The organism is Pseudomonas sp. M30-35, assembly GCF_002163625.1.
GTDB lineage: Bacteria > Pseudomonadota > Gammaproteobacteria > Pseudomonadales > Pseudomonadaceae > Aquipseudomonas.
Genome location: NZ_CP020892.1, coordinates 3,444,545 through 4,367,290 on the forward strand (window position 1 = coordinate 3,444,545; position 922,746 = coordinate 4,367,290).

Consider the following 922,746-nt stretch of genomic DNA (forward strand, 5'->3'; position numbering starts at 1 on the left):
CGCGCAGGCCAAAGCCGCCCGGCACCAAAATAGCGTCAACGCCTTCAAGCACCGAGGTGCCTTTGGTTTCAATCTCTTCAGAGTCGATATAACGCAGGTTAACTTTGGTACGGTTCTGGATACCGGCATGGCTCATCGCTTCGATCAGCGACTTATAGGCATCCAGCAGCTCCATGTACTTACCGACCATGGCAATATTGACTTCTTTTTCCGGGTTGAGCTTGGCATCAACCACGCGGTCCCACTCGGAAAGATCAGCACCACCGCAATCCAGACCAAAACGCTCGACGACAAAATCATCAAGGCCTTGAGCGTGCAGCACCGAAGGAATCTTGTAGATGGTGTCGACGTCTTCCAGCGAAATCACAGCGCGTTCTTCAACGTTGGTGAACAACGCGATCTTGCGCCGGGAAGACACATCGATCGGATGATCAGAACGGCAAACCAGTACGTCAGGCTGCAAACCAATCGAGCGCAGCTCTTTAACCGAGTGCTGGGTTGGCTTGGTTTTGGTTTCACCGGCCGTGGCAATGTAAGGCACCAGCGTCAGGTGCATGAGCATGGCGCGCTTGGCACCCACTTCAACACGTAACTGGCGGATTGCCTCAAGGAACGGCTGCGATTCGATATCGCCAACCGTGCCGCCGATTTCAACCATGGCCACATCAGCGTCACCAGCACCCTTGATGATGCGGCGCTTGATTTCGTCAGTGATGTGCGGGATCACCTGAATGGTGGCACCGAGATAATCACCACGGCGCTCACGACGCAGTACGTCTTCGTAGACGCGACCGGTGGTGAAGTTGTTGTTCTGGGTCATGGTCGTGCGGATAAACCGCTCGTAGTGGCCCAGATCCAGGTCAGTTTCGGCGCCGTCGTGAGTGACAAACACTTCACCGTGCTGGAACGGGCTCATGGTGCCCGGGTCAACGTTGATGTATGGATCCAGCTTAAGCATCGTGACCTTCAGGCCCCGCGCCTCCAGGATAGCCGCCAGTGAAGCCGAGGCAATGCCCTTCCCCAAAGAAGAAACAACACCACCCGTGACGAAAATGTAGCGCGTCATGAAAAATCCTAGAAATCAGCGTTTAAGCGGTCTGCGCCGCCGGGGAAAGCGAAGGAAATGTAAAGCAACCAGTTACTAAATCGCAGTAACCAGAACACATTCACCGACTCGTTTTGCCACTGGCAAACGGAATCAGCAAAAGCGCTATTAAGACGGGAGCGTAGTCTACTCGAAAGCCCTTTTCAGCTCAAACCCAGATCGCTCGTCGGCAAATCCCAAACGAAACGCCACTCGGCACCTTGAACTGCGCAGAGTTGCGGCGTATTTGCCACGGCCACCAACTGTCCATCAGCAATTAACAGCGGCAATCGGCCGCGAATAAATCCAGCGACGCTCTGTTCGTTGAGTAAGCGTTTGAGATCACGACGCCCGCGCCCCGGCAGATTCATGATCTCACCGCCTTGACGGTAGACCACTGACCAGTCGCCAGCTGGCAGTTGCCCTTCGATGCGCACACAGCCATTACCAGGCAGCGTTAATGGCATCCCCGAAACAACTCGCGCACTGACCGGCGCAGGTTGCTGCAGCCACTCACCGCTGAGCCACCATAACCGTTCATCGGCTCGATGAACTTCACCGGCAGCCAAGCGCCATATCGGAGCCGCATCAACTGCAGCGTCACGTAGGCTGCACCAACCCGCCCAGTGCTCGGTATCTGGCATCGGCGTCAATTCTCGCAGCCAGTAGCGCAAGGCATTGCGCTGACGTGCCTGACTAAGCTCGCGCAAGGGTGCCAACCCCAAACTGGGTAGATTGAGCCACGCACAGCTTGCTGAACCTTGCGCGGCGGCGAGATCTTGTACGGCCAGCTCATCAAGCATTTCTGCGGCTTCACGCAAATGCTCAGTGGCTCTGCTGAGACGACTGGCCGCCTGTGGCCAGCGCTGACTCAGCATCGGCATAATCTGCCTGCGCAAAAAATTACGCGAATACTGCTCATCGATATTCGACGGATCTTCAATCCAGCGCAACTGATGCTTGATCGCGTAATCGCGCAACTCGGCCTGCGAACAGTTGAGCAACGGTCGCAGCAAGCTGCCCCGGCCCAGCTGACGGCTCACCGGCATACCTGCCAGCCCTCGCACACCCGCGCCACGTAGCAGCCTGAATAGCAGCGTCTCGGCTTGGTCATCTGCATGCTGCGCAACCAGCAACAACTCACCAGTGGCGAGCTCAGCTGCAAACGCAGCGTAGCGAGCATCACGGGCGGCTTGTTCCAGGCTTGCGCTTTGGGCAACGCTCACCCGCACCACTTTAAGCGGCAGCGCCAGCTCATTGCAGACCTGCTGACAATGCTCAGGCCAAGCGTCGCCGACCGGCTGTAAACCGTGATGAATATGCACAGCGAAGAGCGGCGGAATGATCTCGCGTTGCGCAAGACTCGCCAAAATATGCAGCAGAACAGTGGAATCAAGACCACCAGAGAAAGCGACTTTCCAAGCCGTTGACTGACGCCAAGGGGCTAAATTTTCCTGCACCTTGGCAATCAAGCTCATGTCGCGCACCTGATTATTGCAACACGGGCCTGGGACGGCCCGTGCAACTAACTTATGCGATACCGTAGCTCATCAGACGCTCATAACGACGCGCCAACAGCTCTTCAGTATTGAGTTTCTTCAACTCTTTGAGCTGAGCCCCCAGCATCTGACGCACTGACTCAGCGGCGGCCGCTGGATCACGATGAGCGCCGCCCAAAGGCTCGCCAATCACTTGGTCAACAATGCCCAGGCCTTTCAGGCGCTCAGCGGTAATACCCATCGCTTCGGCAGCGTCTGGAGCTTTCTCTGCGGTTTTCCACAGAATCGAAGCACAGCCTTCTGGCGAAATTACCGAGTACGTTGAGTACTGCAGCATGTTCAATTGGTCGCAAACACCAATCGCCAATGCACCACCGGAGCCACCTTCACCAATTACCGTGGCGATGATTGGTGTTTTCAGGCGCGACATAACCCGCAGATTCCACGCAATCGCCTCGCTCTGGCCGCGCTCTTCAGCATCGATGCCCGGATAGGCACCCGGCGTGTCGATGAAAGTCACGATTGGCATCTTGAAGCGCTCAGCCATTTCCATCAGACGGCAGGCTTTACGATAACCTTCTGGACGCGGCATGCCGAAGTTGCGACGCACCTTTTCGCGGACTTCACGGCCCTTCTGATGACCAATAACCATGACCGGCTCACCGTCCAGACGGGCAACACCGCCAACCAGAGCCGCATCATCAGAGAAATGACGATCACCGTGCAATTCGTCGAACTCAGTGAATACATGCTGAAGGTAATCAAGCGTGTAGGGACGACGGGGATGACGCGCAAGTTGCGCGACTTGCCAGCTAGTCAGGTTGCCGAAAATGGTTTCGGTGAGGGTGCTGCTTTTGTCTTGCAGGCGAGCAATCTCGTCATTGATGTTCAACGAGTTGTCGTTACCAACCAGTCGAAGCTCTTCAATCTTGGCTTGCAGGTCGGCGATCGGCTGTTCGAAATCGAGAAAATTCGGGTTCATAGTCATCCGTCTTGCGTCGACGGCCAAGTGGCCGGGAGCTGTATCCGTTTGCGCCATACATTAATGGATCAGGCGCATTAAGGTCGACACCTGAGTGTGTGCACTGCATCGTCATTTTAAACAACGCAGGTACCCAGTCCACTCAGGGCCATAATTTATCCGCCAATTCCTATACTGAAGTTCAGTGCTAAAAATTAGCGGTAGTGCAGGAAGACGTTGTCTTTCCCAAACTGGTCACGCAATGCCTGAATCAAGCTGTCTGCTGGATTGATTCTCCAGTCCTCACCGAACTGCAAAAGCGCCTTGGCATCCGTGTTAGCGTAATCCATGGTGATCGGGCAAACACCACGATGTCGAGTGCATAAGTCCGCAAGCCAACGCAGCTTGTCCCCCTTCAGGGCATCACTGGCGATTCTCAAGCGTAGGCTATCAGCCAACCCAGTACGCGCTTCTTCCAAGCTCATCACCCGCTTAGCGCGCAAACGCAGGCCACCGGAGAAGTCATCATTACTGACTTCGCCTTCGACAACCACCAATGCATCACTTTGCAGCAATGCCTGATTACTGGCAAATGCATCGGCAAACAACGAGGCTTCTATTCGCCCGGAACGGTCATCCAGAGTAATGAAACCCATCTTGTCGCCCTTCTTGTTCTTCATCACCCGCAGGTTGACGATCAAGCCAGCAACCGTTTGTGTATCACGTGCGGGCTTGAGATCAATAATGCGCTGACGAGCAAAACGGCGCACTTCACCTTCATACTCATCAATTGGGTGACCCGTCAGATACAGGCCCAGGGTGTCTTTCTCACCCTTGAGACGCTCCTTGAGCGACAGCTCACGGGCGCGAAGGTGATTGGCGTAGACATCCTGCTCTTCATCGGCAAACACTCCACCGAACAGGTCCATGTGGCCGCTGTCATGACTACGCGCTGTTTGCTCAGCCGCTTGTACCGCCTCTTCCATTGCCGCCAGCAACACCGCACGATTGCGGTCAATATTGGCGTGGTAGGCCTTGATTTCTTCATGGAAGTGCGGGCCTAGGCGATCCAGTGCGCCGCTACGCAACAGTGCTTCCAAGGTTCGTTTGTTGATGCGCTTCAGATCAACCCGCGAACAGAAATCGAACAAATCCTTGAATGGGCCATCACGGCGCGACTCAACAATGGCCTCAACCGGGCCTTCACCGACGCCTTTGATGGCGCCGAGACCGTAAACAATCCAGCCTTCATCATTGACCGTGAACTTGAATTCGGAGGTATTTACGTCCGGCGCATCAAGGCGCAGCTTCATGCTGCGACACTCTTCAATCAAGGTGACGACTTTGTCGGTGTTGTGCATATCCGCCGACAATACGGCGGCCATGAAGGCAGCTGAGTGGTGAGCCTTGAGCCAAGCGGTCTGGTAAGAGAGTAAGCCGTAAGCCGCCGAGTGCGACTTGTTAAAGCCGTAACCCGCGAACTTCTCTACCAGGTCGAAGATGTTACCCGCAAGATCCGCATCAATACCGTTATTACTGCAGCCCTCAATAAAGCCGCCGCGCTGCTTGGCCATTTCTTCTGGTTTTTTCTTACCCATCGCACGGCGCAACATGTCTGCGCCGCCAAGGGTGTAGCCAGCCATAACCTGGGCGATCTGCATCACTTGCTCTTGATACAGAATAATCCCGTAGGTTGGCGCCAAAACCGGCTTCAAGCCATCGTATTGGTAATCTTGGTGCGGGTAAGAAATTGGCTCACGGCCGTGCTTACGGTTGATAAAGTCATCAACCATGCCGGACTGCAGCGGGCCCGGACGGAACAGCGCCACGAGTGCGATCATGTCTTCCAGGCAATCGGGCTTGAGCTTCTTGATCAGCTCTTTCATGCCGCGTGATTCAAGCTGGAATACCGCGGTCGTTTCAGCCTTTTGCAACATGGCAAACGTCGGCTTGTCGTCGAGCGGGATAAAGTCGATGTTCAGGTCAGGCAAGCCTTGCTTGGCCTGTTCGCGGTTGATGGTTTCCATCGCCCACTTGATGATGGTCAAGGTACGCAGACCCAAGAAGTCGAACTTAACCAGTCCTGCCGACTCGACATCATCTTTATCAAACTGGGTTACCAGACCATTACCTTCTTCATCGCAAGCAATCGGCGAGAAATCGGTGAGCTTGGTTGGCGCGATAACCACACCACCGGCGTGCTTGCCCGTGCCCCGGCAAATGCCCTCAAGCTTGAGCGACATTTCCCAGATTTCAGCAGCTTCCTCATCTGTCTTGAGGAAGTCACGCAGCGGCTCTTCCATCTCAAAAGCCTTGGCCAGCGTCATACCCACTTCAAACGGGATCATCTTCGACAGACGATCCGCCAGACCGTAAGACTTGCCTTGCGCCCGCGCTACGTCGCGCACCACGGCCTTGGCTGCCATCGTACCGAAGGTGATGATCTGACTAACCGCATTACGCCCGTATTTTTGCGCAACGTAATCAATCACACGGTCGCGACCATCCATGCAGAAGTCGACGTCAAAGTCGGGCATCGAGACCCGTTCGGGATTGAGGAATCGCTCGAACAGCAAGTCATACGCCAACGGATCAAGGTCAGTAATTTTCTGCACATAGGCCACCAGCGAGCCGGCGCCCGACCCACGGCCAGGGCCAACCGGAACGCCGTTGTTTTTGGCCCACTTGATGAAGTCCATTACGATCAGGAAGTAACCCGGAAACCCCATTTGAATAATGATATTCAATTCAAAGTTCAGGCGATCGACGTAGACCTGCTTCTTGGCTTCGTAGTCCGGCGTGTCCTTGGGTAGCAGCACCTCCAGACGTTCATCAAGACCATCGAATGAGACTTTGCGAAAGTACTCATCCATGGTCATGCCATCTGGAATCGGGAAGTTCGGCAGGAAATAGGTGCCCAACTGCACGTCGATATTGCAACGCTTGGCGATTTCAACGGTATTTTGTAGCGCCTCGGGCAAGTCGCTAAATAACGCGGCCATCTCTTCTGGCGACTTCAGGTATTGCTGATCGGAATACATACGCACTCGGCGCGGATCATCCAGCGGACGCCCCTCACCAATGCATACCCGCGTTTCGTGCGCTTCGTAATCATCCTGCATGATGAAGCGCACATCATTGGTCGCAACCAAAGGCGCAGCAAAACGCTCAGCCAGCGCCACGGCAGCATGCAAATGTTCTTCGTCGTTGATGCGATTGGTACGCTGTACTTCCAGGTAGAAGCGTTCAGGAAAGACGTCCATCCACTCTTTGAGTACGGCGTCAGCCAGTGCTTGATCCCCCGCCAACAAGGCCAGTCCGACCTCGCCCTCTTTCGAGCCCGACAGCGCGATCAAACCTTCGTTGGCCGCTTTAATCCAATCGCGCTGAATGATCACCAAGTCATTGCTCTGCCCTTCACTCCAGCCACGTGAAACCAGCTCAGTGAGGTTGCGATAGCCTTTGGCATTCATCGCCAACAAGGTCATACGCGTCAGCGGACCATCTTCGTAAGTGCTGGCCATCCAGATATCAGCCCCGCAAATAGGCTTGATACCGCCGCCCATTGCGGCTTTGTAGAACTTCACCAGCGAGCACATATTGCTCTGGTCAGTCACAGCTACTGCTGGCATGCCTGCGCCAGCGACTGCCTTGATCAGCGGTTTGACCCGGACCAGACCGTCGACCAGCGAAAATTCGGTGTGCACACGTAAATGGACGAACGAAGCAGTCATGACAGCCCTTACAAAACACAAAAACGACAAGGTTCGGATTGTACCGAACCTTGGGTAAAACATAAGCCTGAGATCACCAACCGTAACAGCTTAATCTGCTACGGCGGCTAAAAACTCAACAATCAAGCCTGTTTACGATCATCCCAGATGCCCGCCTCAAGCTTCTTTTGCACCTCTGGATACTGCGCCGCATCGAACGTCGGCAGCAGCCCGGCTTTACGCTGAGCGTTGTAGTCTTTGGCGAGCTTAAACACCAGGTTAGACAACAGCAGGATCGCAACCAGGTTAGTGATCGCCATCAAGCCCATTGACACATCCGCCAGATTCCAGACAAACGGCAATGATGCTAATGCGCCAAACATCACCATCCCCAAGACGACGAGCCGGAAGACCAATAGACCTGACTTATGGTTGTGCTCAAGGAATACCAAGCAGTTTTCCGCGTAGAAGTAATTCGCAACGATCGAAGTGAATGCGAAGAACAGAATAACCACAGTCAAAAAGTACTTAGCCCAACCGCCCAGTTCGCTGCTCAAAGCATCCTGAACCAAAGTGATACCCGTCGCTCCATCGGTTGGTACCTGTGCCAACAAAATGATTGCTGCCGATGCAGTACAAATCAACATGGTGTCGATAAACACACCCGCCATTTGTACATAACCTTGCGACACCGGGTGTGGCGGATAAGGCGTAGCAGATGCCGCCGCGTTTGGCGCCGAACCCATACCGGCTTCGTTTGAGAACAAGCCACGCTTGAAGCCGTTCATGATCGCCGCACCAATACCGCCAGCCGCCGCCTCATGCAAACCAAAAGCACTCTTGAAGATCAGCATCAATACTGCTGGGATTTCGCTGATATTGATGATGATGATCAGCACCGCAATCAACAAATAAGCTGCGGCCATGACCGGTACAGCCAGCTCGGAGAAGCGTGCAATCGAACGCAGGCCGCCAAAGATGATCATTGAGGTCATGACGACCAACCCCGCACCGATAACGGCAGACGCCACCGGAATCACGCTTTGACCGAGGCTGAAGGTTCCCCAATCCAGGGCAAATGCACCGGTCAAGGCATTACTGATGGTGTTGGCCTGCACCGAGTTAAAAACAAAACCAAAAGCGATGATCAGGAAGATCGAAAACAGAATCCCCATCCAGCGTGCATTCAGGCCCCGCTCCATGTAATACGCAGGACCGCCGCGGAACTGGCCTTTGTCATCTCGGGTTTTGAACAGTTGAGCCAAGGTTGCTTCAACGAAACCCGTGGCCATGCCAATCAAGGCAATTAACCACATCCAGAAAATCGCACCGGGACCACCCAAGGTAATCGCCACGGCAACACCGGCAATATTACCGGTCCCCACGCGCGCCGCCAGAGAGGTACAAAGCGCTTGGAAAGATGAAATACCCGAGTCATCACTCTGCCGACTGCCCTTGAGCACGGAGAAGATATGACCAAACTGGCGGAACTGGATAGCGCCCAGTCTGACCGTAAAATACAAACCACTACCGACCAACAGCCAGATAAGGATTTTGCCCCAGATTAAGTCATTGAGAATATCAACGACCTGAGTGGCGATATCTTGCATTGATCACTCCCTACCGCTCAACGCGGCTATCCATTGGGCCTTGTTTAGGCCCGGGAAAATTAAACTCTGACGCTACCGGTAACGACGAGCAAGACTGTGCATGCATAAACCGCTGCACATAATGAGTTTCAACTGAAAGTGGAGCAAAGCGGCGTTAAGCCAGTGTAGCCCCCTCAAAAGGACAGGGACTTTCCAACATTGCAGCCTGTAGCTGCATGTGAGGGTGCGACCAATCCGGTCAGTGAGGCGACACTTGAACCAAAAAACCGGGTTACTCAGGCAAGAGCGCGCGAACGGGAGCAAAGGAACGGCGATGGACCGGTGTCGGCCCTAAACGCCGGAGCGCTTCGAGATGCACCGCTGTTGGATAGCCTTTATGGCCAGCGATTCCATAACCGGGATATTGCAGATCCAGCGCCTGCATCTCACGGTCACGGCTGACTTTAGCCAGAATTGAAGCGGCGGCGATGGCAGGAACCTGACTATCGCCCTTAACCACAGCAGCGCTTGGCACCTGCAGTTGCGGGCAACGATTACCGTCGATAAGCGCCAGCTTTGGCGTAACGCTCAAGCCCTCGACTGCGCGCTGCATCGCCAACATGGTTGCATGGAGGATATTCAGTTGATCGATTTCCTCGACCTCAGCGCGAGCGATACACCAGGACAAGGCCTTCTCGCGAATCTCATCAAAGAGTTTTTCCCGACGCACTGCGGTGAGCTTCTTCGAGTCATTCAAACCCAGAATCGGCCGCGCCGGATCGAGAATAACCGCCGCAGTCACGACTGCGCCGCATAACGGACCGCGGCCAACTTCATCGACCCCGGCCACTAACTCTTCAACGGTGGAAAAATCCAGACCTAGTTGCATCAGCTGCGCCCAATCAATTCAAGCACCGCATCCGCAGCCTGAACCGAAGCATCACAACGTAATGTCCGGTGAATCTGGTCAAAGCCTAAAGTCTGCTCATGGCCATCGTCTACCAACGGCGCAAGCAACTGGGCCAATGCTTCCGGGGTTGCAGCGTCCTGAATCAACTCAGGAACCAACAAGCGCTCCGCCAGCAAATTAGGCAGCGAAATATAAGGGCTCTTGACCATGCGACTAAGGATTTTAAATGTCAGCGGTGCAACGCGATAAGCAACAATCATTGGGCGCTTATATAACAACGCTTCAAGCGTGGCCGTGCCAGAGGCAATCAACACCGCATCACAGGCCGCCAAGGCCAGGTGCGATTGACCATTGAGTAACTTCAGTGGCAGGTCGCGACCGGCTAGCATTTGTTCGATTTGCTCGCGCCGCTGCGGGTTTGCGCAGGGCACGACGAACTGGATGCCTGGGCGCAAGTTGCGTAATCGCTCAGCCGCATCAAAAAACACACTCCCCAAACGTGAAACTTCACCACCGCGACTGCCCGGCATTAGCGCAACCACGGGGCAATCAAGCGGCAGGTCGAGGGTTTCACGTGCGGTGTTGCGGTCAGCCTGCAGCGCAATTGTGTCTGCCAAAGGGTGCCCGACAAAACGCACCGGCACTTGATACTCGTCGTAGAACTTTGCCTCGAACGGAAACAGCGTCAGCATCAAGTCGCACGCTTCGCGAATTTTCAGCACACGTTTTTGCCGCCACGCCCACACGGAGGGACTGACGTAGTGCACGGTTTTGATTCCGGCACGGCGCAGCTTCAACTCCAGGTCGAGGTTGAAGTCAGGCGCATCAATACCAATAAAGACGTCTGGCTTGGCCGCAATCAGGTCGCGAAGTAAATGACGCCGCCGCTTGAGCAACTCAGGCAAGCGCCCAAGCACTTCAACCAAACCCATCACCGACAGCCGCTCCATCGGGAAGATTGACTGCAAACCTTCCGCTTCCATCAGCGGACCGCCGACACCGATGACTTCGACATCAGCATGACGCTGCTTCAAGGCTTGGATTAAACCGGCACCAAGGATGTCACCGGAAGCCTCACCCGCTACCAGAGCTACGCGTATGCGAGCCATACTTAACGAGTAATGCCGCGCTGGGATGCCTGAATTGAGTCACGGAACACCGCGACCTCAGGAAATTCGCTGGAAGGCTCCGCCAACTCTTTCAAAGCTTCCTCAATGGTCAGCCCTTGGCGGTAAACGGTTTTGTAGGCGCGGCGCAAGGCATGAATCGACTCTGCCGAGAAGCCACGACGACGCAAGCCTTCAAAGTTCATGCTGCGGGCTTCGGCTGGGTTGCCGGAAACCGTGACATAAGCCGGTACATCCTTGCCAATCGCGGTGCCCATACCGGCAAAGCTATGCGCGCCGATGTGGCAGAACTGATGAACCAGGGTGTAGCCAGACAAAATTGCCCAGTCACCAATGTGTACATGCCCGGCCAGCGCAACGTTGTTGACCAAGATGCAGTGATTACCGACAACACTGTCGTGACCGATGTGGGCATAAGCCATGATCAGGTTGTGGTCGCCGATTGTGGTTTCATCACGATCCTGAATCGTTCCGCGGTGCATGGTTACACCTTCGCGGATGATGTTGTGATCGCCAATAACCAGACGGGTTGGCTCACCCTTGTACTTGCGGTCGGGCGTGTCTTCGCCCAACGACGCGAATTGATAGACACGATTGTGTTTACCAATTCGAGTAGGCCCTTTGATAATCACATTAGGCCCAAGCACTGTACCCTCACCAATCTCTACATCGGGCCCGATAATCGCCCACGGGCCGACAGTAACGTCGTCAGCCAGCTTGGCAGCGGGATCGATAATGGCACGAGGGTCAATCAAACTCATAATTTGCGTTCCGCACAGATCACTTCAGCTGAACAGACTTCCTTGCCGTCGACACTGGCTTTACATTCGAACTTCCAGATACTGCGCTTGGTGCTGAGAAACTTAGCTTCCAAGATCAGACGGTCACCCGGAACAACCGGCTGACGAAAGCGTAGTTTATCCGAGCCTACAAAGTAGTACAGCGTACCGTCGCTCGGTTTCAGATCCATCATCTTGAAGCCAAGAATGCCTGCCGCCTGAGCCATCGCTTCGATGATCAGTACGCCGGGCATAATAGGATGCTCAGGAAAATGACCATTGAAGAATGGCTCATTGATGCTGACATTCTTATAGGCACGAATAGTCTTGCCTTCTACGTCTAGATTGTCGACGCGGTCTACCAGCAGAAACGGGTAGCGATGCGGCAAATACTCGCGAATTTCGTTGATGTCCATCATTTCCAGAGAAGCCTGTAGTAAAAAGAGAAGAGCACGACTTCAGCCGTGCTCAAGCATCAGATGAGGCGTTCCCGCTAGAAGTCACCGCAGCCAGCTGTTTTTCCAGCTGTTGCAGGCGGCGCGCCATATCGTCAAGTTGACGAATGCGTGCTGCACTTTTACGCCACTCACCTGCGGGTTGCATCGCTGTACCAGACGAATAAGAGCCTGGCTCAGTAATTGAACGAGTGACCATGGTCATACCCGTCACAAATACCCCATCACACACTTCGATGTGGCCAACCATGCCCACACCGCCTGCAATCATGCAGTTCTTGCCAATTTTGGTGCTGCCAGAAATACCGACACAGCCAGCCATGGCAGTGTTATCACCGACCTGAACGTTGTGCGCAATCATGATCTGGTTGTCCAGCTTGACGCCATTCCCTATCAGCGTGTCCGCCAAAGCGCCACGGTCGATAGTGGTATTAGCACCAATCTCAACATTATCACCGATGACCACGCCGCCAATCTGGGCAATTTTCTGCCAGACGCCTTTCTCGTTGGCGAAACCAAAGCCTTCGCCACCCAGAACTGCACCCGACTGAATCACCACAGCTTTGCCGATACGCACATCGTGATAAATCGTCACGCGCGGTGCTAACCAGCCACCTTCACCGATTACCGAGCGCGCACCAACAACACAATGCGCACCAACAGTCACACCAGCCGCAATGCTGGCACCGCTTTCAATCACCGCAAATGGGCCAATGCTGGCGGTCGCATCTACCTGAGCATCCGCAGCAACCAGCGCACTCGGATGAACCCCTGCAGCAGCAACCGGCTTGAGATCGAAGGCATGGGACAGTTCGGCATAAGCCAGGTACGGGTTCGCCACTATCAAGGCATCACCGCTGTAGCTTTCAGCATCAGCCACAGTCAACAATACCGCAGCGGCTTGGCAGCTTGCCAAGTGCTTGCGGTATTGCGGATTGGCTAGAAAACTCAGCTGCTGCGCATTGGCATCCTGCAAAGTCGCCAAACCGGTGATGACTTTATCAGCAGGACCACGCAGCGTAGCGCCGAGACGTTGGGCCAACTGACCCAACGTATAAACAGGTGAATTCATAATTAACGCAGCTGGTTCATGCGATCGATAACTTGGCGAGTGATGTCGTACTGAGGCTTGACATCAATAACTGCACCACGCTCGAGAACCAAGTCGAAACTGCCTTTCTTGATCACTTCTTCAACCGCTTTATCAAGGTTTGGCTTGAGTTTTTTCAGCATATCGCGATCAGCAACAGCCTTCTGCTCATTGAGTTCTTTGGACTGGAATTGGAAGTCACGGGCTTTTTGCTTGAAATCAAGCTCAAGACGCTCGCGATCAGCGGTCTGCAATTTCGTGCCGCCTTTTACCAAGCGATCCTGAATAGTCTTTGCATCGCTTTCCAGCTTCTTCAGCTTGCTCAATTGCGGGCCGAATTTTTTCTCAGCATCAACCGCGTAACGCTTGGCTGCATCAGACTCAAGCAAAGCCATTTGATAGTTCAGTACAGCAATTTTCATCTCTGCCATGGCCGGTGTCGCTACCGACAACATTGCAACGCTTAACAGTACAACTTGAGTAAATTTACGCACGGTACACTCCTGCAAAAATCCATTTTTGTTGATCGATCATCGATCGATTAAAACGTCTGACCAAGGGAGAACTGGAAGACTTGTGTATCAGCGTCATCCGGCTCTTTGATCGGCATTGCCAAGCTAAAGCTCAACGGGCCAAGTGCGGTAATCCAGGTCAAGCCAACGCCGACAGAACTGGCCATGTTACCCAGCTCGATGTTGCAACTGTCACTTTCCGCTTTCTGCGCAGAAGAGCAGTTGGTATCAAAGACATTACCCACATCCCAGAACAGCGATGTACGCAGCGAACGCTGATCCTTCACGAATGGCAGCGGGAACAACAATTCAGCGCCGCCCTGGATCAATACGTTACCACCGAATGGCAGCGGATCTTGGTCCGGGTCAGTGTAGCGACCGTTGGCGTCCTGAACCCCGTAAATGATTTCACCCTGGTCATTACGCACTACGCTCGGCGTACTGCGTGGACCTAAGCTACTGTCTTCAAAACCACGGACCGAGTTAAAACCACCTGCGTAATAGTGCTCATAGAACGGTAGCTCGGAGGTCGAACCATAGCTATCGCCATAACCCAACTGCGTATGGAAACGCATGGTGTAGTTATCGGTCAGCGGGGTGAAAATCTGGCCACGGTAATCCAGCTTGTAGAACGAAAGGTCGCTGCCTGGAATGGTGGTTTCAAGCACCAGGCTTTGCGAGTGTCCCCGGTTAGCCAGTACGCCACGGTTAAGCGTCGATTCAGACCAACCAATCGAGGCTTTAAAGTTCAGGTAGCTGTCACCTTCCTCTTCCAGGAAGTCATAGATTTCATCAACGGTGTAGATACCGGTGTCGATATCATCCTGCTGAACCGTCAGACCGTAGGTCAGACGCGAGGTTTCGCTAATTGGGTAGCCAATGCTCATACCCGCACCGTAGCTGTCTACCGAGTAGCTTGCGACGTCAGTGTCGAGCTCGTCATAGTCAGTTTCACGGAAGAACACGTTGTAACCCAGGCTGACGCCGTCTGGTGTCCAGTAGGGGTTTACGAAGCCAAAGTTATAGCGGCTCTGGTATTCACTACGAGTCAAACCAAGGCTGACCTTGTTACCCGAGCCGAGAAAGTTGTTCTGCGTGATCGAGCCGCCGAGGATCAAACCGGCGTTCTGAGCGAAACCAACGCTGGCAGTAATCGAGCCGGAAGCTTGCTCTTCAACACTGTAGTTAACGTCGATCTGGTCATCAGTACCCGGTACTGCTGGAGTCTCAACATTGACTTCCTTGAAGAAGCCAAGACGCTCAAGTCGGGTTTTCGACTGATCGATCAAGTAGGTTGAAGCCCAACCACCTTCCATCTGACGCATTTCACGGCGCAGAACTTCGTCTTCAGTTTTGGTGTTGCCACGGAAGTTGATGCGGTTCACGTAAGCACGCTTGCCCGGATCAACAACGAACATTACCGAGACCGTGTGATCATCGTCATGCGGCTCAGGTACACCGTTGACGTTAGCGAAGGTGTAACCCTCGTTACCTAGACGACGGGTGATCAGCTCAGAAGTTGTGGTCATCACTTTACGCGAGAAAACCTGGCCTTCTTTGACCAGCAACAACTTGCGAATTTCCTCTTCCGGGACTTTTAGGTCACCGCTTAGGCGCACGTCGCGAATCTTGTACTTCTCACCTTCATCAATATTGACGGTGATATAGACGTGCTTCTTGTCAGGGGTAATCGATACCTGAGTCGAAGCGATATCCATGTTGATATAGCCGCGGTCGAGGTAGTAAGAACGCAAGCGCTCCAAGTCGCCGGAGAGTTTCTCACGGGCGTACTTGTCGTCGTTTTTAAAGAACGACAACCAGTTGGTGGTCTTCAGCTCAAACAGGCTCTGCAAGTCTTCATCAGGGAAGACGCTGTTACCCACCACGTTGATGTGCTGAATAGAGGCAACTTCGCCTTCGTTGATGTTGACCTTCAACGCAACCCGGTTGCGCGGCTGCGGAATCACCTCAGTTTCAATCTCAGCCGAGTAACGACCCTGAGAGACGTATTGGCGTTGCAGTTCATTACGCACGCCTTCGAGGGTTGCACGCTGGAAAATCTCACCTTCTTCAAGGCCCGACTGATTGAGTCCTTTGAGGAGATCTTCGGTGGTGATCGCCTTGTTACCTTCGATTTCGATACTGGAAATCGAAGGGCGCTCAACCACGGTAATAACCAGCACATTGCCATCACGGCCAAGCTGGATATCCTGGAAGAAACCGGTTTTAAACAGATCACGCGTCGCTTCAACTAAAGAGCGATCATCGGCTTCACCACCGACATTTAACGGCAAGGCACCGAATACGCTGCCAGCGGACACACGTTGGAGGCCGTTGACTCGAATATCGGAGATGGTGAAGGACTCGGCGTGAACTTCGGCGATCATCAATGCGGCGAGAACCACAGGTAGCAGCAGACGTTTCATGAAGTCCTTTCTTATTCCAACTGGCGATAAAAACCTGCCGCTAAAGGCGACAGATTTGTAATTCAATAGCAGTTACAGACGACCCAGATCATTGACCAAGGCAAGTAACATCACCCCGACCACTAAACTGATGCCAATCTGCATCCCCCAACCTTGTACCCGTTCAGACAACGGTCGACCACGCACCCACTCGACGAGGTAAAAAAGCAGGTGCCCCCCATCTAGCACAGGGATAGGTAAAAGATTAAGAACCCCTAAGCTAATACTGAGATAAGCGAGGAAGTTTAAAAAATCCCCTATGCCCGACTCAGCTGAAGCGCCCGCCACTTTAGCAATGGTTATCGGCCCGCTCAAGTTTTTTACCGAGAGCTCGCCAAACAGCATTTTCTTTAGCGAGTCCAGAGTCAGCACACTCATGGTCCAAGTGCGCTTAATACTCTCTGCAACGGCCTCCAGAGGCCCGTAGCTGATTTCGCGGAGCATTTCCGGAGGCCAGTCGACAGGTTTGACTCCCGCGCCGAGGTAACCGGTCTGGGCACCTTTATCGCCTCGCGCCGCAAGCGTGACAGTCACCTCTTGCGATTGTCCCGCACGGATAATCTGCAATATTACCGACTTGCCTGGCAGTGCACGTACCTGATCAACCAGTTGCTGCCAATCTTTCAGCGGCTCGCCATCAAGCGTAACCAGCTCATCACCCGCCTGCAAACCTGCAGCGCCAGCTGGCCCTGCGGGGTCGATCTCAGCCAGTACGGGCTTTATTTCCGGGCGCCACGGACGAATCCCCAGCGCCGCAATCGGATCAGGCTCATCAACGCCTTGAAGCCAATTATCGAGTTTAATCTGCTCTGCGCTCTCAGCCGTAGAGCCTTGGTTCTTGACGGTGACATCAAGGACTCCGCTCTCACCCAGCCGCCGAACGAGCTGCAAATTAACCGCTGACCAACCATTAGTCGGCTCGCCATTTATTGCAACAATTTCTTGACCGGGCTGTAAACCAGCGTCTGCCGCCAGACTCGCCTCGGCCACCGCACCAATCACCGGGCGCACTTGCTGGCTACCCAGCAGCGCTACACACCAGAAAAACGCAATTGCTAACAGAAAGTTGGCAATCGGTCCGGCAGAAACGATAGCAATACGCTGGCCAACCGATTTGCGATTGAACGACAGATGGCCCTGCTCGGCAGGCACATCACCTTCGCGCTCATCGAGCATCTTGACGTAACCGCCTAGCGGAATCGCAGCCAGCACGAACTCCGTGCCCTGACGGTCATGCCAGCGCAATAACGGTGTACCGAAGCCGACCGAAAAACGCAGGACTTTTACACCACAGCGCCGCGCCACCCAGAAGTGACCAAATTCATGGAAAGTTACCAGCACCCCTAACGCAATCAAGGTGCCAGCAATCATATACAACGCACTCATCCCACTTCTCCGCGTTGATTAACGCATTGCTCTGCCAGAGCCCGTGCGCGGTGATCCGCAGCAAAGACATTTTCCAGGCATGTGACCGCAGTCGACGCCTCGCTGTTCAGTACGCTATCAATGATACTCGCGATTTGCGGAAAACTGATCTGGCGCTGTAAAAACGCTGCCACCGCAACTTCATTGGCAGCATTGAGCATTGTCGGCGCGGTGCCGCCGTGCTCTGCCGCCTCACGCGCCAAGCGCAAACACGGGAAGCGCTGCTCGTCAGGCGCCTCAAAATCCAGGCGAGCCACAGCAAACAGATCCAGCGCCGGAACGCCCGAGTCAATTCGCTCGGGCCATGCCAACGCATGACTAATCGGCGTGCGCATATCAGGATTGCCCAACTGAGCTAACACCGAGCCATCGACGTAGTCGACCAACGAATGAATAACGCTCTGCGGATGAATCACAACTTCGATCTGCGCAGGCTTTGCATCAAACAGCCAGCACGCCTCAATCAACTCAAGGCCTTTGTTCATCATACTGGCTGAGTCGACAGAGATTTTTCGCCCCATCGACCAATTCGGGTGCGCGCATGCTTGTTCTGGGGTAACCGTAGCCAACTGCTCCAGCGGTGTCTGCCGGAACGGGCCACCCGATGCAGTCAGCAAAATACGCCGTACCCCCACCCGCGCCAGACCACGCGAGTAGTCGCTGGGCAAACACTGGAAAATCGCGTTGTGCTCACTGTCGATCGGCAACAGCACAGCGCCACTTTTGCGCACGGCCTGCATAAACAAATCGCCAGACATCACCAGCGCTTCTTTGTTGGCCAGCAACACCTTCTTGCCAGCTGCAACTGCGGCAAGTGTCGGACGCAGACCTGCGGCACCCACAATAGCAGCCATGACAGTGTCCACATCGCTATGCGCAGCCACTTCACATAAGGCTGTTTCACCGAACAAAACCTGGGTTTTTGAACCTGCCGCAATCAATGCCGCCTGCAACTGCTCGGCGCTCGGCGCATCTGCCACCACAGCGAACACAGGCTTATGCCGTAAACACAGAACCTCAAGCTCAACCAGGCGGCTATGGCCGCTCAAGGCAAACACCTGATAACGGTCCGAATGCCGGGCAATCACATCAAGGGTACTTAAACCAATAGAGCCGGTGGCCCCCAATACAGTGATCTGCTGATGACTCACAGGCTGCCCCAACCAAACAACAGCAACAGCACAGCAAACACTGGAATGGCTGCGGTGAGACTATCGATACGATCCAACACACCACCATGACCCGGCAGTAAATGACTGCTGTCTTTAACCCCAGCTTGACGTTTGAACATGCTCTCAGTGAGATCGCCAACCACCGAAATCATCACCACTATCGCTGCGCCAACTAGCGCCCAGATCATTTCGCCAGCACTCCAGCCACGCACCACACCGACAACCAAGGTAATCAGCAGGCAAGTACACAAGCCACCGATCGCACCCTCCCAGCTTTTACCGGGGCTGACTTGCGGCGCCAGCTTGCGCTTACCAAAAGTTTTACCGGAAAAGTAAGCGCCAATATCAGCAGCCCACACCAGCACCATTACGGCGATAATCAGCCAGTTAGCCAGCGGCCATTGCTTGAACAGCACTAACCCCTGCCAAGCCGGCAGCAGAATCAATAAGCCGATGATTAACTTGCGTGGCGCACCCGCCCAGAACTGGCTGCTCTGCGGGTAACCCAGAACCAGCCAAGTGGCGACGCCCCACCAGATAACCCCCAGCAAGAGCATCGGCGTAGCCAGAATTGGCAGGAGATAGAGTATCCAGCACAACACTGCAACCAGTGCAGCATAAGCAATGCGTGATGGCTGCGACTCAAAACCGGCTAGACGCGCCCACTCCCAACCACCGAGACTGACCACTGCGCCGATAAACAGTGCGAACGCAGCGCCATCAAGCAGAAAGAAGCCAGCCAGCGCGATAGGTAACAACACCAGCGCAGTGATTACTCGTTGTTTAAGCATTGTGCGCCTCAGACTCTACCTGCGCGCTAGTCTTACCAAAGCGCCGCTGTCTGGTGGCGTAGTCAGCAAGCGCATGACGCATCGCGTCGTGCTTGAAGTCAGGCCAGAACAGGTCGGTGAAATACAGTTCACTGTAGGCTAATTGCCACAGCAGGAAATTACTGATGCGGTGCTCACCACCGGTACGAATGCACAGATCAGGTAACGGTAAGTCACCAGTTGCCAGGCAGCTTTGCAGCAGTTGTGGGGTAATATCGTTGGGCTGCAAATGCCCACCCTGCACTTCACGGGCAAGACGCTGCGCCGCCTGAGCAATATCCCACTGACCGCCGTAGTTGGCGGCGATTTGCAGGATAAAGCGTTTCTCACCGGCTGTTTGCGCCTCAGCCTCGCGCATTGCAGTTTGCAACTCGGGATGAAAACGCGAGCGATCGCCAATTATCCGCAAGCTGATGTCATTCTCATTGAGCTTGCGCGTTTCACGGCGCAAAGCACTCATGAACAGCTCCATCAGCGCGCCGACTTCATCAGCCGGGCGCTGCCAGTTCTCACTGGAGAACGCAAACAGGGTCAGCACCTCGACCCCGGCTTCCGCGCACACCTCAATTACCGCACGCACCGCATCAACACCGGCTTTATGGCCAGCAACACCCGGCAACAGGCGCTTTTTCGCCCAGCGGTTGTTGCCATCCATAATCACGGCCACATGGCGCGGCACTATAGCTGCCGGGCCACCGTCTTTGGCTTTATCCATAACGATTCCTGACCGTCAGACGGCCATCAGATCCGCTTCCTTGTTTTCCAGTGCCTTATCGACTTCGGCCACATACTTGTCGGTTAGCTTCTGGATTTCATCAGCGGCGCGACGTTCTTCGTCCTCGCTGATTTCTTTTTCTTTTTCCAGGTCCTTGAGCTGCGCCAAGGCATCACGACGGATGTTGCGCACGGCAACACGGGCGTTTTCAGCTTCAGCACGCGCCTGCTTGGTGTAGCCCTTGCGCGTTTCTTCGGTCAGCGCAGGCATTGGCACCCGAATAGTGGTGCCAGCAGTCGCAGGATTGAGGCCGAGATCGGAAGTCATGATGGCTTTTTCAACAGCCTGGATCATGCCCTTGTCAAATACAGACAGCGCCAAGGTGCGCGAATCTTCAGTGACCACGTTGGCGACTTGGCGCAACGGCGTATCAGTACCGTAGTAGGACACCATCACACTGTCGAGGATGCTTGGGTGCGCACGACCAGTACGAATTTTGGCAAAAGCGACATTCAGCGACTCTAGGCTCTTGGCCATGCGTGACTGGGTGTCTTTCTTAATCTCGTTAATCATTCTTCACCTTCCTCGATCAGGGTACCTTCAGCGCCACCGACAACAACGTTCAACAGGGCGCCTGGCTTATTCATATTGAAGACTCGCAGCGGCATATTATGGTCGCGGCACAGGCAGATGGCAGTCAGATCCATCACCCCAAGCTTGCGATCCAGCACCTCATCATAGGTAAGGCGCTCAAATTTCTCTGCGTGCGGATCTTTAAATGGATCCGCAGTGTATACGCCATCGACTTTAGTCGCCTTCAATACCACGTCCGCATCGATCTCGATTGCGCGCAGGCACGCAGCCGAGTCAGTGGTAAAGAAAGGATTACCGGTGCCAGCAGCGAAAATCACCACTTCACCAGTCTTCAGATGGCGCATGGCCTTACGACGATCGTAGTGATCAGTCACACCGACCATGGAAATCGCAGACATCACGATTGCCGGGATATTCGAACGTTCCAGCGCGTCGCGCATGGCCAAGGCGTTCATCACAGTGGCCAGCATACCCATGTGATCGCCAGTCACTCGGTCCATTCCGGCTGCGCTCAGCGCGGCACCACGGAACAAGTTACCGCCACCAATTACCAGGCCAACTTGCAAGCCGATACCTACCAACTGCCCCACTTCAAGGGCCATGCGATCGAGCACCTTGGGATCGATACCAAACTCTTCCGATCCCATCAGGGCTTCGCCGCTTAGTTTGAGCAGAATGCGCTTATAACGCGGTTGACGACCACTCACCTGCTGAGCCATACAATTCTCTCCTGCGGCGTTAAAATTCTAAGAAACCCTGAAAAACTACTGCGCTAGGTATTGCGGCGTTGAAACGCTGCTCAAAATGCTCATTTAGGACAACTAAAGTCGAGCGCGACTACGGTCGCTTTCTCGCACCCATTGCCCTGCACTCCCTTCCTTCGCTCGCCACCTTTTTCAGCGGATTCCTATGCGGGTAATACAGCCCACAATTATCGAGTACTTCGGCAACAGTCGGGGCTTTTAAATCACAAAAGCCGGAAAATATTTTTCCAACCGACCAAGGCAAGCCTTTGAAAACGCCTTGAGCAACAAAAAGCCAAGTCAGAAGACGCCATAACCGTGCAGTTTACTAGAGCTAACCTGCAGCGTAAGCAGCTTTTAACCTGAGCCGATTGGCTCACTCGCTTTCAGGGGCATCCTAAATTGCCTCCCTAGTTCGACAAAAAGGCCGCACGCATAAGCGGGCAGCCTCTTTGGGACGACAGTTTTTAGACCGTCTTACTGCTTGCTGGAAGCCAGCTGTGCAGCTACTTCAGCAGCGAAGTCAGTTTCGCCTTTATCGATACCTTCACCCACTTCGTAGCGAGTGAACGAAACGATTTCAGCGCCAGCTTTCTTCACCAGCTCGCCAACCTTGATGCTGTCGTCTTTAACGAAAGCTTGCTCAACCAGGCTCGCTTCAGCCAAGAACTTGCTGATACGACCAGCAACCATCTTCTCAACGATTTCAGCAGGCTTGCCTTTGATTTTCTCTTCGTTCAGCGCCAGGAAGATTTCTTTTTCCTTGGCAACTGCTTCTTCAGAGACTTCAGCCGAGCTCAGGAACTGAGGGTTGCTAGCCGCTACGTGCATGGCAACTTCTTTAGCCAGCTCAACGTCGCCGCCTTTCAGAGCAACCAGAACGCCGATACGGTGACCGTGCAGGTAAGAACCAACAACGTCAGCTTCAACGCTCGACAGGCGACGAATGTTTACGTTCTCGCCAACTTTAGCAACCAAGGCTTCACGATCAGATTCCATGGCCGCAACCAGTGGAGCTGCGTCAGTCATGTTCTCAGCGAAAGCTTTGTCGATGCTGCTGCTGACGAAGTTCTTGAAATCGTCTTGCAGAGCCAGGAAGTCAGTCTGGGAGTTGACTTCGATGATCAGCGCGCGCTTGTTATCACCAGCCAATTTGATTGCGATAGCACCTTCAGCAGCGATGTTACCGGCTTTCTTGGCAGCCTTGATGGCACCAGCAGCACGCATATCGTCGATTGCTTTTTCGATGTCGCCACCAGCAGCAGTCAGGGCTTTTTTACAGTCCATCATGCCTTGGCCAGTACGCTCACGCAGTTCTTTAACTAGGGCTGCAGTAATCTCTGCCATGTTCGAAATCCTCTTAGGTAGGTCTTCAACCATCTCACCCGCCAGGCGGGCGATGAATTCTATAAGTGACAAAAAGGGGGCTAAGCCCCCTTTTTGCGCAGCGAGTAACGCTTACTGCTTAGCCTTGAGCGGCTTCAGCAGCCGGGGCTTCAGCGACGAATTCGTCGGTGCCACCGTTAGCATTGCTACGACCACGTACAACTGCGTCAGCCATAGCACCCATGTACAACTGGATGGCACGGATGGCGTCGTCGTTACCTGGGATGATGTAATCAACACCTTCCGGGCTGCTGTTGGTATCAACAACGCCAATTACTGGAATGCCCAGCTTGTTGGCTTCGGTGATAGCAATGCGCTCGTGATCAACGTCGATAACGAACAGAGCGTCTGGCAGACCGCCCATATCCTTGATACCACCCAGGCTGCGATCCAGTTTTTCCAGATCACGAGTGCGCATCAGGGCTTCTTTCTTAGTCAGCTTGGTGAAAGTGCCGTCTTGCGCCTGAACTTCAAGATCACGCAGACGCTTGATCGAAGCACGGATGGTTTTGTAGTTAGTCAGCATGCCGCCCAACCAGCGGTGATCGACGAACGGAGAGTTGCAGCGAGCTGCTTCTTCACGAACGATCTTGCCAGCAGAACGCTTGGTGCCAACGAACAGAATCTTGTTTTTACCGGAAGCCAGCTTCTCAACGAACGACAGTGCGTCGTTGAACATTGGCAGGGTTTTTTCAAGGTTGATGATGTGAATCTTGTTACGCGAACCGAAGATGTACTTACCCATTTTCGGGTTCCAGTAACGGGTCTGGTGGCCGAAGTGCACACCGGCCTTCAGCATATCGCGCATATTGACTTGGGACATGGTCGTTCCTTAATTAAGTCGGGTTAGGCCTCCACGCATCCCAATCTCCAACCATTTGCAGAACAAACGGCACCCAGGAAATCGTGTCGATACGTGTGTGGGTTTATGCTTTTGGACAGACTGCCCATGAAAGCGGCGCGTTTTATACCACAATAACCGCCTACAAGCTACACATCGATTACAGCAAAACTTCAGAGCAGTTACCTTTGCCCTTATAGAATGCACCTCTAAGCTGTTACCATATGCCACTTTTATGCATGTCCGAGACCCTATATGACCGTCACCATCAAATCGCTCGAGGAAATCGAAAAAATGCGCATCGCCGGCCGCTTGGCCGCTGACGTGCTGGAAATGATCGGCGAACACGTCAAACCCGGTGTTACCACTGAGGAACTCGACCGCATCTGCCACGACTATATCGTTAACGTGCAGCAGGCTATCCCTGCCCCGCTTAACTATAAAGGTTTTCCAAAGTCGATCTGCACCTCGATCAACCACGTAGTCTGCCACGGCATTCCTAACGAGAAGCCGCTGAAAGAAGGCGACGTGCTGAACATCGACATCACCGTGATCAAAGACGGTTACCACGGCGACACCAGCAAGATGTTCATGGTTGGTAAAGTGCCAGAGTGGGCTGAACGCTTGGCCAAAATCACCCAAGAGTGCATGTATAAAGGCATCGAGCTGGTCAAGCCAGGCGCGCATTTGGGCGATATAGGTGAAGTGATTCAGAAGCACGCCGAGAAAAACGGTTTTTCTGTGGTTCGCGAATACTGCGGCCACGGCATTGGCGCTGTATTTCACGAAGAGCCACAAGTGCTGCATTACGGTCGCGCTGGCACCGGCATGGAACTTAAGGAAGGCATGACCTTCACCATTGAGCCGATGATCAACCAAGGCCGCGCCGAAACTCGCCTGCTGGGCGATGGCTGGACCGCCATCACCAAGGATCGCAAGCTTTCGGCACAGTGGGAGCACACGATTCTGGTGACTGCCAACGGCTACGAAATCTTCACCCTGCGCAGCGACGATACAATTCCACGCGTATCAGCTTGATACGCGCAGGTTGCTACACCGGCAATCAATTCTGATTGAGTCTCTTGTCGCGCTACATAAGGAAGGCCGTTGCATGCCTCAGGTAGATCCTCAGCTGTTCGACCGCGGGCAGTTCCAAGCGGAACTGGCCTTGAAGTCCAGCCCGATCGCAGCCTTCAAAAAAGCCATTAAGCGCGCCAACGACGTGCTTAATGCCCGCTTTTACGAAGGCCGTGAAGTACGCCGTTTGATTGAGGATCGCGCTTGGTTTGTTGACCAAATTCTGCGCGAAGCCTGGCTGCGCCTGGACTGGTCGGAAGATGCCGACATTGCCTTGCTCGCCGTTGGCGGCTACGGCCGTGGCGAGTTGCATCCATTTTCCGATATCGACCTGCTGATATTGCTCGACAATGCCGATCACGAAACCTTTCGCGAACCGATTGAACAGTTCCTTCTGCTGCTTTGGGATATTGGTCTGGAAGTGGGCCAAAGCGTGCGCTCGGTCAATGAGTGCGCCGAAGAGGCGCGAGCCGACCTGACCGTCATCACCAACTTGATGGAAAGCCGCACCATCGCTGGCCCAGAGCGTCTTCGTCAGCGCATGCAGGCGGTGACCAGCACGGAGCAAATGTGGCCAAGCCAAGAGTTCTTCCTGGCCAAACGCAAAGAGCAGCGCGCCCGTCACGCCAAATATAACGATACCGAGTACAACCTCGAGCCCAACGTCAAAGGCTCGCCGGGCGGCCTGCGTGATATCCAGACCATTCTCTGGGTCGCACGTCGGCACTTCGGTACGCTCAACCTGCAATCGATGATTGAGCAGGACTACCTGCTGAAAACCGAGTACACCATGCTCGCCGCCAGCCAGGACTTTTTGTGGAAGGTGCGCTATGCCCTGCATATGCTCGCAGGCCGCGCTGAAGACCGACTGCTGTTCGATCATCAGGCGCAGATCGCCGAACTCTTGGGTTTCGAGACCAACAAGAACAAGCGTGGCATCGAGCACTTCATGCAGAAGTACTACCGCGTGGTGATGGGGGTTGCTGAACTTAGCGACCTGATCAAACAGCACTTCGAAGAGCAGATATTGCGTGCAGGTGAACGCGGTACCGCCACCGGCTTGAATAGCCGGTTCCAACTACGCGATGGCTATATCGAGGTGACGCACCCGAATGTCTTCAAGCGCACCCCGTTCGCGATTCTCGAAGTGTTCGTGCTCATGGCTCAGCATCCGCATATAAAGGGTGTCTGTGCTGACAGTATTCGCTTGCTGCGCGATCACCGACACTTGATCGACGATGAGTTTCGCAACGACATTCGTAACACCAGCCTGTTTATCGAGCTGTTCAAAAGCCCCTCGGGGATCCATCGCAACCTACGCCGGATGAACCGTTACGGCATTCTTGGGCGCTATTTACCTGAGTTTGGCCATATCGTCGGACAGATGCAGCACGACCTGTTTCATATCTTCACGGTCGATGCGCACACCCTGAATTTGATTAAGCACCTGCGCAAATTCAAATGGGTCGAGATGGCCGAGAAGTTTCCGCTGGCCAGCAAGCTCATGGATAAACTGCCCAAGCCCGAGCTTATTTACCTGGCGGGCCTGTATCACGACATAGGCAAAGGTCGTGGCGGTGATCACTCGGAGCTCGGCGCAGTGGACGCTGAGGCGTTTTGTGCGCGCCATCAGCTGCCCGACTGGGACAGCAAGTTGATTGTCTGGCTGGTTCAGCATCACCTGACCATGTCGACCACCGCGCAACGCAAAGACTTGTCAGACCCGCAAATCATCCATGACTTTGCCATGCTCGTCGGCGATCACACGCACCTTGATTATCTCTACGTGCTGACCGTTGCCGATATCAACGCGACCAACCCGACGTTGTGGAACTCATGGCGTGCCAGCTTGCTGCGCCAGCTCTACACCGAAACCAAACGCGCACTGAATCGCGGCCTGGAAAACCGTCTTGAACGTGAAGAGCAGATCCGCCTCACGCAAACAGCGGCGCTGGATACCTTGGTCCGCAGCGGTACAGATCCTGACGAGGCCGAGCAACTCTGGTCGCACCTCGGTGACGATTACTTCCTGCGCCATACGGCCAGCGATGTGGCCTGGCATACCGAGGCCATCATCCAGCACCCGAACGATGGCAATCCGCTGGTTTTGATCAAGGAAACCACTCAGCGCGACTTCGAGGGCGGCACCCAACTGTTCATTTATGCACAGGACCAACACGACTTCTTCGCCGTGACGGTGGCGGCAATGGCTCAGTTAAACCTGAACATTCATGACGCCCGAATCCTCACTTCGACCAGCCAGTTCACCCTCGACACCTATATTGTGCTTGAAGGTGACGGCAGCTCAATTGGTGATAACCCAGCGCGTATCATGCAAATTCGCCAAGGCCTGATTGATGCGTTGATCAACCCGGATGACTACCCGAATATCATTCAACGTCGCGTACCGCGCCAGCTCAAGCACTTTGACTTCGCACCGCGGGTGACCATTCACAATGACGCCCAGCGCCCGTTGACAGTGATTGAGCTGACCGCACCTGATCGCCCCGGACTGCTAGCCCGAATTGGACGCATCTTTCTTGATTTCGACTTGTCTATCCAGAACGCAAAAATTGCGACGTTGGGCGAGCGCGTAGAAGACGTATTCTTCGTGACCGACGCCAACAACCAGCAACTTTCAGATCCAGAGCTTTGTATGCGCTTACAGGAAACCATTGTCTCGCAGCTAAGCGACGCCAGCACAGTGGGCAGTGAGCCGAGCAAAATTACCATTTGAACCCGACAGCCGCCGCCAGGCTGGTATGCCCAGCGGCTAAGACGTTGCCAGGAATAAACCATGAATGACGCGTTAAACCAGTTGCAGCCCTACCCGTTCGAGAAACTCCGCGCCTTGCTTGGCAGCGTGACGCCGAACGCAGAGAAAAAGGCTATCGCCCTGTCCATTGGCGAACCCAAGCATCGCTCGCCTGATTTCGTAGCCAAAGCGCTGAGCGATAACCTTGAGCAACTGGCTGTCTACCCGACTACCCTGGGTATTGCCGCACTGCGCGAAGCCATCGCCAATTGGGCCAGCAAGCGCTTTAACCTGCCAGTTGGCGCGCTCGACCCTGCCCGCAATGTGTTGCCGGTCAACGGTACGCGTGAGGCGTTGTTTGCCTTCACCCAAACGGTGGTCAAACGTGCGCAAACCGGCGAACAGCCTGGTTATGTGATCAGTCCGAATCCGTTTTATCAAATCTATGAAGGCGCAGCACTGCTCGCTGGCGCAGAGCCGCACTACCTGCCTTGCCTGGAGCAGCATGGCTTCAACCCTGATTTTGCAGCCGTCAGCGATGACGTCTGGCAACGCTGTCAGATTCTGTTTCTGTGCTCACCCGGCAACCCAACGGGCGCGCTGATTCCGCTGGACACCCTGAAAGAACTGATCAAACTGGCTGACAAGTTTGACTTCGTGATTGCCTCGGACGAGTGCTACAGCGAGCTCTACTTTGATGAAGCCAACCCACCCGCCGGGCTGCTTACCGCCTGCGCTGAATTGGGCCGCAACGATTTTAAACGCTGCGTGGTATTTCACAGCCTGTCGAAACGCTCTAACCTGCCGGGATTGCGCTCCGGGTTTGTGGCTGGCGATGCCGACATACTGAAATCTTTCCTGCTGTATCGTACCTACCACGGCTGTGCGATGCCGGTGCAGACGCAGTTGGCTAGCATTGCGGCATGGACCGATGAGGCTCACGTACTCGCTAACCGCGACCTGTACCGCGAGAAATTTGATGCCGTGCTGGCGATTCTCGATGGCGTGCTTGACGTACAGCGCCCGGACGGCGGCTTTTATCTGTGGGCGAAAACCCCAATAGATGACGAACAGTTCAGCCGTGATTTGTATGCCCAGGAGCACGTAACTGTCGTGCCCGGCTCATACCTGTCACGCAGCGTTAATGGTCATAACCCTGGCGCGGGTCGCGTACGCATGGCGCTGGTCGCGCCGTTGGCTGAGTGCGTTGAAGCGGCAGAACGGATTCGTCAGTTTGTGAAGAATGACTAAGGCGAGCATTTTAACGCTATCGCCTGCACGGCTTTAAGAGGTTGATTGAATGAGCAATACCCTATTTGGCATCAAAGCCTGTGACACCATGAAAAAGGCTCGTACCTGGCTCGACGAGCACGCTGTAAGCTACCAATTTCATGATTACAAAGCCGTGGGCATTGACCGCGGCAACCTGGAAAAGTGGTGCAACGAACATGGCTGGGAAGTTGTACTCAACCGTGCTGGCACCACCTTCCGCAAGCTGGATGAGGCGCAGAAAAGCGACCTCGACCAGAACAAGGCCATCGAGTTGATGCTGGCCCAACCGTCGATGATTAAACGCCCAGTCCTTGATCTAGGCGATAGAACCCTGGTGGGTTTCAAACCTGACCGTTATGCAGCCGAGCTGGCCTAACGCATTTCTTAAATATTGAATTTGCTGCAAGGAACTCAACATGAACAACACTCTCTACAGCCTGGCCTTCGGCGTAGGTACACAAAACCGTCAAAGCAACTGGCTGGAAGTGTTCTACGCTCAGCCACTGCTCAACCCATCGGCTGAGCTGGTTAGTAAAGCGGCGGAAAAGCTCGGTTATGACGGCGGCAATCAAGCCATCCAGTTCACCACCCAGCAAGCCAGTGACCTCGCTGAAATGCTCAAAGGCGTCGATGCCGCGCAATCAGCACTGCTGACTCGCCTGGCCGAAAGCCACAAGCCACTGGTTGCTACTTTCCTCGCGGAAGATGCCGCGCCAACCAGCACGCCGGAAGCCTACCTGAAGCTGCACCTGCTTTCGCACCGCCTGGTACAGCCGCACGGCTTGAACCTCAGCGGTATTTTCCCGCTGCTGCCGAATGTGGCATGGACCAGCCAGGGCGCTGTCGACCTCAGCGAATTGGCTGAGCGTCAACTCGAAGCGCGCTTGCGTGGCGAGTTACTGGAAGTGTTCTCGGTCGACAAATTCCCGAAAATGACTGACTACGTTGTGCCCGCTGGCGTACGCATCGCTGACAGCTCGCGCATTCGTCTGGGGGCATTCATCGGCGAAGGCACCACCGTCATGCACGAAGGTTTCGTTAACTTCAACGCTGGCACAGCAGGCCCAGGCATGATCGAAGGCCGTGTATCCGCTGGCGTATTCGTCGGCAAAGGCTCTGACCTTGGCGGCGGCTGCTCGACCATGGGCACACTGTCTGGCGGCGGCAATATCGTTATCTCTGTGGGTGAAGGCTGCCTGATCGGCGCGAACGCCGGCATCGGTATTCCGCTGGGCGACCGCAACACGGTTGAATCGGGCCTGTACGTCACCGCCGGAACCAAAGTCAATTTGCTCGACGAGCAAGGCAATCAGGTCAAAGTGGTTAAAGCCCGTGAACTGGCTGGCCAGCCTGACTTGCTGTTCCGCCGCAACTCGATCACTGGCGCAGTTGAGTGCAAGACGCACAAGTCTGCCATCGAGCTGAACGAAGCACTGCACGCGCACAACTAAGCACGTGTCTGCCTAACCGGGGCCTGCCATTCGTAGGCTTCGGTTAGTTTGTAGGATGAACAACGCGCAGCACACGACCGGTGCTCGCTCCCCCTTTCAGAGATCCGCTATGTCCCTGCCCTCGCCTTGGCGCGCAGACTTCCCCGGCATTCTGGCCCTAGAGGCTGAGGGTCAGACGTATCTGGACAGCGCTGCTACTGCGCAAAAGCCGCAAGCGGTGCTCGACGCATTAGTCGCCTATTACTCAGCTGGCAGCGCTAACGTACACCGCGCCCAACATTTACCGGGCGAGCGCGCCACCCGTGCCTTCGAAGCCAGCCGCGAGCACGTAGGCAAATGGCTGAACGCGCACTCTAGCGCACAAATAATTTTCACCCACGGCGCAACATCAGCCTTTAACCTGCTGGCGTATGGCTTGGAGCACCTGTTCAAACCCGGTGATGAGCTGGTAATCAGCGCACTGGAGCACCACGCCAATCTATTACCGTGGCAGCAACTGGCCGTGCGCCAGAATTTGAAGCTTGTGGTGTTGCCGTTACGCGCAGATGGGCGCATTGATCTGGAACGCGCCGCAGAGCTGATTGGCCCGCGTACGCGCCTGCTAGCTGTCAGCCAACTGTCTAACGTGATCGGTTGCTGGCAGCCGGTGGCTGAACTGTTGGCGCTGGCTAAAGCCCATGACGCATTGACAGTGATTGATGGCGCGCAGGCCGTGGTGCACGGTCGCCATGATATGCAGCAACTTGACTGCGACTTTTACGTATTTTCCAGCCACAAACTCTACGGCCCAGACGCCGTTGGCGTGCTCTACGGCAAAACCCAAGCGTTGTCACAACTCAAGCACTGGCAGTTTGGCGGCGAGATGGTGCAAACCGCAGATTACCACTCAGCCATGTTCCGCCCGGCTCCGCTTGGCTTTGAAGCAGGTACGCCACCGATCAGCAGTGTGATTGCGCTGGGCGCCGCGCTCAGCTATCTCGATCAGCTTGATCAACAAGCAATAGCAACCTTTGAGCAGGCGCTGCATCAGCAGTTAATGCTGGGACTTGCCACCCGCGATGGCATCAGCGTGCTCGGTGAGCCGAACATCGCACTGGCCAGCTTTGTCGTCGCAGACGTCCATAATGCAGACCTCGCCCAACTGCTGACAGAACAAGGGATTGCCGTACGCGCGGGGCAACACTGTGCCATGCCTTTGATGAACCGGCTCGGCCTTGGCGGCGCGATTCGTGTCTCCCTCGGCCTGTACAACAATGGCAACGACCTTGAGCGCTTCTTCAGCGCACTGGATAACGCCTTGGATATTCTCAGATGAGCCCCTCGCAATCGGTACTGCCACCCAATGCCGCGCAAGCACTCGACGCATTTCAGCAAGCCGGAAGCTGGGAGCAGCGCGCGCGTTTACTCATGCTGTGGGGCGAAAAGCTCGCGCCACTGAGCGAAGCCCAACACACCGAAGAAAACCGCGTGCACGGCTGCGAAAGCAAAGTCTGGCTTGTGGCTGAACGCACGGAGCAACGGTGGCAGTTTCACGCGGCAAGCGAGGCGCGGCTGATTCGCGGTTTGCTCGCCGTGCTATTGGTGCGGGTCAACGGTCTCGACAGCGCAGCACTGGCGCAACTTGATTTGAGCGACTGGTTCAACCAACTAGGGTTATCGCGACAATTGTCACCCTCACGCAGCAACGGTTTGAATGCGGTGTTACAGCGTATGCGTGAACTGACTACTGAGGCTTAACCCGCTCAGACGGGCGACGCGCACCCTCAATCAATTTCTCGATAATCTTGCTCACCGCAACCATGGCGAAAGTCGACGTCACCATCATGGCTGCGCCGAAACCGCCTGCACAATCCAATGCAACGCCTTCACCGACGAAGCTCTTGCTCTGACATGTGCTGCCATCGGGCAATGGGTAACGCAGTTGCTCGGTGGAAAACACGCACGGCACGCTGTAGTTACGTCCCATGGTGCGCGAGAAGCCATAATCGCGACGCAGGGTCGAACGCACTTTCGACGCCAGCGGGTCATTAAAGGTCTTGTTCAGGTCTCCCACGCGGATTTGTGTCGGATCAATCTGGCCACCAGCCCCACCCGTGGTGACAATCTGGATCTTGCGCCGCTTGCACCAGGAAATCAGCGCCGCCTTGGCGTTAACGCTATCAATGCAATCAATCACCGCATCCATGTCTTCGGTGATGTACTCGGCCATGGTTTCACGGGTCACAAAGTCAGCCACCGCGTGCACCTTGCAGGCGGGGTTAATCGCCCGCAGTCGCTCTGCCATCACCTCAACCTTTGCTTTGCCGACCGCGCCATTCAAGGCGTGGATCTGCCGGTTGGTGTTGGTGATGCACACATCATCTAGGTCAAACAGCGAAATCTCACCAACGCCCGAGCGCACCAATGCCTCAGCAGCCCAAGAGCCAACGCCGCCAATCCCCACCACCGCTACGTGCGCGGCACACAAACGCTCGGCGCCCTCGCGACCGTACAACCGGGCGATGCCTGAAAAGCGTTGTTCATCAATCTGCATGCCTAACCCCAACACCACAAAATCTGCAATCGAGCATTATAAGAAGCTAAACGATAACTCCCAAGCCTTTGCTGAGAGCCGGTCAGGATCAGCACCGTTAAACGGCCACTGCCCGGCAGCGCGGCGGCTAGATAGCCCAGCGTCTCGCAAAAATGGCTACAAATGCATTAAACCGCGAACTTATATAGCTATTTGACGTTCAAAAGCGAATGACTCTCGTGCGCATGACAAAAGCATGTGTCAGGCGCTATACAGCTTATTGACGGCGGAGTAGCATGCGCGCCATCCGGTGCTCACCGGCTCCTCCTCGTTCCACGCAGCGGAACCCGAAACAGATATGTCATCAAGAATTTTTGGATTCAACCTGGTCGTTGTCTTAGCGATTGCCGCCTTGTTCTCGGGCTTTTGGGCACTCTATAACTTGCCGGTTAATGCTCCGGCCTGGCCTGACCGAATTTCCGGTTACTCATTCTCGCCGTTCCGTGAGGGGCAAACCCCGCAGAACAATATTTACCCAAGCGATAAAGAGATGACCCAAGACCTGGAAATGCTCGCCAAGCAGACCGACAACATCCGAACCTACTCGGTTGACGAAGCACTGGCACACATTCCGCGCCTGGCTGAAGAATTCGGCCTGCGTGTGACATTAGGTGTCTGGATCAGTAACGACGAAGCACGCAATGAGCGTGAAATCGCCAAAGCCATCGAGCTGGCCAACAGCTCGCGCAGCGTGGTGCGCGTACTGGTGGGTAACGAGGCTTTGTTCCGCCGTGAAATCACTACCGAAAAGCTGATCGGATACCTGGATCGCGTCCGCGCCGGGGTCAAAGTTCCAGTATCGACCTCAGAACAGTGGCACATTTGGGAAGAGAACCCGGAACTGGCTCAGCACGTTGACCTCATCGCGGCACACGTTCTGCCTTATTGGGAATTTATCCCAATGGAAGACTCGACCCAATTCGTCCTTGATCGCGCCCGCGACCTGAAGAAACTCTTCCCGAAAAAGCCGCTGCTCCTCTCGGAAGTTGGCTGGCCGAGCAACGGCCGTATGCGTGGGGGCGCCGATGCGTCCCAAGCGGACCAGGCAATTTATCTGCGCACATTGGTCACTACGCTCAACGCCAAAGGCTACAACTACTTCGTGATTGAAGCCTTCGACCAAACCTGGAAGATCAGCGATGAAGGCTCGGTAGGCGCGTATTGGGGGGTGTACAACCTCGATCGCCAGCCAAAATTCAACTTCACCGGCCCGGTCGTGGCAATTCCGCAGTGGCGCTTGTTGGCTATCGGCTCGGTAGTCATGGCCCTGCTTGCCTTGGCATTGCTGTTGATTGACGGCAGTTCGCTGCGCCAGCGCGGCCGTACCTTCCTGACCTTTGTCGCCTTTGCTGGCGGCTCGGCGCTGGTGTGGATCGGTTATGACTACAGCCAGCAATACAGCACCTGGTTCAGCCTCACCGTCGGCATCTTGCTCGGCATTGGCGCCATAGGAGTGTTTATCGTCTTGCTGACCGAGGCCCATGAGCTGGCGGAAGCCGTATGGGTTCGCGCCAGACGCCGCCCCTTCCAACCGGTAATGGGTGACTCGGAGTTCCGTCCAAAAGTGTCGATCCATGTGCCGTGCTACAACGAGCCGCCAGAAATGGTTAAGCAGACGTTGGATGCGCTGGCCAACCTCGACTACCCGGATTACGAAGTCATCATCATCGATAACAACACCAAAGACCCGGCGGTATGGGAACCGGTGCAGGCCTATTGCGAGCAACTCGGCCCACGCTTCCGTTTCTTCCACAAGGCGCCGATTGCCGGCTTCAAGGGCGGCGCACTCAATTACATTCTGCCTTTTACGGCACCCGACGCTAAAGTGATCGCGGTGATCGACTCTGACTACTGCGTCGACCCAAACTGGCTGAAACATATGGTGCCGCACTTCGCCGACCCACAAATCGCCGTGGTCCAGTCGCCACAGGACTACCGCGATGGCAACGGCAGCACCTTCAAAAAGCTTTGTTACGCCGAGTACAAAGGCTTCTTCCATATCGGCATGGTGACCCGTAACGACCGCAACGCAATCATCCAGCACGGCACCATGACCATGATTCGCCGCACCGTCATGGATGAATTGAAATGGGCCGACTGGACCATCTGCGAGGATGCCGAGCTGGGCCTACGCGTATTCAAAAAAGGCTACACCGCGGCCTATGCCCACAACAGCTTTGGCCAAGGGTTGATGCCTGACACCTTTATCGACTACAAAAAACAGCGCTTCCGTTGGGCGTATGGCGCCATTCAGATCATGAAGGGGCATGCTCGCAGCTTGTTCCTCGGTAAGGACTCAAGCCTCAAGCGTGGTCAGCGTTATCACTTCATCGCGGGCTGGTTGCCATGGGTCGCTGACGGTCTGAATATATTTTTCACCGCTGGAGCCCTGCTCTGGTCGGCAGCAATGATTATCGTGCCACAGCGCGTCGACCCGCCATTGCTGATATTTGCGATCCCGCCCTTGGCGCTGTTCGTGTTCAAACTGGGCAAGATCGTGTTCCTGTATCAGCGCGCAGTTGGGGTAAATCTCAAAGATGCATTCTGCGCCGCAGTGGCGGGCTTAGCGCTATCGCACACCATCGCCAAAGCGGTGCTGTACGGCTTGTTCACCACCAGCATTCCGTTCTTCCGTACACCGAAGATGCGCAGCAACCATGGTTTCCTGGTGGCGCTGGCCGAAGCGCGTGAGGAAGTCTTTATCATGCTGCTGTTATGGGGCGCCGTAGTCGGTATTACGATTGCCCAAGGCTTGCCGAGTGCGGATGTGAAGTTCTGGGTGGCAACGCTGCTCGTGCAATCGCTGCCCTACCTGGCGTCGGTGATTATGGCGATGTTGTCGTCGCTGCCACAGCCGGTGGAATCAGAAGCTGAAATCGACGCGGAGGTCGTGAGCTAAGCATCCACTGCGATCTGTGCAGCTAATGCCCAGATTTACAGCCTGACGGCGGCCAATGGCCGTCGTTTTGCTTTAAGATGGCGGCCTTTCTGCTCGATGCCGCTCAGGAGCCGCAATGACTGCCCTCTCCCCAACTCTCGCACTCGCCTGCGATCTGATTAGCCGCCCCTCCGTCACCCCGGTCGACGAAGGCTGCCAAGAACTAATGACTCGCCGTCTGAGCGACCTTGGGTTCAAGGTAGAGCCGATGCGTATTGAGGAAGTGGATAACTTCTGGGCGTTCCATGGTCACACCACCGGCCCGGTGCTGTGCTTTGCTGGCCACACCGATGTAGTGCCAACCGGCCCGGTTCAAGCTTGGCAGCATAAGCCTTTCGATGCGTTGATCGACGAACAGGGCATGCTCTGCGGTCGTGGCGCTGCCGACATGAAAGGCAGCCTCGCCTCGATGATTGTTGCAGTTGAACGCTTTGTCACTGAGCATCCAAAGCACAAAGGCGCCATTGCTTTTCTGATTACCAGTGATGAAGAAGGCCCGGCCCATCACGGCACTAAAGCGGTGGTTGAGCTGCTGTCTAAACGCGGCGAGCGCATGGACTGGTGCATCGTTGGCGAGCCATCGAGCACCAGCCTGGTCGGTGACGTAGTCAAAAACGGCCGTCGTGGCTCACTCGGTTGCACCCTGACTGTGCGCGGTGTGCAGGGCCATGTGGCCTACCCGCACCTGGCCAAGAATCCAATCCATCTGGCAGCTCCGGCACTGGCTGAACTGGCTGACACCCATTGGGATGACGGCAACGACTTCTTCCCGCCGACCAGCTTCCAAATCTCCAACCTCAACTCTGGCACTGGCGCGACCAACGTAGTGCCTGGCGAATTGACCAGTATCTTCAACTTCCGCTTCTCAACCGAGTCGACAGTTGAAGGGTTGCAGCAGCGAGTTATCGACATTCTCGACAAGCACGGCCTTGACTACCATCTTGAGTGGGCACTCTCAGGCTTGCCGTTTCTTACCGAGCCCGGCGTGTTGCTGGATGCCGTCGCCGATAGCATCCGTAGCGTAACCGGCCGGGAAACCAAACCCAGCACCAGCGGCGGCACCTCTGATGGGCGCTTTATCGCCACCATGGGCGCGCAGGTTGTCGAGCTTGGCCCGGTCAACGCGACGATTCATCAGGTCAACGAACGCGTGCTGGCTAGCGACCTCGATGTGCTAACCGAAATTTACTATCAAACCATGGTCAACCTGCTGACATGACCGAACATGCATCACACCCGCCAGGTCCTGAAGGCAAGCGTTTGGGGCTTATCTGTCCAATCTGTCAGGGCGCGCTCAGTCAGGTCGATAAAACCGTGGTTTGCCCGGCCAACCACCGCTTCGATCGCGCACGTCAGGGTTATTTGAACCTGCTGGCGGTGCAACACAAGAACAGCCGTGATCCCGGTGATAATCAGGCGATGGTCGAGGCACGGCGCAGGTTTCTTGATGGAGGCCATTATGCGCCACTGGCCCAGCGTCTGGCCCAGCTTGCAGCAGGTTATGCGCCCGCTCACTGGCTGGACATTGGTTGTGGCGAGGGTTACTACACGGCACAAATCGCCAGCATGTTGCCTGACGCCCAGGGCTACGCTCTGGACATCTCGCGTGAAGCGGTTAAACGTGCCTGCAAGCGCGCGCCCGCGGTGGAATGGGTTGTCGCCAGCATGGCCCGGCTGCCGCTAGCTGATGCGAGTTGCGAGCTTTTGGCCAGCGTATTCAGCCCGCTAGATTGGCAGGAAGCCAAACGCGTACTCGCCACCCATGGTGGATTGTTGCGCATGGGCCCGACCCGCAGTCACCTGATGGAGTTGCGCCAGAAGCTTTATGATGAAGTTCGCGATTACGACGACCAAAAGCATCTGGAACTGATTCCTGATGGCATGCAACTGGCTCACAGTGAAACCCTGACGTTTACCCTCAAGGTTGAAAGCGAACAGGCCCGCGCGGACTTGCTGGCCATGACACCACACGGCTGGCGCGCCAGTGCTGAACGGCGTGCAGCGGTCATCGCAGAACCATTAGAAGTGACGGTCGCCATTCGTTACGATTGGATAGTGCGAACTTAAAGGGCACCGGCATTCCGCAGGCCCGCACATACACCACGCTCGACAAGGATTAATTGCCATGCGCCAACCGGATATCGAGATTTACCTGAAAGATGCCGATCACAATGCGATCGCTGAATGGTTGAGCGCCGCGCTCGGTCCTTGCACGCCGTGGCAACAAAAAGGCCAGACTTACAAATGCCGTGCCGGTGATGTGCCCGTTACATGGCTACCCAAAGCCGTCGGCAAGTGGAACAGCCTGTTCCTCGAAAGTGATGCTACGCCCTGGCAAGATGACCTGAGTTGCGCGCAAGCTGCATTTGCCGCACTTAAGGTCGAAGTCCGTTGCGCACCCGGTAGCTGGGAAGAAGAAGAAAGTGATGAACAGGCTGATCGCTGGATGCGTATCAGTGAAGACGGGGTCGAAGAGATTACCTGGCGCACCAACAGCTAGTTGGCACTGCAATTAAAAAAGCCCGGACATAATGCCCGGGCTTTTTGCAGTTCAGTGACTACAGACCCGCAACATCCTCTGCCTGCAAGCCCTTCTGGCCCTCAACTACCGCGTATTCGACCTTCTGGCCTTCTGCCAGAGAGCGGTGTCCATCACCCCGAATCGCCCGGTAGTGAACAAACACATCGGCGCCATCTTCGCGCTGAATAAAGCCATAACCTTTGGCGTCATTGAACCACTTAACGGTTCCCACTTCACGATCAGCCATTACCCACACTCTCCAACTGCAGTTTTTTATTGTCCCGAAGGGCATTGCGCGGCGCGCTAATTAATCTGCGGCTCTCGCCTCGTGAAACTCACGAGACCAGTCACTAGCAAACACTTGTTTACAGCAAATAAATGCTGATCCACGCAGCTACCGCACTTCGAGTATAAAACAAGGTTTGTGACTGAAAAGCATTTTTTCCAGTGCATTGCAGGCCATACCCGCCAAGCTCTAAAGCTTTATTTCATGGGCCCTCTCGGCAAGTTGAGGCTAAAAAAAGCGCGCACCCGCAATGTGACAGAGCGCACAAAAATGCAACTTAGGTGCGATGTAAAAGTCTTCAACCGAAAGCAACTGAGTCGTTTTCGATCCTTGCACGTGCCGGGCAACAGCCCAGAAAATGACGAACGGCACCTTAACTGGAGTTTTTCTACCTTATGTAGCGAAGAATGCAGCGAAGAGTTTTGCCCAGCGGCGGTTGATCCGGCACACTAGCGGCCCCGAGCATTCGCTCGTTTTTACAGCCTGCAGACTTCGTATGACCCGCTCCCCGTTTCGCCGTCTTGTGTTCGGCACAGTGCGCCGCCTGCTGTACCTCTGGGTACGCTCGGAAACCATCAATCAATCAGCCTTTACGCTAAAGCTCGACCGCAGCAAACCTGTGCTGTTTGTCCTGCAAAGGCCCTCAATCAGTGACCTTGCTGTACTCGACACCGAATGCCGCAAAGCCGGTTTGCCGCGCCCAGTGCTACCTGTTGCAGTCGGTGACTTGATGGAGCCCGCCGCCTACTTCTACCTGAACCCGCCAGCAGGCTGGTTGGGTCGTCAGGATAAACGCGGTATCTCGCCAACCCTTGACCGGGTTGTCAGTGCCCTCAGTGAAAATGCTGTTGATGACGCCCAAGTGATTCCGGTCAGCGTGTTTTGGGGCCAATCGCCCGACCGCGAGACCAGTCCTTGGAAACTACTGTTCGCCGATAGCTGGGCCGTCACCGGACGTTTGCGCCGCTTGGTCAGCATTCTGATTCTGGGACGTAAAACCCGTGTGCAGTTTTCGCCGCCGATTCACCTGCGCGAATTGGTTGAACAAAACAAAGGCCATGAACGCACGCTGCGCATGGTACAGCGTATTTTGCGGGTGCATTTCCGCAACCAGAAAACCGCAGCAATTGGCCCTGATGTCTCCCATCGACGCAATCTGGTTAAAGGTCTGGTTCACGGCCCACAAGTGCGTCAGGCGATCGATGATGAAGCTCAGCGCGAAGGTATTTCAATCGAAAAAGCCGAAGCACAGGCGCTGCGTTACGGTAATGAAATAGCCTCGGATTACACCTACACGGTGATCCGTTTTCTAGAACTGGTGCTAAGTTGGTTCTGGAACAAGATCTACGATGGAATCAAGGTCAATCACATCGAGGGCGTGCAAGAGGTCGCACAGGGCCACGAGGTTATTTATGTGCCCTGCCATCGCAGCCACATCGACTACCTGCTGCTGTCCTACCTGTTGTTTCGCAACGGCTTGACCCCGCCGCACATTGCCGCGGGCATCAACCTCAACATGCCAGTCATTGGCGGCCTGCTACGTCGCGGTGGTGCATTCTTCATGCGCCGCACCTTCAAGGGCAACCCGCTTTACACCGCAGTGTTCAATGAATACCTGCACACCTTGTTCAGCAAAGGGTTTCCGGTCGAGTACTTCGTCGAAGGCGGCCGTTCGCGCACTGGACGTATGCTCCAGCCAAAAACCGGAATGCTGGCCATTACCCTGCGTAGTTTCTTGCGCGACAACCGTATGCCAGTGGTTTTCATACCGGTGTACATCGGTTATGAGCGAGTACTTGAAGGCCGTACTTATCTTGGTGAGTTGCGCGGCGCGAGTAAAAAGAAAGAGTCGATTTTCGATATTTTCAAAGTCATCGGCGCACTCAAGCAAAACTTCGGTCAGGTCTGGGTAAACTTCGGCGAACCCATCAAGTTGGCCGAGTTTCTCGACAGCGAACAACCTGATTGGCGTGAACAGACCCATGCACCGCAGTTCCGCCCTAGCTGGCTCAGTGCAACCACCGACCGGCTCGGTAATCGGGTGGCGCAGCACCTTAACGAAGCCGCCGCCATCAACCCGGTAAACCTGGTGGCGTTAGCCTTGTTATCGACCAGCAAACTGGCGCTGGATGATCGCGCTCTGGCCCGCGTATTGGATTTATATCTAGAGTTGCTGCGTAGCGTGCCGTATTCACCACACACGACCCTGCCAGAAGGCAATGGCGAGGCACTGATTGAATACGTAAAAGGCATGGACCTGCTGGCTGAGCAAAAAGACGCGCTGGGTAAGATTCTTTATCTCAACGAGCACAATGCGGTGCTGATGACTTATTACCGCAATAACGTGCTGCATATTTTTGCCCTGCCTGCCCTGCTCGCCAGCTTCTTCCAGAGTAGCCCACGCATCAGCCACGAGCAGATCCTGCGCTTTACTCGCGCGCTGTATCCGTACTTGCAGGCTGAGCTGTTTATTCGCTGGAGTCTCGACGAACTCGACGAGGTGGTGGATCAGTGGCTCAACGCCTTCGTCGAACAGGGTTTGCTCAAGGTCGAGAACGATGTTTACGTGCGGCCTGCACCCAGCTCACGTCAATTTGTGCTGCTGACCTTACTGTCGCGAGCTATCGCACAAACCCTGCAACGTTTTTACATGGCGATTGCGCTGCTGCTTAATGCAGGACAGAACACCATCAGCGCAGAGCAACTGGAAGATTTGTGTACCGTCATGGCCCAGCGCTTGTCGATTCTTCACGGGCTGAATGCCCCGGAGTTTTTCGACAAGAGTCTTTTCCGTCACTTTATCCAGACCCTGCTTGATCAAGGCGTGTTGCGCCAGGATGAAGCCGGAAAACTGAGCCACCACCCGTTACTCAGTGAACTGGCTGAGGGCGCTGCAAAACGCGTACTGCCTGCGGAACTTCGCCTATCGATCCGTCAGGTCACCATGGATCAGACTGAAGACGCAATCGACACGCCTTAACACTTACTCAGAACGCTACGGAAATACAAAGAAGGTCGCATCACTGCGACCTTTTTTATACGTTTAATAGCGAGGAAACTGGCGCTTTTGGTCAATCAAATGCGCTATAAAGGTGCTTACGGATCCAGCATCAAAGGCGCACGTGCATGCTCGGCATACAGAATCTAGAGCTGTTTATCATCACCGGTCTGCTGCTCAATATGGCGCCGGGACCAGACTCCTTATTGGTGATGTCACGCAGTGCAACTCAAGGCTGGAAAGCTGGCTCAGCCGCCGCACTTGGAATTGGCAGCGGTACATTTATTCATGTCTTTGCCGCCGCACTGGGCTTGTCGGCACTGCTCGCCGCATCAGCGACCGCGTTTCTAGTGATCAAATACCTCGGCGCGGCTTACTTGCTGTATATCGGTATCAGCATGCTGTTGAGCAAAAGCCCCACGACCGAGACTCAAGCGACTCCAGTGTTAGCGCCGCGCCGCTATACCCGGCTTTATCTTCAGGGCTTTTTGACTAACGTACTCAACCCTAAGGTCGCGTTATTCTTTCTAGCCTTTGTGCCTCAGTTCATTGCTGCAGATGCCGAACATAAAGCCCTGGCATTTATCGTGCTGGGCTGTATCTTCAATTTTAACGGCATGCTCTGGTGCCACTTGCTGGCAGTTTCAACGGCGTTCGCCAGTCGTCACATTCAAGCCAGCCAGCGTATTACGCGCTGGCTAAACCGCACGATTGGTGCGGTGTTTGTCGCCTTGGGCGTGAAGCTGGCATTGTCCAAATAAACAGCCAAAACGGCTTGGTGATACACATAATTCGCTGGTTAACAGCTTGAACATGGAGGTTGAAATGCCTGGTAATTATCCGGATAAAATCAGAACCCTGCCGCTATTTGACGGCCGCTTTGATGCCTACAAACTGGCGGCTAACGGTGCCGACGTTTTGTTTGCTTCCTACCCAGCCAACACTGCAATACCGGCGCATACCCATGACAGCGACAACTACGGAGTGATTATTCGCGGCGAGTTGATTCTGCACATGGACGGTAAAATTCAGCGCTTTGGCATCGGTGATTGGTATCACGTACCGGCACACGCAGAGCATGCCGCAAGCTTTGAAGTGGAAACGGACGAAATCGAACTGTGGTTTGCCCCAGACTCAGAGGTTTAGAGTTCGTTGCCGTAACACACCGGTGAACTGGGTCGGTCGCGCCGATCCAACTCTTGTTGCAGAAACTCAGCGAGCACCTGCGCGTTGTTGTGTTGGGTGTCTTTAGCCGCATAGAGCAGCGTCAACGTCCCGCGTTCGGCAATATCGAGCAGCGCCATCCAGTGTTCAGGGTGATTGTTCAGCTGTTGCCAATAGCGTCGACGAAACTCATTAAAACGCTCATCCACATGAGCAAAGCGTTGGCGTAACGCAGTGCTCGGTGCCAGCTCTTGCAACCACGCATCAAATACCAGGGCGTCCTTGCGCACGCCACGCGGCCACAGTCGATCAACCAGAACCCGCCGGCCATCGCTTGCATCTACCGCATCATATACGCGTTTACATTGAATCACTGAGCTGACCCTTGTGGTGGATCGCTGGCATCGGTAACGTGTTGCGACTTGCTTGGAGACTACTGATGCGCTTACGCCGTACCTTGTTGTTCACACTGCTCCCTTTATTCGCCAGTTGTCAGGTTTACACCGGCAAACCCGTGGATGAGCAGGCAGCAATGACCCGCATGCAGGGCCAACTGTATTTTAGCGGCGAACAATTGATCTTTACGCCATGCGGCGAAAAACGCCAGTTCGTGATCAAAAATGATGCTTCCAGCAATCTGCGTGATGATGCCAAGGCACTTTACGACGACGGAGCCTCAACTTTACAGGTTGATATGCGTGGCTTGCTGGGCTCGGCCAACAGTAATGATGGCTCATTCAAACCAGACACCGTCTATCGTTTGCAACGCGAGGGCGATTTGTGTAATGACCTCGTCTATCGGCTGACCAAAGTCCGCGCCAATGGCCATGAGCCTGACTGGAATATCGGCGTCAGCGCACAAGGGTTGCTACTGGAACGTCCGGGGCAAAAAGCCCTGGTATTGCCCTATCTTGAAGAGCAGCTGCCTGAAGGGCGCATGAGTATCTCCAGCGAAGCCAATGGCAATCGCGTGGAACTCTGGGTCACACCGCAGCATTGCGTTGACAGCATGAGTGGCGCGGTCAGCCACCTCACGGCAGAGCTGCGAATTAATGGCCAAGTCATGCGTGGTTGTGGTTACTTTGGCGGCGCTCAGCCCTGATAATGCCCTCGACGACCATTAATCTGAGCCACTGATCGCACACCCGGTATTAGCGCGTATAATCGCCAGCCTAAACTAGCTGCCGGGTTACCTCCGGCCCTGATACCGGATTGTTCGATGTTACGAATCACTGAACTCAAACTCGCGCTTGATCACCCTGATGAAGCGTTGCGCCCTGCTATTGTCGAGCGTTTGCAGATTGCGGATAGCGAATTGCTTGACTTTACGCTGTTCAAGCGCAGCTACGATGCCCGCAAAAAATCCAGCGAAATCCACTTCATCTACACCATCGATTGCACCCTGCGCGATGAAGCCGCTGTGTTGGCAAAATTCAGTGACGACCGCCACATCAGCATCGCGCCTGACACCCGCTACCACGCCGTTGGCCACGCTGAGCAACCGCTGGAACAGCGCCCGATAGTGGTTGGTTTTGGCCCCTGCGGGATCTTTGCCGCACTGATTCTGGCCCAAGCCGGCTTGCGCCCGATCGTCCTCGAGCGAGGCAAGGAAGTTCGTCAGCGCACCAAAGACACTTGGGGGCTGTGGCGCAAAAATGTGCTCAACCCTGAATCAAATGTGCAATTTGGTGAAGGCGGCGCCGGAACCTTTTCTGACGGTAAACTTTACAGCCAGATCAAGGACCCGAAGTTTATCGGCCGTAAAGTCCTTGAAGAGTTTGTCAGAGCCGGCGCACCTGAAGAGATCATGTACGTCAGCAAGCCGCATATCGGAACGTTCCGCCTGACTGGCGTCGTTGCCACCATGCGCGAAGAGATCAAGGCACTTGGCGGTGAAGTACGCTTCGAACAGCGCGTCAGTGATGTGCTTATTGAGGACGGCCAAATGCAAGGCGTGGTCCTCGAAAATGGCGAGCAACTGCTCAGCCAGCACGTAATTTTAGCCCTCGGTCACAGCTCACGTGACACCTTCCGCATGCTGCATAGCCGTGATGTTTTCATGGAAGCCAAGCCATTCTCCGTTGGCTTTCGCATCGAGCATCCGCAGTCACTGATCGACCGTTCGCGGCTCGGCAAATATGCGGGTCATGAAAAACTGGGCGCAGCTGACTACAAACTGGTGCATCACGCTAAAAATGGCCGTTCGGTTTACAGTTTCTGCATGTGCCCAGGCGGCACAGTTGTCGCGGCGACTTCCGAGCCCAATCGCGTCGTCACCAATGGCATGAGTCAGTATTCGCGTAACGAGCGCAATGCCAATGCCGGGATTGTCGTCGGAATTACCCCCGAGCAAGATTATCCGGGCGGGCCGCTGGCGGGCATTGAGTTGCAGGAACGCCTGGAGTCGCACGCTTATGTACTCGGCGGCAGTAACTATGAAGCACCCGGCCAGTTGGTCGGCGACTTCATTGCCGGTAAACCCTCGACCGCACTGGGTACGGTTGAGCCCTCGTACAAGCCAGGGGTCAAGCTTGGCGACCTAGCGCCGTCACTGCCTGACTTTGCGATTGAAGCGATTCGTGAGGCCTTACCTGCGTTCGAGAAGCAGATCCGCGGCTTCTCAATGCATGACGCCATACTGACCGGGATCGAAACCCGCACCTCATCACCGCTGCGGATTACCCGCAACGCAGAGCTGCAGAGCCTTAACGTCAAAGGGTTGTTCCCGGCTGGCGAAGGTGCAGGCTATGCGGGCGGTATTCTCTCGGCCGGTGTTGATGGGGTTCGTGTTGCCGAAGCTGTTGTCCGTAGCATGCTTGGCTTAAACGCTGAATAAAACCGCTGCTGAGTCGACACCACAGGCCAGAGCAATTCTGGCCTGTGGTTCACAACCTTATACAACAGACACTGGTGCGCCCTGAGCCATTGGGTCGTCTGACACGGTCGTCGAAACAATCGATCTCGACAAACCCTGCTTTGCGCATCATGCCTGCAGAGGCTGCATTTTCCTCGTGGCGCTCAATGTAGATATCTTTAACGCCCTGCTCTGCCAGATCGTCGATGGCAGCCAACAGCAAGCGTGAACCCAAACCCTGACCTGCCGCTTGGCGCGCAGTGACTGCCTCACAGATATACGCCTGCGGGTTACTGCTGCGCTCAATCGGTTGGTAGTGAGCAAAATGGTCGGCCAATAGATAGCTGACGAAACCCAACAACTCACTGCCAGCACTGGCCACGACTGCTTGCACGTCGCCCGTGGCAATCGCCCGCAAATGTGCAGTAACGTCCGCAGGCGGCAGGTGATTCCAAGGGTTAGACCCATGCTCGAAAATCAGAGCGCAGAGTGCGTCAATATCTGCGGCCTCGGCTTGGCGCAGGGTAACAATCGGGCTCATAAACCCGTCACAGGCATTGACGGTAGCGCTGCGCCCTCTTCGGCACAGGCACGAATCACTTCAATCAATGGCGCAAGCTCATAACCTTGAGCCTTTAGCCATGCATCATCGTAATACGTGGCGCTGTAGCGCTCACCACCATCACACAAAATAGCCACGATAGAACCGGTTTGCTGCTGCGCAAGCATGTGCTGGCCGACTTGCAAAGCACCGACCAGATTGGTTCCGCTTGAACCGCCAACGCGCCTGCCTAGTTTGCCCGCCAGATAATGCATAGCCGCCAGTGACAATGCGTCCGGCACTTTAGCCATGGCGTCGATAACACTGGGTAAAAATGAAGGTTCTACACAGGGCCGGCCAATGCCCTCAATACGCGAGCCACAGTGCCAAGTCTGGCTGGCGTCGCCGTTGCAGTAATAGTCGTAGAACACCGATTGCTCGGTGTCGACACAGAACACCTTGGTGCAATGCTGGCGATAGCGCACATAACGCCCCAGGGTTGCCAAGGTTCCGCCCGTGCCAGCACTGGAAACCAGCCAGCCCGGCTCGGGATGGTGCTCAAAGCGCAGCTGCTGGAAGATTGATTCGGCGATATTGTTATTGGCACGCCAGTCAGTCGCGCGCTCGGCATAGGTGAACTGGTCCATGAAGTGACCACCAGTCTCACGCGCCAGTCGTTTAGACTCCGCTGATATCTGCGCCGGATCATCAACCAAATGGCTCTGGCCACCGTAAAATGCGATCTGTGCGATCTTCTCTTTTGAAGTACTGGCGGGCATCACCGCGATAAATGGAATCCCCAATAATCGCGCAAAGTAGGCTTCGGAAACCGCGGTAGAACCACTCGACGCTTCGATTACCGGCGCACCGGCTTTGAGCCAGCCATTACACAATGCATAAAGAAACAGTGAGCGGGCCAAGCGGTGCTTGAGGCTGCCGGTTGGGTGGCTCGACTCATCTTTAAAATACAGATCGATTCCCGGTAGACCGGGCAAGTCGAGTGGAATCAAGTGCGTATCTGCGCTGCGTTGGAAGTCCGCCTCGATGGTACGGATCGCTTCCCGACTCCAGCCTCTCAAATCTGTCACCTGTGCCTCCAAGCTATATTTTATTGATTAACGTCAGTCGAGAACGCCCGCCGGAAGCGGCGGTGTGTTGCGCCATTGACTCAAGCCAACACCTGCGAACACCAACCCAGCGGCGCACAGTTGCATCAGATTGAGGCTTTCACCGAGCACCAGCATTGCCATGATCAGGGTGAACACCGGGATCAAATTAATAAACCCAGAGGCTTGGCTCGCGGGCAGTCGGCTCACCCCAAAGTTATATAAACCATAGCCGCCAACCGTCACGGCAATGCCCAAGTAGAGTAGTACACCGATCCCTTGCAGACTGATACTGTCCGGGAATGGTGCCTGAGAAGCAGCGACAGGCAAGAAAAACAGCGCGCCAATAAACGCCTGCATGGCCGTGAGCATAAATGCCGAGTAACGCGATGACAGGTGCTTGAGCAACAAGGTGTAGCCCGTGGCACAAATCATTGCGAGAAATTCGTAGAAGTTGCCCAGCAGCGGATTAACCGCATGCTCATTGGCACTGCCGGCCAGGCTTAGCCAAACGGCGCCAACCACCGCTAACAAAAAGCCCGCCAAGGTCGTGCGCGTGGTGCGCTCGCGCAGGAATACAAAGGCAGCAACTGCGACCATCAACGGCAACAAGGCGGTGATCATTCCGGCTTGTGAGGCGCTGGTATTCTGTAAGGCCAATGCCTCGAAGATGAAGTACAGGCACGGCTCGCAAGCCGCCAAACCAATCAGGTACTTCCAGTCGCCTTGGCGATAGTCAAAGCGGCCACGCCAACGCCAAGCCAACAGGAACACCACACTGCCGAGCAGCATGCGGCCGAAGATCACCCACAAAGGGGGAAGCTCTGCAAACGCCAGTTTGAGGGCAATAAATGAACTGCCCCAAATCGCCATTGCGCTTATAAGGCAGACAACTGCCACGCCTCTGCCCTGCTCTGTACTCATACACGACCTCACAAAAAGACGTCACAGTGTAGAGCCACCGAGCTTGGCGTGACAGATACAGTCGCGCGTGGAAAGTGTGCAGGTAACGGGAGCTGGCTTACCGCGCCTGCACAGCGCGGCTCAGCGAGTGAGGGCTACTGATCCCAAGGTTTGCCGCGGGTGTTTTCGTTAATCCGCAGCTTTTGCTGCATTGCCGCTTTAGCCAGCATATGTGCGCTGACCGGTGCGGTGATAAACAGAAACAGAGTAATCAACAGCTCATGAAAGCTGATGCCATCACCCCGCGCACCGAAGTATATCAACGAAGCAATGACCATACCGCCAACGCCCAAAGTGGTCGATTTGGTCGGGCCATGCAAACGCATGAAGAAGTCGGGCAAACGATAAAGCCCCAACGCCCCAATAAAAGTGAACACGCTGCCTGCCAACAAAAACAGCGAAACCAGGCCTTCAATCCAGATATTCATGGGCTTCCCTATTCAATGATATCGCCACGCAGCAGATATTTAGTCACTGCTACTGTGCCAATGAAGCCCATCACTGCAATGAGCAACGCCGCCTCGAAATATAGATCTGAGCTGAGCCAAATACCGAACAGCACCAGCAACGCAATCGCGTTGATGTACAGGGTGTCCAGCGCCAGAATCCGATCCGGCATATCCGGGCCCTTGATCAACCGGGCGACGGTGAGTGACAGCGCCATTCCGAGAAACACCAGACACACGGGAATCACGTAGTCGAGCATGTGAATACCTCCAGCAGAGGGGCTTCGTAACGGGTTTTGATCTCAACCACCAACTGCGCTTCATCCCCCACATCGAGAGTGTGTACCAAGAGCATTTTGCGGTCATCACTGAGATCGGCCGATACCGTGCCCGGCGTCAGCGAAATAATACTGGCGAGCATGGTCAGCGCCAGCTCATCCTCGAGCAACATGGGTATCTCGACAAATGCGGGGCGCAACTTGCTTTGCGGGCCAAGAATCAGCTTAGCGACCTGCAAGTTGGCGGTGATGATGTCGCCAACGATGCGCAGGAAAAACCAACACAGCTTGAACGGTTTGTAGATCCGTGGAGGGTTGATCCAGAACACCTGAGTAACCAATGGAATCAACCAGCCGAGTATGCAGCCAAGCACCCAGCTACCTAGGCTCAGATCATTTACCAACAGCATCCAAACCACCATCAAGCATAGGCTTAACAGCGGGTGTGGTAAGAAATGACGGGGCTTCATGCGCCTCCTCCGGCCTGAATAATCTGGTAGTACAACGGCAAGTCATGCAACTGCTCAACGGTCGCGTGGATGTAATCCAGCAATGGCGAGGCCATGCCAACCAATACGGGGCTCAACACCAGCAAACCGATGCAGGCGAAAAGGCGACCATAGTCGAGTTCAGCACTGTCTAGCTGGCTTACGCCCACACGCCAAAACAGCGTGCTACCGGCGCGGCTAAGGCCGATGACGGTGATTAAACCGCCGATCAGCACCACCGGCCAGAGAAACGCCATTTGCAGCCCAGGCTCAACCGAACGCAGCAATAGCAACTTACCGATAAACCCGGACAGCGGCGGCAGACCCGCAATAGAGATCGCACCGAAAAAGAACAGCGCGCCAAGAATGTAGGGGTTTTGCAGCTCAGGTCCTTGCACCAGCTCTGTCGCTTTTACCCCGCGTTGGCGCGATATCAAATCAGCCAAGAGGAATAAACCGCCGGTCACCCAGGTGCTGTGCAGCAAGTAGTACAGTGCGGCAGCAACGGACTCGGGTGTGCCAATCGCCAAACCAGCCAGCAATGTACCGACTGAAACCACGACCAGATAGGCCACTAAACTGTGCAGACTGGCCGCCGCCAGTACGCCGATTACGCCCAGCCCGATAGTCAGCAAAGCCAACGGCCATAGCCAGGCATCCGCCATATTGGCGAGGGTGCCGGCGTCATCACCAAAGATCAGGGTGTAAACCCGCAGGATCGAATACAGCCCGACCTTGGTCATGATCGCAAACAGTGCGGCGACCGGAGCTGTCGCTGAGGCGTATGCCTTTGGTAGCCAGAAATACAGCGGCAAAAACGCCGCCTTGAGACCGAATACCACCAGCAACAGAAAACCTGCTGCGCCTATCAGCGGCGCTTGGTCGGCATTGGCCGCGGCTACACGCTGCGCCATGTCCGCCATATTCAAGGTGCCGGTGATGCCGTAAAGCACGCCGACGGCAATCAGGAAGAATGCCGAACCGACCAAGTTCAACACCACATAATGCAAGCCCGCGCGTACGCGATCAGGGCCGCCACCATGCAATAGCAGTGAGTATGACGCGATCAGCAAAATCTCAAAGAACACGAACAGGTTGAACAAGTCACCGGTCAAGAACGCGCCATAAATGCCCATCAACTGGAACTGGAACAAGGCGTGGAAATTACGCCCGCGCTCATCGTCACCACGGATGGCGTAGAGCAAGGCGAAAAAGCTAAGCACGGCAGTTGCGACCAGCATCAACGCACTAAGACGGTCGAGCATCAGAATGATGCCGAATGGTGGCTGCCAGTTACCCAGCGCATACACCTGCAGGTCACCTTGATTGGCTTGCGCCATCAACCAGAAACTCAGTGGCAGCAAGACCAGCACCACCGAAAACGACATCAGGCGCTTCACCGGCATGCTCAGGCGCGCGCCAAACAACAACATACTGCCGACCAACATCGGCAGCAGAATAGGCAGGATTAACGCGTGACTCATGGTTTGCTCTCCTGGCCGTCAACGTGGTCAGTTTCAGTCTCACCGACACTGCGCAGGGCCAGCACTACAACAAATGCGGTCATCGCGAAGCCAATTACAATTGCAGTCAACACCAGCGCCTGGGGCAACGGGTCACCGTACTTGCCGTTCTCGGTAATCACCGATGCCACGCCGGTTTGCAGACGGCCCATGGCGAACAAAAATAGATTCACAGCGTAAGAAATCAGGGTCAGGCCCATCACCACGGGAAAGGTGCGGGCACGCAGCAACAGATACACCCCGCTTGCGGTGAGGATACCCAGTACTGCGGCGAATAATGCTTCCATGTCAGAGAACCTCTTGTCCGGGCTTTTCCTGGGTCAACTTGCCCAGGTTAGCGAGAATCAGCAGCGTCGCACCGACAACAGTCAGATACACACCCAGATCAAATAACATTGCCGTTGCCAGTTCGATTTCACCAATCATCGGGATTTCGAAGTGACCAAACGCCGAAGTCAAAAATGGTCGGTCAAACCACCAACTGCCAACCCCAGTGAGCCCTGCAATCAACACCCCTGCCCCCGCCATGCGATGGTAGTTAAGCGGCAAGCGTGATTGCGTCCACTGCACGCCACTGGCGACGTATTGCAGAATTAACGCCACAGCCGTGATCAAGCCCGCGATAAAACCACCGCCCGGCAAGTTGTGGCCGCGCAAGAAGATGAACACCGAAATCAACAGCGCCATTGGCAACAGGACACGCGACAGCGTCGCCAAAATCAGCGGGTGACGGTCACGGGCCCAACTGCGGCCTTCGGCGTCAGCGTGAGGCTGAATCAAGCGCAGGCCATCAAGCATCGCGTAGATGCCCACGCCCGCAATCGCCAACACGGTAATTTCACCCATGGTGTCAAAACCACGGAAATCCACCAGAATCACGTTGACCACGTTATGACCACCGCCACCACTGACGCTATTGGCGAGGAAGAAGCCGGAAATGGTTTCGTAGGGGCGCGTCAGCACCGCAAACGCCAGCATTGCGATCATCACCCCGAAACCGATTGCCAAAATAAAGTCGCGCAGGGCACGCATGCTGCTCGACTCCATCCGGGTCTGCGCTGGCAAGAAGAACAGCGCCAGCATCAACAACACGATGGTCACCACTTCGACAGATAACTGCGTCAGAGCGAGATCAGGTGCGGAGTAACGGGCAAACGCCAGAGCAACCATCAAGCCCACAACGCTGAGCATCAGCAGCGAGACCAGGCGCTGGCGGTGGAATACCACCGTAATCAGCCCTGCCAACGCCATGATGCCGAGCCCCAGCGCAGTGATGCCATCAATCGGTGTCAATGCCACCGAGCCTTGCATTTGCGGCAACGGCCCAAGCGCCAGCGTGACCACGACCAACGCTGTTCCCAGTAACAGCGCCAGATAGTGCTGCAGCGAACCGGTTTCAAGGCGACGGGTAATCAGTCTACAAAAATCAACCAGCGTCACCATGCATTGATCGAACGCCAGCTTGGCATCCATCGCCGGCAAACCGGCGTACCAGCGGAACAGCGGCTGGCGGAAGGCGTAAACCAGAACACCGCCTGCAGTCGCGACAAAGCTCATCAGCAGTGGCAAGTTCAGGCCATGCCAAATAGCCAGGCTGTATTCGGGTAACTCGCCGCCCAAGCTTGAAGAGGCTGCAGCCGCAAGTAACGGCGCGACAGTATAAGCCGGCACAATCCCCACTAGCAGACACAGGAACACCAGGATTTCCACCGGCACCTTCATGTAGCGCGGCGGCTCATGCGGTGGATACTTCGGCAGATTTATCGGCTCACCGTTAAAGAACACATCGTGGATAAAGCGCAGTGAATAAGCCACCGAGAAACCGCCCGCCAACGTCGCGATTGCCGGAATAGCCCAGTCAAAACTGCCGAGCATGTGCTGGTTCAAGGTCTCGCTAAAGAACATCTCTTTGCTGAGGAAGCCGTTGAGCAGCGGTACACCCGCCATTGCCAGCGCCGCGACCATCGCCAACATCGCGGTGTGCGGCATGTATTTCCACATACCGTTGATGCGCCGCATATCGCGACTGCCGGTTTCGTGGTCGATAATCCCCGCCGCCATAAATAGCGATGCCTTGAACGTGGCGTGGTTAATGATGTGAAAGATCGCGGCGACTGCGCCCAACTCGGTATTCAAGCCAAACAGCAAGGTGATCAAGCCCAGGTGGCTGATGGTTGAATAGGCCAACAAACCTTTAAGGTCATGCTGGAACAGCGCCATACAGGCACCGATCAACATTGTCGCAAGGCCGGTGAGACTGACGATATAAAACCACAGGTCCGTACCTGCCAACGCCGGGTACAACCGTGCGAGCAGGAAAACCCCAGCTTTAACCATGGTTGCCGAATGCAGGTACGCCGAAACAGGCGTCGGTGCGGCCATTGCGTGCGGCAGCCAGAAGTGAAACGGGAATTGCGCAGACTTGGTGAAAACGCCTAGCAGCACCAAAACCAGTACCACTGGATACAAGGCGTGGGCACGTATCGCGTAGCCTGCAGCCAACACCTGGGATAGTTCAAAGCTGCCCGCAATATGACCGAGCAGCAGCACACCCGCCAGCAACGCAAGGCCACCACCACCGGTGACCGCCAAGGCCATGCGTGAGCCTTTACGCGCATCAGTGCGTGAACTCCAGAAACCAATCAGCAGAAATGATGAAAGGCTAGTGAGCTCCCAGAACACCACCATCAACAGCAGGTTTTCTGACAGCACCACACCGAGCATGGCGCCCATAAACAGCAACAGGAAGGCGAAGAAACGCCCCATCGGCTCTTGCTTTGCCAGGTAATAGCGCGCGTAGAGGATGACCAGCAAACCGATGCCAAGGATTAATATGGCGAACAGAAAGCCAAGGCCATCAAGGCGCAAGCTGAGATTGAGCCCTATCTCGGGCAGCCATTGCACGCGTGCCCTGATCATATCGCCAGCAAACACCGTTGCCTGCTGCGACATCAATAAAACCAGAGCCGCGAGAGGCGCAATGCCTGCTGCGACGGCACATGCTGAACGCCCCAAACGTTCAGCCAGTAGCGGTAAGATCACCCCTAAAAAAGGCAAGGCGATAATTAACGCAAGCACCATATACAAACCCCTTGTGCAAGCACGCGATTGAGATCATCGCGACTTGTTAGCATCCATTAGGTGACTTGATAGCAAACTGCACTACCCAGCTCACACTTCCGACGGCGGACTATCTGCTTAGCGCAGATCATAAGTCCCTGTAGAAGCTCGACTATTTCCTGATTATCCATGTCTATCGTGTAGACGTCATGGATAGAATTATTACTAAAACTCTAGAGCATGTTTAATCGCATGCAGCACTTCGCTGTGCCTGAGCATTCATACCCACACTCGCGGCTCAATCGCGCGGAGACATAGCCTATCAAATAAGCGCACGAAACCTCTCGAGCACAGGCTGGGCAACGTCACAGAGGCTATTATCTATGGGTAAAACAAGCTCTGCATGCACCTAAAGCACCGTGACGAACGGGTCATCACTTGGGTAATGCAACAGTAGAGAGGTGTATCGCCATGCAAGCATGGCTGATCCACGAAGAACAATGGCGCCAGTTTTAGCTGACGCCATTCAAGGACAGTTATGGTGCTACACGGCTGGTGCCGTTCACAGTCATGATGCGAACACGCTGACCGACGCGGAAGACCTGGTTTTCTTCGACAGCCTGTACATAGGCACGCATGCTACCGTCGTCTTCACGTACTGTGATTTCAACACCTTGGGTGCGAGTCAAGCCCTCTTCGGTGGCCGCACCGAGCAGGCCACCTGCGACAGCACCAATCACCGCTGCCACTGCGCTACCACGACCGCCACCGATTGTGCTGCCAGCAACACCACCGACCGCAGCACCGGCACCCGCGCCGATTGGCGTTTTAGTGCCTTCAATTTTCACAGGGCGCAGCGATTCAATTGTACCCAAGCGCACGGTTTGCACCTGACGGGCTTCATCGCGGCTGTAGCTGTCGCCTGTCAAACTGGACTGGCAACCACCGAGCATCAGGGCCAACGCGGCAAACGAAGCGATGAGCAGATTGGGTTTACGCATAACTATTCCTCCAGTGAGTATCTCTGCATTAGACCGCGACTGACCAAGTGCCGTCACGGTCTTAATCAATAATCGCTTTAGGCAGCCTCTGAAAAACTCGCCCTGTAGCTCCAGCTATTTCTTTAGGGGCTCTAAATTACTGGTTAGCGTGCTGCCTGTGCAACCTTCCAAAGCTGGGCGATATCCGTGGTTCTCGCTTGCAACTCGGCTGCGGCATTGCTCAGCGCCTGTTCCAAATTCATGGGGCCGGGCGTGAGACTAAATGCCGCATCAATACCACCAGTATAGGTGCGCTGATAATCCTCGCCCAAACTGCCAGCCAAGACCACAACCGGGACCCCGGCGGCCTTCGCTAAGCGAGCAACGCCGATGGGTGTTTTACCGTGCAGAGTCTGCGCATCCAAGCGCCCCTCACCAGTAATAGCCAGATCAGCACCTTGCAAGGCTGCGGCCAAACCCGATAGCTCGGCAACCAACTCCACACCGGGACGAAACCGCGCCTTGAGAAACGCTTTGGCAGCAAAGCCAAGACCGCCCGCCGCGCCTACCCCTGGAATCGCACTGAAATCTTCACCCAAGGTTGAGGTAACAATACGCGACATGCGCTGCAAGGCAGCGTCGAGCGATTGAACCTGCTCAGGCGATGCACCCTTTTGTGGGCCGAAGACCGCCGAAGCGCCTCGCGGCCCCACCAATGGATTATCGACATCAGCTGCGATATCGAACTGAACCTTGAGCACACGCGAGTCGAGATTAGACAAGTCAATCTGCGCCAGATTGATCAAAGCAGCACCACCCGGTGCTAGCTCACGGTCATCAGCATCAAGAAAACGCACACCCAGCGCTTGCATCAAGCCTGCACCGCAATCATTGGTGGCGCTGCCGCCCAAACCAAGAATGATCCGTTCAACACCGGCATCCAGCGCGGCTCGAATTAACTCACCAGTGCCAAAGCTGCTGGTGACAGTGGCGTCACGCTGATCACGCGGCACCCAATGCAAGCCGCTCGCGGCTGCCATCTCAATCACTGCTGTGTTGTCGCGGAGCAGCCCCCAATGAGCGCTTACCGGCTGGCCGAGAGGGCCCAGTACTTGTAACTCGCGACGTTCGCCACCGGCTGCCGCCAGCACGGCATCAACAGTACCTTCGCCGCCGTCTGCCATAGGTTTTAGAGATATTTCAGCCTGCGGATAAACGGCCGACCAGCCCCGCGCAATTGCTTCAGCAACTTCAGCTGCGGTGAGGCTTTCTTTAAAGGAGTCCGGCGCAATCACGACTTTCATAAACATCTCTCTTACAGAGGAATCTCGCAAAACATCGCAACCCTGTTGCGATTACATATTGTCTACCCGCCAGCAGCGGCGCTTGTTATAGCGGCGCTGCTGGCAAAGTCATCGGCAACTCTAGTCGAGCTGATAGTTACAGCAATACCAGGCTCAACAGCCAGACGGTGAGCATGCCAACCACACCCTGCACCAGGGTCGCCATGGTCTGGGCGCGATAAGCCGTCGAGACTTTCATGCGGCTGAACTGACTAACCACCCAGAAGAAGCTGTCATTAGCATGAGAAACGGTCATTGCCCCTGCACCGATTGCCATAACGGTGAGTACACGGCCCATTTCACTGTCCAGGCCCAAGCTGCTCAACAATGGGGCAACCATTGCAGAGGTCGTCACCAGCGCAACAGTCGATGAGCCCTGTGCTGTTTTGAGTGCAGCGGCAACCAGGAACGGCATAAACAGCCCAACACCCAATGCAGACAAGCTGGTGCCTAAATAATTGCCCAGCTCAGTCACCTTGAGCATGGCACCAAATGCGCCACCGGCACCGGTAATCAACAGAATTGGCGCGGCCGCGACAAGCCCAGCAGCTACCTGATCATGGAATTGCTGGCGCTTGTTCTCGCCCTTGAGCAGCGTGCAGGCCAGCGCTAAGCCGACCAACAGTGCTGCCACTGGCTGACCGAGGAAATTCAGTACGCTGAATAACGCGCCCTCGCCCAATGGTTTGCTTGGGAAGGCAGCGACCGAACCCAGGCAGATCAACGCGATAGGCAGGAAGATTGGCGCAAACGCTTGCATTGCTGAAGGCAGCTTACCGTAACGGGCCTTCAGCGCTTCGAAGTCAACATCGTCAGCCAGTAGCTCGCTTGGCGCCTCTTCCAGCAACTCGGCATCATCTTCTTTGATGAAACGATTGGCCCAGAACATCCCGGCCAATGCTGTGATCATGGCCACAAACAGGCCCACGGCGATCACCAGACCCAGCGAAGACTCCAGCCCCAGGTTACCGGCAGCGGCAATCGGCCCAGGCGTTGGTGGCACGAAGGTATGCGTGGCGTAGAGGCCGGTTGCCAAAGCAACGCTCATCGCCACGACTGATATTTTCATACGCGCGGCCAGCGCATTCTTCAATGAATTGAGAATCACGTAGCCTGAGTCACAAAACACTGGAATCGAGACGAGGTAGCCGATGATCGACATGGTCAGCGTCGGAAAACGCTCGCCAAGTAGCTTAATCACCGACTCAGCCATGGTAATGGCAGCACCGCTGCGTTCAAGGATCACACCAATGATGGTGCCGAGCACGATGACGATACCGATATAGCCCAGAATCCCACCGAAACCAGTGGTGATGGTTTTGATGATATCGCCAACAGGAACCTGATAGGCAAAACCGGCGATCAGAGCCGCTGCGAGCAGTGATAAGAACGGGTGCAGCTTAAGACGTGTGGTGGACAGTACGATGAAAGCGATTAACGCGATGAGGATCAGGACTAGGACCATGTCACTCTCCAGGTTGTTTTTATAGGAATGCCCGGCAACCTGCCGGTTGGCCGAGCATTGTCGCCCAGTCACACACCCCGGCGCCCTGTGCCAGCGCACTGCAAACATTTAGCAAATTCACAGCCTTACTGTGCACGCGCACAATCCGCAACATCGATGTCTACCGGCTTATTCGGGGTCGAGCAATTCAAGCCCCAGTGTCAACTGTAGACGCTGATCGAGTCGTGTCAGCTCTACCCCACTATATTCAGCGATTCGCTCAAGCCGATAGCGCAGCGTGTTGCGGTGAATGCCCAACGCATCCGCGCACACCTGCGCTTGACCATCGTGCTCGCACCAGGCACGCAGGGTTTCCAGTAGAGCGCCATTGGTGTCTTGTTTGAGCACCTGTTTCAGCGGCGCCAGCCAACCCTGCAACAACCAGCTATGACGCTGGGCATAAAGCAGAGTCGATAAACGGTGCTGTTCTAAGCGCAGCAGCCGCTCATGCGGGTTACGGGCACGTGCATACACCTGCAGGTCGCGCAACGCCAAACTGGCTTGACGCAGCTCATCCAGCGAATGGGCGGCATCGCTGACCAGCAACCGACGCACGCCCCAATCCCGTTCAGCAGCAGAGCCAAGCCATGCGCTGTCGTCGCGCCCAAGACTGACCGGGCGACAGAAAAACAGCTCACGCGCACCCGATAAGGTACACAGATGCTCACTCTTGGCATTCAGCGCGCCCAGCACGCGAGCCTGCCTAAGTGCCGACTGGCTGTCGTCATCCAACTCCAGCAAGCAGGCTTGCATCGGCCAATGCAGATGTAAATCCAGGCGCTGGGCTTCAGCTTCAAGGCTGGCCAATGATTGCTGAGGGTCGAGCAACAAACGTAACCAAGACTCCAACTGGTGGCGTTGCCAGTTGTGCTCAGCCTGTAACTGGCGTTGCTCAACCAGCATTTCCGCAGCCATGCGCACCAGCTCGGCATAAGGCCGCACGATCTCAGGAGAGCCCGTAATGCCCAATACACCGATAAGCTGCTGAGCATACATCAGCGGCAAATTGACCCCGGGCCTGACGCCACGCAAACAGGCAGCGGCTTGCTCGTCGATCTCCACCACCCGGCGATTGGCCAGAACCAACTGCGCCCCTTCATGGCGAGTGTGTAAGCGCTCAGGATCACCGCTGCCGATGATCATGCCTTGAGCGTCCATGACATTAATGTTGTGCGGCAGGATCGCCATTGCGCGATCAACAATATGCTGCGCCAGCACCGAATCGAGTATCAATATATGCACCCTGTTCAAGTAGATTTATCAAGCCGACGAAGGAATCCAAAATCAAGAAACGTGCAATTGCGCGTCAGGGTGCCAGACGCTCACGCTGCCATTGGCCGTCTATAAGTCGATAATTCAAACGATCATGTAAACGACTTGCGCGGCCCTGCCAAAACTCTATGCGCTCGGGCAGCAAACGGTAACCACCCCAATGCGGTGGACACTCTGGAGCCTGATCAGAAAATCGTTGTTGAGCTTGTCCCAGCAGCGCCTCAAGCTCAGCTCGGTTGGCAATCACCCGGCTTTGCGGTGAGGCCCAGGCACCCAAACGGCTGCCCATTGGCCGCACCTGAAAATATGCATCGGACTCCGCAGGCGTCACTCGCTCAACCCGTCCCTCAATGCGCACCTGACGCTCAAGTGCCGGCCAGAAGAAAGTCATCGCAGCAAATGGGCGTGCAGCCAGTTGCTCGCCCTTGGCACTGTCGTAATTGCTAAAAAAAGTAAAACCACTGGCGTCCAGCCCCTTTAGCAACAACACACGGCAGTGCGGGCGACCATTGGCATCAACGGTCGCCAGAGTCATGGCGTTGGGTTCAACAGGTAGTTGTTCGGTCTTAAGCGCTTGCGCAAACCACTGCTCGAAGAGCGCAAATGGCGCTTGCGGAGCCTGCTCCTCGCTTAAACCATCACGGGTGTATTCACGGCGCATATCGGCCAGAGTCTGGGTCATTGGCTAAGCCCTCCTGAAGGATATTGCTTAGCTTACCCGAGCGCCACGCGGCTGGCTTGATCTGCCGCAAAACGCATGACCCGCCACACCTTAGCGGGTCACCCGAAGGAACCTCTGAAAAACGACCGAGCTTGCTTGTTTTTCAGAAGTTACCTAAGGGTTAAAGCGGGCCTTACTTGGCTTCAGTCTTGGCCACAACAGGCAACGGCTGCTCGTACTGAGCCAGCAGTGCGGTCAGGGTTTTCTGCGAGGTCAGAATCATTTCAACACGACGATTCAGCTCACGACCTGTAGCACTGTCGTTAGCGGCACGCGGCGCATCCGGCCCCATACCCTTAACCAGCAGACGGTCACGTTTTAGGCCGCTGAGTTGGAAAATGGCAACAAAAGCGCGGGCACGCTTCTGGCTTAATTCGCGATTCAGGTCCAACGTGCCGGACGTATCGGTGTGGCCAAGAATCAAAATACCCATGTCTTTGTCATTTTCCAGCAACTTGGCGACTTTGGTGATAGGCGACAAGGTGATTGGCATCAACATGCTTGGACGATCAGGGTTGAAGTTCGACTTAACCGGTGCGGTTACCACCAATACGTTTTCACGACGCTCAACTTCGAAATTGCTGCCCTTGACCGCTTCACGGATACGCGGCTCGTATGCGTCCAACCAGGCTTTGGTAACTTCAGGGCTGGGCAATGCCGGCGCAGCGGCTTTGGCAGGACCTGGCGACAGGAAGCTGAGTTGTTCAGGAAGCTTGAAGTTAGAGCAGCCAGAGACCAGTACTGCCAAGCCAATTACTAAGTACTTATGTGAGCGCATTGGTTATCCACACCTAATAGAACAGTCAAGTAAGTCTTAGGAATACTCTGAAAAACTACTGCGTCAGACATTAGGGTGCTATCAAAATCCTAAGGAGCTCATTCACAGGCTATAACCTGTGTTTTGCCCTCTACACCTTGCACTGCCTTTGCTCGTTACTTTTCAGAGTTTCCCTAACGCTTTAATTGCGGCACAGTTTAGCTGAGCTTGCTACAAAGATTCAGCCAACTTCGCTGCAAGTTTTTGTGCTCGGGGGTCCATTAAGACGAATGGCCCTAGATTATTGACTACAAAGCCGAACGCAACATCATGCTCTGGATCAGCGAAACCAATGGAACCGCCAGCCCCCGGGTGGCCAAATGCGCCACGCCCCATACCGTATGTCGCATTGGCAACATCTGGCTGGTCCAGCATGCAGCCTAGTCCAAAACGCGTCTGTGTCAGTAAGGTTTTATCCTCACCGCGGCTGTGTTCACGGGTTAACTCGCTGAGCAACTCACTTTCAAGCAGGCTGCCATCCAGTAACCCATTATAAAACCCGGCAAGACTGCGGGCATTGCCGTGACCGTTTGCAGCAGGCTGCTGCATACGCCGCCATTCGGGTTTATTGGTACTGGTCATTATTGAAGGAGGATTTGTGAAAGAGCGTGTCGACATCGCACTGGCATCAGTCATCATCACTTTGAGCAGACGCTGCGCTGCTGCATCCCCCATGTTGCCTTTACCTCGCGAGACATGCGCGACGCGGTAAAACTCTTCATCCGCCAGGCCAACATGAAAATCCAACCCCAGCGGCCCACTAACACGCGCCGCGATAGACTCACCTGGACCTCGGCCCTCTACACGGCGAATCACCTCACCGACCAGCCAGCCATAGGTAATGGGTGCATAGCCATGCCCCTCGCCTAGCGGCCACCATGGCTGCTCGGCAGCCAGCGCCGTGGTCATCGCGGACCAATCATAAAGTGCTTCTGCTGGCAGCATGTTATGCAGAGCAGGAATGCCCGCTTGGTGACAAAGCAGATGACGAACCGTGATCGCGCTCTTGCCTGCTGCCGCAAACTCGGGCCAGTAACGCGCGACCGGAGCGTCCAGATCGAGTTTGCCTTCACCGACCAACTGCATGACAGTGACTGCCGCAAAGGTTTTGGTGCAGGAAAACAAGTTAACGATTGTGTCGCTGTTCCATGCCTCCAGGCCTTCCTTATCGGCCACGCCAGCCCAGATATCTACAACCGTCTCGCCACCGACTTGAACGCAAAGCGCAGCACCACGTTCCTGGGGGTTATCAAACAGCTCGGCGAAGGCATCCTTTACGCCTTCGAACTTGAGGTCGAAATAACCCTGAATCTGCATGCTCTGTCCTCATTGCCGGTAGATATGTTTTGGTTATGGCTGCGCTTTTGGTTCAGCTGGCGCCTGCTTCGCAGCGGGTACATCATCAAGCGTTTCAAGTAATCGGCTACCAACCTTGAGGTTGGCCTTGCGCACCGCCTCAACAAAGCCGGCGTACGGACGATCCGTTATTCCCAGCAGCCCCAAATGACCATTTTCGCCATCGAGCAAACGTCCGGTAACGGGCTGATCAAGATACTGAAACCAGTGCGCCCCAACAATCGACGGCTCTGCCAACGATCGCTCGATAAAGTGCGCATAGGCTGGGCCACGGTCTTTCTCGGCATAGACCTCTGACACACCGCCCCAGAATGGCCCGCGATCACGCGAACCAAAATGAAACTCGGTGATCATGATCGGCTTGTCGAGGGCCCGCAGTGCAGCAAAGTCATAACCATGTTGTGGCTCAAGGGTGTAAAAATTAAAGCTCAACACATCGCAATACTGCGCACATGCGGCAACGGCTTCAGGCGTACTGATCGCAAAGCGCCCACCTAACAACAGTTGATTCGGCGCGTGCCATTGCAACGCATCATCAATGGTCTTGAAATATGTATCAGCAAACAACCGTTGGAAAGCTTGATAATCCTGCTCGATTGCTGGGTATTTTTCATTGGGCAGCGGTGCTTCAAACCCCGGATCTTCAATTAACTCCCAGGCGGGCAACTCTATGCCCCACGCTTTAGACAGTCCTTGTTGGTTACGGTATTTGTCACGCAGCATTTTTAGGAAGGCACGTTTGGCTGGCACATCTGTGGTCGAGCGCAGCGTGCCAAAACTTAGCGCATAACGCCCGTGCGGGCCCGGATCAGGGTGCGCCCAGGCCAACTCGTTATCGGCAAAATAGCCGATCAGCCACGGATCATTACGGTGGTCACGCGCAGCGATTGCTACAGCACGCTCAGTGGCCATGGCAAAGCGTGGGTCAAATGGATCAGGCATCCCGCCCCACCAATCAAGCCCGGTGCTGATGGTTTGATAATCACCACTGATCGAAAGCGGTAATGTATAGGGCACTCGATGCGCAGCTCCAAGTGAATCTGCACTCCAGTTACCAATGGTGTTAAAACCCCAGGCTTGCAGACGGGTCAGAGCCAATCCAGCCCAGCGTTCGGCATCGAACGAGCTGCTGCTGCAATCAACCGCAGGGGCTGGAGGATTTACGGCAACTGGATGATCGTCAAGCGCTTTATCTGCAGCAGGTTCCGGTGCTGGAGCGGGCTCGCTAACGGCCTCAGCCGCAGGCTTGGGTTCTGGACTGGCCTGCATACAGGCATCATCGGCGTAGGTGCGCTGCAAATTGGCCTTGTAAAAATCGAACCATTTACCTTTGTCGAAACCACGGCCTTTACCGGAACCATTATCGCGTTGGTTGTCACCGGTACCGTAATGCGCAGCAAGAGGAGTGCCCGCATCCGGCAGGCCTTTAAACATCGACTCGCGACCTTCGATATAGGTTTGGCTCTGGTCAGCATTTACCGCATTTACCCCAAGGGAAAAAAACGGATTGCCGTCCGGCGTGACCATAACCCAGCGCTCACCTAGTTTTTGCGTGCGAAAAAAGCCAGTGGCCTCAAGCTTTGGCCCACCAAGCACACCACCATACTGATCCAGTTCAGGACGCTCAGTCAGCCATTTGGTCAATTGCGCTTGTTCCTTCAGGGCAGCGCTTTTCAGTTGGTCATTGCTCTTAACTTTTTCTGGCCATTGAGAACGCGTGAACTGGCCAAACTGATCAACGATCGAGTCATAGGCAGCGCTCTCGATAGAAGTGCCTTCATTAACCCCAAAACGGCCGAGCAATACGCTTTGCGCAACATCGGGATTATTCAAGGACAAGGTCACCCGGCTGATCTTCTGCGGGTCTAACTCACCTTCAACCTGAGTTGCTAGCAACACCTGCTTACCTTCAAACGACAACGGCATCGGTGGCGCCGCACGCATCCCGTGAGCATTTGCCGAGGTGGCTTTAAGCGGCACGACCAAGGTCTGCGCCGGTCCTGCTGGCAGGGCAACGCTGGTGTTCAACACTTTGCCGTCGCTGCTTTCAATCTGCACATTCAGGGTCAGCGCCCAATCCATCGCATTTTGCAGGTAAAGGGTCATCTGCGAGTTTTCAGACCAATCCCAAACGCCATTATTCGGCGTCAGTTCAAGACGTGGCTGCTGCGCCTGGTTGAACACAAAGCGACGAAGGATCTCGCCTTCAGGGGTTTGCTCAGCGGTGAGCTCTGGAAAGTTTGAGTCTTTAGTTACGACTTTGACCACATCAGTCGGGCTGACAAAATTAAGTAACGTGTGCTGCCCTTCAAGCGCAGCAAAGGCTTTTGAGCAGGTGAATAGAGCAACAAGTAATAGCCATCGACGATGCTTCATTTACAGCCTCTCCAAAACGTCCCATCAATGGACAACCTGATGAGACGAATATTCACCCTAGATTTTTCGAGTTAACTTATTTCGCGGCGGAACGGTGGCAATGCATTGAGAATTGCCTTGCCGTAGCGCTGTGTGACAACCCGGCGATCAAGCAAGGTGATGGTGCCCCGATCCGCTTCTGTACGAAGCAACCGCCCGCACGCCTGAACCAGCCTGAGCGAGGCATCAGGCACGGCAATTTCCATAAACGGATTACCGCCGCGGGCCTCAATCCACTCAGCCAATGCAGCTTCTACAGGATCGTCCGGCACTGCAAAAGGAATTTTTGCAATCACCACATGCTCGCAATAGGCACCGGGCAAATCGACACCCTCGGCGAAGCTCGCCAGCCCAAACAATACGCTTTCTTCGCCACTATCAACACGAGCCTTGTGCTTGTTCAGGGTTTCCTGTTTGGACAAATTACCCTGGATAAAAACACGTTTACGCCAGTCACGCTCAAGGCCATCGAATACTGCCTGCATTTGTTTGCGTGACGAGAACAACACCAGCGTGCCTTTCGAACCTTCAACCAGCCCGGGTAGATCTCGAATAATTGCCGCGGTGTGCGCCGTGGCATCACGCGGATCGGCCTTTAAGTCCGGAACCTTGAGTACACCGGCGTCGGCATGGTGAAACGGGCTGGGCACCACGGCCGTAACCGCGACCTTGGGCAGGCCCGCACGCATGCGATAACGGTCAAAAGTGCCCAGCGCAGTCAGTGTCGCTGATGTCACCAACGCACCATACGCCACATTCCACAGGTTACGCCGCAGCATCTCCGCCGCCAGAATTGGGCTTGCATTCACTTCAATATCAAACATGGCGCCACTTTCAGCCAAGGTCAGCCAGCGCGCCATTGGCGGGTTGTCTTCCGGGTCTTCTGCGGTAAACGCCAACCACAATTCCCAATTACCTTGCGCTCGGGCAAGAAGACTGCCGAACAAGGGATACCATTCTTCCGCCTGATGGCTGGCGATACCAATGGTTGCCTCACCGTCCATAGCTTCTTTGAGGTGTTCGGTGACGCCCGTGAACAAATCGGTCAGTTTCGAAAAGCCTTTTTTCAGCTCAATACCCAGTTCGGTCAGGTGCTCAGGCACCACCCCGCCGACAAAACGATGCCGCGGACGCTCACGGCCTTCCATGTCTTCGCCCGGTTTGAAATCAGCCACCTGTTCACAGGCATTGAACATGAATTGCTGTTGAGTTTTTATTTCGCGAGCAAGCTCAGGCACTTGCTCGATTAAACGCCCCAGATCGCCGGGCAGCGGATTCTGCGCGAGTAATTTGGTTAGATTCTTGGCAATCTGTTCCAACCAGTCAGCGGTTGAACGCAAGCGGGTAAAGTGCGCGAAGTGCCCAATCGCCTTATCCGGCAAGTGGTGACCTTCGTCAAACACATAGAGGGTTTCACGCGGATCAGGCAGTACAGCACCGCCGCCAAGTGCCAAGTCGGCCAGGACCATGTCGTGGTTAGTGACAATGACATCGACTTTGCCCATGCCCTCACGCGCTTTATAAAAAGCACACTGCTGAAAGTTGGGGCAATGACGGCTGGTGCACTGACTGTGATCAGTGGTTAGACGCGCCCAGTCAGCATCTTCAAGCTCTTGCGGCCAACTGTCGCGGTCACCGTCCCACTTATTGCCAGCCAGCTTTTCAATCATCGAGGTAAACAGTTTCTGGCTCTGTTCATCGACATCAATCTTGAAGCCTTCTTCCTCAAACAGTTGCGCCGTGGCGGTCTGCGCGTGACCTTCTTGCAGCAGCAGATCCAGCTTGGACAAACACAGATAGCGGCCACGGCCCTTGGCCAGCGCAAAGCTGAAGTTCAAGCCACTGTTACGCATCAGGTCCGGCAGGTCTTTGTAGACAATCTGTTCTTGCAGCGCGACTGTGGCCGTGGCGATGACTAAACGCTTACCCGCAGCCTTGGCCGTTGGGATCGCCGCCAAGCAATAGGCCACGGTTTTACCGGTACCAGTACCCGCTTCAACCGCAACGACTGCAGCATCACTGGTACGTTTACCTTCGCCATCGGTTTTGATCACGCCAAGGACTTTGGCGATCTCGGCGATCATCAAGCGCTGACCATAACGCGGCTTGAGGCTCTTGGCTTCGAGGAAACGCGTATAGGCGCCCTGGATCTGGGTCTTAAGTTCGTTACTGAGCATGGGAATAATGGCGCAAAAGGCTGGATAAATTTTCAGTGTTTGCAAACGGCCGCTATCATAACGCGCTAATCAATCCTGCGCAGAAACGTCTGTATACCAATCAGCCGATTCTCGACCTAAAGCTATAACAACCGGAGCCTCAGATGACTCTTTACGCCCTGACCTATGCTTTACACCTGCTGGCTGCCTTGATTTGGGTTGGCGGCATGTTCTTCGCCTGGATGATCTTGCGCCCGGCCGCAGTCAAAACCCTCGAAGCACCTATTCGCCTGCAACTCTGGGCCGAGGTCTTTCAGCGTTTCTTCCGCTGGGTCTGGCTGGCAGTGTTGATACTACCGATTAGCGGCATGGGCATGCTACACATGCGCTTTTCCGGCTTTGAGGCAGCGCCCAAATATGTGCATGTGATGATGGGGCTCTATATCGTCATGCTTGCGCTGTTCTTACGCATTCAAGCACTGCAATTACCAGAGCTACGCCGCGCGATTGCCGAGCAACAGTGGCCAGTTGGCGGTACTGTACTCGGTAAGATTCGGCGCTTAGTAGGGATTAACTTGATCATTGGCCTGATCGTCGTGGCGCTCGCAGCCCTACGCCCATCCTTTTAAGCAGCAATTGCCCCACACTTATCAAGACCTGATCAGCGCTGAAGGAAGCAGGCATAGAGCCCGCCAGGTCGAGCCAAAAAAAACCGGAGAAATCTCCGGTTTTTTATCAATCGGCCCACAGCCCTATGGATGACTCAAGATGGGCTGACCGCTCAAAATGTGATGATATCTGCCGAGCCTGGAGCACCCATTGCGCCAGCCTGGCCTGCTTGCCCTGGGCGTCCATTGCGGGCGCCACTGGTGTCGTAGATCCAACAATCTTTACTGGCGCCGCCAGTACCACCAGCACCTGCAGCGCCCGCCAAACCACCTTCGCCCCCGTCAACAAGAACGGTCAGACGCTCGGTTGGGAATGCTTGCGGCACCTCTACACGTAATAGCCCGCCTGACGCACCTGCGTGACCATCACCGCCATCGTAACCGTTGAGACCTTTGCTCGACTGGCCCCATAAGCAACCGCCCTCTTTGCCATTGGCACCCATCAAGCCAGCATAACCGGGCGTGCCTTTGCCACCACGCACATCAATCAACAGCGACTCAGTTGTGACATTTTCAAGACGAATTGCCAATGTGCGCCCGGCAACAGCAGGTCGCTCATAGGTTCCCGGAGCGCCCCGCGCGGTAATTTGCGCACCAGCGGCGATCTGCCCAGCCGCCATCTCGAGACGAAATGAACGTTCGCTCGGCGCAATTGCAATTCGCGCTTCAGGACCGAGATCAACGTAGGCCACGCGAATCTCACTAAGCCCCGCAGGCACCAACAAGGTGCCGTGATCCGCCACTTCCAAACGCTCGAGTAACAACACGCTGGAGTTGCCAGGCAAGCGCATCATGCTATTGGGTTCAACTTTGATCAGCGCTTGCGCCAGCGCAAAAGGACTGAACAAGGCTGCTGTTAACGCAGCAGTCATAAGCACATTACGCATGGTTGGTCTCCGTCACTGGCTCAAATTGCATATGCAGTTGCAGATGACTGTCGCCTTCAGGCTCAGTTATGCGAACTGCTTGTGATTGCCCTTGCTCGACAGACACCGCGACCGGCGCAGCACGCAGATTGTGATCGTGCTTGAGCGTAAAAGCATGGAAAACACCTAGAACAAGTATCTTGGCCCGGCAAAGCCAAGGCGTTGATGACTGCTGCAGTGCCGACTGGAAGTACCACAACTCGACGATATGCGCCGCCGCGACCAAGGCTCCAGCGATATTCAGCAACATCGAAAAAGGTTGCGCAAAGGGAGCAACAAGATTGCCAACCACCACCCCCCAAAACAGCAGCGTGAGCACCGCACCCACACTTAAAATTACTTTCATCACCGCCCCCAGCAGTTTTTTATTTCGCCGCACATTAACGGCTTTCACGCTGCTATGAAATCCTCGGCGCAAATAAACCCTGGAACTCGACGATCCACTGATCTGCCTGAGTGGCCAAGAGACGTTTAGTGAAGAAGGTTGTCAAGAAGAACGCCTAGACGAATGTCCGCAGCGGCAAAGCGGCTTGAGAACTTGCGTTACCGGGTAATACCGGTAACTCAAGCCTGTGACGTATCAATCCAAAGCTTCAAGCCTGCCCCCGGCAAGCCGGGAAGGCCTACCGGGGGAAACTTGAATACAGCGGATTAAGGCTGAGCTTCTACTGCAGCTTCTACGCGACGGTTAATCGCACGACCTTCTGCGGTAGCGTTGTCAGCAACTGGACGGCTTTCACCGTAACCTACGGAGTTGACACGACCACTTTCTACTCCGTACTGATCAACCAGTACGTTACGTACCGAGTTAGCACGACGCTCAGACAGCGATTGGTTGTAGGCATCTGTACCCACGGAGTCAGTATGACCTTCAACCACTGTGGTGGTTTGCGGGAACTGCTTCATGAAATCGGCCAGGTTTTGGATATCGCCATAGCTGCCTTCTTTGACGTTGTCCTTGTCGAAGTCGAACTTGACGTCCAACTCAACGCGAACAGCCTCAGCAACTGGCTCAATTTCCTCAACGACAACAACTTCCTCAACCACTGGCTCAGGCGATGCACCATGAACCCAGCAGTATGCTGCTGCCAAACCAGCACCAATTGCTGCACCACCGCCAGCCCAGGCAGAACTTTCAATTGCGCCCAAACCAGCACCGCCGATGCCACCAACTACCGCACAAGTAGGCCAGTCACTTTTCTGAATGCCAGCACAGCCAGTCAGGAAGGTGGTTGCCAAAACCAAGGGTACCGCTTTGCTAGTGATGCTCATATATACGTCTCCGGTTAATAATCGGCTCCAAACCGATACTTATGGATTAAAGACGGCACTTCTAAATTCCGCCAGAGTTGATTTACATCGATGTGAAGAACAAACAGTTATAGGCCATCATAGGCATGCAGGTTAGTCTTTATCCACCTGTATGAGGAATACCGATGAGTGAGTGCATTTCTTCACGTACCCCACTGCAAGCTGTAGCGGCCATACTAGAGCGCTACGCGCCTAAACGACTACTGCTGGTTGGTGCCAGTGAATTACCAGCTTTAGCCGCCTTCAAACAGGCGCATCCAGACTGCCAGATTGCCCATGCTGAGGCGGGATTACTGCCTGACGCTTTAGCCGCGCAACGCTATGACCTAGCCTTGATTGTAGATTGTCTTGAGCACTTGCCGAAAAGTGCTGGCCTGCAATTACTCGGCGGGATTCGTAACCTGAACACCAACCGAATTGTTGTATTGGTCGATCTAGCCGCCAGCCAATGGCAAGAAACCGATATGTATTCACTCGCCCTGCAAGCCAGTGAGCACTTTGTACGGGGTGAACAGACGCTCAGCCTGTTCACCTACGACTTGCTTGAATACAAACAAGTCCCTGACTGGCTCAACGCAAAATTTTGGGCCAACCCTGAGAATTTCGGCAAATACTGGTGGTAACCGACGCCATGACTATTCAATCAATGAGCCCAAGCTGCCCATGTGGTAGCTCAAACCTACTGTCCGAATGCTGCGCTCGCTATCACTCGGGCACACCCGCACCGAGCGCCGAAACGCTGATGCGCTCACGCTACAGTGCCTATGCGTTAGGGCTCATTGATTACTTGCTGGAAACAACCCTTCCAGCCCAGCAACACCTGCTGAACCGCGAAGCTATTAGTGCCTGGAGCCTGCAAAGTACCTGGCTCGGCTTAGAGGTCGAAAACGCCGAAGTACTCGGCGGTAAACCTGAGCATGCCTTTGTGACCTTTACCGCGCGCTGGCATGACGCAAGCGGCGAACACAGCCACCGCGAGCGCTCAGCGTTCGTGCAGAGCAACGGCCATTGGTACTTTATTGACCCCACTGTTCTGATGAAGATTGGCCGCAACGATCCGTGCCCCTGCAACAGCGGGCAAAAATTCAAGAAGTGTTGCGCCGTCTTTTTCTAACCGACGACAGCAAAGTCTTACCGACCATTAAATACCAGCTGCCAGACTTCACCGAGCTTGGCTACACAGCACCGTGCGGCCGATCAATCCTGCAATTTAATATGTGACACATCTGGTGCAGGCCCAGTCGGGGCGGCCTTGGCTTGCCCCATATCGCTGCCGGCAGGCGCCAAGGAGAATTGCGAAAAATCAACCTGCGGCGCTTGCGGATCAGGTTTCTTGTCTTGCAGATCGTCACCTAACGGGGCGATCTCAAAGTCGGGGGCTTCAACATCACTGAACGCCGCCATGTACTCATCACGCGGAAACACCTTACTGGATGAGTGTTTTTTTAACCGCGCGACAGCAGGTTCAGCTGGCGCAGCGGCAACAGGCTCAGCGGGCGGTGGAGCCAGTTCGATTTCTTCGATCTCCTCAGGCATAGCGACGATTTCAACCACTGCGCCTGCACGCTCAAGTGTCGCCCGATACTTTTCTGCACCCGCCTCATCAAGGTTATTCTTGATGACCAAGCGACGCCCTGAAAACATCATGGCAATACGTTTAGGATCAGCCTGAAACAAACGCCCGAGATTGGACTGAACCAACGCCATATCCGCTCCAGGCACTAACTGCCCTGAGAAAACGACTTCATAACGGCCCATGTAATTTCCCTAATCTGCATTCGCTAAAATCGCTCAGCAAGCGACAAACTATTTATACATTCATCTAGCAGAGCTTGCATCTAGACGAGCCTGCAGCGAAACCAACCGGCTGAACAACCCAGTAATTATTGGGCTCGACAGCACTCCGCCAAGAACACATCACATCAATACTCGTCGCCCCAGCCACTGACGCAGCGCTACCCGTTAGCAAGTCCATGGCTATATCCTAGTGGCTTAGACCGGGGATAAGTAGCTCGATACCGGGGGTACACGCCAAATTCACTGGCCGGAGGCTGAAGCTGTGCACTGGATCGCGCAATTCATCAGCACCCGCTTGTGTTAAATCGCCCACTCGGTGAACTTTGGCGCCATGCAATGCGCTGAGCGCCCCGTCCGACAATAGTTTTACTGACGTTACGTTAATTTATTCAAGGATAAAAAAATGCATGACGAAGGCAGCGTATTGCAGGTGATCGTGGTTTTCCTGCTAGCAGCCGTGCTCGTGGTGCCGCTGGCTAAACGCTTGCAACTGGGTGCAGTTCTTGGCTATTTGACCGCGGGTGTATTGATTGGCCCATCAATGACGGGCCTGATCGCCAACCCGGAAAGTGTGAGCCATATTTCAGAGCTCGGCGTCGTTCTGCTGCTGTTCATTATTGGTTTAGAACTCTCCCCTCGCCGGCTCTGGGTAATGCGCAAAGCCGTATTTGGTGCGGGCATGGCACAAGTCGTTCTCACCGGTGTGATTATCGGTGCCGTTGCCTGGCAGGTATTCGCCCAGCCACTGAAAACCTCGGTGGTACTCGGTTTAGGCCTGGCGTTGTCATCCACCGCATTTGGCCTACAGCTACTGGCCGAACGCAAAGAGCTGACCAGCCCACACGGACGCTTAGCCTTTGCCATTTTGCTGTTCCAGGACATCGCCGCAATCCCTTTAATCGCCATGATCCCGTTACTTAGCGGGGCCAATGCCGGTAGCGGCATCGATACCATGCAATTGTTAAAGGTGGTCGGCAGCATTGGCCTGGTGATTGTCGGCGGCCGTTATCTACTGCGCCCCATTTTTCGTATAGTGGCCAAGACAGGCCTGCAAGAAGTATCAACGGCAACCGCGTTGCTTGTGGTTATCGGCACCGCATGGCTGATGGAGCTCGCTGGCATTTCGATGGCGCTGGGCGCCTTTCTGGCTGGCTTGTTGCTCGCTGACTCGGAATACCGCCACGAACTCGAATCGCAGATTCAACCCTTCAAAGGCCTGCTGCTCGGCTTGTTCTTCATCAGCGTTGGCATGTCAGCAGACATCAGCTTACTGATAACCCAGCCGCTGACAGTCATGGGCCTGACCCTGATATTGATTCTTCTGAAAATGCCGGTATTGCTGATGGTCGGCAAATTCATTGGCGGACTCAACAAGCAAAGCCCACTGCGCCTGGCCATCGTATTGGCAGCGGGAGGCGAGTTTGCCTTTGTGGTATTCAAAATGGCTCGTCAACAGGGTCTCTTTGAACCCGCGCTGTATGACCTGCTCATTTTAACCATCACCCTGTCGATGGCGCTGACGCCGCTGATGATTCTGCTTGCCGTACGCATGTTTCGTGAAAAACCAACCGAGAAAGAAGTCCCGGACGAATACAAAAACATGGCTATCGACATCGATTCACCACGCGTAGTCATCGCGGGTGTCGGCCGTATGGGGCAAATAGTCGCGCGCATCCTTCGAGCCCAGAACATTCCCTTTATCGCACTGGATACGGCGGTTGAAACCATTGAGTTATCGCGAAGTCTGGGCGGGCAAATGCCCATTTTCTACGGTGACCCACTGCGCCCGGAAATTTTGCGCGCGGCACAAACTGAACACGCCGAATATTTCATTGCGGCAATGGATGATCCAGACACCAATTTCAGGGCGGTGGAACTGGTGCACCGGCTTTACCCCAAGGTCAAGGTGATTGCCCGAGCACGCAGCCGCAGCCACGTATATCGTCTGATTGATGCAGGTGCCAAACCGGTGCGTGAAACCTTCTATTCCAGCCTCGAAATGAGCCGCCTGACGCTACTCGGACTGGGTATTGAAGAAGAATTGGCAAACCGCCTGATTCGCCGTTTCCAAGAGCACGATGAACAAGTCCTTGAGGCCCAACACCGTGTACATGGCAACAGTGAAGCCGTAATCCAGACGGCGCGTGAAGCCAGAGCAGAACTGCAAACGCTATTTCAGGCCGACAGCGATGATGCAAAAACCAATAGCTGAGCCGGTCCTGCGTGCAGCGAAGTGACCGTATAGCTTAAACCTTACCGGGAGGCCGCAGCTTAATGCCGCAGTTAGTTAAGGCGTAACATATCTGACCTAATTTTGACTCAGAATGCCGCAGGCTTTTAACCTTATGTGGCTTGCACCCAAGCAGTTGCTTGTTACACTGGGCGTCTTACGGAGTACAAAATGGCTTATCAGGCAACTATTATAAGAACGCTCAGCCTTGCTTTAATTTTTGGTCTTATCAGCACTTTGAACGGTTGTTCTACATGGTTGACTGGCGACTTTAAAGACCCTGACGTACGTCTGGTCAAGGTTGAAGTGATCAAAGCAAAATTGCTTGAACAGCAATTCCGGCTACGTTTTCACATTAAAAACCCCAACGATGTCAGCCTGCCGGTGCGCGGAATTGACTACGTGGTGTTTCTCAATGACATGAAACTCGCTGAAGGCGAGTCCGATGTATGGTTTACCGTGCCCGCCAATGGTCAGCATTACTTTGAGATTCCGGTGCGCACCAACCTCTGGCGGCATGTCCGGCAGATCGTGAAAATGCTTGAGCATCCCGACGAAGCCATTCGTTATCGCCTCGAAGGAGAGGTTAAAACTGGACTGTTATTCGGTCGCAACGTGCACATGATGCGAAATGGCGAGATAATCCCTGGTGATTTCATCCCGGAGTAATTTCGCATGACCCAGCAACCTCACGTTCATGGCCCTGATTGCAGTCACGACCACGATCATGACCATCATCATGGCCACGTGCATGGCCCACACTGCAACCATCAAGAGCCGGTTCGCAACGAGCTGAAAGATGTCGGCCGTAACGATCCTTGCCCATGTGGCAGCCAGAAAAAATTCAAGAAGTGCCACGGCGCATGAGTAACTCATGAGCCTGCTTTCAGGCGTTCTGATCTGCGTCGCTGTGGCCCTGGTTATTGCCCTGGGCTTTTACGCCCTGTCTCTCTGGCGCAAAGTCTGGTCAAGACAGTCCCAGCAACGCAGTGCGGCCATCGAACAGCAACAGCGGCTGGGCGAGGATTTAAAAATTCTCGCCAGCAGTTTGCTGGATGGGCAATTGCCGCTGATTGAAGGCGTGATTCGCATCAAAGTGCTGCTCGATAACTTCGACATTCGTCTTAGTCAAAACGTGCGGTGCCAGGTATTTCATCAACTGTATGAAGCCACTGCGCACGTGCCGACTCATGCTGACTGGAAAGCCCTGGATAAAACCAGCCGTCGCCAGCATGAAAAGAACTTCAACGAACTGGAGTTGCAGCATAAGGCGCAAGCCCGCGAAGCCGCACGCTGGCTGCTAGAAGAAGCATTGTAGTTAGACGGCTCTGGCATGCATTGGCATAGCGAAATGCCAGAGCCACTCACCCGGCAAAACGTCATTTTGATCAATTATTTCACCGGCCTACAAATCAACTTGCTGACATGGCTAAACCCCGCGCCCACGTTGAGTGGCGCAAGGGGTTGGCATTTGCCATGTAGTTAGCGTAGAGTTATTTAACTGTGTTTGCATGGGTCGCAGTCAATCGTGGCCTGATGCAGTAGATCCTTACGATCCGCTACATCCCTCCCGAAAGCTAATTCTCCTTGCAACCAGTCTCAGTCCTTCTATTATGAGGAGGCTGTCATCAACTTTAAGTTTCAAGGAATAAAAAATGTCGAATCGTCAGAACGGTACCGTCAAGTGGTTTAACGACGAGAAAGGTTTTGGTTTTATCACTCCAGAAAGCGGTCCGGATCTGTTCGTACATTTCCGCGCTATCGAAGGTAACGGCTTCAAGAGCCTGAAAGAAGGCCAGAAAGTCAGCTTCGTAGCTGTACAAGGTCAAAAAGGCATGCAAGCTGACCAGGTTCAAGTCCAGGAATAATCTTGCCGCTTTGAAGAACCCCTGATGGCGACATCAGGGGTTTTTTTATGCGTTAGACGCAACATACTTGCGGGTTACCATGCAAAAACGTCAACTCAGCCCCCAGGGCGATTTCCCATCAGCAGGGCTGCCTCGCCGCTTTGCCGCAATGTTCTATGACTTTTTACTCTGCATAGCACTGCTGATTGTGGTGGGATTCATCTACAAACTGGTCCTGATGGGCTTTTACGGCGCTGATCAGCTCAAGCAGCTTTCAGAGTCCCGTGCCCTTGATGTCGACCCAGTGCTCTCAAGCATCTACTTTATGAGCCTGTTCGGTTTCTTCAGTAAGTTCTGGACCTACAACGGCCAGACCTTAGGCATGCAGGTTTGGGGGATTCGCGCGCAGAACGCCGACGGTTCAGCGATCAGCCTGTGGCAATCACTGCTGCGCTTCATGGTCTCCATAGCATCGTGGCTATGTTTAGGCCTCGGCTTCTTCTGGGTGCTTATCGATAAAAAGCAACGGACCTGGCACGAGATTTACTCAGAGAGCCAAACCGTTCAACTACCGAAAAACATCCACAAGAAGTGATCCGGCAACAAAAAGCCAGCGCCCTGTTCAGGAGCGCTGGCTTTTTTTCGTGCGCTGGTTAGCCTGCCCGGCGTAGCAACCAGCCACCTGCAACCGCGCAGATTCCTGCTGGCACCAGCACTGCCAGTAATGGCGAGAAGCCAAATACCAGACTTGAAGGCCCCAGCAAGTCTTGGGCGATCTGAAACACAAACCCCACCAACACACCGGTAAATACCCGTTGACCGAGGGTTACCGAACGCAGCGGCCCAAAGATAAACGAGATTGCCATCAACACCAGCGCAGCGGTGACTATCGGCTGTAAAACCTTGGTCCAAAATGCCAGCCAATATTGGCTGTTATTCAAACCTTGCTCAGACAAATAGTCGGCATATCGCCATAGCCCAGAAATAGACAGCGCCCCCGGTTCAAGCACCACAGTGCTCAGCAGTTGCGGATTAAGCTCTACATCCCAACGCTCACTCGGTGCTTTAACTACTTCGGTGCTGCGCTCTTTGAAATGGGTCGTGGTCACGTCATCAAGCAGCCAATGATCACCCTGATACTGAGCCTTGCGCGAGAAGCTCGAAGACAGTAGATGGCGCTCTTTGTCGAACTGATAGCGCGTCACACCAAACAACACGCCATTGGGCTGCACAGCGTTGATGTGCACGTACTCTTCGCCCTGACGATGCCAAAGGCCACGCTTGGAGCTCTGTGCATCGCCAGCACCCTGCGCCATGGCACGGTCGGCCTGGGCCATGTTTTCGCTCCACGGCGCCAGGTACTCACCGATGAGAATACCTGCAAACATCAGCACCAACATCGGCTTCATCACCGCCCAGACGATACGCCGGATAGAGACACCGGCCGCACGCATAATGGTCAATTCACTGTTACTGGCCAAGCTACCGAGACCAATCAAGCAACCAATCAGCGCCGCCATTGGCAGCATTTCATAGGTACGTCGTGGCGCAGTCAGAAACACATACCAAGCGGCATTGGTCAGACCGTACTTTTCATCGACATCACCCAGCTCATCGATGAATGCGAACAACAATGCCAGCGCAACGATAATCCCCAGCACACTGAGAATGGCGAGAAATACCTGCTTGCCAATGTATCGATCCAGTTTAACCACGGGCCATCTCCTTCACGCCACGACGAGCAGCCCACTTCAGGCGTATCGGTTCCCAATAAAGCAGTAACAGGCCTATCGCGATAAACACTGCGTGCACCCACCACAAACCAAGACCATAAGGAATTCGCTCCTTGTCCAGCGCACCACGCGCGGCAATCAGGATCGACAGATAGCCCATGTACAGCAAAATAGCCGGGAGCAACTTGAGGAAGCGGCCCTGACGCGGGTTTACCCGCGATAGCGGCACAGCCATCAAGGTCACCACAAATACCAGGATCGGCAGCGAAATACGCCATTGCAGCTCCGACTTGTAGCGCGGATTGTCGCTGCCGATCAGCTCACTGGTCGGCACAGCCTCACGCTCACTCACATCAACACTGACTTCAGGCTTGGGCAGCAATACGCCGTACTCGTCATACTTAATCGCCCGGTAATCGGCCTGTCCCGGATTACCATCATAGCGGTAGCCGTTTTCCAGAATCAGGTAGCGACTGCCGTCCTCCTGGATTTCCTGACGACCACTTTCGGCGACCAACACGGTGATGCCACGCTCTTTATCACCGTCGGTAGACACCCGCTTTTCAGAAATGAAGATACCACCAAGCTCGCTGCGGTCGCTCGACAACTCCTCGGTATAGGTCACCCGCGAGCCTTCGCCCATCGACTGGAAGCGCCCAGGCACCAAGGTATCAAACTCGGTCAGTGCATCTTGCTGATTAAGAATCTGCGCAACATGAGAAACGCCTTGTGGCGCCAAACCCAGGCTCAACCATGCAACCAGCAACGCGACCAGTGTCGCTGGAGCCAGCGAAAACATCATCAGCCGCTGCTGGCTCATGCCGGTGGCCGAAAGCACCGTCATCTCGCTGTCGAGGTACAAGCGCCCATATGCCAGCAGGAAACCCAAAAACAAACCCAGCGGTAGAATCAGCTGGAGAAAGCCGGGCAAGCGATAGCCCATAATTAAAAACAAAACACTTGGATCCAGCACGCCTTGAGCGGCTTGGGCCAAATATTTGATAAAACGCCCGCTCATGATGATCACCAAGAGCACAGCACTTACAGCGCTCATTGTAGTCAACACTTCACGGGATAAATAACGGAAGACGATCAAACCAGACACTCCAGGGTTGTCAGGCTCAGGTAGCTAAGCTCAAACTAGCCACACTGTTTGCCAATTCGCCCAATGGGCGAACCACTAAATTAATTGCCGCCATTATCCAGCAATACCGACCCGTTGTCTTGAGGACACCATTCCATGGAATTTATTGTCAAAAGCGCTCGTCCGGAAACACTGAAAACCGCCACATTGATTATCGCTGTCGGCGAAGGCCGCAAGCTCGGCGAAATAGCCAAATCCGTTGATACCGCTAGCTCAGGCGCAATTAGCGCACTGCTCAAGAGCGGCGACATTGCCGGTAAAGTCGGCCAGACGCTGCTGGCACGCAACGTCGCTAATATTAAAGCAGAACGCGTTTTATTGGTCGGTTGCGGTAAAGAAGCCGAACTCTCTGACCGTCAATTACGTAAATTGATCGGTTCTGCCCACGCTGTTTTGAAAAACCTGGGTGGCAGCGATGCAGTCTTCGCCCTCGGCGACCTCAGCGTCAAGGGCCGCAATGCTTACGCAAAAGCTCGTTTGCTCGTTGAAACCCTGGCTGATGGCGAGTACAGCTTTGACCAGTTCAAGAGCCAGAAAGCGCCAGCCAGTGCCTTGAAAAAAATCACCGTGCTCACTGACAAGGCTGACCAAGCTGAAACTGAGCGCGCTTGCCTGCATGCTAAAGCAATTACGGCCGGCATGGCGTTCACTAAAGACCTCGGCAATATGCCGCCAAACATCTGCCACCCAACTTACTTGGCTGAACAAGCCAAGGACCTGGGCAAGGCGTACAAAGACTTGAAGGTCGAGATTCTCGACGAGAAAAAACTCAAAACCCTCGGCGCAGGTGCTTTCCTGGCTGTAGGTCAAGGTAGCGACCAACCGCCACGCATGATCGTGATGAACTATCAGGGCGGCAAAAAAACCGACAAACCATTCGTATTGGTCGGCAAAGGCATCACCTTTGACACTGGCGGCATCAGCATCAAGCCAGCAGCTGGCATGGATGAGATGAAATACGATATGGGCGGCGCCGCCAGCGTATTTGGCACCCTCAAAGCGGTACTTGAACTGCAACTGCCGATCAATCTGGTGTGTTTGCTGGCGTGCGCTGAAAACATGCCAAGCGGCGGCGCGGCGCGTCCAGGCGACATCGTCACCACCATGAGCGGGCAAACGGTAGAGATCCTCAATACCGACGCTGAAGGCCGCCTGGTGCTGTGCGATACCCTGACCTACGCTGAGCGCTTCAAACCGCAAGCGGTAATCGATATCGCCACCCTCACTGGCGCCTGCATTGTTGCCCTCGGCTCACACACCTCAGGCCTGCTCGGCAACAATGATGAACTCGTGCAACAGATTCTGACCGCTGGCCAGCAAGCCGATGACCGTGCATGGCAGTTGCCGCTGTTTGATGAATATCAAGAACAGTTGGACAGCCCATTCGCTGACATCGCCAACATTGGCGGCCCCAAGGCTGGCACCATCACAGCGGCCTGCTTTCTGTCGCGCTTCACTAAAAAGTACAACTGGGCTCACTTGGACGTTGCTGGAACCGCTTGGATTAGCGGCGGCAAGGACAAAGGAGCCTCCGGTCGTCCAGTTCCACTGCTGACTCAGTACCTGTTGGACCGCGCTAAAGCGTAAGCTATGCGCACAAGGCTTGGGTTGCGGTTGCGCGACTCAAGCTTTAACAAGCTGAATCACAGACCACTTGCACTGATGAACCCATGAGCCGAATTGAATTCTACGTACTCGCAACCGACCGCCCCGCCGACCGCATACGCGCAGCGTGCCAGTTGGCGCTGAAGGCATGGCGTCATGGATTGCCGGTATTTGTTCGTGCAGCTGATTCTGCACAGTGCGCAGAGCTGGATGAGCAAATGTGGCTGTTCAAAAAGGACTGTTTCATTCCGCACAACCAACACAGTGATGACCCACTTGCCCCCGTGGTAATCGGTGTCGATGAGGAACCGAGCGCCAAACAAGGTGTTCTGATCAACCTCAACAATGCGATTTCACCCCACGTTGAGCGCTTCAGCCGAGTGATAGAAATCGTCAACCAACAGCCGGACTTACTGACCGTTTGCCGGGAAAATTTCCGTAGCTACCGCCAGCGTGGCTATGATCCAAAACGAGTTGAGCTGTAGTTAGATCAATGGATACGCCAAAACCGCAACAAAAATCAGGACACCTGCTCGACGATCTGGAGTCGATTCGCGAGCTGCTGGGCGACGAAAAAAGCCAGGCATCAACAGCGCTCGATCTTGACTCGATCGATCCTGAGTCAATTCCGCTGCTTTCAGATATCGTCGAACAGTCCCCGCAAGCCACTGCAACACCGACGCCTGCTCCGGCCCAGCCAGAAAGCCCTATCGACAATGCGCATGCCCTGCGCGCGACAGTACGCCAGTCAATCGGTCGCGACAGTGAGATCAATCGTCTCGATACTGAGCTACGCAATGCGGCGCAATTGATCCTGCAGGATGTGATCGACGATTTCGTACCGCAGATCGAGGCTGAGCTGAAATCGCGCCTTGAAGCCCGCCTACCTCGTCTACTGCCCACACGCCGCCCCTAGTTTTCGGCGAAAATAGACGGTTAACGCCAGTTTTAAACCCGCAATGGCACCGCATATCTGCAAGCAATCAGCTTGCACTTACCTCACAAGGCTCTTCCCCGCTATACTTGTCGGCTTTTCCGATCAGCCGTCAAAAGGGTCCCGCCGCGCATGGACAAGACCTACCAGCCGCACGCCATTGAAACCAGCCTGTACCAGAACTGGGAAGCGAACAATTACTTCGCCCCACAGGGTTCGGGTCAGCCGTATACCATCATGATTCCGCCGCCGAATGTTACCGGCAGCCTGCACATGGGCCATGGTTTCAACAACTCGATCATGGATGCGCTGATTCGTTTCCGCCGCATGCAAGGCCGCAATACCCTGTGGCAGCCGGGCACCGACCACGCGGGCATTGCCACGCAAATGGTGGTCGAACGCCAACTGGCCGCCGAAGGTGTAAGCCGTCACGACCTCGGTCGCGACAAGTTCCTGGAGAAAGTCTGGGAATGGAAAGAACAATCCGGCGGCACCATTACCCGTCAGATCCGCCGCCTCGGCTCCTCGGTTGACTGGTCGCGCGAGCGCTTCACCATGGACGACGGCCTGTCTGATGCAGTTAGAGAAGCCTTCGTCCGCCTGCATGCAGATGGTTTGATCTATCGCGGCAAGCGCCTGGTCAACTGGGATACCAAGTTCCACACCGCAATCTCCGACCTTGAAGTGGAAAACCACGATGAGAAAGGTCACCTGTGGAATTTGCGTTACCCGCTGGCCGACGGCAAGACCACGGCTGAAGGCAATGCCTTTCTGATCGTCGCCACCACGCGTCCAGAAACCATGCTCGGCGACGCCGCTGTTGCTGTGCACCCAGAAGATGAGCGCTACAAATCGCTGATCGGCAGTTTCGTTGAGCTGCCGCTGGTTGGCCGTCGCATCCCGATTATCGCCGACGATTACTGCGATCCGGAATTCGGTACTGGCTGTGTGAAAATCACCCCAGCACACGACTTCAACGACTATGAAGTCGGCAAGCGTCACAACCTGACGCTGCTGAACATTTTCGATAAAAACGCAGCTGTACTGGCCAACGCTCAGGCATTCAATGTTGACGGCAGCGTCAACGCTGATGTCGACACCAGCCTGCCCGCTGAATACGCTGGCCTGGATCGTTTCGAGGCGCGTAAACAAATCGTTGCCGCCTTTGATGCGGCTGGCTTACTGGTCAGCGTTGATGATCATGCCTTGAAAGTACCGAAAGGCGACCGCTCCGGCACCATCATCGAGCCGTGGCTGACAGACCAGTGGTATGTATCGACCAAATCCCTGGCTGAACCTGCAATTGCTGCGGTTGAAGACGGTCGCATTCAGTTCGTGCCCAAGCAGTACGAGAACATGTACTTCAGTTGGATGCGTGACATCCAGGACTGGTGCATCAGCCGTCAGCTGTGGTGGGGCCATCGCATTCCGGCATGGTACGACGACGCAGGTAATGTGTATGTCGGTCGCAACGAAGCCGAAGTGCGCAGCGAGAATAATCTGGGCGCTGAGGTAACGCTGCGTCAGGACGAAGACGTACTTGATACATGGTTCAGCTCGGGCCTGTGGACGTTCTCGACGCTCGGCTGGCCGCAGCAGACGGAATTCCTCAAGACCTTCCACCCGACCGACGTGCTGGTGACAGGCTTCGACATCATTTTCTTCTGGGTTGCCCGGATGATCATGCTCACCATGCATTTGGTGAAGAACGAAGACGGCACACCGCAGGTTCCGTTCAAGACTGTTTATGTACACGGTCTGGTGCGCGACGGCCAAGGCCAGAAGATGTCCAAGTCCAAGGGTAACGTCCTTGACCCGCTGGACATCGTTGACGGTATCGATCTCGAAAACCTGCTGACCAAACGTACCAGTGGCATGATGCAGCCCAAGCTGGCCGAGAAGATCGCCAAGCAGACCCGTGCTGAATTCCCTGAAGGCATCGCCGCTTATGGCACCGATGCCCTGCGCTTCACCAACTTGTCGCTGGCCTCCACTGGCCGTGATATCAAGTTCGACATGGGCCGGGTTGAGGGTTATCGCAACTTCTGCAACAAGATTTGGAACGCCGCCAACTTCGTTATCGAGAACACCGACGGCCAGGACACCGGCATCAATGGTGAAGCGGTTGAGCTGTCCTCGGTTGACCGCTGGATCATCTCGCAGCTACAACGCACCGAAGCCGATGTAACTCGTCACCTCGATGCCTTCCGCTTCGACCTCGCGGCATCGGCACTGTATGAGTTCATCTGGGACGAATACTGCGCCTGGTACCTGGAACTGGTTAAGCCCGTGCTTTGGGACGAGAACGCGCCGATCGAGCGTCAGCGCGGCACCCGTCGCACCCTGATTCGCGTGCTTGAAGTGGCGCTGCGCCTGGCGCATCCGTTTATGCCGTTTATCACCGAAGAAATCTGGCAGCGGATCAAGACTCAAGCTGGAGCGTCGGGCGACACCCTCATGCTGCAAGCCTGGCCTGTGGCCAATGAAGAACGCATCGACGCTGCTGCCGAAGGTGATATCGAGTGGGTTAAGGCCCTGATGCTCGGTCTGCGCCAGATTCGTGGCGAGATGAACATCTCCATGGCCAAACGCATCGATATCATCCTCAAGAACGCCAGCAGTGAAGACCAGCGTCGCCTGAAAGACAATGCGCCGCTGCTCAACAAACTGGCCAAGCTGGAGTCGGTGAGCATTCTGGCTGCCGGTGAAGAGCCACCGTTGTCTGCCACCGCGCTGGTGGGTGACATGGAAGTTCTGGTACCGATGGCGGGCTTGATCGATAAAGCGGCTGAGTTGGGTCGTCTGGACAAAGAAATCCAGCGTCTCGAAGGCGAAGTCAAGCGCGTAGGCGGCAAGCTCGGCAATGCTGGTTTTGTCGACAAAGCACCCGCTGACGTGATCGAAAAGGAGCGCGCCAAACTGGCAGAAGCCGAGTTGGCCCTTGGCAAGTTAGCCGAGCAGCGTGCGCGTATCGCGTCCTTATAAACCAAAGGAAACACCCAACAGGGCCCGCGGCCAATAAGGCGCGGGCCCTGTTGTTTTAAATCGGTACTGAAATGTCTAACACTCGCTCCCCTTCCCTACTCGATGCACTGTTACCCATCAGTGTGTTGATCATCCTGCTTGGCCTTTCGGTTTACCTGTTCGGTGACAGCTCCTCCAGCGGCCCCAATCAAATCGCCCTGATGAGTGCGGCGTTTGTCGCAGGCCTGGTCGGCATGAAAAATGGTTTCCGCTGGGTCGATATCGAAGAAGGTATCCTCGCCGGTATCCATCTGGCGATGAAGGCCAACCTGATTCTGCTCGCCGTCGGCGCACTGATCGGTACCTGGATTCTCGCAGGCACTGTGCCGACCATGATCTGGTTGGGTTTGAAGCTGATCTCGGCTGAATACTTTTATGTCACCAGTTGCATTATCTGCGCCCTCACTGCGCTGTCGATTGGCAGCTCATGGACAGTCGCTGGCACACTCGGCATTGGCTTGATGGGCGTGGCTTCAGGGCTGGGTCTTGACCCGGCGATTACCGCTGGGGCAATTATTTCCGGCGCCTATTTTGGCGACAAACTCTCTCCCCTGTCAGATACCACCAACCTGGCGCCAGCCGCGGCCGGTGCAGATCTGTTCGCGCATATCCGTTTAATGCTGCGCACCAGCGTACCGGCGCTGGCCATTGCCCTGGCGATCTTCTTTGTACTGGGTCAGCAAGCATCGGCAAGCCACGACACCGGGCGCATCGCTATGGTGCTCGATGCGCTTGAAAGCCAATTCAGTCTCGGCTGGCATTTACTGTTACCGGTCGCGTTTTTGTTGTTTCTGGCGGTACGGCAATGGGCTGCATTCCCGGCGATTTTTCTCGGAGCGTTGCTCGGCGCGGTGTTTGCGCTGATTTTCCAGCCCGAGGTCATGAGCCGTCTGGCAGACCCAAGCGCAGGCAATTTAGCCGCTTTGAAAACAGTGTGGACGGCTTTGTTTGCTGGTTACGAGTCGCACAGTGGTAATGAGGCGCTTGATGGTCTGCTCTCCAAAGGCGGCATGGGCAGTATGTTGACCACTGTCTGGTTGATCATCTGTGCGATGTGCTTTGGCGGCGTTCTGGAAAAACTCGGGCTGCTACAGCGCCTGCTGGAAAGCACTATTCATCTGGCCAAGAGCACCAGCAGCCTGATCGCCAGCACGGTCGTCACCACCATCGGCACCAACATCGTGACTGCCGACCAATATATCGCGCTGGTCTTGCCGGGCCGCATGTACCGCGCCGAGTATGAAAAGCGCGGCATCAAGCCGGTTTACCTGTCACGAGCACTGGAGGATGGCGGCACGCTGACCTCGGTATTGGTGCCGTGGAACACTTGTGGCGCCTACATGGCCGCGACACTTGGTGTATCGACGCTGACGTATTTACCCTACTGTTTCTTCAATCTACTGATGCCGCTGCTGGCAATTAGCTTGGCATTTATTGCGCCTGCGCCAACAAATGCTTTAGCGGCAAAACCGCAAACAAACTAACGGTCCAACATACAGCGTAGGTCTCATGCAATTGAGACCTGCGCTGGCTTGCGCAAACGCAAGGGCAAAATTCCACTACCCAGAACAATTTTTGCAGATAAACCCCTTCCCATACTGGCTGTAAATCAGGCATCTTCTAGCCCGCATCAAGAGCCCTCGGCGTTTTAACGCTGGTAAAAAGCCCAGGTTCTGTACGCATTTTCCGCATGAAGATCAGGCCGCAGCCCTACGCAACAAGCTAAAACGCTTGGCGTGGCGTGTCGCAGAAAACCGCCTTGCCCCTTCAATGCCTGCAACTTGATTGCTGGCAGCAGAAGATTGCCCATACCGGACCGAACCCTGGAATTCTGATCATGTATGTGTTGATGGCGTGTGTTTTTGTACTTGGCTATCTGTGTATTGCTTTTGAGCATCCACTGAAAATCGATAAAGCCGCATCGGCACTGCTGACCGCAGTTATTTGCTGGACTGTGCTGGTGATGGGTGCAGATGCAATTCTGCCAGCCATTACCAATATCAACGTGACGCACGGCGACAACTCGGGCTATGTCGTTCATCAGCTGCGTGAGCATCTCGGCGAGATCTCCGAGATATTGTTCTTCTTGCTGGGCGCCATGGTGATCGTCGAGCTAATCGACGCCCACGAAGGCTTTAAAGCTGTCACCGACCACATCAAGACCAATAAGCGGGTCAACCTGCTATGGCTGGTTGGCATATTGACCTTCTTCCTTTCGGCAGCACTGGATAACCTGACCACCACCATTGTCATGGTCTCGCTGCTGCGCAAATTGATCGATGACCAGAAAGATCGCTGGTTCTTCGCCGGTATCGTGGTGATTGCCGCAAACGCTGGCGGTGCGTGGTCACCGATTGGGGACGTGACCACCACAATGCTCTGGATTGGCGGACAGATCAGTGCCAGCAGCATCATCGTCAACCTGTTTATCCCAAGCCTGGTGTGCTTGTTGGTGCCGCTGATTTACCTGAGCTTCCGCCTTAAAGGCGAAGTCGAGCGCCCACCTGAGTATGAGTCACTGGAAAGTCATCGCGACCCAACCACCCCCTTCGAGCGCAATCTGGTACTCGGTGTTGGCCTTGGCTCGTTACTGTTCGTGCCGGTATTCAAATCTGTAACCCACTTGCCGCCCTACATGGGCATCCTGTTCGGCCTGGGGGTCATGTGGGTGGTAACCGAGATCATTCACCGCGGCAAAAACTCGGAAGAAAAACACCCGCTATCGGTGATTGGTGTGTTGCGCCGCGTCGACACCACCAGCGTGCTGTTCTTCCTTGGTATTTTGCTGGCTGTCTCAAGCCTGGCCACTGCCGGTCACCTGACCCAGGTCGCCATTGCCTTGAAAGAAAGTCTGGGCAACATTTACGCGATCAACATTGCCATCGGCCTGCTTTCATCGGTAGTCGACAACGTGCCACTGGTTGCTGGCGCGATGAAAATGTATCCACTGGTGAGTCCAGTAGCGCTCGCCAGTGCCAGTAGCGATGTCAGCTGGCTGCAGAGCTTTGTTATCAATGGTCAATTCTGGGAATTGCTGGCGTATTGCGCAGGGACTGGCGGCAGTTGCTTGATCATTGGTTCGGCTGCTGGCGTTGCGGCCATGGGTATGGAGCGGATTAACTTTATCTGGTATCTAAAGACCATCAGCCTGCTGGCGTTCTTCGGCTACATTGCCGGTGCCGCGAGCTATATTGCGATCGCCACACTGGCCTAGTATTTCGACCTGAAGGAACAGCGCATGTCCCAGGAGATCAGCAAGACTAAAAGCAGCTTTTACCGGCGTCTCTATGTTGCCTGGCTGATCGACAGTGGCAGCGCGGCGAGTATTCCAGCACTGATGGAGGCGACAGGCATGCCTCGCCGCACAGCTCAGGACACGCTGAACGCCTTGGCTGAGCTGGATATTATCTGTGAGTTTGAACAACAGCCCGGCACCCGCAACAACGCCGGGCATTATGTCGTCCGCGACTGGGGGGCCATCGACAAAAGTTGGATTGGCGCTAACCTCGCAGCTATCAAGCAAGCACTCAACTATCCATAGTCATCACCAGGGAAGCTAAATGAGCGGACGCAAACGCATACTTTTAGTTGTGCTGGTTTTAATTGCTCTGTTTGGATTGTTCGAAGCCTTGGGCATCCGCCAGCAATTCAGTCTTGAAGCCGTTAAGTCGATCATCATGATGCACAAGTTTGCGGGCATATTGCTGTTTGTCCTGCTGTTTGCCCTCGGCAATCTGATCCAAATTCCTGGCTGGATATTTCTCGCCGCCGCAGTGCTCGCACTTGGCCGGCTCTGGGGCGGCGTGGCCACCTATGTCGCCGCCTGTTTCTCTTGCATGCTGACCTATTTGAGCATCCGTTATATCGGTGGCAATGCACTGCGCGAAATCGATAATCGGCTGGCCAAGCGGCTGCTGGCGGGTTTGGATAAGCATCCACTCATGAGCATTATTGCCCTGCGCATGCTGATGCAAACACTTCCAGCGCTGAACTACACACTCGCTCTGTCGGGTGTGCGCATGCGTCACTATGTGCTCGGCACACTGCTTGGTTTACCGTTGCCGATAGCGCTCTACTGCATTTTTTTCGATTATCTGGCACAGATGCTACACATCAGTTAAATCGCAAGACTGCTGGCCATTACTGGCTCAATATGAATAATGCCCCGCTCGCCACCTTGTTTACGGATTACCATGCCTCGCCCACCTGTACGCTCCGCTGCCAAGAAGCCGGCCACTAAAAAGCCGGCTGCCGAAAAAGCTGATCAAGCCAAGGGGCAACTGCATCCGCGTAACCGTCATCAAGGCCGCTATGACTTCCCGGCGCTGATCCAAGCCAGCCCGGAACTTGCCGCCTTCGTGATCATTAATCCGTATGGCAAGGAAAGTATCGACTTCGCCAACCCCGACGCAGTCAAAGTGTTCAACCGCGCCCTGCTCAAGCAGTTCTATGGGATTAAACATTGGGATATTCCCGCAGATTACCTGTGCCCACCCATCCCGGGGCGCGCCGACTATCTGCATTACCTGGCTGACTTGCTGGGGAAAAGTAACGCCGGAGAAATACCCCGTGGCGCCCACGTCAAAGCGTTGGATATCGGCGTAGGCGCCAACTGCATTTATCCGTTGCTCGGCCACTGCGAATACAACTGGCAATTTGTCGGTTCAGACATCGCCAGCAGTGCAATCGACTCAGCAAGCGCCATCATCAAAGCCAACCCAGGTCTTGATAAAGCCATTGAACTGCGCCAGCAAACAGACAGCGCGCATATCTTGGACGGAGTGATCCGTGGCGATGATCGCTTCGACATTACCCTGTGCAACCCACCGTTCCATGCCTCGGCCGATGAGGCAACACGCGGCAGCACCCGCAAATGGCGCAACTTGGGCAAACTCGACCCCAAGCGCAAATTACCGGTGCTGAATTTTGGTGGTCAAGCGGCTGAATTGTGGTGCAAAGGGGGTGAGGCGGCATTTGTATCGCGCTTGATCAACGAAAGCAGCAACCATGCACAGCAGGTGTTTTGGTTTAGCACCTTGATATCCAAAGCAGGCAATCTCGGCGGAGTTTACAGCGCACTCAACAAGATCGGCGCACAAGAAGTCCGCACCGTGGAAATGGCTCAGGGGCAGAAACAAAGCCGGTTTGTTGCCTGGACATTTTTAAGCAAGGAAGAACAAACGGCGTGGGTTAAAAGCCGCTGGCACTAAGAAAAGAGCCGGGGCTACGCTTTGCAGTGGCTACAGCTCTCGCGACATCAGCCACTGTTCTTTGCCCCAGCCGTTGAAACGCTCCAGCACATTCCAGCCGCGTTTGGCGTAGTAATCGCTTTTGTCGTGGGTATGCAAATACAGGGTTGTGATTCCTGAGTCTCGCGCATGGCCGCAAATCCCTTCGATCAACCGCGCAGCCAAACCTTGGCCGCGAGCCTCGGGCGCAACCAATACACACGCAAGCCAAGGTCCGAGATCGGGACGGCTGGATAAGTCATCCTGGGCGAGTGCTGCACCACCCAGTAATCGATCGCCATCGGTGACAATCAGGGACTTCCAGCTGCCATCAAACTGCCCCGCCGCAAACTCCTGCTGCCACTGAGCGAGACTTTGCCCGGCGTATTCATAGCTGAACTGTCGATACAAGCGCTCGGCCATGGTGTCGCAGTGATGCATCTGATTTTCCAGCCAGTCCACACGCAGCATACAAACACTCTATCTGGTTGAAGGATTTTGTTGGCAGATGAGCAACGCCCGATAAATCATTTAACGCCAAGCGGCTACAAAGCTTCGTCTTCAGCTTGACGGTTGATTGCATCGACCGGCAATAAAAGCGTATCCATTGCGATATCCACCGGCAGAGAAACCACAGTAAAAATCGGGCATACGATCATGAAGTAACAGACGACTGGGAGTACGGAATTTTCGCCATTTGCGCGGTAGAACACCACCGACAGCAAGTCAGACTTGGTGCCCCGGTAATACTCATTTTTAAAAAATCCGTTTGCTGACCGTTCAAGCACTGTTCCACAAGCGGTCAATGAAAACAAAACAACCGATACAATCCCGGTGCGCAGCATTACCATCATCAAAAATCCCTTCATTGTTGTTTACTCAACGCTGGACAAGTCAATCTGTCCCCTTGAAGGTACGAAAATCGAGTTACGCGCTAACGGTGTTGTCATTAAAATAGCCGATGAACAATGCCTGCAAATTTGCCTCGCGGCTACTGCACCTTAAATTGATCAATAGCTCGGCGAGCCATCTACTGGCCGGCAAAATGCCCCAGTTAGCCAATCAGCTAAACAAGGTCCTGCAGTAGAGCTAGCGTTAAGATAACCAGATGGCGCAGCACAATACCCAGCTGCACAACCCACCCGCAGCCCGTGGAGCCAGCATGATTGAAGTAACCGAAGTATCCATTGCCGAGTTGCGCGCCGCGCTTGAATCCGGCCGAACAACCGCAGTTGAGCTTGTTCAAGCCTACCTTGAGCGGATTGCTGCCTACGACGGTGCAGACACCCCCACTGCGCTTAATGCGGTGGTGGTGCACAACCCTGATGCGCTGAAAGAAGCCCAGGCCTCGGATGAGCGCCGCGCCCGTGGCGAAACCCTTGGCCCACTTGACGGCATCCCTTATACCGCCAAAGACAGTTACTTGGTAAAAGGCCTCACTGCCGCCTCTGGCAGCCCAGCGTTCAAGGACCTGGTTGCTTACCGTGATGCCTTCACCGTGGAGCGTTTGCGCGCGGCAGGAGCCATTTGCCTGGGCAAGACCAATATGCCGCCCATGGCCAACGGTGGCATGCAGCGCGGCGTATATGGCCGCGCTGAAAGCCCGTATAACGGCGACTATCTAACCGCCCCCTTCGCGTCGGGCTCATCCAATGGCGCGGGCACGGCAACGGCTGCCAGCTTCGCAGCCTTTGGTCTTGCCGAAGAGACCTGGTCCAGCGGTCGCGGCCCTGCATCCAATAACGGCTTGTGCGCCTACACACCCTCGCGCGGCGTTATTTCAGTGCGCGGCAATTGGCCGTTAACCCCCACCATGGATGTGGTGGTGCCGTACGCCCGAACCATGGCCGACCTGTTTGAAGTGCTCGATATTATCGTCGCCGATGACCCAGACACACGCGGCGATCTCTGGCGGATGCAACCTTGGGTACCTATCCCTGCGGCCTCATCGGTACGCCCGGTCGCCTACGCCAGCCTGGCCTCCAAGCCCGATGCGCTGGCCGGTAAGCGTTTCGGTGTGCCACGCATGTACATCAACGCCGATCCCGATGCTGGAACCTCGGAGAAACCGGGGATTGGTGGGCCAACCGGGCAGAAAATCATCACCCGCGACTCAATGATCGCGCTCTGGCAAGAGGCCCGTAAAAGCCTTGAAGCCGCTGGCGCCGAAGTGATCGAAGTCGATTTCCCGATGATTTCCAATTGCGAGGGTGATCGCCCCGGCACGCCAACGGTCTTCACCCGCGCCCAGATACCCAAAAACTACATGCACCATGAGTTGTGGGAGCTGTCGGCCTGGGCCTTTGATGACTTTCTACAGGCCAACGGCGACCCCAAACTGAACCGTTTAGCCGATGTCGATGGCCCGCAAATATTCCCGCACGACCCCGGCACCCTGCCAAACCGAGAAGACGACCTGGCCGCAGGCATGGATGAATACGTGCGCATGGCCAAGAGCGGCATTATTCCCTGGGACCAAATTACCACGCTGCCTGACGGCTTGCGGGCGCTTGAGCAGATTCGCAGCACTGACCTTGAGCAGTGGATGGATCAACTCGGTCTTGATGCTGTGATTTTCCCAACAGTGGCCGACATCGGCCCAGCGGATGCTGACGTCAATATCAAGTCGGCAGATATCGCCTGGAGCAACGGTGTCTGGGTCGCCAACGGCAACCTCGCCATTCGCCACTTGGGCGTGCCGACGGTGACCGTGCCGATGGGCGTACTGGCCGACATCGGTATGCCTGCCGGGCTGACCTTTGCTGGTCGTGCCTATGATGACTCTGCGCTGCTTAGCGTGGCCTCAGCCTATGAAGCCACTGGTTCCAAGCGCCTGGTTCCGCCACGCACGCCACCTTTGAAACAGCGCTAATACGGTGGGCAAAGCCATCAAGGGCTGTTCGGGTCCTTGATGGCACATCTGCTTTCCATCTGCGCATGCTAGGTGACCGCTGAACGTGCGTTGACTGTTTTTGTTGGGCGAGTGGTGTTAGCCATATAAGATCAAACTAACTGCTATTGATGCGTTACAGGTATTGCCATGCGGATTGATCTACGCCATCTACGCGCCTTCGAGGCGGTTGCCGAAGAGCTTCATTTTCGCCGGGCAGCTGAGCGCCTGAATCTGGCGCAACCAGCACTTAGTAGAACCATCCAGCAACTGGAGGAAAGCGTAGGTGAAGTGCTGTTGTTACGGAGCAATCGACGGGTTGAGTTAACCGAAGCTGGGAGAGTGTTTCTGGCGGGCAGTCGGACTATATTCGAGCAACTGGAAAACGCCGTACAGCAAGCCCGCAAGGCCGGTGCAGGGCAAATTGGCCAACTGCGTATCGGTTATACCGATTTTGCGGTGTCGGGCCAGCTGCCATCCATACTCGAAGGCTTTCATCGCAGCTATCCCGAGATCAGAGCAGAACTGATATTTGGCTCGACTCAACAGCAACTTGAAATGCTTAACGAAGGTTCAATCGAATTTGCGTTTGTGACCGGCCCACTGGTGGAGCCGAACATGGACAGCATCGAAGTCCAGCGCGATCGGTTTGTCGCCGCGTTATCGCATCTTCATCCGCTTGCCAGCCGATCAGAGCTGGCACTTGCCGAACTGGCCAAAGAGCCATTCGTACTGGGCAGCATGAGCCATTGGGCTTACTTCCGGCGTCACCTGGATGCGCTGTGCCTGAGCGCAAATTTTTTGCCCGAGGTGGCTCAAGAAGCGTTCAACAGCGAGGGCATCTTTGGCTTTGTCGCGGCCAATATTGGCGTGACCATTCACCTTGAGAGTTCAGCCAACTACAGCCGAAAAGGTGTGGTAGTGGTACCGCTCAAAGATGTAAACACCCGTTTATGCACCTTGGCCGCTTGGTTAAAGACCGGCATAACCCCGGTCCAACAGAAGTTCATCGAGTTTCTCAGGCAGTACCCTTCAAGCGAAAATTGAGTCGCGGACACTCTAGGCAGACTCAAATTGCGCCAACTCGAATGCCAGTGCTTCAAAGCGTGGCCCTTTGATGCCGATGCAAACCAGCTGATTTACCGCCGGATCACGCCGCGCGGGTAACCAGCGGGGCACGCCACCACTCAACTGAAAAACCTGGGGCGTCTGCTGCCCTGTCCGCGCCAGGATGCCCTTGGCGCGCAGCACAACATCGGCATATTGCTGCAGTAATTGCTCCAATCGCTCGCCATCGATTGCACCGCGATAGCTCAGGCTGACCGAGCCCCACGCCGCGTCACGGCTTTGATTTTGAACCGGTACAGGCGTGAGAGATCGTACCGCGGGCCGGTTCGCAGCCGCACATGACGCACCATTGGTGTTAAGCCATGCAGCGGGATTGATAGGTTCAAGCAGCTCCAATGCTTGGGCATATGCCTCAGAATTCGCCGGTGGCAGACGATTAACAACGATTTGATCCGCCCCGGCAATCTGTGACCGCCAGACATCTGCTGTGTAGCGATCCCCGGCATGCCGAGTGATTTGACTGCCATCAACCAGACAGATCACCGAGGCCAGTTGCATCTGCCGTGAAGTTCTGGCGATATCAGCAATGCGTGCCGGCTCCGCCACACCGCTTGCTTCAATATAGATTGCAGCAGGACGCGGTTCCAAGCGCATGGCCTGAGCCAGCTGCTCAGCTAGGGTGCCGCCAAGCGTGCAGCAAATGCAGCCATTGCCCAGTCTCAGAATCTGCTCATCACGGTACTCGATAAGCTCGGCGTCAATATTGATATCGCCAAAGTCGTTGACCACGATCAAGCTGTCACCGGGTAAGCCCTGACGAATCAAATTATTCAGATACGTGGTCTTGCCCGCGCCAAGAAAGCCGGTGATCACGGTAAACGGCACAGGCTCAGGTGTCGGCATTGACCTTGCCTCCAAGCACCGTCGCCAGTACAGCAATATGACGCAACTGAGCGGGTTCGACGGTTAGCGGATCTTGATCAAGCACGACCATATCCGCGAACTTACCCACTTCAAGACTGCCGACCTGATGATCAAGGCGCAGCGTATAGGCTGCGCCGAGCGTGATCATTTCAAGTGCCTCGCTAACGGTGACGCGCTCATGCTCACCGAGTACTTCACCCGAAGCACTTTCACGCATCACTGCGCACCAAGCCGTGAACAACGGCCCCAAAGGTGTCACAGGTGCATCGCTGTGCACCGCCGTCGGAATCCCCAAGCGCCGCGCTGACGCCAAGGGTTCAAGCCTACGGCTGCGTTCAAACCCCAGCGTGCGGCTACGGTGTATGTCGCCCCAGTAATAGAGGTGATTAGCGAACATGTTCAAACAAAGGCCGAGTTTAGCGGTGCGTCGCAGCTGTGCGTGATCTATCACCTGACAGTGCTGCAACGTGTGCCGGTGATCAGCACGAGGCCACATATCCAAGGCTTCCTCAACCGCATCCAGCATCAACTCAACCGCCTCATCGCCGTTGGTGTGAATGTGCAATTGCAGACCCGCCTGATGGTAAACCTGAACCATTTTGCGCAGCGCTTCGGGGGGCGCATTCCAAATACCATTTGGATGGCCATCGTGGTAATACGGCCACTTCATACGTGCTGTATAGCCCTGAATAGAGCCGTCTGTCATCATTTTGACCAAGCCAAAATGCAGCTTGTCGCTGTTCAACTCAATGCAGCGATGTAATCGCTCTACACCTTGCTCCGGCGTCCAGGCCAGAGCACTCATCGCGGGCACCAAGCGCACCGGGAAGTCATCTGCCGACGTCACTTCCTGCAACGCTGCTATGCCTTCATCAGTCAGCGGATTGTAGAGATCGGTGATGGTAGTGACCCCAACATTGCGCGCGACCTTGCCATAGCGTTGCAATGTGTGAGGTGCCGATACAGCTTCAAACAGGTTAAGCCCCAGCGTTTCAAAAACGGCGTGCATGGCTGCCATTTCCTGTAACTCGCCGTTGGGCTGGCCGGTGGCATCAAGCATGATGCCTTCAACGCCAGAATGCTGCTGGAGGTTGGATAATTCGAGCATCTGCGTGTTTACCGACATCACATGCAAGCTCGCATGCATGACGATCACCGGGCGATCACTGACCGCGGCATCCAACACTCGACGGTCCAGTCGATCGCCCTCGAAATAAACAGGATCAAAGCCCCACGCAATCAGTGGCTCACCAGCGGGGAGCAGCGCTGCGCCCTCACGCAGGCGGTCTTGCATCGCCGCAATGCTGTTGGCACCCGGCCAATTCAAACCATCTGGGTCAATCCGATCAAAGTAACCCAGATAAAGGTAACTCCACATCGCACCTTCAAGGGCATGGCTATGCCCCTCAACAAAGCCCGGCAGAATAATATTCTCGGCAAAGCGTTGATCAAGAGTGTACTCGCCCAACTCATCCATCGTTGCCAGCGGGCCGACGCTCAGAACCCGACCATCGCGCACCGCTATATGAGTGGCCTCGGGCTGCGACGGGTTCATGGTCAGAATGCGTTTGGCGGCGTAGACGGTAATGCTCATGAGTGGGACTCCTTACCCTGTAACGGAGGCATGGTTGAGAGTTGCGGGCGGCGCAGCATTAACAACGGAATGGCCGCGAGGAAGATAAGCGCCGTACCGCCAAAGACCAGGAAGTAAGTCCAGCTGCCAAGTGAGGGCACCAGCGGAGCAAAGAAGAACAGTATGTGGAAGTTGGTGACGATGATGGCCAAGTTAAAGAAGGCCAACTCCTTGGGCACCGAGGTGCTGAAATCAGCATCCATCATGCGCAATAGCAGCAAGCCGGTACCGGTGGAGCCACAACAGCAACCAAATGCCGTGAGCGCCCGTTCCCTACCCAGGACCCCGCTCAACCTGCCGAGTAGCAAACAGCCAATCAGCGTGGCGATAGTCACCGCCAGCGTAACCAAAATGATTGGCGTCAACAGGTCATAAAGCACGGTGAACTGAATGCTCATCAAGGTGCCGACCACCATAAAATCCACGGACGAGCCGGTGATTCGCTTGAGGGTTTCATCATCCACACGATGCGACAGGCCCAGGCGATCAATGCAAAGACGCATCAAGACGCAAACCGCCAAACCATGGACAAAAAACATGTTGAAGCTAAACAGCACTGAAAGGTTGATACCGCCGAGAGTTAAGCCTTCAACTTGTGCCTGGATAAAGTTCAGCCATAAGTAGGTAATTAGGTATGCAACCCCAAGTAACCCAAGGTGATAACCCAGTGAATCGAGATTCGCCGGATGAGAAACCATTTTCCCGCTACTTGGCGCAGTCTCAGCGCGGTAGAAGCCTGACTTGAAGTCGTCGCCGATGTTTGATGCCTTATTGGCATTACGGCCACTGCGAATAAATTTCTTCGCCACTGGCACACCGATAACAAAGGCCACCAAAAAACCCAGTGATGCGTAAATCATGCCGACCTGAGCAGCGTTCTCAACGCCATACTGACCTTCCCAGATACCGCCATACGTCAGCGCTTGTCCCGGTCCTTGAGTAAAACCATGGGTCACAATCGCGCCCAACCAAGCACTGACATCTGCGCCGGTTACAGCGTCATAAGCGACTATCACCAAATAGCCGATAACCCCTTGCAGGCCAAGACTGATGGTCCAGATAAACGTCAGCCAAAGCCCGCCACGCACCACGCTGCCTCCGGAAAGCGAGGCATTTTTGCTCTTACCGGTGAGGCAAAGGGACATGAAACTAAGGGTGAAGAAGTGAAATGTCAGCGCTTGGAAATCATCCGCCTCAAACCCGGGAATTAAACCCAGAGAGAGCAAGATGAATCCAACTACGCCGCCAATAATGCTTGCTGGCGCCAGCGAGCTACGGAGCAAACCGATTCGATTACGCAAGACACTACCCAGCAGCAACATGCTGGCGAGCAAGGCAAAAGCCATTACTCCGTGGAATGTACTTTCCATTGTCAGTCCTCTACATATGCTTATTCTTGGAATGGCAGATAGACGTTATTGCGAGTTTTTTGTGAGTCGTGGCTCACTTGTTGTTCTATTTCACTGTCACTTGAAACCATCGGTTAGCGACTGCCTGCGGAGCGGCGAGCAGGCTTCAAAATCACGACAGCAAAGCAAACTTAAAACTCTGATGATGATTTGTATAATATCAATTAGGCAATTATTGATACTTATCAGGCATCGATAATGATCTGCCTTATCAAGCGCAATCAGCCCAGGGTTTAGATATAAAGCAGAAAAATAAGCGCCACAGGCCTATAACAGGCACGCTCTAGCAAGCCGGATCACGGGGAAAGAAGGTGTGATACCGAAAACGGCGTGATGATATTTGGAAACCACTTCAGCTTCACACGGCGAAACGCTTATCCAAACCGCTGTAGCCCATGCCGATGCCTTTATGCACTTTTAGCTGCACAGGAATGCGCTCCTTCAGCGCTTCGACGTGGCTGATGACACCAATCATCTTGCCGCTGGCGTTCAGGCTGTCCAGTGCATCAAGCGCCACTTCCAGCGTCTCACCGTCAAGGGTGCCGAAACCTTCATCGAGAAACAGTGAGTCGATACTGGTTTTGTGGCTGACCAGATCAGACAGCGCCAACGCCAGCGCCAAACTGACCAGGAAGCTCTCACCTCCGGACAACGTCTTGGTGTCGCGTGCAACATCGGCCTGCCAGGTATCAATCACCTCAAGCTCCAACTCACCCTGAGTTTTGCGCCCTAACTGATAGCGGCCATGCAGGCGTTCGAGTTGCTGGTTGGCCAGATAGACCAAGTGGTCAAGCGTCAGGCCTTGTGCGAACTTGCGGAATTTTGCGCCATCAGCCGAGCCGATCAAACTGTTGAGTTGTTGCCATAAATCGTAATCACTTTGCTGCGTGGCAATCTGCGCAAACAGCCCTTGCTGACTTTCACGGCGCGCATCATCACCTTGAATCTGAGCGCGTATCTCGCCCCGGCGTTCGGTCAAGGTTTTAAGTTCGCCGCTGAGTGTTTGCAGATTAACCAATAACTGCTCATCGTCGACCTCGTTAAACAGTGCTGCTTGTTCAGTGGCTTGCAGCGCGTTTAAGCGCTGTTCACAATCCTGCTCCAACGCTTGCGCAGCGGTAATGTCGTGGGTTAGACGCTGCAATAACTCGCGCAAACCTTGACGCTGTTCATCGTCCAGTAGAGCCGCTAAAAACTCAGTTTCGTCACTAAACGGGCTGGCCGTCAGCGCGGTTTGCCAAGCTTGCGTCTGCTGCAACTGCTCCTGCTGCTCGTCCTCAATTCGCTTGAGTACGGTTTGCAATTGCCCCTGTAACTGATCGCGCTGCTGCTGAGCGGGTTGCCAAGCACTCTGCAAGCTTTGCAGTTGCGCTTGCGGTTGAGCAACTGGAGATAACTCTGCACGATCATCTTCGCCTTGCTCGGCCCAGCGTTGTTGCCAATTCTGCGCCTGTTCTTGCGCCTGCTGGACCCGATGCTGCTGCTCCTTGATCTGACTACTGAGCTGCTGACTCAGCTCTTGATCAGCACGCCAATCTTGCCAAGCCTGCTGTTGCTCCTGCAGCCAGCGTTGTGGGTCGTCAGGCAGGGTGTAGCCTAAGGCTTGCAAACTGCTGCGCAGATCGGCCAAACGGTTTGCATGGTCGGACTCAAGCTTTTGCAGCGCGATAACGCTGTCTTGCTGACGTTGCTGCTGATGGGTTTGCTGGGTCAGCAGCGCCTGTACCTGTGAGGTGCATTGATTTGCCTCACGCTCCGCCTGCATCTGTTGCTGAGCACTCTGTTGCGCAGCTTGCTTGAGCTGATCGAGCTGAACCAAGCGTTGCTGTTGCTGCATCACATGCTGGCTATTTAGCTGTTGCGCGGCAATCACCTCTTTTGCATCGCTAAGTGTCTGGCCAAGCAGTTCGCAGCCTTGCTGCCAACGCAGATCGCAATCGGCAATGGCTTGTTCAGCCACGCCAATTTGCGCTTGGTTTTGCTCGATTTGCGCCTTGGTCACTTCCAGCCTGGCACTTAGCGCTTCACCTTGACTGCGCACAGCATCTTGCTCAAGTTGCTTTGAGTGCAGTGCTTGTTCGGTTTCAGAGAGGTTCAACGCCTGATACTCAGCGATCGCCGGATGGGTAAGCGAGCCGCATAACGGGCAAGCTTCATCGGGCTGCAGCGCCGCACGATAGTGTTCCAATTGTTGGATACGCTGCTCTTGCTCAAGCAGCTTTTGCTTATCACTAATCTGTTGTTTGAGAGCAACAAACTGGCTGCGCAGAGCATCACGCTGCTGGCTTAGCTCAGCTAGCTCACGTTGCTGAGCAGCAAGCTGAGTTTGCGCTTGGCTGTGTTGCTCAACATGTTGCTGACGCAGGTTTGCCAACGCCTCGAGGTGCTCAAGTTGTCGAGCACGATCAGTCAGTTGCTGCGACTGCTCACGCAACTCGACATCTGTCTGTCCGGCTAAAAGAATTTCGAGTTGTTGTTGCGCCTGCTTGGCGGCTTGCTCAGCCTGCGCTAGCGTGGTTTGGGCAGTGCTTAGCGCAGCCTGCTGCTGCGTCAGGTCGCCGCTTAGCTGACTCAGTTGCTGACCAATTTGCAGTTGCTTGGTTTGCTCTAAGCCCTGCTCTTGCTGGCTTTGTTGCAATGCAGCAAATTGCTGCTGCCAAGCATTCAGGTACTCGCCCAACTGCGCACGCTGTGGCTGCGCCGCTATGCGCTGAGCAACCTGATCAGCACGCTGTTGCAGCGTTGCCAGCGTCTGCTGCTGAGTATTCAACACCTGTTGACTCAACTGCTGACCTTGCCAGGCGTGCTGACAAATCGAGAGCAACACAGCATCGTGTTGTTGGCGTAATTGCTGAGCAAGTTGTTGGCTGGCGTGCAGTCGTTGAATAATTTGTTGCTGCGCCTGGTAAAGCGGCTGTAACTGACTCGCCGGCTCGCTGGCGGTTAGTCGCTGTAGCTGTGGTTGAGCATCGATCAGCGCTTGTTGCGCGGCGCCAGCTTGCTGCTTCGCACGCTGCTGCTGCGCTTGCGCATTGATCTTAGCGTCGCGCCATTGCTGCTGAGCCTGCAAGGCGTTTTGCTCAGCCACCAAGCGCTGCTCATCAAGGGTCAACCGTGCAACTTCCTCGGCCAGCTCTACGCGCTGCTCTGGGCTGAGCAACTCAACGCCTTCGGCCTTAGCCCGCAGTTGATCAAGTGCCGCCTTCACTTCACGGGTTTGCTCAAACACCCGCTGCGAAATCTGCCCGTAAATATCGGTGCCGGTGAGTTCTTCAAGCAACTCCGCGCGCTGATTAGCGTTAGCCTCAAGAAAGGCGGCGAAGCCACCCTGAGCCAGCAACATCGACTTGGTAAAACGTTCAAAATCGAGCCCCGTGAGGCGTTCGGTTTCGCGTAGCTTCTCATTGATTTTATCGGTGACGATTTGCCCGCCAGCCATTTCAGCCAGCTCAACCTTCGGAGCCTGCAACGCACCGTCGACCTTATCGCGAGAGCGGCGCTGGCTCCAGAACGCCCGGTACCCCACACCTTTCACTTCAAATTCGACTTCAGCCAAACACTCCGCAGTGTGCCGGGTCATCAACTCATTACTGCTGGCAGACACCGTATTCATCCGCGGCGTGCGGTGATAGAGCGCCAAGCAGATAGCATCGAGCAAAGTGGTTTTACCGGCACCGGTTGGCCCGGTAATGGCGAATAACCCGTTGTCCCTGAAAGGCTCAGCAGTGAAGTCGACCTTCCACTCGCCCTTGAGTGAGTTAAGGTTCTTAAGACGCAGGCTGAGGATTTTCATGCAGGGGTCACTGGCGGTGATGAACGGCTATTCTGGCATGTTCAAGTGTGGCTTGCAGGGGTTAGTCAGCAGGATCCACAGGTTATTCGCGTATTGATATGCCACCGATTTGGCGAATCATTGTTTGAACCATGGTGGACAAGCTTCGCGTTGTCGCACCCTACGTAAGCGAAAGGTGATGAGTAGGGTGGACGGCGCTTTTCCGTCCACCATTGGGCAAGGTTTATATCGCTCTGCAACGAACTAGAGTTGCTAGGCTGGACTGCTCGCTACGAGTGATAAAAGGCTAGCAGGTTATTATTGCAGTCCCCTGTTGCAACCAGCCGTTCTATTCTCCCTGCAACTCTTCAAGCGTCTGTCGATATAGCGCAGACAGTCTCACTTGCTCGGTCTTATCCAGTGTTTCGGTGCTCAGGCGTTGGGCAAAGACTTGTTCGGGGCTGAGTTCATCGAGGGTCTCATTTGACTCGCTGAATAAGCTGGCAGATGCCGTACCACGCTCACGACGGATGCGCAGTACTTCAACGGGCAAGTCCTCACACATTGCGCCAATCCGCATTTGCAGGTCGCTTAGGTAATCATCGGTGCTGACCTGAATTTCCAGCCATACGGGCCGCTCACTCGAGCCTTGTTTGGCGGCTTCGGTAATTGCCGCTTGCAACTCTTTGAGCGAGCCGCGTAGCGATAACAGCGGTTGCACACGTGGAACCGCGAGTGCCGTCACTTGCTGCAAGCCGTTAGCATTCAACTCAACCAGCAGGACTTCCTTTTGTTGACGAGCTTCATCGAAGCTCAGCGCAATTGGAGAACCGCAATAGCGAATATGCTCAAGCCCAGCGACCTTCTGCGGACGATGGATGTGCCCGAGCGCGATGTAGTCTGCCGCTGGAAACGCATTGGTTGGAAATGCCTCCAGCGCACCCACATAAATTTCCCGCACCGATTCACTGGCGCTAGCGCCCACTGTAGTCAGGTGGCCTGTGGCAATAATCGGTAAGTGACCGCCCAGCTCAGCCTGCTTGGCTTGAGCCAAATCAAACAGCGTTTGGTAATGCGCGGCGATCGCCTGTTGCAGCGACAACTGCTTTTCAGAGGCACTCTGCCCCGCCTGGCTTTGCAGCACATCACGCGGGCGGATAAACGGAATACCACAAAGCAACGCGCCTGGGGTTCCGTCACGCTGATTGAGTACCAGCAGTTGATCGGCGATGTTTGCGCACACACCGGGAATTACCCGTGTATCGAGCTGCTCAAGCAAGGTCTTGCTTTCACCCAGCATTGCCACCGAATCGTGGTTGCCACCCAGCACCACCAGCTCACAGCGGGCGCTGCGCAACTCGACGATAAAGCGATTGTATTGCTCACGTGCGTAACTCGGCGGCGCCCCGGTGTCGAATATGTCCCCGGCAATAATTAGCGCATCGACCTGATGCTCCAGCACTTGTTCAATCACCCAACTGCAAAACTGCTGATGTTCAAACTGGCGGGTCTTACCCATAAAGTGCTGGCCAAGGTGCCAGTCGGATGTGTGCAAAATGCGCATGGTTAGCTGAGCACCCAGTCTTTGACAATTACGTGGGTTTTAACTTTTTGCATCCCCGGATAATTTTCGATTTCACCGCGTATTTCGCTGAATCGTTGCATGCTCGGCGCTTCAATATAGACCAGCATGTCGGTCTCTCCACTGATACCACTGCAGCGGCGAACTTCACTAAATGTTCGCATACGCTCCACGTAGTTCTCGCAGCGCCCACCGCTGTAAAACAATTCAAGATAGGCCTTGACCACCACCGCACCTGATTCGGCCATATGCGCGTGATAACCGAGAATCGTGCCATTGTTTTCGAGTTGGCGAATACGTTCACCCACCGCTGAGCGCGAAAGGTTTATCTCACGCGCTATCTGGCTAACCGATAAGCGCGCATCACCGCGCAACAGCGAGATGATCTGTTGATCAAATTTGTCCACTTCAAACATCCCAGGCAAACAAGTTGACGACTACTTCCGCCACTTTGACGGTCACTAACGCCACTTCGACCGAACCCTAACTCATTCAGCCGATTTATTATTGAGGCAACTTCAACGGGCTCTAAAGCGCAGGTTTTACCGTGCTGCGCCAGCGCCGGATGTGTCGCCATTAAACTTTTTCAGAGCATACCCCATGAGCCGTCTAAACCAAGAACTAAGCTTGCTACAAGGTATCGGTTTACTCAGTACCTCGCTGCTTGGAACTGGAATATTTATTATTCCCGCACTGGCCGCAACCAGTGCCGGTCAGGCATCACTGTGGGGCTGGTTGATATTGATCGTGCTGGTGTTGCCCATCGCCTTCACCTTCGCCCAACTCGGGCGTCACTTCCCCCATGCAGGCGGTGCGCCACATTTGATTGGCCGCGCGTTCGGTGTGCGCATGGAACGCGTCAGCGCTTTACTGTTTTTTGTAGCAGTGCTGCCCGTTGGGTTGCCTGCAGCGCTCAATATCGCCAGCGGATTTTGGCAGGCGTTGTTCGACCTCAATAGCAGCCAATTGTTAATGGTCCAACTCGGCACGCTTGGGCTGATTCTGCTGCTCGGTCAACGTCCCGCGAAAGCTTCTGGGTTGATTCAAAGCCTGATCGCCTTGGCCATTATCGCAACCATTGGCTATATCTGGTGGGCCGGTGATCTACCCCTCAACAATCAACCTCTGCTGCCGCTTAACAGCGACTTGAGCCTGATACCAGCTGCAATTGGCGTGATGTTTTGGTGCTTTGTCGGCATCGAGGCATTTACCCACATGGGTGAAGAATTCAAGAACCCGCAACGCGATTTCCCCATCGCCATGTTACTTGGGGTTTTACTGGCAGGGCTAGTGTACTGGGCGTGTTCGGTCGCGGTGCTGAGTTTTAATACCTACGGCGACGTTAACAGCGACGCCACATCATTACCGCGCATGCTTGATTTGCTTGCCGGAGACAAAGCACGCTGGCTCAGTGCGATCATCGGCTATCTGGCCTGTTTTGCCTCGATGAATGTATACATCCAAGGCTTTTCCCGACTGATCTGGAGCCTGGCAGACGAACAAAAGTTGCCGGCTAGCCTGGCCCAGCGCAATGGCCACGGCGTACCCAGTCGTGCGTTGTTTTTAGTGATACTGATCTGCGCAGTTTGCGCGACGCTGGCGTGGAGCCTGTCTGTTTCGATCGATCAGTTGATCCGCTACGCCAACGGCAACTTTATTCTTATCTATCTGCTGAGCATGGCCGCTGGCTGGTTGTTACTCAAAGGCATCTGGCGTTGGGTCGCAGGCTTCAGCACGGTGCTGTGCACAGTTTTGCTGGTGTGCCTGGGCATTGATGCAAGTTACGCACTCGGCATGTTCGGCGCACTGATAATCATCGACAAGCTAAACAGCCGACGGCGCGCAGCAATGCAAAACAGCAAGGCGGTCCTGTGCCACAAAGCACTCTGAAGTGAGGCGCAGCCAAGACAGCCTTAGCGAATCGCACAATGGCTGTCTTGGCTAAGCGCCGCCCAGGTAAACAGCCTGACTACTTGTGAGCGATGGGTTTATCGCTGAACAGGTATTCCTTGAGCTGTTTATCGAGCGCTGGATCACGCCGACGAATCCATTCGAGCACCATGGCCGCATGCTCTTTTTCTTCGTCTCGGTTATGAATCAAGATAGCTCTGAGCTCATCATCCTTGCAGGCATCGACCCGCTGGTTGTACCAGTCAACCGCTTCGAATTCCTCCATCAGCGAAGTAATCGCACGGTGCATATCGCGGGTTTCATCAGTCAACTCGCCGATGGGCTCGTGATAGCCTTCATTCGACATATTCATCTCCAGATCAGGCACCGTATCCACGGCGTTCATTGGCTGCGTTATGGCTTGCCCTTGCCGAAACTCTGCAAGCACAGCGTTGCGCAATTTAACCTTAGAGCAGTTTGCGCTTTTATGTTGGGCCTCCCATATCCGACAACGCAAACTCGCAGCATCGGCAGCCCTGTGTGGGTTGCCCCAGCAAGGGCTGCCCCAGCGAGGGCTGCCCCAGCAATACGTGTAGTTTTTCAAAGGTTCCTTAGCCCTGAGCGCCGCTAGGCTCTATCCTTATGGCGGACCTCAGAAAAGGAAGCCCCATGCGCCGCGTTTTAAATGATCTGAAAATAATGCTCTTGGCCAACCTCTGGGTGGTGCCGGTATTGGCGGCTTTAATCGGTTCAGTGTTTTACTTTGTCGCGCCACCACCACCGCTTAGCGCGACAATGGCGACCGGAGCCGAAGGCGGTGCCTACCGGATATTTGCCGAGCGCCTAAAAGAAGAGCTGGCGAAAGAAGGCTTTGAACTGACGTTAATGCCCAGTAACGGCTCACGGGATAACATCAAAAAGCTGCTGGATGAAGACTCCGACGTGCAAATTGCCCTGGTGCAAAGCGGTCTGGAGCGCCAGCTTGCGCCTGAACAACGTGAGCAATTGCAAACGCTCGGCGCGGTCTACCATGAACCACTTTGGTTGTTTTATCGCAGTGATATCAATCTTGATCGCATCGCTGACTTGCTGCCTCTACGCCTCGCGCTTGGCAGCCAGGGCAGCGGCACGCAAGCGGCGACCGAGGCGATCCTTACAGCTAACGCCATCACACCAGAGCAATACCCGAAAACCTGGCAAAACATCAGCGGTAGCAAAGCCGCAGAAGCACTGCTTAATGATGAACTGGATGCCGTATTTCTAGTTGGCCCGGCAGAAAACGATAACGTGCAAAAGCTCGCGGCGGATTCAAATATTGCCCTCGCTAACTTTCGCCGCGCTGATGCTTATGAAGCGCGCCTGCCCTTCTTTAACCGCCTGACCGTGGGTGAAGGCCTGCTCAACTTGGCCAATAATGCGCCATCACGTGAAGTCGTAACACTCTCACCAGTTGCGACGCTGGTGGTCAATGATGACTTCAATCCTGGTTTGGTCGCGTTGTTTCTCGAAGCCAGCCGCGAAGTCATGAGAACCGGAACCTTGCTCGATAAAGCCGGTACATTCCCGAGTGCAGAACCGCAGACCTTCGAGCTCTCCAGTGATGCGGATCATTACTACAAGAACGGTTTACCACTGCTGCAGCGCTATTTGCCGTTCCGGGTTGCCTCGCTGGCTGACCGCTACATCATCCTGCTGATTCCGTTGATAGTTGTGTTATTCCCATTGTTCAAAGCGGTTGGCCCACTTTACCGCTGGCGAATCCGGGCACGGATTTACCGCTGGTACAAACACCTCCGTGAAATCGATCGGCAGTTGGATAAAGGCAGTTTGCCTGAACATCTTGACGCTGAAATTGAACGCCTTGATCAACTGCAGGACGAATTGGCCAGCGTTGAAGTCCCGCTGTCCTACTCCAACGAGCTGTACGACCTGCACGTACACCTGCGCTATGTGATCGAACGCCTGCAAATCCTGCAAAAGCGTCGTCAACAGAGCGAGGAGTCCACCAGTTAATCAGGTAAACTAAGGAACCTCTGAAAAAGGTAGCGAGCGACGGGAGTACAAGACGAAAAGATGCGAAAAAGCGCAGTTTAGTTGTCCTAAATGAGCATTTTGAGCAGTTTTTTAACGCAGTAATACCTAGCGCAGTAGTTTTTCAGAGGTTTCCTGATGCCATTCGCGGGGGCTGCTGGCAAATGTCGCGGCCCCGCTACCTGTTTTTGATTTTCAAGAGAGTCACCATGCCGATCCGCCACAGCATCGTTCATCTGATCGACAAAAAACCAGATGGCACACCCGCTATTCTCCACGCCCGTGAAACCGAACTCGGCGCCTCGCAGGCTATCGAGAATATGCTGGCCGACCTCAACGACAGCTATAACGCCAAGCAAGGCAAAGCCTGGGGCTTCTTTCATGCAGAGTCCGGCGCATTTCCGTTCAGTGGCTGGCTCAAGGAATACCTTGACGACAGCCAAGACTTCACCGGGTTTACCCGCAAGGCGGTTGAGCATCTGCAAAAGCTGATGGAAGAATCAAACCTGTCAGTTGGCGGTCACGTGTTGTTCGCTCACTACCAACAGGGCATGACCGATTATCTGGCCATCGCCCTGCTCCACCACAGCGAAGGCGTCGCGGTGAATGATGCGCTGGATGTCACTCCAGCCAAGCACCTGGATTTGGGTCAGCTGCACCTGGCCGCGCGGATTAACATCTCGGAGTGGCGCAACAACGCCAACTCCAAGCAGTACATTTCGTTTATCAAGGGCAAGAACGGCAAGAAGGTTTCTGAGTACTTCCGCGATTTTATTGGCTGCCAGGAAGGGGTCGATTCGCCAAGCGAAACACGCACATTGCTTAAAGCATTCAGCGACTTCGTAGAAAGCGAAGACCTGTCAGAGGATACCGCTCGCGCCAAAACCGATACGCTGGTTGATTACGCCACCAGCCAAGCCAAGATTGGCGAACCGATGACGCTTGAGGCGCTGTCAGGTTTAATCGATGAAGAACGGCCAAAAGCCTTCTACGATCATATCCGCAATAAAGATTACGGCTTGTCACCAGAGATTCCGGCAGACAAACGCACGCTCAGCCAATTCCGTCGTTTTACCGGGCGTGCGGAAGGATTGTCGATCAGCTTTGAAGCACACCTGTTGGGCTCGAAGGTTGAATATAACGAGGAGCAGGACACGCTGATCATCCGCAACCTTCCGACTCAGTTAACCGATCAACTCAAGCGCCGGTAGGGTGCGACAACGCGAAGCTTGTCCACCACGGTGCAATACCAAAATACCCAAACGGCTCGCGCTGTTTGCGACCGCAAAGGTGGTGGATAAAAAAGCGTTATCCACCCTACTTACCGCAGTGGCGGACTACCCGGGGATTTAGTTGTAGGCGGCGGACGCTAAACCGCCGTCCGCTCTAGGTAGGGTGCGACAACGCGAAGCTTGTCCACCACCGCGTCAAGCAGCGCTGATCTTGAAGCCCAGGCGTGGAAAGTGAACGTGTACGGTGCCAGCGCGCGGATCTTCACGGCGCAGGATCAGCTCTTCACTTCCGCAGAACAGCAGTTCGCCTTCTACAGGATCAACACCGTAATCAACTGCGCTGATGCTCACTTGCTGGCCTGGCTTAAAGCCGTTTGGGTCTACAAACTTTTCATCCGGCAGTACGGCGGGCGTTGCATCACGGGCAATGCTGAGCGCGTCTTCGCCATTCATTTCGCTGAGCGAGCCATGCCCCATGCCCAGTACACGGCCCAGCCATGCAGCTACCGCTGGGTACTCATCAACCAGCGGTGAGGTAACCGGCGTGCCACGCAAGAACCACAGTGCATGCGCCAGCGAGAAGTCAGCAATAGAGGCCTCGCCAAACAGAAAGTCACCTTCGCTACTCTCAAGCTGCTGCTGTAAACGCTGCATCAGTACTGGCCACTGATGCGCCGCCTGCTCTGCCGGTAAACGCGTGAGTAAACCGCCATCAAACAAGGTTGAGCGGTCAGCCACAAATGCCTTGAGAAACTCTGGCGGAAGTTTGCCGAAGCGCGCGGCGATCGACTCAGGCTGAAACACCAAGCTAACCGCATGCAGAAACACCACTGAGTCAGCCCATTGTGCAAAGCTGGTGACGGTAAACTCCGAGCCCAGGGGAAATAACGCAGGGGTGGCCTTTTCAGCTTCAAGACGGCGTGCGATCAGTGCCGTGTCGCAATAAATATCAGCACCGATCTGCAACACTGGAGTTTTGCGGTAACCGCCGGTCAGTGCGGTTAGATCCGGTTTTGGCATGATCGGAGGGATCATTACCGAGCGCCAAGAGAGCTGCTTAAAGCCCAGCATCAAACGCGCTTTTTCAGCGAATGGCGATGTTGGGTAGTGGTGCAAAATCAACTCGTGCATGGCGGTCTCCGTTAATTATTAATAGATCACTAGCTTACGCGCAGAAACCGCAACCGCATAACGCCTAGGAAACGACTGGACTAAGTTGATAGCGCAGTATTAGCCGCAGCGATATCGGTCTTGAAGCTTTTCACCAGTATCTCTTTGGCCGCTTTGCTGAGCTTTTTGATCGCCCGTTCGCGGCGCAATGCATCGCCCTTGTCGGCACAGGCTTCGGTGTAGACCAAGGCTTGCGCCGGGCTGGAGAAGAAAAAACGCGCACCTTTACCACTTTGGTGCTTGGCAAAACGGCGCAGCGGATCATCACTGATACCACAATACAAGGCGCCGTTCTCCGCCCTGACCAGATACACCGACCAGGTTTTATCAAGCACTTCAGTCATCTATCAGCGCAGCCATTCACGCAATGTGCGCCACACACAGACCGCCACAAAGTAAACCGAGGACACCGCCCACAACGCCATCAACCATACTGGCGCCTGCGGATACTGGAGGATCAGCAGCAAACAGCAGAGCATCCAGATAAGGGTCATGGTGATGTTGACTGGCATAAACTCTTTCACCCGGAACGGGTGCAAGAACTTCATAGTGCTCAGGGTCAACGCCGAAAGCACAACGATGCAGGCAACACTCATCCAAGGTGAGATATCGAGCAGATACAGATAAACGATGACTACATTCCACGCCGCCGGAAAGCCGACAAAGTAGTTGTCCTGGCTTTTCATGTTGACGTTGCAAAAACAGAACAGCGACGACAACAAGATCAAACCGACAACCAGCAAAGCGGTGTATTCAGGCAGTGGCACAAAGCGGTAGATAAAAATCGCCGGGATAAACACATACGTCAGGTAATCGACGACCAGATCGAGCGTGGTGCCATCAAATTGCGGTAGCACGGTCTTAACGTCGTACTTACGTGCCAAAGTACCGTCGAGCCCGTCAACCAACAACGCCAAGCCCAACCACAGCAACGACGCTCGCGGATTGCCATCAAGCACCGCCAGCAGAGCCAAGAGCGCCAGAATCACCCCACTGGCGGTCATTGCATGAACACCCCAAGCCTTAGCCTGAGCCAGTCGCAGCAGCAATCCTTGCATGGTCGGTTCTCTCAGTGGCGCGGTTTTGCTCATGGCTATAAATTTCTCACAACTTGGAGGCCTGTCATATAAGACCAATACCTATCAGACAGAAAAGTTGGCCGTTACGTTCAACTTCACTCACTGCGCTCATAATACTTTAGCTTGCTTGATTACTCGCGAGTGGCTTGAAATTGCGCCAAGCCTTTCGCCGCTTGCCCGCGAATTGCATTTTGCACCAGCGGCGTCCACCCCAGTAGACGCCCCTTGAACCCAAGCGCCTGTGAAGCCCAGGACCAAAGATCAAACTGATCGCGGTGCTCGATTATTTTGCCATCAGCAAACTTAAAATTTGCATCAATACGATTAACCACGGTGTTACCCGTCTGGCTAAACACATAGGTTGCCACCCACTGCGCACTCCCTTGCTGTTCGTCGGCCTGAATATTATCAAAGGTCAGGCTGAAGTCTTTGGCGCGACGGGTAAGCATGCGCCACATATCGGCGGCATCCTCACCACGCAGGTCAGGAAACACTGGGTCGCTAAAACACACATCAGTGGCATAACAACTCGCCATGGTTTCGGCATCGAGCAGTTGAAATGCACTGTAAAAGCGCTGAATTAATTGGCCGTTGGCATGGTTCATCGCACAGTTCTCTCCATGATTCTCATTAGACTAACGTGAAGCAAGCATTCAAGCGACCGTACAACCATAAAAAAGGGAGCCAGAAGGCTCCCTTATCAAGGCACGGATTATCAGTGCAGGATCTGACTGAGAAACAGCTGAGTGCGCTCGTTCTCCGGATTGGTGAAGAACTTGTTCGGTTCAGCTTCTTCGACAATCTCTCCCTTGTCCATGAAAATCACCCGGTTGGCCACAGTCCGTGCAAACCCCATTTCATGGGTCACGCAGAGCATGGTCATGCCGTCTTCAGCGAGGCCGATCATGGTGTCGAGTACTTCTTTAACCATCTCAGGATCAAGTGCCGAGGTTGGCTCGTCAAACAGCATGATTTTTGGCTTCATGCACAAGGCACGGGCAATGGCCACACGCTGCTGCTGACCACCTGACAACTGGCCTGGAAATTTATTCGCCTGCTCAGGAATGCGCACACGCTCCAAGTAGTGCATGGCGATTTCCTCTGCTTGACGCTTAGGCAGCTTGCGAACCCACATCGGTGCCAGCGTGCAGTTCTGCAACACGGTCAGGTGCGGAAACAGGTTGAAGTGCTGGAACACCATACCCACTTCGCGACGAACCGCCTCAATCTGCTTGAGGTCATGGGTCAACTCGGTGCCATCAACGACGATACGACCTTGCTGGTGTTCCTCCAGACGGTTCAAACAACGAATCGTCGTCGACTTACCCGAGCCCGAAGGACCACAAAGGACAATCCGCTCACCTGATTTAACGTCGAGGTTAATGTCTTTGAGCACATGGAATTGGCCGTACCATTTATGTACGCCCTGCATTTGGATCATGCTTTCCACAGCTTCAGGCTTTTTAATTGCTTCACTCATCTAACTAGCTCCTAACGCTTGTGGCCAGTGTCCAATTTGCGCTCCAGATGCATGGAGTAGCGGGACATACCAAAACAGAAAACCCAGTAAACCAGGGCTGCAAACACATAGCCCTCAGTCGACATACCGAGCCACGCGGGGTCTGTGGTCGCTTGTTTGATGCTGTTGAGCAGGTCAAACAGACCGATAATGATCACCAGACTGGTGTCTTTGAACAGTGCGATGAAGGTGTTGACGATGCCAGGAATCACCATCTTCAGCGCTTGCGGCAGGATAACCAGCCCCATCATGCGCCAGTAACCCAAGCCCATTGCAGCAGCCGCTTCATATTGGCCTTTAGGGATTGCCTGCAAGCCGCCACGCACCACTTCAGCGATGTAGGCAGACTGGAACAAGATAACCCCAATCAAGGCGCGCATCAGCTTGTCGAAGCTCATGCCTTCCGGCAGGAACAGCGGCAACATTACCGAGGACATAAACAGCACGGTGATCAACGGCACGCCGCGCCAGAACTCAATAAAGGTCACGCAGATAACCCGGATAGCCGGCATCTCTGAACGACGTCCAAGCGCCAGCACAATACCCAGTGGCAAGGCGCCTGCAATACCGACAGAGGCAATCACCAGAGTCAGCATCAAACCGCCCCAGCGGCTGGTTGGTACGTTTTCTAGACCGAAGTGACCACCGTGCAACAGCAGGTAAGCCAGAATCGGGTAGAGCACCAGAAAGCCCAAGCCATACATGGCTTTGCGTGGCATTTGCGGCACGAACAACGGTGCAGCACCGATGATCGCTGCCCACAGGGCAAGGTCAACGCGCCAGCGCAGTTCGGTCGGGTAGAAACCGTACATAAACTGACCGAAACGTTGCTGGATAAACACCCAGCACGCGCCTTCGCCGGTGCAATCGGCACGGGTGGTACCCACCCAATCAGCGCTGAACAGCGCCCAATCGAGCAGCGGTGGAATCATTAGCCAGATCAAGTACACAGCGACAATAGTCAGCAGCGTATTAGGCACGCTGGAGAACAAGTTGCCACGTAGCCAGCCAACAGCCCCAACGCTCAGGCGCGGGGGTGGCAGATCAGGTTTAAACGTATGAATTTGCATGGGCTGCTCCTTACCGCTCGATCAGCGCGATGCGCTTGTTGTACCAGTTCATGAACAGCGAAATGCTAATGCTGATCGCCAAGTACACGCTCATAGTGATGGCGATAACTTCAATCGCCTGCCCTGTCTGATTAAGTACCGTACCGGCAAACAACGAGACCATGTCCGGATAGCCGATACCTGCGGCCAGGGACGAGTTCTTCGCAAGATTGAGGTACTGACTGGTCAGCGGCGGAATGATCACCCGTAGCGACTGTGGAATAACCACCAACCGCAAGATCTTACCGGCGGGCAAGCCAAGCGAACGAGCCGCCTCTGTCTGCCCGTGACTAACCGCCTGGATGCCCGATCGTACGATTTCAGCAATAAATGCTGCTGTGTAGATCGTCAGAGCCAGAGTCAGAGCGATCAATTCGGGGATCATCACCCAGCCACCACGGAAGTTGAAACCTTTCAACTCCGGGGACTGCCACGTCAGCGGATTACCCGACAATGCAATGGTCAAACCTGGTATCACCACCAGCATTGCCAGCGAAACCATAAGCAACGGAAACGGTTGGCCGGTTTTTTCAAACCGTGCACGTCCCCAACGCACCATGAAAATAATCGCGACAATGGTCAGCAGCAAAGCAATCAAGAACGGTGTGAATGCATCCGTTACCGACGGCGAAGGCATATACAAGCCGCGGTTATTGATGAAAAACATACTGCCAAACTCGAGACTCTGCTTCGGGCTCGGCATGGCCAGCATGACCGCGAAATACCAGAAGAAGATTTGCAGCAGAGGCGGAATATTACGGAAGATCTCGATATAGACCGTTGCCAGCTTGCTGACTAGCCAATTAGGCGAGAGTCGCGCAATACCCAGAATGAAACCGAGCAATGTGGCACCGACAATACCGATGCCAGATACCAACAGGGTATTGAGTAAGCCAATGACAAAGACCCGACCGTAGGAATCACTTTCCGTGTATTCGATCAGGTGTTGAGCAATACCAAAACCAGCACTGTTGTTAAGAAACGAGAAGCCGGATGTGATCCCGCGCTTGTCCAGGTTGGTCTGGGTGTTGTCAAACAAGAACCAGCCGAGCGCCACAACAGCGATGATGGCGAGAATTTGGAATAGCCACGCACGCACCTTAGGGTCAGTCCAGACTGAGCCTTTGGGGCGAGAGGCATTTGCACTAGTTTGCATATAAGCCCTCTTGGAACACCCACACCCGCATCAGCGGGCATGGGGTTCACATCATCAGAACGATGCTCACGCCCAGGACGGGCGCGAGCACTGACGGTCAGCGCACTGGTGGTGCGTATTGAAGACCACCTTTGTTCCACAGGGCGTTGAGACCACGTTCGATCTTCAGATCGCTACCGGCACCGACGTTACGGTCGAAGCTTTCGCCGTAGTTACCCACTTGCTTAACGATCTTGACGGCCCAGTCTTTAGGCAGCTTCAGATCTTTACCAAACTCACCTTCGGCACCCAGCAAACGTGCAATGTCTGGGTTCTTGGTGTTTTTGGCCATGTCTTCTACATTCTTCGAAGTGATGCCCAGCTCTTCGGCGTTAACCATAGCGAACAGGGACCAACGCACGACGTCGAACCACTCCTCGTCACCCTGACGAACCACTGGACCCAGCGGTTCTTTAGAGATGACTTCTGGAAGTACGACGTACTCCTCAGGAGCGGCCAGCTTGATACGCTGTGCGTATAGCTGCGATTGGTCAGAAGTCAGCACGTCGCAACGGCCTGCTTCAACCGACTTGGCGCTTTCGTCAGAAGTATCGTAAGTGATTGGGGTGTACTTCATGCCATTGGCACGGAAGTAGTCAGAGAGGTTCAGCTCAGTAGTGGTACCGGCCTGAATACAAACGGTTGCACCGTCGAGTTCTTTAGCGCTGGAAACACCCAGTTTCTTGTTAACCAGGAAGCCTTGACCGTCGTAGTAGTTAACACCCGCGAAGTTCAGACCCAGGCCAGCATCACGCGAGCTGGTCCAAGTGGTGTTACGCGACAGCACATCTACTTCACCAGATTGCAGTGCAGTGAAGCGCTCTTTGGCCGTCAATGGGCTGTATTTAACTTTGCTAGCGTCACCGAAAACAGCTGCAGCAACTGCGCGGCAGACATCAACGTCGAGCCCCATGTAGTTACCTTTGGCATCTGCGTACGAGAAGCCCGGCAAACCGTCACTGATACCGCACTGTACAAAGCCCTTTTTTTGTACTGCGTCGAGAGTTGCGCCCGCTTGAGCAAAGCCACTGACACCGAGAACAGTCGCGGTAGTCAGAATAGCCAGAGTGGATTTCACCATCTTCATTAAAAACCTCCAGTTGCTTTTGTTGTGTTGGAGTCTCAGCTCTACCACCGTACCCTTATGAGGTGAGTTAATTACGTTGGCAGCGACGCAATTAACCATGGATTGAGCATTAGCGCGAGTTATGTTGCCGCTTTTTCAATCGGCTTTGAACTTGCGCACGTCCGTTGGTAGAACGAACGTGAGACGGATAGCAATTTGCTCATCACCAAAAAAACCGCTTCTGGCGACATTTTTGGAAACCCCCATCAAATTGGCTTCCCGTCTGCTATGCGTCCGGTAACAATAAATAAAGTGTTACTGCTACCAGACGACATCACCAGTCTTGTTAGATGTAGCAAACCTCGTACCAGCACCGTGCCACCACCCTGATAAAAGCAGGTCAATAGCAAAACTTGTACCCTTGCGACATCTACTTCACAGAATAGCCACAATCCAAAGTTTAGCGCGCACCAATTTAGCGCTTAAGCACCAACCCGGAGCCAAACATGAGCGAACCATTGATCCTTCAGCCCACACACGCACCGGATTCGTGCGTCATCTGGTTGCACGGACTCGGCGCAGATCGTTACGATTTTTTGCCTGTCGCCGAAGCACTGCAACAGGTTTTACCCTCCACTCGCTTTGTGCTGCCGCAAGCCCCAACCCAGCCAGTGACGGTTAATGGTGGCTTCGAAATGCCCAGTTGGTATGACATTTTGGCGATGAGCCCGGCACGCGCGATCAATCGCGAGCAACTCGAAACGTCGGCGCAACAAGTTATTGCCTTGATTGAAGCGGCACGTGACAGCGGGATTAATCCGAAACGGATATTTTTGGCGGGCTTTTCACAAGGCGGCGCGGTGGTGTATCACGCAGCATTTATGCGCTGGACTGGGCCTCTCGGCGGAGTGCTGGCACTATCGACCTATGCCCCGACCTTTGCTGAAGACATCAGCCTTGACCCGGAAAAACAGCAGTTACCGGTCTACTGTCAGCACGGCAGCCATGATGATGTTGTGCTGCCAAGCATGGGCCGCACAGCCTACGAGTGGCTGAAAAGCAGAGGATGTGACCCAAAATGGCAGGCATACCCGATGGCCCACGAAGTACTCCCACAGCAAATTCGCGATATTGGTGACTGGCTGCTGACACAGTTGAGCAATTAAGGAACCCTAAGCCAGGTTGTGCAGTGCTTTCCCGCAGCTACCAAACGACCGCTGGTCTACAACTTCAACGGTACCGGCTTATAGCGAACTCACGCTTGAGCCGGAGCAAGCCGCTTGTCTCGACATTGAAACCGCTCAAGCATCGGTCATCGCGGCTAGTTTCTGCGTAGGCTGCTTGCCTGTTCAGACCCACCTCTGCGTCCTTCACTAATACCGTAAGCCGCTGGTCGCTCGACAGATTGCAATGCTTGTTCTTATCTAATCTGATTATTAGATGAGGCAGATCAAACTCATCAAGCGGGGAGCGCTAGGGATGTGTTGGGTTACACGTTTCTGCGTCTATAGGTGGCGGCAGTGAAACCAGCTCACTGGCAAGCCGAGACGCAGCATCTGAATAAACTGCGCCTGTTCGATAAGGTCGCGTTAAGCAACATTGAGCAGTTGCTTAACGAGTTTTTGGCTTACGATATTGATGCGGGAGAAGTCCTGCTGTCACCGACTACGCGTAACAATTATTTGTACGTTTTAGTCGCCGGCCAACTCAACGTTTACCTGGGTTCGCTCGATAATCAGCCGGTCAGCACATTATATATAGGCGATTGCGCAGGCGAAATCAGCTTCATTGACAATGACCACCCTTGTGCATTCGTAGTTGCCACACAGCCCAGCCGAGTGTTGCGGCTGCACCGCGCTTCACTGGTCAATTTGTTCCAACATTCACCGCAGCTCATGCAGAACCTGCTTGAACTGCTCTGCCATCGAGTTCGCCAAGGCAACCGAACCATCCTCAACAGCGAACAACACGCCAATATCGACACCCTTACCGGCACCTTCAACCGGCGCTGGCTGGAGCATATTTTTGAGCGTGAAACCACGCGCTGCGCCTTCAATGAGCAGCCCTTCAGCTTGTTGATGCTCGATGTTGATCACTTCAAGGCCTATAACGACAAACATGGTCACTTAGCGGGTGACTACGCACTGTGCATGGTCGCACAGACATTGACCGACCAATTGCGTAACAAGGACAGCCTGGCGCGGTATGGCGGAGAGGAATTCGTCATTTTACTGCCAGAAATGGACACCGATGCGGCGCTGAGTATCGGTGAACGCTTACGCTTGAGCCTGCAAGCCGTTACGACCTTTTACTCACCCACAGGCCCTTTGCCAGGGGTCACGGTGTCGATTGGCTTATCATCCATGCGGAGCCAGGACACCCTGCAAAGCATGCTTGTCCGGGCCGATAACGCGCTATACAGAGCCAAACAACAAGGCCGCAATTGCCTGCGCCACTAAAGCTGCAAACACCCCACCCAAAAGGGTGAATCGTCAATCAAAACGCTAGCAGTGGGTTGCAAGCGGCTGTGGCACTTCGCCGCGCCGTGTTCTTGCTTTACACTGGCGCAGTTCACTCCTTAACCAATTGACGAGATGACCGTGCTCAAAGCACTAAAGAAAATATTCGGCAAAGCCGACGGCGAGCAGCCAGCCTCAGTAAACAGGCCCTCTGCGCCAGCCAACCTTGATAGCGCACCAGCCAATACCAGCCGCAACAGCCGAGCACGCGATAAGAACCGTGAGCCGAGCAAAGCGAAGACTGACGGCGCGAAGCCTGCCCGCAATGACGCGCCCAAAGCGGCAAAGCCACGCCGCGAGCGGGTAGCCAAACCGGTTGATAACTGGAAACTCAGCGATTTTGCGGTCGAACCTGCTGAAGGTAAAACACGCTTTCACGATTTCAAGCTCAGCCCTGGGCTAATGCACGCCATTCATGACCTTGGGTTTCCGTATTGCACGCCAATCCAAGCGGGCGTTCTGGGTTACACCCTGAGCGGCCAGGATGCTATCGGTCGTGCCCAGACGGGTACGGGCAAAACCGCCGCATTCCTCATCTCGATCATTACTCAGCTGCAGCAAACGCCACCGCCGAAAGAGCGCTATATGGGTGAGCCGCGAGCACTGATTATCGCGCCGACCCGCGAACTGGTGGTGCAGATCGCTAAAGATGCACAAGACCTGACTAAATACTCTGACCTTAATGTCATGAGTTTTGTTGGCGGCATGGATTTCGACAAGCAGTTAAAGCTGCTGGAATCGCGTTACTGCGACATTCTTGTTGCAACGCCGGGTCGCTTACTTGATTTCAACCAGCGCGGCGAAGTACACCTCGACATGGTTGAAGTCATGGTGCTCGACGAAGCCGACCGCATGCTCGACATGGGCTTTATCCCGCAGGTTCGCCAAATCATTCGCCAGACGCCAATGAAAGGTGAGCGGCAAACCCTGCTGTTCTCTGCCACATTCACTGAAGATGTAATGAATCTGGCCAAACAATGGACCACTGACCCGGCGATTGTTGAGATTGAGCCAGAAAACGTTGCCAGTGACACCGTTGAGCAACACGTTTATGCCGTGGCAGGTAGCGACAAATACAAGTTGCTGTACAACCTGATTGCGCAGAACGATTGGATTCGGGTGATGGTCTTCGCCAACCGCAAAGACGAAGTCCGACGCATTGAAGAGCGCCTGACGCGTGACGGCATCAGCGCCGCACAAATGTCTGGCGACGTACCGCAGCATAAGCGGATCAAGGTGCTTGAAGGTTTCCGTGAAGGTAAAATTCGCGTGCTGGTCGCAACTGATGTTGCTGGTCGCGGCATTCACGTTGACGCCATCAGCCACGTGATCAACTTCACCCTGCCGGAAGACCCGGACGATTACGTTCACCGTATTGGCCGAACAGGTCGTGCGGGCACCAATGGCACCTCGATCAGTTTTGCCGGCGAAGATGACGCCTACGCATTACCGCCCATCGAGGCGCTGCTTGGCCACAAGATATCCTGTGAAATGCCGCCAGACGAACTGCTCAAGCCGATACCCCGCAAAGGTTAACCAAGCGCGATAGAACAGGCGAAGCCCAGCAGCTTCGCCTTTTTTGTGTCTGTGACCCGTCCTGAATAAGGTTTACACCTTCTAGCTTCTTTTTCAGGAGGGCCCCATGGCTGAAGGTGTACGACGAAGTCAGCGCGATTATTCGCTAGCTTTTAAATTGGCAGTTGTCGATCAGGTCGAAAAAGGCGAGCTTAGTTACACACAAGCTCAGGATCGCTATGGGATCCAAGGGCGATCAACTGTATTGGTTTGGTTGCGCAAGCATGGCCGCCAAGATTGAAGCCAAGGCGCATCGATTCGAGCCCAGAGGAGTCGCGTCATGACTACCCCCAAGCCGCTGACACCCGAGCAGCGCATCAAAGAGCTGGAGCAGCAGCTTGAAGTGGCCACACAGAAAGCTCAATTTTTCGAAGCCGTAGTGGATGTCCTGAAGACCGACTACGGAGTGTCGATCGTAAAAAAGCGACCCGGCAAGTCCTCACGCAAAAGCAAATCGAAGGGCTGAGTATCAGCAGGGCTTGCCAGTTCATGGGGATCAGTCGTCAGGCTTACTACAAGCGTAATAATGTCGACGCTGCTCGTCTGGCTTTGGATCAGAACGTTGTCGATTTCGTTCAGCGCAAACGTCAGCGCCAGCCGCGCCTAGGCACCCGTAAGCTGCATTATTTACTGCATTGTCAGCCTCAACTTGACCTGCATGTAGGTCGAGATCGGCTGTTTTCAATCCTGCGTGAAAGGCGTTTGTTGGTAGCCCGCAAGCGGGCTTATCACAAGACGACCGACAGCCATCATCGCTTCCGGCGCCATCCAAACCTGCTCAAGCCAGGGCCTGACCAGGTTGTTCCAAATGGCCCGGAACAAGTCTGGGTGGCTGATATCACCTATTTGCCAATTCAGACCGGCACAGCCTATCTAAGCCTTGTGACGGATGCTTTTTCACGAAAGATCGTGGGTTATCACGTCCATGAGAGCCTGCATACCGAGTCGGTGGCTCATGCGTTGCGCCGGGCGGTAAAACGCCGTCAAACACAGCAAGCACTAATCCATCACTCGGATAGAGGTAGTCAGTATTGCTCGGGAGAGTATCAGGCGCTTCATGCAAGACACGGCATCAGGTGCTCGATGACGGATGGTTATGACTGCTACCAAAACGCCTTGGCAGAGCGGGTCAATGGAATTTTAAAGACAGAGCTTTTGCTCCAGCGACCAGAAGATTTAACTCAGGCGAAGAAGATGGTGAGCGAGTCGGTGTCGATCTATAACAACGAGCGACCACACCTGTCGCTGAAATACAAAACGCCCGATGCGGTGCACCGGGCGTTAGGGTGAATAGGTGTAAACCTATTTCAGGACTAGACACTGCAATAAACCAGGCGTTGTCTCATTAATGGTATGGGCGACGCTTTTTTCGCCCACCATTAAACGGCTGTCAAAACCACGGCTATGTGCTGGCTCTTAAGCCTTTGGTTGCTTGAGTCATGGTGGGCAAGCTTCGCGTTGCCCCCTAAGCGCTAGTCTTAGAGCTGTTAAATTGCGGAAATGGAGTCCCATGATGCGCCTGACCATCCAACCGACCGACTTACACAAAGCAGTCGCAGCTGGCGTGCTTGCTCCCGGCCAAGACGCCGCATTGCTCAGTTTTTTGCAGCAACAAAACCCTGAACGGGCGAGTTTTCAACTGGCGCACATCGCGTATTACTTTGGCGCCATGCTGATCATCGGCGCCATGGGTTGGCTGCTGACCGAGGCCTGGATGAACATTGGCGAAGGTGCGCTACTGATCATCAGTGCGGCCTATATGCTGTTGTTTACCCTGTGCGGCCGCAGCATGTGGCAACGCGGCCAGCAAATACCGGGCGGCTTGTTGGGCGCAGTGGCTGTGAGCATGACGCCGCTGCTGATATTTGCCGTGCAACGTCTGATGGGCTGGTGGCCACTGGATGACGGCTTGGGTAGCTACAACGATTACTACAAATACGTACAAAGCGGTTGGCTGGCAATGGAGCTTGGCACAGTAATGGTTGGGGTGCTGATGCTACGCATGCTGCCCTTCCCCTTTATTGTCATGCCGATAGCAATTGCCCTGTGGTTTATGTCGATGGATTTGACCGAGCTGCTGTTTGGCAGCTCTTTCGACTGGGAACAACGCCGCTGGATCTCGTTATGGTTCGGCTTGCTGGTACTGCTCTGCAGCCTGTGGGTCGATGGCCGCAGCCAACGCGACTATGCATTCTGGGGATACCTGGCGGGGTTGTTAGCCTTCTGGGGCGGCCTGTCCATGATGGACAGCGGCAGCGAATTGGGCAAAGCCTTGTACTGCCTGATCAACCTTGGACTTATAGCGGTCGCAGTGCTGCTGCGCCGCGCTATGTTCATGGTCTTTGGTGCACTCGGTGTGGCATCGTATCTGGGATATTTATCCTATGAAGTGTTCGCCGACTCGCTGCTATTCCCGGTCATCGTTAGCCTGCTGGGCTTGGCGGTTATTGGTTTGGGCATTGTTTATCAAAGACAGCGGGATGCGTTCAGCGCAAAACTGCGCCGCAAAATACCGTCAAGCTGGCAGAGCTTTCTACCTGCACTGCGCCGTTAAATGACGCCCGGCTATGCCCGTAAGGGCATGGCCGCAGACGAGCCAACTGTACAAAAAACACGCTAAACGGTTGATCAACCGAATATTTTTCACGCTAGGGCTTTCGTTTAGTCGCGCAGAGTTGTAGAAAAGACTATGCCTTGCACATTCTCACCAGCCAGTTTTGCTTGGAGCCCTGCTTAATCGTTGAGCAAGCCTGTATTAACGCCCGGAGTTGGCGTTCAATTTTCAGACGCCTGTGGCAGTTGTGAGTCCACAGGGTCGTATTAAAGGAGCCAAGAATGGCCCAACGAAACGTAATAAATGCCTCTGTGAGCCCAAAGGGCAGTCTCGAAACCCTCTCCCAGCGTGAAGTTCAGCAGCTCAGTGAAGCGGGTTCAGCCAGCATCTACATACTCTTCCGTCAGTGCGCGCTGGCAATTCTCAACACTGGCGCGCAAATCGACAATGCGAAAACCATTCTCGACGCCTACAAAGACTTCGAAGTCCGTATTCACCAGCAAGATCGCGGCGTTCGCCTGGAACTGCTCAACGCCCCGGCGGATGCCTTCGTTGATGGCGAGATGATCGCCAGCACCCGCGAAATGTTGTTCAGCGCCCTGCGCGATATCGTCTATACCGAGAACGAACTAGGCAGCCAGCGCATCGACCTGAGCAGTTCGGAAGGCATCACTGACTACGTGTTCCACCTGCTGCGCAACGCCCGCACCCTGCGTCCGGGTTTAGAGCCAAAGATGGTTGTTTGCTGGGGCGGTCACTCGATCAATACAGACGAGTACAAGTACACCAAAAAAGTCGGTCACGAACTCGGCCTGCGCAATCTGGATATTTGCACCGGCTGCGGCCCCGGCGTGATGAAAGGCCCGATGAAGGGCGCGACTATTGCCCATGCCAAACAACGCATCAACAACAGCCGTTACTTGGGACTGACCGAGCCGGGGATCATCGCTGCCGAAGCACCGAACCCAATCGTTAACGAACTGGTGATCATGCCGGACATCGAGAAACGCTTGGAAGCCTTTGTACGTGTGGGCCACGGCATCATCGTCTTCCCGGGCGGCGTGGGTACGGCTGAGGAGTTTCTCTATCTGCTGGGCATCTTGATGCACCCTGAAAACCGCGAGCTGCCCTTCCCGGTTATTCTCACCGGCCCGAAAAGCGCCGAGGCCTTTATCCAGCAACTGCACACCTTTATCGGTGCAACCTTGGGCGAAGAGGCGCAGCGTCATTACCAAATCATCATCGACAACCCTGCGCAAGTTGCCCGCGAAATGACGGTAGGTTTAAAGGCCGTTAAACAGTTCCGTCGTGAACGCAATGATGCGTTCCACTTCAACTGGCTGCTGAAAATCGACGAAGGTCTGCAGCGTCCGTTCGACCCGACGCACGAGAACATGGCCAGCCTGCAATTAAGCCGTGATCTGCCAGCCCATGAGTTAGCCGCCAACCTGCGCCGGGCTTTCTCCGGGGTGGTTGCGGGTAACGTCAAGGACAAGGGCATTCGCATGATCGAAGAAAAAGGCCCGTATCAGATTCATGGCGACGTGGCCGTGATGCAGCCGCTGGACGAATTGCTGCAAGCCTTTGTCGATCAGCACCGCATGAAACTGCCGGGCGGCGCGGACTATGTGCCGTGTTACCAACTCGTCAAGTAAGCCTGCGTATGGGCTGTCGAGCGGTTAATGCTCGATGGCCCACTTGCTTGCGGCGCAGCGCTTAAAGCGTTATCGAACGGGTCGCTTAAACACCCCAGGCAACACGCAAGGCGCGCAATGCAACCTCGATATCGGCCTCATTAACAGCCGCAAAACCGAGCACCAAACCCGCACGTTGGTCTGGCATCTGTTCGCTGTCTGGCAACCAATAATGACTCAGTGCATTGATTTCAACACCGACGGCCTCTGCCGCTTCGATCAACTCCTGCTCACGGGCGACGCTATCGACCCGGACGCACAGATGCAGCCCTGCATCGACAGCAGGCATTGGCGCACAGCCAGCAATTGCGCGAGGCCAACCGGCCAGCAATGCATCACGGCGACTGCGTGCAGCACTGCGCATCCGGCGGATATGCCGTTGAAAATGTCCAGTCGCAATAAACTCCGCCATCACCGCTTGGGTGCCTATCTCAGAATGACGCATATCCAAAGCCCGACGCCGTGAGAACGACTCAGCCAGGTCCGCAGGTAAAATCAGATATCCAAGGCGCAATGCCGGAAAGGTAATTTTGCAAAAAGTGCCGACATACAACACGCGTCCTTGACGGTCGAGCGCAGCCAAGGGTGCCAAAGGCGTACCGCTGTAACGGTACTCGCCGTCGTAATCGTCTTCGATAATCCAACCGTCATGACGCTCTGCCCAGTCGAGTAATTCAAGCCGGCGTTGCAACGACAACGTCACTCCGGTCGGGTATTGGTGCGATGGCGTCACATAGGCCAAACGACAGTGACCGAGCCGCTCAAGCGCCGCCGTATCAATACCGGCACCATCAACCGCGACACCCTGCAACTTAGCACCAGCGACGGCAAATGCATGCCCGGCAGCGCGGTAGCCCGGATTTTCAATCGCCACCCTATCACCGGGCTGCAACAGCAACTGTGCACACAGGCTGATCGCTTGTTGCGCGCCACTGGTGATCACCACTTGTGCGGGATCACACTGCAAGCCGCGACTGTTGCGCAGGTAAGCGACAATCAGCTCGCGCAATTGCCGATCACCTGCTGGATCGCCGTAGCCGAGCCGCGCAGGAGACGGTTTACGCCAAAAGCTCGCCGACAGCCTTGCCCAGGTTTCAAACGGGAACAGGTCGAATGCCGGAACCCCAACTCGAAAGGCCCGTGGCGCACCTTCTGGTGGTTTCGGTAAATGATGGTTATCGAGCAGGCGCAAAGCATCGCTTGGCGCAGGAGTGGCGGTCGGCGCCGCAACAACAGGCGCCACGCTTGCCAGCTGGGCAACATAGGTGCCGTCGCCAACCCGACCTTCAATGTAGCCCTCGGCATAGAGCTGGTCGAACGCCCGCATCACCGTATTGCGTGAAACATCAAGCAAGTTGGCAAGATCGCGACTGGCAGGCAACCGCGCACCGCCAGGCAGGCGGCCATCAAGGATTCGCTCACGCAAACGTTGATAGAGCTGCCGCGCCAAACCGCGTCCGGGCTCAAGCCGTACACCAGACAAGTCGATCGGCAACGACGCACTCACCTGCATAATTGGCTCCATAAAGTTAGCCATAAATGGATCTTACAACAGTCCAATATTCTGCCTAGCATGCAGCTATCAATCTACAGCCATCAATCAGAAGAACCCGCATGTATCTACCTTCAGCGTTTCGTCAGGATGATTTCGGAGTGCTGCATGACGAAATCGATAAAGCCCGCTTGGCAACGATTGTTAGCCATGGCGCAAACGGCTTACAAGCCACTCACTTACCCCTGCTGCTCGTGCGTGAAGAGGGTCAGTACGGCACGCTGTATGGCCATCTCGCGCGGGCCAACCCGCATTGGCGTGATTGGCAGGACGCTAGCGAGGCGTTGGTGATGTTTAACCTTGCAGATGGCTACATCAGCCCTGCGTGGTACCCGGCCAAAGCTGAGCACGGCAAAGTGGTGCCGACCTGGAATTACATCAGCGTTCACGCACGCGGCCCGATCGAGTTGTTCGATGATCCGCAGCGCTTGCTGCAATTGGTCAGCCGCCTAAGTGACAAACACGAAGCCAACCGCGCAACACCTTGGTCCGTCGATGATGCGCCCGCTGACTATATCGACAAGATGCTGCGGGCAATTGTCGGCTTTGCCCTGCCCATCGAGCATATAGAAGGCAAATACAAGCTCAGCCAAAACCGTGACTCAGCCGACCAGAAAGGTGTTCACGCGGCTCTGCAAAGCAGCGCAGACCCGCGCGACCAGTTACTTGCCGAGCGTATGCCCTGCGCCGATTAAGCCAAAGGATTCAGACATGTCTCTCGAAATTCGCCCAGTAAGCTCCGCCGATCAGGCCGCCTGGCTGTCACTTTGGCAGGGTTATCAGCAGTTCTATGGAACCGAAATCAGTGCTGCGACCAGCGCCATTACCTGGCAGCGATTTCTCGACCCAACGGAGCCGATGCATGCGGCTATCGCCTGGCTAGACGGCAAGCCGGTTGGCGTTGTGCATTGGATATTTCATCGCTCGTGCTGGACTGTTGGCGACTACTGCTACCTGCAAGACTTATTCGTTGAGCAACAGCTGCGCGGTGCGGGTGTCGGTCGCAAGTTGATTGAGCATGTCTATGCACAAGCCAAAACGGCTGGTGCCTCACGCGTGCATTGGTTGACCCAGGAAACCAATACCGACGCCATGCAGCTCTACGACCGGATAGCCGACCGCCCGGGCTTTATCCAATACCGCAAAATATTCTGATCGAGACGCCTTAAATGACCTACCAACTCAATGATCGCCCAGTCGATTGGCAACCTGTGGCTCGGCCAGAGCGCGTGGTATTGCAAGGCAAATTTGTGCAGCTGGAACCACTCGATGCCAGCCGCCACGGCGATGACCTGTGGCACGCACTGCAAGGCCCGGACTCCGACCCGAAGTTGTGGGCTTACCTGGCGGTTGGGCCATTTCTTGAACGCGCAGAGTTCGATGCTTGGCTCGCCGCCAATCAGGCCAGTGCCGACCCGCTGTTCTTTAGCGTGATTGATAAAGCCAGCCAGCGTGCAGTCGGCCTGCTCAGCTATCTGCGAATCACCCCGAAAGACGGCACCATTGAGATTGGCCACATCGCCTTTGGCCGTGTCATGCAGCGCTCACCGGGCTCAACTGAAACCCTTTGGCTACTGGCCAATTATGCAATGAGCGAACTGGGTTACCGCCGACTGGAGTGGAAGTGCAATGCGCAAAATGCCCGCTCAATGCGCGCCGCCGAACGCCTTGGTTTTGTACAGGAAGGTATATTCCGCCAACACATGGTGGTTAAAGGCTGTAACCGTGATACCGCGTGGTTCTCGATAGTCGACAGTGAATGGCCACGCTGCCGTGATGCCTTCAAACGCTGGTTGGATGACGCTAACTTCGATAGCAACGGCCAGCAGATCAACAGCCTTGAAACGCTGCGCAAGCAATAATCCGCAGGGCGGACCAACGCGAAGCTTGTCCACCAGACATCAACAAACAACCAAGCTCTGCGCCGCAAACGGCGGACAGAAAAGCGCTGTCCGCCCTTGTATCTCGACTACTGCTTATTTTAGAGCGATAGTTCCCGATTGATCCTCGGGGGAGCGAGTGCAAGCCGTGTCCGCCCTAAAGCTTCGAGCTTGTAACGTAGATAGCGCTGCACTCCTCCGCACTCATCCAGTAAGTCCGAACGGTATCCTGAGCCTCGAGCTCGCATCAGCAAGGTTGGACGGATGAAGTGATGATCGACCTAACTCAATGAGGAGTAAGCGTCATGACGATAGTTGTCGGCATCGACATAGCTAAACAGACCTTCGATATCGCCACTCTGCAAGATAACGGCAAGTACCGCACCAAAGCCAAGCTGAGTAATAACGCTGCGGGCTTTGAGGTCTTTCGGCAGTGGCTGCTTAAGCACGCTGAAGCCGATGCCTGGGTCGTAATGGAGGCCACTGGCATCTATCACGAAGCTTTGGCTGAGTGGCTGTTTAAGCTGGGTTACCGTGTTTGCGTCCTTAACCCCGCACAAATGGCCTATTACGCTCGCAGCCAGCTGCAGCGGGTAAAGACGGATAAAGTCGATGCCAAGCTCATCGCTGACTATGGCCGCAGGCATCAGACCGAACTACGAGCTTGGCAGCCTGAGCAGCCTTCTATTCGCCGTCTGAAAGCGTTAGTGCGCCGTTTGAAGGATTTGCAGGAGCTGGAGCAAATCGAACAAAACCGCCTAGATGTGACCAACGAACAGAAGGTCAGGGCGTCAATTGAATCGGTGCTTGAGCACTTGCGTCAACAAATCGATGAAACGCTAAAGGCGATCAAACAGCACTTCGATGACAACGACGATCTACGCGGCCAGCGAGACCTGCTAACCAGTATCGACGGCATTGCGGACAGAACCGCAGCGCTTGTACTGGCGGAGTTGGGCGATATCGAACGCTTCGAAAGCAGCCGTGCGGTCACGGCCTTTGCCGGACTTAATCCCAGGTTACAAGAATCAGGAATGCTCAAAGGTCATGTGCGGATATCGCGCATGGGCTCAGTTAGGTTACGCGCCGGGCTTTATATGCCAGGTATCGTATCCATCACTCGTAACCCCGCTATTCGGGCACTGGCTGAGCGAATGAGAGCCAATGGCAAAACGGGTAAACAGATCATCTGCGCAGCTATGCGCAAGCTGCTCTGCATTGCCTACGGAGTACTAAAATCCGGAAAACCATTTGACCCTCTTCTCGCTATTGCAAGATGAGGATCAAGACGGTATCTACGGAATAAACATCAGCCGCGTAGGGGGTGACAACGCGAAGCTTGTCCACCAGTCATCAACAAACAACCAAGCTCTGCGCTGCAAATGGCGGACAGAAAAACGCTGTCCGCCCTTGTATCTCGACTACTGCTTATTTTAGAGCGATAGTTCCCGATTGATCCTCGGGGGAGCGAGTGCAAGCCGTGTCCGCCCTAAAGCTTCGAGCTTGTAACGTAGATAGCGCTGCACTCCTCCGCACTCATCCAGCAAGTCCGAACGGTATCCTGAGCCTCGAGCTCGCATCAGCAAGGTTGGACGGATGAAGTGATGATCGACCTAACTCAATGAGGAGTAAGCGTCATGACGATAGTTGTCGGCATCGACATAGCTAAACAGACCTTCGATATCGCCACTCTGCAAGATAACGGCAAGTACCGCACCAAAGCCAAGCTGAGTAATAACGCTGCGGGCTTTGAGGTCTTTCGGCAGTGGCTGCTTAAGCACGCTGAAGCCGATGCCTGGGTCGTAATGGAGGCCACTGGCATCTATCACGAAGCTTTGGCTGAGTGGCTGTTTAAGCTGGGTTACCGTGTTTGCGTCCTTAACCCCGCACAAATGGCCTATTACGCTCGCAGCCAGCTGCAGCGGGTAAAGACGGATAAAGTCGATGCCAAGCTCATCGCTGACTATGGCCGCAGGCATCAGACCGAACTACGAGCTTGGCAGCCTGAGCAGCCTTCTATTCGCCGTCTGAAAGCGTTAGTGCGCCGTTTGAAGGATTTGCAGGAGCTGGAGCAAATCGAACAAAACCGCCTAGATGTGACCAACGAACAGAAGGTCAGGGCGTCAATTGAATCGGTGCTTGAGCACTTGCGTCAACAAATCGATGAAACGCTAAAGGCGATCAAACAGCACTTCGATGACAACGACGATCTACGCGGCCAGCGAGACCTGCTAACCAGTATCGATGGCATTGCGGACAGAACCGCAGCGCTTGTACTGGCGGAGTTGGGCGATATCGAACGCTTCGAAAGCAGCCGTGCGGTCACGGCCTTTGCCGGACTTAATCCCAGGTTACAAGAATCAGGAATGCTCAAAGGTCATGTGCGGATATCGCGCATGGGCTCAGTTAGGTTACGCGCCGGGCTTTATATGCCAGGTATCGTATCCATCACTCGTAACCCCGCTATTCGGGCACTGGCTGAGCGAATGAGAGCCAATGGCAAAACGGGTAAACAGATCATCTGCGCAGCTATGCGCAAGCTGCTCTGCATTGCCTACGGAGTACTAAAATCCGGAAAACCATTTGATCCTCTTCTCGCTATTGCAAGATGAGGATCAAGACGGTATCTACGGAATAAACATCAGCCGCGTAGGGTGGACAACGCGAAGCTTGTCCACCAGATATCGACAAACAACCAAGCTCTGCGCTGCAAATGGTGGACAGAAAAGCGCTGTCCACCCTACCGTTGACTGGACTTAATCCTGCTTCCAGCGTTGCGCTGCTTGTTGGTCGCTGCAACGCCCCTCGACCCAGCGCGGGCCGTCTGCGGTGTCTTCTTTTTTCCAGAATGGCGCACGGGTTTTCAGATAATCCATGATAAAGGCACAGGCCTCGAAGGCTGCGTCACGATGAGCACTGCTGGTTCCGACAAACACAATCGGTTCACCGGGTTCCAGCCGGCCAATGCGATGGATCAACTCGACCTTGAGTAACGGCCAGCGCTCGGCAGCCTCATCAACAATTTTGCCAAGCGCCTTTTCGGTCATGCCGGGAAAATGTTCGAGGAACATGCCGCCGACATCACGTCCATCGTTGAAGTCGCGTACATAACCCACAAAGGTCACTACGGCGCCGACACCGAGATTTTGCGCGTGCAGTGTGTTGAGTTCGACTCCAGGGTCGAACGCATCAAGCTGAACCCGAATGCTCATCGCTAGCCTCCGGTGACCGTTGGGAAAAACGCCACTTCATCACCTTCAGTCACGGCTTCATCGAGGCTGCACAGCTCTTGATTGCGCGCGCACATTAAATTCTGCTCAGCCAGCACCTGCCAGACGCCACCGCGCGCCAACAAAAACTCACGCACGTCGTTAAGCGTGGCGAAGCTGGCACTGTTGCTCAGTTGCTCACCATCAAGGCCCAAGGCTTCACGGTAGCGGGCAAAGTACTGCACACGAATCATTGTTCACCTTCCACTTGCAGCGCGTCGTGTTTGAAGTGCCCGCTCTTGCCGCCGATTTTTTCCAGCAAGCGCACGCTCTCAATCGTCATGCCACGATCAACCGCTTTGCACATATCATAAATAGTCAGCGCAGCGACGCTGGCGGCGGTCAGCGCTTCCATCTCCACCCCGGTTTGCCCGCTCAGTTTGCATCGCGCCTGAATACGCACGGCGTCGGTGCCCTCGGCACTCAACTCAACTTTGACGCTGGTTAGCATCAGTGGATGACACAGCGGTATCAGGTCTGAAGTTTTTTTCGCCGCCTGAATACCCGCGATACGGGCGACCGCGAAGACATCACCTTTCGGGTGGTCACCTTCGACAATCATTTGCAGGGTCTGCGGGCACATGCGCACCAGCGCCTCGGCCACAGCCTCACGAACGGTTGATGACTTGTCGCTGACATCGACCATATTGGCACGGCCTTGTGAATCAAGATGAGTGAGCACAGCGTTACTCCGATCTAGGATGGCTCGATTGTAAACCTCAGAGTCAGGTTTCGGCACCCGCGAATATCAATTAGTGTCCAGCTCAGTCCCATAAAAAAGCCCTGCAAGCTCACGCTGGCAGGGCTTCTCGGCTTACCGCGTATTACATGTGGGTTTCTGCGTACTCCGCCAGGATCGAACGCGGTACGCCCTGTAAGGTGATGTGCACACCATGGGAGAAGTCTTTGAATCGCTCCGTCAGGTAGGTCAGGCCAGAACTTGGCGCCGACAAATAAGGCGTATCGATTTGCGCCAGGTTACCCAGGCAAATCACCTTGGAACCGGTCCCCGCACGGGTGATGATGGTTTTCATCTGATGTGGTGTAAGGTTCTGACACTCGTCAATCAGGATCAGGCTCTGCTGGAAGCTGCGTCCGCGAATATAGTTGAGGGATTTAAACTGCAGTGGCACTTTCTGCAGAATGTAGTCAACACTGCCATGGGTGTTTTCATCTTCCATATGCAGGGCTTCAAGGTTGTCGGTAATTGCGCCGAGCCATGGCTCCATTTTCTCGGCCTCGGTGCCCGGCAAGAAACCAATTTCCTGATCGAGCCCTTGCACGCTACGGGTCGCGATGATGCGTCGGTAACGCTTGCTGACCATGGTTTGTTCAATGGCTGCAGCCAAGGCCAGAATGGTCTTACCCGAGCCTGCCGCACCCGACAGGTTGACCAGATGGATGTCCGGATCAAGTAAGGCATAGAGCGCTAACGCCTGATAGATATCGCGCGGTTTGAGCCCCCACGCCTCCTGGTGCATCAATGGCTCCTGATGCAGATCCAGAATCAGGATCTCACCTTCATCGATCTCCTTGATCCAGCCGACAAAGCCTTGCTCATCAATGATGAACTCATTGACATGAACTGACGGCAGGTTGTCGGTGAGCTGCACACGGTGCCAGGTTTTGCCATGGTCCTGGCGGGTTTCAACTTTACTCACACGGTCCCAGAAACCGCCTGACATGTTGTGATAGCCCTGCGACAGCAGGGAAACGTCATCAACCAGTTGGTCAGTGTGATAATCCTCGGAGTCAATGCCACAGGCCCGCGCCTTCAAGCGCATATTGATGTCTTTGGTGACCAGCACCACTGACAATCCCGGACGTCGTGACTTTAGCTCGACCAGTTGGTTGATGATTTTGTTGTCATTGAGGTCTTCCGGCAGCCAGGTGACAGGGGCTGCGCTTTTGCTCATCAGAATCGATAAAAAGCCGCATGCGCCGCTCTTCTCACGCTGAATCGGTACGCCGTGCTCCACTTCTTCAGGTAATGCGCTCCCTAGAATCTTGTCGATCAATCGGATCGCCTGACGGCATTCAGCAGCTACACCTTGCTTACCTGTTTTGAGCTTGTCCAACTCCTCCAATACAGTCATCGGGATGGCGACGTGGTGTTCCTCGAAATTGAGCAACGCATTGGGGTCGTGGATCAACACATTGGTATCGAGGGCGTAGAGGGTTGGAGCGGTGGGCTTGCAGCGTCCGTGGTCATCCATACTCGTTCACCTTCTGGTAGAAGCTAAGCAACGGAATGCCAGATCAGCGCTCCGCTGCACAGGACCGCCGACTTCTCAGGGGCGTCTGAGAAGCTGCAAACAAGGTGAAGAGCAATATCGCCACCTGACTGCAGGGTTCGGCGTCTGTCTTCTTTGATACTCCAAAAAACATGACAGTTAAACGAACATTTCAGTTTTTTTATGTTTATTTGTCGGATAGACGAATAGCGCTTGGCGAGCTGGCATTGTGCCGTTAAAGTCGGAAGTCCTATCGCTGCTTTTGTCTGTAAAAATTCCGCTTTTCAGGCATTTCTCTGCACTCTGTCACAGCCTTACACCCGTCTTAAAAATACGTCTGGGCCTGTAAACCCCCGCTTTGATTGACCACCCTCCTGCACTAACCGTCTTTAATCTGCGCCAATTGCGACTTATAGCCATCGGCTATCACCAGAGAAAGCCCCACGGCGGTTGATATCTCGCCCAGCGCAGGCCCGTGTGACTCATGTTTGTGTAGTGAGAGCCAATGCGGCCGGTGCGTGGCCATGTACCAATGCAGCTCTCAACGCCGCTCATTTCGGTCTTCCGCCTATCAGGCAATGCTTAATAAGCTTTGCGTATTGGCTTAATAGCTAGAGTCCGGGTACTCGCTGGCCTAAAATCCCCCCAGACTTTAAGGAGCAGACTTTATGCTGATGGTGATTTCTCCGGCGAAAACCCTCGATTACGAAACTTTGCCTGTGACCGAACGCTTTACCTTGCCGCAACATCTCGAGCATGCCAGCGATTTGATCAACCTGTTGCGCGATTACTCACCGCAGCAAATCGCTGAGCTGATGCATTTGTCGGACAAACTTGCAGGCCTGAATGCTGCCCGCTTTGGCAGTTGGTCAGCGAAGTTCACCCCAGAAAACGCTAAACAAGCATTGCTGGCGTTCAAAGGTGACGTCTACACCGGCTTAGCCGCAGACGACTTCACAGAGAGCGACTTTGACTTTGCCCAGCAGCATCTGCGTATGCTCTCGGGGCTTTACGGCCTCTTGCGCCCGCTGGATTTAATGCAGCCTTATCGGTTGGAAATGGGTACCAAGCTGCAAACCCCACGCGGCAAGGATTTGTATGCCTTCTGGGGTGATCGCATCAGCGGTTGGTTGAATGAGGCGCTGGCCGAGCAAGGCGATGATGTCTTGCTCAATCTGGCTTCAAATGAATACTTCTCAGCGGTTAAGCGTAAAGCACTCAATGCCCGTGTGATTAACACCGAGTTCCGTGACGAAAAAAATGGTGAGTACAAAATCATCAGCTTTTACGCCAAAAAAGCGCGCGGTCTGATGGCCCGTTACGTGATCAAAGAAAAAATTTCCGACGTGCAGGGCTTAAAGGATTTTAGCGATCAAGGCTATCGCTATGCGCCAGATCGCTCGAAACCTGACAATCTGGTATTCCTCCGCGAGCAACAAAACGCCTGACACCTCTCCTCTTCCAGCGGGTTGAATATTCAACTCGCTGCGCCTCTTCGCCCAGCAATACTTGGTGTATCACTTAACTAACGAATAGTTCAGTGGATATTTAAACAAGCAAAACACCACACTAAATCTCCCTCGCATTAGCAGCTCAGCAATTACAAATAGCCACTACTCATTGCCATCAAAGTGCAACTACTGTGCAACCACAGCTAACGATTAATCCTCGCATAAAGTTGACGAACGGTATGAACTTACAGAATTTTCCTACACTCATATTCGGCGTAACACACTTCTTCGCGTAACTTTCAACGCGAACCAAACTGCCATTAATACTTGAACTAATACTCGAGGTAACGGTTCACCTGAACAATGCTAGACAGACAACTAAAAATTAGATGCCTAGTGGCAGTTTGCTCCTAACCACCTCTTTTCAAAGAGTTTTGCAGACCGTAAACGCATAACTCAGAAACTGAGGAATTAACAGTAGTTGCCTGATAACGCCCGTTATTCGAGCGGGCGCCCATGCGGCTGTAATAAGTAGGCGAAATAACAAATCAGGTAGGGAACAGCAACTTAATATTCCCGAAACTTTATTAATTCTGTAATAGATGAATGAGGTAAAGACCATGCGCATTAGTATTTTTGGTTTAGGTTATGTCGGCGCCGTATGTGCCGGTTGCTTGTCCGCTCGGGGCCATGAAGTTATTGGCGTTGATATCTCCGCCAACAAAATCGATCTGATCAACAATGGTAAATCGCCTATCGTTGAGCCGGGTCTTGAAGCACTCCTGCAACAGGGTTTAGCCGCAGGTAAGTTGCGCGGTACGACTGATGTAGCCAGCGCAGTTGCCGACAGCGAAGTTTCATTCATTTGTGTCGGTACCCCGAGCAAAAAGAATGGCGATTTAGAGCTGAACTACATCGAAGGCGTCTGCCGCGAGATCGGCATGGCCATGCGCGATAAAAGCGCTCGCCACACAGTCGTAGTGCGAAGCACAGTCTTGCCAGGCACCGTACGCAACGTGGTGATTCCAATTCTTGAAGACTGTTCTGGCAAGAAAGCTGGCGTTGACTTCGGCGTTGCAGTGAACCCGGAGTTTCTGCGTGAAAGCACCGCGATCGCGGATTACGATTTCCCGCCCATGACGGTAATTGGTGAGTCGGATACGACCTCTGGCGACCTGCTGGAGAGCATCTACAGCGAGCTGGATGCACCGATCATTCGCAAAACCATCGATACCGCCGAAATGATCAAGTACACCTGCAACGTTTGGCACGCTGCCAAGGTGACCTTCGCTAACGAGATCGGCAACATCGCCAAAGCGGTCGGCGTCGACGGTCGCGAAGTGATGGACGTTATCTGTCAGGACAACAAGCTCAACCTGTCTAAATACTACATGCGCCCAGGCTTTGCGTTTGGCGGCTCATGCTTGCCAAAAGACGTACGCGCCCTGTCCTACCGCGCCACTTCCCTGGACGTCGAAGCACCGCTAATCAGCTCACTGATGCGCAGCAACGTGGTCCAGGTGCAAAAAGCCTTCGACATCATCTCGCGCTGCAACAAACGCAAAGTTGCATTGCTCGGTCTGAGCTTCAAGGCCGGCACCGATGACCTGCGTGAAAGCCCTTTGGTTGAACTGGCTGAAATGCTCATCGGCAAAGGTTACGACCTCAGCATTTTCGACCGTAACGTCGAGTACGCCCGTGTTTACGGGGCGAACAAAGACTACATCGAGTCGAAAATCCCCCACGTTTCCTCGCTGCTCAACAGCAATTTTGAGCAGGTCGTAGGCGAGGCCGATGTGATTGTGCTGGGCAATGGCGACAAAGACTTTGCACCGTTGGCTGACGAGAAATTCGAAGGCAAACAAGTCATCGACCTGGTTGGTTTCATGACCACAGCAACCCGCAGCGGCGCCGAAGGCATCTGCTGGTAAGTCGCGCTTTTAGTCATGAACCCACCCTGGCATGCGCCATACCGCGCATGTCCAGGGTGAGTCCAGTGGATACGATGGAAACGCATATGGATAAGCTCAAGACAGGCCTCTTTGAGGCTGCTGGCTGGCTGTTTTACCTGTCATTACTGATGTTGCTCGCCTTGGCATTGCCGACCAGTACCTTCGACCCTGAATCGAAGCACTATCTGCTGCTGATTGGCGCCGTCGGTATCTGGCGTTATTCCATGGGTGCCATACATTTTGTACGTGGCTGCCTGTTCCTTTATTTGGTTTACCCCTATTACAAGCGCAAGGTTCGTAAGCTCGGCGCGGCTGCCGATCCATCACATGTATTTTTGATGGTCACCAGCTTCCGTATCGATGCGCTTACGACTGCGATGGTCTACCGCTCGGTCATTCGCGAGGCCATCGAGTGCGGTTACCCGACAACCATGGTTTGCTCGATCGTTGAGCTCTCCGATGAGCTGTTGGTGAAAAGCATGTGGGAGAAAATGAATCCTCCCGCCCACGTCAAACTCAACTTTGTACGTATTCCCGGCACCGGTAAACGCGACGGTTTGGCTTATGGCTTCCGCGCAATTTCTCGACAGCTGCCAGACAACAAAGCAGTGGTTGCAGTGATTGATGGCGACACCGTGCTGGATGTCGGCGTCGTCCGTAAAACCGTGCCGTGGTTTCAGCTGTTCCCCAATGTGGGCGGCCTGACCACCAATGAGTTTTGCGAGGTTCGTGGCAGCTACATCATGAGCGAATGGCACAAGCTGCGCTTCGCTCAACGTCACCTGAACATGTGCTCGATGGCCTTATCAAAACGGGTTCTGACCATGACCGGGCGGATGTCGGTATTTCGCGCTCAGGTGGTGACCAATCCTGAATTTATTGCCGATGTCGAAAGTGATCACCTGGAACACTGGCGCCTGGGTCGTTTTCAGTTTCTAACCGGTGATGACAAGTCCAGCTGGTTCAGTTTGATGCGCCTCGGCTACGACACGTTTTACGTGCCCGATGCAGCAATCAATACCGTGGAGCACCCACCGGAAAAGAGCTTCATCAAAGCCAGCCGCAAGCTGATGTTCCGCTGGTACGGCAACAACCTACGACAAAACTCACGCGCGTTGCGTCTGGGTATCAAACGCCTTGGCGGCTTCACTAGCGTGGTCTTGTTCGACCAGCGGGTATCGATGTGGACGAGCTTGCTCGGGTTGGCCGTCGCAGTGATTGCCAGTATCAAGTACAGCCCATCATTCATCGTCATTTACCTGCTGTGGATCGGTCTTACACGCCTGATATTGACGCTACTGCTCAGCCTCAGTGGCCACCGTATCGGCCCTGCTTATCCAGCGATTCTTTATTACAACCAGATCGTCGGCGCGATGGTGAAGATCTACGTGTTCTTCCGTCTAGACCAGCAATCCTGGACCCGTCAGCCAACCAAGCTCAACCGAGACCTTGCCAGCTTTTCGCGCTTGTTCAACAGCTGGTCTTCGCGAGCCATGACTTTTACTGCCACCAGCGTATTCATCGCCGCGCTTCTTGCGTTGGTGTGATCAGAACTGAATAGGAAACCTAACCCATGAACACAGCCGTCAACGTTAACGTGGTCCATGAATCGGAAGCTCAACGCCAGCATGCCCGGGTCAAAATCCCAGCAACCTTGCGCTATATCAACAAAGCACGCGAACAGCTTGAGGTGCGCGTGCTCGATATGTCGGCCGGTGGTTTCAGCTTTTCCAGTGAAAAAAACCAGGCCAATGCCAATGTCGGTGACTTTCACAAAGCACGGATGCAGTTCCAGCTGGACAGCCTCAACCTGAGCCTCGATATCGAGTTTCAGGTGTGCTCGACCGACCCGATCAACAATCGTGTGGGTTGCCAGTTCCACAACCTCAAACCTCGCGAAATCGCCACCTTGCGTTACCTGATCAGCGCGCACCTGAGCGGTGAAATTGTCTCGACTGGCGACCTGCTAAACACCCTGCAACGTGAGAACTTCACCAAGCCGCGCAAGCAAGGTAATGGCGGTGGCATGAGTGTGTTCGGTCGAATTAAAGCGGTGACATTCAGCGTCGCCATCTTCGCGGTGGGTGTGGCCGCCTTTGGCTACATTTTCAAATCCATTTATGGCCTGTACTTCGTCACCCACGCCTCTTCCGGCATGGTCAACGTACCCAGCTTGAACATCACCATGCCACGTGAAGGCACGGTGCAAAGCCTGGTCGGTGCCGACGGCATTATCAACAAAGGCGCGCCTGTTGCGACGTTCTCCGCGAGCATGCTGGAAATGCTCAAAGGTCAACTAAGCGATGAACAACTCACGCCGAGCAACATCGAGCAACTGTTCAGCACGCAAATGAAAGGCACCTTGACCAGCCCATGCAACTGCAAGATCGCCCGCCAGTTGGTCGCCGACGGCCAGTTCGCCAGCAAAGGCCAAGTAATTTTCGAAATGGTCCCGCAGGACAGCAAAGCCACAGTATTGGCCAGCTTCCCTTACCGAAAATTTGCTGAGGCTCGCCCTGGCACGCGAATCAAGTTCTGGGTCGCCGGCGAAGACCAGCCACGCAGCGGCAAGATCCTCAGCACCAACCTGCACGATGGTGGCTTGTCATCCGATATCCGCGCCACGATCGAGCCGGATAGCACCTTGCCAAGCACCCTGGCTGGCCAGCCTGTTGAAGTCGAAATTGATCGCGGCCCATCGCTCGATTGGTTGATCAATAAAGCAACAGCAGCTGGCTACTAAGGAGGGCTCACACGTGGCTACTGCTCATCCTCAACTACTTATGCTCGCAGCCGCCGTCACCCTGGCCGGTTGCGCAGGCTTGCCAGACCAACGTCTGGCCAGCGAAGCGCTGAAGCGTGGAGATACCGCCACGGCTGAACGCAACTTCCAGCAACTGGCTGAGCTGGGTTATGTCAACGCACAGGTGGGTCTGGCGGATATGAAAGTCGCCAGCGGCACTGAGGAAGACCTCAAGGAAGCAGAACGTACTTACCGCTTGGCAATGGATCAGTCTCCCCGCGCCAAAGGCCGTCTTGGACGGTTACTAGCGCGCAAGCCAGACAGCAGCCATGCCGAACGCAAGGAAGCTGCGGCATTGCTCAATGAAGCATTTAGCGCCGGCGAACCCAACAGTTTGCTGCCGCTGACGATGCTCTATCTGCAATACCCACAGGACTTTCCCGCTATGAACGTGCAACAGCAAATTTCTAGCTGGCGCCAACAGGGTCTTCAACAGGCCGAGCTGGCGCAAATTCTGTATTACCGCACTCAGGGCACCTACGACCAGCACCTGACTGAGATCGAAGACATCTGCCAAAAGCTGATCAGCGAATCCGACGCTTGTTATGTAGAGCTGGCCACCGTGTACCAAATACAAGGCAACAGCGAGCAGCAAGAGGCGCTGATCGCCAGCATGATGAACCAATACCACAGCCGTGCATTGCCGCCGCGCCGGGTTGAAGCCGTCGCCCAGGTACTCGCCGACGCTGAGTTAGGCAAGCCTAACGAAACGCAGGCCAAAGAGTTGCTTGAAGCCATCGCACCCGTTTACCCAGCCGCCTGGGTAAGCCTTGCGCGACTGCTTTACGACTACCCAACGTTAGGCGACAGCGAAACCATGATGACTTACCTCGATAACGGTCGAGAGGCATCGTTGCCACGTGCAGAGCTGTTGCTTGGACGCCTGTATTACGAAGGCAAGATGGTCCCTCAGGACCCGAAAAAAGCCGAAGAGCACTTGCGCAAAGCCGCTCCAAGTGAACCAACAGCCAATTACCTGCTTGGGCAGATCTATCTGCGCGGCTACTTGGGTGATATCTATCCGCAACAAGCCCTTGATCACTTGTTAAGTGCTGCGCGCAGCGGCCAGATCAATGCCGATTACGCCTTGGCGCAAATGTATTCGCAGGGTAAGGGGATCATTCCCAACCTCAGCAATGCCTATGTCTTCAGTCAGTTGGCTTTGCCGAAGGATACTCAGGCAAGCACTGACCTGGCCAACGAAGTTGCGCAAAAACTGACGCCCGCTCAACGCAGTGAAGCCGAGCAAAAGCTCCGCGAAGAACGCGAATTGCGTGGCACTGCTTTGCAAAACCAAACTCAGTTACAGGCACAGCTTCAATGAATAAGAAACCCTCGATAAAACTCAACACCATCGCCTCAAGCCTGGGTTTGGGCCTGACGTTGCTAACCAGCGCCAGCGCACTTGCAGCGAATGACCCGAGCCAGAACTTCGGTCTCAACGTCAAGATAACCGCACAATCGGAAGATGACCGCGACCTTGGCACCCGCAGTGGCGGCGACGTCAACGGTATCGGTCTCGACGTGCGCCCATGGCTGTATGGCGAGCGCGGCGCTTGGAGTGCGTTTGCGATGGGGCAGGCGGTTACCGCCACCGACATCATCGAAACCGACACCCTGCAAAGCAACTCGGACGACAGCGACAGCAGCAGCGCAAATAGCAATGACGGTCGTGAGCCAGACAAAAGTTATCTGGCCATGCGCGAGTTCTGGGTGGATTACTCAGGCTTGACCGCCTACCCCGGCGAACACCTGCGCCTCGGTCGCCAGCGTGTACGCAGCGATGAGGGCACCTGGTGGGATACCAATATCGAGGCGCTGAACTGGGAGCTCGACACCACCCTGTTACGCGCCAACGTCGGCATGGCTGAGCGCTTCTCCGACTACCGCACCGACCTTGATGACCTGGCCCCGGAAGACGAAGACCGCCAGCATTACTTCGGCGGTGTTTCGGCACAATGGAAGCCCGGCCACTGGGTTGGCCTCAAGGCGCACCACAGCCGCGACAGTGGCAACCTGCCAAATGCCGGTGAAGAAGTTGATGAGCTGAGCAAACGCTACACCGGTGACCTGACTTGGCTGGGCATCAGCGCCGATGGTGATTTTTACAACCGTCGCTCGACCCAACCACTCAATTACTGGGCGCAAGCCACGTGGCTGAGCGGTGATATCAATGAGTTGGAGCAAGCCAATGTCGGCGACCAAAAGCTCGCCAATGGCTCACGTAGCGTTGATGTAAATGCCTGGGCGATGGACCTTGGTCTGCGCTGGAACATCGACCAAAACTGGAAAGTCGGTGGCGCATACGCTCGCGGCAGTGGCGGCGGCGATGACGACAGCTCAGAGCAGTTCCGCCAAACCGGTCTGGAAAGCAACCGCTCCAACTTCACCGGCACCAACGCCCGCCTACACCGCTTTGGTGAGGCCTTCCGCGGTGAGCTGAGCAATCTACAGGCAGCAACCTTATTCGGCTCATGGCAGTTGCAAGACCAATACGACGCCAGCTTGGTTTACCACAAGTTCTGGCGGGTTGATGACAAACAAGACATTGGTGACAGCGGAATTATCGCCAATCTCGAAAGCGGCGAAAAAGACGTTGGCCAAGAGCTAGATCTGGTCGTCACACGTTATTTCAAACAGGGTTTGTTGCCCGCTGCATTGGCCGAACAAGTTGATGAGGGCGCCGCACTGGTGCGTTTTCGTGGCGGTGTATTCATGCCTGGCGATGCCTATGCAAAAGGCACCGACTCAGTCATGCACCGCGCTTTTGTCGACGTTATCTGGCGCTTCTGAGGACTGCTCATGTACCCACAACCTGACAAACTCAGGACCACCGCGGGGATCAACGTGCTGCTCTTGAGCACCTTGCTCCTTAGCGCCCCGTTGGCCTTGGCGGTGGACACCCAACCTACTCTGGACACCGCCGCGGTAAACGCGTCTGGCTCGGCAAAGGTGCTTAACGAGACCAACAACTACACCGTGACCAGTGCCCCGATTGCGCCTTTGCATCTGGATAAGCCGCAGTTGCCTGATCTCTCGGGCTACACCGCCGAGGCGGTCGCTGCCAAGGTCAAGCACACCCCGGGCGGCAAGGTTGTGGTACGGCGCATGCTCCAACAAGTTGAGCTGCAGGACTTTATTGGGGGTGATGAGCGGCTGCGCGAATGGGTAAAGCGCCAACAAGGCATGCCTCTGGCCATCTTTATTGAAGGGGGTTATGTCACTCCAGAAGAAATTGCCAAAGCGCTACCGGATAGCCAGTTTGCCGAGACATCGCCAGGCGTCTACCTGGCCCGTTTGCCGATAGTTGTGGCCCAGGGAGCAACGCTGCAAGTTGGCAAAGACACCAAAGATCTGCGCCTGTCACAAGAGCGCGGTTCATTTATGGTCAATGACGGCATGCTGTTCATTACCGACTCCAAGCTTACCGCCTGGCGTGAGGCTGATAACGGGCCTGCGACCTTCCGTACTGCAAACGAATTTCGCCCGTTCCTCGTGTCCTGGGGCGGCAGTGAGTTGTATATCTCCAACAGCGAGATAACCAGCCTCGGCTACAACCAGAGCAAGTCTTACGGCGTCAGTATCACCCAGTACTCACCCGGTGTTGATAAGCGTCTCAAGCGCCCTCGCCCGACGGGCTGGCTGATCGACTCGACCTTTGTCGATCACTGGTACGGCTTTTACTGCTACGAAGCCGACGACATCGTGATCAAGGGCAACACCTACCGCGACAACATAGTCTACGGCATCGACCCGCACGACCGCTCGCGTCGCTTGATCATTGCTGAAAACACCGTCCACGGCACCAAGAAGAAACACGGGATCATTATTTCCCGTGAGGTTGATGACAGCTGGATCATCAACAACAAAAGCTACGACAACAAGCTTTCCGGCATCGTTATCGACCGTAACAGCATCAACAACCTGATTGCCTACAACGAGGTTTATCAGAACCAGTCAGACGGCATCACCCTGTACGAAAGCAGCCACAACCTGCTGTGGGGCAACAAGGTTTTGAACAACGCCCGCCACGGTATTCGGGTGCGTAATAGCGTCAACATTCGCCTTTACGAAAACCTTTCTGCGGGCAACAACCTGACTGGCCTTTACGGCCACATCAAAGACTTATCCGACACCGACCGCAACATCGACCTCGACCCCTTCGACACCAAAGTGTCGATGATTGTGGTCGGCGGCACACTGGCGGCAAACGGTTCGGGACCGCTGTCTATCGACTCTCCACTGAGCCTTGAGCTGTATCGCGTGAACATGATCGCGCCAACCAAAAGTACCGGTATCAGTTTCTCGGGTGTACTCGGCAAACGCCAAGAAGAGATTCTCGATCTCTTGGTACGCCGCAAGTTGGCGGTGCTTATCGACCCAGTCGAAAGCCAGGCAGAACTGAAGAATTGAGGGCTAACAACGTGAGTAAGAAGATTTTTAAACTGCGCCAACTTGCTGTAGCCAGTGTCTTGCTCGGCACTGCCAGCACAGCCTTGGCTGCACCGAGCTACAGCGTGCAGCGTGTCGGCCCATTGTGCCCGGCCGCGCAAAACCCGGCGAACTACAACACCAAGTACCTAAGCTTTTTTACTGCACTGGTTCAGGGTAAAGGCGACTGGCTGTTTCGTAGCCGCAATGACCTGCGTACCGACTTCGGCACCACGCCGCATGGTTACCAGCAGTTCAAACGTCTGCGTGATGCGTTAAAGCGCAAAGGCGTCGAGCTGATGATTGTCTATCAGCCAACCCGAGGCCTGGTCAATCGTGAACAACTGACTGATGCCGAGAAGTCGCGCTTCAACTACACGCTGGCGAAAAAGAACTATCAGCAAGCGGTTGCAGACCTGCGCAAAACCGGCATCTGGGTGACTGATCTTTCGCCGTTGTTTGATGAGCAAGACGTAAAGACTCCCTACTACTTTGAGGCAGACCACCACTGGACGCCTGCTGGCGCTTCACGCACCGCTAAATTGGTTGCACAAACCCTTAAACAAATGCCCGGCTTTGCTGATATTCCGAAGAAGGAGTTCGAAAGCACGGTGGTTGGTTTGTTGCCCAAGGCAGGCACCTTGCACAAAACCGCAGCCGAATTCTGCGGTGTCAGCTACGCCACTCAATATGTGCCTCGCTATGAAACCGAGCCGGTTGGCGATGCCGACGGCGACAGCTTGTTTGGTGATGAGTCAGTCCCGCAAATCACTATTGTCGGCACCAGTAACAGCGGTCCGGCGTACAACTTTCCAGGTTTCTTGCAGCAGTACAGCAGTGCTGAAGTGTTGAACATGGCCGTCAGTGGCGGCGGGTTCGACAGCGCACTGTTGCAATACATGAGCAGCGAAGAGTTCCACACCAATCCGCCAAAGATTCTGATCTGGGAATTCGCCACCCATTACGACCTCGCGCAAGACAGCTTCTATCGTCAGGCTCTGCCAATGGTGGACAACGGCTGCGAAGGTCGCCCAGCGGTAATGCACAACAAAATCAAGATGCGGCCCGGCAACAATAAGATCCTGGTCAATGGTGAAAACACACCGTTGCGCGACATGCCCGGCGGTGACTATCAGGTTGACCTGACGTTTAGCGACCCCAGCGTGCACGAGTCAAAAGCCACGTTGTGGTACCTCAACGGTCGCCGTGAAAAATTCAAAATTGAGCAAAGCGATCGCGTCGACACCGGCGGACGCTATGCCTTTGAACTGAGAAACGACCCTGACTGGCGTGATCTCAACCTGCTCGCCCTTGAAATCCAAAGCCCAGAAGAAATGCCCGCGGGCCTCAGCGTCGAAGCGACGTTGTGCAAGCGGCCGTCCAGTTCTGGCAAAAACCTCACAGCGCGAGCTGACTGAGGATGGAGTCAACTATGCAAGCGAAAAAATGGCTACTAACCCCCTGTCTTCTGGCCAGCGCTATGTTCGCGCAAGCCAGCAGTGCAAGTGATCTAGTGCCTCCTGCGGGCTATTACGCTGCTGTGCACAGCACGGCGAAAAAATCGCAGTCCTGTGACCCCGCGCCTGCGCCCTATACCGGGAGCCTGGTGTTTCGCAGCAAGTATGAAGGTTCCGACAAGGCTCGTTCGACGCTGAACACAAAAGCCGAGAAAGCCTTTCGCGACAGCACTGCAGACATCACCACCATGGAACGCGGCAGCAACCGTTACGTCATGCGCTATATGCGCAACGGCGATCCCAAGCAGCTCGAATGCGCGCTGCAATGGATGGATAGCTGGGCCAAGGCGGGCGCCCTGCTCAGCCCTGATTACAACCACACCGGTAAATCAATGCGCAAATGGGCCTTGGGCAGCATGTCTTCAGCCTACTTGCGCTTGAAGTTCTCCGAGAGCCAACCGCTCAAGGCCTATCCACAGCAGGCGCAAGAAATCGAGCAGTGGTTCATCAAACTCGCTGAGATGACCGTGCACGACTGGAGCGATCTGCCACAGCGCAAGATCAACAACCACAGCTATTGGGCAGCCTGGTCGGTGATGGCGACGGCGGTTGCGACCAATCATCGCGACTTGTTCGATTGGTCGATCAAGCAGTTTCAAGTTGCCGCCAATCAAGTTGATGCCGACGGCTATCTGCCCAACGAGCTGAAACGCGAACAACGCGCATTGGCATACCACAACTACAGCCTGCCGCCACTGGCCATGATCGCTGCATTTGCCGAAGCCAATGGCGTTGACCTTCGCCCGGAGAATCAACAGGCACTGAAACGTCTAGCCGAGCGCGTTATGGATGGCGTGTCTGACCCGGATGAGTTCAAAGCCAAGACCGGCGACAAGCAAGACATGACCGACCTCAAGAAGCGCGCCAAATTCTCCTGGCTCGCCCCCTATTGCACGCTTTACAGCTGCACGGCGGACTTCAAGAAAGGTATTGAAAAATACGGCCCGTTTAAAACATTCCGCTTAGGCGGCGATGTCAGCAGTGTGTTCACCCCTAAAGACCTCAAGAACACCACACATCAGGGCGGCTGAACAACGCTTTAAAGACACCCCCGCCAAGCAGTTTGGCGGGACTTATATGACGGGCTGTTGAGCCCTGTTTTGACCTGTTAATGGAGAAGCACGGATGGTCTTTTCATCCAACGTGTTCCTGTTTTTGTTCTTGCCGATATTCCTCGGCTTGTACTACCTCAGTGGCGCACGCTACCGCAACTTGCTGATTCTGGTCGGCAGCTACGCCTTCTATGCTTGGTGGCGGGTCGATTTTCTGCTGCTGTTTGTCGTGGTGACGCTGTGGAACTATGGCTTTGGCCTGCGCATTTACCGTGCGGGGGTACGCACCAAGGCCGCACAACGTTGGGTGCTGTGGGGTGTAGTCGGCAACTTGGCGACTTTAGGCTACTTCAAGTACGCCAACTTTGGTGTCGCCAACATCAACAAGATGATGGATGCAGCAGGCTTCGAGCCGTTTATTCTGACTCACGTGATTTTGCCGATTGGTATTTCGTTCTACATTTTCCAGTCGCTGAGCTACTTGATCGACGTTTACCGCGGCGATACCAAGCCCACTGAAAACCTGATTAATTTTGCAGCGTTTATCGCCCTGTTCCCGCAACTGATTGCTGGCCCGGTGCTGCGCTACAAAGACCTTGCGGACCAGTTCACCGATCGCACGCACAGCCTCGACAAGTTTTCCGAGGGCGCTACGCGCTTTATGCAGGGCTTCGTCAAGAAGGTGTTTATCGCCGACACCCTGGCTCCGTTGGTTGACCACTGTTTCGCCCTAAGCAACCCGAGTACCGGAGATGCCTGGCTGGGAATGCTGGCTTACACGGCGCAGCTGTATTTCGATTTCTCTGGCTACAGCGACATGGCGATTGGCTTGGGTTTGATGATGGGTTTTCGCTTTATGGAAAACTTCAACCAGCCGTATATCAGCCAGTCGATCACCGAGTTCTGGCGCCGCTGGCACATCAGCCTGTCGACCTGGCTGCGTGACTATTTATACGTACCGCTGGGTGGCAATCGGCAAGGCACATTCAACACCTACCGCAACTTGTTTTTGACCATGCTGCTGGGTGGTTTCTGGCACGGCGCTAACTGGACGTTTCTGATCTGGGGCGCGTGGCACGGCACTTGGCTCGCCATAGAACGTGCACTTGGCGTCAATGCTGCTCCAGCAGTGCTCAACCCGATCAAGTGGGCCTTTACCTTCTTCCTGGTCATGCTCGGCTGGGTGATTTTCCGCGCTGAAAATCTCGACGTTGCCTGGCGCATGTACAGCGCAATGTTCAGCTTCAACGGCTGGCAGCTCAGCGAGTTGAACCGCGCCAATATCAACGATTTGCAAATCGCAACGCTAGGCATCGCCTACGTCGTGCTGGCGGTCTGTGGCGTGCGTGAGTTCAACCGTCATCGCTCAAGCAAACGCCCCGCCAAGGATGCAACTCTGGGCAGCGATCCGGTGATCAACTCCGGCAATACCGCGACCGCAACGGTAATGGCACAGCAGAACCCGGCGATGGCGCAAACCTTGGTTCGTGTTGCGTTGTTGCTGCTGTTTTGCGCATCGCTATTAAAACTCTCGGCGCAGAGCTACTCGCCCTTCCTTTACTTCCAGTTCTGAGTGAGGCCGACCATGAGTAAAACCGTAGAAAAAATCTATATCGCCTCATTTATTGGTGTGTTGGGCCTGGGTTTCATCACATCAATGAGTGGCGTACTCGACTACAAGCAGCCCAAGACCTACAGCGTGCTTGATGGCAACTTGGCGAAAAGTTTTGAAAGTCATTACGACAAAGAACTGCCGATCAAGAGCATCGGCACCAATGTCTGGGCCGCGCTGGATTACGTGCTGTTCAACGAAGGTCGCCAAGGCGTGAAGATCGGTGCTGACGGCTGGCTGTATTCCGACGAGGAGTTCAAGCCCGAAGCGAACGGCCAGCAGAACCTGATTGACAACCTGGACATGGTTGAAGCCGTACGCAATCAACTGGACAAGCAAAACATCAAACTGGTGATGGCAATTGTTCCAGCCAAGGCGCGCTTGTACCCGGAACACATCGGTGACAATCACGCCAGTCCAATCCATGCAGACCTGTACCAACAATTCCATAGGGCGGTGCGCAAGGCGGGTATCACTGCGCCAGACCTGCTTGCGCCACTTGAATCGGCCAAGCAACAAGGTCAGATGTTTCTGCGCACGGATACCCACTGGACGCCGATGGGCGCTGATATCGCCGCGAAACGTTTAAGTGCCGCCGTACAACACAACTTTGTCCTGCCAGGCGAGCCGCAGGAATACATCACTTCGGCCACTGAAACTGAGCAGTACCATGGCGACCTGACCCGCTTTATCCCACTCGACCCGCTATTCAAAACCCTTATGCCGCGCCCGGATGATCTGCAAAAACGCAGAACTGAAGCAGCCTCAAAGGCTGAAGGCGCCGATGCCCTGTTTGCCGAAACCGACATACCGGTTGCGTTGGTTGGCACCAGCTACAGCGCCAATCCCAACTGGAACTTCGAGGGCGCACTGCGTGAGCACCTGCAGCACGACTTAGGCAATTACGCCGAAGACGGCCGTGGTCCGGTTCTGCCAATGCTCAAGTACCTACAGAGTGATGACTTCAAGAACACACCTCCGCAGGTGGTGATCTGGGAGTTTCCAGAGCGCTACTTACCGATGGCCAATGACCTCAGTGAGTTCGACTCAGAATGGATCACAAACTTAAAAGACTTAAACAACAAACAAAATCTGGCGCTTACCGGCAACCGCTGATGCACCAGTACTCACGTTGGCATGGTGCCGACGCGCAACGGTAAAGAGAGGCTAGACACCTCGCTTAATCAAACGGCTACAACGCCGCTGTGTGAAACGACGATGGAGAAATACTGATGACCCTACTGACCAATCGCAACTTGACCTCATTCGCTTGCGCAATCGCGCTAAGCCTTGGCAGCTTTCATGCGAGTGCCGGAGAAGGTGGTTTGTATGCACCTATCGCCCCTAAAGGGTCAACTTTCGTACGCGCCTACAACGCTGGCAATACCGAGCTGAGCGTCAGCGTCGGTAACACCTCGCTGCATGAAGTCTCACCGCTGGGCTCAAGCGACTTCAGTTTTATGCCCGCAGGCAGCTACAGCGCTCAAGTCGGCAGCGAGACGATCCCAGTCAAACTTGATGCCGACCATTACTACACCTTGGTCAGCCAGCCAGGCACTGCCCCAAAACTGGTGGAAGACCCGGTGTTCAAGAACAAGCAGAAAGCCTTGCTGCGCGTCCAGAACCTTTCTGACAGCAACGTCACGCTGAAGACCGCCGACGGCAAAACCAAAGTGGTCGACAGCGTTGCCCCTTCCAGTCACGGCGAGCGCGAAGTCAACCCGGTCAAAATCAAGCTGGCGCTGTTTAAAGGCGACAGCAAAATCAGCGACCTGAAGCCTGTTGCCCTCGCCCGCGGCGAAGTCGTCAGCCTGTACGTCACCGGCAGTGGTGAAAAGCTTTCACCAAACTGGGTAAAACGCCCTGCCAAAACTGATTGATAGAACCAATAATACAAAGGCCGAAATCAGGTCGCTAAAAAGATAGCGCCGCTACGGCAGGCGCTACGGAGAAGTCCTCTACGGCTCATATGAGCTTGCTAACGGGTTCTCGCAATAACGCGTGATACCAGCCAAATCTATGAACGTTTCAGGAGTTGATCACATGATCCCAGTAATTCTTTCCGGTGGTAGCGGTTCGCGACTCTGGCCTCTTTCGCGCAAACAGTACCCAAAACAGTTTCTGGCCCTGACAGGCAGCGATAGCATGTTTCAGCAGACCATCAAACGTCTGTCATTTGCTGGCATGGAAGCACCCGTATTGGTGTGCAATAAAGAACACCGCTTTATTATTCAAGAGCAACTCAGCACTCAGGGCCTCAGCGCACAGTCCATCCTGCTTGAGCCTTTTGGCCGCAACACCGCGCCAGCAGTTGCGATTGCAGCGATGAAGCTGGTTGCAGAAGGTCGCGATGAACTGCTGCTGGTATTGCCCGCCGACCACGTATTGGACGATCAGTCATCCTTTGAATCCGCGCTCACGGTTGCCCGATCTGCGGCAGAAAAAGGCGAGATGGTGTTGTTTGGCGTACCGGCCAACAGCCCGGAAACGGGTTACGGTTACATCCGTTCAGTCGCCGATGACAGCCTGCCGCAAGGCGTGGTGCGAGTGCAGAGTTTCGTCGAAAAACCGGATGCAGCTCGCGCCTGTGAGTTTGTGGCCTCCGGCGATTACTTCTGGAACAGCGGAATGTTCATGTTCCGCGCCAGCCGTTACCTTGAAGAACTCAAGCGCTACGACGCCGACATCTACGACACCTGTCTGCTGGCGCTTGAGCGCAGCAAGGAAGTCGGCACGGTGGTCAACATCGACGAAGCCACATTCGCTTGCTGTCCTGACAATTCGATTGACTATACCGTCATGGAAAAAACCACCCACGCCTGCGTCGTACCGCTTGATGCGGGCTGGAATGATGTCGGCAGTTGGTCGTCAATCTGGGATGTGCACGAAAAAGATGTGCATGGCAACGTCATCAAAGGCGATGTAATGGTCCACGACAGCCGCAACTGCTTGGTGCAGGGTAACGGTAAACTGGTTTCGATCATTGGCCTGGACAACATTGTTGTCGTCGAAACCAAAGATGCGACCATGATTTCCCACCGTAACAGCGTGCAAGACGTTAAACACGTGGTTAATGAGCTCAACGCCAAGAACCGCAGCGAAGCGCAGAATCACTGCGAAGTTTATCGTCCGTGGGGCTCGTACGACTCTGTCGACATGGGCGGGCGCTTCCAGGTTAAGCACATCACCGTTAAGCCCGGTGCGCAGTTGTCGCTGCAAATGCATCATCACCGTGCTGAGCACTGGATTGTGGTGGCTGGCACCGCTGAGGTCACCTGTGATGACCGCACTTTTCTGCTGACTGAAAACCAGTCAACCTACATTCCGATGACCTCAGTACACCGACTGAGCAACCCGGGCAAAATCCCTCTTGAGCTGATTGAAGTGCAATCAGGTACATACCTGGGTGAAGACGACATCGAGCGTTTTGAAGATGTTTACGGTCGCAGCCATGATGAAGCCGCACGTATAGAAGTACGCTGACTCTAGCTGGGCGTTAAACCAAGCGCGGGTTCTGACTCAGAACCCGCGCTTTTTTGTGTTGATTGCCCGTTAGCGGTTACATTTTTTAACCAGCGAGCCTTCCCCACCGCATCAGCTTGTGTAGGATGAACAAATGTTCACCGACCAAGGCCATCACCATGTTATTCGGTGCAATCCTGATTCTCAGCTGGTTTATCTTGCTGATTCGCTACCCAAACAAAGCCCTGCCCGTGACGCTGGTCGCGGTAATCGGCCTGTTTATTGTCGCCTCAGTGGTGATATGGCAAGAGAACCGCGAAAAAAACCAGCTGGCAGAACTCGAGCTGCGTTTTATCTATGACCCACAAAACTGCCCAGCCGACCAACCGCTAGCGGTCACTCTGAAAAACGCCAGCCCGAACCCCATGCTCACCCTGCAATGGGAACTTGCGGCCTACCGCCCGGGCGACAGCGTCAACCTGGTCGAAAACACCTACGACTCGCCCCGCTACAGCGGCCCCGGCGATTTGCAGCCAGGTGCGAGCTGGACAAGTTGTCTGCCGCTACCCGCCATACGCAGTGGCTATCGAGCCAGCAGCCTTGAATTTCGTGCCGAGCGGATACAGGGCAGTTTCGCTGACTGACTTGACGGGCATGATCAGGTATTCACACGAGGGATTCCCTGAAAAACGCAGTGGTTTTTGAGAGGTTCCATAGGTTTGCGAACCGACATTGGCTTATTCTGAGCCAATCGTTAACTCAGCTCAGGATAGCGCTATGACGACCCAGTTCACTGCATTAATCACAGGATGCTCCAGCGGTATTGGGCGCGCACTGGCCGACGTTTTCCAAGCAAATGGCTACAAAGTCTGGGCGACTGCACGCAAAGAGTCTGACCTGGAGGCGCTCAGCGCTGCCGGGTTTATTGCGGTGCAACTTGATGTCAATGATGCAGCCGCCGTTGAGCAGCTTGGTGTGCGTCTCGGCGAACAGCTTGGCGGCCTCGATGTGCTGATCAACAATGCCGGGTATGGCGCTATGGGCCCGCTGTTGGATGGCGGAGCTGAAGCCATGCGCCAGCAATTTGAAACCAACGTTTTCTCGATTGTCAGCGTCACTCGCGCACTCTTCCCCTTGTTGCGCCGCAATAAAGGTCTGGTGGTCAACATCGGCAGTGTCTCGGGGGTACTTGTCACCCCGTTCGCAGGCGCTTATTGCGCGTCGAAAGCAGCGGTGCACGCACTAACCGATGCGTTGCGTCTGGAGCTTGCGCCCTTCTCTATTGAGGTGATGGAAGTTCAGCCCGGGGCGATTGCTTCAAGCTTTGGCGCTAATGCCAGCCAAAAAGCGGAGCAACTTATTACTGAAGCGTCGCCTTGGTGGCCGTTACGTGAAGGTATTCGCGCTCGGGCCAGCGCCTCGCAAGACAACCCAACACCCGCCACCCACTTTGCCCGCAACGTGCTGGCTGCCGTGCAGAGCGCCAAGCGTCCACGTCTTATCCGGCTGGGTAACGGCAGCTACATGTTACCGTTGCTGGCGAACATATTGCCTAAAGCACTGCTTGAAAAGGGTCTGATGAAGCGCTTTGGCCTCGACCGGACACTCTGATGAATCAACCGATACTCCGCAACTACGCCTTCGGTGCCGTTGCGGCCGTCGCCCTACTCAACGTGGTGGTGCGCGCCCTACTCAAACTCGGCGGGCTGCCCGCCACATTGCTGATCGCCGTGGCCGTTGGGCTAATCATGCGAATGGTATTTCAGTGGCGCAATCAACGTCTGCCCGAGCCAAGAGAGTACTGGGCAATCGTCGGTATCTATGCGGCAGTGCTTGGTCTGCTCTATTTAGGCCTGCTGGGCATGATGCATCTTAAAGATGAACCCGGAAACGTAGGCCACATTCTGTTTTGGCTACATTACCTGTGCTACCCGGTGCTGCTCGCGGTTTGCCTGATTCCGCGCCAAAGCGCTCATTCACAGTAGTCCCACCGCCCAGCTCTACACTCACCCAGGCCCCTGCATTGCAGGTAGCCTGGCAACACCATGAGCTAACGCGCAACAGCCACTGCGATTACGGGCGTCTTGGGCTTACGGAATACCAAAACGTTACCCAGCATGACCAACACCAAGCCCAGTAGCGCAGGTGTGGTCCATTGATAGCCTTCGGCAAAAACCGAGATATTCAATGCCACCACCGGGAATAACACAGTGCAATATGCCGCCCGCTCCGGGCCCATGCGCCCAACCAGTGTCAGGTATGCGGTAAAGCCAATCACCGAACCCGGGATTGCCAGATACAACAGCGTGCCGATATAGCGGCTATTAGCCTCAAAGGTGAACGGCGTCCCTGTGACAATGCAGATGACCAGCAACATCATCGCCCCATAAAGCATGCCCCAGGCATTGGTCGTAAGCGGTTTCAAACCGGCTTTTTGTTGCAGGCTTGAGAGCATATTGCCTGCCGAGAAGCACAGCGTACCGACCAAGGCCAAACCAATACCCAGCAAGGTCTCTTTGCTGGCCTCATGCCCCGCCAGTTCCGGCCAGAACAACATGCCCAGACCACACAAGCCCAGCGCACCACCGGCCAATACATTGGCGGCAATCTTCTGTTTGAAGAACAGCCGTGCATTCAGCGCATTCCACAGTGTGGCTGTTGAAAAAATAACCGCGACCAAGCCGCTGGGAATCCATTGGCTGGCGGTGTAAAAACACATAAAGTTGACGCAGAACAGGCAGAGCCCCTGAACCAGGCAGATCAATTGTCCGCGCCGATCCATTTTCTGCAAGCGCCCGCTAATCAGCAGAACCGCAAACAGCACCGCAGCCGCCAGGCCAAATCGATAGGCAATTGATGCCGGGATCGCCACCACGCCCAGTTGCATTTTCAGGGCAATCCAGGTGGTACCCCAAATCAGCACAGTCAGCAAATACAGCGACAGATTCATCACACAACTCCCAATAGATGAATCGAGTGTGAGCTCGGGCTCGTGCGATAGCTTGCACAAAGTTGCGCTTTTTATGCGCACACCCAACTGAGCCAGCAACAACCTTTGACGCTGGCGACTTGCATAATCTTGCGCTTTTTTCACCTTGGGGGCTGGTAAAGAGCATGTGTAGGGGTAGCATGTTCAAGCTAGAGGACATGTGTATGGCGCTACTCGAAGAAAGTCAGGTATTCCACGCAATGGGGCAATCGCCCAACGCACGCTTGCACCACAGTGCCGAGCTTGGCGATGGCTTGGCCGCTGCCTTGTGGAGCAACAGCCATGATGCACGCAACTACGAAGCGCCAACTCACCACACCTTGTCGTGCTATCTGGCAGGCGGCACAGGCACCTTTCGCCGCGACCGACCAGACAGTAAAGGCGCGCCAGACAAACTCTGCGTGATGCCAGCCGGGCACCACTCAAACTGGGTGATTAACGGTGAAATCAACCTGGCTCACCTGTATATCAGCGAGGAACACTTTGCCCTGTCGGCAGTGCGTTTGCTTGACCGCGAACCGCGTGAGCTGCAATTACGTGAAGGCACATTCCTTGATGATGCAGAGCAAGCGCGGCGCTTTCGCCAACTCAGCCTGATGAATTGGCACGAACCGGGCGAACACCTGCTGATCAACAGCATTGCTCACCAGGTCCTCGATCATGCCTTGCTCTCGCAAGTGGGCAAACGTGAAGGCCTGAAAATGCGTGGCGGCTTGGCACCCGCCCAGCGCAGACGTTTGCGCGAATATATCGACAGCCATCTCGACCAACCGTTGAGTCTTGGCCTATTGGCCGGAATGTGCGCGTTGTCGGAATACCACTTCGCCCGCATGTTTACTCATAGCTTCGGCCTACCTCCGCACCGCTACGTGCTCAAGCAACGCCTGCATTTAGCCGCACAGTTACTGCGCAACAACCAACTGCCACTGATTGAGGTCGCGCTTAACTGTGGTTTTGCCAGCGCCAGTCACTTTAGTAACCGTTTCCGCCAGGCATTTAACGCAACGCCCAGCCAGTACCGGGCTGTATTTGCCCGATAACTACCCGGCAATCCAGTGTTTTTCGCGCAAAACCCGCTTCAAGTCTGAACGTCACCAAGCCTAAGCTCTCGCTGCGGCGGACCATTAGCTTCTGCGCCGCTGCCGGTGCCTGGCCGCTGAATGCCCCGAGCGCAAACTATTTGACCCAACGGTCTGCATTACGCCGGTTAACTGTGCAAGAATCATCGGCTTTGCTTAATTTCATGGCGCGGTGATGCACCATCCAACAGGCTTACAGCAATGCCATTGAATATCCTGCATCTAAGTCAGGATAACTGGCGCTCTACCTTCGATGCCGGGCATTTCCGCCGGGGGCTTGGCTATGCCGAGGAAATGCGCAGCACACTGCTAAACCTGACGGACAACAGCTTGCGCGCCAGCTGCAAAGGTTCTTCTGGGCAAACCTATCAACAACGCATCAACCTGTTTCCAACCACGCATGGCTGGAGCATTAATGGTCACTGCACCTGCCCGGTGAGCTATAACTGCAAGCATGTAGCAGCCGCCCTACTGACCCTTGAGCATCAGCAAAAATCTGCCGTGGACCACAGCACGCTGATAACCCCGAGCCAGAAAATCGCCGAGCAACGGCTTGAAGGCATAGCCCCGCAACCCATATTGAGCCTGGGTAGCCACGCACGGGTACATTTTGACGCGCGCAAAGGCCGCATGTTGGAGCAGACCCAACACCGCGCAGCACTTGCATTCGACTATCAAGGGCACCTGGCTTACGGCCGCCAAGGCAAGGACTTATTAATCCGTCAGCAGGCGGATTTAAACCTGCGCGTGGTCCGTGATGCCACGGCCGAAGCCCAGCTGCGTAAGCGCCTAACCGACCTCGGCCTGAACATTGCCTTGCGTCAGAGCGAAGCGCTGGGTGAGCATCAGGGCGAACACTTTGAGCTGCCAAACGAAGCCAGTTGGCTGCGGTTTGTCGAAAAGCATTTGCCCGTGCTAAGTGCCCAAGGCTGGAAAATCGAGATGCAGCCAGGTTTTCATTACAACCTGGCGCAGATTGACGATTGGTATGCCGAGATCGAAGAGTCGGCCGAACATGACTGGTTCGACCTTGAGCTGGGTATCAAGGTCGATGGTCAACGCATCAGTCTGTTACCGGTATTACTGCAAGCTATTCGCCGTACACCCTGGTTACTCAACGGCGAGGCCGTCGCTCAGCGTCAGGATGAGGACATGCTGCTGGTCAACCTGGCGCAAACCGATCAACGCGTGGCGCTGCCTTTCTCCCGCCTGAAACCAATGCTGACAACCCTTGGCGAACTGTTCTTCCGCGAACCCGGCGAGATTGGTCCCCAGATTCGTCTGCCGCGCGCCGACGCACCGCGTCTCAGCCAACTCGCCAACGGCCCCGCACTGGAGTGGCACGGCGGCGAGCAACTGCGTGGCTTCGCCCACCGCTTACACGCCTTGCCCGAGTTTGAGGCCACAGTACCGAGCGAACTGCACGCCCAACTGCGGCCTTACCAAGTGCAAGGGCTAGCATGGATGCAAGCGTTGAGTGAATTGGAAATGGGCGGCCTACTGGCTGACGACATGGGCTTGGGTAAAACCCTGCAAACCCTTGCCCATATTCTCAGCGAAAAACAGGCTGGGCGCCTCCAGCAACCCGCATTGATTGTGATGCCGACGACCCTGATACCGAACTGGCAAGATGAAGCTGCCCGCTTCGCCCCGACGCTGAGTGTGCTTGCGCTGCATGGCAGCAAGCGACGCAGCCTGTTCAGATTGATTGGTCAGCACGATGTGGTACTGACCACTTATGCACTGCTGTCCAGAGATTTAAAAAACCTGAGCGCGCATAAGTATCACCTGCTGATTCTTGATGAAGCACAAAATATCAAAAACCCGCGCAGTAAAACCGCCCTCGCCGCCGGACAAATCGCTGCGCGCCAGCGCCTGTGCCTAACCGGAACACCGCTGGAAAACCATCTGGGTGAATTGTGGTCACTGTTCAACTTCTTGATGCCGGGTTGGCTCGGCGACAGTAAAAGCTTTAGTCGCGACTACCGCACACCCATTGAAAAGCAAGGCAACGAGCAACGTCTGGCGCACTTGCATGGGCGTATCAAGCCGTTTGTGCTGCGTCGTAAAAAGCAAGATGTCGCCCGTGAGTTACCGCCAAAAACCGAAATTACCCACTGGGTCGATCTTAGCGCTGCACAACGTGATCGCTATGAAACCTTACGCTTGGCGATGGATAAGAAAGTGCGCGCCGAAATCGCGCGCCAAGGCTTGGCCCGCAGTCAGATTGTAATCCTTGAGGCCCTGCTGCGTTTGCGCCAGGCCTGTTGTGACCTGCGCTTGCTTGATGACAGCGACACATCACTGAAAAGCAGCGATTCGGGCAAACTCAGCGCATTGCTCGACATGCTTGAAGAACTATTTGCCGAAGGGCGCAAAGTGCTGCTGTTCTCGCAGTTCACCTCGATGCTGGCGTTGATTGAAGCAGAATTGATAGCACGCGATGTGAGCTACGTAAAACTGACCGGTAGCACCCAGGACCGGCGTACTCCGGTCGAGCAGTTTCAAGCGGGTGAGCACTCGATTTTCTTAATCAGCCTGAAAGCCGGGGGCGCAGGCTTGAACCTGACCGCAGCCGATACGGTGATCCACTTTGACCCCTGGTGGAACCCGGCAAGCGAAGCCCAAGCCAGTGACCGCGCCTATCGCATTGGCCAGGACAAGCCGGTGTTTGTTTACAAAATGATCACCCGAGGCAGCGTGGAGGAGAAAATCCAACACATGCAGCAAGCCAAAGCCAACCTGGCTCGCGGAGTCCTTGACGGCGGCAGTCAGGAGAAATGGCGGCTTACAGAAGACGACCTGCAAATGCTGCTTGAGCCTCTAACGCCTTAAGCCACCAACACCTTAGTCGAACCTTATTGGCTGGCGTTTTTGCTGATGACCTCACCCGTTGAGTCAATCGGCTTGCTCGAAGGAAACTTGTACGAGGCAAACCTGACTGCGACGACTGACAGCGCCAACAGGAAAATCCCCGCGCAGGAATACACCAGCCCAATATCAGGTGGCCGGTGGTGCGAAACATCACCAATCAGGTATCGGGTTAAAGCAGTGATCGCCACGTACAACAGAAAACGGATTGGCAGGTGATTGGTCTTGAAGTAGATACCAACCATCGCCCCCAGTTCTAGATAGATAAACAGCAGCAGAATGTCATCAATACTGGCGGCTCCTTTATCGAGCATCGTCATGAACGCCATGATCGATGCCCACGCGGTCACGGCACCAATTGCGAACAGGCCCAGGTAGTGAAAGCCTTCGACCAGAAAGTTGCCAACCGAATTGGCACCTCTGTGCATTTGCTCGCGGCTGCTATCAACCCATTTCATCTAGAACTCCCTAAAACACTTACACATAGTGTGCTTGACGACTGTGACAACGATGCCACAGCCTCTGCATGAACAAAAGTATGCAGAATCAAGAGCAAATGACGCTCATTAGCACAAGCAAAGCACAGTCCAAGTCGGTGCAGGGTGAGCAATTCGAACAACGAGGCGCAATCGCACTGGACAAACCGCACTGATAGGGTCTAACACTTGATGCACTCGCCCGAAAAGGACTCATTGCCATGATCACCCTACAATCGTTCGCCCGCCATGCGCTGCTGACTGCAGCAGTTGCCACCAGCGCCTTGATTGGTAGCCTGCTGCCCGCCAGCGCTAGCGCAGCGCCCGTCGCGAAACAACTGACTCAGGTTCCCGGTTACTACCGCATGGCGCTGGGCGATTTTGAAGTCACTGCGCTGTATGACGGCTATGTCGATATCGGCACGCAACTGCTCAAAGGCGCCAGCGCCGAGGACATTCAAAGCCTGCTGGCCAAGATGTTTCTGGAGTCGAGTAATGGTGTACAAACGGCAGTTAACGCTTTCTTGATCAACACCGGGGAGAACCTGATTTTGGTCGATACCGGTGCAGCCAAATGCTTTAGCCCGGCATTGGGTAATATTCCAGACAACCTCAAAGCCGCTGGCTACTCGACTGAGCAAGTCGATAGCGTGCTGCTGACCCACATGCACCCAGACCATGCTTGCGGTTTGCTCACCGCCGATGACAAACCTACTTACCCGAACGCAACCCTCTATGTGCCCAAAGGCGACTCCGACTATTGGCTGAGCAGTGCTGAACAGGCCAAAGTACCAGAGGCTCAACGTGGTCGGTTCGACTTGAGCAAGAAAGTGGTCGCGCCTTATGTAACAGCTAAGCGCGTTGAGTATTTCAGCCCAGACAGCAAGCTGCCTAGTGGCATAACCGTGGTGCCAAGCAACGGCCATACACCGGGCCATACCTCGTACATGTTTAGCTCAAAAGGGCAAAACCTGTTGGTCTGGGGCGACATCGTGCACAGCCATTCGGTGCAATTCAGCAAACCAGAAGTGGTAATCGAGTTCGATACCGACAGCGCCAAAGCACTGCAAACGCGCAAAAAACTGTTTGCTGAAGCGGCTAAAGATAAACTTTGGGTCGCGGGCGCACACTTACCCTTCCCTGGCATTGGCCACGTGCGTAAGGAAGGCGATGCCTATGCGTGGGTGCCAACTGAGTTTGGCCCGATCCGCAGTGATCGCTAACCAACAAGCAAATAAACACGGGACTGGCGATTGGCGCACGCATTGCTGCTGTTCAAACAGCAGCAAGTTCTTTATGCTTGCGGCAACTGTATAAACAACCAGTTAAATTAATCAGCGTGAAGGCGTTAGAGGTGATGAATGGCCGTCGAAGTGGTGTACCGCAGCAGTCGAGATTTGGAGCGCTTGTTCATGGATAAAGCCGAAGCTGATCGTCATGACAAAATGCTTGAGCTAGCCGAGTTGCTCACCGATGTGTTGCAGAAAGCGGTGCCGAGCCTCAATGAGGCCCAAGGCGAAGAACTGGGTATTTTTATGGCTAAGAACCGCGATATTTTCGCCAAGGCCTTTAAAAACCAACCCGACGCATTGAATGATCTAGGCCAAGAGCCTGCAGAGTAAGCTTGCCGGTTTGCACGCTGCCCAGTCCATGACATGACGCCATGGACTGGAATTATTGGGGTCCTGCAAAAGCCTCCAATACGCTCGGCAAGGCATCCAAAATCAAACCGCCACCTGCCAGCAACAACAGGCAGAACACCAGCCAACGCACTGTGCGCAGCGACAGTTTGGGTGGGTAACGGCGCATCAAGATAGTCACCACAAATACCAGCGGAAACGCTTCCAGACTCAACCAGGCAATGTGCAAGGTCATTTGCCCTTGAGCGATTACCAGCCCCAGGCGGGCGGCTGAATTTGCCGCAAATACGGTAATCAATGTGTTGCGAATTACCTGGTATGCCAGCGGTTGACGATAGAGGTGATAAACCAGAGGAGGCCCTCCGCTGGAGAACAACCCATTGAGCAGGCCGCACAACCCACCAGAAAGCCAGAATGCTGGCAGCCGCGAAAGATGTTCCTGGGGTTTGCTTTGTACCACCAGCAACAGGCTCCCCAGTACGATCACACAACCCAGCAAGAGCCGCAGCCAAGCCATTTGCGCATCGTTGAGTGCGCCCAGCCCCCACATGCCCAGACTCACTCCGAGCAGGCTGCTGAGCAGCACGGGCATCAATACACCACGGTCCAATTCAGGTTTAGAGCCACCTAAGCTCACCAGCGCATTAGCAACCGTGAGGATGCTGATAATAATTGCCACTTCACCCAGCGGGATCAAATTCAAGGAGGCAACCATGCCCAGCAGGATCAAGCCAAAGGCAAATCCTGTGAGATTCTGGGCCAGAGTGGCAAGCAGCACGCAGCCCAAGAACATCAGGTGCAGTTGCAGCGTCATGAATCCATTGAGCCTATCCCATCCACTGAGCTCATCCCATCCACAGTGCTTATCCCATCCATTGAGCTCATCCCATCCAATGTACGGCGAGCAGAATCAGGGTCGCGAGAAACAGCGTCTCACTGACCAGTAAGGTTGCCGGACGCCAGCCCACTTCGAGTAATGACTTCAACGAGGTCTTCATCCCCAGCGCGGCAATCGCGGTAACCAGACACCAGCTGGATACACTCACCGCAAACTCACGGATGGCCGGCGTGGTAATGCCGCTGCTATTAATGGCCACGAAAACCACAAAGAAAATAATAAACAGCGGCAATGGCAGGGCTGCACGTGGCCCATCACTTCGTTTGCGCAACAACAGCGACAAGCTAAAGACAATTGGCACCAACATGGCTACACGCAGCAACTTGACCACGGTTGCAGTGTCACCCGTTTCATCCGACATGCTGTAACCCGCGCCCACCACCTGCGCCACATCATGGATTGTTGCACCGAGAAAAACCCCAGCCTGGCGAGCATCAAGCCCAAGCCACTGGGCAATTGGCGGATAAATAATCATTGCAATGGTGCTTAGCGCGGTAACGCTGATAACCGTGAAAATGATATTGCGTTCGCTGTTTTTGTCCTGCGGCAATACGGCTGAAATCGCCAGAGCCGCTGAGGCGCCGCAGATACCGACGCTGCCACCACTCAAGATGCCGAAGTCCCGCGATTGGCCAAGAATACGCGCCAGCACCACGCCAAAGGCCATGGTCAAAAACACCCCACCAATCACCACCGCCAGCAAGGTGCCACCCAGCGACATAATTTGTTCAAGGGTGATACGCATACCCAACAGCGCGACACCAATACGTAGGATGGTGCTTGAGGTGAAACGAATCCCGGCAACTGCCCGCCCCTCTTCAGACAGAAAGCCCAAGGCCATGCCTAACAGCAGCGCCATCAACATCACGGGCGCACCGTAATGCTCAGAAAGGAATGAGGCGCTGACCCCGACCACCGCCGAAGTAATCAGACCGGGCAATATGAGTTTGCATTTTTGAGTACGTCGGCTTAACCAGGATTCGGACCCAGCATCCTCTCCATCTGTGTCTATCGCCACCGGAGGAATCGTGTGGTGTTGTTTTGTTGTCATCTTTTCACCTACACCTGTGGTTCATAACTGACCACCGATGCTAGTGAAAGCTGGCCCCCCCCATTAGAGCCACTGCAGCCCCTTGTTAGGGGCCAATCCCTCTGGCCCAATAGAAGCGCACAGCTGGCGCTAGTTGAAGGTTTTTCAGCGCTGTAGCCTAAGGTTGGTGTGCGTGGCATCAGCACAATCGAGCTTGCTAGAAAGAACCCAAATACCGAGAGCAAAATGCTGATGGATAATCGCGAGCTGATCCATATCAGTGACTACTTGAGCACTCACTGGCAACACCCCAACCCTCTATTCGCGGGCGGGAATGATCAACGCAGCAGTGAAAACTCGTTGCTGCTGCTGTTCTATGGCAGCTTGCATAAGGCGGCGGGATATAACTGGCAAAACGCTGGGCGCACGCTGATCGACAAAACCTACTTACGCATTCTTGGGCTCTGCACCCGCATGGATATGCAGGGTTTAAGCACGGATGAGTTAGCTGCACGGCTGGATGATTTTATTCGCCGCGAGCTCATGCCACGCTGGCAAATTATTCGCCAGAGTCACGGCAGTGAGGGGCTTGAGTTGGCCCAAGAGCTGCTCGACAGTGCCAGCCATGCCCTGTTCGAAGCGCCGAGCATGCATGCGCAAACCAGCCAAATACTGTTCTATCTGTGCCCACAATTACCACTGCTAGTAAGCGAGCAACCCTTGGCGTGTCAGGAGCAACTTAACACCTTGCCCGTTCTGCCTCGGCCTCAGACATTTGCGGGCGATGCGCAGCAGCAGGCTTTGATTCGCCAGTTAATTGAAGGCAGTGACTGGTGGCGACGGCGAGTGTTGGGCGCCTGGCGCTCTCAGGCAGAGCGAGCAGTGAGCCCCGCCTAGCGGCCAGTTATCAGGAGACTGCCGGCTGCAAACGCTGGCGATCTTCGGCGCTGTACTGCACGACACCCAGCGGGATTTTATCTTGCAGCGCCAGACGAATTTGCGCGACTTCATCAGCGCTAAACGCCCCGCACAACTCAATTAACTCCACATGCCGTGTCAACAGCTCAAGCGCCACCATCACGGCCTGATCGACATCTGCAACGCCACACAACGTCGCAGCAAAACTATCGGATTCGAGCTGGCCATTATGGGTCAGGAAATCCATACCGGGTGCTTTGAAAATAAAACCGTACCGTTGCACAGCCATCGGTAATACCTCTGGTTAACTGGTTAAACGATTAAATGGTTAAACCGCGACGGCCCGTTTCAGGGTTTGCGTAGAATAATCTGTAAAAATGGACGACAACGCACATGAGGCCAACCGCGCTGTCAGAGGGTCAGCTCTTGAGGTGAGAATAATCGGTACACGTGCCCCCAGAACCAGGCCCGCCGCCGTTGCACTCATAAAATAAACCATTTGCTTGAACAGGAAGTTGCCTGACTCAAGGTTCGGCACCAGCAGAATATCTGCATTACCGCAGACCTGACCACCGATGCCCTTGATGCGTGCCGCCTCTGTCGAAATGGCGTTGTCAAAACCCAACGGCCCTTCAATTCGCGCCCCAGTGATTGCGCCAATTGCCGCTAGCTTGGTCAACTCTGCAGCATCCTGACTCGACGGCATACTGCTGCTCACCTCTTCAGTGCCAGAAAGGATGGCCATGCGCGGCGACTCATACCCCAACGCGTGCATCAACTGAATGGCATTACGCGCAATATGCACTTTGTCGATGATCGAAGGCTGCACATTGATCACTGCATCGGTAATTGACAGGGCTTTATCACTGCCCGGCAAGGTCATGTGGAATACATGGCTGAGCCGGCTTGCCGTGCGCAGTCCGGCATCACGCTTGAGCACGGCACGGAGCAAGGTATCGGTATGCAAATGGCCCTTCATCAAAGCCCCCGCGTCACCCTTACCTGCCAGCGCACAACTGATCGCGGCGCTTTCGGCCTCATCACCTGCATGTAGTAAGCGCAGGTCATGCAGATCCCAACCCAGCTCTTCTGCCAGCGTCTGTATCTGGCGGATATCACCGACCAGGATCGGCTCGATCAACCCTTCATCACAGGCCTGTCTGGCACTGCTCAATGTCAACATGTTGACCGGATTGACCACCGCAGTGACAACCCGCGGCAAGGCCTTGGCCCGATTGAGCAGAAACGCTGGGCACTCATGCGCAATGGTGCTCAACATAAATTTATCTCCGACTGGTTTACTGGCGATGGCCGTTTGGCAATAGCCGTTTGGTCATACTGCAGCGGCGCCCAAAGGCGCCGCTGCAGAGACTTCACAAGCAGTGGTCAACGCTTAACGCGCAGACCATTTTGCTGACGCGGCTTATACGTAGTCCTTGTACTTATCAAGGAAACGCACAGGCTTGGACAGCGCATCCCGGCGGAACGGATCGCCCAGCTCACGGGTACACATGATTTCAATAACCGTGGTCTTACCTGCTTTTTGCGCTTCACACGCAGCGATCAAGGCCGGACCGACATCTTCAAGACGATCAACCGTGACGCCCTCGGCGCCCATCGAACGCGCAATACCCGCAAAGCTCTGGTTCTCAAGGTCACCGGCGACAAAGCGACGGTTGTAGAAGTCGACCTGATTCTTCTTCTCTGCGCCCCACTGACGGTTGTGGAAAACGATTGAAGTGACTGGAATGTTCTCGCGAACGCAGGTCATAACCTCCATCATCGACATGCCCCAGGCGCCATCACCGGCATAGGAAATCGCGGTGCGATGCGGCGCTGCAACTTTGGCACCGATAATGGTTGGCAAGGCATAGCCGCAGTTACCAAAGCTCATGGCGGCGAAGAACGAACGCGGCTGTTCAAAGCGCAGGTAGCTGTTGGAAACCGAGTTGATATTGCCGATATCCGTCGAAACCATGGCATCAGCCGGCATGGCTTTTTCCAGTTCACGCAGCACCTGACGCGGATGCAGGTAGTTGCCGTCCTCACCTTTCTGCTCGTTGATCATGTCCAGCGAGTATTCATCCTTCTCATGAATCCAGCCACTCAGCTCGGCTTCCCAGTTGGCTTTCTCCATGGCGATTTCTTCAGCGCGAGCGCCCTTGTTTTCGAGGCACAGCACATCAAGATCCTGCAAGCGAGCGAGCAAGTTCACGGCCGCTGCTTTGGCATCGCCACAGATACCTACCGAGATTTTTTTAACCAGACCAAGCATCTTTGGATCGCAATCAATCTGAATCACCTTGGCCTGCTTTGGCCAGTAATCCATACCGTGCTGCGGCAATGTCCCGAACGGGCCAAGGCGTGTGCCCAATGCCAGTACTACGTCAGCGCGCGACAGCAGCTTCATGCCCGCTTTCGAGCCTTGATAGCCCAGCGGCCCACACCACAGTTGGTGGCTGGCCGGGAATGAATCGTTGTGCAAATAGCTGTTAACAACCGGGGCCCCGAGGTATTCAGCCAGCGCCTTACAGGCGTCGACTGCATCGCCCATCACTACACCGCCACCTGAAATGATCACTGGATTCTTGGCTGAAGCCAGCAATGCGGCTGCCTCGCTGAGACTATTCTCACCACCAGCACTGCGTTCGATACGCATCGGCGCTGGAATATCAACGTTGATATCGCCGTAGAAAAAATCGCGTGGAATGTTCAGTTGAGTCGGGCCGTTTTCCTGCATGGCGCGATCAAAACAGCGCGCGGTCAGTTCAGCCATTCGTGCCGGGTTTGCCACATGCCCTTGATACTTGGTGATGGTTTCAAAGAACGGCAACTGCTGCGCTTCCTGAAACCCACCCAGGCCCTGGCTCATTGAGCCAGTTTCAGGGGTGATCACAACCACTGGGCTGTGCGCCCAGTAGGCAGCGGCGATAGCGGTTACAAAGTTGGTGATGCCTGGGCCATTCTGCGCGATACATACACCATGACGGCCACTCACTCTCGAGTAACCATCAGCCATGTGACCGGCGCCTTGCTCATGCACAACCGGGATAAAACGGATGCCAGCTGGGGCAAAAATGTCCATCGCATCCATGAAGGCCGAGCCCATGATCCCGAAAATATCGGTTACGCCATTGGCGACCATCGTTTCAACAAGAGCTTCGCTGGGTGTCATGCGTGCCATATCGACTTTCCTCTCAGTACTTGGTGTACGACGGCCGAGCCGCCGGTTAACGGGGCTTAGCCGCAGAGCGGCATCGGCGCACAGGAATAGCCGAGAAACTCGGCACCTTCAGAGCAGCTGATCTGCCCTGCTTTAATGTTCAGGCGCTGCATCACAAGAGTCGCAACTGGCACCATGAAAGGATGCTGTTGTGAATGATTGATCACATGCGAGATGCGATTATTCATGTTGATCTCTCCGCTTATTCTTGTGATGAAGCACTGCCAGCCCAGCTAAACCCTGCACTGCGTTGCAAATGCATGTTCGGCTTGGCTGGACCTAGAGTAGGAGCGTGAGAGATCAGCCCGATAGAACCAGTTGCGAGCCAGTTGTTGCGCCAGTGCTAATCCAGCGTTTTCTGCGCGCGCAGAACTACACACCGCGCCTTGGAGCAGCGGTGTCGGATACATCGAAAGTAGTTAGTGGTGCTTGGCGTGCAATTGAAAAAATCAGCAAACTAAAACGCCGTGGGTAACAAGCAATAGCGACCGATACCGCTGCTCCCCGCTACGACTAGTGAAGCAGTTTTTCCGCTGACCCTTCGCTGAGTTGCTCAATCAGCTCAGTCAGTAGCTTGATACCGGGCCGAATGCGCTCTGCGGCAATCGACGAATAGCCTAGGCGGAAATAATTCAACGGCGGGTTATCCCCGTGAAAATGAATATCACCTGGCTCAATAAGAATGCCGTGTTTTGCGGCCAGTTTGTGCAGTTCGCGAGCATCCAGTCCATCTGGACCTTTGACCCAATAACAAGACCCGCCAAAGCTCGGCTCGCGCGATGAGTCAGGAAGAAATTCGCGCAAGGCATCACCCATTTGTTGATGACGATCCTGATAGGCACGCATCAAACTCATGATCAGAGCATCGTGATAGCCGCGCTCAAGAAACAGCGCAACCGAGCGCTGATTGTTCGCCGCGGGATGACGCACCATCAAGCGGCGTAAGGCGCGTGCCTCACGAATCAATGGTTCAGGGCCGACCAGATAGCCAACGCGCAAACCTGGCGCGAGGGTTTTTGAAAGACTGCCGACGTAGAGCACCCGATCGTTTTTATCCAAGCTCTTGAGCGCGGGAATCGGGTTGGCCTTGAAATTGGTTTCGCTTTCGTAATCATCCTCAATAATCAGAAAGTTGTGCTCATTAGCGCGCCGCAGCAACTCGTAACGTCTTTCCAGCGGCATGGTTACGGTGCTCGGACACTGATGACTGGGCGTGGTGTAAACCAGATCACATTGATTGAGCTGATCGCTGAGCACCAAGCCTTGTGCATCAACGGCCAGAGGCTGCACCCGTGAAGGATTGAGCATGGCGATATTGCGGATATCCATATAACCCGGATCTTCGATCCCCATCAGGCTGTCGGGACGCAACAATAAACGGGCAAGCATATACAACCCATGCTGAGCGCCAACCGTCACCAGTATCTGGTCGGGCGATGCCCACACACCACGACGCGGCAACAAACGCGTGCGAATTTGCTCCATCAACAACGGATCATCATTATCAAAGCGATCAGAAGCCCAATCGCGAATCGCCGGAATACTCACCGCGTCGCGACAGCATTCTCGCCAGTTCGCCGTGGGAAATAACACCGGATCAAACTGGCCGTAAATAAACGGATACTGATATTTCTGCCAGTCACGCGGCTTGCTCATATTGCGCTGTTCGGTTGGCTTGACCACCAACCGACTTGACCAGTCCGGGGTATGATCGAACGACGAATCAACCGGCGCTTTAGCAGGCTCGACCTTGCGCGCAAGAATATCCGGATTAACGTAATAACCGCTGCGCTCACGGGCAACAAGGTAGCCATCATCGAGCAAATGCTCGTACGCCAGCACGACCGTATTACGCGCAATATTCAGTTGTTTAGCGAGTTTTCGACTGGACGGGAGCGGGCTGTCGAGGGGGATATTGCCGTTAAGAATGACCTGGGCAATCTGTTCACGTAACTGCTGTTGCAAGCCAGTTGGCTTATCAGCGGACAAATGAAAAAGATGAAACATATCGCGGCCTCAGTTGTAGTAACTGCACATGCTGGAACCCATTTTCCTTGATCCAGCAACTCCACTTTTCCCAGCACCAAAGTGCGATGACTGCGGGGCAGACTAGCACCAACAGTCATCCAAGACTATCCAGCCAGAACCCCCATGAAAACCAATGCGCCAAGTAGAGCTTAAAATAGTCTTTGGGCAAAACGCCAAAGCCGATCTGACCTGCAACAGCAGATCAGATCGGCTTGATACCCGCCAGTTTTACGCTTAGGCAACTCGCCCAAACGCGTTATCCAGTGCACTTATAATCTGATCCAGATCGGCCTGGGTTGCGATCAATGCCGGACTGAAACACAGGGTGTTGTTGAACTGTTCAAAACTGCGGTTGGTGCGACCAATAATCACCCCTTGACGCATGCAGTCCGCAGCAATGGCAATGGCAACGCTTTCAGCAACCGGCTCTTTGGTCTCACGGTCCTTGACCAGCTCCAAGCCGCAGAACAAACCCTTGCCGCGCACATCACCGATCAACGGGTACTTGTCTTGCAGCTCACGCAGCCGGCCCATGAAGTACTCGCCCATTTGCGTGACGTTTTCGAGCAGACCTTCATCCTCGATAATCTGCATATTGGCCAGAGCCGCTGCGGGCCCCGCGGTGCAGCCACCAAAGGTGCTGATATCGCGGAAATAACCCATGCGATCCTGAGCATCGTCCTTGAACGCATCAAAGACTGCTTCAGTGGTCACGGTGCAAGAGATCGCGGCGTAACCACTGGCAACGCCCTTGGCCATGGTCACAATATCTGGCTGGATGCCGTAATGCTGGTAACCAAACCATTTGCCTGTGCGGCCTAAACCACAAACAACTTCATCGATGTGCAAAAGAATGTCGTACTTTTTGCAGATCGCCTGAATGGTTTCCCAGTAACCAACGGGTGGCGTAATCACTCCACCGCCCGCCGTGATCGGTTCAAGGACTACCGCGCCGACGGTATCCGGCCCCTCCGCCAGTATTACTTTCTCCATCTCCAGCGCGGCACGCACGCCGTAGTCCGCCACATCACCAAATTGCGAACGGTATTCGCAGCAGTGAGCAAACTCCACAAACCCCGGAGTGAACGGACCGTATTGGTTTTTACGCTCAAACTGGCCAGTAGAGCTCAGGGCGGTAATGGTGGTGCCGTGATAATCACGCTCGCGGAAGAGAATCTTGTGCTTCTTGCCACCGTATTTCTTGTGGGCAATCTGACGAACGATTTTATAGGCCTTTTCGTTAGCCTCAGAACCGGAATTCGAATAATAGACACGGCTTAGGCCGGGCATTTTCTCGATCAGTTTTTTGGCGAACAGAGCGCCGGGAACACTACCGGCAGTACCTGCAAAGTAGTTGAGTTTAACCAACTGATCACGCACCGCATCGGCAATGCTTTCACGGCCATACCCGACGTTAACTGTCCATACACCACCGGACACTGCATCCAGGTATTCGTTGCCCTTAATGTCCCAAACGCGCATGCCTTTGCCTTCGACAATCACCATCGGATCATTCTGTTCCAGTGGCTTGTGCTGGGTGAGGTGATGCCAGACGTGACTGCGGTCACTGGCAAGCACTTCAGCTGCATCAAAATCGTTCGTCATGTTATTCATGCCAACCTCCTGCGTGGAACATTGTAATTGTGCGCGGTCGGCCTGGTGATGCAGGTGCCGCAGTCATCCAACGATAGGCTGTGGTGAGCAAAGACCTGAGTCAGCCCCTGATGACGAAACTAAGAGCATGGCGTCAGCGCAGATAGAACCAGTTATTACCCAACTGAGGTGCCAGCCAGACTACAGGGCACTTCCACCGCACTGACTGGACCAATATGGCTGGTCCCATTGGCTCTTCAGGCGCATGTAGAACAGGGCAAACATACGGCTACCGTGAGCTGATTTATCCGCTTTGGAGCTGCAATGATTGAAGTCACGATTAACGGTGAGACGCAGCAACTACCCGCCAACTTGAGCCTGGGCGAGCTGCTTGCGCGCCGAGATCTGGAAAACAGGCGCTTAGCGATTGAGCTCAACATGCAGGTGATTCCACGCAGTCAATTTCCGCACCTGCATCTGCAAAACGGCGATCGTCTTGAAATCGTGCATGCCATCGGTGGCGGCTGATCAGGCGTCATTTATTACTGTGTCTGGGGGTTGATATGACGCTTGCTATGCCATTGGATGATCCACTGATCATCGCGGGGCAATCATTCAAATCGCGCTTACTGGTTGGCACTGGCCATTATGCTGACCTCGCTGAGACTCACGCAGCGGTGACCGCAAGCGCCGCACAGATCGTCACTTTTGCCGTGCGCCGCAGCAACATCGGCCAGGATGCACAAGCGCCCAATCTACTCGATGCAATTGCCCCAGAGCGCTTCACGCTGCTCCCCAATACCGCCGGTTGTTACACCGCCAAAGATGCGGTGCGCACCTGCCTGCTGGCACGTGAACTGCTCGACGGACATGATCTGGTAAAGCTCGAAGTACTCGGCGATAGCCAGACGCTCTACCCCGACATTACTGAAACGCTCGCAGCGGCACGGCAACTGGTTGAGCTGGGTTTCAACGTGATGGTTTACACCAGTGATGACCCGTTGATAGCCCGACGTTTAGAGGAAATCGGTTGCGTTGCGATCATGCCATTGGGTGCGCCTATCGGCTCGGGCTTGGGTATTCGCAACCCATATAACATTCGCATGATCGTCGAAAACGCCAAGGTACCGGTGATTGCCGATGCCGGTGTCGGCACCGCCTCAGATGCGGCGATTGCCATGGAGTTGGGCTGCGACGGGGTGTTGATGAATACCGCTATTGCTCACGCACGTGAACCGATCCGCATGGCCTCAGCCATGCGCCAAGCTGTTTGCGCCGGGCGCGAAGCTTATCGAGCTGGCCGCATGCCGCGCCGACTGGACGGCAATGCCTCTTCCCCGTTGAGCGGGCTGTTTATTTAACCCGCTGATCGCTTGCTAAATAGTGTTTAGGCGTCGGAGTTGAACATGGCCGCCAACTGTTCGGCGGCCATCTGCATGTGCGCGATGCCTTCAATCAAGTCATTCAGGCTCTTGCGTGCGGTTGGCGCATGACACGCCAGTGCAGCCACACAGCGACCATCGTGGTCACGGATCGGTACTGCCACCGCCACCATCCCCGCGACAAACTCCTCGCTGTCGATACCCACACCTCGGCTGTTAATGCGCTCAAGCTCAGCCTGCAATAAACCCATATCTGTAATGGTGCGCGGGGTTTGTGCAGTCAACTGCAAGCGCTGCAGTAGCTGTTGGCGCGCATCGACTGGCATTTCAGCCAGAAACAACTTACCGCTCGCCGTGCAATGCAAGGGCACATGCGTGCCGGGCTCAACATGCAGACGCAACGGCTCCTGAGTTTCAACCCGATCGATATAGATCACCTGGGTTCCGTCCAGCGCCGTGAGGTTGCAGGTCTCGCCCAAGGTACGGACCAGCGATTCCAGGATCAGTCGATGACGCTGCATGACCACATCATTGCGCAGCAAGCGCAGGCCCATCTGCGTCGAGCGCGGGCCGAGCAAGTAGGTTTTTTCATCCACCTCACGCAATAAAAAACCCAGTCGCTCCAACGCTTGAACCATGCGCAACAACGTAGCTTTGGGCGTGGCCAGACGGTGACTTAACTGCGCCAATGACATGGGCGCGTCAGCCAAGGCAATGGTTTCCAGCAGTAACAACGCTCGCAAGCTCCGGTCTGGACTTGCAGCTGAATCAATACCAGCCAACTGACTCTTTGATTTCGATACGTTTTGTTCCAGTTTTTCAACCATCTGAAAATTTCATCCGTAAATTAACTGCATGATTATAAAACAAATAACGCCATAGGCCAGTCAGATCAAGGCATTGGACTCAATCGAAACATATTTCTGGCCCAACAATAATGAACCATTTTGTTCTAATTTTATTTTGAAGTTCGGTTTCACACTAATAAAAACAAAGAGGATTTCGAATGTCGCTCACCTATGACTTCGTCGTAGTGGGTGCTGGCTCTGCTGGCTGCGTGCTAGCAAACCGGCTCAGCGAGAACGGGCGCTACAGCGTCTGCTTGCTGGAAGCGGGCCCACCGGATCGCTATCCGTGGATCCACATTCCCATTGGCTACGCCAAGACCATGTTCCACCCTGTCTATAACTGGGGCTTCTACACCGACCCAGACCCGGGCATGAACAACCGTCGCATTTACTGGCCACGCGGGCGAGTATGGGGCGGTTGCAGCTCAATCAACGGACTTATCTACATTCGCGGCCAGCAGGCTGATTACGATGCCTGGGCCGAGTCCGGTAACGACGGCTGGGGCTGGAAGGATGTACTGCCCTACTTCCGCCGCGCCGAGAACAATGACCTAGGCCCTGGGCCAACTCATGGCACTGCAGGACCGCTATATGCGTCAAGCATCAAGGCGCGTCATCCGCTCACCGAAGGATTCATCGAAGCCGCCAAAGAGCTGGGCGTACCGCGCACGAATGACTTTAATACAGGTGATCAAGAAGGTGTCGGTTATTACCAACTGACGACCCGCAACGGTCTGCGTTGCAGCACCGCCGTAGCCTATCTGCACCCGGCGCGAAAGCGCAGCAATCTGACGATCATCTCGCTCGCCAAGGCGCAGAAAATAGTATTCGATGCCAAGCGTGCAACCGGCGTGGTATTTGAAAAAGACGGACAACTGCAAACCCTCAATGCCAAGCGAGAAGTGATACTCAGCGCCGGCGCATTGCAATCGCCGCAGTTGTTGCAGCTTTCAGGCGTGGGCTCACATGAGCTGCTGAAGAAGTTTGCAATCCCCTTGGTTCACGAACTGCCTGGGGTCGGTGAAAACCTGCAGGATCATTTGCAGATCCGCATGATCTACCAATGCACCCGCCCCATTACCACCAATGATGAACTGCGCTCGCCCTGGCGCAAACTGCGCATGGGCTTGCAATGGCTGTTTACCCGCAGTGGGCCGCTGGCCATCGGTATCAACCAGGGGGGCTTGTTCACCAAGGTGCTCGAACCAAGTAAGACACCCGATATCCAGTATCACTTTGGCACGCTCAGCGCCGATTCCGCAGGCGGCAAGGTGCACCCGTTTTCAGGGTTCACTATGTCGGTTTGCCAGTTAAGGCCAGAGAGCCGTGGCTACGTGCGGATCGTCTCCAACGACCCGAACCAGCCACCCTCCATGCAGCCTAATTACCTGTCCACTGAACTGGACCGGCAAACAGCAATTGCTGGCGTGCGCTACACGCGCAAGCTGGCAGCGACAGGGCCGCTCAGAGACCTGATCAAGCGCGAGCACCTGCCGGGTATTGAGCAACAGAGTGACGAACAGATTCTGCAGTTTTGTCGGCAGTACGGCGCCACCATCTTCCATCCGTCAGGCACTTGCAAAATGGGTTCGGACCCAATGGCAGTGGTTGACTCACGCCTGCGTGTTCACGGCATCAAGGGGTTACGGGTAGTCGACTGCTCGATCATGCCGACCCTGGTTTCCGGTAACACCAATGTGCCGGTGGTGATGATCGCCGAGAAAGCCTCGACGATGATTCTCGAAGACGCCGTCAAACCAACGCTTGTTGAACCCAATGCTATTGCAGCACAGCCCTCGGAAGCGCTTTCCCACGCGCTCTGAGCAACTACAGCATTTGAGCCAGCGCTGTGCATCAGGTAACCGCCAGCAGGCTTTATTGCCTAGCCAAACACATAGGAATACTGACATGTCCACGCCCAATCCCGTGCGCAAAGTCGTAATCGCAAGTGTCATCGGCGCCACCATTGAGTGGTACGACTTCTTTCTCTACGGTGTCGTTGCCGGCATCGTTTTCAACCAGCTGTACTTTCCCAATGATGATCCGCTTATTTCAACCATGCTGGCCTACGGCACCTTTGCTGTTGGCTTTCTGAGCAGGCCCATCGGCGGCGTTATTTTCGGCCATTTCGGCGACAAGATCGGCCGTAAAAGCATGCTGGTCATGACCATGATGATCATGGGCATTGCCACCTTTCTGATCGGGCTGGTGCCCACTTACGACAGCATTGGTATTTGGGCACCGCTCATCTTGCTGGTGTTGCGCATATTCCAGGGCATCGGCCTGGGTGGTGAATGGGGCGGCGCAGTGCTTATGGCGTTTGAATATGCGCCAAAACATAAACGCGGCTTCTACGCCAGTTTGCCGCAAATCGGCTTGGCTATCGGCTTGTGCCTGGCCTCGGGCGTCGTCGGCCTGCTGTCGTATTTCCTGACCGACACGCAATTCCTTGAGTGGGGCTGGAGAATTGCCTTCCTGCTCAGTGCGGCACTGGTATTTGTCGGTACCTGGATTCGTCTCAATGTCATGGAAAGCCCAGAGTTCGCCAAGGTCAAGGCCGCAAACGCCGAAGCGGCGATTCCATTTGTTGACATGATGAAGCGCTACCCAAAAAACGTCCTAGCCGGCATGGGCGCGCGTTATATCGACGGTGTGTTCTTCAACGTATTTGGGGTGTTCTCGCTCAGTTACCTGACGCAAACTCTCAACCTGCCGCGTTCTGAGGCGTTGATTGGGGTCATGGTTGCCGCCGTCGTGATGTGTTTTAGCATCCCCATGTTTGGCGCATTGTCCGACCGAATCGGCCGTACGCGAGTCTATTTCTGGGGCTCACTGATCACCGCGATTTCAGCCTTTCCAGCGTTTTGGCTGATGATGACCAGCGACGGCAATATGTTCATCATCTGGTTGGCGATAGTGGTGCCGCTCGGCATCTTCTATGCAGCGGTTTACGGGCCAGAAGCAGCACTGTTCTGTGAGTTGTTTGACGCCAAGGTGCGCTACACCGGAATCTCGTTCGTCTATCAATTCTCTGGGATCTTCGCGAGCGGCCTGACCCCAATGATCGCCACCGCGTTGATGCGCAGCAGCGATGGGCAGCCGTGGACAACCTGCCTGTATGTGTTATTCGCCGGGGCCGTGAGTGCTTACTCCGTTTGGTGGATTGGCAATCGCAAGAAACAGGCATCGATTGAGCCTGAGATGGCAGCAGAGCCTGCAGCCATCCGCTAAATGGCTAACGCCACTGCTACCTGCCCCGCTTTCGGTTCACCCTTTGCGGGGCTTTAACTTGTGGTAACAGATTGAACAAAGCTTAGGTTACTCAACTGCTTTCCTTCAGCGCTCGGCAACCCTGCGCACTGGCACCATTAATGCCGCAATCCTGGCTCTTGGCTAACAGCTGCAGCAAACTAAACTGTATACAACTCTCCTAACGAGAGTGGCCTCCCTTCCCGACGTTACTCTGCACCTTGCGCCAAGCCGGATGCCCGGGAATCGCTGAAAACAATAACAATGCGCCAAAACCGTTCAACTGCTGAATAAGCCAGTTGGATTGTTTGCTGTGCGCTTTATATGGAGCCGAACCTTACTGACAACTTGAGAGCAACTGCCATGAACGACTATCCGACCCTGAAAGAGATGGGCATTGACGCTGCTGGAACGATTAAGCGTTTTAGTTTGCGTCACGAACGCGACCGTGATGTATTGAAGATCTACTTCCATCGCCCAGCCAACTCCCTGCGCTCGCACAGCCAGAAGTTCACCTTCGCCCATCCACGCCGGGCTATTCCTGGCCAGAGTCGACACAGTCAAGCCTTCGCCGAATTAGCTGCAAGCAGCCCGGTGTTGCGCAGCGCATTGGTAGAACTCAAACAGCTGACGGCCGTCGAAGTGCCGCAGCTGTCGCCGAAAGAAGAAGTGCTGCAAGACTTGCAACACCTGGAGAATGTTATGGAAGGCAAGCTCGCTGAGATTCGCCAGAAAATCGAATACTTGGCCTGAAGCTACTTCAAGCCTGAACTGGCGCAGCTTTAGTCATCTGCGCCATTTTGCTGGCGAACAGCTGAGCCAACGCATCTGAGTCTCCACCCGACTCATCCAAAGCCTCAACCACCGCCTGCAATGTCGGCTGCGTTTTGCTGAGTAGCGCCTCGATGTACTGCTCTGGAGTCACCTGCGTATGCGCCTCATAGCGCTTGAACAGGTCGAGCAGTTGGCTGTTAATTGGCAGCGTCAGGGTATCTGTAGACATCGGATAAACCTCTTTAGAAAGTCGCCGGGTCAATGCCATTGCACCCGCTTGGCCCCATCCTTAGCGGGTTCAGCCTCGGACAATAGAGCCAGTTCATAGCCAGTATTGGCTCCAGGTAATAGTTAGCAACGCCCGCATCATCATTGGCCTGCACCTTATCTGGCAATTTTGTTGGTCAAACGTTGGCCGCATAACCCAGCGCGAACTGGCCCCTTCGCTGTAACTTCTGCGCCCCTAGAATCAGGTCATTCTCCTGTTATCGAGGCACCACGCATGACTGACCTGACTCTTGAATCTGCCAGCCGCCTGGTGCCAGCCCGTGAACTGTTTGGAATCGACAGCAACATGCGCGTACCGGTGTTACTCAAGCAGGATGATCAAGTACCCGAGATCGACAGCGCTTACCGCTTTAACCCAGAAGTAACCCAGGCGGTGCTCGCCGGGTTCACCCGCAACCGGCGCGTCATGCTCCAGGGTTTGCACGGCACAGGGAAATCAACCCACATTGAGCAGATCGCCGCACGACTCAACTGGCCCTGCGTACGGGTTAATCTGGACGGTCACATCAGCCGGCTCGACCTGATCGGCAAAGACGCAATCGTGCTGCGTGAGGGCAAACAGGTCACCGAATTTCAGGAAGGCATATTACCGTGGACACTGCGCCGTCCTGCGGCGCTGATTTTCGACGAATACGATGCCGGACGCCCTGATGTGATGTTCGTTATTCAGCGAATCCTTGAACGCGACGGCAAACTCAACCTGCTCGATCAAAATCGACTGATCACGCCACATCCGCAATTCCGCCTGTTTGCCACATCCAACACCGTTGGCCTGGGCAACCTCAATGGTCTTTACAACGGCGCACAAGTGCTCAATCAGGCGCAGCTCGATCGCTGGAATATTGTCGCCAGCCTCAACTACTTGCCCTCCGAAGAGGAGCAAGCAATTGTTGCTGCCCGGGTTCCACAACTACTGGGGCTTTATGACTCAAGCCTGCTTGCGTCAATGGTTGCCGTCGCCGGCTTGACCCGTGAAGGCTTTGCCTGTGGCGATCTTTCAACACTGATGTCACCGCGCTGCGTAATTTCGTGGGCTGAAAATACGGAAATATTTGGTGACCCAGCGCTGGCGTTCCGCTTGTCATTCCTCAACAAGTGCGATGAAGCTGAACGCGGTGTCGTTGCCGAGTATTACCAACGCTGTTTCGATCATGAGCTTAAAGAATCCGCCCTGCCGCATTTAGCACTGGCTTGAGCGCTGAAATGAAGCAGCCACCTCGGCGTGAGAAGCATCAGCAACAACTCGAAGAGTTATGCGCGGCGACTATGCGAGCGCTCTCGGGAGAACGCCGTCTGCGTTATCGCGGAGCTCGACTTGAGGTGAACGGCCAGCATATTCCGGTTCGTGCACCGCACCTGCATCCCGACCCGGAGCAGGATGACTTTTCGGCATATCGTGGCGTCGCCGACAGCCTGGCTCTGCGCCTCAAGCACAGCGACCGAGTACTGCTGCAAGCGCACCTGCCCGCTCAGCCGATTGCCCGCTTGGTTTTTGAGTTGCTTGAACAGTTGCGTGTTGAGTCGCTGGTCAGTGACCGTTATCCGGGTGTGCGGCGTAACCTGATGCTGCGCTTCAGCCAATGGAGCCAGCAATTTATCGACTCAGGTCAGACCGAAGGCCATGTTGGCCTTATGCTCTACACCCTCTCGCAGATGAGTTGGTTGCTGTTATGTGGCGGGCGGGCCAACGAGCAGACGGAGATGCTGATCGAAGCCCCGAGACTGAGCCTGCTCGGACATTTTGGCGCACACTTCGGTCTATTACGCCGCTGCCGTCATGATCAATCGACGTACAGCGAGCACGCGCTGTTCATTGCCAACAAGGTTGTTGAGTTGCTTGAGCAACTTGACTCACAACTGCTCAATAACGATGAGCGTAAAGTATCGGAAGTTGCTGAGAAGGCCCATCTGGCCTTTGCTTTACTGCTCGACAGTGACGCCGATGAAGAAGGTGTAGACAGCGCTAGCGCTACCGCACAGGGCAATTCACGCGATAGCCAGGACACATTCAGCTATCAGGTGTTTAGCCGCGCTTATGACCGCGAAGTAGCCGCTGTCAGCCTGGTTCGCGCCGATCTACTTAAACAACTACGCCAGCGTATGGATCAACGCATGGCGGCCCAAGGCCTCAACCTGCCGCGCCTGGCCAAGCGCCTCAGCGCATTGCTCGCGCAACCTCAGCGTGACGGCTGGGCCTTTGCTCAAGAAGACGGTCAAATCGATGCAGGCAGGCTCAGCCGTCTGATTATTAGCCCCGAGCAACATGAGATTTTCCGCAACGAGCGCCAGCGTCCGCAAAGTGATTGCGTGGTCAGCCTGCTGATTGATAACTCGGGCTCCATGCGTAACCACATAGACGCCATCGCCTTGCTGGCAGATACCTTGAGCCGTGCTCTGGAACTGGCAGGTGCACAGAGTGAAATACTCGGTTTTACCACCGGACAATGGAATGGTGGTCGTCCACTCAAGCGTTGGCGCGCAGCGGGGCAACCAGCGAACCCAGGGCGCTTGAATGAGCTGGAGCATCGCATTTACAAAGATGCCGATACCCCTTGGCGTAAAGCGCGGCCAAGTATCGCCGCGCTGCTAAAGTCAGATCTATTCCGTGAAAGTGTCGACGGCGAAGCCCTGCTCTGGGCTCAGCACAGACTGCTGAAACGCCAGGCCACGCGGCGCATCCTGATCATCATCAGCGATGGCTGCCCAATGGACGGCGCCACCCATCAAGCCAACTGCAGCGACATTCTCGACCAGCACTTAAAACAAGTGGCCCGACAGATTGAACAGCAATCCGCGGTTGAATTGTATGCCTTGGGTGTCGGCCTGGACCTGAGTAACTACTACCGCAACAGCCTCGAACTAGACCTATCGAATAGCTTTGACAACCGGGTTTTCGATGAGATTTTACATCTGTTGCACAGGTCCAACTGAGCGTGCAGATTTAGCGGTAATCTGGCTCCCTACGCCGCGCTAAAACAGGCCTCAAGCAACCGCTATCTTTTGGTGCAAACACCTGATTTAAAGCGCTTTTTCGCCCCTCATTTGGGCATAAAAAACTGGCCCTAGACAGGCCTCAAATGTGGCCCTAAACAGCCTCTCGACACAGGCGGATTATTGATCCGGTCAAATGTAATTGACGGGCAACAATCCGCCGCACTTGCAGCACGCTTTGCACCGTGGTCGCCCGTTAAGCTTTGCTCGAGCTTGGCTCACGCAGCATTTGTGAAGGCTGCTCGACCTGCACTTTCGTAATCAAAAAAACTAGAACGGAGTACGCAGTTATGACCACCAACAAAGCATTCACCCGACCGCTCGCCCTCGCCCTGTGCCTGCTGGCAACAACCTTGGGCAGCAGTCTGACTCAGGCCAAAACCTTCCGTGTTGCAGTAGGCGATGGCGCTGGAGGCACCCAGCACGAGCTGGGCCTGAAGTTTGCGCAAGAACTGAAAGCCAGAACCGATGGCAAGGATGACGCCAAACTATTTCTCAATGGCCAGCTAGGCAGTGAAGAAGACACCGTCAGCAACGCTGCAATGGGCACGCTGGACTTCTCAATTCTGGCGATCAACAACGTCACGCCATTCTCGCCCTCGGTTGGCATCCTGACGATGCCCTACATGATCCAAAGCCTCGATGATGCTGTAGCCCTGACCCAGAGCGATATCGGCAAAACCCTGATCGACAACACCGTGCGCGATGCCGGTGTGCGCATTATCGGCTGGGCATACTCAGGCTTCCGGGTACTGACCAACTCGAAAAAACCGGTCAAAACCATAGAAGATCTGGCAGGCCTGCAGATTCGCGTACCGAAGAACGAAATCATGATCGACACCTACCGCGCCTGGGGCATTAACCCGACGCCAATGGCCTGGTCAGAAACCTTTACTGGCTTGCAGCTGAAAGTGGTAGATGGCCAGGACAACCCGTATTTGACCGTCAACGCCATGAAGTTTTATGAGGTGCAGAAATACGTCACCAACCTGCGCTATCTGTTCTCTATCGAGCCGCTGATTGTCAGTGAGTCGATGTTTCAGGAACAAACCCCGGAAATGCAGCAAATCATCCTTGATGCGGGTAAAGCGGCGACGCTGCACAGTGCCAAGTGGCTGGTCGAGCAGGAAGATCGGATCAAACAAGAGCTGGTCGCAAAAGGCATGGAAATTACCGACCCGGCCAATGATGAGAAAGAGTGGATTGACCTTGCAGTGTCGAAAGTATGGCCGAAGTATTACGACCAACTCGGCGGTAAAGATCAGGTCAATGTGGTGCTCAAAGCATTGGGCCGCGACGCCATCTAAGCCAGCTGCTTGTTGGCTTGCCGACAACTTAAGTTGTCTCCGTTGACATCGCCATCGGTGAGTCTCAGACATACCGATGGCTAACCGCTCACGCTGTAGAACGTATGGCCTCAACTCCTGGGATCACGCGTTCAGGAAGGCGCTAATGAAATCTGCCAGCCGCTTCTTCAAAATCATCGACAACCTTGAGAATTACATATGCCGGGTACTCTTGGCGCTGTTTGTAATTATCCTGTTTGCCCAGATTCTCAGCCGTAACCTGTTCAATCATTCGCTCTCTTGGACAGAAGAGCTGGTGACCTACATGTTTGTCTGGTTCGCCTTCTTTGGTGCCAGTTACGCTGCAAAGCTAGCCGCCCATAACCGCGTAACGTTTCAGTTCAAGCTGATGCCGCGCAAGGCTGCCGTTGCACTTGAAGCGCTCTCGGACCTGATATGGGTGTGCTTCAACTGCTACTTCGTCTACCTCAGCGTGATGTTCTTCATGAAGGCAAACGTCTTCTGGAAATCACAAACCTTAGGCGTGCCGATGAAGTATCTCTACTTGATTTTGCCGATCGCCTTCAGCCTGATGACCCTGCGCATTCTTCAGGTCAACTACTACAAGCTCGTCAAAGGTATCGATATTCGTGATCCGGAGACGGAAGAGCTGGACAAGATAATCCACGACTCCCAGGCCCAGACGTCTGAGCCAAACCCAACTACCCGCGAAGCAACCCACCCGGAGCGGGCCCATGGTTGACACTACGATTGTTTATATCCTCTTTGGCTCATTCATTCTGTTGTTACTGATCGGAACCCCCATCAGCATCTCACTGGCAGTTTCTGCCTTGGCATCATTTCTCTACCTGGGTGAAAACCCGATCAAGTTCGTCCAGATTGCGTTCACCTCGGTGGGTTCATTTCCATTGATGGCACTGCCCGCATTTATTCTGGCTGGCGCGCTCATGGAGGCCGCGGGGATATCCAGGCGCCTGGTCGCACTGGCCGAGAGTTTTGCTGGACCCATCACAGGTGGTATCTCGGCCGCCGCCGTACTGGCGTGTCTGTTTTTCGGCGCCATCTCAGGCTCCGGCCCGGCAACCACAGCGGCCGTCGGCATGCTGATGATTCCGGCGATGGTCAAACGTGGCTATGCCAAGGGTTATGCGTCTGCGGTGACGGCCTCATCCGGAGGCCTGGGTATCATCATTCCACCGTCAATTCCGATGGTGATTTTCGGAATTTCAGCAATGGGCATGCTACCGCCGCCTGAAGCTATTGAGAAATATGGTGCGTTCGGCACTGTGTCAATTCCAAAACTGTTCATCGCAGGTGTCGTTCCTGGCTTTATGCTGGCGGGCGGCCTGTTGATCATGAACTACTTCCGTTGCAAAAAGCTGGGTTATACCGGCAGTGGCGAGGGTTGGTCATCGAGCAAAATACGCAAGGCAATGCGTGAAGGGTTCTGGTCGATGCTCGCGCCATTTGTGATTCTTGGCGGTATTTATACGGGGCTGTTCACCCCAACAGAATCAGCTATCGTGGCGATTTTCTATACATTGTTCGTCGGCCTGTTTATCCACAAGGAGCTGCACTTTAAAGAGATTTTCAAATCGCTTGAGACAACCACATGGATCACTGGCCGGGTGCTAGTCATTCTGTTCACGGCCACCGTGTTCGGTCGGTTGCTGGTGGAAAATCAAATTCCAGCGGTGGTGGCTGACTCGATGCTGAGCCTGACGGATAACATCTACCTGATCTGGATATTGATTATCGGATTCCTGCTGTTTGTCGGCATGTTCATGGAAACCCTCGCCGCGATCATGATTTTGACCCCGGTGATCTTGCCGATCACCTACACCCTGGGCATTGACCCGGTGCACTTCGGTATCGTGCTGATCTGCTGCTTAAGCATTGGTTTCATGACACCACCAATGGGCGAAAACCTGTTTATCGCCTCAGGGATATCCGGCACGGCGATTGAGGACATATCCAGGCGTGCCTTGCCATTCGTTGCGGTACTGACCACCGCGACCTTTATCATCGCCTGCGTCCCGGCAATCAGCCTGACCCTCCCCAGATGGCTCGGTTACTGAGCCTGCCCAGCAAATAAAAATGGCCCGATTAAACGGGCCATTTTTATTTAATTAATAACTCGCTGGTGAATCACAATAAAAGACTGCCGCCACTCGCACAGCCTGCAACCTTTGGCCTGTCAGGGATATAACAAGCGCTCTGCCAACGCGTCAGCTACCCGAGCTGGAGGTCGTTTATCCGCTTGCGCATGGGCAAATATCTCAGTCAACCGCGTCGCTATTTTTGCTAAATGGGCGGTAATCGAAGACAAACTTTCACCTTGGTGATTAAGCGCGACGTAAATCAAACCACCCGCATTAATCACGTAATCGGGGGCATAGAGGATGCCGCGGGCTTGCAGCGCATCCGATATCTCGGGGCTGGCTAGTTGGTTGTTAGCCGCGCCAGCAACCGCAGAGCAGCGAAGCCTTGCCACTGCCTGTGCATCAAACACGCTGCCCACGCCACAAGGCGCCAGAATGTCACAGGGCACGCTGAGAATTTCGCTATTAGCCACTGGGTGCGCGGACAGCTGTTCGACCGCTAGCTCAACTTTACCCAAGTCCAGATCGCTGACTAATAACTCTGCCCCGGCAGCGTGCAGCTGCTCAGCGAGTGCGAAGCCAACATTACCCAACCCCTGAATGGCGACACGCAGGCCTTCCAAATCATCAGACCCGAGACGCGCGTAAGCAGTGGCTCGAATCCCAGCAAACACTCCCAGTGCGGTATGTGGCGATGGATCACCCGCGTGAGTGGTACTGGTGACATGCTGGGTGGCCTGAGCGATGCAATCCATATCCAGGCTGGAGGTGCCACTGTCCATCGCGGTGATGTAGCGACCGTTGAGGGTCTCGATAAAACGCCCAAATGCCTCAAATAACGCGGCGCGGTCATTTACATGGGCAGGCCGCATAATCACGGCTTTACCACCGCCTTGCTTTAAGCCGGCCAGTGCCGCTTTGTAACTCATGCCTTGGGCAAGGCGCACCGCATCATGCAATGCCAACTGGGTATTTGCATAAGGTAAAAACCGGCAGCCACCCAAAGCGGGGCCAAGCTGGGTGTTATGTATTGCAATAATTGCTTTGAGACCTGTCTGCGGATCCTGTGCGACATGCAACGTCTCAAGCCCGGCGGCGTCCATGATGTCAAACATGTTATGGCTCCCCAGGGTTTGCTCCCGTCTTATCAAGAGCTGCTTTGCGGCAAAACGGTCACAACCCCTAATACGAACTGATGCAAGTATAGCTATCAACCAATACTGCAACTGACAGCCTCAGCATAAGCCAGCGCAACGGCCTGCTCTGTTTGCATAAGCAGTCTGCAGAGCATTACAGCCAAACAGATGAATAAACCAAACAAAAGACCAAGGCATTTAACGCCACAGAACTAGACGTGCCGAAACAAGACAGTTACAAATAGCTCTAAGAGGTATACCCATGACCCCGCGCCAACGCTGCTTTGCCTGTCTTGCACAAAACCCGCCTGCATTGCTCGAGGCAGCGCTATGGCTTGCGGCTGAGCACGACTCTATCCTGCAGCCCGCTCATGTTCTCGCCGAGTTTAATGAACTGCTACATCAGGTCAGAACGCGCCTGCCTGAACTGCCAGTGGCGGAATTGGCAATGCCACTGCTGCGCTGTTTGAATAATCTTGATTTTCACGAGGATGACAGCGCCCCGCTTCGCCCTCAGGCAGCGTTGCTGCATTTAGTCATGCGCCGACGCCGTGGCCAACCTCTATCGCTGGCGGTAATCGCGCTGGAACTCGCCCAGCGCCTGAGTATCCCGCTGCAAGGCGTGAATTTCCCGGGTCATTTTTTAGTTCGCGTATCGGGCGCCGATCACATGCTCGACCCTTGCAGTGGTCGACGTTTGTACACTCAGGATTGTCGCGCCATGCTGGTACGCTACTTCGGCAACAGGGAGTTGCACGCGAACGATCTCGCAGCCTGCGACCCGTACAGCATCATCCAGCGGATGTCGCGGAACCTGCGCCACTTACATGTACAGGATGGTGATTACTTGGCGGCGCTCAAGGATGCCGAACGGGTACTCCAGCTTTGTCCGCCCAGAGCGGCCGACCACCTGGCTCGCGCTGATATCTACCGACAGTTGGATTGCCCGCAGGCCGAGCGTTTTGATGTCGAACGTGCCTTGATGCTCAGCGACAGTGACACTGAGCAACTGGCGCTTAGCGAGCGCCTGCGCAAACTCGGTCATGCTCAACCGTTACATTGACACCTTGCTAGAGCAAGCCTTGGGCTTTGGCACTGGCAACCGCTTGAGTGCGTCGTGCCACTCCGAGTTTGCCGTTAATACGCCGAGCATGGGTTTTAACCGTGTGCAGCGAGATAAACAGTTGGTCAGCCACTTCCTGATTGGAACAACCCTGTGCAATCAGCCCCAGTACCGCCAGCTCGCGACAACTTAATAAGGTGTCCGCGGTGTTGCCGGTAATCTCTGCAACGGTTGGATCCACGCTACGCTGCGACCACAAGCATTGGTAGTTCAACCGCGTTGCCAACTCATGCAATTGCGTACGGGCATGGGCCGCTCCGGCATCGTCACTGACCCTTTCACAGGCACGAGCCAGTAATGACCAAAGCTCGCAAGCTACGACTAAGCGCCCCTGCTCAAGTACCTCATTAAGCATGTGCTGCAAGGGCTCACGCACATCTACGCCCTGACCAAGATCAATGTTCAGTAATGAATAGCGCAGCCGAACAATAAGTTCCGGATAATATTGCGGCGGTAACATCGCTTGCTCGCGCTGGTGATACTCAAGCACTCGACTCAGCGCCTCACGCGCACGTTCATGGTGGCCCTGCCATATCCACATCTGACTGCTAGCCAACAACAATACCCCTCGGTACAGGGTATCCGCGACACGGTGGCGTTGCATCAAGCGCTCAGCTTCTGCAAGCAACGCAAAGGCGCCGGGGATGTCATTCTCAGATGCAGCCAGCTCAGCCATTGCCAGATAACTGTAGAAAGCGCCGGGGTCACCGTAGTCGAGCGCTTCGCTCAAGGCAGTGCGCAACATGCACCGCGCCTGCTCAAGCTGGCCCTGACGCATCGCCAAACGCCCGAGTCGCAAGTGGATACGCCCCCAGACGGGTGTCTTGCGCACTGCTTGATGCTGATATTGATCACGCACCCGCCCTAACAGCGCCTGCGCACGTACAAACTCGCCGCGCACTTCAAGCAATAACGCGTGATCAAGCTCAAGTAGCGCCTCAAACACTGCGCTGCCATGACTGCGAGCAACCTTGAGCGCCTCGTAGCTCAGCCGCTGCGCCTCATCGAGATGGCCTTCACCAATAGCTATCTGAGTCAGTACCGAGCGACAAATGAGCGCTTGCGCCCATGCGCTTTCAGGCAGGTATTGAAGTGCCTGCTGCAGATGCTCGATTGCCTGTTCACTGCGCACTCGTAAGCAGGCTTCAACACCTTTTAAAGCCTGCCACTGGGCGAAAAGCTCGCACGTCCGTGTAGGTTCTGGGCGCGGCTGAAATCGTGCCAGTGCCGCGGCGCAATAGCTTGCTTCGTCCAACCGTCCCGCCAGCAACAATATCCAGGCATTCAAAACCACCAGCCGTGGCGTGCTCATCAACAGGTCTTCGGGCAAATCTGCACGCCAGCGCAATATCAGCCCAATGTCTTTACCCTGGAGCAGGTTCTCCTCAGTAAAACGCTCGAGAAAACTCGCCGCAACTTCAGGCTGGCCTGCCTTTAGCGCGTGCTCAACTGCTGACGGAATATCACCATTGGCAGCAAACCATTGGCTGGCATGCAAATGAGTAGCCGTTATGGGCAGATGAGCGGAACAATGCCGCAACTGCGCAGCCAGCGGCGCAAACAATTGAAACCAATCATTCTGATCATCTATCGGCTGGATAAACAGTCCGCGTGCACGCAGCGCTTGCAGCCAATTAGCCCCTTCACCCACGCCCATGACATGCTCACACAACTCGGCGTTGAAGCGTGGTAAATGTGCCAGTTGCAGCAGCGCTTCGCACAACTCCGGCCCAAGTCCCGCCAGTACCTCATGCTCGATATAATCGAGCAATACGCCGTTTGAACCGTTGAACTCATGGGGGCATTCAGAGCGCGAATTACTCGCGGCCAGATGCAATAACCGCATGGCCGCAGGCCAACCGGCACAAAGCTCAAATAATTGCTCTGCGTGCGGTAAGTGAACTGCATCGACACTATTCAGCCACTCACACAGCTCGTCGTAACTGAAGGCCAGTTCGTTGCTGCCCAGTTCAAACAGTTCGCCCTCAAGCAATAACCGCGGAAGATTACATTGCGGTCGCCGACGACTGCCCACCCACCAACTCACAGAGTCAGCGGCACTCCCGATCAGGCGATCGAGGTAGCTGTCCAGCAACTCGTTGGGCTCTCGCGCGTAATCATTAAGGATGATCCACAGTTTGCGCGTCTCTGCGCCGATAGCCCGCAATAGCTGATCATCTGAGAATTGATTTGCATAACCCAGTGCGCTGGACAGTTGCTGGCATAGATCACTGCTGGTCCATTGCGCACCGGCGCAATTCAGCCAAACCACTGTGCGGTCAGGCGGACATACACGCATGCAGTCAGCCAGCAACACCGACTTACCGAAACCTGCAGGCGCAACTAAAAGGCGCAGACGACAGTTTTCAGCCAACAGCCGTTGCTGTAGCTGCGAACGAATAACGTGTCCAGGCGGCACTCTGGGCAATGCGGTTTTGGCGCAGACGGGAAGTGCCACGCCAGCGGAAAATGCGTAAGCGCTCATAGCCACTCATAATTATTGTTGTGGAGCAGATAGCATAGGACGCTAACGCCTATCCCGCTCAGGATGAAGCTCCATAAACCTGACTGATGCCGAGCAATAAAAAAAGCGGCCAGAAGGCCGCTCTAAATATGGAGTGTCAGTCTGCTTTAAGCTCGGATCAACGCACCCCGGATGCGCGCAGCGCTGCTGGCGTGTAGTCGGCGACGCTAGCTTTGAAGCCGAACTCGTAGGCGATGCTTTCTTCGTTCTTCATGCCCAGAGCGATGTAGCGACCTGCAATGATGTCGTACAGCGTTTCCACGGTATAACCCGACATCTGCCGCGGGTAGTAATACTGAGCATGGCCTTCACCGACGCGCCATAGCTGGCCACGCCCGTCATAGTGATCGGCGAGAACGATTTCCCAGCTGTCTTCATCTATGAAGTAGTGACGCTTGGCATAGATGTGACGCTCGCCCGACTTCAACGTCGCTTCAACTTCCCATACCCGGTGCAGTTCATAGCGGGCGAGGTCTTGGTTGATATGGCCTGCCTTGATGATCTCGTCATATTTCAGTTTCGGCGAGTCAAGCTTGTAAGCGTTGTATGGAATATACATTTCCTTCTTGCCGATCAGTTTCCAGTCATAACGATCTGGAGCACCTGAGAACAAGTCGAAGTTATCCGCAGTACGCATGCCATCAGAGGCAGTGCCTGGACCGTCGTACGCCACTTGAGGTGCGCGACGAACACGGCGTTGACCGGCGTTGTAGATCCACGCCAGACGCGGCTCTTTAACCTGGTCGATGGTCTCGTGAACCAACAACACGTTACCGGCCAGGCGCGAAGGCGCGGTTACCCGCTGCTTGAAGTACAACAGGATGTTGTTGGTTTTGGCTGGATCAGCCCCCTCCAACTCGGTTGGGAATGCCACCTCATCCTCAAACTTGACCAGGCTGTAAGAACCATTCACCTGCGGCGTTACCTGAGCGATATGACGACGCACGTTACCACCACGATAACGGGTGATATGGTTCCAGATCACCTCAACCCCGGTCTTCGGGATAGGGAACGCGTAGTAACGACTGTCACTGAAATTTTGCAGGCCGTTACCACCATCTACTCCCACGGTATTGAGCGCACTCTTCTTTGCCGCCGCGTATATTTCAGGCGGGGCACCCGCTGTGCGGTGAGTGGTATATACCGGCATTCTGTAGGTTTCTGGATAACGCTTGAACATCGCTATCTGACCCGCAGATAACTTGTCCTTGTACTGATCAACGTTGCTCGCGGTAATCACGAACAATGGTTTCTCATTTGCGAAGGGGTCACTGGCAAAACCCGCCGCATCGACCGTACCAGCCGTTTTCGGCAAGCCACCATCCCATGCGGGAATAGTGCCTTCAGCATTTCCAGCCATTTCAGCGCCCAATGGTGTCAACGTTGTGCCTAGCTGGGCCGCTTCTTGCTCAGACACGGCAGCCATTACACTGCTAGCCAACAATGACAGCAACAACGCGCCCGTCGATAGGATTCTTGTGTTTTTCATCGATTACGGATCCTTTAGTTATCGTTGATCAGAAGTTCACACCGAAGCTCAGGGCAACGAAATCACGGTCCGTAATCACGCTGTAATCACCGCCAAAGAAGTCGGTGTAACTGAGGCTGGCGTTGTAGGTGTTCTGGTATTCGGCATTCAAGCCAAGGCTGATGGCTTTACTGCCTTCGGTGAAGTTAGGGCCATAACCGCTCACGTCATGTGACCAAGCCACGCTTGGAGTCAGGTTGATACCGGCAAACACGTTGTTGTAGTCGGCACTGGCGCGCATGCGATAACCCCATGAGCTTGAAGTGTAAAAACCATCGTCATTACATTCATCAGGGTTAGCGGCGTTGAACGCCTCACAAACACCGGGTGCGGTAAACTCGCCGGCACCAAAGATTGGATCGCGGCCAAAGCGCACCTCACCGACGTCGTCGCTAATCCCACTGACGTAGTTATAGCCTACCTCGCCGAGTATGGTCAGGCGGCTAGCGCCCAGCACCCGGTCAATGAACTGCACAGCAGTAATCTGCGCTTGAGTCACCTCACGGCGCTCGTAGCCATGTAGATCAGCTGCCGAGGTGTTTTCTGATTCACCCGAAACAAAGATTGGCGAGAACGGCAAGCCCAGTGCAGCAAAGGACATATCGGTCGAGTTGATTTGCAGCGGCATATTCGGCCGGTAGCTCAACTCACCCGACACCGCAGTGCCGCTAATGTTGGTTGCAAAGCTCAAACCGTACAAGCGGATGTCTTCCGGATACTCAATAAAGTAACGAGCATCCGGTGCGCCCGGAATAAACGCAGCACTAGGTGAAGTGGTGCGAATCGTGCTGAACACTGGACCACGGCTGTGATAGTTCATGGTGTACAAACCGAACTCAGTGTCGTTCAGCGCCGCGGCATACCAGCGCAGGGCTAGACCATACTGGCCGCTGTCTCGCGCATCGCGGTCACCGGCACGTGGAATGTACGCGTTATCGACAAAGGAGTTGGTTGACTCGCCCGGTGGCAAGTCTGGCCCAGCAACCACCAGACGATCCTCACAGCCATCAGCGACGACGTCGGAGGTTGAGAAGAATGTGCCGCAGTTATCCGCTACCGTCTGGTCCCATTCCAGTTGGTAGAAGGCTTCCATGCTCACGCTATCTGTCAGACTTTGCGAAACATAGAGCATGTTGACCGGAATCAGGCCTTCTTTGATTTCAGCCCCTGGACGGCGGAAAGCAGCCGCGTCAATTGGGTTGATCGAGTTGATAGAGTTCTGAATAAAGGTGCTTTCACCCCAACTGACGACCTGCTTACCCGCACGCACGCTGCCCGGCAAATCGCCAATCGCGTAGTTGTGGTAGATAAATGCATCGAGAATTTCTGCACCCGATGACTGCGCGGCTTCTTTGCGGTTGTGGTCATCGATGTCATAGAACTGTCGGCTTTCATCCTTGGTTTCGAAGTCGTACCAATACTTGCCGCGAATAAACACACCGGTGTCACCGTACTTCAACTCAAGGTCGTGAATACCTTTGAAAATTTTCGAGAAGGTTTCACCCTTTTTGAAGTTAAGTCGGCCGTCGTCCGAAGTACGCGACGAGGCAGTCCCGCCACTGACTGTCGAGATAAAATCTTTATCGCCATCACGCGTAGCCCAACTCGCCCCCACAGACAGCGATGAATCGAACTGCGCTTCGATAGGACCAATATTGAAGTTCACCGCGTGGGCTTCGGCTGTACATCCGAGTGCGACCGCGGCAGCCAGCGCACAAGGCTGAAAGAATGCATGTCTTGTTTTTGTTGTCATGCGACGCTCCTGAAAGCGATGTATTGAGTGTTGCCGCCAAGCTACCCAGAGCGCCCCCAAGCGATAAGCGCCCGAAAGAGGTATTTTGACTGTCAACCGAAAGAGTGAATCTCCCCGCCAATGCGACGTTTCAGGACGTCAATCGGCATGCACAATGGTGCATTATTGAATGACTGAATAATGCATCACCATGCACTCGCGCTTGGCCCAGACCTTAAACAAGCACCCTAAACGGTCGATCTAGAGCTTTAGTGCAATATTTATTGGCTGTCATGAGCACTTGGCACAACAAGCGTATTCGAATCAATACACCGTATTTAAAGCAATACACCGGTAATACCTTACGGTATTAGGGGGCTTGCTCAGGTTGTTGTTAACCGGTTGAAAAAACTCGTATTGATTTCAATACAAAACAAACTATCAAAATGCCACAAATTTTACTTAACCTATTGATTTTATTGACTATAGTCTCTGTGGCACTCACCTTGCAGTCAGTTACTATAAGACGCTCGCTTATCGCGAGCACCTGGATCATCGTCTGCAATAGAAACAGACGAGACTGTCACTTGAGGAGTTCACATGAGCGAATTGCGTTTTACCGTCGAACACGAATGGCTGCGTCAGGAAGAAGATGGCCTGGTAACCGTTGGCATCACCGCCTTTGCCCAAGAAGCACTGGGTGACGTGGTATTCGTGCAATTGCCGGAAGCGCAAAGCTACAGCGCTGAAGCCGAAGTCGCCGTGCTGGAATCGGTGAAAGCCGCCAGCAACATCACCATGCCGCTCGACGGCGAAGTGGTTGAAATCAATAGCGACCTCGAAGCCAGCCCTGAACTGGTTAACGAAGACCCGCTGGGCCAAGGCTGGTTCTTCCGTTTCCGCCCTGCAAACCCAAATGCTATCAATGATCTGCTCGACCAGGCTGCTTACGACCGCCTGCTAAATGCTAACGCTGACGCCTGAGGCTAGCTGATGACTGACCTGACGACCGAAAATGAATTTATCGCGCGCCATATCGGCCCGCGTGACGCTGATATCGACGCCATGCTCCAGCAGCTTGGCTTTGACTCGCTTGACGCACTAAGCGCCAGCGTTATCCCTGAGAGCATCAAAGGCACCAGTGTACTGGGCCAGACTCCAGGCCTGAGCGAAGCCGCTGCACTGGCTAAAATCAAAACCATTGCCGCCAACAACCAACAGTTCAAGACCTTTATTGGTCAAGGCTATTACGGCACCCATACGCCGTCGCCAATTCTGCGTAACCTGCTGGAAAATCCAGCCTGGTACACCGCCTACACCCCTTATCAGCCTGAAATTTCGCAAGGCCGTCTGGAAGCGCTGCTCAACTTCCAGACCCTGGTCAGCGACCTGTCTGGTCTGCCGATCGCTAACGCTTCATTGCTCGACGAAGCGACCGCTGCCGCCGAAGCAATGACCTTCTGTAAGCGTTTGTCGAAGAATAAAGCCAGCAACAGCTTCTTCGCCTCCAAGCATTGCCACCCGCAGACCCTTGATGTACTGCGTACCCGTGCCGAGCCTCTGGATATTGAAGTTGTGGTCGGTGATGAAGCCGAAATCACTGACGCCAGCGCCTATTTCGGCGCCCTGCTGCAGTACCCAGCCAGCAACGGTGACATCTTTGATTACCGCGCCTTGGTTGAGCGTTTCCACGCAGCCAATGCGCTGGTTGCGGTTGCCGCTGATCTGTTAGCCCTGACCTTGCTGACCCCGCCGGGCGAATTCGGCGCTGACGTTGCTTTGGGTAGCGCACAGCGTTTCGGTGTACCGCTAGGTTTCGGTGGCCCACACGCCGCCTACTTCGCCACGCGCGACGCCTTCAAGCGCGACATGCCTGGCCGTCTGGTCGGTGTCTCGGTTGACCGCTTCGGCAAGCCAGCCCTGCGCTTGGCCATGCAAACTCGCGAGCAACATATCCGCCGCGAAAAAGCCACCAGCAATATCTGTACAGCTCAGGTTCTGTTGGCCAACATCGCCAGCATGTACGCGGTTTATCATGGTCCTCAAGGCCTGACCCGCATCGCCAAGCGCGTGCATCAGATGAGCGCAATCTTTGCTCAAGGTCTGGCTAAGCTGGGCTATGCAGTTGAACAAGAACACTTCTTCGATACCCTGACCATCGCATCGGGCGAGCGCACAGCCGCACTGCACAAGCGTGCAGGTGAGTTGTCGATCAACCTGCGTGTGGTTGATGCTCAGCGGGTTGGCGTTTCATTCGACGAGACCACTGACCAAGCGGCGCTTGAAAGCCTCTGGGAAGTATTCGCCGAGGCGGGTCACAGCCTGCCAAGCTTCACTGACCTGGCTAAAGCGGTTGCCACTCGTTTGCCACAGACGATGCTGCGTCAGTCTGCCATCCTTAGCCATCCGGTCTTCAACCGTTATCACTCCGAAACTGAGCTGATGCGTTACCTGCGCAAGCTGGCTGACAAGGACCTGGCACTGGACCGCAGCATGATCCCGCTGGGCTCTTGCACCATGAAGCTCAACGCTGCCAGCGAAATGATCCCGGTCACCTGGGCTGAGTTCGGCAATCTGCACCCCTTTGCCCCCACCGAGCAAAGCCAAGGCTACCAGCAACTGACCGATGAACTGGAAGCGATGCTCTGCGCCGCTACCGGGTATGACGGTGTTTCGCTGCAGCCAAACGCCGGTTCACAAGGTGAATACGCGGGTCTGCTGGCGATTCGTGCGTACCACATCAGCCGTGGCGACGATCAGCGCGATATCTGCCTGATCCCGCAATCGGCTCACGGGACTAACCCGGCAACCGCCAGCATGGTTGGCATGCGCGTTGTGGTTACCGCCTGCGATGCCCGTGGCAACGTCGACATCGAAGACCTGCGCGCCAAGGCTATCGAGCACAAAGATCGTCTGGCTGCATTGATGATCACCTACCCGTCGACCCACGGTGTGTTTGAAGAAGGCATCCGCGAGATCGCCCAGATCATTCACGACAACGGCGGTCAGGTGTACATCGACGGCGCCAACATGAACGCCATGGTCGGCCTTTGCGCCCCCGGCAAGTTCGGCGGCGACGTATCGCACCTCAATCTGCACAAAACCTTCTGCATCCCGCACGGCGGTGGTGGCCCGGGTGTTGGCCCAATCGGCGTCAAGGAGCATCTGATTCCGTTCCTGCCGGGCCACGCCAATATGGCGCGCAAAGAAGGTGCGGTCAGCGCAGCACCATTTGGTAGCGCGAGCATTCTGCCAATCACCTGGATGTACATCAGCATGATGGGCGGCGAAGGCCTCAAGCGCGCTTCACAGCTGGCAATTCTCAACGCCAACTACATCGCGCGACGCCTTGAAGAACACTACCCAGTGCTCTACAGCGGCACCAACGGCCTGGTTGCGCACGAATGCATCCTCGATATTCGTCCAATCAAAGACGCCAGCGGTATCAGCGTTGATGACGTGGCCAAGCGCCTGATCGACTTCGGCTTCCACGCGCCAACCATGTCGTTCCCGGTTGCTGGCACCTTGATGATCGAGCCGACTGAAAGTGAATCGAAACAAGAGCTGGATCGTTTCTGCGACGCGATGATCGCCATCCGTAACGAAATTCGTGCAGTCGAATGCGGTGATCTCGACAAAGACAACAATCCACTGAAAAACGCACCGCACACCGCACTTGAACTGGTCGGTGAATGGACGCACAGCTACAGCCGTGAGCAGGCGGTTTACCCGGTTGCCTCGCTTATCGACGGTAAGTACTGGCCGCCAGTGGGTCGTGTCGACAACGTGTTTGGCGATCGCAACCTGATCTGCGCCTGCCCGTCTATCGAAGCGTACCAAGACGCTTGATGCTACACCCGATAAACGCCCGTGCGAGTCGCGGGCGTTTATTACGAAACCGTTAAAGGTTTCACTTATTGAAAACCGGCGCGCGAGGAACGTACCGGGTGGATTGCCGCGAATATCCATGACGGCAACCGACAATTGATTGCCCACTCGCAATCAGCCATGCAACAAGACCCGCTGAGTAGTAACCAGCCCATTCCGACTGCAATACCACTGCAAGCAGCCCCTATCGAGCGCAGGCTACCCCTGACGCTAACAACAACAAGAAGGTGCGTTCCATGGAATTTATCAACTCCCTCGTCAACACAATAAACGGACTCGTCTGGGGCCCACCGATGCTGGTGGCGATTCTCGGTACTGGCCTGTTCCTGATGCTGCGTCTGAAACTCATGCCACTCAGAAAGATTGGCGCAGGCTTCAGCTTGATGTGGCAAGGCCGCAAGAAAGACGACGAAGCCAGCGGCGAAATCAGCCCATTTCAGGCGCTGATGACTTGTTTGGCAGCAACCGTGGGTACCGGCAACATCGCCGGTGTGGCGACCGCTATTTTCCTGGGTGGCCCCGGCGCACTATTTTGGATGTGGTGCACCGCACTGGTTGGCATGGCGACTAAATACTGCGAAGTGGTTCTCGCGGTGCATTACCGTGAGAAAGATGAACGCGGCGAGCATGTCGGCGGACCGATGTACGCCATCAAAAATGGTCTGGGCAAGAAGTGGGTGTGGCTCGGCACTGCATTCGCCATCTTTGGCGGTCTGGCAGGCTTTGGCATCGGCAACATGGTTCAGGTCAACAGCATGGCCCACGCCCTTGAAACCACCTTCGACATTCCGCTGTGGGTAACCGGTGTTGTCAGCATGGTCGCGGTAGGCTTGGTTATCCTTGGCGGTATCAAGCGTATCGGCGTAGTTGCAGCAGCCCTCGTTCCGTTTATGTGCATCGCTTACATCGTCGCCTCTATCGCAGTGCTAGTGGTGTTTGCTGACCAAATCCCTAACGCTTTCACTCTGATTTTCACCCACGCGTTCAGCCCGATAGCAGCCACCGGCGGCTTTGCCGGTGCGGCAGTGATTGCGGCGATTCGTTTTGGTGTGGCGCGCGGTATTTTCTCCAACGAAGCAGGCCTCGGTACCGCCGGTATCGCTCAAGCAGCGGGCACCACCAATAGTCCAGTGCGCTCAGGCATGATCGGTATGCTCGGCACGTTCATTGACACCTTGGTGATCTGCACCATGACTGGCTTGGCCATCATCGCCTCTGGTGTTTGGACCAGCGGCGTAAGTGGCGCAGCTCTTTCAGCATCAGCCTTTGAATCAGCAATGCCTGGTTTCGGCGGCGCATTCCTGAGTATTGCGCTGGTGGTGTTCGCCTTCACCACTATTCTTGGCTGGAGCTATTTTGGCGAGCGTTGCTGGGAGTTTATGGTCGGCACTAAAGCGATCATGCCGTTCCGCATTATCTGGGTGCTGGTCGTACCGATTGGCGCTATCGCCCAACTCGACTTTACTTGGTTGCTGGCCGATACCCTGAACGGCTTGATGGCCCTGCCGAACTTGCTATCGCTACTGCTGTTGAGCCCGATTGTGGTCAAGCTGACCCGCGAGCACTTCAACCCTGACATCGTTAAGCGCAGCGTCGAATCGCTGCAGCGCTAACTCAACATGGCGCGAGCGATAAACGCTCGCGCCCGACTTTAAGGACAGCTGCAATGTTCTACAAAAGCCTGACTCTGAACGAATACGATCCAGCATTGGCACGTGCACTGAACGCAGAAGATCGCCGCCAGGAAGATCACATCGAACTGATCGCTTCGGAAAACTACACCAGCCCAGCGGTGATGGAAGCGCAGGGCAGCGGCCTGACCAACAAGTACGCAGAAGGCTATCCAGGCAAGCGTTACTATGGTGGCTGCGAACACGTTGATGTGGTTGAAAGCCTCGCCATTGAACGCGCCAAGCAATTGTTCGGCGCCGATTACGCCAACGTCCAGCCCCACTCTGGCTCATCAGCAAACTCAGCGGTGTATCTAGCGCTGCTGGAAGCAGGTGACACCATTCTCGGCATGAGTCTGGCACACGGCGGCCACCTGACTCACGGCGCGAAAGTGAGCTCGTCGGGCAAGCTCTACAACGCAGTCCAGTACGGCATCGACGAACAAGGCCTGATTGATTACGCCGAAGTTGAACGTCTGGCACTTGAGCACAAGCCAAAGATGATCGTTGCCGGTTTCTCCGCATACTCGCGCACCCTCGACTTCCCCCGCTTCCGTGAAATCGCTGACAAAGTCGGTGCTTACCTGTTTGTCGACATGGCCCACGTAGCGGGCTTGGTTGCTGCAGGCCTGTACCCGAATCCGCTGCCATACGCAGACGTTGTCACCACCACTACGCACAAAACCCTACGTGGCCCACGTGGCGGTCTGATTCTGGCCAAGGCCAACGAGGCGATCGAGAAGAAGCTCAACTCGGCAGTCTTTCCTGGCAGCCAAGGTGGCCCGTTGATGCATGTCATCGCCGGTAAAGCGGTGTGCTTCAAAGAAGCCATGGAGCCGAGCTTCAAAACCTATCAACAGCAAGTGATCAAAAACGCCCAAGCCATGGCTGAAGTGTTTATCGGTCGCGGCTTTGAAGTGGTTTCTGACGGTACTGACAACCACCTGTTCCTGCTCAGCCTGATCAAGCAAGGCCTGACCGGCAAAGCCGCTGATGCAGCGCTGGGTGCTGCGCATATCACCGTCAACAAAAACGCTGTGCCGAATGATCCGCAGTCGCCTTTCGTCACCTCGGGTATTCGCATTGGCACTCCGGCAGTGACCACCCGCGGCTTCAAAGAAGGCGAGTGCCGTGAGCTGGCGGGCTGGATTTGCGACATTCTCGATGAACTGGAGAACCCAGCCATAATCGAACGTGTACGTGGACAGGTTGGTGAGTTCTGCAAGACCTTCCCAGTCTACGCTGAATAAGTAAGGCGCATAAATCGCTTATCCGGCGAGCGCCTCACACGCAATTATTGATGCGGTTTGCAGCCACAAGCGCAGACCGCGGATAACCGAGGTTATATGTCACTCAGTGTTTTTGACTTGTTCAAAATTGGTATCGGCCCTTCCAGCTCTCACACGGTTGGACCGATGCGAGCGGCTGCTCGCTTTGTCGAAGGTTTACGCCGCGACGACCTGCTGGCGACTACCGAGCAGGTCAAGGTCGAACTTTATGGCTCGCTGGGCGCAACCGGCAAAGGCCACGGCAGCGACAAAGCCGTGTTACTCGGCTTGCTTGGCGAACAACCCGACAACGTCGATACCAGCACCATTGATGCACGCCTGAAAGCGATTCGAGCAGCTGGAGAACTTAATTTACTCGGCGAAAAAACCATTCGCTTTGTCGAGAAAGAACACTTGGCGATGATCCGCAAGCCCTTGGCGTTTCATCCCAACGGCATGATCTTCCGCGCCTTTGATCAAGCCGGCCTGCAAGTACGCAGCCGCGAGTATTATTCAGTGGGCGGCGGCTTTGTGGTGGATGATGAAGCAGCAGGTGCGGACCGCATCGTTGAAGACCAAACCAAGCTTCCCTACCCGTTCACCACCGGCAAACAACTGCTGGCCCATTGTGTCGAGCACAACTTGTCGATTAGTCAGGTGATGCTCGCCAATGAAGCAGCCTGGCGCCCCGAAGCGGAAACCCGTGAGCGCCTGCTGAACATCTGGCAGGTGATGCAAGATTGCGTCACGGCCGGCTGCAACAACGAAGGCATCATGCCGGGTGGCCTCAAGGTTAAACGTCGCGCGGCGGCCCTTTATCGTCAGCTATGCAAAAACCCCGAAGCGAACATGCGTGATGCGCTGAGCGTACTCGACTGGGTCAATCTGTATGCCCTGGCAGTCAATGAAGAAAACGCCAGCGGCGGCCGAGTGGTCACTGCGCCAACTAACGGCGCGGCAGGTATCATCCCGGCCGTCATGCATTACTACACACGCTTTATCAGCGGTGCCAACGACGATGGCGTCGTGCGTTTTCTGCTCACTGCAGCGGCTATCGGTATCCTCTATAAAGAAAACGCCTCGATCTCCGGCGCCGAAGTCGGCTGTCAGGGCGAAGTGGGTGTGGCCTGCTCCATGGCAGCGGGCGCCCTGTGTGAAGTGCTTGGCGGTAGCGTTCAGCAAGTTGAGAACGCCGCTGAAATCGGCATGGAGCACAACCTCGGCCTGACCTGCGACCCCGTCGGTGGACTGGTCCAAGTGCCCTGTATTGAACGCAATGCCATGGGCTCAGTTAAAGCCATCAATGCTGTGCGCATGGCCTTGCGCGGCGACGGTCAGCACTTTATCTCGCTGGACAAAGTGATTCGGACCATGCGCCAAACCGGCGCCGACATGAAAAGTAAGTACAAAGAAACCTCTCGCGGCGGCCTAGCCGTGAACATTATCGAATGCTGATAGCGCGCTGCGTGCAGTACAGGCTCGCAGCGGACAGAACACCAAGGAGACATGCATGACTACCGAAACCCTCGCAAAAACCCCATTGCACGCGTTACACCTTGAGCTAGGCGCACGAATGGTGCCGTTCGCCGGCTATGACATGCCTGTGCAGTACCCGCTTGGCGTCATGAAAGAGCACTTGCAGACCCGTGATCAAGCTGGCTTGTTTGATGTGTCGCACATGGGCCAACTGGTGCTACGCGGCGCCAATTCAGCGAAAGCCCTGGAAACCTTGGTACCGGTAGACATTATCGACCTGCCGGTTGGCATGCAGCGCTACGCCATGTTTACCGATGAAAACGGCGGCATCCTTGATGACCTGATGGTTGCCAACCTCGGTGATGACACCCTGTTCTTGGTGGTCAATGCGGCCTGTAAAGATCAGGATCTGGCACACTTGCGTAAGCACATTGGTGAGCAGTGCGAGATTGAAAGCCTGTTTGATTCGCGTGCGCTGCTTGCCCTGCAAGGCCCGAAAGCAGTTGACGTCCTCAGCCGTCTCGCTCCTGAAGTGGCGAAGATGACCTTTATGCAATTCGCTCAGGTGCGCCTGCTGGGTGTTGATTGCTTCGTCAGCCGTTCGGGTTATACCGGCGAAGATGGCTACGAAATCTCAGTGCCCAATGAGCACGCTGAAACTCTGGCGCGCAGCCTGCTGGCTGAGCCTGAAGTCGAAGCGATTGGTCTTGGTGCCCGCGACTCACTGCGCCTCGAAGCAGGCCTGTGCCTGTACGGCCATGACATGAGCACCAGCAGCACGCCAATCGAAGCCAGCCTGCTTTGGGCCATGTCCAAACCACGCCGCGCTGACGGCGCGCGTGCTGGCGGCTTCCCCGGCGCTGAACAGATCTTCGCCCAACAGCAAACTGGGGTAGCCAGCAAGCGCGTAGGCCTGCTGCCACAGGAACGGGTACCTGTTCGCGAAGGCGCTGAGATTGTCGATGCCGACGGTAACAACATCGGCACAGTCACCAGTGGCGGTTTCGGCCCAACGCTGGGTGCGCCGGTTGCCATGGGCTACGTTCAAGCCAGCCATGTGCCGGTTGGCAGTGATGTCTGGGCAATCGTACGTGGCAAGCGCGTGGCGATGAAAGTTGCCAAAACACCTTTCGTAGAGCAGCGTTACTACCGCGGCTGATCGACCGGCAGCAATGGCGGACAAAAAAAGCGTTGTCCGCCCTTGTATCTCGACTACTGCTTATTTTAGAGCGATAGTTCCCGATTGATCCTCGGGGGAGCGAGTGCAAGCCGTGTCCGCCCTAAAGCTTCGAGCTTGTAACGTAGATAGCGCTGCACTCCTCCGTACTCATCCAACAAGTCCGAACGGTATCCTGAGCCTCGAGCTCGCATCAGCAAGGCTGGACGGATGAAGTGATGATCGACCTAACTCAATGAGGAGTAAGCGTCATGACGATAGTTGTCGGCATCGACATAGCTAAACAGACCTTCGATATCGCCACTCTGCAAGATAACGGCAAGTACCGCACCAAAGCCAAGCTGAGTAATAACGCTGCGGGCTTTGAGGTCTTTCGGCAGTGGCTGCTTAAGCACGCTGAAGCCGATGCCTGGGTCGTAATGGAGGCCACTGGCATCTATCACGAAGCTTTGGCTGAGTGGCTGTTTAAGCTGGGTTACCGTGTTTGCGTCCTTAACCCCGCACAAATGGCCTATTACGCTCGCAGCCAGCTGCAGCGGGTAAAGACGGATAAAGTCGATGCCAAGCTCATCGCTGACTATGGCCGCAGGCATCAGACCGAACTACGAGCTTGGCAGCCTGAGCAGCCTTCTATTCGCCGTCTGAAAGCGTTAGTGCGCCGTTTGAAGGATTTGCAGGAGCTGGAGCAAATCGAACAAAACCGCCTAGATGTGACCAACGAACAGAAGGTCAGGGCGTCAATTGAATCGGTGCTTGAGCACTTGCGTCAACAAATCGATGAAACGCTAAAGGCGATCAAACAGCACTTCGATGACAACGACGATCTACGCGGCCAGCGAGACCTGCTAACCAGTATCGATGGCATTGCGGACAGAACCGCAGCGCTTGTACTGGCGGAGTTGGGCGATATCGAACGCTTCGAAAGCAGCCGTGCGGTCACGGCCTTTGCCGGACTTAATCCCAGGTTACAAGAATCAGGAATGCTCAAAGGTCATGTGCGGATATCGCGCATGGGCTCAGTTAGGTTACGCGCCGGGCTTTATATGCCAGGTATCGTATCCATCACTCGTAACCCCGCTATTCGGGCACTGGCTGAGCGAATGAGAGCCAATGGCAAAACGGGTAAACAGATCATCTGCGCAGCTATGCGCAAGCTGCTCTGCATTGCCTACGGAGTACTAAAATCCGGAAAACCATTTGACCCTCTTCTCGCTATTGCAAGATGAGGATCAAGACGGTATCTACTCATGTGCTTCGTAGGGTGTGGCAACGTGAAGCTTGCCCACCAGAGTCCAATCATTTGGCACAGGTGTTAACCCGTGCCAAATGGCGGGCAGTAAAGCGTTATCCGCCCTACTCGCCCATGATCGCTTTTAACGCATCAGGACGCGGTGCGCCTTGTTGCTGCTGCATGCGCCCACCTTTATCCAGATAGAAAATCGCCGGAGTCGCCTGGCCGCCCAACTCGCTCATTAGCGCTAAGTTGCTATCAAGCTGTTTCTGGATATTCGCTGGAATGGTTTTTAACGCGGCAAGTGAACTTGAGCGCCCCGCGGCCTCATGCTCGTTAAGCGTTTGCTCTGGCGACTTGGCCGTCAGTATTGCAGCAGCCTTGGCTTCGCTGTCGTCGCGGATGATGCCAACCATGATATGGCGCAGTTGCACTTTTCCGGACTCAACCCAAGGTCGCGCCTGCTTCCAAAACATTGTGCAGTACGGACAGTTGGGGTCGCTGAATACATAGACCACGCGAGGCGCATCGGGTTTACCGTCCGCCACCCAGCTGCTTTTCTCCATGCGCGCCCACATTTCCTTGGCCATCGGCTGATAAACCAACTTTTCCAGCGGCGCCTCACTGAGATCAGCGCCCTGCTCATCGAGCAATGTGCCAAGCAGCACGTGTTTACCATCCGGCATCAGGTACAGCGCTATGGCCTGGCCATTGTACTTAGCCGCAAAACCTTGCATGTCGCCGGGGGCATCAAACCGGCCGACGACTTCAGCACCGCGTGCTTCTACAGCCTTGATCGGTGCCGGCCATTCTTCCGCATGTATGCCCGCAGCACCTGCGCTGAACAACGCCAGCGCCAGCCAGCGCGAGGGTTTAAACATGAACCTACTCATTGTTTACCATCCTTTTTAAACAGTTCTAGTACTTGCGATAGGCTCGCATCAGACAGCTCACCGAGATGGCTGCCAATCTGGCGACCTTGAGCGTCATAAAACACCGTGGTCGGTAATGCACGTGAGCCGACTAAAGGTCCAAGCTGTGCGCCGCTATCCAGTAGCACATTGCTCATGGTCAGCTGACCCGCCTGCAGAAATCGACTAATTTCGTCTTGGCCTTCACCCTGATTGACGAATAAGAAGGTCACGTCAGTATGGCGCGCTTGCGCCGCAGCCAGCACTGGCATCTCTCGCCGGCACGGCGGGCACCAGGTTGCCCATAGGTTGACCACTAAAGGCTTGCCCGCATAATCGCTCAGGTTAACCCCTTTGCCATCCATTGTGGCGAGGGCAACTTCGGGTAAGCGGGTGCCCTGCTCCAGAGCGCGCATCATTGCCGTGCCTGAGCCCCAGACTAACAACCCGGCAACCAATGCGATGCCCAGCGGACGGCGCATCAGAGGTTCCTTGAGCAACCAATACAGGCCCAACCCCAGCGCCAACAATACGCCGGGCCACGCGATAAAGCCGCCATCGCGCAGATCGATCAATTGCCATAAGTCATTCTGGAAATGTTCAAAGTAGCGCACAACGAAGGCAACACGCGCCCCCAGCACACCAACCAGGAACATCAGGAACAGGCGATTTTCTGGATTGCTCTTGGCGTTGCGCCCAACCCACCAGCCAACCAACGTGGCCACAAACAAGCTGCTTAATAACAGCAAATGGGCCGCCGACATATTCAACGGCCCAAGGTTAACGCTAAGCATCCGCAATCCTTGAGATGAGCTGTGCCTGAGTTGGATTACTCAGGCAGACAACTGCGACCTATCCATTCAATAAAGAGTTCAGTAAAACCAAACCCTCAAGCGTTACGAGCTATGTTCAGCGCAATTGCTCAACCATATCAGCGATCACGCTGAGTACATCCTTGCCCAACTGTGCCGAACGCTGACCGTTCCAGCCGGTGCGCGGACACGGCGTGTCGTTGTGGTCCTTGAATGGCATCTCGATGGTGAACGCCAGGCAGTCGAACTCCATACCCACCGAGTTACACGCCAAGGTGGTGTTGGCCTTACCCGGCTCACTGCGCGGATAACCAAAACGCGTCTGAAACTCAGCACCACTGGCAACCAATCGGCTGCGAAAATCGCTCTCAAGCTTCTCCAGCCGTGGGCTGTACCCCGGATTACCCTCACAACCGGCCGTAAACACGTGGGGAATTTCTTCATCGCCGTGAATATCCAGAAACAGGTCAACGCCGATCTTGCGCATTTGCTGCTGAACGAAATATACCTCGGGGCTTTGCTCTTCACTTGCTGACTGCCAGGCTCGATTAAGGTCCTGACCGGCAGCATTGGTGCGCAAATGCCCACGGTAAGCGCCGTCAGGATTCATATTCGGCACCAGGTACAAATCAGCATGTTCGAGCAAGTGCTTGAGCTGGGCATCTTCACTGTTTTTCAGGCGTTCAATCACGCCTTCCATGTACCACTCAGCCATGTGCTCGCCCGGATGTTGCTGGGCGATGATCCAGACTTTGCGCTGTGCTTTGGGGTTGCGGCTGACTTTCAACAACTGAATATCGCGCCCTTCAATACTCTTGCCCGTGGCGATAACCTGCGCCCCAGCATCGGCAACCGCGCTTGCTATCAATTGCTCATGGCGAGCACGGCTATAGGGCTCAAAATAGGCAAACCATATCTGCGTCTGATGCGGCGCCAACTCAAAATCGAGCGCACCATCCTGAAAGCGGCTCGGGACCCTGAACCACTTTTTCTGATCATATGAAGCAGCGGTGTCATAGCCGCTCCATGCATGGCTGTAGGCAGAACTGTGGGCATTAGTCAGGCTGAAACCAATCGGCTTGCCCGGTGTAAGACCATCCACTTTAAAATGGAACCACTGGAAGTGATGGCTGCGCAGATCAGGACGAATCGCAAGCAATACCCGCTGAGGATTACTGGCATCAATAACCTCGATATTGCCACTGTCAAAATCACAACTGATCTGCATATGCACCTCAAAAACATTTAATCTAAAAGACCCTCAAGAGGATCGCAGGTCTAACCCCACTTGCAAACGCCAATGGCGACAAAATAGTTGCCGTGAGCGCATGCAACGCGCCACTGAGGGCGATTACTTGAAAACCCAAAGCACCCGTGTCGCCTGCTGGCTGAGATTGGCATAACGAAACTGGCTGTATGGCGGCAACTGGAATCCATCGTTAGCGCGCAAGGTCACTGGATTAGCCTGGTCCTCGTCAGCGCCCTCGAACCAGATTGTCAGTTCACCCTCAAGCACAAAACCACCTTGCTCGGAGCTGTCATTCAAGTGCTCCTCACCGCTCGTCGCACCGGGTGCCAAATGGCTTTCCAGCATCGAAAATCCGGCTGACATCCTCGGCGATACCAGCACATCAGTAATCCCGCCAGCGTAATATAAAGTTCGACGCTCGCCCGGGCGAGTTACCCAGCCGACTTCACGCGGTTTGCTGAGGCTGTAAAAGTAACTTGTAGAGACGCCCAACGCCTCTGAAATGGCGGTGAGATCAGCCACCGTTGGTTTGGAGATTGCTCGCTCAACCTGTGACAGAAAACCCACCGAGCGACCGACCTGCTCAGCCAGCGTCTCAAGGCTCACCTTCTTGTACTTGCGGAGGTCGCGAATCAGTATCGCCAGTCCTTCGACTTCATCTTGCATATCCATATCAGCTCCTTGAAGCGACTTCATCGAATCACTTACAAACCTGCAAAATTACAGCGTATCGCGCAGCCGGTACCACGCCTTGCCCAGCGCCTCGATGGGCGCAGCTAAACGTGAGCCACCGGGAAACGCCGGGTTATGCAGAGTTTGGTACAGCTTCAACAGCTCAGTATTACCCGCAATTGCATCGGTCACCGCCCGCGCACCAGCCAGTGTAGGGAGCACGCCATGCCCGGAAAAGCCCTGCAACCAGTAGCGCTGACCTTCACAACCAATATCCGGAGTTCGCTTCATTGTGCAATCGATATGCCCACCCCAGGCATAATCCAACTCAACACCCCGCAATTGCGGAAATACTCGCTCAAGATAAGGCCGGGTAGCTACCGCAACATCCTTGGGAATACCGCCAAGATAGGTACAACCGCCCCCGAATAGCAGGCGGTTATCGACCGTTAAGCGGAAGTAATCCGGGACAAACTGGTTATCAATCACACAGCTGTTTTTTGGCAGCAATGATTGTGCAAGTTCTGGTGCTAACGGCACAGTTGCGACTTGGTAGGAACCCACCGGCAGAATGCGTCGGCTCAATGCTGGGTCTAACTTATCAATGTAGGCGTTGCAGGCGAGGATCAGCACATCAGCGCTGACCTCTGCTTGATCTGTTCGAGCACTGTATCCTTCCGTGGTCTGGCGGTAATCCAGCACTTGACTCTGCTCAAAAATCTGCCCGCCCAGTTGCTCAATCGCCGCAGCTAAACCTTGAGCAAGTTTCAGTGGGTTGATATGTGCCCCTTGCGGATCGTAAAGCGCGGCCTGATAGCGATCACTGCCAATCCACTCGCGTAACTCCTCACTCGCAATAAAACGCACACCCGGCGAGTCCCATTTCTCATGCGCCTCACGCTCAGCCGCTTGCAACTGAGCGACACGTCGCCCCAGTACAGCGGTGTATAAACTGCCTGATCGGTAATCGATATCAAACCCGAAACGCTGCGGCAGATCGCGCATTTCAGTTGCGGCCCACTGCATACTGCGCCACAGTAGCTGAGCGCCACTTAAGCCCAGCGCCGTTTCAAATGGCGGCATATCGCACGACCAACCAAGTAACGCTTGGCCACCATTGCGCCCCGAAGCAGCCCATGCCAAACGACTGGCTTCCAGAACAATCACGCGCTTGCCAGCCTGCAACAATTGAAGCGCACAATGCAGGCCGCTAAAACCGCCACCAATGATCAGCACATCGGTGCTGAGCGACTCTTTGAGCGTTGGCCTTAACTGCAATGGCTCGGGATGGGTTGCCGCATAATAACTGGAGACGTGCTGTGCAGACTGCTTGAACATGACGGCCTCATGAATTGTTTATCTAGTATTTTCATGAAAACTTACTACATAAATTTCACCAACCCAAGCAGCGCACTGTTTTTCCAACTTATTCACAGAGTTGTTGTCTTTGTTTTAGCCGCAACAGCTCATTTTTTGGGGCCGATGATTTTTAACCTGACGATCGTACCGAGAAGCCTATCCAAGCATCCGCTCTCGACACCTCGAAGGGATTGAACTCTCCCCCCTTAGCCAAACCATCGCGTGCAACATGCTCCCGTCAAATCAGGAATAACCATGATGAAAACCAACCTACTGGCGCGCTCAACTCTTCCTGCCGTGTTCTGCGCTCTGCTTTTTCTCGGCGGTTGTGCCAGCAAAGACACTGACAGCGAAGCGACAGCGCCCAATACGAGTCCCGCAACGACTCAAGAACAAACTGCCAACTCCGAGTTTGATCAACTGCGAAAAGCCGCCGAAGATGGCGACTTGGATAGCCAATTCAAATTAGGCAGCGCTTACTTCGTCGGCCGTCCGGTCAAGGACCTCAAGCAAGCGGAAGCCTGGTGGAAGAAAGCCGCGGATAAAGGCCACTCAATGGCTGCGGTGAGTTTGGCGTATCTATACACAGGTCGCGATGACGCCTCATTTGCTAACCGCGACGCCATGCTCAAGTACTTGAACCAGTCGGCCTCAGGCGGCAACCCAATGGCCCAACACATCCTCGGCAATCTTTACTTCACCGGTGAACACGGCGTCGCTCGCGACCCAAATCAAGCAGTCGCCCTGTACACCGCAGCTTGCAAAGCTAACTATGCAGTCAGCTGTGAAGCCCTGAAAAAACTGCAAAACCCCTAATCCACAACGCTTTAGCAGTTTTCTCAATGTCGACTAAAAACCCCGCCACTAAGGGGTTTTTAGTCGCGCAAACAACTCCAGCAGTTTTAACTACAAATCAAACATCCAACTCTCGTACTGGGCGCACTTCTACACAACCAACCCGCGCGGCTGGAATATTACCCGCGAGCTGAACTGCCTCATTCAAGTCGCGCGCTTCAATCAGATAAAACCCTGCCAATTGCTCTTTGGTTTCTGCAAATGGGCCATCGGTGATTGATAGCTGGCCCCCGCGCATACGAACGGTTGTTGCGCTGTGCACCGGCTGCAAAGCCTCTGCGGCAATCATTCGTCCGCTGCGCTGCACCGCTTCGGCGTAGGCCCAGCATTCTTCATCTTTCGGGCTATCTGCTGAGGAATGTAATTGCTGTTCATTGCTATAAACCAGACATAAATACTTCATCTTTGCCTCCAAGGCGGTGCTGTATACATGATGTGTATGATCTAGTCGTTTGAGAACATTCTCATTCGACATCCAATCCGCCTTTAAGGCTGACGTCAGCGCCCATCCAGGCTGAAATACTCGCCCTAGAGCCGTTTAAGCAAAGATCAAAAAAGCAAAAAAACATTGGAACTGTTCAAGCCCAGTTAATTTTATAAAACATTTGTAATATTTCCATGTCCAGCCAGTCTTATTTAATATTGGAAGCACACGCTTTCAGGTGCCGATCAAAGCCAGTCCACCGAGCGCATCAAGTGCCCCACTGAAAACAACTCGACCCCGAACTAGTAGAGGTATAAAAGTACAGCTAATGTTTGCTACAAACCGTGTAAAAACTGGACATTTTCAAACCGTTCGCGATAATTGCCTGAGATCGACAGTAAAAGTCGACACCGCTAAAGCGATTGTTTTCATTGCCTATGGCTGTATAGCCCGAGTCAGCACGTTGTATATTCAATTGAAAACTGACCGTACGCTTTCAGCTTAACGGTGGCCGTAACAACGAGCTATAACTGCTCGCGTTGCCACCTTAGTAATATACTCAGACCTTGGGATTTAACGTGACGAAAGACGAACTGCGCGCCGAACTCGAGCGCCAGGCGCAGCGTTACAAGGATGTTTACGGCGGAGAAGTTTTAACCTACGCCGCTCAACCCGAACCGGAACGCAAGCCCTGGCGGAAAAGAGCCTCTCTTCTCGACCAAGCTTTTGATAAAGAAATACAGAAAATCGAAAAAGAGTTGGAAGATAAATCCTAACTTTTAAGGAGCCTTTGAAAAAAGTAGCGAGCGACGGGAGTACAAGGCGAAAAGGTGCGAAAAAGCGACCGGGGTCGCGCTCGACTTTAGTTGTCCTAAATGAGCATTTTGAGCAGCTTTTCAACACAGCACGGGCTGCCCCAGCAATACCTAGCGCAGTAGTTTTTCAGAGGTTCCTCAAGGAAGTGCTGAAATAGCCGGCCATACAGAGCTATTTAACCTCAATCTGGCCGGCCGAGCTTAAAGCCGCTTCTTCAGCGTTTTTTACTGCCTAATAACGACCCCATCAACCCTCGCACCAATTGCCTACCAAACTGGTTGGCGGCTTGGCGCACCGCGGTTTTCATCGCTTGGCTGGCAAAGCCACCCAGCAAATCCGTGGCCATATCACTAAAGCTTTCATCTGCTTTGGCGGCTTTGCTGTTGCCTGCAGTTGGAGCGGGTGCTTGAGCGTCTGGCTTAACCTCAGCAGCAGCGGCACGTGCTGTCAGCAATTCATACGCGGACTCGCGGTCGATAGGTTTGTCATACCGCCCAGCGAGCGGAGATTGCTTGATCAAAGTGGCGCGCTCGGCCTCAGTTAAAGGGCCCACTCGCGACTGCGGCGGGGCAATTAACACACGCCTGACCATGGCTGGCGTGCCCTTCTCTTCCATCGTGCTGACTAACGCCTCGCCGATACCCAGTTCTGTCAGTACGCTGAGCGTATCGAACGCCGGATTCGGCCGAAAACCTTCGGCTACGGCGCGCAACGATTTTTGCTCTTTCGCAGTAAATGCACGCAAACCATGCTGAATACGCAAACCCAGCTGCGCCAGCACATCATCGGGTAAATCACTCGGCGACTGTGTGACGAAGTACACCCCGACGCCTTTCGATCGAATCAGACGCACCACCTGCTCCAAGCGCTCTTGCAAGGCTTTTGGTGTATCGGCAAACAACAGGTGAGCCTCATCAAAGAACAGCGCCAGCACTGGCTTATCGGCATCACCGCGCTCGGGTAACTGCTCAAAAAGCTCAGCCAGCAACCACAATAAGAACGTTGCATAAACTTTTGGCGCTTCATGCACTAAGCGGCTGGCGTCTAACAAGTGCACACGGCCTTGGCCGTTGGCGTCGGGCTGAAGAATATCTTCCAACTGCAGGGCTGGCTCACCAAACAAAGCCTCTGCACCCTGCTGCTCAAGGCTTGAAAGCCTGCGTAACAGTGCCTGACCTGAAGTTTTGGTAAATAGCGCACCGTCATCACCGAGCACTTCGGGATGGTCTTTGAGGTGATTGAGCAGTGCTTTCAAGTCTTTCAGGTCAAGCAACAACAAACCTTCGCGATCGGCCACTTTAAACGCGGCATAGAGCGCTGCTTGTTGGCTATCGCTCAGTTCCAGCAGTGAGCTGAGAAGCAAAGGCCCCATCTCACTCAAAGTGGTACGCAGCGGATGGCCACTTTGTCCGTTTATGTCCCAGAGTGAAACAGGGCATGCCTTGGGTACATGGTTAAGCCAAGGCATGCTGGCAATGCGTTCGGCAATCTTGCCTTGCGGGTTTCCCACGGCTCCGACGCCACACAAATCGCCTTTAACATCGGCAGCAAATACCGCAACGCCGGCCTCGCTAAACGTTTCGATCAAACGCTGCAGCGTCACCGTTTTCCCGGTGCCGGTTGCACCTGCAATCAAACCGTGACGATTGGCAAGACGCAAGGATTGACCGACCTCTTGCCCCTCAAGATCAGCCCCTAGAATTAATTGGTTTGCTACAGCCATTTTTACCATCCTCTGGATTAAAGCTTTTCGACCCGATTGCCGACATACCTACTACGGAGCCTTTGAAAAAGGTAGCGAGCGAAGGGAGTACAAGGCGAAAAGGTGCGAAAAAGCGCAGTTTAGTTGTCCTAAATGAGCATTTTGAGCAGCGTTTTCAACGTAGTAATACCTAGCGCAGTAGTTTTTCAGAGGTTCCCTAAGGCCGCTAGTTTGCGACGCCGTATATATCCTTATCAAAGACTGGCTTCAGTACCTTACGGGCGCAAGAGTTTATGAGCACAAATTTAAAATTCAGTCACAAGATACTGATTGCCGCTGCATTGGTTGTAGTGGCTGCTTTTTCGATTTTCACGCTGTACAACGATTATCTGCAACGCAATGCCATTCGCGAGGATCTTGAGAGTTACCTGCATGAAATGGGCGATATAACCGCCAGCAATATTCAAAACTGGTTATCGGGCCGGATTTTGCTGGTTGAGAGTGCGGCGCAGTCGATCTCGAAAAACCCTGATACTTCCGCAGTAACTGGCCTGCTTGAGCAAAAAGCGCTGACCTCGACGTTCGACTTTACCTACCTGGGCGGTACTGATGGCAGCTTCGCAATGCGCCCCGACGAGAAAATGCCTGACGGTTATGATCCACGAACACGCCCTTGGTACAAGGATGCGCTTGCCACCGCGGGCACCACACTGACCGAACCTTATGTTGACGCAGCCACTGGTGGCCTGATCATCACCATTGCGACGCCTGCACCGAATGCTGGCGTAGTTGGCGGCGACCTGAGCATGAACACGCTGGTCGAGACCATCAACTCGCTGGATTTTGGGGGTATGGGTTACGCATTCCTGGTCAGCTCGTCTGGTCAAATTCTGGTGCACCCGGACAAATCTTTAGTGATGAAGTCGCTCAAGGATGTCTACGCAGAAAATGCTCCGACCATCAACAACACCATTAGTGAAGTAGAAAACAACGGTAGCACGCGCATCATCAGTTTCGCCCCGGTAAAAGGCTTACCGTCGGTGAGCTGGTATTTAGGCCTGTCGATCGATAAAGACAAAGCCTATTCGATGCTAAGCGAGTTCCGTACTTCAGCTATTATCGCGACAGTTATTGCGGTGGTATTGATCATGTTATTGCTTAGCGTATTGATGCGAGTGCTCATGCAGCCCCTGCATACAATGGGCAAAGCCATGCGCGACATCGCCATGGGTGAAGGTGATCTGACCCAACGCCTGAGCGCCAACACCAACGATGAGTTCGGTGAGATGGCCAAGTCATTCAACCAATTTGTTGAGCGGATTCACACCTCGATTCGTGAAGTATCTTCAGCGACGATTCAGGTCAACGAAGTTGCCAAGCTGGTGGTGAATGCCTCGAACTCATCGATGCTTAACTCCGACGAACAAGCCAGTCGTACCAACAGTGTCGCCGCTGCGATCAATGAACTTGGTGCTGCCGCTCAGGAAATTGCGCGCAATGCTGCCGACGCCTCGACTCAGGCATCCGATGCCCGCGAGCAGGCTGAAGATGGTCGCTCGGTGGTTGAGCGCACCATCGCGGCGATGAATGACCTGTCTGGAAAAATCAGTGCCTCATGCAGCAACATTGAAGCGCTGAACAGCAAAACCGTGAACATCGGCCAAATCCTTGAAGTCATCAAAAGCATCTCGCAACAAACCAACCTGCTGGCATTGAACGCGGCGATCGAGGCTGCGCGGGCAGGTGAAGCGGGCCGTGGTTTTGCGGTCGTTGCGGATGAGGTGCGTAACCTTGCACACCGCACTCAAGAGTCGGCGCAAGAGATCGAAAGCATGATCGAGGAACTGCAGGTGGGCTCACGTGAGTCTGTGACAACCATGACCGAGAGCCAGCGCTACAGTGAGGAAAGTGTGTCGATTGCTAATCAGGCAGGCGAGCGTCTGGGTAGCGTCACTCAGCGTATCGGCGAGATCGACGGCATGAACCAGTCGGTGGCCACCGCCACCGAGGAGCAAACCTCGGTTATCGAGTCGCTGAACATGGACATCATCGAGATCAACACCCTCAACCAGGAAGGCGTCGAGAACCTGCATGCCACACTGCGCGCCTGTAGCGACCTGGAGCGTCAGGCGACACGCCTCAATCAATTGGTGGGCAGCTTCCGCATCTAATTTAAAACCTAGGTGCAGTGAGCTAAATACAAAGGGCGCCATCAAAGTGCCCTTTGTATGACTGAACTGACGCTATTGATCGTCTTTCTGATCAGTTTGATCAAGGCTTTGCGTTTGCTTCAACAGCGACTGCGCATCGGTAAAGTCTGCGCCGTCTTCCGGGCTCAATTGATCAATGTCGTAACGGCTCAGGCAACCTTCGCCAACAGTCTCTGGGGCCTTCGAGACGGCGCGCTCGAGTGGATCAACCATGATCTATCTCCTTGGTGTCGGTGCTCACCATTACTGGCGTTAGCGGATAAACAAAGCCTTCAGCTTGATGCTGCACACGCTTGTTTAACGAGTTCTTGATGAATAACCGGGTCACTCAAGCGCTGGCCGGCCTTTCTCATGTTGGGCGAACTCTTTAGCGGCACGTAATACATCACTGCGGCTTATCTGCCCGACCAGTCGCCCATCAGCAATCACCGGCAGGCGCCCAAGTTTACCCTGCAAAAAACGCTCAGAGACCTCGATCACGCTGGCTTCAGGACTGATGCTTTCAATATTGCGACTCATGTAATCACCAACAGTGCCGCCAATTGACTCGTAGTAGGCGCCAGACAGCGTTGCTCGCAAACAATCCCCCTCAGATATCAACCCGATCAAGCGCCCCTGAGAGTCGACTACAGGCGCACCAGAGATCCGGTGCTCAAGCAATCGGTTTATCGCCGTGAATAAATCGGTCTCGGCGCGAAATGTCACAAGGTGAGTGGTCATATAATCACGAGCTTTGATTGACTTGAGCATAATCGAACTCCTTTCGGATACGCCCAGGGTGCGATACAAGGCGTATCAATCAAACACAACCGTCTTGTTGTCGTGCACAAGAACACGGTCTCCTAAGTGATAGCGTAGTCCACGTGAGAGCACCATCTTCTCAACATCCTTACCTAGGCGAACCATTTCCTCAATACTTTCGCGGTGACTGACACGCACCACGTCCTGTTCGATAATCGGACCTGCGTCCAACTCCTCGGTCACATAGTGTGATGTCGCGCCAATCAGCTTGACCCCACGTAACGACGCTTGATGATAAGGCTTGGCACCCACAAATGACGGCAAGAAGCTGTGATGTATGTTTATCACCCGTTGCGCATAATCCCGGCACAACTGCGGCGGCAGTATCTGCATATAGCGTGCAAGCACAATCACGTCAGCCTGATGCGCCTCAACCAAACGCGCCACTTCATCAAAAGCAGGCTGCTTGTCTTGCGCATCAACGGGTACATGAAAGAACGGAATACCGTGCCACTCAACCATGCTGCGCAGGTCATTGTGATTGGAAATGACACAGGGTATTTCGCAATCGAGTTCGGCACTGTGCCAGCGATGTAACAAGTCAGCCAAACAGTGGGATTCTCGGCTCGCCATCAGCACTACGCGTTTCTTGTGATCCGAATCGGTGACCCGCCACTCCATCGAAAACTCACGCGCGATGGGACCAAAAGCCTGTTTGAAGCCCTCTATATCGAACGGCAAAGAGTCCGCACGGATTTCATGGCGCATAAAAAACCAGCCCGTCTGATTGTCAGAGTGGTGACTAGCCTCAGTAATCCAACCGTTATATGTCGCTAGGAAATTACTGACCTTGGCCACGATACCGACACGGTCTGGGCAGGCAATAACCAGCCGAAAAGTGCGCATGAAAAGCTCCCGCTAAGTTTACAAAGGCGATCATTCTAGACACCGCGAGAAAAAACCGCATTAACCCTGAGTGATTGAGCTCACTAAAAAAACCGCAACCCGAGCGCAACTCACAGCCGGGCACTTAAGCCGCCAAAAAATTTCTTTCTGGTCACAGGCAGCGCCATAACTAGACGTGCCAACTTAGCGACTATATATTTTCTCAAAAAACGGCTATTAGCAGACCCGCTAAACAACTAATTACTTGCAGTAGTGTGTCTTTTCTTTATAAACCGGTTTACTTGTGAAAAGTGCGTGTCTATCATTAGTTACACATAGTCACCTCAGAATGAGCCAAGGTACACAATATGTCGCTGATCAACGAATACCGCGCTACAGAAGAAGCCATCAAAGAATTGCAAGAACGCCTGAAAAACATGTCACAAGATGACAAACTGCAGAAAGAACTGGAGTTCGAAGGCAAACTGCGCAAACTGATGGGCGAATATCAAAAATCTCTGCGTGACATTATTGCTCTGCTCGATCCAGACGCAAAAATGAGCAAGAACGCTCGAGCCACTAAAGGCACCGGCACCAAGCGTGCTCGCAAAGTTAAGCAATACAAAAACCCTAACAACGGTGAGGTCATCGAAACCAAAGGCGGCAACCACAAAACGCTGAAAGAGTGGAAAGCCAAGTGGGGCGCTGACGTGGTTGAGAGCTGGGCTACTTTGCTGGGCTAATCAGTCGCAAGTTTCTCGTTGTTACAAAAAACGCCGGTTCGTCCGGCGTTTTTTTATGCCAAAAAATTAACGCCAACAATGCAACCACGCATCGTTAGCAGGCAAACAAAATAATCCAGGTTATTAATGACTACGCGGCATACTCCATAACCCTACACTGCCCAACGCAAAATACCGGACTAAGAAAGGCTGTAGCGGTCGGCTAATTGCTGAACATAGACTTGCCACGCATGCAGAACTTGTTGCTGAGCAGGTGATGCAGTTGGTAACACCTCAGTCATCGCCTGAGCAAATTGTTGCACGGTATTGGGTGCACCAGACTCGGGCAATGTTAGGCGTTGTTGGCAAAATGTTTGCCAACGCACTTGTTCTTCAGCACTCAAACTCGATGGCACATTACGTGCCCGATAACGAAATAACAGTTCAGGCAAGCGTGGATCATCAAACGGCCAACTTTCTGTGGCCAGTTGTTCAGGCTCACAAGTGCGCACACGCTCGCACAAGCTACGGTCGCGATTACCGATAAAACCGTCATAAAGTTGCTGCTCGGGATCATCACTTCCGGCAAACGCTTCCTCGCGATACACCTCAGGCATTTTTTCCTGCCACTGAGACTGTGTTGCGATTAGCTGCTCAGCGCGGGCCTGAATAGTCGCCATGTCTAGCCCCAAACGCTGTATGTCACTGTCACGCAGCACGCTTAGCGGCGCAACAACCGGGCAGCGATTAATCTGTAGCAACTTTAGGGGCACCGGTAACTGGCCGTCGAGTAACGCATCATGGCGGGTGTATAAACGCTCACGAAGGGTGTCGGCAGTTTCATCGAGCAGCACCCCTGGATCACGTTGCAAGTCGCAGACAATCAGCGCATTGCGGTTACGCGGATGCCAAGCCAGTGGCAACACCACTGACAAGTAATGGTTGGCCCCGGCAAAGCGCCCAGAAATATGCACAATGGGTTGCAGTAACTTAATCTGATCCAGTACCCGTGCCTTGCTGCGCAGGCCATACAGATAATTGTAGAGCTTGGTTTGCTTGTCGCGCAGTAGCCGCGCCAAAGCAATAGTTGCACGCACATCAGACAATGCGTCGTGCGCCTGACCATGCTCAATACCATTGGCGGCCGTTAACAACTCCAACTTGAGGCTAACGCGCCCTTCCACCTCCGGCCAGACGATCCCCTCCGGGCGCAATGCATAAGCTGTTCTGACCAGGTCAATCAAATCCCAACGACTATTACCGCCCTGCCATTCGCGCGCATAAGGGTCAAAAAAGTTGCGATATAAGCTGTAACGCGTGACCTCATCATCAAAACGAATACTGTTGTAGCCCGCACCACAAGTACCGGGCAGTGACAACTGCGCATGCACCTGAGTCATGAACTCAGCTTCATCAAGCCCCCGCTCAGCCAATAGCTGCGGAGTAATGCCGGTAATCATGCATGCGGCTGGGTGCGGCAAAATATCATCGCTGGGTTTGCAATAAATATTCAGCGGCTCGGCAATCTCGTTAAGTTGCTCATCGGTACGAATACCTGCAATTTGCAAGGGCCGATCGCGGCGCGGGTCGATACCTGTCGTTTCGTAGTCGTACCAGAAGATGCTTGAAGTCACAGTATTGTCCTGAGCGAATGGCTGATGCAGTCTAACATCGCTTAATTGTGTGGCTCTATTTACCAACCGGACGATTAGGACCGCTCAAAAAAGGTAACAACCCGAGCCGCATCAATGGTTGCCGCCCCCCGGCTGCCGCCACATTACTGTGCAGTAGTTTTTCAGAGATGCCTCATATTGCGGGGGGAATCTACAGATTGTGTCTAGAGCAGTTGCCTCAGCGGCTCGCTCTGGCTAGCATCGGGCTTTATTCATCGCAGTCAGCCGATGCCGCATACCGAAAACAATCAAAAAAACCCCACCAGCCCCCTCGCTGCTGAGTTGCTGGATACGCGTTATCACGTCGAGACGCCAGAAGGTATCGACCTGTCGCTGCGTCCGGCCGGACTGGTACCGCGTGCGCTGGCGTACTGCATCGACTTGATCATTCGCGGCATCGTCCTGGGCTTGATGTACCTGCTACTCAGCATGCTCGGCAAACTGGGCATGGGCCTAGGCACAATTTTGCTGTTTGTGGTGACGTGGTGGTACATGGTCTTGTTTGAGGTGCTCAACCAAGGTCGCTCCCCCGGCAAACAATGGTTGGGTTTACGCGTAGTGCACGACGACGGTACGCCAGTGGGCTGGCCAGCTTCCCTGACCCGCAACCTGCTGCGCTTTGTCGACATACTGCCGTTCGGCTACACCTTTGGCATTCTCAGTTGCCTGAATAGCCCAACGTTCAAACGTCTGGGTGATATAGCCGCAGGCACGCTGGTGGTTTATCGCGAGGAAAAGCCGCTTGCACCTGTTCTACCTGAAGCAGAGGCCGTGCGTGCCCCCTTCGCCCTAAGCCTGAAAGAACAACGTGCAATACTTAACTTTGCTGAACGCGCCAGCAGCCTGTCGAAGGAACGTCGCGTTGAACTGGCCAACATCATCGCTGCGCCACTGCAGGTGCCGACCGAACAAGCTGAACAAACTATCAACGGCATTGCCCACAGCCTTGTGGGACGCCGATGAAGCAGAGTCAATTCGAAAGCCATCACCAAGCCAGCTGGAAAGAGTTCGCCAGCAAGTTAGATGGCTTGGAGAAAACCGGTAAAACCGATGCTGCACACAGCAAGGGCTTTGCGGCTGATTACCGACGCGTCTGCCAACAACTCTCACTGGCTCAGGCCCGTGGCTACAGCAACCACTTAATTGAACAGTTGCAGCAATTAGCCCTGCGCGGCCACCAACAACTCTACCGCCACCGCAGCACTATTGGCGCTCAGCTAGTCAGTTTCCTGCTCAGTGGTTTTCCGTGTCTGGTTCGCGCGCAGTGGCGCTTTGTACTGGCCGCCAGCCTGCTGTTTTTTGGCAGTTTGATAATCATGGGGTTGCTGGTTTACTTGTTTCCCCACCTTGTTTACAGCGTGGTCGACCCGCAACAAGTCGCCAGCATGGAAAGCATGTATGACCCAGATGCCCGACGTCTTGGCCGCTTCAGTGAGCGCGGTTCAGGGGATGACTGGATGATGTTCGGCTTCTACATCATGAACAACATCGGCATTGCCTTTCAGACATTCGCCAGCGGCTTGTTATTCGGGCTCGGCAGTTTGTTCTTTCTCCTGTTCAACGGGGTGATGATCGGCGCAGTAGCCGGTCACCTGACGCAAATTGGCTATAGCGAAACCTTCTGGTCCTTCGTTGTCGGTCACGGCGCTTTCGAACTGACCGCCATCGCGCTTGCTGGCGCTGCAGGCTTGAAACTTGGCTGGGCATTACTCGCCCCCGGCCGCTTGCCACGCACCGAAGCCTTACGCTTAGCCGCAGCAGATAGCATTCGCCTAGTGGCCGGTGTTGTGGTGTTTTTGTTACTTGCAGCCTTTATCGAGGCGTACTGGTCATCAATGACCTTCGCCACGCCGCATGTTAAGTACGCTGTGGGCGCTTTACTCTGGGCATTGGTGCTGAGCTATCTGATCCTTGCCGGGCGAGGTACTCATGCGCCTGACTGAAGTTAACGTCGCGATTCGTCCACGCAGTGGTTGGGAAGCACTTGATCTCGGCGTACTACTCGCGCGCCGGCATGCAGGATTACTGATGGCCAGCTGGGCGCTGGTTACCCTGCCGATATTCGCCCTGCTTTGCCTGATTTTCTGGGACTATCCAAGCATTGCCATATTGGTGTTCTGGTGGCTGAAACCAGCCTATGAACGCTTGCCGCTGTATATCTTGTCCAACAGCCTGTTTGGCAATACCCCAACGCTAAAGCAAGCGCTCAAAGCCTATCCACGACTGTTGAAACCCCAGCTATTGGCCAGCCTGACCTGGCGGCGTATCAGCAGTACACGTAGCTTTGATATGCCAGTCATGCAACTGGAAGGACTATCAGGCGCCGCCCGTAGCCAGCGTCTGACCGTCCTCGGACAAAAAAATGCAGGTGGCGCAACCTGGCTGACAGTCGTCGGCGTGCACGTTGAGTTCGCCCTGAGTCTTGGCTTGGCTGCCTTGTTCTACTTGATGCTGCCGCAACAACTGGAACTGGACTGGAGCTGGCAAAGCCTGATTGCCCCCGAGCAAAACGACTGGATGTGGCTTGAGCATATGTCCAACGGGCTCTACGCCTTGCTTCTGATTGTCTGGGAACCGGTTTATGTGGCCTGTGGATTCAGCCTGTATTTGAACCGCCGCACCGCACTAGAAGCGTGGGACATTGAACTGGCATTTCGCCAATTGCGCCAGCGCTTGACAGGTGTTGCCTATGCCGCGCTGCTCGCTGTAGGCCTGCTGTTCAGCCAACTGCCAAACACGGCGATGGCCGCCATCGATATAGCGGACACCGCAGCACCCAGCAGCTCAGCGACGGCCGACCCACTACCCGAGCAAGACCCGCTTGGACCACAAGCCGAGCGCTTGCAAAAACAAGCATTGAACAGTCAGACAGCACAACAAAGTATCAAGCTCCTACTCGATAAGCCGCCGTTCAAAAATCCGGAAACGGTAACCCGCTGGCGCCTGCGAGATAGCGAAAAACAAGCCGAACCAGACACCGATTTCCTTGAGTCGCTGATTTCAGGTTTGGGCAAACTGACTAAGCTCTGGAAGTCGATGGAAACATTGGCTCAAATCTTCTCCGCCCTGCTCTGGGCGGCTCTATTCGCCCTGATTGCCTGGATAGTGTGGCGCTACCGGGATTGGTTGAATACCTTCACCGGGCGCTTTGCTTTACCCCAGCGCAATAAAAGTGCGCCACCAAGCCAGATGTTTGGCTTGGAAGTCGCCCCTGAAAGCCTGCCGGATGATATTTGCAGCGAAGTTAGCCAGCTGTGGGACCGCGAGCCACGCGCAGCCTTGGGCCTGCTCTACCGCGCCCTGCTCAGCCGCTTGCTGCATGATTACCGTCTGGGTCTGAAAAGCGCCCACACCGAGCACGAAGTCTTGCAACTGGTTGAAAGCCTGAAGCAACCAGAACTTGATCAATTCAGCTCAGTGCTGACTCAGCATTGGCAAAATCTGGCCTACGGACACAACCTGCCACCGGCATCTGCCAAAGCATCACTGTGCAACAGTTGGCGTCAGCTGTTTGAGCCGGGGGTTGCGGCATGAGCCGACGTAGCGGCTTTATCATCGGCGCACTGATTATTCTTGCCCTTGGCTTGCTTGCCAGCTATTTGCTGGGACGAGCCGAATCCTATGAAACCGTTATTGACCATGGCGCCGCCCCTGAAGTTAAAGCGAACCCTTACTTCGCCGCGCAGGCTTTTTTGCGCGACCAAGGCGTCAAAGTCGAAACAGCTGATAGCCTGGCCAATCTGGCGAAGTTGCCGAGCACTGGCCACACCTTATTACTGCTGGGCGATCGGGAAAAAGTCACCCCTCAGCAAACCCAGCGACTGCTCGACTGGTCAGCCAAAGGCGGACACCTAATCTTCGTCGCAGAGCGTTTATGGGATGAAAAGAAAGGTAAGAGTGGTGATTTGCTGCTCGACAGACTAGGGATTCAGCAACTCGACAGTGATGATTTACCCCCGCCTAAAGAGGCGTCCAAAAGCCCTGAATCAGCCCCAGATCAACAGACCGCTGAAACCAGCGACGACGCAGATCAAACAGTGGCTGAGCCTGAACCAGAAAGCTATTCGCAATTGGAACAACTATCGCAAGGCGAGCCCGATCAGCCCGAACCAGCACCGGCGATTGACGATGAGCAAGACGCTTACCCCAAGCTAACAAAGCTCTATCTCGAAAACGAAGAGGCACCCGCCTACATCAGCTTCGACACTGACTTTCATCTGTACGACGCGAAAAATATCGCCACTGCCTGGGCCAATAGCGGGCAATCAACCCACATGCTCCAGCTCTATCACGGTGACGGGTTAATCACGGTGCTAACCGATAACTGGGTCTGGCAAAACGACAAAATCGCCAAGTACGATAACGCCTGGCTACTCTGGTACCTGACTCAGGAAACCGATGTCACCCTGCTCTTTCGCGCCGACCATGATGATTTACTGAGCTTGCTCTGGAAGTATTTCCCACAAGCGCTATTAGCCCTTGGGTTACTCCTCGCACTGACGCTCTGGAGCGTCGGCATGCGTCAAGGTCCATTGCAATTACCGGCGAGCCTCAGTCGCAGGCAGCTACAAGAACACATTCGCGCCAGCGCTGACTTCAGCCTCAGGCGCAGTGGTCAACAAACACTGCTACAAGGCTTGCAACTGGATATTCAACGCCGCGCACGCAAGCGTCACCCAGGCTTTGAACGCTTGCCTGTCGCTGATCAATGGTTAGTCCTCAGCCGCCTGACGCGCCTCAGCACTGGCGCGATTGGCAAAGCCATGCGGCCACTCCCGCAGCAGCGGCAAACCGCCACCGAATTCACCCGTCAGGTTGCCCACCTGCAAACTCTCAGGAATGCCTTATGAGCGAACACACCCCCGACCAGTCAAGCCCCAACCCAGCCGCACCTGCCAGCTCAGCCCCGGCGACCCCGATCGCGAATACGGCGCAACAACGTCAGCGTGCCAGCCAACTGGCTCAAGCGCTGCGCCTGGAGTTGCAAAAAGCCTTGATCGGCCAAACTCGGGTAATTGACGATGTGCTGACCGCGCTGATTGCTGGCGGCCACGTGCTGATTGAAGGTGTACCGGGTCTGGGCAAAACCTTACTGGTGCGCGCACTGGCCAAGTGCTTTGGCGGTGAGTTTTCGCGGATTCAGTTCACCCCGGACTTGATGCCCAGCGATGTTACCGGGCATGCGGTATACGACCTGCAAAGCGAGCAATTCAAACTACGCAAAGGCCCAGTGTTCACCAATTTATTGCTGGCCGATGAAATTAACCGCGCACCGGCCAAGACCCAGGCAGCGCTGCTTGAAGTGATGCAAGAACGCCAAGTCACTCTTGAAGGTCGGGCACTGGTCGTACCGCTGCCATTTATGGTGCTGGCCACGCAGAACCCGATTGAACAAGAAGGTACTTACCCGCTGCCAGAAGCGGAGCTTGATCGTTTTATGCTCAAGCTGCGCATGGATTATCCGCAGCAAGATGAAGAAATGCTCATGGTCCGTCAGGTGACTCGCTCCAGCAAAGCCGACATGCTTGAGGTCGCCCCGCTGCGCACCCTGCTGCAAGCCAAAGACGTACAAGCCCTGCAGAAAATCGCCAGCGACTTACCGGTTGATGAGCAAGTGCTCGACTACGCCGTACGCCTGACACGCGCCACCCGCACCTGGCCCGGTTTTGCAATCGGCGCAGGGCCTCGCGCCTCGATCGCACTGGTGCGGGGCGGCCGTGCACGGGCGCTTCTACGTGGCGGCGACTTTGTTCTGCCGGATGACATAAAAGGCTGTGCGTTGGCGGTTCTGCGTCACCGCGTACGCCTGTCACCGGAGCTGGATATCGAAGGCCTGTCGATTGACCAAGTGCTGCAACAGCTTCTCGATCAGGTGCCGGCGCCACGCCTATGATCACAGTCACCCCGAACCACGAGCAGGCTGCGCGATGAAACCGGCCCGCCGCCTACTCATCGCCCTTGCCGCTCTGTTGCTTTGCGCAGTCCTGCTGGGGACCTTGAATGCATTGGCAATAGAGCTGCCCGAGGTCATCAGTTCGCTCTGGTGGGGGCTGCTGTTACTGCTGGGCGTGGCTGCGCTGATTGATGCCTGGCTGCTGTACAAAACACCCTCGCCACGCCTCGAACGCAACTTACCCGGCCAACTGCCACTGGGGCGCTGGAGCGATGTGCAACTCACCCTGCACCACAGTTACACACAGCACATCGAGGTGCAGGTATTCGATCACTGCGCCCATGAAATGGCCAGCGAACACCTGCCACAGCGTGTGGCGTTACGACCAGGTGAGCAAACCCAGTTCAGCTACCGCGTGCGGCCACTGGTGCGCGGCCACTTCAGTTTTCCACGGGCAGAGATCAGCCTGCCAAGCCGCTTAGGCCTGTGGCAGGCTCGGCGGGTACTCAATGTCGCTGACGAAACCCGGGTTTACCCCGACTTTGCCCGACTCTATGGCGCCCAGTTGCTAGCGGTTGATGACTGGCTAAGCCAGATGGGTGTTCGTCAGCATCAGCGACGCGGCTTAGGCATGGAATTTCATCAGCTACGTGATTTCCGCGATGGCGACTCATTGCGTCAGATCGACTGGAAAGCCACTGCTCGTAAACGCACACCGATTGCCCGTGAGTATCAAGATGAACGCGATCAGCAAATTGTGTTCATGCTCGACTGTGGCCGCCGCATGCGCAGTCAGGATAACGAGCTGTCGCATTTCGACCACGCGCTCAACGCCAGTCTGCTGCTCAGCTACATCGCATTACGCCAAGGCGACGCCGTAGGCCTGAGCACCTTCGCCAGTGAACAAAGCCGCTATCTAGCACCGGTCAAAGGCGCTGCACAGCTCAATGTTTTGCTTAACAGCGTGTATGACCTTAAAAGCACTCAACTGCCTGCGGATTATACGGCGGCGACTGATGCACTGCTCAGCCGGCAACGGCGGCGGGCACTGGTTGTGATCGTCACTAACTTGCGTGATGAAGATGATCAGGAACTGCTTGGCGCCGTTAAACGCTTGAGTCGCCAGCACCGTGTATTGATCGCCAGCTTGCGCGAAGAAGTGCTGGATACACTGCGCCAAACACCGGTGCAAAATCTCGACTCGGCAATCGCCTACTGCGGAACTGTCGACTACCTGAATGCCCGCGACACACTGCACGAGCGTCTAGTCGCAAACAATATTCCAGTGCTTGATGCACGCCCTAGCGAGCTGGGGCCAGAGCTGGTTAGCCGTTACTTGTCATGGAAAAAGGCGGGTGTCCTTTAACCCTGACTTAACGCTATAAAACTGATACAAAAAACCCGCTAATGTCAGCGGGTTTTTTTATACATTATTTACCCAGTCGGCTAGTGTGCTGCTGACTTGATCAACTCGATATACGGCTGTGCGTTACGCTGATCCTGAATCAAGGCAACAAAATCGTTGCCGTCAGCATCTTTAGCGTTGACGTCATAGCCTGCGGCGACGAAAAAGCCGAGGAAACGCTCAAAGTCATCGAAACGCAGACCGCGATAGGCTTTAACCAGCTTGTGCAACGACGGCGGCGTGTCATCAGCGGGCTCGACATCGAGGAACAACTTGATCGGCTCATCACCAATCTCTTCACCAATCACTTGTTTCTTGTCTTTACGCATCACTGACTCCAGCTAAACCGGGCTACACGGGCCGGCAAGTGTACCCCGCGGACCCATTGCGCTCAACGCTCAGTCGATTGCGTCGAACTGCGCGCGCATCCAACTCAGGTACTCGGCCACTTGCGGGCTGCCCTCTTGCGGCGCCCAACTGGCGTGCTCGCCTTCGCCAATCGGCAGATACGGCCCGGCCTTGCACTCGAACAGAATGCTGTCGGCCTCAAGCACGACCAAGGCGTGGAAGATCCCTGGCGGTAGATCAACACCGACACAATCAGAGCCCGCCGCGAGAATACGCTTAGCCTGCACTGCGCCGTCCTGATCAAAAATCAGCAGCCCCAAGCGCCCCTTTACCACCAGTAACGCTTCAGCTTTGTCCGCTGAAAGGTGGCGGTGCGGCGGGATATAGGTATCCGGCTGCAAGCCAATTGCCATGCGATGACAGGGTTCCTGCATTTCATGGAAATTGTGATGCTGGCGCTGACGCGGATTTTGCGCAGCCTTGTGCGCTAAGTCCGAGAACAAGGCTTGATCGAGAAATGCAGGGCCGCGCATAGGCTTACATGCCTTTAACGGCAAAAATGCCAGGCGCGTTGCGCCAGTAACCTTTGTAATCCATGCCGTAGCCGAAAATGTAACGGTCAATGCATGGCAAGCCAACGTAGTCAGCCTTAAGGTCTGGGCGCGCTTTGCGGTCATGGTCTTTATCAACCAGCACTGCGGTATGCACAGCACGAGCGCCCGCGTGGTGGCAGAAATCGATAATCGCGCCGAGGGTGTGGCCTTCATCGAGGATGTCATCAATGATCAACACATCGCGATCAATGAACGAAACCTCAGGCTTGGCCTTCCAGAAGAGATCACCACCGCTGGTTTCGTTGCGATAGCGCGTGGCGTGCAAATAAGACAGTTCCAGCGGAAAGCTTAGCTTCGGCAGCAGCTTACCGGAGAAGATAAGCCCACCGTTCATGACGCAGAAAACCACAGGGTTGGTATCCGCCATCTCGGCATTGATAACTTCAGCCATCTTGCAGATGGCGGCTTCAACCTGTTCGTCGGTGTACAGACAATCAGCTTCAGCCATTACCTGACGGATGTGCGCGAGATCAGCAGACATGTTCGTTCCTCTTGGGTTAGCGCAACACGAAAACCTGATCGGTGCGTCAAAATAAAAGTCGGCAAAGGTACGCATGTGTCTGGCGGGGAGCAAGCCTTCACAGACGAACGAGCGCCATTTATGCGCGATATTCCGGCAATCCGGATAATAATTGGCATAAATCAACAAAACCAATCTTAACTTAGGCGACATCAGTGAGCACAGCGCCGCCCTTTATTGCGCACAATGCTTTAATCTAAGCCAGTTTTTTTGCCAGCTCAGTCGGAGAGCCCTAACACATGCCAATCCAAGAGATTCGCCACCCGCTGATTCGCCACAAAATCGGCTTGATGCGTCGCGCTGATATCAGCACCAAGAACTTCCGCGAATTGGCTCAAGAGGTCGGTGCCCTGCTGACTTACGAAGCAACCAAAGACCTGCCACTGGAAACTTACGAGATTGCCGGTTGGTGTGGCCCGGTGCAAGTAGAAAAGATCTCCGGCAAGAAGATCACCGTGGTGCCTATTTTGCGTGCAGGGATTGGCATGCTCGAAGGCGTACTCAGTTTGATTCCGGGCGCCAAGGTCAGCGCCGTCGGGGTTGCACGCAATGAAGAAACATTGCAAGCGCACACCTACCTGGAAAAGCTGGTCCCGGAAATTGATGAGCGCCTGGCGATGATTATCGACCCGATGCTGGCGACCGGCGGCTCGATGGTCGCGACCATCGACCTGTTGAAAAAAGCAGGCTGTAAGGAAATCCGCGCCATGGTGCTGGTTGCTGCGCCCGAAGGTATCAAAGTAGTTAACGATGCACACCCGGATGTAGAGATTTACACCGCATCGATTGATGAGCGCCTCAACGAGCATGGCTACATCATTCCTGGGCTGGGCGATGCAGGCGACAAAATTTTCGGCACCAAGCAAAAGGACGCCTAAGCATGCAACACCAAGTGCAAGACGCCACATGGCGTCAGGCGTTGGCCGGTTCTCAAATGTTATTCGTAGCATTCGGCGCATTGGTACTGATGCCGTTGATTACCGGAATGGACCCCAATGTCGCGCTGTTTACAGCGGGCCTTGGCACGCTGATTTTCCAGATTGTGACGAAAAACCAAGTCCCGGTGTTTCTCGCCTCATCGTTCGCCTTTATTGCCCCGATCCTTGCCGCTAAAGCTGACTTCGGCCTGCCTGCTACGCTCGGCGGCCTGGTTGCTGCTGGTGTGGTTTACATGCTGCTGGCTGGCGCCGTCCGGATTAAAGGCACTGGATTCATCGACCGCTTACTCCCGCCCGTGGTGATAGGCCCGGTAATCATGTCGATCGGCCTGGGCCTGGCGCCAGTTGCCGCCAACATGGCCATGGGTAAAGCAGGTGATGCCAGCGCACAATTAGTGCCTTACGACATTGCGCTGATGATCTCGCTACCGGCGTTGATCACCACGTTGATCGTGGCAGTCGTCGGTAAAGGCATATTCAAGCTGATCCCTATTTTGCTTGGCGTAGCCGTCGGTTACAGCTTGGCGTGGGCTTTTGGCGTGGTTGAGTTTGCGCCGATTGCAGCGGCCCCATGGCTGGCTATTCCCAACTTTGTAGCGCCTGAGCTGAACTGGAGCGCGGTACTGTTCATGCTACCGGTGGCCATTGCACCCGCAATCGAGCATATCGGCGATGTGCTGGCGATCGGCACTGTCACCGGCAAAAACTACCTGAAGAAACCCGGCTTACACCGCACGCTGCTCGGTGATGGCTTGGCAACCTCTGCCGCGGGCTTGCTCGGTGGCCCACCTAACACGACCTATTCGGAAGTGACGGGCGCGGTCATGTTGACCAAGAACTTCAACCCCAAAGTCATGCTCTGGGCGGCGGTAATTGCCATGACTTTAGCGTTCGTCGGCAAATTCGGCGCCGTACTGCAAAGTATTCCAGTGCCGGTGATGGGTGGGATTCTGTGCCTGTTGTTCGGCTCAATCGCAGTGGTCGGTTTAAATACCCTGATCCGTCATCAGGTTGACCTCTCCGAGGCGCGCAACCTGGTGATTGTCGCGATCACCTTGGTCTTCGGCATTGGCGGCATGGTCATTGGTGCTGGCGATGTCAGCCTCAAAGGCATTTCGCTCTGCGGGATCATCGCGATTTTGCTCAACCTGGTACTGCCGGGCGGTGCAGGCTGGCGCAACAAGACCCTGACAGAAGAGGCGAAATAGCCCGCGCAGCAAAAGCCCCGCACTTGGCGGGGCTTTTTTATACCTGAGTGTTTAGCGCTTATTTAGCTAAACGGCGCACTTCACGCATAACCATGCTCGCATATTCCGGCGGTGTAAGCTGGGCAACTTGCTCACGCAGCCATTCTTCCCACTTGCCCTTACGCTTGCTCTTTTCGGCGAACAGTCGCGCGGCATCGACTTTGGAACGCTGCAGGTTTTGTTGCCACAACTCGAACAAACGCGCCTTTTCAGCCTCTCCAGCATTACGCTCTTCAGCGGATTTGTTCGCTAGATTAAAACTCATTGAGCACTCCTGTTGCGGAAAAAGGGGCGGATTCTACGCACTTTTCACATCGCAGACAGAGGTTTTGTTCAGCCAATTGACCAAGGGTTACTGGCAGCTCGGCTTAATCTTCCAGCTCACTTAAACGCCGCTCAATCATCAAGCGGTCAGGACTTTGCCCGGCCAGCCTTAGCGCTTCGAGGTAAGCTGCCCGCGCCGCAGCTCGCTGATCCAGACGCCGCAAGCAATCGGCTTTGGCCATCTGCGCAAGGTGATAGCGCGCAAGCTCACCGCGCTCTAGCAAGGCATCGATAATGTTAAGTCCTGCAGCTGGGCCATCGCACATTGATACCGCGACCGCCCGATTTAGCTCAATCACCGGCGAAGGTTGTAAGCGCAGCAACACATCATAAAGTCCGACAATCTGCGACCAGTCAGTCTCTGCCGCAGTCGCAGCCTCGGCATGCACGGCGGCAATCGCAGCCTGTACGTTGTAGCTATCGTAACCGCCCTGCTGCAGCGCTTGCAGAAGCAGCGTCCGGCCTTCTTCAATATGTGCAGACGACCACAGGCTGCGGTCCTGCTCCTCAAGTAACACCGCCAATCCGTCGACAGAGACCCGCGCGGGGCGGCGCGACTCATGCAGCAGCATTAACGCCAGCAAGCCTTTTACTGATGGATCTGGCAGAAGCTCCAGCAGCAATCGCCCCAGCCGAATAGCCTCCGTCGAAAGCTGGCTGCGAATGACTGACTCGCCTGAGCTGGCAAAGTAGCCTTCGTTAAACACCAAGTAGATAACCCGCAACACCACCGCCAACCGCTGTGGAAGTTCACCTCGGGTAGGCACTTCGTAAGGGATTGCGGCATCACGAATCTTGGCTTTGGCGCGCACGATACGTTGCGCGATTGTACTGGGAGTAGTGAGAAAGGCTTTGGCGATGTCCTCGCTGCCAAGGTCGCATATTTCACGCAAGGTCAAAGCAACCTGGGCATCTTCCGCTAGCGCCGGGTGGCAGCAGGTGAAGATCAAACGCAGGCGGTCATCCTCGACGCTTTCAAAGTCATCCAGAGCAGGCGCATCGGCGGCAGCCTCATCGCGCTCGCCAAGCGCTTCAAAGCGGGCATTGCGGCGCAATCCATCAATGGCTTTAAAGCGTCCTGCGGATACCAGCCAGGCCCGCGGATTAGCCGGTACACCTTGAGTTTGCCACTGTTCAAGCGCAGCACGAAACGCCTCATGTAATGCTTCTTCGGCCAGATCGAAATCACCGAGCAGGCGAATCAAGGTCGCCAGGACGCGCCGCGACTCAGTGCGATAAAGCACTTCCAGTTGCTGGTTCAGCGCCTGAGGCGTATCCAATCGCAGCTCCTTCAGTAACCCACAGTGACTGTCTTAGCTTTTAAGTCGATAACCGCTTTTAAATATCCAGGCAACAGCGCCTATGCACAGCGCCAAGAAGCCCAGGATCATGCCCAGACTGACGCCGACGCTAACGTCGGAAACCCCGTAAAAGCTCCAGCGAAATGCGCTGATCAGATACACCACGGGGTTGAACAGTGTGACGGTCTGCCAAACCGGCGGCAGCATGCTGATCGAGTAAAAACTACCGCCAAGGAAAGTCAGCGGCGTGACGATCAGCGCGGGTACGATTTGCAATTTCTCCCAGCCATCCGCCCAGACCCCGATAATGAAACCGAACAAGCTGAAGGTCACGGCAGTGAGGATTAAGAAGGCCACCATCCAGAATGGATGAAGAATTTCAAAGTCGACGAACAGCCGCGCCGTCAGCAAGATAATCAAACCCAGAATGATGGATTTGGTCGCCGCAGCGCCAACATAGCCAATAAGGATTTCAAGGTAGGAAACCGGTGCAGAAAGGATCTCGTAAATCGTCCCTGAATACTTCGGCATATAAATACCAAACGAGGCGTTGGAGATGCTCTCGGTGAGCAGCGCCAGCATGATCAAGCCAGGGATGATAAACGCCCCATAGCTGACACCATGCACCTGAGTCATGCTTGAGCCGATCGCCGAGCCAAACACCACAAAATACAGCGAAGTCGTGATGACTGGTGTGGCAATGCTTTGCAGCAACGTGCGCCAGGTGCGCGCGAGTTCAAACAGGTAAATGGCGCGAATCGCGTAGAAATTCATGCGCGGTTCCTCACCAGGTTTACGAAAATTTCTTCAAGCGAACTCTGGCTCGACTGCAGGTCTTTGAAGTCGATGCCTTGTTGCGCCAAGTCTTTGAGCAACTCGGCAATACCGGTGTGCTCACGTTGGGCATCAAAGGTAAACACCAGCGCATGGCCAGAGTCTGCCAATTCCAGCGGGTAACTGGCGAGCGCATCGGGAATGCTGGTCAACGGCTGCTGCAAGTGCAAGGTCAGCTGTTTCTTGCCGAGCTTGTGCATCAGCGCAGCTTTATCTTCGACCAGAATGATTTCACCCTTGCTGATAACCCCAATGCGATCAGCCATTTCCTCGGCTTCTTCGATGTAGTGAGTGGTCAAAATGATCGTCACGCCGCGCTCGCGCAGGCCACGCACCATATTCCACATATCACGACGCAGTTCGACATCGACACCGGCAGTTGGCTCATCGAGAAACAGAATCTGCGGCTCATGGGACAAGGCTTTGGCGATCATCACACGGCGCTTCATACCGCCAGACAACTCAAAGATGCGCGCATCCTTTTTGTCCCACAGCGACAAATCACGCAGCAGTTGTTCGAGATAAGCAGGATTGGCCGGTTTACCAAATAAACCCCGGGTGAACTTAACCGTGGCCAAAACACTTTCAAAGCCTTCGTTGAACAACTCCTGTGGCACCAAGCCAATCTTGGCCCGCGCTGCACGGTAGTCGGAAATAATGTCGTGGCCATCGACCAGCACCTTGCCTGAGCCAGGATTTACGATGCCGCAGATGATGCTGATCAAGGTGGTTTTGCCTGCACCGTTGGGGCCGAGCAAAGCGAAAATCTCACCTTTTTTGATATCAAGATTGATGGAGGTCAACGCTGGGTGGCCCGAAGCATAAACCTTGCTCAACTGCTGTATCGAGATAACTGGTTGCACACAACCACCTTGGTTTTGGGAGCGTCAGAAGGCATCGCTATATGAGCCTGCCTGAACAATAAAAACGCTACTCTAGCCCATCCTTATGCCATGTTGCATCTGGCTAATTAAGTGTTGGGCTGGGGAACGGCTCTGGTATGGTCACGCTTGTGCAGCACCGTTTATCAGCATGCTGCTCCTCGATCCAGCCGCAACGAATACCAACCCGGTATCAGCGCTGACCCTCGGAGGCTCTGGCCAAGGACAAGTGTTGAGCTCAATTCGCAAGCTTGCAGGCTTGGTCATAGTCGCCGGTATCGTTATGCTGGCACACCGCCAACAGCCTTGAATCGTCGCTTTGCGCTTGCCAAGCGCGTTAATTTTGCACAGGCTGTGCCGTTATCACCCGTTCAGAGGACACCTACATGCAACTAAAACATCTCGCTGGCCTGGCTCTAATTGCATCACTAAGCGCCTGTAGCTCAATGGACAGTGGCAGTTCAGACACCGCTTCGGCAGTTGCGTCTGATCGCTTCAAGGACAAGTGCAACGCCGAAGCCGTCCAGGATATGTTGGGGCAGCGAGTCACCCCGGCGCTAAGCAAACAAATCAAAGAAAAAGCCGGTGCTAAAAGCGTTCGAGTCCTGGGCCCAGCCGACCCAATGACCATGGATTACAAGTCATCTCGTTTGAACATCGATACCGACGAAGCTGAAGTGATCGACCGCATCACCTGCGGTTAATCTCAGGTACACGCTCGCCAGCGCAGCGCTGGCCTCTTAACCTTCCAGGCACTGACGCATGCAGATTGATGAAGACTTCACGCTGAAGAAGCTTGAAACGTTTCTCGCGTTCATGCGCAGTGGCAACCTCAGTCGCGCAGCGGCAGAACTGCAGACCAGCAATGTGAGTGTACATCGGGCGATTCATTCGCTTGAGAGTGCGCTGCGCTGTCCATTGTTCAAGCACGAAGGACGCAACCTGATCCCGCTGGAAAGTGCTTACCTGCTAGAGGACCGTGCCCAAAAGCTGATTCAAGATGTACTCGATACGGTTCGCTTAACCCGTGAAGCAGCGGGCTTTTCTGCAGAGCGATTCAAGCTCGGCTCGCTGTATTCACTCACGGTAAAAATCGTTCCTCAGTTGATCATGGGTCTTAAGCTGCGGCGCAGCGAATTGAATATCGACCTTATCCTTGGTTCAAATGTCGACCTGATGTTTAAACTGAAGAGTCTCGAAGTGGACGCGATTTTGGTGGCCTTGAACGAGCACATCAATGATCACGATTGCGAGCAACTTCCGTTGTTTTCGGATGATATTTTTCTCGCAGTACCAACCGATTCGCCCTTTGCGCAGCAAACTGAAGTTGATCTGGCAGCTCTCAAAGAGTCGACTTTTATTACCCTGACCCACGGCTTTGCCACACACCAAGATGGCGTGCAGGTGTTTCGTCAAGCGGGGTTTGAACCGAAAATTGCGATGCAGGTGAATGATATTTTCACCCTGTTAAGCATGGTCAGTTCCGGGGTGGGTTATGCCCTGCTCCCCGGTCGAATTGCGGCGGTTTATGAAAACCGGGTCAAACTCATCCCCTTGCAGGCCAAATACCATATGCAGCAGCACATTGGCGTGGTCTTTCTCAAAGCCAAAGAGCGTGATCCTAATCTGTTGGCCTTACTGGCGGAGTGTCGGATGTATAGCATCAACAACCCCGCCTAAAGGAACCCCTGAAAAACTACTGCGCTAGATATTACTGCGGCAGCCGATGCTGGGGCAGCCCTTGCTGGGTTAAAAAACTGCTCAAAATGCTCATTTACAACACGTAAAGTCGAGCGCGACCCCGGTCGCTTTTTCTCAGTTTTTTGCCTTGTACTATCTTCGCTCGCTACCTTTTTCAGAGGTTCCTCATGCATAGACGGGGTAAGAGCAATCAGTTTCAGCCCATCAGGCCACGCATAATCAGAAACAACAGCGACGGACCGAGCAAACAGCCTAGCGCCGTGTAGAAGGCTGCAGTCAGACAACCGTAAGGCACCAGTTTCGGATCTGTCGCGGCCAATCCGCCAGCCACTCCGCTCGATGTACCGATCAGGCCACCAAAGATCACTGCGCTGCGTGGATTGTTCAGGCCGATGTAAGGCGCAACAAACGGCGTTGCGATCATCACCAGAATGGCTTTGACCAGACCCGCACCAATCGACAGGGCCATGACCTCTGAGCTTGCACCAATCGCGGCACCCGTCACTGGGCCAACGATATAGGTCACGGCACCCGTGCCAATAGTGGTCAGACTTACCGCATCGGTATAACCGAACGCCATCGCGACACCGACACCGGCGACAAACGACGAGCCGATACCCACAAACAACGCCAGTACGCCTACCAGCCCCGCACGCTTTAACTCTTCAACATTAACCCCATAACCGGTGGCGACAATGGCAAAGTCACGCAGCATTGCGCCGCCCAAAATACCGATCCCGGATAACATAGGGATATCGACCAGGCCTTTACTGCCACCGGTCATCGCGCCACCGACATAGGCTAAAATCAGCCCCAGAAGAATAGCGATTGCAGAACCGTGCAAGCGGCCATTGGTCAGCTTGTCAGACAGCCAATACGACAACCACATGGTAATACCGATAACGGCAAAACCGGCGATCAAGCTGTAAGCGGTGAATACTTTCAGAATACTCTCGTACATAGCGATCACCGTGGCAGTTTAGGCAAAGGGTTTACGTCAGGCTCAGTTGGCGCATCAGGCTTTTTTTGGCCCATCCGGTCTAAAACCGGAACCAGAGCAAAAGCCACAACCACTGCCGCCACGCCAGCAAGAATCGCCATTGGCCCACCACTAAGCGCGCCATAGACATTTTGCTGAGCAGCCATTGCCACCACGATAGGGATATAGATTGCGCTCCAGAACTCGATGCCGTGTTCTGACTTGGGAATCAGATAGCCGCGCTTTTTTAGATAACCACCGAGAAAAATCAGCAACATCATGGCAATACCGACGCCACCAACGTTGGCCGGCACACCAATCATCTTCCCCAGCAGCTCACCGATAGTGATGCCGACCAGGGTGCAGAACGCAAGAAACGCCACACCATAAATAATCATTATTTTTATCCTCAGGGAGCAGTTCGAAGTTGTTGTTTTTGTCCTTCGTAACGATCAAGCGGTACAGCTCAGTTCAAGAGTCGCGGCTCGCCTCCTGACGCAACATGGCGTCCAAGGTATCGAGCCGAGCGCCCTGAAAGGCGATGGCTTGTCCGGGTTCAAACACGCGCCGGGCCAAGCCCGTCAGCACCGCCCCAGGAGGCAATTCGAGGTGCAACCTAACACCGCGTTCATAGGCCGTGCGCAACGTGTTATGCCAATCGACGACGCGGCACATATTGTTCGCCAAGTCATCGCGTAGTTGTTCCGGTTTGTTGAGTAAACGTGCGCTACTGCTGCTTAAATATCGCACTTGCGCAGGCCTTACACTGACCTGAGCAAATGCCTCAGCGAGTGTCGCCGCGGGGCTCTCAAGCAGCGGGCAATGCGAAGGCACGCTCACCGCTAGACGTTTAGCACAAGCCGCTCCAGACTTTTTCGCCAACGCCGCCACTTGCAGCATGGCGCTATGGCTGCCTGCTATTACCTGTTGCGCCTCAGCATTTATATTGGCCAGATACACCGGCTGCTCAACACTGTTTACCTGCGCCAGCAAGTCTTCAACTGTGCCGAGGTCTAACCCCAGAATAGCGGTCATGCCGAAGCCATTCGGATACGCCTGTTGCATGAGTTCACCACGCAAACCGACCAAACGCAGCGCATCAGCAAAACTGATTGCGCCCGCAACAACGGCTGCTGCGTACGCGCCAATCGACAAACCCGAAACATAATCAGGGCGATGCCCACGCTGCAGTAGCATCCGCGCACAAGCCACCCCGGTAATCAGTAAACACAGCTGTACCGCGCGGGTTTCGGAGAGAGCACCCAGTGAGTCCAACGCCAAGGCATCTTGCTCAAGTACTGCGCTGGCTTCTGCCACGCACAGGCGTGTTTCGGCTGAATCTGGCAGCGCGTGCAACATGCCCGGTTGCTGCGCACCTTGGCCAGGAAAAACCCATAAGCTGCTCATGCGCCTGCCAACTCTGGCGCCCAAGGGTCATCAACCAACAAGGGTTGAGTCTGGGTTTTAAGCAGTACCTTCGAGGTGCTTATCGCCCACTCACGCAGGGCAACCGCGCCCGCTGGGCATTGCAGTTGCACATCGACTGCCACCGCAGCATTATCAAGCAACTCCAGTAAAACCTTTGCCTGTGAACGCGACATCGGCTGCGCTGTACGCACCAGCAAATCGAGATCGCTGGCAGGATGAATTGCTTCGATACCGCTGGCCAACTGAAATCCAAGGCTGCCGGTAATCCCCCAGCGCAAGCCACTCTGATTAAGTGGCCCAGCCAACTGCGCAAGCGCTTTAAACAGTGGCCAGTCTCGATAGTGTTGATCCTGCAACTCAATCAACTGTTCCGGCTGCACGCAGCGCTTAACCGCCGAGAGCGGCATCCAACACGCAAAGCGCTGATCACGTGTTTTACCGCGCACACCAACAGCAATCATCCCCGCTGAGGCCCGCGCACGTCTGACCACCACCGGTGGCTCGAAGCGCAACGCCTCGGCCGACCACGCAGGCGCATCTGCCGGCAGATGCTCTGGGGCAAAGCCCCAAAGCAAATCGTGCGGCAGATAGCGCTGTTGCGTTGGTAGATCGAGGCAATTGATCACGTGTTCAGCTCCAGGCGGTGACGCTTAAGTTCACCACTGCGCCCGCAATAACTCACGTACCCGTGATGAAGCTTCGCGGTTAGTCGCACCGAGCCTGCTGCGCAAGTCCAGCGGACTGCTGGCGATATCATCGAGCGCGCTGCTTAGGCAGCCCTGGACTCGCGCAACATCATCAGCCTGTGGCTTAACGGCGTTCTCAACACTCAAGGTTTCCCAAAGCAGGCCAAGTGAGTCATAGCTTTCAATGTCATAAGCCATTGGCGCAATGGTCGACGCCAGCGCTTCCAGTTCATCAACGCTGCGCAGGGTCACGCGCGCGGCGGACTCCTTACCCATTGCATGCACCATCACACTTGGGTCGCGCAGGGCAATCAAACGATTGGCTTGATAACCGTGAGCCAGAAACGCACCAGACATCGCCTTCCCCACCAACAACGCTATGACGGCATGACCCGCAAGCCGCGCACGGGCATAACTGTCGACCGCGCCAGCCAATGCCTGATGGATACCCAGAGCCTCTTCACGGCGGCCATATGCCTGACTCGGCACGTCGACGATGGCGATCAAGGCACGCTTGTCTTGATGCTCGCGGTCCTGCTCAATCACTTGATCAATCGCTTGGGCCAGGCCCCAGCCTTCAAGCAGGCCAACCTCGCCATTTCGTGCACGGGGAAAACGGTTATTTGAATCGGCAACCACCGCCAAATAGCGCACGGGTTGGCCATTCAAGACGCTGTCAGCAACGAGTAAAGAGTCCGGTAACCCGTTAACCAGCTGCGCATTTACCGCCAACGACTCGAACCAGTTACGGCCACGCGGTTCAGTGGTTGCACTCATGATTGCTCTCCTTGGTAGAGGCTGCGTACCGTTGCGGCATCGATTTGCTGTGCAGCATCAAACGCCTGCAATCGCTGAAGAAACCAAGCATGCTTGCGGCTGCGTTCAAGCGCTGGCCGACCTTGCTTGAACAACTTGCGGACCTGTTCGCGGATCACCTCAAGGTCATCCGCCACATAACCGTCAACCAAGCCGCTGGCGTTGCGTTGTTCACCGCCAGTCAGGCTCCAGATGAAAGGTCGGTCACGCGAGTCGTATTCATCAAGACCAGCCTCCTGCTCAATGACCTGCGGGCCATTGAGGCCGAGCCGGGCTTCCTGAGTCACCAGCAGATAACTGCAAAGACCCGCCGCAATCGACATACCGCCGAAGCAGCCGACCGGCCCAGCAACCAAGCCTATGACCGGCTGGTACTGGCGCAGGTCAACAATTGCAGACTGAATTTCAGCAATTGCCGCGAGTCCCAGATTGGCTTCCTGCAAGCGCACACCACCGGTCTCCAGCAAGAGCAAGGCGCGGGTAGCGATACCATTGCGATTATCTTCAGCGGCGAGTTCTAGCGCGCCGGCAATTTTTGCCCCGCCAACTTCACCGAGACTACCGCCCTGGAACGCCCCTTCGATTGCCGCGACAACAACAGGCTCACCGTCAATGGTGCCTTTAGCGATAATCACCCCATCATCGGCCTGAACCACGATGCCTTGCTTGGGCAACCAAGGTGAAGTCACTCGGGCAAATGGATCGAGTAACTCACGAAAGCTACCGGCGTCGAGCAATGCTCGCGCGCGCTGACGAGCACCGAGTTCGATAAAACTGCGCTGTTCAAGCAAGCGCGCGATCTTGTCTGCATTTGCATCAGTCATCAGCCAAGGCCTCCATTGCTTGTTCCAGACGCAGACGCACAACCCCTGGAGTCGCGCCAAAATCGTGGATCGAGATGTTCAACGCAGGCATCTGCTGTTCACTGAACATGCGCTGAAACAGCTGCTGCCAGCGGGCATCGCTGCCATTGACCGAGGTTACGACCTCAATTGCCAACGTGCCGCTGGTACCCGGTTCAAGCATCACTTCAAGATCACCCGAGCCGACACAGCCGACCAGGGCACGGCCTTGGGCGGGTTGCCCGGCACTGAATTGGAAAGACAGCGTTTGCATAGTCAGACACTCCCTATCGGCGCGTGCAAGGCAGGCGCAAGGCGGTCGAGGAATAAAGTCGCGGCGAGTAAATCAGCAGCCCCGCCGGGTGAGGCACGTAGCCTCAACATGTCGTTATCGAGATTACGTAGCAACCGGCGACCATCGAGACTGGCGCAACCGCCTGCCTCTAACACCGCCAGTGCTCCGTTCTGCATGCAATCGAGGCCGGTCAGACCAGCTCGGTAAAGCACACAGGTATCAGTTAGTTGACTCATGATCGCCAGCAACGCATCCAGCCGTGCGTTCTGCTCGCCCACCTGCGCTGAACGGCTGCGCTGCAGTTGTGGCAAGCCATTGTGGATGATTGCCGGAAAGCCCAATTGAGCTTGCTCACGAGCACCCGGCAGGCCATAGGTTCGGCCAACTTGTGCCCCGTGGCTTTCGGCCGTGACGGGCATTGCCCGGTCGTGCAGCTTGGCAATTCGCGCAGCGCGCAAGGTAACTTCGGCGGCGCTCAGCGCTTGATCATCCAGCGCTGCGGCGGCGCACAACAAGCCCAGCGCCCAGATTGCACCCCGGTGCGTATTGACGCCGCCAGTCACGCGCAGCATTTCGATCTCGCCTTCACGACCGATACGACCCAATGCCTCGCGCAACGACTGATTAATCTCATTGTGCTGGCTTGCTGCCTCAGCCATTTGCTTAAAGGTTGGCCACAGCGACAACGCTGAAGAATGCATCAGGCCCAAGTGCAGATCGTCATGTGCGCCATTGCCTCGACGATCAACCAGCCCCGGCTTGGGCGACAGATCCGCTTCATCGATCAACACGTCGACGGCGAGGTCAGCCAAGTATTCGGCAACACTCAGGTGCGGCTGTTTAACGTATAAGGCAGTCATCACCAGCTCCTGAATTTAGCGGGTGGGTTGTACAGACCGCCTGACCACTCAACCAACTCGGCGATGCTCTTGGCTGCGAGCAACTCACGACTGGCGTCTGCGCGGCGAATGCCCAAGTCTTCGGGCAGAGCAATCAAGCCCTCTTGGCGCATGCGCAAGGTATCTTTAGGGTCATGACGCAACCCAATGCTGGTGACCCCAGCCACTGCGGCGATCATCGCCTGGCGCTCTTCAAGTGAGCGGGCCTTGTATAAGTAGGCGATGCCTTCCTCGGTCAGCAGGTGCGTTACGTCATCGCCATAAATCATGATCGGCGCTAACGGCATGCCACTTTTACGCGCCACTTCAACCGCATCCAAGGTCTCGACAAAGGTCGGTTTACCACCTTCCTGGAAGGTTTCAACCATCTGCACCACCAGCTTTTTACCGCGCTCAAGCATGGTCACCGGGGCGCCGGTGTCGGAGCACATATCTAGCCACGCGGGGGTTGCATGGCGTCGCCCGCGTGGGTCGTGCCCCATATTTGGCGCACCACCAAAACCGGCAAGACGACCTCGGGTAACGGTTGATGAATGGCCGTCGCCATCGACTTGCAAGGTGGCGCCAATAAACAGGTCGACCGCGTACTGCCCGGCCAGCTGGCACATCATCCGGTTTGAACGCATCGAGCCGTCCCGCCCGGTGAAGAACACATCGGGGCGCATGGCGATGTAGTTTTCCATACCCAATTCGGTGCCAAAGCAATGCACGCTTTCGACCCAGCCGGTCTCGATCGCCGGGATTAACGTTGGGTGTGGGTTGAGCGTCCAATTGCGGCAAATCTTGCCTTTGAGGCCGAGCTTTTCACCGTAGGTTGGCAAAATGAGTTCAATGGCAGCGGTGTTAAAGCCAATACCGTGATTGAGCGACTGCACATTGTGTTTTTCGTAGATGCCGCGAATCGCCATCATCGCCATCAACACGTGCACCGGCTTGATGTGGCGTGGGTCACGGGTGAACAGCGGCTCGATATAGAACGGTTTGTCAGCCACCACCACAAAGTCGACCCACGACCCCGGAATATCAACACGCGGCAATTCGCTGACATCATCGACCAGTTCATTGACCTGCACGATAACGATGCCATCGCTGAAGGCAGTCGGTTCAACCAACGCTGGGGTGTCTTCAGTGCTCGGTCCGGTGTAGATGTTACCGGCACGATCTGCCTTGAAACCGGCCACCAAGGCAACGTTAGGAATCAGATCAACCAACAGTCGCGAATAGAGTTCGATATAAGTGTGGATTGCGCCAACTTCGAGCAAACCATCTTCGAGTAATTGACTGATACGCAGACTTTGCGGGCCCGCAAAGGAGAAATCCAGTTTGCGCGCAATACCGCGCTCGAATAGATCAAGGTGCTCCGCGCGGCTCACACTCGGCATGATCATGTGCAGGTCATGCAGGCGCTCAGGGCTGGCTTGGGCCAACGAGCGGGAGAGAAAATCCGCCTGCTTCTGGTTATTACCTTCAAGCACCACGCGATCACCCGGAGCAATCAAGGCTTCAAGCGCGGCAACGATTTTATCGCTGGGTAAAACCACACCGTCAGCCAAGGCACGAACCTGTTCGAGGCGACGTTGCTTCTCGGTACGGCGACGTGACCAATTCGGCGGCGGGGATATTATTGTTGTCATGCTGACTCCACGTAGTGCGCTGTCGTGGTGCCACATTAGGAGCGCAAGCCAACGGCTATCAATCAACTAGCCGACGTAATCATTACGATTAAAGTAATGATTGTTTTGCTCCACACCTGAACAACCAGATCACAGCAACAGTTAACGTCAGCGCGCAGACCGGGCATACTTAGCTATTGCCCCCAGTTTTAGTAGACCCCATGCGTATCCATGTCACCTTCATCGACCGCGTAGGTATCACCCAGGAAGTGCTGGCACTGCTGGGTGGGCGCAATCTAAATCTGGATGCGGTCGAGATGGTGCCGCCCAACGTCTATATAGACGCGCCGACATTGAGCCCCGAAGTACTCGATGAACTGCGCGAGGCATTGTTCAAGGTGCACGGAGTACAGGCGGTTAACATCGTCGATATTCTCCCCGGCCAACGTCGACGCTTGCAGCTTGATGCCTTGCTTGCAGCAATGAGCGATCCGGTGCTGGCAGTCGACAGTCAAGGCCGCGTGCTGCTGGCCAACCCAGCCTTGATTGCCCTCTGTGAACAAGAGCCAGAAGGTTTGGCACTTGGCGATCTATTTGCCAACTCAACCCTGCAACATGAGTTGCTGGAACAGAACTTTCGACTGCCAATGCGCGAAGTCACCCTGAACGGTCAAGCCTTGCTGCTCGATGCCATGCCCATTAGTGGAACGGCTGGCGCAGGTCAGTTGCAACTCGCGGGCGCATTGCTCACGCTGTACGAGCCTAGCCGGATTGGCGCTCGTCTCTCGGCGCTGCACCATGACCACGCCGAAGGGTTTGACTCATTGCTGGGCGACTCAGTAGCGATCCGCACGCTCAAGGCCCGTGCGTTACGCGTTGCAACGCTTGATGCGCCCTTATTGATTCAGGGCGAAACCGGAACCGGTAAAGAACTGGTGGCCCGTGCTTGCCACACCAGCAGCGCGCGTTGCGATGCCCCTTTTCTAGCCCTGAACTGCGCGGCGTTACCGGAGAGCCTGGCCGAAAGCGAGCTGTTTGGTTACGCACCAGGCGCATTCACTGGCGCCCAGCGCGGCGGCAAGCCTGGGCTGTTAGAGCTGGCCAATCACGGCACGGTATTTCTTGATGAAATAGGTGAGATGTCACCTTATCTGCAAGCCAAACTATTGCGTTTTCTCAGCGACGGTACATTCCGGCGTGTCGGCGGCGAGCGGGAAGTCAAAGTTGATGTACGCATTCTCAGCGCCACCCACCGCGACCTTGAAAAAATGGTCCGCGAGGGAAGCTTTCGTGAAGACCTGTATTACCGCCTCAATGTGCTCAACCTCGAAGTGCCACCTTTACGCGCACGGGGCCAGGATATTTTGCTTTTAGCCCGGCATTTCATGCGTCAGGCCTGCGCGCAGATTCAGCGATCGCCGTGTCGTTTAGCGCCAGACACCTACCCGGCACTGCTGGGTAATCACTGGCCAGGCAACGTGCGCCAACTGCAAAACGTAATTTTCCGCGCTGCCGCCATTAGCGAAAACAATCTGGTACTGATTGACGATCTGGATATTGCTGGCACAGCAGTCGCGGCACAATCACCTGAAGATGCGGTTGAAAGCCTGGAGGCAGCAGTCGCAGGGTTTGAAAAAGCCTTGCTCGAAAGGTTCTATGGCAGTCACCCTTCCACCCGCCAGCTGGCTAACCGACTGCAAACTTCGCACAGTGCGATAGCGGTGCGCCTGCGCAAATACGGCATCCCTGGCAAGAACTAGGCGCTGCGGCCATGACGCCCATGGCCACTTTTGAAACGTTTGGCACCAGCTTGAGTTTCGCCGCTGTTAATGACACTCATGCCACGTTCAAACTCGTTTTCAAGCGCTTGAGTGAAGCTCAGATCCCATTGTTCATAACTACTTGCTCGATCACTGAGCATGCACCTCTGCGGTAAACCAGCAATTTCAAGCGCCAATTCTTGCGCCGCCGCCAAGGCAGTACCTGCTGGCACGACTCGATTGACCAAGCCAATTTGTAGCGCTTCATCTGCCAGTACCGGACGTCCCGTCAGGATTAAATCCAAGGCGCGCCCTTGGCCAATAACCCGCGGCAAACGCACAGTACCGCCATCAATCAAAGGAACGCCGAAGCGCCGGCAAAACACCCCAAGCACGGTGTTTTGAGCCACCACGCGTAGATCAGCCAACCCGCCTGCAACCGCATGCCCTTCAATTGCAGCAATCAAGGGTTTGTTCAGTTGCATACGGCTCGGCCCCATCGGCCCATCACCCTCGCGCTCAAGTCGGTTGGCCCGCAAAGCATCATCGGCAACCGCAGACAAATCTGCGCCAGCGCAAAAGCTATCACCGGCCCCCGTGAGCACTGCGACCCTGGCGCTGGCATCGGCTTCAAACTCACGCAAGGCATCCGCCAGCGCTTGTGCGGTAGGTCGATCAATCGCGTTACATACCCGCGCCCGATTGATGGTCAACGTTGTAACAGGCCCAACCTTATCGATGAGAATATTCATGGCGGCGTCATTTCCAGAAATGTGTCCGAAGCAGTGCGGGCACAGAAAGGCCAGCACATCGCTGGCCTTCACTCTAAAACGCTGGGGAACCTCTGAAAAACTACTGCGCTAGATATTACAGCGTTAAAAAACTGCTCAAAATGCTCATTTAGGCCAACTAAAGTCGAGCGCGACCCCGGTCGCTTTTTCACACTTTTTTGCCTTGTCCTATCGTCGCTCGCTACCTTTTTCAGAAGCTCCCTAGCGGCAGCGAGCAACAGATCGCATACCGGCCGAATCAGATGGCATATTTTTGCAGGTTAGCCATCATCTCTTTCAACGCCTCAACGTTATCGGCTGGATGCGCCGCGTTTTCAAAATCGCAGATCTGCGCCCAATGCGCAGCAACATCTTCAGGGCTAAAGCCTTCGCGCGGATCGAAGCCTGCACCGAGGCTACGCTCCCAACGCACTTTACCTATCCAGCCGCCGCCTACTTCAAACAGTCCCGAAGTTTCTTCACAGCTATTGCTGGCCAGGTAAACCACCAACGGGCTAACCAATTCGGGTTTAAGTTGTTCAAACACTTGCGGCGGGATCAAACCTTCAGTCATGCGCGTGCCGCCAGTCGGCGCAATGGCGTTAACCAGAATATTATTTTTACGGCCCTCAATCGCCAAGGTACGCGTCAGGCCATACAAACCCAACTTGGCCATGCCGTAATTTGATTGACCAAAATTACCGTAAATGCCGGAAGTCGATGATGTGAAAATCACTCGCCCATAACCTTGCTCACGCATATGTGGCCAAGCCGCACGGGTAATCTTGTAGGCGCCTTCAACATGCACCTGATACACCTGGTCCCAGTCAACCTGTTCCATCTTATGGAAGGTCTTGTCGCGCAGGATTCCGGCATTGTTGACGACCACATCAATACGCCCGAATGCCTCCAAGGCATGCGCAACGATTTTGTCGCCGTCAGTCACCGAGTCATGGTTGGCCACGGCCACGCCACCCGCGGCACGAATTTCTTCGACCACTTTGTCTGCCGCAGAGGCATTAGCACCTTCGCCGTGGGTGCTGCCGCCTAAATCATTGACTACAACTTTGGCGCCATGCTTGGCGAACAGCAAAGCATGCGCACGACCCAAACCGCCTCCGGCACCGGTGACAATTACGACTTGGTCTTGGAAACGAATGGCTTCACTCATCAGAAGGCTCCTGGCAGTGTTAATAATTGAGCCGAGTGTCGGACAGGGTCACGATTGCCACAACTATGACAACCGGGCCTGAATAGTGCCCGATAAGGCAAAGAGATAAGCTGATGCAACCTTGATCATGTAAATCAATTAGGCATCCACTGAAAACTACTGGGCTTGATCCAACTGCTGGCGAAACGCTAGATAATGCTCAAGCACGGCTTCTGGCGCTTCGGTTTGCGGGTAATGGCCAATCCCCTCCAACAGCACAGTGTCGGCATGAGGAATCAGTGCCCGGTAGCGCTCGACCATATGTACACCGGAAATCGGATCGACAGCACCATCAATAACCCGCATCGGCACCCGAGTGGTCTGCATCGCCGCCACCCAGCGCTCGCGTTGCTGGCGCCGCTCAGGCATATAACGAATCAGCCTGTGCATAATCGCGGGCCCATTGTTTTGGCTAATCAACGCCCAGAAGTCATCAAGCTCTGCCGCGTCTGGCAAGGTGTTTGGACCGAACACTTTAGCGAAGTTAGCTTCAAGCTTCTTACGACCGAATAAGCGACCAATGAAGGGGCCCAGCGGACTTAGCAGGAGCTTTTGCAACAACACCGGACGATGGGTCTCCGGGAATAATCCGCCATTGAGGAACACGCAACTCGCCAACTTGAATTGCCCTGCTTGATGGCGTGCCAGCAGCTCCTGAGCGACGCTGTCACCATAATCATGCGCCAGCACATGCACAGCGCCAGAAACATTGAGCTGCGCCAGTAGCGCTTGATGCAGATCCGCCTGCTCAAGCAAGCTGTAATCGTGCCCAGTCGGTTTCGCCGAGTAGCCAAATCCGAGCATGTCACAGGCAATCAGCCGGTAATGCTGCGCCAACGGCCGCCACAGGTAATGCCAATCCCAGCTAGCCGTCGGAAAGCCATGAATCAGCAACAGCGGCGGCGAATCAGCGGCACCAGCGGTCCAATAATGAATCTTGTGGCCATTGAAGTCGAAACGCTGACTTTCTGCGCGCCACTGCGTCAGCGGGATACCTGGCAATGCCATTAGCTGGCGTAGCCTGGCATTTGCTGGTCGAGCTTACGTAGCAAAGCCGGCCAAGCCAAAGATCCGCCCATGCCCTGCGGGCTTTTCATCACCCCGGCGACCATGGCTTTGGCGCCATCGAGAATTTGCTGAGGGATGTGAATCAGCTCGGCACCGCCGCTTTGCGCCATGACTTGAACCTCGCATGCACGCTGCAAAGTGAACATCATCAGAAAGGTGTCGGCGATACTTGAAGAGGCAGTCAATAACCCGTGGTTGGGCAGGATCATGAAGTTTTTGTCGCCCAAGTCCGCCTGCAAACGCGCCTTCTCATCATGGTTCAGCGCCACGCCTTCGTAACCGTGATAGGCCAAGCTGGAAAGTACAAACAATGACTGTTGCGATAGCGGTAACAGCCCCTGCTTCTGCGCCGAAACGGCAATACCCGCCGCCGTATGGATATGGACGACACAAGCAACGTCGTGGCGAACCTCATGTACCGCGCTGTGGATGGTGTAGCCCGCCGGGTTGATCTCATACGGACTGTCCATCAGCTTGTTACCCGCGAGGTCGATCTTGACCAGGCTGGAGGCAGTAATTTCGTGGAACATTAAACCGAATGGGTTGATCAGGAACTCATCAACGCCGGGGACTTTCGCAGAGATATGGGTGAAGATCAGGTCGTCCCAACCGTGCATCGCAATCAATCGATAGCATGCGGCCAGATCCACACGGGTCTGCCACTCAGCGGCGGATACCTGATCCTTGAGACTTACACAGCTCAGTTCTTGGGCAGCACTCATCCTCGACACCTCTACAGTTATTGTTATGACGTGTATTAAGTCTAGCGAGTGCTGTGTCCTTGCCTAGTCGCTCTGGCAGCCAGCTTAGTGACCCAGCGAGACACCACGGCGTATTAACAGCTGACATTCAGGCGCTGAATACCAGCCTGCCTATGCGGCTAGGGAACCTCTGAAAAAGGTAGCGAGCGACGGGAGTACAAGACGAAAAAATGCGAAAAAGCACAGTTTAGTTGTCCTAAATGAGCATTTTGAGCAGCTTTTCAACGCAGCACGGGCTGCCCCAGTAATACCTAGCGCAGTAGTTTTTCAGAGGTTCCTTAGGCTTTGAGCGCCGCAATAAAGTCGGCAAGCCAAGGCTCGGCGTCAGTTTCTGGAGTCACGCTTTCACTGGAATCGAGACGCAGCATGTCCTGAACCTCACGAATCCCTAGCTCAGCGTATAACTCGCGTACCAGTTCTCCACCACCGCAGAAGGTATCGCCATAACTAGAATCACCCAGCGCGATAACACCGCCAGGCAGTCCGCTCCAAGCAGGTAGATGATCACGAATAGCGTAATACAGGGGCTGGAGGTTATCCGGCAGTTCGCCCATGCCGGTGGTTGATGTCACGGCTAAAAAGGCCTCTGGAGCAAACGCCTGCACATCAGACAAACTAGCCCGCGGGTTATAGAACGTCTCTAGACCAGCGGCCTTTAATAGCCCCTGAACATGACGAGCGACTTCTTCAGCGGTGCCATAGACCGAACCAGAAAAGATCGCGACTTTCATAAAACTGCTCCAAAAACTGCCCAATTCAAGGGTTATTATGCCGCAACTGGACAGCCTCATTGGATGTTTTAGAATCCACTAACCTAGACTTGGAATTCAATGCATGATCAGTGCAAAACTGCTACAGCTGGTGGTCGACGCATCGAACGATGGCATCGTAGTCGCCGAGCAAGAAGGTGATGACAACATCCTGATCTACGCCAACCCCGCTTTTGAAGCGCTGACGGGTTATTCCAGTGACGACATTCTGTACCAAGACTGTCGATTCCTGCAGGCTGACAATCGTGATCAAGAAGGGCTTCAAGCAATCCGCGAAGCGCTTAAAAACGGTAAACCTTGCCGGCAAGTCCTAAGAAACTTCCGAAAAGATGGCTCTTTATTCTGGAATGAGCTATCCATTACGCCGATCTACAATGAAAGTGATAGCCTCACATACTTCATTGGAATTCAGAAAAACGTCACAGAGCAAGTGCAAGCACAAGAGCGTATCAAACAGTTGGAAACTGAGGTTGCACATCTCAAAGCCCAGCTTGCGGATACACCCTTTCCACCTAAACGCTAGGCTTATTTTTTTCTATAAAGGCTGAACTATCAAAGTTTCGCGTAGAGTTCATCATGGAAGAACCAGAACTACTCACGGAAGAAGAGCGAGCTTTTATACAGCAGCTCTATACCCGACCAGAAAGTAAGCCGCCCGAACCTCTGGCTACTCAAATAAGCCTCGAAGTATCACTGAAAGATTTACTCACCAGCTACGCCACCCTCAAAAATCTAAACATTGATGTGCGTGCCGTGAATTCATGCGGGAATGTGCAATCAATTTTTCCTGTCTACACTGAAAGTGAGAATCTCTCTTACTGCATAGATACTCAGGAAAATATGACACCGCAGGCGCAAGAGCGGGAGCGGCTCAAACAGCTGGAGGCTGAGGTTGCACTGCTTAAAACCCGACTAACGGATACATTTTCTTAGTTCAGGGGTAAAACTAAACCTGCGCTCGGTTGTCGTATGTTGATCAGCAACGCTTTGCGTAGAGTTCGATATGCAAGAACCAGTACTGCTTACAGACGATGAGTTGGAGTTTATCCAACATCTGTATAACCGGCCTGCAAACAAGCAGCCTGGGGCTTTGTCTGTCCAGATTGACCTCGAAGAGTCGCTAAAAGACCTGCTCAGTAATTACGCGAACGTTGAAAAGCTGACCATTGACGCACGTTTTGCCAACCAACGAATGATCTTCACCCCGTTTGTCTCCGAGGATGCTCAGCACAATCAGCATCTTGAGCTAGGCATCCCGCAAATATTCGATGAGTCCGGCACTGACAGACGTGCTTGGCGGTTGCCTTTAACGACACCACTTGAGCTGCGCAATCTCAACGGCAGTAAAAGCGGCCTGATGGTGCATGAACTGTCGTTGAATGGCCTGCTGATTGAGCCACCACCAAACCGCAAAGCCCCCACCCAATTCAATTTGTTATTGCCGCTTGGTGGACAAAAACCGATTTCAATAAAGGGCCGGTTCGTGCGTAGAGCGAGCAAAGCCTTTGTTGCTTACCAGCTGGACCCGATGGATAACCTCAGTAGCGAACGCTTGCAGCAGTTTCTTTATCTGCAGCACCGCGCCCTGTATCCACAAGCGCATCCGGAATAAGCAGTCTGCTTGCCAGATCAAGTATCGAGCCTGGTTAAGTATCGAGATGCCCGGCCAGAAACTGCTGCAAACGACGCGACATCAAACGCCCCTCACTCCCCAGGCAGGCAATGGCTGTACCGCTCAGCACATCCTCAATCAGGTCTGCACAAGCACCTGTCAAACTAACCGGGCAATTAACTGCTAACGCTAGGCGCTTAAGTGTCTGGGGTAGTTGTTCATTGGGCGGCTGATTGGAAAACAACACCAGCCCCAAGGGTTTAATACGCTCACACAGATAAGCCAATTCACCAAGGGGCTGACCAACGCCCAAAACGGTGACTGCGGCACTGGAGTCACTGAGTAATAAGCCCGTCACCAGTAACTCGAGCTCACGACAGTGGCCAGGTAGCGCAGCTAATAGCACGCGCTCTTCAGTTTGACTGCGCATTGCATGCAAACGCTGCAGTGCGCGACCACGCAGGAAGGTGTCGTAGAACAGCCACTCACTGGCTTGGCTGACATCATCATGACGCATTAACAAGTCCTGCCACAGCGGCATCAGGATGTCCTGAAACACGACTGGCAGTGGATAACTGGAAAATATTTGGCCGTACAGGCGATCGAGTTGCAGGTCATCAAAGCAGCCAACAGCAATGCGAACCTGCGTTTGCCACTGCTGCCACTCTGACGCAGTGGCCACCTCGTACACCGGTGCGCTGGCAGCTTTGGCCGAGCTGCTCTTGGCGAGAATCTTGCCGACCTTGCTGACCGTTACGCCACGTTCAGTCCAGGCCAGAATACTGCGTACAGATTCAATATCAGCCTGCGAGTACAAACGGTGTCCACTTTCAGTACGCGTCGGCTGAAGAAGCCCGTAACGTCTTTCCCAAGCACGCAATGTGACTGAATTGACGCCGGTCAAACGCGAAACTTCACGAATAGGAAACAGTTCTTCCTGTTTTAGAGCACTGGAGTTTAAAGACAATGCACCAACGGGATCTGACATAGCAGCGGGTTCGGCAAAAGATAGTGCCGATAGTGTAACTCAGCTGTGTGGGTCGCACATTGTACGAAATCTGTACACGCAACTTTCTGTGCAAGCGGCTTGAAGTGAAGGGATCAATACAACAACCTGCATTGATCAACTGAAACATCACATGCCTACTCTTCATCTGAGTTATCAGACTTGCTGCCTGATACGCCCCACTTAGCCTGCCGACTGCACCTGGGCGGTGCAAGATGCTGCAAAACGCGGACTGGCAACTCCAACGATACTAACTGCTAAGCCCGCTCTGGCTAATTTCTTAAAAATCGGAATAATCCTTGCTTATATTTTGCGTTGCTCACTATCCCGAGCAACGTATTGCCTGCGCTCATACCCTGAATGCAGGCCCGGTTTAATGGAGATACACAATGTCTGCACAACCTGTCACCTTGATGGTGGCGCGCCGCGTTGCCAGCGGGCGTTATCACGACCTTATCGCCTGGCTACATGAGGGCGAACACCTGGCCACTGACTTCCCCGGCTACTTGGGCTCTGGCGTGTTGGCTCCGCCACCTACCGGCGATGAGTTCCAGATTATTTTCCGTTTCGCTGACGAACAAACCCTCGCGTCGTGGGAGCACTCCGCTTCGCGTACCGCTTGGCTTGCACGCGGCGCCGGTTTATTTGCCCAGCCACAGGAACAGCGCGCAGTCGGCATTGACTCCTGGTTTGGTTCGGCCCATCGCCAACCGCCCCGCTGGAAACAGAGCGTGGCAATTTGGCTGGCGTTCTTCCCGGTATCATTGTGTTTCAATCTTCTGCTCGGTGGCTGGCTCAGCGACTTTTCTTTGATTAACCGAGTACTGCTTTCGACCTTGGCGCTCACACCGCTGATGACGTATTGGTTTATCCCGCTATCAACCCGCCTACTCGCACCATGGCTGCATAGCCGTCGACGCCCCATGCTACGTACCGTTGAAGCGACAAGCACTCGATAACCCTTCGTAACAATACTGTCCATGACCGCTTCAAGCCGTTTAGCTCAATGGTTTTCGCCTTGAGCTAATACGTGAAAACGTCGTCAGCAGCTACAGTAGTTTGGGGTTACAAAATCCATAAAAGCACCTCGGAAGGGTCCTATAGACTGCTCTGAAGTCGCTTACATATTGCCTACCGATTTGTAGGCAGGCGGCGCTGCCAGCAACGTAGAACCATCTTCATAGCTCCGCTTTGCAGCCGTGAGCTGATTATTCCGCGCAAATGGACTGTTTCTATATGACCCGCATGACTCGTTTTTTTTCGAACAATTTGATGACCACTGCTGCGGCCTTTCTCAGCATAAGCCTGGCCACCTTACCCGCCCATGCAACCACCACCGAACCGGCAAAAACAGCTTCAACAGCAGCGACACCACCGGCTTACGACATCGACCTTGCTAATTACCAATATCCCTATCCCGTCAGCTTCTTTGAACTGAACAGCCAACAACACGCAGGCTCGACTCAGCCGCTGAAAATGGCTTACATGGACGTACCCCCTGCAGAAGGTAAAAGTAACGGTAAAAACATCGTTCTGATGCACGGTAAAAATTTCAACAGTGCCTATTGGCGTGACACCATCAAGGTGCTGACAAACTCGGGGTATCGAGTCATCGCACCGGACCAGATCAGCTTCGGCAAATCGACCAAACCCATCGCGTACCAATACAGTTTCCAGCAACTGGCGAATAACACCAAGCAACTGCTCGACTCTTTGGGTGTCGAAAAAGCCAGCATTTTGGGTCACTCCATGGGCGGAATGCTCGCAACTCGCTTTAGCTTGATGTTCAGCGATGTCACGCAACAGCTGATTTTGGTCAACCCGATTGGCCTTGAAGACTGGAAAACCAAAGTCCCTTACGCCTCAGTAGATGCTATCTATAAATCGGTACTGGCAAGCAACTACGAGCAGGTCAAGCAATACCAGCTTGCCAGCTACTACGATAACAAGTGGCAGCCTAGCTATGACGAATGGGTCAATCTACTGGCCGGCATAACCAGTGATAAAGATTACCCACTGTTCGCCTGGAATGCGGCGTTAACCGCAGACATGATCTTCACCCAACCGGTGGTCTACGAGTTTGGCCAAGTGAGCATGCCGACCTTACTGATCATTGGCACACGTGATCGTTCTGCACTTGGCAAGGACCGGGTCAGCGGCGAAGTAAAAGCTTCGCTCGGCCGCTATGACCAACTGGGTAAACAGACGGCTAAAGCGATTCCCGACGCAACATTAGTGGAACTCGATAACGTCGGTCATATGCCGCACATCGAAGCGTTCGATCGCTTCATCAAGCCGCTGGTAAGCTTTTTGGACGAATCAAAGTAAGCGACTAAATGATGACCTGCCGCACGGCAGGTCATCCACCGCCTGTGTTCAGCACTCACCTTTCTCAACTCGAAGACCTGGGGATGCAGAGTTGAGCGGCTCATCTACCGTTCGCGCATAAGCCTGCATGGTTGTACAAGAACAACTGCTGGTATAGCGTTAAGCACGGTTCGGCTGGAGTTCGCATTACGGGTCAGAGATCCGGTGCGACGTGACTGAACCGCCTTAACCTTTAACCCGAGTGAATCATGAGTGCCGACCTCGCCCCGATTTTGATTACTGGCGCCAGTCAACGCATTGGCCTGTACTGCGCCCAACGCCTGCTGGATGAAGGGCAGCCGGTCGTTGTCACCTACCGTACTGAGCGCAACAGTATTGAGCACCTGCGCGCACAAGGTGCGCTGGCAATACCCGCCGACTTCAGCTCCGAGGCCGGTATCCTCGAGTTTATCGAAACACTTAAAAGCCAAGTGCAGAGCCTACGAGCAATCATTCATAACGCCTCGAGCTGGCTGGCTGAGCAGCCCGGTCATGAAGCCGAGACATTCCAGCAAATGACCAATGTGCACATGTTGGCGCCCTACCTGATCAACCTGCACTGTGCGGCGTTGCTAGAACAATCGCCCTGCGCCGATATCATCCACATCACCGATGATGTGGCGCGCAAAGGCAGCGCCAAACATATCGCCTATTGCGCGAGCAAGGCAGGCCTTGAAAGCCTGAATCTATCCTTTGCCGCCAAATATGCCCCCTACATCAAGGTCAACAGCATTGCGCCCGCGCTGATCATGTTCAATCCAGATGACGATCATGCCTATCGCAGTAAAGCGTTGAAAAAGTCAGCACTGGGCATAGAACCCGGTCCCGATGTGATCTACCAATCTATACGCTACTTACTCGACTCGCCGTACACCACGGGCACCACCCTTACCGTAAATGGCGGCCGCCACCTGAAATGAAGCGGGCCTTGAGGACTCTTGAATGAACGATCAACTGTCCAATCAGTATCGTGAGATATTGATAGGAGTGGGCGAAAACCCCGAGCGTGAAGGCTTGCTGGACACACCCAAACGCGCAGCCAAAGCCATGCAGTACCTGTGTCACGGCTACACAACAAGTCTCGAAGAAGTGGTCAATGGTGCACTGTTTGCCAGCGATAACGATGAGATGGTCATCGTCAAGGATATTGAGCTCTACTCGCTGTGCGAGCACCATTTGCTGCCCTTTATTGGCAAGGCGTATGTCGCGTATATCCCGACCGGTAAAGTGCTGGGCCTGTCAAAAATAGCCCGAATCGTCGATATGTACGCGCGCCGCCTGCAAATTCAAGAAAACCTGACTCGGCAAATTGCCGACGCTATTCAGACAGTCACACAAGCCAAGGGGGTTGCGGTGGTCATTGAAGCCCAGCACATGTGCATGATGATGCGCGGTGTCGAAAAGCAGAACTCAGTAATGAGTACTTCTGTCATGCTTGGGGCGTTTCGTGAGTCGTACAATACCCGCCACGAATTTCTGCAATTGATTGGACGGAGTAAGTAACTATGCCGCGACTGGAACCCGGGATGGCACGGATTCGCGTCAAGGATCTGCGCCTGCGCACCTTTATCGGGATCAAAGAAGAAGAGATCAACAACAAACAAGACGTGTTGATCAATCTGACAATTCTCTACCCGGCAGTAGACGCTGTACGTGACAACGACATCGATCACGCACTGAACTACCGCACCATCACCAAGGCGATCATCCAGCATGTTGAAGACAATCGCTTTGCCTTGCTCGAGCGCCTGACCCAGGAAATTCTCGATTTAGTCATGCGCAACGATGCCGTGCGCTACGCTGAAGTGGAGGTCGACAAGCCCCATGCCCTGCGTTTTGCCGAGTCCGTGTCGATCACACTTGCCGGTCATCGCTAAGCGCAGAAAGTGATGGTCTTGCGCAACGCCTCATGAGGGCGTTGCGCAACGACAACCGCAGCAAGGATTGCCGCCCGGCTATTAGCCTTTTATTATCGGCGCATTCCTGCCCTGCCCGCCCGGAGCACTGCCATGACTGATCAAGAACGTCTCGAACTCGAAGCCGCTGCTTTCCGTAGCCTGGTGCAACATCTACGCAGCCGTCCTGATGTGCAAAACATCGACATGATGAATCTGGCCGGTTTCTGCCGGAACTGTTTGTCCAAGTGGTTCAAAGCTGCAGCAGATGACAACGGGGTAGCGATTACCCCGGACCAGGCCCGCGAAGAGGTTTACGGCATGCCGTACGCTGACTGGAAAGCCAAATACCAGCAAGAAGCCACAGCCGAACAATTGGCTGCCCTGAACAAGCAAAACAGCAAAGGATAAGTTGCATGAGTGCCCTGCAAGAATTTCGTACACGCCTGAACAGCGACACATTCAACTTTGCTGAAACCCTGGAATTTATTGCCAGCCAGTATCATTACCAGCCCAGCGCCTTCAGCAACGGTGGCGTTGAAAACGCAGCGGGGCAAAACGAGGGGTCGTGTAAAGTCCTCGGCTTGGCATTACTCGAAGAACTGAGCGATGACGAAGCGCTGCGCTGCTTTGGCGAACACTACCGCAGTGTCCTGGCAACGCCGGAAGGTTCAGACCACGCCAACATCCGTGCTTTGATGGTGCATGGTTTGCGCGCCGTTAAGTTTGCGCAACAGCCGCTTAGCCGTTCGCGGTAAAGACTGGATTTGACGCAACAATTTAACCCAACAAAAAAAGCCCCGCACAATGCGGGGCTTTTTGGTTAGCTTACGCAGTAATCACAGTCCATCAAGGTAGCGTTCAACATCCAACGCGGCCATGCACCCGGCGCCTGCCGAGGTAATCGCCTGACGGTAGATATGATCCGCCACATCACCCGCGGCAAACACCCCCGGCACGCTGGTCGCAGTGGCATTACCTTCACGACCGCTCTGAACCACCAGATAACCATCTTTAAGCTCAAGCTGGCCCTCGAACAACGAGGTATTTGGGGTGTGACCAATGGCGACAAACAGCCCGTCCACCTTCAATTCCGAGTGGCTACCGTCGTTATTGAGCAAACGCACACCGGTAACCCCCATGTCATCACCCAGCACTTGCTCAACCTGAGCATTGAGCTTGAGCTCGATCTTACCCTCGGCAATTCGTGCCTGCAGTTTGTCTTGCAGAATCTTTTCGGCGCGGAAGGTTTCACGGCGGTGAACCAACGTTACTTTGTTGGCAATGTTGGCCAAATATAACGCTTCCTCAACTGCGGTATTCCCCCCGCCAACTACCGCAACTTCACGGTTACGGTAAAAGAAACCATCACAGGTGGCGCAAGCTGAAACGCCCTTACCCATGAATACCTCTTCACTCGGCAGGCCCAAATAGCGAGCACTTGCCCCGGTCGCGATGATCAAGGCTTCGCAGCTGTAGGTTGCGTTATCACCCACCAAGGTAAACTGCTTACCGGCAAGATCAACTGCATTGATGTGGTCAAACACGATCTCGGTTTCAAAGCGCTCGGCATGCTCTTGCATACGCTGCATCAGTGCCGGGCCGGTAAGGCCATGCACATCACCCGGCCAGTTATCGACTTCAGTGGTGGTCGTGAGCTGACCACCCGCCTGCATACCGGTAATCAGCAGCGGCTTGAGGTTAGCCCGAGCGGCGTAAACCGCTGCACTGTAACCAGCAGGCCCAGAACCCAGGATAATGACGCGTGCGTGACGTGTAGCCGACATAATTGACTCCCACAGGCGCTGAGCCTGACAAAATAAAGCGGGGCTACCTGGACACCTAGGGGAAGGTCATGGTCAAAGCAGTAGCCCCAAAACTTAACTGTGGCGAAGATTACCGGGGCTGCTTGATTGATGGAAATTTGCTTTAACAATTCACCGCATAGACCACGACTATAACTGTGTAAAGACACCGGGCTAGCGCCTGCCGAAGCTTTCCCCTGCGCTGTAAAGTCGGTAAGGTCTGCACAACTTGTTTTTCACGGAAACTCCTATGCCTGCCCCCGTACTATCTGGCCCGCAATACCTCAGCGAAGGCCTTAAACTGGTCCTCAGCCCCGGTCTGCGCCTGTTTGTACTCTTGCCGCTGACCATCAATTTGCTGCTGTTTGGCGCTCTAGTGGGCTTTGCCACGCAACAATTTAGCGGCTGGGTCGACACCTTTATGCCTAACCTTCCCAATTGGTTGAGCTTTCTTGAGTACATCATCTGGCCGCTGTTTGTGGTGTTGGTGCTGCTGATGATCTTCTTCACATTCACCATGCTCGCCAATATTATTGCGGCGCCATTCAACGGCTTTCTTGCTGAGAAAGTTGAAGTTGTAGTGCGTGGTGAGGATAACTTCCCGCCGTTCAGCTGGGGTGAACTTGCCGCAATGATGCCGCGCACGCTGAGTCGCGAAATGCGCAAACTGGGCTACTTTCTGCCACGGGCGATTGGCCTGTTCGTGTTGTCGTTTATCCCAGTGGTCAATTTAGTTGCCGCGCCGCTCTGGCTATTGTTCGGGGTATGGATGATGGCAATTCAATACATCGACTACCCGGCGGACAATAACAAGATGAGCTGGCAGGACATGCTCGCCTGGTTGCGTGAGAAACGCTGGCAGTCACTCGGTTTTGGAGGAAGTACCTACCTGGCCCTGTTGATCCCCGGCGTTAACCTGGTGATGATGCCTGCGGCCGTAGCAGGTGCCACGTTGTTTTGGGTACGCGAGCGCGGCGATACTCGGGTAGCGCCCAGCCAAACACATTCATAATATCGCAATAAATTCGTCACATTGACTACATGACAGCAGCCGAAACTGCTGTCATGAACACACCTTCACTGTACATCGCACTCATTACTGAAACCTTCACGCCTGAAATCAACGGCGTGGCCAATACCCTTGAGCGATTGGTTAATGGCTTGCGTGAGCGCGGCCATCAACTACAGCTGATTCGGCCACGACAAAGCAGCGACCGCGAGCGCAAAAGCGACGAGCATTTAGTGCTCACGCGCGGCTGGCCGCTACCCGGTTATGCGGGGTTGCAGTGGGGCCAGTCAGCGCGGCACAAACTCCTCAATCGCTGGCGCAAACAACGCCCAGATGTGTTGTACATCGCCACAGAAGGCCCGCTCGGCTGGTCTGCATTGAGCGCAGCCAAACACTTGAATATTCCTGTTGTAAGTGGCTTTCATACTAACTTCCAACAATACAGCGGGCATTATGGCGCCGCCGTGTTGACGCGGCTAATCACCAATTACCTGCGCTGGTTTCATAACCGCTCACGCATGACTCTGGCGCCAAGCGTCAGCCAGAAAATAGAACTGGAACGGCGCGGTTTTGAGCGTGTTGAACTGCTCTCGCGCGGTGTAGACAGCCAATTGTTTAATCCGTCAAAGCGCTCAAGTGAGCTCCGCCAGCAATGGGGGCTCGGTGAGTCAGATACCGCAGTGATTCACGTCGGCCGACTGGCCGCAGAGAAGAATCTGAAACTGTTGATTAACACGTTCATGGCGCTGCAACAGAGCTATCCACAGCGCAACCTGAAACTGATTCTAGTCGGCGACGGGCCGCAACGCGCTGAACTACAGGCGCAACTACCCGAAGCGATATTTTGTGGCGTGCAGCGCGGCGAACAACTGGCGGCGCATTACGCCTCAAGTGACCTGTTCGTCTTCCCCAGCCTGTCCGAGACCTTCGGTAATGTACTGCTTGAAGCTCTGGCGTCCGGGCTCGGCGTAGTTGCTTACGATCAAGCCGCAGCCAGTCAACATATCCGCCATGGGCACAACGGCGCCCTCGCGACACCTCAAGACCAACAGGGTTTTATTGAGGCAGCGTGCTGGCTACTTGAAGCGCCTGAAAGCCTACGCAGAGTACGCCTCAATGGCAGGCAGCACGCAGCGCGCCAAGGCTGGACAGCGATCATCGATCTGTTTGAAGAACATCTACGCAATGCGCTGCAACCGATAACCCAGCTACCAGCTGGTCGCACCTTACCCTGACCCCAAGCCCTGACGCCGTGAAATCAGCAGGCATAAAAAAGCCCCGATGTGCCGGGGCTAAGGAAAGTGCTCGGCCAGTATGTGGCTGAGCAAGCTTTAAAGGTTAAGCAAGGCTCATCAGAGCTTCGCGACTGAACGGTAGAATCTCTTCCTCACGGCCGTCACGGACTTTCAACGACCAATCAGGGTCGACAAGCAGCGCACGGCCGACTGCAACCAGATCGAACTCCTGATTATTCAAGCGCTCAAGCAGCCCTTCAAGCTTGGCTGGCTGTGCGACCTTGTCAGTGTTGACCATAAACTGCAAAAACTCGCCATCAAGCCCAACGCTGCCAACGGTGATAGTCGGTTTGCCGATCAATTTGCGTGTCCAGCCTGCCAAGTTCAACTCTGAGCCTGCAAATTCAGGCTCCCAGAAGCGTCGAGTCGAGCAATGGAAGATATCCACGCCAGCCTCTGACAGGGGTTTGAGAAACGCTTCAAGTGCTTGCGGGGTTTCGACCAAGCGCGCGGTGTAGTCTTGCTGCTTCCACTGCGAGAACCGCAAGATGATTGGGAAATCAGCACCCACAGCAGCGCGTACGGCCTGAATCAACTCAATCGCAAAGCGTGAACGCTGAGCCAGGTCACCGCCGTACTCATCGGTACGCTGGTTGCTGCTTTCCCAGAAGAATTGATCTATCAGATAACCGTGGGCGCCGTGCAACTCGACCCCATCCATTCCAATGCGCTTAGCGTCAGCCGCAGCTTGGGCGAATGCAGCAATGACGTCGCGGATGTCGTCGTGGCTCATGCCGTGGACAATCACTTCACCATTCTTTACTTTTTCGCACGGGCCATAGCCCGGCACGCTCGCATCAGGCTCAGTGCCGAGTTTGCGTACGTTGCCTACGTGCCACAATTGCGGAACGATCTTACCGCCTTCGGCATGGACGGCTTCAACCACTTTCTGCCAGCCCGCCAGTGCATCCTCACCATAAAAACGCGGCACATTCGGATACCCATTGGCAGCCTTGTGGTCAACGGTGGTGCCTTCGGTAATGATCAAGCCGACACCGCCTGCAGCACGGCGCCGGTAATACTCGATAACGTCGTTGTTAGGCACACCACCCGGCGAGAACGAACGGGTCATCGGCGCCATCACCACGCGACTCGGCAGCGTCAGGTTACCCAACTTAAACGGCTGAAACAGGGCTTGTGCAGTCATAACTTCTCCAGCAGCGCGCCTTGATCGAACTCAACTGAGTGATGGCGCGCAGCGAATCCAATTCCGGTAATTATCAATGCAAGACCCGCATCTGGTCAGCGACACTCGAGAAGGCAGGCGCCCCACCATCAAGTGAATGCATCAATGAGTTGAACGCGACAATAGAGCTGAGCAAGCACTATTCCCAGCACTATTGATAGTAGTGATTAAGGTAAAACATCACTGAACGCGGGTTCACAGCCACGTGACATGCTGCTCCATGGGGAAACGCAGGCGCGGGTTATAAATCCCCTTCTCACCTTGCTTACCGACAGCCAGTAGCATGATCGGTATCGCCGCACGGGGAATATCCAATGTGCGGCGTAAGCGCACTTCGTCGAAACCTTCCATTGGACAGGTTGAATAACCATGGCTCTGAAAAGCCAACATAAGATTTTGCGCCGCCAATGAAGTCGACTTAACTGCCCAGATACGCATTTGCGCCTTGCTGTTGGGTGTACGCATCAAGGGTTTGCTCAGCGCCATAACGCGCAGTAACTGACGCTTGAGAAAGCCGTACAACCCCATCGGGCCCTGGTTGTATTGAAACGGTGCAGTCTTGCGATAAAAACTCTGGATACGCGCCGGTACTTCAGGTTCCGGCCACTGATCAATGATGCTTTCGCAGGCTTGCTGCCAGGTATCAGGCCGTGCCAGCACCGCGATAATCAATGGGGCCTTTGCTGCATTCTGGCTCATACACACCGGATGCAGCTTGGTAAGCAGAGCAGGATCACGGATAACCTGAAAGCTCCAGGGTTGTAGGTTGCATGAGTTGGGCGCCAATACGGCCAGCTCAAGGCAGTCAACAATGACCTCATCGGGAATCGCTTCAGCGGTAAAACGGCGCACCGCGCGGCGGCTTTCGATCAGCTTACGCAAAGCCTGCGGCGACAACATTTGCGGATCGGAGCTGGTAGGAAAACTGGTCATCACGACGTCCTCGACTTATTAGGTCGATTAAGCCGCGATGCAACTGCCCAGACAAGCATGATTGCAAATCAGCCGATTACTTGGCGCCTATGGCTTGTTCAGTAATACCCACGCTGCTTTCAATCGCGTGAATCAATGCAGGATCTTCTGGCGTCATGCGTGGTGAAAAACGCGCCAACACGCGCCCATCAGGACCGACCAGAAACTTCTCGAAGTTCCAGGTGATATCCCCTGGAAATTCGGCGCCCTCGCCTGCTAGCAAACGGTATAAAGGATGACGCTCTGCACCGTTAACCTCAATCTTGCTAGCGAGTGGAAAGCTCACCCCATAATTGGCAGTACAGAACTCTTTAATCGCCTCTTCACTGTCCGGCTCTTGCCCGGCAAACTGGTTGCACGGCAAACCCAGCACGCTGAAACCGTGATCGCGATATTCTTGGTAGAGCTTCTCGAGGCCAGCGTATTGCGGGGTCAAACCGCATTTGGAAGCCACGTTCACCACCAGAACGACCTTGCCCTTAAACGGTGCTAACGGCAATTCCTGGCCGTCTAGAGCCCGCAAAGTTAAATCGTGAAAGGCACTCATGGCTTGCTCCTTGAGCTCACAGCAAATTCCACAGGGGACAAAAAAGGCGCCCTTGAGGCGCCCTTTCTTACTCACTTCTAGCTTAGCAGCCAGTCACACTTATAACAGGACCATAAGTCGTTTTGTGTGACCAAACGGCACGCAGCAATTAATGCTGGTGACCGCCTTCGCCGTGCACGTGACCGTGAGCAACTTCTTCTTCGCTGGCGTCGCGAATGTCAACGATCTTCACTTTGAAGTTCAGACGCTGACCAGCCAGAGGATGGTTGCCGTCGACAATAACGTCGTCGCCTTCCAGCTCACGAATAGTAACGATCTGCATGCTGCCGTCTGGACCGGAAGCGTGGAACTGCATGCCCACTTCCAGTTCATCGACACCTTCAAACATCGAGCGATTCAGCGTAGCCAGCAACTCAGCGCTGTATTCGCCGTAGGCGTCTTCTGGCTCAACGGAAACGTCCAGTTCATCGCCAACTTTCTTGTCCAGCAGTGCTTTTTCTAGGCCGGCGATGATGTTGCCAGCGCCGTGCAGGTATACCAGCGGTGCGCCGCCAGCGGAACTGTCTATCACCTCACCAGCGTCGTTGGTCAGGGTATAGTCGATGGATACGGCCTTATTGGCAGCGATCAGCATGGGGCAGGACCTTTTGCTTATGAATAAAGAACGGACAAGTTTAACCAAGGCCTCGCCCGAAAGCGAACCCAGCCCAGACGGACGGACTGGCAGCATAACCGTGTACTTGCTTGACTTTCGTCAGGACGAGGACGATCACTGGGTGGCCACATTGTCATGTGGCCATACCCAGCACCTGCGCCATGAGCCGCCGTGGCAAAATCGCGAATGGGTTCAAAGCCCTGAACTGCGCAGGGCTCAGCTGGGTCAACCCTTTAACTGTGGTTGGTGTGCAGCCGGTATTGCACCACCTCAAGCGGGTACAGACAGCCCCTGAGAATGCTAAGGAACGCTAAATGCAGGCATGCAATATATTAGTGATTAATTGCGGCAGCTCGTCGATCAAGTTCGCCTTGGTCAATCCGACAGAGCCCGACTTCACCCTCAGTGGATTGGCTGAACGCCTCGGCAGCGCTGATGCAGCCCTGCACTGGCAGTATCGCGGTAGCAAAGACTCCAAACCAATTGGCAATGCCGATCATCGCCAAGCGCTGGCCGAACTCCTGCCTTTAGTAGAGCGTGCCGCCCAAGGCAAGCTGTTGGGTATTGGCCATCGCGTCGTACACGGCGGCGAGTACTTCACCACTGCCAGCTGGATTGACAGCAAAGCACTGCAGGAAATCAAATCCCTGGAGCCGCTCGCACCGTTGCATATCCCGGCTAACGTTCAGGGCATTGAGGCCGCAACAAAACTGTTCCCTGATTTACCTCAGGTTGCCGTTTTCGATACTGCATTCCACCAAAGCCTACCGGAACATGCATTTCGCTACGCGTTGCCTGAAGTCCTCTACCGTCAGCACGGTGTGCGTCGCTACGGCTTTCATGGCACCAGCCATCACTATGTAAGCGCGCAGGCTGCTTCGTTCAGCGGCCTTGCTTACGGCGACAGCAGCTGGTTAGTCGCTCACTTGGGCAACGGTTGTTCGACCTGCGCGGTGGTTAATGGCCAAAGCCGCGACACCAGCATGGGCCTAACCCCGCTGGAAGGCTTGGTAATGGGGACGCGCAGTGGCGATGTCGACCCAAATCTACATGGCCATCTCGCCAGAACGATGGGCTGGAGCCTTGATGAAATTAACCACACCCTCAATCAGGACAGCGGCTTGCTTGGCTTGTCGGGTTTGTCGAATGACATGCGCACCCTTGAACAAGCTCGCGAACAAGGTCACGTCGGCGCCACGTTGGCCATTGAAGTGTTTTGTTATCGCCTGGCCAAATCGATCGCATCAATGAGCTGCGCGCTACTGCGCCTCGACGGCTTGGTCTTTACCGGCGGCATCGGTGAGAACTCAGCCCTGATTCGTAATAAAACTGTTCAACACCTTAGCTTATTCAACATGCAACTCGACCGCGAAGCCAATGCGCTGTGCATTCGGGGGGTGGCGGGGCCAATTCATACGCCGGGCCATACTCGAGTGCTGGTAATCCCTACTAATGAAGAGCGGCAAATAGCCCTCGATACACTAGCGTTGTTGAAACAGCACACCGCGTGATTGTGCCGCTGCCTTCACAACCCTGTGCGCATCCCGCACAAGCCCATAGGCTTAACCATAGGACCGAGCATGCATACCTTCTTCATTTCGCCCACCGGCTTCGGTGTCGGCCTCACCTCAATCAGCCTTGGGCTGGTTGGCGCTCTGGAGCGTGCAGGGCTCAAGGTGGGGTTCTTCAAACCCATTGCCCAGCCGCATCAAGGCGATCTGGGCCTCGAGCGTTCCAGCGAACTCATTGCACGCACCCATGGCCTGCACTCCCCTAAACCGCTGGAGCTCGCTCATGTCGAACGCATGCTCGGTGATGGCCAACTTGATGAGTTGCTCGAAGAAATAATCAGTTTCTACCAAACTGCCGCCGCCGATAAGGATGTGGTGATTGTCGAAGGTATGGTGCCAACCCGCCAAGCCAGCTATGCCGCTCGGGTGAACTTTCACCTTGCTAAAAGCCTCGATGCCGATGTGATTCTTGTCTCTGCACCCGAACAAGAAAGCCTCAGCGAGTTATGTGATCGCGTTGAAATTCAGGCTCAGATGTTCGGCGGCCCGAAAGACCCGAAAGTACTCGGCGCGATCCTTAACAAAGTGCGTAGCGAGGACGGCATAGAGGCATTTGCCGCACGCCTTAAAGAACAGTCGCCATTGTTCAGACGCGATGACTTTCTGCTGCTCGGCTGCATTCCATGGGAAGAAGAGCTCAATGCCCCGCGCACACGAGACATCGCCGACTTGCTTGGTGCGCGCGTACTCAATGCGGGTGATTATGAGCAACGCCGCATGCTCAAAATCGTGCTCTGCGCCCGCGCCGTCGCCAATACAGTGCAGTTGCTCAAGCCGGGGACACTGGTGGTGACGCCGGGTGATCGAGACGACATCATTCTTGCCGCCAGCCTTGCCGCCATGAACGGTATGCCGTTGGCAGGCTTACTGCTGTGCAGCGACTTCGCCCCAGACCCGCGCATTATTGAACTGTGTCGTGGCGCCCTGCAAAGTGGCTTGCCCGTCATGTCGGTGAGTACTGGCTCTTACGACACTGCAACCAACCTCAATCGGCTCAACCGTGAAATACCGGTCGACGATAAAGAGCGCGCGGAGAAAGTCGCAGACTTTGTCGCCAACCATATCAATCATGAATGGCTGCACGAGCGCTGTGGCACCGTGCGTGAACTGCGCATGTCACCACCGGCCTTTCGTTATCAGTTAGTGCAGCGTGCCAAGGCTGCAAACAAGCGCATCGTGCTACCCGAGGGTAATGAGCCAAGAACCATTCAGGCCGCCGCAATCTGCCAAGAGCGCGGTATTGCTCGTTGCGTACTGCTGGCCAAGCCAGAAGAAGTATTGAGCGTGGCCAAGGCGCAAGGCATCGAGCTGCCGCCTGGCTTGGAGATTCTGGACCCCGACCTGATTCGTGAGCGCTACGTTGAACCCATGGTCGAGTTGCGCAAAGGTAAAGGCCTGAACGCGCCAATGGCCAGTGCGCAACTTGAAGATAGCGTAGTGCTCGGCACGATGATGCTGGCACTCGATGAGGTCGATGGCTTGGTCTCAGGCGCGGTGCACACCACCGCCAACACCATCCGCCCGGCGCTGCAACTGATCAAAACAGCGCCCGCCTACAAATTGGTGTCTTCGGTGTTTTTCATGCTCTTGCCGGATCAAGTTGTCGTCTATGGCGACTGCGCGGTAAACCCTGACCCGAGCGCGCCTGAGCTGGCTGAAATCGCGCTACAAAGTGCTGCATCGGCGAGCGCATTCGGCATTCCACCGCGCGTTGCCATGCTCAGCTATTCGACCGGAGACTCAGGCACCGGCGAAGAAGTGGAGAAAGTCCGCGAAGCAACGCGTCTAGCCAAGTTAGGTGCGCCCGAGTTGCTACTCGACGGCCCCTTGCAATACGACGCGGCGGCGATTGAATCCGTCGGCCGCCAGAAAGCCCCCAACAGCCCAGTGGCCGGACGTGCAACAGTGTTTGTATTCCCCGACCTGAACACGGGTAACACCACCTACAAAGCCGTGCAGCGTAGCGCCGACTGCATCAGTGTCGGGCCGATGTTGCAAGGCCTGCGTAAACCGGTAAACGACCTGTCACGCGGCGCGCTGGTGGACGACATTGTCTACACCATTGCACTCACCGCGATTCAGGCTGCAAACCTGCCCAAATAAATTTGGATATTATCGCCGGTCTACTCCGAAACAGAGTTGCTCGGCGATACTCAACATTTTTTACAGTTATTGAAGCTGCCATCAGTTGAAGTTCATGCAGTTCAGGTTAACCTGTGCCCAAACCGACCTGTGGTAAAAACTACGGGCTTTGATTGAATCGGGGCGCGCCCCACCTGTTGGAGGCAATTGCCCCCATGCTGAACTTTCTTCCTGCATTTTTGCGCGGCATTATTGGCCTGTGCTGTTTAATCCTGAACACGCTGTTCTGCTGCGTGCCCTTGTTTATCGTTACCTTTCTCAAAATCTGCTTACCGTTTGCCTCGGCGCAGCGCGTGTGTAACTGGATCATGAACTTCATCCATGAATTCTGGGTAAGCTGCAACAAGGTGTGGATGGATTTAGTCTGCAGCACCCAATGGCGGGTAAACGGCCTTGAAGGCCTGGATTACCAACACTCTTATTTAGTCACCAGCAATCATCAGAGTTGGGTCGATATTCTGGTGTTGCAATACCTGCTCAATCGGCGCATTCGCCCGCTAAAATTCTTTCTTAAACAAGAGTTGATCTGGGTGCCGGTGATTGGTCTGTGCTGGTGGGCGCTTGGCTTTCCATTTATGAAGCGCTATTCCAAAGCCTACCTAGAGAAACATCCGGAAAAGAAAGGCAAAGACCTCGAAACGACGCGACGCACATGCGACAAATTTCGCGCGAACCCGGTCGGCATCTTCAACTTCCTGGAAGGCACGCGCTACCACCCAAGCAAGCATGCTGCGCAGCAATCACCCTATAAGCACTTGCTCAAACCCAAAGCTGGCGGCATCGCTTTTGTACTCGACGCAATGGGTGAGCAGATGCATAGCATCGTCAATGTCACCATCCATTATCCACAAGGCAGCCCCGGTTTCTGGAAACTGCTCAGCGGAGAGGTCAGAGAGGTGGTGGTTAATATTAAAGAATTAGAAATCCCAGCTGAATTTATCGGCAAGAACTACGACCAAGACCCAGAGTACCGGCAGGCATTCCAACAGTGGATCAATGTGTTGTGGCAAGAGAAAGATGCCGAACTGGTGACCCTGCATCAATAACCACTCACGTGCAGCCGGTTAATCAGCTGGCTGCAACTCTACTGAACGGTAAGTCCAACTCAGCATGACTTCCTCTGGTTTTAGTTCCGCCGCAATTAAAAACCCTTGCAGCGCATGACAACCATGTCGCACCAACCAGTCGCGTTGCGCTTTGCTTTCAACTCCAGTGGCAATCACCTCAAGCCCTAGGTTTTGTCCGAGCTGAATGATCGATTTAACAATCGCCGCATCCATTGGAGACTCAAGCATTGCCTTGATGAACTGCCGATCAATCTTCAAGCTATCCAAATCAAAGTGGCGCAGATCAGCTAGCGAAAATGGCCCTCGGCCAAACCCATCAAGTGTGGTCTTAACGCCTAAACTGCGTAACCGTTTTAACTGTTCACGACTGTGAGTAATGTTTTGCATCAGCGCAACTTCTGGGATTTCCAGCTCGATCTGCGCGGGCTTCACCACACTCTCACGCAATGCCTGACTGAGGTCATCGGTCAACCCGGTCAAACTGAACTGCAGCGCACTGATGTTGATACTCACGCACACCTCATCAGCCACCTTATCCGCTAACGATTGACGCAGTGCGACAGCCTGGCGAAAGATCCACACACTCAATTCATTGATTAATCGAGAGCCTTCCAACACTTGCATAAAATCAGCTGCCGGCATCAGGCTGTTATCCGCCTGCCGCCAACGCAGCAACGCCTCAAAGCCGCGTAACTCTCCGCTGGCCAGATTGAGCTGCGGTTGATAAGCCAGGCTAAATTGTTGCTGACTCACTGCGCTGCGCAACTGGTCCTCAAAAACCCGTTTCGAGTTCTCGCGCCCGCGCATTTCTTCAGTATAAATACGGTATTGGCGACGACCGCCGCGCTTAGCTTCGTACATCGCCATATCGGCAGCGCCAAGCAGCGCTTCTACGCCCATGCCCTCTTCAGGCAAATAGGCAATACCAATACTGACGCCCAGATTGAAATCAAAACCATTGAGATTGCGCCGTCCCGATACAGTCTCAATCAACTTACTGGCAACCCGCTCCGCGTCCTCGGGTTTGCGCAGGCTATCGAGCAGCAAGGTGAACTCATCACCGCCCATTCGCCCAAGCGTGTCATATGAGCGAATGCACCCGCGCAACTGTTTCGCGACCTGACACAAGAGCACGTCACCGGCATCATGACCCAGTAAATCATTAACCCGCTTGAATCCATCCAGATCCATATACAGCACGGCCAGCCCGTGTCCACTTCGGTCTCGACGCGACAACGCTGTGGTCATTGCTTGAAGAAATCCACGACGATTAAATAGCCCCGTCAACGCATCAGACTGAGCCAGCGATTCAAGCTGTTGATGCAGGCTACGCGTCACCGACATATCCAGCGCCATAAAAACCATGGCCTGCTGCGTCGGGAGTGGTGAGCAAGATAGTGCAACCGGCAACTGCTGTGCATTGCAGGTAAACAGCAATGCATCATGTACGCAATAAGTCTCGCCCTGCAGCCAACGCTGGTAGTAACTGCAGGCCTGCCACTTTTCAGTCACTGGCGGATTTTGCAGAAAACGCTGTACCTGCAAGCCCAGAAGCTCTTCTATTGGACAGCACAACATACTGGCAAGCGCAGGATTTGCGTAGCGTATTTCCCCCTGATCGGACACCACCATGATGCCTTCGGCAGCGTTATCAAGTATCGATGCATTGAAGCTGCGCGCAGTATCAAGTTGCTCAGTTAAAACACGCAGCTCACGGCGCTGGTACTCAAGCGCAAGCAACACGCTGACCTTATGACTGAGCACTGCGGGGTCAAATGGCTTTTTGATAAAATCGATAGCACCGGAGGCATATCCGCGCGCCAGAACCGCATCAGTTTGATCGAGCCCTGAGAGAAATATAATCGGCGTCAATAGGGTCTTCGGGTTCTCACGCAAGCGCCGAGCAACCTCGAAGCCATCAATCCCTGGCATCTGCACATCGAGTAAAATCAAATCAACGTCGTGATTTTCCAAGAACTCAAGCGCCGCCGCACCGTTGTTGACGCAGTGCAATTTTCTTGATGGCTGGTCGAGTAACTCCTGCACCGCATCAAGATTATCCTGAAGATCGTCAACCACTAGGACGACCTGCACTACCGGTTCTTGATCTAGTTGCGGTTTTAACATAGAGCCCCCAACGCCAGAGCACTGCAATTCGTGCTGCACACTTCTGTGGTAGCGACCACGCCGCTATTTTCTTGAACGACTACCACTGAGCTTAGTCAACCAAATAAAAATAGCACTCTGCCAGCAAACGATCATTACGCTCACAAAAAGCCCGCCGGCTAGACAAGGTAGCGAGCAGAGAGAGTACATGGCGAAACGACTAACGCGTGAAACAGCCCAAGGCTGGCCCGAAAGGTATGCGTCAGTAAGTCAAAGGTGCAAAACGGCCGGGCTCGTGCCCGACGGCCCCTAAGAGCATTTGATTCGCGTTACTCAGCCCTTCGGGGGCGCAGCAGGGGCTGCCCCAGCAAAGGGCTGCCCCAGCGAGGGCTGCCCCAGCAATCTCTAGCATCGTAGTTCCCCAGAGACTTCTTAATAAAAAGATCCCTTAATATTGAACATGCGTCGCGCTTGATCTAACAACCTACTTAGATGCTTTATTAGCTGAGAGGCGTGTAAAGCTACAAAGCATTACTCATACTGACAACTTCATAACCTCCAGCAATCAATAGCTGGACACCTATCACTGCCAATATCATCCCCATTAACTGAGTGATAACCTTTAAACCGTTACCCCCTATTACCTTTACCACTTGAGCACTGAAAATAAAGCAAAAAAAAGTAATCAGCCCGAGCAATGCATACATTGAAATGGCCATGATTGCACCAAGGGAACCTTCTGAAGCAGAATAATTCATTGCGGTTGCAATAGTGCCTGGGCCAACTAAGATAGGGACGGCAATAGGGCTTACTGCAATATCAGTATCCCCATCATCCTCGGCATGAGAACTCGAATTATGCCCATTTAGCATTTGATAGCCGACGATAAAAACTAAGATACCGCCTGTAATACGCAATGCAGGCAAAGTAATACCAAGCAAGTGAAAGAGCGCTTTACCTAGTAATGAAAAAAATGCCACAACACAAAAAGCAATAACCGTTGATTTAATTGCAATTCGGTAGCGCTCAGCCTTATCTATTTTACGCGTTAATCCAGCAAAAACCGCCGTATTCGGTATGGGGTTAGTAATCGCAAAAAAACCGAGAAAAATAGTGATAAGCCGACCGTAGATATCCATATCCATGTTATTGCTCCTTTAAATAAACAAATCCAACCCATTTCCGACTTGCAATGATAGCTATTTAGCCGAAATTTCCTGCTCCCTAACCATTGACAAAAAGCTTATCAATTTGTGAAACCCTGCCATTTCACTCAACCCAAACTAAATCAACCCTCTCTTATCTATAGATCTTACATGTAGATATAAAAAATCCGAAACTTTTGGGTTCCGGATTTTTCCGCTGAACAAGTATCAGTCAATGATTCTTAACTGAACAGCATTGCCCAAGCTTGAGGTTTAGGCCCTCGCCGAGGTTATAGCTGGCGAAGGGTAATTTCTACCCGACGATTTTGGGCGCGACCTGCTTCGGTCGAATTGCTGGCGATTGGATTATTAGGACCTGCGCCAAAAGCCGAAATACGATTGCCCGCTACGCCATTTGAAGCGAGATATGAGGCTACACTTTGCGCACGTGCATTAGACAGATTCTGATTGAGCGCCAGCGAGCCGGTGCTGTCAGTGTGACCGGTAATATCGATACCGTTCTTGTCGAACTCTTTAAACACGGTTACCAGCGAGTTCAGCGTTGGATAAAAGCTGCTGGAAATGTCAGAAGAGTTGCTCGCAAAGGTGATATTGCCCGGCATGATCAGCGTTAGCTGGTCGCCATTACGCTGAACCTGCACCCCCGTTCCGACCAACTTCTGGCGCAGTTGAGCTTCTTGTTTATCAACGTAGTAGCCATAGCCACCCCCTGCTGCACCCCCTACGGCAGCGCCGATCAATGCGCCTTTGCCGCGGTCCTTCTTGCTTGAAGTTGCCGCGCCAATGAGAGCACCAGTTACCGCGCCAATGCCGCCATAAATACCTGACTTGCCAGCTTCACTTTCCCCGGTGTACGGGTTGTTAGTACATGCGGCAAGAAAAGTAGATGCTACAACTACCAGTGCAAAATTACGCACATTGCTCATAAATATTCCTTTGTTTCCTACTGTTAAACAGGCAAGTACCTGCGCCTTCAAGCTTAAGATAATTTCAAGCGTACCAACTCTTGCTGTCACACCGCTAGCCGCTCGATGTTCAGGCCTTTATAAATGGGTTCTCGCGCATCTCATCTCCCAACAGTGTGTCTGGTCCGTGTCCAGTTACCACGGTTGCGTCTTCATCAAGGCGATACAAGCGCTGCTTGATCGAACGCTCGATGGTTGCATAATCTCCACCCCACAAATCTGTACGGCCGATACCGCGCCGAAACAAAGTATCACCAGCGATCAACAGCTTCGCTTGGGGAAACCAGAAGCTCATGGAACCTGGTGTATGTCCCGGTGTGTGTAACGCCACGCCACAACCGCAATCCAGCGCTTGATCATCTTCCAGCCACTGATCCGGTGATGGCACTGGCGTATACGGCACGCCAAACATTTTGCACTGCATTTCAAGGTTGTCCCACAGGAACTGGTCTTCCTTGTGCAGGTGCAGCGTTGCGCCGGTTTTCTCCTTCATCTGCCCAGAGGCCAGAAAGTGATCCAAATGCGCATGGGTGTGAATGATACTGACAACCTTCAAACCATGAACATCAAGACGCGCTATGATCTCATCGGGATTACCGCCCGGATCAACCACAATCGCCTTCTTACTGATGGGATCACCAATGATCGTGCAGTTGCACTGCAAAGGCCCGACAGGAAAGGTTTCGCGGATTAACGTGGGTTCGATTACGTCCATAGGTGTTCCTGCTGGGTTGACCATACAATTTTGGCACAGACGGATTCGCACATGCGAACAGATCAAGACGTAACCGATGCAGTTACAGATCAGGCCTACGAATGATTAGGCCTCAACCAGGCAAGCGCGGCCAATATTACCTAGAAGTAGTGTATGTCCAGTCTCCAGCGCACAATTTGTGGCATTCCGGAATTGCCCCGCCACTCAGCCAGAATAGTCCTACATAAAACCTACTGCGTTTTGGCCACCATAGCACCGCCTTATCTGAGCGACATGTGCTTGCTAGACAGTACCACTGCTAGTTTTGGTCGTTAAGGAGAAATCCTTTTACACCCAGAGCCGCAATAGAGGTCAAGAACTGATACACGTTTGAGACTCTAATTGTACGTTTTGCAAGGACAAAGAGTGCTTGCTCACAGTTTGACGAGTCTTAAGAAACCTCTGCCAAAGGTACGAATGACAGGAGAGCCGTCTGCCACGACCCGCGGTAGCATTCGATTTTAGTTGTTCCAAATGAGTATTTTTAGCGGTGCTTTCGACACAGAACCTTTCGCCTGAGCAATGGCTTGCGCAACAAATGTGTTGCCGCAGCACGGACTGCCCCAGCAAGGGCTGCCCCAGCATGACCAAATGCAGTAGTTTCTGGCCCCCCTCAATCTCTTGCTCGAAGCCATGCGTAGCATTAATTCATGCCCTTAGACCAATCAACGGCGTGGTTTCAGCTAGGCTTTTGGATATGTCGAACGCTGCATTTGGAAAATACATCGATGTAAATAACCGATAGCTGATAACGAGACCTCTATCATAGCGATTGGCTCTTTGGGCACTTGCCTGATTAGTTAGACGATTTGGCAGCAGAGACTATGCTTAAGGAACTAGGTGATTACAAATAATTGCTAAACCAATACAGTCACTACGAAATATTGCCATTGAGACCACATCTGTATTTGCTGTACACGAGACTCATGCCTGTCACCCGAACATTGGGCTGCTTCAACGCCGCATACCGCTGCCACTGGAAACATCCTGAACATGTAAGTCTTAATATTTATTAAAGTATTTAGGAGCCGTATGCGCAAAGTTATGATTGTTGACGACCACCCTGTGATCCGTTTAGCCGTTCGAGTACTACTCGAACAGGAAGGATATGAAATCGTGGGTGAGGCTGACAACGGTGTGGATGCTTTGCAGCTAACTAAAGACAAAAAACCTGACGTTGTGATCCTTGATATAGGTATTCCCAGGCTGGATGGGCTACAAGTTATTGCTCGACTTAAAGCCACAGGGGGATCGACTCGCGTGCTAGTGCTAACCTCGCAGCCGGCAAGCTCTCTGGCAAACCGTTGCATGCAGGCTGGGGCGGCAGGCTTTGTCAGTAAAGACCAAGATCTAGCCGGACTATGCGGCGCAGTCAATGCGATTTTATCCGGTTATACATACTTTCCGTATGGAATTATTGGAGCGACTCACGAGGGTGAACAGCCCGAAAATAAATTATTGGAAAGTTTGTCCGATAGAGAACTTATGGTGCTTCAACACCTAGCCAAGGGCATGACCAATAAACAAATTGCCGACGTAATGCTATTAAGTAACAAAACCGTAAGTACCTACAAGACACGCTTGCTGCAAAAGCTCGGCGCAACGTCTTTGGTCGAGTTACTTGAGTTCGCCAAACGTAACAATGTTGCTTAATACGGATGATCCATATTCTGCGTATCCTTTTCCTGATTCTTTTATGTTTGGGTGCATTTACTAATGCTCATGCAAGCGAAACGGCAGCAAACCTCACACATCTAACGCTGTTGGGACAATCTCAGTCAGCTCTGCATCGCACACAGTTAAGCGATGACGACTGGGATTGGCTACGCAAGAAAGAAACATTAGTCATAGGTACGTTTGGCACAGACTACCCTCCATTCAGGCTCGGTAGCGATAGCAACGAGTTCACAGGTATAACGGCAGATATCATCTCGCTCATCAGCAGCGAGCTAAGTGTAAAGTTTAAGGCCCATCTCTATAAAGATCGCCATGAGGCAGTTGATGCCCTCAAGAACGGCGATATAGACATGCTCACCTCATTAGCATCGATTGAAGATGATAGCGACCTACTAGAAAGTGAGCCCTACATTAATTCGACACCTGTCTTAGTCCAGCCTACGGGAGACAGCTGGGAGGGGTCGGAAGGAGCATTGGCCGGAAACAAGGTTGCTTACAACCTTTTGGACATGAGTCATGTACAAGCTGAAAACTTGGCCCCGGGGGCAATACTCACACCATTTTCAAGCAACCTAGAGGCATTTTCATCGGTCGCATTTGGTTTGCAGGACGTTGTGTTAAGCGATGTTGTTTCCGCCAATTACTTGGTCAACACCTACTACGCAAACGAATTGAAAGTAACCAATGCATTCTGGGGCGCTCATTCCAATGGCTCACGGTTTGTATTACGCCACAATAATGAGCGGTTACTGAGCATTCTCAATAATGTAATCCGTACTGGTATTTCAGATGAGCAACGCAAGAGCATCCTAAAGCGCTGGAGCGGAGGCGGCCTTTCCAGCGTCGAGACCCCCGAGTTAACCACGCTGCAGAGACGCTGGATTGATGCGCATCCTATACTGCGTGTTGCAGTAGCTGAAAGTTTTCCGCCGTACTCATATTTTGGCAGTGACGACAGCTACTACGGGCTCACTGCCGACATACTCGCGCTGATTCAGACACAAACCAACCTAGAGGTAGTAGTCACTCGATTTGCCAAGATCAATGACATGTTCGACGCCTTGGCCGATGGAGAGGTCGATATGGTTGCCGATATTTCGCCGACGGAACAGCGCAGTGACCGGATGGCATTCAGTCGGACCTATATGTCAGCGCCCTATGCACTTGTCACCATGGCGAACCAACAAAGCATCGTATCCCCAGAGCAAATGCGTAATAAGCGTATTGCAATCGCTAAGGGACATGCATTGATACCCTACGTACGCGAGCACTATCCAAACATCGAACTGGTCGAAACGCTCGACACATCAGATGCTTTCGCAATGGTCGCGGCTGGTGACGCGGAGGCAACCATCCAACCATTGTTCGTTGCCCGCTACTACATCACACGTCTCTATAAAGATCAGTTGCGCATTAGCACGACGATTGCCAAGCCATTATCAGCCTCATCCTTTGCGCTACGCCGCGAAGACCGTCAACTACAAGCGATTATCAACAGCGCGTTGATGGAGATATCGCCTGACGAATACAGCGTCCTGATCAATCGCTGGCGTACTCGCGTGGTACTGTCACCACCCTCCTGGCGCAGTTACAGGCAGTTGATCTACCAAGCAATAACAGTCGCGGTAATAATACTGGTGGTCTTTCTCGGTTGGAATTTCTACCTTCGTAACCAGATACGCAAGCGACAAGTAGCTGAACGCGAACTTAGCGAGCAGATACAGTTCATGGAGTTGCTAATCAACGGCACGCCGCACCCAATCTATGTTCGAGATATCGACATGTGTGTGCGCATATGCAATGACAGCTATCTGGAAGCGCTGGGGGCATCCAGAGAAGACATCATCAACCATTCCGACCTCGAGCATTTTTCAGCCGAAGATGCTGAGGATATCAAGCGGGATCACCATCGAGTAATTGTTGAGCGAGAGCCGGTCATTATCGACCGCATGGTCACTATTAATGGCCAGCTTAAAGTTATTTATCACTGGAAACTACCCTATCTCGACCGCAACGGCGTAGTGCGTGGGATCATCGGCGGCTGGGTAGATATCAGTGACCGACGAGCCTTGCTTGAGCAGCTACGAGCCGCCAAAGACCAAGCTGATGCGGCGAACCGAACCAAAACCACGTTCTTGGCTACCATGAGCCATGAGATCCGCACGCCACTCAATGCTGTGATTGGCATGCTTGAACTTTCCCTAAAACGCAAAACAAATGCCCCGCCGGATCACGCATCACTCGAGGTGGCTTATAACTCAGCCCGCGGGTTGCTGGAACTGATTGGCGACATTCTGGATGTAGCCCAAATCGAGTCTGGACATCTGAGTATTAACCCGGAACGAGCTGATCTTAGGCAAATAGCTGAAGGTGTGGTTAGGGTCTTCGAAGGGTTGGCAAGACAAAAGTCACTGGAGTTAAAGCTCGAACTTGAAGGGGCACTCGAAGAACAGGTATTACTTGACCCACTGCGCTTCAGACAGGTGCTATCAAACTTGATCAGTAACGCAATCAAGTTCACCACGCAGGGACATGTTTTACTCAAGTTAGTCGGCACCTCTCTAGATAATGATTATGTGCAGTTAAGCGCTGAGGTGTCCGATACAGGGATTGGTATCGCTAAGAAAGATCAGGAAACCCTGTTCCAACCTTTCGTTCAAGTGAATGAAACTTCAGGCGGTAGCGGCTTGGGGTTAATGATTTGTCAAAATATTGTCGAAATGATGGGGGGCACCCTCCACTTAGAAAGCCAAGAGGGTATGGGAACTCGTATCACCGTCGAGCTAAAACTGTTGTGCTTAGAGGCTGCGCAGAAAAGCAATGAAATAGCCACCCCGGATCAAAAACCCAAACAAGCACTGCCAAAACTAAAGGTTCTAGTCGTTGATGACCATCCGGCCAACCGCATGCTCTTGGCCCAACAAATGGCGTTCCTGGGCCAGCAAATTGAATGCGCAACGGATGGTAGGAGTGCCTTTACGCTTTGGCAAACACAATATTTTGACCTCGTTATTACCGACTGCAACATGCCAGTTATGGACGGCTACACGCTAAGCCGGGCGATACGAAGCAAAGAGAAAACGCGAGGAGGCAAAGCCTGCACAATCCTTGGGTTCACTGCCAATGCGCAACCTGAAATGCTTCAGCGCTGCATAGACGCTGGTATGAATGGCTGCCTATTCAAGCCGGTCGAACTTGATGACTTGGCGCATGCCCTTAGCGCGCTTGAGCAACCAGAATCTGTGAGTTCCTCCGCACCCTCCGATGTGTTTGATCAAGAGGCGCTCGAACGGATTACTGGAGGTAACAAGACCGTCAGCATGAAACTGCTCGATCAAATGAAAATAAGTATCGCAGAAGATCTTTCCAACCTTGAGCCCTTGCTCGCGACAGGGGATCTAGTAGCACTTACTGAACTCGCGCATCGCATCAAGGGTGCTGCGAAAATTATTAAGGCCTCTGAACTAGTCACCTGTTGCCAAGCTTTGGAGGGCGCTTGTGCAGCACAAGATACAACACAAGCCATAGAAAAAGCGCAACGCATGAAGCGCGCCCTACAAACGCTTGCCAGCGCCCTTGAACACACTATTGATCTTGATGGCACTGCTTGAGTCCTCCCAAAAAGGCTGCACCCAGACTCAGGCGCAGCCTGTATCAGGCTACTTAGCTTGTTCCATGACAGGTAAGGCAACAAGTTTAAGCAGTACAGGCCTCCCGCAAGGATGGCCTCACTCCAGTCCAACTTAGCAGCCTCGTTACGCGTTTCGACTTGATTATCGATTACTAGAGGGGGCTTTAAGACGCAGCGAGTGGTCGTCGCGGTTGCTGCATTCAAAACATAAATTGAGACCCTCAAAACGAGGGAACTAGCGATACGCACTAGGTGGTCTGCCGGTCCATTTTTTAAACGCCCGACGAAAATTAGACGGGTCATTGAAGCCCAAAAGATAGGCGATTTCATACAGTGGCAAATGTGTAGTCGTCAGGTACTGCAGCGCCAAGCTGCGGCGCACATCATCAAGCACTTCTTGGTAACTGGTCCCCATACTGGAGAGGTGCCGACGCAGAGTTCGGCCACTGGTATGTAATGCTTTAGCAGCACTCGCCAGATCTGGAAAATCGCCAGGGCGCGCGAGCAACAAACGGCGCACACGGATTAGCAGCCCATCCTGAATATCCAAGGTTGAAAGTAGTGCTTCACATTGCTGCTCACACATCTGCACCGTAGCGGGATTAGCCAGCGCCATCGGCTTTTCCAGATACAGCTTAGGTATGCTCAGGTAGAGGTACGGCTGCTCAAACTTTGCAGCCACACCAAACACCTGCTCATAGCGATCGGCATAATCAGGCTCGGCATAGGTAAAACCCACCTCAACATCACGTAACTGTTCACCCACCAGAAAGCCGGCAATGGTGAACAAGCTGGCAAACAACCCTTCTGCGGCAAACCGGTTGAGGTCGCCTAGCGGCATGCTTTCACTGGCGCGCAATTCGACTCGATGCGCCAACTCAACACGCTCGAGCTCAAAGCTAATGCCGAGTACCCGATAGTACTTAAGCGCAAACTGAATCGCCTTATCGAGGTTGGCGCTTGAAAGCACCGCATAACCAAGAATGCCGTGGGTCGACACATTCAGCCTGCGGCCCAACAACAGGCCTAATGCCGGCTCGTTGCTCAGGCGTAATGCGCTGAGTGCGAGCAAGTTAAAATCCACAAATGACAGTCGCCCCTGTGGGCTATCCAGCACTTGTGGGCGAACATTTGCGCCCGCATAAACCTGCTCGCGGCTCACATCCAGCTCCTCCAACAACTCGAGAAGAGCCTCGGCATAGGCAACCGGCACCAGTTCTGCGTTGAAATTCAAGATCGACGTCATCAGTTTCTTATTGTTGTTGGCCAGATATGACCATAGACCAAAAACATAACCAAAAGCATAGAGACGCAGCAAGCAGATAAAACCGACTTCGCCATTTCTGCTGATTTCTAGCTGAGATACCAGCTTATGTCGTGGCCATATATGACCTGAATATTGGCAGTTGATAACCTTTTCCAATAGACACGAGCCACTCATAGTGGACTACCTAGAAGAACTATAAATCAGGAGTCAGCATGGTCAGTACTACGCCTGCGGGATTAAAAATTCGCCCAAGACACATGGATTTCGACTTTCCCAATCCCTTGCCTCGGCATTGGCATAGCGGCGACGCCTTCAAGAGCCATCTGTTTGACTCCATGTCAGTGTTGTTCCCTGATGGAGAGCGTTTCTTCATCGATTCGGTGCGTAAATTTCGCGACCAGATAAGTGACCCTGAACTGTCTGAGCAAATACGCGGTTTCATAGGCCAGGAAGGTCACCACAGTCGCGAGCATTTGGTTTACAGCGACCGTCTGAGGGACTTGGGCTACGATATTACGCGAATGGAAAATCGCGCGAAAAAACGCATCCAATACACGCAAAAAAAATTCTCTGCAAAGCGCCAATTAGCTGCGACCGCCGCCATGGAACACATCACCGCGATCATGGCTGATGGCCTTCTACGCAATGAACTCCAGATGCAAGGTGCGCACCCAATGATGCGCCAATTGTGGCGCTGGCATGCCTTGGAAGAAACCGAACACAAGGCGGTGGCTTTCGATGTTTATAACCAAATTTGCGGCGATAGAAAGATTCTCCATCGAGCAATGCGTATGGGTACCTTCTTTTTCATCAAGGACACATTTCTCGGATTGGCGCACATGCTTAAACAAGATGGCTTGCTGTGGAACTGGCGGGTGTGGCGCGATGGCCTGCGCTGGATGTGGGGTAAAGAAGGTGTATTTCGACCCATGATCAAAACCTACAAAGACTTCTTCAAAGAAGATTTTCATCCATGGCAGCACAACAATATTGAGCTGCTTTATGCCGTTCGCGTTGAGTTCGACGAGACACAAGAACCCGCTGCTGCGTGAATTAAATCAGCGCTAGCAACACCCTTGGCTTATAACCGCTAATAATGGGTGGGACATTCTCATCCGTCATTAGCGGCAACGGATGGAGTGGAGAATTCGAGTGAGTCACGTGCCAGCATAAACTGCAAAGCATCGGCGGCACTTTTCCAGGGAATCTCCTCCATAGGTAGATGCCCAACGCCCGGATAGGTTTTGACTTGAATACCCGGCAAGTCACGCTGCCATAACTGCACATGCGCAGGCGAAATCCAACGGTCGGACTCCCCCCATAACAACAAGGCAGGCACTCTAAGCCTGGCGACTGCTGCCGGAGTTTGATGCAGCTGGGTACGGTTGATCAACACCAGTTGCCGGAAAATCTGCATCATGGCCTTACGGTTTCCGGGGCGCCGGCTCAGCCGATAGTAGCGTTCAATCACATTCGGCTTAATTCTCCGCTGATCACCGTAAACATCTTTTACACCTTGAGCGATCAGTGCTCGAGGCATCCAGATCGGCATCAATACCGTAGAGCCCGGCAACCCAGACGCGGCGATCATCCATGGCATTTTTTTCATGGTGTAGCCCGCAGGGTCGATCAACACGAGTTTCTCGACGCGTTCAGGTTGGCTCAAAGCGAAGTTCCATGCCACATATCCGCCCAGTGAATTGCCAGCAAAACTGGCCTTCGCCACGCCGAGGTGATCCATCAACAGACTTACGACTTTGAGCATCCGCTCAATCGTATAAATGCCATCCACGCTTGGCCCAGTCAAACCAAAACCGGGAAGGTCAAAGCGGATCACCCGGTAATCCTGGCTAAATTCCGGAAGCCAGTCATCCCATGTATGCAGCGATGCAACAACACCGTGAAGCATTATTACTGGTAGCTTGCGGTCACCTTCATCGCGGTAGTGCACGTTAAAACCCACCAGCTCAACAAACTCAGAGCCACTATTCGCCGGCGCATAGAGCGATTTCAGCTCATTCAGGGCCAACGCCCCCCCCCAAAAGAACTGAACAGCTTGGCCACACGCGAAAACAGTGCGGTGTCGGATACAGACATTAAAAGCCCCTATTTATAGTTTTATATAAGGTTTTGACACCACCGTTGGCTGATAACAAAACGCCCCCAAATACCCACGAGTACGCCCACAGCCTTTAGCCATAACACCACGCCGGGGGACATTGCTCTACCAAACCTAGGTACAGAGCCACAACAGCCCTAACCAAGAGTGCGACTGCGTAACTTCTACTTCGGGGTTAGAGGTAACGCTCAGGATCTTTAACGCGAGAAAGCGGCTGCAAGCACCCTGCAACCCATACTTTCATTCGGCAGACACAAGGCACTCGAAACGCTAGCGTCAAACTCGGCCAGTACATGCAGGGTGCCTTGGGTGCAGTTAACCAACAGATATCGTTCATTCAGCTTATTAGTGATCACACTCTTACTGTTGTGGATCAACGTTGCCGGAGCCACTCAACTGTTCTATTTGGGTGAAAAAATCCCGGACATACAGCGGCCTTGGAGCAGCACCCATTACCAATCCTTGATTGCGGCCTTGCAAAAGGTAAATCAAACCCAGGCCGACGCGCTGCCAAGGCGTAGCGGAGAGTTTACGGGGCCAATCTACCAACGCATGGTCAGTGATGAGAATCTAAAAGCACAGCTGAATATCTACCGACCATTAGTGTCGCGCCAGAACGAGGCACGAGAGTCTTTATTCCAACTCAAAGAGTTAATGCGCTTGTACTTTGACTTCAATGCTGCCAAACAGCCTTATGCTGCTGAGGCTCTTGGTTTGATGAGCTACTCACTCAATCAACAAGCGGTACTTTTTAGTCTGACTACAGAGTTCTGGATGACCCTTTCACCGGGCGAACAAAGTAACCCAGTACGCCTTAACGGGCTGGTTGAAACCAAGGATGCTGCTGCATTGCTGACCAAAAGTTCGCTCGATTACCTAGAGCTCACTCAACAGTTTGGTCGTGAAGAATTGGTTCTATACAGCGCGGATCTGAGCAAGCAGTTACCCCGCTTATTTGTGCATCTATCCAGCGATGCCCGGCAAGGATTGTTGGAGCGAATCACCTATATTGGGCAATCTCACTCAAACCCCGCCGTACGGACTAACATTGAGTCGCTGCGGCCTGTATTGGTAGAACTTCAGGACGATATGCAACAACAGCTAAACCTCAGCAAGCGTAAGCAAACCGAACAAAAGTCCGCGCCACAACTGAGTTTGAAACTACCCAAGCCTGACCTACCCTTCTAAGCCAGCTCCAAACAGCTCGCCTCAGAGCAGCCCCAAACTATTAGCCCGCGCGACCGCTTGGGTTCGCCGCTCAACCCCTAGCTTGCTGTTGATATGCCGAGCATGGGTTTTAACGGTATGCAGCGAAATAAATAACCGCTCGCTGATTTCCTGGTTTGAACAGCCCTTGGCAATCAACTCAAGTACGGCTTGCTCCCTACTACTCAAGGCATCGATGAGACTCAGACACTCGTGCGTCATTTCGGGCCGTGGATCAAGCGCCGGTAACAGCGCCAGTAACGCTTCATTTACTGGGTTACTAGTACGCGCCATAAGCTGCTCACGTAACCACTTCGGTTTATGCACCAGGAGCTCATCAAACTGTAGCAAGCCGCCTCCTGTAGCCATCTCCAGCGCATTATTGAGGTGCTGCTGCGCCTCTTGCTCTCGGCCAGAATGGAGCACAAGTAAAGTCAACTGCACTTCTGCAAACGAACCAATAAACTGTCCACCCGTTGTTTTTGCCCGCTGAATCAGCGCTTTTAATCGTCGCTCGGCTTCGGTGACACGCCCTTTAATCCGCTCAAGCACCGCTAAATGGAAGTCGATGTGCAACGCCAACTGTGGATGGTATTCAGGTGCTGTTGCAGCCTGTCCAACGCCATAGGTTTCATCCAACCGCTCAAGCCAAGCCTCAGCAAGCTCGACCTGACCTTGGCGTAACCACAGCTCACATTTGATTAGCGTAATCATCGCAAGATAATAAACAGCAGGCACATCCCAGATGTGCATCAGTCGTTCTGCATCACTGAGCAAGGCGAAAGCCTCGGACAAGCGCCCTTCTCGGCCTTCTTGACTGGCTAAAACGCAATAACCGATCAACACATTAATGTCGCGACATGCACGCGACTCTTTGATACCCGCGCGCAAATGAGAAGCCGCTTGTTTAGGCTGCAAACTTAGAGAAAGTAAGGTGCCCTCATACAGTTTGAGTCTGGCGCGAGCCGCATAAAAGCGGTGGGCCGGGACATCACGTAGCAACTCCAAACCTTGGCGCGTTTCTGCCAACGCGCGCGAAATCTCACCGCGTGCTTGCAGCACTCGAGCACGGTCGTAATAAGCGAGCGCCTCAAACAGCGGATTGGCAATACGCTGGGCAAGCTCCAATGCGTCGCGATTAAGCCCGCGTGCTCGCCATAGATCGCCTTGCACAATTGCCAGGTTCGCCAATATCGACAAGCAGGTCAGTCGCGGACCATAACGTTCGTGAGACAACCCGGCCAATGCGTCTGTACAGAACTCGATGGCTCGCGAGCTATCGCCGCGCCCCCGCGCAATCACGCCACTAATCGCTAGCCATTGCGCGACTAATTCTCGTTGCTGTTGATCAGATGGTGCAGGCAGAAAACGACTGAGCTGCGCGGCAAGCTCTTCAGCGGCGTCAAGCTGACAGGCTAAAGCCAATGCCCAGCTATACAGCAAGATCAGCCTGGAAGTACTGCTTAGCAAATGATCCGGTAGATCCATTTTCCAACGTAATAATGCCGAAACATTTTGCTCCGCCAATAACTGCTCTTCTGAAAGGCTCTGCACTAGATTGGCGGCAACGTCCGGCTGTCCTGCCTGCAGGGCCTGTTCGATTGCTTCATCAAGAAGGCCTTGAGAGCTGAACCAACGACAGGCACGTAAATGCATGTGAGCAACATTTATCTCCGAGCTTTGCAGGGGACGGGCCCGCAATAAATCGGAAAACAGGTGATGATAGCGAAACCATTTACCCTGCTCATCCAACGGGACGAGAAATACCTGGTGCGTCTGCAAGTAGTCCAAAATACTCGCGCTGTCGCGACTATCACGAATCACATCGCACAGTTCAGCGCAGAAGCGATCCATTCTCGCGGTGTCATACAAAAATGTCTGAACGTCGGCGGGCTGACGCTCAATGACCTCTTCAAGCAAGTACTCACGAATCAGTCCTTGCGCACCATGTGGCACTGCCATCACATGATGCAGGTCCGTCAATTGTCCGGCATCAGTTGCCGCCAGCAGCCACAAGCGCAGTCCGGCAATCCAGCCTTCACTGCGCACGCACAACTCAGCCAATGCTTCCGCGGGCAAACTCGCACCCTGTCGACTCAGCAACTGGCTGATTTCGTCTTGCGTCAGGCGCAGATCCTGCTCGTTTAGCTCCAACAACTGCTGAGATAAGCGCAGCCGTGCAAGATGCCAATCGGGACGCTGACGACTCGTCACCAAGAGCAGCATCCCACTTGGCAGATGATTCAGAAGAAACTGCAGGCAGCGGTCAAGGACTGCGCCCTGAGCCAGATGATAATCATCCAGCACCAGCAACAACGGTTGGCGCGGATCCAATACACGGGTCAGGTCATCAAGGAGCGCATCCAGCCACTCTTCAAATGCAAAGGGCTGATGGCGTTGACGCATCCTCAATAACCCCAGCGCCTCATCCCCGACATTCGGGTAATGTTGTTGAAGTCCCAGCAACAGACGCTCCAGGAACTTACCCGGATCACTGTCGCGTTCGCTCAAACCCAGCCATAGGTTTTGCCAGTTACTCGGCAAATGCTCACAAAACTCAATCGCCAAAGAGCTTTTACCGAAACCGGCAGGTGCAGACACCAACACCAACCGGCCTTGCAGGCCGCGCTCTAGACGTAGACACAGGCGTGACCGGGAAATATGCCCTTCAGGCAGCGGCGGCCTGTAAAAACGTAATTCCCCTTGGGCGGTGATGCGAGATGAGCCCGGCAGGCTAGATAAATCGGTCATTTGCCAGTTCTTGGATTAGTTAGGTCAGCAATCTACATGACATAGCACCAGACTAACGGCTTGATCAAGGCATTTGAAGCACTTAGGTGTAACCACACATAAAAGCAGAATTATCTCGATTGCCATCCAATTCCGTTGCACTCAGTCCTGAGCAAAAAAAACCGGCACTAGGCCGGTTTTTTTTGCAGGGCGAGATACGCTTAGCGTACGCCAGCCTGGCGCAGCGCCGCTGGGGTGAAATCACTCTCGGTGGCTTTGAAGTTGAAGTCGTAGGCTTGTTTCTCCTCGTTCTTCATACCCAGTGCCAAGTAACGTCCGGACAACAGGTCATAAAGGGTTTCCAGGGTGTACCAAGGCACCTGGTAGTTGTAGTAGTACTGCGAGTGAGCTTCCGCTACACGCCATAGAGTGCCACGGCCGTCGTAATGATCGATCGCTGCAGCTTGCCAGGTATCTTCATCGATAAAGAAGTCACGCTTGGCGTAGATATGACGCTCGCCTTTTTTCAGGGTTGCGGTCACGTGCCATACGCGGTGCAGCTCGTAACGGGTCAGGTCTTGATTGATGTGGCCCGGCTTGATGATCTCGTCATACTTCAGCTTAGGCGAATCAAGGTCATAGCTGTTGTAAGGGATGTACTTCTCTTCCTTACCCACTAACTTCCAGTCATAACGATCTGGCGCGCCGTTATACAAGTCGAAGTTGTCCGAAGTGCGCAGGCCATCGGCAGCGGTACCTGGACCGTCATACGACACCTGTGGAGCACGACGCACACGACGTTGACCGGCATTGTAGAGCCAAGCCAAACGCGGCTCTTTTACTTGGTTAAGGGTTTCGTGAACCAGCAGTACGTTACCTGCCAAACGCGAAGGCGCAGTTACCCGCTGTTTGAAGTAAAACAGCACGTTGCTTTCTTTGCTTGGATCGTAGTCAGTCAGCGAGTTACGAAAGGTAAACTCATCCTGGAAGTAAACCATTGAGTAAGAGCCGTTCGGCTGCGGCGTAGCTTGCGCCACGACCCGCTTAATGCTGCCTCCGCGGTAGCGAGTGATGTGGTTCCAAATAACTTCCAGGCCATCCTTGGGGATTGGGAACGGGTTGGCGGTATCGAAGTTTTCCATACCGTTGCCGCCCTCAATCAACTTGGTGTTGAGCGCATTTTTCTTGGTCGCCTCGATAATCTTGGCGGGCACGCTTGCCGTACGATGCGTGGTGTAAACCGGCATCCTGTAGGTAGTCGGATAACGCTTGAACATCGCAATCTGACCCGGTGTCAGATTAGCTTTGTACTGATCCATATTTTCGGCAGTGATGGTGAACAACGGCTTTTCACCGGCGAACGGGTTGGACAGAAACCCGCCAGAGTCAACCGTACCTGCGTTGGCTGGCAGGCCTCCGGTCCAAGCTGGGATAGTTCCAGCAGCGTTCCCAGCCATTTCAGCACCGAGAGGAGTCAAGCTGGTTCCCAGCTTTGCTGCTTCTTCGGCGGAAACGGCAGCAAGTACGCTGGTTGAAATCGAACTCAAGGCAAAAACTATTGCACTCGTTTGTAACAGACTTCTTGTTGTTTTCATAAATACAGCCTTCCTTTAAATCGGGTGCCTTAGAAGTTCATACCGAAGCTGAGCGCAGCAAAGTCGCGATCCGACTGAGTGCTGTAATCACCACCGAAGAAGTTGGTATATGACAGGCTTGCGGTGTAGGTATTCTGATACTCAGCATCAAGCCCCAAACTCACACCTTTACGGCCTTCTTCAAAGTTGGCGCCTGGACCAGGGGAATACCCCTCGACATCATGCGACCAAGAAACGCTTGGCTTGAGGTTGATACCCACCAATGCATCCGGGTAATCCCAGATTGCTCGGGCACGGTAGCCCCAGGAGTTAGCCGTGGTGAAACCATCGTTATCGCAGTAGCGGCTAACGTTCTTGCCATTCGGGTCACCCAGAGTGCCGGCGTTCAGTGCCTGGCATGATGCAACACCACCGATCTCTCCCGGCAGCTCACCTGGACCGAAGATAGGGTCGCGGCCATAACGTGTGTCGCTACTGCTCTCAAGGCCACCAACGTGAGTCCAGCCAACCTCACCGATCAAGGTCAAGCGGCTTGCACCCATCACCTGATCAATAAAGTGAGTGAAGGTGGTTTGCAGCTGGGTGATTTCTTTACGGCGATAACCTGGCAAATCCTGGCCTGCCTGACCATCCAACAACGAAGCGTTGTCGTATACCGCGTTGCCACCGATGCTGATGGGGTTCAGACCGGCATACAAAATGTCAGTGGTGTTGAGCTGAACAGGCGCATTCGGCCGATAGCTCAACTCACCGCTCCACGCTGTGCCGGTAGGCAAGGTGGTCGAGAAGCTCAAGCCATACAAGCGAATGTCTTCCGGGTACTCAATGTAATAACTACCGTTACCCGCTGTTGCAGCAGCAGCCAAACGCGCGGCTGTAGATGCCCCCACTAAGCCAGCGGCAGAGGTTGCAACTGAGTTAATGGTATTGGTGGCATCAACTGAAGCACCTTGGCCGCTAAAGATCGGCAACCGGCTGTGGTAGTTCATGAAGTAGGCGCCGAACTCAGTGTCTAGCTGATCCGCGAAGTAACGGAATGCCACACCGTACTGGCCGCTGTCTCTGGCGTCACGGTCAGGACCGCGTTTCACCACCAAACCTTCATCCCAAGGTGATGGAGTCACACCTAAGCCAGCACCACCAAGGATGCTGTTGATCAGGTTAATCGCTGCAGGGTCGTTGGACAGCACCGCCAGATTCTGGTCGCAACCATCGGCCACGACGTCAGGCTGAGAGAAAAAAGTGCCGCAGTTATCAACCACGGTCTGATCCCACTCAAGCTGATAGAACGCTTCCATCGAGAGGCTGTCTGTCAGGCTCTGTGATACGTAGAACATGTTGACGGGAATCAGACCTTCCTTGATCTCCGCACCAGGGCGGCGGAAAGCGGAGACATCAACTGGGTTGATCGAGTTGATCGAGTTCTGGATGAAGGTACTTTCCCCCCAACTCACAACCTGCTTACCTAAACGCACAGTACCCGGCTGATTGCCGATGGCATAGTTGTGGTAAACGAAGGCATCGAGGATTTCTGCACCGGAGGCCTGCGCCGCGGTTTTGCGATTGTGATCATCAATATCTTTGAAAGGACGATCTTCGTCTTTCAACTCGAAGTCATACCAATACTTGCCGCGAACAAACACGCCAGTATCGCCATACTTCAACTCAAGGTCGTGAATACCCTTGAAGATTTTAGAAAAGGTTTCGCCGCTCTTGAAGTTAAGGCGCGAATCATCTGAGGTTTGTGAAAGACCACGACCGCCGTTGTTAGAGCCAATCAGATCTTTGTCAGGACTCTCAGTAGACCAGCTTGCACCGACAGAAAGCGAGGAGTCGAACTGCCCCTCTATCTCACCAATGTTGAAGGTCACACCAAATGCAGGTGCGGCAAGAGTAGAAGCGAGGCCTACTGCCAACGGCAGTTTCGCCAGACGCCACTGTGGACTGATTTTTATTGTCATCGACACAACTCCATGGTGTTTTATTTTTATTTATGACTCGACTATATCCAGCGTGCAAAGCGGATTGATCCCTCGAAAGTGTGATTTGCAGAGCCTCAACCACTCTGGCCCAACGGTTTCACCGCACATAGCGATGTACCGCTAAAGCAAGAATGGCTAGAAAATAGCAATTAGCAAGCCAAACGCTTGTTTGACTGATCAGTCACAGTCAAACCTTCGACTTACACTGGTTATAACGTCGACAAAAATTCGCTACCGGCTGCTTGCCATTGGGCGATATCCACGCGAATTCGTTTCTTATCCAGCTTGCCCACACTGGTCTTGGGAATTTCAGTAACAAGCGCAATTTGCGTTGGAATCGCCCACTTATTAATGTGGCCCTGCTCAACAAAAGGCTTGAGATGATCCTTTAGTCCTTTGGCATCCAACTGCTGGCCTTCATGTAGCACTATCAATGCAAATGGTCGTTCACCCCACTGCGGATCGGCCACTCCCACTACTGCCACTTCACGCACAACGCTGCTGCGACTGATCAGGTCTTCAAGCGCAAGTGATGACAACCACTCGCCGCCCGTTTTAATGACATCTTTAATTCGGTCGCGAATATCAATAACGCCCATGCCATCAATCGTCGCAACATCACCGGTATGCATCCAACCGTGTTGCCACAACTCCTCACCTTTCTCCGGCTCACGGAAATAGCCTTGCGTTAGCCAAGGCGAACGCAGCACCAACTCACCTTGGGTTTCACCGTCAGATGGCAGAATTTTTCCCGCGCTATCCATGATCACCGCTTCAACCATCGGTACAGGAACGCCAGCCTTGATGCGATAGGTAATACGCTCATCTTCGCTGCCCGCTTGTAACTCCGCGTTGAGGTAGCCACAAGAAATCAACGGGCAGGTCTCTGACATGCCATACGCCGCAGTCAACTGGATACCAGCCGTTTTGGCTGCATCGTAAACAGCACGGTTCAACGAACTGCCGCCGATGATCATTTTCATGCCGCCAAAGTCATGGCCCTTGGCGCTTGGGCTGTTGAGCAGCATCTGCAGAATGGTCGGAACGCAATGCGAGAAGGTTACTTTTTCTTCGCGAATCAACTTGCACAATAACTCTGGCTCGTAGCGACCCGGATAAACTTGCTTGATCCCAAGCATGGTCGCCACATACGGAATGCCCCACGCGTGTACGTGAAACATCGGCGTAATAGGCATATAGACATCACTGTTGCCCAGCAATCGTATGCTATCAAGAGAGCCAACGGTCGTGCCCAATGCGAGCGTGTGCAACACCAACTGACGATGGGTGAAATACACGCCTTTCGGATTACCTGTAGTGCCAGTGGTATAAAAAGTGGTCGCTACCGAGTTCTCATCAAAATCAGCAAAATCATAACTTGGGCTGGCGCCAGCAAGCAGTTCTTCATATTCGCCAATACAACCTGGGAGATCAGAAGTTTTAAGCTCTGTATCGGTCAGTAACAGCGTCTTCTCAACAGTGGTCAGTTGATCAGCCAAGCCATTATAGAGTTCGACAAACTCGGTATTTACCAGAACAAACTTATCCTCGGCATGGTTCATGGTGTAGAGGATTTGTTCAGAGGAAAGCCGGATATTAATAGTATGCAGCACCGCCCCGATCATCGGCACCGCGAACATGCATTCCAGATAACGGTGACTGTCCCAATCCATCACCGCGACGGTATCACCGGCCTTGACCCCCGCCTCGCTCAGAACATTGGCCAAGCGTGCAATGCGTTCATTAAGGGTCGTGTAGTCATAACGAACCTGATCGCGATAAACGATTTCACGGGTTTTTTCATAACGCCCTCCTGAAAGCAGCAAGCGCTTTACCAATAACGGCGACTGATGGGCATTAGCTGAAGGAGGAATTATCCGAGTTTGCAACATTTGGCACCTTTCGACATTCGGGTATTTGAGTGGCTAAGACTCTAGAGCGCTCTAGCAAGGCGCAAATCAACCGAAAGAATGATTTGAAATATGACTCACAAACAGTTTTCAGTCACACTACATGGATCAAGACCATATAAGTCACAATTCGTCTTCCATATCGTTTTATACCCTTTGCTTATGAGGTAACAACCATGTCTGAGATTGTCATCGTTAGCGGCGCGCGCACTCCTATGGGCGGCTTCCAGGGCAGCTTATCCAGCGTTCCAGCAGTTGAACTGGGTGCCACCGTTATTCGTGAAGCAGTCAGCCGTGCTGGCATTGCCCCAAGCGATGTAGAGGAAGTGATTATGGGCTGCGTGTTACCTGCCGGCCTTAAACAAGGCCCAGCCCGCCAAGCCTCGTTGAACGCAGGTCTGCCAAGCGCAACCGGTTGCACCACAATTAACAAGCTCTGCGGCTCGGGCATGAAAGCGGTCATGCTGGCTCACGACCTGCTTAAAGCTGGCAGTAACAAAGTCATGGTTGCTGGCGGTATGGAGAGCATGTCCAACGCACCCTATATCCTCGAGAAAGCTCGCAATGGCTTGCGTATGGGCCACGGGGAAATCAAGGACCATATGTTTCTCGACGGCTTGGAAGATGCACGCACAGGCCGTCTAATGGGTTCTTTTGCTCAAGAAACTGCTGACACACATGGCATTACCCGCGAGGAAATGGACGCCTACGCTATTGAGTCGCTAAAACGTGCGCAAGCCGCGATCAGCAATGGCTCGCTCGATGCAGAAATCGTCTCGGTGACAGTTAGCAGCCGCAAAGGCGAGGTTGTAATCAAGGATGATGAGCAGCCGCACAATGCCAACCTGGAGAAAATCCCTAGCCTGCGCCCTGCCTTCAAAAAGGACGGAACCATCACCGCAGCTAACGCCAGCTCCATCTCGGATGGCCCTCGGCCCTGGTTATGATGAGCGCTGAAGAAGCAGCCAGGCAAGGCCTCAAGCCACTGGCAAAAATCGTTGGCCATGCAACTCAAAGCCAAGACCCTAGTGAATTCACGCTGGCGCCAGTTGGCGCAATGACCAACCTATTCAACAAAACAGGCTGGAGCGCAGATCAGGTTGATCTGTTCGAGATTAACGAAGCCTTTGCCATGGTAACCATGCTGGCAATGCGCGAACACAATCTCGACCACAGCAAGGTCAACATCTATGGAGGCGCTTGTGCTCAGGGCCATCCGGTTGGTTCTACCGGTTCGCGAATTATTCTGACGCTGATCAATGCCCTGAAAAACACCGGTGGTAAGCGTGGTGTTGCAGCACTGTGTATCGGTGGCGGTGAGGCGACTGCAGTCGCGGTTGAACTGCTGTAACTACCATCTCTCCAGAACCAGAACGCCCGGCTTTGTCCGGGCGTTCTGGTGTTTATATGCAAGGTTTCTAGCGCAGAGAGGTGAACGCCAGCTTAATACCCAATCCCACCAACACCGCGCCCATCAACCGGTCAAACCAGTGTCCCATCCGAGCGAAGCCAGCACGTACTCGTTGATGACTAAACAACATCGCTACCAGGCAAAACCATAAAGCCGTAGCAGCCGCCAAATACCCCCCGTAACCGGCCTGTACCAGCAGTGGCGTGTGTGGATTGATCACCACGGTAAACAATGACAAGAAAAATAATGTGGCTTTAGGGTTAAGCCCATTGGTGACAAAACCGGTGACAAAGGCCCCGCGCGCTGAGCGCTCATCAACAGGTTTATCCAGATCAAGGCTTGCCGGGTCTGCTGGCTTAGCGCGCAGGGCTTTGATACCGATGTAGACCAAATAAGCCGCAGCCAGCCACTTCAATGCATTAAATAGCACGATCGATTGCGATACGATCAGGCCAATGCCGAGCAATGAATAGGCAACATGAACAAAAATACCAGCGCCAACACCAAGGGCAGTAAAGATCCCTGCACGGCGTCCAGAACCCACGCTTTCGCGAACGACAATCGCAAAGTCTGGGCCCGGGCTGGCGACAGCGAGCAGATGAATTAATGCTACGGTAAAAAACTCGGCCCAATACATGGCAGTCTTCGTTCCCATGAGTCTGTTAGTCTTCAAGACTAAGCCCTTTCCATCCGCAAAATAAAGGTACAACTGATGAGTAACAGTCACCTCGCAGTTTTTCTCGACCACAGTTCTCTTGATCTCGGTGACCTCGATATGGCGCCGTTGCAGCAGGCCTTTGGCGAGTTACGCGTGCATGATCGCACTGCCCCGCAACAGATCATCGAACGCCTGCAAGGTGCTCAAGTAGCCATCATCAACAAGACCGTAATCAATGCGCAGACGCTGAAGGCTTGCCCTGACCTCAAGCTGATTTTGATATCGGCAACCGGCACTAACAACGTCGATCTCAAGGCCGCGCGCGAACAGGGCGTGACCGTGTGTAACTGCCAGGGTTACGGCACACCTTCGGTTGCTCAACACACCTTGATGTTGCTGCTGGCAATGGCAACTCGCCTGCCGGATTACCAGCGTGACGTAGCGGCTGGGTTGTGGCAAAAATCATCGCAGTTTTGTTTGCTTGATTATCCAATCGTTGAACTTGAAGGCAAAACCCTTGGCGTACTCGGCCACGGCGAGCTCGGCGGCGCGGTGGTTAAACTGGCAGAAGCCTTTGGCATGCGTATTTTAATCGGGCAAATTCCTGGCCGCCCGGCTCGTCCTGATCGCTTACCGCTGGCCGAGCTATTGCCGCAAGTTGATGCACTGACCTTGCACTGCCCACTGAACGCCGAAACTGAAAACATGCTCGGTGCTGAACAGCTCCAACTGATGAAGCCAACCGCTTACATCATCAATACAGCACGCGGCGGTCTGATCAACGAACAAGCGCTAGCCGATACCTTGCGCAGTGGTCATCTGGGTGGGGCTGCAACCGATGTACTCACCCAGGAGCCACCGACCAGCGACAACCCTTTGCTGGCGGGTGATATTCCCCGTTTGATCATCACGCCACACAGCGCATGGGGCAGTAAAGAGGCACGCCAACGTATCGTGGTGCAGATGGCGGAGAACGCTCAAGCATTTTTCAGCGGTGCAGCGCGTCGCGTAGTCAGCTAAGCTGCGCGCCTTTTAAATCGAGGAGCGATCATGGACCCGCGAAGCGAAGTATTGCTGCGACAGGCAGAGTTGTTTGCCGGCCCACTACTCTTGGCGGGACTGCCCAGCGATGATTTGCTCGGGCACCTGCCCGATGCGCGAAGCTGGAGCTGGCATGCAGGTGACCATGCTCTACTTGAAGCACGCTTTGCCGGGCGCAATCACTTTGGTGTCAGCGCCCCGCAAACCTCAGCAGAAGCCGGCGTGCTGTTTCTGCCTAAATCCCGTGATCTGACCGAATACCTACTCAACGCTCTGGCCGCAGTGCTGCCTGGACGCGAACTATTCCTGATCGGTGAAAAACGTGCCGGCATCGAGCGCGCAGCCAAACAGATGGCGGCATTCGGCAAGCCGCGCAAACTCGACAGCGCTCGTCACTGCCAGCTTTGGCAGGTGCGGGTTGATAATACCCCGCCAACGCCTGACCTGAGTGCATTAGCGCAGCACTACACGCTGCAACTGGCTGACGGCCCATTAACGGTTGTAAGTCTGCCTGGCGTATTCAGCCACGGGCGCTTGGATGTCGGCAGCCAACTGCTGCTGGAACACCTTGATGGCTTGCAAAGCGGGCACATGCTCGATTTTGGCTGTGGCGCCGGGGTCCTGGGCTCAGCCCTGAAACGCCGTTATCCAGACAGCCATGTGAGCATGCTTGATGTTGATGCCTTTGCAGTTGCCAGTAGCCGCCTGACGCTGGCACAAAACAACCTTGAAGCCGATGTGATCTGTGGCGACGGCATTGACGCCGCGCCGCTTGAGCTAAGCACCATTCTTAGCAACCCACCGTTTCATCAGGGTGTGCACACGCATTACCACGCCAGCGAAAACCTGCTGCGTCAGGCTGCGAAGCACCTCAAGCCCGGTGGCCAATTACGCATCGTTGCCAACAGCTTCCTGAAATACCCAGCATTGATCGAACAGCACCTTGGCGCCTGCACGACACAAACCGAGGCCAAGGGTTTTCGTATTTATGACGCACGAAAAAACTGAGCGCTTGGTTAATTCAACTTGCCCAACCTTGCCTGTTTAGGCAGAATGCTCGCGTCCTAGGGGAGTAGTCCCCCGCAAGCTCTGCTAAACAGCGAGTTTGCCCGGCGCTCGTCAACATACTTGGTCAACAGACCATGGCGAGTGCGACCCAGGCCCAAGCGGCCAGCGGTTTGACAAGACCTATGACACGCACACCTTACCCGGGGCGGGAAGGCTGTACGTGTCATAGCCGTTTTGACCCGCCCCTTCGGAAGCCTGATGCTTGAATCTCTAACCGTCCCAACCCTGATCGTTGCCTTGGCTGAAATCGGCGATAAGACGCAACTGCTTGCGCTGTTGCTGGCTGCGCGCTTTCGCAAACCCTGGCCAATTATCGCCGGTATCATCGTGGCAACACTGGCCAACCATTTTGTCGCGGGTGCCGTCGGTAATTGGGTTGCGGGGTTCTTCTCCCCTGCCACGCTAAGCTGGGTGCTGGCAGTCTCGTTTATCGCCGTGGCGTTATGGACATTGGTGCCAGATAAACTCGATGACGATGAAGCATCAGGCCTCAAGCGTTATGGACCCTTCCTGACGACCTTGATCGCATTCTTTCTAGCTGAGATGGGCGATAAGACCCAAGTCGCGACGGTGATGCTGGCAGCGCAATATCCACATTTCATTTTGGTTGTCATCGGCACCACGCTGGGCATGTTGATTGCCAACGTACCTGTGGTTCTGGCAGGTAACTTTGCAGCTGAACGCCTGCCACTCACCCTGATTCGCCGTTTGGCGGCAAGCGCCTTCGCGGTCCTGGCGGTGTATGCGATCTATCAAGCACTCAAGTTCAGCGGTTATTTATAATCGACCCAGAAGTTGAAGGCATTCGCTCAGGTTGCGCAGTTATTGGATATATCCAGCTGCGTCGCCTGAGCAAGCACGATCATTCATCGATATAGCCGTTGTCACGAAACCACTTAATGGTGCGCGCCAAGGTCACATCCAATGACTGCTCGGCGACAAAACCCAGCTCCTCTCGCGCCTTGCTGCCGTCGAGAAACTGACCGCCAGCCATCACCGCAATGGCGGTATCGCTGAGTAGCGGTAGCTTGCCGGTTAAGCGGTAACGCAGCCGTCCAAGAGCGGCGATAACCCGCACTATTTTTAACGATGCAGGTTTGGGAGCTGGCACGCCCAACTGCTGAGCAATCTTTGTGCTCAGCTCAGACAGCATGATGTTTTCACCAGTCAGCAGATAACGCTCACCAACCCGGCCTTTTTCCAGCGCCAGCAGCAGCCCTCGCCCGGCCTCGGCAGCATCAATAACATTACGTGCGCCTTGCACATAACGAGTCATTTCCCCGTTGGCGATGGCGGTAATTAAACGCCCGGTACTCGGTCCGCTGTCGTACTCACCCAAGCTCATGGCAGGAATCGCGGTTATCACCGGCAAACCGCTACGCGCCTGCTCTCGTGCTTGTTCATCAAGCGCCCATTTACTCAGTAAGTAGCCATTACGCCAGCTCGGCATTGATGGGTAAAACAGACCTTCATTGCCAAGCTGAACCTGCGGGTCACGTGGCAAAGCAATCGCCGCACCGACATAGACAATGCGCGGTACACCGGCTGCCAGGCATGCCGCATAGAAATGGTTGTTAAGATCCAGCGCACTCGACACATCGTCCTGCCACCGTCGGGGCCGCGTCGGGTAGTAACCGGCGCTAAAGATCACTCCATCTATATCACTTAAGGCCTGCGCCAAGGCTGCATGATCGAACAGGTCGGCACTGCGACACTCGGGGCTCAAGTAGGAAAGGCGCTCGATACGCGAAGATGGCCGATGAATAAGTACCAGCTCATGCCCTGCAGCACGAATGGCGCGGGCCGCGTGATGGCCCAACAACCCGGTAGAACCAATGACGGCGTACTTCACAACGACTCCTGAGCCTAAAAAAAAGCCCAGAAAACCAATACGGTCACTGGGCGATTTAACTTACAAGGTTTGTGTCAGCGCTTGGCCTGCTGGTACAGCGGCATCACCTTTGGAATAGCGGCTTGCAATGAGGCAATGCGGCTACCTGATGAAGGGTGAGTACTCATAAACTCTGGTGGCGCGCCCTCGCTGGCCTTGGCCATCTTGTTCCAGAGACTAACCGCAGCATTAGGGTTATAACCGGCACGCGCAGCCAACTCCAAACCGATCAAGTCAGCTTCGTTTTCATTCGAGCGGCTGTTTGGCAGCGTCATCCCATACTGCACGGCGTAGTCGGTCAGCCCGATGACATCTTGGCTCAGCCCCAGCAACGCCCCTGCCCCCTGCTTGGCGATTTCGATGCCGTAGGCCTTGGACATGGCTTCACGCCCATGCTCACGCAAAGCGTGAGCAATTTCATGGCCCATGACCGCGGCGATCTCATCGTCGGTTAGCTTTAGTTTGTCGATCAGGCCGCTGTAGAAAATAATCTTCCCTCCAGGGCCGCAATTGGCGTTGAGTTCTGGGCTATCAATCAAGTTGACTTCCCATTGCCACTGCGCGGAGTCAGGACGAAAGTTCGGCGCTTGCTTGATCAAACGGTTGGCGATGGTTTGCAAACGTTTGGCGTCGGCCGTGTTTTTTTCCAACTTGCCTTTGCTTGAGGCGGCAGCCACAGTCTCTTTATACGACTGAGCGTATGACTGATTGACTTCATCGGTCGAGAGCATGCTGAACATGTACTGTTTGCGATCGACGCCCACAGCACCGCCACTTGTGGTGTTCACAGATTGGCATCCAGCCAGCAGCAGTGCAGCAGCGAGCGCCGTTACGGGCAACGACATCTTCATCCTGAATCTCCTTTGGGTAAGACCTCTATGCTAGGCCGCACAACGTCTCTGAGCAACTGGCAAACATACACATAAACCGCTGTTTGTGAAGATTTTCTTAGAATAACAAATAAGCCAAAACACGCTATTACGCCGGGGTCAGGCACTCAGGTGCATCGAGCTTGGGATCATTAACAAAGTTGGCCAATACACGTTCCCGCAATACCGGCTGCGCACTGGTGAGTATCATCAGAAGCTCATCAAAAGGGGTGTCTGGATCGAGCCAGAGCTGCTGCTGCGCCTCATTCAAAATCAATGGCCGCCGCTGATTGGCTGCCGCCTGAGTAACCACCGCAGCACTTAAATACACCGCGCCATCAACGGGATACGCCTCCCACAACGCGGCGAAATACAGCGTCGGGGCGTCGCCAGCCAGCCAGTAAGGGCGTTTGCGTGTAGTGCCACGCCATTCGTAAAAGCCATTGGCGGGCAGCAAGCCTCGACGTAAGCGAAATGCCTCACGAAACATCGGCTGATCGGCAACGGTTTCAGCACGCGCCTGTGCCGGTGTCCTGCTGAGATCAACCATCCAAGGCGGTGTTAAGCCCCAGCGCACACGGCTGAGGGTTTGCTCGCCAGCTTCACGACGCAGCAACAGCACCTGCGAATTTGGCGAGATACTCCAATGTGGCTGTTGGTCCTGCGGGAAGCCCGGCAACCCTGCAAATGCTGGCGACCAACGGAAAAAAGCATAACGTCCACACATGGTTTTACTCAATTTTGCAGCAGGTCATGCAATGCATGCCGGATTTAATCTGACGATACGTCTAACAGACTAATTCGCCTTGATAGCTTTCGGGTTCATCTCCCGGTAGCGGTTGCGCACCATTGTACGCAGTGATCAACTCGCGCGCCTGCCCTGCCTGCTGGTCATTAACCATCAAGCCAAGCAAACCGCTGGCCGGCAACTCACCTACCGCACCGGAGAGATGTCGCCCCGATATAAATGCTTCGATCCCTTCACTGGCGAGCATGCCAAGTAACAGCTCAGCCTCAATCAAGTCTTGCGGCTCATAGATCCGTTGCATTAGTCATTCTCCGCTCTGACATCCAGCGTCCAGTCTTCACCATTAGTAGAGAGGTCAAAGACAATCGGCCGGCAACACACTTCACAGTCTTCAATGTACTGCTGATCCCCGGCAGACAGGTCAAGTAGTGCCTCGACTGTCTCACCGCAATATGGGCATTGATACATCTGACTTTCGAGCATCCCAGCCTCCGTGTGACTTGAGGGTATAATCGTGGGTCTATTGCAAGCCCATGCACTTACTGTTGATATACGCCGCTGTGCAGACCCGCAGTATTTGCAGGACGTTCACTTCAAAATACTGGTAGCAAGCTACCGGCTAACCACATGAGATCATGATGGGCGAATTTGATTCCATCCGGCCCTACGCCGACGCAGAAGTTCCCGCCGTTCTGGCGCGATTGCTTGCGGACGACGTATTTCTCGGCATCCTCACTCAGTTCCGTTTCCCCCGTTTGGCCAAACCATTCGGCTGGTTGCTTAAACCACTTATAGCCTATCGGCTGCGTAAAGAGTTCATTGGGGTCAATTCTGTCTCTGCATTGCAGGACAAAGTCGAACCCTATGTCGACCGTTCGATTGAAGATGCAACCGACGGCGTCACCTATTCAGGCGTCGAGGGCCTCAAACCCGGCAGCGCTTATTTGTTGCTGGCCAACCACCGAGACATCGTGATGGACCCGGCCTTTGTCAACTATGCGGTGTACCACGCGGGCCTACCGCCCCCCCGAATCGCGATTGGCGACAACTTGCTGCAAAAGCCTTTTGTCAGCGACCTGATGCGACTCAACAAAAGTTTTATCGTGCACCGGACACTCAGCGGTCGTCGAGAAAAGCTGGCGGCCTACCAATTGCTGTCGGCCTATATCAGCCATTCGATTATTAATGATTGTGAATCGATCTGGATCGCCCAAGCTGAAGGGCGTGCCAAAGATGGCGATGATAGAACTGACTCGGCAATCCTGAAGATGTTTCATATGAGCCGCAAAACCGAAGCGTTCGGCGATGTGATCCGCTCACTGAAGCTGACCCCGGTGTCGATCAGCTATGAATACGACCCTTGCGACCTGGCAAAAGCCCGTGAGCTGTATATCCGCGCCACCACCGGCACCTATGAAAAAGCCGCTGGCGAAGATGACCAAAGCATCGGTCTGGGCATCACGGGTTACAAAGGCCGTGTGCATATTCACTTTGGCAAGCCGATTGAGAGCGAGTGCGAAGACAGTAAGCAACTGGCGCTCGAAATGGATAAATGCATTCTCGGCGACTACCGCTTGTTCCCGGTTCACTATCTGGCTTACGAAATGTGGGCGGAGCAGGATCCTCAATTGCAGGTGCCGCCAGCACTTCAATTGTTCGGCAAAGACGAGCTTGAGGCTGCCAAAGAGCAATGGAGTAAGCGCTTGGCTGCTTGCCCCGCGGAACAGCAACCTTACTTAATCCTGCAATACGCCAACCCGGTGCGTAACCAGTACCGAGTCAAAGCAGGTTTGTCGTTGTAAGTTGTAAGCCAACGCTGAATCAAAAAAGGCAGCCTGAGGCTGCCTTTTTCAAATCAATTATGCGCACCTCTAGAGCTGCGTGCTCGCCTCGGATAACAGCAAACCAAACAGTAACGCCGCACTGGCAAAACCATAAAAAAACTGGTTCAAGCGCTGGGTCGGCACATCTATCATTGCGGACTCATTGACCCGCGCGTCGACGTCACTGGCTAGCATGCGCGCTATCGCACGCTGCTCACGGATACGGGTCATCAACAGCAGCAGACCTCCCGCCAGCGCAAAAAACAGCGCCAAGGCATTCACCGTTCGCCTCGGATACGCGGTAAACAAGGACCACAACATCTGCAACATCAACAACGTCTCCACATCAGATTGGTGCAACTTGCGATGGGTCGCACCAGCAAGGGGACAAAACCTGCCCGCATTGCTTAAAAAACCTAAACAAAGCGGCCTTATTGGCTCTGAAAAATCGCATTTGAGTGCTCAGAACCGCTGAGCAGGTCATATTCAGTACTGTTTTCGCCACAGCCGAAAACGGATCAGCACGCCAATCGGGCCGAAATAAAGCGGCGCAGTTTACGCCAACCGCCCACTTAGATGATTCACTTCCGACGAATGAAAAACCCAGATCAAAGCTGTCTGAAAACCGTCACAAAACTGGCCTAATGTTTGAATCCTCTTTGTTACGCGGCTACGCAATACTGCGCGGCGCGCTTCCTACGCTAAAGAAGAGGAAACTGTCATGCTCAACCCACAACCTGTTGACCACGATTACATGATCGAATCACTGGAAGAAGTGGACGATGTGATTGATGAGCTTTCTTTCAATGTCCAGGACAATCACTGGCTGGTGTACTGCTCAATGGGTGGCCACGAACATTACGACTTGCCCGATATCGATTCCAACACCGGTTTGAGCCTGCCCGAACTCTACGAAGAGGTTGCTTGAGAGCAATCTGAGTTAAACGCCTTGCCAACAAAAAGCCCGCTAAATGCGGGCTTTTTGTTGGCAAGGCGAAACTATTACTGAGCCAGAATCTGGCCAATGGTTGGATCTTTAAAACTACGGGTCAGCGCGTCACTGAGCACATCGCTAACCAGTTTGGTATTGGTTTCCTGATTAGGCGCAGTACCTGAACGTTGATTCAGCGATGCGCCATAACGGCCGGTATAACGACGCGAGTTGTTTTGCACCTCGGAACGAATCGTAGCGCTGATATCAGACTCATTGACGAACATATTGTCCTTCGGCGATTGGAACTTCAATTCAGCCAAGGTCAAGGTCAAAGTCGGTGCATTGACTGCGTTTGCAGTCGGGGTGAAGCCCAGCAAGCGCACTGCTGCTTCAGCTTGAGCCTGCAGCTTGGGTACGATGCTATTGGCTGAGACTGAGATTGAGCTGGTTTCTGGGTACAAGCCACCACGTGTGCCCAATACTGGAGACGGGCGACCATCAACCACGCGGACTACAACTGGCTGGCCACGGCCAACGGCGGTGAGCGGACCGGTCAGCTTCGGGTCGGGATTAAGTTGTTGAGGGCTGAGTGCGCAGCCAGCCAGTGTCAGGCTCGCTACAGCTAACAGACCAATAAACAGGCGGTGCAGCATGCTCGTTTCTCCCTAAATTGAGGCGTAAAAAGTTGCCAGCAGTATACCTAGGCTAACAGCGCCAAGCATTAAGAGTCTGAAAGGCCATCGCAGGTTCCTGTAACTGCCTTGTAATGCGCTTGTGAGATAAGACTTTAGTCTTTGTTTTAGCGGGGGATTGAGCCATGTCACTATTGCGTTCGTTGTTTTCGCCACGCCACCCAATGCGTACTTTTGCCCTGCTCGACAGCTATGGAGTTTGCCGTGCCTTTAAGCAGTCAAGCCAAGCCCCAGAAGGCTTAGGTTGGATTGAAGTATGCGAGCAACGCCTCAACTGGCTCAACAGGCCACTGCCTGCGCACGCCAAAATCGCACCGGTCGTCACATACTCAAATCGGAAAAAACCGTTGGCTGCCTGACCGGCGGAAGAATAAAAGTCACACAGGGCGATCAATTTTTCCTCTTTCGCCTTATAATCGCGCCCCGATTATAAGGACGCCTCCTGATCGGCCTCGCCGTCCCGCTGATGCTTAAGCCATCGGCAATGCCCACAGAGAGTCGCCCACTTCGCACCCCTGCTTTGGCTGCAATCCATCAGTTGGTCGTGCAACAATGCTGGCACCTTGTGCCGCATCGGTTGAGCGTACGGCTGACACATGCCAAACAGCGGCGCGAACTTTTGAGGTTCACGTCTCCAAAAGAGCGTGAAAAAAACGGTTTTAACGACTTCACAAGAGTGTGGCGAAAATATGAACAGCATTGCATGCGGCAAACGCTCTGTTATCACTCAACCCCAAACAGCTAGAGGCTTCAGCAACTGCTGACCTGCGAAGTTTCACGCGAGGGCTTTAAGCCTTGATTTGGGTGCTGATTTTGGAGAAGTGGTAATGGCGCAAAACGATTACGAATCCGTAGATATGGTGCTTGTCGGTGCCGGTATCATGAGTGCGACTTTGGCCGTGCTCTTGAAAGAACTCGACCCGACCATCAAGCTTGAAATTGTTGAACTTATGGACTCTGGGGCCGTTGAAAGCTCCAACCCGTGGAACAACGCAGGTACCGGTCACGCTGGCCTCTGTGAACTGAACTACACGCCGGAAGCGGCGGATGGCTCGATCGACATCAAGAAATCGGTCAGCATCAACACCCAGTTTGAAGAATCCAAACAATTTTGGGCCTATTTGCTCGAACAAGGCAGCCTCGGCTCGCCGAAAAGCTTTATCCATCCAGTGCCGCACTTGAGCTTTGTCCGCGGCGAAAAGGGCATTGAGTTTCTCAAAACTCGCTTTGAAGCGTTGAGCAAACATCACGCCTTTGAAAAGATGGAGTACACCGAAGATCGCGAAACCATGGCGCAGTGGATGCCGTTGATGATGCCGGGCCGCGACCCGAACGAACGCAACGCCGCAACCCGTGTAATGGCCGGTACGGATGTTAACTTTGGTGCATTGACCAAACACCTGCTCGATCACTTGACCAAACAACCGGACGCACTCGTTAAGTGCAACCAGAAAGTCACTGGGCTTGAGCGCAGCGGCGACGGCTGGCGTGTCACCATCAAGAATGTCAAAGATGGCAGCAATCGTCAGCTACAAGCCAAGTTCGTCTTTCTCGGTGCTGGCGGCGCGGCCCTGCCACTGCTGCAGAAGTCGGGTATCCCTGAAGGTGAAGGTTACGGCGGCTTCCCGGTCAGCGGTCAGTGGCTGCGTTGCGACAACCCAGAAGTGGTTAAGCAGCACCAAGCCAAGGTCTACAGCCAGGCAGCGGTTGGCTCTCCGCCTATGTCGGTACCGCACCTTGATACGCGCGTAGTCGACGGTAAAAAGTCGCTGTTGTTCGGACCTTACGCTGGCTTCTCGACCAAGTTCTTGCGTCACGGCTCATTGATGGACCTACCGCTGTCGGTGCGTCCAAACAATATCGGGCCGATGCTCGCAGTTGCCCGCGATAACTTCGACCTGACCCGCTACCTGATCAAGGAAGTACTGCAGTCGGAAGAGAAGCGCTTGCAAACCCTGCGCGGCTTCTACCCAGAACTGAACCCTGCTGACTGGCGTCTTGAGGTCGCAGGCCAGCGTGTGCAGATCATCAAGAAGGACCCTAAACGCGGCGGTATCCTGCAGTTCGGTACAGAACTCGTTGCTGCGGCTGACGGCTCTCTGGCAGCTCTGTTGGGTGCATCGCCAGGTGCATCGGTAACGGTTTCGATCATGCTTGATCTAATCCGTCGCTGCTTCCCTGAACAGGCTAAATCCGAGCAATGGAGCAGCAAGCTCAACACTATTTTCCCAGCAATGGGGGATGTGTTGGCGACTGATGCTGAGCGTTATCGTGAAGCTCAGGCGCGCTGCGACCGCCTGCTGCAACTCGACGAGCCTGAGAACGCTTGATCCAAGTTGGATTAGCTGCATAAAAAAACCGCCTTCAATGGCGGTTTTTTTATGCCTACAGAACGCTCAAGTCTGGTGTGAACTCAGGCAGATGCCGAAAGCGGATGAAAGCTGAAGTAGACGCGCAAGGCTTCGACCATTTCAGTGTACTCAACTGGCGGGGCGATCAACGAGAAGCCTGAGTCAAAGTAGCCAGGAGTCACGTCTTCGCGAGACCACTTGCAGGTCGCTGTAAAGTCGATAAAGCATTGTGTGATCTGGCCAGGAAGTTTAATCCGCATATCAAACCGGCCTGCGATCAACATCGGTAGCTCGCTGACCAGTAACAGACCGTCGTACGATACGTTGCCGATATAGCCCATAGGTTTATCGGTTATGCGGTTATACACCTTCAGATAGTAAGGTAGCTGATGGCGCTCAATATGTCGCTGCATTGGCATGATGGCATATCGCTATGTTTAGCCAAATAGTATGGCTGTACTTATGCATTTAGACCAGTTCACAAACAACGACTGGAAATTTTTTCACGCAATTGTGCGCGCGCTTGATCCAGTTGCGCATCACTGTAATAAGTCCGTGCACCACTCGCCTCAACCCTATAATAGCGACGACCTTCGGGCATTTGCGCAAGACTACTGCGCAACTTCTGACATTGGGCCTCACGTTCACTGCGGCGCTGCGCAGATGCTGCATCCGCTTGGGCCTGCTCTTGGCGGCGCGCATCATAAAATCGCTCAGAGCGCTGCTCGCTGTCACGGGTGGCCTGATCACGCTCAACCACCTGCGGCTTGACCTCGACCACCGTGGCTCCCTGCTCCGTTGGTCGCTGGCCGAAATGGACCTGGCCCTTAGCGTCGGTCCATCGATAAATCTCCGCCGCCGCGAGTCCCGGCAACAACAATAAGCAAAGTAACAACCGCATATTTCCCTCATCCGGCAACATTGAGCGCTATCGCCAAGCGATAATTTACCAACAAGCAAAATCCAACCGTCAAAGTGAAGTATGAGTAGTTTTTACCGTTGCTGGCGTTACGTTGTGCCCCAACTCGCTGAGCGTTTGCAAGCGTGCCTTGGCGCGGTATGCATACTCGCTAGCGGGATAACGACTGATGATGAATCCATAAGTTTGTGCAGCATCGACAAACAAATTCTGACGTTCGAGGCACTGCCCACGCAGCAATGAGATTTCCGGCTGTATATAGCGCCGTGACCGGCTGTAGCGCTCTGCTTGGGATAACTCCAGCATCGCCCTATCACAGTTGCCTTGGTCATACGCCTCATAAGCACTGTTCAGATGCCGATCAAGCGCCCAGCGCGTACAGCCCGACATGGCTAGCAGCACAGTTATCAACAACAAGGTTCGCATACATTCTCTCCTTCTATGAAGAGTCTATCGGCATATTAGGCAAAAGCTTCAGCCCAAACCTCGGATAGGTACTGCCAGTAACTTGTCCACGCCTAAACTCGGGGCTCAATCTACGAGCAAGGAAGCACAATGCCACCCATGCGCCTTGTCAGATATCTGCTTGCCAGCTGTTTGGCCATCAGCGCTTGCGCGCCAACTACCCCATTGTTTATAGCTCAACTCACAACGGGTGAAGTGGTTGAATACAAAGCCCTGAAAACCAACCGAATGACCGCAGCAATTGAAGAAGAAGGCGACCTTCTGACTTACAGTGCGCTGGCTATTCGCAATGTCCAAAGCCCACAGGCGGAAAACCTCTATCTATCGGGCTATAGAGATCACAACCTTAGCAACGAAATTCGCGCCATCGCCCTTTACCAGATCGCTCTGCTCTACATGAGCCGCTTCAACGACCAGCGAGACGACGCCAAAGCGCGCGGCACAGGGCGTACAAAAAAACTCACGCGAACTGCTCGCGTATTGGCAGCCGCAACTGAATTTGGACCTCAACAAGCCGAGCCTCGACCCTGACATGACCTTGCTTTCACGCCGCGCCGTATTGAAGAACCGTGTTGCCGAGGCTGAAGCACTCTACCGTCTGGCAGTAAATGACCCGGACGTGCCAGCGGTTATCAGACATAAAGCCCTTTATCAAATGGCGCTGATGTACCAAGCCCCCGATAACCCTCGTGCTGATCGCAACAAAGCAATCGCCTACCTTCGTCAGCTGTTGCAACAAAAACCTGAGCCCAAGCTGAACCATCAGGCATCTGCACACCTTGATCGAGCATTGAATCAGGACCCAATCTAACCGGCATTAAGCCGTCATGTTCTTCTACTACTCTGTATTGAGTAATGAATGGGGCACAACGCAGTGCAGACGCTGTGTCACCATTCGGTGACAGATAAAATAAGCCGGTAGTGCAGATGAACAATGACTACAGCCTTACAGCGTAGTAGCCTCCCAGCCAGCTTCAACTCAGGAGTCTGTGCATGACCTTTCGTCGTACCAAAATCGTGGCCACCCTTGGCCCGTCCAGCAACTCGCCAGAGGTGCTTGAACAACTGATTCTCGCTGGCCTTGATGTTGCTCGCTTGAACTTCTCCCACGGAACACCAGACGAGCATAAAGCGCGCGCCAACCTGGTTCGTGAGCTCGCCGCCAAGCATGGCCGCCACGTAGCGCTGCTCGGTGACCTGCAAGGCCCTAAAATTCGTATCGCCAAGTTCGCTAACAAACGTATCGAGCTTGCCGTTGGCGATAGCTTCACCTTCTCAACCAGCCACCCGCTGACCGAAGGCAATCAACAAATTGTGGGTATCGACTACCCCGACCTGGTTAAAGACTGCGGCGTTGGCGACGAGCTGCTGCTCGACGACGGCCGTGTTGTGATGCGCGTTGAGTCTGCAACTGCCGACGCATTGCATTGTTCCGTGCTGATTGGCGGCCCGCTCTCGGACCATAAAGGTATTAACCGTCGCGGCGGTGGCCTGACAGCGCCAGCACTGACTGAAAAAGACAAAGCCGATATCAAACTCGCTGCAGAAATGGATCTTGACTACCTTGCAGTCTCCTTCCCGCGCGATGCCTCTGATATGGAATACGCACGCCAATTACGTGACGAGTCGGGCGGTACTGCCTGGCTGGTCGCGAAGATTGAACGCGCTGAAGCGGTTGCCAACGACGAAACCCTCGACGGCCTGATCCGCGCCAGTGATGCAGTAATGGTCGCCCGTGGTGACCTCGGCGTTGAAATTGGTGACGCTGAGCTGGTCGGTATTCAGAAGAAAATCATTCAGCATGCGCGCACGCACAACAAGGCTGTAATCACTGCAACGCAGATGATGGAGTCGATGATTCAAAACCCGATGCCAACCCGCGCTGAAGTGTCTGACGTGGCCAATGCCGTGCTCGACTACACCGACGCGGTCATGCTCTCGGCAGAAAGTGCCGCAGGCGCTTACCCGCTGGAAGCTGTACAGGCGATGGCACGTATTTGCGTTGGTGCAGAAAAGCATCCGACCAGCAAAACCTCGAAGCACCGCATGGGCGAGCGTTTCCAGCGTTGCGACGAGAGCATTGCGCTGGCGGCAATGTACACCGCCAACCATTTCCCGGGCGTCAAAGCGATCATCGCCCTGACTGAAAGTGGCTACACACCACTGATCATGTCGCGGATTCGCTCATCAGTCCCGATCTACGCGTTCTCACCGCACCGTGGCACGCAAGCTCGCGCCGCCATGTTCCGTGGTGTTTACACGGTACCGTTCGACCCAGCAGAGCTGCCGCCTGAGCAAGTCAGCCAAGCTGCAGTAGATGAACTACTCAAGCGCGGTGTTGTTGAGCCGGGCGACTGGGTGATTCTGACCAAGGGTGACAGCTACCACACCATTGGTGGCACCAACGGCATGAAGATTCTGCATGTCGGCGAAGCATTGGTCTAAAGCTTCGAAGCTACAAAAAAACCGCTCAACTGAGCGGTTTTTTCTTTTAATACGCATGCATTCAAGCGTAAAGATCTTTTTTGACCACCACCTACAGGTTAGAAAAATCAGGCTTACGCCGCTGCATAAACGCCGTCATCGCTTCGCGTGCTTCTGGCGAGTGCAGGCGCTGACTGAACAACTCGCCCTCCGCTGCGATGACTTGGCGCAACTGCTCGCGATCGGGGGCACGCATCAAACGTTTGCTGTCCGTCACCGCTGAAGGTGGCAGCAGGCTGAATCGCTGAGCCATATCAAAGGCTTTGGCGATCGTCGCGGCACTGTCATGTAGCGCCTGATTGGCAATGCCCCAGGCAGCAGCTTGCTCACCATTGAATGCACTGCCCAAAAGCAACAGCTCTGCGGCTTTTGCCTGACCCAACAAACGCGGCAGAATCATGCTGGAACCATATTCAGGGCAGAGCCCAAGATTAACGAATGGCATCTTCAAGGTCGCATCGCGGCTGACATAAACCAAATCGCAATGCAGTAACAAGGTGGTGCCGATCCCCACGGCTGAACCACAGACAGCGGCCACCACCGGCTTGCTGAAGTCGAACAAGGCCTGCATAAACATGAACACTTCACTGTTCAGCCCGTCAGGCGGTGCTTGTAAAAAGTCGGCAACATCATTGCCACTGGTGAAGCAATCATGCCCGCCGGTGATCAATACACTGCGAACGCTTGCATCCTGATCGGCTTGAGTCAGCGTCTGCGCCATAGCTTTATACATCGCTCGGGTCAGCGCGTTCTTTTTTTCGGGGCGATTCATGCGCAGAATCAACACCCCACCTTCGCGCTCAGTCAGTATGTGCGCACTCATGCGAACTCCTAGAAACAGTCCGCAAGCGCCTGTAGCTACTGAGCGTGCGGTAAGAAAAGATCGGAAAACGTCTGATTGCGCGGCACACCTGCCATATACAAGCTACGTGCAAACAACTCAACATTGCCGGGTTTCCCGCAGATTAAGGCGAGAGTTTGCCGGGGGACAAGCCGCAGTTGCGCCAAAGCCGCGGGCAACTCAGCCGCGCTCACGTGCTGCACCTCCAACTGTGGCGTGTTTGCTGCCAGTGTTTGCAAGGGTTCACGCAGATACAGCGCCTGAGCATCATGGGCGCTGTGAATAAGCCGAATCTTGGCTTGATGATTGTGCTGCAAGGCATCGCGCAGTACTGCATACAACGGTGCCAACCCTGTGCCAGCAGCCAGTAGAATCAGGGGCCGTTCTTGCCAATCCGGCTCGTAGCGCAACTCTCCTCCGCTTACCACGCCGACATGCAAAGACTCACCGACACTGAGCAAACGTGCAGCATCGGAGAATGCTCCGCTGTGTCGGCAATCAATATGAAACTCCAGCCAAGGATCAACATCTGGCACGCTGGCGAACGAATATGGTCGAGCGACGCCCTGCGCAGACCACAACAAGGCATGCTGCCCTGCGCGGTAAACCACTGGTTTTTCGGGGATCAGGCGCAGCCTTAAAACCTCAGCACTCAGCCAGTCACATGCGCTTATAGCGGCGCGGGTTGCCTGTTTGCTGGGGTCATAGAGTTCAACACTCAGATCACCCATGACCTGGCACTGACAGGCCAGCCGCCAGCCTTGCGCCCGACTTTGAGCATCCAGCGCTTGCGGTTGATTGTCCTGCAGCTCACCCGCTACACAGCGCACGATACAGGCATGGCAACTACCCGCCCGACAGCTGTAAGGCACTTTGATGCCGCTATCGAGCAAGCTATCAAGCAGGTTTGCAGCCGCTGCGACGGTGACTACCTGGCCCGCTGCACGCAGCTCAGGCATCCGCGCCTACCCATGAAGCAGCACAACGGTTACGGCCGCTGCGTTTCGCCTGGTACAGCGCTTGGTCGGCGCGGTGTAGCGCTTCGTCTAGATCATCATCCATTTTAAGCAGGGTCATTCCAATCGATAAGCTGAGATTATCCACCTTTATACCTAAAGGTTCAGCTCGGCTAAAGGCCACCCGCAAACGCTCGCAACAGGCGACAAAGTGGTCAGGCTCAGTATCGGGCAATAACAACACAAACTCTTCGCCGCCATAACGCGCAACCACATCACCGTCACGTAGACAGGCCTGCGCCACGCTGGCGAAAGTTTGTAGCACCCTGTCACCCGCCGCGTGCCCATGGATGTCATTAATTCGTTTGAAGTGATCCAAATCAATCAGCGCCAGTCCGTGCTGGTGGCCCCGACGCAAGCCGGATATCTCACGCGTGGCAAGATTGAGGAAATGCCGGCGGTTGAATAAGCCGGTGAGTTCATCTGTCGAGGCAAGATCCTCAAGTTGACGCATCATCCCGCGCAAGGTGTCTTGGTGCGCCTGCAAGGCGAAGCGGCGCTGGCGCATACGTTGGCGCATGCTATGCACGTAGCTGGCGAACAAACTCAGCCACGCCAGTGCCACGCTGAGCACACAAACCTCCAGTACAGCGAGCCCCGGCCTGTCTAACTTGAGGTTGTAGGCATCAACGATGTTCAAGCCAGCAAAACCGATAAAAGCCGTGATCGCGCAGCGCACAAACACTTTCGGTCGCAGTTGAAAAACCCCAAACAACAAAATCAGCACATACATGACCAGCATGGGTCCACGCGCATCATCCAGCATTGCAAGGGTCAGGGTTTGCCAGAGCAACGCAACCAGCACCTGCGCCTCGGTCAAGCTAGGGTCCTGAAACAACAGGTTCTTGCCTGAAAGGAACAATCCAAAAAATATCAACTGACTGGATATGACGCCGCCGATAAGCAATAAGAAATTGCCAAGCGGTATTTCTAAATGGTTATAGATGAAAGCAATAGTGCCTAAGGCTAGCGCCAGAAAATAGGTGAAGACCGCCATACCAAAGCGCTTCAGCATTAGGCTTTGCAGGGAACGGCTAGCAAGGGCTTGAGCGCTTTTGCTCATGGAGTCCATCCCATAAAGGCATATCGCCACTACTGTACCTTTAACTCTATAAACTAACTAGCGCGGTTTAGCAGAATACGTCCCTCAATAGGCAGGTGCCCGTCAACCCGTGTGCGCGCTATACTACGCGCCATTTTTTATCGTACGCACACCGGATAGTTCTATCGGTGCACCCATCAAGTTCCTGCCCAAATAAAGGAGCGCCAAGCATGACCGTGATCAAGCAAGACGATCTGATCCAGAGCGTTGCAGACGCCCTGCAGTTTATCTCCTACTACCATCCCGTTGATTTCATTCAGGCGATGCACGAGGCCTATCTGCGAGAAGAGTCGCCAGCTGCACGCGACTCAATGGCGCAAATTCTGATCAATTCGCGCATGTGCGCTACCGGGCATCGCCCAATTTGCCAAGACACCGGCATTGTCACAGTCTTCATCCGCGTGGGTATGGATGTGCGCTGGGATGGCGCAACCATGGGCGTTGACGACATGATCAACGAAGGTGTGCGCCGCGCCTACAACTTGCCTGAAAACGTGTTGCGCGCATCGATCCTGGCCGACCCGGCTGGCGCTCGCAAAAACACCAAAGACAACACGCCAGCAGTGATCCACTTCTCTATCGTCCCTGGCGACAAGGTTGAAGTAGACGTCGCGGCCAAAGGCGGCGGCTCCGAGAATAAGTCGAAGATGGCCATGCTCAACCCATCCGACTCAATCGTTGACTGGGTACTTAAAACCGTCCCAACCATGGGCGCGGGCTGGTGTCCGCCGGGCATGCTTGGCATTGGTATTGGCGGCACGGCGGAGAAAGCCGCGGTCATGGCCAAAGAAGTGCTGATGGAATCCATCGACATCCACGAATTGAAGGCTCGCGGCCCGCAGAACCGTATAGAAGAGATCCGTCTTGAACTGTTCGAAAAGGTCAATCAACTGGGCATTGGTGCTCAAGGCCTTGGCGGTTTGACCACCGTGCTCGACGTTAAGATCATGGACTACCCGACCCACGCAGCTTCGCTGCCAGTCTGCATGATTCCTAACTGCGCAGCCACACGTCACGCCCACTTCGTACTGGATGGCTCTGGCCCCGCCGAACTTGAAGCACCATCGCTGGACGCCTACCCGGAAATCGTTTGGGAAGCAGGTCCTTCGGCGCGTCGAGTTAATCTCGACACCCTGACTCCAGAAGACGTACAAAGCTGGAAGCCAGGCGAAACAGTCTTGCTCAACGGCAAAATGCTCACCGGTCGTGATGCGGCGCACAAGCGCATGATTGAGATGCTCAATCGTGGTGAAGAGCTGCCAGTCGACCTCAAAGGTCGTTTCATCTACTACGTGGGCCCGGTTGATCCGGTTGGTGACGAAGTCGTTGGCCCAGCAGGCCCGACTACTGCTACGCGGATGGACAAGTTCACCCGTCAGATCCTTGAAAGCACAGGCTTGCTGGGTATGATCGGTAAATCCGAGCGCGGTCCTATCGCTATCGAAGCGATCAAGGACAACAAAGCGGTGTATCTGATGGCTGTTGGTGGCGCCGCTTATTTGGTGTCACAGGCAATCAAAAAATCCAAGGTTCTGGCATTCGCCGAGCTGGGCATGGAAGCGATCTACGAGTTTGAGGTCAAAGACATGCCGGTCACCGTAGCGGTCGACACCAAAGGTGAGTCTGTACACATCACTGGCCCTGCGATCTGGAACAAAAAGATCACTGACAGTCTGGCGGTTGAGGTTAAGTAAGCGCTCACTTTTAAATGGGTCCTGACCCGCGATTACTGCCTTAAACAAAACGCCCCGACTTGCTCGGGGCGTTTTGTTATGTGCCTGGAACGACTCACGCTACACCGCCGCTCAGCCTGTGCGTCCAACCACAGTCAACTCGGTAACACGGTTCTGCCGCTGGACCAGATAACGGCTGCAGCTAACCCGCAGGAAGGATGCAAAATTGATCACTTCACCGCGGTAATCCATCACCTCGTCAAACAGCTTAGTAATCAGTTGGTTGGTGCTCATGCCATCAACCTCGGCGATTTCACGCAGGATGTCCCAAAACTGATTCTCTAGGCGCAAAGTCGTGACTACGCCGCGAATTCGCAGTGAGCGCGAACGTGACTCGTACAGAATCGGGTCCGCTTTGACATAAAGCTCACACATAAGCCTGCTCTCCTTCAGCGAGTCGCAACTACCGCCGCAAGAGTAATCGAGGCCTAGCGTCGATTACTCAGTGCGCACGGATAACCTACAGGGAAATTTTAGCGCCCAGCAACATCAAAAAACCTGCCAGCCAGGTCGGGTGTGCTGGCCACGCAGGAGCAGTCACCAGATTACCTTCAACATGGGCATGGTCAGCGGCGATCTCAACAAAGGTGCCACCGGCCAAAGTCACCTCAGGCGCGCAGGCCGGGTAAGCACTGCACTCACGGCCCTTGAGCACGCCAGCAGCCGCAAGCAACTGTGCACCGTGGCAGACGGCCGCAATCGGTTTATCGGCTTTGGCGAAGGCTTGCACCAGCTTTAATACATCGGCGTCGAGACGCAAGTACTCGGGGGAACGCCCGCCCGGTACAACCAGCCCGTGATAATCCTTAGCTTTAGCATCGGCAAAATCAAAGTTCAGAACAAAGTTATGTCCCGGCTTTTCGCTGTAGGTCTGATCACCTTCAAAGTCGTGAATCGCCGTGCGCACAGACTGCCCAGCGGTTTTATTCGGGCAAACAGCGTGAACGGTGTAACCCACCATCTGCAATGCCTGAAACGGCACCATCACTTCGTAATCTTCGACGTAGTCACCCACCAACATCAGAATCTTCTTCGCAGCCATGTTTGCATTCCTCGCTAGATTGTTAATCTCGGTAATTAGTATCTGCCCCATGCAGGGTAGACAGGTAATAGCCGATGACTACTTCAAGCAATATTGCAAAATATCTGCAGGCGCCACCGCACAACTCTGCGCGTTAGATCTGCGTTAAATACCAATGTGCTGTAAAGACTCGCCTACGCTGCGCCAAAAACTGCGCTGAGGACGCTCCTCGGGAACCTCTGCATCGATCTTGAGCAGCGGCTGAACCTTGCGAGCATGAGCAATCTCCGGCTGCGCAACCGATGCGGACACCAGCTGCAGTGGACCATCACCCGTCATTGGCGACTCACTCACACCCGGTGGAGGATTAAGCTCGTCATAGCGGAAAAAGTAGCTGCGCCCGGCTTCGGTATCCAAACTAAAACTGGCGATCCGGACAAAGTCTAGTGGACCGTCGGCGAACCATGTCCAGTAACTGCCGAAGAGAGGTCGACGCAGTTCAATCTGGTAGCGCGCGGGATCAAACTCGAATACCAAGTAACCATTGCTTGGCAGGCTGCCCTTGAGTTGATTGTTTAGAAACAACCCTGGCGCTTCCAGCTCTTGGTCGGCCCAGTCACTTTTGGGACGGTATATATAGGCAATCACCCGCTGCGTACCTGCGGGTTGCTGGGCAATAAATACTGGCCCTTGAGTCTCACCAAAAAAACCGCCGAGGGTTGAACAGGCTGTAAGCCCGAGGGGCATTAGGCTGAGCAATATGAGTAAGCGGTGAGCTGTGCGCATAACAATTCCCTTGTCGTTATGCGCCGAGCATAATCCGGCTGAACAACCACTAACCCCCAGCAAAAGTGCGGCACCTTGATAGGCACCCGCAATGCCTCAGCGGCGCCGATGCAAAAGGTTAACCGCCACTCGATCGAGCCAACCCCAAAGCCGTTGTTGCACGCGTTTCCACCAAGGGCGCGCCAACCATAGTTCCAAATCGACCTGGCGGCTGTCGGCGAAGTCAGTTTCGAAGCAACTGACAATGGACTGGGTAAACGCCGTGTCCAGCGCTTCGAGATTGGCATCCAGATTAAAGCGCAGGTTCCAATGATCGAAATTGCATGAGCCAATACTCACCCAGTCATCAACCAGCACGATTTTTTGGTGTGAAAAGCGCGGTTGATACTCAAAAATCTGTACGCCTGCGCGCAAGAGTCGCGGGTAATAGCGATGTCCAGCCAGCCGAATAGGTTGGTGATCAGTGCGTCGCCCACTGAGTAGCAAGCGCACGTCAACCCCGCGCGCCGCCGCCTTGCGCAGCGCCCTTCGCACTTTCCATGTTGGCAGAAAGTAAGGCGTTGCAAACCAGATGCGGGTTTCGGCTGACTGCAGAGCACGCACCAAAGACTGCAAAATATCCCGATGTTGCTTGGCATCGGCATAGGCTACGCGGCCAAGACCGACACCAACAGGTGGTGACGCCGGTAACCGTCTAAGCCCGGCAGTCGCTTTGGGTATCCATGAGCGGCGGGCATTGCAGGCCTGCCATTGGCGCTCAAACAGTTGCTGCCAATCCTCAACCAGTGGCCCGTCGATTTCGACCATCAACTCATGCCATATGCTATCGGGGTTATCTATGCACCAGAAATCGTCAGTCACGCCGGTACCACCGACAAATGCAACATGCCCATCGACCAACAGCAACTTTCGATGATCACGGTAAAAATTGCGGATGCCTTGGCGCCAACGTATCGGGTTGTACCAGCGCACCTCAATACCCGCGTTACTGAGTAAGGCACGATCTGCTTTCGACAGTCCCTTGGCACCATAACCATCAAATAGGCAGCGCACAGCAACGCCGCGCTGGGCAGCGGCACAAAGCGAACGCAGCACTTGCTCAGCACAGGAGCCGCTTTCAATCAGGTAAAGTTCAAACTCAACTTGCTGCCGTGCAGTGTCGATCGCCTCGATCATCTTCGGGAAGAACTCAGGCCCGTCACTGAGCAAGGTAAATTGATTACCTGGGCGCCAATCAAAAACTAGACCCGGCATTAGCGACGCGTAAAGATAAGGACAGCGCCGACTGGCACTGAGCGACTGATAGCCGACAAACCGGCGATTTTGCGCAGCGCATCAAGCCCTTTAACCAGCTCAAAGTCCCCGGCGTTGAGCACCAAAGGCGCAAGCGTGACGACTTGAAAACGATGATCATCAAGGCGCGTGGCCAATAACTCAGCGGTATAGGTTTGGCTTTTACCGTGCAGTGTCAGGGTTAGCGGCAGGCTCAATTCAAGTTGCGCCCCGGCAGCCAACGTTTCGATAGGCCGGACATCCAATTGTGCAGATACCGTAGCCTGAGGAAACTCATCGATATCAAACAACAATGTGCGCATGCGTTCATCACGCAGTGATACGCCGGTACTGACTGACTCCATCTCAACCCGCAAACTGGTTTTACCGCTGTCGCTGACCATTCCATGCAAGGTCAGAAAGCGGTGGACTTCGGAGCGATCAAGATTTTTGGTTGAGATAAATGACAGCCGCGAAGACTCATTGTCCAGGTACCACTTGGCCTGAGCCGGCAGCACAATGCTCATACTCAGGAGTACGGCGAACAGCAGGCGCATAAGTCTCCGAATCAACGATAACTGAGTGGTTGAGCAACGCGGCTCATGCGCAACGATAGCCGCATGAGCGCGCCTTGCAAACCCTCTGCATGCTGATCTTTCAATTTGCTGGTGTTACTCGGTTAGCTCAACTGCTTGAGGCAATAACTGACAACCTTGACGTTGCCCCAACCACTGCGCTGACTGGCTACGGCCCAGGGCACGCGCAGTCACTCGCTTATTGGCCTCATCATCAACAAAGCCACTGAGCGGTAAATACTGCTTGCTGTAGCCCACACAGTAATCGGCGGGGTTGTCCATCACGTAGCGACAGGAGCAATATTCTTTAGCCGTGTACGCCCCGAGAATGCTTGGAAATGCTTGCAGATGGTCACGATTCAACCATGCCCAGACAACCAGCAGAGCCAGTAAGATGATTAACAAGCGGGTGAGCAGTCGACGGATCATGGCTGCACCTCCACAAACGCGGCCTGTGCAAGTTTGAGCAGTTGATTATGCCTGTAGCTGCCGTCACGATCGTCGGCGTAGCGCACGATAACCAGGTCTTCGCTGGGGATCACATACAAGCTTTGCCCCCAATGACCGAGCGCCGCAAAGGTATCCTGCGGCGCATCCGGCCAAGGTTTGGCGGCGCCGTTCAGTGCTAGATTGAGCCACCATTGACCGCCCGGAATCGAATCATTCGGTTGTTCAGCATTAACTTGATAGTTGGCAAATGGCGTGAGATTGAAATCAACCCAAGCTTTGGGCAATAACTGCCGCTCGCCCCAACGTCCGCCGCGCTGCATCAACAAACCCACTCGGGCCAGATCGCGCGCACTCATGTAGGCATAGGATGACGCGACAAATGTGCCCTTCGGATCGGTTTCCCACACCGCAGAGTCAATACCCAACGGCTCGAACAGTGCAGTCCAAGGGTAATTCTTGTATTCATCAGGACTGAGCATGCCTTGCAGCGCAGCGGCGAGTACGGTGCTGTCACCACTCGAATACCGAAAGCGCTGACCCGGCTCGGCATCAGCCGGATGCTCGGCGATAAACGCCGCCATATCACTGCGGCCACGCGTATAGAGCATGGCGACTACTGATGATTTAAGCGGCGCATATTCGTAGTCTTCTTGCCAGTCGAGCCCCGAGGCCCAGTTAAGCAAGTGGCCCATTTTGATCTCGGGATGCGCAGCCATGGCCGGATAATAGTCAGCCACAGGCGCATCAAGCTTGAAACGCCCCTGCCCGTATGCAACGCCCAGTACTGCGGCAAATATGCTCTTGCTCACCGACCACGTCAGGTGTGGGGTGCTGACTTTGGTGGGGCTAGCATAGCGCTCATAAATAACCTGGCCATCACGCACAACCAGCAATGCGTCGGTACGCACACCTTTGCGAGTCTGGTCGTCACGTTGAGGAAAGGCATAGCCTTCAAGTGCGGCGAGCGCCGACGCCTGTGCAGCGCTTTGGCTGATCGCTTGCGTCGACCAATCAGGTATTGGCCAGTTCTCTGCGTGCGCGGTCATGCTGGCGGTGGCGAGCAGCAGCGCGAAGCTCAGCTTGGGTAAAATTGAAGCGGGCATTGATGCGCCTCTTGTTAGATTCGAGGCAGCACACTAGCACGGCAAATATGACCGAAGTAGCACCGAACGCGCCTGTTTAAGTGGCAATTCGGCACATTGTTATCGCGCGCTCTCAACGCGGCTCGCGAAAGTCTTCCTGGCTGAGTAGATCTAAACCGCAGTCGAGGTTTTCGATCCACAACAAAAATGCATTGATCATCTCTTTACCCACAAAGGGCCGCCCATGTTGCGGCACGATCATGTCGATATCCATCTGCCGAACCATCGCCACCCACAACCGGCAGACTTTGTTGCTCGCCATGTAGCGTCGGTGAAAACCCAGCATGTTTGGCACATGATTCATGAAGTCGGTGACCGGGTTGGCGTCATCGACCAGCGAGGCGCCCATGTCGCCGCTAAACAGAATTTTGCTCGACGGGTCGTACAGTTGGAAGTTACCCACAGAGTGCAGAAAATGCGCGGGAATGGCTTTCAGCTTACTGCGCCCCAAGGCGAATGATTCACCGCGATCAGGTAAGGCAATAATTCGGTCGTAAGTTGAAATACCGTGGTTTATGGCCAGGTAATTGGCGGTTAAATGCGGTAAAAATCGCGCCCATAACTTCGAGCAAATCACTTTAGCCCGGGTATGCAGCAGCCACTTGTCCAGCGAGGAAATAATGTCAGGGTCTTGGTGAGAAGCGAAGATATAGGTTAGATCCTGTACCGGGATGTACTTGGATAAACCCAACGAAAGCGGCGTATATGTCAAGTCGCCGCCCGGATCAAGCAGCAGGTATTGATCATCATCGATGATCAGAAATTGATTGGACTGCACGCCTTCGCCACTGACCAGGTCATCAAACATCAGGCACTGATGACCGTCCTTCTCAAACAACACAATCGGCTCACGGCGCATGGATTTACCTTCCCCCAAACGACGCGACATTAGCCAGCTTGTGCCTGCCTATTACTGATCTGGATCAACTCAACGCAACAAATCTTGCACCCTCACCAAACTGTGCAAAAAACAGCTTCGACCGGATCACTCAACCGGCATGGAAAATTGCGCCTGGGCTCTTTGCAGCCGTGTCGTACGGGCGCTATTGGCAATCGACATTAGCGCTTTATCACGCTGCCACAGAACCTTCCAGTGCGGCTCACCGGCCGCGAAAGCACTGTCCAGCTCAGAGCTAAGCGCCGCGAATTGGGCAAACAGGCCGCCGAGAAACACATGCGTGGTTGAGGCATTGGCTTTCATTTTGCTGACCTCAGCGCAGCCACTCAAGAGTCCAAGCAAGCGCAACTGCAAAGCAGTCGGCCAAGCTGAATTTTGGCCAACGCCAAACAGCCACGCACTGACCGCCGCCAGCACATGCAGATCTTCGATGCTGCGAAAGGGTTTTACATAGTCAGCCAAGCCATCACCCGGAAGGCGCTCACACTTGGCATCCTCAAGCGTCAACCGTGCATGACTGACATCGGGGATAAACTTCAGCGCAGGTAATGGCTCAACCAACACACCTGTACTACCACTCTCCACCACCGTAACAGCCACTTGCGGCGGCTCACCCTCAGCCTCCTCTCGCGCAGCCACTAACAGCCACTGCGCCGCATCACCGGCGGTGACAAAGTCTTTAGTGCCGCTGAGTTGCAACTGACTCAAGCGTGTCTGCATATCCGCTGGGCGAACACTTTTACGCTCTGTCACGCAGAGCGCGCCCAACGTCCACGGTGCGGATGGCCAGAGGGCACGCAATGCACCTTGATAACCAGCCAGAAATGCCATGCCCGGAGTTGGCGCAAGGTTTCCGCCGAGCACGGCTAACTCAAATGCTGACGGATTGGCCAAGCGCTCAAGCAACGCCGAATACCATTCATCGAGCGCAAGCCCGGCAGGCATGTGTTGGTGCGGTTGCAACAATTTATCCCAGAGCATTGGCTAATCCTTTTCAGTTATGAGTTGAGCAAGCGGCCGCTGTCACACAAGCATCACTAAAACTTCACAGTGGTGACACCCACCCTACTTAGCCTGAGCTTGCCTAACAAGACTGATCGACTGAAAGGCACCGCGCCAGTTTTTAAACCACAAGGTTTGACAACAGCACAGACAACAGTCGGCTAACGGAGAGAACGTTATGACCCAGGTAGCGCATGACAAAAGCACTGCAACTCGCCGCTTGCAAGCTGAACGATTGATTGGCAATGCCGCGCTTAAAGAGGCCCAGGCACTGCGCTATCGCGTATTCAGCAGTGAGTTTGATGCAAAGCTCAAGGGCGCAGAACTCGGTCTGGACATGGATGATTACGACGTTCACTGCAGCCACATTGGTGTAAGGGACCTCAATAGCGGTCAACTGGTTGCCACCACTCGTCTGCTCGATCATCAGGCAGCTGCCAGCTTAGGCCGCTTCTACAGCGAAGAAGAATTCAGCCTGCATGGCTTGGCTCATCTTCAAGGTCCGGTGCTGGAAATTGGTCGTACCTGCGTTGACTTGGCGTATCGCAATGGCGGCACTATCGCGGTGCTCTGGAGCGAGTTGGCGGAGGTGCTCAATGAAGGCGGCTACAGCTATTTGATGGGGTGTGCGAGCATTCCGATGCAGGACGGCGGTATTCAAGCCCAAGCCATCATGCAGCGTTTGCGCGAGCGGTACCTGTGCACCGAACACCTGCGCGCCGAGCCGAAAACACCGCTGCCGGGTCTTGATCTACCCGGCAATATCATTGCCGAGATGCCGCCTCTGCTCAAAGCTTATATGCGCTTGGGTGCGAAGATTTGTGGCGAGCCGTGCTGGGACCCAGACTTTCAAGTGGCCGACGTGTTCATTCTGTTAAAACGTGACGAACTGTGCCCACGTTACGCCCGCCACTTCAAAGCTGTTGGTTGACCATAAATGGTTAGCGCCTCGGTCTGTACTGCGCATGCGGGGCGCCATCTCTGCTAAATCGGTGACTGCACATAAACACCCGCGCCTTGTACACTCAGGCGCGTCGTCACCCGCCAGCCTGGAACTCACATGATTAAACTGCGTCTTTATCTTCGCCTGTTGCGCTTACTTGCGGTCATTGCCCTCGGCACCTTGATGGCAGCAGTGATCAGCTTGATCGAACGCATGGTTAAACATGATTTGATGAGTACCCGGCAACGTCTGACCCGCTGGTTTATGGCACGTCTTAGCGCCGCCCTGCCCTTTAGCATCAAGGTCAGCGGGGAGCGGCCTGAAACGCCAATGATGTGGGTCAGCAATCACATTTCCTGGACCGATATTCCGCTGCTCGGCATGCTCGCGCCGCTTTCATTCTTATCCAAAGCTGAAGTGCGCAGCTGGCCGGTAGCTGGCTGGCTGGCGCAAAAAGCCGGCACCTTATTTATTCGCCGTGGCGCGGGTGATAGCACGGTGCTGAATCAACAGCTCAGCCGTCACTTGCAGCAATCGCGCAACCTGTTGATGTTCCCGGAAGGCACCACCACCGACGGTCAGGCGGTACGCACCTTTCACGGCCGCTTACTGAGCAGCGCAATCGATACATCGGTAGCGCTGCAACCGGTGGCGATTCGTTATCTGCGCAACGGCGAACGCGACGAGATCGCCCCGTTTATTGGTGATGACGATATGCTTTCGCACTTGCTACGCCTGTTCCACAGTGACGTTGCACAGGTAGAAATTCAACTGTTAAAGCCTATCGAAAGCAGCAACCTGAACCGCAATGCCTTGGCTCGTCAGGCTCAAGCGGCAATATCGGCAGCGCTGTTTGGCGCAAGCGTAGAGCCGGTGGTTGACAACAGCGAACTCGAAGCCGCTTAACGTTTAGCCGCCTCTGCGAGTTGCAAGTCGACGTAAGCTTGCAACTGCGGGTAGAACTGCTGGAAATCATCCATCAACGGCTCGTACAACTGCTCCAGCTCACGCATCGAGCCATCCAAGCCATCAGGCCGCGACAAACGCCGCTGAATGCCGTAAATCACCTGCTCCAGCACACTAAAGTCAGTGTAACTACCGAGCCAGTCCTGCGCCGCCATCCGCGGTGCAATGTACGCCAAGCGTTCTGGAAGCTCAGGCTCATCGGTCAACACCTGATAGACCCTCCCGGTGAATTGCGCCAAAGGCTCATCGCTGAATTGCTTCCAGTTCAAGGCCAGACAATGGTCAAAGAACACATCCAGCAAGATGCCGGAATAGCGTCTGCGCGCCTCAGGAAAACGTGCGCGAGCCTGTAACAGCAGCAGATGGCTGTCGGTAAACACATCAATACGTCGATGCAGGCGGATCGCCGCTTCGATATCGGCTGGCCACTGACCGGCAAGCGGACCTTTGACAAAGTCGCCATAAAGACTGCCAAGCAATTGTGCCGGTGCGTTACCGCCGAGGTGGAGATGGGCAAGGTAGTTCATGCCGTCAGCTTACCTGTTCTTGAGGTTCTGCAATATTGGCATTCCGGTAAAACTGCAAACCACATTGCGGACAGTCCGCACTATTTATCAGTGCTGTCGATGAAGAGTATCGCTACAAACGATCTGTATATCGTTCAAACACGATATACAGTTTGTTTCAAGCCGATATAACACCGATCAGCCAACTGCTGATCACGGAGCCTGTTACATGAGCACCACCCAACAGCTCGACATCGATGAAATCGTCAAAGCACTGGCCCATCCAGTTCGCCGCGACATTCTGGCCTGGCTGAAAACCCCTGAAGCGTATTTTGCTGACCAGGACCATCCGCTCGAAATCGGTGTCTGTGCCGGCAAGATTGACCAGCGCACCGGGCTTTCACAGTCGAGCGTGTCAGCGCACCTGCGCACCTTGCAACAAGCGGGTCTTATCACCAGCAAGAAGATTGGACAGTGGCATTTTTTCAAACGCAATGAAGACACCATCCAAGCATTCCTGACGCAACTCAGCCAACAGCTTTGACTGCCTGATCGTTCAACCAAAATTTTATTTATAGCGGAGTCGCGGGCATGCCCATTGCGCTAATCGTTCTTGCTTTATCTGCGTTTGCCATTGGCACCACAGAGTTTGTAATCATGGGTTTGTTGCCCGAGGTTGCAACAGACTTATCGGTTTCGATTCCCGGTGCAGGCTGGCTGGTAACCGGTTACGCACTCGGCGTGGCAATTGGGGCGCCGATCATGGCACTGGCGACCTCAAGCTGGCCACGCAAAGCCGCGTTGATGACGCTAATGAGCATATTCATCGCCGGCAACCTGTTCTGCGCACTGGCCCCGGATTATCAAATGCTGATGGCCGCTCGCATCGTCACAGCACTGTGCCACGGCGCCTTCTTCGGGATTGGCTCGGTTGTCGCAGCCAGCTTGGTGCCCGCTAACCGCCGCGCCTCAGCAGTTGCCTTGATGTTCACCGGTTTGACCTTGGCCAACGTACTTGGCGTGCCGCTGGGCACAGCCCTCGGCCAAATGGCCGGCTGGCGCTCAACATTCTGGGCCGTCACCCTGATCGGCATATTCGCCTTGATTGGTTTGTGGCGTTATCTGCCAAACCAGCAGGACGCTGAAAAAGCTGACCTGCGCAGTGAGATTCGTGCCCTCAACAACAGTGGATTATGGTTGGCGTTGAGCACCACCGTATTGTTCTCAGCCTCGATGTTCGCCCTGTTCACCTATATCGCCCCGCTGCTTGGTGAAGTTACCGGTGTCTCCCCCAAAGGCATCACCTTGACGCTTTTGCTGATTGGCCTTGGCTTGACCCTCGGCAATGTGCTCGGCGGGCGGTTCGCCGATCGCCATCTGAAATACACCCTGATTACTGTCTTCGCTTCCATGGCGACTATCTCAACGCTGTTTAGCTGGACCAGCCAAGCCTTGGTCCCCGCAGAGATCACTCTGTTCTTCTGGGCCGTGGCTGCCTTTGCCGCCGTGCCTGCGTTGCAGGTCAATGTGGTGACCTTTGGCGGCGGCGCTCCGAACCTGGTCTCAACCCTGAATATCGGTGCATTTAACGTCGGCAACGCTCTTGGCGCCTGGCTCGGCGGCGTGGTAATCGCCCAGGGTTACGGCCTCACCCGCGTGCCTTTCGCCGCAGCAGCCTTGGCTGTTCTGGCCCTGCTTGCACTGTTACTGACTTACAACTCGCGTCGTCCTGACGCAATACCTGCCACTGAACCGACTGCAGCTTTTGCACTCAACGAATAAACCTGATGGAGAACTCTGCAATGACGACACTGTTTGATCCAATCAAAATTGGTGACCTTGAACTGAGCAACCGCATCATCATGGCGCCACTCACCCGTGCCCGTGCAGATGAACGCCGGGTGCCTAATGCGCTGATGGCTGAGTATTACGTGCAACGTGCCAGTGCTGGCCTGATCATCTCGGAAGCCACTGCCGTCACGCCAATGGGCGTCGGTTATGCCAACACTCCGGGGATCTGGTCTGACGAGCAAATACGCGGTTGGAGCAACATCACTCACGCGGTTCACGCCAATGGCGGCAAAATTGTCCTGCAACTGTGGCATGTAGGCCGAATCTCTGACCCAAGCTTCCTCAACGGCGAAGCGCCGGTTGCCCCCAGTGCAATCGCAGCCAACGGCCATGTCAGCCTGCTTCGCCCGCTGCGTGACTACCCCGTGCCGCGCGCGCTGGAAACTGAAGAGCTTGATGACGTTGTCGAGGCCTACCGTCAAGGTGCAGAAAACGCCAAAGCGGCTGGCTTTGATGGCGTGGAAATCCACGGCGCCAATGGTTATCTGCTCGACCAATTCCTGCAGGACAGCACCAACAAGCGTACTGACCGTTACGGCGGCTCGATTGAAAACCGCGCCCGCTTGCTGCTCGAGGTGACTGACGCAGTCATCTCGGTATGGGGCGCTGGCCGTGTCGGTGTCCACTTGGCGCCACGTGCAGACTCCCATGACATGGGTGACTCACAGCGCAGTGAAACCTTTACCTACGTTGCTCGCGAGCTGGGCAAGCGCGGTATTGCCTTCATCTGCGCCCGTGAAAAAGCTGCAGACGACAGCCTGTCGCCAAGCCTCAAGCAAGCCTTCGGCGGCGTGTTTATTGCCAACGAGCGCTTCACCAAAGCGCAATCCAATGAGTGGCTGGCAAGCGGTAAAGCCGATGCAATCGCCTTCGGCATACCGTTCATTGCCAACCCTGACTTACCAGCTCGGCTGCAAACTGACGCGCCACTCAACGAGCCACAACCAGAAACCTTCTATGGCTCTGGCCCCGTTGGTTACATCGATTACCCACGCCTGTAATTAGCGTCATTAATCACTAAAAAACCCGCATCAGCGGGTTTTTTAGGTCTACGGAAAAGCATTATCTGGCGTCGATTTGATCCTGCAAATTACGGATCTGCGCCTGCAAGGTACTGGTGGTGCGTGTTACCTGAGCCCGGAAAGCATCAAACTCGGTGGTATTACTCTTCGGCGCCGGACGATTGTCCAGGGTACTTTTCAGCACCAGCAATTCATCCTGCAAATCATTAATCGCTCGAGTTGGACTCTCCACCTTTTTCAGGGCCTGCACATCAGTGTTGAGCGCTTTGATCTGAGTCGATAGCTTGTCTTGATTGGTCACCACGCTTTTCAATTCAGCCTGGGCATCGCTCAATGTGGCCTGCTCAGCAGCCAACGCCTTCAACGCTTTGCTTAATTCAGCGTTAGCCTCTTGCTGTGCCTTGAGGTCACCGCTGACTTGCTCAAAGCGCTTGCTCAGGTCACCCTGCTGTCCGCTGCTGCCTTGTTGTTGCTTGTTCAGCTCGGCCAGCTTGCCTTCCAGCTGCTTGACTTGCAGCTTGAGCGCTTCACTGCCAGAGGTAACGGAAGACTCAGTGGCAACCACTTTGCCGGAGATGTCCTTGATCCGCCCTGCGGCTTCTTCACTGATTCGGGCAAAGCTCTCTTGGGTGGCTACTAACTGCTGCTCCATCAGGTTGATCTGTTGGAAGCTCCACCAGCCCAAGCCGGCGAAAGCGATCATCAAGGCCCCCACCAACGCCCACAATGGGCCTGTGCTCGCAGCTTTTACCTGCGCGGCAGGAGCATGCGGGGTCGAGCGAATCACCTCAGGCGCCGGTTCACGACGCGGCGCCACATATTCCTCTTCCTCACGCGTACCGGCAGACAAGCTCGGCACATCATCAAGTTCATCATTTGCATCGTTACGCATGGTTAAACCTTCAAACAAAAAACACTGAAAGGACTGCAAAGCCTTGGGATCGCAGCGCCCGCCTGATGCATCGCAACGCGGGCTGAGCCAACAACTGCCGGGCACTGGTTCGAGTGCCGCATGCAGACGACGGTTAGTATAACGACTCGCAGAGCTGTAAGCAGTTTTGCGCCAAGCCAGTGCAAGCCGCACCGAAGCCGTTCAAATCTTCAGCAGATCGACCTGCCAGAAGCCGCACAGTTCCTCATTATGTGATCTGGTATGCACCTTGCATCGACCTGAACACAGCCAAGACGCAATGAAAGCGGTGTCTGCCCGTACCTAGTTCCTGACATAAAAAGAACCTGATAGTTACGAGGATCAACAATGGAGTTGAATAAAGCTGTACTCGATTGCATGCAAAGCTTACGTCGACGCTTGCGTGAGGAAATGTCGATTGATATTCGGCTCAGCCAACCTGACACAATTACCGCGATGCTAAGTGCTTGCCTGAGTTCCAGCAACGAAGACACCCGCCAACTGGGTCAAAAGCTGGCGCAGTTCAGTGATAATCCCAACGCATTTGCACCGCCAAGTAAGCCTTTGCAGACCGATATCGCGCCGATTCAGCCTAAAGCGCCTACCGGTTCATTGCGCATGTACCGCGGCCAACGCGTCTACGCTTGAGAGCCTTGGGTGCTTGGCTGGTCAACCCTGCTGATGGGCTTGCCACCATTGGCAAAACTCATCCAGCGCGGTCCATACGCTGACTTGCGGGTCGTAATCGAGTAGCTCACGCGCTCGGCTGATATCCAGCGAGAAGTCCTTGGCCATCACCGCAACGCCTAAGCGAAACAGGGTAGGTTCCGGTCGCCCCGGAATTAGCTTGCAGACACTTTCATTCAGGGTCGCGGCGCTGTAGGCAAGCCAGTATGGCAAGTGCCGAGTAACCTGTGGCTGGCCCATCTGACGCAGCACATAGTTGACCGCATCCCACAGCGGTACTGGCGCACCGTTACTGATGTTGTAGACCTTGCCCAAGGCAGGACCGGCAGCCAGCAGGCAGCTAAACAAGGCGTCATTAAGATTGTGCACGCTGGTGAAATCAACCTTGTTCAGGCCATTACCGATAATCGACAAGCGACCTTTGCGGTGCATGTTGATCAAGCGCGGAAAAATGCTGGTATCCCCAGCCCCCGTAACAAAACGCGGGCGTACCGCCAGCACTTCAAGGCCAAACTCCTGTGCGCCAAATACCTGCTGTTCAGCCAGGTATTTGGTTTTGCCGTAATGATCGGAAAACCGTTTGGGCACCTGTTCTTCGTTGATATTGATATGTGACTGGCCATCGAAATAAATCGACGGTGAAGATAAATGCACCAAGCGTCGCACATGTTTTTTCAAGCAGGCTTCGATAATGTTCTCTGTGACGATTACGTTAGCCTGATGAAAATGCTCGTACTTGCCCCACACGCCAACTGCGCCAGCACAATGCACCACCGCCTCAACATCATCACATAACGCCAGCGCCAACTCAGGCTCACTCAGGTCGCCCTGAATAAATTCGGCACCGCGCTTGATCAGATGCTCAACACCCTCAGGCCTGCGTCCGTTGACTCTCACCTGCAAACCCTGTTCTAGGGCGAAGCGAGCAAAGCGTCCGCCGATAAAACCGCTTGCGCCGGTGACGAGAATTTTCATTGAACACCCTTAATTATTGTTATCGACTGATGCTCTACTGTAGCAGCGTGGCTTGCCAGATACGTTGTCTTAACATGCCAGATCCACGACCGATCGAGCCGTTAAGCAACCGTCGAAGAACGAGCCTATTAGCAAGCGTTGCTGCAGCCACCATTACTGGGCGAGCAGTGGGCAAGTCAACGCCATAACAAGTCGCTTGGAAAGCGGTTCTAGCAGCGTTGCTTTATTGAGTCACTTATTCAAACCTCACACGTCAATCAATCTGCGAACAAGGCTTGGTTTCTTTGCGAAACAGGAGGAATTAAGCAAAAACGCGTTTATTACTTCTTGATAAATATTATGCATAAGAGCGCAGCTACTGCAGCGCTCCGTTCAACTCGTTGAGCTTATGCCAACTTGGCAATCAAATCCTTACGCGAAGGTGTCCAAACGCTAAGGACAACACCGGCCTCGCTCGAGGAGTTGGTAATATTATGCAGCTGATTTGGAGCGATCGTGATTGATTGCCCAGTCTGCAGGGTGACGGTTTCACCGTTAGACATAAAATCAAGCTTACCGCTGATCACATAGTTCACCTCTTCATGAGGATGATTGTGTGGCGTCGCGATCGCACCGGCCGGAATTTCAATTTCGGAAACGGTAAGGTCATCACTGTTGCTTAAAATTTTGATAGTGATATCGCCAAACTTAACTTCATTGCTTTTAATTGACATAGCTACCTCGAATCTATCTTTACTCACCAACCATTACTTAAATCCTAATACGAAACTTGGGCTGCCTAGCTATAGGCCGCCGGCTGGCGCATACAGATTTAATACCGCGATTGAACGTTGCGCCGGAGGGTAAACCACCCAATTGAAGGTCGCCTGTAGGAGTATTCCGAAAAGCAACTACACTAAGTCTGATCGCGGCAGCCGGTACAGCCGCCGTAAGTTCATGCTCCCTGAAGCATCACAATTGGCAACTGACGACCTGTTAGAGTCGGCGTGACGCCTTGGCCTCGCCCCGTTTTACGTTACACACAATAGCGTGCGTATAGGTGAACTCGTGGTACTGGCCATACAACATATCGACTGAAGGGATGCTCGAATGTCCGAGAAATTTGACGCCATTATTATTGGCGGTGGTAACGCAGGCTTTGGCGTTTCGGCAGTACTGGCCAAAGCCAATAAAACCATCGCGTTCATTGAGCAGGCCGAGTTTGGTGGCACCTGCCCAAACCGTGGCTGCACCCCGAAAAAAGTGCTGGTCGCAGCGGCCAAATCACTCGACGAAATTAGCAAAGCTGCAGGCCACGGTATCAGCATTGGCAAGCCAACGATCGATTGGGCAGCCTTGATTACGCGCAAGAATAAGATGATTGATCATATCCCGAGCGCGATGAAAGGTGTGGCCGAGAAGCGCGGCACAGTGTTCGCCGGGCAAGGCAAGTTTGTAGGAACAAACCAGGTTGAAGTGAACGGCCAGGTGCTTGAAGCCGAGCACATCATCATCGCCACCGGCTCGAAAACCCGCCCGTTACCGATACCTGGCGCCGAACTGATGATCACCTCTGATGAGGTGCTCTCCAACTCTCAACCGCCTAAGGAAGTTGTGTTTATTGGTGGCGGTGTTATCGCGCTTGAGTTCAGCCATGTGTATGCCCGTGCGGGCGCCAAGGTCACTATTATTGAAGTGATGCCGCAGTTACTGCCGCGTATTGATGCTGACGCCGTTGCTGCACTGCAAGCCGCCACAGAAGCACTTGGCATTATTGTTAAAACCAGCGTTAACGTTGAAAAAATCACCCAGAGCGCAGACAGCCTGGCCGTACACATCCAACATCAGGGCAAAGCGCTGGTACTCAATGCAGATACCGTGATCAACGGCGCAGGCCGCGTCGCCAATATCGAAGGACTCAACCTCGAAGCAGCTGGAATCAGTCATGACGGCGCACGCATTGAGGTCAATGCAAACTTCCAGTCGACTTCCAACAAGCACGTATGGGTGGCTGGCGATGCACTCGCCACCACACCGCAGTTGTCCCCCGTCGCCACTTATGAGGGACAAATTGTTGGCAACAACATTCTTAACAGCCACAAACAAACCAGCGATTACCGGGTACTGCCTACCTCGGTTTACACCATTCCTGCATTGAGCAGTGTCGGCCTGACCGAAAAAGAAGCACGTGACTCAAAAGCTTCTATTGAAGTTGTCTGCAATGACATGACTGACTGGTTTTCCAGTCAGAATGTGCTGGCCAAGCATGCGTGGGCGAAAATCATTATCGATAAGAACACTGACCTGATTCTTGGCGCGCATATACTGGGTCATCAAGGTGAAGAGCTGATAAACCTGATTGCTCTGGCAATGCGCTTCAACATCACCCGCGCTCAGCTTAAAGATCAGTTTTATGCCTACCCAACCTTTAGCTCAGACATCAAGAACTTGTTGTAAGTCTGGGGTAAATACCGACTAAGTTCCGCAAAAGCCGGTTTAAAATCCGGTTTATTGCAATCTGCTACGCTACAGGCTAGCCGACTGGACTGAAGGGACTAGCGCATGACTAAAAACAAATGGATGATTTATGGGGCCAACGGCTATACCGGCCACCTGATTGCTTCCCAGGCAGCCTCCCAAGGAATGACGCCAATATTGGCTGGCCGCAATCCCGGAGCCATTCATGCGCTTGGCACGCTTCTCGGTCTTGAGTGCAGGATTTTCGACCCACAACAACAGGACCAAACTGCCAACGCCTTGCTTGATGTTGCAGTAATTACTAACTGCGCTGGTCCATTCTCGGCAACCAGCGCAGCGATTATTTCAGCCTGCCTGACCAGCAAAACCCACTATGTTGATATCACCGGTGAAATCAGCGTATTTGAAGGTGCATTTGCCCGCGACCGGCAAGCGCGTGAGGCTGGCGTGGTGCTCTGCCCTGGTGTTGGCTTTGATGTCATACCGACTGACTGCATTGCGGCCTGTTTGCATCAAGCCATGCCTGACGCGACGCACTTAGCCTTGGGCTTTGAAACCGCCAGCGGGCTGTCCCCAGGTACCGCGAAAACCACAATTGAAGGTTTGAGCCTGGGTGGCAAAATCCGCCGCGCCGGTATAGTTACCGACGTTCCGTTGGGCTATAAGCGCCGCCAGATCGATTTTGGACGGGGCACCAAAGCAGCAGTGACCATTCCATGGGGCGATGTTTCAACCGCCTACCACTCAACTGGCATTGGCAATATTGAGGTCTATTTGCCAGCCCCCTCAGCTGTAGCTATCAGCATGGCGTTGCTCAGCCCGATACGTAAACTGTTTGGCCTGAACGTGATCCAGAACGGCTTGAAGGGTTTGGTCGAAAAATTCATTAAAGGCCCGACTGAAATTCAGCGTCAAAATCTGCGTACTTGGGTTTGGGGTGAAGTACGCAACGCCACAGGTGAAGTCAAAACGGCTCAGCTACAAACCGCCAATGGATACGATGTGACAGTGCACGGCGCGCTGCATGCAGTGCAGTATCTGCTTGAGTATCAGGGCGATGGCGGCTATTTCACCCCATCGAGACTGCTCGGTGAGCGCGTTATTGAGCAATTGCCGGGCTCAGGCAAAATTACTATTAGTTAATTACTGCCAGAAGCTTTTGTAGCAATCAGGCTCACACGTGCGGCGTTGAGCAGGTGATCGGTGAGCTGATTGAGCAACTCGCCGCCGTTACGCCAATGGTGCCAATACAGCGGCACATCAATCGGCTTCTGCGGCTGTAATTCAACCAATTCGCCACTGGCCAGTTCATTGACCACTTGCTGTTCAGGCACCAAGCCCCACCCCAACCCTGCCTGAGCCAAGCGCAAGAAGCCTTCGGATGAAGGACACAGATGATGTGCAAAGCCCCCTTCGATACCCTGCGTCGCCAGATAACGATGTTGCAGAAAATCATCAGGCCCAAATACGATTGCCGGAGCCTTAGCCAGTGTCTGAGCACTGAAGCCGTGGCTGAAATGACGATGAATAAACGCTGGACTGGCCAACGCCCGATACCGCATCGAACCCAACGATACACTGCGAGCGCCTGCCACAGGTCGGTCCGTGGCACAGACACAGGCGGCAACGTCACCTGCGCGCATACGCTTTAAACCCACGTCCTGGTCCTCAACCACCAGCTCCAGTAGCAAGTGCTTATCGGCACAGAACTGTCCAACCGCACCCGCCCACCACGTGGCCAAACTGTCTGCATTCAATGCAACCCGTAAACGTTCCGGCGTGCCGTTTTCATTCAAGCCCGGCACCTGTCCCTGCAGGTCTCGCTCAAGCAAACGAACTTGTTGCACATGATTGAGCAAACGCCGCCCCACATCCGTTGGTGTTGGCGGCGTGGCGCGCACCAGCACCGGCTGGCCGACACGCGCTTCCAGCAACTTGACCCGCTGCGATACCGCCGACTGTGACAAGCCCAGCACTTGCGCGGCGCGCTCAAACCCTGCCTGTTCGACAACCGCAGCTAAAGCGGCAAGTAACTTGTAATCAAACAAATCAGTTTTCCTAATGATGCATGAGCAAGATTGCTTTTCCTTATACAGCCGAATCACCCAAACTGGCTACATCCAATCAACAGGAATCCAGTCATGTCAGGCGAAACATCGCTGCAATCGCTGCTGCAAAGCATGAAGCCAACCTTAAACCCTGGTGCCTATGTGTTTTGCAGCATTGAGTCGCTAAAGCAGCTGGGCAATATCGAGCCGCTTGGCAGCTTTCGTGAACACGAAGGGCTCACGGTGATTATTTCTCAGGCGCAAGCGCAACAACTCTCACTCGAGACGGACTACGTCGCAGCGTGGCTCACCCTGGAAGTTCACTCTGCACTCAGCGCCGTCGGCCTAACTGCAGCGTTTGCCAATGCGCTGGCCAAACACAGCATCAGCTGCAACGTGATTGCCGGTTATTACCATGACCATATTTTTGTCGACATCAACCAAGGGCAACGCGCCTTGGAGGTTCTGCAACAGCTGAGCCTTCAATCTGTTTCGCAGGAGTAAAATCATGTGGCAAAGCTATTCAAACGGTTTGCTGATAGCGATCGGCCTGATCATGGCGATTGGTGCGCAAAACGCCTTTGTCCTCGCACAAAGTCTGCGCCGTGAACACCATCTGCCCGCAGCACTGTTGTGCATTGCCTGCGATGCAATTTTGGTTGCAGCCGGGGTGTTTGGCTTGGCCGCAGTCCTCAGCCAAAGCCCGACTTTGATGGGCATTGCGCGCTGGGGCGGCGCAGCATTTCTACTCTGGTACGGCAGCCAGGCTCTGCGCCGTGCCTGGCGTCCAGATGCATTGGATCAAGGTGGCTCGCCGCTGCCACGTTCTTTGAAAGCAGTTATTCTGACGACACTCGCCGTCACCCTGCTCAACCCACATGTGTACCTCGATACAGTGCTGCTGATTGGCTCACTCGGCGCCCAGCAAACAGTGCCCGGTGCTTATGTGATGGGCGCAGCGAGCGCGTCGTTCCTGTGGTTTCTGAGCCTCGCACTGGGTGCAGCTTGGCTAGCGCCGTGGCTGGCCCGACCGCTCACCTGGCGGCTGATTGATGTAGGCGTTGCGTTGATGATGTTCAGCATTGCCTGGCAACTCCTGAGCGAAGTGACCTGAAGATTCAGCCGACACTATTCACTACAGCAAGAGCTGAAACCTCCACTGCAGATGCTTTCCCACACAGTTGTTGCGTGGTTATGGCGCAATGCCGATGCTATGATCGTTGGTCTGCGTCGTTGCGAGCCTGCCCATACGGTGAACAGGCTCTAAAACAGTTAACATCGACGCGAACAGTCTTATGTGAAAAATGTAGAGAGCGCAGCGAAAACTGACTGGCTGCAGGTGACATAGCGTCAACCTGTAGCTTTTGTCCGGTTAAATCGTCTCAGCGCCGAACGCAGTCTTTTTCACACAGTCTGTATTGTATGGCCGTCCGTGATCGGCCTTGCGCTCACCGCACATGACCTGAGTAGGAGATTAACCATGGCTTTTGAATTGCCACCGCTGCCGTACGAGAAAAATGCCCTCGAGCCGCACATTTCCGCCGAGACTCTGGATTACCACTACGGCAAGCATCACAACACATACGTTGTGAACCTCAACAACATGGTGCCTGGCACCGAGTTTGAAGGCAAAACGCTAGAAGAAATCATCAAGACTTCTTCGGGTGGTGTTTTCAACAATGCTGCACAAATCTGGAACCACACCTTCTACTGGAACTGCCTGAGCCCTAACGGTGGCGGTCAGCCTACTGGCGCACTGGCCGACGCGATCAACTCCGCGTTCGGTTCGTTCGACAAGTTCAAAGAAGAGTTCAGCAAGACTTCGATCGGTACTTTCGGTTCTGGCTGGGGCTGGCTGGTCAAGAAAGCTGATGGTTCCCTGGCACTGGCTAGCACTATTGGTGCTGGCTGCCCGCTGACCAGCGGTGATACTCCGCTGCTGACTTGCGACGTCTGGGAGCACGCTTACTACATCGACTACCGCAATGCGCGTCCGAAGTATGTAGAAGCTTTCTGGAACTTGGTGAACTGGGATTTCGTTGCGAAAAACTTCGCCGCTTAATGTCAGCGCCATAACAGGCCTTGTGCTTGTTGAAAAAAACCCGGCAATCGCCGGGTTTTTTTTTGCACTATTTTATAGATGTAGGTAGCGTAACAAAAGATGGCCAAACGCCATCTCACTGAAAGTACTATGCTAGAAAGTCCGCGTAACAAATTAAAAGCAGAGTAAACTTTTACCAATGTGGCAGTGAGCTACTGCCAATAAGAGTTATAAAAAGAACGCTAGATTTCAGTAGCCATGAAGCACCCAGCCAGCAATGGCTTTTTGACTGCAACCCTGAGCTTGCCAATACTCAAAGCGCCTCCCTGCAGCCGGCATCACAAGGACCTATCTTTTGAAGTTGGAACTGAAGCATAGACTGTCACTGAGATTACTCCGCGTAGTGCTGCTCTCAGCATTAATTGTCGGTGTGGTTCTAAGCTGTGCGCAGATTGTCTTTGACGCCTATAAAACCAAGCAGGCTGTGGCGAACGACGCCCATCGCATCCTCGGGATGTTCCGCGACCCCTCGACTCAGGCGGTGTATAGCCTGGACCGGGAAATGGGCATGCAAGTTATCGAAGGCCTGTTTCAACATGAGTCCGTGCAAATGGCTTCGATCGGCCACCCGAACGAACCAATGCTCGCAGAGCGCGAACGGCCATCGGTAGATATCTCCACACGCTGGCTGACTGATCCTATTCTCGGCAAAGAGCAAAAATTCTCAACCCACCTCGTGGGCAAAGGCCCGTACAGCGAATACTACGGCGACCTCAACATCACTCTCGACACTGCGGAGTATGGTGAAAGCTTCATCACCAACTCGGTGATTATCTTTATTTCAGGGGTGTTGCGCGCGCTCGCGATGGGCTTGGTGTTGTATTTGGTCTATCACTGGTTTTTGACCAAACCACTGGCCAAAATCATTGAACACCTAAGCCACATTAACCCTGACCGACCCAGCGCTCACAAACTGCCGATGATCAAAGGTAACGAGCACAATGAGTTGGGTTTATGGGTCAACACTGCGAACCAGTTACTCGAATCCATCGAGCGCAACACCAGCCTGCGCCACGAGGCGGAGAACAGCCTGCAGCGCATGGCTCAATATGACTTCCTCACGGGCCTGCCGAATCGTCAGCAGTTGCAGCATCAACTTGATCAGATATTAAATGATGCGGGCCGTCTGCAGCGCCGCGTCGCTGTACTGTGCGTAGGCCTGGATGACTTTAAAGGGATCAATGAGCAATACAGTTACCAAGCCGGTGACAAGCTATTGCTGGCGCTTTCTGACCGTTTGCGCGGTCACGGCGGACGACTCGGCGCATTGGCGCGACTGGGCGGCGACCAATTCGCCTTGGTCCAGGCGGATATTGAGCAACCTTACGAGGCTGCCGAACTGGCACAAAACGTTTTGGATGACTTAAGCAACCCGTTCATTCTCGATGACCAGCCGGTGCACCTGCGCGCAACGATCGGCATTACCCTGTTCCCCGAAGACGGCGACAGCACTGAAAAGCTGCTGCAAAAAGCCGAGCAAACCATGACGCTGGCGAAGAGTCGCTCACGTAACCGTTACCAGTTCTACATAGCCAGCGTAGACAGCGAAATGCGCCGCTTGCGTGAGCTGGAAAAAGACCTGCGCGTAGCGCTTGAGGGCAATCAACTACATCTGGTCTATCAGCCGCAAATCAGCTATCAGGCCAAGCATACGGTCGGCGTTGAAGCCTTGCTGCGCTGGGAGCATCCGCAGCTTGGCTCAATTCCACCCGACCAGTTCATCCCGCTGGCAGAGCAAAACGGCAGCATCATTGCAATTGGTGAATGGGTACTTGATCAAGCGTGCCGACAACTGCGCGAATGGCATGACCAAGGCTTCAACCAATTGCGCATGGCAGTCAACCTTTCCACCGTGCAACTGCATCACGCGGAATTGCCGAGAATGGTTAATAACTTGCTGCAAATGTACCGCTTGCCTGCGCGCAGCCTTGAACTTGAAGTGACTGAGACCGGCCTGATGGAAGACATCAGCACCGCGGCTCAGCACTTGCTTAGCCTACGCCGCGCAGGCGCACTCATCGCGATTGACGACTTCGGTACCGGTTATTCGTCATTGAGTTATCTGAAAAGTCTGCCGCTGGACAAGATCAAGATTGATAAAAGCTTTGTCCAGGACTTGCTTGAGGATGAAGACGACGCGACCATCGTCCGCGCCATCATCCAACTGGGCAAAAGCTTAGGCATGCAAGTCATTGCCGAGGGCGTTGAGACCGCAGGCCAGGAAGCCTACATCATCAGTGAAGGTTGTCATGAAGGTCAGGGCTACTTCTACAGCAAGCCACTGCCAGCTCGCGAACTGACTCTGTACCTGAAACAAGCTCGTCGTATCCGCGCGGCATCCGACTCGACAGCCTTGTAGTCGCCTGCAACTCTTGTAGTCGCCTAGATTAAACAACCCGCAATTACCGGCTGCCTTGTGGCGGTTAATCCTGCACTGAACCTATAAAGAACAAGGAACCTCTGAAAAAGGTAGCGAGCGACGACAGTACAAGGCAAAAAAATGCGAAAAAGCGACCGGGGTCGCGCGCGACTTTAGTTGGCCTAAATGAGCATTTTGAGCAGTTTTTTAACGCCGTAATATCTAGCGCAGTAGTTTTTCAGAGGCTCCATAAAGGTTTTATGCCGAGAAACCAGGCACAACCTATTGCTCCCAGCAGACAGAGCAGCGCAGCACCTGCAGCTTGCCAATAAAACCCGCGGGCCAACTCATCCTCCCCTGTGGTTGAGAGCACGAAAGGTTGCGACTCGCGCGGCTTTGCCAGGTGATGCGAGGCAGGCTTGAGACTCTGTTGTCGGTGACGGTCCTCGGCCTCCAACTGTGCAGCTAAACGCACACGGTTCCATTCCTGATCATCGAGCAGGCCGTTGCTATCGCTGTCGAAACGTTGCAGCAGACCGGAAAAATCAGACTTCCACTCACGAATCACTGCGCCTTGCTGCGCTGCTAAATCCAAGCCCTGGCGACCGCCACCCGAGCTGCGAAAATCCCCAATCGCATAAAGCGGTTGGCCAACGTGCAAGCGCTCCTCGGTATAGCGATAGTTTTTACCGAGACTGAGAAAGCCCAGCAGGCCGCGCTTATTGGCCAATAGAGGGTGACGCTGGCGGCCATTCCAGACCTCTCGCGTCGTCGTTCGCACATGCGCACCATTCGGGTTAATCAGGCAATCGCCGGTGCCATCGCTCAGCGTAAACAAAGCATCACTGACTCCCGATTCGAGCGATCGCCAAGAACGCTTATTATCGTCCTGCACATGTTCTTCGATCCTGAAGCGCCACCAAACGCAGGGCTTACCGGTTAATGGCCCGACCACAGTGCTTTCGGGCTGCGCAGTTATGACCCCGTACAACTCAACATAGCCTTGCGCCGCCGAACGAATCTTGGAGGTTGGCGTATCCAGCAAATGCCGCGCCTGTGAGACACGGCGCAGACACCACCAAGCACTGACAGCCGTAGTGCCCACACTCACGGCCAAGCCAAACCACTGCGCTTCGATGGCCATGACTCAGTTGAACAATGACTTGATACTTACATCAGCTTTCTCGGCCTCACTGAACTGCAGCAAGTCGCCTGATTTAAACCCCATCGCCCGCGCGACAAGCACATCAGGGAACTGCTCGATACGCACGTTGTTCAGGTTAACCGCCTCGTTATACAGCTCACGACGATCAGCAATACCATTTTCCAAACCGCTGATGCGCTGCTGCAGATGCTGGAAGCTTTCATTGGCTTTGAGCTCGGGATAATTCTCAGCCAAGGCAAACAGCTGGCCCAGACCCGCGCGCAAACCGCTTTCGGCCTTGCCCAAAGCAGGCACATCGCCTTGCTCACGCGCCTTGGATACCGCCTGGCGCGCAACAACAACCTGCTCAAGCGTTGTGCGCTCGTGTTGCATGTATTGCTTGCAGGTTTCTACCAGCTTGGGCAGTTCTTCGTGACGCTGCTTGAGCATCACATCGATATTGGCCCAGGCTTTGCTGATGCTGTGTTTCAAACGCACCAAGCCGTTATAAAGCGTCACTGCATAGCCTGCGAGCAGCACTATGATGACGATGAACACAATACTGGTGAGGCTCATGAAGGTTTCCCCATAACGACTGCAAATGGTTGATAGTGGCATTCTAGCGGCATTCCGTTGCTAACAGAGTGACCCAGTGCATGAGTTTTTTATAAGAATTAGTCGTAACACCCTTTACACGGAATGCAAATCTTTCGCATTATGTTGTGAGTTTATAGGCGCAAGCGCTATTTCTTCTTATCAACTGCAAAGGATGTTGTCATGATTCGTATGCCCCTGGCCTCCGCCAGCCTGCTGGCCATTGCTATTTCTCTCGCCGGCTGTGGCGAGGACAAGGCGCCTACCACTCAGGCAGCCAACACTGAAGCGGAGCAAGCCACACCAACTACCGCTGCAGAGAAAATCGATAACACAAATACATATGATGAAACCGCTGCCAAAGCAGTTGTTTCACACTATGCCGACATTGCTTTCGCGGTATTCAGCGATGCGGCCAGCACGGGCAAAGCCCTGCACGCAGCGATTGACACCTTTCTTGCCACACCAAACGACGCCAATCTGAAGGCCGCTCGCGAAGCCTGGGTCGCTGCACGCGTCCCTTACATGCAGACCGAAGTATTCCGTTTCGGTAACGCAATCGTTGACGATTGGGAAGGCCAACTCAACGCCTGGCCTCTCGATGAAGGCCTGATCGACTACGTCGCCAAGGATTACCAGCACGCACTGGGCAACCCTGGCGCAACAGCCAATATCGTGTCGAACACTGAAATTCAAGTCGGCGAAGATAAAGTCGACGTCAGCAAAATTACTCCTGAAGTTCTCGCCAGCCTGAATGAGCTGGGTGGTTCGGAAGCCAACGTTGCTACCGGTTATCACGCTATTGAGTTCCTGCTTTGGGGCCAAGACCTTAACGGTACTAACCCAGGTGCGGGCGAACGTCCAGCGACTGACTTCGTTGTTGGCGAAGGTGCAACTGGCGGCAACAACGAGCGTCGTCGTGAATACCTGAAAGCCGCCGCTGACCTTTTGGTAAGCGACCTGGATGAAATGGTTGGCCAATGGCAGGCCGGTGTTGCTGACAACTATCGCGCCAGCCTGGAAAAAGACAATGCGAAAAACGGCATGCGCAAAATGCTTTTCGGCATGGGCAGCCTATCGCTGGGTGAACTGGCGGGCGAACGCATGAAAGTTTCGCTGGAAGCCAACTCGACTGAAGACGAGCAAGATTGCTTCAGCGACAACACTCACAACGCACACTTCTACGACGCCAAAGGTATCCGCAACATCTACCTGGGCGAATACAAGAAAGTCGATGGCACCCTGTTGTCCGGCCCAAGTCTGTCTTCTCTGGTTGCCAAGTCTGACGCCAAAGCTGACGAGACCCTGAAAGCTGACCTGGCTGATACCGAAGCCAAACTGCAAGTCATGGTCGACAGCGCCAACAACGGTGAGCACTACGACCAACTGATCGCCGCTGACAACGCCAAAGGCAATCAGATCGTACGTGATGCAATCGCCGCACTGGTCAAGCAGACCGGTGCTATCGAGCAAGCTGCTGGCAAGCTCGGCATCAGCGACCTTAACCCAGACACCGCTGATCACGAGTTCTAAGCGAGACGGTTGTCGACCAAGCCGGTGCGTTAACAACGCACCGGCTTTTTTATTTCACGATAACTCCAGTACAGCGTGTAACTGGCACGCCATGAAATATCTACCCAGTCAAATTCGACCAATATCCACCCATTCCGCACCAACAAGCTGAACCATACGATCAGGCGTAAGCCGTACGGCGCTGTTAGGAGAACCGGCGGCTGGATAGACCTCCACATAAGCTTGCAACGAGACGTCACAGTAGGTCTTTATGGCCTGATCCACACCGAATGGACACACACCGCCTACAGCATGACCTGTCAGTACGAAAGCTTCCTCAGGTGCCAGCATCTTGGGCTTGGCACCGAAGACGGATTTGAACTTCTGGTTGTCCAATTTGGCGTTTCCGGCCAGTACGAACAGCGCGGTATTGGTTCCAAACCCAAGCGCGAGAGTTTTCGCAATTTGCCCCTCGCTAACCCCCAAGGCCGCAGCGGCTAGTGCCACCGTCGCCGTGCTTTGGTCATGCTCTATCACCTCGATATCCGAGGCATGTTCCTTGAAGAATTCTCTTACCGCCTCAATCGACATTTCCATTTCCTCATTATTAGCTGGCCTTCTCATTGTGACAGCCAAACAGAACACGGCCATGCCGCCTAAAACCGGAGGCATGGATGAGCTACAAATTCAGCTTACTGCGGACTCCTCTGCCGAGAACCTGGCCGCTGCGCTCAACACTGCCAGAACCGACGCGGTAGCGATGTTCGGATGTCGGCCCACGCCAAACCGCGAGCCGGGCACGCCCGGTATGGCGGCCTCCACAATGGCAAGTGCCACCGCATCAGAACCTGCGTCCAGGCTGCGCTCCTCATAACTGTCGATGCGCAGCGGCAGGCTCAGCGCCGCCACTGTCGCGGCAATCGAGCCGTTGCCTGTACCCTCGAAGGTATTCACGTTGCCACCCACATCCGCCAGTTCCAGTGCGATACCTTGTCCGTCCGCGTGCTCGAACAGGTAATGACTGCGGTAAATGAAGCCTGGCTGTTCCTGTGCCGGTAAAAGGTACGTGCGTTTGAACACATCCCAAATTTGTTCGCTGGTCAGTTCCGTTTCGCTGGCGTCGGCCTGCGCCTGAACGATGGCGCTGAACTCCACCTGCATACGGCGCGGCATGACGATGCTGTGGTCACGTTGCAGCAAAAACGCAATACCACCCTTACCTGACTGGCTATTGACCCGCACGATACTGTCGTAAGTACGTCCCAGGTCTCTGGGATCAATGGGCAGATAAGGCACGCGCCAAGGCGCATTAGCCTTTTGTACGGCAAAGCCCTTGGCGATGGCATCCTGGTGCGAGCCAGAGAACGCCGTGAATACAAGATCACCCACATACGGGTGGCGCGGGTGAATGGGCAGAGAGGTACATTCCTCAGCCACTCGGGCGACCGCAGCGATGTCGGAGAAATCCAGCCCCGGCGCAATACCCTGGGTGTAGAGATTCAGCGCCAGCGTTACCACATCGACGTTGCCGCTGCGCTCACCATTGCCAAACAGGCAGCCTTCGACCCGTTGAGCACCAGCCAGCATGGCTTGTTCGGCGCAGGCCACGCCTGTGCCCCGGTCGTTGTGTGGATGCACCGACAGTACAACGTGTTCGCGCCGCTCCAAATGTCGATCAATCCATTCGATCTGGTCGGCAAAGACGTTGGGCGTAGAGACTTCTACTGTGGTCGGCAGGTTGATGATGATCGTCCGCTGTGGCCCGGCCTGCCATGCGCGAATGGCGGCATTGCAGACGGCCAGTGAAACATCCAGTTCGGCCATGCAGAACGTCTCGGGCGAGTACTGCAAGACCCATTCAGTTTCCGGGTGAGCTTCAGTCAGTTGCTTGAACCGCGCAATGTGGCGCTCCACCATTTCGATAATCTGCGGCACGCTCATGCCGAACACAATCTCGCGCCAAGCGGGCGCGATGGCATTGTAGAAATGCACGATCACGCGCCGCGCGCCAGCTACGCTGCGTACTGTTTCGGTGATCAGGTCATCGCGCAATTGCGTCATGACCATAGGCGTGACGTCTTCGGGAATCTGGCCTGCGTCGATGAGCTGTCGCACGATCTCGAAATCCGTGCGCGAGGCGGCGGGAAAACCTACTTCAATTTCCTTGAAACCGATGCGTACCAGCTCATGGAACAAGCGCAGCTTGCGCTCGCGGTTCATCGGTTCAAACAGCGCCTGGTTGCCGTCGCGCAAGTCGGTGGACAGCCAGATCGGGGCTTGTGTCAGGGTGCGTGACGGCCATTGACGGTCGGCGAGATCGACCGGCAAGACGGGGCGATATTTCTGAGAAGGATCAGTCAGCATGAAGAACACTCCAGGGGAATCGTTGGCACCCGGCTCCCCTGGCTTGGAACAAGCTGACGATGGTCGGGGTCAGGGGGAATAAGGATGGGTCATGGCACGAGTTGGTGCGCGCAGACCCCGACCGCAAATCAGGGGTAGTAGTCGTTGCAAAAGACAGAGTGCAGACATGAGTAGATAGAGCCCGTAGATTGCTTTGACTCCGATGTTAGGCTTGCGCACTTCGTCCATCTACATAAAAATAGACAAGTAATTTAGTAATTTGGACAAATTGCACTGACATGGGCTTTTCCTCCCCTGAAGACGGCAGCCATGTGCTCGACTTGAGCGCAGAACAAGCCTGTGGCCAGCCGGTATTCGGTGTAGCCGTACGCTACCCGGCAGGCCACGTCGTGCCCCTGCACAAGCATCCCCATGGTCATCTTATCTATGCGGATCGCGGCCTGTTGCGTGTAGAAGCCGAAAGCGGCCAGTGGCTGGTGCCTCCCACGGCAGCGGTCTGGTTACGGGCGGGCGTAGCGCACCGGCTGGTTGTGCCCGTGGCGCTTCAAGCTCACGGCCTGTTCGTGCGCGAGGATGTTTGCGACCGTCTGCCTGCGACTGATTGCGTCGTGCATGTCTCCGGTCTTCTACGCGAGTTAATCATGGCACTGACCCGAGCCGACGACCCGGCCACGTCTTCTAGGCGCATGCGTTTGCTCGGCGCGCTCTTGGTTGAAGATCTGCACACCCAGCCGGTTCTTCCGCTTCATCTGCCGTGGCCGACGGGCAGTGCAGACAGCCCGATGCAGCGCGTGTGCCAGGCACTGCTGGACAACCCAGGCGATACCACCACCGCCGCCGAATGGGCCGGCAGGCTGGCAATAGGCGACAAGACCTTCCACCGGCACTTTCTCCAATCGACCGGCATGACTTTCGGCAAATGGCGTCAGCAACTGCGGTTGATGTCGTCGCTGACGTTATTGATGCAGGGAATACCGATCACGCAAGTGGCACTGGCTAGTGGCTACGATAGCCATAGTGCCTACACCACGGCATTCAGCAAGCAATTCGGACAGCCACCTTCCGCATTTGCAGCAAACAGATAAGAACTACTAGCCAGGAACGTCGGTTGGTGCGCGTAACGGAGAGCCTACAGATGCTAGCCACGCGCAGGCTGCATGTCGTAGCGCAGTGCCATCCAAACCTTGTTGATAACGAAAATCGCTCTTATTTAAATACTGCTGTGCTGGTATGATTCCGCGCAGTTTTTCTCGGATACATGCTGATGTTGACGCTGTTGCAACGCCCTACCCCATTGTTAGGCCTCGTTTTAGCGCTGGCCTTGAGTGGGTGTGAAAAACCACCGCAGTTCACCCAGGCCGAACCGGGTGAAGCATTCTCCGGCGGGCACACCAGCGTATCCAAAGCAGATCACAATGCTTACTCGCAACCTTCGGCAAACCTATCTCCATTGCGGCGTTTAGATTTCAGCGTCGGCAACAGCTTCTTCCGTAATCCATGGGTCATCGCCCCGGCCACCACCATTGCGCGTGACGGTCTTGGTCCGCTCTTCAACACAAACGGCTGCCAAAACTGTCATATAAAAGACGGCCGAGGCCACCCGCCAAAGCCAGATGCAGTCACTGCCACCTCAATGTTGGTGCGTTTGTCGATTCCGGCAACAACTGCCGAACAGGCAAAAATAATTCAACACCTGGGTGTGATTCCAGAGCCGACTTACGGCGGACAGTTGCAGGATATGGCCAACCCCGGCGTCGCCCCGGAAGGCAAAGTGCGCATGAGCTATACCCTGAGCAGCGTCGAGCTTAAAGACGGCAGCAAGATTGAGTTGCGCAAACCAACGCTGAACATAACCCAACTCGGCTATGGCCCGATGCATCCAGACACGATGTTTTCGGCGCGTATCGCCCCGCCAATGATTGGCCTGGGTTTGCTCGAAGCCATCGCCGAGAGCGACATTCTCGCCAATGCCGACCCGGACGACAGCAACGGTGATGGTATCTCGGGTCGGCCCAATCAGGTTTGGAATGATGAATTGGGGCAAACCGTGCTTGGCCGTTTCGGCTGGAAAGCTGGCCAACCCACCCTGAACCAACAAAATGCCCATGCTTTTTCCGGTGACATGGGCCTAACCACGAGCGTGGTGAAGAACGACGACTGCACCACAGCGCAAGTTGATTGCCTGGCCGCACCTAATGGCGGAGAACCCGAAGTCAGCGACAAGCTGCTCGCCAGCATTCTGTTTTACAGCCGCAATCTGGCGGTGCCAGTGCGCCGCGATGTTGGTAGTCCTGAAGTACTCAAAGGCAAGAACCTGTTTTACCAAGCCCAGTGCAATGCCTGCCACATAGAGAAATTCACCACGGCGGCCGATGCAGCCGAGCCTGAACTGGCGAAACAAGCCATTCGCCCATTTACCGATATGCTGCTACATGACATGGGCCCCGGTTTATCTGACAATCGTCCTGAGTTTGCTGCCACCGCTCAAGAATGGCGCACACCGCCATTGTGGGGCATTGGATTGACTGAAGTCGTTAACGGCCATACTCAGTTTTTACATGACGGTCGCGCACGCAACCTGCTCGAAGCTATTGCCTGGCATGGAGGCGAGGCCGAAGCGGCCAAACAACGCGTTTTAGCTTTTAACGCCGAGGAGCGCAAAGCGCTGCTGGCCTTTCTGAATTCGCTATAGGAGCTGCACATGAATCGCTCACCATTAACTCTCGCACTTCTGAGCGTTTTACTCAGCGCCTGCGCACCCAGTGATCCACAACAAAAAGTCACCTCTGCGTTAGCTGATGGCGTGATTCTGCCCGCCTACAGTTCATGGGCTGAAGCAGACCAAAAACTGGCAGCAAGCGCCCAAGCGTTCTGCGCGGGTGAGCAAGACTTGCCGCAAGCGCGTGAAGCATTCCTCGCAGCACAAAGCGCATGGGCTGGCCTGCAAACCGTTCTGGTCGGACCAATGGCTGAGGGTAACCGGGCTTGGCAGGTACAGTTCTGGCCAGACAAAAAGAACCTTGTCGCCCGCCAAGTACAAGCGTTGCTGAAGAACAAACCACAGCTCACACCTGCCGATCTAGAGCAGGCCAGCGTCGTAGTCCAAGGTTTGACCGCGTATGAATACATCCTCTACGACGAGTCAATCGACCTGGCTGATACCCAACAGAAAACCCGCTATTGCCCGTTGATTACCGCGATCGGTGACCACCAACAAAAGCTCTCAGCCGACGTATTGGCTGATTGGCAAGCTAAAGACGGCGTTGCCAACCAGCTCAAAGAGTTCCCTAACGCACGCTACACCGAAGCACCTGAGGCGCTTGCTGATGTACTGCGCAGCCAGGTCACTGCAATTGATGTGCTGAAGAAAAAGCTCGGCACTCCATTGGGTCGTCAAAGCAAAGGCCAACCGCAGCCTTATCAGGCTGAAGCTTGGCGCAGCCATGCAAGCCTGGCCAATATCGCAGCGACTCTGGCCAGCGCCGAACGCATCTGGCACGGCGCCAACCAAGATGGCGTAAAAAGCCTGCTCGGTAGCGATCAGGACGCGCTGAAAAAACGCATCGACGACGCTTATGTCGACACTCGCCAGCGTCTTGCGGGCCTGCAGCGCCCACTGTCTGAACTGTTAAAAGAAGAAGACGGCCGCGCCGTGCTCAATGAGTTTTACGACAGCCTCAATGTGCTACACCGACTGCACGAGGGTGAGCTGGCTCGAACCCTGGGCATCCAACTCGGCTTTAACGCCAACGACGGAGACTGAATGAAACGCAGAGCATTCCTTGGCCTGGCAGGCACAGCACTCGCAGCCAGCGCATTCGGTGGCTGGACACTGGTTAAAAACACCTCGCAGCCGTTACTGGTTTCAGCCCGTGACGGTAGCGATGGCCAACACTATGCCGTCGGTTATTACCTGGATGGCAGCCAGGCTTTCGCTACCCAGGTCAAAGAGCGTTGCCACGACGTTGTGCCACATCCAAGCCAACCAATGGCACTGTTCGTTGGCCGTCGCCCAAGTACCGAGAGTTACTTGATCGACACCCGTGACGGAAAGCTGTTGCAAACACTGACCTCGCCTGCTCAACGTCACTTCTATGGCCACGGCGCATTTCACAAAGATGGCAACTGGCTTTACGCCACTGAAAACGACACATCTGAACCGGGGCGTGGTGTCATCAGTGTCTACCGCGTACAAGGCACTAAACTTGAGCGAGACCATGAGCTGTCAACTCACGGCGTCGGGCCACACCAATTGCTATGGTTACCCGATGGCGAGACGCTGGTTGTAGCCAATGGCGGTATTCGAACCGAGGCCGAAAGCCGGGTCGAGATGAACCTCGATGCGATGGAGCCCAGTCTGGTATTGCTCAAACGTGACGGCACACTGATCAGCAAAGAACAGCTGCCTGAGCGTATGAACAGTGTTCGCCATCTGGCAATTGCCAGCGACGGCACCATCGTCAGCGGCCAGCAGTACATGGGCGAGATAACGGACAAAGTGCCTTTGCTGGCCATCAAGCGTCCTGGGCAAGCCTTTGAGCACTTCCCATTAGCCGAAGAACAGCGCCAGGTCATGCGTCAGTACACAGCAAGCGTGGCAATCAACAGTGAGTTACGTTTGCTGGCAATGACCGCCCCACGCGGAAGCCGTGTGTTTATCTGGGATCTAGACAGCGGCGCTGTGCGTCTTGATGCACACATGCCAGATTGCGCTGGTGTCGGCGCCGTCGAACAGGGCTTCGTGGTTAGCTCCGGCCAAGGCCGTTGCCGTCTGTATGACTGCCGCGAAGAGAAAATCGCCATGCAGCCCATGCAGTTGCCTGCTGGCCTGTGGGACAACCACCTGCGCCTCGCTTGATCCTCCTGCCATGACCGCCAGCCAGCCTATATTGGCTGACCGGCGGTCATATTGCCCCCCGCATATTCTCAAGAACCAAAGTTTACCGCCGACAGAGACGACTGCAGCTTTCAATATGCGCTTGGTGCTCAACATAGAGGCTATACCTCCTCTCTAAGTGGTGCGTGCAAGCGGCTGTAAACTTTATGAATTGAGATGATAACGATGTTTTTAAAGCACTCCCTACGCGCACAAATCCTCGCCCTGCTGGGCGGCAGTCTGCTACTCATTCTGGTCATGGCACTGCTGTGCTTTGCATTTCTGTCCAGCTCGATGCAGTCCTACCGCAGCCTGATTGAGGGTCCAATTCTCTCATCACGCCTGGTCAATGAAGCCAACGTTGAATTCAAAATTCAGGTACAGGAATGGAAGAACGTACTTCTGCGCGGAAAAAATCCTGCTGACCGCGACAAATATTGGCAGCAATTTCAGGCCCAAGAAGCCAGCGTCCAACAAACACTCAAACAGCTTGCGCAAAATGCCGCTGCAAACAATAAGCAACAGCTACAGGCACAAACTGAAAGCCTGCTTAGTGAACACCGCACAATGGGCAGCGCCTACCGAAGTGGCTTTCAAGCGTTTGTCGACGCCGGTGGTGATGCAGCGACTGGAGATGCGGCGGTCAAAGGTATAGACCGGGCGACCGGCCAGAAGATGGAAGAACTGGTCAGACAATTGTCTAAACACAGCCATGAGCAATCGGTCATGATTGGTGCCCAAGCCAGCCAGGCCTTGAGTTTAGGCATTGGCTTTATGCTCATATCGAGTGTGGTGTCGGTCTGGTCAGCCTGTGGCTGGTTAATCGCAACCTTGTGAATCCAATACAGCAACTGATCGAGTACATCGCTCAACTCAGTCAGGGCAACTTTGCCAATCGCGCCGAGGTCAACCGTCAAGATGAGCTCGGGCGCTTGGCTGTCGCGGCGAATACTTTGCGCGACTTCCTGGCTGAAACCTTCATTCAACTCAAGCGTAGTACCACCGACCTAGAAAGCTCCAGTAGCGAACTGAGTGCAATAGCGACGGTGATGGCCCAAGGCAGCCGCGACCAATTTACCCGCACCGACCAAGTTGCCACCGCCATGCATGAGATGTCCGCTACCGCGCAAGAAGTTTCCCGCCACGCCGGTGAAGCCGCCAACGCTGCCGATGATGCCGACAGCTCTGCGCAGCATGGTGAACAGGTCATGCAAGCCACCATCGAAACCATCACCCACATGAGTCAGGAGATCATGACCACCGCAGGGGTAATCCGCCAACTCGAAGGCGACAGTGGCCGCATCAGCAAGGTTCTTGAAGTCATCCGCGGGATTGCCGAGCAAACCAACCTGCTCGCGCTCAACGCGGCGATCGAAGCTGCACGTGCCGGTGAGGCAGGTCGAGGCTTTGCCGTAGTTGCTGATGAGGTGCGCACACTGGCCCAGCGTACAGCCGAATCAACCGCTGAGATCAACCAGATCATCAACACCGTACAAACCGGCGCCAGCAATGCCGTGCAGGCCATCGTCAGTGGTCAAAAGCTCAGCGACAAAGGCCTTGAGCAAGTCACGGAAGCAGGCCTCAAGTTGCAACAGATCACTGCCGCGGTTGAGGCGATCCGTGACATGAATCGTCAGATCGCAACCGCCGCAGAAGAGCAAACAGCAGTCGCCGAAGATATTTCGTGCAACCTGACAGAGATAACCACCATCGCCAGTGAAAATGAAAAAAACGTGCAACGCACTGAAATTGCCAGCCAAAACCTGCGCAAGTTATCAACAGGCCTCAGCGACGTTACCCAGCGCCTGAGCGCATAACTCCCCCTACCAACAATAGGCCTGCACCCGCTGTATGCCTATTGTTGCCATCAAGACGCGAATGCCAACCCGCAACGGCAAACCACACCAACCAGAGCACATATATACGCCTGGGTATTAACCCGAGCACAAAGCCAAATTATTTGTTAAATGCAGGCTTTGACTTGCCCCCACAACGGCACTAATGTTCCACCTTGGCCAATAAATTAGGCTCCCTTTACCTGCCAAGGATATGCAACATGTTGCTTCGACGGATGCTAATAATGATAGGCGTCGTTGTTCTGGTAGTGCTCGCTCTGGGCGCTTACAAGGGCTACACCATCTACCAACAAGTCCAAATGTTCTCAGCCCCTACGCCAGCGATCAGTGTCAGTGCAAGCACTGTTGAAGAACGCCCGTGGCAGCAGCGTATTCCCGCGATCGGCACTCTAAGAGCATTTCAAGGTGTTGACCTGACAGTTGAGGTCAGCGGCATTGTGCAAAGCGTGCTGTTTAATTCAGGCGAGCAGGTCAAGCAGGATCAGCCGTTGGTGCAGATGAGCAGCGACGTCGAAACTGCAAACCTGGCAACCGCGAAGGCAGACCTTGATCTCGCACGCGTGGAGTTTGCCCGCGGGAAAAAACTGGTCGCTCAACAGAACCTGTCAAAAAGTGAATACGACCGCCTTACAGCAGAAAACGCCAAGGCCAGTGCCAGCGTCAATCAACTAGAAGCATTGCTGGCGAAGAAACGCATACTTGCCCCCTTTAGCGGAACCATCGGTATCCGTCAGGTAGACGTAGGCGACTTCCTCTCCTCAGGCACTTACATCGCCACCTTGCAGGATATCTCGCAGCTGTATTTGGACTTCTTCCTCCCGGAGCAAGATGTTCCGAAAATCGCCCTTGGCCAGACTATTAGCTTCAGTGTCGCGGCGTATCCTGAGCAAAGTTTCAGCGCAACTATTTCTGCGATCAATCCTAAAGTTGAGGACAGCACGCGCAACGTACAAGTGCGCGCGACGCTTGAAAACCCGGACAACAAACTACTGCCGGGCATGTTTGCCAACTTGCACCTGCTGTTACCTGACAACAGTGCCCAGAAAGTCATTCCTGAAACAGCCATCACCTACACCCTGTATGGCAATTCGGTGTATGTGATCGCTGAAAAGAAAGACGAACAAGGCAATGTGGTCAAAGAAGAGGATGGCAACCCCCAATTGATTGCCCAGCGGCGCGTAGTTGAAACTGGCGAGCGGCGCGATGGCCAAGTGGTGATTTTGAAAGGTTTGCAGACCGGTGAACGCGTAGTTGCTTCGGGCCAGCTAAAACTCGATAACGACGCTCACATAAAAATCGTCGACCAACCTTCAGCTACGGCCAGCACGTCTGACGCCGAACAATAAGCGGCGCTCAGCCCAAGGAATCAGACATGGCTTTTACTGACCCATTTATTCGGCGCCCAGTGTTGGCGACCGTGGTCAGCTTGTTGATCATCCTGCTCGGTTTGCAGGCCTTCAATAAACTGACTATTCGCGAATACCCGCAACTCGAGAACGCGCTGATTACCGTTACCACCTCTTACCCCGGAGCGAATGCGGAGACTATTCAGGGCTACATCACCCAGCCCTTGCAGCAGAGTCTGGCCAGCGCCGAGGGCATTGATTACATGACCTCGGTGAGTCGCCAGAACTTCTCGGTGATTTCGATCTACGCGCGTATTGGTTCTGACAGCGACCGTTTGTTTACCGAGCTATTGGCCAAGGCCAACGAGGTTAAGAATCAACTGCCACAAGAAGCCGAAGACCCGGTGCTATCAAAAGAAGCCGCTGATGCTTCTGCGTTGATGTACGTGAGTTTTTACAGTGATGAACTGACCAACCCGCAAATCACCGATTACCTGTCACGCGTTATCCAGCCAAAGTTGGCGACTCTGCCGGGCATGGCCGAGGCAGAAATTCTCGGCAATCAAGTATTCGCCATGCGCTTGTGGCTCGACCCGGTGAAGATGGCCGCGTATGGAATAACCGCAGGTGATGTGAACACGGCAGTGCGCAAGTACAACTTCCTCTCCGCAGCTGGCGAGGTTAAAGGCGAATATGTCGTTACCAGCATTAATGCCGAGACTGACCTCAAGAGCGTTGAGGGCTTTGCTGCAATCCCGCTGAAAACCGTTGGCGATAGCCGGGTTCTGATCGGCGATGTTGCACGCGTTGAAATGGGCGCGGAAAACTACGATTCGATCAGCTCGTTTGATGGTATTCCCTCGGTTTACATCGGCATCAAAGGCACTCCAAGCGCCAACCCTCTGGACGTGATCAAGGAAGTTCGCAAGATCATGCCATCGCTTGAGGCGCAGCTACCGCCAAACCTCAAAGTCTCGATAGCCTACGACGCCACGCTATTTATTCAGGCCTCGATTGATGAAGTGGTCAAGACCCTCGGCGAGGCGGTCTTGATTGTCATCGTTGTGGTGTTCCTGTTCCTTGGCGCGCTGCGTTCGGTGTTGATCCCGGTGATCACCATCCCGCTGTCGATGATTGGCGTGCTGTTTTTCATGCAGCTCATGGGTTACTCAATCAACCTGCTAACGCTGCTGGCGATGGTGCTGGCGATTGGTTTGGTGGTGGACGATGCAATTGTCGTGGTGGAGAACATCCACCGCCATATCGAAGAAGGTAAAACCCCGTTCGATGCAGCGATTGAGGGCGCACGCGAGATCGCTGTGCCAGTGGTCTCAATGACCATTACCCTGGCTGCCGTGTATGCGCCTATCGGCTTCCTTTCAGGGCTTACCGGAGCACTGTTCAAAGAGTTTGCTCTGACCCTGGCAGGTGCGGTGATTATTTCCGGTATCGTCGCCCTGACGCTGTCGCCGATGATGTGTTCGAAACTACTGCGCCATGAAGAAAAGCCCAGCGGACTTACCCACAAGCTGGATAAAATCTTCGACGCACTGAAAAACCGTTATCAGCAAAGTTTGCACAACACACTTGAAACCCGCGCAGTGGTTCTGGTGTTCGCAATCATCGTCATGTGTTTGATTCCGGTGCTGCTCAAGTTCACCAAAAGCGAACTGGCGCCTGAGGAAGATCAAAGCATCATCTTCATGTTTGCCAACGCCCCGCAACCGACCAACCTCGACTACCTGAATAAATACACCGATCAATTCCTGCCGATATTCAAGGACATTCCAGAGTACAACTCCTGGTTCCAAATCAACGGTTTTAACGGTGTGCAGTCGGGTATTGGCGGTTTCCAGTTGAAACCATGGGACCAACGCTCACGCACCCAAATGGAATTACTGCCTGAGGTGCAAGCCAAGCTCGACCAGATCCCGGGCTTGCAGGTATTTGCCTTCAACCTGCCCTCCTTGCCGGGCACCGGAGAAGGCTTACCATTCCAGTTTGTGGTCAACACGCCGAATGATTACGAGTCACTTTTAGCGGTGACTGACAAGATCAAAAAACGTGCAGAAGAATCCGGCAAGTTCGCCTTCCTGGACGTTGACCTCGCATTCGACAAACCAGAGGTGGTGGTTGATATCGACCGCGAAAAAGCCGCGCAGATGGGCGTATCGATGGAAGATATCGGCACCGCCCTTTCCAGCTTGCTCGGCGAAGGCGAGATCAACCGTTTCACTATCGAGGGCCGAAGCTACAAGGTTATCGCTCAAGTCGAGCGGGCTTACCGCGACAACGCCGATTGGCTGAACAGTTACTACGTGAAGAGTGAAAGTGGCGAACTGTTACCGCTGTCGACGCTGATTAAAGTTAGCGACCGTGCGCGGCCGACTCAGCTCAACCAATTCCAGCAGCTTAATTCGGCAATCATCCAAGGTTTTCCGATTGTCAGCATGGGTGAAGCCATCGATACGGTTCGCCAGATCGCGGAGGAAGAAGCCCCGGTTGGCTACTCGTTTGACTACGCAGGCTCGGCACGTCAGTACATTCAAGAAGGCGCCGCGCTGTATACAACCTTCGGCATCGCCTTGGCACTGATATTCCTGGTGCTGGCTGCGCAGTTCGAGAGTTTCCGCGATCCGCTGGTGATTATGGTCACCGTACCGCTGTCGATTTGCGGAGCATTGATACCGCTGTTTCTCGGCCTGTCGAGTATGAATATCTATACTCAAGTCGGCTTGGTGACCTTGATCGGGCTGATTACCAAGCACGGCATTTTAATTGTCGAGTTCGCCAATCAGTTGCGCCGGGAAAAAGGCATGTCCCGTCGTCAGGCTATTGAAGAAGCAGCCGCCATTCGTCTGCGCCCAGTACTGATGACCACTGCGGCGATGGTCTTCGGTATGGTGCCGCTGATTCTAGCGACCGGTGCGGGCGCGGTGAGTCGCTTTGACATCGGCCTGGTGATTGCCACCGGCATGACTGTCGGCACATTGTTCACCTTGTTCGTATTGCCGTGTGTGTACAGCCTGATTGCACACCCGGACACCAAAGCTGAAGCCCCAGCGCCTGAACTAACCACTCAACCTGTCGCGCCATAAAGCGCTTGAGCACAAAAAGCCCCGCACTTGCGGGGCTTTTTGTTGAAGCCGGAGACACTGCCAGATGAAATACACCGCGGGCAATCCACTCGCGCGATGCTTTATGGCTGCCTAGCGTACGGGCTGGGACATGCCGAACATAAATAACAGCAGGTCATGATCAGGTTTGGTTTGTTGATCCATACGCTGACTGACTGGCATTGGGCAGTAACCCTGACTGAAGCCAGTAATGACTTGTGGGCTGTCTTCACTCCACGCGGCGAATGCCAAAGACGTCACACCGAGTGCGCCGACCAGAAACAAACCTCGAGCAACTTCTAACTTCATTACCGCAACCTCTTGATAGCGCTGCCAAACGCGTTGTACTAACGTAGTTCACCTAGCCTAATTTTGTCAGCTTATGCGACAAGCGGTAGATGCTTAAATCAAGGCTGCAGGTGAATAAAGCAACAACATGCGCAGGACTCAAGGAATATCGGCAGGGTTCTGAACCTCAAACTATATGATTGGTTCAATCCGTAATCGATATTCACAGATCGATCGTGAAGAAAGTGTCAATTACCTCACACAAGAGGCGCGTCGGCGGCTTTTGTCAGGCATAAAAAAACCCCGCGACTGGCGCGGGGTTTTTCGGTACTAGGTGCAGGCTGAATTACATCATGCCGCCCATGCCACCCATACCACCCATGCCGCCCATATCAGGCATTGCAGGGCCTTTGTCGTCAGCTACTTCAGCGATCATCGCCTCGGTAGTGATCATCAGGCTACCGATCGAGGAAGCGGCTTGCAGTGCCGAACGGGTCACTTTAGCTGGATCAAGGATACCCATTTCGATCATGTCGCCGTACACGCCAGACGCAGCGTTGTAACCGTAGTTACCTTCGCCTTGCTTGACCTTGTCGACCACAACGCTAGGCTCGTCACCTGCGTTAGCAACGATCTGACGCAGTGGCGCTTCAACCGCGCGACGCAGCAGAGCGATACCAACGTTCTGATCTTCGTTGTCGCCTTTCAGGTCAACGATGGCCTGCAGAGCGCGAACCAATGCCACGCCACCGCCAGGAACCACGCCTTCCTCTACCGCAGCACGGGTAGCGTGCAGGGCGTCTTCAACGCGGGCTTTCTTCTCTTTCATTTCAACTTCGGTGCCGGCACCGACTTTGATTACTGCAACACCGCCAGCCAGTTTGGCCAGACGCTCTTGCAGCTTCTCTTTGTCGTAGTCCGAAGAGGTGTCTTCAACCTGCTTGCGGATCTGAGCAACGCGGGCTTCGATATCAACCTGCTGACCAGCACCGTCGATGATGGTGGTGTTTTCTTTGCTCAGGATCACGCGCTTGGCGTTACCCAGATGCTCAAGAGTAGCGCCTTCAAGGCTCAGGCCGACTTCTTCAGAAATCACAGTACCGCCAGTCAGGATCGCGATGTCCTGCAACATGGCTTTACGGCGATCGCCGAAACCTGGTGCCTTAACAGCAGCGACTTTGACGATACCGCGCATGTTGTTCACAACCAGAGTCGCGAGGGCTTCGCCTTCAACGTCTTCAGCAACGATCAACAGTGGACGACCGGCTTTGGCAACAGCTTCCAGCACCGGCAGCATTTCGCGGATGTTGGAGATTTTCTTGTCGACCAGCAGGATCAGCGGGGTTTCAAGTTCAGCCACCATGGTGTCTGGCTTGTTGATGAAGTATGGCGACAGGTAACCACGGTCAAACTGCATGCCTTCTACAACAGACAATTCGTTTTCCAGGCCCGAGCCTTCTTCAACAGTGATCACGCCTTCTTTACCGACTTTTTCCATGGCTTCAGCGATGATGTCGCCGATGGAGTGGTCGGAGTTAGCCGAGATAGTACCAACCTGAGCGATAGCCTTGGTGTCAGCGCATGGCTTAGACAGGTTCTTCAATTCTTTAACAATAGCGATGGTCGCTTTGTCGATGCCGCGCTTCAGGTCCATTGGGTTCATGCCAGCAGCGACGGCTTTGAGGCCTTCGTTGACGATAGCTTGAGCCAGAACGGTGGCGGTAGTTGTACCGTCGCCTGCAGCGTCGTTCGCCTTGGAAGCAACGTCTTTAACCAGCTGAGCGCCCATGTTTTCAAAGCGATCTTTCAGCTCGATTTCTTTAGCAACAGAAACGCCGTCTTTGGTGATGGTTGGAGCACCGAAGCTCTTTTCCAGAACGACGTTACGGCCTTTAGGGCCCAGAGTTGCTTTAACAGCGTCAGCCAGGACGTTTACACCGGCGAGCATTTTTTTACGGGCGGAGTCGCCGAATTTAACTTCTTTAGCAGCCATGGAAATGGTTCCTCAATTCTTGACGGTTAAACGGAGATTCGTGGAAATCAGGCTTCAACAACAGCCAGGATTTCGCTTTCACCCATTACCAACAGGTCTTCGCCATCAACTTTGACGGTGTTGCTACCGGAGTAAGGGCCGAACACAACCTTGTCACCAACCTTGACGGCCAGTGCTCGAACTTCGCCGTTGTCCAGCACGCGACCAGTGCCTACGGCAACGATCTCGCCTTGATTAGGCTTTTCTGCAGCGGAACCTGGCAGCACGATACCGCCAGCGGTTTTGGTTTCTTCTTCGCTGCGGCGAATCACTACGCGGTCATGCAGAGGACGAAGCTTCATTGTCGATCTCTCCCAATAGATTGTTTTATCAGCCGGTGTCTTCACCGACGGTTAGCAAAGTCTGGCGTTGCCAGTAGCGTTGCACACTGCACGTTCCACATTGCACAACGCTGAAGTCTGCTCTGTCTTAGTGACAGAAAACCTTGCGGTGCTTGCTATATGCGGGCGCAAAAGGTGATTTCAAGGGCGCCAACTAATTTTTTTACATCAGCGCCAGCAATCACGGGCTCGAGCCGCAGACCGAATCAGCCTGCTCATTTGGGGCATTACCAGCACTCAAGAAAAAGCCCGCGCTAGGCACGGGCTTGGTTCAACATAAGGCTACGATTGCTGCAATTAGTCGCGACGTTCGTATTCACCTTCAAGCACATTAGGACGCGAGTCCGCCGGACGCTGCGCCGCAGCAATATCATCGGCAAACGCGCGCTGACGTGCGACCTGTTCGGCTGCCCGGGCACGGATTTTACCGACGAAGATTCGACGGGTGAACGGGATCAGACATAACAGACCGAAGATGTCGCTGATAAAACCTGGCAACAGCAGCAAGCCACCACCGACAGCAATCATCAAACCTTCAAGTACTTCCTGCTCCGGCAGTTCACCACGGGCAAGACGCTCACGCGCACGGAATGCCGTAGCAATACCGGCTACACGCAGAAGAATGCTACCCAGTACGGCAGAGCCGACTACCAGCAAAATAGTCGGCAGCGCACCAATTGCGCCCCCCACCTTGATCAATACGGCCAGCTCTATGAGCGGGAATAACAGAAACAAAAACAAAAAAGCACGCATCAGAGTTTCCTTAACGGAAGAACAGCTTCCTGTGAGGATGAAGTATGGGTTAGCGCACTTAATTCAAGCTTAAGCCGCGTTATTTCCCGGCCATTCATCGGCGTGAGCCAGCGCCACCAATGCCTGACGCACCGCTCCAGGAGTGTTACAAATTGTTGGAAAAGCCAGCCAATAGATGCTTTTGGCGATAGACAGATGAAAACCTTCGCTATCTATACCGACCATCTGCGCCGGAGGGTGAGCCGGTAAACCTGCCAGTTCGACATAGTGGGCAATGGCTTTGCGGTGATCGGCATTCATGTGTTCAAGCATGCTCAGCTCAGCTTCGCCAGCAAACTCGTTGGCCAGCGTAACGTGATCAACCCAGTGAATAGCACCAAAGCCGCCGATATAACGACTCCTTACAGGCTCAAGGCGCCAGAAGTCGAAATCATGCGCCCGATGATAATCCGCAGACTCGGGGAAATAGCGGTAATAGCGTTCGGCTGCGGCCTCAATCGTTTGAGCATCTTCAAGTCGGCGAGCCTCGGCCAAAACGGTCAAACGCCCTGCGGCCTGAACATCTTCGGCGGCACGCTCACCGACCAATATCGAGCACTTTGGGTCACGTTGTAGATTATGAGTGTGCTGGGCGATGCGGCTGATAAGGATCAGCGGGTAGCCCTGCGCATCCAAGCAATACGGCACCACTGAGCCGAAAGGAAAGCCGGGCATGCTCTTGGAATGTGTCGAGAGTACGCCGCGGTATTCCTTGAGCAGCAATTCTCGGGCATGCTTAGCCGCGCTTAAGCTCATAATATGACTCCCTGCAAAGAATCCGTCACAAAAAAGAAATTGGAATGACTGTTGGCAACCAGCTTCCACGAAACTGAATGCTTAAAACCAATATGAAGCACCCGCTGAAATTAGCAGTTTACGCGCTGTCGATATTTTTGTTCAGCAGGTTTCGCCTCTTTTGAGTGGAGCAGCTAGTCGTTCGAGGGGATGAATGGCTGCCGCAGGGGCATACACACATTTTAGATGGGGAACCTCCATGCAACTGCAAGACAAAGTCATCATCATCACTGGCGGCTGCCAAGGATTAGGCCGCGCAATGGGTGAGTACCTGGCGAGCAAAGGTGCCAAGTTGGCACTGGTCGACCTCAACCAGGAGCGCCTCGATGAAGCGGTGGCTGCCTGTAAAGCACTGGGTGCTGAGGCGCGCGCGTACCTGTGCAACGTCGCCAATGAAGAGCAAGTCACGCACATGGTCGCTCAAGTCGCTGAAGACTTCGGCGCCATCAATGGCCTGGTTAACAACGCGGGCATTCTGCGCGACGGCCTGACCATCAAAGTTAAAGATGGTGAGATGAGCAAAATGAGCCTGGCGCAGTGGCAAGCCGTTATCGACGTAAACCTGACGGGTGTTTTCCTTTGCACCCGTGAAGTCGCGGCCAAAATGGTTGAGCTGAAAAATCAGGGCGCGATCATCAATATTTCTTCGATCTCACGCGCTGGCAATATGGGCCAGGCCAACTATTCAGCGGCCAAGGCAGGGGTTGCCGCAGATACGGTGGTCTGGGCCAAAGAGTTGGCGCGCTACGGTATCCGTGTGGCGGGCGTTGCACCTGGCTTTATCGAAACCGAAATGGTTGCCAGCATGAAGCCAGAAGCACTGGAGAAAATGACTTCGGGTATTCCGCTGCGCCGCCTGGGCAAGCCTGCTGAAATCGCCCACTCGGTCGCCTACATCCTTGAAAACGACTACTACACCGGTCGTATTCTTGAGCTTGATGGCGGTCTGCGCCTGTAATCGCTGCGCACGATTAACAGATGCAACTAAAAACGCCCCGCATTGCGGGGCGTTTTGCTTACGTCGACTCAATCCTACCAACCAACGCCGAACCCCAAGCTATAGCGGGTTTCATCCAATTCGTTGTCAGAGCCACCACCACTGACCAAATCTTTCTCGGCTTTCATATTGAGCGAAGCCCAGTCAGTTACCTTGTAGCGCAACCCCACCTCAGCATCGAAGGTGTAATTCGCTACGTCATCCAGTGGTTTACCGACCTCACCAGTGGTAAAGAACTCAACAGCCTTACCCAGTAAGTAACGGTTGTAGTCCCACTTACCGCTAATCGCGTAGAAGTTCGTTTGGTCGCCGTTGGCATACTCGTAATCAGTCCGGTTGATTAGCCCGGCGATAGAGAAAGCACCTAACTCGTCATCCCAGAACTGATAACCGGGACCCGTACCGACAGTGCGTTGACGCTCCAGATCTTCGACCTTATCGCGCTTGTACTCCAGACGCCCCTGCCAGAACCAGTGTTCATCGAGGAAACGGTCGAGGGCATATTCGGCGTCCCAGTTGTCCGTCGTGACCACATGATCCGAGAGTTCACGGTTGTAACCTGCTGTCGCATTGTGCCGCCAGGCTCCGTGGCGGGCCTGGGTTTTCAGATCGATATCGTAATCATCAGTGTCGGTCTCTGAGCGTTTGAAATCAAAGGCTGCATCGATATTACCGCGCCACGTCAGGTCTTCGACAACCGGCTTGGGCTTCATGATCTGGGTGATGCTTGCCAGCTCAATAGTGCGCGGCGCCTCGCCATTGACCAACACTACTTGCCCAGCCTCGCCAGCACGCAGTGACTTGGCCCGCTCAGTGTTTGAGTCGTCTTCCTTAACCAGCAGCTCACGATCGCTTTCCAGCGTTTTGACTTTGCTCCACGCCAACGGAATCGCTCCACCGTAATCGGTTTGCAGGAGTAATTTGTTGCCGTCGAAGAATTTGATTGTCCCGGTAAGACGGTCGCCGTTTTTTAGCCAGACGGTGTCTGCCAGAAGCGGCGAGGCGGCCAAGAACAACGTGATGCTTAGTAATGTACGAGAAGCTGTTTGTGAAAACATAGGTGACTATGACTGCTCAGATTCTAGAAAAGTCGCGCATTATGTACTTCCGCGACACCTGAACAAGCACAGACCGAGCTTTTCCAGCCAAGTTCAGGATTCTTCCGACCAATCGACTCAAGTATTACCTACCAACCCACACCAACACCGATCAAAAAGTTCTCATCGGTGTTATCCCCAGCTTGCGCTTCGATGCGGTCGAGCTCATACAAGATAGACACCCGCGCCCAGTCATTTAGCCGGTAACGCAGGCCAAACTCACTTTCATAGACATAGTCAATTTCACTGATTTCAGGGAACTGGACTTCAGCATTGGTGTAGAACTCCAGACGCGTCCCCCACAGCAGGCGTTTGTAATCCCAAACCAGTGAGAATGTGCGAAAACTCAAATCGCCACCGGGGTAGTCAAACTTGACCTGGTTAACCTGCCCAATCAAATCAAAACGCCCCAGAGAGTCATCCCAGAACCGATAGCCGGGACCGGTGCCGATAATTTGCTGCTTTTCGACAAACTCAAGATGATCGACTTGCTGCTCACCGCCTAAACGCCAAAACCAATGCTCGGTTAAAAACCGGTCGATGTCGTACTCAAGGTTCCAGTTGTCATCGGTCACACGATCGTTTTTAGTCTCACGCTCATATTCGCCATTCATCACCTGCCGCCAGCGCCCTTGCTCGATTCGGGTATCTCCCTTGAGCCTGAACTCATCGGACTTATCATCTTTGCGTTCAAGATCAAGCTTGGCGTCAAGATTGCCCTCCCACGTAAAGTCCTGGAGAAACTCACGCGCCGGCACCAAGCGCGTCACGCTGGCCAGTGGCACGGTTTGCGTCGAGACATCGGTAATCCGCACCATTCCTTTGCCCGCCGCCGCTAGCTGCTTGCTATGTTTGCTGTCGAGACCTTGACGGCGAATGAGTAGCGGCTGATCTGAGCTGAGTGTTTCGATATCAGACCAGTTGATTAATACTTGGCCCGCATACTTGGTCTTTAAAGACAGTTTCCCGCCATCGAGCAGGATAATTTCGCCGCTCAGGCGGTCACCATTATTCAACCAGACCGTATCGGCCATAAGCGGCGCGGCAACACCCAACGACATGAAGAGCAAGCAGGTACGCAGCCACATGATTGATCACCCAGACTTGAAACAGGTTAAATCAGCCAAGGATGCCGCCTTGCCATCATCTAACGCAAGTCAACAGGAGCGTAAAACAGCCTTGTATACCGTGCTCGCACAGATTCCTGAGGGGTGTGTAGTCAGTTATGGCCAACTGGCTGAACTCGCGGGGCTAGGCCGTGCCGCGCGCTGGGTGGGCCGGACGTTAAGTCAACTGCCAGACGGCAGCAGTTTGCCGTGGCATCGAGTAGTTGCAGCAGGAGGCAGACTGAGCTTAAGTGCAGGCAGCCATTCCGGGGCAGAACAGCGCGCTCGATTACGGGCCGAAGGCATCACTATTCGAGGAGAAAAAGTGGATATCCGACAGCACGGCTGGCGTCCAATGGAGCACAGCGGTTAGAGTGCGCCCTTTGTTAAGTATTTCTCTAAGCTGAAACCTGCCTAATGCCTCAAAAAAGCTGGCGCGAAGCACTCGACGCCTACTCTAGCCCCTCGACACTGGTACTACTGCTACTTGGATTCGCCGCAGGCATGCCTTACATGCTGGTGTTTTCCACTTTGTCAGTATGGCTGCGTGAAGCCGGTGTCGCCCGCGAAACCATCGGTTTTGCGAGCCTGATCGGCCTCGCCTACGCCTTTAAATGGGTTTGGTCGCCACTACTCGACCAGTGGCGTCTGCCGCTACTGGGGAGACTGGGACGCCGCCGTTCCTGGCTCGTGCTTTCGCAATTGTTGATTGTTGTCGGCATGGCTGGCATGGCCATGTGTGACCCACAAACCCGTCTGACCTGGCTGATTGCGCTTGCGGTATTGGTCGCGTTCGCCTCGGCCACCCAAGACATTGCCGTCGATGCTTATCGCCTTGAGATTGTCGACGACAGCCGTCAAGCAGCTCTCGCCGCCAGCTACATGGCCGGTTACCGCATCGCTGCACTGCTTGCCACTGCTGGTGCGTTGTACTTCGCCGAAGGTTTTGGTTCAACCACACAGCTTTATCAGTTCAGCGCGTGGTCGAGTACCTACCTGGTATTTGCTCTGCTGATGGTGCCTGCGCTGATTACCAGCTTGTGGATGCGCGAGCCCGACGTGCCAATTCGTACGCAAATGGCAGCCGCTCGCTATGGATTTAGCCATCAGATTGCCTCGGTACTGGTACTGATTGTATTGCTGGTTTCGGTACCGGCGATGTTCACCCAACTCTATAACACCGACTTCGCCAGCGTTATATCGGGCCAGATGAGCATGCTCGACCTGCTGCTGACCGATCGCGCATTTCTGCGCGCCCTGCTCTACACCATTTTGACAACCCTGTGCCTGTCATCAATGGGCCGTCGCAGCTTGGCACCGGTACTGACACCGGTGAACGACTTTGCCATGCGCTATCGCTGGCAGGCCCTCATCTTGCTCGGGCTGATCGCCACGTACCGTATGTCCGATACGGTGATGGGCGTGATGGCTAACGTGTTTTATATCGACCAAGGTTTCACCAAAGATCAGATCGCCAGCGTCAGCAAGTTGTTTGGTTTGGTTATGACGCTCCTCGGCGCAGGTTTCGGTGGATTGCTGATCGTCCGCTTTGGCATTCTGCCGATCTTGCTTATCGGCGGTGCAGCGTCAGCAGCAACTAATCTACTGTTCCTTATGCTCGCCGGCATGGGTGCGAATCTGGATATGCTGATTATCACAATATCAGCCGACAACTTCAGCGCAGGCCTCGCCACAGCGGCGTTTGTAGCCTATCTATCGAGCCTGACCAACCTCAAGTTCTCAGCGACCCAATATGCCCTGCTCAGCTCCATCATGTTGCTGTTGCCAAGACTGATTGGTGGCTACTCCGGGGTTATGGTCGAGAAGTTCGGTTACCCACATTTTTTCCTGATCACCGCTCTGCTCGGCTTGCCAACGCTATTTTTGATCATCATTCAGTGGCGTCGTGAACGCTCACAGGCCGATGGCAAATCGTCTGCGCCAGCCAGCCCCCCCCCGCCTCCAAGCTCGACCGAGCAAGCTTAAACGCGACTAAACAGTGGTGGTGCCTAGAGCGCCACCGCCTGCAAGATAAGCACTTTGGTAACAATTTAAGGGCGATCTACTGCGATCCTGCAATAAAGTGGTGGTATTGTTGATGGCTAACTTGGATTTTTCACTCAAGGCTATTCTATTAGTCCAAATAACAATAAAAACAACGCTACGCCAACGCTGACGCAACCCATTTAGTTTGTTTGCACGGCAGAGGCACAGAGCGATTGGTTTTACGCTACGGAGCGCAGCATGCAGGCAGAGCAACATCCAGCTTCCACCGCCGAAAACAATGTGTTTGATACATGGTGGAAAAAACAAGGCGAATGGGTTGAAGAACCCAACGTTCGTCGCGGCGGAGAAAGTGGTGTACAGCGCATCTACGATGACAACGGCAACCTACTCTACGCCAAGCGCCAAACGGGACACATTCACCGCAGTTGGCTACATCCACTGGGTCGCCTGACTGTTTTGCGTGAGCGCGATGCGCTGATCGGTGCACGTAAGGCTGGCGTCAATGTGCCGCAGATTGTGTACTGCTCAACCAGCAATGAGCGTGGTTTGCTGATCACTGCCGCATTGCAAGGCTACCAAACCATTGAAGACTGGTATGCCGCTGGCGGCCGCGAGCAATATGGTGAAGCACTGCACACCCAATTGCTAAAAACCATAGGCATCAACATCGCCAGACTCAACCGCGCACGCTGGCAACATGGCTGCATCTACGCCAAGCATGTGTTTGTTTATGTTGAAGGTGAAGGGGCTGCGGCCAAACCGCATGCAGCGCTACTTGACCTTGAAAAGTGTCGCCAGCGCTTGACCAGCAAACAAGCCGCATTGCACGACATCAAGCAGCTACGTCGCCACTCCGACTGGAGTGCAGCGGACTGGAAAGTCCTGAAAGACGCTTATGAGCAGGAATTTGGTCGCAAACTGAGCGAACTGCCCGACTGATCAAAAACCTGAACAACCCCGCCAGACATTTGGCAATCATCTGCCTGGCTGGGTTGTATACGTCACCGGCGCTTGGAAAAGCTTACGCCGCAGGCGCCTGCACCATGTGCATGACACGCTGAGGGAACGGAATTCCGATACCCGCTTCAGTCAACTCCACTTTGGCTCTTTCGGTGAAATCGAAAGTCACTGGCCAGTAATCCCCCGTCGCAACCCAAACGCGCAACGCCAAATCAACCGAACTCTCGCCCAGTCCCGTCACATACACCACCGGCTCTGGCTTGGTATGTACACGCGGGTCCTCAGCGATTTTCAACAGCACTTCTCGAGCTTTTTTGATGTCGCTCGAGTAATCAATGCCTACTGCGATATCAACACGGCGCGTGGGTTCACGCGAATAATTGGTGATATTGCCATTCGACAGGCTGCCGTTCGGCACAATAATCACTTTATTGTCAGCAGTTTTCAGCGTGGTATGGAAGATCTGAATGGTATCGACGCTGCCGCCTACCCCTTGACCTTCGATCCAATCACCCACCCGAAACGGGCGGAACATCATGATCAGCACGCCACCGGCAAAGTTAGCCAGGCTGCCTTGCAGCGCCAAGCCAATTGCCAAGCCTGCGGCACCAATCATCGCAATAAATGAAGTGGTCTCAACCCCAATCATCGACGCAACGCTGATGATCAGTAGTATTTTCAGGATGATATTGCCCAGGTTGCCGATAAAGCCATTCAGTGCAGGATCAAAACTGCGCGCACTGAGCAGCTTGGAAACGCGGCGAGTCAATGAATTGATCAACCACCAGCCGATACACAGGGTCAGTAAGGCCAAGCCGAACTTCAAGCTGTAACTCACGATTATTGGCAACCATGCCTCGGACATAGTGAGAATTTGATCGACAGTTATATCCATGGAACACTCCCTTTATAAACATTCGTGCCCTTAATCAGACACGTAAAACGAAATCGCCATGGCAAGCCATGGCGATTAAATTGCTAATACACCTTTTTGCGACGACAAAGTACCGCCAAGGTTCAACCCATTATGGGTTAATCGCGGAAATTGTTGAACTGCAGTGGCATATCGAACTCTTTTGCCCGCAATACGGCAATTGCTTCTTGTAAATCATCACGCTTCTTGCCAGTCACACGAACCTGCTCGCCTTGAATAGCAGCCTGTACCTTGAGCTTGGCGTCTTTAATGTAGGCGACGATTTTTTTCGCCAGTTCTTTGTCGATACCTTCACGCAGGTTGGCTTCCTGCTTCATGGACTTACCGGAAGCGTAGGCATCCTTGAACTCAAGGCATTGCACATCAATCTTGCGTTTAACCAAGCTGAGCTTGAGAATTTCAGCCATTTGCTCAAGCTGAAAATCTGCATCGGCGGTTAAAGTGACCGTTAAATCTTTAGCTTCGAAGCTGCCTTTACCGCGAAGATCGTAACGACGTTCCAGTTCTTTCATGGCATTGTCGATGGCGTTAGTCACTTCGTGTTTATCTAGCTCGGACACCACGTCGAACGAAGGCATAGGTTTCCTCCTGTGTTTGGCGCGACCCACATCACGAATGGGCCGCTGATTGCTTGACGATTAAAAATCCTAGTCATTATATATCGGGAGCGACATCGACTGCCCAGCGACGGCCCCAGATCACACCTTCTTTTGTGAGTTTTAAATGCCTAACCCACACCTCAGCATCATGGTGGTGGACGATGCCAAGTTCTCCAGTGCAATCATCGGCCGCATGCTGAACCAAGCCGGATACATTGATATCCGCTTCGCCAACAGCGCCAACGAGGCGATCAAGCAGCTTGAGGCACGCCCTGCAAGCGTGCTCCTTGCCGACTGGTTAATGCCCGAAACAGACGGTTTGATGCTCACCTCCCAAGTGCGTCAGTTGGATGAGACTTCCGATCATTACACCTACGTGATTTTGCTCACTGGCAAGGAAGGGGAAAACGTCCTGAGCGAAGCCTTTGACAGCGGTGTGGATGACTTCATCAACAAATCAGTGATGAACGAGCAACTGGTGCCGCGCGTGTACGCCGCTGACCGCTTATGCAGCACATTGCAACGCCTGCTGATCGAAAATCGTTTACTGACTGACAATATCGCCAGCCTCGAACAGCGCAACTTGGTTGATTCGCTTACAGGTCTTGGAAATTTGCGCTACCTGGAGCAAAAACTCGAAACTGGCTTGCGCAACGTCGAGTCACGCGGCGGCGCGCTGGGTTACTTGCTGATTGGTCTACAAGAAGCGAACGAACTGCGTAAGCAATACGGTGAGTCCCTCTACAACGAGCTCCTACACAGTGTTGGCAGGCGCCTGCAACAACTGGTTCGTCCACTCGATGTGCTGACCCGCATAGATGACAATCATTTTGGTCTGGTCACGTTGCTGTCCAACCTGCAAGAGTGCTCACCGAGCAGCTTCAAGCGTTTGCACGAGGGCCTCAACCTCAAAGCCTTCAAGACCAGCGAAGGTTTTATCAGCCTCAAGGCGGGGGTTTGCTTGATCGGGCTCAACAACCGCAACTTGCCCGTTAGCCCAGCTGACTTGATCAACAGTGCCAAGCGCCTGTTACCCGAGTCCTACGCCAGCGGCCGCGTCGCTGCAATGCGCTTGCCTGAGACCGCTTGAATATGCGCTGGCATATCCTCGGTGCAGGCTCTCTTGGCAGCCTCTGGGCGGCAAGGCTGTATCGGGCCGGTTGTGATGTAGAGTTAATTTTACGCGACCAACAGCGCCTTGCTAGCTATCAAAGCGCCGGTGGCCTGACCCTGATCGAAGACAATCAGCCTCATTGCTACCCAATACCTGCTGTCAGTATTGATGACTGCGGCCCTATCTCGCGACTGCTGCTGGCCTGCAAAGCCTACGACGCGCCAACGGCTATCATCCAACTGGCGCCCCTGCTTGCAGAAGATGCAGAGGTTATCCTGCTGCAAAACGGTCTCGGCAGTCAGGAGCGTGTAGCGGCACTGATCCCCCAGGCCCGCTGCATTTTGGCTTCGAGTACTGAGGGCGCATTTCGTCAGGCCGATTTTTGCACCGTGTTTGCTGGACACGGCCACACTTGGCTGGGAGACCCATTGCAGTCTGAACCACCGACTTGGCTGGTCGATTTACAGCAAAGTCAAATCAATCACGACTGGGCAGAGGACATCGTCAGTCGTCTATGGCGCAAGCTGGCACTTAACTGCGCGATCAATCCACTGACAGTTTTATACGACTGCCGCAATGGTGGCTTGCTTGAACACCAGGCTGAAGTGGCCACCCTGTGTCATGAGCTGAACCAATTGCTTCACGCCTGCGGCATGTCGACAGCTGCAACAGGCCTGCATGAACAAGTGATACGCGTGATCAACGCCACCGCCGCTAACTACTCATCAATGCATCAGGATGTCAGCCAAAAACGCCGCACTGAGATTGCTTATCTGATCGGTTACGCCTGCGCCGCCGCTGAACGCCAACAGCTACAACTACCGCATTTAAATGCCTTAAACGAGCGACTTGGCCAGTACCTTGATGCACACGGATTGCCCCGCCACTAGCACCACGCTACCCTCATAGCATTCTAGCCACTGCGACCTCTCCTGCTATGTCCCTGCGCCAGCATTTAGAAAACCTACCCGTTGGCCGAAAAATGCTTTCAGCACTGTTGGTGCTCGTCATCGCCGTGTTGCTGGTTGCCAACTTGACCTTTATCAGTGCGGCTTACTGGATTTCCCAGCAAAGCATGGCGCCGCAAGCGATGCACACGCTCGGACGAATTATCGCCAGCCCCGAGCTGAGCCATAAAGCCTTAAGCTCAGCCAGCGAGGCGCAAGCGGTGCTCAAACGGTTGGACGACTACCCGCCGTTACGCGGTGCGGTGATCTACGGCAGTAACGGGCGCAGCCTCGCGCAGTTACAGCGCGGTGAAAAGCTCGAGATGCCTGAACGCCTCGAGGAGCTAGACTCTTGGCGCGTAACCGAATTTCGCAGCAATCAACTAATTGAATTGCCGCAGCTCAATGGGCGCCCCGGTCATTTGCTGCTGGTCGCCTCCAGCGAGCTACCCGGCGCTTTCTACACCGGCACGCTGACAGCCAGCCTGTTGATTCTGGCCGTTAGCGCAATGCTCTGGTTTTTGGTCGCTCGACAGATCCGGCGTTTAATCACCAAACCGATTCGTAAGCTCGAAGAGCTGTCGCGCCAAGTGACCCGTGAAGAAAATTACTCCTTGCGCGCCAAGCGCGGGAATAAAGACGAAATCGGCAGCCTTGCGGATGCGTTTAATACCATGATGATGCGCATCGAGGCACGTGAGCAGCAGCTCAAGCGCGCCCGGGACGAGTCGCAAACAGCCTTCGATCAAGCCCAGCAACTGGCAGAAGAAACCCGCCATTCGAACCGTAAGCTTGAGCTGGAAGTTCAGTTTCGCAGCAAGATTGAAAAGAAACTCACCGGTTTTCAAAACTATCTCAACAGCATCATCGACTCGATGCCTTCCGCGCTTATTGCCTTGGATGACGAGCTTTACGTCACGCAATGGAATCAGGAGGCCAGCGCTCTATCGGGGACCACGCTAGATGAAGCACTTAACCAGCCGGTGTTCCTGGCCTTTCCACACCTTAAGCTTTACCTCAACCAACTCAAGCGCACCATCGATAAACATAAGGTCGAAAAAATTGAGCGGATTACGTGGAGCCGAGAGGGTCAGCCGCACCACTTTGCCCTGACGTTCTACCCTCTGACCGGCGTTAGCGGCCGTGGCGTAGTGATCCGGATTGACGATATTACTCAGCGCCTCAACCTTGAAGAGGTCATGGTTCAATCCGAAAAAATGTTATCTGTAGGAGGCCTGGCCGCAGGCATGGCCCATGAGATCAACAACCCGCTCGGCGCCATACTGCATAATGTGCAGAACATTCGCCGGCGCTTGTCGCCCGAGCTTGAGCGTAATCGTGAGATAGCGGCGCAAGAAAATATCTCACTGGAAGCCATAGACCGTTATTTGCAAGCCAGGGAAATTCCACAGTTACTCGGGGGCATTCAGCAGGCTGGTACACGGGCCTCTAAAATCGTCAGCCACATGCTCAACTTTAGCCGGTTGAGCAACCGTCAATTAATCCCTTGTAAACTGCCTGCGCTTATCGACCAAGCGCTCGAGATCGCCAGCAATGACTTTGACCTGGCTGAACGCTTCGATTTCAAGAGCCTGATTATCGAGCGCAAATTTGACCACACCCTTGGCCCGGTACCGGTCACCGCGAACGAGCTAGAGCAGGTTTTGCTCAACCTGTTGAAGAACGCAGCCCAGGCCATTCATCAGCGCGATGATCAACGCACTCCAGGGCGAATTAGCTTACGCACTCGCCTGAGTCCACCATGGGCAATCATTGAAGTTGAAGACAACGGCATTGGCATGCCCGAATCAGTGCGCAAACGAATATTTGAACCGTTTTTTACCACCAAGGAAGTCGGCCAAGGTACCGGGTTGGGTTTATCAGTCTCTTACTTCATTATCACCAACAATCACAAAGGGCAGATGGAAGTACAGGCCAACAAGGATAAAGGCACTTGCTTTATTCTGCGCTTACCACTTATAGCCCCACCTCAAGCCACAGGTTTATAAACATGGGTTTTCGCCTCTCAAAAATTTATACCCGCACCGGCGACGCTGGCGAAACCGGTTTGGCAGATGGCCGGAGAGTGACTAAAGATCACCCCCGCGTTGAAGCCATGGGCGAAATTGACACGCTAAACAGTCATATCGGCCTGTTGATTGCCGAGTTGCAACAGCTAACAAGCCAGCACCCAGAGCTAAACGATGTAATTGAGGTTCTGGAACCCTGCCAACACCGTTTGTTTGACTTGGGTGGCGAGCTGGCGATGCCCGACTACCAAGCTCTGCAAACGACTGAAGTTGAGCGCCTGGAGCAAGCTATTGATCGCTGGAATGAAGTCCTCGGCCCGCTTGAGAACTTCATCCTTCCTGGCGGTTCGAAACTCGTCGCGCAAGCACATATTTGCCGGAGTCTGGCGCGTGGCGCTGAGCGGCGTTGCCAGCATCTAAACGCACAAGAGCCTATGCGCAAGGTCGGGCTGGCTTATATAAATCGTATGTCTGACCTGCTGTTTGTTGCGGCCAGAATCATCGCCCGGCACCAACACGTCAGCGAAGTGCTCTGGCAGGCAGCGCCAAAGCACGTTGAGTAACAAGTAGCGCCAACAACTCCCAAATAGGTTTCGTGTGATTCCTCGTGAAACTTAGGGTGACTGGCGCTTTTTAGCCACCAATAGCAGCCGCGTATATTCGGTGTATTGGCTAAGCCATGGTGGACATGCTTCGTGTTGTCTTCCCCTACGGATTGCTTAGAGCAAACTCAACTGGCTTTGGAAACTGCGTTCCTTACCACTTACCGGGTCAATGAACTCCAGCCCCTGCGCCAGCAGTTTCAGTGGTTTGCTGTAGTCATCAGGCGTGTCCTGGGCATCTATCACCTCGGGATAAAACGGGTCATTGCAGATTGGCGCGCCTAATGCGGCGAGATGCACACGCAACTGATGCTTTTTCCCGGTCACCGGATACAACGCATACAGCCATTGATCCCCTAACTTCTGCGCAACTTCAATGCGCGTCTCGGTATTGGCAATACCCTCAACTTCTTGCATGCGAAAGAATGGCTCGCCAGGCCCAAAGCGAGTTTTGCGCAACAGCGGAAATGTCAGCTCGGGCAATGCCTTGGCAAGGGCTTCATAGCGCTTGATGATTTTCCGCTCGCGAAACAACGCTTGATACAGCCCACGGGTTTGTACATTGGTCGAAAACAGCACCAAGCCTGCGGTATGCCGGTCAATGCGGTGCAACGGCACAATATCCGCATTGGCAAAACGCTTGGTCAACCGCGCCTGCAACGTCTGTTCAACGTAGCCTCCGGAAGGCATCACCGGTAAAAAATGCGGCTTGTCGACAACCATTAAATGCTCATCAAAGTGCAAAACGACTTCGTCGAATGGAATGACTATTTCAGATGGCACTTCACGAAAATAATGCACACGCAGTCCGGTTTTGTAGGGATGCTCCAAGCCGAGCGCAACGCCATCGGCATCAAGCACGCGACCACGTTCAAAGCGGTCAACCCAGACCTCACGCGTAACGCCGGAAAAATGCGCGCACAAGCAATCCAGAACCGTCAGCCACTGGCCTTGCGGCAAGTGAACGGTACTGGGGCGCATGTTTGAAGGGGAACGGGCTTGAACAGGCATTTAGACTCTCGACGGCTGACTACAGATGCATCCATTGCATATTAGGCCGTAGTCATGCCGAGCGCGTCAAAGGTCATACTCAATACAACACACTGCATGGCACTGTGCAGGTCTTTGGCTCGCTTAAAGAGTTGCCCTGCCTCTAGGCATTGCCTGGCGCAGTTACTTCATCCTCTTGAGCCAAAGCTATTAGTTCATGCTTGCTTGCGTAAAACATAGATGCGCCACAGCGCATAACCTGGAATGAAATCCTTGTGGCCAACAATTTCGAAACCGGCCTGTTTAAACTCCGCCTCAATGATCTCGCGAGGAATCACAAAACGGTTTTGCAGCATAGGATCACGCTCGGCAAGCGGTCGACGAGCTTCGCTGCGGCGCCGTTTCCAAGCTTTGTAATTACCGTCCACCCACAACGACATGACCACTGTATCTCGGGTTACGCGCCTGAACTCTTGGAGCATGGCCTGACGATGTTCTGCCTTGCCGATATGGTGCATTAAACGCATCGAGAAGATGCAGTCGACTGCATTCTCACCAAGATCAATATCAAAAGCCGAGGTCTGAAACGGCTTAACACGGGCCACAACTTCTGCTGGCTGCCCGCGCATACCGGTATCAAGCATGTCTTGCGAGTTGTCGGCAGCGAGAATCATACGATTAGGTTGCTCGCAGAGCATCGGCCAAAAACGCCCCGCACCCGATGGCAGATCCAGAACCAAGCTTGGATCACCTGCCATTTTCAATGCAGCACGGGCAATTTGTACCTCACGCCAATGCGACATGCGCCGAGACAAGCCTGTCTTGTGCTTGTTCAAATACATTTTGGCGTGTTCGCGATCGTACTTGCTAGAAAACTCGAGCTCTATTGGGCTTGTTTTAGACATAGCGTTGACTCACTTGAATTACGTGAATCAACGCTAACCGGCAAGTCATCATGGTGGCGTCAAGGCAATGTGAAAAAACCGTGAAACCAACCAGCTTTTCAGGGGCCAGAGCCTTTAAGTGATGCGAAATATTACTCAGCCGGCTTCAAAAACACTCTGAACTCACTTCCAGATGGCTCCAGGTTTTTCACACTAACGACCCAATCTTCATGAGAGCAAATACGCTTGACCAAAGACAAACCAAGCCCTAAACCTTCTCCGCGCGATTGCTGACCGCGCACAAAGGGTTTGAACATTTGCTCATGTTGCTCCAACGGAATCCCCACGCCGCTGTCCACAACACAAAAGCCATCAGCCATTAACACCAAACGTACGCCCCCCGCCTCTGTGTAATGCAATGCATTGCGCAGCAAGTTGGACATAACAGTACGCAAAAATGTCAGGTTGTAGCATGTGTCATTAGCGCCCTGATCGACCATTTCGAATGTCAGGCCTTTTTCTCTGATCATCCCGCCCCAACGCGTACTCTGCTCGTCTGCGACAGCGCGTAGTGTCACCCGACCGCCCTCAATGGAGTCACTGCTGGTAGCACGAGCCAGGAGCATGAATGTTTGCACCAATGAATTCATCTCATCTGTGGCCCGCTTAATGCGCTGGACCTTATCGCGCTGACGCGGCTCAAGATTGGTCGCCACATCAAGCAACTCACACGATGAGTTGATGACCATCAACGGGGTCCGCAATTCATGACTTACATCACTGGTAAACAATCGCTCGCGCTCGAGCGATTTACGCAACTGCCCCAACGTGCTGTCAAAAGCTTGGGCTAAGTGCCCGACCTCATCATCGGCATAGTCGGGTGCAATATTGGGTGCGAGTTGATGTAACTGATCGCGGTGCCGCACCTGGCTGGCCAAGCGCACAACCGGCGCGACGATTTTTCGGGCCAGCCACAAGCCAAGTATCCAGGACAGAATCACACTCAGAACGAAGCCCGCAACAACTGCGCGATAAAGCGCCGTTTCACGCTCTTCAAACTCTTGCTGCTCCTGCACCAAAAAAAAGCTCTGCCCACCAATATCAGATCTAAAGATGTAGAAGGCTTGAGTCTCGTCTACCACTTCAGAAAAACCTTGTTCAGCCTTTGCAAACTGCGGAGGTGTCGTATAACGAGGCAAATCTGAGGCAAAAAAACGCGTGCGTGAATCAAGCCGTGGCGGCAAGCCGTTGGCCAGATCATGCTGTAAAACACCTTCCAGCTCCTCATTGAGTTCTTGTGAAACCAAGTTCTCCTCAATGAAATGAACAACCGCGACAATACTCAACGAAAAGAGCCCGCTGACACAAAAAGTCATCACCACAAAAGCGATAACAATGCGCCTGAGCAGTGGTTGTTTAGCCACCATCAGCGGACTCCGCAAGGCGATAGCCGACGCCGTGAATGGTGTGTAGCAAGGGTTTATCGAATGGCTTGTCGAGGACTTGACGCAACTGATGGATATGGCTGCGTAAGCTATCGCTGTCTGGGCAATTGTCACCCCAAAGGGTTTCTTCCAGCATCTCACGGCGAACCACCGCGGGGCTTTTTTGCATCAGCACAGCCAGTAATTTCAGGCCAAGAGGATTTAGCTTCAAGGCTTGGTTAGCACGCGAGATGTATAAGGTGTCGAGGTCATAAACAAGGTCACCAACTTGCAACTTGCGCTTGCGACTGCCATGGCTTCTGCGCAATACCGCTTCAATACGTGCAACCAATTCAGACAACGCAAAAGGCTTTAGCAGGTAATCATCAGCGCCTGCACCCAGCCCTTGCAGCCGATCATCCAGCGCGTCACGGGCGGTCAGCATGATCACTGGCGTCTCGCTGAGAGCATCTTCTCGTAGCCGCTTACACAACTGATAGCCATCCATGCGCGGCAGCATGATATCCAGCACGATCAAGTCGTAGTGCTCCGTAACGGCCAAGTGCAAACCGCTGACACCGTCTTGAGCACAATCGACCGTATAACCTTTCATGGTCAGGTAATCCATTACATTGGCGAGGATGTCTTGATTGTCTTCAACCACAAGAATACGCATCTTGATCATGCCTCCGGGCAACGCTGCTGAAATGCTGTGCTCCAGTATTAAACACCAATCTTCGCGCAGTGGTCGATGCGTCGGTCGTTACAGCGGTTATCAGCCAAGCGCCCAATAGGTTTAACGCCTCTCTCACACACGAGCGACAGCAAGCCCACACGCGGTGCTTTACCCCCCAGCAGCGTCTAGAAAGCAGCGTTATGGCGAATCGACTCAATCCAGAACAGACACAGCGACAGCGTGATCAGAGAGCCGACTGTCGACAACAAAATACTGCTAGAGACAACGGCTGCATCACGACGATAGAAATCGGCCAGCATAAAAGGGCCAGTCCCCGTTGGCAGCGCGGCCAATAACACTGCCGACATTGCCCACAAAGGTGGCAACTGAAATACCCAGAATGCCAGAATCCAGACCAGCAACGGATGCAAAAACAGCTTAAGCAACACTAATGGAATGCTCCCCTGACTTTGCCCCGACTGTTTATGCGCCAAGAACAGGCCCAGCGAAATAAGCGCGCAAGGCGCCGTGGCATTACTCAACAGGGTCAGAAAGGAATGTACAGGCGCAGGTAACGGCGCCCCCGAATAAGCCCAAAGCCCACCCAAAACAGGGGAAATAACCAGCGGATTCCTGGCCAGTGCCAAGGCCACTTTGCGCACTGCACGCAACATGTGTTTCTCGCCTTGCAGGGCCACTTCAATGCATACAACTGACAGCGCAAAGAGCACGCAGATCACGATCAAGCTGGCAATCAGTGCAGGCTCCAAACCATCGTCACCAAACACCAGTATGCACAGCGGAATCCCCATATAACCGGTGTTCGCGTACGAAGCACTCAGCCCCTGGATGCTGGCATCAGCTAAATCCCCAGACTTGCGCATGCGCCAAAACACGGTAGCAATGAACACAACCAAGGTGCCTATGGTGTAGGCCAAAATGAATTCAGGCTGCCAGATGTGCGACCACAAGGCTGTAGCTGTGGCCTCAAACAGCATGGCTGGCAAGCAGAGCCAGACCACCATTCGGTTAATTTCTGAGGCGGCGTCGGGCCCCAACAGTTTCAGCTTTCGACATGCAAAGCCTGCCAGAATTAGCGCAAAAATCGGCAGGATGACACTCAGCACTGACGCCATAAAAACAGCTCTCTTGCTAGAACATGGATTGCCCGGCACGCACATCAAGGCGGCTGGAACACCATAGGGAACCTCTGAAAAAGGTAGCGAGCGACGATAGTACAAGGCAAAAAAAAGCGAAAAAGCGGAGTTTAGTTGGCCTAAATGAGCATTTTGAGCAGTTTTTTAACGCAGCAAGGGCTGCCCCATAATATCTAGCGCAGTAGTTTTTCAGAGGTTCCTTAGGTCGTCACATAAAAGTTATCCGGCCCTCTCTAGTGCGCTCCGGTACAATGCGGCGACAAGATCGGTCTGAGTCACGATACCCAGCAATACCTTATTCTCTCCTAGCACTGGCATGCGATGCTCAACCGAAGAGCCGAGGCTTTCGAGCAAATACGACACCGGCCAATCGCTTTTGCAGGTCAATACATGGCGCTGCATGATGCTCTCACAAGTGCCTTGGACATCTGCTGTCGCCACCACATCATGCAAACTCAACATGCCTTGCAGTTGCTTGCTCTGGTTGATGACCGGCAGCGCACTCAGGCGGTGTTCGAGCATGATCGTCAACGCAGCGCTGACAGATGTTTGCGCACCCACACTGAGAACATCCTCTGACATGATGTCGCCGCAACGTATCTCGCCAAACCGACGACGGTAAGCACGCTCTTCGGTTTGACGCAGAATCTCCTCAAGGTCATCACGGGCAATGTCGAGCAATTCTCCGCGCGCATTGAGCACAGCATCAAGATCGTCTGGGGTAAATCCCACCCGGTCACGCGGCAAGGCATCGATGGTTTTATGCGGGTTGTGATGATCACTCGCCCGGTGAGGGTATCGCCGCTGCAACAGGTTATTGAACAACAATGCGATCAACAGCATCGCTGCAGCATTAATCGCCACCGGGAAAACCACAAAGTGATAACCCAGTTGGGCAACAGGTTCTCCAGCCAATACCGCGGACAAAGCCACTGCACCGCCAGGCGGGTGCAGACAACGCAAGGCGAACATCAAGCCAATTGCCAGACCTCCCGCCAAACCTGCAACCCAGCCGCTATGCCCCAGCCAACGCGCACAGCTGACACCTACCAGCGCCGAGACCACACATCCCCCAAGGATTGACCAGGGTTGCGCCAGCGGGCTCGAAGGCACGGCAAACAACAATACGGCGGAGGCCCCCATTGGCGCTATCAGCCATAGGCTGGATGCGCCAAGAACTGAATGGCAAAACCAAGCCGTGAACGACAAGCCGAAAAAAGCGCCAAGACAACTGACTGCCTGCTGGCTTTTGCTGATTGCCATCGGCGCGGGCCAGAAAGATCGCAGCCACGCTTTAGTACTACTCACCGGTGCCCCTCAGCTATAAAAAGTTTAATTTGACGCAGCATCAACACAGAGCATCGTGCATGCGGCTTGACCCTATCATTGCCGGGAAATACTCACTGTGGCCAAAACGCACGAATCCCGGCCACGCCTTGAGCACCCAGTTGGCGCGCCTGTGAGAAATCTTCAGGACCGACACCGCCGAGCAGATAAACCGGCAGTTGCGCTGTTGCCAGCAACGCCTCAGCGTGTTGCCAACCCAGAGGTTGGGCATCAGGGTGGGTTTGTGTTGCGAGTAACGGTGACAGCGTGACGAAATCCACGCCTAACTGCTGCGCAAGCAACAATTCCTCAGCCGAATGACAGGACGCGGCCAACCAGCGTTCAACTGGAATAGGCCGCTCACCGGAGGCCAACTGACGCAGCTGCTTTGAGGTCAAGTGCCAACCAGTCGCAGGAAAATCACTGAGCCACTCCAGTGGGCCTTTAAGCATCAGTTGAGCACGGCCAGCACAGAGACCGACCGCGTCGAGTGCAAGATCACGATACTGTGGGTCAAACATTTCTGGCGCCCGCAACTGTATCAGACGAACGCCGCCATCTACTGCGCGCTTGATACCTCGCAGCAGCTCACCCGTATCAAGACCTTCTGGGGTAATCAGGTAGTGTTCAGGCAGCCGTGCGGCGGCCACGATAGGCTTGTTCGCCGCTGGGAACTGGTACTCCAGAAGTTGCCGGTTGGTCACCCACATCAATGGCTGACCCTCTGCGCCATGCGGCTCACCCTGAAAAGCCGTGACATCCCATACATCGAGCAGAATTTGCTTGTCTGGGTAGTCGTGCATGATTTGTATAAGCGGCTGCGCAGCCGTCGGCACAATGCCAAGCTCTTCACTCAACTCACGAGCAAGCGCGGCTTCAACTGCCTCGCCCGCTTCCACTTTACCGCCTGGAAATTCCCAGAGCCCGCCTTGATGTTGATCATCCGCACGCTTGGCAATCAGAATTCGGCTAGCGTTTCCACGAATAACGGCAGCGACAACATGTACTCGTTTCACCCAAAATGTTCCTCTTGCGCAGCGTTATACCAGCGCTGAAAGACCGGCCAGTTATAGATAGTCTCAACATAAGCGCGCGCTTCTGCCGGCAATTCAACCTGATAGCTACGCAGGCGGCTGGCCACCGGCGCGTAAACCGCATCGGCAGCGCTTGGCTGGCCAAACAGGAATGGTCCATCCTGAGCAAATGCAGCACGACATTCCGCCCACAACGCACAAACCACCTGTATATCGATAGCGACTTCAGCGGGCATATCGGTCAGAGGCTGATCACGCTGCAGGTCCATCGGCATGTGTGTACGCAAGGCAACGAAACCACTGTGCATTTGCGCACAAACACTGCGGGCGACAGCGCGAGCATAGGTGTCACGCGGCCACAACGCAGCTTGCGGATATTGTTCGGCAAGGTATTCAATAATTGCCAAAGAGTCCCATACCGGGCCTTCAGCTGTTTTCAGCAGCGGTACTTTACCGGACGGTGAGTGCAGGGCAATACGTTGAGCGGTATCCGCCTTGTTCAGCCCGATGAGTATTTCAGAATAGCTGGCACCCGCCAGCTCAAGCGCAAGAGCCGCGCGCAATGACCAGGAAGAATAGCGTTTATCCCCAATGACTAATTGCAGCGACATGGATACTCTCCGGCGACTTAGAGTGGGTCATGGTAACGCGGGGCAATGCAGCCCCGCGCTAGGTCGAGGCCTTGATTACGTGCGATATTCTGCGTTGATCTTAACGTACTCATGCGACAAGTCAGTGGTCCAAATGGTTTCGCTACTCGCGCCACGCCCCAACTCAATACGTATGGTAATTTCCGCCTCAGCCATCACCGCCGAGCCTTGCTCTTCGGTGTAAGTGTCTGCCCGGCAGCCTTTGCTGGCGATACACACATCGCCGAGGAAGACATCAATCTTGCTGACATCAAGCTGCGCTACACCCGCGCGGCCAACTGCGGCAAGAATGCGCCCCCAGTTAGGGTCGGATGCGAACAGCGCGGTTTTGATCAGTGGTGAATGTGCAACGGCATAACCCACATCCAAGCACTCCTGATGCGTCGCGCCGCCGTTAACAACAACAGTAACAAACTTGGTCGCACCCTCACCGTCACGAACGATGGCTTGAGCAACCTCCATGCACACCTCAAATACTGCCTGCTTCAATGCCGCAAAGTAAGCGCCTTTGGCTTGGCTGATTTCGTCCAGTTCGGCCTTGCCGGTTGCGACCAGCATGCAGCAATCATTGGTTGAGGTATCGCCATCAATGGTGATGCGGTTGAACGATTTGTTCGCCGCATCACGCAGCAAATCCTGGAGCACGCCTTGGCTAACCTTGGCATCAGTGGCGATGTAGCCGAGCATGGTCGCCATGTTGGGCTTGATCATGCCAGCGCCCTTGCTGATACCAGTGACGGTAACGGTGACGCCTTCATGAACGAACTGGCGGCTAGCGCCTTTAGGCAAGGTGTCAGTGGTCATGATGCCCGTTGCGGCATCCGCCCAGTTATTCTCTGATAGGTTATCAAGCGCCGCTTGCAGGGCGCTTTCGATCTTCTCAACCGGTAACGGCTCGCCAATCACACCGGTTGAGAACGGCAATACTGACTGCTCATCGACACCGGCAAGCTCAGCCAGCCTGGCGCAGGTACGCGCGGCATTTTCCAACCCAGGTTCACCGGTGCCCGCATTGGCATTGCCCGTGTTGGTGAGCAGGTAACGCACTGAACCGAGCACCCGCTTTTTAGCCAAGATAACCGGCGCTGCGCAAAATGAGTTGAGGGTAAATACGCCAGCAACACTTGAGCCTTCAGCGCAGCGCATGACGACAACATCTTTTCGCCCCGGGCGCTTGATACCAGCACTCGCGATTCCCAGTTCAAAGCCTGCAACTGGGTGCAGGGTAGACAGCGGGCCAAGACCTACAGCCATGAATAAACTCCTTGAGATGTTGAAGCGTCATGCGGTTAGTTGGATGGTAAAACGCCGCGATCGGTTTAACCGGTCGCGGCGTTTACGGGTCAGTCGAGCTTAACTACTTTCAATCACCTTGGCAGCCAGTGGCGAGCCAAGGCTATATCAATTAGCCCAGCTGCCCGTGGCAATGTTTGTATTTCTTGCCAGAACCACAAGGACAAGGTTCATTACGTCCGATCTTCTGATCAACGCGTACAGGTACAGTGGTCCCAGTCGCGTCATCGTTTTGCGGCTCAACTTCTGGCTGATCCAGAGCAGAAGCTTCAGCATGCTGAAACTGCATGCGTGCGGCCATGGTCTCAGCTTCGCGACGCAGACGTTCTTCTTCCTCGACCGGATCTTCACGACGAACCTGGACATGCGAAAGCACACGGATGGTGTCGCGCTTGATCGAATCAAGCAGCTCTTGGAACAAGGTGAATGACTCGCGCTTGTACTCTTGCTTTGGGTTCTTCTGGGCGTAACCGCGCAAGTGAATACCGTGACGCAGGTGATCCATTGTCGACAGGTGATCTTTCCACAGGTCATCAAGAACACGCAGCAGGATCTGCTTCTCGAAGGTGCGCAGAGCTTCCGCGCTGGCTTGTTCTTCCTTCTCGTTATAAGCGCTGATCAGCTCCTGAAGAATGCGCTCACGCAGGGTTTCTTCATAGAGTTTGTGATCATCATCCAACCACTGCTGGATCGGCAGATTAATACCGAAACCAGTGTAAATCGCAGATTCCAGACCGGTTACATCCCACTGTTCTGGCAGTGACTGCGGTGGAATATGCTCATTGATGGTGCTTTCAAGAACTTCCTGGCGGAACTCCTCGATGGTTGCGCCAATTTCTTCCGAGGCCAACAGCGTATTACGCATGTGATAAATCACTTTACGCTGTTCGTTTGCCACGTCATCAAATTCGAGCAACTGCTTACGCATGTCGAAGTTACGACCTTCAACCTTACGCTGAGCCTTCTCAATAGCGTTGCTCACCATGCGGTGCTCAATCGCTTCGCCCGGCTGCATGCCCAGCGCCTTCATGAAGTTCTTCACTCGATCAGAAGCGAAGATACGCATCAGGCTGTCTTCAAGCGACAGATAGAAACGGCTGGAACCTGGGTCACCCTGGCGACCGGAACGTCCACGCAACTGGTTGTCGATACGTCGTGATTCGTGACGTTCCGAGGCAATTACATGCAGACCGCCCGATTCAATCACCGCCTGATGACGCTTCTGCCAGTCAGCCTTGACCTGAGCAACTTGTTCATCAGTTGGGTTTTCCAGCGCTGCAACTTCAACTTCCCAGTTACCGCCCAGGAGAATGTCAGTACCACGACCGGCCATGTTGGTGGCGATAGTCAGCGCGCCTGGACGGCCAGCCTGAGCAATGATTTCTGCTTCTTTTTCGTGGAACTTAGCGTTAAGAACCTTGTGCTCGATCCCCTGCTTGTTGAGCAAGGCCGACATGTACTCGGAGGTTTCAATCGAGGCAGTACCCACCAGAATCGGGCGACCTTGTGCCTGACACTCCTGGATGTCCGCGACAATCGCAGCGTATTTCTCTTCCTGAGTCAGATAGACCAGATCATTGAAGTCTTTACGCGCCAACGCACGGTTGGTTGGGATAACCATGACCTCAAGCCCGTAAATCTGGTGAAACTCGAACGCTTCAGTGTCAGCTGTACCGGTCATGCCAGACAGCTTGTTGTATAAGCGGAAGTAGTTCTGGAAGGTGGTGGACGCAAGCGTCTGGCTTTCAGCCTGAATGTTCAGACCTTCTTTAGCTTCGATCGCCTGGTGCAGGCCTTCGGACAAACGACGGCCAGGCATGGTACGACCGGTGTGCTCGTCGATCAGCAAGACTTGATCGTTCTGTACGATGTACTCGACATTACGATGGAACAACTTGTGCGCACGCAGGCCAGCATAGACGTGGGTCAGCAGGCCAAGGTTGTGTGCGGAGTAAAGGCTTTCACCCTCAGCGAGCAAACCGGCCTGAGTCAAAATGTCTTCAATGAACTGGTGACCCTGTTCATTGAGTTCAACCTGACGTGTTTTTTCATCAACGGTGTAGTGACCTTCTTTGGTCACCACGCCTTCTTCTTCCTCGACATGCAGCTCAAGTCGCGGGATCAGGTTGTTGATCTCAACGTACATTTTTGAGCTGTCTTCGGCCTGACCAGAGATGATCAATGGCGTACGTGCTTCGTCGATTAGAATCGAGTCGACTTCGTCGATTACCGCGAAGTTGAGTTCACGCTGGAACTTGTCTTCCAGACTGAACGCCATGTTGTCGCGCAGATAATCGAAACCAAATTCGTTGTTGGTGCCGTAGGTAATGTCGGAGGCGTAGGCAATACGCTTTTCTTCTGGCGGCATGAACGGCGTAACGATACCTACGGATAAGCCGAGGAATTCGTACAGTGGACGCATCCAGTTGGCGTCACGACGAGCCAGGTAGTCGTTGACCGTAACCACATGCACGCCTTTACCGGCCAATGCATTGAGGTACACCGCCAGAGTCGCCACGAGGGTTTTACCCTCACCGGTGCGCATTTCGGCAATTTTGCCTTCATGCAAGGTCATCGCTCCGATCAACTGCACATCGAAGTGACGCATGCCCATTACTCGCTTACCAGCCTCACGGGCCACGGCAAACGCCTCAGCCAATAGCTGATCAAGCGTTTCACCTTTGGCTAAACGAGCTTTGAATTCTTCGGTTTTGGCACGCAGCTGCTCATCGGAGAGCGCAAGCATCTGCTCCTCAAAGGCATTAACGGACTGAACCGCCTTGAGCAAGCGCTTAACCTCACGCTCATTCTTGCTTCCAAAGAGTTTTTTCAACAAAGGCGCAAACATATCGACAGGTTCTTCCCACACGTATGGATGGAGGGCGACCCACTAGTCGCCCATGCAGCCCTAATGGCTGCGTGCGAAGGGGGCATTCTACCCGGAAACGAAGATGATGAAAGCGGCGTTATTAGTTGCCGCTTACACGAGCTATGTAGCTGGAAGGATTTACCACTCGACCAAGCTTAGTTACTTCGAAGTGCACATGATACCCCGTGGAGCGGCCCGTGCTACCAACCAGAGCAATTGTTTGCCCTCGCTTGACCAGATCACCGACTTGCACCACGTTGCGTTTATTGTGCGCATAAAGGGTTGTGTAACCATCTGCATGGCTAACCTCAACCACATTACCATAACCGTTTTTACGCCCGGAAAAGGTTACAACGCCCGCCGCAACAGAAATCACAGGACTTCCTGCCTTAGCAGCGAAATCAACACCTTTATGCACAGTGGCACGCCCGGTCAACGGGTGTATACGACGACCAAAGGGTGAAGATACATACCCTTGCAGGACTGGACGGCCCGCCAAATACTCAGCTTCGGTGAGCCGACGCTCAGCCAATAACTGCTCAAGCACCTCTAGCTGCTGCTCACGGCTGTCTAGCTGCAAAGCCAGATCATCCAGCGTGCTCATGAATGCCGGTGGCGCATAGGCAGCGCTACCATAAGCATCCTCAGCGCCACCCTGCCCCACGTTAAGCGAGAAGTCGAACTCGCTTGAGTCGATATCTGCCAGCTCGGTCAGGCGCTCACCCAGCGCGTCCAGGCGCGTCAAACGTGCCTGTAGTTCTGCAACATAGACAGCGAATGCGTCAAGTTGACGCTGCGCATCCACGCGTACAGCTCCCACTTCGGCACGCTGTTCATCAAGCGCCTGGTTAATTATTTGGCTGTCATCATGCGCAACCGCCTCGGTTTGAGGTGATATTTGCACACCGACAAAAGTGCCGAGGCTGAGCGAAACGCCCACCAACATGAATATTCCCGCCACCAGCCACCTTAAATCGAAGCTTAATGTTCGGGCAGCGCCATGGCGCCGACTGAGTAAAATTATTTGCACGACTTCCCCTTTTGGTGGACCCCAAGTAGGTAGCAGCATTTCTGCTACCATGGCGATTCCACAAACGTAGGCGTCCAGCCATGACTTTTCGTCCGTTGCCAGCTAAAGCTCCCGCCGCGCTATTGCGCGAAGCGAAGCCCCTGCAAGCCTTGTTTAATCAAGCTCAGCGGCTTGATCAACTGCAGCGCTTGCTTGAGAGCCAGCTTCAACCTGCTGCCAGAGAGCACTGTCATGTAGCGACCTGGCGTGAAGGTTGTTTGCTTCTTATTGTCACGGATGGACACTGGGCCACCCGCCTGCGTTATCAGCAAAAACGTCTGCTCAAACAGCTGCAGACACTCGAAGCGTTCGCGACATTAACCAAGATCCACTTCAAGGTGCAACCGCCAACAGCTGAAAGGCGTGCGGGACGTCGCACAATTATCCTATCGGACAGTGCCGCCGAGAACATTCAAGCCACAGCCGAAGGTATAAGCGACCCAACATTGCGCGCAGCCCTTGAGCGACTGGCCAAGCACACCAAGCCCGCCGACTGACTTCACTGACAAGCCAACAAGCCAACAAGCCAACAAGCCAACAAAAATCCAGCTGGAGTGTTGTAGCAACTTCCCTGTATCGAAACATTTAATAAAAAAGGCCACCTGACGGTGGCCTTAAGCGTAAAGCGGAGAGTGTTCGGTTTAACCCGCAGCCACAGGACGCATATAGGAAATCGGCGCGTTCTTCGGATCATCAAAGGTCACAGTTTCCCAAGCATCCGGCTGCGCAATCAGCTCGCGCAGCAAACGGTTGTTCAGGGCGTGTCCAGATTTGAAACCACGGAACTCACCAATCAAGCTGTTACCCAGCAGATACAGATCGCCGATCGCATCTAGAATCTTGTGCTTAACAAATTCGTCCTCATAACGCAGGCCGTCTTCGTTCAACACGCGATTTTCGTCTACCACGATTGCGTTATCTACACTGCCACCGAGCGCAAGGTTCTGCGAACGCAGGAACTCGATATCGCGCATAAAACCAAATGTGCGCGCCCGGCTGACTTCCTTAACAAAGGAAGTGCTGGAGAAGTCAACGCTTGCCATTTGCGTACGGTCACGGAAAACAGGGTGATCAAAATCGATTTCGAAACTCACCTTGAACCCTTCGAATGGTACGAAGGTGGCGCGCTTGTCGCCCTCCTCCACAGTCACTTCGCGAATGATTCGGATGAATTTCTTAGCCGCTTCCTGCTCTTGCAGGCCTGCGGATTGAATCAGGAAAACAAAAGGACCCGCACTGCCGTCCATGATCGGGACTTCGGATGCAGAGAGTTCGACGTAGGCGTTATCGATGCCCAGGCCTGCCATGGCCGAAAGCAAGTGCTCTACAGTATCCACCTTGACGTCACCATTAACCAACGTGGTTGACATGGTGGTTTCACCGACATTGCACGCCCGCGCAGCAATTTCTACGACGGGGTCTAGGTCGGTACGTCGGAACACGATACCGGTGTCCACGGGTGCCGGCTTCAGGGTCAGATAAACCTTTTCCCCGGAATGCAGGCCGACGCCAGTGGCGCGGATAATGTTCTTTAAGGTGCGTTGTCTGATCATGTCTCTGGCCGCTATAGCGCTAGTTGCGAATTGTTTTCAACAATGGCCGGCGATAATAGCAGAACCGGCCTTTGCTGAATACCAATCACCCTAATGCTCCTGATACATTTCATTAATCGGCCTGACGGCGCAAGAACGCAGGGATATCCAGATAGTCCAGATCGTCTTGCGGATTCAGCTTAGCTGCAGTCGCAGCACCGTGGCTCTGACGCTGAACGGTTGGACGCTCATAGTCTTTGTAGTTAACGGTTTGCTCGCTACGTGGCGCAGCAGTCGCAGCTGGAGCCGACTGCGAGGTTGACGGAGCCGAAACCGGCGCAGCGCTAACCTGAACAGTGTTGTCGATAACCTTAACTGGCTTCTCGATTTTCGCACCCAGACCCGTTGCAACAACTGTTACGTGCAGCTCATCGCGCATATCCGGGTCGATCACGGTGCCGACTTTAACGGTGGCGTGCTCGGAAGCGAATTGCTCAATGATGTTACCCACGTCGGAGTATTCACCCAACGAAAGGTCTGGACCGGCAGTGATGTTAACCAGGATGCCACGCGCGCCCTGCAGGTTTACATCTTCCAGCAGTGGGTTGCGGATAGCCGCTTCAGTTGCTTCACGCGCACGGTTCGGACCACTGGCGCAACCAGTGCCCATCATCGCCATGCCCATTTCGCTCATCACGGTTTTAACGTCAGCAAAGTCGACGTTGATCATACCTGGACGCTTGATGATGTCGGAGATACCGCGCACAGCACCTGCCAATACATCGTCAGCCTTAGCGAAAGCCGACAGCAAGCTGGCGTCTTTGCCGAGGATAGTCAGCAGTTTTTCGTTAGGAATGGTGATCAGCGAATCAACGCTTTGCGACAGAGAACGGATGCCCTCTTCAGCAATTTGCATACGCTTACGGCCTTCGAACGGGAACGGACGCGTTACCACGGCAACGGTCAGAATACCCATCTCTTTGGCGACTTCAGCGATCACTGGAGCAGCGCCGGTACCGGTACCGCCACCCATACCTGTGGTAATAAAGACCATGTCTGTGCCTTGCAGCACTTCAGCAATGCGCTCGCGGTCTTCCATAGCGGCCTGACGGCCAACTTCTGGGTTTGCACCAGCACCCAGACCTTTAGTCACGCCAGTGCCAAGTTGCAGCACGGTGCGCGCACCAATGTTTTTCAACGCTTGAGCGTCGGTGTTGGCGCAAATAAATTCAACGCCTTCGATGTTACTGACGCACATGTGGTTCACGGCATTACCGCCACCGCCACCGACACCAATAACTTTGATAACTGCGCTCTGCGGGATGTTATCTACGAGTTCGAACATTTTCCCTCTCCTTTACACTCTAGTTTTGTAACGCCTACTGCACACGCTCAAACAACCTCTGAAAAATCAGAAGTTGCCCTGCACCCAACGCTTTAAACGTTCAAGTACGGGTTCTTTTTTGTCTTCGCTGAAACCACTGCTGCCAACCGAAGACATGGAAATTCCGTCGGCTTGCTTTTGCAGGCCGTACAGCAACAAGCCAACGCCTGTTGAATAAATTGGATTACGCACCACATCACCCAGACCTTTAACGCCTTGAGCAACACCCAGGCGCACGGGCATATGGAAGATTTCCTCCGCCAACTCGACCGCACCTTCCATCTTCGAGGTGCCACCGGTCAGGACGATGCCCGCCGGAATCAAGTCCTCATAACCGCTACGACGCAGCTCTGCCTGAATCAGGGTGAACAGTTCGTCATAACGCGGTTCAACCACCTCGGCCAGCGTCTGGCGAGACAAATCACGCGGGGCACGATCGCCTACGCTAGGCACTTTGATGGTTTCGCCCGGACCTGCCAGCTTGGCCAGTGCGCAGGCATAACGAATCTTGATTTCTTCGGCGTATTGCGTCGGTGTACGCAGCGCCATGGCGATGTCGTTGGTGACTTGATCACCCGCAATCGGGATCACCGCGGTGTGGCGAATCGCGCCTTCGGTGAAAATGCAGATGTCGGTCGTACCGCCGCCGATATCAACCAGGCAAACACCCAACTCTTTCTCGTCGTCAGTCAGCACTGCGTAGGCAGAGGCCAGTTGCTCAAGAATGATGTCGTCAACTTCAAGGCCGCAGCGGCGTACGCACTTCTCGATATTCTGAGCAGCATTAACCGCGCAGGTGACCACATGAACCTTGGCCTCCAAACGCACGCCAGACATTCCCAGAGGCTCGCGAACACCCTCTTGATTGTCGATCACGTAATCCTGCGGCAAGGTGTGCAATACACGCTGATCTGCCGGGATGGCGACTGCCTGAGCCGCATCAAGCACACGCTCAAGGTCGGCACGGCTCACTTCGCGATCACGGATAGCGACGATGCCGTGGGAGTTGAGACTACGGATGTGATTGCCAGCGACGCCGACGAAAGCCGAGTGGATACGGCAGCCAGCCATCAACTGCGCCTCTTCGACTGCACGCTGGATCGACAGTACCGTCGACTCAATATTAACCACCACGCCCTTCTTCAGGCCGCGTGATGGATGCGTACCGATACCGACGATCTCTAATTGGCCGTCCGGGGTAACTTCACCCACCAGCGCCACCACTTTAGAGGTGCCAATGTCGAGGCCGACGATCATCTTGCCACTCTCAACGTTTGCCATGTGTATTGCCTTCTCCTGATTCACTGCACAGCAGCGGTTTCGGCCGCTGTGGGCGCTACCGGCTGACGCCACGCAACGGCTAGGCCGTTGGAGTAACGCAGATCGATACGCGCGATATTCGCGATTTGCTCTTTCAATTCTTTGTCGTAAATGGCAATGAATCGGCGCATTTTTTCAACCAGGTGATCACGCCCCAACAGCAGCGCAACCCCCTGCGATGTCACTAAAAACCAGCTTCCACGCTCACGCAATTCAAGCCGGGCGACTGAGAACCCCATAGGCCGCAGCATCTGACTAAGCACTTGGTATTGCTGCATAACCCGCTGCTGCGCACGCTTAGGACCGTACAACTGCGGTAAATGTTCGTACTCAGCCAATCCTTCTGGCGCGAACGCCTGACCCTGGTTGTTCAACAGCGAGCCATCTCCCCAACGGGCGATCGGCATTTGCTCTTCCAGGCTGACCACAATCTGGTCTGGCCACACACGGCGCACAGCCGCACTGGCGATCCATGGCATTTGTTCCAACTCGTGGCGCAACCCCTTCAAGTCGACACTGAAAAACTTCGACTTGATGAACGGTGCGATTCGCTCCTGCACCACTTGTTGACTGACATAACTCAGCTCACCCTCAACACTGACCTTGGCAATCGGCCGGTCGACATAAGGCATAAGACGCACAGACAACTCATAGGCACCAAAACCCAAAGCCAGCAGCAACAACGGCCAAGTCAGACGCTTCAGGAACGTCAGATCAGCTTTGCGCAAGCGCGTACCAGCCGGCTCCTTCTCCACCAAACGACTGGCGCCGCGCTGCGCAGGCTTACCGCGCACGGGTGCACGGGTAGCTCCTGGCTGATGGCGGGCAATGGCGTTCATGACTTAACCCCGGGCCTCAATACTGTCGGCCAAAATCGCCAACACCAACTGTTGAAAATCCAAACCGGCGGCCTGCGCTGCCATCGGCACCAAGCTGTGGTCTGTCATGCCCGGCACCGTGTTGACTTCAAGTAACCAGAAAGCACCGCTGGCATCCTGCATCACGTCTGCACGTGCCCACCCCTGCACACCGACTGCATCACAAGCACGCTTGGTCAGTTCCTTGAGCTCAAGCTCCTTGGCTGCGTCCAGGCCGCAGGGAATGCGGTATTGAGTGTCATTCGCCAGGTACTTGGCGTCGTAGTCGTAAAAGCTGTGCGGCGTGCCCAAACCGATCACTGGCAGCACCTGACCGCGCAATGTCGAGATGGTGTATTCAGGACCGTGGATCCACTGCTCGACCAGCACTTGGCTGTCGTATCGGATCGCGTCTTTCCACGCAGCAATCAGCTCTTCAGCACTGTTGACCTTGGCCATGCCGATGCTCGAACCTTCATGCGCAGGCTTGACGATCAGCGGAAAGCCCAGATCACTGGCCGCTGCCTGACAGTCTTCAACACTCGCCAGCACAGCGTGACGCGGTGTCGGCAAGCCAAGGCTTTGCCACACTTGCTTGGTCCGCAATTTGTCCATGGCCAAAGCCGATGCAAGGATGCCGCTGCCGGTGTACGGAATACCCGCGCACTCCAGCAAGCCCTGCATGCTGCCGTCTTCCCCGCCACGGCCGTGAAGCACGATAAAAGCGCGGTCAATTTTTTCGTTGAGCAAACGCTGCAGCAAGTCATCACCGACATCGATACCGAACGCGTCAACGCCAGCGGTTTGCAGTGCCTTGAGCACGGCATTGCCCGACTTCAGCGAAACCTCACGCTCGGCACTCTTGCCGCCGAACAACACGGCAACACGACCGAAGGCACTGACAGGCAGTTCTGACTTCAAACCGCTAAACACTTGGCCACTCATTTCGACTTACCTACAGCCGCACTAAACAGCGGGCTCTGCACTAGTTGTGGGGCCAAGCCACCGATATCGCCTGCGCCTTGGCACAACAGAATGTCGCCTGCGCGTAGCAGTGGCTTGATCAGCGGAGCGAGGTCAACGCCGCGCTCGATATAAATAGGGTCCAACTGGCCGCGCTGACGGATGCTGTGGCACAGCTGACGGCTATCGGCGCCAGGAATCGGCTCCTCACCGGCTGGATACACTTCCATCAACAACAGCACATTGGTTTCACCGAGCACCTGCACGAAATCGTCGTACAAATCGCGGGTACGGCTGAAGCGGTGCGGCTGGTAAACCATCACCAAACGGCGCTCTGGCCAGCCACCACGTACAGCCTTGATCACTGCAGCAACTTCACGCGGGTGATGACCGTAGTCATCCACCAACATCACTTCACCGCCTTCAACTGGCAGCTCGCCGTAAACCTGGAAGCGCCGGCCAACGCCTTCAAAGCCAGACAAACCCTGTACGATCGCTTCGTCAGAGATGCCTTCATCGGTTGCAATGGCGATAGTTGCCAATGCATTGAGTACGTTATGGTTGCCGGGCATATTGACCGACACCTCAAGCGGCTCACTGTCGCGACGCAACACGGTGAAGAAGGTTTGCATACCTTGCTGACGGACATTGATAGCGCGCACATCAGCGTCTTCATCAAAGCCGTAAGTCATGGTTGGGCGCGCCACCTGCGGCAGAATTTCGCGCACAACCGGGTCATCCACACACATCACTGCCAAACCATAAAACGGCAGGTTGTGCAGGAACTCGACAAAGGTTTTCTTCAAGCGATTGAAGTCACCCTCATAGGTGCTCATGTGGTCCATATCGATATTGGTTACGACCGCAACCATCGGCTGCAGATGCAGGAAGCTGGCATCGCTTTCATCCGCTTCAGCAATCAGGTAACGGCTGGTGCCAAGCTGTGCATTCGTACCGGCAGCATTGAGACGGCCACCGATCACAAATGTTGGGTCAAGGCCGCCAGCAGCAAATACCGAAGCCAGCAGGCTGGTCGTGGTGGTTTTACCGTGAGTACCGGCAACCGCAACGCCATGCCTGTAACGCATTAGCTCGGCGAGCATCTCGGCGCGAGGCACCACTGGGATACGCCGATCAAGCGCAACCGCGACTTCCGGATTCGATGTATTGACCGCACTCGACACCACCAATACATCAGCGCTTTCGGCGTTTTCAGCACGGTGACCAATAAAGATCTGCGCACCAAAACTCTTCAGGCGCTCAGTCACGGCCGACTCTTTAAGGTCAGAGCCAGACACCTGATAACCAAGGTTGAGTAATACCTCGGCAATGCCACACATGCCTGCGCCGCCGATGCCGACGAAGTGGATTCTGCGAATACGGCGCATCTCAGGCTGGGGATATGCTTTTTGATTCTCAACCACGGGCCACCTCCAGGCAGATATCAACGACAGTGCGGGTTGCGTCAGGTTTCGCCAGTTGACGTGCTTTGGCGGCCATTGCGGTCAGTTGTTCGGAGTGCATCAAAACCTCGGTCAGCTGTGCAGCAAGCGCGGCTGCATCAGTGGAGCGTTGTGGCAGGAGGATGGCTGCACCCTCACCTACCAAATAATCTGCATTGCGTGTTTGGTGATCGTCGATGGCATGGGGCAGCGGAATCAAAAATGCAGCCAGCCCCGCTGCAGCCAACTCACTGATGGTCAGCGCGCCAGCACGACAAACCACCAGATCAGCCCAGGCGTAGGCCTGCGCCATGTCTTTGATAAACGGTGCGACCTGCGCTTCGACGCCTACTTCGCGATAACGTTCGCCAGTAATTTCAGCGTGTTGTTTGCCAGCCTGGTGGAACACTTCAGGCTGCAATTCGGCAGGTACAAGCGCGAGGGCCGCTGGCAGTATTTTGTTAAGCGGTTCGGCGCCCAAACTGCCGCCCATCACCAGTAACCGTGGCTTGCGGTTCTGCAAGCTGTCACGCGGGGTTTCAAGGAACAGTTCTTCGCGTACAGGGTTACCGGTTGTGCGACGTTTGCCCGACGCGGCAAAGGTATTCGGGAAGGCTTCGCACACACGGCTGGCAAATGGCACCAAGCTGCGGTTAGCCGTACCGGCCACAGCATTTTGCTCGTGGATGATCAATGGCGCGCCAGCCAACTTGGCAGCCAACCCGCCGGGACCGGTGACGTAACCGCCCATGCCGAGCACACAAACAGGCTCAAGTTTGCGCATCACTTTGCGTGCCTGAAACAATGCTTTGAGCAATTGAAAAGGTGCTTTGAGCAATGACAGCTTGCCCTTGCCACGCAAACCCGTGACATCAATAAGGTGCAGCGGCAAACCGGCGGCAGGCACCAATTCGTTTTCAATGCCGCACGGCGTACCTAGCCAGTGGACGCTGTAGCCACGGGCTTTGAATTCAGCCGCACAGGCCAATGCCGGGAACACATGCCCGCCGGTACCGCCAGCCATAATCAGCACATTACCGCGCATGATTGACCTCCTTGGCAGTACTCAGCTTGCTTGGCTGTTCTTCGGCGAAGTCAGACTCATCGAACTCGACGTCTTCACTGCCAAGTTGGTTGCGGCACTCCCATTCGATACGCAGCAGCAATGCCAGACTGACACAGCAGATAACCAGCGAGCTGCCGCCGTAACTAAGGAAAGGCAGAGTCAAACCCTTAGTCGGCAACAAACCAATGTTCACCCCAATGTTGATCAAGAACTGACCAATCCATAGAAATGCCAGACCGTACGCGGTGTAAGCAGCAAAGAACTGCTTGGCACGTTCAGCCCACAGACCTATGTACAGGGCACGGACGCAAACGAATACGAACAAGGCAACCGTCGCCAGCGCGCCGACCATGCCGAGCTCTTCGGCGAGTACCGCGAACACGAAATCGGTGTGCGCTTCTGGCAGGTAGAACTGCTTCTGGATGCTATTACCCAAGCCAACGCCAAACCATTCGCCACGACCGAAGGCAATCAATGCCTGACTGAGCTGGTAACCCGCACCGAATTGATCGGCCCATGGGTCGGCAAAGTTAGTCATACGCGCCCAGCGATACGGGTCTTGTACCAGTGCGGTAACAGCACCAACAGCCAGCAACACCATGAGACCAAAACGGAACAGACCCACGCCGCCGAGAAATAGCATTGCAGCCGCCGCGCCGAACATCACCACGGTAGCGCCAAAGTCAGGCTCAGCCAGCAACAGTGCGGCCATCGGCAGTAGCACGACAAACGGTTTGAAGAAACCAGCCCAGCTTTCGCGAACTTCTTCCTGACGGCGCACCAAGTAACCGGCGAGGTAAATCACCGCAAACACCTTGGCAATTTCAGAAGGCTGGACGTTGAAGGCACCGAAGCCAATCCAGCGCATCGAGCCATTCACTTCACGGCCCACGCCTGGAATCAACACGACTACCAACATGCCGATGGCGGCGATCAGTAAAATCCAACCACAACGCTGCCAGGTCGCTATAGGAATCATCACCACCACCACTGCCGCGCCTAGGCCAATCAGCAGGTATATAAGGTGGCGAATCATGTAGTACAGCGGATTGCCGGTGTTGACTGCAGCCACTTCGGTTGAAGCCGATGAAATCATCACCAACCCCAAACCCAGCAGCGCCAAGCAACCCGCGAGCAAGCCAAAGTCCATGTCAAAACCGCGACGACTAAAGAATGGCGAAGGATAAGGACGCAGGAAGGACAACATTAGTTGAGTCCCTCCACTGCCTGCGAGAACATGCGCCCGCGCTCTTCAAAGTTTTTGAACATGTCGAGACTGGCACACGCTGGCGAGAGCAACACAGCATCACCCGACTCAGCCAGTTCAGCGCTGCGCTGAACTGCTTCTTCCAGGGATTTAACGTGGATCAACGGTGCGGCATCACCCAACGCCTGCGCCAAACGTTCAGCGTCACGACCCAGCAACACCACGGCGCGGCAGAAACTGGCGACAGGTTTGCGCAGCGCAGAGAAATCAGCACCCTTGCCATCTCCGCCCGCAATCAATAGCAACTTGCCTTGGATGTCGGCGCCTAAGCCTTCAATGGCTGCAATCGCAGCGCCAACGTTAGTCGCTTTGGAGTCATCGTAGTAATTAACCCCCTTGCGCTCACCAACCCATTGGCAACGGTGCACCAGACCGCTGAATTTCTTCAAGGTCTCCAACATCGCCGCCATCGGCAGGCCAACGGCATGACCTAAAGCCAATGCCGCCAATGCATTTGACTGGTTGTGCCCGCCGCGAATTTTCAACTCGCGCACGGGCATCAAACGTTCAAACTTGAAGCCAAGGTACTTCTCACCGTTTTCTTCTATCAGGCCGAAGCGCTGGAAGTCCGGCTTGCCCAGGCCGTAGCTCCAGCAAGGTACTTGATCGGCAATCAGCGGGCGCGACAGCGCGTCGTCACGGTTAACCACAACCTGCTTGGCGCCACGGAAAATGCGGTGTTTAGCCAAGTGATAGGCTGGTAAGCCGGTGTAGCGGTCCATGTGGTCTTCGCTGATGTTCAGGCAAGTCGCTACTTCAGCATTCAGTTGATCAGTCGTCTCCAACTGGAAACTCGACAATTCCATGACGTACAGCTCAATGTCATCGCTCAGCAGATCAAGGGCTGGCGTGCCCAGGTTACCGCCAACAGCAACTTTTTTACCGGCCGCCGCAGCCATTTCACCCACCAAGGTAGTGACTGTACTTTTCGCGTTGGAGCCGGTGATCGCAATGATTGGCGCCTTCGCGTGACGTGCGAACAGTTCGATATCACCGGAGATTTTCACCCCACGGCTCGCCGCTTCTTGCAACGCAGGGGTCGAAACCGCGATGCCTGGGCTAACCAACAACTCACTGGCGCGGCAAAGGAATTCAACGTCCAGATCACCGCAACGCACTTCCACCTGCGGATACTGTTCACGCAAGGTGCTCAGCTCCGGCGGGTTCGCACGCGTATCAACCACAGCAAAGCGCACACCTTGGCGCGCTAGGAAGCGCACCAGAGACATGCCGCTCTTGCCGAGGCCGACAATAATGCGGAAGTGATCAGAAGCAATCAGACTCATTTGGTCCTCAGCGCAGTTTAAGTGTGGCAAGGCCGATCAACACCAAAATCACGGTGATGATCCAGAAACGAACGATGACGCGTGGTTCAGGCCAGCCCTTGAGTTCAAAGTGATGATGAATCGGTGCCATGCGGAAAACCCGCTTGCCGGTTAGCTTGAAAGATGCGACCTGAATGATCACCGACAGGGTTTCCATCACGAACACGCCGCCCATGATGAACAGCACCACTTCCTGACGCACGATCACGGCAATGGTGCCCAGCGCTGCACCCAATGCCAGCGCGCCAACGTCGCCCATGAACACTTGGGCTGGGTAAGTGTTAAACCAGAGGAAGCCCAAGCCAGCACCCACCAACGCAGCGCAGAATACGATCAGCTCGCCAGCACCCGGTACGTATGGAATCAACAGGTAATCGGCAAACTTCACGTTACCCGACAGATAGCAGAAGATGCCCAGCGCGCCGCCAACCATTACCGTTGGCAGAATGGCCAGGCCATCGAGGCCGTCAGTCAAGTTGACCGCATTGCTTGAGCCGACAATAACCAGATAAGTCAGGATCACGAAGCCAGCGCCCAAAGGGATGCTGACATCTTTAAGCAATGGCAGGATCAGCGTGGTTTCGACCGGCGTTTGCGCAGTGACGAAAAGAAAGATTGCCGCGCCCAGACCAAATACCGACTGCCAAAAATACTTCCAGCGGCTCGGCAAACCACGTGAGTTTTTCTCGATCACTTTGCGATAGTCATCAACCCAGCCGATGGCACCGAACAGCAACGTAACCGCCAGAACCACCCACACATAACGGTTGCTCAGGTCTGCCCAAAGCAAGGTACTGATGGCAATCGCCGAAAGAATGAGTGCGCCGCCCATGGTAGGCGTACCTTTTTTCGACAGATGCGACTGCGGGCCATCATTGCGCACCGACTGGCCAATCTGACGGATTTGCAGGGTGCGGATCATCCACGGACCCAGGCACAGCGACAGCGCCAGTGCTGTAAGCACACCCAGGATCCCGCGCAGTGTCAGGTATTGAAACACTGCGAAGCCCGTGTGGAACTGTTGCAGGTATTCAGCCAGCAGCAGCAGCATTAGTGTTTCTCCCCAGACGTGCCACAAAGCGCCGCCACGATGTTTTCCATCGCGGCGCTGCGTGAACCTTTAATTAGAATTGTTGTGTCGCTGCTCTCAGCTTTCAGGGCTTCGATCAGACTGGCTTGATCGGCGAAATGCCGACCATTTTCTGCAAACTCTTCTACCGCATAAGTCATCAGCGGGCCGACGGCGTAGAGCGCATCAACCTTACCTTTGGCGTAGTGCCCAACATCACGGTGGCTTTGCTCAGCCCAGCCGCCCAGCTCGCCCATGTCACCCAAGACCAGTACTTTGTGTCCTGAAAAACCGGAGAGGATGTCAATCGCCGCACAAATTGACGCAGGATTGGCGTTGTAGCTGTCATCGATCACGCGCATGCCAGTGTCAGTCAACTGCGCTACAGCGCGGCCTTTGACCGGAAGCAATGCTTCAAGGCCAGTTTTGATATCAACCAACGGAACGGACAACGCGCTAGCAGCCGCAGCCGCAGCCAAGGCATTGCCGACGTTGTGCTCACCGAGCAAATTGAGCTGTATACGCGCCTGCCCATGCTCGCTGTGCAAATGGAAATTTGAGCAGCCACGGCAGTCGCGAGCGACCTCACTGGCAAAGAAATCAGCCTCACTGTTGTGCACCGAGAAGCTCAGCAGCGCCCTGCCCTTGGCCTTTTCAGCCCATGTAGCGAATGCTTTATCGTCAAGATTGAGCACTGCCACGCCGCCAGCATCGAGGCCTTGCAAAATCTCGCCCTTGGCTTCAACAATTTTTTCGGGGCCGCCAAACTCACCCACATGCGCAGTACCGGCATTGGTGATGATGGCAACATGCGGCTTGGCCAAGGCCACGGTGTAAGCGATTTCACCTACCCCGGATGCGCCCAACTCGATCACCGCCGCCTTATGCTCCGGTCCCAACTCCAGCAGAGTCAGTGGAGCACCCAGCTCGTTATTCAGGTTGCCGCGAGTGGCCAACACCGCATCGCCATGTTCAACAAAGGCTTCGCGCAGGATACTGGCGAGCATTTCCTTAACAGTGGTTTTACCGCTGGAACCAGTCACCGCGACCAAAGGTCCACCAAACGCCTGACGATTAAGTGCGCCCAGCTGCCCCAAAGCACGGCGCGTATCAGCGACGAGCAACTGTGGCAGCGGCGAGTTCGGCACTTCACGCTCGACCAGTGCGGCGACTGCGCCCTTGGCGCTCACTTCCGACAGGTAATTGTGTCCATCAAAGTTCGGCCCGGTCAGCGCCACAAACAATTGCCCGGGTTTGATCGAACGGCTATCAGTGCCGACAGCAGCAAAGGCGCAATCCTGGCCTATCAGCCGCGCATTCAGTGCCTCAGTGATTTCGCTCAGTCGCAGGGCCTTAAGCATGCGCTACCTCCCAAGCAGACAAGGCTTTCGCCGCTTCCTGCAAGTCGGAAAATGGCTGACGCACACCGTTAATCTCCTGGTAGTCCTCGTGGCCCTTACCGGCCAGCACCACCACATCGTCGCTGTTTGCCGCGCCGATCACTTGGGCGATGGCCACGCCGCGGCCAGCAATGAACCGTGCGCTGTCAGCATTCGCCAAACCGTCATGAATATCGGCGAAGATTTGCTCAGGTTTCTCGCTACGTGGATTGTCATCAGTGACGATGACTTGATCAGCCAAGCGCTCAACAACGGTTGCCATCAGCGGACGCTTGCCGCGATCACGGTCGCCGCCACAGCCAAACACGCAGAGCAGTTTGCCCTTGACGTGTGGGCGCAAGGCTTCGAGTACCTTTTCCAGGGCATCCGGCGTGTGCGCGTAGTCAACGACAACCAGCGGCTGCTTGACCCCAGCAACATCTACTCCACCAAGGCGCTGCATACGACCAATTGGCCCCTGCAAGCCTGGCAAGACTTTAAGAATTTCATCCAGTGCGTAGTCCAGCCCGAGCAAAGCCCCAACCACTGCGAGCAAATTGCTCAGGTTGAAACGGCCCAACAATGAACTGCGCAGACTGCCTTCGCCGCGCGGGGTGACCAATGTGGCGCGCACGCCTTGGTCATCAAACTGTATGTCGCGGCAATGCAGATAGGCGTCAGAGTTATCCAGGCTGTAACTGATCAAGCGTGACTCATGCTTTTGCAGCGCCAATTGCTGACCAAATGCATCATCAAGATTAATCACCCGGCAACGCAGGCTCGACCAATTAAACAGCTTGGCCTTGGCAGCGGCGTAAGCTTCCATCGTACCGTGATAATCAAGATGATCACGGGACAGGTTGGTGAACACCGCGACGTTGAAATCAAGCGCAGCAACTCGACCTTGGTCAAGCCCGTGCGAAGACACTTCCATCGCCAATGCCCGCGCCCCTGACTTTTTCAGGTCAGCAAGCACTGCTTGTACACCAATTGGATCTGGCGTGGTGTGCAGACCTTGAGCCAGACCGTTATAAAAACCATTGCCTAACGTGCCGACAATTCCACAGCGCTCGCCAAGGGTGTCAAGCGCCTGCGCCAGCAACTGGCTGACACTGGTTTTACCGTTAGTGCCGGTGATGCCAACCATGTGCAAGCCGCGACTAGGTTCGCCATAAAAGCGTCCAGCGATGGCCGACAACTGACCCGCCAAATCCTTGATTGCAACCAGCTCGGCTTTATCGACACTCATATCGAAAGCGCCGCCAGCTTCATAGGCCACTGCAGCTGCACCACGCTCAAGCGCATCGGCAATGTGCTCGCGGCCATCTTGATTGAGCCCCGGCACCGCCAAAAACAGATCGCCCGGACGCACTTTGCGGCTGTCCAGAGTCAGTTCGCGGATCAAAACGCTGCTGCTAGCTTTGGGCAACAGCTGATTAAGAGGCATTGGCATTAGCCGCGCCCTCCCTTGCTCGATGAGGCATCGACTGTTTTCACTTCTTCAGACGGCAGATTGTCTGGCGTAACGTTCATCATGCGCAGGCCACCGGCCATGACCCGGCTGAATACCGGCGCCGAAACAAGACCACCGTAATAACCATCTTTAGTCGGTTCATCGATCACCACAGCCAATGCAATGCGCGGATTATGGGACGGCGCAAAGCCGGCAAACAGCGATCGATATGAATGCGGGGTATAGCCCTTGGTGCCGGTGGTCGTTTTACGCGCCGTGCCACTCTTGCCTGCAACGTGATAGCCAGGCACCTTGGCGCGATACACTCCGCCCGGCGCTTCAATCACTTGCTGCAACATGCCTTGCACGGTCTTGGCGATGTCTTCTGGAATAACCTGCACGCTATCAGGGGTTTTATCGACGCGGATCATCGACAAAGGCACTGATTTACCGTTATTTGCGAGCACTGTGTAGGCGTGTGCGAGCTGAACAGCCGTCACAGAAAGGCCGTATCCATAAGCAAGAGTTGCAGTCTCCGCCGGCCCCCATTTGCGATGGTTTGGCAGATTACCAACCCGCTCCCCTGGGAAACTCAGGCCGGTATCCTGGCCGAAGCCCACTTGCTGCATAACGCTGTAGATCGACTCTGCACCGATATCGAACGCGACCTTGCTGATCCCGACGTTACTCGACTTGATCAAAATACCGGTCAGATCGAGCATACCGTTGTTACGCGATACATCGCGAATTGTGTACTTGCCGATACGCAGCCAGCCTGGTGCTACGTTTACCGTATCACTTGGTTTCCAGCGACCAGTTTCCAGCGCAGCACTGATCGAGAACGGCTTAACCGTCGAGCCCGGTTCAAACACATCAGTCATTGCACGGTTGCGCATTGCCGCAGGATGGATGGTGCGACGATTATTTGGGTTGTACGTTGGCTGGTTAACCATGGCGAGAACTTCGCCGGTTTTAACATCAACCATCACCAGACTGCCCGCCTTGGCACCGAACTCGACCAGAGCATTACGCAGCTCGCGGTGCGCAAGATATTGCAGACGCAGGTCAATCGACAGCGCCAGTGCCTTGCCTGCTTTGGCGTTCTGCGTAACCTGCACATCTTTAATCAAACGGCCACGACGATCCTTGAGCACCTGGCGCTTGCCCGGCACGCCAGCCAGCCACTCATCAAACGCCAACTCCATACCTTCACGGCCGCGATCATCCACGTCGGTAAAGCCAACAACGTGCGCAGCAACTTCGCCAGCTGGATAGAAACGGCGGAACTCTTCAATTGAATAAACACCAGGCACTTTAAGGTCGAGAATTTTCTGACCTTGCTCTGGCGTCAAACCACGCACCAAATACATAAACTCACGCTTAGCGTGAGATTGTAGGCGCTTGGCGAAATCATCCGGATCCTGCCCCAAGGCTTCAGCCAGCGTTGGCCACATACCTTTGGCTGCTTGCAATTCTTTACCGTTGGCCCAGAGCGTGGTCACTGGTGTGCTTACCGCCAACGGCTCACCGTTACGATCAGTTATCAAGCCGCGGTGCGCAGGGATTGGAATATGGCGAACGCTACGCGCATCACCATGTGCCTGCAGGAAGTCGTGGTCAAAAATCTGCAAGTCGACAATACGCCAAACGATCGCGCCGACCATGGCTGCGAAGAGCAGCAAGACGAGGCGAAAACGCCAAGGATAAAGCGCGCCCTCAAGATTCATCATGGCTTCACCATGCGCACTTCGGCGGCGTCTGGGATGCGCATGTTCAGCTGTTCGCTGGCCAGTGTTTCGATACGGTTATGCGCAGTCCAAGTGCTTTGCTCAAGAATCAAGCGTCCCCATTCCGCCTGGGCTTTATCACGCACGCTCAGCTCGGAATAAAGCTCGTTGAGCAGCTGGCGATTCCAATGCGAGCAATAAGATACAGCCAGGGATGAAACCAGCACTGCAATAAACAGCATCAGCATCAACACGCTGCCGCGCGGAAAGGATTTCACCATGCGCAGGTTCATCGCAGCTTCTCCGCGATACGCATGACAGCGCTACGCGAGCGCGGATTAGCCTTGAGTTCGGCTTCAGATGCGAAAACCGGCTTACCTATAAGCTTCAGACGTGGCTCAAAGGCTTTTGGAATGATTGGCAAGTCACGCGGCAATTTGTCTTGCTCGCCTTTGGCGTGCTTGCGCATGAACTGCTTAACAATTCGGTCTTCCAGCGAGTGGAAGCTGATCACCACAAGACGACCACCGACCTCAAGAGTCTCCAGCGCAGCATCAAGCCCCAGGTGCAAATCACCCAGCTCGTTGTTGATAAAAATGCGCAAGCCTTGGAATGCACGCGTGGCCGGGTTTTTACCCTTTTCCCAGGCAGGATTGGCGACGGTTAGCACTTGAGCCAGATCAGCGGTACGCTCAAACGGCTGCTCTGCACGACGCATAACCACGGCGCGCGCCATGCGTTTTGAAAAACGCTCTTCGCCGTACTCTTTAAAAACCCGGGCAATTTCTTCCTCGCTGGCACTGGCAATCCACTGCGCAGCGCTCACGCCGCGTGACGGATCCATGCGCATATCCAGCGGACCGTCATTGAGAAAGCTAAAACCGCGAGTGGCGTCATCCAGCTGAGGCGAGGAAACACCCAGATCCAGAAGAATGCCGCTGACCTTACCCGACAGGTCGCGGACAGCCGCCTCAGCAGAAAGTTCCGCAAAACTTCTCTGTACAACGACAAAGCGGCCGTCTTCGGCCGCTAGCGCATTCCCTGTGGCGATTGCCAGGGGGTCTTTATCGAACCCCAGCAATTGGCCATCAGGGCCTAGTGACTCGAGTATGAGCCGACTGTGTCCGCCTCTGCCGAAGGTGCCGTCCATATAGCGACCATCCGCGCGCACAGCCAGCCCTTCGACAGCCTCGTCGAGTAGCACGGTTATATGGCGGAAATCACTATTCATAGTCACAGGATCAGGTCACGTAGATCGTCAGACAAAGCACCCGGTTGCTTGATGGCAGCCAAATCGGCATCTGCCACTGCATTCCAGGAATCTTCATCCCACAATTGAAATTTATTGAGTTGGCCGACCAACATGGCGCGCTTGTCCAGCTTGGCGTATTCGCGCAAGCGTGGCGGCACCAAGAAACGACCACTGGCATCAAGCTCCAGGTCAACCGCGTTACCGATCAACAAGCGCTGCAAACGACGGTTTTCTTCACGAAAGGAGGCCAGCTCACGAAGCTTGGCTTCAATCAGCTCCCACTCAGGCAGTGGATACACACACAAACAAGGGTCAATCGCATCAATCGTGATGATTAACTGGCCAGCACAGCGCGACACGAGCTCGTCCCGATACCTGCTAGGCATCGCGAGTCGACCTTTTGCGTCGAGACTTATGGTGTTGGCTCCGCGAAACACGATTGCGTTTCCTCTCTTGTTTAGCTATCCATGCCCAAAAAACCCACTTTTCGCCACTTCTTACCACCTGCGCACACTATAGGAACGCGCATGCCCCACCGTCAAGGTGCTTAAACAGGGAAAAATCCTTATAGAACGGAGATTTAGCGAATTTTACGAAGGTGGGAGAACAGCTTAAGTCGACATTCAAGAGTCAAATGTCAGCACACGCAAACATCTACACTTCAAACTTAAAGTAGTTTATTAAGAGTAAGATTATTTGGGTATTAGAATCGCGAGGAAGAACACCAAGCGTACTACCAGGAAGAAAGGTGGAGAGTCGATCTGTAAGCCGGGTTCTGTCGAGGACAGTCATTCCTCTACGACGTACATCACTGCACGCCTTTAGCAACCTACCCGGTTTCAGCGCGGGCCACGCCAATGAAACCCTATTTGGTCTTGCTCCGAGTGGGGTTTGCCTAGCCACGGACTGTTACCAGCCGCGCGGTGCGCTCTTACCGCACCTTTTCACCCTTACCGGCGCCGAAGCGCTTAGGCGGTTGTTTTCTGTGGCACTTTCCGTAGGCTCACGCCTCCCAGGGGTTACCTGGCACTCTGCCCTATGGAGCCCGGACTTTCCTCCCCCGCACTTCTTGCGAAGCACAGCAGCGACTGTCCGATCGACTCTCCGCCGCATAGGGTAATTGCACTTGCCCATTAGAACAAGCGTAACCGAGCACTGACGCGGCAAAAACCCAAATGTCGACGGTAAAACCAGCAATCAAGCATGCCGCAAATGACGACTCAAACTCTGCGCATAGCCGCCCAAACGATACGCCTGAGCCTGTTACTCTTCAGCTTGGCGCTCCAGCGCCAGTTGATAAAGCAAGTTCTTGCGCACACCGGTAATTTCAGCCGCCAAGGCCGCCGCTCGCTTCAATGGCATTTCTTTTAATAGCAAGTCGAGCACCCGCACCGCCTCAGCACTGACCGCAGCATCCCCTTCAGGCGCCTGCCAGCCAGCAACCAACACAACACATTCGCCGCGTTGCTGATTGGAATCCGCCGCCACCCAAGCGCTCAACTCGGCCAAGGGCAAGCCTTTGAGCGTTTCAAAGGTTTTGGTCAATTCACGGGCCAGCAACGCCGGACGCTCATCGCCAAAGATTGAACGCATATCTTCGAGACACTCGGCAATCCGGTGCGGCGCCTCATAAAAGATCAACGTGCGCGATTCCTCTTTAACCTGCTCAAGGCGCGAGCGGCGGCCCACCGACTTAGCAGGTAAGAACCCCTCAAATATAAAGCGATCCGAAGGCAAGCCAGCAGCCGATAGCGCGGCAATTAACGCACAGGCACCCGGCACCGGCACCACCGCGACACCCGCAGCACGCGCTTGGCGAACGAGGTGATAACCCGGATCGGAAATCAATGGCGTGCCCGCATCGGAAATCAACGCGACATCTTCACCCGCCTGCAGACGCTGCAAAAACTTACCGCCATGATCACGCTCATTATGCTCATGACACGCCGCCAACGGCGTAGTCAGACCAAAGTGTTGCATCAAGCGCGCCGAATGCCGGGTATCCTCAGCGGCGATAAGCGCTACATCACTGAGCACCTTCAACGCACGAGCACTTATATCTTCAAGGTTACCAATGGGCGTTGCGACCACATAAAGCGTGCCCAAACCTGAACTCAACGCATCTGTAGAAGTCACTGCACACGCCTCATTTATCACTAAAACGCGCATTGTAGCCCGTTTATGGAATCTTCTGAAAAAAGTAGCGAGCGCTGGGAATACAAGGCGAAAAGGTGCGAAAAAGCGCAGTTTAGTTGTCCTAAATGAGCATTTTGAGCAGTTTTTCAACGCAGTAATACCTAGCGCAGTAGTTTTTAAGAGGTTCCTTAGCTCTGCTGAGATCGCACCTTCGGCATAGCTTGGGTACAATTCAACTCTCATTTGATCAAGTATCAGGAACGCTTACATGATCGCCCGCCTGCGCCCGCTTCTCCTCCTTTGCTTAGTCGGCTTGCTTGCCGCCTGTGCCAGCTCATCAAACTCTGTCGGTGAACTACCGCGCACACCTCAAGCCAGCATCGAGCAATTGCTCCAGCAGGCAGGTGATGCACAAACCGAGGAAGCCAATTTATTGCGCTTGTCGGCAGCTGACCAATCCTACAAACAAAAGGACTTTGGCCGCGCCAGCACTATCCTTGAACAAGTTCAGCTTGAAACACTCAAGCCTGCTCAGCAGATATTCGCCAGCACCCTCACGGCGGAATTGGCTTTAGCCAGGAAGAATCCAAAGGCCGCCCTTCAAGCCCTTAGCCACCCGAGCTTCGAGCGTTTGGGTGAGCTCCCGGTTGAGCAACAGATCCGCAGCCAACTGACCCGCGCCATGGCACTTGAACAAGACGGCCAACTGCTTGCAGCAGCCCGCGAACGTATCTATATTGCGCCACTGCTTAGCGATGCGACTGCAGCAAGCAACCACGAAGCGATCTGGCTATTGGTTTCACGCCTGCCAGCGGATCAACTGCAAGCAACCGGTGATGCTGACTTAACCGGCTGGCTGGCACTGGCCAGCGCGTCGAAAAGCGCGGCGACTCTGGAACAGCAGCAAGCCGCAATTGATAACTGGGTCGCCACTCACCCAGCTCATCCAGCAGCAGCGCAATTACCCAAGCCCCTGCAAGACCTGAAACAACTGTCGAGCAAGCCTATCGGTCAAATCGCCCTGCTTTTGCCGCAGGAAGGCAAGCTGTCCAGCGTGGGCCGCGCCTTACGCGACGGCTTCATGGCCGCGTACTATCAAGCCCAGCAAGCGGGTGAAACCCTGCCGGACGTACAGGTTTATGACAGCTCGCGCATCAGCTCCATGGACAGTTTCTACCAACAGGCGCAAAGCGCCGGCGTACAGCTGGTTGTTGGCCCACTGGAAAAACAACTGGTGACCCAACTCAGCAGCCGCGAACAACTGCCCATCACCACGCTGGCCCTGAACTACAGCCAAAGTAACCAGGAAGCCCCTGCTCAACTCTTCCAATTCGGCCTAGCCGCAGAAGATGAAGCGCGCGAATCAGCACGCCGCGCCTGGTCTGACGGCATGCGTCGCGCCATCGCATTAGCGCCAAGCGGCGACTGGGGCAACCGTGTTCTGGCGGCATTCCGTGAAAGCTGGGAAGCCCAAGGCGGTGAGCTACTGGCCGCACAGAGCATCGCCCAACCGGTCGAGCTAGCCCAACAAGTCGGCAAGCTCCTGCAACTGCGCCAAAGTGAAGCTCGTAGCAAAAACATCGAAGAAAAACTTGGCACCGAAGTCGCCTCTGAACCTTCGCGTCGCCAGGACGTTGACTTCATGTTCCTTGCTGCCACACCACAACAGGCCCAGCAGATCAAACCAACGCTGGTATTCCAGTACGCAGGCGATATGCCGGTTTACGCCACCTCGACCCTCAATAGCGGCGTGTATAACCAAGCCCAATATTTGGATATGGAAGGCATTCAGTTTTGCGAAACCCCTTGGATGCTCAATACTGATGACCCAACTCGCCAGCTCGTGGTCAGCCAGTGGCCGCAAGCCGGCGGCAGCCTTGGCCGCCTCTATGCAATGGGTGCAGACGCCTTCACTCTCGCGCCGCGCCTGGAGCAGCTAAAAGCGCTGCCAAGCACACGCATTGACGGCTTGACCGGCAGCCTCAGCCTTGGCCCCGACCAGCGAATTGAACGCCAATTACCCTGGGCACAATTCACTGGCGGCCAGATACAGCGCTTGCCTGACACCCCACTTGATTGATCGCACCAGCAGCCAAAGCAGCGGCAACGCTGCTGAGGCCATCGCGCGTCAACACCTTGAAAAAAACGGCCTGCGCCTCATCGCAAAAAACTGGAGATGTAGGCTCGGCGAGCTTGATCTGGTCATGCTCGACATCGATACAGTAGTATTTGTCGAAGTTCGCTACCGCCGCCACAAGGCCTGGGGCGGTGCAGCAGAAAGCGTCGACACCCGCAAACGCAACAAGCTCACGCAAGCGGCCATGTCTTTTCTGCAGCAAGAATCACGCTGGAACCAACACCCCTGCCGCTTTGACGTCGTCGCCATAAGCGCAGACAGCAAAGACAAGTTGCAATTGAATTGGATTAAAAACGCGTTTGATACGTGAACCCTTTAACCATTCATGGTCACAATAAGGCAGCACCCCTGACTCATTTATATTTCTGCACCCGCAAAACTTAAGGTGACATCTTCGATGGACATGCAAGCCCGTATTCACCAGTTATTCCAAGCCAGCATTGACACTAAACAGCAGGCAATGGAAGTCCTTGCGCCACTTATCGAGCAAGGCAGCATGGCGATGGTTAACGCTCTGCTGAACGAGGGCAAAATCCTCTCATGCGGCAATGGCGGATCAGCTGGCGATGCCCAGCACTTCTCCTCCGAGCTACTCAACCGCTTTGAACGAGAGCGGCCGAGCCTGCCAGCCATTGCATTGACCACCGATAGTTCGACCATCACCTCGATTGCCAATGATTACAGCTACAACGAGATATTCTCCAAACAAATACGCGCGCTAGGCCAGCCTGGTGACGTGCTCTTGGCAATCTCCACCAGCGGCAACTCGGCCAACGTTATCCAGGCCATCCAGGCTGCGCATGACCGTGAAATGACGGTAGTAGCGCTCACGGGTCGCGACGGTGGCAACATGGCCTCACTGTTACTGCCAGAGGACGTAGAAATCCGCGTCCCGGCACAATCCACCGCACGCATACAGGAAGTCCACCTTCTGACCATCCACTGCTTGTGCGACCTTATCGACAGCCTACTATTTGGGAGTGAAGAATGATCCGTTCACCACTGACTATTGCAGCATTGGCGCTTACCCTTTTGGTTAGCGGCTGCAGCAACCGCAGCATCGGCAACTCAATTGACGACAAACTGCTCGACCCTGACGTGCGTAGCGCAGTACAGAAAGCCAACCCCGACCTGACCAGCCCGACTTCGCATATCGTTGTCAGCAGCTACAACGGCATCGTCCTTTTGGCCGGACAGACCCCACGCGAAGAACTCAAGCAAACTGCCGAAAAAGCAGCCAACAGCGTTCAAGGCGTGAAAAAGGTTTATAACGAACTGCAAATCCTGCCGCCGACTTCGCTGATCGCACGCAGTAACGATTCGTTGCTAACCGCACAAATCAAGACTGAAATGCTCGCCAACAGCAACGTACCAAGCACCAACATCAAGGTGATCACCGAGAACGGTATTGTTTACCTGCTCGGCCTGGTAACGCGCCAGGAAGCCCAGAGCGCCACGCAAGTGGTACAGGGCGTGTCAGGTGTACAGAAAGTCATCAAGCTGTTCCAGTACATCAACTAGAACCTTACAGGCACAAAAAAGGCGATCTTCGGATCGCCTTTTTTGTTTGCTTCACAGTCGCTATTTCACAACCTTCAGGCTTGGCCTGCCACTTGGACGCGGCGGATCAGTCTCAGGCGGCCCCTGATCGTCAGGACCGTCAGCAACTTCTTCATCAACTGCCGGCGTCTCCAAATCAAAGACCATACCCTGACCGTTTTCCCGGGCGTATACAGCAAGAATCGACGGTCCAGGTACGTATAGCGTATGCGCTACACCACCAAAGCGCCCCTCAAAACTCACCGCCTCGTTATCCATATGCAAGTGACGAACTGCACTAGGCGACACATTGAGCACAATCTGCCCATCGCTGGCGAAACCGGACGGTACTTGCACGCCCGGGTACTCAGCATTCACCAACAAGTGGGGAGTGCAATCGTTATCAACGATCCACTCATACAGAGCACGAACCAGATAGGGACGACTCGAGTTCATAGGTCTCTCCTCGCGTGTTAACGCATATCACGTTCAACCGTGGACAAACTGGCCTGGAAGGCCTCACGGGCGAACTGCCGCTCCATATACTCGAGCAGCGGTTTAGCAGGTTTTTGCAACTCAATACCCAACACCGGCAGACGCCATAGAATTGGCAACAAGCAACAGTCTACCAAGCTCAGCTCTTCACTGAGAAAGTAAGGCTTGTCGACAAACAACGGAGACACACCCGTCAGACTCTCACGCAGTTCCTTGCGCGCTTGCACGCGGGCCGGCTCTTTACTACGCGGATCAAGAATCAGGTCAACCAACGCACACCAGTCACGCTGGATGCGATGAATCAACAAACGACTGTTTGCACGAGCCACCGGGTAGACCGGCAAAAGCGGTGGGTGCGGGTAACGCTCATCCAAGTATTCCATTACCACTGTCGACTCATACAACGCCAAATCACGATCAACCAGCGTCGGCAAGCTAGCGTAAGGATTTACCTCAAGCAGCTTTGGCGGGTAACGACCCGGCTCGACAGTGATGATCTCGGCGCTGACACCCTTCTCGGCGAGCACAATACGTACGCGGTGGGAATAGTGGTCGGCGGGGTCGGAGTAACAGGCCAACCGATTGGTCACGCCCATGGCGGTCCTCCTCGCTTATAAAGTTATATGAAGCAGAAAAACCTGCGCGCCCAGTAGGGCGCGCAGGTCAACAACAGGGAAATACAGATTAATGCACGTCCTTCCAGTATTCACGCTTCAACAAGTAAGCAAATACAAAGAAGAAAGCAAGATACAGCAGAACGTAGGTACCGATACGCTGACTTTCCAATTTTACCGGGTTAGCCGAGTAAGCAAGGAAGGTCACCAGGTTCTTGATCTTCTCATCAAACTCTTCTTCTGACAGCGAACCTGTTTTTGGCTCAACCACCAGTTGATCACAAGCTTTATGGGTAATCGGAGTACCGGTCAACGGATCGTATTGCTTCTTGCCATCCTCAACAATCTGGACCTGCTTGCAGCCCATGTATTGACGACCCTGCAAGCCAACCAAGACGTTAGGCATACCAACGTTATGGAATACGGTGTTGTTCGCACCCAATGGACGGGATGGATCTTCGTAGAAGCTAAGCAGGTAGCTGTACAACCAATCATTGCCACGCACACGCGCAACCAGAGTCAGATCCGGCGGCGCAGCACCGAACCAGTCTTTGGCATCGTCAGGGCGCATGCTGCTCTGCATGTGGTCACCGACTTTAGCGCCGGTGAACACCATGTTTTCGAGCATGATTTCATGCGGGATACCGAGGTCATCGGCAACCCGCTCATAACGCTGGAACTTAGCTCCGTGGCAACCCATGCAATAGTTAGCAAAGGTACGCGCACCGTCTTGCATAGCGGCTTTGTCAGTCAGGTCGATATCGACCGTGTGCGGGAGAGCACCTCCAGCACTGGCGAAAGCGAATACCGGCATAACCGCCACGATCATTGCAGCAAATAGTTTTTTCATCAGCCAGTCACCCTTTCCGGAACCGGTTTGGTTTTTTCCATCCTGGTGTAGAACGGCATCAGAATGAAGTACGCGAAATACAGGAAGGTACAAATCTGCGAGATCAGCGTACGCGTTGGGTTCGGCGCCAACACCCCCAATACACCAAGGATGACGAACGAGACGCAGAACACCAGCAACCAGACCTTACTCAACCAACCTTTGTAACGCATCGACTTAACAGGACTACGGTCCAGCCAAGGCAACACGAACAACACAGCGATAGCTGCGCCCATGGCGACTACACCCAAGAGCTTGTCAGGAACGGCGCGAAGAATTGCGTAGAACGGCGTGAAGTACCAAACCGGAGCAATGTGTTCTGGGGTCTTGAATGCGTTAGCCGCTTCGAAGTTTGGCTTCTCAAGGAAGTAGCCACCCATTTCAGGGAAGAAGAAGATAATCGCGCAGAAGACGAACAGGAACACCACGACACCGACGATGTCTTTCACGGTGTAGTACGGATGGAACGGGATACCATCAAGCGGAACGCCGTTTTCATCTTTCTTTTTCTTGATGTCAACGCCATCCGGGTTGTTCGAACCGACTTCATGCAACGCCAGGATATGCAGCACAACCAGACCGAGAATCACAATCGGCAGGGCCACAACATGCAAGGCAAAGAAGCGGTTGAGGGTAATCCCGGAGATCAGATAGTCACCGCGAATCCACTGAGTCAGGTCGTCACCGATAACCGGGATCGCACCGAACAGCGAGATAATTACCTGAGCACCCCAGTAAGACATCTGCCCCCATGGCAACAGATACCCCATGAAGGCTTCAGCCATCAGCGCCAGATAAATCAGCATACCGAAGACCCAAACCAGCTCACGAGGCTTCTGATATGAGCCGTACAGCAGGCCGCGGAACATGTGCATGTAGACCACGACGAAGAACGCCGAAGCACCGGTAGAGTGCATCAGACGCAGGATCCAACCATAGTCGACATCACGCATGATGTATTCAACAGAAGCAAACGCCTCTTCAGCCGACGGCGTGTAGCTCATGGTCAGCCAGATACCCGTTAGTATCTGGTTTACCAGAACCAACAGAGCCAGCGATCCAAAAAAGTAAAAGAAGTTGAAGTTCTTTGGTGCGTAGTACTTGCTGAGGTGGTCTTCCCACATTTTTGTGGCGGGAAAACGGGCGTCAACCCATTCCATGAATTTGCTCATCAAGCTTTCTCCTGATCCACACCGACGATAACGATGTCATCCGACTCATACGAATATGGCGGCACTGGCAGATTCAACGGAGCAGGCTGCGATTTGTATACGCGGCCTGCCAAGTCGTAGTGCGAGCCATGGCAAGGGCAGAAATAACCACCTAGCCAGTCTGGACCCAAATCTGCAGGAGCAACTTCTGGACGGAAAGTCGGCGAGCAACCCAAGTGCGTGCAAATACCTACAAGGATAAGTATTTCTGGCTTGATCGAACGCGTTACCGGGTCCACATATTCTGGCTGCGCAGAGGCTTTCGACTCTGGGTCTGCCACGCGGTCATTGAGTTTGGTCAGGTTACCGAGAATCTCCTCAGTACGGCGCACGATAAATACCGGCTGCCCCCGCCACTCAGCAATCATCTGCTGTCCCGGCTCGACCTTGCCAACGTTCACCTTCACAGGTGCACCGGCAGCTTTGGCCTTAGCGCTCGGGAACCATGACCCCACGAACGGGACCGCGGCACCCACCGCTCCTGCAGCGCCCACCACAGAGGTGGCCGCTACGAGGAAGCGACGCCGGCCTGCATTCACGCCGTCATTGCTCATTCAGTCGTCTCCCATCAGCTTTGTGGCCTGTTATTCAGGCCTATACTAAGTAAAATTCTGGTCGCGCAAAAAATTCGCCAAATGGTAAAGAAAAGCCCCTTTTCTGACAAGGTAATTACCCAGCCAAAAGCTCTAAACACCTTAGCACGCGTGCAATGTATATATGCGTCACGATGTCGCAGACTAGTTTAACAGCCATAAAAAACGCCCAGCTCCGAAAGGAAACTGGGCGCTTTTGAACGCAGGTAGCGAATTAACGCTTCGAGTACTGCGGACGCTTACGCGCTTTACGCAGACCAACCTTCTTACGTTCAACTTCACGAGCATCACGAGTCACGAAGCCTGCTTTACGCAGAGCTGGACGCAGAGTTTCGTCATAATCCATCAACGCACGAGTGATACCGTGGCGGATTGCGCCAGCTTGACCACTTACACCACCGCCAACAACGGTAACGAAGATGTCAAACTTTTCGCTCAGCTCGGTCAGTTCCAGCGGCTGACGAACTACCATGCGGGCAGTTTCGCGACCGAAGAACGTATCAAGAGTGCGATTATTGATAGAGATACTGCCATTACCCGGACGCAGGAAAACGCGTGCGGTTGCAGTTTTGCGACGGCCAGTGCCGTAATTTTGAGTCGCCGACATAATGAACTATTCCGTTAAATCTTCAGTTCTTGGGGCTGCTGAGCAGTATGAGGGTGAGCAGCGCCCGCATAGACTTTCAGCTTACGGTACATGTCGCGACCCAACGGGTTTTTCGGCAGCATGCCTTTAACCGCAGTCTCGATCACGCGTTCTGGCGCCTTGGCGATCAACTTTTCGAAGTTGATCGACTTGATGCCACCCGGGAAACCGGAGTGAGAGTAATACATTTTATCGGTAGTCTTGGCACCGGTAACACGTACCTGCTCAGCATTGATTACGACGATGTAGTCGCCAGTATCAACGTGCGGAGTGTACTCAGGTTTGTGCTTGCCACGCAGACGAGTAGCGATTTCGGTAGCCAGACGACCCAGGGTCTGACCAGCAGCGTCGACGACAAACCAGTCGCGCTTAACTGTTTCTGGTTTAGCAGTAAAAGTTTTCATTCTTTATAGCCTCAGGGGCCGCCCTGATAAATAAGACGGCGGATCTTACTGAATAGTGCGTACTTTGACAAGGTCAAAGGCAGCCGGAGACAGACGCTATCGGGGGCTCGGGTCAGCGCGTCCGTTACACGGCAAGATTTCTTCGGCAGACGGCGCATCACTTCCACTGCAGAAAGAGCTGCGCAATTATGCAGATTGCGAAAAATTTAGCAACCTGATTGTATAACTCTTTTTCTAGAGGACACATCAATGGATTTTCGCAAACTAGGCAAAACAGACATTTCGGTTAGCTCTATTTGCCTAGGAACCATGACGTGGGGTGAGCAGAACACCCGTGACGAGGGCTTCGCGCAGATTGAGCGGGCCAAGGCTTACGGCGTCAACTTTATCGACACCGCTGAAATGTACCCAGTGCCGCCGCGAGCGGAAACCTACAGCAAGACTGAACAGATCATCGGCGAATACTTTGCCAAAACCGGCGATCGCGCCGACTGGGTCCTGGCCAGCAAGATCAGCGGCCCCGGCAATGGCATCGACTATATTCGTGACGGCAAGCTCAAACACAACCGCGAGCATATCACCGCGGCAGTGGATGCCAGCCTCAAACGCCTGCAAACCGACTGGATCGACCTCTATCAGCTGCACTGGCCTGAGCGCCCGACCAATTACTTCGGCCAACTCGACTACAAGCATCAAGACACTGACTTCACACCACTCGAAGAGGTACTCGAGGCACTCGACGAACAGGTCAAGGCAGGCAAGATCCGCCACATTGGCCTGTCCAATGAAACGCCATGGGGGACCATGAAGTTTCTCGAGCTGGCCGAAAGCCGTGGCTGGCCACGCAGTGTGTCGATCCAAAACCCGTATAACTTACTCAACCGTAGCTTTGAAGTAGGTCTTGCTGAAATTGCAATTCGCGAACAGTGCGGCTTACTGGCTTACTCGCCACTGGCATTTGGCATGCTCTCAGGCAAGTACGCCAACGGCGCACGCCCCGAAGGTGCGCGCCTGAGCCTGTTCAGTCGTTTCGCTCGCTACAGCAGCCCTGAATCAGAGTCGGCCTGTGCGCGCTACGTTGCCTTGGCCCAGGAACACAATCTCGACCCTGCGCAAATGGCGCTGGCGTTTGTCACTTCCCGGGCATTTGTCACCAGCAATATCATCGGTGCAACGTCGACAGAACAACTGGAAAGCAACCTTAAAAGCAGCGAAATCACGCTATCTAGCGAAGTACTTGCAGAAATCGACACCATTCACAAATCGCAACCCAACCCCGCGCCGTAGGCCTTCACGCTAATCCAGCCCAATAAAAATCCCGGCAAGAGCCGGGATTTTTTTTATGACAGCGCCCTGTTTAAAGCGAACGCGCAATAATCTCTTTCATGATTTCATTGGTGCCAGCATAAATCCGTTGCACCCGGGCATCTGCCCATGCCCGTGCAACCGGATACTCCCACATATATCCATAGCCACCATGCAGCTGCACGCACTCATCAAGCACTTTGCACTGCAAATCCGTACCCCAATATTTGAGCATTGCCGCTGTGGGCACATCGAGTTTTCCCTGCAAATGCAGCTCTAGACAGCGATCAACAAATACTTTGCCGATCTGAATCTCGGTGGCCATTTCCGCCAACTTAAAACGGGTATTCTGAAAATCAGCGACAGCTTTGCCGAACGCCTTGCGCTCACGCGTGTACTCAAGCGTCCACTGCAACGCGGCCTGAGCTGATGCCAGCGCACCAATACCGACAGTCAGACGCTCCTGCGGCAGCTCCTGCATCAGATAGGCAAACCCCATCCCTGCCTGACCCAAAAGGTTTTCTTTCGGCACGCGGACATCCTGGAAAAATAGCTCCGACGTGTCTTGCGCCTTCATCCCGACTTTTTCCAGGCGTTTGCCTTTAGCGAACCCCGGCGTATTCGCCTCAACCAGGAACAAACTGGTGCCTTTAGCGCCCGCCGCCGGGTCGGTTTTAGCCACGACAACCACTAAATCAGCGAGAAAGCCGTTAGTGATAAAGGTCTTTGAACCGTTGATAACGTACTCATCACCATCAAGCACTGCAGTGGTTTTTACGCCCTGCAAATCCGAACCCGCACCTGGTTCAGTCATGGCGATGGCCGTGACAATTTCACCACTGACCATCTTCGGCAGATACTTTTGCTTTAGTGCTTCTGAGCCGTAATGCAGGATGTAAGGCGCAACAATATCTGAGTGCAGTGAAAAGCCAACTCCGGTCAACCCCAGTGCTCCGACTTCCTCAATCACTACAGCGCTATACAGAAAGTCGGCACCAATCCCGCCGTACTCTTCGGGAATGTGCGAACAAAGCATTCCGGCCTCACCCGCCTTGTTCCACAGCGCCCGATCGATGTGACCATCCTTTTCCCACTGCGCATGAAAAGGCACCGCTTCCTGTTCAAAAAATTTACGCACGCTGTCGCGAAAGAGTTCGTGGTCAGAGCTGAATATTGTTCTTGGGATCATGCTTGCACCTGGCTGGTCATTTATGGAGCGTGGTGAGACTTTAGGACAGTAGCCCCAATAGTCACACTGGACACAAGCGCCAAAAAATAAGACGATCAAGCCGTTACTTGACCAAATTGCCCCTATCGAAGGGTGGTTAAGTGACAATGATGACGCCCAGAAACACATCGGCCAGTGACCAAGCAAACCTGCCCTGCACTGCCCTAGCTAAACGCCATATTAAATAAGAATAAATAAACCATGACGACTCAACACCCCACTCCGCTCAAGCGCGTGTGCATTCTGGCCACCACTGGTGTGTTCGCCTCAACCGTGCTGCAAGCCAAAGACTTCTTCCACATGGCCAGCTTGCGCCACGGCAAGCAGCAAGGCCTGGGGCTGACCCCAACTATTGAAATCCACTTAGTCAGCCCTGACGGACTTCCTGTACGCAGTTTTAGTGACGTGATGATCCCCGTCGACAGCGGCCTCAAGCCGGCGGATGTAATCATCCTGCCTGCGTTTTGGGATGATTTTGACGCCCTACGCCATCGCCATCCCAACGTACTCAACTGGCTCCAGGAATGTCACGCGGCGGGTAGCGCTATCTGCGGGGAAGCCACTGGTGTTTTTTGGATGGCTCAGGCCGGGCTACTTGATGGCAAGGAGGCGACCACCTACTGGCGCTTCTTTGAAGAGTTCAGTGAGCGCTTCCCCAAAGTGATCCTAAATCAGGACAAGCATTTGTCTGATGCTGACAATCTCTACTGCGCAGGCGGTGTCACATCAGCCTGCGACCTGTTTATCTACATGATCGAGCAGTTCTGCGGCGCCAGCGTTGCCCAGGGAGTTGCACGCGATATCCTATTTGAGGTGCAACGCAACTACACCCCAGGGCGCATTGGCTTTGGCGGTCAGAAGCTGCATCACGACTTAACCATCCTGCAAATTCAACAATGGCTTGAAGAACACTACGCCGACAAGTTCCGCTTTGAAGATGTCGCCCGCGAGCATGGCATGAGTATTCGCAACTTCATGCGCCGCTTCCAGAGTGCTACGGGTGATAAACCCTTGCACTACCTGCAACGATTACGCATTGAAACAGCCAAAAGCCTACTCAGCGCCACCCGCAAGAGCATCAAGACCATTAGCTACGAAGTGGGCTATGACGACGCCAGTTTTTTTGCGCGGTTGTTTCGCCAGCACACAGACTTGTCTCCCAACCTGTACCGCCGCCAATTTCAACACAAAAACGGCCCCATTTAAAAAAAACGACCACTCCCAGCGCAAGCCATTGGATGGGTAGTCGTTAAAACACAGCGTCCTATGATCGGGGCAACCCTTGCAAGGGGTCCCAAACAACAATAGGACGCCCAAATGCGCAGCCTGCTTTTTGCTTTGTCTGTCTCTCTCGGCTTTCTCAGTTTCTGTGCTAACGCGCAAGAAGACTGGAAAACCTTCCCATACGACCAATCAGCTTTCGACTATTCCGGCGACAAACTACGCAAGGCGTGGCCACAGCTAACGCGCGGCTTTGGTAATAGCTACCCATTTCCTGATGAAGAATGGGTACTGAACATGGTCGCGCAGCACCCACAAATACTATCTATTCCTACCACCAATACGTTAAGCCAAGGGACTCCCGAGGCGCTCGCCAGCGCGTACGCAGAAAAGCTTCAGGATGCTTGGCGCAGCATGTTTCGCGGTGACTTTGCCCAAGCCAAACAGCAAGGCATGGCCCTCGGTTTCGGCGGACAAATACCGGCGATGTTCTCGCAGGTGATCTACGCTACGTTTCTCGAAACCGATCAAGACGAGAAGCATCGGCTACTTGAACAAGTAATCGACTTAACCGACGAAGCCGGTGACCTGGCAAAGCTCGACGTGGTTGCCCAGTTCGGCCGAATTTACGCTAAAGCCCGGCTCGGCGAAGAGCTGTCGATCCCCGTTACCCTAAAACGCGGTTACAGCTCGCAGATTCCTGATGAGTTAGACGCCATCCTCAGCAAAGATCCACTGCAACCTTATGCGCTGGCTTTGTACGGCGGCTATCAAGCCGGAGTTATTCGTAAGGTTGGCTCAATGGTTGGCGGCCTTACGTACGGCGTCAGTACAGAAAAAATGGAAACCTACTTCAAACGCTCCTTTGCGGTTAGGGATGACCTGCCAATAGGGCATTATGAATACGCTAACGCGCTTACCTACGTATATGGCGACGCGGAAGACAGCAAAGCCTTGAAGCACCTGCAGCAAGCAGTGACAATCCCCCCGATAAGTGCCATGGAGTCACTGGAAATTGCCCACGCGAAAACGCTACTGGCAACCTTCAAAAAGCGTGTAGCGGGCAACTAAGGCTCTGTATGACTGGCTTGAATTCGCCAGTTAGGCGTCTAAACAGGCTATTGGCGAGTGAATAAACCGTAGGGTGCGACAACGCGAAACTTGTCCACCAAGGCTCAACCCGCCAAAACAACAGACACAAAAAAGGCTGCTCATTGCAGCCTGATTTGCGAGTGGGTCAAGGCTTATGCGGCCGCGACAAAAACTCGTGCGACTGCATTTCCAGCAAACGACTCAAGGTGCGCTGGAACTCAAACGTCAGGCGACCACCCGTATAGAGGTCCTTCAGCTCAACCTCTGCTGAGATGATCAGCTTGACGTTACGGTCGTAGAACTCATCAACCAGGTTGATGAAGCGGCGCGCCATATCGTCAGTGGCAACACCCATCTGCTCGACATTAGCCAGCAATACCGCGTGAAACACTTTGCCCAGCTCAATGTAGTCATTCTGGCTACGCGGACCGTCACACAGTTCACGGAACTCGAACCACGCCACGTCTTCGCAAACCCGCACCGCGGTGATCTGACGATTCTCGATGCTGATCGACTCGTTCTCAACAGCATGCGTGCAATCGGGTGCCAGGCTTTTGAAGCTGGTGTGCAAGCTAGCTTCTGCCTCAGCACCCAGCGGCCAATGAAACAGCTCTGCTTGCTCAAGGGCGCGCAACCGATAATCCACACCGCTGTCGACGTTGACGATGTCAGTGTGCTCTTTAAGCAAGGCAATGGCCGGTAAGAAGCGCGCACGCTGCAAGCCGTCCTTGTACAAGCCATCAGGCACGATATTCGAGGTAGCAACCAGGGACACGCCGTTTTTGAACAACTCTTCAAGCAGGGTCGCCAGAATCATTGCATCGGTAATGTCCGAAACGAAGAATTCGTCAAAGCAAATAACCCGCGCCTCATCAGCAAATTTCTTACCGATGATAGTCAGAGGGTTTTTCTCACCTTTGAGGCCACGCATCTCTTCGTGCACACGCTTCATGAAGCGGTGAAAGTGAGTGCGCACCTTTTGCTCGAACGGTAAGGCATCGAAGAAGGTATCGACCAAGTAGGTCTTACCACGCCCGACACCGCCCCAAAAGTACAAACCTTTGACGGGTGCCTGGGTTTTCTTGGCGAACAGTTTGCCGAACAAGCCAGGCTTGCTGTTTTGCTCGTCGGCAACCAAATCGTCATACAGACGCTGTAAATGGCGCACAGCCACTTCCTGCGCCGCATCGTGGAAGAAGTCTGGACGTTTGAGATCGGCTTGATAGCGTTCTAGCGGAGTCATATTCGTTAGCTGAGCAACAAAAACGGGGCAGGTACTTTAGGCCCTGCCCCGCAGATAATCAATCGACCATCAGTATTGAGCGTCACTCTCAGGCGCCAAAGCCTCTCGCAAACGCTCAACTGCGGCTTTCTGCGCTTGTTCATCAGCGAATTCCGGACTACTCGCCACACACTCGCCATCAAGCCAAACGGCAAAGCCTTGGCCATCTTCACGAATATCCAGCGGCTCACCCAACTGCAGGCGCTTGTTAACCATGCCCGCCGACTTGCCGTCCGCAAATGACTTCGAGAGCAGCAATTGCTCGCCAGTTGCATCGAGCAGGCGGAAGCGAAAGCTGCCGTCGTCTTCACGAAAGCTGACAAAGCGCGCGCTTTTGCTGGCTTTTTTCTTCGACGACTCAGTGCTCGCCGCCGCCGAGCGGAACGAGCGCAGACCGACCGCTTCACGCAGTTGAGTCAGAAACGGCGTGGCGGTCTTACGCGCCTTCGCCGCGCCGGCCAGAAGAATATCCTCAAGGTCAGCTGGACGCTCAATCAATGCATGGTATTTTTCGCGAGCCTCACCCAGCTCTGTATTGAGCAGATCATTAAGGCGCTGTTTGGCCTCTCCCCAACCCAAGCCATCAATTAACTCCGCACGGAACTGTGCTTGCTGTTCGGGCGTGGCGAAAGCTTGATAAAGGGTGAACAGGTGCGCGCTGTCGGGATCTTTGGCTTCGCCCGGCAATTTCGAGTCGGTAACGATACGCGCCACCGCTTCTTTCATCTGCTTGGCGCCACTGAACAACGGAATAGTGTTGTCGTAGCTTTTCGACATTTTGCGTCCATCAAGGCCCGGCAAGGTCGCCACATCGCCCTCAATCACCGCCTCTGGCAGCGTGAAAAGCTCTTCACCCTTACCAAACAAATGATTGAAACGCTGGGCAATATCACGCGCCATCTCGACATGCTGAATCTGATCGCGGCCCACAGGTACTTTGTGCGCGTTGAACATCAAAATGTCCGCCGCCATCAATACCGGATAGCTGAACAACCCCATGGTGACGCCCGCATCCGGATCCTCACCGAGCTCAATGTTTTTATCCACAGAGGCTTTGTAGGCATGCGCGCGGTTAAGCAAGCCCTTGCCCGCCACACACGTCAGCAGCCAGCACAACTCTGGAATCTCCGGGATATCCGACTGACGATAAAACGTTGCTTTATCGACATCGAGGCCACAGGCCAACCAGGTTGCAGCGATTTCCAGCCGTGACCGCTGAATGCGCAGCGGATCATCACATTTGATCAGCGCATGGTAGTCGGCCAAGAAGTAAAACGAGTTCACGTTAACGTCGCGGCTTGCAACAATTGCCGGGCGTATAGCCCCGGCATAGTTGCCAAGGTGCGGCGTGCCGGTGGTGGTGATGCCGGTAAGAATACGAGTGGTCATGGGCGTTCGCTTGCTAATTAGAGGCGCGGCAATAACAAATCTTTAAGATCGGTCAGTTTGCCATGAAAAAAGTGCCCACATTCTGCCACGGTCAGCAACTCATGTGGACGGTCTAGCGCGCTTGACCAGTCATAAACCAGTTGCGGATCAACCACTTCATCAACCTCAGGCTGAATTACGGTCATCGTGCAGCGCTGCGCGAGCGGCGTATCGTCGAGGCGCATCACTGCAGGGGCGATCATAAACAAATGCTGCACTTCAATGCCCTGCGCCTCCAATCGGCCTGCGAGCGTTGCGGCAACAAATCCGCCAAAGGAAAAGCCCATCAAGATCAGCGGCAAATTCGGGTATTGTTGGCGCAGTGACTGAGCAACAGCTTCGGCGTCATCGACTTCGCCTGTGCCCATGTCATGAGTGCCCGCACTATTGCCCACACCGCGATAGTTAAAGCGTAAAGTATGCAAACCTGAGTCACGCGCAGTGCGTTGCAAGGTCGACACAACTTTGTTGAGCATCGTGCCGCCCTGCACCGGATTTGGGTGACATATAAGCGCGACGCCACGCGCATCGGGCACTTCGAGAGCAAGGGCTTCAAGCTGACCGCTAGGGCCTGGTATAAATAAAGCAGTTTCACGGGTGAGCAAGAGTGAACTCCGTGACCCATCGCAGGGTCGATTCGTCTAGGCTGTCAGCCTGCGCCAAAAACATACCGGCTCGCATTACGCTATACAGCGCAGGCTCCAGCCGCTAACGTAAAGCAAAGCCGTTTAGAGAGGAAGGACTCGTGGAACAGACGCTAACAGCCTGGCTGATACCAGCCATAGCCCTAGTTGCAGGCATCGCAATTGGATTTCTGGTTGCGCGCTTGGCGCCCAACGCAGTTCCTGGCCGAACTCAACGTCAGCTTGATGACCTGCAGGAACGTTTTGACAACTATCAGAGTGATGTCGTCACACACTTCAACACCACTGCAAATCTGGTTAAAAAATTAACTCAGAGCTATCAAGACGTCCAAGAACATCTCACCGAAGGCACCAACAATCTGGCTCTCGACGAGCTGACTCGGCAACGGTTGTTAGCTGCACTGCATGCCGATGAAGGTAGCGATAAACGTGACAAACGTGAGCGCCTAACGCCGCCGCGCGACCACGAAACACCTAAGGATTACGCGCCTAAAATGGCCAACATCCCAGGTATGCTCGACGAAAACTACGGTTTGAAGAGCAAACGCTAACGCCAACACATTCAGCCCGTAGCCATAAAAAAACCCGCATTAAGCGGGTTTTTTTATGGCTCATGCATCTGCAAGCAGATAGCTCATCCGCTAGATTGCACCGCGCTCACGCAATGCCGCCAGAACCATCTTAACGCCATCATCAACCGACACAGTCTGGGTGTCGATTACGACGTCGGCATCGAGCGGTACATCGTAGGGGAATGACTCACCCGGGATGTTATCGCCATTAGCCGCATACAGGCCCTGTGGATCACGCTCGCGGCAAGCCTGTGGCGAAGCCTGAACATACACCGTGATCAAGCGTTCAGCACCAATCAGCGTCCGGGCCTGCTCGCGCCCTTCTGCATCCGGCGCGACAAAAGCCGCCAGAGTCAGCAGGCCCGCTTCATTGAACTGCCGTGCGACATGCGCCGCCCGACGCCAATTTTCAGTGCGCCCAGAACGATCCTGCGACAACCCCTTGTTGAGGTCATGACGCAGATTCTGGCCATCAAGGACATAGACACCACGGCCCATGTCGAACAGTTTGCGTTCAACCGCGTAAGCCAAAGTGCTTTTACCGGCACCAGACAAGCCACTGAACAGCACCGTGGCCGGTTGCTGACCGAGTCTTGCCGCACGCTCTTCTACCGATACATGCGCCAGCTTGCCGTGATGGCCAGTACCACCCTGCGAACCAACAGCCTCAGCGATAATCATGCCTGCGCCAACAGTGCCATTGGTCAGGCGATCAATCACAATAAACGCACCCGTGGTGCGGTTGTGAGCGTAGCCATCCAACGCAATAGCGCTGTCGAGCGCGATACGCACCTTACCGATCTCATTGAGCTGCAGGCTACTCGCGGCGCCCTCTTCCAGGGTATTAACATCGACCCGGTGAGCAATGCTGGCAATCGAGCCCGGCACATAACTGGTGGCGCGCTTGATGTCGTATTTCTTGCCCGGCAGCATAGGCTCATCAGCCATCCACACCAGCATTGCATCAAAGCTGTCAGTCACTAACGGACGGCTATCGGCATGAACCAACATGTCGCCACGCGAAACGTCGATTTCATCTTCAAGGGTCAGCGTTATAGCCTGACCAGGACCGGCCTGCTCCAGCTCGCCCTCATAGGTCACGATTGACTTGACGCGACTGCCTTTACCCGACGGCAAGACAATCACATCATCGCCTTTATGCACGATGCCGCTGGCCAAGGTGCCAGCAAAACCACGGAAATTCAGGTTCGGACGGTTTACGTACTGCACCGGAAAACGCAGGTCGTTGAAGTTGCGATCACCTGCAATTTCAACAGTTTCAAGAATTTCCATCAGTGATTGACCGTCGTACCACGGCGAACGCTCACTCCTGCTGACAACGTTATCGCCCTTCAACGCCGACATTGGCACGAAGTGCAGCGATGTCGGTTTCAGCGCAATACCTTCAGCAAACGTCAAATAGTCAGCCTTGATCTGCTCGAATACGCCTTGATCGAAGTCCTTCAAGTCCATCTTATTGATGGCGACAACGATGTGCTTGATGCCCAGCAGAGAGGTAATAAAACTATGGCGCTTGGTCTGCGTCTGCACACCGTAACGTGCGTCAATCAGGATAATTGCCAGATCACAGGTCGATGCACCGGTCGCCATGTTCCGGGTATACTGCTCATGGCCCGGGGTGTCGGCGATGATGAACTTGCGCTTGGCAGTCGAGAAGTAACGGTACGCCACATCAATGGTAATGCCTTGCTCACGCTCGGCCTGCAGACCATCAACCAGCAGAGCCAGATCGACCTCCTCGCCAGTGGTGCCGCTTTTCTTCGAGTCCCGGGTGATCGCTTCGAGGTGATCTTCGTAAATCATCTTCGAATCGTGCAGCAGGCGCCCGATCAGGGTGCTCTTGCCGTCGTCGACGTTGCCGCAGGTCAAAAACCGCAATAACTCTTTGCGCTCGTGCTGCGCCAAGTAAGCAAGGATATCCTCGCTGATCAATTCAGATTGGTGCGACATCTTAAAAGTACCCCTGACGTTTTTTCTCTTCCATCGAACCTGCGCCATCATGGTCAATCACGCGACCTTGACGCTCAGAGGTACGGGTCAGCAGCATTTCCTGAATAATGTCAGCCAGCGTTGTCGCCTGTGACTCAACGGCGCCCGTCAATGGGTAGTCGCCCAGCGTACGGAAACGCACCATTTTCTTCTGAATGCGCGACTTTTCTTCGTCGGACATGTGCTCAAGAATGCGCTCATCATCGATCATGATCAGCGTGCCATTCTTCTCGATCACATCGCGCTCAGCTGCAAAGTACAGCGGCACAATCGGAATTTGCTCCAGATAGATGTACTGCCAGATGTCCAGCTCGGTCCAGTTGGACAGTGGGAAAACGCGAATCGACTCGCCCTTCTTCACTTTGCCGTTGTAGACATTCCACAATTCTGGGCGCTGGTTTTTAGGGTCCCAGCGGTGCTTGCTGTCACGGAACGAGTACACGCGCTCTTTGGCACGGGATTTCTCTTCATCACGACGTGCGCCACCAAAGGCGGCATCGAAACCATGTTTGTCGAGCGCCTGCTTGAGGCCTTCGGTTTTCATGATGTCGGTGTGCTTGGCACTGCCGTGGGTCAGCGGGTTGATGCCCTGAGCGACGCCTTCTTGGTTGACGTGAACAATCAGGTCCAAACCCATTTCAGTCTTCATCTTGTCGCGGAAGCTATACATCTCCTGAAACTTCCAGCGGGTGTCGACATGCATAACCGGGAACGGCAACTTGCCTGGAAAGAACGCCTTGCGTGCCAGATGCAGCATCACCGCGGAGTCTTTACCAATGGAATAGAGCATTACCGGGTTGTCGAATTCGGCGGCCACCTCACGAATGATGTGGATACTTTCCGCCTCGAGCTCTTTCAGGTGCGTCATTTTGTCGAGCATAGCTACTCACGATTTGCTTTGTAATGGGGCCAGCGGGCCGTGGACATGGGCGCACTCTAGCACAGCACTAGCTTCTATTCAGGCCGCCAACTAGATCAAAACGTTCTAACTTTATGCTCAGTATTTTGCCCAGGAATGGCTCAATCGAGCCGTCGAAAGCGCCGATGCTCTGTTCAAGCAAGCGTCAAATTGGGTTGGCGCAATCAATGAATATATGCTCGATGGCAAAGCGCTTCGCTAAATACTCACCCAGCGCCTGCACACCGTAGCGTTCAGTTGCATGATGACCTGCGGCAATAAAACTGATGCCATTCTCTTGTGCGCTGTGAAAGGTCTGCTCCGAAGCTTCACCAGTCAGGTACAGATCAACGCCAGCAGCGATTGCTTCATCGATATAACCCTGCCCGCCACCCGTGCACCAGCCTACTCGGCGAATCATCTCGGAGCCCTCCACCAACAGCGGCTCACGCCCCAGTTGCTCCTGCACGCGGCGAGCAAAGTCACGAGCGCTTTGTGGCTCATCCAATGAGCCAACCAAACCCACTGTTCGTGGATTATCCGGATTCAGCGCCCCTTCAACGGTGATACCCAACTGCGCAGCAAGCTGCACGTTATTCCCCACTTCGGGATGCACATCAAGCGGCAGGTGATAGGCAAGCAGACTGATATCGTTGCTCAACAGTGCCTTGAGTCGGCGCTGCTTCATGCCGGTCACGCATGGATCTTCACCCTTCCAGAAATAACCGTGATGCACGAGGATAACGTCAGCCTCCGCTTCAATTGCAGCATCGATCAGCGCCTGACTGGCCGTAACACCTGTGACTAATCGCTGCACATTCGGTCGTCCTTCAACCTGCAAACCATTCGGGCAGTAGTCGTTGATACTGTCTGCATTCAAATATCGCTGGGTCTCTGCAATCAGGGTGGTCAGGGCGATTGCCATTTTGTTTCCTCTTAGATTGATACGGGCCAATGCAATATTCGCGCTAGCACCCTTATAATGATCCACCTTAAGTGGCTCAACTGCCCCTCGCAACTCTCAGGACTTCTTTGATGCTCAAAGCAGTGCGTTTTTTTGGCTGGCCCTTGCTCGTTGGCGTACTTGTCGCCTTGCTGTTTATCCAGCAGTACCCCGAATGGGTTGGCTTGCCTGACCACGACGTAGAGGTTCGACAGACACCCGAAAACCGACGCGGCGCTTCTGCCGGCCCGGCGTCCTATGCGAACGCGGTGACCTTGGCATCACCTGCGGTCGCTAACTTGTACACCACCAAATTTGTCAACAAGCCAGCAGTGCCGTTGTTTGAAGACCCGCAGTTCAAAAAGTTTTTCGGCGATAACCTGCCAAGGCAACGCCGCATGGAGTCAAGCCTCGGTTCAGCCGTAATTATGAGCTCGGAAGGTTATCTGCTAACCAACAATCATGTGACCTCAGGCGCTGACCAAATCGTTGTAGCGCTTAAAGACGGCCGTGAAACCCTGGCCCGAGTCATTGGCAGTGATCCAGAAACGGACTTGGCGGTACTCAAGATCGATCTTGATGACATGCCCGCAATCACTCTGGGCCGTTCGGATAACATCAGGATCGGCGATGTCACCCTGGCCATTGGCAACCCATTCGGGGTCGGCCAAACCGTGACCATGGGCATCATCAGTGCCACGGGGCGTAATCAACTCGGCCTCAACACCTACGAAGACTTCATCCAGACTGACGCCGCCATCAACCCTGGCAACTCAGGCGGCGCACTGGTTGATGCCGACGGTAATCTGGTTGGCATCAACACCGCTATTTTCTCCAAGTCAGGCGGCTCGCAGGGGATCGGCTTTGCTATTCCAGTGAAACTGGCGCTTGAAGTCATGCAGGCAATTATCGAGCACGGCCAGGTCATTCGTGGCTGGCTGGGCATTGAAGTACAGCCCCTGACTCCAGAGCTGGCTGAGTCATTCGGCCTTGAAGGTCGACCCGGCATTGTTGTCGCGGGAATTTATCGCGACGGCCCAGCCCAGCGTGCGGGCCTGCAGCCAGGTGATTTAATCATGAACATCGACGGAGAACCGGCAGGCGATGGCCGCCGCTCGATGAATCAGGTGGCACGGACTAAACCTGGCGACAAGATTCACATTGAAATCCTGCGTAACGGCAAGCCAATGGACCTGACCGCAGAGGTTGGCGTTCGCCCACCAGCTTCAACCAAGACGGCCGATAATCAGTAACTAAACGGCTGATATGCAGCGTTCTCGGTGCTCGAGACCGCTGCAGCACCCTTTCTTACTTGGGCTCAGCAGAGCCCCTGCAATGCATCCAGCAGCGTTTGATTCTGCTCGGGTGTGCCGATGGTAATGCGCAAGAACTGGGCAATACGCGCCTGTTTGAAGTGACGCACTATCACCCCTTGTTCACGTAATTGCGCAGCCAACTCGATTGCATCGCGCTCAGGATGACGAGCAAAGACGAAGTTAGCGGCCGAAGGCAGCACCTCAAAGCCCAACTGCTGCAACCCCTCAACCACTTCATCACGACTGCTGATGACAGCCCGACAGGTGCGCTTGAAGTAATCTTCATCGGCGAATGCAGCCGCAGCACCGGCAATTGCCACGCGATCCAGCGGATAGGAGTTAAAGCTGTTCTTGATCCGCTCCAACGCCTCGATCAAGTCTGCATGCCCCACTGCAAAACCCACTCGCAGCCCTGCCAGCGAGCGTGACTTCGAAAGGGTTTGAGTTACCAGCAAGTTTGGGTACTTATCCACCAGGCTAATCGCCGACTCGCCACCGAAGTCGATATAGGCTTCATCCACGACCACAACGCTTTCAGTATTGAGCGCCAACAAGCGCTCAATAGCGTCTAGCGGCAACAGGCAGCCAGTCGGCGCATTCGGGTTTGGGAAAATGATGCCGCCATTCGGCCGCGCATAGTCTTCAACACGGATATTGAATTGCTCATCAAGCTCAACAACCCCAGGCTCAATCCCGTACAAACCGCAATAGACGGGGTAAAAGCTATAGCTGATGTCCGGAAACAGCAACGGCTTACCGTGCTGGAACAAACCATGAAAAGCGTGGGCGAGCACTTCATCCGAACCATTACCAACAAACACTTGAGACGTTTCTACGCCGTAGAATTGTGCAATAGCCTGCTTCAGGCGATCACTGTTTGGGTCGGGGTACAGACGCAGCTGGTCATTGACCTCAGCTTGCATTGCCGCAATAGCCTGCGGCGAAGGCCCATATGGGTTTTCGTTGGTGTTGAGCTTAACCAGCTTTGCCAGCTTCGGTTGCTCGCCCGGCACATAGGGCACCAATTGTTTAACGAAGGGGCTCCAGAATTTGCTCATTGCCCTGCTCTCCTAAAAATCATTAGGGAGCCTCTGAAAGATAGCGAGCGTCGTAATCTTTCAGAGGCTCCGTAGCCGCATGGTGCAGGCTTAAAGCCGCGCCCAAAATTGTCTGAATTAGTTTTTAATCCGATATTCAGCGCTGCGTGCGTGAGCCGTCAAAGACTCGCCGCGGGCCAGCACTGAAGCGGTTTTACCCAGTTCAGAGGCACCATCAGCGGAGCAATAGATGATTGAAGAGCGTTTCTGGAAGTCATAGACGCCCAGTGGCGAAGAAAAACGCGCGGTACCGGATGTAGGCAACACATGGTTCGGCCCAGCGCAGTAATCACCCAAGGCTTCTGCGGTATAACGGCCCATGAATATTGCGCCCGCATGGCGAATCTGTGGCAACCATTGTTCAGGTTCTGCCACGGACAACTCCAAGTGCTCTGGAGCAATGCGGTTAGCCACTTCAATGGCTTGCGCCATATCGGCCACGTGGATCAATGCGCCGCGCGCTTCCAGCGAGCTGCGAATAATGTCGGCACGCTCCATGGTTGGCAGCAATTTGGCGATGGATGCCGCGACCTTATCGAGAAACTCCGCATCAGGGCTGAGTAAAATCGACTGGGCATCTTCATCGTGCTCAGCTTGCGAGAACAGGTCCATGGCGATCCAGTCAGGATCGGTTTGACCATCGCACACCACTAAAATCTCGGAAGGACCGGCGATCATATCGATACCAACCTTGCCGAATACATGACGCTTGGCGGTCGCCACGTAGATGTTGCCGGGGCCAACAATCTTATCCACCGGCGGCACGCTTTCCGTGCCATAGGCCAGCGCAGCTATGGCTTGGGCGCCACCGATGGTGAATACGCGATCGACGCCAGCAATCGCAGCGGCAGCCAACACCATCTCGTTGATATCACCGCGTGGCGTCGGCACTACCATGACGACCTCAGCAACACCGGCTACTTTAGCCGGGATCGCATTCATCAATACTGATGACGGATAGGTCGCTTTACCGCCAGGCACATACAAACCCGCGCGATCCAGCGGTGTAACTTGCTGACCCAGTACCGTGCCGTCGGCTTCGGTATAGCGCCATGAGTCTTGCTTTTGTTTCTCGTGATAACTGCGCACGCGCTCAGCAGCGACTTCCAACGCTTCGCGCTGAGCGGGAGTAATACGGGTCAGTGCCAATTCCAGACGCTCACGCGGCAGAATCAGCTCAGCCATGCTGGCGACTTCAAGGCCATCAAACCGCTGGGTATATTCAACCAGTGCGGCGTCACCACGACTGCGCACAGCGGCGATGATCTCCAGCACACGCTGGTTCACGCCATCGTCAGACACACTCTCCCAACTCAGCAAATGATCAAGGTCGTGGGCAAAACCTTGGTCAGCGGCGTTGAGTCGACGTATAGCGATGGGAGCAGTCATAACGGGCCTCTTGAATTAGCAAATGCTCAAGCGCCCGAAGAATACCAGCCGCTCCGCGCGGGCACCTGAAAATTCTGGCTATGACACGGATAGGCGGACGCAGCACTGGGCTGCGTATGGGTATTAGCTAGGGTGTCGCGACTCGACAGCTTCACGCAAGGTGTCGATCAATGCCTGAATACGTGCGTGCTGCATTTTCATCGAGGCCTTGTTGACCACCAGGCGCGAACTGATCGTGGCGATCAGTTCCTGCGCTTCCAGGCCGTTGGCACGCAAAGTATTACCGGTGTCGACGACATCGATAATCTTGTCGGCCAAACCGACCAATGGCGCCAATTCCATAGATCCGTAAAGCTTGATCACATCAACCTGGCGACCTTGTTCAGCGTAGTAACGCTTGGCTACGTTGACGAACTTAGTTGCTACACGCAGGCGACCGCTGGGCTCAACAGCACCCACCGCACCCGCGGTCATCAGTTTGCACTTGGCAATACGCAGATCCAGCGGCTCGTATAAGCCCTGACCGCCGTATTCCATCAGCACGTCTTTCCCGGCAACGCCCAGATCGGCAGCGCCATGCTCAACGTAGGTTGGCACATCGGTCGCACGAACAATCAGCAAGCGCACATCATCCTGAGTCGTCGGAATGATCAGTTTGCGGCTTTTTTCAGGGTTCTCGGTTGGCACAATCCCCGCAGCGGCAAGCAGCGGCAGAGTGTCATCGAGAATGCGGCCTTTCGACAGCGCGATGGTGAGCATGATGGTTGTAAATCCTTAAAAGCTAAACGTCGCAAACTCAAAACCAACGGCCTGAGCGTGCGTTACCCGCCAGACCTCAACGGCATGGCGGGACATGCGTTGAAACTTAGCCCGGAACGCGGCGAATCTTGGCGCCCAACAACTGCAGTTTCTCTTCGATACACTCGTAACCACGGTCGATGTGGTAGATACGATCGATCAAGGTATCACCTTCAGCAACCAATGCTGCGATCACCAGGCTTGCCGAAGCACGCAGGTCGGTCGCCATGACTGGCGCGCCCTTGAGTTTATCGGTGCCCGTTACCACGGCCGTGTTGCCTTCAACCAAGATCTGCGCGCCCATACGGATCATTTCATGGACGTGCATAAAGCGGTTTTCGAAGACGGTTTCGATCACAGTGCCGCTGCCTTCAGCAATCGCATTGAGCGCGATGAACTGAGCCTGCATATCGGTAGGAAACGCTGGATATGGCGCAGTACGCAGGGTCACGGCCTTGGGACGCTTACCTTTCATGTCCAGCTCGATCCAGTCTGGGCCGGTGGTTATTTCAGCGCCAGCCTCTTCCAGCTTGGAGATCACGGCTTCCAAGGTCGAAGCATCGGTATCCTTGAGCTTGACCCGACCACCAGTCGCAGCAGCAGCGACCAGATAGGTACCGGTTTCGATACGGTCTGGCATAACGCTAAAGCGTGCACCGCCAAGACGTTCAACGCCATCGATGGTGATGGTGTCGGTGCCAGCACCTTGGATCTTGGCGCCCATGGCGATCAGGCAGTTTGCCAAATCAACCACTTCAGGCTCGCGCGCGGCATTTTCAAGCACGCTACGGCCTTTGGCCAAGGTAGCGGCCATCATGATATTTTCAGTACCGGTTACGCTGACGGTATCGAAGAAGAAGCGTGCGCCGCGCAAACCGCCTTCCGGCGCTTTCGCTTTGATATAACCACCCTCGACATCGATCACTGCGCCCATGGCTTCAAGGCCACGGATGTGCAGATCTACCGGGCGCGAACCAATCGCACAGCCGCCAGGGAGGGCAACTTCAGCCTCGCCAAAGCGCGCAACCATTGGGCCCAGCACCAGAATCGAAGCGCGCATGGTTTTAACCAGCTCATAAGGCGCAACCAGGGTTTTGATCGCCCGTGCGTCAACTTCGACCGAGAGTTTCTCGTCAATAATCGGCTCAATGCCCATGCGCCCGAACAGCTCGATCATCGTGGTGATGTCGTGCAAGTGCGGCAAATTGCAGATGGTAACCGGGGCATCGCCAAGCAAGGTCGCGGCCAGAATCGGCAGTGCAGAGTTCTTCGCACCGGAAATGCGGATTTCGCCATCAAGACGAACGCCACCGGTAATAATTAATTTATCCATTACTGTCTCGCTGCCTCTAGGAACGCGCGGCCCATGCGGCACGGCTGAAGAATTTCATAGTCACAGCATGAATACTGCCATCGGCAATCCATGGATTCAGGTGTGCATAGACCTGCTGCTGACGCTTAACGGGGCTCAAAGCAGCCACCTCATCGCCGATCACATTCAGCTGGAAGTTGCAGCCTTCGCCTTCAACTTCTACTTGTGTATCCGGCAGTTTAGCCTCCAGGAGGCTTTTTACTTCTAGGGCCTGCATGATCAACCTCAATCAGCGTATTCATTAGCGACAGCGGAGCCGAAGCTCTCGGGTCGCGCATCATACAAAAAAAGCCGGGAACCTGCGAATCCTCAAGAATCCACAGGTTAAGCATAGGCTGCGGTTACTCGGGCGCAGGTGCCACAGAGTTTTGCTCTTGGTCATTCTGCTCGACAGGCAAAATATCCAAGAGCTCGGAAACCTTGGCGATCTCCTGCATATCTTTAGGCAAGTGGCGTATCACTATGCTTTTACCTTTGCTTTGCGCATCGCGAACGAACGCCAGCAACAATGAAAGCCCGACGCTGCTGGACTTCTCGACAGCGGCGCAGTCAATCACGCAGGTGCTGGCATTGCAGCCTTTGAGCAGCTTGCCGCCATCTTTACGCAACTGCGGCCCAGAGCTGTAATCAATCACGCCTGAGAGCTGAAAGACCCCAGGCGACAACTCATCAATAGCTGCCCGACTCACGACTCACCCTTGGCCTGACGTGCTTTAGCGACAGTTTCAGGCCAGGTATCAATGACTTTATCCAAGTCATTGTTGTTCTTCTGCATCGACTGCGAGAACTGGTCGCGGAACAGTTTACCAACGTTGATACCGTTGATGATCATATTGCGCATCACCCATGCATCGCCTTTATTGACCATGGTGTAGGCCAACGGATAGATGGTGCCGTTACCATCCTTGATCTCCATGTTCACAGTGGCGCGCTTAGGATCCTGGTGACCTGTAGACGGCAGGACACGAATATCCTGATTGTTGTACTCAAGCAGCGCATTGCCATAGAACTGCATCAGACTTTGCTTGAAGTTGGTCTGAAAAAGCTCCATTTGCGCCGGAGTTGCCTTTCGCGAGTAACGCACCGTCATGACCCCACGCGAGATGCCATCAACATCCACCACCGGGCCCAGAATGGAATCCAAGGCGTTGTAGAACGCATTAGGGTCACTGCGATACTGCTCTTTATTGGCCTTCAGGTCATCAAGCAGCTTGGTTGTGGTTTCCTGAACCACCTCGGTAGCGGTGGGTGCGGCAACGGCGATCAGTGGCAATGCCGCGAGCAACACGACAAGGCTGTTACGAAGTACTTTGATCATTATCAGTTCCCGTTATTTGGAGTCGTCTTTATTCACAGAATTAAGTAAAAACTTACCAATCAAGTCTTCAAGAACCAGCGATGACTGGGTGTCGTGAATAGTGCCGCCATCTTTTAGCACTTCTTCCTCACCCCCTACGCTGATCCCAATATATTTCTCGCCAAGTAGACCCGCGGTCAGAATTGAGGCGGTCGAGTCTTCGGGCAGGTTGTTGACCATTTTGTCGACTTCCATGGTGACGCGTCCGGTGTAGCTGTCACGATCCAAATCAATCGCCACGACTTTACCAATGGTCACCCCAGCCATGGTCACCTTGGAACGTACGGTTAGACCCGCAATGTTCTCAAAGTATGCATAAACTTTATAGCTATCATCATTGCTACCCATTGCCAGACCGCTGACGCGCAGAGCCAGTAGCATCAATGCCAGCATTCCGGCCAGCAGGAACAGGCCGACACCAACTTCCAGTGTGCGGTTTTGCATCAGAAATCTCCAAACATCAAAGCAGTCAGAATAAAGTCCAAACCTAATACAGCTAAAGAGGCATAGACCACTGTTCGGGTAGTCGCCTGACTGATGCCTTCCGAGGTCGGCTCACAGTCATAGCCCTGAAACACGGCAATCCAGGTCACAACAAATCCAAAAACGATGCTCTTGATCACACCATTAAGCACGTCACCCGTAAATGACACGCTGTTCTGCATGTTTGACCAGAACGAACCTTCATAAACGCCCAGCCAGTCGATTGCGACCATCGAGCCGCCCCAAATACCGACCACGCTGAAAATCATCGCCAGCAAAGGCATCGAGATGAAGCCAGCCCACAGTCTTGGCGCGACAATATGCTTAAGCGGATCAACGCCAATCATCGCCAGGCTTGAAAGTTGCTCGGTGGACTTCATGTTGCCGATCTCTGCCGTCAATGCAGAACCCGCACGCCCGGCGAACAACAGCGCCGCCACCACCGGCCCCAACTCACGCAGCAGTGTCAGGGCAACCATCTGCCCAACGGCCTGCTCTGAGCCGTAGCTGGAAAGGATATTGAAGCCTTGAAGCGACAGCACCATGCCGATAAACAAGCCAGAAACAATAATAATTGCCAGGGACATCACCCCGACAGAATGCAGCTGCTTGACCAGCAAATGGAAAGAATTGCCAGATGTGCCGCGACCGAGGAGAGCACGCAACAAAAAAATTGATGAGCGCCCCAGCGTTGCGATCACATCAATACCGGCGCGTCCCATCAGGGCGACTCGCTCAATCGGTGTTCTCTTGCGCATTAGCGCGCCCCCAGTAAATCGTCGCGGTAACTAGCCGCCGGAAAGTGAAACGGGACAGGACCATCGGCTGCACCCTGCATAAACTGCTGAATGCGCGGACTCTCCGACTTCATCAATTCACTTGGCGTACCTTGCCCCAAGACCTGAGTATCACCCACCACATAGATGTAGTCTGCAATAGTCGCTGTTTCGGCCAAATCATGGGAAACCACGATACTGGTAATCCCCAGCGCATCATTTAGCAGGCGAATCAAACGAACCAGAACCCCCATCGCAATCGGATCCTGCCCCACAAAAGGCTCGTCGTAAATCAAAATCTGTGGATCCAGGGCAATTGCCCGCGCCAATGCCACGCGGCGCTTCATGCCACCCGACAACTCGTCCGGCATCAGTTCAAATGCCCCGCGCAGCCCCACAGCTTGCAGCTTCATAAGCACAATATCGCGAATCATTTCTTCTGGAAGCTGGGTATGGACGCGCAACGGAAATGCCACGTTCTCGAATACATCGAGATCGGTAAACAAGGCGCCGCTTTGAAACAGCACGCCCATCTGTTTACGCATGTCGAACAATTCGCTGCGCGACAGTGTCGGTAGGTCAACCCCGTTAACCCACACTTCGCCAGCAGAAGGCTTCAATTCAGCGGCGATCAGCCTTAACAGGGTGGTTTTTCCGCTTCCGGAAGGCCCCATAATGCCAATCACCTTGCCGCGCGGAATACATACATCGATATTCTTGAAAATATCTCGGTCACCGCGCTTAAAACTGACGTTTTTAAGCTCAACCGCGTAATGACTTTCGGCGCCCATCTAAACTCCTTACGAACAGCCTCCCTTGATAGACGCCGGGTCTTTAACCCAAGACACCGCGCCAACCATTAAGAGCCGAATTAGCGGCGTAGCATACCACTGCCCCAGAAACGCACCCAATATTAGCAAAGGAGGCAAACCACTCCTACTTAAACGACCACATAAAGCGTAAGCAATTCTAAGATGAGCTGACAGCGCATTCGAGCTATAATCGCTGGCTTTTACAGAGCATGGCCTAGCCAACCGACATGAACCAGTCAAACGATCTTATCAAATCAGCAGAGCGCACCATTCGCCTTGAACTGGAAGCCGTTGCAGAGCTGCTGCCACGACTGGATAGCAATTTTATCCGCGCTTGCGATCTGATACTTGCGTGCAAAGGTCGAGTGGTTGTAGTTGGCATGGGCAAGTCCGGTCACGTCGGCAATAAAATCGCGGCGACCCTGGCCAGTACCGGCACCACAGCTTTTTTTGTACATCCAGCCGAAGCCAGCCACGGCGACATGGGCATGATCACCCGCGATGACGTAGTGCTTGCGCTGTCCAATTCAGGTTCGACCGCAGAGATCGTGACCTTGCTGCCACTGATCAAGCGCCTGGGCATCAAGCTGATCAGCATGACCGGCAATCCTGACTCGATGCTGGCAAAAGCGGCCGAAGTTAATCTCGATGCCAGCGTGTCAAAAGAGGCCTGCCCGCTTAACCTGGCACCAACCTCATCGACCACCGCATCGTTGGTCCTGGGCGATGCATTGGCTATTGCACTACTTGAAGCACGCGGTTTTACTGCTGAAGATTTCGCCTTTTCACATCCAGGCGGCGCACTCGGCAGGCGGCTACTCTTGAAAGTAGAGAACGTCATGCACACCGGAGATGGCCTACCTACGGTAAACTCTGGCGCCTCGCTTCGCGAAGCATTACTGGTAATGACCCAAAAAGGCCTGGGCATGACGGTTGTAATTGATAAACAAGGCTTACTGGCCGGAGTTTTTACTGATGGTGACTTGCGCAGAACTCTAGACCGAGAAATTGATCTACGTGTAGCAACCATCGATCAAGTCATGACCGCTCATGGAAAAACCGCCCGCGCTGAAATGCTGGCGGCCGAGGCATTAAAAATCATGGAAGACCATAAAATCAGCGCACTGGTTGTAGTCGATGACAGCGATCGCCCTATTGGCGCGCTAAACATGCATGACCTTTTGCGCGCCGGAGTAATGTAATGACCCCAGAATTCAAGGAACGCGCTGGCGCGATCAAACTGGCAATTTTTGACGTTGATGGTGTACTCACTGACGGCAAGCTGTACTTTCTGGTCGATGGCGGCGAATTCAAAACATTTAATACGCTTGACGGCCACGGCATCAAAATGCTGATTAACTCAGGCGTGCGCACCGCGATTATCACCGGACGCAATAGCCCGGTGGTTGAACGTCGCGCGCAAAACCTTGGCATCCAACACCTTTACCAAGGCCGCGAAGACAAACTTGTTGTACTTGACGAACTCCTTGGCGAACTCGGCCTAAACTATGAGCAGGTCGCCTACCTAGGTGACGACCTGCCAGACCTGCCGGTTATTCGTCGAGTAGGCTTGGGCATGGCCGTCTCCAGCGCCGACCCTTTTGTGCGTCAACACGCGTTCGCAGTAACCCAAGCCAAAGGCGGCGAAGGCGCAGCTCGTGAGTTCTGCGAACTAATCATGCTTGCCCAAGGCACCCTTGAAGCGGCTCAAGCAGCCTACCTGTAGAACTGCATACTATGCGTAAACCACTGAACATCTTTCTCCTCTTGCTCGGCGTGCTGCTAGTCGCCGCCGCGGGCTATTGGAATATCAACCCAGACAGCTTTGCGGACAAACCGGCCAAGAGCACGGCACAAAACACAATTGATTTTTATGTGGTTAATTCTAAAACCGTACAATATCAACCAGACGGCGCATTGCATTACGAGCTGACTGCCGACAAAGTTGAGCATGCCAAAACATCAGATATCTCCTATCTGACGCAACCTGATCTGCTGCTATACCGCGGAACAGAGCTGCCGTGGCATGTGCAAAGTGAAAAAGGTGAAGTTTCGCCTGGCGGTAAAGAGGTCGAACTGATTGATAAGGTCCGCGTAAAGCGCACCGATGCAAAAGGTCGCCCAACCCTGCTTACAACCAGTCGCTTGACCGTAATTCCCGATAAGGAATATGCGCAGACCCAGCAAGCCGTTAGAATCGACGCAGCCAATGGGGTGACCACGGCGCAAGGAATGAAAGCGTATTTAAATGACGGCAGGATGCTCTTGCTGTCCAACGTAAGAGGCCAGCATGAGGTTCGTTAAAACCCTCCCCCTTCTGCTCTGCTTGGGTGCAGCGCTAGGAAGCGCTCACACTTGGGCTTTGCCCACTGACCGCGATCAGCCGATCCGCGTACAAGCAGACAGTGCAGAGCTCGACGACAAGCAAGGTGTTGCAGTTTATCGCGGCGATGTCGTTATCACTCAAGGCACCATGATAATCACCGGCGACACCGTCACTATTACGCAAAATGCCAAAGGCGAAATCGACGTATTTACCTCCGTCGGCCGCCCTGCATACTATGAGCAGAAACCTGCTGCCGACAAAGAGATCGTCAAAGCCTACGGCCTGACCATCCAATACTTTGCCGCTAACGAGCGCATCGTGTTGATTGACCAAGCCAAGGTCATCCAAGAGGGTAATACCTTCGAGGGCGAGAAGATTGTCTATGATACTCAGCGCCAAATCGTTAATGCTGGCCGCGCCAATGGTAGCAAAGTGACCACGCCGCGCCCGCGTATCGACATGGTGATTCAACCGAAGAACAAACCCACCCAAGGGCAGTAATTAATGGCTACATTGAAAGCCCAACACCTGGCGAAAAGCTACAAAAGCCGCCAGGTTGTCCGTGACGTTAGCCTGAGCATTGATAGCGGCCAAATCGTCGGCCTGCTTGGCCCTAACGGTGCAGGTAAAACCACCTGCTTCTACATGATTGTGGGCTTAGTCCAGGCTGACCAGGGACGCATTCTGATTGACAACCTAGACGTCAGCCACCAGCCAATGCACGGCCGCGCGCGCGCAGGCATTGGTTACCTGCCGCAAGAGGCATCAATTTTTCGCAAGCTCAGCGTTGCCGACAACATCATGGCAATCCTTGAGACGCGCAAAGAGCTCAACCGTGCTGGCCGCGAAGCTGAATTGGAGAACCTGCTTGAGGAGTTCCATATTCACCACATTCGTGACAACTTGGGCATGAGTCTTTCCGGCGGCGAGCGGCGCCGCGTTGAAATCGCCCGCGCCTTGGCAACTGCACCGAAATTCATCTTGCTCGATGAGCCATTTGCCGGTGTTGACCCGATTTCTGTTGGCGATATCAAGCAAATCATTCACCACTTAAAAGCCAAAGGCATCGGCGTGCTGATCACCGACCACAACGTGCGCGAAACGCTTGATATCTGCGAAACAGCTTATATCGTCAGCGATGGCCAGCTCATTGCGGAAGGCGACGCAGAGGCGATTCTCGCCAACCAGACAGTTAAAGAAGTCTACTTGGGTCATGAATTCCGTCTTTAACTGCGGTTTTTATCAACCGATAAGCCTCAATATCTAGGCAAAGCACTGCAGTTCAGGCATATAATTTGCTTCCTTGAGGCGCCCCAGGTGCCCTGTAGTAGATTGCGCAGAGACGCAGGTAAATAAGGTCTGCAATGAAACCATCGCTAGTCCTGAAGATGGGCCAGCAGCTGACGATGACTCCTCAGCTGCAACAAGCCATTCGTTTGCTCCAACTGTCGACCTTGGATCTTCAACAAGAAATCCAGGAGGCACTGGAGTCGAACCCAATGCTCGAACGCCAAGAAGAAGGCGAAGATTTCGATAACTCGGACCCTATGGCCGACGGAGCCGAAACCGCTACGGTTGAGCAGCCCCCGCAACAAGACACCTACCAGGAAACCAGCTTCCAAGACGCCCCACAAACCGTGGACAACCTGGAAGATGGCGAGTGGAATGAACGCATTCCCAACGAATTGCCCGTTGATACCGCCTGGGAAGATATCTACCAGACCAGCGCCAGCAGCCTGCCGAGCAGTAGCGACGATGACGAGTGGGACTTCACCACACGCACCTCCACCGGTGAAAGCCTACAGAGCCATATGCTCTGGCAGCTCAACCTGTCGCCGATGTCGGATAAGGATCGCTTGATCGCGGTCACCCTGATCGACTGTATCAACGTTCAAGGCTACCTCGAAGAAACCCTCGAAGAGATTCTTGAAGCCTTTGACCCTGAACTGGATATCGAGCTGGACGAAATTGAAGCCGTCCTGCACCGCATTCAACAGTTCGAGCCTTCAGGTATTGCCGCACGCGATCTACGCGAGTGCCTGACATTACAACTGCGCCAACTGCCCGCCAAGACGCCCTGGCTAACCGAAGCCCAGCGCCTCGCCAATGATTACCTTGACCTGCTTGGCAGTCGTGACTACAGCCAGCTCATGCGCCGCATGAAGCTCAAAGAAGACGACCTGCGTCAAGTTATCGAACTAATCCAGAGTCTCAACCCTCGCCCCGGCTCGCAGATCGAATCGAGTGAGCCTGAGTACGTGGTTCCTGATGTCATTGTGCGCAAACACAACGAGCGCTGGCTGGTAGAGCTCAATCAGGAAGCCATGCCTCGACTACGGGTGAATGCGCAGTACGCAGGCTTTGTACGCCGCGCCGACTCCAGCGCTGACAACACCTTTATGCGCAATCAACTACAGGAAGCCCGCTGGTTTATAAAAAGCCTGCAGAGCCGCAACGAAACACTGATGAAAGTCGCGACCCAGATTGTTGAGCACCAGCGCGGCTTCTTCGACTATGGTGACGAGGCCATGAAGCCTCTGGTGCTGCACGACATCGCCGAAGCGGTGGGCATGCACGAGTCGACAATCTCGCGCGTTACCACGCAAAAATTTATGCACACTCCGCGTGGCATTTACGAGTTGAAATATTTCTTCTCCAGCCATGTAAGCACCTCCGAAGGCGGAGAATGCTCATCTACAGCGATCCGCGCGATTATCAAAAAACTGGTTGCAGCGGAAAATGCAAAAAAGCCATTGAGTGACAGCAAGATCGCTGGTTTACTGGAGGCACAAGGCATTCAAGTAGCTCGCCGCACCGTTGCTAAATACCGTGAGTCCCTCGGTATCGCGCCTTCAAGTGAACGCAAGCGATTGATGTAGCAGTTGATGAACAGGAAAATTGTCTCAAGCAATATCGAACTGACGCCCTCTTGGATAAATGCAGCCATACTGCAAATATTCAGAGCGTGAAATGCCAGACTCGATGACTGAGTTTTTTCCGCGCCAAAGTGTTCCGGCGGCAGGCAAAACAGCCTGTCTCTTACACACGGCAACAAGGAGAATGCGGTATGCAAGTCAACATCAGTGGACACCAGCTAGATGTGACCGACGCCCTGCGTGACTACATCGACGAAAAACTCAGTCGACTAGAACGCCACTTCGACAAGATTACTAATGTGCAAGTCATTATGGAGGTCGAGAAGCTCAAGCAGAAAATCGAAGCCACCTTACACATTGCAGGCGGCGAAATAGTTGCTAATGCCGAGCATGATGATATGTATGCAGCAATCGATTTACTGACCGACAAACTCGACAGACAACTTATCAAGCACAAGGAAAAGCAGCTCGACCGTCAACAGGGCGCAATGGCCCGTTGATATCGCCCAACTCCTATGATCCGACTTGAAAATATCCTGACCCCCGGCCGTTCCTTGATGAACGTGCCGGGTGGCAGTAAAAAACGTGTTCTCGAACAGATTGCCAACTTGGTTGCGCGCGAACTGCCCGACCTCGATGGACAAGACATCTTCGAGAGCCTGATTGCCCGCGAGAAACTCGGGTCCACCGGTTTTGGCAATGGCATTGCCATTCCGCACTGCCGCCTGCCTGCTTGCAACGCGCCAATCAGTGCCTTGCTCAGACTAGAATCACCTGTAGATTTCGACGCGATCGATGGCGCACCGGTAGATTTGCTATTCGTACTGCTGGTTCCTGAAGCAGCAACGGACGAGCACTTGGAGCTACTTCGCCAAATCGCTAGCATGCTTGATCGCAGCGATGTCCGCGAACGTCTGCGCCAAGCGCAAAGCAATGACGCCCTGTATCAGGTTGTTGTCGACATACAGAACAACAGCTAAATGGCAGAGAATCTACATGCGCTTGATTATTGTCAGCGGTCGTTCTGGATCAGGTAAAAGTACGGCGCTTGATGTACTTGAAGACAACGGCTTTTACTGCATCGATAACTTGCCAGCCAGCTTGTTGCCACAGCTAGCTGAGCGAGCATTTCAGCAGGAAGATTCAGTTCGCCCAAATGTTGCTGTGTCCATTGACGCACGCAACTTGCCAAGCGACTTGAACATGTTTCCAGAGCTGCTTGAGCAAGTGCGGGCGCGCAATGTTCAATGCGACCTGCTGTATCTGGATGCAAACGAAGAAACCCTGCTCAAACGCTTCTCCGAAACACGTCGGCGCCATCCGCTGACCAACGACAACCGCTCGTTGGCAGAAGCCATTACCGATGAAGCTCTACTACTGGAGCCTATCATCGACCTGGCCGACTTGAAGATCGACACCACTCACCTCAATCTCTACCAGCTACGCGATACCCTCGCCCTGCGCTTGCTCAACAAGCCAGACCCAGGCACTGCATTTCTGGTTGAGTCGTTTGGCTTCAAACGCGGCATGCCAGTAGATGCGGACGTGGTGTTTGATGTGCGTTGCCTGCCCAACCCATACTGGCGTCCCGAGTTGCGCAACTTTTCTGGCCTGGAACAACCCGTCTCTGACTATTTAGACAACCAGGCGGATGTTCAGGAGATGTATCAAGACATCCATGCTTACCTGAGCAAATGGCTGCCACGCTTCGCTGCCAGCAATCGTGCCTATGTCACTGTCGCTATTGGCTGCACAGGCGGTCATCATCGCTCGGTGTATATCGCCAACCGGTTGGGCAAAGCCCTCAAAGCTCAGTTCAAAAACGTCCAGACTCGCCACCGCGACCTCAATTAAGGAATCGCCGCGATGCCCGCCTGTGAAGTAACCATTATCAACAAGCTAGGCTTGCATGCGCGGGCAGCGGCTAAATTTGTCGGCGTTGCCACACGCTACCCTTGCAGCATTAAAGTCGGCCGCACCCCGCAAAGTCTGGTTGACGGTAAAAGCATCATGTCGGTCATGATGCTCGCAGCCGGCAAAGGCTCCACAGTTCACCTGTTAACTGAAGGTGAACAAGACGAGCAAGCGCTGGAAGCAATCATCGAACTGATCAACAACTTCTTTGATGAGGGCGAGTAGCGCTCTGAGCCAATACTTGAGCTATCAAAAGGCTCGCAAGATGAAAAAAGGGAGCAATTAAGCTCCCTTTTTAGTGCTTAGCTATTGGTTATCAGCTACCTGCAACAGTCATACGCTCAATCAAGACAGAGCCGGTACGAATACTGCTGCGCAGCTCCAGATCATTACCAACAGCAACAATCTGCTTGAACATATCGCGCATATTGCCAGCAATGGTGACTTCCTGAACCGGAAATTGGATCTCGCCGTTTTCGATCCAGTAACCGCCAGCGCCGCGAGAGTAATCACCGGTCACCATGTTCAGGCCGTGCCCCATTAGCTCAGTCACCAGCAGGCCACGCCCCATGCGCTTGATCAGTGCTTGCTGATCTTCAGCGCCATGGGTAACAAACAGATTATGTACGCCGCCCGCGTTAGCGGTGCTTGGCATGCCTAATTTTCGCCCGGAATAAGTACCCAGCACATAAGACAGCAACTCGCCGTTTTCAACAAAGGATTTGGCGTAGGTTGCCAAGCCGTCACCATCGAATGCCGCACTGGCCATTGCCCGTGGAATATGCGGACGCTCATCGAGGCTTAACCACTCAGGGAAAAGCTGCTGACCGATTGTGCCTTCCAGGAATGAGGATTTACGGTAAATACTGCCGCCCGAGATCGCACCCAAGAAACTGCTGAACAGGCCTGTGGCCAACTCAGCAGCAAACAATACCGGCACTTCACAGGTAGGCACTGGCCGGGCACCAAGACGGCTCACAGCGCGCATGGCTGCACGTGCACCAATATCTTCGGGGCTGGTCAGCAACTCACCCTGCCGATTAACGTCATACCAATAGTCACGCTGCATAAGGCCGTTATCCTCGGCGATCATCACGCAGCTCAAACTGTGCCGGGTACTCGCATAACCACCGACGAATCCATTGCTATTACCATAGACCCTGCACCCCTGATGCGTGCTCAAGGAAGTGCCATCGGCGTTTTTGATACGTTTGTCGGCGTCGAATGCAGCAGCTTCGCAGCGTAGAGCATGCTCAATCGACTGCTCTGGAGTTATCGACCACGCATGGTATAGATCCAGATCAGGTAGATCTCGTGCCATCAGTGCAGCGTCTGCAAGGCCCGCACTTTCATCTTCCGAGGCGTGTTTGGCAATCGCCAGCGCTGCCGCAACCGTTTCACGAATAGCCGCATCCCCTGTCGCCGAGGTACTTGCTGAACCTTTCCGCTGACCGAGATAGAGGGTGATGCCAAAGCCTTGATCGCGATTGAACTCAACAGTTTCAACTTCACGCTGACGCACTGTAGTCGACAAACCTTGCTCAACAGAGACCGCGACTTCACAGGCACTGGCACCCTGCCTTTTGGCTTCAGCGATAATCTGCTCCACCTGAGCCTGTAACTGCGGGACCATTTGTGGGCCGACAACTTCTACTGAACTCATACCTACTCCTGAAAATATTTTCGCTGTGAGCTGCACCCTGTCGGGCCCAACCGCTTACAACTAAGAACTAACTGCTATCATGACGGCGTTTTCCACTGGATCGCCCCCATGTCTGAATACCTTGACGACTTCTCCGAAGAGAAAAGCAAAACCCAGGTCAAACGCGAGCTGCATGCATTGCAAGACCTCGGTCAACGTCTGGCTGCTCTAAAGCCTGACCTGCTAAACAAATTACCACTCACCGAAGAGCTGCGTACTGCGCTGGCTGAAGCCTCTCGGCACACAGCTAATTCGGCGAAAAAACGTCACGCCCAGTTTATCGGCCGGTTAATGCGCGATCAGGACACTGATGCGATTCTGACCCTACTCGATCAACTTGACGCCTCAACCCGTCAATACAACGAACGCTTCCACGCCCTTGAGCGTTGGCGCGACCGTTTACTTAACGGCAACGACGAAACCCTTGAAAGCTTCGTCAGTGAATACCCTGAAGCCGATCGCCAACACTTACGTCAGCTAATTCGCCAAGGCCAACATGAAGCAGCGCAAAACAAAGCGCCAGCGGCCTCGCGTAAAATCTTCAAATACATCCGTGAGCTAGACGAGAGCAAACGCGGCCTGCGTTAACCCTCGAAAGCCCACACCTAGAAACTGCAAAGAGACCCACTTCCCCGTAGGTGATTGGTGTGTCTTTGCAGTTTCTTGCGTTAACTACCTGTACCGCCGACGGTAATTGCATCTATTTTCAAAGTTGGCTGACCCACACCCACCGGAACCGACTGGCCATCTTTGCCGCAGGTGCCGACACCGCTGTCCAGCGCCAGATCATTGCCCACCATCGACACCTTGCTCATGGCCTCTGGGCCATTCCCGATCAAGGTTGCCCCCTTGACTGGCGCAGTAATTTTGCCGTCTTCAATCAAATAGGCTTCGCTGGTTGAGAAGACAAACTTGCCGCTGGTGATGTCGACCTGTCCGCCACCGAGGTTGGCGCAGTAGATCCCCTTCTTCACCGATCGAATAATCTCTTCCGGGTCGCTCTCACCTGCCAGCATGTATGTATTGGTCATGCGCGGCATTGGGAGGTGCGCATAAGACTCACGACGCCCATTACCAGTTGGCCGAACGCCCATCAGTCGGGCATTGAGCTTGTCCTGCATATAACCTTTGAGAACGCCATTTTCGATCAATGTGGTGCACTGCGTTGGCGTGCCTTCATCGTCCATGCTCAACGAACCACGCCGCTCAGCCAAGGTTCCATCATCAACAATGGTGCACAGACTCGAAGCAACTTTCTCACCCATACGGCCGCTGTATGCAGAACTGCCTTTGCGGTTGAAGTCACCTTCAAGACCGTGACCAACCGCCTCATGCAACAGCACACCCGACCAGCCAGCGCCCATCACCACCGGCATACTGCCTGCCGGTGCCGGAATCGCTTCAAGGTTGACCAGCGCCTGACGCAACGCTTCACGGGCATAGCCCATGGCGCGGTCTTCGTTAAGAAAGTAACGGTAATCGGTGCGTCCGCCACCGCCATGGCCACCACGCTCACGGCGACCATTTTGCTCAACGATGACGCTGACGTTAAAACGCACCAGCGGACGAATATCAGCCCCAAGCCCACCATCGGTTGAAGCGACCATAACCCGATCCCACACGCCAGCCAGGCTAACAGTGACTTGCTTGATTCTCGAATCGAGCGCACGCGTCGCTTGGTCAACCTGCTTGAGCAGTTCAACCTTTTCCGCACGGTCCATCACATCAAGTGGATTATTTGGCGCATACAGCGCGGTAATCTCTGGGCTGCTAAAAGCTCGGACGCAGCCGTTTTGTCCAGCCCGAGCAATCGAACGTGCGGCGGCAGCGGCTTGACTCAATGCCTTAGCGGTAATCGCATTGCTGTAGGCAAAGCCGGTCTTCTCACCGGACTGAGCGCGCACGCCGACACCTTGATCAAGGTTGAAACTGCCTTCTTTGACGATGCCATCTTCAAGCACCCAAGTTTCAGACACCTGACTTTGAAAGTACAAGTCGGCCGCATCAATCCCCGGCCCAGCTAACTCGCCTAGAACGCCGGGTAAACTATCGATAGTCAGACCGCCTGGGCCCAACAGGTGATCGCTCACCGACATCAGCATCTCACTCATAACTACTCCAAACCTGGCAGCCGCGGTTCGGCCGCTGCAAAAAATCGTTTATGCCGCATTACCGGCATTTGTTGGCGGATCAAGGCCTGTTCTGCGACATCTAGCGGCGCTACCAGCGCCTCGCTGCCTTGGGCCTGGCTCAGGCAAATGCGTCCCCATGGATCAACAATTGCTGAGTGGCCGTGTGTCTCACGACCGCCGGGGTGGAGACCACCTTGCGCGGCAGCCAAGACGTAACATTGCGTCTCGATGGCACGCGCCCGAATCAGCACCTGCCAATGCGCGGCGCCGGTCACGGCGGTAAACGCCGACGGCGCGCTGATCAACTGCGCACCCGCCTCACGTAAAGCGCTATACAACTCAGGAAACCGCAGATCGTAGCAAACGGTCAAACCAAGACGCCCAACGGGCGTATCTGCGACCACCACCTTGCTGCCAAATTCATAGTCATCCGACTCACGATAGCGCCCACGGCTGTCAGCGACATCAACATCAAACAGGTGCAATTTATCGTAACGCGCTGCTAGCTCACCATCAGCATCAATCAAAAGCGAGCACGCATTTGGTTTAGCATCTGGGTGACCCGCCGCGGGTAATGGAATTGTGCCAGCGACTATCCATAACTTGAGGTCACGGGCGGCCTGTTTCAACCATGGCAGTATCGGTCCGTGCCCCATTGCCTCTTCACGACCGATTTGGCGGTAATCGCGGCGACCCATTGCAGCAAAATTTTCAGGCAGGACAGCAAGGCTAGCGCCTTGCTCGGCGGCGCTTTCAAGCAAATTGCGCGCTTGCTGCAGGTTAGCTAGAACATCATCCTGGCTCACCATTTGAATAACTGAGAGGTTCATGTTCTTTCCTACAGCAATAACCTAATACCCGTCAGTCTACGCCCCTCTCAACATCCTGGCAGGCCGAGCAATGCACTTACCTGGGTTTTGTACTTACCTGGGTTTTTCAAAGGGTTTATCAAAGTCGATCTTAGGTGACTGGATCGGGCCTTTGACGTCGTACTGGACACTGGCAAAGCGCGCAAAGTGATCGCCCAGCAACTTGTCAACAACAAACAATGCACCGCCAATGGCCGGCGCCCCTACAATCAGCGCGGCGATAGGCAAGTTGTTAGTCACTGGCAGTGTCACCAGTAATTTAGCGTCAATAGTTTCATCGACCATATTCAGGGTGCCATTGAGCTCAAGGTCACTTGAAGGGCCTTTTAGGGTGATCGGCCGTTGGGTTAAATAGACACCATTGGTCGCCTGCAAATTACCTTTTACACGGTCATAACTCAGCCCTTCACCCAACAGGTCAGAGAAGTCCAAACGCAAGCGACGCCCAATCGAGTTGAAATTGAGCAGACCGAACACCCGCAACGCCGAAGCAGAACCTTTCACTTCAACAAACTGGCCCTTACGCAAAGAAGCGTCCATATTGCCACTGAATCGTGCCAGACTGACATTCAGCGCAGAGCCAGGCCAAGAGCCATCTACATCAAGACGAAAGCGCTCGCTGGTAGCAGTCGGAGCAAAGCCCCAAGCCAGCAATACATCTTCCAGGTCCTCACCCTCAAACCGGCCTTTGTACCAGCTCCTGGAGCGACCTGCTTCGCCTTCCCAGCCTGCATTGCCAGTCACCCTTAAACCCGCAAGATTGATATTCAAATCACTGAATGCAACACCATTGGCTACCGCACGGGCTTTCAACGATGAAGGGCCCAGCGACTGTTCGCCGAGCTTTATGTCAGCCACTTTGAAATCAATCGAGGGGACGTTGTGCGGATCGATATCCGCCAGCGGATCAGGTGCTTCAGTTGCGGCCGCAGCCGTTTGCTCAGGCTTTGGTAAGCGGATATAGGCAAGGTCTGCGCTAATTGGCCGGGATGAGGCATCCGGAAATACGATATTGCCTTTGGCGAGTGAGCTGTCAACAGACAATGCCCAGGCAGGACCAGAGCGACGCACGCCCACGGTAACGTCATTGACAGTTTTACCAAACCCGACAAAGCGGCCAATATTCAGCTGCGCATCGTTGAAAGCCTGTAAATCTGCACCCTTGGATGAGCTTGTATACGGGCTGACCGCCTGCTGCCAATCAGCCAGGTTCAACTCCGCAACCGAACCGCGCAGACGATAGCCCTTCTGTGTCGGCAGTTGCGCCACTCCACTCCCCAAACGCAACTCGCCACGCCCTTGGAGAATATCAGCGGCTGGAGAGACGCCGTTGAAGCTCAGCATGTTTGCATAACGCAGCTTATAACTGCGCTGTTCACCACCGAGCCCCAACTCGAGAGTCGTGTTGCGCTGATCATTCGCGGCCTTGCCGAAAGGTGCTGGCAGGTCAATTGCCAAGCCTTTGAGTTCAGAGTCAATTTGCAAATTGCTTTGCGCATCATCAATTTTCAGGCGCATTCGGTACGGCACATTGCCCTTTGCAGGTATCGGCTGAGTCACCGCCAGCCACTGAGTCAGCGCCTGCAGCGGAACTTGCCCTTGCGCCTCAATCAGGCTCGTTGCACGACCATCAACGGCTTGAGCAATGGCCTTGCCTTTGGCTTTATGACCGAGCAACTGTGCTTGGATGCTCGGCGCACTCAAGCCCTTGGCCGTGTCATAGCGGAATGCACCGGAGACATGACTGAGATCGAGTTTAGGATTGGCAATTTTAACGTCTGCATCCTTTGCGGTGAAATCCACAATCACCCTAGGTGTGCCTTTTTGCAGCGGGATATCTAGGTCCAGCGCGCCGACCAAATCACCTTTGCCCTGCCAGCCAGAAAAGATCTCCGCCGTGCCGATCGGCGCTTCCTTGAGGACTTTCAGCGCATCGCCAACACTACTCTCAAGATCAGCGGTCAACAGCAGATGTGGAGGCGTATCCGGGTCTTCAAGTGGGATGGTTACATTGACGTTTTTCACCGTGCTGTTCAGCACTTGACCCTGCGGGACACGGATGCGCACCTGATCATCTTCGATTAGAACTTCACCGCGCGCACCTTTCAGTTCGGGCCAACCCGGCTGGTAGGCAAGCACAGCATCATGCACGGCGAAGTACAGGCTAATACTATGTGAAGCCTTGCTGGAGCCTTTGTTGAGCGAGCCCTGAAACTGGAAATAACCTTGATCAACAGCACCGGCCTTGATCGAAGTCTTCAGCCAATCCGCGAGCTGCGGACTGAACTCGGGGACCCGGGTCGGCAAGTATTTTTCAGTGAAGCGTGCGTCACCCTCAGTAATGCCGACACGCAAGTCCATGTAATCCTCAACCTCAGGATCACCACTCAGACGAATCAGAAAATCAGCAGCCGCTTTGCCTTCATCGCCCGTGGCTTGTACATAGGGGCTACGCAGGGTCAGACCTTGCTCGTTGATCCGCCAATCTACCTGGCCACGCGCGGTGTGATACAGCCAGGCTTTGGGAAACAACGTCGCCAAATCAAGGGAGAACTCTTTGGCATCAAGCAAAATCGTGCCTGAGCCCAAGTCACCAGTGACGCTACCCGTAATATTTTCAATACCGGGCACATGATCGTACGCAGAAAAGCTGATCCCATCGGTATTGGTGGCAAACTCCACGCGTTTATCGCCCTCGGCTTCAGGATGAAAACGCAGGGTGGCGTTAGTCAGGGCTCCGCGAGGGTTCAGCGTGCCAATTGCGGCAATGGTTTTGTCGGAAACCGGCGCCAGTGACGTCACCAGCGGCAGTAAAGGTGCAACGTCCAGGCGATCAACACTTAGCGCCCATGTCTCGGTAACGTCGGCCTGTTTGGCATGCTGCTGCAGGGTAAAGTTTAACGGGCCAATTTGCTGTTCATTGGCGCGTGCAGTGAAGTTGGATACCTGTGCAGTCAGGCCATCGGCATCACGCTCAAAATAACTGTTGAGCACCACATCAGTCAGGCTCGCAGGCTTACGTTGCGCGTAGTGACCTTCGAGCTTGGACGCTTTAATTTGCGTTACAGCACGCCGGAGAGCACCGTCAGCCCACGACAACCAGAATTGCCCACCAACCTGCAGATGGTCCAATGACCAGTCGCGGGTGAGCGTTTTAGGCAGCCAACTGGCCCAATCTGTTTCAGGCAATTGAAGATAGACATCAGCCTGCAAGTCGCGCCATTTTTTGACGTTCATTTGCGAGCGCACCTGCAACGCCAGCGGCTTGCCATCAGGTAACTGCAAGCGTCCATCAAGGCGTTGACGACCACCGGCGAAACCCAGAGTCAGGTTCACATAACGCAATGTGTGTGCAGGCTGATTATAGGCTTCGAGGGTCACCTGACTGTTGAGCAGAGAAAGATGGCGCACCATTTTCAACTGTTCAAGCAGCTTCTCGACATCAATCGCAGTACTGTCTTGTGGTTTTGGCAAACCTTCAACGCGCCACTCACCGGCATCGTTCTGCGTCACACTGAGTTGCAAGCCATCAATCGCCAAGAGTTCAGCCCTTGGCTGCATGGCCATTGCGCTGGCTATCAAGTCGGGAATCAGGCGAACTTGATCAAGGCGCATAGCATCAGCACCATCACCCAAGGTCACGTCATGGGCGATCAATTCGGGAGCTAACCCATGCCAGCTGCCCTCAAGCGACCCGATCGACACGGGCAAGCCCAACGCTGCCTGCGCTTGATCTTCAGCCTGTATACGGTATTCAGCAATTAATGGCGTGAGCTGCCGGCCGAGACTGACCAGCAGCGCCGTGACGATTAATACCAGCGCACAGAACCCCAGGCTCCAGCGCAGAACCGTTGCCAACCAGCCGCCTGAGCGTGCCAACTAACTCAAACCTGTTCGGTGAGGGTGTACGTCACAACAGCACCACATCGTATTGTTCCTGGGAGTACATGGTCTCCACTTGAAACTTAATGGTGCGGCCAATAAAGGCCTCTAGGTCTGCAACATTGCCTGACTCTTCATCGAGCAGACGGTCTACTACTTTTTGATTGGCCAACACCCTGTATCCCTCTGGCTGATAGGCTCTTGCTTCACGCAATATTTCCCGGAAAATTTCATAACAGGTGGTTTCCGGGGTTTTCAACTTGCCGCGTCCCTGACAACAAGCACAAGGTTCGCAGAGCACTTGCTCAAGGCTCTCGCGTGTACGCTTGCGGGTCATTTGCACCAGACCCAATTCGGTAATACCAATGATATTGGTCTTTGCGTGATCACGCTCTAATTGTTTTTCCAAAGTGCGCAAAACCTGACGCTGATGCTCTTCATCTTCCATGTCGATAAAGTCGATGATGATAATCCCACCGAGGTTGCGCAAGCGCAGCTGCCGGGCAATTGCCGTAGCGGCTTCAAGGTTGGTTTTGAAAATGGTTTCTTCGAGCGTGCGATGGCCAACGAATGCGCCAGTATTGACGTCAATGGTACTCATCGCCTCAGCCGGATCAACCACCAGGTAGCCACCGGATTTCAGCGGAACCTTGCGATCGAGGGCTTTCTGGATCTCATCTTCAACGCCGTACAGATCAAAAATCGGTCGCTCGCCCGGATAATGCTCAAGGCGGTCAGAAATTTCCGGCATCAGCTCACTGACAAAGTGAGTGATCTTCTGAAAAGTCTCACGCGAATCGACTCGGATTTTCTCAGTACGCGGACTGACCAAGTCACGCAATGTACGCAAAGCTAAACTAAGGTCTTCGTAGATCACCGAGGGCGAAGACGCGGACTTCATCTGCCCAGCGATTTGCCCCCACAAACGGCGCACATAACGGATATCCACCAGGATTTCATCCGCACCCGCGCCTTCAGCAGCCGTGCGCAAAATGAAGCCACCGGTTTCTTCACTGCCTTCGGCACCTACGCAATCAGCCACCACTTGCTTGAGGCGCTCACGCTCAGCCTCATCTTCGATCTTCAGCGAGATACCAACGTGGCTGGTGCGCGGCATGTAAACAAGATAGCGCGATGGCAGCGACAGCTGCGTCGTCAGCCGCGCACCTTTACTGGCAATCGGGTCTTTAGTGACCTGCACCACCAGGCTCTGCCCTTCGTGCACCAGAGCGCTGATGGTTTCGACAGCAGCGCCTTCGCGACTGGAGATTTCTGATGCATGAATAAAGGCAGCGCGCTCGAGGCCAATATCGACAAAAGCTGCCTGCATTCCAGGCAATACGCGAACGACTTTGCCTTTGTAGATATTGCCGACAATCCCGCGGCGCTGTGTGCGCTCGACATGGACTTCCTGCAACACTCCATTTTCGACTACTGCCACGCGCGATTCCATCGGCGTGATGTTGATCAGGATTTCTTCACTCATGCGTCCATCTCTTTTGAGATGAAGCTGCAAACTCGGGGAGCCCGCTCGCCCGTGACCTACAACTTCCTTAAGTGTGGACTGGCAACGATTGCCAGCACGGAATTGCAAATTCTGCGAGTAACTCAGCTGTTTCGCACAGGGGTAAACCCACCACTGCCGAATAGCTGCCCTGCAATTGGCTGACGAACACTGCCGCCAAACCCTGAATACCGTAACTGCCTGCTTTATCCTGCGGTTCACCGCTGGCCCAGTATGCCTGTGCCTCGGCATCTGAAATGCATCTAAAGGTTACCTGACTTGTCACCACCGCCGCTCTGCTTTTATCGCGCGCGACCAACGCCACCGCAGTCAACACTTGATGTTCACGCCCTGACAGCGCGCGCAAGGTCGCCAGCGCTTCGCTCCGGTCAGCTGGCTTACCAAGGATCTTGCCGTCGAGAACCACCGCCGTATCAGAGCCGAGCACAACCGTCTCAGCTGGCGACTCAAGCTGGTCAAACACCGCCTGCGCCTTCGCCCGAGCCAAGCGCTCTACATAGAAGCTTGGCTGCTCATCAGGCAACACAGTTTCATCGATTGGGCAGACTTGCGTGATAAAGGGCACACCGATCTGCGTAAGCAGCTCCCGCCGGCGCGACGAACCTGAAGCCAGATACAAAGTGGCCATGCAGAGTTCTCCCTATCGAATGTTGATGCCAGGCAAATGCCTACTTAATTGACGCCTAGACGCTGTTGAATGCTGCGCAGGATGACGCTGACCCACGGCCAAAGCAGCACACTGACAACCGCTGGAAGAATAAACGTAAGGGTTGGCGGACGGCTACCGGTTAACGCGTTCAGCCATAACTGGACTAACTGAGCCAAGCCAAACACAACCATCAACACCAAGCTCTGCTGCCACATCGGAAACATGCGCAAGCGCTGATGCAGGCTTAATACCAAAAAGGTGATCAGGCTAAGGATCAGCGCATTCTGACCGAGCAACGAGCCATTGAGAACATCCGCTAACAGGCCGAAAATCCAAGCGGTTGCCATGCCGACACGGTGCGGTAGCGCCAGCACCCAGTAAGTCAGGACTAGCGCGAGCCAGAGAGGCCGACCAATTTCCATAAAGTCTGGCAAACTGGAAACGCTGAGCAACAGCGCGAACATCAAACTCAGCCAGACAACCCACGTATTCTGTGCACGAACACCACTCATTGCTGTGCTCCTTGCTGTGGCTGCGGCGGTGTTGACGAGGGTGGTGGCGCAGCAGCTGGTGCTTCAGTTGATTCGCCTTCGGCAGGCGTAACTGGAGGCATCGACTGGAGGTCTTCGGCCTCTTGCGCCTGAGCCGACTCAGTTGCGCGCTGCTCTGGCGAGCGCGGGTCGGTAAACACCAGCAACATGTAGCGGCTACGGTTGAGATTAGCAGTCGGAATAGCCCTGACAATCGCAAACGGCTGACCCGAATCATGGATCACCTGTGACACCGTTGCCACTGGATAACCGGCCGGAAAACGCTGACCCAAACCCGAACTGACCAACAGGTCGCCCTCTTTGATATCAGCTGTATCAGCAACATGGCGCAACTCAAGGCGCTCAGGATTACCGGTGCCACTGGCAATTGCACGCAAGCCGTTGCGGTTCACTTGAACGGGAATACTGTGGTTGGTATCGGTGAGCAGCAACACTCGCGCCGAATACGGCATGACCTCAACCACCTGCCCCATCAGACCGCGCGCATCAAGCACAGGCTGCCCGATCACCACACCGTCTTTCGAGCCTTTATCAATCAAAATGCGATGGGTGAACGGGTTAGGATCAATGCCGATCAGCTCGGTGGCGAGCACATCGTCATCAACCAACGCCGCCGAGTTAAGCAGCTCGCGCAACCGCACGTTCTGTTCGGTCAGAGCCGCGAGCTTTTGCAAGCGGCGCTGCATCAACAGGCGTTCAGTCTTGAGCTTTTCGTTTTCGGCGACTAACTCAGTGCGCGAACTTAGCTCCTGGGTGGTGTTTTCCCAGAGCGTCACGGGCAAGCTGCCCAGCCAATAAACCGGCTCGACAATCACGCCCAATTGGCTACGCATAGGCTTGAGCACATCAAAACGCGCATCCACCACCATCAAGGCAGCCGAAAGGACGGCCAGCACCAGCAGGCGCACACCGAGCGAAGGTCCTTTGGCAAATAGCGGTTTAATAGGCGGGTCCTCGTAGCATCAGACATTAACAAAAAGCTGCAAGTGAGCCTGAGGCCCGCCTTGCAGCTTTTGTTTAAAACGGAAGGTCTACTCCGTGGATAGCAAGTCCATGGTGTGACGGTCCATCATATCTAACGCTTTACCGCCGCCACGCGCAACACAAGTGAGCGGATCTTCGGCAACAATCACCGGCAGCCCGGTTTCCTGGGCCAGCAACTTGTCGAGGTCACGCAACAGAGCGCCACCACCGGTAAGCACCAGGCCACGCTCAGCAATATCAGAAGCCAACTCTGGCGGTGACTGCTCGAGCGCGCTTTTAACCGCCTGGACGATAGTCGCCAGCGACTCTTGCAGCGCTTCAAGCACTTCGTTGGAGTTCAGCGTGAAACTACGCGGCACGCCTTCTGCCAGGTTGCGACCACGAACATCGACTTCGCGTACTTCGCCACCCGCATAAGCGGTGCCGATTTCTTGCTTGATGCGCTCAGCCGTCGATTCACCGATCAGGCTGCCGTAGTTGCGACGTACATACGTGATGATGGCTTCGTCGAAACGGTCACCACCGACACGTACCGACTCAGCGTAAACCACACCGTTCAACGAGATCAGGGCGATTTCAGTGGTACCACCACCGATATCCACAACCATCGAACCGCGCGCCTCTTCAACTGGCAGACCCGCGCCGATCGCAGCAGCCATTGGCTCTTCGATCAGAAACACTTCACGGGCACCGGCACCAATCGCTGACTCACGGATGGCACGACGCTCAACCTGGGTCGACTTGCACGGCACACAGATCAAAACCCGTGGGCTGGGTTGCAGGAAGCTGTTTTCGTGAACTTTGTTGATGAAGTACTGCAGCATCTTTTCACAGACGCTAAAGTCGGCAATAACGCCGTCTTTCATCGGCCGAATAGCGGCAATATTGCCCGGCGTACGACCGAGCATGCGCTTGGCCTCGGTACCGACAGCAACGACGCTCTTCTGATTACCGTGGGTACGGATAGCTACGACGGAAGGTTCATTGAGAACAATTCCGCGCTCGCGAACATAAATAAGGGTATTGGCAGTGCCCAGGTCAATAGAAAGATCGCTGGAAAACATGCCACGCAGTTTTTTGAACATGGGATATAGGACCCTAGGAAACGCGTGGGTAAAAAAAGTGCGGCAAACTCTAACAATGGAAGGGATTTTGAGCAAGGCACCAATGTGTTAGATTGCCTGTTTTTCCGGGCTTCTGGCCCACCATCGCGGCCTTTGACCGCTAGTTTGCGAAATACGTTCCCTGCATATCGCATGCATGACGACTCAATCACACTTTCAGGCTGCCTACTTTACGGCGGCTTAACACAGGGAAATCCAATGGCGCTTGAACGCTCCGAAGTGGAAAAAATCGCCCATCTGGCCCGATTAGGCCTGAATGACAGCGAAATCCCACAAACTACCGAGACACTCAACAACATCCTCGGTCTAATTGACCACATGCAGTCGGTAGATACCAGCGGTATCGAACCTTTGGCTCACCCCTTGGAGGCAACGCAGCGCCTGCGAGCCGACGAAGTGACTGAAACAAATCACCGCGACGACTACCAAGCTATCGCACCGGCTGTCGAAAGCGGACTTTATCTTGTTCCAAAAGTTATCGAGTAAGGGAAAGAGCCTAGTATGCACCCAATGACTCTGGCCGAGATCGCCCGCGGACTCGCCGACAAAACATTCTCATCCGAAGAACTGACGCGCAACCTATTGGCGCGCATTCAGCAACTCGACCCGCAACTAAATAGCTTCATCAGCGTCACTGAAGACCTCGCGTTGCAACAGGCTAAAGCGGCTGACGCACGCCGTGCAGCTGGCGAGACTGGCGCTTTGCTTGGCGCACCTATCGGCCATAAAGATTTGTTCTGCACCCTCGACATTCGCACCAGTTGCGGCTCGAAGATGCTCGACAACTTTAAAGCACCGTATAACGCCACCGTGGTCGAGAAGCTGGCGTCAGCTGGCGCGGTAACGCTGGGCAAGCTGAACATGGACGAGTTCGCCATGGGTTCGGCCAACGAGTCCAGCCACTACGGCGCAGTGAAAAACCCGTGGAATCTTGAACGTGTCCCAGGCGGTTCGTCTGGCGGTTCAGCGGCGGCTGTGGCTGCGCGCCTGCTGCCTGCTGCCACCGGCACCGATACTGGCGGCTCGATTCGCCAACCGGCCGCGCTGACCAACCTCACCGGGATCAAGCCGACCTATGGTCGCGTCTCGCGCTGGGGCATGATCGCCTATGCGTCCAGTCTTGATCAGGGCGGCCCATTGGCCCGCACCGCTGAAGACTGCGCCTTGATGCTGCAAGCCATGGCTGGCTTCGATCCGAAAGACTCGACCAGTGTCGATCAACCGGTTGATGACTACCTCGCCGCGCTGGGCAAACCGTTGACCGGCTTGCGCATTGGCCTGCCAAAAGAGTATTTCAGCACTGGCCTCGACAGCCGAATCGCCGATGCGGTGATGGCTGTGGTTGAACAACTGAAATCCCTTGGTGCCACGGTTAAAGACATCAGCCTGCCCAATGCCCAGAACGCGATAGCCGCTTATTACGTCATCGCTCCGGCTGAAGCATCATCCAACCTGTCACGCTTCGATGGCGTGCGTTTTGGTTACCGCTGCGAAAACCCGGTCAACCTTGAAGACCTTTACAAGCGCTCACGCGGTGAAGGCTTCGGCGCAGAAGTTAAACGCCGGATCATGGTCGGTGCCTATGCCCTGTCTGCCGGTTATTACGATGCGTACTACATCAAGGCCCAGCAGATCCGCCGCCTGATCAAGAACGACTTCGTGGCTGCATTCAATGATGTCGATGTAATCCTTGGCCCAACCACACCAAACCCGGCGTGGAAACTTGGCGAGAAGAGCAACGACCCGGTCGCTGCCTACCTTGAAGACATCTACACCATCACCGCCAACCTTGCCGGTATTCCTGGCTTGTCGATGCCTGCTGGCTTCGTCGATGGTTTGCCGGTCGGCGTGCAACTGTTGGCGCCGTACTTTCAGGAAGGTCGCCTGCTCAACGTGGCGCACCAATATCAACAAGTCACTGATTGGCACACTCGCGTGCCAGCCGGATTTTAAGGATCACTCAGATGCAATGGGAAACCGTGATCGGGCTGGAAATTCACGCACAGCTCGCGACTCAGTCGAAAATCTTCTCGGCCAGCGCCACCACGTTTGGCGCCGAGCCTAACACCCAAGCCAGCCTGGTTGACCTCGGCATGCCCGGCACGCTGCCGGTTCTCAATGCTGAAGCCGTGCGTATGGCGTGTATGTTTGGCCTGGCGATTGATGCTCATATCGCTCCGCGCAATATTTTTGCGCGCAAAAACTACTTCTACCCGGACCTGCCAAAAGGCTACCAGACCAGCCAGATGGATGACCCGATCGTCGGCATCGGCCACCTGGATATCACCCTGGAAGACGGCACCGTCAAGCGCATCGGCATCACCCGTGCGCACCTTGAAGAGGACGCTGGCAAAAGCCTGCACGAAGACTTCCAGGGCATGAGCGGTATCGACCTCAACCGCGCCGGTACGCCGTTGCTGGAAATCGTCTCTGAGCCGGACATTCGCAGCGCCAAGGAAGCCGTTGCCTACGTCAAATCGATTCATGCACTGGTGCGCTACCTCGGCATTTGTGACGGCAACATGGCTGAGGGTTCACTGCGCTGCGACTGCAACGTATCGGTGCGGCCAAAAGGCCAGGCTGAATACGGCACTCGCGCCGAGATCAAGAACGTCAACTCGTTCCGCTTCATCGAAAAGGCGATCAACCACGAAGTTCAGCGCCAGATTGAGCTGATCGAAGATGGTGGCAAAGTTGTTCAGGAAACACGCCTGTACGACCCAAACAAAGACCAGACCCGCTCGATGCGTAGCAAAGAAGAAGCGAACGACTACCGTTACTTCCCCTGCCCTGATCTGCTGCCGGTGGTGATCGAACAAAGCTACCTTGATGAACTACGTTCGACCTTGCCTGAGTTGCCAGTGCAAAAGCGCGAACGTTTCGAGGCGCAGTTTGGTTTATCGGCATACGACGCCAACGTCTTGGCTTCAAGCCGGGAAATGGCCGACTACTTCGAAGCCGTTGAGAAAACCTGTGGCGACGCCAAACTCGCCGCCAACTGGGTAATGGGCGAGCTTTCCAGCCTGCTCAACAAAGACAACCTCGATATCGAGCAGTCCCCGGTCAGCGCCGAGCAACTGGGCGGCATGATCCTGCGCATCAAAGACAACACCATCTCCGGCAAAATCGCCAAGATGGTCTTTGAAGCCATGGCCGCCGGTGAAGGCTCTGCCGATCAGGTCATCGAAGCCAAAGGCCTCAAGCAAGTGACTGACAGCGGTGCAATCGAAGCGATGCTTGATGAGGTGCTCGCTGCCAACGCTGAACAGGTTGAACAGTACCGCGCAGCGGAAGAAGCCAAGCGCGGCAAGATGTTCGGCTTCTTTGTCGGTCAGGCCATGAAAGCCTCAAAAGGCAAAGCCAACCCACAACAAGTGAACGAACTGCTGAAGAAGAAGCTCGAAGGCTAACAAGTCATCGCACTGCCCTACAAGTTAGTGCCCCGACTTGTAGGGCAGATGAGGCTTTTCTTCATCCGCCCTGAGTGGCTGCTGGCAGTTAAAACCGACGCGACTCGTAAGAAAATGCACGCTTTGATATTTGAGCTGCACATGGCTATTTGAGCTGCGCATCGTGGACAAACTGCGCATTGCCACACCCTACGATTTTTTCGGAGCCCGTATGCAACGTTCGCTGTTACTGCTCGGCTTGCTCAGCCTACTGGCTGGTTGCGCCAGCAAAACCCCTGACAGTACTGGCGCTGCGGCTGTTGGCACGGGTTACAGTGCAACTGGCAACGCCTCATATTACGGCGCCAAGCATCATGGCAAGAAAACCGCTAACGGCGAGCGCTTCGACCAGAACGCACTAACCGCAGCGCACCGCACGCTGCCCTTCGGCAGCCGTGTATTGGTGACCAACTTACGCAATGATAAAACCGTGGTGGTGCGTATTAATGACCGCGGCCCATTTGTGCGTGGACGGATTATCGATGTATCGAAAAAAGCTGCAGAGCAGCTCGATATGATCCGTGCTGGCGTCGCCCCGGTAAGCATCAAGCTTTTGCGTCCGTAGCGAAGCTGCAACGGGTAAAAACTGGTTACCAATCACCCGAATTATTTATAGCGCCAAATCTGCGGCTGGCTAAACTAGCCGCATCTTTCTGGAGCCCCGTATGACGTTACTGACATTTGTTTATTTAATTGCCGGTCTGGTGCTATTGGTTGCTGGCGCCGAAGTATTGGTGCGCGGCGCAGCCAAGCTGGCAGCGCAATTCGGTATTCCACCGCTGGTTATCGGCCTCACGGTAGTCGCCTTCGGCACCAGCGCCCCGGAAACCGCAGTCAGCGTGCAGTCGGCGGTCAGCGGCAGCGGCGACCTGGCTATCGGTAACGTGGTCGGCAGCAACATCGCTAACGTATTGCTGGTACTTGGTGCCACTGCGTTGATTGCACCGCTGATTGTTTCGCGCCAGCTAATTCGCTTGGATGTACCGTTAATGATCGGTGCCAGCCTGTTAACCTTTGGCCTCGCCTATGACGGCAATCTAAGCCGCATTGACGGTGCAATCTTGTTCACCGGCATCGTCGCTTACACCTTCTTTCTGGTGCGCAGCAGCCGCAAACAAGGTGCCGCGGAAGCGGACGATGAATTTGCAGCCGAGTTTGGCCTCGACCAACCGGTTAAGCCAAATGCATGGCTGATCAACCTGTTGCTGATCATTGTTGGCTTAGTGCTGCTGGTCGGCGGCTCGCATTTCCTGGTTGAAGGCGCAGTGACACTGGCCCGTGCATTAGGCCTGTCAGAACTGGTAATCGGCCTGACGGTGATTGCCATCGGTACATCGTTACCAGAGCTGGCGACGTCGGTCCTTGCAGCGTTCAAAGGCGAGCGCGATATTGCCGTGGGTAACATTGTCGGCAGTAACCTGTTCAACCTGCTCAGCGTGCTTGGTTTGGCCGCACTGGTTGCTCCAAGCCCTATTTCGGTGTCGCCCAACGCATTGGCGTTCGACTTCCCGGTGATGATTGCCGTCGCAGTCGCCTGCCTGCCAATCTTCTTCACCGGCTACCGGATCAACCGCTGGGAAGGCTTGCTGTTCCTGGCCTACTACGGTGCCTACACCCTGTATCTGGTGCTGTTTGCCACCGGGCGCCCGATTGTTGAAACCTTCGGCCACGCAATGATCGGCTATGTTATTCCACTGACAGTAATCACCTTGATCGTTGTCACCGTGCGTAGCTGGCAAAAACAGCGACTGAATTGAACAGGGAGCAAAGCATGAGCAAAACACCTTTAGACGGCGAACAAGTACGTCGCGAAGTCATGGGCGATGCTTATGTCGATCGCGCCTTGGGCAATACCACAGCGTTTACTCAACCGCTGCAGGATTACCTCAACGAGCACGCCTGGGGCGGGGTTTGGAACCGGGAAGGCCTGGAACGCAAAACCCGTAGCCTGATCACCCTCGCAGCACTCACCGCGCTGAAATGCCCGCAAGAGCTTAAAGGCCACGTGCGCGGCGCGTTGAACAACGGCTGCACAGTTGAAGAAATCCGTGAAACTCTGCTGCACTGCGCGGCTTACGCGGGGGCTCCAGCTGCAATCGATGCGTTTCGCGCAGCCCAGGAAATCATTGACGAGTATCAGCAAAAAAGCTGAACCCGGAGTGATCGGGTACTAAAAAGCCGGGCTAATTGCCCGGCTTTTTAGTTTATGCAGTTGTTGAAATAGCGTGTCACCTGAACCTTTTGCTGGCGCACTGCACAGCAATATACAATCAGCATCAGATAAGCACGGATATCGCACTATCGTAATATTCCTATTACGTAGCGGGATAATGTAGATCCTATGGACGGGGTGTATAAATGAAATTCTTAAGGAAATGCCTTAATCGCAGCGCCAGAAAACGTATCCGCAATACGCCAAAACTGTATCGCAACACCCTGAAACTGCGCGAGCGTTACCCGCACTACACGTTTGGCGATGGCACTTACGGCAAACCCAAAGTGCATGACTGGAATGAGGGCACCAAACTGCATGTTGGTGCATATACCTCGATTGCCGGTGACGTTGAGATCTATCTGGGTGGCCGCCACCGTACCGACTGGATCACCAGTTACCCATTCCCGTTGCAGATGGAAGAGCTTGCCCATATCAAAGACGCAACCGGCAGCAATGGTGATGTCATCATCGGCAATGATTGCTGGATCTGCTCAAAAGCCATGATTCTTTCTGGCGTGACCATTGGCGATGGCGCGGTAGTCGCTGCGGGCGCCGTTGTCACCAAAGACGTTCCGGCCTACGCCATGGTTGGGGGCAACCCTGCACGCCTGATCCGCTGGCGCTTTGAAGAACCCATTCGGCTGATGCTGCAAGAGTCCGCTTGGTGGGACTGGCCTGCTGAAGAAATCAGGAGCATCGCCCCGCTCCTCTGCACCAGTGACTTCGATGCCTTCAGCCGCTATATCGCTGAACGCAAACAGGTCGGAGCAACATCAAAGCCTAGATCCAACCCACCAACTTCAACAGCAGCAGGCCAACGTTGATTGAAACCACCGCCCCGAGCGTGGTCATCACAATAATTGCAGCAGCCAGCTCATGGTTGCCGTTGGCGGCGCGGGCCATGACATAACTCGCCGCCGCCGTTGGGCTGGCGAAGTAGAGAAACAGCACCGCCAGGTCGGCGTCGCGAAAACCACATAACCACGCGCCAAGCGTTGCCAAAATGGGTAACCACACCAGCTTCATCAAGCTTGAGCCAATAGCAACATCACTGCTCTGGCGCATGGATGCCAACGATAGCGTGCCGCCGATACAGATCAACGCCAGAGGCAGGGTCATATGGGCAAAATACTCGGCTGACGCTAATAGCCACTGAGGCAGCTTTATCTGCCAATAGGCAAACGGCAGCGCCAATGCCACACCAATAATGAGCGGGTTAGTCAGAATACTTTTGCACAGCGTCCATGGATCAGTTTTGGCGCCGGGGCTATAAATCGCCAGCACCAGCACCGAGAGGATGTTGTAGCAAAAGATCACCACCCCCGCGAGCACGCTGCCTATCGCCAAGCCATAGTCGCCATACATGCTGGTCGCCAGGGCTAGACCAACAATGCCGTTATTACCGCGAAACGCGCCTTGGGTGTAGATACCACGCTCGATCTCTGGGCAGCGAAAAATCGCCCAGCCCCAGGCAACACTGAACGTCACTATGGTGGCGAGCACAAAGTAGATAATCAGCCCAGGCTTGAATGCCTGACTCATGTCGGCGTTGACGATACCGAGAAATAACAAGGTCGGCATGGTGCCGCGAAACACCAACTCGGATGCCGTACCAATAAAACTATCGTCGATCCAGCGCAAACGCTTGAGCACCACACCGAGAAAGAGCATGGCGAATACGGGGGCGGTAATACTGATGGTTTGCAGAACGATTTCGAACACAGCAGCCTCTGAGCAAATCTAGGTAGCCAGGTACTTATTGATCTGCAAGTTGCTGGTGAATACCAAGAAAATCAGACGAATTCGTAGCCTGCTAACAATCATAGCAAGCTTGCTACTAAAAGGTTTGAACCACTTTGCTGACGAACCGATAAAAGCGACCGCACTCAAACGAACAAGGCAGTTAAACACGCCGATTGGAGCGCAATCCCAAGGCTCCTTTAACGGCGTACCGGACGCTTCTGTAATTTACGCTGCAAAGTCCGTCGATGCATGCCTAACGCACGAGCAGTCGCCGAGATATTGCCTTCGTGTTCAGCCAGTACGCGCTGAATATGCTCCCACTGCAGACGATCTACCGACATCGGGTTTTCTGGCACCAGACTGTCAAGGTCAGCATGCTGAGTCAGCAACGCGGCCAGCACATCATCGGCATCCGCAGGCTTGCACAGATAGTTGCAGGCACCGCGCTTGATTGCCTCTACAGCGGTGGCAATACTCGAATAACCGGTGAGGATTACCACGCGCATCTCAGCATCGAGCTCGAGCAGCTTGGGCAGAAGCACCAAGCCAGAATCACCGTCCATTTTCAGATCAACTACCGCGTACTCCGGCAAATCCTGCTCAGCCAGCAACAAGCCCTCTTCAGCAGAGCCGGCGGTCGATACACGCAGGCCACGACGGCTCATTGCCCGCGCCATAACCCGGGTAAAGGTTGGATCATCATCGACCAGCAACAAATGCGGCTGCTCGTCGCCCTCAAATAGTGCTTCTTCAGACATGCTTAACTCCTTGGGAACCTCTGAAAAACTACTGCGCTAGATATTACTGGGGCAGCCCTTGCTGCGTTAAAAAACGGCTCAAAATGCTCATTTACTGCAGTAAACTCCGCTTTCTCACATTTTTTTGCCTTGTACTTCCGTCGCTCGCTACCTTTTTCAGAGGCTCCCTTACTGGCATAGGTTACGAACGGCCATAGGCACGCGGCAGTTTCAATTCAGTGAGCGTGCCGCCCTCTTCATGGTTATACAGTTTAACCGTACCTCCGGCACGCGTGACGCTGGCTTGACTTAAAAATAAGCCCAGACCAAATCCCTTACCCTTGGTGGTGAAGAATGGACGCCCCAACTGCTCGGCAATCGCCAGAGGCACACCCGCACCAAAATCACGAATGGTCAGGTACAGCCACTGGTGGTTCCAATCAAGGCAGATATCCAGCTTGTCGGGATGCGCATCAGCGGCGTTATTCAACAGATTAAGCAAGGCTTGAGTGAGATCAGCTGGCGGCATCAAGCGTGGCGCTGTACCTCGACCCAGGCATTGATAACGATAGCTCGCTTCCGGGCGCATCAAGTGCCAGCGATTGAGGGTAACCTCAAGCCACTCAACACAGGATTGCTCGACAACAGCCAGACGGCGATCTGCCTCAGCCGCGCGCACCAGCTGTTGCAGCGTGTCCTTGCACAGCTTCACTTGCTCTTGCAGGACGGCCAAATCCTCTTGCAACAGTGGTTCGGGGTGCTCACGGCGCAACTCTTTGATCAATACACTCATGGTCGCCAATGGCGTTCCCAACTCGTGTGCCGCGCCCGCAGCCTGGGTGGCAACAGCTAAAAGTTGTTGATCACGCAGGTTCTCTTCACGGCGCTCTGCGCGCTGCTGGTCTTGCCCGCGCAGCTCTTCAGCCATTTTCGCAACGAAGAAGGTAATCAATCCGGCCGCCATTGCGAAGCTCAGCCACATCCCATAAACCAGCAAGCTCTCGCGCTGCTCCAGCGGCACCATAACCGCATGCGACCAAACCAGCAGCACGGTATAACCCGTCAACGCCAGCCCCGATAAGGTTACGGTGTAGAGCCACGGCAACGTGGCAGCCGCAATGGTCAAAGGCACCAGGTAATAAGACACGAACGGGTTGCTGGAGCCGCCAGAGTAAAACAGCAGCACGCTGTGGATGATCAAATCGAAACTGAGTTGCAGCGCATATTCTTGCTCAGTCACTGGCCACGGGCCGCGTAAACGCAAGGTTGTGAGTAAACACAGGGCCAACGAAACGGCCAGGGTGACACTCAACTCAAACCATGGCAGCACCAGCAAACCAGACTTATAGACAAGCCCCACCGCGCCAGCCTGGGCGGCGAGCACCAAGAAGCGGATCAGAATTAAACGCCTGAGGTTTTGCCGACTGGCCGACAACAACTGCACCGGTGCGAGCATTGGTTCTCCGATAACGCCTGTTACAAGTCTGGCGAGTATAACCAAGCAACCGAATTACCTAGTGCGTCAACACGCCGCAGTTGAGGCACTTTGCAACGGATAATGGCTGAACAACACCAAGCTAAAACACTCAAAGTAGTTTAGCGGGCTTAATCATCAGGTTGCTGGCTGGGTCTGGCACAAGCCTCTAACGCGGCGTTTGTGCGGTGTAGATAAGCCGAGTGATAGGACCGCTGTGACTGCCTTATTATTTTTTAAATTGTTTAACCCGAATCCATCACAAAGACCGTCTACCCTTGTGAACCTAGTGTGCAAGCTGTGCACCAACACGCCAATTAAGGAAGTATCCATGCAATCAATGTCACGTCTCCCAAGCCTCGCAACCGCCCTGCTATTAACAGCCAGCAGCCTGCTGAGCCTCTCTGCGCATGCTGATGAAGCCCGCTACAACCAAGTAGCCCTGCGCGCTGAAGTCAGTGAAGAGATCGCCCATGACCTGATGCACGTGACTTTTTATACAGAGTCGCAAAACAGTGACCCTGCAGCGCTTGCCACTGAAGTCACGCAAACCCTCAACGCCGCGCTGAAACAAGCACGCGCAGCACAAGGGGTCAGCGTTGCAACCGGCAGCCGCAACAGCTATCCGGTATATGACGAAAAAGGCAAGAAGATCATCGCATGGCGCGAACGTGCTGAAGTGCGCCTTGAAAGTGCAGATTTTGCCGCGCTATCGAAGCTGACCGGCGACATGCTGAAAACCATGCAGATGAGTTCAATGAGCTTCAGCATTGCCGACAACACGCGCAAGAGCAAAGAAGACACCATGCTTAAAGGTGCAGTTGATGCATTCAAAGCGCGCGCCGAACTGGCGACTCAAGCGTTGGGTGGCAAGGGTTACAAGCTGGTGAGTCTGAACATCAACAGTGGCGGCTTCCAAACGCCAATGCCGATTCGCATGGCACGCGGTAAAAGCATGGAAATGATGATGGACGCGGCGCCACCTGAAGTAGAAGCAGGCACCAGCCAAGTCACAGTTAATGCCGACGGCGTGATAGAAGTACTAATGCCCTAAAAAGTAACACTTCAAAGCACTAAAACGACGCACCGCCGCTATGCCTCCATAGCGGCGTTTCGCCATGTTTAAACCTAAAGTTTGTCTAAATGCGACAGCAACGTACACCACATCTACGGATAGCCCAGTTTATGAGTTAACGCACTTGTCTCCGGCATGTGCCCTGCATAGTTTCATCCAAGGTCTCCATAAGAGGCCCCTCAACATAACCACAACAAACATGAGGTTTCTATGCGTAAGAATGCCGTCATCCAGGCAATGCTGGTCGCTGGGCTGATCGCCAGTGCGCCATTTGCTCAGGCTGCAAGCAATCTAGTCTTTTGTTCAGAAGGCAGCCCCGCAGGTTTTGACCCTGCGCTATACACCACAGGCACCGACTTTGATGCGGCCGCCGAGACCGTATTCAACCGTCTGACTCAGTTTGAACGTGGCGGCACCACGGTAATTCCTGGTCTTGCTGAGAAATGGGATATTTCCAATGACGGCCTGACCTACACCTTTCATCTACGCCCTGGGGTGAAGTTTCATACCACCAGCTACTTCAAGCCAAGCCGCGAGTTTGATGCAGACGACGTGCTGTTCACCTTCCATCGCATGCTCAACAAAGACGATCCATTTCGTAAAGCTTACCCAACAGAATTCCCTTACTTCACCGACATGGGCATGGATCAAAACATTGCCAAAATCGACAAAGTCGATGACATGACCGTGCGTTTCACCCTCAATACAGTAGACGCTGCGTTCGTCCAGAACCTCGCCATGAGCTTCGCCTCTATTCAGTCCGCCGAATATGCCGCGCAACTGTTGAAAGAGGGCAAAGCCAGCGACATCAACCAGAAGCCAATCGGCACGGGGCCGTTCGTATTCAAGCGTTATCAGAAAGATGCGCAGATTCGTTTCACCGGCAACAAGGAATACTGGAACCCGGATGATGTGAAGATCGACAACCTGATCTTCGCCATCAATACCGATGCATCAGTGCGCATGCAAAAGCTTAAGGCTGGTGAATGCCAGGTCAGCGTGTACCCACGCCCTGCGGATCTCGAATCGCTGAAGGCCGATGCCAAGCTGCAACTACCGGATCAAGCGGGTTTCAACCTCGGTTATATCGCCTACAACATTGAGCACCCGCCATTCGACAAGCTCGAAGTGCGTCAGGCGCTGGACATGGCGGTCAACAAACAGGCCATCATCAATGCGGTGTACCAAGGTGCAGGCCAACTGGCCGTCAACAGCATCCCGCCAACTCAATGGTCTTACGACGACACCATCAAGGATGCGGCCTTCGACCCAGAGAAAGCCAAACAACTGCTCAAGGATGCCGGCGTTAAAGAAGGCACTGAAATCACTTTGTGGGCCATGCCAGTACAGCGTCCCTACAACCCTAACGCCAAGTTGATGGCTGAAATGCTTCAGGCTGACTGGGCCAAGATCGGGATCAAGGCCAGAATCGTCAGCTATGAGTGGGGCGAGTACAACAAGCGCGCCAAAGCTGGTGAACACGACGCTCTGCTGATTGGTTGGACCGGCGACAATGGTGACCCGGACAACTGGCTGGGCGTGCTCTACGGCTGTGACTCAATCGGTGGCAACAACTACAGCCGCTGGTGCGACAAAGACTTCGACGGTTTGGTCAAGAAGGCCAAAACGCTCAACGATAAGGACGAGCGCAGCAAGCTTTACATGCAAGCGCAGCACATCCTCAAGGACAACGTGCCAATCACCCCAGTGGCACACTCAACCGTCTTCCAGCCGATGAGCAAATCGGTAAAAGGCTTCAAAATCAGTCCATTCGGCCTTAACTCGTTCTACGGCGTCAGCGTCGAGAAATAACCCTAGCAGCTGTTATCCAGCCGACCAAACGTCGGTTGGATAACCGGGCGCCAGCAAGCCTATCCGCCTGCTGGCGCATTCCGAATACGCATCAGGGATTACTCAATGCCAAACCCTAGATCACAATTATTGTTTAGCCTGCTTTTGCTCGGCAGCAGCCTTGGCGCAAGCGTGGTTGAAGCCGCCAACAAAGACAGTCTGATTGTCTGCACCGAAGCCAGCCCGGAAGGTTTTGATGTGGTGCAATACACTGCAGCAGTGACGGCCGATGCTTCGGCTGAAACAGTGCTTGAGCGACTGGTCCGGTTCGCTCCGGGCACCACCGATATAGAGCCTGCACTGGCCGAGCGTTGGGATATTTCCGAAGACGGCCTGAGCTACACCTTCCACCTGCGCAAGAACGTTAGATTTCATCACGCCGAAACATTCAAGCCGACGCGCGATTTCAATGCCGACGATGTGCTCTGGAGTTTCAACCGCCAGTTAGATCCAGATCACCCCTGGCACGACCAGGCGTTGCGCGGCTATCCCTATGCAGAATCAATGGGCATGGCCAGCATTATTCAGCGCATCGACAAGCTTGACGAGCACAGCGTTCGCTTCACCCTGAACCACCCCGAAGCACCGTTCCTTGCCGATATGGCGATGGGCTTTGCCTCGATCTATTCCGCCGAGTACGCCGACCAGCTACTTGCACAAAACAACAGCAAACAACTCAACAGCCATCCCATTGGCACTGGGCCGTTTGTATTTGATCGCTACAGTAAAGACTCCCAAGTCCGCTATCACGCGAACCCGGAATACTGGGACGGTGTACCGGCAATCAAAAAGCTGTTGTTCGCCATCACCCCTGATCCAAATGTGCGCATTCAACAACTAAAGGCCGACGCCTGCCAGATTGCGCTGTATCCACGACCGACCGATATTGCGGCACTAAAAACCAGCCCCGGGGTAAAGGTTCAGGCACTGGACTCATTGCTCACCGCTTATGTAGCCATCAACACCCGGCGCCCACCGCTGGATGATGTGCGCGTACGCCGTGCAATTAATATGGCCTTCGATAAGGCCGCTTATGTACGCGCACAGTATGGTGAAGGCGGCGCGACACCCGCTGTTGCGCCTTATCCGCCGACACTCTGGGGCCACGATGCACAACTGCTTGGCTGGCCGCATGATGTAAAACGTGCGCGGCAACTGCTTGAGGAGTCGGGCCACACCGAGGGGTTCAAACTGTCTATCTGGACCCGTCCAGGTGGCGGCCCGACTAATCCCAACCCCGGTATCGGCGCACAAATGCTGCAGGCAGACCTCGCCACAATCGGCATCACCGCTGATATTCGCGTGTTTGAATGGGGTGAGCTAATCAAGCGCGCCAAGAACGGCGAGCACGATTTGGTGTTTATGGGCTGGGCTGGCGACAACGGCGACCCGGACAACTTCCTTACTCCCAATCTGTCGTGCGCCGCCGCAAAGTCGGGTGAAAACATGTCCGGCTGGTGCGACAAAGACTTTAATGCACTGCTCCAAGAGGCGCGCCGGGTTAGCCCTCGCCCGCAACGTGCAGCGCTGTATCGCGAAGCATTATCAATATTTCAGGATCAAGCGCCATGGATTGCCCTCGCCTACCCGAAACAGTTCACCGCCCTGCGCAGCAATGTACAGGGCTTTGTACAAAGCCCGATGGGTTCAAATAACTTTGCCAAAGTGAGCCTCAAGCCCTAACAACCAAGCTAAAGCGAATGCAGGCACTGTATTCGGCAATGTTGCGTACTCGTTATAAAAAATCGCTGAGCCACGTAGCTTGGTGAACTGAAAATTGCTGGAGTGTTAAAACCGTATGTTGTCTTTTATTGCCAGGCGTCTGGGACTACTGATCCCAACCTTCTTCGGCGTTACCCTACTGACCTTCGCGTTAATTCGGATGATTCCCGGTGACCCGGTCGAAGTGATGATGGGCGAGCGACGTGTCGACCCCGCACTGCACGCCGAAGCGCTACACCGACTGGGCCTCGACAAACCCTTGTATGCCCAATACTTCGATTACATTGGCAATCTCGCACAGGGCGACCTGGGTGAATCCCTGCGCACTCGCGAAAGTGTCTGGCATGAGTTCATCACCCTATTTCCCGCGACCCTTGAACTGTCGCTGGCGGCCTTGTTGTTTGCTGGCACGCTTGGGCTAACTGCCGGAGTGATTGCAGCGCTGAAACGGGGCTCGTTGTTCGATCACGGCGTCATGGGCATATCACTGGCCGGTTACTCCATGCCGATTTTCTGGTGGGGTCTGCTGCTGATCATGTTCTTCTCGGTCTGGCTCGGCTGGACGCCGGTGTCCGGGCGTATCAACTTGCTTTACGACATCGAACCGCGCACCGGCTTTATGCTGATCGACACCCTGCTCTCGGATGAAGAAGGCTCGTTTATCGATGCCCTGCAACACCTGATTCTGCCAGCAATCGTGCTCGGCACTATTCCGCTGGCGGTTATCGCCCGCATGACCCGCTCGGCAATGCTCGAAGTTCTGCGTGAAGATTACGTGCGAACCGCCCGCGCCAAAGGCCTGTCACCCACCCGCGTGGTATTCGTTCACGGCCTGCGTAACGCGCTGATACCGGTACTCACGGTGATTGGTTTACAGGTCGGCACATTGCTGGCTGGCGCGGTGTTGACTGAGACTATTTTCTCCTGGCCCGGTGTCGGTAAATGGCTGATCGAGTCGATTGGCGCACGTGACTATCCGGTGGTGCAAAACGGCATCCTGCTGATCGCCTGCCTGGTCATTATGGTCAACTTCGTCGTCGATATTCTCTACGGCTTGGCCAACCCACGCATTCGCCATCAGCGCTAAGGAGGCCTGAAATGACTATAACCAACTCCCTCCCGGCGGTTGATCAGAGCTTGCTCTACCCCTCGCCACTAAAAGAATTCTGGCAAGCCTTCGCCCACAACAAAGGCGCAGTGGCTGGCTTGATGTTCATGATCCTGATTGTGTTCTGTGCATTGTTTGCGCCGTGGGTCGCGCCGTATAACCCGAGCGAGCAGTTTCGCGACTTCCTGCTGACGCCGCCGTCATGGCTCGAAGGTGGCCAGTGGCAGTTCTTGCTGGGCACCGATGAGCTCGGCCGTGATCTGCTTTCGCGATTGATTCACGGGGCACGCTTGTCACTGATGATCGGCTTGGCATCAGTACTGATGTCGATGATCCCCGGTATTTTTCTAGGACTTGTCGCGGGTTTCTTCCCACGGCTATTGGGCCCTGGGATCATGCGCTTGATGGATGTAATGCTGGCCCTGCCCTCGTTGCTGCTGGCGGTGGCGATTGTTGCCATCCTCGGCCCTGGCTTGATCAATACCGTGATCGCGATTGCCATTGTCTCGCTGCCTTCGTACGTGCGTCTGACCCGCGCGGCAGTAATGGTTGAACTGAACCGTGACTATGTAACTGCTGCACGCTTGGCTGACGCCAGCTTACCCCGCCTGATGTTCATTACGGTGCTGCCGAACTGCATGGCACCCTTGATTGTGCAGGCAACCCTGAGCTTTTCTTCGGCGATTCTCGATGCAGCCGCACTGGGCTTCCTTGGCCTTGGCGTGCAACCGCCAACGCCTGAGTGGGGCACCATGCTGGCGTCTGCGCGCGACTACATTGAGCGCGCGTGGTGGGTTGTCACCATGCCCGGCTTGGCCATTTTGCTCAGCGTGCTGGCAATCAACTTGATGGGCGACGGTTTGCGCGATGCGCTAGACCCGAAACTCAAGAACGCAGTGTGAGGAGCCCGGAATGAGCTTGCTTGATATTAAAAATCTCAGCGTGCGCTTCGGCGACGCGAATGCCGTTCCGGTTGTGGATGGCCTCGACATCAGTGTCGACAAAGGCGAAGTGCTGGCGATTGTTGGCGAGTCTGGTTCAGGTAAATCGGTGACCATGATGGCGCTGATGGGCTTGGTTGAAGCACCGGGCAAGGTCAAAGCTGACAGCCTGCAGTTTGACGGCACCGACATGCTGCGCCTTAAAGGCAAACAGCGCCGCCACATCATCGGTAAAGATTTATCGATGATTTTCCAAGACCCAATGACCTCACTCAACCCAAGCTTCACTGTCGGCTTTCAGATTGAAGAAGTCCTGCACCAGCACATGGGCCTGAAAGGCAAAGCTGCGCGCCAACGGGCGCTGGAGTTACTTGAAAAGGTTGAGATACCGGGCGCAGCCAGTCGTCTCGAAGCCTATCCGCATCAACTGTCTGGCGGTATGAGCCAACGGGTTGCGATTGCCATGGCGATAGCCGCCGAACCGAAACTGCTGATTGCCGATGAACCGACCACCGCCCTTGATGTAACCATTCAAGCGCAGATCATGGAGCTGTTACTCAATCTGCAGCGTGAGCAAGACATGGCGCTGGTACTGATCACCCACGACCTTGCGGTGGTTGCCGAAACCGCCCAGCGCGTGTGCGTCATGTACGCAGGCCAAGCGGTGGAAGTCGGTACGGTACCGGAGTTATTCAACACCCCCACTCACCCGTACACCGAGGCGCTGCTCAAGGCAATCCCCGAGCACTCACTCGGCGCCGAGCGTTTATCGACATTGCCGGGTATCGTTCCGGGTCGCTACGACCGGCCGCAAGGCTGCTTGCTATCGCCGCGCTGCCCCTATGTGCAGGAGCAATGTCGCCAGCAACGACCGCAACTCGAACCCCATGCGCAAGGCGCTGTGCGTTGCTTCTTCCCGCTTAATCTGACTTCGGAGGTAGCTTGATGAGCGCGCCTACAACTAACAGCGTGTTATCTGCTCGCGACCTCACTCGTCATTATTCGGTGTCCACCGGCTTGTTCCAGCCCAACGCCACGGTACAGGCACTCAATGGCGTCTCGTTTGAATTAGCCGCGGGCAAAACGCTGGCGGTTGTCGGTGAATCCGGCTGCGGTAAATCAACTCTGGCGCGGGCGTTGACCCTAATTGAGGAGCCCAGCTCGGGCTCGCTGCAAATTGCCGGTCAAGAAGTCACCGGCGCCAGCAAAGCCCAACGCAAACAGCTGCGCCGCGACGTGCAAATGGTTTTCCAAAACCCTTATGCATCGTTGAATCCACGGCAGAAAATCGGCGATCAACTGGCCGAGCCGCTGGTAATCAACACATCATTATCGAAAGATGAACGCCGCGAAAAAGTCCAGGCGATGATGCAACAGGTCGGATTACGCCCAGAGCATTACCAGCGCTATCCGCATATGTTTTCCGGTGGCCAACGTCAGCGTATCGCCCTCGCCCGCGCCATGATGCTGACGCCCAAGGTTTTGGTTGCAGATGAGCCAACCTCCGCGCTGGATGTGTCGATCCAAGCCCAGGTCCTTAACCTGTTTATGGACCTGCAAGAAGAGCTCAATACCGGTTATGTATTTATCTCGCACAACCTCTCAGTGGTGCGCCACGTAGCCGACGATGTATTGGTGATGTACCTCGGCAGGCCAGCGGAGATGGGCCCCAGCGAGCACATTTATCAACGCCCGCTGCATCCATACACCAAGGCACTGCTGTCCGCGACGCCAGCAATTCATCCAGACCCGAACAAGCCAAAGATCAAGATCAGTGGCGAACTACCTAACCCGCTCAACCCGCCGACAGGTTGCGCGTTCCACAAGCGCTGCCCGTATGCGACAGAGCAATGTGAAATCGAGCGCCCGGAACTGCGTCTGCTCGATTCACGGCAAGTGGCTTGCCATCACGCCGAAGCCATCAACAGCTAATATCAACAGCTAAATAGTACAAAGCGCTTGGGCTTGAGTCGGCCCAAGCGCTTATGTTGCAGAAGCCCCTAAGTGGCTGGATTTCATTAATACACGTCGCGGCGGTAACGTCCGGCTTCCTGTAAACCATCTACATATTCCTCACCAAGCACCTCGCGCAACACCGCATCAACACCTGTTGCCATCCCCTGCAAGCTACCGCAAACATAGATGACAGCGCCCTGAGCAAGCCATTCGCGCAGTTGCTGTTCAGCGGCCCGCAGATGATCCTGAACATACAGTTTGCTCGGCTGATCACGCGAAAACACTGGATCAAGATGCATCAAGAAACCGTTACTCTGCCACTCCAGCAGTTCTTGCTCACAATAAAAATCATGTGCGCGGTTTCTCTCGCCAAACACCAACCAATTACGTCGATGTCCCTGCTGGATTCGCGCCTTGAGAATGCTGCGCAAACCAGCCAAGCCACTGCCATTACCAATCAAAACAATCGGCCGGTCATCTTCTGGCGGGTGAAAAGCACTGTTACGCCGCAAGCGTGCCTGTAGATCAAGCATCGGTTGCATCGCCTCGGTCAGCCAGCCTGAACACAGACCCAACGAACCATCTGGATGACGCTCTTGGCGCACTATCAGCTCAAGCACACCATCACTCGGCAATGATGCAATTGAGTACTCGCGCGGCTTAGCCGTTGGGTCATTAGCGGGTCGAACTTGCAGAATATCGCCAGCCTGCCACTGCGCACCTGCAGGTGGCTGCAAGCGCAACATGTACGTCGGCAAGCCAGCAGAACCGGCATTCAAGCACTCACGCTCATGCAAACGCCAGGTAGCGAAAGGTTCTTCAGTTGTCAGCACTGCATCGGCCCCAGTGACGGCGCTGAGTTGTTGCTTCCACTGATTGATTGCATGTACATCACCGGCATCGACCTCAACAGGGGCAAACAAACTGTTGGCGCCTTGGCCACTGAGCCATTGGTGGATCCGCTGGGCAAAACCGCAAAACTGCTGATATTGACGATCGCCCAAGGCTAAAACTGCATAACGCAAATCGCCGAGTGCCAGTTTGCTGGCTAACACCGAGTTCTCAAAACCACGTGCCGAGTCCGGCGCATCACCGTCACCGAAAGTGCTAATCACAAACAACGCGTTTTGCGTTTTGCTCAACGTTTGCCCATTAATTTTAGCTAGAGGCTGGACGTTGGCATCAATGCCCGCTGCTTGTAGTTGCCCGGCTGTTTGCCACGCCAATTGTTCGGCAAAGCCACTTTGACTGGCAAAACCCACCAACCAACTTTCGCCACTCGCGGCACCTTTAACCACCGCTCGCTGAGCCACGCGAGCCGCACGCTTTTTGCGGCGGCGGTCGAGATACAACATCCAACCAGTGATAGCGAAGAGAGGCATCAACAGACTTGCAACCATCACCACAATCCGCCCGACCAAACCGAAGTATTCGCCGGTGTGTAGCGGGTAAACGCTGGCCAACAACTGCGCACTGGTGCTTTTGTCGCTGTAACGGCTATCACTTGCGACCTTGCCCGTTTCAGCGTTCATTTCCATCAGGTTAAATGCTCGCGGATGCTCTGCATTATTGAGCATGTAAAACACCTGAGCGGGCTGTCCGGCAACCGGCGGCAAACGCAGGCTCCATGCTTGCAACTGATCGCCGCCCGTTTGGCGAATACTGGCCCAGACCTTGTCGTAGTCCACCACTGGCGCCGGACCTTGTGGCTCGCGGCCACGACCCTTTTTACGTTGCTGCCCTGAGCTGGCATCGCCAAGCAACTGAATCATGCCGTCGCGAACCCAATCGTAGGACCAATACAAGCCGGTGATAGATGCCAATAGGTACACCAGCAAACACCACGTGCCGGCGACAGCGTGCAGGTCCCAGTTAAAGCTGCGCCCTTTGCGCGCCCAATCCAGAGTCAACCATGCGCGCCAACTGGCCGCTTGACGTGGCCAGCGCAGGTACAAGCCAGACAAACAAAAGAACACCAGCGCTAATGTGCTTGCAGCTGTCAGCTGCTTACCCACTTCGCCAACCGCGAGAAAGCGATGAAGTTGCAGTACAAAACCTAAAAAACCTTCGCCACGCAGCGGCGCCAGTTGCTCGCCGGTATAGGGATCGACAATGCGCGACTCACCACGGCGCTGACCCGGTGGTGGCGTGAAAAACAGTCGGGTAGGTTTGGTGCCCTGCTCTTGATAGAACATCCCTGAAACCGTTTTACCGCTCTGGGTCTGCGCTTTAAGTACCAGCTCAGCCGGCGACAGACGCTGCTGTTCTCGCGTATTTACAATTACTGCTGAAGGGTTGAGCAGTTCGATAATTTCAGGCTCGAAACTGTACATAGCACCGGTTATGCCCATCAACGCCAGAATCAAACCGGCACTGATCCCAAAGAACCAATGCAACTGAAACAACACTTTCTTGAACACCGTGATTCCCCAAGTATCTGAACTGCACATAACACCTGAGCAGCTCAGGCAGACGCCGAAACGAGATACGATATTATTTGATACAAACTCTCAACAACTCAAATTTACCTAAAATTTACCCGGTAAAACCCCAGGCCTCACAACGTAAAAATGCCCCGGCATAAGATTCTCCAATGAAAAGTCAGCTCCAGGGCGACGAAGCGACTTTGCCAGCCAATCAGAAGTGCAAATTAGTACTCAGCAAAGCTGTACGACCGGCAGCAGGGTTGCCACCCTCACCCGTGCCAAAGGTGATACCGGAGGTGGTGCGCAACGCATCGGCCAGGCTGAGTGAGCCGGTGTCCTTGATCACCTGCTCAGAAACAATAGTGACGCTCTTGGGCGTTTCGCGCAGCAGCGCGGTGAACGTGTCGTTGGCAGACGCAACCCTGTAGGCATCTTGCTGACCAACCAATGCTACAGAACTTTCCTAAATGCCAGTGAAAATCGTTATCATTAACTAATTGCCACCACATCCGCTTGGAGCTCACATGCTTTTGCATATACCCGCCGTGTTCAACCGCGAAGAAATCACGCGTATTCGTGAGGCGCTCGAAGCCGCTGCATGGGTGGATGGCAAAGTCACTGCGGGGCATCAATCGGCAAAGGCGAAAAACAATCTGCAACTCGCAGAAGACAGCCCGCTGGCGAAGGAGATCAGCCAAGCCATGCTTGAGCGCTTGTGGAATAACCCGCTGTTTATGTCTGCCGCCTTGCCCAACAAAGTGTTCCCGCCGCTGTTCAACTGCTATCGTTCTGGCGACGACTTTGGCTACCACATCGACAACGCCGTGCGGCAGGTCAAAGGCTCGGTCGAACGGGTGCGTACAGACCTGTCTTCCACCTTGTTTTTCAGTGACCCCGATGAATACGACGGCGGCGAGCTGACAATCCAAGACACCTACGGCGTGCAAAAGGTCAAGCTACCAGCAGGTGACCTGGTGCTCTATCCGGCGAGCAGCCTGCACAAAGTTGCTGCCGTCACCCGTGGTTCACGTTTTGCCTCCTTCTTCTGGACCCAAAGTTTGGTCCGTGAAGACAGCCAGCGCAGCTTACTCTTCGAGATGGATAACGCCATACAGCAGCTCAGCCGTGATGTACCTGAGCACCCATCGTTGACGCAACTGACTGGCACCTATCACAACCTGTTGCGGCGCTGGGCTGAGGTTTAGACCGCGATGAGTTTCGTACTGCGTAAAACCGAAACACTGTCGGCTGCCAATGCCCATGAAAACCCGCGACGCACCGCGCAATGGCTACTGAACTGCGCCGGGCTGGGCGAGCTGGAAGCACAGGCATTGCTCGGTCAAATCTTACTCGATGGCCAGGGCATAGAGCGCGACACAGCCTTGGCACGGCGTTGGTTCTCGATAGCCGCCGAGCGCGGTCACAGCATGGCGCGTAACATGCTCGGACGCTGCCATGAACATGGCTGGGGTGGCCCGATAGATTTGCACAGCGCGCTCAATTGCTACCAGCTAGCTGCCGCACAAGGACTGGATTGGGCCATGTACAACCTGGCCAACCTGCTGGCGACTGGACGCGCAGGCACCCTCGACTTGCCGCAAGCGTTTGTCTGGTATCAGCGAGCAGCTGAGCTTGGCCATGCCAAGTCAATGAACCTGCTAGGCCGGTTCTACGAAGAAGGAACGGTGGTTGCAGCCGAGCCCAAGCTTGCGCTTGAGTGGTTCCGCCGCTCTGCCGAAGGCGGCGACTTCAGAGGGCAGTTCAGCTATGCCGGACGCTTGCTTGAGCTGGGCGAGATAAGCAGCGCGCGCTTCTGGTTGGAAAAAGCACTGGCAATCGGCAATTTAAATTTTATCCATAGCGCATGCCGCTCGTTAGCCGCACTCAATCATCCCGAACTACTCGATATCAATGCGGCTTACGCGCAACGCCAAGTCGCGCTAGCCAACGAGCACAGCGTTTAAACCCAAACAAGCTCACCCAACAATGCTCAAACAAGCTCACCCAACAATGCTGGGCAAGCTTGGTTCATGGTTTTAACGACACAATCAGAAAGCGAAGTTCACCGAGGCTATCGCTGTGCGCCCCTCTCCTGGCACCAATGACGACGAGCGAGACGTTGAACCGGTACTGGTGCGAACTCGATCGTAATACTCTTCGTTGAACAGGTTGCGGACATTGAGCTGCACATCCACCTCATCGTTAATCTGGTAGGCAGCCATCGCACTGTGCACCACATAATCATCTACCTTGGCAGTGCTTTTGGTGCTGATATTACGCTCACTCATGTATTGCAAGCCGTAACCCAATTGCAGTGCATCCGTGACATCGTAGGTATTCCATAGGCTGAACGAGCGCGGCGGGGTGTTAGCCAGTGCTTGACCTTCCTGAGCGAAATCATTTGGCGCAGCATTGAGGATTTCGCTGTCGAGGAACGTGTAATTGGCGAAAATATCCCAATTCTCGGTCGGCTTACCTGCCACTCCTAACTCAATACCGTCGACACGCTGCTTACCATCAAGCACCACCGGATCAGCCAACGGATCGTTGCTGGCTACGCGGCCGTCGGTTTTAGTTACACGGAACACCGCAGCATTGACCGCGAGACGATCACCAAACAACTCCCATTTGGTGCCCAGCTCCCATGTTTCATTTTTTTCGGGGTCAAGATTTTGATCATCCTCAGACAAGTCTCTGCCAATCCGGCCACGGCCCACAATGTTCTCGGCTGACGGGTTGAACGAGTTACCCCATGCCAAGTAGATGCTGCCATTTGGTGCCGGCTTGTAGACCACACCCAGACGCGAACTGAGCTCTTCATCGGTGGTACTGAAGCGAGCGGAAGGAGCCTGCACGCCATTACGGATAGAGGCTGACTTGGCACTCCCGTCAAGGTAGTCGTAACGCAGGCTGGCGTTAAGTTGCCATTGCTCATTGAGTTCAATCGTATCGATTACATACAGCGCTCGGCCATCGAGTTCAGAACTAACTTTCTCGGTGTCGCGCTTATTGGTTTGACCGCTGTAATAACCCGGCGGGTGGTACAGATCAAAAGCCTGCCCCGTGAAATCAAGGCCGTAGGATTTATTGGTACGATCATATTTCTCTTTAGAAATTTCGGCCCCAGTCACCAGCGCATGTGCGAGAGGACCGGTGTTAAAGTTCCAAGTCAGGTTCGTCTGGTTTATCGCCAGCTTGGTGTTGTAGTCGCGGCCCAAACCTTGCGGCCCCGCTGGAACATATTGCCCCGGGGCAAGTCCTGGCGCACTGGTATTCACGTGCGATGCGGAAACCACGGTCAGGCGGTCGACCTCTGAAAACCGCGTGAGGTTTTGCAGGCTTAGCAGGTCGTTGAATCGATGATCCAACTTAACCGTAAACGACTCGGTATCGGTCTCTTCGCGGTCAATGTTGTGAAAGCCGTAATAGTTGTCGCGGTCAACGCCGGACAACACCTTGCCGTCACTCGCGGGTAAACCGTAGTCGGGCAAATCGTGGTCAGACTGGCGAAAGTAACTCAGGTTAAGCTGGGTATCGGTGCCCATGCCGAAGGTTAGCGACGGCGCTATACCCCAACGATCTTGATCAATATTGTCGCGCTCGGCCACTCCATTCTGGTGGCCCATCAGGTTAAGACGAAACGCCGCGCCTGGCACACCGTCAAGCTGCTGATTGATATCTGCAGTGAGGCGCTGGTATTGATCTGTACCCAGGCCAATGCTGGCGCGATTGAAATCCCGGGCTTGCGGCATTTTGCTCACTAGATTGATCGAACCGCCCGTGGTACCCGAGCCGCCGTAAGCAGAGTTAGGCCCCTTTATCACTTCAACCGATTCAAGATTGAAGGTGTCAGAGCGATTGGTTTGCGCACTGTCACGCAACCCATCAATCAGGATATTACTGCTGGCACTGAAGCCGCGAATATTGATGCTGTCACCCAAACCGCCGCCGCCCTCACCCGCCGCAAAGGTGATTCCGGAGACATTCGACAGCACCTGACGCAAGCTAAGCGCGGCTTGGTCCTCAATCACCGCTTGACTGATTACCGTGACCGTTTGCGGTGTATCAAGCAGGGGCGCAGTGTATTTTGGCGACTGTAGATTATCGACTTTGAAATCATCTTCCTGATGACCCTTTACCGTAACGCTATCCAACTCGACAGCTTGCTTCTTTTCGCTGGTCTGTTCAGCGAAGCTATTACCTGCACATGAGGCAATGGCAAACCCGATAGCTGAAGCCAGCCGCGCTGAAGCCAGCCGCGGAAGAGGGAGCGCATCCTTGACGTACTGTGTCTGCATCACAATTATTCCAATTGCTGAATGAGACTCAATGCTATTTGATAATCAATAGCGATATTGGTATTAGTAACAAAGTTGTAATATTATTTGTATCAAAATCTTTCTCAGAGGTTGGGCAGCGTATTAATTCACCCTGCCGAAAACGCAAAAGCCCGCCAATTGGCGGGCTTTTGCTTTGCTGGATGGTTTACAGGTAGAAAGCTTTCAGCGGTGGAAAACCGTTGAATTCAACCGCGCTGTAGCTGGTGGTATAGGCGCCGGTTGAGAGCCAGTACAGGCGATCGCCACTGGCTAAATTAAGTGGCAGGCCGTACTTGTAGTTTTCGTACATGATGTCGGCACTGTCGCAGGTTGGACCGGCGATAACCACTTCTTCCATCTCGCCATTCTTCTCGGTCCAAATCGGGAACTTGATCGCCTCGTCCATGGTTTCGATCAGGCCTGAGAACTTACCCACGTCGGTGAACACCCATCGCTCGACCGCAGTGCGCGACTTACGCGAAACCAGCACCACTTCGCTGACCAGAATACCGGCGTTGGAGATCAACGAGCGACCCGGCTCAAGAATGATTTCTGGCAAGTCATCGCCAAAGTCATCTTTAAGAAAGCGGATGATTTCTTCAGCGTAGGTTTCCAGGCTGTTGGTGCGCTGAATATAGTTGGCAGGAAAACCGCCACCCATATTGATCATGCGCAGGACGATGCCATCTTCCTCTTTCAGACGCTCGAAAATCACTTTGACTTTAGCGATTGCCGCATCCCACACGTCGATATCGCGCTGCTGCGAGCCAACATGGAACGACACACCGTAAGGGTCCAGACCAAGCTGCTTGGCTAGAATCAGCAGATCCAGCGCCATGTCAGTCTGGCAACCAAACTTGCGCGACAGTGGCCAGTCAGCAGAGGTTGAGCCCTCGGTGAGTATGCGCACATAGATTTTCGAGCCAGGCGCGGCCTTGGCAATATTGCGCAGATCCGCCTCAGAGTCGGTGGAGTACATGCGCACGCCCTTCTCATAGAAGTAGCGGATGTCCTTGGCTTTCTTGATGGTATTGCCGTAGCTGATACGGTCGGCGCTAACGCCGCAGGACATCACTTTATCCAGCTCATAGATCGAGGCGATATCGAAGTTCGAGCCTTTATCCTTGAGCAACTCGATAACTTCCACGGCCGGGTTGGCTTTGACCGCGTAATAAATCTTGGCGAACTCAAACCCGGCACTCAAGTCGTCGTATGCCTTGCTGATGATTTGGGTATCAATCACCACGAACGGAGTTTCTTGCTTATCGGCAAACGCCTTCATCTTCTGAAAAGTGGCGGGTGCGTAGTAATCATCAACATTGATCGACATGCGTGGACTCCATTTGGCTAAACCGGAATACATAAATTTCGAGTAACTGAGCCCCTGAGGGTTCAATTATTCGGCGGGGCCGGTTGCTTCTACTGAAGGTGACGCAACTACATTCAGTTGAAACAACGCAAATTGGCGCAGCAGCCAGGTTCTATAGCGCATGCACCAACTTCGAACGTCTGATCAGTCTCCCCACTTTGGTCGCCTACTTCCCAAGGCATTTCGCCGAGAATCAGCCTTGTGCTGTTTCCACAAAAGCATGACCTCTCGTCGTCTGTACTTGAGCCGGATGGATCGTTGCCAGCATGGACGTTCGGGGCGGAACTTTAGGGCCATGCGCCCTGTAGATCAATCACCAATGGGCGCTTTTTAGCCCTATTTAATGCATTAGTTGCTGATCGTTTTAGATTCAAAACAAAACGTGTTTTATGCTGCACGAATTAAGCATTGAGACAAATATCAGCGCCCGGCATGACCGCAAGATGACAACCTTTCAGCCTGGGTATCAGCCGCCGATACAGGGCTGCCAGAAGCACCAATTGGCATCAGTTTGACTACTGATCAGGTCATTCACCAAAAGTAGCTGCTTTTCACGTTATAATTGGCGGTTTTACGGGCCGGCTGTCGTTCGCCCGCCCGCAACCGCATTTAGTCAGGCAACCACCCAATGACCACTCAGGCCGCCGAAGTCGCGAAACGTCGCACGTTCGCCATTATTTCCCACCCCGACGCCGGTAAAACCACCATTACCGAAAAACTGCTATTGATGGGTAAAGCCATTGCAGTGGCGGGCACCGTTAAATCGCGAAAGTCCGACCGTCACGCGACCTCCGACTGGATGGAAATGGAGAAGCAGCGTGGTATCTCGATTACCACCTCGGTGATGCAGTTCCCCTATCGCGAGCACATGATCAACCTGCTCGACACACCGGGCCACGAAGACTTCTCGGAAGATACCTACCGCACACTGACTGCAGTGGACAGCGCCTTGATGGTGCTCGATGGCGGTAAAGGGGTTGAGCCACGGACCATCGCCCTGATGGACGTTTGCCGTCTGCGCGATACGCCGATTGTCAGCTTCGTCAACAAACTCGACCGCGACATTCGTGACCCGATTGAGCTGCTCGACGAGATTGAAGCAGTCCTCAAGATCAAAGCTGCGCCGATCACCTGGCCGATTGGTTGCTACCGCGACTTCAAGGGTGTTTACCACCTCAGCGAAGACTACATCATTGTGTACACCGCCGGTCACGGCCACGAGCGCACTGAAACCAAGATCATCAAGCACCTGGATTCAGACGAAGCTCGCGCGCACCTCGGTGATGAATACGATCGTTTTGTCGAACAGCTTGAGCTGGTGCAAGGCGCTTGCCATGAGTTTAACCAGGAAGAATTTCTCAGCGGGCAATTGACCCCGGTCTTCTTCGGCACCGCTCTGGGCAACTTTGGTGTTGATCACGTCCTCGATGCAGTCGTTGACTGGGCACCAAAACCATTGCCGCGTGCTGCTCACGAACGGGTGATTGAACCGACTGAAGAAAAATTCAGCGGCTTCGTATTCAAGATCCAAGCGAACATGGACCCGAAGCACCGTGACCGTATTGCCTTTATGCGTATCTGCTCAGGCAAGTACGAAAAAGGCATGAAGATGCGCCACGCGCGCCTGGGCAAAGACGTTCGCGTACCGGATGCACTGACCTTCTTCTCTTCCGAGCGTGAACAGCTGGAAGAAGCCTACGCAGGCGACATTATCGGCTTGCACAACCACGGCACCATCCAGATTGGCGACACCTTCACTGAAGGCGAAAGCATCGGTTTTACCGGTATTCCGCACTTCGCCCCAGAGCTGTTCCGCCGCGTCCGCCTGAAAGACCCGCTCAAATCCAAGCAACTGCGTCAGGGCTTGCAGGAGCTTGCAGAAGAAGGCGCGACGCAGGTGTTCTTCCCAGAGCGTAGCAACGACATCATCCTCGGCGCGGTCGGTGTGCTGCAGTTTGATGTGGTCGCCAGCCGCTTGAAGGGCGAATACAAGGTTGAATGCGCTTACGAGCCAATCACCGTGTGGTCTGCACGTTGGATCGAATGCAGCGACAAGAAAAAACTCGAAGACTTCAAGAACAAGGCCCAGGAAAACCTTGCCATTGATGGCGGCGGCCACCTGACCTATCTGGCGCCAACCCGAGTCAACCTGGCGCTGATGGAAGAGCGCTGGCCGGATATTAAATTCCGCGCCACTCGCGAACACCACTAACAACCAATAATGATCGAACGACGAGAGGCGCCCGTCTCTCGTCTCTTCTCAAACCTCTAAGCAATCCTATACCGCAGCCGCGAATAACCCGGCATGCGCAAGCATTACGCCTGCACACAAATACCGAAGCAATAATTGAGGCCAACGGCGTACGCCCTGCTCGCCGCATGCTTTTACGCACCCGCAGCACCGCCACAAAGGTCTAACGAGCGCATGGCTGAGCGCATCGAGCGCTAATCAATTTAGACCGTCCGGCACCACAGACCAATATGTGTCAAAATACTACAACAAGCCTGACACGAGCTTGCCTGACCCTCATCAATGCGGTCCAGCGCCTTATGCCCAGCGACTCTAAACCTCAGAAAAAACTCTCTGCGCGCCAAAGCTTTCGTGCCCGGCGTCGATACCTGCGCGTGCTGCGCCAGCGCTTGGCATTCTGGGTCGGTGCGCTGCTGGTGGGTTTGGTGGCTCTGGCATTTGCCTGGCTAGCGGATGAGGCAAACGTCTATTTCCAACTGATGCTCAACCACAGCAGTTACTGGCCATGGCTCGTTACCCCGCTAGGTTTCGCCGCATTGGCCTGGGCCACACAAGGCTGGTTCAGCAACGCCAAGGGCAGCGGCATTCCACAAGTGATTGCCACGCTTGAGCGCCCCTCCAGCCGTTTCCGTAACCGCGTGTTATCACTTCCCATTGCTGCAGTAAAAATGGTGCTGTCAGTGGCTGGCCTGCTGGTGGGTGCCTCGATTGGTCGCGAGGGCCCGACAGTGCATGTGGGCGCGGCGTTGATGTATACCTTTGGCCGCCGTCTTGGTTTACAGGTCCGTAGCGCAGGCTCAGGCCTGATCATCGCGGGCGGTGCGGCAGGCATCGCCGCAGCATTCAACACACCTCTGGCGGGAGTGGTCTTCGCGATTGAAGAGCTCAGCCACCGCTTCGAACAAAGCCTCAACGGCTTGGTGCTGACGGCTGTTTTGATCGGCGGCATGGTCACCCTCGGCTTGATGGGTCACTACAGTTACTTCGGCGAACTCAGTGCCGAGTTACCGCTAAGCCGCGACTGGCTGGCCGTATTGGCCTGCGGTGTCGCGGGTGGCTTGGCAGGAGGGTTGTATTGTCGACTGGTATTGCCCGCTAAACCCGGGCCCTTGGCGCTGATGGCGGCTTGGCGAGCGAAGCGTCCGGTGATCTTTGCAGGTATTTGCGGTTTGATCATGGCGCTGCTTGGGCTGATTTCCGGGCAACATGTTTTCGGCACTGGTTACGCCGAAACCCGGGCAATTCTTGAAGGCCAGCCGGTTACAGACGCTGGCTTTATCATCTGGAAGTTTCTCGCCAACGTGGTCTCGTACCTGGCGGGTATTCCCGGCGGTCTGTTTTCGCCTTCATTGGCTGTCGGTGCCAGTTTTGCCCCGTGGATTACCGACTGGATTCCCGGTATCAGCCTGCAAGCAGCGGGTTTGATTGGCATGGCGGCGTACCTTGCCGGTGTCACTCGCACCCCGCTAACCGCGACAGTCATCACCATCGAGCTATCACACAGCCAAGACATGGCATTGCCGGTTTTGGCCGCCAGCCTGCTGGCCAGCGCTATCTCAGGACGCATCTCGCCAGTGCCGCTTTACCGCGCTTTAGCCATGCAAGTTATGGATGTCGAGCGTGAGTCGATCGCCAAACGGCGCAGTAAAAGACTGCAAGACAGTGCTGATGCAGCAGCCAGGAAACAAACAGAACAAGCATCCGAGCAAGCCAAGCCCGAGCAAAGTTAACGCTCAACTCAGCGCGAAAAACTGGCCTCTCCGAGCTAAATCACCGATGCTAGGCGGACGACAGACTCAACCGTTACTGGCCTGAATGCATGCGCCTGATTGACACCCACACCCACCTCGACTTCCCCGACTTCGACGCTGACCGCGCTGAAGTCCTCGCTCGCAGCCGCGAATTGGGCGTTGCACGCATGGTGGTGCTAGGTGTGGAGCAAGCCAATTGGCGGCGTGTCTGGCAACTGGTCGAGAGTGATAAAAGCCTGTACGCCGCACTGGGTTTGCATCCGATGTATTTGGCGCAGCACCGTGAAGCACACCTGCAAGAACTCCGTGAGTGGCTGCAACGCTTGCAGGGCCACCCACAACTCTGTGCGGTCGGGGAGATTGGTCTCGACTATTTTATCGAAGGGCTTGACCCACAAGCGCAGCAAGTCTGGTTCGAAGCACAGTTAAAGCTCGCGGTTGAATTTAACCTTCCAGCTTTAATTCACGTGCGCCGCTCGCACGCAGTCACCATCGCCACACTGAAACGCATAAAGCTGCAATCTGGCGGCATCATTCATGCGTTTGCTGGCAGTTATGAAGAAGCGCGAGAGTACATCAAGCTTGGCTTCAAACTCGGTCTTGGCGGCGCCCCGACGTGGCCGCAGGCGTTGCGCATGCACCGGGTTCTACCGCGCCTGCCGCATGAAGCCATCGTGCTGGAGACAGACTCACCGGACATGCCGCCTGCGATGTATCCGCAACAACGCAACAGCCCTGAACACTTGCCGGATATTTGTCGCGCGCTGGCACAGCACCTCAATCTCAGCCCCGAACAACTGGCCACGATTAGCAGCAGCAACGCTGAACAGTTATTCGGTTGGTCGAGCTAGTCTCGCCAGACTTCAGTCTTCGACCAACACGTAACCGCGCAGTAAGGCTGCTTAGACGCGGAATGCGCCAATCAACTGCTTAAGCTGTGAAACCTGCTCAGACAGCGCGCGGCTGGCTTGCTCGGTATCGCTGGCACCTTCAGCCGTACGCTCGCCCGCCTGATTGATCTGCACAATATTCTGGTCGATATCATGGGCAACAGCTGTCTGCTGTTCAGCCGCCGCTGCGATTTGTTGGTTTTGATCAACAATCATACCCACGGCACCCAGTATGTTTTCCAGCGCAGCCTGTACTTTGCTTGATTCTTTCACCGTGTCATCAGCCATTTTATGACTGATGCCCATGGTTTTAACTGCAGCACCTACACCGCCCTGCAACTTGGAGATCATCACTTCAATCTCTTCCGTTGATTGCTGCGTGCGCTTGGCTAAATTGCGCACTTCATCTGCGACCACAGCAAAGCCCCGGCCCTGCTCACCTGCGCGTGCGGCTTCAATTGCGGCGTTAAGTGCGAGCAGGTTGGTTTGCTCTGCCACCCCTTTGATCACATCCAGAACCTGCGAAATCGAGGCGCTGTCGCTGGCAAGCTGATTGATCACCAGGACCGACTGATCAATTTCACCAGCAAGTCGCTGGATACTGCTGACTTGCGCTTCAAGCAAGGCACGGCCGGAGATGGTTTCATCATTCACACTGTTGGCACTGCCTACTGCCGCCGCGGCGCTACGCGCTACTTCCTGCGCAGTCGCAGACATCTGATTCATCGCCGTGGCAACCTGTTCGATTTGCCCCAGTTGCCCGGCAACGGCCTGGTTGCTCTGTGCTGAAACCGACTCAACTCGCTCAGCTTGGCGCTCGACTTCAACAACCGTCAGGCCAACGCGGTTAATCAGCTCACGAATTTTCACCACAGTGCCGTTGAACACCCCGCCCAGATCGCCCACTTCGTCCTGACTGCTGGCCTTGAAGCTTGCAGTCATATCACCAGTGGCGACTTGATTCATGGTCATGCCAAGCTGCTTGAGGCTGGTGCGAACCGACACATAGAAGCCGCTGTAAAGATAAAAAATCAGCAGTAAAACCAACCCCAGCGCGACAGCCATCAACAACATTTTGTTTAAGCTGGCCTGTAGGCGCTCCTCAAGGCGCTGGTCAAGCAGGCTAACCACGGCATTGCTCAAATCGTAGGTTTTGCCGATCAAAGCCGTGGTATCAGTGAAGAAAGCTCGCCATGGCGCATCCAGCGTGTCAGCGATCACCACTCGATCTTCAAATAACCGCACGGCATCAGTCAGTGATTCCTGACTGGATTGAGCCAGACCGTCCAGCGCAGTACGCACATCCGGGCTGGCGCTGAGCACTTGTTGAACATCAACCGCGTAAGCACCGCTAAGGTTTTCCAAAGACTCAAGCAAGTCGGCAAAGGCATTGCTATCCGCCGAATTCAACACCCCCCGGCCGAGTGTCGCCGCACCCAATTCACGACCTTGGGCTAATGCCTGAGTAACCTGAGGCATGCTGCTGATAAGCAAATTGGTCAGTTGCCGCACAGTACGTTCACTGTCTTGGCTCAAGCCAGCCTGACTGGCTATCAACTTGGCAAATACACCTGTGCGGCCCAACAGTTCTCGGCTTAGAGCGGCTTTGCTACGCATTGAGCTCTCTGCCTCTATCGCCTGCAGACCTGCGGAAACCTGCTCCTGCTGGGCGGTAAATTCGGCGAGGTCGGCGGCGTCACTCACTGCGGGCCGCATGCTGGCTACAGTGTTTTCAATCGAGGTTTTTGTCGCGCTGATTTCTTCAGCTAAGCCACTGCCTTGGTTATTGGCACCCAACTCAGCGTCAACACTCAACAAATTGGCGTATAGCTCTGCGTCTCGGCGCAACTGCAGAGCGTTTGATAGCGACTCAATACTGTTGCGAGCAGACTCACTCATCCGATACTGACGATAAGCGTCATGCATCAAAAAGTAGTTGGTCACCAGCATGGGCAGAAAAAACAGGATGCTGATGAGTCCAAACTTCATGCCGAAACTCAGGCGGTTCATCAGCGCGATGGCCGGATACAACGCGGTCTTCACAGGACGTCTCCAGATCTAATTATTTTTATTAGTAGGCTCAGCGATGCCGCTGGCTGCCTTTTACTACTCATGCGCCCTTAACATGACGATTGGTCAGACAGCACAATCAATCGCAGCAACAGAGGCACTCTGTATACCTGTTATCGACCTGATCTTCTGTAACTTAAGGTAAGCGAAGAACCGCAAGATACTGCAGAAAAGCGGCTCAGGGGATGCATCTAAAGAGTGAAAGCCAAAGGCAGGCCGTCAGAACCCGTGATTAGATACTTGAAACAGGGTGAACAAGCTTCGCGTCGTCACACCCTACGTGCCCTTGTAGGGTGTATGACGTTTTTTTATATCCCCTGGCGACGGACGCTTTAAGGAACCTCTGAAAAAGGTAGCGAGCGACGGGAGTACAAGGCGAAAAGATGCGAAACAGCGCAGTTTAGTTGTCCTAAATGAGCATTTTGAGCAGCTTTTCAACGCAGTAATACCTAGCGCAGTAGTTTTTCAGAGGTTCCTAAAGAAATAGCGTCCACAGCGCGAAGACTGCATACCAAAGAATCGCGCAGCGCACCAACAGTTGCCACAGCTCATCCAGCGTGTTTACCCCGGCCTCGCCCAGCGTCGGCGCAGGCACTTCACTCGCAGCTCTGGCAACATTGGCGACCAAGCGTGTAGCGCTGATATCCCAGCTCAGCAACTCATGCAGCAGCGCCCGACTGACGCCTACAAAGTTACCCACTAGCCCAAAACTTACGCAGAGTAATCGTACGGGCAACCAATCAAATGCGTGACGTAACTGCCCGGCTCGCGACTGCAGTTCCGGCCGCTGTGAATGTTCCTCGATCAAAGCCAGTAATCGATACGCCAGTGCAGCCAGTGGTCCAAGCAAGGCGTACCAGAAAATCACTGCAAAGAAGCTTTGATAGGCCTGCCAAACCAGGTATTGCTGCACATTTGTCAGCAAACCTTCCGGGTCTTGCGCGTCAATACCTAGGTCGCGGCGCGCCACCAGATAAGCCGACTCACTGTCGCTGCGACGCCAACTGTCACGAAACGGCCCCAAGGCAACCAGCAAATCACCACGACCCAAGCTGTAGACCACAATCAACAAGTGAACGGGTAACGCCAGCCAGCCGTAAGCAACAGGCGCCAACACAATGAGCACCAGTGCCAAGACCAGCAGCGGCACAGCCAGCAACCCGACAAGCGCTAGCCATGGCATAGCCAGCTGCTTTTCGTTGCGCTCAACCTTGGCTAACAGCCGTAACCAGGGACCGTCTTGCTGAATGGCACTGCGCCAGGCCGAAAACTTTTCAACCCAGAGCACCAACAGCAACACCAGAAAATTCATATAAGCCTCTATTGTTCAGTCAAACTATTGCGCAAACGCTGCCAGTCAAACGCCGGGCCGGGATCAGTTTTGCGCCCAGGCGCAATATCACTGTGACCGCGCATACGCTCAAGAGTGATCTGTGGATAGGCGCGTTGCAAGGCCAAAGTGAGTGCTTTCAATGCATGATATTGCGCATCGCTAAAAGGCAGTTCATCGGTGCCTTCCAGCTCGATACCCAACGAAAAATCATTGCAGTTTTCTCGCCCCTCAAAACACGACACGCCAGCGTGCCAGGCTCTATCCCGACACGAGACAAATTGAGTAATCTGTCCATCACGCTCAATCAAAAAGTGCGCTGACACCGTCAACTCAGCGATTTCTGCAAAGTACGGGTGCTTGTCAGCATCGAGCTGGTTCTGAAAAAAAGCATGCACGTTGCCGCCACCAAACTCACCCGGAGGCAGGCTTATATTGTGCATCACCAACAATGAGACCTCGCCCGCAGGCCGCTCATTGCAGTTAGGTGAAGGACAGTGGCGGATTCCTTGAAACCAACCGGTGCTTGAATCCAGCTGCATACAGATTCCTCTAAACAGACGACTACTCTAGAGCAGCAAGGTGACAGGGCCAAGCGGAAAACCGCTAAACCTGCAAGCAATCAAACTCCGCAACCCAAATGGCGGACAAAAAAGCGCTGTCCTCCCTACAGGACAAACACCGCTTCGTAGGGTGCGACAACGCGAAGCTTGTCCACCAAAAGCCGCACTGCAACCATACTTCGCAACCTAAATGGCGGACAGAAAAGCGCTGTCCGCCCTTGTATCTCGACTACTGCTTATTTTAGAGCGATAGTTCCCGATTGATCCTCGGGGGAGCGAGTGCAAGCCGTGTCCGCCCTAAAGCTTCGAGCTTGTAACGTAGATAGCGCTGCACTCCTCCGCACTCATCCAGCAAGTCCGAACGGTATCCTGAGCCTCGAGCTCGCATCAGCAAGGTTGGACGGATGAAGTGATGATCGACCTAACTCAATGAGGAGTAAGCGTCATGACGATAGTTGTCGGCATCGACATAGCTAAACAGACCTTCGATATCGCCACTCTGCAAGATAACGGCAAGTACCGCACCAAAGCCAAGCTGAGTAATAACGCTGCGGGCTTTGAGGTCTTTCGGCAGTGGTTGCTTAAGCACGCTGAAGCCGATGCCTGGGTCGTAATGGAGGCCACTGGCATCTATCACGAAGCTTTGGCTGAGTGGCTGTTTAAGCTGGGTTACCGTGTTTGCGTCCTTAACCCCGCACAAATGGCCTATTACGCTCGCAGCCAGCTGCAGCGGGTAAAGACGGATAAAGTCGATGCCAAGCTCATCGCTGACTATGGCCGCAGGCATCAGACCGAACTACGAGCTTGGCAGCCTGAGCAGCCTTCTATTCGCCGTCTGAAAGCGTTAGTGCGCCGTTTGAAGGATTTGCAGGAGCTGGAGCAAATCGAACAAAACCGCCTAGATGTGACCAACGAACAGAAGGTCAGGGCGTCAATTGAATCGGTGCTTGAGCACTTGCGTCAACAAATCGATGAAACGCTAAAGGCGATCAAACAGCACTTCGATGACAACGACGATCTACGCGGCCAGCGAGACCTGCTAACCAGTATCGATGGCATTGCGGACAGAACCGCAGCGCTTGTACTGGCGGAGTTGGGCGATATCGAACGCTTCGAAAGCAGCCGTGCGGTCACGGCCTTTGCCGGACTTAATCCCAGGTTACAAGAATCAGGAATGCTCAAAGGTCATGTGCGGATATCGCGCATGGGCTCAGTTAGGTTACGCGCCGGGCTTTATATGCCAGGTATCGTATCCATCACTCGTAACCCCGCTATTCGGGCACTGGCTGAGCGAATGAGAGCCAATGGCAAAACGGGTAAACAGATCATCTGCGCAGCTATGCGCAAGCTGCTCTGCATTGCCTACGGAGTACTAAAATCCGGAAAACCATTTGATCCTCTTCTCGCTATTGCAAGATGAGGATCAAGACGGTATCTACAAGACAAACATCGCTTCGTAGGGTGCGACAACGCGAAGCTTGTCCACCACAAGCCGCACTGCAACCCTATTTCGCACCATAAGCGGCGGACAGAAAGACGCTGTCCTCACTACAGGACAAACATCGCTTCGTAGGGTGCGACAACGCGAAGCTTGTCCACCACAAGCCGCACTGCAACCCTATTTCGCACCATAAGCGGCGGACAGAAAGGCGCTGTCCTCCCTACAGGATAAACATCGCTTTGTAGGGTGTGACAACGCGAAGCTTGTCCACCACGGAGACCACACTCCCCAAGGCCCACACAGCAAAACGCCCAGCAGTTGGCTGGGCGTCCCTTTGAATAAACGCTAAAGAATTAACCGTTCTTCAGGCGCCGCAAATTGCCGATTACCGACTCAAGCGCTCGGTCAAACAGCAACGCGTCATCAAGCAAACGAATAGCATTGCGGCGGAACTCGACGGCCAAGGCCATGCGCGTTTTCTCGAGGACCTTCATGCCCGTGCGGTTGACGAATATAAACTTGCCGCTTGGCTTGATGATCGCCGCTAACTTGCAGCGCAGCTTGTGCTCGTCATCCTCAAGGAACTCAACCCAACTTCCGACACGCAGCGCATCAACTTTAGGCAGCATTTCATCGTCTTCAGGCAATACGACTTCAGCTTTAGTCGCTTCAGTTTCGCCAGGAGCCAGCAGCACGATTTCCTCAACCACCTCGATCATCGGCGCCACTTCTGGCTCGACAATCGGCGGCAACTCCAGCAGCGGTACTTCGGCCCCAGCATCAATCAATGGCTCAGCCATGATTCGTTTGAATCGCTGAAACGCGTGAACATGTAGCTTCTCAAGCTCGCTGAAAAATTCACTGGTGGCAAATGGATCGAAGGCAGCACTGCTCATGCCTTCGCGCAACGCCTTGAGCAATCCCGGCACCAACTCCAGTAAGCGCAAGCGCGCCTGCGGATCTTCGTGCGGCTCCACACTCCAGATCAAATCATCCATGGTCCCCAGCGCAGCGTTCCACTCTTCTGATTCAACGCCATGCTTGAGACAGGTCAGCGTCAGCACATTGCTCCAACCTTCCTGCAACAAACGCACAACGACTTCAGGCAGTTTTTTCCCCAGCAAACGCTGATTCAGAGCGTGCTCGACTTGCTTGCGCGCCAACTCAGAACGCGCGCTGCCCTCTTCTGCATCACGGGTACGTTGCTCAAGCAGCTCGCTGCGGCGGCGCTCATCAACGGTGAACGCCATAAAGTCGCTAAGCAACTCGGCGAAAATCTGTGGGTCATCAACAAAATCATTGAGTAGACGCTGCACAATCTGCTCAATTTTCTGGAACAGAGTGTCGCGCTGAGCATCATCTTGCTCACCCCAGCCCAACGATGCGGCAGCGATCTCGTTAAGCAGGCGACGAGCCGGGTGACTGCCGCGGCTGAAGAAGGTCTTGTCAAGCACCGCGACCTTGAGCATTGGAATTTGCAGGCGCGCAATCAGCGCCTTCAACGAGTCCGGCAGGGTGCGGTCATCGAGGATAAATTCAAACAGCATCGACACCAGATTGATGACGTCTTCGTCGACTTCTCCGACAACCCGCGTCTTGCCACTTTTGGCGCTCGCACGGCTGAGCAAAAGCTCGAGTTGATCGCGCACAACAAATTCGGAATTCACCTGCGCAGGCGCACGCTGCTGCATATGTGACAACAGGCGCATCAAGTCATTACTGGTAATCGGCATGGCATCAGCAGGCACGTGGCGCTGAGCCACCGAACCGCCGCGCGCGTGGGATAACAGGTCCTGCAGCGCAGTGAAAACCTCTTGCACGTCCTGCTCGGCAAACTCGCCTGCAACCGAATGCTGATGGCTCGTTTCACCAACAGCACCGCGAGCGGCGGCCTGGCCATGAGCCGAAGAGCGACGAGCCGGTGCCGACTTCAGCTCAGGCAAAACACCTGCCGCAATCAGCTGCTGATTGGCCTCGGCATAGAGTTGATCAAGATCGACCAGAACAAACTTCTCGAACAACTTGAGAATGATCAGCTTAACCCTGATTTCAACACCCAGACTGGCGCAGGCGCTCAAGAAATTCGCGCACAGCGAGGCAGGGCCCAACGGGTTGCTCTTGTCATCAAGCTTGCGGCTGACCAGTGCATTCAAGCGCGTAGTAAGGTGGTTCAATGCCTGACTATCACGGCTGAGCACTTTGGCGATCATTGCATCAGTGGCGACCGTTTCTTCAAGCTCGTCATTCTGCACCAGCGACAAGCTATCGAACGAGACGCTATCAAGGGATGGCGCCTTGCCAATGGAGTATTGATTGAGGGTGGAGAAAGACTCGAAGATGGCTTGCAGAAATTCGCGCTCAACGTTCTTTCGCTTCAAACGCAGATCACGCATGGCTTCAAAAAAAGCATTCTGCTCGCCATTGCTGGTTGCACGATCAGCCATTTCGAACAGCGTGTCGTCAGCATTATCAAACAAGGCCTGCAGAGCTTGCTTAAGCTGCTGAGCAGCTTTGTCGCGCAACTGAATCAAGGCAGCAGGCAGCCTCGCCGCAGAAGCAGCGTTAGCCTGTTCCGCGGCCAAAGGATTAAGGTGAACCACCTTAGCGTCAGTTGTCATGTTCGCAAGTCTCCTGCAGATCGCCCTCCTTGGCTGCAATCTCTGCATGCAATCGATTGATCACCTACATCGAACGTCAATGTAATGGCGTCAATAATCTAATATATGAAGGCATTATAGCCATCTAGCACAACTTACCAAGCCTTCAACAGCATCAGGCATGACTCAGATCACACATGGCAGGCCTAACTGACGAGCGGTATATCGCATCGATCAGTTACGTTCTAAGAGCCTGAAATCATCAAATGATTCACTCTAAGGAGCCTCTGCCATACGAGAAACATAAGCTGATTTATCATTTCCTTGTCTAGCCAACCCCAACCAGCACCTGCTCCAAACCGGCGTTTATAGCTGCAGAACGATGAAGTCTGCCTTTATAATCACCGCTCACTGAAAATGGAGCGCACCATGCCTAACCTGATACTCGCCGACCTGAGCGCTGAAATTGAGGCCAACGTTCGCCGAGCACTAGCAGAAGACATGGGCAGCGGCGACATTACCGCCCAGCTTATTCCCGCCGAACGCTTGGCCCATGCGACCGTCATCAGCCGCGATGCAGCGGTTATTTGCGGCACAGCCTGGGTTGATGCCGTTTTTCGTCAGGTTGATGATCGCGTGGCCGTGCATTGGCAAGTGGCCGACGGCGATCGCGTCGAACCCAATCAGGCGCTATTTCATCTGGAGGGCCCAGCTCGCGCCCTGCTCACCGGCGAACGCAGTGCGCTGAACTTCTTGCAAACCCTGTCTGCCGTGGCCACCCGCTGCCAGCACTACGCAGATATGGTGCAAGGTACCCAGATCAAAATTCTCGACACGCGCAAAACCTTGCCCGGCCTGCGCCTCGCCCAGAAGTACGCCGTCACCTGCGGCGGTTGCCACAACCACCGCATCGGCCTGTTCGACGCCTTCCTTATTAAGGAAAACCATATCGCCGCCTGCGGCAATATCGACGCCGCCGTAAAAGCCGCACACAAGATTGCCCCAGGCAAGCCGGTGGAAGTCGAAGTCGAAAGCTTAATTGAACTGCAAGAAGCGCTAGACGCCGGCGCCGACATCATCATGCTCGACGAACTGCCACTTGATGACATGCGCCAAGCCGTCGCCATCACCCAAGGCAAAGCCAAACTCGAAGCCTCAGGCGGCGTCAACGAATCCACACTAAGAGCCATCGCTGAAACGGGCGTGGACTATGTGTCGATCGGCACGCTGACTAAAGATGTGAAGGCGGTGGATTTGTCGATGCGGCTGGGGTTGTGAAATGCCCCCTTAAAATAATGTGACCACTGACTAACCGCCCAATCAGCACTACCTTGGCAAAGTTACGCCTTTCATTTCAGGATCGGTCACAGCGGCTTCTTTCCACTCACGTATTGCTGTATCGCATACATGCTTAGCCTTAAGATCACAAAGTACTCTTAGTCCCCACGCGGCTTCGGGTGCGTTATTGTTCAAAGCGGCGGCCTTCGCATAACGATACAAACCAGCACTAACTGGATATCTTTCAACCGTATCGCGAAACCGCTTCAACGCATCCAAAGACATCCCTTTTTTAGGCTCTGCTCTTAATCCGTTGAGTGCATCCTGTAACGATACTAAAAAAGTGACATGTGGTTCACTTGGAACCTTAGCCCCAGTTATTTTTGCGGCTACCATGCGGTGCGCCGTTAAATTTTTAACAATATTGCTATAGTCAACAAACATACATCCGATAATTACAGCAAAAAAAATACCAACAAAAGCCACAAGAGTTTTTGGAACCGTTACAACCGCTCTCACCTGTCCTTTTGCAGAAGCGCAACCAATCATTAATGCCAGTGGCAGTGTGAAAAAAGCGTAGAGATGAGGGAGTTCAAGCATTGCGTGTATAAAAAAAACGCCAACAGCTATCCAAAGGAGTGCATGCTCTGTAGTTCTAACAGTACGAAGTTGCGTATACCCCCAAATGAAAGCTGCAATGAGAATCCCACCACCAAGCAGCACGCCATTCCATAGAAGTACATCAAAGATAATATTATGCGAATGCCCCATTACTGAACCAAGCCCAGAGTATTCATCAGCTAATGCCACATGAAGCATGACAACCTGATTCCATCCGTAGCCAAGCACTGGATGCTCCCAAATACCACGAAGAGCCATTTCCCAGAATTTCGCGCGAACGCCTACTCCTGCAAAACTACGCCCCGCCTCCTCGAAAAAAAACTCTGCAAAAATCTGAGAAAACCCTAGAACCAACAAATACCAAAGCACTAAAAATACAATAGGATAACGGAAGCCCTTGTAATTAAATTTTGAAAACAAAAGCAAAAAGGATATAGCTAAAATAAACACCTGCAAACAGCCAGTTCTCGACGCAGTAAGAGCAACACCCACTAAAATAAATGCAGCAACGAATGTAGCCACCACTCCACTTAAAATACGCTTATGCCAAAACCACCAAACTGCAACCACTCCCCACATTAGAAATGTTGCCAGATTATTTGGCTGACCAAGTGCGGCTACTACCCGCCCCCCACCAACGCTCATCGTCGGCACTAAAATCCCAAGACCCGTTAAGCCGAACCATTGATACAGTGCCAACCCTGTTGAGGCCACTGCAGCACAAATAAAACTCGCAAAAAGCACTCCAACCAACTTATCAGAGTTTACAAGCTCCGACCTTTGCCCAAGCGAAACAAGGCAGGAAAATCCCAAAAGAAGAATAACGTATAAAACAGCATCCCCTTTAAATACCAACACTCCAAAGACAGACTGAAAAATAGGAACTATAGAAATACACGCAACAACAAGAGCCAACCGATCAAAGGCCCATTTTTTTTTGCATACTAGCAGAGACCAAAACAGCAATGGCAACAGCACAACTGCCATCGCCCATTCACTATAGAAGGTTGTCCACGGATCATTGTGCGTAGTAATCAACCATGGGCAAGCGAGCAAGACGATATATAGCACCCGCCATACACCTCTCCCACCTTCACACTGAACTGAAGAAGCAACAACTACGGACTCCACATCACTCCCCAAAACTTTATCCTTAATCATTGCAAAACTATAAATATGCAAATAAAAATGGGCGATCTAAGATCGCCCATTTTTTTACTACAACTAAATTAGTTACGGCAGTCAGCAGGCACAAACTTAGTGTCAATACCGCTTACGGCACAATCCCATGTCAGCTGACCATTACCGGCATCTCGTGGAGTCAACGTCAGGCTACCAGTGGCATTTGGTACAGTCGAGGTAACGGTTACAACACCAGTCCCATCAGTGATAACCACGTTTGAAACGTAATCAGTCGCTCCTGGGAAAGAGTAGCCAGAGTTAGAAGCAGTTAAAGAAGCAAGCCCACCAAGTGACGAAGATGTTTCAGCAACTGCCAGCTTTGCAGGAGCACCCATCAAAATAACCTCACTCATTTTAGCGCGAGTGGTGTAGTCCTGATAAGCAGGCAGAGCGATTGCAGCCAGGATACCGATGATCGCAACTACGATCATCAGTTCGATTAACGTAAAACCTTTTTGAGCTTTCATGTAACTCTCCTAAAAATGAATAGGCCCAACGACCTAACCAAGCTAATGCACTCACTGTGCCAACTATGGAAACACCGCCATATCCAGCCGAAAGCAAGCTACGCATCACAACCCCATCCAAATAAGTGACAGCATGTGACGTAATTTGTCAGCCGCTGAATGTCAGTTTGGTTCTGTCCTTCAACTAGGCTATAACGCAGGCATAGTTTATGGAGCCTGCAATGAATGACGTCGTCTCTCTCACCGGCCTAGCCAAACAAATGGTCATCGCTGAACTGCTTGATGAGAAAGCAGCACAGCAAGCTCAACAGCAAGCTACACGCAATAAAATGTCGTTGGTCACCTACCTTGTACAAAACAAGCTGGTTAAAAGCCGGGCGCTGGCAGAGCTGGCCTCTGACCAATTTGGCGTGTCATTTGTTGACCTTGGCTCGATTGACAAAGAAAGTCAGCCACGTGAGCTGATTAGCGAAAAACTGGTTCGCCAGCATCGCGTCATTCCGCTGTGGAAGCGGGGCAATAAGCTTTTTATCGGCGTATCCGACCCGACCAATCACCAAGCAGTCACTGATATCCAGTTCAGTACCGGCCTCAACACTGAAGCCATCTTGGTTGAAGACGACAAGCTTGGCGACGCCATAGAGAAGTTCTTCGACTCTGGCACCAGCGGTATGGAAGACCTTGCCGATGTTGATCTGGATGGGCTGGATGTTGAAACGGTCGAAGACGAGCCACGCGGCGGCGATGGCGCCCAGGAAGCAGATGATGCGCCGGTGGTTCGCTTTGTTAACAAAATGCTTTTAGATGCGATTAAGGGTGGATCTTCCGACCTGCATTTCGAGCCTTACGAAAAGACCTACCGCGTGCGCCTACGTACCGACGGTATTCTGCACGAAGTCGCGCGCCCGCCTGTTCAGCTTGCCCCTAGAATTTCCGCACGCCTGAAGGTCATGGCCTCGCTGGATATTTCCGAGCGCCGCAAACCGCAAGACGGACGCATAAAAATGCGTATATCCAAGACCAAGTCCATCGACTTCCGCGTTAACACTCTTCCAACTTTGTGGGGCGAAAAGATTGTAATGCGTATTCTCGACCCAACCAGTGCACAAATGGGCATTGACGCCCTCGGGTATGAGGAAGATCAGAAAGACCTGTATATGACCGCCCTTAAGCAGCCACAAGGGATGATTTTGGTTACCGGCCCTACCGGCTCGGGCAAAACCGTGTCGCTGTACACCGGCCTTAATATCCTCAATACCCCGGATGTCAATATTTCCACGGCGGAAGATCCGGTCGAAATCAACCTTGAAGGCATCAACCAGGTAAACGTCAACCCCAAACAGGGCATGGACTTCACCCAGGCGCTGCGCGCCTTCCTGCGTCAAGACCCGGATATCATCATGGTTGGCGAGATCCGTGACCTGGATACCGCTTCTATCGCGGTAAAAGCCGCGCAAACCGGCCATATGGTGATGTCGACCCTGCACACCAACAGTGCTGCAGAAACCTTGACTCGCCTGCGCAATATGGGCGTGCCGTCATTCAACATCGCCACCTCGGTCAACCTGATCATCGCACAGCGACTTGCGCGCAAGCTGTGCAGCAGTTGCAAGAAAGAAGTTGATGTGCCGCGCGAGACGCTTTTAGAAGAAGGTTTCCCAGAGGCAAAAATTGGCACATTCAAGATTTTCGGCCCCGTGGGATGTGAAAATTGCAAAGGCGGTTACAAAGGTCGTGTCGGAATATATGAAGTGGTTAAAAACACGCCTAACCTGCAACGGATTATCATGGAGGAAGGCAACTCCATCGACATTTCCGCGCAGATGCGCAAAGACGGTTTCAATGATCTACGCACCTCGGCACTGGTGAAAGCGATGCAAGGCGTCACCAGCCTTGAGGAAGTCAACCGCGTAACCAAGGATTAACCATGGCGGCAAAAGCACTCAAAACCAGCGTATTCGCTTGGGAAGGCAAAGATAAGAAAGGCGCAACCGTCAAAGGCGAGCTCAACGGGCAGAATCCTGCATTGGTCAAAGCCCAACTGCGCAAGCAAGGCATCAACCCAATCAAGGTACGCAAGAAATCCGCCTCACTTTTTAGTGCAGGTAAAAAAATCAAACCAATGGACATTGCTTTGTTTACAAGGCAGATGGCGACCATGATGAAGGCTGGTGTACCGCTATTACAATCGTTCGACATTATCAGTGAGGGCTTCGACAACCCCAATATGCGTAAGCTGGTTGATGACATTAAGCAGCAAGTAGCAGCTGGTAACAGCTTTGCAACTGCACTTCGAACAAGACCTCAGTATTTCGATGAGCTCTACTGCAACCTTGTAGACTCTGGCGAGCAGGCTGGTGCTCTAGAGAGCTTGCTTGACCGCGTAGCCACCTACAAGGAAAAAACAGAGGCACTAAAAGCAAAAATCAAAAAAGCCATGAACTACCCTATCGCCGTAGTGGTAGTCGCCTTGATCGTTTCAGCTATTTTGCTGATTAAGGTAGTTCCTCAATTCGAATCGGTATTCGCCAACTTTGGCGCAGAGCTACCCGCCTTTACACAAATGGTAATTGGGCTTTCACAGACACTGCAAAAGTGGTGGCTCGCATTTCTTGCAGGTCTTGTTGCTATCGCGTTTCTATTCAAAGAAACCCATAAGCGCTCACAAAAATTTCGAGATGGTTTGGACAGAGCATTTTTAAAAATGCCTATTGTTGGCGATATTCTCTATAAGTCCGCGGTTGCACGGTTTGCAAGAACATTATCAACTACATTCGCAGCGGGCGTACCTCTGGTAGATGCTTTAGACTCCGTTGCTGGGGCCACCGGCAATATCGTATTCAAAAATGCAACGAACAAAATCAAAGCCGACGTTTCAACAGGTATGCAACTGAATTTCTCAATGCGCACAACCAATACCTTCCCCACCATGGCAATTCAAATGACAGCCATCGGCGAAGAGTCAGGCTCATTAGATGAAATGCTCGATAAAGTAGCGACCTTCTATGAAGATGAAGTCGACAATATGGTCGATGGCCTTACCAGCTTGATGGAGCCCATGATTATGTCGGTGCTTGGCGTCTTGATTGGTGGCTTGGTAATTGCTATGTACCTGCCAATCTTCCAACTGGGCTCTGTAGTCTAACCCATGCAAACACTCGACTTTCTGGCCAGCTCTGCGCTGGCCTTTTCTTTATGCGTGCTGGTTATCGGTTTGCTGGTTGGCAGTTTCTTGAATGTTGTGGTGTATCGCCTGCCAATCATGATGCAGCGAGACTGGCAGGCCCAGGCGCGTGAAGCATTGGAACTGCCTAGCGAAGACGCCCAGCAAACTTTTAACCTGCTCTTGCCAAACTCGACCTGCCCTTCGTGCAAACACGAGATTCGCCCTTGGGAAAACATCCCGGTCGTCAGCTACTTGGCTCTGCGCGGTAAATGCTCCAGCTGTAAAACCGCGATAAGCAAACGCTACCCCTTGGTGGAGCTGGCCTGCGGGGCGCTGTCATTCTTTATCGCCTGGCACTTTGGTTTTACTTGGCAAACAGGTTTGATGCTGCTGCTGACCTGGGGCTTGCTGGCGATGAGCCTGATTGATGCCGACCACCAACTGCTGCCTGATGTACTGGTGTTACCGCTGCTCTGGCTGGGGTTGATTGCCAATTATTTTGGCCTATTTACCAGCCTTGACGATGCTCTCTGGGGCGCGGTTGCCGGTTACTTAAGCCTATGGACGGTGTTTTGGCTGTTCAAACTGATAACCGGCAAGGAAGGCATGGGGTATGGCGACTTTAAGCTGCTGGCCATGCTGGGTGCATGGGGCGGCTGGCAAATTCTGCCGCTGACCATTTTGCTTTCATCGTTGGTCGGCGCAGTCCTTGGTGTGATTATGCTGCGCATGCGCAATGCCGAAACCAGCACACCCATACCTTTTGGCCCTTACTTGGCTATCGCTGGCTGGATAGCGCTGATCTGGGGCGACCAGATCACCTCAACCTACCTGCAATTTGCCGGAATGAAATAGGCTATCAGCGTTGCCATGTTGGACCAGGGTCGCCAGTTGCAAGCGCTCTGCTCTACAATCAGCGCTCTATTTGATTGACTAGAGCCACTGCACGCGCATGAAACCTTGGATTTTGGGCCTTACCGGCGGCATTGGCAGCGGCAAAAGCGCTGTTGCACAATGCTTTATCGACCTCGGTGTGCATCTGGTCGATGCAGACCAAGCGGCGCGCTGGGTGGTTGAACCCGGCCGCCCGGCTCTAAGCCAGATAACAGAACACTTTGGCGCCGGTATCCTGCAAGCGGATGGACAGCTTGACCGCACCGCGCTGCGTAAGCTGATTTTTCAGGATGCCGAACAGCGCCGTTGGCTCGAGGCATTACTGCATCCGCTTATCAATCAAGAGATCAGCCAATATCTGGCGCAAGCAACCTCGCCTTACGCAATTTTGGTCACACCTTTATTGGTGGAAACCGGCCAGCACGCATTAACCCAACGCGTACTGGTGGTCGATGCACCTGAAACACTGCAGATTGAACGCACGCTGATGCGCGACAATACTTCACTCGAACAAGTGCAGGCGATTCTTAACGCGCAAGCTACACGCCAGCAGCGCCTACAAATTGCCGATGATGTATTGGTAAACGATCGCGACCTGATTTGGCTGCGCAACGAAGTAGAACGCCTGCATACTTTTTATCTGACTTTACGTGGAGGCCAACCATGACCACACCAACTCTCGTCGCCTGCCCTACCTGCGCAGCGCCTGTTGAATGGGGCCCACAAAGCCCTAACCGTCCGTTTTGCTCGGAACGCTGCCAGCTGATTGACTTAGGTGCCTGGGCATCTGAGGAGCATGCTATTCCCGGTAACGAGCTGGAAGATGATGTTTTCTCCGAGGAAATCCCACCTCGCACCCACTGATCAAGGGCGTACAACGCCGAAAACTCACGCGTTATCTGGTGGACAAGCTGCGCGTTGTCACACCCTACGACTCGGGTGGCTGCTTGTCGTTCTTCCACGGGGCCGACAGATAGCGGCTGCGGTTGAAGGTTTCCAGCCACTCGGGGTAAAACACCACCAACGCACTGACCACCAAGCCGTTGATAAAGGCCTCGGGAAATATCACCAGCCATAAATAGCCGATGTAATCTTCGATCCAGGGCGGCATCTGAAATATGCCATCCAGCCACAGCACCCCGAATGCGCTGAGAATGACCAGCAAGGTTGCCAGCGCAGCCGGAAAAAAACCGCAAAAGAAGATATACACAAACAAGTTGTCCGGCTGTTCGCGCTCGACCCGCATGGCACAGAGCTCGGTGACCAGCACCGGCAGCACAATCAGCAGCATGCCGTTGACGCCAAGCGCCGAGAAATCCTGCAGCCCCAACATAAGCATGCCGATTTGCGCCAGCAGGCCAACCAACACAGCCAACGGCCAATCGAGCAGTAAGGTTACCGCGGTCATTCCGATGAAGTGATAGGACAAGCCCGACTCGAAATCACGCCGCACCAACCACAACACAAACAACGCCAAAGCCGTGGCGAACACCAGATGCTGACGGCGCAGGTCGCTGATTAACGCCAGCCAAGGCGCACGAAACACAGCCCAAAGCACGATTGGCGCATACAACAGCCAGCCAACAATCGTGCTAGTGGTTGTGAGTAACTCCGCACCAATCATCTCGCCACACCTCAACTACAAACAGGTAGGCAGCAGTCTACACCCCTGACTAATCGCCCCAAACCGCTAACTGATCGTCGCCCGAACATATCCATTTGCCAGGCTGCGGAGCTAAGCTAGGCAAATGGATGACTCTGATTACCTACGCTTGCTCACAGACCATGCCGAGCAAGCCAATGCATTTCTGTCGAATGCTCGCAAATGGGAACGCGAGCGCTGGGTATGCCAGCGCCTATTGCAAGCGTTTAACCTGCGCCACCGGCTTGAAGAGTTTATCGCGCCCGGCAATGAGCCTCCTGACGTATTGTTTCGCGATGCCAATTTCGAGGTGTTCTTTGTGCTCGACGAAGGTCGCCGCCTTAATGATGAATGGCGCGCTGAACTCGAACGCCGTCGCCGGGCATTTTCCCTCAGCCAGCTGGTGCGCCGCGAGGCAAAACCCAAGCGCATCCCCGCCAAAGACATGCTCGCCCGCTTAGCTCCCACACTGAGTAAAAAATCCCATAACTACCGTGAACGCGATATAGATCCCAGCGAATTAGACCTGCTGGCCTATATCAACCTGAAGCGCTCAGTGCTGGATTTCAACAGTCACTTCCCGCCGCCCACCGAGTTTCTGCGCCAAGGTTGGCGTTCGCTCTCGGTCGTCGCCCCCACATTTGCCCGGGTCATTTTTGCTCACGCTGATGCCCCTGAGTTTTTGCGCAATAATCTTGGCCGCAGCGTTATTTTTGACGCTGGCATGAGCCTGTGAACGTAATATTCGTCGATAATCGCAGTCAGTAAATGGCGGAAAAAAGCCAGCACCAGAGCAAACGAAGCAAACTTCGTAGGGTGTGACAACGCGAAGCTTGTCCACCACAAATTGCCAAGCTAGCAAACTCCGCGCTGCATTTGGCGGACAGAAAAGCGCTGCCCGCCCTACAGAATAACCGCCACCCATGTGGGGTGCTACAACCCGCAGTTTACTCACCATGAACAACCAAAATCAGACTCGGACACCCTTTCAATGAGCCCGCTCAAAGCATTACTCGCAGCAGTTCCCCAGCACGGGCAAGTGCGCTGGATTGGCGTGCGCCCGGCATCACGGGCGCCGATGATCGAACTCGATGCCGTGGAAGCACGCCGCGATGAAGGCTTGACCGGCGACCACAGCCGCCCGGGGCCACGTAATGCACGGCAAGTCACCTTTATTCAATGGGAGCACTTGGCCGTCGTCAGCGCATTATTAAGTCGCGCGCCTGACAACCAAATTCGCCCAGAGGACCTGCGGCGCAATATCGCGATCATCGGTATCAACTTGTTTAGTCTCAAAGGACGGCGCTTTAGGATCGGTCAGGCAGTATTCGAAACAACCGGCTGGTGCCAGCCCTGCGCACGGCTAGAGGAACGCCTGGGCCAAGGCACATTTCAGGCCATGAGAGGCCATGGCGGGATTACTGCCAGAGTGCTGCAAAGCGGCATCATTCGTTGCGACGACAGGCTGATTGTTGAGCCATTAATAGAGGCGCAGATAGACTAATCTAGCCATGCCCTGCGCAGGCGACTTAAACTGACAGAACGCCGCTGCGCAGGCCCAGCACACGGCCAATGGTAATATGCACCCGAACATCGGACACACTGCAAACGGCTAATTGCGCTAGGCTTGGATAAACCAGCGCCTGCAAACAACTATAATCAGGCCTACGCAACACTCGACCTTCGAGGTTTCCATGACCAGTCGCCTTACTCCTGACGACCAACAACGTGTTGATCAGTATCTAAGCGCCCCACAACACCAAGTCGAACGCCGCCCTTTTAAAGTCTGGCGCCTGTTATTGGTGGTACTGGGCATAGTCGTTGCCCTCGGGGTTCTCAGCCGATTTCTTGGGAGTTTGGTGCTATGAGCTGCTTAGCGCTCGCCCTCGCCCCCGTTAACTGTTCTATTCAAAGCCTTGCGAGTCTATTAAATGAGCCATCAAATCGTGATCGTCGGCGGTGGCGCCGGCGGTTTGGAGCTTGCTACCCGCCTGGGTAAATCTCTGGGCAAGCGCGGTCAAGCCAAAGTCACTTTGGTCGACGCCAACCTGACCCATATCTGGAAACCACTGCTACACGAAGTTGCAGCAGGCTCACTCAACTCATCGGGCGACGAGCTGAATTATGTTGCCCAAGCAAAATGGAATCATTTTGAGTTTCAACTCGGGCGCATGTCTGGACTGGATCGTAACAACAAGCGGATCAGCCTGGACGCTACCCTGGATGAGCACGGCCAAGTTCTGGTGCCGGAGCGTGACCTGCACTACAACAGCCTGATTATCGCCGTGGGTAGCACAACCAATGATTTCGGCACCCCTGGCGCTGCGCAACATTGTTTATTTCTCGATACCCGTGAACAAGCAGAACGCTTTCACAATCAACTGCTGAATCACTACCTGCGCGCACATGCCAGCCAAAGTGAAACCATCGAGCAAATCAGCGTGGCGATCGTTGGCGCTGGGGCCACAGGCGTTGAGTTGGCGGCCGAACTGCACCATGCGGCCCATGAACTCGCGGCGTACGGCCTTAATCGTATTTTGCCGGAGAACATGCGCATCACCGTGATTGAAGCCGGGCCACGCGTACTTCCCGCGCTACCTGAGCGCATCAGCCAGCCGGTGCATAAGGCCCTCGAAAAGCTTGGCGTTACCGTGATGACCAACTCAGCGGTTAGCGAAGTCACGGCCGATGCGCTGCTTACCGCTAAAGGCGAAACCATTACGGCCAGCCTGAAGATTTGGGCTGCGGGCATTCGCGCCCCCGCATTCCTTAAAGATATCGCCGGCTTGGAAACCAATCGCATCAACCAGTTGGTTGTCCGCCCCACACTGCAGACGACTGAAGATGACAACATCTTCGCCTTTGGCGACTGCGCAGCCTGCCCGCAACCCGGTACAGAAGGCCGCAATGTGCCGCCACGCGCTCAAGCCGCTCACCAGCAGGCATCCCTACTGGCAAAAACCCTGAAGATGCGCGTACAAGGCTCAGACAAAGCCCTGCCGGAGTATCAATACCGTGATTACGGCTCACTGATTTCTTTGTCGAGCTTTTCTGCTGTAGGTAACTTGATGGGCAATTTAACTGGCAGCGTGATGCTCGAAGGTTGGTTGGCGCGGATGTTTTATGTATCGCTCTATCGCATGCACCAAATGGCGCTGTACGGCTTTTTCCGCACCGCTTTACTGATGCTCAGCGACTGCATCGGCCGCAGTACAGAACCACGCCTCAAGCTCCATTAAGCAGAACCGAGCGGCGGACAGAAAAACGCTGTCCGCCCTTGTATCTCGACTACTGCTTATTTTAGAGCGATAGTTCCCGATTGATCCTCGGGGGAGCGAGTGCAAGCCGTGTCCGCCCTAAAGCTTCGAGCTTGTAACGTAGATAGCGCTGCACTCCTCCGCACTCATCCAGCAAGTCCGAACGGTATCCTGAGCCTCGAGCTCGCATCAGCAAGGTTGGACGGATGAAGTGATGATCGACCTAACTCAATGAGGAGTAAGCGTCATGACGATAGTTGTCGGCATCGACATAGCTAAACAGACCTTCGATATCGCCACTCTGCAAGATAACGGCAAGTACCGCACCAAAGCCAAGCTGAGTAATAACGCTGCGGGCTTTGAGGTCTTTCGGCAGTGGCTGCTTAAGCACGCTGAAGCCGATGCCTGGGTCGTAATGGAGGCCACTGGCATCTATCACGAAGCTTTGGCTGAGTGGCTGTTTAAGCTGGGTTACCGTGTTTGCGTCCTTAACCCCGCACAAATGGCCTATTACGCTCGCAGCCAGCTGCAGCGGGTAAAGACGGATAAAGTCGATGCCAAGCTCATCGCTGACTATGGCCGCAGGCATCAGACCGAACTACGAGCTTGGCAGCCTGAGCAGCCTTCTATTCGCCGTCTGAAAGCGTTAGTGCGCCGTTTGAAGGATTTGCAGGAGCTGGAGCAAATCGAACAAAACCGCCTAGATGTGACCAACGAACAGAAGGTCAGGGCGTCAATTGAATCGGTGCTTGAGCACTTGCGTCAACAAATCGATGAAACGCTAAAGGCGATCAAACAGCACTTCGATGACAACGACGATCTACGCGGCCAGCGAGACCTGCTAACCAGTATCGATGGCATTGCGGACAGAACCGCAGCGCTTGTACTGGCGGAGTTGGGCGATATCGAACGCTTCGAAAGCAGCCGTGCGGTCACGGCCTTTGCCGGACTTAATCCCAGGTTACAAGAATCAGGAATGCTCAAAGGTCATGTGCGGATATCGCGCATGGGCTCAGTTAGGTTACGCGCCGGGCTTTATATGCCAGGTATCGTATCCATCACTCGTAACCCCGCTATTCGGGCACTGGCTGAGCGAATGAGAGCCAATGGCAAAACGGGTAAACAGATCATCTGCGCAGCTATGCGCAAGCTGCTCTGCATTGCCTACGGAGTACTAAAATCCGGAAAACCATTTGATCCTCTTCTCGCTATTGCAAGATGAGGATCAAGACGGTATCTACGAAATACCGGAAAACGCCAATCTTAACCAAACGGTAGGGTGAACAACGCGAAGCTTGTCCACCATGGTTTATGGCACCTAACCGCTCAAGGATGAGCCACCATGCCAAATTACCGCCGCGCCCGCGCTCAAGGGGCTACTTATTTCTTTACTGTTAATCTGCGTGACCGGAAAAGCGATCTATTAATCCGTGAAATCGACTTATTGCGCACTACAGTCCGCGCAACGAAGGCCCGCCACCCCTTTCATATTGATGCATGGGTGGTGCTACCCGAACATATGCACTGCATGTGGACGCTGCCAACGAACGACAACGAGTTTGCCCTGCGCTGGAAGGTTATTAAACACGCGTTTAGCAAGCGCTTGCTGGTAACTGAACCACGAACAGTCATCCAACTCCACCGCAGAGAACGCGGTATCTGGCAGCGCCGTTATTGGGAGCACCTGATCTGCGACGAGCAGGACTACCAACTGCACTTCGATTACATCCATTACAACCCACTGAAACACAACCATGTACGAAAGCTGGTTGATTGGCCTTACTCAAGCTTTCATCGAGCAGTGGCAATGGGCATTTACCCCGAAGACTGGTGTACCAGCCCGGCGCATGAGCAGGGTAATTTCGGAGAGTAATGTTTGACGAAGCTTATCCACAGCCACAAATGGCGGACAGGAAAGCGCTGTCCTCCCTGCAGGATAAACATCACCCCGTAGGATGCGACAACGCGAAGCTTGTCCACCAGCGATCCGATACAGAATAAATACCCGGTGCTACAAATTTCAGGCATAAAAAAAGCGCCTTATCGACGCTTTTTTTAACTGGAGCAGAGTGAATGACTCTGTTCCTAAGATTCAACTCTTATCAACAGCAAGAGCGAAAATGGTGGGTCGTGTGGGATTCGAACCTACGACCAATTGGTTAAAAGCCAACTGCTCTACCAACTGAGCTAACGACCCAAAAATGGTCGGGGTAGGGGGATTCGAACTCCCGACATCCTGCTCCCAAAGCAGGCGCGCTACCGGACTGCGCTATACCCCGATATTGAAAGTTTGGCTCCGCGACCAGGACTCGAACCTGGGACCCAATGATTAACAGTCATTTGCTCTACCGACTGAGCTATCGCGGAACTACATACCTCCAAAGCCTCAAATAAGCGTCTAGACTTAAGTCCTTTCCCGTATCTGAGGCGCGCCATTTTACGGTTTACGGCCGGACTGTCAACCCCCTTTTTTGCTTTTATGACAATGCTTTGCACGGCACCCAGTGACTGCTATATCTTCTATTAATAAAGCCGGCGCAGGATGCAATGGCTGGAAGGACACTTGCTAGGAAAGTACATGAGCAATCCAGGCCCACCGAACGTTCACTCCATTTCAGGACAGGCACTTGCCAGCCGCGGCATTACCCCGCGTTTCGGTGTGCTGGTGCAGAGCTGCAGGCAGTTGGTCATGAACCGGTTGGCCGAACACCTCACGGGTGTATTTGGCCAAGTGGACGACACCTTATTTGAGTGCGCTGAAAAAGCTGAAAACAACCAGGTGCAAACGCTGTTTTTTGACAATATGCGTGAGATACGCAAGCAGCGTCCGCAAATTGAGCGCCTTTATCATCAAAAAATAGCCCAGAATTTTTCCGACTTTCTTGATGGCAAGCTCAAGCCCGCCGAGGCGATCAGCGAGATGAAGGCTGATACGTTGAGCCTGATGCAAAACGAGGAATACGAAGAAAGTCTACAAGTTACCAATATGGTAAGCCGGGTCAAAGCCCGCTGCGCACAACCGCTATTTGCGTTGGAACAACGACTTGCCCTGCTCAACAACGGAGTAAAGCTGGTAGAGGACAACAATCCGTTCGGCCCGCAGATGATTGCCCTGGCCTTCCGTGAGGCGTTACAGCCCTGCCCTTTCCCTCTGCGGATCAAAGTCATCCTCTATACCTTGTTTGACCAGCATGTGATGAACAGCCTCGAAAGCATCTATGCGGGCCTGAATAAACGCCTGATTGATGCCGGTATTCTGCCTAACCTCAAATACACCGCGCCGCGTAACAGCAACTCAGCCGAGCCGACAAGCAAAGCTTCAAACCTGCAAACAGCGGATGCGCAGCCACAAGATCAAAGCTCAATCAGCCCAAGCACTACCCAGCCGAACTATCAAACGACCGCTGGCTGGAGGATGTCGGGCTCGGAGCACGGCTATGCACCACCTCCTGCGGCCGACTCTCCACCGCCCAGTGATCCGATGGCGCTGCTTAGCAGCTTGGCCTCATTGCTCAACGAGCATCGTCGACGCGCCCCCAATACGCCGTTGCAGGGCAACACGCGCAGTATCAGCAGCTTCGCCCCGGCCAGCGCCACGCGTACCTATAGCGCGGACGAGTTGATCGACGCACTGAACAGGATGCAGCGCCAATCCGCTGATGACTTTGCCCAACGCTTGCATCAGCCACAGCAGGTCGACGGCCTGAAAGCGGACCTGCAAAGCCAACTCGAAGAGCACAGCGAATTACCCGGCCAACAAAAAGTCTCGGATCAAGAAGCCGACATTATTGACTTGGTCGGCATGCTGTTTGACTTCATCCTTGACGATGACAACCTGCCCGATAATTGCAAAACAGCGCTATCGCACCTGCACACGCCGTACCTTAAAGTTGCGTTGCTTGATAAGGCGCTGTTCACCCAGCACCATCATCCAGCCCGCAAGTTGCTCAACAGCATGGCGCAGGCTGGAGTGCTTTATGGCACAGAGGGCGACGAACGCGGTCTGTTGGCCAAGATGCACTGGGTCGTCGAACGCGTTATCCATGGCTTCATCGGCGATTTGCAGCTGTTCGACACCCTGCTCGAAGAGTTCAACGAGTTCGCAGCCACGCTTAAACAAAAAGCTGATTTGCGTGAACGCCGAGCCGTAGAAGCCGCCAAAGGCCGTGACAAACTGCTCAGCGCTCGCCAACAAGCCGTTGACGTAATCAGTGCGTCGCTGAGCAACCGCCAGCCACCCGCAATTATTCGCAACTTTCTTGAACTCACCTGGGCTGATGTCTTGGTCTTCGTTCTGCTGCGCCATGGTGACTCAAGCGCAGAATGGTTGCGCTCGTGTGAGATTGCCGAACAACTGGCCTGGAGCGGCACACTGCTTGATGAAGCAGGCGCAAGCCGCTTGCAGAGCATACGTGTGCCTTTACTTGAGGACTTGAGCAAGGGTTTACAGTTGTTGGGCGGCTATCATGAAGACGGTATACGTCGCCTGCTCCAGGACTTGGTAACTTGCCAGCACGCCGTGCAAGCCAACCAACCTCAAGTTGCCGCCAAACTCAGCCCACAGCTACTGGAAAGCCAACTTGGCGCCATGCTCGGCGAAGACGCAACGCTAGCCAGCCAAACCACATCTCTTTCCGGGCTATCGCCACGCGCCCAAGCACTGGCTAAAGAGTTAAGCCGCATTGCTTTTGACACGTGGTTTGAATTTGTCACCGACGGGCAAACTCAGCGCCTTAAACTTTCATGGTTTAGCCCAACAACTCGTAATTACATGTTTGTGGATCACAGCGGGCAGCGTGTTGCGATCAAACCCTTGGCAATCCTCGCCACAGAAATGGAGCAAGGACTTGCCCGGGTCGCCCCCATCGAGCGCAGCGCGCCGTTAGTAGATCGCGCTCTGTCTTCAATTTATCGTGTGCTGCAGCGCTTTACCGGCCGCGCAGCCGAAAAAACCTAAGGAGTCCACATGGAGGATCGTCGTCAGCTCAACCGGCAAAGTCCCGAGTTGCAGCTGGAAGTCTTCGACTTACATTCAGGACAACGCCTTGGCCGGGTTGTCGACCTGTCCAGCGAGGGCTTCATGTTGTTCAGTGATACACCACTCGCGGTCGATGCACTCATTGAGTGCCGGATCGTCAGCGAGCAGTTGATTGAGGGCATTGGCGAAGTCCAACTAGGCGCAGATTGCCTGTGGAGTCGTCCTGGTGCCGACAGTCAGCATTGCTGGGCCGGTTTTCATATCATCGATATCGCCGAAGATCAGGCAGCACTACTCGAAACCCTGCTCAAGCACTTGTAGGCCAACACACTAATAAGAGCGTAGGGTGTGACAACGCGAAGCTTGTCCACCGGAATTGACAAGCAACCCAACAAAAAAGCCCTGCGAATGCAGGGCTTTAGAGTTAACGCAAACAGCTGCGCGGCTTAGATAAAGCTGATCTGATCGTCGACAACCGTGCCCTTCACCGTGGTTCCGGGTGCAAACTTGCCTGACAGAATCAGCTGCGCCAATGGGTTCTCGACCCAACGCTGCACCGCACGCTTCAGCGGCCGTGCACCATAGACGGGGTCGTAACCCACGGCGATAAGCTTATCCAACGCCTCATCGCTCAACTCAAGGCTCAACTCACGCTCAGCCAGACGCTGATGCAAGCGGCTCAGTTGAATCTTGGCGATGCCAGCAATCTGCTCGCGCGCTAACGGCTCAAACACCACCACTTCATCAATACGGTTGATGAACTCCGGACGGAAGTGCGTGGTTACGGCGTCCATCACCGCAGCGTGTTGCGCTTCACGATCACCCACAAGCTCCTGAATCTGTGCGGAGCCCAGGTTCGAGGTCATCACCACTACCGTGTTTTTGAAATCCACGGTACGGCCATGACTATCGGTCAGGCGACCATCTTCAAGCACCTGCAACAGTACGTTGAAGACATCCGGGTGAGCCTTCTCGACTTCGTCGAGCAAAATCACCGAGTACGGCTTGCGACGCACGGCCTCAGTCAAGTAGCCGCCTTCCTCGTAACCGACATAGCCAGGCGGGGCACCGATCAAACGGGCAACCGAGTGCTTCTCCATAAACTCTGACATATCAATGCGCACCAAGGCATCTTCAGTGTCGAACAAGAACTCAGCCAGCGCTTTACACAGCTCGGTTTTACCAACCCCGGTTGGCCCAAGGAACAGGAACGAGCCACTTGGCCGGTTCGGGTCAGACAAACCAGCCCGCGAGCGCCGCACAGCGTTGGCTACCGCAACCACAGCCTCATTCTGGCCGATTACCCGCTGATGCAGCAGGTCTTCCATTTTGAGTAACTTGTCGCGCTCACCTTCGAGCATTTTCGACACAGGAATGCCAGTCCACTTGGAGACGACTTCGGCGATCTCTTCCTCAGTCACTTTGCTGCGCAGCAGTTGATTCTCGGTCTTGCCGTGCTGGTCAACCATTTGCAGGCTGCGCTCAAGGTCAGGAATCACGCTGTATTGCAGCTTGGCCATGGCCTCAAGATCACTCTTGCGTCGAGCGGCCTCAAGCTCTTGGCGAGCCTGTTCAATTTTCTGCTGAATTTGCGCAGAACCTTGAACCTCGGCTTTTTCCGACTTCCAGATATCCTCCAGGTCCGCGTACTCGCGCTCAAGGCGGGCGATATCATCCTTCAGCTTTTCTAAACGCTTAAGCGTTGCCTCATCGTCTTCTTTCTTCAGCGCTTCACGCTCAACTTTTAGCTGAATCAAGCGCCGTTCAAGGCGATCAAGCACCTCAGGCTTAGAGTCAATCTCCATACGAATGCGGCTGGCCGCCTCGTCGATCAGATCGATGGCTTTGTCAGGCAATTGCCGATCGGTAATGTAGCGATGGCTAAGTTTGGCCGCCGCAATAATCGCGCTGTCGGTGATCGCTACGCGGTGATGCACTTCGTAGCGTTCTTTTAATCCGCGCAAAATCGCGATGGTGTCTTCTTCACTAGGCTCATCGACCAATACTTTTTGGAAGCGGCGCTCAAGCGCGGCATCCTTCTCGATGTACTGACGGTACTCATTGAGCGTGGTCGCACCAACACAATGCAACTCGCCACGGGCCAACGATGGCTTGAGCATGTTGCCCGCATCCATCGCACCCTCGGCCTTGCCTGCACCGACCATGGTGTGCAGCTCATCAATGAACAGAATCACCCGGCCTTCCTGCTTGGAAAGCTCGTTGAGCACGGCTTTCAGGCGCTCCTCAAACTCACCACGGAATTTGGCACCGGCAATCAACGCCCCCATATCCAGCGACAGCAAGCGCTTGTCCTTCAAACCATCCGGCACTTCGCCATTGATGATCCGCTGCGCCAAACCTTCAGCAATGGCGGTTTTACCCACGCCGGGCTCACCGATCAATACTGGGTTGTTTTTGGTACGGCGCTGCAGGACCTGAATGGTCCGGCGAATCTCATCATCACGGCCGATTACCGGATCAAGCTTGCCCTCTTCGGCAAGTTTGGTCAGATCGACGGTGTATTTATCCAGCGCCTGACGCGACTCCTCGACGTTCGGGTCGTTAACCGCATCACCGCCCCGCAGGTTATTGACCGCGTTTTCCAAGGCTTTTTTACTCACGCCCTGGCCCAGCATAAGCTTGCCGAGCTTGGTGTTGGCGTCCAACGCTGCCAACAGCACCAGCTCACTGGAAATGAACTGGTCACCTTTCTGCTGCGACAAGCGATCCGCCTGATTGAGCAGACGTGCCAAGTCCTGCGACATGTTCACATCGCCGGTTGGATTTTGAATTTTACCGAGATGATCAAGCTCTTTGCTCAGCGCCTGACGCAAACTATGTACGTCAAAGCCGACCTGCATCAACAACGGCTTGATCGAACCACCCTGCTGATCGAGTAGCGCCTGCATCAGATGCAGCGGCTCGATTGAGGCATGGTCAAGGCCGACGGCCAAAGATTGGGCATCGGACAGCGCGAGTTGTAACTTACTGGTTAAACGATCTATTCGCATGGCGTCATCCTTCCTTTTAAAAGCAGGCCGCGCTATGAATCGCGCTAGTGAGCACTGAAAAGCGTTTAAGCTGATTCGGTCGCTCTTGGACAACCTCACGAGTGCTCCGTATTGGCTGGAACACTTGATTAGCTTTAATCAAGAAAGCCTGCTGAGATGGATAATAGATAGGGTCGTCAAGGCTGATTTTCAAGCCAGCCTGACAAATGCTTTTAATCTGCCAGCCAGACTAAAGAGGCAAACCGCCCGGTGCGCGATGCTTGGCGGTAGGAATAGAAGCGCGGATCGCTAAATGTACAAAACCCGCCGCCATAAACGGCAGTCACACCCTTTGCCGCCAAACGAATACGCGCCAGTTGATAAATATCAGCCATAAAGCGTCCGGCATTGCGACTTGGCGCAAAAGCCTCGGCAGCTTGCGGGTGTTGGCTGACAAACGCCTCACGCACTTCAGGACCCACTTCAAATGCATCTGGCCCGATTGCCGGACCAAGCCAGACCAAGGTTTCAGCCGGGTCGAATGCCAGCGCATCCAGCGTAGCTTCCAACACCCCGCCGGCCAAACCGCGCCATCCCGCATGCGCGGCGGCCACGCGAGTGCCTGCAAGATCACAGAACAACACAGGCAGACAGTCTGCGGTCATCACGGTGCAGGCTACACCGGGCGTTTGCGTCCAACTGGCATCAGCCTCGATGACACGACTGTTGTCAGCCTCGGTAACCGCAACCCCATGCACCTGACTCAACCATGCTGGCTGGCAACCGACCTGACTCATCAAACGTTGGCGATTTTTAGCCACGGCAACGGGGTCATCATCAACATGCAGACCCAAATTGAGGCTGGCAAAGGGCTCTTGGCTGATACCGCCCGAACGGGTCGTAACACAGGCATTGACCCGCACGGGCGCTGGCCAATCAGGAATCAACCAGTCATGAGCAACGCGTTTCACCCGACGAACGCCTCGCGATCTTGACGCAGCAAGGTCAGCAGCCAAACCAGATCGTCTGGCAGTGCTGACTCCCACTTCATGCGTTTGCCGGTGACCGGATGATCCAACTCCAGAAACCGTGCATGCAGTGCTTGGCGTGGAAACTCTTTCAAGCTTTGCACCAAGGTTGGGCTCGCCGCCGGAGGAATACGAAAGCGCCCTGCATAGACGGGGTCGCCGATCAGCGGGAAGCCAACATGGCTCATGTGCACACGAATCTGGTGAGTACGCCCTGTTTCCAGCTTGACTCGCGCATGGGTATGCGAGCGGAAGCGCTCAAGCACGCGGTAGTGGCTGATAGCCTGCTTGCCGCCATCGGTCACAGTCATGCGCTGACGTTGCGACGAACTGCGGCCAATCGGCGCATCAATCTTGCCGCCGGCCGTAATCACACCGATCACCACGCATTCATAAATTCGACTAACGGTACGTTTTTGCAACTGGTCGACCAATTGCGTCTGCGCCTGAATATTTTTTGCGACCACCATCAAGCCAGTCGTGTCCTTGTCCAGACGGTGAACGATGCCAGCACGCGGCACGTTGACGATGTCGGGAACATGGTGCAACAACGCATTGAGCAAGGTGCCATCGGCATGGCCCGCAGCCGGATGCACCACCAAACCCGCAGGCTTGTTGATCACCAAAATATCATCGTCTTCGTAAACGATATCCAACGCGATGTCCTGCGCAACCCACTCACCTTGGGCCTCTTGCTCGGCATTTAGCTCAAGCTGGGCACCACCGTGAACGATATCGCGTGGGCGAATGACTTTGCCATCGACCGTCAGCAAACCCTCTTTAATCCACGTAGTCAGGCGCGAACGCGAGTGCTCCGCAAAGAGTTGTGCGGCGATTTGGTCAAGGCGTTGACCGCCCAAATCGGTCGGTACTTCGGCACTTAATTGTATGGACTGCTTATTTATAGATGACATGCTCTGCAACGGCGGGGGGCATAGCCTTTGGTTTCAGCTACGCGCTTGTGGTTAAATACGGCGTCTTTGCCCCCGGGAGTGTGCCAGGGGCGCCCATCATAACAGGACGGCTTTGTTCAAGACAGCCGCCGTCACAGGGACGCAAGCCGCCATGCAAGTGAAACACCTGCTGCTGATCGCTATTCTCGCCATTACTGCCGCCTGCTCATCCAATGAGACGCTGGATGACAACCTCAGCGAGTCTGAGCTGTACCAGCAGGCCCAAGCGGATCTCGACAATAATAGCTACACCAGCGCCGTGACCAAGCTCAAGGCTCTGGAGTCGCGCTACCCGTTTGGTCGCTATGCTGAACAAGCACAGCTAGAGCTGATCTACGCCTACTACAAAAATGCTGAGCCAGAAGCCGCGCGCTCTGCTGCTGAGCGTTTTATCCGGCTGCACCCACAGCACGCAAACGTTGACTATGCCTACTACATGAAAGGCTTAGCGTCGTTTGATCAGGATCGTGGCCTGCTCGCACGTTTTCTACCGCTGGACATGACCAAGCGTGACCCGGGTGCCGCGCGCGACTCTTATAATGAGTTTGCCCAACTGACCAGCCGCTACCCGAACAGCCGCTACTCGCCAGACGCCAAGCAGCGCATGATCTACCTGCGCAACCTGCTGGCGGCCTACGAAATTCACGTAGCTCACTACTACATGAGCCGCCAAGCGTACGTGGCTGCTGCAAACCGTGGTCGTTATGTAGTGGAGAACTTTCAGGAAACGCCAGCTGTTGGCGACGGTTTGGCGGTGATGGTTGAGTCTTACCAGCACCTGACGCTGAATGAGTTGGCGCAAAGCAGCCTGGAAACGCTGAAGCTGAACTACCCGGATCATGCCAGCCTTGAAGATGGCGAATTCGTGCCACTGCGTCAGGATGATGATGATCGTAGCTGGTTGAGCAAGGCCACATTGGGCCTGATCGAAAACGACGCGCCACTGCCGCCAGGCGAAACTCGCGCCAGCCAGGACGTTATCCGTCAGTACGAAGAAGCTGAAGACCAGATCCCGGATGAGTTGAAAGATGTTGATCAACAGCTCGATGAAGCCGAAGGCAAAGACCGCTCATGGTTCAGCTACATGACATTCGGCCTGTTCGATTAATACAACGTCCAACTTATGCGCAATAAATAGGAGGCCATCACGGCCTCCTTTTTATTGCGTCGCAAATAGCTAAACCCGTACCGTAAAGAATCCGAGCACTCGCAGTCAGCAAAAAAGACCGCAACCAGCACAGCAGATGTACGTTAGCGTGAAGTAACGACTGTGCCGCACGCGCGCGCTTGGTTAAACTGCTGCTATCAATCAAGAAGAGTCTGTTATGGGCCTATTTCGCCTGCTACTTATACTGGCAATCGTCGCAATGGTTTACTGGCTATGGCGGCGTTTCATGCAAGCCAAGCACACAGCCAATCCGAAACAGGCAACCAAGCCAGAACCCATGGTGCGCTGCGCAAACTGTGGCGTGCATCTACCCCGCGAGCATGCAATAGCTAGCGACCAGCAATGGTTTTGCAGCACCGAGCACCTCAAACAAGGCCCAGACCAAGGTGGTCAATGACGCTCTGGCTCTGGGCGGTACCCAGGGCATACGAATTCTCAAGCTGTATCACCTATACCGGCTGATTATCGGCCTGCTGTTGGTACTGCTGATTTCAAGCGAAATGGACGTAGAGTTGCTGGAGATGACCCATGCCACTCTGTTTCGCAATATCAGTTGGTTTTATCTGATATTCAATGTGCTGGTTACCCTTGCAGTCCAGCAACCCAAGCGTTCCATGCAGGTTGTCAGCCTGGCGATGGTCGACGTTATTCTGTTGTCGTGCCTGTTTTATGCGGCTGGCGGTACGCCCAGCGGTATCGGCAACCTACTGATCGTCGCAGTCGCCATCTCTAATATCCTGCTACGCGGGCGCATCGGTATTTTTATTGCCGCCACCGCCGCCGTCGGCTTGATCTACCTGACTTTCTACCTGAGCCTCAGCCGCCCCGCCGCTGTCAGCCAATATATCCAAGCTGGCGCCCTTGGAGCACTTTGCTTCGCGGCAGCCCTGTTTGTTCAAGGAATTACCCGACGCCTGCATAACAGTGAACAGTTAGCCAGCGCGCGCGCAGCAGACGTTGCCAGCCTGGAAATCCTGAACGCGCTGATCATTGAGAGAATGCGCACAGGCATTCTGGTATTGGACAACATGCACCGTGTGTTACTGGCCAACCACGGGGCGCTGACACTGCTCGGTAGTGACGGCCTAGCCGGTAAGATTCTTGATCCGCACACCCCGGAACTGGTTAAACGCTTGCAGCAGTGGCGTCAAAACCCGGCGATGCGCCCTGCCAGTCTGCAAGCGTTTGCAGACGGCCCCATCGTGCAGCCAAGCTTTGTCGCTCTGCAACGCGGCCAACAACGCCACATATTAGTGTTTCTGGAAGATATTTCGCAGATAGCCCAACAAGCCCAGCAGCTCAAACTCGCTTCTCTCGGTCGCCTAACAGCCGGTATTGCTCACGAAATCCGCAACCCACTCGGCGCGATCAGCCATGCCGCGCAGTTGCTCCAGGAGTCTGAAGAGCTCACCCAGCCAGACCAGCGACTGGCACAAATCATTCAAGATCACTCGCACCGTATGAACCTGGTGATTGAAAACGTTCTACAACTTTCACGCAGGCGCCAGTCGGAACCACAACTTCTCGACCTCAAGTACTGGCTGCACCGCTTTGCCAGCGAGTTCCGCAGCACCATGCCCGCCAACCAAACGCTGCACCTGGACACCCAGGTTGGCACCATCCATACACGTATGGACCCCAATCAGCTGACCCAGGTACTGAGTAACCTGGTCCAGAACGGCTTGCGCTACAGCGCACAAAAGAACCCACGGGGTCAGGTTTGGTTACAACTGTTCCGCGAGCCCGATCGCGACCTTCCAGTGCTGGAAATCCTTGATGACGGGCCAGGTGTTTCGCCGGAGCAGAATCAGAATATCTTCGAGCCCTTCTTCACCACCGAAGCCAAGGGCACCGGCCTGGGCCTGTATATTTCTCGTGAACTCTGCGAGAGCAACCAAGCCCACATTGACTATAAACCCCGCGAAGAGGGTGGCAGCTGCTTTCGCATCACCTTCGCCCACGCCAGCAAACTGAGCTTACAATGACCCGCCAGAGAGCCCTGATCGTCGACGATGAACCGGATATCCGTGAACTTCTTGAGATAACTCTGGGCAGGATGAAGCTCGACACACGTTGCGCCCGCAACGTTAAAGAGGCGCGCGAATGGCTGGCCAAAGAACCCTTTGATTTATGCCTGACCGACATGCGGCTACCCGATGGTACGGGTATGGACTTGGTGCAATACATCTCCCAACGCCACCCACAAATGCCAGTGGCGATGATTACCGCCTACGGCAGTCTTGATACTGCAATCAATGCACTTAAGTCCGGTGCGTTCGACTTTCTCACCAAGCCAGTCGACCTCGGGCGTCTACGTGAACTCGTCGCCACTGCGCTGCGCATTCAGGCTGCCGACGGCAAAGAAGTTCCTGTCGACAGTCGCCTGCTCGGCGACTCGCCACCCATGCGCACCCTACGCAAGCAGATCCACAAGCTTGCACGCAGCCAGGCCCCGGTTTACATCAGTGGCGAATCCGGCAGCGGTAAAGAACTCGTGGCTCGGCTCATCCACGAACAGGGCCCACGCAGTGAGCAACCTTTTGTGCCAGTGAACTGCGGCGCAATTCCTTCTGAGCTTATGGAAAGTGAATTCTTCGGCCACAAAAAGGGCAGTTTCACGGGCGCGGTAGAAGATAAACAAGGGCTGTTTCAAGCGGCCAATGGCGGCACGCTTTTTCTCGACGAGGTGGCAGACTTACCGTTGGCCATGCAGGTCAAGCTGCTGCGGGCGATCCAGGAGAAAGCTGTGCGCACTGTCGGCGGCCAGCATGAAGTGGTGGTTGATGTGCGCATACTTTGCGCAACCCACAAAGACCTCGGCGCCGAAGTTGCGGCCGAGCGTTTTCGTCAGGATTTGTTCTACCGGCTTAACGTGATCGAACTCCGGGTCCCGGCATTACGCGAACGCCGTGAAGACATCGCGGAACTTGCCGATGTCATGCTGAAGCGCCTGTCGAATGGTGGCGGAGCAACCGCTGCGACGCTACAACCCGACGCGCTAGAAAAACTTAAAAGCTACCGTTTTCCCGGCAACGTACGCGAGCTGGAAAACATGCTGGAGCGGGCTTACACGCTCTGCGAAGACGATCAAATTACCGCTGCAGATCTACGCCTGGCAGATGCCGGCACCTCATCCGAACAAGGTGAAGCCAGCTTGGCGCAAATCGACAATCTGGAAGACTACCTGGAAAACATCGAGCGCAAACTCATCGTTCAAGCCTTGGAAGAAACCCGCTGGAATCGCACAGCGGCGGCGCAACGGCTTGGCTTGAGCTTTCGCTCAATGCGCTATCGACTGAAGAAGCTGGGCATCGATTAACCACAAAGACCCAGCTTCGCGTTGTTCTCTCTACGAGGTAGATACCGTCTTGATCCTCATCTTGCAATAGCGAGAAGAGGGTCAAATGGTTTTCCGGATTTTAGTACTCCGTAGGCAATGCAGAGCAGCTTGCGCATAGCTGCGCAGATGATCTGTTTACCCGTTTTGCCATTGGCTCTCATTCGCTCAGCCAGTGCCCGAATAGCGGGGTTACGAGTGATGGATACGATACCTGGCATATAAAGCCCGGCGCGTAACCTAACTGAGCCCATGCGCGATATCCGCACATGACCTTTGAGCATTCCTGATTCTTGTAACCTGGGATTAAGTCCGGCAAAGGCCGTGACCGCACGGCTGCTTTCGAAGCGTTCGATATCGCCCAACTCCGCCAGTACAAGCGCTGCGGTTCTGTCCGCAATGCCGTCGATACTGGTTAGCAGGTCTCGCTGGCCGCGTAGATCGTCGTTGTCATCGAAGTGCTGTTTGATCGCCTTTAGCGTTTCATCGATTTGTTGACGCAAGTGCTCAAGCACCGATTCAATTGACGCCCTGACCTTCTGTTCGTTGGTCACATCTAGGCGGTTTTGTTCGATTTGCTCCAGCTCCTGCAAATCCTTCAAACGGCGCACTAACGCTTTCAGACGGCGAATAGAAGGCTGCTCAGGCTGCCAAGCTCGTAGTTCGGTCTGATGCCTGCGGCCATAGTCAGCGATGAGCTTGGCATCGACTTTATCCGTCTTTACCCGCTGCAGCTGGCTGCGAGCGTAATAGGCCATTTGTGCGGGGTTAAGGACGCAAACACGGTAACCCAGCTTAAACAGCCACTCAGCCAAAGCTTCGTGATAGATGCCAGTGGCCTCCATTACGACCCAGGCATCGGCTTCAGCGTGCTTAAGCAGCCACTGCCGAAAGACCTCAAAGCCCGCAGCGTTATTACTCAGCTTGGCTTTGGTGCGGTACTTGCCGTTATCTTGCAGAGTGGCGATATCGAAGGTCTGTTTAGCTATGTCGATGCCGACAACTATCGTCATGACGCTTACTCCTCATTGAGTTAGGTCGATCATCACTTCATCCGTCCAACCTTGCTGATGCGAGCTCGAGGCTCAGGATACCGTTCGGACTTACTGGATGAGTGCGGAGGAGTGCAGCGCTATCTACGTTACAAGCTCGAAGCTTTAGGGCGGACACGGCTTGCACTCGCTCCCCCGAGGATCAATCGGGAACTATCGCTCTAAAATAAGCAGTAGTCGAGATACAAGGGCGGACAGCGCTTTTCTGTCCGCCATTTGCGGTGTGGAACTCGGTTGCGTGGCGAGTTCTGGTGGACAAGCTTCGCGTTGTCACACCCTACGCTTATCAGCATTACCCTCCCCGCCTTTTGCTGACTAAACCCTGCCTTCTGGCGCGTATGGCGCGGGGTCAATTATGGGTGTACGCCCCAGCATTAAATCAGCCAGCAATTGGCACGATGCTGGCGCCAGAACCAGGCCATTACGGTAGTGCCCACAATTTAGCCACAGCCCTTCAAATTCAGGCACCGGTCCAATAAACGGGATACCTTCAGGCGAACTTGGGCGCAAGCCAGCCCAGTGACCAACCACTTCGGCATCTGCCAACGCCGGCAAAAGCTCTTCAGCGGAGGCCTTGAGACTAGCCAGCGCTATATCGGTAGGCGTTTTATCAAAGCCTTCATGCTCCAGCGTACTGCCAACCAGGATGTGGCCATCGCGGCGCGGGATCGCATAGCGCCCCTTTGCCAGCACCATGCTCGGCAAAAAGTCAGCGGAACACTTATAAAGAATCATCTGGCCTTTAACCGGTTCGACCGGAAGCACGATCTCAAGTGACTTGAGTAACATGGCACTCCACGCGCCTGCAGCGAGCACAATTTGATCTGCCATGACCGCACCCGCAACAGTTTGCACTCCAACAATTCGATTGCCTTCCTGAATAAACCCGCTGACTGGGCTGTGCTCTTTGAGGGTGACATTTGGCAATTTCAGCAACGCTGCGCGCAAAGCCTTAACCAGCCGGGGGTTACGCACGTTGGCTACATCCGGCATATAAATCGCACGTTTATAACCCATTCCTAAAGCCGGTACTGCCGCGTGAACTTCAGTGATATCTACAGATTCAAGGACTTTTTGTGCCGAGACAGCCCAGGCCAAAGCCTCATGTTCATCATCAAGATCCAGCCAATACAAACCGGTTGAATACACTTCAGGATCAACGCCTGTGACTTCAAGTAAATGCTCGCCCAGTTCTGGATAAAAGTTCTGCGACCACTGCGCCAGAGCCGTTACCGCATCACTGTATCGCCATGGATAAAGCGGCGAAACGATACCGCCTCCCGCCCAAGATGCCTCGGTACCGACCGCTGCGGACTCAAGCAAAACCACATCGCAGTGTTTCGCCAAATTCAGCGCTGACAAAAGACCGATAACACCACCACCAACGACTACAGCGACCACATCTGACTCCCAGAAAGATCTACGGCAAGATTCCAAGGAAGGGAAATTGCACTATGTACGATAAGAATGAGCACGGATTAAGCTTGATTGAACTTCTCACAACGCTGGCCTGCGTGGTAATTCTGCTGGGCCTAGCTGTTCCAAATCTGCAAAGTATGCAGCGATCATACGCGCTGTCGTCGTTCAGCTCTGAATTGATCCATTTTATACGATTCACTCGCCATCAAGCGCTCGCTAACGGCAAACGCATGACCTTGTGCCCGCTTGATGGATCAAGTAGTTGCACTAAAGTTTGGACGCGTGAAATCAGTGTGTTCGAAGACCTCGATGGCAATCGAAAACTAGACCCCAAAGACAGCCTGATGAAGGTGCTAAATATTCCCGACCAGATCGACATCAACTGGCGCGGGATGGGGGCGGGTAAATCGCTGCATTTCAATGGTCGAGGTTTAACCTCGATCAGCAATGGCACCTTCCGCATAGGGGTTAGTAAAAGCGTAGAGATGCGCCACGTAATCGTCAGTCGACTCGGTAAAGTCAAAAGCAAAAAGGTGACCCAACCGACAAAATAAATATGTGCGAAACCACTCATCCCTCTGCAACAGCCAGTCAGTAAACTATTGATTGTAGCTATGATTGCGACTGATTAAGTTGCAGGCTCGGCAAAGGGGATATTCATGCAAGGCGAACGCGGTTTCACCCTCATAGAACTTATAGTCACGATTGCCGTGTTAGCGGTTGTGGTGTCTATTGCGGCGCCAAACATGACTACATTCATTGTCTCTCAGCGTGTCAGTAGTCAATCCAGCGAACTGCTTAATGCGCTTGCGTTTGCTCGCACTGAAGCAACCAAGCTCAACGCTAACGTTGCCGTCATCCCGGTAACCAATAGCGCATCAGGCTGGAGCAACGGTTGGTGCGTTGGCCCGAGCGATATTGTTGACTGCACAGGCAACACAGTCATTCGTAACTTTCAGTCGACTGGCAGTGGCGTGCAAATTACCGCCCCCTACTTGCAATCGGCTAACAAGCTGACATTCAGGCGCGACGGAACCTTGCTTTCTGGCGTGAGTGCTCAGGCATTCAAAATCACTTCGCCAAAACTCGAGGCAACAGGCTCTAAAGCGCGCTGCATTTATATCGGCGCGATTGGCAAAGCCTCTTACAAAAAGGTAAATCGTGATGACGACTGCTGATATGCGGCGCTTTCAGAACGGCACGTCGCTGATTGAAGCACTGGTAACTTTATTGATCTTTACTGTGGGCCTGCTGGGCTTTGCAGCTCTTCAGTTAAGCGCATTGCAGAGCTCAAGCGACAGTGGCTTCCGCACTCAGGCCACCTGGGTTGTGCAGGAATTGGCTGAGCGGATGCGCGCGAACCCCGATGCAGATGTTGCCGACTACACCGCAGCGGTCGACTGCGCAAAGTTACCCCCACAGCGTTGCAGCGACTATTTCGACCCGCTAACAGGCGCGAAAGTTAATGCCAGCAATTGCTCTGCGGCGCAGATGGCTGCATTCGATCGCTGGGAAGCTCAGTGCGCATACGGTACCGCCTATACAGGAAATGCTAATGCGGCTGATGCTCGCTATACCAGCCGCGACTTCCTAGGGCCTGCCGCAGCGGGACTTACACCTTTAGACATCAGCGCTACAGGTAATGTCTTTACCATTACGGCTAACTGGCAAAGTAGGTCCACGAATACCAGCGGCGCAACTCCAGAAAACATGTCCGGCACCGTGCAGGTAGAAAGATGAGAAACCCTCTAAAATATGCCGCCAAGAAAAGGCAATCCGGTCTCAGCCTGGTTGAACTGATGATTGGCATGCTGATCGGCCTTATTCTGCTGTTGGGCGTGATTCAAGTATTCCTCTCCAGCCGACAGACGCTGGCCGTTAATGACGCCATGTCAAAGCTGCAGGAAAACGGTCGCTTTGGTCTGGAGTTCATATCCCAGAGCGCGCGTATTGCTGGCTATATCTCACCAGGCGCCCCCTTGGGGAAACTCTTCCCTATCGAACCTCGCAACTGCGCACTCAACAGTGGCGCAGCCTGCTCTGCAAATGGTGGGGGCAATACCTCTGACACCGTCAGCTTCACCTTCGAACCTCCAGCGATTGACGGTTCAAAACGTGACTGCGCGGGCGTGGTAATTCCTGACAACCAAGTCATCATTAATACCTATTTTATTGCCGCGGCGGATGCCAACAACCCTTCGCCAGCGCTAGCCTGCCGCTCCTTTAATCGCACAACCAATCAACCCATCAGCCCTACCTCAAGGCTGATTGATGGCATCGAAAATATGCAGGTCTTGTATGGCGTTGATGCGGGTGGCGACTCCACCAGCGTCAACCAGTTCGTATCAGCGGATCGCGTAACCAACTGGGGCAAGGTGCTCTCAGTGCGTATCGCATTATTGGCGACATCAGTCGACACAATCAATCCGCGGCCTCCAGTGCGCAATTTTTACTTACTGGATGCGCCAGCCATCGCTCCAGATGACGGCTTAGCCCGGCAAATTTTTACCACCACTATTCAGCTAAAAAACATCTAGAGATATCACTATGAAAATTACTCAACAGTCTCTAGAGCAACAACAGGGTGCAACCTTATTGGTGGCGCTTATCTTTCTGGTTGTACTTACAGTTGCAGGTATAACCGCAGCACGTTTTGCGACCAACGAAGAAAGGATGGCCAGTAGCAGTCAGTTCCGTAATACCGCCTTCCAGCTCGCGCAGACCGAAATAAGGTCGCAGATGGCATATTTTGGAGACCAAGCCAATCGGGGCCTATTGCAAACAGCAATCGACCTAACAAAAGCCAATGCAGCAGCAGAACCGAATGCAACATTAAGACAGCGATTCCCAGATCTGCGAGTGTTCACAGGCTTAACAGCATTAACCACCGCGCCGGGCCTCACCCAAGCTAATCAGCTGCGTAGCATGGGTAAACTCGACTGCGCAACGTTCGGCGAGGGGTACTCTTTCGACGCTTACACCTGCCGACAATATGAAATGAAAACACGTTCAACAATAGCCGACAGCGCTTACTCTGATCAGACTCAGGGTTTTGTTTTCTTCAACCTTAAATAAGGACAAGACTCTAATGAGAAAGTTAATTGCGCTTATCGGCCTGCTAGTTACAACTATTACACTATCAACCCCTGTCGTCGCTGATGATGCAGAACCAGAGCCGCTCTATATCGAAAGCGCCGTATTTATTTTAAATATTAAAAACTCAGCACCTGGAACCATAGACGGTACGATTCTGGCCACACCCTGCACGGGTTGTGCGCCGATAACACTAAAACTGGATAACAGCACAATAGTTTATTTAAACGGCAAACCAGTCGAATACAACCAATTGGGCCTAAAAATCGACTGGACAGGCTCTGTGTTTTACACACCCTCTCGCTTCCCGGTTGCCACTGAACTTTTTTTGAATCAAAACTGAGGACTCGACCATGAGCCTGACCCGTAAACTCGCAATTGGCGCCTCAGCCTTTACTTATTTAGCCTTGTCATTAAGCACCGCGCTTGCCGATGATACCGAAATCTATACCACTCGCGACTTACCGGCAGATCAGCGGGTCAGGCCAAATATTTTATTTCTTATTGATACATCAGGCTCAATGCAGAACGGCGTTCCAGGCACCGACTGCAAAAGCTTGACCCCAATAAGAGGCTCATACCCAAGAGACTGGTGCACAAGAACCAGCACATACTATAGCGACGGCCAACTCACCAGATTGCAAGTTGTGAAGCAAGTTGTAAACCAACTAGTTGATGAACTTGCAGTAACAGACGACTCAAATATCGGACTGGCGCGCTTTAGTTCTGACAACGAAGGTGGGTTTATTAACAACCCAGTCAAGCAGGCCAGCACCGCTGCCAGTTCGTTCAAGTCAAACCTGTCGAGCTATTATGCAAGTGGCGCTACTCCGCTACTTGAGAGCTATCACGAAGCCGTACAATATATGCGTGGCAGCAACATTATTTATGGCAATAGCTCACAAGGCTATATCGAAAACAATACAGGTTCCACAAGAGTTAACCCATGGAATAGCAATAACGAGTCCAAGAAAAATAGCAGCACTTATTTGTCTCCTATTACCAACTCTTGCCAAAAATCCAACATCATTGTGCTGACCGACGGCTTACCCAATGGCGACAGTAGCAGTAACGACACTATATCCAAATTAGTAAAAACCGAAGTTGCCAACACCCAGTACACCTCATGTAACCGTGGCTACCCAACGGACGGAGAAAGCAATGCGGGTTGCTGGATGCCCGGCTTAGCCGAGTGGATGGCCAATAATGACAGCGGCCCAGCATCCTTGGCAGGCAAGCAAACGGTATCGACCTACACCATTGGTTTCGGTAATATCAGCGACACTCGACTGCTGCAAGACACCGCAACTCTTGGCAAGGGGAAGTTCTTTATCACTGAGAACACTTCTGGCCTGGTTAGCTCTCTTAAATCAATTGTTACCGACATTCTGGCGGAAAACACCACCTTCACCACACCGACAGTGTCGGTGAGTGCTTACAGTAACTTCGGTTACCGCAATGACCTTTATTACGCCCTCTTTCGCCCGGCTAAAGGCGCTCGCTGGGTCGGCAACGTCAAAAAATATAAAGCCACTACTACCGTCGATGGTGACCTAATCGTCACCGACAGCAAAGGACAAAATGCAATCGACTCCAGCACAGGCTTTTTCAGCGATAGCGCACAAAGCTTTTGGAGCCCGTCCGCTGACGGTAAAAACGCAGAAGCTGGCGGCGCAGCCAGCCGCTTGCCTAATCCCGCAACACGGGTTATCTATACCTATACAGGCACCAACATTGAACCCGGTGCTAACCCGGCATCCGTCAACTTGGCGAGCGGAAGCGACAACAAACTATTGACAAATAACACTGCAGTTACCAAAGCAATGCTTGGCAGTGCGTCAATGACCGATACACAAAGATCCAACATCATTACATGGGCTCGAGGCACTAACCCAGCAGACAACTCTGTCCGCTATCAAATCGGCGATATTCTGCACAACACCCCCAAAGTCGTCGCTTACACCAGTGATGAAGACCTGACCCGGGCCAATACCAATAATAGTCAAGATAAGCTGGCGCTGTTCTATGGCACCAACGAGGGCTTTATTGGTGCAATCAACCCAGATACAGGTGCTGAATACTTTTCATTTATACCTAAAGAACTACTCGGTAACTTAAAGGCTTATTACGAAGACCCACAGGGCAGCGTTAATAAAAAGTACGGAATGGATGGCCAGTTCGACCTGAAAGTCAGCTATGGCGATGTCAATCAAACGACCAAGTTGCGCACGGTAACTGCAGTAAATTTATATGCAGGCATGGGCCGTGGTGGCCGTAACTATTACTCGCTGGACGTAACACCGAGCACCGCTGGTAACCCATCGTCCATCAGCCCAAAACTAAAATGGGTAATACGCGGCGGCGCAAGCACCGGTTTCGCCCGCTTGGGCCAAACCTGGTCGACACCCAAAGTTGCCAAGGTCAATTGGAATGGCACTGAGACAGACGTACTGATTTTTACCGGTGGCTATGATCCTATCCAAGACAACGACACCACGCCGGATCTTCCCAAAACAGATACTTACGGCAATGCGCTTTATGTAGTTGACGCCGCTACGGGGCAAAAACTGTGGATGGCAGGGCCTAGCGGTGATACCGACGCCAACCTGAAATTAGCAACCATGACCAACAGCATGCCAGCTGACCCAACCCTGGTTGACCTAGGCGGCGACGGGCTGATTGATACCATATTCACCTCCGATACCCGCGGCCAAATCTTCCGTTTCGACATCAAGTCCAACAACACAGGTGCTGGTAACTTTGCATCTGGCGGTCGAATTGCCAACATTGCTGGCACCGATCAACTGAACAACCGTCGTTTCTATAACAAACCAGACGTTTCGCTCATTAAAGAGCGCGGCGGCAAAACTTATTACACCATCAGCATTGGCTCGGGTTACCGCGGGCACCCACTGAGTGAGGCAGCTGTTGATCGTTTTTATATGATCAAAGACGCTAACGTTTACGCGGCTCCGGCAACCTATACCTCGGTTACCGAAAGCAATTTGACAGACGTTAGTAGCGTTAACTTGTCGACTACCCAAGCGGCAGAGCTTCAGAGCCAAATCGATGTTAAACGCGCTGAAATTGACGCCCTTACCGCAAGTGAGACAGCCGCACGGGAAAACTTCAGTAATTATCAGAGCAGCATTGGTTACACGGATAAAGCCAACAGCCTGCTGACGACCAATACCAGCATCAACCAGAAGCAAAGTGCGATTGATGCAATTCTAACGAGTGATCCATACGTTACAGCGCACGCAGATGAGGCGAGCAAACAAACCCAGTTGCATAGCCTGACTGTCGTTGCTCAGGATGGCTTGAAACAAGTTACCGAGTTACAACCAACCACTGCCGAGGCCTCAGCCTTTAAAGCGGCTCAGCTGCAGAATGATGATGCGACCGACTGGGGCGCGCTCCAGGCGCGAATCACCGCGCTGGCAAACTCTCCAGTCCAAGAGAACGACTACAACGCGATTACCGCAAAAGAACAAGAGATCATCGCCGCTCGAGAAGTGGATGCTGATACCACAGCACTGGAAGCTGAGCTGGACAGCCTTAACGACAACTACCAAAGCTCTGCAGATGTCACTGCCCGCGCGGGTATCGTTGACCAGCTCAGCGAAATCAATACCGCAATGGCCGAGGTCAAATCCCTACAGCTCGAAACCTTTAATGCCTATAACTCGAGTGATATAGCGACAGGCGATGCAAAGAAAGCTCAGCTAGCCGCCAAGCAAGCAGAGCTTGAGTCTTTGCTCGCAGGCCTTCCTCCCGCACCGGGCGGTATTGACAATGCCGAACTGCTTGCCGCTACCGCAGCAGCAGATCAAACAGCACTTGAAGGCGTAAGCTCACCACTGGAGACTCAGACCGCGCTGCTGCAGACCCTGCAAGCCGAGCGTCTGGCACTTGCTGGCTTAGCATCTGGGCTTCAGGCTGATATCCAGGCACTCGCTGACTTGGCCTATGACCCATCCAGCAATCTGCTGACCGCTACCGAGCTAGCTGATGCAACCGCTAACGATGCAGATGCACCATTAACTATGTTTGATGCCCATAACTACTTAATTAACAAGGCTCAAGCGGCTGCCGCGGCACAAATCCCGGGAAAACGCACTGAAATCAACGACTTGTACGCTCAGCTCACCCCTGGCGACGACTACACCCCCGACCCCACCACGCTTGCCAACAGCAGCGGCTGGTTTATACGCTTCCCGGCGGGCGAGAAGGTGTTGGCCAACTCAGTAACCTTCGCAGGCGCTGTGTTGTTCACTACCTTCCGGCCAAACGGCTCGCAAGTGACAACCTGTGGCCCTGATGTCGGTAGCGGCCGCTTCTACGCCTTGAATCTCACCGACGCCAGCGCGGTATTCACCCAGACAATTTCTGGCACAAAGGAACCTAAGCGCAGCTTTGACCTGACCCATGGCGGTATCCCTTCAAGTCCTGCGACGATAGTAAGCGATGGTAATCCCGTAGGTTTGCTTTGTGGTGCAGAGGGCTGCATTGATGAAGATGATGGTGTCGAATGCGCCGAAGGGCAAAAACTCTGCGAAATCAAAAACCCAATCCGCGGTCTGTATTGGAGAGAGAATTAATGTTTAGGCAAAAGGGTTTCACCCTGATGGAGCTGATGATCGTCGTCGCGATTATCGGTATTTTGGCCGCAATAGCGTACCCCAGCTATCAAGACTACGTCCTACGCTCCGGTCGCTCAGATGGGCAAGCGTGGCTGATGCGCATCATGCAGGCGCAAGAGCGCTTTTACTCGCAAAACCAAACCTACACCACGAATTTGGGGGCGGGTGGTTTGGCAATGGGTGTGGCCGCAAACGCTGCAGTAATCTCAGAAGACCAACGCTACAGCATTACTGCCGCAGCCTGTGCCAATGTGACAATTGCCAACTGCGTGATGCTAAGCGCTGCACCGCAGGGGGCTCAAGCTAGGGATAACGAGTGCGGTACGCTTACCCTTAACAGTCGTGGGACCAAAGGCGAAGGAGGCACTGCCGCAAGCTTCCAAGATTGCTGGTAAGCGCAAAACAACCAATAAAAAACCGCACAATGTGCGGTTTTTTATTGGAGCAAATTAGTTGAAAAATTAAACCTGCTTCACCCGCAACTCTTTAGGCATTGAGAACGTCACATTCTCAGGCCGGCCAAGCAGTTCGCTTTCGCCGGTTGCGCCCCATGCGTGTAGCTGCGAGATAACGCCGCGCACCAGAACCTCTGGTGCGGAGGCGCCGGCAGTGATGCCGATACCGCCGACCCCGTTAAACCATTCTTGCTTGAGGTCTTCAGCGCCGTCGATCAGGTAGGCTGGAGTGCCCATGCGCTCTGCCAGTTCGCGTAAGCGGTTGGAGTTAGAGCTGTTGGGGCTGCCGACGACTAGCAGTACATCGCATTCTGCGGCCAGCTGTTTAACGGCATCCTGGCGGTTCTGGGTGGCGTAGCAAATGTCGTCTTTACGCGGCCCGCCGATCGCCGGAAACTTGCTGCGCAGGGCATCAATAACTTTGCTGGTGTCATCCATAGACAGCGTGGTTTGGGTGACGAACGCCAGTGCCTCAGGGTTGCGCACTTCCAGATTTTCGACGTCTTTCTCGTCTTCGACCAGATAAATAGCGCCGCCATTACTGGTGTCGTATTGACCCATGGTGCCTTCAACTTCTGGATGGCCAGCATGGCCGATAAGCACGCATTCACGTCCTTCCCGGCTGTAACGCACCACTTCCATATGCACTTTGGTCACCAGCGGGCAAGTCGCGTCAAAGACCTTCAGGCCACGCCTGTCAGCTTCAGCACGTACCGCCTGGGAAACGCCGTGCGCACTGAAGATAACGATGACATCGTCTGGCACCTGATCTAGCTCTTCGACGAAGACTGCGCCGCGCGCGCGTAAATCTTCAACCACAAACTTGTTATGCACCACTTCGTGGCGCACATAGATAGGTGGCGAGAACACTTCCAGCGCACGGTTAACAATCTCAATTGCGCGATCAACGCCGGCACAGAAGCCACGTGGGTTTGCGAGTTTAATGTGCATACTGGCCTCGTTGCGCCGTGCAATTCGAAAGATACGGGTAATTAGCCTACATCAGGTGGCACGCAGTGCATATCCGCCAATTTAGGACTTGTAGAAGTAGATGCGGGCGCCCTTCAACTGCACTCAATCAGAGTGCTTTAACCTCGATGATTTCAACGTCAAAGCTCAGGGTTTTACCGGCCAAGGGATGGTTGAAATCAATCGTCACCTGGGTGTCGTCAAACTCTTTGACCACACCCGGCAGCTCGGCGTTGGCTGCATCATTGAAAATAATCAGCAAGCCGGGGGACAAATCCATGCCCTCGAACTGGTTGCGCGGCATCACTTGCAGGTTTTGCGGATTCGGCTGACCAAAGCCCTGCTCCGGCAATATCTGAATGCTGCGCTTGTCGCCAGCCTTGAAACCGAACAGCGCGGCTTCAAAACCCGGCAACAAGTTGCCATCGCCCACTTTGAAGGTTGCTGGCTGCTTGTCGAATGTGCTGTCGACAACATCGCCGTTTTCCAGCTTGATGGCGAAATGCAGAGTAACTTGCCTGTCCGGGCCGATACGAATATCAGTCATCAGCGTGCTCCTCGGACTTTTTACTTTTGAACATGTCCAGACCCAACAGAATTGCACCTACAGTAATTGCGCTGTCGGCAAAGTTGAATGCAGGGAAGTACCAGCGGTTTTGCCAATGCACCAGAATGAAATCGACCACATGGCCCAGCACAATACGATCAACCAGATTGCCGATCGCACCGCCCAAGACCAGCGCAAGCGCCACCGCAAGTAAGGTTTCATCGGCTTTCAGGCGCTTCAACCAGACCACCAGCACCACACTCACCGCAATCGCGATAGCAGCGAAGAACCAGCGCTGCCAACCGGACTCAGTCGCGAGAAAGCTAAAGGCAGCGCCTTTGTTGTAAGCCAGCGTCCAACTGAAGTAATCCGGGATCACCACAATCTGCTGATACATGGTCAAGGTGTTGTCAAAATAGAATTTGCTGGCCTGATCGATGACAAACACCAAGAGCGTCAACCACAGCCAAGCAAGCCGCCCAAAGCGGCTCGGGACATTAGGCATAATGACGAACCTCACCAGCACCCTCGATGTTGTCGACACAGCGACCACAGATTTCCGGGTGCGCTGGATTCACGCCAACGTCTTCACGGTGATGCCAGCAACGACCGCACTTGGCATGCGCCGACTTAACCACTTTCAGCTTCAGGCCAGCGACTTCAGTTTCAACCGCATCAGCCGGAGCAGCGCTCAATGGCGCCAGGCTTGCGGTTGAGGTGATCAGAACAAAGCGCAGCTCGTTACCCAGCTTGTTCAAATCAGCGATAAGGCTGTCTTCACCGTATACGGTCACTTCAGCTTGCAGGTTGCCACCGATGGCTTTTTCCTTGCGCTGATTTTCCAACTCTTTGTTGACCGCAACTTTAACCGCCATGACCCGCTCCCAGAATTCGCGGTTCATTTCGACGTCTTGCGATTGCTCAGTCAGGCCTTGATACCAGCCATTGAGCATCACCGACTCGTTACGCTCGCCCGGCAGGTACTGCCAGATTTCATCGGCGGTGAAGGCCAGAATTGGCGCGATCCAGCGCACCAACGCTTCTGCGATGTGGAACAGTGCAGTTTGGCAGGAACGACGCGCGACACTATCGGCCGCCGTGGTGTACTGGCGATCCTTGATGATGTCGAGATAGAAGCCACCCAACTCCTGCACACAGAAGTTGTGCACTTTCTGGTAAACATTCCAGAAACGGTAGCTGTCGTAGGCTTCTTCGATTTCACGCTGCAACAGCAAGGCACGATCCAGTGCCCAGCGATCGAGCGCAAGCATTTCATCGACTGGCAATGCGTGCTCGGCTGGCTCAAAACCGCTCAGGTTTGAGAGCAAAAAGCGCGCGGTGTTACGGATACGGCGGTACGAGTCAGCACTGCGCTGCAGGATGACGTTAGACACCGCCATCTCGCCGGAGTAATCGGTCGACGACACCCACAAGCGCATGATGTCGGCGCCCAAGCTGTCGTTTACCTGCTGCGGTGCAACCACGTTACCCAGTGACTTAGACATCTTGCGGCCGTTTTCATCGACCACAAAGCCGTGAGTCAGCAACTCTTTATAAGGCGCGTGACCGTCAATTGCACAACCGGTGAGCAATGATGAATGGAACCAACCACGGTGCTGGTCGGAGCCTTCGAGGTACAGGTCGGCACGCGGGCCAGAGGTGTGCCCCAATGCGTGTGAGCCACGCAGAACGTGCCAGTGCGTGGTGCCCGAGTCGAACCACACGTCCAGCGTGTCGCTGATCTTGTCGTACTGCGCGGCTTCATCACCGAGCAACTCGCTGGCGTCGAGCTTGAACCAAGCCTCGATACCTTCAACTTCAATGCGCTTGGCCACTTCTTCCATCAGCTCAGCGGTGCGCGGGTGCAGGTCGCCGCTTTCCTTGTGCAGGAAGAACGGGATCGGCACGCCCCAGTTACGCTGACGCGAGATGCACCAGTCAGGACGGCCAGCAATCATGCTGTGCAGACGCGCCTGGCCCCAGGCTGGAACGAATTCAGTTTGCTCAATAGCACCTAGCGCGCGCTCACGCAGCGTGTTGCCTTCATTGGGCTGCTTGTCCATGCCGACGAACCACTGCGCAGTCGCGCGATAGATCAGTGGTGTCTTGTGACGCCAGCAATGCATGTAGCTGTGCTGGATCGGCTGATGCTTGAGCAATGCACCCACTTCTTCGAGCTTGGCGACGATATTTGGGTTGGCTTTCCAGATGAACTGGCCGCCAAAGAACGGCAGTGACTCAACGTAAACACCGTTGCTCTGCACCGGGCTGAGGATATCGTCGTTGCTCATGCCGTAGCCTTTGCACGAACGGAAGTCGTCCTCGCCATAGGCTGGAGCGGAGTGGACGATACCGGTACCGGAGCCCATCTCAACGTAGTCGGCCAGATACACAGGCGAGAAACGCTCGTAGAACGGGTGACGGAAACGAATCAGTTCCAGGGCCTCGCCTTTAGCGGTCGCGATGACACTGCCTTGCAGGCCATAACGCTCAAGGCTGCTTTCTACCAACTCTTCGCCGAGCAGCAACAACTTGTCGCCAACATCGACCAGCGCGTAATTGAACTCAGGATGAACGTTAAGCGCCTGGTTGGCCGGGATGGTCCACGGCGTGGTGGTCCAGATGACGATGCTGGCAGGCTTCGGCAGGCTGCTTAAGCCAAATGCAGCGGCCAGCTTGTCGTTGTCTTCACAGGCAAACGCAACGTCGATGGCGTCAGATTTTTTATCTTGATATTCAACTTCAGCCTCAGCCAACGCCGAGCCGCAATCGAAACACCAGTTAACCGGCTTCAGGCCTTTAAAGACAAAACCTTGCTTGACCATTTCAGCCAGAGCGCGCACTTCGCCTGCTTCATTGGCGAAATCCATGGTGCGATAAGGCTTTTCCCAGTCGCCGAGAACGCCCAGGCGAATGAAGTCAGTTTTCTGACCTTCGATCTGCTGGCCCGCGTAGGTGCGGCAGCGCTCACGAGTGAGGTCTGCTGGCTGATTTTTGCCAAAGGTGGTCTCGACCTTGTGCTCAATCGGCAGGCCGTGACAATCCCAACCCGGTACATACGGCGCATCGTAGCCGGACAGGGTTTTCGAGCGGGTGATAATGTCTTTGAGAATCTTGTTGACCGCATGGCCGATATGAATGCTGCCGTTGGCATAGGGAGGACCATCATGCAGCACAAACTTTGGACGGCCTTCGCCCAGCTCGCGCAGTTTCTGATACAAGCCAATATCGTCCCAGCGCTTCAGGGTTTCCGGCTCGCGCGTCGGCAGGCCAGCCTTCATCGGGAACTTGGTATCAGGCAGGTTTAGCGTGGCTTTATAGTCGGTCATCTCGGCTCTTCACTTAAGCGGTTGGCCCTGCCAATGGGCACGGGCGGCGGCAATATCGGCAGCAATTGCCGTCTTTAGCGCCTCAAGAGAGGCAAATCGCTGCTCATCACGCAGCTTGTGGTGGAACGCCACCGTCAAACGCCGGCCATAAACATCTCCGGCAAAATCTAAAAGGTGCACCTCAAGATGGGCGCTACCGTCACTCTTCACGCTGGGCCGTACGCCAATATTGGCGACGCCGGGCCAGTACTTACCGTCGATTTCAGTGCTGACCAGATAAACCCCGGTCAATGGCACTCGGCGACGCTTGAGCTGAATATTGGCTGTAGGCGCATTCAGCTGACGTCCCAATTTCTGGCCGTGCAAGACACGCCCTGCAATTTGGAATGGTCGCCCGAGTAGCAGTTCTGCAAGAGTGAAATCAGCGCTTTGCAGGGCTTCTCGAACCCGCGTACTGCTGACGCGAATCCCATCGAGCTCAACCGTGGTGGCGGCCTCAACGCTAAACCCTTCGCGCTTTGCGGCAGCGGACAAAAAGGCAAAGTCGCCGGCCCGATCGCAACCGAAGCGAAAATCATCACCCACTTCCAAGTGACGCACACCCAAACCGTCGACCAGCACTTTGTGTACAAATTCTGCGGCGCTCAACTCACGCAAGCGCGGATTGAACGCCAGGCATAACACCCGATCAACGCCTTCAGCGGCCAACAAGGCAAGCTTGTCGCGCAAACGTGTCAGACGCGCCGGTGCAGTCTCTGGGCCAAAGAACTCGCGGGGTTGCGGCTCAAAAATCACCACGCAGCTGGGTACGCCAAGCTCTGCTGCTCGCTCACGCAATCGCGCCAAAATAGCCTGATGGCCACGATGGACGCCGTCAAAATTACCGATTGTGGCGACACAGTCCCGATGCTGGGGGCGCAGATTGTGTAGGCCTCGTACCAGCTGCATAACACGCTTCTTGCTCATAAAGTGGTCGATTATACGCATACCCGACAGCAGACAACAGGCAACAACGTCGCGGTGATCAGAAATCTGCTACTCAATTAAGCCGGTTTCTACTCAGCGACCGGACAATGCCAAGCTTGCCCAACAAGTCGCAACCAATAATCCAAACATTTGCACAAATGAATGGCGGGTAAAAAACCGTCATCCACCGGCGTAGGGTGCGACAACGCGAAGCTTGTCCACCAGGCTACAACCAATTTTCCAAATACTTGTGCAAACAGATGGCGGGTAAAAAGAGCGTTACCCGCCCTACCTTATTTGGGGGCTAGGAAAACAAGTTGCAAGCTAGCCGATGGCCTTGCGCGAAAAATCGCGCACCCTCAAGCCCATCAACAATAAGCTGGCGAAGTAACTGATCAACCCCGCCGCAACCAGCACACCAAGGCGCAGCAGGCGCTCAAGCATGCCGCCAGACGACCATTGCGGCATGTAATACATGATGCCAAACAACACCGACGCCATTACACATACCGCCAGTACCAGCTTCAACAAGTACATCATCCAGCCGGGCTGCGGCTGAAACATGTCAGCCTTACGCAACTGCCAATACAGCAGACTGGCATTCAGGCACGCCGCCAGACCGATGGACAAGGCCAGGCCAACATGAGCAAGCGGACCGACAAAGGCCAGATTCATCAACTGCGTCGAGAACAACGTAAAAATCGCAATCTTTACCGGTGTCTTGATGTTCTGCTGCGCGTAAAAACCGGGCGCCAGAATCTTCACCAAGATGATGCCAAGCAGACCGACAGAATAAGCAATCAACGCATGCTGGGTCATCAAGGCATCATTCGCACTGAATTTACCGTACTGAAATAACGACACGGTCAAAGGCTCAGCCAACACAGCCAGCGCGACCGCGCTCGGCAATACCAACACAAAACACAGGCGCAGGCCCCAATCGAGCAGCCGCGAATAATCTTCGCGACTGGCGCTGGCGTAGGTTTTTGACAACGCTGGCAACAGAATCGTACCGAGCGCGACGCCGAGCACCCCGGACGGAAGCTCCATCAAACGGTCAGCGTAATACATCCACGAGACTGATCCAGCCACCAGAAATGAAGCAAAGATGGTGTTAATGATCAGTGAAATCTGACTAACCGACACACCAAAAATCGCCGGGCCCATTTGCTTCAGGACCCGCCATACACCGCGATCCTTGAGATTCAGGCGTGGTAATACCAACATCCCGACCTTTTTCAGGTGCGGCAGCTGATAAAGCAGCTGCAGCAAACCACCGACCAACACCGCCCAGCCCAGCGCCATGATCGGCGGATCAAAATAGGGGCTTAAAAACAGCGCAAACACGATCATGCTGATGTTTAGCAGCGTAGGCACGAATGCCGGCACCGAAAATCGATTCCACGTATTGAGCACCGCCCCGGCAAGCGACGACAGTGAAATCAGCAATATATAAGGAAAGGTAACCCGCAAAAGATCAGTGGTGAGCGCGAAGCGATCAGGCTCATCGGCAAAGCCAGGAGCGGATATCCACACAATCCACGGTGCCGCCAACACCCCGAGCAAAGTCACGACCGCAAGCACCAATGTCAGCAGGCCGGTGACGTATGCGACAAAGGTCCGGGTCGCCTCCTCGCCTTGCTGGGTCTTGTATTCAGCCAAAATAGGCACAAATGCTTGCGAAAAAGCGCCTTCAGCAAAAATTCTTCGCAGCAAATTTGGCAACTTAAAAGCCACCACAAAGGCGTCCGAAGCCACGCCAGCGCCGAATGTACGGGCAATAATGGTATCGCGCACAAAACCTAAAACACGCGAGAGCATGGTCAAAGAGCTAACGGCGGCCAGCGACTTAAGCAAATTCATGAGATAATGATTTTTCCGCATACGAGTGAGCCAGCGGACAATCCACCGGTTCACGAAGGCGTCGAGTGTAGCGGCCTGCCACTTGTCAGGCTAGCGCCAGGAATTGTCTTTAGTCTTGACAGACGAATACCTTCTAGGCATGATTCGCGGCCTTATTTGTTTGCAACCCCAAATTTTCGAGGAGCTTGACGGTGGCCAATACACCTTCTGCCAAAAAACGCGCAAAACAGGCTGAGAAGCGTCGTAGCCATAACGCCAGCCTGCGCTCGATGGTCCGTACCTACATCAAAAACGTTGTTAAAGCTATCGACGCTAAAGATGCTGGTCTGGCCCAAACTGCTTACACTGCAGCTGTTCCGGTCATCGACCGCATGGCTGACAAAGGCATCCTGCACAAGAACAAAGCAGCTCGTCATAAGAGCCGCCTGAATGCCCACATCAAGGCACTCAGCACTGCTGCTTAATTAGCAGTCAGTTCTTGGCGTAACGCCTTAAAAAACCGGTCTTATGACCGGTTTTTTATTGCCTGAAATAAAGCGCTCAACCCCAAAGCCTGTACACAGCCAAGCATAGACAGAAAAAAACCGCCGAAGTGGCGGTTTTTTTACCAGAACGCTTACTTGCCAGATGGCCACGGCATGATGGGAATAGCCGCCATTGAGTTTTGCGGACTGCCTTCGATCACCCGGTCGCTATACACCAGATAGATAAGCGCATTGCGCTTCTGGTCGAAGAAGCGCACCACCTGCATGGTTTTGAATATGAGCGAGGTACGCTGCTTGAATACCTCTTCGCCATCTTCAAGCTTGCCAGTAAAGCGAATCGGCCCAACCTGACGACAGTCAATCGAGGCATCAGAACGATCCTCAGCCAAACCCAGACCACCTTTAACACCGCCGGTCTTGGCCCGCGACAAATAGCAGGTCACACCCTCAACCTTAGGATCATCAAAAGCCTCAACGACAATTTTGTCGTTCGGCCCCATCCACTTGAAAACAGTGGATACCGAGCCAATTTCCTCAGCCGAAGCCAGAACAGGCAACACCATCAACGCAGCCAGCAATCCATTCGCCACACGCATCAGAGCGCCCTCCTAGACCAGTATCAAGTTATCCCTGTGCACCAACTCTGGCTCATCAACATAACCCAGCAGCGTTTCAATCGTATCAGATGACTGGCCAATAATTTTTTGCGCCTCAAGCGCACTGTAGTTGGCCAACCCACGGGCAATTTCACGACCATCAGCAGCCACACATACAACCATCTCGCCGCGACGGAAGCTGCCTTTTACTGCGCGAACACCCACCGGCAACAGACTTTTACGCCCTGTCGCCAGCGCTTTAACCGCGCCATCATCAAGAACCAATGTACCGCGCGTCTGCAAGTGCCCGGCAAGCCATTGCTTGCGTGCTGCCAACATACCGCGCTCAGGCGCGAGCAAGGTCCCCAAGCGCTCGCCCGACTTAAGCCGCGCCAGCACTTGCTCAATTGCACCACCAACAATAACCGTATGCGCCCCTGAGCGTGCAGCAAGCCGCGCAGCGCGCAACTTAGTCTGCATGCCGCCACGACCCAGAGCGCCGCCGACGCCACCCGCAACAGCATCCAGGGCAGGATCGTCAGCACGCGCCTCGTGAATCAGCTTGGCATTCGGGTTATTACGCGGATCGGCGTCGAACATCCCTTCGCGATCAGTGAGAATAACCAGCAAGTCAGCTTCAACCAGATTGGCAACCAGCGCCGCCAAGGTATCGTTGTCACCGAAGCGAATTTCGTCAGTGACCACGGTGTCATTTTCATTGATCACCGGCACCACATCGAGCTCAACCAAGGTGCGCAAGGTGCTGCGCGCATTCAGATAGCGCTTGCGATCAGACAGGTCGTCATGCGTCAGCAGAATCTGCGCCGTGCGCCGACCGTGCTCGGCAAAGCTCGACTCCCACGCCTGAATCAACACCATCTGACCGATGGCAGCAGATGCTTGCAACTCATGCATCGCGCTCGGCCGTGAAACCCAGCCCAGGCGACTCATACCGGCCGCCACAGCACCAGAAGACACCAGCACCAACTCTACGCCTTGCTCACGCAATGCAACCATCTGCCGGACCCACACAGCCATTGCCGCACGATCCAGACCACGACCATCTGCCGTCAGCAGCGCACTGCCGATTTTAACCACCCAGCGCCGCGCGCCAGTCACCTTGTCACGCATGATTCCTCAACCCTAGCCTTGCACCCAAAAGCACAACGCATTCACTAGTCACGAAACATACAAAAACGCCGCAATTAAGCGGCGTTGATAATGGCTTAATCCCGGACGTAAAAGATTTCCGGGCCGTCATCGTCATCCTCATCATCAAAGTCGTCTTCATCGACATCTTCGACACTCTTGACCCCCGAGCGACGCAACGCACGCTGATCATCCAACGCCTGCAGACGCGCACGCGCCTCATCTTCAATGCGCTGATCAAGCTCAGCCAACTCAGAAGCGAAGGCTGGGTTTTCAGCCATTTTCTCAGTGCGGGCCTCAAGGTAGGCCATGATGTCCTGACACAGACGCTGCGTGCCTTCACCAGAAATAGCCGAGACTACATAAACCGGCCCTTTCCAGTCGAGCGCTGCGACCACTTCAGCCACACGCCCATCACGCTCTTCTTCGAGCATCTGATCCGACTTGTTCAACACCAGCCAGCGATCACGCTCAGCCAGCGCCGGACTGAACTTGGTCAACTCATCAACGATAGTTACAGCCGAGTCGCTAGGATCAGTCAGATCCAGCGGCGCCATGTCGACAAGATGCAACAACAGACGCGTACGCGCCAAGTGTTTAAGGAAGCGAATACCCAGGCCAGCACCATCAGAGGCACCTTCGATCAAACCTGGAATATCAGCAACCACGAAGCTTTTATACCGGTCGACGCTGACAACGCCCAAGTTAGGGATCAGCGTGGTAAACGGATAATCCGCAACTTTTGGCTTAGCCGCCGACACCGAACGAATAAAGGTGCTCTTACCGGCGTTAGGCAAGCCCAGCAGGCCGACATCCGCCAACACTTTAAGCTCAAGCTTAAGATCACGCGACTCACCCGGCTTACCCGGCGTGGTCTGGCGCGGAGCACGGTTGGTACTGGATTTGAATCGAGTGTTACCCAGGCCGTGCCAGCCGCCCTGCGCAACCATCAGGCGCTGACCCGCCTTGGTCAGATCACCAATAACTTCCTGGGTGCCCGAATCGATAACTGTTGTACCAACCGGCACACGCAACACCAATTCCTCGCCTTTACGACCCGTGCAATCAGTGCTGCCACCATTGGAGCCACGCTCAGCATCGAAACGCCGGGTGTAGCGGTAATCGATCAGCGTGTTGAGGTTTTCATCGGCCATCAAAAATACCGAACCACCATCACCGCCATCACCACCGTTTGGCCCACCGTTTTCGATGAACTTTTCACGACGGAAACTCATACAGCCGTTACCACCGTCACCGGCTTTTACAAAAATCGATACTTCATCGACGAATTTCATGAGCACGCCTCCCACCAGTACAGCGGGTCAACAACAACAATCAAAGAACACAGGTGCTTGCAAAATTGACCTAGCACAAGGGCTTAATCATAAGCCTTTTATCAGGACAGTTTGGCAAGAACCCCAAGAATACAAAAACAAAAAAGCCCCGTCGCAAGGACAGGGCTTTTAACCTTGCCGCGATTAAGCCGCGACAACGCTCACGTAACGACGACCGAAGGCGCCCTTTACTTCAAACTTGATCACGCCTTCGACTTTAGCGAAGAGAGTGTGATCTTTACCCATGCCAACGCCGTAACCAGCGTGGAATTGGGTGCCGCGCTGACGCACGATGATGTTGCCTGCTTTGATAGCCTGGCCGCCATACATCTTAACGCCTAAGCGTTTGGCTTCTGAGTCGCGACCGTTGCGGGTGGAACCGCCAGCTTTTTTGTGTGCCATGAGTCAATACTCCTATAAAGGGATCAGGCTGAAATGAATCAGGCCGAAATACCGGTGATTTTGATCTCAGTGAACCACTGACGGTGGCCCTGACGCTTCATGTGGTGCTTACGACGACGGAACTTGATGATGCGGATTTTATCATGACGACCTTGCGCCACAACTTCTGCAACAACTTTAGCGCCATCTACAACAGGTGCGCCGATTTGAACGTCGTCACCGTTGCCGATCAACAAAACGCGATCGAAAGTGACGGATTCGCCAGTACCGATTTCGAGTTTTTCGATCTTCAGGAATTCGCCTTCGGTGACTTTGTATTGCTTGCCACCAGTAACAATTACAGCGTACATGGTATATCTCCGTTAATCCTGCTCACCCAGCTCTTTAGAGGGATAGTTATCGGCTGGCATGGCTGCTCGGGGCCGGAAAAGACGCCCTTGCAATTGCGTAAGGCAGGGAAATGCCCAGGGGGAAGTTCAGGGTGCGCGATTGTACGCAAGCTGATAACGCCGCGCAAGCCCCCGCAGCCATCGCGAAACGGGAGGCTCCGAACTGCGGTGCAGTATATTGATGCAGAGCGGCATTTTATAACAGTAATATAGCTACGCTCAGCCCTTTGTTAAGCTGTCATTCTAATACCTGAAACTGCTCAAGCGGGTCACGCCCTTGCCTTGACAGCCCCGGGCCCGCCGCCTAGCATGCCGCGCAACCTTCGAGGAGCACCTGCAACTGATGCAACCCCAGGCTTTCTACCGCGTGGTGGCGGACGACTTCACCGCCGTTGATGGCATTATCCGTCAACAACTTGTCTCGCGTGTACCGCTGGTAGAGAAAATCGGCGACTACATTATCTCAGCTGGCGGCAAGCGCCTGCGTCCTTTATTAGTCTTGCTTAGCGGCAAGGCTCTTGGATTGCAGGACGACAACCTGCGCCTGCTGGCTGCGACCATTGAGTTCTTGCACACGGCAACCTTGCTGCATGACGACGTGGTTGATATGTCCGACATGCGCCGCGGACGCAGCACTGCCAATGCCCAATGGGGCAATGCTCCCAGTGTATTGGTTGGTGACTTCCTCTACTCGCGCTCTTTCGAGATGATGGTCGAACTGGGCTCGATGCCCGTTATGAAAATCCTCTCCAAGGCCACTCGCGTGATTGCTGAGGGTGAGGTTCTGCAGCTGTCGAAGATCCGTGATGCCAGCACCACTGAAGAGACCTACATGGAAGTCATTCGCGGCAAAACCGCAATGCTTTTTGAGGCCTCAACTCACAGTGCGGCTGCATTAGCGGGCGCCACGGCAGAGCAGACCGAAGCACTGCGCACCTTTGGTGATCACCTTGGCGTTGCCTTCCAGCTGGTTGACGACTTGCTCGACTATCGCGGTGACGCGACCACCCTGGGCAAAAACGTCGGTGACGACCTGGCGGAGGGCAAACCTACCCTGCCGCTGATCTACACCATGCGCGAAGGCACACCCGAGCAAGCCGCACTGGTGCGTCAGGCGATCCAGAAAGGTGGCATCGAAAATCTCGAAAGCATCCGCAACGCAGTTGAAACTGCCGGCGCGCTCGATTACACCGCTCAACAAGCCCGCGACTTTGCAGAACGTGCAATCGCCTGCCTGGATGTGCTGCCCGCCAGCGAGTACCGCGATGCATTGGTCGAACTGAGCCGCTTTGCCGTAGCCCGAACGCACTGACACACTCGCAGCACCCACAAAGCCCGTCCAAGCGACGGGCTTTTTAATGCCCGACGAATAACACTAATTGACCCTTGCTATTATGCGAATAGGAATTATTATCATCTAACACTTCAGGGAGATGAGACATGACCTATTTAATCGACGCCTGGCTTGATCGGCCACAACCTTATCTGCGCATTCTCAACCGTGACACGGGTGAAGTCTGCGCGATGCTTGAGGAAGAAGCATTGGATGAGCTGCGTGATATGGGCGATCTGGACCTACACGAGCTGAATTCGAGCGAACCCTCAGTACTGAAAGAACTGGTGCGTAACCTGTTCCTGTTCTGCTACGCCCGCGCATTGCGCCCGGACAATCAAACCCTCGCGCTCAGAAAAAAGCGCGCAAACACGCTGCGTGACCGCTATGCCAGAACACATCAATCACGGCACTCAGCGTTTCTGAGCCCGGCATGAATCTGCCGGGCTCAGCACACACTGGAATTACAGGACTTCGAGCAGCTCGACGTCAAATACCAGTACGCTGTGCGGCGGAATGCTACCAACGCCTTGGGCGCCGTAAGCCAGTTCGCTAGGCACATACAGACGCCATTTGCTGCCAGCAGTCATCAGCTGCAATGCCTCAGTCCAGCCGGCGATGACGCCGCCAACTGGGAATTCAGCAGGCTCACCGCGATCATAGGAGCTGTCGAAAACAGTGCCATCGATCAAGGTGCCGTGGTAGTGAGCACGAATGGTGTCTTCACGGGTTGGGGTTGCGCCCTCACCTGTAGCCAATACTTCATACTGCAGGCCTGAAGCCAGCTGGTTGACACCTTCACGGCCAGCATTCTCAGCAAGAAATGCGATGCCAGCGCCCGCTGCCGCTTCGGCTTTAGCCTGTGCTTCAGCTTGCATGACTTCACGGATAACCTTGAAGCTGGCATTCATATCAGCTTCGCTAACACGGCTGTCTTTGCCCGCGAAGGCGTCAGTCAAGCCTGCAAGGATCGCGTCCAGGCTCACACCCGGTGGCGGATTATCACGCAATTGACCGCCAAGTTGACGACCAATGCCGTAGCTGACGCGTGTTTCGTCAGTAGTAAGATTAAGTTCGGACATGAACTGCTCCGCTGCGGGTTTAAAAGGCCGGCAAGCCTAGCACAAAGCAATCTCTGGCTTAACCACCGCGTGCGACTGTGTTGGTACACCCAGGACATTGCTACCCCCAGAACATACGGGTTATCTGCCTGCTCAACGCAAACCGCCCGCCAGGCTTGAAACCGGGCGGGCGGCAACAACAATGCAGGTATAGCGCTGAATCAGTTCTCGTGCTTGGTCAGCTTGTCGAGGTAACCCATGGCAAATGCGGAGAGTACAAAGGTCATGTGGATAATTACGTACCACATCAACTTGTTGTCTGGGATGTTCTTCGCATCCATAAATACTTTGAGCAAATGGATCGACGAAATTGCCACAATCGACGCCGCGACCTTCATTTTTAATGAACCGGAGTCCATCTTGCCCAACCAGCTGAGTTTCTCTTTGCCAGGACCAATATTCAGTTGTGAGACGAAGTTTTCGTAACCCGAAAGCATCACCATCACCAACAAGCCACCGACCAGCGCCATATCGATCAGAGAAAGGATGACCAGGACCAAGTCAGCTTCCGCCATCGAAAGCACGTTAGGCAGGATATGGAAAATTTCCTGGAAGAACTTGATCGCCAGCGCCAGCAAGCCCAACGACAACCCAAAATAAATTGGGGCGAGTAACCAGCGCGAGGTGTACATCGCATTCTCAATAAAGCGTTCCATGAAGCCTCACTCAGGATAAATAGGTTGGCGATTATACTCGCGCAACGGTGCCGTAAAAGCCCCTTGAAATACCTTGAAGGGTTATTTTTCGCGCTGTGGATAACTCTGTGGAAAGATTAACAGCTGACCGCGCAAACGCAGGCTACACAAGCCTTTCTCAAAAGTTGGCTGGCGCTGCGCAATCAGTTCTCTGGGCGGAACTGATAGTCCCCTAGATGAGAGCAGCGATGGCCATTCAACTGGCGCAGTTCAGACTGTATATGCAGACGCCAAATCAGCATATCAGGGCAACAACCATAGCCTTGATCCGCCAGACTATCGGCTATTCCGGCCAACACCCCTTCTGCTACAGAAGGCCCGTAGAACGGGCCTTGAGCTTTGATTACCGAAGGTTGTGACCCGGAAATACCGGCAGCACAGATCAGCGTCCAAAGTCCATTTTCGCCAGCCAGTGGCAACACTACGCATTCGATACGCGTGACCAAACCCAAGCATTGACGTGTGAGGCAGAGACTACGCGACATCGCGGCGACCCTCTCATGATCAGAACTACAGCCTACACCCGAAAAGTACTCATAGGGAAGCCACATACTTACGGCTTAATACCTGTGGGTAAGTGTGTGGATGAACAGTGCGAAGGCGCGTAACAAGGCCGTTGCCGGCTAGCACTCAAATACTGGCAATGCCCTCCAGTACCGAGCGCTATAACGGCAAGCTATTGCTCTGACTTTCCAGTCTTTGGAGCAGTGGGTTTGACTGGCACAGGTTTTTTCGCGGGCGGTTTTTTGGGGGACGGCGTTGGCACCGCTTTCGCAACCTTTTCGGCAAGCGCTTCCAGCTCTTTATCCTCTTCACCCATGCCAATCTCGGCGATCTCGCGAAGACGCTCAACCACACGCGCGTTGACACTGCCGCTTGGAAACTGACCTTTGTCGTTTGGCGCCCCGACCTCTTCACCCACCAACAGGCTTAGTGCCTCATCAACCTGGCGCACCGCATAAATGTGGAACTGCCCGTCGCGAACCGCTTGCAACACACGATCATCAAGCATCAGCGTGGTGACGTTGGACTGCGGGATAATCGCGCCCTGCTCCCCCGTCAGGCCACGCGCTTCACAAAGGCGGAAGAAGCCTTCGATCTTCTCGTTTACCCCACCCACGGCCTGCACTTCGCCAAACTGGTTGATCGAACCGGTAATCGCAAAGCACTGCTTAAGTGGCGTGCGCGACAAAGCTGAGATCAGCGTGCAGACCTCGCCAAGTGAAGCGCTGTCGCCATCGACATAACCGTATGACTGCTCAAGCGCGATGCTCGCGGAGATCTCCAGCGGAAACTCCTGTGCATAACGACTGCCGAGATACCCCGTCAAAATCATCACGCCTTTGGAGTGAATCGGCTGACCGAGGTTAACTTCACGCTCGATATCGACAATACCCGAACCGCCCGGATACACCGTAGCCGAGATCCGCGCGGGTACGCCAAAAGCAGAGTCACCAACCTGCAATACCGTCAACCCGTTGCATTTGCCCACTGCAGCGCCACGGGTGTCGATGAGGATAATTCCGGCCAGCATGTCATCGATGATTCGCGCTGAAACGCGCCCTGTACGGGTGGCCTTGGCTTTAAGTGCACGCTCGATATGGCCAACATCAGTCACCGTCTCGTTGGCTAGCTGACGGATAAAGTCCGCCTCGCTGACCAGTTGAAACAAGTCACCAATACGCGCCGACAAGCGACCTTGGTGCTCTGCCAGTCGGGCACTGAAGGTTGCCAGACGCGCCACCGCGGCTGCGGTCAGAGGCGCCATGCCTTCTTCAGTGGTACGGGTCTTCATCAACTGCGCGAACTGCTCCAGGCTTTCGTCACCCAGGGGAATGTCTTCGTCGAAATCGACCAGAACACGAAACATTTCCTGGAAGTCCGGATCATGATCCTGCAACGCGTAATACAACTGCCGAGCACCGATGATGATGACTTTGATCTGCAGCGGAATAACCTGCGGATTGAGGCTGACAGTTGCAATACGACCGAGATCACCCAACGGTGACTCCATCTTCAGTTGCCGTGAATGCAGGGCACGTTTGAGTGCATCCCAGACAAACGGCTCGCTGAGCATCTTCTCGGCTTCGAGAATCAGGAAACCACCATTGGCGCGGTGCAACGCACCTGGACGCAGCTGACGATAACTGGTGTAGAGCGCGCCTTGGTCATTGTTGTACTCAATGCGCCCGAACAGGTTGTCGAAGGTCGGATGCGGCTCGAAAACAACCGGCGCGCCACCGTCGACGTGATGGCCAACTACCAGACTTGGGCAGTACTGTTCTTCAAGCAATTTACGCGTTTGCGCGTCAACCTTCTCAACATCAACCAGTTGCTCAACCACGGTTTTCAGCAGGTTAACTTGTACAGCTTGCAGATAAGCGCAAATTTCAGCGTTCTCGGCATACTTCTCCGACAACGGCGATAACAGCGGCTGCAAGGCAACGGTGATGGTTTCTTCGTTCAACTGCCGGAGTTGGTTGCTCGACTCACGCTTCCACTGCGGCAAGCTGGCCAGCTCTTCGTTCAGACGCTCCTCAAGCATCGCGATATCGAGATGAAAACGCTCGCGATCGGCTTCAGGTAACTGAGCAAATTCAGCCTCATCCAATGCCTTGCCTTCAAGCATTGGGGTAAAGGCAATGTTGCTGCTATCACGGTATAGCGCGATACCTTTTTCCAGTGACAGGCGCTCGATTACATCCAGCGCCTGGTCATAACGCTTGTTGAAGGCGCGATCAATTGCACTCTTCTTCTGCTGATAGGACGGATGTTCGAATACTGCGGGGAATGTCGCCAGCAGGTTATCGACAAGCAGATTGATATCCGCAATGAATTCGCCAGCAGAACCGGCGGTGAGCTCTAGCACGCGAGGTTCACGTGGCTCGTCAAAATGATTTACATACACATGGTCGGCAGGCGTATCCATACGCTTACCTTCGGCCTTGAGATAACGCTGCACAAACGAGAAACGCCCAGTGCCGGGTTCTCCCATGACAAACACGTTATAACCGGGACGCGGCATCGCCACGCCAAACTGCAGGGCTTCTACTGCACGTTCCTGACCCAAAACACCGCGAAAAGGCTCCAAGTCATCTGTGGTCGTGAAATTAAACTGCTCGGGAGCAAAGGGACGGGTTAGAGCTTCAGGCGCTAGCCGCAATTGGGTAGCAACAGATTCAGGCATTGGAGATCCTTGTACGGAGGGCACACGCGAGAGAAATAATCGCCGCTTCGGACGCTGATCACAAGCTAAAGCAGCCGATCAATTTCGACTATTTTTTATCTGGCGCTAAGGACACGCTCTCAACTACCTATAGCGCTTTGCTCGGCGCATGCCAAACAATAGGCTGTGGCAGGCAATACTTGCAGTCGAGCGGACTCAATGGGTTCGGCGCACTTCAAGCATTGGCCATAAGTGCCTTCAGCTAAACGCAACTTGGCCAGGCCAACCGCATGCCTGCCTTCCTCAGCCTCGGCTAACAGCGCCTCCAGAACTTCATCATTCTGTCTTTGCGTCGCTTGTTCGGCGAAGTCTGGCGAGTGGCTGTCAGACAGGGCCGTACGAATAGTCGCTGCACGGGCGCTGTACTCGTTAAGTAATGCATTTAACACCGCAGATGGATCGAACTCTGTCATGACAGGCTCCTCACAGATCATCTGTGTACAGTGTGTGTCTTAATTGAGAAAGCTGCACGCACCAATGCTACAAAATAAACAGATAACCGCTTAAACAATTGGCCGCGATGTTGGTTCATGGCCTTGACACAAACCGCCAGCATCGCCAAAGCTCCAGTCTGGCCTTTCGTATAAGAACCTTAAAAAATTGAAACGGATTTTGACAGTCCTGGTGGCTTCTTGCTGCGCAGCAGTACAGGCCGCTCCGAACATTCCTGAAGCGCAGTTGCAAGCATTGTCTGTGCAACCCTTCTGGATATCGTTGGGCCATTATGAAACCGGTAAACTGGGCGGCTGGCGCAGTTACGTAGACGATGATGACTTCTTTATCGCCAGCAATGGTGACAGCGACCCAGCCGCGGAATTAAGCGCAACCGTCAAAGCATTGTACGCACCCGCAAAACTGGCCGATGAACATGCCCAGTGCAAATTTCCCGCACGCACCCGCTGGCTGAGCGAGCAGCTTTCACTGAATGACTTACCCAAACCGGTGTGCCAAAAGTACAGCGAGTGGATGACTGAAGTCTCGCCCAACAGCACCGTATTGGTATTCCCGGCCGCCTATCTCAACAGCCCGTCCTCGATGTTCGGTCACACATTGCTGCGTATCGATCAAGCTGACGTGGACAGCAATAACACCGCCCTGCTCAGTTATGCGCTAAATTTCGGTGCGTTTATTGAAGGCATGGACAACAGCATGCTCTATGCCTGGAAAGGCCTGATGGGCGGCTATCCCGGTTTTTTTGCAGTCGTGCCTTATCGGGAGAAGCTGGCGGAGTACCGCAGCCTGGAAAACCGCGACTTGTGGGAATACCGGCTGAACCTCACCCCGCAAGAAACCCGACGCATGATGGAACATGTCTGGGAGCTCAAGGATATTGAGTTCGACTACTTTTTCTTCGATGAAAACTGCTCATACCGCTTGCTTGAATTGCTGGAAATCGCGCGCCCCGGCATTGAGCTGACTGATGATTTTCCAATAACCGCTATTCCAACCGACACGGTGCGAGCAGTTGAAGATGCCGGGCTGATTGAACGCATTGACTATCGCCCATCCCGTGAACGCGAACTGCTGGGTCGCGCCAAGCAGCTAACAAATGACGAACAACAGTGGGTGCTGCGCTTGGCAGCCGATCAATCGACATTAGCTGATCCAGAATTCCAGCAGTTGCCCACCGAACGTCGAGCGCTGATTCAAGATGGCGCGTTCCGCCTGCTGCGCTACCGGACAACCAGCGGTGAGCGCGACTCGACCACGGCTGCTCGCAGCTTTGACTTACTCAAGTCGATTAATCAAAACCCGCCACCGCTGCTCGACCTTGAACGTCCCGACCTGCCCGAGGCGGGACATGAATCGCGCACGTGGCAGTTGGGCGCCGGCAGCCGTGGAGATGATGCCTTTGCGGAATACGGTTTACGCATGGCTTATCACGACCTCAACGACAATCTCTATGGCTTCCCGATAGGCGCACAGATTGAGATCGCCCAGCTGAAACTACGCCAGTACGAGAATAATCATTGGCAGTTGCAGCAACTCGATCTGGCAAAAATTCGCTCGCTGACGCCGCGCAATGAACTGCTGCAGCCATGGTCGTGGCAGGTTTCAGGCGGAGCTGAGCGCGTGTCAGGTAAAGATGACGATGAGTCTCTGGCTACATATTTGACTGGCGGTGGCGGTGGTACATGGCAACTGACTGACAACACCATCGGTTTTGCGTTGGCCACTGCACGGATTGAGAACAACCGCGACTTTGCCGCCTTTGTCGCTCCGGCAGCCGGTTTTAACAGCGGACTATTGTGGCGCAACCCGCTGGGCAATCTGTTGCTGGAAGGCAAGGCTGATTATTTCCATAACGGCGAGGTGCGTCGCAGCATCAACTTGACCCAACAATGGGAAATCTCACGCGACCTTGGCCTGCGCTTTAGTGCAACACGTGACTTCAGTCACATGAGTACCCCGGAAAACACTCTGATGTTAGAGCTCAAGTGGTACAACTATTGACATTGAGCGCGCAGAAAATAGGCGCTGCGGCGCAAAACATCCAAGTAATCGACTCAAGATGTTTTATGCGGCTGGCGAGGATCACGAAGCAACCTATCATTAATGCATATTCATGCCCGCTCGAAGGATCGTATGCACAAACTCTTACCTATCGGCTCGCTGTTGACACTGCTTCTGGCCAATTACACCAGTGCAGCTGAAGTACCTGAGGCCGCGCAAAGCTGTGTTATCTGCCATGGCGCGCAAGGGCAAGGCACAACACAAGGCCCCAAGCTCGCTGGGCTCTCCAGTAGTTACATGAACGCTCAGATAGAACACTTCATTTCGGGTGATCGGAAGAACGTGATCATGACGTTGATGGCGCAGAGCTTGGTTGACCTTAATGTTCGCCAACAAGCGTTGGACTACTACGCCACGCAAGGCACAGCACCGAAGCTGCATAAACGCGGTGATGTGCTCAATCAGTCAGGCGCTGAAAAGCTCTATTACCAAGGTGACCTGCATCGCTCACTGCCCGCCTGTTATAGCTGCCACGGCCCATCAGCAGTTGGCGGTGGCCTGTTTCCGCGTTTAGCCGGACAACAGAGCAGCTACCTCAAAGATCAGCTAATCGCCTGGCAAAATAAAGAGCGTAGCGGTGACCCAGACAACACCATGGGCCACATCGCCAGCAAGCTAAAAGACAGCGAAATTCAGGCCTTGGCCGATTACCTGTCAGCCATCAAGTAGAGGAGCAACCGATGCCTATCAACAAAGCGTGGCTGTTCCTGTTACTGACTGGCAGCGGTGTTGCCAGCGCTGAAAGTTTTATGGCTGACATGCAGGACGAAATTCCAGCACAACAAAAAGCCGCAAATCTGGGTTATTTCGAATCACGCGACCTGAGCAAAATCCCCGAAGGCGAGTTTGGCGATAAAGTCCGCAAAGGCTACGAGCTGTTCGTCAACACCCAGCAGCTCAAAGGCAAATACGTCGGCAACCAACTCAACTGCACCAACTGCCACCTCGATGCAGGCAGCAAAGCGTATGCAGCCCCCATGTGGGCGGCGTATCTGGCGTACCCGGCATTCCGTAAGAAAAACAATAAAGTCAGCAACTTTGCTGAACGCATCCAGGGTTGCTTCAACTTCTCCATGAACGGCAAAGCCCCGGCAGCTGACTCACCAGAACTGGTCGCGATATCGGCTTACTCGTACTGGCTGCTGATGGGCGGATTGCTCGACATGTTCGGCATGCACGATAAAGCTGTGCCTGAGATAAGCGACGCAGCCTTGCAACAAGGCGGTAATGTCGACTCGCTCAAACTGCCCGGGCCGCTAAGCGACAAGGTCAAACTCGATGGACGAGGACATATGCCGGGCCGTGCTTTTGCTGCGCTCGAAAAACCTCCGCACATCCCGTCACCTGAACGTGGCGCCAAGGTATACAGCGAGCACTGTGCCTTGTGTCATGGCGCCGAAGGTCAAGGTACAGTGATGGCGGATGTCCCGGTAATGCCTGCATTATGGGGCCCACAATCGTATAACTGGGGCGCGGGCATGCACCGGGTTAACACCGCGGCGACGTTTATCTTCGAGAACATGCCGCTGGGTAAGGCTGTGCAACTTACGCCTCAGCAAGCGTGGGATGTAGCGGCTTATATGAACAGCCGCGAACGCCCGCAGGACCCGCGCTTTACTGACAATGTAGAGACCACTGCCAAACAATTTCACGCTGATGATGACGGCTATTACGGCAAGGAGCTTGATGGCAGCGTATTAGGCAGCCAAGCCTTCCCGGCCACCACGGTGGAATAGGTTTTGTGACCGTAAAAAAATGCCGGGGCGACAATTAAACAATGCCGGGGCCACAGCTGGCCCCGGCATTTTATTGTCTGGCAGTGGACTGAACGTGACTCAACTACGCCGACTGGAACGTGAGCGCAGCTTGTAGCGGTCGCCGGGGTGAATCAGCCGCGCGTAGCTAACCAAGTGTTCATCCGACCAGGTGCGACGGACCATGCTCAGGCACGGCGTAGCGGTGCTGATATCCAGCCACTGCGCCGTTTGGTCGTCGACTAATAACGCTTCGACAACATGCTCGACATCAGAAATCGGACAGTTGGCGACCAACACCTCATTGGGCGTCTTTTGCGAGAAGTCGGTTTGCAGATAATCCGGCACCCAACGCGGGTTAACAAAGCGATCTTCCAGTTGAATCGGCACGCCACTTTCACGGTGCACCAGAATCGTATGGAACACCTCAGTGCCAAGACGCACACCTAGGCGCAGCGCCACTTCATCGTCTGCCTCAATCGCTTCGCAACGAATCACGTCATTGCTGTATGCATGGCCACGGCTAATGACTTCGGTAGCAATATTCAAGACTTCATGCAGCGACGATTCGGCTTTGCGGTCAGTAACAAAAGTACCGAGCCCAGCCTGACGGATTAGATAACCTTTTTGCACCAAATCGCGAATAGCCTTATTGGCCGTCATTCGGCTTACGCCAAAGTCGCGGGCTAATTGCTCTTCGGGTGGAATTTGATGATGGACCGGGTATGCACCGCTGCTAATACGCTCTAGCAGGTGTTCTTCAATGACACGGTAACGTGGGGTCGTGCTGGCCACGTAAATTCCTTTGGGTGGGTGCGACGTCCTGATAATACAGGCCGCGACAGATTAGGACGAGCCGCATGCGCTGCGCGGCCCAATCTGCCGTGACCTTTTCGCCTTCTAACCCTGTGACGGCAACACTTTTGCCGGGATCAAGCCAGACAGTACGCGCTGCTTGAGCAACTCGTCAGCTGCGGCGATATCGGGGGCAAAAAAGCGATCCTCAACGTAGTAAGGCACCACATCTCGCAACACCTTGCGCGCTTGCTCCAACACTTCAGAGCTTTTCATGCCCGCACGGAAATCCAGGCCCTGACACGCACCCAGCCATTCAACCGCCAACACGCCACGACTATTGGCCGCCATCTCCCACAAGCGCTTGCCAGCAGCTGGCGCCATTGATACGTGGTCTTCCTGGTTGGCCGAAGTTGGCAAGCTGTCGACACTGTGCGGATGCGCCAATGCCTTGTTCTCGCTGGCGAGTGCCGCAGCGGTCACCTGAGCGATCATAAAGCCTGAGTTGACGCCGCCATTGGCTACCAGAAATGGCGGTAGCTGCGACATATGTTTATCCATCATCAACGAGATACGCCGCTCACTCAAGGCGCCGATTTCAGCAATCGCCAGCGCCAGGTTATCCGCCGCCATAGCCACCGGTTCAGCGTGGAAGTTGCCACCCGAGATCACGTCACCTTCAGCGGCAAACACCAGCGGATTATCCGACACCGCATTGGCCTCAACCGCCAACACTTCTGCGACCTGGCGCAGCTGCGTCAGACAAGCGCCCATGACCTGCGGCTGACAACGTAACGAATACGGGTCCTGCACCTTGTCGCAAGCTTCATGGGAGCGGCCAACTTCACTGCTCGACTCGAGCAGATAGCGATACACCGCAGCGGCATCAATCTGCCCTCGCTGGCCGCGTGCATCGTGGATTCGCGCATCAAATGGTGCACGTGAACCCAGCATGGCCTCAACACTCAAGGCGCCACAGACCGAGGCAGCAGCGTACAAGTCCTCGGCCTCAAACAGGCCGCGCAGCGCATAAGCGGTGGAAACCTGGGTGCCATTGAGCAACGCCAGTCCTTCTTTTGCCGCTAGAGTCAGCGGCTCCAACCCGGCAATCGCCAGCGCCTCTTTTGCTGGCAGCCATTCGCCGCGATAACGGGCTTGGCTTTCACCAAGCAACACCAAAGACATATGCGCCAGCGGTGCGAGATCACCCGATGCACCCACCGAGCCCTTGAGCGGAATATGTGGATAAACCTCGGCATTGATCAGCGCCAACAACGCATCAATAACCTTGCGACGGATACCCGAAAAGCCACGCGACAGGCTGTTGACTTTAAGCAGCATGATCAAACGCACCATGGCGTCATCCAATGGCTCACCAATACCGGCGGCATGCGAAAGCACCAGCGAGCGCTGCAGGTTTTCCAGATCTTCCGTGGCAATACGGGTCTGCGCCAACAAGCCAAAACCAGTATTAATTCCGTAGGCGGTGCGGCCTTGATTGAGAATGCCCTGGACACAGGCGACACTGTTTTCAATGCCTTGATCAGCACTGCTATCAAGCGCTACATGCTGCGCTTGCTGATAAAAATTACGCAACTGGGCGAGGTTTAACTGGCCCGGCACCAAGGTTAAAACAGACATAATGGTATCCACTCAAAGATCGAAATTCGGCAGAGCCTGACGCAAGGCGAACAGCGTGTTCACGTCGCGCAGCACTTCATAGGTGTGACGAATATCTTGATACAACGGATGTTCTTCTTCATAACTGGCCACCAACTCGCGCAGCAAACCCCATGCGCACCCGGTGCCTTGGCCGAATGGCCGGATTTCAATAAAGTCGAAAGCCTGAGCAGCCAACAGGTACTCAATCGCCAACACGTGAAACGCATTTTCAATGGCTTTATCCAACTTCAGTGCCGCGCTTTCACCCAAGCTCAGGTGGTCTTCTTGCAGCCCGGACGTCAGGAAGTTATCAGTGACTGCTGGCAATGCCAGACGCTTGTTATCCGCAACCAATGAAGCTGCGCTGTATTGAGCAATCATCATCCCTGATTTAACCCCGCTGCCCTTGGTCAAGAACGGCGGTAGTTTGTTGGCCTGCGGGGTCACCAAACGGTAAGCCCTGCGCTCGGAAATACTGCTCCACTCGCACACCGCAATCGTCAGCAAATCACAGGCCATGGCCACCGATTCACCGTGCGGATTGGCTTGCGAAATAATCCGGTATTCTGCACCGTCCTTGACCACCAACGGGTTGTCGGTGGCAGAGTTCAGTTCATCGCTGACTTGACGCGCAGCATGCTCCAGCTGATCACGGCAGGCGCCATGCACTTGCGGAATTGCGCGCAGGCTCAAGGCGTCTTGCAGGTGCGTGCCTTGACTCTTGGCCACGACTTCACTGCCGGCTAATAACTGGTGCAAGTTGGCCGCAGTCTTTTGCATACCGGTGTGAGCTTTACGTTGAATGGCCGCTAGACTGATCGCGTCGAACTGACAGCCCAATGCCTCGAAACTCATCGCCGCGACCACATCAGCGCAGCTCGCCAGATGATAAGTGTCAGCCAGGGTCAAACAGGCCAAGCCGGTCATCGCTGGCGTGCCGTTGACCAAGCACAAACCGTCCTTGGGGCCTAACTCGACTGGCTGCATATCGATACTGGCCAGCGCCTGACTGGCCGTGACGATTTGCCCGGCATATTCGACATCACCGATGCCCAGCAGCGCCAGGCCAATATGCGCCATGTGTGACAAGTAACCCACTGAGCCTTGCCCCGGAACCACCGGCGTAATGCCTTGGTTGAGCAAATTCAGCAGGCCGTCGACCACCGCGCCACTCACCCCGGAATAACCGTGGCTGTAGTTAACCACCGCGCAGCACATGATCGCCCGCACCTGCTCGCTACGCAGCGGTGAGCTCACGCCGCAGGCATGACTCATCAGCGTATGTCGCGATAGCTTGCTCAGTTCGCTCGGGGCAAACACCACATCACACAATGCACCAAGGCCGGTGTTGATGCCGTAATGCGGCTTGCTCGAGTTGGCAATCGCCAACACCGCTTCACGGGCTTCATTAACCCGCATCCAGCGGTAGGCAGACAACTCCATCCGCGCCCCGAAGCGCGCTACGTTAACAACATCGGTCCAGGTAACGGACGCTTCGCTGAGCAGTACATCAGGCAATGGGTTGTTCATTTACTGCACCTTGCTGCTCACGACTGTCGAACACTTCAGTGTCTGGTGTTTCCTTTTTGAAAACGAACACTCGAGCGGCCGAAGCAGCGATAAGGATAAATAGAAACAGCACGGTGAAACCACCAGCTGCCGCGAGATACTTGATGCCATCGACGCCCTGCGCACCGCCACCGTAAGCGACCATGATGAAGGCAATCGCACTGATCGAAAGACCCCAGATAATCTTCTGCGACTTGGGCGATTCTTCATCTGCACGAATGTTCTTGGTGCAGATTGAAGCGATGGTCGAGGTCATGGAGTCCGCCGCCGTGGCGAAGGAGATAATCAAGGTGAAGATCGCCAGTGGCACCAACAGACCTGACATCGGCAAGTGCTGCAAGAAACCCCACAAGCCAGCTACAGCGCCGTGATCGGTAATAACCTTGATCAAATCGAGGCTGCCATCGAGCTGCCACTTGATCGCCGAGGCACCCCAGATTGCGAACCAAACCATGCCGAACACCGATGGCAGAATCCAGTTGATCAGCAGAAACTGACGCAGTGTGCGTCCGTATGAGATTCGCGCTAAAAACAGCCCCATCAACGGTGCGTAGGCAATCCAGATCGACCAGTCATACATGGTCCACCACGTCACCAGTGCCTCGCCGCCAGACTCCTTAGTGTCAAACGACCAGAGGAAAAAGTTATCCAACCAGTAACCGATCGAAGTCACCGACAGGCTGAAGATATAACTCAGCGGCCCGACGATCAGCAGAATCACCACGAAGGCGTAGAAAATATAGGCGTTGATTGAGGACAAGAACTGAATGCCGCGCTTGAGCCCCGACAACGCCGAGGTGACAAACACAGCTGTAATTACCAGCGACAACACCAGCCATGTCATCGGGCTTGATTGAATGCCGTACTGCGATTCAATCCCCGAGCTAATCAACGCCAACCCCGCCCCAAGCGACGATGCCAGGCCCAGCGCGATCGCCAGTACCGAGACAATATCGACCAGCGACCTAACCAGTGGCCGCTTACTATGCGCACCGATTACGGGCGACAAGGTTGAGGCAATCGAGAAGTCTTTTTTCCGGTTGTAATGCATGTAGGCGATCATCAAGCCGACAATCGAGTACATCGCATACGGAATAAAACTCCAGTTATGGAAACTACGCGCCAAGGCAAAAATCGCAGCTTCTGCGCTGTTTGGCGCAAACGATTGATTAGCAATTTCACCATAGATGTTACCCAGATAAATGATGGGTTCATTGACTGAGTAAGTCACCACGCCGGTCGCAATCCCGCCAGTCAGAGCCATCGCAAAGTTGGAGGCAACTGAAAATGTCGGTTTTGCATTGGCGCCACCAAGGCGGATATCACCAGCCTTGGAGAAGAAGATGTAAGCCACCAGGCCCAGCACCGAAATCGCTAACAACTGATACAGCCAAGCAAAATCGGAGAGCGAAAAATAGAAGACGTCCTTGGCCACGCGGACCAACAACTCGTTGTTGAACAAGCCAACCGCTACCGCGATAACAACGACCAGAAATGTCGGGATAAAAACACTACGATTCAGGCTTTTTTGACTATTGGAGTGCATTGTTGTCTGCCTTATGGGGTGTTGCATCCATTACCCCGCCACTGGTGAGGTTCACCAGTGGCGGGGTCCTAAAGCTTAGCGGTCGCCTAGCATAGGTAAATCAAGCCCTTGCTCCCGCGCGCAATCTGCGGCGATATCATAACCAGCATCGGCATGACGCATGACTCCAGTACCCGGGTCGTTACGCAAAACGCGGCCCAGTCGAGCGCGCGCCTCAGGCGTGCCATCCGCCACGATAACCACACCGGAGTGCTGCGAATAGCCCATGCCAACGCCGCCGCCGTGGTGCAAAGACACCCATGTCGCCCCGCCAGCAGTGTTCAACAGGGCGTTGAGCAGCGGCCAATCAGACACTGCATCGGAGCCGTCGAGCATGCTTTCGGTTTCGCGGTTAGGGCTGGCGACCGAGCCTGAATCGAGGTGATCACGACCAATTACCACAGGCGCTTTCAGCTCACCGCTGGCGACCATGTCATTGAACGCTTGAGCAAGACGGGCGCGGTCTTTCAAGCCAACCCAGCAAATACGAGCTGGCAGACCTTGGAAGCTGATGCGCTCGCGAGCCATGTCCAGCCAGTTGTGCAGGTGCTTGTCATCCGGGATCAACTCTTTGACCTTGGCATCAGTTTTGTAGATGTCTTCTGGATCACCAGACAGCGCAACCCAGCGGAACGGACCAATGCCCTGACAGAACAGCGGACGAATATAAGCGGGCACAAAACCCGGGAAGTCGAACGCGTTGTCGACACCCTCTTCCAGTGCCATCTGGCGAATGTTGTTGCCGTAGTCGAAGGTCGGAATCCCCATGTTCTGGAATGCCAACATTGCGCTCACGTGCTCAGCCATCGACTGCTTGGCGGCTTTGACCACCGCGTCAGCATCGGTCAGTGCACGGTCGCGGTACTCTTCCCAACTCCAGCCTTTTGGCAGGTAACCATTGAGCGGATCATGCGCACTGGTCTGGTCGGTGACCATGTCCGGACGCACACCTCGACGTACCAATTCAGGAAGAATTTCAGCCGCGTTGCCACACAGAGCAATAGAGATGGCTTTGCCTTCAGCTGTGTATTTGCTGATACGCGCCAAGGCATCGTCCAGGTCTGATGCTTGCTCGTCGACGTAACGGGTCTTCAAACGGAAATCGATACGGCTCTGCTGACATTCGATATTCAGCGAGCAGGCACCGGCCAGTGTTGCGGCCAATGGCTGAGCGCCGCCCATGCCGCCCAAACCTGCGGTGAGCACCCAGCGTCCGCTCAGGTTGCCGTCATAATGCTGGCGACCGGCTTCAACGAAGGTTTCGTAAGTGCCCTGAACGATGCCCTGCGAGCCGATGTAGATCCAGCTACCGGCGGTCATCTGGCCATACATGGCCAAGCCTTTGGCATCGAGTTCGTTGAAGTGTTTCCAGGTCGCCCAATGCGGCACCAGGTTGGAGTTGGCGAGCAATACACGCGGTGCGTCGGCGTGGGTTTCAAATACACCGACCGGCTTGCCCGACTGAATTAGCAGCGTTTGGTTGTCTTCAAGGCGGGTCAGCACTTCAACGATTTTGTCGTAGCATTCCCAGTTGCGTGCCGCACGACCAATCCCGCCATAAACCACCAGCTCATTCGGGTTCTCAGCTACTTCAGGGTCGAGGTTGTTCATCAGCATGCGCAGTGGCGCTTCAGTCAACCAGCTTTTAGCGGTCAGTTTGCTGCCACGTGCAGCGCGGATTTCAGTATCACGGAAGAGGCTCATAACAGGCTCCTTTAAAGTAGCGTCAAGGCTTAAATAAGGTTGAGTGAATGCACCAGGTAAGCCAGCGGGATGCTGAATACCAGGCTTAAAACAGTGCGCTGCAGCCAGACCAACAACAGGTCACGCAAGCGCAGGGGAATCCGCGTGGCAAGCACACAGGGAATCGATGCAGAGAGGAACAGCACGCTGCTGACCGAAACGATGGCGACGACAAACTTGACCATCACCTCGGCATCTTTGAGCAGTATTGCGGGGAGAAACATTTCGGCCAGACCCGACGCGATAGCACCGGCGACCTGCATCGGATCACTGACACCCAGCAGCCATGTCAACGGGTAAAACAGCACACCCAAGGCATCAAAAACCGGGGTGTATTTGGCGGCCAGCAAACCCAGCAGCCCTACCGCTAGGATGCTTGGCAAAATGGCTGCGGTCATACGCAAACCATCAACAAAGGTTTCACGCAACGACAGCCACAAAGCCGGTGCCTGGCCAGCTTGCGCAAGGCCTGCATTCCATGCGCTGGCAATACGGCTTTCACCCACTTTAAGCGCTGGCTCTGGGCGGCTCTCGTCAGGTAACTTCGACAGCGGATAGATGCGCGCACTCACCGCAGTCACGCTAAAGGTGACCAGCATTGCGCTCCAGAAATACAGGTTCCAGCTGCCCATCAGGCCGAGTGTCTTGGCGATGATGACCATGAATGGCGCCGACACGGTGGAGAACCCCGTCGCGATTATTGCCGCCTCGCGCAGGCTGTAATGGCCTTGTTGATACATGCGATCAGTAATCAGCAAGCCCACCGAGTAGCTACCGACAAACGAAGCCACCGCATCAATCGCTGATTTGCCCGGCGTGCGCCAGATTGGACGCATGACTGGCTGCATCAAAACACCAATCAATTCGAGCAGGCCAAAGCCAATCAGAAATACCAGCGCCAGCGCGCCCAGCGGTACGATCAGGGCAAGGCTCAACACCAGTTTATCGAACAGAAACGGCAGCATACCCGGTGCATAAAGCGCTTGCGGGCCGATGCGCAACACATACGCCACACCGATCAGCAGTCCACAGACCTTGAGCACGCTGAACACCGTGGTTGTCAGGTCCTTGCGCCAGCTACCACTGAGCCAGGGCTGCAATGCGCCATACAGCATAAACAGCAGAGCGATGACGATGACCAGCGGCCGGGCATTGGCTTGCAAGGCACTGGCAGCATGGTCGAGAAGAATGGTTGAGCGCCCACCGATGGTGAACGGCACAAAAAAAATCAGCAGACCAATAAAGCTGTAACCCAACAGGCGCGCCAGGGCTCGTGGCTTTGACACGCCAGTCGTTAGCGATAGTTGTTCACTCATGACAGCGCCCCTGCGAAGGACTGCAGGACGGTTTCGCCTGGGTTAGCGAAAACACTCATTGGGTAATTCCTCACTGTTGTTTTTGTTGGAGAAATAGCTGTGTTGGGCCTGCGCGTCAGCCAGTCAGAGACAGCAGGTGGATTAACCTCGCCGCAACCCGTGCGGTGCGAGTGTCGATGTCATGGTTTGGATTCAGCTCGGCCAAATCTGCAAGGCGTAACTTGCCGCTGTCGCGAATCTGCTCCAACAAGGGTTCAAGCAACGCTAACGGCACACCACGAGGCGCCGGAGCGCTGACACCTGGTGCCTCGCAGGCAGGCAATACGTCGATATCAATCGTCAGGTAGATAACATCGCAGGCATCGATAAAACCCTGCACGTCTGCAGCAATCTCGCGCAGGCTGTCGGGGCGGATTTGGCGGTCTTCGCGCACCAGAACATCCAGCGCCTCTGCACGCTGAAACAGCGCACGGGTGTTGCTTGCCCGGCTTACACCAAGGCAGGCATAACGAAATGGCCAATTGCGCTGCGCACATTGCTCGGCAATTTGCGCGAACGGTGTGCCGGATGAGCGCACAAAAGCGGGGTCACGCAGGTCAAAATGGGCATCGAAATTAATGATGCCAATGCGCGGTGCAACATCGTTAGCCATGTGCTGGGCAAGACCTTGCCAGCTACCAAAGGCAACCTCATGTCCGCCACCCATCACAATCGGCAAGTGCCCGGCGTCGAGCAATGCCGCAACATTAACGCCGAGACGCGCCTGCGCTGCCTCAAGATTGTCATCTGCGCAGACCACATCACCAGCATCAAATGCCGGGCCGTTGCGGTGCCAAGCCAGATTAGCCAAGGCTTTACGCATAGCTTCAGGGCCAGCGGCAGCGCCGACGCGACCATGATTGCGGCGCACACCTTCATCACTGGCAAAGCCGATTAACGCAACACCGGGCTGCGCATCAGAAGTCAGCGGTTGAATGCGCTGATGCCAGCGTGGGCTATCTGCCTCAGGGTCAGTGCGCCCGGCCCACAGCTGCATTGAGTGGCGATCAACGGTCATGGGTTAGCACTCCAGCAAATACACGCTGACGCAAACGGCCGGGCTGAACTGCATAAGCCAGCTCTGCAGGTTGCTGCACATCCCAAACACACAGGTTGGCAGGCGCACCGACCGCGATACAGCCAAGGTCTTTGCGCCCGATCGCCGCTGCCGCATGCGCAGTCATCCCGGCCAGTGCTTCACGTGGGGTCATGCGAAACAGGGTGCAGGCCAGATTGAGCATCAAGGTGGGAAAACAAATAGGTGAGGTGCCCGGATTAGCATCGCTGGCCAACGCCATTGGCACGGCGTTATCGCGTAGCAATTGAATCGGCGGTAACTGCGTTTCGCGCAAGGTATGGAACGCACCCGGCAATAGGGTCGCAACAGTACCCGCTGCGGCCATGGCCTTAACCCCGGCTTCATCAAGGAACTCAATATGGTCAGCCGATAGCGCACCGTAGCGTGCAGCCAAGGCACTGGCGCCTTGATTAGACAGTTGCTCGGCATGCACTTTTATCGCCAGGCCATGGGCCTGAGCGGCTATGAACACGCGTTCGGTTTGTGCAGGGCTAAAGGCAATGTTTTCACAAAACACATCCACCGCATCGGCCAAACCTTCGGCTGCGGCCGCCGGGATCATCTGCTCACAGACCAGGTCGATGTAGCCGTCGCTGTCATCAGCATACTCGGGCGGCAAGGCATGGGCGCCGAGCAATGTTGTGGTGATATGTACGGGGAGTTTTTCAGCAAGACGCCGCGCGACACGCAGCATCTTCAGCTCATCAGCGACGGTCAAACCGTAACCCGACTTGATCTCAACACTGGTGACGCCATCATCAATCAATGCCTGTAGCCGTGGCAGCGCCTGCGCTAGCAGTTCAGCTTCACTGGCTGCGCGAACGGCGCGTACTGAACTGATAATGCCGCCACCGGCGCGGGCAATCTCGGCGTAGCTGGCACCTTCAAGGCGCAGTTCAAACTCGGCGGCGCGGTTACCGGCAAACACCAGATGGGTGTGGCAGTCGACCAAGCCTGGCGTCATCACACCGCCCCGCCCTACTTCGACAGCACCCGACGCGTTGTGCAGATCAAAACTGGACTCTGGCCACAGCCCGGCGACCCAATCACCTTTAACCAACACGGCCATAGGCTCGGGTAGCGTCTGTATTCCATCGAAAACACTGACATCACGCCAGAGCTTTGCATCTTGACTGGATAACGGCATCGGATTGCTCCTTAATTCTTATGTATATACATTATGACTGATAAGTCGACGGGTCAAGCCCCATTTCGACCGCCATGCACACAGCCAAATGATTGATCCACTCGGCCAAAATTTTGTGTAAGACGTTGATTATCCCTGATAATTAGTATTAATTTGCTGATTCAACCCACGGCTTATACTTTAAATGACGAAAACCAAATAACTTTCAGAATATAATTTTCTAACGGCGTTATTTGTATATACATTTAACAGGACAAGACCCATGAGCATCCGCAGAATTGACCTCGCAAACGCAAAGCACATGCCTTGGAAAAATGGCGCCGGCAGCACCGCAGAACTCGCCATTGCCCCGCCTGGCGCGAGCCTGGAAGATTTTGCCTGGCGCATCAGCAGCGCCAGGGTTGGCGCTCATGGCAGCTTTTCCAGCTTCACCGGATTGGATCGCAGCCTGGCGATATTGAGTGGTGCAGGCCTGCGCTTGCACACTGAGGATGCGGCTGCGTTTGAACTCACAGCCGACTCTCAACCTTGGGAGTTTCGGGGCGAGGCAAGCGTATATGCCGAACTGGTTGATGGTGAAGTGACTGATTTCAACGTGATCAGTCGCCGCGCCGATTGGGCGCACAATTTGCAGTCTCTGGATATCAGCGCCAACCACAGCTTAGCTGCTGCGGAGCAAACAACAGTGTTGATGATTTACTGCCACGCAGGCGGGCCGCTGACCTGTCAGTTCAAGGGTGAACAGCAGCTATTAACCGCAGGACAAGGGCTGTTGCTGGACGAGGCAGATGCCAAACAAGCGATCACCCTCAGCACCCGAATGCCAAGCAAGGTGTACCTGGCGCATCTGCAGCAACGGGCAAGCTACTAAACGCACCGTAGCAAAGCACCTAGCGATGCCCCGTTCGAGAAGATGATTGCATCACAGGCACAAATATCCGCAGCTGCTCAGCTGCTTTGTGCCTGAATCATCGCCCTCAATCGTTCGCCGTCAATTGCAGGGCAAACACCTTCGGGCTTTTGCATTGGCGCATCTTCTGCCGCCAACATGGCGTTTAGCACAGCCTCTTCGGTGGCTTGCACCGCTGCCAAATAGATCGCATCGAAGCACTCATCATTCAGGTACTCGAGGTTGAGTCTGGTTTGTGTCAGTTGCGGTAATGGCCGGGGATTAGCCACGCTGAATGCCAGAAAAATATCCCCAGAATTATTACCGCCGGGCGTACCGCCGAGCCCAATACCGAGGCCAGCGCGTTGAGCCAAGCGTTTCAACTGGTGAGGCAGCAGCGGCGCATCGGTGGCAATCACTACAATGATTGAGCCACGCTCACGCTCCAACCCTTTCGGCGCGGCATCCTCCCAACGTTCGCCGACTGGCGTGCCGAGCACTTTGAACCACTTGCGTTGACCATGATTGGCTTGCACCAAGACGCCGAAGGTGTAGTTTTGGCCATCTATCTCAAGGCTACGCGAGGCTGTGCCGGTGCCGCCTTTGAAGCCATAGCAGATCATGCCGTTGCCGCCGCCAACATTACCTTCGGCGATCTCACCACGCGTGGCTGAGTTTATGGCGGCGAGCGCATCGGCTTCAGTGACGTGCTGACCGTTGATGTCGTTGATCACCCCGTCGTAAGTTTCTGCAACCACCGGCATCGCCCACAAATGCTCGGCCTGCCAAGCATCCGCGTAATGATTGATGATCCAGCGTGTAGCAGCGTGATGAACGATACCCACGCTGTGCGTGTTGGTGATGCACATTGGCCCGACGAAGTAGCCGCCGTGCTCAACCCAATGCGTGCCAGTCATCTCACCGTTGCCATTGAGCGCGTGAAAACCAGCCCAGACCGGTTGGGGTTCGGATTGATAGCCGCGCGGCAGAATCGCCGTGACCCCAGTTTTCACCTGCTTACCGTTGGCGGCAACAGCGTTAATGGTTTGGTAGCCAACCAGCACCCCAGGTACATCGGTAATGGCATTGTTCGGGCCGGTTTTGCCGGGCATAGGCAGACCGAGTTCGCGGGCACGGAGCTTAGCCATGTGTGTCTTCCTTGGTTGTCGCGGGCTGACGACTGCGCAGGTATAAACCGACCGCAGCGATAATGAATGAAGCAATCAGCAGCAGTGTCGCGATGGCGTTGATCTCAGGTTTGATGCCCCGACGGATCATGCCGTAGATATAAACCGGCAAGGTGGTTGAATCGACGCCGGAGATGAAATACGTAATCACCAGATCGTCCATCGAAATGATAAACGCCAGCAACGCACCACCGATTACCCCCGGCAAAATCAACGGCAATGTGATGCGTCGGAAAGTCCACCAAGGCGATGCCCCGAGATCTGCTGAGGCTTCCTCAAGGCGTGTGTCCATCCCGGCCAGCCGCGCGCTGACCACCAGAAATACATAGCTGATGAGGAAGGTGCAGTGACCGATGATGATCGAGGTTTTGCCCAATGGCATGCCAACCCCAACGAAAAAAATCAACAGCGCGATACCCAGCACAATGTCAGGCATCAGCATCGGCATAAACATCAGCACCCGGTAAAACCCTTGCAAGCGGAAGCGGTATCGCGCCAACGCTAGCGCCATCAACGTACCGGCAATCGTTGATATGGTGGTGGTGCTTAAGGCAATGATCAGGCTGGTACGCAAGGCCGCCAATAACTGGTCAGTGGACTCGACATACATCGCGCTTGAGCCAAGGCTGTTGGACATGCCGAACAACGAGCGATACCAGTCGAGCGATGCGCCACTCCAGATCATCATGTTGATCGGGTTGGAGTTGAACGAATAGATCACAATCAGCGCGATCGGCAGATACAGAAAAATGAAGAACGCTAAGCTATAGCCACCGAGCAAACCACGACCAATGCGTGCCATTAGTGAGTTCATTGCGCACCTGCCTTGTTGCGACTCTGAGCCAGCGCATTAAGGGTCAGGCACACCAATACCGAGACCATAAGAAGCATTGCCAGTGCAGCGCCGAATGGCCAGTTACGGGCGGCAAGAAACTGTTGCTCGACCAAACTGCCGATCATCAAAACCTGCGCGCCACCCAGCAACGACGGCACAATGAAGTTACCTAAGCTGGGGATGAATACGATGATCGAACCCGCCGCGATGCCTGGCAGTGTCATGGGAAAAATGATTTTCCAAAAACTCTGCCAGCGACTGGCTCCCAGGTCGGCTGAAGCCTCAAGCAAGCGGCGGTCAAGTTTTTCAACACTGGCGTAAACCGGCATGAACATAAAAGGGATAAAGATATAGGTCATGCCAATCAGCACCGCGGTTTCGGTGTAGATCAGATTGATCGGGGTATTGATGCCCAGTGCCAAGAGGATTGTGTTGATAAAGCCACTCGGCCGCAGAATTATCACCCAGGCGTAGAGGCGCACGATCAGGCTGGTGAAAAACGGCAGCGTGATAAGGAACAGGCAGAAGTTGCGCCTCTTTTCCGGCTGGCGGGCAACCCAGAACGCAGCGGGATAACACACCAGTAGCGTCAGCACGACAGTGATCGCCGCGAGCTTGAACGAGCGCAGGATTATTTCCAGGTAAACAGGATCGAACTCTTCCAGCGTGCCATCGGCCCAGCCCAGTACACGACCAAAATTGTCTGGGTAAAAATTCCACTCGACACCGCCGTAGAGGCCGGGCTCAAGCAGGCTGTACGTTGCCATAATCGCCAGCGGTGCGAGGAAGAACAGGCCAATCACAAATGTCGCAGGGCTCAACAAGCCAATCAACTGCAGGCGCCGACGGCCCGCTAAGCTGCTCATTGCTTAGCCTCATCAAGCAGGTGTACGCCGTCCAGCGCATAGCGCAATTGCAGGCTGCTGCCAGGCTGTAGACGGTGTAAATCATGGCGGCCAGTATCACGAATAACAGCCTTTACCTGCATACCATGCGCAGTTCGCAGGCTGACTTCAAAGTCTTTGCCGACAAACAGCGTCTGCTCAATGATACCTTCCAGCGCCGCACTATTTCCGCCGACACTGTCGAGCTGAAACTGCTCAGGACGTAACATTGCTTGCAGTTTTTGACCAACCTGCAGCTGTGTGGCCGGTACGTGCAACACATCTCCCTGCTCACTGCGCAACTGCGCTACACCCGCGTTGACAGCCACGACGCTGACATCGAACAGATTGCTTTCACCGATGAAACCCGCGACGAAGGCGTTGGCCGGGCGGTCGTATATCTCGGTTGGCGTACCAATTTGCTGAATAAGGCCGCCGTTGAGTATGACGATGCGATCAGACATGGTCAGCGCTTCTTCCTGGTCGTGGGTGACGAAGACGAAGGCGATGCCCAATTCATGCTGCAGCTTCTTTAGCTCGCGCTGCATGCTTTGGCGTAACTGGCGGTCGAGCGCCGACAGAGGTTCATCAAGCAGTAGCAGCGCTGGGCGATCGATCAATGCCCGAGCCAGTGCCACACGTTGTTGCTGGCCACCGGAAAGCTGGCCGGGTTTGCGCCGCTCCAGGCCCTCAAGACCGACTAGCTCGAGCGCTTCGCCTATGCGCTGACGGCGTTCCGTTTTTCCAACGCCTTGTACTTCCAGCGCATAGCCGACGTTGTCACCCACACTCATGTGGGGAAACAACGCGTAGCTTTGAAATACCGTGTGTACCGGACGCCGATGCGCTGGCACGTTGTTCATTGGCTTGTTTTGAATCAGCAGTTCACCGCCGTCCAATTGTTCAAAACCACTGACCGTGCGCAGCAGGGTTGTTTTTCCACAGCCCGAAGGGCCGAGCAGAGTCACGAATTCATTGGCACCGACACTCAGGTCAATACCATCCAGCGCGCGCACCACGTGACCTTCGGGGGCTTGATAGTGCTTCACCGCGCCACGTATTTCGACGACCGGCGCAATACGGGTGTAAACGCTCATGTATAACTCCGTCCCGGCCTCAAGTGGCCGGGATTAACAGCGGGAGATCAGGCGGGGACCGCCAACGACTCAGTTGGCGGTGCGCACCTTGGTCCACGTGCGGTCGTACTGTTTGAGCGCTCTGCCGATGTCTTCAAACATCTGCAGCTTGGCCATCACTTCAGCCGGCGGATTAATCTGTGGATCGTTACGCAGCTCGTCGGGCAGCAGCTTAAGTGCCGCCTTGTTCGGCGTGCCATTGGTTTGCTGTTCGGTATTGAGCGCGGCGATTTCAGGCTTCAGGAAGAACTCCATAAACCGCTTGGCGTTGGCCTTATTCGGCGCATTCTTGAGTACGCAAATATCTTCTTGATACATGGTCGCACCGCCTTTTGGGATCACATAGGCGAGCTTCTCCGGCTCTTGTTTGACATACCTTTCGGCGCCAACGAAGTACTGCGCGGCGGCCGCATCACCAGACTGAACCATCGGCACGCTGTCATAAGTGAAGGCGGATATTAACGGTTTGCGTTCCAGCAGCCAGTCGGCAGCCAACTTTAGATCATCACGGTTGGTACTGTTAACCGACTTACCGTTCTCGATCAGGCCAACGCCGAGGGTTTCGCGCATGTCGTCGAGCATAATGACTTTCTTGCCAGCTTTGGCTTCAGCGAAGAAGTCATCCCAGGTCTCAATCGGTTTGGAAACCTTGGTCTTGTTGTAGAAAATACCGACTGTGCCCCATGCATAAGGCAAGCAGTACTCGCCTTTGGGGTCAGTCTTGGAACGCAAGAATTGCGGGTCGATATTGGCAAAGCCCGGACTCTGGTTGATGTTGGTTTTTTCCAACAACCCCAACGCGGCCATGCTGTCGTGCATGTGTACCGATGGGAAGACGATATCGTAGCCACTGGCACCAGCCTGTAATTTGGCGAGCATTTCCTCGTTACTGCCATAGGTGTCGAGTGAAACCTTGACACCGGTTTCAGCAGTGAAGCGTTTTAGCACTTCGGGGTTTATATAGTCGCCCCAGTTATACAGATGCAGCTTTTCAGCGGCCTGCAAACCATTGGCGGCGAGAAGTGCGCCGAGGGCGACGTAGCGGGTAGTTTTACGCAGTGCGAGCATGATCCTGTTCTCCGTTGCTGGGTCGTACTGATGCAGCACGACTGCTGTAATTATTGTTGCGGCAGGAAAAGCGAGACCGGATGGCGGCAGGATGCTGGGTCTTGTTGAGTTGCGCAGACTTACCCATGAGGCTGTCGACCGATATCTCATTGCGGTGCAATTTGAGAATAGAGTATATTTATTCCAAAGACCAACACATTGATACATTAATTCCAGAATTATTTATCATAACCAAGGGTACGCACATGCTCGACAGCAGGATAGAACGTCTCGAAGGCAAGCTGACACCGGCTGAACGCACGCTGCTGGCCTATATCCAAGCCAACCAGGAAACGCTCGTGTTTGAGACCGGGGCCACGCTTGCGACCAAGAGCGGTGTCAGCCCGAATACTGTCAGCCGTTTTTTGCGCCGCCTGGGCTACAAAGGCCTGAAAAGCTTAAAAGAAGAGCTTCGTGACGATGTGCGAATGCGGTCACTGCTCAACACCACTCTGATCGAACGCATGCAGCAACCGGAAGACCTCGTTGCTCATTTGCATCAGGAGGTGGCCGCGCTCAACGAGTTTGCCGACCAGCTTGGCAGTCAATATTGGCATGACATCGTCGCCAAGGTTAGTCAGGCCGAGCGGGTGTTTGTCTGCGGTTTCCAGACAATTCGCGGCTTGGCAGAAGATTTCGCCAACCGCCTCGCGCTGGTACGTTCCGGTGCAGAGTTTCTTGATCTTTACAGTGGCGTGCTCGGCCACTGGATTGACAGCCACGACCAGCAATGTTGCGTGATCCTGATTGACGTTGCGCCCTACGCTGACGCGGGTATCTCCTTTGCACAGAACTGCCTGAAGCAAAATACCGATCTGGTGGTTTTCACCGATGAATACGGCATCGCCAAGCACCTCGACACGCCCAACATCATCACCATGAAAACCAAGACCGGCTTAATTTTAGAATCAACCGCCGGTCTGACCAGCGCCTTGAACGTGCTGCTGCACTGCGTGGCAGCGCAACACAAGGACCAGCTCCAAGACCGTCTTGATGCCTATCGCGCTAGGGTTGAAAGCCTGCGACTGTATCGCGCAACGAGCAAGTGACAACTTTCTATGCGCTTGACGCTGCCCAAACGCTGCACAGCCACGCAAAGCGCGGGTACTCATTATTCAGCCGCAGCATGGAGCGACTGATAGCTATACAAAAAATCCCGCGCATCGCGGGATTTTTTGTGGCTGTACGCGATTAGATCCCGCTCTTTACCTTGCTCCAGATTCGCGTGCGAACGCGGTCAATTTTGAGCGGCATCGCCTCCAGCGTATACAGGTTAGCCATGACCTCTTGCGGTGGATAAACCTTGTTATCCGCCTTCAGCGCCGGATCAACCAAACTATCGGCGGCACCATTGCCGTTGGCGTAATGCACGAAATTAGTGATGTTAGCCATTACCTCGGGCTGCAGCAGATAGTTCATAAACGCATAACCTGCGGCTGGGTTTTTGCTGTCTGCTGGCATGGCCACCATATCAAACCACAGCGGTGCGCCCTCTTTAGGCACGACGTATTCGATATTCACTCCATTGTTCGCTTCAGCCGCGCGGCTAGCGGACTGCATGATGTCGCCTGAGAAGCCTACGGCAACACAGATATCGCCATTGGCAAGGTCACTGACGTACTTTGATGAGTGAAAATACAATACGTTCTTGCGCATTTGCAGGAGCAAGGCTTCAGCTTTTTTGTAATCAGCCGGATCTTTACTGTGATGAGGCAAACCCAGGTAGTGCAATGCAATCGGCAACAGTTCAGGGCCATTATCCAGTACCGCAACCCCACATTGGCTGAGCTTTTCCATGTTTTCTGGCTTGAAGATCAGCTCCCATGAATCCAACGGAACGTCAGGCCCCAACACCTCCTTGAGCTTGTCGACGTTGTAGCCGATACCCGTTGTGCCCCACAGATAAGGGAAACCATGCTGGTTGCCTGGGTCATTGGTTTGCAATGCTTTGAGCAACGCTGGATTAAGGTATTTCCAGTTCGGTAGCTGGCTCTTATCAAGGTTTTTTAATGCGCCGCCTTTGATTTGCCGCGCCATGAAGTGATCAGAAGGAAACACCACGTCATAACCGGAATGCCCGGCCATCAACTTGGCGTCGAGCGTCTCATTACTGTCGTAGACATCATAGTGATTGCCAATGCCCGTGGCCTTTTGGAAGTTTGCCAGGGTGTCAGGAGCAATATATTCAGACCAGTTGTAGACGCGCACAGCCTCGGTGGCCTGGCACGTTGAAGCCAGCAACAGCATTGGGATGAGTTTCTTTAGCATGACGCTTACCTCTACTTCTTGTTGTTTTAATCTGTTAAAAAATCAGCACGTAGCTCTTACGCAGGGTTTCCTGAATATCCCAAACCCCCATTGAATTGGCCGGGAGCAAAATTGCATCACCGGCCTCAATCACCACAGGCTCGCCGCCGTCTGGGGTGAAGGTGGCGCGACCGGCGATAAAGTGACAAAACTCCTGCTGCACAATCTGCCGTCTCCAGCGTCCCGGTGTGCACTCCCAAACCCCGGTTTCGACGCCGTCAGCGCGTTCAACGCTGTGGGTCGAAGCAATGGCCACGGGTTCACTAAGCGGCACGGCAACGGGATTGGATTCATCCAGCAACAGTGTTGCGGTCTGTTTGAATTGAGTGATGCTCATCGTTCTGCCCTGTTGTTATGGGTTATGAGGTTGTTCCACAGAAGGCCCATGCGATCAGCGCATCAGGCCTTCCATAAATCCGGCCAAACGCTGGGCAAATTGGCGTCGCCAAGGCGCAGTTGCGGGGTTGGCTAGCACGCGATCTTCGTGCACAAAACTTTTTATAATGGCGTTGTAACCAAGCCAGCGGCATGGCTCTGGCTCCCAACCGGATAAACTGCGCAGCGGCGTATCGCCCAGTACCCAGGGCTGCTGAGTGAGCTGATTGTCTTGGCCGAGGATCAGCGCCGCCAGCGTCCGCCCTCCCAAATTGCTGGCGCCGACACCTTCGCCACCGTAACCGCCGGACAAGGCCAGCCCCGCTTTACGGTCAATCAACATGTGTGGGCGGAAACGCCGGGCGACGCCAAGGTTGCCACCCCATGAATGCGTCAGGCGAACGTTACGCAACTGTGGGAACAACTCACCAAACAAGTAGCGACGCAGCTCTAGCTCATGCTCTTTTAGGTTGAAGTCACTGCGCAAACGGCCACCGAACTGGTAACCACCGCGCGCACCAAAGACTAAACGATCATCCGCGCTACGCTGCCCATAAGTGACCTGCCGACTGTTCTCGCTAAACGCCTGCCCGCGGTCCAGACCGATTTGCGCCCACGTGTCAGCAGATAACGGCTCTGTTGCGACAATCAAACTTTGCACCGGCAATTGATAGCGCCCAAGCGGCGGTAATGACGCGGCATATCCTTCAACCGCAGGTACCAGCCAATCGGCTTTTACTGAGCCCTGTGCAGTGCGCAGCAACCCTGTTTCCCAATGGGTTACCCGGCTCTGCTCAAAGATTTTGACGCCCATGCGTTCGACGCACTCAGCTAAGCCACGCACCAAACGCGCGGGTTGGATGGTCGCGCAATGCGGGCTGAACAATGCGCCGTATGGGTTGGCAATGCGCAACTGCCCGGCCAACTCAGTAGGTGTCAGCCAGCGGTAATCCTCTTCGCCCATGCCTTGCGCCCGAGCGGCCTGTAATTGTGCGCGCAGCGCAACTTCCTGTTCCGGGTAACGGGCCGCGCAATACAGCACGCCACCTTTGCGGTAATCACAGTTGATGGATTCGCGTGCCAGCACATCGGCAACTTCATCAGGTATGCCGTGCAGCAGCGTGCGTGAGGCGTGTCGCGCTTGCGCTGAAAGCCCAGCAAGCAGCCGGTCGCTGCCGAGCAAGTCACCAATCAGCCAGCCACCATTACGGCCCGAAGCGCCGAAGCCTGCGGTTTGCGCCTCGACAATCACAACCTTCAACTGCGGTGCCTGGCGCTTAAGGTAATAGGCCGTCCACAACCCGGTGTAACCGGCCCCCATGATGGCGACATCCGCCTGGATGTCTTCGCCCAGCGTCGGGCGAGCACGCAAAGGGTCATCTAGCTGGTCCATCCACAGGCTGATATTGCGCCAGTCGCTCACAACGATGCTCCGCTCAATTTAAAGTTGAGCGCAGACTATTAACTCGACCCATGGCTTGTCTTGCGTGCGGGCACGCAAGGAAAAAATTGCACAACGTGGGTGTGACAACGCAAACCCCATAGGACGGACAACACCAAGTCTGCCCGCCAAGGTTCAGTGCATAACCCGAATGTTCGTCGCCGAAATAGCGGATGAAAAAGCATCATTCAGCCGAAATATTCCGGCCAAAAAAAACCGGCCTCGGGAGAGACCGGTTCTTGACTCAAACCAAGAAAGCGTTACTGCGCAAGCTTCTTGTGACGTACGCGATGCGGTTGCGCCGCGGCGTCGCCCAGGCGTTTCTTACGATCCGCTTCGTACTCGGTGTAGTTACCTTCAAAGAACTCAATGTGCGAGTCATCTTCGTACGCCAGAATATGCGTGGCAACGCGGTCGAGGAACCAGCGATCGTGCGAGATCACAATGGCAGCGCCAGGGAAATCGAGCAGTGCTTCTTCCAGCGAACGCAAGGTTTCTACGTCGAGGTCGTTTGAGGGTTCGTCGAGCAGCAAGACGTTAGCGCCCTCTTTCAAGGTCAGCGCCAGGTGCAAACGGCCACGCTCACCACCAGAAAGGTCTTTAACGAACTTCTGTTGATCGCCACCTTTGAAGTTGAAGCGACCCACGTAGGTACGCGACGGCACTTCATAGTTACCGATCTTGATCATGTCGGAACCACCCGATACGGCTTCCCACACAGTCTTGCTGCCGTCCAGGTCTTCGCGACTCTGGTCAACGCAGGCCATCTGCACGGTTTCACCGACTTCGATGGTGCCCGAGTCCGGCTGTTCTTTGCCCATCAGCATGCGGAACAGGGTCGACTTACCGGCACCGTTACCGCCGATCACACCGACGATGGCGCCTTTTGGCATGCTGAACGACAGGTTGTCGATCAATGCGCGGTCACCATAACCTTTGCTGACGTTAACAAAGTCGATAACTTTGTCACCCAGACGCGAACCCGCCGGAATATAAATCTCATTGGTTTCGCTGCGCTTCTGGAATTCCTGCGACTGCATTTCTTCGAAGCGTTGCAGGCGAGCCTTGGATTTTGACTGACGTGCCTTGGCGCCTTTGCGCACCCACTCCAGTTCGTCCTTCATGGCTTTCTCATGAGCCGACTGTTGCTTGGACTCTTGCGCCAAACGGTCCGACTTGGCCTCAAGCCAACCGGAGTAGTTGCCTTCGTACGGGATACCCGCGCCGCGGTCGAGTTCGAGAATCCAACCGGCGACGTTGTCCAGGAAGTAACGGTCGTGGGTAATCGCGACCACTGTGCCTGGGAAATCGTGCAAAAAGTGCTCAAGCCAAGCCACCGAATCAGCATCCAGGTGGTTGGTTGGTTCATCGAGCAGCAGCATGTCAGGCGCAGAGAGCAGCAGGCGACACAGGGCTACACGGCGTTTTTCACCACCAGACAGGTGCTCAACTTTAGCCTCCCACGCAGGCAGTCTCAGCGCGTCGGCGGCCACTTCAAGCTGACGCTCAAGGTTGTGGCCATCCGAGGTTTGCAGGATGGCTTCAAGCTTGGCCTGCTCGGCCGCCAGCTTGTCGAAATCAGCATCTGGTTCTGCATAGGCGGCATACACCTGGTCAAGGCGCGCTTGGGCATCCTTGATGACGCTTACCGCTTCTTCGACCACTTCACGGACGGTCTTGCTTGGGTCCAACACGGGTTCCTGCGGCAGGTAACCCACATTCAACTCAGGCATCGGACGCGCTTCACCGTCAAACTCGGTATCGACGCCAGCCATGATTTTCAGCAGCGTGGATTTACCTGAGCCGTTCAGGCCGAGCACGCCAATTTTGGCGCCTGGGAAAAACGACAGAGAAATATTTTTGAGAATTTCCCGCTTCGGCGGCACAACTTTGCTCAGCCGATGCATGGTGTAGACGTATTGGGCCATGGATAACCTTGATACTTAGACTAGAAACGGGGACAGGAGCATGTCGCGCAACATGGCTCACTGAGGCGAAACAATTCGCCTTACGGATAAAGCGCTACGATACGCTCGCAGCAACTACAAACTCCGTGAATTTTGAGAACGCGTAACGATTCCGACGACCGGCTTTAAATACCGTGAAAATAACGCTGAAGGCCGATTTACCTAAGCAAATAAACACTTCAAGCTATTCAGACTGGCTTAAACCCTTACGTAGCGAATCTGTTTACAGCCTCTTAGGCAACATCTGAAAGAAAATTGCTCGCGCGTGACGAGCAAAGCTACCGGAATGCAGGCTTTAGGGCAAATTCCGCTCATCGGCAGGGCTGGCACTTTGCCACAACTGTGGCATTCTTGCCTGCCGCGCGCGATCAACTGTTTGCTGTGTACAAACGTCAGTGTTGAATCAAACGCTCAGCGCCTTTTGTCGTTGCAAGGTCTAATTACACGTGACATCTACCACGTCATCAAAGACTCCGCGCTCCCCGCTTGAGCCTCAAGTCACGCCTATGCGCAGCTCGCTTAAGCGTAGTCTGGTGGTATTGGTGCTGGTGATGCTGGCTTTGCTGTTGTGGCAATTACTGCTTGAGTCGCGCAACCTGCTACAGACGCAGCGGCAACTGGGGCTGGTATACAGCGACCAGTTGGCCAACACCCTGAGCATGAACATGGCGATTAAGGCCCAGTCTGCTCAAGCCTTATTACGCTCAAAAAAGCTGACCAACGACGCACCTGATGACACACGGGAACTCGTCGCCACCCTGAGAGGCATTTACCCAGCCATAGAAAGCATCGCCCGCTTGTCTGCTAGCGGTGAAATTGCGGCAGATAGCGTAACCCATTCAGTGGATGCGCAGTTTATCGCCAGCCTGGTTAGTCGCAACGCTGGCGCGCCTTATCACTATGCGTTCACTGCCGAGCCCAATGGGCGCTTTTACCTATTACTGACTAAGCGCAACGGTTATTGGCTGCTGCGCTTCAGTAGCGGAGCCATCGCCACCTGGTTACACGATCGCCAACTGAATGCTTACCAATGGCTATTGGAAGACCGCTTGAACCAGCGCGCCATTGTTGGCCCACACAGCAAAGTCGGCCCACACAGTAAAGCGGTGTCAGCCAAAAGAATTTTTCCGCCAATAACCGCGATTGATCTGGCACAGACCATTCATGTCTCGCCGATTGAACATAGCGACTGGCAATTGCGTGCCTTATTTAACGAGAGCCTGGTGCTGGCCGAACAACTACCGACGCTCGCCGGTAAGTTTCTGCTGTTTATTCTGTGTTCGATTCTGACCTTACTGGCCTTGTACAGACTGCTGCTCGACCAAAGCCGGTTGCACCAGGCAAATGCGGACTCGAGGCGCTCTCTGTATCAGGCGGCAAGTGCGCTTGGCGCCATTGAAGAGCGGGTACTTGTTACCGACAGCCAAGGTTATATTGACTATTTAAACCCGCAAGCGGAAAGCCTCTTCGAATTGATCGATATGGCCCGCGGTCGACATATTTTTGAAGTGCTGCCGCAGCTTGATCCGTTACTGCTGCAGGGCAACGCATTCAGCAACGACGTCAGCCCTGAACCGCTTGAAATTGAAGTCAGAGGCCACAAGCGTTTATTCGATATCAATCGTAGCAACCTGAGCGATGGCGAGAACCGCAATGGTTACGCCTGGGTACTACGTGATGTCACCGATGAGCAACATGCCACACGCGTGCTGCTTAATGCGCGCCGACGTTACCAAGACATATTCGACGGCACCGGCACCGCTCTCTGTGTGCTCGATCTTTCAGCACTGACCCAATACCTGAGTGATCAGCAGGTCACATCGCCAGCTGAGCTGAGCCAATGGCTGCAGGACAACCCCGAGCAACTTAAGCAGTTGCCTCTACTTATGCGGGTCAGCGAGACCAATCACGTCGCCCTGCGCCTGCTGAAAGTCAATTCTCCAAGCGATGTATGGGAACTGCTGTTCAACCGCGGTGAGTTGAACCTCAACGATTTTCGTGGCGATTTGCTTAACGCTCTGCTGACGCACAAAACTCAGCTTGATCAAGAAATCTGCCTGCTGACACCTGATGATCAAGAGCGGCACCTGTGGTTACTGATTAATCTGCCTGAGGACAGCGATGACCTGGTCTCGGTGACCCTAAGCATCACCGACATCACCAGCCGTAAACAAACTGAACTGTCGCTGATCGAACGAGAGCGCTTCTGGTCGGGCGTGGTACAGGCCGTGCCTGACACCCTCTACGTACATGATTTGAGCAATAAATCAGTGCTCTTCAGCAATCACCACCTAGGCTTGCAGCTTGGCTACAACAGCGAAGAACTAAAGGCCTTGGGCGAGTGTTTCTGGGAAGACCTGCTGCATCCCGATGACAGCGATTACTACCACCGAATCCGCAACCTGCAACACGTTGTCGGCAATGGCATTCTGCTTGAGTCACAGCTGCGCTGGCGCCACCGTGATGGTAACTGGCATTGGTTCAGCATCCGCGAGCAAGCCTTGTCGCGCAACGCCGCAGGTCACGTCGACCGACTGATCGGCGTCGCCAAGGATATTTCAGAGCAAATTGAACACAGTGAATCTCTGCGTGATAGTGAGCAGCGCTATCGACTGCTGGCTGAAAGCACCTCCGATGTCATTTTCTCAACCGATAGCTCACTTCAAGCCAACTACATCAGCCCGTCAATAAAGACCCTTCTCGGTTACGAACCTGAGCAGCTCAAAGGACAAGGTTTGTTCAGCCTGGCCGCCAAACCTGAACAACTGAAAGAGCTTATAGGCATCGTTGATGAGTTACGCACAGCGTTGGGTGACCCGATGCGCGTGGCCGAGTTGACTGGCAAGTTGCAACCGCAGCTATTTACCTTTGATTGTTTGCGCAGCGACGAACGAAAAGTTCCGATGGAGCTGCGTTTGGTCCCTATGTGGGATGAAGACAACCGATTCAAAGGCCTGCATGGCGTAGCACGGGATATTAGCCAACACCGTCGTGCCGAGAACGAGTTACGCATGGCTGCCACGGTATTCGAGCACTCGACCGCCGCCATTCTGGTCACCGACCCTGCCGGTTATATCGTGCAGACCAATGAAGCGTTCAGCCGCGTGACGGGCTACAGCTCAAAACAAGTGATTGACCAACTGCCGAGCAGGTTGACGGCTGATAAACAACAGGCAAACCAGCTGAACTTCATCCTCTCCCAGCTCAACCAGCGCGGTAGTTGGGAAGGCGAAGTGTGGCTGAAACGTCGCGACGGCGAGAACTTCCCGGCGTGGGTGGGCATTACCGCGGTACAGGATGATGAAGGCGATCTCGTCAGCTACGTGTGCTTCTTCAGCGACATCAGCGAGCGCAAAGCCAGCGAACAACGCATTCATCGTCTGGCTTACTACGATGCCCTGACTCTGCTGCCGAACCGCACATTGTTCCAGGATCGCCTGCATACCTCCCTGCACCAGGCCGAGCGTCATGAGGAATGGGTGGTACTGATGTTCCTCGACCTTGACCGTTTCAAGCCGATCAACGACTCGCTCGGCCATGCAGCCGGTGACCGTATGCTCAAAGACGTCGCAACCCGCTTGGCAGCCTGCGTCAATGACGACGACACCGTTGCGCGTATGGGCGGTGATGAATTCACCCTCCTGCTAAAGCCTCACCCCAGCCGCGACAGCGCGCTGAACCGTGCGATCCACGTTGCCGAACAAATTCTCGCCAGCCTTGCCCGAGCGTTTGTGCTTGAGGGCCGTGAATTCTTTGTAACCGCCAGTATCGGTATTGCACTGAGCCCGCAAGACGGCAAAGAACTCAGCCAGTTGATGAAAAACGCCGACACCGCGATGTACCACGCCAAAGAGCGCGGCAAGAATAACTTCCAGTTCTATCAGAGCGATATGAACGCTCGCGCGCTAGAGCGTATTGAGCTGGAAAGCGATCTGCGCCATGCGCTTGAACAGGGCGAACTGGTGCTGTTTTACCAACCGCAGTTCGCCGCTAACGGCCAACGCCTGACCGGCGTTGAAGCATTGCTGCGCTGGCACCACCCGAAACGTGGGCTGGTCTCACCGTCTGAATTCATCCCGGTACTGGAGGAGCTTGGCTTGGTTGCCGATGTCGGTGACTGGGTGATTGAAGAGGCATGTCGCCAGCTCAAGACCTGGCAAGACAACAAGGTCCGTGTCCCTAAAGTATCGGTCAACCTGTCGGCCCGACAATTCGCGGATGGCGACCTCGACAAGCGCATTACCCGAATTCTCGCAGAAACTGGAGTCGCTGCCGCAAGCCTTGAGCTTGAGTTGACCGAAAGCATCCTCATGAACGATGTGGCAAACGCGCTGCAAACCCTGACCAGCCTCAAAAGCCTGGGTTTGAGCATTGCGATTGATGACTTCGGTACCGGTTACTCGTCGCTGAACTATCTCAAGCAGTTCCCTATCGACGTACTCAAGATTGACCGCAGCTTCGTCGACGGCTTACCGCAAGGTGAACAGGACGCGCAGATAGCCAGGGCGATCATTGCCATGGCTCACAGCTTGAGTTTGGCAGTGATTGCCGAAGGGGTCGAAACCCAAGCCCAGCTCGACTTCTTACGCCGCTACAACTGCGATGAAATTCAAGGTTTTCTGCTCGGTCAGCCTATGCGCGCTCACCAAATAAGCGCCCAGTTCAGTGGTGCGGCGTTGTTCATACTTAACTGATACCCGCCAGCCTGACAGCAAAACCATTGTGCACTTGGCATGAGCTCCACTTGTCAGGCACATGACTGCCATTCATACCCGTACGACTGCAGTATGGGGTAGAATCCGCACCCTATTTCTTCAGCCCAGCTGTTTTCTCAGGGGATTGCCATGTTCAGCCGTGATTTGAATCTTGCCCGTTTTGACGCCGAATTGTTTGCCGCGATGGAGCAAGAAGCCCAACGCCAGGAAGAACACATCGAGCTGATCGCCTCGGAAAACTACACCAGCCCAGCGGTGATGGAAGCCCAAGGCTCGGTGCTGACCAACAAGTATGCCGAAGGCTACCCGGGCAAGCGCTACTACGGCGGTTGCGAGTACGTTGATATCGTTGAGCAGGTCGCAATTGACCGTGCCAAACAACTGTTTGGTGCTGACTACGCAAACGTCCAGCCACACTCAGGCTCGCAAGCTAACAGCGCGGTCTACATGGCTCTGCTCAATGCTGGCGACACTGTACTGGGCATGAGCCTGGCACACGGCGGCCACCTGACTCACGGCGCCAGCGTCAGCTTCTCCGGCAAGATCTACAACGCTGTGCAGTACGGCATCAACGACGACGGCCTGATCGATTACGATGAAGTTGAGCGCCTGGCCGTTGAGCACAAGCCAAAAATGATCATCGCTGGCTTCTCTGCCTACTCGCAGGTTCTCGACTTCCCACGCTTCCGCGCAATCGCAGACAAAGTCGGTGCCTACCTGTTCGTCGACATGGCTCACGTTGCGGGCTTGGTCGCTGCTGGCGTGTACCCGAACCCTGTGCCATTCGCTGACGTTGTGACCACCACAACCCACAAGACCCTACGCGGTCCACGTGGCGGCTTGATTCTGGCGCGCAGCAACGAAGAACTGGAAAAGAAATTCAACTCGGCGGTATTCCCGGGCGGCCAAGGTGGCCCACTGGAACACGTGATTGCAGCGAAAGCAGTGTGCTTCAAAGAAGCCCTGCTGCCTGAGTTCAAGACCTATCAGCAACAGGTCATCAAAAACGCTCAAACCATGGCCAGCGTATTCATGGAAAACGGCTATGACGTGGTTTCTGGCGGGACGGAGAACCACTTGTTCCTGCTGAGTCTGATCAAGCAAGACATCACCGGCAAAGAAGCAGATGCAGCACTGGGTCGCGCCTTTATCACCGTCAATAAAAACTCGGTGCCAAACGACCCTCGCTCACCGTTTGTAACCTCTGGCCTGCGTATCGGCACCCCTGCCGTGACCACCCGCGGTTTCAAAGAAGACGAATGCCGTCAGTTGGCTAACTGGATCTGCGAGATTCTCGCCAACATTGGTAATGACGTTGTCGAAACCAAGGTGCGTGACCAAGTTAAAGCCTTGTGCGCTCGCTTCCCGGTCTACGGTGCGTAAACAGCTTGGGTGGGTAACACTTTTTACCCACCACTTGGTGGACAAGCTTCGCGTTGTCGCACCCTACGGCTAGTGAAACGAAAAAGCCCGCCATATGGCGGGCTTTTTAATGCCTGGCAAATTTACGCTGGAGTTTTAGCGTAAGTGGCCAATTTGCTATCGCGGCTCATCACGTCCAGAGTCGAAGCCAGAACTTGCTCACTGGTAACGTCTGCGGAAGAGAAGATCGTGTTGAAGTTCTCGTGAGTAACCTTGGCGAATTGCGCACGGTCGCTTGCCGGAATACCCAACAGTACAGCATAAGCATCCAGTGCCTCACCCTGACCTTGCGCCATGTCCACTGCGATAGAGTCGAGCATGCCGTTCATGGCAAGCATCGAACGACCACCATACGTAAGCTTACCGCCAGTGCTACAACCGTTAGTGCCAGACGTCATACCAAAGGTGGCATTACCGGAAGTGCCGTTAGTGGTACTGGCAAGAAAGTGCGGTGCAAGACCGCGCTGGCCATCAAACAACATATTACCCCAACCGCAAGATGGACCGCCTGGCGCTTCTGCATATGCGCTAACACTGGCGACAGTTAACAAACCGAAAATCAAGCCTTTGCTCAGCAATCGCTTTTCCATTTTTCTTTTGCTCCACGCTAAATAGTTATAAAGCTGCACTAGCAGCTTTGGCGAAAGTCGTAAAACTGTCAAATTCGATGCTGACATCAGCGTCTAGATAGCAAATAGCTAGCGCCGTGTTGCCCAACGATTTAAGGGGTTTCGCCAAAAAAGCAGTATCAAAATATTTTTCCATGCAAACAAACATATTTAGCTCGGCCGGCTTGGCTATAGTGTTGAGAGCATAAATCAGGAGCTGAATATGAGCGGCACAGACACAGAGCGTAGACGCTTTCAGCGGATCGCCTTTGATGCACCGACAGAGATATCCCAGGGCACACAGCGTTGGGACGTGAAACTGCATGACGTTTCACTCAAAGGCCTGATGGTCGAGCGCCCCGCTGACTGGAAGGCAGACCCGGAGCAACTGTTTGACGTGCAGATCAGCCTCAGCGACGTCGCCAAAGTGCGCATGGAAGTAACTGAAACCCGCGATGATGACGGCCTACTCGGCTTTGCTTGTGAACACATTGACCTGGAGTCGATAAGCCACCTGCGCCGTCTGGTCGAACTGAACCTGGGTGATGAATCGCTACTTGAACGTGAGCTCAGCGCGCTCGGCGAAGAAAACTAAGTCGCGCTGAAATAACCACTCAATCAGGCGCGGTTAATCGAACAAAGCATCCAGCGCTTGCTCAAGCCGCGTGACGGCAATCACCTCAAGCCCCGCCGGGGATTCTTTCGGAGCGTTGCCTTTGGGCACAATGGCACGTTTAAAGCCATGCTTGGCGGCTTCCTTCAAGCGTTCCTGACCGCTTGGCACCGGCCGAATTTCGCCGGATAACCCCACTTCACCGAACACTAACAAGTCATTGGCTAACGGTCGATTACGCAGGCTTGAAATAACCGCAGCCATCAGCGCCAAGTCTGATGCTGTCTCCAGCACCTTGACCCCACCGACGACGTTCAGAAAAACATCCTGATCATAAGTTGGAATGCCGCCATGACGATGCAACACCGCAAGCAGCATGGCTAAGCGGTTCTGATCGAGCCCCAGCGTCACCCGCCGCGGGTTGCCCAAGTGGCTGGTATCGACCAGCGCCTGCACCTCAACCAGCATGGGCCGTGTGCCTTCCCAGGTTGCCATGACCACGCTGCCAGGCACTTCTTCCTGCGCCCGAGTCAGGAAAATGGCTGAAGGATTGGTCACCTCTTTCAGGCCTTTGTCAGTCATGCCAAACACGCCGAGCTCGTTGATCGCGCCAAAGCGGTTCTTCACCGCTCGCAACAGACGCAAGCGGCCGTCTGACTCGCCCTCGAAATAGAGCACGGTATCGACCATGTGCTCCAGCACCCGTGGCCCGGCCAGCGCCCCTTCTTTGGTGACATGGCCGACCAGGAAGATTGCAGTACCGCTTTGCTTGGCATAGCGCACCAGCAAAGCGGCGCTTTCGCGTACTTGCGCCACGCCGCCAGGAGCGGATTGTAACTGCTCAGTGAAGATGGTCTGGATTGAGTCGATCACCATTACCTTGGGCTTTTCCTGGCGTGCCGTGGCAATGATGCTTTCGATGCAGGTTTCAGTCATGACCTTGAGTTTGTCTTCTGGCAAACCCAAGCGCCGCGCACGCATGGCAACCTGTTGCTGCGACTCCTCCCCCGTCACGTACAAGGCGGGGAATCGCGTAGCGATGTTGCACAGGGTTTGCAGCAAAATGGTCGACTTACCAATGCCAGGGTCCCCGCCGATCAGCACCACTGAGCCATCGACCAGGCCACCGCCCAGCACGCGGTCCAGTTCGCCGGATGCCGTCGAGAATCGCGGCATCTCTTCAACGCTGACTTCAGCCAAGGTTTTTAGCGGTGTCTGCTGGCCTGCCCAACCACTGCGCCCGCCAGGCGCAGCGGCATTCGCCTCAAGCATGGTTTCGACTAGGGTATTCCAGGCGCTGCACTCACCGCACTGACCGGCCCACTTGGGAAACGTGGCACCGCATTCGGTGCAGCCATACAGGCGTTTGGCCTTAGCCATCAGCAGACTTCCTCAGAGCAAAGCGCCCATCATAGCCTTTCCTGAGGAAACTGAGACAACCCACATATCGTGAAAATGCCTCATTTGCCAACATGTGCCAAAGCGTTCCTAGGCCTTAACCTTCACTGTTGGTCAGCATGTTGGAGATTTCATCTTTGAGCGTCACGCGCTGCATCTTCAGGCCTTGCAAGTTCAGGTCATCCATCGAGCTGTGGCCGTCTTCGACTTCATAAATGCGTTTATCCAATGCCTCGTACTCTTCGGCAAGCCGGGCAAAACGCTTATTTGATTGCGCCAATGCGCTGAATTGGCTGGCGAATTGAGGAAACTCGTTCTTTAGTGAATGATGTTCCAGCGGCATGTCTGCACCCTCTTGATGTATATACCTTCAGACTAGTTGAGCCTAGCAGCTCTGCTTGCCTGCAAGCGCATGTCTAAACAAGGCGCAAAACCTCACAGCCAAATTGTCAATTTTCAGCACTAATCAACTAATAGAGCCGAGCAGACACTCTTTTGACGGCCCCGACTTATCTAGTGGCTAAATGTAATTGAATGTTTAGAATAAGCAGACAACCAGACATCGCAAGGATTGGAAACATGAGCATTATCAGTGAATTCAAAGCTTTTGCCGTTAAAGGCAACGTGGTCGACATGGCTGTCGGTATTATCATCGGCGCGGCGTTCGGTAAGATCGTTGCATCCTTTGTTGGCGATCTGATCATGCCTGCTTTAGGTGTGCTGATCGGCGGTGTCGACTTCACAGACTTGGTCATCATCCTCAAAGCGGCACAGGGTGATCTCCCAGCCGTTACCATGAATTACGGTAAGTTCATCCAAACGCTGGTGGACTTTCTAATCGTGGCATTCGCTATTTTCATGGCGATCAAAGTCATGAACAGCCTCAAGCGCAAAGAGGAAGCAGCCCCAGCCGCGCCTCCTGCACCAACTCAGGAACAAGTATTACTGGCTGAGATCCGCGACCTGCTTAAAAGTAAGGCCGAATAAGCCATCGCGCTCGCCTGCTAGACAGCTTGGCGTGATCACGCCAAGCCTAGTTGAACCGAATGGCGGACGACGCTTTTTTCGTCCGCCAGCGGCAACCTGAATACTCAAACTATTCGCCACCTTGGTGGACAAGCTTCGCCTTGTCGCACCCTACCTGAGTCGCCTCAACCCGTAGGGTGGACGACGCTTTTTTCGTCCGCCAGCGGCAACCTGAATACTCAAACTATTCGCCACCTTGGTGGACAAGCTTCGCGTTGTCGCACCCTACCAATAATTCTCCACGGCTACTTGGCCTGGCCTGCGGGTAAGACTTAGCTGCATGTCGCGTTGTTTCAACAGCTGGCGCAGATCATCAATCATCTGTGGGTTGCCGCAGAGCATCACCCGTGAGTTTTCGGCATCCATCGCCACCCCGGCAGCACGCTCCAACTCGCCATTCTCAAGCAATACGGTGATACGTTGATTGAGGCAGCCTGCAAGCGGCTCACGCGTGACCACCGGCACATACACCAACTTGTGTGCATGTTCAGCAAGATGTTCGAGGGTGCTGAGTTGTTTGATCAACTCTTGATAGGCCAACTCCTGAGCTGTGCGGGCGCTGTAAACCAGAATGATCCGCTCAAAGCGCTGCCACACTTCAAGGTCTTGTAATATCGACAGGAACGGAGCCAAGCCCGTGCCGCTGGCGACCAACCACAGATCGCGACCATCAATAAACCGATCAAGCGTCAGAAAGCCAAAGGCTTGTTTATCCACAAGCAGCGTATCGCCAACGGACAAACGACTCAGTTCACTGGTGAACTCACCGTCTGGCACGACGATTGAGAAGAACTCGAGAAACTCGTCGTGCGGCGCTGAAACCATCGAATACGCTCGCCAGACAACACTGCCATCTGGCTTGTTGACCCCTAAACGGGCGAATTGCCCAGCACGAAATCTAAACCCCTGATCCCGTGAGCAGCGCAAGCTGAATAAAGTTGGCGACCAGACACGTACATCGCTAAGGGTTTGCCGGGTAAACTTCTCATCACTAGCGCTCATAGGACTCCCTAAGTGAGTCAGTGGTTGGGCTCGAGCAAATACCAGGCACTATTGCTGCACGGTGATCAGGCTAAAACAGCTAAGCTATAGCGCTCTAACCGCTCGGCTCATGAGACTGCAGTGTCGCGCACTTTTCCGTTGATAAAAACCAGCAGCTTATATGCCTATATTTGTTACGCCTTTTGCTGAGTTGGAGCTAATCCGCCAGCCTGAACAGTCACACGAAACCCTGCAGGCCTTTGATGCCGCAGACGAATACCTGCTTAACCAGTTTGCCGAGCAAGGCATTACTGCTGGCCTGCGCGTGTTGATTCTCAACGACAACTTTGGTGCCCTCGCCTGCGCGCTGGCAGCCGTTGAACAAACGCCGATGGAGATTATCAGCAGTTCAGACTCGCACCTGGGGCACATGGCGCTACAGATCAACCTGCGGCGTAATCAATTGGCCGCAGACGCCGTCAACTTCGTACCGGCTGAACAGACAGTCCAAGGACCGTTTGATCGCGTACTTATCCGCATCCCCAAGACACTGGCCTTACTTGAAGAGCAACTGATTCGTCTACATGGCCAGTTAGCACCGGGGGCTCAGGTTGTAGCTGCGGGTATGGTTAAACATTTACCGCGCGCCGCGGGTGACCTGCTGGAAAAATACATCGGCCCGGTTCAGGCTTCTCTGGCTGTCAAAAAGGCGCGCCTTCTGATTGCATCGCCGGAACAAAAACCGCAGCCAGTCTCTCCCTACCCGAGCCGCTATACCTTGGAAAAACCGAGGCTCAGCCTGATTAATCATGCCAACGTTTTCTGTCGCGAAGGCCTCGACATTGGCACTCGGGCGTTCTTACCGCACCTGCCTAAACATCAAGTCCCGATGCGCGTGGCAGACGTGGGGTGCGGCAACGGCGTTCTGGCAATTTGCTATGCGCTGAACAGCCCTGAGGCGCAACTGACATTGGTTGATGAGTCCTACATGGCGGTGCAATCCGCACGTGACAACTGGCGGGCAGCGCTAGGTGAACGCCCTGCAGATATCCGCGCAGGCGACGGTCTGGCTGAGCAAGCGGCTGACTCATTGGATCTGGTGCTGTGCAACCCACCCTTTCACCAGCAGCAGGTGGTTGGCGATTTTCTCGCCTGGCGCATGTTCCAACAAGCACATAGCGCGCTGGTCACCGGCGGTGAATTATGGATTGTCGGTAATCGCCACTTGGGCTACCACCAAAAGCTCAAGCGCCTGTTTCGTGGCGTCGAACAAGTGGCGTCTAACCCTAAATTTGTCATCCTCAAAGCCATCAAGTAGCTGATAACGACCGACTTCCCTCTAAGCGACCAGCTACCTGCTCCGGACTTTTTCATTCAAGGCTTAACCTGTTATAACAAAGGGCCTTTACAAAAGGCCGATGCCAACAAATAAGAACGCAATAATGCGCTCAAAATAATAAGGACTCTCACATGAGAAAATTTTTTACCGGCTTGGCGATTAGCGCCAGCCTGCTAGGCGCTTCAATCACAGCTCAAGCGGGTCCAGTTCTTGATGATATTGTTAAATCAGGGGAGCTTAAAATTTGTTTCGATGCGGGCTACATGCCTTTCGAAATGAAGAGCAAGTCGGGCCAATTTATCGGCTTTGATATTGACATGGGCAAACTGCTTGCCAAGCAAATGGGGGTTAAATACGTCCCGGTCAACACAGCATGGGATGGCATCATTCCAACCCTGCTGACGGGCAAGTGCCACATGATCAACGGCGGCATGACCATCAACACCCAGCGCAACATGCGTGTGAATTTCGCTGATCCGTATATCGTGATCGGCCAGAGCATTCTGCTGAACCCTAAGCTCAAGGGTAAAATCAAAGACTACAAAGACCTCAATGATCCGCAATACACCATCACCACCAAACTCGGCACCACCGGTGAGCAATCGGTCAAGCGCCTGCTGAGCAAAGCCAAGATCAATGTCTTTGAAACCCAGTCTGACGCAGTGCTTGAAGTCACCAACGGCAAAGCGGATGCATTCATCTACGACCTGCCATTCAACGCAATCTACTTTGCGCAGAACAAAGACAAGATCGTTCACCTGAGCGAGCCATTCACCTATGAGCCGCTGGGCTGGGCTGTCGCTCAAGGCGACCCGGAAATGCTCAACGTGCTGAACAACTTCCTGCGTCAGATCAAGGGTGAAGGCACCTACGATCGTCTCTACGCCAAGTGGTTCGAAAGCGACGCCTGGCTCGACCAGGTTCAGTAAACCCATCAGGCCAGACTTACCCTCTGGCCTGATTTCCACTTGCCTCGCGCGTTACCGTAAAACCTAAATTTTCAGGAGGTCACTTTGTTGACCAGTCCCCGACGCTGGCTTTGGCACGGCTTATCAGTACTTATCATCGCGGGCCTAATGGGCACGCTGTACATGGCCTCGAAGCAGATCAACTACAGCTGGCAATGGGCCCGTGTCCTGCCTTACATCGTCAACACCGCACCGCTCGATCTTCGCGCCAGCGGTAATGGCACCATCACTGATGTCACTCAAGATGCAATCACCCTCACCTTGGATGACGGTGGCAAAACTCAGGTATTCAAAGCGTATGATCAGACCGTTGCAACCCAAGGCGACTTGATCTTTGAGGGCGATGTAGTCGCACGCACCGTGCAATGGCGTGCTGGCCCGCTACTCCATGGCTTGTGGGTAACCCTGAAGATATCGGTGATTTCACTGTTCTTCGCCACCCTGCTCGGCTTAGCCGCTGGTTTGATGCGAATTTCCAGCAATCCGGCCTGTCAGAACCTGGCATTTGCCTACATCGGTTTGATTCGCGGCACGCCGCTGCTGGTACAGATATTTATCATGTACTTCTTTATCGGCACCATGCTCGACCTTGACCGCTTCTCTGCGGGGGTCATGGCGCTGTCGATCTTTACCGGTGCCTACATTGCTGAAATCGTACGCTCTGGCATCCAGTCGATCTCACCCGGACAAATGGAAGCTGCACGCTCGCTAGGCATGTCTTACCCCAAGGCGATGACTCACGTTATTTTGCCGCAAGCATTCAAGCGCACACTACCGCCAATGGCGGGCCAGTTGATCAACCTGATCAAGGACTCCTCACTGGTTTCGGTGATTGCGATTACCGACCTGACCAAAGCTGGACGCGAGGCTATCAGCGGAAATTTCGCGACATTCGAAGTGTGGATCACCGTTGCCGGCCTGTACCTGATTCTGACGACGCTGCTGTCGTGGGGTGTTCGCCATATTGAAAAGAGGTTAGCCGCCAGTGACTGAAGCCTATACCGGCAAAGACATGATCGTTGCCACCCAAGTAAATAAAATTTTCGCCAATGGCTGCCATGCCCTTAAAAACGTCAGCGCGACCATTGCGCGTGGTGAAGTGGTTGTAATCATTGGTCCATCTGGCTCCGGTAAGTCGACGTTCCTACGCGCACTTAACCAGCTTGAGCAGATCAACAACGGGCAGATCATCATCGACGGCATCAACATGTATGCCCCCGGCACCAACATCAATAAGCTGCGCGAACGCGTAGGCATGGTGTTTCAGTCGTTCAACCTGTTCCCGCACAAAACAGTTAAAGGCAATGTCATGCTGGCTCCGATCAAGGTCGCCAAACGTGAGCCAAAGAAGGCAGAGCAAGACGCCGAACAACTGCTTAAGCATGTGGGTTTAGGTGACAAACTGAACGTTTACCCGGCGCAACTCTCGGGTGGCCAACAGCAACGAGTCGCCATTGCCCGCGCGCTGGCAATGAACCCCGATGTCATGCTGTTTGATGAGCCAACATCAGCGCTCGACCCGGAAATGGTCGGCGAAGTACTTGATGTGATGAAAAGACTGGCCCATGAAGGAATGACCATGGTGGTGGTTACCCACGAAATGGGCTTTGCCCGCGAAGTGGCTGACCGCGTACTGTTTATGGAGGACGGTGAGTTGTTGGTCAGCGACACGCCAGACAACATCTTCAGCAGCACCAAGCACCCGCGACTGGAGCAGTTTCTATCGAAGCTGCTGTAGAGAGGACGGCGCTTGTCCGTCCACCATTCAAACGCCGCAGAGCGTCAAGCCATCAACCATGAACCGGTGGGCAAGCTACGCGTTGCCACACCCTACAAACCGCAACTGTAGGGTGGACAACGCTTTTTTCGTCCACCATTCAAACGCCGCAGAGCATCAAGCCATCAACCATGAACCGGTGGGCAAGCTACGCGTTGCCACATCCTACAAACCACAACTTTAGGGTGGACGACGCTTTTTTCGTCCACCACTCAAACGCCGCAGAGCGTCAAGTCATCAACCATGAACCGGTGGGCAAGCTACGCGTTGCCACACCCTACAAACCACAACTGTAGGGTGGACGACGCTTTTTTCGTCCACCATTCAAACGCCGCAGAGCATCAAGCCATCAACCATGAACCGGTGGGTAAGCTACGCGTTGCCACACCCTACAGCGGCGACTTAACTGGTCATGCCTGCTGCGCTCATAAACCAGCGTAGCAGCAATGACACAACACCCAGAGCCAGCACGCTGCCCGCCCAGATAGCCACCAGCCAGCCAATGCGCTGATACAACGGTTTCTTCTGCTGCGAGCTAGTCATGCTGCGCTCCTCAGTGGTAGCCATGGTCATGGCTCATCTTGCCGCGGAACACGTAGTAGCTCCACGCGGTGTACATCAGAATGAATGGGACGATAAACAACGCCCCAACCAGGATAAACGCCTGGCTTTGCGGCGGCGACGCTGCTTCCCAGATGGTCACGCTTGGCGGAATGATGTTCGGCCACAGGCTGATGCCTAAGCCGCTGTAGCCCAAAAAGATCAGGCCGAGGGTCAGCAAAAATGGCGCGTAATGTTGCCGTTTTTCCACCGCGCGCCACAGCGCCCACGTGCAAAGCATGACCAGCAACGGCACTGGCAAGAACCAGAACAGGTTTGGCAGGCTGAACCAGCGCTCGGCAATCTCCGCATGGGCCAATGGTGTCCACAGGCTGACAACACCTGTAACCGCCAGGACCACAAGAATCAGTGGCTTGGCCAAGTTATGCATTTGCTCTTGCAGGCGTCCATCGGTTTTCATGATCAGCCATGTGCAACCGAGCAGCGCATAGGCTGCAACCAAAGCAAGCCCGCAAAACAGCGCGAAGGGTTTTAGCCACTCCAATGGACTGCCCGCATAAACCCGGTCAACCACTTCGATGCCGTCGATATAAGCCCCAAGCGCCACGCCCTGAAAGAAGGTCGCGGTAATTGAGCCGCCAATGAATGCCTTATCCCAGATGTGTCGTTTGTGGGCTTTAGCTTTGAAGCGAAACTCAAACGCAACACCCCGAAAAATCAAGCCAAGCAGCATGAATATCAACGGCAGATAGAGCGCATCAAGCACTACTGCATAAGCCAGTGGGAAGGCACCAAATAAGGCCGCGCCACCAAACACTAACCAGGTTTCATTGCCGTCCCAAACGGGGGCAACCGAATTCATCATCAGGTCGCGCTCGCCTTCATCCCTGACGAACGGGAACAGGATACCGATCCCCAGATCGAATCCGTCCATGATTACGTACATCATCACACCGAAAGCGATGAGCACAGCCCAGATAAGCGAGAGATCTATGCCGACCATGTTCAGCTCCTTTCAGTCTGAGTGTCGTATTCATCGTCCGGAGCAGCTGACAACGGCCGTGACGGCGTGCGTTTCTGGCCTGGGCCACCCTCTTGATGGTTAGTGCCCTCAACAGCCACTGGCCCTTTGCGCACCAGTCGCAACATATAGCCGAGCCCCGCACCAAACAGCGCGAAATAAACCACGACAAACAGCACCAAGGTCACGCTCATTTGTACAACCGTGTGATTTGAAACAGCATCTGCGGTGCGCATCAGCCCGTAAACAACCCAAGGTTGACGGCCAATTTCAGTGGTAAACCAGCCCGCCAGAATCGCAATCAGACCCGAAGGCCCCATCCACAAGGCCATGTGCAGGAACGCGCGATTTTCATAGAGCCGGCCCCGCGGACGCAGCAACAACGCCCAGCCGCCCATCATTATCATCAACATGCCAATGCCGACCATAACCCGGAAGCTCCAGAACACCACGGTCGAGTTAGGCCGGTCTTCTTTCGGAAACTCTTTAAGCGCGGGCACTTGTTTGTCGAGGCTGTGGGTCAGAATCAAGCTGCCGAGTTTGGGGATTTCGACTTTGAAGCGGGTTTCTTCCCGTTCCATGTCCGGCCAGCCAAACAGAATCAATGGTGTGGCTTCACCGGGTTTATTTTCCCAATGCCCCTCAATTGCGGCAATTTTTGCGGGTTGATGCTCCAACGTATTGAGGCCGTGAGCATCGCCAATGACCGCCTGAATCGGCGCCACAATCAGTGCCATCCACATGGCCATCGAAAGCATTTTGCGTATAGCTGGACTGTCACGCCCGCGCAGCAGATGCCAGGCAGCAGATGCGCCGACAAAGAAAGCAGTGGCCAGGAACGCAGCAGTTGCCATGTGCATCAGGCGATAAGGGAACGAAGGGTTGAAGACCACCGCGAACCAGTCGACAGGGATCACCCGACCATCAACAATTTCGAAGCCTTGCGGCGTCTGCATCCAGCTGTTGGAGGCGAGAATCCAAAACGTCGAGATCAGTGTGCCGATGGCCACCATCACCGTAGAGAAGAAGTGTAAGCCCGGCCCGACGCGATTCAAGCCGAACAGCATGACCCCGAGAAAGCCCGCTTCGAGGAAGAATGCGGTGAGCACCTCGTACGTCAGCAAGGGGCCGGTGACGGCGCCAGCAAAGTCTGAGAAGGCGCTCCAGTTGGTACCAAACTGGTAGGCCATCACCAAGCCTGAAACCACACCCATACCAAAGTTAACGGCAAATATTTTCGACCAAAAGTGATACAAATCCATGTAGACACTTTTGCCGCTTTTCAACCACAGGCCTTCGAGAACGGCCAAATAGCTGGCCAAACCAATAGTAATCGCGGGAAAAATGATGTGAAACGAAATGGTGAAAGCAAACTGGATTCGGGCTAAATCCAATGCCTCTAAGCCGAACATGGCGCGTCCTCAATCAGGTTATACAAAACCTCGAATCATTCGAAGCCTGCCAGATACTCTCAAGACTCTGACCATCAAATGAGGCCAGCGTTATTATGTTTAGTAATTAGAGTGATACTGGGTGCGTTCCTTCACTATTTTTTGCGCGCAAACTACACGCCCAACCAAGCCTTGGACGTTAAAGTGTTATTCGATAACAGCGCACTATAAACATAAACTAGACGCAGAAGCACTGACCCATATCAATGCACTGCAAACACAAAGCTGCTCACTCAGGATCAAGGATAGCTGCTTACTCAGAATTAACCGCTGTGGCCCATTGTCGCGATGACCCTCGGGTTTCAACGAATCGCGTCTGGATGATCAACATCAAGCAGGATCGCAGCATCCTCAACCTCTAGCGGAATGCAGGAATGGGCATGTTCCTGCAGTATCGCCCTGGCACCTTGATCGCCCTTTAGAGACTGAAGTTGCGACCAATACTGCCGACCGAATATGACCGGATGACCACGTTCACCGTTATACACCGGGAACACAATCCGCGAGCTGTCAGCCGCGTGCACCAACTGTTGCAGTGTCAGGTCAGCCAGCCAAGGCATATCGCCCAACAATACTGCAACCGCACGCGCCTGGCTGTGGATGGTCGCAACCTGAGCAATCGCTGCGGCCAAACTATTGCCCACGCCCTGATCGGCATCTGCGCAGCGCACAAGATGGGTTTGGCTTGTGAGACCAAGCGCCTGCGGGTCATCGCCCTCACGCAGGACCACATAAACCTGCGCAAAGTGGCGCTGAGCGCGGGCGACAGTGGCTGCCAGTAAGCCTTGGCCATCGCTGAGTTGCGCGATGCGCTTATCACTACCAAAACGCCGCCCTCGCCCAGCAGCCAGAACGACCGCGATGACACCGCTTGCGGCGCTGTTCAGAGCTGCGCCTTGGCAATGCCATTGCGCTGGCGGACGATGTCAGCAAGCACAGCCAGAGCAATTTCCGCGGGTGTTTTGCTGCCAATATTGAGACCAATCGGTGCTTGTATACGCGCCAGGTCAGCCTCACACAGCCCCCCGGAACGCAACAGGCGCTCAAAGCGCTTGTTGGTGGTTTGTTGGGACCCCATCACGCCGATATAAAATGCCTCGGTGCGCACCGCTTCAATCATGGCCAGATCATCAATTCGCGGGTCGTGGGTCAGCGCCACAACCGCAGTGTCCGCATGGCAACCACCGGCGGCGATAACCATTGATGGCAACTCACGACGGATCTCGACGCCCGGTAGCTCAACGCCTTCAAGCACTTCATCTCGCGGGTCACAGAGCACCACCTCAAAACCAAGCGTTTTGCCAAACTCGGCGCAGATATGAGCAACGCTGGAATAGCCCGCCAGGAGCAGGCGTTGTGCAGCGCCAATCCGAATGTGCAATGTATCCAAGTCGCGGCGCACTCGCGGTCCCTGTTCGACATCTGCAATCAACTGCCACGCACCGTGCGGCACGGTGACCGAACGCAACAACCGGCGCTGCCCAAGCAAGGCGCTTTCCAACTCACGCAAATGCGCCTGCACGTCACAGCTGGGCATCAGGTTTTCAACCAACACCTCAAGTACACCGCCGCAGGGCAGGCTGACATTCGAGTAACTGTCTGTACCGTCGCCATAACGCACCAGGGTTACGGGCTCAGGAAACGCGCCTTCGCTGACACGCTGGAGAAAATCATCCTCTACACAGCCACCAGACAGCGAGCCCAACCAGCCGCCCTGTTCGTTGACGACCAATAAAGAACCAGGAGCTCTGGGAGCTGAGCCATAGGTAAACAATACCGTACACAACCAAACGCGCTGACCGCCCAGTGACCATTGCAAAGCCTGACGAATCACCAGTAAATCAAGATGTTGCATTTTTAGCTCCATCACCTCACCAAGCGTGCCACTTTATCAGGACTCAGCACTGCTGGCTGGCCTGAGTTATTTACCCGAAGCAACCACCCATTATAGTGCTAACGGGCAGCCGAAATATTTTGTTTCAGTTAGACTTTGCGCCCGCACACGCCCGAGCAGACGCTGTTATGTCGAACACCACGCCAACCCTGCTGCGCCACCACCGCCCATTTATCGCGTTCTGGCTTGCCCGCGTTGCAACCGCCAGCGGCTTTCAGATGCTTACTGTGGCAATCGGTTGGCATATCTACCAGCTCACCGGCAGTGTTCTTGATCTTGGTTTGGTCGGCTTAGCCGAATTCTTGCCGCGCGTGCTGTTCATGTTGCATACCGGCCATGTTGCCGATCGCTACAACCGGGCACGCATTGCCGCCATTTGCCAGACAGCACAGGCGCTGATCGCCTTGGCACTGGTGATCAGCAGCTACAGCGGTGAAATCAGTCGCGAGATGATTTTCCTGCTGGCGTTTAGTTTGGGCGCGGCTCGTGCCTTTGAAATGCCCGCCACGCAGGCACTGTTGCCACGCCTGGTGCCTCCTGCATTGTTTCCGGCAGCGGTTGCGGCATCAGCATCGGCCATGCAAACCGCAACCATAGTCGCGCCCGCATTGGGTGGCTTTCTGTTTGCCTTCGGCAGTGTCTGGGTCTACGTGCCCACCGCGATTCTGTATGTGCTGGCGTGCGGATTGATGCTCAGCCTGCCGAAACACCCCGCGCAGCAGAGCAAGGAAAAAGCATCGCTGAACAATCTGCTCGCGGGCATTCGTTTTATTCGTAGCCGGCCCGATGTGTTCGGCGCAATCTCCCTTGACCTGTTTGCGGTGCTGCTCGGCGGCGCCACTGCGCTGCTCCCAGTCTTTGCCAAAGACATCCTGATGACTGGCCCATGGGGACTTGGCCTGCTGCGTTCAGCGCCCGCGGTGGGTGCGTTGTTAATGTCCTTCTGGCTGGCGCGCTTCCCGATCAACCGTCAGGTCGGTCGGACCATGTTCACCGCAGTGGCGATTTTTGGCGTGGCAACCATCGCCTTTGGTCTATCGACCTCTTTCTGGTTCAGCATGGTGGTGCTGGTAGTGCTCGGCGCCGCTGACATGATCAGCATGGTTATCCGTGGGGCCTTCGTGCAACTGCAAACACCTGATGCCATGCGTGGCCGGGTCAGCGCGGTGAATGGCTTGTTTATTGGTGCATCCAACCAGCTCGGGGAGTTCGAGTCTGGGCTCACCGCACACTGGTTCGGCACTGTGCCCGCCGTGGTCATGGGTGGTGTCGGCACGCTGTTGGTGACAGGTACTTGGATCAAACTGTTCCCGACCCTGGCGCAGCGCGATACGTTAGAACAGACCGAGCACGAGTTGGCCGCAGTCAAGAAAGCCAGCGCCAGCGTTTAAGACACTGGCATGGCTGCGGTGACTCGGCGATTGATCCTCGTCCGAACAGCACCCAAACCCTCTGTCGGGTCATAAATTCACCGGCACCGGCCTTACTGGTATGATGCGCGCCTTTTTCAGAATAGCCAGTGATGAAGTTCATTCAGGGATGGATGTGCTTTGCTATCGATCAGACCACTTTCGGCGCATTTAGCGTCACGGGGACCCCCGCATGCTGGAAAGACTGTTCCAACTTAAAGCGCACAACACCACCATCCGTACAGAGATGCTGGCCGGTCTGACCACCTTCCTGACGATGGCGTACATCCTGTTCGTCAACCCGAGCATCCTTGGTGAAACGGGGATGGACAAAGGCGCGATCTTTGTCGCCACCTGTTTAGCCGCAGCAATCGGCTCGGCGATCATGGGTTTTATCGCCAACTACCCAATCGCGCTTGCTCCGGGCATGGGTCTCAACGCCTTCTTTACCTACACCGTAGTCCTGCATATGGGCCACACCTGGCAAGTCGCGCTGGGTGCAGTGTTCCTCTCGGCGTGCATGTTCTTTCTGTTGTCGATCTTCAAGATTCGTGAATGGATCATCAACAGCATCCCGCTGGAACTGCGCTCAGCGATTGCTGCGGGGATTGGTTTATTCCTCGCACTAATCGCCCTGAAAGAATCGGGCATCGTTGTGTCCAACCCGGCAACGCTGGTTGGCTTGGGCGACTTGTCCAAGCCTGAACCACTGCTGGCGATCCTCGGCTTTTTCGTGATCGTTGCGCTTGAAGCGCGCAAGGTTACCGGCGCAGTGTTGATCGGGATTTTGCTTACCACAGGCCTCGGTATTGCCTTGGGTGTTTCACAATTCGCTGGTGTGGTATCGATGCCGCCATCGCTGGCACCGACGTTTATGCAACTGGACATCATGGGCGCACTGGATATTGGCCTGGTCAGCGTGGTATTCGCCTTCCTCTTCGTTGACCTGTTCGATAACTCCGGCACCTTGATTGCCGTTGCTAAAAAGGCAGGACTGATGCGCGCCGACGGTTATATGCCGAAAATGGGCCGCGCACTGATTGCCGACAGCAGCGCTGCGATGGTCGGCTCGCTGCTGGGCACTTCAACCACCACCAGCTATATCGAGTCAGCCGCAGGCGTCACCGCTGGCGGACGCACCGGTTTGACCGCAGTTGTGGTCGCGATCCTGTTCCTGTTGGCGCTGTTTTTCTCACCACTGGCAGGCAGTGTTCCGGCCTTCGCCACGGCACCTGCGCTGTTGTTTGTCGCGGTATTGATGACGGCAGGCCTGGCTGAGATCGACTGGAGTGACATCACCCTTGCAGCGCCGGTAGTGGTCACTGCATTGGCGATGCCATTGACCTTCTCTATCGCCAACGGGATTGCCTTCGGCTTTATCACGTGGGCAGCTATCAAGTTGCTGGCGGGTCGCGGGAAAGAACTTAACCCGGCGCTGGTGATCCTCGCTATCTTGTTTGTGATGAAGTTCGCTTGGTTTAACGCCTAAGACTTTGTTAACCGCTGTGGGCTAACCTGCAGCTTTCTGACCACGCTGAAGAGTTACCCATGAGTGCGCCACAATTCGACCTAGCCAGCTACGACGCTCAGCTGGAAGAAAAAAAGCAACGCTTGATCAATCTGCTCGCACCGTTCGAAGCGCCTGCACCAGAGGTGTTCGACTCGCCGCGTGAACATTACCGCTTACGCGCCGAATTCCGTTTGTGGCGTGAAGGCAATGAGCGTTTTTATGCAATGTTTGCCGCAGGTGACAAGCGCACACCGATCCTGATTGATGACTTCCCGATTGCCAGCGAGCGTATCAATGATTTGATGCCGCGCGTTAAAGCAGCTTGGCAAGCCAGTGAGGCACTGAACTTCAAGCTGTTTCAGGCTGAATTTTTGACGACGCTGGCTGGCGATGCGTTGCTCACCTTGTGTTATCACCGCCCACTTGACCAGCACTGGCAAGACGCTGCGCAACAGCTTGCCAACGAACTGGGCATCAGCCTGATCGGCCGCTCACGGGGTCAGCGTCTGGTGATTGGTCGCGACCATGTGATCGAAGAGTTGCAAGTGAACGGGCGCACTTTTAGTTATCGTCAGCCTGAAGGCGCATTCACCCAGCCTAACGGCACGGTCAACCAGAAGATGCTCAACTGGGCCTTTGCAGCACTGGGCGAACGTCAGGACGACTTGCTTGAGCTGTATTGTGGCAACGGTAACTTCACCCTGCCGCTGGCCACCCGTGTGCGTAAAGTGCTGGCCACTGAGATCAGTAAGTCTTCGGTCTACGCAGCGCTGGCAAATCTGGCCGACAACAAGGTTGATAACGTCACCTTGGTGCGTTTGTCCGCCGAGGAGCTCACCGAAGCACTGAATGAGGTGCGCCCATTCCGCCGCTTGGCAGGCATCGACCTCAAGAGCTATGAATTCGGCACGGTGTTTGTTGACCCGCCACGTGCAGGCATGGACCCGGACACCTGCGAATTGTGCCGGCGCTTCGAGCGCATTCTGTATATATCCTGCAATCCGCAGACGCTGGCAGAGAACATTGAGCAGCTTAGCGATACTCATCGCGTTGAGCGCTGCGCGGTATTCGACCAGTTCCCGTACACCCACCACATGGAATCGGGTGTGTTGCTGGTGCGTAAGTAACTGCAGCTGGCTCAAAGGCCCCTCAAGCTCTGTTTGAGGGGCCTTTTTTGTACGCGCGATCAAGTCAGGCAGCTAGCCTCGGTTGAGGCTGCGCAATGCCCAGAAGCTCAGCCCGGCACTGACAACTTCAGCCAGTAAGGCATAGAGATTAAAGGTTTGCCCGGAGCCGCCATCGAGCCACAAGCCACCAAGCCTGGCGACGGCCAATGTGCTGTAAATCAGCACCAGCAAAGTCAACGCGCTGCGGGTTAGATCAATACGCGTCAGCGACAGCCCGAGAAACGCGGCCAAACCAATTTGCGTGCCGCCGTAATAGGCGCGTACATCGGTCACCGCGGCTGACTCCAGCAACAACATGCCTGATAAGTTGGCCATTTGGTGCGGGCTAACGAAATAGGCCAATCCAAGGCCAAACAAAATGATGATCTGTATCGTCAATACCACTCTTGCCAGCAACATCGCCTATTCCTTTTAAGCTGTTTATAACTGCCAGCTTAGGCGTCATCTGAGCGCAAGCCCAGCATTACTCATAATCAACTCTGACTGACGACTGGACTGGCGCCTGGCTTATACTGAGCAACACTGATTAACAGCATCATCAAAGGGAATCGAGCAATGCGCTGGAGCAAAGGGCGACGCAGTGACAACGTAGTGGATGCGCGCGGCAGTGGCGGCGGCAGACGATTCGGTGGCGGCCGTGGTTTGAGCCTCGGCGGGATTGCCGTAATCGTCGTGGTCGGATTATTGATGGGCCAAGACCCGCTCCAGATCCTGGGCAATATTGCAGGCCAAGCCACGCAAAGCAGTGCTCCAACCTCGCAATCACAAAGCAGCAATCCGGTTGCCAACGACCAGCAGTCTGAGTTTGTGCGCTCGATTCTTGGCGATACAGAAGACACCTGGCGCGAAATATTCAGCAGCGCCAATCGCCAATACCAGGACCCGAAACTGGTGCTATTCAGTGGTGGGGTTAACTCAGCCTGCGGCTTTGCAGACGCAGCAGTAGGGCCGTTCTATTGCCCGGGCGACCGACAGGTCTACCTCGATTTGTCGTTTTTCCAAGAACTCGAACAACGTTTCGGTGCTGCCGGTGACTTCGCCCAGGCTTACGTCATTGCCCATGAGGTCGGCCACCACGTACAGACGTTGCTCGGCGTGTCAGCAAAAGTGGATGCAGCCCGCAAAGCCGGACAACGCATGGAAGGCAGCAATGGCTTGCTGGTCCGCCAAGAACTGCAGGCAGACTGCCTCGCTGGGGTTTGGGCAAACAGCGCCCAACGACGCCTTAACTGGCTGGAGCCTGGCGACCTGGAAGAAGCCTTGAACGCGGCCAATGCAATTGGTGATGACCGCTTACAGAAACAGACTCGCGGCCAAGTGATGCCCGACTCGTTCACCCACGGCACCTCGGCTCAGCGTATGCGTTGGTTCAAAGCCGGGTTTGACAGCGGCAAGCTGGGCAACTGCGACACCTTCGGCGCCGCAAGCCTGTAACGCTGGCTGACTCATATTAAAAAGCCCCTCTCCGCAGGCAGTGTGAGAACGTCACGAGCGAAGGCTAGACAAGGCCTTAACAGACGAAAAGTGACCGGGGTCGCGCTCGACTTTAGGTGTTCTAAATGAGCATTTTTCGTCTGTTTATAACGCAGTATTGTCGAGCGCAGTAGTTTCCACACAGTCTGCCAGAGGGGCTTTTAGTTACTGCATCCAGGGCGGCGGAGGTTCCTCCCCTGCGGGGGCATCATCGGCGTCAAGCAGCGCTTGGCGCCGTGCCTCCTCAGCCAATGCGGCCTTGATTTCACGCATCACGGCTTCCACGTCGGCGGCATCTTCTGGGTCGTCAAACTCGCCCGTCAACACCGATTCCGGGGTTAATTTGCCGTCTTCATACAATGCCCACATTTCTTTGGCGTATTTGGTGTAACGCAGTTCAGGAGCGAACTGCCCAAAATAGGCCGCCATGTTACCGACATCGCGCTCAAGCATCTTGAACGCATGGTTGTTACCTGCAGCATCGACTGCTTGCGGCAGGTCGATAATGACCGGGCCGTCAGGGCCGAGCAGTACGTTGAACTCAGACAAGTCGCCATGCACCAGACCTGCACACAGCATCTTGACGACTTCGTCGATCATGAACGCATGAAATTCACGGGCATCATCGGGATGCAGGTCAACATCATTGAGACGTGGAGCGACACCGCCCTCACCGTCATCGACCAACTCCATCAACAGTACGCCTTCAAGGAAGTCATACGGTTTAGGCACGCGCACGCCAGCACTGGCAAGCCGGAACAAAGCACCGACTTCAGCATTCTGCCAGGCATCTTCCTGGCCTTTACGACCATATTTAGAGCCTTTGGCCATAGCCCGCGCATCGCGGCTGTTACGCACCTTGCGCCCTTCCTGGTATTCCGCAGCTTGGCGGAAACCACGCTTATTAGCCTCCTTATAGACCTTTGCACACCGCATTTCCTGACCACAGCGCACTACATAAACTGCAGCTTCTTTACCACTCATTAGCGGGCGTATCACCTCGTCGATCAGACCATCTTCGACCAAGGGTTCAAGACGTTTTGGAGTCTTCATCAGCTTTAATCACGGGTCCTTTGTGGCTCACTTCACCTGTTCTGCTCGTTATACGGCAATCTTTCGACAGCGCCCAGTCTATACGACCAATACCTTGCGTGAGCCTGTCAATTAGCCAACAAATGTCGGCGCAGAGCCTCAACCGCATAACGCACTTTAGCCGGTTGCACATCGCGGCGCGGCGTCACTATATAAATACCCACCGGCGGCATTTGCCAACCTGGTAACACTACACGTAACTGCCCGGTTGCCAACTCATCTGCAATCTCATGCTTGGGCTGCAGCGATATGCCCATCCCCGCCAGCGTAAAGTTACGCACCGCGAGCAGGTTGTTGCAACCCAATCGCCCGTCAATACGAATTTTCTCTATCTGGGAATCTGGCCCTTGTAGGTTAAGGGCTTCGTGCATTTGCGTGGTACTCAGCAGCAGCCAGTCGGCCCCTACCAGATCTTGCGGACTACTGATCCTTGAGCGATTCAGCAAATAACTAGGCGCAGCACAGAGTACAAAAACGGCATCACCAATGTGCCGTGCAACCAAGCTTGAGTCTTGTTGTGGGCCGACGCGAATCGCTATGTCGATCCGCCTCTCGACGAGGTCGATGCGCTCATCCTGGAAGAACAACTGCACACTCAAGCCTTTGTGCGCCTGCAGTAGTGGTGCCAGAGCATCACTCAAGTGACGCCCAGAGAAGCCAACCGGCACTGCAATACGCAGCTCGCCAACAGCCGCATCACGCATCTCCGCCAAACGCTGCTCAGCCTCCTGCGCCAGCGCCATGACTTGTGCGCTACTTTGGTAAAAGGCTGCGCCCGCCTCGGTCAGGGTGAGCTTGCGGGTGGTGCGATGCAGCAGGCTGACCTGGGTGCTCTGTTCCAGCTTACGAATCTGCTGACTGACAGCAGATGCGGTCATGCCAAGCACCTCCGCGGCGGCAACCATTGAGCCGCGCTCAACCACTGTGGCAAAAATTGCCATGCGCTTTAGCTGCTCCATTATTAAGCCCTGCTTATTAGTTAAAGCGTTTATAGCCTATTTATCCCGGCTTTCACCTTATGAAATTATGTATATAGCGGCAACAGTAGATACGACTCATTACGATTTCCATCGTTTGGCGCAAGCGAATTTGCTGGCACAGGCCAATGAGTGAACGCCTACCGCCTCAGTCTCGCTGGCTCGGATGTGGCTATTGTTGATGAGCTGCAAGCTCCTACACAGTCCTCCAACGTTTCACTGTCGGCTATCAGTCCGCAGACAACCCTTTCCAAGGAATTACCCATGACATTGACTTCATCTGCCTTTGTTAGCACCGAAACACCGGCGCGCTATATCAGCCGGCTGTGCAAACACTTCGCACACAAAATCCCTGTTAGCTACGACGAGCAACAGGGTCGCATCGAATTTGAGTTTGGCGTAGCGCTGCTACAAGCCACTGAAGGTGGCCTGCAGCTGAGTGTACAGAGCGAAACTGAAGAACATCTTGAGCGTCTCAAAGGTGTAGTTGCCAGCCACTTTGAACGTTTTGCCTGGCAAGAAGAGCTGACGCTCGAGTGGAGCCAGCAATAAGGCTCAGGCTTACCGGCTACGGCTAATGAGGATCTGCCGGTAAACTCAGCTCAATCGACTCCCCCATCGAATCGTTAAGGCGTTCGAGTTCGAAGTTGAGGGCATCAGCATCCTCCTCCAGCGACAGAGCAATCGCCGCGAAATCATCTGCGACCTCGATTAAAGCTAACACTACCGATGGATCGAATAGTGTGCCGCTGGCGGCATTGATCCGCGCCATCGCATCATCGTGACTCAGGGGCTGACGATAGGCGTGATGACTGGTGAGTTGCTCATAGCGACCCGCTACAGCCATCAAACGCGCCGAAAGTGGGATTTTTTCGCCACGCAAACCTTGCGGGTAACCCGTGCCATCCCAGTTTTCATGCTGGCTGTAGACAATATCTTTGGCGTCACTCAAAAAACTGTACGAGCCATCGAGCTTTTGCTCAGCTGCTTCCAGCGCCATATATCCAGCCTTGGCGTGCCCCCGCATGAGTTCGAGATCATGGCCTTTCAACTCGGTCGGACTCAGCAGGATACGATCGGGCAAAACCAACTTACCAATACCATGCAGCAATGCGGAGCGGCCTAACTGTGCGATTCGCTCCTCGTTGAGTTCAGCCGCCAAGCCTGGCTGCTGACGCGCCAACGCTGTCGTCAATGCAACAACATAGGCTTTAATTCGCGCTAAATGCAGGCTGCACGGGTTGTCACGCATGGCTGCCAAACTGGCCATGGCCTCAATCGCGACCTCCTGATGCTTTTCAATCTCACGGGTTCGCCTGCGTACTTCTAGCTCCAGGTACTCATTTTTATCGCGCAGAAAATCCGCGCTGACCTTGAGCTGCAAGTGCGACTGAACCCGCGCCAACACAATCGGCGGGCTGATTGGCTTAGTGATGTAATCAACTGCACCTAAGTCAAAGCCAAGCTGCTCATCCGCCAACTCGCTCTTCGCGGTCAGGAAGATAACTGGGATGCCTGCCGTCTGTGGGTTGCTCTTTAACGCACGGCAAACCTCATAACCGTCCATGCCGGGCATGGTGATATCGAGCAGAATAAGATCAGGCGGCGTATCACTGGCCGCAATACGCAATGCATTAAGGCCGCTGCTGGCGACCTTGACCCGGTAGCTGTCGAGTAGCAATTCGCTCATCAGCTCAAGGTTTTCAGGCACATCATCTACAACAAGTACCAGCGGCTGATCTGAGTAATTCAAGCTATCGTCCATCATGATTTCTCCCTAATACCTCAAGTATCGCCGCTGCTGCGATCGCGAACCACACGAAGTGCGCGAACAAAATCATAGGCACGTATGGCACTCGCCAATGAATCATAGTCATCCTTGAAAAACTTGCGTAATTCAACAGCTTGCGCTTCCAAAAACTTACTTGCGCGAGGATCATCCTCGATCAGCAAGCGCTCAAGTTGCATACACAACTCTCGAATTCTTGCTGGATCCACAGGTGACTCATCGGGCGGCGGCGCCTCAGGGAACTGTTTGAGGATTGCCGCAATGAGTTCACGCACACTGTTTTGCACACTTTGCAAATGCACGTCCAGTTGCCGGTGCTCGGGGTCCTGGATTGCTGACTCCAGCAGTCCCGCTTTGGCCAGCAGATCATCAGCACCTAAATTACCAGCCAACCCTTTGAGCGAGTGCACAAGGCGCTCTGCGGCCTCATGTTCACCGGCCAACATGGCTGCGCGGATTTGCTCGGGCACATCATGTTGGCTACTGGCAAACTTTGTAAGCAAACGTTGATACAGCTCCACTTTGCCCAACACCCGGCGCAAGCCAGTCACAACATCAACCCCGGGCAAATACCAGTTGTGAGCCACCGGTACTGCCTCGATTGCCTTGGGTTTACTTGTTGCAATCGGCGCAGCAGTGTCCTGCGAGCGCGGCTCTTTTATATCCAGCCAACGCTTCAATGTCGCCCATAATTCATGAGGGTCGATTGGCTTGCCGATATGGTCATTCATGCCTGCACGAATACAGTCCTCACGGGCTGTAGGCAGCACATTTGCAGTCATTGCAATCACCGGCAACGTTGCAAACCGTGACTCTTTACGAATCGCTTGAGTGGCGCCAATACCGTCAAGCACGGGCATTTGCATATCCATCAACACCAATGAGTAATAACCATCAGGGTTGGCGCGCAGCTTATCCAGGGCAATACCGCCATGCTCAGCGTGCTCGATCAGAATCCCGCTTTCTTCCAGTAAGCCTGCGGCCACCTCACGATTGAGTTCGTTATCCTCAACCAGCAACACACGCTGTCCATTAAAGTTGGGGAACGAACTCTGGTTACGCGATGAACTGATCGCAGAATCGGGCGATTCAGCGTTCAAACTACGTAAAACAGCCTCACGCAGCAGCCCCGGATTGACCGGCTTAAACAACACACCATCAATCCCTGCCGCCTTGGCGCTGAACAGCAGTTCCTCACGACCATACGCCGTGACCATCAGTACTCTCGGGGCATTTTGCAACTCAAGTGCGCGCAAACGCCGAGTGGTCTCAATGCCATCCATCACCGGCATTTGCCAATCGATCATCACCAACTCATAAGGTGAACGCTGATCGATTGCATGCTGAATTTGGCTGAGTGCCTGAGCGCCAGATTCGACCACATCAACCGCCATCCCCAGGTTACCCAACAATCCATGCAACACCTGACGTGCAGTATTGTTGTCATCCACCACCAGTACGCGTCTGCCCTTCAGCACTACAGGCTGATCCCGCAGCGAATCCTGCTCAAGGGAGACACCAAACGGCACTGAGCACCAGAACAGGCTACCTTTGCCCTGCTCGCTCTCGACACCAATCTCACCGCCCATTGCTTCAATCAGTTTTTTACAAATCGCCAAACCAAGGCCGGTGCCACCGTATTTACGCGTGGTTGAGGTATCTGCCTGCTGGAATGACTGAAACAGTCGACTGATCTGCTCGTGGCTGATACCTATGCCGGTGTCGCGTACGGCAAAGTAGATAAACACTTCCCTGATGCTGCGCTGATCGACACGAATCAGCAGCTCAATTTCCCCGTCATCAGTGAACTTAACTGCATTATTGGCCAAGTTAATCAGAACCTGGCCCAAGCGGAGCGGGTCACCAATCAAAAACTGCGGCACGGCTGGATCAAGGTTAAAAATCAATTCAAGATTTTTTTCATTGGCCTTGTCACCGATCAGGTTGGCCACATTCTCCAGCACTTGAAGCAGGTCGAAGTCGATGTGCTCAATCTTCAATTCACCCGCTTCGACTTTCGAAAAATCGAGGATGTCATTGATGATCCCCAGCAAGTGCTGTCCGGATTGCTGAATCTTGTTCAGATAGTCGCGCTGCCGCGGTGAAGGATCAGCGCGAAGCGCAAGATGCGACATGCCGATAATGGCGTTCATCGGGGTCCGGATCTCATGACTCATATTGGCCAGGAAATCCGATCTCAACCGAGCGATGTCCTCTGCCATCTCCTTGGCCGCCAATAGCGCCTCTTCGGCTTGCTTGCGCACGGTGATATCACGACTCACACCAACCAAGCCCAACAGCGCACCTTGATCATCTTGAAAGGTTGTCCGCACTGTATCGAACACAACGCGACGCCCGTCTGGATAAAGCGCCCAACCTTCCGTCTCGAATGCACCATGTTGGCTCAGGGCAACTTTATCGTGACCTGCGCGCGCCTTAGCCCATTCACTGTCCAGCAACTCCATATCGTTCTTGCCGAGAACCTCTTCGCGAGTCAGGCCAAACAATTCGGCGCAGGCTTGGTTAATCCCTGCGTAATTACCTTTTTCATCTTTAAACCAGATTGGATCCGGAATCGCGTTTATCAATGCGGTCAACGTACGCCGCTGCAGTTGGGCCTCTGCCTCCGCACGCGCCCGTTCTACGATTTGCACGCTAAGCCGGCGGTTCCAGACCAGAACAAAGGTAATCAGCGCTATTATCCCGAGCAAATATGGCCAGCCAACCATTATCAAACGCTGCCAGTTAAACTCGGTCAACGCGGGCAACCAGTGCGCTTTAATGGTTGCCGTTTCCTTGTCAGTGACGGTCAGCAGCGCTTCATCCATTGCCCGCTGCAACTCTGGCGCGCTCATGCGCACCGCAAAGGTAAATTCACTGTTGGTTAAGCCTGCTTCAGCGCGGACCTCAATATTGGTCAGGTTGAGCTCGCGAATCAGATAGCTGGCAACGATCATATCGCCGACATACGCATCAACGCGCCCGGATGACAATGCCTGCAACGCATCGCGAGTCGTCTCGACCTGCATCAGTTTGATACGGGGCACCTTGGTTTTGAGGCCCGCCTCAACCACATAGCCACGTTCAACCGCAACCCGATGGCCGTCCAAGTCGGAGAGCGTTTGCACGCGGTCACCCGAACGGGTGAAAATTAAACTGCTGCTGACAATGTAAGGCTGGGTAAAACGCATAAACTTCTCGCGCTCAGGCGTTCGAACCACAGAAGGCAAGAGATCAACTTTATCAGCTCTAAGCGCGGCGACTGCGGCGTCCCAGCTATCAAACAGCACGACCTCAACACCCATGCCCAGACGCTTGCTGAGTAATTGCAGATATTCACCGCTGAGACCGGTGTATTCACCCTGCTCGTCGATCACATCAAAAGGTGCCCAGCTATCCCGCTCGACACCCACACGGATAATCGGATTAGCCTTTATCCAGGCTTGATCCTCATCACTTAGCGGCACTTGTGCAGCTTGCACCGAGAAACATAACAACCAGCACAGTAGCAACCCACCGATACGCGCCATCAACAAGATCCTTGAAGTCACCCTTTGTTAACTAATTGCAGCTTAGCCCTTGTGGCCAAAACCATTTGCACTTAGGAACCAACGGCAGGTACGAAAACGGCGCCTTGTGAGGCGCCGCTAAATTATTCAGCGATATCTCTGTAAGCAATGCCAGTCATCTCATCATTACTTCTCGAGAATTGCCGTCACGCCCTGCCCGCCCGCCGCACAAATCGAAATCAAACCGCGCGCTTCAGTTTGCTCTGCAGCCGCAAGCAACTTGGCCAAATTGGCGATAATACGCCCACCGGTTGCAGCAAATGGATGGCCTGCCGCCAGTGAGCTGCCTTTGACATTCATCTTGCTGCGATCAATCGAGCCCAAAGGCTTGTCCAAGCCCAGACGCGTCTTGCAATACTCAGGGTCTTCCCAGGCCTTGAGGGTGCACAACACTTGCGCAGCAAAGGCTTCATGAATCTCGTAGTAATCGAAGTCCTGCAACGTCAGATTGTTACGCGCCAGCAACCTTGGCACTGCGTAGACTGGTGCCATGAGCAGACCTTCAGCACCGTCGACAAAATCGACCGCTGCGGCTTCACCGTCACGCCAGTAGGCCAGAATAGGCAGACCGCGTGCCTTTGCCCACTCTTCGCTGGCAAGCAGCACCAGTGAAGCTCCGTCGGTCAGGGGTGTTGAATTTGCGGCGGTCAGGGTGCCGCGCGAACTGCGCTCAAATACCGGCTTGAGGGTGGCGAGCTTTTCAATGTTGATATCAGGTCGCAGGTTGTTATCGCGAGTCAGGCTGCTAAACGGCGTCAGCAAATCATCTTGCCAGCCGTCAGCGTAAGCCGCCGCCATTTTCTGGTGGCTTTCGACCGCCAGTTGATCTTGCTCATCGCGTGGAATCGACCAGGTTTGCGCCATCAGCTCGCAGTGCTCGCCCATCGACAGGCCCGTGCGCGGCTCACCATTACGGGGCAGTGACGGCGACAGGTGACGCGGACGAATTTTCAGCAGGGTTTTGATCTTGTCAGCGGTGGATTTGCTGCGATTAGCTTCAAGCAGAATCTTGCGCAACCCCTCGTTCACCCCGATAGGTGCATCGGAGGTGGTATCAACTCCCCCAGCGATGCCGCACTCGATTTGCCCTAAGGCAATTTTGTTGGCGACCAGCAGCGCTGCTTCAAGCCCTGTACCGCAAGCTTGCTGAATGTCGTAAGCAGGTGTTTCCGGGGCCAGCAATGAGCCCAGAACGCACTCACGAGTCAGATTGAAGTCCCGCGAATGCTTGAGTACGGCGCCAGCAACCACTTCCCCCATACGCTCGCCATGCAAGTTAAAGCGCTCAACCAGACCGCCCAGCGCACTGGTGAGCATTTCCTGATTACTTGCCGTGGCATACGCTGTGTTGGAGCGCGCGAACGGAATACGATTACCACCGATGATGGCAACGCGACGCAGCTGGGTCATGAGTGACTCCTTGCGAAAGTGAAATTGGAGTGTCGCATAGGCTAGCGTGTAACCGCAGCTTCACATTGGCCTGCATGCCGACCCGATAAAGATTCAAGTCAATTGCGCGATACTGTTGTCACAGTAGAGTAATCGAGCCTCTGATTGCTGAATTTGTCCTCAGTGCGTTAAAGCGATGATCATTTACGATAGGTAAAACTCGCATTGCACTCCCTTTGCTGGCTAGCTATTCAGAAGACCCTTCGCTCACCTTTTTGTTCTGCTCGCAGGAGCCTTTCATGTCTGACCGTTATCTATCTTTCGCCAACTCAGCCACCGGGCGCCGCGTTGTTAGCGCCCTCGGCCTACCCGCGCCGCTAAGACTGGAACGCTGGACAGCCGGACGTAATCGTCCAGTTGATGGCGCCATACTGCTTAGCGGTGGCCAACTGAGCCAAGCCATTAGCCGCTTTGCCAACAAGCTCAGCGACCAAATATTTGCCAATGAAGAAGGCACATTTGACCTGCCGCGCTGGACCGCAGAGCATTCGCCGAAGCTCAAAGCGCTGGTGTTCGACGCCAGCGAGCTGACCCGCTTCGAGCAGCTAATCGCCCTGCGCGATTTCTTCCAGCCGGCATTCAAGGGGCTGAGCAGCTGCCCACATATCATAGTGCTCGGCCGCCCGCCGCAAAGCCTTAAAGACCCTGTCGCGGCCAGCGTGCAGCGCTCACTTGAAGGTTTCACCCGCTCACTGGGCAAAGAAATACGCCGTGGTGGCACCGTGCAATTGCTCTACGTCGACAAGGGTGGAGAAACTCAGCTGGAAGGCGCGTTACGCTTTTTCCTGTCACCTAAAAGCGCTTACGTATCGGGCCAAGTGCTACATCTCAACGCCTGTAGCGCCGAAGTCAAAGACTGGACGCGGCCACTGGCAGGCAAAACAGCGCTCGTCACCGGCGCCTCGCGCGGCATTGGTGCAGCAATTGCCGAAACCCTGGCCCGCGATGGCGCTGAAGTGGTTCTACTTGATGTTCCAGCTGTACAGGCTGATCTCGAAGCCCTGGCCGCACGCTTGGGTGGGCGCAGTATTGCTCTGGATATTTGCGCAGAGAACGCCGCAGAAACACTACTTGAAGCCTTACCCGAAGGCCTCGACATCGTGGTGCATAACGCGGGAATTACCCGCGACAAGACACTGGCCAAAATGAGTGATGGCTTCTGGAACTCGGTGATCAACGTCAACCTCAGCGCACCGCAAGTACTGACCCAAGCGCTACTCGACGCAAAAAAGCTGCATGAGAATGCGCGCATCGTGCTGATTGCCTCGATTAGCGGAATTGCGGGCAACATGGGCCAAACTAACTACGCCACCAGTAAAGCTGGAGTCATTGGTGTCGCTCAGTCGTGGGCGCCAGCGCTGGCCAAGCAAAACATCACAATCAATGCCGTTGCGCCTGGCTTTATCGAAACGCAAATGACTGCGGCCATCCCGCTGACCATTCGTGAGGCGGGCAGACGCATGAATTCAATGGGCCAAGGTGGCTTGCCGCAAGATGTCGCCGAAGCAGTGGCATGGTTTGCTCAACCATGCACCGGCGCCGTGACCGGTCAGGTCATGCGTGTATGTGGGCAAAGCCTGCTGGGTGCCTAGGCTATAAGCCCAAACAACCACAGAAAACTAGCGCTGCGCGGGCTCGCGCAGCGCTAGATAAAACTTGATTCAAGCCTTCCTCCGGTTGCGATATTCAACCGGGGTTACGCCAACCCAACGCTTGAATGCTCGATAAAAGGTACTTGGCTCAGAGAACCCCGTGAGTTCGACAATCACCTCAATACGCTCATCAGTATTGAGCAGCAGGTCTTTGGCTAGACGGCAACGGTAATCGCTGACCAGATCATTGAAACGCACACCGGCGATGGTCAGACGTTCACGCAAACGTCGAGCAGGCATACCCAATCGCAGCGAGACCTGCTCCAGTGTGGCGCGGTTTTCGATCACCAGTTCCGCAATCAAATCACGCACGGAGTTGACCAGGTCAAACCGCTCAATCTCACTGAGTTGGCGCTGCGCCAAAGAGTCGTGCATTTGTAGCACTTCAGGCTGTGCTAGCGCTGAAGACCTGCTCAGGATTGCACTGTCAAACACCAGTGCATAACGCTCGCTGCCCATGTGTGCAGGGCAGCCATAAACGGCTCGATATTGTTCACTCGAGGCGCCCTGCTCGTGAATGAAATGCACCTCGTAGAGCGCGAACTCACCTTCAGTCAATGCGTTGAACAACCGGATGACAGCTCCGGCAAACATCTCTGGAAAGTGACGCGACACACCACTGTCCGCAGCTAAAGTCAAAACGGCACGACCACCTTCAACATCAAGGCGTGCCTTCAGCGTATCGGAGAGCAGACGCATGTAGCGCAAGGCGTGACGCAGGCCTGCACCAAAGGTTTCATTGGAGAGGAATAAGTATTCGAGCAACAAACCTTGATAGATGGGCAAATGTTCGACAAGGAACAACCCGGCATGTTCTTCCCCTGTCTCATCAATAACCGCCTGCCAAAACATTTCCTGAAGCGCATGAGAAAAGCGGTTAGGCGGTAACTCTCCTGTTTGTAAGCCGATACGTGCCAAAACCTTGGCCGGGTCAGTTCCACTGGCTTGTAATGCGGCGAGCACAGGCCGCATCAACGCAATATCATCCGTAAGATCGCGCATGCTTAACTTCTTTTATAAGTACATATTAGGTGCCTTACATCTTAGGCAGCTTTACCAGGCGGGCTCAAGCAGCCATCTTGCCCAATTAACGAACGGCAACGGAACAACCATTGTCCAAAGTGCTATTGACTGGCCTGACGAATGCTAAAACACAGAGGCCAATGCTTGAGGTTTCGCAGCTACTAAGCTGCTGTCAGCGTTTAATGGAGGCGCACATTAATGACTATCCAATGGCTTGACCTTGATACTGTGCCGGCGCTGCCCGGACTATTTTTGCAGGCGCTTTTGCGACGTGGAGCTACAGGTAAAGAGTTGCCAAACCTTGGCCTGCGGACCCATACCAGCATCAACCCACAGAATCTTGCGGCCTACCGCAAAGTCTGCGGTGCAGCCGACTCCAGCCTACTTCCGCCCGCCTACCCGCATGTGCTGGCATTCCCCCTGCAACTGAAACTACTCACCGATAAGCGCTTTCCGTTCCCGCTACTCGGCCTGGTACACCTTGAAAACAGTATACAAGTGTTACGCCCACTCGCGGGGCTTGGCCCCTTCAGCATCAGCGTGCATGTTGAAAATCTGAAACCCCATGACAAAGGCGCTATTTTCAGCATTATTACCTGTTTAGAAGACCAACTCGGCCTACTTTGGCGAGGTGACAGCAGAGTACTTTGTCGTGGCGTTAAGCTGGACGGAAGCCCTGAAGCACCACTGGAACTCCCGGATGTACCGCTGACCACGCGGGGCCAGTGGCATGCCCCAAGCGATATCGGCCGGCGCTACGCAAGAGTCGCAGGCGACTACAACCCGATTCACCTGTCAGCATTGAGCGCCAAACTCTTTGGCTTCCCGCGCGCAATCGCTCACGGCCTATGGAACAAAGGCCGCGTGCTGGCCGACCTTGCCGAACAACTTCCAGACAGTGGCTACCAGATTGATGTGCGCTTCAAAAAACCGCTGTTACTGCCAGGCGACGTCACGCTTGAATCAAGTGCAGACGCCGCAACAGGACAATTCACCCTGGCCAGTTCACATGACATGTTGCATTTGCACGGCAATTGGCAGCCGCTAAACCATTGATTTCTGGAGCTACAGCCAAAGTAAGCTCAAGCGGCTTGCACCGCCGCACGATCCATCCCAAGCTATGCGCCTTCAAGGAGCGCAGCATGAATATCACCGAACTCACCAACCGCCTGCACGCGATTCGCGATCGTAACGATTGGAAGCAGTATCACAGTCCTAAAAACCTGGCGATGGCTGCAAGCGTCGAAATGGCTGAGCTGGTTGAAATTTTCCAGTGGCTGACTGAACAGCAATCCCATGAGCTTTCAAATGATGTGCTCGAACACGCGGGTCAGGAGGTCGGTGACATCGTGCTTTATTTACTGCTGCTGTGCAGCGAGTTGGGTTTGGACATGGAACAGGTCGTACGGGCCAAACTTGCGGACAGCGAAAGGCGGTTTGCATCGTGAAAGATCGTCATTTTGATGAGCTCGCCACCCGCTTTGCAGAAAAAATCTACGGCGGTGCAAAAGGTGCAATTCGGCTAGCGGTTTTGCAAGCAGACCTCGCCGAAGCCCTGCCCGATCGGCCGTTGCGCGTGCTTGATGTCGGCGCGGGGCTGGGCCATATGTCTTTGTGGCTGGCGCAGCGGGGCCATCAAGTCACGCTTGCTGAACCTGCCGAGCCGATGCTTAACGGCGCCCGCGAACGGTTCGCCGAGGCAGGTGTTGAGGCCACATTCATCCAAGCGCCATGGCAAGACTTGCTTGGCCAATGCAACCAACCTTATGACCTCGTTATCTGTCACGCGGTACTCGAATGGCTTGCCGAACCGCACTCAATCCTACCCGTTCTGCATCAACTGACGGCGCCAAATGGTTGGCTGTCACTGGCGTTTTACAACAAAGACGCGTTGATCTACCGCAACCTGCTCAAAGGCCATTTCCGTAAGTTACGCAAAGCTGAATTTGCCGGTGAAAAACAAAGCCTGACGCCGCAACGTCCTGTCGACCCGCATGAGTTGGCAGCGCAACTTAGCGGAGAATGGCAAGTCGAAACACAGAGTGGTGTGCGTGTTTTCCATGACTACATGCCACGGGACTTTCAGCTAAAGGCAGAGCTAATCGACCTTTTGGAGATGGAACTGGCTTACCGGCGCCATCCCACATTTGCAGGCTTAGGCCGCTATTTGCACTGGGTGTGCCGTCCACGTCAATAAGGAGTCGCGAGATGCATCGTGCAGTCAGCTTAATCTTCGGCCTGACAGCTCTGCTCGGCCTTGCGGCCTGCCAGTCAAGCAATCCCTACAGCGCATCCTCAAAACCACTGCCGCCAGCGCCTGCACATGCGGCCGGGCAGATTGATCTAAGCGCCTACCCGGCACCCACACGCGACTACGGCCGTTATCGCAGTTGGAGCTGGGCCAATAAGCAGCTACCCGCGGGTAGCGCCTGGGCGAGCAGTGCAATGATTAGCAGCGCAGTCAGTAACAGCCTCGACCGCGCCGGCTTACGCCCGGTGCAAAGCGGTAAAGCCGCAGACTTATGGGTCAGCGCCAGCGTGCGACTAGAAACCCGCCTGCGCCAATCTTACGACCGCGGCGGTGTCTACTACGGTGCAGGCAGTGGCTATTATGATCGCTATGACCGTTACGGCGCTTACGGTAGCGTGCCTATCGTGCGCACTTATCAGCAAGAAGTCGCAGTCGTGCGTGTCGACTTTTACGACAGCCGCGATGGTCAGCCTATCTGGAGTGGCAGCGCCGAAGCCCTTAGCGGCAGTGATGAAAGTGAACGCAACAAGGCGTTACGAGAAGCGCTGCACAACGCGCTCTCTAGTTACCCGCCGGATTGAGCAGCACAGTTAGCAACACTCGATACTGGTTTGACGGCATGGGCCGCGCTTGCATAAGACAACAAACCCTAAGTGGTCGTCGGAGATAAACAATGAAACGCCATATATTATTACTCGCCAGCATCTTGCTGCTGAGTGCCTGTCAAAGTATTCAAATTGACCGCGACTACGACCCCAACCGAGACTTTGCCAGCTACCAAAGCTGGTCTTGGCAAAGTCCGGCACTGACCTACTCGCCAGATGATCCACGCCTAAAAAGCGATCTGACAGAGCAACGCATCCGTGATGCGGTAAAGGACCAGTTTGAACAACGCGGCTTACGTGAAGCGCCTGCCAATACGAAAGCCGATCTCAGTGTTCAAGTTGCACTGATAGTCGATGACCGGCAAAACCTCTACACCACCAACTACGGTGGCGGTTGGAACAACGCGTGGGGCGGTGGTTATTGGGGCGGCCCGATCTACACCGAAACCCAGACTGTCGATTACAAGGTCGGCACCTTGCAGGTAGATCTCTACGACGGCAAAGACAAAAAACTGGTGTGGCGTGGCAGCGCCCAGCAAGTCATGCCGCGTAATACGCTTAGCCCAACCGAGCGCGAAGCCGCAATCCGCGAGACCGTGACCAAAGTACTCAGCCAGTATCCACCGCGTTGATCACAGTATCCAAACCCCACCGGCTTAGCCAGCGGCCTGCAGAGGAGCGGGATCTACTCACCGTTGCCACCTTTGTCCGCAGCGCCAATGAGCTGTTCTATTGCTACCCCAAGGCGAGTTGGCCGCTAACGCCTGCTCAAATCGCTGATGCCATCAGCAATCGGCGTGACAGCACGGTTGTCTTGCTCAACAATGAAGTGGTCGGTTTCGCCAACTTTTATCAATGGAAAACGGGCGTCTATTGCGCGCTTGGCAATGTGATGGTCTCGCCTAACACACGTGGTCAAGGAGTCGCGCGTTATCTGGTACAGGTAATGGAAGAACGAGCGCGTACTCATCAGCAGGCTAGACGTATGCGCCTGTCATGCTTCAATGGTAATACCGCAGGCCTGCTACTCTACAGCCAACTGGGTTATGACCCGTACGCCATCGTCGAACGCGAAGCTCCGGACGGGCAACGCGTCGCGTTAATTCAGATGGACAAAGCCTTATGAGCGACACCGCCATCCAGCACATCCTGATTGTGGTCAACAGCGGCCCAAGTACACCCGCACGCTGTGCGGCGCCGTTTTACACCGCCACACTACTGGCCTGCATGGATGCGCAAGTGACGGTGTTCCTCAGTGGTGAAGCGGCGCAGTTGGCGCAAGTTGAAGTGGCCGATAACCTGTATGCAGCCACTGACGGCGAACCCGTCAGGCACTTTATTCAGCAGGCCAAAAGCGCAGGTGTGCGCCTGTTAATGTGCCGAGCGCCGGGCGTTGCAATCGACGAAAGTAGCCTCATCCCGGAGCTGGATGAAATCGCCAGCGGTGGCGAGCTGGCACAGATGATTCTTGAATACGACAAAGTCCTGAGCCTATGAAGCTGAACGGTTTGGAATTCCCCGATGACCTGCTCTACGCACCCGATCACAATCTGTGGTTACGCGAAGAAACCGACGCCACGCTAACCATTGGCCTCAGTGCTTATGGCTGCGCCAGCTACGGTCAGATCTTCGCCTTCACGCCCAAACGTGACGGTCAATCCATCGAGGCGGACCGCAGCTTCGGTATCGTCGAATTTGCTAAAGCCGCATCCTCGGCACGCTCGCCGATTGCTGGCATCCTGATCGCCAGTAATAGCGAAGTTGTGCGCCGCCCTGCACTGATCAACCAGGATTGTTATGACAAAGGCTGGATGATCCGCTTGCAGCCAAGTGATTGGGCAAACGCCCGCCAGCAACTGCTCACCGGCGATGCAGCCTTGAAAGCCTTTGCAGAACGCATGCATCTGGATGGCTTCAACCCAGACGATGACGGCGTTCAAGCACTGCGCTGAACACCCAACAGATTGAGTCAGCCGCCTCGACCGATAAGAGCAAGCTGTAGAGTGCGGTCACCCAAACTTGTAGGTACTACCCATGGGCCATGGACATTCAGCGTTCATTGCTCATTGCTAAAACTCTCCTAGCCAATCTGGAAGATCTGCTCACCGCGCACGGCGGCGAACTCCTTGGTCTCCCGCACCGCTGCGTTAAGTTTGTCCACACCGGCAATCGTACCCACGGTTGCAATGATCACTATGTTTGGCTTCGTTACCTGCTGCGCATCGGCAGTGGGAAGTCCAACCAGGAGCAGGATTGATACACATTTGCAGAGCCCCTTGGTGTATTGCATGTTGCCTCCTCGCGGCTTTACGCCGCGAATTTAATAGAATTATGCGGTAATGGGTGCGGAGCGGATTCCGCCCCGCACTGGGTCAGGTCGTAGATCAATCGCGTATGGATTGAGCTAGTTCTGATCAATTAGTCGGCTAGCGAACGTTTCGTCGCCTTTGAGCACATGGGGTGTATTGAAGACGGCCTCATCGAGTTCGCCTTCACTGCGCGCGACCACGCAGGCTACTGCGCTGTCGCCGGCCACGTTCACCGCGGTACGCGCCATGTCGAGAATCCGGTCGATGCCGGCGATGATCGCGATGCCTTCAAGCGGTAGGCCGACCGAAGTCAGTACCAGCGACAACATGATCAGCCCGGCGCCGGGTACGCCAGCGGTGCCAATGGAGGCCAGTGTCGAGGTCAGTACGATGGTCAGGTACTGACTGGCGTTCAGATCGATACCGTACACCTGGGCGATGAACACCGCACAAACACCTTGATACAAGGCGGTGCCATCCATGTTGATGGTGGCCCCCAGGGGTAGGACGAAGCTAGAGACACGGCGCGATACGCCAAGATTCCGTTCGGCCGACATCATCGTGACCGGCAGCGTTCCCGAGCTGGAGGTGCTGGTAAAGGCGACCATGATCGGCTCAATGCTGCCCTGGAAGTACCGTAGCGGGCTGAGCCGAGCGACCAGCTTGATCAGCCCCCCGTAGACCACCAGCGCATGCACGGCGCAACCGAGATAGACCATTGCAATAACCTTCGCCAGCGGCGCCAGCAGGTCGAGCCCATAGGTGCCGGCTACCCAGGTCATCAGCGCGAACACGCCATAAGGGGCGAAGGAAATTATGATCGACGTAAGCTTGTACATGACTTCAGCTGCCGACTCGAAGAGACGTTTCAGCGGTTTTGCGGTGTCTCCCGCGAGTACGATCGCCATACCGAGCAGGATCGCGAACACGATGATCTGCAGCACGTTGCCGGTCGCGAAAGCTTCGATCGGGTTAGTCGGCACGAGTCCCAAGAGGGTGTCGGTGATTGACGGCGCGTCCTGGGCTGCAACGGTTTTCGCTGCGCCAAGATCGATACCGACACCGGGCTTAAACACGGCTGCCAGCGCGAGTCCGATTGAGATCGCTACCGCAGTGGTTGCCAGGTACAGGGCGAAAGTCTTCGCACTGAGCCGCCCCATGGTGGCGAGGTCCTGCAGCGAGGCGACACCAGTGACCAGCGAGATGAAGATCAGCGGCACGATCAGCATCTTGATCCCACGGATGAAGAGATCGCCGATCGGCTTAACGCTGGCAGCGAGTTCCGCGTTGCCGGTCTGGTTAAGCACGGTGCCTAGGATCACACCAAGCGTCAGCGCGATGAAAATCTGCTTCCAGAGCTGCATTCCGGTCCAGAAAGCGAAAGGTCTGCGACGAGCGGGTGAAGATGAGTTTTTCATTGTCGTTCTCCTGCTTATTGTTTTTTTATCCCCGGTATTTCCGGGTTTCAACTACAACGTCATATCGCTTGCGTGCACACCAAGCGCCGATCGCTGGAGCGCGAGGCTCAGGCTCTTCGGCTATATTGGAGATAACGCCGCAATTCCCCAGATAGCGCACCGCAGCTAAGCCTCCGCTGAACCCTCAAGACGGGTTAGCCGAGGCTTGTCATTTTAGGGGTGACCAACGCAATCGCCTCCAGCTCAACGGCGAGCCCAAAGTGCAACTGCGATACGCCGGCGACCGCTCGGGCGGGGCGATGGGTGCCCATCCATGCCGCATAGATTTCGTTGAAGAGTGGCCAGCGTTCGATGTCGGTGACGTAGACGCGAACCTGCACCAGGTTTTCCTTGCCGACGCCCGCGCATGCCAGACAGGCTTCAAGGTTCGCCAGCACCTGGGCTGACTGTTCCTCGAAGGAGCTGCCGATGAGAACCGTCCCATCCGGCTGAATCGGAAGCTGGCCGGAAATGAAGACCAGGCCGCCCGCCACGCATACGTGGGAGTAATGGCCCACAGGAGGGGTGACCGCCGAGCTGTTTGCACAACTGATGTCGGCGCGTTGGAGGATTTGATTCATGGCGTGTATCACTCTGATCAAAGGGCAAAGGAATCCCGTCCTGTCAATCCGAACGGATCACAGCTGGGGGTTATAAAGAGATGGGCGGCTCGCTGGCTGCCCGCCTTGGCACTACCTGACTAGCAGGCTCGCGAAGCGCGCCATGTCGACGTTGCCGCCACTCACGAGTACACCGATGCGCTTGCCTTTCAGTTCGGCTTTCATCTGCCGGGCTGCGGCGAATCCGAGGCAGCCCGTGGGCTCGACGACCAGCTTCATGCGGGAGGCGAGGAACTTCATGCAGTCAATCAGTTCGGCATCCGAAGCGGTGAGGATGTCGTTGACATCCCGCAAGATGATAGGAAAGGTCAGCTTGCCCAGGTGCTGGGTCTGAGCGCCATCGGCAATGGTCTTGGGGGTGTCGATGTGTACGATGCTGCCTGCGTGGAACGAGCGCTGACCGTCATTGCCCGCCTCCGGCTCGACGCCGTACAGCCCGCAGTTAGACGACAGCGCCCGTGTGGCCAGAGCACAGCCGGAAAGCAGGCCGCCGCCGCCCAACGGTACGAATAATGCGTCCAGAGGGCCAACTTCATCGAACAGTTCCTTGGCGGCCGTGCCCTGACCACAGAGCACGTCAGGGTGATCGTAGGGCGGGATCAACGTCAGGCCATGCGCCTCGGCCAGATCGCGGCCGATCTGCTCGCGGTCCTCCTTGTAGCGGTCGTAGATCACCACGCTGCCCCCATAACCCTGAGTCGCCGCCACCTTGGCGGCCGGTGCATCGTGCGGCATGACGATCATCGCCGGAATGCCCAGGAGCTTGGCTGACAGCGCAATGGCCTGCGCGTGATTGCCGGAGGAGAATGCCACGACACCGGCCTTGCGCTGCTCGGGGCTGAACTTCGACAGCGCGTTGAATGCACCGCGGAACTTGAAGGCACCCATACGTTGCAGGTTCTCGCATTTGAAGAAGACCTGAGCGCCGAACTCTTCGTCGACGGTGCGCGAAGTCACCACCGGTGTCTTGTGGGCGTAGCCTTTGATACGTTCCGCCGCGGTGGCAACGTCATCGTAAGAGGGAAGGTTGATCATCGTAATCCTCTCTTGGCCTGTCACCAGGCCATGCAACGCTGGTGCCCGCACCGGCGGACCCCTTCTGGATAATGAGCCGCGCCACAGCCAGGTCCTGCAACGCGAGTCCGGTCATGTCGAATACGCTGATGTCTGAGGCCGCGCGGGTATGCGCATCACTTCGCATAGCTGTACACCGATGCGCGAGAGACGCCCAAGTGCGCGGCGACGGTTTCCATTGCGCGGCGCAGGTCCAGCAGGCCGGCCGCCTTTAGCTCCTGAACCAGTGCGCGACGGTCTCCCGCCTTGAGCGCGCGAGGCGTAGTGGCCAGACGCGCCGCGAACTGATCGATGCGGGCGCGGATCGCGTCTGTGCCAGCGGGGTCAAGTGTCTCGCTGGCGGGCGCATTCACCGGCATGGCGACGAACTGGTTTAACATGCCCTGAAAGCCCTGGAACATCGTAAGGTCGATGTTCATGCAAAGAGCAGCGATGTATCGCCCCTCGGAATCCTTGATGCCAATCGAGGTGCTCTTGACCTGTCGGCCGTCCGCAAAGCGGTTCGGATAGTTGGCAATGACCTGCTCGAACTCGGGGTCCATGATGCGGGCAAGGCCAAGTTCGGTGGCTGGATGTCCGACCTCGCGGTTGGACAGGTTGTTGTGGATCGCCAATACGGCGTGCGAAGGGTCCAGCAGGTCGTGCACCACCACCTCGCAAAAGGGCGCGAAGGTCTTGGCGAGGCCGTCGGCGACCTGTTTGATTTGTTCGAGCAGCACTCGCTGCTCCGGGGTGCGTATTGTCATGGTAAGGCCAAGTGTCATTAATGATTCTGGACACTTTGTATTAATTTATACAAAATGTCAATCTGCTAACTACACCACGTTTTCAGACCGAGAGAGCTCCATGACCACAATTCAACAGCTTGGTACGCCCACCGCCCTCATCGACACGCAGCGCATGCAGCGCAACATCCAGCGCATGCAGGCGCGCATGACCGCCCTCGGGATGAGCTTCCGCCCGCACGTCAAGACCACCAAGAGCCTGCCAGTCGTACAGGAGCAGATTGCTGCCGGGGCGCAAGGCATCACCGTCTCTACCCTCAAGGAGGCCGAACAGTTCTTCGAGGCGGGTGTTACCGACATCCTGTATGCCGTCGGCATGGTCCCGAGCAAACTCCCGCAAGCGCTTGGGCTTCGCCAGCGCGGTTGTGATCTGAAGATCGTCACGGACAACGCCGCAGCCGCCCGGGAAATCTGCAACTTCGGGAGCGCGCATGGTGAGGTGTTCGAGGTGTGGATCGAAATCGACACCGACGGCCACCGCTCAGGTATCAAGCCGGAAGACGACTCCCTGCTCGAGGTCGCGCGCGTGTTGCAGGACGCCGGCATGCAAATGGGTGGCGTCATGACTCACGCGGGGTCCAGCTACGACTGCGACAACCATGCAGCCCTGCTGGCCATTTCCGAACTGGAACGTGCCGGCGCCGTGCGCGCGGCGCAAAGGCTGCGTGAAGCCGACTTGCCGTGCCCCGTCGTCAGCATCGGATCGACGCCGACAGCCTTGACGGCCGAACACCTTGAAGGTGTGACCGAGGTGCGCGCCGGCGTCTACGTGTTCTTCGACCTGGTGATGCACAACGTCGGCGTGTGCACCACAGACGACATCGCATTGAGCGTCCTCACGACCGTCATTGGTCACCAGACAGAAAAAGGCTGGGCCATCGTCGATGCGGGGTGGATGGCGATGAGCCGTGACCGTGGCACACAGAAGCAGAAGCATGACTTTGGCTTCGGTCAGGTATGCACCGAGGACGGGAAGGTGCTGGAGGGCTACACCCTGAGCGGCGCCAACCAGGAACATGGGATTCTGTCCCATGCCGGCGAACCGGATCGCAGCATCGTGGAACGCTTCCCGATCGGCACGCGGCTGCGCATTCTGCCCAATCACGCTTGCGCCACCGGAGCACAACACCCCGAGTACCAAGCCGTGCTGCCGGATGGGAATACCGAGACTTGGCCTCGCTTCTACGGCTGGTAATCACGGTTATACCGCCGGGACCCTGCCCTTGAGCGAACTGCTCAGTGGCATTGCGGCCTCGGACGGGTTCATCCTGCATACGGAGCAGGTCGCGCAGCTGGATAGCAAGGACATGGATATCGCGACCGGGCACGCCTTGCAGGTACGCTGCTAACACTGGCTGGCACAAGACGATGTCGAAGGCCTGGTCATCACACATGGAACCGACACCATCAAGGAAACGTCGTTCTTCCTGTACTCGGTGATCCAGTCGCCCAAGACCGTTGTGCTTAACCGTTGTGCTTAACTGTGCGATGCGCCCCGCCACCTCCGCAAGTCCTCGACGGGCCGCAGAACCTGTGCGCTGCAATAACCGTGGCTACTATCTTTGCTTTAATTTGATGAATGCTGCTTAGCCTGAATGCCGCCCTCTGCTAGCTTGAGCCTTATCGGCAATCACGAGGGCATCGGCATGCAAGCGCAAGACTTGGCTGTAAACGGTATCAACCTGCATGTGCATATGGCGGGCCCCGAAAACGGTCGTCCAATCTGGCTATTGCACGGCTTCCCCGAATGCTGGCACTCATGGCGCGAGCAGATACCGGCACTGGTCGCCGCAGGCTATCGAGTATTCACCCCGGAAATGCGCGGCTACGACCGCAGCGACGCCCCAGCGGAAATCAGCGCTTACGACGTACTGACGATTTGCGCAGATATTCAGGCGAGCATGACCGCACTCAATCAACACAATGTCTGTATTGTCGGCCACGATTGGGGCGCGCTGGTCGCCTGGCACCTCGCCCAACTCGAACCGCAACGCGTCAGCACACTGGTGGCCATGTCTGTGCCTTTCGCCGGACGCGGCAAGCGCCCGGCAATCGAAGTTATGCGTGAAGTGTTTGCCGAGCGTTTCAACTACATCGTCTACTTTCAGCAGCCCGGCGTTGCCGAGCAGGAACTGGATGCCGATATAGAACGCAGCCTGCGCATCTTTATCCAAGGCGCCAGCTCCAGCGACTTGCTGCTGCAAGAACGCCCTGCCGACAGCAAACTATTCGACGGCATCAAAATACCCAATGAGTTGCCCGAATGGTGCAGTGAAAAAGACTTCCAGGCCTATGTCGAAACCTTCACCGAAAACGGCTTTCGCGGCGCACTCAACTGGTACCGCAACTTCGAACGCAACTGGCAAAAAACCGAGTTTCTACAAGATGTAAAAATCGAGCAACCCACGCTGTTCCTGGTCGGCGACAAAGACCCCGTCGCCACCCTTGAAGCCCACACCATCAGCCGCATGCCAACCCGCGTCAGCAACCTGGAGCAGCATCAGCTAAGCGATTGCGGCCATTGGATACAAAGCGAAAAAGCCAAAGAAGTGAACGAGTTGTTACTGGGCTTTCTGGCAAAACACTTCCCCGCTTAGGGTGCGACAACGCGAAACTTGTCCACCGAGCCTTATAAAGCCGCGATCAAACGCGGAGAAATAACCCAGCCCTACACCGCGCCAATGGTGGATGGAAAAAGCGTCATCCACCCTACGCCAAGCCCCCGTAGGGCGCGACAACGCGAAGCTTGTCCGCCGAGGTTCAAATTCAAGCGTTTAGGAATGGGTGGCACAGGCCTGTAGGGCGCAGGCAAAAATGGTCAATGAAAAATGGCGGAAGGCAGTAAGAGTCGAACTTACCTAGGAACGGCTGCCGTCCCCTACCGAGTTTGAAGCCCGGCCACGCCACCGGGCGTGATTGCCTTCCATATTGCTCTGTCTCAACGTGTCGCTATTGAGTCGTTGAACCGTCAAATCGAGCATACCTTATCAATGCTGCTTGATCCGAGCGCAATGCAAAAATTTTGAATACCATAACAATCATTTTGCAATTGGAAATTGCCTTTGCCCAGCTAGGATAAACACTAGGCACCACCAGCTTATCCAAAAGAGTCACTCATCACAGGTTGCATTTGTAAGAAGAGTAAACATGTCGATGAGTTCATTGCTCGCCGGCCCATCTTGAATACACCACTCTGGACCTTCACCACCATCACCTTCAGAAACATAATATGGACATCCACTTTTCATAGCATTCAGATTATGTTTATTTGCTTGGCACTCACTTACCGTAGCTGAAGACTCAATCAACATCAGGTGCTTTGGGGGATTAAGGTATTTGCATTCGAGTTCTACGGGGACAAATGGGTTTCGGCCTGATGATTGCTGACCTTTTACTTCTGCAATTTCATCTAAAGAAGCCGCGACGGGAACCGGACATACCACTGCTTCGGTGCCAGCAATCACCTCATGACTATTAAAAAATACAAAAATAACAGGCGTAATTAAAAAATTAGTATTTGAAAGCGCATAAATTTACCTAAATGCGAAACGAGAAACTAGCACTTACAGAGAACAGACTATGTGAATTTAAAGGTGGTCTGCCCCCTATTGTTCATTAGCGAAGCGAACGATTTGAACCAGTTGTTAGAGACGACGGTAACCGATGACTTTGATAGATGACTCTAAAATTTCTATTTCAAAGCCTATGCGTCGACATATATCCAGAGTTTCGCTCATAGTTAAAGCTCCCTCAGTGGCTCTAGATTGCATTTCACACCACTCAATGAGCTTATGCTCTCCTAGGCGAAAATGATAAGTCCAGTCACCATCCCAACCTTGTGGTGGATAAATGAAGCCGTTCGTGGCTTTAGTTCTCCAGTAAGGTGCTCTTTGCCCTAACTCTGACATGAACTGCTGTAGCTCATTCCACTTGGTGTTATTGGCTAAGCCGGCGAGTTGTGGATTCATGAGTGGGCTCTAACGTTTGGTTAAGGGGCCGGCTTTAGCCGGTCCCGAGTGAGCGAAGCGAGCGACTTGAACCACTAGTTAGAAGCCATTCACTCATGGAAAAATGCTTTAACATCTTTTGATGCTTTTTCCATCACTCCGCTTTCTAAATTCAAAAACTACCTGAGCTTCCCAAGGTTCTGCGCCTTCATATTGGGAGAACTTAAGCTTAACCGCAATGTGGCCTTTTTGATCTGATGTGCATGTAATTGAAAGCTCTTGCTCAATTGATGCCCAGTTTATCTCCCCGTCCCAGCCTTTCCATTCTTTGGCCATGTACGAGAATAGATCAACTAATAAGTTACAGTCGGTGTAGCCCCAGACACGCCTAGAAACGAAGATGTCATGACTTTTGTATGTCGCAGTAAAATAGTCGCCTTCGATGTCTGATAGCACCAATTGTGCGGCTGTATCTGCTGACTTGATGGTGACTTCATTCATTGCTATGGCTTCTAACGTTTGGTTAAGGGGCGGGCTTTAGCACGTCCCAGTGAGCGAAGCGAACGATTTTAACCACTTATTAGGCCCGTAAGAGGGGACAGGCACAGTTTATTTTCTATGCTGCAAAAGCAATATGGACTGATATCAATGTGCCGTAGCACTCAGGCAGAGGTTAAGCTTCAAAGGTCTATGTGTCGAAAAAATGTCGAAAACGAAGGGCTTTTATGTGCAAATACGAGCAGTGCAAAAAGCTCAACCCCTTGCGTTGAGCGGGTCTGTGCAGCAATGGCATAGCAAATTGTAGAGTTCGACTCTTACTGCATTCCGCCATTTTTTGATTTCAACCGATAGTCGTAGGGGCAAGCGGTGTTTGAGTCCAAAGTGCTCGAAAAACGTGGTCTGCCCCCCCTAATTTGTACTGGCTGGCTTTGTTAGCTATTTTCCAATTCAGAATACTTAGTATATTCCCAGTACTCCAGATTCAGCTTTTGAAGTACATCACGCCCGATAACTGCCATCTGGTGCATTTCGTTCTCTTTATCCAGTTCTATCAAAGGGTTGTTACCATTGTGCTCATTGAAAAGTAGCATGAAGCCGAACCTCGAAAAATACCAAATAGATTTACATACATGATTTAAGGTTCTTTCACTGGAGGCTGATAGCTTACCAAAAACACCTAGAGACACTTTGTCTGTATTAGCGACATCAATGGCGTTAGCAGCCAAAACACCAGACAAGTATGTTGGGTGAGTTGTCTGAGAGAAATAATTTAACTCATTATCTCGATACTCTCTGAACTCCCTACTTATATGCGGCTCTAGACCCACGCTTCTCTCTACCGCATTTAAGTGTTTTCGCAACCTTTTGTTGTTAAAGTTTTCGTACCAAAACTGGCTTGCATCTTCATGATACTGACTAGATTGAAAACCCGCTGCCAATTCAGGTTTATTTAGTATGGCGATGCAAGTACATAGATGTTCATCAAGTGATCTTGCTGCGGACCTCGCAGGGTTATCCAGCCCGGAAATGACGAGTAATCTTACTGCAACTGCATAGTTGCAAGATGAACTTACAAGGGACCAAATACTAAGCAGCAACGCGTCGTTACCGCCATCTCCATCCATTTTATGTGACAATATTCCCCAAATATTAGAAAGCCACTGTATTCCATCTTCGAAAATTTGTAACCAAGGCTGCAAAGAAGCTTCAGCATTCTCTTCTTCGTTCTTTCTTAAATTATCAATGAAGTCACGAAATTCATTGTCATACTGAGATTCTCTATGGGCATCACGAAAATATTTGTCCCACAGTTCTAGCGATTCTTTGCGTATTGACTCTACATTCATAACGGATAGCTAACGTTTGGTTAAGGGGCCGGCTTTAGCCGGTCCCGAGTGAGCGAAGCAAACGACTTGAATCAGTTGTTAGACTGGAGCGATACCAATATATACATGCATTACAAAAAAGTAACAGATAGCGCCTACCGTGAAGAAGACTGTTGCATTTGCGAGTCTGTGTGCACGAGCCTCGGCTGGCTTGGTATTGGTTCTTAGTGCTTTCTGCACCTTCTGTAGCGAGTAAATAGCGAAGGCGAAAATAGCCATAAGAAAAACGATTAACCCAAAATAAGCCGGGTGTTCTGCAATCGTGTACCCGGAGTATCAGGGGACAGACCACGTTTTATTTTTATGCTACAAGCAGAAATACGGACCGATACCAATGTGCCACACCAGCCAGACAAAGGGTAGTCATCAAGAGTCTACGTGTCGAAAAAATGTCGAAAACGAAGGGCTTTTATGTGCAAATTCGAGCAATGCAAAAAACTCAAAGCCTTGTATTGAGCGGGTAAATGCAGCAACTACCTACCTACACCAAGGGTTTGAAGCCCGGCCACGCCACCGGGCGTGATTGCCTTCCATGTTGACTTAGGCGTCCTGCTCGGCACTCGAGCTAGTGTCCCAAAGCGTCAAACCGAGCATAACCCATCAATGCAGCTTGAACTGATCGCTGACCAACAATTTTGAAAACCCTGGCCAATCATTTTGCAATTGGCTGCCCATTGCATGGGCTATTACTTGGCTCACATCAAATAACAAGTCACTTCACCTTCGTTAACTCAGTTTCCGCCTTACTAAAACGCCAACCAAACCGATCACAAACCCCGGAATAAATATCCAAACCATTTCAGAGGCGATAACTCTGAGTCCTCTGTCGGTGAAAAAAGCGCTAACACCTATTGGTGATACCTGCACCGGCCTGAACGGGAAAAACACGCGGTCCAGACTAAACGGCCAGTACAAGGCCACACCTTGCCCGCCATTGGTTAGCGCATCCAATGCAGCGTGCGAAGCGCAGGCGGTGAAGCACATGGCGAAGACGACCAAGGGTCTGGAGTTGAGCTGTTTGGCGAACAGTGTGAAGAAAGCCGCTATGCAGCCAGCAAAAAATAATGAGTGGGTAAAACCTCTGTGTCCCCACTCCGAGCCATAGGCAACGTCGAACTTGAAAGCCAATACGTCTGCATCGGGTGCGATGGCCAAGACAATCGCCAACACCAGCAAACGCAAATTCATCGACTTGCCTTTAAAGACGGCGTAGACAACCAGTGGCACGACTGCGTGGGCGAAGGCTGAAGCCATGATATTTCCTGAGGTTTACCCGGTGGTTGCATCGGTATTATTTGATCTCGGCCAACGCCGAATCCGCCCTGATTTTACGCTCGCCAACCAGCCTTCGGGTGAAGCCAATGCGGTCGAAGTATTCGAGTAATTGAATGCTGCGCTTGCGGCCGATGTTGAGGCTGTCACGCCAGATGGCGGGTTTGATCGAGCCGTTTTGTTGTTCGATAGTCACTGCGATTGCGGCCAGTTGGCGGATGCTTTGTTCGGGGTAGAACAGGTCCTTGACCACTTGATGGAGCATGCCGAGCCTGGCCAATTTGCGCAGCAGTAAACGCACGTCTGCCTCTGGCTGTTGCAAGGTGCTGGCCAGATCACGCACCCAGGGTGGATCGAAGTTTCCAGCGAGCAGTAATGGCCAGAGTTGTTCGCGCAAGGCTTCATCCGTCTCGCTGAGTTGCACCTGATGCGCAGGTAAATGCAACCACGGGCCGCTGTTGGCGACGGAGCCAGACGCAAGTTGCTGTTCAAGCAGACTGATAAACACCGGACGCTCTAGAGCGGGCAATGCGTAACGTCTTAGACGGTCGCGATCGGGGCCCAGCTCATCTGGGCAATCGGTGTGAAAACGCTGTAAGCCGTCCAGCAACTGCTCGCTTAATTGCTGCCAAACACTGCGGCTGAATAACCGGGTACCGATGCGTGTAGTGATTTCTAGTACATCGCCAGGTAACGTCCACAATGCTCGAGGCTGATTGAACTGACGCTCAATAAGTGTCGGATCAAGGCCATTATCAGCACTGTGCAGCAACGTCGGCAGCGCCGCCTCAAGCTCATCCACCCGCATGCTATTGAGTTGCGCCAAGCGCGTCTCGGAGCGCCGATTACGAGCCGGGGCAAATGGGTCCAACACACGCCCCCCGGCCACGGTGCGTTGCGCCGACTGGTCGCGCAAGACCAGCCTGTCATTGTGTACCGCATGCACCGGAGCGTTGAGCAGAATCTGCGCCAGCGCGGTTTTACCCGGTTCGACATGCGTACCTTCGAGCAACGCCACACGCCCCGTGACATCTTGTGCGGCGAGATGCACATGCACCGGTGTCCAGTGGCTGAAATCGCGGCTTTCACCGGGCAGTATTTCGAGTTGAATATCAATGCGTGTAGTGGGCGCGTGCAGCGCCGGTGTCAGCAACCAATCACCGCGGCGCACATGCTCCAGCGCAAGGCGTTCGCCGGTAATGTTCAGCGCCACGCGTTGCCCGGCAATGGCGTGATCCGCCTGTTGGTTTTGCGCATGCATACCGCGCACGCGCACGCTGCGGCCACTGGGGCTGAGCGTTAACTCATCACCCACTGAAACTTGCCCGGCTTTGGCAGTGCCGGTGACCACAATGCCTGATCCGGAAACACTGAATGCTCGATCAATCGGCAAACGAAAGTAGCCGCTGATGCTGCGCTGCTGCACGTGATCCGCGCTGTTTTTAAGCGCTTCACGCAGCTCAGCAATGCCGTCACCGGTGATGCTTGAAACAGGATAAATCGCAGAGTCTGCAAGCGGCCCTGTACTGAGCAACTGAGTGATTTGCTGCTGCGCCTGAATCGCTTGTTGGCTATCGACTCGGTCGATCTTGGTCAGTGCCACTAACGCGCGGCGGGTGCCTAATAACTGCGCAATAGCCAGATGCTCACGGGTTTGCGGCATGACGCCATCATCCGCCGCGACCACCAACAGCAGCAGGTCAATGCCGCTGGAGCCAGCGAGCATGTTATGCACAAATCGCTCATGACCCGGCACATCAATAAAGCCGGTGAGCTGGCCGTCACCAAGGTCGGCGTAGATGTAACCCAGATCAATGGTGATGCCGCGCTCGCGCTCTGCCGGGCGCTTGTCGCCCTGCTGCCCGGTCAGTGCTTGCAGCAATGCGGTTTTGCCGTGGTCGATGTGCCCTGCCGTACCGACAATCAAGGTTTATTCCTCGGTTAGCAGGTGCAATTGCGCGGTGAATGCCGGCTCGTCATCCAGTTGGCGAAGGTCCAACCATAAGCTGTCATCGTCGATACGGCCGAGTACGGGAATCGGCAAGCAGCGCAGGTTTTCTTCGAGCCTGCGCAACGCGCGCCCACGCAGACGCTTGGATTGCAGCGGGCGAATGCAAATCGCCGCGCTGGGCAAGCGTGCAACTGGCTGCGCGCCGCTGCCGATCATGCCTAAAGCCGCTTGCACTGAAACTTGCCAGCCTTCGCCAAACTGCTGCGCGATCAGTGGGGCAATACGTTGTGCCTGAACCATGATTTCCGCCTGCGGGCGGCTAAGCAGACGCAAGCTGGTGAGGCGTTCCGCCAAAGTATCTGGGTCGCGATACAGATTGAGTACCGCTTCAAGCGCCGCCAAGGTCAGCTTATCAACCCGCAAGGCACGCTTTAGCGGGTTCTTTTTGATCTTGTTGATCAGCTCACGGCTGCCAAGAATCAAACCGGCTTGCGGGCCGCCCAGGAGTTTGTCGCCGCTGAAGGTGACGATATCCGCACCATCGCGCAGGGCCTCCTGCACGGTCGGCTCTTTGGGTAAGCCCCAGCGGGTCAGGTCAACCAGCGTGCCGCTACCCAGGTCTTCAAGCAGCGGCAGATTGTTGGCGTGGGCGATGTTTGCCAGCTCCGCCGTCGGAACGCTGGCGGTAAAACCTTGCACGCTGTAGTTGCTGGTGTGTACGCGCATCAGCAAGCCGGTGCGCGGGTTAATCACCGCCTCGTAGTCGCGGGCGTGGGTGCGATTGGTGGTGCCGACTTCAACCAGTTTTACCCCGGCGCGCGACATGATGTCGGGAATGCGAAACGCGCCACCAATCTCGATCAACTCACCGCGTGAGATCACCCCTTCCTTGCGAGCGCCCAGACTGTTGAGGCTGAGCAATACCGCTGCGGCGTTGTTGTTGACCACGGTCACCGCTTCGGCGCCGGTCAGCTCGCGGATTAAACCGGTGATCAAGTCATCACGGTCGCCGCGTTTGCCGGTGGCGAGATCAAACTCAAGATTGAGCGGATAACGTGCTGCGAGGCTGACCGCCTCGATGGCTTCTTCCGGCAGTAAGGCGCGGCCAAGATTAGTGTGCAACACGGTGCCCGTGAGGTTGAACACCCGGCGAATTTTACTCGCGTGCTGCGCAGCAAGACGCTCACCAACACGCCCGGCCAGCACCGCCTCGCTGAGTTCAATGGCGGCCAGAGCGCCACTTTGCGCAGGCTCACGTAACTCATCGAGTAAGTCGCGAAGGGTTTTGAGCATGGCTTCGCGGCCATAGCGTTGTTGCAATGGCGCAATTGCCGGGCTGCGCAGCAAGCGGTCGACTGAAGGTAGACGAGCGGCCGTCATCAAGCGTCCTTAACGTAGGGGTCACACCTCAGTGTAGGCTCTCATTCTGCGCCGGGGGCAAGCAAGAGATTTGGCGCCCGGCGCATATAACCGGCCTCCGCGACCATCATATCCAGATCAAGGCTGGCCAGATCATCGGCCAAAGCCTCAGCCTCGCTGTCGTATTCGAGGTAGAAGTGTTTCAAGTAGCCTTGACAATTCGGGCAAACCTCTGCACGAATGGGCGCCGCCTCTGGCTTTGCATCATCACGCTGACGCGACAGGTAAGCGAGTTGCTTGCTCTCTTCACAGTGGCTGCATTTAACCCGCACGTAATGCCACTCACATGAGCACAGCGAACAGGTCAGATAACGTAATCCAATCTGCTTGCCGCGATGACGAATCATGCCGGCAACAGGCGGCGAGCCACAGGCTGGGCACTGGGTGCAGCTTTCACGCTCAGACAAGGTGCCTTCGGGCAACGCCAGCAGCCAATGACTAAACGCCACCTGCAGCCCAGCACCGAGAAATGGCACCACGGCGGCGGGCAGCAAATCAAACTGGCCGCTTAACAGGTTTACCGCCCATGCCTTGCGCTGACCGCTGTCCGCTTGCGCCAACTGTTGCAGCGCCGCAGTAACCGCTGGGTTGTCTTGCACGCTGAACTGCTCAAGCACTTTATCCAGCGCTTGCAGCCAATCATCGCCACGTACCAATGCTTCGAACGCGAGCGGCGGCATGCGATGTTCGCGGCTTAGATCCAACGCACGTTGGTCTGGCCCCGGCAATGCAGGCAGCGTCGCGAGCGCACGATGTTGTGCTTCGCAAAGCTGCGCCATAAGCAGCAGATAACCGCTCAGTGGATGGTTCTGCGCGAGGGTTTTAAAGCGCTCGGCACGGCGCTGAAATAATGATGGGGTACAAGGATTGAGAAACGGTGGGATGTTTGCCGACGCTTCGATTTCGCCGCGCTCTAATATTCTGCCTGACACGCAGGACTCCTTTCGCAAAACAGCTTAATGAGTGCAGTCGCAACTCAATATAAAAGCGAGCGCCATGCGAGTGCAATGCACCCGCATGCCACCTTGGCTCAATGTTTGTTCTCGCCCTTCTCGACCTCTTTATACCAAAGGCTGTGATGCTTGCGCGCCCAGCCTTTGCTAACCCAACCGGTGAGCATCGCCCCGACCGAGCCTTTGACCCAGATACCGGCGTAAATATGCACAATAATGCTGATAATCAGCACCAGCGCAGCCACCGCATGCAGCAGCACAGACAAACGAATTATGTCGATGCCAAACAGGTAGCTAAAGTACTCGCGCCAGATCACTAAACCCGTCACCAGCAATAGCAACATGCACACCAGCAACACCCAGAACAGCAACTTCTGGCCGCCGTTGTAGCGACCGACTTCAGGCATATTGCCTTCGCGATTCGCCATCACATCACCCGCTTGCTTGAGCCACTGCACGTCCCTTTTATGGATCATGTTATGGCTCATGAAGCGCATCACCAGCCATATAAAAAACAGGAACATGGCGATGCCGATAAACGGATGCAAGATTCGCGTCCACACCCCGCCACCAAACAGATGACTCAGCCAGAACAACGCCGGGTGGAACAGCGCCAAGCCAGATAAACCAGCAAGGACAAATAGAATCGCGACCGCCCAATGATTGCTGCGCTCGCCTGCGGTGTAACGTTGGATGTCATGTCTCATGTTGACTCCCTCGAACCTCTGCATCGACCTGCGCCGTTGCAGAGGTTGATCATTTCACTCAGCGCGGAGCTTTAGGGTCGAATTCATGCACCGTTGGATCAACCTTGTGCACGGCCGTGTCGACAGCTGCAGGATGTTCGTCCTCTTCAACCACGTTGCGCCCAACACGCAAGTAGTGGAAGAAGCCGACCAATACAGTTGCGCCCATTGCCAGTAAACCCAAAGGCTTCGCCACGCCTTTCCAGACCTGAACCATCGGATTGATGGCAGGGTCCGCAGGCAAGCCGGAGTACAACGCTGGCTTGTCAGCATGGTGCAGCACATACATCACATGGGTACCGCCAACACCTGGCGGGTCATACAAACCGGCGTTTTCATAGCCACGTGATTTCAGGTCGACAATGCGCTCAGCGGCGTGATCCTTCATGTCTTCCTTGGTGCCGAAGACAATCGCGCCGGTTGGGCAGGTTTTAACGCAGGCCGGTTCCTGGCCGACACCAACACGGTCAGAACAGAGGCTGCATTTGTAGGCTTTGTTATCTTTTTTCGAGATACGCGGCACATCAAATGGACAACCCGTGATGCAATAACCGCAACCGATGCAGTGGTCCTGATTGAAGTCGACGATGCCGTTGGCGTACTGCACGATCGCCCCCGGGCTCGGGCACGCAGTCAGGCAACCGGGCTCGGCGCAGTGCATGCAGCCGTCCTTGCGAATCAACCATTCGAGCTTGCCCGCTTCGTCTTCGTGCTCGGCAAAGCGCATCAAGGTCCATGAGTCGGCGGTAAGGTCTGCCGGGCTTTCGTAGGTGCCGTGGTTATGGCCGACCTCGTCACGCAGGTCGTTCCATTCCGAGCACGCCACCTGGCAGGCTTTACAGCCAATGCACTTGGATACGTCGATGAGTTTTGCCACCTCGTCAATCTGCCGAATAGACGGCGAACTGGTTGTGGTGGCGGAGCGGGCGATGATGTCTTGAGTAGCCATGCGTCAGCTCCTATGCCTTTTCCACGTTAACGAGGAAGGACTTGAACTCCGGCGTTTGCGTGTTGGCATCACCTACGAAGGGGGTCAAGGTGTTAGTCAGATAACCATTGCGCGCCACACCGGAGAAACCCCAGTGAATCGGGATTCCGATTTGGTGCACGGTTTTACCATCAACCGTCAGTGGCTTGAGGCGCTTGGTGACCACCGCAACCGCCTTGATGTAGCCACGGTTGCTCGATACCTTGACCCAGTCGCCAGCGGCGATACCCAACTCTTTACCCAACACCTCGCTCATTTCCACGAACTGCTCGGGCTGCACAATCGCGTTCAGGCGGCAGTGCTTGGTCCAGAAGTGGAAGTGCTCAGTCAGCCGGTAAGTGGTCGCTGCATACGGGAAGTCAGCAGCGCTGCCAAACAGCTCCATATCACCCTTGAACACTCGCGCAGCCGGGTTGCTGGTGGCACGCGGGTCGTCAGGATGCAGCGGGTTGCGTCCAATCGGCGTTTCAAACGGCTCGTAGTGTTCCGGGAATGGGCCTTCAGCCATCTTGTCGACAGCAAAGAATCGCGCCACCCCTTCCGGGTTCATGATGAACGGATTCATCCCCGCCTCTGGTGGTGAGTCAGCCTTGAAGTCCGGCACATCGGCGCCGGTCCATGACTTGCCATTCCAGAACACCAGCGGTTTTTTCAACCCTTGCCACGGCTGACCTGACACATCCGCAGACGCGCGGTTGTAGAGAATCCGCCGGTTAGCCGGCCACGACCAAGCCCAGCCGAGCGTTTGCCCGATACCGTATGGATCGGAGTTGTCACGCCGCGCCATCTGGTTGCCCTGCTGAGTCCAAGAGCCGCAGAACAACCAACACCCACTGGAGGTGCTGCCGTCGGCGCGCAATTGAGCGAAGCCTGCCAACTGATCACCGCCTTTAACCAGCAATGCACCGGTTGCAGGGTCGGTCAGATCGGTTATCGCTTTGCCTGAATATTCCTTGGCGAGCTCTTCAGCCGACGGCTCATCCGGCTGCAAATATGGCCAGTCGAGATTAAGGATTGGGTCCGGGAATTTACCGCCGTCCTTGGAGTACTTCTCACGCAAGCGGTGATACAAACCCGCCATGATCTGGATGTCAGTTCGTGCTTTGCCCGGTGGCTCGGCACCCTTCCAGTGCCACTGCAGCCAACGGCCACTGTTTACCAGCGAGCCATCTTCCTCAGCGAAGCATGAGGTTGGCAGGCGGAACACTTCGGTCTGAATATCCGCAGTATTAACGTCGTTGAACTCATCAACGTTACGCCAGAACTCAGAGGTCTCTGTCGCCAGCGGATCCATGATTACCAGGTACTTAAGCTTGGCCAGCGCCGCCCCAATCTTGGCCTTGTTCGGGAACGAGGCAATCGGATTGAAACCCTGACAAAAGTAACCGTTGACCTTGCCCTGGTACATCATGTCGAAGACTTTCAGTACGTCGTAACCCGGTCCTGGCGCATCGAGTTTAGGCAGCCAGTCGTAGCCCCAGTTATTTTCAGCGCTGACATTTTTGCCGTACCAGGCCTTCATCAGGCTGACATGGAACTTCTCGTAATTCTGCCAGTACGAAAGTTGTCCCGGACGCAGTGGTTTACTGGTGCGCTTGGCAATGTAGCCCGCGTAGTCCTGCTCGGCATCGCCAGGCAGCGTCAGGTAGCCCGGTAGCAAGTTCGAAAGCAAGCCCAGGTCAGTCAGCCCTTGGATATTGGAGTGACCGCGCAAGGCGTTCATGCCACCACCCGGCATACCAATATTGCCCAACAGCAACTGCACCATGGCGCCAGCACGGATCATCTGCGAGCCCGTTGAATGCTGGGTCCAGCCGAGCGCGTACATGATGGTCATGACTTTGCCCGGCGCCGAAGTTTCGGCGATGGTCTCCCAGACCTGCATCATCTGGGTTTTCGGCGTGCCGCAAATGCTGCTGACCATATCCGGCGTGTACCGGCTGTAATGCTTTTTCAACAGGTTGAACACGCAGCGCGGATGGCTCAGGGTTGGGTCAACTTTGGCGAAACCGTCTTCTCCAACCTCGTAGCCCCAGCCAGACTTATCTGGATAGCCGCGCTTGGATTCGTCGTAGCCACTGAAGAAGCCCGCCTCGAAATCATAACCTTCGCGCACAATAAAACTGACGTCGGTGTAGTTACGGACGTACTCGTGCTGATACTTGTCGTTTGCGATCAGGTAGTAAATCAACCCGCCGAGGAAGGCGATGTCCGAGCCGGTACGAATAGGCGCGTACAGGTCTGCCACCGATGCGGAACGGGTAAAGCGCGGATCGACCACAATCAGCTTGGCGTTGTTATGCGCCTTGGCTTCGGTCACCCATTTGAAGCCACACGGGTGAGCTTCAGCAGCGTTGCCGCCCATAATCAAAACCAGATCGGCATTCTTGATGTCGGTCCAGTGATTGGTCATGGCGCCGCGGCCAAACGTCGGGGCAAGACTTGCCACCGTCGGGCCGTGTCAGACACGTGCTTGGTTATCGAATCCTAATATGCCGAGTGAACGCACCACTTTGTGAGTGATGTAACCCGCTTCGTTGGACGATGCCGACGCGGCGAGAAAACCGGTGCTCAACCAACGGTTAACCCGTTGGCCTTGCTCATTGGTTTCAATGAAGTTGGCATCACGATCCGCCTTCATATGCCTGGCGATCCGCTCCAGCGCAGTGTCCCACTCAATGTCTATCCACTCGTTGGAGCCCGCTTCACGCACTTGCGGGGACTTCAAGCGGCTTTCACTGTGCACGAAGTCGAGCAGCCCAGCGCCTTTAGGGCACAGTGTGCCGCGATTGACGGGGTGATCCGAGTCGCCTTCGATATGGATGATGTTTTGCGCGACATTTTTAGCGGCGTCGCCCTGGCTGTACATAATCAGGCCGCAACCGACCGAGCAGTATGGACAGGTGTTGCGCGTCTCGATCGTACGCGCCAGCTTGAAATGGCGTATCTGGTCGGCATAGGCATTGGGAGGTGCGACCCCCAAAGCCACGAGGCTCGACGTTCCAAGGCCTACGGCGCAGACCTTGAAGAACTGTCGACGATTCATATCCATCGTGATTCTCCTGCATCAGGCAGTTGTCGTCCCGATACATTGCCGGAACGTAGCACGATGAAGACTAGCTGGTGCGTAACTTTTTGCCAGCAGGCGACAGAACTTTTGTTCTGCGATCCATGCTAAATACTGGAATTTGAAACCGGCGGCAGCAGAATGCTAAAACACGCGCCATCCTCGCGATTAAAAGCCCTTAACTGCCCGCCCATTTGCTCGATAATGCCAAAGCTTACCGACAACCCCAAACCCGTGCCTTTGCCCGCCGGTTTGGTGGTGAAAAACGGTTCGAAGATTCGCTCAAGCAAGCGCGGCTCAATTCCCCCTGCGTTGTCCTGCACCTCAATCAACACGCCTTCTGGCAATAACGTGGCAGACAACGCAATACGCGGCGCAAACTCAGGCTCGCGTTCAAGACGCGAAAACAGCGCATCGCGGGCATTGACCATCAGGTTGATCAACACCTGCTCAAGTTGATCGCCGTGACCGCTGACCTTGACCGCAAAATCTACCGGCTCAAAATGCAGCTCGACACCTTTGCCCAATAAACCATCGCGTAGCAGCGACATGGCGCCTTCTATTGACTGTATCGGATCAAACAACGCATGTTCCGCCTCGGAACGGCGCCCAAACACCCGCATATGATCGACAATTCGCGCCGCACGCAGTACCTGCGCCTCAATCCGCTTCAGCTTGTCTTGCAGGTATTCGGCAGGCACGTCACCACCCGCGATGCGCTTGAGGGTGTTGGCCACAGCCATGCGCATCACATTCAGCGGCTGGTTCAACTCATGGGCCATACCGGTCGCCATCTCGCCAAGCGTGGCCATCTTGGCGCCTTGAAACAGTTGCTGCTGAGCTTTACGCACGTCGGTGTTGTCACGCCCAACGGCCTGCACTTCGAGCAGGCGTCCTTGCTCATCAAAAATCCCACGATCCGCCCAAACCCACCAGGCATGCTCACGCCCCGGCAACTGCATGCATATTTCAGCGGTGCTAATCGGGCTCTCAGGCGTAAGACCAAGCAGGCGTTGTGCAAAGGCATCTCGCTGTTCGGTAGATAACCACTCGCCAAGGTTGGCACCAATAAGCTGCTCAGTGCTGCGCTCCAGATAATCCGCTAACGGCCGGTTGGCGAAGTTGAGCGTCAGGTCAGGCAGATAACGGCAAATCATTGCGGGCGAATCCTCGACCAGAATCCGGTAACGCTCTTCACTCTCACGGATACGTTCAGCGGCAAGCGTGGCTTCGGTAACGTCCAGCCACAGGCCAACAGCTTCACGCGGCTGACCCAATTCATCGCGCAGTAATTTCGACTCATCCAGCAACCAGTGATAGTTGCCTTGACGGTCACGCAGCCGATAGCGACAACTGACCGAGCCGCTACGCAGCAACTGCCGTGCGCGATTGAAGAAGCTTTCGTGGTCATCCGGATGGACTATTTCTGCGAGCAAACCCGCTTGCAATTCGGCCAGGCTCCAACCCAGCAAGGGCTGCAAACTGTCGCTGCAGAATTCCAGATTCAAAGCCCCATCGTTATAGCGCTGCACGTAAATCACCGCAGGCGCGCTGGCGATCAGATTGCTTAAACGCTCATGCGCCTCCGAAGCTCTGGCTTGCTGCTCTTTGATATCGCTGATATCGATCAGGAAGCCATAAATACGCAGATTATTACCCGCCCCTTTGGCCAGGGCTTGCAGGCGATACCAGCTGTAACCGACAGCTTCATCAGCAACCTGCAATCGCAGGCACTGGATAAAACTCTGACCGCCAGCAATCAAACGATTAAGGCGCACGCGAAACTCATCACGGTCACCGGCATGAATGCGCTCAAGCCAAGCGGGCAATTCAAGCCCACCGGCAAGCTCGATACCAAGCGTAGAGGCGAGCTCCGGCGCCAATTGCAAGCGTTGATCAAGGCTGTTGAACTCCCACCAACCGGCACCTAACAATCCCTGCAACGCGCTTTGCCGGTCTTGCTGATGCGCCTGCTGCAGCGCTTGCAAACGCCCGGTCAAGGCGGCTCCAAGCGGGTCAAATAATCGCGTCCAGTCGGCGATCTGCAACGCCGGGGCATGCAATTGAGCGTCAAAGCCTGCACAGAGTAGCCAGGCAGATGTAACCCCTTGATGCTGATACGGCGTAATAAAGCCAAGACCTTGAGGAAATAACACCTGAAGCCCGGGATGCTTGGTTAACGTCAGCGCGCTGAGCTGCTGTGGAGTGGCCTGATCCAAGTCGTCAAAGATCTTACCCAGTGCCTGGTCATCGCGCCAAACTTGGCTGTTATGCACATTTTGCTGAGCATAAACCCGCCAGTCGCCGGCCTTATCACGCAGGGCAATCGCTACGCTGGGGATACGTAACCTTTGGCGCAACTCGGATAAAACCTCGACCGTTGCGGACTGCAAACGCTCACCGGACTGATAACCCAGACGCTGAGCAAAGTCGGCGGCCTCGGTCAGTACATGGCGGCGCAGGTCACTGCTGCGAGCCTGCTCGACTAAATCAGACACATCCAATAGTTGCAGCAGCCAGCCTTCAGCGTGGGCTTGCAACCAGCCTCTGAGGGTTAAAACCGAGCCACCGCGCCCGTTGAAATCAAGTTCAAGCATCTGCTGTTGATAGCTTGGAATGTCGGCTGCCAAGGCCGAGCTTTTGCACAAATAATCATTTAGCGGATGTTGGGTTACAGGTATTGCCAAACGCGCGGCTAACGGCCCGGCGATACGCGTCACCAAGCCTTGAGTATCCAGGTAAATACTCAACCCAGCCGAACTTGGCGAGGTATTTACCAACGGCTGCGACTCTGCTTCAGCAGGCAGTTGATTGCTGGCGGGCAGATCATTTTTAGGGGTGAAACCGAACCAGCTCGCCATAGCCTTTCCTTAGTTATTCAGCTTGATGCTAGCTGTTGCAACAAGGTCATCCGGTAAGCTCGGCACTCGCCCAATACCTGGAATGACCAAAAACGGTACCAGTGGATGTGCGTTGTACGGGTAGCTGATGCGCACACTCATCACTCCATCGGCACCCGGTGCGGTGATAACGACCGCGACCAGGTCACGGGTTGAGTTGGGCATCCAACTCAATTGTTGATCAATCACATCTGACGCTTCTTGCTGGTAATCCGCCTGCCCCGGTACCAGCCCAACGGCTTGGCGCACCGCCTCGGCCGCGGCGTTGTTAAAAGACTGCATCATTAACAATGGCAGGCTATAACTGACGGTGCCGTAGAAAATTGCAAAAAACAGTACGAATACCAATGCGAACTCGATCGCGGCGGCCCCTTTCTGGCGGCGACCAAAAGCCCTTGGGAACCTCTGAAAAACTACTGCGCTAGGGATTACTGGGGCAGCCCGTGCTGCGTTGAAAAGCTGCTCAGAATGCTCATTTAGGGCAACTAAAGTCGAGCGCGACCCCGGTCGCTTCTTCGCATCTTTTCGCCTTGTACTCCCGTCGCTCGCTACCTTTTTCAGAGGCTCCCTTGTAATCATCTGTTGCATTTTCGATGCCTCCAATGCACGCCCACAATCCAAGCCGGGTTGAAGATTCAGTCTGTTTTGTAGAGCATCCAGTTTAGAGTACGAACGTACCATTTAATGATCCTCAACTAACAGAGCACAACATCCATGAATATCGCTATTTTGCTCGTCTGGTTGGCTGCCTGCGCCGTACAAGATGTGCAGCAAAAGCGCATTTCTAACTGGCTGACATTCGGAGGCATTGCCTTCGCCCTCATCTATTTATTGCTCCGCGCTGAAAGCCTGCTGGGCTATACACCCGTGGAGGCCTTGATTGCCGTGGCCTTCGCCGTATTACTCAGCCTGCCCGGTTACATGCTTAACAAGCTGGGGGCGGCAGACGTCAAGCTGCTGGTATTCATTGGTCTTAGCAGCAACAGCCAAATGCTATTGATGACGATTGCCATCGCCGGTATCTGCTTCATCGCGTGGGCATCCTCAGCAAACAAGATTTGGCCAACACTCGGCAGCAGCACACAGAAACGACTCAAATACCTGAAACCACACTCAAAAACAGCTTATCCGTACGGGCTATTTCTTTTCGGTGGTTTTTTGACATCCTTTATTCTGACTAAAACTTTCTGAATACAAACAAAGTGCTATACCTTAAGTATGGGACGAACGTACTTACTGTCAGAAATCTTAGATTTCTAGGCATGAGTTGCTCGGAGTCTGGGCATGAGCTGCTAACACAACATCAAAGCTATTAAAAAAATTAAAGCAACCGGGTGAGCTGACATGGAAAGGCATCAACGCGTAGTAAAACTCCTCGTCGTGGACGACGAACCGGATATCGTTGAAGAACTTTGTGAGTTCCTTAACCACAGTGGCTACATATGCATTGGTTGCCACAGCGCGCACGAAGCGATCGAATTGTTCTGTGCAGATCCGCAAATCGGCATTGTGCTCAGCGATTTGCATCTTCCGGGCAAGGATGGCATCAGCCTGATCAATACTTTGGAGAAAACCTACGACGGTAATCGCCAGTTCGAAGCGATTATTTTCACGGGTCAAACCAAAACCCAGGATGTGGTTTCGGCAATGCGGGCGGGCGTTGCTGACTTCTATCAAAAACCGATCAATATGGATGAAGTTGGCCGAGCGGTCAGACGCCTTGAACGGCACTTGCAGGAGCGCCTCGACGATGGCGCTAAACTCGACCAGATGAACCAGAAGCTGCACTTTCTGGCTGAGTCTATCGGCGAGTTGCATCTGGATCTGCACCAGATGCGCAGTCACTTTGGCCAGCCTGAACTCACTCCTGCCGCAGCGTCTGCTGAAGCAATCCCCGCGCACTTCAACCAGCTGTCTCCGCGGCAACTGGAAGTCGCACGCCTGATTGGCAAGGGCTTGACCAACTATCAGATCGCCTGCGAATTGGGGATTACCGAAAACACGGTGAAACTCTACGTGTCGCAGGTACTGCGCCTCACCCATATGCATAACCGCACGCAATTGGCTTTGGCGCTGTCGCCGAGCCGAAAGAGTGAAGGCTCTGCGGCAACCGCTCATTGATGGAACGCTGCGTTTAATACTCAGCTGACCACGAGCATTTGCACCCGCAGAGCCAGTAACTGCAATAGGGCAGCGCGCTATCGAGTTCATAGCAACAACTCAGCGCGACTGCCGCAGGTCAGGTTGGCGCCCACGTCTGCTTCAGCTAGACCAATTCCTAAACCATCGAGTAACGTGTTAACCAGCGGATCAACCAGCGGCGAAAGTACGTTCTTGATTATCCCTTCCAAGCTGCCCAGCAGTGAATTGATAAGACCCACCGAGGAAGTTATCAAGCCGTCCAGTATGCGCGGGCTGCTGCTCGCATAGGGCTCTAAATCGATACCCGCCAAGGTATTGCGTAAGTTACCCACCACATTGTGATTGGCGGTTGCTGACTTTTCATAAGGCGCCTCTCCTACATTCGGCAGCTGATTTGCCGTCGATTCATAGACCAAAGGCACATCCACTCCACTGCTTATCACGCCTGAATTGAGGGTGAGGCCAAGTCCGGAACGAACATCGAATCTCGCCAGTTTAGGGTCTGAAACCCAGCCCCCACCAGCTTTCGCCCATTGCAGGCCTGCACACAACCCAAGTAAGCACGATGTCGGTCTGAGCGTTTGCTCACCCAGTTTGATTAACGCTATGGGTGCGGCGACAGGGGTGCTGGAGGCGTTAAATATTTGGTCCAAGGCATCTGCTGAATCACTGCCCAACTTGCCGACTGCAAGGTTTAAGGCGGATGTGGTCACGTCTACATCCAGAGTCTTATCTGTGCTGCTGGTGCAGCTGTAATCAGTAACCCTCGCTTGCGCCTCAGCGACATCGAGCATCACGTCAACTCGGCCATCAGGTAGTACCTGGGCAGCGCTCACCTTCATACTGTTACATGCAGGCAAAAGTCCGCCACAAGCCAGTGAACCAATAAGATTTCCAACAGCACCAACCAAATTGAGGTTTAGAGCGCTATTCAAAAAACTATTTAACGACGCTCCTGCTGCGGGTTGTAAAAGGTTGTCTAAAGCGTCGGTTGCCCCACTCAAATCAATGCTCAAATAGGTGCGAATCTGCGCCGAGCGCACGGCAATCTGATTCGGCCCGTAAGGGTCTGCTTTGGCCAGTTCAGGATTACCAATGGCCGACAGCTGCGGCGGCTCGATAACTTTGATATTCAGGGTTACATTGCTCAACCCCGGCACCGTAATGGGCAGGCTGGCAAAGGCGGCGCTTTTACTGTTTGCCAACTCGACCGTGCCCTGAACCAACTGTAGAAGGTTGAGTGCGGTGTCTAGCCCCGCCTTCTGCGTAGCGCTTTGTACATTGATCAGATCGCCCAGTTGCAACAGCGGCGAGGCCGCTGGGACCACTGCAGAAAGAGCGGTAAGCCCTGCAATCGCTGCATCCAGATTAGCGCTGGTACCCGACTGTTGCAGCGTGGTCGCTGCGACATCCAACAAGGTGCCGAGCGACAGATTTTCCTCAAGCAACGACTGATAATCCCCCGCTGTAATGCCCTGGTTGATTGCCAGTTGATCAAGATAATCCAGCAGGCTTATCTGACTCTTGGCCAAGCCATCCCAACCCACAGCCGATAGATTGACTGAACCACCGAGCAGGCCACCAATCAGGGCGTTGAGTAGCGGAGACTGAGTTGAGTCAACCGTTGCCAGCGTGGTGCGCAAGGTTAAGGCGGCAAGCGGCTCACGTTTGGCTGCAACGGCTTGGGCAACTATCGTCACCTGCTGGCCGAAAATCCCGCCCAGAATAAGGCTGGCGGGCACCTCGCGACGGGCGTCAACTTGAATCGCGCGGCCCAAAGTGTCTGCAGTAAAGCTACGGCGGCTGCCACTTTCATCGACATTACCGCATGTCGCGACCAGCGTGCGCTGGGCATCAAGGGTAAAGCCGTTACGAATTTGCGCGTTCTCGGCCGCATAGGTTTGCGCGGTCGTCGTGCCAGCACTTGCCTGGCAATTTCCATCACGAAGCACCGCTTCCAATGCAGCCATATCCGCCACACGCTGAACGCTGCGTTTTTCCAGATACAAGCGACCGCTGTCGATTGCCAGCATTAAAAAGGCAAGCGCCATCAGCATCACCAAAGCCGCCATGATGCCAATCGCACCGCGCTGGCGTTTATAGCTCAGCGCATGTTGAGGAGAACGCCTGCTAACCATGCTATTGCTCCTGCGCGTAGGGTGTGACAAGTGCAACTTGTCCACCATCGTTGAATCTATTCACCGCTGAAACGGCGGACAAAAAAAGCGTTGTCCGCCCTGCTAGTTACTGCCGCCAGTTGACATTTGTCCGCCCGTTTCCTGTTCATAAAACTCAGGAATCGAATGGCTATAACTGTCGAGCCAACGCTGGTATGCCAGTTCACGCTCAGCCGGTGTCGCCCTTTGCAACTTCATTGACGCAGCCCGTCCATCACGCTGGATAGCTAACCAACTTTCGGTTTTTGAATGCTGCGGTATCGGCCTGCTAGTTGCTGGTTCTTCCGCGTGGACAGATGCCGGATAGAGCAAACCCAAAGCAATCAGATAACAGACGGCCAAAGGGTGTTTTGGCAAGCCGTTCATGGCTGGACTTCCTGTTCAATTTGGCTGATGGTTTCGGCGAATACACCGATTGTGGCGACAGCTGCTTGCTCAGTTTCTGCCCCCTGAGTGGCCAGCGGTAATGGGGCCTGCCCTGCGGACTTAAGTTGTTCGGAACGCTGCAACGCTTCACGGACCTGTGCAGCGCTTAGGTGCAGGCGGGAAACCAGATCGGCGGCTTGCTGCGACTTGTTTTCTACAAACAGCAGAGCCAGCAGGTTGGTCGCTGGCAAGCTGTCTGACTGGCTCAATTCAACAGCGGTTAAAAATTCAAAGCGGGCGTCATCGGTACGCTTTTGCGTTAGGTAAACCATGCCAAGGTCATTGCGAATCTTGGCATCGGTTGGTGCCAGAGCAGCTGCGCGTTCGAGACGCTGTAAGGCCTCGGCTTGATCGCCGCGCGCGGAGGCAATTTGGCCAAGACCTTGCTCACCAGCGGCCGTCAGACAGGTTCCAATCAAACTTTGATAAAGCGCCTGTGCCTCTCCGCGACCAATACTGCGCATGATCCGCGCTTGGCGCAAACGCACCTCTGGTGAGGATTGCGGCAGCCCTTGCAAGTTAGCCAACGCCGCATACAGGCGCCCCTCATCCGCCATCTCTTTGGCCAGGTTCAGCGCCAATTCCTGCTCCTGGGAGGGTTTGTTGGCGCAGTCTTTAGCGTTATCTGCGGCATACCCCGGCATTATCTGATTCGCCGTACAGCCACTTAACACCACGGCGCACAACACGCTGCCAAACACTGTCGCAAACTTCATGAAATACCTCCAAGGGCGCGGCCTATTGCACTCATTCCTGGCCCGGCCAGAACGATCAGCAATGCAGGAAACAGGAACAGCATCATCACCACCGACATCTTCCCTGACAGCTTGGAGATGTATTCCTGAAGGTTGGTCAAGCGGCGTTCATCAAGCAGCTTTTTCAGCGCCAGCAGAGAACTCATTGCACCGCCGCCTTGGCGAATAAGCTGCTGCAAAATCGCCAAGCTATCGCTCAGTTCATCAACATCCAATTGTTTGCCCATGATGCTAAGTTCATCTGCCAGCTCCAGCCCTGAGTCAACATGCTTGAGCACTGCATCGAGTTCTGTCGTAAGCACTGGCAGCAGCTTTTTACTTTCCAGGCTGATAACCCGCAGGGACTGTTCAACCGTCAAGCCTGCATCAAATAAAATGCGCAACAGCGGAATGAATATGGAGACTTCGTTAACCAGTTGCTGTTGTCGCCGGGCCGCCGCCATTGACAGCACGCGTTTGGGCAATAAAAAACCGCAACCCAAGGCCAGGATCCAGAACACCCAGACTTTTTCCGGGGGTTCAGCCAGAAACGAAATCACCAGTACCACCAGCCCCAACATGAGAAACGGCAACAGTAATTGGCAGGCCATGTACAAGGCCCGCTGATTGGCCCGCCGCCAGCCAATACGGTTGAGCAGTACGTGCGTTTCACCATCAAGGCTGAGTAGCTTGCGCCCCAAAACACTGCGGCCAAGCTGCTGTATGAGTGCATCACCCCGCCGTCCCTTATGCTGAGGTTGCTCGCGGCCACCAACCAGGCGCTTGGCAACAAGAGCCCGCACCCGCTGTTGCTGTAATGCATTGGCAATCAACAATGCAGCCGCCATGGACAGCAGCAATACCATCACCGCCCAAGCCATGTCAGATACTCCTCAGCATGCGCCACAACATCACAGTGCCCAGCACTTGTAGGATGAATGCGCAAAGGAGCATTTTTTGGCCGCTGCTATCGAGCCACATGCTCATCAAATAGCTTGGATTAACCGCCAGGATATAGGCGGCCATCGAAACCGGGAGTACCCCCAGCACCACAGCCGTCAGCCGTGTTTCGCCGGTCATTGCACGGAGCTGCCGGGCGATTTGTTCGCGCTCCTGAATCACTTTGATCAGGCCGGCCAATAACTCGCTGGCACTGCCACCAAAGCGATGATTAACCTTGACACCTAAGGCGAGAATACGCAGCTCTTCTTGCTCATACAGTTCGGCGACATCATCCAGTGCCTCCGGCAAGCTAACGCCTAATTTGACGTTACGCTGCACGCGCGCCAATGCACCATGCAGTGGTTCTGGCGCGGTATCGATACCTTTGACCAATGCATCACCCAAAGTCCGACCTGTTTGCAGGCTGCGCATAACCTGATCGAGCATCTGCGGCAACTGATGCACCACGCGTCGCAGACGCCGGCGATAACGCCAACTCAGGAACATATGCAGGCCTAACGGCGGCACCACCAGCGCAACCAAAGCAAACATCCAGCCACCGACGAGTTGACCCAGTACCAGTAGCACCATCCAGAGGCTGAACAAGAGCCCGAGCCGCTCATTGGGTAGCTTCAGACCTGCCCGCAGAAACGCACGTTCCAGCCAGCCCCAACGGGTATCCTTGATCATTTCAGGCTTGGCTTGTCCAAGCCGCTCAATCACATGCTCGGTGCGTGACTGGCGCCAGCCATACTGCATAACCAGCAAGGCCAACGCTGCCAATATCAGGCAAATTGCAGCCAACAGCAGCGACGCGTTCACTGCAGTTCCCGCCAAGTATGCTGAAGTTTTTCACTGGCGGGATTCATTGCCTCGCGAACGAATTTGCCAGAGTGACGCTCGAGTCGGAACAACGTGTTGGTGACGTAAACATCATCACGAATCCCGACCACCTCGACCACTTCACTGACGCAGCGGCGGCCATTGGGCAAGCGGGTCAGCTGGATAACTACGTCCAGTGCAGCGCAAATCATCTGGCGCAACGTACGCTCAGCTACCTGGCGCCCGGTGAGGCCGACCAAGGTTTCCAGGCGCAACAATGCATCTTGCGCGCTGTTCGCATGCACCGTGCTCATTGAACCGTCGTGGCCAGTGTTCATGGCCTGCAATACGTCGATCACTTCAACGCCGCGAATCTCGCCGAGAATGATCCGGTCCGGTCGCATCCGTAAGGCGTTACGAATCAGATCACTGGCAGCCACTTCACCATGCCCTTCAGCATTTGGCGGACGGGTTTCGAGGCGCACCACGTGCGGGTGATTAAGTTGCAACTCAGCGGTGTCTTCGATGGTGACAATCCGCTCATGCTCAGCGACCAATAAGCTCATGACATTGAGCATGGTGGTTTTACCGGTGCCAGTGCCGCCGCTCACCAGCACGTTGCAGCGTTGGCTCACGGCCAGCCGAATAAACTGTAGGACCGCTTTATCAACCGACTGATGCGCAAGCAAATCCGCACTTTGCAGTAAGTCCTTGCGAAACTTACGCACTGACAGGCAAGGGCCATCAAGCGCGATTGGCGGAATAATCGCGTTGACCCGACTGCCGTCTGGCATGCGCGCATCGACCATGGGGCAAGACTCATCGAGCCTGCGCCCTAGCGGTGCCAAAATTCGCTGAATCACTCGCTGCACGTGCTGATCATCAATAAACCGCAGGTCGCTTTGATGAAGCATGCCGTCACGTTCGATAAATACGCGATTCGGGCCATTGACCAGAATCTCCGTTACCGAAGCGTCGTGTAGCAGCACTTCAAGCGGGCCAAAACCAGTAAGTTCATCAACCAATTCTTCTGCCAGCCGCTCCATCTCATAACGCGACACGGCAAGGTGATGGCGATTGACGTAATCAACCACGCGATCAGTGACAAAACGCGAAACCTGCGGCCGCGGGCTCTCAAGAATATTGACCCCTTCATCATCAATTGCATCGATGATGAAGCGGTGCAGGACCAGTTTCAGACCCTGTCCGTCATATTGGCCTTCCTGACTGTAACGGGCGGTGCCGCCAAACAGTGTTTCGCCACTCATGCGGATTTCCTCCGCGGCCATGGCCAACGTGATGCGCGCGCCTCTTTACGCCGCTCAGCCAACAGGCAACCTAAATGTCGAAGTGCTTTGCTGATCCGCTCACGGGGTGACACATCAAACAAACTGCGGCCCAGGTTACGCGCACTCATTCGTACTTCCGGGCTGGACGGCAGCACTTCAATCACCGGCAGCGCAAAGGTTTTGCCCAGGGTTTCGCTGTCCGGGGCAACGCTAGGCATGTAACGGTCAACCAGCAGGCTGGCGTTGTTCAACTTAATCCCGGCATCGCGCCAGTTAGCCAGCAATTCAAGATTGCGCTGACACCCCGAAACGCCCTGATCGGTGCACCACAGCAGCCGCTCGGCATTACTCGCAAACAGGCGTAGCGCTTCGCTGTCAGGCTGGCCTGCAAGGTTGACCACTATGTATTGGAAGTGTTGGCGAAGCGCTCCAAGTAGCAGGTACAACTCCGCAGCAGTGGCAATTTCAAGCGGTTGATCTTTAGCCGTTTGCGAGAGTACGCGCATGCCACATCCCGTCTGGCTGAATGCGCTGTCAATCAGGCTTGCATCCATACGCCGGGTATTGCGAATAGCATCGGCAAAATTGAACGAGGCTTGCAGGCCCAATGTGGCCAAGCAGTCGCCCGGCGGCAACCCCAAATCGAGAAGCAAGGTGGTTTGACTGGTCTGCGAAATCGCCAGCGCCAAATGGCTGGAAATCAAACTTGCATCGGCATCTTGTTGACGGCAATACAGCGCGATCAATTTGCCGGCTTGTGCGCTCGGTTGCAGGCTCGGCATACGCCGACTCAGATGACGAACTAAACCTGTAACCTCGCTGGTACGCGCCCCGTAGGCAATAAAATCACGCGCACCCGCACGCATGGCGCTCAATACCAACTGGTTATCCAAACCATCGCCCAACGCCACAATTGCCAGCATCGGCTTGGCTTCAAGCACACCTTCAATGAGTGAGCTTTGCGCCACTAGATTTTCACGATCGAGGCCAACAAATAACAAACCGGCACCGGTCACGTCCGCCAGTGATAACACTTCGTTTAAAGCACCATGACCGACTTTGAGCACTTCGCCCAATGAGTTCAATGATCCCCGCAACCACTCAAGATCGGCGTCATTACGGGTCAAGGCTAAAAATGTCTGACTCATAACCAGCCCCTATTGCGACAAGCCGGAGCGCTTGTCGAAATTACCGTTCTCGAAGAAGTACATCTTGAAAAAGTTCGGATCGTAATTGCGCAGGTTCTCCCCCGGCAAAGAAGGCATTTGTGCATCAGCCGCGAGCGGCTGGACCAAGTGTGGCGTGACAATCATTAGCAGCTCACTGTCGTCGCGGCTGATGTTGGTCGAGCGAAAGAAGGCACCCAAAATAGGGATATCACCCAAGCCAGGAAACTTGTTCAACTGCATGCGATTACTGCTGCTGATCAAGCCGCTGATGACAAAGCTTTCACCGTCAGCCAAGCTGATACTGGTATCTGTGCGTCGCACATTCAGTGCCGGAACTACGGTGCCGGCGATCTCAATACCTGCGGCAAAATTCAACTCGCTAACTTCAGGCGCGACCTTGAGATTGATCCGATTATTGCCCACCACAGTAGGTGTCAGAGTCAGGCGGACACCGAACTCTTTATATTCAATGCTGATGTTGTCACTGCCACTACTTGGCACCGGGACAGGGAATTCGCCACCGGCTAGAAAACTTGCGCTCTGACCACTTAGCGCAACCAGACTGGGCTTGGCCAAGGTGTAAGCGAAACCGCTGCCTTCCAGGGCATTCAAAATGCCTAGCACTTTGCTGCTGCCGCCACCAAAGACAACATTGAAGCCGCTGTCAATCAGCGGAATCTTGGGGCTGATACCGCCCACAAGTCCGGGAGAAACAGTGACCCCGCCGACAGTTCCGGGGGCACCGAAGAGAAAGTTGTTGGAGCCGGTACCGAATATCGAGGTGCTCGCCTCTTTCATCTTGCTGCGACTGACTTCAACAAAACGGATGTCTGTCTGCACTTGGCTGACGGGCAACTCCAGCGAATCGGGCTGCACAGGACGAGCCATTGCCGCCGTCGCCAAGCCTTCGACATAGACCATGCTGCTGCGCGGCTCAGAGCTGCACGAAGTCCAAACCATCAGGCTGGTGGCGCCTGATTTTTTACCGGTCAGCAAAAAACTGTCATTACCAGTCAGGCGCACATCGGCAGTATTGGGGTCACCAACAGCCAGACGCTTGATCGCCATTGGATAACGGATTTGCTGCTGTAAACCTTGGCCGACTTCAATCACAGGGGAGACTGCCGCGAGTGATGCACAGGCCGCAGGTGCAGCCCAGACTTGAGAAGCGCTCAGCACGGCGCAGCTCATTAAACTTAGGGTAAGAACGATCCGACGACTCATACAGATCATGGTCTTGCTTCCTTGCAGGTCAGGGAGTTTGCCAAGAGTTTTCTACGCCGCGAAACACCTGGACTCCAGGGCTACGGGCAGCCGCTCGAGGGGCTCGGTTGGTCACTGCACGCGGCAGCGCCTTGCCCTCAAGGTTGTTCAGTGGCAATAGGCTGCGTGTTTTCTCATCAAGTGCGACCAAGTTGATCTCACCTGCGGCATAACGCTTGTGCAAATCTTCATCAGCACTGCGCACGGCCAAACGCAAAGTCCCGGCCTGGCTGGCCAGCATTAAACGAGTTACCAACTCTTGCGGTACCGCGAGAACTACGCTGCGCCCAGCTCTCGGTTGTTTTTTCTTATCGTCCTCGTCTTTGATCTGCACCGCTTGGCCATTGAGGTTCGGCCCCAGTTCCTGGCCATAACTCAAGAGCCGCACAGCAGGCACCGCAACCTGGGCGGTTTGCTGCTTTTGACCCTCCTTTTCCTGCATGAACAACAGCACATCAACGTAGTCGCCGGGCCGTACATGACCGCCACCGCTGATCACTTCATCAACCGCGACGGCGACTGCACGCTCCTGTGGACGAATCATTTGCGCCAGCGGGCCGCCAGCGGCAAAGCTTTCCTGGCTTAACCAAGTGCCTGCGCCGATTGGGTTCCAGCTGGTACGTCCAACAACTTGTTCAATGCTTGAGAAGCTGCCTTGAGGTGCGACACGTAACTGCTCAATTGCAACGTCTTCGGCCTTGATTGGCACAAACGGCGATAAAGCCTTAACTGCAACTACCACAGCTGAACGCTGCGCATTGTCAGTGGCCTCATCGATACGCGTAGTTAGGGTTTGAGGTTGTTCAGTTACTTGCGGCGCTACGGCTGCATCACTGGAGGCTGGCGGTTGTTGACTCAGAGTTATTCCCCAATACCCTGCAACCACTGCTCCCAGTAATAAGACCCCAGCCAACGCCATGGTTACCCGGCTGTCCATGGTGACTCTCTCCTTTGCCCTGACAACTAGTGAATGCCTTATTGTTTTATGTGCTCGGCATCAATACAGGTGGCAGTAACCGCCTTGAAAAGCACCCGCCACTCGGGCGTAAAACCCTTGCGCCAAAGCGTTTACTGGCTAGGTACAGTGATAGCTGGAATTGCGCCACTTCGCCACTATGCCTTTATAACTATACCCATGGGTCTAATTACTTCTTACAGTTGCGCTGGCGCTTGGCATGAACAATGATCAACGTGCAAGTACGTCTGTGTATAAGGAGATTAAGATGTCCCTGATCGATGTAATCCGAAAACTACATATTGCCGCCATGGTTAAAACCACCACATTTATAAAAGAAGAAAAAGGAGCCGCCGGTATTGAATATGCGATTGTGGCTACATTAGTAGCGGTTATTCTGGTTGGGTTTGCAGATCCTATTAGTACGGCTGTTAGAAGTATATTCATCAGTATTTGTGGCGCTGTAGACGGTGATAGCTGCCCGACCTAGTTCAGCCTAACTTTTTAAGTTAGATATCAAGCTAGGAGTTACCCCATGCGCCATCAATCCAACGAGCGCCATGAACTGCTGTTGGTCGATGATGAAGAAGATATTCTGCTGGAGTTGGCAGAAATGCTGGAATTTGAGGGCTATTGCTGCCACACCGCAATCTCGGTGCGCAAAGCCCTCGAGCAACTTAGCCGTCACCCATATATAGGGCTGGTTATTACTGACTTGCGCATGCCTGAAGAGAGCGGTGCAAAACTGATCCAACACCTGCGCGAACACTGTTCGCGCCAACACCTCCCGATCATCGTCACTTCAGGCCACTCCGACGCAGACGAAGTGACTGATGTGCTGGACCTGAATGTCATCGATTTTTTCAAAAAGCCGATTTACCACAATCGTTTACTGGAAATTCTTAATAGGCTGTTGCCGACAATGCCGGTGAAAGCCATGCGGTATTGAGCAGTAGTTCGACGGTATTATTGATTAGCTTTAACTCCACGCGCTCCCTACCCCAGTGGCCGGGAGCTTTTTTATGTCGCAATCAAAGCCGTGGTGGACAAACTGCGTGTTGTCACACCCTACGTGTGAAGTTTATCCGTAGGGAGGACAACGCTTCTCTGTCCGCCATTTATTCCATTCGCAACGCGCAATTTGCGCCGGTCATGGTGGACAAGCTGCGCGTTGTCACACCCTACGTGCGAAGTTTATCCGTAGGGAGGACAACGCTTCTCTGTCCGCCATTTAGTCCATTCGCAACGCGCAATTTGCGCCGGCCATGGTGGACAAGCTTCGCGTTGTCACACCCTACGCGTGAAGTTTATCCGTAGGGAGGACAACGCTTTTCTGTCCGCCATTTAGTCCATTCGCAACGCGCAATTTGCGCCGGCCATGGTGGACAAGCTGCGCGTTGTCACACCCTACGTGTGAAGTTTATCCGTAGGGAGGACAACGCTTTTCTGTCCGCCATTTAGTCCATTCGCAACGCGCAATTTGCGCCGGCCATGGTGGACAAGCTGCGCGTTGTCACACCCTACGCGTGAAGTTTATCCGTAGGGAGGACAACGCTTCTCTGTCCGCCATTTAGTCCATTCGCAACGCGCAATTTGCGCCGGCCATGGTGGACAAGCTTCGCGTTGTCACACCCTACGCGTGAAGTTTATCCGTAGGGAGGACAACGCTTTTCTGTCCGCCATTTAGTCCATTCGCAACGCGCAATTTGCGCCGGCCATGGTGGACAAGCTGCGCGTTGTCACACCCTACGGTGCCTCATTGCACTTACTCAGAGTTGGTAGCTAAAGCTGAAGGTCAACCGCGGACGCCGATTGTTGCTATCCAGGGCGACATCAGACATCGGCTTTGCCGCTTCCACTGAGATGTTGTAGTAACGCGCATCGCCGAAACGCATGCCCAACGCCGCCGAGGAGAGCTGCGAAGTTGGCAATGGCGAGTCGTTGTACCAGCTGCGCGCCGCATCAACCGCGATATAAGGCTGCAACAGCCGCAACCATTCACTCTCACGTCGATAACTGTAATTAAGCTCATACGAGGCGCCCCAGCCCTTGTCGCCTGAGGCTTGATCGCTGGGATAACCACGACCGAAGTTTTGCGCACCGAGCACGACGGTTTCGGCATCCGGCAGATTGTCATCGGTCCAGTACATCGCTGCAGAGATTACGCCCTGCCAGTTCGCCCAATACTGATCACTCTGTACGCCGGACAAACGCAGCCGTAAAAAGTCCAGATCATAAAGCGAGTTATCGGTGTTCGCACCCATGCCATCGATGCCCTGGTACAGGCCGGCACTGAGAATCCGCAAACGCTGGCTATCGGCTTGGCGCCAATCTGTTTCAAACCCCAGCACCCGAATATCGGTGTCATTATCGATACTCAGCGGAAATCCCACCACATCGAACTTGCTGTGATCATTGACCGCATAGAGCCGCGTACCTGCTGTCCATAAACGATCAGGTGCAGCAATGAAAGGGTGGGACAAGCCGATTGAGTAGCGGTCATTCTGACGCTTGCGAGTCAACTCGATACCGTTATCCAGGCGCAAACGGTCATGGGGCTCACTCTTGTAGGTCGAGCCATAAAGACTTAACTGAGTGCCTTCACTGCCGAGAAACTGGCTGTAATCAAGGCGGTAGTAACGTTCTTCGTCTTCTCCCGGCGGAAACAAACCGCTGACGGTGATCTGCTCTGCCATTGCGGTCTGTGAATTGCTGCTCCCCGACAGGACCGCTTGAATATCATCCCGGCTGCTATCGCTCAGGTTCATGCTTGATGTCCACGGCTTGCGCGATGCTTCAGCGATCAAGGTTGTTGCACCGTCGGTGGTGCCTGGCGGCGGAACCTGCGCCCCGACAGAGACGCCTGGGATCATGGTCAACAGCGTGGTGTATCGCTCAAAGGTCTTGCGGGTCAGTGGGCGCTCACCCTGGATTTTGTCCAGCAACTTGCGGGCATAGCTGGAAACAGAACCAATATCGCCACGCAGCTCATAGTTTTTTACATAGCCCTCAACCAGTACCACACGCACCACGCCATCGTTAAACGACTGCGGCGGCAGGTACGCATAGGACAGTAAATAACCGTCGTCTTGATAGCGCTGGGTGATGCTGCGAGTCGCGGCGATCAACTCGCCAATACTGGCTTCACGTCCAACCAGGGGTTGAAAGATCGCCGCCACTTCATTGAGGGAGTAAACGCTGCCACCGGCAATTTGGATATTTCTGACCGTAAACTTGGAGTCCATCTGCAGTTGCGATGGCTGCGGTTCAGGTACCTGTAAAGCGGGGGTTGCGGGTCGATAGGCATCAACCGGGAGATTGGGCGTCGGTAAATTTCGCTCGACATCATTACTGTTGAGATAGCTTGGCAACTGCTGCGCCAAGGCCAATTGAGAACATGACAAGCTCAGTAAAACTGGGACTAATAAAGCGCGCATAGGACACTCCATGACCAAACTACTGCGTTTTGAACAGCACAAATAAAAATAACGCCGAACCCTTGAAAGGGTTCGGCGCCTAATGCTGGCACTACTTACGTTTTAGCAGGCCTCCAGTCAGACCGCCACCTGTGCCACCAGCTCCAGCTCCAGCTCCAAGACCACCCAACAAACCTCCCAGACCACCTGAAGCACCAGTACCTGTTGTTGTGCCTGTAACCAAGCCACCTAAGACGCCAACAGTTTTGCCAAGAGTGTCCACCGTATTACCCACTTGCTTTAAAACCGGATTGTTGCTCGCCGCAGCAACCTGAGTGCCCAAACCGCTGACCGCACCCCCTACGTTGTTAAGCGCAGCATTAACCGGGGCGCCTAGCTTAGTGGCATCACCCACCTTCTGAGTGACGCTACTCACGCCGCCGACAACCGGAGTCACAACCTTACCCAGTGATGCACCGGCAATCGTTAATGGCGCAGTTAGGCCATTGTTGGTATTGGGCACTCCATTGCCACCCACCAAAGTACCTAATGAAGCGACAGTCCCACCAATCGCATTACCGTTACCTGCAGCACCTCCGACAATGCCGTTAGTTCCGCCCAAGTTGAGGCCTTGGCTAAGCGACTGCACTGCGCCGCCAGCCGTTTCGAGCAAGCCACTAACAGGGCCGCCGAGTTTGGTTTTGTCAGCCAGACCACTGGTTAAACTACTTGTGGTTGTCACCAGGCTGTTCAAACCGCCAGCAGCCAAGGGCAGGCCAGAAGTGCCTTCGCCATCAGGATTGACGTAGCCACCTGCAGCACCAGCCGTGCCTGCGACACCATTCAAGACGCCGCCAATGGTTGAAGTAAGTGGATTACCGCCACCGACGCCGGCGGCTTTATCGCCCAGCCCGCCGAGCGTGTCGCTAACCTTGGCAACTAAACCGGACACAGGCTGACCCAAGCCAGTTGCAGTGCCGAGGGTTTGAGTTGTGCCCTCAACAATGCTCACCACTGGCACCAACAATTTGGAGCCCACTTGATCGGTCACCTGCCCCAAAGGACCCGTGGTGCTGGCAAGACTTAAGGTGTCGCCCAGCATGGTCACACGCTCACCAACGCCATCGACAACGCCACCGACTTTACTCACAACACCGCCAACCAGAGGTACTTTCTGAATCGCAGAGTTATCCCCGACAAGTTGCAGCGAGTTACCCACGCTGGAAACACCTGTGCCGAGATCGCCAACCGCATTACCCACACCTGCGACGGTAATGCCCACTGAATTGCTATCTGTACCGAGTTGACCCAGACCATCACTTAAACCATCGCTGATGCTGTTGACCGCATCACCAGTTGATGAAACCAAGCCACCAACGCCTGAGGTCAGATCAGTATTGCCTGCAATTGGGGTATTGGAAATCTGATCGCCCAGGTCAGTTAAACCATCGCCGATTGCGCCGGTAGTGTCGGCAATGTTATCCACCAGATCACCGGTCACCAATGGAGTCTGGCCTGTACCGGGATTAGGGTCAGGGTCAGGATTGGGGTTCGGATCAGGATCAGGGTTAGTCACAACCGGTGGGTTGCCAGTGCCATCGCCACCGCCGCCAGTGCCATCGCCACCACCGCCGTTACCTGTTCCATCGCCACCGCCGCCGTTACCTGTGCCGTCGCCACCATCAACTGCGCCAGGATCAGTCGAACTGCCATCTACAACACTTTTCGAACCACCGCCGCCACTGCTACAACCCGCAGTGAGTGAAACCATTAATATCAGTGCGAGTGCTGTGCTTGCTTTAATTATTGTGGAGCTATTCATGATCAGAGTCCTTCCATAAGTGCCGTAGACATCAGAGCTTTCATCTTGTGAAAACCCAACAACCTGGGACTTATAGAAGTACAATAACTTTCCAACAACAACCCGTATATTGGTATTAACAGTTTATATAACTACGCCATACCAAGTGCAAACTATTCACCTTTAGTTAGTCACAAAGTTATATAGCACTACCACCAACACACTCTTAATTTACTAGCTTATAGATTGAGACACTTTAATTGTACAAAGTTCACTCTTACTAATTTGCACACATTGCAATTGAACCTACACATTTATAAAGACCACACGCAATAGAAGTGCAAAACGAGAAACAGTGAATAACCCAACCTACGAGTCGTCAACGAGCACAATCGTCTCACTACTCCGTGCTGGAGCCCCAGCGGAGGCTGCCTCCGCAAAAGGCTGGCGCCAGCGAGGGCTGCCCCAGCAATACCTCGCTTGGTGCTTCTTCAACGGTTCGTTTTCGGCATAATACGACGCCCACATCCAAGGATCTCTGTTATGCCCGCTACGATTTGGTGGTTACTCGCCCTGCCTTTTGTCGCAGGTGCCTGCCTGCCGCTACAAGCAGGTATCAATGGTCAATTAGCTAAACAGGTATCCAGCGTACTGGCGGCGTCACTGATTTCTTTCGCGGTCGGCACTACAGCGTTGTTACTGCTGGTCTTGGCGCAACGAGAAGTACCGTCGCTCGGCGCGCTGAAAGGCCTCACGTGGTGGCACTGGTGTGGCGGTATGCTCGGCGTCATGTTTATTGCAACCGCTGCATTTGCAGGGCCACGCGTAGGTGCCGTGTTATTTATGGCGCTGGTTATTGCCGGGCAACTGACAATGGCGGTAACCCTCGACCACTTTGGTTGGGCCGGTTTTAAAGAAGCGCCTATCAGCGCCGGGAAAATAGGCGGATTGCTGTTGATCGTCGCGGGTATCTGGCTGATCCGACGCGGCTGAGACGCCACCGATACTGAATTAACGCTGAGCTTAAGGCTGGAGCTCACGACACCGACACGATTGACCTTAGCGCTGTGCCCCACAACAGGGGCTGCGCCGCAAAGATTACTCAAGCGGCGTTGCGAGGGTACTGAAACCATCGTGCTAGGCTTGGATAAAGCCTGTGCCGCTGGCGTGCACGATTAGCCACAGATCGCAGATATTTTGCTAGGTCATTGAAGACTCAATAAGGAACCGCCCATGTCTGAAGTACTCGCCTGCATTGATGGCTCAACCGCCACCCCTGCTGTTTGTGATTACGCGGTATGGGCAAGTCAGCGCCTGCAAACGTCACTGACGTTTCTGCACGTAGTGGATCAGACACAGTATCCACAACGTAGCGACCTGAGCGGCATCATCGGTTTAGGCACCCGCGAGCATTTGCTTGAAGAACTGGCGAGCGCTGACCAGCAACACAGCAAGCAGGTGCTCGAACAAAGCAATCAGATACTCGAAGCGGCGCAAACACGAGCCGTGCAGGCGGGAATTAGCGCACCACTCATACGCCAAGGGCATTGCAACCTGGTGAAAAGCCTTGGCGCGCTGGAAGACAGCATCCGGCTACTGGTGCTCGCTCGCCACAGCGCCACTAACGATAATGTGGCCGAGCACGTAGGCAGCCAATTATTGAATGTTGTGCGCACACTGCAACGGCCGACCTTAATTACCTGTGGCGACTTTATCGCGCCGCAAAACTACCTGTTCGCCTATGACGGCAGCTTCACCGCTCGCAAAGCCTTGCAGATGGTAGCCAGCAACCCTTTATTGGCAGGGCTGCCTTGCCACTTACTGATGGTTGGAAGCGACGAAGCGGCATGCAAGGTACTGCTCAATGAAGCAGCGGAGATGATCAAACCTTCTGCCAGCGAAGTCACGATCATCTGGCGTGAGGCGGATATAGAGCCCTCAATTCGTGCCTATCAATTGCAGCAAAAGATCGACCTGCTGGTGATGGGCGCGTATGGCCATTCGCGTATTCATCAGTTCTTGCTCGGCAGCACCACCAGCCAGTTAATCGCCTCGAGTACCAGCCCGCTACTGATACTGCGCTAAGACCTGCCGGAACGCCTAGCGGCCATAACGCAATGCCAGCCCCTGCTGCACGCGCTCGAAAGTGCTGTCGATACAGACAGCCAGCAATCCAATCAGCACAGCGCCCTGTAATACATAAGCGGTATTGCCGTTAACCAGCCCGGCAATCACGGGGTTGCCCAAGGTGCTGGCACCAATCGTTGAGCCAATCGCAGCGGTGGCGATAGTAACGGTCACGGAGGTACGGATACCGGCCAGAATCACCGGACTGGCCAGCGGCAGCTCGACCTGCAGCAAGACTTGCAGCGGCCCCATGCCAATGCCTTGAGCGGCCTCCAGCGCTGATGGTGACACGCCTTGTAGTCCCGCCAGCGTGTTGCGCAGAACCGGCAACAAGCCATACAGCATCAGTGCGAAAATCGTTGGCAGATTACCAAAGCCGAGCAAGGGCACCGAAAGCGCCAGCACCGCAACCGGCGGAAAGGTTTGTCCAATTGATGCGACCTGACTCACCAACGGTAAAAAATCCCGCCCCCACTTGCGCGTCACCATGATCCCGGCCATGACACCAATTCCAATCGAAAAGATTGAAGCTACGGCGACCACAAACAAGTGATTAAACAGCAGTTGCGCAAAGCTTTCCCGTTGGTAAATAACTTCGCTTGCGGCGGGGCTCAACAGGCGAAAATAACCTTCGAACTGGCCCATGCCAAACACGGCCAACCCCAGCAACGCGAGCCAAAACAGCGGCCCTCGCCAATTTTTGATATGGCTGATCATGACGCTCGACTGTGCAGTAATGCGTTGATCGGCAGAATACCCAGCGGCTGTGCAGCCTGATCACGCACACAGAGCACATCGGTACGATGCCAAAGCATCAGCGACAAGGCTTGGCGCAGACTACTGCCGACATCGACTGAGACACTCGGCAGCTCCGCGCTGATCGGTAACATAAACTGTTCAACTCGCTCCAGACTGGCACGCTTAAGGCCGCGTTCGGATTGCCCCAGCAGACTCTCGACAAAGCTGTTGGCCGGGTTGTTCAACAGGTTTTCCGGGGTGTCATGTTGAACAATCCGGCCTTTGTCCATCACCACAATCCGGGTCGCTAAACGCAAGGCTTCATCAATGTCATGGGTGACGAAAACGATGGTCTTATGGATACGCATCTGGATGCGCAACAGCTCGTTTTGCAGCGCCTCGCGGGTGATCGGATCAAGCGCACCGAATGGCTCATCCATCAACAGAATATCCGGGTCGGCCGCCAACGCACGAGCAACGCCAACGCGCTGCGCCTGGCCGCCAGAAAGCTGGCTAGGAAACTTATGCGCAAAGGTTTCGTGGGGTAACCCGAGCAACTCAAGTAACTCACGCACCCGTGCATCAATTTTCTCTGCCGACCATCCGAGTAACCGCGGCACCACGCCAATATTGCGTTCCACCGTCCAGTGCGGGAACAGCCCCGTACTTTGAATCGCGTAGCCCATGCGCCGGCGCAACAGCTTGCTGTCGAGCGCTGCGACACTTTCGCCATCGACCCATATCTCGCCGCTGGAGCAGTCAATCAGCTTGTTCAATAAGCGCAGAGTGGTCGATTTACCGCAGCCTGAGGTGCCGATAAATACGCAAATTTCACCTTTTTCGATGCGTAACGACAGGTTATCGACCGCAGTGATATCACCAAAATGACGGCTGACATTGCGTAGCTCAATCATGGCGTCGCCATTCATCTTTGTGCTCCTGCTTTAGCCAATGAGGCCAGACTACTGAACAAGGCGTCCGCTAACAGCGCCAGGATGATGGTTGGCAAAGCACCGAGCAACACCAGGTCCATCGCACCCTGCCCCAGCCCCTGAAAAATAAAGCTGCCAAAACCACTGGCACCAATCAGCGCGGCGACTGCGGTCAGGCCGATCGCCTGAATAGTGGTAATGCGAATGCCCTCGATGATCACCGGCAGCGCGAGTGGCAGCCGCACTTGGCTAAACACTTGCCAACTGCTCATGCCCATGCCGCGCGCAGACTCGATCACCTCTGCGGCAACGCCTTGCAAGGCCACACAGGTATTACGCACCACCGGCAACAAGCTGTAAGCGATCAATGCCAATAACGCTGGAGCCCAACCGATGCCGCGCACATCAAGCTGTTGCAGCAAGGGCGAATGTGCCGACAAATAACTCAGTGGCGCGATCAACAAACCAAACAAAGCCAGGCTTGGAATGGTTTGAAAGAAGTTAAGCAGGGCAAAAACGGGACGCTGCAAACGCTGCACACGAATGATCAGCCAAGCCACCAGCAAACCGATCACCAAACTCACCAACAGCGCTCCGCCGACCAGACTCAAATGGCCGTAAAGCAATTGCCAGAAGGTTGAACTGCGACTGCTGTATTCGCGCAACAGAGCCAGAGGCGCCAACGCGCCGGAGCTGATCAACAGCCAGATAACGCCGAACAGCAGCGCGATAATAATCTTGACCCCGCGGCGCCCACCCGCAATCCGTTGCTGCAACTCAACCAGAAGCAGAACACCGATAAACAGCAAGCTCCAGCAACTCCCCGCCAGTCCAACCCGCGCGTAGGGTTGCTCGGCACTGATGTGCTGCTGGATAAACCAGGCGAGCGCCACCGGCAGTTGAATCAGCAGTGCGCCACTAAGCCCGAGCATTAACCAGTAGCGTTTGGCTGTTGGCCACAGCGCCAGGCCGCCCAACCCAAGCAAACCGGCAACAACCGCTAACAACCAAGGCCAGCCGAGCCCCGCCAGCAGGCTAAGGCCCTGCCCCGGAACAATTCGATTAGCTTGGACACTGGCAAAGTTGCTGAAACAGATGACCAGCAACGCCAGCACCACCAAGGTCACAACAACGCGATTACGCTCAAGCAATTTAGGCGCATGCATTAATGACTAAGGCCATCCAGAAAATTACGCGCCACCTGTTGTGGGTCAGCACCATTGACGGCCACATCAGCGTTGAGTTTTTGCAGGACTTTCTCATTCAGTGCTGCAAAAACCGGCGCCAGCAAGGTTTCAATCTGCGGATAGCTTTTGAGCACCTCTGCCCGCACCAGCGGCGCGGGCTGATACACTGGCTGTACGCCTTTGCTGTCAGTCAAGGCAACCAGATCAAGCGCGCTCAAACCGCCATCTGTACCGTAACTCATGGCGGCATTTACACCGTTGGTTTGTAGTGCTGCTGCACGCAAGGTAGCGGCGGTGTTGCCACCCGAGAGCACCACTAACTGCTCCGGCTTGAGGGTGAAGCCATAGGCTTTCTGAAAGGCTGGCAAGGCGGTAGGCGAATCAACAAACTCGGCACTGGCAGCAAATTTGAAGTCGCCACCCTGGTTCAGGTAACTGGCCAGATCATCCAGCGACACCAACTTATGCTCACGCGCCACATCACCCCGCACGCTGATTGCCCAGGTGTTGTTGGCATTCGCTGGCTGCAACCAAACCAGTTGGTTAGCCGCCAAATCGAGTTCTTTTACAGTGCTGTAGGCTTTGCCGGGATCTTTCCATACGTCGCTGTCCGCACGGTTGAAAAAGAACGCGCCGTTGCCGGTGTACTCGGGATAGATATCAATCTCACCGGCAATAAGTGCAGTGCGGACAATACTGGTGGCGCCAAGCTGTAAGCGCAGGGTTACCGGCACACCGCCTTGTTCAAGGGTCTGGGCAATCAATTGGCCCAGGACCGCACCTTCAGTATCAATCTTTGACGAGACCACTACTGGTTTTGCTGCATAAGCAGCCGAGACGCTGAGTGCCGAAGCCATCATCAGACACTGGACAAACTGCTTAACACGTGAAGATAACGACATCTTATGCCCCTGATCGTGGTCAGTTCGGCGCTTTCATTAGAGCGCCAGAAATGATGCCAATAGCAAAGACTCGGCCGCAGTTTTTTCGCGGCCCAGCCATTTCTGACATCCAGGTGTGGCATAAGAGTAAAGCAGTGCGCTCGCCAGCGCCAAATAAAGCCCCAGTATCACAGCCAACAAATGTGCGATGCACCGCTTAATAAACCGAATACAGCGCAATTATTCGTGGCTGAGTCTCAAGCAGATCACCACTCGCCTAGCGATGACGGACACAAGCAAGTCAAGACTGTGGCGCGACTAAACGGCCATATACCCGGCCGCCAAATACATTAATCACCAGCCCGGCCATAACCAATAACGCCCCCATCATTTGCAGATGACTGAGTTGCTCATTGAGCAGCACTGCAGATGAACTCAAACCAATGACCGGCACCAGCATTGAGAATGGCGCGATCTGGCTTGCCGGATAGCGCGACATCAAACGGCTCCACAAGCCGTACCCCAGAATAGTTGCGATAAATGCCAGATAAACGATAGCCAGTATCGACGACAGGCTGATGTTGCGCAGCGAACTCTCGATTTGCGCAGGGCCTTCAAACAGCAACGACATCGCCAGAAATGGCAACGGCGGGATCAAGCTGCCCCACACCACCAAACTGACCAGATTAATCTGACCGACTTTTTTGGTGATGATGTTGCCCATTGCCCACATCACCGCCGCACATATTGTCAGTACAAACCCGGCCAGGGTCATGCCTGCCCCGCTTTGCATGCCAATCAACAGCAAACCTGCGGCCGCCACCACCAGCCCCAGCACGTTGCTGGTACGCACTCGCTCGCCAAGTACCAGGGCTGCGAACATCAGGGTAAAAAATGCTTGCGACTGCAGAATCAAAGAGGCCAACCCGGCCGGCATACCGACCGACATGGCCGAAAACAAAAACGCAAACTGGCCGAATGAAATAGTCATGCCGTAGGCAATCAACCAGCGCAGTGGCACGTTTGGGCGCTTGATGAAAAATATCGCTGGAATGGCCGCCAAGGTGAAGCGCAAAGCTCCCAACAGCATTGGCGGCACGCCATGCAGGCCGACTTTGATCACCACAAAGTTAAGCCCCCAGACCACGATCACCAACAGGGCAAAACACGCATCTCTGGGCGTCATCAGCGCTCTCCAGACTAGAGTTTGAAAACCCCATCTAAACACTGCCGACGCGTATGGGAGCAGTACAGTCAGGCTAAATTATGGCTGTACAGTCAGCTGTATTCTTCCCGCCTACGGAAGCACGCTGAAGCGTAGCAAGGCGGTCTGCCCGCTCTCATCAAGCACACTTAATTGAAATTCACCGGTGCGCTTGAATACGTGAACAAAACGCTCATCCGCAGCTGTTTCCGCGACTTGCTGCCCCTCTAAAAACCACCACCGGCGACCGCTACCGCCCAGCGCAGACAACTCAATGCGCAACGCTTGATTACTGGTCGCGGGCTGTCGCAGGCGATCACCCTCACGCACGCCAACGATTGTCAGTGGCGCGGCGCCTGGAGCCGCATGAGGCGCACATGCGCTATCAACAGCGGGCAAGCGAGCGGCACGGCGCTCACTGCGTGGCAGCCAAGGCTCCAGCGGCGCGGGCCAAAGCGCCACGTCACGCGCGATAGCTCCGGGGCAACCGGCATCGACGCGCAACTGCTGCGGATTCAGCCAGACCCGCTCAAGCAGGCCAAGCCCCAGCGGTTGCTCTTGAGCGCGCAAGGTCGGCGGAGTGGTGCCGTCCAACGTCCAGGCGAAACGCTGCCGCCGACAATTATCACTCTTACTGTCGAGTGGCTGCCCCAGCGGCCAACAAATCGCGGCAACGCCAACACTCGCGGGTTTTGGCTCACGCGGTAGGGCAATGCCTCGCTGGCTGTCGCGATTGACCAGCAAATCATGCACCTGCAACAACAACGGTGCCGCCGAAGCCAAGCCAAACTGACCTGCAACCGGGGTGCCATCTGGACGACCGATCCACACCCCAATCACGTAGCGCGGTGCCACGCCAATCGCCCACGCATCGCGAAAGCCATAACTGGTGCCGGTTTTCCACGCCAGCGTTGGACGTTGCACCAAGTCCGCATGTGGATCAGTGTCGGGCCGCGCCTGACCGCTAAGAATCCGCCGGACAATCCAGGCAGCGCCGGGTGACAACAATCGCCGCTCATACAGCGCGTCCAGGGGTTGATAGCGCAAACGCGCAACCTTGCCAGCACGGGCGAATGCGCTGTAACCACTGACCAACTCTTCCAGACGGCTACCCGCGCCACCCAGAATCAACGACAAGTTAGGTTCCGCCATCGCAGGCAAGGCCAGCGGAACACCGACACTGCGCAGTTCTCCGGCAAAGCGTTTTGGCCCATAAGCTTCAAGCAATTGCACCGCCGGTAAATTCAGCGAGCGGGCGAGCGCTGAACTCACCGACACTGGGCCGCTGAAGTCCGCGGCAAAGTTACCGGGGCGATAATCACCGTAGCGGCGCGGCACGTCTTGCAGCAGCGATTCAGAATGAATCAGCCCAGCATCCAGCGCCATGCCATATAAAAATGGTTTAAGGGTCGAGCCCGGCGAACGTGTCGCGCTGACCATATCCACGTGACCAAAGCGCTGGGTGTCCGCCAGATCAACCGAACCGAGATAGGCGCGAACCGCCATATTGGGTAACTCAGCTACCAATATTGCCGCCGAGGTATGGTCAGGCAAGCGTGCTTTCCAGCCCATCAACAAATCTTCAAGTCGGCGCTGCAAGGCGGCATCGATGGTTGTGTGAATCAACGCTGGGCTCGCCGGATTGTTCAAACGCCGAGCCAGCAAAGGGGCTAAACGCGGTGCTTGCCTTGGCGCCAGTAGCACCGGCTCCTCCAGCGCATCATTAACCGCTGATTGCGGCCACACATCGAAGGCGGAAAGGCGCTGCAAAACCTTGTCCCGCGCTGCTTGCGCACGTTGCGGATGACGGTCTGGGCGCAAGCGGCTCGGAGCCTGTGGCAGTACGGCGAGCAAAGCCGCTTCAGCACGTGTCAGTTGGCTCGGTGATTTGCCGAGATAGGCCCAACTTGCGGCGGCCACGCCCTGCAGCGTGCCGCCAAATGGGGCGCGATTGAGGTACAGCGTAAGAATTTGATCCTTCGACAAGTGCCATTCAAGCTGCGCTGTGCGCCACACTTGCTTGAGCTTGCCCGCCACGCTGCGCGAGTGTGGGTCGAGCAACCGCGCCACCTGCATCGACAGCGTACTTCCGCCTGAAACAACCCGTCCGCCCTTGAGGTTTTGCCAGCCTGCACGCAACACCGCCAAGGGGTTAACCCCCGGATGCTGATAGAACCAGCGATCTTCATAAGTCAGCAGCGCTTGCAGGTAATACGGCGATACTTGATCAACCGTCACGGGGTAACGCCACACACCTTCAGCATCGGCGAAGCGCCACAGCGGCGTGCCATTTTCGGCTAACACCACCCGTGCCTGATCATCCCCTGGCATCGGCAAGGGAAACAGCTTATCGAGTATGAGAAGGCCGGCGAAGACCATCACCGGCACGCCAATCAACAGCCGCCAGCGGATCGGCACCCGCTGCCAACGACGGAGTAAATGGCGAGTCAAACTAACATCCACCGCATCAAATATTTAACCCACGTACGGGAACCCGACACCACCCTTTGCAGACCAATACGCCAGCAGCAGGGGCGAATGAATGGCACAGGCCAAGGTAAGCTGCTCAGGCTCAGGTATAGTGAGCCCAGAATTAAAGGGAATAACAGTATGCAGGTAGCGGGATTTTTTGAATCACTCGGCCAGGCGTTTGGCGCCGTAGTGAAGTTTATAGTTGATGGCCTTAGCGGATTTTTTAATGCATTTGGCGGTGCCATTGGTGGCTTTATCAATGGCATGTCGAAAACCCTTGGCATTACCCCATCCATCCTCAGCGTTGTGGTCCTGCTCATTGGCTTACTGATGCTCTACAAGGCAGTTCGCGCTTTTATGCGCGCGGGGATTATCGCCGGTTTAATCTGGGCGTTCCTCGGCTTGTGGCTGCTGAGCGGCTTGATTGCCTAAGGAACCGCCGAAAGCTACTGCGCCAGGTATTAGCGGCAGCCGATGCTGGGGCAGCACGGGCTGCCCCAGCCAATAGCCACGGGCTGCAAAACCATCAACGCGGCTTGACCACCATGCGCGCTGGCGCAGTCCCTAATGCCTGCCAGTTAGGTCGATACATCGACTCCACCTGCGGCGGCGGCACACGATAGCTACCCGGCGTTACCGCCCGCGCCAGATAGAGTAAGTGACTGCTTTGGTAACGGCTCACATCCAGCGCTGCGACATAACGATCGGCCCGAAACTCCTGATGCTTAACCCCAGCGTTCTGCATCGACTCGCGCCATTCCTTCACCTGGCTACTGGCGTCATCCAGACTCGCAGCGCTTTGCGCCAGGTTTTGATTCTCCAGCTCCAGACCCGCCGGTAACAGATCAACCACCAAGGCATCAGGCACACGCTGCTCTTTAGCCCGCACCGTGAGATGCACCAGCACCAACTGACCACTTTGCAAATCCCTCAGGTTCAACGGCTTGCCGTCCATGCCCAGGTAATCACGCTCAATGGTCAGATTCTCACCTCCAGCGATCGGCGCTTGCGCCGGATAGCCTGAAATAGTCAGTTGCTGATACAGCGCCTCATCACCTTGCTGGCTGATATTCAGCGGCGCAGCAAGCTCAGCACCCTCAAGCTTGATACCGGATTGTTGATTACTCAGATCAAAGTTGAAGTCGCCACTGCGCAGCACTGCATTCCAGGCTGGCTCAGGCTTGTTCAGCAGGTTACGCCCCGCCAGATACAGCGCATTGCGCTCCTGAGTCGACAACCACTGATTACTCGCCACCTCGTCGGCCAAGTTGAACAAGCGCTGTTCGCGGCTGTTCGACGCTAGATCATTCTCTTCGAGCAGGGCAAGAATCAATGCATCATCGCGCAACTGGCTGCCGTAATCCGCCAGCCAGCTATTAGCCACACGCTGGCGCGTTAAGCCATCAGCCAATGCGGAGTCAGCGCGCGGTTGGTCGCCCATCTTCGCCAAGGCAATCGACAGCTGCACCAGCGGCAGGCCTGAGCGTGAATCACCACGCCGGTCATACAGACTGCGCAATGCGCCAAGCGGTGCTTGCTGGCTGCGCGCAAGCACGTAACCGGCGTAGGCCTGCACGGCAAAACGACTGTGCTCGACATTCTGGCTGTAATCAACATCCACCAGATTACGTTCCTGCACATAGCGCAGCAGTCGCTCATTGGCCTTTTTAAGCGCCTCTGCGGGCACCGCAAAGCCTTGTTCACGCGCTCGCAGCAGGAAGTCACTTACATAGGCGGTGAGCCAGTACTCTTCCGGGCTGTCCGCGCCCCACAGGCCAAAGCTGCCGTTATAGCGCTGCATGCTTAGCAAGCGCTCAATACCCAACTCAATCGAGCGCTTACGCTGCGCCTCCGGTTCACCGGTGATACCTAAACGCTTAAGGGTGCTGGCATCGGCATACAGCGATGGATACAGGCCACTGGTGGTTTGTTCAAGGCAGCCGTAGGGGTAAGCCTTGAGCGCGCGAATCTGCTCGCCCAAGTTAAGTGGCGGACGGCTCGATACCGCCAAGCGCGCCTCAAGCCCGGCTGCCTCGAATATATCGAGTGCGCCGTCTGGCAAGCTCCACGGCTGATCCTTGATCACGCTGCGGTACTGCCTTACTTGTGCCGGATACGCTGGGCGCACACCCAGATCCCAATCGCGGGCAAAGGGTTTAAGTACTTCATTCGGCACGCTCAAGCCCTGCACCGCGACCTTGATATGACCCTGGCCATAACCGCCCAAGGCACTGACCGGAATATGCAGGGTGCTGCGCTGGCCGTCCTTGAGTTGCAGCGCTTGCTCAGCGTAATCACTGCGCAACTGGCCGCTGGCAGTGACGTTGACCTTGAGCGTTTGCGCCTGCCCCGAGAGATTAGTCAGATCAAGCGCCAAGGTAGTCTGGTCGCCCCCGGCCATAAAGCGTGGCGCCGACAACTCAGCCACCAACGGTGCGGCGACTACAGTTTTAGCCTCGGCCATGCCGAAATGATCAGCACTCCAGGCTTGCGCCATTAAGCGCAGTTCACCATTGAAGTCCGGTATATCCAGACTGACGACGCCCTCGCCTTGCTCATCGAGACTCAACGGCTTGGCTTGCAGGGCGACAATTAGCACACTGGTATCCGGACGCTTGCCGCCCGCGGCCAGCGCCGCGTCACCACCGAACGCTAATTTAGCCATGCGCCCTTGCCCGGCCTCGATCAGTTGGCCGTAGACGTCAAGCTGATCAGCGCCATAGGCTTTGCGACCGAAGAAGTTGGCGAATGGGTCTGGCGTTGCGTAATCAGTGATATTGAGGATTCCCGAGTCAACCGCCGCAACCAGCACCTGCGCTTGCTTGGGAATGCTGCCGTCAGCGTTACGCACCTTGACCTTGACGCTCAGCGGTTGCAGCGGACGCATTTTCTCAGGCGCCTGCAGATTCACCTGCAACTTGCGATCAGCACGCTGTAACGGCAGGTGCAACAAACCCACTGCGCGCTTAGGCGTGGCATTGGTTGTGCGCTCACCGGGGCGAACCACCAATGCACTGATATACAGGTCATGACGTGCCCACTCATTGGCGATTGGAATGTCAAAACTCTTACCCTCGGCGGGCACTTCAATTTCTTGCCACCACAGCGGTCCATCGCTCGACTCAACCAGCAGATAACCTTTGCCTGCCGCCGGTGCAGTGACTGTTACCTTGGCCGCCCCGCCAGCCAGGTAAGCCGGTTTATCCAGGGCCAGTTTGACCTGATCGGGACGCACCGCACCGCCGTCGGCGTTGTCTTGCCAGCGATAACCGGCCCAGAACCGCATGCTGCTAAGCATGCCGGTTTGCGCATCAAGCACTTCGACGCGGTATGGCCCCCACTCCACCGGGAAACTGACTTTGGCAGTGCCATCCGCCGCAACGCTGAGGGTTTCCTCACTGAGATTCAGGTACTTCTCGTTGTAGTGATAACTCCAGCCATCGTTGTCCGAGAAGTTCCAGTAGTAATCACGGCGCTCACGAACCAAGCGCACAGTGAGTTGATCAGCCGCCAGCTTATTGCCTTGTGGATCAGCCACCAGCACTTCGAACTCAGCCTGGCTATCGGCATCAACCTCTTCGCCAGAGAACAGGCCGCGCACCGCTGGCATGCGCTCGGCTGGCCATACCGGCTGCACCAAACGCCGGGTAATCGGCCGACCGCCAGACTCCTGCAGACTGGCTTGTAGAATCAACTGCACTGGCGACTTGGCCTCAGCCCAACGCGACTCGACATTCAGCGTCGCTTTACCCTGCTGATTAAGCTTTTGCTCATCCAGCTCGATGTCCTGATTAAGTTCTTCCTCGGTCACCGAACCAAATTGATAACCGGGCAAGCTCTTCACCGCCTCGCGTAATGGCCGCACATAGACTTGACCGCTGATGCGATTACCAGCGGCTGGGGCGCCATACAAATAGCGTCCCGTAACTTCAAACTGTGCATCTTGCTGCGGCGCCAGCGGTTGTTCGCTGCCTTTTAGCTCCAACGCCAAACGCTCGGGCAAAAAGTCTTCAACCGAAAACTCATACAGTTGTGGCGAACCATCGCCCAAGTCCAGAACCAACTGCCAGCGGCCGGTGGGTGCCTCTTCAGCCAGTTGCAGTTGATATTGATAAAAACCTGCATCATCGCCAGTCCAGACGAATTTACGGCTGACCTGCTCATCCGGACGACGTACTTCGACATTCACTGGCTGCGACTTCAGCGGGCGGCCATCGGCGTCTCGCAGCAACGCATTGAGCAGCACTGTTTCACCGGGTCGATAAAGATCACGCGGGCCAAACACAAAGAACTGCAACGGGTGTGCTTTAGGACCTGCGATATCAAACTCAGCCAAATCCAGCGCCGAACTGTTCAAACGCAACAAGCTCGTTTGCGCACCTTGGCGCGCCAACAGCACATCGGCTTTGTCGGTCAGCGGCATTTGCGCGTGGCCCTTACTGTCAGTCGTGGCGGTGCTCAGCACCTGACCTTTGGCATCAAGTAGTTCAAGGGCAACATCTTCCTGCGCTTCTCCCCCTTCCAACGCCTGAGTGAATACATCCAGTCGGTTGTGATAACGATGCGCGGACAAACCAATATCGCTCAGGGTGAATAGCGTTGCTGGCTGCGAATAGCTGTAAGCACCCGCCGCACGCATCACCGCCAAATACACGCCGGGCTGCTTGAACGGCTCAAGCCCGGTGATCGGCAACACCAGCGACTCACGTGTGTTGCGCGCAGGGTTCAAATCGAACCGACCGCCGTAGACCAGATCGGCCATGGGCAGCAACGATTTTGCATCCCAGGTATCAAGGTTGGCGTTACGCCCCCAGCGACTGAGGAACTTGGGCAACGACTCCGGTTTGATGCGAAAGAACTCAACATTGATCTTGTCGACGTTCAGCGCAATCACTGGCAAACCTTCAGCCAGACGGGTCGGCAAAAGCGAACCCCGGCTGGCAAAACCAACGCTGGCTTGCAGGTCTCGGGTCTTCAGCCGGGTAATGCTCTCAGTGCCAAGCGTGGCGCCATTCAAACCGCGCACGCCAGCATCAACCGTGAGGACCAATTTACGCTGCGGCTCAAGGTGGCGCAGACGCAACTCCATCAAGTTGTCGGCCAACTCCCACGCACCATCGACCTTACCGGTCTTGGTGTCGACCAAGTGCAAGCGCTCAGCAAAATTCTGCTCGGGATCAAGCGGTACAGAAAAGCTCACCGACAGTGCACTCGCGCCATCAAGTTGCACCTCGGATGCATCAGCAACAGTCAACTCACGACCCGCGTAACGCTTGGCCAGTGCCTCGCGGTCAACTGCAGGTTGGGGCACTGCGGAATTGCTGGCGGCAGGTGCGCTTACCGGCACTTCAGGTTCAGGTGACGCCGTAACCTGTGCAGAATCAGAAGATGAATCACAGGCACCGAGCAACCCCAGTACAAGGCCAAGCAATATTCCTTTGTTGCGCATCGCAAACTCCATTTTTTATGGCGAGCGTAAAAACTAGAAACTATAGACGAGGCAGCAAAAAACACCCTCGCCAGCCGATCACGCAGAGCACTTTAGACTAATTATGTGACCGGGCTACGCGATCATGATCACGCATTTATCGGCTAGCGTCGGTCAACGACCGGGGCATGTTGCGCCATCAGCGTGGCAACCCACTCGATAAACACCCGCAACTTGATACTAATATGCCGGTTTGGAGGAAAGGCCACATACATCGGCATCGGTTCTAGCTGCCAGTCCTTGAACAGGCGCACCAACTCGCCATTCGCCTCGCAGGATTTAGCCATGTAGTCCGGTAGCCAAAGCACGCCCAAACCGGCCAGCCCGGCGGCCAGGTAGGCGTTGCCGTCATCCACCGCCAACACATAACGTCCCTGTACCTGCTGTAGTTCATCGCCACGGCGCAGCGCATATGACAGGGCTTTACCCGTGCGCGCCCAAATAAAGCCGACGGTGCGCTGCGCCGAGTCTTCAAGTTCTCGCGGATGTGTCGGAGTGCCAACGCGTTGCAGGTAACTCGGTGAGGCATAAACGCCCAGCTGCAGGTCACCTATGCGCCGGGCCACAAGTGACTGATCGGTTATCTCGCCGCCGCGCACCACACAATCCACATTTTCACCCAGAATATCGACGATGCGATCACTGACGCCCATATCAATCTGAATGTCGGGATATTGCGCATGGAACGCTGGCAATGCCGGTATCAATATCATCCGCGCAAAGGGGCTGGGCACATCCACACGCAAGCGGCCACGGGGCAGCGAAGACGCCGCAGACAGGCTCGTCTCCGCGTCATCCATATCATTGAGCAACTTGACCACTCGCTCGTAAAAGACCGCGCCATCAGCTGTCACCGCAACTTTGCGGGTTGTGCGGTTAAGCAGCTTGACCCGTAAACGCGCCTCAAGCTGCTGCACCAGCTGCGTCACCGTGGTTTTACTCATGTGCAGGGTTTCGGCAGCCTTGGTAAAGCTGCCAGTTTCCACCACCCGGGCAAATGCCTGCATCGCATCGAAACGGTCCATTGCACCCCAGCCTTTCAAGGGATTGTTTGGAATTCACAAACAGTGATGACTAAGGTTGCTGGTTTATCGCCCAAGCGCAAGTTTCTAAAGTCAGCTCCAGGTTAATTCCGGGTCAAACACGACCCATTGATGGAGACTGATTATGAATAATCGTGATGTTGTTTTCCCGGCCGGTCGCCAAGCACTGTATGAGCGCAACCGCTATTCTCCGGCGGTCCGTTCCAACGGCTTTCTATTCGTGTCCGGGCAAGTTGGTAGCCTGGAGGATGGTTCGCCAGAGCCAAACCTGGAGGATCAAGTCCGGCTTGCATTCACCAACCTGAATGCGGTTCTGCAAGCGGCTGACTGCAGCTTTGATGACGTGGTTGATGTAACCGTGTTTATCGTCGATCCCGAAAGCCATTTCGAAAAAATCTGGCAGGTTGTGCCCGAGTTTTGGGGTGAAGCGCCCTTCCCTAACGTCACCTGCGTCGGCGTAACCTGGCTCTATGGTTTCCAGTTCGAGATCAAGGTCATCGCTAAATTGCCAGACAACGCTTAACCGTCAGCCCAAGTAACTGCAGCGCTGAGGCCTTTAAAGCAGACCTCAGCGCTTGCCAGTCAAAGCGGCGTCAACAACTTGCCTGACTCGACGAACGCTTTGATATTGGCGGTTAGCACGTCTTCCATCTGGCGACGCGTTTGCACGGTTGCGCTGCCAACATGGGGCAATAACAGCACGTTGCTCATCTCACGCAAGGCTTGTGGGACGTGTGGCTCAGCAGCGAATACATCAAGCGCAGCACCTGCAATCTGGTGTTGTTGCAAGGCGTTGACCAACGCTGGCTCATCAACCACTGAACCACGGGCAATGTTGATCAAATACCCCTCCGGCCCCAGCGCTTCGAGCACCGGTGCGTTGATCAGGTTACGGGTAGCATCTCCGCCCGGACATGCCAGCACTAAAAAATCTGCCCAGCGCGCCAGTTCCTGCAAATCGGCTTCATAGCCATAAGGGCTGCCGGCAACAGGGCGCCGGCTGTGGTAACGCACCGGCATGTCGAAGCCACCCGCGCGGCGAGCAATGGCTTGGCCGATACTGCCCAGACCGACAATACCCATGCGCATGCCACTCACGCGCATGGCCAAGGGAAAGCCACGTTTTTCCCAGTCGCCTGAGCGCACAAAACGATCTGACTCAGCAATACGACGCGCTATATCAATCAGCATGCCCATGGCCAGATCAGCCACGCAGTCGGTGAGCACATCAGGCGTGGTGCTGACCGGAATACCGCGATCACGGGCTTGTTCTACCGCGATGGCGTCATAACCAACACCGAAGCTACAAATGGCTTGCAACTTTGGCAGCAGCGCCATTTGCTCGGCACTCAAGCCAAAGCGCGCCGAGGTCGCCACCACCTCAAACCGTTCGCCGTGTGCGCGTAAGAATGCCTGCGGTTTAGCCTGCTGCCACAGCGCTGTAACCTCGTACTCAGCGGCTAGCGCCTGGTTGAAACGTTCACTTAAGGGGCCAATCTGGAGAATTTGGGTCATGGGGTTCCTTAGTTATCGGTAGGCGTTTCAGAGCACCTTGCCGGGATTCATCAGCCCGGCAGGGTCAAGTGTGGTTTTGATCGACTGCATCAATCTGAGTTCGAGCGGATCTTTGTAGCGTACCGCCGCTTCGCGCTTGGATTGGCCCAGACCGTGCTCGGCACTGATGCTGCCGCGAAATTGCAGCGTCGCATCATAGATAACCTGCATGATTGCCTCGGCCTGTGCCTTGAACGGTGCATCATCGCTGCCCAGTGGTTTGCTTATGTTGTAATGCAGATTGCCATCGCCGACATGCCCGTAAGCCACGATACGCACACCCGGAAACGCCTCAAGCAAACGCTGATCAGTCAGTTTTATAAACGCTGGGATACTACTGACCGAAACACTGATGTCATGTTTGAGGCTCGGTCCTTCATGGTTCTGCGCTTCCGAGATACCCTCGCGAATAGCCCACAATCCAGCCACTTGCGTCTGATTGCTGGCGATCACCGCATCGAGCGCAAGCTCACGCTCGAAGGCATCAGCCAAGGCGTTTTCCAGCATCTCGCCCAGTGGTGCGTCAGCCAGGGTATCGCTCACCTCGATCAACACATACCAAGGGTGCTCCTGCGCGAACAAGTCATTGCAGCCCGCAACATGAGAGATCACAAACTCGACACTCTGGCGCGACATCATCTCGAAGCCCGTCAGGCGGTCACCGCATTGGCTGCGCATCAGGGCGATCAACTCGATGGCTGCCTCAGTACTTGGCAACGCTACCCACGCCGTGGTGGTGCTGCGTGGTGCCGGATAGAGTTTTAGCACCGCGGCGGTGATGATGCCCAAAGTACCTTCTGCGCCAATAAACAGGTGCTTAAGGTCGTAGCCGGTGTTGTCCTTGCGCAAGCCACGCAAGCCATTCCAGATTTGCCCGTCGGGTAATACCACCTCCAGCCCGAGGGTCAGATCGCGCATATTGCCGTAACGCAAAACGGCGGTGCCGCCAGCATTAGTCGCCAGGTTGCCACCTACCGTGCAGCTGCCTTCGGCGCCCAGTGACAACGGGAATAAACGCCCGACTTCGGCAGCCGCTTCTTGCAAGCGCTGCAAAATGACCCCGGCCTCGACCGTGATGGTTTCATTGCCGGTATCGACGGCTCGAATGGCGTTCATCCGGGTCAGGGATAACACCACCTGAGCACCGCTCTGATCAGGGATCGAGCCGCCACACAAACCGGTATTGCCACCCTGCGGCACAATCGCGACGCCTGCCTGGTGACACAACCGTACAACCGCCGCAACTTCTTCGGTACTCGCCGGACGCACAACCATCGCCGCTTTGCCGGTGTAGGCATTACGCCAGTCGCTGAGATAGCTCTGCATACGCTCGGCGTCTGTAATCAGTCCTGACGGACCGACTATTTGCTCAATGTCGCGGATCAGTTTTTCGTGCAGCACCTTCGCCTCCACAATAGCCTCGCTTCAGGCCTTGTTGTCATTTGTGCCTTGCCTCGCCTTTGAGTGCGGGACAAAGCAGCGAAACCCGGGGCCTCTAAAAAAGGTAGCGAGCGAAGGTAGTACAGGGCAAAAAACTGCGAAAAATCGACCGGGGTCGCGCTCGACTTACGTTCTGTAAATGAGCATTTTGAGCAGTTTTTTAACGCAGCAAGGGCTGCCCCAGTAATATCGAGCGCAGTAGTTTTTTAGAGGCTCCCCGGCTCAGGTCACGGGTGCCGGGTTAAACAACACCAAGTCGTTATGCAGACGGTGGCGTTCAGCCCAGGTTTGCGACTTGCCACTGGCGACGTCCAAATACAGCTGGAAAATTGCCCAGCCCATTTCCTCCAGCGTCATGCGCCCGGAAGTGATTTGCCCGGCATCTACATCAATCAGGTCCGGCCAGCGCTCAGCCAACTGGGTGCGAGTCGCCACCTTGATCACCGGCACCATGGACAAGCCGTATGGCGTACCGCGACCGGTGGTGAAAATATGCAGGTTCATCCCGGCAGCGATTTGCAGGGTGCCGCAGATAAAGTCGCTGGCAGGCGTCGCGCAAAACCACAAACCCTTGCCGCGAATCCGCTCACCCGGCGAAACCACTCCCGCAATCGTGCTTGAGCCCGATTTGGCGATGGAGCCCATGGCTTTCTCAACGATATTGTTAAGCCCGCCTTTCTTGTTGCCGGGGGTGGTGTTGGCACTGCGATCAGCCATGCCGCGCTGCAGATAACGGTCGTACCAATCCATCTCTCGGATCAGTGCGTCAGCCACTTCTACAGTGGCGGCACGCGGCGTCAGCAGGTGAATACCGTCACGTACTTCGGTGTTTTCCGAGAACATCACGGTAGCCCCGGCACGCACCAGCAAATCAGCGGCAACGCCAAGCGCCGGGTTAGCGGTGATACCAGAGAACGCATCGCTGCCGCCACACTGCATGCCCACCGATAATTCGCTGGCCGGTACGGTTTCACGGCGACGTTGATTTAGCACCTGCAGACGCGCATCGATCATCTGCATGATCTGCTCGATCATGCCAGCGAAGCCGGTCCCGGAATCCTGCAGGCGGAACAACCAGTCTTCTTCGTCCATGCCGTTGGTCAGCGCATCACCGTCCATCAACTGGCTGGCTTGCAGCTTCTCGCAGCCGAGGCTAATGACCAACGCCTGACCACCGAGATTAGGGTTGCGGCTGATGTTGTACAGCGTGCGAATCGGCACCACCGCATCCGGCGCATTGATCGCCACGCCGCAGCCATAACTGTGCGACAGCGCAACTACATCATCGACATAGGGATATTTGGGCAACAGCTCTTTGCGCACCCGCTCAACGCAGTGATCGAGCACGCCAACCACGCACTGCACAGTGGTCGTTACCCCTAGAATATTGCGCGTGCCGACCGTGCCATCCGGGTTACGAAAACCTTCAAAGGTGTAGCCTTGCAACGGCTCAACCGCTGGCGCCGAAATCGTCGCTTTCGGCAAGTTATCCAACGCTGGCGGCTCGGGCATGCGCAGTTGCGCTTCAGTCACCCAGCGCCCGGCGACAATCGGCTCCAGGGCGTAGCCGATCACTTCACCATAGCGCACGACTTCGCCGTCGAGGGCGATGTCTTGCAGCGCGACTTTATGGCTCTGCGGAATACCTTCAACAGCTTCAAGACCGTCGTCAAAACGACCGCCTGCTGCAACGCCCTGCTCATTAACCACCACACCGACGTTATCGGCCGGATGCAGACGGATGTAGCGCGGCGAATCCTGATGGGGAATCAACTGCATGGACATGCTCTCCTCTCAATACGGATCAGGATGCTGACTTAGACGCGGCTGGCCCGAGCAGAGCGTTTTTCGCCCCCGGTCCAGTCTCAATGCCTAGCTCGATCCTGTGAATACGACCAACGATGAACAGGTAACTGATCACCGCCAGCAAAGCGTTTGCGCCAACATAAATCAGCGCGGAATCAAATGAACCCGTACGGCTAACCAAGTAGCCAACCACGATTGGCGTGGTGATCGCCGCGAGGTTGCCGAAGGTATTAAACAAGCCACCAGACAGCCCGATGATTTGTCTTGGTGAGGTATCTGCCACCAGAGTCCAGCCCAATGAGCCAAAACCTTTACCGAAAAACGCCAACGCCATTAATCCAACAACGGCGGTATCACTTTGCGCGTACAGGCATAAGACAATGCAGCTCGACAACAACATACCGCTGACAATCGGCAGCTTGCGCGCCAAGGTCAATGAATAGCCACGGCGCAGTAAGCCATCGGAAAACAGCCCACCCAGCACACCACCGACAAAGCCGCTGATGGCCGGTAATGAGGTGACAAAACCGGCGGTGAGAATGGTCATGCCACGGGCTTGCACCAGATACACCGGAAACCATGTGAGAAAGAAATAAGTAATCGCGTTGTTGCAATACTGACCGAAATAAATCCCGATCAAGGTCCGTTGCGTCAGCAATAGCTTGAGGTAGCGCCCTTGCAAACCTGCCGCGCCAGCAGGGCGTGGTTCAAGGTCGAGCAAGGCACCGCCGTCCTTGATGTGGTTGAACTCGGCCTGGCCAATACGGGGATGTTCGCGCGGGCCAAACATGACTTTCAGCCATACCAGGCACAACAGCAACCCTAAACCGCCAAGCACCACAAACACATGCTGCCAGCCCATTGTCTGCACCACCCAGCCCATCAGCGGAGCAAACACAGCGGTCGCTGCGTATTGTGCAGAACTGGAAATAGCGGTTGCCGTACCGCGCTCAGCAGTGGGAAACCAGGCGGCAATGATTCGCGCGTTTCCGGGAAAACAAGGCGCACCGGCAAAACCAACCGCCATGCGCAAAAGAAATAAAGTCACCACGGCCCAGGCCAGCGGCAACACGCCAGCTATACCCTGCAGCAGGGTGAAAACTGACCAACAAAACAAAGTGATCACATAGACGCGCTTGGCGCCGAAACGATCAAGCAGCCAGCCTCCGGGAATCTGGCCGATGACATAGGCCCAACCAAATGCGGAGAAGATATAGCCCAACGTAACCGCATCAATACCCAAATCTGCCTGCAACGCTGATCCGGCGATCGACAAACTCGAGCGATCGGCGAAGGTCACCGTGGTGGCGAGAAATAGCATGAGCAGGACGCTGTAGCGCACACGGCCTTGCTTGACTGTGGACATCTGGCTAACTCAGCAAAGATTGGGAGGCGCAACTGACGCCAGAGGTAGCGTCAGTTGCAGAACTATTTAGCGCACCATGCAAGGCTTCTTATTGTCGAACTTCCAGTTCGGAATCAAGAACTGCATAGCGATTGCATCGTCGCGTGCGCCAAGACCTTTGGCCTTGTAGAGCTCGTGGGCTTTGGCCAGCGCATCCCAATCCAGCTCGACGCCCATGCCCGGAGCTTTAGGCACCTGGACAAGACCGCCTTCGATTTTCAGCGGGTTACGGGTCAGGTGCTGACCGTCCTGCCAAATCCAATGGGTGTCGATAGCCGTGACTTTACCCGGCGCAGCGGCAGCCACATGGGTAAACATCGCCAGCGAGATATCGAAATGGTTATTCGAGTGTGAGCCCCAGGTCAGGCCCCATTCGTTGCACATCTGGGCAACGCGGACGGAACCGGCCATGGTCCAGAAATGCGGGTCAGCCAACGGGATATCCACCGACTGCAAAGAGATGGTGTGCCCCATCTGGCGCCAGTCGGTAGCGATCATATTGGTTGCGGTTGGCAGGCCAGTGGCGCGGCGGAACTCAGCCATGACTTCACGACCGGAGTAACCATTTTCAGCACCACATGGGTCTTCTGCGTAGGCCAGAACACCGTGTAGATCACGGCACAGCGACACGGCCTCGCTCAGCGACCAGGCGCCGTTTGGATCGAGGGTGACTCGCGCATCCGGGAAGCGTTCAGCCAAGGCACGAATCGCCTCGACCTCTGCGGCGCCTTGCAACACGCCGCCTTTAAGCTTGAAGTCTTTGAAGCCGTAACGCTCGTAGGCCGCTTCAGCCTGGCGCACCACGGTTTCAGGCGTCATTGCGGTTTGGTTGCGCACGCGGAACCAAGCATCATCGGCATTGGACTCATCACGGTATTCCAGATCGGTCTGCTGCTTATCGCCGACATAGAACAGATAACCGAGCATTTCCACGGCATCTCGCTGCTGGCCTTCACCCAGCAGGGCTGCAACCGGTACGCCAAGGTGCTGACCGAGCAAGTCAAGCAGAGCGGCTTCCAGGGCAGTCACAGCGTGGATGGTGATGCGCAGGTCGAAGGTCTGCAAACCACGGCCGCCAGAGTCGCGGTCAGCAAAGGTCTTGCGCACGCGATTGAGGATGCCGTTGTAGTCGCCAATTGATTGGCCAACCAGCAGGGTACGAGCGTCTTCGAGGGTCTGGCGGATGGATTCGCCACCCGGTACTTCGCCAACGCCGATATGACCGGCATTGTCTTTGAGAATAAGAATGTTACGGGTGAAATACGGGCCATGAGCCCCAGACAGATTCATCAACATGCTGTCTTGGCCAGCAACTGGCACAACAGTCAATTCTGTGATCACTGGCGCGCCAGCGAAGGCGTGGCCATTGCTAGATGTGTTCATAATCGTTTACCCAGATTATTTTTATGAAGGGTGTACGCGTATCAATGCAGTCTGCTCGGCTGCACCCTCACCGCCGTACAGGCCAGCGGGGAAGGTGCATGACGGGGCTTAGCCGATGTAGGTCGTTTTAACTGTGGTGTAGAACTCTTGGGCGTAACGGCCTTGCTCACGTGAACCGTAGGACGAGCCTTTACGGCCACCGAACGGTACGTGGTAATCAACACCGGCGGTTGGCAGGTTGACCATGACCATGCCGGCTTGAGCGTGACGCTTGAAGTGGTTAGCGTATTTCAGCGAAGTGGTGCAAATACCCGCTGACAGACCAAACTCGGTGTCGTTGGCCATCGCCAGTGCTTCGTCGTAGTCAGCTACACGAATCACGTTGGCAACTGGGCCAAAGATTTCTTCGCGGCTGATACGCATGTCGGCAGTGGAGTCAGCAAACAAGGTTGGCGCCAGGTAGTAACCGTCTTTTTCACAAGTGACGCGCTCGCCACCACAGACCAGACGTGCGCCCTCGGCCTTACCAATTTCGATGTAGCTCAAGTCTTGATTCAACTGCGACTCAGAGACAACCGGGCCAATATCCACGCCTTTTTCCAGGGCGTTGCCGACCTTGATCGACTGCATGCGTGCGGCCATGGCTTCGATAAATTTATCGTAAATGCCCGCGGTCACAATCAAACGGCTCGATGCAGTGCAACGCTGACCGGTCGAATAAAATGCGCTCTGTACCGCCAGTTCGACAGCGACTTTCAGGTCGGCGTCGTCGAGGATAACCTGCGGGTTTTTACCGCCCATTTCCAACTGCACTTTCGCCTGACGCGCTACGCAAGCAGCGGCAATGCTGCGGCCTACACCGACAGAACCGGTGAAGCTGACGCCATCGACTTTCGGGCTGTTGACAATAACGTCACCCACCACGCGACCGCTGCCCATCACCAGGTTAAACACACCTGCTGGGAAGCCCGCACGGGAGATGATTTCAGCAATTGCCCATGCGCAACCTGGCACCAGATCAGCTGGTTTGATCACAACGCAATTGCCGTAGGCCAAGGCTGGAGCAATTTTCCAGGCTGGAATCGCAATCGGGAAGTTCCACGGTGTGATCAAGCCGACCACGCCCAAACCTTCACGCGTGACCTCAACTGAAACACCAGGGCGCACCGAGTCGAGTACTTCACCGGACTGGCGCAGGCATTCGCCAGCGAAGTATTTGAAGATGTTGCCCGCGCGGGTCACTTCACCAATGGCTTCCGGCAAAGTCTTGCCTTCTTCACGAGCCAGCAATTCGCCCAGCTCGGCACGACGAGCCAGAATTTCACTGCCGACTTTATCCAGAGAGTCGCTACGAGCCTGAATGCCAGAGGTCGACCAAGCTGGAAACGCAGCACGTGCAGCAGCGATTGCCTGCTCCGCTTGCGCGGCGTCAGCCTGAGCGAATTCGCCGATCACATCAGACAGGTCGGACGGGTTACGGTTTACCGAATAAGTGGCACCGGCCACCCATTCGCCGCCGATGAAGTTTTCAAAGCGTTTTGTCTCAGCCACAAGAGCCTCCAGGTAACAGGCCGCAGCTAGCCACGGCGCGTTGAATGTTTAGCGAGCCCTTGAGCCAAATAGCGCCAAGGGTTCCTGATGAATTACTGCGCGCCTTGCTTCTCGATAAGCGCGGCGAGTTGTTCGTACTCGTCTGGCAGCAGGTCGGTCAGCGGCGCGCGAACTGGGCCAGCGTCGTGACCGACGATCTTGGCGCCAGCCTTGACGATGCTCACGGCATAACCCGCACGACGGTTGCGAATATCGAGATAAGGCAAGAAGAAGTCATCAATGATCTTGCCAACGGTGGCGTGATCATCGCGGGCGATGGCGCGGTAGAAATCCATCGCAGTTTTCGGGATGAAGTTAAACACCGCCGAGGAATAAACCGGTACGCCCAATGCTTTATAAGCAGCCGCGTAAACTTCTGCGGTCGGCAGACCGCCGAGGTAGCTGAAACGATCACCGAGGCGGCGACGGATCGACACCATCAACTCGATATCACCCAGACCATCTTTGTAACCGATCAGGTTCGGGCAGCGCTCAGCCAATTGCTCAAGCAGTGTGGCATTCAGGCGACATACGTTGCGGTTGTAAACCACCACACCGATTTTTACCGACTTACACACCTGCTCAACGTGAGCGGCGACACCTTCCTGGCTGGCTTCAGTCAGATAATGTGGCAACAACAGCAAGCCTTTAGCGCCCAAACGCTCGGCTTCTTGTGCGTATTGAATGGCCATGCGCGTTGGACCGCCCACGCCTGCCAGAATCGGCACACCGCCGTCGCAGGTATCGACCGCTGTTTTGATCACGGATGAGTATTCATCTGGCGCCAGCGAGAAGAACTCGCCAGTGCCGCCAGCAGCAAACAGTGCAGTGGCGCCGTATGGCGACAGCCATTCGAGGCGACGCGCATAGGTATCAGCGCGGAAATTACCGGCAGCATCGAAGTCGGTCACCGGGAAAGACAGCAGGCCGGAAGAGAGGATGGACTTCAGTTCTTGTGGATTCATTATTCGAACACCCTGGAAGCAATTATGGAGGCGGTACAAGTACCAAACCGAGGAAATACGTTATCGTACAACTATCTAAATTGCCAACTGCATTTTTTAACCTTACCGACAGACTGCACATGCTCAACAGGCGATTGAGCCCAGCCTATCCCGCCCTGCTCGCTTGTTGATACATTAGTCCACGCGCAATAAACAGCGCTCTAGGCTGGACTTTAGACTGGTCTTTCCATGAGAACAGTCGGTTATTGCCATTACTTAGCCTGAACCTAAACGTGAAAACATCGACTTTAGTCACGTTGACAAGCGCCATAAGCCCTGTTGAAATCAGCCCACAAATGTCATACGACAACGTATAACCACACAAACAATAACAATTTACACGTCAGAGGCCCCCTCATGACCACGAACTCATCAGCCCAACCACGTCTCTCGCGCCTACTGCTAACAGGCGCAGCCGGGGGCCTTGGTAAAGTTCTACGCGAACGGCTACGTCCTTACGCCGAAGTAATACGTCTTTCTGATATCGCTGAAATGAGTCCAGCATCTGGCCCGCACGAAGAAGTAGTGCCGTGCGACCTGTCCAATAAGGCCGCCGTGCATGCGCTGGTCGAAGGCGTCGACGCCATCCTGCATTTCGGTGGCGTATCAGTAGAGCGCCCGTTTGAAGAAATCCTCAGCGCCAACATCAGCGGCACCTTCCACATCTATGAAGCCGCTCGCCTGCATGGCGTGAAACGCGTAATTTTCGCCAGCTCCAACCATGTAATCGGCTTTTATAAGCAGGACCAGAAACTCGACGCCCTCTCCCCTCGTCGCCCCGACGGTTATTACGGCTTGTCGAAGTCGTATGGCGAAGACATGGCCAGCTTCTACTTTGATCGTTACGGCATTGAGACAGTAAGCATCCGTATTGGCTCCTCGTTTCCGGAACCACAAAACCGTCGCATGATGTCGACGTGGTTGAGCTTCGATGACCTGACTCAACTGATCGAAAAATCCCTGTTCAGCGCCGACGTTGGCCACACCGTTGTCTACGGCATGTCAGACAACGCCCAAGTCTGGTGGGACAACCGCTATGCCGCGCACTTAAGCTTCAGCGCTAAAGACAGCTCAGAAGTATTCCGCGAGAAAATTGAAGCGCAGCCGCCAGTGGCAGCCGATGACCCCGCTGCGATTTATCAAGGTGGCGCCTTTGTCGCCGCAGGTCCTTTCGAGTAAGCACAGCTGCTTAATCATCGGCCCCGAAAAAATAATAAGAGAAACCGACATGCAAGCCGAATTGATACTCGACGCTGGTAATTCCGTTGGCGAAAGCCCGGTCTGGAATATCCAGGAACAATCGCTGTACTGGGTCGATATTCCCGCCCGCCGCCTGCACAACTGGCGAGCAGCCAGCGCACAAACTCGGAGCTGGCAAGCCGAGGAAATGCTGGCTTGCATCGCCTGTCGCGCAGATGGTCAAGGCTGGATCGGCGCGATGCAAAGCGGCATCTTCGACCTACAACCGCAAAACGATGGCAGCTTGCAGACCCAACTGCTCGCTGGTGTCGAGCATGCGCAAGCCGGTATGCGTTTCAATGATGGCCGCTGCGATCGTCAAGGCCGCTTCTGGGCGGGCAGCATGCTCCTGGATATGGCGGCCGGTGTATCAGCTGGTGCGCTGTACCGTTTCTCCGATGGCCAACTCAGCAAGCAATTGGATGACTTTATCGTTCCCAACGGCCTGGGCTTTAGCCCGGACGGGCGCACGCTTTATTTGTCCGACTCACACCCCGACGTACAGCTGATCTGGGCTTTCGATTACGACACTGACAGCGGTACAGCGCATAACCGCCGGGTGTTTGTTGATATGAACGCATTTCCCGGCCGCCCGGATGGCGCGGCTGTCGATCAAGACGGTTGTTACTGGATTTGCGGCAACGACGCCGGGCTTATACATCGGTTCACCCCTGATGGACGTCTCGACCAATCACTGTCTGTACCGGTTAAAAAGCCAGCGATGTGCGCCTTTGGTGGCACCGACCTGAGCACGCTATTCGTGACCTCCATCCGCCCCGACGGTGACCTGTCTGATCAACCGCTGGCGGGTGGTGTGTTTGCACTTCAAACGGGGACCAAGGGGCTACCTGAGCCCATGTTCCGCGGCTGATCCACCCGCTGTTCAACGCTGTCCGCAACACTGCACTCAAAAAACAACAAGACTGGAGATTCAAATGAATTTCAAACGCAAGTTGCTCATCGCTGCATTACCCCTCGCCTTTTGCTTGTCTGGAGCGGCTAACGCTCTGGAAATCAAATTTGCCGAAATCCACCCAGCAGGCTACCCAACCGTAGTGGCTGAGGAAGCGATGGGCAAGAAAATCGAAGAAGCCAGCAACGGTGATATCACCTTCAAGATGTTCTCAGGCGGCGTGCTCGGCTCTGAGAAAGAAGTGGTTGAGCAGACTCAAATTGGCGCGATTCAAATGACCCGCGTTAGCCTCGGTATCGTTGGCCCGGTAGTGCCAGACGTAAACGTGTTCAACATGCCGTTCGTGTTCCGCGACCAAGCGCACATGCGCAAAATCATCGACGGTGAAATCGGTCAGGAAATTCTCGACAAGATCACCAACTCCGAATTCAATCTGGTCGCGCTGGCTTGGATGGACGGCGGCACCCGTAACCTCTACTCCAAAAAACCAGTACGCAAGATCGAAGACCTCAAAGGCATGAAGATTCGCGTAATGGGTAACCCACTGTTCGTCGACATGATGACAGCCATGGGCGCCAACGGCATTGCCATGGATACCGGTGAAATCTTCAGCGCCCTGCAAACCGGTGTTATTGATGGTGCAGAGAACAACCCGCCGACCATGCTTGAGCACAACCACTATCAGAACGCCAAGTACTACACCTTGACTGGTCACCTGATCCTGCCTGAGCCGATTGTAATGTCCAAGGAAACCTGGAATTCGCTGAGCGCCGAGCAACAAGCGCTGGTGAAGAAAACAGCCAAGGAAGCACAACTGGAAGAGCGCAAATTGTGGGATGCCAAATCGGCAGCTAGCGAAGAGAAGCTCAAAGCTGCAGGCGTTGAGTTCATCACTGTCGACAAAAAGCCCTTCTACGACGCGACCGCACCGATACGTGAAAAATACGGCGCGCAATACGCTGATCTGATGAAGCGTATCGCTGCCGTCCAGTAACAACCTTCTCTCTAAAAGTCCTTGGGGCAGCCCCTGCCCCAAGGCATTGTGGTGAAGTTAATGAAGAACACCCTGCTACGCGTCAACGACGTGATCTACACCAGCTGCATCTGGGTTGCCGGCCTGTCTGTGGCAATCATGGCCCTGATAATTCCCTGGGGCATTTTCACCCGTTATGTCCTCGGCAGCGGTTCCAGTTGGCCTGAGCCTGTGGCCATCTTGTTGATGGTGTTATTCACCTTTATTGGCGCAGCTGCAAGCTACCGTGCCGGTGCACACATGGCTGTGACCATGGCCACCGACCGCATGCCACAACACCTGCAACGTTATATAGAAGTGCTGGTGCAGCTATTGATGGCGACTATTTGCCTGTTCATGCTGATCTGGGGCATCAAGCTGTGCGCAGCCACATGGAATCAGTTCAACCCTTCCCTACCAGATATACGGGTTGGCTTGTGTTACGCCCCCATTCCTGTGGGTGGTGCTTTAACCCTTATCTTTATCCTTGAGCGCCTGTTCTTCGGCGACCAGAGCCACCGTCGCGCGGTCGATTACGAACAATCCGAAGAAACCAGCGAGGCCGTGTCGTAATGGATGCTTTTATTCTATTGGGCAGTTTTTTACTGCTGATTGTTCTGCGTATGCCCGTGGCTTACGCCCTTGGTTTATCAGCGCTGGCTGGAGCCTTCTGGATCGGCATTCCGTTCCATGCAGTGATGATTCAAGTCGCAGGCGGAGTTAATAAATTCTCGCTACTGGCGATCCCGTTTTTCGTTCTCGCTGGCGCGATCATGGCCGAGGGCGGCATGTCACGTCGACTCGTCGCATTCGCTAGTGTGCTGGTTGGCTTTGTGCGCGGCGGCCTGTCACTCGTCAATATCGTGGCATCGGCCTTCTTTGGTGCGATTTCAGGTTCATCGGTTGCCGATACCGCATCGGTAGGCTCGGTACTGATCCCCGAAATGGCCCGCAAAGGTTACCCGCGTGAGTTTTCCACCGCAGTAACCGTCAGCGGCTCAGTGCAGGCGCTACTGACACCACCTAGCCACAACTCGGTGCTTTACTCCTTGGCCGCTGGCGGCACGGTGTCGATCTCCGCACTGTTCATCGCCGGTATTGGTCCAGGCATTTTGCTGACCATTGTGATGATGGGCATGTGCCTGATCTTCGCCAGACGCCGCAACTACCCTAAAGGCGAAGTGATTCCGCTCAAGCAAGCATTGAAAATATGCGTCGATGCGCTTTGGGGCTTGATGACCATGGTCATCATTATCGGTGGCATTCTCAGCGGTGTATTCACCGCGACCGAATCAGCCTCAATCGCAGTGGTCTGGGCGTTCTTCGTGACCATGTTTATTTACCGCGACTACAAATGGCGTGAGCTGCCCAAGCTGATGCACCGTACCGTACGCACCCTGTCGATTGTGATGGTGCTGATCGCCTTCGCCGCCAGCTTCGGCTACATCATGACCCTGATGCAGATCCCGGCAAAAATCACCACAGCATTCCTGACCCTGTCGGATAATCGCTATGTGATCCTGATGTGCATCAATGCCATGCTACTGGTGCTGGGCACGCTGATGGACATGGCGCCACTGATCCTGATCCTGACCCCAATCCTGATGCCGGTCATTACCGGCCTGGGCATTGATCCGGTGCACTTCGGCATGATTATGCTGGTAAACCTGGGTATTGGTCTGATCACCCCGCCGGTTGGCGCAGTGCTGTTTGTTGGCGCGGCCGTGGGTAAAGTAACCATCGAGAGCACCATTAAAGCGCTGCTGCCGTTCTACTGCGCATTGCTCATGGTGCTAATGGCTGTCACCTACATCCCAGCCATTTCACTTTGGTTGCCAAGCGTTCTACTGTAGAGCGCTGTAGTTTGGGCGCGCCGCCTTCATGGCGGCGCTCTCATTTATCCGCCAAGGAATAGATTTGCCAATGTCTGCCTCAACCCCATTACCCCGCCACATAGCCGTACTAATTCTAGCTGCGCTGGCGTGCTCGTTCGCGGGCAACCACATTGCCGCGCGTATCGCGTTCGACCACGACACCGGCCTGTTACTGGCCATGCTTTGTCGTGCCGGAGTCACACTGCTGGTGCTGGCGGCTTTAGTTTTTTACCGCGGTGAAGTATTGCGGTTGAGTCGACAAACATGGGGTTGGCAATTACTGCTCGGGTTGCTGATTGCAGTGCAAAGCTTCTGCATCTACTCGGCGGTTATGCGCATTCCGGTCGCACTTGCGTTATTGGTGGTCAATTTGGCGCCGATCTTTCTCGCCCTGCTGAGCTGGGCGCTCGGTGGACCACCTCCCACCCGTCGAGCGACATTGCTGATGGGCACGATCCTGTTTGGGTTGGTGCTGGCGCTCAACGTACCGGCCCAGCTAGCAAGCCAGACTGACGTGGATGCCAGCTGGATAGAGGGCGTGCTATTCAGCGCGACCGGCGCCGCAGTGTTTGCCTGCGCACTGTGGATAACAGCACACCGCCTGGCCCCTATGCCCGGCACGGTACGCAGCATGCTCACATTGTTGGTGGTGTTTGTTTCGACGGCTTTAATAGGGGCCACAGGCATGCTGCCGGGTGGGATGGATCTACCTTCCGCGCCAACAGGCTGGGTCGCCCTTGCCTGCCTGGTATTGCTTTATGGGATGGCATTTTCTGCACTGTTTATTTTCGTCAGCCGGCTAGACATCACCCGCAATGCGCCAGTCATGAACATCGAACCTGTGGCCGGCTTGCTGTTTGGTTGGTTAATCCTCGATCAACTGCTTAACGGCGTGCAGATCATTGGTGGCCTGATTGTCGTTTGCGGCGTTGTCCTGCTCGCCTCCAGCAAGCAGCCGTAATGCCAGCCTCATTGCTGCATCTGGAAGACCGTCTGACCTGCCTCAGCCTGATACCTGCAGTTGGCGGCAGCATTGCCAACTGGAGCAGCAAGCAAACGGGCCAGCCCCTGCTGCGTCCCAGCGATCAACAGGCATTGAATAGCGGCTCACCACGGCGCTTGGCTTGCTACCCGCTGGCGCCGTGGTCAAACCGGATTGCCGAAGGCGGCTTTGAATGCCCTGACGGCTGGCTAGCGCTTTCACCAAACACTGACCACGACGCCTACCCGATTCATGGCAGTGCGTGGCAGCAAGCCTGGCATGTTGCAGAGCACAGCAGCAGCCATGCTCACCTGACGCTTAACAGTAACCAGCCGTTTGCCTACCGAGCCGAGCAGCACATCGAACTACGCGATGGCCGGTTAAGCATACGCATGCGCGTGACGCACCTGGATGCGCACCCGGCATGGCACGGCATCGGCTTGCATCCTTACCTGCCCCGCACACCGCAGACGCAATTGTGCGCAGCCGCGCAAACAGTCTGGAAAGCGAGTGATGACAAGCTGCCAAACACGCAATGCGCAATACCGCCAGACTGGAACTTTAGCCAGCTAAAGCCGTTACCTGATGAACTGGTCGACCACGCTTTCGGTGGCTGGGATGGCACGTGCCTGATCACTCAGGCAGATGCAGGCTATCAACTCGCCTGCCAAGTCAGCGGCGCTGATTACTTTTTGCTGTATTGCCCGGTTGGCAGTGATTTCTTTTGCTTCGAACCGGTCAGTCATCCAATTAATGCTCACCACTTACCCGGCAAACCCGGCCTGCGCTTATTGCAACAAGGGCAGTCAACCGAGCTGGAGTTCAGCCTGCACTATCAACCGCTTACTCAGGCTGAGGGTGGCGATTAAAGCGAACCAGCCACGGGGATATTTTGCCGAAACCCGGAGTCGGGCATAAACCAACCGACCGTTACCTTTGAGCTGAGCATAATCGGCATCCGCCGTTCCTTAGATCAGAACGCTGTCTCTAACGTCTCAAGCACGTTGTACTGCTCATCCACCAACAGCAGCGCTTTCCACTTATCAAATGTCAGACATGGATGGGAGGTGCTGAACACGAGAATATCCCCGACCTGTACGTCTGCACCCCACTTCAGCTTCAGCATCGCGTGCTGGTCCATGATCCCTGTGGTTTCGATGGTTTCCGCAGGGTGGTCCAGCGCCTTGCCTTGGCGATAATGGGCCACCGGTTGCGGCAAACCTGCATCAAAGGCGCTGTCACGCTTGCCGAAGTTGACAATCGCCCGGTCACTTTCCGGCACGGACTGCACCATTGCAACCAGCTCCAGCGCAGAAACCAGATCCCCCCCTAAATCGCAGGCAACCTTGTCACGCGCCATCAGGTCGTTCTGAGCTTCCTGGTAGATACCGCCGTCGTGCGTGACATAGCAACCGGGGCGGATCACCACGCGACAGTTTGCCGGCTTTTTAGCATCCAGCCAGACGTTGCAGACCACGTCATACCAGACCGAGCCCGCCCCTGTAAGCACAAACTCACCTTCTACATAACGCTCCAGTTGGCAGGCCAGCGCAGCGGCATCGCGCAGCAAGGCTTCGACTTTCGGCTGAGGGTTGTCACCGTGCAGTACGCCTTCGTACAACTCCAGGCCGCGCAAACGTAAGCCTGGCAGGGTAGAAACTGTTTCCGCCAGTGCCAGCGCCTGCTCTGCTGTGCGGCAGCCGCAGCGTCCGCCCGAAACGCCCAACTCAATCAGGATATCCAGCGTCTGGTTTTGCGCGGTGAAAAATGCAGACAGCACTTTCGCATTGGCGACGCTGTCCACGCAGCAAAGATAATCTATATCCGAATATTCATTCCTGAGGTTTGCTACCAGCTGCATATTCGCCTTACCGACCAACTGGTTGACCATCAGCACACGCTTGATGCCAGTAACCATGGCAATGCTGGCCTGCCATGCGCTGCCCACGCCAATGGCCCAGGCTCCAGCCTGTTGTTGCTGCTGGAAAATCCACGGGGTCATGGTGGTTTTGCCGTGCGGCGCAAGGGAAACGCCACGTGTATCAGCATAGTGCTGCATCCACTGGATATTGTTCTCCAGCGCGGCTTTGTTGATCACCGCGACCGGCAGGCAAACGTCTTCCTGCAAAACGTTAGCCGGGGTAAACATCGGGCTGGACTTATGCGGAACGAGGTTACCATCCTGATATTTCATAACATTATTCCTTTGCATTTAAATTTTCTTTAAAAATAAGTACCACTCATAACTTATTGAAAATAAACGGTATATTTTTTAAAGCACCAATTAAATGAATAAAAGTATCAGAAAACAGATGATTCTCAGGCAGTTTCCCACTGTCTTTATTGCTTGTAAATGGTTAAGTTTGAGCCAGAACATAACAAGGCACTGAAGACATGAACTTCGACTATCTGTTCAGGAATGTCACAGTCATCGACGGTAGCGGCGGCCCGGAATACCGTGCCGACGTCGCTATTAAAGATGACTTTATTGCCAAGATTGCACCGACAATCAACGACCCGGCGCAGCATGTAATTGACGGCACAGACCGTGTGCTGGCACCTGGTTTTATTGATGTCCACACTCACGACGACATCAACGTGATTCGTATGCCGGAGTATCTACCAAAGATCAGCCAAGGCATTACGACGGTGATTGTTGGCAACTGCGGGATTAGCGCCGCAACAGCCTCCATAAAAGGAAGCGTGCCAGATCCGATGAATCTTCTCGGTGACAAGGCCCAGTTCATCTACCCAACAGTTGCTGACTATGCCCATGCCATTGAACAGGCTCGCCCGGCGATTAACGTCGGCACGTTGGTCGGCCACACCGCATTACGCAACAACCATATGGACGACTTGTTCCGCACCGCCACCGAAGACGAAATCAGTGAGATGCGAAAACAACTTCGCCTCGCGCTGGAGCAAGGCGCGCTGGGGTTAAGTACCGGGCTGGCCTATGCCTCAGCATTCCAGTCATCCACCGAAGAGGTGATGGCGTTGGCGGAAGAATTGGCGGCACAGAACGGGATTTACACCACCCACCTGCGTTCTGAGTTTGAACCCATTCTGGATGCGCTGGACGAGGCGTTCCGCATTGGCCGTCACGGCAAAGTGCCAGTTGTTGTCTCGCATCATAAATGTGCCGGGGTGAAAAACTGGGGCCGTACCGTTGAGACCCTGAAGCTATTCGATAAAGTTCGCGAGCAGCAGGATGTCTCCTGTGATTGCTACCCGTACTCCGCCAGCTCTTCCACTCTGGACGTTAAACAGATTACCGACGAGTTCGACATCATCATTACCTGGTCGAAGCCGCACCCGGAAATTGCCGGGCAGTCGTTAAAGCAGATTGCCGAAAGCTGGTCGATGACGTTAGTAGAGGCGAGCAAGCTGCTGATACCAGCCGGGGCGATCTACCACAACATGGACGAGCAGGATGTGCGCCGGGTGCTGAGCCATCCGGTGACGATGGTCGGCTCTGACGGTTTGCCGAATGATCCAATGCCGCACCCGCGTCTGTGGGGGGCGTTTCCTCGCGTGCTTGGCCACTACAGCCGTGACGAGAAGCTGTTCCCGCTCACCCTGGCTGTGCACAAGATGACGGGCATGTCCGCAGCACGATTCCAGCTCCCCAAACGCGGACTGGTGAAATGCGGCTACTACGCGGACCTGGTAATGCTCGACCCGAAAACGGTCAACGACACGGCAAGTTTCAGTGATCCTCAGCAGCCGGCAGCCGGCATCGAAGCGGTCATGGTTAACGGCGTGATGAGCTATGGCCTGGATAAGCAAGTTACCGGGCGAGCTGGACGGTTCCTGCGTCGTTAATCACGAGCCAATAAATTTGAACGGTAGAGTGGAAGAGCGCAAGGTCATCCACCATAAAAGGAGCAACAATGAGCATAAAACGTTACGGAATAGGCGACAGCACAGGCACCGGCGGACAAAAACTGCCCTTCGCCAAAGCGGTAGAAGCGGGCGGCTGGCTGTATGTCTCCGGACAAACGCCGATGAAAGATGGTGAAGTTGTGGAAGGCGGCATTATCGAGCAGTCCCGCCTGGCGATTCAGAACTGCGTGGACATCATGGAAAGCACGGGTTACACCCTGGCTGACGTAGTGCATGTCAAAGTTTTCCTGACCGACGCTCGCTACTTCCAATCGTTTAACAAAGTATTCCGCGAGTTCTTTGCAGACCATCCACCTGCCCGCGTGTGCTGCGTGTCCGACTTGGTGGTTGACTGCAAAGTGGAAGTAGATTTGACCTGTTATAACGATAATCGGGCGAAGTAAGCCTTGCATAGGGTGGAGGAGTGCAAACGTAATCCCCCCCTATTATCGCGGCGGCAGACACTGACACTCCCCCGCCCCGTACATAACAAAACAAATAAATAAGGCACGTCTTTTTAGATCATGCTAACGGGTTTTCTGTATGTTTTTTTCAGACGGCTAATTTCACATTAATTATTAATCTGGAAGCCAGATATGAATAGCCATGTGTTTTTAATCGGATTCATTATTTACGCTCTCGCCATGATTTGGATTGGCTGGTTTGTTTCGCGCAATCAAAAAAACAGTGAGGATTTTCTTCTCGGCGGTCGATCCCTGCCTATGTTTTTAACGCTGGGCTCTACAGTCGCGACCATGGTAGGTACTGGCTCCAGCATGGGAGCAGTCGGTTTTGGTTACAGTAATGGCTGGGCTGGAATGCTATATGGCCTGGGAGGCGCAGTCGGAATATTACTGACCGCCTGGTGGTTTGCTCCAATCAGAAAGCTGCGCTTTATGACCATGAGTGAGGAGCTTTCTTATTATACGGGCGCTAGCCATATCATAAAAAACGTTGTTGGCATGCTGATTTTTATTGCCTCTATTGGCTGGCTTGGGGCTCATATTCTTGGCGGTGGTTTATATTTATCCTGGGCAACGGGTATTGATTTAACCATAGCGAAAATCATTATTGCGTTAGCCTTCGCTATTTATGTTGTCATTGGTGGTTATTCTGCCGTGGTCTGGACGGATACTATTCAGGCGCTTATTTTATTCTTCGGTTTCATCCTGATGGCTATCCTGGCGGTCGTACATGCTGGAGGCTGGGAAGCTATCCAACAGGCCATGGACCCAAAGGCATTGAGCTTCCTCGCGGTCGATAAACTGGGGGTCATTCCCGCCCTGTCTCTGGCGACGGTTATCGGTGTTGGCGTAATGGCAACACCGTCATACCGCCAGCGAATCTACTCCGGTAAAGATGTTTCATCGGTCCGCCGCTCGTTTGCCTATACCGGTATCTTGTACCTATTCTTCTCTATCCTGCCTGCGATTATCGGCATGGCGGCTTACACCATGAACCCCTCGCTTGAAAACACCAATTACGCGTTTCTGTTTGCAACGAGCTTCCTGCCGAGCGTGCTGGGGATGGTTGTTTTGATTGCAGGCCTTTCGGCGACCATGTCTTCAGCCAGCTCGGATGCAATTGCCGCTGTGGCTATCATGATGCGCGACCTGTACACGATGATTACCGGCCATATGCCTGCGGAAAACAAGGCCATCGCGCTTTCCCGCTGGATGCTTGTATTTGTGATTGGTCTGGCACTGATCTTCGCCCTGACGTCAAATGACATCATTAGCTATATCACCAAAATGATCTCGACCCTGATGTCGGGTCTGTTTGTGTGCTCAATCCTTGGGCGTTTCTGGACTCGTTTTAACTGGCAGGGAGCATTAACAGCTCTGATCGCTGGCGCGGTGGTATCCATTGCTATGTTGATTAATGAGAGCTGGCTGACATTCTGGGGCAACTCTTGCATTCCTTCCGTCCTGGCAAGCTTGTTTAGTGCAATATTGGTGACAGTCATCACCCCGGCCAGCAAAGTTAGCCGTGAAGAAGCGCTGGAGATCATTTCCCGCGAACGTGAAAACCAGCCGGAGCCAGTTGCTATGCCGTTGGATAAAAGCGCGACAGGGAACGCTCGATGAGCGAAAGCTATATTGCAATCGACTGGGGTTCAACACATCTGCGCGCCTGGCTGTACCGTAACGGCCAGTGTGTGGACAACCTGCAATTGCCTTATGGCGTAAGCCGTCTGGCTGAACAAACCGCCCGTGAAGTGTTCGATAAATACATTGCACCGTGGCGTAAGCAAGAAGCGATTCCGGTGGTCATGGCCGGGATGATTGGCAGCGACGCGGGATGGCAACCCGTGCCGTATCTGGCCTGCCCAGTCCCACTGGACGAGCTAAGCTCCCGGCTTTTTGAAGTCGCTGAAAATGTGTGGATTGTGCCGGGGCTGCGAACCGAGCAAGACGTGATGCGCGGTGAAGAGACTCAGTTGCTGGGAGCGATGCAGCTGTCACCAGCATCCTGTTACGTCATGCCCGGCACGCACAGCAAATGGGTGCAGGTAGCGAACAACGCGGTCAATGATTTTGCTACGGCCATGACCGGCGAGCTGCATCACATTCTGATAAACCATTCACTGATTGGCAAAGGGTTACCGGAACAGCGAGACGATAGCGCTGCATTTGCGGCGGGTCTGCAAAGTGGGCTGGAGTCGCCTGCACTCATTAACAAACTCTTTGCCGCGCGTGCGACCCGGGTGTTGGGCGACCTACAGCCAGAATCCGTCAGCGAATGGTTATCGGGCCTGCTTATTGGGGCTGAAGTGGCAACGCTACGAGGAGACACCACGCAGGTAACGCTGGTAGGCGGCGAATCGTTGTGCCGTCGTTACCGCCAGGCATTAACCGACGCAGGTATTCAGGCCGGTGAAATCGCGGGCGATACTGCATTCCAGCAAGGGATAAGGAGCATTCTTGATGCAAGACACTAAAACACTGGTCGCGATTCTGCGCGGCATTACTCCCGATGAAGCCAGCGACCACATCGGCGCGCTGATTGAAGAAGGGTTTCGCCATATCGAGATCCCGCTTAACTCGCCGAACTGGCAGAAAAGCATTCCGCAGATGGTGACACGCTACGGCGCTAAAGCGCTGATCGGCGCGGGGACCGTATTGAACGTTGAGCAGGTCGATTTTCTGGCGGAGGCCGGGGCAAAACTAGTGGTCACACCGAATACCAATCCTGCTGTGATTCGCCGCGCGGTTGATGCGGGGATGCTGGTTTGTGCCGGGTGCGCGACTGCCACTGAAGCATTCACCGCACTGGAGGCTGGCGCGCATTGGCTGAAAATCTTCCCTTCTTCGGCTTTTGGCCCGGCGTATATTTCGGCATTGAAAGCCGTATTGCCGCCTGAAATACCGGTGCTGGCAGTGGGAGGCGTAACGCCTGAAAATCTAGGTGAGTATCTGCAAGCAGGCTGCGCCGGAGCAGGGCTTGGTAGCGATTTGTATCGTGCCGGGCAAAGCGTTGAAGTGACTCGGACGCAGAGTCAAAAATTTATGGCGGCGCTGGTCTTTTAGGCGTTGGTCGTTTAAAAGCAGAAAATGACGCGGCTCGCTTCTGCCCTACTGCGCTTCGGCATAATATCGGCGTCGCAATCAGTCCCCCAACGGCTGGCGGTCAACGCCACCCCGGTGGCTGTCGAGCGCCAGCTTAATGCGGCGCAATCTGTCTTTTGTCTGGCTCTTGTTGGCCATTGCCAGCTCAGTTGCCAGCACGTCCACCATAGCCAGCATCGCGTAACGCGAGGTACTCGGCTTAAATATGTAGTCGTTTTCGCGCACGATAAGCGGCAGAACCAGGTCGGCATTGGCGGCAAGCGGTGTCTCTTCCGGGGTGATGGCGATAACCTTCGCACCATACTGCCTTGCCATTGCCGCGCTCTCAATGATCTCCGGCGTGTAGCCACCCAGAGATAATGCCAGTACCACATCGTTTGGCGTGACGGCGGAGCACATCATGCGCACCAGTAAACCGTCGCTCTGGCTGACCACGGGCAGGCCGAGGCGAAACAAGCGGAACTGCACCTCCTGAGCGCAAATCGTCGAGCCACCGCCCATCCCGATGGCCAGAATTTGTCTCGCATCACTCAGCCACTCGACGGCTTTCTTAAGTGACAGCGGGTCTAGCGCGTGGCGATTGATGTCCAGCACATTGATGATAGTTTCATAAATCCCCTGCACCCCTTCCAGGTCTGGCACATCAAGAATAAAGCGTTGCCCCACGGCCAGCGACTGGGCGAGTTTCACCTTCAACTCGCGCACGTCTTTGCAACCAATGGCGCGGGCAAAGCGGGTAATGGATGCCTGACTGGTTTCGGTACGGCGCGCCATTTCTGCAATCGGCAACGCTGCAGCTGATTGCACATCATCAAGAATAAATTGCGCGATACGCTTTTCCGTGGCGGTCAGCTCCACAAACCGGTCGGTGATGCAGGAAATAATGTCGATAGAAAAGGCCACGGTGCGTCCCGGAAATTGACAAATATCAGGTGGTACTTTGTACCATAAATCACCGCTTAAAGTTGATTCCAGGAAGGCAGAACCAATAGCGCTCCTGCCTGATACGGAGACTCAACATGTCGTTTAGGCACCGTTCACGGATAAAATCACAGGTGGTTGGGACAACATGAATTGACACAGGACAACATAATTTAAGCTGCATAAACCACTGTTTTTACTGGGTTTTTATTTAATTCATCCTCGTTTGCCAGGACTATTTGCTTCAGGGAAATACAGGCGTAGCCTGAAATCTACTCCTCGTGTACATGCGGGAGGCATTGGGGCCACCTTGGGCATAGTGGCCAATAACAAGGGTTTCCTACCAAGAGCCGTAGGGAATGCCGTTTTTCTTGATATAAGCTTGGGATTCCGGTTTGAGTTCTGGCCAGGCATACCGGCCCTCAGTCTTCCCTTGAGAAGGGCCACGCTTCTCGATCTCACCGACGAATCGCCCAATCTCCTTATAATCGGAACAACCGCCACCCAACCAAACTTTGGCAATACCCCCGGGCGCCATGCCAATGGAGATCTTTTTCATATAATCGGTTTTCCAGCTTTTGTTATATTTGCAATAACCCCGCTGAGGTATAACCATTTCATCGCGCACCCATTGCGGAATATCAATGCGCACGTTGTAGGTCTGCGGCTCGACCAGCGACTGCCAGCGCACAAAGATAATCTCCGGCAGATCAACGCCTGGCACCTGTTTCATTTTCCCCCCGCCCATATGCCAGCCAGCTGTCTGGTTGCTGTAGGAAACGGTGCCTCCATGCACCCGCTCAAAGGCCAGACCGCGTTGGTCCACCACATCGACGCCCTCTACCCAGACCTCCATATAGAGCGGCGCGCTCAGCCCGACATACCAGTAGTTGTAAGGCAAGTCAGGCTGCCCCTGGCCTGTGGCGCAGCCGGAAAGCATGACCGCGAACACGCAAAGCAGTAGTCGTTTCATACGGGGTAACCGTCCTGTGGTTTGTTGTTGTAAATCAAACGATGTTTGGGCGCAGGTTTACTGAGCAGCAGCCCCTTGTCAGGTGTCCAGTGGGCGGAAAGATGAATATAACGGCCATGCAGCAAGCGGTTATCGGCTTGGGTCAGGGGATTGGGGCCACCTTGGGCATAGTCGAGCAGCTTATCAGCGATGCTTTGAAGATCGGCAGGCAGACTAAAATTTGGTGTCTCAGGAATATTCTCGAAAGGCGCATCATGCTGAACCGCCAGCTCGCGCATAATACGCAGATTGATACGCGCCAGTTCGCCACGCACGCTGCGCTGGATGCCCAAGGCTACCAAGTAGTATTGCGCTTGGTCGAATCGCTGGTTTTTATCCGGGTGCGGGCGTTGCCAGGCAACTGGCCGCAGTTGGCCGTCACCAGGCAGGCCGCGCAGCTCAAGGTCAATAGCGGCTTTGTTGACGTCTTGCCAGGCCTGACTCTGCTCCAGCGGCCGGCCGATACTGACCCGCGCCTGCCGTGGTTGGGTAAGCAACAGTTTTTCTTGCAGGCTGAGTGGGTAACCGCCGCCAATATCCGAGTGAGCGCCAGGCAGTTCGATTTCCTGATGTTCGGGCTGCACGCTGTTAAGGGCGAAGTTCCAGCGCTTTTCGTCACGAGCACTGAGTTGCACCACTTTGCGGGCACAACCCGCCGGCAGGTACAGGTTAACGCCGGAATTAGCGGCATTGGCCGGGCTCCAGTCGCCACTCAACGGGTCAACGATGGCCGCCACGGTATCGAACAGGCCAATAAAATTAATGCTGGCATCGGCTGACCAGTCGAATTGAGCCAATATGTTGTGTTGATCCGGTTGAAATATTTCACTCAGTACACCACCGGCAGGTTTGAGCACTTCATTGGCAAAATGCCGCGCCGCCGCCGCGCCCCGGCTAAAGCCAAAGATATCGAATTCGATACGGCGGATTTTTATATCGGGGTTGGTTTGAATAAAATCTAGTATGCGCTCATTGATTGCTGTCGGGCTCTGCTCAACCCGTTGCACTACACCCGTCTCACCCCGGCCGGTGCCCTGGCTGTAAAGGGAGTCCTGTTTGCCGCTGGTGGTGCCGATGCCTTCGATATAGATTGGCAGATACCCTGTTTCTGCATCAGGCTGTAGAGGATTGGCGGCATTGTCTTTGTATAGCTCAAAGAGCAACGCGACATTACTGGATGCATTGCCATAGCTGTTATTCGGACTGCTGGCGAACACACCTTGCTCGTTAGGGTCTTCATAACCATAACGGGCGCAGTTGCTGATCAAGCTTTGCAATGAGGCTTCGTCGTACTGCTCACGGTCGTTGCGCCGACACTGCTCGGTGACCGCAGAGTTAGCCAGGTTGTTACCGGTGCCATCGAAGAACACGCCGATGCGCAGGGTGATGCCGACTGGTGTAGGTTCTTCCAGCTCCTCCTCTTCTTCCTCTTCCTCGAGCGGTTGCGGTTGCGGCGTAGCCTCGGGGGCTTTGAGCAGGCTACCTGCTTTATCCATAGCCGCTGCTAACGGGATCACTGGCAGCAGCGCTGCAATCCCCGAGCCCTTACCCGGAGAGCCGCCGGCGTTGAAGCGGATCATTGGGCCAACCATGCTGATGCCGCTTGGGTCGAGTTTGATAAAGCTGCCGCCCGCTTGCAGGGTGAGTTCTACGCCGGCTTCGATGACCATCTTCTGGCCAGCCTTGAGGTGGATTTCGCGGCCTGCTTTGGTCAGTTGGGCGGTGCCGAGCTGGGTGTGTTGGCTAACGCCGATACTCAGGTGATCGTTGGGTTTGACTTCGACTTTGCGCTCGCCGGTAACGCTCACGTGCTCTTCGGCTTTGAACTCACTGAAACTGTTGGCTTCGACAGTGTCGTGGCGCTCGTTGCCGATGTGAATTTTCTGGTCGCGCTTGATGTTTTCATCGAGGTCGCGCTGGGCGTGGATAAATATTTGTTCCTCGCCCTTTTTGTCTTCAATACGCAGCTCGTTGTAACCCGCACCGCCCGGTGTGCTGAGGGTTTTAAAGGTGCTGCGGGTTTTGTTCGCAGGCAGGGCATAAGGCACATTGTGTTCTGCGTGGTACAGGCAGCCGGTGACCACGGGTTGATCTGGGTCAGCCTCAAGAAAGGTCACCAGCACTTCCATGCCGATGCGGGGGATGGCAATGCCACCGTATAAGTCGCCAGCCCAGTTTGAGGCGACACGTAGCCAGCAACTGGATTTGTCGTCACCGCTGCCTTCACGGTCCCAGTGGAACTGCACCTTGATGCGGCCGTACTCATCGCAGTGAATCTCTTCGCCCGCAGGGCCTGTTACCACGGCGGTTTGGCTGCCGAGAACTTGCGCCTTGGGGTGCGCCAGCGGGGGGCGGAAAGGAATATCCCATGGCGTTGCGACAAAGCTATTGCGGTAGCCTTGTTGGAAATCGTCCGCGTCGCCAATGTCATGAGTCATCGACTCTTCGAGCACTTGCGGCTGTTTGCCTTCATGACGTACCTGATGGATCAGCCACAGATCATTCCACTCGCTGCGCGGATGGTCGGATATCTCTAAAAAGTGACCGCTGATCAAGGCGGGCTGGTCGCTGCTACCTTCGGCCAGGCGATAGTCACTGCGGTGGCGCTCAACCGCGCGTTGGCTCAGGTGTTTGCCGCGCTCGCGCTCGCTGAAGTGGCCGGGATAGCTATAGTCTTCCAGGTCTGGAAGTGCTGTGGCGTCTTCATCCTGTGGCTGTTTGTAGGCAGACTCAAGCAACAGACGCGGTGTTTCAAAGTTGTAGTCGCGCTGGGTGACGCGGCTACTGCGCGTTTGTTGGCGCATGGCAAAACGGCGGATTGCCGGCTCCTTGGCGACCATGCCGCTGCCGGGTAAATACACCGTGGGCCGGCCAAGCTTGGGGAACACGGTTTGGTCATCACCAAACACCAGCAAGTGAGCGTCCGGGCTGTGTTGAAAGTGGTAATGAATACCTTCTTCTTCGCACAGGCGCTGAATAAAGTGCAGGTCGGTTTCATCGTACTGCACGCAGTATTCGCGGGGCGGATAAACCGTCGGGCCGAACTGAAATTGATAGCTGTTGCTGAGAATGCCGTGTTCTTCAAGCACCACACTGATGATTTGGGGCACGCTTAGCGCTTGATAAATACGCTGGTTGGTGCGCAGCGCCAAGTAACTCAGTTGCGGCACGATACTCAATTGATAACGGGTCAGGCGTTTACCTGACTCACGCTGGGCAAAGCTTTGGATGATGCCGTGAATACCCGCGCCTTGCGGGGTAAAGGCTAGAAATACGGCCTTGCCGAGTAGGCTTTCAAGGTCGATATCCGGTTGCTCGCTAACCACCTCGATCTGCAAAAGATAGGGCTGACTAATGCTTTCAACGCCGGTGAAGTTAAGTACCTGCAAGTCGTGAGGCAGGTCTTTGATGTTCAGGCTGAAATGGGTCTCATTGGCCGGATTGAACATGTCGGTTTCCTTGTGCAGTAATCATCCTTTGGCACCTTTTGACGAGAGATGACTAAGCCATCCGGTGCGTCTCACAGACTCGGGCGTTTTCATGTAAAGCGTTTGCGTTGCGAAGTTCGCTTTCAAGATGTTCGTACTGTGTCGAATAGCAAATATCGCTGCCAACAAAGTTGCCGGCTGATATGGGATTGTTTGCAAGCAATAAGTAGCACGCAGACAAAGGGCTCGAATAGGTCACTCCCTGACTCGGTATAATATGGCGGACAAAATATGCAGCTTAATTCACGCTTGTGAATATAAGCCACTATAAAAAGTGCGCAATTTTTTGCACACTTTCTATATGCAATAAGTTGCGCAAATACCTCCAAGACCCGCATCCTATCGGCCCTGCCTTCGATAGGCAATATACCGTTATGCTGTTTAAGTTAGTGCTACTACTATGGATTTTGCGCTGTCTTTGCGATATTGCCATGCGATAAGGCATTTATAACTGATTAAGATCAAGATGTTATCCATTTAATGGATGTTTAATTCTGTGATAATTCCTTTGAAATCAATACGTGTCATAAGCAGAGTTCCCCATAACCGGATCAAGGAAACTTTGCAGGAAGACATCGCGTTTTTTCGGACAGCCAAAACATCGCCATTCTCAAGCAACGCGAGATTATCACTAGACCAGAGACTGCCAGAAGTAGATGAGGTTGAAAGTGCCCCGCGCGATGAGGCATATACAGCACTGATTGAGACTGGCTTAGAGGGTATATACCGGATCACGCTATGCCTTCAATTCAAAGGCTGCGTTTTCGAACGCTGGCGTAGGTTGTGTCAATCTATATTGCAACCGGGTCTATTAACTGCGCCCGCTTGACCCATGTTTTCGGGAGGCATTGTGTCAAGATATGTTGTTTGAACCCAACAGGCCACTAACCAGAATAACAGTGAAAAACTTGTCTCCCGACGCCTGGAGTATTTCGACCTCTATCTCAACGACCAAACCAGCAACATGCGACTCCGTCCAACGCGCGTTTCATCTCAGCAAACCCGTTCTCCGACGAACCGGTCGACCCTACCTTCACCGGCTGGGGTTGCGATTAATGCCGCCAATCGGACGGCAGAAATGCGCGCAGGATCCTCGCGCTTGAATACCGTGGCAGGGATGCCCCAATAATCAGGGAAACATCAAAAGTCATCCTATAACCACACATTAGAAAATCATTTTCATCTAATTGAAATAGCTAATCTTCAAAAATTATTGCTACGGACTTTCTGCGCTCGACATATTTAAACCACATATAAAACAATCAGTTACAGTGAAACACATGAAAATCAAATATTGCGTATCAGCCTAAAGTAGGCATTGACAAGAACAATTTGGATTACAAATAATCCGAGCCGTTGTACGACGACACACAACAATAATAAACAGAACAGGTCACACAATGACGACTACAAGCCGCTCCAATCAGCCCTCTTATGCCTTGCGTAGCTCAATAACATTGAGCTCAGAGCTAGCGCTGACGCGCTGAGTAGCTACAGCCCTGCACCCCTATCCCGCCCCGGGTTATTTCGTCACATCACTACAACGCCGTGCGCCTGTACCTGGGAAAAGAAACAACTCCAAGTGGAGCAAAATAATAATGAGTTCGCACAAAATTCTTTCTCTCGCTGTTGCCAGTGCCATCGCCGCATCCGCCCTGCCTCTCGGCGCTAACGCTGCTGGTTTTGTGGAAGATGCCAAGGTCAGCTTTGGCCTGCGTAACTTCTACATCAACCGTAACTTCGTAAACCCAGCCTACGGCCAAGGCAAAGCTGAAGAGTGGACCCAGAGCTTTATGCTCGATGCCCGCTCAGGCTTCACCGAAGGCACGGTTGGTTTTGGTATCGATGTACTTGCCATGACTGCTATCAAGCTGGACGGCGGCCGCGGTACTGCCGGTACCGGCCTGCTGCCAGTGCATGACGATGGGCGCCCTGCTGACGACTACGGCCGCATCGCTGCAGCCGGTAAGGCCCGTATCTCCAAGACCGAACTGAAAGTCGGTGAATGGATGGCGGTGCTGCCAATTCTGCGCTCCGATGACGGTCGCTCGCTGCCACAAACCTTCCAGGGTGCTCAAATCACCTCCAAGGAAGTCGACGGCCTGACGCTTTATGGTGGTCAATTCCGCCAGAACAGCACCCGCGACAACGCCAGCATGGAAGACATGAACTTCAATGGCGCTGAGTCGGATCGCTTCAACTTCGCAGGCGGTGAATTCAGCTTCAACCAGGACCGCACTCTGATCGGTCTATGGAACGCAGAGCTGGAAGACATCTACAGCCAACAGTTCATCAACCTGGTTCACTCACAACCACTGGGTGACTGGACGCTGGGCGCCAACCTTGGCTACTTCATCGGTAGCGAAGACGGCAGCGAACGCGCTGGCAAGCTGGACAACAAAACCGCATCCGGCCTGTTCTCGGCCAAGATTGGTGCGCACGCCTTTTACCTTGGCTTGCAGAAGGTAAGTGGCGACGACAAATGGATGCGCGTCAACGGCACCAGCGGCGGAACACTGGCCAACGATAGCTTCAACTCGAGCTACGACAACCCCAAAGAACGCTCGTGGCAAGTACGTTACGACTTCAACTTCGCAGGCGTTGGCATTCCCGGCATGACCCTGATGAACCGCTACATCAGTGGCGACAACATCCAGACTGCAACGACAGACGACGGCAAAGAGTGGGGCCGTGAAACCGAACTGGCGTACGTAGTGCAAAGCGGCACATTCAAGAGCCTATCGATGAAATGGCGTAACAGCTCAATTCGCCGCGACTACAGCAGCAGCGAATTTGACGAAAACCGTCTCATCTTTAACTACCCACTGTCCATTCTGTAATCGTAACTGTGTGACCTTCGACTTCATCGCACTTTGCCCGCCATTTGGCGGGCTTTTTTATGCCGCCAGGTATGAGCTGACAGCCACCATGCGTGACCGGTGATCTACGACCTGCAAGCTAGTTGATACTTCATCAGCCACCATTGTCATAGTCGCCACCAGCATTATTGAGTCAGCTTCAGACATTTCGTTGCTCGCATCCTGCTGGGCACGCCTCGCGTTGCCACACCCTACGACAGGCAGGAAGGATCACGAAAAGACGCTGAGCCAGAACAGCTCAGCGGTATTGGTTTAATCGTTTCTTAATTGCAACTCACGCAGAATCATTGAGCGCCTTGCTTGGCCATCAATGCAGCAAGTTGCTCGTATTCTTCTGGCAGCAAATCAGTCAGCGGCGCGCGAACTGGACCTGCATCGTAGCCAGCAATCTTGGCGCCAGCCTTGACGATACTGACTGCATAACCTGCACGACGGTTACGAATGTCGAGATAAGGCAAGAAGAAGTCATCGATGATCTTACCAACGGTGACGTGATCTTCACGGGCGATAGCGTGGTAGAAGTCCATCGCAGTCTTCGGCAGGAAGTTAAACACTGCAGATGAATAAACCGGTACGCCAAGCGCCCTATAAGCTGCGGCATAGACTTCTGCAGTAGGTAGACCACCGAGATAGCTGAAGCGATCACCAAGGCGACGACGGATCGACACCATCAACTCGATATCGCCCAGACCATCCTTATAACCGATCAGGTTCGGGCAACGCTCAGCCAGTTGCTCAAGCAATGTTGCGTTCAAACGGCAAACATTGCGGTTGTAGACCACCACACCGATTTTTACCGACTTGCACACTTGTTCAACGTGAGCTGCAACACCTTCCTGGCTGGCTTCAGTCAGATAATGCGGTAGCAACAGCAAGCCTTTAGCACCTAGACGCTCGGCTTCTTGCGCGTACTGAATGGCTAAACGAGTTGGGCCACCCACACCGGCCAGAATCGGCACACCACCCTCGCAAGTATCGACCGCTGTTTTGATCACGGATGAATATTCATCCGGGGCCAACGAGAAGAACTCGCCTGTACCGCCAGCAGCAAACAGTGCGGTGGCACCGTATGGCGACAGCCATTCGAGGCGACGCGCATAGGTATCGGCACGGAAATTACCGGCAGCATCGAAGTCAGTAACCGGAAATGACAGCAATCCGGAGGAGAGGATGGACTTCAGTTCTTGTGGATTCATTGTTTGAACACCCTGGACAGTTGAGTATGTTTAGTAGTCTTAGCGAAGTGATACGTTATCGTACAACTATAAAAAAGAACACTTCTTTTAATTAGACTTAAGCCTAAAGCTGCAAAGAAAATGAAATAAACCTATCTAGCATGGGGTTTTACGCCACATTAAAGCGCAGCCAAACACTACCTTGCATCATTTGAGCACACAACATCGTTGACAGCCGAGCCTGTGATTGGTACAAATTTGTCATGTCGTACGACGACGCATAACTACACCAATAAAAACAAATACGAGAATCCTTCTATGCCTGCGATTCCGAAGCATACCCAGGACACACCCTCAGTACGGGGTCACCTGAGCTCATCACTCCAAGTGCTCAACAGCCCACGGAAAGCGCTGTAATGAGTCCGTCAGGAATGCACCAGACCCCAACTGTAACCAGCATGCAGGTGATCCCGGTCGCCGGCCAAGACAGCATGTTGCTCAATCTTTGCGGTGCTCACGCCCCCTACTTCACTCGCAACCTGGTGTTACTCAAGGACAGCGCAGGCAACATGGGCATCGGTGAAGTGCCTGGCGGAGAAGGCATTCGCCAAGCGCTGGAACGTATTCGCCCCCTGGTTGAAGGTCAGCCAATCGGCGCTTACAACCGTGTACTGCGCAGCCTGCAGCAAGCCCTCTCAGGCAAGGCTGACGGGCCACAGACCATTGCTCACCAAGTAACATCAGAGGCTGAAGCCGCCGTTCTGCGCCAGCCTCACGAAATCAATCTGCGCCTGGATAACGTAATCACCGCAGTTGAAGCCGCCCTCCTCGACTTGCTCGGCCAATACCTGAATGTACCTGTTGCTGAATTGCTAGGCTCCGGCCAGCAGCGCGACAGCGTGCCGATGCTGGCCTACCTGTTTTATATCGGTGACAGCACTAAAACCGACCTGCCCTATGTAAAAGGCATGGGCGATGATTGGTACAAGACGCGCCACAGCGTTGCGATGACCCCAGAGGCCATTGCGATTCAAGCCGAGTCCGCTGCCGCCCGTTACGGTTTTAGCGACTTCAAGCTTAAAGGTGGCGTTATGCACGGCAGCGAGGAGATGGCTGCTGTCGCCGCAATCAAATCACGCTTCCCACAAGCTCGCGTCACTCTCGACCCGAATGGCGCCTGGTCGCTGGATGAGGCAATTGCTCTGTGCAAAGGTCAAAACCACCTCCTGGCTTATGCCGAAGACCCTTGCGGTCCAGAGAATGGTTACTCAGGCCGTGAAGTCATGGCTGAATTCAAGCGTGCAACCGGCATCGCCACTGCGACCAATATGATCGCCACCGACTGGCGGCAAATGGGCCACTCATTGCGCCTTGAAGCGGTCGATATTCCATTGGCAGACCCACACTTCTGGACCATGCAAGGCGCTGTACGCCTCGGCCAGGTCTGTGCGGAATTTGGTCTGACCTGGGGCTCACATTCGAATAACCACTTTGACGTATCGCTGGCCATGTTTACCCATGTTGCGGCCGCTGTACCGGGGCGCATTACCGCGATTGACACGCATTGGATCTGGCAAGAAGGCCAGGAGCGCCTGACCCGCGAACCGCTGCAAATCATCGGCGGCAAGGTTCAGGTTCCTCAACGTCCTGGGCTGGGTATCGAACCCGACCTGGACCGTATACACAACGCCCATGAACTCTATAAACGTGTCGCCACTGGCGCACGTGACGATGCCATGGCTATGCAGTACCTCGTTGCGGGCTGGCAGTACGACCCGAAACGTCCAAGCTTAGGTCGCACCCGATAAGGCGCGCCTATTTACAACCACCCGGAGAATTCCAATGAAAAAAACAATCCGTGCCTCCCTAATGTCTGCAATGATCGCCATGGGCGTCTTAAGCAGCCCAACAAGTGTTTTGGCAGCCGACGCAGCCAGCTGGCCAACACGTCCGGTGCAAGTGGTGGTAATCGCTAACCCAGGCGGTGATACCGATTTCAACGCCCGCATGATGGCCAAGTACTTCAGCGAAATTACTGGCAAAAGCATGGTCGTGACCAACGTCGCTGGCGGCGGCGGTACTCTGGCAGCCGAACAGGTCAAAGGCGCCGCGGCAGATGGCAACACCATTCTGTTTACCCACACTGGTCAGTTGATCGTCAACGAAGTCGCGGGCCTGACAGAAGACAGCTACGACGCTTTTGATATCTCCTGCATCGCTGGCGTAGATAAAGGCGCCATCTTCGTTGCCAGCGAACAGTCTGGGGTGACAAGCCTGAAAGACCTGATCGATAAAGCTAAAGCCAACCCAAACACCGTCGCCTACGGCACTGAGATCGGTAGCTTCTCGCACATCCAAGGCCTGATGTTTGAACAGCTGGCGGGTGTGAAGCTGAAGATGATCGACGCAGGCACTGTGTCTGAAAAAGTGGTTTCCTTGCTCGGCGGCCGCATGGACCTGGGCGCAATCAGCTACGGGTCAGTGCAGGACTACATTAAAGGCGGTCAGATGATTGCCTTGGGTCAGCCTAACGCCGAACGTAACGCGCTGTTGGGCGATGTTAAAACCTTCAAGGAACAAGGCGTCGACTTCACTATCGACAAGCCTTACGTCGTTGCCTTTCCAAAAGGTACTGATCCGGTAATCGTGAAAAAGATGGCCGACATCATGAAGCAAATCACTGAGAACCCTCAGTATGCTGAAGAACTTAAAAAGTCCTTCAAGCAACCTGTTGCCTATTTCAACACTGAAGAAGCAATCGCGACCCTGAAAAAGACCCGCGAAGACTTCTTTCAGTTCAAGGACGCTCTGCGCCAGTCCAAATGATGTAAGGGTCGGGCCGGTCAGCTGACCGGCCCGTACCAAACGACCCTCACCAGAGGTTAATGATGGCTATAAACAAGAAGACTGAGTTAGCAATTGCCTGCTGCATGTTGGCCGTCGGTATTGGCTACCTGCTTATGACAACCCAGTTGCCTCAGCATGGCGGTATCGACGCGACCTTCGCCCCTTACCTGCTCGCAACACTGCTGTGCATATTGGGCGCACTGCATCTGCTAGCAGCATGCAGAATGCCGCAAACCGAGCAAGGGCCAAACACCGCTAGCGAGGCACCCAGCGAGTTGCCGGACTTTAAAGCAGTCGTCAAAACTCTGGCTTTGATCGTCGGCTATATTGCCCTGCTGAAAACTGTCGGCTTCCCGATCATGACCACGGTTTATCTGTACCTACAGTTCATCGTGCTCACACCCACTAACCAAAAGGTCAACCATGTGGTTTACGTGCTGATTGCACTGATCACCTCTGCGGTTGTGTACACGCTGTTCCGTGAGGCCTTCGACCTGTTGCTGCCATCCGGCCTGTTTGGCTTCTAGGAGAATCGACCATGCTCGACTTATTGCAGCAAGGCTTCGGTGCTGTCTTTTCAATCCATATCATGTTGCTGATGTGCATCGGCGTGGCCGTGGGTATCGTCTTCGGCGCTGTGCCTGGTCTGTCGGCAACAATGGCCGTTGCGCTGTGCTTGCCACTGACGTTTACCATGGGCCCGCACGCTGGCTTGTCCTTGCTGGTGGCGTTGTTTATCGGTGCCACATCCGGCGGATTGATTTCAGCCATCTTGTTGAAGATTCCGGGAACCCCCTCCTCCATTGCCACGGTTTTCGACGGTGGCCCGATGATGGAGAAAGGCGAAGGCGTTAAGGCGCTGGGCGTCGGAATTGTCTTCTCGTTTCTGGGCACCATCTTCAGCATCATCGCGTTGATGTTTCTGGCGCCGCAACTGGCCAAATTTGCCTTGCGTTTCGGCCCCCAAGAATACTTCTCCATCGCCGTATTCTCGCTGACCCTGATCGCCACGCTCTCTGCTGGCTCGATGGTTAAAGGCTTGTTCGCCGGGGCGTTGGGGTTTGCTGTTTCCACCGTTGGTATTGCGCCAGTGGAAGCGATTCGCCGCTTCACCTTTGACTTTGCTGAGCTTAATGGCGGTTTCGCCATGCTCACCGTAATGATCGGCATGTTTGCTGTGGCTGAAATCATCAAGGTGGCTGAACGCGGCCGTCAGCCAACGGCTAAAAAAGCCGAACCGATCAGCATGAAAAACATCAAGGGCTTCGGTTTTTCGATGCGCGAGTTCCGCGAACAAATTCCCAACGCCACCCGCTCTGGCCTGATTGGTCTGGGTGTCGGTATTTTGCCGGGCATCGGTGCCGGTACTTCGAACCTGCTGGCCTACATCATTTCGAAGAAACGCGCGAAAGATCCAGACAGCTACGGCAAGGGCAACATGGGCGGCGTAGTCGCCAGTGAAACCGCGAACAACGCAGGCATTGGCGGCGCTATGTTGCCACTGATGACCCTTGGTATTCCCGGCGACACAGTCACTGCGATTTTGCTTGGCGGCTTTCTGATTCACGGCATCCAACCCGGTCCGCTGCTGTTCATCACTCAGGGGCCGCTGGTTTACACCATCTTCGCGGCGTTGCTGGTATCGACCGTGTTGATGCTGTTCATGGAATTCTATGGCCTGCGCATCTTTATCAAGCTGCTGGATATTCCAAAGCACATTCTGCTGCCGATCATTCTGGTGCTGTGCGTCGTCGGTGCATTCGGGCTTAGCAGCCGTCTGTTCGATGTTTGGTCGATCCTGGTGTTTGGTGTGCTCGGTTATGCCTTTGTCAAAGCGGGCATTCCACCGGCGCCGTTTATCATCGGCTTCATTCTGGGCCCGATGGCGGAAACCAATCTGCGCCGTGGCTTGATGATGTCCGATGGCAACTTCACAACCTTCCTCACCAACCCGATTTCGGCAACATTCCTCGGGCTCGCTGTAGCCTTTGTGATCTGGCAACTGATCAGCGCTATTCGCCCAAAGAAGAGCGTGATCAACCAAATCATCCGTACCTGATGGACGTGTGACCACAGAAGGCCAGCTCTTGTAGCTGGCCTTTTTTATTGGCTGATCACGGACACGGGCCGCGGCATGCCCTTGAAACACATTGCATGAACGCAGCCGAACTCGAGCGATTGAGTCTTGTGCATTCATTTCAAGGTGCATCGCGGTATCTCGTTGTGCGAATTTTCAACAAGAAGAATGACGGCATGGATTAACAACGTCTATTCTAATTAACCATCCCATTGATACCTGAATTGAATCAATGTTCGAGCTTGCCCAACTTCGCTGTTTCACCATGGTTGCCACGGAACTCAACTTCCGCCGGGCAGCCGAACAACTGAATATGACCCAGCCGCCGTTGAGCCGACAGATCCGGTTGTTGGAGCATCAGCTTGGCGTCAGCTTGTTCAAGCGCAGCACCCGTTCCGTCAGCCTCACAGCCGCGGGACGCGCCTTTCTGATTGAGGCCAGCAGTTTGCTTGAGCGAGCCGAACAGGCCACGCAAAGAGCACGCAGAATTGCGGCTGGCGATATCGGTTCGGTGGCGTTGAATTTCGTGGCCAATGCGGTTCATGGCTTGCTGCCGCGAGCGCTCAACGATTTACGCGAACGTTTACCAGACATCGAGGTAAAGCTGCAGGAGATGTCCAGCTTCGAGCAAACCGAGGCGCTGCGCGAAAGGCGCATTGATTTAGCCATTGTGCGAACGCCGGTGACACAACCGGGAATTACCAGCGTGAGCCTGCTACATGAGCCATTCGTGCTCGCCGTGCCTCGCCAGCATCCGCTGGCCGGACAAGCACTGATTCGAGTCAAGGACCTCGACGCCCAGCCATTTATCCTGTCGTCCTGGCAGCCCTTCAATGAATTGATCAATGGCTTGATTCGCACCCACCGTATTCAGCCCAAGGTGGTGCAGAAGCTCAGCTCGACCCTGACAATTCTGACCCTGGTCAACTCGGGCATGGGGTTGGCGCTGGTGCCCTTGGGCGCCTCACGCTTACGTCAGGATAACCTCTGCTTTCGCCCCATCGAGTTACCGGATGGCATGCACAGCATCCTGCATCTGGCCTGGCGCGAGGACGACGACAACCCAGCTTGCGCGGCGGTCAGGCAAGCCCTGCTCAATGCCGCGAAGCTGGAAAACCATGTCCTCAACGAACACGATCAAGGACGCTGACCAACCTCAGCCTGCTGCACAGTCCAGCCTGCAACTTGCTCGCTTAGCGTCAAGCCCAGGCCTGGACGGGTCGGCACCAGCATGCGTCCGTCACGTGTTTCCAGGCGCTCCTCGAACAGCGGCTCCAGCCATTCGAAGTGCTCAACCCAAGGCTCGCGCGTATGGGTTGCAGCCAAATGCACATGCAACTCCATGGCGAAGTGCGGCGCCAACGTCATGCCCGCCTGCTCAGCCAATGTTTGCACCCGTAAGTACGGCGTAATACCGCCAACACGCGGCGCATCGGGCATTAGGTAGTCTGCGGCGCGTTGACGAATAAACTCCCAGTGCTCGGCAGGGCTGGTGAGCATTTCACCGGTGGCGATCGGGGTATCGAACTGACGCACCAGATCGGCATGACCTTCAGCGTCATAGCAGTCCAACGGCTCCTCAATCCAAACCAGTTGGAAATCCTCAAGGCGACGACACATACGCCGAGCCGTCGGCCGATCCCACTGCTGATTGGCATCAACCATTAACGGGAAGGAATCGCCAAGGTGCTTGCGCACTGAGGCAACCCGGTGCAAATCCAGCGCGGAATCTGGCTGGCCGACTTTAAGTTTGATCCCGCCAATGCCCTGCTCGCGGGAGATATCGGTGTTTTTCAACAACTGCTCCAGCGGTGTATGCAGAAAGCCGCCAGAGGTGTTGTAGCAACGCACCGAGTCGCGCTGAGCCCCGAGCAAGCGCGCCAGTGACAGGCCCGAGCGACGGGCCTTGAGATCCCATAGCGCCACATCAAATGCACCAATGGCCTGAGTTGCCAGACCGCTACGCCCCACAGACGCGCCCGCCCAACACAGCTTGTCCCAAAGCTTGGCGATATCGCTAGGGTTTTCACCAATCAGGTTCGGCGCGATTTCCACCGCGTGGGCAAACTGCCCCGGGCCACCTGCGCGCTTGGAATAACTGAAGCCCATGCCTTTATGGCCGTCGCGGGTCTCAATCTCGGCAATCAGAATAGCGATTTCAGTCATTGGCTTTTGTCGGCCAGTCAGGACTTTGGCATCACTAATCGGATTAGCGAGCGGCAAAGCCACGGAGCGCAAACGGAGCCAAGCAATACGGTCATCATCGGCACAAGTCATAGCGGGCTGTTGGTTCATTGGAGTCTCCACGTTGGCGAATCAAATAGCGCCTGTGGCTCGGTCTGATTAAGCAATTACAGCCAGACCACAAGGCTTGAGAAAAGACACAGCCCGTTTGATTCTAAGATGATTGCGCAATCATTCAACAGCCAAAAAAATTTAAGTGGTGCTCCGCTCAATCACTTCGAAGCCAGTATCTAAACGCAACGGCGTGCGCGCTAAAGATGGATCAGCAAAGCGCTCCAGCAATGCTTCGGCAATCGATCGGCCGATGCGCAGGCCATCGACGCGTACGGTTGAGAGTGGCGGATGCATGTGCGCCGCGCTGGATAAGTCACCAAAGCCCATCACCGCCAGTTGTGCAGGCACTGTCATTTGCCGGCTAGCGGCCTCCGCCAACACGCCCTGAGCAATGGTGTCAGAGCTACAAACCACCACATCGCCCGCTTTATGCTTGGCCAATAGGCGACTCAGCCCTTCCCGGCCGGTGGCCAGCGTTGCTGGTGCAGGCAAACGCTCAATCGCCACCGCGGCTACTCCCTGCTCAGCAAGCGCTTGAGCCAGGCTTTCGCTGCGCCTGATGCCGCGCGGGTCGTCGAGAGTGATGACGGAGACACGCCGGTAACCTTTGCTCAGTAAGTAAGCCGCCACTGCGCGTCCAACGGCTTCATGGGAAAAGCCCACCAGCATGTCCAACGGGTGATCGCAAAGATCCCAGGCCTCAACCAGCGGAATCCCCACCCGTGCCAGACGTTGACGGCTTTCCAGCGTGTGCTCGGTGCCGGTCAGGACGATACCGTCCGGACGGCGCCCCAACAATGCACTGAGCAACGCCTCTTCTTGCTCAGGCGCGTAGCCGGTCAGGCCGAGCAAGGTTTGATAGCCCGCTTGCGCAAGCCGCTCGGTGAGCGCTTGTACGGTGTCGGAGAAGATTGAATTGGCAATGGTCGGTAGCATGATCGCCACCAAGCGGCTGCGGCTCGAAGCCAATGCGCCAGCGGCAAGATTGGGCACGTAGCCGGTGGCGCGCACAGCATCAAGCACACGTCGGCGCGTCTTATCGGCAACCACTTCAGGGCGCCCTAGCGCACGGGATACGGTGATCGGCGAAACGCCCGCGACCCGCGCGACATCAATCAAGGTGGGTGTGCTGCCAGGAGCAGGATTTGCAGGTTTACGGCTCATCCAGCCCCCATGATCAGGCAACCTGGCGGCTGGGTTGTTTTATGGCGCCGCGGGAGGCTGCAGCGCTTCGCTTTCAGCTTGCTCGTGGGCCTGACGCAAGCGCTCACGGCTATTGGTCAGGTGCAAACGCATGGCAGCTCGTGCAGCTTCCGCATCCTGACGCTCGATAGCCTCGAATATCTGCTCATGCTCACGCTCAAGGCGAGCCATGTACAAGCCTTTGTCGTCATGGGCCAAGGTCGCCGAGTTCACCCGCGTACGCGGAATGATATTGGTGCCCATGTGGCTCATGATGTCTGTGAAGTAGCGGTTACCCGTTGCCTCGGAAATCGCCACGTGAAACTGGAAGTCAGAGGCGACTGCATCACTGGCATGAGCCACGCTGTCTTTCAATGCATCCAATGCTGCACGCATTGCCTGTAGCTGAGCAGGACTGCGGCGTTGCGCAGCCAAACCAGCAGACTCAACTTCAAGACTGATGCGCAGCTCAAGGATATTCAGCACATCACGCAGGGTCACGATGGTGGCGGGGTCAATCCGAAAACCGTTAGAGGTAGGGATATCGATGACAAATGTACCAATGCCGTGACGCGTCTCAACCAGACCCGAGGCTTGCAACCGCGAAAGCGCCTCGCGAACAACCGTGCGGCTGACCCCCTGTGCAGCCATGATCGCTGACTCAGTTGGCAGCTTCTCTCCGCGCTTGATTTCACCATCGCGAATGCGCTGCGAAAGCTCGGCGACAAGCTCTTGAGCAAGGCTGCGATGCTTACGACGTGGAAGCTGTGGGTTGTTTTGATTGAGCATGAATCTTCAGGCCTATGGTCAATATGTATGCATCATAACCCAATAGTTGTATGACAACAGCGCGATGATGGCAACCCTAAACGCCACAACCCATTGTAAAGCCCACCCAAAGACAAATCAGAGCACGATGCCGTAAAAACTCCGCCCGCTAAATAGAGGTGCCATCACCCTCTCTGGATATGCCAAACAGCCATGCGCACAACAGTCACGCTAAAGCGTCTGACTTGGTCTTATTGATGCGTCAATTGATCAGCCAAGTAGATTTATCTTTCTGCTGAGCCCTGCCATGCTTGTTTGATTTGCACTCAGGCGCAGCCAAATTGATCCAGCATTTAACCGAAGCATGGCACCATCGCCCAACGCATAAACGCGTCTGGGCGCTGGCGGCACCGATGATTTTGTCGAATATCTCAGTGCCAATGGTTGCCTTGGTCGACAGCGCCGTAGTCGGTCATCTACCTCACGCGTACCAATTGGCAGCTGTAGCCGTTGGCGGCACTTTATATACGTTGCTGACCTGGGCCATGGGCTTTCTGCGCATGGGTACCACCGGCTTTGCCGCGCAAGCTGCTGGCCGCGAGGATGGCGGTGCCCTGCGCCAGGTACTGTGTCAGGGCTTATTACTCGCCGGTGCGTTGGCTGTAATGCTGATTATGCTGGCAGTACCCTTTAGCGAGTTGGCCCTGAGTTTAATGCAGCCCTCGGCCGAGCTTAATCAACTGGCCCGGGAATATTTCCAGATCCGCCTGTTTGGCCTGCCAGCAGCCCTTGCCACCTATACCTTGATTGGCTGGCTACTTGGCACCCAGAACGCGCGCGCCCCACTGGCGATCCTTTTAACCACGAATATATTGAACGTCGGGCTCGACCTGTTTTTGGTCCTCGGCCTGAAGTGGGGAGTTAGCGGCGCGGCATGGGCTTCGGTCGTAGCGGAGTGGACCGGCGCCCTCCTCGGCTTGTGGCTCGCGCGCAAAGCGTTGCGCCCATACAGTGGCTCGGTGAATTGGCAGGCTTTACGCCGCTGGTTAAGCTGGCGACCACTATTGGCAGTCAATCGCGATATTTTTATCCGCACCCTTGGCTTGCAACTGGTGTTTTTCCTGGTCACGGTGCAAGGCACACGCTTGGGTGATGCTACCGTTGCCGCCAATGCCCTGCTGTTAAACGGCCTGCTGCTCACCGCCCATGCTCTGGACGGCCTCGCCCATGCAGTCGAGGCTCTCTGTGGCCATGCGCTAGGCGCAAAGGATCGCAATGCCCTACGTCGCAGCTTGATCGTGGCAACCGGCTGGTCATTAATCGCAAGCCTGTTATTTGCGTTATTTTTCTGGCTGGCAGGTGACTGGTTTATTCAGCTGCAGACTAATATTCCGTCAGTACGTGAAACCGCTCACAGCTATTTGCCTTATTTGGCACTACTCCCGCTGCTTGCTGTCTGGAGTTACTTGCTCGACGGACTGTTCATCGGCGCCACACGGGCCAGAGAAATGCGCAACGCTATGCTTATTGCTGTCTGCGTAAGCTTGCCATTGGGTTGGTTGCTACAGGGGTTCGGCAATCACGGCTTGTGGATGGCATTTTTATGCTTCATGGCAATACGCGGGGTCAGCCTTGGCGCCTATGCTTACTATATGAACCGGCACAATAGTTGGTGGAATACTGAAGAGACACAGACCCATGATGCTAAGTAGCAAATTGCCCGAACGCGAAATGCACCGGCAAGCCATTCTCGACGACCAAGAACTGCTGGACACACCAGCCGATCCATATTTGGACACGATAGTGCGAATAGTGCGTGAACTGTTCTCGGTACAAACGGTGTTGGTTAGCCTGATAGACCGTGATCGCCAATGGTTCAAATCACGTATTGGCCTCGATGTCGCCGAGACCCCGCGCAGCATCTCCTTCTGCGATCAGGCGATCCAAAGCCCAGAAATGTTTGTAGTCAGCGATGCCCATAGTGACCCACGCTTTCGCGACAACGAACTGGTCACCGGCAACCCCTACGTCCGCTTCTATGCAGGCCAGCCGCTATTCTCCGAGGAAGGCTTGGCACTGGGCACTCTCTGCTTGATTGATTCGCAGCCGAAAAAGCTCAGCCCCAGCGAGATGCAACTATTCAAAGACATGGCGACGCTGGCCGAAGGCTACCTAAAACTACGCCGCGTCAGTCATCAGACTGAACAGTTACGCGCCGCCTTAAGCCGTGAACAACGCAAAGCCATGCTCGATCAACTCACCCAGTTGTGGAATCGCGCAGGCCTGGAACACTTTCTTGAACTCGAACACAGCGCAGCGCTCGATCGCGGAGGGTATCTGGGCGTGTTGTTTTGTGATCTCGACCGCTTCAAGCAGGTCAATGACACCCACGGCCATGCCGCCGGCGATCAAGTGCTGTGGCAAGCCGCACGTAGAATCTCATCAGCGGTACGCCCGCATGACATCGTCACCCGTAATGGCGGTGAAGAGTTCGTCGTACTGGCCCAAGTAAATGACGAGCATGAGTTGGCGCAAATAGCTGAGCGCATACGCAGCAAAATCGGCAGCAGCGACTTCAGCCTTGAGCAAACCGAGCTGCCACTGACTATCAGCATCGGCTGTGCCCTGATCGGCAGCGGCGAGACCGGACATGATGCGATGAAGCGTGCCGACCGCGCGCTCTACCGAGCCAAGAATAATGGCCGCAATCGGGTTGAGATTGCCGAGCAGCTAAAACCGGGAACACCCTCTTAATCATTTCACAAGCCATCACAGAGAAGATCACATGGGCGAAGCAATTGCGGCATACCTGCACTACCTATCGATTTTTGGCTTATTCGCGTTACTCAGCATCGAGCACGTGACGTTCGGTAAAGAGCTGGACGTAGCACGCGCACGACGCCTGATCTTCACTGACATAGCCTATGGTATCTGCGCAGGCCTGGTCTTGCTTACAGGTTTAGTCCGGGTCATTTGGTATGGCAAAGGCTGGCAGTACTACCTTTCCAACAGCCTGTTCCACACGAAGGTCGGGCTGTTTATCCTGGTTGGGTTGCTCTCGGTATACCCGACTTACGTATACCTCAACTGGCGTAACTCATTAAACGCGGGGCAACCGCCAGTCATCAGTCGCCGGGAAAAATTCTTGGTGACCATGACGATTCGCGTGGAATTGTTGTTGCTGCTGATTATCCCCCTGTTCGCCACGTTCATGGCGCGCGGCTTTGGGGTGATGAGTTCAAGCTAAAGCTTAGGCGGGTTCAAGTATCAGCGAAGCCATTCAGGAGCGGTACACTTGCTCGACCACGTGTTGGAAGATTCTGCTTCATTCGCAACAGTCTGAGGCTAGAGCAAATCAATATTAGACCGACTACTGTTTCAACTAGAAACCGTGGTCTGTCCCCTGTTGCCCTCTTTTAGTTGCGGACTAAACGCCAAGCTATACTGCCTGACTCCACAGTAGACACGGAATATTCTGAATTTTACCTCTGACAACAAGTCTTAATAAGAACAATGCTGAATCTAGAGGTTCTCGCCATGGTAATGCACTACGAAACAACCGATAACCAGGTTGCATGCGGTAGAGACAACGACAATCTGGATACCACCCCAAACGCGAACAAAGTAACCTGTAAAACCTGTCTTGGCTCTCATGTAATGCAAGATATCGCTGGCGTCGCGAAACCCAAGAAAAAAGCCAAGAAGCCAGCTAAAAAACAAGCCAAGAAAAAAACTGTTCCAAGCTCAACATTCGACTGGAAATATGAGTGGGCTGTCATGTGCCATGACGTCCGCCCCAACGACCAACTTCCTCGCGGTTTCGAGTCGATTGAAATCTGACGTTGAGTAAAAACAGTAGGGAACTGGCCATGGTTTATTTAAAGTTTCAACTAGAAAACTGTGGCCTGTTCCTTATTACTCAAGCATGAACGGCACAACCATGCTTTTGCGCCTGATCTGCCAAGTGCTCCAGATAGAATAGAATTGATAGTCTTCATCGCTATAGAAACAAACCGAACGGTTGTTTCCTCTCTGAATAAGATACAGCGCCATTCCAGGTTGCAATAACCTTGCTCGACGTGGCATTGGAAACTCCTTATCCATTCGCGACTGTCTGAGGCTAGAGTAAATTAATACTTATGGCGGAGGTAAACTAGAGACGGACCAATTACCGTTTCAACTAAAAACCTTGGCCCGCCCTATGATTCCTAACATCAAAACCATCCCTTACCATACCCATTAAAAAAAAATGACATGCAGTACATAGTAAAAGCTAAAGCACTTACCACCAGCCTTAACCAAGGATTAGCATCACGCCCTAGCCCTCCTCCTGGAGAAAGTACAATCCTCCAACCTGACATATAGGAAAATACGGCCTGCCCAACATATAACTGAAAAGCTAGAACATCATAAAAACTATTTGTACCAACTTCTAAAGTCTTCAACTTTAAAAAAGAACATAAAACCATTAAAAACAATAAATAGAATCTATACCTGAACAAAGCATTTACCATACTATTCTACCGACCCGCCTACATTATCAAGAAGCAGTAGGGGACAGACCACGTTTTATTCTAAACCCCAGCCAGAAAACCGTGGCCTGTCCCTATTTACTCTCTATTTACTCTATTTAATTTTATTTTTTTGTAATTTTTCGCGACAGCCTGAGACTAGAGTAAATGAATGCAAAGGTCGAAGGTAAAGCAGAGACGAAGCTATTACCGTTTCAACTAGAAAAACGGGGGCTGTCCCCTATTTACCCTCGGTTATTCAATCAACCCGACGTCGTTTCGTACGCCGGCCCAATCAAGGCTCAGATCGCATGGAAAGATTTATCGTTATCTCATTCATTCTGTTTTTTTGCACATCACCTATGGCAGAAACCGTTAATAAAGAATCAATAGTTGAGCCCGCGATTTCGAAAACTGAGACATCTGTACCTCACAAATCAGGCGCAATTATGAATAAAGAACAGGCATTGATTTCGTCTACCACCAGCCAGACCTATCACTGGCGTGACGTCGCAGGATTGAAGATTTTTTATCGTGAGGCTGGGCCAGCAGATGGGCCAGCGGTGGTACTGCTTCATGGCTATCCCTCGACCTCGAAAATGTACACGCCATTGATACCGCTGCTGGCGGCCGCGGGCTATCACGTCATTGCTCCCGACTACCCAGGGTTTGGACTTAGTGATGCTCCCACGCCGGCTCAATACAGCTATACCTTTGAAAATATTGCGCGCACCATGAATCAGCTACTGTCAGAGCTTGGCATGGAAAACTATGCCTTGTTCATGCAGGACTATGGTGGCCCGGTCGGTTTCAGGATGGCTATGGCCAATTCCAAAGCGGTCAATGCAATCATCGTACAGAATGGCAACGCTTATGAAGAAGGGTTGGGTGCGAAATGGGGAACATTGTTCAAATACTGGCAGGATCCGGAGGCCCATCCGGAAGTGATGGACGCTTTTGTCTCCTTCAAAAGTGTCCGCCAACGGCATTTGGGCAATAGCCCCAACCCGCAGCGCTACAACCCGGAAGCCTGGCACGAAGAATTTGCCATGTTATCGCGACCCGGTTCGCGTGCCATCCAGTCCACGCTCTTTTACGACTACCAAAACAACGTGAAGTCCTACCCTGTATGGCAGAAATGGATGCGTGAGCATCAGCCGCCTGCACTGATTCTGTGGGGAAAATACGATCCTTCTTTCATCGTGCCTGGTGCGAAAGCATTCAAGAGAGATCTGCCCGATGCCGAATTGCATATCCTCGATGCCGGTCACTTTGCGCTGGAGGAGGCCAATGAGGAAATAGCAGAACTGGTCATTGACTTCCTTGCGCGCGAAGTCAAAAAGCCGAAGGAACAGTAAGGACAATAAGGGACAGACCACGTTTAATTCAAAATCTCAGCTAGAAAAACGTGGTCTGAGAATCATCTAGCCGGCCTCCCCACCTCGCGGAGGTGGTGCAAAATTCAAGGTGCGAACATTGTCTTTTGCTCAAGGAGGCCGTGATGAAATTCTGTGGCATTGACCTACATTCGAACAACAGTGTTGTGGTGATTACCGACGAAACGGATCGAGTGCTCCTCAGTCGACGTTGCCCCAACGATTTGGTGAAGATCGTGATGCTGCTCGAACCGCATCGTGCCGAGTTAGCTGGCGTGGTGGTGGAGTCAACCTACAACTGGTACTGGCTGGTCGATGGTTTGAAGGGCGCTGGTTTCGAGGTGAAGCTGGCCAACACCGTGGCGATGAAACGTTATGACGGTTTAAAGCATTCCGATGATCAGGACGATGCGGCTTTCTTGGCCCATCTGCTGCGGCTCGGGATCTTGCCCACGGGCTATATTCATCCTCCGCAAGAGCGTGCGTTGCGCGATCTCGCCCGTAAACGTATTCAGTTAGTGCGCAGCCGGACTCAACATATCCTGGCGGTGGAAAACATCATGGCTCGTCAGCTGGGTTGCCGACTGAGTAGCGCTGCAGTCAAACGCCTGTCAGCCGCATCGGTAGACAGGCTGAGCCTGCCACCCGATGTGGCTCTGGCGATGAAAGCCAACGTCGCCATCATTGAGGCGTTCAATAGCCAAATAGGGTGCCTGGAAGCCAGACTGCTACAAGGCGCCCGACTGCGCCCGGAGTTCGCATTGCTTAAGTCGATGCCAGGGATCGGCGAAGTGCTAGCGATCGTGATCATGCTAGAGACAGGCAATATTGAGCGTTTTGCCGACGTCGGCAACTTTGCTTCGTATGCTCGCTGCGTGGATAGCGCTCATTATTCCAACGGCAAGAAAAAGAGTGAAGGCAACACCAAGAATGGCAATGCCTATTTGATCTGGGCCTTTATCGAAGCGGCCAACTTTGCCCGGCGCTTCAGTGAAGACGCCAAACGCTTTTTCGAGAAGAAGAAAGCCAAAACCAACAACGTGGTTGCGACCAAGGCGCTGGCGCACAAACTGGCGCGTGCGAGCTACCACATCCTGAAGGAAAAACAGCCTTTCGATGCCAAACGCTGTTTCGCCTAAGAGGTGAATAAGGTGAGAGCAGATCAGCCAATTCGGGGACTGGGCAGGATGAGCCAACGGGTCTGAGTGGAGGTCTGCTGTCACCGCCTGAGTGTGTTGTACCCGAGTCGTCTGCCAAGTGAGCCCGTAGAGACTGGACGTGTATTTTTTACATGAGCCACGGTTCTGTGACACGTTTTGGACACATTGGCGGCACCAACGTTTCTCTGGGGCGGATTACCGCCAGGGCGGTACTACAAAGAATCACCACCGCTTGATCCATATGGGTGACTGGCGCGACTCGGTCGTAGCCACAGGCGAGGAAACGGACTCGACCGGTTCAACTGTTCAGGTTTAACGAGGAAAACACCCTGCTGTTAAAAAGCAGGGCGGGTAAACTTTGGATCTTGACGCAGGACCGGCTAATGGGTGTCCCCTATTAAGCACTATTTACCTTATGCCCCCTATTTACCCGCTTATTAATTATTTCGGTTCAATATGTCTAGAAGCTTTTCAAATTCTTTAGGAGCAAGATCTTTCTCCTCTGGAGAAAGCAAAACATTCATGACCTGCTCATCACAAGCGCAGTCATATATATCAATGCCTATCCAGCCTTCAGACCAAAACTCTACAGTCGCCAGTTTATTAAAACCTTCCAACTCTATCCGCTCAAGGTTACCAAAATCCCCGTTGGCGAATGTTGAATACTCCGCGGAGTAGCCCTTCAATAGAGGTTTAACTTCTTTATTAAACTGAAAAGCATCCATAATCCCTCTCACTTACTATCTAACAATAGGGGACAGACCACGTTTAATTCAAAATATCAGCTAGAAACCGTGGTCTGTCCCCTATTTATTCCCTTGCCACCAGAGCTTATTTCGACTTCTCGTAAAGTCTGGCCTGTTGCTTTTGCACCGACTTACAGCTTGATAAAGGCAAAAACCTCTCTAAATACACCTTCAATGAACAATAGAGGACAGACCACGTTTAATTCAAAAATATCAGCTAGAAACCGTGGCCTGCATCCTATTTACCCTACTTATCTTTTTCCACTTCAAAAACTACAGTCTCCACGTATAAAAATATTGCTTATCAAATTGAAAGTCAGACATTCTCAACAGCCGCCTTTCAATAAAATCTGAGTCTGCAATATAACACTCGAAACTCATGTAATTCGGATCATCAAACCAGCCACATTGCATAAAGCCAGTTAGCCCACCTCGCGGCAGTCTTCTGCCCTCCGACGTAGATAATCGTTCAGGTATCATCAACTGGCAAAACCTAGTACCACCTTCATTCAGAACAACAGCATTATTCGGCTCTACGATTTCGTCATTTGAGCAAATAATGATGATCTTCAACATATCAGGCGTTGGGTAAGCATACAAACAACCATCAGCGATGGCGAAATCAATCTTACCTTTTACATCACTCACCCAAGAGACACCCACCGGCCCTTCGTTGTGCACTAGCAGCCCGTTTTCAACATCATCAAACTGGCTCGTATTCATGCCTAATCCAATAAGCGCAACGGAGCCTTTTCGACTTACATATTGAATTTTATCAATCATCAATTAATCCCTTAAACAATAGGGGACAGACCACGCTTAATTCAAAATATCAGTTAGAAAAACGTGGTCTGTCCCCTATTTACCCTGTCCCCTATTTACCCTTGCCACCAGAGCTTATTTCGACTTCTCGTAAAGTCTGGCCTGTTGCTTTTGCACCGACTTACAGCTTGATAAAGGCAAAAACCTCTCTAAAGACACTTTCAATATCTGGCGACGCTTCAAGGTGAGCAAGCGCTTCGTTCGGGGTTAAAGGCATGTCGTAAGGTTCAAAACCTCGACGGGCGGCAACACCATACAATGCATACTCGTCATCATCCGAATGTTCCCAATGGGGCACATAGCCAATTACCTTATACACCTTGAAAATCTCATCATGAAAATCCATCAAGTCATATAAATATGATGGGGCTTTATTCAGCGATAAAGCTTGAGCGCACCAAACATTGAGTTCTTCTTTGCTAATAGCTCCACAAAATAGACAAGTAATGACGAAGGCCATCAGTTCATCGTTGAAACTGCCAAGCTCAATAGAATTCACATTCCACCTCCCATTGCTTCGCCACCAATATGTCCTGTTTTTTTATGAAGCAACTCAGGAACCAGTTGCATTCGCCCACTATCCTGATGGTGATGCCACGTATACCCATCAATTTTTTTTGCCCCTGCACTAATCTGCTGGAGTTGCTTGGCAGTAAAGCTTGAAGCTCTTACTTGGCCTTGCTGTATAGCACCCGACAAATCCTTAGTTGCGAGTTTCATCTGCCCTTCGTAACTCGCTGACTTAAACGTGTCAATTGATATACGCGTGTCAAACGCAGTCACATCATCAAATATAGGAAAGCCCTTGTTATCGAACACGACCCCCGTCACCGGATGCCGCTGCCCTGCAAGATGCACATTCCGACCATCAACTGGAGGAACCGTAGTGGAAACGACGTTGTCACGGCCATAAGTAGACTCAAGCTCATTTCTGCTTGTTTGTGAGTTGTACGGAGCCTGAGAGCCTTTACCTTTTGCACCTTTAAGCACCGCCTTCCCTGCCAGTAGCCCTCCGCCACCAATAGCTAAATTAATCAGAAACTTGGAAGCTAGTACATAAATATCCCCGTCATCAAAGTTCTTATTACCATCAGCGTATTCTTGCTTAGCATAATCGTGCTCTTCTTGAACCTCTGTACGCTCCTCGCTAATCAAGCCAGCAGTGGTTCCAACTGCTGCATACTCTTTCAGAGCGTCAATCTTATCACCGACTAAGCTATTCGATAGCAGACCACCCGCGAGACTGACCGCAGCCTTCACAGGCCCCATCAGGGCTTGCATGCCTATTAAAGCTATCTCGACTTGTTCTAATGGCAAGGTTCCAAGATATGATTGAAAACTTGCAGTGCTCCGTAAAAATGCTTCGCCTGATGTCCGTGGTCTGCCGGTGGTAGTTTGATCATCTAAGACAAGAACACCGTTCACATCCCGTCCGCTGGAGGTCGTTCCGCTATCCGAATCACCGTAATCAATAACGGTATTGTTAGCGTACTCAGCCTTATCAGCCCAATCGGATAAGCGCTGAGTAGCTTCAGGGGATAGGCCTTTCAGCGCCTCAGGGCTGAGCCCGTGCCTGACCAAATTTTTGGCAACGGTTAAGGCACGATCCTCGCCAAGTAACCGCGTAGCAGAAGCGGGAATTTGATCAGTATTAACCAACTGGGCTTGAATTTCTTTGCTGACCTTGACTGCTAAAGCAGCAACTTCTTTAAGAGACCTATCGGTCACATACAAATCTGTACGCTCTTCCGAGTCCTTAGTGATCTCAAATGCCTTGTCGACATCGCGATTCAATCCGGATGTAGAGTCTTCACCTGTCTCAGCATCGTTTCGAACAACAATCTCGCCATCACCCACTGTGGCGCGGACTACTTGCTGGCGATCCTTATCGTATTCATAGCCTTCAACACTCCAGCCACTTTCACCCTCATTTCCCTTTCCTACTTGGCTACTATCTTGCTGAGTACCCTTTCCTTTGGAATAGGAGCCACCTACGTTGAGGTAGTAACTGTGCTCCTTATCTTGCCCAGCTATATCACTGAAACCGAGGGTGCCTGTATCGAGTTTGAGGTTACCTGTATCTGAAGCAAGCAATGCTCCATCTAGCTGCGTGTGACCTCCAGTGCGGATATCTAGACGATCATCAGCCAAGATACTTGTCTGATTGTTAACCCAGTTGGTCTTACCATTTGTTTCGCCATACCCGACGGAACCACTCACCCCAGACCCAGGGCCTAGTGTTACAGTGGCACTGAGGTCGTACTGCTTACCTTCAACGGTTCCGGTATCCGGCAATGAAGAGACTAAAAGGTCGCCTCCTACGCGCCCGACTACATCCCCCCCCTGCAGTTGTGCTCCCGCAATAGTGGTATCGGCCCCACTGTTAAAGCTCAGGCGGTCGCCGGCGTATAGATAAGCTTCCTGTTGACGCTCGGCTATGCGCTCAAGGTTACCTTTACCTACGTTTACGCTGGCGTATACACCAATACCTTCTGAACCAAACGTCAGCCCAACTTCGCCACCGGCATTACGCCGATCGCTGTCGCTATTGCTTTCATTTTGCGCAGCAGAAATATGTAGATCATTGCCGGCACTTAAATTGATTTCGCGCTCAGCTTGTGCCTGAGCGCCAATCAAGGCCAAGTCGTTACTTGCCTGAAGTTTTATGTCACGGCCTGCCGCTAACTCGCTGACAGTGCTAGTGCCTATGACGTCGTTTTCACTGGCCACGCCGTGGCTTGCCCCGATACCGGCTTTGAAACCTCCGGTCGATCCTCCTGTACCACCAGACCAACTCTGGCTCTGGTCACGCTGTTGACTCACAGAACCATGGGCAACATCAACGGTGATGTCTCGGCCTTTTACGGAGATATCGCGTCCAGCTTGCAGCTGACCGCCTTGGATGGTTACGTTATTACCAGCGGAAAGACTCAAGTCGTTACCGGCCTTGAGTGTTGAGCCTCGATTGCTGCTTTCAATCGTTTGGATGCTGGAGGTCTGTTGAGAGTTACCCGTGCGACCGTCGGCAGTTGGCCCAGACATGAACTGACTAACGGAGTCGACCGCCTTTAAACTGCTCGACGCCTTACTCGTGTTGTTTTCGCCTTTTCCTGCATTGCTCAATGCGTCTTTGGTACTACCAAAGTTGTGACTTACCGTGCCACTTAACCCTTCCCGCTGCTCACTTCGTTGCGCTTCAGATAGAAGTGTTTCTTGAGCGGCACCGATACTGATGTTGCGCCCGGCCTGTAACCCAATGTCGTTACCGGCGATCAGGTCTGAACCTATCTGGTTAATATCTCGTCCAGCCGCCACACTGAGATCATTGCCTGCGCTTATTTGGCTAGTGGCAGAAGTCGTCTGCAACTGACGCTCTTTTTCGCCAATACGCTCTCCACCGACAAAAGCAGTGATACCGTTGTCATCACCAGAAACACTGACGCCGATCTGTTTTTTTGTTTCCCAGTCGTTTTGCGAATTACTGTTCTGTGCTGCCGCCACATTCACGTCACGCCCAGCATCGAGGCTGACGTTACGTCCGGCTGAAATACCACTCCCGAGCACATTGATGTCGCGCTCAGCCTGTAAGTTCGCATCTCGATTAGCAGCTACCTGGCTACCAACACTGGTACTACTCTGCGCCTCTTGTCCTGCTTTTTTAGCCGAGGCGACAGAGACAAAACTGTCAGAAATAGAAACCCCAGGTTTTTTCTTGTACTGCTTGGTCAAACTGTAGGCAGTATCGTTAGCTGCAACCAGGTTGATATCCCCAGTCTCATCGATAAGGCCTGAGCGCAATACAACGTCATTTCCAGCCGCTGCACTGCTAGCACGCAAACGGATGTCATTTCCCGCAGCTACGACAACATCGTTACCGCCCGACAATTCACTTGCGACCTGTGTTGCCTGAGTTTTTAACTGGCTCTTACCGCTACCAGAAAGCCCAAGAAAGCCAGACTTACTCTTCTTCGTATATGAACCATGCTCCTCAACACCAGAAAGGATAGCAACATCACCCGTGGCACCGATTGTCAGATCATTACCGGCAGTAAGCTCACTCCCAATTACGTTAACGTCTCGCCCACCATCAATGCTCAAACTACCGTCTTGCCCAATGCTGGTATTAAGAGTGAGATTATTCCCAGCGCTCACGCTGGAGGCCACATTACTACTGTCGTAGCTCTCAGACTGCTTGCTGCTTTTACGACCAAAAGAGCCTTTCTTTTTCTTAAAATAAAAGTGTGAGCTTTCGTCCTTAGCCGACAGAATATTAATGTCTTGCCCTGCATTAAGAGCAGTGTCGTTCCCAGCCTCTGCGCTGCTCGCAATCAGCGTTAGATCACTACCAGCCCCCAGACTCAAATTATTGCCCGCCTGAATCAGGCTGCCTTGCTGCTGACTGCTGCTGTCTACCTTGTCGATTTTTTTGCTGCTGCGTTTGTAGTGATATTCGCTACTGGAATCATTGCTGGCTGATGCCAGCGTGAGGTCATTGCCCGCATTTAAGCTCAGGTCATTACCCGCACGCAGTTCACTGGCCACCACCGCCAGATCGCGGTCAGCACTGGCGTTCAAGTCGCCCTTTATATCTACGCTTGAGCCATGTTGGGTGACGCTGTCTTGGCTCCAGAAATGGCGCCTGTCCTTACGTACCTGGCCGCTGACTTCTTGGGCTGCGCCGATGACCACATCACGATCAGCCGTAAGCCGCGCATTGCCGCCTGATTGCAGGCTTCCACCAATATTGACCAGGTCACGTCCGGCTTGAATTGTCAGATCACGACCGGCTTCGATACGGGCGGCATTGTCGACCACGCTGCCGTATTGGCTAGCGTTACGCCCGTTGAAACCATAACCGCTGACTGTGCGCTCATTGAGAATGTCGCCTGTGAGCGCCGTTATGCTAACGTCGCGCCCATTAATAATGCCTCCAGCAGTATTGTTAATGCTGCCGGTTGCCAGCAGATCAAGACGGTTACCTGCTTCAAGCAGACCGCTGTTGCCGATGTTGCTGGCGGTTGCGCTGAGGTTATTGCTGGCCCGTAAAGTACCTTGGTTATTCAGCTCGCTGCCGCTGATCAACGCCACATCACGGCCTTGAATCAAAGCTCCATTTGGCGCCAAACGGTTATCGACCTGTGCCATATAAAGCACCGGCACCAATACACTTTGTCCGTTGACGATGCGGGTTTCCATCCACACGATGTCATGTGTAAGCGCCGCAACCTGCTCAGCATTTAAAGACACTCCCAAGCTCAGGTTAAGCGGGTCCTTGCTGGCGATTGCATTGTTCATTAAGTAGCGAAACATGGCGTCATCGCTGGTTAGGCCATCAATAAACCGCTGGCCGGTGCGAGCCTGGATCGCCTCGCGAATCAAGCGCTGCTCATACAGACCATCGCCCAGGCGCATCTGTAATCTGTCTGGGTCATAGCCGAGTTCACCCAGCAGATAGTCCGAGCTTAAAAAGCTCTTCAAATTGGTGAGTTCAGGGTTGGTTTCGATTAAGTAATTCGGTGTGCCCGCAGGACGATAGGTAATCGGCAATGCTTGAGCTTGGGCATATGTGGAATCCACTGCCACGATATTTGGGTTCTGGTATTGAGTCGGCTGCGCTTGAGCCTGAGCTTGATTGGCGCCGACCGTCACTGTGTTTGGATTTTGATACTGGGCTTGCCCCAGCGCCCCAAGCGTTACGTCCGAAACTGTTGAGCCGGTTACTGGGCCGACGGCACCACCGTTGCTCACTTGAGTTGCTTGTTGGCCCAAATCACTCAGGCGAAACAAACCATTGTCGCCAGTCGGCAAGCTAAAGCCTGGCAGGGTTAACGGGTCTATTTGTTTTTGGGTGAGGTCAGGTGGCAGTTGCGGGTTAAGATTAACCACTACAGGCACCACGCTTTTGGTGACGCCTGAATCCTGAACTTTATCCGTACCCGCGTTGAGACTCTGGTACGTGACGACGCTATTATTCAGCTCCCCTGCAATGGTAAGAGAGGCCAGCCCACCGGCCTGAATAATGGCCGATGCGGCAACTTCGTTGCTCACAGCCTCGGTCACATCGCTCAGCAACTGCCAGCGAGACAAAGCACTTAACGGCAACTCCTTAGGCAAGGAGGCGACGTTATAGGGATAGATATAGTTATCCCTAAAACGCTCGTCAGTCCCGTCGGTAACACGCCCGGTGTTCCAAGTACGTACACGTGTAGCTTGTCCCAGTTGCGCGCCGATATTATCCAAACTGTCGGCAGTGATGCTCAGGTCGTTGCTCGCGGCCAAAGTGCTGTATTGGTTCTCAAGTGTGCCCGCAACAATACGCAGGTCACGGCCACTCAACAGATAAGCACTTGGGGAGTCTTCTTTGAGCTCGCTGTTGAATACCTCTGTCGCGATGTAATCCACATTGTGATGATCACCACCGCAGTCATAGCACTTCACACTCATCTGACCGGAGACCTGCTCCTGCACCAGACTGAAGACATCCTTGCGGTTAATCAGTGCATTGGCATTCAGCGACATATCCCCACTGCTTTCTATAGTCGCGGAGATATTTTCCAGCAAAGCAGAGCGTGCCCCGGCAGCGTTTTTGGCAACGGTTATGTCACCCAAGCTGTAAACATCAGCGAAGCGATTGGTCAGGCTGTTGGCGTATAGCGCCATATCGCCGCCACTGAAGATCAGGCCGTTTTCGTTACGCAGGGTGGTGGCGTTGAGTGTTAGATTTTCAGCGCTTCCCAAGGTGCCGTTGTTGGTCAGGTTTGTTGCGCTAAGGTTTAAATCACCCGCTGAAGTTAAGCGACCAAGGTTGTTTAGGCTGCCAAGGGTCAGTGTGCTGTCAGCGCCACCGGCAACTCGGCTCGCGCTGTTGTTCAAGTTCAGGCTGGCTGCTTTAAGGGTTAGATCAGCCAAACTGACGAGGCTGCCTTTACCGCTGTAGCCTCCAGTCAAGTTGACATTGAGGCTGGCATCGCTGGAAATCTGACCGTCATTCAGCCAGGTGCCGCCTGTACCGATAAGGCTTTGGCTAGCCAGAAGCTTACCGCTGGCACCTTGCGTGAGATTGGCGATATTCAGCTTCAGTTGGCTGGCCTGAACCAAGCCGTTGTTGGTCCAGTTATTGGCGGTCAGGCTCAGCAAGCCATTACTGCTCAACTTGCCTGCGGTGTTATCCGGCAGAGCGGAGCTTATATTAAGCGCCAAGCCACCCACACCAACATGACTCACGGTGCCGGACGCATTGTTCATGCCCGTGAATGTCAGGCTGAGGTCACGGTTAGCGGCCTCAATGGTGCCATTGCGGTTATTCAGCAAAATACCGCTCAGCACACTACTGCCGCTCACGCCCAAACTGCGCAGCTTGCCTTGCTCATTGTTGATGCCTGTTGCCGCTAACTTAAACAGTTGGTTGGCTTCTATCAGGCCTTGGTTGTTGGTTAGGGCACCACTGAGGCCGAAGTCGATCTGGCTTGCGCCGACTTTACCTGCCTGGTTGTTAAAGGTCGTTGCCGTCACGTTCAACTCATCGCCCGCGAACAAACCGCCGGCGCTGTTGTTCATAGCTTTTGCGACTATCTGGCTATTGCCAACGGTTGCAGCCAAGTGGCCCGCACTGTTATCGAGGTCGCCACTGCGGATATCGAGGCTTTGCCCCTGAGTTGTACCCGTACGGTTATTAAACAGACCCGTTAGCTGTAACTTGAGCCAACCACCCAAGCTGTTGATCACCCCGGAAGCGCTGTTATCCAAGCTTGCTGCGCTAATATCGAGGTTGCCCGCTTGAGTACCAATGCGACCGTTTTGGTTACTCACCGCATTGGTTATGTTGAGATTAAGCGCGGTTTTACCCTGCAGGGAACCGGCGTTGTTGTTCAGGCTGGCAGCAGTCAAAGCGAGTGTTTTATCGCGGCTATAGATCAAGCCGTCAGCGCTGTTGTTCAGAGCACCGGTAAGCGTAACAGTCAGGTCATTATTCGCCGCCAATGTACCGCTGAGATTGTTGCTCAGGCTGCCCGCATTGAGTTGCAATGCTTGCTGGCTGATCAGGCTGCCTGCGGTGTTATTGACACTAGCGGCCTTGATTAGCAAATCACCCGCACTGGCCAGCTGGCCTTTTTGACTGTTATTCAGCAACCCGCTAAGAGTCAGGTCGAGGCTGCCATTACCACTGAGTTTCCCTGCACGATTATCAAGACTGGTGGCGGCCAATAGCAGATTGGCACCCGTTAATAACTGCCCACCGCGGTTATCAATTGCCCCCGCCTTGATGCCAAGCGTCTTGCCTGCATTAATGAGGCCCTTGTGTTGATTGTTCAGTGCTGCAGTTAGCTCAAGATTGATCGCACCGTCAGTCGAGACAATGCCGTTGTCATTGTTCAGGCTCGCAGCATTCAGCTGTTGGTCGCCCTTGCTGACCAATGCGCCTTGTTCGCTGTTGTTCAATGCACCTGTGAGTTGAATATCCAGTTGGCCGTCACGGCTGGAAACCGTACCCAATTGGCTGTTATCCAAGCTACCACCGGAGACAGTCACACCCTGCCAGCCGGAGAGCAAACCACGGTCGCGGTTGCTCAGCGTGGTGCCAGACACATTGAGCTGGCCAGCACTCAGTACCAACCCTTGACCGCTGTTGTCTAACGATTTGGCCTTAAGGTCGAAGCTCTGCTGGCTGGATATTTCCCCTTTGCTGCTGTTATTCACCGCACCAAGATTGTTCAGAAGCAATTGCCCGGTTGCGGCAATCAAACCACCGCTGTTATCTAGATCCCCCTTGGCAAGATCCAGCGTCAGTTGATCCTGGCTAACCAGTCGGCCTTGCTGCTGAATCAGTTGCTTGACCTTGAGGCTCAAGCTGTTTTGGGCTGAAAGCTCGCCACCACTGTTATTCACCACGCCAGCAATGAGCGAAACTTTGTCGCGACTGGTAATCAGGCCATCCTGGCTGTTGTCCAGCGCGCCAGTGGTTAGCTCCAGTACTTTTTGGCTGGAGATAGTGCCTTGCTTGCTGTTATCCAGTGAGGCACTGCTGATATTCAAGCCTTGCTCACTGATGATCCGGCCACCCTGATTACTCAGGGCTTTGCTTAGCTCGATAGTCTGCGCACCCGCGCTACCGACCACACCGGCGTTGTTGTTTAACGCGCCTAGGTTGTTAAGCGCCACGGTTCCAGCTGCGCTGATCTGGCCCAAGTTATTGTCGAGATCACCGCCCTGCAGATCTGCACTCAAGCTGCCGTTGCTGAGGAGTTTGCCTTGCTGCTGAGTGAGTTGTTGCGCTGTTAAAGCCAGTGCGGTTTTCGCAGAAAGCTCGCCACCATCGTTATTAACCGCGCCCGCTGTGAGTGTGAGCTTGTCGTTGCTGGTAATCAGGCCATCTTGACTGTTGTTTAGGGTGCCGGTGGTTAACTCCAACTCTTGCTTGCTGGAGATAGTGCCTTTGTTGCTGTTATCCAGCGAACCACTGCTGAGGTTCAGGCCTTGATCACTGATGATCTTGCCACCCTGATTGTTCAGGGCTTTGCTTAGCTGGATCGTCTGCGCGCCCACACTGCTGATCGCGCCGCCAGCGTTATCCAACGCGCCAATCTTATGCAGCAACAATGTACCGGCTGCGTTGATTTGGCCGGAGCCGTTGTCGAGATCACCGCCCTGTAAATCTGCACTCAAGCTACCGTTGCTAAGCAGCTTGCCTTGACGCTGTACAAGTTGCTGCGCGATGAGTTGCAGGGCGCTTTGCGCAGAAATCTCACCCGTGCTGTTATTGATAGCACCCGCAGTCAGCGCTAGCGTGTCGCTGCTGGTAATCAGGCCATCTTGGCTGTTATTTAGCGTACCGGTGTTCAGCACCAGTATTTGTTTACTGGAAATGGTGCCTAGCTTGCTGTTATCCAGTGAACCGCTGCGGATATTCAAGCCTTGCTCACTGATAATCTGGCCACCCTGATTGTTCAGGGCCTTACTCAAATTGATGACCTGCGCACCACCACTGCCGACTACACCGGCGCTGTTATTTAATGCGCCGAGGTTGTTTAGCGCCACTGCTGCGGTCGCGCTAATCTGACCCTTGGAATTGTCGAGATCACCGCCTTGCAAGTCTGCACTCAAGGTGCCGTTGCTAAGGAGTTTTCCTTGCTGCTGAGTAAGCTGCTGTGCCTTTAAATCCAGTGCGGTTTTGGCAGAAAGTTCGCCGCCACTGTTGTTTACAGCACCCGCCGTAAGGGTGAGTTTGTCGCCGCTGATCAGGCCATCTTGGCTGTTGTTCAACACGCCTGTGGTTAACAGCAAACCCTGCTTGCTGGAGAGCGTGCCTTTATTGCTGTTATCCAACGAGCCACTGCTGATATTCAGGGCTTGATCACTGATAATCTGGCCACCTTGATTGCTCAAGGCGTTGCTCAGTTTAAGGGTTTGCGCACCAGCGCTGCCGATCACTCCGGCGTTGTTATTCAGCGCGCCGATGTTGTTCAGCGTCAGGCTGCCAGCGGCGTTGATAACGCCACTGCGGTTATCGATATCACCGCCGTTCAGGTCAACGCCGAGCACGCCACTGCTGAGCAACTTGCCTTGTTGCTGCACCAAATTCTGAGCTTTAAGGTTCAATGCGTTGCGTGCAGATAGTTCACCGCCACTGTTTTCGATAGCGCCCGCTGTGAGGGTCAGCTTGTCATTGCTGGAAATCAGGCCGTCTTGACTGTTGTTCAACGCGCCAGTGGTTAAGCGTAATTCTTGTTTGCTGGAGAGCGTGCCCTGTTTGCTGTTATCCAGCGAGCCACTGCTGAGGGTCAGTGCTTGATCACTGATGATCTGGCCACCCTGATTGTTCAGGGCTTTATTCAAACTTATGGCCTGTGCCCCAGCACTACCAATCACACCCGCCCGGTTATCCAGGGCACCGATATTTTTAAGGGTCAGCGTACTCGCTGAGTTGATTTGGGCATTACGGTTATCGAGATCACCGCCTTGCAGGTCGGCGCTCAAGGTGCCGTTGCTAAGCAGTTTGCCCTGACTCTGGATAAGTTGCTGAGCGCTGAGGTTCAAGGCGTTTTGCGCTGAAAGCTCACCACCGCTGTTGTTGATCGTGCCCGCGTTAATCGTTAGCACGTCACTGCTGGTGACCAGACCACCTTGACTGTTATTCAAGGAGCCACTGAGCTGCACATCGCCCAGAGAGCTGATTTTGCCTTGACGGTTATCCACAGCCGTCGCACCCACACTGACTCCACGCTTGGCGGTGAGCGTGCCTTGGTTACTCAGTTGGTTACTATCAACAACCAGATCACGACTAGCAGCCACCGTACCTCGGTTGTTCAGCGTCTGCGCCTGGAGCTTTACATCACCCGTGCTGTTGCGGCTGTTGTTTGGGTTTACACCTGACTCAATAATTGCGCTGTTGGTTATTTGCGCGCCTTTGAGGGTGACGGCGCCAGCGGCAGCCAAACTCTGGCTAACGTTAACCGCTTTAGTTGCATCAACATTGACGGTGCCAGCGGCATAGGTTTTACCGGTCAGATCGGCGCTGTCTGCAGCGATTTTCACATTACCGCTGGCAGCCGCTTGCCCCAACGTCAGCTTACCTTTGCTATCAATCTGAATATCGCCAGCGCTGGCAGCCATGTTCCCTGCCAGCTTGACACCCACACCTTGCTCGGTGCCGACCAGACGGATTGCACCTGCATACATGCCGCCCAACGCCGAGCTGTCGATGGCCATCAGCGGTTTCTCGCTGCCATCTGCTGCCCGTGCAGTTGCTGCTAAGGTTTCGGCATTTACATCATTGCGCCCGGCAATGATGGTCAGCTTCTTAGCTTGCAGTTCAGCATTCAGTTTGGCGCTGCGGGTGATCAGTTCAAACTGCTCGATGTTGCTGGCATTGAGCCCCTGACCTTCAATCGAGATATCACCGCCATCGACTTGAAAGCGGTCCAAGCGACCGTTTTCAATAATCGGCTTACCAGTGGTAAGCGTGGCGCGCGGGGTATTGATAAAGCCACAGCCGTTACAGGTAATGCCGTGCGGGTTGGCAACAATGACCCGAGCCGATTGCCCGGCAACTTCGGTATACCCTGCAAGATTGGAGCGACTACCGCCGGTAACCTGGTTGAGGATGACCTGCGCCGCTTTGCCGTTAAGGTTGGAGTTACCGACAATGATGCCGCCCAACTGAGTGGACTGGGTCTTGTTGGTGGCGTTGTTAAGAATTAAACCGTTGCCACCCACGTTGTAGTCACGAAACTTGTTGTTCGACAGGCCACTGCCGTTGGGCGTGGCGATATTGACGATAGGTACGCCGTTGCCTGCTTGACCGAGCGAGGTATTACCGCCAGCGGCCTTATCAACCGTTAACTGGGCAGCAGAAGCAACAATAGGGTTCAGGAACAGAACGCCAGCCAGGATCAAGGCGATGTTCTGATTTAACGGGCTGCGAACGTCCATGAATTAAGCTTCCTAAAGTTACTCTGCGCGATGCAAAACGATTGACTTGAACCAGCACGACATCTGTAGCGGCTTTCTCAGAAAGACCTAAAGTCAGTCAGTACCGAACTTTGGCGAACGAGGACCATAAAGCAGCCCCCCTGGCTGACCTGCACTTAACAACCGCGCACTGGTCACCCCAGCAATAGGATAAGCAGCATCCTCTACCGAGCTGTTGATGACCTGTGTAACCACTGCGGTAACCAGCATGCCAACCAACCCACCGCCGCTATTGGAGTTGCCTTCTTGACTTGAGGCGGTTGCGGTTCGCGTCCAAAGCGTGGTGCCGGTATCCAGATCTACCAGCTTGGCGCTGGCCGTCACCGCAGTGACGCTTCTTATTACCTGATATTGAGTACCGTACTCACTCACAGACAGATACAACGCGGCATCAGCACCGAAAATCTCACGCAACTTTGCCGCGGGAAGCTGGTGAATATCTGCCGGGTTACTCAGGCCGTTCTGGCGGAATGTTTCATCCACAAGCGCGACTGGCACCACGTAATAGCCGGCTTCTGCAAGGGGATAAGTCAACTGCGAAAGCATGCTGTAGGTGGCTTTCACATCGGGTGACTCGTTCAGCGGTGGCAACACAAGAATAGAGCGCGGACTCGATTGTTTGAACGCGGAATAGTCAACACTCTGGATGGGGGCACAGCCACTGGCTGCGACCATCAGCACAAGTACTACCGATGCCTTTAGTAGACGAATAAGCATCACTGGGCCGCTCCTTTTGCGTTTTCCATCAAGAAGTCCATATAAGCGGTCGACTCAGGGAAAAGTTGTTTCTCGGTATTGAACTCAGCCATCATCTGGTCATCCTTGCCAAGCCCCATATAAAGCATGCCCAACTGAGCGTGATACCCAGGAGGGACGGCACCATCCTTGGCTTTGATTTTTTCCAGGTCGGCTTCTAACACTTCGACTTGAGCCTGCTGAGGCTCACCCTTGAAATAGCCATGCACCTGAGTTTGATAGCCTTCCCACTGGTACAGCGTTTGTCTCGGCGCTGCACAGCCAGCAAGAAAAATACTGATCATCACAACTACACCCAGCACTACTTTTGTCATCTCTGTTGCTCCTTATTGTTGTTTTAAGGGTTCAGTTGCGTGCGTTCCAGGCGCCACTATCAACCGCTTTAACCAGCTTGTTCACGGCCTCGCGAACAGCTAGATCAAGCACTTTTCCATTCAGGGTTGAGTCATAGCTGGCAGTCCCGCCAAAGCCGACGATTTCACGATTAGAAAGCGCATATTCCCCAGCACCTAAAGTGGAATAAACCACTTCAGATGTGCTGATATTGACAATATTCAGTGCCACCTTGGCGTACGCCACTTGCGTCTTGGCGCGACCCAATATGCCGAACAGTTGGCGGTCACCGGTTTCCTTACGACCAAACTCAGTGACATCCCCGGTCACCACAAAATCGGCACCTTTCAAACGTTGCGACTGCCCCTTGATCTCAGCTTCACGCTGGATTTCAACCATGTTGTCTCGGTCGAGCACATTGAAGCGGTTGGTCTGCTGCAGATGGGTGATGAGAATGGTTTTAGCCTGGCCACCGAGGCGATCTACGCCATCGGAGAAAATCCCGCGCATGTAGCTTGAACGATTGTCGAACTTGCCTACTGCAATGGGTGCGCGCGGGCCACTGTAGGCACTGCTGACGCTTTCAACTTGCGCGGTTGGCATGCTGCGCGATGTCTCTGTAGCGCAACCTGACAGCCCCATTAGAAGGGTCAAACTGACAAGTAACGGCAGGCTGTTTCTTAGGGTGATACGCATATATAAATCCTTATAAAAACTAATCTGTGGGGGTCTCAGAAAAACAAATCCACGCGGAAATAAACCGGGAGCTCTCGGCGCTCGATACTGTCCGGGCGCTCAAGTGAGCGGGCAAAGCTAACGCTGGCGGCAAAGTTTTCACCGCGCGTATTGAATTCAATTGAGTTACCCGTCAGCCGGCCACGGTTTAGCGAGTTGTAGCGGTCGCCATGAATAACCCCAACGTCATAGGCAAATGTGGCGCCGTACTCATAAACCCAGGGCTGCAAAGGCGCCCAGGTCACGGGGCGGCGCCAACGCAACTGGTTGCGCCAGTAGCCGCCGGTATCACCCGAAATCGATTGATCTTTAAAACCGCGAACCGAACTCAAACCACCAATGCTGATGCGCTGCGCACTGTAGAGCACGTCTTCACTTTTTTGCCCGGTGGCAAGGCTGTCGAAACTAAAGCGCTCACCCCACAACTCAAACGGTTGCAGGTAACTCAAGGTCAGGGTGTATTTGTTGTATCGCGCCACGGGTTCGGCGCCATGTGGGTCGCCGTCACCTTGAGCATCCAGTGCGCCAATCCCCTGCTGCCAACCTGCATCGAGGTTGATAAAAGCGGAGCCAATACGGCGGCCATGGTTAAACCCCAGCTGGGTTTCGGTCAGCCGGGTGCTGGAGACGTCAATCAAGTTGTTATCGATATAGTTACGGGTATCCAGGCGGCTTAAACCAAAGCTGACCGAAGTTTTGCTGAGGTTGTCGCGGTGCAATACTCGCTCACCGGCAAACTGGTGCGTTTTGGTGTCGCCATCGGAGACGAAGTCGAAACCGTTGGATTGGTTTCGGGCTCGGTAATAACTTTGGCTGTAGCTGTATGAAAAGGTCCACCAGCCATAAGGGATGCTGTAGTAAATACTTTGGTTATCTGAGTGGCGCCACTGATCACTGACGATGTCGTTGCTCGCCCGCAAACTCAGTTGATCCGCCAGCCCAAGCGGGCTGTCCCAGTCGAACCCGAGCCCGACTTGTTGCTCACCGGTGCTTTTGTCACCATCGTTATGCCGATTAGCCGATACACGCCAGGGCTTAACCTTGGCGCCTTTGATCAGAACCCGACTGCCACCAACTGCCTCTCCTGGAACCAGCTCAAGTTCGGCCTGACGCGATGGCAGCCGGTTCAATTGATCGACTAACTGTTCAAGCTCGCGCAGATCAAGAATCTCACCGTTCTCACCCGGAAAGGTCATGCCAAGTTCACGCTCGGAGGCCACACCAGAACTGTCCAGGCCTTCAAGTTGACCCTCCACAACAATGACCTGAAGTGTGCCGCTGGATAAATCCTGCTGCGGCAGGTAGGCGCGCGTGGTGACGTAACCACGATTCAAGTAGTGAGTGGTGATGGCTTTGAGCAGGTCATTGAGCTGAGTGACGCCCAAGCATTGGTCAATGTACGGCGTCAGCAATTGCGTGCTCTGCGAAGCACTTAGGTGCTCGGCGCCCTGGAGGTCGATGCGCTTGATATCAAAGCATTGTGCGTCCGGGTCTACAGCCTGAGGCTTGGGCGCCTCGACCTTTCCCGGCAACTGCTGGAGCGTCTCTAGGCGCTTTTGCTGCTCATCGAGCAAGCGTTCCTGACGATCCCGTATTAGATCGCGGTCGCCTGGCGACTGCGGTGTTTGGGCATAGACAGCCGACGCGCCCAGCACCCCAAGAAGCCAACAATAGCGTACGACGGAATACATAAACTCAATCCCTTGAATGAAGGCACAATGATATCAAAACATTGACAGGCGCCGACATTAACATGAAGAAAAAGTTCAATCACAAGGAAATAAGTGAATATGTGATATAGGACCAGGACTAAAGTGATGTCCATCCGAAAGTCAGGCTAAGCAGAGCGACTCCGAAATGTCCGCTTGAACGCAGATGCGCTGTTAGGCGCACTAGACAAGGGTTAGCGACGTTAACTGTTGCGACCTTGCCGCCACTGGCGCCAGCCATCGCCGGAATCCACAACGCTTAAACAAAAAAACCGGCACTAGGCCGGTTTTTTGTTTAGCGCCAGGTTATGACGACAAATACGAGGAGCGCGTCAGGCCCAAACGCAGTGCATCAAGATAGGTTGTGCGCTCGCGTGCTGTGATCTTGGCACTGGCAACCTTATCGCGGTAATGAGTCATCAACTCTTCTGGCGACAAGTGCACGTAACGCAGCATGTCTTCAATGGTGTCATGAGTTTCGATACCCGCGTGGTAAACACTGCCATCTGGATTCTGGTAAATATTTACCGAATCGGTATCACCAAACAGGTTGTGCATATCACCGAGAATCTCCTGATATGCACCTACCAGGAAGATACCCAACAGGTAATCTTCGCCCTCACGCACTTCATGCACCGGCAAGCTGCTTTCGATGCTTTGCTCATCGACGTACTGTCGAATTTTACCGTCGGAATCACAGGTCAGATCCTGCAGCACAGCACGGCGCAGCGGCTCTTCTTCAAGACGGTTGAGCGGCAGTATCGGCAAGACCTGGCCGATCGCCCAGGTATCCGGCAAGCTCTGGAATACCGAAAAGTTGCAGATATATTTGTCGGCTAGCTTGTCGTTGAGTTCATCGAGCACTTGGCGATGTGAACGCTGGCGTGCCTTCATCGAGTTGTACAAGCGCCGGCACACCGCGAAGTAGCACTGCTCGGCCAAGGCTTTTTCGACCAGGCCAATCTTGCCTTCAGCGTACTGACTGGCAACATCACTCATGTAATGGGTGGCGCGCCAGTATGTTTCGGTGGCCATTTCAAAATCAGTCGGCGCCAACAAGTCCGCCAGATAACCAACCGTTTCCGGCAGGCTTTGGCGATCTTCGATGACAGGTACTTCGTCGTTGTGCTTTTCAACGTCGGTGACCTGCACCACCAGCATGGCGTGGTGCGCGGTCAGCGAGCGACCGCTTTCCGAGAAGATATTCGGATGCGGCAACTCCTGCTCGTCGCAGAATTCCTTGAGCATGCCCACGACTACACCCGCGTAGTCATCCATGTCGTAGTTGATCGAACTGGCATTGCGCGAGTGCGTGCCGTCGTAATCAACGCCCAGGCCGCCACCCACGTCGATGTGATCGACCGGCAAGCCTAGGCCGCGTAATTCACCGTAGTAACGAATCGCTTCCTTGAAACCGTGTTGGTAGTCGGCCAGATTGGCAATTTGCGAGCCCATATGGAAGTGCAGCAGGCGAATGCCCTGATCCAGCTTGGCCGCACGAAAGCGCTCAACCACCGAAAGTAGCTGCGCGGCAGACAAACCAAACTTGGATTTTTCACCGCCGGTATCAGCCCACTTCGAGGAAGCCAGTGAAGACAAGCGCACCCGCAGACCAATCTGCGGCGCCACCTTGAGTTCTGCAGCCTCATCGATCACCAACTGAACTTCGGATTCTTTCTCGATGACGATAAAAACGTTGTGACCGAGCTTTTGTCCCATCAGCGCCAGCCTGATGAATTCGCGGTCCTTGTAACCATTACAAACGATGGTGCCGCCCTTTGGCGCCAGAGCCAGCACCGCTAAAAGCTCTGGCTTTGAACCGGCTTCAAGACCAATCGCAACATCCTTGGTAGCAATGATGTTCTCAACCACCGCTTCCTGCTGATTCACCTTGATCGGGTACAGCGCCATGTATTTGCTTTGATATTCCAGACGCGCGATGTTGGCGTCGAATGCGCCGGTCAACTGGCGCACACGGTCTTGCAAAATATCTGGAAAACGCACCAGCAATGGCAAGCTCAAACCACTGGCGCGCAGCTCGTCAACTTGCTCATAAAGATCAATCGGGGTGCTATCAGGGCCATTCGGGCGCACTTCGACGCGGCCGCTGTCATTGATCGCGAAATAACCCGCGCCCCAATGACGAATTCCGTAAACGCTACGGCTGTCCGCAACGGTCCATTGGCTGCCGTCATCTTTACGTGTGCGTCGTGCAGACATTGAAGTCTCCCTTGCTTGCGATAGATAGCCCTGGCTAAACCAGTGCCTGTACAAATTAAAGGATGGAAATGACGATTTCTCAGTAGCTGACTGGCAATCTACCGAGGAAGTTTAGAATAGCTGCTTAGCTTAGCCGCCAGACTTCTTCGCTTTGAAACCGCGCTTTGTGAGTTCTTCGAGCAGCAGCTCGACGTGATCGCCCTGGATCTCAATCACCCCATCCTTGAGCGAGCCACCACAGCCGCAACGCTTTTTCAGCGCGCTTGCCAGCTCTTTCAAGGGTTCCTCAGGCAATGGCACACCACTCACGGTGCTCACGGTTTTACCGCCACGGCCTTTGGTTTCTCGGCGCACACGGGCAATACCGTCGCCTTCAGGGACCAGGTTTTTTTTACAGATGCAGGCGTCTACCGGCTGACTGCAATCCGGGCAATGCCGGCCTGTGTCAGTGGAATACACCAAACCGCTTAATGCGGCGAATGACGAGGCTTTCTTGACCACCGGCTATCCTCTTTGGCAGGTCAGAAACATGCTGGGTAACGATACACACACAACCCAACAGGTTTGAAAGCGATAGGCTGACATACGTCAACCGCGAAGCCCCACTCTGGCAGGGGCAGCGCACCACGCCCCTTTGGGCGGTGGTTTAAAGGGCGCGCAGTGTAACGAGAAAATGGCTGAATGCTAAGCATAAAAACGCGCCATTAATCGCCGATTTAGCGACTTTTACAGGCACGCGTTCGACATCATGGACAGCCTGTTGGCATATCCTGAACAAAAACCGATATTTGCCTTGCTGCGCGGTATGCAGCGACTGAATCGGACGGTGTGGAGCGCCACCCGGTGGAGCGCCACCCGGAGAAAACGTCACGCGCGAGGGCAAGACAAAGCAACAAGTCTGCTAACAGCCGCTGTTTTGGCTGCGTATTTCTAGATAGGCACGCAAGGCTTGCAGCGAGTCTGGGCAGTAGTCCTTGAAACTCGCCTCGGCTAAAGCTTGCTGCACAGTAATAAACCGCGCTTCGAGCACCTCTTCAGGCTGTAACACCAGCGGCGCATCTGACACCGCAGAGAAAACGGCGCACCACAAACGATTGTCCGCCTGATCAAAAAAGAAGCGCCGACACTCATTCAATATGACGTTGCCGATACCCAACTCTTCTTGCAACTCGCGGGCGGCCGACTCAGCGTAGCTTTCATTGGCCATGACCATCCCGCCAGCGGCGACATCCCAATAACCGGGATACAACGCCTTGCTCAGCGTACGGCGGTGCACGCAAAGCAGCCCCGCAGAATTGAACAGCAATATAAAGGTAGCGCGACCAATCAGGCCTCGCTCGCGCAACTCAGCGCGAGGCAAGACGCCTAGCTGGCAGTCTTGCTCGTCAACCCAGGCGATTCGCTCTGCGTCAGAAGCCGCCCGGTGGGCGACCTCCGCTTGCGAGATAGGCATCAATTAACCCTGCGACAACAGTTGACGCAAATCGATAATGCCAGCGTTAGCACGCGAGATGTAGTTGGCCATAACCAGCGAGTGGTTAGCCAACAGACCATAACCGCTACCGTTGAGAATCATCGGGCTCCACATCGGTTCTTGAGCGGCTTCCAGCTCACGAATGATCTGACGCACGCTAACCGTAGCGTTCTTCTTGACCAGCACATCAGCGAAATCAACTTCGACTGCGCGCAAGAACTGCGCGAGCGCCCATGCCTGACCGCGTGCTTCGTAGAACACATTGTCGATCTGCATCCACGGGGTTTCGTAGGCGTTCTCGTCAACCTTCACTGCTGCACCGGTGGCGACTAGCTCGTTTTTAACTTCAGTATTCAAGCGTACCTGGCCGACACTTGCCGACAGCCGTTGCGACAGCGAACCCAGACGTGTGGCGGCGTCGCCCAACCAGTTATTGAGGTTATCTGCGCGCGTATAAAACTGCGCAGCCGGCTTACCGTCGCCCGACAAACGCGCGAGGTAACGATCCAGCGATTTGATACCTTCACGGTATTCAGATTCGGATGCAGGCAGTGCCCAGCTTTTGTTGTCGAAGTTGAAGCGCGGCTCAGCTCTGGCAAGGTCAACGTCTTCGGTCGACTGCGACTGCGAGCGTGAGAAGTCCTTACGCATAGCGCGCGACAAGTCACGTACCTGTACCAACACACCGAGCTCCCAGCTTGGCATGTTGTCCAGCCACAGGCCCGGAGGCGCGAGGTCGTTGGACAAATATCCACCCGGCTTTTCGAGCAGGGTTGTGGCCACATATTTAAGGGTTTCAACGGTGGTGTAGCCATTGGTCATTTGCCGCTGCGCATTCTGCGCGGCTGACTCGGCGTGCTGCTGAACGGAGAACTGGTCAGGCTCCTGGCTCCAATACCAGCCAACCACCAGCGCTACCAACAGATAGATGCCAAGTAACGTGCCAAATATCTTGGTTACCCAGCCCCCACGAAAATAACTGCGGACGCTGGCGACAGAGTCGTCGACGTTGTCACGCGTGCCAGTCGTGCGTTTCTTCCAATCCAGCATGGCAATGTCCTTCTTTTACGGCGTTCGGGTGTTCGACAGCAACCACAAACAAGGGTTGCGCGACAGGCTTCCACTATAAGGGAAACACGCATTAATGCGCAGTGTGAACCACAACCTTAGCATTGGACGGCCCGTTATACCCGTGATCCACACCGTTAGAGCTGCACCCGCATGTGCACAACCGGCCAACCAGCGCCGACTTTTACTGTTGGCTACTTGGCAATTTTCATCCGCGTCATACTTCTGTAACTAAAACGCAATAACTTCATGGACTTACGGCATGCCAAGCATGCCCATACCGTTCCGTTGTCGGTAGAGCCCAAATGCGCCTGAAATTTTTCACCAACCTAAACACTGCCCTGTTGGTCACTGCCTGCATCGCCCTGGGCGCAACCCTTTGGTGGTCGCAACAAGCGCTTGAACGGCCGTATGCGCTGATGGAGCGTTATATGAATCTGTCTGAGCGCTTCCAAAAAAACGTCAGCCGCAATATTAACGCTTACCTGCAAAGCGGTGATGCGCTGCGCCACAGCGAAGCGCTGAAGGCAATTGATGAGTTGCAACCTGAGCTTGATCAGCTACCGGCTGAACTTGCAGGCCACGTTCGCAGCAGCCTGGATGCCCTGCGCAGCTTCAGCGCGGGTGAGTTGCTGGCCGCTGGCAAACTGGCCGGTGACCCTCAAGGCTTGATGGTCCAGGCCGAGCGCGAAATGGCAGATGCCCTTGAGCAGCTCGCGCGATACGCAGCAGAAAGCGATTCAGCCTCCGCCAGGCAATATCACCCACCGTTATTCAGCGCTGCACAACACTTGGTAAAACTCAGCCACGCCCGCAACAAGTTAGTTGTCAGCGCCAACAACGAGTTAGCCGCAGACGTTGAACGCGAACGCCAAGCGCTCGAACAACAAGCGCAGTTGCTCAACAATCTGCCGCTACTGGGCGTCGAAGACACAAACCAGTCCGCCAGCGACGGTTTTGCAGCGATGCTTGGGCTCGACACCGCAGATACCAAGAGCCAAGCAGAGGATCGCGGCATAGGCCTGAAGCGCGAATTTGCCAGCCTGGTCAGTCGTTATCCGAACGAACTCAAAAGAACCGTCGGCTTGATCGAGCAACGTAATCAGCTAAGCCAAGCCACGCGCACTCAAATCGATAAAGTCAGCCAGGCATTGGCTGAACTGGAACCCTTGGTGCGCGCCGAGCACGCCAAGATTCAGGGAGAGGTTCGGCTCTTACAGGGCATTATGATTGCCCTGATTCTCTGTATTGCGCTGACCATCGACACCTTGCAACGACGCCTGACCCGCGTACTTACCCTGTTAGTGCCGGGTTTGTCTGCCTGGGCCCAGGGCAACTTTGCCACCCCCATCAAACTCAATAGCAAAACCCGCGAGTTGGTTGATATTGAAGACTCGCTGAACCACCTGCGCAGTTATCTGGTGGCCTTGGTTGGCACCATTCGTGAACATGCCGAGCAAGTCGCCGGATCGAGTCGCACCTTGGCCGATCTCAACGGTGGAATGCACCAAGGCGCCGAACGTCAAGCGGCAGACACCGCGCAAATTCGCGATGCGCTAGGCAATCTCGAATCAACCATTGTCCAGGTTGCAGACGACGCCAGTGATGCTGCAGATGCCAGCCGGAACGCCGATAAAGCCTTGGAGCAAGGGCAGCAAGTCATCAGCCAGAGCCTTACCGGTCTGCACACGCTGGCCGGTGAAGTGCAGAACAACGCCCAGGCGATTGAGCGCCTGGCTGAAGAAACCACCACCATCGGCAATGTGCTTACGGTTATTCGCGGGATCGCCGAACAAACCAATCTGCTCGCGCTCAACGCCGCCATCGAGGCTGCCCGCGCAGGTGAAATGGGCCGCGGCTTTGCTGTCGTTGCTGAAGAAGTTCGTTCACTTTCGCAGCGCACCAGCGGTGCAACTGAGCAAATTCAGGAGTTGATTGCCCGCCTGCAACAAGCCGCTCGCCATTCGGTCGATGCGATGCGCAGCCAATTGGAGCACGCGCAAACCAGCGCCAATCAAGCCGCTGCGGCAGATGGCGCACTGGATGAGATTGTCAGTTCGATTCGCACCATCGCCAATATTGCCGAGCGCATTGCTGCCGCCACCGCCCAACAAAGCGGCGCAGTCAGCGAAATCCGCAGCCGCAGTGAACGCATTCACAGCCTCGGCGATGACAACTTGCAACGTATCGGCAAAGGCCGCGACCAGGGCGAACAACTGCTCCAGCTAGGCGGGGAACTGCGCACGGCGGTGCAAGCCTTCCACCTGTAAAACCTGAAAAGCCGCTCTGCGGAGATCAAATTCACTGAAAAAAAGACACTCGGCAGGCGCCGCGTGCATTTGTCGCACCCCTTGCAAACGGCGCCATTGACGCACTTGGCTGCATTTCATCGGTCTGACAAAGCCGCTTACAGCTCAGCCAATGCCATCAGTTACCCGGCTCCGTTATGATGGGCGGATACTTGTTTATCGAGATTCACATGCGCCGTTTAATCAGTCTGCTCCTGCTCATCGTTGCACTACCCGCCAGCGCCAGCTTGCTCGATAACCGACCAGCCCTCGCGCCACTGGGCGCCCCGCTGAATAACAGCGCTGATTTCCTGCCGGTTCGCGAAGCCTTCAAGCTCGACCTGATCAGCACTTCAGCTGACAGCGTAAAGCTACGCTTCATCGCCACCGACGGTTACTACCTGTACAAACACCGCTTCAAATTCAGCACCGAGCCTGCCGACATCGGCCTCGGCGAGGCGCAAATGCCCGCTGGAGAACAGAAGACCGACGAGTACTTCGGTGAAGTCGAGGTTTATCACAACATTGTCGACGTTGACCTGCCGATAGCCCCGCCGACTGATCGGCCCTATACGCTCAATGTCACCTATCAAGGCTGTGCAGACAAAGGCCTGTGCTATCCGCCCGAAACCGAGCAGATTCAAATCAATGGTGGCGCAGCCGCCGATAGCGCCAGCAACGTCGCAGCGGCAGGCAGCGCTGACAAGACCAGCTGGAAATGGACAGATCTGGCCCTGTTCTTTCTCGCCGGCCTTGGATTGACCTTTACGCCTTGCGTGTTGCCGATGCTCCCGATTCTCTCTGGCGTGGTCTTACGCGGCCGCCCAAGCAATCGGCGCGGCCTGGTGTTATCGCTCGCCTACGTCCTGCCAATGGCTGCCTGTTACGCCGCGCTCGGGGCATTGATGGGCCTGTTTGGCGCCAGCCTCAACCTGCAAGCCATGCTGCAATCGCCGTGGGTACTTATCCCATTCGCCTTGTTCTTCACCCTGTTCGCGATTGCCATGTTTGGCATGTTCGAGATCCGCTTGCCCGCATTCGTTCGTGAGCGACTGGACCGCAAGGCCTCGCAAACCCAAGGCGGCTCAATTGCCGGCGCAGCGACTCTGGGCGTGCTGTCCAGCTTGATCGTTTCGCCTTGCGTCACAGCGCCACTGACCGGTCTTTTGCTCTATATCAGCAGCACCGGCGACGCACTGGGCGGTGGCTTGCAACTATTCGCCCTTGGCCTTGGCATGGGCGCTCCGCTGGTATTGATTGGTGCTGGCGGCGGTGCGTTGCTGCCACGCAGCGGGGCATGGATGAACAGCGTACGCAATTTGTTCGGCGTGATGCTGCTGGCCGTATCCATCTGGCTGCTCGATCGTTTATTGCCGGGCCCAGTAACGCTGGCGCTGTGGGGCTTGCTGGCGGCAGGAGCCGCGTTGTTCCTCGGCGCGCTGGAGTTCAATGTAAAAAGCTCGAAAGGCAAACTCGCGCAACTTGCAGGCCTAGCCTTGCTGGTCTACGCGCTCACCGCCTGGGTTGGCGCATTGCAGGGCCATGACGACCCATTACGTCCGCTCGGTCGCATGCAGCTCGGCTCTGGCCAGATGATGCCAAACACTCAAGCCCAACATGGCAACTGGCAAACCGTGACCAGCGGCGCCGAGCTTGACGCTGCACTGGCCGCCGCTAAAAGCAGTGGCAAACCTCTCCTGCTCGACTGGTACGCGGACTGGTGCATCAGCTGCAAAGTCATTGAACGAGAAGTACTCAGCGATCCCACCGTAATCACCCAGCTGAACGATTACGCCTTGGTACGCTTCGACATTACCGATAGCACCCCGGCACAACGTTCGATTCTGGATCGCTATTCACTGTTCGGTCCTCCAGCCATCCTACTCTTCGATAAAAACGGCGACGAATGGCAAGACCTTCGTGTTGTCGGTGAAGTCGATGCTGAAACCTTTTCAGCCCAGCTGAATAAAGCCCGCGAACGCTTTTAAATACCTCAGTCACAAAACTGCCGCAAACACCGGCCATCGTGCTGGCTACTGCATAGAACTAGACAGTCACGAGGCGACTCCGGCATAGTTCTGCGTGTAAGAACAACAAGGAACACGGAACATGGCGACCTTACTGGTCCTGCACGGCCCAAATCTGAACTTACTCGGCACCCGCGAGCCGGGTGTCTATGGCGCAACAACTCTGGAGCAGATCAACCTTGATCTAGAGCACCGCGCCCGTGAGAAAGGGCATCATCTGCTGTACCTGCAAAGCAATGCCGAGTACGAGTTAATCGAACGCATCCACGCCGCCAGAGGCGAAGGCGTCGACTTTATTCTGATTAATCCAGCCGCTTTTACACACACAAGCGTCGCATTACGTGACGCATTGCTGGCGGTGAGCATCCCATTCATCGAAGTGCACTTATCCAACGTGCACAAACGCGAAGCATTCCGCCATCACTCCTACTTTTCAGATGTTGCTGTAGGTGTGATCTGCGGCCTTGGCGCCAGCGGTTATCGGCTGGCCCTGGAGGCTGCACTCGAACAACTTGAACTTGAACGGCCCTGACCCAACTGGGAGTTGAAAAGCTATGGATATTCGTAAAGTCAAAAAACTGATCGAGCTGCTGGAAGAGTCCGGCATCGACGAACTGGAGATTCACGAAGGTGAAGAGTCAGTACGCATCAGTCGCAACAGCAAGCAACCTGCCTATGCACCACAACCTATGTATGCACCGGCACCCGCTCCTGCCGCAGCGCCAGCCGCGCCAGTAGCCGCCGCTGAGGCCGCAGCACCGGCAGCGCCAAAGCTTAATGGCACCGTGGTTCGCTCGCCGATGGTCGGCACCTTCTACCGCGCCTCGTCACCAACCTCAGGCAATTTCGTTGAAGTTGGCCAGAGCGTTAAGAAAGGCGACATCCTCTGCATCGTTGAAGCGATGAAGATGATGAACCACATCGAAGCTGAAACCAGCGGCGTTATCGAATCCATTCTGGGCGAGAACGGCCAGCCGGTTGAATACGACCAGCCTCTGTTCACAATCGTTTGAACCGAGGAGAGCCAGCGATGTTGGAAAAAGTTCTAATCGCCAACCGCGGTGAGATCGCATTGCGCGTCTTGCGTGCGTGTAAAGAATTGGGCATCAAAACTGTAGCTGTGCACTCCACAGCAGACCGGGAATTGATGCATTTGGCTCTGGCAGACGAATCTGTTTGCATTGGCCCAGCGGCCGGTACCCAGTCCTACCTGAACATCCCGGCAATCATCAGCGCAGCTGAAGTCACCGGCGCCACGGCTATTCACCCTGGCTACGGTTTCCTTGCGGAAAACGCCGACTTCGCTGAACAAGTGGAAAACTCAGGTTTTGCCTTCATCGGCCCGAAAGCTGAAACCATCCGCCTGATGGGCGACAAGGTTTCGGCTAAAGAAGCCATGATCAAAGCTGGCGTGCCTGTGGTTCCTGGTTCCGATGGCCCACTGCCTGAAGACGAAGAAACTGCACTGGCAATTGCTCGCGAAGTTGGCTACCCGGTGATCATCAAAGCTGCAGGCGGCGGCGGTGGTCGCGGCATGCGCGTGGTTTACAAGGAAGAAGACCTGATCAAGTCAGCCCGCCTGACTCGCAGTGAAGCCGGTTCGGTATTCGGCAATCCAATGGTATATCTGGAGAAGTTCCTCGGCAACCCACGTCACGTGGAAGTCCAGGTGCTCTCCGACGGCCAAGGCAACGCAATTCACCTCGGTGATCGCGATTGCTCGTTGCAACGTCGCCACCAAAAAGTGCTTGAAGAAGCGCCGGCGCCGTACATCAACGAAAAAGCCCGTGCCGAAGTGCTCAAGCGCTGCGTCGATGCCTGTATCGAAATTGGCTACCGCGGCGCCGGTACGTTCGAGTTCCTTTACGAGAACGACAGTTTCTACTTCATCGAGATGAACACTCGTGTGCAGGTGGAGCATCCGGTTACTGAAATGGTTACCGGTATCGACATCGTCAAAGAGATGCTCAGCATCGCTGCTGGCAACAAGCTGTCGTTCACCCAGGATGACGTTGTCGTTCGCGGGCACGCACTTGAGTGCCGGATCAACGCTGAAGACCCAGATAACTTCATGCCCTGCCCGGGCAAGGTTAAGCATTTCCATGCACCTGGCGGCTTTGGCGTTCGTGTTGATTCGCACCTGTACAGTGGCTACACCGTACCACCGCACTACGACTCCCTGATCGGTAAGCTGATCACTTACGGGGCAACCCGTGACGAAGCCATGGCGCGCATGCGCAACGGTCTCGACGAGATGGTAGTTGACGGCATCAAGACCAACATTCCGCTGCACCGGATGCTGGTTCGCGACAAGGGTTTCAATGAAGGTGGGGTGAACATTCACTACCTTGAAAAGAAACTGGGTATGGATAAGCACTGATACCAGTGCCTGCCTGACCTGCTACAACAAGGGCTGCCGTTTGGCGGCCCTTGTTGCTTACGCAGTTGTATATCTGGAAGCGGGCCAGTCCCTACAGTAAGCTTGCGCCCCCACAAAGCGCTCAAATTGATTTGGCTTCCAACGAGGTTCCGTTATGCCCTGGTTACAAGTACGTCTCGCCATCACCCCGGAACAAGCGCCGACCTACGAAGATGCTCTGCTCGAAGTGGGCGCCGTGTCTGTGACCTTTATGGATGCTGAAGACAACCCTATCTTTGAACCGGAGCTGAACACCACACCGCTTTGGTCGCACACCCATTTGCTAGCGCTGTTCGAAGCGGACACCGACACCGATGCCCTGCTCGCCCACTTGCAACTGCTCACTGGCGGCGCATTACCCGAGCACCAGGTTGAAGAAATTGCCGACCAGGACTGGGAACGCAGTTGGATGGATAACTTCAAGCCGATGCGGTTTGGCCAGCGCCTGTGGATTGTTCCAAGCTGGACCGACGCACCGCAACCCGATGCCGTGAACTTGCTGCTCGACCCGGGTTTAGCGTTCGGCACTGGTACCCACCCCACCACTGCTCTGTGCCTTGAATGGCTCGATGGCCAGCCACTTGAAGATTGCAGCGTTATCGATTTCGGTTGCGGCTCGGGTATCCTGGCGATCGCCGCGTTACTGCTTGGCGCACCGCACGCAGTAGGCACTGATATTGACCCACAAGCACTTGAGGCCTCGCGTGACAACGCCGGGCGCAACGGTATCGATCCGGCACGCTTCCAGCTGTATCTACCGGCCGATATGCCGCAGGAGCCTGCCGACGTAGTAGTTGCCAACATTCTTGCTGGCCCGCTGGTCGCACTAGCCCCGCAAATCACCACGCTGGTAAAAGCTGGCGGGCGCCTGGCATTGTCGGGGATTCTTGCCGAACAGGCCGAGGACGTTCGCGCCGCATACGCTGCCGCCTTTGACCTCGACCCAACCGCGAGCAACGATGGCTGGGTACGCATCAGCGGCGTACGCCGTTAAAAACCTGACGCTGCAGCCACCTCAAGACTTGCGTTAGACTAGCCCCAATGTTTTTTCGGACCGTCGCATGACCGAGAGTTTTGTCACCCAGTGCCCGCAATGCCGCACCAGTTTCCGCGTAAATACCGCGCAATTGGGTGCGGCGCACGGCGCTGTGCGTTGCGGCGCCTGCCTAAACGTATTCAATGCAGCTCAACAGTTGCAGCAGCAGGGCCATGTGATTGCGCCTGCGCAGGAAAAACCTGTGCCCGCAAAACCGCCAGTGACGCAACAAAGTCACGTTCCGGCAGCGACCAACAAGACAAAAAATCCTGAAGACACGCTGTGGATTCATGACGATCTTGATCTCGATGAGCTGGACCTTGATGAAGAGCTGGCCAAACTAGAAGAGCGTGAGCAGCAACTCTCACAAGAGTTTCTCAAGCTTGAACGCAGCACCCATTTCAGCTCCGTATTCGCCACACCACCGCGCAATACACCCGAGGCGCACGATGAGCGCTGGGCTGAAGAGCTAATGCGCGAAGATGAAATCAAGCCCGCTGATAAAATGGCCCTGGAACCATTGGGCTTGAAACAACGAGACACGCACAGCAGCCCACCGCCTGCGACGCAGCCATTTCAGCACCCGCCCCTGGCGGCACAGACTTACAGCAGCGATGCGCCCGGCAGCGAACCTGAGCTCAAGCTCACCGATGCTGATTTCGGGGCAGCGCCTGATCCGGACACCGATGCCCCGTCCGAACCGTTGCCGGCCGGCCCGGCCGATGAGCCGCAGCGCAGTCAGCCGCCAATCAGCGACATTGATGACGCTGAAGAGCCTGAAGACGCACCACTCATCGTGAAGCAAACCTCTCGCCCGGAAGCCAATGCAGGCCATCACAAACTCTTCGAGCTAGACGACGAGCCGGTTGAGTTTGACTGGCAGAAACCCGGGCCGTCGTGGGGCCGAATTATCGGCTGGAGCATTTTGATACTACTGGCCGCCGGCGCACTGGCTGGCCAATATGTGGCTTATCACTTCGAGCAGCTTGCCCGCCAAGATCAGTACCGCCCGATATTTGAACAAATGTGCCCGACAATCGGTTGTGAATTGCCAGCCAAAGTCGACATCAACCTGATCAAAAGCAGCAACCTGCTCGTGCGCTCACATCCAGAGTTCAGCGGCGCGCTGGTGGTCGATGCAATCATCTATAACCGTGCCGCTTTTTCGCAACCCTTCCCGCTCCTGGAAATTCGTTTTGCTGACATCAGCGGAAAGTTACTTGCCAGTCGTCGCTTCACGCCTGGCGAATACTTATCAGGCGAACTTGCTGGGCGCACAGAAATGCCGCCCCAAACGCCGATCCATATATCACTGGACATCCTTGATCCCGGCAACCAGGCCGTTAACTACAGCCTGAGCTTCCACTCGCCGCAATAGCTTAACAACACCCATAAATGAACGGCTTATCGCCCTCATAACTCATGGCGATAAGCTGGCAACTGTTCAGATTTTGTTCAAAACAGCCTTTATCCGGTCATCCAGAGCAGGTATGATTCTCCCCCTTTTTCGCCGTCTCCTATTTGGCTCATCAGCTTGTCTTTTGAGCAGGGAACCCTATGTCGACGTTACGCATCGGCCCGTACACACTGCCGAACCAGCTGATTCTGGCGCCAATGGCCGGAGTCACTGATCAACCATTTCGCAAGCTCTGCCAACGCTTGGGCGCGGGCATGGTGGTATCTGAAATGGTCACCAGCGATGTGCGGTTGTGGAATACGCGTAAATCAAGCCTACGCTTGATCCATCAGGATGATCCCGAGCCTCGCTCGGTACAGATCGCTGGTGGCGACCCGCAGATGCTGGCAGAAGCGGCTAAGCGGAACGTCGAATTGGGTGCCCAGATAATTGATATTAATATGGGTTGTCCGGCGAAAAAGGTCTGTAATAAAGCGGCAGGTTCTGCGCTGTTGAAAGACCAAAGCCTGGTTCGTGAAATTTTGCATGCCGTGGTCGGTGCAGTAGATGTGCCGGTCACCTTGAAGATTCGAACAGGCTGGGACAGAGAGAATAAAAACGGCGTTGAGGTGGCAAGAATTGCCGAACAAGCCGGGATAGTTGCGTTAGCGGTACATGGTCGCACCCGTGCAGATCTTTATACCGGTAACGCCGAATACGACACTATTGCTGCGATAAAACAGGCGGTTTCAATCCCGGTGCTGGCCAATGGCGATATCACCAGCCCGGAAAAAGCCAAAGCCGTACTCGCAGCAACAGGGGCAGATGGATTACTGATAGGCAGGGCCGCTCAAGGGCGGCCTTGGATATTCCGTGAGACAGACCATTACTTGCGCACCGGCGAAATCATGCCAGCGCCAAGCTTGGTCGAAATAGAAAGTATTTTGCTAGAACACCTCAGCGCACTGCACGTCTTCTACGGCGAAGTGATGGGCGCTCGAATCGCTCGCAAACATGTGGGCTGGTATCTAGCAACTCTGCCGGGCGCCAGAGAGTTTCGCGCTGAATTCAATCGCCTTGAATGTACGGACGCACAGTGCGCCAACGTTCGCCAGTTTTTTCGCGAACGGCAAAATGATGGAGATGGGGTGGCTGCATGACGATGTTGACCGAGACTTTAGGAAGTGGAATTGCACCTGTGAGTGACAACACCAGCTTGAAACAGCACCTCAACACGCCAAGCGCAGAAGGGCAGACCCTGCGCGGTAATGTTGAGAAAGCGCTGCATAACTATTTCGCCCACCTTGAGGGCGCTGACGTCTCGGACGTATACAACCTGGTGTTGACCGAAGTCGAGGCGCCACTGCTGGAAACAGTGATGAACTACGTCAAGGGCAACCAAACCAAAGCTTCGGAACTCCTCGGCCTGAATCGCGGCACCCTGCGTAAGAAGCTCAAGCAGTACGACCTGCTCTAATCTCTTCCTCTCAAAAAGGGCGACCTAACCAGTCGCCTTTTTGTTTATTTCTCTGCTCTGATGGACTCTGAAATGACCGACCAGACCACCCGCCTCCCCGTTCGCCGCGCCTTGATCAGCGTATCTGACAAGACTGGCATCCTCGAATTCGCTCGCGAGCTCGTCGCCCTCAATGTGGAAATTCTTTCCACTGGCGGCACCTACAAGCTGCTCAAGGACAATGGCGTCGCAGCAGTTGAAGTAGCTGATTACACTGGCTTCCCAGAAATGATGGATGGCCGGGTCAAGACCCTGCACCCGAAAATTCACGGTGGCATTCTCGGCCGCCGCGCGATTGACGGTGACGTCATGGCGCAGCACGGCATCAAGCCAATTGATCTGGTTGCGGTCAACCTGTACCCGTTTGAAGCCACAGTCGCAAAACCTGACTGCGATCTGGCCGACGCCATCGAGAACATCGACATTGGCGGTCCAACCATGGTCCGCAGCGCAGCCAAAAACCACAAAGATGTGGCTATTGTGGTCAACACTGGCGACTACGCCAGCGTCATCGAAAGCCTTAAAGCTGGCGGCATGAGTTATGCCCAGCGCTTTGATTTGGCCCTCAAGGCCTTCGAGCACACTGCCGCCTACGACGGCATGATTGCCAACTATCTGGGGACTATTGAGCAGAGCGCTGAAAAGCTCAGCACTGAAGACCGCGGCGCCTTCCCGCGCACGTTCAACAGCCAGTTCATCAAGACTCAGGAAATGCGTTACGGCGAGAACCCGCATCAGAGCGCGGCGTTCTACGTTGAAGCGAAAAAAGGCGAGGCCAGCATCGCCAGCGCCGTGCAACTGCAAGGCAAAGAGCTGTCTTACAACAACGTTGCCGACACTGACGCTGCGCTCGAATGCGTCAAGAGCTTCGTTAAGCCTGCTTGCGTGATCGTCAAGCACGCTAACCCATGCGGTGTTGCGGTTGTGCCGGAAGACGAAGGCGGTATTCGCAAAGCCTACGATCTGGCCTACGCCACCGATACTGAATCAGCCTTTGGCGGCATCATCGCCTTCAACCGCGAGCTGGATGGCGAAACCGCCAAAGCCATTGTTGAGCGTCAGTTCGTTGAAGTGATCATCGCCCCACGCATCAGTGCAGCCGCCCGTGAAGTGGTTGCCGCGAAAGCCAACGTACGTTTGCTCGAGTGTGGCGAGTGGCCAGCCGAGCGTAGCGCGGGCTGGGATTTCAAGCGCGTCAATGGCGGCTTGCTGGTACAGAGCCGTGACATTGGCATGATCACGGCTGACGACCTGAAAATCGTCACTCAGCGGGCGCCAAGCGAGCAAGAAATCCATGACCTGATCTTTGCCTGGAAAGTGGCAAAATTCGTTAAGTCCAACGCCATCGTCTACGCCAAGAACCGTCAGACAGTCGGTGTTGGCGCTGGCCAGATGAGCCGCGTTAACTCGGCACGCATTGCCGGCATCAAAGCCGAGCACGCAGGTTTGCCAGTGCCGGGCGCAGTGATGGCCAGCGACGCCTTCTTCCCATTCCGTGACGGTATCGATAACGCGGCCAAAGCTGGAATTACTGCGGTGATCCAACCCGGCGGTTCGATGCGTGATAACGAAGTGATTGCTGCCGCAGATGAGGCCGGCATTGCCATGGTGTTCACCGGTATGCGCCACTTTAGGCATTAACTAAAAGACGGTCGCGCTGAAACAGGCATCTGCTGTGTTGCCCTATGTTCCGCCAATGCTCATTGCCACTTGGCAACTCCGCTTGTCGAAACCTAGGGCGCCTTGCATCTACCCGCTTCATCGCGACCTTGATTGTGTTGGATCGTGGTGTTGGACTGCGGTGTTGAATAATGAAACAGCCGTAGGGTGGATGACGCTGTTTTCATCCACCACATGCAACACCGAAAGCACCGTTTAGTAGAGTGGGTAACGCTCTGTTTATCCACCAAAAGGGCTCACCAGCCCGCCTCCATTAGGGGACAGACATGAATGTTTTGATCATTGGCAGCGGCGGTCGTGAACACGCCCTGGCTTGGAAAATCGCGCAAGACCCACGCGTCGAAAAAGTCTTTGTTGCACCAGGCAACGCTGGCACCGCCACTGAAGCCAAGTGTGAGAATGTCGCCATCGACGTGCTGGCTATTGAGCAACTGGCTGACTTCGCCGAGAAGAACGTGCAAATGACCATCGTTGGTCCTGAAGCGCCGTTGGTTGCGGGTGTGGTTGACCTGTTCAATCAGCGCGGCCTGCATTGCTTCGGCCCCACCGCTGGTGCTGCTCAGCTGGAAGGTTCGAAAGCCTTCACCAAGGATTTTCTGGCTCGCCACAACATCCCGACGGCCGATTACCAGAACTTCACCGAAGTTGAACCGGCACTGGCCTACCTGCAAAAGGTTGGCGCGCCAATCGTAATCAAAGCGGATGGCCTGGCTGCCGGTAAAGGTGTAATCGTCGCCATGACCCTGGCCGAAGCCGAAGCTGCCGTGCGCGACATGCTTGCGGGCAATGCATTCGGTGAAGCCGGTTCACGGGTCGTGATCGAAGAGTTTCTTGACGGCGAAGAAGCCAGCTTCATCGTCATGGTCGACGGCGCCAACGTGCTGCCGATGGCCACCAGCCAAGACCACAAGCGAGTTGGCGATCAGGATACCGGGCCGAACACTGGCGGCATGGGCGCTTATTCGCCAGCGCCCGTTGTCACCGCTGAAGTCCATAAGCGCGTGATGGACGAAGTTATCTGGCCAACCGTTAAGGGCATGGCTGCTGAAGGTAACGTGTATACCGGTTTCCTCTACGCTGGCCTGATGATCGATAAATCCGGCGCGCCCAAGGTCATCGAATTCAATTGCCGCTTCGGCGACCCGGAAACCCAGCCGATCATGCTGCGCCTGCAATCTAGCCTGTTGCTGCTGATCGAAGCCGCACAAGCCAAAGCCCTGAACATCGTTGAGGCTCAATGGGACTCACGTCCTAGCCTTGGTGTGGTCATGGCCGCGGGTGGTTACCCTGCTGACTACAGCAAAGGTGATGCGATCAAGGGCCTCGATAACGCCGCGGCTACTGAAGGCAAGATCTTCCACGCGGGGACCGCGCTGAAAGAAGGTGAAGTGGTCACGTCTGGCGGTCGAGTCCTGTGCGCAACCGCACTCGGTGAAACCGTGCAACAAGCGCAACAGAATGCTTACGCACTGGCTGCAAAGGTTGATTGGCAAGGCTGTTTCTATCGTAAAGATATCGGTTACCGCGCAATCGCCCGGGAAAACGCCGAAGGCTAATCACCCGCCCAAGCTAAAACATGACAAAGGTGCCCAATTGGCCGTCTTTGTCATGTTTCCCTATTACCCTATTAACCTATAATCTCCCGACTAACTTTAGAAGGGAATTCACTGTGCGTCGGCCCGGGATTGCCACCAAACTGTTTTTCAGCTTACTGCTGACAGTCTTTTTTCATCTGCCTTTATACGCGGCAGCGAGTCATAACTGGTCAATTCTCAACGACTCCAGTGGCGAGTTGCAGCTCAGTGACATCCGTTCCCCGCAACACAGCACCCAATTCGCTCCAGTCGATATCAACGACCTGCTAACCAGCGGCGGCGATACCGCTGCATGGCTGCACTACCGCTTAGCACCGAGCAATCAACAGCAACTGATTAGAATTTTCTCGCCCTATCTAGCCTATCTAGACCTCTATGTAATGGATGGCGACGAGCTGCTTGATCATGTGCGCACAGGCAATAAGCTGCCGCTGTCGAGCAGACCGTTGAACAGTCGCGACTTCTTGTTGCCGCTACCGATTGCCGACAAACCCATCGATATCTATTTGCGCCTGGCATCCCCACAAATGCTGCGCCCAGCAATTTCATTGAAGAACGCCCAAGACATCGCGGCCAATGAAACCCGGCCCCTGCTGCTCGGTGCGTTACTGGGCAGTATTTTCATGCTCGCGCTGTACAACTTGGTACGCTATTGGCTGAGCCGTGAGTCAGCAAATCTGTGGTTATGCGCAATCAATGCTCTTCTTCTGTTCTCCTCCAGCACCTTACTGGGCATCACCAGTGGCTGGTTTGCCAGCCTACAGCCGTATCAGGCGCAGACTGCCAATCTGTCGATGTTAGTCGCGCTATTCTGCGCGCTGGCATTGACCTTGAGCTTCTTTCGCGACAGCCCTTCCTACTTACTGCTTAAACGCCTGGTACTCTCAGAAATCGTGGTGATTGCAGGATTGTTCGCCATCATCCTCACCACAACAAACCTGCAATTTGCGCTGTTGCTCTATATATTTTCAGCGATTTGCGGCCTGAGTATTTTACTGGTCGCCCTGCATCAGTGGCGCAGCGGTTATACCCCTGCCCGGCTATTTATCGTTTCCATCGCTTTTCTCTGTGTCGCTTACATCGCCAGCCTACCGATCCACATTGGCATCTGGCCGATGCCATCAGGCTGGTTGAGTTACGGCTTCCTGCTCACAGTCATCATTAGCAGCAGTATTTTGTGCATCGCCTTGAGTGAGAGACAGCAACGCATCACTCATGAAAAGTTCAGCTCCAGCCGTGAGTTGGCAGCAAGCTCGGCAGAACTCAAAGCCAAAGGCGAGTTTTTAGCCAAGATCAGCCATGAAATTCGCACCCCTATGAACGGGGTGCTGGGCATGACCGAACTGTTGCTCGGCACCCCGCTTTCAACCAAACAGCGCGATTACGTACAAACGATCCACAGCTCTGGCAATGAGCTGCTTAGTTTGATCAACGAAATTCTCGACATTTCCAAACTTGAATCGGGGCAGATTGAACTGGATGACGTACAGTTTGATTTGAACGCGCTGATTGAAGACTGCCTGGATATTTTCCGCGCCAAGGCCGAACAACAGAAAGTCGAGCTGATCAGTTTCATCCAGCCGCAGGTGCCGCGCATTATCAGCGGTGACCCGACACGCATCCGCCAAGCGCTCTTAAGCCTGCTGGACAATGCCTTCAAGCAAACCGACGTCGGTGAGATTCTTTTAATCGCCGCGCTGGAAAGCAACGCAGGTAAACCTCGCTTGCGCCTCGCAGTGCAAGACAGTGGCAAGCCGATGCCTCCTAGCGAGCGCAATGCATTGCTGCATGCTGAGCTGCACAGCAAGGACTTCCTCGCAGCGACTAAACTTGGTGGGCGCTTAGGCCTGATTATCGCCCGGCAGCTAATTCGCTTGATGGACGGTGAGTTTGGTATCCAAAACGGCAGTAATCAGGGTTCTACCTTGTGGTTGAGCTTGCCACTGGACAGCAAACTGCTTGAGCAACCTACAGCCGATCTCGACAGCCCGCTGCAAGACGCCCGCCTGCTCATCGTTGATGACAACGAGACCTGCAGGAAGGTACTGCTCCAGCAATGCAGCGCGTGGGGCTTGAATGTCAGTGCAGTGCCTTCAGGCAAAGAAGCACTGGCGCTGTTGCGTAGCAAAGTACACATGGGCGAATACTTTGATGTGGTGCTGCTCGACCAGGAAATGCCGGGCATGAACGGCATGCAACTGGCTGCAAAAATCAAAGAAGACCCAAGCCTGAACCGCGATATTTTGCTGGTTATGCTTACCGGCATCAGTAACATGCCAAGCAAGATCATCGCCCGTAACGCCGGGATCAAGCGCATCCTTGCCAAGCCAGTCGCTGGCTATACGCTGAAAGCGACCTTGGCAGATGAGCTAACCCATCGCCGCGATGGCAAACCCTCGGAGTCAACGCAAAACAACTTCACAACCTATAAGCCACCTGCTGACTTTCAAGTATTGGTTGCTGAAGACAACACCATTTCCACCAAAGTTATTCGCGGCATGCTCGGCAAGCTCAACTTGCAGCCAGACACCGCCAGCAATGGCGAGGAAGCGCTGCAGGCGATCAAATCAAAACACTATGATCTGGTCCTGATGGATTGCGAGATGCCAGTACTCGATGGGTTCTCCGCCACCGAACTGCTACGTGCCTGGGAAGCTGCCGGGCAGCATCCACGCACACCGGTCGTTGCGCTCACCGCGCACATCCTCAGTGAGCACAAAGAGCGCGCGCGTCAGGCCGGGATGGATGGTCACATGGCCAAACCTGTCGAGCTTTCGCAACTGCGTGACTTGGTCAATTACTGGATAGATCAACGCGCGGTACGGGATGCAAAAGCCCCCTGACCTACAACCTTCAAGCCATCGGCTGATCAGGGCTGGAGATCGGCGTCTCAATCGCTGATCATAGCCCCCAGCAAAGAGAAGCCCACGTAGCTTGGTCTATGCTTTGGCGTCCATCAGTCAACCACATCTGCAGTTAAGAGCCCACTCATGGCGTCCGATTTATTCAGCCTGTACCTGAAACTACTCGTGCTCTACAGCCCGTTCTTTGTGCTGTCGTGCTTCATTGGCCTAAGCCGTGGCTACACCGTTAAAGAGCGTAAAAGGCTGGCTTGGAAAGTCGCGGCCGGGGTGCTGATCGCGAGCATTTTGCTGTACCTGTTCGGCAAATATATTTTTACCTTGTTTGGCATCACTATCGACGCATTTCGTATTGGCGCGGGCAGCGTGCTGTTTATTTCAGCGCTGGGCATGGCGCAGGGAAAATCTGCCGTACAGACGGATAACGTGCAGCAGGATGTGACAATCGTACCGCTGACAATCCCTTTGACTGTTGGCCCCGGAACCATCGGTGCGTTGCTGCTGATGGGCGCCAGCCAACCGCACTGGGGAGACAAGGTCGTTGCGATCATGAGCATCGCCTTGGCCAGTTTTACCGTGGGTATCGTGCTCTATTTATCCAATCAGTTTGAGCGCTTGCTTGGCGATCAAGGTTTACAAATAGTTAGCCGCCTTATGGGGCTTTTTGTCTGTGCGTTAGCTGCACAAATCATCTTCACCGGGGTTAAAAACTACTTAATGCCCTGATCCGGTGCGCGACCGTCTGTCGAGCGTGCATCACGCCAATACGCGCACCATTGCAGCGCAGCCGTGTGTCTCTGAACTGTCATAGACTCCATTAAAAACCATAAAAAACAATAAGTTGCATTGATTGGCACGGATGCTGCCATTGGAAGAAGACTCAACCAGTCTCTTCCAACAGCTGCGCATGGAGCCATAAGAATGAAACGCCGTCCTTTTCTAAAAACGACACTCGCCGCCAGTGCCTTAATTCTCAGCGGTCTATTCCCGTTCAGTGCACACGCAGCCGATACCATTAAGGTCGGCATTCTTCACTCGCTCTCCGGCACCATGGCCATTTCAGAAACATCCCTGAAAGACATGGCATTGATGACCATCGACGAAATCAACGCCAAAGGTGGTGTGCTGGGTAAACAGCTTGAGCCTGTGGTGGTAGACCCGGCTTCAAACTGGCCACTGTTCGCTGAAAAAGGTCGCCAACTGCTGACTCAGGATAAAGTCGCCGTCACCTTTGGTTGCTGGACTTCGGTGTCACGCAAATCGGTGCTTCCAGTCTACGAAGAACTCAACGGTCTGCTGTTCTACCCGGTTCAATACGAAGGTGAAGAGCTTTCGCCTAATGTGTTCTACACCGGCGCAGCGCCAAACCAACAAGCGATTCCCGCAGTTGAATACCTGATGAGCGAAGATGGCGGCAGCGCCAAACGCTTTTTCCTGCTGGGCACTGACTACGTTTACCCGCGCACCACCAACAAAATTCTGCGCGCCTTCCTGCACAGTAAAGGTGTCGCTGACAAAGATATCGAAGAGGTTTACACCCCGTTCGGTCACAGTGACTACCAAACCATCGTTGCCAATATCAAGAAGTTCTCGGCTGGCGGCAAAACGGCGGTTATCTCAACGGTAAACGGCGACTCCAACGTACCGTTCTACAAAGAACTGGCTAACCAGGGCATTGAAGCCACAGACGTCCCAGTTGTTGCGTTCTCGGTTGGCGAAGAAGAACTGCGTGGCATCGACACCAAGCCACTGGTTGGTCAGTTGGCCGCCTGGAACTACTTCGAGTCGGTTGAAAATCCAGTCAACCAGGAGTTTGTTCAGAAGTGGAAGGCCTACGCCAAAGCCAAGAACCTGCCGGGCGCTGATAAAGCGGTGACCAACGACCCAATGGAAGCCACCTATGTCGGTATCAACATGTGGGCGCAAGCAGTTGAAAAGGCTGGCACCACTGATGTCGACAAAGTTCGCGATGCCATGGCTGGGCAAACCTTCGCGGCCCCCTCTGGCTACACCCTGACCATGGATAAAACCAATCATCACCTGCACAAGCCGGTAATGATTGGCGAGATCCAGGATAACGGTCAGTTTGATGTGGTCTGGCAGACAGACGGCCCAATCCGCGCGCAGCCTTGGAGCCCTTATATCGAGGGTAACGACAAGAAGCCGGACTACGCCGTCAAATCCAACTAAAGGATTCGCGGCTCGACTCAGCGTTAATCGGCTCAGCGTTTGTGTGCTCTGTACACAAACGCTGGTCACGCCAAAACCTCCACCAAGAGAGGGGGGGCTTTAACAGGAAACTGGATGATGACCACTGCCCTTTACCGGCTTTTATTCGCGCTCTTGCTCTGCCTGTCATGGTCGAGCAGTTACGCCGGGGACGCTGCGGATTTCAGCGCCGCCAACTCATCGCAACAGGCCAAGCTACTGCAAGCCTGGGCTGCGACCCCCGATGAGGCACGCTTGCCACTACTGGAAGCCTTGCAAAGCGGCCGCGTTGAGGCAGACAGCAACAAAACACCCTTTTATAAGACCGACTCCGGCTACCAAGCCGCTGAAGGCGGTGATGTAGAACCGGCCGGTAAGCTGCGCAAACTGCGCCTGAATAATCGCCTGCGTGGCCTTATTGCCACCGCCATGGCCAGCCACCAATTATTCTCGGCTGACCCAGCGGTGCGTTTGCAGGCCGCTCAAGACCTGCAAAAAAGTGCTAAACCGGCGCAACTGCAACTGCTCAATCAGCGCTTGGCTCAAGAGGCGGATGCCGATGTCAGCGAGGCGCTTTCACTCGCCCTCGCCAGCCTGCAACTTATTGATAGCGACCCGCAAGTGCGTCTCGCGGCGGTACGTTTACTGGGTGAAACCGGCCAGCCACTGGCACGCGTGCGCCTGGAGCGATTACTTGCCGATAGCAGCGAAACCGATGCGTCTGTACGTACAGCAGCTGAAACCAGCCTGGCTCAAGTCAAGCGTCGGCTGATGTTTGGTGAACTGCTCGGCCAAGCCTTCAGTGGCATGAGCCTGGGCTCGATTTTACTCCTCGCAGCGCTGGGCCTTGCGATCACCTTTGGCTTGCTCGGCGTGATCAACATGGCGCACGGCGAGATGCTGATGCTCGGCGCCTACTCGACCTATATGGTGCAGGTCATGTTCCAACGCTTCGCCCCTGAAGCGATTGCCCTGTATCCGCTGGTTGCACTGCCCGTCGCCTTCTTTGTCACCGCCGTTATCGGCATGACATTGGAGCGCACAGTGATTCGCCACCTGTACGGCCGCCCGCTGGAAACCCTGCTGGCAACCTGGGGGATCAGCCTGATTCTGATTCAATTGGTGCGTGTATTGTTCGGCGCACAGAACGTTGAGGTGGCCAACCCTTATTGGTTGTCTGGGGGTATTCAGGTGCTGCCAAACCTGGTGCTGCCGTATAACCGCATCGTGATTATCGCTTTTGCCTTGTTCGTGGTGGTCTTGACCTGGCTGCTGCTGAATAAAACCCGACTGGGCCTCAACGTTCGCGCTGTGACCCAAAACCGCAACATGGCGGCGTGCTGCGGCGTACCCACCGGGCGAGTGGACATGCTCGCCTTCGGTCTCGGCTCAGGCATTGCGGGGCTGGGTGGCGTGGCCCTGAGTCAGATCGGCAACGTCGGCCCCGACCTGGGCCAGAGCTACATTATCGACTCGTTTTTAGTGGTCGTCCTGGGCGGTGTCGGCCAATTGGCGGGCAGTGTCATGGCGGCGTTTGGCCTGGGTATCGCCAACAAAATTCTTGAGCCGCAGATTGGCGCCGTGCTCGGCAAGATTCTCATCCTCGCGTTGATCATTCTGTTCATCCAGAAGCGCCCGCAAGGTTTGTTTGCACTCAAAGGTCGGGTGATCGATTAATGACTATGCCCCTAAACCAAACCCTCTTGGCGCGCACCAGCGCCAAGCTCGGTCCACAGCTATCAATTGCAATTGGCGTTTTGGTCCTGGCGCTATTGATCGCCCTGCCGTTATTACACCTGACGCCTGCTGATAGTGCGTTTCACGTTAACGCCTACACATTAACTCTGGTCGGCAAAATCCTCTGCTATGCGATTGTCGCGCTAGCGCTGGATCTGGTCTGGGGCTACGCAGGACTGCTTTCACTGGGCCACGGCTTGTTCTTTGCGCTGGGCGGCTATGCGATGGGCATGTACCTGATGCGCCAATCCGCTGGTGATGGCTTGCCGGCGTTTATGAGTTTTCTAGCCTGGAAAGAGTTGCCTTGGTACTGGATGGGAACCGACAACTTCATCTGGGCCATGTGCCTGGTAGTGTTGGCGCCCGGCTTACTGGCCTTGATATTTGGATTCTTCGCTTTCCGCTCGCGGATCAAAGGCGTGTACTTCTCGATCATGACCCAAGCACTGACATTCGCCGGCATGCTGTTGTTCTTTCGCAATGAAACCGGCTTTGGCGGCAACAACGGCTTCACCGATTTCAAACGCATTCTCGGCTTTGACATCACCGCCCCCGCCACCCGCGCAGCGCTATTTTTAGCCACAGTGACCTTGCTGGTCGCCAGCCTGCTGCTCGGCTGGAAACTGGCCAAGAGCAAATTTGGCCGGGTCCTGACAGCCTTGCGCGACGCGGAAAACCGTTTGATGTTCTGCGGCTATGACCCACGCGGCTACAAGCTGTTTATCTGGGTGTTGTCAGCGGTGCTTTGCGGTTTGGCTGGAGCGTTGTACGTGCCGCAAGTTGGCATCATCAACCCCAGCGAAATGTCACCAACCAACTCCATCGAGGCGGCGGTATGGGTTGCACTGGGCGGGCGCGGCACCTTGATCGGCCCATTGCTCGGCGCTGGCGTGGTCAACGGCATGAAGAGCTGGTTCACGGTCGCATTCCCCGAATACTGGCTATTCGCACTCGGCGCGCTGTTTATCCTGATTACCCTGTATTTGCCCCACGGCATTATCGGCTTGCTCAAAAGAGGGGGCAAACAATGAGAGCCACACCGGCCCCAGAAGCCATGCTCGAACCCATTTATGACCCACTGGGCAGTGCCCGTGATGCAATCGGCGCGGGGCGTCTTGCGGAGAAAGGCCTCAACGTCCGCCACGGCACCATCCTGACGCTGGAAGATATCAATGTCAGCTTCGATGGTTTTAAAGCGCTGACCAACCTCAACTTGTATATCGGCGTTGGCGAATTACGTTGCATTATCGGCCCCAATGGCGCCGGTAAAACCACAATGATGGATGTCATCACCGGTAAAACACGCCCCGATAACGGCAGCGCCTACTTCGGCGAAACACTTGATTTGACGCGAATGAGCGAAGTCGAAATCGCCCAATCAGGGATTGGCCGCAAGTTCCAGAAGCCAACCGTGTTCGAGGCGCTAAGCGTATTTGAAAACCTCGAACTGGCGCAGAAAACCAACAAGTCGGTCTGGGCCAGCTTGCGCGCCAAACTCAGTGGCGAACAGCGTGAACGGATTGATGAAGTGCTCGAAACCATCCGTTTGGATAGCTCGCGCGAACGTCAGGCTGGCCTGCTCTCTCACGGCCAAAAGCAGTTTCTGGAGATCGGCATGCTGTTGATGCAAGACCCGCAATTGTTGCTGCTCGATGAACCAGTCGCCGGTATGACTGACGCCGAAACCGAGTTCACCGCCGAGCTGTTCAAATCACTGGCGCGCAAGCATTCGCTGATGGTGGTTGAACATGACATGGGCTTTGTTGGCTCGATCGCCGATCACGTCACCGTCCTGCATCAAGGCAGCGTACTTGCCGAAGGCTCGCTCAATGATGTGCAGGCCGATGAGCGAGTAATCGAAGTTTATCTTGGCCGTTAAGCCCCATAAGTAGTTGTGATTGATGATCCGGGTGGGCGTCCTCAGCATCCGGAAATATGCACAAGCAAGGAACATCCCTATGTTGCAAGTTCAACAATTGCACCAGTATTACGGCGGCAGCCACATCCTGCGTGGTTTGTCATTCGACGCGAAGATCGGCGAAGTCACCTGCCTGCTGGGTCGCAACGGCGTCGGTAAAACCACCTTGCTCAAATGCCTGATGGGCTTGATTCCCGCCAAACAAGGCGACATCAGGTGGGAGGACCAAGCCATTACCGGCTTCAAGCCGCACCAACGCGTTCATGCAGGCATTGCTTACGTACCTCAAGGGCGCGAAATTTTTGCTCGGCTCACCGTTGAAGAAAACCTGTTAATGGGTCTTTCGCGTTTTCCCGGTAGCCAATCCAAACAAGTGCCGGGGTTTATTTATGAGCTGTTTCCGGTGCTCAAAGAGATGAAGCTCCGCCGTGGCGGTGATCTATCTGGCGGGCAACAGCAGCAGTTGGCAATTGGCCGTGCACTGGCCAGCCAACCGCGCTTGCTGATACTTGATGAGCCGACTGAAGGGATCCAGCCCTCGGTCATCAAGGAGATTGGTGTGGTGATCAAAAAACTCGCGGAGCGCGGCGATATGGCGATTCTTCTGGTCGAGCAGTTCTACGACTTTGCCGCGGAACTGGCCGACCAGTATTTGGTGATGTCACGCGGAGAAATTGTCCAGCAAGGTCGCGGTGAAACCATGGAGGCCGATGGAGTGAGGGGCTTGGTCGCGATTTGAGGAACCGCCGTAATATCTGACGCAGTCGTTTATCAGCGCTGCCTTAGCTTTTTTCAGCGCCCACACCCTGCACGACTTTTAAAAACAGCGCACTACGCACAAACTGCCGTACTGGCCTAGGGATCCTCTGAAAAAGGTAGCGAGCGACGAGAGTACAAGGCAAAAAACTGCGAAAAAACGGAGTTTAGTGGCCTAAATGAGCATTTTGAGCAGTTTTTTAACGCCGTAATATCGAGCGCAGTAGTTTTTCAGAGGTTCCCTAATGATGACCGTGGCAACCAAACTGTTATGAATGCACCCCTTGACCAAGGCATTTTCACGCCCAGCTGGCACGCCGAGCTGGAGCTTGGCTATGCGCGTGATGCCGACACTACACGTCCGGTCATGCGCCGCCACAAAGGCCCGCTGCGGGTACAGAAACACCTGTACGCCGAGGGGCCAGAAGTGTGTCAGCACATTATCGTTCACCCTCCGGGTGGAATTGCCGGAGGTGATCGCCTGGATATCGAGGTTAACCTCGGCGAGAACGCCTGGGCACAATTAACCAGCCCCGGCGCCGCCAAATGGTATCGCGCCGCGAGCCCGGCTTATCAGCAATTGAATATACGGGTTGAAGCCGGTGCGACATTGGAATGGTTACCGCAAGAAACCATTGTCTACAGCGCCGCTCAAGCGGAGCTAAGTAGCACTATCGAATTGATCGGCGATGCCAGGCTATTTTACTGGGACATAGTTGCCCTGGGCCGTCCGGCCAGCCATGAACGCTTTGATCTAGGCCACTTTCAGGCCGAACTCAATATCCGGCGTGACGGCGAGTTGCTCTGGCATGAGCGCCAACGCATAACGGGTGCCGATGGTCTGCTGGACTCGCCGATTGGCCTCGATGGCAGCCCGGTGTTTGCAACCCTGTTGCTAAGTGCAGACATTGACCCGGAATTGCTGGAGCGCTGCCGCGAGCTTGCCGCGACCAATGACCTAGAATTACGCGGCGACCTCAGCCAGTTGCCGGGCATGCTGGTTGCTCGTTGCCTAGCCCGAGAAGCCCTGCATGCACGTGCTTGGCTGATACAGCTATGGCAGCTTTTACGCCCAGCCGTGCTTGGCCGCGCAGCAGTACCTCCACGCATTTGGAACACCTGAGGAACCTCTAGAAAATGTTAACGCCTCGTAGGTTGGAGAAACACAGATGGATTTAACTCCACGGGAAAAAGACAAACTGCTGATTTTCACTGCCGGGCTGGTGGCCGAGCGACGCTTGGCCCGCGGGGTAAAACTCAACTACCCGGAAGCCATAGCACTGATCTCTGCGGCGCTGCTCGAAGGTGCGCGCGACGGCCAGACCGTTGCTGAGCTGATGCACTTTGGCACTACCCTGCTCAGTCGCGATCAAGTGATGGAAGGCATACCGGAAATGATCCCAGAAATTCAGGTTGAAGCGACCTTTCCGGACGGTACCAAATTGGTCACCGTGCACCAGCCAATCGCCTGATAGCCGCATTGCACCGAGGAGCTTCGCGTGAATATCGATAACGCAACCGAAGATGATCTACCTGAGCTGCTGGCGATTTATAACGATGCCGTGCTCAACAGCACCGCTATCTGGAACGAAACAACGGTTGATTTGGAAAACCGCCGTATCTGGCTGCGCGAACGGCAGGGCGCGAAGTTTCCGGTGCTCGCCGCGCGCAATAGCACCGGGCGCTTGGTCGGCTATGCCACCTATGGCTCATGGCGCAGCATTGAAGGCTTCAAGCATACCGTTGAACACTCGGTTTACGTCTGCGCTGACCAACGAGGCCTGGGTATCGGCCCGGCGCTGATGAGAGCCCTGATTGAGCGTGCACGCAGTGCCAACCTGCATGTGATGGTCGCAGCCATTGAGAGCGAAAACCGCGCCTCGATTCGCCTGCACAAACAGCTGGGGTTTAGCGTTACCGGGCAAATGCCGCAAGTGGGCCGCAAGTTTGATCGCTGGCTGGATCTGACTTTCATGCAGCTCAATCTAAACGCAGAAGAACAGACGCACGATGACGACAAGGAATAACGCCTGATGAAAACTGCTCAATTACGTCGCGTCCACCCGGAAAGCTTTGCCCACTATCGTCAGGGCCTGATTGAACTGCTCTTCGATGCAGTCCAACACGGCGCATCAGTCGGCTTCATGGCTGGCTTGAGCGAAACCGAGGCTAGCGACTACATCAACAGTGTTCAGGCCGGCGTTAATGATGGCAGCGTATTGCTATGGGTGGTGGTCGACAGTGAGCAGGTGCTGGCTTGCGTGCAACTCGCGTTGTGCCAAAAAGCCAATGGCCGCAACCGCGCCGAGGTGCAAAAACTGTTGGTCTTGAATCACGCTCGTCGTCACGGCCTGGGCCAGCAATTGATTCAGGCTCTCGAACAAGAAGCTATAAAACAAAACCGCGGCCTGCTTTATCTGGATACCGAGGCGGGCTCTCCAGCCGAAGTATTTTACCGCGCCCAGGGTTACCAGCGGGTCGGTGAACTGCCCAATTACTGCCAAAGTCCGGACGGGCGCTATACAGCGACGGCTATCTACTTCAAAACCATTGGACAACCCACATGATTCCAGGTGAATACCAAATCCAGCCTGGTGATATTGAACTCAACGCGGGTCGGCGGACTATTAGCCTTACCGTGGCCAATAGCGGCGATCGCCCGATTCAGGTGGGTTCGCACTATCACTTCTTCGAAACCAATGATGCACTGACGTTTGACCGCGCAGCCGCACGGGGCATGCGCCTGAATATTCCGGCAGGCACCGCCGTGCGTTTTGAACCGGGTCAATCGCGTCAAGTTGAGCTGGTTGAGCTAGCCGGGCATCGCCGTGTGTTCGGCTTTGCCGGACAAATCATGGGTGGCCTTTGATACGCCAGTCAGACACAGGACATATTTGATGAAAATCAGCAGACAAGCGTACGCAGACATGTACGGCCCAACCGTGGGTGACAAAGTGCGTTTGGCCGATACCGGGCTCTGGGCAGAGGTTGAACAAGACTTCACCCACTACGGTGAAGAAGTGAAATTCGGCGGAGGCAAAGTAATCCGCGACGGCATGGGCCAGGGTCAGCTATGCGCCAAGGATGTGGTAGATACCCTGATCACCAACGCACTGATCATCGATCACTGGGGCGTGGTCAAAGCTGATGTCGGCATCAAGGACGGCCGTATCGCCGCAATCGGCAAAGGCGGCAACGCTGACATTCAGCCGGATGTGACCATTGCCGTGGGTGCGGGCACCGAAGTAATTGCCGGCGAAGGCATGATCCTCACCGCGGGCGGCATTGACTCCCACATTCACTTCATCTGCCCACAGCAGATTGAAGAGGCGCTGATGAGCGGCGTCACCACCATGATCGGCGGCGGCACCGGCCCTGCAACGGGCACCAACGCCACCACCTGCACCTCTGGCCCCTGGCACATGGCGCGCATGCTGCAGGCGGCCGATGCTTTTCCAATGAATATCGGCTTCACAGGCAAAGGCAACGCCAGCCTGCCGGAGCCGCTTATCGAGCAAGTCAAAGCCGGTGCCATCGGCCTCAAACTGCACGAAGACTGGGGCACCACGCCAGCGGCTATCGACAACTGCCTGAGCGTTGCCGATCAGTACGACGTACAGGTGGCAATCCACACTGACACACTGAATGAGTCTGGCTTCGTCGAAACAACCTTGGGCGCATTCAAAGGCCGCACCATTCACACCTACCACACCGAAGGTGCCGGTGGCGGTCACGCGCCCGACATTATCAAGGCCTGTGGCTTCCCCAACGTGCTGCCAAGCTCGACCAACCCGACCCGGCCATTTACCAAAAACACCATCGATGAACACCTCGATATGCTTATGGTTTGCCACCACTTGGACCCAAGCATTGCCGAAGACGTAGCATTCGCTGAAAGCCGTATTCGCCGTGAAACCATCGCTGCCGAAGATATCCTGCATGACCTTGGCGCCTTCTCGATGATCAGTTCCGACAGCCAGGCCATGGGCCGCGTCGGTGAAGTCATCACCCGTACGTGGCAGACCGCCGACAAGATGAAACAACAGCGCGGCGCTTTACCCGGTGACGGTCAGGGCAACGATAACTTCCGCATCAAGCGCTATATCGCCAAGTACACCATTAACCCGGCGATCACTCACGGCATTAGCCACGAAGTCGGCTCGATTGAAGTTGGAAAATGGGCCGACCTGGTGCTCTGGCGCCCGGCGTTTTTCGGGGTTAAACCGACCTTGATCATCAAAGGTGGAGCGATTGCCGCCAGCTTGATGGGCGATGCCAACGCCTCGATCCCGACGCCGCAGCCTGTGCATTATCGCCCCATGTTTGCCAGTTACGGCGGCTCACGCCATGCCACCTGCCTGACCTTTATCAGCCAGGCAGCCATGGCAGCCGGGGTTCCCGAACAGCTCGGGCTGAAGAAACAGATCGCGGTGGTCAAAGGCTGTCGTGAGGTAAAGAAGAGCGATCTTATCCACAACGACTACCTGCCGAATATCGAGGTCGATGCACAGAACTATCAAGTGAAAGCTGATGGCCAGTTGCTCTGGTGTGAGCCAGCAGAGGTCTTGCCAATGGCCCAGCGCTACTTCCTATTTTAGGAAGCCTCTGCGGTTTGTCTTCATACTGCGAAAACAACAAGGCCCGCAATCGCGGGCCTTGTGCCAGAATCTTGAACCGGGGGACTAGCGTAGCTGACTGTCCTTACTGGCGCGGCGATTGTAGCCAGCCACTCCAGCATTGGCTTTATCCTCTGCAGCCTGACAGACCACACACAGGCGCACGCCTTTGATGGCCTCACGCCGCGCCTGTGGAATCGGCGCATCGCATTCCTCACAGGTGAGCAGGCTCTCGCCTTGCGGTAACTGGCTGCGCGCCCGCGCGACAGCATCTTCGATACTGCTGTCTATCTGCTCTTGCACCGCACCATCATTTGCCCAACCGCCAGCCATGGAAACCTCCTGAGAAAGAAGTTTGAGTCACTAGGGTATGCGCCAAACCAGAGCGTTTGACAAGCGCAGATCGTCTGCTCAGGTTACTCCTTGACGTCCATAAACTCTTCTGCCCAGACAATGTACTCTTCAGGCAGGGTGTACTTGAGCGCCAATTCCGAAGCACTCAGCTCCGATGCAACCGCTCCACGTTGCTCGCGCAAGCAGTCATAGGTCGCCTTGATCGCAGCAAAATAAGCGCCGTGGCCGTTAACCACGATACGCACGCCAAGCTTGGCCAAACGGGCATCATCACGCAATTTCGGGTTGCCGTAAGTCACCAGCATTAATGGCACGCTCAAGTGCTCAGCAATTTTTTCAAGGTGCTCGAAATCTTCAATACCCACGATGCAGATGCCGTCGGCCCCTGCGTGTTGATACGCCACTGTGCGACTAATCACTTCGTCGACATTGAGTACACCCGCGTGGGTCCGGGCAATGATCGATAACTCTGGATCAACTCGCGCCTCCAACGCCGCCCGAATTTTCCCCACGCCCTCTGCAACGCTGATCAAGTCAGTCGATTTACGCCCGAACTGCGCAGGCAACAGGGTGTCTTCGATGGTCAGCGCGGCGATACCCGCCCGCTCAAGCTCAACCACCGTGCGCATGACATTAAGCGCATTGCCATAGCCGTGGTCGGCGTCAGCGATAACCGGCAAGCGGCTGACACGGCCAATACGGGTGGCCTGCTCGACAAATTCGCTGAGGGTAATCAAGGCAAAGTCTGGCGCGGCAATTACCTGCAATGAGGCCACCGAACCACCGAGGATACCCACCTCAAAACCCAGGTCGGCAGCGATCCGAGCAGACATCGGATCAAAAACCGAAGCGGTATGAAAACAACTATCTGCGGCGAGCAAAGCGCGAAAAGCACTGCGCAGCTCATGGTGGGAAGCACGTTGCATGATTGGCATAGACTGTATTTTCCAAAAAACTAATATTGAAACGACGCTCGATTACCTGTCTTTCGCCACACGCTGGTGCGAGGGCAACTCTGGCTTTTTAAACGAGCTAGACAGGTATTTCCCAATTAAGGGAGCGGCACACTTTGCTCAGGGTCTGCATCAGGCAACCAACGCTTTAAAATGATCGCGTAGGTTCCGTCACGCCGCATGTCATCAAAAGCCTTTTGCCAGGTGGCGACAATTTCAGGGGCTGTACTCAACGAGAAAGCGATGTAATAAACCGAGTGCATAAACGGCACATGGCTCTGCACCTCTGCAACCTTCAGGCCACCCGTGGCAAGTTCATCTTTGAGCGTGACGTCCTGAGTGGCGATCAGCTTAACCCGGCCATGTTTCAACATGGTCACCATATTTTTAGCGGTGGCCACGCCGTATAGATTGTCGAAGCCCAACTCACTTAATGCATCAAAGGTGTACCATTTTTTAGGTACGGCCAACGGGCCACTCGCCTTGGCGTCTTGCAGGGTATTGATCTCCAAGGCACGCGACTTCAACGAGTAAAAGCTGGTGGTGCCGACCAAAATAGGGCCGACCCATTGAAACAGCTCTTCGCGCTCAGGCGTACGCACCGTCGAGAAGATTGCGGTGTTGGGGTCATGCAGTGCCTTGTAGTAACCGCGCGCCCAAGGTCTGATCTTTATCACCGCATCATCGCTGCCAGTACGGCGAATCAACTCGCGAGCAATCTCTACCGACATACCCCGTGACTGATTTCCCTCTGTAAACGCGAGCGGTGCAGCCTCCTCAGTGAACAATCGTATCTTCGCATTGCTGCTCGAGTTCGCATTGGCACCGGCAGTACACAGACTCATGAGCATCACTGCGACAATCTTTCGCTGCAAAGAACGCATCAAGCCAACCCCTTACCCACAAATTTTGACGGTAGCCATTTACTGCAGACACTTAAAGCATTGCGCCATAATTAGACGTCCATACACGCCTGTGCATTACATCCATTTGAAATCTATCGGCCAGATTAGAAAAATCCACAGCATGACGGAACAAAATCATGAGGCTGAGCCCCCCCCCTTGCTGATATCTACCTGATAGCTACCAAAAGCAGTTTACAGGCCATAACATGGCCCAATTGAGCACAATTTTCACCCCAAAAACTGACTATTGATTTTTGTTCAATTGACCAACTGAACAAAAATCACACACTTCAACCGATAATCGGGCTAGCCGAGAAGGCCCAAGCAGGCCATCATCGCGGTTCAACTCAGCGCTATGACAGATATGATCGACACTATTGAAACCTCAGCACCTAAACACAAACCCCGCCCACTAATCGATTTACTCGTCAGCATCGTCATACCGTCACTGGTGCTGATGAAGCTCAGTGGCGAGGCGAGGCTTGGCCCAGACGGCGCGTTGCTGCTGGCTCTGGCCTTCCCTATCGGCTGGGGCGCATTCGAGCTGATCAAATACCGCAAGTTCAACTTTATTGCCTTGCTTGGCTTGGTTAGTGTGATTCTCACCGGCGGCATTGGTTTACTTCACTTGAATACCCAATGGCTCGCGATCAAAGAAGCGGCCGTACCGGGCGTGATCGGTATTGCCGTGTTGGTGTCGACGCGCACGCGCTACCCGCTAATTCGCACGATGCTGTTTAACAAAACCGTGCTCAATGTCGACAAGATTCAAGAGCGGCTTGAGGAAGGCGGCAACACCCAGTTGTTCGAAGCGCGCCTGCTCAGAGCCACATACCTGCTCAGCGGTACGTTCTTTTTCTCATCGGTGATGAATTACATCATGGCCCGCTGGATTGTTGTCAGCCCGGCAGGCAGTGAGGCTTTCAACGACGAGTTGGGCCGCCTGACGTTGCTCAGCTACCCAATGATCGCAATCCCGTCGATGATCATGATGATGGCGATCTTTTATTACCTGTGGCGCACGATTCATGGCCTGACGGGCCTCAAGCTGGAAGAAATCATGCACCAGACTGAAAAAGACAAACAGTCCTGAGCACCAGCAGTGAGCACCCCGTATCGGGATTGTTCTGTTGCGTTTATCTGCACAGTTTCTGCGCAGATAAACGCTAGCCTTTAAACCTGCGATCCCCGCCTGTGTGCTAGCCCTGTCGATCTACCTAAGTTTATTTCTGTCAGCATTTGGTGCGGCGACCTTGCTGCCGCTGCAATCCGAGGCGCTGCTCGTTGGCCTGTTGCTGAGTAAAGATTACTCTGTTCTATTACTGCTAATCGCAGCCAGTGTCGGTAATGTCCTCGGCTCGGTGATCAACTGGTGGCTCGGTCGCTACATCGAGCGCTTCCGTCAGCACCGCTGGTTTCCAGTGAGTGCAGACCAGTTACAGCGGGCTCAGAACTTTTACGCGAGTTACGGCCGCTGGAGCCTGCTGCTCAGTTGGACACCCATCATTGGCGACCCATTGACGCTGGTCGCAGGCATCATGCGCGAGCCATTGTGGCGCTTCCTGTTGCTGGTAAGCATCGCAAAAACTGCACGCTACGGCATTCTCGCCGCTATAACCCTCAGCTTAAGTTAACTCTAAGCTTCAATTAATTCTAAGCCTCAGTTAACCCTCAGCAGCGTTAATTTGTCGCAAAGCACAACACATGGGGAGCATTCGTGAGCCACCTCGCATAGAATGCGCGGCCGTTTTTCAGGAACAGCGCGCAGCATGTCTTTTTCTACTCCAGCCCGCGCCTGCGGCATCGACTTCGGCACCTCCAACTCAACCGTCGGCTGGCAGCGCCCTGGCGCCGATGCTTTGATCGAGCTCGAAGATGGCAAGATCACCCTGCCCTCGGTTATTTTCTTTAACTTTGAGGAGCGTCGCCCGGTCTACGGCCGACTGGCCTTGCACGAATACCTTGAAGGATACGAGGGACGCCTGATGCGTTCCCTGAAAAGCCTGCTTGGCTCAAAGTTGCTGAAAAGCGAAACCACCGTGCTCGGCAGTGCATTGCCCTTCAAAGACTTGCTTGGCTTCTTTATTGGCGAACTGAAAAGTCGCGCTGAAGCCGTTGCTGATCGACCATTTGAAGAGGTGGTGCTCGGTCGCCCGGTGTTTTTCGTCGACGATGACCCGGTTGCCGACCAAGAAGCACAAAACACCCTGGTCGCCGTTGCCCACAAGCTCGGCTTTAAAGACGTATCCTTTCAGTACGAGCCGATTGCAGCCGCATTCGACTACGAAAGCACCATCAACCAGGAAGAGTTGGTTTTGATCGTCGATATTGGCGGCGGCACCTCAGACTTCTCGCTGGTGCGCCTGTCTCCCGAACGCCGAGCTGTTGCCGAGCGCCATGACGATATTCTCGCAACTGGCGGCGTACACATCGGCGGCACCGACTTCGACAAACAGCTGAGCCTGCAAGGGGTGATGCCGCTGTTCGGTTATGGCAGCCGCATGAAAAGCGATGCGTTGATGCCAACCAGTTTTCACCTCAACTTGGCAACGTGGCACACGATCAACGCGGTCTACGCGCAGAAATCGCAGCTCTCGCTAAAAAGCATGCGCTACGACATCGTCGACCCAACCGGAATCGATCGCCTGTTCAAGCTGATTGAGCAACGCGCCGGGCACTGGCTGGCCATGCAGGTGGAAGACAGCAAGATAGAACTGACCGAACAAGATGTGCGGCCGATTGACCTCAAGCGCGTTGAGCCGGGCCTGGTTGCGGAGCTGAGCCGTGAGCTGTTCGACACCTCTATCGAACCACTGCTGGAACGCATTCGCGCCAGCGTCAGCCAACTGCTAAGCAGCGCAGGCGTCGGTGTGACGGATGTTGACACCGTGTTCTTTACTGGCGGCTCCAGCAGCATTCCTGCGCTACGTCAAAGCGTTGCGGCCATGCTGCCCAACGCGCGCCATGTCGAAGGCAATAACTTCGGCAGCATCGGTAATGGTTTGGCGATTGAGGCGCAGAAGCGCTACGGTTGAGGGTCGTTGATAAGCGGGCGGCTCATCTATTGAGGTGAGCCGATATTGGCGCCTGATGCTGGGCTAACCAGCAGTCGTGGGTCGCCCTAATCACGCCCGTGTGGCAATGACACAGAAATCAAAAAAGCCGGATGGGCTTCCCCGATCCGGCTTTTTTGATGCATCCAACTCAACTAGAAACGTTCAGCTCTTACGCTTAACGTGGAACGGCAGGCGCCTTGGTTGGCTTCTTGCCTCTACCTTTCTTCGCACTGGCGCGTTCTCTGGCCGCTTCCTGGTTCTTGGCGAAGGCAGCTGCTTTCGCCTGCTCACGTTTATCCCAAGGTTTGCTGCCGTCGCTGGCACGCGGCGGTAGGCCGGTGTGTTGAGTCAGCATTGGCTTGCCGACTTTCTTGCTACCGGCTGGCGTCGAATTCTTGCGACGGGCGCTTTGATAGCCGTCAACCGCTGGCTGAAACGCTGGAATCAGCTGATTCTTGCCATTGCCGATCAAGTCACTGCGGCCCATACGCTCAAGCGCTTCACGCAGCATTGGCCAGCCGCGTGGGTCGTGGTAACGCAAGAAAGCCTTGTGCAAACGACGCTGAGCCTCGCTTTTAACGATGCTCACGCCATCACTCTTGTATGTCACCTTGCGCAGCGGGTTTTTACCCGAGTGATACATGGCCGTTGCCGTCGCCATTGGCGATGGATAGAAGGCCTGAACCTGATCCGCACGGAAGCCATTGGATTTGAGCCAGAGCGCCAGGTTCATCATGTCTTCATCGGTGGTGCCCGGGTGCGCAGCGATGAAGTAAGGGATCAGGTATTGCTCCTTACCCGCCTCTTTCGAGTACTTCTCGAACATGCGCTTGAACTTGTCGTAGCTGCCGATGCCCGGCTTCATCATTTGATTCAGCGGGCCTTCTTCGGTGTGCTCCGGCGCGATCTTCAGGTAACCACCCACATGGTGAGTGACCAACTCCTTGACGTACTCCGGCGACTCAACCGCAAGGTCATAACGCAGGCCGGATGCGATCAGGATTTTCTTCACCCCCGGCAATGCACGCGCCGAACGATACAACTGAATCAACGATGAGTGATCGGTATTGAGGTTCTCACAAATGCCAGGAAACACGCACGACGGCTTACGGCACGCGGCTTCAATCTCCGGGCTTTTGCAAGCAATGCGGTACATATTGGCGGTCGGGCCGCCGAGGTCAGAAATGACCCCGGTGAAGCCTGGCACCTTGTCACGGATCTCTTCGATCTCGCGAATGATCGACTCTTCGGAACGGTTCTGGATAATCCGGCCTTCGTGCTCGGTGATCGAACAAAAAGTACAGCCACCAAAGCAGCCACGCATGATGTTCACCGAGAAGCGAATCATCTCGTAAGCCGGAATTTTCTCTTTACCGTACGCCGGGTGCGGAACACGTGCGTACGGCATACCGAACACGTAATCCATCTCTTCGGTGGTCATTGGGATCGGTGGTGGATTAAACCAGACATCGACTTCGCCATGACGCTGCACCAGCGCGCGAGCGTTACCCGGATTGGTTTCCAAGTGCAGCACGCGGTTGGCGTGAGCATAGAGCACGCCATCGCCGCGAACTTTCTCAAATGAAGGCAAGCGAATGACTGTTTTGTCACGTTCAAGACGTGGGTGCGGCAACAGCTGCACGACCTTAGCCTCGTTCGGATCTTCAACCGGGCCTTTTTCCTGCTCGATGGCGCAGGCCGCAGTATCCTGGGTGTTCACGTACGGGTTGATGATTTTGTCGATCTTGCCCGGACGGTCGATGCGTGTGGAGTCGATCTCCATCCAGCCTTCAGGCGTGTCACGGCGAATAAACGCGGTACCGCGAATATCACTGATGTCTTCGATCTTTTGCCCGTAAGACAGGCGCTGGGCGATCTCAACCACTGCACGCTCGGCGTTGCCGTACAGCAGGATATCAGCGCAGGCATCAATCAGGATCGAGTGGCGAACCTTGTCCTGCCAGTAATCGTAATGGGCGATACGGCGCAAGGAGGCCTCAATACCGCCAAGTACAATCGGCACATGCTTGTAGGCTTCTTTGCAGCGCTGGCTATAAACCAGGCTGGCACGGTCCGGACGGCTGCCTGCTTGGCCACCTGGGGTGTAGGCGTCGTCCGAACGAATCTTTTTATCCGCGGTGTAGCGGTTGATCATCGAATCCATGTTGCCGGCCGCGACGCCGAAGAACAGGTTCGGCTCGCCAAGCTTCATGAAGTCATCTTTCGACTGCCAGTTAGGCTGCGCGATGATGCCGACACGAAAGCCCTGAGCTTCAAGCAAACGACCAATAATCGCCATGCCAAACGATGGGTGATCAACATAAGCATCGCCAGTGACGATGATGATGTCACACGAATCCCAGCCAAGCTGATCCATCTCCTCCCTGCTCATCGGCAGGAAAGGTGCTGGTCCGAAACATTCGGCCCAGTATTTTGGATAATCGAATAATGGCTTGACTGCTTGCATGACGTTAACCGAAGGGTTCATGGATTTTCACGGGCGCGGATAATAGCACAAATTTTAACCAAACCCGACGACTAAGCTCAGGCTTTAGCTTCATAAATTCGTCTGGAGCGGTATGTCCACGCCCGGCATGCAAGAAAGCTTAGCCAACCCCGATTAGTCTGCACTGCAGCCAGACGAGCGCCGCGACAGGACTTTTGTACTGCCCCCACCCAACCAAGCTTGAGTTTGCCCAAGGCACGCAACCATCGGTAACGGATGCTAGGTTGAGCTGCCGCTTCTGCGCCTCCCTGCTCAGCCTGTGTTACCCGACAAACGGTTGCGCAGAACTTTAGATCACTACCTCGCTCTTGCCAAAAAATCGACACTAGCAACCGTCCTACCCCAAGCGGCCATGCGTGCGAGCGAAGTGTTCGGGCCAGTAGCATTGCATCGCTCAATCAATAAGACACGCTTGGCCAATCCAGCACTCACAGCACAGCGGGTGCGGATGAATAAATTGGTCACAGAGGGCTGAGTTGTGAAAATTCCAAGCGAATGCATCTACAGCAGCTTTATCGCGTTGCAGAATTTAAAAACAACCGATACGCAGGCGATGTATGCAATTTATTCTAAGTTTTACCAGAACACCTCACACGCGATCTTTATCAATGACCTTCAGCATAAAACCGGTGCAATTGTTGCCCGCACACGCAAAACAAAACGAATAATCGGCTTCTCAACCCTAACCATTTTTGACTGTGACCTGCACGGCAAGAGAATTCGCGGAATCTTTAGCGGCGATACAATTGTTGAACCCGAGTACTGGGGCAGTCGCTGTCTGCATGTAGCGTTCTACAAGCAAATTCTCCTCGCTCGGCTACGCCATCCATTCACCCCCCTGTACTGGTATTTAATATCCAAGGGCTACAAAACCTACCTGCTACTGACACGCAACTTTTACGACTTCTATCCGAACCGGAATAAGCAGGACAACACGTTACGTGATGTCGTTAGCGCCTTCAGCACACAACAGTACCCCGATGCATTCGACCCTGAACGCATGCTGCTTGACTTCGGCGTTGGCGCCCCGTGCCTCGAGGACGATATTGCCAGAATCACCCCCGAGATTCGCGCCCAAGAACCTGATATTGCCTATTTTGAAGACTGCAATCCCAGCTGGCGAAAAGGCACTGAACTGCCCTGCACAGGGGAAATTTCGTTCTCAGCGCTGATCAAGTATTGCTATCACCTTTCGCTAAAAGTGCTCAGGTTAAAACTCAAGGGCCGCGCCACAACCAAAGATCAAACACGCCCAAGTATGCTCAAGAGCAGTACTGCTGGCCCCAAAATATGACACGACTCCTCGCGAGCCGATTAGGTCATGGGCTCCTTAAAACGTTTATAAAACGCGGCTTGCAGCGCTTCGAGCGTGAGGCGCCTAAACTCGAATCAATCCAACGGGGCATGTTACAAAAGTGGCTGCATAGCTATACCCGTTCATCATCAGGCAAGCATTCGCCTCTCAAAGCGGACGATGATTGGGAGCAATTCGGCAGCAAGCAGCCTTGCACGACCTACGACAGCTACCGAGATGCGATTGAGCGACAGCGCAACCTACAAAGCCTCCACCTATTTGACAGCCCAATTAACCGCTACCAACCCACTAGCGGCTCGACCTCTGCAATAAAGTGGATTCCCTATACGCAGGCTTTTTTAGGCGAACTTGATCGGGCGATCACCCCCTGGATCGGTGACCTGTACCGGCAATTTCCGAACATTGCGCAAGGCAGCCATTACTGGTCGTTGTCCTGGATCCCAACCTCATTACGCGATGCTAGCAGCAGCGAACTGAATGACGACATGCAGCTCATGTCGCTCAGTAAACGGCTAATTGCAGGCCTCACCCAAACAGCGCCCACCTCTATTGCCCTGGCTAAAACAGCGGATGATTCACTGTTCGCGACACTCGCCTATTTAGCCGCTGATGAGCACCTCAGTGTGATCTCAATCTGGAGCCCTACTTTTGGCCTAGGCCTTCTCGAGCAACTGAGCATCTGCCGTGAAGAGCTTGCAGAGGTTCTTGAACGTGGTAGCTGGGGTGACCGAATGGGGGCCATGGGTAGCCTGAACTGCCCTCAATCGCGCAAAACCGCGCAGCGTTTAAAAGCTTGGGATGGCGTCGCTGACCCTGCATTTTTTGCAGCGCTTTGGCCACACCTTGCACTCCTTAGCGCCTGGGATACCGCGGCGGCGGCGCCCTGGGCTCAGCGCCTTAAAAGAATGCTCGCGCATGCGCAGTTTCAGGGAAAGGGTTTATGGGCAACCGAGGGCGTGGTTAGCATTCCTGTACAAGGCCATTACCCATTGGCTTATCGCAGCCATGTGTATGAATTTGAAGACCTCGAAAATGGGCGAATTTTAGCCCCGTGGCAATTGCGCAAGGGGCAGCAGGTCATGCCCTTGCTGACCACCGGCAGCGGGTTTGCACGCTATCGTATGAATGACGTTTTGGAAGTTAGCCACCACTGGCGAACCTTGCCTTGCTTTACCTTTCTCGGCCGCAATGACGGCACTGATATGGTCGGCGAAAAGATCAGCGCTACGCTCGCACAAACAATAATTGACAGCCTGACCTACTGCGACTTGCTCCCCATCACTCTACTTGCCCTAAGCGATAGCGGCGCAGGCAAGCCCGGTTATGCCTTATTGATTGAAGGTCAGGCAGACGCGACCTCCGTGCCCATCACGACCCTTGCATCCCAGCTTGAGCATGCACTCCTGGATAACTTCCATTACCGCTTAGCGCGGGATCTTGGCCAGCTTGCACAAGCACGCTGCATCAGTTTGCCTAACATGCGCCAAATCTATCTAGAACAATCTCGCGTGCGCGGAATGCTTGAGGGGAACATAAAACTCGAAGCGCTGAGGCACTGGTCCGGCCCACTACCAATAGAACTCCGCCAAGCACTACAGGCAACCCAGTGAATAAAGAAATGGAAATTCAAACCCGCCTTGCCACTGCCCAAGACAACACCGCCCTTATGGCACTGCTCAAACGCACGCCACAAATGGGCAGTATCACCCTGACATTTGAGCGAGAACCCAATTTTTTTGCCGGCGCGCTCGTGAGTTGCGAGCATGAACATGTACTCGTTGCTGAGGACCTGAATACCCCTGGCGTACTCATTGCCATGATTGATATTGGTCTGCGCCGGCAGTACATCGACGGAAAAATTGAAGCAGTCAGGTACTTTCATGACTTACGCGTTGCCCCTGAAGCGCGTGGAGGAAAGGCTTTAAAGTCGCTGTTTCTGGCCATTGCCGACCATACCCATGCTCAAGATGAATGGATGGAGGCTGTGGTTTTAGAAGAGAACCTTATTCCACTAGGCATCATTGATCGGGGTCGATCCTGGCTGCCGAACGTCTATCCAGGTGGACGCGTCATCACCAGTTTAATACCTGCCCAGAAACGAAAAACTGTAATCACCAACAACCTGACAATCCGCGCAGCAACCCCAGGCGATGCGACTCTGCTACAACAATTGTGGGATGAAGCCAGCCACCGTCAGGGGTTCCCACTTTATAACGTCAATGACCTGCTCGCCGGCAGTGGCTATTACCGAGGGATAAAGATCAATAGCTACCTGATTGCCTTCATCAACGGTAAAGCCGTTGGCACTGTCGGCATGTGGGATCAGAAACCTTTCAAGCAAACACGCGTAACCCGTTACACGCCCTGGCTGGCTGCGTCACGCCTACCTTATAACCTGTACAGCATGCTATTCGGCGGTATACACCTGCCGCCGCCAGGCAGTTGCTTCGACTACTTGACGCTACATAGCCTGACGGTTGATCAAGATAACCCGGAGGTATTTACAGCACTGCTCGATTACGTGATTGAGCATCACCTCCCCCCCAAACAAAGTCTTGTCTGTGGGTTCTTTGACAACCACCCTCTGGAAGCCGCGCTTGAGGCATATAAACGCCAAAAGCTGTATAGCCGCCACCTTCTAATGAGTTACCAACAAGACCCAAGTGAATCGCAGAATTCCACCGTACGTCACGTTGAGATCGCTCGCCTGTGAACGTCAGCCTGAGTGAGCCACCTGCTGATTCATCAATGTTTACAGAGGTGTCCCCTGACGCCTATCAAATGAATCGCAAGACGCAGACGCGACTTGCCGTATTTGCCAGTTTTTTAGCGCTGGTAGCAGTAGCCTATGCGAGCTACTGGCTGCTTCATTTGCGTTTTATCGAAAGCACAGACAATGCCTACGTACGAGCCGATACCGTAATTATTTCTAGCCAGCTCGCCGGACGCATAGATCAAGTCCGTGTCAATGACAACCAGTGGGTTGAGGCAGGGGAGACCCTTGCACACATTGAAGATGCAGACTTCAAATTCAATGTTGTGCGCAGCGAAACACAGATTGCAAATCTTGGCGTACAGCTAGATGACTTAAGCAATCAGGGTGATCAGCAACTCGCCAGCATTGAAGCGCAACAAGCGGCAATTCGTGCCAGTCAAGCAGAGTTAAAGCGCCATCAGCAAAACCTGGAGCGTATCCGTAAAATGCGCACCAATGGGTTTGCATCTGAGCAAGCCCTCTCCTCCTTATCGGCCAATGTAGCCGTGGCGCAAGCCAGGCTTGATCAAGCCAAATCAGCACTTAAAGGCCAGAAAATAGCCTTAGCGCAGCTCGACAACCGCCGCCAACAACTAAAAACACAAATCACGGGCCGCAAAAACGAACTGCACTTGGCCGAGCTCAACCTATCCCGCACAACGCTCACCGCTCCTGTTGCAGGCAGAGTTGGCAATCGCTCACTTAACCTGGGGGAATATGTGCGCCCTGGTGAAGCATTGCTATCCCTGGTGCCGCAAACCAAGTGGATACAGGCAAACTTTAAAGAAACCCAAATTGACTCAATGCGTAAAGGCTACAAAGCTCAGCTACGCTTCGATGCCCTACCCAACCTGGTTATTGAAGGTGTCATCGATAGTCTGCAACCCGCTACAGGATCTCAATTCAGCCTGCTACCGCCGGACAATGCCACAGGCAACTTCACTAAAGTGATCCAGCGGGTCCCCGTAAAAATCCTGCTTCCAGAAGATTTTACCGAGCTGGAACAAATACGCCCCGGCCTCTCAGTAGAGGTGGCTGTTGATCGACGCCAATAGCACCTCAGCATCCTTGCAAGAACCTAGCTTCCGCGACTGGATAGCCGTGCTCAGCACCATGTTGGGCGCGTTTATGGCGGTTATCGACATCCTGATCACCAACGCCTCACTGAAAGAAATTCAATCCGCTTTAGGTGCAACCATCGCCGAAGGATCATGGATATCAACGGCCTACCTGGTTGCAGAAATCATCATCATTCCCCTCACCGTATGGCTCGGTGATCTATTGGGTAAACGCCGTTTAACAATATGGCTGACAGTTGGTTTTATTGGCTCTTCCCTGCTGTGCTCTCTCGCTTGGTCGCTCAACAGCATGATTGTCTTTCGTGCATTCCAGGGTCTGTGTGGCGGGGCCTTTATTCCACTGGCGTTCAGCATGGTACTTACCCATTTGCCTGCACATCGGCGCCCAACCGGCATGGCTCTGTTTGCCGTAACTGCAACATTTGCCCCCGCAATAGGCCCTACCATTGGCGGCTGGCTGACTGAGACTCTAGGCTGGCAGTACTTGTTCTATATCAACATTCCGCCTGGAATGCTGATGATCACGGGCTTGATGTACGGCCTTAAAAAACAACCCATCAATTGGAAACTTCTGGGTCAAGCAGACTACGCAGGCATATGCACCATGGCGGTTGGTTTAGCAGCGCTGCAGATATTTCTGGAGGAAGGTTATCGCAGCGACTGGTTCAGCTCACGCATGATCGTAGTCCTAGCGATTGTTGCGTTTATCAGCCTCGGCGCATTTATTATTATTCAGCTGTCTCGCGACAACCCGTTACTCAATTTACGCATATTGAAAAACCGTAATTTTTTCCTGAGCTGTATTGCCACCGTTGGCCTGGGCATCGGACTGTACGGTTCAATCTATGCGTTACCGCTGTATATGTCGCAAATTCAGGGCAACAATCCACTGCAGATTGGCCGGTTAATCATGTGGATGGGCCTTCCACAACTGGCGATAATTCCTTGCGTCCCCCTGCTCATGCGCGTTATTGACCCGCGCATACTCTGCGCCATTGGTTTTATGCTGTTTGGCTATGCAAGTTTTCTTAGTGGCTCGCTAAACCCAGATATGGGCGGTGAGCAATTGCTGCATATTCAGCTAATTCGCGCCGTTGGCCAGCCATTAATCCTGATCACCTCATCCCTGATTGCAACCAGCTATATCGAGCCCAAAGATGCTGGCGCAGCATCAGCGTTGTTCAACATCATCCGAAATCTCACTGGCGCCATTTTCATTGCACTGCTGGTGACCATGCTGCAAAACGATACCAGCCGCAATTATGAGTATTTACGTGAGTCATTCAGTAGCCCTAACCCGCAAGCACTCAGCCGCTTGCAATGGCTGACTGACAGGCTGGGTAGCGCTGACCGGGCTCTGGCAATAGTCGTCGAGCAAACCCGCGAGCAGGCCTCTATCCTGGCTTACAACGAAGCATTCCACATCATGGGCGTTGCCCTGGTAATCAGTGTGCTTGCGATGTTTTTTACCCGCAGGCTTCCGACAGGATTGAAAGCCGGCGGAGCGCATTAAACTCAATACGGGCCAGCACCCTTTCAAGCGACCTTACGCTGGCAAGCCCAAATTAGCCGGGGGCGAAACCCACTGTCCATGCCTTAACGCAGCCGCTATTAGTCATTCAGGTAGCGTCGCGGCACCCGCGCCGTGACTTTGGTCAACAGCTCATAACCAATGGTGCCCGCACCCTGAGCCACTTCATCGACGGGCAACTGCTTACCCCACAACTCCACCGAGTCGCCAATAGCAGGTGCGGTTAAATCAGTCAGATCGACCGTCAACATATCCATCGAAACCCGGCCGATCAGGGGTACACGCTGGCCATTGACGACTGCCTCTGTGCCCGGCGGAGCATGCCGAGGATAACCGTCGGCATAACCGCAACTCACGGTACCTATTACCGAGTCTCGCGAGGCTATCCAGCTGGCGCCGTATCCAACCGACTCGCCCTTGGCGACCCGCCGCACGGCAATCAGCTGCGCGGTCAGAGTCATCACCGGCTCAAGCCCAAGTTCGGCGACGCTTAAATCCGCAAAGGGTGTGGCGCCATAGAGCATGATGCCGGGACGCAGCCAATCCATGTGCGCAGCAGGGATAGTCAGAATCGCCGCAGAATTGGCCAGCGAACGTTGATTGAAATCCAGATCAAGCACATCAAGGAAGCACTCAAGCTGACGCTCCGTCAGCTCATGGCCACGCTCATCTGCGCAGGCAAAGTGGCTCATCAGGTTTAGCTCATTGCAGTGGCGACTGTCACGCAAAGCCTGGTGCGCCGCACGCAGCTCAGTGCTATCAAAACCCAGACGATGCATGCCGCTGTCGAGCTTTAGCCATATGTTCAGCGATTGCCCTTCAGGAGCGCCAAGCACGGCAGCCAATTGCTGGTTGTTTTGCACCGCGATGTCCAGCCGCAATTGTTGCGCCAGTTGCACCTCGACGGTTTCAAAACAGCCTTCGAGCAGCAGTATTCGTGCCTGCCCGTGCATGGCGCGTACCTGTGCGGCCTCTTCCAGGCTGGCAACTGCAAACCCGTCGGCAATGTCATGCAACGCCGTAACCACCTCACGCACCCCGTGGCCATAGGCATTGGCCTTGACCACGGCAAATGCCTCACGCCCCGGCGCGCAGCGCTTGGCGACAGCGTAGTTATGGCAAACGGCATTCAAATCGATGGTGGCAACAAGCGGGCGCATGGCAAAGCTCCACAGCAGATGAAAGCCGAGCATCTTAAACCTCAGTCCTCAACCTGCAAGCACTAGGTAATCAGCCCACTTGTACGGATCCACAAGACACTCAATAGTTGGCGAATTAAATTTTATCGCTCAACGCTGACAACTACTGACACTAGGCTGTCAGTAGCACTGCTCTAGAGTCAGCTTCACAGGCTAACACGCACCATCAGAGACTGCCGTTGCCTGCCCCCTGACCTTCAAGGAAAGAGCAAATGAATGCGATCAACTGGTTTGAACTTTTTGTCAGTAACTTCGAGCGCGCCCGAGACTTTTATGAACGCGCACTGGCAATGCCTCTACAAGAAATGGAGAGCGCCGGCGGGCGCATGGCCGTGTTCCCCTATGCACAAGACAGCGGTGTTGGTGGCTGCCTGAGCGAATCTGCCGAGCAGCAAAGCGGTATTGGCGGAACTCGGGTGTACCTGAACGTCGAAGGCAATCTGGATGAAGTGGTGAGCCGAGTCCCCTCGGCCGGCGGAGTGATTATTCATAGCAAGATGTCCATCGCGCCCCATGGCTACATTGCTGTGATAAAAGATAGCGAAGGCAACGAGGTGGGTCTGCACAGCATGACCTGACTGTGCCACGCCAGGCGCGCAGCAGCACGCCTGGCAACCCAAACACCAGAGGAAACATGAGGCGCGCCGACCGTCTGTTTCAAATCGTGCAATTCCTGCGTAGCCGCCGTTTAACCACTGCTCAATGGCTAGCTGAACGCCTGCAGGTATCTGTGCGTACCATCTACCGAGATATCCAAGATCTCTCACTCTCTGGTGTTCCGTTGGAGGGTGAGGCCGGCGTTGGCTACGTGCTGCGCCAACCTATGGACCTTCCCCCCTTGATGTTCGAAAGCGAGGAGATAGAGGCGCTGCTGGTAGGCGCAAGCATGGTCCAGGCCTGGGCGGACCCTCAACTTCAGCGAGCCGCCGAATCAGCACTGGCGAAGATCCACAGCGTACTGCCCAACGAAATGCGTGCCGAATTCAATCGCAACCAGTTATTTGCCCCCAAAACCAACCTGTACCCTGTTCACTGGCTCGGCCAGCTACGCGGGGCTATACGCCAACGCCACAAGTTGCTGATCAGCTACCGAGATGAGCGCGGGGAAACCAGCGAGCGGTGTGTCTGGCCACTGGGGCTGTTCTTCTGGGGGCAAACCTGGACATTGTGCAGTTGGTGTGAACTGCGCAACGATTTTCGCAACTTTCGTATCGATCGAGTGGAGCAGTTGCTAGATCGAGCTGAAACCTTCGAAGCGGTAGAGGGCCAACGCCTGGATGACTACCTCAAACCCTTTCTAGGCGAGCAGGCGACCGCCCCGTTGTACAAGAGCTAATGACTTTCAGTGACAGCCCAAGGCAGGCTAATCAGTCCTCGTCGAACTGATAGCTACCCGGCGCGAGGTTTTCGAAACGCGAGTATTTACCGAGGAACGCCAGACGGGTCGTGCCGATTGGACCGTTACGCTGCTTACCGATGATGATTTCAGCAACGCCTTTGTATTCCGTCTCCGGGTGATAGACCTCATCCCGATACACGAACATGATGATATCGGCGTCCTGCTCGATTGCTCCTGATTCACGCAAGTCAGAGTTGATTGGCCGTTTGTTTGGCCGCTGCTCAAGACCCCGGTTAAGCTGCGACAGGGCAACCACTGGGCAGTTGAACTCCTTCGCCAAAGCTTTAAGCGAGCGCGAAATCTCGGAAATTTCGTTTACCCGGCTTTCACTGCTTGAGCCTGGAATCTGCATCAACTGCAAATAGTCGACCATGATCATGCCGATCTCGCCATGCTCACGCGCCAGACGCCGAGTACGAGCGCGCATTTCAGACGGTGAAATACCGGCGGTATCGTCGATAAACAACTTACGGTCGTTAAGCAGGTTTACTGCGGATGTCAGGCGCGGCCAATCATCATCATCCAAGCGTCCGGCACGCACTTTGGTCTGATCGATACGGCCAAGGGAGGCCAGCATACGCATGACGATGGAATCAGCAGGCATTTCCAACGAATAGACCACAATCGCCTTATCGCTGCGCAACACCGCGTTCTCAACCAGGTTCATGGCGAAGGTGGTCTTACCCATCGACGGACGACCTGCAACGATCACCAGGTCGGCGGGTTGCAAGCCACTGGTTTGCGCATCGAGATCAGTAAAGCCAGTCGACAGACCGGTGATGTCATCGCCACTGTTGAACAGGGTGTCGATTCGGTCGATGGCCTTAACCAGGATATCGTTGATCGCCATCGGCCCACCGGTCTTCGGTCGCGCCTCGGCAATCTGAAAGATCAGACGTTCAGCCTCATCAAGAATTTCTTCGCCAGTGCGGCCTTCCGGAGCGTAGGCACTGTCAGCGATCTCGCTGCTGATACCGATAAGCTGGCGTAAAGTGGCGCGCTCACGAATGATCTGCGCGTACGCCTTGATGTTGGCCACCGACGGCGTGTTTTTGGCCAGTTCACCCAGATAGGCCAAGCCACCGGCGGCAGATAACTGGCCTTCTTTGTCCAGCTGTTCGGACAGGGTCACCACATCAAACGGGTGGTTTCGCTCTGCCAATTTGAAAATGGCGCGGAAGATCAGCCGGTGATCGTGACGATAGAAGTCACCATCCGAGACCTGATCAAGCACGCGTTCCCAGGCATTGTTGTCGAGCATCAAGCCGCCGAGCACCGCTTGTTCCGCCTCAATCGAATGCGGCGGCACTTTTAGGGCCGAAGTTTGCAAGTCGTATTGCTCGGAAATGCTGATGTCGTTCATAAGCTCTGAGAATAATTCTTTAGGTGCATAAAAACAAAAGGCACGACATCGCTTGCGCAATGCCGTGCCTGATTGTCAGCAGCCTCGCACCGAAGTGCAAGATCTACTATGTCGCATACTGCTTAAGCAGCTACAACAACAACCTTAACGGTTGCTTCAACGTCGCTGTGCAGGTGCACGGCTACGTCGTATTCGCCAATTTGACGAATAGTGCCGTTCGGCAGACGAACTTCAGCTTTAGCCACTTCAACGCCAGAGGCGGTCAGGGCATCAGCGATGTCGTGAGTACCGATCGAACCGAACAGTTTGCCCTCATCGCCCGCAGTAGCGGTGATGGTGACTTCCAGTTCAGCCAGCTGAGCAGCGCGAGATTCAGCAGAAGCTTTCTTCTCGGCAGCAATTTTTTCCAGCTCGGCACGACGTGCTTCAAAAGCAGCAACGTTTGCAGCAGTAGCTGCAGTCGCTTTGCCTTTTGGCAGCAGGTAGTTACGGCCGTAACCAGACTTAACGTTCACTTTATCGCCCAGGTTGCCCAGGTTGGCGATTTTTTCCAGCAGGATCAGTTCCATTTGGTAATAACCTCTTAACTTTTAACCTTCACCGTTCGTGGAGTCAGAGCCTTTTTTACGCTCATGACGCCCACGAAAATCAAACAGACTGTCGACAATGGCGATTAGCACCAGTAACGGATAAGTCAGCTGTGTAAACAGCAACAACGTGATGTACAGCCCCACAGTCCAAAACTTGGACATCCGCCCTTGCGCCACCAACCCATGAATCAGGGAGATGCCTGCAAACGCCAGCGGTACGCTACACAACGGTGTCAGCATGGCCATTTGTGGACCAAAGTTCGGTCCTAACAGCATGCCCACCAGCAGCAACATCGCTAACGGCGGCGGCAGTCTCAAGCTGCGAAATTCGCGCCCGAAACCACCCGGGTTATACAACAACGCCTGCCAGTAACGCCCAAGCATCAGGCTCAACAGACTGACAATCTGCAGCAAAGCTGCCAGCAATCCAGTAAAGACCGGTGCAATTAAGTTATTGAGGCGAGCCTGCTCTTCTACCGACATTTGCTGGTAGACCCCATCAAGCACTTGCGGCATGAGCTGTTTCAACTCATCCGCAACTGCATCAATGAACTCACGAGACTGCACACTCAAAACTAATCCATACACCAGGCCCAATGCCACACTGCAAAGCAGTACACGGTTCCACGACATACTGGAGCGCAACAACAACCCCATCCCCAGCGCGCCCAGCAACACCAACAAGGTGCGCGGATCGCCGAAGTACCACCAGCCAATAGCCGGCAGCAATGCCCATGCGAGGATGCCCAGGGCATCACTCAAACCGCGCCGCAGGAGTACAAGACAACCTGCAGCAGCACTCAACCAGAACAGCAGCGGCAATGCCGCCGATCCGACCACTACAAGAGTGGCCTGCACACGGCCGCGCATAATAAATTCAGCTAAGGCGCGCATGCGTTAATCCCTTACTACTTGTCAAACATCCGGTCTTAGCGGCCGTGGCTGTCGGTGTAAGGCAGCAGGGCCAGGAAGCGAGCGCGCTTGATAGCGGTAGCCAGCTGACGCTGATAACGAGCCTTAGTACCGGTGATACGGCTAGGAACGATTTTGCCGGTTTCCGAGATGTAAGCTTTCAGCGTGTTGAGATCTTTGAAATCGATCTCTTTCACGTCTTCAGCGGTGAAACGGCAGAATTTACGACGACGGAAGAAACGTGCCATTTGATAGGCTCCTCAATAGATCCGTGGATTACTCGTCAGCGTTGTCGCTGTCGTTGTTGTCGCTGTCATCGCTGTTCGAGTCGTCAGACTCAGCGTTTTCAGGACGGTCACGACGCTCACGGCGCTCACTGCGGTTTTCTTCGGCCTTGAGCATCTCCGACTGTTCAACGACTGCTTCTTCGCGACGGATGACCATGTTACGGATCACAGCGTCGTTGTAACGGAAGTTGTCTTCCAGCTCAGCCAGGGCTTTGCCAGTGCACTCAACGTTCAGCATCACGTAGTGAGCCTTGTGAACGTTGTTGATAGCGTACGCCAACTGGCGACGGCCCCAATCTTCCAGACGGTGAATCTTGCCGCCGTCTTCTTCGATCAGCTTGGTGTAACGCTCAACCATGCCGCCGACTTGCTCGCTCTGGTCCGGGTGAACCAGAAAGATGATTTCGTAATGACGCATAAATGCTCCTTACGGGTTGTAGCCTGCCGCTTAATGCGGTCAGGCAAGGAGTGAAGATCACTTGTTAGTCTTGCTGAGCGGAGGGCACAAAAGCACCTGCCGTCACGGCAAGGGGCGACATTCTAGAGAAGCGCCCTACTACAAGCAAGGTAAACTGGTGATTATTTGAACAATTACAGCCGAGCGGCCGGACGGCTCAACTGATCACCGAAGATGATCCGGCGACCAGTTGAATCGTAATAGAGCGCGGCCTTTAGCAGCGCCCATGCGGGCTTATTTTTTCACATTACGGCGCTGACGCATCGCTTCAAACAGGCAGACACCAGTGGCTACCGAGACGTTAAGACTGCTAACGCTGCCCGCCATTGGCAGTTTGACCAGATAATCACAATGCTCGCGCGTAAGACGGCGCATGCCGCGACCTTCGGCACCCATGATCAGGATGGTTGGGCCTGTCAGGTCTTGATCGTAGATCTCTTGCTCGGCTTCGCCCGCAGTGCCGACCACCCACAAGCCGCGCTGCTGAAGCTTTTCCAGGCTGCGCGCCAAGTTGGTCACTGCCACCAGCGGAATCACTTCAGCAGCGCCACAAGCGACCTTGCGCACCGTTGCATTGAGCGTGGCTGATTTGTCTTTCGGAATCAGCACCGCTAGCGCGCCCGCCGCATCAGCGGTACGCAAGCACGCGCCGAGATTGTGCGGATCAGTCACGCCATCGAGCACCAGAATCAACGGCGCGCCTTCGGTACGATCGAGCAACTCATCGAGCATGGCCTCGCCCCAAACCTGGCTTGGGCTAACGTCCGCAACAACACCCTGATGCACGCCCTCAACCCAGACATCCATCTCGCGCCGTTCACACTGGCCAACCGGCACGCGCGACTCGCTCGCGAGAGCAATCAAGGTCTGTACCCGAGGGTCACTACGCCCTTCGGCCAGCCATACCTGCTTGACTCGCTTAGGGTGATGACGCAGCAATGCTTCTACGGCATGTAGGCCGTAGATTTTTTCCAACTGACTCATGGCTTAGCCTTACGTTTACGCGGTGCACCGCTGGTCGACCCACCAGACTTCGGCGGGCCTTTACGATGTTTAGACGGCGCAGCCGGCTTACCCTCTTCCTTTGACGCCCCCTTGGATCCAGCAGCTTTTGGCTTCGCCTTGGCGCCAGCCAGCAATGCGCGCTTAACATCACGGCTTTTTTGCACATCAGCATTCGGCGCTGGCTGGCTGGAGGATTTACTTTCACGCTCACCCTTGCCCTTGCCGCCACGCTCAGTTTTGCTGCTGCGCTCACCTTTTGCGGAGCGGTCATTACGCCCACGCGCACTGTCACCACGCTTACGGCCGACCGGAGCATCGGTGGCGCTTTGGGCAATTTCGAAGTCGATTTTGCGCTCGTCGAGATCAACCCGCATAACCTTCACTTCAACGCTGTCACCCAGACGGAAGTTGCGGCCACTGCGCTCACCCGCCAAACGATGATGTACCGGGTCGAAGTGGTAATAGTCTGCTGGCAGCGCGGTGACGTGCACCAAACCTTCAACGTAGATATCACTCAGCTCTACGAACAGACCAAAACCGGTCACCGCAGTAATTACGCCTGGAAAGGTCTCGCCAACGCGGTCTTTCATAAACTCGCACTTGAGCCAATTCACCACATCGCGCGTGGCTTCATCAGCGCGGCGCTCAGACATCGAGCACTGCTCGCCAAGCTCTTCGAGAATCGCCTCGTCATACGGATAAATCCGCGCTTTGGGCATGCTCGTGGCACCGGCACGCTGAACGTGCGGGGTATCGAGCTTGGAGCGAACCACGCTGCGGATCGCCCGGTGAATCAATAGATCCGGGTAGCGACGAATCGGCGAAGTGAAGTGCGCATAGGCGTCGTAATTGAGACCAAAGTGGCCATGATTATCAGCGCTGTACACCGCCTGGCTCAATGAACGCAGCATCACGGTTTGAATCAGGTGGTAATCCGGGCGGTCCTTGATGGTTTCAAGCAACGCCTGATAATCCTTCGGTGAAGGACCATCTTTGGCTTTGCCCCGATGCAGGCTCAAACCCAGCTCACCGAGGAATGCTTTTAGTTTTTCCAGACGCTCAGGCGGCGGACCATCGTGGACACGGTACAGCGCCGGAATTTCATGCTTTTGCATAAATGCGGCTGTGGCAACGTTGGCGGCAAGCATGCATTCTTCGATCAACTTGTGCGCATCGTTACGCTGGGTCGGGCGAATTTCAGCAATCTTGCGCCCAGCACCGAAGATGATGCGGGTTTCCTGAGTCTCGAAATCAATCGCGCCACGCTCGTGACGTGCAGTCAGCAATACGTGATACAGCGAATACAGTTGCTTGAGATGCGGCAGCACCTCTTTGTATTCAGTGCAAAGCGCCTTGCCATCAACAGTCTTCGGCTGCTCCAGCATGGTGCTGACCTTGTTGTAGGTCAGGCGAGCATGGGAGTGAATAACCGCTTCATAAAACTGATAGTCGGTCATCTTGCCGGTTTTCGAGATTGTCATCTCACAAACCATGGCTAAACGATCAACATGCGGATTCAGCGAGCACAGGCCATTGGACAACTCTTCCGGCAGCATCGGGATAACCCGCTCCGGGAAATACACCGAGTTACCGCGTACTTGCGCCTCAGCATCGAGCGCCGAACCGATTTTGACGTAATGCGACACGTCAGCGATGGCTACGTATAGCTTCCAACCGCCTCCGAACAGGCGCCAGTTACCGCCACCTTTCTCGCAATACACCGCGTCATCGAAATCACGCGCATCTTCACCGTCGATGGTGACGAACGGCAGATGACGCAAATCAACCCGCTTTTCTTTATCTTTTTCTTCGACTTCCGGCTTCAGCTTGCTGGCTTCTTTAACCACCGCATCCGGCCATACATGGGGAATGTCGTAGCTGCGCAGGGCAACGTCGATTTCCATGCCCGGCGCCATGTAGTTACCCACAACCTCAACCACATCACCTTGCGGCTGGAAACGCTGGGTTGGCCAATGGGTGATCTTCACCTCAACAAACTGGCCTTGCTTGGCACCCGCATTACGACCTTGAGTGATCAACACTTCTTGCTGAATTTTCGGGTTATCGGGAATCACGAAGCCAATACCGCTTTCTTCGTAATAACGACCGACGATGGATTCATGGCCGCGAGCGATCACTTCGACCACGGCGCCTTCACGGCGACCACGGCGGTCGAGACCGGCAACCCGCGCCAAGGCGCGATCACCATCGAATACCAAACGCATTTGCGCCGGGCTGAGAAACAGGTCATCGCTACCGTCATCCGGGACCAGGAAGCCGAAACCATCGCGGTGACCGCTGATACGGCCCAGTACCAAATCCAACTTATCAACCGGCGCATAGGTTCCGCGACGCGTGTAAATAAGCTGACCGTCGCGCTCCATTGCACGCAGCCGACGACGCAGCGCTTCTATCTGCTCGTCAGTTGTCAGCCCGAACTCTTCCAGCAGTTGCTCACGGTTTGCCGGAGAGCCACGTTCATCGAGATGCTTAAGAATAAGCTCACGACTTGGAATGGGGTTTTCATATTTTTCCGCTTCACGAGCGGCCTCGGGATCGAGGGATTGCCAATCGGCCATTAGAGAGGATTCACCTTTTCTATATAAATTCGGTTTGCCATGCGCCTATTGAAGCGCGAAACAGGTGTCCGGGTCAGCCCGCAACACATAATATTTTTTTTAACGACGGGGGTTTACAAGTAAAAAACCGATCCGTATTATGCGCGCCACAACGACGGCAAACGTTGTTGTAGTTGATCGTAAAAGAGCAATCTTTGCAATCAATGCCCAGGTGGTGAAATTGGTAGACACGCCAGCTTCAGGTGCTGGTGACCTTACGGTCGTGGAAGTTCGAGTCTTCTCCTGGGCACCAAATTCAAAAAACCGAGCCAACGGCTCGGTTTTTTTATGCCTGTTATTTAGCTTAGCAGCTGTTTGACAGCAACCAACAGACAGCCTGCAGAGCCTGAATCCAGAGGCCTCCAGCCCAGTAGCCAGCTCTCAACTGAGCAGTCGACAGTAGCAACGGCCCAGCCAGTAACTACATAGACGCAACGAACGGCAGCACAACAACGAGCCCCTCGCAATCACCGAATAAGACCACAAAACAGTGCGCTCATATCCGCAAGGCCAGGGATTTATTTAGGTTTGGCGAGGTTTGCGCCCAAAGAATCCCCCCCCCCCCCCGCAGCAATAGTCTCGCCGCAAAGCCGCCTGATCCCGGAATGCAAAAAGGGCCGCACCAGGCGACCCTTTTTAACCCCGCGCAGTGTTTACGCGAACGGGTGACGCAACACGATGGTCTCGTTGCGGTCAGGACCGGTCGAGATGATATCGATTGGTGCGCCCACCAACTCTTCAACACGCTTGATGTAATTGCGCGCGTTAGCTGGCAGCTCTTCAAGGGTCTTGGCGCCCAGAGTCGACTCACTCCAACCCGGCACTTCTTCGTACACTGGCTGCAAACCGATGTAGCTATCAGCATCAGTCGGCGCATCGACCAGAACTTCACCGTTCTGGTCCTTGTAACCTACACAGATGTTGATGGTTTCCAGACCGTCGAGCACGTCCAGCTTGGTCAGGCACAGGCCCGAGATACTGTTGATTTCGATAGCGCGACGCAGGATAACCGCGTCAAACCAGCCGCAACGACGAGCACGGCCGGTGGTAGCACCGAACTCATGACCACGCTTGGCGAGGAATGCACCGGTCTCATCGAACAGCTCGGTCGGGAACGGACCCGAACCCACACGCGTGGTGTAAGCCTTGGTGATACCCAGGATGTAATCGAGGTACATCGGACCAAAACCAGAACCGGTAGCGATACCGCCAGCCGTGGTATTGGAACTGGTTACGTACGGGTAGGTACCGTGGTCGATATCCAGCAATGAGCCTTGCGCGCCTTCAAACATGATGTCCTTGGCGTCACGACGCATTTCGTGAAGGATCGCCGTCACATCAGCCATCATCGGCTTCAGCAACTCTGCGTACTCCATGCACTCGTCTAAAGTTTTCTGGAAGTCGATTGCAGGCTCTTTGTAGAAATTCTGCAGTACGAAGTTGTGGTAATCGAGCAGTTCACCGAGCTTGGCGGCAAAGCGCTCACGGTGGAACAAATCACCGATACGCAGACCTCGACGCGCGACCTTATCTTCGTAAGCCGGGCCAATACCGCGACCGGTCGTACCGATCTTGGCGTCACCACGGGCTTTTTCACGAGCCTGATCCAGCGCCACGTGATAAGACAGAATCAGCGGGCAAGAAGGACTGATACGCAGACGCTCGCGCACCGGCACACCTTTATCTTCAAGCTTGATGATTTCACGCATCAGCGCATCCGGGGCAACCACTACGCCGTTGCCGATCAAGCACTGCACGCCGTCGCGCAGAACGCCCGAAGGAATCAGGTGCAGAACGGTTTTCTCGCCGTCGATAACCAGCGTGTGGCCAGCGTTATGACCGCCCTGATAACGAACTACGGCAGCAGCCTGCTCAGTCAGCAGATCGACGATCTTGCCCTTACCCTCATCGCCCCACTGGGTGCCCAGGACTACGACATTCTTACCCATAACACTTGTCCTCATTCGCGCAAGCTAGATGTCGGTGATAACCGACGGAAACATATCAGGACGCCAGGGGCGTCACTTGCCAACGACCATCACGCAACTGCAACTGACGGTCACAGCCAGCCTCATGCGCATCAGCCAAAGATTGCTCTGGCAGAGCCTGTACAACCCGCACACCTTCGCCGCGCAGCTTTTGTACCGCTTGCCACAGGTAAACATCGTGGTGATCAGGCGCCCAAATACCCGCCGGCGCATCCGCCAACTGCATGTTGCCCAAGCTCACCAGCGTTTTTAAATCTGTCGAGAAACCAGTAGCCGGGCGGGCGCGACCGAAGTCTGCGCCGATATCGTCATAACGACCACCCTGAGCAATCGACTGACCGACACCCGGTACGAACGCCGCAAACACGACACCCGTGTGATAGTGATAGCCGCGCAACTCACCAAGATCAAAGTACAACGGCAACTCTGGGTAACGCAGACTCAGTTCATCGGCAATTGCCACCAGATCATCCAGCGCCGCATGCACGTCATCCGGCGCCTCAACCAGGCACGCTTGCGCCAGATCAAGCACCTCACGACCACCGCACAGCTCAGCCAGTGCGCGCAGCATTTTGCTCAGGTCAGCAGGCAATGCTTCGGTCAGCTCGGCAATTTCATCAATAGCCTTACGCTGCAGAGCATCAAACAACTGCTGTTCAACTGCACCAGACAAGCCCGCAGCACGCGCCAGGCCGCGATAGATGCCGACATGACCGAGGTCCATGTGCACATCCGGCACGACAGCCAGCTCAAGCGTATTGACCAGCAGACTGATCACCTCAACATCACTCGCCGGGCTCGCATCGCCATACAACTCGGCGCCCAACTGAATCGGACTGCGCGAGGTGGTGAGCGCACGCGGTTGCGCATGCAACACACTACCGGCATAGCACAGGCGGCTAGGCCCTTCGCGGCGTAGCGTATGCGCATCAATGCGTGCAACCTGCGGCGTAATGTCCGCACGGAAGCCCATTTGCCGACCCGATAAAGGATCGATCACCTTGAACGTCCGCAGATCGAGATCCTGACCCGCGCCCGTTAGCAGCGACTCAAGGTATTCGATATGCGGCGTTACTACGAATTCATAACCCCAGCACTGGAACAGATCCAGCACCTGCCGGCGCGCCACTTCAATGCGCGCAGCCTCTGGAGGCAAAACTTCTTCAATGCCATCTGGCAGCAGCCAGCGGTCTACCGTCGCCATTTCGCCATTCCCCTCTTGATCCGGGCGGCACAAGCCATCAGTGAAGCCAATAAAGAAGTGCTGTGCCCAGCAACATGCTGGCCAGCCCCATAAGACGCAGTCCGCGATCTGACAATTGAATTAGCTGCTCGACCGTACCGCGCCAACGACGCGGATAGAGAAAGGGCAGGATGCCTTCCAGCACCAAGACCAAACAGACTGCAATGCCTAATTCCTGCCACATGATTCCCACAGACGCAAAAAAGCCGGGATTTTCCCGGCTGCCGCATCATACCACGTTTTCTTAAACGGTCACCCCGACAGACGACATGCGTCCGTCGGGGCGAAAGTTATGGCTGCGTAGATTTTTCCAGATAGCGGAAGAACTCGCTACTTGGATCCAGCACCAACACGTCACGCTTGTCCGCGAAACTCTCACGGTAAGCCTTGAGGCTGCGGTAGAAGGAGTAAAACTCCTGATCCTGACCGTATGCCTTGGCGTAGATGGCTGCAGCTTTAGCGTCACCCTCACCGCGCAGCTCTTCAGCTTGACGGTAGGCTTCTGCTAACAATACACGGCGCTGACGATCGGCATCCGCACGGATACCTTCTGCCAACTCTTTACCCTTGGCGCGATGCTCGCGAGCTTCACGCTCACGTTCCGAGCTCATACGGTCGAACACGCTGCGGTTTACTTCTTTAGGCAAGTCAATGCCCTTAACCCGCACGTCAACAACCTCGATACCCAGCTCGCTCTGTGCCGCTTTGTTTAGCGATGCAGTCACGTCAGCCATCAACGCATCTCGCTCACCCGACACAGACTCGTGCAGAGTACGCTTACCAAATTGGTCACGCAGGGACGCTTCAAGACGACGCGACAGACGTTCGTCAGCCGTTTGCTTGATACCGGAAGTCGCGGTGTAGTACCGCTCAGCATCACGCACACGCCACTTGGCATAAGCATCAACCATCAATGCTTTCTTTTCCAAGGTGAGGAAACGCGAGCTGCTTGCATCCAATGTCATCAAGCGACCATCAAACAGGCGCACCTGGTTAACGTATGGAATCTTCACGTGCAGACCAGGCTTCACGTCTGGATTGACGATACGACCGAACTGCAGCAACACCGCACGCTCAGTTTGAGCGACGATATAGAAGCTGTTCCAAGCGATGATCGCCAGAACCACTGCAACGATCAGGGCAACCAGTGATTTACTACTCATCAGCGGCTCTCCCTTGAACGTAGATCGACCGGTTGTGGCGTACGCACCGCCCTTGTATCGGCATCACTTGCCGAAGCACTGCCGGAAATTGCACTTGAGCCACTGCCTTTACGGCCATCAATCATTTTATCCAGCGGCAGGTAAAGCAGGTTGTTCTGCCCCTTGTCGCCAGTGACCAAGACCTTACTGGTGTTGCTCATCAACTCTTGCATGGTGTCGAGATACAAACGCTCGCGGGTAATATCCGGCGCCTTGCGGTACTCACCAACCAGTGCAGTGAAACGATCAGCCTCACCCTCGGCGCGAGAAACCACTTCGTCGCGGTAACCCATCGCATCTTCGACCAGGCGCTGGGCCTGACCACGAGCCTCTGGAACCACACCATTGGCATAGGTTTCAGCTTGGTTCTTCTCACGCTGCTCGTCTTCACGAGCACGAATCACGTCATCGAACGCTTCTTGAACTTCACGCGGCGCCGCAGCACTTTGCAAGTTCACCTGAGTCACCACGATGCCCGTCTTGTAGTTGTCCATGAAACGCTGCAAGCGCTCCGTGACCTCACTGGCCAACAGTTCACGACCTTCAGTCAGAACCTGATCCATTTCGGTCGAGCCAACCACATGACGTATCGCGCTATCAGTCGCTTGCTGCAAACTGGTTTCAGGCGAATCTACGTTAAGTACAAAATCCTGCAAATTGCTGATCTTGTACTGCACGGTCAGTGGTACTTCGATGATGTTTTCATCTTCGGTCAACATCTGCCCTTGCTTGCTGTATGCACGCTCACGGGTGACGTTTTCCTGAAACTTACGATCAATCGGCGGGAAGTAGATGTTCAGGCCCGGCCCGACAGTCTCGTAATATTTACCGAAACGCAGAACAACAGCCTGCTCCTGCTCATCGACGACATAGATCGCGCTGTAAAGCCAAAAAGACACGACCACCAGAAAGCCAACCAAGAGCATGCCGTAGCCACCCTTGTTGCTGCCACTGCCAGTGTCGCCACTGCCACGTTTCTTACCGCCACCGAACAACCCGTTAAGGCTTTCCTGTAGCTTGCGGAAGGCCTCGTCGAGATCCGGAGGTCCTTTGCGGTCGCCACCGTTATTACGGCGCCCACCCCACGGATCCTGATTATTCGAGTTGCCACCCGGCTCATTCCAAGCCATAGCGCTCTCCATCTGATAAAGCAAAGACGCACCCACGGCGCGCCAGCCAATGCTACCGAATGCCCAGCCTCAACGGCACAACCGCTGACACAGGCTTTATTGCAAAGTGTGTTGCTCAATAAACTCTAAGGGCTGCAGACCGGCGCGACTCACCAATCGGTTCAGCTCCACACGCGGCAAACGAACTGCCAACAAACTACTGCCATCTTCGCTGTGACCCTCGCTCTGCACGGCGCCTAACTCAAAAAACTGAGCACGCAACCGACCCAGCTTTTGCGGCAACTGTAATGTGCCGACAAACAGATCATCACTCAAGAGTTCCGCAATTGCCTGCTTAAGTAAAGGTAGACCACGTCCATCGCGTGCCGACAACCATACACGTTGTGGCTTGCCATCGGCATTACGTTGAATCTGTGGCTCAACCCCTTCGAGCAGGTCAAGCTTGTTGTAGACCTCAAGAATCGGCAGTTCATGCGCGCCAATTTCAGTCAACACCGCCATCACCTGTTCCATCTGCGCCATACGCTCTGGCTCATGCGAATCAATCACATGGAGCAACAAGTCGGAGTTACTCGACTCTTCAAGGGTCGCACGAAACGCCTCAACCAATTTGTGCGGCAAGTGGCGAATGAAGCCCACCGTATCAGCCAGCACAATGGGCCCAAAGTCATTTAATTCTAGACGACGCAGAGTTGGGTCAAGCGTTGCGAACAATTGATCAGCTGCGAAGACTTCAGAGTCGGTCAGCGCATTGAACAATGTCGACTTACCGGCGTTGGTATAACCAACCAAGGAAACCGAAGGGATGTCTGCCCGCTGACGACCACGGCGAGCCTGCTCACGCTGGCTACGGACCTTGTCGAGCTTCTGTTTAATTTGACGAATACGAACCCGCAATAAGCGGCGGTCGGTTTCGAGCTGCGTCTCACCCGGACCCCGTAAGCCGATACCACCTTTTTGTCGCTCAAGGTGGGTCCAACCACGGACCAGGCGGGTACTCAAGTGATCAAGCTGGGCAAGTTCGACCTGCAACTTACCCTCGTGAGTACGCGCACGCTGGGCAAAGATGTCGAGAATCAAACCTGTACGGTCCAATACGCGACACTCAAAGGCACGCTCAAGATTACGTTCCTGACTGGGTGTCAGAACGTGATTAAAGATAACCAAGTCGGCTTCAACAACCTTAACTTGGTCACGTAACTCTTCAACCTTACCGCTACCGATGAGGTATTTCGCAGTCAGCCGATTACTCGGCACACTGAGAAAGGCCACCGTGTCAGCACCCGCTGAAATAGCGAGTTCCTGAAACTCTTGCGGATCTTCACTCGCCTCGGAGTTCTGGCCATCCAAATGAACCAGGATGGCCCGTTCACCACCTTCATGGCGTTCGAAGAACAATACAGCCCCCTAAAATCAGGTGTTACCTGGCTCGGCTTCTGCCTGCTCCGTTTCGCTAGCGGTTGGCAGACGAACCGGGCGGCTCGGCACTACGGTGGAAATTGCGTGCTTATAGACCATCTGGCTGACAGTATTCTTCAGCAAAATTACAAACTGGTCGAAAGATTCGATTTGCCCCTGCAGCTTAATCCCGTTTACCAAGTATATAGATACCGGTACGCGTTCCTTACGCAGGGTATTTAAGTAAGGGTCTTGTAGCGAATGCCCTTTTGACATGTGCCGCACTCCTTTAAGGATCAATTTCAATAATTTAAGAATCAACAAACAACTCAGCGCCGCCCTCCCTCAAGGATAGACGGCTAACGGCATGGTCTCATTTCAATATGGAGGCCGATGCAAAGTATTTCAAGGCACGTGACGCATTGTCGCAAGCTAAGCTATCCAGCCAGTGCACATCAGGCCAACTGCGCAGCCATGTAAACTGCCGTTTGGCCAACTGGCGAGTCGCAATAATCCCCAATTCCTGCATCTTCGAACGACTTACACCGCCGTCGAGGTATTCCCACACTTGGCGGTAACCTACTGCTCGTATAGACGGTAAACCTGGATGCAAGTCACTTCTTTGACGCAGAAGTTCGACCTCTTCGATGAAGCCTTGTTCAAGCATTATCTGAAAACGTTGTGAAATTCGTTCGTGGAGCACGCTTCGATCAGCCGGAGCAATGGCCACACAAGCAACATTATAGGGTAAATGCCCAGCAGTCGCCGGGTTAACGTCAACATTTTGTTGCGCCTGACGCTGACGATGTTCAGTCATGCTCAACCCACTGACTTTATAGACCTCAAGAGCCCGAGTTAAGCGCTGAGGATCGTTAGGATGTATACGCGCGGCAGACTCCGGGTCAACTGCAGCCAATTCCTGATGCAACACAGCCCAACCTTCGGCTAGGGCCCGCGCTTCGATCTCTGCACGTACCTGAGCATCAGCACCCGGCATATCAGCCAGGCCTTCCTGCAATGCCTTGTAGTAGAGCATGGTGCCGCCAACCAGCAATGGAATCCGGCCTCTGGCGGTTATTTCAGCCATTTCAGCCAATGCATCAGTGCGAAACTCCGCCGCCGAATAGCTTTGCGCCGGGTCGCGAATATCAATCAGGCGGTGCGGGTACTCAGCCAGCGTGGCTTTGTCAGGCTTGGCCGTGCCGATATCCATGCCGGTGTAGATCAACGCCGAGTCGACACTTATCAGATCGCAAGGCAGCGCCCGCGCCAGCTCCAGGGCCAAATCGGTCTTACCGGCAGCCGTAGGCCCCATCAGGAATATTGCTGGCGGCAGACGCTCAGACATTGGTTACATCTCTTGATAACAGCGAGGCTGCGCGAACAATCAACGTCCGCGCAGGAATAATTTGTCCAGATCGTCCATACCAAGCTGCGTCCATGTCGGACGACCATGGTTGCATTGACCACTACGCTCGGTGTGTTCCATATCACGCAGCAACGCATTCATCTCAGGCAGCGTCAGGCGTCGATTAGCCCGCACCGAGCCATGACAAGCCATGGTGCCGAGCAATTCGTTGATATGCGCCTGAACGCGATCACTGGTGCCGTATTCGAGCAGATCAGTGAGCACATCCTGCACCAGTCGTGTGGCCTCGGCCTGTTTGAGCAGTGCCGGAATTTGACGGATAGCCAAGGTTTCCGGCCCTAAGCGCTGCAATTCAAAGCCAAGCGTCTGAAACAGCGCCGCATGCTCTTCAGCGCTATCCGCTTCACGCTGACTCACTGCAATCGACTCAGGCACCAACAGTGGCTGACCGCGCAAACCTTCGCTGGCCATCGCCACTTTGAGACGCTCATAAGTAATCCGCTCGTGCGCAGCGTGCATATCAACCAGAACCATGCCCTGCACGTTTTCAGCAAGAATATAGACACCTTTGAGCTGCGCGATCGCATAGCCCAGCGGCGGCACATCACCTTGCTCTTGCGGCAAGCCAACAGGCGCTGGAGCTGGCGACATCGGCGTAAAATACTCGCGGTATGCGCCTTGGGCTTCAGCGGCAGGCAAAGCGCCACGCCCGCCTTGAAAACCTGCACCTGGCGAGCGCCAAACCGATTCAGCTTGTGGGCGTTCAAGCACATTGGCCGCCAGCCCCATCTCGCCTTGCGGACCAAACTCACCAGCAGCCTGGCCCGTCGGACGCACCATGGTATTAACCGATGCAGGCGCTGCTAGCTGATCTTCTGGGCGTACATCACCGAGCGCGCGATGCAAGGTGCCATAAAGAAAGTCATGGACCATGCGCCCATCACGGAAACGCACTTCGTGTTTAGTGGGGTGCACGTTGACATCAACCACGCCCGGATCGATTTCAAGAAACAGGACAAAGGTCGGATGGCGCCCATTGAACAGCACATCGCGATAAGCCTGGCGCACAGCATGAGCGACTAATTTGTCGCGAACCATGCGCCCATTGACATAGAAGTACTGCAGATCAGCTTGGCTGCGCGAAAAGGTCGGCAAGCCAACCCAACCCCATAACCGCAGGCCGTTGCGCTCGATCTCAATTGGCAAGGCTTGCTCAAGAAAGCCGTTACTGCACACTGACGAAACACGCCGAGCCCGACTGGCATCGTCATGCGCCTCGTGCAGCGAAAGAATGGTCTTGCCGTTGTGGCGCAGTTGAAAGCCAACATCAAACCGCGCCAACGCCAAACGCTTGATCACTTCTTGCAGATGATCAAATTCGGTCTTCTCAGCACGCAAAAACTTACGCCGCGCGGGCGTATTGAAAAATAAATCGCGGACTTCGACCGAGGTTCCAACTGGGTGCGCAGCAGGCTGTACCCGAGGCTGCATATCGCGACCCTCGGTTTCGACTTGCCACCCTTGATCGGCGTCGGCGGTGCGTGACGTCAAGGTCAGCCGCGAAACCGAACTGATCGATGCCAATGCCTCACCGCGAAAGCCGAGACTCAGCACTTGCTCAAGATCTTCAAGCTCACGAATTTTGCTGGTGGCGTGACGAGCGAGCGCTAAAGGCAGGTCGTCAGCGGAGATGCCACCGCCATCATCGCGTACCCGCAACAGCTTGACGCCGCCTTGTTCAACATCCACTTCAATGCGCTTGGCACCGGAATCCAAGCTGTTCTCTAGTAATTCCTTGATGACCGAGGCGGGCCGCTCTACGACCTCGCCAGCGGCAATCTGGTTAGCCAGCCGCGGGCTAAGCAGCTGGATTCTTGCAGCATCAGTCATGGTTGTGCAGCCAATGAGGTAGCGGGAATGTTCAGAACCTGGCCAATTTTCACCACGTTTGAAGTCATTGCGTTGGCACGTTTGATCGATGCCATGCTGACCTGATAGCGCGCGGCGATCAGCGCCAGACTATCCCCGGAGCTCACTCGATGCTCACGCGGCCCTTGGGCGATCTTGCCGGAGTCACGCATCCACGCGATATAGGTGCCAGGCGGAGGATTCTGCTCAAAAAACTGCTTTACCCCGGTCATGATCGAGCGCGCCAGTGTCCGCTGGTGACTCGAGGTTACCAGCTTGTTTGACTCATTCAGATTTGAAATAAAGCCCGTTTCTACCAGGATCGACGGAATATCTGGCGACTTCAGCACCATGAAGCCAGCTTGTTCAACCCGGCGCTTGTGCAGCGGCGTCACTTGACCAATGTTGCCCAGCACCTTCTGACCGACATTCAGGCTCGAAGACAACGATGCGGTCATCGACAGATCGAGCAACACCCCCGCCAACATTCGATCTTTATCGTCGAGGCTGACGTTACCCGCACCACCGATCAAGTCAGACTGGTTTTCCGAGTCTGCCAGCCAGCGTGCGGTTTCAGAGGTTGCGCCGCGATCAGACAAGGCATACACCGATGCACCGAACGCTGCACGCGAGGGCGCGGCGTCTGCGTGAATCGAAACGAACAGATCCGCACCCTTCTTGCGGGCGATCTCGGTACGTTTACGCAATGGAATAAAGTAGTCGCCGGTACGTACCAGCTCGCCACGATAGCCTTTCTCGGCATTGACTTGGCGCTGTAACTCTTTGGCGATGGCCAAGGTGACGTTCTTCTCCACGCGCCCTTTCACCGGCGACAGCGCCCCTGGGTCTTCGCCGCCGTGTCCGGCATCAATCGCGATAACGATTTCGCGCTTACCATTGGGCACCGGGGTCAACTTCGGCCGGGTCTGGGTCGGAGTAACCAGCACCGGCGCTGAAGGGGTTACCGTGGTTGGCGGTAAATTAGGCGTGCTATCAGCGCCTTTATCGTACAAATCAACGACTAAACGATCGCCGTATTGTTGATTAGGGGCCAAGGTGAAACTTTTAGGTGTGACCATGTCTTTAAGGTCAATCACCACGCGCAAATCATCTGCAGTGCGCTGCGCCGAACGCACGCCTGTAATGGGGGTGTTGCTCAAAGCAAGCTTATCAAGCGAGGTCGCCAGCTTAGCGCCACTGATGTCGATCACGATGCGGTTAGGTGCAGCCAACGTAAATACGCTGTGCTTCACCGGGCCTGATAAATCAAAGACCAAACGGGTATTGTCCGGTGCTCGCCACAAGCGAACGCCGCGTACATCCGAGGCAGCAAATACCTCTGACGCAAAAGCCGCCAGTACGACCCCTACCAAAACTAAACGCGCGCTTATGCGCATACCCGACCCCATTATTTTATTCATCTCCCAATGGCCAAATTGGCACACCAGGCAGTACCGCGCGAGCTATGCGCTTGAAAACGCAGCAACCGCCCTGCTCCCTGCACGCTAATGGTAATGTCCATGTCCGCCTTTGGCAAAACGCCTGTACCGCGCTCCGGCCACTCAACCAAGCACAATGCATCGCCATCGAAGTAATCGCGAATACCTAAAAACTCTAGCTCTTCCGGGTCGACCAGGCGATACAGGTCGAAGTGATAAACCCGAATATTGTCTAACTCATACGGCTCAACCAAGGTGAAGGTGGGACTTTTAACCGCACCCACATGGCCAAAACCACGGATTATCCCGCGCGAAAACGTGGTTTTACCGGCCCCGAGATCACCGTGCAAATAGATTATCCCAGCACCAGCCGTAATACCGGCAATGCGCCCACCCAGCTCGACCATGGCCTGCTCATCCGCTGCGTATAGCTCTAAATCAGACAACAGACTGCTCCTGTAATAACTGACGAATGGCATCACACAAATCACTGGCCGCCAATCCCACCCCTTTGACGGCTAAACGCTCACCGGCGCATGCATGCAACCAAACCGCCAAACTTGCCGCCGCAAAGGGTACCAAGCCTTGCGCCAGCAGCGCACCGATGAGTCCGGCCAATACATCACCTAGCCCCGCACCCGCCATCACCGGATGGCCACGATCACATAGGTGCAATTGTCCGTCAGGATCAGCAATCAGACTACCCGCACCTTTCAACACACAAACCGTACCAAACCGCTTGGCCAGCTCCAGCGCTGCTGCGGGTCGATCAGCCTGCACCTGAGCAGTACTCAAGCCGAGCAAGCGTGCAGCTTCGCCCGGGTGCGGGGTAATTACACAGTTTGCTGGCAGTGAGACACAACCAGTGGCCAACAGGTTCAGCGCATCAGCATCCCAAACCTGCGGCGCCTGGTTAATCGCGGCAGCGGATAACAGGCTGCGCCCCCATGCGCCCTGCCCCAAACCCGGACCTACCACCCAAACCGACGCGGCCTCACCCAGCGCCAGCAGTTGGTTGGCTGAGGCCACAGCAGCAGCCATCACTTCTGGAATCCGTACATGCGCAGCACTCACATGCGCGCTGCGGGTTGCCAGGGAAACCATGCCCGCGCCGCCACGCAGCGCACTTTGCGCGGCCAGCAATGCGGCGCCCGCAAAACCCAGCTCCCCCCCCACCACCAGCACATGGCCCAACTGGCCTTTGTGCACAGTCGGCTGACGCGCAGCCAACTGCGGCAAACTCCCCTTAGCCAGCCGGTGCGCTGTGGCAGCCTGAGCCGCAACGACCGCTGGATCCGCCTGTAAGTCAGTGAATTGCAGGCACCCAACATATTCAGCGGCTTGCCCAGTAAACAAACCTATCTTCAAACCAATCACGCTAACGGTGATATCGGCACGCACGGCGCAGCCAAGGACTTGACCGGTATCGGCGCTCAGACCAGAAGGAATATCCACAGCCAACACCGGCAAGCCACTGGCGTTAAGCCGCTCAATGACGGCGCAATAAGGCGCTCGCACTTGACCTTTCAAGCCTGTGCCGAGCATTGCATCGACCACCACGCCATCGAGAAGTGCCCGCTCAGACCATGGCTCAATCAGCACCCCAGCCGCCTGCGCTTGCTTGAATGCCAGCAGCGCATCACCTGCAAGCGCACTCGGCTCGCCAACTGCAAGCACTTTGACCTGCCAACCCGCGCGCAATGCCAGCTCGGCAATCAAGTAGCCGTCGCCAGCATTGTTGCCTTTTCCGGCCAGTACGGTCAGTTCACTGGCATTGCCCCAACGCTGGCGCAATGCGCGCCAAATAGCATGCGCAGCAAGGCTCATCAGCTCAAAACCGGAGGTGCCTGCGGCGATCAAACTGGCGTCAAGCTGCCTCACCTGAGCACTGCTATAAAGGGCTAGAGGAAAATTGTCTGCAGAATCCGGCATGCGAGTACTCCGTTGTCTGGCAGAATTATACGCATCTCATCTATTGGTTTGCCGCTGAACATGTCTATCGATACGCTTGATCTCAACCAACTCGCACAGTCGATCAAAGACTGGGGCCGAGAACTGGGCTTCCAGCAGGTCGGTATCAGCGGGCTCGACCTCGGCGAGCACGAAGCACATTTGCAGCGTTGGCTGGAGGCCGGATACCAAGGCGAGATGGATTACATGGCGGCCCACGGCAGCAAGCGCTCGCATCCAGAGCAATTGGTGCCCGGTACGCTACGGGTGATTTCACTGCGCATGGATTACCTGCCGGGCGACACGCAAATGGTCAAACGTCTAGCCCAACCGGAGAAAGCCTACATCTCCCGTTATGCGCTAGGCCGCGACTATCACAAGCTAATCCGCAAGCGCTTGCAGCATTTAGCCGAACGCATCCAACAGACGATTGGCCCCTTCGGCTTTCGCGCCTTTGTTGATAGCGCACCGGTACTGGAGAAGGCCATCGCCGAGAAATCCGGCCTCGGCTGGATTGGCAAAAACACGTTGGTACTCAACCGCAAAGCCGGCAGTTATTTCTTTTTGGGCGAATTGTTTGTCGATATCGACCTGCCTGTAGATGCTCCACACGGCAGCGAACATTGCGGACGTTGCACAGCGTGCATGGATATTTGTCCCACCCAGGCATTTGTCGGGCCCTATGTGCTGGATGCACGACGCTGCATTTCTTATTTGACGATAGAACTCAAGGGCCCAATCCCCGAAGAGTTGCGCGCGCCTATCGGCAACCGCGTATTTGGCTGTGATGACTGTCAGATGGTCTGCCCTTGGAACCGCTTTGCCAGCCCCACAGAGCAATCGGATTTCAAACCGCGCCACCAACTCGACAACGCCGAGCTGGCGGAGCTGTTTTGCTGGAGCGAAGAAGAGTTTCTCAGCCGCACCGAGGGTTCGCCTTTGCGTAGAGCGGGTTACGAACGCTGGTTACGCAACTTAGCCGTCGGCCTTGGTAACGCACCCTCGAGCATTCCGGTAATCGAAGCACTCAAAGCACGCCGCGATTACCCGTCAGAACTGGTGCGCGAGCATGTTGAGTGGGCCCTCAAACGCCACAGTCAAAGCGCTGCAATCAAACCTTGAGGAAATGCTCGCGGTAATACTGAAGCTCGGCGATGGACTCGCGAATATCATCCAGCGCCTGATGCGTACCTTTTTTGACGAAACCTTCCTTGATTTGCGGCGCCCAGCGATCAGCCAGGATTTTCAAGGTCGAGACATCTAGATAACGGTAATGGAAGTACGCCTCCAGCGTTGGCATGTAGCGATACAGGAAACGTCGATCCTGGCCGATGCTGTTACCACAAATCGGCGACTTGCCTTTGGGCACCCACTGTCCAAGGAAAGCAATGGTTTGCGCTTCGGCCTCAGCCTGACTGATTTTGCTCTCACGCACCCGCTTGGTTAAACCGCTGTCGCCGTGGGTGCGGGTATTCCACTCATCCATACCGGCAAGCGCTTCATCACTCTGGTGCACGGCGATGACCGGGCCCTCAGCCAAGATATTAAGGTCACTGTCGGTGACAATGGTGGCCATTTCGATGATCACGTCACGCTCAGGATCAAGACCGGTCATCTCCAGATCGATCCAAATCAGGTTATTTTCACTTTGCATGTATCGCTCCTCAGCTGATAACACAAGTTTAGCGAATAAATCAGTTGGGGATACGCCAAAGCAACAGGCTCGAATCGCGCCAGTCGTTCAATTGCAACTGCTGATCGGCTGGCACACCCGGCACCGCGAAGGTATTGCTCACCAATAATGTGCCGGGCTGCATCTCCTTACAGGCCTTTTGCCAGAGCTCAGCCATGGGCGCTGGCGACAGGAAGCAGTACACCACATTAAACTCAGCCAGGTCAGTGCGCCAAAGGCTTTGATAACGAATGCTGCAATTGGCTTGAAATAGCGAGCGCAGCAAGGCCAACAAATAAGATAACGGCGCAGTCTCGACCCCGACAAACTGCCCCTCTGGAAACTTTCGCGCCAGCGCCAGCAACGACCCAGCAGGACCGCACCCCAAATCAACAAAGCGCAGCGGCGCAACCTGCTGCTCGACGACACCGGCCAATAACTGCGTGCCTTGCGCACCCGTCAAATACAAAGGCACGCGCTCACCGAAGCTGTTCCAGTTGAATAACAGCAGAATCAAAAAGGCCAACAGGAATACCCAAGACGGCAACGGCGCACCAGCGAAGACGAGCAAGGCAGGCGCAAACGCCAGGTTCAACCACCACCAGAAACGCGACAACCCAAGCCAGCGACCCATGCTTGCAGCCAGCAACCCGTGCAGCAACCCGGCACTCATCCAGTCAAGACGCCAGCCCGCAACCGAGATGCCCAGCAGAACAATCGCCACCAACAATGCCGTTGCCAGCACTTGAGCAAGCAGCGCCACCAACGCCGGATAGCGCTGAGCCAACTGGCGCAGCCCATCAACCAACCCCATCAATCCACTCCCGCCCTTGCAGCACCAGAATTTGCTACCACCATGATTCACTGCCTGTCTTTGTCGGCCGATGCGCTGCACAGTTTAGCCGGAGCACGAGCCCTTGCCCGTGCTAGAATTGCCTGCGAAATAGACGGCTGCAACTCTGCCTCCCTTAAGTAACATACCTTCGGAACCTTCATGGCCAAACGCCAACTCAATCGCCGGCAAAACTGGCGCATCGAAAAAATCCAGGGCGAGCGTGCTGCCCGCGCCGCCAAGCGCGAATCACAAGCACTGCAAACACTGGAAGGTGGTGATCTTGGCCCAGAACAAACGGGTTTAGTCATCGCTCACTTTGGTGTCCAAGTCGAAGTTGAAGCGCTCGAAGGGGAAATGGCTGGCCAGGTTTTTCGTTGCCACCTGCGTGCCAACTTGCCGACCATGGTCACTGGTGACCGCGTGGTCTGGCGCCCTGGCAATCAAGGGATTGGCGTTATTGTCGCGCAGCTGCCGCGCAACACGGAGCTATGCCGCCCAGACACACGCGGCCAACTTAAGCCGGTAGCTGCCAACGTTGACCTGATCGTCATCGTCTTCGCGCCGCTGCCAGAACCACACGCCAACTTGATTGACCGCTACTTGGTCGCGGCTGAGCACGCGGGCATCCGCCCGCTACTACTGCTCAACAAGGCAGATTTGATTGACGATAAAAACGGCGTCGCTCTCAACGCAATGCTCGCGGTCTATCGCCAACTCGGTTACCCGTTGCTGGAAGTGTCGGCCCATCACGGTGACGGCATGGAGCAGCTTATGCAGCAGCTTGACGGGCACGTCAGTGTATTCGTCGGCCAGTCCGGCGTCGGAAAGTCGTCGCTGGTGAACAGCTTGCTGCCCGAAGTAGACACTCGCGTTGGCCCACTGTCTGAGTTGACCGGCAAAGGGACTCATACCACGACCACTGCGCGCCTGTTCCATTTCCCGGGTGGTGGCGAATTGATTGACTCACCCGGCATTCGTGAGTTTGGCTTGGTGCATGTCAGTCGTGACGATGTTGAAGCCGGGTTTATTGAGTTTCATGAACTGCTTGGACACTGCCGCTTTCGCGACTGCAAACACGACCGCGAGCCAGGGTGCGCGCTGCTCAAAGCCCTTGACGAAGGTCGCATCCAACCGCAACGCATGGCCAGCTATCGGCATATTCTGGCGAGCCTGCCTGAAGACGAATACTAAGCCGCTTACACCCCTAAGGTTCGGGCGTATCGATCTTCAGCGCGCCGTCTTCGAAGATATTCAAGCGCTGCTTGATCTCCTCAGGCGGCAAGATATCCGGCGCAGTAACATTTGCTCCTTCAGCTTCTGGCGTGTCTGAAGCTGGAGGAGTGGGCGCGTCTCCAGCCCCCTGCGCACCATCTATCGCACGCTGGGCTCGCTTGGTTAGCACGACAATATCAATACGCCGGTTTACCGGGTTTAGCGGATCTTTGCGATCGAACAGTGCGGAAGACGCATAACCCACCACGCGTGCCACTTTATCCGGGTCATACCCGCCCTCAACCAATACCCGACGTGCTGCGTTGGCGCGGTTGGCAGACAGCTCCCAGTTACCAAAGCCGCCGCTGCCAGCGAAGGGTTTAGCATCGGTGTGGCCGCTGACACTGATTTTATTGGGTACCGCGTTGATGGTGTCGGTAAGCGCCAGCAAGATATCCTCGAAATAAGGCTGCAACTGGGCGCTACCGATGGCAAACATAGGGCGGTTTTCGGCATCCATGATCTGAATACGCAGACCATCCTGAGTAATTTCAAAGAGAATTTGATCCTTGAAATTACGCAGCTGCGGGTCTTCATTGACCTTGTTCTGCAGCTCCTGGAGCAACAACTCCAAGCGCTCGCGCTCCATTTGCTCAGCAATACTCTCCGCCTCGTGCGGATCAATCGGGGATCCATCAGAAGACGTGTCAGGCTGCACATCCGTTGCACTCTGTGGTGCATCCGGCTGCGCATCAGGATTCAACGTACGATCAGGTGAAGGGGCTGGCGAACCGCCCAGATCAATCACATAGGGGCTGGCGCTTTCAGTGAAGCCAATCGGGTCTTGGAAGTAACCGGAGATCAGCTTTTTCTGCTCGGGTGTTGCCGACGACATCAGCCACATCACCATGAAAAATGCCATCATCGCGATCGCAAAGTCGGCAAAGGCAATTTTCCACGCGCCGCCATGGCCGCCACCGACGACCTTCTTGACCCGCTTTACAATGATGGGCTGATTGTTCTCCATGATTCAGCCTTTAGTTTCCACGCATAGCCTGCTCAAGCTCAATAAAGCTTGGGCGGTGCGCCGGATACAAGACTTTACGCGCGAACTCAACAGCCAGAGATGGCGGCATGCCGGAGGCAGAAGCAACCAAGCCCGCCTTTATCGCCTCGTAGACATTGACCTCTTCTTTGGCGTCATGCTCCAGAGAACAGGCCAACGGACCAAAAAAGCCGTACGAAGCCAAAATACCCATAAAGGTCCCGGCCAGCGCGGTACCCACCTTTTCACCGATTTCGGCGTTATTCGCTTCGGCCAATACTGACATGGTCAGTACGATACCCAATACCGCCGCAATGATACCCATCGCGGGCAAACCATCGGCAACCTTCGCCACCGCATGGCTCGGATGCTCAAGCTCTTCCTTGAGGCTAGCGATTTCCATGTCGAACAAGCCTTCCAGCTCATGCGGCGCCATATTGCCGGAGGACATGATCCGTAGGTAATCACAGATAAATGAGGTCATCCGCTCATCGTTGAGAATCGCCGGATATTTACTGAATATCGGGCTCGCAGCCGGATCCTCGACATCTGCCTCAATCGCCATCATGCCTTCACGGCGGCTTTTGTTGAGAATTTCGTAGATGAGCCGCAGCACATCCAAATAATAAGAGTGCTTGAAGCGCGAACTGAACATCTTCAATGATTTCTTGCACACCACCATAAAGGTGCTGCCTGGGTTTGCCTGGAGGAAAGCCCCCAATGCCGCGCCCCCAATAATCAGCACCTCGAATGGGTGTACCAATGCCATTACATGGCCGCCAGACAAGACGAAGCCGCCCAGAACGCTGGCGAACACCACTATGATGCCGATGATTTTTGCCATAATTTAAAAACTTATGCGCCTAAAAATAAGGGAATGCCTGAAGAGCTTAGCGAGCGACGGGAGTACAAGGCCAAAAAGTGCAAAAACCGACCGGGGTCGCGCTCGACTTTAGTGGGTGTAAGTGAGCATTTTGAGCAGCTTTTCAACACAGCGATACCTAGCGCAGCCAATTTCTCAGAGTGTTCCTAGGAATATTTGAAACAATCCTTCTCTATATCGGAAGATTTGCGCGAGACTATAGTCAGTTAATAATAAAAGCCAGTTTGGCCCAACCTAATGTCAAATCAATTAGCTAGACCTCGTACTCTTAAAGCATGGCTGACGCTCTTGGATAAGCAGCTATTGCCTGTACAGATTGAAAGTCGACAGAAAGTTCTGGCCGCACTGACTGACAGTCGCCGCTCACTACGTGAGATAGCTGACTTAATTCAAAATAGCCCAGCATTGGCGATCAGTGTTCTACGCGAAGCCAACGCGTCGCAAAACACCTTGGGTGAGCCTGCTGAAAGCCTTGAAAACGCACTCAACAGACTCGGCCTACAGCGCACCCAGGCATTACTTGAGCGCTTACCTGCACTGAAGCGCGAAGAAATCCCTTTAGCATTACGCCAGATCCAACTGATCAGCCAACACGCGTCGCAACAAGCCAACGGGTTGTTCTCTGGCCGTCTGGCCCGGCTATGGCAAGAAATCCACTGGGGCAGCATGCTATTTCTTGCCCCGGTCTGGGCGTTAGTTTCGAGCTACCCCGATTTGTTGAGTACGTGGGAGCAGCGCGTACTGGTCAATGCAGAGCCTGCGCAAAAGGTCGAAATCGACATGCTCGGAGTCCCCTTGCTCCAGCTTTGCCTGGCGCTTGCCGAGCGCTGGAAACTCCCCGAATGGATTTGCTACAGCTACCGACTGCTGCTCAATGACCGACGCTTTCTAGCCAAGGCACTGCTGATTGCCCGCGACAATCAACATCCGTTGCATCAACAACAATGCTTGGATGCCGACCCCGATTTACAACGCTGGCTAAGCCACCCAGCCAATTGCATTCTTCTGGCAAACGGCCTGGCACTTTCAGCGCACCACTCGTGGGATGGTCAGCACAGCCTGCGCTGGCAGCAACTCACCGGGCTTTACCTGCAGTTACCGGTTGCTGACTTACAGCAGTCGATTCATCAGCAGGCCGCAATCAGCGCCCGCAAACTGGTTACCACGGACCTTTGGCACCCGGCGCAAGCAATGCTTTGGCCTTGGCACGCCAGCCACTTGATATCGCCAGAGCCGCCACCTGCCAATAAAGCTGACGTCCAAGACTGGCGTCAGCTTTGCAAACAACTCCTCAGCGAGCCCAGTGCGTTTAACAATGTTCTGCAATTAACCGCCTGCGCCAGTCGCACTTTTCAAGCTGGCGGAATGCAGCGCGTGCTTTTACTGCTGTCAGATCGCACGCAAAGCAAACTGGTCTCACAACATCCCATTGGTCTCAATGAGTCAGCCCTGGGGTTGAGCCTTGACCCACAACAAAGTCAGGTTCTGCGCACCCTGCTGAGCACTCCCGGACAACTGCGTTTAACCCCTGAAAATATCGCGCAATTTTCAGCACGCTTGTCGGGCGCAGTTAAAGAGCTATTTCCCAGCGAGCATTTATTGTTCAGGTCATTGGGTACCAATGGCCGAGTGGTGATGATTGCGGTCTGTGATTGCAACGGCGCAGCGCTGGACGATAATCGCCTGCAAATCTTTGCAAAAACCGCTCAATGCATTGAGCGTGCTCTCAGCAACTTTGCTAATCGCGGACGCTAAGGAGCTTCCGAGAAAGCCAGCAAACCAAGGCAGTGCAACACTGCCCGGTATGTGAGAGCGACCATTCAAACAAGCATCTTGAGCCTGTTAAATCGCAGCAAAACGGCCGTAATAATCTCTCGCAGAGTCACTCGAAGGTTATCCAGCCTTTCCGTTACAATGTCGGTCATATCCGACTACTGAGGTCCGGCATGTCCGCCTTCGCTGAACTCCCACTGGTTATTGAGCCTGCTGAACTGGCCAGCCGCCTTGACGCGCCTGAACTGATACTGGTCGACCTCACTGGCGCAGGACGCTATGCATCCGGGCATATTCCAGGCGCGTACTTTGTCGACCCAAAGCGCACGCAACTGGGCCAACCTCCTGCTCCCGGCCTGTTGCCGAAGCGTGAAGACTTAGAGCAAGTCTTCACTGAGCTTGGCCACAACCCTGACGCCGTTTATGTGGTGTACGACGATGAAGGCGGCGGCTGGGCCGGGCGCTTTATTTGGTTGCTGGATGTCATCGGGCACAGCAATTATCACTACCTGGACGGCGGCCTGCTCGCTTGGCTCGGCGAAAACCGAGAAACCAGCACTGCGCAACCCGAGCTACATCATCACGCGGTCAAGCTAACCTTGAGTGACGCCCCCACCGCCAGCCGTGAATACCTGCAAAGCCGTCTTGGCGCTAGCGACCTTGCAATTTGGGACGCACGTGGCCCTGGCGAATACAGCGGCGAAAAAGTGCTAGCAGCCAAAGGAGGGCATATTCCTGGAGCTATTAACTTCGAATGGACCGCTGGCATGGACCCCGCGCGCTCACTGCGGATCCGTCAGGATATGGCCGAGGTCTTGCAAATGCTCGGTATCACACCTGACAAGGAAATCATCACTCATTGCCAAACGCATCACCGCTCAGGCTTTACCTACCTTGCAGCAAAAGCGCTTGGTTATCCCAACGTTAAAGCCTATGCCGGCTCGTGGGGCGAATGGGGCAACCACCCAGATACCCCTGTAGAATATTGAGCTATCGGTAATACGCGCATCAGTATGTGCAGTGTTTGCAGCATCGCGGCAGCACTGCACAATCAAGTAAGACTCTAAGGAATCACAATGAAACAACGCTTGTTCATCATCAGCCAATATTTGCTGCCACATCATTTGTTATCGCGCTTGATTGGCTGCGCTGCTGAGTGCCGTGCTGCGTGGTTCAAAAACCGCCTGATCAACTGGTTCATCAAGCAATACAACGTCAACATGAGCGAGGCTCAGGTCGAAGACCCGACAGCTTTCGAGCATTTCAACGCATTCTTCACCCGCGCCCTCAAAGATGACGCACGTCCACTCGATACCAGCACGGATGCAGTACTCTGCCCAGCAGACGGCACCATCAGTCAACTCGGCAAAATTGAGCATGGCCGGGTATTCCAAGCCAAGGGACACAGCTTTAGCGTGGTCGAACTGCTTGGCGGTAATACCCAGCTAGCCAGCCCGTTCATGGGCGGCGAATTCGCAACCGTTTACCTATCACCGAAAGACTATCACCGCGTACACATGCCGCTGGCAGGCACGCTCAAACAGATGGTTTATGTCCCAGGCCGCCTGTTTTCGGTAAACCAGACCACAGCAGAAAATGTGCCTGAGTTGTTCGCCCGTAACGAACGAGTAGTTTGCCTGTTTGATACCGAGCGCGGCCCGATGGCAGTGGTATTGGTTGGCGCGATGATTGTTGCCTCGGTCGAAACCGTTTGGGCAGGTTTGGTCACACCACCCAAACGCGAGCTGAAAACAGTTAGCTACGATGAAACAGCACGTGCGCCAATCTCTCTGGAGAAAGGTGCAGAAATGGGTCGTTTTAAACTGGGCTCGACGGCCATTGTGCTATTCGGACCTGAACAGGTTAAATGGAGCGAAGAGTTGACGGCTTGCAGCAGTGTGCAAATGGGTCAACTGATGGGTAGCAAAGCACTCAAGGCTGGCGCATAAACGCCGCGGCTCAATGAATAGTGTACAGTTGTAAAACGCTCGGTCAGGGAATACCGAGCGCGCACGAGTCATACAGGACTATGCTTAGGGCTGTGCTAATAGCGTTGCGCCGCAACAATATACAACTCGTTTTTTATCCCGTGTCACGCAAGGACGCTGCTAGGGTTTCTAGTATGATCACTTGATTGTTGGCTTCTTGCTGGCATGGAGTATCTAAATTTGACTGAGACACAGACACCTCACCTCTTGCTTCGCGTTTCGACGCCGAAAAACCAGAGCCTGTCGTTCTGTGACTCTACTCCGCGTGACCTTAAACGCTGGATAGCCCTCCTGCCCAAAGCCAATATTGGCGAGACGGCTCGCCAGCTTTATCAGGCGCTTGTCGAGATAAACCAGCTGCTAACGCCCTCTGATAATCGCATACAGCTTCTAGAGTTGGTACGCCCAGAGGTCTTCTATGTTTGTCAGCATCTGGAAAAACATTTCCTCAATCAAGCCATTGTGCTTGATGAACGCCCGCGCAAAGTAGCCAACCTTTGTCAGGCCCTGCAAAACCATCTCGCCAACGGCTACAAGCTGGTTATTTCGCGTAACGTCATTAAAAGCAGTAAAGAATCGAAGCAACTGCTGACGATTGCCCTGCAACGCGCTATTCATAGTCTTTGTGGACCGCTGGTGCGTGCCAGCCAGCTTTACTGCCCGGTTCCTGAAGGGCTGTGGTTTGAACTGCACCAGCTGTATCTGATTGCCAAACAGCGCGGCCTGAAAAACATGGTGGTGCGCGACCCGCTGGCCCGACACGGCCAAGGGCTGAGTGTCGAGCAAAACTATATCGTCGCGGCATTGATGGGCTGCTCGCGCTGCAATCAGATGCGCCAGAATGCCATTGGCCGTGTTGCCGAGGCGCTTGAGCAATGGAGCACCTTGGTCAACATCGAAGATGGTAACGACCCCGAAAGCTTATTTGCCGTTGCAACCCAACTTGATGGCCCGCCACGTTACACCTCGTTATTCCAGAAAAAAGACCTGCAGGTTGCGATCGGCATTGATACCCATCCACTGATTGATGCGATCAATGAACACTTGCTCCTTCCACCAGAGTCAGTCGGCAAATCTCGACTGCTGGTACCCGAAGGATTAAGCGTTGATTTGTTGCAACACCTGAGCGCGGCCTGGGGCGATATTTCCGAACGTACTTTTCAGCGCAGCAATGGTCAGGGCTCGTTAACCCTTTGCATTGGCATGAGTGCCTTGCACTATTTCATCGCCAATAAGCGCACCTTTGCTGACATCCTCAAAATGCCGGCAGAAATCAACAAGGTCGAATTTAAAGAATCAACGGGCAAGCCAGATATCTGGGCGAATGCCTTCGACGCGCAGAAAACGCCCGCCTGGGATCACGGCCTGCCCTACGAAGAAATCGAGTACCAAAAACCGCAAACAGAAGCTGCCGACACTTATGAGGCTGCGGACCAAGACGTCGAAAGTCAGGTTTTCCCGACATTCGAACTGCCCATCATCAACCTCAGCCCAGGCGGATACTGCCTTACCTGGCCGAAAGAAGTGCCTAACCAACTGCAAGCGGGAGAGCTGTTGGGTATTCAAGATGCTCCCGGTCAAGCCTGGAGTATTGCAGTGGTACGCTGGATCCGTCAGGCACGCGGCGGTGGCACCCAGATGGGTATCGAGCTTATCGCCCCTCATGCCCAACCCTGTGGCCTGCAGCTGATTCGCAAAAGCGAGCAAAACAGCAGCTATTTACGCGGGCTATTACTGCCAGAAATAAGCGCTATTTCCCGCCCGGCTTCGGTTATTGTGCCGCGCCTGCCCTTCCAGGAGGGCAATAAAGTTATAGTCAATATCGCCGGGGTAGAACACCGTGCGGCTCTGGGTCAAAAACACACCTCAACCGGCAGTTTCAATCAGTTTGAATACCGTCTCCACAGCTCTGCACCTGACGATCACGGGAAGCCCGTCACACCCGTGGAAAACCAGCGTGCGGGTTCCGAGGAAGACTTTGACTCACTCTGGAAGTCGCTGTAGATTCCTTACGAATTATCTAATTTAGCGTGCTGCCAGCGTAACTAATCCAGTTAGACATGTTTTTCTCTCTGCCACTTTTGCATCGTTCGATCCAGGCACACCATACGTGCCCTGCTCAACACGACTCGAACCTGCATACGACGATAAATCTGCCCAACTGACGATTAACCTTGGCCGAGGGTGCGAATACCTTGGCGCAGACCGAACTGAATAATGGCCATCGAAAAAAAGACCATCCGCCTACTGATCCTCGAAGACTCGCAAAATGAGGCCGAACGCCTTGTCAGCCTGTTTCGCAACTCAGGTAGCGCAACACGCGTTCACCGTCTTACCTCCAGCGATGACCTCAGCGAAGCCCTGCAACATACCTGGGACCTGCTGATTTGCGCACCGACCAGTGAACAGCTGTCGCCAGCGGAGGCGATCGGCTCGATCCGGCGCTTGGCTAAAGATGTGCCGGCAATCCAATTGCTCACCGACAACGACTCCGACAGCATCACTGAAGCACTGGCCATGGGCGCCCAGGATGCCTTGCCGCAAGGTGATGACGAGCGCCTGATTCTGATCGCCAAACGCGAGCTGCAAAACCTCGAAGAGCGTCGTGCCCGCAGACGCGCAGAAGTGGCCTTGCGCGAAGCAGAAAAACGCTGCCAACTGTTACTTGAAAGCTCCGTAGACGCCATTACTTACGTCCATGACGGCATGCATATCTACGCCAACCGCGCCTATCTCGAACTCTTCGACTATGAAGATGCTGAAGAGCTTGAAGGCATGCCGATGATCGACTTGATCGACAGCTGCGACCAAAGCGAATTCAAGAATTTCCTGAAGAACTACGCAGACAGCGAAAGTGCTGCAGAGCTGAAGTTCTCTGGGGTAAAAGCCAGCGGCAAGCGCTTCAAAGCACGCATGAGCTTTCTCCCGGCTACCTACGACGGGGAGCCATGCACCCAAGTCGTTATTCGCTCGGATGCCGACAATAGCGAACTGGAAGAGAAACTGCGTGAAATCAGCAGCCAGGATTTGGTCACTGGGCTGTTCAACCGCCCCCACTTCCTGGAGTTGATCGACACAGCAGCGGATCGAGCAGTGAATACCGGACAACCGTCCAGTCTGGCTTACATCCGCCTTGATCAGTACTCAACCTTGCTTGCCGACATCGGCATCGCAGGTATCGATATGTTGCTGGCCGATCTGGCCAGCCTGTTACGCACCCACTTCGCCGGTGAAGCACAGCTGGCACGCTTTGGCGATGATGTATTCGCCGCCCTGCAACTGGGTGTCACACCTGAGCAGGCAGAGCCTGGACTTAAAGTGCTGCTGAAAAAAGTGGAAAGCCATCTATTTGATGTTAATGGCCGAACAGCACAAACCACCCTCTCAATTGGCGTCGCTGGACTCAACGAGACCACGCCGAATGGGCAAGTCGTAGTTGATCGCGCGCATCGCTGCGCCGACGAGCAAGAACAGGGCAACAACCTCAAACTATTCAACCCAGCCGATGTGATCGCCGCTGCGGCAAACCGTGGCGATATTGTGGCTATGGTTAAGCAGGCTCTGGATAACAACGGTTTGCGCTTACTGTTCCAGCCGATCATCAGCCTGCGCGGCGACAACCAAGAGCACTATGAAGTGCTTTTACGCATGCTCAATTCGAAAGGTGAAGAAACCCAGCCGACTGAATTCCTCGCAGATGCGGTTACGGCTGGGCTAGGCGAGAAGCTGGATCGCTGGGTGATCCTGAATGCGATCAAGCAACTCACCGAGCATCGCAGCAAAGGCCATAACACACGCCTCTTTGTGCACTTGTCGAGCGCCAGCCTGCAGGATCAGACGCTACTCCCCTGGCTAAGCGTTGCTCTCAAGGCCGCACGCCTGCCTTCGGATGCACTGGCCTTCCAGCTTAGCGAAACCGATGCAGTGACATACTTGAAGCAGGCGAAAGCGCTGACTCAAGGCCTCAACGAATTACACTGTAAAGTGGCGCTCAGCCAATTTGGCTGCGCACTCAACCCGTTCAATTCGCTGAAACACCTGCACATCGACTTCGTCAAGATCGACGGTTCCTTCAGCCAAGACCTCAATCGCGCCGAGAACCAGGAGGCCCTGAAAACCCTACTCGATAGCTTGCACTCACAAGCCAAGCTGACCATCGTCCCCTTCGTTGAGTCTGCAACTGTGTTGTCGACCCTCTGGCAAGCCGGGGTCAATTACATTCAAGGCTTCTATCTGCAGGGGCCAACGCAAACCATGAACTACGACTTCACCTCTGACGACGAATAACGTTGCAAGGAGGCTCGACGAAGACAGGGCGGATGATGCTTTTTCATCCGACAACCAACGCCCAAGCTATTTGCTTGGGCGTTTTGCTGTTTGCACCGAGCTGAACCGTCAGCTAAACCACCGAGAGAGATCGAGGGCTACAAAGACCACGTAGCAAGCGCGCGATAGCGCCCCTTGTGCGACTCATACAGCACAAAGTGGTCCGCCCTGAGCAGGAACTCAGCCGGCTCAATGGCTTCCGGTACAACCGCTCGGTAATCGCGAGACAGGGTCAAGTGCGCTCGAAACTCATGCGGCCCGAGCAACAAGCCCAAAGGTAATAACGCTTGCTCTAGCGCGTAGACCAACTGCCCAAGCGCTAGCGGCGGGTCTTGGGCCTGCAACACTAGAATGTTCGAACGCGGCCAGACTTGCAGAGAGTCAAGGTAGACGGTTAGCGACTTTCCCGTAACCGGCATCTGGCTAACTGCTGCGCAGATTGCGTCAATTTGGCTGACTGGCACCGCGCCGAGAAAAGCCAGGGTCAGATGGAAATTCTCGGCGGCAACTGGCCGACCAGAACGCGGCTGCAAACCCCTGCGCCACTGCGAAATAGCACCACGCAGCGCAGGGGTGCAAGCCAAGGCGAAGAACAACCGCTTACTCGGTTCAGCGCTGCTCATCGCCTACAGCCTTTGGCCTGTCATCAGCCGCTCAATCGAGGCCATCACGGTCACGGAAGCCGAGCAAATACAAAATACCATCAAGACCTAATGTCGAGATGGCTTGCTTAGCCGACTGTTTCACCAATGGTTTGGCGCGAAATGCGACGCCAAGTCCAGCAATCGCCAGCATTGGCAAATCGTTTGCTCCGTCACCTACCGCAATCGTCTGCTCTAGGCGCAAGCCTTCTTTTTCAGCGAGCTGACGCAGCAAATCGGCTTTGCGCTGCGCATCAACAATCGGCTCGACCGCAACACCGGTGACCAGGCCATCGACGATTTCCAGCTCATTGGCATAGACATAATCAATACCAAGCTTGGCTTGCAACTGCTTGGCAAAATAGCTGAAACCGCCGGACAGGATCGCCGTTTTATAGCCCAGACGACGCAACTCGCTGAACAATGTCTCGGCGCCTTCAGTCAGGCGCAATGAAGCGCCAATGTCACTCAATACCGTTTCAGGCAGGCCTTTTAGTAGCGCCAGACGTTCTTTGAAGCTGGCCGCAAAGTCCAACTCGCCACGCATTGCACGCTCGGTGATCTCAGAGACCTGTTCACCTACACCGGCAGCCTTGGCTAACTCGTCGATGACCTCAGCCTCGATCAGCGTCGAATCCATATCGAATACGGCCAATCGGCGGTTACGACGAAACAGCGAATCGCTCTGGAACGCGATGTCGACATTCAGCTCCTGCGCCACACTGAGGAACTCTGCGCGCAACGCCGCAGGATCGGCAGGCTCACCACGCACCGAAAACTCAATGCAGCCCTTGCCCTGCTCGGCAGGCATATCCAACGGCATGCGCCCAGAAAGGCGGTCGATATGGTCGATATTCAACGCATATTTAGCGGTGATTGTACTCACCCGCTGCAGTTGTTCAGCTGTGACCTTGCGCGTAAGCAGCGTCACGATGTGCCGGGCTTTGCCTTGGCCGTCGACCCATAGCTGATAATCAGCCTCGGAGACAGGCGTGAACCGCACTTGCTGATCCAGTTCATAGGCACTGAACAGCACGTCTTTAAGCACTGAGGAACCGCGTTCAGTATCAGGAATCTCGACCAGAATGCCAAAAGACAGTGTGTCGTGAATGACCGCCTGGCCAATATCAAGAATATTGACTCCACCTTGGGCCAATACTCCCGTGATGGCGGCGGTTAGACCGGGACGATCTTCACCAGTGATGTTGATCAGGACGATTTCGCGCAAGGCGCACCCTCCAAAGGCTTGATAAGTAGTAAACAGCCGTTAAAAAGACTGTTGGGACAGTTAATGAGGCGCAAAACAGAGCATCGAAAGACGATAGCTAGACGAAAAAAGCACTTTCCCAGCCTATTTCGACAGCAACACACCCGGTCGAATAGTTTTTCGCCTGACGGTTATACCCAGCAGGGCCGGTGAAGAACTCACATTCTACCCACTTTCCAAGCAATTCGGACATGCGCGGTGCTTTGCCGTACGCGGGCCGCTCGCTATACTGCGCGGCATCTTCAGTCGACAAGATCAGAGCGCTGTGAACCGGCCCGCCCCCGTGAAATCCGATAATTTCTTTATCCTGCTATTTCAGGCATTGCGCCAACGTCGCGTGCCACTCGCATTGCGTATCGCTAGCCACAGCTTATTGCTCGTCGCTATGGCGCTGGTGATCTATGCGTGGGTGATCGGCATGCAGTTCAAACAAGCCATGCAGCAGCAAGCTGAAGCACTAGGCACCAGCCTGATTACGCAAACGGCGTCTTCTGCCACCGAGCTGCTGGTTGCCAACGATATTCTCAGCCTGAATGTGCTGCTGAATAATCTAGTGAAAAATCCACTGGTCGCACATGCCGCTATTTACAGCATCGACAATCGCATTCTTGCCGAAGCAGGCTCGCGCCCAAGCCAAGGCATGCTTGGCGAGACGGAAGGACTGTACTCGTCACCTATCACCTTTCAAGAAGTAATAGCCGGACAGCTGCGCATCAGTCTGGATATGCGTCAGTTCGAACAACCCATGACCATCAGCCTGCAGAGCATGGGTATTCTCAGCCTGATTTTGCTGGCATTAGCACTGACGCTAAGCCTGCGCCTGGGCCGTTATATTTCAACGCCGCTGCTGCAAATGCGCGTATGGCTGCGTGACCCCGATGACCCTGCACCTGGCGCCAGTCGTCAGGATGAAATTGGTGATCTCGCCCGCCAACTGCAAGCACGTTTGGTCCCGGAAAAGCCGGAGCCAGAACACGAGCTAGAAGCAGAAGACCTGTATGACGATGCGGACTACGGCGATGATCAGGACGCCGACTATGATGAAGACGCCGATGAGCCGGGTTTTTCGATGCCCAATCTCAGCGCCAAAGACGATGACAACGATGACCTGCACGACTTTGACGAGTCGCCACGGTCGACGCCTAGCATCAAAACGAACCAGCCAGCAAACAGCACGCTTCACACCAGGAACGACCCATTTGCTGACTTGCACGACATGGATAACGACGCAGCTGAACTAGACGAAGATGACTTCGCTGACGCGACTCCAGCCCCTGCGTCGCATGTACCTGCGACACCAAGAAGCTCCCAGCCAAGCGCAGTGCTGGCGATCCAGCTAGGCGCTCAGGAGCAACTACGTCGTTTGCCGCGCGCCCGCTTGATGGATTTGTTGAAACGTTATCGTGATTGTCTGGACCGCGCAGCGAACCTCTATCAAGCTGAACTGCACACGCTTAAAGACGGCAGTAGCCTGATGCTATTCCATCGCCAAGACAGCGGCGAAGAGTTCCTGATTCATGCTATTTGCTGTGGTGAACTGATGCGCGCACTGGGCCACGCCCTGCAAATTGAAGTTGCCGACAGTGGCATCACCTTGCAGTTGCAGTTGGGCATGACCTTGGGTAATGACCTGATGGATCTTAGCCAGGGTGAGCTGCTGCTCAACGAAACCTCACAGGACGCTCTGGCACTGTCACAACATAGCCGCAACTTGCTGCTGGTCGAACGTGGCGTAGCCGATGACGAACTGGTTCGCCAACGCGCCCGCACTCGCTCTATCGCCAGCCCAGAAGGTGCATGTTGCGTCGAAAGGCTGCTTGACCCGTATCCAGCCCTGCTAGAACGCCAGTTAGGCAAGTTGCGCGACCACTAAACCACGGATTGTAAGCCACACACTCCAGCGCTAGCAGAGCCGGCCCAGTGCTCTGCTAGCGCTGCAGCCTCTCCGCGCCACCGGCCCCCCCCTCTCGCTACTAGGTGTCAGGCGCTTGCAGCTTGGCAGGCAAGCTGCGCCTCATCCGCCACTGGCGGCTGGAACTGGCTGCTGAATGCAAAAAACCGCAAACTGCGGTTTTTTGAGTTTTATCCTGCAAGCTGTTTTAGAACCGGAATACTTCAGAGTCAATTCGCACCGGTTGTACCATTGGGATTTTAGGTGGGTCTTCTTTCTTGGGTGTAGCAGGCGCTTTTTTAGGTGCTCGCTCAGCGATTGCCGGAATCTCACCGTCTTGCTGCTTGACCGCCATGGCAACTTGCTCGACCAGTTGATGCATCAGCGTGCTCTGAGCATGCACTTGTTCAGCGATAGAACCACCGTGAGCCTGCTCCAGACGCACCAGTCGACCATCCAGCAATTGACCATTTTTGCCCATTAAACGCCACTGGGCTTCAAGCACGGCCGGGCGCCGTGGGCCAGAATCAAGCCGGGCAATCGACATCAGTATCTGAACCTGCGGGGTAACACCGGGCACTGCCGGGGCAAGCGTCAAGCGCTGGCTGTTCAGTTGCGAAGACAGTTGAAGGAGCAGCTGTTGATCAATGTCTGAAGCCAAGCTGCCTGCCCAACGCGCATCTCTCGACGCGATCAGGCTGCCATCTTCCTGGCGCTGCAGCAGCGCCTCACGCTGCAAGTAATCGGCAATCGATACTGGGCCCAGCAACACCGCCACACCCTCGTCAGCGGACGGTACTTTAGCGCCACCACTGTCGAGCTGATACAAAGGTACTGGCTGGTAACGCGCACAGCCCGCTAACCCGAGTAGAGCTACCAACAGAATCAAGGGGAGTCGCATTGCAATCATCAATATCATCCAGCCAGTCATCAGACCGGTCTATATGTCCATAAAAATCAAAAAACGGTTTTAGGCTACACCATTCATTGTTAGCGAATTAAAAACTCTCTGAAAAACTCACTTGAGACACAAATTCCAAACTTCAGGCAGGCATACTCCTGAACGTCATGCGATGGCAATTTACTATTACCCGCACCGGGAATATGCCCTGAACAATGAACGCCGCCAGTGGTCACATCATCCTAGAAACCTGCGTCAGACTCCAGTGTTGATCTACCTTAGAGTATTTCAGGTGTTACCCAGCTACTCAACCAGCAAGCTGTCAACTCGCTGAAAGCCCCGCGGCAGCTTATTGCCACGCCGACCGCGCTCACCTTTGTAGTGTTCAAGATCATCAGCCTTGAGTGACAAGGTGCGCTTACCCGCTTGCAGCACCAGCGTCGCCCCAACTGGCAGAACGGCGAGATCGGTCAGGTACTCTTCGCGCGAAGCAACTCGATCGCCCGGGATACCGATAATTTTATTGCCCTTACCTTTGCCCAACTGCGGCAAGTCCGCCACCTTGAACAACAACAAGCGGCCTTCGGTTGTTACCGCGGCGAGCCAATCCTCTTCGCGACTGACCAACGGCTTGGGGGGTATCACTTTGGCGCCATTTGGCAGACTCAGTAGAGCTTTACCGGCTTTGTTCTTGGCTTGCAGGTCTTCACCTTTAACCACGAAACCATAACCCGCATCCGAAGCGATCACATACAACGCCTCATCATCCGGCAACATCACGCATTCAAACGTGGCGCCAGGCGGTGGCGTCAGACGACCCGTTAATGGCTCGCCCTGGCCACGCGCGGAAGGCAATGAGTGCGCGGCCAACGAGTAGCTACGCCCGGTTGAGTCAATAAACACTGCGTACTGATTCGAGCGTCCTGGAGCCAGGGCTTTAAAGCCATCACCGGCCTTATATGACAAGCCCGTCGCATCCAGGTCGTGGCCCTTACCGCAACGCACCCATCCTTTCTCGGAGATCACCACAGTGACGGGCTCAGCAGGCATCAGTTCATTTTCTGACAGCGCCTTGGCTTCGGCACGCGCGACAATCGGCGAACGTCGATCATCGCCGTAGGTTTCAGCATCTTTGATGATTTCATCACGCACCAGCTTCTTCAGGCGCGCTTCGCTGCCAAGCAGCTTGAGCAGTTTTTCACGCTCTTTGGCCAGCTCGTCTTGTTCACCCCGAATTTTCATCTCTTCAAGGCGCGCCAACTGACGTAAGCGCGTATCAAGGATGTAATCAGCCTGGATATCTGTCAGCGCAAAGCGCTCGATCAGCACCGCTTTTGGCTGCTCTTCAGTACGGATGATGTGGATCACTTCATCCAGATTGAGGAAGGCAACCAACAAGCCTTCCAACAGGTGCAAGCGGCGCTCGACTTTATCCAGACGGAACTGCAGACGGCGGCGCACGGTATTAACCCGATACTCCAGCCACTCACGCAGCAGTTGGCGCAGATTCTTCACCTGCGGCTTGCCGTCCAAGCCAATCACGTTGGTGTTGACTCGGTAACTCGATTCAAGCTCAGTAGTGGCAAACAAGTGCTGCATCAACTCCGCAGCATCGACCCGATTTGAGCGCGGAATGATAACAATGCGGCATGGATGTTCGTGGTCAGACTCATCACGCAGGTCAGCCACCATAGGCAGCTTTTTGGCCTGCATTTGTCCAGCGATCTGCTCCAACACTTTAGAACCGGAGACCTGATGCGGCAGCGAGGTGACAACGATATCGCCATCTTCAACCCGATAAACCGCACGCATACGCACCGAGCCACGACCGGTTTCGTAGATTTTCAGCAGATCAGCCCGTGGCGTGATGATCTCCGCCTCGGTCGGATAATCCGGCCCCAATACGTGCTCACAAAGCTGCTCGACTGTGGCATTCGGCTCATCAATCAAGCGCACGCAGGCCGCAGCGACTTCGCGCAGGTTATGCGGTGGCACATCGGTCGCCATACCGACTGCAATGCCTGTCGTGCCATTGAGCAGTAAGTTCGGCAATCGCGCAGGCAGGGTTGCGGGCTCGTTCATGGTGCCGTCAAAGTTCGGCACCCAGTCAACTGTGCCCTGCCCCAACTCGGTCAGCAGGACTTCCGAATAGCGCGACAACCGCGCCTCGGTATAACGCATGGCCGCGAAGGATTTTGGATCATCCGGCGCCCCCCAGTTTCCCTGACCATCGACCAAGGTATAGCGGTAGCTGAACGGCTGCGCCATGAGGACCATTGCCTCGTAGCACGCCGAATCGCCATGCGGATGAAACTTACCCAGCACGTCACCGACAGTACGCGCCGATTTTTTGTGCTTGGAGTCAGCATCCAGGCCCAATTCACTCATCGCGTAGATGATGCGCCGCTGAACCGGCTTCAGACCATCACCAATGTGCGGTAAAGCACGGTCCATGATTACGTACATGGAGTAGTTGAGGTAAGCCTGCTCGGTAAAATCGGCAAGGGAACGGCGTTCAACACCGTCCAGACTCAAATCGAGAGAATCGCTCATGCGTGCCTCATTGCAAAGTTGATTGGCGCAGCAACAACGTGCCGTCGCGCTGGGTAAATTCGAGTTTCTTCAGGGCACTCATGCCCAGCAATACTTCCTCACCGGTCATACCGGGAGCGATCAGAGCGGTGACATCGTGAAGCACAATATCGCCTAATTTAAGTTGTTTGAGCCGCGTTCGATGCCCTGTGGTCTGGCCATTAGCCGTTCGCACGGTAACCGCTGCACCTGCCTGCAAACCCAGCTGTCGAGCAAGCTCTGCTGGAACGGCGACATCTGTCGCCCCGGTATCCAGTAAAAACTCAACATCTTCACCGTTTATCTGCCCACTAGCGAAATAGTGTCCTTGCCGACTACTGGCCAGGCGCACCTCAACATAGCCATTGGCATGCACCGATTGTGGATTGCTGTTCGGGTTACGCTGTTTATCTTCAAGATTGCCAAAAAAATGCGTCGCAAGGAACAAGCCTGCGCCCCACGCCAGTACGAGCATTACCCGACCGGCGCGCTTCCCCGCAGGCTGCGCACTCACTGGTTAGCCTCCCAGCCACCTTTCGGTGCAGCAAAGCGCCAAACGATAGGGCGCGCCTCGCCATCGGCACGAACCCGACCACCGTTATCGACGCCCAGCCAGGCTCCGCTTTGATCAATCTGCAATGCTTCGACCCGCCCGTAAGCACTTGGGTAACGCCGCGCCTCGGTCAGCGCTTCATCCGCAAATGACCAGCAACGCTCGACCTCACCATTACTTAGCTTGCGCCGGCAGATGCGATGAGCCTGACGCTCCAGAGTGAAGAGTTTTTCAGCGTAGTAACTCAAGTCTGAGAAATCTTTCGGTTGTGGTGTGCCGCCGAGTTGCTCGGGCGCAGGTACTTTGCCGCTTTCGCTAAGCAATACACAGCCGCCGGTACATTCCCATACTGAACGTTTCTTGTGCATAACCAACAAACCACGGCGCTGACGTTCAGCCGCCAGCCACATACGTCCACCAGCAGGATCAATCGTGATGCCTTCAAGCAGCGCATTGAAATGCAACAACATGCCGCTGCCCCGGGCTTGATGAACCAGAGACTTCGGCAGCCGCACCCACTCAGGGTCTGCGGCGACGGGCAACAGCAACACCTCAGCCTTAGCCTCACTGACCAAATAGCGATTACCGATCGAGTCGCAGGTGATGCCCTCAAAATCGAGCGAGCCACCGCGCACTAGACCTGTCGCCCATGCGCGCACGCCAATTCCCCAAGGCAAGCTTGAGTCTGGAGCGGGTGGTGCCGTAAATAACTCAGGCTCAGCTTGCCACACACCGTCACCACCGCCGAGACGGTAGATACGACCATCATCACGATCCGAAACCGCCCACAATGCATCTCCGCACCAGGCCAGCCCGGATAAATTGCCCGCAGACATGCCATCGACCGGGTGCTCACTGATTAACTTAAGCTGCTCAACCGGCTGACTGACAGCCAACTGATTAGCCGCTACAAATGGTGCAACACTAAGCAATAACAGAGCGAAAAACGTGTGCCTCAAAGCAGAACCTCAGCCAGATCACCTTTCGACTCAAGCCACGCCTTGCGATCGCTTGCGCGTTTTTTCGCCAGCAACATGTCCATCATTTCCTGAGTGGCGGGATAATCTTCCAGCGTCAATTGCACCAGTCGCCGAGTATTCGGGTCCATGGTGGTTTCACGCAACTGCGGCGGATTCATCTCACCAAGGCCTTTGAATCGGGTGACCTGCGGCTTACCGCGACGCTTCTCGGCAACCAAACGGTCAAGAATGCCGTCACGCTCAGCGTCGTCAAGGGCGTAGAAAATCTCTTTACCCAGATCGATCCGGTATAGCGGTGGCATGGCGACAAAGATATGCCCGGCATCAACCAACGCGCGAAAATGCTGAACGAACAATGCGCAAAGCAAAGTCGCAATGTGCAGGCCGTCAGAGTCGGCGTCGGCGAGGATGCAAATCTTGCCGTAGCGCAGTTGCGTCAGGTCGTTTGAGCCCGGATCGATACCAATGGCCACGGCAATATCATGCACCTCTTGTGAGGCTAGAACTTCACTGCCATCGACTTCCCAAGTGTTGAGGATCTTGCCGCGCAACGGCATGATCGCCTGGAACTCTTTATCCCGCGCTTGCTTGGCAGAACCACCGGCGGAGTCACCCTCGACCAGGAACAGCTCAGAGCGCATAGGGTCCTGACCTGCACAATCAGCCAGCTTGCCCGGCAGTGCAGGCCCTTGAGTAATTTTCTTACGCTCAACCTTTTTACCGGCCTTGAGGCGGCGGTTAGCGTTACTAATCGCCAGTTCAGCTAACTGCTGGCCGAACTCAGGGTGCGCGTTTAACCAAAGGCTGAAGGCATCTTTAACCACGCCTGAGACAAACGCCGCGGCTTCACGTGAAGACAAACGTTCTTTGGTCTGACCGCTGAACTGGGCGTCTTGCATCTTCATCGACAACACGAAGGCAATCCGCTCCCAGATATCTTCCGGAGCCAGCTTGACCCCGCGCGGCAGCAAGTTACGGAACTCACAAAACTCACGCATGGCATCCAGCAAGCCCTGGCGCAAGCCGTTGACATGGGTACCGCCCTGCGCAGTCGGGATCAGGTTGACGTAGCTCTCTTGAACACTTTCGCCCCCCTCCGGCAGCCACAGCAGCGCCCAATCGACCGCTTCTTTATTGCCAGCCAGGCTGCCACAGAATGGCTCATCAGGCAGGCGCGGGTATTCACTGACCGCATCGACCAAATACGAGCGCAAACCGTCTTCAAACAGCCACTCGATACGCTCACCGCTGGCTTTATCTTCAAAGCTGACGCTAAGGCCGGGGCACAGCACAGCTTTAGCCTTTAGTACGTGCTTAAGGCGGCTGATCGAGAATTTGTGTGAGTCGAAATACTTACCGTCTGGCCAGAAGTGCACGCTGGTGCCGGTATTGCGCTTACCCACGGTATTGACGACTTCGAGTTCACTGGCTTTAAAGCCGTTCTCAAAGGTCATGCGGTATTCACTACCCTCGCGTTTGACGCGAACCTCGACCAAGGTCGACAAGGCGTTAACCACAGAAATACCAACACCGTGCAAGCCACCGGAGAACTGGTAGTTTTTGTTGGAAAACTTACCGCCAGCGTGGAGCTTGGTGAAAATCAGCTCGACCCCTGGCACCCCTTCTTCAGGGTGAATATCGACCGGCATACCGCGGCCGTCATCGGTGACCTCCAGCGAGTTATCCTCGTGCAGGATCACCTGAATGCTTTGGGCATGCCCGGCCAAGGCTTCGTCAACCGAGTTATCGATGACTTCTTGAGCCAAGTGATTGGGGCGACTGGTATCGGTGTACATACCCGGACGCTTGCGCACCGGGTCAAGACCGGAAAGGACTTCGATGGCGTCGGCGTTATAACTGGCCATAGGGTCTCTTAATTTTTAACAGTTAATCGAGAAACTCACATAACCGCTGGCTGCGCTGCCGTAATTGATCGGCGACTGCGGCGCAGCGAGATGCGAGTCATTCAAAGGTCAGAAAAGTCGATATCGTGCCACAACTTGGGCGCAATACCGGCAAAAGCAAATAGCATTGGCAAGCGTTGAGCAAACCCCTGGAAGCCATGGTCCCCCCCCGCCTGAATACGCAGCGCGCAACCGCGATATAAAGCCTGAGCCTGACGATAGTCCAGGGTTTCATCAGCTGTCTGCAACCATACCTGATAACGCTCGGGATCTTGTGACGGTATCACTTCCAGCTCGGCCAGAGCGTTAACGTGATCTGTCGTCAGGTCCCAGGTTTCGTCGCTATAAAAGTTTTTTTGCGGTCCGAGAAAGCCGTCAAACAGTGCGTGCGGACGGACTGCGGGATTTATCAGCAGTGCTCTTAAGCCATACCGCTCAGCCAGATGCGTCGCATAGTAGCCGCCCAGTGAGCTGCCGACCAGCAAAGGGCTTCCCATAGCTGCAATCTCAGCCTCGATCTGCGCAATCGCTTGACGCGGGTGATGATGCAATGCAGGCACACGTAATTGCTCAGCCAGCCCCATACGCGCCATACAACGGCGCAGCTGACTGGCCTTGAGCGAGTCTGGCGAGCTATTAAGTCCATGCAAATAAAGGATATTTTCAGTCATGGGGAAGCAGGCTACTAGGTCACGACCACAAGCTGCAAGCGCCTGCTTCACGGTGTTTGCAGCAAAATATGAGTGGTGTTGCCAACCCGTGGCAGTTAATAGCCCTTAACGCTGTAATCGACCTCGAAATCGATTCCAGTCACGCGCGACACTCCGGTCTCCATCCGCCCATCTCCAAACAAGCGCAACCATCGATAGCCCGGGGCGCTGGTATCAACCTGAAAATCTTCGCTGCCCGGCGCAAACTGCACGCAGGTCGACGGCGAAGCCAGCAGTCGCACCGAGTTACGCATCTGATCGAACTCTTGATGAATATGCCCCCAGAGCATGCAGCGAACCTGTGAAAAGCGCGCCACAACTGCAAACAAGGCTTCTGGGTTGCGCAAGCCAATGGGGTCCATCCAGCGACTGCCAATCGGCACCGGATGATGGTGCATGCAAATTAAATGATGGCGTTCAGGCGCTTCACTCAGCGCTCGCTCCAGCAGCGCCAGTTGGCGGTCACCGAGAAAACCGGGAACCGCTCCGGGAATCGCCGAATCGAGCAAAATGACTCGCCAATTGCCAACATCCACCACCGTATCGAGCAAATTGCTGCCGATACAGGCTGCCTGCATAGCTGGAACTTCATCATGATTACCCGGGAACCAACGCGCGGGGGCGCGAATAACCGAGGTCATCTGCCGAAAGCGAGTGTATGAGGCCTCACTGCCATCCTGAGATAAGTCTCCGCTGGCCAGCACCAAGTCAATTTGCGGCTGCTCGTCGACCACTCGCTCAATCACTTGTTGCAAGCTGTCTTGGGTGTCCATACCTAATAGTTTGCCGTTCGCCTCGGCAAATAAGTGACTGTCCGATAACTGAACCAGCAGCACCGATGAGTCGGCAGGATAAGTTTGCGCGCTCGGCAAGGCCGTCTCCTTGAGCGGAATAGTTTAATTATGGCGGCTTGGACAACTCGGGGAAACTCAATTTGCGCGGCCTGGTTCACATATCCCACGCACAATTACAGCAAAACCAGCGAATACACCGGCTCAAAGCCATGCGGTAAAGATCCCCAGCCACTGCCTGCCATGTTCAACGTGCATCGTCCTTAACAACACTCAACATGCATCACATACGCAGGCGCACCAACGACGTAAAGCGCTAGCTAGCCTGTCAAACCTAGCCTAGCAAATGATCGAAGTTAGAGGTAAGGCTCAGATGGATAAATAGGTTCAATCTTAGATTTGTGGCTCGGTTTCATGACCGCAAGCCAGGCAGTGGCTTAACCATTCACCGAGAAACAGGTTGAGCTGGGTTTTCTCATCAGGTTGATGCATGTCAGCATTTGGATACGGATAAATCCCACGAAAGCGCCGCGAACTCTCGGCACCGACCACCTCGGCCATGCGCGCATCGTGATACACACGCACTTCCAGCGCAGGTATCGGCAGCCACGGCAAGCTGTGTTCTTGACGCACTCGAACCGTGGAGGTGTAGGGACAGTTTTCCAACACATCCAGCGCCAGCACTCCGAGCAGCTTCTCTCCTTGGCTCACCGCCACGCGGCGCGCACTCGGCTCCTCACGCATAGCCGGAAGTAAACGCATTAAGCGCGCATAATTGGCCTCGCAAGCCGTCTGCAACTCGACCAGGTCAACGCGGTAACGATCACGTAGCAAATTTACTGCCATAACCCCCTAACCTCGGCGCGGTTAAGCGCCAGCCATTGCAAGGCAATAATGCTTGCGGCGTTATCAATTCGCCCATCTTTTACTGCATCTAATGCATCTTCCACAGGCCAGACATGAACCTTGATGTCTTCGCCCTCTTCGGCGAGACCATAGACCCCACCAACCCCTTCACTGTCGCAACGCCCTACAAACAAATGCACGCGTTCGTTAGAGCCTCCAGGTGAAGGATAGTACTGAGTGACCGGCCACAGTGCCCCCAACTTCAAACCAGCTTCCTCCATTGACTCACGGTGTGCCACTTCTTCAGGCTCTTCGTCTTTGTCAATCAACCCCGCGACCAGTTCCAGCAGCCATGGATTCTCGCTTTTATGCATAGCGCCAACTCTGAATTGCTCAATCAACACCACCACGTCACGTTGTGGATCATAAGGCAGTACGCAGACCGCATCGTGGCGCAGAAAAACTTCCCGATTGAGTATCGGACCCATTTCTCCAGAAAACTGACGATGCCGCAGATGCAAGCGATCAAGGCTGTAAAAACCTCGAAAGCAGGCTTCACGTTCAACGATTTCGAACGCACCGGGTCCCGGCTTAAAAGTGTCTGGCATTGAATCCTCACTCAGTCTGTTAACCTGACTTTCACGCATCCTACCCCTGCAATTCGCACAACGCAGCCTCTTTACATTAGCTTCAACAGCGTTTTGCAGGTGCACTCGTCACCGGGATCATGCAGCATAGATGGGGTCGTAAAGGCTCGAACTCAAGCGCCAGCCTGTAGTCGAAGCCTGCAACCCTCAACAGTCTTCAGCCAAACGATGGATTACATGTCTCTGACCAAAAAGCTCGCAATCGTCGGCATCAGCCTCTTTCTCAGCGCCTGCCAGAGCATGATGCCTGGCGACAAACCCTTAGTCGCTCAACGTATTGCCTGGGAACACGTGACGCCGGGCTGCACCGGTGAGCCTTGCCCTCTGGTGAACATCGACACCTTAAAGTTTGCCGAAGAGCCGCAATTGAATTCGCTAATTGATCATGCATTGCGGCGCATGACCGCTGACGCACCCGATGCGCCGCTGCCTGCTTCACTTGAGTCCTATGAAAAGGATTTTCTGGTTCGCGCCGAGCCCGGCTGGAAAACCTATTTGCAAGCCAAGATGCGCGAGCAACATGACCAATTAGTGATCATCGAGCTTTCGAGTTATTTAGCGACTGGCGGCGCGCATGGAATGCCGGGCCGCGGCTTTATCAACTATGACCGCGATCAGCATAAAGCGCTGACACTGAAAGACATGATCAAACCCGGCACCGAAGACGCCTTTTGGCAGGCGGCGGAGCAAGCACATCAGCGTTGGTTGAAGGCCAACAAACTCGATCAAGACCCCGAGTATGTAAAAACCTGGCCTTTCACCCATACCAACAACATAGCCTTGCTGAAAAAGTCGGTATTGCTCAAGTATGACGTCTATTCCCTAGCGCCATACTCCAGCGGACACGTATCGCTGACCATTCCTTACTCGCAACTGGGCGCGATTCTCAAGCCGGAGTACATACCGGCTTCGTAATAGCCCTGCCAAGCAGCCATTGGAGCCCGCCAGCGATCACCAACGCTGGCAGGGTTGCACCGACATCCGGCAGCCAGTTGCTTAAAACGTGGTAAATCACCACGCCGCAAGCCCATGCCAGAAGGGTGTCCCAGCGCAAATAGACCTTCGGTGCCAAAGCCGCCTGACGTTTTCGCAAGATAAAGTGATCAACCAGCACCACGCCAAACAACGGTGCAAACACCGAACCGATCAGCAGCAAGAAGTTCTGGTATTCAGCCAACGGCGCCAGCAAAGCAATCAGCGTGCACAGCGCGCCAATTGCCAGTGCCAGGTGCTCGACTTTGAACCGGAACATGATGCCTCCAGACACCGCCGCCGAGTGAATATCGGCAAAGGCATTCTCTGACTCATCGAGCAATATCAGCAACAACGGTATCCCCAGCCCCGCCCCCGCCAATGCAAGTAACAGCGCGTTAACCTCACCGCTCGGCGCAAAGGCCAAGGTATAAGCCACGCCCAGACTCATCAGCCAGAAGTTGCCGAGAAAGAAGCCTGCCGCAGTGCCGCCGAAGATGTTGCGCGCGCGCTTGCCGAACCGGGAATAATCGGCAATCAACGGTAGCCACGACAAGGGCATGGCGATTGCGATATCAAAACCCAATGCAAACGGCATCGAACCATCACCGGCACGCGCCCACAGCACAGCCAGATCGGTCTTGTCGAAAAGATTCCAGGTCAGCCACACACAAGCGCCCAGCAACAACCAGATCCCCCACTTACGCAGGATGCGTCGAACAAAGGTCAACGGCCCGGTCACCGCAAGCAACGTGGCGATTGCACCAAAAAACACGGTCCACAGCGCCGCATTGGTCAACACGCTGCCTTCACCAAACGCCTGCGCTGAGAGCAAGCTTGCCGCATCGCGCATGACAATAATTTCAAACGCGCCCCAGCCAACCAGTTGCAGAATATTCAGTAAGGCGGGCATCACCGCGCCTTTGCTGCCCAAACTGAGTTTCAACGCGGCCATGGCAGATAAGCCGGTATCAACACCGATCACCGCCACTGCACCGAGCAGCAACACACCCACTGCAGTACCGCAGGCAATAGCCAGCATCGCCCCGGCCATGCCCAGGCCCGGAGCCAGTAGCGCACCGAGTTGCAGCACCATCAAACCAATGCCAAGCGAAAACCACAGCGAAAACATGTCACGCGCGCCAAACACCCGCTGACCAACAGGCACCGCGTGATGTGGCGAATAAGTACTCGGAATGTTCACACGCAAGCCTCTCGAAAATTATTATTGGATACGCGAACGCCCGACTGGATACAGCCGGGCGTTCGCAGTTTCACTCAACGCATCTGAATCAGACCTGGCGGTAGATCACCGAGCCTTCTTCTTTAAAGCGCTGCGCTTGCTCTTTGAAGCCCGCCTCAATCGCTTTGCTTTCCTCTGACAAGCCATTCACCTTGGCGTACTCACGCACTTCCTGGGTGATTTTCATCGAGCAGAACTTCGGCCCACACATGGAGCAGAAGTGCGCGACCTTGGCGGAGTCTTTAGGCAGGGTTTCATCGTGATAACTGCGCGCGGTGTCGGGATCAAGGCCGAGGTTGAACTGGTCGTCCCAGCGGAATTCAAAGCGCGCCTTGGACAAGGCATTGTCACGAATCTGCGCCCCCGGATGCCCCTTCGCCAAGTCAGCAGCGTGGGCGGCAATCTTGTAAGTGATGATGCCGGTTTTAACATCATCCTTATTAGGCAGGCCCAAGTGCTCTTTGGGTGTCACGTAGCAAAGCATCGCGCAGCCAAACCAGCCGATCATCGCCGCACCAATGCCGGAGGTGATGTGGTCGTAGCCAGGCGCAATATCCGTAGTCAGCGGACCAAGCGTATAGAACGGAGCCTCATCACAGCACTCCAGTTGCTTGTCCATGTTCTCTTTGATCAGGTGCATCGGCACATGCCCTGGCCCTTCGATCATGCACTGCACGTCATGCTTCCAGGCAATCTTGGTCAGTTCGCCAAGGGTTTCCAGCTCGCCGAACTGCGCGGCATCGTTGGCGTCGGCAATCGAGCCAGGACGCAAGCCGTCACCCAGCGAGAAGCTGACGTCATAGGCCTTCATGATTTCGCAGATTTCATCAAAGTGGGTGTACAAAAAGTTTTCTTGGTGATGAGCCAAGCACCACTTGGCCATGATTGAGCCGCCACGAGAAACAATGCCCGTCACTCGCTTCGCCGTCAGTGGCACGTAACGCAGCAGCACACCCGCATGAATGGTGAAGTAATCAACACCCTGCTCGGCCTGCTCAATCAAGGTGTCGCGAAACAGCTCCCACGTCAGGTCTTCGGCAACTCCGTTGACTTTTTCCAAGGCCTGGTAGATCGGCACCGTGCCGATTGGCACGGGTGAGTTGCGGATAATCCACTCACGGGTTTCGTGGATGTGCTTGCCGGTCGACAAATCCATTACGGTGTCCGAGCCCCAGCGAATACCCCACGTCAGCTTGGCGACTTCTTCTTCGATCGATGAGCCCAGCGCTGAGTTACCAATGTTGCCGTTAATCTTCACCAGAAAGTTACGGCCAATAATCATCGGCTCAAGCTCGGTGTGATTAATGTTTGCTGGAATAATCGCACGGCCACGGGCAACTTCTTCACGGACAAACTCAGCGGTGATCTGCTGTGGAATAGAAGCACCGAAGCTTTGCCCTGGATGCTGCTCTTCAAGCAAGCCAGCGGCACGAGCTTCTTGCAGCTTAAGGTTCTCGCGAATCGCCACGTACTCCATCTCAGGCGTAATGATGCCCTGACGTGCGTAGTGCATTTGGCTGACGTTGTGGCCTTCCTTCGCCCGGCGCGGGTTACGTACATGGGCGAAACGCATTTTGCTGAGTTCTGCGTCCGCCAGACGCACTTGACCAAAATGTGAGCTCAAACCGTCGAGCTGTTCTGTGTCACCACGATCCACGATCCATGCCGAGCGCACGTCCGCCAAACCCTTGCGCACATCAATCTGCACTTGCGGGTCGGTGTACGGGCCCGACGTGTCATACACCATTACCGGGGCGTTCACTTCACCACCAAACTCGGTCGGCGTGATGTCGAGGCTGATCTCACGCATAGGCACGCGGATATCGGCGCGCGAGCCTTCTACATAAATCTTGCGTGAACGGGTAAACGGCTGGACTGACTGCTGGTCAACCTGCGCGGACTCACTGAGATTCTTGGGGCTATTTTGTTGTTGTACGCTCATCGACGGCTCTCTCCTGAGATAGTTGTCGGAGCGAACTTGAACGAGGGAGTGCTAGCGCGGGAGTCACCGAAACGGTGCTGAGAAGACTCGCCGAGGGAATGGCGAGGACATCTTGTTCCCTACGCAGGCCTTAACCTGATCAGGTTCAACGGGATCCGGCAACAGCCAATCTCAGCCCCTCAATTAGGGCACCCCGACAAGAACATCACCATTCTATCAGCACGCTTGTGAAATCCAACCCACAAGTCAAAATAAGCTGACCCGCGCGTCGGTTTGCGACCCAATCGAGTGCAGCTCAACCGAGTGCGGCCCAAACATTTACCGCCCAATCATTTTGACAATCTATCGATTTGCCAACTAGTCGATTCGTGACGCGGTAATATAAGGAGTATTAACATCAACAGTACTTACACTAAACTGTAGAATTGTTGCGATTAAGCAACATAGCTTGTTGCAAACTACACTCATGACGCTAATTGCCAGTCTTGACCCTCTCGTCAGCGACGCTTAGCCTTGTCGATTACTGCTAATTTTAGGATCACCTCAATGTTGCGTAGACTTTCTCTGGCTGTCGCTGTTGCTAGTGCGATAACCGGTCAAGCTTGGGCTGAACAAGCTCCGACCACCGCAATGAACGACCTGATATCGGTTTATCGGGAAGCAGCGCAGAATAACGCTGATATCGCCGCCGCTCGCGCCGACTATCAAGCGCGCCGTGAAGTCGTTCCGCAAGCACGTGCAGGGTTACTACCTAACTTATCCGCTGGCGCCGAGCTTGCTGATACCCGCACCAAACTTGATTCACCGTCCTATACCGCTAACCGCAGCGGCACGGTGTATCAGGCAAACTTAAGCCAACCGCTGTTCCGTGCAGACCGCTGGTTCCAGCTGCAAGCCGCTGAAGCCACTAGCGAACAAGCCGCTCTTGATCTGTCTGCAACCGAGCAAAACCTGATTCTGCAAAGTGCCGAGAGCTACTTCAATGTGCTCCGCGCGCAAGACAACCTGGCCTCGACCAAGGCTGAAGAAGCAGCGTTCAAACGTCAGCTGGATCAGTCCAACGAGCGTTTTGATGTCGGCCTTTCGGATAAAACCGATGTGCTTGAATCACAAGCAGGCTACGACACCGCTCGCGCGAACCGCATCATTGCTGAGCGTCAAGTGGACGATGCCTTTCAAGCACTGACCACCTTGACCAACCGCGATTACCCAGCACTTGAGGGCATGCGCCACACCCTGCCGATCTTGGCGCCAACGCCTAACGACGCCAAAGCATGGGTCGACACGGCGGCAGCTCAGAATCTCAATCTGCTGGCCAGCAACTACGCAGTTGATGCTGCGAAAGAAACCCTTAGCCAACGCAAGTCGGGCCACGCCCCAACGCTTGACGCCGTCGCCAGTTATAAAAAAGGTGACAACGACAGCCTTGGCTTCACCAACAGCGGCCTGAACAGCGGCGTACCACCTTACAGTGGCGATGTTGAGCAAAGCTCGATTGGCCTGCAGCTGAATATCCCAATCTACAGCGGTGGCCTGACCAGCTCGCAAGTACGCGAAGCCTATGAGCGCCTGAACCAGACCGAGCAGCAACGCGAAAGCCTGCGCCGTCAGGTGGTACAGGACACGCGCAACCTGCACCGCGCAGTTAACACCGATGTCGAAACCGTAAAGGCACGCAAACAGTCGATCGTCTCCAACCAGAGCGCGCTGGAAGCAACCGAAATTGGTTATCAGGTGGGTACACGTAACATCGTTGACGTACTCGATGCCCAACGTCAGCTGTACAGCTCAGTTCGTACCTATAACGATGCGCGCTATGACTACATCCTCAACAACCTGCGTTTAAAGCAAACCGCTGGTACGTTGAGCCCTGGTGATCTGGAAGCGCTGGATAACTACTTGAAACCGGACTACAACCCGGACAAAGACTTCCTGCCGCCAGATCTTGCTGAAGCCGCAGAAGCCCAGTTGAAGGGCAACCCCAACTACTAAGTTTGGGCGCAGATAAAAAACCCGACTGACGTCGGGTTTTTTACGCTTTGGAAATACCTCTGAGAGGCAATCACCCAGCCTTTAAGCAACGCTCCAACCCCGCCAGCAATCGTTGCAGCGCACCTTGATTAGCCCGCATCACTGACAAGCCAGAAGCACGCATTGCATCTGCCTGCTGCGGTGTTCGCCACAGCTGCGCAACCTGCTGCGCCAACTGATCCGCATTACTCACTTCAAGCAAAGCGCCTGCCTCACGCAGTTGATTGGCAATCTCAAGAAAGTTGAATAAGTGCGGGCCACTCAGCACTGGCTTACTCAACGCTGCCGGCTCCAGCAAGTTATGCCCACCATTGGCAACCAAGCTACCGCCCACAAATGCGACATCGGCCAGCGCATACAAAAACAGCAACTCACCCATGGTGTCGCCCAGTAAAACCTGATGCTCAGCCGTGACCAACTCGTCCGTTGAGCGACGCTGAACCTGTAACCCGGCAGCTTTGATTTGTTCGAACACCGCATTAAACCGCTCAGGGTGACGCGGCACCAAAATCAATAGTGCATCAGGCCACTGCTGCAATAGCCTGCGATGTGCAGTAATGATCTGCTCATCCTCGCCCTCATGCGTACTTGCGGCAATCCACAACGGACGTTCAAGCGCCGCCCACTCAGTACGCAGTGCATGCGCACGCTCAAGTAACGCCGGGTCGATAGTCAGGTCAAACTTGATCGACCCCGTCACTTCAACGCACGCCTCGCGCGCACCCAATGAGATAAAACGTGCAGCCTCAACCGGCGTTTGCGCGGCGATCAGACTCATCTGCGCCAGCATTGGCGCGGTCAACCTGGAAAATCTCGCGTACCCTCGCGCCGAACGCTCGGACAAGCGCGCGTTGGCCAACGCCACTGGAATACCGCGCTTGGCGCACTGATTGATGTGGTTGGGCCACAATTCGGTTTCCATTATCACCGCAAGCCTGGGTTGAGCCCGATCCAGAAACCGCGCTGCCACCCAAGGCAAGTCGTAGCCCAAATAGCAATGTTGCACGCGGCCTTGGTATTCGGCGCCACCAAACATCGCCTGAATACGTTCCGAACCGGTTGGCGTCATGCAGGTGATGGTAATCGGCAGATCAGGATGACGCGTCATCAGTTCACGGATCATCGGCGCGGCGGCGATACTCTCTCCGACAGAAACCGCATGCACCCAAATTCCGCCCGGCTTGAGCGGCGGCAAATCAAACGAAAAGCGCTCGCCAATTCGCGAGGCATAAGCCGATGCCTTGCGTGCACGCAGGGCCAAACGTACAGCGACTAATGGCAGGCCTAGATGGAACAACAAGGTGTAAAGCAAACGGTTCATTAGTGCTCGGCTTAATAAATAAGGGGCCAAATTTGGAAGTTGATCAGCTTATCAGAGGCTCAGCCAATTGCGCGCAAGTGCTCGGCAAAGCGATCCGCAAGCCAACGCGCCGCCGGCCCCAGCGTTTCATCCCGCCGCCAGACCAATTCAACCACCAGCGGTGGTGGCGTCCAGTCACTGCTCAATTCGACCAAGTGGTTGTGATACGTGGGGTACTGCACCACATGACGCGGCAACCACGCCCAGCCCAAGTTGCGTATCAATAGCTCGGCCATGGCGTAAAAGCTGTCGGCGCGCCACACGGCCGGGCTGATCTGCTCACCGCCGGGGTAACGGCTGTCCTGTAGCGCCATCAATAGTTGCCGATGACGCGCCAGCTCACGTCGATCAACCCGCTTAAGCCCGGCAAGCGAATGCCCTGCACCGCAAACCGTAACCATCTCAACCGTGCCCAAGCGCTGGCGCTCAAGCGCGTCGGGCATTTGCTCATGGTGAAACAACAAACCTAGGTCTGCACGGCGTTCGAGTAGTTTTCGCGCGACTTCACCTTGCGCGCCGCTTGCCAGTTGAACTTCAATCAAGGGATACGCCTGCGAGAGCGCCTCCAGACTATCGAGCACCGGTTGATAGGGCATGGCCTCATCTTGCGCTAAGCGCAAGCACAACTCCTCGCCCCGCACCAAGCCAAGTGCCCTGCCCTCCAAGCGCTGACATTGACGCAAAACCTCGCGAGCTTCTTCCAACAGCGCAGCCCCCTCTTTGGTCAGGCGCGGCTGGCGACCACTGCTGCGTTCAAACAGCAGTACACCAAGATCCGCCTCAAGCATCGCAATCGAACTGCTGACGGCGGACTGAACCCGGTTCATTTGCCGCGCAACGGCCGAAAACGATTGCCCTTCAGCAACGCTGACAAATAAGCGAATTTGTTCAAGATTCCACTGCACAACCTATCTCCATTACAGGCAGGTAATCACTTTATCCCATCAGCCAAATAACTAGAATAGCCGGCTTGCACAGGAGACATGCATATGAGCGGATACCTTTACTTAGCAATTGCAGTGACAGCTGAAGTCATCGCGACCACATCGATGAAAGCCATCAGCGGCCTGAGCAAACCACTGCCGCTAATTCTGGTAATTGTCGGTTACGCGATTTCCTTCTGGATGCTCAGCTTGGTCGTCAAAACCATCCCCGTGGGTGTCGCCTATGCTGTTTGGGCGGGGCTGGGTATTGTTCTGGTGAGTATTGCCGCGACCTTTATTTATCAGCAGCGACTCGACCTGCCTGCCATGCTCGGCATGGGACTGATTGTCGCGGGGGTCATGGTTATTCAACTGTTCTCCCAAACCACCGGCCACTGATCGTGACATTCAACTGCGCCGAGAGCCTTGGCCGTCTACAGGTTTTCGGCATCACATGGCGAGCCGAGTCCAGCAAGCAGGTTATACTGGGCGTCTGATATTTTGATGAGACGCGAGTATGCCCAGCACTCTAAGCACAGACGTTCTAATCATCGGCGGCGGTATCGCTGGCCTGTGGCTGAATGCACGTCTGCGCAAAGAAGGTTTCGCCACCATTCTGGTTGAAAGCCACACATTAGGTGGCGGCCAGAGCGTTAAATCACAGGGAATCATCCATGGCGGCGCCAAGTATGCGCTGCATGGTGCGCTCACCGGTGCTTCCGAGGCGATTGCCGATATGCCAAGACGCTGGCGCGAGGCGTTGGCGGGCACCGGCGAACTCGATCTCAGCGGTGTGCGCTTACTTTCCGATGCCCATTATTTGTGGTCGCCCGGCACAATCGCCGGCAACCTCACCAGCTTTTTTGCCAGTAAGGCTGTGCGCGGGCGCGTCGATCAAGTTAAAGGCGATCAACTGCCACCCGCACTGCAGCACGCCAAATTCAAAGGCAAAGTTTACCGCCTCGCAGAGCTGGTGCTGGATGTGCCCAGCCTGATCAACCGCCTTGCCGAATTGTCTGGCGATAGCTTATTTGCAGGACAGACCATCGAGCCGTTATTGGAGTCTGACAAATTAGTCGGCCTGCGCGTCGATGGCTGTGAGATTCGCGCACAACGAATCGTCCTCAGCGCGGGTGACGGTAATGCTGAACTGCTCAAGACCCTGAACATCAGTCAGCCTACTCAACAACTGCGTCCGCTGCATATGATTTTAGTCAAAGGTCCGACCCTGAAGCCGCTGTACGCTCATTGCCTCGGCGGCGGTCCGAAACCTCGGGTTACGGTCACCACTCACCCGGCAGCTGACGGTCAGTGGGTTTGGTACTTGGGCGGTGATATTGCAGAAGCTGAAGGTGTCGCCCGCGACCCGGATTCACAGATCAAAGTCGCGCAAAAAGAACTGGGTGACCTGCTGCCTTGGATCGATCTATCCAGTGCGCAATGGGCAACCCTGCGCGTTGACCGCGCAGAACCAGCGCAATCTGGCCTGACACGCCCAGACAATGCATTTCTCGCTGAATCAGATAACTTGCTTATTGGTTGGCCGACAAAGCTGGCGCTTGCCCCCGACTTTTCCGACCGGGTGCTGGCTAGCTTCAAACGCGATGGCGTCGAGCCCAGCGCAGCCTCGACCCTGCCTGATTTACCACGGCCAGCAATAGCCCAACCAGTATGGGAGAGCTTGTTTTGACTCAGACCCTGCATGGCCTGCACCGCCCGCTTGGTTCAACCGGATTATCGGTCTCGCCGCTGGGGCTGGGCACCGTCAAGATTGGTCGCGACCAGGGGGTTAAATATCCCAATGGTTTCACCATTCCCGATGATGCCAGTGTGCGCAACCTGCTCGCCCTTAGCCAAAATTTAGGTATCAACCTGATCGACACTGCCCCTGCTTATGGCACGAGTGAAACGCGCTTAGGGCCTCTATTGCGCGGCCAGCGCCAAGACTGGGTGATTGTCAGCAAGGTCGGCGAAGAGTTTGAAAACGGCTTGTCGTATTTTGATTTCAGCCCAGCGCACACAAGACTCTCCGTCGAACGTAGCCTAAAACGCTTGGAAACCGACTACATTGATATGTTGCTGGTACATTCCGATGGCAACGATGCCTCGATACTTCGTGACAGCGGTATTTACCAGACGTTGTCCGAGTTGAAGCGCGAAGGCAAAATCCGTAGTTTCGGCCTGTCCGGGAAAACCGTTGAAGGTGGTTTGCTAGCGCTGGCTGATGGCGATTGTGCGATGGTGACCTACAACCTGAATCAACAAGATGAATTGCCGGTATTGGATTATGCACAGGCGCACAACAAAGGCATTTTGATTAAAAAGGCCTTGGCCAGCGGTCACGCATGCTTAGCACCTGGCGAGGATCCGATCCGCGCCAGTTTCGAATTGATATTTGCCCATCGGGCCGTTTCAAGTGCAATTATTGGCACCATTAATCCGCAACATTTAACCGCTAACGTTGCAAGCGCAGCGGCCGTGATTCAAGACATCGCCTGAAACATTTTCTGTCCAGCCCATCGCCTTAGTGACAGTGAAACTGTGGCAGGCTCTAGAGTCAAAAGCCGTCACCCACCGCATTGGCTAAATGGCTAATCGCAGAGGAGTTCAGATGTCGCGCACCTTAATCAGCAAAGATCCTGGCAACTTTAAAACCTTGCCATTGCGTGTCGAGGCCACCCCCGATGGCCTGACTTACCAAGGTTACGGCTGGCCACTCAATTTCGATGAAATGCTTAAGCGCCGAAAAAAGGTAGACATTACCGACCCGCAACGGTTTTCAGTTGAGCTGGCAAATCTTGGTGTTTCAGTTCGCCTGACACTGAAATGGCAAGGCCGCGAATATTGGGTACTGGTCCGCCAACGCCGGCTTGATCGCGGTGATGTGGTGCTCAAGTTAATATCGGGCTATGTACCCGCCCACGAACTCAACTTACCCTTGCTCACTGCAATTCAAGAAGTCGCTGAAGAGTGCTTACTGGAAACCCCAGAGGGCTGGCTGAGTGGCCGATTCGGTGATACTTGGCTGCCGGCGCCGTATCAAGGCTCGCTGCATTATCGCGAGGCGGTCAACTTTCGCTTAAGCCCGCTCTCAGGAGCCGCACGCCCGGTTCAATGTGGCAATCTGACCTTACTTGAGCGTCCACGCGCCTATGTACATTTGCCGACCGCTTCGTTGCAGCTGGTTTATGATCTGTGCTTGGAGCTGCCGAAAGAAGCCAAGCAGTTGAGCCTGTTCCACGTTGACGAGTGCCTTGAAGACGGCAAGCTCGTTGCACGCTTGCAACGCACTCGCCCCGATCTGTTTTTGCTGCCACTGGAGCAAGGTCGCCCCACCGGCGAACTGTTCACTTTGCACAAAGGCGCGCTGAAGGTAGCGAGCACCCGGGGCGTTTGGTTGGCAGAAAGCTTTGCACCTCAAGATGGCTGGGTGGTTCGAGATTCGCACATCCGCTGGAAAGACTGGGTACAACAACAAGACCTTCAAACACCCGCCAAAACCAAACAAACGCCTAAAACTGCTGCGCCTAACCCACCGCCACAGCTCAAAGCGGCTGGTCATGCATAAGGCCACACACCTGGATTCAAGGTTCAACGCAACGGAGTAACCAGCCGACTACTTCAATTCGGACGATGTCTTACCGAGTAGACGTCGGGCAATAATCAATAACTGGATTTGCTGGGTGCCTTCAAAAATATCTAGAATTTTTGAGTCGCGCGCCCACTTTTCCAGTAACTCATCCTCGCCATATCCCAGCGCCCCGACTAACTCGACACACTTCAACGTCAGTTGATTGGCCACACGCCCAGCTTTAGCTTTCGCAATAGACGCCTCTTTCGAGTTAGGCATACGATTGTCTGCCATCCATGCGGCTTTAAGGGTCAACAAGCGTGCCGCCTGCCAGTCAGCTTCCAGCTGATACAACGTAGCTTGAGCGTGACTGACATTAAACAGCGTCGTAGCGTAATCAAACGTGAGTTTTTTCTTGAGCAACTCGCGAGTGCGGTCAAGCGAAGCTTTGGCCACGCCAATCGCCATACCCGCCACTAACGGCCGGGTGTTATCAAAAGTTTCCATCACCCCGGCAAAGCCTTTTTCGACATTGATTTCCGCAGGGCCCAGCATGTTGCGAGCAGGTACCCGACAATCCGTAAAGCTGATGGAGGCGGTGTCCGAAGCTTTAATCCCGAGTTTTTTCTCTAACCGCGTCACGCTCATACCCGGCGTGCCATGCTCAACCACAAAAGACTTGATAGCCGCACGTCCCAGCGCTTTATCCAACGTAGCCCAAACCACTACCGCATCGGCGCGCTCACCGGAGGTCACGAAGATCTTTTCGCCATTGATGATGTAGTCGTCACCGTCCTGGGTTGCTGTCGTGCGGATGGCCGCGGAGTCAGAACCACAACCCGGCTCAGTGATTGCCATTGCCGCCCAGATCCCCTTGAAACGCTGCAGTTGATCCGCATCAGCCACCGCAGCAATTGCAGCATTACCCAAGCCCTGTCGCGGCATCGCCAACAGTAACCCTACATCGCCCCAGCACAGCTCCATAATGCCCAACAAGGCCGCCATATTGCCGCCGTTCTTGATGCCCTGATCGTGTTCAACGTCGCCACGTTTACTTGCCGATGTCGCACCAATTGCCTCAGGTGAGCTGGCATTCATACCGTCAAGCAACGTCGCCAGAAGCTCCAGCTCACGCGGATAACTATGCTCGGCCTTATCGTACTTGCGCGAAATAGGTCGGTAATAATGCTCTGCCACTTGATGAGCATGGTTCACCAGGCCTTTGAATTTCTTTGGTATATCAAGATTCATCTTTATTCCTCAAGGCAAATGCCGGAGATAGACGGGCTACAACTGAAGCCCGCCTTTCATTAGCGCAACAGCGCGAATGTCTCGGTACCAGCGCTCCGCCGGATGATCTTTAGTGAATCCATGCCCGCCCAGTAACTGCACCGCGTCGGTTGCAATTTTCATCGCCTTCTCGGCGCAGAGTAGATGGGTCAGGTAGCTCATCTGCTGAAACGGTTTGCCGCGCTCGGCTAATGAGCAGGCGTTCCGAACCATCAGGCGCATGGCGTCGATCTCGACTGCCATGTCGGCGATCATGAATGCCACCCCTTGTCGGTGGCTGATCGGCTCCGCAAAGGCTATGCGCTCGTTGCAGTAGGTAATCACGTAATCCAGGGCCGACTGGGCTGTTCCCACCGCCAAGGCACACCAGGCCAGCTCGGCATAATTGAGAAAGCTGTGGAAATTGAAATCATCGGCACTTAAGCGCGCCTCAAGCGGTACTTTTACCGCGCTCAATTGCAGTCGGCATGTACCCGTTGCTTTAAGCCCCATTGCAGGCTCAACTTTGCGCTGCACGCCTTTACTGCCCGCATCGACAATAAACAGCGCAGGCCCTCGTGCAGTCTGTGCGGCAATAATCAAATGACTGGCATCAAGGCCTCTTACGACCAGGCACTTTCCACCATGAAGAACATAGTGCTTGCCTCTGCGCTTGGCCCGAGTTGTCAGTTTAAGCGGGTCGAATAACCCATGCGGTTCATTGACGGCAATCGCCATTTGTGGCGCGTCATTTTCTTTGAGGAACTGCGGTAACCAGTGCGCCTTTTGGCTAGCTGAACCCCAACGCCGGATACAGTTAGCGCTGGATAATGGCACTAACATGCTCGCTGCGAGAGATAAATCGCCCTTTGCAAGCGACTCCGCCATTAAGGCATTGGTTAGGGTCGTGCAGTCTCCAGCCAAGCCGCCGTGGAGTTCACTCACCGCATAATGAACCAGGCCCAGCTCATGCATTTTCTTGAGCAACGGCGCTGAGACTGTTGCCTGCTCATCAGCAGAGTATGCTTCTGCCCGCAAAACTTCGCTGGCGAAGCCTTCAAGCATCTCAATCAGCATTTTCTGCTCATCAGACAAAGTCAGATCAAACAGCGCGCCCGAATCCTCCAGCGCCAGTGGCGCTTGCGCGTTGGTTGAGCGCCGCGCAGCAAGTTTAAAACCTGTTTTCGCGCCGTTATAAACCAACGTCTCGAAGGGTTTACGTAGTTTTAGGTAATCAGGCCAATCTGCTTGAGCAAAGCGATTAAGCAAGGCCAAGGCATGACCGCTAACATCGGAGGACATGGCATCTCGCTCCTTGAGCGATGAAAGATGCCAAAGATCATGCGGTCATGCCTGCAACCAGACCATGACCGCACCGCCGCTAGCCAGTGGCAATAAAGCCAGTGGCTAGCACAAGGGACATTAACGATTTCGGATTTTGTCGACGATGGCAGTGGTCGAGCTATTTTCGACCAACCCCAGCACTCTAACTTCGCCGCCATAGGCAGTGACGATATCTGCGCCGACAACTTTATCGATTGAGTAGTCGCCGCCTTTAACCAGCACATCCGGTTGGACCAGTTTGAGCAAGTTTTCCGGGGTGTCTTCGCCAAAACTCACCACCCAGTCAACGGCGCCAAGCCCTGCCAATACCGCCATTCGCCGATCCACCGAGTTTATCGGGCGGCCTGGCCCTTTCAAGCGGCTTACCGAAGCGTCATCATTAACCGCCAGCACCAGACGATCCCCCTGAGCGCGGGCTTGCTCCAGGTAGGTCACGTGACCCGCATGGAGGATGTCAAAGCAACCGTTAGTGAAGACTATTTTCTCACCATGGGCGCGGGCATCCTCAATCGCGACCAACAGTTGATCGGGACGCATCACGCCACGCTCAGAGCCCTGCTCACGTTGCACAGCACGGCGCAACTCCGGCGCACTGATCGCCGCAGTGCCGAGTTTGCCAACGACGATGCCTGCTGCCAGATTAGCAAGGGCCACCGCTTGTGGCAGTTCCTCTCCAGCCGCAATTGAGGCGGCTAAAGTTGAAATCACTGTATCGCCAGCACCGGTAACATCGAACACTTCACGGGCGCGAGCAGGCAGGTGCAGCGGGGCATGTTGTGGGCGTAACAAGGTCATGCCGTGCTCGCCACGCGTCACCAGCAATGCACCTAGCTGCAGCTCCTGCATTAGTTGGGCGCCCTTGCTGACCAGTTGGGCTTCGTCGATACAGATACCCACAATCGCTTCGAACTCACTCAGGTTGGGCGTGATCAGACTCGCCCCCCGATAGATCGAAAAGTCTTTGCCTTTCGGGTCAGCCAACACCGGAATGCCACGCTTAACTGCGAGCTGCACCAGGGCTTGATGATTTTTCAGGGCGCCTTTGCCGTAGTCCGACAACACCAACACTTTCACCCCGTCGAGCAGCGACTCGACATCTTTAGCCAGCGCATCAGAGTCGGTATTGAACGGCTCTTCAAAATCCATACGCAACAGCTGCTGGTGACGACTCATCACCCGCAGTTTGACAATGGTCGGTTGGTCGTTAATCCGCTGGAACCGGGTTTTAACGCCCACGCAACGCAAGCTGTCAGTCAAACTGTCGGCAGCTTCGTCTTCGCCGGTCACGCCCACCAGCGTGGCGGGTGCGCCCAACGCAGCAATATTCAGGGCAACGTTAGCGGCACCACCTGGACGATCTTCAATTTGATCGACCTTGACCACCGGCACGGGTGCTTCGGGAGATATCCGCGAAGTACCGCCATGCCAATAACGGTCGAGCATGACATCACCCACGACTAAAACCGGGGCTTGTTCAAAACGTGGCATGGACAACTTCATATGAACTCCGAGGGCCGTTGATGGCGGTCGAATAGTTTATCAGGCGTGATTGAGTGGTGCGTTTTCATCCAGACCCATGGCATGCAAACGTGCGTAATAGCCATTCAATGCCAAGAGTTCAGCGTGGGTACCACGCTCTACAATCTGACCCTGATCCATAACCAGAATAAGGTCTGCCTTTTCAATCGTCGACAATCGATGAGCAATTACCAATGTCGTGCGCCCTTTCATCACGCGATCAAGCGCTGCTTGAATATGCCGCTCCGACTCGGTATCCAGCGCAGAAGTGGCTTCATCGAGCACCAACACCGGAGAATCCTTGAGCAAGGCACGGGCAATCGCCAAGCGCTGACGCTGGCCACCGGAAAGCAACACACCATTTTCGCCAACTTCGGTGTCTAAACCGTGTGGAAGCTTGTCAACAAACTCCTTGGCGTACGCAGCCTCCACGGCCCTTTCAATGTCTTCACGGGGCGCACCCGCCAAGTCGCCGTAAGCGATATTGTTGGCAACCGTGTCATTAAACAGTGTGGTCTGCTGGGTCACCAAAGCAATGTGGCGACGCAGATTACGCAGCTGGTAGTCCTCGACATCAACACCGTCCAGCAAGATCTGACCGCTTTCATGGTGATAGAAGCGCGGAATCAGGTTCGCCAGTGTCGACTTGCCACTGCCAGAGCGCCCGACCAGAGCGATCATTTGCCCGGGTTCAGCAACAAAGTTGATGTCCTGCAACACCTGCTTTTCAGCACTTGGATACTTAAAGTTGAGGTTCTTAACCTCCATACGGCCTGTGGCTTTGTCGATCTCGAACTTACCTGTGTCTACTTCAGGTGGCTCATCCAACTGCTCAAAAATACTGTCCGCAGCGGCCAAGCCCTTCTGGATGGTGGCACTCACCTCGGAAAGCTGGCGGATCGGCTTGGGTAATAAACCAGCGGCCGTGATGTAGGCCACCAAATCACCCGCCGTTGCATCACCGCGCAAAAACAGCACCAAGAACAACAAAACGGCCATGGCGATGTAAATAACTAACTGCAACATGGGGGTGTACACCGCCCCAGTCTTGGTCATTTTCAATTGCTTCAGGGTATTGTCACGACTTGCAGTTTCAAATCGTTTGGCCTCGTAGGTTTCACCACCAAAGCTACGAACCACCCTGTAACCCTGAATAGTTTCAGAGGCAACGTGAGTGACATCCCCCATCGCCACTTGGATTTTCTTACTTTGCTTGCGGAATTTTTTGCTGGCACTGCTGACCATTACAGCGATGACCGGCAAGATCGCAAGCATCACCAGCGTGAGGTGCCAATTCATCCATAACAAATAGGTAAACAGGAAAATAACCGTCAGGCCTTCGCGAATAACAACCTTGATTGCATCCGTAGCGGCCCCCGTCACCATGGTCACGTTGAAGGTAATGCGAGAAATCAGATGGCCCGAGTTATGGCTGTCGAAATAACGATTGGGCAAACTCAGTAGACTATTAAAGAGTGCCGTTCGCAGATCATGGACCAAGCTCAATGAGACTTTGGCCAGATAGAAGTTACCCAGAAACGAGCCCACCCCCTGCCACACTGCAATCAGCACAATCAGTATTGGAACAGCCTGCAACAACTCCAAATTTTGCAGGTAGGGCACATTGGGAAATAGCACCGCTTGCGGATTCGACAGACCATCCACGAAATACTTGAGAATTCCAGCAAGCATCGGTTGGGTCGAGGCAAAAATCACGTAGCCAAGGATGCTCAAGCTAAAGTAGCCAATGTAAGGCTTTACATAGCTCAGTAGACGAAAATATATTTTCAGACTGGTTGGGGCAGGAGTTTTAACGCTCATAGGGCTCGACGCACCGGTAGGATAAAAAAGTATATCACAGGCCCTCTACGACTCGAGATGCGCCTGTACTGCAGACATAAAACTGATCACAAATCAGCGCACAAAGCCGACAAAATCTCCATATTTGGGGCAGATGAATTATGCTACGCGCCTTTCTAACAACCCCGTTCTGACAATGCAATCTACCTCGACAGCAAAAATGGGTGCAGGTACAAGGTTACACGCGCTGATTCAACAGTACTGGATACCTCTTGGATATATTGTGCTACTGACTGGGCTCATTTGGGTCCCCAACACTAGCCTTTATACCAAGCTGTACTATGGCCTCTTTGCGTTCCCTGCACTGCTGGGATTGATATTAAAGCCCCAGTATATAAAGCAGTTGCTAAGCGAGCCGATCGTTGTATGTTTTGTCTTGTTTTCTGCTTGGCTGCTGCTCAGCCTTATCTGGAGCCTATCCGACTCTAGCGCGGCAAGCGTAGCCAAACGTCCAGTCTATGTACTGATGCTGTTTGTAGGCTGCGCGATGATGGCCTGCAAGGACGAACAGTTACTGCTCAAAGCATTATGGCTCAGCGCGGTCATCATGGCGGTCGGGGCAGTCATTAACCTGATTCATTTCTTGCCAAACGCTAGCAGCGGCGCACGCCTCATTGGTACTGGGGCCATGCGCAACCCTCTGCTGTCATCCCATGTATTTGGCTTTTTCTGTACCTACTGGCTAGCCTTTTGGGTCACTCAACAGGGTCGACTCAGCAGGTATAGCTTCATCCTGGCGCTGCCATTATTGGCTGTTCTGGTTGAAACAGGGTCTAGAACTCCATTGATGGCCCTTTTTGCCGTAACCATATGGTTGATGCTGATATCAGGAAAAAAGGGGCTCTATCTTTTCTCCGCCGTGTGTTTAGCGGGCCTGGCACTTTATTTTTTCCTACCCAGCTCGCTAATGTCCCGGGGATTTTCTTACCGCCCAGAGATATGGCAACAAGCCCTTTCCATTGCTCAAGAAAAGCTTTGGCTGGGGCATGGCTACCAGAGCGAGTTCATGTTCACCGCAGGCGGCCGCAAGCTAGAAGACCCACATAATGTCGAACTGGCAGTAATGCTGGATACAGGGCTTATCGGGTTGGCACTTTGGCTTGCGATGTACGCAGCACTATTACGCAAGACCATAGAGTTACGGCACAACAAGACGATTCAGCTTGTTTCAGCCTTAGTCTGTTATGGGGTATTTGCCGGCCTCACCGAAGGCAGCGCCTTTCTTTCAAGGCCGAATGAGAACTGGTTTCTGACTTGGATTCCAGTTGCATTGGTTGCCGCCTTGTCTATCCGCCAACGCATGCAGGCCTCAGCATGACCACACTGACGCAGGCACAACTAAAGGCAAAGCTGCAGGGTGCAAAGACCATTGAGGAAGATGGCCACGGTCTGAAGGTCGCCGAACTCGCCGACGGTAGCTTCCTCAAACTATTTCGGCGCAAGCGCTTATTCTCTTCGGCATTGTGGTCACCGCCCTCAGTGCGCTTCGCACGCAATGCCGAGCGCTTGATCGCCCTGGGTATTCCAGCCCCCGTGACCATTGAGCTCATTGTAGTACCGGAACTGGGTCTCAACGGCCTGCAATACGAGCCCGTTGCTGGTGTCACCCTGCGCAATTACTGGCGTGAGTTAAACCAGGACCAATTAGCTGAGCAACTGTTTAAGTTCGGTACGTTTCTCGGGCGCGTGCATAAATCAGGTATTTACTTTCGCTCATTACATCTAGGTAACGTCTTGAGCATGCCCGACGGGCAGTATGCACTGATCGATTTGTCAGATATGAAGATATTCTCGCGACCGCTCTCAGCATGGCAACGCGCTCGAAATGTTCAGCATATGATGCGTTACCCGGAAGATGCTTATTGGCTCGCCAATGAGCATCTAGTCACGCTGCTGCGCGGCTACGCCCAGGCCAACGGCGAGTCGGCGGCCAAGCAATTGGCCCAGGCCTTTGCCAAACATAAACAGCACGCCGAGTGAGCCGCGCTGTTTCTGCACGATCTCAGGCAGGGATTAGATAACGGCCAAACGCTCGCAGCGTCTTGCTGTTCCAGGCACGTATTGGCAAACGCTTGAAAAGCTCGCGGGCCAGTTTTTTATCTGTACGGGCGCACCTGACTAGCATCGAGTTAATAAAGCGATTACACACGTCAGGGTAACGTGGGTGATCGCTAAAGCATGCGTAAGTGGCGAGTACGTTATCGATCATGAACCGTAGGTTTTTATAGGTATTGGTGTCATGCATCCGGTATTGGGCCAACACCTCCTGCAGCACATCGATGTAGTAGCCCGCCTGGGTTATTCTCAGTTCGATATAAAGATCTTCAAGGCGAATTGCCGGGTCAAAACCGCCGACCTTTTCCAGCGCTTCACGCCGAAATAGCAAGGTGGGTGCGGGCGCAATCGGCTCGGTCTTGAGAAATACAGCGTCAAAATCCATGCGTCTTGCAGCACGAATGCGTTGCCTTTCCCTCACCCGCCCCTGGCTGTCAATTCTTTCAATATTGCCTGCACAAATGCCCGCTTCGGGTGCCGTTGCCATGTGCGCGACTTGAAGCGCAATGCGCTCGGGGAACATGATGTCATCAGAACCAAAAGGCGCGATAAGACTGCCCTTAGATAAAGCAATGGCCTGATTCAAGGTACTCGAGAGTCCTTGATTCTGCTGAGCCTTGAAGTAAAACCCATGCTTTTGTTGCAAAGCAGTTATGCGCTCAACGCTGTCATCGCTTGAGCCATCATCAATGACCATCAGCTCAATATTTGGGTAAGTCTGAGCCAGAACGCTGTTGATGCTCTCTTCGATGTACTGTGCATGGTTATACGAGGCGATAATCACCGTAACCAAAGGCGTTTCAAGCAACTTATCCATGGGGGAGTGCCTCAGTAATGCTTATCTGTTCGATCAAATCCCGGTAGTTTTGCTGGAAGTCAGCGATAGAGTGAGACCGACACACGTAGGCATAGGCGTCACTCCCTTTGGCCCGCAACTCTTCTGCAGACAGGGACAATACCTTCTGCATCTGCTCAGCCAACGCGGGGACATCCCTGACCGGGAACACATAGCCCTGGCTTTCTTCAAGAATAGGCTTGAGGCTGTCGATATCAGAGCCGATTACCGCCAAGTGCCCAGCCATCGCCTCAAGCATCGCCAGAGGCAAGCCTTCGGACAGCGATGGCATAACAAATACATCAAAAGCTTTTACGTACTGCTGTGCATCATTGCGATCGCCCAATAGATGCACGCGCCCTTGCAACTCCAGCCGCACGATGCCTTGTTCCAGCTCGGCCCTCGAGCGGCCTTCACCAATAATCGCCAGTTGCACATTAGGGTGGCGATCCTTGATCAAGGCAAAGGCTTCAAGCAGGTCGATATGACCCTTAACCGGAACCAAACGACCGATAGCACCAAAGATAAAAGGCTCCGGCGCAAGCGCTAATGCTTCACGCGCCTGCTGACGTGACAACTGCAAGCTTTCAGCGCGCTGAATATCAATCGCATTATCAATTCTCAGGGTATTGGCCGGTGTAAAGCCACCACCGCAATTGAGCAGGTATTCATAAACGGCGCGAGAAACCCCCACGATCCGCCAATTACCGGTCAATAGCCTGCGCGTTTCCCAGCGACGGTACGAACGATCAAAATCGCCAACGCCATGCTGAACACCTATACACAGCGGAATATTCAACCAGCGGTTGAGTAGCATCAAAAGATTGATAGGCTTAAACCGATGGGCAATAACCACATCGAATGATTCGGCACGGCAGAACGCATACAAACGGAGCAAGGCCTTGAGACGTAGCCCTTTAAGCTGCGACTGACTTAAGTCAAAGTAGACCGAGCGAGATGCAACGCTTTGCGGCTCCCCCTCGCTTGGCGCACTCGACAAGAAAGCGTTGACCACTTCCACCCGCTCTGCGGGGAGGCCTTGAATGATCTGCTCAGCCAAGCCAGAAATACCTATGTTGTAGCTGCCCTGCAATTGTAAAACCTTGAGTCTGCGCGACATTAACGCCCTCTCAGCAAGAGCTTCAGTGCCTTGCGGGTATATGACCAATTTGTTATTAGACGCCAGTCTGCTTGTAACGCTTTACGGTAGAAAACCAAGCTGGCTTGCCGCTCACCTGCACTGTAGAAAGTGCGGAACAACGAGGCGCAGCGCTGGGCGGTGAAACTACGCTTCAAGTCCTGCAACTCTGCGGGCATCCGGGCGGGGGCAAACACTTCGTCAACCAAAGTCAGTCCGGTTTCATAAGCGAACTTCAAGTTATGCCTCAAGCTGGTCGGATGTTTATAAATCAACGCCAGAGGCTGATCTAATGCCGTGCAAGGAAAGCGCGCCAACACCTGAGCAAATACCGGGATATCCTCAGCACTACGAAATGACTCGGGGTAATTGCCGGGCGCGAAGACCTCGCGGTGCATTGCACAAGCGCCATTACTGACTGCAATGGTTTTCTTTATCAAATAGCCAGACACGCGCTCACGCGCAGTACGGGGAATGACTGGTGCCTGGCGCAGTCGATGCTTGCCATCGACAGTCACAGACCAGAATCCGCCAATAACCATGCGCGTCGCAGGATTGCTCTGAATATGCTCGGTTAAGGCAGCCAATGCTCCAGACGCCATTTCATCATCAGCATCCAGAAAAACCAGGTACCGGCCTTTGGCTTCCTTGATCCCAAGGTTACGCACCGTAGCCAAGCCACCATTGGCCTTGCTAATAATCCGGAAGCATCCTTGGTGTTGAGCCTGTAACCGTTCGAGCACCTGCAAGGTCTGATCAGTAGAACCATCATCTATCACCAACAAGTCGGCGACAGCTTCGCCAAGCTGAGCCACCACCGACTCAACTGCCCGCGATATTTTTTCCGCGTAGTTATAGGCGGGGATGATCACACTGATCAGGGGTTCAGACATCGTCGAACCAATCCACGCCATCTTTAACCACCAAGATATCCTCCATGATCAGGTACTGCAGATCTGAGCCATAGAACATATTGAGCGCATCCGTTGGCGAGCAGATCATCGCTTCACCACGGCGATTTAACGAGGTGTTCAACGAAACGCCATTGCCGGTGAGGTTTTCAAGCTCTTTCATCATGTCGTAGTAACGCGGATTGTACTCACGCTTAAGCACTTGCGCGCGCGAAGTACCGTCTTCGTGAACCACTTCGGAAACTCGGGTTTTCCACTCTTCATTGACTTCAAAGGTGAAGGTCATAAAAGGTGACGGATGATCGACCTTGAGCATTTGCGAGCCCACGGTATCAAGCATTGACGGGCAGAATGGGCGCCAGCGCTCACGAAACTTAATCTGCTCGTTAATCCGGTTAGCCACACCCGGAATGCTTGGGCAACCAACAATGGAACGACCACCCAAGGCGCGCGGACCGAACTCCATACGGCCTTGGAACCAGGCGACCGGATTGCCATCGACCATGATTTTGGCGATGCGCTGAGGCATGTTGTCGATTTGCTTGAATACCGGCTTGCTCGGGTGACGCGCACACGCTGCAATCACATCTTCGTTGGAGAATGACGGGCCGAGGTAAACATGCTCCATCTTCTCGACCGGCACACCGCGCTGAGTCGACACATATGCCGCAGCTCCCACCGCGGTGCCTGCGTCTCCGGCCGCGGGCTGGACGAACAGCTCTTTGACTTCTGGACGGGCGATGATTTTCTGGTTGAGCTTTACATTCAAGGCGCTGCCGCCCGCATAGGCGATCTTGCCGGTCTCCTTGATGATATCGCCCAGATAGTAATCCATCATTTGCAGCGCTAGCTTCTCAAACAGTGCTTGAATGCTGGCGGCGTAGTGGATGTAAGGATCATCGGCGATATCGCCTTCACGCTTTGGACCGAGCCAGTCGATCAGCTTTTGCGAAAAGTAGAAGCCTTTGCCGTTTTCTTTATAGCGACGCAAACCGATAACGTTGGCGTACTCAGTATTGATCACCAACTCGCCGTTCTCGAATGAGGCCAGGCGCGACAGATCATACTTGGACGCATCGCCATAAGGTGCCATGCCCATGACTTTGAACTCGCCGTCGAGCATTTCGAAACCGAGAAACTCGGTCATCGCCCCGTAAAGGCCGCCAAGCGAGTCTGGATCATAGAACTCTTTGATCTTGTGGATCTTGCCGTTCTCACCGTAGCCAAAGAAGGTCGTAGCGTATTCGCCCTTACCATCGATGCCAAGGATCGCGGTTTTTTCCTTGAAGCCGGAACAGTGATACGCACTGGAGGCATGCGCCAAATGGTGCTCAACAGCTTCAATTTTGACCTTCTTCAAGTCAAACCCAAGCTGTTCCAGACACCATTTGATTTTGTTGCGGTAGCGCTTGTAGCGACGGTTGCCGGTCAGGATTGCATCCAAGGCACGGTCAGGCGCATACCAGTAACGCTTGGCATAGTGCCAACGGGCCTTGTCAAAAATGCTGATCGGCGCAAATGGTATTGCCACAACATCGACATCAGACGGCTTGATCCCTGCCTGTTCAAGGCAGAACTTTGCCGATTCATAGGGCATGCGATTTTTTGCATGCTTGTCTCGCACAAAGCGCTCTTCCTCAGCCGCTGCGATCAACTTACCGTCGATATACAGTGCAGCAGATGGGTCATGGCTCAGTGCGCCAGATAATCCAAGAATCGTCAGTGCCACAGGGTAAACCTCTTGAAATCTGCCGCACTATTGAAAGTGCAGCACTTATTTATTTACATAGCCTAACTGGCTACTTACACCCAGCGGGCCTCAGCTTTTAGCCTTCGGCAGACTCACCGGCTTTAGGTAAACGTTGATCAAGTAGCTGGTACAAACCACTACTTGCGGGCCAATTACGCAAAAAACGCGCCCGATCTCGTGCAAATGCCGGTGCAAAACTACGCTCAGAGGCATGCTGCTGCATGGCATCAAGATCAATCAATGCCCAGCGATTACCTTGCCACAGCAGGTTACTACCCTTGAGATCACCATGACTGATGCGCTCACGCTTGAGCGCAGCAAACAACCCATCCAACGCTTCCAGTTCAACGTCCGCCGGCGTGCCAGCAGACTCAACGTAGGGCTTAAAGCGGCAGATTATATCCTCACCGGCAACATGTTCGGTAATCAGATATGCTCGGCGTCGTAACCAAAAGCTGCGCATTTCAAGCATGGCGAGTGGTTGCGGGGTTGCGATACCTAAAAAGCTCAGGCGATTGCCCTCGCACCAACTGTGCCAAGCACGGCTCGGCCGCCAAAAACGCTTTAGCCAATGCATGAAGCTTTTGATGTTATAGCGTTTAACCACCAATTTGCGCTCGCCAAGCTGCACTTCGGCGACCGTTGATGAGCCACCAAGCTTGAGCGCTTTGCCGGCCACTATAGCCGCATCCGCGCGGGCCAACAGCGGCTCAAGCTGAGCCTGCTCATCACGCCTGAAGATACGTAAGGCTGATGCGCTACGCTGCACACTGAACAGGCTGCAGTCGCGACCTACCTTTTTCAAATAATCACTCAAGCGCCAGCGACGAACCTTGTTGATCTGCTTTTGCAGCGCCTCAAGTGGCAAAGCATGCTCGGCATTAACCAGCAGATAGTTAACCAACAGCTCTTCAAGATGAGCATCGACACTCGCCGGTAACTGGGCAAAGAACACACCCAGATTAGCCAGCACCTGATCGCGGCTGAGTGGTTGCCCAGACGACTCAACACAGACGCCACCGCCATCAACCAAATACAACTGGCCCGCATGGCGCATCAGGTTATCGAGGTGTAAGTCTTCTTGCCACAGGCCCTGGCTGTGCATCTGAGCAATCACAGCCAGCGCTTCGCCAAGCAGACTCCGCTGAGCATCACTGAGCGGGCCTTGTGACTCGCTATCGCGCCATACATCACTGAGACTTTGCGCGCCCTCAAGGTATTCAAACAGCAACCAACCGCCTTGCCCCGGACGACTGTCATGCTGCAAAAGTTTCGGCGTCAACAAACCATGAGTCGCCAGTAACTGAGCGCCCTCAACTTCGCGCTTAAAGTGTCGTTCAGCGTTGTTACCGACCAAGATTTTTGCGAGCACAGCGTGCTCATTCCACAGCGCCTTGCCAACATAACGCTGGCCCGGAAGCACCCGCAGTAAGGTTTGTAACTGCAGCTGCGCCTGGCCGATATCCTCAAGCACTATAGGCAGATCCGGGGTGCGCCCGGCACGCTGAAGCTGAGCCAGCATCATGCGCTCACCACCTTGGTTTTGCGGCGCTTGGTTAGCCGTTCCAGCCAATGTTGCAAGTCCGCACTGGAACCCAAATAGGCACTCAAGAACCGTTGGATGTCGGCGTCACGCCAAACGTGAGCACGGCGCAAGAGTGGCTCGAGATCTTTGACTCGGTCACGCTCGCCCAGCAGCGCGGGACGGGTTTTCTCCAGATCAATCAGTTTCGCCATAAATGCGTCACCGCGCGCCTGCAGAAAAACATGCTTCGGATAAAAGCAACCATGCACCTGACCGCTTGCGTGTACTTGTCGGGCCAGCAGGGCACAGGCATCGATAACCGCATTGCGCTGCTGAGGCGGCATCATATGCCAGTCTTGCAACACTTGGTCGAGGTCTTGCCAGTCATCCAGTGCACGCGTTAACAACAGCGCACGCTGCTCTCCGTCTACTTTGCGCTGGGCATAGAAAACCGCCTGCAATGCAGGGATGCCCAAATCGGCATAACGCTGAATATTGCGAAACTCACGAGAAAAGGTCGGCTCGCCCAACGGGTGCGTTAAGGTATGAGTCAGGTAGTTGCTTTGGCGCTTGAGATAAAAGCCTTCACCGTCAAGATCCAGTCGAAACACAGTGCTCCAACCACCTCGCTCGGTATTGGGCTCATCCACCGCCTCAAGCTTGAGCGCCCACAGCGCATCAAAGCTATCCAGGCCATGCCTTGCGAGGAGTTGCCGCTCCTTGCTGGCGATAAAATCTTTCACTCTCGCCCCTCGAAGAATTTAAGGATTTGACGAATATTTTTCTTGTCGCGCTTATCCAACTGCTGATGCCCGGCATACTGCATATAAAAGCGTAACCGCTGGGTGCGCGACAGTGTGTATTTGGCGACTTTATCAAGACACGCCAAATCTTTAATAATCCGGTATTGAAGAAACACACCAAACCAGAAACTACCGGTTGGGCAGTCGATGAAATACACCCGCCCCTCGACATCCACCAGCAAGTTTCGCCACTTTAAATCGTTGTGGGTGAAATTATTGTCGTGCAAACGGCGGGTGCCCTGCGCAATTTGCGCACTCACCTTACGCACCCAATCAGCCTGAGAAAGACGCTCGTCAGCCTTATTGACCAGTGCTGCCAAGTCCTGCGTCTGAGCTAATTCCTCGGTAATCAAAGCGCCACGAACAAAGGCGCCGTTCTTACGTTCAAGGCCGGCGGCGACAATATTCGATGTCGGTACGCCCCATTTGGCGAAGCGTTTCAGGTTACGGTACTCGGTACGCAACCGAGTCCGGCTGATGTAGCGGCGAAACCCCTTACCGGCACTGCGATAACGTTTGATGTAATAACCGGTTCCTGCACGCTCAACACGAATCACCTCGGAGATGGGATCTTTAGTGATTGTTTCGCCTTGCAAACTAAACACAGCATCCAAGCTGCCAAAGTCATCACTTCTTGCCTTGTAACGGTCTTCGAGTTTCCAGTCGAGCATTACAGAGCGCCCCCGTAACGCACTTTTCGCGAATAGAGTTTTGCTACCTGACGCGTCATCTGCGCCAATAAAGGCTGTTCTTCAGCAAGGATCTGACGCAACGGCCTTGGCTGCCCCGCCGCCTTGAAGTAGGCACACAGAAAACGGTATTTATCGCGCTCAGTCAGGCAGATTTCCAATGCGGAGTAGTACAGCGCACTGAGGTCTTTATCGCGCCAACGGCGCGGCACCACAGGGCGAATTTGCGCACGGTGCAGGTCGATCACCGAGAGATTGAAGTCATCAGCCGTAACCGGTTTATCGGTGTGCAGCAAAAAATGGCAAATGTAGCAGTCGCGGTGATTGACCCCGGCGTGATGCATCTGCCCAACCATTTGCGCAACACGCTCAATCAAGGCGCGCTTGAGCCGTGGCTCTGGCGCTTGCGTTGGCCAGTCGACAGCGTAATCTTCAAGGCTGATGGTCGGCGCTAGCTCATCGGTGATGATGAACGAGTGCTGCTGCGCCGGGTTACTGCCGCGCTCACCAAAGGCCACGCAGGTCATGGTGTCAATTCCCACCGCTTGCAAACGCTCGATGGCATCATGTTCTTGCCGGGCGCCAAGCACAGGCAGCTTGGCCACCAGTAGATTTTTAATGATTTCACCCCAGCCAATGCCACGATGAATTTTCACAAAATATCCACGCCCCGCCACGACTGTACGCAGGGTGCGGCGACCATCTAATTCGCGATAAACCTCACCTTGCAGCTGCTCGACCTCAACAAAGGGGTCTTTGCCAGCCCACAGGGTTTTAAACGGTTCGCTCAACATTACTCGCATGGGCGCTCCGCCAATATCACATCGGCCGCATGTTGCGGCATGCTGTATAAATCTGCCTGATCGGCGTATGCCAATCCATTTCGTTGCCAGTCAGCACGTTGCTGGCCATCGGCCAACATCTCGGCCAGCAGGGTATTCAAGCGTGCCTGTTGAAACGGACTAGGCACTACCCGGCCCGCATCCGCATCACTTATGTAGTGGGCATAACCACAAACATCGGTCACCAGCACCGGCAACCCGGCCACGAGCGCTTCGAGTAACACCGTCCCGGTGTTTTCGTTATAGGCCGGGTGAATCAATAAATCTGCGCCCAGTAAAAAGCGCGGAATGTCGCTTCGACCTTTGAGGATTTGTACGTGCTCAGACAAACCCAAGGTCTTGACCTGCATCAGGAACGATGACGGATCATCCTGGCCGATGGCGATCAAGCGCGTGCGCTTCTTCAACTCACGCGGCAAGGCAGCCAGTGCTTTCAAGCTGCGATCCAGCCCTTTGGTCTTGAAACCCGAGCCGATTTGCACCAGTAACAAGTCATCATCAGTCAGCTTGAACTCGCGGCGAAACTCGGCACGCACCTGCGCGGCGTTAGCCGGCGCACGGCGATCCAGCGATATACCCGGCGGCAACAAGTGAAAACGCTCCAGCGGGGTCTGGTAATGCTTGATGAACAGCGGTTGCTGGACTTCAGAAATCATCAGCACTTGAGTTTTTGATTCTGGCGCAAACACTGCACGCTCGTAATCAGCGAAATGCTTGTAGCGCCCCCACTTGCGGTAAATCGAGTTGCGCAGATTTTGCGCCTTGTCTTCAAAGCATCCGTCAGCGGCGTAGTAAACATCGAGCCCCGGCATTTTGTTGAACCCAACAACGCGGTCAACCGGGTGCTTCTCCAGATCTGCCTTGATCCAGGTCGTGAGCTTCTCGTTGCGCCGATGATTGAACAGCGCCTTGACCGGCACCACGATTACATCAAAGCCTTCGGGCACATCACCCTCCCAGATCGGGGTGTACACGCGAATGCTGTGGCCGCGCTGCTGGCATTCGAGGGCGATGCGCATAAAGTCACGCTGCAAACCGCCAAATGGGAAGTATTTGTAGAGGATAAAAGCTAAACGCATTACACCGCCTCCTGAGTCGAAAGTAAGGTGTTCAGCTCAGCAGCAACCTGACTTGCGGGTAAGTTTTCAAAGCATGGCTTGTGTCGATCGCCCAGCCCCGCGTTCGGGCCTGATGCGCACAGATGCACTTGCGAGCGACCGTAAGCACCCACCCGCCCCGGTAACGTCGGGCCATATAAAGAAATGCTCGGTACATCCAAAGCTGCCGCCAAATGGCCAAGACCGGTATCAACGGCAACACAAGCTTGAGCACCTGCGATAACTTTAGCCACCGCCACCAGATTTAACCTGGGTAACACCTGCGCGTCGGGCAAACCGCTGACGATTCGTTCAGCACGGGCTTTCTCATCCGCATTGCCCCACGGTAAACGCACCGCCCAACCTTGCAGGCTCATTAACTCTGCCAGCTCGCGCCAATTGGCTTCCGGCCAGTGTTTGCTCGGCCAAGTAGTACCATGCAAAAACAACAAATAGGGCGTGCCTTGCTCGCCAGCCATAGCCACACGATCAAGTCCGTAATCGCCCATCCCACCCGGCAATGAATAACCCAAGGCTTGGGCGAACAATTGCCGCACTCGCTCCAGGGCGTGTTGATCACGGGGCACGCTATAGCGCCGGTCATAAAAGCGGCTGGCAATCGGCTCACGCGCCGAATCACGGTCAAGGCCGGCGATTGGCGCATCAACATAACGCGTCAGCAAGGCACTTTTGAGCAGGCCTTGCGCATCAATAACCAGATCATAAGAGGTTTCTCGCAGGCGCGCCTTGAAACGGCTCCACTCGCCATTTTTCAAGGTTTGCAGCAGGTTTTTCCGCCAGCGCCGGATCGCCACTGGAATCACTTGGGCCACGGCGGGGTGCCATGTCGGAATCTCGGCAAAACCTTCCTCAACCACCCAGTCGAACTGGATGCCGGGAATCGCGCGTGCAGCATCAGTCAGCGCCGGCAATGTATGAATTACATCGCCCAGCGATGAGGTTTTGATTAGCAGAACCCGCACTATTCGACCTCGACCGGATCAGCCACCAAACGATCCAACGCTTCAATGACCGGACGGGGCTTGAGTTGACGCAGGCAATTGTAATGACCAAAGCGACAGGTGCGATCAAAACACGGGCTGCACTCAATCCCCAGGCGGACAATTTCAACCTGTTCAGCCAGCGGTGGAGTGAATTGCGGCGAGGTTGAGCCATACACCGACACCAGAGGGCGATCCAGCGCTGCGGCGACGTGCATCAAGCCGGAGTCATTGGAAACCACTGCGCCAGCGCACGAAAGCAAATCAATCGCCTGAGCCAAGCTGGTATCACCCGACAGGTTGCTGACTTCTTCACGCAAGCCGGGAATCAAGCGGTCGCGGATATCCTCACCCACTGCGTGATCATTCTTCGAGCCAAACAGCCAGACTTGCCAGCCCTCGCGAATCTTCAACTCAGCGACCTTGGCGTAATACTCACTCGGCCAACGCTTGGCCTCACCAAATTCAGCGCCCGGACACAACGCCAGCACCGGCCGGTCCAGGCTCAGGCCGAACGCTGCCAACGCCGCATCACGGCTGACCGGGTCAATCTCCAGCAATGGCTTTGGATAAGGTTTAGGCAGCTCGACACCGGGCTCAAATGCCAGCGCCATAAAGCGCTCGATCATCAACGGATAGCGTTCTTTGTCCAGCGTGCGCACGTCATTGAGCAGGCCGTAGCGCATCTCGCCTTTCCAGCCCGTGCGCTTAGGGATACCTGCAAAAAACGGTACCAACGCTGACTTAAGCGAGTTGGGCAATAATATCGCCTGATCGTATTGGTCTTTGAGCGACTTGCCGATTTTACGCCGCGTAGCCAGCTGCAACACACCGTGCCCCAACGGGAAGCTCAGTGCGTTACGCACTTCCGGCATGCGCTCAAGAATCGGCCGACTCCAATCTGGCGCCAAGACGTCAATTTCGCAGTCGGGATGACGCACTTTCAGACACTGAAACAGCGTCTGAGCCATCACCATGTCACCCACCCAGCTAGGGCCTACGATCAGTATTTTCATGCTCATTCCAGAAACGACCAAGGAGGCAAACCGGCCGGAAAGCGTCGCGAACAACGCTCAACCGGCCTGAGTGCCTCCTTGTTTCAGGTTATACCCAGGCCTTACTTAACCAATGTGCGCCACTGCGCGTGTGCACTCGTTTGGCCGGTAACCAAGTCAAAATAAGCCTTCTGCAACACTTCGGTTACAGGGCCGCGACGACCTTCACCAATTTTACGGCCGTCGACCTCACGGATAGGTGTGACTTCAGCAGCTGTGCCGGTGAAGAACGCTTCGTCAGCGATATACACTTCATCGCGAGTGATGCGCTTCTCGATCACCTTGATACCGTGCTCTTCAGCCAAGGTCAGGATGGTGTCGCGCGTAATACCATTGAGGCAAGAGGTGACTTCCGGCGTATAAACCACGCCGTTTTTGACCAGGAAGATGTTCTCGCCAGAACCTTCAGCAACATAACCTTCTGGATCAAGCAGCATCGCTTCATCAGCGCCGCCAGAGATCGCTTCTTGCAGCGCCAGCATCGAGTTGATGTAGTTACCGTTGGCTTTAGCGCGAGTCATCGAGATATTAACGTGATGACGGGTAAAGGAGCTGGTACGCACCTTGATACCTACTTGCAGGGCTTCATCACCCATGTACGCGCCCCAGTTCCAGGCCGCAACTATCACTTGGGTTTTCAGGCCGTGGGCACGCAGCCCCATGGCTTCTGATCCGTAAAACACCATTGGCCGGATGTACGCGCTCTCAAGGTTGTTTTCACGCACCGCGGCGCGCGTGGCTTCGTTGATCTGTTCTTTGCTGAACGGAATCGTCATGCCCATGATGTGAGCCGAATCAAACAGGCGGTCGGTGTGCGCTTCCAAACGGAAGATCGCCGTGCCTTCTGGGGTGTTGTAAGCACGAACACCCTCAAAAACGCCCATACCGTAATGCAGCGTGTGGGTCAGCACATGCGTGGTCGCATTGCGCCACGGAACCAGTTCGCCGTCATACCAAATCACGCCATCACGGTCGGCCATCGACATAATTACCAGTCCTCAAGTTCGATTCAAACACACCAGCCAGAGCGCTTCGCGCCACACAGCCGAGCTAAATTCAGGTTAAACCCAGCACTTGCCAGATTCGCAAGACGCTGCGTCTTTGTTCATGAAACTGATCGCCACTGACCACGCCCGGCTGCTTCTGTAGCGCCTGGCGATGAGCGGCTGAACGGTAAGCCTTGTAGACATCCTGCAAGAGCAGAACATCATCTCCAGCCAGGACACCGACCTGCTCCAACCCCTCTAATATGCGGATATTGTCGGTAAATTCAAGGAGTTCAGGGTGTTCATGCGACCAAGCCAGAGCCGCGTATTGCACCATAAATTCAATATCGACGATACCTCCAGCATCCTGTTTGAGGTCAAACACGGATTCCGCACTGAATGCACTTTCAGCCGTTCCAGCGGCGGTTTTACGGGTTCCAAGATTATCGCGCATCTTTGCCCGCATCTCGCTGACTTCCGCGCGCAACTTGTCTAGATCGCGCTTACGCCCCAAAACAGACGCCCTAACCCGCTCAAACTCAGAGGCTACCAGCTTGCAGCCAACCAGCATGCGGGCTCGCACCAACGCTTGATGCTCCCACGTCCAGGCTTCATTTTCTTGATAGCGCTCAAAGGCGCCAAGTGAGCTGACCAACAAGCCTGATGCGCCAGATGGACGCAGACGCATATCCACCTCGTACAACTGGCCGGAGTTAGTCTGCGTGGTCAGCAGATGAATGATGCGCTGACCCAGACGCGTGAAAAATTGCGCGGTATCGATTGATTTTGGTCCATCAGTTTCCGCCTGCGGATCACCGTCATGGATGAACACCAGATCCAGATCCGATGCATGCCCCATCTCAATCCCGCCGACCTTGCCATAACCGACAATAATGAAACCCGGGTCGCAGTCGCCGCCGCCCACACGCTTCGGCGTGCCGTATTTGGCACAGGTATGGCGCCAAGCCAAGGCCAGCACCTGATCAAGAATCGCCTCAGCCAACCAGGTTAAATAGTCGCTGACCTTCATCAGCGGCAAGGTTCCGGTGATTTCAGAGGCGGCAACCCGTAAGCGGTGCGCCAACTTGAAGTGGCGCAAGGCTTCCATTTGCTGTTCAAGATCATCTTCTGGAATCCGCGCCAGTCGCTCACGCAACTCAGCCGCAAGCTCCGGCGCCAACGGCGGGTTAAACAAACGACCCTCGTTTAGCAGTTCATCGAGCAGCAGCGGGAAGCGCGTGATCTGTTCGGCAATCCAAGGGCTACCTGCGCACAAGTTCAACAACCGCTCAAGCGCACCCGGATTTTCAGTGAGCAGCACTAAGTAGGCAGACCGCCGCGCAACCGCTTCAATCAGCGGCAATACCCGCTCCATGACCAAGTCAGGATCTTCGTGTTCGACTGCTTGCGCCAATAACCGCGGAATAAACGCATCCAGCCGCTCACGACCGAGGCGCTGCATGGCACGAACTCGATTACCGGTGCGCAAATCAACTAAACGGCGCCACGCAGCTTGCGCATCACTGAAGCCTGCTTCAGCTAATTGCCGACACGCTGATTCTTCGTCCTGCACGTCATCCCACAGCGGCATCCACTCACAACCGACCACTTCATCAGAGTCAGCAGCGCTTTCATCTTCATCAGGATCGGCAATTACCTGGCGGAAATGCCAGTCGACCCGCCCACGCCAATACATCAGCTTTTGGTGAAACGCATCCCAGTCGTCAAAACCGAGCATCAACGCCACCCGCTCTTTGTCCAACGGGTTATCCGGCAGCATTTGCGTTTGCCGGTCATCAATCGCCTGCAACGCGTGCTCGGTGTAGCGCAAAAACTCGTAACCTTGGCGCAGCTCATCCGTGACCGCAGCAGGCAGATAACCTTGCCCTTCGAGCGTTGAAAGCACTTTCAACAGCGACCGCTGCTGCAGGCTCAAATCTCGCCCGCCGTGAATAAGCTGAAACGCCTGCGCGATAAACTCGACTTCGCGGATACCGCCAGAGCCCAACTTGATGTTCGCTGCCATGCTCTTGCGGCGCACTTCCTGCTGGATTAACTGCTTCATATTGCGCAGCGCTTCGATCGCCGAGAAATCCAGATAACGCCGATAGACAAACGGGCGCAGCATTTCCAGCAACTCAGCGCCCTTGGCCTGATCGCCGCCGACCACCCGCGCCTTGATCATTGCGTAGCGTTCCCAGTCACGCCCCTGATCCTGGTAATACTGCTCCAGCGCATTGAAGCTGAACACCAGCGAACCCGATGAGCCATACGGACGCAGACGCATATCGGTGCGAAACACAAAACCATCGACCGTGATCACATCCAGCGCCTTGATCAAACGCTGACCCAAGCGGATGAAGAATTCCTGATTATCCAGCGGCCGTTTTACACCTTCGGTTTCGCCGCCTTCGGGATAACCAAAGATCAGATCGATGTCTGAAGACAAATTGAGCTCATGGGCACCGAGCTTGCCCATCCCCAGAATGACCATGTGCTGCGCTTCACCCGTGCGCCGCCCGATGGGCGTACCGAACTGTTCGCAGTGGCGCGGATACAACCACTGATACGCGAGGTCGATACTAGAATCCGCCAGCTCAGAAAGGTCGCCGCAGGTCTCACGCAAATCCGCCAAACGGTTGATATCGCGCCAAATGATGCGCACCTGCTGGCGATTACGAAACCGTCGCAGAGCGCTCGCCATGCCATCTTCGTCAATGCACTGAGCCAGCTCAGCAGCTAACTGCCCGCGCATTTCCCCGGCCGCCAGCGCTCGCTCCAACTCATCACTTGCGGCCAGATCAAGCAACATTTGCGGATCACGCAAGGCTTGCTGCAAGACAAAGTCACTGCACGCACAAACACGAAGCAAGGCTTCATGGCGCTCGCCTGACCATCCGTCGAACTGGCTACGAGCCGCTACAGACAGATCGCTCATAGCACCACACAGTGATTGCTTTGCACTGCTAGCCTGGGCTTGCAAGTTGGCGGGTAAAGCGACCAGCATGGGCAGGCTCATGGTCTATCCTTTTGGAGGGCTGCAATTGTGTAAAAAAGACCAAACCCTTGATTTAGAGGGGTTTACACAAGCTGCAACTAACTAAATTGTAGTTTTGCTACTAAAGATTGTATCCAAAGTGCTGAAATCGACGTCCAAATGTAGTAAAACTACACGGCGCCGGTCCTACCTCCGGTACATCCAAGAATTTTAAATGGCCAGTTTACAAAACCGGCTGTGAATCCTGGCCTCCGATTCTGGAAGCCTTTCCGCCCTGGAGCAAGCCATGCAAGACCTCGATCCCGTCGAAACCCAGGAATGGCTGGACGCACTTGAGTCTGTACTCGACAAAGAAGGCGAAGACCGCGCTCACTACCTGATGACTCGCTTAGGCGAACTGGCCACCCGCAGCGGTGCCCAACTGCCTTACGCGATCACCACACCATACCGCAATACTATCCCGGTAACCCACGAAGCACGCATGCCTGGCGACCTGTTCATGGAACGCCGCATTCGCTCGTTGGTGCGCTGGAACGCAATGGCGATGGTGATGCGCACCAACCTGACCGACCCTGACTTGGGCGGCCACATTTCCAGCTTCGCTTCCAGCGCGACGCTGTATGACATCGGCTTCAACTACTTCTTCCAAGCGCCGACTGAAGAGCACGGCGGCGATCTGATTTACTTCCAGGGCCATGTTGCACCCGGCATTTATGCACGCGCATTCATGGAAGGTCGAATCAGCGAAGAACAGATGATTAACTTCCGTCAGGAAGTTGATGGAAAGGGCCTTTCCTCTTACCCGCACCCATGGTTGATGCCTGATTTCTGGCAGTTCCCGACTGTATCGATGGGCCTAGGCCCGATTCAGGCGATCTACCAAGCGCGTTTCATGAAGTACCTCGAAGATCGCGGCTTTATCCCAGCAGGTAAGCAAAAAGTTTGGTGTTTCCTGGGTGACGGCGAATGTGACGAGCCAGAATCGCTCGGCGCCATTTCCCTGGCTGGCCGCGAAAAACTCGACAACCTGATCTTTGTCATCAACTGCAACCTACAGCGCCTCGATGGCCCGGTTCGCGGTAACGGCAAAATCATTCAGGAACTCGAAGGCGTATTCCGTGGCGCCCAATGGAATGTGAACAAAGTCGTTTGGGGCCGTTTCTGGGACCCACTGCTTGCCAAGGATACCGACGGCATTCTGCAGCGCCGTATGGATGAAGTGATCGACGGTGAATACCAGAACTACAAGGCCAAAGATGGCGCCTTCGTTCGCGAACACTTCTTCAACTCGCCTGAACTCAAGGCGATGGTCGCTGACCTGTCCGACGACGAGATCTGGAAACTCAATCGTGGCGGCCACGATCCATACAAGGTGTATGCCGCGTACCACGATGCAGTCAACCACAAAGGTCAGCCGACCGTGGTTCTGGCCAAAACCATCAAAGGTTATGGCACCGGTGCTGGCGAAGCGAAAAACACGGCACACAACACCAAGAAAGTTGATGTTGATAGCCTGAAGAAATTCCGTGATCGCTTTGACATCCCAGTCAATGACGATCAGCTCGAGAACCTGCCGTTCTTCAAACCAGAACAAGGCAGCGCTGAAGCCAAGTATCTGCATAAACGTCGCGAAGCACTGGGCGGTTTCGTACCGCAGCGTCGCACCAACAGCTTCAACATCCCAACGCCACCACTGGACACGCTGAAAGCGATCCTAGATGGCTCGGGCGACCGTGAAATCTCGACCACCATGGCTTTCGTGCGGATTCTCGCGCAGATGGTCAAGGACAAAGAGCTCGGCCAGCGCATCGTTCCGATCATCCCGGACGAAGCCCGTACCTTCGGTATGGAAGGCATGTTCCGTCAGCTCGGCATCTACTCATCAGTAGGCCAACTGTACGAGCCAGTCGATAAAGACCAGGTGATGTTCTACCGCGAAGACAAGAAAGGTCAGATCCTCGAGGAAGGCATCAACGAAGCCGGTGCGATGTCCTCGTTCATCGCCGCGGGCACCAGCTACAGCTGCCACAACCAGCCAATGCTGCCGTTCTACATCTTCTACTCGATGTTTGGCTTCCAACGTATTGGCGACTTGGCCTGGGCCGCAGGCGACAGCCGCACCCGTGGCTTCCTGATCGGCGGTACTGCCGGCCGTACAACACTGAACGGCGAAGGCTTGCAGCACGAAGACGGTCACAGCCACATCATGGCTTCAACCATCCCGAACTGCCGCACATTTGATCCAACCTACGGCTACGAGCTGGCAGTGATCATTCGTGAAGGCACGCGCCTGATGATGGAAGAGCAACAGAACATCTTCTATTACATCACCGTGATGAACGAAGCCTACCAACAGCCAGCCATGCCAGAGGGCGCCGAAGAAGGCATCATCAAAGGCATGTACCTGCTTGAGGAAGACAACAAGGAAGCTTCGCACCATGTGCAGCTTCTCGGTTCTGGCACCATCTTGCGTGAAGTTCGCGAAGCCGCGAAGATCCTGCGTGATGAATTCAACGTGGCCTCTGACGTGTGGAGCGTTACCAGCTTCAATGAACTGCGCCGCGAAGGTCTGGCTGTGGAGCGCCGTAACCGCCTGCACCCAGAACAGAAGCCAGAGCAGACTTTCGTTGAGAAGTGCCTGACTGGCCGTAAAGGCCCCGTCATCGCCAGTACCGACTACATGAAGCTGTTTGCTGACCAGATTCGCCAGTGGGTTCCAAGCAAAGAGTACAAAGTCCTGGGCACTGACGGCTTCGGTCGCAGTGACAGCCGCAAGAAGTTGCGTCACTTCTTCGAAGTTGACCGTCACTTCGTTGTGCTGGCCGCGCTTGAAGCCTTGGCTGATCGCGGTGATATCGAACCTAAAGTGGTGGCTGAAGCCATCGCCAAGTTCGGCATCAACCCAGAAAAACTCAACCCACTGGACTGCTAAGGAGCGAAACGATGAGTGAATTGATTCGCGTACCCGACATCGGCAGTGGTGAGGGTGAAGTAATTGAGTTGTTCGTTAAGGTCGGCGACACCATTGAAGCCGAACAAAGCCTGCTGACCCTTGAGTCTGACAAAGCCAGTATGGAGATCCCAGCGCCTAAAGCTGGGGTTGTCAAAAGCATCAAGGTCAAGCTGGGCGACACCTTGAAAGAAGGTGACGAGCTGTTAGAACTCGAAGTTGAAGGCGAAAGCGCAGCCGCCGAGCCTGAGAAAAAGGCTGAGCCTGCTGCGGCCCAGGCAGAGGCGCCGAAGGCTGAAGCCGCTGCTGCTCCTGCCGGGAAAGGTGCTTCAAGCATCGAGGAAGTGCGCGTCCCGGACACGGGCTCAGACACTAAAGGCAAGATCATTGAGATCTTCGTCAAGGTCGGCGACACCGTTGAAGTTGATCAATCCTTGATCACCCTCGAATCGGATAAAGCCAGCTTTGAAGTGCCTTCGTCAGCGGCTGGTGTGGTTGAAAGCCTTGAGGTCAAACTCGACGATGAAGCTGGCACCGGTGACCTGATTCTGAAGCTAAAAGTTGAGGGGGCTGCTCCTGCTACTAAACAGGAACCTGCTTCTGCCCCAGCTAAAGAAGAGCCCGCAGCGGCTGCAGCACCTGCCCCGGCCAAGGGTTCTTCGATTGAAGAAGTGCGCATTCCGGACACCGGCTCTGACGCCAAAGGCAAAGTCATTGAGCTGTTCGTCAAGGCAGGCGACACCATCGAAGTTGATCAGTCCCTGCTCACGCTTGAGTCGGACAAAGCCAGCTTTGAAGTGCCTTCGCCGTCTGCTGGCGTGGTTGAAAGCGTTGAAATCAAACTGGATGACGAAGCCGGTACCGGCGACCTGATCCTCAAGCTGAAAGTCGCTGGCAGTGCGCCTGCTGAAGCGGCGCCTTCCGCTGCCCCAGCCCCGGCGAAAGCAGAAGCCGCCAAGGCACCTGAAAAAGCTGCAGCTCCGGCTGCCGCAGCCAGCGCAGCACCTGCGAACGGCGACAAGGTTCACGCTGGCCCAGCTGTTCGTCAGTTGGCCCGCGAGTTCGGTGTTGAGCTTGGCGCCGTACCGGGTAGCGGCCCTAAAGGTCGAATTCTCAAGGAAGACGTGCAGGTTTACGTCAAATCCATGATGAACAAGGCCAAGCAAGCACCGGCAGCAGCTGGCGCAACGGGCGGCGCAGGTATTCCTCCAGTTCCGGCAATCGACTTCAGCAAGTTTGGTGAAATCGAAGAAGTGGCGATGACTCGCCTGATGCAGATTGGCGCCGCCAACTTGCACCGCAGTTGGCTGAACGTGCCTCACGTGACCCAGTTCGATTCTGCCGACATCACTGAGCTGGAAGCCTTCCGCGTTGCGCAGAAAGCTGTAGCCGAGAAAGCTGGGGTTAAATTGACCGTGCTGCCACTGCTGCTTAAAGCGTGCGCATTCATGCTCAAGGAAATGCCAGATTTCTGCAGCTCGCTCGCACCAAGCGGTAAAGCCTTCATCCGCAAGAAGTACGTGCACATTGGCTTCGCCGTGGACACCCCGGACGGCTTGCTCGTTCCGGTCATCCGCGACGTCGACAAGAAGAGCCTGCTGCAACTAGCGGCTGAAGCGGCTGAGCTGGCGGATAAAGCGCGCAACAAAAAGCTTTCTCCAGACGCCATGCAAGGCGCCTGCTTCACTATCTCCAGCCTCGGCCACATTGGCGGTACCGGCTTCACGCCGATCGTCAACGCACCTGAAGTTGCGATCCTTGGTGTTAGCAAGGCGACTATCCAGCCGGTTTGGGATGGCAAAGCGTTCCAGCCAAAACTGATGCTACCGCTGTCGCTGTCCTACGATCACCGCGTGATCAACGGCGCTGCTGCTGCACGCTTCACCAAGCGTTTAGGCGATGTACTGGGCGATATCCGCACCATGCTCCTGTAACGACTTAGCAATACGTTTCGAGCACGCCACGCTCGCATCCTCAACCCCGCCATTGGCGGGGTTTTTTTATCTTGCGGTCTAACCTTTCTGCACGTTACGAATCAGGTAACTCATGGCCTTGGCCAAATCAGCAGCACCATTGTTATCGCGCACAATAGTGATCATTTTGTTGCCCGTTACGGGGTTATTCAGGCTGCAGCTTATCCCGCTCGTCGGACAGTCGTAGCGAATAAAAGGGTCAACACCGAAAACGTCGATACGTTGGTTGCGTACGGCGATATCGCTACTGTTCTCGCCACGAGTCTCTTCACGCAACAACAACTCGCCCTGCGCGCCTAGAGCCACGCTGTATATAAGATCATTACGGTCTGCTTGACCGACCTGATACCCCGCGCGCAAGGCATAGGTCAGGAGTAGTTTATTGACATGCGCAAGCAGCGCTTTGCGCTCATCTTGAGTGTTGTATAGACGTTTAAGCTCATGCAGATAATTTGCTTGTTCGGTACTGCTCAAGCCTGCGGCAGGTTCGGCCGATACATTGGCTACAGGAACCAAGCCGCTGCCAATCAAAAAGGCAAAAATTAGTTTTCTTGTCAGTCGCATTTGCATAATGCACCCTTACTTGACGCTATAGTGAATTGGGCGGATTACCTCGCCCAACGCAGCATACTGGAAGCAAAGCACTTAATGAGAAGCCATCCCACCGTCGCCAGCCAACTGGTGGCCGAGGTTGTGACGCAGTTGCCAGTACCATCACGGTTGGGCATGCTGCGTTTCGAGCGGATGAATGAGGCCAGTTGGGCCTTACTGTTTCTTGACCCTTCTTGTGAGCGTCAGTTAGGTATTGCCGCGAGCGATTTATGCGCCCTGGTTGAGTCACCCTACGCCAGCCTGATGGAGCCCGAAGCGCGCCATTCACTGCACGATCAAATCCAGCAGCAACTGAGCCTGCAATCGCATTACTTAGTGCATTACACCCTGCACACGCCTTTGGGCGCGCTCAATCTGATGGAAATGGGTGAGGCGTTCAAACAGCGTGGACGTCACCTACTGCGCGGCTACTTGTTGGTCACCGCTACGCCTCAATCGAAGCTGCCGCCAGGGACGCAACACAACCCGCAAGAGCAGCTGTTGCCGCTAATTGAAGATCCGCTACAACAGAAAAAACGCATTCTTGCCCAGCAAAAACTAATTCTGCATTTGGCCCGTCATATCTATCAAGGTGACGCATTACAGGACGCAGCCAGGCTGATCACTCAAGCAGCATGCGAGACTTATGCGACCGGGCGGGCGAGTATCTGGCTGATCAATGGCGAATTGCTTGAATCGGTGACGGTGTATCAGGCTGACAATCAACAACACCATAAAGAAGAGCAAAGCCTCAAGCTGAATTCGAACTATATGAGCATCATGCGCGCTGGGCGCTCGCTGCATATCGAAGACGCCTTGAACGATCCACGCGCGATTGAATTGCAGCACTATTTAAAGTCACTGAATATTGGCGCCATGCTCGATGCCGGGATTCGCGTAGACGGCGAGGTCATCGGCATCCTGTGTATTGAGCATGTTGGCGGACCACGTCAGTGGAAGACCGACGAAATAGCCTTTTGCGGCGAACTGGCTGACCAATATGCGCAAGTGCTGTCAAACCAGGAGCGGCGCAGCGCAACGCAAGCGTTGTACCTGTTTAAGCGCGCGGTGGAACAAAGCGCCAGTGCATTCATATTGCTCAACCGTGATGGTTTGGTTGAGTACGTAAACCCCAGTTTTACCGCAATAACCTTGTACAGCGCGGAAGAAGTGCAAGGGCGACGAATTTCTGAGCTGCCTGCGCTGGAGAACCTCAGCGATCTGCTATTTAACAGCCAGTCGGGTCTATCAGGTCATAACAGCTGGCAAGGCGAATTCAAAAGCAGGCGTAAAAACCTTGAGCCGTACTGGAGTCAGCTGTCGATTTCAAAGGTTCATGCCGATGACGGGGTGCTGACCCATTACATTGGCATTTACGAAGACATCACCGAAAGCAAAAGCGCACTGCAACGCATTGAGCGCCTTGCCTTTCGCGATAATCTGACCGGTCTTGGCAATCGCTATTCGTTTATTCGGGCGCTGGAAAAACGCTTTGCTGTGCCTGACAAAACGGGTATCAGCCTGCTACTGGTGGACATCGATAACTTCAAGCGGATCAATGACAGCCTCGGCCACCAAACCGGTGACAAGCTGCTTTCCAGTTTAGCTAAACGTCTGCGCAATACCCTGACGCCGACGGCGATTATGGCGCGCTTTGCCAGCAACGAATTTGCCATCCTGCTTGATCATCACGATCTGGATGCTGGCCAGGTGATTGCTTCGCAAGTCCTGAAAACCTTGGACAAACCGCTGTTCGTCGATAATCAGTTGATCAGTATTACCGGCTCGATTGGCCTCGCCTGCGCCCCGGCGCATGGCACCGACCCGCAAATACTCACCAAGCATGCCGGGCTTGCGCTGCATAAGGCCAAAGCTAACGGCAAGCATCAGGTCTGTGTGTTCACCGAGGCGCTGAACGCCGAGGCCGACCATAAGTTGTTTGTCGAGAATAACTTGCGCCGCGCCCTTACCCAGAATGAACTTGAGGTGTTCTATCAACCCAAGTTGTGCCTGAAAACCGGAGCATTGGTCGGCATTGAGGCGCTATTGCGCTGGCATCACCCGCAAAAAGGCATGATCAGCCCCGATCAATTCATTGGCGTTGCCGAAGAGACTGGACTGATCATCCCGATTGGCAAATGGGTGTTTCGCCAAGCCTGCCGCATGAGCGTGCAACTTGCCGCTGTGGGCATGGGCGCCATACAGGTGGCGATCAATGTCTCGCCTAAACAGTTCACCGACCCGGACCTGGTCGGCGCTATTCGCACAATCATCGAAGAAGAACAGCTGCCGCCCGAACGAGTAGAACTTGAGCTGACCGAAAGCCTGCTGCTGGAGGCCACCGACGACACCCGCAGCCAGCTAATATGCCTAAAAAAACTCGGTCTTAGTTTGGCTATGGATGACTTCGGCACGGGTTACTCGTCGCTAAGTTATTTGAAGAAATTCCCGATTGATGTCATCAAAATTGATCGCAGCTTCATCAAAGACATCCCACAGAATCAAGACGATATGGAGATCACCTCGGCGGTGATCGCCATGGCGCATAATCTTAAGATTAAAGTCGTTGCAGAAGGCATTGAAACGAGCGCTCAGCTGAAGTTCTTGAGGCGCCAACGCTGCGATATCGGCCAAGGCTTTCTGTTCGACAAAGCAATTGCCGGGCGCAACCTGATTGACAGCTTGAAGCGTTATATTCGCAACTAGTACAACGGCCCCATGCTTAGGTCTTAGCTGTTTTCGCTAAGTTCGGGCTAGCCGATTTTGTAACGTCGTCGCACAATGGCGGTCTACCAAGCACATGAAAACGATGTTGAGGAAATGGCTCATGGCTCTGCGTTCGCAAATTCTTGTAAACAAACTAGAACTCCCAACAGCCGATCAGGCATTGCCGGGGCGGGACGTAGCGATGACTGTACCCGACGCTCACTTCGTCAATGGCAACGCTCTCCAGGGTCCATTCCCGCAAGGCCTGGAAACAGCAATATTCGGGCTTGGCTGCTTTTGGGGTGCTGAGCGGCGCTTCTGGCAACAGCCCGGCGTGTGGAGCACGGTGGTGGGCTACGCTGGCGGGATTACCCCCAACCCAACCTACGAAGAAACCTGTTCCGGTTTGACCGGACACGCTGAAGTCGTGCTGGTGGTGTTTGACCCTAAAGTCACCAGCTTTGAGGCGCTGCTAAAAGTCTTCTGGGAGGCTCACAACCCAACGCAAGGCATGCGTCAGGGTAACGATCAGGGCAGCCAATACCGCTCAGCGATCTATTGCAACAGCGAAGATCAGCTGGCTAAAGCGCTGCAAAGCCAGGCAATGTTCCAGGCAGAGTTGGATAAAGCAGGCTTAGGCAGCATCACCACTGAAATCGCTGAGGCCGGCGAGTTCTATTACGCCGAGGTCTATCACCAGCAATACCTGGCAAAAAACCCAAGCGGTTACTGTGGTTTGGGCGGCACCGGCGTATGTCTGCCAGCGTAATCAGGCCCGCATAAATATACAGGCGACCTCGCTTCTGCCAGGTCGCCTTTTTTATGGGACGCTTAACCCGAGGTTTTTTCTTCGATCAACCAGTCCATGCGCCAGCCGCCCTGAGTTAACCCCAGACGCTCAGCCAACCAAGGCAGCAACAGCTTGAGTTCGTCTTCCAGGCCCCATGGCGGATTGCTAATGACCAATCCGGAACCATTCAAACGCAGCGACTCATCGGTAGGGTGAACATACAACTCAATACGCAGTAGTTTGGGCGCTGAGCTCTTTTCAAGGTCGCGGTAAAACTTACGTAACTGACGCAGGTCCTTGATTGGATACCAGATAGCCACTATTGCTTGACGCATGCGGCCAATCGCATCGTTTAATGACTCGACGCTGCGGTCCAGCTCATCATCTTGCTCAAACGGTGGATCAATCAGCATCAGCACGCGCTTTTCCTGGGTCGGCAACAATGCACGCGGCACATGCCAGCCTTCGCCAAGATGCACAGCCACGCGCCGGTCACCCTTCATATTTTCTTTGAGTAAACGTCCGTCTTCCGGGTGCTTCTCATTGAGCTGCAAACGATCCTGTTCACGGGTAAGCATTCGCGCCAGCTCAGGCGAGCCAGGGTAATGACGCAGCTCACCACTCGGATTCATTGCACGGATCACCTGCAGATAGTCGGCAAACTGCTCAGGCACGTCATCGGCCTGCCAAAGTTTGGCAATCCCTTCAAGCCACTCACCTGTGCGCGAAGCCTGGTCACCTCGCAAGTCATACAAACCCACACCTGCATGGCTGTCGAGGTAGGCAAATGGCGCCTCCTTACGTGACAACAGGGCAATCATCCGGCATAAGATCAGGTGTTTTAAGACATCGGCGTGATTGCCGGCGTGATAGGCGTGACGGTAGTTCATGGTATTCAGCTCCTCGAAGCCCTACAGTTTAACCGCTTAGCTCGGTTTCGCAGTTATTTACACCTTGAATTCACGCAGCATTTAACCGGCAGGCTCTATGATTGCCAGTTAATGGCAATCTTCTGCTGGCAGTACCTGCTGGCTTTTTGTTTTCACTGTATTAAGTTCACGAATGAATACTCTCCCGCAGCGCCATCTGATCCTTGCCTTACTCGCCGGTGCCAGCGCATTGGTTGTGGTTCATGGGCTAGGCCGCTTCGCCTATACGCCGCTACTGCCCTATTTGATCAGCGATGGTTTCCTAACGCTTGAGCAAGGCGCCAGAATCGCGACCTGGAATTACATCGGCTACCTGATCGGCGCGTTACTCGCATTGGCCCTGCATGCTCCGGCACGCATGCGCATCGCCCTGCCCTTGGCGCTCCTGCTCAATGCCCTGCTGACAGTGACGCAAGTTTATGCAACCTCGGTTGAAAGCCTGACATGGCTACGTCTGGCTAATGGCATCACCAATGGTGTGGTGTTTGTACAAGCACCGGCATTGGTTCTCGAATGGCTAGCCCAACACCAGCGCACACGCCTGAGCGGTTTGATTTACTTGGGGCTGGGCGGTGGCTTGTTGCTTTCAAGCGCAACCGCTACTTGGCCTGCGAATTGGCTAAACGGCGCTGACCGTTGGTGGCCGATGGCGATATTAGGCCTGCCGCTGGCTCTTTTAAGTATTGGATTGCTGAGTCGGCTTAAACTGCATACACCTGCGGTACAGGTGAAGCATTCACACACTCGCTTGTTTGACCGCGCCAGCACGCCGCTATTTCTCGCCTACACCGGCGCCGGGCTGGGTTACATCTTACCGATGACATTTTTACCCTCACTGGCAAAAGAGCAACTCGACCCAAGCGACCCGCTCGTCAGTGGCGCCTGGTTATGGACGGCCACCGCCAGCCTCATCTCGATTGCGCTGTGGAACAGCCTCGGCGCGCGAATTGGTGATCGTCGGGCATTGCTGTGCAATTACGCCGCGCAAGGGCTTGGCGCTGCGGCACCAATGCTGTGGCCGGGCTCGGTGGGTATCTTGCTCTGCGCAATTCTCGTCGGCGGCAGTTTTATCGGCACGGTGTTTTTGACACAACGCCTTGCGCGTCAACTCCACCCGCATCAAGGCCCACGCCTGTCTGCTGCACTTATCGCCTTGTACGGTGCCAGCCAGTTACTCGGCCCGTGGCTTGCAGAACAAGCCCTGCAAATGGGCGCTACGCTAACCCAGTGCTTTGCGATTGGCGCGGGAGCGCTGTTCTGGGGGCTGTGCTGGACATTTGTAATTCCACGCAACCCGGTCCAGCCCCGTTAAGCGGCTGCATACGGACTGATTTAGGGCTTTATCACGCCGATGGATAATACTGGGCAGTGCCGCGGCGCCTGCCTAGACTCGGCGCGACTAACAGGAGGCCAATCATGTCCGAGACTTTGCTTAACGCCCGTAATCTTGCGTTCGAACTTTACGAAGTGCTCGACGCCGAGGCATTGACCCAGCGCGAACGCTTTGCCGAGCACAGCCGTGAGACGTTCGATGCGGCAATCGATACCGCGCGGAGCATCGCTGAAAACCTGTTCGCACCGCACAACCGCAAGAATGATGAGAACGAGCCCGAATACGTTGATGGCGCTGCCAAACTGATTCCGGAAATCAAACCAGCAGTCGACGCCTTCCTTCAAGCCGGGTTTCTCAACGCCACTCGCGAATTCGACGTTGGCGGCATGCAGTTGCCTAATTTGTTATCACAAGCCTGCTTCGCCCACTTTCAGTCGGCAAACATCGCTACATCTTCCTACGCGATGCTGACAATGGGCGCTGCCAACCTGATTGAAGCATTCGGCGATGAAACGCAAAAAAAGCGTTTTCTAGAGCCGATGATTGACGGACGTTTCTTCGGCACCATGGCCCTGACTGAACCACACGCGGGCTCCTCACTTTCGGACATTCGTACGCGTGCAGAACCGGCAGAGGATGGCTCTTACCGGCTCAAGGGCAACAAGATTTTTATTTCTGGCGGTGACCATCCATTGTCAGAAAATATCGTGCACATGGTTCTGGCCAAACTGCCCGATGCGCCGCCCGGCGTTAAGGGTATTTCGCTGTTTATCGTGCCCAAGTTTCTGGTTAACGACGATGGCTCGCTGGGCAAGCGCAATGATGTACTGCTGGCAGGTTTGTTCCACAAGATGGGCTGGCGCGGCACCACCTCGACGGCGCTTAACTTCGGCGATAACGGTGAGTGCGTCGGCTACTTGGTGGGTAAGCCGCATCATGGCCTGGCGTATATGTTCCAGATGATGAATGAAGCACGAATTGGCGTCGGCATGGGCGCGGTGATGCTCGGCTACGCAGGTTATCTGTACTCACTGGATTATGCCCGACAGCGCCCACAGGGCCGCTTGCCCGATGGTAAAGACCCAAGCTCATCACAGGTGGCAATTATTGAGCACGCTGACGTGCGCCGGATGCTGCTGACCCAAAAGGCGTATGTCGAAGGCGCCTTTGACCTCGGTTTGTACGCCGCACGCTTATTTGATGACACTCAGACACTCGAAACCGAAGAGCAACGCCGCACCGCGCTGGAGTTGCTCGACCTGCTGACGCCGATTGTCAAGTCATGGCCCTCGGAGTATTGCCTCAAGGCCAACGAGTTGGCTATCCAGATTCTTGGCGGTCACGGTTACACCCGTGAATACCCGGTTGAACAGTACTACCGCGACAACCGCCTTAATCCGATTCACGAAGGCACACACGGCATTCAGTCTCTCGACCTGCTGGGCCGTAAAGTGTCGATGAATAACGGCGCGGCGCTCAAACAGCTGGTCAAGCTGATCCAACAATGCTGCGAACGAGCGAGCGCTTTCGAATCACTGAACAACCTGCGCATACCCCTTGAGCAACTGCTGGCGAGGCTGTCCAGCGTGACCCTGGCACTGCTCGGTGACTTAATGAGCGGTAAGGTTAATCAGGGCTTGGCCAACTCGGCTTTATACCTGAAAGTTTTTGGCCATGCGGTGATCGGTTGGCGCTGGCTGGAACAAGCAATCTGTGCAGAACAAGGCTTGGCAAAAGGCAACGTGGCGGATCAGGACTTCTATCAAGGCAAGCTGCAAACAGCGCGCTATTTCCTGACGTGGGAAGTACCAGGCTGCCATCACGAACTGGCAATTCTTGAGAGTCGCGACGACACCTGCCTCAATATGCAGGACCGCTGGTTCTAGGCAAAAGATCTCACCTTGTGCATGCAACGTGCGCAAGGTGAACCGGCATACACTCTCCTCAACCACGCTCGTGGGGATGCTTAAAACACTGCACTTACAGCCTTGGCAACCTGCCCCCTCAGGCTTTGCACATATAACGCTATATGTTTTTTTAACCACGCGACAAACTCACAGGTTATTATAGGTGGCACGTGCCATGCATAGGCGCATTGCCAGTCGATAAAGGAGTATGCCGCTTTGGATGCCAGTACCATCAACAGTCTCTTCTTGATCGGTGCATTGCTGGTAGCCATGAGCATTCTGGTGAGCGCATTTGGCTCGCGCTTCGGCATCCCGATTTTGGTCATATTCCTCGGCGTGGGCATGCTTGCAGGCGTCGATGGCCCCGGTGGCATAAGCTTTTCTAATTACCCGCTGGCCTATTTGGTCGGTAACCTTGCGCTGGCCATTATTTTGCTTGATGGCGGCATGCGCACCCGCGTCTCCAGTTTCCGTGTAGCCCTTTGGCCATCCCTTTCGATGGCTACGGTTGGGGTCATGATTACCGCTGGGTTAACCGGCGTTGCAGCCGCTTGGCTGTTTAACCTGAGCTGGATGGAAGGCCTGCTGATTGGCGCGATTGTAGGTTCAACCGATGCCGCAGCGGTATTCAGCCTACTCGGCGGGCGTGGCCTTAACGAGCGGGTGAGTTCAACGCTGGAGATCGAGTCAGGCAGTAACGACCCGATGGCCGTGTTTCTGACTGTGACGCTAATTTCCATGTTGCAAGCAGGACAAACCGGCTTCAGCTGGAGTTTACTGGGCAGCCTTGGATTACAGTTTGGCCTGGGCGCATTTCTCGGTTTAGTCGGCGGCTGGTTGCTGCTGAACCTGATTAACCGCATTACCTTGGCCAATGGCCTGTATCCGTTACTGGTGGTCAGTGGCGGCCTGATGATCTTTGCCATCACCAACACCCTGGGCGGCAGTGGCATACTTGCGGTTTACTTGTGCGGCCTATTGCTTGGTAATAAAGCCATACGCTCGCGCCACGGCATTCTGCATATGCTCGACGGCCTGACATGGCTCGCCCAGATCGGCATGTTCTTGGTCCTCGGCTTGCTGGTAACACCACACGAATTACTGAAAGTTGCGCTGCCTGCACTGGGCTTGGCATTGTGGATGATTTTAATCGCGCGCCCCCTCGCGGTGTACCTCGGGTTATTACCGTTCCACGCCTTCCATGACCGCGAACGCGTATTTATTGCCTGGGTTGGCCTGCGCGGCGCAGTGCCGATTATTCTGGCGGTATTCCCACTGATGGCAGGCTTGGAGAATGCTCAGCTATTTTTCAACGTGGCGTTCTTTATTGTCATCGTCTCGTTACTACTCCAGGGCACCAGCTTGCCACTCGCGGCTAAGTTTTTACGGGTAACGGTTCCACCTGAGCCAGCACCATTCTCACGCTTGGGTCTTGAAATTCACCCGACCAGCCAGTGGGAATTATTCGTTTATCGCTTAGGCGCAGAAAAATGGTGTATCGGCTCACCACTGCGTGACCTGAAAATGCCAGAAGGTACGCGGATCGCTGCACTGTTCCGTGGCAATGAATTGCTTCACCCGTCGGGCAGCACCAAGCTCGACGCCGGCGATTTGCTCTGCGTAATAGGCCATGCGTACAATTTGGAAGCACTCGGTAAATTGTTCAGTCAGGCGCCAACACGCGGCCAGGATCTGCGCTTCTTCGGCGACTTTGTACTTGAAGGCGATGCTGAGGTAGGCGCCGTTGCCGCGCTCTATGGCCTAAAACTGAACGAAAACGAAGACAATATGCTTCTCGGTCGCTTCATTGCCCATAAAATCGGCGGTGAACCAGTTATTGGCGATCAGGTCGAATGGCAAGGTTTGACCTGGACGGTCGCCGCGATGGAAGGCAACAAGATCCGCAAGGTGGGTGTTAAATTTCCAGAGGGCAGTCGCCCCGGGCCCGGCCTATTCCTCTAAACTCTGTTAACTTCGAGCCGCCCGAACGCAACCATGCCCTCTTTCCGTAAATACATTGCTTTCGCTCTCATCAGTCTGCTGCTGAGCAGCCCTCTGGCATTTGCAAATGAGCCGCCATCATCCAGTGATGTAGAAAGCCAGCTGTCAGCACTGGCTGACAGCAAGCTGCCTGAAGCCGAGCTTGCAAAGCTGACGCAGACACTTGAGAAGACTCTCAGTCTGCTGCGCCTCAAAGAACAGAGTGAGAAGGACCTCGAAAAACTCAATCAGCAGCTAAGCGCAGCCCCACGCTTGATTGGTGAGGCGCAGCGTGAGCTAACGCGCCTCAAAGCCAGCCAACCGACACCGGTTGCCGAGCGCTATAGCAACAGCAAAGTTTCCGATCTCGAGCAAATGCTCAGTGATCGCAACAACCAGCTTAGCGAATGGCAAAAACAGATCATTGATGCCAACAGCCTGATCATTACCTCGCAAACACGCCCAGAGCGGGCGCAGGCGGAGATCAGTAGCAACCAGGCACGCGCCCGCGAAATTGGCGAGGCACTGAAGAGCGGCAAACTCGCCGGAACGCCACTGACCAACGAAACCAGTGAACAGCTGAACGCTGAGCTGGCCCAGTTAAATGCGCAAACTCAACTGCGCCGCCAGGAACTGAGTGGCAACAGCCTGCTACAAGACTTAGGTGCGAGCCAACGGGCCTTGTTAGACGAGCGCATCAAACGTCTCGAGCAAGAGTTGACCAACCTTCAGGAGCTGGTCAACAAGAAACGTCGCGAAATGTCCGAGATGACCTTTGCAGAGCAATCGCAAAGCGCCGAAAAGCTGGGCGGAGACGGCTTGCTGAGCCGTGAAAGCGCGCTGAATGTTAAATACTCTGACTATCTGCTCAAAGCCACTAATCGCCTCAACCAAATCACCCAGAAAAACCTGCAGACCAAGCAACAGCTCGACACACTCAATCAGAGCGACCAGGCACTGGATCAACAAATCAGTGTGCTGCAGGGCAGTATTTTATTGTCGAAGATCCTTTACCAGCAGAAGCAAGCCTTGCCGAAGCTGGATATCGACAAGAACTTGTCTAATGACATCGCCGACATCCGTCTCTATCAATTTGAGATCAATCAGCAGCGAGAGCTTATTAGCAACCCAGCCACCTATATCGATACGTTGATACAAAAGCAGCCGGATGAAGACATTAGCCCAGCGCTACGAAATTCTCTGCAAAGTATCATCGAGAAGCGTCGGGAACTGCTCGATCTGGTAAGCAATGAGCTGGGTGCACTCCTCAATGAGTCCATCACCCTGCAACTCACGCAAAAGCAGCTGCAAACTACTGCTACAGCACTGAGCGAAACGCTTGAAGAACAGATGTTCTGGATCCCAAGCAACAAACCACTCAATCTCGATTGGTTCATGAGTTCACCGGCCAAGCTCAAGCGCCAGCTCGCTGAGTTGCCATGGATCTCCACTACTCGCGAGTTCGGATCAGGCTTGGTGGGCAAGCCCCTTCTGTTCCTACCGTTGTTACTGGTTATCGGCTTGCTGTTGTGGCGGCGCAGCGCAATTACCAACAAGCTTTCCGACCTCCACAAAGATATTGGTCATTACAAAAACGACAACCAGTTGCACACGCCGATGGCGATTTTGTTGAATATCCTGCTGGCATTGCCGGGTGGGCTGTTCCTGACGCTATGCGGCTTTGCTCTACAAATCGATGCTCGCGGACAAAACGCCAGTCTCGCGTCTGCCTTTTTCAGCATGGCGCAAGCCTGGATGGTGCTATACACCGTCTACCGTATTTTATCGCCAAGCGGAGTCGCTGAACTGCACTTCCGTTGGACTCGCCCGCATGTTGCCTTCTTGCGACGTTATGTTCGCTATCTAGGCCTGATTGTTCTGGCCCTTGTAGCCGTGGTGACCATTGCCGGGCATCGACCGGCAGAACTGGCGGATGATGTGCTCGGCATCGCCATCTGCGTAACCTGTTACGCGCTGATGGCGTGGTTGCTCAGCCGAGTTCTGCTGACCGGGCCAGCCCGTGAAAACAGCTCAATGTTCCGCACGCTCATTGCCAGCATTGTCTGCATACTGCCGTTAGCCCTGATCGTCGTGGTCGGCATGGGCTATTTCTACACCGCACTCAGGCTAACCGACCGCTTACTCGACACCCTTGGCCTGATGATGCTTGGCTTGATCGTCGAAGCAACCTTTGTGCGCGGCCTTTCGGTTGCGGCTCGTCGCTTGGCTTATCAGCGTGCAATGGCCAAACGCCAGGCCGCGCAAGCCGCAGAGGAATCAGAAACAGGCGAGGTGGTGACAGAAGAGCCGACACTGGATATCGAGCAAGTTAACCAGCAATCGCTACGACTTGTGCGGCTGGCCTTGCTGGGTGTGTTTATCAGCTTGCTCTGGCTGATCTGGGCTGACCTGATTTCAGTGTTCTCATACCTCGACAACGTCACCCTGTACGAGTACGTCAGCGGCACCGGGGCGATGGCAAGCATGGTCCCAATCAGCCTCAGCGACGTACTTGGCGCATTAGTGATCATCGGTATTACCATCGCGCTCGGGCGCAACTTGCCCGGCTTGCTTGAAGTGTTGGTGCTCTCGCGCATGAAGCTCGCCCAAGGCAGCTCATACGCCACAACCACCCTGCTGTCCTACGCCATCGTAGCCGTCGGCACGGTTACAACTCTATCGACTCTGGGCGTAAGTTGGGACAAGTTACAGTGGCTGGTCGCAGCGCTATCGGTAGGTCTTGGATTTGGCTTGCAAGAAATTTTCGCCAACTTTATTTCCGGCTTGATCATTCTGTTCGAACGTCCGGTACGTATCGGTGACGTTGTGACCATCGGCAATCTCTCCGGCACAGTCAGCAAAATTCGCATTCGGGCAACGACGATTACCGACTTTGACCGCAAAGAAATCATTGTGCCGAACAAAACCTTTGTCACCGACCAACTGATCAACTGGTCACTGAACGATACCGTCACTCGTATCACCGTGATGATCGGCCTGGCGTATGAGTCCGACCTCGAGTTGGCCCGTAAGCTGATGATGCAAGCCGCGATGGAAAACCCTCGTGTGCTACGCGACCCAGAGCCACTGCTGTTCTTCCTCACAATTGGCGCAAGCACCTTCAACTATGAATTACGGGTTCATGTTCGAGAGCTTGGCGATCGTAACGCTGCGACCGACGAATTGCTGACGCGCATTGCCATGAGTTTTCGCGAGCATAAAATCGAGATGGCATTCAATCAATTGGATGTCGTGGTCAAGAATCTCAATGGTGCCGAGTTGAACTTGAAAACCGTTAATCCGGTCATGGTACAGAGCAGCCAGGCCCCACAGTCACAGGCCGAAGAAACACCGACTCAAGTGTCACTCACCAAACCATCACCGCCTGCGGTCGACCCGAACTAAGCATCGCGTTATTGTGAGGCGCTGTCTTTGCATTACCGGAGTAGCGCCTTGAAAAAACTCAGCGAGCTGATATTTGATAATCGCTTTGCACGCCTGGGCGATGCATTTTCAACCCATGTACTGCCAGAGCCGATTGCCGAGCCACGCTTAGTGGTTGCCAGCCAGTCAGCCGCGGCGCTGCTTGACCTCGACCCGAGCGAGGTAGAAACCGAGGTTTTCGCACAGATATTCGCCGGCCATAAACTTTGGAGCGATGCCGAGCCGCGGGCAATGGTTTACTCCGGCCATCAATTTGGCGGCTACACCCCAAGACTCGGTGATGGGCGCGGCTTATTGCTCGGCGAAGTCATTAACGACGCTGGCGAACATTGGGATATGCACCTCAAGGGCACCGGACAAACGCCTTACTCACGCATGGGCGATGGCCGCGCCGTACTGCGCAGCTCGATCCGTGAGTTTCTTGCCAGCGAACACCTTCACGCGCTGGGCATCCCCAGCTCGCGTGCGCTCTGCGTGACCGGTTCAAGCACGCCCGTTTGGCGCGAAAAACAAGAAACCGCCGCCATGGTCTTGCGCCTTGCGCCAAGCCATATTCGCTTTGGCCACTTTGAGTATTTCTATTACACCCAGCAACACAAGCAGCTAAAACAGCTGGCCGAGCACGTTTTGCACAACCACTTCGAAACCTGTGTGGAACAGCAAGATCCGTATTTAATGATGTTTCGCCAGATTGTTGAGCGCACCGCTGAAATGATTGCCCACTGGCAAGCGTACGGTTTTTGCCACGGCGTGATGAACACCGACAACATGTCGATTCTGGGTATCACCTTCGACTATGGCCCGTACGCCTTTCTTGATGATTTTGATGCCAAGCACATCTGTAATCACTCCGATGACACCGGCCGCTACAGCTTTAGCAATCAAGTGCCCATCGCACAGTGGAACCTTGCTGCGCTCGGTCAGGCGCTAACGCCGCTGATCAGTGTCGATGAATTACGCGCCAGCCTTGAGTTATTTTTACCGCTGTACCAAAGCCATTATCTGGATTTAATGCGTCGACGCTTTGGTTTTACCAGCGGCAAGGACGACGACGAAGCCTTGGTCCAGGACCTTCTGCAATTGATGCAGAGCAGCGCCATTGACTACAGCCTGTTCTTCCGCGAGCTGGGTGAAAGTGAGCCGCAGACTGCCTTGGCACGCCTGCGCGAGGACTTTACTGACTTAGCAGGGTTCGACGCCTGGGCTGAGCGTTATATGGCTCGCGACCCATTACAGGGCCAGTCACAACAGCAGCGGCGTGAGCGTATGCACGCGGTAAATCCCAAGTTCATCCTGCGCAATTATCTTGCCCAGCAAGCAATCGAGGCAGCAGAAAAAGGCGATTACAGCGTCGTGCGCGAGCTGCACCAAGTGCTCAGCCAACCCTTTGCCGAGCAACCGGGCAAAGAACGCTTCGCCCAACGCCCGCCAGATTGGGGCAAGCACTTGGAAATCAGCTGTTCATCATAAGCTCAGCTGTCCGCCAGTATCCAATTGAGGCCCATCTCGACATGCAGCTCGGTGCTGTCGAGCATTGCCAGCGCGGCTTCAGTGCCTTCCAACAGCAAGCCTATCTCGGTGCAACCGAGTATCGCGACTTCAGCGTCTCGCTCGCGTAATTGCGCCAGACACTGCAGATAGTATTCGCGGGAGCTGGGCTCAAAGCGCCCTTGGCACAACTCGGCAAAGATTATCCGGTCTATCTCCTCAACCTGCTCGCTGGGCGGGATCAATACTTCAATGGCGAAGCGCTCAGCCAAGCGTTGCCGATAGAAATCTTCGAGCATAGTGAACCGCGTACCCAACAATGCAGCACGCTTCACTCCTCGCTGTTGCAGCGCCTGGCCAACAGCGTCGCCAATATGCAGCAAGGGGATATCGACAGCCGCCTCAATCGCTGGCGCGACTTTGTGCATGGTATTGGTCGCGAGCAACAGGGCGCTGGCACCGGCGCCTTGTAAACGTTGGGCAATATCGGCAAGAACCTGCCCTGCCGCCTCCCAGTCGCCTTGTTTCTGCAGCGCCGCGATCTGCGCAAAATCAACCGAGTGAAGCAGCAACGGAGCCGAATGCAGGCCGCCCATACGCTGGCGCACGCCCTGGTTCAGCAGCCGATAATAGCTGCTGGTCGACTCCCAACTCATCCCGCCCAAAATACCAAGCTGACGCATTGCCTGCTCCTTGCCAATCACAGAGTTCTTAAATCTGAGCCTATCGCGCATCACCCGCGGAGCACAGTAACAGTGGCAATCTGTCTTACGGATACAGCTTATCTATTAAACCGAAAAGGCATATAAACCTTCTCAAACATTCTTAGACTATCTAAGCAAACCCCACTATCTTGGCGACCAAGTGCAATTGGCAATAGTGCGCTTGATACCTCATACGAGATTCAACGTTAAAGGACGCCCATGTTCGGGGATTCACTACCACTGCTGTTTGTTGGCGCTCTGATTATATGGGTGCTGGTTGCCTTCATCAGAGAAACGTGGAGCCCGGATATCGTTGCCGCCATTGCGGTCGCCGCACTGTTGGTCACGCAACTGCTGACCCCGGCTGAAGTGCTCAGCGTTCTATCCAACTCAGCCCCGGTGACAATTGCGTGTATGTTCGTGCTCTCCGCAGCGCTTGAACGTACCGGATGCATTGATGCGCTGGGCAACTGGCTAGGGAACCTGGTCGGCACCAACCCCGTCCGCGTATTGACCGGTTTAACCTTAACGGCGCTGATAGCCTCCGCCTGCCTGAACAACACACCCGTCGTAGCGATTTTGACCCCGGTCGCCATATCACTGGCACGTCGCGCGGGAAGCATGCCCTCGAAGCTGTTGATTCCACTGTCGTACGCCACGATTCTCGGTGGCACCCTGACCATGATTGGCACCTCGACCAATATTCTGGTCGACGGTGTTGCCCGTAAAGCCGGGATGGCCCCGTTTGGCATCTTCGAGATCACTGGCGCAGGCCTTATTCTGGCGACTGCCGGCATGGCTTACTTACTCTTGGTCGGTCGCCACCTGCTGCCAAACCGCGACACCTTATCGCGACAGTTACGCCCAGACCTCGACCGCACCTTTATGACCGAGCTGCTGGTTCCCCATAACTCACCCGTTATCGGCAAAACCCTTAGCGAAGCCAATCTCAATGGCGGTAGCGGACTGCAAGTACTCAAACTGTTTCGCGCCGATCAAGAGTTCACTGAGCCAGCGCACGATACCCTGCTCGCCAATGGCGACCGCCTGGTACTCCACGGCCAAGTCAAAAATGTAGTCGAGCTGCGCGAAACGGGTCACTTGTCGTTCAATCGCAGTGATGCCTTTGAAACCATTAGCAGCCACGATGTAATTCTCGCCGAAGCCATCGTCGGCCGTAACTCACGCTACAGCCACCGGCCAATGCGTGACCTCGACTTGACCGCGCGCTACGGTATCGCTGTGCTTGCGGTGCATCGCCAAGACGAAAATGTGCAGGGCAACCTGGATGACTTCGAGCTGCAGTTTGGTGATGTAATGCTGGTTGAAGGCACACCGGCACAGATCAAACGGTTCGCCGACAACGGCGAGTTGATCAGTCTTAACGCCGTACAGGAGCGCGCATTCCGCCGAGACAAAGCCCCAATCGCAATCATTGCAACTTTTGCGGTGATGATCCTGGCCGCCTTTGGCGTGATGCCGATTGAGGGCCTGGCAATAATCGGTGCGGTCACAGTGCTGGCAACGCGCTGCCTGGACGTTGAGGATGCCTACAAAGCGGTCGACTGGAAAATTCTCAGCCTGATTTTCGGCATGCTCGCCATCAGCATCGCCATGGACAAGGTCGGGCTGGTGAAAATATTGGTTGAGAGCATGATGGGCTGGCTACCATGGGCCGGGCCGCTGATGATGCTTTCAATGCTTTATCTATTCACCTCGGTGCTCACCGAGATGCTCTCAAACAACGCAGTTGCGGTATTGGTAACCCCCATCGCAATTGGCTTGGCGCAACACCTCGGCATCGACCCACGTGCCTTTGTGGTCGCCGTGATGTTTGCCGCCAGCGCCAGCTTTGCGACGCCAATTGGCTATCAAACCAACACCTTCGTGTATAACGCCGGTGGTTATCGTTTTACCGACTTTATGAAAGTCGGTATTCCGCTCAATCTATTGTTGTGGGTGGTGGCGACCTTGGTCATTCCACTGTTCTGGCCATTGGTTCCGGTCTGAGCCACACGGATCTTCGCTTCCTTGAAAAGCGCCAGTGGCGGCCGCAAATATAGGCAATAAACTTGGAGTCAATCATGTCCAAACCACTGCTTATACCCTGCCCCAGCTGTAACGCCCTGAACCGCATCCCCAGCGAGCGCATCAGTGACAAGCCGAGCTGTGGCCGCTGCAAAGCAATGCTGCTAACCAGCGCGCCGATTGAACTGACTCAGGCCAACTTCGCCAGCCAGACCAAAGGCGACCTCCCATTATTGGTCGATGTATGGGCCAGTTGGTGTGGCCCGTGCCAAGCATTTGCGCCAACGTTCAACCAGGCCGCCATCCAGTTACAGGGACAATACCGCCTGGGCAAACTCGACAGCGAAGCCAATCAGCAGTTAGCCGGACAACTGGCTATCCGCTCAATCCCGAGCCTGATTCTGTTTCGCCAAGGTAAAGAAGTGGCTCGTCAGAGCGGAGCGCTGGGGTTGGCGCAACTGCTGGCGTGGCTTAAAAACCACTAGGGAACCCCTGAAGAACTATTGCAATGAAGCCCTATTGCCAGTTAATTGAGCACTGCGGTCAAGCCCAACGACAGATACGGTCAATTGCAACCTGACATCCAAGGTTTAGGCTAAGTGGCATATCTAGCATGAGGCCTAACCATGTCATTGCCGTTCGAGATAGCCCGCCAACTTACTGAAGAACAAATTGCCTTTGTTAAGCGCAGCGGCCTCAAGGCCGAAGCCCTCGAATCTGGTTTTGTCAGGCTACGCATGCCCATGGCTGGCAATCAAAATCACATCGGCAGCATGTACGCGGGTGCGCTGTTTACCCTTGCAGAAATTCCCGGAGGCGCGCTGTACCTCACGAGCTTCGACGTCAAGCGCTTCTACCCCATAGTTAAAGAGATGAACCTGCGCTTTCGGCGCCCAGCTAAAGGTGATATCACTGTTGAAGCACGTTTAAGTGCAACTGAAATACAAAACTTGCAAGATGAAGCCCTACGTCTGGGAAAAGCCGAGTACATGCTGGAACTTCAGTTAAAGGACTCAGGCGGGGAAGTGGTCGCAGAAAGTCGTGGTCACTACCAGTTACGAACCCACTGACACATGACCTTGCTATAGGTCAAAAGACCAGCTAATTGATGGGTAATAATAAAGCGAGTCGACCGGAGAGTTCTTTAATGACTGCACATATTCTTATTGCCCACGATTTAAGGGAAACCGCCGATCTCGCTTTGAGCAGGGCCGCTCAACTCGCCACGCAACATAGTGCCAAGTTAACCGTCCTGCACGTCCTTGACCCTGCGCAAAGCAAGCAGCAACACGAAGCGGCCAAGCTCACTTTAGATCACAGTCTGAGTAAGCTCGCGCCCAAAACGACGACATTGCGCATTCTCAGTGGCAAGCCCTCAGAGATAGTCTTGCAGCAAATCAACGAACTTGGCTGCGATTTACTGGTTCTCGGCGCACACCAATCGCGCCATGATTATTTTTCCGGCACCAGCCTCGACCGAATCGCCCGGCGCAGCAACGTTCCTATGCTGATTGTCGCGCGCAATGATGTGAAACCCTATAAGCGCTCGCTGGCCGCCATCGACTTCTCAGTCTGCGCCTGTTGTGCCCTTAGCAAAGCCTACGACCTGCTGCCTAGCTCAGCCGAACTGCACGCCTTGCATGTATTCGAGCCAGATAAAGGCAACGCTAAACAGATTGAACTGCAACTACAAACCCAGAGCGCATTGATCGACCAGCTAATGGAAGATGAAGCACTCAAACTACCGCCAAACGGCCCTAAACTAAGCCACTCGGTGCAGCAAGGCAGTATTCTAAGAGCGTTGCAGGAACAGCTTAATAACCGCCGGGCTGAGTTAATGGTGCTCGGTAGCCATGGTCGAAGTGCATTGTCACAAGCGCTGCTGGGTAGCCTTGCCCAGCATTTTCTGCACAAAGCCCCCTGCGATATCTTTGTTGTGCGCTAGTATTTTCGAGTCATAAAAAAAGCGCCTTGCCGGCGCTTTTTGTTTACTTGGCAGGCTTAATCAGCGCTATTGAGCAAGTCGTGCAGCTCAACAAACTGTTGAGTCAACTTATGCCGGGGCTCCAGGTAGATCAGCGGCATGCAGGCTTGATGCGACTCACGCATTTTCACCGAACTCATCAGGTTAATCGGCAGCACAGGTAAACCTTCGGCAACCAACTCATCAAGCAGCTGCTGCGGCAAGGTTGCGCGCGGCTGGAACTGATTGACCACAATGCCTTCGACTTCGAGACCCTCGTTGTGATCTTCCTTCAGCTCTTCAATTTCCTGCAATAAGCCATACAGAGCATTACGCGAGAAACTGTCACAATCGAACGGAATAAGTACTCGATCAGCGGCAATAAGCGCTGAAACTGTATAAAAATTCAAAGCTGGCGGCGTATCGAGGTAAATCCGCTCATAATCTTCAGACAAGTCTTCGAGCAGCTTTCGCAGCTTGTTGATCTTATGCTTGGCCTCAAGCTTGGGCTGCAGATCTGCAAGCTCAGCCGTGGCAGTAATTACATGCAGATTATCGAACGGGGTTTCATAAATATCGACCTTGGCCTTTCTGGAAAAAGCCCCACCGGACAATGTCTGATTGAAGAATTCGGAGATACCCAACGGGATTTCACTGCCCGTCAATCCCGTGAGGTAATGGGTCGAGTTTGCTTGCGCATCAAGGTCAATCAACAACGTCCGATAACCTTGGGAGGCACTCACCGCCGCTAAATTGCACGCGATACTGGATTTACCAACACCGCCCTTCTGGTTAAACACCACACGTCGCATGTTAATTGCCCCCAATCCCTGAATAGCCATGAATTTTAGCGAAATTACATTACAAGGCTGATGTAACCTAGCATCTCAGTGTAATCGTTCAAAAATAATTAACGTCAAGGTTTGCGCAAGCTTCGTGCCATCTAGATAATGCCACCACTTTGCCAGATAGGCTTCTGGCACCCCTACTCCAGTTGCTCCTGACGATAATTGGTTTTTGCCCGCAAACTATGTCCAGCTGCAGGCAGCTTTAACGGACAAGGATGTCTCAAAGGCTAGGTATTTCCTTCCGTGATGCACTTCAACATAGAACAGTGGCGTGCCTGGGCCCCGACCCTGGAAAGCACGCATCAGTGGCATGAGTGGAGCCGGGCCCCTGTACGCGTGCTCGATGAGCAGCAACAGCCCGATGTCAGCTTCATTGCACCGATGCAACGCAGACGCCTGAGCCGTCTGGCACGGATGGTCTTTAATGTCGCGTGGCCATTAGCCGAATCATACCCGGCCCTACCGCTGATTTTTGCCTCACGCCACGGTGAAACCCCGCGTACATTGGCCCTACTTAACGACCTTGCGCACAATGAGCCGCTGTCGCCCACTCAATTTAGTTTATCGGTCCATAACGCGATTATCGGTCAATGGTCGATATTACGCGGCGACACCAGCGAAATGACCGCTCTCGCCGCCTCCAGAGACAGCCTTGAACACGCCGTGCAAGAGGCGTGCTTATTGCTCAATGAAGGCGCACCTGCAGTATTGCTGGTAATTGCCGAAGAATCCCCTCCGGCTATCTATACACCGTTTATCGACGACATCCCCTTTGCCTACGCCGTTGGGCTTTTACTCAAACCCGGCGACGACTGGCAGTTACAACTGCGCGCGGGAGATGGCCCAATTAGCGAATGGCCACACGCCTTAAGTTTGCTCAGCGCACTATGCAATGGCCAAGACTTCACCCACTATTGGAATAGACGGCAATGGACGTGGTCACGCAAGCCAAACTAAGCCCGCACAGCCCGCCATATGCTTGGCGCCTTGTGGCCACAGCCTTGTGCTTCATCCTGTTTGGAATAGGTGGAGTATTGCTCAGCGCTGTGGTCTTCCCGATATTGATGCTAATGCCGGGCGATGCCAAAGCGCAGCGGATACGAGTCCGGCGAGCCATCAGCTTGAGCTTCCACTGGTTTGTTCAACTGATGTTCCGCAGCGGTGTACTTACTTACAGCATTGAAGGCGCGGATCGTCTGGGTAAACCTGGGCAAATGGTCATTGCCAACCATCCGTCACTGATTGATGTGGTGGTGTTGATCTCGTTAATTCGCGACGCCAACTGCGTGGTCAAACAAAGCCTGTGGAAAAACCCGTGCATGCGGGGTCCAATCCGGGCGGCGGAGTACATCAGCAACAGCGGCAGTATGGAAATGCTTGATGAAGCGGCTGCTGCATTGCAAAGCGGACAGTGCTTGATTGTATTTCCTGAAGGCACCCGCACCACGCCCGGACACCCCCCCAACTTTCATCGCGGAGCAGCGGCCATCGCCATCCGCGGCGCACAGACAATCACCCCGGTAACAATCAGTGTCTCGCCAACCACACTAACCAAAGCGGAGCCTTGGTACAGCATTCCTGCCCGGCGGTTTCACTTTCAGCTGCAGGTTGGCCCAGATATCGATCCAAAACAATTCAAGGCATCTGCCCCTGCGCCGATAGCTTCACGCAAGCTCAATGACTACTTACACCAATACTTTATTAAGGAGCTCGCAACAGATGAGCGAACTGCAACTCGAAATTAAGAATTTGATCATAGATTCACTGGGGCTTGAAGACATGTCCGCAGAGGACATCGATACTGATCAACCGCTATTCGGTGATGGCCTTGGGCTCGACTCGGTAGATGCACTTGAATTGGGACTGGCCATTCAAAAGCGCTTCGGTATCAAAATCGATGCGGAAGACAAGGACACCCGTCAACACTTCGCCAACGTTGCCAACCTGGCGGCTTTTGTATCTGCACGTCAGGCCGTTTGAGAGCGTTAATAGCATGCAAAATCGTGATGAAATATTTAACACACTGCGCGATTCCCTCGTTGAGTTGTTCGAACTCGACGCAGCGGATATCAACCTGAATGCCAATCTCTACCAGGACTTAGAAATCGACAGCATCGATGCGGTCGATTTAATTGATCACATCAAACGTAAAACCGGCAAGAAAATCGCCGCCGATGAATTCAAATCGGTACGCACTGTAGGTGACGTGGTCGAGGCCGTGTTCAAGCTGGTTAACCCAGAGCCCGCATGAGCCGCCTGCTAGGCCTGATCTTGCTATTGGCCGGACTGGCATATCCATTTGCGGTGTATTACGGCATTGAGCATTTATCACCGCGTGTATTTGCCGCGTTGCTCGGTGGCTTGTGGCTCGCCCGACTCCTGCTTGGCGAACAACGCCCGGGCGGACGCTGGATGGCGCTGGCCGCACTGCTCTTTTGCGCACTACTTGGTGTCGCGGGTGCACCTGCATTGCTGCGCTGGTATCCAGTGCTGTTAAGCGCCATGTTACTGAGCCTGTTTGTGCTGAGCCTTGAATTCGGGCCGCCAATTGCTGAACGCCTCGCGCGTTTACGCGAGCCTGACTTGCCCGCTGTAGCCGTGCGTTACACCCGCAAAGTGACTCAGGTATGGGCAGTATTTTTCTTGTGTAACGGCTTGATCGCAACAGCATTGACGTTATGGGCACCGCTGTCATGGTGGACGCTGTACAACGGCTTAATTTCCTATTTATTGATGGGACTACTATTCGCTGCGGAATGGTTAGTTCGCCAACGTGTAAGGAAATTCGCATGAAATGGATTTCCCTTGAAGCATTGTTACTTGAGCCACTCGAGCAACGTAATGTCAGTCTCGATCCAGCACTGAATCATCAACAGTTTTGTCAGCGAGCGCTGTTGCTGGCGAGCTACTTCAAGGCTCAGCAGATTCAGCGAGTCGCCATTCATCTCGAGGATGCCGCCGACCTGGCGATTGCCCTGTTTGCCGCCTGGCAGGCTGGGGTGACCATATTGCTGCCCGCTGACGCACAACAGCAAACCCGTTTAAAGCTGGGCACACAGATTGATCTATGGCTTGACGCCTTACCCGACACGCGCGACTACACGCCCGCTATTGCCACCCGCTTGGACAGTGATACTTGCCGCCTGACGCTGTGCACATCCGGCTCCAGTGGCGAATCCAAGCTGATCGAAAAGAGCATCGCCCAACTGGCCAACGAAGTCGCGGCGCTAGAGCAGCTCTGGGGCAACGCGCTGGGCAACGCGGTCGTGGTCGCCAGTGTCTCCGTGCAGCACATCTACGGCCTGCTTTTCCGGGTACTGTGGCCACTGTGTGCAGGGCGGACTTTTCTTCGTCACGCCCAGCCCTTTAGCGAAGACATGCAGCGCGCCAGCCTCGCGCATCCACACTTTGCCTGGGTCGCCAGCCCCGCCTTGCTTAAACGCATGAGCGATAACCTCGACTGGCCAGCCTTGAGCCGAGTCAGCATGCTGTTCTCATCTGGCGGGGTATTACCCAATGAAGCCGCGCAGAGCCTGCAAGCACGCTTAAAGCAGTTACCCACCGAAATTTACGGCAGCACTGAAACCGGTGGCATCGCTTGGCGACAAGGTGGCGAATATTGGCAACCGTTCAAGGGTGTGGAAGTAAGCCTCAACCCGCAGGGTGCATTGAGCCTTACTTCGCCATATCTGCCTGCCGGGCAGCGTGAGGAAACCGCCGATGCCGTACAGATTGCAGCCGATGGCAGGTTTTTGCTGCGCGCCCGACTCGACCGCATTATCAAGCTGGAAGAGAAGCGCGTATCTCTGCCCATGCTTGAAAACACACTCAACAGCCACGCCTGGGTCAGCGAATCTCGAGTCGGCACGCTGCACAAGGGCCGGGCCTTTCTCGGTGCCTTGATTGCGCTCAGCCCAGCGGGCCTGCATGCGCTGCGCAACCGCGGCAGACGCGCCGTCACCCAAGCCCTGCGCAGCCATCTCAGCGGGCATGTCGAACCCATTGCTTTGCCTCGCCGCTGGCGGTTGACCACCGAATTACCTTACAACAGCCAAGGCAAGCTCGCGCAGGCGCAGGTTGAACAACTTCTGGACACCCCAAGAACCACTCAAATAACGCCAGAAAGCATCGCTGAAAACGATGGCGAATTCTTGCTGACACTGCGCGTACCGATTGATCTTGCACACTTCAGCGGTCACTTCACATCAACTCCGGTGGTGCCAGGAGTGGTGCAAATTGATTGGGCACTGCGTTTGGCCCGGCAACTGATCGACCCTCTACCTGCGCGCTTCGGTGGAATGGAAGTCCTCAAGTTTCAGCAGCTCATGCGCCCCGGCGACCCTATTCAGCTATCGCTGCGTTTCGATACCAGCCGTGGCAAGTTGTATTTCGCCTTCAGTCATAACAATGCAGCGTGCTCGTCCGGACGCATCTTGCTGGCTGATCATGTATAACGCCTGCGTAGTGGTTCCGGTATTCAATCACGAACAGGCTTTAGTGCATGTCGTAGCCGCATTAGGCAAGGCCAAACTGCCGTGCATTCTGGTGAACGATGGTTCCAGCCCGGCCTGTACCGCCGTGATCGAAAAGCTTGCCGAACAAGCTGATTGCTATGCCGTGCACCTGCTGCAAAATCAGGGCAAAGGCGGTGCAGTGATGGCGGGCCTGCGTGAGGCGCAGATGCTCGGTTTCACCCATGCCCTGCAAGTAGACGCCGACGGCCAACACAACCTCGATGACATTGAATCGTTTCTCGCCTGCTCACGACTGCATCCGCAAGCCGTTATCTGCGGTTATCCGGTTTATGACGCAAGCGTACCCAAGGGCCGTCTGTATGCGCGCTACCTGACGCATATTTGGGTGTGGATAAACAGTTTGTCGCTGCAGATACGCGACTCCATGTGCGGCTTCAGGGTTTACCCACTGCCCAGCACCGTTGAGCTAATCAACCGGGTCAATCTAGGCAAACGCATGGATTTCGACTCCGAAATTCTGGTGCGTATGGCCTGGCAGAACCAATCAATGCAGTGGCTACCGATCCGCGTGCATTATCCATTAGGCGGTATCTCGCACTTTCGCCTGATACACGACAACCTGCTGATCTCTAAAATGCACGCCAAATTATTCTTTGGCATGCTGCTGCGGGCGCCGCTGATTGCCTGGCGCAGGTGGCGCCAATGAATCAGATAAACAAGCATCAGCACTGGGCGGCTCAGCAGGAACGCGGCAGCCTGCTGCTGATGAAGTTCACTGTATCCGCAGCGCGCCTTCTCGGCCGTAGACTGATCAGCCCCCTGCTCTATTTAATCGTCCTGTACTTCTTTGTGTTCGGCGGCAAAGCGCGGCGCAGTATTGCCGAGTATCAGCACAACTTGATGCTCTGGAGCGGAAAAACCGCCGCTCCCACGCAAAGCTCGGTGTTTAAGCAATTCATGGCATTTGCTGACGCCTTGCTCGACAAACTGGATATCTGGCGCGGTCAATTGAACGCCAGCGACATCGAGTTGATCGACCCTCAACAGTTGCGCCAGCAAATGCACGGCAAGCGCGGACAAATGCTGGTTGGTGCGCACTTGGGTAACCTTGAGGTGTGCCGCGCACTGGCCGAGCTGGGTGATAAGGTCACGATGAATGTATTGGTGCATACCAAACATGCAGAGCAATTCAACCAGCTACTTGGTGAGGCCGGCGCCAGTAATATGCGCCTGATCCAAGTCAGCGAGCTAAATCCTGCGGTTATGCTGCAATTATCTGAACGCCTTGAACAAGGCGAATGGCTGGCCATCGCAGGCGACCGGATTGCGCTACACGGCGGGCGTCGTGCCAACGTCGACTTCCTCGGTAAACCGGCAGCATTTCCGCAAGGGCCTTGGTTGCTGGCCGGGCTGCTCAAGTGTCCGGTTAATTTTATGAGCTGCGTCAAAATAGCGGGCCGGTATCAGATCTTGCTTGAGCCTTTCGCCGCCAGCGTGCAATGGAAGCGCGACACCCGCGAAAGCGTAATCCGAGAGTGGACTCAACGCTTTGCCGACCGTCTGGGTCAGCGCTGCCTGGATGCACCCGATCAGTGGTTCAACTTTTATCCGTTTTGGAATACAGATGACGACACATCAGCCTGAGCCGGTCATTTTCGGCGAAACTCACCTGACGATTGAGAATGTTGTCGCGCTTTCACAACAACGCGCCAAGGCTCATTTGCAACATGATGCCGACTATCGCGAAAAAATCGCCAAAGGGGCGCGCTTCCTCGACACCCTGCTGGATAAAGAAGGTGTGATTTACGGAGTCACAACCGGCTACGGTGACTCCTGTGTGGTTGCTGTGCCATTGCATCAAGTCGAAGCCTTGCCACGCCACCTGTATACATTTCATGGCTGCGGCCTGGGCAAATTGCTTGAGCCCGACGCAACACGCGCGGTGCTGGCGGCGCGACTGCAATCGCTGTGCTTTGGTGTTTCCGGGGTGCGTGTCGAGTTGCTGGAGCGTTTGCAGGGGTTTCTCGAACACGACATTCTGCCGTTAATTCCTGAGGAAGGCTCAGTCGGTGCCAGTGGCGACCTAACGCCTTTGTCTTACGTCGCCGCGACCCTCAGCGGTGAGCGCGAAGTGCTCTATCAAGGTCAGCGCCGCAGTGCGCGCGAGGTCCATGAACAACTCGGCTGGACACCATTGACCCTGCGCCCGAAAGAGGCGCTAGCGTTGATGAATGGCACCGCGGTAATGACTGCGCTGGCATGCCTGGCTTATTCACGCGCCGACTATTTGCTGCAACTGGCCACACGTATCACCGCGCTCAACGTAGTCGCGCTGGAAGGCAACCCGGAACACTTCGACCAGCGCCTGTTTGCCGCCAAGCCGCATCCGGGGCAAATGCAGGTCGCCGCCTGGCTGCGCGAGGATCTGGCGATCACCGGGCCCACAGCAGCACTGCACCGCCTGCAGGATCGCTACTCGCTACGCTGCGCCCCGCACGTACTTGGCGTCATGGCCGACAGTTTGGGCCTGTTGCGTCAATTCATCGAAACCGAGCTCAACAGTGCCAATGACAACCCGCTGATCGATGCAGAGACCGAGCGCGTCATGCACGGCGGACACTTCTATGGCGGGCACATTGCCTTTGCCATGGACAGCCTGAAAAACCTGGTAGGCAACGTTGCTGACTTGCTCGACCGACAGCTCGCCTTGCTGGTCGACGTACGTTACAACCATGGCCTGCCGAGCAACCTGTCCGGTGCTCCTGCCAGCAGTTCAATGATTAACCACGGCTTTAAAGCCGTGCAGATCGGCGCCAGTGCCTGGACCGCAGAAGCCCTGAAAAACACCATGCCCGCCAGTGTTTTTTCACGCTCAACCGAGTGCCACAACCAAGACAAAGTCAGCATGGGCACTATTGCCGCCCGCGACGCCTTGCGCAGCCTTGAACTCACGGAGCAAGTTGCTGCCGCCACCTTGCTCGCGGCTAACCAAGGTGTCTGGCTACGCCTGCAAACCAGCTCCCGGCAACTGCCTGAGCCGCTGCTGAACATGCGTGAGCAACTGGCGCAGGACTTCCCACCGGTTATAGAAGATCGAGCATTGGAAGGCGAGCTAAGGCTGTGTCTGCAACGCATTCGTAAACAGCACTGGAGGCTCTATGCGCAGTAGCGGCGTATTGCAGGTTGAGAGCGAAATCCTCGTACCCTTTTTTGATGTCGACATGATGGAAGTGGTCTGGCATGGCCATTACGTCAAGTACCTCGAAATTGCGCGCTGCGCCCTGCTCGACAAAATCGGCCACAACTACTCGCACATGCGTGATGCAGGGTTTGCCTGGCCGATTATTGATCTACAACTGCGCTACATCCGTGGCGCCAAGTTTGGCCAGACACTTATCGTCCGTGCCGACCTTGTCGAGTGGGAAAACCGCTTGAAAATCCACTACCTGATCAGCGATGCCGCAACCGGAGAACGCCTTACCCGCGCGAGCAGTGTGCAAGTGGCCGTTGAAATTGCCAGCCGAGAAATGCAACTCGCATCACCGCGCGTATTTGTTGAAGCCGTTGAGCGCGCGCTGACATGAGTTATTTCATACGACGTATAGCACTCAGCCTCTGCTGCCTGTTAATGGCACCCATTGCCTGCGCGTTCGACTTGACCGCGCTCAGCAATCAACTCGCTAACAACGCCGTCGTGCGCGGCCCGTTTATTCAGGAAAAACACCTGCGAGCGATGGCCCAGCCCTTAACCAGCCGCGGCCAGTTTGTCCTCGCCGCTGACAGCGGTTTGCTGTGGCAGCTACAGAGCCCAATCAGCCAGACGTATCGGATCAACAGTGAAGGCATCGCCAGACGCACAAGCGATGGCTGGCAGATGCAACCTGGCAATAACGCCGCCGCCCAGCAAAGCCGCTTGTTTCTGGCTTTGTTGCGTGGCGACAGTTCCGGTTTGGAGGCTGACTTTGAGCTGCAACTGCAAGGCACGAAGGATGACTGGGCACTGACACTGGAGCCGCGCGCACTGCTGCTCAAGCAAATATTCAGTCGCATCGAAATCAAAGGCGGTGGGTTGGTGCAGCGCATCGAACTGCTTGAAACCCAAGGCGACCGAACGCTCCTGCAACTGCCCAACAGCCAGGCAGCATCTGCACTGAGCCAAACCGAGCGAGACAATTTTGCAGACTGAACGCAGCCTGCCGCGCCTGTTCGGCGTGTTGCTGGTGGCGCTAATCTGCTTGGTCGCCTGGCAATGGCGCAACGGCCCGCCCGTGGTTGCCAGCTTACTTGCCCTGCTGCCGCAGAGTCAGGTTGACGCTGAAGTTCAAGCCGCAGAGAAACGTATGCAGGAACCGCTCAATCGCGAACTCCTGTTATTAGTCGGCCACAGCAAACGCAGCACGGCCATCCAGTTAGCCTCCGAGATTGGTCTGCAACTGCGCGCAAACAAACACTTCGCTAAGGTGCAGTGGCGTTTGCAGAGTGATATGCCGAACCTACGTCGGCAACTCCTGGCTGGGCGCTTGTCACTGCTCCCAGCGGCCGACAAACACCTGTTGATAAATCAGCCGCAAGCGTTCATTGAGCGCCGCGTTGGCGAGCTGTTCGACACCTTCGCAAGCACAACACTTGTGCCAATCGAGCAGGATTGGCTAGGCCTGACCGCCCGCGCGCAAACCACCTTGAATCCGCACAGCAAGGTGCAGGTCGATCTCGGCAGCGGTGCGTTATTGATCACCGACAAAGACATGACCTGGGTGCTGCTGCGCGCGCAAAGTCATGGCAACGCATTTGATCTGCAAGCCCCGTCGTTGGTGGCGACAGATGTGGCCAGCGCTCGTCGCACCGCCGTTGCCGCCGGAGGGCAGTTACTGGCAAGTGGCGGCGTGTTGTATGCCAATGCCGGGCAAACCCAGGCCAGCCGTGAAATCAGCCTGCTGGGCAGTAGCGCAATCATTGCATTGATAGCGCTGCTGTATTTCGCCTATCGCCGAGCACGCGTGCTGCTGAGTCTGCTGCCGGTGGCGGTTGCGCTGTTGGCGGGCAGTGCCGCGTGCGTCATGGTTTTCGGCCAGATCAATGCCATAACCTTGATTCTCGGCGCTAGCCTGATCGGCGTGGCCATTGATTACCCGCAACATTACCTGAGCAAGTGCTGGGCACAGCAAGATTGGCAAAGCTGGGCGGCGATGCGGGCAACCCTACCGGGTTTAAGCTTGAGTCTGGCCACCAACCTGCTGGGTTACATCGCGCTGGCGTTCACCCCTTTTCAAGCCTTGACGCAAATTGCAGTGTTCTCGGCTGCAGGGCTGATCGCTGCTTATTTAGCTGCGATTTGCCTGCTGCCAGCCTGGTTTAAAGGCATGCGTCTGCAACCCGCACCCGCCCTGCTGAACATCGCTTACCGGTTACTGGCATGGCGCACGCGCCTGCTTAAAACCGCCCGCTGGCCACTGATGATCGGCTTGGCGCTGTTTTGTCTGGGCGGCATATTGCAGCTACACACCCAGAATGATTTGCGCCAGTGGCTGGCCAAAGCACCCGATCTGGTTAGCCAGGCGCAACGCATTGCCGAGCTGACCGGACAACAACCCACCAGCCAGTTTTATCTGGTTAAAGCGGCCAATGAGCAACAGCTGCTGCAACGCCAAGCGGCACTCAGCAAACGCCTCGACAGCCTCGTCGCCAGCAAAGAACTACGCGGTTACCGGTCACTCAATCAACTGATTCTGCCAGACGCACAGCTTAGTGAATTGCGCCTCTCACTTAAAACGCTCAATCAGTATTGGCAACCTCTGCTCGATGCGGGAATTTCGCAAGCAGCACTGACGGCTGAGGTGGATGCGTTACTGCAGCAACCGGCTCAAACCCTGGAGACGATGCTTGCAGAACCGTTGTCAGAGCCGTGGCGCCCCTTATGGATGGGCGCCAATGCACAGGGAGTCAGCGGCTTGATTAGCCTCGATGGCCAGGCCAGCACGGCGCTCTTGCAAGACGCGGCGGAAGGCCTTGAAGGCGTCGAATGGATCGATCGCCTGGGCGAGGTGAATAACCTGTTCAGCCAAACCCAGATCAGCGCGGCAACCCTAAAATTGATTTCCTGCACGGCGATTGTTGTTCTGCTGTGCATACCTTTTGGCCTCAGCGGCGCATTGCGCGTCGTCAGCTTGCCGCTACTGGCGGCACTGACAACACTGGCCTGCCTTGGCTGGCTGGGGCAGCCCCTCACGTTGTTTAGTGTATTTGGCTTGTTGCTCATCACCGCCATTGGTATCGACTACGCGATTCTCATGCGTGAATCGGTAGGCGGTGAAGCGGTCAGCCTGGTCGGCACTATGCTTTCGGCACTCACCAGTTGGTTGTCATTCGGCCTGCTGATGTTCAGCAGCACCCCAGCCATTGCCAACTTTGGCCTTACCGTCAGCCTGGGCTTGTTACTGAGCTTTATCTACTCGCCATGGGCTAGTCCCGCACGCTCTTCAGCCAATCGAACTCCACCAAAAACCAATCACGCAGAGACCTCCAGTGAAGCCTGTTGAAAGCGAAAATCGAACGGTCGTTGTGATCGGTGCTGGCCCGGCAGGCGCAATCGCCAGCGCGCTGCTCAAGCGCAATGGTCACGATGTTTTAGTGCTCGAGCGCCAGTGTTTTCCGCGCTTCTCGATTGGTGAGAGCTTGCTCTCGCACTGCCTCGACTTTATCGAAGAAGCAGGCATGCTCGATGCAATCCAGAACGCAGGTTTCCAAGTCAAACATGGTGCCGCATTTGCTTGGGGCGAGCGCTATACAGACATCGATTTTCGCGATGGATTTACCGTCGGAAAAGGTTCGACCTTTCAAGTCGAGCGTGCCCAATTTGACAAGATTCTCGCTGATGAAGCCGAGCGCCAAGGCGTCGAAATTCGCTATGAAGAGCAAGTCGTGGCTGGCGACTTTGAGGCGAGTCATCCGCAGTTGCGAGTCAAACGCTTAAAGGATGGCGAAGAGTATTTAATCAACTGCAACTTCGTACTTGATGCCAGCGGTTATGGCCGTGTACTCCCGCGATTGCTCGACCTCGAGTTGCCATCGACCTTCCCTGTGCGCAAAGCATTGTTTAGCCATATTGAAGATCGTATCGACAGCCCCGCCTTCAACCGTGAGCGCATCCTTATCACCACGCACCCGCAGCTGCGGGATATCTGGTACTGGACCATTCCCTTCAGCAATGGCCGCAGCTCGGTTGGCGTGGTCGCTGACGCCAAACGCTTCGAGGGCCTCAGTGATGACCCGACTATTTGCCTGCGTGAGCTAATAAAACAAGCGCCCTCGCTGGACACTGTCTTGGCAAATGCCGTCTGGGATACTCCGGCAAGCCCGCTCGCCGGGTACTCGGCCAACGTCAAGCGCCTACATGGCCCTGGCTACGCGTTGCTGGGTAATGCAGCAGAGTTTCTCGACCCGGTATTTTCCTCAGGCGTGACCATTGCCATGCGCTCTGCGAGCATGGCTGCCAACGTGCTGCATCGCCAGCTGAGCGGTGAACAGGTTGATTGGCAGAGCCAGTTTGCCGAGCCGTTAAAGCGTGGAGTCGACACCTTCCGCGCCTATGTTGAAGGCTGGTATGACGGCACTTTTCAAGATGTCATCTACTTCGAAAAGGCGGCTCCACACATCCGCCGCATGATCAGTTCGATCCTTGCGGGCTACGCCTGGGACCAAACCAACCCCTACGTTGCCGAGCCCAAACGCCGCCTGAGCGTACTCGCCCAATTATGCTCGCCAACCTGACAAGGACCATGATGAACCCTGCCGCTGACACGTATGTCGAAGAAACCAAGTTTGGTTTCTGGTTTCTCCAAAGCCATGTTTGGCAGCACCACGTTTTGCGTGTCGCTATCAATGATCTCAAGTCTCTGGCTGGCTCGGCTCTACCGACAGCGCCAGTGCTGCTGGATGCAGGTTGCGGCCAAGGCAAGTCATTCAAACTCTTGCAGCAAGCCTTTGCCCCGAGCCGATTGATTGGCCTGGACGCTGATCGCCGCAGTTTGCAGTGCTCGCAAGCGCAAGCCAGCGATGCCGGTCTTGACGTGCAATTGCTCAGCAGCGACTGCGCGGCGATACAACTGGCGGATGCCAGCGTCGATATTGTGTTTTGCCATCAGACGTTCCATCACTTGGTTGAGCAAGATCAGGCCTTGGCGGAGTTCTACCGAGTGCTCAAACCGGGCGGTCTGTTGCTGTTTGCCGAATCAACCCGTTTCTATATCGACACCTGGGTTATCCGTTGGTTATTTCGACACCCCATGCACGTGCAAAAAACTGCAGAGCAATACCTGCACATGCTGCATAAGCAAGGTTTCGAGTTTTCTCCAGGGCAGATTTCATACCCCTATTTATGGTGGAGCCGGGCGAAAGATTTCGGCCTTCTGGAACGCTTGCGCCTGCGTAAACCCAAGCCCGTTGGCGAACGCGACGAAACTTTAGTCAACGTCGTGGCGCGCAAGCCTGTGCAGGTACATTGTTGATGAGCGCCAAGTTGATGAGCCGCAGCCTGATAGTACGCAGCCTGATACTCGGCCTGTGCCTGCTGCTTGGGGCTTGCGCAGCGCGTACGCCAGTGCCGCCAGTGCCGCTGGTAACGCCACAGCTGCAAAGCCAATTACCGCTAACCCTACAGATACAGCGCCAAGCTGAAGCTAGCGAGGAAGTTTGGCTGTTGGTCATTCAGGCGCAAGGTTCGACATTACGCTGGTCATTGTTTGATCCAATGGGCACGCCACTGGCACGCCAGCAACTGGTCGCGGGCACCTGGCATGACGAAGGCTTATTACCGCCCAACCCAGCCGCTCGCGAACTGTTCGCCGCCTTGTTATTTGCGCTCAGTACGACCTCCAGCATTGCGCAAAACTATCCTGCACAGAGTTGGCAAATCATCAGCGACACGCAACGAACGCTGAGCCCGAACTGGCGAATCGACTACAGTAAACCGCTTGACTTCACCCTTGAGGCGGGCGGCCTGACGCGTTATCACGTCACTCAGATTGTCTCGCGTGAGAACCCATGATGCCCAGTTACTTGAACCATCTAGGAGTCGTTTGCGCACTCGGTGCGGATACCCAAACAGTCGCCAAAGCCCTGTTCAGTGGCGACACCTCAGGAATGCGCAAACAAGCTGGTTGGGGCAGTGAACGACAACTGACCCTTGGCGTAGTCACCAGCCAACTGCCACCGATGCCCGCTGCGATGGAGGCTGCGCACAGTCGCAATAATCAGCTGTTGCTGGCCGCTGCGCTGCAAATCGAGCCACACATCCGCGAGGCAATCGAGCAGTTTGGCCGTCATCGAGTGGCGGTGGTGATTGGCACCAGCACCTCGGGAATTGATGAGGCAACACAAGGTATTGGCTTGCATCACGCGCAGGGTACTCTGCCCGCCGACTACTCATACGCGCAGCAAGAGATCTCGGCACCTGCAGTTTTTTTAAGCGACTGGCTCGGCCTCTGCGGCCCGGCCTACTGTATCTCCACTGCATGCACCTCAAGTGCTCGCGCACTGCTTAGCGCCCATCGTCTGCTTCAGCAAGGTGCCTGCGATGTCGTGCTCTGCGGCGGCGCCGACAGTCTTTGTGGGCTGACTCTAAATGGTTTCAGTTCACTGGAAGCAGTCAGCGAAGAACGCTGCCAGCCGTTTTCACGCAACCGTCAGGGAATCAACATCGGCGAAGGCGCGGCGTTGTTTCTGATGTCTCGGCAACCCAACGTCGAGCAAGCTGAATCGATTGCCCTGCTCGGTGGCGGTGCATCCTCGGATGCCCATCACATTTCCGCTCCGGAACCTAACGGCCAAGGGGCACAACAAGCGATGCGTACCGCCCTGCAGGCCGCCAGACTTGAGGCCAGCGAAATCGATTACCTGAACCTGCATGGCACCGCGACGCGACATAACGACGCTATGGAGTCGCTGGCGGTTCAGGCATTGTTCCCGCAAGGTATCTGCTGCTCATCGAGCAAGGCTCTCAGCGGCCATACGCTTGGCGCAGCAGGGGCGCTGGAGGCGGCTTTTTGCTGGCTGACCCTGAGCCAACACAACCTGAATAAATTGGCGCCGCCGCATATTTGGGATGGCGCGGCCGACCCGCAACTGCCGCCCATCAAACTTGCCGCACCTGGTACCCAGTTCGATACTGCGCCGCGCTATGCCATGAGCAACTCATTTGCCTTTGGTGGCAGTAACGTCAGTCTAATATTAGGAGTCGTGCCATGAGCCTTTTTCCATTGGCCGAGTTAGTGCCTCATTCTGGCGATATGGTGCTGCTTGATGAGGTCGTACGTTATGGCGTCGATGAGGTTGAGACCCGTGTGCAGGTAAAAGCCGATGGCTTGTTCAATCAGGAAGATGGCAGCTTACCCGCCTGGTTAGGTGTTGAGTTGATGGCACAGAGCATTGCCGCCTTTGCCGGCTGCCATGCACGCGAAGCGGGCAAACCCATAGCACTGGGTTTTTTGCTCGGCACGCGTAAGTTCGAGTGCAATGTTGAGTCCTTCCCGTTAGGCGCAGAACTGCATATCAAAGCGCTGCGCTCACTGCAGGATGACAACGGCATGGCGGTTTTCGAGTGTCATCTGACCGGACCGGACATTCATGCAACCGCGCGGCTCAATGTATTCCAGCCACCTAACGCAGCCCAGTTTTTAGAAGAATCCGGCGAGGCCGAAAAACATGTCTGACCCTATATTAGTAACCGGTTCCAGCCGCGGTATTGGCCGTGCCATTGCCTTACGTCTGGCCCGCGCGGGGCATGATCTGGTTTTGCATTGCCGCGCCCGACGTGAAGATGCGCAAGCGGTGCAAACCGAAATTGCCGCGCTGGGGCAAAGTGCCCGGATCATTCAGTTTGATGTTGCCGACCGCACCGCGTGCCGCGAGCAACTGGAGGCAGACATAGAGCAACACGGCGCCTATTACGGCGTGGTATGTAATGCCGGCCTCACCCGTGATGGCGCCTTCCCGGCTCTGAGCGAGGATGATTGGGACCAAGTATTGCGCACCAACCTGGATGGTTTTTATAACGTTCTACACCCTCTGACCATGCCAATGATTCGACGCCGTAAACCCGGCCGGATTGTTTGCATCACCTCGGTTTCCGGGATGATCGGCAACCGCGGCCAGGTCAATTACAGTGCGTCCAAAGCAGGAATTATTGGTGCCGCCAAGGCCCTTGCCATTGAGCTTGGCAAACGCAAGATCACGGTTAACTGCGTAGCCCCCGGCCTGATCGATACCGACATGCTTGACGAGCATGTACCGGTAGATGAGTTACTCAAGATGATCCCGGCGCAACGCCTCGGCACACCCGACGAGGTGGCGGGCGCTGTAAATTTTCTGATGTCAGATGAAGCCGCCTACATCACCCTCCAAGTCCTGGCGGTCAACGGAGGGCTGTGTTGATGACCACGACTAAACAGGTCGCCATTAAGCGGGTCGTAGTCACAGGCATGGCGGGTGTCACCTCGCTGGGTGATGACTGGGCCAGCATCGAGGCCAACTTTCGCGCCAGCCGCAGTGGCATTCGGCGCATGGATGAATGGGACACCTATACCGAGCTTAATACGCGTCTAGGCGGGCCAATAGATAACTTCACCACTCCAAAACATTGGACGCGTAAGCAGCTACGCAGCATGGGGCGCGTGTCCAAACTTGCGGTGTATGCTGCGGAGCGAGCACTTGATGACGCCGGTTTACTAGGCGACCTAAGCATTCAGGATGGCCGCATGGGCGTTGCCTGTGGCTCATCAACCGGCAGCACCGAAGAAATCAAAGCCTTCGGCAATATGCTCCTCAACTCGGTGGCCGATGGGCTTAACGCCAACTCATACATTCGCATGATGCCGCATACTACGGCGGCGAACATCAGCATCTTTTTCGGCCTCAAGGGCCGTTTGATTCCAACCTCAAGTGCCTGCACCAGCGGTAGCCAGGGTATCGGTTATGCCTATGAGGCGATCAAGTTCGGACGCTTGCCAATGATGCTCGCAGGCGGTGCCGAAGAGCTTTGCCCGACCGAGGCGATGGTCTTTGATGCGTTGTATGCCACCAGCCTGCAAAACGACGCACCGCAAAGCTCACCGCGCCCATACGACGTATCTCGCGATGGCTTGGTCATCGGTGAAGGTGCCGGGATATTGGTTCTTGAAGAGCTTGAGCATGCCCTCGCGCGTGGGGCGCGGATTCATGCAGAGATTGTTGGCTTCGGTTGCAATGCTGATGGCCTGCACATTACCAAACCGGAACAAACCACCATGCGCCAAGCCATGCAGTTGGCTTTGGATGATGCAGGACTGGAGCCGCAAGCGATTGGCTATGTGAATGGCCATGGCACTGCAACCGAGCAAGGCGACATCGCAGAAACATTGGCCACCAGCAGCCTGTTTGGCGAGCAAATGCCGATCAGCTCACAGAAAAGTTTCTTCGGCCACACCCTTGGTGCTTGCGGCGCTCTGGAGTCGTGGTTCAGCATCGAAATGATGAATCGCGACCAGTACGTGCCAACCCTGAACCTCAACCAAGTGGATCCACGTTGTGGCCCACTTGATTATCTGCGCGGGGAGTTCCGGCAGATGAGCAACGATCATGTGATGAATAACAACTTCGCTTTTGGCGGGGTGAATACCTCGCTGATATTTTGTCGTTACACCTGACACTCACTAAAAAATAAGCGTTTAAAACCAATGACCATAACTCATCGATTCTTGCAAATAGCGGCCGTTGCAATGCTGCTCGGGGGCTGTACCAGCAAACCGATCTACAATGCGCAGGAAAACTTCTCTAGTAATATGGGGATCAGTGAAAACCAGATGCAGCGGGCTATTGTCACGGCGCTACATGACCGGCAATGGAAGATCCAGTCTGTTAAACCTGGTCAAATCGAAGCCGAGATCACCGTACGCGGCAGGCATCATGCTGAAGTTGATATCCCATACTCACCGACATCATTTGAGATCCGTTACCGCAGCAGCTGGGGCCTTGACTACAAGAACGGTGAGATTCACGGCAACTACAACCGCTGGGTTAATCGGCTACGCGATAATGTGCTCAAAGAGCTGAGCATTGATCCAAACATTGAAGCGTTGAATAACCTAGGCGCGGTAAAGCGGGATGTCGAAAGCCCCAGCTATTTTGCCTTCCAGGAAGGTGTGGAGCGAGCCACTCAAGCAGGGTTGCTGGACGGCAGCATACAATTCTATTTGAGCGGCCAACCGGTGCCAGGAAGTGCACACCACATTCGAACAGTCACCAGCAGCCGGAAAACCAATGGTGCCAACAAGTCTGATAAAGACGCTTGCATTTGGGCGTTGCAATCAGCACTTGTGGCCTTACAAAGTGCAGCAAAAAAAGCCGGTGCCAACGCTGTCATAGATATCGCCAGTATTGACCAGCGCAGCCTGTATAAAGATGCGAATAACTACCAATGCAATGCTGGAACCTTCATGGCCAGCGTTGCATTGCGCGGTGAACTTGTAACCCTCAAATAAAGGCAAAACCGGCCCTGCTAAACAACACCTCAGTGTTTTCGTAAGGCGGCTTTTGGGTTCGATCCATGGACAACATGGCTTGGCATATTCATGAGCCCTACGATCGGTAAGGTCGGTGATGCTTTTTCACCCACCAATAACGGCGGTGAAGGTTAGGCCTACTTACACAAGGTTGAGTATTGTGCTGTTTCAACCATGGTGGGCAAGCTTCGCATTGCCACACCCTACGTGGAGTGGCTCAATTTTTTCATCCGCCAATGCTAGCGGCAGTAATCACTGCTACTCACTTTGAGCCCTGGCTCCCGTGATTTAAATGCAAAAACGCCCGATGCGATGCATCGGGCGCTTGGGCCGATCAAGTGTAAACCTACGCTAGGTTAGACACTTTTAAGCTTCAACTTTGCAGGCCTATGACAGCCCATTATCCGTGATACTGCGCCGACAACTCGTGCACCGCTTCGAGGAAAGCGCCTGCGTGGGCAGGGTCCACTTCAGGGGTGATGCCATGGCCCAGGTTGAAGATGTGGCCTGTACCGTTGCCGTAGCTGGCGAGAATACGCGCAACTTCTTTACGAATAGCCTCTGGCTTGGCGTATAGCACGGTCGGGTCCATGTTGCCCTGTAGCGCAACCTGATTACCCACGCGCTTACGCGCCTCACCAATATCGCAGCTCCAATCCAGGCCCAGCGCATCAGCGCCAGTCGCAGCCATCGACTCAAGCCACAGACCGCCATTTTTGGTGAACAAGATAACCGGGACTTTACGACCTTCGTGCTCACGGATCAGACCACTGACGATCTTCTGCATGTAGGCCAGCGAGAACTCCTGATACGCCGCAGACGACAGGTTACCGCCCCAGGTATCAAAGATCTGTACCGCCTGAGCGCCCGCAAGTATCTGGCCATTAAGGTAAGCGGTGACTGACTGCGCCAGTTTATCCAGCAAGTTGTGCATCGCCTGCGGATTGTCATAAAGCATGGCTTTGGACTTGCGGAAATCCTTCGAGGAGCCACCTTCAACCATGTAGGTGGCCAGTGTCCACGGGCTGCCCGAGAAACCAATCAGTGGCACGCGACCATTAAGCTCGCGGCGGATGGTGCGTACGGCATCCATCACGTAGCCGAGGTCTTTCTCGGGGTCAGTCACCTGCAGGGCATCAACATCGGCAGCTGAACTAATGACTTTCTTGAAGCGCGGGCCTTCGCCAGTTTCAAAGTACAAGCCCTGCCCCATCGCGTGCGGGATAGTCAGAATGTCAGAGAACAGAATGGCAGCGTCGAGCTGTGGATAACGATCCAATGGCTGCAGGGTGACTTCACAGGCGAACTCTGGATTCATCATCAGGCTCATGAAATCGCCCGCCTTAGCGCGGCTCGCCCGGTATTCCGGCAAGTAGCGGCCAGCCTGACGCATCATCCACACGGGGGTGACATCAACAGGCTGCTTGAGCAGGGCGCGCAGGAAACGGTCGTTTTTCAAGGCAGTCATGTTCACAATTCTCTGTAATTCATAGAGTTTTTCTGTGTTAACAGTCTACGGGCGTGTCATGCACTACAGGCCGTAGTCGTCATCACATTAAAAAAGTGCGGGTATTTTCGCAGACCGCAATGCAAAAGGCACGGCGAGTGCCGTGCCTTTTATCTATCGTGACGATTTGCCGCGCTCAATCAAGGCTTTCTACGGGCCTTTTAAAGCGTGATAACCGCGTCATTAGACGCCTAGATAGTCAAGAATACCTTCAGCGGCGTTACGGCCTTCGAAAATCGCCGTTACCACCAGATCAGAACCGCGAACCATATCGCCACCGGCGAAAATTTTCGGGTTGCTGGTCTGATGCTTGAACGTGCTCTGCTCTGGCGCAACCACACGACCTTGGCTGTCAGTTTCGATTTCAAACTGGGTAAACCATGGCGCAGGACTTGGGCGGAAGCCGAACGCAATCAGTACCGACTCTGCCGGGATGATCTCTTCCGAGCCAGGAATAGGCTCAGGACTACGGCGACCACGGGCGTCTGGCTCACCAAGGCGGGTTTCAACGACCTTAACACCCTCAACCTTGTCTTCACCGACGATGGCAATTGGCTGACGGTTGAACAGGAAGCGAACCCCTTCTTCCTTGGCGTTTTTCACTTCTTTACGCGAGCCCGGCATGTTCTCTTCGTCGCGGCGATAGGCACAGGTCACTGACTTGGCGCCTTGACGGATCGAGGTGCGGTTACAGTCCATGGCGGTATCACCACCACCGAGCACGACAATGCGCTTGCCCTTCATGTCGATAAAGTCTTCTGGCGACTTCTCGAAACCAAGGTTGCGGTTAACGTTGGCGATCAGGAAATCCAATGCATCGTGCACGCCCGGCAAATCTTCGCCCGGGAAACCACCTTTCATGTAGGTGTAGGTGCCCATGCCCATGAACACGGCGTCGTACTCAGCGAGCAGCTGATCCATGCTGATGTCTTTACCGATTTCGGTATTGAGACGGAACTCGATGCCCATGCCGGTGAAAACTTCACGGCGGTGGCTAAGTACAGTCTTTTCCAGCTTGAACTCAGGAATACCAAAGGTCAGCAGGCCGCCGATTTCTGGATTCTTATCGAACACCACTGGCGTCACACCGCTGCGCACCAATACATCTGCACAACCCAGCCCCGCAGGCCCGGCACCAATCACCGCGACACGCTTGCCGGTCGGCTGAACCCCAGACATATCTGGACGCCAGCCCATGGCGAAAGCGGTGTCGGTGATGTACTTCTCGACCGAACCAATGGTGACCGCGCCAAAACCATCGTTCAGGGTGCAAGCCCCTTCACAGAGACGGTCTTGCGGGCACACACGGCCACATACTTCCGGCAGTGTGTTGGTTTGGTGCGACAGTTCTGCAGCGGCCAGAATGTTGCCCTCTGATACCAGCTTCAACCAGTTAGGGATGAAGTTGTGCACCGGGCACTTCCATTCACAATATGGATTACCGCAGCCCAGGCAACGATGCGCCTGATCGGCAGCAACCGCCGGTTTGAAGTTGTCGTAAATTTCGACAAATTCCTTTTTGCGTTGACGCAACAGCTTCTTCTTTGGGTCTTTACGCCCAACTTCGATGAACTGGAAGTCGTTATTCAGACGTTCAGTCATTTCAAAACCTCTCAACAGCATGCGCTCGGTTTAAAGCGGCGCAGCAAGACAATCACGGTGAGCGGCTGGCCTGAAGATTCAGGTCAGCCGCTTGAAGCTGTTTTATTGCGGGTTAGCACGCATGCTCGACAGCAAGGACTTGAGGCTCGCAGCCTTCGGCTTAACCAACCAGAACTTACGCAAGTAGTCGTCCAGGTTTTCAAGCAGATTAGCGCCCCACTCACTGGCTGTTTCAGCAACATACTCAGCCAACACAGTTTGCAGGTGGCTACGATAGGCCTCCATCGCTTCACTGTTGATGCGCTGGATTTCGACCAGCTCATGGTTAACCTTGTCGTAGAAGCTGTTGTCCAGATCAAGCACGTAAGCGAAACCGCCGGTCATGCCCGAACCGAAGTTGTAGCCAGTCTTGCCCAGCACACAGATGAAGCCGCCAGTCATGTATTCGCAGCAATGGTCGCCCGTGCCTTCAACAACCGCATGGGCACCCGAGTTACGCACGCCGAAACGCTCGCCAGCAGTGCCAGCGGCAAACAGCTTGCCGCCGGTGGCGCCGTACAGGCAGGTGTTGCCGATGATGGCGCTGTCCTGCGTTGCAAAAGGGCTGCCTTGTGGCGGCGTGATCACCAGCTTACCGCCGGTCATGCCTTTACCGACGTAATCGTTGGCATCACCTTGCAGGTACATGTTCAAGCCACCAGCGTTCCACACCCCAAAACTCTGACCTGCAGTGCCTTTGAAGCGGAAGGTAATCGGCGCCTTGGCCATGCCCTGGTTGCCGTGCTTACGGGCAATTTCACCGGAGACACGGGCACCAATCGAACGGTCGCAGTTACAGATGTCGAGTTCGAACTCGGCGCCACTGGCTGACTCGATTGCCGCGCTCGCCAACTCAACCATTTTCTCTGCAAGCAGACCTTGGTCAAATGGCGGGTTGCGCTCAACAGTACAGAACTGCGGCTTGTCGGCCGGAATCAGGTCACTGCCGAGCAGCGGGCTGATATCCAGATTGTTCTGCTTAGCCGTTTCACCGGGCAGGATGTCCAGCAAATCGGTACGACCAATCAGCTCTTCCAGGCTGCTAACGCCAACCAACGCCAACCACTCACGGGTTTCTTCGGCCACGAACTTGAAGAAGTTCATGACCATTTCAACCGTACCGATGAAGTGGTCTTTACGCAGTTTGTCGTTCTGGGTTGCAACACCGGTCGCACAGTTATTGAGGTGGCAAATACGCAAGTACTTGCATCCCAGTGCAATCATTGGCGCAGTACCAAAACCGAAGCTTTCAGCACCTAGAATCGCTGCTTTAATCACATCGAGACCGGTCTTCAAGCCGCCGTCAGTCTGCACCCGAACCTTGCCACGCAGATCGTTACCGCGCAGGGTTTGGTGAGTTTCCGCCAACCCTAACTCCCACGGTGCGCCCGCATACTTGATTGAGGTCAGTGGTGAAGCACCTGTGCCGCCGTCGTAGCCGGAAATGGTGATCAGGTCAGCGTAGGCTTTAGCCACACCCGCCGCGATCGTACCGACGCCAGCCTCGGCCACCAATTTGACCGAAACCAGCGCAGATGGATTGACCTGCTTGAGGTCATAGATCAGCTGGGCCAAATCTTCAATCGAGTAGATATCGTGGTGCGGCGGAGGCGAAATCAAGGTGACGCCCGGCACTGCGTAACGCAGGCGCGCAATCAAACCGTTAACTTTACCGCCCGGCAACTGACCGCCCTCACCCGGCTTAGCGCCTTGGGCAACTTTGATCTGCAGCACTTCAGCGTTAACCAGATACTCCGGAGTCACACCGAAACGACCGGTTGCCACTTGCTTGATCTTCGATGTGCGGATGGTGCCGTAACGTGCAGGGTCTTCACCGCCCTCACCGGAGTTAGAACGCGCACCCAGGCGGTTCATCGCTTCAGCAATGGCTTCGTGAGCTTCTGGCGACAATGCACCCAGCGAAATACCCGCCGAGTCAAAGCGCTTGAAGATCGACTCCAGCGGTTCAACCTGATCAAGGCTCAATGGCTTGTCGGCCAGTTTCAGCTTGAGCAGGTCACGAATCATCGACACCGGCCGGGTGTCGACCAGCGCGCTGTATTCCTTGTACTTCTCGTAGTTGCCCTGCTGCACAGCAACCTGAAGGGTATTGACCACATCCGGGTTGTAAGCATGGTATTCGCCGCCGTGGACGA

General features: G+C 54.6%; 808 protein-coding genes, 5 tRNA genes, 1 other RNA gene, 8 pseudogenes and 2 riboswitches (2 of these 824 only partly in view). Of the genes and pseudogenes, 382 read left to right on the plus strand and 440 right to left on the minus strand.

What is annotated here, in order from left to right; translation table 11 throughout:
* From B9K09_RS15935 to rpsB, 20 genes are all read right to left on the minus strand, one after another.
* Positions 1-1,066: the 5' portion of a CTP synthase gene (locus B9K09_RS15935; protein ID WP_087517740.1), read on the minus strand. Its footprint begins 566 nt before the window's first position; the window shows 1,066 of its 1,632 coding nt (coding positions 1-1,066); it begins with the start codon at positions 1,064-1,066; its stop codon lies off the left edge, out of view.
* Positions 1,067-1,248: 182 nt separating this feature from the next.
* The gene (gene tilS, locus B9K09_RS15940) at positions 1,249-2,562 is read right to left on the minus strand and encodes a tRNA lysidine(34) synthetase TilS (RefSeq protein ID WP_087517741.1); all 1,314 of its coding nucleotides are present in this window, start codon (positions 2,560-2,562) and stop codon (positions 1,249-1,251) included.
* A 52-nt stretch (positions 2,563-2,614) separates the two neighbouring features.
* Complete coding sequence (gene accA, locus B9K09_RS15945) at positions 2,615-3,565, minus strand: acetyl-CoA carboxylase carboxyl transferase subunit alpha (RefSeq protein WP_087517742.1); 951 nt, start codon at positions 3,563-3,565, stop codon at positions 2,615-2,617.
* A 194-nt stretch (positions 3,566-3,759) separates the two neighbouring features.
* Positions 3,760-7,278, minus strand: a complete 3,519-nt coding sequence (gene dnaE, locus B9K09_RS15950) for a DNA polymerase III subunit alpha (protein WP_087517743.1) — start codon at positions 7,276-7,278, stop codon at positions 3,760-3,762.
* A 122-nt stretch (positions 7,279-7,400) separates the two neighbouring features.
* Positions 7,401-8,867, minus strand: a complete 1,467-nt coding sequence (locus B9K09_RS15955; protein ID WP_087517744.1) for a sodium:alanine symporter family protein — start codon at positions 8,865-8,867, stop codon at positions 7,401-7,403.
* 271 nt (positions 8,868-9,138) lie between these two features.
* On the minus strand, positions 9,139-9,735 hold the full coding sequence (gene rnhB / locus B9K09_RS15960; RefSeq protein WP_087517745.1) for a ribonuclease HII: 597 nt from the start codon (positions 9,733-9,735) through the stop codon (positions 9,139-9,141).
* Positions 9,735-10,865, minus strand: coding sequence for a lipid-A-disaccharide synthase (gene lpxB, locus B9K09_RS15965; protein ID WP_087517746.1), 1,131 nt, complete (start codon positions 10,863-10,865; stop codon positions 9,735-9,737). Before lpxB ends, rnhB begins: the two co-directional genes overlap by 1 nt.
* 2 nt (positions 10,866-10,867) lie before the next feature.
* Positions 10,868-11,644 (minus strand): acyl-ACP--UDP-N-acetylglucosamine O-acyltransferase, encoded by a 777-nt coding sequence (gene lpxA, locus B9K09_RS15970; protein WP_087517747.1) that lies wholly within the window; start codon positions 11,642-11,644, stop codon positions 10,868-10,870.
* Positions 11,641-12,081 carry a 3-hydroxyacyl-ACP dehydratase FabZ gene (gene fabZ, locus B9K09_RS15975; RefSeq protein WP_087517748.1) on the minus strand — a complete coding sequence of 147 codons (441 nt, stop codon included), beginning with the start codon at positions 12,079-12,081 and terminating at the stop codon, positions 11,641-11,643. The genes lpxA and fabZ overlap by 4 nt, the downstream gene beginning before the upstream one ends.
* Before the next feature lie 49 nt (positions 12,082-12,130).
* Positions 12,131-13,189, minus strand: coding sequence for a UDP-3-O-(3-hydroxymyristoyl)glucosamine N-acyltransferase (gene lpxD / locus B9K09_RS15980; RefSeq protein ID WP_087517749.1), 1,059 nt, complete (start codon positions 13,187-13,189; stop codon positions 12,131-12,133).
* 2 nt (positions 13,190-13,191) lie between these two features.
* A complete protein-coding gene (locus tag B9K09_RS15985) occupies positions 13,192-13,701 on the minus strand; it encodes an OmpH family outer membrane protein (RefSeq protein WP_087517750.1) in 510 nt (169 codons plus the stop codon).
* Positions 13,702-13,748: 47 nt separating this feature from the next.
* On the minus strand, positions 13,749-16,145 hold the full coding sequence (bamA, locus tag B9K09_RS15990; protein ID WP_087517751.1) for an outer membrane protein assembly factor BamA: 2,397 nt from the start codon (positions 16,143-16,145) through the stop codon (positions 13,749-13,751).
* A 72-nt stretch (positions 16,146-16,217) separates the two neighbouring features.
* Positions 16,218-17,570, minus strand: a complete 1,353-nt coding sequence (rseP, locus tag B9K09_RS15995) for a sigma E protease regulator RseP (RefSeq protein ID WP_087517752.1) — start codon at positions 17,568-17,570, stop codon at positions 16,218-16,220.
* Complete coding sequence (ispC, locus tag B9K09_RS16000; protein WP_087517753.1) at positions 17,567-18,760, minus strand: 1-deoxy-D-xylulose-5-phosphate reductoisomerase; 1,194 nt, start codon at positions 18,758-18,760, stop codon at positions 17,567-17,569. Before ispC ends, rseP begins: the two co-directional genes overlap by 4 nt.
* A complete protein-coding gene (locus tag B9K09_RS16005; RefSeq protein ID WP_087517754.1) occupies positions 18,757-19,572 on the minus strand; it encodes a phosphatidate cytidylyltransferase in 816 nt (271 codons plus the stop codon). Before B9K09_RS16005 ends, ispC begins: the two co-directional genes overlap by 4 nt.
* The gene (gene uppS / locus B9K09_RS16010; RefSeq protein WP_087517755.1) at positions 19,565-20,326 is read right to left on the minus strand and encodes a polyprenyl diphosphate synthase; all 762 of its coding nucleotides are present in this window, start codon (positions 20,324-20,326) and stop codon (positions 19,565-19,567) included. Before uppS ends, B9K09_RS16005 begins: the two co-directional genes overlap by 8 nt.
* Before the next feature lie 15 nt (positions 20,327-20,341).
* On the minus strand, positions 20,342-20,899 hold the full coding sequence (gene frr, locus B9K09_RS16015; protein ID WP_087517756.1) for a ribosome recycling factor: 558 nt from the start codon (positions 20,897-20,899) through the stop codon (positions 20,342-20,344).
* Positions 20,896-21,639, minus strand: a complete 744-nt coding sequence (gene pyrH / locus B9K09_RS16020) for a UMP kinase (protein ID WP_087517757.1) — start codon at positions 21,637-21,639, stop codon at positions 20,896-20,898. Before pyrH ends, frr begins: the two co-directional genes overlap by 4 nt.
* A 501-nt stretch (positions 21,640-22,140) precedes the next feature.
* Positions 22,141-23,010, minus strand: coding sequence for a translation elongation factor Ts (gene tsf / locus B9K09_RS16025; protein WP_087517758.1), 870 nt, complete (start codon positions 23,008-23,010; stop codon positions 22,141-22,143).
* A gap of 118 nt (positions 23,011-23,128) precedes the next feature.
* A complete protein-coding gene (gene rpsB / locus B9K09_RS16030) occupies positions 23,129-23,872 on the minus strand; it encodes a 30S ribosomal protein S2 (protein WP_087517759.1) in 744 nt (247 codons plus the stop codon).
* A gap of 273 nt (positions 23,873-24,145) precedes the next feature.
* Here rpsB and map point away from each other — a divergent pair, with 273 nt between their 5' ends.
* From map to B9K09_RS16065, 7 genes are all read left to right on the plus strand, one after another.
* Entirely contained in the window at positions 24,146-24,928 is a 783-nt protein-coding gene (gene map, locus B9K09_RS16035) for a type I methionyl aminopeptidase (RefSeq protein WP_087517760.1), read from the plus strand.
* A gap of 73 nt (positions 24,929-25,001) precedes the next feature.
* Complete coding sequence (locus B9K09_RS16040; RefSeq protein ID WP_087517761.1) at positions 25,002-27,704, plus strand: [protein-PII] uridylyltransferase; 2,703 nt, start codon at positions 25,002-25,004, stop codon at positions 27,702-27,704.
* 60 nt (positions 27,705-27,764) lie between these two features.
* Positions 27,765-28,973, plus strand: coding sequence for a succinyldiaminopimelate transaminase (gene dapC / locus B9K09_RS16045; RefSeq protein ID WP_087517762.1), 1,209 nt, complete (start codon positions 27,765-27,767; stop codon positions 28,971-28,973).
* A 49-nt stretch (positions 28,974-29,022) separates the two neighbouring features.
* Positions 29,023-29,370 carry an ArsC family reductase gene (locus B9K09_RS16050; protein WP_087517763.1) on the plus strand — a complete coding sequence of 116 codons (348 nt, stop codon included), beginning with the start codon at positions 29,023-29,025 and terminating at the stop codon, positions 29,368-29,370.
* Between the two features lie 40 nt (positions 29,371-29,410).
* Positions 29,411-30,445, plus strand: coding sequence for a 2,3,4,5-tetrahydropyridine-2,6-dicarboxylate N-succinyltransferase (dapD, locus tag B9K09_RS16055; protein WP_087517764.1), 1,035 nt, complete (start codon positions 29,411-29,413; stop codon positions 30,443-30,445).
* A 109-nt stretch (positions 30,446-30,554) separates the two neighbouring features.
* The gene (locus B9K09_RS16060; protein WP_087517765.1) at positions 30,555-31,760 is read left to right on the plus strand and encodes an aminotransferase class V-fold PLP-dependent enzyme; all 1,206 of its coding nucleotides are present in this window, start codon (positions 30,555-30,557) and stop codon (positions 31,758-31,760) included.
* A complete protein-coding gene (locus tag B9K09_RS16065) occupies positions 31,757-32,182 on the plus strand; it encodes a SufE family protein (RefSeq protein WP_087517766.1) in 426 nt (141 codons plus the stop codon). The genes B9K09_RS16060 and B9K09_RS16065 overlap by 4 nt, the downstream gene beginning before the upstream one ends.
* Here the strand turns inward: B9K09_RS16065 and tcdA are convergent.
* Entirely contained in the window at positions 32,169-32,978 is an 810-nt protein-coding gene (gene tcdA, locus B9K09_RS16070) for a tRNA cyclic N6-threonylcarbamoyladenosine(37) synthase TcdA (protein WP_087517767.1), read from the minus strand. The two genes, B9K09_RS16065 and tcdA, sit on opposite strands and share 14 nt — an antisense overlap.
* Before the next feature lie 337 nt (positions 32,979-33,315).
* Here tcdA and B9K09_RS16075 point away from each other — a divergent pair, with 337 nt between their 5' ends.
* The 4 genes from B9K09_RS16075 to B9K09_RS16090 all read left to right on the plus strand — a co-directional run bounded on the left by B9K09_RS16075 (position 33,316) and on the right by B9K09_RS16090 (position 38,455).
* The gene (locus B9K09_RS16075) at positions 33,316-35,916 is read left to right on the plus strand and encodes a glycosyltransferase (RefSeq protein WP_087517768.1); all 2,601 of its coding nucleotides are present in this window, start codon (positions 33,316-33,318) and stop codon (positions 35,914-35,916) included.
* 115 nt (positions 35,917-36,031) lie between these two features.
* The gene (gene dapE, locus B9K09_RS16080) at positions 36,032-37,174 is read left to right on the plus strand and encodes a succinyl-diaminopimelate desuccinylase (RefSeq protein WP_087517769.1); all 1,143 of its coding nucleotides are present in this window, start codon (positions 36,032-36,034) and stop codon (positions 37,172-37,174) included.
* Positions 37,171-38,022: a putative RNA methyltransferase gene (locus B9K09_RS16085; RefSeq protein WP_087517770.1), complete on the plus strand. Its 852-nt coding sequence runs from the start codon at positions 37,171-37,173 to the stop codon at positions 38,020-38,022. Before dapE ends, B9K09_RS16085 begins: the two co-directional genes overlap by 4 nt.
* 58 nt (positions 38,023-38,080) lie before the next feature.
* On the plus strand, positions 38,081-38,455 hold the full coding sequence (locus B9K09_RS16090) for a hypothetical protein (RefSeq protein WP_087517771.1): 375 nt from the start codon (positions 38,081-38,083) through the stop codon (positions 38,453-38,455).
* A 58-nt stretch (positions 38,456-38,513) separates the two neighbouring features.
* Here the strand turns inward: B9K09_RS16090 and B9K09_RS16095 are convergent, their stop codons facing one another.
* The gene (locus B9K09_RS16095) at positions 38,514-38,723 is read right to left on the minus strand and encodes a cold-shock protein (RefSeq protein WP_087517772.1); all 210 of its coding nucleotides are present in this window, start codon (positions 38,721-38,723) and stop codon (positions 38,514-38,516) included.
* Positions 38,724-39,258: 535 nt separating this feature from the next.
* Here B9K09_RS16095 and plsB point away from each other — a divergent pair.
* The 3 genes from plsB (at position 39,259) to B9K09_RS16110 (ending at position 42,906) form a co-directional block, all read left to right on the plus strand.
* Positions 39,259-41,742: a glycerol-3-phosphate 1-O-acyltransferase PlsB gene (gene plsB, locus B9K09_RS16100; protein ID WP_087517773.1), complete on the plus strand. Its 2,484-nt coding sequence runs from the start codon at positions 39,259-39,261 to the stop codon at positions 41,740-41,742.
* Between the two features lie 146 nt (positions 41,743-41,888).
* Positions 41,889-42,521, plus strand: coding sequence for a LysE family translocator (locus B9K09_RS16105; protein ID WP_087517774.1), 633 nt, complete (start codon positions 41,889-41,891; stop codon positions 42,519-42,521).
* 64 nt (positions 42,522-42,585) lie between these two features.
* Positions 42,586-42,906, plus strand: a complete 321-nt coding sequence (locus B9K09_RS16110) for a cupin domain-containing protein (protein ID WP_087517775.1) — start codon at positions 42,586-42,588, stop codon at positions 42,904-42,906.
* On the opposite strand, the gene B9K09_RS16115 is transcribed toward B9K09_RS16110, so the two are convergent.
* Entirely contained in the window at positions 42,903-43,298 is a 396-nt protein-coding gene (locus tag B9K09_RS16115; protein WP_087517776.1) for a DUF488 domain-containing protein, read from the minus strand. The two genes, B9K09_RS16110 and B9K09_RS16115, sit on opposite strands and share 4 nt — an antisense overlap.
* Before the next feature lie 65 nt (positions 43,299-43,363).
* On the opposite strand from B9K09_RS16115, the gene B9K09_RS16120 reads away from it, so the two are divergent.
* Entirely contained in the window at positions 43,364-44,026 is a 663-nt protein-coding gene (locus tag B9K09_RS16120) for a COG3650 family protein (protein WP_087517777.1), read from the plus strand.
* Between the two features lie 117 nt (positions 44,027-44,143).
* Positions 44,144-45,760: an NAD(P)/FAD-dependent oxidoreductase gene (locus tag B9K09_RS16125; protein WP_087517778.1), complete on the plus strand. Its 1,617-nt coding sequence runs from the start codon at positions 44,144-44,146 to the stop codon at positions 45,758-45,760.
* 49 nt (positions 45,761-45,809) lie between these two features.
* Here the strand turns inward: B9K09_RS16125 and B9K09_RS16130 are convergent, their stop codons facing one another.
* The 18 genes from B9K09_RS16130 to dinG form a co-directional block, all read right to left on the minus strand.
* Positions 45,810-46,310 carry a GNAT family N-acetyltransferase gene (locus B9K09_RS16130; RefSeq protein WP_256574322.1) on the minus strand — a complete coding sequence of 167 codons (501 nt, stop codon included), beginning with the start codon at positions 46,308-46,310 and terminating at the stop codon, positions 45,810-45,812.
* A gap of 5 nt (positions 46,311-46,315) precedes the next feature.
* Positions 46,316-47,407 (minus strand): PLP-dependent cysteine synthase family protein, encoded by a 1,092-nt coding sequence (locus tag B9K09_RS16135; protein WP_087517780.1) that lies wholly within the window; start codon positions 47,405-47,407, stop codon positions 46,316-46,318.
* Between the two features lie 33 nt (positions 47,408-47,440).
* A complete protein-coding gene (locus B9K09_RS16140) occupies positions 47,441-48,349 on the minus strand; it encodes a DMT family transporter (RefSeq protein WP_087517781.1) in 909 nt (302 codons plus the stop codon).
* A 134-nt stretch (positions 48,350-48,483) separates the two neighbouring features.
* A complete protein-coding gene (locus B9K09_RS16145) occupies positions 48,484-48,816 on the minus strand; it encodes a Na+/H+ antiporter subunit G (RefSeq protein ID WP_087517782.1) in 333 nt (110 codons plus the stop codon).
* Between the two features lie 8 nt (positions 48,817-48,824).
* On the minus strand, positions 48,825-49,094 hold the full coding sequence (locus tag B9K09_RS16150; RefSeq protein WP_087517783.1) for a K+/H+ antiporter subunit F: 270 nt from the start codon (positions 49,092-49,094) through the stop codon (positions 48,825-48,827).
* Positions 49,079-49,582 carry a Na+/H+ antiporter subunit E gene (locus B9K09_RS16155; protein WP_087517784.1) on the minus strand — a complete coding sequence of 168 codons (504 nt, stop codon included), beginning with the start codon at positions 49,580-49,582 and terminating at the stop codon, positions 49,079-49,081. The genes B9K09_RS16150 and B9K09_RS16155 overlap by 16 nt, the downstream gene beginning before the upstream one ends.
* On the minus strand, positions 49,579-51,084 hold the full coding sequence (locus B9K09_RS16160; protein ID WP_087517785.1) for a monovalent cation/H+ antiporter subunit D: 1,506 nt from the start codon (positions 51,082-51,084) through the stop codon (positions 49,579-49,581). Before B9K09_RS16160 ends, B9K09_RS16155 begins: the two co-directional genes overlap by 4 nt.
* Entirely contained in the window at positions 51,081-51,410 is a 330-nt protein-coding gene (locus tag B9K09_RS16165) for a Na+/H+ antiporter subunit C (protein ID WP_087517786.1), read from the minus strand. The genes B9K09_RS16160 and B9K09_RS16165 overlap by 4 nt, the downstream gene beginning before the upstream one ends.
* 1 nt (position 51,411) lies before the next feature.
* The gene (locus tag B9K09_RS16170) at positions 51,412-54,204 is read right to left on the minus strand and encodes a monovalent cation/H+ antiporter subunit A (RefSeq protein WP_087517787.1); all 2,793 of its coding nucleotides are present in this window, start codon (positions 54,202-54,204) and stop codon (positions 51,412-51,414) included.
* Positions 54,205-54,719: 515 nt separating this feature from the next.
* On the minus strand, positions 54,720-55,184 hold the full coding sequence (locus B9K09_RS16175) for a glycine zipper 2TM domain-containing protein (protein WP_087517788.1): 465 nt from the start codon (positions 55,182-55,184) through the stop codon (positions 54,720-54,722).
* A gap of 143 nt (positions 55,185-55,327) precedes the next feature.
* On the minus strand, positions 55,328-56,467 hold the full coding sequence (locus B9K09_RS16180; RefSeq protein WP_087517789.1) for a glycerate kinase: 1,140 nt from the start codon (positions 56,465-56,467) through the stop codon (positions 55,328-55,330).
* Positions 56,468-56,603: 136 nt separating this feature from the next.
* Entirely contained in the window at positions 56,604-57,971 is a 1,368-nt protein-coding gene (locus B9K09_RS16185) for a GntP family permease (RefSeq protein WP_087517790.1), read from the minus strand.
* Positions 57,972-58,139: 168 nt separating this feature from the next.
* Entirely contained in the window at positions 58,140-59,246 is a 1,107-nt protein-coding gene (locus tag B9K09_RS16190) for a sugar diacid recognition domain-containing protein (RefSeq protein ID WP_087519130.1), read from the minus strand.
* A gap of 70 nt (positions 59,247-59,316) precedes the next feature.
* On the minus strand, positions 59,317-59,964 hold the full coding sequence (gene pdxH, locus B9K09_RS16195; protein WP_087517791.1) for a pyridoxamine 5'-phosphate oxidase: 648 nt from the start codon (positions 59,962-59,964) through the stop codon (positions 59,317-59,319).
* A gap of 172 nt (positions 59,965-60,136) precedes the next feature.
* A complete protein-coding gene (locus tag B9K09_RS16200; protein WP_087517792.1) occupies positions 60,137-60,781 on the minus strand; it encodes an OmpA family protein in 645 nt (214 codons plus the stop codon).
* Positions 60,782-60,991: 210 nt separating this feature from the next.
* A complete protein-coding gene (locus tag B9K09_RS16205; RefSeq protein ID WP_087517793.1) occupies positions 60,992-62,137 on the minus strand; it encodes a serine hydrolase domain-containing protein in 1,146 nt (381 codons plus the stop codon).
* 33 nt (positions 62,138-62,170) lie between these two features.
* Positions 62,171-64,552 carry a beta-galactosidase gene (locus tag B9K09_RS16210; RefSeq protein WP_157699363.1) on the minus strand — a complete coding sequence of 794 codons (2,382 nt, stop codon included), beginning with the start codon at positions 64,550-64,552 and terminating at the stop codon, positions 62,171-62,173.
* Positions 64,553-64,623: 71 nt separating this feature from the next.
* The gene (gene dinG, locus B9K09_RS16215; RefSeq protein WP_087517794.1) at positions 64,624-66,768 is read right to left on the minus strand and encodes an ATP-dependent DNA helicase DinG; all 2,145 of its coding nucleotides are present in this window, start codon (positions 66,766-66,768) and stop codon (positions 64,624-64,626) included.
* 143 nt (positions 66,769-66,911) lie between these two features.
* Between dinG and B9K09_RS16220 the strand changes: the two genes are divergently transcribed.
* Entirely contained in the window at positions 66,912-67,376 is a 465-nt protein-coding gene (locus B9K09_RS16220) for a CopD family protein (RefSeq protein ID WP_087517795.1), read from the plus strand.
* Between the two features lie 152 nt (positions 67,377-67,528).
* Here B9K09_RS16220 and B9K09_RS16225 read toward each other — a convergent pair whose 3' ends face one another.
* From B9K09_RS16225 to B9K09_RS22845, 3 genes and pseudogenes are all read right to left on the minus strand, one after another.
* Positions 67,529-68,302 carry a hypothetical protein gene (locus tag B9K09_RS16225; protein ID WP_087517796.1) on the minus strand — a complete coding sequence of 258 codons (774 nt, stop codon included), beginning with the start codon at positions 68,300-68,302 and terminating at the stop codon, positions 67,529-67,531.
* Positions 68,295-68,687, minus strand: coding sequence for a DUF1145 domain-containing protein (locus tag B9K09_RS16230; RefSeq protein ID WP_157699364.1), 393 nt, complete (start codon positions 68,685-68,687; stop codon positions 68,295-68,297). The genes B9K09_RS16225 and B9K09_RS16230 overlap by 8 nt, the downstream gene beginning before the upstream one ends.
* Before the next feature lie 305 nt (positions 68,688-68,992).
* Positions 68,993-69,349: pseudogene (locus tag B9K09_RS22845) on the minus strand (OmpA family protein); the annotation flags it as partial.
* 428 nt (positions 69,350-69,777) lie between these two features.
* Between B9K09_RS22845 and B9K09_RS16240 the strand changes: the two are divergent.
* Both B9K09_RS16240 and B9K09_RS16245 read left to right on the plus strand, forming a co-directional pair.
* The gene (locus B9K09_RS16240) at positions 69,778-70,275 is read left to right on the plus strand and encodes a DUF6231 family protein (protein ID WP_087517799.1); all 498 of its coding nucleotides are present in this window, start codon (positions 69,778-69,780) and stop codon (positions 70,273-70,275) included.
* Between the two features lie 23 nt (positions 70,276-70,298).
* Complete coding sequence (locus B9K09_RS16245) at positions 70,299-70,766, plus strand: YchJ family protein (protein WP_087517800.1); 468 nt, start codon at positions 70,299-70,301, stop codon at positions 70,764-70,766.
* Between the two features lie 83 nt (positions 70,767-70,849).
* Here B9K09_RS16245 and B9K09_RS16250 read toward each other — a convergent pair whose 3' ends face one another.
* Positions 70,850-71,410 carry a hypothetical protein gene (locus B9K09_RS16250; RefSeq protein WP_087517801.1) on the minus strand — a complete coding sequence of 187 codons (561 nt, stop codon included), beginning with the start codon at positions 71,408-71,410 and terminating at the stop codon, positions 70,850-70,852.
* 442 nt (positions 71,411-71,852) lie between these two features.
* Between B9K09_RS16250 and B9K09_RS16255 the strand changes: the two genes are divergently transcribed.
* The 6 genes from B9K09_RS16255 (at position 71,853) to B9K09_RS16280 (ending at position 76,121) form a co-directional block, all read left to right on the plus strand.
* On the plus strand, positions 71,853-73,661 hold the full coding sequence (locus B9K09_RS16255) for a monovalent cation:proton antiporter-2 (CPA2) family protein (protein WP_087517802.1): 1,809 nt from the start codon (positions 71,853-71,855) through the stop codon (positions 73,659-73,661).
* A gap of 189 nt (positions 73,662-73,850) precedes the next feature.
* Positions 73,851-74,348, plus strand: coding sequence for an LEA type 2 family protein (locus B9K09_RS16260; protein WP_177408674.1), 498 nt, complete (start codon positions 73,851-73,853; stop codon positions 74,346-74,348).
* 6 nt (positions 74,349-74,354) lie between these two features.
* Positions 74,355-74,546: an SEC-C metal-binding domain-containing protein gene (locus B9K09_RS16265; RefSeq protein WP_087517803.1), complete on the plus strand. Its 192-nt coding sequence runs from the start codon at positions 74,355-74,357 to the stop codon at positions 74,544-74,546.
* Positions 74,547-74,553: 7 nt separating this feature from the next.
* Positions 74,554-74,997, plus strand: coding sequence for a DUF2489 domain-containing protein (locus tag B9K09_RS16270; RefSeq protein WP_087517804.1), 444 nt, complete (start codon positions 74,554-74,556; stop codon positions 74,995-74,997).
* Between the two features lie 337 nt (positions 74,998-75,334).
* Positions 75,335-75,547 (plus strand): cold-shock protein, encoded by a 213-nt coding sequence (locus B9K09_RS16275; RefSeq protein WP_010486675.1) that lies wholly within the window; start codon positions 75,335-75,337, stop codon positions 75,545-75,547.
* A 79-nt stretch (positions 75,548-75,626) separates the two neighbouring features.
* Entirely contained in the window at positions 75,627-76,121 is a 495-nt protein-coding gene (locus tag B9K09_RS16280; protein ID WP_087517805.1) for an RDD family protein, read from the plus strand.
* A 58-nt stretch (positions 76,122-76,179) separates the two neighbouring features.
* On the opposite strand, the gene lptG is transcribed toward B9K09_RS16280, so the two are convergent.
* Both lptG and lptF read right to left on the minus strand, forming a co-directional pair.
* On the minus strand, positions 76,180-77,241 hold the full coding sequence (gene lptG / locus B9K09_RS16285) for an LPS export ABC transporter permease LptG (RefSeq protein ID WP_087517806.1): 1,062 nt from the start codon (positions 77,239-77,241) through the stop codon (positions 76,180-76,182).
* Positions 77,234-78,355, minus strand: a complete 1,122-nt coding sequence (lptF, locus tag B9K09_RS16290) for an LPS export ABC transporter permease LptF (RefSeq protein ID WP_087517807.1) — start codon at positions 78,353-78,355, stop codon at positions 77,234-77,236. Before lptF ends, lptG begins: the two co-directional genes overlap by 8 nt.
* A 144-nt stretch (positions 78,356-78,499) precedes the next feature.
* Here lptF and B9K09_RS16295 point away from each other — a divergent pair, with 144 nt between their 5' ends.
* The 9 genes from B9K09_RS16295 to rlmF all read left to right on the plus strand — a co-directional run bounded on the left by B9K09_RS16295 (position 78,500) and on the right by rlmF (position 89,176).
* Positions 78,500-79,990 (plus strand): leucyl aminopeptidase, encoded by a 1,491-nt coding sequence (locus tag B9K09_RS16295; protein WP_087517808.1) that lies wholly within the window; start codon positions 78,500-78,502, stop codon positions 79,988-79,990.
* An 83-nt stretch (positions 79,991-80,073) separates the two neighbouring features.
* On the plus strand, positions 80,074-80,493 hold the full coding sequence (locus B9K09_RS16300) for a DNA polymerase III subunit chi (protein ID WP_087517809.1): 420 nt from the start codon (positions 80,074-80,076) through the stop codon (positions 80,491-80,493).
* 8 nt (positions 80,494-80,501) lie between these two features.
* Positions 80,502-80,924, plus strand: coding sequence for a DNA polymerase III subunit chi (locus B9K09_RS16305; RefSeq protein ID WP_087517810.1), 423 nt, complete (start codon positions 80,502-80,504; stop codon positions 80,922-80,924).
* Positions 80,925-81,074: 150 nt separating this feature from the next.
* Positions 81,075-83,927, plus strand: a complete 2,853-nt coding sequence (locus B9K09_RS16310; protein WP_087517811.1) for a valine--tRNA ligase — start codon at positions 81,075-81,077, stop codon at positions 83,925-83,927.
* A 71-nt stretch (positions 83,928-83,998) separates the two neighbouring features.
* The gene (gene nhaC / locus B9K09_RS16315; protein WP_087517812.1) at positions 83,999-85,450 is read left to right on the plus strand and encodes a Na+/H+ antiporter NhaC; all 1,452 of its coding nucleotides are present in this window, start codon (positions 83,999-84,001) and stop codon (positions 85,448-85,450) included.
* Between the two features lie 353 nt (positions 85,451-85,803).
* Positions 85,804-87,180 (plus strand): sodium:proton antiporter NhaD, encoded by a 1,377-nt coding sequence (gene nhaD, locus B9K09_RS16320; protein ID WP_087517813.1) that lies wholly within the window; start codon positions 85,804-85,806, stop codon positions 87,178-87,180.
* Positions 87,181-87,204: 24 nt separating this feature from the next.
* Positions 87,205-87,507, plus strand: coding sequence for a helix-turn-helix domain-containing protein (locus B9K09_RS16325; protein WP_087517814.1), 303 nt, complete (start codon positions 87,205-87,207; stop codon positions 87,505-87,507).
* Positions 87,508-87,526: 19 nt separating this feature from the next.
* Positions 87,527-88,087, plus strand: coding sequence for a VTT domain-containing protein (locus B9K09_RS16330; protein ID WP_087517815.1), 561 nt, complete (start codon positions 87,527-87,529; stop codon positions 88,085-88,087).
* Positions 88,088-88,153: 66 nt separating this feature from the next.
* Positions 88,154-89,176 (plus strand): 23S rRNA (adenine(1618)-N(6))-methyltransferase RlmF, encoded by a 1,023-nt coding sequence (gene rlmF / locus B9K09_RS16335; protein ID WP_087519132.1) that lies wholly within the window; start codon positions 88,154-88,156, stop codon positions 89,174-89,176.
* A gap of 30 nt (positions 89,177-89,206) precedes the next feature.
* Here rlmF and B9K09_RS16340 read toward each other — a convergent pair whose 3' ends face one another.
* The gene (locus B9K09_RS16340) at positions 89,207-89,665 is read right to left on the minus strand and encodes a GNAT family N-acetyltransferase (protein WP_087517816.1); all 459 of its coding nucleotides are present in this window, start codon (positions 89,663-89,665) and stop codon (positions 89,207-89,209) included.
* Positions 89,666-89,739: 74 nt separating this feature from the next.
* Positions 89,740-90,048 (minus strand): YceK/YidQ family lipoprotein, encoded by a 309-nt coding sequence (locus tag B9K09_RS16345; protein WP_157699365.1) that lies wholly within the window; start codon positions 90,046-90,048, stop codon positions 89,740-89,742.
* A gap of 308 nt (positions 90,049-90,356) precedes the next feature.
* On the opposite strand from B9K09_RS16345, the gene B9K09_RS16350 reads away from it, so the two are divergent.
* Positions 90,357-92,066, plus strand: coding sequence for an amidase (locus tag B9K09_RS16350; RefSeq protein ID WP_087519133.1), 1,710 nt, complete (start codon positions 90,357-90,359; stop codon positions 92,064-92,066).
* A 168-nt stretch (positions 92,067-92,234) separates the two neighbouring features.
* Positions 92,235-93,131: a LysR family transcriptional regulator gene (locus B9K09_RS16355; protein WP_087517818.1), complete on the plus strand. Its 897-nt coding sequence runs from the start codon at positions 92,235-92,237 to the stop codon at positions 93,129-93,131.
* A gap of 12 nt (positions 93,132-93,143) precedes the next feature.
* Here B9K09_RS16355 and B9K09_RS16360 read toward each other — a convergent pair whose 3' ends face one another.
* The 6 genes from B9K09_RS16360 to B9K09_RS16385 all read right to left on the minus strand — a co-directional run bounded on the left by B9K09_RS16360 (position 93,144) and on the right by B9K09_RS16385 (position 102,879).
* Complete coding sequence (locus B9K09_RS16360; protein ID WP_087517819.1) at positions 93,144-94,055, minus strand: GTP-binding protein; 912 nt, start codon at positions 94,053-94,055, stop codon at positions 93,144-93,146.
* Complete coding sequence (locus tag B9K09_RS16365) at positions 94,042-95,670, minus strand: amidohydrolase (protein ID WP_087517820.1); 1,629 nt, start codon at positions 95,668-95,670, stop codon at positions 94,042-94,044. Before B9K09_RS16365 ends, B9K09_RS16360 begins: the two co-directional genes overlap by 14 nt.
* Positions 95,667-97,079 (minus strand): sodium/glutamate symporter, encoded by a 1,413-nt coding sequence (locus tag B9K09_RS16370; RefSeq protein WP_256574058.1) that lies wholly within the window; start codon positions 97,077-97,079, stop codon positions 95,667-95,669. Before B9K09_RS16370 ends, B9K09_RS16365 begins: the two co-directional genes overlap by 4 nt.
* Positions 97,080-97,476: 397 nt before the next feature.
* Positions 97,477-100,911: an AAA family ATPase gene (locus tag B9K09_RS16375; protein ID WP_087517822.1), complete on the minus strand. Its 3,435-nt coding sequence runs from the start codon at positions 100,909-100,911 to the stop codon at positions 97,477-97,479.
* Between the two features lie 328 nt (positions 100,912-101,239).
* On the minus strand, positions 101,240-102,454 hold the full coding sequence (sbcD, locus tag B9K09_RS16380; protein ID WP_087517823.1) for an exonuclease subunit SbcD: 1,215 nt from the start codon (positions 102,452-102,454) through the stop codon (positions 101,240-101,242).
* A gap of 2 nt (positions 102,455-102,456) precedes the next feature.
* Positions 102,457-102,879: an Lrp/AsnC family transcriptional regulator gene (locus tag B9K09_RS16385; protein WP_087519134.1), complete on the minus strand. Its 423-nt coding sequence runs from the start codon at positions 102,877-102,879 to the stop codon at positions 102,457-102,459.
* 193 nt (positions 102,880-103,072) lie between these two features.
* Between B9K09_RS16385 and yjeH the strand changes: the two genes are divergently transcribed.
* On the plus strand, positions 103,073-104,362 hold the full coding sequence (yjeH, locus tag B9K09_RS16390) for an L-methionine/branched-chain amino acid transporter (RefSeq protein WP_087517824.1): 1,290 nt from the start codon (positions 103,073-103,075) through the stop codon (positions 104,360-104,362).
* A gap of 79 nt (positions 104,363-104,441) precedes the next feature.
* Here yjeH and B9K09_RS16395 read toward each other — a convergent pair whose 3' ends face one another.
* Entirely contained in the window at positions 104,442-104,729 is a 288-nt protein-coding gene (locus B9K09_RS16395) for an encapsulin-associated ferritin-like protein (RefSeq protein WP_087517825.1), read from the minus strand.
* Positions 104,730-105,031: 302 nt separating this feature from the next.
* On the opposite strand from B9K09_RS16395, the gene B9K09_RS16400 reads away from it, so the two are divergent.
* Together B9K09_RS16400 and yejK are read left to right on the plus strand one after the other, a co-directional pair.
* The gene (locus B9K09_RS16400) at positions 105,032-106,375 is read left to right on the plus strand and encodes a TAXI family TRAP transporter solute-binding subunit (protein WP_087517826.1); all 1,344 of its coding nucleotides are present in this window, start codon (positions 105,032-105,034) and stop codon (positions 106,373-106,375) included.
* Between the two features lie 227 nt (positions 106,376-106,602).
* Positions 106,603-107,604: a nucleoid-associated protein YejK gene (gene yejK / locus B9K09_RS16405; RefSeq protein WP_087517827.1), complete on the plus strand. Its 1,002-nt coding sequence runs from the start codon at positions 106,603-106,605 to the stop codon at positions 107,602-107,604.
* Positions 107,605-107,820: 216 nt separating this feature from the next.
* On the opposite strand, the gene B9K09_RS16410 is transcribed toward yejK, so the two are convergent.
* The 8 genes from B9K09_RS16410 to B9K09_RS16445 form a co-directional block, all read right to left on the minus strand.
* Entirely contained in the window at positions 107,821-108,756 is a 936-nt protein-coding gene (locus tag B9K09_RS16410) for a glutathione S-transferase family protein (RefSeq protein WP_087517828.1), read from the minus strand.
* Positions 108,757-108,836: 80 nt separating this feature from the next.
* On the minus strand, positions 108,837-109,139 hold the full coding sequence (locus tag B9K09_RS16415; protein ID WP_087517829.1) for a GIY-YIG nuclease family protein: 303 nt from the start codon (positions 109,137-109,139) through the stop codon (positions 108,837-108,839).
* A gap of 3 nt (positions 109,140-109,142) precedes the next feature.
* Positions 109,143-109,853: a phosphatidylcholine synthase gene (pcsA, locus tag B9K09_RS16420; protein ID WP_087517830.1), complete on the minus strand. Its 711-nt coding sequence runs from the start codon at positions 109,851-109,853 to the stop codon at positions 109,143-109,145.
* A gap of 152 nt (positions 109,854-110,005) precedes the next feature.
* The gene (locus B9K09_RS16425; RefSeq protein ID WP_087517831.1) at positions 110,006-110,479 is read right to left on the minus strand and encodes a nuclear transport factor 2 family protein; all 474 of its coding nucleotides are present in this window, start codon (positions 110,477-110,479) and stop codon (positions 110,006-110,008) included.
* Between the two features lie 110 nt (positions 110,480-110,589).
* Complete coding sequence (locus B9K09_RS16430; RefSeq protein WP_087517832.1) at positions 110,590-111,354, minus strand: amino acid ABC transporter ATP-binding protein; 765 nt, start codon at positions 111,352-111,354, stop codon at positions 110,590-110,592.
* 11 nt (positions 111,355-111,365) lie between these two features.
* Positions 111,366-112,463 carry an amino acid ABC transporter permease gene (locus B9K09_RS16435; protein WP_087517833.1) on the minus strand — a complete coding sequence of 366 codons (1,098 nt, stop codon included), beginning with the start codon at positions 112,461-112,463 and terminating at the stop codon, positions 111,366-111,368.
* A 10-nt stretch (positions 112,464-112,473) separates the two neighbouring features.
* Positions 112,474-113,658, minus strand: a complete 1,185-nt coding sequence (locus tag B9K09_RS16440) for an amino acid ABC transporter permease (protein WP_087517834.1) — start codon at positions 113,656-113,658, stop codon at positions 112,474-112,476.
* 97 nt (positions 113,659-113,755) lie between these two features.
* Complete coding sequence (locus tag B9K09_RS16445; RefSeq protein ID WP_087517835.1) at positions 113,756-114,784, minus strand: amino acid ABC transporter substrate-binding protein; 1,029 nt, start codon at positions 114,782-114,784, stop codon at positions 113,756-113,758.
* 485 nt (positions 114,785-115,269) lie between these two features.
* On the opposite strand from B9K09_RS16445, the gene B9K09_RS16450 reads away from it, so the two are divergent.
* From B9K09_RS16450 to ppnN, 6 genes and pseudogenes are all read left to right on the plus strand, one after another.
* Positions 115,270-115,929 (plus strand): alpha/beta hydrolase, encoded by a 660-nt coding sequence (locus tag B9K09_RS16450; RefSeq protein WP_087517836.1) that lies wholly within the window; start codon positions 115,270-115,272, stop codon positions 115,927-115,929.
* 354 nt (positions 115,930-116,283) lie between these two features.
* A complete protein-coding gene (locus B9K09_RS16455; protein WP_087519135.1) occupies positions 116,284-117,222 on the plus strand; it encodes a GGDEF domain-containing protein in 939 nt (312 codons plus the stop codon).
* Positions 117,223-117,363: 141 nt separating this feature from the next.
* The gene (gene rhlB, locus B9K09_RS16460; RefSeq protein WP_087519136.1) at positions 117,364-118,818 is read left to right on the plus strand and encodes an ATP-dependent RNA helicase RhlB; all 1,455 of its coding nucleotides are present in this window, start codon (positions 117,364-117,366) and stop codon (positions 118,816-118,818) included.
* Positions 118,819-118,924: 106 nt separating this feature from the next.
* Positions 118,925-120,147: pseudogene (locus B9K09_RS16465) on the plus strand (IS3 family transposase).
* Positions 120,148-120,370: 223 nt separating this feature from the next.
* Complete coding sequence (locus tag B9K09_RS16470; RefSeq protein WP_087517837.1) at positions 120,371-121,411, plus strand: DUF2157 domain-containing protein; 1,041 nt, start codon at positions 120,371-120,373, stop codon at positions 121,409-121,411.
* Positions 121,412-121,692: 281 nt separating this feature from the next.
* Positions 121,693-123,066 (plus strand): nucleotide 5'-monophosphate nucleosidase PpnN, encoded by a 1,374-nt coding sequence (gene ppnN, locus B9K09_RS16475; RefSeq protein ID WP_087517838.1) that lies wholly within the window; start codon positions 121,693-121,695, stop codon positions 123,064-123,066.
* Positions 123,067-123,151: 85 nt separating this feature from the next.
* Here ppnN and B9K09_RS16480 read toward each other — a convergent pair whose 3' ends face one another.
* Complete coding sequence (locus tag B9K09_RS16480) at positions 123,152-124,618, minus strand: PLP-dependent aminotransferase family protein (protein WP_087517839.1); 1,467 nt, start codon at positions 124,616-124,618, stop codon at positions 123,152-123,154.
* Between the two features lie 101 nt (positions 124,619-124,719).
* Here B9K09_RS16480 and B9K09_RS16485 point away from each other — a divergent pair, with 101 nt between their 5' ends.
* The 5 genes from B9K09_RS16485 to B9K09_RS16505 all read left to right on the plus strand — a co-directional run bounded on the left by B9K09_RS16485 (position 124,720) and on the right by B9K09_RS16505 (position 129,149).
* Positions 124,720-125,352: an FMN-binding negative transcriptional regulator gene (locus tag B9K09_RS16485; RefSeq protein WP_087517840.1), complete on the plus strand. Its 633-nt coding sequence runs from the start codon at positions 124,720-124,722 to the stop codon at positions 125,350-125,352.
* A 16-nt stretch (positions 125,353-125,368) separates the two neighbouring features.
* Positions 125,369-125,812, plus strand: a complete 444-nt coding sequence (locus tag B9K09_RS16490; protein WP_087517841.1) for a GNAT family N-acetyltransferase — start codon at positions 125,369-125,371, stop codon at positions 125,810-125,812.
* Positions 125,813-125,826: 14 nt separating this feature from the next.
* Positions 125,827-126,519, plus strand: a complete 693-nt coding sequence (locus B9K09_RS16495) for a GNAT family N-acetyltransferase (RefSeq protein WP_087517842.1) — start codon at positions 125,827-125,829, stop codon at positions 126,517-126,519.
* A gap of 323 nt (positions 126,520-126,842) precedes the next feature.
* Entirely contained in the window at positions 126,843-127,817 is a 975-nt protein-coding gene (locus B9K09_RS16500; protein WP_087516234.1) for an IS110 family transposase, read from the plus strand.
* Between the two features lie 357 nt (positions 127,818-128,174).
* Positions 128,175-129,149 carry an IS110 family transposase gene (locus B9K09_RS16505; protein WP_087516234.1) on the plus strand — a complete coding sequence of 325 codons (975 nt, stop codon included), beginning with the start codon at positions 128,175-128,177 and terminating at the stop codon, positions 129,147-129,149.
* Between the two features lie 144 nt (positions 129,150-129,293).
* On the opposite strand, the gene moaE is transcribed toward B9K09_RS16505, so the two are convergent.
* From moaE to B9K09_RS16525, 4 genes are all read right to left on the minus strand, one after another.
* A complete protein-coding gene (gene moaE, locus B9K09_RS16510) occupies positions 129,294-129,749 on the minus strand; it encodes a molybdopterin synthase catalytic subunit MoaE (protein WP_087517843.1) in 456 nt (151 codons plus the stop codon).
* Between the two features lie 2 nt (positions 129,750-129,751).
* Positions 129,752-130,000 (minus strand): MoaD/ThiS family protein, encoded by a 249-nt coding sequence (locus B9K09_RS16515; protein ID WP_087517844.1) that lies wholly within the window; start codon positions 129,998-130,000, stop codon positions 129,752-129,754.
* The gene (gene moaC, locus B9K09_RS16520; protein WP_087517845.1) at positions 129,997-130,488 is read right to left on the minus strand and encodes a cyclic pyranopterin monophosphate synthase MoaC; all 492 of its coding nucleotides are present in this window, start codon (positions 130,486-130,488) and stop codon (positions 129,997-129,999) included. Before moaC ends, B9K09_RS16515 begins: the two co-directional genes overlap by 4 nt.
* Before the next feature lie 142 nt (positions 130,489-130,630).
* Positions 130,631-132,022 (minus strand): PhoH family protein, encoded by a 1,392-nt coding sequence (locus B9K09_RS16525; RefSeq protein WP_087517846.1) that lies wholly within the window; start codon positions 132,020-132,022, stop codon positions 130,631-130,633.
* Positions 132,023-132,708: 686 nt separating this feature from the next.
* Here B9K09_RS16525 and yaaA point away from each other — a divergent pair.
* The 16 genes from yaaA to B9K09_RS16605 all read left to right on the plus strand — a co-directional run bounded on the left by yaaA (position 132,709) and on the right by B9K09_RS16605 (position 152,305).
* Complete coding sequence (yaaA, locus tag B9K09_RS16530; protein WP_087517847.1) at positions 132,709-133,488, plus strand: peroxide stress protein YaaA; 780 nt, start codon at positions 132,709-132,711, stop codon at positions 133,486-133,488.
* 623 nt (positions 133,489-134,111) lie between these two features.
* The gene (algD, locus tag B9K09_RS16535; RefSeq protein WP_087517848.1) at positions 134,112-135,422 is read left to right on the plus strand and encodes a GDP-mannose 6-dehydrogenase; all 1,311 of its coding nucleotides are present in this window, start codon (positions 134,112-134,114) and stop codon (positions 135,420-135,422) included.
* 86 nt (positions 135,423-135,508) lie between these two features.
* Positions 135,509-136,990 carry a mannuronan synthase gene (gene alg8 / locus B9K09_RS16540; protein ID WP_087517849.1) on the plus strand — a complete coding sequence of 494 codons (1,482 nt, stop codon included), beginning with the start codon at positions 135,509-135,511 and terminating at the stop codon, positions 136,988-136,990.
* Between the two features lie 26 nt (positions 136,991-137,016).
* Positions 137,017-138,186, plus strand: coding sequence for a PilZ domain-containing protein (locus B9K09_RS16545; protein WP_087517850.1), 1,170 nt, complete (start codon positions 137,017-137,019; stop codon positions 138,184-138,186).
* A gap of 40 nt (positions 138,187-138,226) precedes the next feature.
* Positions 138,227-139,570 carry an alginate biosynthesis TPR repeat lipoprotein AlgK gene (gene algK / locus B9K09_RS16550; protein ID WP_087519137.1) on the plus strand — a complete coding sequence of 448 codons (1,344 nt, stop codon included), beginning with the start codon at positions 138,227-138,229 and terminating at the stop codon, positions 139,568-139,570.
* Between the two features lie 14 nt (positions 139,571-139,584).
* Complete coding sequence (locus B9K09_RS16555) at positions 139,585-141,039, plus strand: alginate export family protein (RefSeq protein WP_371917467.1); 1,455 nt, start codon at positions 139,585-139,587, stop codon at positions 141,037-141,039.
* 9 nt (positions 141,040-141,048) lie between these two features.
* Positions 141,049-142,659: a mannuronan 5-epimerase AlgG gene (gene algG, locus B9K09_RS16560; RefSeq protein ID WP_087517852.1), complete on the plus strand. Its 1,611-nt coding sequence runs from the start codon at positions 141,049-141,051 to the stop codon at positions 142,657-142,659.
* A gap of 11 nt (positions 142,660-142,670) precedes the next feature.
* Positions 142,671-144,095 (plus strand): alginate O-acetyltransferase, encoded by a 1,425-nt coding sequence (locus tag B9K09_RS16565; protein ID WP_087517853.1) that lies wholly within the window; start codon positions 142,671-142,673, stop codon positions 144,093-144,095.
* Between the two features lie 14 nt (positions 144,096-144,109).
* A complete protein-coding gene (locus B9K09_RS16570) occupies positions 144,110-145,225 on the plus strand; it encodes a mannuronate-specific alginate lyase (RefSeq protein ID WP_087517854.1) in 1,116 nt (371 codons plus the stop codon).
* A gap of 94 nt (positions 145,226-145,319) precedes the next feature.
* Positions 145,320-146,819 carry an MBOAT family protein gene (locus tag B9K09_RS16575; protein ID WP_087517855.1) on the plus strand — a complete coding sequence of 500 codons (1,500 nt, stop codon included), beginning with the start codon at positions 145,320-145,322 and terminating at the stop codon, positions 146,817-146,819.
* Between the two features lie 12 nt (positions 146,820-146,831).
* The gene (locus tag B9K09_RS16580; RefSeq protein ID WP_087517856.1) at positions 146,832-147,974 is read left to right on the plus strand and encodes an alginate O-acetyltransferase; all 1,143 of its coding nucleotides are present in this window, start codon (positions 146,832-146,834) and stop codon (positions 147,972-147,974) included.
* A 116-nt stretch (positions 147,975-148,090) separates the two neighbouring features.
* On the plus strand, positions 148,091-148,738 hold the full coding sequence (locus B9K09_RS16585) for an alginate O-acetyltransferase AlgF (RefSeq protein WP_087517857.1): 648 nt from the start codon (positions 148,091-148,093) through the stop codon (positions 148,736-148,738).
* 163 nt (positions 148,739-148,901) lie between these two features.
* Positions 148,902-150,341 carry a mannose-1-phosphate guanylyltransferase/mannose-6-phosphate isomerase gene (locus B9K09_RS16590; protein ID WP_087517858.1) on the plus strand — a complete coding sequence of 480 codons (1,440 nt, stop codon included), beginning with the start codon at positions 148,902-148,904 and terminating at the stop codon, positions 150,339-150,341.
* Positions 150,342-150,499: 158 nt separating this feature from the next.
* Positions 150,500-150,964, plus strand: coding sequence for a multidrug transporter (locus B9K09_RS16595; RefSeq protein ID WP_087519138.1), 465 nt, complete (start codon positions 150,500-150,502; stop codon positions 150,962-150,964).
* Positions 150,965-151,097: 133 nt separating this feature from the next.
* Positions 151,098-151,931, plus strand: a complete 834-nt coding sequence (locus B9K09_RS16600; RefSeq protein WP_087517859.1) for an SDR family oxidoreductase — start codon at positions 151,098-151,100, stop codon at positions 151,929-151,931.
* Complete coding sequence (locus tag B9K09_RS16605; protein WP_087517860.1) at positions 151,931-152,305, plus strand: hypothetical protein; 375 nt, start codon at positions 151,931-151,933, stop codon at positions 152,303-152,305. The genes B9K09_RS16600 and B9K09_RS16605 overlap by 1 nt, the downstream gene beginning before the upstream one ends.
* A gap of 65 nt (positions 152,306-152,370) precedes the next feature.
* Here the strand turns inward: B9K09_RS16605 and B9K09_RS16610 are convergent, their stop codons facing one another.
* On the minus strand, positions 152,371-153,270 hold the full coding sequence (locus tag B9K09_RS16610) for a DMT family transporter (protein WP_087517861.1): 900 nt from the start codon (positions 153,268-153,270) through the stop codon (positions 152,371-152,373).
* 203 nt (positions 153,271-153,473) lie between these two features.
* Between B9K09_RS16610 and B9K09_RS16615 the strand changes: the two genes are divergently transcribed.
* Positions 153,474-154,349: a helix-turn-helix domain-containing protein gene (locus tag B9K09_RS16615; protein ID WP_087517862.1), complete on the plus strand. Its 876-nt coding sequence runs from the start codon at positions 153,474-153,476 to the stop codon at positions 154,347-154,349.
* Positions 154,350-154,589: 240 nt separating this feature from the next.
* Positions 154,590-157,223, plus strand: a complete 2,634-nt coding sequence (locus B9K09_RS16620; RefSeq protein WP_087517863.1) for a DEAD/DEAH box helicase — start codon at positions 154,590-154,592, stop codon at positions 157,221-157,223.
* 23 nt (positions 157,224-157,246) lie between these two features.
* Here B9K09_RS16620 and B9K09_RS16625 read toward each other — a convergent pair whose 3' ends face one another.
* Positions 157,247-157,717: a phosphate-starvation-inducible protein PsiE gene (locus B9K09_RS16625; RefSeq protein WP_087517864.1), complete on the minus strand. Its 471-nt coding sequence runs from the start codon at positions 157,715-157,717 to the stop codon at positions 157,247-157,249.
* Positions 157,718-157,956: 239 nt separating this feature from the next.
* Here B9K09_RS16625 and B9K09_RS16630 point away from each other — a divergent pair, with 239 nt between their 5' ends.
* Both B9K09_RS16630 and B9K09_RS16635 read left to right on the plus strand, forming a co-directional pair.
* A complete protein-coding gene (locus tag B9K09_RS16630) occupies positions 157,957-158,958 on the plus strand; it encodes an MBL fold metallo-hydrolase (protein WP_087517865.1) in 1,002 nt (333 codons plus the stop codon).
* A 138-nt stretch (positions 158,959-159,096) separates the two neighbouring features.
* Positions 159,097-159,357 (plus strand): YebG family protein, encoded by a 261-nt coding sequence (locus B9K09_RS16635; protein WP_087517866.1) that lies wholly within the window; start codon positions 159,097-159,099, stop codon positions 159,355-159,357.
* A 52-nt stretch (positions 159,358-159,409) separates the two neighbouring features.
* Here the strand turns inward: B9K09_RS16635 and B9K09_RS16640 are convergent, their stop codons facing one another.
* Both B9K09_RS16640 and B9K09_RS16645 read right to left on the minus strand, forming a co-directional pair.
* Complete coding sequence (locus B9K09_RS16640) at positions 159,410-160,189, minus strand: TSUP family transporter (RefSeq protein WP_087517867.1); 780 nt, start codon at positions 160,187-160,189, stop codon at positions 159,410-159,412.
* Between the two features lie 67 nt (positions 160,190-160,256).
* The gene (locus B9K09_RS16645; RefSeq protein WP_256574063.1) at positions 160,257-161,324 is read right to left on the minus strand and encodes a YeiH family protein; all 1,068 of its coding nucleotides are present in this window, start codon (positions 161,322-161,324) and stop codon (positions 160,257-160,259) included.
* A 225-nt stretch (positions 161,325-161,549) separates the two neighbouring features.
* Here B9K09_RS16645 and B9K09_RS16650 point away from each other — a divergent pair, with 225 nt between their 5' ends.
* Complete coding sequence (locus B9K09_RS16650) at positions 161,550-162,200, plus strand: hypothetical protein (RefSeq protein ID WP_087517868.1); 651 nt, start codon at positions 161,550-161,552, stop codon at positions 162,198-162,200.
* Positions 162,201-162,210: 10 nt separating this feature from the next.
* On the opposite strand, the gene B9K09_RS16655 is transcribed toward B9K09_RS16650, so the two are convergent.
* The 6 genes from B9K09_RS16655 to B9K09_RS16675 form a co-directional block, all read right to left on the minus strand.
* Complete coding sequence (locus B9K09_RS16655) at positions 162,211-162,510, minus strand: DUF6506 family protein (RefSeq protein WP_087517869.1); 300 nt, start codon at positions 162,508-162,510, stop codon at positions 162,211-162,213.
* 39 nt (positions 162,511-162,549) lie between these two features.
* Positions 162,550-163,500: a bifunctional enoyl-CoA hydratase/phosphate acetyltransferase gene (locus tag B9K09_RS16660; RefSeq protein WP_087517870.1), complete on the minus strand. Its 951-nt coding sequence runs from the start codon at positions 163,498-163,500 to the stop codon at positions 162,550-162,552.
* Between the two features lie 144 nt (positions 163,501-163,644).
* Positions 163,645-165,405 (minus strand): sulfoacetaldehyde acetyltransferase, encoded by a 1,761-nt coding sequence (gene xsc / locus B9K09_RS16665; RefSeq protein WP_087517871.1) that lies wholly within the window; start codon positions 165,403-165,405, stop codon positions 163,645-163,647.
* A gap of 56 nt (positions 165,406-165,461) precedes the next feature.
* Positions 165,462-165,632 carry a hypothetical protein gene (locus tag B9K09_RS22590; RefSeq protein ID WP_157699366.1) on the minus strand — a complete coding sequence of 57 codons (171 nt, stop codon included), beginning with the start codon at positions 165,630-165,632 and terminating at the stop codon, positions 165,462-165,464.
* A 325-nt stretch (positions 165,633-165,957) separates the two neighbouring features.
* Positions 165,958-167,451, minus strand: a complete 1,494-nt coding sequence (locus B9K09_RS16670) for a PLP-dependent aminotransferase family protein (protein ID WP_087517872.1) — start codon at positions 167,449-167,451, stop codon at positions 165,958-165,960.
* Positions 167,452-167,706: 255 nt separating this feature from the next.
* Positions 167,707-169,086, minus strand: a complete 1,380-nt coding sequence (locus B9K09_RS16675) for an aspartate aminotransferase family protein (protein ID WP_087517873.1) — start codon at positions 169,084-169,086, stop codon at positions 167,707-167,709.
* Between the two features lie 306 nt (positions 169,087-169,392).
* Between B9K09_RS16675 and thiS the strand changes: the two genes are divergently transcribed.
* Complete coding sequence (gene thiS / locus B9K09_RS22595; protein WP_177408733.1) at positions 169,393-169,593, plus strand: sulfur carrier protein ThiS; 201 nt, start codon at positions 169,393-169,395, stop codon at positions 169,591-169,593.
* A gap of 35 nt (positions 169,594-169,628) precedes the next feature.
* Complete coding sequence (locus B9K09_RS16680) at positions 169,629-170,426, plus strand: thiazole synthase (RefSeq protein WP_218191968.1); 798 nt, start codon at positions 169,629-169,631, stop codon at positions 170,424-170,426.
* Between the two features lie 26 nt (positions 170,427-170,452).
* Here the strand turns inward: B9K09_RS16680 and B9K09_RS16685 are convergent, their stop codons facing one another.
* Entirely contained in the window at positions 170,453-171,274 is an 822-nt protein-coding gene (locus B9K09_RS16685) for an IclR family transcriptional regulator (protein WP_087517874.1), read from the minus strand.
* 179 nt (positions 171,275-171,453) lie between these two features.
* Between B9K09_RS16685 and B9K09_RS16690 the strand changes: the two genes are divergently transcribed.
* From B9K09_RS16690 to B9K09_RS16700, 3 genes are all read left to right on the plus strand, one after another.
* Positions 171,454-173,118 (plus strand): GMC family oxidoreductase, encoded by a 1,665-nt coding sequence (locus tag B9K09_RS16690; protein ID WP_087517875.1) that lies wholly within the window; start codon positions 171,454-171,456, stop codon positions 173,116-173,118.
* Positions 173,119-173,203: 85 nt separating this feature from the next.
* Positions 173,204-174,526 carry an MFS transporter gene (locus tag B9K09_RS16695; RefSeq protein WP_087517876.1) on the plus strand — a complete coding sequence of 441 codons (1,323 nt, stop codon included), beginning with the start codon at positions 173,204-173,206 and terminating at the stop codon, positions 174,524-174,526.
* Positions 174,527-174,907: 381 nt separating this feature from the next.
* Positions 174,908-175,297: a DUF3461 family protein gene (locus B9K09_RS16700; protein WP_157699368.1), complete on the plus strand. Its 390-nt coding sequence runs from the start codon at positions 174,908-174,910 to the stop codon at positions 175,295-175,297.
* Between the two features lie 7 nt (positions 175,298-175,304).
* Here the strand turns inward: B9K09_RS16700 and B9K09_RS16705 are convergent, their stop codons facing one another.
* Entirely contained in the window at positions 175,305-175,547 is a 243-nt protein-coding gene (locus tag B9K09_RS16705) for a hypothetical protein (protein WP_087517878.1), read from the minus strand.
* 273 nt (positions 175,548-175,820) lie between these two features.
* Here B9K09_RS16705 and B9K09_RS16710 point away from each other — a divergent pair, with 273 nt between their 5' ends.
* The 5 genes from B9K09_RS16710 (at position 175,821) to B9K09_RS16730 (ending at position 181,982) form a co-directional block, all read left to right on the plus strand.
* Positions 175,821-176,801, plus strand: a complete 981-nt coding sequence (locus B9K09_RS16710; protein ID WP_087517879.1) for a MoxR family ATPase — start codon at positions 175,821-175,823, stop codon at positions 176,799-176,801.
* Positions 176,802-176,809: 8 nt separating this feature from the next.
* Entirely contained in the window at positions 176,810-178,537 is a 1,728-nt protein-coding gene (locus B9K09_RS16715; protein ID WP_087517880.1) for a cobalamin biosynthesis protein CobT, read from the plus strand.
* Positions 178,538-178,887: 350 nt separating this feature from the next.
* Positions 178,888-179,904 (plus strand): TRAP transporter substrate-binding protein, encoded by a 1,017-nt coding sequence (locus B9K09_RS16720; protein ID WP_087517881.1) that lies wholly within the window; start codon positions 178,888-178,890, stop codon positions 179,902-179,904.
* 145 nt (positions 179,905-180,049) lie between these two features.
* Positions 180,050-180,646 carry a TRAP transporter small permease gene (locus B9K09_RS16725; RefSeq protein ID WP_087517882.1) on the plus strand — a complete coding sequence of 199 codons (597 nt, stop codon included), beginning with the start codon at positions 180,050-180,052 and terminating at the stop codon, positions 180,644-180,646.
* On the plus strand, positions 180,639-181,982 hold the full coding sequence (locus B9K09_RS16730) for a TRAP transporter large permease (protein ID WP_087517883.1): 1,344 nt from the start codon (positions 180,639-180,641) through the stop codon (positions 181,980-181,982). Before B9K09_RS16725 ends, B9K09_RS16730 begins: the two co-directional genes overlap by 8 nt.
* 119 nt (positions 181,983-182,101) lie before the next feature.
* Here B9K09_RS16730 and B9K09_RS16735 read toward each other — a convergent pair whose 3' ends face one another.
* Positions 182,102-183,121: a Glu/Leu/Phe/Val dehydrogenase dimerization domain-containing protein gene (locus tag B9K09_RS16735; RefSeq protein WP_087517884.1), complete on the minus strand. Its 1,020-nt coding sequence runs from the start codon at positions 183,119-183,121 to the stop codon at positions 182,102-182,104.
* A gap of 283 nt (positions 183,122-183,404) precedes the next feature.
* Between B9K09_RS16735 and B9K09_RS16740 the strand changes: the two genes are divergently transcribed.
* The gene (locus B9K09_RS16740) at positions 183,405-184,205 is read left to right on the plus strand and encodes a SirB1 family protein (protein ID WP_087517885.1); all 801 of its coding nucleotides are present in this window, start codon (positions 183,405-183,407) and stop codon (positions 184,203-184,205) included.
* A gap of 7 nt (positions 184,206-184,212) precedes the next feature.
* Here B9K09_RS16740 and B9K09_RS16745 read toward each other — a convergent pair whose 3' ends face one another.
* The 3 genes from B9K09_RS16745 to B9K09_RS16755 all read right to left on the minus strand — a co-directional run bounded on the left by B9K09_RS16745 (position 184,213) and on the right by B9K09_RS16755 (position 190,070).
* On the minus strand, positions 184,213-186,750 hold the full coding sequence (locus B9K09_RS16745) for a LuxR C-terminal-related transcriptional regulator (protein ID WP_087517886.1): 2,538 nt from the start codon (positions 186,748-186,750) through the stop codon (positions 184,213-184,215).
* A gap of 157 nt (positions 186,751-186,907) precedes the next feature.
* On the minus strand, positions 186,908-188,278 hold the full coding sequence (locus B9K09_RS16750) for a DUF1329 domain-containing protein (protein WP_087517887.1): 1,371 nt from the start codon (positions 188,276-188,278) through the stop codon (positions 186,908-186,910).
* Positions 188,279-188,306: 28 nt separating this feature from the next.
* Positions 188,307-190,070 carry a DUF1302 domain-containing protein gene (locus B9K09_RS16755; RefSeq protein ID WP_087517888.1) on the minus strand — a complete coding sequence of 588 codons (1,764 nt, stop codon included), beginning with the start codon at positions 190,068-190,070 and terminating at the stop codon, positions 188,307-188,309.
* A 579-nt stretch (positions 190,071-190,649) separates the two neighbouring features.
* Here B9K09_RS16755 and gcvH point away from each other — a divergent pair.
* The 7 genes from gcvH to B9K09_RS16790 all read left to right on the plus strand — a co-directional run bounded on the left by gcvH (position 190,650) and on the right by B9K09_RS16790 (position 200,754).
* Entirely contained in the window at positions 190,650-191,033 is a 384-nt protein-coding gene (gene gcvH / locus B9K09_RS16760) for a glycine cleavage system protein GcvH (protein WP_087517889.1), read from the plus strand.
* Between the two features lie 9 nt (positions 191,034-191,042).
* Entirely contained in the window at positions 191,043-193,898 is a 2,856-nt protein-coding gene (gcvP, locus tag B9K09_RS16765; RefSeq protein ID WP_087517890.1) for an aminomethyl-transferring glycine dehydrogenase, read from the plus strand.
* A 275-nt stretch (positions 193,899-194,173) separates the two neighbouring features.
* Positions 194,174-195,550, plus strand: coding sequence for a sodium:alanine symporter family protein (locus B9K09_RS16770; protein WP_087517891.1), 1,377 nt, complete (start codon positions 194,174-194,176; stop codon positions 195,548-195,550).
* Between the two features lie 53 nt (positions 195,551-195,603).
* Positions 195,604-196,857, plus strand: coding sequence for a serine hydroxymethyltransferase (gene glyA / locus B9K09_RS16775; protein ID WP_087517892.1), 1,254 nt, complete (start codon positions 195,604-195,606; stop codon positions 196,855-196,857).
* A gap of 96 nt (positions 196,858-196,953) precedes the next feature.
* Positions 196,954-198,330 (plus strand): L-serine ammonia-lyase, encoded by a 1,377-nt coding sequence (locus tag B9K09_RS16780; RefSeq protein ID WP_087519140.1) that lies wholly within the window; start codon positions 196,954-196,956, stop codon positions 198,328-198,330.
* Positions 198,331-198,385: 55 nt separating this feature from the next.
* Positions 198,386-199,510 carry a glycine cleavage system aminomethyltransferase GcvT gene (gene gcvT, locus B9K09_RS16785; protein WP_087517893.1) on the plus strand — a complete coding sequence of 375 codons (1,125 nt, stop codon included), beginning with the start codon at positions 198,386-198,388 and terminating at the stop codon, positions 199,508-199,510.
* A 269-nt stretch (positions 199,511-199,779) separates the two neighbouring features.
* A complete protein-coding gene (locus tag B9K09_RS16790; protein WP_087516234.1) occupies positions 199,780-200,754 on the plus strand; it encodes an IS110 family transposase in 975 nt (324 codons plus the stop codon).
* Between the two features lie 127 nt (positions 200,755-200,881).
* Here B9K09_RS16790 and dsbG read toward each other — a convergent pair whose 3' ends face one another.
* The 5 genes from dsbG to B9K09_RS16815 form a co-directional block, all read right to left on the minus strand.
* Positions 200,882-201,640, minus strand: a complete 759-nt coding sequence (gene dsbG / locus B9K09_RS16795; protein WP_256574071.1) for a thiol:disulfide interchange protein DsbG — start codon at positions 201,638-201,640, stop codon at positions 200,882-200,884.
* 8 nt (positions 201,641-201,648) lie between these two features.
* Positions 201,649-202,464, minus strand: coding sequence for a TlpA disulfide reductase family protein (locus tag B9K09_RS16800; RefSeq protein ID WP_087517895.1), 816 nt, complete (start codon positions 202,462-202,464; stop codon positions 201,649-201,651).
* Positions 202,465-202,579: 115 nt separating this feature from the next.
* Entirely contained in the window at positions 202,580-203,710 is a 1,131-nt protein-coding gene (locus B9K09_RS16805; RefSeq protein WP_087517896.1) for a M14-type cytosolic carboxypeptidase, read from the minus strand.
* Positions 203,711-203,833: 123 nt separating this feature from the next.
* Positions 203,834-204,403: a helix-turn-helix domain-containing protein gene (locus B9K09_RS16810; protein WP_087517897.1), complete on the minus strand. Its 570-nt coding sequence runs from the start codon at positions 204,401-204,403 to the stop codon at positions 203,834-203,836.
* A gap of 48 nt (positions 204,404-204,451) precedes the next feature.
* A complete protein-coding gene (locus B9K09_RS16815) occupies positions 204,452-205,741 on the minus strand; it encodes an FAD-binding oxidoreductase (RefSeq protein WP_087517898.1) in 1,290 nt (429 codons plus the stop codon).
* A gap of 276 nt (positions 205,742-206,017) precedes the next feature.
* Between B9K09_RS16815 and B9K09_RS16820 the strand changes: the two genes are divergently transcribed.
* Positions 206,018-206,578: a tetratricopeptide repeat protein gene (locus tag B9K09_RS16820; RefSeq protein WP_087517899.1), complete on the plus strand. Its 561-nt coding sequence runs from the start codon at positions 206,018-206,020 to the stop codon at positions 206,576-206,578.
* 97 nt (positions 206,579-206,675) lie between these two features.
* Here B9K09_RS16820 and B9K09_RS16825 read toward each other — a convergent pair whose 3' ends face one another.
* Entirely contained in the window at positions 206,676-207,020 is a 345-nt protein-coding gene (locus B9K09_RS16825; RefSeq protein ID WP_087517900.1) for a YciI family protein, read from the minus strand.
* Between the two features lie 599 nt (positions 207,021-207,619).
* Between B9K09_RS16825 and B9K09_RS16830 the strand changes: the two genes are divergently transcribed.
* A complete protein-coding gene (locus B9K09_RS16830) occupies positions 207,620-207,817 on the plus strand; it encodes a hypothetical protein (RefSeq protein WP_087517901.1) in 198 nt (65 codons plus the stop codon).
* A gap of 254 nt (positions 207,818-208,071) precedes the next feature.
* On the opposite strand, the gene B9K09_RS16835 is transcribed toward B9K09_RS16830, so the two are convergent.
* On the minus strand, positions 208,072-209,580 hold the full coding sequence (locus tag B9K09_RS16835; protein ID WP_087517902.1) for a helicase HerA-like domain-containing protein: 1,509 nt from the start codon (positions 209,578-209,580) through the stop codon (positions 208,072-208,074).
* 272 nt (positions 209,581-209,852) lie between these two features.
* Between B9K09_RS16835 and B9K09_RS22980 the strand changes: the two are divergent.
* Together B9K09_RS22980 and B9K09_RS22985 are read left to right on the plus strand one after the other, a co-directional pair.
* Positions 209,853-210,872, plus strand: a pseudogene (locus B9K09_RS22980) (cache domain-containing protein); the annotation flags it as partial.
* Positions 210,873-210,965: 93 nt separating this feature from the next.
* Positions 210,966-211,730 carry a methyl-accepting chemotaxis protein gene (locus tag B9K09_RS22985; protein WP_371917468.1) on the plus strand — a complete coding sequence of 255 codons (765 nt, stop codon included), beginning with the start codon at positions 210,966-210,968 and terminating at the stop codon, positions 211,728-211,730.
* Between the two features lie 72 nt (positions 211,731-211,802).
* On the opposite strand, the gene B9K09_RS16845 is transcribed toward B9K09_RS22985, so the two are convergent.
* The 3 genes from B9K09_RS16845 to purU form a co-directional block, all read right to left on the minus strand.
* Positions 211,803-211,982: a hypothetical protein gene (locus B9K09_RS16845; RefSeq protein ID WP_087517904.1), complete on the minus strand. Its 180-nt coding sequence runs from the start codon at positions 211,980-211,982 to the stop codon at positions 211,803-211,805.
* Positions 211,983-212,093: 111 nt separating this feature from the next.
* The gene (locus tag B9K09_RS16850; protein WP_087517905.1) at positions 212,094-212,519 is read right to left on the minus strand and encodes a CBS domain-containing protein; all 426 of its coding nucleotides are present in this window, start codon (positions 212,517-212,519) and stop codon (positions 212,094-212,096) included.
* A gap of 45 nt (positions 212,520-212,564) precedes the next feature.
* Positions 212,565-213,416 (minus strand): formyltetrahydrofolate deformylase, encoded by an 852-nt coding sequence (gene purU, locus B9K09_RS16855; protein WP_087517906.1) that lies wholly within the window; start codon positions 213,414-213,416, stop codon positions 212,565-212,567.
* Between the two features lie 347 nt (positions 213,417-213,763).
* Between purU and mvaT the strand changes: the two genes are divergently transcribed.
* Entirely contained in the window at positions 213,764-214,138 is a 375-nt protein-coding gene (mvaT, locus tag B9K09_RS16860) for a histone-like nucleoid-structuring protein MvaT (protein WP_087517907.1), read from the plus strand.
* Between the two features lie 179 nt (positions 214,139-214,317).
* Here mvaT and sbcB read toward each other — a convergent pair whose 3' ends face one another.
* Positions 214,318-215,751, minus strand: coding sequence for an exodeoxyribonuclease I (sbcB, locus tag B9K09_RS16865; RefSeq protein WP_087517908.1), 1,434 nt, complete (start codon positions 215,749-215,751; stop codon positions 214,318-214,320).
* A 267-nt stretch (positions 215,752-216,018) separates the two neighbouring features.
* Between sbcB and B9K09_RS16870 the strand changes: the two genes are divergently transcribed.
* Genes B9K09_RS16870 through B9K09_RS16895 form a run of 6 tightly spaced genes read left to right on the plus strand, consistent with a single transcriptional unit; the run spans position 216,019 to position 223,049 of the window.
* Positions 216,019-216,753 carry an RDD family protein gene (locus B9K09_RS16870; protein WP_087517909.1) on the plus strand — a complete coding sequence of 245 codons (735 nt, stop codon included), beginning with the start codon at positions 216,019-216,021 and terminating at the stop codon, positions 216,751-216,753.
* Positions 216,750-217,733 (plus strand): stage II sporulation protein M, encoded by a 984-nt coding sequence (locus B9K09_RS16875; protein WP_087517910.1) that lies wholly within the window; start codon positions 216,750-216,752, stop codon positions 217,731-217,733. The genes B9K09_RS16870 and B9K09_RS16875 overlap by 4 nt, the downstream gene beginning before the upstream one ends.
* On the plus strand, positions 217,720-219,324 hold the full coding sequence (locus B9K09_RS16880; protein WP_087517911.1) for a DUF4129 domain-containing protein: 1,605 nt from the start codon (positions 217,720-217,722) through the stop codon (positions 219,322-219,324). The genes B9K09_RS16875 and B9K09_RS16880 overlap by 14 nt, the downstream gene beginning before the upstream one ends.
* Complete coding sequence (locus B9K09_RS16885) at positions 219,321-220,640, plus strand: DUF4350 domain-containing protein (protein ID WP_087517912.1); 1,320 nt, start codon at positions 219,321-219,323, stop codon at positions 220,638-220,640. Before B9K09_RS16880 ends, B9K09_RS16885 begins: the two co-directional genes overlap by 4 nt.
* Positions 220,637-221,683 carry a MoxR family ATPase gene (locus B9K09_RS16890; protein WP_087517913.1) on the plus strand — a complete coding sequence of 349 codons (1,047 nt, stop codon included), beginning with the start codon at positions 220,637-220,639 and terminating at the stop codon, positions 221,681-221,683. Before B9K09_RS16885 ends, B9K09_RS16890 begins: the two co-directional genes overlap by 4 nt.
* 34 nt (positions 221,684-221,717) lie before the next feature.
* The gene (locus B9K09_RS16895) at positions 221,718-223,049 is read left to right on the plus strand and encodes a DUF58 domain-containing protein (protein ID WP_087517914.1); all 1,332 of its coding nucleotides are present in this window, start codon (positions 221,718-221,720) and stop codon (positions 223,047-223,049) included.
* 80 nt (positions 223,050-223,129) lie between these two features.
* On the opposite strand, the gene B9K09_RS16900 is transcribed toward B9K09_RS16895, so the two are convergent.
* The 3 genes from B9K09_RS16900 to B9K09_RS16910 form a co-directional block, all read right to left on the minus strand.
* Complete coding sequence (locus B9K09_RS16900) at positions 223,130-223,417, minus strand: PA4642 family protein (RefSeq protein WP_087517915.1); 288 nt, start codon at positions 223,415-223,417, stop codon at positions 223,130-223,132.
* Between the two features lie 69 nt (positions 223,418-223,486).
* Positions 223,487-223,969, minus strand: coding sequence for a WbuC family cupin fold metalloprotein (locus tag B9K09_RS16905; protein ID WP_087517916.1), 483 nt, complete (start codon positions 223,967-223,969; stop codon positions 223,487-223,489).
* A gap of 4 nt (positions 223,970-223,973) precedes the next feature.
* Positions 223,974-224,531: a hypoxanthine-guanine phosphoribosyltransferase gene (locus B9K09_RS16910; protein WP_087517917.1), complete on the minus strand. Its 558-nt coding sequence runs from the start codon at positions 224,529-224,531 to the stop codon at positions 223,974-223,976.
* 278 nt (positions 224,532-224,809) lie between these two features.
* Here B9K09_RS16910 and upp point away from each other — a divergent pair, with 278 nt between their 5' ends.
* Both upp and B9K09_RS16920 read left to right on the plus strand, forming a co-directional pair.
* Positions 224,810-225,448 carry a uracil phosphoribosyltransferase gene (upp, locus tag B9K09_RS16915; RefSeq protein ID WP_087517918.1) on the plus strand — a complete coding sequence of 213 codons (639 nt, stop codon included), beginning with the start codon at positions 224,810-224,812 and terminating at the stop codon, positions 225,446-225,448.
* A 2-nt stretch (positions 225,449-225,450) separates the two neighbouring features.
* Positions 225,451-226,716: a uracil-xanthine permease family protein gene (locus tag B9K09_RS16920; protein ID WP_087517919.1), complete on the plus strand. Its 1,266-nt coding sequence runs from the start codon at positions 225,451-225,453 to the stop codon at positions 226,714-226,716.
* Positions 226,717-226,774: 58 nt separating this feature from the next.
* Here B9K09_RS16920 and B9K09_RS16925 read toward each other — a convergent pair whose 3' ends face one another.
* From B9K09_RS16925 to B9K09_RS16940, 4 genes are all read right to left on the minus strand, one after another.
* Complete coding sequence (locus B9K09_RS16925) at positions 226,775-227,020, minus strand: hypothetical protein (RefSeq protein ID WP_087517920.1); 246 nt, start codon at positions 227,018-227,020, stop codon at positions 226,775-226,777.
* Between the two features lie 103 nt (positions 227,021-227,123).
* A complete protein-coding gene (locus tag B9K09_RS16930; protein WP_256574074.1) occupies positions 227,124-228,359 on the minus strand; it encodes an RNA polymerase sigma factor in 1,236 nt (411 codons plus the stop codon).
* Positions 228,360-228,392: 33 nt separating this feature from the next.
* Positions 228,393-229,154, minus strand: a complete 762-nt coding sequence (locus tag B9K09_RS16935) for an ABC transporter permease (RefSeq protein ID WP_087517921.1) — start codon at positions 229,152-229,154, stop codon at positions 228,393-228,395.
* Positions 229,151-230,077, minus strand: a complete 927-nt coding sequence (locus tag B9K09_RS16940) for an ABC transporter ATP-binding protein (RefSeq protein WP_087517922.1) — start codon at positions 230,075-230,077, stop codon at positions 229,151-229,153. Before B9K09_RS16940 ends, B9K09_RS16935 begins: the two co-directional genes overlap by 4 nt.
* Positions 230,078-230,481: 404 nt before the next feature.
* On the opposite strand from B9K09_RS16940, the gene B9K09_RS16945 reads away from it, so the two are divergent.
* Together B9K09_RS16945 and B9K09_RS16950 are read left to right on the plus strand one after the other, a co-directional pair.
* Positions 230,482-230,799, plus strand: coding sequence for an I78 family peptidase inhibitor (locus B9K09_RS16945; protein ID WP_087517923.1), 318 nt, complete (start codon positions 230,482-230,484; stop codon positions 230,797-230,799).
* 58 nt (positions 230,800-230,857) lie between these two features.
* Positions 230,858-231,775 carry a LysR substrate-binding domain-containing protein gene (locus B9K09_RS16950; protein WP_087517924.1) on the plus strand — a complete coding sequence of 306 codons (918 nt, stop codon included), beginning with the start codon at positions 230,858-230,860 and terminating at the stop codon, positions 231,773-231,775.
* A 217-nt stretch (positions 231,776-231,992) separates the two neighbouring features.
* Here B9K09_RS16950 and madM read toward each other — a convergent pair whose 3' ends face one another.
* The 9 genes from madM to mdcA all read right to left on the minus strand — a co-directional run bounded on the left by madM (position 231,993) and on the right by mdcA (position 239,375).
* Positions 231,993-232,757, minus strand: a complete 765-nt coding sequence (madM, locus tag B9K09_RS16955) for a malonate transporter subunit MadM (protein ID WP_087517925.1) — start codon at positions 232,755-232,757, stop codon at positions 231,993-231,995.
* 5 nt (positions 232,758-232,762) lie between these two features.
* The gene (gene madL, locus B9K09_RS16960; RefSeq protein ID WP_087517926.1) at positions 232,763-233,173 is read right to left on the minus strand and encodes a malonate transporter subunit MadL; all 411 of its coding nucleotides are present in this window, start codon (positions 233,171-233,173) and stop codon (positions 232,763-232,765) included.
* Between the two features lie 73 nt (positions 233,174-233,246).
* A complete protein-coding gene (mdcH, locus tag B9K09_RS16965) occupies positions 233,247-234,182 on the minus strand; it encodes a malonate decarboxylase subunit epsilon (RefSeq protein WP_087517927.1) in 936 nt (311 codons plus the stop codon).
* A complete protein-coding gene (locus B9K09_RS16970; protein ID WP_256574075.1) occupies positions 234,179-234,829 on the minus strand; it encodes a malonate decarboxylase holo-ACP synthase in 651 nt (216 codons plus the stop codon). The genes mdcH and B9K09_RS16970 overlap by 4 nt, the downstream gene beginning before the upstream one ends.
* A 30-nt stretch (positions 234,830-234,859) precedes the next feature.
* Positions 234,860-235,666 carry a biotin-independent malonate decarboxylase subunit gamma gene (gene mdcE / locus B9K09_RS16975; RefSeq protein ID WP_087517928.1) on the minus strand — a complete coding sequence of 269 codons (807 nt, stop codon included), beginning with the start codon at positions 235,664-235,666 and terminating at the stop codon, positions 234,860-234,862.
* On the minus strand, positions 235,663-236,529 hold the full coding sequence (locus B9K09_RS16980) for a biotin-independent malonate decarboxylase subunit beta (RefSeq protein ID WP_087517929.1): 867 nt from the start codon (positions 236,527-236,529) through the stop codon (positions 235,663-235,665). The genes mdcE and B9K09_RS16980 overlap by 4 nt, the downstream gene beginning before the upstream one ends.
* Positions 236,522-236,821: a malonate decarboxylase subunit delta gene (locus B9K09_RS16985; protein WP_010486417.1), complete on the minus strand. Its 300-nt coding sequence runs from the start codon at positions 236,819-236,821 to the stop codon at positions 236,522-236,524. The genes B9K09_RS16980 and B9K09_RS16985 overlap by 8 nt, the downstream gene beginning before the upstream one ends.
* Positions 236,822-236,823: 2 nt before the next feature.
* A complete protein-coding gene (locus B9K09_RS16990; RefSeq protein ID WP_087517930.1) occupies positions 236,824-237,702 on the minus strand; it encodes a triphosphoribosyl-dephospho-CoA synthase in 879 nt (292 codons plus the stop codon).
* Positions 237,702-239,375, minus strand: coding sequence for a malonate decarboxylase subunit alpha (gene mdcA / locus B9K09_RS16995; RefSeq protein ID WP_087517931.1), 1,674 nt, complete (start codon positions 239,373-239,375; stop codon positions 237,702-237,704). Before mdcA ends, B9K09_RS16990 begins: the two co-directional genes overlap by 1 nt.
* Positions 239,376-239,575: 200 nt before the next feature.
* Between mdcA and B9K09_RS17000 the strand changes: the two genes are divergently transcribed.
* The gene (locus tag B9K09_RS17000) at positions 239,576-241,114 is read left to right on the plus strand and encodes a sigma-54-dependent transcriptional regulator (protein WP_087517932.1); all 1,539 of its coding nucleotides are present in this window, start codon (positions 239,576-239,578) and stop codon (positions 241,112-241,114) included.
* On the opposite strand, the gene B9K09_RS17005 is transcribed toward B9K09_RS17000, so the two are convergent.
* The 5 genes from B9K09_RS17005 to B9K09_RS17025 all read right to left on the minus strand — a co-directional run bounded on the left by B9K09_RS17005 (position 241,111) and on the right by B9K09_RS17025 (position 245,654).
* Positions 241,111-241,866: a crotonase/enoyl-CoA hydratase family protein gene (locus B9K09_RS17005; protein WP_087517933.1), complete on the minus strand. Its 756-nt coding sequence runs from the start codon at positions 241,864-241,866 to the stop codon at positions 241,111-241,113. The genes B9K09_RS17000 and B9K09_RS17005 overlap by 4 nt on opposite strands.
* A 277-nt stretch (positions 241,867-242,143) precedes the next feature.
* Positions 242,144-243,055: an SDR family oxidoreductase gene (locus B9K09_RS17010; RefSeq protein ID WP_087517934.1), complete on the minus strand. Its 912-nt coding sequence runs from the start codon at positions 243,053-243,055 to the stop codon at positions 242,144-242,146.
* Positions 243,056-243,211: 156 nt separating this feature from the next.
* Positions 243,212-244,102 carry an alpha/beta fold hydrolase gene (locus B9K09_RS17015; protein ID WP_087517935.1) on the minus strand — a complete coding sequence of 297 codons (891 nt, stop codon included), beginning with the start codon at positions 244,100-244,102 and terminating at the stop codon, positions 243,212-243,214.
* Positions 244,102-244,884, minus strand: coding sequence for a class II aldolase/adducin family protein (locus B9K09_RS17020; RefSeq protein WP_087517936.1), 783 nt, complete (start codon positions 244,882-244,884; stop codon positions 244,102-244,104). Before B9K09_RS17020 ends, B9K09_RS17015 begins: the two co-directional genes overlap by 1 nt.
* Before the next feature lie 317 nt (positions 244,885-245,201).
* Complete coding sequence (locus B9K09_RS17025; RefSeq protein WP_087517937.1) at positions 245,202-245,654, minus strand: flavodoxin; 453 nt, start codon at positions 245,652-245,654, stop codon at positions 245,202-245,204.
* Between the two features lie 103 nt (positions 245,655-245,757).
* On the opposite strand from B9K09_RS17025, the gene B9K09_RS17030 reads away from it, so the two are divergent.
* The 3 genes from B9K09_RS17030 to B9K09_RS17040 all read left to right on the plus strand — a co-directional run bounded on the left by B9K09_RS17030 (position 245,758) and on the right by B9K09_RS17040 (position 247,305).
* A complete protein-coding gene (locus tag B9K09_RS17030; protein ID WP_087517938.1) occupies positions 245,758-246,216 on the plus strand; it encodes a PAS domain-containing protein in 459 nt (152 codons plus the stop codon).
* 53 nt (positions 246,217-246,269) lie between these two features.
* Complete coding sequence (locus B9K09_RS17035; protein WP_087517939.1) at positions 246,270-246,626, plus strand: hypothetical protein; 357 nt, start codon at positions 246,270-246,272, stop codon at positions 246,624-246,626.
* A gap of 70 nt (positions 246,627-246,696) precedes the next feature.
* On the plus strand, positions 246,697-247,305 hold the full coding sequence (locus B9K09_RS17040; RefSeq protein WP_087517940.1) for a PilZ domain-containing protein: 609 nt from the start codon (positions 246,697-246,699) through the stop codon (positions 247,303-247,305).
* Between the two features lie 34 nt (positions 247,306-247,339).
* Here the strand turns inward: B9K09_RS17040 and B9K09_RS17045 are convergent, their stop codons facing one another.
* Positions 247,340-248,293, minus strand: a complete 954-nt coding sequence (locus B9K09_RS17045; RefSeq protein ID WP_087517941.1) for a MerR family transcriptional regulator — start codon at positions 248,291-248,293, stop codon at positions 247,340-247,342.
* Between the two features lie 407 nt (positions 248,294-248,700).
* On the opposite strand from B9K09_RS17045, the gene B9K09_RS17050 reads away from it, so the two are divergent.
* The 7 genes from B9K09_RS17050 (at position 248,701) to B9K09_RS17080 (ending at position 253,331) form a co-directional block, all read left to right on the plus strand.
* A complete protein-coding gene (locus B9K09_RS17050; RefSeq protein ID WP_087517942.1) occupies positions 248,701-249,270 on the plus strand; it encodes an antibiotic biosynthesis monooxygenase in 570 nt (189 codons plus the stop codon).
* 286 nt (positions 249,271-249,556) lie between these two features.
* Complete coding sequence (locus B9K09_RS17055) at positions 249,557-250,639, plus strand: alpha/beta fold hydrolase (RefSeq protein WP_087519143.1); 1,083 nt, start codon at positions 249,557-249,559, stop codon at positions 250,637-250,639.
* 248 nt (positions 250,640-250,887) lie between these two features.
* Complete coding sequence (gene folM / locus B9K09_RS17060) at positions 250,888-251,598, plus strand: dihydromonapterin reductase (protein ID WP_087517943.1); 711 nt, start codon at positions 250,888-250,890, stop codon at positions 251,596-251,598.
* 22 nt (positions 251,599-251,620) lie between these two features.
* A complete protein-coding gene (gene folE, locus B9K09_RS17065) occupies positions 251,621-252,181 on the plus strand; it encodes a GTP cyclohydrolase I FolE (RefSeq protein WP_087517944.1) in 561 nt (186 codons plus the stop codon).
* A gap of 2 nt (positions 252,182-252,183) precedes the next feature.
* Positions 252,184-252,555, plus strand: coding sequence for a dihydroneopterin triphosphate 2'-epimerase (gene folX, locus B9K09_RS17070; RefSeq protein WP_087517945.1), 372 nt, complete (start codon positions 252,184-252,186; stop codon positions 252,553-252,555).
* A gap of 132 nt (positions 252,556-252,687) precedes the next feature.
* The gene (locus B9K09_RS17075; protein ID WP_087517946.1) at positions 252,688-252,984 is read left to right on the plus strand and encodes a DUF1244 domain-containing protein; all 297 of its coding nucleotides are present in this window, start codon (positions 252,688-252,690) and stop codon (positions 252,982-252,984) included.
* A 5-nt stretch (positions 252,985-252,989) separates the two neighbouring features.
* The gene (locus tag B9K09_RS17080; RefSeq protein WP_087517947.1) at positions 252,990-253,331 is read left to right on the plus strand and encodes a HopJ type III effector protein; all 342 of its coding nucleotides are present in this window, start codon (positions 252,990-252,992) and stop codon (positions 253,329-253,331) included.
* A gap of 81 nt (positions 253,332-253,412) precedes the next feature.
* On the opposite strand, the gene trxB is transcribed toward B9K09_RS17080, so the two are convergent.
* The gene (trxB, locus tag B9K09_RS17085) at positions 253,413-254,360 is read right to left on the minus strand and encodes a thioredoxin-disulfide reductase (protein WP_087517948.1); all 948 of its coding nucleotides are present in this window, start codon (positions 254,358-254,360) and stop codon (positions 253,413-253,415) included.
* A gap of 268 nt (positions 254,361-254,628) precedes the next feature.
* Between trxB and cysZ the strand changes: the two genes are divergently transcribed.
* Together cysZ and B9K09_RS17095 are read left to right on the plus strand one after the other, a co-directional pair.
* The gene (gene cysZ, locus B9K09_RS17090) at positions 254,629-255,390 is read left to right on the plus strand and encodes a sulfate transporter CysZ (RefSeq protein WP_087517949.1); all 762 of its coding nucleotides are present in this window, start codon (positions 254,629-254,631) and stop codon (positions 255,388-255,390) included.
* Positions 255,391-255,419: 29 nt separating this feature from the next.
* Positions 255,420-256,622: a glycosyltransferase family 1 protein gene (locus tag B9K09_RS17095; protein WP_087517950.1), complete on the plus strand. Its 1,203-nt coding sequence runs from the start codon at positions 255,420-255,422 to the stop codon at positions 256,620-256,622.
* A 103-nt stretch (positions 256,623-256,725) separates the two neighbouring features.
* Here the strand turns inward: B9K09_RS17095 and B9K09_RS17100 are convergent, their stop codons facing one another.
* From B9K09_RS17100 to B9K09_RS17115, 4 genes are all read right to left on the minus strand, one after another.
* Entirely contained in the window at positions 256,726-257,829 is a 1,104-nt protein-coding gene (locus B9K09_RS17100; protein WP_087517951.1) for an NADH:flavin oxidoreductase, read from the minus strand.
* A 234-nt stretch (positions 257,830-258,063) separates the two neighbouring features.
* Complete coding sequence (locus tag B9K09_RS17105) at positions 258,064-258,801, minus strand: nitroreductase family protein (RefSeq protein WP_087517952.1); 738 nt, start codon at positions 258,799-258,801, stop codon at positions 258,064-258,066.
* A 76-nt stretch (positions 258,802-258,877) separates the two neighbouring features.
* Positions 258,878-259,387 carry a glutathione peroxidase gene (locus tag B9K09_RS17110; RefSeq protein WP_087517953.1) on the minus strand — a complete coding sequence of 170 codons (510 nt, stop codon included), beginning with the start codon at positions 259,385-259,387 and terminating at the stop codon, positions 258,878-258,880.
* 148 nt (positions 259,388-259,535) lie between these two features.
* Positions 259,536-260,021, minus strand: coding sequence for a peptidylprolyl isomerase (locus B9K09_RS17115; RefSeq protein WP_087517954.1), 486 nt, complete (start codon positions 260,019-260,021; stop codon positions 259,536-259,538).
* On the opposite strand from B9K09_RS17115, the gene B9K09_RS17120 reads away from it, so the two are divergent.
* The 4 genes from B9K09_RS17120 to B9K09_RS17135 all read left to right on the plus strand — a co-directional run bounded on the left by B9K09_RS17120 (position 259,990) and on the right by B9K09_RS17135 (position 264,801).
* Positions 259,990-260,337, plus strand: a complete 348-nt coding sequence (locus B9K09_RS17120) for a DUF3565 domain-containing protein (RefSeq protein WP_087519144.1) — start codon at positions 259,990-259,992, stop codon at positions 260,335-260,337. The two genes, B9K09_RS17115 and B9K09_RS17120, sit on opposite strands and share 32 nt — an antisense overlap.
* A gap of 19 nt (positions 260,338-260,356) precedes the next feature.
* Complete coding sequence (locus B9K09_RS17125; protein ID WP_087517955.1) at positions 260,357-261,553, plus strand: acetate kinase; 1,197 nt, start codon at positions 260,357-260,359, stop codon at positions 261,551-261,553.
* A 69-nt stretch (positions 261,554-261,622) separates the two neighbouring features.
* The gene (gene pta, locus B9K09_RS17130) at positions 261,623-263,716 is read left to right on the plus strand and encodes a phosphate acetyltransferase (RefSeq protein WP_087517956.1); all 2,094 of its coding nucleotides are present in this window, start codon (positions 261,623-261,625) and stop codon (positions 263,714-263,716) included.
* Between the two features lie 197 nt (positions 263,717-263,913).
* On the plus strand, positions 263,914-264,801 hold the full coding sequence (locus B9K09_RS17135; protein WP_177408734.1) for an acyltransferase: 888 nt from the start codon (positions 263,914-263,916) through the stop codon (positions 264,799-264,801).
* Between the two features lie 18 nt (positions 264,802-264,819).
* On the opposite strand, the gene B9K09_RS17140 is transcribed toward B9K09_RS17135, so the two are convergent.
* The 4 genes from B9K09_RS17140 to B9K09_RS17155 all read right to left on the minus strand — a co-directional run bounded on the left by B9K09_RS17140 (position 264,820) and on the right by B9K09_RS17155 (position 269,774).
* A complete protein-coding gene (locus tag B9K09_RS17140; protein WP_087517958.1) occupies positions 264,820-266,949 on the minus strand; it encodes a bifunctional diguanylate cyclase/phosphodiesterase in 2,130 nt (709 codons plus the stop codon).
* Positions 266,950-267,449: 500 nt separating this feature from the next.
* A complete protein-coding gene (locus B9K09_RS17145) occupies positions 267,450-268,073 on the minus strand; it encodes a MarC family protein (RefSeq protein WP_087517959.1) in 624 nt (207 codons plus the stop codon).
* A 290-nt stretch (positions 268,074-268,363) separates the two neighbouring features.
* On the minus strand, positions 268,364-269,020 hold the full coding sequence (locus B9K09_RS17150) for an OmpA family protein (protein WP_087517960.1): 657 nt from the start codon (positions 269,018-269,020) through the stop codon (positions 268,364-268,366).
* A gap of 109 nt (positions 269,021-269,129) precedes the next feature.
* Complete coding sequence (locus B9K09_RS17155; RefSeq protein ID WP_087517961.1) at positions 269,130-269,774, minus strand: MBL fold metallo-hydrolase; 645 nt, start codon at positions 269,772-269,774, stop codon at positions 269,130-269,132.
* 1,071 nt (positions 269,775-270,845) lie between these two features.
* Between B9K09_RS17155 and B9K09_RS17160 the strand changes: the two genes are divergently transcribed.
* On the plus strand, positions 270,846-271,466 hold the full coding sequence (locus B9K09_RS17160) for a response regulator transcription factor (RefSeq protein ID WP_087517962.1): 621 nt from the start codon (positions 270,846-270,848) through the stop codon (positions 271,464-271,466).
* Between the two features lie 5 nt (positions 271,467-271,471).
* Positions 271,472-275,101 carry a transporter substrate-binding domain-containing protein gene (locus B9K09_RS17165; RefSeq protein WP_087517963.1) on the plus strand — a complete coding sequence of 1,210 codons (3,630 nt, stop codon included), beginning with the start codon at positions 271,472-271,474 and terminating at the stop codon, positions 275,099-275,101.
* A 255-nt stretch (positions 275,102-275,356) separates the two neighbouring features.
* Here the strand turns inward: B9K09_RS17165 and B9K09_RS17170 are convergent, their stop codons facing one another.
* Positions 275,357-276,367, minus strand: a complete 1,011-nt coding sequence (locus B9K09_RS17170; RefSeq protein WP_087519145.1) for an AraC family transcriptional regulator — start codon at positions 276,365-276,367, stop codon at positions 275,357-275,359.
* 233 nt (positions 276,368-276,600) lie between these two features.
* Between B9K09_RS17170 and B9K09_RS17175 the strand changes: the two genes are divergently transcribed.
* On the plus strand, positions 276,601-277,440 hold the full coding sequence (locus tag B9K09_RS17175; RefSeq protein ID WP_087517964.1) for a metal-dependent hydrolase: 840 nt from the start codon (positions 276,601-276,603) through the stop codon (positions 277,438-277,440).
* A gap of 59 nt (positions 277,441-277,499) precedes the next feature.
* Here the strand turns inward: B9K09_RS17175 and B9K09_RS17180 are convergent, their stop codons facing one another.
* Positions 277,500-278,477, minus strand: a complete 978-nt coding sequence (locus tag B9K09_RS17180) for an alpha/beta fold hydrolase (RefSeq protein ID WP_087517965.1) — start codon at positions 278,475-278,477, stop codon at positions 277,500-277,502.
* Positions 278,478-278,855: 378 nt separating this feature from the next.
* Between B9K09_RS17180 and B9K09_RS17185 the strand changes: the two genes are divergently transcribed.
* Positions 278,856-279,695, plus strand: a complete 840-nt coding sequence (locus tag B9K09_RS17185) for a hypothetical protein (RefSeq protein WP_177408676.1) — start codon at positions 278,856-278,858, stop codon at positions 279,693-279,695.
* A gap of 21 nt (positions 279,696-279,716) precedes the next feature.
* Here B9K09_RS17185 and B9K09_RS17190 read toward each other — a convergent pair whose 3' ends face one another.
* The 4 genes from B9K09_RS17190 to B9K09_RS17205 all read right to left on the minus strand — a co-directional run bounded on the left by B9K09_RS17190 (position 279,717) and on the right by B9K09_RS17205 (position 287,912).
* A complete protein-coding gene (locus B9K09_RS17190; RefSeq protein WP_087517966.1) occupies positions 279,717-282,464 on the minus strand; it encodes a LuxR C-terminal-related transcriptional regulator in 2,748 nt (915 codons plus the stop codon).
* A gap of 200 nt (positions 282,465-282,664) precedes the next feature.
* The gene (locus tag B9K09_RS17195) at positions 282,665-284,038 is read right to left on the minus strand and encodes a DUF1329 domain-containing protein (protein WP_087517967.1); all 1,374 of its coding nucleotides are present in this window, start codon (positions 284,036-284,038) and stop codon (positions 282,665-282,667) included.
* Positions 284,039-284,067: 29 nt separating this feature from the next.
* Entirely contained in the window at positions 284,068-285,999 is a 1,932-nt protein-coding gene (locus B9K09_RS17200) for a DUF1302 domain-containing protein (protein WP_087517968.1), read from the minus strand.
* 230 nt (positions 286,000-286,229) lie between these two features.
* Entirely contained in the window at positions 286,230-287,912 is a 1,683-nt protein-coding gene (locus B9K09_RS17205) for a fatty acid--CoA ligase (protein WP_087517969.1), read from the minus strand.
* Between the two features lie 194 nt (positions 287,913-288,106).
* Here B9K09_RS17205 and B9K09_RS17210 point away from each other — a divergent pair.
* Positions 288,107-289,281: pseudogene (locus B9K09_RS17210) on the plus strand (acetyl-CoA C-acyltransferase).
* Positions 289,282-289,348: 67 nt separating this feature from the next.
* On the opposite strand, the gene B9K09_RS17215 reads toward B9K09_RS17210, so the two are convergent.
* A complete protein-coding gene (locus tag B9K09_RS17215; RefSeq protein WP_087519146.1) occupies positions 289,349-289,978 on the minus strand; it encodes a LysE family translocator in 630 nt (209 codons plus the stop codon).
* A gap of 75 nt (positions 289,979-290,053) precedes the next feature.
* Between B9K09_RS17215 and B9K09_RS17220 the strand changes: the two genes are divergently transcribed.
* The 3 genes from B9K09_RS17220 (at position 290,054) to B9K09_RS17230 (ending at position 292,891) form a co-directional block, all read left to right on the plus strand.
* Complete coding sequence (locus tag B9K09_RS17220) at positions 290,054-291,019, plus strand: 2-hydroxyacid dehydrogenase (RefSeq protein ID WP_087517970.1); 966 nt, start codon at positions 290,054-290,056, stop codon at positions 291,017-291,019.
* A 30-nt stretch (positions 291,020-291,049) separates the two neighbouring features.
* Positions 291,050-292,048, plus strand: coding sequence for a class I SAM-dependent methyltransferase (locus B9K09_RS17225; RefSeq protein WP_087517971.1), 999 nt, complete (start codon positions 291,050-291,052; stop codon positions 292,046-292,048).
* A gap of 47 nt (positions 292,049-292,095) precedes the next feature.
* Positions 292,096-292,297, plus strand: a riboswitch (yybP-ykoY riboswitch).
* A 9-nt stretch (positions 292,298-292,306) separates the two neighbouring features.
* The gene (locus B9K09_RS17230) at positions 292,307-292,891 is read left to right on the plus strand and encodes a TMEM165/GDT1 family protein (RefSeq protein ID WP_087517972.1); all 585 of its coding nucleotides are present in this window, start codon (positions 292,307-292,309) and stop codon (positions 292,889-292,891) included.
* Between the two features lie 79 nt (positions 292,892-292,970).
* Here the strand turns inward: B9K09_RS17230 and B9K09_RS17235 are convergent, their stop codons facing one another.
* From B9K09_RS17235 to B9K09_RS17255, 5 genes are all read right to left on the minus strand, one after another.
* Positions 292,971-293,960 (minus strand): NAD-dependent epimerase/dehydratase family protein, encoded by a 990-nt coding sequence (locus tag B9K09_RS17235; protein ID WP_087517973.1) that lies wholly within the window; start codon positions 293,958-293,960, stop codon positions 292,971-292,973.
* Positions 293,961-294,034: 74 nt separating this feature from the next.
* Positions 294,035-294,850 carry a M48 family metallopeptidase gene (locus B9K09_RS17240; RefSeq protein WP_087517974.1) on the minus strand — a complete coding sequence of 272 codons (816 nt, stop codon included), beginning with the start codon at positions 294,848-294,850 and terminating at the stop codon, positions 294,035-294,037.
* 127 nt (positions 294,851-294,977) lie between these two features.
* On the minus strand, positions 294,978-295,595 hold the full coding sequence (locus B9K09_RS17245) for an SOS response-associated peptidase (RefSeq protein WP_087517975.1): 618 nt from the start codon (positions 295,593-295,595) through the stop codon (positions 294,978-294,980).
* A gap of 61 nt (positions 295,596-295,656) precedes the next feature.
* Entirely contained in the window at positions 295,657-295,917 is a 261-nt protein-coding gene (locus B9K09_RS17250) for a DUF2007 domain-containing protein (protein WP_087517976.1), read from the minus strand.
* Positions 295,917-296,099, minus strand: coding sequence for a CPXCG motif-containing cysteine-rich protein (locus B9K09_RS17255; protein ID WP_087517977.1), 183 nt, complete (start codon positions 296,097-296,099; stop codon positions 295,917-295,919). The genes B9K09_RS17250 and B9K09_RS17255 overlap by 1 nt, the downstream gene beginning before the upstream one ends.
* Before the next feature lie 155 nt (positions 296,100-296,254).
* Between B9K09_RS17255 and B9K09_RS17260 the strand changes: the two genes are divergently transcribed.
* Positions 296,255-297,418: a 1-acyl-sn-glycerol-3-phosphate acyltransferase gene (locus B9K09_RS17260; RefSeq protein WP_177408735.1), complete on the plus strand. Its 1,164-nt coding sequence runs from the start codon at positions 296,255-296,257 to the stop codon at positions 297,416-297,418.
* A gap of 69 nt (positions 297,419-297,487) precedes the next feature.
* Here the strand turns inward: B9K09_RS17260 and B9K09_RS17265 are convergent, their stop codons facing one another.
* A complete protein-coding gene (locus tag B9K09_RS17265; protein WP_371917412.1) occupies positions 297,488-297,769 on the minus strand; it encodes a hypothetical protein in 282 nt (93 codons plus the stop codon).
* Positions 297,770-298,160: 391 nt separating this feature from the next.
* Here B9K09_RS17265 and B9K09_RS17270 point away from each other — a divergent pair, with 391 nt between their 5' ends.
* On the plus strand, positions 298,161-298,367 hold the full coding sequence (locus tag B9K09_RS17270; RefSeq protein ID WP_087517980.1) for a hypothetical protein: 207 nt from the start codon (positions 298,161-298,163) through the stop codon (positions 298,365-298,367).
* Positions 298,368-298,441: 74 nt separating this feature from the next.
* Here the strand turns inward: B9K09_RS17270 and B9K09_RS17275 are convergent, their stop codons facing one another.
* Complete coding sequence (locus tag B9K09_RS17275; protein ID WP_087517981.1) at positions 298,442-299,026, minus strand: YajG family lipoprotein; 585 nt, start codon at positions 299,024-299,026, stop codon at positions 298,442-298,444.
* A gap of 164 nt (positions 299,027-299,190) precedes the next feature.
* Between B9K09_RS17275 and B9K09_RS17280 the strand changes: the two genes are divergently transcribed.
* Positions 299,191-299,424 (plus strand): hypothetical protein, encoded by a 234-nt coding sequence (locus B9K09_RS17280; protein ID WP_087517982.1) that lies wholly within the window; start codon positions 299,191-299,193, stop codon positions 299,422-299,424.
* Between the two features lie 468 nt (positions 299,425-299,892).
* The gene (gene mqo / locus B9K09_RS17290) at positions 299,893-301,395 is read left to right on the plus strand and encodes a malate dehydrogenase (quinone) (protein ID WP_087517984.1); all 1,503 of its coding nucleotides are present in this window, start codon (positions 299,893-299,895) and stop codon (positions 301,393-301,395) included.
* Positions 301,396-301,478: 83 nt separating this feature from the next.
* On the opposite strand, the gene B9K09_RS17295 is transcribed toward mqo, so the two are convergent.
* The 3 genes from B9K09_RS17295 to B9K09_RS17305 all read right to left on the minus strand — a co-directional run bounded on the left by B9K09_RS17295 (position 301,479) and on the right by B9K09_RS17305 (position 302,761).
* Positions 301,479-301,835 carry a pilus assembly protein PilZ gene (locus B9K09_RS17295; protein WP_087517985.1) on the minus strand — a complete coding sequence of 119 codons (357 nt, stop codon included), beginning with the start codon at positions 301,833-301,835 and terminating at the stop codon, positions 301,479-301,481.
* 59 nt (positions 301,836-301,894) lie between these two features.
* Entirely contained in the window at positions 301,895-302,317 is a 423-nt protein-coding gene (locus tag B9K09_RS17300; protein WP_087517986.1) for a DUF4124 domain-containing protein, read from the minus strand.
* A 69-nt stretch (positions 302,318-302,386) separates the two neighbouring features.
* Positions 302,387-302,761 carry a tol-pal system YbgF family protein gene (locus B9K09_RS17305; protein WP_087517987.1) on the minus strand — a complete coding sequence of 125 codons (375 nt, stop codon included), beginning with the start codon at positions 302,759-302,761 and terminating at the stop codon, positions 302,387-302,389.
* A 129-nt stretch (positions 302,762-302,890) separates the two neighbouring features.
* On the opposite strand from B9K09_RS17305, the pseudogene B9K09_RS17310 reads away from it, so the two are divergent.
* Together B9K09_RS17310 and pyk are read left to right on the plus strand one after the other, a co-directional pair.
* Positions 302,891-303,611: pseudogene (locus B9K09_RS17310) on the plus strand (outer membrane assembly lipoprotein YfiO).
* Positions 303,612-303,793: 182 nt separating this feature from the next.
* The gene (pyk, locus tag B9K09_RS17315; RefSeq protein WP_087517988.1) at positions 303,794-305,245 is read left to right on the plus strand and encodes a pyruvate kinase; all 1,452 of its coding nucleotides are present in this window, start codon (positions 303,794-303,796) and stop codon (positions 305,243-305,245) included.
* A gap of 91 nt (positions 305,246-305,336) precedes the next feature.
* On the opposite strand, the gene B9K09_RS17320 is transcribed toward pyk, so the two are convergent.
* From B9K09_RS17320 to B9K09_RS17330, 3 genes are read right to left on the minus strand one after another with little or no spacing between them, the layout of a single operon-like run.
* Complete coding sequence (locus B9K09_RS17320) at positions 305,337-306,107, minus strand: enoyl-CoA hydratase (RefSeq protein WP_087517989.1); 771 nt, start codon at positions 306,105-306,107, stop codon at positions 305,337-305,339.
* A gap of 35 nt (positions 306,108-306,142) precedes the next feature.
* Complete coding sequence (locus tag B9K09_RS17325; protein ID WP_087517990.1) at positions 306,143-307,084, minus strand: iron-sulfur-binding ferredoxin reductase; 942 nt, start codon at positions 307,082-307,084, stop codon at positions 306,143-306,145.
* Complete coding sequence (locus tag B9K09_RS17330; protein WP_087517991.1) at positions 307,077-308,204, minus strand: diguanylate cyclase; 1,128 nt, start codon at positions 308,202-308,204, stop codon at positions 307,077-307,079. Before B9K09_RS17330 ends, B9K09_RS17325 begins: the two co-directional genes overlap by 8 nt.
* Before the next feature lie 209 nt (positions 308,205-308,413).
* On the opposite strand from B9K09_RS17330, the gene B9K09_RS17335 reads away from it, so the two are divergent.
* On the plus strand, positions 308,414-309,937 hold the full coding sequence (locus tag B9K09_RS17335) for a fumarate hydratase (protein WP_087517992.1): 1,524 nt from the start codon (positions 308,414-308,416) through the stop codon (positions 309,935-309,937).
* A 111-nt stretch (positions 309,938-310,048) separates the two neighbouring features.
* On the opposite strand, the gene B9K09_RS17340 is transcribed toward B9K09_RS17335, so the two are convergent.
* From B9K09_RS17340 to B9K09_RS17380, 9 genes are all read right to left on the minus strand, one after another.
* The gene (locus tag B9K09_RS17340; protein WP_087517993.1) at positions 310,049-310,351 is read right to left on the minus strand and encodes a ribbon-helix-helix domain-containing protein; all 303 of its coding nucleotides are present in this window, start codon (positions 310,349-310,351) and stop codon (positions 310,049-310,051) included.
* Between the two features lie 85 nt (positions 310,352-310,436).
* Complete coding sequence (locus B9K09_RS17345; RefSeq protein WP_087517994.1) at positions 310,437-311,018, minus strand: DJ-1/PfpI family protein; 582 nt, start codon at positions 311,016-311,018, stop codon at positions 310,437-310,439.
* 144 nt (positions 311,019-311,162) lie between these two features.
* Positions 311,163-311,783, minus strand: coding sequence for a DUF2846 domain-containing protein (locus B9K09_RS17350; protein ID WP_087517995.1), 621 nt, complete (start codon positions 311,781-311,783; stop codon positions 311,163-311,165).
* A gap of 96 nt (positions 311,784-311,879) precedes the next feature.
* Positions 311,880-313,037 (minus strand): phosphatidylserine/phosphatidylglycerophosphate/cardiolipin synthase family protein, encoded by a 1,158-nt coding sequence (locus B9K09_RS17355; RefSeq protein ID WP_087517996.1) that lies wholly within the window; start codon positions 313,035-313,037, stop codon positions 311,880-311,882.
* Complete coding sequence (locus tag B9K09_RS17360) at positions 313,037-313,612, minus strand: YceI family protein (RefSeq protein WP_087517997.1); 576 nt, start codon at positions 313,610-313,612, stop codon at positions 313,037-313,039. Before B9K09_RS17360 ends, B9K09_RS17355 begins: the two co-directional genes overlap by 1 nt.
* A gap of 114 nt (positions 313,613-313,726) precedes the next feature.
* On the minus strand, positions 313,727-314,059 hold the full coding sequence (locus tag B9K09_RS17365; RefSeq protein WP_087517998.1) for an amidase: 333 nt from the start codon (positions 314,057-314,059) through the stop codon (positions 313,727-313,729).
* A complete protein-coding gene (locus tag B9K09_RS17370; RefSeq protein WP_087517999.1) occupies positions 314,056-315,183 on the minus strand; it encodes a serine hydrolase in 1,128 nt (375 codons plus the stop codon). The genes B9K09_RS17365 and B9K09_RS17370 overlap by 4 nt, the downstream gene beginning before the upstream one ends.
* A gap of 112 nt (positions 315,184-315,295) precedes the next feature.
* Positions 315,296-316,081, minus strand: coding sequence for an MBL fold metallo-hydrolase (locus B9K09_RS17375; RefSeq protein WP_087519147.1), 786 nt, complete (start codon positions 316,079-316,081; stop codon positions 315,296-315,298).
* Positions 316,082-316,207: 126 nt separating this feature from the next.
* Positions 316,208-317,101, minus strand: a complete 894-nt coding sequence (locus tag B9K09_RS17380; RefSeq protein ID WP_087518000.1) for an acyl-CoA dehydrogenase — start codon at positions 317,099-317,101, stop codon at positions 316,208-316,210.
* Positions 317,102-317,300: 199 nt separating this feature from the next.
* Here B9K09_RS17380 and olsB point away from each other — a divergent pair, with 199 nt between their 5' ends.
* Both olsB and B9K09_RS17390 read left to right on the plus strand, forming a co-directional pair.
* Positions 317,301-318,053, plus strand: a complete 753-nt coding sequence (olsB, locus tag B9K09_RS17385; protein WP_087518001.1) for an L-ornithine N(alpha)-acyltransferase — start codon at positions 317,301-317,303, stop codon at positions 318,051-318,053.
* A 129-nt stretch (positions 318,054-318,182) separates the two neighbouring features.
* Positions 318,183-318,971, plus strand: coding sequence for a 1-acyl-sn-glycerol-3-phosphate acyltransferase (locus tag B9K09_RS17390; protein ID WP_087518002.1), 789 nt, complete (start codon positions 318,183-318,185; stop codon positions 318,969-318,971).
* On the opposite strand, the gene B9K09_RS17395 is transcribed toward B9K09_RS17390, so the two are convergent.
* Entirely contained in the window at positions 318,968-319,558 is a 591-nt protein-coding gene (locus B9K09_RS17395) for an ACP phosphodiesterase (RefSeq protein WP_087518003.1), read from the minus strand. The two genes, B9K09_RS17390 and B9K09_RS17395, sit on opposite strands and share 4 nt — an antisense overlap.
* A 208-nt stretch (positions 319,559-319,766) precedes the next feature.
* On the opposite strand from B9K09_RS17395, the gene B9K09_RS17400 reads away from it, so the two are divergent.
* Genes B9K09_RS17400 through B9K09_RS17410 form a run of 3 tightly spaced genes read left to right on the plus strand, consistent with a single transcriptional unit; the run spans position 319,767 to position 322,389 of the window.
* Positions 319,767-320,081 (plus strand): helix-turn-helix transcriptional regulator, encoded by a 315-nt coding sequence (locus B9K09_RS17400; RefSeq protein ID WP_087518004.1) that lies wholly within the window; start codon positions 319,767-319,769, stop codon positions 320,079-320,081.
* Between the two features lie 47 nt (positions 320,082-320,128).
* Entirely contained in the window at positions 320,129-321,319 is a 1,191-nt protein-coding gene (locus B9K09_RS17405; RefSeq protein WP_087518005.1) for an MFS transporter, read from the plus strand.
* Between the two features lie 20 nt (positions 321,320-321,339).
* Positions 321,340-322,389 carry an alkene reductase gene (locus B9K09_RS17410; protein ID WP_087518006.1) on the plus strand — a complete coding sequence of 350 codons (1,050 nt, stop codon included), beginning with the start codon at positions 321,340-321,342 and terminating at the stop codon, positions 322,387-322,389.
* A gap of 61 nt (positions 322,390-322,450) precedes the next feature.
* On the opposite strand, the gene B9K09_RS17415 is transcribed toward B9K09_RS17410, so the two are convergent.
* Positions 322,451-323,302 carry an ATPase gene (locus B9K09_RS17415; protein ID WP_087519148.1) on the minus strand — a complete coding sequence of 284 codons (852 nt, stop codon included), beginning with the start codon at positions 323,300-323,302 and terminating at the stop codon, positions 322,451-322,453.
* Between the two features lie 366 nt (positions 323,303-323,668).
* Between B9K09_RS17415 and B9K09_RS17420 the strand changes: the two genes are divergently transcribed.
* Positions 323,669-323,968 (plus strand): hypothetical protein, encoded by a 300-nt coding sequence (locus tag B9K09_RS17420; protein WP_087518007.1) that lies wholly within the window; start codon positions 323,669-323,671, stop codon positions 323,966-323,968.
* A 21-nt stretch (positions 323,969-323,989) separates the two neighbouring features.
* On the opposite strand, the gene B9K09_RS17425 is transcribed toward B9K09_RS17420, so the two are convergent.
* Both B9K09_RS17425 and B9K09_RS17430 read right to left on the minus strand, forming a co-directional pair.
* Positions 323,990-324,982, minus strand: coding sequence for an NAD(P)-dependent oxidoreductase (locus tag B9K09_RS17425; RefSeq protein ID WP_087518008.1), 993 nt, complete (start codon positions 324,980-324,982; stop codon positions 323,990-323,992).
* Between the two features lie 386 nt (positions 324,983-325,368).
* Entirely contained in the window at positions 325,369-325,695 is a 327-nt protein-coding gene (locus tag B9K09_RS17430) for a cupin domain-containing protein (protein ID WP_087518009.1), read from the minus strand.
* Between the two features lie 376 nt (positions 325,696-326,071).
* Between B9K09_RS17430 and B9K09_RS17435 the strand changes: the two genes are divergently transcribed.
* Positions 326,072-327,418 carry an NAD(P)/FAD-dependent oxidoreductase gene (locus tag B9K09_RS17435; protein WP_087518010.1) on the plus strand — a complete coding sequence of 449 codons (1,347 nt, stop codon included), beginning with the start codon at positions 326,072-326,074 and terminating at the stop codon, positions 327,416-327,418.
* Positions 327,419-327,523: 105 nt separating this feature from the next.
* Entirely contained in the window at positions 327,524-328,582 is a 1,059-nt protein-coding gene (locus tag B9K09_RS17440) for a trans-acting enoyl reductase family protein (RefSeq protein ID WP_087518011.1), read from the plus strand.
* On the opposite strand, the gene B9K09_RS17445 is transcribed toward B9K09_RS17440, so the two are convergent.
* Complete coding sequence (locus B9K09_RS17445) at positions 328,579-329,487, minus strand: LysR family transcriptional regulator ArgP (protein ID WP_087518012.1); 909 nt, start codon at positions 329,485-329,487, stop codon at positions 328,579-328,581. The two genes, B9K09_RS17440 and B9K09_RS17445, sit on opposite strands and share 4 nt — an antisense overlap.
* Positions 329,488-329,580: 93 nt before the next feature.
* Between B9K09_RS17445 and B9K09_RS17450 the strand changes: the two genes are divergently transcribed.
* The 4 genes from B9K09_RS17450 (at position 329,581) to B9K09_RS17465 (ending at position 333,947) form a co-directional block, all read left to right on the plus strand.
* A complete protein-coding gene (locus B9K09_RS17450; RefSeq protein ID WP_087518013.1) occupies positions 329,581-329,991 on the plus strand; it encodes an ACT domain-containing protein in 411 nt (136 codons plus the stop codon).
* Between the two features lie 4 nt (positions 329,992-329,995).
* Positions 329,996-330,601: a LysE/ArgO family amino acid transporter gene (locus B9K09_RS17455; protein ID WP_087518014.1), complete on the plus strand. Its 606-nt coding sequence runs from the start codon at positions 329,996-329,998 to the stop codon at positions 330,599-330,601.
* Positions 330,602-330,967: 366 nt separating this feature from the next.
* Positions 330,968-331,549: a superoxide dismutase [Fe] gene (sodB, locus tag B9K09_RS17460; protein WP_087518015.1), complete on the plus strand. Its 582-nt coding sequence runs from the start codon at positions 330,968-330,970 to the stop codon at positions 331,547-331,549.
* 334 nt (positions 331,550-331,883) lie between these two features.
* Complete coding sequence (locus tag B9K09_RS17465; RefSeq protein WP_087518016.1) at positions 331,884-333,947, plus strand: bifunctional diguanylate cyclase/phosphodiesterase; 2,064 nt, start codon at positions 331,884-331,886, stop codon at positions 333,945-333,947.
* Positions 333,948-334,185: 238 nt separating this feature from the next.
* On the opposite strand, the gene B9K09_RS17470 is transcribed toward B9K09_RS17465, so the two are convergent.
* Together B9K09_RS17470 and B9K09_RS17475 are read right to left on the minus strand one after the other, a co-directional pair.
* Positions 334,186-335,091, minus strand: a complete 906-nt coding sequence (locus B9K09_RS17470) for a GIDE domain-containing protein (protein ID WP_087518017.1) — start codon at positions 335,089-335,091, stop codon at positions 334,186-334,188.
* 3 nt (positions 335,092-335,094) lie between these two features.
* Positions 335,095-335,667: a LemA family protein gene (locus B9K09_RS17475; protein ID WP_087519149.1), complete on the minus strand. Its 573-nt coding sequence runs from the start codon at positions 335,665-335,667 to the stop codon at positions 335,095-335,097.
* Between the two features lie 201 nt (positions 335,668-335,868).
* On the opposite strand from B9K09_RS17475, the gene B9K09_RS17480 reads away from it, so the two are divergent.
* Positions 335,869-337,218, plus strand: a complete 1,350-nt coding sequence (locus B9K09_RS17480) for an imelysin family protein (protein WP_087518018.1) — start codon at positions 335,869-335,871, stop codon at positions 337,216-337,218.
* Positions 337,219-337,326: 108 nt separating this feature from the next.
* On the opposite strand, the gene B9K09_RS17485 is transcribed toward B9K09_RS17480, so the two are convergent.
* Together B9K09_RS17485 and B9K09_RS17490 are read right to left on the minus strand one after the other, a co-directional pair.
* Positions 337,327-337,788 (minus strand): YbaK/EbsC family protein, encoded by a 462-nt coding sequence (locus tag B9K09_RS17485; RefSeq protein ID WP_087519150.1) that lies wholly within the window; start codon positions 337,786-337,788, stop codon positions 337,327-337,329.
* 96 nt (positions 337,789-337,884) lie between these two features.
* Positions 337,885-339,561, minus strand: a complete 1,677-nt coding sequence (locus B9K09_RS17490) for a 2-isopropylmalate synthase (RefSeq protein ID WP_087518019.1) — start codon at positions 339,559-339,561, stop codon at positions 337,885-337,887.
* Between the two features lie 278 nt (positions 339,562-339,839).
* Between B9K09_RS17490 and B9K09_RS17495 the strand changes: the two genes are divergently transcribed.
* The 8 genes from B9K09_RS17495 (at position 339,840) to B9K09_RS17525 (ending at position 350,737) form a co-directional block, all read left to right on the plus strand.
* Entirely contained in the window at positions 339,840-340,646 is an 807-nt protein-coding gene (locus B9K09_RS17495; RefSeq protein ID WP_087518020.1) for a helix-turn-helix domain-containing protein, read from the plus strand.
* A 179-nt stretch (positions 340,647-340,825) separates the two neighbouring features.
* Complete coding sequence (locus B9K09_RS17500) at positions 340,826-342,253, plus strand: di-heme oxidoredictase family protein (protein ID WP_087518021.1); 1,428 nt, start codon at positions 340,826-340,828, stop codon at positions 342,251-342,253.
* A 9-nt stretch (positions 342,254-342,262) separates the two neighbouring features.
* Positions 342,263-343,324, plus strand: a complete 1,062-nt coding sequence (locus tag B9K09_RS17505) for an imelysin family protein (protein ID WP_087518022.1) — start codon at positions 342,263-342,265, stop codon at positions 343,322-343,324.
* On the plus strand, positions 343,325-344,419 hold the full coding sequence (locus B9K09_RS17510; RefSeq protein ID WP_087518023.1) for a DUF1513 domain-containing protein: 1,095 nt from the start codon (positions 343,325-343,327) through the stop codon (positions 344,417-344,419).
* Positions 344,420-344,623: 204 nt separating this feature from the next.
* Positions 344,624-345,274, plus strand: coding sequence for a hypothetical protein (locus B9K09_RS22990; RefSeq protein ID WP_371917413.1), 651 nt, complete (start codon positions 344,624-344,626; stop codon positions 345,272-345,274).
* Positions 345,220-346,254: a methyl-accepting chemotaxis protein gene (locus B9K09_RS22995; RefSeq protein ID WP_371917469.1), complete on the plus strand. Its 1,035-nt coding sequence runs from the start codon at positions 345,220-345,222 to the stop codon at positions 346,252-346,254. Before B9K09_RS22990 ends, B9K09_RS22995 begins: the two co-directional genes overlap by 55 nt.
* 239 nt (positions 346,255-346,493) lie before the next feature.
* Positions 346,494-347,639 (plus strand): efflux RND transporter periplasmic adaptor subunit, encoded by a 1,146-nt coding sequence (locus B9K09_RS17520; protein WP_087518024.1) that lies wholly within the window; start codon positions 346,494-346,496, stop codon positions 347,637-347,639.
* A gap of 26 nt (positions 347,640-347,665) precedes the next feature.
* The gene (locus B9K09_RS17525) at positions 347,666-350,737 is read left to right on the plus strand and encodes a multidrug efflux RND transporter permease subunit (RefSeq protein WP_087518025.1); all 3,072 of its coding nucleotides are present in this window, start codon (positions 347,666-347,668) and stop codon (positions 350,735-350,737) included.
* 111 nt (positions 350,738-350,848) lie between these two features.
* Here the strand turns inward: B9K09_RS17525 and B9K09_RS17530 are convergent, their stop codons facing one another.
* From B9K09_RS17530 to B9K09_RS17550, 5 genes are all read right to left on the minus strand, one after another.
* Entirely contained in the window at positions 350,849-351,064 is a 216-nt protein-coding gene (locus B9K09_RS17530; RefSeq protein WP_087518026.1) for a hypothetical protein, read from the minus strand.
* Positions 351,065-351,389: 325 nt separating this feature from the next.
* Complete coding sequence (gene groL / locus B9K09_RS17535) at positions 351,390-353,036, minus strand: chaperonin GroEL (RefSeq protein ID WP_087518027.1); 1,647 nt, start codon at positions 353,034-353,036, stop codon at positions 351,390-351,392.
* 47 nt (positions 353,037-353,083) lie between these two features.
* A complete protein-coding gene (locus B9K09_RS17540) occupies positions 353,084-353,377 on the minus strand; it encodes a co-chaperone GroES (protein ID WP_010486228.1) in 294 nt (97 codons plus the stop codon).
* A gap of 336 nt (positions 353,378-353,713) precedes the next feature.
* Complete coding sequence (locus B9K09_RS17545; RefSeq protein WP_087518028.1) at positions 353,714-354,169, minus strand: FxsA family protein; 456 nt, start codon at positions 354,167-354,169, stop codon at positions 353,714-353,716.
* 69 nt (positions 354,170-354,238) lie between these two features.
* Positions 354,239-354,964, minus strand: coding sequence for a HugZ family protein (locus B9K09_RS17550; RefSeq protein ID WP_087518029.1), 726 nt, complete (start codon positions 354,962-354,964; stop codon positions 354,239-354,241).
* A 238-nt stretch (positions 354,965-355,202) separates the two neighbouring features.
* Here B9K09_RS17550 and B9K09_RS17555 point away from each other — a divergent pair, with 238 nt between their 5' ends.
* Positions 355,203-355,961: an SDR family oxidoreductase gene (locus B9K09_RS17555; protein WP_087518030.1), complete on the plus strand. Its 759-nt coding sequence runs from the start codon at positions 355,203-355,205 to the stop codon at positions 355,959-355,961.
* 74 nt (positions 355,962-356,035) lie between these two features.
* Here B9K09_RS17555 and B9K09_RS17560 read toward each other — a convergent pair whose 3' ends face one another.
* Both B9K09_RS17560 and B9K09_RS17565 read right to left on the minus strand, forming a co-directional pair.
* Positions 356,036-357,058 carry a DUF481 domain-containing protein gene (locus B9K09_RS17560; RefSeq protein ID WP_087518031.1) on the minus strand — a complete coding sequence of 341 codons (1,023 nt, stop codon included), beginning with the start codon at positions 357,056-357,058 and terminating at the stop codon, positions 356,036-356,038.
* A gap of 128 nt (positions 357,059-357,186) precedes the next feature.
* Positions 357,187-358,185: a DUF481 domain-containing protein gene (locus B9K09_RS17565; protein ID WP_087518032.1), complete on the minus strand. Its 999-nt coding sequence runs from the start codon at positions 358,183-358,185 to the stop codon at positions 357,187-357,189.
* On the opposite strand from B9K09_RS17565, the gene B9K09_RS17570 reads away from it, so the two are divergent.
* From B9K09_RS17570 to B9K09_RS17580, 3 genes are all read left to right on the plus strand, one after another.
* Entirely contained in the window at positions 358,184-358,576 is a 393-nt protein-coding gene (locus tag B9K09_RS17570) for an MGMT family protein (RefSeq protein WP_256574084.1), read from the plus strand. The two genes, B9K09_RS17565 and B9K09_RS17570, sit on opposite strands and share 2 nt — an antisense overlap.
* A gap of 44 nt (positions 358,577-358,620) precedes the next feature.
* A complete protein-coding gene (locus tag B9K09_RS17575) occupies positions 358,621-360,189 on the plus strand; it encodes an AmpG family muropeptide MFS transporter (RefSeq protein ID WP_087518033.1) in 1,569 nt (522 codons plus the stop codon).
* 258 nt (positions 360,190-360,447) lie between these two features.
* On the plus strand, positions 360,448-361,149 hold the full coding sequence (locus B9K09_RS17580) for a lipopolysaccharide kinase InaA family protein (protein ID WP_087518034.1): 702 nt from the start codon (positions 360,448-360,450) through the stop codon (positions 361,147-361,149).
* Between the two features lie 82 nt (positions 361,150-361,231).
* Here B9K09_RS17580 and B9K09_RS17585 read toward each other — a convergent pair whose 3' ends face one another.
* Together B9K09_RS17585 and B9K09_RS17590 are read right to left on the minus strand one after the other, a co-directional pair.
* A complete protein-coding gene (locus B9K09_RS17585) occupies positions 361,232-362,065 on the minus strand; it encodes a mechanosensitive ion channel family protein (RefSeq protein ID WP_087518035.1) in 834 nt (277 codons plus the stop codon).
* Positions 362,066-362,202: 137 nt separating this feature from the next.
* Entirely contained in the window at positions 362,203-362,682 is a 480-nt protein-coding gene (locus B9K09_RS17590) for a YajQ family cyclic di-GMP-binding protein (protein ID WP_087518036.1), read from the minus strand.
* Between the two features lie 145 nt (positions 362,683-362,827).
* Here B9K09_RS17590 and B9K09_RS17595 point away from each other — a divergent pair, with 145 nt between their 5' ends.
* Genes B9K09_RS17595 through B9K09_RS17610 form a run of 4 tightly spaced genes read left to right on the plus strand, consistent with a single transcriptional unit; the run spans position 362,828 to position 367,357 of the window.
* Positions 362,828-363,793 carry a response regulator gene (locus B9K09_RS17595; protein ID WP_087518037.1) on the plus strand — a complete coding sequence of 322 codons (966 nt, stop codon included), beginning with the start codon at positions 362,828-362,830 and terminating at the stop codon, positions 363,791-363,793.
* 2 nt (positions 363,794-363,795) lie between these two features.
* Positions 363,796-364,707, plus strand: coding sequence for a putative 2-dehydropantoate 2-reductase (locus tag B9K09_RS17600; protein ID WP_087518038.1), 912 nt, complete (start codon positions 363,796-363,798; stop codon positions 364,705-364,707).
* Positions 364,708-364,754: 47 nt separating this feature from the next.
* A complete protein-coding gene (locus B9K09_RS17605) occupies positions 364,755-366,773 on the plus strand; it encodes an ATP-binding protein (protein WP_087518039.1) in 2,019 nt (672 codons plus the stop codon).
* Between the two features lie 2 nt (positions 366,774-366,775).
* Positions 366,776-367,357: a cob(I)yrinic acid a,c-diamide adenosyltransferase gene (locus tag B9K09_RS17610; RefSeq protein ID WP_087518040.1), complete on the plus strand. Its 582-nt coding sequence runs from the start codon at positions 366,776-366,778 to the stop codon at positions 367,355-367,357.
* 156 nt (positions 367,358-367,513) lie between these two features.
* Here the strand turns inward: B9K09_RS17610 and B9K09_RS17615 are convergent, their stop codons facing one another.
* From B9K09_RS17615 to B9K09_RS17665, 11 genes are all read right to left on the minus strand, one after another.
* Entirely contained in the window at positions 367,514-368,407 is an 894-nt protein-coding gene (locus B9K09_RS17615; protein ID WP_087518041.1) for a pseudouridine synthase, read from the minus strand.
* A 194-nt stretch (positions 368,408-368,601) separates the two neighbouring features.
* Positions 368,602-369,291: a class I SAM-dependent methyltransferase gene (locus tag B9K09_RS17620; protein ID WP_087518042.1), complete on the minus strand. Its 690-nt coding sequence runs from the start codon at positions 369,289-369,291 to the stop codon at positions 368,602-368,604.
* A gap of 131 nt (positions 369,292-369,422) precedes the next feature.
* Entirely contained in the window at positions 369,423-370,697 is a 1,275-nt protein-coding gene (locus B9K09_RS17625; protein WP_177408677.1) for a HAMP domain-containing sensor histidine kinase, read from the minus strand.
* Positions 370,687-371,370 (minus strand): response regulator transcription factor, encoded by a 684-nt coding sequence (locus B9K09_RS17630; protein ID WP_087519152.1) that lies wholly within the window; start codon positions 371,368-371,370, stop codon positions 370,687-370,689. The genes B9K09_RS17625 and B9K09_RS17630 overlap by 11 nt, the downstream gene beginning before the upstream one ends.
* A gap of 185 nt (positions 371,371-371,555) precedes the next feature.
* Positions 371,556-372,506, minus strand: coding sequence for an AEC family transporter (locus B9K09_RS17635; protein WP_087518043.1), 951 nt, complete (start codon positions 372,504-372,506; stop codon positions 371,556-371,558).
* Positions 372,507-372,746: 240 nt separating this feature from the next.
* On the minus strand, positions 372,747-373,835 hold the full coding sequence (locus B9K09_RS17640; protein ID WP_218191969.1) for an HPP family protein: 1,089 nt from the start codon (positions 373,833-373,835) through the stop codon (positions 372,747-372,749).
* Positions 373,836-373,927: 92 nt separating this feature from the next.
* On the minus strand, positions 373,928-374,869 hold the full coding sequence (locus B9K09_RS17645) for a Nudix family hydrolase (protein WP_087518045.1): 942 nt from the start codon (positions 374,867-374,869) through the stop codon (positions 373,928-373,930).
* A complete protein-coding gene (locus B9K09_RS17650; protein WP_087518046.1) occupies positions 374,866-375,498 on the minus strand; it encodes a glutathione S-transferase in 633 nt (210 codons plus the stop codon). The genes B9K09_RS17645 and B9K09_RS17650 overlap by 4 nt, the downstream gene beginning before the upstream one ends.
* A gap of 75 nt (positions 375,499-375,573) precedes the next feature.
* On the minus strand, positions 375,574-376,791 hold the full coding sequence (gene argJ / locus B9K09_RS17655; RefSeq protein WP_087518047.1) for a bifunctional glutamate N-acetyltransferase/amino-acid acetyltransferase ArgJ: 1,218 nt from the start codon (positions 376,789-376,791) through the stop codon (positions 375,574-375,576).
* 151 nt (positions 376,792-376,942) lie between these two features.
* Positions 376,943-379,678 carry a preprotein translocase subunit SecA gene (gene secA, locus B9K09_RS17660; RefSeq protein ID WP_087518048.1) on the minus strand — a complete coding sequence of 912 codons (2,736 nt, stop codon included), beginning with the start codon at positions 379,676-379,678 and terminating at the stop codon, positions 376,943-376,945.
* A 121-nt stretch (positions 379,679-379,799) separates the two neighbouring features.
* A complete protein-coding gene (locus B9K09_RS17665) occupies positions 379,800-380,729 on the minus strand; it encodes a M23 family metallopeptidase (protein WP_087519154.1) in 930 nt (309 codons plus the stop codon).
* An 80-nt stretch (positions 380,730-380,809) separates the two neighbouring features.
* Here B9K09_RS17665 and B9K09_RS17670 point away from each other — a divergent pair, with 80 nt between their 5' ends.
* Positions 380,810-381,265, plus strand: coding sequence for a DUF721 domain-containing protein (locus tag B9K09_RS17670; RefSeq protein WP_087518049.1), 456 nt, complete (start codon positions 380,810-380,812; stop codon positions 381,263-381,265).
* A 144-nt stretch (positions 381,266-381,409) separates the two neighbouring features.
* Here the strand turns inward: B9K09_RS17670 and lpxC are convergent, their stop codons facing one another.
* The 18 genes from lpxC to rsmI all read right to left on the minus strand — a co-directional run bounded on the left by lpxC (position 381,410) and on the right by rsmI (position 400,973).
* Positions 381,410-382,321 (minus strand): UDP-3-O-acyl-N-acetylglucosamine deacetylase, encoded by a 912-nt coding sequence (lpxC, locus tag B9K09_RS17675; RefSeq protein ID WP_087518050.1) that lies wholly within the window; start codon positions 382,319-382,321, stop codon positions 381,410-381,412.
* Positions 382,322-382,433: 112 nt separating this feature from the next.
* Positions 382,434-383,645: a cell division protein FtsZ gene (gene ftsZ, locus B9K09_RS17680; RefSeq protein WP_087518051.1), complete on the minus strand. Its 1,212-nt coding sequence runs from the start codon at positions 383,643-383,645 to the stop codon at positions 382,434-382,436.
* Positions 383,646-383,711: 66 nt separating this feature from the next.
* Complete coding sequence (ftsA, locus tag B9K09_RS17685) at positions 383,712-384,965, minus strand: cell division protein FtsA (protein WP_087518052.1); 1,254 nt, start codon at positions 384,963-384,965, stop codon at positions 383,712-383,714.
* 20 nt (positions 384,966-384,985) lie between these two features.
* Entirely contained in the window at positions 384,986-385,843 is an 858-nt protein-coding gene (locus B9K09_RS17690; RefSeq protein WP_087518053.1) for a cell division protein FtsQ/DivIB, read from the minus strand.
* Between the two features lie 3 nt (positions 385,844-385,846).
* Positions 385,847-386,806 carry a D-alanine--D-alanine ligase gene (locus B9K09_RS17695; protein WP_087518054.1) on the minus strand — a complete coding sequence of 320 codons (960 nt, stop codon included), beginning with the start codon at positions 386,804-386,806 and terminating at the stop codon, positions 385,847-385,849.
* Positions 386,803-388,212, minus strand: a complete 1,410-nt coding sequence (gene murC, locus B9K09_RS17700) for a UDP-N-acetylmuramate--L-alanine ligase (protein WP_218192003.1) — start codon at positions 388,210-388,212, stop codon at positions 386,803-386,805. The genes B9K09_RS17695 and murC overlap by 4 nt, the downstream gene beginning before the upstream one ends.
* A 28-nt stretch (positions 388,213-388,240) precedes the next feature.
* Positions 388,241-389,311 (minus strand): undecaprenyldiphospho-muramoylpentapeptide beta-N-acetylglucosaminyltransferase, encoded by a 1,071-nt coding sequence (gene murG / locus B9K09_RS17705; protein WP_087518056.1) that lies wholly within the window; start codon positions 389,309-389,311, stop codon positions 388,241-388,243.
* Positions 389,301-390,539, minus strand: coding sequence for a putative lipid II flippase FtsW (ftsW, locus tag B9K09_RS17710; RefSeq protein ID WP_087518057.1), 1,239 nt, complete (start codon positions 390,537-390,539; stop codon positions 389,301-389,303). Before ftsW ends, murG begins: the two co-directional genes overlap by 11 nt.
* Positions 390,539-391,885, minus strand: a complete 1,347-nt coding sequence (murD, locus tag B9K09_RS17715; RefSeq protein ID WP_087518058.1) for a UDP-N-acetylmuramoyl-L-alanine--D-glutamate ligase — start codon at positions 391,883-391,885, stop codon at positions 390,539-390,541. Before murD ends, ftsW begins: the two co-directional genes overlap by 1 nt.
* Before the next feature lie 7 nt (positions 391,886-391,892).
* Complete coding sequence (gene mraY, locus B9K09_RS17720) at positions 391,893-392,975, minus strand: phospho-N-acetylmuramoyl-pentapeptide-transferase (RefSeq protein ID WP_087518059.1); 1,083 nt, start codon at positions 392,973-392,975, stop codon at positions 391,893-391,895.
* Positions 392,975-394,354: a UDP-N-acetylmuramoyl-tripeptide--D-alanyl-D-alanine ligase gene (murF, locus tag B9K09_RS17725; RefSeq protein WP_087518060.1), complete on the minus strand. Its 1,380-nt coding sequence runs from the start codon at positions 394,352-394,354 to the stop codon at positions 392,975-392,977. Before murF ends, mraY begins: the two co-directional genes overlap by 1 nt.
* Entirely contained in the window at positions 394,347-395,825 is a 1,479-nt protein-coding gene (locus B9K09_RS17730; protein WP_087518061.1) for a UDP-N-acetylmuramoyl-L-alanyl-D-glutamate--2,6-diaminopimelate ligase, read from the minus strand. The genes murF and B9K09_RS17730 overlap by 8 nt, the downstream gene beginning before the upstream one ends.
* Positions 395,825-397,555 (minus strand): peptidoglycan D,D-transpeptidase FtsI family protein, encoded by a 1,731-nt coding sequence (locus B9K09_RS17735; protein ID WP_371917414.1) that lies wholly within the window; start codon positions 397,553-397,555, stop codon positions 395,825-395,827. The genes B9K09_RS17730 and B9K09_RS17735 overlap by 1 nt, the downstream gene beginning before the upstream one ends.
* Positions 397,552-397,845: a cell division protein FtsL gene (gene ftsL / locus B9K09_RS17740; RefSeq protein WP_087518063.1), complete on the minus strand. Its 294-nt coding sequence runs from the start codon at positions 397,843-397,845 to the stop codon at positions 397,552-397,554. The genes B9K09_RS17735 and ftsL overlap by 4 nt, the downstream gene beginning before the upstream one ends.
* Positions 397,842-398,783 (minus strand): 16S rRNA (cytosine(1402)-N(4))-methyltransferase RsmH, encoded by a 942-nt coding sequence (gene rsmH / locus B9K09_RS17745; protein ID WP_087518064.1) that lies wholly within the window; start codon positions 398,781-398,783, stop codon positions 397,842-397,844. Before rsmH ends, ftsL begins: the two co-directional genes overlap by 4 nt.
* A 2-nt stretch (positions 398,784-398,785) precedes the next feature.
* Complete coding sequence (gene mraZ, locus B9K09_RS17750) at positions 398,786-399,241, minus strand: division/cell wall cluster transcriptional repressor MraZ (protein WP_087518065.1); 456 nt, start codon at positions 399,239-399,241, stop codon at positions 398,786-398,788.
* A 311-nt stretch (positions 399,242-399,552) separates the two neighbouring features.
* An RNA gene (rnpB, locus tag B9K09_RS17755) (RNase P RNA component class A) lies at positions 399,553-399,908 on the minus strand.
* A gap of 159 nt (positions 399,909-400,067) precedes the next feature.
* On the minus strand, positions 400,068-400,973 hold the full coding sequence (gene rsmI / locus B9K09_RS17760) for a 16S rRNA (cytidine(1402)-2'-O)-methyltransferase (protein WP_256574086.1): 906 nt from the start codon (positions 400,971-400,973) through the stop codon (positions 400,068-400,070).
* Positions 400,974-401,208: 235 nt separating this feature from the next.
* On the opposite strand from rsmI, the gene B9K09_RS17765 reads away from it, so the two are divergent.
* The 4 genes from B9K09_RS17765 to B9K09_RS17780 all read left to right on the plus strand — a co-directional run bounded on the left by B9K09_RS17765 (position 401,209) and on the right by B9K09_RS17780 (position 404,598).
* Positions 401,209-403,020, plus strand: coding sequence for a penicillin-binding protein activator (locus B9K09_RS17765; RefSeq protein WP_087518067.1), 1,812 nt, complete (start codon positions 401,209-401,211; stop codon positions 403,018-403,020).
* Positions 403,013-403,387 (plus strand): YraN family protein, encoded by a 375-nt coding sequence (locus B9K09_RS17770; RefSeq protein ID WP_087518068.1) that lies wholly within the window; start codon positions 403,013-403,015, stop codon positions 403,385-403,387. Before B9K09_RS17765 ends, B9K09_RS17770 begins: the two co-directional genes overlap by 8 nt.
* Positions 403,388-403,474: 87 nt before the next feature.
* On the plus strand, positions 403,475-404,068 hold the full coding sequence (locus B9K09_RS17775) for a phosphoheptose isomerase (RefSeq protein WP_087518069.1): 594 nt from the start codon (positions 403,475-403,477) through the stop codon (positions 404,066-404,068).
* Positions 404,065-404,598, plus strand: coding sequence for a BON domain-containing protein (locus tag B9K09_RS17780; protein WP_087518070.1), 534 nt, complete (start codon positions 404,065-404,067; stop codon positions 404,596-404,598). The genes B9K09_RS17775 and B9K09_RS17780 overlap by 4 nt, the downstream gene beginning before the upstream one ends.
* Positions 404,599-404,658: 60 nt before the next feature.
* Here B9K09_RS17780 and B9K09_RS17785 read toward each other — a convergent pair whose 3' ends face one another.
* The 7 genes from B9K09_RS17785 to rplM form a co-directional block, all read right to left on the minus strand.
* On the minus strand, positions 404,659-405,072 hold the full coding sequence (locus B9K09_RS17785) for a ClpXP protease specificity-enhancing factor (RefSeq protein ID WP_087518071.1): 414 nt from the start codon (positions 405,070-405,072) through the stop codon (positions 404,659-404,661).
* 17 nt (positions 405,073-405,089) lie between these two features.
* Positions 405,090-405,707: a glutathione S-transferase N-terminal domain-containing protein gene (locus B9K09_RS17790; RefSeq protein ID WP_087518072.1), complete on the minus strand. Its 618-nt coding sequence runs from the start codon at positions 405,705-405,707 to the stop codon at positions 405,090-405,092.
* Positions 405,708-405,795: 88 nt separating this feature from the next.
* Positions 405,796-406,575 carry a cytochrome c1 gene (locus B9K09_RS17795; protein WP_087518073.1) on the minus strand — a complete coding sequence of 260 codons (780 nt, stop codon included), beginning with the start codon at positions 406,573-406,575 and terminating at the stop codon, positions 405,796-405,798.
* Positions 406,575-407,786 carry a cytochrome bc complex cytochrome b subunit gene (locus B9K09_RS17800; protein WP_087518074.1) on the minus strand — a complete coding sequence of 404 codons (1,212 nt, stop codon included), beginning with the start codon at positions 407,784-407,786 and terminating at the stop codon, positions 406,575-406,577. Before B9K09_RS17800 ends, B9K09_RS17795 begins: the two co-directional genes overlap by 1 nt.
* The gene (gene petA / locus B9K09_RS17805) at positions 407,786-408,379 is read right to left on the minus strand and encodes a ubiquinol-cytochrome c reductase iron-sulfur subunit (protein WP_087518075.1); all 594 of its coding nucleotides are present in this window, start codon (positions 408,377-408,379) and stop codon (positions 407,786-407,788) included. Before petA ends, B9K09_RS17800 begins: the two co-directional genes overlap by 1 nt.
* Positions 408,380-408,632: 253 nt before the next feature.
* Entirely contained in the window at positions 408,633-409,025 is a 393-nt protein-coding gene (gene rpsI, locus B9K09_RS17810; RefSeq protein ID WP_087518076.1) for a 30S ribosomal protein S9, read from the minus strand.
* A 14-nt stretch (positions 409,026-409,039) separates the two neighbouring features.
* Positions 409,040-409,468 (minus strand): 50S ribosomal protein L13, encoded by a 429-nt coding sequence (rplM, locus tag B9K09_RS17815; RefSeq protein WP_069897891.1) that lies wholly within the window; start codon positions 409,466-409,468, stop codon positions 409,040-409,042.
* Positions 409,469-409,717: 249 nt separating this feature from the next.
* Here rplM and B9K09_RS17820 point away from each other — a divergent pair, with 249 nt between their 5' ends.
* The gene (locus B9K09_RS17820; RefSeq protein ID WP_087518077.1) at positions 409,718-410,755 is read left to right on the plus strand and encodes an NADP(H)-dependent aldo-keto reductase; all 1,038 of its coding nucleotides are present in this window, start codon (positions 409,718-409,720) and stop codon (positions 410,753-410,755) included.
* 70 nt (positions 410,756-410,825) lie between these two features.
* On the opposite strand, the gene B9K09_RS17825 is transcribed toward B9K09_RS17820, so the two are convergent.
* Positions 410,826-411,962 carry an acyl-CoA dehydrogenase family protein gene (locus B9K09_RS17825; RefSeq protein WP_087518078.1) on the minus strand — a complete coding sequence of 379 codons (1,137 nt, stop codon included), beginning with the start codon at positions 411,960-411,962 and terminating at the stop codon, positions 410,826-410,828.
* 339 nt (positions 411,963-412,301) lie between these two features.
* Between B9K09_RS17825 and B9K09_RS17830 the strand changes: the two genes are divergently transcribed.
* Together B9K09_RS17830 and B9K09_RS17835 are read left to right on the plus strand one after the other, a co-directional pair.
* A complete protein-coding gene (locus B9K09_RS17830; protein ID WP_177408736.1) occupies positions 412,302-413,207 on the plus strand; it encodes a GlxA family transcriptional regulator in 906 nt (301 codons plus the stop codon).
* A 111-nt stretch (positions 413,208-413,318) separates the two neighbouring features.
* The gene (locus B9K09_RS17835; RefSeq protein WP_087518080.1) at positions 413,319-414,293 is read left to right on the plus strand and encodes a hypothetical protein; all 975 of its coding nucleotides are present in this window, start codon (positions 413,319-413,321) and stop codon (positions 414,291-414,293) included.
* Between the two features lie 166 nt (positions 414,294-414,459).
* Here the strand turns inward: B9K09_RS17835 and zapE are convergent, their stop codons facing one another.
* From zapE to B9K09_RS17850, 3 genes are all read right to left on the minus strand, one after another.
* Complete coding sequence (zapE, locus tag B9K09_RS17840) at positions 414,460-415,557, minus strand: cell division protein ZapE (RefSeq protein WP_087518081.1); 1,098 nt, start codon at positions 415,555-415,557, stop codon at positions 414,460-414,462.
* A 69-nt stretch (positions 415,558-415,626) separates the two neighbouring features.
* Positions 415,627-416,985 (minus strand): tryptophan--tRNA ligase, encoded by a 1,359-nt coding sequence (locus B9K09_RS17845; protein WP_087518082.1) that lies wholly within the window; start codon positions 416,983-416,985, stop codon positions 415,627-415,629.
* A gap of 17 nt (positions 416,986-417,002) precedes the next feature.
* The gene (locus B9K09_RS17850; protein ID WP_087518083.1) at positions 417,003-417,629 is read right to left on the minus strand and encodes an alpha/beta hydrolase; all 627 of its coding nucleotides are present in this window, start codon (positions 417,627-417,629) and stop codon (positions 417,003-417,005) included.
* Between the two features lie 140 nt (positions 417,630-417,769).
* On the opposite strand from B9K09_RS17850, the gene B9K09_RS17855 reads away from it, so the two are divergent.
* On the plus strand, positions 417,770-418,219 hold the full coding sequence (locus B9K09_RS17855; RefSeq protein ID WP_087518084.1) for a YhcB family protein: 450 nt from the start codon (positions 417,770-417,772) through the stop codon (positions 418,217-418,219).
* 90 nt (positions 418,220-418,309) lie between these two features.
* Here the strand turns inward: B9K09_RS17855 and cysN are convergent, their stop codons facing one another.
* The 3 genes from cysN to B9K09_RS17870 all read right to left on the minus strand — a co-directional run bounded on the left by cysN (position 418,310) and on the right by B9K09_RS17870 (position 422,073).
* Entirely contained in the window at positions 418,310-420,211 is a 1,902-nt protein-coding gene (gene cysN / locus B9K09_RS17860; protein ID WP_087518085.1) for a sulfate adenylyltransferase subunit CysN, read from the minus strand.
* 1 nt (position 420,212) lies between these two features.
* The gene (gene cysD, locus B9K09_RS17865) at positions 420,213-421,130 is read right to left on the minus strand and encodes a sulfate adenylyltransferase subunit CysD (protein WP_087518086.1); all 918 of its coding nucleotides are present in this window, start codon (positions 421,128-421,130) and stop codon (positions 420,213-420,215) included.
* A 184-nt stretch (positions 421,131-421,314) separates the two neighbouring features.
* Positions 421,315-422,073 carry a Nif3-like dinuclear metal center hexameric protein gene (locus tag B9K09_RS17870; RefSeq protein ID WP_087518087.1) on the minus strand — a complete coding sequence of 253 codons (759 nt, stop codon included), beginning with the start codon at positions 422,071-422,073 and terminating at the stop codon, positions 421,315-421,317.
* A gap of 110 nt (positions 422,074-422,183) precedes the next feature.
* Here B9K09_RS17870 and algW point away from each other — a divergent pair, with 110 nt between their 5' ends.
* A complete protein-coding gene (gene algW / locus B9K09_RS17875; protein WP_087518088.1) occupies positions 422,184-423,344 on the plus strand; it encodes a Do family serine endopeptidase AlgW in 1,161 nt (386 codons plus the stop codon).
* A 65-nt stretch (positions 423,345-423,409) separates the two neighbouring features.
* On the opposite strand, the gene hisC is transcribed toward algW, so the two are convergent.
* From hisC to B9K09_RS17925, 10 genes are all read right to left on the minus strand, one after another.
* Positions 423,410-424,465, minus strand: coding sequence for a histidinol-phosphate transaminase (gene hisC, locus B9K09_RS17880; RefSeq protein WP_087518089.1), 1,056 nt, complete (start codon positions 424,463-424,465; stop codon positions 423,410-423,412).
* 117 nt (positions 424,466-424,582) lie between these two features.
* On the minus strand, positions 424,583-425,893 hold the full coding sequence (hisD, locus tag B9K09_RS17885; RefSeq protein WP_087518090.1) for a histidinol dehydrogenase: 1,311 nt from the start codon (positions 425,891-425,893) through the stop codon (positions 424,583-424,585).
* Positions 425,894-426,016: 123 nt separating this feature from the next.
* The gene (gene hisG / locus B9K09_RS17890) at positions 426,017-426,652 is read right to left on the minus strand and encodes an ATP phosphoribosyltransferase (RefSeq protein ID WP_087518091.1); all 636 of its coding nucleotides are present in this window, start codon (positions 426,650-426,652) and stop codon (positions 426,017-426,019) included.
* Positions 426,653-426,758: 106 nt separating this feature from the next.
* The gene (gene murA, locus B9K09_RS17895) at positions 426,759-428,024 is read right to left on the minus strand and encodes a UDP-N-acetylglucosamine 1-carboxyvinyltransferase (RefSeq protein WP_087518092.1); all 1,266 of its coding nucleotides are present in this window, start codon (positions 428,022-428,024) and stop codon (positions 426,759-426,761) included.
* Between the two features lie 16 nt (positions 428,025-428,040).
* Entirely contained in the window at positions 428,041-428,280 is a 240-nt protein-coding gene (locus B9K09_RS17900; RefSeq protein ID WP_087518093.1) for a BolA family protein, read from the minus strand.
* A gap of 124 nt (positions 428,281-428,404) precedes the next feature.
* Complete coding sequence (locus B9K09_RS17905; RefSeq protein ID WP_087518094.1) at positions 428,405-428,752, minus strand: lipid asymmetry maintenance protein MlaB; 348 nt, start codon at positions 428,750-428,752, stop codon at positions 428,405-428,407.
* Positions 428,749-429,381, minus strand: coding sequence for a phospholipid-binding protein MlaC (locus B9K09_RS17910; protein ID WP_087518095.1), 633 nt, complete (start codon positions 429,379-429,381; stop codon positions 428,749-428,751). The genes B9K09_RS17905 and B9K09_RS17910 overlap by 4 nt, the downstream gene beginning before the upstream one ends.
* Before the next feature lie 12 nt (positions 429,382-429,393).
* A complete protein-coding gene (gene mlaD, locus B9K09_RS17915) occupies positions 429,394-429,864 on the minus strand; it encodes an outer membrane lipid asymmetry maintenance protein MlaD (RefSeq protein WP_087518096.1) in 471 nt (156 codons plus the stop codon).
* The gene (gene mlaE / locus B9K09_RS17920; RefSeq protein ID WP_087518097.1) at positions 429,864-430,661 is read right to left on the minus strand and encodes a lipid asymmetry maintenance ABC transporter permease subunit MlaE; all 798 of its coding nucleotides are present in this window, start codon (positions 430,659-430,661) and stop codon (positions 429,864-429,866) included. Before mlaE ends, mlaD begins: the two co-directional genes overlap by 1 nt.
* Positions 430,661-431,470, minus strand: coding sequence for an ATP-binding cassette domain-containing protein (locus B9K09_RS17925; protein ID WP_087518098.1), 810 nt, complete (start codon positions 431,468-431,470; stop codon positions 430,661-430,663). The genes mlaE and B9K09_RS17925 overlap by 1 nt, the downstream gene beginning before the upstream one ends.
* Before the next feature lie 248 nt (positions 431,471-431,718).
* On the opposite strand from B9K09_RS17925, the gene B9K09_RS17930 reads away from it, so the two are divergent.
* The 10 genes from B9K09_RS17930 (at position 431,719) to B9K09_RS17975 (ending at position 438,832) form a co-directional block, all read left to right on the plus strand.
* Entirely contained in the window at positions 431,719-432,693 is a 975-nt protein-coding gene (locus tag B9K09_RS17930) for a KpsF/GutQ family sugar-phosphate isomerase (RefSeq protein WP_087518099.1), read from the plus strand.
* Positions 432,693-433,217: an HAD family hydrolase gene (locus B9K09_RS17935; RefSeq protein ID WP_087518100.1), complete on the plus strand. Its 525-nt coding sequence runs from the start codon at positions 432,693-432,695 to the stop codon at positions 433,215-433,217. Before B9K09_RS17930 ends, B9K09_RS17935 begins: the two co-directional genes overlap by 1 nt.
* Before the next feature lie 11 nt (positions 433,218-433,228).
* Positions 433,229-433,795 (plus strand): LPS export ABC transporter periplasmic protein LptC, encoded by a 567-nt coding sequence (lptC, locus tag B9K09_RS17940; RefSeq protein ID WP_087518101.1) that lies wholly within the window; start codon positions 433,229-433,231, stop codon positions 433,793-433,795.
* The gene (gene lptA / locus B9K09_RS17945; RefSeq protein ID WP_087518102.1) at positions 433,782-434,318 is read left to right on the plus strand and encodes a lipopolysaccharide transport periplasmic protein LptA; all 537 of its coding nucleotides are present in this window, start codon (positions 433,782-433,784) and stop codon (positions 434,316-434,318) included. The genes lptC and lptA overlap by 14 nt, the downstream gene beginning before the upstream one ends.
* 3 nt (positions 434,319-434,321) lie before the next feature.
* Positions 434,322-435,047, plus strand: coding sequence for an LPS export ABC transporter ATP-binding protein (gene lptB / locus B9K09_RS17950; RefSeq protein WP_087518103.1), 726 nt, complete (start codon positions 434,322-434,324; stop codon positions 435,045-435,047).
* A 134-nt stretch (positions 435,048-435,181) separates the two neighbouring features.
* Entirely contained in the window at positions 435,182-436,696 is a 1,515-nt protein-coding gene (locus tag B9K09_RS17955) for an RNA polymerase factor sigma-54 (RefSeq protein WP_087518104.1), read from the plus strand.
* Between the two features lie 188 nt (positions 436,697-436,884).
* Positions 436,885-437,193 (plus strand): ribosome hibernation-promoting factor, HPF/YfiA family, encoded by a 309-nt coding sequence (gene hpf, locus B9K09_RS17960; protein WP_087518105.1) that lies wholly within the window; start codon positions 436,885-436,887, stop codon positions 437,191-437,193.
* A gap of 15 nt (positions 437,194-437,208) precedes the next feature.
* Entirely contained in the window at positions 437,209-437,673 is a 465-nt protein-coding gene (gene ptsN, locus B9K09_RS17965; RefSeq protein WP_087518106.1) for a PTS IIA-like nitrogen regulatory protein PtsN, read from the plus strand.
* Between the two features lie 16 nt (positions 437,674-437,689).
* Positions 437,690-438,547 carry an RNase adapter RapZ gene (gene rapZ, locus B9K09_RS17970; RefSeq protein ID WP_087518107.1) on the plus strand — a complete coding sequence of 286 codons (858 nt, stop codon included), beginning with the start codon at positions 437,690-437,692 and terminating at the stop codon, positions 438,545-438,547.
* A 12-nt stretch (positions 438,548-438,559) separates the two neighbouring features.
* Positions 438,560-438,832: an HPr family phosphocarrier protein gene (locus tag B9K09_RS17975; RefSeq protein WP_087518108.1), complete on the plus strand. Its 273-nt coding sequence runs from the start codon at positions 438,560-438,562 to the stop codon at positions 438,830-438,832.
* A gap of 91 nt (positions 438,833-438,923) precedes the next feature.
* Here the strand turns inward: B9K09_RS17975 and pmbA are convergent, their stop codons facing one another.
* A complete protein-coding gene (gene pmbA, locus B9K09_RS17980) occupies positions 438,924-440,270 on the minus strand; it encodes a metalloprotease PmbA (RefSeq protein ID WP_087518109.1) in 1,347 nt (448 codons plus the stop codon).
* Positions 440,271-440,378: 108 nt separating this feature from the next.
* Between pmbA and yjgA the strand changes: the two genes are divergently transcribed.
* On the plus strand, positions 440,379-440,897 hold the full coding sequence (yjgA, locus tag B9K09_RS17985) for a ribosome biogenesis factor YjgA (protein WP_087518110.1): 519 nt from the start codon (positions 440,379-440,381) through the stop codon (positions 440,895-440,897).
* A gap of 80 nt (positions 440,898-440,977) precedes the next feature.
* Here the strand turns inward: yjgA and tldD are convergent, their stop codons facing one another.
* The 8 genes from tldD to mreB form a co-directional block, all read right to left on the minus strand.
* Positions 440,978-442,420, minus strand: coding sequence for a metalloprotease TldD (gene tldD, locus B9K09_RS17990; protein ID WP_087518111.1), 1,443 nt, complete (start codon positions 442,418-442,420; stop codon positions 440,978-440,980).
* Between the two features lie 2 nt (positions 442,421-442,422).
* Complete coding sequence (locus B9K09_RS17995) at positions 442,423-443,271, minus strand: carbon-nitrogen hydrolase family protein (RefSeq protein WP_087518112.1); 849 nt, start codon at positions 443,269-443,271, stop codon at positions 442,423-442,425.
* Positions 443,272-443,364: 93 nt separating this feature from the next.
* Positions 443,365-447,189, minus strand: a complete 3,825-nt coding sequence (locus B9K09_RS18000; protein WP_087518113.1) for a YhdP family protein — start codon at positions 447,187-447,189, stop codon at positions 443,365-443,367.
* A 31-nt stretch (positions 447,190-447,220) separates the two neighbouring features.
* On the minus strand, positions 447,221-448,678 hold the full coding sequence (rng, locus tag B9K09_RS18005; protein WP_087518114.1) for a ribonuclease G: 1,458 nt from the start codon (positions 448,676-448,678) through the stop codon (positions 447,221-447,223).
* A 67-nt stretch (positions 448,679-448,745) separates the two neighbouring features.
* Complete coding sequence (locus B9K09_RS18010; RefSeq protein ID WP_087518115.1) at positions 448,746-449,345, minus strand: nucleoside triphosphate pyrophosphatase; 600 nt, start codon at positions 449,343-449,345, stop codon at positions 448,746-448,748.
* Between the two features lie 44 nt (positions 449,346-449,389).
* Positions 449,390-449,878, minus strand: coding sequence for a rod shape-determining protein MreD (mreD, locus tag B9K09_RS18015; RefSeq protein WP_087518116.1), 489 nt, complete (start codon positions 449,876-449,878; stop codon positions 449,390-449,392).
* Positions 449,875-450,825 (minus strand): rod shape-determining protein MreC, encoded by a 951-nt coding sequence (mreC, locus tag B9K09_RS18020; RefSeq protein WP_371917415.1) that lies wholly within the window; start codon positions 450,823-450,825, stop codon positions 449,875-449,877. Before mreC ends, mreD begins: the two co-directional genes overlap by 4 nt.
* 123 nt (positions 450,826-450,948) lie before the next feature.
* Entirely contained in the window at positions 450,949-451,986 is a 1,038-nt protein-coding gene (mreB, locus tag B9K09_RS18025) for a rod shape-determining protein MreB (RefSeq protein ID WP_010489781.1), read from the minus strand.
* A gap of 237 nt (positions 451,987-452,223) precedes the next feature.
* Between mreB and gatC the strand changes: the two genes are divergently transcribed.
* From gatC to B9K09_RS18060, 7 genes are all read left to right on the plus strand, one after another.
* A complete protein-coding gene (gatC, locus tag B9K09_RS18030; RefSeq protein WP_087518118.1) occupies positions 452,224-452,511 on the plus strand; it encodes an Asp-tRNA(Asn)/Glu-tRNA(Gln) amidotransferase subunit GatC in 288 nt (95 codons plus the stop codon).
* Positions 452,512-452,526: 15 nt separating this feature from the next.
* Positions 452,527-453,978 carry an Asp-tRNA(Asn)/Glu-tRNA(Gln) amidotransferase subunit GatA gene (gatA, locus tag B9K09_RS18035; RefSeq protein ID WP_087518119.1) on the plus strand — a complete coding sequence of 484 codons (1,452 nt, stop codon included), beginning with the start codon at positions 452,527-452,529 and terminating at the stop codon, positions 453,976-453,978.
* An 11-nt stretch (positions 453,979-453,989) separates the two neighbouring features.
* Positions 453,990-455,435 carry an Asp-tRNA(Asn)/Glu-tRNA(Gln) amidotransferase subunit GatB gene (gatB, locus tag B9K09_RS18040; RefSeq protein ID WP_087518120.1) on the plus strand — a complete coding sequence of 482 codons (1,446 nt, stop codon included), beginning with the start codon at positions 453,990-453,992 and terminating at the stop codon, positions 455,433-455,435.
* 211 nt (positions 455,436-455,646) lie between these two features.
* The gene (locus tag B9K09_RS18045; RefSeq protein ID WP_087519155.1) at positions 455,647-456,039 is read left to right on the plus strand and encodes a septal ring lytic transglycosylase RlpA family protein; all 393 of its coding nucleotides are present in this window, start codon (positions 455,647-455,649) and stop codon (positions 456,037-456,039) included.
* 100 nt (positions 456,040-456,139) lie between these two features.
* On the plus strand, positions 456,140-457,231 hold the full coding sequence (locus B9K09_RS18050; RefSeq protein ID WP_087518121.1) for a calcium/sodium antiporter: 1,092 nt from the start codon (positions 456,140-456,142) through the stop codon (positions 457,229-457,231).
* A 14-nt stretch (positions 457,232-457,245) separates the two neighbouring features.
* On the plus strand, positions 457,246-457,626 hold the full coding sequence (locus B9K09_RS18055; RefSeq protein ID WP_087518122.1) for a carboxymuconolactone decarboxylase family protein: 381 nt from the start codon (positions 457,246-457,248) through the stop codon (positions 457,624-457,626).
* Between the two features lie 206 nt (positions 457,627-457,832).
* The gene (locus B9K09_RS18060; protein WP_087518123.1) at positions 457,833-458,513 is read left to right on the plus strand and encodes a CatB-related O-acetyltransferase; all 681 of its coding nucleotides are present in this window, start codon (positions 457,833-457,835) and stop codon (positions 458,511-458,513) included.
* Here B9K09_RS18060 and B9K09_RS18065 read toward each other — a convergent pair.
* From B9K09_RS18065 to B9K09_RS18075, 3 genes are all read right to left on the minus strand, one after another.
* Complete coding sequence (locus B9K09_RS18065; RefSeq protein WP_087518124.1) at positions 458,470-459,411, minus strand: AEC family transporter; 942 nt, start codon at positions 459,409-459,411, stop codon at positions 458,470-458,472. The two genes, B9K09_RS18060 and B9K09_RS18065, sit on opposite strands and share 44 nt — an antisense overlap.
* Before the next feature lie 218 nt (positions 459,412-459,629).
* Positions 459,630-460,190: a response regulator transcription factor gene (locus B9K09_RS18070; protein WP_087518125.1), complete on the minus strand. Its 561-nt coding sequence runs from the start codon at positions 460,188-460,190 to the stop codon at positions 459,630-459,632.
* A gap of 181 nt (positions 460,191-460,371) precedes the next feature.
* Positions 460,372-461,625, minus strand: coding sequence for an ATP-binding protein (locus B9K09_RS18075; RefSeq protein WP_087518126.1), 1,254 nt, complete (start codon positions 461,623-461,625; stop codon positions 460,372-460,374).
* A gap of 358 nt (positions 461,626-461,983) precedes the next feature.
* Here B9K09_RS18075 and B9K09_RS18080 point away from each other — a divergent pair, with 358 nt between their 5' ends.
* The 7 genes from B9K09_RS18080 (at position 461,984) to B9K09_RS18110 (ending at position 470,272) form a co-directional block, all read left to right on the plus strand.
* A complete protein-coding gene (locus B9K09_RS18080) occupies positions 461,984-462,697 on the plus strand; it encodes an SIMPL domain-containing protein (RefSeq protein WP_087519156.1) in 714 nt (237 codons plus the stop codon).
* A gap of 231 nt (positions 462,698-462,928) precedes the next feature.
* The gene (locus tag B9K09_RS18085) at positions 462,929-464,530 is read left to right on the plus strand and encodes an ABC transporter substrate-binding protein (protein WP_087518127.1); all 1,602 of its coding nucleotides are present in this window, start codon (positions 462,929-462,931) and stop codon (positions 464,528-464,530) included.
* Positions 464,531-464,635: 105 nt separating this feature from the next.
* A complete protein-coding gene (locus B9K09_RS18090) occupies positions 464,636-466,252 on the plus strand; it encodes an ABC transporter substrate-binding protein (protein WP_087518128.1) in 1,617 nt (538 codons plus the stop codon).
* Between the two features lie 115 nt (positions 466,253-466,367).
* Positions 466,368-467,378, plus strand: a complete 1,011-nt coding sequence (locus tag B9K09_RS18095) for an ABC transporter permease subunit (RefSeq protein WP_087518129.1) — start codon at positions 466,368-466,370, stop codon at positions 467,376-467,378.
* 11 nt (positions 467,379-467,389) lie between these two features.
* Positions 467,390-468,301, plus strand: a complete 912-nt coding sequence (locus B9K09_RS18100) for an ABC transporter permease subunit (RefSeq protein ID WP_087518130.1) — start codon at positions 467,390-467,392, stop codon at positions 468,299-468,301.
* Positions 468,302-468,311: 10 nt separating this feature from the next.
* On the plus strand, positions 468,312-469,286 hold the full coding sequence (locus B9K09_RS18105; RefSeq protein ID WP_087518131.1) for an ABC transporter ATP-binding protein: 975 nt from the start codon (positions 468,312-468,314) through the stop codon (positions 469,284-469,286).
* Positions 469,286-470,272, plus strand: coding sequence for a peptide ABC transporter ATP-binding protein (locus B9K09_RS18110; RefSeq protein WP_087518132.1), 987 nt, complete (start codon positions 469,286-469,288; stop codon positions 470,270-470,272). Before B9K09_RS18105 ends, B9K09_RS18110 begins: the two co-directional genes overlap by 1 nt.
* An 86-nt stretch (positions 470,273-470,358) precedes the next feature.
* Here the strand turns inward: B9K09_RS18110 and B9K09_RS18115 are convergent, their stop codons facing one another.
* Both B9K09_RS18115 and B9K09_RS18120 read right to left on the minus strand, forming a co-directional pair.
* Complete coding sequence (locus B9K09_RS18115; RefSeq protein WP_087518133.1) at positions 470,359-472,746, minus strand: sulfite reductase flavoprotein subunit alpha; 2,388 nt, start codon at positions 472,744-472,746, stop codon at positions 470,359-470,361.
* Between the two features lie 187 nt (positions 472,747-472,933).
* Positions 472,934-473,170 (minus strand): TonB-dependent receptor plug domain-containing protein, encoded by a 237-nt coding sequence (locus tag B9K09_RS18120; protein ID WP_087518134.1) that lies wholly within the window; start codon positions 473,168-473,170, stop codon positions 472,934-472,936.
* A 76-nt stretch (positions 473,171-473,246) separates the two neighbouring features.
* Here B9K09_RS18120 and B9K09_RS18125 point away from each other — a divergent pair, with 76 nt between their 5' ends.
* Both B9K09_RS18125 and B9K09_RS18130 read left to right on the plus strand, forming a co-directional pair.
* The gene (locus B9K09_RS18125) at positions 473,247-473,927 is read left to right on the plus strand and encodes a Fe2+-dependent dioxygenase (RefSeq protein ID WP_087518135.1); all 681 of its coding nucleotides are present in this window, start codon (positions 473,247-473,249) and stop codon (positions 473,925-473,927) included.
* 6 nt (positions 473,928-473,933) lie between these two features.
* Complete coding sequence (locus B9K09_RS18130; protein WP_087518136.1) at positions 473,934-474,686, plus strand: tetratricopeptide repeat protein; 753 nt, start codon at positions 473,934-473,936, stop codon at positions 474,684-474,686.
* Positions 474,687-474,770: 84 nt separating this feature from the next.
* Here the strand turns inward: B9K09_RS18130 and B9K09_RS18135 are convergent, their stop codons facing one another.
* Entirely contained in the window at positions 474,771-477,020 is a 2,250-nt protein-coding gene (locus B9K09_RS18135; protein WP_087518137.1) for a TonB-dependent siderophore receptor, read from the minus strand.
* A 187-nt stretch (positions 477,021-477,207) separates the two neighbouring features.
* Positions 477,208-478,371, minus strand: coding sequence for a type III PLP-dependent enzyme (locus tag B9K09_RS18140; protein ID WP_087518138.1), 1,164 nt, complete (start codon positions 478,369-478,371; stop codon positions 477,208-477,210).
* Between the two features lie 667 nt (positions 478,372-479,038).
* Here B9K09_RS18140 and B9K09_RS18145 point away from each other — a divergent pair.
* From B9K09_RS18145 to B9K09_RS18155, 3 genes are all read left to right on the plus strand, one after another.
* A complete protein-coding gene (locus tag B9K09_RS18145; protein WP_087518139.1) occupies positions 479,039-480,622 on the plus strand; it encodes a peptide chain release factor 3 in 1,584 nt (527 codons plus the stop codon).
* Between the two features lie 338 nt (positions 480,623-480,960).
* A complete protein-coding gene (locus tag B9K09_RS18150; RefSeq protein WP_087518140.1) occupies positions 480,961-482,391 on the plus strand; it encodes a chloride channel protein in 1,431 nt (476 codons plus the stop codon).
* Positions 482,392-482,480: 89 nt separating this feature from the next.
* Positions 482,481-483,263 carry a TatD family hydrolase gene (locus tag B9K09_RS18155; RefSeq protein WP_087518141.1) on the plus strand — a complete coding sequence of 261 codons (783 nt, stop codon included), beginning with the start codon at positions 482,481-482,483 and terminating at the stop codon, positions 483,261-483,263.
* Positions 483,264-483,314: 51 nt separating this feature from the next.
* On the opposite strand, the gene B9K09_RS18160 is transcribed toward B9K09_RS18155, so the two are convergent.
* From B9K09_RS18160 to ampD, 3 genes are all read right to left on the minus strand, one after another.
* Positions 483,315-485,345: a methyl-accepting chemotaxis protein gene (locus B9K09_RS18160; protein WP_087518142.1), complete on the minus strand. Its 2,031-nt coding sequence runs from the start codon at positions 485,343-485,345 to the stop codon at positions 483,315-483,317.
* Between the two features lie 502 nt (positions 485,346-485,847).
* Complete coding sequence (gene ampE, locus B9K09_RS18165; RefSeq protein ID WP_087518143.1) at positions 485,848-486,684, minus strand: regulatory signaling modulator protein AmpE; 837 nt, start codon at positions 486,682-486,684, stop codon at positions 485,848-485,850.
* Between the two features lie 8 nt (positions 486,685-486,692).
* Positions 486,693-487,244, minus strand: coding sequence for a 1,6-anhydro-N-acetylmuramyl-L-alanine amidase AmpD (gene ampD, locus B9K09_RS18170; protein ID WP_087518144.1), 552 nt, complete (start codon positions 487,242-487,244; stop codon positions 486,693-486,695).
* Positions 487,245-487,710: 466 nt separating this feature from the next.
* Between ampD and B9K09_RS18175 the strand changes: the two genes are divergently transcribed.
* Positions 487,711-488,685 (plus strand): IS110 family transposase, encoded by a 975-nt coding sequence (locus B9K09_RS18175; protein WP_087516234.1) that lies wholly within the window; start codon positions 487,711-487,713, stop codon positions 488,683-488,685.
* Positions 488,686-489,059: 374 nt separating this feature from the next.
* Here B9K09_RS18175 and B9K09_RS18180 read toward each other — a convergent pair whose 3' ends face one another.
* Entirely contained in the window at positions 489,060-491,324 is a 2,265-nt protein-coding gene (locus B9K09_RS18180) for a DUF1631 domain-containing protein (protein WP_087518145.1), read from the minus strand.
* Between the two features lie 408 nt (positions 491,325-491,732).
* Between B9K09_RS18180 and nadC the strand changes: the two genes are divergently transcribed.
* Positions 491,733-492,581: a carboxylating nicotinate-nucleotide diphosphorylase gene (nadC, locus tag B9K09_RS18185; protein WP_087518146.1), complete on the plus strand. Its 849-nt coding sequence runs from the start codon at positions 491,733-491,735 to the stop codon at positions 492,579-492,581.
* Positions 492,582-492,629: 48 nt separating this feature from the next.
* Here the strand turns inward: nadC and B9K09_RS18190 are convergent, their stop codons facing one another.
* Both B9K09_RS18190 and B9K09_RS18195 read right to left on the minus strand, forming a co-directional pair.
* Complete coding sequence (locus B9K09_RS18190; RefSeq protein WP_087518147.1) at positions 492,630-494,363, minus strand: PglL family O-oligosaccharyltransferase; 1,734 nt, start codon at positions 494,361-494,363, stop codon at positions 492,630-492,632.
* 68 nt (positions 494,364-494,431) lie between these two features.
* The gene (locus tag B9K09_RS18195) at positions 494,432-494,851 is read right to left on the minus strand and encodes a pilin (protein WP_087518148.1); all 420 of its coding nucleotides are present in this window, start codon (positions 494,849-494,851) and stop codon (positions 494,432-494,434) included.
* 221 nt (positions 494,852-495,072) lie between these two features.
* On the opposite strand from B9K09_RS18195, the gene pilB reads away from it, so the two are divergent.
* The 5 genes from pilB to yacG all read left to right on the plus strand — a co-directional run bounded on the left by pilB (position 495,073) and on the right by yacG (position 499,775).
* Complete coding sequence (pilB, locus tag B9K09_RS18200; RefSeq protein WP_087518149.1) at positions 495,073-496,776, plus strand: type IV-A pilus assembly ATPase PilB; 1,704 nt, start codon at positions 495,073-495,075, stop codon at positions 496,774-496,776.
* 2 nt (positions 496,777-496,778) lie between these two features.
* On the plus strand, positions 496,779-497,996 hold the full coding sequence (locus B9K09_RS18205) for a type II secretion system F family protein (protein WP_087518150.1): 1,218 nt from the start codon (positions 496,779-496,781) through the stop codon (positions 497,994-497,996).
* Positions 497,997-497,999: 3 nt separating this feature from the next.
* Positions 498,000-498,872, plus strand: a complete 873-nt coding sequence (locus B9K09_RS18210; protein WP_087518151.1) for an A24 family peptidase — start codon at positions 498,000-498,002, stop codon at positions 498,870-498,872.
* 97 nt (positions 498,873-498,969) lie between these two features.
* Complete coding sequence (coaE, locus tag B9K09_RS18215; protein ID WP_087518152.1) at positions 498,970-499,578, plus strand: dephospho-CoA kinase; 609 nt, start codon at positions 498,970-498,972, stop codon at positions 499,576-499,578.
* Positions 499,575-499,775, plus strand: coding sequence for a DNA gyrase inhibitor YacG (gene yacG, locus B9K09_RS18220; protein ID WP_087518153.1), 201 nt, complete (start codon positions 499,575-499,577; stop codon positions 499,773-499,775). The genes coaE and yacG overlap by 4 nt, the downstream gene beginning before the upstream one ends.
* Positions 499,776-499,839: 64 nt before the next feature.
* On the opposite strand, the gene B9K09_RS18225 is transcribed toward yacG, so the two are convergent.
* Positions 499,840-500,535: an energy-coupling factor ABC transporter permease gene (locus B9K09_RS18225; RefSeq protein WP_087518154.1), complete on the minus strand. Its 696-nt coding sequence runs from the start codon at positions 500,533-500,535 to the stop codon at positions 499,840-499,842.
* Between the two features lie 124 nt (positions 500,536-500,659).
* On the opposite strand from B9K09_RS18225, the gene B9K09_RS18230 reads away from it, so the two are divergent.
* The 6 genes from B9K09_RS18230 (at position 500,660) to B9K09_RS18255 (ending at position 505,683) form a co-directional block, all read left to right on the plus strand.
* Positions 500,660-501,289: a DUF1780 domain-containing protein gene (locus B9K09_RS18230; RefSeq protein WP_087518155.1), complete on the plus strand. Its 630-nt coding sequence runs from the start codon at positions 500,660-500,662 to the stop codon at positions 501,287-501,289.
* A 255-nt stretch (positions 501,290-501,544) separates the two neighbouring features.
* Positions 501,545-502,057: an MOSC domain-containing protein gene (locus B9K09_RS18235; protein WP_087518156.1), complete on the plus strand. Its 513-nt coding sequence runs from the start codon at positions 501,545-501,547 to the stop codon at positions 502,055-502,057.
* A 190-nt stretch (positions 502,058-502,247) separates the two neighbouring features.
* Positions 502,248-502,421: a DUF3094 family protein gene (locus tag B9K09_RS18240; protein ID WP_087518157.1), complete on the plus strand. Its 174-nt coding sequence runs from the start codon at positions 502,248-502,250 to the stop codon at positions 502,419-502,421.
* A gap of 63 nt (positions 502,422-502,484) precedes the next feature.
* Entirely contained in the window at positions 502,485-503,792 is a 1,308-nt protein-coding gene (locus B9K09_RS18245; RefSeq protein WP_087518158.1) for an NAD(P)/FAD-dependent oxidoreductase, read from the plus strand.
* 265 nt (positions 503,793-504,057) lie between these two features.
* Positions 504,058-505,032: an IS110 family transposase gene (locus tag B9K09_RS18250; RefSeq protein ID WP_087516234.1), complete on the plus strand. Its 975-nt coding sequence runs from the start codon at positions 504,058-504,060 to the stop codon at positions 505,030-505,032.
* Positions 505,033-505,152: 120 nt separating this feature from the next.
* Complete coding sequence (locus tag B9K09_RS18255; protein ID WP_087518159.1) at positions 505,153-505,683, plus strand: transposase; 531 nt, start codon at positions 505,153-505,155, stop codon at positions 505,681-505,683.
* A 248-nt stretch (positions 505,684-505,931) separates the two neighbouring features.
* On the opposite strand, the gene B9K09_RS18260 is transcribed toward B9K09_RS18255, so the two are convergent.
* The 3 genes from B9K09_RS18260 to B9K09_RS18270 all read right to left on the minus strand — a co-directional run bounded on the left by B9K09_RS18260 (position 505,932) and on the right by B9K09_RS18270 (position 506,177).
* Positions 505,932-506,007: transfer RNA gene (locus B9K09_RS18260), tRNA-Lys, on the minus strand.
* A gap of 5 nt (positions 506,008-506,012) precedes the next feature.
* A tRNA-Pro gene (locus tag B9K09_RS18265) sits at positions 506,013-506,089 on the minus strand.
* A gap of 12 nt (positions 506,090-506,101) precedes the next feature.
* Positions 506,102-506,177 (minus strand) — tRNA-Asn (locus B9K09_RS18270).
* A gap of 211 nt (positions 506,178-506,388) precedes the next feature.
* Between B9K09_RS18270 and B9K09_RS18275 the strand changes: the two genes are divergently transcribed.
* The gene (locus tag B9K09_RS18275; protein WP_087518160.1) at positions 506,389-508,767 is read left to right on the plus strand and encodes a DUF1631 domain-containing protein; all 2,379 of its coding nucleotides are present in this window, start codon (positions 506,389-506,391) and stop codon (positions 508,765-508,767) included.
* Between the two features lie 9 nt (positions 508,768-508,776).
* A complete protein-coding gene (locus B9K09_RS18280; RefSeq protein WP_087518161.1) occupies positions 508,777-509,109 on the plus strand; it encodes a PilZ domain-containing protein in 333 nt (110 codons plus the stop codon).
* 125 nt (positions 509,110-509,234) lie between these two features.
* Here B9K09_RS18280 and clpB read toward each other — a convergent pair whose 3' ends face one another.
* The 3 genes from clpB to rluD all read right to left on the minus strand — a co-directional run bounded on the left by clpB (position 509,235) and on the right by rluD (position 513,720).
* On the minus strand, positions 509,235-511,799 hold the full coding sequence (clpB, locus tag B9K09_RS18285) for an ATP-dependent chaperone ClpB (RefSeq protein WP_087518162.1): 2,565 nt from the start codon (positions 511,797-511,799) through the stop codon (positions 509,235-509,237).
* 212 nt (positions 511,800-512,011) lie between these two features.
* Complete coding sequence (gene pgeF, locus B9K09_RS18290; protein WP_087518163.1) at positions 512,012-512,749, minus strand: peptidoglycan editing factor PgeF; 738 nt, start codon at positions 512,747-512,749, stop codon at positions 512,012-512,014.
* Positions 512,746-513,720 carry a 23S rRNA pseudouridine(1911/1915/1917) synthase RluD gene (rluD, locus tag B9K09_RS18295; protein ID WP_087518164.1) on the minus strand — a complete coding sequence of 325 codons (975 nt, stop codon included), beginning with the start codon at positions 513,718-513,720 and terminating at the stop codon, positions 512,746-512,748. Before rluD ends, pgeF begins: the two co-directional genes overlap by 4 nt.
* Before the next feature lie 151 nt (positions 513,721-513,871).
* On the opposite strand from rluD, the gene B9K09_RS18300 reads away from it, so the two are divergent.
* The 4 genes from B9K09_RS18300 (at position 513,872) to B9K09_RS18315 (ending at position 518,246) form a co-directional block, all read left to right on the plus strand.
* Entirely contained in the window at positions 513,872-514,867 is a 996-nt protein-coding gene (locus B9K09_RS18300) for an outer membrane protein assembly factor BamD (protein WP_087518165.1), read from the plus strand.
* Between the two features lie 217 nt (positions 514,868-515,084).
* Positions 515,085-515,324 carry a PP0621 family protein gene (locus tag B9K09_RS18305; RefSeq protein WP_087518166.1) on the plus strand — a complete coding sequence of 80 codons (240 nt, stop codon included), beginning with the start codon at positions 515,085-515,087 and terminating at the stop codon, positions 515,322-515,324.
* On the plus strand, positions 515,314-516,912 hold the full coding sequence (locus tag B9K09_RS18310) for a nitrogen regulation protein NR(II) (protein WP_087518167.1): 1,599 nt from the start codon (positions 515,314-515,316) through the stop codon (positions 516,910-516,912). Before B9K09_RS18305 ends, B9K09_RS18310 begins: the two co-directional genes overlap by 11 nt.
* Positions 516,909-518,246, plus strand: coding sequence for a sigma-54 dependent transcriptional regulator (locus tag B9K09_RS18315; protein WP_087518168.1), 1,338 nt, complete (start codon positions 516,909-516,911; stop codon positions 518,244-518,246). The genes B9K09_RS18310 and B9K09_RS18315 overlap by 4 nt, the downstream gene beginning before the upstream one ends.
* 56 nt (positions 518,247-518,302) lie before the next feature.
* Here the strand turns inward: B9K09_RS18315 and B9K09_RS18320 are convergent, their stop codons facing one another.
* A complete protein-coding gene (locus tag B9K09_RS18320; RefSeq protein WP_087516234.1) occupies positions 518,303-519,277 on the minus strand; it encodes an IS110 family transposase in 975 nt (324 codons plus the stop codon).
* A 354-nt stretch (positions 519,278-519,631) separates the two neighbouring features.
* Entirely contained in the window at positions 519,632-520,717 is a 1,086-nt protein-coding gene (gene thiO, locus B9K09_RS18325) for a glycine oxidase ThiO (RefSeq protein WP_087518169.1), read from the minus strand.
* A gap of 53 nt (positions 520,718-520,770) precedes the next feature.
* Here thiO and B9K09_RS18330 point away from each other — a divergent pair, with 53 nt between their 5' ends.
* The 8 genes from B9K09_RS18330 to B9K09_RS18365 all read left to right on the plus strand — a co-directional run bounded on the left by B9K09_RS18330 (position 520,771) and on the right by B9K09_RS18365 (position 528,866).
* Positions 520,771-521,289 carry a GspH/FimT family pseudopilin gene (locus tag B9K09_RS18330; protein ID WP_087518170.1) on the plus strand — a complete coding sequence of 173 codons (519 nt, stop codon included), beginning with the start codon at positions 520,771-520,773 and terminating at the stop codon, positions 521,287-521,289.
* A gap of 105 nt (positions 521,290-521,394) precedes the next feature.
* Positions 521,395-521,913 (plus strand): GspH/FimT family pseudopilin, encoded by a 519-nt coding sequence (locus tag B9K09_RS18335; protein ID WP_087519157.1) that lies wholly within the window; start codon positions 521,395-521,397, stop codon positions 521,911-521,913.
* A complete protein-coding gene (pilV, locus tag B9K09_RS18340) occupies positions 521,900-522,475 on the plus strand; it encodes a type IV pilus modification protein PilV (RefSeq protein WP_087518171.1) in 576 nt (191 codons plus the stop codon). The genes B9K09_RS18335 and pilV overlap by 14 nt, the downstream gene beginning before the upstream one ends.
* Complete coding sequence (locus B9K09_RS18345) at positions 522,472-523,272, plus strand: PilW family protein (RefSeq protein ID WP_087519158.1); 801 nt, start codon at positions 522,472-522,474, stop codon at positions 523,270-523,272. Before pilV ends, B9K09_RS18345 begins: the two co-directional genes overlap by 4 nt.
* Positions 523,273-523,282: 10 nt before the next feature.
* The gene (locus tag B9K09_RS18350; protein ID WP_087518172.1) at positions 523,283-523,810 is read left to right on the plus strand and encodes a PilX N-terminal domain-containing pilus assembly protein; all 528 of its coding nucleotides are present in this window, start codon (positions 523,283-523,285) and stop codon (positions 523,808-523,810) included.
* A gap of 13 nt (positions 523,811-523,823) precedes the next feature.
* A complete protein-coding gene (locus B9K09_RS18355) occupies positions 523,824-524,171 on the plus strand; it encodes a hypothetical protein (protein WP_087518173.1) in 348 nt (115 codons plus the stop codon).
* A 304-nt stretch (positions 524,172-524,475) separates the two neighbouring features.
* Entirely contained in the window at positions 524,476-528,429 is a 3,954-nt protein-coding gene (locus B9K09_RS18360; RefSeq protein ID WP_157699369.1) for a PilC/PilY family type IV pilus protein, read from the plus strand.
* Positions 528,429-528,866 carry a type IV pilin protein gene (locus B9K09_RS18365; protein ID WP_087518175.1) on the plus strand — a complete coding sequence of 146 codons (438 nt, stop codon included), beginning with the start codon at positions 528,429-528,431 and terminating at the stop codon, positions 528,864-528,866. The genes B9K09_RS18360 and B9K09_RS18365 overlap by 1 nt, the downstream gene beginning before the upstream one ends.
* Positions 528,867-528,932: 66 nt before the next feature.
* Here the strand turns inward: B9K09_RS18365 and ispH are convergent, their stop codons facing one another.
* The 6 genes from ispH to murJ all read right to left on the minus strand — a co-directional run bounded on the left by ispH (position 528,933) and on the right by murJ (position 536,600).
* Positions 528,933-529,877, minus strand: coding sequence for a 4-hydroxy-3-methylbut-2-enyl diphosphate reductase (ispH, locus tag B9K09_RS18370; protein WP_087518176.1), 945 nt, complete (start codon positions 529,875-529,877; stop codon positions 528,933-528,935).
* A gap of 127 nt (positions 529,878-530,004) precedes the next feature.
* Positions 530,005-530,442 (minus strand): peptidylprolyl isomerase, encoded by a 438-nt coding sequence (locus B9K09_RS18375; RefSeq protein ID WP_087518177.1) that lies wholly within the window; start codon positions 530,440-530,442, stop codon positions 530,005-530,007.
* The gene (gene lspA, locus B9K09_RS18380; RefSeq protein WP_087518178.1) at positions 530,435-530,947 is read right to left on the minus strand and encodes a signal peptidase II; all 513 of its coding nucleotides are present in this window, start codon (positions 530,945-530,947) and stop codon (positions 530,435-530,437) included. Before lspA ends, B9K09_RS18375 begins: the two co-directional genes overlap by 8 nt.
* Positions 530,940-533,771: an isoleucine--tRNA ligase gene (ileS, locus tag B9K09_RS18385; RefSeq protein WP_087518179.1), complete on the minus strand. Its 2,832-nt coding sequence runs from the start codon at positions 533,769-533,771 to the stop codon at positions 530,940-530,942. Before ileS ends, lspA begins: the two co-directional genes overlap by 8 nt.
* A 9-nt stretch (positions 533,772-533,780) precedes the next feature.
* Complete coding sequence (gene ribF / locus B9K09_RS18390) at positions 533,781-534,719, minus strand: bifunctional riboflavin kinase/FAD synthetase (RefSeq protein ID WP_177408739.1); 939 nt, start codon at positions 534,717-534,719, stop codon at positions 533,781-533,783.
* Between the two features lie 342 nt (positions 534,720-535,061).
* Positions 535,062-536,600, minus strand: a complete 1,539-nt coding sequence (gene murJ / locus B9K09_RS18395; protein WP_087518181.1) for a murein biosynthesis integral membrane protein MurJ — start codon at positions 536,598-536,600, stop codon at positions 535,062-535,064.
* Between the two features lie 191 nt (positions 536,601-536,791).
* Here murJ and rpsT point away from each other — a divergent pair, with 191 nt between their 5' ends.
* Positions 536,792-537,064: a 30S ribosomal protein S20 gene (gene rpsT, locus B9K09_RS18400; protein ID WP_010489670.1), complete on the plus strand. Its 273-nt coding sequence runs from the start codon at positions 536,792-536,794 to the stop codon at positions 537,062-537,064.
* A 152-nt stretch (positions 537,065-537,216) separates the two neighbouring features.
* On the opposite strand, the gene B9K09_RS18405 is transcribed toward rpsT, so the two are convergent.
* The 5 genes from B9K09_RS18405 to rplU form a co-directional block, all read right to left on the minus strand.
* Positions 537,217-537,681, minus strand: a complete 465-nt coding sequence (locus B9K09_RS18405) for a CreA family protein (RefSeq protein ID WP_087518182.1) — start codon at positions 537,679-537,681, stop codon at positions 537,217-537,219.
* Positions 537,682-537,693: 12 nt separating this feature from the next.
* Positions 537,694-538,812 (minus strand): glutamate 5-kinase, encoded by a 1,119-nt coding sequence (proB, locus tag B9K09_RS18410; protein WP_087518183.1) that lies wholly within the window; start codon positions 538,810-538,812, stop codon positions 537,694-537,696.
* A gap of 95 nt (positions 538,813-538,907) precedes the next feature.
* Entirely contained in the window at positions 538,908-540,125 is a 1,218-nt protein-coding gene (gene cgtA, locus B9K09_RS18415) for an Obg family GTPase CgtA (RefSeq protein ID WP_087518184.1), read from the minus strand.
* Between the two features lie 183 nt (positions 540,126-540,308).
* Positions 540,309-540,566 (minus strand): 50S ribosomal protein L27, encoded by a 258-nt coding sequence (gene rpmA / locus B9K09_RS18420; protein WP_003281574.1) that lies wholly within the window; start codon positions 540,564-540,566, stop codon positions 540,309-540,311.
* Positions 540,567-540,604: 38 nt separating this feature from the next.
* Entirely contained in the window at positions 540,605-540,916 is a 312-nt protein-coding gene (gene rplU, locus B9K09_RS18425) for a 50S ribosomal protein L21 (RefSeq protein WP_087518185.1), read from the minus strand.
* 382 nt (positions 540,917-541,298) lie between these two features.
* On the opposite strand from rplU, the gene B9K09_RS18430 reads away from it, so the two are divergent.
* Both B9K09_RS18430 and B9K09_RS18435 read left to right on the plus strand, forming a co-directional pair.
* A complete protein-coding gene (locus tag B9K09_RS18430; protein WP_087518186.1) occupies positions 541,299-542,267 on the plus strand; it encodes a polyprenyl synthetase family protein in 969 nt (322 codons plus the stop codon).
* Positions 542,268-542,395: 128 nt separating this feature from the next.
* Positions 542,396-542,617: pseudogene (locus B9K09_RS18435) on the plus strand (hypothetical protein); the annotation flags it as partial.
* Between the two features lie 135 nt (positions 542,618-542,752).
* On the opposite strand, the gene B9K09_RS18440 reads toward B9K09_RS18435, so the two are convergent.
* The 5 genes from B9K09_RS18440 to B9K09_RS18460 all read right to left on the minus strand — a co-directional run bounded on the left by B9K09_RS18440 (position 542,753) and on the right by B9K09_RS18460 (position 547,743).
* On the minus strand, positions 542,753-543,370 hold the full coding sequence (locus tag B9K09_RS18440; protein WP_087518187.1) for an FKBP-type peptidyl-prolyl cis-trans isomerase: 618 nt from the start codon (positions 543,368-543,370) through the stop codon (positions 542,753-542,755).
* Positions 543,371-543,570: 200 nt separating this feature from the next.
* Positions 543,571-544,065: a TIGR00645 family protein gene (locus tag B9K09_RS18445; protein ID WP_087518188.1), complete on the minus strand. Its 495-nt coding sequence runs from the start codon at positions 544,063-544,065 to the stop codon at positions 543,571-543,573.
* A 182-nt stretch (positions 544,066-544,247) separates the two neighbouring features.
* A complete protein-coding gene (locus tag B9K09_RS18450; RefSeq protein WP_087518189.1) occupies positions 544,248-544,589 on the minus strand; it encodes a hypothetical protein in 342 nt (113 codons plus the stop codon).
* 191 nt (positions 544,590-544,780) lie between these two features.
* Complete coding sequence (locus B9K09_RS18455; protein ID WP_087518190.1) at positions 544,781-547,291, minus strand: Lon protease family protein; 2,511 nt, start codon at positions 547,289-547,291, stop codon at positions 544,781-544,783.
* Positions 547,292-547,410: 119 nt separating this feature from the next.
* The gene (locus B9K09_RS18460) at positions 547,411-547,743 is read right to left on the minus strand and encodes a TraR/DksA family transcriptional regulator (RefSeq protein ID WP_087518191.1); all 333 of its coding nucleotides are present in this window, start codon (positions 547,741-547,743) and stop codon (positions 547,411-547,413) included.
* Between the two features lie 187 nt (positions 547,744-547,930).
* On the opposite strand from B9K09_RS18460, the gene B9K09_RS18465 reads away from it, so the two are divergent.
* The 3 genes from B9K09_RS18465 (at position 547,931) to B9K09_RS18475 (ending at position 551,580) form a co-directional block, all read left to right on the plus strand.
* Positions 547,931-549,784, plus strand: a complete 1,854-nt coding sequence (locus B9K09_RS18465) for a DUF4105 domain-containing protein (RefSeq protein ID WP_087518192.1) — start codon at positions 547,931-547,933, stop codon at positions 549,782-549,784.
* A gap of 132 nt (positions 549,785-549,916) precedes the next feature.
* Complete coding sequence (locus B9K09_RS18470) at positions 549,917-550,513, plus strand: c-type cytochrome (protein WP_087519159.1); 597 nt, start codon at positions 549,917-549,919, stop codon at positions 550,511-550,513.
* An 11-nt stretch (positions 550,514-550,524) separates the two neighbouring features.
* On the plus strand, positions 550,525-551,580 hold the full coding sequence (locus B9K09_RS18475; RefSeq protein ID WP_087518193.1) for a c-type cytochrome: 1,056 nt from the start codon (positions 550,525-550,527) through the stop codon (positions 551,578-551,580).
* Positions 551,581-551,679: 99 nt separating this feature from the next.
* Here B9K09_RS18475 and hutC read toward each other — a convergent pair whose 3' ends face one another.
* The 8 genes from hutC to hutI all read right to left on the minus strand — a co-directional run bounded on the left by hutC (position 551,680) and on the right by hutI (position 562,532).
* Positions 551,680-552,393 (minus strand): histidine utilization repressor, encoded by a 714-nt coding sequence (gene hutC, locus B9K09_RS18480; protein WP_087518194.1) that lies wholly within the window; start codon positions 552,391-552,393, stop codon positions 551,680-551,682.
* 105 nt (positions 552,394-552,498) lie between these two features.
* A complete protein-coding gene (gene hutH, locus B9K09_RS18485; protein WP_087518195.1) occupies positions 552,499-554,034 on the minus strand; it encodes a histidine ammonia-lyase in 1,536 nt (511 codons plus the stop codon).
* 12 nt (positions 554,035-554,046) lie between these two features.
* Entirely contained in the window at positions 554,047-555,585 is a 1,539-nt protein-coding gene (gene hutH / locus B9K09_RS18490; RefSeq protein ID WP_087518196.1) for a histidine ammonia-lyase, read from the minus strand.
* Entirely contained in the window at positions 555,566-557,170 is a 1,605-nt protein-coding gene (locus B9K09_RS18495; protein ID WP_087518197.1) for a BCCT family transporter, read from the minus strand. The genes hutH (B9K09_RS18490) and B9K09_RS18495 overlap by 20 nt, the downstream gene beginning before the upstream one ends.
* A 75-nt stretch (positions 557,171-557,245) precedes the next feature.
* Positions 557,246-558,913 carry a urocanate hydratase gene (hutU, locus tag B9K09_RS18500; protein WP_087518198.1) on the minus strand — a complete coding sequence of 556 codons (1,668 nt, stop codon included), beginning with the start codon at positions 558,911-558,913 and terminating at the stop codon, positions 557,246-557,248.
* A 29-nt stretch (positions 558,914-558,942) separates the two neighbouring features.
* Positions 558,943-560,268, minus strand: coding sequence for a YjiH family protein (locus tag B9K09_RS18505; protein ID WP_087518199.1), 1,326 nt, complete (start codon positions 560,266-560,268; stop codon positions 558,943-558,945).
* A gap of 115 nt (positions 560,269-560,383) precedes the next feature.
* Positions 560,384-561,325 (minus strand): formimidoylglutamase, encoded by a 942-nt coding sequence (gene hutG, locus B9K09_RS18510; protein WP_087518200.1) that lies wholly within the window; start codon positions 561,323-561,325, stop codon positions 560,384-560,386.
* Positions 561,315-562,532 carry an imidazolonepropionase gene (hutI, locus tag B9K09_RS18515; protein WP_087518201.1) on the minus strand — a complete coding sequence of 406 codons (1,218 nt, stop codon included), beginning with the start codon at positions 562,530-562,532 and terminating at the stop codon, positions 561,315-561,317. Before hutI ends, hutG begins: the two co-directional genes overlap by 11 nt.
* A gap of 262 nt (positions 562,533-562,794) precedes the next feature.
* Here hutI and B9K09_RS18520 point away from each other — a divergent pair, with 262 nt between their 5' ends.
* Positions 562,795-563,403, plus strand: a complete 609-nt coding sequence (locus B9K09_RS18520) for a HutD family protein (RefSeq protein ID WP_087518202.1) — start codon at positions 562,795-562,797, stop codon at positions 563,401-563,403.
* 77 nt (positions 563,404-563,480) lie between these two features.
* On the opposite strand, the gene B9K09_RS18525 is transcribed toward B9K09_RS18520, so the two are convergent.
* The 5 genes from B9K09_RS18525 to B9K09_RS18545 all read right to left on the minus strand — a co-directional run bounded on the left by B9K09_RS18525 (position 563,481) and on the right by B9K09_RS18545 (position 568,531).
* A complete protein-coding gene (locus B9K09_RS18525; RefSeq protein ID WP_087518203.1) occupies positions 563,481-564,569 on the minus strand; it encodes a P1 family peptidase in 1,089 nt (362 codons plus the stop codon).
* On the minus strand, positions 564,562-565,422 hold the full coding sequence (locus tag B9K09_RS18530; protein ID WP_087518204.1) for an ABC transporter permease: 861 nt from the start codon (positions 565,420-565,422) through the stop codon (positions 564,562-564,564). The genes B9K09_RS18525 and B9K09_RS18530 overlap by 8 nt, the downstream gene beginning before the upstream one ends.
* On the minus strand, positions 565,419-566,309 hold the full coding sequence (locus tag B9K09_RS18535) for an ABC transporter permease (protein ID WP_087518205.1): 891 nt from the start codon (positions 566,307-566,309) through the stop codon (positions 565,419-565,421). The genes B9K09_RS18530 and B9K09_RS18535 overlap by 4 nt, the downstream gene beginning before the upstream one ends.
* Entirely contained in the window at positions 566,306-567,424 is a 1,119-nt protein-coding gene (locus B9K09_RS18540; RefSeq protein ID WP_087518206.1) for an ABC transporter ATP-binding protein, read from the minus strand. The genes B9K09_RS18535 and B9K09_RS18540 overlap by 4 nt, the downstream gene beginning before the upstream one ends.
* A gap of 69 nt (positions 567,425-567,493) precedes the next feature.
* On the minus strand, positions 567,494-568,531 hold the full coding sequence (locus tag B9K09_RS18545; protein ID WP_157699370.1) for a spermidine/putrescine ABC transporter substrate-binding protein: 1,038 nt from the start codon (positions 568,529-568,531) through the stop codon (positions 567,494-567,496).
* Between the two features lie 125 nt (positions 568,532-568,656).
* Between B9K09_RS18545 and B9K09_RS18550 the strand changes: the two genes are divergently transcribed.
* A complete protein-coding gene (locus tag B9K09_RS18550) occupies positions 568,657-569,619 on the plus strand; it encodes a MurR/RpiR family transcriptional regulator (protein WP_256574099.1) in 963 nt (320 codons plus the stop codon).
* A 142-nt stretch (positions 569,620-569,761) separates the two neighbouring features.
* Here the strand turns inward: B9K09_RS18550 and B9K09_RS18555 are convergent, their stop codons facing one another.
* The 4 genes from B9K09_RS18555 to ettA form a co-directional block, all read right to left on the minus strand.
* Positions 569,762-570,838 (minus strand): polyamine ABC transporter substrate-binding protein, encoded by a 1,077-nt coding sequence (locus tag B9K09_RS18555; RefSeq protein WP_087518208.1) that lies wholly within the window; start codon positions 570,836-570,838, stop codon positions 569,762-569,764.
* Positions 570,839-570,872: 34 nt separating this feature from the next.
* A complete protein-coding gene (locus B9K09_RS18560) occupies positions 570,873-571,214 on the minus strand; it encodes a cupin domain-containing protein (RefSeq protein WP_087518209.1) in 342 nt (113 codons plus the stop codon).
* Positions 571,215-571,268: 54 nt separating this feature from the next.
* Positions 571,269-572,675: an FAD-binding oxidoreductase gene (locus tag B9K09_RS18565; RefSeq protein ID WP_177408679.1), complete on the minus strand. Its 1,407-nt coding sequence runs from the start codon at positions 572,673-572,675 to the stop codon at positions 571,269-571,271.
* 278 nt (positions 572,676-572,953) lie between these two features.
* Positions 572,954-574,621 (minus strand): energy-dependent translational throttle protein EttA, encoded by a 1,668-nt coding sequence (gene ettA / locus B9K09_RS18570; protein ID WP_087518210.1) that lies wholly within the window; start codon positions 574,619-574,621, stop codon positions 572,954-572,956.
* 545 nt (positions 574,622-575,166) lie between these two features.
* On the opposite strand from ettA, the gene B9K09_RS18575 reads away from it, so the two are divergent.
* A complete protein-coding gene (locus B9K09_RS18575; RefSeq protein WP_087518211.1) occupies positions 575,167-579,354 on the plus strand; it encodes an EAL domain-containing protein in 4,188 nt (1,395 codons plus the stop codon).
* A 150-nt stretch (positions 579,355-579,504) separates the two neighbouring features.
* The gene (gene glyA, locus B9K09_RS18580; protein WP_087518212.1) at positions 579,505-580,758 is read left to right on the plus strand and encodes a serine hydroxymethyltransferase; all 1,254 of its coding nucleotides are present in this window, start codon (positions 579,505-579,507) and stop codon (positions 580,756-580,758) included.
* Between the two features lie 122 nt (positions 580,759-580,880).
* On the opposite strand, the gene B9K09_RS18585 is transcribed toward glyA (B9K09_RS18580), so the two are convergent.
* Positions 580,881-581,387 (minus strand): DUF3015 domain-containing protein, encoded by a 507-nt coding sequence (locus B9K09_RS18585; RefSeq protein WP_087518213.1) that lies wholly within the window; start codon positions 581,385-581,387, stop codon positions 580,881-580,883.
* A gap of 241 nt (positions 581,388-581,628) precedes the next feature.
* Here B9K09_RS18585 and B9K09_RS18590 point away from each other — a divergent pair, with 241 nt between their 5' ends.
* Positions 581,629-582,000, plus strand: a complete 372-nt coding sequence (locus B9K09_RS18590) for a PilZ domain-containing protein (RefSeq protein WP_087518214.1) — start codon at positions 581,629-581,631, stop codon at positions 581,998-582,000.
* Positions 582,001-582,033: 33 nt separating this feature from the next.
* Here B9K09_RS18590 and radA read toward each other — a convergent pair whose 3' ends face one another.
* Positions 582,034-583,398 carry a DNA repair protein RadA gene (radA, locus tag B9K09_RS18595; RefSeq protein ID WP_087518215.1) on the minus strand — a complete coding sequence of 455 codons (1,365 nt, stop codon included), beginning with the start codon at positions 583,396-583,398 and terminating at the stop codon, positions 582,034-582,036.
* 115 nt (positions 583,399-583,513) lie between these two features.
* Positions 583,514-583,759 carry a YdcH family protein gene (locus B9K09_RS18600; RefSeq protein ID WP_087518216.1) on the minus strand — a complete coding sequence of 82 codons (246 nt, stop codon included), beginning with the start codon at positions 583,757-583,759 and terminating at the stop codon, positions 583,514-583,516.
* 236 nt (positions 583,760-583,995) lie between these two features.
* Here B9K09_RS18600 and mscL point away from each other — a divergent pair, with 236 nt between their 5' ends.
* Positions 583,996-584,403 (plus strand): large-conductance mechanosensitive channel protein MscL, encoded by a 408-nt coding sequence (gene mscL / locus B9K09_RS18605; protein WP_087518217.1) that lies wholly within the window; start codon positions 583,996-583,998, stop codon positions 584,401-584,403.
* Between the two features lie 264 nt (positions 584,404-584,667).
* On the opposite strand, the gene B9K09_RS18610 is transcribed toward mscL, so the two are convergent.
* On the minus strand, positions 584,668-585,444 hold the full coding sequence (locus tag B9K09_RS18610) for a ferredoxin--NADP reductase (RefSeq protein WP_087518218.1): 777 nt from the start codon (positions 585,442-585,444) through the stop codon (positions 584,668-584,670).
* Positions 585,445-585,604: 160 nt separating this feature from the next.
* On the opposite strand from B9K09_RS18610, the gene B9K09_RS18615 reads away from it, so the two are divergent.
* The 4 genes from B9K09_RS18615 (at position 585,605) to B9K09_RS18630 (ending at position 589,468) form a co-directional block, all read left to right on the plus strand.
* Positions 585,605-586,741 carry a class I SAM-dependent methyltransferase gene (locus B9K09_RS18615; protein WP_087518219.1) on the plus strand — a complete coding sequence of 379 codons (1,137 nt, stop codon included), beginning with the start codon at positions 585,605-585,607 and terminating at the stop codon, positions 586,739-586,741.
* Positions 586,742-586,893: 152 nt separating this feature from the next.
* Positions 586,894-587,691, plus strand: coding sequence for a transporter substrate-binding domain-containing protein (locus B9K09_RS18620; RefSeq protein ID WP_087518220.1), 798 nt, complete (start codon positions 586,894-586,896; stop codon positions 587,689-587,691).
* An 84-nt stretch (positions 587,692-587,775) separates the two neighbouring features.
* Positions 587,776-588,723 carry an amino acid ABC transporter permease gene (locus tag B9K09_RS18625; protein ID WP_087518221.1) on the plus strand — a complete coding sequence of 316 codons (948 nt, stop codon included), beginning with the start codon at positions 587,776-587,778 and terminating at the stop codon, positions 588,721-588,723.
* Positions 588,724-588,742: 19 nt separating this feature from the next.
* Positions 588,743-589,468 carry an amino acid ABC transporter ATP-binding protein gene (locus tag B9K09_RS18630; RefSeq protein ID WP_087519162.1) on the plus strand — a complete coding sequence of 242 codons (726 nt, stop codon included), beginning with the start codon at positions 588,743-588,745 and terminating at the stop codon, positions 589,466-589,468.
* 441 nt (positions 589,469-589,909) lie between these two features.
* Here B9K09_RS18630 and B9K09_RS18635 read toward each other — a convergent pair whose 3' ends face one another.
* From B9K09_RS18635 to B9K09_RS18655, 5 genes are all read right to left on the minus strand, one after another.
* Positions 589,910-590,050, minus strand: a complete 141-nt coding sequence (locus B9K09_RS18635; protein ID WP_087519163.1) for a DUF2474 domain-containing protein — start codon at positions 590,048-590,050, stop codon at positions 589,910-589,912.
* Positions 590,051-590,060: 10 nt separating this feature from the next.
* Complete coding sequence (gene cydB, locus B9K09_RS18640; RefSeq protein ID WP_087518222.1) at positions 590,061-591,071, minus strand: cytochrome d ubiquinol oxidase subunit II; 1,011 nt, start codon at positions 591,069-591,071, stop codon at positions 590,061-590,063.
* Positions 591,072-591,073: 2 nt separating this feature from the next.
* Positions 591,074-592,501, minus strand: coding sequence for a cytochrome ubiquinol oxidase subunit I (locus B9K09_RS18645; RefSeq protein WP_087518223.1), 1,428 nt, complete (start codon positions 592,499-592,501; stop codon positions 591,074-591,076).
* A 341-nt stretch (positions 592,502-592,842) separates the two neighbouring features.
* Positions 592,843-593,427, minus strand: coding sequence for a nucleotidyltransferase family protein (locus B9K09_RS18650; RefSeq protein WP_087518224.1), 585 nt, complete (start codon positions 593,425-593,427; stop codon positions 592,843-592,845).
* Positions 593,424-594,395 carry an XdhC family protein gene (locus tag B9K09_RS18655; RefSeq protein ID WP_087518225.1) on the minus strand — a complete coding sequence of 324 codons (972 nt, stop codon included), beginning with the start codon at positions 594,393-594,395 and terminating at the stop codon, positions 593,424-593,426. Before B9K09_RS18655 ends, B9K09_RS18650 begins: the two co-directional genes overlap by 4 nt.
* Before the next feature lie 167 nt (positions 594,396-594,562).
* Between B9K09_RS18655 and B9K09_RS18660 the strand changes: the two genes are divergently transcribed.
* The 3 genes from B9K09_RS18660 (at position 594,563) to trmA (ending at position 598,480) form a co-directional block, all read left to right on the plus strand.
* Positions 594,563-595,825, plus strand: coding sequence for an MFS transporter (locus tag B9K09_RS18660; protein ID WP_087518226.1), 1,263 nt, complete (start codon positions 594,563-594,565; stop codon positions 595,823-595,825).
* 211 nt (positions 595,826-596,036) lie between these two features.
* Positions 596,037-597,332: an NCS2 family permease gene (locus B9K09_RS18665; protein WP_087518227.1), complete on the plus strand. Its 1,296-nt coding sequence runs from the start codon at positions 596,037-596,039 to the stop codon at positions 597,330-597,332.
* A 59-nt stretch (positions 597,333-597,391) separates the two neighbouring features.
* A complete protein-coding gene (trmA, locus tag B9K09_RS18670) occupies positions 597,392-598,480 on the plus strand; it encodes a tRNA (uridine(54)-C5)-methyltransferase TrmA (protein WP_087518228.1) in 1,089 nt (362 codons plus the stop codon).
* Between the two features lie 72 nt (positions 598,481-598,552).
* Here the strand turns inward: trmA and B9K09_RS18675 are convergent, their stop codons facing one another.
* A complete protein-coding gene (locus B9K09_RS18675) occupies positions 598,553-598,939 on the minus strand; it encodes a DUF4345 domain-containing protein (RefSeq protein ID WP_087518229.1) in 387 nt (128 codons plus the stop codon).
* A gap of 156 nt (positions 598,940-599,095) precedes the next feature.
* Here B9K09_RS18675 and B9K09_RS18680 point away from each other — a divergent pair, with 156 nt between their 5' ends.
* Entirely contained in the window at positions 599,096-599,974 is an 879-nt protein-coding gene (locus tag B9K09_RS18680; RefSeq protein WP_087518230.1) for a neutral zinc metallopeptidase, read from the plus strand.
* A 204-nt stretch (positions 599,975-600,178) separates the two neighbouring features.
* On the opposite strand, the gene B9K09_RS18685 is transcribed toward B9K09_RS18680, so the two are convergent.
* The gene (locus tag B9K09_RS18685; protein WP_087518231.1) at positions 600,179-601,066 is read right to left on the minus strand and encodes a PA4780 family RIO1-like protein kinase; all 888 of its coding nucleotides are present in this window, start codon (positions 601,064-601,066) and stop codon (positions 600,179-600,181) included.
* A 107-nt stretch (positions 601,067-601,173) separates the two neighbouring features.
* Positions 601,174-602,064, minus strand: coding sequence for a LysR family transcriptional regulator (locus B9K09_RS18690; RefSeq protein WP_087518232.1), 891 nt, complete (start codon positions 602,062-602,064; stop codon positions 601,174-601,176).
* 282 nt (positions 602,065-602,346) lie between these two features.
* On the opposite strand from B9K09_RS18690, the gene B9K09_RS18695 reads away from it, so the two are divergent.
* Complete coding sequence (locus tag B9K09_RS18695) at positions 602,347-602,634, plus strand: DUF2218 domain-containing protein (RefSeq protein WP_087518233.1); 288 nt, start codon at positions 602,347-602,349, stop codon at positions 602,632-602,634.
* Between the two features lie 22 nt (positions 602,635-602,656).
* Here B9K09_RS18695 and B9K09_RS18700 read toward each other — a convergent pair whose 3' ends face one another.
* From B9K09_RS18700 to B9K09_RS18710, 3 genes are all read right to left on the minus strand, one after another.
* Positions 602,657-603,847, minus strand: a complete 1,191-nt coding sequence (locus B9K09_RS18700) for an HD domain-containing phosphohydrolase (RefSeq protein ID WP_087518234.1) — start codon at positions 603,845-603,847, stop codon at positions 602,657-602,659.
* Positions 603,848-603,867: 20 nt separating this feature from the next.
* On the minus strand, positions 603,868-607,401 hold the full coding sequence (locus B9K09_RS18705; protein ID WP_087518235.1) for a response regulator: 3,534 nt from the start codon (positions 607,399-607,401) through the stop codon (positions 603,868-603,870).
* Positions 607,402-607,566: 165 nt separating this feature from the next.
* A complete protein-coding gene (locus B9K09_RS18710; protein WP_087518236.1) occupies positions 607,567-608,850 on the minus strand; it encodes an acetyl-CoA C-acetyltransferase in 1,284 nt (427 codons plus the stop codon).
* A 278-nt stretch (positions 608,851-609,128) separates the two neighbouring features.
* On the opposite strand from B9K09_RS18710, the gene B9K09_RS18715 reads away from it, so the two are divergent.
* Complete coding sequence (locus tag B9K09_RS18715) at positions 609,129-610,481, plus strand: 3-oxoacyl-ACP reductase (protein ID WP_087518237.1); 1,353 nt, start codon at positions 609,129-609,131, stop codon at positions 610,479-610,481.
* Positions 610,482-610,550: 69 nt separating this feature from the next.
* On the opposite strand, the gene B9K09_RS18720 is transcribed toward B9K09_RS18715, so the two are convergent.
* Entirely contained in the window at positions 610,551-611,543 is a 993-nt protein-coding gene (locus tag B9K09_RS18720; RefSeq protein WP_087518238.1) for an AraC family transcriptional regulator, read from the minus strand.
* A gap of 219 nt (positions 611,544-611,762) precedes the next feature.
* Here B9K09_RS18720 and B9K09_RS18725 point away from each other — a divergent pair, with 219 nt between their 5' ends.
* The 8 genes from B9K09_RS18725 to B9K09_RS18760 all read left to right on the plus strand — a co-directional run bounded on the left by B9K09_RS18725 (position 611,763) and on the right by B9K09_RS18760 (position 616,372).
* The gene (locus tag B9K09_RS18725; protein ID WP_087518239.1) at positions 611,763-612,620 is read left to right on the plus strand and encodes a MaoC family dehydratase; all 858 of its coding nucleotides are present in this window, start codon (positions 611,763-611,765) and stop codon (positions 612,618-612,620) included.
* An 86-nt stretch (positions 612,621-612,706) separates the two neighbouring features.
* Positions 612,707-613,012: a MazG-like family protein gene (locus B9K09_RS18730; RefSeq protein ID WP_087518240.1), complete on the plus strand. Its 306-nt coding sequence runs from the start codon at positions 612,707-612,709 to the stop codon at positions 613,010-613,012.
* A complete protein-coding gene (locus B9K09_RS18735; protein WP_087518241.1) occupies positions 613,009-613,761 on the plus strand; it encodes a methyltransferase domain-containing protein in 753 nt (250 codons plus the stop codon). Before B9K09_RS18730 ends, B9K09_RS18735 begins: the two co-directional genes overlap by 4 nt.
* Positions 613,762-613,772: 11 nt before the next feature.
* Positions 613,773-614,396 (plus strand): DUF4136 domain-containing protein, encoded by a 624-nt coding sequence (locus B9K09_RS18740; RefSeq protein WP_087518242.1) that lies wholly within the window; start codon positions 613,773-613,775, stop codon positions 614,394-614,396.
* Between the two features lie 92 nt (positions 614,397-614,488).
* Positions 614,489-615,052: a DUF4136 domain-containing protein gene (locus B9K09_RS18745; RefSeq protein ID WP_087518243.1), complete on the plus strand. Its 564-nt coding sequence runs from the start codon at positions 614,489-614,491 to the stop codon at positions 615,050-615,052.
* A complete protein-coding gene (locus tag B9K09_RS18750) occupies positions 615,049-615,546 on the plus strand; it encodes a GNAT family N-acetyltransferase (RefSeq protein ID WP_256574103.1) in 498 nt (165 codons plus the stop codon). Before B9K09_RS18745 ends, B9K09_RS18750 begins: the two co-directional genes overlap by 4 nt.
* Entirely contained in the window at positions 615,543-615,917 is a 375-nt protein-coding gene (locus B9K09_RS18755) for a DsrE family protein (RefSeq protein WP_087518244.1), read from the plus strand. The genes B9K09_RS18750 and B9K09_RS18755 overlap by 4 nt, the downstream gene beginning before the upstream one ends.
* Entirely contained in the window at positions 615,914-616,372 is a 459-nt protein-coding gene (locus B9K09_RS18760; RefSeq protein WP_087518245.1) for a glycine cleavage system protein H, read from the plus strand. Before B9K09_RS18755 ends, B9K09_RS18760 begins: the two co-directional genes overlap by 4 nt.
* Before the next feature lie 128 nt (positions 616,373-616,500).
* Here B9K09_RS18760 and B9K09_RS22720 read toward each other — a convergent pair whose 3' ends face one another.
* The 5 genes from B9K09_RS22720 to B9K09_RS18795 form a co-directional block, all read right to left on the minus strand.
* On the minus strand, positions 616,501-616,710 hold the full coding sequence (locus B9K09_RS22720; RefSeq protein WP_087518246.1) for a hypothetical protein: 210 nt from the start codon (positions 616,708-616,710) through the stop codon (positions 616,501-616,503).
* 114 nt (positions 616,711-616,824) lie between these two features.
* Positions 616,825-618,147 carry a dicarboxylate/amino acid:cation symporter gene (locus B9K09_RS18770; protein WP_218191970.1) on the minus strand — a complete coding sequence of 441 codons (1,323 nt, stop codon included), beginning with the start codon at positions 618,145-618,147 and terminating at the stop codon, positions 616,825-616,827.
* A gap of 194 nt (positions 618,148-618,341) precedes the next feature.
* Positions 618,342-618,767 carry a RidA family protein gene (locus B9K09_RS18780; protein WP_087518249.1) on the minus strand — a complete coding sequence of 142 codons (426 nt, stop codon included), beginning with the start codon at positions 618,765-618,767 and terminating at the stop codon, positions 618,342-618,344.
* 111 nt (positions 618,768-618,878) lie between these two features.
* Entirely contained in the window at positions 618,879-619,841 is a 963-nt protein-coding gene (locus B9K09_RS18785) for a threo-3-hydroxy-L-aspartate ammonia-lyase (RefSeq protein WP_087518250.1), read from the minus strand.
* A 155-nt stretch (positions 619,842-619,996) separates the two neighbouring features.
* The gene (locus B9K09_RS18795; RefSeq protein WP_256574104.1) at positions 619,997-620,599 is read right to left on the minus strand and encodes a transcriptional regulator; all 603 of its coding nucleotides are present in this window, start codon (positions 620,597-620,599) and stop codon (positions 619,997-619,999) included.
* Between the two features lie 127 nt (positions 620,600-620,726).
* On the opposite strand from B9K09_RS18795, the gene B9K09_RS18800 reads away from it, so the two are divergent.
* The 4 genes from B9K09_RS18800 (at position 620,727) to B9K09_RS18810 (ending at position 623,262) form a co-directional block, all read left to right on the plus strand.
* Positions 620,727-621,860: a DSD1 family PLP-dependent enzyme gene (locus tag B9K09_RS18800; protein ID WP_087518252.1), complete on the plus strand. Its 1,134-nt coding sequence runs from the start codon at positions 620,727-620,729 to the stop codon at positions 621,858-621,860.
* Between the two features lie 28 nt (positions 621,861-621,888).
* On the plus strand, positions 621,889-622,014 hold the full coding sequence (locus B9K09_RS22855; RefSeq protein WP_256574105.1) for a hypothetical protein: 126 nt from the start codon (positions 621,889-621,891) through the stop codon (positions 622,012-622,014).
* 6 nt (positions 622,015-622,020) lie between these two features.
* A complete protein-coding gene (locus B9K09_RS23000) occupies positions 622,021-622,146 on the plus strand; it encodes an asparaginase domain-containing protein (RefSeq protein ID WP_218192006.1) in 126 nt (41 codons plus the stop codon).
* A gap of 165 nt (positions 622,147-622,311) precedes the next feature.
* A complete protein-coding gene (locus B9K09_RS18810) occupies positions 622,312-623,262 on the plus strand; it encodes an alpha/beta fold hydrolase (protein ID WP_087519166.1) in 951 nt (316 codons plus the stop codon).
* A 232-nt stretch (positions 623,263-623,494) separates the two neighbouring features.
* On the opposite strand, the gene B9K09_RS22605 is transcribed toward B9K09_RS18810, so the two are convergent.
* The 14 genes from B9K09_RS22605 to B9K09_RS18875 form a co-directional block, all read right to left on the minus strand.
* Positions 623,495-623,590 (minus strand) — tRNA-Sec (locus tag B9K09_RS22605).
* A gap of 185 nt (positions 623,591-623,775) precedes the next feature.
* Complete coding sequence (locus B9K09_RS22610) at positions 623,776-624,129, minus strand: hypothetical protein (protein WP_157699371.1); 354 nt, start codon at positions 624,127-624,129, stop codon at positions 623,776-623,778.
* A 180-nt stretch (positions 624,130-624,309) separates the two neighbouring features.
* Complete coding sequence (locus B9K09_RS18815) at positions 624,310-624,633, minus strand: DUF6678 family protein (protein ID WP_087518253.1); 324 nt, start codon at positions 624,631-624,633, stop codon at positions 624,310-624,312.
* A 108-nt stretch (positions 624,634-624,741) separates the two neighbouring features.
* Positions 624,742-625,113, minus strand: a complete 372-nt coding sequence (locus B9K09_RS18820; protein ID WP_087518254.1) for a DUF6228 family protein — start codon at positions 625,111-625,113, stop codon at positions 624,742-624,744.
* Positions 625,114-625,544: 431 nt separating this feature from the next.
* Positions 625,545-626,459 (minus strand): hypothetical protein, encoded by a 915-nt coding sequence (locus tag B9K09_RS18825; RefSeq protein ID WP_087518255.1) that lies wholly within the window; start codon positions 626,457-626,459, stop codon positions 625,545-625,547.
* A gap of 765 nt (positions 626,460-627,224) precedes the next feature.
* Positions 627,225-627,752 (minus strand): metal-dependent hydrolase, encoded by a 528-nt coding sequence (locus B9K09_RS18830; protein WP_087518256.1) that lies wholly within the window; start codon positions 627,750-627,752, stop codon positions 627,225-627,227.
* A gap of 37 nt (positions 627,753-627,789) precedes the next feature.
* On the minus strand, positions 627,790-629,697 hold the full coding sequence (gene selB, locus B9K09_RS18835; RefSeq protein ID WP_087518257.1) for a selenocysteine-specific translation elongation factor: 1,908 nt from the start codon (positions 629,695-629,697) through the stop codon (positions 627,790-627,792).
* 3 nt (positions 629,698-629,700) lie between these two features.
* Positions 629,701-631,101: an L-seryl-tRNA(Sec) selenium transferase gene (gene selA / locus B9K09_RS18840; RefSeq protein ID WP_087518258.1), complete on the minus strand. Its 1,401-nt coding sequence runs from the start codon at positions 631,099-631,101 to the stop codon at positions 629,701-629,703.
* Between the two features lie 41 nt (positions 631,102-631,142).
* A complete protein-coding gene (fdhE, locus tag B9K09_RS18845; protein ID WP_087518259.1) occupies positions 631,143-632,072 on the minus strand; it encodes a formate dehydrogenase accessory protein FdhE in 930 nt (309 codons plus the stop codon).
* A 98-nt stretch (positions 632,073-632,170) separates the two neighbouring features.
* Positions 632,171-632,800: a formate dehydrogenase subunit gamma gene (locus tag B9K09_RS18850; protein ID WP_087518260.1), complete on the minus strand. Its 630-nt coding sequence runs from the start codon at positions 632,798-632,800 to the stop codon at positions 632,171-632,173.
* 58 nt (positions 632,801-632,858) lie between these two features.
* Positions 632,859-633,788 (minus strand): formate dehydrogenase subunit beta, encoded by a 930-nt coding sequence (gene fdxH, locus B9K09_RS18855; RefSeq protein ID WP_087518261.1) that lies wholly within the window; start codon positions 633,786-633,788, stop codon positions 632,859-632,861.
* Between the two features lie 10 nt (positions 633,789-633,798).
* A complete protein-coding gene (fdnG, locus tag B9K09_RS18860) occupies positions 633,799-636,879 on the minus strand; it encodes a formate dehydrogenase-N subunit alpha (protein ID WP_157699372.1) in 3,081 nt (1,026 codons plus the stop codon).
* 122 nt (positions 636,880-637,001) lie between these two features.
* Entirely contained in the window at positions 637,002-639,755 is a 2,754-nt protein-coding gene (locus tag B9K09_RS18870; RefSeq protein ID WP_087518264.1) for a PAS domain-containing protein, read from the minus strand.
* A gap of 9 nt (positions 639,756-639,764) precedes the next feature.
* Positions 639,765-640,223, minus strand: a complete 459-nt coding sequence (locus tag B9K09_RS18875; RefSeq protein ID WP_087519167.1) for a TadE/TadG family type IV pilus assembly protein — start codon at positions 640,221-640,223, stop codon at positions 639,765-639,767.
* A 285-nt stretch (positions 640,224-640,508) separates the two neighbouring features.
* Between B9K09_RS18875 and B9K09_RS18880 the strand changes: the two genes are divergently transcribed.
* Together B9K09_RS18880 and B9K09_RS18885 are read left to right on the plus strand one after the other, a co-directional pair.
* Positions 640,509-640,985: a prepilin peptidase gene (locus tag B9K09_RS18880; protein ID WP_087518265.1), complete on the plus strand. Its 477-nt coding sequence runs from the start codon at positions 640,509-640,511 to the stop codon at positions 640,983-640,985.
* 153 nt (positions 640,986-641,138) lie between these two features.
* Positions 641,139-641,915: a response regulator transcription factor gene (locus tag B9K09_RS18885; RefSeq protein WP_087518266.1), complete on the plus strand. Its 777-nt coding sequence runs from the start codon at positions 641,139-641,141 to the stop codon at positions 641,913-641,915.
* Between the two features lie 86 nt (positions 641,916-642,001).
* Here B9K09_RS18885 and B9K09_RS18890 read toward each other — a convergent pair whose 3' ends face one another.
* The 9 genes from B9K09_RS18890 to cpaB form a co-directional block, all read right to left on the minus strand.
* A complete protein-coding gene (locus tag B9K09_RS18890; RefSeq protein WP_177408681.1) occupies positions 642,002-644,074 on the minus strand; it encodes a TadG family pilus assembly protein in 2,073 nt (690 codons plus the stop codon).
* Between the two features lie 102 nt (positions 644,075-644,176).
* Positions 644,177-644,479 carry a DUF3613 domain-containing protein gene (locus B9K09_RS18895; protein WP_256574106.1) on the minus strand — a complete coding sequence of 101 codons (303 nt, stop codon included), beginning with the start codon at positions 644,477-644,479 and terminating at the stop codon, positions 644,177-644,179.
* On the minus strand, positions 644,476-645,255 hold the full coding sequence (locus B9K09_RS18900; RefSeq protein ID WP_087518268.1) for a tetratricopeptide repeat protein: 780 nt from the start codon (positions 645,253-645,255) through the stop codon (positions 644,476-644,478). Before B9K09_RS18900 ends, B9K09_RS18895 begins: the two co-directional genes overlap by 4 nt.
* Complete coding sequence (locus tag B9K09_RS18905; protein ID WP_087518269.1) at positions 645,252-646,154, minus strand: type II secretion system F family protein; 903 nt, start codon at positions 646,152-646,154, stop codon at positions 645,252-645,254. The genes B9K09_RS18900 and B9K09_RS18905 overlap by 4 nt, the downstream gene beginning before the upstream one ends.
* A 1-nt stretch (position 646,155) precedes the next feature.
* The gene (locus B9K09_RS18910) at positions 646,156-647,037 is read right to left on the minus strand and encodes a type II secretion system F family protein (protein WP_087518270.1); all 882 of its coding nucleotides are present in this window, start codon (positions 647,035-647,037) and stop codon (positions 646,156-646,158) included.
* A complete protein-coding gene (locus B9K09_RS18915) occupies positions 647,034-648,305 on the minus strand; it encodes a CpaF family protein (protein ID WP_087518271.1) in 1,272 nt (423 codons plus the stop codon). Before B9K09_RS18915 ends, B9K09_RS18910 begins: the two co-directional genes overlap by 4 nt.
* The gene (locus tag B9K09_RS18920; protein WP_087518272.1) at positions 648,302-649,474 is read right to left on the minus strand and encodes a pilus assembly protein; all 1,173 of its coding nucleotides are present in this window, start codon (positions 649,472-649,474) and stop codon (positions 648,302-648,304) included. The genes B9K09_RS18915 and B9K09_RS18920 overlap by 4 nt, the downstream gene beginning before the upstream one ends.
* 9 nt (positions 649,475-649,483) lie before the next feature.
* Complete coding sequence (locus B9K09_RS18925) at positions 649,484-650,728, minus strand: type II and III secretion system protein family protein (protein WP_157699373.1); 1,245 nt, start codon at positions 650,726-650,728, stop codon at positions 649,484-649,486.
* A 19-nt stretch (positions 650,729-650,747) separates the two neighbouring features.
* Positions 650,748-651,695 (minus strand): Flp pilus assembly protein CpaB, encoded by a 948-nt coding sequence (gene cpaB, locus B9K09_RS18930; RefSeq protein WP_087518274.1) that lies wholly within the window; start codon positions 651,693-651,695, stop codon positions 650,748-650,750.
* A 286-nt stretch (positions 651,696-651,981) separates the two neighbouring features.
* On the opposite strand from cpaB, the gene B9K09_RS18935 reads away from it, so the two are divergent.
* Together B9K09_RS18935 and B9K09_RS18940 are read left to right on the plus strand one after the other, a co-directional pair.
* On the plus strand, positions 651,982-652,203 hold the full coding sequence (locus B9K09_RS18935; protein ID WP_256574107.1) for a Flp family type IVb pilin: 222 nt from the start codon (positions 651,982-651,984) through the stop codon (positions 652,201-652,203).
* 45 nt (positions 652,204-652,248) lie between these two features.
* Positions 652,249-652,662 carry a response regulator gene (locus B9K09_RS18940; RefSeq protein WP_087518275.1) on the plus strand — a complete coding sequence of 138 codons (414 nt, stop codon included), beginning with the start codon at positions 652,249-652,251 and terminating at the stop codon, positions 652,660-652,662.
* A gap of 820 nt (positions 652,663-653,482) precedes the next feature.
* On the opposite strand, the gene B9K09_RS18945 is transcribed toward B9K09_RS18940, so the two are convergent.
* Both B9K09_RS18945 and B9K09_RS18950 read right to left on the minus strand, forming a co-directional pair.
* The gene (locus tag B9K09_RS18945; protein WP_087518276.1) at positions 653,483-655,150 is read right to left on the minus strand and encodes a ShlB/FhaC/HecB family hemolysin secretion/activation protein; all 1,668 of its coding nucleotides are present in this window, start codon (positions 655,148-655,150) and stop codon (positions 653,483-653,485) included.
* Between the two features lie 91 nt (positions 655,151-655,241).
* Positions 655,242-656,951, minus strand: coding sequence for a collagen-like triple helix repeat-containing protein (locus B9K09_RS18950; protein ID WP_087518277.1), 1,710 nt, complete (start codon positions 656,949-656,951; stop codon positions 655,242-655,244).
* Between the two features lie 522 nt (positions 656,952-657,473).
* Here B9K09_RS18950 and B9K09_RS18955 point away from each other — a divergent pair.
* Positions 657,474-657,923 carry a DMT family transporter gene (locus B9K09_RS18955; RefSeq protein WP_087518278.1) on the plus strand — a complete coding sequence of 150 codons (450 nt, stop codon included), beginning with the start codon at positions 657,474-657,476 and terminating at the stop codon, positions 657,921-657,923.
* Positions 657,924-658,163: 240 nt separating this feature from the next.
* Positions 658,164-659,015 carry a universal stress protein gene (locus B9K09_RS18960; protein WP_087518279.1) on the plus strand — a complete coding sequence of 284 codons (852 nt, stop codon included), beginning with the start codon at positions 658,164-658,166 and terminating at the stop codon, positions 659,013-659,015.
* Positions 659,016-659,030: 15 nt separating this feature from the next.
* Here the strand turns inward: B9K09_RS18960 and B9K09_RS18965 are convergent, their stop codons facing one another.
* The 6 genes from B9K09_RS18965 to pbpC all read right to left on the minus strand — a co-directional run bounded on the left by B9K09_RS18965 (position 659,031) and on the right by pbpC (position 666,417).
* Positions 659,031-659,774 (minus strand): ABC transporter permease, encoded by a 744-nt coding sequence (locus tag B9K09_RS18965; protein ID WP_371917416.1) that lies wholly within the window; start codon positions 659,772-659,774, stop codon positions 659,031-659,033.
* A complete protein-coding gene (locus tag B9K09_RS18970; RefSeq protein ID WP_256574108.1) occupies positions 659,771-660,724 on the minus strand; it encodes an ABC transporter ATP-binding protein in 954 nt (317 codons plus the stop codon). The genes B9K09_RS18965 and B9K09_RS18970 overlap by 4 nt, the downstream gene beginning before the upstream one ends.
* A complete protein-coding gene (locus B9K09_RS18975; RefSeq protein WP_087518280.1) occupies positions 660,721-661,893 on the minus strand; it encodes an ABC transporter permease in 1,173 nt (390 codons plus the stop codon). Before B9K09_RS18975 ends, B9K09_RS18970 begins: the two co-directional genes overlap by 4 nt.
* Positions 661,893-662,816, minus strand: coding sequence for an ABC transporter substrate-binding protein (locus B9K09_RS18980; protein ID WP_087518281.1), 924 nt, complete (start codon positions 662,814-662,816; stop codon positions 661,893-661,895). Before B9K09_RS18980 ends, B9K09_RS18975 begins: the two co-directional genes overlap by 1 nt.
* Before the next feature lie 280 nt (positions 662,817-663,096).
* Positions 663,097-663,981 carry an EamA family transporter gene (locus B9K09_RS18985; protein ID WP_087518282.1) on the minus strand — a complete coding sequence of 295 codons (885 nt, stop codon included), beginning with the start codon at positions 663,979-663,981 and terminating at the stop codon, positions 663,097-663,099.
* 111 nt (positions 663,982-664,092) lie between these two features.
* Entirely contained in the window at positions 664,093-666,417 is a 2,325-nt protein-coding gene (pbpC, locus tag B9K09_RS18990) for a peptidoglycan glycosyltransferase PbpC (RefSeq protein ID WP_256574325.1), read from the minus strand.
* 192 nt (positions 666,418-666,609) lie between these two features.
* Here pbpC and B9K09_RS18995 point away from each other — a divergent pair, with 192 nt between their 5' ends.
* Positions 666,610-666,903, plus strand: a complete 294-nt coding sequence (locus B9K09_RS18995; RefSeq protein WP_087518284.1) for a hypothetical protein — start codon at positions 666,610-666,612, stop codon at positions 666,901-666,903.
* 94 nt (positions 666,904-666,997) lie between these two features.
* Here B9K09_RS18995 and B9K09_RS19000 read toward each other — a convergent pair whose 3' ends face one another.
* Positions 666,998-671,920 (minus strand): alpha-2-macroglobulin, encoded by a 4,923-nt coding sequence (locus tag B9K09_RS19000; protein ID WP_087518285.1) that lies wholly within the window; start codon positions 671,918-671,920, stop codon positions 666,998-667,000.
* Positions 671,921-672,063: 143 nt separating this feature from the next.
* Positions 672,064-672,984 (minus strand): LysR family transcriptional regulator, encoded by a 921-nt coding sequence (locus B9K09_RS19005; RefSeq protein WP_087518286.1) that lies wholly within the window; start codon positions 672,982-672,984, stop codon positions 672,064-672,066.
* A 142-nt stretch (positions 672,985-673,126) separates the two neighbouring features.
* On the opposite strand from B9K09_RS19005, the gene B9K09_RS19010 reads away from it, so the two are divergent.
* Positions 673,127-673,525 carry a RidA family protein gene (locus B9K09_RS19010; RefSeq protein ID WP_087518287.1) on the plus strand — a complete coding sequence of 133 codons (399 nt, stop codon included), beginning with the start codon at positions 673,127-673,129 and terminating at the stop codon, positions 673,523-673,525.
* A gap of 59 nt (positions 673,526-673,584) precedes the next feature.
* Here the strand turns inward: B9K09_RS19010 and B9K09_RS19015 are convergent, their stop codons facing one another.
* From B9K09_RS19015 to kdgD (B9K09_RS19045), 7 genes are all read right to left on the minus strand, one after another.
* Positions 673,585-674,517: a 2-hydroxyacid dehydrogenase gene (locus B9K09_RS19015; protein ID WP_087518288.1), complete on the minus strand. Its 933-nt coding sequence runs from the start codon at positions 674,515-674,517 to the stop codon at positions 673,585-673,587.
* Between the two features lie 27 nt (positions 674,518-674,544).
* Positions 674,545-675,954, minus strand: coding sequence for an FAD-binding oxidoreductase (locus tag B9K09_RS19020; RefSeq protein ID WP_256574326.1), 1,410 nt, complete (start codon positions 675,952-675,954; stop codon positions 674,545-674,547).
* 264 nt (positions 675,955-676,218) lie between these two features.
* Positions 676,219-677,775 (minus strand): galactarate dehydratase, encoded by a 1,557-nt coding sequence (gene garD / locus B9K09_RS19025; RefSeq protein WP_087519173.1) that lies wholly within the window; start codon positions 677,773-677,775, stop codon positions 676,219-676,221.
* 25 nt (positions 677,776-677,800) lie between these two features.
* A complete protein-coding gene (locus B9K09_RS19030) occupies positions 677,801-679,168 on the minus strand; it encodes an MFS transporter (protein WP_087518289.1) in 1,368 nt (455 codons plus the stop codon).
* A 66-nt stretch (positions 679,169-679,234) separates the two neighbouring features.
* A complete protein-coding gene (gene gudD, locus B9K09_RS19035; protein WP_087518290.1) occupies positions 679,235-680,590 on the minus strand; it encodes a glucarate dehydratase in 1,356 nt (451 codons plus the stop codon).
* 108 nt (positions 680,591-680,698) lie between these two features.
* The gene (locus B9K09_RS19040; protein WP_087518291.1) at positions 680,699-682,141 is read right to left on the minus strand and encodes an aldehyde dehydrogenase family protein; all 1,443 of its coding nucleotides are present in this window, start codon (positions 682,139-682,141) and stop codon (positions 680,699-680,701) included.
* A 92-nt stretch (positions 682,142-682,233) separates the two neighbouring features.
* Positions 682,234-683,145 carry a 5-dehydro-4-deoxyglucarate dehydratase gene (kdgD, locus tag B9K09_RS19045; RefSeq protein ID WP_087518292.1) on the minus strand — a complete coding sequence of 304 codons (912 nt, stop codon included), beginning with the start codon at positions 683,143-683,145 and terminating at the stop codon, positions 682,234-682,236.
* Between the two features lie 396 nt (positions 683,146-683,541).
* Between kdgD (B9K09_RS19045) and B9K09_RS19050 the strand changes: the two genes are divergently transcribed.
* The 7 genes from B9K09_RS19050 to B9K09_RS19080 all read left to right on the plus strand — a co-directional run bounded on the left by B9K09_RS19050 (position 683,542) and on the right by B9K09_RS19080 (position 690,073).
* Positions 683,542-684,363, plus strand: coding sequence for an NAD(P)-dependent oxidoreductase (locus B9K09_RS19050; protein ID WP_087518293.1), 822 nt, complete (start codon positions 683,542-683,544; stop codon positions 684,361-684,363).
* A gap of 49 nt (positions 684,364-684,412) precedes the next feature.
* A complete protein-coding gene (locus tag B9K09_RS19055) occupies positions 684,413-685,294 on the plus strand; it encodes an SMP-30/gluconolactonase/LRE family protein (protein ID WP_087518294.1) in 882 nt (293 codons plus the stop codon).
* 64 nt (positions 685,295-685,358) lie between these two features.
* Entirely contained in the window at positions 685,359-686,330 is a 972-nt protein-coding gene (locus tag B9K09_RS19060; protein ID WP_087518295.1) for a TRAP transporter substrate-binding protein, read from the plus strand.
* A 60-nt stretch (positions 686,331-686,390) separates the two neighbouring features.
* Entirely contained in the window at positions 686,391-686,921 is a 531-nt protein-coding gene (locus B9K09_RS19065) for a TRAP transporter small permease (protein WP_087518296.1), read from the plus strand.
* Complete coding sequence (locus tag B9K09_RS19070) at positions 686,921-688,201, plus strand: TRAP transporter large permease (protein ID WP_087518297.1); 1,281 nt, start codon at positions 686,921-686,923, stop codon at positions 688,199-688,201. The genes B9K09_RS19065 and B9K09_RS19070 overlap by 1 nt, the downstream gene beginning before the upstream one ends.
* Positions 688,202-688,271: 70 nt before the next feature.
* Positions 688,272-689,183 carry a DMT family transporter gene (locus B9K09_RS19075; protein WP_087518298.1) on the plus strand — a complete coding sequence of 304 codons (912 nt, stop codon included), beginning with the start codon at positions 688,272-688,274 and terminating at the stop codon, positions 689,181-689,183.
* Positions 689,183-690,073 (plus strand): aldose 1-epimerase, encoded by an 891-nt coding sequence (locus tag B9K09_RS19080; RefSeq protein ID WP_087518299.1) that lies wholly within the window; start codon positions 689,183-689,185, stop codon positions 690,071-690,073. Before B9K09_RS19075 ends, B9K09_RS19080 begins: the two co-directional genes overlap by 1 nt.
* 104 nt (positions 690,074-690,177) lie before the next feature.
* On the opposite strand, the gene B9K09_RS19085 is transcribed toward B9K09_RS19080, so the two are convergent.
* Positions 690,178-691,398 carry an amino acid deaminase gene (locus B9K09_RS19085; protein ID WP_087518300.1) on the minus strand — a complete coding sequence of 407 codons (1,221 nt, stop codon included), beginning with the start codon at positions 691,396-691,398 and terminating at the stop codon, positions 690,178-690,180.
* Between the two features lie 200 nt (positions 691,399-691,598).
* Here B9K09_RS19085 and B9K09_RS19090 point away from each other — a divergent pair, with 200 nt between their 5' ends.
* From B9K09_RS19090 to B9K09_RS19110, 5 genes are all read left to right on the plus strand, one after another.
* On the plus strand, positions 691,599-693,029 hold the full coding sequence (locus B9K09_RS19090; RefSeq protein ID WP_087518301.1) for an amidohydrolase family protein: 1,431 nt from the start codon (positions 691,599-691,601) through the stop codon (positions 693,027-693,029).
* A 68-nt stretch (positions 693,030-693,097) separates the two neighbouring features.
* Positions 693,098-693,493 (plus strand): RidA family protein, encoded by a 396-nt coding sequence (locus B9K09_RS19095; protein WP_087518302.1) that lies wholly within the window; start codon positions 693,098-693,100, stop codon positions 693,491-693,493.
* 192 nt (positions 693,494-693,685) lie between these two features.
* The gene (locus B9K09_RS19100) at positions 693,686-695,176 is read left to right on the plus strand and encodes a sodium:solute symporter family protein (RefSeq protein ID WP_087518303.1); all 1,491 of its coding nucleotides are present in this window, start codon (positions 693,686-693,688) and stop codon (positions 695,174-695,176) included.
* Positions 695,173-696,030 carry a 2-dehydro-3-deoxygalactonokinase gene (locus B9K09_RS19105; RefSeq protein WP_087518304.1) on the plus strand — a complete coding sequence of 286 codons (858 nt, stop codon included), beginning with the start codon at positions 695,173-695,175 and terminating at the stop codon, positions 696,028-696,030. The genes B9K09_RS19100 and B9K09_RS19105 overlap by 4 nt, the downstream gene beginning before the upstream one ends.
* The gene (locus tag B9K09_RS19110) at positions 696,017-696,619 is read left to right on the plus strand and encodes a 2-dehydro-3-deoxy-6-phosphogalactonate aldolase (protein WP_087518305.1); all 603 of its coding nucleotides are present in this window, start codon (positions 696,017-696,019) and stop codon (positions 696,617-696,619) included. The genes B9K09_RS19105 and B9K09_RS19110 overlap by 14 nt, the downstream gene beginning before the upstream one ends.
* 78 nt (positions 696,620-696,697) lie before the next feature.
* On the opposite strand, the gene B9K09_RS19115 is transcribed toward B9K09_RS19110, so the two are convergent.
* The 4 genes and pseudogenes from B9K09_RS19115 to B9K09_RS23010 all read right to left on the minus strand — a co-directional run.
* Entirely contained in the window at positions 696,698-697,561 is an 864-nt protein-coding gene (locus B9K09_RS19115) for a MurR/RpiR family transcriptional regulator (protein WP_087518306.1), read from the minus strand.
* 358 nt (positions 697,562-697,919) lie between these two features.
* The gene (locus tag B9K09_RS19120; RefSeq protein WP_087518307.1) at positions 697,920-698,552 is read right to left on the minus strand and encodes a DUF2931 family protein; all 633 of its coding nucleotides are present in this window, start codon (positions 698,550-698,552) and stop codon (positions 697,920-697,922) included.
* Positions 698,549-699,961 (minus strand): phospholipase effector Tle1 domain-containing protein, encoded by a 1,413-nt coding sequence (locus B9K09_RS23005; protein ID WP_371917470.1) that lies wholly within the window; start codon positions 699,959-699,961, stop codon positions 698,549-698,551. Before B9K09_RS23005 ends, B9K09_RS19120 begins: the two co-directional genes overlap by 4 nt.
* Before the next feature lie 93 nt (positions 699,962-700,054).
* A pseudogene (locus tag B9K09_RS23010) lies at positions 700,055-702,040 on the minus strand (type VI secretion system tip protein VgrG); the annotation flags it as partial.
* Between the two features lie 1,637 nt (positions 702,041-703,677).
* Between B9K09_RS23010 and B9K09_RS19130 the strand changes: the two are divergent.
* Entirely contained in the window at positions 703,678-704,919 is a 1,242-nt protein-coding gene (locus B9K09_RS19130) for an OprD family porin (RefSeq protein WP_087518309.1), read from the plus strand.
* Positions 704,920-705,242: 323 nt separating this feature from the next.
* Here B9K09_RS19130 and kdgD (B9K09_RS19135) read toward each other — a convergent pair whose 3' ends face one another.
* On the minus strand, positions 705,243-706,154 hold the full coding sequence (kdgD, locus tag B9K09_RS19135; RefSeq protein WP_087518310.1) for a 5-dehydro-4-deoxyglucarate dehydratase: 912 nt from the start codon (positions 706,152-706,154) through the stop codon (positions 705,243-705,245).
* 395 nt (positions 706,155-706,549) lie between these two features.
* Here kdgD (B9K09_RS19135) and B9K09_RS19140 point away from each other — a divergent pair, with 395 nt between their 5' ends.
* From B9K09_RS19140 to B9K09_RS19160, 5 genes are all read left to right on the plus strand, one after another.
* Positions 706,550-707,941, plus strand: a complete 1,392-nt coding sequence (locus tag B9K09_RS19140) for an enolase C-terminal domain-like protein (RefSeq protein ID WP_371917417.1) — start codon at positions 706,550-706,552, stop codon at positions 707,939-707,941.
* A gap of 34 nt (positions 707,942-707,975) precedes the next feature.
* Complete coding sequence (locus B9K09_RS19145; RefSeq protein ID WP_087518312.1) at positions 707,976-708,959, plus strand: tripartite tricarboxylate transporter substrate binding protein; 984 nt, start codon at positions 707,976-707,978, stop codon at positions 708,957-708,959.
* A gap of 59 nt (positions 708,960-709,018) precedes the next feature.
* Positions 709,019-709,507: a tripartite tricarboxylate transporter TctB family protein gene (locus B9K09_RS19150; RefSeq protein ID WP_218191972.1), complete on the plus strand. Its 489-nt coding sequence runs from the start codon at positions 709,019-709,021 to the stop codon at positions 709,505-709,507.
* Between the two features lie 11 nt (positions 709,508-709,518).
* Complete coding sequence (locus tag B9K09_RS19155; RefSeq protein WP_087518314.1) at positions 709,519-711,039, plus strand: tripartite tricarboxylate transporter permease; 1,521 nt, start codon at positions 709,519-709,521, stop codon at positions 711,037-711,039.
* Positions 711,040-711,289: 250 nt separating this feature from the next.
* Positions 711,290-712,207 carry a LysR substrate-binding domain-containing protein gene (locus B9K09_RS19160; RefSeq protein ID WP_087518315.1) on the plus strand — a complete coding sequence of 306 codons (918 nt, stop codon included), beginning with the start codon at positions 711,290-711,292 and terminating at the stop codon, positions 712,205-712,207.
* On the opposite strand, the gene B9K09_RS19165 is transcribed toward B9K09_RS19160, so the two are convergent.
* From B9K09_RS19165 to B9K09_RS19175, 3 genes are all read right to left on the minus strand, one after another.
* Positions 712,195-713,352: a mandelate racemase/muconate lactonizing enzyme family protein gene (locus B9K09_RS19165; protein WP_087518316.1), complete on the minus strand. Its 1,158-nt coding sequence runs from the start codon at positions 713,350-713,352 to the stop codon at positions 712,195-712,197. The genes B9K09_RS19160 and B9K09_RS19165 overlap by 13 nt on opposite strands.
* 141 nt (positions 713,353-713,493) lie before the next feature.
* Positions 713,494-714,519 carry a LacI family DNA-binding transcriptional regulator gene (locus B9K09_RS19170; protein ID WP_087518317.1) on the minus strand — a complete coding sequence of 342 codons (1,026 nt, stop codon included), beginning with the start codon at positions 714,517-714,519 and terminating at the stop codon, positions 713,494-713,496.
* A gap of 39 nt (positions 714,520-714,558) precedes the next feature.
* Positions 714,559-715,326 (minus strand): FadR/GntR family transcriptional regulator, encoded by a 768-nt coding sequence (locus B9K09_RS19175; RefSeq protein WP_087518318.1) that lies wholly within the window; start codon positions 715,324-715,326, stop codon positions 714,559-714,561.
* Positions 715,327-715,649: 323 nt separating this feature from the next.
* On the opposite strand from B9K09_RS19175, the gene B9K09_RS19180 reads away from it, so the two are divergent.
* From B9K09_RS19180 to B9K09_RS19210, 6 genes are all read left to right on the plus strand, one after another.
* A complete protein-coding gene (locus B9K09_RS19180) occupies positions 715,650-717,017 on the plus strand; it encodes an MATE family efflux transporter (protein ID WP_177408743.1) in 1,368 nt (455 codons plus the stop codon).
* Positions 717,007-718,059, plus strand: a complete 1,053-nt coding sequence (locus B9K09_RS19185; protein WP_087519175.1) for a sensor domain-containing diguanylate cyclase — start codon at positions 717,007-717,009, stop codon at positions 718,057-718,059. The genes B9K09_RS19180 and B9K09_RS19185 overlap by 11 nt, the downstream gene beginning before the upstream one ends.
* Before the next feature lie 31 nt (positions 718,060-718,090).
* Entirely contained in the window at positions 718,091-718,552 is a 462-nt protein-coding gene (locus B9K09_RS19190; RefSeq protein WP_087518319.1) for a DUF2214 family protein, read from the plus strand.
* Between the two features lie 290 nt (positions 718,553-718,842).
* Entirely contained in the window at positions 718,843-719,145 is a 303-nt protein-coding gene (locus B9K09_RS19195) for a hypothetical protein (RefSeq protein WP_087518320.1), read from the plus strand.
* A gap of 1,120 nt (positions 719,146-720,265) precedes the next feature.
* On the plus strand, positions 720,266-721,174 hold the full coding sequence (locus B9K09_RS19205) for an alpha/beta fold hydrolase (protein WP_087518321.1): 909 nt from the start codon (positions 720,266-720,268) through the stop codon (positions 721,172-721,174).
* Positions 721,175-721,317: 143 nt separating this feature from the next.
* A complete protein-coding gene (locus B9K09_RS19210; RefSeq protein WP_087518322.1) occupies positions 721,318-722,331 on the plus strand; it encodes an IS110 family transposase in 1,014 nt (337 codons plus the stop codon).
* Positions 722,332-722,789: 458 nt separating this feature from the next.
* Here the strand turns inward: B9K09_RS19210 and B9K09_RS19215 are convergent, their stop codons facing one another.
* From B9K09_RS19215 to B9K09_RS19310, 12 genes are all read right to left on the minus strand, one after another.
* Positions 722,790-723,077, minus strand: a complete 288-nt coding sequence (locus tag B9K09_RS19215) for a hypothetical protein (RefSeq protein ID WP_087518323.1) — start codon at positions 723,075-723,077, stop codon at positions 722,790-722,792.
* 294 nt (positions 723,078-723,371) lie between these two features.
* The gene (locus B9K09_RS19220) at positions 723,372-723,881 is read right to left on the minus strand and encodes a hypothetical protein (protein ID WP_087518324.1); all 510 of its coding nucleotides are present in this window, start codon (positions 723,879-723,881) and stop codon (positions 723,372-723,374) included.
* Positions 723,882-724,041: 160 nt separating this feature from the next.
* On the minus strand, positions 724,042-724,419 hold the full coding sequence (locus B9K09_RS19225) for a hypothetical protein (protein ID WP_256574113.1): 378 nt from the start codon (positions 724,417-724,419) through the stop codon (positions 724,042-724,044).
* Complete coding sequence (locus tag B9K09_RS22615) at positions 724,416-736,349, minus strand: hemagglutinin repeat-containing protein (protein ID WP_157699374.1); 11,934 nt, start codon at positions 736,347-736,349, stop codon at positions 724,416-724,418. Before B9K09_RS22615 ends, B9K09_RS19225 begins: the two co-directional genes overlap by 4 nt.
* A gap of 93 nt (positions 736,350-736,442) precedes the next feature.
* The gene (locus B9K09_RS19275; RefSeq protein WP_087518325.1) at positions 736,443-737,105 is read right to left on the minus strand and encodes a DUF799 domain-containing protein; all 663 of its coding nucleotides are present in this window, start codon (positions 737,103-737,105) and stop codon (positions 736,443-736,445) included.
* Positions 737,105-737,458, minus strand: a complete 354-nt coding sequence (locus tag B9K09_RS19280; RefSeq protein ID WP_087518326.1) for a DUF4810 domain-containing protein — start codon at positions 737,456-737,458, stop codon at positions 737,105-737,107. The genes B9K09_RS19275 and B9K09_RS19280 overlap by 1 nt, the downstream gene beginning before the upstream one ends.
* Positions 737,459-737,489: 31 nt before the next feature.
* Complete coding sequence (locus B9K09_RS19285) at positions 737,490-738,173, minus strand: CsgG/HfaB family protein (protein WP_087518327.1); 684 nt, start codon at positions 738,171-738,173, stop codon at positions 737,490-737,492.
* Positions 738,174-738,208: 35 nt separating this feature from the next.
* Positions 738,209-739,903 (minus strand): ShlB/FhaC/HecB family hemolysin secretion/activation protein, encoded by a 1,695-nt coding sequence (locus B9K09_RS19290; protein WP_087518328.1) that lies wholly within the window; start codon positions 739,901-739,903, stop codon positions 738,209-738,211.
* Positions 739,904-740,227: 324 nt separating this feature from the next.
* The gene (gene speA, locus B9K09_RS19295) at positions 740,228-742,141 is read right to left on the minus strand and encodes an arginine decarboxylase (protein ID WP_087518329.1); all 1,914 of its coding nucleotides are present in this window, start codon (positions 742,139-742,141) and stop codon (positions 740,228-740,230) included.
* A 129-nt stretch (positions 742,142-742,270) separates the two neighbouring features.
* Complete coding sequence (locus tag B9K09_RS19300) at positions 742,271-742,642, minus strand: translation initiation factor Sui1 (protein WP_087518330.1); 372 nt, start codon at positions 742,640-742,642, stop codon at positions 742,271-742,273.
* Positions 742,643-743,042: 400 nt separating this feature from the next.
* Positions 743,043-743,594 carry an NUDIX hydrolase gene (locus tag B9K09_RS19305; RefSeq protein ID WP_087518331.1) on the minus strand — a complete coding sequence of 184 codons (552 nt, stop codon included), beginning with the start codon at positions 743,592-743,594 and terminating at the stop codon, positions 743,043-743,045.
* 3 nt (positions 743,595-743,597) lie between these two features.
* A complete protein-coding gene (locus tag B9K09_RS19310; protein ID WP_087518332.1) occupies positions 743,598-744,665 on the minus strand; it encodes a DUF2333 family protein in 1,068 nt (355 codons plus the stop codon).
* A gap of 1,772 nt (positions 744,666-746,437) precedes the next feature.
* On the opposite strand from B9K09_RS19310, the pseudogene B9K09_RS23015 reads away from it, so the two are divergent.
* The 24 genes and pseudogenes from B9K09_RS23015 to ureC all read left to right on the plus strand — a co-directional run.
* Positions 746,438-746,953, plus strand: a pseudogene (locus B9K09_RS23015) (methyl-accepting chemotaxis protein); the annotation flags it as partial.
* A 209-nt stretch (positions 746,954-747,162) separates the two neighbouring features.
* Complete coding sequence (locus B9K09_RS19320) at positions 747,163-748,959, plus strand: protein-disulfide reductase DsbD (protein ID WP_087519179.1); 1,797 nt, start codon at positions 747,163-747,165, stop codon at positions 748,957-748,959.
* 121 nt (positions 748,960-749,080) lie between these two features.
* On the plus strand, positions 749,081-749,530 hold the full coding sequence (gene aroQ, locus B9K09_RS19325) for a type II 3-dehydroquinate dehydratase (RefSeq protein ID WP_087518334.1): 450 nt from the start codon (positions 749,081-749,083) through the stop codon (positions 749,528-749,530).
* 22 nt (positions 749,531-749,552) lie between these two features.
* Complete coding sequence (accB, locus tag B9K09_RS19330; RefSeq protein WP_087518335.1) at positions 749,553-750,011, plus strand: acetyl-CoA carboxylase biotin carboxyl carrier protein; 459 nt, start codon at positions 749,553-749,555, stop codon at positions 750,009-750,011.
* Between the two features lie 17 nt (positions 750,012-750,028).
* Positions 750,029-751,378: an acetyl-CoA carboxylase biotin carboxylase subunit gene (accC, locus tag B9K09_RS19335; RefSeq protein ID WP_087518336.1), complete on the plus strand. Its 1,350-nt coding sequence runs from the start codon at positions 750,029-750,031 to the stop codon at positions 751,376-751,378.
* A gap of 154 nt (positions 751,379-751,532) precedes the next feature.
* Positions 751,533-752,411 carry a 50S ribosomal protein L11 methyltransferase gene (prmA, locus tag B9K09_RS19340; RefSeq protein ID WP_087518337.1) on the plus strand — a complete coding sequence of 293 codons (879 nt, stop codon included), beginning with the start codon at positions 751,533-751,535 and terminating at the stop codon, positions 752,409-752,411.
* 67 nt (positions 752,412-752,478) lie between these two features.
* The gene (locus B9K09_RS19345; protein WP_087518338.1) at positions 752,479-753,831 is read left to right on the plus strand and encodes a DUF3426 domain-containing protein; all 1,353 of its coding nucleotides are present in this window, start codon (positions 752,479-752,481) and stop codon (positions 753,829-753,831) included.
* 179 nt (positions 753,832-754,010) lie between these two features.
* Positions 754,011-755,009, plus strand: coding sequence for a tRNA dihydrouridine synthase DusB (gene dusB / locus B9K09_RS19350; RefSeq protein ID WP_087518339.1), 999 nt, complete (start codon positions 754,011-754,013; stop codon positions 755,007-755,009).
* Complete coding sequence (fis, locus tag B9K09_RS19355) at positions 755,006-755,326, plus strand: DNA-binding transcriptional regulator Fis (protein ID WP_087518340.1); 321 nt, start codon at positions 755,006-755,008, stop codon at positions 755,324-755,326. Before dusB ends, fis begins: the two co-directional genes overlap by 4 nt.
* A gap of 72 nt (positions 755,327-755,398) precedes the next feature.
* A complete protein-coding gene (gene purH, locus B9K09_RS19360; protein ID WP_087518341.1) occupies positions 755,399-757,006 on the plus strand; it encodes a bifunctional phosphoribosylaminoimidazolecarboxamide formyltransferase/IMP cyclohydrolase in 1,608 nt (535 codons plus the stop codon).
* A gap of 305 nt (positions 757,007-757,311) precedes the next feature.
* Positions 757,312-758,601, plus strand: coding sequence for a phosphoribosylamine--glycine ligase (gene purD, locus B9K09_RS19365; RefSeq protein WP_087518342.1), 1,290 nt, complete (start codon positions 757,312-757,314; stop codon positions 758,599-758,601).
* A 113-nt stretch (positions 758,602-758,714) separates the two neighbouring features.
* On the plus strand, positions 758,715-761,483 hold the full coding sequence (locus B9K09_RS19370) for a response regulator (RefSeq protein ID WP_371917418.1): 2,769 nt from the start codon (positions 758,715-758,717) through the stop codon (positions 761,481-761,483).
* A gap of 147 nt (positions 761,484-761,630) precedes the next feature.
* Positions 761,631-762,227, plus strand: coding sequence for a MarC family protein (locus tag B9K09_RS19375; protein ID WP_087518344.1), 597 nt, complete (start codon positions 761,631-761,633; stop codon positions 762,225-762,227).
* 195 nt (positions 762,228-762,422) lie between these two features.
* Positions 762,423-763,691 carry an urea ABC transporter substrate-binding protein gene (gene urtA, locus B9K09_RS19380; RefSeq protein WP_087518345.1) on the plus strand — a complete coding sequence of 423 codons (1,269 nt, stop codon included), beginning with the start codon at positions 762,423-762,425 and terminating at the stop codon, positions 763,689-763,691.
* 114 nt (positions 763,692-763,805) lie between these two features.
* The gene (urtB, locus tag B9K09_RS19385) at positions 763,806-765,386 is read left to right on the plus strand and encodes an urea ABC transporter permease subunit UrtB (protein ID WP_371917419.1); all 1,581 of its coding nucleotides are present in this window, start codon (positions 763,806-763,808) and stop codon (positions 765,384-765,386) included.
* Entirely contained in the window at positions 765,386-766,477 is a 1,092-nt protein-coding gene (urtC, locus tag B9K09_RS19390) for an urea ABC transporter permease subunit UrtC (protein ID WP_087518346.1), read from the plus strand. Before urtB ends, urtC begins: the two co-directional genes overlap by 1 nt.
* Positions 766,474-767,325: an urea ABC transporter ATP-binding protein UrtD gene (gene urtD / locus B9K09_RS19395; protein ID WP_087518347.1), complete on the plus strand. Its 852-nt coding sequence runs from the start codon at positions 766,474-766,476 to the stop codon at positions 767,323-767,325. The genes urtC and urtD overlap by 4 nt, the downstream gene beginning before the upstream one ends.
* A gap of 79 nt (positions 767,326-767,404) precedes the next feature.
* Positions 767,405-768,103: an urea ABC transporter ATP-binding subunit UrtE gene (urtE, locus tag B9K09_RS19400; protein WP_087518348.1), complete on the plus strand. Its 699-nt coding sequence runs from the start codon at positions 767,405-767,407 to the stop codon at positions 768,101-768,103.
* A 288-nt stretch (positions 768,104-768,391) separates the two neighbouring features.
* Positions 768,392-769,243, plus strand: coding sequence for an urease accessory protein UreD (locus tag B9K09_RS19405; RefSeq protein WP_087518349.1), 852 nt, complete (start codon positions 768,392-768,394; stop codon positions 769,241-769,243).
* 46 nt (positions 769,244-769,289) lie between these two features.
* The gene (gene ureA / locus B9K09_RS19410) at positions 769,290-769,592 is read left to right on the plus strand and encodes an urease subunit gamma (protein WP_087518350.1); all 303 of its coding nucleotides are present in this window, start codon (positions 769,290-769,292) and stop codon (positions 769,590-769,592) included.
* Positions 769,593-769,619: 27 nt separating this feature from the next.
* Complete coding sequence (locus tag B9K09_RS19415) at positions 769,620-770,147, plus strand: GNAT family N-acetyltransferase (RefSeq protein WP_087518351.1); 528 nt, start codon at positions 769,620-769,622, stop codon at positions 770,145-770,147.
* A 6-nt stretch (positions 770,148-770,153) separates the two neighbouring features.
* Positions 770,154-770,687: a GNAT family N-acetyltransferase gene (locus B9K09_RS19420; protein WP_087518352.1), complete on the plus strand. Its 534-nt coding sequence runs from the start codon at positions 770,154-770,156 to the stop codon at positions 770,685-770,687.
* A complete protein-coding gene (locus B9K09_RS19425; protein WP_087518353.1) occupies positions 770,684-770,989 on the plus strand; it encodes an urease subunit beta in 306 nt (101 codons plus the stop codon). Before B9K09_RS19420 ends, B9K09_RS19425 begins: the two co-directional genes overlap by 4 nt.
* A gap of 28 nt (positions 770,990-771,017) precedes the next feature.
* On the plus strand, positions 771,018-772,718 hold the full coding sequence (gene ureC, locus B9K09_RS19430; protein WP_087518354.1) for an urease subunit alpha: 1,701 nt from the start codon (positions 771,018-771,020) through the stop codon (positions 772,716-772,718).
* Between the two features lie 84 nt (positions 772,719-772,802).
* On the opposite strand, the gene B9K09_RS19435 is transcribed toward ureC, so the two are convergent.
* The 3 genes from B9K09_RS19435 to B9K09_RS19445 form a co-directional block, all read right to left on the minus strand.
* Complete coding sequence (locus tag B9K09_RS19435; RefSeq protein ID WP_087518355.1) at positions 772,803-773,069, minus strand: DksA/TraR family C4-type zinc finger protein; 267 nt, start codon at positions 773,067-773,069, stop codon at positions 772,803-772,805.
* 83 nt (positions 773,070-773,152) lie between these two features.
* Positions 773,153-774,016, minus strand: a complete 864-nt coding sequence (locus B9K09_RS19440; protein WP_087519181.1) for an oxaloacetate decarboxylase — start codon at positions 774,014-774,016, stop codon at positions 773,153-773,155.
* 125 nt (positions 774,017-774,141) lie between these two features.
* The gene (locus B9K09_RS19445) at positions 774,142-774,927 is read right to left on the minus strand and encodes an ABC transporter substrate-binding protein (protein WP_087518356.1); all 786 of its coding nucleotides are present in this window, start codon (positions 774,925-774,927) and stop codon (positions 774,142-774,144) included.
* Between the two features lie 385 nt (positions 774,928-775,312).
* On the opposite strand from B9K09_RS19445, the gene B9K09_RS19450 reads away from it, so the two are divergent.
* From B9K09_RS19450 to B9K09_RS19460, 3 genes are all read left to right on the plus strand, one after another.
* On the plus strand, positions 775,313-776,041 hold the full coding sequence (locus B9K09_RS19450) for a VC0807 family protein (protein ID WP_087519182.1): 729 nt from the start codon (positions 775,313-775,315) through the stop codon (positions 776,039-776,041).
* Between the two features lie 103 nt (positions 776,042-776,144).
* Positions 776,145-776,582 (plus strand): YqaA family protein, encoded by a 438-nt coding sequence (locus tag B9K09_RS19455; protein ID WP_177408682.1) that lies wholly within the window; start codon positions 776,145-776,147, stop codon positions 776,580-776,582.
* A 135-nt stretch (positions 776,583-776,717) separates the two neighbouring features.
* Positions 776,718-777,983, plus strand: coding sequence for an Hsp70 family protein (locus tag B9K09_RS19460; RefSeq protein ID WP_087518357.1), 1,266 nt, complete (start codon positions 776,718-776,720; stop codon positions 777,981-777,983).
* Positions 777,984-778,179: 196 nt separating this feature from the next.
* On the opposite strand, the gene B9K09_RS19465 is transcribed toward B9K09_RS19460, so the two are convergent.
* Positions 778,180-780,471, minus strand: coding sequence for a YgiQ family radical SAM protein (locus tag B9K09_RS19465; protein WP_087519185.1), 2,292 nt, complete (start codon positions 780,469-780,471; stop codon positions 778,180-778,182).
* Positions 780,472-780,988: 517 nt separating this feature from the next.
* On the opposite strand from B9K09_RS19465, the gene B9K09_RS19470 reads away from it, so the two are divergent.
* From B9K09_RS19470 to B9K09_RS19490, 5 genes are all read left to right on the plus strand, one after another.
* Positions 780,989-781,804 (plus strand): hypothetical protein, encoded by an 816-nt coding sequence (locus tag B9K09_RS19470; protein WP_087518358.1) that lies wholly within the window; start codon positions 780,989-780,991, stop codon positions 781,802-781,804.
* Complete coding sequence (locus tag B9K09_RS19475; protein ID WP_256574115.1) at positions 781,801-783,435, plus strand: GH3 auxin-responsive promoter family protein; 1,635 nt, start codon at positions 781,801-781,803, stop codon at positions 783,433-783,435. The genes B9K09_RS19470 and B9K09_RS19475 overlap by 4 nt, the downstream gene beginning before the upstream one ends.
* Positions 783,436-783,443: 8 nt before the next feature.
* Positions 783,444-784,538 carry a hypothetical protein gene (locus tag B9K09_RS19480; RefSeq protein WP_087518359.1) on the plus strand — a complete coding sequence of 365 codons (1,095 nt, stop codon included), beginning with the start codon at positions 783,444-783,446 and terminating at the stop codon, positions 784,536-784,538.
* Positions 784,539-784,606: 68 nt separating this feature from the next.
* On the plus strand, positions 784,607-785,635 hold the full coding sequence (locus B9K09_RS19485) for an HlyD family secretion protein (RefSeq protein ID WP_157699375.1): 1,029 nt from the start codon (positions 784,607-784,609) through the stop codon (positions 785,633-785,635).
* A complete protein-coding gene (locus B9K09_RS19490; RefSeq protein ID WP_256574328.1) occupies positions 785,622-787,172 on the plus strand; it encodes a DHA2 family efflux MFS transporter permease subunit in 1,551 nt (516 codons plus the stop codon). The genes B9K09_RS19485 and B9K09_RS19490 overlap by 14 nt, the downstream gene beginning before the upstream one ends.
* Positions 787,173-787,270: 98 nt before the next feature.
* On the opposite strand, the gene alr is transcribed toward B9K09_RS19490, so the two are convergent.
* The gene (gene alr, locus B9K09_RS19495; RefSeq protein WP_087519188.1) at positions 787,271-788,350 is read right to left on the minus strand and encodes an alanine racemase; all 1,080 of its coding nucleotides are present in this window, start codon (positions 788,348-788,350) and stop codon (positions 787,271-787,273) included.
* A 251-nt stretch (positions 788,351-788,601) separates the two neighbouring features.
* Between alr and B9K09_RS19500 the strand changes: the two genes are divergently transcribed.
* On the plus strand, positions 788,602-788,967 hold the full coding sequence (locus tag B9K09_RS19500) for a VOC family protein (RefSeq protein ID WP_087518361.1): 366 nt from the start codon (positions 788,602-788,604) through the stop codon (positions 788,965-788,967).
* A gap of 56 nt (positions 788,968-789,023) precedes the next feature.
* The gene (locus B9K09_RS19505) at positions 789,024-789,725 is read left to right on the plus strand and encodes a YafY family protein (protein WP_087518362.1); all 702 of its coding nucleotides are present in this window, start codon (positions 789,024-789,026) and stop codon (positions 789,723-789,725) included.
* Between the two features lie 31 nt (positions 789,726-789,756).
* On the opposite strand, the gene dnaB is transcribed toward B9K09_RS19505, so the two are convergent.
* The 7 genes from dnaB to rnr form a co-directional block, all read right to left on the minus strand.
* Positions 789,757-791,151 carry a replicative DNA helicase gene (gene dnaB, locus B9K09_RS19510; RefSeq protein WP_087518363.1) on the minus strand — a complete coding sequence of 465 codons (1,395 nt, stop codon included), beginning with the start codon at positions 791,149-791,151 and terminating at the stop codon, positions 789,757-789,759.
* Between the two features lie 122 nt (positions 791,152-791,273).
* Complete coding sequence (gene rplI / locus B9K09_RS19515) at positions 791,274-791,720, minus strand: 50S ribosomal protein L9 (protein WP_087518364.1); 447 nt, start codon at positions 791,718-791,720, stop codon at positions 791,274-791,276.
* A gap of 21 nt (positions 791,721-791,741) precedes the next feature.
* Positions 791,742-792,635: a DUF2232 domain-containing protein gene (locus B9K09_RS19520; RefSeq protein WP_087518365.1), complete on the minus strand. Its 894-nt coding sequence runs from the start codon at positions 792,633-792,635 to the stop codon at positions 791,742-791,744.
* A 35-nt stretch (positions 792,636-792,670) separates the two neighbouring features.
* Entirely contained in the window at positions 792,671-792,901 is a 231-nt protein-coding gene (rpsR, locus tag B9K09_RS19525) for a 30S ribosomal protein S18 (RefSeq protein ID WP_003246847.1), read from the minus strand.
* 28 nt (positions 792,902-792,929) lie between these two features.
* Entirely contained in the window at positions 792,930-793,358 is a 429-nt protein-coding gene (rpsF, locus tag B9K09_RS19530; protein ID WP_087518366.1) for a 30S ribosomal protein S6, read from the minus strand.
* Between the two features lie 273 nt (positions 793,359-793,631).
* Complete coding sequence (gene rlmB / locus B9K09_RS19535) at positions 793,632-794,381, minus strand: 23S rRNA (guanosine(2251)-2'-O)-methyltransferase RlmB (protein WP_087518367.1); 750 nt, start codon at positions 794,379-794,381, stop codon at positions 793,632-793,634.
* The gene (gene rnr / locus B9K09_RS19540) at positions 794,378-796,981 is read right to left on the minus strand and encodes a ribonuclease R (protein WP_087518368.1); all 2,604 of its coding nucleotides are present in this window, start codon (positions 796,979-796,981) and stop codon (positions 794,378-794,380) included. Before rnr ends, rlmB begins: the two co-directional genes overlap by 4 nt.
* Positions 796,982-797,186: 205 nt before the next feature.
* Here rnr and B9K09_RS19545 point away from each other — a divergent pair.
* Positions 797,187-797,273 (plus strand) — tRNA-Leu (locus B9K09_RS19545).
* A 400-nt stretch (positions 797,274-797,673) separates the two neighbouring features.
* Here B9K09_RS19545 and B9K09_RS19550 read toward each other — a convergent pair.
* From B9K09_RS19550 to B9K09_RS19605, 12 genes are all read right to left on the minus strand, one after another.
* On the minus strand, positions 797,674-798,969 hold the full coding sequence (locus B9K09_RS19550; RefSeq protein ID WP_087518369.1) for an adenylosuccinate synthase: 1,296 nt from the start codon (positions 798,967-798,969) through the stop codon (positions 797,674-797,676).
* A gap of 55 nt (positions 798,970-799,024) precedes the next feature.
* Positions 799,025-800,212, minus strand: coding sequence for an ATP phosphoribosyltransferase regulatory subunit (locus B9K09_RS19555; protein ID WP_087518370.1), 1,188 nt, complete (start codon positions 800,210-800,212; stop codon positions 799,025-799,027).
* A gap of 37 nt (positions 800,213-800,249) precedes the next feature.
* Positions 800,250-800,435 (minus strand): DUF2065 domain-containing protein, encoded by a 186-nt coding sequence (locus B9K09_RS19560; protein WP_087518371.1) that lies wholly within the window; start codon positions 800,433-800,435, stop codon positions 800,250-800,252.
* Positions 800,436-800,541: 106 nt separating this feature from the next.
* A complete protein-coding gene (gene hflC, locus B9K09_RS19565; RefSeq protein ID WP_087518372.1) occupies positions 800,542-801,414 on the minus strand; it encodes a protease modulator HflC in 873 nt (290 codons plus the stop codon).
* Positions 801,414-802,583: an FtsH protease activity modulator HflK gene (gene hflK / locus B9K09_RS19570; protein WP_087518373.1), complete on the minus strand. Its 1,170-nt coding sequence runs from the start codon at positions 802,581-802,583 to the stop codon at positions 801,414-801,416. The genes hflC and hflK overlap by 1 nt, the downstream gene beginning before the upstream one ends.
* Positions 802,584-802,679: 96 nt before the next feature.
* Positions 802,680-803,981: a ribosome rescue GTPase HflX gene (hflX, locus tag B9K09_RS19575; RefSeq protein WP_087518374.1), complete on the minus strand. Its 1,302-nt coding sequence runs from the start codon at positions 803,979-803,981 to the stop codon at positions 802,680-802,682.
* 15 nt (positions 803,982-803,996) lie between these two features.
* Positions 803,997-804,257 carry an RNA chaperone Hfq gene (hfq, locus tag B9K09_RS19580; RefSeq protein WP_087518375.1) on the minus strand — a complete coding sequence of 87 codons (261 nt, stop codon included), beginning with the start codon at positions 804,255-804,257 and terminating at the stop codon, positions 803,997-803,999.
* A 97-nt stretch (positions 804,258-804,354) separates the two neighbouring features.
* Positions 804,355-805,329 carry a tRNA (adenosine(37)-N6)-dimethylallyltransferase MiaA gene (miaA, locus tag B9K09_RS19585; RefSeq protein WP_087518376.1) on the minus strand — a complete coding sequence of 325 codons (975 nt, stop codon included), beginning with the start codon at positions 805,327-805,329 and terminating at the stop codon, positions 804,355-804,357.
* 39 nt (positions 805,330-805,368) lie between these two features.
* On the minus strand, positions 805,369-807,240 hold the full coding sequence (gene mutL, locus B9K09_RS19590) for a DNA mismatch repair endonuclease MutL (RefSeq protein ID WP_087518377.1): 1,872 nt from the start codon (positions 807,238-807,240) through the stop codon (positions 805,369-805,371).
* Entirely contained in the window at positions 807,237-808,667 is a 1,431-nt protein-coding gene (locus B9K09_RS19595) for an N-acetylmuramoyl-L-alanine amidase (protein WP_218192007.1), read from the minus strand. The genes mutL and B9K09_RS19595 overlap by 4 nt, the downstream gene beginning before the upstream one ends.
* An 8-nt stretch (positions 808,668-808,675) precedes the next feature.
* Positions 808,676-809,176: a tRNA (adenosine(37)-N6)-threonylcarbamoyltransferase complex ATPase subunit type 1 TsaE gene (gene tsaE / locus B9K09_RS19600; RefSeq protein WP_371917420.1), complete on the minus strand. Its 501-nt coding sequence runs from the start codon at positions 809,174-809,176 to the stop codon at positions 808,676-808,678.
* Positions 809,136-810,629, minus strand: coding sequence for an NAD(P)H-hydrate dehydratase (locus B9K09_RS19605; RefSeq protein WP_087518380.1), 1,494 nt, complete (start codon positions 810,627-810,629; stop codon positions 809,136-809,138). Before B9K09_RS19605 ends, tsaE begins: the two co-directional genes overlap by 41 nt.
* Positions 810,630-810,689: 60 nt before the next feature.
* On the opposite strand from B9K09_RS19605, the gene queG reads away from it, so the two are divergent.
* Entirely contained in the window at positions 810,690-811,769 is a 1,080-nt protein-coding gene (gene queG, locus B9K09_RS19610; protein WP_087518381.1) for a tRNA epoxyqueuosine(34) reductase QueG, read from the plus strand.
* Here the strand turns inward: queG and orn are convergent.
* Together orn and B9K09_RS19620 are read right to left on the minus strand one after the other, a co-directional pair.
* The gene (gene orn / locus B9K09_RS19615; RefSeq protein WP_087518382.1) at positions 811,759-812,301 is read right to left on the minus strand and encodes an oligoribonuclease; all 543 of its coding nucleotides are present in this window, start codon (positions 812,299-812,301) and stop codon (positions 811,759-811,761) included. The two genes, queG and orn, sit on opposite strands and share 11 nt — an antisense overlap.
* Before the next feature lie 40 nt (positions 812,302-812,341).
* Positions 812,342-813,133 carry a class I SAM-dependent methyltransferase gene (locus B9K09_RS19620; protein ID WP_087518383.1) on the minus strand — a complete coding sequence of 264 codons (792 nt, stop codon included), beginning with the start codon at positions 813,131-813,133 and terminating at the stop codon, positions 812,342-812,344.
* Between the two features lie 180 nt (positions 813,134-813,313).
* Between B9K09_RS19620 and rsgA the strand changes: the two genes are divergently transcribed.
* Positions 813,314-814,345 (plus strand): small ribosomal subunit biogenesis GTPase RsgA, encoded by a 1,032-nt coding sequence (gene rsgA, locus B9K09_RS19625; protein ID WP_087518384.1) that lies wholly within the window; start codon positions 813,314-813,316, stop codon positions 814,343-814,345.
* 13 nt (positions 814,346-814,358) lie between these two features.
* Here the strand turns inward: rsgA and motB are convergent, their stop codons facing one another.
* Together motB and motA are read right to left on the minus strand one after the other, a co-directional pair.
* Positions 814,359-815,393, minus strand: coding sequence for a flagellar motor protein MotB (gene motB / locus B9K09_RS19630; protein WP_087518385.1), 1,035 nt, complete (start codon positions 815,391-815,393; stop codon positions 814,359-814,361).
* Positions 815,394-815,403: 10 nt separating this feature from the next.
* Positions 815,404-816,255: a flagellar motor stator protein MotA gene (gene motA, locus B9K09_RS19635; RefSeq protein WP_087518386.1), complete on the minus strand. Its 852-nt coding sequence runs from the start codon at positions 816,253-816,255 to the stop codon at positions 815,404-815,406.
* 276 nt (positions 816,256-816,531) lie between these two features.
* On the opposite strand from motA, the gene B9K09_RS19640 reads away from it, so the two are divergent.
* From B9K09_RS19640 to B9K09_RS19660, 5 genes are all read left to right on the plus strand, one after another.
* Positions 816,532-818,049, plus strand: coding sequence for an HDOD domain-containing protein (locus tag B9K09_RS19640; RefSeq protein ID WP_087518387.1), 1,518 nt, complete (start codon positions 816,532-816,534; stop codon positions 818,047-818,049).
* Between the two features lie 191 nt (positions 818,050-818,240).
* Positions 818,241-819,056 (plus strand): rhodanese-like domain-containing protein, encoded by an 816-nt coding sequence (locus B9K09_RS19645; RefSeq protein ID WP_087518388.1) that lies wholly within the window; start codon positions 818,241-818,243, stop codon positions 819,054-819,056.
* An 81-nt stretch (positions 819,057-819,137) separates the two neighbouring features.
* Positions 819,138-820,016 carry an archaetidylserine decarboxylase gene (gene asd / locus B9K09_RS19650; protein ID WP_177408745.1) on the plus strand — a complete coding sequence of 293 codons (879 nt, stop codon included), beginning with the start codon at positions 819,138-819,140 and terminating at the stop codon, positions 820,014-820,016.
* 204 nt (positions 820,017-820,220) lie between these two features.
* The gene (locus B9K09_RS19655) at positions 820,221-822,059 is read left to right on the plus strand and encodes a molecular chaperone (RefSeq protein ID WP_087518390.1); all 1,839 of its coding nucleotides are present in this window, start codon (positions 820,221-820,223) and stop codon (positions 822,057-822,059) included.
* 213 nt (positions 822,060-822,272) lie between these two features.
* Positions 822,273-824,342, plus strand: coding sequence for an EAL domain-containing protein (locus B9K09_RS19660; RefSeq protein WP_087518391.1), 2,070 nt, complete (start codon positions 822,273-822,275; stop codon positions 824,340-824,342).
* Between the two features lie 137 nt (positions 824,343-824,479).
* Here B9K09_RS19660 and thpR read toward each other — a convergent pair whose 3' ends face one another.
* Together thpR and serB are read right to left on the minus strand one after the other, a co-directional pair.
* A complete protein-coding gene (gene thpR, locus B9K09_RS19665) occupies positions 824,480-825,004 on the minus strand; it encodes an RNA 2',3'-cyclic phosphodiesterase (RefSeq protein ID WP_087518392.1) in 525 nt (174 codons plus the stop codon).
* A 31-nt stretch (positions 825,005-825,035) separates the two neighbouring features.
* A complete protein-coding gene (gene serB, locus B9K09_RS19670) occupies positions 825,036-826,250 on the minus strand; it encodes a phosphoserine phosphatase SerB (protein WP_157699376.1) in 1,215 nt (404 codons plus the stop codon).
* Between the two features lie 304 nt (positions 826,251-826,554).
* Here serB and B9K09_RS19675 point away from each other — a divergent pair, with 304 nt between their 5' ends.
* Positions 826,555-828,162: an AhpA/YtjB family protein gene (locus B9K09_RS19675; RefSeq protein ID WP_087518394.1), complete on the plus strand. Its 1,608-nt coding sequence runs from the start codon at positions 826,555-826,557 to the stop codon at positions 828,160-828,162.
* A 226-nt stretch (positions 828,163-828,388) separates the two neighbouring features.
* Here B9K09_RS19675 and B9K09_RS19680 read toward each other — a convergent pair whose 3' ends face one another.
* From B9K09_RS19680 to B9K09_RS19720, 9 genes are all read right to left on the minus strand, one after another.
* Positions 828,389-829,090, minus strand: coding sequence for a membrane integrity-associated transporter subunit PqiC (locus B9K09_RS19680; protein WP_087519189.1), 702 nt, complete (start codon positions 829,088-829,090; stop codon positions 828,389-828,391).
* 294 nt (positions 829,091-829,384) lie between these two features.
* Positions 829,385-831,634: a DNA topoisomerase IV subunit A gene (parC, locus tag B9K09_RS19685; protein WP_087518395.1), complete on the minus strand. Its 2,250-nt coding sequence runs from the start codon at positions 831,632-831,634 to the stop codon at positions 829,385-829,387.
* Positions 831,635-831,641: 7 nt separating this feature from the next.
* Positions 831,642-832,166: a TIGR02281 family clan AA aspartic protease gene (locus tag B9K09_RS19690; protein ID WP_087518396.1), complete on the minus strand. Its 525-nt coding sequence runs from the start codon at positions 832,164-832,166 to the stop codon at positions 831,642-831,644.
* A complete protein-coding gene (locus tag B9K09_RS19695; RefSeq protein WP_371917421.1) occupies positions 832,163-833,164 on the minus strand; it encodes a DNA topoisomerase IV in 1,002 nt (333 codons plus the stop codon). The genes B9K09_RS19690 and B9K09_RS19695 overlap by 4 nt, the downstream gene beginning before the upstream one ends.
* Positions 833,161-835,050, minus strand: a complete 1,890-nt coding sequence (gene parE / locus B9K09_RS19700; RefSeq protein WP_087518397.1) for a DNA topoisomerase IV subunit B — start codon at positions 835,048-835,050, stop codon at positions 833,161-833,163. Before parE ends, B9K09_RS19695 begins: the two co-directional genes overlap by 4 nt.
* A 101-nt stretch (positions 835,051-835,151) precedes the next feature.
* Positions 835,152-835,760 (minus strand): YqiA/YcfP family alpha/beta fold hydrolase, encoded by a 609-nt coding sequence (locus B9K09_RS19705; RefSeq protein WP_087518398.1) that lies wholly within the window; start codon positions 835,758-835,760, stop codon positions 835,152-835,154.
* 95 nt (positions 835,761-835,855) lie between these two features.
* The gene (gene cpdA, locus B9K09_RS19710; RefSeq protein WP_087518399.1) at positions 835,856-836,671 is read right to left on the minus strand and encodes a 3',5'-cyclic-AMP phosphodiesterase; all 816 of its coding nucleotides are present in this window, start codon (positions 836,669-836,671) and stop codon (positions 835,856-835,858) included.
* Positions 836,672-836,983: 312 nt separating this feature from the next.
* Positions 836,984-837,436, minus strand: coding sequence for a DUF1249 domain-containing protein (locus tag B9K09_RS19715; protein WP_087518400.1), 453 nt, complete (start codon positions 837,434-837,436; stop codon positions 836,984-836,986).
* Positions 837,427-838,044: an NUDIX domain-containing protein gene (locus B9K09_RS19720; protein ID WP_087519191.1), complete on the minus strand. Its 618-nt coding sequence runs from the start codon at positions 838,042-838,044 to the stop codon at positions 837,427-837,429. Before B9K09_RS19720 ends, B9K09_RS19715 begins: the two co-directional genes overlap by 10 nt.
* Positions 838,045-838,260: 216 nt before the next feature.
* Between B9K09_RS19720 and B9K09_RS19725 the strand changes: the two genes are divergently transcribed.
* A complete protein-coding gene (locus B9K09_RS19725) occupies positions 838,261-838,998 on the plus strand; it encodes an RsiV family protein (protein WP_087519192.1) in 738 nt (245 codons plus the stop codon).
* On the opposite strand, the gene cytX is transcribed toward B9K09_RS19725, so the two are convergent.
* Positions 838,970-840,259: a putative hydroxymethylpyrimidine transporter CytX gene (gene cytX, locus B9K09_RS19730; protein ID WP_087518401.1), complete on the minus strand. Its 1,290-nt coding sequence runs from the start codon at positions 840,257-840,259 to the stop codon at positions 838,970-838,972. The two genes, B9K09_RS19725 and cytX, sit on opposite strands and share 29 nt — an antisense overlap.
* 88 nt (positions 840,260-840,347) lie before the next feature.
* Positions 840,348-842,240, minus strand: a complete 1,893-nt coding sequence (thiC, locus tag B9K09_RS19735) for a phosphomethylpyrimidine synthase ThiC (protein ID WP_087518402.1) — start codon at positions 842,238-842,240, stop codon at positions 840,348-840,350.
* A gap of 99 nt (positions 842,241-842,339) precedes the next feature.
* Positions 842,340-842,446, minus strand: a riboswitch (TPP riboswitch).
* Between the two features lie 340 nt (positions 842,447-842,786).
* On the opposite strand from thiC, the gene B9K09_RS19740 reads away from it, so the two are divergent.
* A complete protein-coding gene (locus B9K09_RS19740; protein WP_087518403.1) occupies positions 842,787-844,232 on the plus strand; it encodes a TolC family outer membrane protein in 1,446 nt (481 codons plus the stop codon).
* Between the two features lie 70 nt (positions 844,233-844,302).
* Here the strand turns inward: B9K09_RS19740 and waaA are convergent, their stop codons facing one another.
* Positions 844,303-845,592, minus strand: a complete 1,290-nt coding sequence (gene waaA, locus B9K09_RS19745; protein ID WP_087518404.1) for a lipid IV(A) 3-deoxy-D-manno-octulosonic acid transferase — start codon at positions 845,590-845,592, stop codon at positions 844,303-844,305.
* Positions 845,593-845,651: 59 nt separating this feature from the next.
* Positions 845,652-846,536 (minus strand): LysR family transcriptional regulator, encoded by an 885-nt coding sequence (locus B9K09_RS19750; protein WP_087518405.1) that lies wholly within the window; start codon positions 846,534-846,536, stop codon positions 845,652-845,654.
* Between the two features lie 84 nt (positions 846,537-846,620).
* Between B9K09_RS19750 and B9K09_RS19755 the strand changes: the two genes are divergently transcribed.
* From B9K09_RS19755 to B9K09_RS19770, 4 genes are all read left to right on the plus strand, one after another.
* Entirely contained in the window at positions 846,621-846,953 is a 333-nt protein-coding gene (locus B9K09_RS19755; protein WP_087518406.1) for a multidrug efflux SMR transporter, read from the plus strand.
* Positions 846,954-847,071: 118 nt separating this feature from the next.
* Positions 847,072-848,244, plus strand: coding sequence for an FAD-dependent oxidoreductase (locus B9K09_RS19760; protein ID WP_087518407.1), 1,173 nt, complete (start codon positions 847,072-847,074; stop codon positions 848,242-848,244).
* Positions 848,241-849,053 (plus strand): aldo/keto reductase, encoded by an 813-nt coding sequence (locus B9K09_RS19765; protein ID WP_177408683.1) that lies wholly within the window; start codon positions 848,241-848,243, stop codon positions 849,051-849,053. The genes B9K09_RS19760 and B9K09_RS19765 overlap by 4 nt, the downstream gene beginning before the upstream one ends.
* A 112-nt stretch (positions 849,054-849,165) precedes the next feature.
* Positions 849,166-850,122, plus strand: coding sequence for a metal ABC transporter ATPase (locus B9K09_RS19770; RefSeq protein ID WP_087518409.1), 957 nt, complete (start codon positions 849,166-849,168; stop codon positions 850,120-850,122).
* Positions 850,123-850,170: 48 nt separating this feature from the next.
* Here the strand turns inward: B9K09_RS19770 and B9K09_RS19775 are convergent, their stop codons facing one another.
* The 4 genes from B9K09_RS19775 to msbA form a co-directional block, all read right to left on the minus strand.
* Entirely contained in the window at positions 850,171-851,376 is a 1,206-nt protein-coding gene (locus tag B9K09_RS19775; RefSeq protein WP_087518410.1) for an acyl-CoA dehydrogenase family protein, read from the minus strand.
* A 36-nt stretch (positions 851,377-851,412) separates the two neighbouring features.
* Positions 851,413-852,696, minus strand: coding sequence for an acyl-CoA dehydrogenase family protein (locus B9K09_RS19780; protein WP_087518411.1), 1,284 nt, complete (start codon positions 852,694-852,696; stop codon positions 851,413-851,415).
* 120 nt (positions 852,697-852,816) lie between these two features.
* A complete protein-coding gene (gene hldE, locus B9K09_RS19785) occupies positions 852,817-854,238 on the minus strand; it encodes a bifunctional D-glycero-beta-D-manno-heptose-7-phosphate kinase/D-glycero-beta-D-manno-heptose 1-phosphate adenylyltransferase HldE (RefSeq protein WP_087518412.1) in 1,422 nt (473 codons plus the stop codon).
* 39 nt (positions 854,239-854,277) lie between these two features.
* Complete coding sequence (msbA, locus tag B9K09_RS19790) at positions 854,278-856,077, minus strand: lipid A export permease/ATP-binding protein MsbA (RefSeq protein ID WP_087518413.1); 1,800 nt, start codon at positions 856,075-856,077, stop codon at positions 854,278-854,280.
* A gap of 133 nt (positions 856,078-856,210) precedes the next feature.
* On the opposite strand from msbA, the gene B9K09_RS22860 reads away from it, so the two are divergent.
* On the plus strand, positions 856,211-857,434 hold the full coding sequence (locus B9K09_RS22860; RefSeq protein ID WP_256574118.1) for an O-antigen ligase: 1,224 nt from the start codon (positions 856,211-856,213) through the stop codon (positions 857,432-857,434).
* Entirely contained in the window at positions 857,431-858,096 is a 666-nt protein-coding gene (locus tag B9K09_RS22865) for a polymerase (protein WP_256574119.1), read from the plus strand. Before B9K09_RS22860 ends, B9K09_RS22865 begins: the two co-directional genes overlap by 4 nt.
* Before the next feature lie 22 nt (positions 858,097-858,118).
* On the opposite strand, the gene B9K09_RS19800 is transcribed toward B9K09_RS22865, so the two are convergent.
* From B9K09_RS19800 to glnE, 13 genes are all read right to left on the minus strand, one after another.
* Entirely contained in the window at positions 858,119-858,988 is an 870-nt protein-coding gene (locus B9K09_RS19800) for a glycosyltransferase (RefSeq protein WP_087518414.1), read from the minus strand.
* Positions 858,981-860,126, minus strand: coding sequence for a glycosyltransferase family 4 protein (locus B9K09_RS19805; protein ID WP_087518415.1), 1,146 nt, complete (start codon positions 860,124-860,126; stop codon positions 858,981-858,983). The genes B9K09_RS19800 and B9K09_RS19805 overlap by 8 nt, the downstream gene beginning before the upstream one ends.
* Positions 860,126-861,037: a glycosyltransferase family 2 protein gene (locus B9K09_RS19810; protein ID WP_087519193.1), complete on the minus strand. Its 912-nt coding sequence runs from the start codon at positions 861,035-861,037 to the stop codon at positions 860,126-860,128. Before B9K09_RS19810 ends, B9K09_RS19805 begins: the two co-directional genes overlap by 1 nt.
* The gene (locus B9K09_RS19815; protein WP_087518416.1) at positions 861,030-862,784 is read right to left on the minus strand and encodes a carbamoyltransferase; all 1,755 of its coding nucleotides are present in this window, start codon (positions 862,782-862,784) and stop codon (positions 861,030-861,032) included. The genes B9K09_RS19810 and B9K09_RS19815 overlap by 8 nt, the downstream gene beginning before the upstream one ends.
* 97 nt (positions 862,785-862,881) lie before the next feature.
* Positions 862,882-864,330, minus strand: coding sequence for a lipopolysaccharide kinase InaA family protein (locus tag B9K09_RS19820; RefSeq protein ID WP_087518417.1), 1,449 nt, complete (start codon positions 864,328-864,330; stop codon positions 862,882-862,884).
* Positions 864,327-865,073: a lipopolysaccharide kinase InaA family protein gene (locus B9K09_RS19825; RefSeq protein ID WP_087518418.1), complete on the minus strand. Its 747-nt coding sequence runs from the start codon at positions 865,071-865,073 to the stop codon at positions 864,327-864,329. The genes B9K09_RS19820 and B9K09_RS19825 overlap by 4 nt, the downstream gene beginning before the upstream one ends.
* Positions 865,070-865,804 carry a lipopolysaccharide kinase InaA family protein gene (locus tag B9K09_RS19830; RefSeq protein WP_087518419.1) on the minus strand — a complete coding sequence of 245 codons (735 nt, stop codon included), beginning with the start codon at positions 865,802-865,804 and terminating at the stop codon, positions 865,070-865,072. The genes B9K09_RS19825 and B9K09_RS19830 overlap by 4 nt, the downstream gene beginning before the upstream one ends.
* The gene (gene rfaP / locus B9K09_RS19835; protein WP_087518420.1) at positions 865,804-866,625 is read right to left on the minus strand and encodes a lipopolysaccharide core heptose(I) kinase RfaP; all 822 of its coding nucleotides are present in this window, start codon (positions 866,623-866,625) and stop codon (positions 865,804-865,806) included. The genes B9K09_RS19830 and rfaP overlap by 1 nt, the downstream gene beginning before the upstream one ends.
* Positions 866,616-867,743 (minus strand): glycosyltransferase family 4 protein, encoded by a 1,128-nt coding sequence (locus tag B9K09_RS19840; RefSeq protein ID WP_087518421.1) that lies wholly within the window; start codon positions 867,741-867,743, stop codon positions 866,616-866,618. Before B9K09_RS19840 ends, rfaP begins: the two co-directional genes overlap by 10 nt.
* Complete coding sequence (gene waaC / locus B9K09_RS19845; protein ID WP_087518422.1) at positions 867,743-868,744, minus strand: lipopolysaccharide heptosyltransferase I; 1,002 nt, start codon at positions 868,742-868,744, stop codon at positions 867,743-867,745. The genes B9K09_RS19840 and waaC overlap by 1 nt, the downstream gene beginning before the upstream one ends.
* A complete protein-coding gene (gene waaF, locus B9K09_RS19850) occupies positions 868,744-869,778 on the minus strand; it encodes a lipopolysaccharide heptosyltransferase II (protein ID WP_087518423.1) in 1,035 nt (344 codons plus the stop codon). Before waaF ends, waaC begins: the two co-directional genes overlap by 1 nt.
* A 101-nt stretch (positions 869,779-869,879) precedes the next feature.
* Positions 869,880-870,803 (minus strand): branched-chain amino acid transaminase, encoded by a 924-nt coding sequence (locus B9K09_RS19855; protein WP_087518424.1) that lies wholly within the window; start codon positions 870,801-870,803, stop codon positions 869,880-869,882.
* 70 nt (positions 870,804-870,873) lie between these two features.
* Positions 870,874-873,741 (minus strand): bifunctional [glutamate--ammonia ligase]-adenylyl-L-tyrosine phosphorylase/[glutamate--ammonia-ligase] adenylyltransferase, encoded by a 2,868-nt coding sequence (gene glnE / locus B9K09_RS19860; protein ID WP_371917471.1) that lies wholly within the window; start codon positions 873,739-873,741, stop codon positions 870,874-870,876.
* Between the two features lie 346 nt (positions 873,742-874,087).
* Here glnE and aceE point away from each other — a divergent pair, with 346 nt between their 5' ends.
* The gene (aceE, locus tag B9K09_RS19865) at positions 874,088-876,733 is read left to right on the plus strand and encodes a pyruvate dehydrogenase (acetyl-transferring), homodimeric type (RefSeq protein WP_087518426.1); all 2,646 of its coding nucleotides are present in this window, start codon (positions 874,088-874,090) and stop codon (positions 876,731-876,733) included.
* Between the two features lie 11 nt (positions 876,734-876,744).
* On the plus strand, positions 876,745-878,685 hold the full coding sequence (aceF, locus tag B9K09_RS19870) for a dihydrolipoyllysine-residue acetyltransferase (protein ID WP_087518427.1): 1,941 nt from the start codon (positions 876,745-876,747) through the stop codon (positions 878,683-878,685).
* Positions 878,686-878,763: 78 nt separating this feature from the next.
* Here aceF and B9K09_RS19875 read toward each other — a convergent pair whose 3' ends face one another.
* Positions 878,764-879,294: a hypothetical protein gene (locus B9K09_RS19875; RefSeq protein ID WP_087518428.1), complete on the minus strand. Its 531-nt coding sequence runs from the start codon at positions 879,292-879,294 to the stop codon at positions 878,764-878,766.
* 78 nt (positions 879,295-879,372) lie between these two features.
* Between B9K09_RS19875 and B9K09_RS19880 the strand changes: the two genes are divergently transcribed.
* On the plus strand, positions 879,373-882,021 hold the full coding sequence (locus tag B9K09_RS19880) for a bifunctional diguanylate cyclase/phosphodiesterase (RefSeq protein ID WP_087518429.1): 2,649 nt from the start codon (positions 879,373-879,375) through the stop codon (positions 882,019-882,021).
* 121 nt (positions 882,022-882,142) lie between these two features.
* Entirely contained in the window at positions 882,143-882,790 is a 648-nt protein-coding gene (msrA, locus tag B9K09_RS19885) for a peptide-methionine (S)-S-oxide reductase MsrA (protein ID WP_087518430.1), read from the plus strand.
* 62 nt (positions 882,791-882,852) lie between these two features.
* Here the strand turns inward: msrA and B9K09_RS19890 are convergent, their stop codons facing one another.
* Positions 882,853-883,701 carry a 23S rRNA (adenine(2030)-N(6))-methyltransferase RlmJ gene (locus B9K09_RS19890; RefSeq protein WP_087518431.1) on the minus strand — a complete coding sequence of 283 codons (849 nt, stop codon included), beginning with the start codon at positions 883,699-883,701 and terminating at the stop codon, positions 882,853-882,855.
* Positions 883,702-883,873: 172 nt separating this feature from the next.
* Here B9K09_RS19890 and B9K09_RS19895 point away from each other — a divergent pair, with 172 nt between their 5' ends.
* The 5 genes from B9K09_RS19895 (at position 883,874) to selO (ending at position 893,874) form a co-directional block, all read left to right on the plus strand.
* Complete coding sequence (locus B9K09_RS19895; RefSeq protein ID WP_087518432.1) at positions 883,874-885,052, plus strand: YbfB/YjiJ family MFS transporter; 1,179 nt, start codon at positions 883,874-883,876, stop codon at positions 885,050-885,052.
* A gap of 104 nt (positions 885,053-885,156) precedes the next feature.
* The gene (locus B9K09_RS19900) at positions 885,157-886,959 is read left to right on the plus strand and encodes an acyl-CoA dehydrogenase (RefSeq protein WP_087518433.1); all 1,803 of its coding nucleotides are present in this window, start codon (positions 885,157-885,159) and stop codon (positions 886,957-886,959) included.
* Between the two features lie 237 nt (positions 886,960-887,196).
* The gene (locus B9K09_RS19905; RefSeq protein ID WP_087518434.1) at positions 887,197-888,942 is read left to right on the plus strand and encodes a potassium/proton antiporter; all 1,746 of its coding nucleotides are present in this window, start codon (positions 887,197-887,199) and stop codon (positions 888,940-888,942) included.
* A 33-nt stretch (positions 888,943-888,975) separates the two neighbouring features.
* Entirely contained in the window at positions 888,976-892,365 is a 3,390-nt protein-coding gene (gene mscK, locus B9K09_RS19910) for a mechanosensitive channel MscK (protein WP_087518435.1), read from the plus strand.
* A gap of 48 nt (positions 892,366-892,413) precedes the next feature.
* Positions 892,414-893,874 carry a protein adenylyltransferase SelO gene (gene selO, locus B9K09_RS19915; protein ID WP_087518436.1) on the plus strand — a complete coding sequence of 487 codons (1,461 nt, stop codon included), beginning with the start codon at positions 892,414-892,416 and terminating at the stop codon, positions 893,872-893,874.
* Positions 893,875-893,876: 2 nt separating this feature from the next.
* Here selO and B9K09_RS19920 read toward each other — a convergent pair whose 3' ends face one another.
* Complete coding sequence (locus B9K09_RS19920) at positions 893,877-894,575, minus strand: aspartate/glutamate racemase family protein (protein WP_087518437.1); 699 nt, start codon at positions 894,573-894,575, stop codon at positions 893,877-893,879.
* 240 nt (positions 894,576-894,815) lie between these two features.
* Between B9K09_RS19920 and B9K09_RS19925 the strand changes: the two genes are divergently transcribed.
* The 4 genes from B9K09_RS19925 to B9K09_RS19940 all read left to right on the plus strand — a co-directional run bounded on the left by B9K09_RS19925 (position 894,816) and on the right by B9K09_RS19940 (position 898,569).
* Positions 894,816-896,606 (plus strand): SLC13 family permease, encoded by a 1,791-nt coding sequence (locus B9K09_RS19925; protein ID WP_087518438.1) that lies wholly within the window; start codon positions 894,816-894,818, stop codon positions 896,604-896,606.
* 74 nt (positions 896,607-896,680) lie between these two features.
* Positions 896,681-897,109 carry a thioredoxin TrxC gene (trxC, locus tag B9K09_RS19930; RefSeq protein ID WP_087518439.1) on the plus strand — a complete coding sequence of 143 codons (429 nt, stop codon included), beginning with the start codon at positions 896,681-896,683 and terminating at the stop codon, positions 897,107-897,109.
* Between the two features lie 141 nt (positions 897,110-897,250).
* A complete protein-coding gene (locus B9K09_RS19935; RefSeq protein ID WP_087518440.1) occupies positions 897,251-897,694 on the plus strand; it encodes a PaaI family thioesterase in 444 nt (147 codons plus the stop codon).
* 77 nt (positions 897,695-897,771) lie between these two features.
* On the plus strand, positions 897,772-898,569 hold the full coding sequence (locus B9K09_RS19940; protein WP_087518441.1) for a universal stress protein: 798 nt from the start codon (positions 897,772-897,774) through the stop codon (positions 898,567-898,569).
* Positions 898,570-898,625: 56 nt separating this feature from the next.
* On the opposite strand, the gene B9K09_RS19945 is transcribed toward B9K09_RS19940, so the two are convergent.
* Positions 898,626-899,399: a ParA family protein gene (locus tag B9K09_RS19945; protein ID WP_087518442.1), complete on the minus strand. Its 774-nt coding sequence runs from the start codon at positions 899,397-899,399 to the stop codon at positions 898,626-898,628.
* 282 nt (positions 899,400-899,681) lie between these two features.
* Here B9K09_RS19945 and B9K09_RS19950 point away from each other — a divergent pair, with 282 nt between their 5' ends.
* Genes B9K09_RS19950 through B9K09_RS20045 form a run of 20 tightly spaced genes read left to right on the plus strand, consistent with a single transcriptional unit; the run spans position 899,682 to position 917,421 of the window.
* Complete coding sequence (locus B9K09_RS19950) at positions 899,682-900,392, plus strand: beta-ketoacyl synthase chain length factor (RefSeq protein WP_087518443.1); 711 nt, start codon at positions 899,682-899,684, stop codon at positions 900,390-900,392.
* Positions 900,365-901,180 (plus strand): 1-acyl-sn-glycerol-3-phosphate acyltransferase, encoded by an 816-nt coding sequence (locus tag B9K09_RS19955; RefSeq protein WP_177408684.1) that lies wholly within the window; start codon positions 900,365-900,367, stop codon positions 901,178-901,180. Before B9K09_RS19950 ends, B9K09_RS19955 begins: the two co-directional genes overlap by 28 nt.
* Complete coding sequence (locus B9K09_RS19960) at positions 901,155-901,415, plus strand: phosphopantetheine-binding protein (protein ID WP_087518444.1); 261 nt, start codon at positions 901,155-901,157, stop codon at positions 901,413-901,415. Before B9K09_RS19955 ends, B9K09_RS19960 begins: the two co-directional genes overlap by 26 nt.
* Before the next feature lie 13 nt (positions 901,416-901,428).
* Positions 901,429-901,686 carry an acyl carrier protein gene (locus B9K09_RS19965; protein ID WP_087518445.1) on the plus strand — a complete coding sequence of 86 codons (258 nt, stop codon included), beginning with the start codon at positions 901,429-901,431 and terminating at the stop codon, positions 901,684-901,686.
* Positions 901,683-902,228 carry a hypothetical protein gene (locus B9K09_RS19970; RefSeq protein ID WP_087518446.1) on the plus strand — a complete coding sequence of 182 codons (546 nt, stop codon included), beginning with the start codon at positions 901,683-901,685 and terminating at the stop codon, positions 902,226-902,228. Before B9K09_RS19965 ends, B9K09_RS19970 begins: the two co-directional genes overlap by 4 nt.
* Positions 902,225-903,889 (plus strand): AMP-binding protein, encoded by a 1,665-nt coding sequence (locus B9K09_RS19975; protein WP_087518447.1) that lies wholly within the window; start codon positions 902,225-902,227, stop codon positions 903,887-903,889. Before B9K09_RS19970 ends, B9K09_RS19975 begins: the two co-directional genes overlap by 4 nt.
* Entirely contained in the window at positions 903,882-904,616 is a 735-nt protein-coding gene (locus B9K09_RS19980; protein WP_087518448.1) for a glycosyltransferase family 2 protein, read from the plus strand. Before B9K09_RS19975 ends, B9K09_RS19980 begins: the two co-directional genes overlap by 8 nt.
* Positions 904,613-905,554, plus strand: a complete 942-nt coding sequence (locus B9K09_RS19985; RefSeq protein WP_087518449.1) for a glycosyl transferase — start codon at positions 904,613-904,615, stop codon at positions 905,552-905,554. The genes B9K09_RS19980 and B9K09_RS19985 overlap by 4 nt, the downstream gene beginning before the upstream one ends.
* Positions 905,535-907,079: a histidine ammonia-lyase gene (hutH, locus tag B9K09_RS19990; protein WP_087518450.1), complete on the plus strand. Its 1,545-nt coding sequence runs from the start codon at positions 905,535-905,537 to the stop codon at positions 907,077-907,079. The genes B9K09_RS19985 and hutH (B9K09_RS19990) overlap by 20 nt, the downstream gene beginning before the upstream one ends.
* The gene (locus B9K09_RS19995; RefSeq protein ID WP_087518451.1) at positions 907,069-907,494 is read left to right on the plus strand and encodes a thioesterase family protein; all 426 of its coding nucleotides are present in this window, start codon (positions 907,069-907,071) and stop codon (positions 907,492-907,494) included. The genes hutH (B9K09_RS19990) and B9K09_RS19995 overlap by 11 nt, the downstream gene beginning before the upstream one ends.
* Positions 907,491-908,096 carry an outer membrane lipoprotein carrier protein LolA gene (locus B9K09_RS20000; RefSeq protein WP_087518452.1) on the plus strand — a complete coding sequence of 202 codons (606 nt, stop codon included), beginning with the start codon at positions 907,491-907,493 and terminating at the stop codon, positions 908,094-908,096. The genes B9K09_RS19995 and B9K09_RS20000 overlap by 4 nt, the downstream gene beginning before the upstream one ends.
* Positions 908,086-910,446: an MMPL family transporter gene (locus B9K09_RS20005; protein ID WP_256574123.1), complete on the plus strand. Its 2,361-nt coding sequence runs from the start codon at positions 908,086-908,088 to the stop codon at positions 910,444-910,446. Before B9K09_RS20000 ends, B9K09_RS20005 begins: the two co-directional genes overlap by 11 nt.
* Entirely contained in the window at positions 910,433-911,677 is a 1,245-nt protein-coding gene (locus B9K09_RS20010) for an NAD(P)/FAD-dependent oxidoreductase (protein ID WP_087518453.1), read from the plus strand. The genes B9K09_RS20005 and B9K09_RS20010 overlap by 14 nt, the downstream gene beginning before the upstream one ends.
* 11 nt (positions 911,678-911,688) lie before the next feature.
* A complete protein-coding gene (locus B9K09_RS20015) occupies positions 911,689-912,414 on the plus strand; it encodes a class I SAM-dependent methyltransferase (RefSeq protein WP_087518454.1) in 726 nt (241 codons plus the stop codon).
* 29 nt (positions 912,415-912,443) lie between these two features.
* Positions 912,444-912,953 (plus strand): DUF3261 domain-containing protein, encoded by a 510-nt coding sequence (locus tag B9K09_RS20020; protein WP_087519195.1) that lies wholly within the window; start codon positions 912,444-912,446, stop codon positions 912,951-912,953.
* The gene (locus B9K09_RS20025) at positions 912,953-914,152 is read left to right on the plus strand and encodes a beta-ketoacyl-[acyl-carrier-protein] synthase family protein (protein ID WP_087519197.1); all 1,200 of its coding nucleotides are present in this window, start codon (positions 912,953-912,955) and stop codon (positions 914,150-914,152) included. Before B9K09_RS20020 ends, B9K09_RS20025 begins: the two co-directional genes overlap by 1 nt.
* Complete coding sequence (locus B9K09_RS20030) at positions 914,149-914,616, plus strand: hotdog family protein (protein WP_087518455.1); 468 nt, start codon at positions 914,149-914,151, stop codon at positions 914,614-914,616. The genes B9K09_RS20025 and B9K09_RS20030 overlap by 4 nt, the downstream gene beginning before the upstream one ends.
* A complete protein-coding gene (gene fabG, locus B9K09_RS20035; RefSeq protein WP_087518456.1) occupies positions 914,609-915,337 on the plus strand; it encodes a 3-oxoacyl-ACP reductase FabG in 729 nt (242 codons plus the stop codon). Before B9K09_RS20030 ends, fabG begins: the two co-directional genes overlap by 8 nt.
* 23 nt (positions 915,338-915,360) lie before the next feature.
* Complete coding sequence (locus B9K09_RS20040) at positions 915,361-916,587, plus strand: beta-ketoacyl-ACP synthase (protein WP_087519199.1); 1,227 nt, start codon at positions 915,361-915,363, stop codon at positions 916,585-916,587.
* A 30-nt stretch (positions 916,588-916,617) separates the two neighbouring features.
* On the plus strand, positions 916,618-917,421 hold the full coding sequence (locus tag B9K09_RS20045; protein WP_087518457.1) for a hypothetical protein: 804 nt from the start codon (positions 916,618-916,620) through the stop codon (positions 917,419-917,421).
* 421 nt (positions 917,422-917,842) lie between these two features.
* On the opposite strand, the gene hemE is transcribed toward B9K09_RS20045, so the two are convergent.
* From hemE to gltB, 3 genes are all read right to left on the minus strand, one after another.
* Positions 917,843-918,910, minus strand: a complete 1,068-nt coding sequence (gene hemE / locus B9K09_RS20050) for a uroporphyrinogen decarboxylase (RefSeq protein WP_087518458.1) — start codon at positions 918,908-918,910, stop codon at positions 917,843-917,845.
* A gap of 222 nt (positions 918,911-919,132) precedes the next feature.
* Entirely contained in the window at positions 919,133-920,551 is a 1,419-nt protein-coding gene (locus tag B9K09_RS20055) for an FAD-dependent oxidoreductase (protein ID WP_087518459.1), read from the minus strand.
* A 102-nt stretch (positions 920,552-920,653) separates the two neighbouring features.
* A protein-coding gene (gene gltB, locus B9K09_RS20060) for a glutamate synthase large subunit (protein WP_087518460.1) crosses the window boundary here: on the minus strand, positions 920,654-922,746 show its end. 2,356 nt of this gene lie beyond the right edge of the window; only the last 2,093 of its 4,449 coding nucleotides appear in the window; its start codon lies beyond the right edge, outside the window; it ends in the stop codon at positions 920,654-920,656.

Excerpts from the sequence above, each read along its gene's own strand:
- tilS (WP_087517741.1), bottom strand. The coding sequence starts at position 2,562 with ATGAGCTTGATTGCCAAGGTGCAGGAAAATTTAGCCCCTTGGCGTCAG.
- accA (WP_087517742.1), bottom strand. The coding sequence starts at position 3,565 with ATGAACCCGAATTTTCTCGATTTCGAACAGCCGATCGCCGACCTGCAA.
- dnaE (WP_087517743.1), bottom strand. The coding sequence starts at position 7,278 with ATGACTGCTTCGTTCGTCCATTTACGTGTGCACACCGAATTTTCGCTG.
- B9K09_RS15955 (WP_087517744.1), bottom strand. The coding sequence starts at position 8,867 with ATGCAAGATATCGCCACTCAGGTCGTTGATATTCTCAATGACTTAATC.
- rnhB (WP_087517745.1), bottom strand. The coding sequence starts at position 9,735 with ATGCAACTAGGTCTGGATTTTTCCACCGTTGAAGAGTTAGTGGCCGGG.
- lpxB (WP_087517746.1), bottom strand. The coding sequence starts at position 10,865 with ATGGCTCGCATACGCGTAGCTCTGGTAGCGGGTGAGGCTTCCGGTGAC.
- lpxA (WP_087517747.1), bottom strand. The coding sequence starts at position 11,644 with ATGAGTTTGATTGACCCTCGTGCCATTATCGATCCCGCTGCCAAGCTG.
- fabZ (WP_087517748.1), bottom strand. The coding sequence starts at position 12,081 with ATGATGGACATCAACGAAATTCGCGAGTATTTGCCGCATCGCTACCCG.
- lpxD (WP_087517749.1), bottom strand. The coding sequence starts at position 13,189 with ATGAATTCACCTGTTTATACGTTGGGTCAGTTGGCCCAACGTCTCGGC.
- bamA (WP_087517751.1), bottom strand. The coding sequence starts at position 16,145 with ATGAAACGTCTGCTGCTACCTGTGGTTCTCGCCGCATTGATGATCGCC.
- rseP (WP_087517752.1), bottom strand. The coding sequence starts at position 17,570 with ATGAGTGCGTTGTATATGATTGCTGGCACCTTGATTGCGTTAGGGGTG.
- B9K09_RS16005 (WP_087517754.1), bottom strand. The coding sequence starts at position 19,572 with ATGCTTAAACAACGAGTAATCACTGCGCTGGTGTTGTTACCTATCGCG.
- uppS (WP_087517755.1), bottom strand. The coding sequence starts at position 20,326 with ATGGATAAAGCCAAAGACGGTGGCCCGGCAGCTATAGTGCCGCGCCAT.
- frr (WP_087517756.1), bottom strand. The coding sequence starts at position 20,899 with ATGATTAACGAGATTAAGAAAGACACCCAGTCACGCATGGCCAAGAGC.
- pyrH (WP_087517757.1), bottom strand. The coding sequence starts at position 21,639 with ATGGCTCAGCAGGTGAGTGGTCGTCAACCGCGTTATAAGCGCATTCTG.
- tsf (WP_087517758.1), bottom strand. The coding sequence starts at position 23,010 with ATGGCAGAGATTACTGCAGCCCTAGTTAAAGAACTGCGTGAGCGTACT.
- rpsB (WP_087517759.1), bottom strand. The coding sequence starts at position 23,872 with ATGTCCCAAGTCAATATGCGCGATATGCTGAAGGCCGGTGTGCACTTC.
- map (WP_087517760.1), top strand. The coding sequence starts at position 24,146 with ATGACCGTCACCATCAAATCGCTCGAGGAAATCGAAAAAATGCGCATC.
- B9K09_RS16040 (WP_087517761.1), top strand. The coding sequence starts at position 25,002 with ATGCCTCAGGTAGATCCTCAGCTGTTCGACCGCGGGCAGTTCCAAGCG.
- dapC (WP_087517762.1), top strand. The coding sequence starts at position 27,765 with ATGAATGACGCGTTAAACCAGTTGCAGCCCTACCCGTTCGAGAAACTC.
- B9K09_RS16050 (WP_087517763.1), top strand. The coding sequence starts at position 29,023 with ATGAGCAATACCCTATTTGGCATCAAAGCCTGTGACACCATGAAAAAG.
- dapD (WP_087517764.1), top strand. The coding sequence starts at position 29,411 with ATGAACAACACTCTCTACAGCCTGGCCTTCGGCGTAGGTACACAAAAC.
- B9K09_RS16060 (WP_087517765.1), top strand. The coding sequence starts at position 30,555 with ATGTCCCTGCCCTCGCCTTGGCGCGCAGACTTCCCCGGCATTCTGGCC.
- B9K09_RS16065 (WP_087517766.1), top strand. The coding sequence starts at position 31,757 with ATGAGCCCCTCGCAATCGGTACTGCCACCCAATGCCGCGCAAGCACTC.
- tcdA (WP_087517767.1), bottom strand. The coding sequence starts at position 32,978 with ATGCAGATTGATGAACAACGCTTTTCAGGCATCGCCCGGTTGTACGGT.
- B9K09_RS16075 (WP_087517768.1), top strand. The coding sequence starts at position 33,316 with ATGTCATCAAGAATTTTTGGATTCAACCTGGTCGTTGTCTTAGCGATT.
- dapE (WP_087517769.1), top strand. The coding sequence starts at position 36,032 with ATGACTGCCCTCTCCCCAACTCTCGCACTCGCCTGCGATCTGATTAGC.
- B9K09_RS16085 (WP_087517770.1), top strand. The coding sequence starts at position 37,171 with ATGACCGAACATGCATCACACCCGCCAGGTCCTGAAGGCAAGCGTTTG.
- B9K09_RS16090 (WP_087517771.1), top strand. The coding sequence starts at position 38,081 with ATGCGCCAACCGGATATCGAGATTTACCTGAAAGATGCCGATCACAAT.
- B9K09_RS16095 (WP_087517772.1), bottom strand. The coding sequence starts at position 38,723 with ATGGCTGATCGTGAAGTGGGAACCGTTAAGTGGTTCAATGACGCCAAA.
- plsB (WP_087517773.1), top strand. The coding sequence starts at position 39,259 with ATGACCCGCTCCCCGTTTCGCCGTCTTGTGTTCGGCACAGTGCGCCGC.
- B9K09_RS16105 (WP_087517774.1), top strand. The coding sequence starts at position 41,889 with ATGCTCGGCATACAGAATCTAGAGCTGTTTATCATCACCGGTCTGCTG.
- B9K09_RS16110 (WP_087517775.1), top strand. The coding sequence starts at position 42,586 with ATGCCTGGTAATTATCCGGATAAAATCAGAACCCTGCCGCTATTTGAC.
- B9K09_RS16120 (WP_087517777.1), top strand. The coding sequence starts at position 43,364 with ATGCGCTTACGCCGTACCTTGTTGTTCACACTGCTCCCTTTATTCGCC.
- B9K09_RS16125 (WP_087517778.1), top strand. The coding sequence starts at position 44,144 with ATGTTACGAATCACTGAACTCAAACTCGCGCTTGATCACCCTGATGAA.
- B9K09_RS16140 (WP_087517781.1), bottom strand. The coding sequence starts at position 48,349 with ATGAGTACAGAGCAGGGCAGAGGCGTGGCAGTTGTCTGCCTTATAAGC.
- B9K09_RS16145 (WP_087517782.1), bottom strand. The coding sequence starts at position 48,816 with ATGAATATCTGGATTGAAGGCCTGGTTTCGCTGTTTTTGTTGGCAGGC.
- B9K09_RS16150 (WP_087517783.1), bottom strand. The coding sequence starts at position 49,094 with ATGCTCGACTACGTGATTCCCGTGTGTCTGGTGTTTCTCGGAATGGCG.
- B9K09_RS16155 (WP_087517784.1), bottom strand. The coding sequence starts at position 49,582 with ATGAAGCCCCGTCATTTCTTACCACACCCGCTGTTAAGCCTATGCTTG.
- B9K09_RS16160 (WP_087517785.1), bottom strand. The coding sequence starts at position 51,084 with ATGAGTCACGCGTTAATCCTGCCTATTCTGCTGCCGATGTTGGTCGGC.
- B9K09_RS16165 (WP_087517786.1), bottom strand. The coding sequence starts at position 51,410 with ATGGAAGCATTATTCGCCGCAGTACTGGGTATCCTCACCGCAAGCGGG.
- B9K09_RS16170 (WP_087517787.1), bottom strand. The coding sequence starts at position 54,204 with ATGGTGCTTGCGTTAATTATCGCCTTGCCTTTTTTAGGGGTGATCTTA.
- B9K09_RS16175 (WP_087517788.1), bottom strand. The coding sequence starts at position 55,184 with ATGCGTAAACCCAATCTGCTCATCGCTTCGTTTGCCGCGTTGGCCCTG.
- B9K09_RS16180 (WP_087517789.1), bottom strand. The coding sequence starts at position 56,467 with ATGAAAGTCGTGATTGCGCCGGACTCCTTTAAAGAAAGCCTCACCGCA.
- B9K09_RS16185 (WP_087517790.1), bottom strand. The coding sequence starts at position 57,971 with ATGGTCCTAGTCCTGATCCTCATCGCGTTAATCGCTTTCATCGTACTG.
- pdxH (WP_087517791.1), bottom strand. The coding sequence starts at position 59,964 with ATGACCCAGACTCTGGCCGATATGCGCCGTGAATACACCCGTGATGGT.
- B9K09_RS16200 (WP_087517792.1), bottom strand. The coding sequence starts at position 60,781 with ATGCGCTCACATAAGTACTTAGTAATTGGCTTGGCAGTACTGGTCTCT.
- B9K09_RS16205 (WP_087517793.1), bottom strand. The coding sequence starts at position 62,137 with ATGCAGATTCAGGGTTATTTCGACCTCAAGTTCGAAGGCGTAAAGGAT.
- B9K09_RS16210 (WP_157699363.1), bottom strand. The coding sequence starts at position 64,552 with ATGAAGCATCGTCGATGGCTATTACTTGTTGCTCTATTCACCTGCTCA.
- dinG (WP_087517794.1), bottom strand. The coding sequence starts at position 66,768 with ATGCTCAGTAACGAACTTAAGACCCAGATCCAGGGCGCCTATACGCGT.
- B9K09_RS16220 (WP_087517795.1), top strand. The coding sequence starts at position 66,912 with ATGACTCTTTACGCCCTGACCTATGCTTTACACCTGCTGGCTGCCTTG.
- B9K09_RS16225 (WP_087517796.1), bottom strand. The coding sequence starts at position 68,302 with ATGCGTAATGTGCTTATGACTGCTGCGTTAACAGCAGCCTTGTTCAGT.
- B9K09_RS16230 (WP_157699364.1), bottom strand. The coding sequence starts at position 68,687 with ATGAAAGTAATTTTAAGTGTGGGTGCGGTGCTCACGCTGCTGTTTTGG.
- B9K09_RS16240 (WP_087517799.1), top strand. The coding sequence starts at position 69,778 with ATGAGTGAGTGCATTTCTTCACGTACCCCACTGCAAGCTGTAGCGGCC.
- B9K09_RS16245 (WP_087517800.1), top strand. The coding sequence starts at position 70,299 with ATGAGCCCAAGCTGCCCATGTGGTAGCTCAAACCTACTGTCCGAATGC.
- B9K09_RS16250 (WP_087517801.1), bottom strand. The coding sequence starts at position 71,410 with ATGGGCCGTTATGAAGTCGTTTTCTCAGGGCAGTTAGTGCCTGGAGCG.
- B9K09_RS16255 (WP_087517802.1), top strand. The coding sequence starts at position 71,853 with ATGCATGACGAAGGCAGCGTATTGCAGGTGATCGTGGTTTTCCTGCTA.
- B9K09_RS16260 (WP_177408674.1), top strand. The coding sequence starts at position 73,851 with ATGGCTTATCAGGCAACTATTATAAGAACGCTCAGCCTTGCTTTAATT.
- B9K09_RS16265 (WP_087517803.1), top strand. The coding sequence starts at position 74,355 with ATGACCCAGCAACCTCACGTTCATGGCCCTGATTGCAGTCACGACCAC.
- B9K09_RS16270 (WP_087517804.1), top strand. The coding sequence starts at position 74,554 with ATGAGCCTGCTTTCAGGCGTTCTGATCTGCGTCGCTGTGGCCCTGGTT.
- B9K09_RS16275 (WP_010486675.1), top strand. The coding sequence starts at position 75,335 with ATGTCGAATCGTCAGAACGGTACCGTCAAGTGGTTTAACGACGAGAAA.
- B9K09_RS16280 (WP_087517805.1), top strand. The coding sequence starts at position 75,627 with ATGCAAAAACGTCAACTCAGCCCCCAGGGCGATTTCCCATCAGCAGGG.
- B9K09_RS16295 (WP_087517808.1), top strand. The coding sequence starts at position 78,500 with ATGGAATTTATTGTCAAAAGCGCTCGTCCGGAAACACTGAAAACCGCC.
- B9K09_RS16300 (WP_087517809.1), top strand. The coding sequence starts at position 80,074 with ATGAGCCGAATTGAATTCTACGTACTCGCAACCGACCGCCCCGCCGAC.
- B9K09_RS16305 (WP_087517810.1), top strand. The coding sequence starts at position 80,502 with ATGGATACGCCAAAACCGCAACAAAAATCAGGACACCTGCTCGACGAT.
- B9K09_RS16310 (WP_087517811.1), top strand. The coding sequence starts at position 81,075 with ATGGACAAGACCTACCAGCCGCACGCCATTGAAACCAGCCTGTACCAG.
- nhaC (WP_087517812.1), top strand. The coding sequence starts at position 83,999 with ATGTCTAACACTCGCTCCCCTTCCCTACTCGATGCACTGTTACCCATC.
- nhaD (WP_087517813.1), top strand. The coding sequence starts at position 85,804 with ATGTATGTGTTGATGGCGTGTGTTTTTGTACTTGGCTATCTGTGTATT.
- B9K09_RS16325 (WP_087517814.1), top strand. The coding sequence starts at position 87,205 with ATGTCCCAGGAGATCAGCAAGACTAAAAGCAGCTTTTACCGGCGTCTC.
- B9K09_RS16330 (WP_087517815.1), top strand. The coding sequence starts at position 87,527 with ATGAGCGGACGCAAACGCATACTTTTAGTTGTGCTGGTTTTAATTGCT.
- B9K09_RS16340 (WP_087517816.1), bottom strand. The coding sequence starts at position 89,665 with ATGCTGCGTGTGGACTGGCTGGAAAATCAGATGCATCACTGCGACACC.
- B9K09_RS16345 (WP_157699365.1), bottom strand. The coding sequence starts at position 90,048 with ATGATGGTAATGCTGCGCACCGGGATTGTATCGGTTGTTTTGTTTTCA.
- B9K09_RS16350 (WP_087519133.1), top strand. The coding sequence starts at position 90,357 with ATGATTGAAGTAACCGAAGTATCCATTGCCGAGTTGCGCGCCGCGCTT.
- B9K09_RS16355 (WP_087517818.1), top strand. The coding sequence starts at position 92,235 with ATGCGGATTGATCTACGCCATCTACGCGCCTTCGAGGCGGTTGCCGAA.
- B9K09_RS16360 (WP_087517819.1), bottom strand. The coding sequence starts at position 94,055 with ATGCCGACACCTGAGCCTGTGCCGTTTACCGTGATCACCGGCTTTCTT.
- B9K09_RS16365 (WP_087517820.1), bottom strand. The coding sequence starts at position 95,670 with ATGAGCATTACCGTCTACGCCGCCAAACGCATTCTGACCATGAACCCG.
- B9K09_RS16370 (WP_256574058.1), bottom strand. The coding sequence starts at position 97,079 with ATGGAAAGTACATTCCACGGAGTAATGGCTTTTGCCTTGCTCGCCAGC.
- B9K09_RS16375 (WP_087517822.1), bottom strand. The coding sequence starts at position 100,911 with ATGAAAATCCTCAGCCTGCGTCTTAAGAACCTTAACTCACTCAAGGGC.
- sbcD (WP_087517823.1), bottom strand. The coding sequence starts at position 102,454 with ATGCGCATTTTGCACACATCCGACTGGCACCTTGGCCAGCACTTTATG.
- yjeH (WP_087517824.1), top strand. The coding sequence starts at position 103,073 with ATGAGCCGTCTAAACCAAGAACTAAGCTTGCTACAAGGTATCGGTTTA.
- B9K09_RS16395 (WP_087517825.1), bottom strand. The coding sequence starts at position 104,729 with ATGTCGAATGAAGGCTATCACGAGCCCATCGGCGAGTTGACTGATGAA.
- B9K09_RS16400 (WP_087517826.1), top strand. The coding sequence starts at position 105,032 with ATGCGCCGCGTTTTAAATGATCTGAAAATAATGCTCTTGGCCAACCTC.
- yejK (WP_087517827.1), top strand. The coding sequence starts at position 106,603 with ATGCCGATCCGCCACAGCATCGTTCATCTGATCGACAAAAAACCAGAT.
- B9K09_RS16410 (WP_087517828.1), bottom strand. The coding sequence starts at position 108,756 with ATGCACGAGTTGATTTTGCACCACTACCCAACATCGCCATTCGCTGAA.
- B9K09_RS16415 (WP_087517829.1), bottom strand. The coding sequence starts at position 109,139 with ATGACTGAAGTGCTTGATAAAACCTGGTCGGTGTATCTGGTCAGGGCG.
- pcsA (WP_087517830.1), bottom strand. The coding sequence starts at position 109,853 with ATGCAAGGATTGCTGCTGCGACTGGCTCAGGCTAAGGCTTGGGGTGTT.
- B9K09_RS16425 (WP_087517831.1), bottom strand. The coding sequence starts at position 110,479 with ATGAACCATGCCAACGGCCAATTAATTCAGCGCTTTTACAGTGCATTT.
- B9K09_RS16430 (WP_087517832.1), bottom strand. The coding sequence starts at position 111,354 with ATGAGTGAAGCAATTAAAAAGCCTGAAGCTGTGGAAAGCATGATCCAA.
- B9K09_RS16435 (WP_087517833.1), bottom strand. The coding sequence starts at position 112,463 with ATGCAAATTCATACGTTTAAACCTGATCTGCCACCCCCGCGCCTGAGC.
- B9K09_RS16440 (WP_087517834.1), bottom strand. The coding sequence starts at position 113,658 with ATGCAAACTAGTGCAAATGCCTCTCGCCCCAAAGGCTCAGTCTGGACT.
- B9K09_RS16445 (WP_087517835.1), bottom strand. The coding sequence starts at position 114,784 with ATGAAGATGGTGAAATCCACTCTGGCTATTCTGACTACCGCGACTGTT.
- B9K09_RS16450 (WP_087517836.1), top strand. The coding sequence starts at position 115,270 with ATGAGCGAACCATTGATCCTTCAGCCCACACACGCACCGGATTCGTGC.
- B9K09_RS16470 (WP_087517837.1), top strand. The coding sequence starts at position 120,371 with ATGCGCCTGACCATCCAACCGACCGACTTACACAAAGCAGTCGCAGCT.
- ppnN (WP_087517838.1), top strand. The coding sequence starts at position 121,693 with ATGGCCCAACGAAACGTAATAAATGCCTCTGTGAGCCCAAAGGGCAGT.
- B9K09_RS16480 (WP_087517839.1), bottom strand. The coding sequence starts at position 124,618 with ATGCAGGTGAGTGCGTCGTTGCCGATCGACTTGTCTGGTGTACGGCTT.
- B9K09_RS16485 (WP_087517840.1), top strand. The coding sequence starts at position 124,720 with ATGTATCTACCTTCAGCGTTTCGTCAGGATGATTTCGGAGTGCTGCAT.
- B9K09_RS16490 (WP_087517841.1), top strand. The coding sequence starts at position 125,369 with ATGTCTCTCGAAATTCGCCCAGTAAGCTCCGCCGATCAGGCCGCCTGG.
- B9K09_RS16495 (WP_087517842.1), top strand. The coding sequence starts at position 125,827 with ATGACCTACCAACTCAATGATCGCCCAGTCGATTGGCAACCTGTGGCT.
- B9K09_RS16500 (WP_087516234.1), top strand. The coding sequence starts at position 126,843 with ATGACGATAGTTGTCGGCATCGACATAGCTAAACAGACCTTCGATATC.
- B9K09_RS16505 (WP_087516234.1), top strand. The coding sequence starts at position 128,175 with ATGACGATAGTTGTCGGCATCGACATAGCTAAACAGACCTTCGATATC.
- moaE (WP_087517843.1), bottom strand. The coding sequence starts at position 129,749 with ATGAGCATTCGGGTTCAGCTTGATGCGTTCGACCCTGGAGTCGAACTC.
- B9K09_RS16515 (WP_087517844.1), bottom strand. The coding sequence starts at position 130,000 with ATGATTCGTGTGCAGTACTTTGCCCGCTACCGTGAAGCCTTGGGCCTT.
- B9K09_RS16525 (WP_087517846.1), bottom strand. The coding sequence starts at position 132,022 with ATGGATGACCACGGACGCTGCAAGCCCACCGCTCCAACCCTCTACGCC.
- yaaA (WP_087517847.1), top strand. The coding sequence starts at position 132,709 with ATGCTGATGGTGATTTCTCCGGCGAAAACCCTCGATTACGAAACTTTG.
- algD (WP_087517848.1), top strand. The coding sequence starts at position 134,112 with ATGCGCATTAGTATTTTTGGTTTAGGTTATGTCGGCGCCGTATGTGCC.
- alg8 (WP_087517849.1), top strand. The coding sequence starts at position 135,509 with ATGGATAAGCTCAAGACAGGCCTCTTTGAGGCTGCTGGCTGGCTGTTT.
- B9K09_RS16545 (WP_087517850.1), top strand. The coding sequence starts at position 137,017 with ATGAACACAGCCGTCAACGTTAACGTGGTCCATGAATCGGAAGCTCAA.
- algK (WP_087519137.1), top strand. The coding sequence starts at position 138,227 with ATGCTCGCAGCCGCCGTCACCCTGGCCGGTTGCGCAGGCTTGCCAGAC.
- algG (WP_087517852.1), top strand. The coding sequence starts at position 141,049 with ATGTACCCACAACCTGACAAACTCAGGACCACCGCGGGGATCAACGTG.
- B9K09_RS16570 (WP_087517854.1), top strand. The coding sequence starts at position 144,110 with ATGCAAGCGAAAAAATGGCTACTAACCCCCTGTCTTCTGGCCAGCGCT.
- B9K09_RS16575 (WP_087517855.1), top strand. The coding sequence starts at position 145,320 with ATGGTCTTTTCATCCAACGTGTTCCTGTTTTTGTTCTTGCCGATATTC.
- B9K09_RS16580 (WP_087517856.1), top strand. The coding sequence starts at position 146,832 with ATGAGTAAAACCGTAGAAAAAATCTATATCGCCTCATTTATTGGTGTG.
- B9K09_RS16585 (WP_087517857.1), top strand. The coding sequence starts at position 148,091 with ATGACCCTACTGACCAATCGCAACTTGACCTCATTCGCTTGCGCAATC.
- B9K09_RS16590 (WP_087517858.1), top strand. The coding sequence starts at position 148,902 with ATGATCCCAGTAATTCTTTCCGGTGGTAGCGGTTCGCGACTCTGGCCT.
- B9K09_RS16595 (WP_087519138.1), top strand. The coding sequence starts at position 150,500 with ATGTTATTCGGTGCAATCCTGATTCTCAGCTGGTTTATCTTGCTGATT.
- B9K09_RS16600 (WP_087517859.1), top strand. The coding sequence starts at position 151,098 with ATGACGACCCAGTTCACTGCATTAATCACAGGATGCTCCAGCGGTATT.
- B9K09_RS16605 (WP_087517860.1), top strand. The coding sequence starts at position 151,931 with ATGAATCAACCGATACTCCGCAACTACGCCTTCGGTGCCGTTGCGGCC.
- B9K09_RS16610 (WP_087517861.1), bottom strand. The coding sequence starts at position 153,270 with ATGAATCTGTCGCTGTATTTGCTGACTGTGCTGATTTGGGGTACCACC.
- B9K09_RS16615 (WP_087517862.1), top strand. The coding sequence starts at position 153,474 with ATGGCGCTACTCGAAGAAAGTCAGGTATTCCACGCAATGGGGCAATCG.
- B9K09_RS16620 (WP_087517863.1), top strand. The coding sequence starts at position 154,590 with ATGCCATTGAATATCCTGCATCTAAGTCAGGATAACTGGCGCTCTACC.
- B9K09_RS16625 (WP_087517864.1), bottom strand. The coding sequence starts at position 157,717 with ATGAAATGGGTTGATAGCAGCCGCGAGCAAATGCACAGAGGTGCCAAT.
- B9K09_RS16630 (WP_087517865.1), top strand. The coding sequence starts at position 157,957 with ATGATCACCCTACAATCGTTCGCCCGCCATGCGCTGCTGACTGCAGCA.
- B9K09_RS16635 (WP_087517866.1), top strand. The coding sequence starts at position 159,097 with ATGGCCGTCGAAGTGGTGTACCGCAGCAGTCGAGATTTGGAGCGCTTG.
- B9K09_RS16640 (WP_087517867.1), bottom strand. The coding sequence starts at position 160,189 with ATGACGCTGCAACTGCACCTGATGTTCTTGGGCTGCGTGCTGCTTGCC.
- B9K09_RS16645 (WP_256574063.1), bottom strand. The coding sequence starts at position 161,324 with ATGACAACAAAACAACACCACACGATTCCTCCGGTGGCGATAGACACA.
- B9K09_RS16650 (WP_087517868.1), top strand. The coding sequence starts at position 161,550 with ATGCTGATGGATAATCGCGAGCTGATCCATATCAGTGACTACTTGAGC.
- B9K09_RS16655 (WP_087517869.1), bottom strand. The coding sequence starts at position 162,510 with ATGGCTGTGCAACGGTACGGTTTTATTTTCAAAGCACCCGGTATGGAT.
- B9K09_RS16660 (WP_087517870.1), bottom strand. The coding sequence starts at position 163,500 with ATGTTGAGCACCATTGCGCATGAGTGCCCAGCGTTTCTGCTCAATCGG.
- xsc (WP_087517871.1), bottom strand. The coding sequence starts at position 165,405 with ATGGCACGCATGACACCCAGCGAAGCTCTTGTTGAAACGATGGTCGCC.
- B9K09_RS22590 (WP_157699366.1), bottom strand. The coding sequence starts at position 165,632 with ATGAATAATCGCATCTCGCATGTGATCAATCATTCACAACAGCATCCT.
- B9K09_RS16670 (WP_087517872.1), bottom strand. The coding sequence starts at position 167,451 with ATGTTTCATCTTTTTCATTTGTCCGCTGATAAGCCAACTGGCTTGCAA.
- B9K09_RS16675 (WP_087517873.1), bottom strand. The coding sequence starts at position 169,086 with ATGAATAACATGACGAACGATTTTGATGCAGCTGAAGTGCTTGCCAGT.
- B9K09_RS16680 (WP_218191968.1), top strand. The coding sequence starts at position 169,629 with ATGACGCTTGCTATGCCATTGGATGATCCACTGATCATCGCGGGGCAA.
- B9K09_RS16685 (WP_087517874.1), bottom strand. The coding sequence starts at position 171,274 with ATGGTTGAAAAACTGGAACAAAACGTATCGAAATCAAAGAGTCAGTTG.
- B9K09_RS16690 (WP_087517875.1), top strand. The coding sequence starts at position 171,454 with ATGTCGCTCACCTATGACTTCGTCGTAGTGGGTGCTGGCTCTGCTGGC.
- B9K09_RS16695 (WP_087517876.1), top strand. The coding sequence starts at position 173,204 with ATGTCCACGCCCAATCCCGTGCGCAAAGTCGTAATCGCAAGTGTCATC.
- B9K09_RS16700 (WP_157699368.1), top strand. The coding sequence starts at position 174,908 with ATGAACGACTATCCGACCCTGAAAGAGATGGGCATTGACGCTGCTGGA.
- B9K09_RS16705 (WP_087517878.1), bottom strand. The coding sequence starts at position 175,547 with ATGTCTACAGATACCCTGACGCTGCCAATTAACAGCCAACTGCTCGAC.
- B9K09_RS16710 (WP_087517879.1), top strand. The coding sequence starts at position 175,821 with ATGACTGACCTGACTCTTGAATCTGCCAGCCGCCTGGTGCCAGCCCGT.
- B9K09_RS16715 (WP_087517880.1), top strand. The coding sequence starts at position 176,810 with ATGAAGCAGCCACCTCGGCGTGAGAAGCATCAGCAACAACTCGAAGAG.
- B9K09_RS16720 (WP_087517881.1), top strand. The coding sequence starts at position 178,888 with ATGACCACCAACAAAGCATTCACCCGACCGCTCGCCCTCGCCCTGTGC.
- B9K09_RS16725 (WP_087517882.1), top strand. The coding sequence starts at position 180,050 with ATGAAATCTGCCAGCCGCTTCTTCAAAATCATCGACAACCTTGAGAAT.
- B9K09_RS16730 (WP_087517883.1), top strand. The coding sequence starts at position 180,639 with ATGGTTGACACTACGATTGTTTATATCCTCTTTGGCTCATTCATTCTG.
- B9K09_RS16735 (WP_087517884.1), bottom strand. The coding sequence starts at position 183,121 with ATGTTTGACATCATGGACGCCGCCGGGCTTGAGACGTTGCATGTCGCA.
- B9K09_RS16740 (WP_087517885.1), top strand. The coding sequence starts at position 183,405 with ATGACCCCGCGCCAACGCTGCTTTGCCTGTCTTGCACAAAACCCGCCT.
- B9K09_RS16745 (WP_087517886.1), bottom strand. The coding sequence starts at position 186,750 with ATGAGCGCTTACGCATTTTCCGCTGGCGTGGCACTTCCCGTCTGCGCC.
- B9K09_RS16750 (WP_087517887.1), bottom strand. The coding sequence starts at position 188,278 with ATGAAAAACACAAGAATCCTATCGACGGGCGCGTTGTTGCTGTCATTG.
- B9K09_RS16755 (WP_087517888.1), bottom strand. The coding sequence starts at position 190,070 with ATGACAACAAAAACAAGACATGCATTCTTTCAGCCTTGTGCGCTGGCT.
- gcvH (WP_087517889.1), top strand. The coding sequence starts at position 190,650 with ATGAGCGAATTGCGTTTTACCGTCGAACACGAATGGCTGCGTCAGGAA.
- gcvP (WP_087517890.1), top strand. The coding sequence starts at position 191,043 with ATGACTGACCTGACGACCGAAAATGAATTTATCGCGCGCCATATCGGC.
- B9K09_RS16770 (WP_087517891.1), top strand. The coding sequence starts at position 194,174 with ATGGAATTTATCAACTCCCTCGTCAACACAATAAACGGACTCGTCTGG.
- glyA (WP_087517892.1), top strand. The coding sequence starts at position 195,604 with ATGTTCTACAAAAGCCTGACTCTGAACGAATACGATCCAGCATTGGCA.
- B9K09_RS16780 (WP_087519140.1), top strand. The coding sequence starts at position 196,954 with ATGTCACTCAGTGTTTTTGACTTGTTCAAAATTGGTATCGGCCCTTCC.
- gcvT (WP_087517893.1), top strand. The coding sequence starts at position 198,386 with ATGACTACCGAAACCCTCGCAAAAACCCCATTGCACGCGTTACACCTT.
- B9K09_RS16790 (WP_087516234.1), top strand. The coding sequence starts at position 199,780 with ATGACGATAGTTGTCGGCATCGACATAGCTAAACAGACCTTCGATATC.
- dsbG (WP_256574071.1), bottom strand. The coding sequence starts at position 201,640 with ATGTTTAAACCCTCGCGCTGGCTGGCGCTGGCGTTGTTCAGCGCAGGT.
- B9K09_RS16800 (WP_087517895.1), bottom strand. The coding sequence starts at position 202,464 with ATGCTTAGCGTTAACCTTGGGCCGTTGAATATGTCGGCGGCCCATTTG.
- B9K09_RS16805 (WP_087517896.1), bottom strand. The coding sequence starts at position 203,710 with ATGCAGATCAGTTGTGATTTTGACAGTGGCAATATCGAGGTTATTGAT.
- B9K09_RS16810 (WP_087517897.1), bottom strand. The coding sequence starts at position 204,403 with ATGGATATGCAAGATGAAGTCGAAGGACTGGCGATACTGATTCGCGAC.
- B9K09_RS16815 (WP_087517898.1), bottom strand. The coding sequence starts at position 205,741 with ATGTTCAAGCAGTCTGCACAGCACGTCTCCAGTTATTATGCGGCAACC.
- B9K09_RS16820 (WP_087517899.1), top strand. The coding sequence starts at position 206,018 with ATGATGAAAACCAACCTACTGGCGCGCTCAACTCTTCCTGCCGTGTTC.
- B9K09_RS16825 (WP_087517900.1), bottom strand. The coding sequence starts at position 207,020 with ATGAAGTATTTATGTCTGGTTTATAGCAATGAACAGCAATTACATTCC.
- B9K09_RS16835 (WP_087517902.1), bottom strand. The coding sequence starts at position 209,580 with ATGGCTGTAGCAAACCAATTAATTCTAGGGGCTGATCTTGAGGGGCAA.
- B9K09_RS22985 (WP_371917468.1), top strand. The coding sequence starts at position 210,966 with ATGCTTAACTCCGACGAACAAGCCAGTCGTACCAACAGTGTCGCCGCT.
- B9K09_RS16845 (WP_087517904.1), bottom strand. The coding sequence starts at position 211,982 with ATGGTTGATCCACTCGAGCGCGCCGTCTCGAAGGCCCCAGAGACTGTT.
- B9K09_RS16850 (WP_087517905.1), bottom strand. The coding sequence starts at position 212,519 with ATGCTCAAGTCAATCAAAGCTCGTGATTATATGACCACTCACCTTGTG.
- purU (WP_087517906.1), bottom strand. The coding sequence starts at position 213,416 with ATGCGCACTTTTCGGCTGGTTATTGCCTGCCCAGACCGTGTCGGTATC.
- mvaT (WP_087517907.1), top strand. The coding sequence starts at position 213,764 with ATGTCGCTGATCAACGAATACCGCGCTACAGAAGAAGCCATCAAAGAA.
- B9K09_RS16870 (WP_087517909.1), top strand. The coding sequence starts at position 216,019 with ATGCCGCATACCGAAAACAATCAAAAAAACCCCACCAGCCCCCTCGCT.
- B9K09_RS16875 (WP_087517910.1), top strand. The coding sequence starts at position 216,750 with ATGAAGCAGAGTCAATTCGAAAGCCATCACCAAGCCAGCTGGAAAGAG.
- B9K09_RS16880 (WP_087517911.1), top strand. The coding sequence starts at position 217,720 with ATGCGCCTGACTGAAGTTAACGTCGCGATTCGTCCACGCAGTGGTTGG.
- B9K09_RS16885 (WP_087517912.1), top strand. The coding sequence starts at position 219,321 with ATGAGCCGACGTAGCGGCTTTATCATCGGCGCACTGATTATTCTTGCC.
- B9K09_RS16890 (WP_087517913.1), top strand. The coding sequence starts at position 220,637 with ATGAGCGAACACACCCCCGACCAGTCAAGCCCCAACCCAGCCGCACCT.
- B9K09_RS16895 (WP_087517914.1), top strand. The coding sequence starts at position 221,718 with ATGAAACCGGCCCGCCGCCTACTCATCGCCCTTGCCGCTCTGTTGCTT.
- B9K09_RS16900 (WP_087517915.1), bottom strand. The coding sequence starts at position 223,417 with ATGCGTAAAGACAAGAAACAAGTGATTGGTGAAGAGATTGGTGATGAG.
- B9K09_RS16905 (WP_087517916.1), bottom strand. The coding sequence starts at position 223,969 with ATGCGCGGCCCTGCATTTCTCGATCAAGCCTTGTTCTCGGACTTAGCG.
- B9K09_RS16910 (WP_087517917.1), bottom strand. The coding sequence starts at position 224,531 with ATGTCTGCTGATCTCGCGCACATCCGTCAGGTAATGGCTGAAGCTGAT.
- upp (WP_087517918.1), top strand. The coding sequence starts at position 224,810 with ATGCCAATCCAAGAGATTCGCCACCCGCTGATTCGCCACAAAATCGGC.
- B9K09_RS16920 (WP_087517919.1), top strand. The coding sequence starts at position 225,451 with ATGCAACACCAAGTGCAAGACGCCACATGGCGTCAGGCGTTGGCCGGT.
- B9K09_RS16925 (WP_087517920.1), bottom strand. The coding sequence starts at position 227,020 with ATGAGTTTTAATCTAGCGAACAAATCCGCTGAAGAGCGTAATGCTGGA.
- B9K09_RS16935 (WP_087517921.1), bottom strand. The coding sequence starts at position 229,154 with ATGAATTTCTACGCGATTCGCGCCATTTACCTGTTTGAACTCGCGCGC.
- B9K09_RS16945 (WP_087517923.1), top strand. The coding sequence starts at position 230,482 with ATGCAACTAAAACATCTCGCTGGCCTGGCTCTAATTGCATCACTAAGC.
- B9K09_RS16950 (WP_087517924.1), top strand. The coding sequence starts at position 230,858 with ATGCAGATTGATGAAGACTTCACGCTGAAGAAGCTTGAAACGTTTCTC.
- madM (WP_087517925.1), bottom strand. The coding sequence starts at position 232,757 with ATGTACGAGAGTATTCTGAAAGTATTCACCGCTTACAGCTTGATCGCC.
- madL (WP_087517926.1), bottom strand. The coding sequence starts at position 233,173 with ATGATTATTTATGGTGTGGCGTTTCTTGCGTTCTGCACCCTGGTCGGC.
- mdcH (WP_087517927.1), bottom strand. The coding sequence starts at position 234,182 with ATGAGCAGCTTATGGGTTTTTCCTGGCCAAGGTGCGCAGCAACCGGGC.
- mdcE (WP_087517928.1), bottom strand. The coding sequence starts at position 235,666 with ATGAGTGCAACCACTGAACCGCGTGGCCGTAACTGGTTCGAGTCGTTG.
- B9K09_RS16980 (WP_087517929.1), bottom strand. The coding sequence starts at position 236,529 with ATGACTGATGCAAATGCAGACAAGATCGCGCGCTTGCTTGAACAGCGC.
- B9K09_RS16985 (WP_010486417.1), bottom strand. The coding sequence starts at position 236,821 with ATGCAAACGCTGTCTTTCCAATTCAGTGCCGGGCAACCCGCCCAAGGC.
- B9K09_RS16990 (WP_087517930.1), bottom strand. The coding sequence starts at position 237,702 with ATGACTGCCTTATACGTTAAACAGCCGCACCTGAGTGTTGCCGAATAC.
- mdcA (WP_087517931.1), bottom strand. The coding sequence starts at position 239,375 with ATGACAACAATAATATCCCCGCCGCCGAATTGGTCACGTCGCCGTACC.
- B9K09_RS17000 (WP_087517932.1), top strand. The coding sequence starts at position 239,576 with ATGCGTATCCATGTCACCTTCATCGACCGCGTAGGTATCACCCAGGAA.
- B9K09_RS17005 (WP_087517933.1), bottom strand. The coding sequence starts at position 241,866 with ATGAATATTCTCATCGATAAGGTTGGGCCTGTTACAACGTTGACCATC.
- B9K09_RS17010 (WP_087517934.1), bottom strand. The coding sequence starts at position 243,055 with ATGAGTGAAGCCATTCGTTTCCAAGACCAAGTCGTAATTGTCACCGGT.
- B9K09_RS17015 (WP_087517935.1), bottom strand. The coding sequence starts at position 244,102 with ATGGCATTGCCAGGTATCCCGCTGACGCAGTGGCGCGCAGAAAGTCAG.
- B9K09_RS17020 (WP_087517936.1), bottom strand. The coding sequence starts at position 244,884 with ATGAGTGCTGCCCAAGAACTGAGCTGTGTAAGTCTCAAGGATCAGGTA.
- B9K09_RS17025 (WP_087517937.1), bottom strand. The coding sequence starts at position 245,654 with ATGAAAGTCGCGATCTTTTCTGGTTCGGTCTATGGCACCGCTGAAGAA.
- B9K09_RS17030 (WP_087517938.1), top strand. The coding sequence starts at position 245,758 with ATGATCAGTGCAAAACTGCTACAGCTGGTGGTCGACGCATCGAACGAT.
- B9K09_RS17035 (WP_087517939.1), top strand. The coding sequence starts at position 246,270 with ATGGAAGAACCAGAACTACTCACGGAAGAAGAGCGAGCTTTTATACAG.
- B9K09_RS17040 (WP_087517940.1), top strand. The coding sequence starts at position 246,697 with ATGCAAGAACCAGTACTGCTTACAGACGATGAGTTGGAGTTTATCCAA.
- B9K09_RS17045 (WP_087517941.1), bottom strand. The coding sequence starts at position 248,293 with ATGTCAGATCCCGTTGGTGCATTGTCTTTAAACTCCAGTGCTCTAAAA.
- B9K09_RS17050 (WP_087517942.1), top strand. The coding sequence starts at position 248,701 with ATGTCTGCACAACCTGTCACCTTGATGGTGGCGCGCCGCGTTGCCAGC.
- B9K09_RS17055 (WP_087519143.1), top strand. The coding sequence starts at position 249,557 with ATGACTCGTTTTTTTTCGAACAATTTGATGACCACTGCTGCGGCCTTT.
- folM (WP_087517943.1), top strand. The coding sequence starts at position 250,888 with ATGAGTGCCGACCTCGCCCCGATTTTGATTACTGGCGCCAGTCAACGC.
- folE (WP_087517944.1), top strand. The coding sequence starts at position 251,621 with ATGAACGATCAACTGTCCAATCAGTATCGTGAGATATTGATAGGAGTG.
- folX (WP_087517945.1), top strand. The coding sequence starts at position 252,184 with ATGCCGCGACTGGAACCCGGGATGGCACGGATTCGCGTCAAGGATCTG.
- B9K09_RS17075 (WP_087517946.1), top strand. The coding sequence starts at position 252,688 with ATGACTGATCAAGAACGTCTCGAACTCGAAGCCGCTGCTTTCCGTAGC.
- B9K09_RS17080 (WP_087517947.1), top strand. The coding sequence starts at position 252,990 with ATGAGTGCCCTGCAAGAATTTCGTACACGCCTGAACAGCGACACATTC.
- trxB (WP_087517948.1), bottom strand. The coding sequence starts at position 254,360 with ATGTCGGCTACACGTCACGCACGCGTCATTATCCTGGGTTCTGGGCCT.
- cysZ (WP_087517949.1), top strand. The coding sequence starts at position 254,629 with ATGCCTGCCCCCGTACTATCTGGCCCGCAATACCTCAGCGAAGGCCTT.
- B9K09_RS17095 (WP_087517950.1), top strand. The coding sequence starts at position 255,420 with ATGACAGCAGCCGAAACTGCTGTCATGAACACACCTTCACTGTACATC.
- B9K09_RS17100 (WP_087517951.1), bottom strand. The coding sequence starts at position 257,829 with ATGACTGCACAAGCCCTGTTTCAGCCGTTTAAGTTGGGTAACCTGACG.
- B9K09_RS17105 (WP_087517952.1), bottom strand. The coding sequence starts at position 258,801 with ATGACCAGTTTTCCTACCAGCTCCGATCCGCAAATGTTGTCGCCGCAG.
- B9K09_RS17110 (WP_087517953.1), bottom strand. The coding sequence starts at position 259,387 with ATGAGTGCCTTTCACGATTTAACTTTGCGGGCTCTAGACGGCCAGGAA.
- B9K09_RS17120 (WP_087519144.1), top strand. The coding sequence starts at position 259,990 with ATGGATACGGCCTTATTGGCAGCGATCAGCATGGGGCAGGACCTTTTG.
- B9K09_RS17115 (WP_087517954.1), bottom strand. The coding sequence starts at position 260,021 with ATGCTGATCGCTGCCAATAAGGCCGTATCCATCGACTATACCCTGACC.
- B9K09_RS17125 (WP_087517955.1), top strand. The coding sequence starts at position 260,357 with ATGCAGGCATGCAATATATTAGTGATTAATTGCGGCAGCTCGTCGATC.
- pta (WP_087517956.1), top strand. The coding sequence starts at position 261,623 with ATGCATACCTTCTTCATTTCGCCCACCGGCTTCGGTGTCGGCCTCACC.
- B9K09_RS17140 (WP_087517958.1), bottom strand. The coding sequence starts at position 266,949 with ATGTTAAAACCGCAACTAGATCAAGAACCGGTAGTGCAGGTCGTCCTA.
- B9K09_RS17145 (WP_087517959.1), bottom strand. The coding sequence starts at position 268,073 with ATGGATATGGATATCTACGGTCGGCTTATCACTATTTTTCTCGGTTTT.
- B9K09_RS17150 (WP_087517960.1), bottom strand. The coding sequence starts at position 269,020 with ATGAGCAATGTGCGTAATTTTGCACTGGTAGTTGTAGCATCTACTTTT.
- B9K09_RS17155 (WP_087517961.1), bottom strand. The coding sequence starts at position 269,774 with ATGGACGTAATCGAACCCACGTTAATCCGCGAAACCTTTCCTGTCGGG.
- B9K09_RS17160 (WP_087517962.1), top strand. The coding sequence starts at position 270,846 with ATGCGCAAAGTTATGATTGTTGACGACCACCCTGTGATCCGTTTAGCC.
- B9K09_RS17165 (WP_087517963.1), top strand. The coding sequence starts at position 271,472 with ATGATCCATATTCTGCGTATCCTTTTCCTGATTCTTTTATGTTTGGGT.
- B9K09_RS17170 (WP_087519145.1), bottom strand. The coding sequence starts at position 276,367 with ATGACGTCGATCTTGAATTTCAACGCAGAACTGGTGCCGGTTGCCTAT.
- B9K09_RS17175 (WP_087517964.1), top strand. The coding sequence starts at position 276,601 with ATGGTCAGTACTACGCCTGCGGGATTAAAAATTCGCCCAAGACACATG.
- B9K09_RS17190 (WP_087517966.1), bottom strand. The coding sequence starts at position 282,464 with ATGACCGATTTATCTAGCCTGCCGGGCTCATCTCGCATCACCGCCCAA.
- B9K09_RS17195 (WP_087517967.1), bottom strand. The coding sequence starts at position 284,038 with ATGAAAACAACAAGAAGTCTGTTACAAACGAGTGCAATAGTTTTTGCC.
- B9K09_RS17200 (WP_087517968.1), bottom strand. The coding sequence starts at position 285,999 with ATGACAATAAAAATCAGTCCACAGTGGCGTCTGGCGAAACTGCCGTTG.
- B9K09_RS17205 (WP_087517969.1), bottom strand. The coding sequence starts at position 287,912 with ATGTTGCAAACTCGGATAATTCCTCCTTCAGCTAATGCCCATCAGTCG.
- B9K09_RS17215 (WP_087519146.1), bottom strand. The coding sequence starts at position 289,978 with ATGTATTGGGCCGAGTTTTTTACCGTAGCATTAATTCATCTGCTCGCT.
- B9K09_RS17220 (WP_087517970.1), top strand. The coding sequence starts at position 290,054 with ATGAGTAACAGTCACCTCGCAGTTTTTCTCGACCACAGTTCTCTTGAT.
- B9K09_RS17225 (WP_087517971.1), top strand. The coding sequence starts at position 291,050 with ATGGACCCGCGAAGCGAAGTATTGCTGCGACAGGCAGAGTTGTTTGCC.
- B9K09_RS17230 (WP_087517972.1), top strand. The coding sequence starts at position 292,307 with ATGCTTGAATCTCTAACCGTCCCAACCCTGATCGTTGCCTTGGCTGAA.
- B9K09_RS17240 (WP_087517974.1), bottom strand. The coding sequence starts at position 294,850 with ATGAAGATGTCGTTGCCCGTAACGGCGCTCGCTGCTGCACTGCTGCTG.
- B9K09_RS17245 (WP_087517975.1), bottom strand. The coding sequence starts at position 295,595 with ATGTGTGGACGTTATGCTTTTTTCCGTTGGTCGCCAGCATTTGCAGGG.
- B9K09_RS17250 (WP_087517976.1), bottom strand. The coding sequence starts at position 295,917 with ATGCAACGGATCTATGAGCCGCAAGACTTGATTGAGGCTGAGCTGTTA.
- B9K09_RS17255 (WP_087517977.1), bottom strand. The coding sequence starts at position 296,099 with ATGCTCGAAAGTCAGATGTATCAATGCCCATATTGCGGTGAGACAGTC.
- B9K09_RS17260 (WP_177408735.1), top strand. The coding sequence starts at position 296,255 with ATGGGCGAATTTGATTCCATCCGGCCCTACGCCGACGCAGAAGTTCCC.
- B9K09_RS17265 (WP_371917412.1), bottom strand. The coding sequence starts at position 297,769 with ATGTTGCAGATGTTGTGGTCCTTGTTTACCGCGTATCCGAGGCGAACG.
- B9K09_RS17270 (WP_087517980.1), top strand. The coding sequence starts at position 298,161 with ATGCTCAACCCACAACCTGTTGACCACGATTACATGATCGAATCACTG.
- B9K09_RS17275 (WP_087517981.1), bottom strand. The coding sequence starts at position 299,026 with ATGCTGCACCGCCTGTTTATTGGTCTGTTAGCTGTAGCGAGCCTGACA.
- B9K09_RS17280 (WP_087517982.1), top strand. The coding sequence starts at position 299,191 with ATGTCACTATTGCGTTCGTTGTTTTCGCCACGCCACCCAATGCGTACT.
- mqo (WP_087517984.1), top strand. The coding sequence starts at position 299,893 with ATGGCGCAAAACGATTACGAATCCGTAGATATGGTGCTTGTCGGTGCC.
- B9K09_RS17295 (WP_087517985.1), bottom strand. The coding sequence starts at position 301,835 with ATGCCAATGCAGCGACATATTGAGCGCCATCAGCTACCTTACTATCTG.
- B9K09_RS17300 (WP_087517986.1), bottom strand. The coding sequence starts at position 302,317 with ATGCGGTTGTTACTTTGCTTATTGTTGTTGCCGGGACTCGCGGCGGCG.
- B9K09_RS17305 (WP_087517987.1), bottom strand. The coding sequence starts at position 302,761 with ATGCGAACCTTGTTGTTGATAACTGTGCTGCTAGCCATGTCGGGCTGT.
- pyk (WP_087517988.1), top strand. The coding sequence starts at position 303,794 with ATGACCTTTCGTCGTACCAAAATCGTGGCCACCCTTGGCCCGTCCAGC.
- B9K09_RS17320 (WP_087517989.1), bottom strand. The coding sequence starts at position 306,107 with ATGAGTGCGCACATACTGACTGAGCGCGAAGGTGGGGTGTTGATTCTG.
- B9K09_RS17325 (WP_087517990.1), bottom strand. The coding sequence starts at position 307,084 with ATGCCTGAGCTGCGTGCAGCGGGCCAGGTAGTCACCGTCGCAGCGGCT.
- B9K09_RS17330 (WP_087517991.1), bottom strand. The coding sequence starts at position 308,204 with ATGAGCAAAAGCGCTCAAGCCCTTGCTAGCCGTTCCCTGCAAAGCCTA.
- B9K09_RS17335 (WP_087517992.1), top strand. The coding sequence starts at position 308,414 with ATGACCGTGATCAAGCAAGACGATCTGATCCAGAGCGTTGCAGACGCC.
- B9K09_RS17340 (WP_087517993.1), bottom strand. The coding sequence starts at position 310,351 with ATGTGTGAGCTTTATGTCAAAGCGGACCCGATTCTGTACGAGTCACGT.
- B9K09_RS17345 (WP_087517994.1), bottom strand. The coding sequence starts at position 311,018 with ATGGCTGCGAAGAAGATTCTGATGTTGGTGGGTGACTACGTCGAAGAT.
- B9K09_RS17350 (WP_087517995.1), bottom strand. The coding sequence starts at position 311,783 with ATGCGCACAGCTCACCGCTTACTCATATTGCTCAGCCTAATGCCCCTC.
- B9K09_RS17355 (WP_087517996.1), bottom strand. The coding sequence starts at position 313,037 with ATGCCGGGTCTAGTTTTTGATTGGCGCCCAGGTAATCAATTTACCTTG.
- B9K09_RS17360 (WP_087517997.1), bottom strand. The coding sequence starts at position 313,612 with ATGCGCCTGCTGTTCGCCGTACTCCTGAGTATGAGCATTGTGCTGCCG.
- B9K09_RS17365 (WP_087517998.1), bottom strand. The coding sequence starts at position 314,059 with ATGATCCGTCGACTGCTCACCCGCTTGTTAATCATCTTACTGGCTCTG.
- B9K09_RS17370 (WP_087517999.1), bottom strand. The coding sequence starts at position 315,183 with ATGCCCGCTTCAATTTTACCCAAGCTGAGCTTCGCGCTGCTGCTCGCC.
- B9K09_RS17375 (WP_087519147.1), bottom strand. The coding sequence starts at position 316,081 with ATGCGCCGTGAGCCGATTGTGTTGTTTGAGAAGGACGGTCATCAGTGC.
- B9K09_RS17380 (WP_087518000.1), bottom strand. The coding sequence starts at position 317,101 with ATGCTCTGGGATAAATTGTTGCAACCGCACCAACACATGCCTGCCGGG.
- olsB (WP_087518001.1), top strand. The coding sequence starts at position 317,301 with ATGACCCAGGTAGCGCATGACAAAAGCACTGCAACTCGCCGCTTGCAA.
- B9K09_RS17390 (WP_087518002.1), top strand. The coding sequence starts at position 318,183 with ATGATTAAACTGCGTCTTTATCTTCGCCTGTTGCGCTTACTTGCGGTC.
- B9K09_RS17395 (WP_087518003.1), bottom strand. The coding sequence starts at position 319,558 with ATGAACTACCTTGCCCATCTCCACCTCGGCGGTAACGCACCGGCACAA.
- B9K09_RS17400 (WP_087518004.1), top strand. The coding sequence starts at position 319,767 with ATGAGCACCACCCAACAGCTCGACATCGATGAAATCGTCAAAGCACTG.
- B9K09_RS17405 (WP_087518005.1), top strand. The coding sequence starts at position 320,129 with ATGCCCATTGCGCTAATCGTTCTTGCTTTATCTGCGTTTGCCATTGGC.
- B9K09_RS17410 (WP_087518006.1), top strand. The coding sequence starts at position 321,340 with ATGACGACACTGTTTGATCCAATCAAAATTGGTGACCTTGAACTGAGC.
- B9K09_RS17415 (WP_087519148.1), bottom strand. The coding sequence starts at position 323,302 with ATGCGTAACGATGCAAATGATGAACTTGATGATGTGCCGAGCTTGTCT.
- B9K09_RS17420 (WP_087518007.1), top strand. The coding sequence starts at position 323,669 with ATGGAGTTGAATAAAGCTGTACTCGATTGCATGCAAAGCTTACGTCGA.
- B9K09_RS17425 (WP_087518008.1), bottom strand. The coding sequence starts at position 324,982 with ATGAAAATTCTCGTCACCGGCGCAAGCGGTTTTATCGGCGGACGCTTT.
- B9K09_RS17430 (WP_087518009.1), bottom strand. The coding sequence starts at position 325,695 with ATGTCAATTAAAAGCAATGAAGTTAAGTTTGGCGATATCACTATCAAA.
- B9K09_RS17435 (WP_087518010.1), top strand. The coding sequence starts at position 326,072 with ATGTCCGAGAAATTTGACGCCATTATTATTGGCGGTGGTAACGCAGGC.
- B9K09_RS17440 (WP_087518011.1), top strand. The coding sequence starts at position 327,524 with ATGACTAAAAACAAATGGATGATTTATGGGGCCAACGGCTATACCGGC.
- B9K09_RS17450 (WP_087518013.1), top strand. The coding sequence starts at position 329,581 with ATGTCAGGCGAAACATCGCTGCAATCGCTGCTGCAAAGCATGAAGCCA.
- B9K09_RS17455 (WP_087518014.1), top strand. The coding sequence starts at position 329,996 with ATGTGGCAAAGCTATTCAAACGGTTTGCTGATAGCGATCGGCCTGATC.
- sodB (WP_087518015.1), top strand. The coding sequence starts at position 330,968 with ATGGCTTTTGAATTGCCACCGCTGCCGTACGAGAAAAATGCCCTCGAG.
- B9K09_RS17470 (WP_087518017.1), bottom strand. The coding sequence starts at position 335,091 with ATGGCCATCGAAGCGCAGTGGTTTGGCTTGGCCGTGAGTGTGGGCACT.
- B9K09_RS17475 (WP_087519149.1), bottom strand. The coding sequence starts at position 335,667 with ATGAGCCTCACCAGTATTGTGTTCATCGTCATCATAGTGCTGCTCGCA.
- B9K09_RS17480 (WP_087518018.1), top strand. The coding sequence starts at position 335,869 with ATGATTCGTATGCCCCTGGCCTCCGCCAGCCTGCTGGCCATTGCTATT.
- B9K09_RS17485 (WP_087519150.1), bottom strand. The coding sequence starts at position 337,788 with ATGTCGATTGAGGCGGTAAGAGAATTCTTCAAGGAACATGCCTCGGAT.
- B9K09_RS17490 (WP_087518019.1), bottom strand. The coding sequence starts at position 339,561 with ATGCTGACTGATCCTTCTCAGAAATATCGCCCCGTCTTGCCGGTCGAT.
- B9K09_RS17495 (WP_087518020.1), top strand. The coding sequence starts at position 339,840 with ATGGGCTTTTCCTCCCCTGAAGACGGCAGCCATGTGCTCGACTTGAGC.
- B9K09_RS17500 (WP_087518021.1), top strand. The coding sequence starts at position 340,826 with ATGTTGACGCTGTTGCAACGCCCTACCCCATTGTTAGGCCTCGTTTTA.
- B9K09_RS17505 (WP_087518022.1), top strand. The coding sequence starts at position 342,263 with ATGAATCGCTCACCATTAACTCTCGCACTTCTGAGCGTTTTACTCAGC.
- B9K09_RS17510 (WP_087518023.1), top strand. The coding sequence starts at position 343,325 with ATGAAACGCAGAGCATTCCTTGGCCTGGCAGGCACAGCACTCGCAGCC.
- B9K09_RS22990 (WP_371917413.1), top strand. The coding sequence starts at position 344,624 with ATGTTTTTAAAGCACTCCCTACGCGCACAAATCCTCGCCCTGCTGGGC.
- B9K09_RS17520 (WP_087518024.1), top strand. The coding sequence starts at position 346,494 with ATGTTGCTTCGACGGATGCTAATAATGATAGGCGTCGTTGTTCTGGTA.
- B9K09_RS17525 (WP_087518025.1), top strand. The coding sequence starts at position 347,666 with ATGGCTTTTACTGACCCATTTATTCGGCGCCCAGTGTTGGCGACCGTG.
- B9K09_RS17530 (WP_087518026.1), bottom strand. The coding sequence starts at position 351,064 with ATGAAGTTAGAAGTTGCTCGAGGTTTGTTTCTGGTCGGCGCACTCGGT.
- groL (WP_087518027.1), bottom strand. The coding sequence starts at position 353,036 with ATGGCTGCTAAAGAAGTTAAATTCGGCGACTCCGCCCGTAAAAAAATG.
- B9K09_RS17540 (WP_010486228.1), bottom strand. The coding sequence starts at position 353,377 with ATGAAGCTTCGTCCTCTGCATGACCGCGTAGTGATTCGCCGCAGCGAA.
- B9K09_RS17545 (WP_087518028.1), bottom strand. The coding sequence starts at position 354,169 with ATGCGTGCTTTTTTGTTTTTGTTTCTGTTATTCCCGCTCATAGAGCTG.
- B9K09_RS17550 (WP_087518029.1), bottom strand. The coding sequence starts at position 354,964 with ATGAGCTTAAGCGCGGCTAAGCATGCCCGAGAATTGCTGCTCAAGGAA.
- B9K09_RS17555 (WP_087518030.1), top strand. The coding sequence starts at position 355,203 with ATGCAACTGCAAGACAAAGTCATCATCATCACTGGCGGCTGCCAAGGA.
- B9K09_RS17560 (WP_087518031.1), bottom strand. The coding sequence starts at position 357,058 with ATGTTTTCACAAACAGCTTCTCGTACATTACTAAGCATCACGTTGTTC.
- B9K09_RS17570 (WP_256574084.1), top strand. The coding sequence starts at position 358,184 with ATGATTGATCACCCAGACTTGAAACAGGTTAAATCAGCCAAGGATGCC.
- B9K09_RS17565 (WP_087518032.1), bottom strand. The coding sequence starts at position 358,185 with ATGTGGCTGCGTACCTGCTTGCTCTTCATGTCGTTGGGTGTTGCCGCG.
- B9K09_RS17575 (WP_087518033.1), top strand. The coding sequence starts at position 358,621 with ATGCCTCAAAAAAGCTGGCGCGAAGCACTCGACGCCTACTCTAGCCCC.
- B9K09_RS17580 (WP_087518034.1), top strand. The coding sequence starts at position 360,448 with ATGCAGGCAGAGCAACATCCAGCTTCCACCGCCGAAAACAATGTGTTT.
- B9K09_RS17585 (WP_087518035.1), bottom strand. The coding sequence starts at position 362,065 with ATGGATATAACTGTCGATCAAATTCTCACTATGTCCGAGGCATGGTTG.
- B9K09_RS17590 (WP_087518036.1), bottom strand. The coding sequence starts at position 362,682 with ATGCCTTCGTTCGACGTGGTGTCCGAGCTAGATAAACACGAAGTGACT.
- B9K09_RS17595 (WP_087518037.1), top strand. The coding sequence starts at position 362,828 with ATGCCTAACCCACACCTCAGCATCATGGTGGTGGACGATGCCAAGTTC.
- B9K09_RS17600 (WP_087518038.1), top strand. The coding sequence starts at position 363,796 with ATGCGCTGGCATATCCTCGGTGCAGGCTCTCTTGGCAGCCTCTGGGCG.
- B9K09_RS17605 (WP_087518039.1), top strand. The coding sequence starts at position 364,755 with ATGTCCCTGCGCCAGCATTTAGAAAACCTACCCGTTGGCCGAAAAATG.
- B9K09_RS17610 (WP_087518040.1), top strand. The coding sequence starts at position 366,776 with ATGGGTTTTCGCCTCTCAAAAATTTATACCCGCACCGGCGACGCTGGC.
- B9K09_RS17615 (WP_087518041.1), bottom strand. The coding sequence starts at position 368,407 with ATGCCTGTTCAAGCCCGTTCCCCTTCAAACATGCGCCCCAGTACCGTT.
- B9K09_RS17620 (WP_087518042.1), bottom strand. The coding sequence starts at position 369,291 with ATGTCTAAAACAAGCCCAATAGAGCTCGAGTTTTCTAGCAAGTACGAT.
- B9K09_RS17625 (WP_177408677.1), bottom strand. The coding sequence starts at position 370,697 with ATGGTGGCTAAACAACCACTGCTCAGGCGCATTGTTATCGCTTTTGTG.
- B9K09_RS17630 (WP_087519152.1), bottom strand. The coding sequence starts at position 371,370 with ATGCGTATTCTTGTGGTTGAAGACAATCAAGACATCCTCGCCAATGTA.
- B9K09_RS17635 (WP_087518043.1), bottom strand. The coding sequence starts at position 372,506 with ATGGCGTCAGTGCTGAGTGTCATCCTGCCGATTTTTGCGCTAATTCTG.
- B9K09_RS17650 (WP_087518046.1), bottom strand. The coding sequence starts at position 375,498 with ATGTCGCTGCAATTAGTCATTGGGGATAAACGCTATTCTTCCTGGTCA.
- argJ (WP_087518047.1), bottom strand. The coding sequence starts at position 376,791 with ATGGCTGTAGGTCTTGGCCCGCTGTCTACCCTGCACCCAGTTGCAGGC.
- secA (WP_087518048.1), bottom strand. The coding sequence starts at position 379,678 with ATGTTTGCGCCTTTGTTGAAAAAACTCTTTGGAAGCAAGAATGAGCGT.
- B9K09_RS17670 (WP_087518049.1), top strand. The coding sequence starts at position 380,810 with ATGACTTTTCGTCCGTTGCCAGCTAAAGCTCCCGCCGCGCTATTGCGC.
- lpxC (WP_087518050.1), bottom strand. The coding sequence starts at position 382,321 with ATGATCAGACAACGCACCTTAAAGAACATTATCCGCGCCACTGGCGTC.
- ftsZ (WP_087518051.1), bottom strand. The coding sequence starts at position 383,645 with ATGTTCGAACTCGTAGATAACATCCCGCAGAGCGCAGTTATCAAAGTT.
- ftsA (WP_087518052.1), bottom strand. The coding sequence starts at position 384,965 with ATGGCAAACGTTGAGAGTGGCAAGATGATCGTCGGCCTCGACATTGGC.
- B9K09_RS17690 (WP_087518053.1), bottom strand. The coding sequence starts at position 385,843 with ATGAACGCCATTGCCCGCCATCAGCCAGGAGCTACCCGTGCACCCGTG.
- B9K09_RS17695 (WP_087518054.1), bottom strand. The coding sequence starts at position 386,806 with ATGAGTGGCCAAGTGTTTAGCGGTTTGAAGTCAGAACTGCCTGTCAGT.
- murC (WP_218192003.1), bottom strand. The coding sequence starts at position 388,212 with ATGCGCCGTATTCGCAGAATCCACTTCGTCGGCATCGGCGGCGCAGGC.
- murG (WP_087518056.1), bottom strand. The coding sequence starts at position 389,311 with ATGCGCGGTAATGTGCTGATTATGGCTGGCGGTACCGGCGGGCATGTG.
- ftsW (WP_087518057.1), bottom strand. The coding sequence starts at position 390,539 with ATGTTGTCCTTCCTGCGTCCTTATCCTTCGCCATTCTTTAGTCGTCGC.
- murD (WP_087518058.1), bottom strand. The coding sequence starts at position 391,885 with ATGAGTCTGATTGCTTCTGATCACTTCCGCATTATTGTCGGCCTCGGC.
- mraY (WP_087518059.1), bottom strand. The coding sequence starts at position 392,975 with ATGCTGCTGCTGCTGGCTGAATACCTGCAACAGTTCCACACGGGCTTC.
- murF (WP_087518060.1), bottom strand. The coding sequence starts at position 394,354 with ATGCTTAAGGCCCTGCGACTGAGCGAAATCACTGAGGCACTGAATGCG.
- B9K09_RS17730 (WP_087518061.1), bottom strand. The coding sequence starts at position 395,825 with ATGCCAATGCCTCTTAATCAGCTGTTGCCCAAAGCTAGCAGCAGCGTT.
- B9K09_RS17735 (WP_371917414.1), bottom strand. The coding sequence starts at position 397,555 with ATGATGAATCTTGAGGGCGCGCTTTATCCTTGGCGTTTTCGCCTCGTC.
- ftsL (WP_087518063.1), bottom strand. The coding sequence starts at position 397,845 with ATGAACCTGCGCATGGTGAAATCCTTTCCGCGCGGCAGCGTGTTGATG.
- rsmH (WP_087518064.1), bottom strand. The coding sequence starts at position 398,783 with ATGAATAGTGATTTCCGCCATATAACCGTGCTACTCGACGAGGCTGTC.
- rsmI (WP_256574086.1), bottom strand. The coding sequence starts at position 400,973 with ATGCGCGTTTTAGTGATAAATGAGGCGTGTGCAGTGACTTCTACAGAT.
- B9K09_RS17765 (WP_087518067.1), top strand. The coding sequence starts at position 401,209 with ATGATCGCCCGCCTGCGCCCGCTTCTCCTCCTTTGCTTAGTCGGCTTG.
- B9K09_RS17775 (WP_087518069.1), top strand. The coding sequence starts at position 403,475 with ATGGACATGCAAGCCCGTATTCACCAGTTATTCCAAGCCAGCATTGAC.
- B9K09_RS17780 (WP_087518070.1), top strand. The coding sequence starts at position 404,065 with ATGATCCGTTCACCACTGACTATTGCAGCATTGGCGCTTACCCTTTTG.
- B9K09_RS17785 (WP_087518071.1), bottom strand. The coding sequence starts at position 405,072 with ATGAACTCGAGTCGTCCCTATCTGGTTCGTGCTCTGTATGAGTGGATC.
- B9K09_RS17790 (WP_087518072.1), bottom strand. The coding sequence starts at position 405,707 with ATGGGCGTGACCAATCGGTTGGCCTGTTACTCCGACCCCGCCGACCAC.
- B9K09_RS17795 (WP_087518073.1), bottom strand. The coding sequence starts at position 406,575 with ATGAAAAAACTATTTGCTGCAATGATCGTGGCGGTTATGCCGGTATTC.
- B9K09_RS17800 (WP_087518074.1), bottom strand. The coding sequence starts at position 407,786 with ATGAGCAAATTCATGGAATGGGTTGACGCCCGTTTTCCCGCCACAAAA.
- petA (WP_087518075.1), bottom strand. The coding sequence starts at position 408,379 with ATGAGCAATGACGGCGTGAATGCAGGCCGGCGTCGCTTCCTCGTAGCG.
- rpsI (WP_087518076.1), bottom strand. The coding sequence starts at position 409,025 with ATGTCGGCGACTCAAAATTACGGCACTGGCCGTCGCAAAACTGCAACC.
- rplM (WP_069897891.1), bottom strand. The coding sequence starts at position 409,468 with ATGAAAACTTTTACTGCTAAACCAGAAACAGTTAAGCGCGACTGGTTT.
- B9K09_RS17820 (WP_087518077.1), top strand. The coding sequence starts at position 409,718 with ATGGATTTTCGCAAACTAGGCAAAACAGACATTTCGGTTAGCTCTATT.
- B9K09_RS17825 (WP_087518078.1), bottom strand. The coding sequence starts at position 411,962 with ATGATCCCAAGAACAATATTCAGCTCTGACCACGAACTCTTTCGCGAC.
- B9K09_RS17830 (WP_177408736.1), top strand. The coding sequence starts at position 412,302 with ATGGCCAGCTTGCGCCACGGCAAGCAGCAAGGCCTGGGGCTGACCCCA.
- B9K09_RS17835 (WP_087518080.1), top strand. The coding sequence starts at position 413,319 with ATGCGCAGCCTGCTTTTTGCTTTGTCTGTCTCTCTCGGCTTTCTCAGT.
- zapE (WP_087518081.1), bottom strand. The coding sequence starts at position 415,557 with ATGACTCCGCTAGAACGCTATCAAGCCGATCTCAAACGTCCAGACTTC.
- B9K09_RS17845 (WP_087518082.1), bottom strand. The coding sequence starts at position 416,985 with ATGACCACTCGTATTCTTACCGGCATCACCACCACCGGCACGCCGCAC.
- cysN (WP_087518085.1), bottom strand. The coding sequence starts at position 420,211 with ATGTCGCACCAATCTGAATTGATCAGCGAGGATATCCTTGCTTACTTG.
- cysD (WP_087518086.1), bottom strand. The coding sequence starts at position 421,130 with ATGCTCGACAAAATGACGCACCTGAAAGAGCTCGAGGCGGAAAGTATC.
- B9K09_RS17870 (WP_087518087.1), bottom strand. The coding sequence starts at position 422,073 with ATGGCAATCGCCCTGACCACCCTGATTGCAGAGACCCAGCGATATTTG.
- algW (WP_087518088.1), top strand. The coding sequence starts at position 422,184 with ATGCTCAAAGCAGTGCGTTTTTTTGGCTGGCCCTTGCTCGTTGGCGTA.
- hisC (WP_087518089.1), bottom strand. The coding sequence starts at position 424,465 with ATGAGCAAATTCTGGAGCCCCTTCGTTAAACAATTGGTGCCCTATGTG.
- hisD (WP_087518090.1), bottom strand. The coding sequence starts at position 425,893 with ATGACTGCTCCCATCGCTATACGTCGACTCAACGCCGCTGACCAAGGT.
- hisG (WP_087518091.1), bottom strand. The coding sequence starts at position 426,652 with ATGCTCACCATCGCGCTGTCGAAAGGCCGCATTCTCGATGACACTCTG.
- murA (WP_087518092.1), bottom strand. The coding sequence starts at position 428,024 with ATGGATAAATTAATTATTACCGGTGGCGTTCGTCTTGATGGCGAAATC.
- B9K09_RS17900 (WP_087518093.1), bottom strand. The coding sequence starts at position 428,280 with ATGCAGGCCCTAGAAGTAAAAAGCCTCCTGGAGGCTAAACTGCCGGAT.
- B9K09_RS17910 (WP_087518095.1), bottom strand. The coding sequence starts at position 429,381 with ATGATCAAAGTACTTCGTAACAGCCTTGTCGTGTTGCTCGCGGCATTG.
- mlaD (WP_087518096.1), bottom strand. The coding sequence starts at position 429,864 with ATGCAAAACCGCACACTGGAAGTTGGTGTCGGCCTGTTCCTGCTGGCC.
- mlaE (WP_087518097.1), bottom strand. The coding sequence starts at position 430,661 with ATGCGCAAGAGAACACCGATTGAGCGAGTCGCCCTGATGGGACGCGCC.
- B9K09_RS17925 (WP_087518098.1), bottom strand. The coding sequence starts at position 431,470 with ATGGGCGCCGAAAGTCATTACGCGGTTGAGCTTAAAAACGTCAGTTTT.
- B9K09_RS17930 (WP_087518099.1), top strand. The coding sequence starts at position 431,719 with ATGAACCAGTCAAACGATCTTATCAAATCAGCAGAGCGCACCATTCGC.
- B9K09_RS17935 (WP_087518100.1), top strand. The coding sequence starts at position 432,693 with ATGACCCCAGAATTCAAGGAACGCGCTGGCGCGATCAAACTGGCAATT.
- lptC (WP_087518101.1), top strand. The coding sequence starts at position 433,229 with ATGCGTAAACCACTGAACATCTTTCTCCTCTTGCTCGGCGTGCTGCTA.
- lptA (WP_087518102.1), top strand. The coding sequence starts at position 433,782 with ATGAGGTTCGTTAAAACCCTCCCCCTTCTGCTCTGCTTGGGTGCAGCG.
- lptB (WP_087518103.1), top strand. The coding sequence starts at position 434,322 with ATGGCTACATTGAAAGCCCAACACCTGGCGAAAAGCTACAAAAGCCGC.
- B9K09_RS17955 (WP_087518104.1), top strand. The coding sequence starts at position 435,182 with ATGAAACCATCGCTAGTCCTGAAGATGGGCCAGCAGCTGACGATGACT.
- hpf (WP_087518105.1), top strand. The coding sequence starts at position 436,885 with ATGCAAGTCAACATCAGTGGACACCAGCTAGATGTGACCGACGCCCTG.
- ptsN (WP_087518106.1), top strand. The coding sequence starts at position 437,209 with ATGATCCGACTTGAAAATATCCTGACCCCCGGCCGTTCCTTGATGAAC.
- rapZ (WP_087518107.1), top strand. The coding sequence starts at position 437,690 with ATGCGCTTGATTATTGTCAGCGGTCGTTCTGGATCAGGTAAAAGTACG.
- B9K09_RS17975 (WP_087518108.1), top strand. The coding sequence starts at position 438,560 with ATGCCCGCCTGTGAAGTAACCATTATCAACAAGCTAGGCTTGCATGCG.
- pmbA (WP_087518109.1), bottom strand. The coding sequence starts at position 440,270 with ATGAGTTCAGTAGAAGTTGTCGGCCCACAAATGGTCCCGCAGTTACAG.
- yjgA (WP_087518110.1), top strand. The coding sequence starts at position 440,379 with ATGTCTGAATACCTTGACGACTTCTCCGAAGAGAAAAGCAAAACCCAG.
- tldD (WP_087518111.1), bottom strand. The coding sequence starts at position 442,420 with ATGAGTGAGATGCTGATGTCGGTGAGCGATCACCTGTTGGGCCCAGGC.
- B9K09_RS17995 (WP_087518112.1), bottom strand. The coding sequence starts at position 443,271 with ATGAACCTCTCAGTTATTCAAATGGTGAGCCAGGATGATGTTCTAGCT.
- rng (WP_087518114.1), bottom strand. The coding sequence starts at position 448,678 with ATGAGTGAAGAAATCCTGATCAACATCACGCCGATGGAATCGCGCGTG.
- B9K09_RS18010 (WP_087518115.1), bottom strand. The coding sequence starts at position 449,345 with ATGGCCACTTTGTATCTGGCTTCAGGTTCGTCGCGCCGGCGGGAGCTG.
- mreD (WP_087518116.1), bottom strand. The coding sequence starts at position 449,878 with ATGAGTGGTGTTCGTGCACAGAATACGTGGGTTGTCTGGCTGAGTTTG.
- mreB (WP_010489781.1), bottom strand. The coding sequence starts at position 451,986 with ATGTTCAAAAAACTGCGTGGCATGTTTTCCAGCGATCTTTCTATTGAC.
- gatC (WP_087518118.1), top strand. The coding sequence starts at position 452,224 with ATGGCGCTTGAACGCTCCGAAGTGGAAAAAATCGCCCATCTGGCCCGA.
- gatA (WP_087518119.1), top strand. The coding sequence starts at position 452,527 with ATGCACCCAATGACTCTGGCCGAGATCGCCCGCGGACTCGCCGACAAA.
- gatB (WP_087518120.1), top strand. The coding sequence starts at position 453,990 with ATGCAATGGGAAACCGTGATCGGGCTGGAAATTCACGCACAGCTCGCG.
- B9K09_RS18045 (WP_087519155.1), top strand. The coding sequence starts at position 455,647 with ATGCAACGTTCGCTGTTACTGCTCGGCTTGCTCAGCCTACTGGCTGGT.
- B9K09_RS18050 (WP_087518121.1), top strand. The coding sequence starts at position 456,140 with ATGACGTTACTGACATTTGTTTATTTAATTGCCGGTCTGGTGCTATTG.
- B9K09_RS18055 (WP_087518122.1), top strand. The coding sequence starts at position 457,246 with ATGAGCAAAACACCTTTAGACGGCGAACAAGTACGTCGCGAAGTCATG.
- B9K09_RS18060 (WP_087518123.1), top strand. The coding sequence starts at position 457,833 with ATGAAATTCTTAAGGAAATGCCTTAATCGCAGCGCCAGAAAACGTATC.
- B9K09_RS18070 (WP_087518125.1), bottom strand. The coding sequence starts at position 460,190 with ATGTCTGAAGAAGCACTATTTGAGGGCGACGAGCAGCCGCATTTGTTG.
- B9K09_RS18075 (WP_087518126.1), bottom strand. The coding sequence starts at position 461,625 with ATGCTCGCACCGGTGCAGTTGTTGTCGGCCAGTCGGCAAAACCTCAGG.
- B9K09_RS18080 (WP_087519156.1), top strand. The coding sequence starts at position 461,984 with ATGTCACGTCTCCCAAGCCTCGCAACCGCCCTGCTATTAACAGCCAGC.
- B9K09_RS18085 (WP_087518127.1), top strand. The coding sequence starts at position 462,929 with ATGCGTAAGAATGCCGTCATCCAGGCAATGCTGGTCGCTGGGCTGATC.
- B9K09_RS18090 (WP_087518128.1), top strand. The coding sequence starts at position 464,636 with ATGCCAAACCCTAGATCACAATTATTGTTTAGCCTGCTTTTGCTCGGC.
- B9K09_RS18095 (WP_087518129.1), top strand. The coding sequence starts at position 466,368 with ATGTTGTCTTTTATTGCCAGGCGTCTGGGACTACTGATCCCAACCTTC.
- B9K09_RS18100 (WP_087518130.1), top strand. The coding sequence starts at position 467,390 with ATGACTATAACCAACTCCCTCCCGGCGGTTGATCAGAGCTTGCTCTAC.
- B9K09_RS18105 (WP_087518131.1), top strand. The coding sequence starts at position 468,312 with ATGAGCTTGCTTGATATTAAAAATCTCAGCGTGCGCTTCGGCGACGCG.
- B9K09_RS18110 (WP_087518132.1), top strand. The coding sequence starts at position 469,286 with ATGAGCGCGCCTACAACTAACAGCGTGTTATCTGCTCGCGACCTCACT.
- B9K09_RS18115 (WP_087518133.1), bottom strand. The coding sequence starts at position 472,746 with ATGTGCAGTTCAGATACTTGGGGAATCACGGTGTTCAAGAAAGTGTTG.
- B9K09_RS18125 (WP_087518135.1), top strand. The coding sequence starts at position 473,247 with ATGCTTTTGCATATACCCGCCGTGTTCAACCGCGAAGAAATCACGCGT.
- B9K09_RS18130 (WP_087518136.1), top strand. The coding sequence starts at position 473,934 with ATGAGTTTCGTACTGCGTAAAACCGAAACACTGTCGGCTGCCAATGCC.
- B9K09_RS18135 (WP_087518137.1), bottom strand. The coding sequence starts at position 477,020 with ATGCAGACACAGTACGTCAAGGATGCGCTCCCTCTTCCGCGGCTGGCT.
- B9K09_RS18140 (WP_087518138.1), bottom strand. The coding sequence starts at position 478,371 with ATGTCGATCAATGTTGATGATTACTACGCACCCGCCACTTTTCAGAAG.
- B9K09_RS18145 (WP_087518139.1), top strand. The coding sequence starts at position 479,039 with ATGACCACTCAGGCCGCCGAAGTCGCGAAACGTCGCACGTTCGCCATT.
- B9K09_RS18150 (WP_087518140.1), top strand. The coding sequence starts at position 480,961 with ATGCCCAGCGACTCTAAACCTCAGAAAAAACTCTCTGCGCGCCAAAGC.
- B9K09_RS18155 (WP_087518141.1), top strand. The coding sequence starts at position 482,481 with ATGCGCCTGATTGACACCCACACCCACCTCGACTTCCCCGACTTCGAC.
- ampE (WP_087518143.1), bottom strand. The coding sequence starts at position 486,684 with ATGAATTTTCTGGTGTTGCTGTTGGTGCTCTGGGTTGAAAAGTTTTCG.
- ampD (WP_087518144.1), bottom strand. The coding sequence starts at position 487,244 with ATGCAGCTGGATTCAAGCACCGGTTGGTTTCAAGGAATCCGCCACTGT.
- B9K09_RS18175 (WP_087516234.1), top strand. The coding sequence starts at position 487,711 with ATGACGATAGTTGTCGGCATCGACATAGCTAAACAGACCTTCGATATC.
- B9K09_RS18180 (WP_087518145.1), bottom strand. The coding sequence starts at position 491,324 with ATGACAACTGACGCTAAGGTGGTTCACCTTAATCCTTTGGCCGCGGAA.
- nadC (WP_087518146.1), top strand. The coding sequence starts at position 491,733 with ATGCCTAACCTGATACTCGCCGACCTGAGCGCTGAAATTGAGGCCAAC.
- B9K09_RS18190 (WP_087518147.1), bottom strand. The coding sequence starts at position 494,363 with ATGATTAAGGATAAAGTTTTGGGGAGTGATGTGGAGTCCGTAGTTGTT.
- B9K09_RS18195 (WP_087518148.1), bottom strand. The coding sequence starts at position 494,851 with ATGAAAGCTCAAAAAGGTTTTACGTTAATCGAACTGATGATCGTAGTT.
- pilB (WP_087518149.1), top strand. The coding sequence starts at position 495,073 with ATGAATGACGTCGTCTCTCTCACCGGCCTAGCCAAACAAATGGTCATC.
- B9K09_RS18205 (WP_087518150.1), top strand. The coding sequence starts at position 496,779 with ATGGCGGCAAAAGCACTCAAAACCAGCGTATTCGCTTGGGAAGGCAAA.
- B9K09_RS18210 (WP_087518151.1), top strand. The coding sequence starts at position 498,000 with ATGCAAACACTCGACTTTCTGGCCAGCTCTGCGCTGGCCTTTTCTTTA.
- coaE (WP_087518152.1), top strand. The coding sequence starts at position 498,970 with ATGAAACCTTGGATTTTGGGCCTTACCGGCGGCATTGGCAGCGGCAAA.
- yacG (WP_087518153.1), top strand. The coding sequence starts at position 499,575 with ATGACCACACCAACTCTCGTCGCCTGCCCTACCTGCGCAGCGCCTGTT.
- B9K09_RS18225 (WP_087518154.1), bottom strand. The coding sequence starts at position 500,535 with ATGATTGGTGCGGAGTTACTCACAACCACTAGCACGATTGTTGGCTGG.
- B9K09_RS18230 (WP_087518155.1), top strand. The coding sequence starts at position 500,660 with ATGGATGACTCTGATTACCTACGCTTGCTCACAGACCATGCCGAGCAA.
- B9K09_RS18235 (WP_087518156.1), top strand. The coding sequence starts at position 501,545 with ATGAGCCCGCTCAAAGCATTACTCGCAGCAGTTCCCCAGCACGGGCAA.
- B9K09_RS18240 (WP_087518157.1), top strand. The coding sequence starts at position 502,248 with ATGACCAGTCGCCTTACTCCTGACGACCAACAACGTGTTGATCAGTAT.
- B9K09_RS18245 (WP_087518158.1), top strand. The coding sequence starts at position 502,485 with ATGAGCCATCAAATCGTGATCGTCGGCGGTGGCGCCGGCGGTTTGGAG.
- B9K09_RS18250 (WP_087516234.1), top strand. The coding sequence starts at position 504,058 with ATGACGATAGTTGTCGGCATCGACATAGCTAAACAGACCTTCGATATC.
- B9K09_RS18255 (WP_087518159.1), top strand. The coding sequence starts at position 505,153 with ATGCCAAATTACCGCCGCGCCCGCGCTCAAGGGGCTACTTATTTCTTT.
- B9K09_RS18275 (WP_087518160.1), top strand. The coding sequence starts at position 506,389 with ATGAGCAATCCAGGCCCACCGAACGTTCACTCCATTTCAGGACAGGCA.
- B9K09_RS18280 (WP_087518161.1), top strand. The coding sequence starts at position 508,777 with ATGGAGGATCGTCGTCAGCTCAACCGGCAAAGTCCCGAGTTGCAGCTG.
- clpB (WP_087518162.1), bottom strand. The coding sequence starts at position 511,799 with ATGCGAATAGATCGTTTAACCAGTAAGTTACAACTCGCGCTGTCCGAT.
- rluD (WP_087518164.1), bottom strand. The coding sequence starts at position 513,720 with ATGTCATCTATAAATAAGCAGTCCATACAATTAAGTGCCGAAGTACCG.
- B9K09_RS18300 (WP_087518165.1), top strand. The coding sequence starts at position 513,872 with ATGCAAGTGAAACACCTGCTGCTGATCGCTATTCTCGCCATTACTGCC.
- B9K09_RS18305 (WP_087518166.1), top strand. The coding sequence starts at position 515,085 with ATGGGCCTATTTCGCCTGCTACTTATACTGGCAATCGTCGCAATGGTT.
- B9K09_RS18315 (WP_087518168.1), top strand. The coding sequence starts at position 516,909 with ATGACCCGCCAGAGAGCCCTGATCGTCGACGATGAACCGGATATCCGT.
- B9K09_RS18320 (WP_087516234.1), bottom strand. The coding sequence starts at position 519,277 with ATGACGATAGTTGTCGGCATCGACATAGCTAAACAGACCTTCGATATC.
- B9K09_RS18330 (WP_087518170.1), top strand. The coding sequence starts at position 520,771 with ATGTACGATAAGAATGAGCACGGATTAAGCTTGATTGAACTTCTCACA.
- B9K09_RS18335 (WP_087519157.1), top strand. The coding sequence starts at position 521,395 with ATGCAAGGCGAACGCGGTTTCACCCTCATAGAACTTATAGTCACGATT.
- pilV (WP_087518171.1), top strand. The coding sequence starts at position 521,900 with ATGACGACTGCTGATATGCGGCGCTTTCAGAACGGCACGTCGCTGATT.
- B9K09_RS18345 (WP_087519158.1), top strand. The coding sequence starts at position 522,472 with ATGAGAAACCCTCTAAAATATGCCGCCAAGAAAAGGCAATCCGGTCTC.
- B9K09_RS18350 (WP_087518172.1), top strand. The coding sequence starts at position 523,283 with ATGAAAATTACTCAACAGTCTCTAGAGCAACAACAGGGTGCAACCTTA.
- B9K09_RS18355 (WP_087518173.1), top strand. The coding sequence starts at position 523,824 with ATGAGAAAGTTAATTGCGCTTATCGGCCTGCTAGTTACAACTATTACA.
- B9K09_RS18365 (WP_087518175.1), top strand. The coding sequence starts at position 528,429 with ATGTTTAGGCAAAAGGGTTTCACCCTGATGGAGCTGATGATCGTCGTC.
- ispH (WP_087518176.1), bottom strand. The coding sequence starts at position 529,877 with ATGCACATTAAACTCGCAAACCCACGTGGCTTCTGTGCCGGCGTTGAT.
- B9K09_RS18375 (WP_087518177.1), bottom strand. The coding sequence starts at position 530,442 with ATGACTGATATTCGTATCGGCCCGGACAGGCAAGTTACTCTGCATTTC.
- lspA (WP_087518178.1), bottom strand. The coding sequence starts at position 530,947 with ATGCCTAATGTCCCGAGCCGCTTTGGGCGGCTTGCTTGGCTGTGGTTG.
- ileS (WP_087518179.1), bottom strand. The coding sequence starts at position 533,771 with ATGACCGACTATAAAGCCACGCTAAACCTGCCTGATACCAAGTTCCCG.
- ribF (WP_177408739.1), bottom strand. The coding sequence starts at position 534,719 with ATGCAGCTGGTACGAGGCCTACACAATCTGCGCCCCCAGCATCGGGAC.
- murJ (WP_087518181.1), bottom strand. The coding sequence starts at position 536,600 with ATGAATTTGCTTAAGTCGCTGGCCGCCGTTAGCTCTTTGACCATGCTC.
- B9K09_RS18405 (WP_087518182.1), bottom strand. The coding sequence starts at position 537,681 with ATGCGTGTGGCGAATGGATTGCTGGCTGCGTTGATGGTGTTGCCTGTT.
- proB (WP_087518183.1), bottom strand. The coding sequence starts at position 538,812 with ATGCGTGACAAGGTGACTGGCGCGCGGCGCTGGGTGGTTAAAATCGGC.
- cgtA (WP_087518184.1), bottom strand. The coding sequence starts at position 540,125 with ATGAAATTCGTCGATGAAGTATCGATTTTTGTAAAAGCCGGTGACGGT.
- rpmA (WP_003281574.1), bottom strand. The coding sequence starts at position 540,566 with ATGGCACACAAAAAAGCTGGCGGTTCCACCCGCAACGGTCGCGACTCA.
- rplU (WP_087518185.1), bottom strand. The coding sequence starts at position 540,916 with ATGTACGCTGTAATTGTTACTGGTGGCAAGCAATACAAAGTCACCGAA.
- B9K09_RS18430 (WP_087518186.1), top strand. The coding sequence starts at position 541,299 with ATGCAACCCCAGGCTTTCTACCGCGTGGTGGCGGACGACTTCACCGCC.
- B9K09_RS18440 (WP_087518187.1), bottom strand. The coding sequence starts at position 543,370 with ATGTCCGAACTTAATCTTACTACTGACGAAACACGCGTCAGCTACGGC.
- B9K09_RS18445 (WP_087518188.1), bottom strand. The coding sequence starts at position 544,065 with ATGGAACGCTTTATTGAGAATGCGATGTACACCTCGCGCTGGTTACTC.
- B9K09_RS18450 (WP_087518189.1), bottom strand. The coding sequence starts at position 544,589 with ATGTCGCGTAGTCTCTGCCTCACACGTCAATGCTTGGGTTTGGTCACG.
- B9K09_RS18455 (WP_087518190.1), bottom strand. The coding sequence starts at position 547,291 with ATGCCTGAATCTGTTGCTACCCAATTGCGGCTAGCGCCTGAAGCTCTA.
- B9K09_RS18460 (WP_087518191.1), bottom strand. The coding sequence starts at position 547,743 with ATGACAGAGTTCGATCCATCTGCGGTGTTAAATGCATTACTTAACGAG.
- B9K09_RS18470 (WP_087519159.1), top strand. The coding sequence starts at position 549,917 with ATGCACAAACTCTTACCTATCGGCTCGCTGTTGACACTGCTTCTGGCC.
- B9K09_RS18475 (WP_087518193.1), top strand. The coding sequence starts at position 550,525 with ATGCCTATCAACAAAGCGTGGCTGTTCCTGTTACTGACTGGCAGCGGT.
- hutH (WP_087518195.1), bottom strand. The coding sequence starts at position 554,034 with ATGTCTGTTTTAACCTTGGTGCCGGGCCAGTTAAACCTCGCCCAGTTG.
- hutH (WP_087518196.1), bottom strand. The coding sequence starts at position 555,585 with ATGAACAACCCATTGCCTGATGTACTGCTCAGCGAAGCGTCCGTTACC.
- B9K09_RS18495 (WP_087518197.1), bottom strand. The coding sequence starts at position 557,170 with ATGCACTCCAATAGTCAAAAAAGCCTGAATCGTAGTGTTTTTATCCCG.
- hutU (WP_087518198.1), bottom strand. The coding sequence starts at position 558,913 with ATGAGCCTCTTCCGTGATACTGAAATCCGCGCTGCACGTGGCAGCAAA.
- B9K09_RS18505 (WP_087518199.1), bottom strand. The coding sequence starts at position 560,268 with ATGAGTGAACAACTATCGCTAACGACTGGCGTGTCAAAGCCACGAGCC.
- hutG (WP_087518200.1), bottom strand. The coding sequence starts at position 561,325 with ATGACCGTTGATCGCCACTCAATGCAGCTGTGGGCCGGGCGCACTGAC.
- hutI (WP_087518201.1), bottom strand. The coding sequence starts at position 562,532 with ATGCCGTTATCCAGTCAAGATGCAAAGCTCTGGCGTGATGTCAGTGTT.
- B9K09_RS18520 (WP_087518202.1), top strand. The coding sequence starts at position 562,795 with ATGAGCATCCGCAGAATTGACCTCGCAAACGCAAAGCACATGCCTTGG.
- B9K09_RS18525 (WP_087518203.1), bottom strand. The coding sequence starts at position 564,569 with ATGGCTAAGCTCCGTGCCCGCGAACTCGGTCTGCCTATGCCCGGCAAA.
- B9K09_RS18530 (WP_087518204.1), bottom strand. The coding sequence starts at position 565,422 with ATGAACTCACTAATGGCACGCATTGGTCGTGGTTTGCTCGGTGGCTAT.
- B9K09_RS18535 (WP_087518205.1), bottom strand. The coding sequence starts at position 566,309 with ATGAGCAGCTTAGCGGGCCGTCGGCGCCTGCAGTTGATTGGCTTGTTG.
- B9K09_RS18540 (WP_087518206.1), bottom strand. The coding sequence starts at position 567,424 with ATGAGCGTTTACACCCGTATTGCGCCGGTCGTCGAAATACGTGGCGCG.
- B9K09_RS18545 (WP_157699370.1), bottom strand. The coding sequence starts at position 568,531 with ATGCTCGCACTGCGTAAAACTACCCGCTACGTCGCCCTCGGCGCACTT.
- B9K09_RS18550 (WP_256574099.1), top strand. The coding sequence starts at position 568,657 with ATGAGGCTGTCGACCGATATCTCATTGCGGTGCAATTTGAGAATAGAG.
- B9K09_RS18555 (WP_087518208.1), bottom strand. The coding sequence starts at position 570,838 with ATGCTAAAGAAACTCATCCCAATGCTGTTGCTGGCTTCAACGTGCCAG.
- B9K09_RS18560 (WP_087518209.1), bottom strand. The coding sequence starts at position 571,214 with ATGAGCATCACTCAATTCAAACAGACCGCAACACTGTTGCTGGATGAA.
- ettA (WP_087518210.1), bottom strand. The coding sequence starts at position 574,621 with ATGGCCCAATACGTCTACACCATGCATCGGCTGAGCAAAGTTGTGCCG.
- B9K09_RS18575 (WP_087518211.1), top strand. The coding sequence starts at position 575,167 with ATGCGCAGCTCGCTTAAGCGTAGTCTGGTGGTATTGGTGCTGGTGATG.
- glyA (WP_087518212.1), top strand. The coding sequence starts at position 579,505 with ATGTTCAGCCGTGATTTGAATCTTGCCCGTTTTGACGCCGAATTGTTT.
- B9K09_RS18585 (WP_087518213.1), bottom strand. The coding sequence starts at position 581,387 with ATGGAAAAGCGATTGCTGAGCAAAGGCTTGATTTTCGGTTTGTTAACT.
- B9K09_RS18590 (WP_087518214.1), top strand. The coding sequence starts at position 581,629 with ATGAGCGGCACAGACACAGAGCGTAGACGCTTTCAGCGGATCGCCTTT.
- radA (WP_087518215.1), bottom strand. The coding sequence starts at position 583,398 with ATGGCTAAGGCCAAACGCCTGTATGGCTGCACCGAATGCGGTGCCACG.
- B9K09_RS18600 (WP_087518216.1), bottom strand. The coding sequence starts at position 583,759 with ATGCCGCTGGAACATCATTCACTAAAGAACGAGTTTCCTCAATTCGCC.
- mscL (WP_087518217.1), top strand. The coding sequence starts at position 583,996 with ATGAGCATTATCAGTGAATTCAAAGCTTTTGCCGTTAAAGGCAACGTG.
- B9K09_RS18610 (WP_087518218.1), bottom strand. The coding sequence starts at position 585,444 with ATGAGCGCTAGTGATGAGAAGTTTACCCGGCAAACCCTTAGCGATGTA.
- B9K09_RS18615 (WP_087518219.1), top strand. The coding sequence starts at position 585,605 with ATGCCTATATTTGTTACGCCTTTTGCTGAGTTGGAGCTAATCCGCCAG.
- B9K09_RS18620 (WP_087518220.1), top strand. The coding sequence starts at position 586,894 with ATGAGAAAATTTTTTACCGGCTTGGCGATTAGCGCCAGCCTGCTAGGC.
- B9K09_RS18630 (WP_087519162.1), top strand. The coding sequence starts at position 588,743 with ATGATCGTTGCCACCCAAGTAAATAAAATTTTCGCCAATGGCTGCCAT.
- B9K09_RS18635 (WP_087519163.1), bottom strand. The coding sequence starts at position 590,050 with ATGACTAGCTCGCAGCAGAAGAAACCGTTGTATCAGCGCATTGGCTGG.
- cydB (WP_087518222.1), bottom strand. The coding sequence starts at position 591,071 with ATGGTCGGCATAGATCTCTCGCTTATCTGGGCTGTGCTCATCGCTTTC.
- B9K09_RS18645 (WP_087518223.1), bottom strand. The coding sequence starts at position 592,501 with ATGTTCGGCTTAGAGGCATTGGATTTAGCCCGAATCCAGTTTGCTTTC.
- B9K09_RS18655 (WP_087518225.1), bottom strand. The coding sequence starts at position 594,395 with ATGCAACATCTTGATTTACTGGTGATTCGTCAGGCTTTGCAATGGTCA.
- B9K09_RS18660 (WP_087518226.1), top strand. The coding sequence starts at position 594,563 with ATGTCGAACACCACGCCAACCCTGCTGCGCCACCACCGCCCATTTATC.
- B9K09_RS18665 (WP_087518227.1), top strand. The coding sequence starts at position 596,037 with ATGCTGGAAAGACTGTTCCAACTTAAAGCGCACAACACCACCATCCGT.
- trmA (WP_087518228.1), top strand. The coding sequence starts at position 597,392 with ATGAGTGCGCCACAATTCGACCTAGCCAGCTACGACGCTCAGCTGGAA.
- B9K09_RS18675 (WP_087518229.1), bottom strand. The coding sequence starts at position 598,939 with ATGTTGCTGGCAAGAGTGGTATTGACGATACAGATCATCATTTTGTTT.
- B9K09_RS18680 (WP_087518230.1), top strand. The coding sequence starts at position 599,096 with ATGCGCTGGAGCAAAGGGCGACGCAGTGACAACGTAGTGGATGCGCGC.
- B9K09_RS18685 (WP_087518231.1), bottom strand. The coding sequence starts at position 601,066 with ATGAAGACTCCAAAACGTCTTGAACCCTTGGTCGAAGATGGTCTGATC.
- B9K09_RS18690 (WP_087518232.1), bottom strand. The coding sequence starts at position 602,064 with ATGGAGCAGCTAAAGCGCATGGCAATTTTTGCCACAGTGGTTGAGCGC.
- B9K09_RS18695 (WP_087518233.1), top strand. The coding sequence starts at position 602,347 with ATGACATTGACTTCATCTGCCTTTGTTAGCACCGAAACACCGGCGCGC.
- B9K09_RS18700 (WP_087518234.1), bottom strand. The coding sequence starts at position 603,847 with ATGGACGATAGCTTGAATTACTCAGATCAGCCGCTGGTACTTGTTGTA.
- B9K09_RS18705 (WP_087518235.1), bottom strand. The coding sequence starts at position 607,401 with ATGGCGCGTATCGGTGGGTTGCTACTGTGCTGGTTGTTATGTTTCTCG.
- B9K09_RS18710 (WP_087518236.1), bottom strand. The coding sequence starts at position 608,850 with ATGACCCAGCTGCGTCGCGTTGCCATCATCGGTGGTAATCGTATTCCG.
- B9K09_RS18715 (WP_087518237.1), top strand. The coding sequence starts at position 609,129 with ATGTCTGACCGTTATCTATCTTTCGCCAACTCAGCCACCGGGCGCCGC.
- B9K09_RS18720 (WP_087518238.1), bottom strand. The coding sequence starts at position 611,543 with ATGCGCGATCTTACGGATGATATTGCGTTGATGCGGCCTGTGCTCGCC.
- B9K09_RS18725 (WP_087518239.1), top strand. The coding sequence starts at position 611,763 with ATGACTATCCAATGGCTTGACCTTGATACTGTGCCGGCGCTGCCCGGA.
- B9K09_RS18730 (WP_087518240.1), top strand. The coding sequence starts at position 612,707 with ATGAATATCACCGAACTCACCAACCGCCTGCACGCGATTCGCGATCGT.
- B9K09_RS18740 (WP_087518242.1), top strand. The coding sequence starts at position 613,773 with ATGCATCGTGCAGTCAGCTTAATCTTCGGCCTGACAGCTCTGCTCGGC.
- B9K09_RS18745 (WP_087518243.1), top strand. The coding sequence starts at position 614,489 with ATGAAACGCCATATATTATTACTCGCCAGCATCTTGCTGCTGAGTGCC.
- B9K09_RS18755 (WP_087518244.1), top strand. The coding sequence starts at position 615,543 with ATGAGCGACACCGCCATCCAGCACATCCTGATTGTGGTCAACAGCGGC.
- B9K09_RS18760 (WP_087518245.1), top strand. The coding sequence starts at position 615,914 with ATGAAGCTGAACGGTTTGGAATTCCCCGATGACCTGCTCTACGCACCC.
- B9K09_RS22720 (WP_087518246.1), bottom strand. The coding sequence starts at position 616,710 with ATGCAATACACCAAGGGGCTCTGCAAATGTGTATCAATCCTGCTCCTG.
- B9K09_RS18770 (WP_218191970.1), bottom strand. The coding sequence starts at position 618,147 with ATGAAAAACTCATCTTCACCCGCTCGTCGCAGACCTTTCGCTTTCTGG.
- B9K09_RS18780 (WP_087518249.1), bottom strand. The coding sequence starts at position 618,767 with ATGAATCAAATCCTCCAACGCGCCGACATCAGTTGTGCAAACAGCTCG.
- B9K09_RS18785 (WP_087518250.1), bottom strand. The coding sequence starts at position 619,841 with ATGATCAACCTTCCCTCTTACGATGACGTTGCCACCGCGGCGGAACGT.
- B9K09_RS18800 (WP_087518252.1), top strand. The coding sequence starts at position 620,727 with ATGACCACAATTCAACAGCTTGGTACGCCCACCGCCCTCATCGACACG.
- B9K09_RS18810 (WP_087519166.1), top strand. The coding sequence starts at position 622,312 with ATGCAAGCGCAAGACTTGGCTGTAAACGGTATCAACCTGCATGTGCAT.
- B9K09_RS18815 (WP_087518253.1), bottom strand. The coding sequence starts at position 624,633 with ATGAATCCACAACTCGCCGGCTTAGCCAATAACACCAAGTGGAATGAG.
- B9K09_RS18820 (WP_087518254.1), bottom strand. The coding sequence starts at position 625,113 with ATGAATGAAGTCACCATCAAGTCAGCAGATACAGCCGCACAATTGGTG.
- B9K09_RS18825 (WP_087518255.1), bottom strand. The coding sequence starts at position 626,459 with ATGAATGTAGAGTCAATACGCAAAGAATCGCTAGAACTGTGGGACAAA.
- B9K09_RS18830 (WP_087518256.1), bottom strand. The coding sequence starts at position 627,752 with ATGGCTTCAGCCTTCGCCCACGCAGTCGTGCCACTGGTTGTCTACGCC.
- selA (WP_087518258.1), bottom strand. The coding sequence starts at position 631,101 with ATGACGGCCGCTCGTCTACCTTCAGTCGACCGCTTGCTGCGCAGCCCG.
- B9K09_RS18850 (WP_087518260.1), bottom strand. The coding sequence starts at position 632,800 with ATGAGACATGACATCCAACGTTACACCGCAGGCGAGCGCAGCAATCAT.
- fdxH (WP_087518261.1), bottom strand. The coding sequence starts at position 633,788 with ATGGCTACTCAAGACATCATCGCCCGCTCCGCCACCACAACCAGTTCG.
- B9K09_RS18870 (WP_087518264.1), bottom strand. The coding sequence starts at position 639,755 with ATGGCGAGCTGGTTCGGTTTCACCCCTAAAAATGATCTGCCCGCCAGC.
- B9K09_RS18880 (WP_087518265.1), top strand. The coding sequence starts at position 640,509 with ATGAATATCGCTATTTTGCTCGTCTGGTTGGCTGCCTGCGCCGTACAA.
- B9K09_RS18885 (WP_087518266.1), top strand. The coding sequence starts at position 641,139 with ATGGAAAGGCATCAACGCGTAGTAAAACTCCTCGTCGTGGACGACGAA.
- B9K09_RS18890 (WP_177408681.1), bottom strand. The coding sequence starts at position 644,074 with ATGGTTAGCAGGCGTTCTCCTCAACATGCGCTGAGCTATAAACGCCAG.
- B9K09_RS18895 (WP_256574106.1), bottom strand. The coding sequence starts at position 644,479 with ATGAACGGCTTGCCAAAACACCCTTTGGCCGTCTGTTATCTGATTGCT.
- B9K09_RS18900 (WP_087518268.1), bottom strand. The coding sequence starts at position 645,255 with ATGAAGTTTGCGACAGTGTTTGGCAGCGTGTTGTGCGCCGTGGTGTTA.
- B9K09_RS18905 (WP_087518269.1), bottom strand. The coding sequence starts at position 646,154 with ATGGCTTGGGCGGTGATGGTATTGCTGCTGTCCATGGCGGCTGCATTG.
- B9K09_RS18915 (WP_087518271.1), bottom strand. The coding sequence starts at position 648,305 with ATGAGTGGCGAAACACTGTTTGGCGGCACCGCCCGTTACAGTCAGGAA.
- B9K09_RS18920 (WP_087518272.1), bottom strand. The coding sequence starts at position 649,474 with ATGAGTCAGACATTTTTAGCCTTGACCCGTAATGACGCCGATCTTGAG.
- B9K09_RS18925 (WP_157699373.1), bottom strand. The coding sequence starts at position 650,728 with ATGATCTGTATGAGTCGTCGGATCGTTCTTACCCTAAGTTTAATGAGC.
- cpaB (WP_087518274.1), bottom strand. The coding sequence starts at position 651,695 with ATGGACAGCCGGGTAACCATGGCGTTGGCTGGGGTCTTATTACTGGGA.
- B9K09_RS18935 (WP_256574107.1), top strand. The coding sequence starts at position 651,982 with ATGTCCCTGATCGATGTAATCCGAAAACTACATATTGCCGCCATGGTT.
- B9K09_RS18940 (WP_087518275.1), top strand. The coding sequence starts at position 652,249 with ATGCGCCATCAATCCAACGAGCGCCATGAACTGCTGTTGGTCGATGAT.
- B9K09_RS18945 (WP_087518276.1), bottom strand. The coding sequence starts at position 655,150 with ATGCGCGCTTTATTAGTCCCAGTTTTACTGAGCTTGTCATGTTCTCAA.
- B9K09_RS18950 (WP_087518277.1), bottom strand. The coding sequence starts at position 656,951 with ATGAATAGCTCCACAATAATTAAAGCAAGCACAGCACTCGCACTGATA.
- B9K09_RS18955 (WP_087518278.1), top strand. The coding sequence starts at position 657,474 with ATGCCCGCTACGATTTGGTGGTTACTCGCCCTGCCTTTTGTCGCAGGT.
- B9K09_RS18960 (WP_087518279.1), top strand. The coding sequence starts at position 658,164 with ATGTCTGAAGTACTCGCCTGCATTGATGGCTCAACCGCCACCCCTGCT.
- B9K09_RS18965 (WP_371917416.1), bottom strand. The coding sequence starts at position 659,774 with ATGATCAGCCATATCAAAAATTGGCGAGGGCCGCTGTTTTGGCTCGCG.
- B9K09_RS18970 (WP_256574108.1), bottom strand. The coding sequence starts at position 660,724 with ATGAATGGCGACGCCATGATTGAGCTACGCAATGTCAGCCGTCATTTT.
- B9K09_RS18975 (WP_087518280.1), bottom strand. The coding sequence starts at position 661,893 with ATGCATGCGCCTAAATTGCTTGAGCGTAATCGCGTTGTTGTGACCTTG.
- B9K09_RS18980 (WP_087518281.1), bottom strand. The coding sequence starts at position 662,816 with ATGTCGTTATCTTCACGTGTTAAGCAGTTTGTCCAGTGTCTGATGATG.
- B9K09_RS18985 (WP_087518282.1), bottom strand. The coding sequence starts at position 663,981 with ATGACGCCCAGAGATGCGTGTTTTGCCCTGTTGGTGATCGTGGTCTGG.
- B9K09_RS18995 (WP_087518284.1), top strand. The coding sequence starts at position 666,610 with ATGCAGGTAGCGGGATTTTTTGAATCACTCGGCCAGGCGTTTGGCGCC.
- B9K09_RS19000 (WP_087518285.1), bottom strand. The coding sequence starts at position 671,920 with ATGCGCAACAAAGGAATATTGCTTGGCCTTGTACTGGGGTTGCTCGGT.
- B9K09_RS19005 (WP_087518286.1), bottom strand. The coding sequence starts at position 672,984 with ATGGACCGTTTCGATGCGATGCAGGCATTTGCCCGGGTGGTGGAAACT.
- B9K09_RS19010 (WP_087518287.1), top strand. The coding sequence starts at position 673,127 with ATGAATAATCGTGATGTTGTTTTCCCGGCCGGTCGCCAAGCACTGTAT.
- B9K09_RS19015 (WP_087518288.1), bottom strand. The coding sequence starts at position 674,517 with ATGACCCAAATTCTCCAGATTGGCCCCTTAAGTGAACGTTTCAACCAG.
- garD (WP_087519173.1), bottom strand. The coding sequence starts at position 677,775 with ATGCAGTTGATTCCCCATCAGGATTCGCCGCGCTACATCCGTCTGCAT.
- B9K09_RS19030 (WP_087518289.1), bottom strand. The coding sequence starts at position 679,168 with ATGTCCACAGTCAAGCAAGGCCGTGTGCGCTACAGCGTCCTGCTCATG.
- gudD (WP_087518290.1), bottom strand. The coding sequence starts at position 680,590 with ATGAACACATCTAGCAATGGCCACGCCTTCGCTGGCGCGCCAGTGATC.
- kdgD (WP_087518292.1), bottom strand. The coding sequence starts at position 683,145 with ATGAATCCACAAGAACTGAAGTCCATCCTCTCTTCCGGCCTGCTGTCT.
- B9K09_RS19050 (WP_087518293.1), top strand. The coding sequence starts at position 683,542 with ATGACCACGAACTCATCAGCCCAACCACGTCTCTCGCGCCTACTGCTA.
- B9K09_RS19055 (WP_087518294.1), top strand. The coding sequence starts at position 684,413 with ATGCAAGCCGAATTGATACTCGACGCTGGTAATTCCGTTGGCGAAAGC.
- B9K09_RS19060 (WP_087518295.1), top strand. The coding sequence starts at position 685,359 with ATGAATTTCAAACGCAAGTTGCTCATCGCTGCATTACCCCTCGCCTTT.
- B9K09_RS19065 (WP_087518296.1), top strand. The coding sequence starts at position 686,391 with ATGAAGAACACCCTGCTACGCGTCAACGACGTGATCTACACCAGCTGC.
- B9K09_RS19070 (WP_087518297.1), top strand. The coding sequence starts at position 686,921 with ATGGATGCTTTTATTCTATTGGGCAGTTTTTTACTGCTGATTGTTCTG.
- B9K09_RS19075 (WP_087518298.1), top strand. The coding sequence starts at position 688,272 with ATGTCTGCCTCAACCCCATTACCCCGCCACATAGCCGTACTAATTCTA.
- B9K09_RS19080 (WP_087518299.1), top strand. The coding sequence starts at position 689,183 with ATGCCAGCCTCATTGCTGCATCTGGAAGACCGTCTGACCTGCCTCAGC.
- B9K09_RS19085 (WP_087518300.1), bottom strand. The coding sequence starts at position 691,398 with ATGAAATATCAGGATGGTAACCTCGTTCCGCATAAGTCCAGCCCGATG.
- B9K09_RS19090 (WP_087518301.1), top strand. The coding sequence starts at position 691,599 with ATGAACTTCGACTATCTGTTCAGGAATGTCACAGTCATCGACGGTAGC.
- B9K09_RS19095 (WP_087518302.1), top strand. The coding sequence starts at position 693,098 with ATGAGCATAAAACGTTACGGAATAGGCGACAGCACAGGCACCGGCGGA.
- B9K09_RS19100 (WP_087518303.1), top strand. The coding sequence starts at position 693,686 with ATGAATAGCCATGTGTTTTTAATCGGATTCATTATTTACGCTCTCGCC.
- B9K09_RS19105 (WP_087518304.1), top strand. The coding sequence starts at position 695,173 with ATGAGCGAAAGCTATATTGCAATCGACTGGGGTTCAACACATCTGCGC.
- B9K09_RS19110 (WP_087518305.1), top strand. The coding sequence starts at position 696,017 with ATGCAAGACACTAAAACACTGGTCGCGATTCTGCGCGGCATTACTCCC.
- B9K09_RS19120 (WP_087518307.1), bottom strand. The coding sequence starts at position 698,552 with ATGAAACGACTACTGCTTTGCGTGTTCGCGGTCATGCTTTCCGGCTGC.
- B9K09_RS19130 (WP_087518309.1), top strand. The coding sequence starts at position 703,678 with ATGAGTTCGCACAAAATTCTTTCTCTCGCTGTTGCCAGTGCCATCGCC.
- kdgD (WP_087518310.1), bottom strand. The coding sequence starts at position 706,154 with ATGAATCCACAAGAACTGAAGTCCATCCTCTCCTCCGGATTGCTGTCA.
- B9K09_RS19140 (WP_371917417.1), top strand. The coding sequence starts at position 706,550 with ATGAGTCCGTCAGGAATGCACCAGACCCCAACTGTAACCAGCATGCAG.
- B9K09_RS19145 (WP_087518312.1), top strand. The coding sequence starts at position 707,976 with ATGAAAAAAACAATCCGTGCCTCCCTAATGTCTGCAATGATCGCCATG.
- B9K09_RS19150 (WP_218191972.1), top strand. The coding sequence starts at position 709,019 with ATGATGGCTATAAACAAGAAGACTGAGTTAGCAATTGCCTGCTGCATG.
- B9K09_RS19155 (WP_087518314.1), top strand. The coding sequence starts at position 709,519 with ATGCTCGACTTATTGCAGCAAGGCTTCGGTGCTGTCTTTTCAATCCAT.
- B9K09_RS19160 (WP_087518315.1), top strand. The coding sequence starts at position 711,290 with ATGTTCGAGCTTGCCCAACTTCGCTGTTTCACCATGGTTGCCACGGAA.
- B9K09_RS19165 (WP_087518316.1), bottom strand. The coding sequence starts at position 713,352 with ATGAACCAACAGCCCGCTATGACTTGTGCCGATGATGACCGTATTGCT.
- B9K09_RS19170 (WP_087518317.1), bottom strand. The coding sequence starts at position 714,519 with ATGAGCCGTAAACCTGCAAATCCTGCTCCTGGCAGCACACCCACCTTG.
- B9K09_RS19175 (WP_087518318.1), bottom strand. The coding sequence starts at position 715,326 with ATGCTCAATCAAAACAACCCACAGCTTCCACGTCGTAAGCATCGCAGC.
- B9K09_RS19185 (WP_087519175.1), top strand. The coding sequence starts at position 717,007 with ATGCTAAGTAGCAAATTGCCCGAACGCGAAATGCACCGGCAAGCCATT.
- B9K09_RS19190 (WP_087518319.1), top strand. The coding sequence starts at position 718,091 with ATGGGCGAAGCAATTGCGGCATACCTGCACTACCTATCGATTTTTGGC.
- B9K09_RS19195 (WP_087518320.1), top strand. The coding sequence starts at position 718,843 with ATGGTAATGCACTACGAAACAACCGATAACCAGGTTGCATGCGGTAGA.
- B9K09_RS19205 (WP_087518321.1), top strand. The coding sequence starts at position 720,266 with ATGAATAAAGAACAGGCATTGATTTCGTCTACCACCAGCCAGACCTAT.
- B9K09_RS19210 (WP_087518322.1), top strand. The coding sequence starts at position 721,318 with ATGAAATTCTGTGGCATTGACCTACATTCGAACAACAGTGTTGTGGTG.
- B9K09_RS19215 (WP_087518323.1), bottom strand. The coding sequence starts at position 723,077 with ATGGATGCTTTTCAGTTTAATAAAGAAGTTAAACCTCTATTGAAGGGC.
- B9K09_RS19220 (WP_087518324.1), bottom strand. The coding sequence starts at position 723,881 with ATGATTGATAAAATTCAATATGTAAGTCGAAAAGGCTCCGTTGCGCTT.
- B9K09_RS22615 (WP_157699374.1), bottom strand. The coding sequence starts at position 736,349 with ATGGACGTTCGCAGCCCGTTAAATCAGAACATCGCCTTGATCCTGGCT.
- B9K09_RS19275 (WP_087518325.1), bottom strand. The coding sequence starts at position 737,105 with ATGCTTATTCGTCTACTAAAGGCATCGGTAGTACTTGTGCTGATGGTC.
- B9K09_RS19280 (WP_087518326.1), bottom strand. The coding sequence starts at position 737,458 with ATGACAAAAGTAGTGCTGGGTGTAGTTGTGATGATCAGTATTTTTCTT.
- B9K09_RS19285 (WP_087518327.1), bottom strand. The coding sequence starts at position 738,173 with ATGCGTATCACCCTAAGAAACAGCCTGCCGTTACTTGTCAGTTTGACC.
- B9K09_RS19290 (WP_087518328.1), bottom strand. The coding sequence starts at position 739,903 with ATGTATTCCGTCGTACGCTATTGTTGGCTTCTTGGGGTGCTGGGCGCG.
- speA (WP_087518329.1), bottom strand. The coding sequence starts at position 742,141 with ATGTCTGCACGACGCACACGTAAAGATGACGGCAGCCAATGGACCGTT.
- B9K09_RS19305 (WP_087518331.1), bottom strand. The coding sequence starts at position 743,594 with ATGCCTATCTCGCAAGCGGAGGTCGCCCACCGGGCGGCTTCTGACGCA.
- B9K09_RS19310 (WP_087518332.1), bottom strand. The coding sequence starts at position 744,665 with ATGCTGGATTGGAAGAAACGCACGACTGGCACGCGTGACAACGTCGAC.
- B9K09_RS19320 (WP_087519179.1), top strand. The coding sequence starts at position 747,163 with ATGCGCCGTTTAATCAGTCTGCTCCTGCTCATCGTTGCACTACCCGCC.
- aroQ (WP_087518334.1), top strand. The coding sequence starts at position 749,081 with ATGGCGACCTTACTGGTCCTGCACGGCCCAAATCTGAACTTACTCGGC.
- accB (WP_087518335.1), top strand. The coding sequence starts at position 749,553 with ATGGATATTCGTAAAGTCAAAAAACTGATCGAGCTGCTGGAAGAGTCC.
- accC (WP_087518336.1), top strand. The coding sequence starts at position 750,029 with ATGTTGGAAAAAGTTCTAATCGCCAACCGCGGTGAGATCGCATTGCGC.
- prmA (WP_087518337.1), top strand. The coding sequence starts at position 751,533 with ATGCCCTGGTTACAAGTACGTCTCGCCATCACCCCGGAACAAGCGCCG.
- B9K09_RS19345 (WP_087518338.1), top strand. The coding sequence starts at position 752,479 with ATGACCGAGAGTTTTGTCACCCAGTGCCCGCAATGCCGCACCAGTTTC.
- dusB (WP_087518339.1), top strand. The coding sequence starts at position 754,011 with ATGTCGACGTTACGCATCGGCCCGTACACACTGCCGAACCAGCTGATT.
- fis (WP_087518340.1), top strand. The coding sequence starts at position 755,006 with ATGACGATGTTGACCGAGACTTTAGGAAGTGGAATTGCACCTGTGAGT.
- purH (WP_087518341.1), top strand. The coding sequence starts at position 755,399 with ATGACCGACCAGACCACCCGCCTCCCCGTTCGCCGCGCCTTGATCAGC.
- purD (WP_087518342.1), top strand. The coding sequence starts at position 757,312 with ATGAATGTTTTGATCATTGGCAGCGGCGGTCGTGAACACGCCCTGGCT.
- B9K09_RS19375 (WP_087518344.1), top strand. The coding sequence starts at position 761,631 with ATGGCGTCCGATTTATTCAGCCTGTACCTGAAACTACTCGTGCTCTAC.
- urtA (WP_087518345.1), top strand. The coding sequence starts at position 762,423 with ATGAAACGCCGTCCTTTTCTAAAAACGACACTCGCCGCCAGTGCCTTA.
- urtB (WP_371917419.1), top strand. The coding sequence starts at position 763,806 with ATGATGACCACTGCCCTTTACCGGCTTTTATTCGCGCTCTTGCTCTGC.
- urtC (WP_087518346.1), top strand. The coding sequence starts at position 765,386 with ATGACTATGCCCCTAAACCAAACCCTCTTGGCGCGCACCAGCGCCAAG.
- urtD (WP_087518347.1), top strand. The coding sequence starts at position 766,474 with ATGAGAGCCACACCGGCCCCAGAAGCCATGCTCGAACCCATTTATGAC.
- urtE (WP_087518348.1), top strand. The coding sequence starts at position 767,405 with ATGTTGCAAGTTCAACAATTGCACCAGTATTACGGCGGCAGCCACATC.
- B9K09_RS19405 (WP_087518349.1), top strand. The coding sequence starts at position 768,392 with ATGAATGCACCCCTTGACCAAGGCATTTTCACGCCCAGCTGGCACGCC.
- ureA (WP_087518350.1), top strand. The coding sequence starts at position 769,290 with ATGGATTTAACTCCACGGGAAAAAGACAAACTGCTGATTTTCACTGCC.
- B9K09_RS19420 (WP_087518352.1), top strand. The coding sequence starts at position 770,154 with ATGAAAACTGCTCAATTACGTCGCGTCCACCCGGAAAGCTTTGCCCAC.
- B9K09_RS19425 (WP_087518353.1), top strand. The coding sequence starts at position 770,684 with ATGATTCCAGGTGAATACCAAATCCAGCCTGGTGATATTGAACTCAAC.
- ureC (WP_087518354.1), top strand. The coding sequence starts at position 771,018 with ATGAAAATCAGCAGACAAGCGTACGCAGACATGTACGGCCCAACCGTG.
- B9K09_RS19435 (WP_087518355.1), bottom strand. The coding sequence starts at position 773,069 with ATGGCTGGCGGTTGGGCAAATGATGGTGCGGTGCAAGAGCAGATAGAC.
- B9K09_RS19440 (WP_087519181.1), bottom strand. The coding sequence starts at position 774,016 with ATGCAACGTGCTTCCCACCATGAGCTGCGCAGTGCTTTTCGCGCTTTG.
- B9K09_RS19445 (WP_087518356.1), bottom strand. The coding sequence starts at position 774,927 with ATGCGTTCTTTGCAGCGAAAGATTGTCGCAGTGATGCTCATGAGTCTG.
- B9K09_RS19450 (WP_087519182.1), top strand. The coding sequence starts at position 775,313 with ATGATCGACACTATTGAAACCTCAGCACCTAAACACAAACCCCGCCCA.
- B9K09_RS19460 (WP_087518357.1), top strand. The coding sequence starts at position 776,718 with ATGTCTTTTTCTACTCCAGCCCGCGCCTGCGGCATCGACTTCGGCACC.
- B9K09_RS19465 (WP_087519185.1), bottom strand. The coding sequence starts at position 780,471 with ATGCAAGCAGTCAAGCCATTATTCGATTATCCAAAATACTGGGCCGAA.
- B9K09_RS19475 (WP_256574115.1), top strand. The coding sequence starts at position 781,801 with ATGACACGACTCCTCGCGAGCCGATTAGGTCATGGGCTCCTTAAAACG.
- B9K09_RS19480 (WP_087518359.1), top strand. The coding sequence starts at position 783,444 with ATGGAAATTCAAACCCGCCTTGCCACTGCCCAAGACAACACCGCCCTT.
- B9K09_RS19485 (WP_157699375.1), top strand. The coding sequence starts at position 784,607 with ATGAATCGCAAGACGCAGACGCGACTTGCCGTATTTGCCAGTTTTTTA.
- alr (WP_087519188.1), bottom strand. The coding sequence starts at position 788,350 with ATGCGCCCGCTTGTTGCCACCATCGATTTGAATGCCGTTTGCCATAAC.
- B9K09_RS19500 (WP_087518361.1), top strand. The coding sequence starts at position 788,602 with ATGAATGCGATCAACTGGTTTGAACTTTTTGTCAGTAACTTCGAGCGC.
- B9K09_RS19505 (WP_087518362.1), top strand. The coding sequence starts at position 789,024 with ATGAGGCGCGCCGACCGTCTGTTTCAAATCGTGCAATTCCTGCGTAGC.
- dnaB (WP_087518363.1), bottom strand. The coding sequence starts at position 791,151 with ATGAACGACATCAGCATTTCCGAGCAATACGACTTGCAAACTTCGGCC.
- rplI (WP_087518364.1), bottom strand. The coding sequence starts at position 791,720 with ATGGAACTGATCCTGCTGGAAAAAATCGCCAACCTGGGCAACCTGGGC.
- B9K09_RS19520 (WP_087518365.1), bottom strand. The coding sequence starts at position 792,635 with ATGCGCGCCTTAGCTGAATTTATTATGCGCGGCCGTGTGCAGGCCACT.
- rpsR (WP_003246847.1), bottom strand. The coding sequence starts at position 792,901 with ATGGCACGTTTCTTCCGTCGTCGTAAATTCTGCCGTTTCACCGCTGAA.
- rpsF (WP_087518366.1), bottom strand. The coding sequence starts at position 793,358 with ATGCGTCATTACGAAATCATCTTTCTGGTTCACCCGGACCAGAGCGAG.
- rlmB (WP_087518367.1), bottom strand. The coding sequence starts at position 794,381 with ATGAGTCAGTTGGAAAAAATCTACGGCCTACATGCCGTAGAAGCATTG.
- rnr (WP_087518368.1), bottom strand. The coding sequence starts at position 796,981 with ATGGCCGATTGGCAATCCCTCGATCCCGAGGCCGCTCGTGAAGCGGAA.
- B9K09_RS19550 (WP_087518369.1), bottom strand. The coding sequence starts at position 798,969 with ATGGGTAAGAATGTCGTAGTCCTGGGCACCCAGTGGGGCGATGAGGGT.
- B9K09_RS19555 (WP_087518370.1), bottom strand. The coding sequence starts at position 800,212 with ATGGCGACGGTAGACCGCTGGCTGCTGCCAGATGGCATTGAAGAAGTT.
- B9K09_RS19560 (WP_087518371.1), bottom strand. The coding sequence starts at position 800,435 with ATGTGGCAGGAATTAGGCATTGCAGTCTGTTTGGTCTTGGTGCTGGAA.
- hflC (WP_087518372.1), bottom strand. The coding sequence starts at position 801,414 with ATGAGTAGTAAATCACTGGTTGCCCTGATCGTTGCAGTGGTTCTGGCG.
- hflK (WP_087518373.1), bottom strand. The coding sequence starts at position 802,583 with ATGGCTTGGAATGAGCCGGGTGGCAACTCGAATAATCAGGATCCGTGG.
- hfq (WP_087518375.1), bottom strand. The coding sequence starts at position 804,257 with ATGTCAAAAGGGCATTCGCTACAAGACCCTTACTTAAATACCCTGCGT.
- miaA (WP_087518376.1), bottom strand. The coding sequence starts at position 805,329 with ATGTCTGAGCGTCTGCCGCCAGCAATATTCCTGATGGGGCCTACGGCT.
- mutL (WP_087518377.1), bottom strand. The coding sequence starts at position 807,240 with ATGACTGATGCTGCAAGAATCCAGCTGCTTAGCCCGCGGCTGGCTAAC.
- B9K09_RS19595 (WP_218192007.1), bottom strand. The coding sequence starts at position 808,667 with ATGGGGTCGGGTATGCGCATAAGCGCGCGTTTAGTTTTGGTAGGGGTC.
- tsaE (WP_371917420.1), bottom strand. The coding sequence starts at position 809,176 with ATGCCATTCGTCAGTTATTACAGGAGCAGTCTGTTGTCTGATTTAGAG.
- B9K09_RS19605 (WP_087518380.1), bottom strand. The coding sequence starts at position 810,629 with ATGCCGGATTCTGCAGACAATTTTCCTCTAGCCCTTTATAGCAGTGCT.
- queG (WP_087518381.1), top strand. The coding sequence starts at position 810,690 with ATGTCTATCGATACGCTTGATCTCAACCAACTCGCACAGTCGATCAAA.
- orn (WP_087518382.1), bottom strand. The coding sequence starts at position 812,301 with ATGCAAAGTGAAAATAACCTGATTTGGATCGATCTGGAGATGACCGGT.
- B9K09_RS19620 (WP_087518383.1), bottom strand. The coding sequence starts at position 813,133 with ATGGGGTTGGTTGATGGGCTGCGCCAGTTGGCTCAGCGCTATCCGGCG.
- rsgA (WP_087518384.1), top strand. The coding sequence starts at position 813,314 with ATGGCCAAACGCCAACTCAATCGCCGGCAAAACTGGCGCATCGAAAAA.
- motB (WP_087518385.1), bottom strand. The coding sequence starts at position 815,393 with ATGGAGAACAATCAGCCCATCATTGTAAAGCGGGTCAAGAAGGTCGTC.
- motA (WP_087518386.1), bottom strand. The coding sequence starts at position 816,255 with ATGGCAAAAATCATCGGCATCATAGTGGTGTTCGCCAGCGTTCTGGGC.
- B9K09_RS19640 (WP_087518387.1), top strand. The coding sequence starts at position 816,532 with ATGTCAAATCAATTAGCTAGACCTCGTACTCTTAAAGCATGGCTGACG.
- B9K09_RS19645 (WP_087518388.1), top strand. The coding sequence starts at position 818,241 with ATGTCCGCCTTCGCTGAACTCCCACTGGTTATTGAGCCTGCTGAACTG.
- B9K09_RS19655 (WP_087518390.1), top strand. The coding sequence starts at position 820,221 with ATGGAGTATCTAAATTTGACTGAGACACAGACACCTCACCTCTTGCTT.
- B9K09_RS19660 (WP_087518391.1), top strand. The coding sequence starts at position 822,273 with ATGGCCATCGAAAAAAAGACCATCCGCCTACTGATCCTCGAAGACTCG.
- thpR (WP_087518392.1), bottom strand. The coding sequence starts at position 825,004 with ATGAGCAGCGCTGAACCGAGTAAGCGGTTGTTCTTCGCCTTGGCTTGC.
- B9K09_RS19680 (WP_087519189.1), bottom strand. The coding sequence starts at position 829,090 with ATGATTGCAATGCGACTCCCCTTGATTCTGTTGGTAGCTCTACTCGGG.
- parC (WP_087518395.1), bottom strand. The coding sequence starts at position 831,634 with ATGAGCGATTCTCTCGATTTGAGTCTGGACGGTGTTGAACGCCGTTCC.
- parE (WP_087518397.1), bottom strand. The coding sequence starts at position 835,050 with ATGGCCAGTTATAACGCCGACGCCATCGAAGTCCTTTCCGGTCTTGAC.
- B9K09_RS19705 (WP_087518398.1), bottom strand. The coding sequence starts at position 835,760 with ATGACTGAAAATATCCTTTATTTGCATGGACTTAATAGCTCGCCAGAC.
- B9K09_RS19715 (WP_087518400.1), bottom strand. The coding sequence starts at position 837,436 with ATGGCAGTAAATTTGCTACGTGATCGTTACCGCGTTGACCTGGTCGAG.
- B9K09_RS19720 (WP_087519191.1), bottom strand. The coding sequence starts at position 838,044 with ATGCCAGACACTTTTAAGCCGGGACCCGGTGCGTTCGAAATCGTTGAA.
- B9K09_RS19725 (WP_087519192.1), top strand. The coding sequence starts at position 838,261 with ATGTCTCTGACCAAAAAGCTCGCAATCGTCGGCATCAGCCTCTTTCTC.
- thiC (WP_087518402.1), bottom strand. The coding sequence starts at position 842,240 with ATGAGCGTACAACAACAAAATAGCCCCAAGAATCTCAGTGAGTCCGCG.
- B9K09_RS19740 (WP_087518403.1), top strand. The coding sequence starts at position 842,787 with ATGTTGCGTAGACTTTCTCTGGCTGTCGCTGTTGCTAGTGCGATAACC.
- waaA (WP_087518404.1), bottom strand. The coding sequence starts at position 845,592 with ATGAACCGTTTGCTTTACACCTTGTTGTTCCATCTAGGCCTGCCATTA.
- B9K09_RS19755 (WP_087518406.1), top strand. The coding sequence starts at position 846,621 with ATGAGCGGATACCTTTACTTAGCAATTGCAGTGACAGCTGAAGTCATC.
- B9K09_RS19760 (WP_087518407.1), top strand. The coding sequence starts at position 847,072 with ATGCCCAGCACTCTAAGCACAGACGTTCTAATCATCGGCGGCGGTATC.
- B9K09_RS19770 (WP_087518409.1), top strand. The coding sequence starts at position 849,166 with ATGTCGCGCACCTTAATCAGCAAAGATCCTGGCAACTTTAAAACCTTG.
- B9K09_RS19775 (WP_087518410.1), bottom strand. The coding sequence starts at position 851,376 with ATGAATCTTGATATACCAAAGAAATTCAAAGGCCTGGTGAACCATGCT.
- B9K09_RS19780 (WP_087518411.1), bottom strand. The coding sequence starts at position 852,696 with ATGTCCTCCGATGTTAGCGGTCATGCCTTGGCCTTGCTTAATCGCTTT.
- hldE (WP_087518412.1), bottom strand. The coding sequence starts at position 854,238 with ATGAAGTTGTCCATGCCACGTTTTGAACAAGCCCCGGTTTTAGTCGTG.
- msbA (WP_087518413.1), bottom strand. The coding sequence starts at position 856,077 with ATGAGCGTTAAAACTCCTGCCCCAACCAGTCTGAAAATATATTTTCGT.
- B9K09_RS22860 (WP_256574118.1), top strand. The coding sequence starts at position 856,211 with ATGAATTATGCTACGCGCCTTTCTAACAACCCCGTTCTGACAATGCAA.
- B9K09_RS22865 (WP_256574119.1), top strand. The coding sequence starts at position 857,431 with ATGACCACACTGACGCAGGCACAACTAAAGGCAAAGCTGCAGGGTGCA.
- B9K09_RS19800 (WP_087518414.1), bottom strand. The coding sequence starts at position 858,988 with ATGGATAAGTTGCTTGAAACGCCTTTGGTTACGGTGATTATCGCCTCG.
- B9K09_RS19805 (WP_087518415.1), bottom strand. The coding sequence starts at position 860,126 with ATGTCGCGCAGACTCAAGGTTTTACAATTGCAGGGCAGCTACAACATA.
- B9K09_RS19810 (WP_087519193.1), bottom strand. The coding sequence starts at position 861,037 with ATGTCTGAACCCCTGATCAGTGTGATCATCCCCGCCTATAACTACGCG.
- B9K09_RS19820 (WP_087518417.1), bottom strand. The coding sequence starts at position 864,330 with ATGATGCTGGCTCAGCTTCAGCGTGCCGGGCGCACCCCGGATCTGCCT.
- B9K09_RS19830 (WP_087518419.1), bottom strand. The coding sequence starts at position 865,804 with ATGCTCGACTGGAAACTCGAAGACCGTTACAAGGCAAGAAGTGATGAC.
- rfaP (WP_087518420.1), bottom strand. The coding sequence starts at position 866,625 with ATGCGAGTAATGTTGAGCGAACCGTTTAAAACCCTGTGGGCTGGCAAA.
- B9K09_RS19840 (WP_087518421.1), bottom strand. The coding sequence starts at position 867,743 with ATGCGTTTAGCTTTTATCCTCTACAAATACTTCCCATTTGGCGGTTTG.
- waaF (WP_087518423.1), bottom strand. The coding sequence starts at position 869,778 with ATGAAAATACTGATCGTAGGCCCTAGCTGGGTGGGTGACATGGTGATG.
- B9K09_RS19855 (WP_087518424.1), bottom strand. The coding sequence starts at position 870,803 with ATGTCGATGGCCGACCGTGATGGCGTGATTTGGTATGACGGCGAACTG.
- glnE (WP_371917471.1), bottom strand. The coding sequence starts at position 873,741 with ATGAGCGATCTGTCTGTAGCGGCTCGTAGCCAGTTCGACGGATGGTCA.
- aceE (WP_087518426.1), top strand. The coding sequence starts at position 874,088 with ATGCAAGACCTCGATCCCGTCGAAACCCAGGAATGGCTGGACGCACTT.
- aceF (WP_087518427.1), top strand. The coding sequence starts at position 876,745 with ATGAGTGAATTGATTCGCGTACCCGACATCGGCAGTGGTGAGGGTGAA.
- B9K09_RS19875 (WP_087518428.1), bottom strand. The coding sequence starts at position 879,294 with ATGCAAATGCGACTGACAAGAAAACTAATTTTTGCCTTTTTGATTGGC.
- B9K09_RS19880 (WP_087518429.1), top strand. The coding sequence starts at position 879,373 with ATGAGAAGCCATCCCACCGTCGCCAGCCAACTGGTGGCCGAGGTTGTG.
- msrA (WP_087518430.1), top strand. The coding sequence starts at position 882,143 with ATGGCTCTGCGTTCGCAAATTCTTGTAAACAAACTAGAACTCCCAACA.
- B9K09_RS19890 (WP_087518431.1), bottom strand. The coding sequence starts at position 883,701 with ATGAACTACCGTCACGCCTATCACGCCGGCAATCACGCCGATGTCTTA.
- B9K09_RS19895 (WP_087518432.1), top strand. The coding sequence starts at position 883,874 with ATGAATACTCTCCCGCAGCGCCATCTGATCCTTGCCTTACTCGCCGGT.
- B9K09_RS19900 (WP_087518433.1), top strand. The coding sequence starts at position 885,157 with ATGTCCGAGACTTTGCTTAACGCCCGTAATCTTGCGTTCGAACTTTAC.
- mscK (WP_087518435.1), top strand. The coding sequence starts at position 888,976 with ATGCCCTCTTTCCGTAAATACATTGCTTTCGCTCTCATCAGTCTGCTG.
- B9K09_RS19920 (WP_087518437.1), bottom strand. The coding sequence starts at position 894,575 with ATGCGTCAGCTTGGTATTTTGGGCGGGATGAGTTGGGAGTCGACCAGC.
- B9K09_RS19925 (WP_087518438.1), top strand. The coding sequence starts at position 894,816 with ATGTTCGGGGATTCACTACCACTGCTGTTTGTTGGCGCTCTGATTATA.
- trxC (WP_087518439.1), top strand. The coding sequence starts at position 896,681 with ATGTCCAAACCACTGCTTATACCCTGCCCCAGCTGTAACGCCCTGAAC.
- B9K09_RS19935 (WP_087518440.1), top strand. The coding sequence starts at position 897,251 with ATGTCATTGCCGTTCGAGATAGCCCGCCAACTTACTGAAGAACAAATT.
- B9K09_RS19940 (WP_087518441.1), top strand. The coding sequence starts at position 897,772 with ATGACTGCACATATTCTTATTGCCCACGATTTAAGGGAAACCGCCGAT.
- B9K09_RS19945 (WP_087518442.1), bottom strand. The coding sequence starts at position 899,399 with ATGCGACGTGTGGTGTTTAACCAGAAGGGCGGTGTTGGTAAATCCAGT.
- B9K09_RS19950 (WP_087518443.1), top strand. The coding sequence starts at position 899,682 with ATGCACTTCAACATAGAACAGTGGCGTGCCTGGGCCCCGACCCTGGAA.
- B9K09_RS19955 (WP_177408684.1), top strand. The coding sequence starts at position 900,365 with ATGGACGTGGTCACGCAAGCCAAACTAAGCCCGCACAGCCCGCCATAT.
- B9K09_RS19960 (WP_087518444.1), top strand. The coding sequence starts at position 901,155 with ATGAGCGAACTGCAACTCGAAATTAAGAATTTGATCATAGATTCACTG.
- B9K09_RS19965 (WP_087518445.1), top strand. The coding sequence starts at position 901,429 with ATGCAAAATCGTGATGAAATATTTAACACACTGCGCGATTCCCTCGTT.
- B9K09_RS19970 (WP_087518446.1), top strand. The coding sequence starts at position 901,683 with ATGAGCCGCCTGCTAGGCCTGATCTTGCTATTGGCCGGACTGGCATAT.
- B9K09_RS19975 (WP_087518447.1), top strand. The coding sequence starts at position 902,225 with ATGAAATGGATTTCCCTTGAAGCATTGTTACTTGAGCCACTCGAGCAA.
- B9K09_RS19980 (WP_087518448.1), top strand. The coding sequence starts at position 903,882 with ATGTATAACGCCTGCGTAGTGGTTCCGGTATTCAATCACGAACAGGCT.
- B9K09_RS19985 (WP_087518449.1), top strand. The coding sequence starts at position 904,613 with ATGAATCAGATAAACAAGCATCAGCACTGGGCGGCTCAGCAGGAACGC.
- hutH (WP_087518450.1), top strand. The coding sequence starts at position 905,535 with ATGACGACACATCAGCCTGAGCCGGTCATTTTCGGCGAAACTCACCTG.
- B9K09_RS19995 (WP_087518451.1), top strand. The coding sequence starts at position 907,069 with ATGCGCAGTAGCGGCGTATTGCAGGTTGAGAGCGAAATCCTCGTACCC.
- B9K09_RS20000 (WP_087518452.1), top strand. The coding sequence starts at position 907,491 with ATGAGTTATTTCATACGACGTATAGCACTCAGCCTCTGCTGCCTGTTA.
- B9K09_RS20015 (WP_087518454.1), top strand. The coding sequence starts at position 911,689 with ATGAACCCTGCCGCTGACACGTATGTCGAAGAAACCAAGTTTGGTTTC.
- B9K09_RS20025 (WP_087519197.1), top strand. The coding sequence starts at position 912,953 with ATGCCCAGTTACTTGAACCATCTAGGAGTCGTTTGCGCACTCGGTGCG.
- B9K09_RS20030 (WP_087518455.1), top strand. The coding sequence starts at position 914,149 with ATGAGCCTTTTTCCATTGGCCGAGTTAGTGCCTCATTCTGGCGATATG.
- fabG (WP_087518456.1), top strand. The coding sequence starts at position 914,609 with ATGTCTGACCCTATATTAGTAACCGGTTCCAGCCGCGGTATTGGCCGT.
- B9K09_RS20045 (WP_087518457.1), top strand. The coding sequence starts at position 916,618 with ATGACCATAACTCATCGATTCTTGCAAATAGCGGCCGTTGCAATGCTG.
- hemE (WP_087518458.1), bottom strand. The coding sequence starts at position 918,910 with ATGACTGCCTTGAAAAACGACCGTTTCCTGCGCGCCCTGCTCAAGCAG.
- B9K09_RS20055 (WP_087518459.1), bottom strand. The coding sequence starts at position 920,551 with ATGACTGAACGTCTGAATAACGACTTCCAGTTCATCGAAGTTGGGCGT.